The sequence below is a fragment of the Kribbella sp. NBC_01245 genome (genome assembly GCF_036226525.1).
Lineage (GTDB): Bacteria > Actinomycetota > Actinomycetes > Propionibacteriales > Kribbellaceae > Kribbella.
On the sequence record NZ_CP108487.1, the window covers coordinates 5390856 to 6296718 of the forward strand.

The 905863-nt window shown below is 67.2% G+C and carries 878 protein-coding genes, 7 tRNA genes, 3 rRNA genes, 5 pseudogenes and 1 riboswitch (2 of these 894 only partly in view); of the genes and pseudogenes, 479 read left to right on the forward strand and 414 right to left on the reverse strand.

Going from position 1 to position 905863, the window contains the following annotated elements; all coding sequences use genetic code 11:
- Positions 1 to 491, reverse strand: the 5' portion of a protein-coding gene (locus OG394_RS24335) for a threonine/serine ThrE exporter family protein (RefSeq protein ID WP_328989363.1). The gene continues 892 nt to the left of window position 1, outside the view; the window shows 491 of its 1383 coding nt (coding positions 1-491); it begins with the start codon at positions 489 to 491; its stop codon lies off the left edge, out of view.
- Positions 492 to 755: 264 nt separating this feature from the next.
- Between OG394_RS24335 and OG394_RS24340 the strand changes: the two genes are divergently transcribed.
- The 9 genes from OG394_RS24340 to OG394_RS24380 all read left to right on the forward strand — a co-directional run bounded on the left by OG394_RS24340 (position 756) and on the right by OG394_RS24380 (position 10023).
- Complete coding sequence (locus OG394_RS24340; protein WP_328989364.1) at positions 756 to 1484, forward strand: cupin domain-containing protein; 729 nt, start codon at positions 756 to 758, stop codon at positions 1482 to 1484.
- The gene (locus OG394_RS24345) at positions 1481 to 2260 is read left to right on the forward strand and encodes an ABC transporter permease (protein WP_328989365.1); all 780 of its coding nucleotides are present in this window, start codon (positions 1481 to 1483) and stop codon (positions 2258 to 2260) included. The genes OG394_RS24340 and OG394_RS24345 overlap by 4 nt, the downstream gene beginning before the upstream one ends.
- Positions 2261 to 2283: 23 nt before the next feature.
- Positions 2284 to 3285 carry an ABC transporter substrate-binding protein gene (locus tag OG394_RS24350; RefSeq protein WP_328989366.1) on the forward strand — a complete coding sequence of 334 codons (1002 nt, stop codon included), beginning with the start codon at positions 2284 to 2286 and terminating at the stop codon, positions 3283 to 3285.
- Positions 3285 to 4058: an ABC transporter ATP-binding protein gene (locus tag OG394_RS24355; protein WP_328989367.1), complete on the forward strand. Its 774-nt coding sequence runs from the start codon at positions 3285 to 3287 to the stop codon at positions 4056 to 4058. The genes OG394_RS24350 and OG394_RS24355 overlap by 1 nt, the downstream gene beginning before the upstream one ends.
- 16 nt (positions 4059 to 4074) lie before the next feature.
- Entirely contained in the window at positions 4075 to 5241 is a 1167-nt protein-coding gene (locus tag OG394_RS24360) for a Gfo/Idh/MocA family protein (RefSeq protein ID WP_328989368.1), read from the forward strand.
- Positions 5238 to 6392: a dihydrodipicolinate synthase family protein gene (locus tag OG394_RS24365; protein WP_328989369.1), complete on the forward strand. Its 1155-nt coding sequence runs from the start codon at positions 5238 to 5240 to the stop codon at positions 6390 to 6392. Before OG394_RS24360 ends, OG394_RS24365 begins: the two co-directional genes overlap by 4 nt.
- Positions 6389 to 7204: a sugar phosphate isomerase/epimerase family protein gene (locus tag OG394_RS24370; RefSeq protein WP_328989370.1), complete on the forward strand. Its 816-nt coding sequence runs from the start codon at positions 6389 to 6391 to the stop codon at positions 7202 to 7204. The genes OG394_RS24365 and OG394_RS24370 overlap by 4 nt, the downstream gene beginning before the upstream one ends.
- The gene (locus OG394_RS24375) at positions 7204 to 8370 is read left to right on the forward strand and encodes a hypothetical protein (protein ID WP_328989371.1); all 1167 of its coding nucleotides are present in this window, start codon (positions 7204 to 7206) and stop codon (positions 8368 to 8370) included. The genes OG394_RS24370 and OG394_RS24375 overlap by 1 nt, the downstream gene beginning before the upstream one ends.
- A 228-nt stretch (positions 8371 to 8598) precedes the next feature.
- A complete protein-coding gene (locus OG394_RS24380) occupies positions 8599 to 10023 on the forward strand; it encodes a diguanylate cyclase domain-containing protein (protein ID WP_328989372.1) in 1425 nt (474 codons plus the stop codon).
- A 48-nt stretch (positions 10024 to 10071) separates the two neighbouring features.
- Here OG394_RS24380 and OG394_RS24385 read toward each other — a convergent pair whose 3' ends face one another.
- Together OG394_RS24385 and OG394_RS24390 are read right to left on the reverse strand one after the other, a co-directional pair.
- Positions 10072 to 10536: a hypothetical protein gene (locus OG394_RS24385; protein ID WP_328989373.1), complete on the reverse strand. Its 465-nt coding sequence runs from the start codon at positions 10534 to 10536 to the stop codon at positions 10072 to 10074.
- A 261-nt stretch (positions 10537 to 10797) separates the two neighbouring features.
- Complete coding sequence (locus OG394_RS24390) at positions 10798 to 11295, reverse strand: GNAT family N-acetyltransferase (RefSeq protein ID WP_328989374.1); 498 nt, start codon at positions 11293 to 11295, stop codon at positions 10798 to 10800.
- A 123-nt stretch (positions 11296 to 11418) separates the two neighbouring features.
- Between OG394_RS24390 and OG394_RS24395 the strand changes: the two genes are divergently transcribed.
- On the forward strand, positions 11419 to 12285 hold the full coding sequence (locus OG394_RS24395) for an aldo/keto reductase (protein ID WP_328989375.1): 867 nt from the start codon (positions 11419 to 11421) through the stop codon (positions 12283 to 12285).
- Here the strand turns inward: OG394_RS24395 and OG394_RS24400 are convergent.
- Both OG394_RS24400 and OG394_RS24405 read right to left on the reverse strand, forming a co-directional pair.
- A complete protein-coding gene (locus tag OG394_RS24400; protein ID WP_328989376.1) occupies positions 12282 to 13943 on the reverse strand; it encodes a glycosyl hydrolase family 28-related protein in 1662 nt (553 codons plus the stop codon). The genes OG394_RS24395 and OG394_RS24400 overlap by 4 nt on opposite strands.
- A gap of 254 nt (positions 13944 to 14197) precedes the next feature.
- Positions 14198 to 14788 carry a peptidase inhibitor family I36 protein gene (locus tag OG394_RS24405; RefSeq protein ID WP_328989377.1) on the reverse strand — a complete coding sequence of 197 codons (591 nt, stop codon included), beginning with the start codon at positions 14786 to 14788 and terminating at the stop codon, positions 14198 to 14200.
- Between the two features lie 184 nt (positions 14789 to 14972).
- Between OG394_RS24405 and OG394_RS24410 the strand changes: the two genes are divergently transcribed.
- From OG394_RS24410 to OG394_RS24425, 4 genes are all read left to right on the forward strand, one after another.
- Complete coding sequence (locus tag OG394_RS24410; protein WP_328989378.1) at positions 14973 to 16070, forward strand: LLM class flavin-dependent oxidoreductase; 1098 nt, start codon at positions 14973 to 14975, stop codon at positions 16068 to 16070.
- Positions 16067 to 16672 (forward strand): FMN reductase, encoded by a 606-nt coding sequence (locus tag OG394_RS24415; RefSeq protein ID WP_328989379.1) that lies wholly within the window; start codon positions 16067 to 16069, stop codon positions 16670 to 16672. The genes OG394_RS24410 and OG394_RS24415 overlap by 4 nt, the downstream gene beginning before the upstream one ends.
- Positions 16673 to 17120: 448 nt before the next feature.
- Positions 17121 to 17375 carry a hypothetical protein gene (locus OG394_RS24420; protein ID WP_328989380.1) on the forward strand — a complete coding sequence of 85 codons (255 nt, stop codon included), beginning with the start codon at positions 17121 to 17123 and terminating at the stop codon, positions 17373 to 17375.
- Positions 17376 to 17394: 19 nt separating this feature from the next.
- Entirely contained in the window at positions 17395 to 17817 is a 423-nt protein-coding gene (locus OG394_RS24425) for a pyridoxamine 5'-phosphate oxidase (protein WP_328989381.1), read from the forward strand.
- Positions 17818 to 17820: 3 nt separating this feature from the next.
- Here OG394_RS24425 and OG394_RS24430 read toward each other — a convergent pair whose 3' ends face one another.
- A complete protein-coding gene (locus OG394_RS24430) occupies positions 17821 to 18249 on the reverse strand; it encodes an SgcJ/EcaC family oxidoreductase (RefSeq protein WP_328989382.1) in 429 nt (142 codons plus the stop codon).
- A 72-nt stretch (positions 18250 to 18321) separates the two neighbouring features.
- On the opposite strand from OG394_RS24430, the gene OG394_RS24435 reads away from it, so the two are divergent.
- Together OG394_RS24435 and OG394_RS24440 are read left to right on the forward strand one after the other, a co-directional pair.
- A complete protein-coding gene (locus tag OG394_RS24435; protein WP_328989383.1) occupies positions 18322 to 18957 on the forward strand; it encodes a maleylpyruvate isomerase N-terminal domain-containing protein in 636 nt (211 codons plus the stop codon).
- A gap of 269 nt (positions 18958 to 19226) precedes the next feature.
- Positions 19227 to 20492, forward strand: coding sequence for an IS110 family transposase (locus OG394_RS24440; protein ID WP_442914301.1), 1266 nt, complete (start codon positions 19227 to 19229; stop codon positions 20490 to 20492).
- Positions 20493 to 20689: 197 nt separating this feature from the next.
- On the opposite strand, the gene OG394_RS24445 is transcribed toward OG394_RS24440, so the two are convergent.
- Positions 20690 to 21628, reverse strand: coding sequence for an SMP-30/gluconolactonase/LRE family protein (locus tag OG394_RS24445; RefSeq protein ID WP_328989384.1), 939 nt, complete (start codon positions 21626 to 21628; stop codon positions 20690 to 20692).
- A gap of 98 nt (positions 21629 to 21726) precedes the next feature.
- Here OG394_RS24445 and OG394_RS24450 point away from each other — a divergent pair, with 98 nt between their 5' ends.
- On the forward strand, positions 21727 to 22680 hold the full coding sequence (locus OG394_RS24450; RefSeq protein WP_328989385.1) for a winged helix-turn-helix domain-containing protein: 954 nt from the start codon (positions 21727 to 21729) through the stop codon (positions 22678 to 22680).
- Positions 22681 to 22683: 3 nt separating this feature from the next.
- Here OG394_RS24450 and OG394_RS24455 read toward each other — a convergent pair whose 3' ends face one another.
- Positions 22684 to 23754: a serine hydrolase domain-containing protein gene (locus OG394_RS24455; protein WP_328989386.1), complete on the reverse strand. Its 1071-nt coding sequence runs from the start codon at positions 23752 to 23754 to the stop codon at positions 22684 to 22686.
- 193 nt (positions 23755 to 23947) lie between these two features.
- Between OG394_RS24455 and OG394_RS24460 the strand changes: the two genes are divergently transcribed.
- Entirely contained in the window at positions 23948 to 24565 is a 618-nt protein-coding gene (locus tag OG394_RS24460) for a DJ-1/PfpI family protein (protein ID WP_328989387.1), read from the forward strand.
- On the forward strand, positions 24565 to 25002 hold the full coding sequence (locus tag OG394_RS24465; protein WP_328989389.1) for a MarR family winged helix-turn-helix transcriptional regulator: 438 nt from the start codon (positions 24565 to 24567) through the stop codon (positions 25000 to 25002). The genes OG394_RS24460 and OG394_RS24465 overlap by 1 nt, the downstream gene beginning before the upstream one ends.
- A 45-nt stretch (positions 25003 to 25047) precedes the next feature.
- Here OG394_RS24465 and OG394_RS24470 read toward each other — a convergent pair whose 3' ends face one another.
- Positions 25048 to 25641, reverse strand: coding sequence for a GNAT family N-acetyltransferase (locus OG394_RS24470; RefSeq protein WP_328989390.1), 594 nt, complete (start codon positions 25639 to 25641; stop codon positions 25048 to 25050).
- Between the two features lie 353 nt (positions 25642 to 25994).
- On the opposite strand from OG394_RS24470, the gene OG394_RS24475 reads away from it, so the two are divergent.
- Positions 25995 to 27008 (forward strand): NAD(+)/NADH kinase, encoded by a 1014-nt coding sequence (locus tag OG394_RS24475; protein WP_328989391.1) that lies wholly within the window; start codon positions 25995 to 25997, stop codon positions 27006 to 27008.
- Here the strand turns inward: OG394_RS24475 and OG394_RS24480 are convergent.
- Positions 27005 to 29332 carry a polysaccharide lyase 8 family protein gene (locus tag OG394_RS24480; RefSeq protein ID WP_328989392.1) on the reverse strand — a complete coding sequence of 776 codons (2328 nt, stop codon included), beginning with the start codon at positions 29330 to 29332 and terminating at the stop codon, positions 27005 to 27007. The two genes, OG394_RS24475 and OG394_RS24480, sit on opposite strands and share 4 nt — an antisense overlap.
- 145 nt (positions 29333 to 29477) lie before the next feature.
- On the opposite strand from OG394_RS24480, the gene OG394_RS24485 reads away from it, so the two are divergent.
- From OG394_RS24485 to fgd, 4 genes are all read left to right on the forward strand, one after another.
- Complete coding sequence (locus OG394_RS24485) at positions 29478 to 30530, forward strand: GntR family transcriptional regulator (RefSeq protein ID WP_328989393.1); 1053 nt, start codon at positions 29478 to 29480, stop codon at positions 30528 to 30530.
- Between the two features lie 186 nt (positions 30531 to 30716).
- Positions 30717 to 31436: a carboxylesterase family protein gene (locus OG394_RS24490; protein ID WP_328989394.1), complete on the forward strand. Its 720-nt coding sequence runs from the start codon at positions 30717 to 30719 to the stop codon at positions 31434 to 31436.
- Positions 31325 to 32197: a carboxylesterase family protein gene (locus tag OG394_RS24495; RefSeq protein WP_328989395.1), complete on the forward strand. Its 873-nt coding sequence runs from the start codon at positions 31325 to 31327 to the stop codon at positions 32195 to 32197. Before OG394_RS24490 ends, OG394_RS24495 begins: the two co-directional genes overlap by 112 nt.
- A 78-nt stretch (positions 32198 to 32275) precedes the next feature.
- Positions 32276 to 33283, forward strand: a complete 1008-nt coding sequence (gene fgd / locus OG394_RS24500) for a glucose-6-phosphate dehydrogenase (coenzyme-F420) (RefSeq protein ID WP_328989396.1) — start codon at positions 32276 to 32278, stop codon at positions 33281 to 33283.
- Between the two features lie 74 nt (positions 33284 to 33357).
- Here fgd and OG394_RS24505 read toward each other — a convergent pair whose 3' ends face one another.
- Both OG394_RS24505 and OG394_RS24510 read right to left on the reverse strand, forming a co-directional pair.
- A complete protein-coding gene (locus OG394_RS24505) occupies positions 33358 to 33513 on the reverse strand; it encodes a hypothetical protein (protein ID WP_328989397.1) in 156 nt (51 codons plus the stop codon).
- A 239-nt stretch (positions 33514 to 33752) separates the two neighbouring features.
- Positions 33753 to 34079 (reverse strand): nuclear transport factor 2 family protein, encoded by a 327-nt coding sequence (locus OG394_RS24510; RefSeq protein WP_328989398.1) that lies wholly within the window; start codon positions 34077 to 34079, stop codon positions 33753 to 33755.
- A 143-nt stretch (positions 34080 to 34222) separates the two neighbouring features.
- Between OG394_RS24510 and OG394_RS24515 the strand changes: the two genes are divergently transcribed.
- Positions 34223 to 35419 carry an aminotransferase class V-fold PLP-dependent enzyme gene (locus OG394_RS24515; protein ID WP_328989399.1) on the forward strand — a complete coding sequence of 399 codons (1197 nt, stop codon included), beginning with the start codon at positions 34223 to 34225 and terminating at the stop codon, positions 35417 to 35419.
- A gap of 57 nt (positions 35420 to 35476) precedes the next feature.
- Positions 35477 to 36724, forward strand: a complete 1248-nt coding sequence (locus OG394_RS24520; protein ID WP_328989400.1) for an epoxide hydrolase family protein — start codon at positions 35477 to 35479, stop codon at positions 36722 to 36724.
- Here OG394_RS24520 and OG394_RS24525 read toward each other — a convergent pair.
- On the reverse strand, positions 36714 to 37694 hold the full coding sequence (locus OG394_RS24525) for a zinc-binding alcohol dehydrogenase family protein (protein ID WP_328989401.1): 981 nt from the start codon (positions 37692 to 37694) through the stop codon (positions 36714 to 36716). The genes OG394_RS24520 and OG394_RS24525 overlap by 11 nt on opposite strands.
- A complete protein-coding gene (locus OG394_RS24530) occupies positions 37695 to 38141 on the reverse strand; it encodes a MarR family winged helix-turn-helix transcriptional regulator (RefSeq protein WP_328989402.1) in 447 nt (148 codons plus the stop codon).
- Between the two features lie 222 nt (positions 38142 to 38363).
- Here OG394_RS24530 and OG394_RS24535 point away from each other — a divergent pair, with 222 nt between their 5' ends.
- Both OG394_RS24535 and OG394_RS24540 read left to right on the forward strand, forming a co-directional pair.
- Complete coding sequence (locus OG394_RS24535; protein ID WP_328989403.1) at positions 38364 to 39311, forward strand: threonine ammonia-lyase; 948 nt, start codon at positions 38364 to 38366, stop codon at positions 39309 to 39311.
- Between the two features lie 73 nt (positions 39312 to 39384).
- Entirely contained in the window at positions 39385 to 39792 is a 408-nt protein-coding gene (locus tag OG394_RS24540) for a RidA family protein (protein WP_328989404.1), read from the forward strand.
- Between the two features lie 69 nt (positions 39793 to 39861).
- On the opposite strand, the gene OG394_RS24545 is transcribed toward OG394_RS24540, so the two are convergent.
- Entirely contained in the window at positions 39862 to 40263 is a 402-nt protein-coding gene (locus OG394_RS24545; RefSeq protein WP_328989405.1) for a hypothetical protein, read from the reverse strand.
- 123 nt (positions 40264 to 40386) lie between these two features.
- On the opposite strand from OG394_RS24545, the gene OG394_RS24550 reads away from it, so the two are divergent.
- On the forward strand, positions 40387 to 40785 hold the full coding sequence (locus tag OG394_RS24550; protein WP_328989406.1) for a nuclear transport factor 2 family protein: 399 nt from the start codon (positions 40387 to 40389) through the stop codon (positions 40783 to 40785).
- A 306-nt stretch (positions 40786 to 41091) separates the two neighbouring features.
- On the opposite strand, the gene OG394_RS24555 is transcribed toward OG394_RS24550, so the two are convergent.
- The 4 genes from OG394_RS24555 to OG394_RS24570 form a co-directional block, all read right to left on the reverse strand.
- The gene (locus OG394_RS24555) at positions 41092 to 41523 is read right to left on the reverse strand and encodes a hypothetical protein (protein ID WP_328989407.1); all 432 of its coding nucleotides are present in this window, start codon (positions 41521 to 41523) and stop codon (positions 41092 to 41094) included.
- A gap of 32 nt (positions 41524 to 41555) precedes the next feature.
- Positions 41556 to 42155, reverse strand: a complete 600-nt coding sequence (locus tag OG394_RS24560; RefSeq protein WP_328989408.1) for an ArsR family transcriptional regulator — start codon at positions 42153 to 42155, stop codon at positions 41556 to 41558.
- A 280-nt stretch (positions 42156 to 42435) separates the two neighbouring features.
- Positions 42436 to 43176, reverse strand: a complete 741-nt coding sequence (locus tag OG394_RS24565) for a hypothetical protein (RefSeq protein WP_328989409.1) — start codon at positions 43174 to 43176, stop codon at positions 42436 to 42438.
- Positions 43177 to 43513: 337 nt separating this feature from the next.
- A tRNA-Arg gene (locus OG394_RS24570) sits at positions 43514 to 43586 on the reverse strand.
- Positions 43587 to 43861: 275 nt separating this feature from the next.
- Between OG394_RS24570 and OG394_RS24575 the strand changes: the two genes are divergently transcribed.
- From OG394_RS24575 to OG394_RS24595, 5 genes are all read left to right on the forward strand, one after another.
- Positions 43862 to 44419 carry a hypothetical protein gene (locus OG394_RS24575; protein ID WP_328989410.1) on the forward strand — a complete coding sequence of 186 codons (558 nt, stop codon included), beginning with the start codon at positions 43862 to 43864 and terminating at the stop codon, positions 44417 to 44419.
- A gap of 166 nt (positions 44420 to 44585) precedes the next feature.
- The gene (locus tag OG394_RS24580) at positions 44586 to 45137 is read left to right on the forward strand and encodes a hypothetical protein (RefSeq protein WP_328989411.1); all 552 of its coding nucleotides are present in this window, start codon (positions 44586 to 44588) and stop codon (positions 45135 to 45137) included.
- Positions 45134 to 46387, forward strand: a complete 1254-nt coding sequence (locus tag OG394_RS24585) for a hypothetical protein (protein ID WP_328989412.1) — start codon at positions 45134 to 45136, stop codon at positions 46385 to 46387. Before OG394_RS24580 ends, OG394_RS24585 begins: the two co-directional genes overlap by 4 nt.
- Before the next feature lie 256 nt (positions 46388 to 46643).
- The gene (locus OG394_RS24590; protein WP_328989413.1) at positions 46644 to 48485 is read left to right on the forward strand and encodes a phosphoenolpyruvate carboxykinase (GTP); all 1842 of its coding nucleotides are present in this window, start codon (positions 46644 to 46646) and stop codon (positions 48483 to 48485) included.
- Positions 48486 to 48721: 236 nt separating this feature from the next.
- Positions 48722 to 49366 (forward strand): class I SAM-dependent DNA methyltransferase, encoded by a 645-nt coding sequence (locus OG394_RS24595; RefSeq protein WP_328989414.1) that lies wholly within the window; start codon positions 48722 to 48724, stop codon positions 49364 to 49366.
- A gap of 219 nt (positions 49367 to 49585) precedes the next feature.
- On the opposite strand, the gene OG394_RS24600 is transcribed toward OG394_RS24595, so the two are convergent.
- A tRNA-Ser gene (locus OG394_RS24600) sits at positions 49586 to 49675 on the reverse strand.
- Positions 49676 to 50123: 448 nt separating this feature from the next.
- Here OG394_RS24600 and OG394_RS24605 point away from each other — a divergent pair.
- The 4 genes from OG394_RS24605 to OG394_RS24620 are packed head-to-tail and all read left to right on the forward strand — an operon-like array spanning position 50124 to position 53785.
- The gene (locus OG394_RS24605; protein ID WP_328989415.1) at positions 50124 to 51545 is read left to right on the forward strand and encodes an LCP family protein; all 1422 of its coding nucleotides are present in this window, start codon (positions 50124 to 50126) and stop codon (positions 51543 to 51545) included.
- 43 nt (positions 51546 to 51588) lie between these two features.
- The gene (locus OG394_RS24610) at positions 51589 to 52029 is read left to right on the forward strand and encodes a hypothetical protein (protein ID WP_328989416.1); all 441 of its coding nucleotides are present in this window, start codon (positions 51589 to 51591) and stop codon (positions 52027 to 52029) included.
- A 55-nt stretch (positions 52030 to 52084) separates the two neighbouring features.
- Positions 52085 to 53050, forward strand: coding sequence for an alpha/beta fold hydrolase (locus OG394_RS24615; RefSeq protein ID WP_328989417.1), 966 nt, complete (start codon positions 52085 to 52087; stop codon positions 53048 to 53050).
- Positions 53051 to 53785, forward strand: a complete 735-nt coding sequence (locus OG394_RS24620) for an MBL fold metallo-hydrolase (RefSeq protein WP_328989418.1) — start codon at positions 53051 to 53053, stop codon at positions 53783 to 53785.
- Here OG394_RS24620 and OG394_RS24625 read toward each other — a convergent pair.
- Positions 53782 to 54642 carry a hypothetical protein gene (locus OG394_RS24625; RefSeq protein WP_328989419.1) on the reverse strand — a complete coding sequence of 287 codons (861 nt, stop codon included), beginning with the start codon at positions 54640 to 54642 and terminating at the stop codon, positions 53782 to 53784. The genes OG394_RS24620 and OG394_RS24625 overlap by 4 nt on opposite strands.
- A gap of 202 nt (positions 54643 to 54844) precedes the next feature.
- Here OG394_RS24625 and ilvA point away from each other — a divergent pair, with 202 nt between their 5' ends.
- The 8 genes from ilvA (at position 54845) to OG394_RS24665 (ending at position 62178) form a co-directional block, all read left to right on the forward strand.
- The gene (gene ilvA, locus OG394_RS24630) at positions 54845 to 56116 is read left to right on the forward strand and encodes a threonine ammonia-lyase IlvA (RefSeq protein WP_328989421.1); all 1272 of its coding nucleotides are present in this window, start codon (positions 54845 to 54847) and stop codon (positions 56114 to 56116) included.
- Positions 56117 to 56196: 80 nt separating this feature from the next.
- A complete protein-coding gene (locus OG394_RS24635; protein ID WP_328989422.1) occupies positions 56197 to 56799 on the forward strand; it encodes a hypothetical protein in 603 nt (200 codons plus the stop codon).
- Complete coding sequence (locus OG394_RS24640; protein WP_328989423.1) at positions 56796 to 57887, forward strand: hypothetical protein; 1092 nt, start codon at positions 56796 to 56798, stop codon at positions 57885 to 57887. The genes OG394_RS24635 and OG394_RS24640 overlap by 4 nt, the downstream gene beginning before the upstream one ends.
- A 295-nt stretch (positions 57888 to 58182) precedes the next feature.
- On the forward strand, positions 58183 to 58551 hold the full coding sequence (locus OG394_RS24645; RefSeq protein ID WP_328989424.1) for a hypothetical protein: 369 nt from the start codon (positions 58183 to 58185) through the stop codon (positions 58549 to 58551).
- Positions 58517 to 60013: a sensor histidine kinase gene (locus OG394_RS24650; protein ID WP_328989425.1), complete on the forward strand. Its 1497-nt coding sequence runs from the start codon at positions 58517 to 58519 to the stop codon at positions 60011 to 60013. Before OG394_RS24645 ends, OG394_RS24650 begins: the two co-directional genes overlap by 35 nt.
- Positions 60010 to 60675, forward strand: coding sequence for a response regulator transcription factor (locus OG394_RS24655; protein ID WP_328989426.1), 666 nt, complete (start codon positions 60010 to 60012; stop codon positions 60673 to 60675). The genes OG394_RS24650 and OG394_RS24655 overlap by 4 nt, the downstream gene beginning before the upstream one ends.
- A gap of 106 nt (positions 60676 to 60781) precedes the next feature.
- Positions 60782 to 61381 carry a DUF4956 domain-containing protein gene (locus OG394_RS24660; protein WP_328989427.1) on the forward strand — a complete coding sequence of 200 codons (600 nt, stop codon included), beginning with the start codon at positions 60782 to 60784 and terminating at the stop codon, positions 61379 to 61381.
- On the forward strand, positions 61378 to 62178 hold the full coding sequence (locus OG394_RS24665; RefSeq protein ID WP_328989428.1) for a VTC domain-containing protein: 801 nt from the start codon (positions 61378 to 61380) through the stop codon (positions 62176 to 62178). Before OG394_RS24660 ends, OG394_RS24665 begins: the two co-directional genes overlap by 4 nt.
- 120 nt (positions 62179 to 62298) lie before the next feature.
- On the opposite strand, the gene OG394_RS24670 is transcribed toward OG394_RS24665, so the two are convergent.
- The 12 genes from OG394_RS24670 to OG394_RS24725 all read right to left on the reverse strand — a co-directional run bounded on the left by OG394_RS24670 (position 62299) and on the right by OG394_RS24725 (position 78219).
- Entirely contained in the window at positions 62299 to 63024 is a 726-nt protein-coding gene (locus OG394_RS24670; protein WP_328989429.1) for a hypothetical protein, read from the reverse strand.
- Between the two features lie 63 nt (positions 63025 to 63087).
- Positions 63088 to 66660 (reverse strand): family 78 glycoside hydrolase catalytic domain, encoded by a 3573-nt coding sequence (locus OG394_RS24675; RefSeq protein ID WP_328989430.1) that lies wholly within the window; start codon positions 66658 to 66660, stop codon positions 63088 to 63090.
- A gap of 183 nt (positions 66661 to 66843) precedes the next feature.
- On the reverse strand, positions 66844 to 67086 hold the full coding sequence (locus tag OG394_RS24680) for a LuxR C-terminal-related transcriptional regulator (RefSeq protein ID WP_328989431.1): 243 nt from the start codon (positions 67084 to 67086) through the stop codon (positions 66844 to 66846).
- Complete coding sequence (locus tag OG394_RS24685) at positions 67083 to 68483, reverse strand: rhamnulokinase (protein ID WP_328989432.1); 1401 nt, start codon at positions 68481 to 68483, stop codon at positions 67083 to 67085. Before OG394_RS24685 ends, OG394_RS24680 begins: the two co-directional genes overlap by 4 nt.
- 70 nt (positions 68484 to 68553) lie before the next feature.
- The gene (locus OG394_RS24690; RefSeq protein ID WP_328989433.1) at positions 68554 to 69957 is read right to left on the reverse strand and encodes an L-fucose/L-arabinose isomerase family protein; all 1404 of its coding nucleotides are present in this window, start codon (positions 69955 to 69957) and stop codon (positions 68554 to 68556) included.
- A 6-nt stretch (positions 69958 to 69963) separates the two neighbouring features.
- Complete coding sequence (locus tag OG394_RS24695) at positions 69964 to 71991, reverse strand: bifunctional aldolase/short-chain dehydrogenase (RefSeq protein WP_328989434.1); 2028 nt, start codon at positions 71989 to 71991, stop codon at positions 69964 to 69966.
- A gap of 4 nt (positions 71992 to 71995) precedes the next feature.
- Positions 71996 to 73153 (reverse strand): L-rhamnose isomerase, encoded by a 1158-nt coding sequence (rhaI, locus tag OG394_RS24700; RefSeq protein ID WP_328989435.1) that lies wholly within the window; start codon positions 73151 to 73153, stop codon positions 71996 to 71998.
- A 2-nt stretch (positions 73154 to 73155) separates the two neighbouring features.
- Positions 73156 to 73647: an L-rhamnose mutarotase gene (locus OG394_RS24705; RefSeq protein WP_328989436.1), complete on the reverse strand. Its 492-nt coding sequence runs from the start codon at positions 73645 to 73647 to the stop codon at positions 73156 to 73158.
- 31 nt (positions 73648 to 73678) lie between these two features.
- A complete protein-coding gene (gene rhaS / locus OG394_RS24710; RefSeq protein WP_328989437.1) occupies positions 73679 to 74749 on the reverse strand; it encodes a rhamnose ABC transporter substrate-binding protein in 1071 nt (356 codons plus the stop codon).
- Positions 74746 to 75717 carry an ABC transporter permease gene (locus tag OG394_RS24715; RefSeq protein WP_328989438.1) on the reverse strand — a complete coding sequence of 324 codons (972 nt, stop codon included), beginning with the start codon at positions 75715 to 75717 and terminating at the stop codon, positions 74746 to 74748. The genes rhaS and OG394_RS24715 overlap by 4 nt, the downstream gene beginning before the upstream one ends.
- Positions 75707 to 76720, reverse strand: coding sequence for an ABC transporter permease (locus OG394_RS24720; protein ID WP_328989439.1), 1014 nt, complete (start codon positions 76718 to 76720; stop codon positions 75707 to 75709). The genes OG394_RS24715 and OG394_RS24720 overlap by 11 nt, the downstream gene beginning before the upstream one ends.
- Positions 76717 to 78219, reverse strand: a complete 1503-nt coding sequence (locus OG394_RS24725) for a sugar ABC transporter ATP-binding protein (protein ID WP_328989440.1) — start codon at positions 78217 to 78219, stop codon at positions 76717 to 76719. Before OG394_RS24725 ends, OG394_RS24720 begins: the two co-directional genes overlap by 4 nt.
- A 280-nt stretch (positions 78220 to 78499) precedes the next feature.
- Between OG394_RS24725 and OG394_RS24730 the strand changes: the two genes are divergently transcribed.
- Positions 78500 to 79618, forward strand: coding sequence for a LacI family DNA-binding transcriptional regulator (locus OG394_RS24730; protein ID WP_328989441.1), 1119 nt, complete (start codon positions 78500 to 78502; stop codon positions 79616 to 79618).
- 598 nt (positions 79619 to 80216) lie between these two features.
- Positions 80217 to 81677, forward strand: coding sequence for a hypothetical protein (locus tag OG394_RS24735; RefSeq protein ID WP_328989442.1), 1461 nt, complete (start codon positions 80217 to 80219; stop codon positions 81675 to 81677).
- On the opposite strand, the gene OG394_RS24740 is transcribed toward OG394_RS24735, so the two are convergent.
- The 3 genes from OG394_RS24740 to OG394_RS24750 all read right to left on the reverse strand — a co-directional run bounded on the left by OG394_RS24740 (position 81664) and on the right by OG394_RS24750 (position 83749).
- The gene (locus OG394_RS24740) at positions 81664 to 82317 is read right to left on the reverse strand and encodes a class I SAM-dependent methyltransferase (RefSeq protein WP_328989443.1); all 654 of its coding nucleotides are present in this window, start codon (positions 82315 to 82317) and stop codon (positions 81664 to 81666) included. The genes OG394_RS24735 and OG394_RS24740 overlap by 14 nt on opposite strands.
- A gap of 55 nt (positions 82318 to 82372) precedes the next feature.
- Positions 82373 to 82948, reverse strand: a complete 576-nt coding sequence (locus tag OG394_RS24745) for a GNAT family N-acetyltransferase (protein WP_328989444.1) — start codon at positions 82946 to 82948, stop codon at positions 82373 to 82375.
- 66 nt (positions 82949 to 83014) lie between these two features.
- Positions 83015 to 83749, reverse strand: coding sequence for a helix-turn-helix domain-containing protein (locus tag OG394_RS24750; protein ID WP_328989445.1), 735 nt, complete (start codon positions 83747 to 83749; stop codon positions 83015 to 83017).
- A gap of 61 nt (positions 83750 to 83810) precedes the next feature.
- Between OG394_RS24750 and OG394_RS24755 the strand changes: the two genes are divergently transcribed.
- Positions 83811 to 84383 carry a TIGR03086 family metal-binding protein gene (locus OG394_RS24755; RefSeq protein WP_328989446.1) on the forward strand — a complete coding sequence of 191 codons (573 nt, stop codon included), beginning with the start codon at positions 83811 to 83813 and terminating at the stop codon, positions 84381 to 84383.
- A 75-nt stretch (positions 84384 to 84458) separates the two neighbouring features.
- A complete protein-coding gene (locus tag OG394_RS24760; RefSeq protein WP_328989447.1) occupies positions 84459 to 84800 on the forward strand; it encodes a VOC family protein in 342 nt (113 codons plus the stop codon).
- A gap of 9 nt (positions 84801 to 84809) precedes the next feature.
- On the opposite strand, the gene OG394_RS24765 is transcribed toward OG394_RS24760, so the two are convergent.
- The 3 genes from OG394_RS24765 to OG394_RS24775 are packed head-to-tail and all read right to left on the reverse strand — an operon-like array spanning position 84810 to position 86830.
- Entirely contained in the window at positions 84810 to 85433 is a 624-nt protein-coding gene (locus tag OG394_RS24765) for a histidine phosphatase family protein (protein WP_328989448.1), read from the reverse strand.
- A gap of 12 nt (positions 85434 to 85445) precedes the next feature.
- Entirely contained in the window at positions 85446 to 86147 is a 702-nt protein-coding gene (locus tag OG394_RS24770; RefSeq protein ID WP_328989449.1) for a hypothetical protein, read from the reverse strand.
- A gap of 56 nt (positions 86148 to 86203) precedes the next feature.
- A complete protein-coding gene (locus tag OG394_RS24775) occupies positions 86204 to 86830 on the reverse strand; it encodes an NAD(P)-dependent oxidoreductase (RefSeq protein WP_328989450.1) in 627 nt (208 codons plus the stop codon).
- A gap of 79 nt (positions 86831 to 86909) precedes the next feature.
- Between OG394_RS24775 and OG394_RS24780 the strand changes: the two genes are divergently transcribed.
- Complete coding sequence (locus OG394_RS24780) at positions 86910 to 87278, forward strand: winged helix-turn-helix transcriptional regulator (protein WP_328989451.1); 369 nt, start codon at positions 86910 to 86912, stop codon at positions 87276 to 87278.
- Here the strand turns inward: OG394_RS24780 and OG394_RS24785 are convergent.
- Both OG394_RS24785 and OG394_RS24790 read right to left on the reverse strand, forming a co-directional pair.
- The gene (locus tag OG394_RS24785; protein WP_328989452.1) at positions 87265 to 88503 is read right to left on the reverse strand and encodes an RNA polymerase sigma factor; all 1239 of its coding nucleotides are present in this window, start codon (positions 88501 to 88503) and stop codon (positions 87265 to 87267) included. The two genes, OG394_RS24780 and OG394_RS24785, sit on opposite strands and share 14 nt — an antisense overlap.
- Positions 88500 to 88853: a YciI family protein gene (locus OG394_RS24790; protein ID WP_328996866.1), complete on the reverse strand. Its 354-nt coding sequence runs from the start codon at positions 88851 to 88853 to the stop codon at positions 88500 to 88502. Before OG394_RS24790 ends, OG394_RS24785 begins: the two co-directional genes overlap by 4 nt.
- Positions 88854 to 89088: 235 nt before the next feature.
- On the opposite strand from OG394_RS24790, the gene OG394_RS24795 reads away from it, so the two are divergent.
- On the forward strand, positions 89089 to 89940 hold the full coding sequence (locus OG394_RS24795) for an NAD(P)H-binding protein (protein ID WP_328989453.1): 852 nt from the start codon (positions 89089 to 89091) through the stop codon (positions 89938 to 89940).
- A gap of 87 nt (positions 89941 to 90027) precedes the next feature.
- Complete coding sequence (locus tag OG394_RS24800) at positions 90028 to 91041, forward strand: hypothetical protein (protein ID WP_328989454.1); 1014 nt, start codon at positions 90028 to 90030, stop codon at positions 91039 to 91041.
- A 73-nt stretch (positions 91042 to 91114) separates the two neighbouring features.
- Here the strand turns inward: OG394_RS24800 and OG394_RS24805 are convergent, their stop codons facing one another.
- On the reverse strand, positions 91115 to 91270 hold the full coding sequence (locus OG394_RS24805) for a DUF6131 family protein (RefSeq protein ID WP_328989455.1): 156 nt from the start codon (positions 91268 to 91270) through the stop codon (positions 91115 to 91117).
- 79 nt (positions 91271 to 91349) lie between these two features.
- Entirely contained in the window at positions 91350 to 92129 is a 780-nt protein-coding gene (locus OG394_RS24810; protein ID WP_328989456.1) for an enoyl-CoA hydratase/isomerase family protein, read from the reverse strand.
- A gap of 253 nt (positions 92130 to 92382) precedes the next feature.
- On the opposite strand from OG394_RS24810, the gene OG394_RS24815 reads away from it, so the two are divergent.
- A complete protein-coding gene (locus OG394_RS24815; RefSeq protein WP_328989457.1) occupies positions 92383 to 93300 on the forward strand; it encodes an SH3 domain-containing protein in 918 nt (305 codons plus the stop codon).
- Between the two features lie 22 nt (positions 93301 to 93322).
- Here the strand turns inward: OG394_RS24815 and OG394_RS24820 are convergent, their stop codons facing one another.
- The 3 genes from OG394_RS24820 to OG394_RS24830 form a co-directional block, all read right to left on the reverse strand.
- A complete protein-coding gene (locus OG394_RS24820; RefSeq protein WP_328989458.1) occupies positions 93323 to 94561 on the reverse strand; it encodes an FAD-binding oxidoreductase in 1239 nt (412 codons plus the stop codon).
- A gap of 88 nt (positions 94562 to 94649) precedes the next feature.
- Positions 94650 to 95549: a neutral zinc metallopeptidase gene (locus OG394_RS24825; RefSeq protein WP_328989459.1), complete on the reverse strand. Its 900-nt coding sequence runs from the start codon at positions 95547 to 95549 to the stop codon at positions 94650 to 94652.
- 65 nt (positions 95550 to 95614) lie between these two features.
- On the reverse strand, positions 95615 to 96109 hold the full coding sequence (locus tag OG394_RS24830) for a hypothetical protein (protein ID WP_328989460.1): 495 nt from the start codon (positions 96107 to 96109) through the stop codon (positions 95615 to 95617).
- Between OG394_RS24830 and OG394_RS24835 the strand changes: the two genes are divergently transcribed.
- Positions 96108 to 96737 carry a class I SAM-dependent DNA methyltransferase gene (locus OG394_RS24835; RefSeq protein ID WP_328989462.1) on the forward strand — a complete coding sequence of 210 codons (630 nt, stop codon included), beginning with the start codon at positions 96108 to 96110 and terminating at the stop codon, positions 96735 to 96737. The genes OG394_RS24830 and OG394_RS24835 overlap by 2 nt on opposite strands.
- On the opposite strand, the gene OG394_RS24840 is transcribed toward OG394_RS24835, so the two are convergent.
- On the reverse strand, positions 96734 to 97660 hold the full coding sequence (locus tag OG394_RS24840; protein ID WP_328989463.1) for an AraC family transcriptional regulator: 927 nt from the start codon (positions 97658 to 97660) through the stop codon (positions 96734 to 96736). The genes OG394_RS24835 and OG394_RS24840 overlap by 4 nt on opposite strands.
- 128 nt (positions 97661 to 97788) lie before the next feature.
- Between OG394_RS24840 and OG394_RS24845 the strand changes: the two genes are divergently transcribed.
- Entirely contained in the window at positions 97789 to 98637 is an 849-nt protein-coding gene (locus tag OG394_RS24845; RefSeq protein WP_328989464.1) for an alpha/beta fold hydrolase, read from the forward strand.
- 45 nt (positions 98638 to 98682) lie between these two features.
- Here the strand turns inward: OG394_RS24845 and OG394_RS24850 are convergent, their stop codons facing one another.
- Positions 98683 to 103929: a fibronectin type III domain-containing protein gene (locus OG394_RS24850; protein WP_328989465.1), complete on the reverse strand. Its 5247-nt coding sequence runs from the start codon at positions 103927 to 103929 to the stop codon at positions 98683 to 98685.
- A 115-nt stretch (positions 103930 to 104044) separates the two neighbouring features.
- On the reverse strand, positions 104045 to 105928 hold the full coding sequence (locus OG394_RS24855; RefSeq protein WP_328989466.1) for an RICIN domain-containing protein: 1884 nt from the start codon (positions 105926 to 105928) through the stop codon (positions 104045 to 104047).
- Positions 105929 to 106232: 304 nt separating this feature from the next.
- On the opposite strand from OG394_RS24855, the gene OG394_RS24860 reads away from it, so the two are divergent.
- The 5 genes from OG394_RS24860 (at position 106233) to OG394_RS24880 (ending at position 111299) form a co-directional block, all read left to right on the forward strand.
- A complete protein-coding gene (locus OG394_RS24860) occupies positions 106233 to 106862 on the forward strand; it encodes a TetR/AcrR family transcriptional regulator (RefSeq protein WP_328989467.1) in 630 nt (209 codons plus the stop codon).
- A 149-nt stretch (positions 106863 to 107011) separates the two neighbouring features.
- On the forward strand, positions 107012 to 108007 hold the full coding sequence (locus OG394_RS24865) for an extracellular catalytic domain type 1 short-chain-length polyhydroxyalkanoate depolymerase (protein WP_328989468.1): 996 nt from the start codon (positions 107012 to 107014) through the stop codon (positions 108005 to 108007).
- A 6-nt stretch (positions 108008 to 108013) separates the two neighbouring features.
- Positions 108014 to 108472, forward strand: coding sequence for a GNAT family N-acetyltransferase (locus OG394_RS24870; RefSeq protein ID WP_328989469.1), 459 nt, complete (start codon positions 108014 to 108016; stop codon positions 108470 to 108472).
- 104 nt (positions 108473 to 108576) lie between these two features.
- Complete coding sequence (locus tag OG394_RS24875; protein ID WP_328989470.1) at positions 108577 to 109830, forward strand: MFS transporter; 1254 nt, start codon at positions 108577 to 108579, stop codon at positions 109828 to 109830.
- Positions 109831 to 110075: 245 nt separating this feature from the next.
- Complete coding sequence (locus OG394_RS24880; RefSeq protein ID WP_328989471.1) at positions 110076 to 111299, forward strand: GGDEF domain-containing protein; 1224 nt, start codon at positions 110076 to 110078, stop codon at positions 111297 to 111299.
- Between the two features lie 15 nt (positions 111300 to 111314).
- On the opposite strand, the gene OG394_RS24885 is transcribed toward OG394_RS24880, so the two are convergent.
- A complete protein-coding gene (locus OG394_RS24885) occupies positions 111315 to 111890 on the reverse strand; it encodes a GNAT family N-acetyltransferase (protein ID WP_328989472.1) in 576 nt (191 codons plus the stop codon).
- A gap of 120 nt (positions 111891 to 112010) precedes the next feature.
- On the opposite strand from OG394_RS24885, the gene OG394_RS24890 reads away from it, so the two are divergent.
- On the forward strand, positions 112011 to 112448 hold the full coding sequence (locus OG394_RS24890) for a hypothetical protein (RefSeq protein WP_328989473.1): 438 nt from the start codon (positions 112011 to 112013) through the stop codon (positions 112446 to 112448).
- 63 nt (positions 112449 to 112511) lie between these two features.
- On the opposite strand, the gene OG394_RS24895 is transcribed toward OG394_RS24890, so the two are convergent.
- Both OG394_RS24895 and OG394_RS24900 read right to left on the reverse strand, forming a co-directional pair.
- A complete protein-coding gene (locus tag OG394_RS24895; protein ID WP_328989474.1) occupies positions 112512 to 114602 on the reverse strand; it encodes a peptidoglycan DD-metalloendopeptidase family protein in 2091 nt (696 codons plus the stop codon).
- Between the two features lie 194 nt (positions 114603 to 114796).
- Positions 114797 to 114885 (reverse strand) — tRNA-Ser (locus OG394_RS24900).
- A 326-nt stretch (positions 114886 to 115211) separates the two neighbouring features.
- On the opposite strand from OG394_RS24900, the gene OG394_RS24905 reads away from it, so the two are divergent.
- From OG394_RS24905 to OG394_RS24915, 3 genes are read left to right on the forward strand one after another with little or no spacing between them, the layout of a single operon-like run.
- On the forward strand, positions 115212 to 116441 hold the full coding sequence (locus tag OG394_RS24905) for an MFS transporter (protein ID WP_328989475.1): 1230 nt from the start codon (positions 115212 to 115214) through the stop codon (positions 116439 to 116441).
- Positions 116442 to 116486: 45 nt separating this feature from the next.
- The gene (locus tag OG394_RS24910; protein ID WP_328989476.1) at positions 116487 to 117707 is read left to right on the forward strand and encodes an MFS transporter; all 1221 of its coding nucleotides are present in this window, start codon (positions 116487 to 116489) and stop codon (positions 117705 to 117707) included.
- Between the two features lie 9 nt (positions 117708 to 117716).
- Positions 117717 to 118316: a gamma carbonic anhydrase family protein gene (locus OG394_RS24915; protein ID WP_328989477.1), complete on the forward strand. Its 600-nt coding sequence runs from the start codon at positions 117717 to 117719 to the stop codon at positions 118314 to 118316.
- Here the strand turns inward: OG394_RS24915 and OG394_RS24920 are convergent.
- The 5 genes from OG394_RS24920 to OG394_RS24940 all read right to left on the reverse strand — a co-directional run bounded on the left by OG394_RS24920 (position 118302) and on the right by OG394_RS24940 (position 122860).
- Positions 118302 to 119180 (reverse strand): sucrase ferredoxin, encoded by an 879-nt coding sequence (locus tag OG394_RS24920; protein ID WP_328989478.1) that lies wholly within the window; start codon positions 119178 to 119180, stop codon positions 118302 to 118304. The two genes, OG394_RS24915 and OG394_RS24920, sit on opposite strands and share 15 nt — an antisense overlap.
- Positions 119177 to 120424 carry a cupin domain-containing protein gene (locus OG394_RS24925; protein ID WP_328989479.1) on the reverse strand — a complete coding sequence of 416 codons (1248 nt, stop codon included), beginning with the start codon at positions 120422 to 120424 and terminating at the stop codon, positions 119177 to 119179. Before OG394_RS24925 ends, OG394_RS24920 begins: the two co-directional genes overlap by 4 nt.
- The gene (locus tag OG394_RS24930) at positions 120421 to 120972 is read right to left on the reverse strand and encodes a BatC protein (protein ID WP_328989480.1); all 552 of its coding nucleotides are present in this window, start codon (positions 120970 to 120972) and stop codon (positions 120421 to 120423) included. The genes OG394_RS24925 and OG394_RS24930 overlap by 4 nt, the downstream gene beginning before the upstream one ends.
- A gap of 74 nt (positions 120973 to 121046) precedes the next feature.
- On the reverse strand, positions 121047 to 122069 hold the full coding sequence (gene cobC / locus OG394_RS24935; RefSeq protein WP_328996867.1) for an Rv2231c family pyridoxal phosphate-dependent protein CobC: 1023 nt from the start codon (positions 122067 to 122069) through the stop codon (positions 121047 to 121049).
- Positions 122069 to 122860, reverse strand: coding sequence for a carbon-nitrogen hydrolase family protein (locus tag OG394_RS24940; RefSeq protein ID WP_328989481.1), 792 nt, complete (start codon positions 122858 to 122860; stop codon positions 122069 to 122071). The genes cobC and OG394_RS24940 overlap by 1 nt, the downstream gene beginning before the upstream one ends.
- A gap of 157 nt (positions 122861 to 123017) precedes the next feature.
- Between OG394_RS24940 and mobA the strand changes: the two genes are divergently transcribed.
- Together mobA and OG394_RS24950 are read left to right on the forward strand one after the other, a co-directional pair.
- Positions 123018 to 123566, forward strand: a complete 549-nt coding sequence (gene mobA, locus OG394_RS24945; RefSeq protein WP_328989482.1) for a molybdenum cofactor guanylyltransferase — start codon at positions 123018 to 123020, stop codon at positions 123564 to 123566.
- A gap of 24 nt (positions 123567 to 123590) precedes the next feature.
- Positions 123591 to 124568: an NAD(P)H-quinone oxidoreductase gene (locus OG394_RS24950; RefSeq protein ID WP_328989483.1), complete on the forward strand. Its 978-nt coding sequence runs from the start codon at positions 123591 to 123593 to the stop codon at positions 124566 to 124568.
- Here the strand turns inward: OG394_RS24950 and OG394_RS24955 are convergent.
- A complete protein-coding gene (locus OG394_RS24955) occupies positions 124558 to 124983 on the reverse strand; it encodes a VOC family protein (protein WP_328989484.1) in 426 nt (141 codons plus the stop codon). The genes OG394_RS24950 and OG394_RS24955 overlap by 11 nt on opposite strands.
- 78 nt (positions 124984 to 125061) lie before the next feature.
- Between OG394_RS24955 and OG394_RS24960 the strand changes: the two genes are divergently transcribed.
- The 4 genes from OG394_RS24960 (at position 125062) to OG394_RS24980 (ending at position 127863) form a co-directional block, all read left to right on the forward strand.
- The gene (locus tag OG394_RS24960) at positions 125062 to 125634 is read left to right on the forward strand and encodes a TetR/AcrR family transcriptional regulator (protein WP_328989485.1); all 573 of its coding nucleotides are present in this window, start codon (positions 125062 to 125064) and stop codon (positions 125632 to 125634) included.
- Between the two features lie 70 nt (positions 125635 to 125704).
- Positions 125705 to 126289, forward strand: coding sequence for a PadR family transcriptional regulator (locus tag OG394_RS24965; RefSeq protein ID WP_328989486.1), 585 nt, complete (start codon positions 125705 to 125707; stop codon positions 126287 to 126289).
- Positions 126286 to 127263, forward strand: a complete 978-nt coding sequence (locus OG394_RS24970) for an ABC transporter ATP-binding protein (protein ID WP_442914224.1) — start codon at positions 126286 to 126288, stop codon at positions 127261 to 127263. The genes OG394_RS24965 and OG394_RS24970 overlap by 4 nt, the downstream gene beginning before the upstream one ends.
- 18 nt (positions 127264 to 127281) lie before the next feature.
- Entirely contained in the window at positions 127282 to 127863 is a 582-nt protein-coding gene (locus OG394_RS24980) for a hypothetical protein (protein WP_328989487.1), read from the forward strand.
- Here OG394_RS24980 and OG394_RS24985 read toward each other — a convergent pair.
- A complete protein-coding gene (locus tag OG394_RS24985; RefSeq protein WP_328989488.1) occupies positions 127860 to 128033 on the reverse strand; it encodes a hypothetical protein in 174 nt (57 codons plus the stop codon). The genes OG394_RS24980 and OG394_RS24985 overlap by 4 nt on opposite strands.
- Before the next feature lie 25 nt (positions 128034 to 128058).
- Here OG394_RS24985 and OG394_RS24990 point away from each other — a divergent pair, with 25 nt between their 5' ends.
- Together OG394_RS24990 and OG394_RS24995 are read left to right on the forward strand one after the other, a co-directional pair.
- A complete protein-coding gene (locus OG394_RS24990) occupies positions 128059 to 128592 on the forward strand; it encodes a CGNR zinc finger domain-containing protein (RefSeq protein ID WP_328989489.1) in 534 nt (177 codons plus the stop codon).
- Between the two features lie 43 nt (positions 128593 to 128635).
- Complete coding sequence (locus tag OG394_RS24995; protein ID WP_328989490.1) at positions 128636 to 129253, forward strand: bacterial proteasome activator family protein; 618 nt, start codon at positions 128636 to 128638, stop codon at positions 129251 to 129253.
- A gap of 8 nt (positions 129254 to 129261) precedes the next feature.
- Here the strand turns inward: OG394_RS24995 and OG394_RS25000 are convergent, their stop codons facing one another.
- Positions 129262 to 130074 carry an HAD family hydrolase gene (locus OG394_RS25000; RefSeq protein WP_328989491.1) on the reverse strand — a complete coding sequence of 271 codons (813 nt, stop codon included), beginning with the start codon at positions 130072 to 130074 and terminating at the stop codon, positions 129262 to 129264.
- A 44-nt stretch (positions 130075 to 130118) separates the two neighbouring features.
- Complete coding sequence (locus OG394_RS25005; protein ID WP_328989492.1) at positions 130119 to 130418, reverse strand: hypothetical protein; 300 nt, start codon at positions 130416 to 130418, stop codon at positions 130119 to 130121.
- 226 nt (positions 130419 to 130644) lie between these two features.
- Between OG394_RS25005 and OG394_RS25010 the strand changes: the two genes are divergently transcribed.
- Positions 130645 to 131196 carry a WhiB family transcriptional regulator gene (locus OG394_RS25010; RefSeq protein WP_328989493.1) on the forward strand — a complete coding sequence of 184 codons (552 nt, stop codon included), beginning with the start codon at positions 130645 to 130647 and terminating at the stop codon, positions 131194 to 131196.
- A gap of 6 nt (positions 131197 to 131202) precedes the next feature.
- Here the strand turns inward: OG394_RS25010 and OG394_RS25015 are convergent, their stop codons facing one another.
- On the reverse strand, positions 131203 to 132030 hold the full coding sequence (locus OG394_RS25015) for an HAD family hydrolase (RefSeq protein ID WP_328989494.1): 828 nt from the start codon (positions 132028 to 132030) through the stop codon (positions 131203 to 131205).
- Between the two features lie 103 nt (positions 132031 to 132133).
- Between OG394_RS25015 and OG394_RS25020 the strand changes: the two genes are divergently transcribed.
- Positions 132134 to 133717 carry a diacylglycerol kinase family protein gene (locus OG394_RS25020; protein ID WP_328989495.1) on the forward strand — a complete coding sequence of 528 codons (1584 nt, stop codon included), beginning with the start codon at positions 132134 to 132136 and terminating at the stop codon, positions 133715 to 133717.
- Here OG394_RS25020 and OG394_RS25025 read toward each other — a convergent pair.
- Both OG394_RS25025 and OG394_RS25030 read right to left on the reverse strand, forming a co-directional pair.
- Positions 133710 to 134252, reverse strand: a complete 543-nt coding sequence (locus OG394_RS25025) for a DUF4446 family protein (RefSeq protein WP_328989496.1) — start codon at positions 134250 to 134252, stop codon at positions 133710 to 133712. The two genes, OG394_RS25020 and OG394_RS25025, sit on opposite strands and share 8 nt — an antisense overlap.
- Before the next feature lie 2 nt (positions 134253 to 134254).
- Positions 134255 to 134923 carry a prephenate dehydratase gene (locus tag OG394_RS25030; protein WP_328989497.1) on the reverse strand — a complete coding sequence of 223 codons (669 nt, stop codon included), beginning with the start codon at positions 134921 to 134923 and terminating at the stop codon, positions 134255 to 134257.
- Between the two features lie 109 nt (positions 134924 to 135032).
- Here OG394_RS25030 and larB point away from each other — a divergent pair, with 109 nt between their 5' ends.
- Positions 135033 to 135746 carry a nickel pincer cofactor biosynthesis protein LarB gene (larB, locus tag OG394_RS25035; RefSeq protein ID WP_328989499.1) on the forward strand — a complete coding sequence of 238 codons (714 nt, stop codon included), beginning with the start codon at positions 135033 to 135035 and terminating at the stop codon, positions 135744 to 135746.
- The gene (gene larC / locus OG394_RS25040; RefSeq protein ID WP_328989500.1) at positions 135743 to 137014 is read left to right on the forward strand and encodes a nickel pincer cofactor biosynthesis protein LarC; all 1272 of its coding nucleotides are present in this window, start codon (positions 135743 to 135745) and stop codon (positions 137012 to 137014) included. The genes larB and larC overlap by 4 nt, the downstream gene beginning before the upstream one ends.
- Here the strand turns inward: larC and OG394_RS25045 are convergent.
- The 3 genes from OG394_RS25045 to OG394_RS25055 are packed head-to-tail and all read right to left on the reverse strand — an operon-like array spanning position 137011 to position 139569.
- Positions 137011 to 137331: a cupin domain-containing protein gene (locus tag OG394_RS25045; RefSeq protein WP_328989501.1), complete on the reverse strand. Its 321-nt coding sequence runs from the start codon at positions 137329 to 137331 to the stop codon at positions 137011 to 137013. The genes larC and OG394_RS25045 overlap by 4 nt on opposite strands.
- Entirely contained in the window at positions 137321 to 138868 is a 1548-nt protein-coding gene (gene mptB / locus OG394_RS25050) for a polyprenol phosphomannose-dependent alpha 1,6 mannosyltransferase MptB (RefSeq protein WP_328989502.1), read from the reverse strand. The genes OG394_RS25045 and mptB overlap by 11 nt, the downstream gene beginning before the upstream one ends.
- The gene (locus OG394_RS25055) at positions 138865 to 139569 is read right to left on the reverse strand and encodes a glycosyltransferase family 2 protein (RefSeq protein WP_328989503.1); all 705 of its coding nucleotides are present in this window, start codon (positions 139567 to 139569) and stop codon (positions 138865 to 138867) included. The genes mptB and OG394_RS25055 overlap by 4 nt, the downstream gene beginning before the upstream one ends.
- Positions 139570 to 139988: 419 nt before the next feature.
- Here OG394_RS25055 and OG394_RS25060 point away from each other — a divergent pair, with 419 nt between their 5' ends.
- Positions 139989 to 141182 carry an arginine deiminase gene (locus OG394_RS25060; protein ID WP_328989504.1) on the forward strand — a complete coding sequence of 398 codons (1194 nt, stop codon included), beginning with the start codon at positions 139989 to 139991 and terminating at the stop codon, positions 141180 to 141182.
- A 272-nt stretch (positions 141183 to 141454) separates the two neighbouring features.
- Here the strand turns inward: OG394_RS25060 and OG394_RS25065 are convergent, their stop codons facing one another.
- From OG394_RS25065 to OG394_RS25100, 8 genes are all read right to left on the reverse strand, one after another.
- Complete coding sequence (locus tag OG394_RS25065; RefSeq protein ID WP_328989505.1) at positions 141455 to 142420, reverse strand: DUF5926 family protein; 966 nt, start codon at positions 142418 to 142420, stop codon at positions 141455 to 141457.
- 51 nt (positions 142421 to 142471) lie between these two features.
- Complete coding sequence (locus tag OG394_RS25070; RefSeq protein WP_328989506.1) at positions 142472 to 142888, reverse strand: ATP-binding protein; 417 nt, start codon at positions 142886 to 142888, stop codon at positions 142472 to 142474.
- Positions 142889 to 143147: 259 nt separating this feature from the next.
- Positions 143148 to 143963 (reverse strand): glycerophosphodiester phosphodiesterase, encoded by an 816-nt coding sequence (locus OG394_RS25075; protein ID WP_328989507.1) that lies wholly within the window; start codon positions 143961 to 143963, stop codon positions 143148 to 143150.
- 86 nt (positions 143964 to 144049) lie between these two features.
- Positions 144050 to 145381 (reverse strand): LLM class flavin-dependent oxidoreductase, encoded by a 1332-nt coding sequence (locus tag OG394_RS25080; RefSeq protein ID WP_328989508.1) that lies wholly within the window; start codon positions 145379 to 145381, stop codon positions 144050 to 144052.
- Positions 145378 to 146058 (reverse strand): ABC transporter ATP-binding protein, encoded by a 681-nt coding sequence (locus tag OG394_RS25085; protein WP_328989509.1) that lies wholly within the window; start codon positions 146056 to 146058, stop codon positions 145378 to 145380. Before OG394_RS25085 ends, OG394_RS25080 begins: the two co-directional genes overlap by 4 nt.
- On the reverse strand, positions 146034 to 146747 hold the full coding sequence (locus OG394_RS25090) for an ABC transporter permease (protein WP_328989510.1): 714 nt from the start codon (positions 146745 to 146747) through the stop codon (positions 146034 to 146036). The genes OG394_RS25085 and OG394_RS25090 overlap by 25 nt, the downstream gene beginning before the upstream one ends.
- A gap of 125 nt (positions 146748 to 146872) precedes the next feature.
- Complete coding sequence (locus tag OG394_RS25095) at positions 146873 to 147913, reverse strand: ABC transporter substrate-binding protein (protein ID WP_328989511.1); 1041 nt, start codon at positions 147911 to 147913, stop codon at positions 146873 to 146875.
- 12 nt (positions 147914 to 147925) lie between these two features.
- The gene (locus OG394_RS25100) at positions 147926 to 148525 is read right to left on the reverse strand and encodes a flavin reductase family protein (protein ID WP_328989512.1); all 600 of its coding nucleotides are present in this window, start codon (positions 148523 to 148525) and stop codon (positions 147926 to 147928) included.
- A gap of 336 nt (positions 148526 to 148861) precedes the next feature.
- Here OG394_RS25100 and OG394_RS25105 point away from each other — a divergent pair, with 336 nt between their 5' ends.
- From OG394_RS25105 to OG394_RS25115, 3 genes are all read left to right on the forward strand, one after another.
- Positions 148862 to 149344, forward strand: coding sequence for an RNA polymerase sigma factor (locus OG394_RS25105; RefSeq protein WP_328989513.1), 483 nt, complete (start codon positions 148862 to 148864; stop codon positions 149342 to 149344).
- Positions 149341 to 149901, forward strand: coding sequence for a methylated-DNA--[protein]-cysteine S-methyltransferase (locus OG394_RS25110; RefSeq protein WP_328989514.1), 561 nt, complete (start codon positions 149341 to 149343; stop codon positions 149899 to 149901). Before OG394_RS25105 ends, OG394_RS25110 begins: the two co-directional genes overlap by 4 nt.
- A 155-nt stretch (positions 149902 to 150056) precedes the next feature.
- A complete protein-coding gene (locus OG394_RS25115; protein ID WP_328989515.1) occupies positions 150057 to 151022 on the forward strand; it encodes an ArsR/SmtB family transcription factor in 966 nt (321 codons plus the stop codon).
- Between the two features lie 94 nt (positions 151023 to 151116).
- On the opposite strand, the gene OG394_RS25120 is transcribed toward OG394_RS25115, so the two are convergent.
- Positions 151117 to 151389, reverse strand: a complete 273-nt coding sequence (locus tag OG394_RS25120; protein ID WP_328989516.1) for a hypothetical protein — start codon at positions 151387 to 151389, stop codon at positions 151117 to 151119.
- A 107-nt stretch (positions 151390 to 151496) separates the two neighbouring features.
- The gene (locus tag OG394_RS25125; RefSeq protein WP_328989517.1) at positions 151497 to 152837 is read right to left on the reverse strand and encodes a purine-cytosine permease family protein; all 1341 of its coding nucleotides are present in this window, start codon (positions 152835 to 152837) and stop codon (positions 151497 to 151499) included.
- A 528-nt stretch (positions 152838 to 153365) separates the two neighbouring features.
- Here OG394_RS25125 and OG394_RS25130 point away from each other — a divergent pair.
- On the forward strand, positions 153366 to 153533 hold the full coding sequence (locus OG394_RS25130; protein WP_328989518.1) for a hypothetical protein: 168 nt from the start codon (positions 153366 to 153368) through the stop codon (positions 153531 to 153533).
- Positions 153526 to 153864 carry a hypothetical protein gene (locus OG394_RS25135; protein ID WP_328989519.1) on the forward strand — a complete coding sequence of 113 codons (339 nt, stop codon included), beginning with the start codon at positions 153526 to 153528 and terminating at the stop codon, positions 153862 to 153864. Before OG394_RS25130 ends, OG394_RS25135 begins: the two co-directional genes overlap by 8 nt.
- Positions 153865 to 153890: 26 nt before the next feature.
- Here the strand turns inward: OG394_RS25135 and OG394_RS25140 are convergent, their stop codons facing one another.
- On the reverse strand, positions 153891 to 154271 hold the full coding sequence (locus OG394_RS25140) for a winged helix-turn-helix transcriptional regulator (RefSeq protein ID WP_328989520.1): 381 nt from the start codon (positions 154269 to 154271) through the stop codon (positions 153891 to 153893).
- Between the two features lie 102 nt (positions 154272 to 154373).
- Here OG394_RS25140 and OG394_RS25145 point away from each other — a divergent pair, with 102 nt between their 5' ends.
- Positions 154374 to 154778 (forward strand): RidA family protein, encoded by a 405-nt coding sequence (locus OG394_RS25145; RefSeq protein ID WP_328989522.1) that lies wholly within the window; start codon positions 154374 to 154376, stop codon positions 154776 to 154778.
- 7 nt (positions 154779 to 154785) lie between these two features.
- On the opposite strand, the gene OG394_RS25150 is transcribed toward OG394_RS25145, so the two are convergent.
- The 4 genes from OG394_RS25150 to OG394_RS25165 all read right to left on the reverse strand — a co-directional run bounded on the left by OG394_RS25150 (position 154786) and on the right by OG394_RS25165 (position 158649).
- Positions 154786 to 155445, reverse strand: coding sequence for an alpha/beta fold hydrolase (locus OG394_RS25150; RefSeq protein ID WP_328989523.1), 660 nt, complete (start codon positions 155443 to 155445; stop codon positions 154786 to 154788).
- A gap of 7 nt (positions 155446 to 155452) precedes the next feature.
- A complete protein-coding gene (locus OG394_RS25155; protein WP_328989524.1) occupies positions 155453 to 156457 on the reverse strand; it encodes a hypothetical protein in 1005 nt (334 codons plus the stop codon).
- 74 nt (positions 156458 to 156531) lie between these two features.
- Entirely contained in the window at positions 156532 to 157296 is a 765-nt protein-coding gene (locus OG394_RS25160; protein ID WP_328989525.1) for a DUF3152 domain-containing protein, read from the reverse strand.
- Between the two features lie 159 nt (positions 157297 to 157455).
- Positions 157456 to 158649 carry an ATP-binding protein gene (locus tag OG394_RS25165; RefSeq protein ID WP_328989526.1) on the reverse strand — a complete coding sequence of 398 codons (1194 nt, stop codon included), beginning with the start codon at positions 158647 to 158649 and terminating at the stop codon, positions 157456 to 157458.
- A 238-nt stretch (positions 158650 to 158887) separates the two neighbouring features.
- Between OG394_RS25165 and OG394_RS25170 the strand changes: the two genes are divergently transcribed.
- Positions 158888 to 159937 carry a GTP pyrophosphokinase gene (locus OG394_RS25170; protein WP_328989527.1) on the forward strand — a complete coding sequence of 350 codons (1050 nt, stop codon included), beginning with the start codon at positions 158888 to 158890 and terminating at the stop codon, positions 159935 to 159937.
- Here OG394_RS25170 and OG394_RS25175 read toward each other — a convergent pair.
- On the reverse strand, positions 159906 to 160322 hold the full coding sequence (locus tag OG394_RS25175; protein WP_328989528.1) for a hypothetical protein: 417 nt from the start codon (positions 160320 to 160322) through the stop codon (positions 159906 to 159908). The genes OG394_RS25170 and OG394_RS25175 overlap by 32 nt on opposite strands.
- Positions 160323 to 160651: 329 nt before the next feature.
- On the opposite strand from OG394_RS25175, the gene OG394_RS25180 reads away from it, so the two are divergent.
- The gene (locus OG394_RS25180) at positions 160652 to 161890 is read left to right on the forward strand and encodes an RNA-guided endonuclease InsQ/TnpB family protein (protein ID WP_328989529.1); all 1239 of its coding nucleotides are present in this window, start codon (positions 160652 to 160654) and stop codon (positions 161888 to 161890) included.
- 187 nt (positions 161891 to 162077) lie between these two features.
- Here OG394_RS25180 and OG394_RS25185 read toward each other — a convergent pair whose 3' ends face one another.
- Entirely contained in the window at positions 162078 to 162248 is a 171-nt protein-coding gene (locus OG394_RS25185; protein WP_328989530.1) for a hypothetical protein, read from the reverse strand.
- Positions 162249 to 162435: 187 nt separating this feature from the next.
- Between OG394_RS25185 and OG394_RS25190 the strand changes: the two genes are divergently transcribed.
- From OG394_RS25190 to OG394_RS25200, 3 genes are read left to right on the forward strand one after another with little or no spacing between them, the layout of a single operon-like run.
- A complete protein-coding gene (locus OG394_RS25190) occupies positions 162436 to 164196 on the forward strand; it encodes an ABC transporter ATP-binding protein (RefSeq protein WP_328989531.1) in 1761 nt (586 codons plus the stop codon).
- Positions 164193 to 165971: an ABC transporter ATP-binding protein gene (locus OG394_RS25195; protein ID WP_328989532.1), complete on the forward strand. Its 1779-nt coding sequence runs from the start codon at positions 164193 to 164195 to the stop codon at positions 165969 to 165971. Before OG394_RS25190 ends, OG394_RS25195 begins: the two co-directional genes overlap by 4 nt.
- A 15-nt stretch (positions 165972 to 165986) precedes the next feature.
- On the forward strand, positions 165987 to 167777 hold the full coding sequence (locus OG394_RS25200; protein ID WP_328989534.1) for a S9 family peptidase: 1791 nt from the start codon (positions 165987 to 165989) through the stop codon (positions 167775 to 167777).
- On the opposite strand, the gene OG394_RS25205 is transcribed toward OG394_RS25200, so the two are convergent.
- The 7 genes from OG394_RS25205 to OG394_RS25235 form a co-directional block, all read right to left on the reverse strand.
- A complete protein-coding gene (locus OG394_RS25205) occupies positions 167770 to 168708 on the reverse strand; it encodes a S66 peptidase family protein (RefSeq protein ID WP_328989535.1) in 939 nt (312 codons plus the stop codon). The genes OG394_RS25200 and OG394_RS25205 overlap by 8 nt on opposite strands.
- Positions 168709 to 168835: 127 nt before the next feature.
- Positions 168836 to 170518 carry a metallophosphoesterase family protein gene (locus OG394_RS25210; protein ID WP_328989536.1) on the reverse strand — a complete coding sequence of 561 codons (1683 nt, stop codon included), beginning with the start codon at positions 170516 to 170518 and terminating at the stop codon, positions 168836 to 168838.
- On the reverse strand, positions 170442 to 172295 hold the full coding sequence (locus tag OG394_RS25215; protein ID WP_328989537.1) for a phosphodiester glycosidase family protein: 1854 nt from the start codon (positions 172293 to 172295) through the stop codon (positions 170442 to 170444). Before OG394_RS25215 ends, OG394_RS25210 begins: the two co-directional genes overlap by 77 nt.
- 182 nt (positions 172296 to 172477) lie before the next feature.
- Entirely contained in the window at positions 172478 to 172792 is a 315-nt protein-coding gene (locus OG394_RS25220) for a rhodanese-like domain-containing protein (RefSeq protein WP_328989538.1), read from the reverse strand.
- Between the two features lie 73 nt (positions 172793 to 172865).
- Positions 172866 to 173447: a dihydrofolate reductase family protein gene (locus tag OG394_RS25225; RefSeq protein WP_328989540.1), complete on the reverse strand. Its 582-nt coding sequence runs from the start codon at positions 173445 to 173447 to the stop codon at positions 172866 to 172868.
- A gap of 115 nt (positions 173448 to 173562) precedes the next feature.
- Positions 173563 to 173814 carry a hypothetical protein gene (locus tag OG394_RS25230; protein ID WP_328989541.1) on the reverse strand — a complete coding sequence of 84 codons (252 nt, stop codon included), beginning with the start codon at positions 173812 to 173814 and terminating at the stop codon, positions 173563 to 173565.
- Positions 173811 to 174668, reverse strand: coding sequence for an Fpg/Nei family DNA glycosylase (locus OG394_RS25235; protein WP_328989542.1), 858 nt, complete (start codon positions 174666 to 174668; stop codon positions 173811 to 173813). The genes OG394_RS25230 and OG394_RS25235 overlap by 4 nt, the downstream gene beginning before the upstream one ends.
- A gap of 130 nt (positions 174669 to 174798) precedes the next feature.
- On the opposite strand from OG394_RS25235, the gene OG394_RS25240 reads away from it, so the two are divergent.
- Entirely contained in the window at positions 174799 to 174936 is a 138-nt protein-coding gene (locus tag OG394_RS25240; protein ID WP_328989543.1) for a hypothetical protein, read from the forward strand.
- Positions 174937 to 174942: 6 nt separating this feature from the next.
- Here OG394_RS25240 and OG394_RS25245 read toward each other — a convergent pair whose 3' ends face one another.
- Entirely contained in the window at positions 174943 to 175770 is an 828-nt protein-coding gene (locus OG394_RS25245) for a class I SAM-dependent methyltransferase (RefSeq protein ID WP_328989544.1), read from the reverse strand.
- Between the two features lie 93 nt (positions 175771 to 175863).
- Here OG394_RS25245 and OG394_RS25250 point away from each other — a divergent pair, with 93 nt between their 5' ends.
- A complete protein-coding gene (locus OG394_RS25250) occupies positions 175864 to 176730 on the forward strand; it encodes a sigma-70 family RNA polymerase sigma factor (protein ID WP_328989545.1) in 867 nt (288 codons plus the stop codon).
- Between the two features lie 14 nt (positions 176731 to 176744).
- Here the strand turns inward: OG394_RS25250 and OG394_RS25255 are convergent, their stop codons facing one another.
- The gene (locus OG394_RS25255; protein WP_328989546.1) at positions 176745 to 177188 is read right to left on the reverse strand and encodes a hypothetical protein; all 444 of its coding nucleotides are present in this window, start codon (positions 177186 to 177188) and stop codon (positions 176745 to 176747) included.
- A gap of 372 nt (positions 177189 to 177560) precedes the next feature.
- Here OG394_RS25255 and OG394_RS25260 point away from each other — a divergent pair, with 372 nt between their 5' ends.
- Complete coding sequence (locus OG394_RS25260) at positions 177561 to 178190, forward strand: hypothetical protein (protein WP_328989547.1); 630 nt, start codon at positions 177561 to 177563, stop codon at positions 178188 to 178190.
- A 5-nt stretch (positions 178191 to 178195) separates the two neighbouring features.
- Positions 178196 to 178573, forward strand: a complete 378-nt coding sequence (locus OG394_RS25265) for a hypothetical protein (protein ID WP_328989548.1) — start codon at positions 178196 to 178198, stop codon at positions 178571 to 178573.
- Here OG394_RS25265 and OG394_RS25270 read toward each other — a convergent pair.
- Both OG394_RS25270 and OG394_RS25275 read right to left on the reverse strand, forming a co-directional pair.
- Positions 178568 to 179245 (reverse strand): hypothetical protein, encoded by a 678-nt coding sequence (locus OG394_RS25270; RefSeq protein ID WP_328989549.1) that lies wholly within the window; start codon positions 179243 to 179245, stop codon positions 178568 to 178570. The two genes, OG394_RS25265 and OG394_RS25270, sit on opposite strands and share 6 nt — an antisense overlap.
- A 54-nt stretch (positions 179246 to 179299) precedes the next feature.
- Positions 179300 to 180262: a DUF6528 family protein gene (locus OG394_RS25275; RefSeq protein WP_328989550.1), complete on the reverse strand. Its 963-nt coding sequence runs from the start codon at positions 180260 to 180262 to the stop codon at positions 179300 to 179302.
- A gap of 172 nt (positions 180263 to 180434) precedes the next feature.
- On the opposite strand from OG394_RS25275, the gene OG394_RS25280 reads away from it, so the two are divergent.
- On the forward strand, positions 180435 to 181619 hold the full coding sequence (locus OG394_RS25280; protein WP_328989551.1) for a DUF418 domain-containing protein: 1185 nt from the start codon (positions 180435 to 180437) through the stop codon (positions 181617 to 181619).
- Positions 181620 to 181685: 66 nt separating this feature from the next.
- On the opposite strand, the gene OG394_RS25285 is transcribed toward OG394_RS25280, so the two are convergent.
- Entirely contained in the window at positions 181686 to 182363 is a 678-nt protein-coding gene (locus OG394_RS25285; RefSeq protein ID WP_328989552.1) for a DUF2848 domain-containing protein, read from the reverse strand.
- A gap of 79 nt (positions 182364 to 182442) precedes the next feature.
- Between OG394_RS25285 and OG394_RS25290 the strand changes: the two genes are divergently transcribed.
- Complete coding sequence (locus tag OG394_RS25290) at positions 182443 to 183756, forward strand: MFS transporter (RefSeq protein WP_328989553.1); 1314 nt, start codon at positions 182443 to 182445, stop codon at positions 183754 to 183756.
- On the opposite strand, the gene OG394_RS25295 is transcribed toward OG394_RS25290, so the two are convergent.
- Positions 183743 to 184381 carry a GntR family transcriptional regulator gene (locus OG394_RS25295; RefSeq protein WP_328989554.1) on the reverse strand — a complete coding sequence of 213 codons (639 nt, stop codon included), beginning with the start codon at positions 184379 to 184381 and terminating at the stop codon, positions 183743 to 183745. The two genes, OG394_RS25290 and OG394_RS25295, sit on opposite strands and share 14 nt — an antisense overlap.
- Positions 184382 to 184410: 29 nt before the next feature.
- Between OG394_RS25295 and OG394_RS25300 the strand changes: the two genes are divergently transcribed.
- A complete protein-coding gene (locus OG394_RS25300; protein WP_328989555.1) occupies positions 184411 to 185199 on the forward strand; it encodes a carbon-nitrogen hydrolase family protein in 789 nt (262 codons plus the stop codon).
- Between the two features lie 10 nt (positions 185200 to 185209).
- Here the strand turns inward: OG394_RS25300 and OG394_RS25305 are convergent, their stop codons facing one another.
- Positions 185210 to 185473 (reverse strand): hypothetical protein, encoded by a 264-nt coding sequence (locus OG394_RS25305; RefSeq protein ID WP_328989556.1) that lies wholly within the window; start codon positions 185471 to 185473, stop codon positions 185210 to 185212.
- A 100-nt stretch (positions 185474 to 185573) separates the two neighbouring features.
- Between OG394_RS25305 and OG394_RS25310 the strand changes: the two genes are divergently transcribed.
- The 3 genes from OG394_RS25310 to OG394_RS25320 all read left to right on the forward strand — a co-directional run bounded on the left by OG394_RS25310 (position 185574) and on the right by OG394_RS25320 (position 188348).
- Positions 185574 to 186524 carry a GlxA family transcriptional regulator gene (locus OG394_RS25310; RefSeq protein WP_328989557.1) on the forward strand — a complete coding sequence of 317 codons (951 nt, stop codon included), beginning with the start codon at positions 185574 to 185576 and terminating at the stop codon, positions 186522 to 186524.
- Positions 186525 to 186565: 41 nt separating this feature from the next.
- Positions 186566 to 187006, forward strand: a complete 441-nt coding sequence (locus OG394_RS25315; protein WP_328989558.1) for a GNAT family N-acetyltransferase — start codon at positions 186566 to 186568, stop codon at positions 187004 to 187006.
- A 106-nt stretch (positions 187007 to 187112) separates the two neighbouring features.
- Positions 187113 to 188348 (forward strand): GNAT family N-acetyltransferase, encoded by a 1236-nt coding sequence (locus OG394_RS25320; RefSeq protein ID WP_328989559.1) that lies wholly within the window; start codon positions 187113 to 187115, stop codon positions 188346 to 188348.
- A gap of 104 nt (positions 188349 to 188452) precedes the next feature.
- On the opposite strand, the gene OG394_RS25325 is transcribed toward OG394_RS25320, so the two are convergent.
- The 3 genes from OG394_RS25325 to OG394_RS25335 all read right to left on the reverse strand — a co-directional run bounded on the left by OG394_RS25325 (position 188453) and on the right by OG394_RS25335 (position 191135).
- Positions 188453 to 189274, reverse strand: a complete 822-nt coding sequence (locus OG394_RS25325) for an ABC transporter permease (protein WP_328989560.1) — start codon at positions 189272 to 189274, stop codon at positions 188453 to 188455.
- A gap of 1 nt (position 189275) precedes the next feature.
- Positions 189276 to 190286 carry an ATP-binding cassette domain-containing protein gene (locus tag OG394_RS25330; RefSeq protein WP_328989561.1) on the reverse strand — a complete coding sequence of 337 codons (1011 nt, stop codon included), beginning with the start codon at positions 190284 to 190286 and terminating at the stop codon, positions 189276 to 189278.
- A gap of 150 nt (positions 190287 to 190436) precedes the next feature.
- Complete coding sequence (locus OG394_RS25335; RefSeq protein ID WP_328989562.1) at positions 190437 to 191135, reverse strand: PadR family transcriptional regulator; 699 nt, start codon at positions 191133 to 191135, stop codon at positions 190437 to 190439.
- Between the two features lie 150 nt (positions 191136 to 191285).
- Here OG394_RS25335 and OG394_RS25340 point away from each other — a divergent pair, with 150 nt between their 5' ends.
- Positions 191286 to 194627, forward strand: coding sequence for a GH92 family glycosyl hydrolase (locus OG394_RS25340; RefSeq protein ID WP_328989563.1), 3342 nt, complete (start codon positions 191286 to 191288; stop codon positions 194625 to 194627).
- A gap of 126 nt (positions 194628 to 194753) precedes the next feature.
- Here OG394_RS25340 and OG394_RS25345 read toward each other — a convergent pair whose 3' ends face one another.
- Positions 194754 to 195851 (reverse strand): adenosine deaminase, encoded by a 1098-nt coding sequence (locus OG394_RS25345; RefSeq protein WP_328989564.1) that lies wholly within the window; start codon positions 195849 to 195851, stop codon positions 194754 to 194756.
- 149 nt (positions 195852 to 196000) lie between these two features.
- On the opposite strand from OG394_RS25345, the gene OG394_RS25350 reads away from it, so the two are divergent.
- Positions 196001 to 196387 (forward strand): RidA family protein, encoded by a 387-nt coding sequence (locus tag OG394_RS25350; protein ID WP_328989565.1) that lies wholly within the window; start codon positions 196001 to 196003, stop codon positions 196385 to 196387.
- An 18-nt stretch (positions 196388 to 196405) separates the two neighbouring features.
- On the opposite strand, the gene OG394_RS25355 is transcribed toward OG394_RS25350, so the two are convergent.
- Positions 196406 to 196873: a nitroreductase family deazaflavin-dependent oxidoreductase gene (locus OG394_RS25355; RefSeq protein ID WP_328989566.1), complete on the reverse strand. Its 468-nt coding sequence runs from the start codon at positions 196871 to 196873 to the stop codon at positions 196406 to 196408.
- Positions 196874 to 197038: 165 nt separating this feature from the next.
- On the opposite strand from OG394_RS25355, the gene OG394_RS25360 reads away from it, so the two are divergent.
- Positions 197039 to 197743 carry a TetR/AcrR family transcriptional regulator gene (locus tag OG394_RS25360; protein ID WP_328989567.1) on the forward strand — a complete coding sequence of 235 codons (705 nt, stop codon included), beginning with the start codon at positions 197039 to 197041 and terminating at the stop codon, positions 197741 to 197743.
- A gap of 39 nt (positions 197744 to 197782) precedes the next feature.
- Here the strand turns inward: OG394_RS25360 and aat are convergent, their stop codons facing one another.
- A complete protein-coding gene (gene aat / locus OG394_RS25365) occupies positions 197783 to 198451 on the reverse strand; it encodes a leucyl/phenylalanyl-tRNA--protein transferase (RefSeq protein ID WP_328989568.1) in 669 nt (222 codons plus the stop codon).
- Between the two features lie 130 nt (positions 198452 to 198581).
- Between aat and OG394_RS25370 the strand changes: the two genes are divergently transcribed.
- Both OG394_RS25370 and OG394_RS25375 read left to right on the forward strand, forming a co-directional pair.
- Complete coding sequence (locus tag OG394_RS25370; protein ID WP_328989569.1) at positions 198582 to 199274, forward strand: EcsC family protein; 693 nt, start codon at positions 198582 to 198584, stop codon at positions 199272 to 199274.
- A gap of 264 nt (positions 199275 to 199538) precedes the next feature.
- Positions 199539 to 200390: a helix-turn-helix transcriptional regulator gene (locus tag OG394_RS25375; protein ID WP_328989570.1), complete on the forward strand. Its 852-nt coding sequence runs from the start codon at positions 199539 to 199541 to the stop codon at positions 200388 to 200390.
- A gap of 559 nt (positions 200391 to 200949) precedes the next feature.
- Here the strand turns inward: OG394_RS25375 and OG394_RS25380 are convergent.
- Positions 200950 to 201876 carry a hydroxymethylglutaryl-CoA lyase gene (locus OG394_RS25380; protein ID WP_442914225.1) on the reverse strand — a complete coding sequence of 309 codons (927 nt, stop codon included), beginning with the start codon at positions 201874 to 201876 and terminating at the stop codon, positions 200950 to 200952.
- A gap of 52 nt (positions 201877 to 201928) precedes the next feature.
- Between OG394_RS25380 and OG394_RS25385 the strand changes: the two genes are divergently transcribed.
- Positions 201929 to 202597, forward strand: coding sequence for a GNAT family N-acetyltransferase (locus tag OG394_RS25385; protein WP_328989572.1), 669 nt, complete (start codon positions 201929 to 201931; stop codon positions 202595 to 202597).
- Between the two features lie 343 nt (positions 202598 to 202940).
- On the opposite strand, the gene OG394_RS25390 is transcribed toward OG394_RS25385, so the two are convergent.
- The gene (locus OG394_RS25390) at positions 202941 to 204272 is read right to left on the reverse strand and encodes a hypothetical protein (RefSeq protein WP_328989573.1); all 1332 of its coding nucleotides are present in this window, start codon (positions 204270 to 204272) and stop codon (positions 202941 to 202943) included.
- Positions 204269 to 205255 carry a hypothetical protein gene (locus tag OG394_RS25395; RefSeq protein WP_328989574.1) on the reverse strand — a complete coding sequence of 329 codons (987 nt, stop codon included), beginning with the start codon at positions 205253 to 205255 and terminating at the stop codon, positions 204269 to 204271. Before OG394_RS25395 ends, OG394_RS25390 begins: the two co-directional genes overlap by 4 nt.
- 177 nt (positions 205256 to 205432) lie before the next feature.
- On the opposite strand from OG394_RS25395, the gene OG394_RS25400 reads away from it, so the two are divergent.
- Both OG394_RS25400 and OG394_RS25405 read left to right on the forward strand, forming a co-directional pair.
- Positions 205433 to 205990, forward strand: coding sequence for a MarR family winged helix-turn-helix transcriptional regulator (locus OG394_RS25400; RefSeq protein WP_328989575.1), 558 nt, complete (start codon positions 205433 to 205435; stop codon positions 205988 to 205990).
- A gap of 99 nt (positions 205991 to 206089) precedes the next feature.
- Positions 206090 to 207607 carry a molybdopterin-dependent oxidoreductase gene (locus OG394_RS25405; RefSeq protein WP_328989576.1) on the forward strand — a complete coding sequence of 506 codons (1518 nt, stop codon included), beginning with the start codon at positions 206090 to 206092 and terminating at the stop codon, positions 207605 to 207607.
- Here the strand turns inward: OG394_RS25405 and OG394_RS25410 are convergent.
- Positions 207604 to 208206, reverse strand: a complete 603-nt coding sequence (locus OG394_RS25410; protein ID WP_328989577.1) for a TetR/AcrR family transcriptional regulator — start codon at positions 208204 to 208206, stop codon at positions 207604 to 207606. The genes OG394_RS25405 and OG394_RS25410 overlap by 4 nt on opposite strands.
- Positions 208207 to 208278: 72 nt before the next feature.
- Between OG394_RS25410 and OG394_RS25415 the strand changes: the two genes are divergently transcribed.
- Positions 208279 to 209172, forward strand: coding sequence for a hypothetical protein (locus OG394_RS25415; RefSeq protein ID WP_328989578.1), 894 nt, complete (start codon positions 208279 to 208281; stop codon positions 209170 to 209172).
- Positions 209169 to 211232 carry a YhgE/Pip domain-containing protein gene (locus OG394_RS25420; RefSeq protein WP_328989579.1) on the forward strand — a complete coding sequence of 688 codons (2064 nt, stop codon included), beginning with the start codon at positions 209169 to 209171 and terminating at the stop codon, positions 211230 to 211232. Before OG394_RS25415 ends, OG394_RS25420 begins: the two co-directional genes overlap by 4 nt.
- Positions 211233 to 211623: 391 nt before the next feature.
- Here the strand turns inward: OG394_RS25420 and OG394_RS25425 are convergent, their stop codons facing one another.
- Positions 211624 to 212958 (reverse strand): hypothetical protein, encoded by a 1335-nt coding sequence (locus tag OG394_RS25425; protein ID WP_328989580.1) that lies wholly within the window; start codon positions 212956 to 212958, stop codon positions 211624 to 211626.
- Positions 212955 to 214034 carry an N-acetylglucosamine kinase gene (locus tag OG394_RS25430; RefSeq protein WP_328989581.1) on the reverse strand — a complete coding sequence of 360 codons (1080 nt, stop codon included), beginning with the start codon at positions 214032 to 214034 and terminating at the stop codon, positions 212955 to 212957. Before OG394_RS25430 ends, OG394_RS25425 begins: the two co-directional genes overlap by 4 nt.
- A 172-nt stretch (positions 214035 to 214206) precedes the next feature.
- On the opposite strand from OG394_RS25430, the gene OG394_RS25435 reads away from it, so the two are divergent.
- The gene (locus OG394_RS25435; protein WP_328989582.1) at positions 214207 to 215031 is read left to right on the forward strand and encodes an LLM class flavin-dependent oxidoreductase; all 825 of its coding nucleotides are present in this window, start codon (positions 214207 to 214209) and stop codon (positions 215029 to 215031) included.
- A gap of 74 nt (positions 215032 to 215105) precedes the next feature.
- Here OG394_RS25435 and OG394_RS25440 read toward each other — a convergent pair whose 3' ends face one another.
- Genes OG394_RS25440 through OG394_RS25450 form a run of 3 tightly spaced genes read right to left on the reverse strand, consistent with a single transcriptional unit; the run spans position 215106 to position 218100 of the window.
- Positions 215106 to 215900, reverse strand: a complete 795-nt coding sequence (locus tag OG394_RS25440; protein WP_328989583.1) for a carbohydrate ABC transporter permease — start codon at positions 215898 to 215900, stop codon at positions 215106 to 215108.
- Positions 215901 to 215938: 38 nt separating this feature from the next.
- Positions 215939 to 216817 (reverse strand): carbohydrate ABC transporter permease, encoded by an 879-nt coding sequence (locus OG394_RS25445; RefSeq protein ID WP_328989584.1) that lies wholly within the window; start codon positions 216815 to 216817, stop codon positions 215939 to 215941.
- A complete protein-coding gene (locus OG394_RS25450; protein WP_328989585.1) occupies positions 216814 to 218100 on the reverse strand; it encodes an extracellular solute-binding protein in 1287 nt (428 codons plus the stop codon). Before OG394_RS25450 ends, OG394_RS25445 begins: the two co-directional genes overlap by 4 nt.
- Before the next feature lie 90 nt (positions 218101 to 218190).
- On the opposite strand from OG394_RS25450, the gene OG394_RS25455 reads away from it, so the two are divergent.
- The gene (locus tag OG394_RS25455; protein ID WP_328989586.1) at positions 218191 to 219336 is read left to right on the forward strand and encodes an ROK family transcriptional regulator; all 1146 of its coding nucleotides are present in this window, start codon (positions 218191 to 218193) and stop codon (positions 219334 to 219336) included.
- Here OG394_RS25455 and OG394_RS25460 read toward each other — a convergent pair.
- Positions 219329 to 222676 (reverse strand): glycoside hydrolase domain-containing protein, encoded by a 3348-nt coding sequence (locus OG394_RS25460; protein WP_328989587.1) that lies wholly within the window; start codon positions 222674 to 222676, stop codon positions 219329 to 219331. The two genes, OG394_RS25455 and OG394_RS25460, sit on opposite strands and share 8 nt — an antisense overlap.
- 164 nt (positions 222677 to 222840) lie before the next feature.
- Entirely contained in the window at positions 222841 to 223581 is a 741-nt protein-coding gene (locus OG394_RS25465) for a GntR family transcriptional regulator (RefSeq protein WP_328989588.1), read from the reverse strand.
- A 621-nt stretch (positions 223582 to 224202) separates the two neighbouring features.
- Here OG394_RS25465 and OG394_RS25470 point away from each other — a divergent pair.
- Genes OG394_RS25470 through OG394_RS25510 form a run of 9 tightly spaced genes read left to right on the forward strand, consistent with a single transcriptional unit; the run spans position 224203 to position 235704 of the window.
- Positions 224203 to 225045, forward strand: coding sequence for a TIGR03084 family metal-binding protein (locus tag OG394_RS25470; RefSeq protein ID WP_328989589.1), 843 nt, complete (start codon positions 224203 to 224205; stop codon positions 225043 to 225045).
- The gene (locus OG394_RS25475; protein WP_328989590.1) at positions 225038 to 226720 is read left to right on the forward strand and encodes an acyclic terpene utilization AtuA family protein; all 1683 of its coding nucleotides are present in this window, start codon (positions 225038 to 225040) and stop codon (positions 226718 to 226720) included. The genes OG394_RS25470 and OG394_RS25475 overlap by 8 nt, the downstream gene beginning before the upstream one ends.
- Entirely contained in the window at positions 226717 to 227832 is a 1116-nt protein-coding gene (locus OG394_RS25480; protein WP_328989591.1) for an acyl-CoA dehydrogenase family protein, read from the forward strand. Before OG394_RS25475 ends, OG394_RS25480 begins: the two co-directional genes overlap by 4 nt.
- Complete coding sequence (locus tag OG394_RS25485; RefSeq protein WP_328989592.1) at positions 227829 to 229403, forward strand: acyl-CoA carboxylase subunit beta; 1575 nt, start codon at positions 227829 to 227831, stop codon at positions 229401 to 229403. The genes OG394_RS25480 and OG394_RS25485 overlap by 4 nt, the downstream gene beginning before the upstream one ends.
- 5 nt (positions 229404 to 229408) lie before the next feature.
- Positions 229409 to 231556 carry an acetyl/propionyl/methylcrotonyl-CoA carboxylase subunit alpha gene (locus OG394_RS25490; protein ID WP_328989593.1) on the forward strand — a complete coding sequence of 716 codons (2148 nt, stop codon included), beginning with the start codon at positions 229409 to 229411 and terminating at the stop codon, positions 231554 to 231556.
- Positions 231553 to 232710 (forward strand): acyl-CoA dehydrogenase family protein, encoded by a 1158-nt coding sequence (locus OG394_RS25495; protein ID WP_328989594.1) that lies wholly within the window; start codon positions 231553 to 231555, stop codon positions 232708 to 232710. Before OG394_RS25490 ends, OG394_RS25495 begins: the two co-directional genes overlap by 4 nt.
- Before the next feature lie 21 nt (positions 232711 to 232731).
- The gene (locus OG394_RS25500) at positions 232732 to 234288 is read left to right on the forward strand and encodes an AMP-binding protein (RefSeq protein ID WP_328989595.1); all 1557 of its coding nucleotides are present in this window, start codon (positions 232732 to 232734) and stop codon (positions 234286 to 234288) included.
- On the forward strand, positions 234285 to 235100 hold the full coding sequence (locus OG394_RS25505) for an SDR family oxidoreductase (protein WP_328989596.1): 816 nt from the start codon (positions 234285 to 234287) through the stop codon (positions 235098 to 235100). Before OG394_RS25500 ends, OG394_RS25505 begins: the two co-directional genes overlap by 4 nt.
- A gap of 1 nt (position 235101) precedes the next feature.
- The gene (locus tag OG394_RS25510; protein ID WP_328989597.1) at positions 235102 to 235704 is read left to right on the forward strand and encodes a TetR/AcrR family transcriptional regulator; all 603 of its coding nucleotides are present in this window, start codon (positions 235102 to 235104) and stop codon (positions 235702 to 235704) included.
- On the opposite strand, the gene OG394_RS25515 is transcribed toward OG394_RS25510, so the two are convergent.
- The 3 genes from OG394_RS25515 to OG394_RS25525 all read right to left on the reverse strand — a co-directional run bounded on the left by OG394_RS25515 (position 235693) and on the right by OG394_RS25525 (position 237436).
- Positions 235693 to 236088: a DUF6463 family protein gene (locus OG394_RS25515; RefSeq protein WP_328989598.1), complete on the reverse strand. Its 396-nt coding sequence runs from the start codon at positions 236086 to 236088 to the stop codon at positions 235693 to 235695. The genes OG394_RS25510 and OG394_RS25515 overlap by 12 nt on opposite strands.
- Positions 236089 to 236162: 74 nt before the next feature.
- Complete coding sequence (locus OG394_RS25520; protein ID WP_328989599.1) at positions 236163 to 236732, reverse strand: TetR/AcrR family transcriptional regulator; 570 nt, start codon at positions 236730 to 236732, stop codon at positions 236163 to 236165.
- Positions 236733 to 236791: 59 nt separating this feature from the next.
- Complete coding sequence (locus tag OG394_RS25525; protein WP_328989600.1) at positions 236792 to 237436, reverse strand: NYN domain-containing protein; 645 nt, start codon at positions 237434 to 237436, stop codon at positions 236792 to 236794.
- 246 nt (positions 237437 to 237682) lie between these two features.
- On the opposite strand from OG394_RS25525, the gene OG394_RS25530 reads away from it, so the two are divergent.
- Positions 237683 to 238324, forward strand: coding sequence for a nucleotidyltransferase domain-containing protein (locus OG394_RS25530; RefSeq protein WP_328989601.1), 642 nt, complete (start codon positions 237683 to 237685; stop codon positions 238322 to 238324).
- A 33-nt stretch (positions 238325 to 238357) separates the two neighbouring features.
- On the opposite strand, the gene OG394_RS25535 is transcribed toward OG394_RS25530, so the two are convergent.
- Positions 238358 to 239134 carry an AraC family transcriptional regulator gene (locus tag OG394_RS25535; RefSeq protein ID WP_328989602.1) on the reverse strand — a complete coding sequence of 259 codons (777 nt, stop codon included), beginning with the start codon at positions 239132 to 239134 and terminating at the stop codon, positions 238358 to 238360.
- Between the two features lie 109 nt (positions 239135 to 239243).
- Between OG394_RS25535 and OG394_RS25540 the strand changes: the two genes are divergently transcribed.
- Positions 239244 to 239399, forward strand: coding sequence for a hypothetical protein (locus OG394_RS25540; RefSeq protein ID WP_328989603.1), 156 nt, complete (start codon positions 239244 to 239246; stop codon positions 239397 to 239399).
- A 47-nt stretch (positions 239400 to 239446) separates the two neighbouring features.
- On the forward strand, positions 239447 to 240889 hold the full coding sequence (locus OG394_RS25545) for an MDR family MFS transporter (RefSeq protein WP_328989604.1): 1443 nt from the start codon (positions 239447 to 239449) through the stop codon (positions 240887 to 240889).
- On the opposite strand, the gene OG394_RS25550 is transcribed toward OG394_RS25545, so the two are convergent.
- The gene (locus OG394_RS25550) at positions 240890 to 241474 is read right to left on the reverse strand and encodes a hypothetical protein (RefSeq protein WP_328989605.1); all 585 of its coding nucleotides are present in this window, start codon (positions 241472 to 241474) and stop codon (positions 240890 to 240892) included.
- Positions 241464 to 242105, reverse strand: a complete 642-nt coding sequence (locus tag OG394_RS25555) for a hypothetical protein (protein ID WP_328989606.1) — start codon at positions 242103 to 242105, stop codon at positions 241464 to 241466. The genes OG394_RS25550 and OG394_RS25555 overlap by 11 nt, the downstream gene beginning before the upstream one ends.
- Before the next feature lie 129 nt (positions 242106 to 242234).
- On the opposite strand from OG394_RS25555, the gene OG394_RS25560 reads away from it, so the two are divergent.
- Both OG394_RS25560 and OG394_RS25565 read left to right on the forward strand, forming a co-directional pair.
- Entirely contained in the window at positions 242235 to 242711 is a 477-nt protein-coding gene (locus OG394_RS25560) for a VOC family protein (RefSeq protein WP_328989607.1), read from the forward strand.
- Positions 242712 to 242739: 28 nt separating this feature from the next.
- On the forward strand, positions 242740 to 243171 hold the full coding sequence (locus tag OG394_RS25565) for an NUDIX hydrolase (RefSeq protein ID WP_328989608.1): 432 nt from the start codon (positions 242740 to 242742) through the stop codon (positions 243169 to 243171).
- A 751-nt stretch (positions 243172 to 243922) separates the two neighbouring features.
- On the opposite strand, the gene OG394_RS25570 is transcribed toward OG394_RS25565, so the two are convergent.
- Positions 243923 to 244072 (reverse strand): hypothetical protein, encoded by a 150-nt coding sequence (locus OG394_RS25570; RefSeq protein WP_328996929.1) that lies wholly within the window; start codon positions 244070 to 244072, stop codon positions 243923 to 243925.
- 247 nt (positions 244073 to 244319) lie between these two features.
- Between OG394_RS25570 and OG394_RS25575 the strand changes: the two genes are divergently transcribed.
- The 3 genes from OG394_RS25575 (at position 244320) to OG394_RS25585 (ending at position 249957) form a co-directional block, all read left to right on the forward strand.
- Positions 244320 to 245618, forward strand: coding sequence for an XRE family transcriptional regulator (locus tag OG394_RS25575; RefSeq protein WP_328989609.1), 1299 nt, complete (start codon positions 244320 to 244322; stop codon positions 245616 to 245618).
- Positions 245619 to 245630: 12 nt separating this feature from the next.
- Positions 245631 to 246200: a GNAT family N-acetyltransferase gene (locus OG394_RS25580; protein WP_328989610.1), complete on the forward strand. Its 570-nt coding sequence runs from the start codon at positions 245631 to 245633 to the stop codon at positions 246198 to 246200.
- Positions 246201 to 246342: 142 nt separating this feature from the next.
- Positions 246343 to 249957 carry a COG1361 S-layer family protein gene (locus tag OG394_RS25585; protein WP_328989611.1) on the forward strand — a complete coding sequence of 1205 codons (3615 nt, stop codon included), beginning with the start codon at positions 246343 to 246345 and terminating at the stop codon, positions 249955 to 249957.
- An 18-nt stretch (positions 249958 to 249975) separates the two neighbouring features.
- On the opposite strand, the gene OG394_RS25590 is transcribed toward OG394_RS25585, so the two are convergent.
- On the reverse strand, positions 249976 to 250494 hold the full coding sequence (locus tag OG394_RS25590; RefSeq protein ID WP_328989612.1) for a hypothetical protein: 519 nt from the start codon (positions 250492 to 250494) through the stop codon (positions 249976 to 249978).
- A 95-nt stretch (positions 250495 to 250589) separates the two neighbouring features.
- Here OG394_RS25590 and OG394_RS25595 point away from each other — a divergent pair, with 95 nt between their 5' ends.
- Together OG394_RS25595 and OG394_RS25600 are read left to right on the forward strand one after the other, a co-directional pair.
- Positions 250590 to 252266 (forward strand): PHP domain-containing protein, encoded by a 1677-nt coding sequence (locus tag OG394_RS25595; protein WP_328989613.1) that lies wholly within the window; start codon positions 250590 to 250592, stop codon positions 252264 to 252266.
- 33 nt (positions 252267 to 252299) lie between these two features.
- Positions 252300 to 253160 carry an oxygenase MpaB family protein gene (locus OG394_RS25600; RefSeq protein WP_328989614.1) on the forward strand — a complete coding sequence of 287 codons (861 nt, stop codon included), beginning with the start codon at positions 252300 to 252302 and terminating at the stop codon, positions 253158 to 253160.
- Here the strand turns inward: OG394_RS25600 and OG394_RS25605 are convergent.
- Positions 253146 to 255290, reverse strand: a complete 2145-nt coding sequence (locus tag OG394_RS25605; RefSeq protein WP_328989615.1) for an alpha-galactosidase — start codon at positions 255288 to 255290, stop codon at positions 253146 to 253148. The two genes, OG394_RS25600 and OG394_RS25605, sit on opposite strands and share 15 nt — an antisense overlap.
- A 410-nt stretch (positions 255291 to 255700) precedes the next feature.
- Here OG394_RS25605 and OG394_RS25610 point away from each other — a divergent pair, with 410 nt between their 5' ends.
- Positions 255701 to 256894 (forward strand): ROK family transcriptional regulator, encoded by a 1194-nt coding sequence (locus tag OG394_RS25610; protein WP_328989616.1) that lies wholly within the window; start codon positions 255701 to 255703, stop codon positions 256892 to 256894.
- 63 nt (positions 256895 to 256957) lie between these two features.
- Here OG394_RS25610 and OG394_RS25615 read toward each other — a convergent pair whose 3' ends face one another.
- Positions 256958 to 257554: a ParA family protein gene (locus OG394_RS25615; protein WP_328989617.1), complete on the reverse strand. Its 597-nt coding sequence runs from the start codon at positions 257552 to 257554 to the stop codon at positions 256958 to 256960.
- 264 nt (positions 257555 to 257818) lie between these two features.
- On the opposite strand from OG394_RS25615, the gene OG394_RS25620 reads away from it, so the two are divergent.
- On the forward strand, positions 257819 to 258658 hold the full coding sequence (locus OG394_RS25620; RefSeq protein WP_328989618.1) for a hypothetical protein: 840 nt from the start codon (positions 257819 to 257821) through the stop codon (positions 258656 to 258658).
- A gap of 66 nt (positions 258659 to 258724) precedes the next feature.
- Here OG394_RS25620 and OG394_RS25625 read toward each other — a convergent pair whose 3' ends face one another.
- Genes OG394_RS25625 through OG394_RS25635 form a run of 3 tightly spaced genes read right to left on the reverse strand, consistent with a single transcriptional unit; the run spans position 258725 to position 262706 of the window.
- Positions 258725 to 259684 (reverse strand): ABC transporter substrate-binding protein, encoded by a 960-nt coding sequence (locus OG394_RS25625; RefSeq protein ID WP_328989619.1) that lies wholly within the window; start codon positions 259682 to 259684, stop codon positions 258725 to 258727.
- Positions 259669 to 261645 (reverse strand): ABC transporter permease, encoded by a 1977-nt coding sequence (locus OG394_RS25630; RefSeq protein ID WP_328989620.1) that lies wholly within the window; start codon positions 261643 to 261645, stop codon positions 259669 to 259671. Before OG394_RS25630 ends, OG394_RS25625 begins: the two co-directional genes overlap by 16 nt.
- On the reverse strand, positions 261645 to 262706 hold the full coding sequence (locus tag OG394_RS25635; RefSeq protein WP_328989621.1) for a quaternary amine ABC transporter ATP-binding protein: 1062 nt from the start codon (positions 262704 to 262706) through the stop codon (positions 261645 to 261647). The genes OG394_RS25630 and OG394_RS25635 overlap by 1 nt, the downstream gene beginning before the upstream one ends.
- Positions 262707 to 262865: 159 nt before the next feature.
- On the opposite strand from OG394_RS25635, the gene OG394_RS25640 reads away from it, so the two are divergent.
- Together OG394_RS25640 and OG394_RS25645 are read left to right on the forward strand one after the other, a co-directional pair.
- Complete coding sequence (locus tag OG394_RS25640) at positions 262866 to 263927, forward strand: DNA alkylation repair protein (RefSeq protein WP_328989622.1); 1062 nt, start codon at positions 262866 to 262868, stop codon at positions 263925 to 263927.
- Between the two features lie 141 nt (positions 263928 to 264068).
- The gene (locus tag OG394_RS25645; protein ID WP_328989623.1) at positions 264069 to 264995 is read left to right on the forward strand and encodes a hypothetical protein; all 927 of its coding nucleotides are present in this window, start codon (positions 264069 to 264071) and stop codon (positions 264993 to 264995) included.
- 4 nt (positions 264996 to 264999) lie between these two features.
- Here OG394_RS25645 and OG394_RS25650 read toward each other — a convergent pair whose 3' ends face one another.
- The 10 genes from OG394_RS25650 to OG394_RS25695 all read right to left on the reverse strand — a co-directional run bounded on the left by OG394_RS25650 (position 265000) and on the right by OG394_RS25695 (position 273462).
- Entirely contained in the window at positions 265000 to 265830 is an 831-nt protein-coding gene (locus OG394_RS25650) for a siderophore-interacting protein (RefSeq protein ID WP_328989625.1), read from the reverse strand.
- Between the two features lie 70 nt (positions 265831 to 265900).
- A complete protein-coding gene (locus OG394_RS25655) occupies positions 265901 to 266833 on the reverse strand; it encodes a cation diffusion facilitator family transporter (protein ID WP_328989626.1) in 933 nt (310 codons plus the stop codon).
- The gene (locus tag OG394_RS25660; protein ID WP_328989627.1) at positions 266830 to 267240 is read right to left on the reverse strand and encodes an ArsR/SmtB family transcription factor; all 411 of its coding nucleotides are present in this window, start codon (positions 267238 to 267240) and stop codon (positions 266830 to 266832) included. Before OG394_RS25660 ends, OG394_RS25655 begins: the two co-directional genes overlap by 4 nt.
- A 203-nt stretch (positions 267241 to 267443) precedes the next feature.
- A complete protein-coding gene (locus tag OG394_RS25665; protein ID WP_328989628.1) occupies positions 267444 to 269129 on the reverse strand; it encodes a ribonuclease J in 1686 nt (561 codons plus the stop codon).
- A 19-nt stretch (positions 269130 to 269148) separates the two neighbouring features.
- Complete coding sequence (locus OG394_RS25670) at positions 269149 to 269856, reverse strand: cation diffusion facilitator family transporter (protein WP_442914226.1); 708 nt, start codon at positions 269854 to 269856, stop codon at positions 269149 to 269151.
- Positions 269853 to 270182: an ArsR/SmtB family transcription factor gene (locus tag OG394_RS25675; protein WP_328989630.1), complete on the reverse strand. Its 330-nt coding sequence runs from the start codon at positions 270180 to 270182 to the stop codon at positions 269853 to 269855. Before OG394_RS25675 ends, OG394_RS25670 begins: the two co-directional genes overlap by 4 nt.
- Before the next feature lie 55 nt (positions 270183 to 270237).
- Positions 270238 to 270663 (reverse strand): type II toxin-antitoxin system VapC family toxin, encoded by a 426-nt coding sequence (locus OG394_RS25680; protein ID WP_328989631.1) that lies wholly within the window; start codon positions 270661 to 270663, stop codon positions 270238 to 270240.
- On the reverse strand, positions 270660 to 270914 hold the full coding sequence (locus OG394_RS25685; protein ID WP_328989632.1) for a type II toxin-antitoxin system Phd/YefM family antitoxin: 255 nt from the start codon (positions 270912 to 270914) through the stop codon (positions 270660 to 270662). The genes OG394_RS25680 and OG394_RS25685 overlap by 4 nt, the downstream gene beginning before the upstream one ends.
- A gap of 56 nt (positions 270915 to 270970) precedes the next feature.
- Positions 270971 to 272098, reverse strand: a complete 1128-nt coding sequence (locus tag OG394_RS25690; RefSeq protein ID WP_328989633.1) for an endonuclease — start codon at positions 272096 to 272098, stop codon at positions 270971 to 270973.
- Between the two features lie 422 nt (positions 272099 to 272520).
- A complete protein-coding gene (locus OG394_RS25695; RefSeq protein ID WP_328989635.1) occupies positions 272521 to 273462 on the reverse strand; it encodes a glycoside hydrolase family 16 protein in 942 nt (313 codons plus the stop codon).
- A 304-nt stretch (positions 273463 to 273766) separates the two neighbouring features.
- Here OG394_RS25695 and OG394_RS25700 point away from each other — a divergent pair, with 304 nt between their 5' ends.
- Positions 273767 to 274465, forward strand: a complete 699-nt coding sequence (locus OG394_RS25700) for a GntR family transcriptional regulator (RefSeq protein WP_328989636.1) — start codon at positions 273767 to 273769, stop codon at positions 274463 to 274465.
- Between the two features lie 232 nt (positions 274466 to 274697).
- Here the strand turns inward: OG394_RS25700 and OG394_RS25705 are convergent, their stop codons facing one another.
- The 3 genes from OG394_RS25705 to OG394_RS25715 all read right to left on the reverse strand — a co-directional run bounded on the left by OG394_RS25705 (position 274698) and on the right by OG394_RS25715 (position 277765).
- Positions 274698 to 275531: a carbohydrate ABC transporter permease gene (locus tag OG394_RS25705; protein ID WP_328989637.1), complete on the reverse strand. Its 834-nt coding sequence runs from the start codon at positions 275529 to 275531 to the stop codon at positions 274698 to 274700.
- Positions 275528 to 276409 (reverse strand): carbohydrate ABC transporter permease, encoded by an 882-nt coding sequence (locus tag OG394_RS25710; RefSeq protein ID WP_328989638.1) that lies wholly within the window; start codon positions 276407 to 276409, stop codon positions 275528 to 275530. Before OG394_RS25710 ends, OG394_RS25705 begins: the two co-directional genes overlap by 4 nt.
- 99 nt (positions 276410 to 276508) lie before the next feature.
- Positions 276509 to 277765 carry an extracellular solute-binding protein gene (locus OG394_RS25715; protein WP_328989639.1) on the reverse strand — a complete coding sequence of 419 codons (1257 nt, stop codon included), beginning with the start codon at positions 277763 to 277765 and terminating at the stop codon, positions 276509 to 276511.
- A gap of 568 nt (positions 277766 to 278333) precedes the next feature.
- Here OG394_RS25715 and OG394_RS25720 point away from each other — a divergent pair.
- Entirely contained in the window at positions 278334 to 279599 is a 1266-nt protein-coding gene (locus OG394_RS25720) for a GDSL-type esterase/lipase family protein (protein WP_328989640.1), read from the forward strand.
- A gap of 3 nt (positions 279600 to 279602) precedes the next feature.
- Here OG394_RS25720 and OG394_RS25725 read toward each other — a convergent pair whose 3' ends face one another.
- The 5 genes from OG394_RS25725 to OG394_RS25745 form a co-directional block, all read right to left on the reverse strand.
- Positions 279603 to 280715 (reverse strand): DUF4185 domain-containing protein, encoded by a 1113-nt coding sequence (locus OG394_RS25725; protein ID WP_328989641.1) that lies wholly within the window; start codon positions 280713 to 280715, stop codon positions 279603 to 279605.
- Entirely contained in the window at positions 280712 to 281422 is a 711-nt protein-coding gene (locus OG394_RS25730) for a cutinase family protein (protein WP_328989642.1), read from the reverse strand. The genes OG394_RS25725 and OG394_RS25730 overlap by 4 nt, the downstream gene beginning before the upstream one ends.
- Positions 281423 to 281583: 161 nt before the next feature.
- Positions 281584 to 282546 (reverse strand): helix-turn-helix transcriptional regulator, encoded by a 963-nt coding sequence (locus OG394_RS25735; protein WP_328989644.1) that lies wholly within the window; start codon positions 282544 to 282546, stop codon positions 281584 to 281586.
- Between the two features lie 4 nt (positions 282547 to 282550).
- Complete coding sequence (locus OG394_RS25740) at positions 282551 to 283324, reverse strand: IclR family transcriptional regulator (protein ID WP_328989645.1); 774 nt, start codon at positions 283322 to 283324, stop codon at positions 282551 to 282553.
- Between the two features lie 27 nt (positions 283325 to 283351).
- A complete protein-coding gene (locus OG394_RS25745) occupies positions 283352 to 284137 on the reverse strand; it encodes a PrsW family intramembrane metalloprotease (protein ID WP_328989646.1) in 786 nt (261 codons plus the stop codon).
- A gap of 169 nt (positions 284138 to 284306) precedes the next feature.
- On the opposite strand from OG394_RS25745, the gene OG394_RS25750 reads away from it, so the two are divergent.
- Positions 284307 to 287963, forward strand: coding sequence for a S8 family serine peptidase (locus tag OG394_RS25750; RefSeq protein ID WP_328989647.1), 3657 nt, complete (start codon positions 284307 to 284309; stop codon positions 287961 to 287963).
- A 24-nt stretch (positions 287964 to 287987) separates the two neighbouring features.
- Here OG394_RS25750 and OG394_RS25755 read toward each other — a convergent pair whose 3' ends face one another.
- Entirely contained in the window at positions 287988 to 288959 is a 972-nt protein-coding gene (locus OG394_RS25755; RefSeq protein WP_328989648.1) for a helix-turn-helix domain-containing protein, read from the reverse strand.
- A gap of 113 nt (positions 288960 to 289072) precedes the next feature.
- Between OG394_RS25755 and OG394_RS25760 the strand changes: the two genes are divergently transcribed.
- Positions 289073 to 289483, forward strand: a complete 411-nt coding sequence (locus OG394_RS25760; protein ID WP_328989649.1) for a nuclear transport factor 2 family protein — start codon at positions 289073 to 289075, stop codon at positions 289481 to 289483.
- Here the strand turns inward: OG394_RS25760 and OG394_RS25765 are convergent.
- From OG394_RS25765 to OG394_RS25780, 4 genes are all read right to left on the reverse strand, one after another.
- Positions 289470 to 291296 carry an ABC transporter ATP-binding protein gene (locus OG394_RS25765; RefSeq protein WP_328989650.1) on the reverse strand — a complete coding sequence of 609 codons (1827 nt, stop codon included), beginning with the start codon at positions 291294 to 291296 and terminating at the stop codon, positions 289470 to 289472. The genes OG394_RS25760 and OG394_RS25765 overlap by 14 nt on opposite strands.
- Complete coding sequence (locus tag OG394_RS25770) at positions 291293 to 291811, reverse strand: TlpA family protein disulfide reductase (RefSeq protein WP_328989651.1); 519 nt, start codon at positions 291809 to 291811, stop codon at positions 291293 to 291295. The genes OG394_RS25765 and OG394_RS25770 overlap by 4 nt, the downstream gene beginning before the upstream one ends.
- 13 nt (positions 291812 to 291824) lie before the next feature.
- Positions 291825 to 292382 (reverse strand): MauE/DoxX family redox-associated membrane protein, encoded by a 558-nt coding sequence (locus OG394_RS25775; RefSeq protein WP_328989652.1) that lies wholly within the window; start codon positions 292380 to 292382, stop codon positions 291825 to 291827.
- Between the two features lie 70 nt (positions 292383 to 292452).
- Complete coding sequence (locus OG394_RS25780) at positions 292453 to 292644, reverse strand: hypothetical protein (RefSeq protein ID WP_328989653.1); 192 nt, start codon at positions 292642 to 292644, stop codon at positions 292453 to 292455.
- Positions 292645 to 292926: 282 nt separating this feature from the next.
- Between OG394_RS25780 and OG394_RS25785 the strand changes: the two genes are divergently transcribed.
- Together OG394_RS25785 and OG394_RS25790 are read left to right on the forward strand one after the other, a co-directional pair.
- Complete coding sequence (locus OG394_RS25785) at positions 292927 to 293418, forward strand: S26 family signal peptidase (protein WP_328989654.1); 492 nt, start codon at positions 292927 to 292929, stop codon at positions 293416 to 293418.
- Positions 293419 to 293607: 189 nt separating this feature from the next.
- Complete coding sequence (locus tag OG394_RS25790; protein WP_328989655.1) at positions 293608 to 293829, forward strand: hypothetical protein; 222 nt, start codon at positions 293608 to 293610, stop codon at positions 293827 to 293829.
- Here OG394_RS25790 and OG394_RS25795 read toward each other — a convergent pair.
- The gene (locus tag OG394_RS25795) at positions 293826 to 294218 is read right to left on the reverse strand and encodes a RidA family protein (RefSeq protein ID WP_328989656.1); all 393 of its coding nucleotides are present in this window, start codon (positions 294216 to 294218) and stop codon (positions 293826 to 293828) included. The two genes, OG394_RS25790 and OG394_RS25795, sit on opposite strands and share 4 nt — an antisense overlap.
- A 69-nt stretch (positions 294219 to 294287) precedes the next feature.
- Here OG394_RS25795 and OG394_RS25800 point away from each other — a divergent pair, with 69 nt between their 5' ends.
- On the forward strand, positions 294288 to 294605 hold the full coding sequence (locus OG394_RS25800) for a hypothetical protein (protein WP_328989657.1): 318 nt from the start codon (positions 294288 to 294290) through the stop codon (positions 294603 to 294605).
- A gap of 83 nt (positions 294606 to 294688) precedes the next feature.
- Here OG394_RS25800 and OG394_RS25805 read toward each other — a convergent pair whose 3' ends face one another.
- Together OG394_RS25805 and OG394_RS25810 are read right to left on the reverse strand one after the other, a co-directional pair.
- On the reverse strand, positions 294689 to 295324 hold the full coding sequence (locus tag OG394_RS25805; protein ID WP_328989658.1) for a transcriptional regulator: 636 nt from the start codon (positions 295322 to 295324) through the stop codon (positions 294689 to 294691).
- Entirely contained in the window at positions 295321 to 295716 is a 396-nt protein-coding gene (locus OG394_RS25810) for a hypothetical protein (protein ID WP_328989659.1), read from the reverse strand. The genes OG394_RS25805 and OG394_RS25810 overlap by 4 nt, the downstream gene beginning before the upstream one ends.
- Positions 295717 to 295773: 57 nt before the next feature.
- On the opposite strand from OG394_RS25810, the gene OG394_RS25815 reads away from it, so the two are divergent.
- A complete protein-coding gene (locus OG394_RS25815) occupies positions 295774 to 297207 on the forward strand; it encodes a PEP/pyruvate-binding domain-containing protein (protein ID WP_328989660.1) in 1434 nt (477 codons plus the stop codon).
- Positions 297208 to 297230: 23 nt separating this feature from the next.
- Positions 297231 to 297839 carry a histidine phosphatase family protein gene (locus tag OG394_RS25820; protein WP_328989661.1) on the forward strand — a complete coding sequence of 203 codons (609 nt, stop codon included), beginning with the start codon at positions 297231 to 297233 and terminating at the stop codon, positions 297837 to 297839.
- A 152-nt stretch (positions 297840 to 297991) separates the two neighbouring features.
- Here the strand turns inward: OG394_RS25820 and OG394_RS25825 are convergent.
- Positions 297992 to 298074: transfer RNA gene (locus tag OG394_RS25825), tRNA-Leu, on the reverse strand.
- 231 nt (positions 298075 to 298305) lie between these two features.
- On the opposite strand from OG394_RS25825, the gene OG394_RS25830 reads away from it, so the two are divergent.
- The 6 genes from OG394_RS25830 (at position 298306) to pknB (ending at position 305799) form a co-directional block, all read left to right on the forward strand.
- Positions 298306 to 299112 carry a DUF3662 and FHA domain-containing protein gene (locus OG394_RS25830; protein ID WP_328989662.1) on the forward strand — a complete coding sequence of 269 codons (807 nt, stop codon included), beginning with the start codon at positions 298306 to 298308 and terminating at the stop codon, positions 299110 to 299112.
- Positions 299113 to 299122: 10 nt separating this feature from the next.
- Complete coding sequence (locus tag OG394_RS25835) at positions 299123 to 299608, forward strand: FHA domain-containing protein FhaB/FipA (RefSeq protein ID WP_328989663.1); 486 nt, start codon at positions 299123 to 299125, stop codon at positions 299606 to 299608.
- A 9-nt stretch (positions 299609 to 299617) separates the two neighbouring features.
- Positions 299618 to 301000: a PP2C family protein-serine/threonine phosphatase gene (locus OG394_RS25840; RefSeq protein ID WP_328989664.1), complete on the forward strand. Its 1383-nt coding sequence runs from the start codon at positions 299618 to 299620 to the stop codon at positions 300998 to 301000.
- Positions 300997 to 302385 carry an FtsW/RodA/SpoVE family cell cycle protein gene (locus OG394_RS25845; RefSeq protein WP_328989665.1) on the forward strand — a complete coding sequence of 463 codons (1389 nt, stop codon included), beginning with the start codon at positions 300997 to 300999 and terminating at the stop codon, positions 302383 to 302385. Before OG394_RS25840 ends, OG394_RS25845 begins: the two co-directional genes overlap by 4 nt.
- Positions 302382 to 303842: a peptidoglycan D,D-transpeptidase FtsI family protein gene (locus OG394_RS25850; RefSeq protein ID WP_328989666.1), complete on the forward strand. Its 1461-nt coding sequence runs from the start codon at positions 302382 to 302384 to the stop codon at positions 303840 to 303842. Before OG394_RS25845 ends, OG394_RS25850 begins: the two co-directional genes overlap by 4 nt.
- 70 nt (positions 303843 to 303912) lie before the next feature.
- Positions 303913 to 305799, forward strand: coding sequence for a Stk1 family PASTA domain-containing Ser/Thr kinase (gene pknB / locus OG394_RS25855; protein ID WP_328989667.1), 1887 nt, complete (start codon positions 303913 to 303915; stop codon positions 305797 to 305799).
- Positions 305800 to 305861: 62 nt separating this feature from the next.
- Here pknB and OG394_RS25860 read toward each other — a convergent pair whose 3' ends face one another.
- Both OG394_RS25860 and OG394_RS25865 read right to left on the reverse strand, forming a co-directional pair.
- Positions 305862 to 306479, reverse strand: coding sequence for an aminodeoxychorismate/anthranilate synthase component II (locus tag OG394_RS25860; RefSeq protein ID WP_328989668.1), 618 nt, complete (start codon positions 306477 to 306479; stop codon positions 305862 to 305864).
- Between the two features lie 24 nt (positions 306480 to 306503).
- A complete protein-coding gene (locus OG394_RS25865) occupies positions 306504 to 307253 on the reverse strand; it encodes a DUF881 domain-containing protein (RefSeq protein ID WP_328989669.1) in 750 nt (249 codons plus the stop codon).
- Positions 307254 to 307330: 77 nt separating this feature from the next.
- Between OG394_RS25865 and OG394_RS25870 the strand changes: the two genes are divergently transcribed.
- Complete coding sequence (locus OG394_RS25870) at positions 307331 to 307591, forward strand: cell division protein CrgA (RefSeq protein ID WP_328989670.1); 261 nt, start codon at positions 307331 to 307333, stop codon at positions 307589 to 307591.
- Between the two features lie 41 nt (positions 307592 to 307632).
- Here the strand turns inward: OG394_RS25870 and OG394_RS25875 are convergent, their stop codons facing one another.
- The 3 genes from OG394_RS25875 to OG394_RS25885 all read right to left on the reverse strand — a co-directional run bounded on the left by OG394_RS25875 (position 307633) and on the right by OG394_RS25885 (position 309957).
- Positions 307633 to 308625: an ABC transporter substrate-binding protein gene (locus tag OG394_RS25875; protein WP_328989671.1), complete on the reverse strand. Its 993-nt coding sequence runs from the start codon at positions 308623 to 308625 to the stop codon at positions 307633 to 307635.
- 182 nt (positions 308626 to 308807) lie between these two features.
- Positions 308808 to 309011: a hypothetical protein gene (locus tag OG394_RS25880; RefSeq protein ID WP_328989672.1), complete on the reverse strand. Its 204-nt coding sequence runs from the start codon at positions 309009 to 309011 to the stop codon at positions 308808 to 308810.
- 67 nt (positions 309012 to 309078) lie between these two features.
- Positions 309079 to 309957, reverse strand: a complete 879-nt coding sequence (locus OG394_RS25885; RefSeq protein ID WP_328989673.1) for a serine aminopeptidase domain-containing protein — start codon at positions 309955 to 309957, stop codon at positions 309079 to 309081.
- A 120-nt stretch (positions 309958 to 310077) separates the two neighbouring features.
- Between OG394_RS25885 and OG394_RS25890 the strand changes: the two genes are divergently transcribed.
- From OG394_RS25890 to OG394_RS25900, 3 genes are all read left to right on the forward strand, one after another.
- Complete coding sequence (locus OG394_RS25890) at positions 310078 to 310605, forward strand: hypothetical protein (protein ID WP_328989674.1); 528 nt, start codon at positions 310078 to 310080, stop codon at positions 310603 to 310605.
- 88 nt (positions 310606 to 310693) lie between these two features.
- Positions 310694 to 311647 carry a methyltransferase family protein gene (locus tag OG394_RS25895; protein WP_328989675.1) on the forward strand — a complete coding sequence of 318 codons (954 nt, stop codon included), beginning with the start codon at positions 310694 to 310696 and terminating at the stop codon, positions 311645 to 311647.
- A complete protein-coding gene (locus OG394_RS25900; protein WP_328989676.1) occupies positions 311620 to 312261 on the forward strand; it encodes a TetR/AcrR family transcriptional regulator in 642 nt (213 codons plus the stop codon). Before OG394_RS25895 ends, OG394_RS25900 begins: the two co-directional genes overlap by 28 nt.
- On the opposite strand, the gene OG394_RS25905 is transcribed toward OG394_RS25900, so the two are convergent.
- Both OG394_RS25905 and OG394_RS25910 read right to left on the reverse strand, forming a co-directional pair.
- Positions 312250 to 312693, reverse strand: coding sequence for a nuclear transport factor 2 family protein (locus OG394_RS25905; RefSeq protein WP_328989677.1), 444 nt, complete (start codon positions 312691 to 312693; stop codon positions 312250 to 312252). The two genes, OG394_RS25900 and OG394_RS25905, sit on opposite strands and share 12 nt — an antisense overlap.
- A 22-nt stretch (positions 312694 to 312715) precedes the next feature.
- Positions 312716 to 313921: a M28 family metallopeptidase gene (locus tag OG394_RS25910; protein WP_328989678.1), complete on the reverse strand. Its 1206-nt coding sequence runs from the start codon at positions 313919 to 313921 to the stop codon at positions 312716 to 312718.
- A gap of 18 nt (positions 313922 to 313939) precedes the next feature.
- Between OG394_RS25910 and OG394_RS25915 the strand changes: the two genes are divergently transcribed.
- Positions 313940 to 314194 (forward strand): hypothetical protein, encoded by a 255-nt coding sequence (locus tag OG394_RS25915; RefSeq protein WP_328989679.1) that lies wholly within the window; start codon positions 313940 to 313942, stop codon positions 314192 to 314194.
- 100 nt (positions 314195 to 314294) lie between these two features.
- Here the strand turns inward: OG394_RS25915 and OG394_RS25920 are convergent, their stop codons facing one another.
- Complete coding sequence (locus OG394_RS25920) at positions 314295 to 314990, reverse strand: pyridoxamine 5'-phosphate oxidase family protein (RefSeq protein ID WP_328989680.1); 696 nt, start codon at positions 314988 to 314990, stop codon at positions 314295 to 314297.
- 25 nt (positions 314991 to 315015) lie between these two features.
- On the opposite strand from OG394_RS25920, the gene pdxR reads away from it, so the two are divergent.
- Both pdxR and OG394_RS25930 read left to right on the forward strand, forming a co-directional pair.
- Positions 315016 to 316428, forward strand: coding sequence for a MocR-like pyridoxine biosynthesis transcription factor PdxR (gene pdxR, locus OG394_RS25925; RefSeq protein ID WP_328989681.1), 1413 nt, complete (start codon positions 315016 to 315018; stop codon positions 316426 to 316428).
- A gap of 510 nt (positions 316429 to 316938) precedes the next feature.
- On the forward strand, positions 316939 to 317376 hold the full coding sequence (locus OG394_RS25930) for a hypothetical protein (RefSeq protein WP_328989682.1): 438 nt from the start codon (positions 316939 to 316941) through the stop codon (positions 317374 to 317376).
- Between the two features lie 102 nt (positions 317377 to 317478).
- Here the strand turns inward: OG394_RS25930 and OG394_RS25935 are convergent, their stop codons facing one another.
- The 3 genes from OG394_RS25935 to OG394_RS25945 all read right to left on the reverse strand — a co-directional run bounded on the left by OG394_RS25935 (position 317479) and on the right by OG394_RS25945 (position 319999).
- Positions 317479 to 317988 (reverse strand): NUDIX hydrolase, encoded by a 510-nt coding sequence (locus tag OG394_RS25935; protein ID WP_328989683.1) that lies wholly within the window; start codon positions 317986 to 317988, stop codon positions 317479 to 317481.
- Between the two features lie 107 nt (positions 317989 to 318095).
- Positions 318096 to 319040, reverse strand: a complete 945-nt coding sequence (locus OG394_RS25940) for a type IV toxin-antitoxin system AbiEi family antitoxin domain-containing protein (RefSeq protein ID WP_328989684.1) — start codon at positions 319038 to 319040, stop codon at positions 318096 to 318098.
- A 56-nt stretch (positions 319041 to 319096) separates the two neighbouring features.
- Positions 319097 to 319999: a glycoside hydrolase family 43 protein gene (locus OG394_RS25945; protein ID WP_328989685.1), complete on the reverse strand. Its 903-nt coding sequence runs from the start codon at positions 319997 to 319999 to the stop codon at positions 319097 to 319099.
- A gap of 154 nt (positions 320000 to 320153) precedes the next feature.
- Between OG394_RS25945 and OG394_RS25950 the strand changes: the two genes are divergently transcribed.
- Entirely contained in the window at positions 320154 to 320939 is a 786-nt protein-coding gene (locus OG394_RS25950) for a hypothetical protein (RefSeq protein ID WP_328989686.1), read from the forward strand.
- A gap of 51 nt (positions 320940 to 320990) precedes the next feature.
- On the opposite strand, the gene OG394_RS25955 is transcribed toward OG394_RS25950, so the two are convergent.
- From OG394_RS25955 to arfA, 5 genes are read right to left on the reverse strand one after another with little or no spacing between them, the layout of a single operon-like run.
- Positions 320991 to 323192: a family 43 glycosylhydrolase gene (locus OG394_RS25955; RefSeq protein WP_328989687.1), complete on the reverse strand. Its 2202-nt coding sequence runs from the start codon at positions 323190 to 323192 to the stop codon at positions 320991 to 320993.
- Positions 323193 to 323232: 40 nt separating this feature from the next.
- Entirely contained in the window at positions 323233 to 324060 is an 828-nt protein-coding gene (locus OG394_RS25960) for a carbohydrate ABC transporter permease (RefSeq protein ID WP_328989688.1), read from the reverse strand.
- The gene (locus tag OG394_RS25965; protein WP_328989689.1) at positions 324057 to 324938 is read right to left on the reverse strand and encodes a carbohydrate ABC transporter permease; all 882 of its coding nucleotides are present in this window, start codon (positions 324936 to 324938) and stop codon (positions 324057 to 324059) included. Before OG394_RS25965 ends, OG394_RS25960 begins: the two co-directional genes overlap by 4 nt.
- Positions 324935 to 326260 carry an ABC transporter substrate-binding protein gene (locus OG394_RS25970; protein ID WP_328989690.1) on the reverse strand — a complete coding sequence of 442 codons (1326 nt, stop codon included), beginning with the start codon at positions 326258 to 326260 and terminating at the stop codon, positions 324935 to 324937. Before OG394_RS25970 ends, OG394_RS25965 begins: the two co-directional genes overlap by 4 nt.
- The gene (gene arfA, locus OG394_RS25975; RefSeq protein ID WP_328989691.1) at positions 326257 to 327762 is read right to left on the reverse strand and encodes an arabinosylfuranosidase ArfA; all 1506 of its coding nucleotides are present in this window, start codon (positions 327760 to 327762) and stop codon (positions 326257 to 326259) included. The genes OG394_RS25970 and arfA overlap by 4 nt, the downstream gene beginning before the upstream one ends.
- Before the next feature lie 154 nt (positions 327763 to 327916).
- Here arfA and OG394_RS25980 point away from each other — a divergent pair, with 154 nt between their 5' ends.
- Genes OG394_RS25980 through OG394_RS25990 form a run of 3 tightly spaced genes read left to right on the forward strand, consistent with a single transcriptional unit; the run spans position 327917 to position 330656 of the window.
- Complete coding sequence (locus OG394_RS25980; protein ID WP_328989692.1) at positions 327917 to 328927, forward strand: LacI family DNA-binding transcriptional regulator; 1011 nt, start codon at positions 327917 to 327919, stop codon at positions 328925 to 328927.
- Positions 328920 to 329828, forward strand: a complete 909-nt coding sequence (locus OG394_RS25985) for a sigma-70 family RNA polymerase sigma factor (protein WP_328989693.1) — start codon at positions 328920 to 328922, stop codon at positions 329826 to 329828. The genes OG394_RS25980 and OG394_RS25985 overlap by 8 nt, the downstream gene beginning before the upstream one ends.
- Before the next feature lie 54 nt (positions 329829 to 329882).
- A complete protein-coding gene (locus tag OG394_RS25990; protein ID WP_328989694.1) occupies positions 329883 to 330656 on the forward strand; it encodes a YybH family protein in 774 nt (257 codons plus the stop codon).
- Here the strand turns inward: OG394_RS25990 and OG394_RS25995 are convergent.
- From OG394_RS25995 to OG394_RS26005, 3 genes are all read right to left on the reverse strand, one after another.
- Entirely contained in the window at positions 330646 to 331287 is a 642-nt protein-coding gene (locus OG394_RS25995; protein WP_328989695.1) for a maleylpyruvate isomerase family mycothiol-dependent enzyme, read from the reverse strand. The two genes, OG394_RS25990 and OG394_RS25995, sit on opposite strands and share 11 nt — an antisense overlap.
- Positions 331288 to 331467: 180 nt before the next feature.
- A complete protein-coding gene (locus tag OG394_RS26000) occupies positions 331468 to 333117 on the reverse strand; it encodes a M14 family metallopeptidase (RefSeq protein ID WP_328989696.1) in 1650 nt (549 codons plus the stop codon).
- Positions 333118 to 333244: 127 nt separating this feature from the next.
- On the reverse strand, positions 333245 to 334375 hold the full coding sequence (locus OG394_RS26005) for an FAD-dependent oxidoreductase (protein ID WP_328989697.1): 1131 nt from the start codon (positions 334373 to 334375) through the stop codon (positions 333245 to 333247).
- A gap of 104 nt (positions 334376 to 334479) precedes the next feature.
- Here OG394_RS26005 and OG394_RS26010 point away from each other — a divergent pair, with 104 nt between their 5' ends.
- Positions 334480 to 335040, forward strand: a complete 561-nt coding sequence (locus OG394_RS26010) for a TetR/AcrR family transcriptional regulator (RefSeq protein ID WP_328989698.1) — start codon at positions 334480 to 334482, stop codon at positions 335038 to 335040.
- A 38-nt stretch (positions 335041 to 335078) separates the two neighbouring features.
- Here OG394_RS26010 and OG394_RS26015 read toward each other — a convergent pair whose 3' ends face one another.
- Positions 335079 to 335726: a rhomboid family intramembrane serine protease gene (locus OG394_RS26015; protein WP_328989699.1), complete on the reverse strand. Its 648-nt coding sequence runs from the start codon at positions 335724 to 335726 to the stop codon at positions 335079 to 335081.
- 106 nt (positions 335727 to 335832) lie between these two features.
- Positions 335833 to 336375, reverse strand: coding sequence for a peptidylprolyl isomerase (locus OG394_RS26020; protein ID WP_328989700.1), 543 nt, complete (start codon positions 336373 to 336375; stop codon positions 335833 to 335835).
- Between the two features lie 176 nt (positions 336376 to 336551).
- Here OG394_RS26020 and OG394_RS26025 point away from each other — a divergent pair, with 176 nt between their 5' ends.
- The gene (locus OG394_RS26025; RefSeq protein WP_328989701.1) at positions 336552 to 337358 is read left to right on the forward strand and encodes a hypothetical protein; all 807 of its coding nucleotides are present in this window, start codon (positions 336552 to 336554) and stop codon (positions 337356 to 337358) included.
- A 227-nt stretch (positions 337359 to 337585) separates the two neighbouring features.
- On the opposite strand, the gene OG394_RS26030 is transcribed toward OG394_RS26025, so the two are convergent.
- Together OG394_RS26030 and OG394_RS26035 are read right to left on the reverse strand one after the other, a co-directional pair.
- Entirely contained in the window at positions 337586 to 337936 is a 351-nt protein-coding gene (locus OG394_RS26030; protein ID WP_328989702.1) for a hypothetical protein, read from the reverse strand.
- A gap of 301 nt (positions 337937 to 338237) precedes the next feature.
- Positions 338238 to 338726, reverse strand: a complete 489-nt coding sequence (locus OG394_RS26035; RefSeq protein ID WP_328989703.1) for a methylated-DNA--[protein]-cysteine S-methyltransferase — start codon at positions 338724 to 338726, stop codon at positions 338238 to 338240.
- A gap of 347 nt (positions 338727 to 339073) precedes the next feature.
- Between OG394_RS26035 and OG394_RS26040 the strand changes: the two genes are divergently transcribed.
- Both OG394_RS26040 and OG394_RS26045 read left to right on the forward strand, forming a co-directional pair.
- Positions 339074 to 339892: a DUF4328 domain-containing protein gene (locus OG394_RS26040; protein ID WP_328989704.1), complete on the forward strand. Its 819-nt coding sequence runs from the start codon at positions 339074 to 339076 to the stop codon at positions 339890 to 339892.
- A gap of 203 nt (positions 339893 to 340095) precedes the next feature.
- Entirely contained in the window at positions 340096 to 342297 is a 2202-nt protein-coding gene (locus OG394_RS26045; RefSeq protein ID WP_328989705.1) for a DUF4328 domain-containing protein, read from the forward strand.
- Here OG394_RS26045 and OG394_RS26050 read toward each other — a convergent pair.
- The 3 genes from OG394_RS26050 to OG394_RS26060 all read right to left on the reverse strand — a co-directional run bounded on the left by OG394_RS26050 (position 342294) and on the right by OG394_RS26060 (position 345888).
- Complete coding sequence (locus OG394_RS26050; protein ID WP_328989706.1) at positions 342294 to 343367, reverse strand: S-adenosylmethionine:tRNA ribosyltransferase-isomerase; 1074 nt, start codon at positions 343365 to 343367, stop codon at positions 342294 to 342296. The genes OG394_RS26045 and OG394_RS26050 overlap by 4 nt on opposite strands.
- Entirely contained in the window at positions 343364 to 344092 is a 729-nt protein-coding gene (locus tag OG394_RS26055; protein ID WP_328989707.1) for an SDR family oxidoreductase, read from the reverse strand. Before OG394_RS26055 ends, OG394_RS26050 begins: the two co-directional genes overlap by 4 nt.
- A 215-nt stretch (positions 344093 to 344307) precedes the next feature.
- Positions 344308 to 345888 carry an FAD-binding oxidoreductase gene (locus tag OG394_RS26060; protein WP_328989708.1) on the reverse strand — a complete coding sequence of 527 codons (1581 nt, stop codon included), beginning with the start codon at positions 345886 to 345888 and terminating at the stop codon, positions 344308 to 344310.
- A gap of 42 nt (positions 345889 to 345930) precedes the next feature.
- Between OG394_RS26060 and OG394_RS26065 the strand changes: the two genes are divergently transcribed.
- The 3 genes from OG394_RS26065 (at position 345931) to OG394_RS26075 (ending at position 349190) form a co-directional block, all read left to right on the forward strand.
- Positions 345931 to 346557: a TetR/AcrR family transcriptional regulator gene (locus tag OG394_RS26065; RefSeq protein WP_328989709.1), complete on the forward strand. Its 627-nt coding sequence runs from the start codon at positions 345931 to 345933 to the stop codon at positions 346555 to 346557.
- Complete coding sequence (locus OG394_RS26070) at positions 346554 to 348113, forward strand: glycerol-3-phosphate dehydrogenase/oxidase (RefSeq protein WP_328989710.1); 1560 nt, start codon at positions 346554 to 346556, stop codon at positions 348111 to 348113. The genes OG394_RS26065 and OG394_RS26070 overlap by 4 nt, the downstream gene beginning before the upstream one ends.
- A gap of 210 nt (positions 348114 to 348323) precedes the next feature.
- Complete coding sequence (locus tag OG394_RS26075) at positions 348324 to 349190, forward strand: DUF4328 domain-containing protein (RefSeq protein WP_328989711.1); 867 nt, start codon at positions 348324 to 348326, stop codon at positions 349188 to 349190.
- On the opposite strand, the gene OG394_RS26080 is transcribed toward OG394_RS26075, so the two are convergent.
- Positions 349187 to 350038 (reverse strand): protein phosphatase 2C domain-containing protein, encoded by an 852-nt coding sequence (locus tag OG394_RS26080; protein ID WP_328989712.1) that lies wholly within the window; start codon positions 350036 to 350038, stop codon positions 349187 to 349189. The genes OG394_RS26075 and OG394_RS26080 overlap by 4 nt on opposite strands.
- A gap of 61 nt (positions 350039 to 350099) precedes the next feature.
- Between OG394_RS26080 and OG394_RS26085 the strand changes: the two genes are divergently transcribed.
- Entirely contained in the window at positions 350100 to 350714 is a 615-nt protein-coding gene (locus OG394_RS26085; RefSeq protein ID WP_328989713.1) for a pentapeptide repeat-containing protein, read from the forward strand.
- 113 nt (positions 350715 to 350827) lie between these two features.
- Here the strand turns inward: OG394_RS26085 and OG394_RS26090 are convergent, their stop codons facing one another.
- Positions 350828 to 351526 (reverse strand): VanZ family protein, encoded by a 699-nt coding sequence (locus tag OG394_RS26090; protein ID WP_328989714.1) that lies wholly within the window; start codon positions 351524 to 351526, stop codon positions 350828 to 350830.
- Positions 351527 to 351854: 328 nt separating this feature from the next.
- On the opposite strand from OG394_RS26090, the gene OG394_RS26095 reads away from it, so the two are divergent.
- Complete coding sequence (locus OG394_RS26095) at positions 351855 to 352268, forward strand: GNAT family N-acetyltransferase (protein ID WP_328989715.1); 414 nt, start codon at positions 351855 to 351857, stop codon at positions 352266 to 352268.
- Here the strand turns inward: OG394_RS26095 and OG394_RS26100 are convergent.
- The 8 genes from OG394_RS26100 to gyrB all read right to left on the reverse strand — a co-directional run bounded on the left by OG394_RS26100 (position 352265) and on the right by gyrB (position 358841).
- Positions 352265 to 352576, reverse strand: coding sequence for a hypothetical protein (locus OG394_RS26100; protein WP_328989716.1), 312 nt, complete (start codon positions 352574 to 352576; stop codon positions 352265 to 352267). The genes OG394_RS26095 and OG394_RS26100 overlap by 4 nt on opposite strands.
- A gap of 81 nt (positions 352577 to 352657) precedes the next feature.
- A tRNA-Ala gene (locus OG394_RS26105) sits at positions 352658 to 352730 on the reverse strand.
- Positions 352731 to 352738: 8 nt separating this feature from the next.
- Positions 352739 to 352876 (reverse strand): DLW-39 family protein, encoded by a 138-nt coding sequence (locus tag OG394_RS26110; RefSeq protein WP_328989717.1) that lies wholly within the window; start codon positions 352874 to 352876, stop codon positions 352739 to 352741.
- Positions 352877 to 352917: 41 nt separating this feature from the next.
- Positions 352918 to 352991, reverse strand: a tRNA-Ile gene (locus tag OG394_RS26115).
- A 97-nt stretch (positions 352992 to 353088) separates the two neighbouring features.
- Positions 353089 to 353655 (reverse strand): DUF3566 domain-containing protein, encoded by a 567-nt coding sequence (locus tag OG394_RS26120; protein ID WP_328989718.1) that lies wholly within the window; start codon positions 353653 to 353655, stop codon positions 353089 to 353091.
- Positions 353652 to 353822 carry a hypothetical protein gene (locus OG394_RS26125; protein ID WP_328989719.1) on the reverse strand — a complete coding sequence of 57 codons (171 nt, stop codon included), beginning with the start codon at positions 353820 to 353822 and terminating at the stop codon, positions 353652 to 353654. Before OG394_RS26125 ends, OG394_RS26120 begins: the two co-directional genes overlap by 4 nt.
- A gap of 195 nt (positions 353823 to 354017) precedes the next feature.
- Positions 354018 to 356711, reverse strand: a complete 2694-nt coding sequence (gyrA, locus tag OG394_RS26130) for a DNA gyrase subunit A (protein WP_328989720.1) — start codon at positions 356709 to 356711, stop codon at positions 354018 to 354020.
- Positions 356712 to 356756: 45 nt separating this feature from the next.
- The gene (gene gyrB / locus OG394_RS26135; RefSeq protein ID WP_442914227.1) at positions 356757 to 358841 is read right to left on the reverse strand and encodes a DNA topoisomerase (ATP-hydrolyzing) subunit B; all 2085 of its coding nucleotides are present in this window, start codon (positions 358839 to 358841) and stop codon (positions 356757 to 356759) included.
- Positions 358842 to 359105: 264 nt separating this feature from the next.
- On the opposite strand from gyrB, the gene OG394_RS26140 reads away from it, so the two are divergent.
- The 3 genes from OG394_RS26140 to OG394_RS26150 are packed head-to-tail and all read left to right on the forward strand — an operon-like array spanning position 359106 to position 360891.
- The gene (locus OG394_RS26140) at positions 359106 to 359735 is read left to right on the forward strand and encodes a hypothetical protein (protein ID WP_328989721.1); all 630 of its coding nucleotides are present in this window, start codon (positions 359106 to 359108) and stop codon (positions 359733 to 359735) included.
- Positions 359736 to 359767: 32 nt separating this feature from the next.
- The gene (locus tag OG394_RS26145; RefSeq protein WP_328989722.1) at positions 359768 to 360334 is read left to right on the forward strand and encodes a hypothetical protein; all 567 of its coding nucleotides are present in this window, start codon (positions 359768 to 359770) and stop codon (positions 360332 to 360334) included.
- A complete protein-coding gene (locus tag OG394_RS26150; protein ID WP_328989724.1) occupies positions 360331 to 360891 on the forward strand; it encodes a hypothetical protein in 561 nt (186 codons plus the stop codon). Before OG394_RS26145 ends, OG394_RS26150 begins: the two co-directional genes overlap by 4 nt.
- Here the strand turns inward: OG394_RS26150 and OG394_RS26155 are convergent.
- From OG394_RS26155 to dnaA, 6 genes are all read right to left on the reverse strand, one after another.
- Positions 360881 to 362203 carry a hypothetical protein gene (locus OG394_RS26155; protein ID WP_328989725.1) on the reverse strand — a complete coding sequence of 441 codons (1323 nt, stop codon included), beginning with the start codon at positions 362201 to 362203 and terminating at the stop codon, positions 360881 to 360883. The genes OG394_RS26150 and OG394_RS26155 overlap by 11 nt on opposite strands.
- A gap of 38 nt (positions 362204 to 362241) precedes the next feature.
- Complete coding sequence (locus OG394_RS26160) at positions 362242 to 362868, reverse strand: DUF721 domain-containing protein (RefSeq protein WP_442914228.1); 627 nt, start codon at positions 362866 to 362868, stop codon at positions 362242 to 362244.
- Complete coding sequence (recF, locus tag OG394_RS26165) at positions 362861 to 363997, reverse strand: DNA replication/repair protein RecF (RefSeq protein WP_328989726.1); 1137 nt, start codon at positions 363995 to 363997, stop codon at positions 362861 to 362863. Before recF ends, OG394_RS26160 begins: the two co-directional genes overlap by 8 nt.
- Complete coding sequence (gnd, locus tag OG394_RS26170; RefSeq protein WP_328989727.1) at positions 363998 to 364924, reverse strand: phosphogluconate dehydrogenase (NAD(+)-dependent, decarboxylating); 927 nt, start codon at positions 364922 to 364924, stop codon at positions 363998 to 364000.
- A 57-nt stretch (positions 364925 to 364981) separates the two neighbouring features.
- A complete protein-coding gene (gene dnaN / locus OG394_RS26175; protein WP_328989728.1) occupies positions 364982 to 366127 on the reverse strand; it encodes a DNA polymerase III subunit beta in 1146 nt (381 codons plus the stop codon).
- Between the two features lie 460 nt (positions 366128 to 366587).
- A complete protein-coding gene (gene dnaA / locus OG394_RS26180; RefSeq protein WP_328989729.1) occupies positions 366588 to 369890 on the reverse strand; it encodes a chromosomal replication initiator protein DnaA in 3303 nt (1100 codons plus the stop codon).
- A gap of 573 nt (positions 369891 to 370463) precedes the next feature.
- Between dnaA and rpmH the strand changes: the two genes are divergently transcribed.
- The 8 genes from rpmH to OG394_RS26220 all read left to right on the forward strand — a co-directional run bounded on the left by rpmH (position 370464) and on the right by OG394_RS26220 (position 376854).
- The gene (gene rpmH, locus OG394_RS26185) at positions 370464 to 370601 is read left to right on the forward strand and encodes a 50S ribosomal protein L34 (RefSeq protein WP_328989730.1); all 138 of its coding nucleotides are present in this window, start codon (positions 370464 to 370466) and stop codon (positions 370599 to 370601) included.
- Between the two features lie 39 nt (positions 370602 to 370640).
- On the forward strand, positions 370641 to 370985 hold the full coding sequence (rnpA, locus tag OG394_RS26190) for a ribonuclease P protein component (RefSeq protein ID WP_328989731.1): 345 nt from the start codon (positions 370641 to 370643) through the stop codon (positions 370983 to 370985).
- Positions 370982 to 371275, forward strand: coding sequence for a membrane protein insertion efficiency factor YidD (yidD, locus tag OG394_RS26195; RefSeq protein WP_328989732.1), 294 nt, complete (start codon positions 370982 to 370984; stop codon positions 371273 to 371275). Before rnpA ends, yidD begins: the two co-directional genes overlap by 4 nt.
- Before the next feature lie 21 nt (positions 371276 to 371296).
- Positions 371297 to 372499 carry a membrane protein insertase YidC gene (yidC, locus tag OG394_RS26200; protein ID WP_442914312.1) on the forward strand — a complete coding sequence of 401 codons (1203 nt, stop codon included), beginning with the start codon at positions 371297 to 371299 and terminating at the stop codon, positions 372497 to 372499.
- A gap of 90 nt (positions 372500 to 372589) precedes the next feature.
- Complete coding sequence (locus OG394_RS26205) at positions 372590 to 373150, forward strand: Jag family protein (protein ID WP_442914229.1); 561 nt, start codon at positions 372590 to 372592, stop codon at positions 373148 to 373150.
- Positions 373151 to 373158: 8 nt separating this feature from the next.
- On the forward strand, positions 373159 to 373830 hold the full coding sequence (rsmG, locus tag OG394_RS26210) for a 16S rRNA (guanine(527)-N(7))-methyltransferase RsmG (RefSeq protein ID WP_328989734.1): 672 nt from the start codon (positions 373159 to 373161) through the stop codon (positions 373828 to 373830).
- A gap of 1058 nt (positions 373831 to 374888) precedes the next feature.
- On the forward strand, positions 374889 to 375824 hold the full coding sequence (locus OG394_RS26215; RefSeq protein ID WP_328989735.1) for a ParA family protein: 936 nt from the start codon (positions 374889 to 374891) through the stop codon (positions 375822 to 375824).
- Between the two features lie 85 nt (positions 375825 to 375909).
- On the forward strand, positions 375910 to 376854 hold the full coding sequence (locus tag OG394_RS26220) for a ParB/RepB/Spo0J family partition protein (RefSeq protein WP_328989736.1): 945 nt from the start codon (positions 375910 to 375912) through the stop codon (positions 376852 to 376854).
- A 3147-nt stretch (positions 376855 to 380001) separates the two neighbouring features.
- On the opposite strand, the gene OG394_RS26225 is transcribed toward OG394_RS26220, so the two are convergent.
- The 4 genes from OG394_RS26225 to OG394_RS26240 all read right to left on the reverse strand — a co-directional run bounded on the left by OG394_RS26225 (position 380002) and on the right by OG394_RS26240 (position 384372).
- Positions 380002 to 380382: a DUF3817 domain-containing protein gene (locus OG394_RS26225; protein WP_328989737.1), complete on the reverse strand. Its 381-nt coding sequence runs from the start codon at positions 380380 to 380382 to the stop codon at positions 380002 to 380004.
- Positions 380383 to 380952: 570 nt separating this feature from the next.
- Positions 380953 to 382017, reverse strand: a complete 1065-nt coding sequence (locus tag OG394_RS26230; protein ID WP_328989738.1) for an SURF1 family protein — start codon at positions 382015 to 382017, stop codon at positions 380953 to 380955.
- Entirely contained in the window at positions 381965 to 382933 is a 969-nt protein-coding gene (locus OG394_RS26235; RefSeq protein WP_442914230.1) for a D-alanine--D-alanine ligase family protein, read from the reverse strand. The genes OG394_RS26230 and OG394_RS26235 overlap by 53 nt, the downstream gene beginning before the upstream one ends.
- 128 nt (positions 382934 to 383061) lie before the next feature.
- Positions 383062 to 384372, reverse strand: a complete 1311-nt coding sequence (locus OG394_RS26240; RefSeq protein WP_328989740.1) for an aminotransferase-like domain-containing protein — start codon at positions 384370 to 384372, stop codon at positions 383062 to 383064.
- Between the two features lie 197 nt (positions 384373 to 384569).
- Here OG394_RS26240 and OG394_RS26245 point away from each other — a divergent pair, with 197 nt between their 5' ends.
- The 4 genes from OG394_RS26245 to OG394_RS26260 all read left to right on the forward strand — a co-directional run bounded on the left by OG394_RS26245 (position 384570) and on the right by OG394_RS26260 (position 386606).
- Positions 384570 to 384746, forward strand: coding sequence for a hypothetical protein (locus OG394_RS26245; RefSeq protein ID WP_328989741.1), 177 nt, complete (start codon positions 384570 to 384572; stop codon positions 384744 to 384746).
- A 16-nt stretch (positions 384747 to 384762) separates the two neighbouring features.
- Positions 384763 to 385419 carry a GNAT family N-acetyltransferase gene (locus tag OG394_RS26250; RefSeq protein ID WP_328989742.1) on the forward strand — a complete coding sequence of 219 codons (657 nt, stop codon included), beginning with the start codon at positions 384763 to 384765 and terminating at the stop codon, positions 385417 to 385419.
- Between the two features lie 4 nt (positions 385420 to 385423).
- Positions 385424 to 385810, forward strand: coding sequence for a DUF2784 domain-containing protein (locus OG394_RS26255; protein ID WP_328989743.1), 387 nt, complete (start codon positions 385424 to 385426; stop codon positions 385808 to 385810).
- A gap of 115 nt (positions 385811 to 385925) precedes the next feature.
- Complete coding sequence (locus OG394_RS26260) at positions 385926 to 386606, forward strand: permease prefix domain 1-containing protein (RefSeq protein ID WP_328989744.1); 681 nt, start codon at positions 385926 to 385928, stop codon at positions 386604 to 386606.
- Positions 386607 to 386632: 26 nt separating this feature from the next.
- On the opposite strand, the gene OG394_RS26265 is transcribed toward OG394_RS26260, so the two are convergent.
- Positions 386633 to 386959: a PadR family transcriptional regulator gene (locus OG394_RS26265; RefSeq protein ID WP_328989745.1), complete on the reverse strand. Its 327-nt coding sequence runs from the start codon at positions 386957 to 386959 to the stop codon at positions 386633 to 386635.
- A 94-nt stretch (positions 386960 to 387053) separates the two neighbouring features.
- Here OG394_RS26265 and OG394_RS26270 point away from each other — a divergent pair, with 94 nt between their 5' ends.
- On the forward strand, positions 387054 to 389261 hold the full coding sequence (locus OG394_RS26270; RefSeq protein ID WP_328989746.1) for an MMPL family transporter: 2208 nt from the start codon (positions 387054 to 387056) through the stop codon (positions 389259 to 389261).
- Between the two features lie 307 nt (positions 389262 to 389568).
- Here the strand turns inward: OG394_RS26270 and OG394_RS26275 are convergent, their stop codons facing one another.
- The 8 genes from OG394_RS26275 to OG394_RS26310 form a co-directional block, all read right to left on the reverse strand.
- On the reverse strand, positions 389569 to 390702 hold the full coding sequence (locus OG394_RS26275; protein ID WP_328989747.1) for an N-acetylmuramoyl-L-alanine amidase: 1134 nt from the start codon (positions 390700 to 390702) through the stop codon (positions 389569 to 389571).
- A 53-nt stretch (positions 390703 to 390755) separates the two neighbouring features.
- Complete coding sequence (trxA, locus tag OG394_RS26280) at positions 390756 to 391085, reverse strand: thioredoxin (RefSeq protein ID WP_328989748.1); 330 nt, start codon at positions 391083 to 391085, stop codon at positions 390756 to 390758.
- Between the two features lie 43 nt (positions 391086 to 391128).
- The gene (gene trxB, locus OG394_RS26285) at positions 391129 to 392103 is read right to left on the reverse strand and encodes a thioredoxin-disulfide reductase (protein ID WP_328989749.1); all 975 of its coding nucleotides are present in this window, start codon (positions 392101 to 392103) and stop codon (positions 391129 to 391131) included.
- Positions 392104 to 392208: 105 nt separating this feature from the next.
- The gene (locus OG394_RS26290) at positions 392209 to 392973 is read right to left on the reverse strand and encodes a hypothetical protein (RefSeq protein ID WP_328989750.1); all 765 of its coding nucleotides are present in this window, start codon (positions 392971 to 392973) and stop codon (positions 392209 to 392211) included.
- A 109-nt stretch (positions 392974 to 393082) separates the two neighbouring features.
- On the reverse strand, positions 393083 to 393757 hold the full coding sequence (sigM, locus tag OG394_RS26295; RefSeq protein ID WP_328989751.1) for an RNA polymerase sigma factor SigM: 675 nt from the start codon (positions 393755 to 393757) through the stop codon (positions 393083 to 393085).
- A complete protein-coding gene (locus OG394_RS26300; RefSeq protein ID WP_328989752.1) occupies positions 393754 to 395421 on the reverse strand; it encodes a hypothetical protein in 1668 nt (555 codons plus the stop codon). Before OG394_RS26300 ends, sigM begins: the two co-directional genes overlap by 4 nt.
- A gap of 160 nt (positions 395422 to 395581) precedes the next feature.
- Positions 395582 to 397225 carry a murein biosynthesis integral membrane protein MurJ gene (gene murJ, locus OG394_RS26305; RefSeq protein WP_328989753.1) on the reverse strand — a complete coding sequence of 548 codons (1644 nt, stop codon included), beginning with the start codon at positions 397223 to 397225 and terminating at the stop codon, positions 395582 to 395584.
- Complete coding sequence (locus OG394_RS26310) at positions 397218 to 399452, reverse strand: DUF6049 family protein (protein ID WP_328989754.1); 2235 nt, start codon at positions 399450 to 399452, stop codon at positions 397218 to 397220. The genes murJ and OG394_RS26310 overlap by 8 nt, the downstream gene beginning before the upstream one ends.
- A 24-nt stretch (positions 399453 to 399476) precedes the next feature.
- Here OG394_RS26310 and OG394_RS26315 point away from each other — a divergent pair, with 24 nt between their 5' ends.
- The 7 genes from OG394_RS26315 to OG394_RS26345 all read left to right on the forward strand — a co-directional run bounded on the left by OG394_RS26315 (position 399477) and on the right by OG394_RS26345 (position 407915).
- Positions 399477 to 400937: a CCA tRNA nucleotidyltransferase gene (locus OG394_RS26315; protein WP_442914231.1), complete on the forward strand. Its 1461-nt coding sequence runs from the start codon at positions 399477 to 399479 to the stop codon at positions 400935 to 400937.
- A gap of 25 nt (positions 400938 to 400962) precedes the next feature.
- Complete coding sequence (locus OG394_RS26320) at positions 400963 to 401613, forward strand: TetR/AcrR family transcriptional regulator (protein ID WP_328989755.1); 651 nt, start codon at positions 400963 to 400965, stop codon at positions 401611 to 401613.
- 82 nt (positions 401614 to 401695) lie between these two features.
- A complete protein-coding gene (locus OG394_RS26325; protein WP_328989756.1) occupies positions 401696 to 402142 on the forward strand; it encodes an SRPBCC domain-containing protein in 447 nt (148 codons plus the stop codon).
- Positions 402143 to 402156: 14 nt separating this feature from the next.
- Positions 402157 to 402510, forward strand: a complete 354-nt coding sequence (locus tag OG394_RS26330) for an ArsR/SmtB family transcription factor (protein ID WP_328989757.1) — start codon at positions 402157 to 402159, stop codon at positions 402508 to 402510.
- A 42-nt stretch (positions 402511 to 402552) separates the two neighbouring features.
- Entirely contained in the window at positions 402553 to 403170 is a 618-nt protein-coding gene (locus tag OG394_RS26335; RefSeq protein ID WP_328989758.1) for a hypothetical protein, read from the forward strand.
- Between the two features lie 75 nt (positions 403171 to 403245).
- Positions 403246 to 404808 carry an alkaline phosphatase D family protein gene (locus OG394_RS26340; RefSeq protein ID WP_328989759.1) on the forward strand — a complete coding sequence of 521 codons (1563 nt, stop codon included), beginning with the start codon at positions 403246 to 403248 and terminating at the stop codon, positions 404806 to 404808.
- 257 nt (positions 404809 to 405065) lie between these two features.
- On the forward strand, positions 405066 to 407915 hold the full coding sequence (locus OG394_RS26345) for an AfsR/SARP family transcriptional regulator (protein WP_328989760.1): 2850 nt from the start codon (positions 405066 to 405068) through the stop codon (positions 407913 to 407915).
- A 243-nt stretch (positions 407916 to 408158) separates the two neighbouring features.
- Here OG394_RS26345 and OG394_RS26350 read toward each other — a convergent pair whose 3' ends face one another.
- Positions 408159 to 408734 carry a TetR/AcrR family transcriptional regulator gene (locus OG394_RS26350; protein ID WP_328989761.1) on the reverse strand — a complete coding sequence of 192 codons (576 nt, stop codon included), beginning with the start codon at positions 408732 to 408734 and terminating at the stop codon, positions 408159 to 408161.
- A 73-nt stretch (positions 408735 to 408807) separates the two neighbouring features.
- Between OG394_RS26350 and OG394_RS26355 the strand changes: the two genes are divergently transcribed.
- The 9 genes from OG394_RS26355 (at position 408808) to OG394_RS26395 (ending at position 416467) form a co-directional block, all read left to right on the forward strand.
- A complete protein-coding gene (locus OG394_RS26355) occupies positions 408808 to 410040 on the forward strand; it encodes an acyl-CoA dehydrogenase family protein (RefSeq protein WP_328989762.1) in 1233 nt (410 codons plus the stop codon).
- Positions 410037 to 410816, forward strand: a complete 780-nt coding sequence (locus OG394_RS26360) for an SDR family NAD(P)-dependent oxidoreductase (RefSeq protein ID WP_328989763.1) — start codon at positions 410037 to 410039, stop codon at positions 410814 to 410816. Before OG394_RS26355 ends, OG394_RS26360 begins: the two co-directional genes overlap by 4 nt.
- Entirely contained in the window at positions 410813 to 411847 is a 1035-nt protein-coding gene (locus OG394_RS26365; protein WP_328989764.1) for a phosphotransferase family protein, read from the forward strand. The genes OG394_RS26360 and OG394_RS26365 overlap by 4 nt, the downstream gene beginning before the upstream one ends.
- Positions 411848 to 412531 carry a histidine phosphatase family protein gene (locus OG394_RS26370; RefSeq protein ID WP_328989765.1) on the forward strand — a complete coding sequence of 228 codons (684 nt, stop codon included), beginning with the start codon at positions 411848 to 411850 and terminating at the stop codon, positions 412529 to 412531. It abuts the gene before it with no gap.
- 9 nt (positions 412532 to 412540) lie between these two features.
- Positions 412541 to 413290: an SDR family oxidoreductase gene (locus OG394_RS26375; protein WP_328989766.1), complete on the forward strand. Its 750-nt coding sequence runs from the start codon at positions 412541 to 412543 to the stop codon at positions 413288 to 413290.
- 1 nt (position 413291) lies between these two features.
- On the forward strand, positions 413292 to 414236 hold the full coding sequence (locus tag OG394_RS26380; RefSeq protein ID WP_328989767.1) for an LLM class F420-dependent oxidoreductase: 945 nt from the start codon (positions 413292 to 413294) through the stop codon (positions 414234 to 414236).
- The gene (locus tag OG394_RS26385) at positions 414233 to 415219 is read left to right on the forward strand and encodes a 2-dehydropantoate 2-reductase (RefSeq protein WP_328989768.1); all 987 of its coding nucleotides are present in this window, start codon (positions 414233 to 414235) and stop codon (positions 415217 to 415219) included. Before OG394_RS26380 ends, OG394_RS26385 begins: the two co-directional genes overlap by 4 nt.
- Before the next feature lie 425 nt (positions 415220 to 415644).
- Entirely contained in the window at positions 415645 to 415956 is a 312-nt protein-coding gene (locus tag OG394_RS26390) for a hypothetical protein (RefSeq protein ID WP_328989769.1), read from the forward strand.
- Positions 415957 to 416119: 163 nt separating this feature from the next.
- A complete protein-coding gene (locus tag OG394_RS26395) occupies positions 416120 to 416467 on the forward strand; it encodes a VOC family protein (RefSeq protein ID WP_328989770.1) in 348 nt (115 codons plus the stop codon).
- A gap of 13 nt (positions 416468 to 416480) precedes the next feature.
- Here OG394_RS26395 and OG394_RS26400 read toward each other — a convergent pair whose 3' ends face one another.
- Complete coding sequence (locus OG394_RS26400) at positions 416481 to 416774, reverse strand: cupin domain-containing protein (protein ID WP_328989771.1); 294 nt, start codon at positions 416772 to 416774, stop codon at positions 416481 to 416483.
- A gap of 3 nt (positions 416775 to 416777) precedes the next feature.
- Positions 416778 to 416936 (reverse strand): hypothetical protein, encoded by a 159-nt coding sequence (locus OG394_RS26405; protein WP_328989772.1) that lies wholly within the window; start codon positions 416934 to 416936, stop codon positions 416778 to 416780.
- Between the two features lie 123 nt (positions 416937 to 417059).
- Between OG394_RS26405 and OG394_RS26410 the strand changes: the two are divergent.
- Positions 417060 to 417517 (forward strand): annotated as a pseudogene (locus OG394_RS26410) (winged helix-turn-helix transcriptional regulator).
- Between the two features lie 196 nt (positions 417518 to 417713).
- Here OG394_RS26410 and OG394_RS26415 read toward each other — a convergent pair.
- A complete protein-coding gene (locus OG394_RS26415) occupies positions 417714 to 419600 on the reverse strand; it encodes a sensor histidine kinase (RefSeq protein WP_328989773.1) in 1887 nt (628 codons plus the stop codon).
- Entirely contained in the window at positions 419590 to 420300 is a 711-nt protein-coding gene (locus OG394_RS26420) for a response regulator transcription factor (RefSeq protein ID WP_328989774.1), read from the reverse strand. Before OG394_RS26420 ends, OG394_RS26415 begins: the two co-directional genes overlap by 11 nt.
- A 288-nt stretch (positions 420301 to 420588) precedes the next feature.
- Here OG394_RS26420 and OG394_RS26425 point away from each other — a divergent pair, with 288 nt between their 5' ends.
- From OG394_RS26425 to OG394_RS26440, 4 genes are read left to right on the forward strand one after another with little or no spacing between them, the layout of a single operon-like run.
- Complete coding sequence (locus OG394_RS26425) at positions 420589 to 421683, forward strand: hypothetical protein (protein ID WP_328989775.1); 1095 nt, start codon at positions 420589 to 420591, stop codon at positions 421681 to 421683.
- Positions 421680 to 423116 carry a peptidoglycan-binding protein gene (locus tag OG394_RS26430; RefSeq protein ID WP_328989776.1) on the forward strand — a complete coding sequence of 479 codons (1437 nt, stop codon included), beginning with the start codon at positions 421680 to 421682 and terminating at the stop codon, positions 423114 to 423116. Before OG394_RS26425 ends, OG394_RS26430 begins: the two co-directional genes overlap by 4 nt.
- On the forward strand, positions 423113 to 423784 hold the full coding sequence (locus OG394_RS26435) for an ABC transporter ATP-binding protein (RefSeq protein ID WP_328989777.1): 672 nt from the start codon (positions 423113 to 423115) through the stop codon (positions 423782 to 423784). Before OG394_RS26430 ends, OG394_RS26435 begins: the two co-directional genes overlap by 4 nt.
- Positions 423778 to 425061, forward strand: a complete 1284-nt coding sequence (locus tag OG394_RS26440; protein WP_442914232.1) for an ABC transporter permease — start codon at positions 423778 to 423780, stop codon at positions 425059 to 425061. Before OG394_RS26435 ends, OG394_RS26440 begins: the two co-directional genes overlap by 7 nt.
- Positions 425062 to 425251: 190 nt before the next feature.
- Here OG394_RS26440 and OG394_RS26445 read toward each other — a convergent pair whose 3' ends face one another.
- Genes OG394_RS26445 through OG394_RS26455 form a run of 3 tightly spaced genes read right to left on the reverse strand, consistent with a single transcriptional unit; the run spans position 425252 to position 428184 of the window.
- Positions 425252 to 426523 (reverse strand): MFS transporter, encoded by a 1272-nt coding sequence (locus OG394_RS26445; protein ID WP_328989779.1) that lies wholly within the window; start codon positions 426521 to 426523, stop codon positions 425252 to 425254.
- Positions 426524 to 426554: 31 nt separating this feature from the next.
- A complete protein-coding gene (locus OG394_RS26450) occupies positions 426555 to 427484 on the reverse strand; it encodes an acyl-ACP desaturase (RefSeq protein ID WP_328989780.1) in 930 nt (309 codons plus the stop codon).
- Between the two features lie 52 nt (positions 427485 to 427536).
- Positions 427537 to 428184, reverse strand: coding sequence for an alpha/beta fold hydrolase (locus OG394_RS26455; RefSeq protein ID WP_328989781.1), 648 nt, complete (start codon positions 428182 to 428184; stop codon positions 427537 to 427539).
- Positions 428185 to 428207: 23 nt separating this feature from the next.
- On the opposite strand from OG394_RS26455, the gene OG394_RS26460 reads away from it, so the two are divergent.
- Positions 428208 to 428621, forward strand: a complete 414-nt coding sequence (locus OG394_RS26460) for an acyl-CoA thioesterase (RefSeq protein WP_328989782.1) — start codon at positions 428208 to 428210, stop codon at positions 428619 to 428621.
- Positions 428618 to 429727, forward strand: a complete 1110-nt coding sequence (locus OG394_RS26465) for a zinc-dependent alcohol dehydrogenase family protein (protein WP_328989783.1) — start codon at positions 428618 to 428620, stop codon at positions 429725 to 429727. The genes OG394_RS26460 and OG394_RS26465 overlap by 4 nt, the downstream gene beginning before the upstream one ends.
- 3 nt (positions 429728 to 429730) lie before the next feature.
- Here OG394_RS26465 and OG394_RS26470 read toward each other — a convergent pair whose 3' ends face one another.
- Positions 429731 to 430942 (reverse strand): GNAT family N-acetyltransferase, encoded by a 1212-nt coding sequence (locus tag OG394_RS26470; RefSeq protein ID WP_328989784.1) that lies wholly within the window; start codon positions 430940 to 430942, stop codon positions 429731 to 429733.
- A gap of 241 nt (positions 430943 to 431183) precedes the next feature.
- Here OG394_RS26470 and OG394_RS26475 point away from each other — a divergent pair, with 241 nt between their 5' ends.
- Both OG394_RS26475 and OG394_RS26480 read left to right on the forward strand, forming a co-directional pair.
- Positions 431184 to 432626, forward strand: a complete 1443-nt coding sequence (locus OG394_RS26475) for a pre-peptidase C-terminal domain-containing protein (RefSeq protein WP_328989785.1) — start codon at positions 431184 to 431186, stop codon at positions 432624 to 432626.
- Positions 432627 to 432707: 81 nt separating this feature from the next.
- Positions 432708 to 434129 (forward strand): zinc-dependent metalloprotease family protein, encoded by a 1422-nt coding sequence (locus OG394_RS26480; protein WP_328989786.1) that lies wholly within the window; start codon positions 432708 to 432710, stop codon positions 434127 to 434129.
- 117 nt (positions 434130 to 434246) lie between these two features.
- Here OG394_RS26480 and OG394_RS26485 read toward each other — a convergent pair whose 3' ends face one another.
- The 4 genes from OG394_RS26485 to OG394_RS26500 form a co-directional block, all read right to left on the reverse strand.
- Complete coding sequence (locus OG394_RS26485; RefSeq protein WP_328989787.1) at positions 434247 to 435188, reverse strand: carbohydrate ABC transporter permease; 942 nt, start codon at positions 435186 to 435188, stop codon at positions 434247 to 434249.
- Entirely contained in the window at positions 435181 to 436083 is a 903-nt protein-coding gene (locus tag OG394_RS26490; protein WP_328989788.1) for a carbohydrate ABC transporter permease, read from the reverse strand. The genes OG394_RS26485 and OG394_RS26490 overlap by 8 nt, the downstream gene beginning before the upstream one ends.
- Positions 436080 to 437357: an extracellular solute-binding protein gene (locus tag OG394_RS26495; RefSeq protein WP_328989789.1), complete on the reverse strand. Its 1278-nt coding sequence runs from the start codon at positions 437355 to 437357 to the stop codon at positions 436080 to 436082. Before OG394_RS26495 ends, OG394_RS26490 begins: the two co-directional genes overlap by 4 nt.
- An 84-nt stretch (positions 437358 to 437441) precedes the next feature.
- Complete coding sequence (locus OG394_RS26500) at positions 437442 to 438512, reverse strand: LacI family DNA-binding transcriptional regulator (RefSeq protein ID WP_328989790.1); 1071 nt, start codon at positions 438510 to 438512, stop codon at positions 437442 to 437444.
- Positions 438513 to 438644: 132 nt separating this feature from the next.
- Between OG394_RS26500 and OG394_RS26505 the strand changes: the two genes are divergently transcribed.
- The 4 genes and pseudogenes from OG394_RS26505 to OG394_RS40140 all read left to right on the forward strand — a co-directional run bounded on the left by OG394_RS26505 (position 438645) and on the right by OG394_RS40140 (position 440498).
- Entirely contained in the window at positions 438645 to 439265 is a 621-nt protein-coding gene (locus OG394_RS26505; RefSeq protein ID WP_328989791.1) for a hypothetical protein, read from the forward strand.
- Between the two features lie 164 nt (positions 439266 to 439429).
- A complete protein-coding gene (locus OG394_RS26510; RefSeq protein WP_328989792.1) occupies positions 439430 to 439807 on the forward strand; it encodes an ester cyclase in 378 nt (125 codons plus the stop codon).
- Positions 439780 to 440127, forward strand: a pseudogene (locus tag OG394_RS40135) (hypothetical protein); the annotation flags it as partial. The gene OG394_RS26510 and the pseudogene OG394_RS40135, both read left to right, overlap by 28 nt.
- 269 nt (positions 440128 to 440396) lie before the next feature.
- Positions 440397 to 440498: a hypothetical protein gene (locus OG394_RS40140; RefSeq protein ID WP_442914233.1), complete on the forward strand. Its 102-nt coding sequence runs from the start codon at positions 440397 to 440399 to the stop codon at positions 440496 to 440498.
- A 93-nt stretch (positions 440499 to 440591) separates the two neighbouring features.
- On the opposite strand, the gene OG394_RS26520 is transcribed toward OG394_RS40140, so the two are convergent.
- Together OG394_RS26520 and OG394_RS26525 are read right to left on the reverse strand one after the other, a co-directional pair.
- On the reverse strand, positions 440592 to 441512 hold the full coding sequence (locus OG394_RS26520) for a hypothetical protein (RefSeq protein ID WP_328989794.1): 921 nt from the start codon (positions 441510 to 441512) through the stop codon (positions 440592 to 440594).
- Positions 441509 to 442294, reverse strand: coding sequence for a hypothetical protein (locus OG394_RS26525; protein ID WP_328989795.1), 786 nt, complete (start codon positions 442292 to 442294; stop codon positions 441509 to 441511). Before OG394_RS26525 ends, OG394_RS26520 begins: the two co-directional genes overlap by 4 nt.
- A 261-nt stretch (positions 442295 to 442555) precedes the next feature.
- On the opposite strand from OG394_RS26525, the gene OG394_RS26530 reads away from it, so the two are divergent.
- Both OG394_RS26530 and OG394_RS26535 read left to right on the forward strand, forming a co-directional pair.
- A complete protein-coding gene (locus tag OG394_RS26530; RefSeq protein WP_328989796.1) occupies positions 442556 to 443122 on the forward strand; it encodes a helix-turn-helix domain-containing protein in 567 nt (188 codons plus the stop codon).
- 10 nt (positions 443123 to 443132) lie between these two features.
- The gene (locus OG394_RS26535) at positions 443133 to 443675 is read left to right on the forward strand and encodes a GNAT family N-acetyltransferase (protein WP_328989797.1); all 543 of its coding nucleotides are present in this window, start codon (positions 443133 to 443135) and stop codon (positions 443673 to 443675) included.
- Position 443676: 1 nt separating this feature from the next.
- Here OG394_RS26535 and OG394_RS26540 read toward each other — a convergent pair whose 3' ends face one another.
- The 9 genes from OG394_RS26540 to OG394_RS26580 form a co-directional block, all read right to left on the reverse strand.
- Complete coding sequence (locus OG394_RS26540; RefSeq protein WP_328989798.1) at positions 443677 to 445266, reverse strand: hypothetical protein; 1590 nt, start codon at positions 445264 to 445266, stop codon at positions 443677 to 443679.
- A 3-nt stretch (positions 445267 to 445269) separates the two neighbouring features.
- A complete protein-coding gene (locus tag OG394_RS26545; protein WP_328989799.1) occupies positions 445270 to 445701 on the reverse strand; it encodes a hypothetical protein in 432 nt (143 codons plus the stop codon).
- A gap of 42 nt (positions 445702 to 445743) precedes the next feature.
- Entirely contained in the window at positions 445744 to 446163 is a 420-nt protein-coding gene (locus tag OG394_RS26550) for a hypothetical protein (RefSeq protein ID WP_328989800.1), read from the reverse strand.
- Between the two features lie 37 nt (positions 446164 to 446200).
- Entirely contained in the window at positions 446201 to 447268 is a 1068-nt protein-coding gene (locus tag OG394_RS26555) for a hypothetical protein (protein ID WP_328989801.1), read from the reverse strand.
- Positions 447265 to 447663, reverse strand: coding sequence for a hypothetical protein (locus OG394_RS26560; RefSeq protein WP_328989802.1), 399 nt, complete (start codon positions 447661 to 447663; stop codon positions 447265 to 447267). The genes OG394_RS26555 and OG394_RS26560 overlap by 4 nt, the downstream gene beginning before the upstream one ends.
- Positions 447663 to 448706 carry a hypothetical protein gene (locus tag OG394_RS26565; RefSeq protein ID WP_328989803.1) on the reverse strand — a complete coding sequence of 348 codons (1044 nt, stop codon included), beginning with the start codon at positions 448704 to 448706 and terminating at the stop codon, positions 447663 to 447665. The genes OG394_RS26560 and OG394_RS26565 overlap by 1 nt, the downstream gene beginning before the upstream one ends.
- Positions 448703 to 449119, reverse strand: coding sequence for a hypothetical protein (locus OG394_RS26570; protein WP_328989804.1), 417 nt, complete (start codon positions 449117 to 449119; stop codon positions 448703 to 448705). The genes OG394_RS26565 and OG394_RS26570 overlap by 4 nt, the downstream gene beginning before the upstream one ends.
- A gap of 181 nt (positions 449120 to 449300) precedes the next feature.
- On the reverse strand, positions 449301 to 450380 hold the full coding sequence (locus OG394_RS26575; protein WP_328989805.1) for an inositol-3-phosphate synthase: 1080 nt from the start codon (positions 450378 to 450380) through the stop codon (positions 449301 to 449303).
- Positions 450381 to 450427: 47 nt separating this feature from the next.
- Positions 450428 to 451051 (reverse strand): PadR family transcriptional regulator, encoded by a 624-nt coding sequence (locus tag OG394_RS26580; protein WP_328989806.1) that lies wholly within the window; start codon positions 451049 to 451051, stop codon positions 450428 to 450430.
- Between the two features lie 188 nt (positions 451052 to 451239).
- On the opposite strand from OG394_RS26580, the gene OG394_RS26585 reads away from it, so the two are divergent.
- The 4 genes from OG394_RS26585 to OG394_RS26600 all read left to right on the forward strand — a co-directional run bounded on the left by OG394_RS26585 (position 451240) and on the right by OG394_RS26600 (position 457826).
- Positions 451240 to 452733, forward strand: coding sequence for a short-chain fatty acid transporter (locus OG394_RS26585; RefSeq protein ID WP_328989807.1), 1494 nt, complete (start codon positions 451240 to 451242; stop codon positions 452731 to 452733).
- Between the two features lie 120 nt (positions 452734 to 452853).
- Positions 452854 to 455085 carry a transglycosylase domain-containing protein gene (locus tag OG394_RS26590; RefSeq protein ID WP_328989808.1) on the forward strand — a complete coding sequence of 744 codons (2232 nt, stop codon included), beginning with the start codon at positions 452854 to 452856 and terminating at the stop codon, positions 455083 to 455085.
- Positions 455086 to 455149: 64 nt separating this feature from the next.
- The gene (locus tag OG394_RS26595; RefSeq protein ID WP_328989809.1) at positions 455150 to 456604 is read left to right on the forward strand and encodes a glycosyltransferase family 87 protein; all 1455 of its coding nucleotides are present in this window, start codon (positions 455150 to 455152) and stop codon (positions 456602 to 456604) included.
- A complete protein-coding gene (locus OG394_RS26600) occupies positions 456579 to 457826 on the forward strand; it encodes a mannosyltransferase family protein (RefSeq protein ID WP_328989811.1) in 1248 nt (415 codons plus the stop codon). Before OG394_RS26595 ends, OG394_RS26600 begins: the two co-directional genes overlap by 26 nt.
- A gap of 167 nt (positions 457827 to 457993) precedes the next feature.
- On the opposite strand, the gene OG394_RS26605 is transcribed toward OG394_RS26600, so the two are convergent.
- From OG394_RS26605 to OG394_RS26615, 3 genes are all read right to left on the reverse strand, one after another.
- Positions 457994 to 461965: a GH92 family glycosyl hydrolase gene (locus OG394_RS26605; protein ID WP_328989812.1), complete on the reverse strand. Its 3972-nt coding sequence runs from the start codon at positions 461963 to 461965 to the stop codon at positions 457994 to 457996.
- A gap of 290 nt (positions 461966 to 462255) precedes the next feature.
- Positions 462256 to 462624, reverse strand: coding sequence for a VOC family protein (locus OG394_RS26610; protein WP_328989813.1), 369 nt, complete (start codon positions 462622 to 462624; stop codon positions 462256 to 462258).
- Positions 462625 to 462744: 120 nt separating this feature from the next.
- Complete coding sequence (locus OG394_RS26615) at positions 462745 to 463476, reverse strand: methyltransferase domain-containing protein (protein ID WP_328989814.1); 732 nt, start codon at positions 463474 to 463476, stop codon at positions 462745 to 462747.
- A 28-nt stretch (positions 463477 to 463504) separates the two neighbouring features.
- On the opposite strand from OG394_RS26615, the gene OG394_RS26620 reads away from it, so the two are divergent.
- The gene (locus OG394_RS26620; protein ID WP_328989815.1) at positions 463505 to 463894 is read left to right on the forward strand and encodes a MerR family transcriptional regulator; all 390 of its coding nucleotides are present in this window, start codon (positions 463505 to 463507) and stop codon (positions 463892 to 463894) included.
- 43 nt (positions 463895 to 463937) lie between these two features.
- On the opposite strand, the gene OG394_RS26625 is transcribed toward OG394_RS26620, so the two are convergent.
- The 3 genes from OG394_RS26625 to OG394_RS26635 form a co-directional block, all read right to left on the reverse strand.
- The gene (locus tag OG394_RS26625) at positions 463938 to 464291 is read right to left on the reverse strand and encodes a hypothetical protein (RefSeq protein ID WP_328989816.1); all 354 of its coding nucleotides are present in this window, start codon (positions 464289 to 464291) and stop codon (positions 463938 to 463940) included.
- A gap of 159 nt (positions 464292 to 464450) precedes the next feature.
- The gene (locus OG394_RS26630) at positions 464451 to 465452 is read right to left on the reverse strand and encodes an alanine racemase (protein WP_328989817.1); all 1002 of its coding nucleotides are present in this window, start codon (positions 465450 to 465452) and stop codon (positions 464451 to 464453) included.
- Between the two features lie 6 nt (positions 465453 to 465458).
- The gene (locus OG394_RS26635) at positions 465459 to 466589 is read right to left on the reverse strand and encodes a lipid II:glycine glycyltransferase FemX (protein ID WP_328989818.1); all 1131 of its coding nucleotides are present in this window, start codon (positions 466587 to 466589) and stop codon (positions 465459 to 465461) included.
- Positions 466590 to 466641: 52 nt separating this feature from the next.
- Here OG394_RS26635 and OG394_RS26640 point away from each other — a divergent pair, with 52 nt between their 5' ends.
- The 3 genes from OG394_RS26640 to OG394_RS26650 are packed head-to-tail and all read left to right on the forward strand — an operon-like array spanning position 466642 to position 468431.
- The gene (locus OG394_RS26640; protein ID WP_328989819.1) at positions 466642 to 467370 is read left to right on the forward strand and encodes an SDR family NAD(P)-dependent oxidoreductase; all 729 of its coding nucleotides are present in this window, start codon (positions 466642 to 466644) and stop codon (positions 467368 to 467370) included.
- A gap of 52 nt (positions 467371 to 467422) precedes the next feature.
- A complete protein-coding gene (gene aroQ / locus OG394_RS26645) occupies positions 467423 to 468016 on the forward strand; it encodes a gamma subclass chorismate mutase AroQ (protein ID WP_328989820.1) in 594 nt (197 codons plus the stop codon).
- A gap of 10 nt (positions 468017 to 468026) precedes the next feature.
- On the forward strand, positions 468027 to 468431 hold the full coding sequence (locus OG394_RS26650; protein WP_328989821.1) for a hypothetical protein: 405 nt from the start codon (positions 468027 to 468029) through the stop codon (positions 468429 to 468431).
- On the opposite strand, the gene OG394_RS26655 is transcribed toward OG394_RS26650, so the two are convergent.
- On the reverse strand, positions 468428 to 469231 hold the full coding sequence (locus OG394_RS26655; RefSeq protein ID WP_328989822.1) for a deoxyribonuclease IV: 804 nt from the start codon (positions 469229 to 469231) through the stop codon (positions 468428 to 468430). The two genes, OG394_RS26650 and OG394_RS26655, sit on opposite strands and share 4 nt — an antisense overlap.
- Before the next feature lie 300 nt (positions 469232 to 469531).
- Between OG394_RS26655 and rpsF the strand changes: the two genes are divergently transcribed.
- The 4 genes from rpsF to rplI all read left to right on the forward strand — a co-directional run bounded on the left by rpsF (position 469532) and on the right by rplI (position 471261).
- Positions 469532 to 469822: a 30S ribosomal protein S6 gene (gene rpsF / locus OG394_RS26660; RefSeq protein ID WP_328989823.1), complete on the forward strand. Its 291-nt coding sequence runs from the start codon at positions 469532 to 469534 to the stop codon at positions 469820 to 469822.
- A gap of 82 nt (positions 469823 to 469904) precedes the next feature.
- Positions 469905 to 470483, forward strand: coding sequence for a single-stranded DNA-binding protein (locus tag OG394_RS26665; protein WP_328989825.1), 579 nt, complete (start codon positions 469905 to 469907; stop codon positions 470481 to 470483).
- Between the two features lie 83 nt (positions 470484 to 470566).
- Positions 470567 to 470800, forward strand: a complete 234-nt coding sequence (gene rpsR / locus OG394_RS26670) for a 30S ribosomal protein S18 (RefSeq protein ID WP_328989826.1) — start codon at positions 470567 to 470569, stop codon at positions 470798 to 470800.
- A 14-nt stretch (positions 470801 to 470814) separates the two neighbouring features.
- Positions 470815 to 471261 (forward strand): 50S ribosomal protein L9, encoded by a 447-nt coding sequence (gene rplI, locus OG394_RS26675; RefSeq protein WP_328989827.1) that lies wholly within the window; start codon positions 470815 to 470817, stop codon positions 471259 to 471261.
- A gap of 72 nt (positions 471262 to 471333) precedes the next feature.
- Here rplI and OG394_RS26680 read toward each other — a convergent pair whose 3' ends face one another.
- On the reverse strand, positions 471334 to 471570 hold the full coding sequence (locus OG394_RS26680; protein WP_328989828.1) for a hypothetical protein: 237 nt from the start codon (positions 471568 to 471570) through the stop codon (positions 471334 to 471336).
- 3 nt (positions 471571 to 471573) lie between these two features.
- Entirely contained in the window at positions 471574 to 473001 is a 1428-nt protein-coding gene (locus OG394_RS26685) for a hypothetical protein (RefSeq protein WP_328989829.1), read from the reverse strand.
- A gap of 264 nt (positions 473002 to 473265) precedes the next feature.
- Between OG394_RS26685 and OG394_RS26690 the strand changes: the two genes are divergently transcribed.
- The 12 genes from OG394_RS26690 to serS all read left to right on the forward strand — a co-directional run bounded on the left by OG394_RS26690 (position 473266) and on the right by serS (position 486510).
- Positions 473266 to 473910: a DUF6668 family protein gene (locus OG394_RS26690; protein ID WP_328989830.1), complete on the forward strand. Its 645-nt coding sequence runs from the start codon at positions 473266 to 473268 to the stop codon at positions 473908 to 473910.
- An 11-nt stretch (positions 473911 to 473921) separates the two neighbouring features.
- Positions 473922 to 474218 carry a TrbC/VirB2 family protein gene (locus tag OG394_RS26695; RefSeq protein WP_328989831.1) on the forward strand — a complete coding sequence of 99 codons (297 nt, stop codon included), beginning with the start codon at positions 473922 to 473924 and terminating at the stop codon, positions 474216 to 474218.
- Between the two features lie 22 nt (positions 474219 to 474240).
- Positions 474241 to 475095 carry a PT domain-containing protein gene (locus OG394_RS26700; protein ID WP_328989832.1) on the forward strand — a complete coding sequence of 285 codons (855 nt, stop codon included), beginning with the start codon at positions 474241 to 474243 and terminating at the stop codon, positions 475093 to 475095.
- Complete coding sequence (locus OG394_RS26705) at positions 475095 to 475970, forward strand: hypothetical protein (RefSeq protein WP_328989833.1); 876 nt, start codon at positions 475095 to 475097, stop codon at positions 475968 to 475970. The genes OG394_RS26700 and OG394_RS26705 overlap by 1 nt, the downstream gene beginning before the upstream one ends.
- Entirely contained in the window at positions 475970 to 476875 is a 906-nt protein-coding gene (locus tag OG394_RS26710) for a hypothetical protein (protein ID WP_328989834.1), read from the forward strand. Before OG394_RS26705 ends, OG394_RS26710 begins: the two co-directional genes overlap by 1 nt.
- Before the next feature lies 1 nt (position 476876).
- Positions 476877 to 478358 (forward strand): hypothetical protein, encoded by a 1482-nt coding sequence (locus OG394_RS26715; protein WP_328989835.1) that lies wholly within the window; start codon positions 476877 to 476879, stop codon positions 478356 to 478358.
- On the forward strand, positions 478345 to 479850 hold the full coding sequence (locus tag OG394_RS26720; RefSeq protein ID WP_328989836.1) for an SCO6880 family protein: 1506 nt from the start codon (positions 478345 to 478347) through the stop codon (positions 479848 to 479850). The genes OG394_RS26715 and OG394_RS26720 overlap by 14 nt, the downstream gene beginning before the upstream one ends.
- A gap of 28 nt (positions 479851 to 479878) precedes the next feature.
- A complete protein-coding gene (locus OG394_RS26725) occupies positions 479879 to 481492 on the forward strand; it encodes an ATP/GTP-binding protein (RefSeq protein ID WP_328989837.1) in 1614 nt (537 codons plus the stop codon).
- Positions 481492 to 483438, forward strand: a complete 1947-nt coding sequence (locus OG394_RS26730) for a type IV secretory system conjugative DNA transfer family protein (RefSeq protein WP_328989838.1) — start codon at positions 481492 to 481494, stop codon at positions 483436 to 483438. Before OG394_RS26725 ends, OG394_RS26730 begins: the two co-directional genes overlap by 1 nt.
- Before the next feature lie 40 nt (positions 483439 to 483478).
- Positions 483479 to 483853, forward strand: coding sequence for a DUF4913 domain-containing protein (locus OG394_RS26735; protein WP_328989839.1), 375 nt, complete (start codon positions 483479 to 483481; stop codon positions 483851 to 483853).
- A gap of 221 nt (positions 483854 to 484074) precedes the next feature.
- Positions 484075 to 485145: a tryptophan--tRNA ligase gene (gene trpS, locus OG394_RS26740; RefSeq protein WP_328989840.1), complete on the forward strand. Its 1071-nt coding sequence runs from the start codon at positions 484075 to 484077 to the stop codon at positions 485143 to 485145.
- A 72-nt stretch (positions 485146 to 485217) separates the two neighbouring features.
- Entirely contained in the window at positions 485218 to 486510 is a 1293-nt protein-coding gene (gene serS, locus OG394_RS26745; RefSeq protein ID WP_328989841.1) for a serine--tRNA ligase, read from the forward strand.
- A gap of 3 nt (positions 486511 to 486513) precedes the next feature.
- Here serS and OG394_RS26750 read toward each other — a convergent pair whose 3' ends face one another.
- Together OG394_RS26750 and OG394_RS26755 are read right to left on the reverse strand one after the other, a co-directional pair.
- On the reverse strand, positions 486514 to 487086 hold the full coding sequence (locus OG394_RS26750; RefSeq protein WP_328989842.1) for a hypothetical protein: 573 nt from the start codon (positions 487084 to 487086) through the stop codon (positions 486514 to 486516).
- Positions 487087 to 487111: 25 nt separating this feature from the next.
- Positions 487112 to 488440 carry an MATE family efflux transporter gene (locus OG394_RS26755; protein ID WP_328989843.1) on the reverse strand — a complete coding sequence of 443 codons (1329 nt, stop codon included), beginning with the start codon at positions 488438 to 488440 and terminating at the stop codon, positions 487112 to 487114.
- A gap of 386 nt (positions 488441 to 488826) precedes the next feature.
- Between OG394_RS26755 and dnaB the strand changes: the two genes are divergently transcribed.
- Positions 488827 to 491637 carry a replicative DNA helicase gene (dnaB, locus tag OG394_RS26760; protein WP_442914234.1) on the forward strand — a complete coding sequence of 937 codons (2811 nt, stop codon included), beginning with the start codon at positions 488827 to 488829 and terminating at the stop codon, positions 491635 to 491637.
- Positions 491638 to 491645: 8 nt separating this feature from the next.
- Here the strand turns inward: dnaB and OG394_RS26765 are convergent, their stop codons facing one another.
- Both OG394_RS26765 and OG394_RS26770 read right to left on the reverse strand, forming a co-directional pair.
- Positions 491646 to 492857, reverse strand: coding sequence for a CSLREA domain-containing protein (locus OG394_RS26765; RefSeq protein WP_328989844.1), 1212 nt, complete (start codon positions 492855 to 492857; stop codon positions 491646 to 491648).
- Positions 492858 to 492983: 126 nt separating this feature from the next.
- Positions 492984 to 493913 carry an AraC family transcriptional regulator gene (locus OG394_RS26770; RefSeq protein WP_328989845.1) on the reverse strand — a complete coding sequence of 310 codons (930 nt, stop codon included), beginning with the start codon at positions 493911 to 493913 and terminating at the stop codon, positions 492984 to 492986.
- Positions 493914 to 494037: 124 nt separating this feature from the next.
- Here OG394_RS26770 and OG394_RS26775 point away from each other — a divergent pair, with 124 nt between their 5' ends.
- Positions 494038 to 494955 (forward strand): NAD-dependent epimerase/dehydratase family protein, encoded by a 918-nt coding sequence (locus OG394_RS26775; RefSeq protein ID WP_328989846.1) that lies wholly within the window; start codon positions 494038 to 494040, stop codon positions 494953 to 494955.
- Here the strand turns inward: OG394_RS26775 and OG394_RS26780 are convergent.
- Positions 494947 to 495582 carry a MerR family transcriptional regulator gene (locus tag OG394_RS26780; RefSeq protein WP_328989847.1) on the reverse strand — a complete coding sequence of 212 codons (636 nt, stop codon included), beginning with the start codon at positions 495580 to 495582 and terminating at the stop codon, positions 494947 to 494949. The genes OG394_RS26775 and OG394_RS26780 overlap by 9 nt on opposite strands.
- Before the next feature lie 77 nt (positions 495583 to 495659).
- Here OG394_RS26780 and OG394_RS26785 point away from each other — a divergent pair, with 77 nt between their 5' ends.
- The 6 genes from OG394_RS26785 to OG394_RS26810 all read left to right on the forward strand — a co-directional run bounded on the left by OG394_RS26785 (position 495660) and on the right by OG394_RS26810 (position 500335).
- Positions 495660 to 496166, forward strand: coding sequence for a DoxX family protein (locus OG394_RS26785; RefSeq protein ID WP_328989848.1), 507 nt, complete (start codon positions 495660 to 495662; stop codon positions 496164 to 496166).
- A 4-nt stretch (positions 496167 to 496170) separates the two neighbouring features.
- Positions 496171 to 496578, forward strand: a complete 408-nt coding sequence (locus OG394_RS26790; protein ID WP_328989849.1) for a hypothetical protein — start codon at positions 496171 to 496173, stop codon at positions 496576 to 496578.
- A 29-nt stretch (positions 496579 to 496607) separates the two neighbouring features.
- Positions 496608 to 497495 carry a LysR family transcriptional regulator gene (locus tag OG394_RS26795; protein WP_328989850.1) on the forward strand — a complete coding sequence of 296 codons (888 nt, stop codon included), beginning with the start codon at positions 496608 to 496610 and terminating at the stop codon, positions 497493 to 497495.
- A gap of 135 nt (positions 497496 to 497630) precedes the next feature.
- Positions 497631 to 498371, forward strand: coding sequence for an SDR family oxidoreductase (locus tag OG394_RS26800; RefSeq protein WP_328989851.1), 741 nt, complete (start codon positions 497631 to 497633; stop codon positions 498369 to 498371).
- A gap of 132 nt (positions 498372 to 498503) precedes the next feature.
- Positions 498504 to 499394, forward strand: a complete 891-nt coding sequence (locus OG394_RS26805; protein WP_328989852.1) for an SDR family oxidoreductase — start codon at positions 498504 to 498506, stop codon at positions 499392 to 499394.
- A 2-nt stretch (positions 499395 to 499396) separates the two neighbouring features.
- The gene (locus tag OG394_RS26810) at positions 499397 to 500335 is read left to right on the forward strand and encodes an amidohydrolase family protein (RefSeq protein ID WP_328989853.1); all 939 of its coding nucleotides are present in this window, start codon (positions 499397 to 499399) and stop codon (positions 500333 to 500335) included.
- On the opposite strand, the gene OG394_RS26815 is transcribed toward OG394_RS26810, so the two are convergent.
- The 3 genes and pseudogenes from OG394_RS26815 to OG394_RS26825 form a co-directional block, all read right to left on the reverse strand.
- Positions 500328 to 501497 carry a 4-hydroxybenzoate 3-monooxygenase gene (locus OG394_RS26815; RefSeq protein ID WP_328989854.1) on the reverse strand — a complete coding sequence of 390 codons (1170 nt, stop codon included), beginning with the start codon at positions 501495 to 501497 and terminating at the stop codon, positions 500328 to 500330. The genes OG394_RS26810 and OG394_RS26815 overlap by 8 nt on opposite strands.
- A 237-nt stretch (positions 501498 to 501734) precedes the next feature.
- On the reverse strand, positions 501735 to 502121 hold the full coding sequence (locus OG394_RS26820) for a putative Ig domain-containing protein (RefSeq protein WP_328996874.1): 387 nt from the start codon (positions 502119 to 502121) through the stop codon (positions 501735 to 501737).
- Positions 502122 to 502361: 240 nt separating this feature from the next.
- Positions 502362 to 505154: pseudogene (locus tag OG394_RS26825) on the reverse strand (M28 family peptidase); the annotation flags it as partial.
- A gap of 275 nt (positions 505155 to 505429) precedes the next feature.
- Between OG394_RS26825 and OG394_RS26830 the strand changes: the two are divergent.
- Positions 505430 to 506758 carry a hypothetical protein gene (locus OG394_RS26830; protein ID WP_328989855.1) on the forward strand — a complete coding sequence of 443 codons (1329 nt, stop codon included), beginning with the start codon at positions 505430 to 505432 and terminating at the stop codon, positions 506756 to 506758.
- 3 nt (positions 506759 to 506761) lie between these two features.
- Here OG394_RS26830 and OG394_RS26835 read toward each other — a convergent pair whose 3' ends face one another.
- The gene (locus OG394_RS26835) at positions 506762 to 507712 is read right to left on the reverse strand and encodes an AraC family transcriptional regulator (protein WP_328989856.1); all 951 of its coding nucleotides are present in this window, start codon (positions 507710 to 507712) and stop codon (positions 506762 to 506764) included.
- Between the two features lie 80 nt (positions 507713 to 507792).
- Here OG394_RS26835 and OG394_RS26840 point away from each other — a divergent pair, with 80 nt between their 5' ends.
- From OG394_RS26840 to OG394_RS26855, 4 genes are all read left to right on the forward strand, one after another.
- Positions 507793 to 508638 carry an NmrA family NAD(P)-binding protein gene (locus OG394_RS26840; protein WP_328989857.1) on the forward strand — a complete coding sequence of 282 codons (846 nt, stop codon included), beginning with the start codon at positions 507793 to 507795 and terminating at the stop codon, positions 508636 to 508638.
- The gene (locus OG394_RS26845) at positions 508635 to 509114 is read left to right on the forward strand and encodes an anthrone oxygenase family protein (RefSeq protein ID WP_328989858.1); all 480 of its coding nucleotides are present in this window, start codon (positions 508635 to 508637) and stop codon (positions 509112 to 509114) included. The genes OG394_RS26840 and OG394_RS26845 overlap by 4 nt, the downstream gene beginning before the upstream one ends.
- Positions 509115 to 509176: 62 nt before the next feature.
- Complete coding sequence (locus tag OG394_RS26850; RefSeq protein ID WP_328989859.1) at positions 509177 to 509749, forward strand: GNAT family N-acetyltransferase; 573 nt, start codon at positions 509177 to 509179, stop codon at positions 509747 to 509749.
- Positions 509750 to 509928: 179 nt separating this feature from the next.
- On the forward strand, positions 509929 to 510810 hold the full coding sequence (locus OG394_RS26855) for an alpha/beta fold hydrolase (RefSeq protein ID WP_328989860.1): 882 nt from the start codon (positions 509929 to 509931) through the stop codon (positions 510808 to 510810).
- Here the strand turns inward: OG394_RS26855 and OG394_RS26860 are convergent.
- On the reverse strand, positions 510794 to 511759 hold the full coding sequence (locus OG394_RS26860) for a helix-turn-helix domain-containing protein (protein WP_328989861.1): 966 nt from the start codon (positions 511757 to 511759) through the stop codon (positions 510794 to 510796). The two genes, OG394_RS26855 and OG394_RS26860, sit on opposite strands and share 17 nt — an antisense overlap.
- A gap of 97 nt (positions 511760 to 511856) precedes the next feature.
- Between OG394_RS26860 and OG394_RS26865 the strand changes: the two genes are divergently transcribed.
- Positions 511857 to 512312: a rhodanese-like domain-containing protein gene (locus OG394_RS26865; protein WP_328989862.1), complete on the forward strand. Its 456-nt coding sequence runs from the start codon at positions 511857 to 511859 to the stop codon at positions 512310 to 512312.
- A gap of 110 nt (positions 512313 to 512422) precedes the next feature.
- Here OG394_RS26865 and OG394_RS26870 read toward each other — a convergent pair whose 3' ends face one another.
- Both OG394_RS26870 and OG394_RS26875 read right to left on the reverse strand, forming a co-directional pair.
- Positions 512423 to 513250, reverse strand: a complete 828-nt coding sequence (locus tag OG394_RS26870; RefSeq protein ID WP_328989863.1) for an ABC transporter permease — start codon at positions 513248 to 513250, stop codon at positions 512423 to 512425.
- Positions 513247 to 514221 carry an ATP-binding cassette domain-containing protein gene (locus tag OG394_RS26875; RefSeq protein WP_328989864.1) on the reverse strand — a complete coding sequence of 325 codons (975 nt, stop codon included), beginning with the start codon at positions 514219 to 514221 and terminating at the stop codon, positions 513247 to 513249. Before OG394_RS26875 ends, OG394_RS26870 begins: the two co-directional genes overlap by 4 nt.
- Before the next feature lie 97 nt (positions 514222 to 514318).
- Between OG394_RS26875 and OG394_RS26880 the strand changes: the two genes are divergently transcribed.
- Entirely contained in the window at positions 514319 to 515287 is a 969-nt protein-coding gene (locus tag OG394_RS26880) for a helix-turn-helix transcriptional regulator (RefSeq protein ID WP_328989865.1), read from the forward strand.
- Between the two features lie 47 nt (positions 515288 to 515334).
- On the opposite strand, the gene OG394_RS26885 is transcribed toward OG394_RS26880, so the two are convergent.
- The 3 genes from OG394_RS26885 to OG394_RS26895 form a co-directional block, all read right to left on the reverse strand.
- Positions 515335 to 516354: a phosphatidylinositol-specific phospholipase C domain-containing protein gene (locus tag OG394_RS26885; RefSeq protein ID WP_328989866.1), complete on the reverse strand. Its 1020-nt coding sequence runs from the start codon at positions 516352 to 516354 to the stop codon at positions 515335 to 515337.
- A gap of 252 nt (positions 516355 to 516606) precedes the next feature.
- Positions 516607 to 517050: a Vgb family protein gene (locus tag OG394_RS26890; RefSeq protein ID WP_442914235.1), complete on the reverse strand. Its 444-nt coding sequence runs from the start codon at positions 517048 to 517050 to the stop codon at positions 516607 to 516609.
- Positions 517051 to 517230: 180 nt separating this feature from the next.
- Entirely contained in the window at positions 517231 to 518250 is a 1020-nt protein-coding gene (locus OG394_RS26895; RefSeq protein ID WP_328989868.1) for a LacI family DNA-binding transcriptional regulator, read from the reverse strand.
- A gap of 180 nt (positions 518251 to 518430) precedes the next feature.
- Between OG394_RS26895 and OG394_RS26900 the strand changes: the two genes are divergently transcribed.
- The 7 genes from OG394_RS26900 to OG394_RS26930 all read left to right on the forward strand — a co-directional run bounded on the left by OG394_RS26900 (position 518431) and on the right by OG394_RS26930 (position 525591).
- Positions 518431 to 519786 carry an ABC transporter substrate-binding protein gene (locus OG394_RS26900; RefSeq protein WP_328989869.1) on the forward strand — a complete coding sequence of 452 codons (1356 nt, stop codon included), beginning with the start codon at positions 518431 to 518433 and terminating at the stop codon, positions 519784 to 519786.
- 205 nt (positions 519787 to 519991) lie between these two features.
- Entirely contained in the window at positions 519992 to 520963 is a 972-nt protein-coding gene (locus OG394_RS26905) for a carbohydrate ABC transporter permease (protein ID WP_328989870.1), read from the forward strand.
- Positions 520960 to 521802 carry a carbohydrate ABC transporter permease gene (locus OG394_RS26910; protein ID WP_328989871.1) on the forward strand — a complete coding sequence of 281 codons (843 nt, stop codon included), beginning with the start codon at positions 520960 to 520962 and terminating at the stop codon, positions 521800 to 521802. The genes OG394_RS26905 and OG394_RS26910 overlap by 4 nt, the downstream gene beginning before the upstream one ends.
- A complete protein-coding gene (locus OG394_RS26915) occupies positions 521799 to 522791 on the forward strand; it encodes a zinc-dependent alcohol dehydrogenase family protein (RefSeq protein WP_328989872.1) in 993 nt (330 codons plus the stop codon). Before OG394_RS26910 ends, OG394_RS26915 begins: the two co-directional genes overlap by 4 nt.
- Before the next feature lie 184 nt (positions 522792 to 522975).
- Positions 522976 to 523710, forward strand: a complete 735-nt coding sequence (locus OG394_RS26920) for a Type 1 glutamine amidotransferase-like domain-containing protein (RefSeq protein ID WP_328989873.1) — start codon at positions 522976 to 522978, stop codon at positions 523708 to 523710.
- Positions 523711 to 523728: 18 nt separating this feature from the next.
- Entirely contained in the window at positions 523729 to 524676 is a 948-nt protein-coding gene (locus OG394_RS26925) for a threonine ammonia-lyase (RefSeq protein WP_328989874.1), read from the forward strand.
- 93 nt (positions 524677 to 524769) lie between these two features.
- Complete coding sequence (locus OG394_RS26930) at positions 524770 to 525591, forward strand: DUF3152 domain-containing protein (protein WP_328989875.1); 822 nt, start codon at positions 524770 to 524772, stop codon at positions 525589 to 525591.
- A gap of 3 nt (positions 525592 to 525594) precedes the next feature.
- Here the strand turns inward: OG394_RS26930 and OG394_RS26935 are convergent, their stop codons facing one another.
- The gene (locus OG394_RS26935; protein WP_328989876.1) at positions 525595 to 526137 is read right to left on the reverse strand and encodes a MarR family transcriptional regulator; all 543 of its coding nucleotides are present in this window, start codon (positions 526135 to 526137) and stop codon (positions 525595 to 525597) included.
- Positions 526138 to 526502: 365 nt separating this feature from the next.
- Here OG394_RS26935 and OG394_RS26940 point away from each other — a divergent pair, with 365 nt between their 5' ends.
- The 4 genes from OG394_RS26940 to OG394_RS26955 all read left to right on the forward strand — a co-directional run bounded on the left by OG394_RS26940 (position 526503) and on the right by OG394_RS26955 (position 530008).
- Positions 526503 to 526733, forward strand: a complete 231-nt coding sequence (locus OG394_RS26940; protein ID WP_328989877.1) for a hypothetical protein — start codon at positions 526503 to 526505, stop codon at positions 526731 to 526733.
- 328 nt (positions 526734 to 527061) lie between these two features.
- A complete protein-coding gene (locus tag OG394_RS26945) occupies positions 527062 to 527379 on the forward strand; it encodes a class I SAM-dependent methyltransferase (protein ID WP_328989878.1) in 318 nt (105 codons plus the stop codon).
- A gap of 248 nt (positions 527380 to 527627) precedes the next feature.
- A complete protein-coding gene (locus tag OG394_RS26950) occupies positions 527628 to 529394 on the forward strand; it encodes a PHP domain-containing protein (RefSeq protein ID WP_328989879.1) in 1767 nt (588 codons plus the stop codon).
- Positions 529391 to 530008, forward strand: coding sequence for a hypothetical protein (locus OG394_RS26955; RefSeq protein WP_328989880.1), 618 nt, complete (start codon positions 529391 to 529393; stop codon positions 530006 to 530008). Before OG394_RS26950 ends, OG394_RS26955 begins: the two co-directional genes overlap by 4 nt.
- Before the next feature lie 514 nt (positions 530009 to 530522).
- On the opposite strand, the gene OG394_RS26960 is transcribed toward OG394_RS26955, so the two are convergent.
- Complete coding sequence (locus OG394_RS26960) at positions 530523 to 531599, reverse strand: IS110 family transposase (protein ID WP_328989881.1); 1077 nt, start codon at positions 531597 to 531599, stop codon at positions 530523 to 530525.
- 476 nt (positions 531600 to 532075) lie between these two features.
- On the opposite strand from OG394_RS26960, the gene OG394_RS26965 reads away from it, so the two are divergent.
- From OG394_RS26965 to OG394_RS26985, 5 genes are all read left to right on the forward strand, one after another.
- Positions 532076 to 533254, forward strand: a complete 1179-nt coding sequence (locus OG394_RS26965; RefSeq protein WP_328989882.1) for a M4 family metallopeptidase — start codon at positions 532076 to 532078, stop codon at positions 533252 to 533254.
- An 85-nt stretch (positions 533255 to 533339) separates the two neighbouring features.
- Complete coding sequence (locus OG394_RS26970; RefSeq protein WP_328989883.1) at positions 533340 to 534119, forward strand: IclR family transcriptional regulator; 780 nt, start codon at positions 533340 to 533342, stop codon at positions 534117 to 534119.
- 103 nt (positions 534120 to 534222) lie between these two features.
- Entirely contained in the window at positions 534223 to 535098 is an 876-nt protein-coding gene (locus OG394_RS26975) for an amidohydrolase family protein (protein ID WP_328989884.1), read from the forward strand.
- Positions 535095 to 536039, forward strand: a complete 945-nt coding sequence (locus tag OG394_RS26980) for a dihydrodipicolinate synthase family protein (protein ID WP_328989885.1) — start codon at positions 535095 to 535097, stop codon at positions 536037 to 536039. The genes OG394_RS26975 and OG394_RS26980 overlap by 4 nt, the downstream gene beginning before the upstream one ends.
- A 66-nt stretch (positions 536040 to 536105) precedes the next feature.
- The gene (locus OG394_RS26985; RefSeq protein WP_328989886.1) at positions 536106 to 536630 is read left to right on the forward strand and encodes an NADPH-dependent FMN reductase; all 525 of its coding nucleotides are present in this window, start codon (positions 536106 to 536108) and stop codon (positions 536628 to 536630) included.
- 71 nt (positions 536631 to 536701) lie between these two features.
- Here OG394_RS26985 and OG394_RS26990 read toward each other — a convergent pair whose 3' ends face one another.
- The gene (locus OG394_RS26990; protein WP_328989887.1) at positions 536702 to 537469 is read right to left on the reverse strand and encodes a metallophosphoesterase family protein; all 768 of its coding nucleotides are present in this window, start codon (positions 537467 to 537469) and stop codon (positions 536702 to 536704) included.
- 211 nt (positions 537470 to 537680) lie between these two features.
- Here OG394_RS26990 and OG394_RS26995 point away from each other — a divergent pair, with 211 nt between their 5' ends.
- Positions 537681 to 538679, forward strand: coding sequence for an LLM class flavin-dependent oxidoreductase (locus OG394_RS26995; protein WP_328989888.1), 999 nt, complete (start codon positions 537681 to 537683; stop codon positions 538677 to 538679).
- A 115-nt stretch (positions 538680 to 538794) separates the two neighbouring features.
- Here OG394_RS26995 and OG394_RS27000 read toward each other — a convergent pair whose 3' ends face one another.
- A complete protein-coding gene (locus OG394_RS27000) occupies positions 538795 to 539292 on the reverse strand; it encodes an Lrp/AsnC family transcriptional regulator (RefSeq protein ID WP_328989889.1) in 498 nt (165 codons plus the stop codon).
- Positions 539293 to 539418: 126 nt separating this feature from the next.
- Here OG394_RS27000 and OG394_RS27005 point away from each other — a divergent pair, with 126 nt between their 5' ends.
- Positions 539419 to 540573, forward strand: coding sequence for a trans-sulfuration enzyme family protein (locus tag OG394_RS27005; protein ID WP_328989890.1), 1155 nt, complete (start codon positions 539419 to 539421; stop codon positions 540571 to 540573).
- Between the two features lie 85 nt (positions 540574 to 540658).
- Here the strand turns inward: OG394_RS27005 and OG394_RS27010 are convergent, their stop codons facing one another.
- The gene (locus OG394_RS27010) at positions 540659 to 541234 is read right to left on the reverse strand and encodes a ClpP family protease (protein WP_328989891.1); all 576 of its coding nucleotides are present in this window, start codon (positions 541232 to 541234) and stop codon (positions 540659 to 540661) included.
- A 120-nt stretch (positions 541235 to 541354) separates the two neighbouring features.
- On the opposite strand from OG394_RS27010, the gene OG394_RS27015 reads away from it, so the two are divergent.
- From OG394_RS27015 to OG394_RS27035, 5 genes are all read left to right on the forward strand, one after another.
- Positions 541355 to 541690 carry a helix-turn-helix domain-containing protein gene (locus OG394_RS27015; RefSeq protein ID WP_328989892.1) on the forward strand — a complete coding sequence of 112 codons (336 nt, stop codon included), beginning with the start codon at positions 541355 to 541357 and terminating at the stop codon, positions 541688 to 541690.
- Between the two features lie 372 nt (positions 541691 to 542062).
- On the forward strand, positions 542063 to 542389 hold the full coding sequence (locus tag OG394_RS27020) for a PadR family transcriptional regulator (protein ID WP_328989893.1): 327 nt from the start codon (positions 542063 to 542065) through the stop codon (positions 542387 to 542389).
- Positions 542386 to 542739, forward strand: a complete 354-nt coding sequence (locus tag OG394_RS27025; RefSeq protein WP_328989894.1) for a DUF1048 domain-containing protein — start codon at positions 542386 to 542388, stop codon at positions 542737 to 542739. The genes OG394_RS27020 and OG394_RS27025 overlap by 4 nt, the downstream gene beginning before the upstream one ends.
- Entirely contained in the window at positions 542736 to 543506 is a 771-nt protein-coding gene (locus OG394_RS27030; RefSeq protein WP_328989895.1) for an ABC transporter ATP-binding protein, read from the forward strand. The genes OG394_RS27025 and OG394_RS27030 overlap by 4 nt, the downstream gene beginning before the upstream one ends.
- Entirely contained in the window at positions 543503 to 544255 is a 753-nt protein-coding gene (locus OG394_RS27035; protein ID WP_328989896.1) for an ABC transporter permease, read from the forward strand. Before OG394_RS27030 ends, OG394_RS27035 begins: the two co-directional genes overlap by 4 nt.
- Here OG394_RS27035 and OG394_RS27040 read toward each other — a convergent pair whose 3' ends face one another.
- Both OG394_RS27040 and OG394_RS27045 read right to left on the reverse strand, forming a co-directional pair.
- Entirely contained in the window at positions 544256 to 545167 is a 912-nt protein-coding gene (locus tag OG394_RS27040) for a hypothetical protein (RefSeq protein WP_328989897.1), read from the reverse strand.
- Positions 545160 to 545555: a VOC family protein gene (locus tag OG394_RS27045; protein WP_328989898.1), complete on the reverse strand. Its 396-nt coding sequence runs from the start codon at positions 545553 to 545555 to the stop codon at positions 545160 to 545162. Before OG394_RS27045 ends, OG394_RS27040 begins: the two co-directional genes overlap by 8 nt.
- A 197-nt stretch (positions 545556 to 545752) precedes the next feature.
- Here OG394_RS27045 and OG394_RS27050 point away from each other — a divergent pair, with 197 nt between their 5' ends.
- Both OG394_RS27050 and OG394_RS27055 read left to right on the forward strand, forming a co-directional pair.
- Positions 545753 to 547882: an AAA family ATPase gene (locus OG394_RS27050; RefSeq protein ID WP_328989899.1), complete on the forward strand. Its 2130-nt coding sequence runs from the start codon at positions 545753 to 545755 to the stop codon at positions 547880 to 547882.
- A 133-nt stretch (positions 547883 to 548015) separates the two neighbouring features.
- Complete coding sequence (locus tag OG394_RS27055) at positions 548016 to 549173, forward strand: MFS transporter (protein ID WP_328989900.1); 1158 nt, start codon at positions 548016 to 548018, stop codon at positions 549171 to 549173.
- Here the strand turns inward: OG394_RS27055 and OG394_RS27060 are convergent.
- The gene (locus tag OG394_RS27060) at positions 549142 to 549942 is read right to left on the reverse strand and encodes a hypothetical protein (protein ID WP_328989901.1); all 801 of its coding nucleotides are present in this window, start codon (positions 549940 to 549942) and stop codon (positions 549142 to 549144) included. The genes OG394_RS27055 and OG394_RS27060 overlap by 32 nt on opposite strands.
- A gap of 50 nt (positions 549943 to 549992) precedes the next feature.
- Between OG394_RS27060 and OG394_RS27065 the strand changes: the two genes are divergently transcribed.
- Positions 549993 to 550907, forward strand: a complete 915-nt coding sequence (locus OG394_RS27065; RefSeq protein ID WP_328989902.1) for a DMT family transporter — start codon at positions 549993 to 549995, stop codon at positions 550905 to 550907.
- Here the strand turns inward: OG394_RS27065 and OG394_RS27070 are convergent.
- Entirely contained in the window at positions 550904 to 551563 is a 660-nt protein-coding gene (locus OG394_RS27070; protein WP_328989903.1) for an MBL fold metallo-hydrolase, read from the reverse strand. The two genes, OG394_RS27065 and OG394_RS27070, sit on opposite strands and share 4 nt — an antisense overlap.
- 214 nt (positions 551564 to 551777) lie before the next feature.
- Here OG394_RS27070 and OG394_RS27075 point away from each other — a divergent pair, with 214 nt between their 5' ends.
- Positions 551778 to 552296 (forward strand): GNAT family N-acetyltransferase, encoded by a 519-nt coding sequence (locus OG394_RS27075; RefSeq protein ID WP_328989904.1) that lies wholly within the window; start codon positions 551778 to 551780, stop codon positions 552294 to 552296.
- Between the two features lie 33 nt (positions 552297 to 552329).
- Here OG394_RS27075 and OG394_RS27080 read toward each other — a convergent pair whose 3' ends face one another.
- The 4 genes and pseudogenes from OG394_RS27080 to OG394_RS27095 form a co-directional block, all read right to left on the reverse strand.
- On the reverse strand, positions 552330 to 552590 hold the full coding sequence (locus tag OG394_RS27080; protein ID WP_328989905.1) for a hypothetical protein: 261 nt from the start codon (positions 552588 to 552590) through the stop codon (positions 552330 to 552332).
- 55 nt (positions 552591 to 552645) lie between these two features.
- Positions 552646 to 552969 (reverse strand): annotated as a pseudogene (locus OG394_RS40145) (Abi family protein); the annotation flags it as partial.
- 63 nt (positions 552970 to 553032) lie between these two features.
- Entirely contained in the window at positions 553033 to 553176 is a 144-nt protein-coding gene (locus tag OG394_RS27090) for a hypothetical protein (RefSeq protein WP_328989907.1), read from the reverse strand.
- Between the two features lie 122 nt (positions 553177 to 553298).
- On the reverse strand, positions 553299 to 553895 hold the full coding sequence (locus tag OG394_RS27095) for a LysE/ArgO family amino acid transporter (RefSeq protein WP_328989908.1): 597 nt from the start codon (positions 553893 to 553895) through the stop codon (positions 553299 to 553301).
- A gap of 72 nt (positions 553896 to 553967) precedes the next feature.
- On the opposite strand from OG394_RS27095, the gene OG394_RS27100 reads away from it, so the two are divergent.
- Complete coding sequence (locus OG394_RS27100) at positions 553968 to 554837, forward strand: LysR family transcriptional regulator ArgP (protein ID WP_328989909.1); 870 nt, start codon at positions 553968 to 553970, stop codon at positions 554835 to 554837.
- On the opposite strand, the gene OG394_RS27105 is transcribed toward OG394_RS27100, so the two are convergent.
- A complete protein-coding gene (locus OG394_RS27105; RefSeq protein WP_328989910.1) occupies positions 554834 to 556015 on the reverse strand; it encodes an FAD-dependent monooxygenase in 1182 nt (393 codons plus the stop codon). The genes OG394_RS27100 and OG394_RS27105 overlap by 4 nt on opposite strands.
- 102 nt (positions 556016 to 556117) lie before the next feature.
- On the opposite strand from OG394_RS27105, the gene OG394_RS27110 reads away from it, so the two are divergent.
- Both OG394_RS27110 and OG394_RS27115 read left to right on the forward strand, forming a co-directional pair.
- Positions 556118 to 556771: a TetR/AcrR family transcriptional regulator gene (locus OG394_RS27110; protein ID WP_328989912.1), complete on the forward strand. Its 654-nt coding sequence runs from the start codon at positions 556118 to 556120 to the stop codon at positions 556769 to 556771.
- Entirely contained in the window at positions 556768 to 556965 is a 198-nt protein-coding gene (locus OG394_RS27115) for a hypothetical protein (protein WP_328989913.1), read from the forward strand. The genes OG394_RS27110 and OG394_RS27115 overlap by 4 nt, the downstream gene beginning before the upstream one ends.
- A 39-nt stretch (positions 556966 to 557004) precedes the next feature.
- Here the strand turns inward: OG394_RS27115 and OG394_RS27120 are convergent, their stop codons facing one another.
- Positions 557005 to 557910: an SCO6745 family protein gene (locus OG394_RS27120; protein WP_328989914.1), complete on the reverse strand. Its 906-nt coding sequence runs from the start codon at positions 557908 to 557910 to the stop codon at positions 557005 to 557007.
- 61 nt (positions 557911 to 557971) lie between these two features.
- Between OG394_RS27120 and OG394_RS27125 the strand changes: the two genes are divergently transcribed.
- Complete coding sequence (locus OG394_RS27125) at positions 557972 to 558364, forward strand: VOC family protein (protein ID WP_328989915.1); 393 nt, start codon at positions 557972 to 557974, stop codon at positions 558362 to 558364.
- Between the two features lie 26 nt (positions 558365 to 558390).
- Here OG394_RS27125 and OG394_RS27130 read toward each other — a convergent pair whose 3' ends face one another.
- Positions 558391 to 558879: a GNAT family N-acetyltransferase gene (locus OG394_RS27130; RefSeq protein ID WP_328989916.1), complete on the reverse strand. Its 489-nt coding sequence runs from the start codon at positions 558877 to 558879 to the stop codon at positions 558391 to 558393.
- Here OG394_RS27130 and OG394_RS27135 point away from each other — a divergent pair.
- From OG394_RS27135 to OG394_RS27145, 3 genes are all read left to right on the forward strand, one after another.
- The gene (locus tag OG394_RS27135) at positions 558878 to 559024 is read left to right on the forward strand and encodes a hypothetical protein (RefSeq protein ID WP_328989917.1); all 147 of its coding nucleotides are present in this window, start codon (positions 558878 to 558880) and stop codon (positions 559022 to 559024) included. The two genes, OG394_RS27130 and OG394_RS27135, sit on opposite strands and share 2 nt — an antisense overlap.
- A 489-nt stretch (positions 559025 to 559513) precedes the next feature.
- The gene (locus OG394_RS27140; protein WP_328989918.1) at positions 559514 to 560722 is read left to right on the forward strand and encodes a calcium:proton antiporter; all 1209 of its coding nucleotides are present in this window, start codon (positions 559514 to 559516) and stop codon (positions 560720 to 560722) included.
- The gene (locus tag OG394_RS27145) at positions 560719 to 561054 is read left to right on the forward strand and encodes a cupin domain-containing protein (protein ID WP_328989920.1); all 336 of its coding nucleotides are present in this window, start codon (positions 560719 to 560721) and stop codon (positions 561052 to 561054) included. The genes OG394_RS27140 and OG394_RS27145 overlap by 4 nt, the downstream gene beginning before the upstream one ends.
- Here OG394_RS27145 and OG394_RS27150 read toward each other — a convergent pair.
- The 3 genes from OG394_RS27150 to OG394_RS27160 all read right to left on the reverse strand — a co-directional run bounded on the left by OG394_RS27150 (position 561036) and on the right by OG394_RS27160 (position 563366).
- Positions 561036 to 562466, reverse strand: coding sequence for an ankyrin repeat domain-containing protein (locus OG394_RS27150; protein ID WP_328989921.1), 1431 nt, complete (start codon positions 562464 to 562466; stop codon positions 561036 to 561038). The genes OG394_RS27145 and OG394_RS27150 overlap by 19 nt on opposite strands.
- A gap of 136 nt (positions 562467 to 562602) precedes the next feature.
- Positions 562603 to 562974, reverse strand: a complete 372-nt coding sequence (locus OG394_RS27155; protein WP_328989922.1) for a nuclear transport factor 2 family protein — start codon at positions 562972 to 562974, stop codon at positions 562603 to 562605.
- Positions 562975 to 562976: 2 nt separating this feature from the next.
- Positions 562977 to 563366, reverse strand: a complete 390-nt coding sequence (locus OG394_RS27160; RefSeq protein WP_328989923.1) for a hypothetical protein — start codon at positions 563364 to 563366, stop codon at positions 562977 to 562979.
- A gap of 74 nt (positions 563367 to 563440) precedes the next feature.
- Between OG394_RS27160 and OG394_RS27165 the strand changes: the two genes are divergently transcribed.
- From OG394_RS27165 to OG394_RS27175, 3 genes are all read left to right on the forward strand, one after another.
- Positions 563441 to 564478, forward strand: a complete 1038-nt coding sequence (locus OG394_RS27165) for an amidohydrolase family protein (protein ID WP_328989924.1) — start codon at positions 563441 to 563443, stop codon at positions 564476 to 564478.
- A 78-nt stretch (positions 564479 to 564556) separates the two neighbouring features.
- Positions 564557 to 564940, forward strand: a complete 384-nt coding sequence (locus OG394_RS27170) for a hypothetical protein (protein ID WP_328989925.1) — start codon at positions 564557 to 564559, stop codon at positions 564938 to 564940.
- Between the two features lie 8 nt (positions 564941 to 564948).
- On the forward strand, positions 564949 to 565623 hold the full coding sequence (locus tag OG394_RS27175; RefSeq protein WP_328989926.1) for a TetR family transcriptional regulator: 675 nt from the start codon (positions 564949 to 564951) through the stop codon (positions 565621 to 565623).
- 399 nt (positions 565624 to 566022) lie between these two features.
- Here OG394_RS27175 and OG394_RS27180 read toward each other — a convergent pair whose 3' ends face one another.
- The gene (locus OG394_RS27180; RefSeq protein ID WP_328989927.1) at positions 566023 to 566550 is read right to left on the reverse strand and encodes a DinB family protein; all 528 of its coding nucleotides are present in this window, start codon (positions 566548 to 566550) and stop codon (positions 566023 to 566025) included.
- A gap of 146 nt (positions 566551 to 566696) precedes the next feature.
- On the opposite strand from OG394_RS27180, the gene OG394_RS27185 reads away from it, so the two are divergent.
- Positions 566697 to 568442 (forward strand): DEAD/DEAH box helicase, encoded by a 1746-nt coding sequence (locus OG394_RS27185; RefSeq protein ID WP_328989928.1) that lies wholly within the window; start codon positions 566697 to 566699, stop codon positions 568440 to 568442.
- A gap of 109 nt (positions 568443 to 568551) precedes the next feature.
- On the opposite strand, the gene OG394_RS27190 is transcribed toward OG394_RS27185, so the two are convergent.
- Positions 568552 to 569343 carry a thioesterase family protein gene (locus tag OG394_RS27190; protein WP_328989929.1) on the reverse strand — a complete coding sequence of 264 codons (792 nt, stop codon included), beginning with the start codon at positions 569341 to 569343 and terminating at the stop codon, positions 568552 to 568554.
- Between the two features lie 84 nt (positions 569344 to 569427).
- Between OG394_RS27190 and OG394_RS27195 the strand changes: the two genes are divergently transcribed.
- Complete coding sequence (locus OG394_RS27195) at positions 569428 to 569796, forward strand: DUF1304 domain-containing protein (RefSeq protein ID WP_328989930.1); 369 nt, start codon at positions 569428 to 569430, stop codon at positions 569794 to 569796.
- Positions 569797 to 569947: 151 nt separating this feature from the next.
- On the forward strand, positions 569948 to 571306 hold the full coding sequence (locus OG394_RS27200; RefSeq protein WP_328989931.1) for an MFS transporter: 1359 nt from the start codon (positions 569948 to 569950) through the stop codon (positions 571304 to 571306).
- Here the strand turns inward: OG394_RS27200 and OG394_RS27205 are convergent.
- Positions 571303 to 571941, reverse strand: a complete 639-nt coding sequence (locus OG394_RS27205; RefSeq protein ID WP_328989932.1) for a LysE family translocator — start codon at positions 571939 to 571941, stop codon at positions 571303 to 571305. The genes OG394_RS27200 and OG394_RS27205 overlap by 4 nt on opposite strands.
- A 116-nt stretch (positions 571942 to 572057) precedes the next feature.
- Positions 572058 to 572170, forward strand: a riboswitch (adenosylcobalamin (AdoCbl) riboswitch).
- Between the two features lie 35 nt (positions 572171 to 572205).
- Between OG394_RS27205 and OG394_RS27210 the strand changes: the two genes are divergently transcribed.
- From OG394_RS27210 to OG394_RS27230, 5 genes are all read left to right on the forward strand, one after another.
- On the forward strand, positions 572206 to 572400 hold the full coding sequence (locus OG394_RS27210; RefSeq protein ID WP_328989933.1) for a CbtB domain-containing protein: 195 nt from the start codon (positions 572206 to 572208) through the stop codon (positions 572398 to 572400).
- 11 nt (positions 572401 to 572411) lie between these two features.
- On the forward strand, positions 572412 to 573194 hold the full coding sequence (locus tag OG394_RS27215; RefSeq protein ID WP_328989934.1) for a CbtA family protein: 783 nt from the start codon (positions 572412 to 572414) through the stop codon (positions 573192 to 573194).
- Between the two features lie 47 nt (positions 573195 to 573241).
- Entirely contained in the window at positions 573242 to 573760 is a 519-nt protein-coding gene (locus OG394_RS27220) for a histidine phosphatase family protein (protein ID WP_328989935.1), read from the forward strand.
- A gap of 85 nt (positions 573761 to 573845) precedes the next feature.
- Positions 573846 to 575117 carry an alpha/beta hydrolase gene (locus OG394_RS27225; protein WP_328989936.1) on the forward strand — a complete coding sequence of 424 codons (1272 nt, stop codon included), beginning with the start codon at positions 573846 to 573848 and terminating at the stop codon, positions 575115 to 575117.
- A complete protein-coding gene (locus OG394_RS27230; RefSeq protein WP_328989937.1) occupies positions 575114 to 575491 on the forward strand; it encodes a hypothetical protein in 378 nt (125 codons plus the stop codon). Before OG394_RS27225 ends, OG394_RS27230 begins: the two co-directional genes overlap by 4 nt.
- Positions 575492 to 575605: 114 nt before the next feature.
- On the opposite strand, the gene OG394_RS27235 is transcribed toward OG394_RS27230, so the two are convergent.
- The 3 genes from OG394_RS27235 to OG394_RS27245 all read right to left on the reverse strand — a co-directional run bounded on the left by OG394_RS27235 (position 575606) and on the right by OG394_RS27245 (position 577958).
- Complete coding sequence (locus OG394_RS27235) at positions 575606 to 575986, reverse strand: VOC family protein (RefSeq protein WP_328989938.1); 381 nt, start codon at positions 575984 to 575986, stop codon at positions 575606 to 575608.
- A 394-nt stretch (positions 575987 to 576380) separates the two neighbouring features.
- The gene (locus tag OG394_RS27240; protein ID WP_328989939.1) at positions 576381 to 577229 is read right to left on the reverse strand and encodes a fumarylacetoacetate hydrolase family protein; all 849 of its coding nucleotides are present in this window, start codon (positions 577227 to 577229) and stop codon (positions 576381 to 576383) included.
- A gap of 27 nt (positions 577230 to 577256) precedes the next feature.
- On the reverse strand, positions 577257 to 577958 hold the full coding sequence (locus OG394_RS27245; RefSeq protein WP_328989940.1) for a GntR family transcriptional regulator: 702 nt from the start codon (positions 577956 to 577958) through the stop codon (positions 577257 to 577259).
- Between the two features lie 124 nt (positions 577959 to 578082).
- Between OG394_RS27245 and OG394_RS27250 the strand changes: the two genes are divergently transcribed.
- From OG394_RS27250 to OG394_RS27275, 6 genes are read left to right on the forward strand one after another with little or no spacing between them, the layout of a single operon-like run.
- Complete coding sequence (locus tag OG394_RS27250; protein ID WP_328989941.1) at positions 578083 to 579201, forward strand: sugar ABC transporter substrate-binding protein; 1119 nt, start codon at positions 578083 to 578085, stop codon at positions 579199 to 579201.
- Positions 579198 to 580286 carry a mandelate racemase/muconate lactonizing enzyme family protein gene (locus OG394_RS27255; protein WP_328989942.1) on the forward strand — a complete coding sequence of 363 codons (1089 nt, stop codon included), beginning with the start codon at positions 579198 to 579200 and terminating at the stop codon, positions 580284 to 580286. The genes OG394_RS27250 and OG394_RS27255 overlap by 4 nt, the downstream gene beginning before the upstream one ends.
- Positions 580283 to 581398 (forward strand): ABC transporter permease, encoded by a 1116-nt coding sequence (locus tag OG394_RS27260; RefSeq protein ID WP_328989943.1) that lies wholly within the window; start codon positions 580283 to 580285, stop codon positions 581396 to 581398. The genes OG394_RS27255 and OG394_RS27260 overlap by 4 nt, the downstream gene beginning before the upstream one ends.
- On the forward strand, positions 581395 to 582405 hold the full coding sequence (locus tag OG394_RS27265) for an ABC transporter permease (protein ID WP_328989944.1): 1011 nt from the start codon (positions 581395 to 581397) through the stop codon (positions 582403 to 582405). The genes OG394_RS27260 and OG394_RS27265 overlap by 4 nt, the downstream gene beginning before the upstream one ends.
- Entirely contained in the window at positions 582402 to 583916 is a 1515-nt protein-coding gene (locus OG394_RS27270; protein ID WP_328989945.1) for a sugar ABC transporter ATP-binding protein, read from the forward strand. The genes OG394_RS27265 and OG394_RS27270 overlap by 4 nt, the downstream gene beginning before the upstream one ends.
- The gene (locus tag OG394_RS27275; RefSeq protein WP_328989946.1) at positions 583913 to 584761 is read left to right on the forward strand and encodes an amidohydrolase family protein; all 849 of its coding nucleotides are present in this window, start codon (positions 583913 to 583915) and stop codon (positions 584759 to 584761) included. The genes OG394_RS27270 and OG394_RS27275 overlap by 4 nt, the downstream gene beginning before the upstream one ends.
- Before the next feature lie 45 nt (positions 584762 to 584806).
- Here OG394_RS27275 and OG394_RS27280 read toward each other — a convergent pair whose 3' ends face one another.
- Positions 584807 to 585448, reverse strand: coding sequence for a hypothetical protein (locus OG394_RS27280; RefSeq protein ID WP_328989947.1), 642 nt, complete (start codon positions 585446 to 585448; stop codon positions 584807 to 584809).
- 131 nt (positions 585449 to 585579) lie between these two features.
- The gene (locus OG394_RS27285) at positions 585580 to 586362 is read right to left on the reverse strand and encodes an alpha/beta fold hydrolase (protein ID WP_328989948.1); all 783 of its coding nucleotides are present in this window, start codon (positions 586360 to 586362) and stop codon (positions 585580 to 585582) included.
- 45 nt (positions 586363 to 586407) lie between these two features.
- On the opposite strand from OG394_RS27285, the gene OG394_RS27290 reads away from it, so the two are divergent.
- Both OG394_RS27290 and OG394_RS27295 read left to right on the forward strand, forming a co-directional pair.
- A complete protein-coding gene (locus tag OG394_RS27290) occupies positions 586408 to 586764 on the forward strand; it encodes a MerR family transcriptional regulator (protein ID WP_328989949.1) in 357 nt (118 codons plus the stop codon).
- A 110-nt stretch (positions 586765 to 586874) separates the two neighbouring features.
- A complete protein-coding gene (locus OG394_RS27295; protein ID WP_328989950.1) occupies positions 586875 to 588419 on the forward strand; it encodes an endonuclease/exonuclease/phosphatase family protein in 1545 nt (514 codons plus the stop codon).
- 62 nt (positions 588420 to 588481) lie between these two features.
- On the opposite strand, the gene OG394_RS27300 is transcribed toward OG394_RS27295, so the two are convergent.
- Positions 588482 to 589516, reverse strand: coding sequence for a DNA polymerase IV (locus tag OG394_RS27300; protein ID WP_328989951.1), 1035 nt, complete (start codon positions 589514 to 589516; stop codon positions 588482 to 588484).
- 160 nt (positions 589517 to 589676) lie between these two features.
- Positions 589677 to 590156, reverse strand: a complete 480-nt coding sequence (locus tag OG394_RS27305) for a GNAT family N-acetyltransferase (RefSeq protein WP_328989952.1) — start codon at positions 590154 to 590156, stop codon at positions 589677 to 589679.
- Between the two features lie 280 nt (positions 590157 to 590436).
- On the opposite strand from OG394_RS27305, the gene OG394_RS27310 reads away from it, so the two are divergent.
- From OG394_RS27310 to OG394_RS27320, 3 genes are all read left to right on the forward strand, one after another.
- Positions 590437 to 592839, forward strand: a complete 2403-nt coding sequence (locus tag OG394_RS27310; protein WP_328989953.1) for an immune inhibitor A domain-containing protein — start codon at positions 590437 to 590439, stop codon at positions 592837 to 592839.
- 104 nt (positions 592840 to 592943) lie between these two features.
- On the forward strand, positions 592944 to 593255 hold the full coding sequence (locus tag OG394_RS27315) for a WhiB family transcriptional regulator (RefSeq protein WP_328989954.1): 312 nt from the start codon (positions 592944 to 592946) through the stop codon (positions 593253 to 593255).
- 175 nt (positions 593256 to 593430) lie between these two features.
- The gene (locus OG394_RS27320) at positions 593431 to 593844 is read left to right on the forward strand and encodes a PaaI family thioesterase (protein WP_328989955.1); all 414 of its coding nucleotides are present in this window, start codon (positions 593431 to 593433) and stop codon (positions 593842 to 593844) included.
- Here OG394_RS27320 and OG394_RS27325 read toward each other — a convergent pair.
- The 3 genes from OG394_RS27325 to OG394_RS27335 are packed head-to-tail and all read right to left on the reverse strand — an operon-like array spanning position 593841 to position 595843.
- Positions 593841 to 594158: a TFIIB-type zinc ribbon-containing protein gene (locus OG394_RS27325; protein ID WP_328989956.1), complete on the reverse strand. Its 318-nt coding sequence runs from the start codon at positions 594156 to 594158 to the stop codon at positions 593841 to 593843. The two genes, OG394_RS27320 and OG394_RS27325, sit on opposite strands and share 4 nt — an antisense overlap.
- 52 nt (positions 594159 to 594210) lie before the next feature.
- Positions 594211 to 594882, reverse strand: a complete 672-nt coding sequence (locus OG394_RS27330) for a class F sortase (protein WP_328989957.1) — start codon at positions 594880 to 594882, stop codon at positions 594211 to 594213.
- A 55-nt stretch (positions 594883 to 594937) separates the two neighbouring features.
- The gene (locus OG394_RS27335) at positions 594938 to 595843 is read right to left on the reverse strand and encodes a hypothetical protein (protein WP_328989958.1); all 906 of its coding nucleotides are present in this window, start codon (positions 595841 to 595843) and stop codon (positions 594938 to 594940) included.
- Positions 595844 to 596163: 320 nt separating this feature from the next.
- Between OG394_RS27335 and OG394_RS27340 the strand changes: the two genes are divergently transcribed.
- Entirely contained in the window at positions 596164 to 597879 is a 1716-nt protein-coding gene (locus OG394_RS27340) for an AAA family ATPase (protein WP_328989959.1), read from the forward strand.
- Between the two features lie 39 nt (positions 597880 to 597918).
- Here OG394_RS27340 and OG394_RS27345 read toward each other — a convergent pair whose 3' ends face one another.
- From OG394_RS27345 to OG394_RS27375, 7 genes are all read right to left on the reverse strand, one after another.
- Entirely contained in the window at positions 597919 to 599823 is a 1905-nt protein-coding gene (locus OG394_RS27345; RefSeq protein WP_328989960.1) for a penicillin-binding transpeptidase domain-containing protein, read from the reverse strand.
- Between the two features lie 214 nt (positions 599824 to 600037).
- A complete protein-coding gene (locus tag OG394_RS27350; protein WP_328989961.1) occupies positions 600038 to 601327 on the reverse strand; it encodes a hypothetical protein in 1290 nt (429 codons plus the stop codon).
- Positions 601328 to 601437: 110 nt separating this feature from the next.
- Entirely contained in the window at positions 601438 to 602727 is a 1290-nt protein-coding gene (locus OG394_RS27355; RefSeq protein ID WP_328989962.1) for a hypothetical protein, read from the reverse strand.
- Positions 602728 to 602765: 38 nt separating this feature from the next.
- A complete protein-coding gene (locus OG394_RS27360) occupies positions 602766 to 603944 on the reverse strand; it encodes a hypothetical protein (protein WP_328989963.1) in 1179 nt (392 codons plus the stop codon).
- A 148-nt stretch (positions 603945 to 604092) separates the two neighbouring features.
- On the reverse strand, positions 604093 to 605193 hold the full coding sequence (locus tag OG394_RS27365) for a hypothetical protein (protein ID WP_328989964.1): 1101 nt from the start codon (positions 605191 to 605193) through the stop codon (positions 604093 to 604095).
- 89 nt (positions 605194 to 605282) lie between these two features.
- The gene (locus tag OG394_RS27370) at positions 605283 to 606368 is read right to left on the reverse strand and encodes a hypothetical protein (protein ID WP_328989965.1); all 1086 of its coding nucleotides are present in this window, start codon (positions 606366 to 606368) and stop codon (positions 605283 to 605285) included.
- A 128-nt stretch (positions 606369 to 606496) separates the two neighbouring features.
- Positions 606497 to 607615, reverse strand: coding sequence for a hypothetical protein (locus tag OG394_RS27375; RefSeq protein WP_328989966.1), 1119 nt, complete (start codon positions 607613 to 607615; stop codon positions 606497 to 606499).
- A gap of 198 nt (positions 607616 to 607813) precedes the next feature.
- On the opposite strand from OG394_RS27375, the gene OG394_RS27380 reads away from it, so the two are divergent.
- A complete protein-coding gene (locus tag OG394_RS27380; protein ID WP_328989967.1) occupies positions 607814 to 608158 on the forward strand; it encodes an L-rhamnose mutarotase in 345 nt (114 codons plus the stop codon).
- Here the strand turns inward: OG394_RS27380 and OG394_RS27385 are convergent.
- The 5 genes from OG394_RS27385 to OG394_RS27405 all read right to left on the reverse strand — a co-directional run bounded on the left by OG394_RS27385 (position 608155) and on the right by OG394_RS27405 (position 613761).
- The gene (locus tag OG394_RS27385; protein ID WP_328989968.1) at positions 608155 to 608907 is read right to left on the reverse strand and encodes a pirin family protein; all 753 of its coding nucleotides are present in this window, start codon (positions 608905 to 608907) and stop codon (positions 608155 to 608157) included. The genes OG394_RS27380 and OG394_RS27385 overlap by 4 nt on opposite strands.
- 9 nt (positions 608908 to 608916) lie before the next feature.
- Complete coding sequence (locus OG394_RS27390; protein WP_328989969.1) at positions 608917 to 609525, reverse strand: LysE family transporter; 609 nt, start codon at positions 609523 to 609525, stop codon at positions 608917 to 608919.
- Positions 609526 to 609732: 207 nt separating this feature from the next.
- Positions 609733 to 611295: a S1C family serine protease gene (locus OG394_RS27395; protein WP_328989970.1), complete on the reverse strand. Its 1563-nt coding sequence runs from the start codon at positions 611293 to 611295 to the stop codon at positions 609733 to 609735.
- Between the two features lie 268 nt (positions 611296 to 611563).
- Positions 611564 to 613072 (reverse strand): sensor histidine kinase, encoded by a 1509-nt coding sequence (locus OG394_RS27400; protein WP_328989971.1) that lies wholly within the window; start codon positions 613070 to 613072, stop codon positions 611564 to 611566.
- Positions 613069 to 613761 (reverse strand): response regulator transcription factor, encoded by a 693-nt coding sequence (locus tag OG394_RS27405; protein ID WP_328989972.1) that lies wholly within the window; start codon positions 613759 to 613761, stop codon positions 613069 to 613071. The genes OG394_RS27400 and OG394_RS27405 overlap by 4 nt, the downstream gene beginning before the upstream one ends.
- Before the next feature lie 189 nt (positions 613762 to 613950).
- On the opposite strand from OG394_RS27405, the gene OG394_RS27410 reads away from it, so the two are divergent.
- Together OG394_RS27410 and OG394_RS27415 are read left to right on the forward strand one after the other, a co-directional pair.
- A complete protein-coding gene (locus tag OG394_RS27410; protein ID WP_328989973.1) occupies positions 613951 to 615177 on the forward strand; it encodes a pyrophosphate--fructose-6-phosphate 1-phosphotransferase in 1227 nt (408 codons plus the stop codon).
- Between the two features lie 86 nt (positions 615178 to 615263).
- Positions 615264 to 615479, forward strand: coding sequence for a hypothetical protein (locus OG394_RS27415; RefSeq protein WP_328989974.1), 216 nt, complete (start codon positions 615264 to 615266; stop codon positions 615477 to 615479).
- Between the two features lie 97 nt (positions 615480 to 615576).
- On the opposite strand, the gene OG394_RS27420 is transcribed toward OG394_RS27415, so the two are convergent.
- The 4 genes from OG394_RS27420 to OG394_RS27435 form a co-directional block, all read right to left on the reverse strand.
- Positions 615577 to 615999: an ASCH domain-containing protein gene (locus OG394_RS27420; protein ID WP_328989975.1), complete on the reverse strand. Its 423-nt coding sequence runs from the start codon at positions 615997 to 615999 to the stop codon at positions 615577 to 615579.
- Between the two features lie 13 nt (positions 616000 to 616012).
- Complete coding sequence (locus tag OG394_RS27425) at positions 616013 to 616447, reverse strand: low molecular weight protein-tyrosine-phosphatase (protein ID WP_328989976.1); 435 nt, start codon at positions 616445 to 616447, stop codon at positions 616013 to 616015.
- 7 nt (positions 616448 to 616454) lie between these two features.
- A complete protein-coding gene (locus OG394_RS27430) occupies positions 616455 to 616838 on the reverse strand; it encodes a phage holin family protein (RefSeq protein WP_328989977.1) in 384 nt (127 codons plus the stop codon).
- Positions 616839 to 616904: 66 nt separating this feature from the next.
- Entirely contained in the window at positions 616905 to 617573 is a 669-nt protein-coding gene (locus OG394_RS27435) for a GntR family transcriptional regulator (protein ID WP_328989978.1), read from the reverse strand.
- A 189-nt stretch (positions 617574 to 617762) separates the two neighbouring features.
- On the opposite strand from OG394_RS27435, the gene OG394_RS27440 reads away from it, so the two are divergent.
- From OG394_RS27440 to OG394_RS27475, 8 genes are all read left to right on the forward strand, one after another.
- Entirely contained in the window at positions 617763 to 619343 is a 1581-nt protein-coding gene (locus OG394_RS27440; protein WP_328989979.1) for a phage tail tip lysozyme, read from the forward strand.
- A gap of 12 nt (positions 619344 to 619355) precedes the next feature.
- Positions 619356 to 619970, forward strand: a complete 615-nt coding sequence (locus tag OG394_RS27445; RefSeq protein ID WP_328989980.1) for an S-layer protein — start codon at positions 619356 to 619358, stop codon at positions 619968 to 619970.
- A gap of 195 nt (positions 619971 to 620165) precedes the next feature.
- Entirely contained in the window at positions 620166 to 621506 is a 1341-nt protein-coding gene (locus OG394_RS27450) for an FAD-binding oxidoreductase (protein WP_328989981.1), read from the forward strand.
- A 3-nt stretch (positions 621507 to 621509) separates the two neighbouring features.
- Positions 621510 to 622424, forward strand: a complete 915-nt coding sequence (locus OG394_RS27455; protein ID WP_328989982.1) for an RNA polymerase sigma-70 factor — start codon at positions 621510 to 621512, stop codon at positions 622422 to 622424.
- Positions 622425 to 622532: 108 nt separating this feature from the next.
- Entirely contained in the window at positions 622533 to 623405 is an 873-nt protein-coding gene (locus tag OG394_RS27460) for a dimethylarginine dimethylaminohydrolase family protein (RefSeq protein WP_328989983.1), read from the forward strand.
- A 77-nt stretch (positions 623406 to 623482) separates the two neighbouring features.
- Complete coding sequence (hisC, locus tag OG394_RS27465; RefSeq protein ID WP_328989984.1) at positions 623483 to 624571, forward strand: histidinol-phosphate transaminase; 1089 nt, start codon at positions 623483 to 623485, stop codon at positions 624569 to 624571.
- Positions 624572 to 624573: 2 nt separating this feature from the next.
- Positions 624574 to 625278, forward strand: coding sequence for an SDR family NAD(P)-dependent oxidoreductase (locus tag OG394_RS27470; protein WP_328989985.1), 705 nt, complete (start codon positions 624574 to 624576; stop codon positions 625276 to 625278).
- A 286-nt stretch (positions 625279 to 625564) separates the two neighbouring features.
- Complete coding sequence (locus OG394_RS27475) at positions 625565 to 627100, forward strand: hypothetical protein (RefSeq protein WP_328989986.1); 1536 nt, start codon at positions 625565 to 625567, stop codon at positions 627098 to 627100.
- A 50-nt stretch (positions 627101 to 627150) separates the two neighbouring features.
- On the opposite strand, the gene OG394_RS27480 is transcribed toward OG394_RS27475, so the two are convergent.
- A complete protein-coding gene (locus OG394_RS27480) occupies positions 627151 to 628164 on the reverse strand; it encodes an EamA family transporter (protein ID WP_328989987.1) in 1014 nt (337 codons plus the stop codon).
- A 508-nt stretch (positions 628165 to 628672) separates the two neighbouring features.
- Between OG394_RS27480 and pdhA the strand changes: the two genes are divergently transcribed.
- Genes pdhA through OG394_RS27495 form a run of 3 tightly spaced genes read left to right on the forward strand, consistent with a single transcriptional unit; the run spans position 628673 to position 632222 of the window.
- Positions 628673 to 629839 carry a pyruvate dehydrogenase (acetyl-transferring) E1 component subunit alpha gene (gene pdhA / locus OG394_RS27485; RefSeq protein WP_442914236.1) on the forward strand — a complete coding sequence of 389 codons (1167 nt, stop codon included), beginning with the start codon at positions 628673 to 628675 and terminating at the stop codon, positions 629837 to 629839.
- Positions 629839 to 630816, forward strand: coding sequence for an alpha-ketoacid dehydrogenase subunit beta (locus tag OG394_RS27490; RefSeq protein ID WP_328989988.1), 978 nt, complete (start codon positions 629839 to 629841; stop codon positions 630814 to 630816). The genes pdhA and OG394_RS27490 overlap by 1 nt, the downstream gene beginning before the upstream one ends.
- A complete protein-coding gene (locus OG394_RS27495; RefSeq protein ID WP_328989989.1) occupies positions 630816 to 632222 on the forward strand; it encodes a dihydrolipoamide acetyltransferase family protein in 1407 nt (468 codons plus the stop codon). Before OG394_RS27490 ends, OG394_RS27495 begins: the two co-directional genes overlap by 1 nt.
- A gap of 63 nt (positions 632223 to 632285) precedes the next feature.
- On the opposite strand, the gene OG394_RS27500 is transcribed toward OG394_RS27495, so the two are convergent.
- Entirely contained in the window at positions 632286 to 633710 is a 1425-nt protein-coding gene (locus OG394_RS27500; RefSeq protein WP_328989990.1) for a S8 family serine peptidase, read from the reverse strand.
- Positions 633711 to 633927: 217 nt separating this feature from the next.
- Here OG394_RS27500 and OG394_RS27505 point away from each other — a divergent pair, with 217 nt between their 5' ends.
- The 4 genes from OG394_RS27505 to OG394_RS27520 all read left to right on the forward strand — a co-directional run bounded on the left by OG394_RS27505 (position 633928) and on the right by OG394_RS27520 (position 637846).
- A complete protein-coding gene (locus OG394_RS27505; RefSeq protein ID WP_328989991.1) occupies positions 633928 to 634644 on the forward strand; it encodes a GntR family transcriptional regulator in 717 nt (238 codons plus the stop codon).
- Positions 634641 to 635954: an MFS transporter gene (locus tag OG394_RS27510; protein WP_328989992.1), complete on the forward strand. Its 1314-nt coding sequence runs from the start codon at positions 634641 to 634643 to the stop codon at positions 635952 to 635954. Before OG394_RS27505 ends, OG394_RS27510 begins: the two co-directional genes overlap by 4 nt.
- A 93-nt stretch (positions 635955 to 636047) precedes the next feature.
- Positions 636048 to 637028 carry an ATP-binding cassette domain-containing protein gene (locus tag OG394_RS27515; RefSeq protein WP_328989993.1) on the forward strand — a complete coding sequence of 327 codons (981 nt, stop codon included), beginning with the start codon at positions 636048 to 636050 and terminating at the stop codon, positions 637026 to 637028.
- Positions 637025 to 637846 carry an ABC transporter permease gene (locus OG394_RS27520; protein WP_328989994.1) on the forward strand — a complete coding sequence of 274 codons (822 nt, stop codon included), beginning with the start codon at positions 637025 to 637027 and terminating at the stop codon, positions 637844 to 637846. The genes OG394_RS27515 and OG394_RS27520 overlap by 4 nt, the downstream gene beginning before the upstream one ends.
- Positions 637847 to 637963: 117 nt before the next feature.
- Here OG394_RS27520 and OG394_RS27525 read toward each other — a convergent pair whose 3' ends face one another.
- Complete coding sequence (locus tag OG394_RS27525; RefSeq protein ID WP_328989995.1) at positions 637964 to 639121, reverse strand: lipase family protein; 1158 nt, start codon at positions 639119 to 639121, stop codon at positions 637964 to 637966.
- Positions 639121 to 640728 carry an AMP-binding protein gene (locus tag OG394_RS27530; protein WP_328989996.1) on the reverse strand — a complete coding sequence of 536 codons (1608 nt, stop codon included), beginning with the start codon at positions 640726 to 640728 and terminating at the stop codon, positions 639121 to 639123. Before OG394_RS27530 ends, OG394_RS27525 begins: the two co-directional genes overlap by 1 nt.
- Positions 640729 to 640850: 122 nt before the next feature.
- Here OG394_RS27530 and OG394_RS27535 point away from each other — a divergent pair, with 122 nt between their 5' ends.
- A complete protein-coding gene (locus OG394_RS27535; RefSeq protein ID WP_328989997.1) occupies positions 640851 to 641477 on the forward strand; it encodes a TetR/AcrR family transcriptional regulator in 627 nt (208 codons plus the stop codon).
- Here the strand turns inward: OG394_RS27535 and OG394_RS27540 are convergent.
- On the reverse strand, positions 641446 to 644691 hold the full coding sequence (locus OG394_RS27540; protein ID WP_328989998.1) for a BTAD domain-containing putative transcriptional regulator: 3246 nt from the start codon (positions 644689 to 644691) through the stop codon (positions 641446 to 641448). The two genes, OG394_RS27535 and OG394_RS27540, sit on opposite strands and share 32 nt — an antisense overlap.
- A 33-nt stretch (positions 644692 to 644724) precedes the next feature.
- Here OG394_RS27540 and OG394_RS27545 point away from each other — a divergent pair, with 33 nt between their 5' ends.
- Entirely contained in the window at positions 644725 to 646074 is a 1350-nt protein-coding gene (locus OG394_RS27545) for a serine hydrolase domain-containing protein (RefSeq protein ID WP_328989999.1), read from the forward strand.
- Here the strand turns inward: OG394_RS27545 and OG394_RS27550 are convergent.
- Positions 646067 to 646603 (reverse strand): DinB family protein, encoded by a 537-nt coding sequence (locus OG394_RS27550; RefSeq protein WP_328990000.1) that lies wholly within the window; start codon positions 646601 to 646603, stop codon positions 646067 to 646069. The genes OG394_RS27545 and OG394_RS27550 overlap by 8 nt on opposite strands.
- A gap of 349 nt (positions 646604 to 646952) precedes the next feature.
- Here OG394_RS27550 and OG394_RS27555 point away from each other — a divergent pair, with 349 nt between their 5' ends.
- Entirely contained in the window at positions 646953 to 647672 is a 720-nt protein-coding gene (locus OG394_RS27555; protein WP_328990001.1) for an alpha/beta fold hydrolase, read from the forward strand.
- Here the strand turns inward: OG394_RS27555 and OG394_RS27560 are convergent.
- The 3 genes from OG394_RS27560 to OG394_RS27570 are packed head-to-tail and all read right to left on the reverse strand — an operon-like array spanning position 647669 to position 651217.
- Positions 647669 to 649237 (reverse strand): acyl-CoA synthetase, encoded by a 1569-nt coding sequence (locus OG394_RS27560; RefSeq protein ID WP_328990002.1) that lies wholly within the window; start codon positions 649235 to 649237, stop codon positions 647669 to 647671. The genes OG394_RS27555 and OG394_RS27560 overlap by 4 nt on opposite strands.
- 59 nt (positions 649238 to 649296) lie before the next feature.
- The gene (locus OG394_RS27565) at positions 649297 to 650412 is read right to left on the reverse strand and encodes a DUF5938 domain-containing protein (RefSeq protein ID WP_328990003.1); all 1116 of its coding nucleotides are present in this window, start codon (positions 650410 to 650412) and stop codon (positions 649297 to 649299) included.
- A 1-nt stretch (position 650413) separates the two neighbouring features.
- On the reverse strand, positions 650414 to 651217 hold the full coding sequence (locus OG394_RS27570; protein ID WP_328990004.1) for an SDR family NAD(P)-dependent oxidoreductase: 804 nt from the start codon (positions 651215 to 651217) through the stop codon (positions 650414 to 650416).
- 142 nt (positions 651218 to 651359) lie between these two features.
- On the opposite strand from OG394_RS27570, the gene OG394_RS27575 reads away from it, so the two are divergent.
- Positions 651360 to 651977, forward strand: coding sequence for a TetR/AcrR family transcriptional regulator (locus OG394_RS27575; protein WP_328990005.1), 618 nt, complete (start codon positions 651360 to 651362; stop codon positions 651975 to 651977).
- Positions 651978 to 652254: 277 nt separating this feature from the next.
- On the opposite strand, the gene paaK is transcribed toward OG394_RS27575, so the two are convergent.
- The 3 genes from paaK to paaI are packed head-to-tail and all read right to left on the reverse strand — an operon-like array spanning position 652255 to position 655324.
- The gene (gene paaK / locus OG394_RS27580) at positions 652255 to 653556 is read right to left on the reverse strand and encodes a phenylacetate--CoA ligase PaaK (protein WP_328990006.1); all 1302 of its coding nucleotides are present in this window, start codon (positions 653554 to 653556) and stop codon (positions 652255 to 652257) included.
- On the reverse strand, positions 653553 to 654749 hold the full coding sequence (pcaF, locus tag OG394_RS27585; RefSeq protein ID WP_328990007.1) for a 3-oxoadipyl-CoA thiolase: 1197 nt from the start codon (positions 654747 to 654749) through the stop codon (positions 653553 to 653555). Before pcaF ends, paaK begins: the two co-directional genes overlap by 4 nt.
- Complete coding sequence (paaI, locus tag OG394_RS27590) at positions 654746 to 655324, reverse strand: hydroxyphenylacetyl-CoA thioesterase PaaI (protein WP_328990008.1); 579 nt, start codon at positions 655322 to 655324, stop codon at positions 654746 to 654748. Before paaI ends, pcaF begins: the two co-directional genes overlap by 4 nt.
- 115 nt (positions 655325 to 655439) lie before the next feature.
- Between paaI and paaN the strand changes: the two genes are divergently transcribed.
- The 11 genes from paaN (at position 655440) to OG394_RS27645 (ending at position 668663) form a co-directional block, all read left to right on the forward strand.
- Positions 655440 to 657137: a phenylacetic acid degradation protein PaaN gene (gene paaN / locus OG394_RS27595; protein WP_328990009.1), complete on the forward strand. Its 1698-nt coding sequence runs from the start codon at positions 655440 to 655442 to the stop codon at positions 657135 to 657137.
- Positions 657138 to 657388: 251 nt separating this feature from the next.
- Positions 657389 to 658747, forward strand: coding sequence for a serine hydrolase domain-containing protein (locus OG394_RS27600; protein ID WP_328990010.1), 1359 nt, complete (start codon positions 657389 to 657391; stop codon positions 658745 to 658747).
- A gap of 10 nt (positions 658748 to 658757) precedes the next feature.
- The gene (locus tag OG394_RS27605) at positions 658758 to 659276 is read left to right on the forward strand and encodes a flavin reductase family protein (protein ID WP_328990011.1); all 519 of its coding nucleotides are present in this window, start codon (positions 658758 to 658760) and stop codon (positions 659274 to 659276) included.
- A 173-nt stretch (positions 659277 to 659449) separates the two neighbouring features.
- A complete protein-coding gene (locus OG394_RS27610) occupies positions 659450 to 660481 on the forward strand; it encodes a zinc-dependent alcohol dehydrogenase family protein (RefSeq protein ID WP_328990012.1) in 1032 nt (343 codons plus the stop codon).
- A 20-nt stretch (positions 660482 to 660501) separates the two neighbouring features.
- Positions 660502 to 661209, forward strand: a complete 708-nt coding sequence (locus tag OG394_RS27615; protein WP_328990013.1) for a hypothetical protein — start codon at positions 660502 to 660504, stop codon at positions 661207 to 661209.
- A 185-nt stretch (positions 661210 to 661394) separates the two neighbouring features.
- Positions 661395 to 661520, forward strand: coding sequence for a hypothetical protein (locus tag OG394_RS27620; protein WP_328990014.1), 126 nt, complete (start codon positions 661395 to 661397; stop codon positions 661518 to 661520).
- A gap of 271 nt (positions 661521 to 661791) precedes the next feature.
- Positions 661792 to 663063 carry an ABC transporter substrate-binding protein gene (locus OG394_RS27625; RefSeq protein ID WP_328990015.1) on the forward strand — a complete coding sequence of 424 codons (1272 nt, stop codon included), beginning with the start codon at positions 661792 to 661794 and terminating at the stop codon, positions 663061 to 663063.
- Positions 663063 to 663962 (forward strand): carbohydrate ABC transporter permease, encoded by a 900-nt coding sequence (locus OG394_RS27630; RefSeq protein ID WP_328990016.1) that lies wholly within the window; start codon positions 663063 to 663065, stop codon positions 663960 to 663962. Before OG394_RS27625 ends, OG394_RS27630 begins: the two co-directional genes overlap by 1 nt.
- The gene (locus OG394_RS27635) at positions 663959 to 664858 is read left to right on the forward strand and encodes a carbohydrate ABC transporter permease (protein ID WP_328990017.1); all 900 of its coding nucleotides are present in this window, start codon (positions 663959 to 663961) and stop codon (positions 664856 to 664858) included. The genes OG394_RS27630 and OG394_RS27635 overlap by 4 nt, the downstream gene beginning before the upstream one ends.
- Positions 664859 to 664965: 107 nt before the next feature.
- Positions 664966 to 666579, forward strand: coding sequence for a hypothetical protein (locus OG394_RS27640; RefSeq protein ID WP_328990018.1), 1614 nt, complete (start codon positions 664966 to 664968; stop codon positions 666577 to 666579).
- 191 nt (positions 666580 to 666770) lie between these two features.
- Positions 666771 to 668663, forward strand: coding sequence for an NHL domain-containing thioredoxin family protein (locus OG394_RS27645; RefSeq protein WP_328990019.1), 1893 nt, complete (start codon positions 666771 to 666773; stop codon positions 668661 to 668663).
- Here OG394_RS27645 and OG394_RS27650 read toward each other — a convergent pair.
- From OG394_RS27650 to OG394_RS27675, 6 genes are all read right to left on the reverse strand, one after another.
- Positions 668653 to 668901: a DUF6458 family protein gene (locus OG394_RS27650; protein ID WP_328990020.1), complete on the reverse strand. Its 249-nt coding sequence runs from the start codon at positions 668899 to 668901 to the stop codon at positions 668653 to 668655. The two genes, OG394_RS27645 and OG394_RS27650, sit on opposite strands and share 11 nt — an antisense overlap.
- Before the next feature lie 107 nt (positions 668902 to 669008).
- Entirely contained in the window at positions 669009 to 669779 is a 771-nt protein-coding gene (locus OG394_RS27655) for a DUF4097 family beta strand repeat-containing protein (protein ID WP_328990021.1), read from the reverse strand.
- Positions 669780 to 669916: 137 nt separating this feature from the next.
- Positions 669917 to 671149 carry a hypothetical protein gene (locus tag OG394_RS27660; RefSeq protein ID WP_328990022.1) on the reverse strand — a complete coding sequence of 411 codons (1233 nt, stop codon included), beginning with the start codon at positions 671147 to 671149 and terminating at the stop codon, positions 669917 to 669919.
- On the reverse strand, positions 671146 to 671790 hold the full coding sequence (locus OG394_RS27665) for a hypothetical protein (RefSeq protein WP_328990023.1): 645 nt from the start codon (positions 671788 to 671790) through the stop codon (positions 671146 to 671148). Before OG394_RS27665 ends, OG394_RS27660 begins: the two co-directional genes overlap by 4 nt.
- Positions 671787 to 673001, reverse strand: coding sequence for a hypothetical protein (locus OG394_RS27670; protein WP_328990024.1), 1215 nt, complete (start codon positions 672999 to 673001; stop codon positions 671787 to 671789). The genes OG394_RS27665 and OG394_RS27670 overlap by 4 nt, the downstream gene beginning before the upstream one ends.
- A 142-nt stretch (positions 673002 to 673143) precedes the next feature.
- A complete protein-coding gene (locus OG394_RS27675) occupies positions 673144 to 675003 on the reverse strand; it encodes an acyl-CoA dehydrogenase (protein WP_328990025.1) in 1860 nt (619 codons plus the stop codon).
- Between the two features lie 98 nt (positions 675004 to 675101).
- On the opposite strand from OG394_RS27675, the gene OG394_RS27680 reads away from it, so the two are divergent.
- Complete coding sequence (locus tag OG394_RS27680; RefSeq protein WP_328990026.1) at positions 675102 to 675647, forward strand: histidine phosphatase family protein; 546 nt, start codon at positions 675102 to 675104, stop codon at positions 675645 to 675647.
- Position 675648: 1 nt separating this feature from the next.
- Here OG394_RS27680 and OG394_RS27685 read toward each other — a convergent pair whose 3' ends face one another.
- From OG394_RS27685 to OG394_RS27695, 3 genes are all read right to left on the reverse strand, one after another.
- Positions 675649 to 677010 (reverse strand): hypothetical protein, encoded by a 1362-nt coding sequence (locus OG394_RS27685; protein ID WP_328990027.1) that lies wholly within the window; start codon positions 677008 to 677010, stop codon positions 675649 to 675651.
- Positions 677007 to 677507 carry a SigE family RNA polymerase sigma factor gene (locus tag OG394_RS27690; protein WP_328990028.1) on the reverse strand — a complete coding sequence of 167 codons (501 nt, stop codon included), beginning with the start codon at positions 677505 to 677507 and terminating at the stop codon, positions 677007 to 677009. The genes OG394_RS27685 and OG394_RS27690 overlap by 4 nt, the downstream gene beginning before the upstream one ends.
- 171 nt (positions 677508 to 677678) lie before the next feature.
- Positions 677679 to 678581 (reverse strand): endo-beta-N-acetylglucosaminidase H, encoded by a 903-nt coding sequence (locus OG394_RS27695; protein WP_328990029.1) that lies wholly within the window; start codon positions 678579 to 678581, stop codon positions 677679 to 677681.
- Positions 678582 to 678772: 191 nt separating this feature from the next.
- Here OG394_RS27695 and OG394_RS27700 point away from each other — a divergent pair, with 191 nt between their 5' ends.
- Both OG394_RS27700 and OG394_RS27705 read left to right on the forward strand, forming a co-directional pair.
- The gene (locus OG394_RS27700) at positions 678773 to 680056 is read left to right on the forward strand and encodes an MFS transporter (protein WP_328990030.1); all 1284 of its coding nucleotides are present in this window, start codon (positions 678773 to 678775) and stop codon (positions 680054 to 680056) included.
- Positions 680057 to 680066: 10 nt separating this feature from the next.
- Positions 680067 to 681254 (forward strand): anhydro-N-acetylmuramic acid kinase, encoded by a 1188-nt coding sequence (locus OG394_RS27705; protein WP_328990031.1) that lies wholly within the window; start codon positions 680067 to 680069, stop codon positions 681252 to 681254.
- Here the strand turns inward: OG394_RS27705 and OG394_RS27710 are convergent.
- Positions 681251 to 682054, reverse strand: coding sequence for a DUF427 domain-containing protein (locus tag OG394_RS27710; RefSeq protein WP_328990032.1), 804 nt, complete (start codon positions 682052 to 682054; stop codon positions 681251 to 681253). The genes OG394_RS27705 and OG394_RS27710 overlap by 4 nt on opposite strands.
- Before the next feature lie 46 nt (positions 682055 to 682100).
- On the opposite strand from OG394_RS27710, the gene OG394_RS27715 reads away from it, so the two are divergent.
- Genes OG394_RS27715 through OG394_RS27725 form a run of 3 tightly spaced genes read left to right on the forward strand, consistent with a single transcriptional unit; the run spans position 682101 to position 685421 of the window.
- Positions 682101 to 682988 (forward strand): alpha/beta hydrolase family protein, encoded by an 888-nt coding sequence (locus tag OG394_RS27715; RefSeq protein ID WP_328990033.1) that lies wholly within the window; start codon positions 682101 to 682103, stop codon positions 682986 to 682988.
- Positions 682989 to 683022: 34 nt separating this feature from the next.
- Positions 683023 to 684054, forward strand: coding sequence for a DNA polymerase III subunit beta family protein (locus tag OG394_RS27720; RefSeq protein WP_328990034.1), 1032 nt, complete (start codon positions 683023 to 683025; stop codon positions 684052 to 684054).
- On the forward strand, positions 684051 to 685421 hold the full coding sequence (locus OG394_RS27725) for an MFS transporter (protein ID WP_328990035.1): 1371 nt from the start codon (positions 684051 to 684053) through the stop codon (positions 685419 to 685421). Before OG394_RS27720 ends, OG394_RS27725 begins: the two co-directional genes overlap by 4 nt.
- Here OG394_RS27725 and OG394_RS27730 read toward each other — a convergent pair.
- Together OG394_RS27730 and OG394_RS27735 are read right to left on the reverse strand one after the other, a co-directional pair.
- Positions 685416 to 685955: pseudogene (locus tag OG394_RS27730) on the reverse strand (CPBP family intramembrane glutamic endopeptidase); the annotation flags it as partial. The gene OG394_RS27725 and the pseudogene OG394_RS27730 sit on opposite strands and share 6 nt — an antisense overlap.
- Positions 685956 to 685964: 9 nt before the next feature.
- The gene (locus OG394_RS27735; RefSeq protein WP_328990036.1) at positions 685965 to 686558 is read right to left on the reverse strand and encodes a TetR/AcrR family transcriptional regulator; all 594 of its coding nucleotides are present in this window, start codon (positions 686556 to 686558) and stop codon (positions 685965 to 685967) included.
- A 144-nt stretch (positions 686559 to 686702) separates the two neighbouring features.
- Here OG394_RS27735 and OG394_RS27740 point away from each other — a divergent pair, with 144 nt between their 5' ends.
- The 4 genes from OG394_RS27740 (at position 686703) to OG394_RS27755 (ending at position 693932) form a co-directional block, all read left to right on the forward strand.
- Complete coding sequence (locus OG394_RS27740; protein WP_328990037.1) at positions 686703 to 688328, forward strand: hypothetical protein; 1626 nt, start codon at positions 686703 to 686705, stop codon at positions 688326 to 688328.
- A 519-nt stretch (positions 688329 to 688847) separates the two neighbouring features.
- Positions 688848 to 690785, forward strand: a complete 1938-nt coding sequence (locus OG394_RS27745; protein ID WP_328990038.1) for a site-specific DNA-methyltransferase — start codon at positions 688848 to 688850, stop codon at positions 690783 to 690785.
- Positions 690785 to 693499, forward strand: a complete 2715-nt coding sequence (locus OG394_RS27750; RefSeq protein WP_328990039.1) for a DEAD/DEAH box helicase family protein — start codon at positions 690785 to 690787, stop codon at positions 693497 to 693499. The genes OG394_RS27745 and OG394_RS27750 overlap by 1 nt, the downstream gene beginning before the upstream one ends.
- Positions 693492 to 693932 carry a type II toxin-antitoxin system VapC family toxin gene (locus OG394_RS27755; protein WP_328990040.1) on the forward strand — a complete coding sequence of 147 codons (441 nt, stop codon included), beginning with the start codon at positions 693492 to 693494 and terminating at the stop codon, positions 693930 to 693932. The genes OG394_RS27750 and OG394_RS27755 overlap by 8 nt, the downstream gene beginning before the upstream one ends.
- 231 nt (positions 693933 to 694163) lie before the next feature.
- On the opposite strand, the gene OG394_RS27760 is transcribed toward OG394_RS27755, so the two are convergent.
- The gene (locus OG394_RS27760; protein ID WP_328990041.1) at positions 694164 to 694472 is read right to left on the reverse strand and encodes a hypothetical protein; all 309 of its coding nucleotides are present in this window, start codon (positions 694470 to 694472) and stop codon (positions 694164 to 694166) included.
- Between the two features lie 246 nt (positions 694473 to 694718).
- Between OG394_RS27760 and OG394_RS27765 the strand changes: the two genes are divergently transcribed.
- Genes OG394_RS27765 through OG394_RS27775 form a run of 3 tightly spaced genes read left to right on the forward strand, consistent with a single transcriptional unit; the run spans position 694719 to position 696477 of the window.
- Positions 694719 to 695093 carry a hypothetical protein gene (locus OG394_RS27765; RefSeq protein ID WP_328990042.1) on the forward strand — a complete coding sequence of 125 codons (375 nt, stop codon included), beginning with the start codon at positions 694719 to 694721 and terminating at the stop codon, positions 695091 to 695093.
- Positions 695094 to 695097: 4 nt separating this feature from the next.
- On the forward strand, positions 695098 to 695628 hold the full coding sequence (locus OG394_RS27770) for a DUF6879 family protein (RefSeq protein ID WP_328990043.1): 531 nt from the start codon (positions 695098 to 695100) through the stop codon (positions 695626 to 695628).
- A gap of 3 nt (positions 695629 to 695631) precedes the next feature.
- Positions 695632 to 696477 carry a helix-turn-helix domain-containing protein gene (locus OG394_RS27775; protein WP_328990044.1) on the forward strand — a complete coding sequence of 282 codons (846 nt, stop codon included), beginning with the start codon at positions 695632 to 695634 and terminating at the stop codon, positions 696475 to 696477.
- A gap of 38 nt (positions 696478 to 696515) precedes the next feature.
- Here the strand turns inward: OG394_RS27775 and OG394_RS27780 are convergent, their stop codons facing one another.
- Positions 696516 to 697016, reverse strand: coding sequence for a GNAT family N-acetyltransferase (locus OG394_RS27780; protein WP_328990045.1), 501 nt, complete (start codon positions 697014 to 697016; stop codon positions 696516 to 696518).
- The gene (locus OG394_RS27785) at positions 697016 to 697741 is read right to left on the reverse strand and encodes a GntR family transcriptional regulator (RefSeq protein WP_328990046.1); all 726 of its coding nucleotides are present in this window, start codon (positions 697739 to 697741) and stop codon (positions 697016 to 697018) included. The genes OG394_RS27780 and OG394_RS27785 overlap by 1 nt, the downstream gene beginning before the upstream one ends.
- A gap of 197 nt (positions 697742 to 697938) precedes the next feature.
- Between OG394_RS27785 and OG394_RS27790 the strand changes: the two genes are divergently transcribed.
- From OG394_RS27790 to OG394_RS27845, 12 genes are all read left to right on the forward strand, one after another.
- Positions 697939 to 698193, forward strand: a complete 255-nt coding sequence (locus OG394_RS27790) for a DUF6284 family protein (protein WP_328990047.1) — start codon at positions 697939 to 697941, stop codon at positions 698191 to 698193.
- On the forward strand, positions 698190 to 698393 hold the full coding sequence (locus OG394_RS27795) for a hypothetical protein (RefSeq protein ID WP_328990048.1): 204 nt from the start codon (positions 698190 to 698192) through the stop codon (positions 698391 to 698393). Before OG394_RS27790 ends, OG394_RS27795 begins: the two co-directional genes overlap by 4 nt.
- The gene (locus tag OG394_RS27800) at positions 698390 to 698638 is read left to right on the forward strand and encodes a hypothetical protein (RefSeq protein WP_328990049.1); all 249 of its coding nucleotides are present in this window, start codon (positions 698390 to 698392) and stop codon (positions 698636 to 698638) included. Before OG394_RS27795 ends, OG394_RS27800 begins: the two co-directional genes overlap by 4 nt.
- A complete protein-coding gene (locus tag OG394_RS27805) occupies positions 698635 to 699414 on the forward strand; it encodes an ABC transporter permease (protein ID WP_328990050.1) in 780 nt (259 codons plus the stop codon). The genes OG394_RS27800 and OG394_RS27805 overlap by 4 nt, the downstream gene beginning before the upstream one ends.
- A gap of 1 nt (position 699415) precedes the next feature.
- Positions 699416 to 699664 (forward strand): hypothetical protein, encoded by a 249-nt coding sequence (locus OG394_RS27810; protein ID WP_328990051.1) that lies wholly within the window; start codon positions 699416 to 699418, stop codon positions 699662 to 699664.
- A gap of 1 nt (position 699665) precedes the next feature.
- Positions 699666 to 701843 carry a cell division protein FtsK gene (locus OG394_RS27815; protein ID WP_328990052.1) on the forward strand — a complete coding sequence of 726 codons (2178 nt, stop codon included), beginning with the start codon at positions 699666 to 699668 and terminating at the stop codon, positions 701841 to 701843.
- Between the two features lie 174 nt (positions 701844 to 702017).
- The gene (locus OG394_RS27820) at positions 702018 to 702332 is read left to right on the forward strand and encodes a hypothetical protein (RefSeq protein WP_328990053.1); all 315 of its coding nucleotides are present in this window, start codon (positions 702018 to 702020) and stop codon (positions 702330 to 702332) included.
- A gap of 41 nt (positions 702333 to 702373) precedes the next feature.
- Complete coding sequence (locus OG394_RS27825) at positions 702374 to 702643, forward strand: hypothetical protein (protein WP_328990054.1); 270 nt, start codon at positions 702374 to 702376, stop codon at positions 702641 to 702643.
- A 98-nt stretch (positions 702644 to 702741) separates the two neighbouring features.
- Entirely contained in the window at positions 702742 to 703206 is a 465-nt protein-coding gene (locus OG394_RS27830) for a DUF2742 domain-containing protein (protein WP_328990055.1), read from the forward strand.
- The gene (locus OG394_RS27835; RefSeq protein ID WP_328990056.1) at positions 703203 to 704513 is read left to right on the forward strand and encodes a DUF3631 domain-containing protein; all 1311 of its coding nucleotides are present in this window, start codon (positions 703203 to 703205) and stop codon (positions 704511 to 704513) included. The genes OG394_RS27830 and OG394_RS27835 overlap by 4 nt, the downstream gene beginning before the upstream one ends.
- Positions 704514 to 704575: 62 nt before the next feature.
- Complete coding sequence (locus tag OG394_RS27840; RefSeq protein WP_328990057.1) at positions 704576 to 704806, forward strand: excisionase family DNA-binding protein; 231 nt, start codon at positions 704576 to 704578, stop codon at positions 704804 to 704806.
- Positions 704806 to 706008, forward strand: coding sequence for a tyrosine-type recombinase/integrase (locus tag OG394_RS27845; protein ID WP_328990058.1), 1203 nt, complete (start codon positions 704806 to 704808; stop codon positions 706006 to 706008). The genes OG394_RS27840 and OG394_RS27845 overlap by 1 nt, the downstream gene beginning before the upstream one ends.
- A 119-nt stretch (positions 706009 to 706127) precedes the next feature.
- On the opposite strand, the gene OG394_RS27850 is transcribed toward OG394_RS27845, so the two are convergent.
- Positions 706128 to 706198 (reverse strand) — tRNA-Gly (locus OG394_RS27850).
- A gap of 224 nt (positions 706199 to 706422) precedes the next feature.
- On the opposite strand from OG394_RS27850, the gene OG394_RS27855 reads away from it, so the two are divergent.
- Complete coding sequence (locus OG394_RS27855) at positions 706423 to 706863, forward strand: MarR family winged helix-turn-helix transcriptional regulator (RefSeq protein WP_328990059.1); 441 nt, start codon at positions 706423 to 706425, stop codon at positions 706861 to 706863.
- 89 nt (positions 706864 to 706952) lie between these two features.
- On the forward strand, positions 706953 to 707549 hold the full coding sequence (gene dcd / locus OG394_RS27860; protein ID WP_328990060.1) for a dCTP deaminase: 597 nt from the start codon (positions 706953 to 706955) through the stop codon (positions 707547 to 707549).
- 24 nt (positions 707550 to 707573) lie between these two features.
- Here the strand turns inward: dcd and OG394_RS27865 are convergent, their stop codons facing one another.
- The 3 genes from OG394_RS27865 to OG394_RS27875 are packed head-to-tail and all read right to left on the reverse strand — an operon-like array spanning position 707574 to position 709380.
- Positions 707574 to 707756: a hypothetical protein gene (locus OG394_RS27865; protein ID WP_328990061.1), complete on the reverse strand. Its 183-nt coding sequence runs from the start codon at positions 707754 to 707756 to the stop codon at positions 707574 to 707576.
- Positions 707757 to 707794: 38 nt separating this feature from the next.
- Entirely contained in the window at positions 707795 to 708634 is an 840-nt protein-coding gene (locus OG394_RS27870) for a DUF4097 family beta strand repeat-containing protein (RefSeq protein ID WP_328990062.1), read from the reverse strand.
- Positions 708631 to 709380 carry a hypothetical protein gene (locus tag OG394_RS27875; protein ID WP_328990063.1) on the reverse strand — a complete coding sequence of 250 codons (750 nt, stop codon included), beginning with the start codon at positions 709378 to 709380 and terminating at the stop codon, positions 708631 to 708633. Before OG394_RS27875 ends, OG394_RS27870 begins: the two co-directional genes overlap by 4 nt.
- A 90-nt stretch (positions 709381 to 709470) precedes the next feature.
- Here OG394_RS27875 and OG394_RS27880 point away from each other — a divergent pair, with 90 nt between their 5' ends.
- A complete protein-coding gene (locus OG394_RS27880) occupies positions 709471 to 710253 on the forward strand; it encodes an SDR family NAD(P)-dependent oxidoreductase (protein ID WP_328990064.1) in 783 nt (260 codons plus the stop codon).
- A 118-nt stretch (positions 710254 to 710371) separates the two neighbouring features.
- On the opposite strand, the gene OG394_RS27885 is transcribed toward OG394_RS27880, so the two are convergent.
- Positions 710372 to 712525 (reverse strand): (Fe-S)-binding protein, encoded by a 2154-nt coding sequence (locus OG394_RS27885; protein WP_328990065.1) that lies wholly within the window; start codon positions 712523 to 712525, stop codon positions 710372 to 710374.
- Between the two features lie 163 nt (positions 712526 to 712688).
- Between OG394_RS27885 and OG394_RS27890 the strand changes: the two genes are divergently transcribed.
- The 3 genes from OG394_RS27890 (at position 712689) to OG394_RS27900 (ending at position 714025) form a co-directional block, all read left to right on the forward strand.
- A complete protein-coding gene (locus OG394_RS27890; RefSeq protein ID WP_328990066.1) occupies positions 712689 to 712979 on the forward strand; it encodes a hypothetical protein in 291 nt (96 codons plus the stop codon).
- A 114-nt stretch (positions 712980 to 713093) separates the two neighbouring features.
- Positions 713094 to 713255, forward strand: a complete 162-nt coding sequence (locus tag OG394_RS27895) for a hypothetical protein (protein ID WP_328990067.1) — start codon at positions 713094 to 713096, stop codon at positions 713253 to 713255.
- Positions 713256 to 713257: 2 nt separating this feature from the next.
- Positions 713258 to 714025, forward strand: coding sequence for a hypothetical protein (locus OG394_RS27900; protein ID WP_328990068.1), 768 nt, complete (start codon positions 713258 to 713260; stop codon positions 714023 to 714025).
- A 56-nt stretch (positions 714026 to 714081) separates the two neighbouring features.
- Here OG394_RS27900 and OG394_RS27905 read toward each other — a convergent pair whose 3' ends face one another.
- Positions 714082 to 716904, reverse strand: coding sequence for a M36 family metallopeptidase (locus tag OG394_RS27905; RefSeq protein WP_328990069.1), 2823 nt, complete (start codon positions 716902 to 716904; stop codon positions 714082 to 714084).
- 176 nt (positions 716905 to 717080) lie between these two features.
- The gene (locus tag OG394_RS27910) at positions 717081 to 718046 is read right to left on the reverse strand and encodes a hypothetical protein (protein ID WP_328990070.1); all 966 of its coding nucleotides are present in this window, start codon (positions 718044 to 718046) and stop codon (positions 717081 to 717083) included.
- Between the two features lie 146 nt (positions 718047 to 718192).
- Here OG394_RS27910 and OG394_RS27915 point away from each other — a divergent pair, with 146 nt between their 5' ends.
- Positions 718193 to 718609: a hypothetical protein gene (locus tag OG394_RS27915; RefSeq protein WP_328990071.1), complete on the forward strand. Its 417-nt coding sequence runs from the start codon at positions 718193 to 718195 to the stop codon at positions 718607 to 718609.
- Here OG394_RS27915 and OG394_RS27920 read toward each other — a convergent pair.
- Both OG394_RS27920 and adh read right to left on the reverse strand, forming a co-directional pair.
- Complete coding sequence (locus OG394_RS27920; RefSeq protein ID WP_328990072.1) at positions 718602 to 718982, reverse strand: DUF779 domain-containing protein; 381 nt, start codon at positions 718980 to 718982, stop codon at positions 718602 to 718604. The genes OG394_RS27915 and OG394_RS27920 overlap by 8 nt on opposite strands.
- Before the next feature lie 6 nt (positions 718983 to 718988).
- Positions 718989 to 720512 (reverse strand): aldehyde dehydrogenase, encoded by a 1524-nt coding sequence (gene adh, locus OG394_RS27925; protein ID WP_328990073.1) that lies wholly within the window; start codon positions 720510 to 720512, stop codon positions 718989 to 718991.
- Between the two features lie 115 nt (positions 720513 to 720627).
- Here adh and OG394_RS27930 point away from each other — a divergent pair, with 115 nt between their 5' ends.
- On the forward strand, positions 720628 to 722073 hold the full coding sequence (locus tag OG394_RS27930; protein WP_328990074.1) for a GAF domain-containing protein: 1446 nt from the start codon (positions 720628 to 720630) through the stop codon (positions 722071 to 722073).
- A gap of 4 nt (positions 722074 to 722077) precedes the next feature.
- Here OG394_RS27930 and OG394_RS27935 read toward each other — a convergent pair whose 3' ends face one another.
- Positions 722078 to 722485, reverse strand: coding sequence for a hypothetical protein (locus OG394_RS27935; protein WP_328990076.1), 408 nt, complete (start codon positions 722483 to 722485; stop codon positions 722078 to 722080).
- A 122-nt stretch (positions 722486 to 722607) separates the two neighbouring features.
- Positions 722608 to 723618 (reverse strand): LacI family DNA-binding transcriptional regulator, encoded by a 1011-nt coding sequence (locus tag OG394_RS27940; protein WP_328990077.1) that lies wholly within the window; start codon positions 723616 to 723618, stop codon positions 722608 to 722610.
- 143 nt (positions 723619 to 723761) lie between these two features.
- Between OG394_RS27940 and OG394_RS27945 the strand changes: the two genes are divergently transcribed.
- The 3 genes from OG394_RS27945 to OG394_RS27955 all read left to right on the forward strand — a co-directional run bounded on the left by OG394_RS27945 (position 723762) and on the right by OG394_RS27955 (position 726126).
- Positions 723762 to 724676: an amidohydrolase family protein gene (locus OG394_RS27945; protein ID WP_328990078.1), complete on the forward strand. Its 915-nt coding sequence runs from the start codon at positions 723762 to 723764 to the stop codon at positions 724674 to 724676.
- A complete protein-coding gene (locus OG394_RS27950; protein WP_328990079.1) occupies positions 724673 to 725236 on the forward strand; it encodes a cysteine dioxygenase in 564 nt (187 codons plus the stop codon). Before OG394_RS27945 ends, OG394_RS27950 begins: the two co-directional genes overlap by 4 nt.
- A 68-nt stretch (positions 725237 to 725304) precedes the next feature.
- Positions 725305 to 726126 (forward strand): PhzF family phenazine biosynthesis protein, encoded by an 822-nt coding sequence (locus OG394_RS27955; protein ID WP_328990080.1) that lies wholly within the window; start codon positions 725305 to 725307, stop codon positions 726124 to 726126.
- Between the two features lie 12 nt (positions 726127 to 726138).
- On the opposite strand, the gene OG394_RS27960 is transcribed toward OG394_RS27955, so the two are convergent.
- A complete protein-coding gene (locus tag OG394_RS27960; RefSeq protein ID WP_328990081.1) occupies positions 726139 to 726762 on the reverse strand; it encodes a hypothetical protein in 624 nt (207 codons plus the stop codon).
- 569 nt (positions 726763 to 727331) lie between these two features.
- Between OG394_RS27960 and OG394_RS27965 the strand changes: the two genes are divergently transcribed.
- Entirely contained in the window at positions 727332 to 729902 is a 2571-nt protein-coding gene (locus tag OG394_RS27965) for a sensor histidine kinase (protein ID WP_328990082.1), read from the forward strand.
- Positions 729899 to 730573, forward strand: a complete 675-nt coding sequence (locus tag OG394_RS27970) for a response regulator (RefSeq protein ID WP_328990083.1) — start codon at positions 729899 to 729901, stop codon at positions 730571 to 730573. The genes OG394_RS27965 and OG394_RS27970 overlap by 4 nt, the downstream gene beginning before the upstream one ends.
- Here the strand turns inward: OG394_RS27970 and OG394_RS27975 are convergent, their stop codons facing one another.
- Entirely contained in the window at positions 730574 to 731458 is an 885-nt protein-coding gene (locus tag OG394_RS27975) for an alpha/beta fold hydrolase (RefSeq protein WP_328990084.1), read from the reverse strand. It abuts the gene before it with no gap.
- A 147-nt stretch (positions 731459 to 731605) separates the two neighbouring features.
- Between OG394_RS27975 and OG394_RS27980 the strand changes: the two genes are divergently transcribed.
- On the forward strand, positions 731606 to 732859 hold the full coding sequence (locus tag OG394_RS27980) for an SGNH/GDSL hydrolase family protein (protein ID WP_328990085.1): 1254 nt from the start codon (positions 731606 to 731608) through the stop codon (positions 732857 to 732859).
- Here the strand turns inward: OG394_RS27980 and OG394_RS27985 are convergent.
- Genes OG394_RS27985 through OG394_RS28000 form a run of 4 tightly spaced genes read right to left on the reverse strand, consistent with a single transcriptional unit; the run spans position 732848 to position 738095 of the window.
- Complete coding sequence (locus OG394_RS27985) at positions 732848 to 735247, reverse strand: ATP-binding protein (RefSeq protein WP_328990086.1); 2400 nt, start codon at positions 735245 to 735247, stop codon at positions 732848 to 732850. The two genes, OG394_RS27980 and OG394_RS27985, sit on opposite strands and share 12 nt — an antisense overlap.
- A gap of 7 nt (positions 735248 to 735254) precedes the next feature.
- Positions 735255 to 736679 carry an aromatic amino acid lyase gene (locus tag OG394_RS27990; RefSeq protein ID WP_328990087.1) on the reverse strand — a complete coding sequence of 475 codons (1425 nt, stop codon included), beginning with the start codon at positions 736677 to 736679 and terminating at the stop codon, positions 735255 to 735257.
- 58 nt (positions 736680 to 736737) lie between these two features.
- Positions 736738 to 736980 (reverse strand): type B 50S ribosomal protein L31, encoded by a 243-nt coding sequence (locus OG394_RS27995; protein WP_328990088.1) that lies wholly within the window; start codon positions 736978 to 736980, stop codon positions 736738 to 736740.
- Entirely contained in the window at positions 736977 to 738095 is a 1119-nt protein-coding gene (locus OG394_RS28000; RefSeq protein ID WP_328990089.1) for a CobW family GTP-binding protein, read from the reverse strand. Before OG394_RS28000 ends, OG394_RS27995 begins: the two co-directional genes overlap by 4 nt.
- Before the next feature lie 73 nt (positions 738096 to 738168).
- Between OG394_RS28000 and rpmB the strand changes: the two genes are divergently transcribed.
- Genes rpmB through rpsN form a run of 3 tightly spaced genes read left to right on the forward strand, consistent with a single transcriptional unit; the run spans position 738169 to position 738877 of the window.
- Complete coding sequence (gene rpmB / locus OG394_RS28005) at positions 738169 to 738405, forward strand: 50S ribosomal protein L28 (RefSeq protein ID WP_328990090.1); 237 nt, start codon at positions 738169 to 738171, stop codon at positions 738403 to 738405.
- Positions 738405 to 738572: a 50S ribosomal protein L33 gene (gene rpmG, locus OG394_RS28010; RefSeq protein ID WP_328990091.1), complete on the forward strand. Its 168-nt coding sequence runs from the start codon at positions 738405 to 738407 to the stop codon at positions 738570 to 738572. Before rpmB ends, rpmG begins: the two co-directional genes overlap by 1 nt.
- Complete coding sequence (gene rpsN / locus OG394_RS28015) at positions 738572 to 738877, forward strand: 30S ribosomal protein S14 (RefSeq protein ID WP_328990092.1); 306 nt, start codon at positions 738572 to 738574, stop codon at positions 738875 to 738877. Before rpmG ends, rpsN begins: the two co-directional genes overlap by 1 nt.
- Here the strand turns inward: rpsN and OG394_RS28020 are convergent.
- The 4 genes from OG394_RS28020 to OG394_RS28035 form a co-directional block, all read right to left on the reverse strand.
- Positions 738858 to 739484 (reverse strand): hypothetical protein, encoded by a 627-nt coding sequence (locus tag OG394_RS28020; protein ID WP_328990093.1) that lies wholly within the window; start codon positions 739482 to 739484, stop codon positions 738858 to 738860. The two genes, rpsN and OG394_RS28020, sit on opposite strands and share 20 nt — an antisense overlap.
- A gap of 296 nt (positions 739485 to 739780) precedes the next feature.
- On the reverse strand, positions 739781 to 740242 hold the full coding sequence (locus tag OG394_RS28025; RefSeq protein WP_328990094.1) for a helix-turn-helix domain-containing protein: 462 nt from the start codon (positions 740240 to 740242) through the stop codon (positions 739781 to 739783).
- Between the two features lie 104 nt (positions 740243 to 740346).
- Entirely contained in the window at positions 740347 to 741105 is a 759-nt protein-coding gene (locus OG394_RS28030) for an IclR family transcriptional regulator (RefSeq protein WP_328990095.1), read from the reverse strand.
- Between the two features lie 65 nt (positions 741106 to 741170).
- A complete protein-coding gene (locus OG394_RS28035; RefSeq protein ID WP_328990096.1) occupies positions 741171 to 742049 on the reverse strand; it encodes an NAD(P)-dependent oxidoreductase in 879 nt (292 codons plus the stop codon).
- A 49-nt stretch (positions 742050 to 742098) separates the two neighbouring features.
- Between OG394_RS28035 and OG394_RS28040 the strand changes: the two genes are divergently transcribed.
- Entirely contained in the window at positions 742099 to 742461 is a 363-nt protein-coding gene (locus OG394_RS28040; RefSeq protein ID WP_328990097.1) for a MerR family transcriptional regulator, read from the forward strand.
- Here the strand turns inward: OG394_RS28040 and OG394_RS28045 are convergent.
- Complete coding sequence (locus OG394_RS28045) at positions 742458 to 743345, reverse strand: GNAT family N-acetyltransferase (protein WP_328990098.1); 888 nt, start codon at positions 743343 to 743345, stop codon at positions 742458 to 742460. The two genes, OG394_RS28040 and OG394_RS28045, sit on opposite strands and share 4 nt — an antisense overlap.
- Before the next feature lie 147 nt (positions 743346 to 743492).
- On the opposite strand from OG394_RS28045, the gene hutH reads away from it, so the two are divergent.
- The 15 genes from hutH to OG394_RS28120 all read left to right on the forward strand — a co-directional run bounded on the left by hutH (position 743493) and on the right by OG394_RS28120 (position 763141).
- Positions 743493 to 745031, forward strand: a complete 1539-nt coding sequence (gene hutH, locus OG394_RS28050) for a histidine ammonia-lyase (protein ID WP_328990099.1) — start codon at positions 743493 to 743495, stop codon at positions 745029 to 745031.
- Positions 745032 to 745045: 14 nt separating this feature from the next.
- The gene (gene hutU, locus OG394_RS28055; RefSeq protein WP_328990100.1) at positions 745046 to 746707 is read left to right on the forward strand and encodes a urocanate hydratase; all 1662 of its coding nucleotides are present in this window, start codon (positions 745046 to 745048) and stop codon (positions 746705 to 746707) included.
- A gap of 93 nt (positions 746708 to 746800) precedes the next feature.
- Positions 746801 to 747799, forward strand: coding sequence for an ABC transporter ATP-binding protein (locus tag OG394_RS28060; RefSeq protein WP_328990101.1), 999 nt, complete (start codon positions 746801 to 746803; stop codon positions 747797 to 747799).
- Positions 747796 to 748449 carry an ABC transporter permease gene (locus OG394_RS28065; protein WP_328990102.1) on the forward strand — a complete coding sequence of 218 codons (654 nt, stop codon included), beginning with the start codon at positions 747796 to 747798 and terminating at the stop codon, positions 748447 to 748449. The genes OG394_RS28060 and OG394_RS28065 overlap by 4 nt, the downstream gene beginning before the upstream one ends.
- A gap of 1 nt (position 748450) precedes the next feature.
- Positions 748451 to 749158, forward strand: coding sequence for an ABC transporter permease (locus OG394_RS28070; RefSeq protein WP_328990103.1), 708 nt, complete (start codon positions 748451 to 748453; stop codon positions 749156 to 749158).
- A gap of 20 nt (positions 749159 to 749178) precedes the next feature.
- Entirely contained in the window at positions 749179 to 750108 is a 930-nt protein-coding gene (locus tag OG394_RS28075; RefSeq protein ID WP_328990104.1) for an ABC transporter substrate-binding protein, read from the forward strand.
- A complete protein-coding gene (locus tag OG394_RS28080; RefSeq protein WP_328990105.1) occupies positions 750101 to 751315 on the forward strand; it encodes an allantoate amidohydrolase in 1215 nt (404 codons plus the stop codon). The genes OG394_RS28075 and OG394_RS28080 overlap by 8 nt, the downstream gene beginning before the upstream one ends.
- Positions 751312 to 752628 carry a formimidoylglutamate deiminase gene (locus OG394_RS28085; protein ID WP_328990106.1) on the forward strand — a complete coding sequence of 439 codons (1317 nt, stop codon included), beginning with the start codon at positions 751312 to 751314 and terminating at the stop codon, positions 752626 to 752628. The genes OG394_RS28080 and OG394_RS28085 overlap by 4 nt, the downstream gene beginning before the upstream one ends.
- A gap of 535 nt (positions 752629 to 753163) precedes the next feature.
- Complete coding sequence (gene hutI / locus OG394_RS28090) at positions 753164 to 754327, forward strand: imidazolonepropionase (RefSeq protein WP_328990107.1); 1164 nt, start codon at positions 753164 to 753166, stop codon at positions 754325 to 754327.
- Between the two features lie 582 nt (positions 754328 to 754909).
- Positions 754910 to 756424, forward strand: a 16S ribosomal RNA gene (locus tag OG394_RS28095).
- 496 nt (positions 756425 to 756920) lie between these two features.
- Positions 756921 to 760050 (forward strand): 23S ribosomal RNA (locus OG394_RS28100).
- A 152-nt stretch (positions 760051 to 760202) separates the two neighbouring features.
- Positions 760203 to 760320 (forward strand): 5S ribosomal RNA (gene rrf, locus OG394_RS28105).
- Together the 16S, 23S and 5S rRNA genes form the textbook arrangement of a ribosomal RNA operon.
- Positions 760321 to 760463: 143 nt before the next feature.
- Positions 760464 to 761483, forward strand: coding sequence for a sialidase family protein (locus OG394_RS28110; RefSeq protein WP_328990108.1), 1020 nt, complete (start codon positions 760464 to 760466; stop codon positions 761481 to 761483).
- Between the two features lie 15 nt (positions 761484 to 761498).
- Entirely contained in the window at positions 761499 to 762551 is a 1053-nt protein-coding gene (locus OG394_RS28115) for a sialidase family protein (protein ID WP_328990109.1), read from the forward strand.
- Positions 762552 to 762592: 41 nt separating this feature from the next.
- Positions 762593 to 763141: a phosphoribosyltransferase family protein gene (locus tag OG394_RS28120; RefSeq protein WP_328990110.1), complete on the forward strand. Its 549-nt coding sequence runs from the start codon at positions 762593 to 762595 to the stop codon at positions 763139 to 763141.
- 78 nt (positions 763142 to 763219) lie between these two features.
- Here the strand turns inward: OG394_RS28120 and OG394_RS28125 are convergent, their stop codons facing one another.
- A complete protein-coding gene (locus OG394_RS28125) occupies positions 763220 to 763693 on the reverse strand; it encodes a GNAT family N-acetyltransferase (RefSeq protein WP_328990111.1) in 474 nt (157 codons plus the stop codon).
- Between the two features lie 248 nt (positions 763694 to 763941).
- Between OG394_RS28125 and dnaK the strand changes: the two genes are divergently transcribed.
- Genes dnaK through OG394_RS28145 form a run of 4 tightly spaced genes read left to right on the forward strand, consistent with a single transcriptional unit; the run spans position 763942 to position 768127 of the window.
- Positions 763942 to 765810, forward strand: coding sequence for a molecular chaperone DnaK (gene dnaK / locus OG394_RS28130; RefSeq protein ID WP_328990112.1), 1869 nt, complete (start codon positions 763942 to 763944; stop codon positions 765808 to 765810).
- Positions 765807 to 766469, forward strand: a complete 663-nt coding sequence (gene grpE / locus OG394_RS28135; protein WP_328990113.1) for a nucleotide exchange factor GrpE — start codon at positions 765807 to 765809, stop codon at positions 766467 to 766469. Before dnaK ends, grpE begins: the two co-directional genes overlap by 4 nt.
- 27 nt (positions 766470 to 766496) lie before the next feature.
- A complete protein-coding gene (dnaJ, locus tag OG394_RS28140; protein ID WP_328990114.1) occupies positions 766497 to 767672 on the forward strand; it encodes a molecular chaperone DnaJ in 1176 nt (391 codons plus the stop codon).
- A complete protein-coding gene (locus tag OG394_RS28145) occupies positions 767672 to 768127 on the forward strand; it encodes a heat shock protein transcriptional repressor HspR (protein WP_328990115.1) in 456 nt (151 codons plus the stop codon). Before dnaJ ends, OG394_RS28145 begins: the two co-directional genes overlap by 1 nt.
- A gap of 3 nt (positions 768128 to 768130) precedes the next feature.
- On the opposite strand, the gene OG394_RS28150 is transcribed toward OG394_RS28145, so the two are convergent.
- From OG394_RS28150 to OG394_RS28175, 6 genes are all read right to left on the reverse strand, one after another.
- Complete coding sequence (locus tag OG394_RS28150) at positions 768131 to 769423, reverse strand: glycosyltransferase 87 family protein (protein ID WP_328990116.1); 1293 nt, start codon at positions 769421 to 769423, stop codon at positions 768131 to 768133.
- Positions 769424 to 769453: 30 nt separating this feature from the next.
- Complete coding sequence (locus OG394_RS28155) at positions 769454 to 773116, reverse strand: S8 family serine peptidase (protein WP_328990117.1); 3663 nt, start codon at positions 773114 to 773116, stop codon at positions 769454 to 769456.
- 92 nt (positions 773117 to 773208) lie between these two features.
- Positions 773209 to 776901, reverse strand: a complete 3693-nt coding sequence (locus tag OG394_RS28160) for a S8 family peptidase (protein ID WP_328990118.1) — start codon at positions 776899 to 776901, stop codon at positions 773209 to 773211.
- Positions 776902 to 777086: 185 nt separating this feature from the next.
- Positions 777087 to 778178: an amidase gene (locus OG394_RS28165; RefSeq protein WP_328990119.1), complete on the reverse strand. Its 1092-nt coding sequence runs from the start codon at positions 778176 to 778178 to the stop codon at positions 777087 to 777089.
- Between the two features lie 2 nt (positions 778179 to 778180).
- On the reverse strand, positions 778181 to 779224 hold the full coding sequence (locus OG394_RS28170) for a bifunctional 5,10-methylenetetrahydrofolate dehydrogenase/5,10-methenyltetrahydrofolate cyclohydrolase (RefSeq protein WP_328990120.1): 1044 nt from the start codon (positions 779222 to 779224) through the stop codon (positions 778181 to 778183).
- A 7-nt stretch (positions 779225 to 779231) separates the two neighbouring features.
- Entirely contained in the window at positions 779232 to 779660 is a 429-nt protein-coding gene (locus tag OG394_RS28175; protein WP_328990121.1) for a hypothetical protein, read from the reverse strand.
- A gap of 155 nt (positions 779661 to 779815) precedes the next feature.
- Between OG394_RS28175 and clpB the strand changes: the two genes are divergently transcribed.
- From clpB to OG394_RS28195, 4 genes are all read left to right on the forward strand, one after another.
- Complete coding sequence (clpB, locus tag OG394_RS28180) at positions 779816 to 782404, forward strand: ATP-dependent chaperone ClpB (protein ID WP_328990122.1); 2589 nt, start codon at positions 779816 to 779818, stop codon at positions 782402 to 782404.
- Positions 782405 to 782662: 258 nt separating this feature from the next.
- Positions 782663 to 783217 (forward strand): hypothetical protein, encoded by a 555-nt coding sequence (locus OG394_RS28185; protein ID WP_328990123.1) that lies wholly within the window; start codon positions 782663 to 782665, stop codon positions 783215 to 783217.
- Positions 783217 to 783633 (forward strand): ArsC/Spx/MgsR family protein, encoded by a 417-nt coding sequence (locus tag OG394_RS28190; protein WP_328990124.1) that lies wholly within the window; start codon positions 783217 to 783219, stop codon positions 783631 to 783633. Before OG394_RS28185 ends, OG394_RS28190 begins: the two co-directional genes overlap by 1 nt.
- 4 nt (positions 783634 to 783637) lie before the next feature.
- Positions 783638 to 784576, forward strand: a complete 939-nt coding sequence (locus OG394_RS28195) for a GbsR/MarR family transcriptional regulator (RefSeq protein ID WP_328990125.1) — start codon at positions 783638 to 783640, stop codon at positions 784574 to 784576.
- A 4-nt stretch (positions 784577 to 784580) separates the two neighbouring features.
- Here OG394_RS28195 and OG394_RS28200 read toward each other — a convergent pair whose 3' ends face one another.
- The 3 genes from OG394_RS28200 to OG394_RS28210 form a co-directional block, all read right to left on the reverse strand.
- Complete coding sequence (locus tag OG394_RS28200) at positions 784581 to 785732, reverse strand: pyridoxal phosphate-dependent aminotransferase (protein ID WP_328990126.1); 1152 nt, start codon at positions 785730 to 785732, stop codon at positions 784581 to 784583.
- Positions 785733 to 785750: 18 nt separating this feature from the next.
- Entirely contained in the window at positions 785751 to 787721 is a 1971-nt protein-coding gene (locus OG394_RS28205) for a glycosyl hydrolase family 28-related protein (protein WP_328990127.1), read from the reverse strand.
- Between the two features lie 109 nt (positions 787722 to 787830).
- A complete protein-coding gene (locus OG394_RS28210; protein ID WP_328990128.1) occupies positions 787831 to 788520 on the reverse strand; it encodes a FadR/GntR family transcriptional regulator in 690 nt (229 codons plus the stop codon).
- A gap of 200 nt (positions 788521 to 788720) precedes the next feature.
- On the opposite strand from OG394_RS28210, the gene OG394_RS28215 reads away from it, so the two are divergent.
- From OG394_RS28215 to OG394_RS28225, 3 genes are read left to right on the forward strand one after another with little or no spacing between them, the layout of a single operon-like run.
- The gene (locus OG394_RS28215) at positions 788721 to 790022 is read left to right on the forward strand and encodes an ABC transporter substrate-binding protein (RefSeq protein ID WP_328990129.1); all 1302 of its coding nucleotides are present in this window, start codon (positions 788721 to 788723) and stop codon (positions 790020 to 790022) included.
- 3 nt (positions 790023 to 790025) lie between these two features.
- A complete protein-coding gene (locus OG394_RS28220) occupies positions 790026 to 790961 on the forward strand; it encodes a carbohydrate ABC transporter permease (RefSeq protein ID WP_328990130.1) in 936 nt (311 codons plus the stop codon).
- Complete coding sequence (locus OG394_RS28225) at positions 790958 to 791794, forward strand: carbohydrate ABC transporter permease (RefSeq protein WP_328990131.1); 837 nt, start codon at positions 790958 to 790960, stop codon at positions 791792 to 791794. Before OG394_RS28220 ends, OG394_RS28225 begins: the two co-directional genes overlap by 4 nt.
- Here the strand turns inward: OG394_RS28225 and OG394_RS28230 are convergent.
- Positions 791784 to 792884 (reverse strand): methyltransferase domain-containing protein, encoded by a 1101-nt coding sequence (locus OG394_RS28230; protein ID WP_328990133.1) that lies wholly within the window; start codon positions 792882 to 792884, stop codon positions 791784 to 791786. The genes OG394_RS28225 and OG394_RS28230 overlap by 11 nt on opposite strands.
- A complete protein-coding gene (locus OG394_RS28235; RefSeq protein WP_328990134.1) occupies positions 792881 to 793285 on the reverse strand; it encodes a hypothetical protein in 405 nt (134 codons plus the stop codon). The genes OG394_RS28230 and OG394_RS28235 overlap by 4 nt, the downstream gene beginning before the upstream one ends.
- A 70-nt stretch (positions 793286 to 793355) precedes the next feature.
- Here OG394_RS28235 and OG394_RS28240 point away from each other — a divergent pair, with 70 nt between their 5' ends.
- Complete coding sequence (locus OG394_RS28240; RefSeq protein WP_328990135.1) at positions 793356 to 794129, forward strand: SDR family NAD(P)-dependent oxidoreductase; 774 nt, start codon at positions 793356 to 793358, stop codon at positions 794127 to 794129.
- A 119-nt stretch (positions 794130 to 794248) separates the two neighbouring features.
- The gene (locus tag OG394_RS28245) at positions 794249 to 794908 is read left to right on the forward strand and encodes a hypothetical protein (protein ID WP_328990136.1); all 660 of its coding nucleotides are present in this window, start codon (positions 794249 to 794251) and stop codon (positions 794906 to 794908) included.
- Here OG394_RS28245 and OG394_RS28250 read toward each other — a convergent pair whose 3' ends face one another.
- The 3 genes from OG394_RS28250 to OG394_RS28260 all read right to left on the reverse strand — a co-directional run bounded on the left by OG394_RS28250 (position 794909) and on the right by OG394_RS28260 (position 797849).
- The gene (locus OG394_RS28250) at positions 794909 to 795814 is read right to left on the reverse strand and encodes a LysR family transcriptional regulator (RefSeq protein WP_328990137.1); all 906 of its coding nucleotides are present in this window, start codon (positions 795812 to 795814) and stop codon (positions 794909 to 794911) included.
- 62 nt (positions 795815 to 795876) lie between these two features.
- Entirely contained in the window at positions 795877 to 796701 is an 825-nt protein-coding gene (locus OG394_RS28255; RefSeq protein WP_328990138.1) for an aldo/keto reductase, read from the reverse strand.
- A gap of 59 nt (positions 796702 to 796760) precedes the next feature.
- Positions 796761 to 797849: a winged helix DNA-binding domain-containing protein gene (locus OG394_RS28260; protein ID WP_328990139.1), complete on the reverse strand. Its 1089-nt coding sequence runs from the start codon at positions 797847 to 797849 to the stop codon at positions 796761 to 796763.
- A gap of 130 nt (positions 797850 to 797979) precedes the next feature.
- Here OG394_RS28260 and OG394_RS28265 point away from each other — a divergent pair, with 130 nt between their 5' ends.
- Genes OG394_RS28265 through OG394_RS28275 form a run of 3 tightly spaced genes read left to right on the forward strand, consistent with a single transcriptional unit; the run spans position 797980 to position 800229 of the window.
- Positions 797980 to 798819 (forward strand): class I SAM-dependent methyltransferase, encoded by an 840-nt coding sequence (locus OG394_RS28265; protein ID WP_328990140.1) that lies wholly within the window; start codon positions 797980 to 797982, stop codon positions 798817 to 798819.
- Complete coding sequence (locus OG394_RS28270) at positions 798812 to 799330, forward strand: hypothetical protein (RefSeq protein WP_328990141.1); 519 nt, start codon at positions 798812 to 798814, stop codon at positions 799328 to 799330. Before OG394_RS28265 ends, OG394_RS28270 begins: the two co-directional genes overlap by 8 nt.
- A 35-nt stretch (positions 799331 to 799365) precedes the next feature.
- Positions 799366 to 800229 carry a GNAT family N-acetyltransferase gene (locus OG394_RS28275; protein WP_328990142.1) on the forward strand — a complete coding sequence of 288 codons (864 nt, stop codon included), beginning with the start codon at positions 799366 to 799368 and terminating at the stop codon, positions 800227 to 800229.
- 124 nt (positions 800230 to 800353) lie between these two features.
- Here OG394_RS28275 and OG394_RS28280 read toward each other — a convergent pair whose 3' ends face one another.
- From OG394_RS28280 to OG394_RS28300, 5 genes are read right to left on the reverse strand one after another with little or no spacing between them, the layout of a single operon-like run.
- Entirely contained in the window at positions 800354 to 801241 is an 888-nt protein-coding gene (locus OG394_RS28280) for an RNA polymerase sigma-70 factor (protein ID WP_328996876.1), read from the reverse strand.
- Between the two features lie 23 nt (positions 801242 to 801264).
- The gene (locus OG394_RS28285) at positions 801265 to 802293 is read right to left on the reverse strand and encodes an ABC transporter ATP-binding protein (protein ID WP_328990143.1); all 1029 of its coding nucleotides are present in this window, start codon (positions 802291 to 802293) and stop codon (positions 801265 to 801267) included.
- Entirely contained in the window at positions 802290 to 803348 is a 1059-nt protein-coding gene (locus tag OG394_RS28290; RefSeq protein WP_328990144.1) for an ABC transporter ATP-binding protein, read from the reverse strand. Before OG394_RS28290 ends, OG394_RS28285 begins: the two co-directional genes overlap by 4 nt.
- Positions 803345 to 804250 (reverse strand): ABC transporter permease, encoded by a 906-nt coding sequence (locus tag OG394_RS28295; RefSeq protein WP_328990145.1) that lies wholly within the window; start codon positions 804248 to 804250, stop codon positions 803345 to 803347. Before OG394_RS28295 ends, OG394_RS28290 begins: the two co-directional genes overlap by 4 nt.
- Complete coding sequence (locus OG394_RS28300) at positions 804243 to 805223, reverse strand: ABC transporter permease (RefSeq protein ID WP_328990146.1); 981 nt, start codon at positions 805221 to 805223, stop codon at positions 804243 to 804245. The genes OG394_RS28295 and OG394_RS28300 overlap by 8 nt, the downstream gene beginning before the upstream one ends.
- Positions 805224 to 805417: 194 nt before the next feature.
- Between OG394_RS28300 and OG394_RS28305 the strand changes: the two genes are divergently transcribed.
- Genes OG394_RS28305 through OG394_RS28315 form a run of 3 tightly spaced genes read left to right on the forward strand, consistent with a single transcriptional unit; the run spans position 805418 to position 810545 of the window.
- Complete coding sequence (locus OG394_RS28305) at positions 805418 to 807010, forward strand: N-acyl-D-amino-acid deacylase family protein (RefSeq protein ID WP_328990147.1); 1593 nt, start codon at positions 805418 to 805420, stop codon at positions 807008 to 807010.
- 10 nt (positions 807011 to 807020) lie between these two features.
- Positions 807021 to 808796: a serine hydrolase gene (locus OG394_RS28310; RefSeq protein WP_328990148.1), complete on the forward strand. Its 1776-nt coding sequence runs from the start codon at positions 807021 to 807023 to the stop codon at positions 808794 to 808796.
- Between the two features lie 15 nt (positions 808797 to 808811).
- Complete coding sequence (locus tag OG394_RS28315) at positions 808812 to 810545, forward strand: ABC transporter family substrate-binding protein (protein ID WP_328990149.1); 1734 nt, start codon at positions 808812 to 808814, stop codon at positions 810543 to 810545.
- A gap of 130 nt (positions 810546 to 810675) precedes the next feature.
- Here OG394_RS28315 and OG394_RS28320 read toward each other — a convergent pair whose 3' ends face one another.
- From OG394_RS28320 to tdh, 3 genes are all read right to left on the reverse strand, one after another.
- Entirely contained in the window at positions 810676 to 811521 is an 846-nt protein-coding gene (locus tag OG394_RS28320; protein ID WP_328990150.1) for a M55 family metallopeptidase, read from the reverse strand.
- A gap of 113 nt (positions 811522 to 811634) precedes the next feature.
- On the reverse strand, positions 811635 to 812804 hold the full coding sequence (locus OG394_RS28325) for a glycine C-acetyltransferase (protein ID WP_328996877.1): 1170 nt from the start codon (positions 812802 to 812804) through the stop codon (positions 811635 to 811637).
- A gap of 11 nt (positions 812805 to 812815) precedes the next feature.
- Positions 812816 to 813865, reverse strand: coding sequence for an L-threonine 3-dehydrogenase (gene tdh, locus OG394_RS28330; protein ID WP_328996878.1), 1050 nt, complete (start codon positions 813863 to 813865; stop codon positions 812816 to 812818).
- A gap of 124 nt (positions 813866 to 813989) precedes the next feature.
- On the opposite strand from tdh, the gene OG394_RS28335 reads away from it, so the two are divergent.
- The 3 genes from OG394_RS28335 to OG394_RS28345 are packed head-to-tail and all read left to right on the forward strand — an operon-like array spanning position 813990 to position 815887.
- On the forward strand, positions 813990 to 814619 hold the full coding sequence (locus OG394_RS28335) for a class E sortase (protein ID WP_328990151.1): 630 nt from the start codon (positions 813990 to 813992) through the stop codon (positions 814617 to 814619).
- Positions 814620 to 814646: 27 nt separating this feature from the next.
- The gene (gene pyrE / locus OG394_RS28340) at positions 814647 to 815192 is read left to right on the forward strand and encodes an orotate phosphoribosyltransferase (protein WP_328990152.1); all 546 of its coding nucleotides are present in this window, start codon (positions 814647 to 814649) and stop codon (positions 815190 to 815192) included.
- Positions 815192 to 815887: a hypothetical protein gene (locus tag OG394_RS28345; RefSeq protein WP_328990153.1), complete on the forward strand. Its 696-nt coding sequence runs from the start codon at positions 815192 to 815194 to the stop codon at positions 815885 to 815887. Before pyrE ends, OG394_RS28345 begins: the two co-directional genes overlap by 1 nt.
- Positions 815888 to 815926: 39 nt before the next feature.
- Here OG394_RS28345 and OG394_RS28350 read toward each other — a convergent pair whose 3' ends face one another.
- Positions 815927 to 816478, reverse strand: a complete 552-nt coding sequence (locus OG394_RS28350) for a helix-turn-helix domain-containing protein (protein WP_328990154.1) — start codon at positions 816476 to 816478, stop codon at positions 815927 to 815929.
- Positions 816479 to 816560: 82 nt separating this feature from the next.
- Here OG394_RS28350 and OG394_RS28355 point away from each other — a divergent pair, with 82 nt between their 5' ends.
- A complete protein-coding gene (locus OG394_RS28355; RefSeq protein ID WP_328990156.1) occupies positions 816561 to 818588 on the forward strand; it encodes a VWA domain-containing protein in 2028 nt (675 codons plus the stop codon).
- Positions 818589 to 818623: 35 nt separating this feature from the next.
- Here the strand turns inward: OG394_RS28355 and OG394_RS28360 are convergent, their stop codons facing one another.
- Positions 818624 to 820204 (reverse strand): serine/threonine-protein kinase, encoded by a 1581-nt coding sequence (locus OG394_RS28360; protein WP_328990157.1) that lies wholly within the window; start codon positions 820202 to 820204, stop codon positions 818624 to 818626.
- Between the two features lie 83 nt (positions 820205 to 820287).
- On the opposite strand from OG394_RS28360, the gene OG394_RS28365 reads away from it, so the two are divergent.
- From OG394_RS28365 to OG394_RS28380, 4 genes are all read left to right on the forward strand, one after another.
- Positions 820288 to 820977 carry a hypothetical protein gene (locus OG394_RS28365; RefSeq protein WP_328990158.1) on the forward strand — a complete coding sequence of 230 codons (690 nt, stop codon included), beginning with the start codon at positions 820288 to 820290 and terminating at the stop codon, positions 820975 to 820977.
- 156 nt (positions 820978 to 821133) lie between these two features.
- Positions 821134 to 821958 carry a LemA family protein gene (locus OG394_RS28370; RefSeq protein ID WP_328990159.1) on the forward strand — a complete coding sequence of 275 codons (825 nt, stop codon included), beginning with the start codon at positions 821134 to 821136 and terminating at the stop codon, positions 821956 to 821958.
- Positions 821959 to 822181: 223 nt separating this feature from the next.
- Positions 822182 to 825169 carry an AfsR/SARP family transcriptional regulator gene (locus OG394_RS28375; RefSeq protein WP_328990160.1) on the forward strand — a complete coding sequence of 996 codons (2988 nt, stop codon included), beginning with the start codon at positions 822182 to 822184 and terminating at the stop codon, positions 825167 to 825169.
- A gap of 121 nt (positions 825170 to 825290) precedes the next feature.
- The gene (locus tag OG394_RS28380) at positions 825291 to 825665 is read left to right on the forward strand and encodes a hypothetical protein (RefSeq protein ID WP_328990161.1); all 375 of its coding nucleotides are present in this window, start codon (positions 825291 to 825293) and stop codon (positions 825663 to 825665) included.
- Between the two features lie 29 nt (positions 825666 to 825694).
- Here the strand turns inward: OG394_RS28380 and OG394_RS28385 are convergent, their stop codons facing one another.
- Entirely contained in the window at positions 825695 to 826435 is a 741-nt protein-coding gene (locus tag OG394_RS28385; protein ID WP_328990162.1) for a DedA family protein, read from the reverse strand.
- A gap of 111 nt (positions 826436 to 826546) precedes the next feature.
- On the opposite strand from OG394_RS28385, the gene OG394_RS28390 reads away from it, so the two are divergent.
- The gene (locus OG394_RS28390; RefSeq protein ID WP_328996879.1) at positions 826547 to 827167 is read left to right on the forward strand and encodes a TrmH family RNA methyltransferase; all 621 of its coding nucleotides are present in this window, start codon (positions 826547 to 826549) and stop codon (positions 827165 to 827167) included.
- Here OG394_RS28390 and galE read toward each other — a convergent pair.
- On the reverse strand, positions 827164 to 828168 hold the full coding sequence (gene galE / locus OG394_RS28395) for a UDP-glucose 4-epimerase GalE (RefSeq protein WP_328990163.1): 1005 nt from the start codon (positions 828166 to 828168) through the stop codon (positions 827164 to 827166). The two genes, OG394_RS28390 and galE, sit on opposite strands and share 4 nt — an antisense overlap.
- Before the next feature lie 204 nt (positions 828169 to 828372).
- Here galE and OG394_RS28400 point away from each other — a divergent pair, with 204 nt between their 5' ends.
- From OG394_RS28400 to OG394_RS28435, 8 genes are all read left to right on the forward strand, one after another.
- Positions 828373 to 830547, forward strand: coding sequence for a hypothetical protein (locus OG394_RS28400; protein ID WP_328990164.1), 2175 nt, complete (start codon positions 828373 to 828375; stop codon positions 830545 to 830547).
- Positions 830532 to 831932 (forward strand): GT4 family glycosyltransferase PelF, encoded by a 1401-nt coding sequence (gene pelF / locus OG394_RS28405; RefSeq protein ID WP_328990165.1) that lies wholly within the window; start codon positions 830532 to 830534, stop codon positions 831930 to 831932. Before OG394_RS28400 ends, pelF begins: the two co-directional genes overlap by 16 nt.
- Entirely contained in the window at positions 831929 to 833314 is a 1386-nt protein-coding gene (locus OG394_RS28410) for a hypothetical protein (RefSeq protein ID WP_328990166.1), read from the forward strand. Before pelF ends, OG394_RS28410 begins: the two co-directional genes overlap by 4 nt.
- Complete coding sequence (locus OG394_RS28415; RefSeq protein ID WP_328990167.1) at positions 833311 to 833970, forward strand: spherulation-specific family 4 protein; 660 nt, start codon at positions 833311 to 833313, stop codon at positions 833968 to 833970. Before OG394_RS28410 ends, OG394_RS28415 begins: the two co-directional genes overlap by 4 nt.
- Positions 833964 to 834869, forward strand: coding sequence for an endo alpha-1,4 polygalactosaminidase (locus OG394_RS28420; protein ID WP_328990168.1), 906 nt, complete (start codon positions 833964 to 833966; stop codon positions 834867 to 834869). Before OG394_RS28415 ends, OG394_RS28420 begins: the two co-directional genes overlap by 7 nt.
- The gene (locus OG394_RS28425; protein ID WP_328990169.1) at positions 834863 to 835558 is read left to right on the forward strand and encodes a response regulator transcription factor; all 696 of its coding nucleotides are present in this window, start codon (positions 834863 to 834865) and stop codon (positions 835556 to 835558) included. Before OG394_RS28420 ends, OG394_RS28425 begins: the two co-directional genes overlap by 7 nt.
- Before the next feature lie 199 nt (positions 835559 to 835757).
- Positions 835758 to 836420, forward strand: coding sequence for a sensor histidine kinase (locus OG394_RS28430; protein ID WP_328990170.1), 663 nt, complete (start codon positions 835758 to 835760; stop codon positions 836418 to 836420).
- Positions 836404 to 837108, forward strand: coding sequence for a response regulator transcription factor (locus tag OG394_RS28435; RefSeq protein ID WP_328990171.1), 705 nt, complete (start codon positions 836404 to 836406; stop codon positions 837106 to 837108). The genes OG394_RS28430 and OG394_RS28435 overlap by 17 nt, the downstream gene beginning before the upstream one ends.
- Positions 837109 to 837233: 125 nt before the next feature.
- On the opposite strand, the gene OG394_RS28440 is transcribed toward OG394_RS28435, so the two are convergent.
- From OG394_RS28440 to OG394_RS28465, 6 genes are read right to left on the reverse strand one after another with little or no spacing between them, the layout of a single operon-like run.
- Complete coding sequence (locus OG394_RS28440; RefSeq protein ID WP_328990172.1) at positions 837234 to 838973, reverse strand: FAD-dependent oxidoreductase; 1740 nt, start codon at positions 838971 to 838973, stop codon at positions 837234 to 837236.
- Positions 838970 to 839851, reverse strand: coding sequence for an intradiol ring-cleavage dioxygenase (locus OG394_RS28445; protein WP_328990174.1), 882 nt, complete (start codon positions 839849 to 839851; stop codon positions 838970 to 838972). The genes OG394_RS28440 and OG394_RS28445 overlap by 4 nt, the downstream gene beginning before the upstream one ends.
- Positions 839848 to 841068 carry a thiolase family protein gene (locus tag OG394_RS28450; RefSeq protein ID WP_328990175.1) on the reverse strand — a complete coding sequence of 407 codons (1221 nt, stop codon included), beginning with the start codon at positions 841066 to 841068 and terminating at the stop codon, positions 839848 to 839850. The genes OG394_RS28445 and OG394_RS28450 overlap by 4 nt, the downstream gene beginning before the upstream one ends.
- Positions 841068 to 842093: a maleylacetate reductase gene (locus OG394_RS28455; protein ID WP_328990176.1), complete on the reverse strand. Its 1026-nt coding sequence runs from the start codon at positions 842091 to 842093 to the stop codon at positions 841068 to 841070. Before OG394_RS28455 ends, OG394_RS28450 begins: the two co-directional genes overlap by 1 nt.
- Positions 842086 to 842850, reverse strand: a complete 765-nt coding sequence (locus OG394_RS28460; RefSeq protein ID WP_328990177.1) for a CoA-transferase subunit beta — start codon at positions 842848 to 842850, stop codon at positions 842086 to 842088. The genes OG394_RS28455 and OG394_RS28460 overlap by 8 nt, the downstream gene beginning before the upstream one ends.
- The gene (locus OG394_RS28465; protein ID WP_328990178.1) at positions 842847 to 843689 is read right to left on the reverse strand and encodes a CoA transferase subunit A; all 843 of its coding nucleotides are present in this window, start codon (positions 843687 to 843689) and stop codon (positions 842847 to 842849) included. The genes OG394_RS28460 and OG394_RS28465 overlap by 4 nt, the downstream gene beginning before the upstream one ends.
- Before the next feature lie 76 nt (positions 843690 to 843765).
- Between OG394_RS28465 and OG394_RS28470 the strand changes: the two genes are divergently transcribed.
- Positions 843766 to 844557, forward strand: coding sequence for an IclR family transcriptional regulator domain-containing protein (locus OG394_RS28470; RefSeq protein ID WP_328990179.1), 792 nt, complete (start codon positions 843766 to 843768; stop codon positions 844555 to 844557).
- A 91-nt stretch (positions 844558 to 844648) separates the two neighbouring features.
- Here the strand turns inward: OG394_RS28470 and OG394_RS28475 are convergent, their stop codons facing one another.
- Entirely contained in the window at positions 844649 to 845668 is a 1020-nt protein-coding gene (locus OG394_RS28475; protein WP_328990180.1) for an SIS domain-containing protein, read from the reverse strand.
- 172 nt (positions 845669 to 845840) lie between these two features.
- Here OG394_RS28475 and OG394_RS28480 point away from each other — a divergent pair, with 172 nt between their 5' ends.
- The 3 genes from OG394_RS28480 (at position 845841) to OG394_RS28490 (ending at position 849061) form a co-directional block, all read left to right on the forward strand.
- Positions 845841 to 846557, forward strand: coding sequence for a GntR family transcriptional regulator (locus OG394_RS28480; protein WP_328990181.1), 717 nt, complete (start codon positions 845841 to 845843; stop codon positions 846555 to 846557).
- A 200-nt stretch (positions 846558 to 846757) separates the two neighbouring features.
- A complete protein-coding gene (gene fbaA / locus OG394_RS28485; RefSeq protein ID WP_328990182.1) occupies positions 846758 to 847783 on the forward strand; it encodes a class II fructose-bisphosphate aldolase in 1026 nt (341 codons plus the stop codon).
- Positions 847784 to 848014: 231 nt separating this feature from the next.
- Positions 848015 to 849061, forward strand: a complete 1047-nt coding sequence (locus OG394_RS28490; RefSeq protein ID WP_328990183.1) for a hypothetical protein — start codon at positions 848015 to 848017, stop codon at positions 849059 to 849061.
- A gap of 92 nt (positions 849062 to 849153) precedes the next feature.
- Here OG394_RS28490 and OG394_RS28495 read toward each other — a convergent pair whose 3' ends face one another.
- Positions 849154 to 849597, reverse strand: a complete 444-nt coding sequence (locus OG394_RS28495) for an HNH endonuclease (RefSeq protein WP_328990184.1) — start codon at positions 849595 to 849597, stop codon at positions 849154 to 849156.
- A 282-nt stretch (positions 849598 to 849879) separates the two neighbouring features.
- Between OG394_RS28495 and OG394_RS28500 the strand changes: the two genes are divergently transcribed.
- Positions 849880 to 850287, forward strand: a complete 408-nt coding sequence (locus OG394_RS28500; protein WP_328990185.1) for a DUF3151 domain-containing protein — start codon at positions 849880 to 849882, stop codon at positions 850285 to 850287.
- A 497-nt stretch (positions 850288 to 850784) separates the two neighbouring features.
- Here OG394_RS28500 and OG394_RS28505 read toward each other — a convergent pair whose 3' ends face one another.
- A complete protein-coding gene (locus OG394_RS28505) occupies positions 850785 to 851624 on the reverse strand; it encodes an AraC family transcriptional regulator (RefSeq protein WP_328990186.1) in 840 nt (279 codons plus the stop codon).
- A 54-nt stretch (positions 851625 to 851678) separates the two neighbouring features.
- On the opposite strand from OG394_RS28505, the gene OG394_RS28510 reads away from it, so the two are divergent.
- Together OG394_RS28510 and OG394_RS28515 are read left to right on the forward strand one after the other, a co-directional pair.
- Positions 851679 to 852155, forward strand: coding sequence for a VOC family protein (locus tag OG394_RS28510; RefSeq protein ID WP_328990187.1), 477 nt, complete (start codon positions 851679 to 851681; stop codon positions 852153 to 852155).
- Between the two features lie 348 nt (positions 852156 to 852503).
- On the forward strand, positions 852504 to 853796 hold the full coding sequence (locus tag OG394_RS28515; RefSeq protein ID WP_328990188.1) for an adenylosuccinate synthase: 1293 nt from the start codon (positions 852504 to 852506) through the stop codon (positions 853794 to 853796).
- A 66-nt stretch (positions 853797 to 853862) separates the two neighbouring features.
- Here OG394_RS28515 and OG394_RS28520 read toward each other — a convergent pair whose 3' ends face one another.
- Positions 853863 to 855941 (reverse strand): protein kinase domain-containing protein, encoded by a 2079-nt coding sequence (locus OG394_RS28520; RefSeq protein WP_328990189.1) that lies wholly within the window; start codon positions 855939 to 855941, stop codon positions 853863 to 853865.
- A 118-nt stretch (positions 855942 to 856059) separates the two neighbouring features.
- On the opposite strand from OG394_RS28520, the gene OG394_RS28525 reads away from it, so the two are divergent.
- A complete protein-coding gene (locus tag OG394_RS28525) occupies positions 856060 to 856482 on the forward strand; it encodes an MmcQ/YjbR family DNA-binding protein (protein WP_328990190.1) in 423 nt (140 codons plus the stop codon).
- Between the two features lie 107 nt (positions 856483 to 856589).
- Here the strand turns inward: OG394_RS28525 and OG394_RS28530 are convergent, their stop codons facing one another.
- Positions 856590 to 858686 (reverse strand): sialate O-acetylesterase, encoded by a 2097-nt coding sequence (locus tag OG394_RS28530; protein ID WP_328990191.1) that lies wholly within the window; start codon positions 858684 to 858686, stop codon positions 856590 to 856592.
- A 172-nt stretch (positions 858687 to 858858) separates the two neighbouring features.
- Here OG394_RS28530 and OG394_RS28535 point away from each other — a divergent pair, with 172 nt between their 5' ends.
- The gene (locus OG394_RS28535) at positions 858859 to 859455 is read left to right on the forward strand and encodes a DJ-1/PfpI family protein (RefSeq protein WP_328990192.1); all 597 of its coding nucleotides are present in this window, start codon (positions 858859 to 858861) and stop codon (positions 859453 to 859455) included.
- Positions 859456 to 859497: 42 nt separating this feature from the next.
- Here the strand turns inward: OG394_RS28535 and OG394_RS28540 are convergent, their stop codons facing one another.
- Positions 859498 to 860064, reverse strand: a complete 567-nt coding sequence (locus OG394_RS28540; protein ID WP_328990193.1) for a TetR/AcrR family transcriptional regulator — start codon at positions 860062 to 860064, stop codon at positions 859498 to 859500.
- Positions 860065 to 860169: 105 nt separating this feature from the next.
- Between OG394_RS28540 and OG394_RS28545 the strand changes: the two genes are divergently transcribed.
- The gene (locus OG394_RS28545) at positions 860170 to 861045 is read left to right on the forward strand and encodes an SDR family NAD(P)-dependent oxidoreductase (protein ID WP_328990194.1); all 876 of its coding nucleotides are present in this window, start codon (positions 860170 to 860172) and stop codon (positions 861043 to 861045) included.
- A gap of 40 nt (positions 861046 to 861085) precedes the next feature.
- On the opposite strand, the gene OG394_RS28550 is transcribed toward OG394_RS28545, so the two are convergent.
- Positions 861086 to 861790: an SDR family oxidoreductase gene (locus tag OG394_RS28550; RefSeq protein ID WP_328990195.1), complete on the reverse strand. Its 705-nt coding sequence runs from the start codon at positions 861788 to 861790 to the stop codon at positions 861086 to 861088.
- Positions 861791 to 861911: 121 nt separating this feature from the next.
- Here OG394_RS28550 and OG394_RS28555 point away from each other — a divergent pair, with 121 nt between their 5' ends.
- Both OG394_RS28555 and OG394_RS28560 read left to right on the forward strand, forming a co-directional pair.
- Positions 861912 to 862481 (forward strand): TetR/AcrR family transcriptional regulator, encoded by a 570-nt coding sequence (locus OG394_RS28555; RefSeq protein WP_328990196.1) that lies wholly within the window; start codon positions 861912 to 861914, stop codon positions 862479 to 862481.
- 22 nt (positions 862482 to 862503) lie between these two features.
- Positions 862504 to 863217 (forward strand): DUF4232 domain-containing protein, encoded by a 714-nt coding sequence (locus OG394_RS28560; protein ID WP_328990197.1) that lies wholly within the window; start codon positions 862504 to 862506, stop codon positions 863215 to 863217.
- Positions 863218 to 863234: 17 nt separating this feature from the next.
- Here the strand turns inward: OG394_RS28560 and OG394_RS28565 are convergent, their stop codons facing one another.
- Positions 863235 to 864368, reverse strand: coding sequence for a glycoside hydrolase family 88 protein (locus OG394_RS28565; RefSeq protein ID WP_328990198.1), 1134 nt, complete (start codon positions 864366 to 864368; stop codon positions 863235 to 863237).
- A gap of 153 nt (positions 864369 to 864521) precedes the next feature.
- On the opposite strand from OG394_RS28565, the gene OG394_RS28570 reads away from it, so the two are divergent.
- Positions 864522 to 865739, forward strand: a complete 1218-nt coding sequence (locus tag OG394_RS28570) for an alginate lyase family protein (protein ID WP_328990199.1) — start codon at positions 864522 to 864524, stop codon at positions 865737 to 865739.
- A 57-nt stretch (positions 865740 to 865796) separates the two neighbouring features.
- Here the strand turns inward: OG394_RS28570 and OG394_RS28575 are convergent, their stop codons facing one another.
- Positions 865797 to 866633, reverse strand: coding sequence for a siderophore-interacting protein (locus OG394_RS28575; protein WP_328990200.1), 837 nt, complete (start codon positions 866631 to 866633; stop codon positions 865797 to 865799).
- 104 nt (positions 866634 to 866737) lie between these two features.
- Between OG394_RS28575 and OG394_RS28580 the strand changes: the two genes are divergently transcribed.
- From OG394_RS28580 to OG394_RS28610, 7 genes are all read left to right on the forward strand, one after another.
- Positions 866738 to 867811 (forward strand): FecCD family ABC transporter permease, encoded by a 1074-nt coding sequence (locus tag OG394_RS28580; protein WP_328990201.1) that lies wholly within the window; start codon positions 866738 to 866740, stop codon positions 867809 to 867811.
- Positions 867811 to 868869, forward strand: a complete 1059-nt coding sequence (locus tag OG394_RS28585; protein WP_328990202.1) for a FecCD family ABC transporter permease — start codon at positions 867811 to 867813, stop codon at positions 868867 to 868869. The genes OG394_RS28580 and OG394_RS28585 overlap by 1 nt, the downstream gene beginning before the upstream one ends.
- A 4-nt stretch (positions 868870 to 868873) precedes the next feature.
- Positions 868874 to 869800, forward strand: coding sequence for an ABC transporter ATP-binding protein (locus tag OG394_RS28590; RefSeq protein WP_328990203.1), 927 nt, complete (start codon positions 868874 to 868876; stop codon positions 869798 to 869800).
- A 223-nt stretch (positions 869801 to 870023) separates the two neighbouring features.
- Entirely contained in the window at positions 870024 to 870851 is an 828-nt protein-coding gene (locus OG394_RS28595; protein WP_328990204.1) for a UbiA prenyltransferase family protein, read from the forward strand.
- Positions 870852 to 870887: 36 nt separating this feature from the next.
- Positions 870888 to 871574, forward strand: coding sequence for a 2OG-Fe(II) oxygenase (locus tag OG394_RS28600; protein WP_328990205.1), 687 nt, complete (start codon positions 870888 to 870890; stop codon positions 871572 to 871574).
- Between the two features lie 21 nt (positions 871575 to 871595).
- Complete coding sequence (locus OG394_RS28605) at positions 871596 to 871784, forward strand: DUF3099 domain-containing protein (protein WP_328990206.1); 189 nt, start codon at positions 871596 to 871598, stop codon at positions 871782 to 871784.
- Positions 871785 to 872043: 259 nt separating this feature from the next.
- Positions 872044 to 872262 carry a hypothetical protein gene (locus tag OG394_RS28610; protein ID WP_328990207.1) on the forward strand — a complete coding sequence of 73 codons (219 nt, stop codon included), beginning with the start codon at positions 872044 to 872046 and terminating at the stop codon, positions 872260 to 872262.
- Between the two features lie 217 nt (positions 872263 to 872479).
- Here the strand turns inward: OG394_RS28610 and OG394_RS28615 are convergent, their stop codons facing one another.
- The 13 genes from OG394_RS28615 to OG394_RS28675 all read right to left on the reverse strand — a co-directional run bounded on the left by OG394_RS28615 (position 872480) and on the right by OG394_RS28675 (position 885328).
- Positions 872480 to 873124: a hypothetical protein gene (locus tag OG394_RS28615; RefSeq protein WP_328990208.1), complete on the reverse strand. Its 645-nt coding sequence runs from the start codon at positions 873122 to 873124 to the stop codon at positions 872480 to 872482.
- Between the two features lie 99 nt (positions 873125 to 873223).
- Positions 873224 to 873595, reverse strand: coding sequence for an FKBP-type peptidyl-prolyl cis-trans isomerase (locus tag OG394_RS28620; RefSeq protein ID WP_328990209.1), 372 nt, complete (start codon positions 873593 to 873595; stop codon positions 873224 to 873226).
- Between the two features lie 30 nt (positions 873596 to 873625).
- Positions 873626 to 874498 (reverse strand): alpha/beta fold hydrolase, encoded by an 873-nt coding sequence (locus OG394_RS28625; RefSeq protein ID WP_328990210.1) that lies wholly within the window; start codon positions 874496 to 874498, stop codon positions 873626 to 873628.
- 64 nt (positions 874499 to 874562) lie between these two features.
- On the reverse strand, positions 874563 to 876866 hold the full coding sequence (locus tag OG394_RS28630) for a hypothetical protein (protein ID WP_328990211.1): 2304 nt from the start codon (positions 876864 to 876866) through the stop codon (positions 874563 to 874565).
- On the reverse strand, positions 876853 to 878439 hold the full coding sequence (locus tag OG394_RS28635) for a hypothetical protein (protein WP_328990212.1): 1587 nt from the start codon (positions 878437 to 878439) through the stop codon (positions 876853 to 876855). Before OG394_RS28635 ends, OG394_RS28630 begins: the two co-directional genes overlap by 14 nt.
- Positions 878440 to 878617: 178 nt before the next feature.
- A complete protein-coding gene (locus tag OG394_RS28640; protein WP_328990213.1) occupies positions 878618 to 879073 on the reverse strand; it encodes a deaminase in 456 nt (151 codons plus the stop codon).
- Positions 879066 to 879755: a RibD family protein gene (locus tag OG394_RS28645; RefSeq protein ID WP_328990214.1), complete on the reverse strand. Its 690-nt coding sequence runs from the start codon at positions 879753 to 879755 to the stop codon at positions 879066 to 879068. The genes OG394_RS28640 and OG394_RS28645 overlap by 8 nt, the downstream gene beginning before the upstream one ends.
- A 32-nt stretch (positions 879756 to 879787) precedes the next feature.
- The gene (locus OG394_RS28650; RefSeq protein ID WP_328990215.1) at positions 879788 to 880651 is read right to left on the reverse strand and encodes a helix-turn-helix domain-containing protein; all 864 of its coding nucleotides are present in this window, start codon (positions 880649 to 880651) and stop codon (positions 879788 to 879790) included.
- A gap of 4 nt (positions 880652 to 880655) precedes the next feature.
- Entirely contained in the window at positions 880656 to 881192 is a 537-nt protein-coding gene (locus OG394_RS28655; RefSeq protein WP_328990216.1) for a DUF6879 family protein, read from the reverse strand.
- Positions 881189 to 881419 carry a hypothetical protein gene (locus OG394_RS28660; protein WP_328990217.1) on the reverse strand — a complete coding sequence of 77 codons (231 nt, stop codon included), beginning with the start codon at positions 881417 to 881419 and terminating at the stop codon, positions 881189 to 881191. Before OG394_RS28660 ends, OG394_RS28655 begins: the two co-directional genes overlap by 4 nt.
- A 716-nt stretch (positions 881420 to 882135) precedes the next feature.
- A complete protein-coding gene (locus tag OG394_RS28665; protein WP_328990218.1) occupies positions 882136 to 883545 on the reverse strand; it encodes an ABC transporter substrate-binding protein in 1410 nt (469 codons plus the stop codon).
- 29 nt (positions 883546 to 883574) lie between these two features.
- Positions 883575 to 884423 (reverse strand): carbohydrate ABC transporter permease, encoded by an 849-nt coding sequence (locus OG394_RS28670; RefSeq protein ID WP_328990219.1) that lies wholly within the window; start codon positions 884421 to 884423, stop codon positions 883575 to 883577.
- Positions 884420 to 885328: a carbohydrate ABC transporter permease gene (locus OG394_RS28675; RefSeq protein ID WP_328990220.1), complete on the reverse strand. Its 909-nt coding sequence runs from the start codon at positions 885326 to 885328 to the stop codon at positions 884420 to 884422. Before OG394_RS28675 ends, OG394_RS28670 begins: the two co-directional genes overlap by 4 nt.
- Before the next feature lie 67 nt (positions 885329 to 885395).
- Between OG394_RS28675 and purD the strand changes: the two genes are divergently transcribed.
- From purD to OG394_RS28755, 16 genes are all read left to right on the forward strand, one after another.
- Positions 885396 to 886667: a phosphoribosylamine--glycine ligase gene (gene purD / locus OG394_RS28680; RefSeq protein WP_328990221.1), complete on the forward strand. Its 1272-nt coding sequence runs from the start codon at positions 885396 to 885398 to the stop codon at positions 886665 to 886667.
- Between the two features lie 60 nt (positions 886668 to 886727).
- Positions 886728 to 887258, forward strand: a complete 531-nt coding sequence (locus OG394_RS28685) for a SigE family RNA polymerase sigma factor (RefSeq protein WP_328990222.1) — start codon at positions 886728 to 886730, stop codon at positions 887256 to 887258.
- Between the two features lie 13 nt (positions 887259 to 887271).
- Positions 887272 to 888360, forward strand: a complete 1089-nt coding sequence (locus tag OG394_RS28690) for a hypothetical protein (RefSeq protein WP_328990224.1) — start codon at positions 887272 to 887274, stop codon at positions 888358 to 888360.
- 70 nt (positions 888361 to 888430) lie between these two features.
- Positions 888431 to 888955, forward strand: a complete 525-nt coding sequence (locus tag OG394_RS28695; RefSeq protein ID WP_328990225.1) for a SigE family RNA polymerase sigma factor — start codon at positions 888431 to 888433, stop codon at positions 888953 to 888955.
- Entirely contained in the window at positions 888952 to 890013 is a 1062-nt protein-coding gene (locus OG394_RS28700; protein ID WP_328990226.1) for a hypothetical protein, read from the forward strand. The genes OG394_RS28695 and OG394_RS28700 overlap by 4 nt, the downstream gene beginning before the upstream one ends.
- 65 nt (positions 890014 to 890078) lie before the next feature.
- A complete protein-coding gene (locus OG394_RS28705; RefSeq protein ID WP_328990227.1) occupies positions 890079 to 890591 on the forward strand; it encodes a SigE family RNA polymerase sigma factor in 513 nt (170 codons plus the stop codon).
- Between the two features lie 11 nt (positions 890592 to 890602).
- Positions 890603 to 891616: a hypothetical protein gene (locus tag OG394_RS28710; RefSeq protein ID WP_328990228.1), complete on the forward strand. Its 1014-nt coding sequence runs from the start codon at positions 890603 to 890605 to the stop codon at positions 891614 to 891616.
- A gap of 60 nt (positions 891617 to 891676) precedes the next feature.
- On the forward strand, positions 891677 to 893122 hold the full coding sequence (gene purB / locus OG394_RS28715; RefSeq protein ID WP_328990229.1) for an adenylosuccinate lyase: 1446 nt from the start codon (positions 891677 to 891679) through the stop codon (positions 893120 to 893122).
- Between the two features lie 60 nt (positions 893123 to 893182).
- Entirely contained in the window at positions 893183 to 894505 is a 1323-nt protein-coding gene (locus tag OG394_RS28720; protein WP_328990230.1) for an NACHT domain-containing protein, read from the forward strand.
- Positions 894506 to 894527: 22 nt separating this feature from the next.
- Positions 894528 to 895157: a hypothetical protein gene (locus tag OG394_RS28725; RefSeq protein ID WP_328990231.1), complete on the forward strand. Its 630-nt coding sequence runs from the start codon at positions 894528 to 894530 to the stop codon at positions 895155 to 895157.
- A gap of 13 nt (positions 895158 to 895170) precedes the next feature.
- On the forward strand, positions 895171 to 895530 hold the full coding sequence (locus tag OG394_RS28730; RefSeq protein ID WP_328990232.1) for a hypothetical protein: 360 nt from the start codon (positions 895171 to 895173) through the stop codon (positions 895528 to 895530).
- On the forward strand, positions 895527 to 895916 hold the full coding sequence (locus OG394_RS28735) for a hypothetical protein (protein WP_328990233.1): 390 nt from the start codon (positions 895527 to 895529) through the stop codon (positions 895914 to 895916). The genes OG394_RS28730 and OG394_RS28735 overlap by 4 nt, the downstream gene beginning before the upstream one ends.
- 52 nt (positions 895917 to 895968) lie before the next feature.
- Positions 895969 to 897207, forward strand: coding sequence for a bifunctional glycosyltransferase family 2/GtrA family protein (locus OG394_RS28740; RefSeq protein ID WP_328990234.1), 1239 nt, complete (start codon positions 895969 to 895971; stop codon positions 897205 to 897207).
- On the forward strand, positions 897204 to 899210 hold the full coding sequence (locus OG394_RS28745) for a glycosyltransferase family 39 protein (RefSeq protein ID WP_328990235.1): 2007 nt from the start codon (positions 897204 to 897206) through the stop codon (positions 899208 to 899210). The genes OG394_RS28740 and OG394_RS28745 overlap by 4 nt, the downstream gene beginning before the upstream one ends.
- A gap of 14 nt (positions 899211 to 899224) precedes the next feature.
- A complete protein-coding gene (locus tag OG394_RS28750) occupies positions 899225 to 899659 on the forward strand; it encodes a hypothetical protein (RefSeq protein WP_328990236.1) in 435 nt (144 codons plus the stop codon).
- A gap of 201 nt (positions 899660 to 899860) precedes the next feature.
- A complete protein-coding gene (locus OG394_RS28755; protein ID WP_328990237.1) occupies positions 899861 to 900298 on the forward strand; it encodes a hypothetical protein in 438 nt (145 codons plus the stop codon).
- A gap of 9 nt (positions 900299 to 900307) precedes the next feature.
- Here the strand turns inward: OG394_RS28755 and OG394_RS28760 are convergent, their stop codons facing one another.
- Positions 900308 to 900892, reverse strand: coding sequence for a TetR/AcrR family transcriptional regulator (locus OG394_RS28760; RefSeq protein ID WP_328990238.1), 585 nt, complete (start codon positions 900890 to 900892; stop codon positions 900308 to 900310).
- Positions 900893 to 900938: 46 nt separating this feature from the next.
- On the opposite strand from OG394_RS28760, the gene OG394_RS28765 reads away from it, so the two are divergent.
- Positions 900939 to 902030 (forward strand): FAD-dependent monooxygenase, encoded by a 1092-nt coding sequence (locus OG394_RS28765; RefSeq protein WP_328990239.1) that lies wholly within the window; start codon positions 900939 to 900941, stop codon positions 902028 to 902030.
- A gap of 113 nt (positions 902031 to 902143) precedes the next feature.
- Here the strand turns inward: OG394_RS28765 and OG394_RS28770 are convergent, their stop codons facing one another.
- From OG394_RS28770 to OG394_RS28780, 3 genes are all read right to left on the reverse strand, one after another.
- A complete protein-coding gene (locus OG394_RS28770) occupies positions 902144 to 902641 on the reverse strand; it encodes a hypothetical protein (protein ID WP_328990240.1) in 498 nt (165 codons plus the stop codon).
- Between the two features lie 69 nt (positions 902642 to 902710).
- Complete coding sequence (locus OG394_RS28775; protein ID WP_328990241.1) at positions 902711 to 903217, reverse strand: hypothetical protein; 507 nt, start codon at positions 903215 to 903217, stop codon at positions 902711 to 902713.
- 44 nt (positions 903218 to 903261) lie between these two features.
- Positions 903262 to 903954, reverse strand: a complete 693-nt coding sequence (locus OG394_RS28780) for a CDP-alcohol phosphatidyltransferase family protein (RefSeq protein ID WP_328990242.1) — start codon at positions 903952 to 903954, stop codon at positions 903262 to 903264.
- A gap of 191 nt (positions 903955 to 904145) precedes the next feature.
- Here OG394_RS28780 and OG394_RS28785 point away from each other — a divergent pair, with 191 nt between their 5' ends.
- From OG394_RS28785 to purQ, 3 genes are all read left to right on the forward strand, one after another.
- Positions 904146 to 905183, forward strand: coding sequence for a Vps62-related protein (locus tag OG394_RS28785; RefSeq protein ID WP_328990243.1), 1038 nt, complete (start codon positions 904146 to 904148; stop codon positions 905181 to 905183).
- A 129-nt stretch (positions 905184 to 905312) separates the two neighbouring features.
- The gene (gene purS / locus OG394_RS28790; RefSeq protein WP_328990244.1) at positions 905313 to 905564 is read left to right on the forward strand and encodes a phosphoribosylformylglycinamidine synthase subunit PurS; all 252 of its coding nucleotides are present in this window, start codon (positions 905313 to 905315) and stop codon (positions 905562 to 905564) included.
- A protein-coding gene (gene purQ / locus OG394_RS28795; protein WP_328990245.1) for a phosphoribosylformylglycinamidine synthase subunit PurQ crosses the window boundary here: on the forward strand, positions 905561 to 905863 show its start. Its footprint extends 369 nt past the window's final position; 303 of the gene's 672 nt are visible here — the first part of the coding sequence; its start codon is at positions 905561 to 905563; the stop codon falls past the right edge of the window. The genes purS and purQ overlap by 4 nt, the downstream gene beginning before the upstream one ends.

Here is a 905863-nt window from a genome sequence, read left to right on the forward strand (position 1 = left end):
GCCGTCACGACCGCGACCAGTGTGATCAGCCAGCCACCACCGAGCAACAGCGTGGCGCCACCGGCCATCACACCCCAGGCCACCACCGAACTCCAGCGCGGGTACGGCGGGCCGGCCGAGGTGATGCGCGCCAGCTCCCGGCTGGCCTCCTCGCGAGTGATCTCGGCCGCCGCGAACTGCCGCACCAGGCGGTCGACGGCGGTCAGGCGGGAGTAGTCGAGGCCGCGATACCGGACGACGCGCAGATGCGTCTCGGGCGCGATATCCGGCGCGGCCTGGTAGGCGATCGTGATCGAGATGAAGGTGATGTCGACCTCGCAACCGCGCAGACCGCCCGCCGCCGCGACCGACAGGATCGTGGCCGTCGCGTCCGCGGTACCGGCACCGCTGGACAGCAGCACCTCCCCGATCCGCAACGCCAGGTCAAGGGTGCGATAGACCTCCCGCTGCTCCTCGCGCCCCACCTCGACCTCATCCACCACCCAAGCCACCTCTCCACCTCGCGCCGTCCCGCCCGACGCTAACGCCCCCACAAGTAATCCCCCGCATCCCGGGCCGGGCCCACCCTCTCTTTGCCGTCCTGCTCTCACACCTGTCGGCGGTGCTGAGAGGGCGGATTCGGACCGATGAATGCAAACGGTTGACAGTTTTAGGGCAATCGCTTTCCCCATCGGTTGACTGGGGTCCGATGGGGACTTAGTGTTACCGTTCTGACGCTTGGAAAGCCCTTTCCCGGAGCTTGAGGAGGACCAGCGATGTGCGAGTTCGCTCCCGCGCTGCCTGGCGGCATCGGCGTCTCCTTGCTCAAGGTGTACGACACCACCGCTCCGGACGGGCTCGTCGGCGGTACGCCGCACGTCCATCTCGCCTGTTCCGAGGGCTACTACGTGATCGCGGGATCCGGCGCCGTACAGACGCTCAACCCGAAGGGCTTCACCGAAACCCCGCTGCGAGCCGGCACGGTCGTCTGGTTCGACCCGGGCACCATCCACCGCCTCGTCAACGGCGGCGGCCTCCAGATCCTCACGTTGATGTCGAACAGCGGCCTGCCCGAGGCCGGTGACGCCGTACTGACCTTCCCGCCGGAGCACCTGACCGATCGCGAGACCTATCTCGCCGCCAGCACGCTCGTCGGCGAGGGCGACGACCGGACCGATTCGGCCATGCGCCGGCGCGACCTGGCGCTGCACGGATTCCTCGCCCTCCGAGAGCGGTACGACGCCGAGGGCCCTTCCGGACTGGACGACTTCTACGCCTCAGCCGTCGCCATCGTCCGGCCAAAGATCGCTGAGTGGCGCGAACGCTGGCAGAACGGCGCCAAACGCCTCGCCGACCAGACGGGCGCCGCCCTCGACGCGCTCGAAGCCGGAACCGCGCCGCACGTCCAAACGGCCGAACTGCACGGCATCCCCGCCCCAACCGAGACCGGCCGCCACGGCATGTGCGGCCGACTCGACGTGTACGACGTACAGGCCAAACCATGAAGGTGGTCGAGGCCGTCTGGCGTCCGGCGCTGGTACTGGTCGGACTTGTCGTCATCTGGTGGTTCGTCACCGCGCAGGAGTACGTCGCGGCGTACCTCGTGCCACCACCAGCAGACGTGCTCGACGTACTGATCACCGAACGAGCCGACCTCGCCCGGCACACCTGGGTCACGACGTACGAGACGTTGCTCGGGTTCATCCTGGCCGCGGTGATCGGGATCGCGATGGCCGTACTCATCGTGTACTCGAAGACGCTGGAGAAGTCGCTCTATCCGATCATCCTGTTCGCGCAGGTGATTCCGAAGATCGCGATCGCGCCGATCCTGGTCGTCTGGTTCGGGTTCGGCCTGCAACCGAAGGTCATCCTCGCCGTCCTGATCGCGTTCTTCCCGGTCGTCGTCTCGGGAGTCGCGGGCCTGCGCTCGGTCGATCCCGAATTGCTCGACCTTTCGGCCACGATGGGCGCGAGCCGCTGGAAGACCTTCCGCAAGATCCGTTTCCCCGGCGCCCTGCCGCAGTTGATGAGCGGGCTCAAGGTGGCCGTCACGCTCGCCGTGGTCGGGGCCGTCGTCGGCGAGTTCGTCGGCGCGCAGGAAGGGCTCGGATTCGTCCTGCTCGGCGCGAGCGGAAACCTCAACTCGGCGTTGCTCTTCGCCGACCTGTTCCTGATGTCGGCAATCGGCATCGTGCTGTTTGTCGCGGTCGAAGTGGCCGAGGCGCTGCTCATCCCCTGGCATGCCAGCCGTCGCGACGGCCTGGCGCTCACCACCACATGAAGCGAGCTGAAAGGCGGATGACAATGCGACGACGCATAGCGTTCCTGCTCACTGCGGTCTGCGCTCTGGCACTGACCGGCTGCGGTGGCGGCGGGGACGACAACGCCGGCGGGCCGGCCAAGGTGACGCTCACGCTGAACTGGGTGCCGTACGGCGAGCACGCGCCCTTCTACTACGGAGTCGACAAGGGCTACTTCAAGGACGAGGGCATCGAGCTCACCATCAACCCGGGCAACGGTTCGGGGAACACGGTGAAGGCCGTCGCCCAGGGGCAGACCGACTTCGGCTGGGCCGACGCGGCGTCGGTCGCGCACGGCGTCGGCAACGGGATGCCGATCAAGAGCCTCGGCGTCTACCTGCAGAAGGGCCCGTCGTCGCTGGAGTTCTTCTCCACCCAGAACATCAAGACCCCGGCCGACCTGAAGGGCAAGAAGATCGCCGGTACGGCGGGCGACGCGCTCTGGTCGACGTTCCCCGCCTGGCTGAAGGCGAACGGCCTGGCCGAGTCGGACGTCCAGCTCGTGAACGTCGACGCGGCCGGCAAGATCGCCGCGCTGATCGAGGGCAAGGTCGACGTGATCATGGGGTTCTTCCATGACCAGGCGCCGACGATCGAGGCCAAGTCCGGCAAGAAGGTCGACGTCCTGGTCTGGGCCGACACCGGGCTGAACCTGCTCGGCACCGGCCTGGTGGTGAACGAGAAGACCCTCAAGGACGACCCGGCCCTGGCCGAGAAGTTCGTCCGCGCCACCCAGAAGTCGTGGGCCGACGCCGCGAAGGACCCGGCGGCCGCGGTCCAGGCGATGGCGGGCAAGGCCGAGCAGGCGCCTGCCGCCGAGGTGATGCAGAAGCAGCTCGAGAAGGCCATTCCGCTGCTGCAGCTCGACACGGCCGGTGGGCCCGGCGTCAATACCGACAAGCAGTGGACCGACACGATCGACGTGCTCAAGACGTACGCCGACTTGAAGAACCCGGCCGAGCCCGCGAAGTACTGGGACGGCAAGTACGCCAAGGCGACTGGTTGATGTCGACCATTGAGCTGCGGGATCTGACCTGCCACTTCGCGAGCAAACGCTCCAGCACCACGGCGCTGGAGAACGTCTCGCTGTCGATCGAGAAGGGCGAGTTCGTCACGATCGTCGGCCCTTCCGGCTGTGGCAAGTCGACCCTGCTGAAGATCATCGCCGGCCTGGTCAAACCGAGTAGTGGCTCCGTGCAACTACTCGGCAAGCCGGTGACCGCGCCGCAGCGGGAGGTCGGTTTCGCCTTCCAGCGTTCGGCTTTGCTCGAGTGGCGAGGCGCCCGGAAGAACATCCTCTTGCAGGCCGAGATGCGCGGGCTCGACAAGTCGTACGCCGAGAAGCGGGCGGATTACCTGATCGAGATGACGGGTCTGACCGGTTTCGAGAAGGCCTTGCCGCATGAACTCTCGGGTGGCATGCAGCAGCGCGTCGCGTTGTGCCGCGCGTTGCTGCACGAGCCGCCTGTGCTCCTGATGGACGAGCCGTTCGGCGCGCTCGACGCGCTGACCCGGGAAACCCTCAACGTCGAGATGAACCGGATCTGGCGCGAGACCGGCGTGACCGTCGTTCTCGTCACGCACTCGATCGCGGAAGCCGTCTACCTCGGCAACCGGATCGAGGTGATGAGCCCGCGACCGGGCCGCATCGTCAAGACCCTGCCCGTCGACCTGCCCGACCACCGCCAGTACGGCGAAACGGTCGGCACTCCCATCTTCAAAGACCTCGCGAGCGAAATTCGCAACTTACTGGGTGCCACAGGTGCCGCCCATGACTGAGAAAGGCTCTAACAAAGTGAACGAACGACGCATTGGCATCGTGATGAACGGTGTCACCGGGCGGATGGGTCTGCGGCAGCACCTGGAACGATCGATCGTCGCCATTCGCGAGCAGGGTGGCATTCTCGCGGCCGATGGCAAGACGGTGATCATGCCCGAACCGATCCTGGTCGGGCGCAACGAGGACAAGCTGCGCCGGATCGCCGACAAGTACAACCTCACCCGCTGGACGACGAACCTGTCCGAGGCGCTGGCCGAGCCGGACGTCGAGATCTACTTCGACTCCCAGCTCACGCAGCTCCGCGAGAAGGGTGTGCGGGCCGCCGTCGAGGCCGGCAAGGCGATCTACTGCGAGAAGCCGATCGCGGAAGGCCTGGACGCGGCCGTCGAGCTGGCCCGGCTGGTTCGCGATTCCGGGCTGAAGAACGGCGTGGTCCAGGACAAGCTCTCGCTGCCGGGTCTGCGCAAGCTCAAGCGGCTGGTCGATGGCGGCTTCTTCGGCCAGATCCTCTCGGTCCGCGGCGAATTCGGCTACTGGGTCTTCGAGGGTGACTGGCAGGAGGCGCAGCGGCCCGCCTGGAACTACAAGCAGGAAGAGGGCGGCGGCATCGTCGTCGACATGTTCTGCCACTGGCGCTACGTGCTCGACCAGATCTTCGCGCCGGTCAAGTCCGTCTACTGCCAGGGCGCCACGCACATCCCCGTCCGGTACGACGAGCAGGGCAACCGGTACGACGCCACCGCGGAGGACGCGGCGTACGGCATCTTCGAGCTCGAAGGCGGCATCGTCGCCCAGCTCAACTCGTCCTGGACCACCCGGGTCTTCCGCGATGAGCTGGTCGAATTCCAGGTCGACGGCACCGAGGGAAGCGCCGTCGCGGGCCTGCGCAACTGCCGCGCCCAGCATCGCTCGGCCACGCCGAAGCCGGTCTGGAACCCGGATCTGCCCGTCACCGAGCCGTTCCGCGACCAGTGGCTGGATGTGCCGGACAACGAGGTGTTCGACAACGGGTTCAAGGTTCAGTGGGAGATGTTCCTGCGGCACATCGTGGATGACGCGCCGTTCACGTGGGACTTCGTCGAGGGCGCGAAGGGTGTGCAGCTGGCGGAGCTCGGGCTGCAGTCGTGGCGCGAGGGCCGCAAGCTCGACGTACCGGCGCTCGAGATCGGTGGTGTGGCGTGAGCCTGGAGCTCAACCTGCCGACGCTGTCCGGTGGGTTGTCCAAGTATCAGCTGGTCTCTACAGCGCCATCGGTTGAGACTTATGAGCCGGCGCGGGAGCGGTTGGCCTTCGCGGCGGCTCACGTGGTCGCGGATCCGCTGGGTGACAACGCGCCGGGGGCGCCCGCGGTGGTGGACTGGGAGCACACGCTCGCGTTCCGGCGGCACCTGTGGTCGCTCGGGTTGTCCGTGGCCGAGGCGATGGACACGGCCCAGCGCGGTATGGGTCTCGATTGGGCCGCTACGCAGGAGCTGATCCGCCGGTCAGCCGCCGAGGCGCCGGATGGACGGATCGCCGTCGGCGTCGGTACGGACCAGCTCGGGCCTGGCGTGCATACGTTGGACGCGGTCATCGCGGCGTACGAGGAGCAGCTCGCGCTCGCCGAGGAGGTCGGGGCACAGCCGATCCTGATGGCCAGTCGTGCGCTTTGCGCGGCCGCTGCGGGATCGCCCGACGACTATCGCAAGGTCTACGACCGGCTGCTCGGCCAGTCGAGTCGTCCGGTCATCCTGCACTGGCTCGGGTCGATGTTCGATCCGGCGCTGGAGGGCTACTGGGGGTCGGACTCGCTCGACACGGCGGCGGACATCGTCGTCGATCTGATCAGCGACAACGCCTCGGCTGTGGACGGCATCAAGGTGTCGTTGCTCGACGCAAGCAAAGAAGTTGCTCTGCGCAAGCGTATTCCGGTCCGGCTGTACACGGGTGACGACTTCAACTATCCCGAGCTGATCAAGGGCGATGGCGAGTTGCACAGTGACGCGCTGCTCGGCATCTTTGCCGCGATCGCGCCAGCCGCGGCTGCCGCTCTGAAGGCGCTAGACGAGGGCGACTTGGCCACGTACAACGCGTTGTTCGCGCCGACCGTGCCACTGTCGCGGCAGATCTTCGCGGCACCGACGCCGTACTACAAGACCGGAATCGCCTTCCTGGCCTGGCTGAACGGCCATCAGCCGGGCTTCGGCATGGTCGGCGGCCTGCAGACCGGGCGGTCACTCCCGCACCTCGCGGAGACCTTCCGGCTCGCAGACCAGGCCGGCGTACTGACGAAACCCGAGCTGGCCGTGCACCGGTTCCGCCAGCTGCTCGTGGTCGGCGGGGTGGACGCGTGAACCGCTACAGCCTGAACCAGGCCACCACCAAGTACTGGCCGTTGGACGACGTGGTCGCCGCGAGCGCGAAGGCTTCGCTGGACTGGATCGGGCTCTGGCGCGAACCGGTCCAGGAGTACGGCGTGGAGAAGGCGGCGGGCCTCGTCGCGGATGCCGGCCTGCGGGTCTCCTCGTTGTGCCGCGGCGGGTTCTTCACCGCGTCAACCGCCGCCGGGCGGGCAGCCGCCGTGGCCGACAATCGGCGTGCGCTCGAGGAATCGGCCGCCCTTGGTACGGACACGCTGGTGCTGGTGAGTGGCGGATTGCCCGAAGGCTCGCGTGATCTCGCAGGCGCCCGGGCGATGGTTCGCGATGGCCTCGCCGAACTCGCGCCGTACGCCGGGGAGCTGGGGGTGCGGCTGGCGATCGAGCCGTTGCACCCGATGTTCTGCTCGGACCGGTGTGTGGTCTCGTCGCTTGGTGGCGCACTCGATATCGCGGAGCAGTTCCCGGCGTCGCAGGTCGGGGTGGTCGTCGACGCCTATCACGTCTGGTGGGACGCGGACGTGCTTCGCCAGATCGCTCGTGCGGGCTCGCGGATCTGCTCGTATCAGGTGTGCGACTGGATCGTGCCGCTGCCGTCCGACGTACTGCTCGGCCGCGGCATGATGGGCGACGGGTCGATCGACCTGCGTTCCTTGCGGACTGCGTGTGAGGCTGCCGGTTATACCGGGCCGATCGAGGTCGAGATCTTCAACGCCGATCTCTGGGCCCGGCCTGGCCAGGAGGTTTTCGACACCGCTCTCGCCGCGTATCGCGAACACGTTGCCTGATGCAACAACCGTCCAGGCGCTGGTGGCATACGGCCGGCGCCTGGCTTGGCATCGGTACGGCGCCAGGCGCGCTGGTCCTCGGTAGTAGCGCGGCCGCTCTCGCGGATGGGCCGGTGCCGCTCGTCGTACTGCTCCTGGCTGGTCTGGTGATGGCGTTCCTGCTGGTCATCCAGGGCCACCTCGGGCTGGCACCGCCGTACGGCTCGGGTCGTCGGCTGGCCGAGGTGCTGCCGGACTACCTGCCGTCGGCGACTCGCACGGTCTTCGGTTGGCTGCTCGCGATCTCGATGGTGGGGTGGACGGGCTTCAACGTCGGCCTTGGTGGTGCGGCGCTCGCCCAGTTGCTCGGACTACCTGCGTGGACGGGCGCCGTACTGCTGGGTGGCGCGGTGTTGCCGGTCGCGTTGACCGGTCGCTGGAATTTGTTGGCCGTGGCAACTACCGTCAGCGCGTTGCTCCTTGTATTGCTGGTGGTCACTACCGCCGATACGTCGACCGCGCCGATAACGCTTGCCCCCGGCAACCTCTCGCTGCTCTTTGCGGCCACGGCGCCGTTCATCGGGTACGTCTCGGTCTTCGCGGTTCGCGCGCCGGACTTCACAGCCGGGCTGCGAAATCGTTTCGATCTCGCGATGTGCGTGCTGCTGTTGGTGTTGCCCAGCTTGCTGGTCGCGACGGCCGGTGCGTTGCTGTGGCGATCGACCGGCTCGACCGATCTCGTGGCCGAACTCGCGCACTCCCAGGTCGGCACGATTCTGCTTGCCGTGTCAGTGATCGCGCCAACGCTGGCGGCGTACCACTCGGGCGGTCTGGCCCTCGCGGGCGTGACGCGACTCGGAATGCATCGAGCGCTTGTTTTGATCGCGACCGTCGGGATAGCCCTTGCCGCGTTGGGGTTTCACCGTTATCTCGTCTCCTGGCTGGTCATGCTCGCGGCGACGATGCCGCCGTTGGCCGTCGCGATGGGCGTCGAAGGCTGGCGTCGCCGGCGCGGCCGGGAAGCGCGCCTCGTACCGGCGTGGAGCTGGATGCCCGCGTCCGTACTCGCGCTCGGATTGACCATGGTCGGCGTACCGGCCGCAGTGATGGCCGGACTCGCCGCGGCCCTGATTCTCGCCATGATCCGAGGGCGGCGCACTCGGGTACCCGAAGCGTCACTACGATGAGCGATGAGATGCGCACGCATCGTCAGAAGAGCTCGCGGATGTGACCCAGTGAATGCGACTGGATACTGTCTGCGTCTCAGAGACCGGACTAGACCCGCGGGACACCACTGTTCTACTGGCCTGATCTGTCACTCTGTATAAGGGGCCTAGACCACGGCAGGGCCCCGTGAGGCCGCCGAGTTGCCGTGACGCCGGAGATCCATCGTGCAGAACGAGCCCACCGTACGAATGACGGCAGTTCGCCGTCTGTACGAGGTGAGCGCCCGAATGGGTGCGGGGCGCAGCCTGTCCGAAACCCTGCAGGCCGTCGTCGACGGTGTGGTGGACGGCCTCGGCTTCGGGATCGCCGTTCTGAACCTGCGTCAGGCCGACGGCAAGTTCGAGGTGATCGCGGTCGCCGGTTCGCCGGATGCCCGCGAGGCGTTGCTCGGCACGATCAGCGCGGCCGACATCTTCGACGCCGAGTTCGCGATCGCCGACTCCTGGGGCGCGCTGCGGTTCGTGCCGCATGAGCGACTGCCCGAGGGCGAGGTGGTCGGCTGGGTGCCCGAGATCCCCGTCTCCGAGGACCCGGACGCGTGGCATCCGCTGGACGCGTTGTTCGCGCCGCTGAAGTCGCCGAGTGGTGAGCTCGTCGGCATGCTCTCGGTCGACCTGCCCGAGGACCAGCGCCGCCCCGGCCAGATCCATCGCGAGCTGCTGGAGATCTTCGCGACCCAAGCCGGTCTCGCCATCGACAAGGCCCGGCTGACCGACCAACTGCTCGCGGAGAAGGTCCGGCTCGAGGCCAGCGAAACGACGTTCCGGCTGGTCTTCCAGGGCGCGGGCAACGGGATGGCGACGATCGCGTTCGACCCGCCCGACCCCGGCCGGGTGCTGCGGGTGAACGAGGCGTTCTGCCGGATCACCGGCTACGCACCGGATCAGCTGATCGGGACCAGCTTCCCGAGTTACCTCGACGACGAGGACTTCGGTCAGACCCAGCGGGAGATCGAGGAACTGACGCAGACCGGCAACGAGCCGTACCGGTTCGAGCGGCGGTTCCTGCGCGCGGACGGCCGGGCGATCTGGCTGGCCGGCACCGCGTCGATCGTTGACCAAGGCAAGGACCAGCCGCGGTTCATCCTGGTCCAGGTCGACGACGTCACCGCGCGCAAGGACGCCGAGCGCGAGCTCGAGCACAACGCCGCGCACGACCCGCTGACCGGACTGCCGAACCGCCGGCTGCTCCGGCACCGCTTCAACGCGGCCTTGCAACGCTGCCGCCAAACCGGCTCGCGTGGCGCCGTACTCTTCTGCGATCTCGACCACTTCAAGGACGTCAACGACCGGTACGGGCACGAGACCGGCGACCGGGCGCTGCGCGAGATCGCGGATCGCCTGCTGGCCCAGGTCCGGCATGGGGACACGGTGGCGCGGCTCGGTGGTGACGAGTTCGCGATCCTCGCCGAGGACATCTCGGGCGACGCGCTGGACCTGCTGGTCGAAAGGCTGGACGAGGCCATCGCGTCGCCGCTGACCGACATCGACGTGCCGGTCACGGCCAGCATCGGGACGGGGATCGTCAGCCCGTACGTCACGGACCTGGACGAGCTGTTGCGTACGGCGGATGACGCGATGTACCAGGCGAAACGCCGCAAAGCCCGCCGCTAGCTCTTCCGCGGTTACTTGTCGCGTACTTCCGCGGTTACTTTGTCGCGGTTACTTGTCGCGAGTACGGCGGAGGGGCCGGCGGGGCTGGGCGCTGCCTTGGGAAGGCGGGCCCCATTCCTGCAACTGCTCGACTATGTGCTGGTTGTGCTTGATCACGTTCTTGAAGAACGGCGCCGACTCCTCGCGCGCGAACGCGATGATCGGCATCCAGTGCTTGCGCCCGTTGTCCGCCTTCCACACGATGCCGGGCAGATCGGTGATCGAGTCGATCCGGTCCCGCTCGATCCGCTGCGTCCGGAACAACCCGCGCACCTCGATCGCGTCATCGTCCACCCGCGCCCCCAGGTGATACCCCCGGAACGCGAGCCAACCGCCGCCCCCCAGCGCGACCACCGCCACGACGATCGCGAACACACCACGATCGGTCAGCCCATAGATCACCCCGAGTACGGCGATCGCGAGCCCCGGCAAGAGGTTGACGATCCGCGAGACGATCAGCGGCCGGAAGTCCATGCGGTCATCCTCTCACCCTCCGTACCCGCCCAAGTCGTGCCGCCGTCTCCCTTTGCATTCATTCGTCGGAATCCGCCCTCACAGCTCAGCGGACCAGCACAAGGCAGGCGACGGCTGAGGGCGGATTCCGACGAATGAATGCAAAGGGCGGTAGGCCCCCGCCCTTTGGTCACAAGGGACCGATGATGCGCGACACGCCGTGTCACAAGGGCCCGATGAACGGGATACAACGAGCCGGCGGGCGTGGCGAAAGGGGAGGGGCTAGCGGGTGGGGGATGTGGCGGCTAGGGCTTGGAGGGGTGCGGCGGTTAGGCGGTAGGTGAACCAGTCGGATTGGGGTTCGGCTTTGAGGGAGTTGTAGAAGTCGATGGCGGGCTGGTTCCAGTCGAGGACGGCCCATTCGAGGCGTTCGTAGCCGTTGCGGACGCATTCGCGGGCGAGTTCGGCGAGCAGGGCTTTGCCGAGGCCGGAGCCGCGTTGGGCCGGCTGGACGTAGAGGTCTTCGAGGTAGATGCCGTGTACGCCGCGCCAGGTCGAGAAGCTCAGGAACCAGACGGCCGAACCCACCACCACACCGTCCACCTCGGCGACATGGGCGAAAACCGCGGGCTTCTCGGCGAACAGCGCGGCGGTCAGCTGGTCGGCGGTGAGGTGGCATTCGTCGGGGGCGCGTTCGTAGGCGGCGAGTTCGTGGGCCAGGCCGACGAGGGCGGGGACGTCGGCGGGAACGGCTCGGCGGATGATCGCGGTGGAGGCCATACGCCAAATCCTGCCGTACGCCGCCGCGAGGGCGACCACGTGCATTCATTCAGAAGTTGGGGTGCTGGGGTTGAGAGATTTTTACTGTTGGAAAACTTAGTTGGGGGCAGGCAGGTTGGGGATATGGCAACTAAGACGAAAACCCGGCGGATCGGTGCGGTCGAGGTCAGCGCGATCGGGCTCGGCGGTATGCCGATGTCGATCGAGGGGCGGCCCGACGAGGCCCGGTCCATCGCGACGATCCACGCCGCGCTCGACGCCGGCATCACCCTGATCGATACCGCCGACGCGTACCACCTGACCGCGAACGACGTCGGCCATAACGAGACGCTGATCGCGACGGCGCTCGCGTCGTACGGCGGTGACACCTCCGACGTACTCGTCGCGACCAAGGGTGGACACCTGCGCCCGGGCGACGGCTCGTGGACGCAGAACGGCTCGCCGGCGTACCTCCGACAGGCGGCCGAGGCCTCGCTCAAGCGGCTCGGCGTCGACGCGATCGGGCTCTACCAGTTCCACCGGCCGGACCCGAAGGTGCCGTACGACGAGTCCGTCGGCGCGATCCGCGACCTGCTCGACGAGGGCAAGATCCGGCTGGCCGGCATCTCGAACGCGAACCCCGCCCAGATCCGCCAGGCGAACGAGATCCTCGGCGGCCGCCTGGTCTCGGTCCAGAACCAGTTCTCCCCGGCCTTCCGGTCGAGCGAACCGGAGCTCGAACTCTGCGACGAACTCGGTATCGCGTTCCTGCCGTGGAGCCCGCTCGGCGGTATCTCGAGGGCGAGCGACCTCGGCGACCAGCACCCCACCTTCCACGAGGTCGCGCAGGAGCTCGGCGTCAGCCCGCAGCAGGTGACACTCGCCTGGATGCTGGCCAAGTCCGAGCACGTCATCCCGATCCCCGGTTCGAGCCGCCCCGAGACGATCCGCGACTCGTACGCCGCGCTCGACCTCACGCTCACCCCGGAGCAGCTCGAACGCCTCAACTAGTGACAGGCCCGCTGACCCGCATAGAGATCCAGAACGCTCGGGCGTACGCCGGGTTGCAGCGTGGCGTTCTCCAGATCACCCGGGAAGTCGCGGGGTAGACCGCTCGCGTCCGCGGTCGCGCCTTGAACGCCGAGGGTGATGCTGCGCGGGGCGACGTCGCCGACGAGGATCGCGTACGGACTGCCGCTGGCGATGCGGACATTCCAGTGCGCGATCCTTGCCCCGAACAACGGTCCGGATGCCGCCGAACCACCCACGCGACCGTTGTTCACCAGGGTGATGTCCGTGCGCGCGTTCTCGAACGGCATCGCCCGATGCGTATCGAACGTGCCCTCGGCCATCTTGCCGCGACGCCAGACATTGCCCGCCGAAAGCCCTTCCAGGTTCAGCCCGTGATGCAGCGCGCCGGTTGGCAACGGCACCGCGAACGCCTCGATCTCGAACCCGTCGACCAGGTTGTCGTGCGCCTGCATCCGGCACGCGAAACTGTGATGGGCCGACCGGCCGCCGACCACCACGTTCGTCATCGTGACGGACTTGGTGGTGGTGAAACCGAAGCCGAGATCGCAGTTCTCGACGCGTACGTCGTCCGCCCAGCAGTCGTACACCGCCTGGAAACAGAGGCCGTTCGCGCCCGGATGCCGGTTGTGGATCGTCATCGGCTTGAGCTCGTTGCGGATCGTCAGAGCCTCTACGCCCACGTCATGCAGCGTCGGCCCGATATGCCGCAGTCGAGCCGGCCACCCCGGCCGTAGGTCGTACCGCAACGGCTGAGCGAGTCGTACCAGCCGTTCGCCGACCATCTCTTCAATACGCACAGGCCATTGCAGAGTCGCGTACTGGACGTACTGACCGCCAGAGCCGGTAGTGAGTTGCGGAGCCCGCTTAGGCCAGTCGTACTGCCTAGTCCCAGGTACGTCGCCCGCGAGGTGCTGCAGAAGGCTTGCGTCACTGGGGTTGTCACACTCGAGTACGACCATGTCCCCGGCCTTGAGGCCCGCCGTACTCGACACGCTGATCGTGCGCTGCCCACGCGAAGCCGACGCCACTTCCGCGAGGGTGTCGCCAAGCAACCAGCCCTCGGACGCGGCGAAGTCCTCGGCCTCAGACTTGGCCCGGCGCTCTGGCGCTATCACCCAGATCTGGCCGCCAGTCCAGGACCAACGACTTTGCAAACTCGGCTGAAGGTTAGGCCGGTAGCTCTCCTCCAACGGCCGCGTGAAGTGCAGGATCGTCCGGTCCCGGCCAGAGCCGCGCAGAACCACGTTCGACCAGTGCATCCAGACAGGTGATGCCAGTACATATGTGCCAGGCGGTACGACGACCGTGCCGCCACCACGCTCACCGGCGTACTTCACGGCCTCGTTGAACGCCTGAGCCGAGTCAGACCCGTCCTGCCGGGCACCGAATTCCGTGACCTTCGCGACGACCCGCGGGCGGCGTGGACGTTCACCACCGCGATAGCCGGCATGCGAGATGTCCGGGATCAGCGGATGCGACCCGCGCGCCTCAGCCCACTGAGCCAGCAGTACGGCGGACTCGTCCCGCGGGCGCCCTGCCGGTTCAATCGAGCCCTTGGCAACGGCAGTACCGGGCAGAGCGGTGAGAGTGGTTGCGGCGGCTCCGCCGAGCAGTAATCGGCGGCTGAGTTGAGGCATGGCGTCCCTCCGGACATCGGACTCGGGCGGTCGAGTCGCCAGTCGCACTGCCTTGAGCCTGCAGTCGAATGGCAGTCGAACAACGCTGGGCAATCGCTTGCCGCTGCAATATCCACCGCCCTCCCAGCCCTCGGCAAGACCCCAAACCACTGAAACAAGTTTCATCCGGCGGAAGCCGGTTCCAGCTGGCGGGCCCTCTCGCACCCGGAACCGTCCGGGAGACCTGGACTCAGGCTCCCGGACGCATCGCCGTTTCAGCAGGCGGTGAAGGCGTCGGCTATGTCATTGAGCCTGTCACCCACGTACGCGCTGGAACCGGGCGCCGCCGTCCAGATCGTGAAGTAGCCGGTTGGGTTGCCGAACTTGTAGACCGTAGTGGTCGCCCCACCGGACTGGTTGTTGTGCCAGGAACTCGTCATGTTGTCGAAGTCCCAATTCTGGAAGTCGTGCAGCCCACCGCAGTCGGACCAGGTCAGTCGACGACCGCCGAAGTCCGCGTGCTCGTAGAAGCAGGTCCAGTAGTAGCTGCAGTTCGGCGTACCGGCCGGAGCCATCGCCTCACCGGCCGCACGAGCCGTCTTTTCGCCGGGCAGTGGAATGGTCACAGTCACCTTGCCGCCTCGCCAGGCGACCTGGTTCGGACCGACCTGCTTGCCGGTGGGCGACTTCGCGAGCAGGTCGTCGACCTGGCGCTGCAGCTGGATCCGCTGAGCCGTTGCCAGTCCGGCCGTGAGACCGGTCGGGTCCGGCGGCGCAGCCACGGTCGCCGCCGCCGTACCGCTGAGCACGCCGGCCGAGACGACCAGGCCGATGACCAAGGACAGACCGCCGAGTAAACGCTTCATGGTGAGTCTCGTTTCTCTCCGGGATGACGGCCGGATAGGCCGTCCGGCGAGACGCTGACAGACGGCGATGGCGATTGACTGAACGCTCGAAGCGCCGCCTCGGGTAAGGGAATGCCGGAGGTCGAGTTGACGTTTCAACCTGCGACAGTCGTTTAATAGTGAATCACCTAAGCGAGGAGCAACGATGCAGTTCGGCGTCTTCACCGTCGGGGATGTCACCACCGACCCGGTCACCGGTCACACCGTCAGTGAGGCGGAGCGGATCAAGGCCATGGTCACGGTGGCGAAGAAGGCCGAGGAGATCGGTCTGGACGTCTTCGCGACCGGCGAGCACCACAACCCGCCGTTCGTGCCGTCGTCGCCGACGACCCTGCTCGGGTTCATCGCGGCTCAGACCTCGAACATCATCCTGTCGACCTCGACCACGCTGATCACCACGAACGACCCGGTGAAGATCGCCGAGGACTACGCGATGCTGCAGCACCTGGCCGACGGCCGGGTCGACCTGATGATGGGTCGCGGCAACACCGGCCCGGTATATCCGTGGTTCGGCAAGGACATCCGGGACGGCATTGCGCTCGCTGTCGAGAACTACGCGCTACTGCGACGCCTGTGGCGCGAGGACGTCGTGAGCTGGGAAGGCCGGTTCCGCACGCCGCTGGAGGGATTCACGTCAACCCCGCGGCCACTGGACGGCGTACCGCCATTTGTCTGGCACGGCTCGATCCGCAGCCCTGAGATCGCTGAGCAGGCTGCGTACTACGGTGACGGCTTTTTCCACAACAACATCTTCTGGCCTGCAGACCACACTGCGAAGCTCATTGACCTCTACCGCCGCCGCTTCGAGCACTACGGACATGGCGCCGCGGACCAGGCCATTGTCGGTCTCGGCGGGCAGATCTTCATGCGGAAGAACTCGCAGGACGCCATCCGGGAGTACCGGCCGTACTTCGACCACTCGCCCATCTACGGCGGCGGGCCGTCGATGGAGGACACGATGGCCGAGACGCCGCTGATCGTCGGCAGCCCGCAGGAGATCATCGAACGGACGCTGACGTTCCGCGAGAAGTTCGGCGACTACCAGCGTCAGCTGTTCATCGCGGACCACGCGGGTCTGCCGTTGAAGACCGTGCTGGAGCAGATGGACATCCTCGGCGAGGAGATCATTCCCGTACTGCGCAAGGAGTTCGCGGCCCTCAAGCCGGCCCACGTGCCCGACGCCCCGAACCACGAGTCGCTCAAGGCCGCCGCCGAGCGCGCCAAGGAACTGGAGGCGTTGTGAACACGCGGACGATCGTTGTCATCACCGCGGGTCTGACCCAGCCGTCGTCCACCCGGCTGCTGGCGGACCGACTCGCGGCCGCGACGCGGGATGCCTTCGACGGACAGGGCATACCGCACGAGGTCGTCACGGTCGAACTGCGGCAGCTCGCGCAGGACCTGACGAACAACCTGCTCACCGGCTTCCCGTCCGCCGCTCTGCGCGACGTGCTCGACCAGGTCGCCCGGGCCGATGGCGTCATCGCCGTCACCCCGACGTTCAGCGCGTCGTACAACGGATTGTTCAAGATGTTCTTCGACATCCTCGACGAGGGCGTGCTCGCGGCCAAGCCCGTCCTCATCGGCGCGACCGGCGGCACCGAACGCCATTCGCTCGTCCTCGACTTCGCCCTCCGCCCGCTCTTCACCTACCTGCGCGCGGTCGTCGTCCCCACCGGCGTGTACGCCGCCTCATCCGACTGGGGCGCGGGCGCCACCGGCCTCCACGACCGCATCGACCGAGCCGCCACCGAATTCGCCACCCTCGTCACCTCAACCCAACCCGCCGCCGTACGCGACCCCTACGCCACCCCCACCCCCTTCGCCCAACTCCTCGCCGAATAACCCTCCCACCTCTGCCGCGAGTGGTCACTTCTGGCCGCGCAAAGTTCCGAGGACGTCATGCTGATGAGCAGACGTGACCGCTCGCGACGAAGGACGACCTCGAGGCAGCGCGGGTGAAGCGGTGTCCAAGTCAGGACTTTTAGAAGGCGGTTTTGAACGTTCCATCACGGGAGGTAGTCGGGTCGATACGGGGATGTGTAACTTCCTGCAAATCGGATAAACGTTGCGCATCGGCCATTGACCGGGCAGCTAAATTTGATGTTTGATCAACTCGTCTTTGGAGCGCTCCCTATCTGGCGGAGACCCAATGACCCGATCGGCGACAGGTCCCCAGCCTGTCGCCGATCCCCTTTTCCCGGGTCCTTTCACGTCGGCTGGATTCGCACCCACACCGCACCACGCCGGACCGGGCGACCACGCGGGCCGGGTGGGTGAAAGGATCCCGGTCATGGCCGATGACTACGGACAACCGATCGGGCGGGTGCTCGGCGACGGGTTCGTCGTACCGCCGCTGCTGGAGGGCTGGACGGCTCTCGACGGGATCGTGCTGGTGAAGTGCCTGGACTCCGAGGGCCGGTCCGCGTGGGCGTTCCGGGAGACCGAATCGCTGAACGAGGAGGAGATCATCGGCGCACTGACCGTTCAGCTCGACATCATGCGTGAGCGGACCGTCAACATGTACCGCGGCGAAGACGACGACTGACGACCCTGGGGAGCAAACGATGTCGTTCGTGATGACGGTGGCGGAGCGCGAGGCGTTCCTGGCAGGCGTTCACATCGGCGTGCTCGCGGTCGAGCGGGACGGACGCGCGCCACTGGCCGTGCCGATCTGGTACGACTACGAACCTGGCGGCGACCTGCTGATCTGGATCGTGCGCGAAACCGCCAAGGACAAGGCGATCTCGGCCGCCGGACGGTTCAGCCTCGTCGCCCAATCCGAGGTCGTCCCGTACCAGTACGTGAGCGTCGAAGGCCCGGTCGTCGACGCCGGCGGACCGCCCACCCGCGACCAGGCCCTCCGCATCACCCGGCGCTATCTCCCCGAGGACGACGCCGTCGCGTACGTCGACGGCTCACTCGGCGACCGGTCGTTGCTGATATGCATGCGTCCTGAGAAGTGGCTCAGCAACGACCAGAGCAAGTAGCCATCAGGCCTCGGGTACGACGACGGTGTTCTGGCCTGCCGCCAGCAACCAGCCATCGCCGTTGCGCGCCAGCAGATAACCGGGGCTACCGCGATCGGGCTCCGCGCCCGGCTCGGCATCGCGCTGGTGGTACTCCTGGTTCACCGTCACCAGCGCCAGGTCGTCCGTGACGAACATGATGTGGTCTACCTCATACGTCGCATACGAGTCTTTCGTTGCCCCAGGCAACACTTTTCGGGTGAATTCCGAGATGGCCGGCTTGCCGTAAAGCCGTTTACCTCCTCCGGTCACCCACTTCGCGTCATCGCGGAACAGCGCGAGGAATCCGTCGGCATCCTCCCGGGACTGCACGTCGGCCACGGTGGCGACGAACTTGACGATCGAGTCGATATCACTGGCGTTCGGAACAGTTCGTGCCACCTTGATGTCCATGAGCGAAAGCCTCCAACCTCAAGGACACTTGAAGTCAACTCCCCTGCTCGCGGAATGCCATAGCGTGGACCCATGACGATCAGGGACGACTTCCTCGCCACGGCACGATCGGCCGCCGCGCTGCTCCGGGATCCGGCGGTCGCCGCTGGGTGGAATACGCCGAGTGCTCTGCCTGAGTTCGGCGTGGCCGGGTTGGCGGGGCATCTGGCCTTCCAGGTGCTGGCGGTGCCGGAGTTCCTGGCCGGACCGGTGCCGACCGAGGAGACCATCGGCATCCTCGAGCACTACAACCGGGCCCAGTGGATCGACGCCGAACCCGACGCCGAGATCAACCGCAAGATTCGCGACGGCGGTCACCAGCTCGCCGCCGACGGTCCTCCCAACCTGGCCGATCGGGTCGACGACGTCATCGCCGGGCTCGCCGAGACGTTGCCGAAGGAGCCCGCCCGGCCGGTGCGCATTTCGTTGTGGGGCCCGTGGTCACTGATGCTCGACGACCTGCTGGTCACCCGCATGATGGAGCTCGCCGTCCACTCCGACGACCTCGCCGTCAGCGTCGGCATCCCAACACCCGCCCTCCCAGAACAAGCTGTCGAAACCGTGGTCGACCTGCTATCTCGCTTGGCCGTCCGCCGCCACGGCCCAACCGCCGTACTCCGCGCCCTAACCCGAGCCGAACGCGCCCCAACCACCATCACCGCCTTCTAAACCCCAGCCCCTCGCGAGGCCCACCACCTCTATGCCGCGAGTCTGGCACTGCTCTGGTGGGCGGCCCGTTCCGGGCTGAAAATTGGGGTGGTGCCCGTTGACGCCGTATCACTGTGGTTCGTTTGAGGCCGTCCGCGAGTCGGGCGCCGGGAGTTGCGTTGTGGGCCTTTCAGTGTTGCCTTTGAGCACGCGGACTAGATTCGCCGGATCCTTGCAGCTCCTGCGGGCACCGTGTTTGCCGGTGCGTTGTGTGGAGGTGGGTTGTGGTGCTGGAGCAGACGCAGGATGTCGAGGAGATCATCGCGCGGGTCGCGGCGCTGGACATCGGTAAGGCCGAGTTGGTGTGTTGTGTGCGGATTCCGGATCCGGGCCGGCCGGGGCGCCGGTTGCAGGAGGTGGACCGGTATTCGACGATGACGCGGTCGTTGTTGCGGCTGGCTGACCGGCTGGTCGAGCTGGGGGTGTCGCGGGTGGTGATGGAGGCGACCTCGGACTATTGGAAGCCGCCGTTCTATCTGCTGGAGGCGGCCGGGTTGGAGACCTGGCTGGTGAACGCCAAGGATGTGAAGCATTTGCCGGGTCGGCCGAAGACCGACCGGCTGGATGCGGTGTGGTTGTGCAAGGTGGCGGAGCGGCAGATGCTGCGGGCCAGTTTCGTGCCGCCGTTGCCGATCCGCCAGTTGCGGGATCTGACCCGGTATCGGGTTGATTTGGTGAACGCGTGCACTGCGGAGAAGAACCGGGTGGAGAAGCTGCTGGAAGATGCCTGTATCAAGGTGTCGGTGGTCGCGTCGGACATTTTCGGGGTGTCGGGGCGGGACATGCTGGCCGCGCTGGCCGGGGGTGAGCGGGACCCGAAGGTGCTGGCGCAGTTGGCCCGGTCCCGGATGCGGGCCAAGATCGGTGACCTGGAAGAAGCCTTCACCGGATACTTCACCGACCACCACGCCTATCTGCTGGCCAAGATGCTGGCCCGGATCGACCAGATCGAAGCCGATATCGCCGACCTCGAAGACAGGATCGGCGACCAGATCGCCCCTTTCGCCGAGGCGGTGGAACGACTCGATGAGATCCCCGGCATCGGGCGGGTCACCGCGCACGTGATCATCGCCGAAATCGGGACCGACATGACCCGGTTCCCCACCCCGGGCCACCTGGCGTCGTGGGCCAGGTTCGCCCCCGGGGTTAAAGAATCGGCCGGGAAGAAGAAAGGCACCGGCGCCACCGGCCACGGCAACTCCTACCTGGCCCGGGTCCTGGGCGAGGCCGCCGTCTGCGCCGGTAAAACCGACACCTTCCTCGGCGAACGCTACCGGCGCATCGCCAGACGCCGCGGCCGCAAGAAAGCCATCGTCGCGGTCGGCCGCTCCATCCTGGTCATCGTCTGGCACCTGCTATCCGATCCCGACGCCCACTTCCACGACCTCGGCCCCGACTTCTACGACAACCGCATCAACCCCGAACGGAAACGACGCAACCACGTCCGCCAACTCCAAGCCCTCGGCTACAACGTCACCCTCGAACCCGTCGCCTGACCACCGAGCACACAACCTCCCGGCTCCGCTGCGCTCCGCCGGAACACACGCACGCCCCAACACAGTCATTTTCGGACTAGTGGTCACTTCTGGTCCTAGCCGCGAGTGGTCACTTCTGGTCCCAGCGACGGTCCGCCAATGTCTGGGTGATGGACCAGATGCGACCACTCGCGCGAAAGGTCGAAGGGTCGACTAGGTCAGCGGAGCCCGGGGACGACGGTGAGGGTGTACGGCGGGGTGCCGGGGGCCTGGTCTAGTTGGCTGTTGACCCAGATGAGGCGGCCGCGGTCACGGGCGATGGTCGTCGGGGTGGCGCCGGCCGCCCCCGGAGCCGAGTCGGCCAGGATTGTCGCCTTGGACCAGGTGCTGTCGAGCAACGCGAGCCGGGTGACGTACTTCCCACCGCCAGCGTTGTTCACGACGTACAACCGATGCCCCTCCAGCAGATAGCCGTCACCCGAGAGAACGCCGTCGACCTCGACCACCGTCACCGCGCGACTGCTGACGTCAACGCGATAGGTGACGTCCTGACCTTGCTCGCCGACCAGCAGCGTGCTGCCGTCTGGAGTGGCGACGATGCCGTTGAGGAAGTACGGCTTCGGGCTGATCTTGTCGCGGGTCACCCACGGCTCCAGCTCGCCCAGCCCGTCGCGGGTGAGAGGCGCTCGCCAGATCTGGTTGAGCGCCGAGTCGGTGACGTACACCGCGTCCTCGGTCAAGGCGAAGTCGTTCAGGAACGAACCCGCTGCCGCCGTACGCGAGGCCAGCAACCGACCGTGAGCGTCGTACATGAAGAGCCGGCCCGTACTCGCACCGGCGACGAGGACGCGACCCCAACGGTCCACGTGTACGCCCGTCGCCTGGGTCCGGCCGTCGGAACCAGCCGGCAGGAACGGTTTGAGCCGGCTGTTCCAGACCGTCCCGCGATAGACCGCGCCCGTGCCGACGCTGGTGACGTAGATGGTGCCGGACCGGGTGATCTCGATGCCCTCGGGCGTATCACCCGGGGTCTCGGAGACGACGTACGTCGAGAGGCGGCACGGCTCATGCAGTGGTTGCGCGGCCGCGGGCTGTGACGCCGCAGCGGTGATGGCGGCAGCAGCGAGAAGGCTTGCCAGCAGGGTTCGATTGGTCATCGCCCCAGCCTCGGGATCGGCCCGGCACGCCGCGACCGCTTTCGGCCCAGCCCGAAGCCCCATTCTCGTCGTACCGTGTCGTCCAGGGGGTGAGGCCCATGATCCGGATCAGATTCGGCCCGGCGGACCTTGGCCGGGTGACTTTCGGCCGGGAGCCGGATCCGCTGTGGGACGCGGCGCTGGCGGCACGGGCGTTGCGCGACCTGCCGAGCTCGGCGACGGCCCGGCGCTGGCGGCAGCAGGCTCGTCCGCAGCTGCGCCCGGTGATGAAGCCGCTGCTGAAGCTGGTCAGCCCGCGCGGCGCGTTCCCCGATTTCCTCACGCCCGAGCTGGACGGAGGCGGTCTCGACGCCGCGATCGAGCAGCTGCTGGCGACACCTGCGGAGGCGGTTCGGGCTGAGCTCGCGCCGCACGTACCGGCCGACGTCGGCGGCTGGATGGGCGACTTCCTGGGCGACCACCAGTCCGCCCGCCGCGAACTCGGTCAAGCCGTGCGCGCCTTCCACGCCGAAGCCCTGGCGCCCTGGTCGGTAACGCTGGAAGGCCGATTCGCCGCCGACCTGGCCATTCGCTCGCGCGCGATCCTGACCGATGGCGTCGAGGGGATGCTGACCGGACTGCACCCGGACGTCGAATGGCACGCACCCGAATTACGCGCGCACGGCCTCGGCGCCGCGTCGTACGCCATCGATCTCGATGGTCGCGGCCTCTTGCTCTACCCGTCGGCGCTGGTCGCGGAGTGCATGGCGCTCGACGTACCGGGAAGGCGGCCGGTGCTGGTCTACCCGGCCGCCGAGGCGCTCTGCGAAAGGCCGGCGCCGTCCGATCACCTCGCCGACCTGCTCGGGCGTACGCGGGCTTCGGTCTTGCGGTCGCTCGGTGCCGACGCGAGTACGACGCAGCTCGCCCGCCGGACCGGGATTTCCCTGGCCTCGGCGAGCGAGCACGCCCGCGTACTTCGCAACGCCGGCCTGGTCACCACGCATCGCGCCGGCGGTATCGCCCTGCACTCCCTCACCCTCGCGGGAACTCGTCTCATCCGTTCGGCCTGAGCTTCAGCAGAGGGCCTTGTCCAGGAGGGCGTTCACCTCCGCGCGCGGCTTCGGACCGGGCGGCGTGATGTTCACCGTGATCTGGCGATCGTTGCGCGGATTCGTGAACGACCAGGTCGAATAGCCCAGCGCATCACCGTCATGCCCATAGACCGTGTCGCCACAGCTGAGCGTCCGCCACCGCAACCCCAGCCCGTACGTCGCTCCGTCCCGCGCGGGCGCTTTCATCTGCTCCAGCAGGGATTTCGGCACCAGTCGCCCGCGAAGCAATGCCGTGTGGAACTTCGACAAGTCGGCCGTCGTACTGATCAACTCACCTCCCGCCGACATCAGCGACGGGTTCAACTCGGTCATATCGGCGGTCCCGACGAAGCCGCGCAGATGCGGCCCGTGAATGCGCAACTCCGTGCCAGGCAAGGAGGTATCGCTCAACCCGAGTGGCCAGATCAACCGCCGCTTGATCTCGTCGGCGTAACTCTGGTGCGTCACCCGCTCGATCACCATCCCGAGCAGCAGGTAGTTGGTGTTCGAGTAGGACCACCCATCGCCCGGCGCGAACAACGGCGGCAGACTCGTGGCCCGCGCGACCAGCTCGGACATCGTCCAGTCCCGCCAGCGATACGCCTCGAAATCGGGTGAAGGCGGCAGCGGGATGGTTCTCAAGACGTCCGCGAGGCCACTGGTATGGCCGAGCAAGTGCCTAATCCGAATCTCGGACCCACCTGGCACGACGCCGGGCAGCCAACGCTCGACCGGATCGTCCAGGCGGATCTCCCGCTCCGCTACCAGCTGCAGGATGACCGTTGCCACGAAGGGTTTCGTCGAACTGCCGGCCCGGAATTTCTCGTTCCCTCTCACTGCCGCGCCACCCGGCGCGATCGTTCCGCTGCCGAGCCGCCAGACCTGACGCCCGTGCCGCACCTGGGCAATCGCCCCGGTCGCGCCCGCCGTGACGATCGAGTCCAGCGACTCCTGCAGGTCATCCCGTGTCTGTGGTCCCGCTGCCGCGTTTGCAGGCAGGCTCATCGCACCTATGGCCATAGCCGTCGTACCAATCAGAAGAGCAAGTCTCATGCCCCAACCCTGCCGACCACCCGCACGGCCAACCATCCGGAACGTCAGCCGTTCACCCCTGACCCAACCCCACCCCAACCCCGTCGAAGAGGACGCCACCAGACGGTCTGTCGCGGCCATCCTTGTTCCCGTCGTGGGGTGCAAGGGAGACTTTAGTATTGACAGCATGCTGTCGTTATGACAGACTCCTGTCATGACAACGAACAAGGTAGTGCACGTAGCGGTTTTCGACACCTTCGCTGACTGGGAGATCGGTTACGCGACAGCCCATATCCGCAAGGCCGATTGGCAGCGGGAGCCGGGGCAGTACGAGATCGTCACGGTCGGTCTCAGCACCGACCCGATCACCACGATGGGCGGGATGGACATCGTCCCCGACATCACCCTCGACCAGCTCAACCCGGAGGACAGCTCGATGCTGATCCTGGCCGGCGGCGAAACCTGGACCGAGAACGCGATGGCCCCATTCCGCACCATGGCCAGGCGATTCGTCGAGGCCGGCGTCCCGGTCGCGGCGATCTGCGGCGCCACGCTCGGCCTCGCGATCGAGGGTCTGCTCGACGATCGCGCCCACACCAGCAACGCGGCCGAGGTCCTGGCCTACTCCGGGTATGGCGGCGCCGAGCTCTACCGGAACGAGCCCGCGGTGATGGATCGCGGCGTGATCACCGCCAGCAGCGTGGCGCCGGTGCACTTCGCCCTGGTGATTCTCGAGGCGCTCGAGGTCTACGAGCCGGCTGTGGCAAAGTCATGGTTCAAGCTGTTCGGCGATCGCGACCCGGCGGGTTTCTTCGAGTTGATGGCGGTGTGATGGACGACGGACCACTTCTGTCCGCGGCGGCTTTGACGAGCTTCAAGCTGAATGGCCAGTTCCTCGCACTCGCGGAGGAGCTGGCCAAGCCGGCCGGGCTGACGGCCGCCTGGTGGCAGGTGCTCGGCGCGGTCATGCCGGCACCATTGCCGGTCGCCGGAATCGCCCGCGAGATGGGCATCACCCGGCAGAGCGTGCAGCGCATCGCGGACATCCTCGTCGACCGTGGCTACGCGGAGTACCGCGTCAATCCGGCCCATCGCCGCGCGCAACTGCTCGCCCTGACCGACGCCGGCCTCGAAGCCGTACGACGTATCGCGCCTCAGCACGCCGATGCCGCACACCGCCTCGCCACCGTCATGGGCCGCGAACGCCTCGCCGAAGCCGTCACCGCCCTGCAAGATCTCTCCACCGCCCTCGACAAACTCGACGACTAACGCCCGGTCCTCTCAGGCCGGGCGAGGACTAACGGCAGTCGAGGGCTAGCGGCGGTCGAGGGCGGCGGTGAGGCGGTCGGCGACGGCGGGCCATTCGGACGCGATCATCGAGTAGATCGCGGTGTCGCGCAGGGTCCCATCGGTGCGGACCTTGTGCGAGCGGAGAATGCCCTCGAAGCTCGCGCCGAGCCGCTCGATCGCCCGCCGGGACCGTTCGTTCAGCGAATCGGTGTGCCAGGTGACGCGATGGGCGCCGAGGTCCTCGAACGCCCTGCGCAGCAAGAGAAGTTTGGCCTCGGAGTTGAGCGCGGTCCGCTGCCACGGCCGGCCGATCCAGGTGTAACCGATCGCCAGACCGCGATGCACCGGATCGATCTCGTAGTACGACGTGGTGCCCGCGACCTGGCCGCTGCCGGCGTCGATCTGGGCCCAAGCGAGCCGGCCCGGCTGAGCCAGGATCGAGTCGACCATGGCACGCGCCGCGTCCCGGGTTTCCGGCCGGTTCAGGCTCAGCCAACGCCAGAGCTCGGGATCTTCGCCCGCCTCGAACAAGCCGTCCGAATGCTCCGGCGCCAACGGCTCGAGCCGCACGTGCTTGCCTTGCAGGACAGGCCGTTCACTCCACAGATCAGCACTCACCCCGCGAGCGTACACAGACCACGTTCCCAAGCCGTCGTCCTCCTGCCGCGAGTGGTCGCGTTATGGCGGGCCCACTCGCGGGTGGTTCAGATGTGACCACTCGCGGCAGAAAGAAGGGGTGCTGGTCACGCAACCCCCGCGGGCTGATTTGTGGATACCCCTGCCGCGAGGTGCCTGGTTGTGTCGCGCCCGTGCAAGCACAAGGAGGCACCTCGCGGCGGGGTATCCACAAATTTCCTGGCTCTTGTGCGTCGGACGGGGATTTGGGGTACGTCGCGGTGGTGCTTCGCGTCTGCCGTTAGGCGTCGTCCTTTCGGCGTCGTCGGTGGGTTGGGCGCGGCTAAGGTGGCAGGGTGATCAAGGCGATCGGACTTGTGGTTCATACCGGCAAAGAGGCGGCGATCGATGCGGCCCGGCTGGTGCGCGATTGGGCCGGCCTGCACCAAATCCCGATCACCGAGATCGACGTCTGGACCGTGAACGACGCGAACGGGCGGCTCGACGCTGCCGACGAGGCGGCCCGGGCCGGTAAGCCGGACCTCATCGTCACGGTCGGCGGCGATGGCACCTTCCTGCGTGGGGCGCGAGTGGCCGCGCCGATCGACGCCTTGCTGCTCGGGGTGGACGTCGGCCGGGTCGGCTTCCTGACCGAGACCTGCGTGGCGGATCTACGGACGACGCTGGATGCGGTGCTCGCCGGGCAGTTCACGGTAGACGCGCGGCTCTTGCTCACGATGTGCGCGTCGCGTCCGTTGGAGATTCCCGCGGGGATCGAGGCCCTCTTGCGGTACGGCCGGGGCCCGGCGCTGCCGCCGCCCCACGCGCGGGACCGGCTGCCGGTCGACCCGGTGCGCGGCGTACCGCTGGACATCCTCGCGTTGAACGACGTGGTGTTCGAGAAGCTCGCGCGGGATCGCCAGGCCAGCGTCGCGGTGTACGTGAACGGCCGGGTCTTCGCGTCGTACTCCGCGGATGCGCTGATCGTGTCGACGCCGACCGGTTCAACGGCGTACAGCTTCGCGGCGGGTGGGCCGTTGCTGTCGCCGCAGATGGACGCGTTGGTGTTCATGCCGGTCGCGCCGCATATGACCTTCAACCGCAGCCTGATCCTCGGTCCGGACGAGCGCGTCGGCATCCAGGTCCTGGACCACTCCGGCCAGGTGGCGGTGAGCGTCGACGGCGCGCTGCGCGGAGTGCTCGATCCCGGCGACTGGATCACCGTCTACCCAGGCGCGCCGCGGGCGAGGCTGGCGCGGCTGACCGAGATCGACTTCCTCGGCCGGGTCCGCGACCGCCTCGGCCTGGCCGACGCCCCTGCCGCCGTCGCCGACGGCACCGCCCCCGAGCTCCTGCCCGGCCCGGTTTAGCGGCTCAGGACGAGCTTCTTGGTGGCGCCTGCAGCACCAGTGACGTCTACGTTGATCCGCAGGCCTGTGGGGGTTCGGGTGACATAGACGCCTGGGTCGGCGCTTATCTGGCGTAGTCCGGGCAGCAGGAGTTGAAGTCGTACTGAAGCTGCCAACTGGGTCGGGTCGGAGATGGCCAGGTGGAGCTGGTTGTTCTTCCAGTGCTGGATTACCGAGCAGGGAGTCTCTGCGACGACGTCTGCGATGTGCCCGGGCTTCCAGAAGTTCATCATCGCCAAACCGAGTGTGGGATGTGCGACGGCCTGGGCGTCTCCGGTGTTGCGCAGAATCCGTAGACCAGTAGAGCGGCCCAACTGCCTCGTACGGTCCAGGGATGCGCCAGGCACCACCAGATAGCTGTACGACGCGTTGGCCGGGTCTACCCCGTGGTCCAGCCACATCGTCAAGTAGCGCCGGTTGATCGGTGTAGTCGTACCACCCGTGTTGATGTCTCGCCAAGCGCCAGTACGAGCCTCCCGCAACACCTGCAAGTTGGCGCCGTTAGGGAAGACGTAACCGGCCACGCCATCCAGGTGGGCCCAGCGCGCACCGGCAAGACTTGCCGAGTCAGGAGCCTGTACGTCGTCCACCCGCAAGACGTTCGTACCAGTCGCGTGGAGGTTCCAGTTCTCCACTACGGTCTCGACCGAGTAGCCGCTGCTACCAGTGATACCGGCACCCAGGGCAACGACGTACTCGTCGAAGCAGAACCAGGACTTCCTGGCCCGCATAGGCGATACCGGCCCCTCCAAGTGCTGACCGACGGCCGCGTAGCCGTTGAGCGTTGTGCCTCCGACCCAAGTCGCATAAGGCGGTCGGGCCTCACCCCACTCACCGCCGGCCTTGGGCGGTAGCGGTAGCCGGTCGACGGTAATACCCGGTAGGCGATACCTGTCGACCGTAGGCCAGAAGGCGTCGGCGTACTGGCCGTTGTCGCGGTCGTACAGGTAGGTCATGCCTGAGCCGGTGTGGTAGCCCTGCTCGTTCTCGCCGTTGCCGGACTCGTAGTACGCGATGCGCTTGCTGGCCATCGAGATCGAGTAGGCCCAGCCGGACCGGCGATGCACAGACCTATCCATACTGGCGAACAGCGTGTGCCCATTGGGCTCAGGCGCCGGCGTGACGCCAGAGGCGCGCAGAGACTTGACCAGCGAGACGCGTGGAATGGTTGCCCCCGACAACATGTTGCCGAAGGTGTCGCGCGCCAGCCAGCCGGCCACCGCCGCCCGCCATTGCGAGGCGAGCGCCGGTTCGACGCCTTGGGCCAAGCGGAGGATCGCCTCGGCCGCGGTGTAGCCGTCGTTGTGATCGGACGCGCTGTGCCGGGAGACGGCCCGGCCGCGGACGAAGTCCATCATCCGCAGGTCGTGCACCACCGGCAGATAGGCTTTCGCGACCGAGTCGAACAGGATCTGCCGCTTCGGATCGGTGATCGCCCAAGGCGAATCCGCCAGCAGGGCAAGGAGTTTGCCGATTCCACTCAACAGCACATGCCCGTACGTTCCGGTGTACGCGACGTAGGTGTGCTGGACGAACGAGCCGTCGCGGTAGAAGCCGTCGCCACTCGTGACGTACTGCCAGGTGTCACTGAGGCCGTCGCGCGCATGCGTCAGCCGGGCCTCGTCATCCGTGACCAGCGCTCGCACGATGACTGCCTGGCAAAGGTCGACGCGGTTCGCCCCGGTCGAGATGATCCGGCCGCGCTCCGGCGGGAACATCCAGTACGGGTCGGGGACGAAGTGGTCGATTGCCGCGCAATACCGCTCGCGCGCCTCGGCCGGGATCTCGCCGTACAGCAGCACCATCGTGTTCGCGAGCGGCCGGGTGGCGCCGATCTCCCAGGACCACCAGTTGCCGAACTCGACCGTTCCAGGCTTGTAGATCAACTGGTACATCGATTCGAGCCCAGCAAGTACGTCAGCCAGCAGTGATGCGTTAGACCGGTGGCGCGAGCCAGGGGTGGCCCAGGCCGTTGCCATCTGCTCTAGCCGTACGTAGCTGGCAGGGATGGCCGGATCGAGTTTGAGGTCCTGGTCGGTGAATACCCGGGTCCGGGCTGCAGAGCGATCCACTTTGGCCAGGGCGGACGAGACCGCGGTGTCCAGGCGGGTGATGGCTGCCGCGTAGTCGGGATCGGCCGGGTCTAGCGCCGTACCGCCGGTCAGGTCGGCGGCCCATTTCGCGCGCAGACCGGAGAAGTCCACAGCTGCCGCGTAGGCGGGGATCGGGAGGTTCAGGGCGGTCACGGCCGCGGCTCCTCCGGCCAGAAAGGTACGTCGTCGCATGGGTATCTCCTCCGGCAGTGCGGGGCGGTTCACTGGAAGGCCTTGTCGGATGAGTGTGTGGCAAGTCATCCTTTCAGTCAATGGATTCATGCTAATGAATTCTTGGCAGATACTGTTCGGCAGCAGACCTGAAGGTAGGGAGCACGTGAGCGCAGCAGAGGAAACCCCTGCGGCCATCCGTGGGCACAAGGCCCGGCGGCTGGCCGAGGAGTTGCGCCGCGGGATCGCCGAGCTGCGCTGGCCGGCGGGCAAACTGCCGACCGAGGCCGAGCTCGCCCGCGAACAGGGCGTCAGCCTCAATACCGTGCGCCGAGCCGTCGATCTCTTGGTCCAGGACGGCCTGGTCTACCGGCGGCAGGGCTCCGGCATGTACATCGCGTCCATCGGCACCGGCCCACTGATCGGTGTGGCCGTGCCGTCGATGACGTACTACTACCCCCGCATCATCATGGGCATCGAGCGCGAGCTCTCCCGGCACGGCGCCAAGATGCTGCTGCGCAGTACCGAATGGGATCCGCGCCTCGAGGCCGAGGCCATCGACAGCCTGGTCGATACCGGCGTGGCCGGCCTCATCGTCGTGCCCGGGCTGGACGATCCGGCGAGCCTGGACGCGCTGGAGGACGTCGGCGTACCGCTCGTGCTGGTCGAGCGCGGCCTGGAACTACCCGCCACCCAGCACGAGTTCGTCGGCTCCAACCACGCCGCCGGCGCCCGGGCCGCGGTCAAACACCTGCAGGCCCTCGGCCACACCCGCATCGGCCACCTGGAACGGACCAGCCCGCACACCGCGCCCCAGATCCGGGCCGGGCTCCGTCTAGCTCTCGGCGGCGAGCCGGTCGTCTTCGAATCACTCGCGCGTTGGACGGCGGCCGACGCTGTTGCCGCCCTCGACCGACTGGTGGCTGCCGACGTGACGGCTGTTGTGTGTTTCGCCGATCGCGAGGCGACGCTGCTCGTCAGCGCAGCCCGCCAACGCGGTCTCGACGTACCGGGTGATCTGTCGGTCGTCGGTTATGACGACGAGGTGGCCGACCTCTCGGAAGTCCCTCTCACCGCCGTCTCGCCCGCCAAAACCGACGTCGGCCGCCGCGCCGTCGAGGTCCTCCGCGCCCGCCTCGCCGACCCGGACAGCCCTCGCCAACAGCTCTCCCTCATCCCGGACCTCGTCATCCGCCAGTCAACCGGCCCCCGCAAGTAACCAGCGGCGGATTCCTTTTGGGGTCTACGACTTGAGGAGGGGTGGCCAGCCTTCCGGACGATGTGGCGACGTGGCGAGCCGGCGAAGACTTCGGTCATGTTCAAACCTGCTGTGCTTTCGATACTTCCATTGGCCCTGTTTCCGGCTCAGGCGAGCGGCGTTGGGGTTGACGTTGGCGTTGACGTTGTGCGGACGGACGCGGGGGTGGTGCGGGGATCGGCGGTCGGGTCGGTTCGGGTGTTCAACGGCATTCCGTACGCCGCGCCGCCGACTGGCCGGTTGCGTTGGGTGGCGCCGCAACCGGTTCGCCCGTGGACCGGCGTACGGGCCGCGACCGAGGCGCGAAGTCCTTGCCCTCAGCAACAAAACCCCGAGGTGCCGAACGGCAGCACGTTTGAGGACTGTCTGTACGTCAACGTGACCACGCCCGCGCGTGCGACGGTCCGGCCGGTGGTGGTGTGGGTGCCGGGTGGCGGGTTCTTCTCCGGCGCGGGCAGTAGCTATGGGCCGCGTAAATTGGTCGAGCGTGGTGACGTCGTGGTGGTCACGATCAACTACCGGCTGGCTATCTTCGGGTCCTTCGGTCACCCGGGTCTGCCTGGTTCTGGGACCTACGGGCTGCAGGACCAGCAGGCGGCCCTGCGCTGGGTCCAACGGAACGCCCGCGCCTTTGGCGGCGACCCACTGCGTGTCACCCTGGTCGGGGAATCGGCCGGCGGGATGAGCGTCTGCGCCCAGCTCACCTCACCGAAAGCCGTCGGTCTGTTCAGCAAGGTCATCATGCAGAGCGGCTCGTGCGCGTTCAACTGGGACGACAACAGCCAATACCCCGGCCAGGCCGCCGACTCCCCCTGGTCGCCCCAGAGCGCCGTACGACGGAATGGCGCCGAGGTGGCTGTTCGTTGAAGTCAGACCTTGCAAAGGCCGGGAAGTGCCGAAGTGATGAGTCGGCGCTTGCTTGTGTTCGGAAGGCTTCCGCGGCTGACCTGATGCCGGTGAGCCTGGCGTTTACGCAGCTGGCGTACAGGTCGTCGGTATTACCTGAGAGCCCTGCGAAGGCAATGGCGGCCGGGAGGTTCCACCGGGTGCCAGGGCTCTCGGGGAACAACCATGACGAGGCTGCGTCGTGGTTGGTGGCGTTCAATGTGTCTGACGAGAACTACGCGCGGCTGATCGCAGACATGGTTGGGCTTTCGCAGGCGGCCAAGGTTGTCAGGGAGTACCCGTTGTCGGCGTACGACTCGGCGGCCGAGGCGTGGACTGCGGTGACGACTGACCGGATCTGGTCTTGTACGCAGGTGCAGAACGATCGGCAGGCCGCGCGGTTCGTACCGACGTACGCCTATGAGTTCGCGGATAAACGCTCGCCGTTGGCTTCGGCGGGTCAGGGCGCGGCACACGCCGTGGAGTTGCCGTACCTGTTCAGTTTGGGCGGTTACGACTTCCCGTTGTCGGAGACCCAGCAGACGCTGTCGAACCAGATGGTCGACTACTGGACGGCCTTCGCTCGTACTGGCGATCCCAACGGCCAGGGGCGGCCTCACTGGGCTGCGACCGGCGCTGGCGCCGTACGCGGTCTATCCCTGGCTCCGAGCGACCAGGGTGGGATCAAGCCGGTAGACCTGGGTGTCGAGCACCACTGCGACTTCTGGGCGGGGATCAACTAGGTACTGTCGATCGGGAACAGTTGCGCCGGTTCGCGGAGTTGTTTCCGGGGTAGCGCTTGACTCGACTGGAAGGCAGTAATGAATCTTCGGATCGGTTACAAGGCGTCGGCGGAGCAGTTCGGCCCGCGGGAGCTGGTGGAGTATTCCGTGCGTGCCGAGGAGGTCGGCCTGGACACGGTGACGGTTTCGGACCACTTCCTGCCCTGGCGGCACGACAACGGGCACGCGCCGTTCTCGCTCGCCTGGATGGCCGCTGTCGGCGAGCGGACCGAGCGGGTGCTGCTCGGTACGTCGGTGCTGACGCCCACCTTCCGGTACAACCCGGCGGTGATCGCGCAGGCCTTCGCGACCCTCGGGCTGCTCTACCCCGGCCGGGTGATGCTCGGCGTCGGCACCGGTGAGGCGCTGAACGAGGTGGCCGTTTCCGGTCGCGAGTGGCCCGACTTCAAGGAACGGTTCGCCCGGCTGCGCGAGGCGGTCAAGCTCACGCGGCAGCTCTGGGCCGGTAAGACGGTCAACTTCGACGGCGAGTACTACAAGACGGTCGAGGCGATGATCTACGACCGGCCCGAGGTGCCGGTGCCGATCTACGTGGCCGCGGGTGGGCCGATGGTCGCGCGATACGCCGGGCGCGCTGGCGACGGCATGATTTGCACGTCCGGCAAGGGCATGGACCTCTACACCGGACAGCTGCTGCCCGCTGTCGAGGAAGGCGCGGGCAAGGCCGACCGCGACCCGGCCGGAGTGGACCGGATGATCGAGATCAAGCTGTCGTACGACCGGGACCCGGCGAAGGCGCTCGAGAACACCCGCTTCTGGGCGCCGTTGTCACTGACGCCCGAGCAGAAGCACAGCGTCGACACCGCCGTCGAGATGGAACGCCTCGCGGACCAACTCCCGATCGAGCAGGTCGCGAAGCGCTGGATAGTCGCGTCCGATGGCGAAGACGCCGCCACCCAGATCAAGCAGTACACCGACGCCGGCTTCAACCACCTGATCTTCCACGGCCCCGGCCAAGACCAAGAGCGCTTCCTAACCCAATTCGCCGAAGACGTACTCCCCCTCCTCCGCAAATCCACCACCTAACCCCCACGTCCACACGCCGCCCCGAACCAGCCGTCTGGGGTCGGCGTGTGGACCGGGTTGTCGCTTGAGTGCCTTCAGCCGCCCAGCTTGTCGGCGTCGTCGCCATGCTCGACCAACTCCCGCCCCATCACCGCGGCGGCGGAACCGCGCACAGCGCTGTCCGAGCCCGGCTTGAGCTCCATCTCGTCTTCGGCCCAACGGGCGGCAGCGTCGTAATCCTTCGTCGTCATCAGCTGCAATCCATTCCTCGCGCTTCCGCCAGCAACCGGCTAAGCGTCGGCAGAGCCGCCACGCGCCAATCCTGCCCGGCCGTGGGGTCGAGCGCGCTGTTCGCCGTACGGCGATCATCGCCGCGGATGGCCAGCAGGATGCGTGCCGGGCTCCCGGACGATTGGTTGCTGTTAGCAACGCTGGTTCGGGTGTGTATGCGTCTGTTCGCGGTTGGGTTGAGGTTCGAGCGCCGAAGCGGTCAGTCGTCGAAGGTGATCTCCAGCGACGTGACCTTGCCGTCCGGGGCCCAGCGCAACCGCATCGTGCCGCGGCCGCCCTTCGACCACTCGAACCGGATCCCGTCGGTACCGTCCTGCTCCGACTCCGGCAGCAGCTTCATCGTGTCCGTCGGCGGATTCTCCTGATAGGCCGCGACAATCGCCGCGCGCCCCTCGAACGGCCCGGCCGGTGCGCCGACGAAGGTCATCCGCGCGCCGGGGCTGAACCTGGCACCGAACTCGTCCCACCGGCCGGTCTCGACCGCCTGGTTGAACGCCGCCACGTGCTGCTCGACTCGTTGCGTCATCGCCCTATCCTCCGATCGGCCAGGTAAAGCCGGCCTCACGATCACTGTAGGCGACCGAACCTTCGCGACCTCTCAACCGAGGTGGGTAGTCGGCCGGCAAAATCCGCCGGGCGCGTCGGCCTTGCTCGGTGTTAGCTGTTGGCATGACTAGTGCGCAGCAGCTGGATGTCGAGACCTTGCGGACCGATACCCCTGGAGTCCGGGAACTGGTCCACTTCAACAACGCCGGCGCCGGGCTGATGCCGACGTCCGTGCTGGCCGCAATGCGGGACCACCTCGAGCTCGAGGCCGAGATCGGTGGTTACGAGGCGGCCGCCGCGAAGGCCGACGCGCTCAACGGGTTCTACACCGAGCACGCCGCCCTGCTGAACGCGGCGCCGGAGAATCTCGCTTTCCAGAGCAGTGCCACGCATGCCTTCAGTACGGCGTTGTCGACCATCCCCTTCGAGCCGGGCGACGTCATCCTCACCACGCGCAACGACTACATCTCGAACCAGATCGCGTTCATGTCGCTTCGCCGGCGCTTCGGCGTGGAGGTGGTCCGGGCGCCAGATGCACCCGAGGGCGGGGTCGACGTACCGGCCATGGTCGCCTTGATGCGGGAGCGGCGGCCGCGGGTGGTTTCGGTCACGCACGTCCCGACGAACTCCGGGCTGGTCCAGCCTGTTGCCGAGATCGGCCGTCATACGCGCGAGCTAGAGCTGCTCTATCTGGTCGACGCCTGCCAGTCGGTCGGGCAGCTCCCGGTCGATGTGGCCGAGATCGGCTGCGACTTCCTGACCGCGACCAGCCGGAAGTTCCTCCGCGGGCCGCGTGGCGCCGGCTTCTTATACGCGTCCGACCGGGTGCTGGCCACTGGGATGGAACCGTTGTTCATCGATATGCGCGGCGCCGATTGGACCACGCCGGACGGCTATACCCGCAGCGACACCGCGAAACGCTTCGAGCAGTGGGAGATGCCGTACGCCTTGGTGCTGGGCGCCGCCGAGTCGGTCCGCTACGCCCGCGGAGTCGGCATCGACGAGATCGCCAGCCGCTCGGGTGCGCTCGCCGCCGCGTTGCGCGATCGGCTGCGGGAGCTGGACGGCGTCCGCGTGCTCGACAAAGGCCCTGCGCTGGCCGCCATCGTGACGTTCACGATCGAGGGCTGGGACGCGCAACCGTTCAAGTCCGCGTTGCAGGCCAAGGGCATCAACTCATCCCTCACCGGCCGCTCGTCCGCGCAGTACGACTTCGCCGACAAGAACGTCGATTGGTGCCTGCGCCTTTCCCCGCACTACTACAACACCGAGGCCGAGGTGGACCGGGTCGCGAACGAGATCAAGTCGCTGACGGCCTGAAAAGTCGCTCTTTATTGCGGACTGAAGATGTCCGCAATGGTGGTTAGCGTCGGAGACATGAGCCAAGACATCAGCCCGTTTCGTATCGACATCCCTCAGGTGGAGCTGGACGACCTTCGGTCCCGGCTGCTCAATACCCGCTGGCCGGCCGAGCCTCGCGTCGACGACTGGAGCCGGGGCGTCCCGGTCGGCTATCTCAAGGAACTCGCCGACTACTGGGCCACCGGGTACGACTGGCGCGCGCAGGAGAAGGCGCTGAACGAGATCCCGCAGTTCACGACCGAGATCAACGGCCAGTTGATCCACTTCTTCCACCAGCGATCGCCCGAGCCGGACGCAATGCCGCTCATCCTCACGCATGGCTGGCCGGGATCGCCGGTCGAGTTCGCCGAGATGATCGCGCCATTGACCGATCCGCGTGCCCACGGCGGCGACCCGGCCGACGCCTTCCACGTCGTCGTACCGTCGCTCCCGGGGTACGGCTTCTCGAACCCGATCGCCGAGACGGGGTTCAGCCTGTTCGGCGTCGCGCAGGCGTGGGCCGAGCTGATGAAACGCCTCGGCTACCAGCGGTACGCCGCCCACGGCACCGACGTCGGCTCCGGGGTGGCCGGCATCCTGGGCATGGTCGACGCCGAGCACGTGACCGGCGTACACCTCAGTGGCGTGAGCGCCTCGACACCCTTCGGGCAACCGCTCGAGCTCGACGGACTGTCGGAGTCCGACCAGGTACGCGCTGAGAAGTTCAACCAGTTCCTGACGGACGGCCTCGGCTATCTCACGTTGCAGTCGACCCGGCCGCAGACGCTGGCCTATTCGCTCAACGACTCGCCGGTCGGCCAATTGGCCTGGATCGTGGAGAAGTTCGCGGAGTGGACCGATCCGGCGGCCGCCTTGCCCGAACAGGCCGTCGACCGCGACCTGATGCTCACCAACATCAGCCTGTACTGGTTCACCGGGTCGGGCGCGTCCGCGGCACACGCGGTGTACGACGGCATGCAGGCGTGGCGTGCCTTCGCGGCCCAGCAGGAATCGTCCTGGCAGGACAACAACCAGGCTGACGATCAGGCGGGCGGTCAGGCGGGCGACCAAGCCAGCGGTCAGGACTGGGCGGCGGCCGGACCGCCGACCGGGGTCGCCGTCTTCGGGGCCGAGACGGCGATCCGCAGCCTGGTCGATCCGTCCGGTCGGATCGACCACTGGACCGAGTACGAACGTGGCGGGCACTTCGCCGCGATGGAGGTCCCCGCCCTGCTCACCGAGGACCTCCGCACGTTCATCCGGCCGCTCCGGCTCAAGTCGTGACGACGAGTTTGCCCGCGGTCTGACCGGACTCCATCGCGCGATGGGCCTCGACGATCTCGTCGAAGCGGTAGACCCGGTCGATCGGCACGGTGATGGTCCCGGCCGCGGCGGCGTCGATGAACCCCTGCAGTACGTCGCCCGGCAGATCGCCCGCCTCACCGCCGTACGCGCTGAGCCGAACGCCGTGCGGGAGATAGCCGATCGGGTAGAAGTCGCGCACGATCCACTCGTTCGACAACATGCCGGCGAAGCACGCGACACCATGCACCCGTACGGCGCGAAGGGTGTCCGGCAGCGTCGGCGTACCAACCAATTCCAAGGCCGTGTCGACGCCGTCCGGCAGGATCTTCCGCACCTGCTCGGCGACGGCGCCATCATCGACAAACACGTGATCCACGCCCACCGCCTTGAGCGCGTCGGTCTTGCCCGCGCTCCTGGTGGTGGACAACACGGTCATCCCGCGCTGCTTGGCCAGTACGGCGGTCGCCATCCCGATCGACGAACTACCGCCGCGAATGAGGAGCGACTGGCCGGGCTGGGCGTCCAACCCGACGGTCAGACAGCCGTACGACGTTTGCAGCATCTCGGGGATCGCGCCGAGCGTGCTCCACTCGAGTTCGCTCTGGAAGGGGATGACGTTTTCGGCCGGGACACAGGTGTACTCCGCGTAACCGCCGTCGTACGTCCGGCCCATGTTGCCCATCATCGCGACGACTTGCTGACCTGGTTCGAACTCGCCGCCCGGTGCTTTGGTGACGACGCCGGTCGCCTCAATACCGAGCACGCGCGGGAACGTCACGCCGTCCGCCAGGCCGAGCCGCGTGTGCAACTCCGAGCGGTTGAGCCCGAACGCCTTGACCTTGATCAACACCCAACCGGGCCGCGGCACGGGAATCGGCAGCTCGCGAATCGCCAGCGTCTCGGGTGCGCCGGGTGCGTCCAGGACGATCGCCCGCATGGTGTCCGTCATTCATCGTCCTTCCGTGTCGAGCGCTTGTCCGGCCCGACGTAGTTTCGTGAGCGCGCGTGCCAGGGTTTCCAGCTCGCGGGCGGTCAGTGGTTCACCGAGGCGGCTGTCCAGCTCTTCCTGGAAGACCTTGGTGGCGCGAGTCAGAACCCGCTGGCCGCTCTTCGTCAGCTTGAGGATGGAGGACCGGCGGTCGTCCGGATTAGCGCCGCGCACGCAATAGCCCGACGCCTCGATGCGGTCGACCAGCTTGCTCGTCCCGCCGACGGTGATGGAGAGCTCGCGGGCGATGTCCTGCACCCGGCAACCGTCGATGCGATCGATCACTCGCAGAAACTCGAACCGCGCGATCGGCAGCTCGAACTCCTCCTTCAACCGCGCATCAACCGCATCCCACAGCTCAATCTCCAACCGCACAAGGTCGTTGAACACGTCCGCCAGCTCCGCCATCGCGCCAACTCCTTAACCCACAACTATCTTCCACGGAATCTACCCACCACGATAGCGGCTCGATACATTCCACGGAACCTAGTTCTTCCAGAGCCGATCGAATGGTGGACGCCGTTCCCCCTCCTTTGCCACGAGTGGTCACATCTGATCCCGCTTGCGCATTGGGTTTGGCCCCGCCGGGGCAGGAGGGCAAGTCGGAAGGGCGGCCGGAGATACTTAGGTATGGAACTTGTGGGGTTGGCGGATGTTCGGGCGGCAGCGGAGCGGGTTGGGGAGGTTGCGGTTCGGACGCCGTTGTTGCCGTTTCCGGGTGATCCGGATCGCAGGTTGTGGTTGAAGCCGGAGAGTCTGCAGGTGATCGGGGCGTTCAAGGTGCGGGGGGCGTTCAACGCGATCGCCACGCTGGACGACGAACGCCGGCGCCGCGGCGTCATCGCGTACTCCAGCGGCAACCACGCCCAGGCCGTCGCGTACTCCGCGCATCGGTTCGGCATCCCGGCCGTGATCGTGATGCCGGACAACGCGCCGCGGGTCAAGGTCGATGCCACTCGCTCGTACGGCGCCGAGGTGATCGAGGTGCCGATCAGCGACCACGCCGAGGTGGCGGAGGCGTTGGCCGTGAAACGCCGCCTGACGATGATCCCGCCGTACGACGACGCCGCGGTCATCGCCGGCCAGGGCACGGTCGGACTCGAGATCGCGCAAGACCTCCCGGACGTGGACGTCGTCCTGGTCCCGGTCAGCGGTGGCGGTCTCGCGGCCGGCGTCGCTGTCGCCATCAAGGCGTTATGCCCGTCGGCCCAGGTCATCGGCGTAGAGCCCGAGCTCGCGGGCGATACCGCCGAAGGCCTACGCGTCGGCCGACTAGTGGACTGGCCCGTGGCCGACCGCGCCCGGACAATCGCCGACGGACTCCGGGCCCAGCCGTCGGAACTCACGTTCGCGCACCTGCAGAAGTACCTCGACGGAATGATCACGGTCACCGAGGACGAGATCCGCTCCGCCATCCGCGCACTGGCCCACCAGGCCCACCTCATCGCCGAACCAAGCGGCGCCGTAACCACCGCCGCCTACCTCTTCCACGCCCACGAACTCCCCCGAGGCCGCACCGTCGCCATCCTCTCCGGCGGCAACATCGACCCCCACCTCCTCACCACCCTCCTAACCTGACCACGCTTCGCTCACGTTCAGTCGTCGGGAAATGGCTGTCGGACATCCCTCACGCCGTGCCAAAGTGGTCGCCATGACGAGCGCCGTACGGCTTATCCGTTCCTCAACCCTGAGCGACGTCGCGGAATACGCGTACGCAGCCACCGCCCCGAAAGACTCCCGCCTCATCTTCCTAGCGGGCGCCTGCCCTCTGAACGACGACGGCACCACCGCGGCCGTCGGCGACTACGCCGGCCAGGCGGCCAAGTGCATCGAGAACCTGGCGCAAGCCCTAGCGGACGCCGGTGCCGGCATCGAGGACGTCATCAGCACCCGCGTCCTCGTCGCCTCCTCAAACCAGGCCGACCTCGGCACCGCCTGGCAAGTAGTCCGCGACGCCTTCGGCCCCCACGACGTCCCCAGCACCCTGCTCGGCGTAACCGTCCTCGGCTACGCCCACCAACTAGTAGAACTAGAAGCAATAGCCGCCGTCGTGGACTGAGCCCCGCTGCTGCGTGGCTCACCCCGAACGAATCACTCCGTGGACACGGCGAAACCCTGGTCAGATCGGTCAGGTTTTGCCGCGGCGTTGCCAGCGGCCGTATTCCTCGACCGCGCGATCGAAGGCACCAGCGGGTAGAGACCATGACGATTCCTGAGGCTCGCCGAGTCGACGCAGCGCTGGTGATATCGCGTCGATCCAGCCGAAGAGGCCGCGCCGTTTCATCGCGTCGCGATACAGCACCCGTCCGGCCTCGGTATGCCAGTACCGGTCAGCCTCGGCCCGAGCGCCGATGAGGCCGACGGTTACCAGGCGACCCATGGCCTGCGTGAACTCAGCCTCGGTGACGATCGCGTGGTTGATCGCGTCCGCCTTCGCGACGATCTGAACCAGGCTGGAGCTGTCAACACCACCGGTTCCCTCGATCGCGGCGAACACCCAAGCGTCCGAGGCCATCCATTGCACGGCCACCTCGCCAGGATACGAGCGGCCTGCCCAGGACTGTGTCGCGCCAGCCCGCACGTGGGCGGGGCGTTAGCCCGCCCAACCCCAAGGCGCTTGCCGGGCCTGATGATCAGGCACAGCATGGGGAGCATGGATGATCAGGACGCCAGGCGCCTCATCAAGGAGCACTTCGACGCACCCCAGGGCCTTGAGGCCACCCGCGCCGACCAAGAACGCTCCGCTGCCATCTACGCCGACCACGCGGTGATCGAGTTTCCCCAGGGCCGGGAACGGATCCGGGGCAGAGAGAACATCATCGCGTTCCGTTCGGCCTACCCGGCAAGGCTCAAGATCGAGATGCATCGCACGGTCGGGAGCGGTGACCTGTGGGTCAACGAGTACACGATCCAGTACGACGACGGCCGACCGCTCAACGTCGCGGGGATCATGGAGTTTCGCGACGGCAAGGTGTTCAGAGAACGCATCTACATCACTGAGCCATGGGAACCGCCGCAGTGGCGGGCCGAATGGGTGGAACCCATGGAATGACCCGACAGAGGACCGGCAAGTATTTCGCGCAGTCATCGGCATGTGCGGACGAGTGCTGTAGTGCTCAGCCTTCCAGGTCGAGGTACAGGTGACACGGATCTGTCGGGCGACAGACCCACGACAGAGTGCGTGCAGGACTTCGGTCAGGCGATCGATGTGAGCCCTGTCATCCCGGAGTCGTGAGACCCGTGCCGGAGGCAATTGCTCTTGGCCCTCGAATCAAAGGCCTCTGAGGTTGGCCCCGCCCGGCGCCGAAGGCGGCGCCTTGATCCGTGAGAGATCAATTCGGCAGTTGGCTCAAGTCCGTCAGGTCTTGAAGACGGGAAGGTGGTTGACCGCGCTGTCCGCTGCATCGACGACTGCTTTGGCGACAGGAATGTCAGCGCGAACAGCGTCGGCATCGATGTAGGTGTCACTGCTCGGATACTCGGCCGAGTGACGAGTGACTCGAATCCGGTCGATCGGCCGGAGCAACGAGCCCATCGAGGCTGCGAACTGCGCCCTGATTGCGTGCTGCACCGCGATATGCCCGCCGGAGGTCGTCGCACGCAGACCTTGCGCTTGGAGCATCGCTGCCATCGCCTTCCGCACCGCGTCGTGCACTGCTGCGTAGGCAAGCTCCGCGTCCTCGTCAGCAACCAGCTCGGCGCTCGCTAGGTGTCGCCGTGCGGAAGCGATCAGCCGCTGTGCGAGTCCGAGATCGGCGATGACCTGGGTGAGCTCGCGACGATCCAGCATCGCGAGAATCTCCTCTCGGCCGCGGTCCCAACTCAACTCGCCACCGCCGAGGTCTCGACGGGCTCGATGACAGGGACACGGGGCCTGGAGCGGAGTTCGACGATGAACCCGTCGTTCGACGATTCCCAGCGACGCTCGGAGATCACGACCGGATTCACCAGACGATTGAGACGAGTTGCCGCCTGCTCGGTTGCGTCGTGCAGATCGTCGCGATTCGGGCTGCCGACGATCAGTAGGTCGATGTCAGCCGGCGCTGGACCACGCTCTCCGAGGTACCGCACCGCCCATGACCCGAAGATTTCAGCACGCTTGATCCCGCTGATGCCGGTCAGCGCCTCGCGCAGCACCGTGGCCGGCCCGAGGACGATCGAGAGCAAGTCGCGCAGCGGCTGGTAGTGCGGTGCCGATGTGTCAGCACGTACCAACTTCGTCCGGCCGATGCGGCGACTGGCGAGCACGCGACCTTCCTCCAGCCGCGCCACTTCACGCGCTGTGTTCCCGGGGTCGGCCGCTATCGCGGCGGCCAACTCGGCAACGGACTCCTCCTCGTCGCCGAGATACACCCTCGCGAGGATCCGCGCCTGCAGGTCGGATCGGAGCAAGGGGAACAGCGCGGGCGGTGCTGGTCTCATGCCGGCTCCTCAGCGGAGATAGATGCAATATTCACACGATATCATGTAGATATTGCATGTATCCCAGGTTGTGCCTTAGAACGCGAAAACAGGGTCGAAGTGATCTGCCTGGGCCTATCGGGTGGCGTGCTCGGAGGGATTCGAACCCCCAACCCTTCCGGTCGTAGAGCCCGCGGAATTCAATCTCCGGCTGCCTTCATCTCCCATTGCCGCAGACGATGAGGCCTATAGACGCACCTCGTGCGGGCTCGTTGGGTCAGATTGGATGATCGCCTCTAGATCAGGGGGATGTTGCCTGCCCGTCCCATCGGCTGCGTGCCTTGCTCCTGACATTGCTGACTGGCGCTATGTATCCCTGGGCACCAGCGATCACGAATATGGCCACGCTCAGCAAGATGCTTCTGGTCGCAAGGAAGAGATACATCGACAGCGCGCCACCTAGAGCGGCCATCGGTATGCACGACCATCTGAGCCAGCTCTGGTTCACAGCGACCACGATCGCAGCGACGCCGATCGCGAACCATGCCGACGATTCGGGGCCCAATGTCACGACGGTAACGGCAAGGAAGCCGGCGAAGACGAGCTGCCGAGTGAGGCCGTTGACCAGCAGCGTTACTCCGTAAACCACACGCTCGAGCGTGGTGACCGGCTGATACGGCCGAACCTTGTCGCCGGAAACCACCGTGATCGTCCCGCTGCGCCGTACCTGCAGGAAGCGGGCAAGTATCACGGCGGACAGACTGACCACTAGAGCAGCCGAAAGATAGCCCGCGTGAGTTGGCCACCGCAGGCCGAGATACTCGACGTGACCCCCATCGCTGCTTACCACCAGTGCGACAGCCACTGCCGCGATTGCCACGTTGCGTGCCGCGCTGGTGGTGTACTGACGGATACGAGCATTCGCATCACCAGCCGCGAGCACCTTGACGAGCCGTCGATGGCTGCGGTGGGCCAGCCAGGGCGCGACAAGCAACAAGTAGGCCCAGAGAGTGAGAGCGAAGGCGAGGTTCCATCCGCGCAAGACGGCACCACCTGTGGGTTGGCGGATCGAGAGTCGGGAGCACGTTACACCTGCGGCGCCGCGCCCACAGCACGTAATCTGCCCGGCCGTTGCGCCATGTGAGAGGTGGAGCCAGGCGTCCCTTGAAGCAGATCCAAGACATCCTCGGCCACGAGAACCCGGACGACGAAGGCCATCTACGTCGACATTGATAGGGATCTCCAGCGGGGCGCGGTCGACAGCTCGGCTTCCTGTTCGAGGAGCCCGAGGGTTGACGTGAGGCCAATTGGGGGAGTAAACCCGCTCCGGGAAATGATAAAACCCCGGGTCATCCACTGGTGACCCGGGGTTTTGCGTGCGCGCTCGGAGGGATTCGAACCCCCAACCTTCTGATCCGTAGTCAGATGCTCTATCCGTTGAGCTACGAGCGCCGACAACGAAAGGTAACGATACACGGGCACGGCCTCAGGTATGAAATCGGTCGTCATCAGGCCGATTGGTGAGTCGTCTTGGCGCCGGATGGAGGGCCGCCGCGGGGCCGATCGAGGGCCGATCGAGGGCCGATCGAGGGCGGAACGAGCGGCCGGCGAGAGGTCTGGCGAAGGGTTGGCCGAGGGGCGGGCGGGCCGGTTGGCGGGGTGCGGGTCGGGAGGTGGGTTCGGCGTGGCGGGTGGTGGGGGAAGGAGGGAGGGGGGAGGATCCGGGGGTGGATATTGGTGAGCTGTTCGGTGGGCGCGATATGGGCGACGTGAAGAAGGCCGTCGGCTTTGTGCTGGATAACGCGGATGACTTCGACAAGGTCCTCAAGCTGGTCAGGGATCTGCCGGATGACGCGCTCGGGTTTCTCGGGCAGTTGCCGAAGTTGCTGAAGTCGCTTGGTGACGGGCTGGCCGAGGCGGGTGAGCAGGCGGTCAAGGCGGCGGGTGCGCTGGTTGGGGATGACGGCGAGGGCGGTGCCCGGCGGGCGCTGAGTGGTAGTGCCGACACGATGGGTTCCGCCAAGGACAAGCTGAACGACGCTGCCGGAATGCTGGCGGAGTTGGCCGGTGAGCTCGACAAGATCCCGGGTATCGGTGACGCCGCGGCCAAGAAGCTGAACAGCGGGAGTAGCAGTATCAGCGGGGTCGCTGGGGAGATCGACAGCCTCGCGGGCAACCTGCGGGATCTGTCCGGCATTCTTTACGAGGTGGGGCAGGCGCTGTCCGGCCTCGGCGGCAAGCTCGGTGAGTCCGGCGGTACCGTCCGCGGCCTCACCGGCAGCTGATCCCGCACGCAGACCCCCGCGCTTAGCGCACACCTGACCACACCCGCAGACGTCCGAGCCTCGCCGGAAGGTGACGGATCGGTGGGCTGTTTGGCAGGGAAGTGTGATCGTTTTGTGCGAGCGGGCGGCTACCGGGGGCGACCCTTCGCGGGGCTAATGTCTGCGCATGCGGTTGGGACGGGGTTTGGCCATCGGGGCTGGTGTGACGGTGCTGGCGGGGTTCGGGCTCGGCCTGGCGGTGGGTAGTTCCGCCGACTCGACGCAGTTGCCGACGGCAAGGAAGTTGCCGGCCGACCTGTGCAAGCGGCTGGGTGATGTGTCCGCCTTCTTCCCCATTGGCTCCGATGCGACGCTCGCGCAGACCGGTGCCGCCGACATCCGGTGCCGGGCGTCGGTCGACGAGCGCAGCCAGAAGAGCTACACCGGCGCGCAGCTCGGCATCACGGTGACGAGCCATGCCGCCAAGGTCGGCAGCACCGCCGCCCAGGTCGCTCGGCGCGCGTTCGACAGCCGGCCGTGGGTCGTGGTCGAGGGCCGGCCGTATCCCACCAAGATCCAGCGCAGTGAGAACGGCGAGGAGCAGTGGGCCTTCAAGGTCATCACCGTTCGCGCCGACACGGTCGTCGAGGTCGAGTACACGGCCCATCCGATCCGCCGCGAGACCACCGAAGCGGCCCTGCTCATCCTGGCCGATCGCGCCGTCTGGGAGGCGAAGTGAACACCGCACCGCAGATCGCGGGCTTCGAGTTCGGGCAGCGCCTGCTGCGGCATCCGCTCGCGGAGATCTGGCGTGGGCGCTCGAGCTCCGGACATGAGGTCGTGGCGATCGTGCTGAGTGCGGCCGGCGCAGACGATCCGCAGGTTCGCGAACGCCTTGACCAGGCCGGCCGAGCGCAGGGGTCTGGTACGCCGTTGTGGGCCGCCGACTTCACGACCGATCGGCCGTATGCGATCACCCAGCTCATCCCTGGTCAGTCCGGCGCCGAGCGCCTGCTCGATCCCCTCGACGGCGTCTTCGGCAACGACCAGACCTCGATGGACGAGATCCGCCGCCAGCTCCAGCACTTCGGCACCGCGCCCATGCCGGATCAGCCGAACAACGCCACCCAGCCCAACCACGCGGGCCAAGCGAACAACCACGGCCTGACGTACAACCCAGGCCAGACGAACGACCCGGCCGGAAAAACGCAACAGCGCGGCCAGTACGACGTACAGGCGGCTGAGCGTTCCGACGTACCTGAAGGTGAGCAGGGGTTTGTCGCGGGCCTGAAGCGCAGAACCGGCTGGAAGTTCTACGTGATCGCCGCCGTCGCGTACTTGCTGCTGTTCACCATTACCTACTCCGTCGGGTCTGCCTTCAATAAGAAGGACGAGCCCGCCGCAGGCGCCAACACCCCGGTGCCACCGGCAGTAAGCCCCTCCGCCTTGCCGACCAACGTCGTACTGCCGGGGATAGACAAGGCCCCCGTACCACCCAGGCTTGACCCGCGTCTGCGGTCTGTGTCGGTCGTTGGCGTCACCTACACGCCGGAGGACGTTACGGAGCCAGTGGTCGGGCTAGACCTACCGTTCAGCTTCCGCTGGCCAGACGTACCCGGGCAGCTCAAGCTCGGCGAATCGTCGTACGCGATCTATAGGCGCGTGATCACCGGAGAGGACCCGGGGACGGCACCGCTGAACGCTGCGCTCGCCGTACATCCCTGTAAGGGGCTGGCCGCTTGCCGTCAGGAGCGGGCCGCGTTCGACCAGCGCTGGACCACGCGGTTCAAGGTGCCAGTGCCGGCTACGGCCAAGGACGGGCAGACCTGGTTCACCGAGCAGCAGGGCGCGTCGTACGTCGTATCGATGACGCGTACCTTCGAGGCCAGCGGCCATTGGTGGCTCGTCGGTGTGGCCGTGACGGCACAGGACGATGACAAGGCCGCTGCCCAGCGAGTGCTGAACGATATCCGGACCCAGACCTCTTAGGCCGAATTTTCCTCCGTAAGACCTCAGCCCATCGGGACAAGGCTTTCCCGATGGGCTTTTGTGATCGTACTCACAAGCTGCCGGTTCACAGCACCCTTCCGCCTCGCGTACCGTAGTACCACTTGCATGCTGGTATACGTCCACAGCGTCCACTGGTATGTCAATGCAAGCTACGCCAGCCAGCTGTTCCGGCCGTCGGGATCCGATCGGCCGGTTCGGTGTACCCCGGACGATCGCGAGAGGGAACGAGCCGCCGATGACCACCACCGCCAGTCCCACCCAGACCGACGCAGGCCTCAACGACGAGCGCCCCACCGCCCACACCGCCCTGGCCGCATGGGTGGCCGAGATCGCCGAGCTCACGCAGCCGGACCGGATCCACTGGGTCGACGGGTCCGACGAGGAGTACGCCAAGCTGACCGGTGAACTGGTCGAGGCCGGCACCCTGGTCCGGCTGAACGACGAGAAGAAGCCGAACTCGTTCTGGGCCCGCACCGACCCGTCCGACGTCGCCCGGGTCGAGGAGCGCACCTTCATTTGTTCGGTCGACGAGGCCGACTCCGGTCCGACCAACAACTGGATGGACCCGGCCGAGATGAAGGCCATCATGACCGGGCTGTACCGCGGCTCGATGCGCGGCCGGACGATGTACGTGATCCCGTTCTGCATGGGCCCGCTGACCGCGGAGAAGCCGATGTTCGGCGTCGAGATCACCGACTCGGCGTACGTTGTCGCGTCGATGCGGATCATGGCCCGGATCGGTGCCGACGTACTCGAGAAGATGGGCACCGACGCGCCGTACGTGCCGTGTTTGCACTCGGTCGGCGCGCCGCTGGAGGCCGGCCAGGCCGACGTGCCGTGGCCGTGCAACGACGAGAAGTACATCGTGCAGTTCCCGGAGGAGCGGACCATCTGGTCGTACGGCTCCGGCTACGGCGGTAACTCGCTGCTGGGTAAGAAGTGCTACTCGCTGCGCATCGCCTCGGTGATGGCGCGTGACGAAGGCTGGCTGGCCGAGCACATGCTCATCCTCAAGCTGATCTCGCCGGAGAAGAAGGTCTACTACGTCGCGGCGGCGTTCCCGAGCGCCTGCGGCAAGACCAACCTCGCCATGCTCGACCCGACCCTCGAGGGCTGGGAGGTCGAGACGCTCGGCGACGACATCGCCTGGATGCGTTTCGGCGAGGACGGCCGGCTGTACGCCGTGAACCCGGAGTTCGGCCTGTTCGGCGTGGCCCCCGGCACCGGCTGGAAGACCAACCCGAACGCGATGCGCACGATCGAGAAGGGCAACTCGCTCTTCACCAACGTGGCGCTGACCGACGACGGTGACGTCTGGTGGGAGGGCTACTCCGAGGTCCCGCCGAACCACCTCACCGACTGGAAGGGCCGGGACTGGACGCCGTCGTCCGACGAGCTGTCCTCGCACCCGAACAGCCGCTTCTGCACCCCGATCAAGCAGTGCCCGATCATCGCCGACGAGTACGAGGACCCGAACGGTGTGCCGATCTCGGCCATCCTCTTCGGCGGCCGTCGCGCCACCACGGTGCCGCTGGTGACCGAGGCGCGCGACTGGGCGCACGGCGTGTTCATGGGCGCGACCCTGTCGTCCGAGACCACCGCGGCCGCGGTCGGCCAGGTCGGCGTGGTCCGGCGTGACCCGATGGCGATGCTGCCCTTCATCGGGTACGACGCGGGCGACTACTTCAACCACTGGATCACCGTCGGCAAGGACCACGACGCGTCCAAGCTGCCGAAGATCTTCTACGTGAACTGGTTCCGCAAGGACGACGCGGGCAAGTTCGTCTGGCCCGGCTTCAGCGAGAACGGCCGCGTGCTCAAGTGGGTCGTCGAGCGTCTCGAGGGCAAGGCCGCTGCCGTGGAGACCTCCATCGGTCGCGTGCCGACGCCGGACGCGATCGACGTATCCGGGCTGGACCTCTCGCTCGAGGCCCTGCAGACCGCGCTCAACGTCGACGACGAGGAGTGGAAGGCCGAGATCCCGCTGATCGAGGAGTGGTTCGCCAAGATCGGCGACAAGGTCCCGACCGCCCTGCGGGTCGAACTCGACACCTTGAAGCAGCGCCTCGGCGCCTAGCAAGCCCGCGGCTCGGCGTCGCCAATGACGCCGGCGCCGAGCAGCGACCCCGATCGGCCCGAGCCATCTTCCGGAAGCGGATGGCCCGGGCCGATCTCCTTTTGCGCCACCTTTTCTGTTCACGAGTGGTCGCATCCCGCCCCCGGACTCTTGCATCAGGGAGCCACCGTGTCCCGCTACAGGTGTGTCGTGTTGCGACCAGCCAGCGGATTCGATCGGCACCGTATCGTGCCGTCATGACCACGGACAGCTGGCTGGCCGACACCCGAACCTCTTATGACACAGTCGCGGTCAGTTATGCCGACCAAGTGCGCGGCGCCCTCGCCGGACACCAGTACCTTCGCGCGGCTCTGGCGTTGTTCGCCGACAGCGTGCGGACCGCCGGCGGTGGACCGGTCGCAGACGTCGGCTGCGGCCCCGGTGAAGTCACCGCCCACCTGCATCAGCTCGGTGTCGACGCCTTCGGTATCGACGTCTCCCCGGGGATGATCGACGTGGCCCGGCGCGACCACCCCGGCCTGCGGTTCGAGGTGGGCTCGATGACGAACCTGGACCTCCCCGTCGGTTCGGTGGCCGGCCTGGTCGCGTGGCAGTCGTTGATCCACGTCCCCGACAACGAGGTACCGGCTGTGTTCGGGCACTTCCACCGGGCATTGCGTCCCGGCGGACCCCTGCAGCTCCTGTTTCACGTCGGCGACGAGTCGCGGTTGAAGACGGAGGGCTATGGCGGTCACCCGATGAAGGTCCATGTCCACCGCCGTCAGCCTGACCAGGTGGCATCCTGGCTGCGCGATGCCGGATTCGTGGTCGATGCCCAGATGCTGCTCGACCCGGATGCGAAAGCTCAGCAAGCGATTCTTTTCGCACGCAGTGACTCCTGACTTCTGCATATGCCGGGCTCGCCATTCACCACCAGACCCACCACACAACGCGACACCGCGCAGACGACTTTGGACATCGACAGCTGTCTGCGGGCGTGTGAACGACCACGGACAGGGGGCAGGATGCGACCACTCGTGAACAGAAAAGGACCGAGGACCGCAGACGAGAAGAGCGCAGTGAAAGCCCTGGGGGCTTTCACTGCGCTCTTCTCTTTCCGGCGGAGGTGGGGGGATTTGAACCCCCGAGAGGGGATTACCCTCAACCCGCTTAGCAGGCGGGCGCCATCGACCGGACTAGGCGACACCTCCACGCTGGATCCAGTTGCGATCCGGCGACGGCCCAGCGTATCTGCTGATCGGCTCCGGCGGCAAAATGAGATGCGGCACGGGGCCAACGGAACTCCGGGCGCCGGCTGAAGTGAAGTCCCAGAGGTGCGTTAAGACGGGGTACTGGAGCTTGGGAACGGCATGGTGCGCACCTGTAATCTGACCGTGGTTCGACGAGCGGCAACCAAAGGGGCAGGCGGCGCGTCAACCTAAGTGGGTGAGACGGCGTCAAGAATTCGGGGCCGCCGGGGCACCCACGACCCGTCGGCCAACAGGAACCGGAGCCATGTCCCGCAGCTCTCGTGCACCACGGAGGTCGGCTCAGGGCTCGCGGTCATCCGGTCGTCACAGAGCGTACCGGGCCCGTTCCATTGGGCGAGCGATCGGCCTGACCTTCGTCAGCGCGCTGATCCCCGGGTCGGGTTTCATCATGGGCGGCCGGGCCAAGCTCGGCGCCTTCGTCATGACGCTGACCGGCGCCTTGGTGGTGCTACTCGCGGTGGTCGGACTCACCCGGCGCGAGCAGGTGCTCGAGCTGGCGGTCGACCCGAGCCAGCTGCTGATCGCCACCGCCATCATCGTCGCGCTGGCGCTGGCCTGGATCGCGATCATCATCTCCTCGCATCGCCTGCTCCGCCCGGCCAGTACGTCGGGCGGCGGGCGCGCGCTGGGTTCGGCGTTCGTCGGGCTGCTCTGTTTCGCGATCGCCGCGCCGATGGCCTTCGCGGCTCAGAGCGTGCTGGCCCAGCGGGATCTGATCGGCAGCGTCTTCCAGGCCGAAGGCAAGTCGAAGAGCGCCACCCGGCCGAAGGTCGAGAACAAGAAGGACCCATGGGCGAGCACTCCCCGGCTGAACATCCTGTTGCTCGGCGCCGACGACGGCACCGGCCGCGACGGCACCCGGACGGACACCGTGATGGTGGCCAGTATCGACACCAAAACCGGTGATACCAGTCTGATCTCCCTCAGCCGGAACTGGATGCGGATGCCGTTCCCCGAGGACTCGCCGCTCCACGAGGAATACCCCGACGGCTACTGGGACCCCAACGGGGAAGCCGAGCAGCCCGAGTACTACCTCGACGCGATGTACCGGAACATCCCGGAGCAGCACCCAGGCATCCTCGGTGAATCCGACAACGAAGGCGCGGACGTGCTGAAGGTGTCGGTCGGCGCGGCGCTCGGTCTCGACATCGACTACTACATGCAGGTCAACCTCAAGGGCTTCGAGACGATCGTCGACGCCCTCGGCGGTATCAAGGTCAACATCAACTACAAGGTTCCGGTCGGCGGCGACTACAAGGGCGAAGGCAGCGCTGACGACGTCCTGCCGCGTTATTACCTGACCCCGGGAGCGAACAAGAAGCTGATGGGCCCAGAAGCGCTCTGGTTCGCTCGCGGGCGGTATGGGCTGAGTGACACCTCCCGGCAGGAGCGGCAGCGCTGCACGATCAAGGCGATCGTGGACAGCGCGCAACCGGCGACGCTGGTCACGAAGTACCAGCAGATCGCCTCGGCCAGCAAGAAGCTGCTCCGCACGGATATCCCGCAGGAGATCCTGCCCGCGTTCATCGAGCTCGGTATGAAGGTGAAGAGCGCGAAGGTCACCAATGTCGACCTGGACAAGGCGAAGAACTTCCCCAACGGCCGCAACCCCGACTACGAAGCGATCGCCGAATTGGTCGCCAAGGCCACGAAGCCCAAGGTGAAGCCCATCTCGGCGACGACCGCGCCTCCGAAGACGACGACCACCACCACGACCGGCAAGCCGAGCACGACGATCACCCCGAAGCCCGGCGCCGAGCAGGACCTGGCCGACGTCTGCGCGTACAACCCGGTGAACGACGAGGAGTAACCCCGAAGCGGAAAACGTCGGTGCGGGCTGACATCCTTGGTGGATGAGCTCGTCGACGTACCGGATGCGACCGGACCGCTTCCTCGGCATTCTCGCGGTCGGTCTGATCATCCTCGGTGTGGCCGCGATCCTCTGGGCCTTCAACCCCCCGGACTCGCTGGTCTCCGTGCTGGTCGCGCTCGGCGGCCTGGTGGTGCTGACCGGGCTCTGGGTGCTGGCCCGGCCGCCGGTGCTGCTCAAGCTCGGCAAGGACTCGATCGAGGTGCGCGGGGTCAAGACCGCCTGGATGGATATCAAGACCGTGGATCTGGTCGCGACCACCCAGGGCGAGGCCGTCGCGCTGCGGACGAAGCGTCCCGATGACACCACGCTGATCCCGTTGCGCTGGCTGCCGCCCGGCCGGCAGGAGCCGCTGCAGACCGACCTCCGGGACCGGCTGAACGCGGCCCACGGTTACACGATTTGGGACGGCCGGGCGGAATGAGCTCCGCCGAAATAAGGTGACGTGTAACCGCTTGCCCTGACCTGAGGAGTCACCGGTGCCACTCGCTTTTGATCTGCCGTTCGAGGCCCTCCAGACGTACCAGGGCACCAACCCCCGCCCCGACGACTTCGACGAGTACTGGGCCAAGGCCCTGGCCGAGCTGGCCGGTGTCGACGCCGAGGTCGAACTGGTGCCGGCCGAGTTCACCGTGCCGTTCGCGCGGACCGAGCACCTCTACTTCACCGGCACCGGCGGCGCCCGCGTGCATGCCAAGGTGGTCCGCCCACTGACCACCGACGGCCCGGCGCCGGCCGTGTTGATGTTCCACGGGTACGGCGGGGAGTCGCCGAAGTGGACCGATCTGCTGGGTTATGCGGCCCGCGGGTTCACCATCGCCGCGCTGGATGTCCGCGAGCAGGTCGGGTACGTCGACAACCTGCCGCGCGGCAGTGCGTTCAACCTCAAGCACCACGTGGTCGACGGCCTCGACGCCGGGCCCGAGCACTTGCTCTACCGGCACGTCTTCCTCGACACGCGCAGGCTGTTCGACATCGTCAGCGATTTCGAAGAGGTCGACCCGGATCGCGTCGCCACCACCGGCTGGAGCCAGGGCGGCGGCCTCAGCCTGGTCGCGGCAGCGCTCGCGCCGCAGGTCAAGCTGGCCGCGACCGTCTTCCCGTTCCTGTGCGACTACCAGCGCGCGTGGGAGATGAGCCTGGAGAAGGCGCCGTACGACGAGATCACCACCTGGTTCAAGAAGCGCGACCCGCAGCACCTGCGCGAGCGGGAGGTCTTCACCCGGTTGGGGTACGTCGACGTCCAGCACCTGGCCGCGCGAATCCAGGGCCGGGTGGAGATGTTCGTCGGCCTCGAGGACAAGACGTGCCCGCCGTCGACCCAGTTCGCGGCGTACAACAGGATCACCGCGCCGAAGAACCTGCACATCTACCCCGACTTCGGCCACGACGACCTGCCGGGCGCGATGGACCGGATCTACACGCTCATTGGCGAAGGGTTGTAAGTGTTCAGGCTGACCGTGTTGGGGACGGCCGCGCCTTATCCCCAGCCGGATCGGCCGTGCGCGGGCTATCTGCTGCGGACCGACGCGGCGAAGGTGTGGGTCGACGCAGGCCCGGGTTCGATGGCGAACCTGCTCAAGCATGTACGGCTCGAGGAGCTCGACGCGATCTGGTTGTCCCACTTGCATGCCGATCACACGCTGGACCTGATCAACGCGTACTACGCGCTCTTGTTCGGCCACTTGCCGAAGGTGGCGCCGATCCCGGTCTACGCGCCTGCGGGGATGGCCGACAAGGTCGACGGGTTCTTCCTGGCGAAAGGCGTCGCGGACGCCGTACTCGAGCTGCGCGAGTTGTCGGACGGTCACGAGGTGACGTTCAAAGACCTCACGCTGTTGAGCAAGGCGGTCGAGCACGGCTGCGAGGCGTACGGCCTGCGCGCGACGGCGGATGGCCGCGCGCTGGTCTATTCGGGGGATTGCGCGCCATCACCTGGGCTCGACGAATTGGCCGCACGGGCCGACGTACTGCTGTGTGAGGCGGACGTGGATCAGCCGTCCGAGGTGCACCACACCCCGGAGGACGCGGGGGCATTGGCTCGCCGGGCCGACGTGGGGCGACTCGTGGTCACTCACGTCGGCCCGGCGCTCGATCGCTTCGAGGCAACGGATCGGGCTGCCGCCGTCTTCGGTGGTCCCACCTTGACCGCCGTCGAAAACGAAAGCCTCACCGTCTAATTAGCCTCTTTGCCTATCCAGTAGTGCCATCCCGGGGCGGCGACTGGCGACCGGGTCAGACCGTCCGGCCAGGTGGCCGGCAGGTCATGACTCCGGGCCGCGTAGAGAATCACCTCCGAGACCAGCCGGTCCCCGCGGACGATGACCCGGGCGGCGGTTTCCGCCCGCATGTCGGCGAGGTAGTGGATGGCGGGCAGGAAGTCGTGGCTCAACTTGGGGCTGAGCCGGCCGACCGGTTCGTCGTCGATCCGCACCTCGACGACCATCTTGGGCCGCTCATCCCCTTCCTCCTCAACGGCGTGCAGCGTGGCATAAGCCCAGCACTCGCCCTCGGGGCGGAACAACGGCGCGAGCACGTCGGCGTGGTCCCCGCTGCCGGAGACCGCCACGCCACCTCCCGACGGCAACAGCTGGTAGCCGCCGGGAGGTGGCAGGTTGACCGGTACGAGCATGTGCGGTTGGCCCAGCGCGATCGCCACACTGGCATGGAAATCGGTCGACTCGGAGTTCTTGTGCTCCCAGTCGGCCGGCGCCCATTCACTGACCCAGATGTGGCAGGGCACCCGCGGTTGCAGGCCCTGCGCGACCAGTTCGGTCAGCGCCGCGTGGTAGCGGTGCGCGTCCTCTCTCGGCAGGTAGCCGACCACCTGATCGTGAACCCGCACGGCGATCGCCCGCGGGTCGAAGCGGTTATAGGGTTCCGGGACGAGTTCCGCCTCGGTGTCCAGATCTGCGCCTCGCGCCGGGATGGGGTCCGGAAACAGACCCCGGATCGCTTGTTCGTGCGCCGCCTCTCGCACGACCTCCTGACCACACCACAGCGCATCGCCCCACAGATCGAACGGAATCGATTTCATACTGCCCCCAAATCCAGCCCCCGTTGGCCGGTTGTACCCGGCACATCCGATCCAGGCGGCTGGTCGTTACACCGGGTGAGCGTATGAAAACTAGACTCCCCACACACGTTGGTGTTCATGCCTACGGATCCGAGCTGATGCGGATTAGTTTTCCGAAGTGCTTCATTTTCGGAGCAAGTGATTCATTGTCGAAGAAGGTGTCATGGCGAGCAGCAGTCCCCTGACCGAGCGGACGGTCGATGTGGAAGCGGTCGAGGCCGCGGTACGACGACTGGACGGAGTCGCGGTCCGGACCCCCTTACAGGCCAACCTCCGGCTGTCGGAACAGACCGGCGCCGAGATCTGGCTGAAGCGCGAAGACCTGCAGATCGGCCGTTCGTACAAGCTGCGCGGGGCGTACAACCTGATCGCCCAGCTGGACGAAAAGGCCAAGGCCGCGGGCGTGATCTGCGCCAGCGCGGGCAATCACGGCCAAGGCCTCGCGTACTCGTGCCACATCCTCGGTGTGCACGGACGCGTCTTCGTGCCGCGGACAACGCCACGCCAGAAGCGGGATCGCATCGCCGCGCTCGGTGGCCCGCAGGTCGAGGTGATCGTCACCGGCGACACGTACGACGACGCAGCCGCCGCCGCACTGGCCGAATCCACGGCGACTGGCGCCACGCTGGTCCCGGCGTTCGACGACCCTAGAACCGTCGCAGGGCAAGGCACAGTGGCCGTAGAACTTGTGGAGCAGCTAGGCCGCGCCCCCGACGTACTGGTGGTTCCTGTCGGCGGTGGCGGCCTGATCGCTGGTATGACGACGTGGCTGGCTTCTCGTCATCCAAACGTTCGCGTGATCGGTGTAGAGCCTGAAGGCGCTGCGAGTATGGCTGCGGCTCTTGAAGCCGGTAAGCCGGTAACGCTTGACCACTTGGACAGCTTTGTCGATGGAGCCGCAGTACGACGTGTTGGCGACGTGACGCTGCCACTGGTCGCTGCAGCGGGTGTGACGATGACTGCCGTCCCGGAAGGCCTTGTCTGCTCAGAGATGCTTGAGCTCTACCAGACGGATGGGTTGATCGCTGAGCCTGCAGGCGCTCTGGCGACCGCGGCGCTCAGCTACGGGATCGACGTACGGCCAGGGGAAACGGTGGTCTGCCTGCTCTCTGGCGGCAACAACGACGTCAGCCGGTATGGGGAGATCGTCGAGCGATCCCTCGTCTACGAAGGCCTGAAGCACTACTTCCTGGTGACGTTCCCTCAGGAGCCTGGGGCTTTGCGGCAGTTCCTGGATCAGGTACTGGGGCCTGACGACGACATCGCGCTCTTCGAGTACGTCAAGCGGAACAACCGCGAGACCGGTGTCGCCTTGGTCGGTATCGAGATCGGGCGGGCAGAGGATTTGGCGGGGTTGCTCGATCGGATGAAGGCCGCGCCGTTGGATATCGAGCGGATCAAGCCTGATAGCGCGGAGTTCCGGTATTTGATCTGACGTTCTTGGCGCTTTAAGACTCTCTGAAGCCTTGTCCGGACGATGGGTATAAGAACATCGTGGGGACTGGGGGAATTGAGATGAGGGTAGAACGATCATTCGGCGCCATGGTCGCGACTTTGGCGGTTACTGCTGTGCTGGCCGCTTGCGGCGGGCCGGTGGTGGGCTCCGGCGCGGGCTCAGGCTCGGGCTCGGACTCTAGCTCTAGCGGGGATGGCGGGTCTGAGAATCGCGATCAGGGCGGCCCTGGGGTGGGTGCGCCGCGGGACAAGGACGGTAAGGCGCCGAAGCCGCCGATCAAGGTGACTACGACCAGGTTCACGCAGGGGCGTCCTATCAATGACGTCGTGCGCGAACTGGAGGAGTCGGTCCGGAAGCAGTGCGGTGATGGCACGTTGTGCGTGACGATCACGGTCGAGAACTCGGCGCCGGATTGGGAAGACTGCGAGTTCCACTCCTCGCGGCCCGATGAGGGCGGGACCGTGAAGCGAGGCGGCGAGATTGTCCTGGTCGCCGGCACCTCGCCGTGCGAAACCCCTTCGCCCGAGCCTTCGCCCTCGCCTTCGTCGTCACCGGAGGAATCCCCTTCGCCTTCGCCCGAGGAATCCCCGTCGCCCGAGGAGTCGCCTTCCCCGGAGGAGTCGCCCGCTCCGGAAGAGGCACCAAGTGAGGGTGGGCAATGACCGCCGTCGAGCCGAAGCCTGGGAGCGCTGACGCCGCTGGGGCCAATGGAGCCGCCGGAACCGAGGATGGTTCCGGCGGCTCAGCGCGCTCAGGGGAGACGGCGCTGCCGACGGCGACGTTTTCGGTGGGCCTGCCGCAGGTGGCGAGGCTGTTCGGCACGGTGATCGCGCCGACGACCTTGCTGACCGCGCTGCTGTTCTGGTTCGGGTGGCAACGGGGGTTCTGGTTCTACGACTACTTCGGCGTCGACACGTCGCTGCTCGGGCTCACGACGGTGGACTACCTGGTGCTCAGCGTGGACGGTCTGTTCATACCAATGGTGGTACTCGCGTGCTTGGTGCTGCTGGCGATTTGGGGCCGTCCGCTGGTACGACGCCAGACCTCGATCGGCCCGCCCGTACTCCTGATCTGCGGGTCGATCCTGACCTCGCTCGGCCTGATCGCCATGTTCGTCGAACCCCTTCGCAACGTGATCGAACTAGCCGCCCCCCTCAGCCTCGCCGCGGGCGTCCTACTCCTGTCCTACGCCAACCACCTCCGCCGCGCCCCCTTCGAAACCGCCCCCGACCCCGTCACCGATTCCCACCCCGGCAGCGCGTCCAGGGCGGATGGCGAGGCCGGCGCAGAGGCCGGGGCGGAGGGCCAGGGCGGCGCGGGGATCAGGGCGGGGGGCCGGGCCGGGGGCGAGGAGTTGAGTCCGCGGCGGATGGCCGAGTGGGCGGGCGTGTTCGCCCTGGTCGGCATCTGCCTGTTCTGGGCCACGAACGACTACTCGTCAGCGGTGGGCCGCACGCGGGCGGAGCAGTTCGTCGGCGAGCTGCCGACGGTCCCGAACGCCGTCGTCTACAGCACCGGCGAGCTCAACCTCGGCGGCCGCGGCGTCATCGAAACGGCCTGCACGGGCTCCAAGGCGCTCTACGCCTTCCGGTACGACGGCCTGAAACTCGTACTCCAGTCCAACGACCAGTACCTGCTACTCCCGGCCGCCTGGACCCCGGCAGACGGCATCGCCGTACTCCTCCCCCGCAACGACAACGTCCGCCTCGAGCTCTATCGCGGCACCCCTCACCCCACCCCAACCTGCTGACCACGCCCTCCCCTAGCGCTCACACCCTCCCTGGCGCTCACCCCTCCGTGGTGTTCATCGGTCCGAATACGGCCTGCGTACAGTTTGTATACAAGCCGTATTCGGACCGATGAGCGCGTGCCCTCTTTTTCGTTCATTCGTCGGAATCCGCCCTCGCCAACCGTCCGCCTGTGCGGGGCGATCCGGCGGATAGAGGGCGGATTCCGACGAATGAACGAAAAAGAGAGGGTGGAGGATGAGAGGACTCTCATCTGGGGCTCATCTGGGTCTGGGCGAGGACGTGGAAGGTTGAGGTATGCGATCTCCTCGGATGATCTATCTCGCGGTGGCCGCCGTACTGGTGGTCGCTGGGTTCGCGCTGACCGACTACATCGCCGATCGGTCGGCGCCGGAGCTCGGCGACGGCGTGGTGCTCGTACCGGCCGGCAATCCGACGACTGGGCCGACCCCGGGGACCACCCCCACTCCGACGACACAACCCACGGACCGACCGGGCAGCACGCCGACCGATGGCCAGACTGCGGGGCCGAGTGGCACGCCGACCGATGGCTCGACGGTGGGGCCGACTAAGCGGCCGAGGGAGGCCGTGCCGGTTTCGCCGCCGCCGGTGCCGACGGCCGGTATTGACGATGACGACGACTCGGACGACATTGACGACGACTGAGCCCAAGCCCGGCGACCCACAACCCCAGCCGCAGCCATCCGGTCCGCGGCAGGGGGTTAGTGCGCGGGTGCGGATCATCGGGTGGACGTTGAGTGTGTTGACGTTGGCCCTCACGGCGCTGGTGTTCCTTACCTGGCAGGCGTTGAGTGCGCGGTCGGACGCGATGGCTGATGCGGAGTTGAGCCATGAGGCGGAGAAGTTCCGGTTGTTCGCCGGGTCGCCGCAGGCGCAGGGGTTCAGCCGGCCCGAGGAATTGCTCGACCGGTGGATGCAGAGCAATCTGCCCGACACCTCCGAGGCGTTCTTCAGCGTGCTCAACGGCCGGGCGCATCACCGCAGCCTGTCCGTACCACCCGCACGCCTCGATACCGACGCGGCGTTCGTCGCCCGGATCGCCGCCACTCCGGGTCCGTCGTACGGCTGGGTGGATAGCAGCGCCGGCCGCGTCCGGTACGCCGTGCTGCCGGTCCGCGTTGGGGATTCACCTGGTACGGCGGCCTTGGTGGTGCTGGAATTCCGCGACGTGATGGCCAAGCCGCTGGACGATGTCGCGAAGGTCCTCGGTCTGGTGGTGGCCGGCGCTCTGGTGATGTCGGCCGTGGCGTGCTGGCTGGTCGCGGGCCGGGTGCTCGCGCCGATCCGGCTGGTCCGGAAGACGGCCGAGCAGATCAGCGAGACGGACCTGCGGCAGCGGATCGCGGTCGCTGGCAACGACGACGTGGCGCGGCTGGCGCGGACGTTCAACACGATGCTGGATCGGCTCGAGGTCGCGTTCGTCGGGCAGCGGCAGTTCCTGGACGACGCGGGGCATGAGCTGCGTACGCCGATCACGGTGATCCGGGGACATCTGGAGTTGATGGGCGACGACCCGCAGGACCGGGCGGAGACGACCGCGCTGGTGCTCGACGAGTTGTCGCGGATGAACCGGATCGTGGACGACTTGTTGCTCCTGGCAAAGAGTGAGCAGCCCGACTTCCTCACGGTCGGCGAGATCAACCTCACCGATCTCGTCGTCGACGTGGTCGCGAAGGCCCGGCCACTCGCAGATCGGCAATGGCGGGTGGATGAGGCCGCGGACGCGTTCATCACGGCGGACGGACAGCGGCTGACGCAGGCGTTGATGCAGTTGGTCGCGAACGCGGTTCGCCATACCGCCGACGGTGATCGCATCGCCGTCGGCTCCCGGGTATTGCCCGGCCGGGTCGAGCTGTGGGTCGCGGACAACGGCACCGGGGTCGCGCCGGAGGAACGCGAGCGCATCTTCGAGAGATTTGCCCGCGGCAACGATCAGCGCCGGACCGAGGGCGCCGGTCTCGGACTGGCGATCGTCCGGTCGATCGCGCGGGCGCATGGCGGCGAGATCCGGCTCGCACCACAACAGGGGCCGGGGGCAACCTTCGTGCTCGAGCTGCCGACCCAGGCCGTGACACCGGCCGACGACCCGGAATTGGTGAGCCTGTGAACAAGATCCTGATCGCGGAAGACGAAGAGCGGATCGCCTCGTTCCTGGAGCGCGGCCTGCGCAGCAACGGATTTGTCACTACCGCGGTGAGCGACGGCGAGACGGCGTACCAGGAGGCGGTCAGCGGGGCGTACGACCTGCTCGTGCTGGATATCGGCCTGCCCCAGGTGGACGGATTCACCGTATTGCGGCGGATTCGCGAGGCCCGGGTGAGCATGCCGGTGGTCATCCTGACCGCGCGGGACAGCGTCCGCGATACCGTCGCCGGGCTGGAAAGTGGCGCCGACGACTACATCGCGAAGCCGTTCGCCTTCGAGGAACTACTTGCGCGGGTGCGGCTCCGGCTACGCAGCGAAGGCGGCTCCGCGGCCGAGGCGACCTTGCTTGTCGCCGGGGATCTGACGCTGGATCTGCGCACTCGGCGCGCGACGATCGGGGACCAGAGCATCGAACTCACCGCCCGCGAATTCGTGCTGGCCGAAGTGCTCTGCCGGCATCCCGACCAAGTGCTGTCGCGCGAGCAACTGCTCTCCCAGGTTTGGGGCTTCGACTTCGACCCCGGCTCGAACGTGGTCGACGTCTACATCCGTTACCTGCGGCGCAAACTCGGCGCCGAGCGGATCCAGACCGTGCGCGGAATGGGATATCGCCTGCGGGCATGAGAGGTCTCTCATCGCTCGCACAGATTCACCTCACGGTGGCGCGATTGACTCGGGGATATCAAGCGACCGGAGATTCGGTCGCCCGCCCTCGAGAGGATGAAAACCGATGACCGGTCTGGGATTGGCTGTGCTCGCGGATGTGATCGCGATCGCTTTACTTGCCTATGGCATCTACTTCCGCCGCTACCACCGGCGTGACCTGCTGCTCGCGTACGTCGCGCTGAACGTCGGCGTGATGGCCGTGACGGCGATGCTCGCGGGCAGCGGTGCGGGGATGGGGCTCGGGCTCGGGTTGTTCGGCATTCTCTCGATCATCCGGCTGCGGTCGGACTCGATCACCCAGGAGGAGGTCGCGTACTACTTCGTCTCGCTGGCCATGGGGCTGGTCAACGGTCTGCATCCGGGGCCGTTCTGGGTTGCGCCGGCGTTGAGCTTGTTGCTGGTCGGACTGATGTACCTGGTGGATCACCCGGGGCTGACCGCGCGATCGCGTCGCCAGAAGGTCACGCTGGACCAGGCGTATCCGGATGTTCGCGACATCCAGCCTGCCCTGGAACGCCTGCTGCAGGCGGATATCCGGTACTTCGTGGTGCTGGAGCTCGATCTCGTCACCGACATCACCGTGGTGGACGTGCGGTATCGCGTCCGCGCGGACCAGCCGCGGGTCGCGCCGAGCCTGCGGGCCCTGAACCGGTTCGCGTCATGACCGGGCGATCTTCGTTGCTGGCGGCAACTACTGGTGCAATTCGCGAGTTGCGGGCGGTTTCGCTCGCGGAGGTACTCGACGAGGCTGCGTTGCAGGTGCGGATTGACCGGAAGTATTTGGTGCCGATCAACGCGTTCATTGAAATGACGGACCGCCTGCGGCACCGGTTCGCCGTACTGGATATTGATGGGCGTCGTAGCTTCAAGTACGAGTCGGTGTATTTCGATAGCGCGGACTATCGGCTTTATCGCGAGCACGTGCAGCGTCGGCGGCGGAGGTACAAGGTCCGCACGCGGGCGTATCTGGATAGTGGTGAGTGCACGTTCGAGGTCAAGCTGAAGGGTGGCCGGTCCGAGACGGTCAAGGCGCGGATGCCTTACGGATTGGACGATCGGGCGCGGTTGACGGGCGAGGCGTTGGAGTTCTTGGGGGATCAGTTGCGGACGGAGTACGGCGTATCGGAGGCGGGTGATCTCGTGCCGGCGCTAACGACGACCTACCGCCGTACGACGTTGGTGGACCGGGGTGACCACGCGCGCCTGACCTGCGATATCGACCTGCTTTTCCACCACGGGCCGTCGGGTGGTGGTGACGTGGAGGTGGTGCGAGGGCCGGTGGGGGCGGTGTTGGTGGAGAGCAAGACGGCTGGGCGTGCGGGCGTGGCGGATCGGGTGCTGCGTGATCTGGGCATCCGGCCGATCCAGGTCAGCAAGTACTGCGTGGCTGCCGCCCTGCTCAACCCCGGCCTCCGCGCCAACCCTTGGCACCGAACCCTCCGCCAACTCCAGGCCGCTTGATCCCTTCCTTTGCGTTCATTCGTCGGAATCCGCCCTCTCAGCTCAGCGCACCTGCACAGGTAGGCGATGGGCAGAGGGCGGATTCCGACGAATGAACGCAAAGGAAGGGGGTGCTGCCGCCTAGTGGGAGGCGTGTTTCGGGTTGACGTCGGTGTCGGCTTCGGTGTCCTTGGCGTCGCGGCCCTCGAACTGGCGGTCCTGGTCACCCACCTGACTGTCGGACTCGTCTGCCACCTCGTCGTCAGACCGGTGCCGGGCGTGCTCCGCCGACTCCGTGATGCCGTTCTGCCGGGTCGTCTCGTCCGAGGCGGCGTTCTGCGGGGTAGCATCGGCTTGGTTGGCGCTGGAGGCGTTCGGCCAGACCGAGTTCGTCGAATCCGCCGTCGACTCGTTCTGCCCAGCATCCACCGTCTCGCCCATCGGCGAGGTTGAGCGGGTGTCCGCCGCGTCGTCCACCGTCGAGGTCGGGCGGGCGCCGGTGCTGGTGTCGGGGTCGGGGCTGAGGTTGGCGGCCTCTTCGCGGTGGTGGGTGCTTTCGGCGCGGGCTTCTGCCGCGGCCGTGTGGCGTTCCTCGGCGCCGGCTGCTAGGCGGCGGGCCTTGGCGGCGTTCTCGTCGGCCTCGGCCTGGGCCTTGCGGGCGCGGGCGTCCACCTCGTCGGCGACGGCCTCTTGCTTCTCGGCTCGCTTTTCGGCCTCAACGGCCTCTTGTTCCTTGTTGTACGACTGCTGCCGATCGTCCTCGATCCGCCGTTCCTTGGCCCGGCGCATCCCGAACACCACCAGGGCTACCGCAATGAGCAGCACAACGGCTGCCAGCACGATCCACAGCACGGTTGTGCCGTCCATGGTCACTCCTCAGGTTGGTATGGCACGCCGGTACCCCCAGACCGGCGCCACCATGCACCAGAGTTATGACCCCGGCAAGGCCCACACATCCGCCAGTGACGGGTCGTAACCGGACGCCGCCGCGTTGTGTTGGATCCGCACCCGGACGGTCGATCCGGTCAGCAACGCCGGATCGTCCACCCGGAACTGGTAGCTATCGAGCCCACCCGACGACCGGTTGTTAACCCGCCGATGCGCGACCACCCCGTTGATGCGGACCTCGTAGTCCTTCACCTGCGCCACGTCGTACGTCTCCACCAGCCGCATCACGAACGGCTGCCCCGGCTGGATCCGCAGGTCGAACTCGAACCAAGACCCTGGCACCTGCAGCCCCGAATAGCGACGAGTCCGCCCGGCCTCAACGCCGGTACCGGACGACGGCGCCGCGGTCACGCCATGCGCACCCTCGGACGACGAATCGCCCAGGTCCACATAGTCGATCGCGCCTTCAACACCGCGGAAGGAGAACCGATACTTGCCTGCGGCAACCGTCACGCGAACGGTATCGCCTTCGTCCACCACGTCGAAGGAGGTCAAGGGCTGACCGCTCTCGGTGATGAGGCTCGGGTCCGACGCCGGCATACGCACGACGGCAGTGGTGTTGCCCGGCACCGTCACGTCGAGGCTGAGCCCATCCGTCCCGACCCGCTCCCAACGCGTCGCGATCTCACCGTACGGCGTGAGGTGTTTGAAGTCCGCAAACGTCAGACCGGCACCAGGCACCGGCGCGATCAGGGCCTTGCGATAACCCGGTTCGGCAGCGGATACACCGGCCAGCGTGCGGTACATCCACTCGCCAACGGCGCCATACGCGTAGTGGTTGAACGAGTTCATGTTGACGTCGTTGAACGTGCCGTCGGGATTGATCGAGTTCCAGCGCTCCCAGATCGTCGTTGCGCCCTTGCCGATCTCGTAACCCCACGACGGGTATTCCGTCCGCTGCAACAGCCGATACGCCAGATCGCTGCGCCCGACCTTGGTCAACGTAGGCAACAACCCATCGACACCAAGGAACCCGGTCCGCAATTGCCCAGCCGCCGAGACGTTAGCGGCAAAGTGGTTGCCAGCAGCACCGACCCGATCCGCCGGCACCAGGTCATTGCTCAGGGCAAGGATGTAGTCGGTCTGGTTCCCACGGCCAACCTTGCCATCGCCGGCAACGAACCGCGCCGCGAAGGCATTCCGCACGTCGACGTAAAACTGCTGATACCGAGCCGCCTCCGCCGGTCGGTCGATCGCCGCCGCCATCTGGCCGAGCTGGCGCGCGCTCTTCGCGAAGAACGCCGTGCCGATAAGCTCCGGCTCGGTCTGGTTCTGCGGGTCCTCCAGGTTGAGCCAGTCGTTGTACTGCCCGCCGTGCCGGATGAACCCGTTCGCCGTACGAGCCAAGTAGTCGACGTACCGGCTCATTGAGTCGAACTGCTCGCGGATGATCGCCGTATCGCCGTACGCCTGCCACAAGGTCCACGGCACGTTCACCCCGGCATCCGCCCAGCCCGCGTCGTTCAAGCCGCCGTCGAACTGCTCCGGGACCGTCGGCGCCACACTCGGGTATGCCCCGGACGCCGCCTGCTCCACCCGGAGATCGCGCAACCACTTGGTCAGGAAAGCCTGCGAGTCGAGGTTGTAGACGGCGGTACGCGCGAAGACGTTGATGTCGCCGGTCCAGCCCAACCGCTCGTCCCGCGCCGGGGTATCCGTCGGGATGGAGAGGAAGTTGCCGCGCTGTCCCCAGACGATATTGCTCTGCAACTGGTTGACCAGCGCCGAACTAGTGGTGAGCTGCGAGGTCATAGCGCCATCCGTGCCGAGCACTAGGCCGGTAATCGCGCTAGCGGGCGGTGCTGACGGTAGACCGGTGATCTCGATGTACCGGAAGCCGTGGAAGGTGAAACGCGGCCGGTAGGTCTCAGGCGAACCAGTGGCGAACGTGTAGTGATCCGTGGCCCGAGCGCTTCGCAGGTTGTCGGTGTAGATGTAGCCGTCCTTGTCGAGCACCTCGGCCTGCCTGATGCGCACGGTCTGCCCAGGCGTCCCGGTCAACGTGATGCGCGGTACGCCGACCATGTTCTGGCCGAGGTCGTACAAGTAGGTGCCGGGCGTCTTGGACGGTATGGCCCGTGCTGCCAGCTCCTGCGTCACCCGCACTGGCTGATCCGTCTGCGGCACCAGTAGCGCGGTAGCGGACGGCCTCACTTGCACTAACGCCCAGCCCGGTGCCGGATAGCCCGGCTCGTCCCAACCCGTCTGAGCCGCGCGAGCGTCGTACGCCTCGCCGTGCAAAAGGTCAGCGGCCCGTACGGAACCGGGGCTCGTCCGCCAGCTCGAGTCCGTCGCGAAGACGTCCGTGCTGCCGTCGTCGTACGTGACGCGCAGCTGGGCGCTGAACGCCGTGGTCTTGCCGTAGCGGTTGCGGTTGAACATGGCGAGTTGGCCCGCGAACCAGCCGTTGGCCAGTTCGGCGCCGAGCGCGTTCAGCCCGGGCTTGAGCAGCGACGTCACGTCGTACGTCTGGGTCTGGATGCGCCGGCGGTAATCCGTCCAACCGGGTGCGAGCTCGTGGTCGCCGGCCTTGGTGCCGTTGACGCGCAGCTCGTAGACGCCTTGCGCCGCCGCGTGCAATCGCGCTCGTACGACGTTCTTGCCACTCGGAAGCGTGATGTCCTTGCGGAAGAGCGGGAGCCGTTTGGCCGGCGCCCAGAGGTCGGTGTCCGCCCCCGGCATCGTGCGACGCACCACCAGCCCACCGGTTGGCGGGACATAACCCTCGGGGAATGTCCCGTCGCCGGCCGGGAAAGCGGTGTCGATCAGTACGGCGCCGGCGGTGTTCGTCACCTTGAGCCGATGCACCACGCCGATCTCGTTGTTACTGACGCGGAAGCCCATTCCACCCGGCGCGTTATGGTCAGACCGATTTCGCTGGTCGACCTGTACGCCGTTCACCCAGGTGGTGATGGTTTGACCGATTACGGAAATGCGCAAGTTATTCCGCTGGCCAAGGTCCGCCGCGAGCGGAATTTCGGCCAGTACGACGTATGACCCGTCGTTATTCCGGACATGCGGGCGCAATAGCGAGCGGCCGGAGGCGGTATTGAGCTGCCACATATAGCCGACGCCGCCGTGGCCGCGGAAGAATACCCCGAGCGCCTCACGTTGCACGGTGGCGTCCAGGTCCATCGTGTAGTCGGACCACTCGGGCCCGGCCGCGTCATCGGCGCCGATCCACTCGCCGGCCCAGTCCGACGGCTGGAGCGCGCCCGTCTCGAACTTGGCCGCCGGGCTCCACGCCGAGGCCGTACCCGTCTCGTCCCAGATCCGGACGGCCCAGTAATACGCGGAATACCGGGCAAGCGCCGGACCGCCGTACGGCACGTCGACCGATTGCGACGACTCGACGACCCCGCTGTTCCAGACGTCCGGCGCCGCCAGCCGATCGACGGCGGACGCGACGTGGAGCTCGTACCGGCGCTGGCCCAGCCCACGCCGGGACGCCGACAACTGCCAACTCAACCGGGGTGGACCGGCCGCGATCGCGAGCGGCTCGGTCCGTTGATTGGCGCGCAAATGCGACACCACGGGCACTTCGGCACTATTCACCAGGCCACCCTCTGCATTCACCGGAATTGACATGAGCAACAAAATCGCAGCAAGCAGAGTTCTCACGATGGTTCCCCAGATAGGTGATATCCAGGGAACCATCGCAGCCCCGCGACCGAGCGTCAACCGATCTGACCACTAATGGCCACTGAGCGATTACTATTAGTGCAGGATCGAAAGGTGTCAGAACAGGCCGCGCCGGACCGCCCAGACGACGGCTTCGATCGCGGTACCGACTCCGATCCGGTCGCAGATCGCCCGGGTGCGGCGGCGCACGGTCCGTTCGGACAGGTCCAGGCGACGCGCGACGGCTTCGACCGGCAACCCGGTGGCGAGCAGTCGCAGCAGCTGGACATCGTCGTGACCCAGCATCGGCAGCTCGTGCAGCTCGCGGCGCAAACCAATCCCGTTGTAGGTGGTCGTCATTCGGTCACACTCCCGTACACCCGGGCCTCGGCGGCGGCCCAGTCGGCCGGTGTATCCCGCGGCTGGTAACGCCGCAGCTCGTGGGTCGAGCGCACCAGCGCCCGCATCTCGTCCAGTCCGGCCAGCGGTGCGCCGAGCGCCCGGGCCTGGACCAGCACATTGCCCAGCGCGGACGCCTCGACCGGACCGGCGAGCACCGGTAGTCCGCAGGCGTCCGCGGTGAGCTGGCAGAGCAATTCGTTCTGCGAACCGCCTCCGATGACGTGCAGTACGTCGACCGGCTGGTCCGCGATCCGCTGGGCCTTCGCGAGCGTACGACGGTACGCCAGCGCGAGGCTTTCCAGAATGCATCGAGTGGTTGCCGCAGGCCCCTGTGGCGGTGCTACCCCAGCACGCCGGCACCACTCGGCGATCCGCGACGGCATGTTGCCGGGGGCAAGGAATGCCGGGTCGTCCGGGTCGATCAGCACACCGTACGGCGGAACGTCGGCCGCCTCGCGCAAGAGCCCGGGCAGGTCCGTCGTACCCCATTCACGTAAGCACTCCTGGAGAATCCAGAGGCCCATCACGTTACGCAGAAAGCGGATCCGGCCGTCGACGCCACCTTCGTTGGTGAAGTTGGCCGCCTGCGCTTCGGCCGTCAGCACGGGCTTGTCGAGTTCGAGCCCGACCAAGGACCACGTGCCCGAGGAGATGTAGGCGAACCGCTCGTCAGCCGCGGGCACGGCAACCACAGATGAGGCCGTGTCATGCGAACCGACCGCGATGACCGGCGTGCCGTCGTGCGAGCCGACGACCGTGCCAGGCTCGTGCAGCGGTGGGAGCAGCCCTGCCGGCAGGCCGACGCGCTGGGCCAGGTCCGTCGACCACGTCCGCGCGCGTATGTCGTACAGCTGAGTGGTCGACGCGTTCGTGATCTCGGCGCCGATGTAGCCGGTGAGCCAGAAGTTGAGCAGGTCCGGGATCATCAGCAGGGTTGACGCCCGCTTGATTTGGGGGCCTTCAGCAAGTAATTGGTAGATCGTGTTGAAGGGCAGGTGTTGCAGGCCGGTGATGGCGTAAAGCTCGTCGGCCGAGATGTCGGGCAAAACCACGCCGGAGGTCCGCTCATCCCGGTAGTGAACTGGATTCCCGAGCAGCCGGCCGGCCGAGTCGAGCAGGCCGTAGTCGACCGCCCAGGAGTCGATACCGATGCCATGAACCGAGCCGACTGAAGCCAGACCGGCCAGGGTCTCGCGATAGAGGCCGAGCACGTCCCAGTGCAGGGTCGATCCGAGCCGGATTGGCCCGTTCCAGAACCGGTGCACCTCTTGCAGATCGAGCCGGCCGCTACCGACTCGACCGGTCATGACGCGACCGCTCGAGGCCCCCAGATCGACCGCCGCCACAGTGATCATCCGGAACCACCGGTCACAAGGGTCCGATGAACCCCGACACGCCGAGTCACAAGGGTCCGATGACGTGGATTCATGGGATCACCTGGAGGTCTAGGGAGAGGAGGTCGGCGACGGCGCGGAGTTCGGCGACGCGGTGGCCGGTGCCTAGGGCCCAGTGGTGGGCTACGCCGGAGGCTGACCAGGCGTCGGTCCATTCGCCGGGGTCTTGGCCGAAATCCACCCGCGAGGTGGTGTTGCCGATCGCTAAAAGCGGGCCAGGGACGACTTGGCCTTCGGAGGCGATCAGGCGGAACGAGCCGTCGCGGAGCTGGCCGAGGCCGAGGCAGGTGACCGGGCCGTGGGCTACGTCGAACTCGACGGATACGCCCCAGCCGCGTTTGCCGTGGTAGACGCCGAGGCCGCGCAGCAGCGGTTTGGCCGAGCTGATCGCGAGGTGGGCCGGGCCGTCGTGCCCCATCTCCACCACGTTGTCGCGGAAGTTCAGCGCTTGCAGTTCGGTGAAGGAACCACCCGCGCCGAGGCGGTCCATCACCAGCATCGCGAGCGAGGTGCGCAACTCGTACTCCCCCGCCGCCGGAATACCCCTTGCCGTGAGCAACGAGGCGCCGAGAATCATCCCGGCTGCCACGCGTTCGTGCGTCTCGCCGTCGAGGCCTCGGTGGTAGTACGCGAGGGTGTCGAGCTGGAAGTCCTCCACCAAGCGGTCCATCCCGACCGACACTTGGCAGGCCCAGCGGAGATCGTCCGGTTTGACCGAATCGTCCAGGGCGAAGATCTCCCGGGCCTCGGTCAGGCGTGTATCGGTCTCTACGGAAGACACCTTCTCAACGCGCACGCGGAGGTCGTCGATCTCCAGGATCTCGACGTGTCCGCCAAGCTGCGCCGAGACCAGGGTCGGGTCGGTCGAGACGTCCATCATGCCGGGGTAGAGATGCCCGAGCAGGCCGTGACGCCCGTGCCGGAAGGCGGCGCGCACGCCGGCGGCCTTGATCCAGCGTTCGATCCGGGCCCACGCGCGCTCGTCCTCGACGTACCCCGAGACCGAGCGGAAGGTGATGCCCGAGCGCTCGAAGGCGTTCGCCATCTCCGGCAGCGGGCATGCGCCGCAGTAGGCGAGCCACGCGCCGGTATCGAACGACGCGTGGTCCATCGCCTCGGTCGGCTGGAGGTTCAGCAACAGCACGGGCGCGCCACTGCGCTGTGCGACCGGGACCAGCATCGACGCGGTCATGTAGGTGGTGAGGAAGCCGACGATCAGGTCGCAGTCGGCCAGCCGGAGCTTCTCCGCGGCGGCAGCGCCTTCGTGCGGGTCGGAGATGAAGCCGACATCCACGACCTCGCAGTCCAACTCGGCGAACCGCTCCGACACCCGCCGGGCGGACGCCTGCAACTGTGGCAACAGCTCCGGGAACTGCGGCCAATAGGCGCCGAGCCCACCAGCTACCAACCCGATCCTGGTCCGTCGAGAAGCCATGAACACCTACCTCAGGAAGGCGGCAGCAACGCCGGCGTCGACGGGCACGTGCAGCCCGGTGGTCTGGGACAGGTCGCCACCGGCGAGGGCGAAGACGGCGGCCGCGACGTGCTCCGGCAGCACCTCCCGCTTGAGCAGCGTCCGCTGCGCGTAGAAGGCGCCCAGCTCCGACTCCGGTACGCCGTACACCGCGGCTCGTTGCGCACCCCAGCCCTTCGCGAAGATGCCCGAGCCACGAACCACGCCGTCCGGGTTGACCCCGTTCACGCGGATGCCGTACGACCCGAGCTCGGCCGCGAGCAGCCGGACCTGGTGCGCCTGGTCGGCCTTGGCAGCGCCGTACGCGACGTTGTTCGGGCCGGCGAAAACGGCGTTCTTGCTGGAGATGTAGACGATGTCGCCGCCCATCCCCTGGTCGATCATCGCCTTCGCGGCCGTGCGCGAGACCAGGAACGAGCCCTTGGCCATCACGTCGTGCTGGAGGTCCCAGTCTTTTTCGGTTGTCTCCAGCAACGGCTTCGAGATCGAGAGCCCGGCGTTGTTCACCACCAAGTCGATGCCGCCAAAGGCCAGCACGCCTTCGTCAAACGCCTGCTGGACGGCGTCTGCATTCGACACGTCGGCCGTGACCGCAACGGCCGTCGGCCCGATCTCCTTGGCGACGGATTCGGCCGCGGCGCTGTCGAGATCCGCCACCACCACGCAGGCGCCTTCAGCCGCGAGGCGCAGCGCGATCGCCTTGCCGATACCGGAACCGCCGCCGGTCACGAAGGCCACGCGGGTCGCGAGCGGCTTGGGCTTGGGCATCCGCTGGAGCTTCGCCTCTTCGAGCGCCCAGTACTCGATGCGGAACTTCTCGCTCTCATCGATCGGCGCGTACGTCGAGACCGCCTCGGCGCCACGCATCACGTTGATCGCGTTCACGTAGAACTCACCGGCGACGCGGGCCGTCTGCTTGTCCTTGCCGAAGCTGAACATGCCGACACCGGGCACCAGCACGATCGCCGGATCCGCACCGCGCATCGCCGGGCTGTCCTCGGTCGCGTGGCGCTGGTAGTACGCCGCATAGTCCTCGCGGTACGACGCGTGCAGCTCGCGCAACCGGGCCACGATCTCGTCCACCGACGCCGTCGCGGGCAGATCGACCACGAGCGGGCGGACCTTAGTACGCAGGAAGTGGTCCGGGCACGACGTACCAAGCGCGGCCAGTTCGGCGAGACGGGCGCGAGCGGTGAATTCGAGCACCACCTCGCTGTCGTTGTAGTGCCCGACCTGCGGGTTGTCCGTGGACGCGAGCCCACGGATGTACGGCGCGAGTGCCGCCGCGCGGGCCTTGCGCTCGGCCTCCGGCAACGCCTCGAACCCGGGCACCACCGGGCCGAACGGCTCGGGCTTACCGCGATCCGCGAGGAAGCGCTCCGCCGTCCGGATGATGTCGAGCGAGTTCGCCTCGCACTCCGCGGACGTCGCACCCCACGCGGTGATGCCGTGACCGCCGAGGATGACCCCGATGGCCTGCGGGTTGTCGCGTTTGACCGCGGCGATGTCGAGTCCGAGCTGGAAACCGGGCCGGCGCCAGGGCACCCACATCACGCGGTCGCCGAAGCACTCGCGGGTCAGGGCTTCACCGTCAGCCGCAGTGGCCAGGGCGATACCCGAATCCGGGTGAAGGTGGTCGACGTGCGGGGCGTCCACCAGACCGTGCATGGCGGTGTCGATCGAAGGCGCGGCACCACCCTTGCCGTGCAGGCAATAGTCGAACGCGGCGACCATCTCGTCCTCGCGATCGACGCCCGGGTAGACGTCGACCAGCGCGTTCAGCCGGTCCTGCCTGAGCACGGCCAGGCCGCTCGACGTCAGCGTGCCGAGGTCACCACCCGAGCCCTTCACCCAGACCAGGTCGATCGGCTGCTTGGTCACCGGGTCGTTCGCCGTACCCTTCGCGGACGTGTTACCGCCGGCGTAGTTGGTATTGCGCGGGTCGGCACCCAGTCTGTTGCTTCGCGCAACGAGTTCGGCTGCGGTGTCGTTCACTGGTTCAGGCTCCCCATCCGGCCTGCTGGCCGTCGGCTCGTTCGGCGGTGATCTTGTCGGCATAACCGCTGCGGTGGTAGGCGGCGATCGGGTCCGGGTCCAGCCCCTGCTCGACCCTCAGGTCTGCGAGCAGCGGGCGGACGTCGGTGTTGTAGGCATCCATCAGTACGGCGTTCGCCGCCAGCACATCGCCTTCTTGCTGGGCTTTACGCAACGCAGGGCGATCAACCAGCAGCGCCTTCGCGGTGGCCTCCTGGACGTTCATCACCGAGCGGATGATCGCGGGGATCTTCGCCTCGATGTTGTGGCACTGGTCGAGCATGAAGGCGATGCCGCGAGCCGGATCGAGCGCGTCACCGCGGACGATCTCGCTCATGATCCGGAACAACTGGAACGGATCGGCCGAACCCACCATCAGGTCGTCGTCGGCGTAGAACCGGCTGTTGAAGTCGAACGCCCCGAGCTTTCCGGCCCGCAGCAAGAACGCCACGATGAACTCGATGTTCGTGCCCGGCGCGTGATGCCCGGTATCGATGCAGACCGTTGCCTTCGGCCCCAATTCCAGGCAGTGCGCGTACGACGTACCCCAGTCCGGCACATCCGTGCTGTAGAACGCGGGCTCGAAGAACTTGTACTCGAGCAGGATCCGCTGGTTCTCGCCGAGCCGGTCGTAGGTCTCGCGCAGCGCGGCGGCCAATCGGTCCTGCCGGTCCCAGATGTCGTCCTGGCCCGGGTAGTTGGTGCCGTCGGAAAACCAGAGCTTCAGGTCGCGCGAACCCGTCTGGTCCATGATGTCGATGCACTCGAGCAGGTGGTCCGTGGCCTTGCGGCGGATCCGGGGATCCGGGTTGGTGACGCTGCCGAGCTTGTAGTCGTCGTCCTGGAAGACGTTGGTGTTGATCGCGCCGAGCCGGACGCCCTGTTCCTTCGCGTACGCGCTGAGCGCGGCGTAGTCGGCGACCTTGTCCCACGGGATGTGCAGCGCCACGCTCGGCGCCACCCCGGTCAGGCGATGCACCACGGCCGCGTCGTCGATCTTCTCCTGCGGCGAGCGCGGTACGCCCGGCTGGGAGAACACCTTGAACCGCGTGCCCGAGTTACCGAAGGCCCACGAGGGCAGCTCGATCTCCTGCCTGCGCAGGGCGTCCGTCACGGCCGTCATCGCTATACCTCATCCGTCTCGTCTAAGTGGTCGGCACCGGAAGTTCGTCGAGTGGCTGCGGTGTTCAGGTGCGTGCATCGCGGTGCTGGCGGAGCGTCCTCGATGCGGAGCATCGTGGATGATTCGCCAGTGCCGCGAGGTGCGTGCCTGGGCGCCGCAGACGCCGATGAACTTTCGATGCCGACCACTAAATGGAAGATCTCGGGGAGCAGTACGAACGACTCATCCGGCCGTCCGTCCTGCTGGAAGAACTCCGTCATCTCGGCCTGCCAGCGCGCGTTGACCTCGGTCGCGGCCATCGCCCGCTGCGCTGCCGCCAGGTCGTCGGACTCGACGTACCCGACCAGCAGCCCGTCGTCCCGCAGGAACAGCGAGTAGTTCCGCCACCCGCTGTCCCGCAAGGCCTGTTGCATCTCCGGCCAGACCGCCGCATGCCGCTCGACGTACTCGGGCATGCGGTCGGTCCGGACCTGGAGTGTGAAGCAGTAGCGCATGGCTCTTCAGACCTCTTTGGGCTCAGAAATCTCAGAAGTCGAACTGGTCGATGTTGGCGGCCGTGAACTCGGTCGGCGGGCCGAGGACGATCTCACCGTCCTTGCCAACGGTGTACTCGCCGAGCTTGCCGGCCTTGAACTTCTCGCCCTCGGCGCCGGTGATCTGGCCGGACGACAGCGCCGCACCCGCGTACGCCGCGAGGTAGCCGATGTCCGCCGGGTTCCAGAGGGCGAACTTCTTGACCGTTCCGTCCTTCACGTACTGGCGCATCTGGTTCGGCAGACCAAGGCCCGTGATCGCGACCTTGCCCTTGTAGCTCGAGGCGCTCACATAACGCGAAGCGGCCGCGATACCGACGGTGGTCGGCGAGACGATCACCTTGAGGTTCGGGTACGACGAGAGCAGGCCCTGCGCCTCCTGGAACGACTTCTGGTCATCGTCGTTGCCATAAGCAACCTTCACCAGCTTGAGCTTGGCGTTCTCCGGCTTGGCGAGTTCCTTCTTCAGGACCTCGATCCAGGCGTTCTGGTTGGTCGCGTTCGGCGTCGCGGACAGTACGGCGATCTCGCCTGAGCCGCCGGCCAGTTCGTTCGCCATCTTCGCGAGGCTCTCGCCGATGCCCTGCGTGGTCGCCTGGTTGATGAACGCGTCCCGGCAGGTCTTCGAGGCGTCGGAGTCGAACGAGACGACCTTGATACCGGCCTTGCGGGCCTGGTTCAGCGACGGGCAGACCGCGTTCGGGTCGTTCGCGGCGACCGCGATCACGTTCTGCTGCTGCTGGATCAGCGTGTTGATGTAGCTGACCTGCGAGGACGCGCTCGCGTCGTTCGGTCCGACCAGCTTGTACTCGCCCTTGACCTCGCCCACCGCGATCTTGCCGCCGCCCACCTCGACATCGGTGTACGGGTTGTTCAGCTGCTTGGGCAGGAAGGCGATCTTCAGGCCTTCCTTGAGCGGCGCGTTCGGGTCGGCCGTGACCTGCGAGGTGGTCGGCGCGGCGGTGTTCTGGTTCGCCGTGCTCTCCTTGGTGGTGCCACCACAGGCGGTCACGGCAAGCGCGAACACGGCCACGGTCGCCAGGGAGCGAGAGCGGTACGTCATGATGCGTTGGTCCTTTCTGGAAGCAGCAGTCGGTGACGCCGCTGGATGAGCTTTTGCACGGCATTCGGAGCGAGTACCGAGATGATCAACAGCGCACCGGTGACCACGTTGAGCGCTTCGTTCGACACGTCCGACAGGCGGAGCGCGTTCTGGAGCGATGCGAGGAGGACGACGCCCGCGAGCACCCCGGGCAAGGTGCCGCGGCCGCCGAAGATGGAGACGCCGCCGAGCAGCACGGCCGCGACGACGGCGAGCTCGAGGCCCGCGCCGTTGTCGGCCCGCGCGCTGGAATACCTGAGGGTCCAGAGCACGCCCGCGAGTCCCGCGACGGCGCCGCTCACGACGTACAGCCAGAACTTGGTCCGGCCGGGACGAACGCCGGCGAACCTTGCCGCCTGCTCGCTCGCGCCGACGGCGTACAGGTTGCGGCCGATCGGCGTCGCGTGCAGGACCAGTCCGAAGGCGATGGCCAGCACGATGATCAGGTAGAGCACATTCGGGATCGGCGAACCGCCCGTGACCCAGTCGGTGTAGACGGCCGGGAAGTCCGCGACCGCGCCGTCACCGAGGACAACGAAGGCCAGGCCGCGGTAGAGCGCGAGCGTGCCGATCGTGACGGCCAATGAGGGTAGGCCGAGGACCGTGACGAACAGGCCGTTGACCGCGCCGAGGATCGCGCCCAGCAGCAGGCAGAGCGGGATGATCGTTTCGATCGAGAGGCCCGCATTCCATAGGGAGCCCATCACCGCGCTGGACAGGCCGAGAGTGCTCGCCACCGACAGGTCGATCTCGCCGGTCACGATGATGTACGTCATCGGCAAGGCCACCAAGGCGATCGGTAGGAGGTCGAGCACCAGGAAGCCGAAGTTCTGCGAACTGGCGAAGTTGTCGACGGTGCCTGAGGCAACGATGAGGACGACGATGGTCAGCGCGATGATCGCTGTGTCCCAACCACGCTTAGCGAACACGGGAGCCTCGCTTCTTCAGGGATGCGGCGACGCGGGCTGCGACCAGACGGTCAGACCCGATCGCCAGCAGGATCAGTGCGCCGACGATGGCCTGCTGCCAGAACTGGTTGATCTCCAGCACGGCGAGCGAACTCCCGATCGTTGTCAGCAGCAACGCTCCGAGTGCGGCGCCCCAAACGCTGCCGCTACCGCCGAAGACCGCGACTCCACCGACGACGACCGCGGCCACGACGTTCAGTTCGAGACCGGTCCCCGCGGCGGCGTCGATGGTGCCGAACCGCGCGGCGAAGAGCACTCCGCCCAGGCCCGCGAGGCCCCCGCTGACTGTGAAAGCCGCGAGGGTACGACGGCCAACCCGGATACCCGCGAGTGTTGCGGCCTGCGGACTCGAGCCCATCGCGTACAACTCGCGACCGGCCCGATAGTTGCGCAGGACAACGCCTGAGATGGTGAGGATGATGAGCGCGATCCACACCAGGTAAGGGATTCCGAGCAGCGTCGCGTTGCCGAAGGCAAGGAATGACCCGGGCAGTTCGTCGGCGTTGACTTGCTGGCCACCGGCCCAGAAGTACGTGATACCGCGGATGACGTACAGCGTGCCGAGGGTGACGACGAGCGCCGGGATCTTGCCGTACTGCACCAGCGCGCCATTGCCCAACCCTGCTACGGCGCCCACTCCGGCACCCACCAGGAGCGCCACGACGACCGGGAGACCTGGGTTGTCCCGGAGCAGCGTGCCGACGGTGAACGCGCTGAGACCGAGGATCGATCCGACCGACAGATCGATATTGCGGGTGATCACGACGATCGCCTGGCCGACCGCTAGAACGGCCAGGATTGCCGTGCCGAGCAGGATGTCGCGAATGCTCTGACCGGAGAGGAATCGCGGGTTCGAGATCGCGGTGACGCCGACGAGCAGGGCCAGCGCGATCACGATGCCGAGCTCGCGCGCTTTGAAGACCAGGCTCAGTTTGGGCGCGAGGTTCAGGGTGGCGGTGGTCATACCCTCGCCTCCTGACCGGTCGCGGCGAACATGACCGACTCCTCGGTCGCGTCCGCCCGGGCCAGCTCCGCGACCAGCCGGCCCTCGCGCATCACCAGCACGCGGTCCGCCATGCCGAGGACCTCGGGCAACTCGGATGACACCATCAGTACGGCGACTCCTTCGGCCGCGAGGCCTGACATCAGGCGATGTACTTCCGCCTTGGTTCCGACATCGATACCGCGAGTGGGCTCGTCCACGATCAGCACGCGTGGTGCCATCGACAGCCACTTGGCCAGCACGACCTTCTGCTGGTTGCCGCCCGAGAGCGTGCCGACGTCATCGCTGAGCCGGCCGTACTTGGTCTTGAGCCGCTCGGTCCATTCCGCGGCCTGTTTCCGTTCGCTCGAGCCGAAGAGGAATCCGAGCCGGGCGAGTTTGCGCGAACGCGGCAGGGTGACGTTGCGCTCGATCGACAGGTCCATCACCAGGCCAAGCTGTCGACGGTCTTCAGGTACGAGCGCGACGCCCGCGGCCATCGCTTTGCGCGGTGATCCGGGTTGCAGGCGGCGCCCGAGGACCTCGACCGTGCCGGCGTCCCGGGGGTCGACCCCGAAGATCGACTGGACCACCTCGGACCGGCCCGAACCGACCAGCCCGGCGAGCGCCACGATCTCGCCCGCGCGGACCTCGAACGAGACGTCCTCGAAGGTCCCTTCGCGGCTCATCCCCTCGACGGTGAGTACGACGGCACCGGGCTCGACGTCTTGTTTGGGGAACAGCGCTTCCAGATCGCGACCGACCATTCGCCGTACCATCTCGTCGACGGTCAGATCGTCCAGCAGGTCGGTCGAGACGTGCCGGCCGTCGCGCATGATCGTGACCCGCTGGCAGAGCGCGGTGATCTCCTCGAACCGGTGCGAGATGAACACCAGCGCGGCACCGTGCTGCTTGAGCGAACGCGCCACCGCGAAGAGCCGCTCGACCTCGACCCCGGTCAACGCCGCGGTCGGTTCGTCCATCACGACGACGCGGGCCTCGGCGGACAAGGCCTTCGCGATTTCGACAAGCTGTTGATCGGCGATCGACAGGCCACGCGCGGGACGGGCCGGGTCGATCGAGACGCCCAGGCGGCGGAAGAGCTGCTCGGCCTGCTGGTTCATCGCGATCCGGTCGATCGCGTTGAAGCGGCCGAGGGGGTGGCGGCCCATCGCGATGTTCTCCGCGACGGACAGGTCCGGGAAGAGCGTCGGCTCCTGGTAGATGACCGCGATACCGGCGGCGCGGGCCTCGGCGGGACTGCCCAGCGTGACCGGTTGGCCGTCGATCTCGATCGTGCCGGTGTCGGGGCGATGAACGCCCGCGAGCATCTTCACGATGGTCGACTTGCCGGCGCCGTTCTCCCCGACGAGCGCGTGCGCCTCACCGGCGTACAGGCCGAACGAAACGTCGCGAACGGCGGCGACCGCGCCGAACGACTTGCTGACGGCACGCAGCTGGACCAGGGCCTCATCCGGCATGCGGTGACTCTCCTCAGGACTTGGATCAGGCTTGGATCGGGGCGGTTTCGGGGCGGCGGCTTGGTGGGCGGCCTGTTATTGAAAGGTTTCAATTCGGTGGCCCTGAAGTTACGGGCAGGCCGTGGAGCCGTCAAGAGCCCGTTGCGAAAGAGTTCTGTGCAGTAGGCGATTTCGGCGCGGTTTCGGGTTAGCCTTCGGTTTTGAACACGTTTCAAAATTTCGGGCCTGCCGGTTGACAAGTTGGCTGTTGACGGTTGGCCCAGGCGATAGAGGAGAGCAGATGGCGCGACGGACGAACGGCAGCCGCCCGGGTGCGAGCAGCGATCCGCGTGCGAGCAGCGGCCCGCGCGCGAACGGCGGCGGTCCGCGCTCGAACGGCGGCCCGGCCAAGGGCGCGGCCGGCGTGAAGGATGTCGCCGCGGCCGCGGGTGTCTCGCTGGGCACGGTGTCGAACGTGCTGAACCGGCCCGACTCGGTCAGCCCGAAGACCCGGGCCAAGGTCGAGCAGACGATGGCCTCGCTCGGTTTCGTCCGGAACGAGTCGGCGCGGCAGCTGCGCTCGGGCAAGAGCCGCATCCTGGCGTACCTGATGCTCGACGCGGGCAACCCGTTCTTCACCGACGTCGCCCGCGGGGTCGAGGAGGCCGCACGCGAGGCGGGGCTGTCCGTCGTACTGTGCAACAGCAACGACGACGCCGAGCGCGAAGCCGACTACCTGGATCTACTCGAGCAGCAGCGCGTGCAGGGTGTGCTGATCACGCCGGTCGCGCCGGGCTCCGACCGTCTGCTGAACCTGCCCAACCGCGGTACGCCGGTCGTCCTGCTCGACCGGCCCGCCGAGGATGACTCGCACTGCTCGGTCTCCGTCGACGACGTCCTCGGCGGCGATGTCGCGATCAGCCATCTGATCGAGCTCGGCCACACCCGGATCGCGTTCGTCGGCGGCCCGGAGAACATCGGCCAGGTGGTCGACCGCCGGACCGGCGCGCAGAACGCGATGAAGCGCGCGGGCCTACCGCTCGACAACCTGATCGACATCTCGACCGCGGCCCTCACCGTCGCCGAGGGCCGTGGCGCGGGCGAACGCCTGGCCGGCCTCCCCGCCGACCGCCGCCCCACCGCCGCCTTCTGCGCGAACGACCTGCTCGCCCTCGGCCTACTCCAGCAATGCGTCCGCCTCGGCCTGCGCGTCCCGGCCGACCTGGCCATCGTGGGCTACGACGACATCGAGTTCGCCGAAGCCGCCGCCGTCCCGCTCACCTCCGTACGCCAACCGCGCCAACTCCTCGGCAAAACCGCCGCCGAACTCCTCCTCGACGAGGCCTCCAACCCCGACCACCAACACCAACGCCTAACCTTCACCCCCGAACTAATAGTCCGCACCTCCACCCAAGGCTGACCCTCTGCCGCCACGGTGATCCGTCCCCTTTGTCGCCGCGGTGATCCGTCGCCTTTGTCGCCGCGGTGATTCGCCGCGACGAGTTTTGTCGAGGTGCTCGGCCCAGCTCCGACCTACGTGTGAAGCGCCCTCCTTCGCGGGCGCCCACACCTCATCGGAGGCACCCCATGGACCCCCTCAACCTCGCCGTAAACCGCCACCTCATCACCGAATCCCAATCCCGCCGCCTCTTCGGCGACGAAGTCCCACCTGCCCTCCCCACCCCAGGCCCCCTGACCCGCCTCGCCACCTGGACCCGCCGCGCCCTCACCTTCACGCGCCCCCGACAGGGCAAGCAAGAACCCCAGACCTAACGCCGTTTCCGCGGACCGGTTTTGCGGACGCCCAGATCCACACGGTGACCGTTTCGACCCCCATCCGACCCGTTCCCGCCCACCGCGTGGACCTACCGGTCCGCCGAATCCCGCACGAGGGTGAAAATCGAGCTTTTCGTGCTGACGCCTTCCGTGATTCCCGCTACGGCGCGTAACGTCCCGAAACCTATGGTCGCTGCGTGGCAGATCCTTTCCGCGCATGCTCCGGACACGGGGGATCGAACATGGCAGAGGAAAGTTGGCATCAGGCCCGGCTGATTCCCACGTCGGGCATCAATGGCGCTGAAGAGCAGGAGCGGCGGGCGACCTCGGCGCTGCTCGCGGTCATGGCGTCCGTGCGGGAATTCGGCCGCGTCCTCACGCAGCCGTTGGGCGCACCGGCTGGACCACTGGACACCTTTATCGAGGTACCGTTCATGCATGGCGAGCGCCGTCTCTATCCGGACGGCCTGATCCGGGCACGCCGCGGCCAGAAGCAGTGGACTGCCTTGGTCGAGGTGAAGACCGGGACCAACGAGCTCGAGACCGAACAGCTCGAGGCGTACCTCGATATCGCCCGGGACGAGGGTTTCGACGCTCTCATCACCATCTCGAACGAGATACCGCCGATGGCCGGGCTGCATCCGGCCAAGCTGGATAAGCGAAAACTGAAGCGGGTGGCGATTCATCACTGGCCGTGGTCGATGGTGCTCGCCGAGGCGGTTCTGCAGAAGGAACACCGAGGCGTGGCCGATCCTGACCAGGCCTGGATCCTGGGCGAGCTGATCAGGTACTTGGAGCATCCGCGATCGGGCGCCTTGCAGTTCGAGGACATGAGCGCTTCCTGGGTGCCGGTCCGGGAGGCGGTCGCCACCGGAACCCTTCGCTCGACCGACAAAGAAGCTCCCGAAGTGGCGAACCGGTTCGACGCCTTGCTGCGGTTCGTGAGTCTTCAACTGGGCCGCCGACTCGGTGAGGATGTGACCCCGGCATTGAGCCGCAGGGAACTCGCCGACCCGGCGCTTCGCAGCCAGGCTCTGGTGCAGAGCATGTGTGACGAGGGGACTCTGCAGGGCGCCATTGCGATCCCGAATACGGTCGGACCACTAGCGGTGACGGCGGATCTGCGGGCCGGACGTGTCACCTGCCATGTCGAGATCGCGGCACCCCGCGAAGGCCGCGCGATGACGAGGATCAACTGGCTACTGCGGCAGTTGCGTTCGGCCCCGGAAACCTTGCGGGTTGAAGCGTTCACCATGCACTCGCGTGGTGCCGGAACAGCAGAACTCCTGCGGGCGGTGCGGCAGAATCCCGTCCTGCTGATCGAGGATCCGAAGAAGGAGTTCCGTTCCTTCCGTATCGCGCATACGACACCGCTGGGCACCAAGCGCGGACGTGGACGCGGCTCGTTCATCGAGTCGGTCGAGTCGGCCATCGATGCGTTCTACGGCGACGTGCTGCAGGAGCTCCACGCCTGGACAGCCACTCCACCACGGCTTCGCGAATCCCCGGAAGTTCCGGACGGCGGCTCCGTTGCTCTCAGCTCCACAGCCTTGTCATCCCAAGACGGTCAGGAAAACGCAGGGCAAGCTGAGGATGCCGACGCCCTCATGCTTGAGATGACGCCACCTGTGGACCAGCCGGCCGATGTCGTCCTTGACGCCGACGCCGACGCCGACGACTCGAACGCCGTTAGATCCGTTTGACGGTGGCGAGCCAGGCTGGGGCGCCGTTGTCGTGGAATCTCGTTTCGATGCGGTCTGGCTGCATGGCGGTGATGGTCCAGCCGTTGGTGGGGGTGAAGCCGGCTTGCAGGTCGTCCTGGGTGAGGGGGTGGGGGCCGGGATCGGGGCCCTCGTTGCTGAAGCAAAGGACGTAGAGGGTTGCGGCGGGCTTGGTTATTGAGGCGAGGCTTGTGGCGTAGCGGAGGCGCTCTTCGGCGTTGAAGGTGTGGAATAGGCCGCAGTCCAGCACTGTGTCGAATCGGCGGTCCAAACGTTCCAGCTGGAAGGCGTCGGCTGTGGCGAACTCGGCCGTGATTCCACGTGCTTCGGCCTTCTCGCGGGCGATTGCTAGGGCCGTCTCGGCCACGTCGACGCCGAGGACCGGTAGGCCGAGTGCGGCGATGTGGAGGGTGTTCTCGCCAGTTCCGCAGCCTGCGTCGAGCACCGCGCCGGCGAAGCCGCCTTCGGAGGCCACTCGCGCTATCGCCGGTTGCGGCCGGCCGATATCCCAAGGCGCTGGACCGTCGTCGTACGACGCATCCCAAGGCTGCCCAGTCATCCGTTCGTGGCTGGTCGGACGGCGCCCAGCGAACGGATCGTCGGGCCCTGATTGCTCGGACAACGTCGTCTCCTTCCGTCATCCGACATCGTGGCATGCCGTACCACGGGGTTGAAGGTCACCAGAGCTTGTCGATTGCTCCTGGGTAGAGCTCGATGCGGGCGTGGTGGAACGACGTCTGGGCTTGCCTGCTCGCCGTTGAGAAGAAGTCCGCCATGGTGACCTTGTCGAACCCAGGCTGGTCACTGGGGAACGGAGCCTGCGGGGTGCCTCCAACCAGCACCGCTCCCGGCAGCACGTGCCAGCCGGCGCTCTCGTAGAACGCCTGGAGCGGTCGGTCGCAGGTGAACAGCCCCAGGTCCAGGTCGCTGGCGATCATCGCTTCCCGGGCTGCCGCCACCAGCTTCCGCCCGTGCCCTCCGCCGCGCGCTTCCTGACGCGTAGCCACGGTGCTCAACCCACCAGCGGCGAAGCGTCGTCCGGCATGCTCGAGCTCCTTGAAGAGGATGTCCAGCGCGGCGAGCACGGTGTCACCGTCGACAAGAAGCATCGACACCGGCCGCAGCACGGGGTCGTGGGTGGACGCGGATCTGCCTCCGCCGTCCTCGGGCGGCCAGGCCTGATTCTGGATCTCCAGCACCTGGACCCGAAGTTCGGATGGTGTCGCCGCTTCGGGGAAGGAAACGATCTGCATGTCCTGATTCTGTTCGCTGACCGCGCGAGCGCAAGCGGCTTTCCCATCGGCGGAGCAGCAAGCCGTTCAGTATCGGGCGGCGTAGCGAGTGGGGGATTCGCCGTACAGGCGGGTGAAGTCGCGGACCAAGTGGGATTGGTCGGCGTATCCGAGTTCGGCGGCGAGGGCGGGCCAGTCGATGGTCGCGCCGCTCGCCATTCGGTCGGTGGTCTCCTCTAGGCGGTAGCGCCGGATGGTCCAGTTCGGGCCGATTCCGACGTACTCGGCGAAGAGCCGTTGCAGGTGCCGGGGTGTGGTCGTGAATCGCTGTGCCAGCAGGTCGATCCGCTTGATCGCGGGGTCGCTTGCGATCACGTCGAGCATCTCGCAAACCCTGCCTACGTTGGGATCCGGCTCCGGCAGGCGGTCGCGGAGCAGCGCTTCAACGGCTTCGACGTTCGGCTCGGCAGGGATGCCGGGGAAGATCGTGGCTGCGGGCACCACGCGATCGGTGATCGAGCGTACGGCGGCGTCGAGGAATGGGCGGAAGCAGCCGGGGCGGAACTCGACGCCCAGGACGTGCCCTTGTCCCACCAACTCCCGGTGGACGTACCGGCTCGTCACCCCGTGCACCTCGGCCAGACCGTCGCGGAAGCTCAGGTGAACGCTGAGGCTCGGTCGGATCAGCTGCCGGTAGGGATGGTCGTACGACCAGGAGGCCATCCAGTACCTGCTGACGTACGCCGCGAGGTCTGCGGACGGCGCCACGAACTCGTGCCGCTGGAACCGGCGCCAGTCCAACTCCCGCTCGTCCCGGCTCACCTGACGAGTATGTCGCGATTGTTCAATACACAGCGCCGACGCCTTTCCTAGGGTTACGGCCATGACCGCAGAGCTACTGATCGGACCGGCCGGCGAGCGCATCGTCGAGCTGGTCCAGCACGTCCGTACCGACCAGCTCGCATCGCCGACGCCTTGCTCCGGCTACGACGTACGACAACTCGTCAACCACCTGTTGTTCTGGGGGCCATCGCTGGAAGGCGCTGCCCGCAAGGAAGCCGTCCTGCCGCCAGCCGAGGCCGAGGACGCGATCGACCTCACCAAGGCCGACTGGTCTGGTGACCTCACGGCTCAGCTGCGGCGTACGGCGTCGGCGTGGAGCCTGCCCGAGGCGTGGCAGGGCGCCACGCGGATGGGCGGACCGGACGAGATCCCGGCATCCCTCATCGGCGGCATGGTCGCCACCGAACTGGTGGTGCACGGCTGGGATCTGGCTCGCGCGACCGGCCAGCAGCCGGAGTGGGACGAGGAACTGCTCGAGTACGTCCATCGCGAGGTCGCCGGGCACGCGGAATGGGGTCGGCAATTGGGCAGCTACGGACCGGAGGTCAAGGTTGCCCCCGATGCGCCGTTGCTCGATCGAATCCTCGGTCTGACCGGGCGGAACCCGGCCTGACGCAACCCGCGCTGCCGTCCCGGGCCGAAACGCGCATTCGTACCGCCTGGACGCGAGGATTCGTATGATCGGCATATGACTCTCGACCTGTTCGCGGGGATTCCGGTCAGCGACTACGACGCCGGTGTCGAGTGGTACGAACGCTTCCTCGGCTCGCCTCCGGCCTTCCTGCCGAACGACATCGAGGCGGTCTGGCAACTCGCCGACCACCGGTTCTTCTACATCGAGCTCCTGCCCGAGCACGCCGGCCACGCCCAGCACACGCTCTTCGTCGACGACCTCGACGAACGCGTCGCCGCGATCACCGAACGCGGCATCGAGCCGGTCAACCGCGAGACCTATTCCAACGGCGTCCGCAAGATCACCTACCGCGACCCCTACGGCAACGAAATCGGCCTCGGCGGCGGCCCGGTCTAACGCCGTACCTCAGACACGCAGCTCGGGCGGGAACCCGGTCCAGCGCAGCTCGGCAGGTAAATGCCGCATGTCGTTGTAGAACAGCACCGTGGCGGGCCGACCAGGTTCGTAACGGATGATCGTCAACGCGGCATTGCAGTGGTTGAGACCGAGCCAGCGCCACTTCGGCGCGGCCATCGCGTCCCGGACCAGCCAGGCAACCAGGAAGTTGTGAGTAACGACCAGCTCGTGGCGAGCCTGCGGACCCGCAACCGGACCCGTGAATAGTTCCAGCGCCTGACGTGCCAGCGCCGGGCCGAGTTCGCGTTCCTCAGGACCGAACAGCTCAAGGAATTCAACGAAATCGGCTGATTCCGGCGGCAACTCGTCGCTGTCCGGCAGGTGAGGTGGGTAGTCACCGGCGGCCTCCGCGACCCGCAAGTCGGCGCCGCCCAACTGCTCTCCGATCAGCTGGGCGGTCTGCGCTGCGCGAGCCAACGGGCCGTGATGGATGAACGAGATCCCGGCGGTGCGGAGTCGCTGACCGAGGAGGACTGCCTGCCGGCGGCCGTTCTCGGTGAGTCCGCTCTCGTCGGGTAGCGCCTCCCCATGCCGGACGACGTAGAGGTACCGGTCGGCCATGGGGTGCGTCATTTTCCTAGGCTATTAGCCGGGGTCGCCGCCGAGGCGTTCGATGAGGGTGCGGAGGCGGCGGCGCCAGCGGGGGTTGGAGGCGTCTTCGTCGGCGACCGCGAGGCTGACGAAGTGCTGGGTCATCTCGAAACCGGCCACCGCTTCGCGGACCGCGCGGATCGTCTCGTCCGGTACGCCCTCGACGGCTGGCGCTTCTGGGACGGTCGGGTCGTACTCGAGGGCGACCTGGTGGCGGAGCCAGCCGCCGCCGAAGCCGTCCGGCACGAGGAGTTCGGGGACGAGCGACTCGTGGCTCAGGGAGGCCAGATCCTTGTCGCCGTTGTCGATGCTGAAGATGGTGGTGCCGCGACGGCGGACGTCCTCGATGCGTTCGAGCAGGCGTTCCGGCGGGGCCTCCTCGCTCACCACCAGCAGGGATTCGCCGCGACCCGCGTCGGACAGGCGGTCGAGGCCGATCGCGAGATGCGGTGGCGCGTCCGCGGGTGGTTCCCAGCGGACCAGGGCTGGGCGCAGGTCCTCGACGCCCGCGCGGTGCAGTTCGTCGTCGAGGTGCGCGGTGAGGTGCCACGGTTCGTCGCCGCGCGGGCCGAACAGCATCAGACCGCGCGGTCGAGTCGTGAACCTGCGCAAGGAATACGCGAACTGTGTGGTTCGGCTGCCCAGTTCGGTCCCGGTCAGCATCTCGCGCAACAGCGTCGCTTTGGTCAGGTCCACGACTCCACGCTGGCATACCGCGGCAAACCCCGCGACTCCGGTACGGCGATGTGCCCTTAGGAAGTGACGCCCACGTGACTCCGGTGATGCGTCGGCGCCTCGATCTCGTCGAGTAACGCCAGCGCGAAATCGGCGTACGTGATCCGGGCCCCGGCATCACCCGCCGCGATCCGGTACGACCCGGTCGCCGTACCTTCGTGGTCGAAGTCGCCCGCCGGGCTGAGGGTGACCCAGTCGAGGCCCTCGGTCGCACGCAGTACGTCGGCGCCGGCGGCGTGGCCGAGGTAGAACGAGCGGTACTCGTTCGGATAGCCCGGTGTATCCATCAGCAACTCGCCCGACGCCGTTGGCAATACAGACGCGAGTCCGACCCAGACCAGTCGGCGTACGCCTGCCTTGCCCAGGCCATCGGCCAACGCCCGCGTCGCGTTGACGAAGAACTCCGACGGATCGGCCGCGAAGTCGTACACCGCGGAGATCGCGGCGTCATGGCCCGCGGCAGCCTCGGCGATACTCCCGGCATCCGTGTTGTCCCCGGCAACCACCCGCACGCCGTCGGCGGCAGCGCCGTACTTCTCCGGAGAGCGAACGACGGCGGTCACCCCATGCCCGCGCCGAACTGCTTCCGCGACGGCGGCCCGGCCGGCTCTGCCACCGGCACCGAATACGACGATCCTGCTCATGTTCCACACCTCTCGTCTCGTGTGGAAGGACGCTAACCAGCGGGCCGGTATCCGTTTGGGTACCAACTACGCTGGCCGGATGAGCGAGCCGTTGGACCCGGAGATGTTCGACCCACTCTGCCCGTCGGACCTTTCGCCGCTCCGTTTCGGCGACAAGTGGGCCGGTATGGTCATCCGCTGCCTGGAGGCGGGCCCGCGCCGCTTCTCGGAATTGCGCGTGCCGCTGCGCGGGATCACCGCGAAGGTGCTGACGCAATCCCTTCGTTCGCTCGAGCGGGACGGCCTTGTTCGCCGTACGGCGTTCGCAGGCCCACCGCGTCGCGTCGAGTACGAGTTGACCGCGCTCGGCCGCAGTCTGCTCGGACCGATCAACGTCGCGTGCGAATGGGCCATGGACCACTGGGACGAGTTGATCGACGCCCGCGAGGCCGGACTCAAAGCCGGCTAGCGCGCTCCTGGAGATAGCGCTGCTCCGGCGTACTGGTAGTACGTCGAGCCGCCAGCAGGTAATCCGCCTTCGCCGCCTCGGTATCCCCGGCCATCTCCAGCAGATGAGCCCGTACGGCGTTGAGTCGGTGGTGCGCGGAGACGCGGCCGTCGGACTCGAGCGATTCGAGCAACGTCAGGCCTTCCTTCGGCCCGCTCGCCATCGCCACCGCGACCGCCTGATTGAGCCGGACCATCGGGTTGTCCGACACCCGCTCGAGCACTCGGTACAACACGACGATCTGCGGCCAGTCCGTGTCCTCGGCCTTCGCGGCGGTCGCGTGGATCGCGGCGATCGCGGCCTGGATCTGGTACGGCCCGAGCCTGGTCCGGGACAACGCGTCGGTGACCATCGCCTCGCCCTCGACGATGGCCTCGGTGTTCCACAACGACCGGTCCTGATCGGCCAATGGCACCAGCGATCCGTCGGCACCGGTACGAGCCGCCCGGCGGGCATCCGTGAGCAGCATCAACGCCAGCAACCCGGCCACCTCGCCGTCATCGGGAAGCAGCCGCTGCACCGCGCGGACCAGCCGGATCGCCTCGGTGGTCAGCTCGGCCCTCTGCAGTTCCGCACCGGACGACGCGGTGTAGCCCTCGTTGAAGATCAGGTACAGGACGTGCAGAACGGCACCGAGTCGTTCGTCCCGCTCCTCCTCGGGCGGCATCTCGAAACTGCTGCCGGCGTTCTTGATACTGCGCTTCGCCCGGCTGATGCGTTGCGCCATCGTTGCCTCAGGCACCAAAAATGCGTGCGCGATCTGCGCAGTGGTCAAACCGCCAACAGCCCTTAAAGTCAAGGCGATCTGCGACGCGGGCGACAACGACGGATGGCAGCACAGGAACAACAACGTCAACGTGTCGTCGCTCTCATCCGGCTTGTCGACATCAGGGCCTGCGGCAACCAACTCGTCCGGACCGGCCAGATTAGCCGCCGACTCCTCGCGTTTGCGCCGGGCCGTCTCGCTGCGCAACTGGTCCATCAGCCGGCGCGACGCGACCCGGATCAGCCAACCGCGGGCGCTCTCCGGCACACCCTCCTCGGGCCATTGCAACGCCGCCGCCAGCAGTGCCTCCTGGACGGCGTCCTCGCACAGATCGAAGTGGCCGTAGTGCCGGACGAGCGCGCCGAGCACCTGCGGCGCCAATTCGCGCAGCAGGTGCTCGATCTCCGCGGGCCCGCTCACATCTCCAAGCCTGCGTCGACCATCACTGGTCGAACCTCAACGGCGACGTACTCTGCATCGGGCATTCGGGCCGCATACGCGATCGCCTGGTCGAGGTCGTCGCACTCGACCAGGTAATACCCGGCCAGGTGTTCCTTGGCCTCGGCGAACGGACCGTCGGTGGTGGTGCGCACGCCGTCGCGCACCTGCACGGTCGTGGTGGTGATCGGATCGGCCAGCCCGGCCGCGCTCACCAGCTGCCCCGACTCGGCGAGTTCGGCCGAAAGGGACGCGTGCGCCCGCGACATCCCGTCCCGCTGGTCGGCGGACAGGGAGTCCCAGCTCTCCTGGTTGCTGTAGATCAGCAGCATGTACTTCACGGCACCATCCTGACGTGTCGGCGGGCCCATGGTCGGGCGCCTCTCAAAGAAACGTCGAGACCACCCCCGATTTTTCGACCTCCACCCCCACTTGTCGCCCCCCCACACCGACACCCGGGACAGCCTCCTGCGTTCACCTGTCCTCTTTTTGTGCGGGGCAGAGAAGTCAGGTCATTCTCGTATGTCGTACGATATCTAGGTCAAGCGTGGAGTAGAGGGAGTGGTTATGGCGGTCTTGGTGACGGGTGCGACGGGGAATGTCGGGCGGCTGGTGGTTGAGCAATTGGCCGCGGCGGGGGAAGACGTGCGGGCGATGACGCGTACGCCGGGTAAGGCGGTGGTTCCGCACGGGGTCACGGTGGTCAAGGGTGATCTGCGGGATCCGGAAGGGCTGGAGTTCGACGGGGTTGATCGGTTGTTCCTGTTCGCGGAGCCGTCGACCGCCCGTGAGGTTGTCGGCCGGGCGGTCAAGGCTGGAGTACGGCGGATCGTGGTGTTGTCGTCGGGCGCGGTCACGTTCGGGATGGACTCGGTTCACCACCTGCCGGCCGAGCAGGCGGTCGAGGAGTCCGGGGTGGAGTGGACGCACGTCCGGCCCGGCGAGTTCATGGCGAACAAGCTGCACCTTTGGGGACCGTCCATCCGGGCCGAGCGAATCGTGCGCGAGGCCTTCCCGGACAGCGCCTGGTATCCCGTGCATGAGCGGGATATCGCCGACGTCGCGACGGTCGCGCTACGAGCCGACGGGCACCACGGTTCGGCGTACGACGTCAACGGGCCGTTGATCAGTAACGCCGACCAGGTGCGGGCGATCAGTGCCGCCCTCGGCGAGGAGGTCCGGCTCGAACTGGTGAGCCGGGAGGAGTTGCGCGAGCGCTATCTGGCCCAGGGCGGTTTCGCTGCGGAGATGGCGGACTTCCTGCTCGGCTACACGGATTACTCGGGAGCAGAGGCGGACGCGGAGGACGAAGTGGATTATGCGGCGATCGACAGTCTGCCGACGGCGGAAGCGGTGACCGGACGGCCGGCGCGGACCTTTGCGGACTGGGCACAGGATCACCTCGCCGACTTCCGCTGAAAACGGCTGAGCGTCAAAGATCGCTGAGAACTTCCGGGGCCGTCGACGCATCGTGTAGGTGGGACCACCTGCTAAGGAGTGTGCGTGATGCGTCGACGGACCCTGGTCGGCCTTGGTCTGACCGTTCTCTTTCTCACCGCCGGGCTGTCCGGCCCGGCCTCGGCAACCGTCGCTGAAGATCTCTGCGTCAGCGGAACCCCACACGAAGGCATCTGGCACGGCGGCTTCCCGTCCGATCCCCCGGCCATCGGGGCGGACGACCTTCAGCTCGGCATCGAACTGCCCTTGCCGGTCGAATATCCCGCGTGCCAGGGAACGATCGCGACTGTGCAGAAGACCGACGGCACCCACCGCACCACCGTGTCGCTGGACACCATGGGCGGTACCGGGCATCCGCCGCTGATGACGTTCTACGGCTACATGACCGTGCCGTTGGCCGATGGCGTCGGCACCTGGGAGATCGTCAAGCTGCAGCACGGCAGTAGCGTGCGCACGCTGAGCTACCGCTTCGTCGTACGTCGGCTGAGCGTCATCAACGTTCTTCAGCCCGCCACGGTCGCCGGCGCGGGCAACACCATCGTGAACGGCACGTTGAAGCGCTATACCTCGGTCGGTGGATTGGTGCCGAGTCCTGGGCGCAAGGTGCAGATCATGCACGCGAACGGCGAGCAGGTGCTGGCGAATCTGACCAGTGATGCCTATGGACGGTTCAGGGCGCTGATCCCGTTCACGCAGACCACTAAGTTCTATGCCCGCACGGCCCAGGTGGGGTTCTTCAGCGCCGCAGTAACCCCGTACCAGCGAACTGCCCATCGGTTGTTGGCAGTGCCCAAGCTGTCGGCTTCACCCACCGCGAAGGTCGGCGTCTTCTGGAAGGTCTCTGGCGCGGTCTATCCCGGCAAGGTCGACACGCGACTCGACTATTGGAATGGCTCGCAGTGGGTCTGGACTCTGTCGTCCGGGCCGTCGAACGCTGACGGCACTTTCGCTCGCTATTGGAAGCCCGCGGCCAAGGGGACGTACAAGGTCCGGCTGTCGCTCGTACGAGCTGGGCTGGACAACAGCCCGCTCTACCGGGTGCTGACGGTGACCGTCAGCTAGCCGAGGCCGCTAGACGAACTGCCGGGCGGCGACCAGAGTGGTCGCCGCCCGCGGTTGCCCCGAGGTCTTCTGCTCAGTACCAGTGTGTGCGGCCGCCGACTGCACGACCAGTTGTGCCGAGAAGGAACAGCACAGCCCCGACCACCAGCAAGATCACGCCGATGGTCCACAAGATGGAGATGTCGAGGAAGATCCCGAGCAAAAGCAGGATCAGTCCAAGGATGAGCATTTGTCCTCCCTCAAGTCCGGCCCACCAAGGCGGGAATCGACCGTGGGCTCTACCATCCCCAGTGCCCACGGGCATGCGCTCAACCTCGCCAGGGGAACCGGGCACCGCGTTTGGCCTGGAAGGCGCCAACACCCTCCGCGAGCTCACCGCTGCGGATTGTTTCCTCGTAGCGCCTAGCGGCAGCCGCGTCCGCGTCCTTGCCCGCGAGTAGCGCCGCCACCGTCTCCTTGGCCGACCGGATCGTCAGCTGGGACCGATCGGCGAGCCGGGCCGCGAACTGGTCCACCTCGGTTTCGAGATCGCCGGCCGGTACGACCTTGTCGACCAGTCCTCGCGATTCGGCCTGTGTCGCCGTCAGCAGGTCACCGCTGAACAGCAGGTACTTCGTGGTGGCCGGTCCGACCAGATCCAGCAACGGCTTGATCGCGGCCGGCGGATAGACCACGCCGACCCGAGCCGGCGTGACGCCGAACGTCGCGCCGGTCTCGGCGTACCGGAAATCACAGCTCACCGCGATCTCCAGCCCGCCCCCGATGCAATGGCCGCGCACCATCGCCAGAGTCGGTTTCGGGAAGTCCCGCAAGGCCGCCTGGGCCGCGAGATTGTGCCGCCGGAGGTCCGCCATCGGGTCGTCCGGGTCGTCGCCGGAGAGCAGCTCCGCGATATCCGCACCCGCCGAGAACGTTGGACCCGCGCCGGTGACGACTAGCAGTTTGACCCGTTCGTCCGTGGCGAGTCCGGCTAGCAGACCGGGCAGGTCGGCCCACATCGCCCGGGTGAGTGCGTTGCGCTTGTCCACCCGGTTGATCGTCAGCCAGGCCACGGCACCCCGAATGGTCACTACCAGTTCATCACTCATCACCGGTCTCCGCTCTCTACGCCTGGTTCGGGGCCTTGCGGCAGTGAATCAGAGCGTGGCAGGCAGCGCCGCCTGGTGGGTCACATGTACACGATCTGTTAAATCCGCGAGCCCGAGGTGAGGTCTCGGCCAGGGATGTGCTTCACTCTTCGAGTTCGATAACGGTTTGGTCTCGACCCCTCACGAGACCCTGACGGAAGGTAGGTGATTCGTTGTGCCCCAGGCACGCCCCAGACACGCCCGACATAAGCAGGTGTCTGCGAAACCCCTGGCAACCCGGATCGCCCGCATCGCTGTTCCAACCGGTTTGGCCCTCGCGCTGAGTGGCGGTATCGCCTTCGCGCTGACGCAGCCGGACACCCCGCAAGACCTGCCCGTCGCCGAGGCCAGCGCTCCACACAGCGCGATCGTCGTTCCCGAGCGTGGTTTCGATACCAGCCGGAACGCGGCCCGGCCGACGCTCAAACCCACCCCGACGGCCAAGCCCACGCCCAAGCCCACGCCGAAGGCGAAGCCGACGCCCACCCCGGGTCGTGCCGCCGCCACGGTGAAGCCGGCGCCGCCGAAGGCCGTCGACACCAAGTACGTCACGGTCAATCTGAACGTCCGGCTCGCGCCGCTCGAGACCGCCTCCCTGCTCACAGTCCTCGACGCCGGTACCAAGGTGTCGGTGACGGGCAAGACGGACGGCGAGTGGGCCCAGATCATCAAGGACGGCAAGGCCCTCTGGGTGAAGGCGGAGTACCTGGCCGAGAAGATGCCGCCGCCGGAGACGAACACGGGTGGTGGCATTTCGGCCGCGCCGTGCCCGTCCGGTAGCAGCGTCGAGGACGGTCTGCGCCCCGACACCATCCGCGTTCACCGCGCGGTCTGCGCGCTCTTCCCCTCGGTCAGCTCGTACGGCGGCCTGCGCTCCGGCGATGGCGGCGAGCATGGCGTCGGCCGTGCGCTGGACATCATGATCTCCGGCTCGACCGGTGATGAGATCGCCGCCTACGTGAGGTCCAACGCCAAGGCGCTTGGTGTCAGCGAGGTCATCTGGGAGCAGCGCATCTGGACCGTGGAGCGCAGTAGCGAAGGCTGGCGGCCGATGGAAGACCGTGGCGGCGCCACCGCGAACCACTACGACCACGTGCATGTGACCACGTACGGCGACTCCGGCACCAGCTAGACCCTGCTGGACCTGCTAGACCTCAGGCCGGCGGGATGTTGTGGTTCAGCCGGAAGAAGTTGTCGGGGTCGTAGGCCCGCTTGATCTCCCGCAGGCGCTTGTAGTTCTCGACGGTGTACGACGATGCCGTGCGGGCCGGATCCGCCAGGAAGTTCAGGAACGTCCTCCCAGTGGTGGGGAGTTCCGGGACTTCCTGGTCGATGATCAGCGAGTACTGCGCGTCTCGGTGCCCTACGGGCGTCTCGCCATCGTTCATGGCTCCACCCCAGTGGCGGATCTCTACCGTGGCGTCCAGCTTCAGGAGTACGTCGAACTCGGGTAGTTCGTCCAAGAGGTCGAGGTGCCTCGCGGCCGTTCCACCCATCTGTGCCTGGCCGAAAGCCATCTGGCCGTAACCGCCTTCGCGTACCGGCCCAGCGATCTCCCAGAGCGGGCGGAGAATCGCCTCCGCCGCGACGGCGTCACCGGCGTACATGACCTTGATGGCCATCGCGCGACTGCCATCGGGCCTGTTGGTCAGGGTGATGGCCGTGCTGAGTTCGTCCGGGATTTGCCGGCTCCAGGTCCGGTAGAACTCCAGCGTCTCCAGCGCCCGGTCGATCCCGAAGTAGGCGACACCGGCGTACACGGTCGCCACTGGGTATAGCCGGAACTCCAGCGACGTCACGACGCCGTAGTTGCCGCTGCCGCCTCGGATGGCCCAGAACAGGTCCGCGTGCTCGTGCGGGCTACAGGTCACTACGTTGCCGTCTGCCGTCACTACCTCGGCACGGATCACGCTGTCGGCTGCAAACCCGTACTTGCGGCAGAGCCAGCCGACGCCACCGCCAAGCGTGTAGCCCGTCACTCCTACGTCCCGAGACGAACCAGCCAGTGCGGCCAGTCCGAACGGCTCAGCCGCGTCGATGACCTCACCCCAGCGTGCACCCGGTCCGACCTTCGCTACGCGGCGCTGCGGGTCCACCAGGACAGAGGCCATACCGCCCGTCTTGAGCAGTACGCCGCCGTTGGACTCCAGTCGCGTCCCGTGCCCAGTGGCCTGTACGGCGAACGGCAGACCGGCCTGACGCGCGATCCGTACCGCCACCTGGACGTCCTCGCGGCGGAAGGCCTCGACGACCACGGCGGGCCTCGGGTCCAGGTTCGGGTAGAGCGGGCGGCGCTGCGCGTCGTACTGCTCGTCGCCCGGCAAGTGCACAGTGGCGTCGAAACCGCCGCAGAGCAGTTCCGTCACGGACACGTCGGCGAACATCTGGGTCATCTCGAACTCCCTCTATGCGGTGCTTACACAGAGGCGTCGAGCGAGCCGGCCCGATTTTGACATCGGGCCGGACTTTTTCTTGCCGGGTTCAGCTGACGGTGGCGCTCGAGGCGGTGTAGGTGTTGCAGAGGCCCGGGTTCTTCGAGTTGAAACCGCGCATCGACCACCAGGAGTGCCACTTCTTGTCGCCGTGGTCACGGACCGGGTTCCACTGGTCACCACGGTTGGCCATCGCCCAGCGCCACCAGTAGGCGAAGCGGCCGCTGACCGGGAAGTACGTCTTGTCGGCGCCGAGGTAGACCGCGCTGAAGCATGAGGCCTGCAGCTCGCGCCGCCGGTTCTCCTCGAGCTTGGCCGACTGGCCGCTCAGCTCGTACTGGCGATCCCACGAGGCGCGCATGATGCCGGTCATCTGCTGCACGTGGTGCCCGTATTCGTGGGCGATGGTGAAGGCCATGTCAGCCCGCGTCCATACCGGGTCGAACTGGCGGTAGTTGCTGATCGCCTTGGTCGCGTTGAGGTAGATGGTCTCCGACGAGCCGCAGTAGTACCCGTCACCACGTGCAGGCCCGCAGGGCGTCTCGAAGGACGTACCGGCGAACACGAGAAGCCGAGGACTCCGGTAGCGGTGTCCCGCCTTGATCATGGCCGGACGCCACGCCTTGTTCAGGCAGGGCAAGAACCGGGTGTAGTAGGCCCGGACGGCTCCGACGGACGTCGGCCGGAACGGCGGCTCAGAGCACCGGGAGGCCGGGAGTAGACCCGTGAAGTACACCCTGTTCCGAACGACGATCTGGGTGTTCGTGAGCTGCGGTGGCGTCGCCTTGGTGGTGGGAGCCTTTGTGGGGGCCTTAGTCGGCGCCTTGGTCGGCGGGGCGACTGTCGGCACGCTGGTGGGCGCGGACGTCGGGTCGCTCGTGGTGGCGCTAGTCGGCCCGGTCGGGCTCGGGTCGGTAGTAGGACCGCTTGTCGGGTCGTCTTCGCCCATACCGGCTGCGACGACACCACCTACGCCTACGAGGACAAGAGCGACTAGTGCGCACAGGCTGACGATCAGGCCGGTACGACGAGGCTTACGAGGCGGAGGCCCGCCTCCCAGGTAGAACGGGCCGCCAGGACCGGGACCACCTGAGCCGGGACCACCTGGGTACTGCGGGCCCTGGTACTGCGGGCCCTGGTGCTGTGGGCCTTGGTGCGGCGGGCCCTGCGGCGTCTGACCTTGGTACGGCGGTCCTTGTGGCGGACGGCCGGCGTACGGCGGTTGGCCAGGGTACTGCGGCCCAGGGTGCTGAGCGCCGTACGGAGGCGGCTGTTGCGGCCACTGCTGCGGGGGACCAGGTTGACCGGGGTACTGCCCGGGCGGACCGTACTGGCCAGGTGGAGGTTGTCCAGGTCCCTGGTGCGGGCCTGGACCGGACTGCGGCTCTCCCGAGTTATTCGCCACCAGACGACGCTAACCGACTTCCGGGGCCAGAGCACGCGAGCGAAGCGCCTGATCTTGCCCGCCGGACAGTAATGGCCGCAGACCGGCATAGGCTCGTCCGTCATGACTGAGCCCGCCTACCTGACCACAGCCCGGTCGTCGTACGACACCGTCGCGGAGACCTACGCGGAACTAATCCCACCCCTGTTCGCGAAAGACGCGACCGGCCGCGGCATGCTGGCCGCCTTCGCCGAACTCGTCCCAACCGGGCTGCCAGTCGCGGATGTCGGCTGCGGCCCGGGCCACGTCACCGCACACCTGAACTCGCTCGGACTACCGGTGTTCGGCGTAGACCTGTCGCCGAAGATGGTCGAGATCGCCCGCCAGACCTATCCCGGCCTGCGGTTCGAGGTTGGTTCGATGACCGCCTTGGAGGTCCCGGACGAGGCCCTCGGCGGCATCGTCGCGTGGTGGTCGATCTTCCACCTCTCCCCAGACGTGCTGCCGACCCTATTCGCGCAATTCCACCGCAAACTCGCACCCGGCGGACAGCTGGTGATCGGCTTCCACGTCGGCGACGAAACGATCCGGCCAGAGCAGGCATACGGCCACCCGGTGTCGTACGAGAGCAACCGCCTGCAACCCGACCACCTCACCGACCTCCTCACCCACGCCGGCCTCCCCGTCACCGCACGCCTGATCATCAACGGCCACAAAACCCCCCAAGCAGTGCTCCTGGCCCACAAGTCCTAGGCCGGTTCGCCAACGAAGTGCATCGGGTCGCCGTGGCTCAGGTCGGTAATGCCGGCGTCGTACAACGCGCCGACGATGAGGGTGCGGCGATGGGCCGCGAAGGTCAGGACGTGCGCGACCATGCCGCCATACGTGAACACCCTCGGCTCGTCGCAGGTCGTGTCCACGAAGGTCTCGTCGAACCGGCCCTGCTCGTTCAACCGCTCCACCATCGCCAGGAACCGCGCGCCCGCCGCCGCATGCCGCGCGCGCAACTCCGCGATCGGCGTACGGACTGTCCGCCCGCATTCCGGCACCTGGAACGGCTCGTCGTCGACCGAGGCCAACCACATCTCCTGCTGCCAGACCAGCCGATCCAGCAGATAGCGGATCGACAGGTCGTCATCCACGCCTTCGACCGACAGCTCGATCGGCCGGTCCAGCGTCGCGTCGTCGAGCCCGGCGGCCCGTTCGATCAACTCACCGGTCAGCCACACGTGGTGGGCGACCATCTTCACCAATACGTCCATACCCTTCGCCTCCTTCGTGGCCGGCAGGCGAAGGCCCGCCGGCGGATGGAAATGAACCCCACTCGGTGCGTCCAGGAAGAACGCGCGCGTCCGGCCACCGCGCCACTCGCGCGGCGGTACGCCGTACGCCCTGGCGAATGCCCTGCTGAAGGCCTCGTGTGAGCCGTAGCCGGCCTCGATCGCCAGCGGCAGCACCCCGCAACCCTCACTCGTCAGCCGGTACGCCGCCCGCTCGAGCAACACCCGCCGTCTGATCGCGGTCGGCGACTCACCGGCCATCGCGGTGACGATCCGGTCGAAGTGGAAGCGCGACAGATGCACCCGCGCAGCCAGCTCCGCCGCATTCGTCTCCGGCCGATCCAGGGTCTCCGCCATCGCCCCCAGCAGGGCTCCCAGCACATCCGTCGAGGTCATGCCCCTACTGTGCCCGCCTCACAACCGCTTGCGCTTGATCGATTTTGCGGTCTTCCCAGCAAGCTGAACCGAGGCCGGGATTAGCCTGGCGGCGAACGCACTGAAGCACTGAACCAAGGAGTGGCATCGTGACCGAACAGACCAGCCCAGCAGCGTCCGCACCGCAGTCCGGGCTCGCCCCCGTCAACGGTCTCGAGATGTACTACGAGATCCACGGTTCAGGCGGTACGCCGCTGCTGCTCCTGCACGGTGGGTTGTTCAACATCGACCTGCAGTTCGGTGAGCTGCTGCCGAGCCTGTCGGCGAACCGCCAGGTCATCGCCGCCGACTTCCAGGGGCACGGGCGGACCAACGACATCGACCGGTCGCTGAACACGCCCGACCTGGCCTCCGACGTCGTCGGCCTGCTCAAGCACCTCGACATCCCGCAGGTGGACGTCTTCGGCTTCAGCGTCGGTGGCGCGGTCGCCCTGCATCTGGCCATCCGGAACCCCGAGCTGATCCGCAAGGCGATCATCTCCTCGGTGTCGTTCCACCCCGACGGCGATCGCACGGAGAACACAGAAGCCGTTGGCGAACTGACCGTCGACATGATCGCCGGTACGCCCATGGAGGCGGAGTACCTGGCCAAGTCCCCGCACCCGGATCGGCTGCAGGCTCTGCTCGACAAGATCGTCAGCTACGACCGGGGCGAGGGTGGCTGGTCCGACGACGACATCCGCGGTTATCCCGCGCCGACCCTGATCACCGTCGGCGACTGCGACGCGGTCAAGCTCGAGCACGCCGTACGGTTCCTGCAGTTGCGCGGCGGCGACGTCAACGGCGACTTCGTCGGCGTACCCGCATCCCAGCTGGCCGTCTTCCCCGGCACCACGCACTTCTTCGGCCTCGCCCGCGCCAACCTCGTCACCGACGTCGTCCTCACCTTCCTGGACGCCGAACCGGCCAAGGGCTGGGGCGACACCCAAGAGAGCTAGCAGCCCGGGGCGTGTGGACCCAGCGTCCACACGCCCCGGACATGGCTAGCTCACACGCATGGCCTGTACGCCAAGGCAGCGGTCGCCACAGCGTTCCTCGACCTTGCTGGCTTTGAAGCGGGACCACGACACCACTGATCCGTCAGCACTCAGTGACGGGTACCAGTCGCTGTGATCGCTCTCCGCCCCAGCAGGATTCGGTACGGCGAACCCCGCGCGAGTGGACCGGTTGTAGAGGTGCACGGTCTGCCAGTAGTAGTTGCTCGGATCCCGCTGGACCCTGCTCACGTACGCGAACTTCACGCCACTGTTGCTCACCGCCGCCGGCAAGACGTACCGCCCAGCCGGTTCCGGTACGGCGACCACGTCCGCCGCCACGAACGGGCTGCCGACGGCCTTCACCGCCATTCCGAACGGGAAGGTGGTGCAGCCCGCGGCCGCGCATTGCCCGACGATGGCGAGGATCGTTCGGCCGTCCGGGCTGAAGACCGCGCTGTTCACGATCGGCTTGGTCTTCCCCGCGTACGGCAGGGTGTGCGTCTTCGTGACGACGTTCCGCAACACGATCAGGTTCGGCGAGTCGTAGTACGGGCTGGCCGGATCCTCCGGATCGACGCTGCGGTACATCACCGTGTTGCCATCCGCTGAGAGACCGAGCTGGTAGGCCTCGGTCGCGTCGCACACCCCGGTGGCGATGCAGACGTTGACCTTCGTCAGCACACCGCCCTTGCGGAAGTGGTAGACGTCGTTGATCTGGAAGATCTCGCCGTCCCGGATGTTCGCGCTGAAGGCGAGCGCGTCCCCGGCCGGGTTGAGCCGGAGCATCTCGACCCGCCCGAACGACGACGACGGACCCCACGTCGTACCGGTGTTGATGTCGTGCACGAGCACCCGGTCGAACGGAACGCCTTGGCTCGTCGTACCGCGGACCTTGTAGGCCACGACCGAGCCGTCGGCCGAGACCGCGATCTGCCCGAGCATGCCGCCGTGACCGTGCGGCGCGATCACCGTCGGCGTCACCCCGTCAGCCGCCCGCGAGACGAGCCTGGTGTCGCCGGTGAAGAGATCCCGCCGGACCAGATAGGCCAGACCGCCGAGCGGTAGGTCGGGCACGGTCGTGATCCAGGACTGCCCCGGAACGGTGAAGAAGGCGTAGCGGCCGTTCGCCGACCAGGCCGCACCCTCACGACCGACGTAGTCGCTATCGGCCCCGTTGTACGTCCCCAGGCCGGCGGCGATATCCGTTGCGGCAAGCGTGTTGACGGCCAACGTCTTGACCTTGAAGGGCGCCGAGGTGACGGGATCACCGGGACCGGCGTCCGTGACCGCCCGGACCGAGACGGTGTAGGTGACGTTCGCCGCCAATCGCTTCAGGTGCAGCGATGGCGTCTGCGCGTCCGTCACCTCGTATCGCGTGCCGGTGTCGGGTGTGGTGGTGATGACGTAGTACTTGACGGGCAGGGCGACCTCGACGGGCGCACGCCATTTCACCTGTGCGGAGAACTCCATCGGTGTCACGGCAAGCTCGGTGACCGGGGCGGGCACCCGTGCACCGACATCGACTATCGCTTTCGCCGTCAACTTCCCGTGGTTGGCGGTGGCCGGGACCTCCGCCGTCACCTCCGCCGTACCCGGGCTCGCCGATGAGTAGACGCCCGCCGAGGTGATCTGGCCCGCGCCGTTGACCGTCCACTGGATCGGCGCGTCCGCGGGGAAGCCGACGATGCTCCCGGTGAAGGTGACCGGTTCCCCAACCCCGACGTGAGCCCTGGGCGGATCGATGGTCAGTCCGGCGAAGGGGCCGTCGGCGTCCCGATAGAAGAACTCGAGCTGTAACAGATCGTCTTTGCTCCAGACCGACGTCTTCCCGGCCCAGGTGAAGGTCATCCCCGCACCGAGGGCGACACCGATACCGGCCTCCCACCAGGGATCCTTGCCGATATTGGCTTCGGCCCTCGCGTACAGGCCGAGCGAGACCCGCGGGCCGACAACGCCGTACACCATCACGTCGAGGTTGCCGCGCAGTTCGATCCGGCCGACGGTGGACAGCGAGGGCGTGATCCGGAAGTTGGTGTCCTCGACGGGTTCGTTGATGCTCTGGAAATCGGTACCGGTCGGCGTGGTGACCAACCGGGCGCCGACCAGCCGGGAGAACTCGGTGGTGACGAGAACGCCCGCCGTGCCCTCCGCACGCAGCGCCAACTCCAGCCGGATGACCGGGCAGAGCTTGACCGGAACACCGAGCATCGGGATCACGTAACAACCGGCCCGAACCGTTCCGAGCGGCACTCTCTGGTCATAGGCCCGCCGACGCAGGTTGAACTGGGTCTCGGTCTGGACCTTCGCCTCCAGCCGGACGTCGTGTTTCACCTCGGCCGTGAGGTTGTAGTCCGCGTCGATCGAGCCCTTGAGCGACGCGGTCAGCGTGACCTTGGTATCGGCGAACTGCTTGTCCACCTCGATCACGAAGGCCCCGTCCCGAAGGCCGACCGTCCACTCCTTACCGCCGCCGCTCGCCAGCTGGCGGGCCTTGGGCGCACCGGTCTTCGCGGACGCGCCCTTGATCTCGGCGCGCTTCAGCCGGATGCCGTCGGAAGCGGGTACGAATCCCTGGACATCGCTGTCGAGCAGCTGGAACTTGCCGGCCAGCTCACCCGCGGCGAAGACATCGGTGATGGCCGCGTCCTCGGTCAGCCAGACGGTCATCCCGGCGTACTGGTCGACTCGGAGGATCCGCTTCAGGAAACCCTCCGGTGCCGCCGCCGTACCCGAAGAGACCACCAGGTCGCCGGTCACGACCGCCGCCAACTGCGGGGTCGGCGTCTCGATACCGATCGTGCCGTCCGGCTGCACCTTCGTCAGGGCCGCGATCGACTCGGCCGTCAGCACCACCGGCGTCTTCGTGACGCTCGACGCCGGCCGCACCGGCACGGACTCTGCGCTATCCGGCCCGGCACCTGCCGCGCTGATCGCCTTGACCTTGAACGTGTACTCAGTCGCGGGATCCAAACTGTTCACCGTGAGAGTGGGCGCGGTCGTCGAGATCGACTGGGCGCCGGGATTCACCGTGACCGTGTAGCCGGTCACCGCCGAGGTCCCGACATCGACCGGGGCTCGCCAATCCAGCTTGATCGAGCCGACGCCGGCCACGGAGACCTGCAGGTTCTCCGCCGGACCAGGCACGCGGACCTGCTTCGGCGTGGACGTCGTCGTCGCGGCCTCACCCAGCCCGGCCGCATTCCGCGCCCGCACCTCGAACGAATAGACCTGGTCGTTGGTCAGACCGGTGACCGCCGCGACTGTCGTACCCGCTGGTGTGGTCAGTCGCAGATCGCCCGGGTTCGCGACGATCTCATAGCCGGTGATGTCGGATCCACCGTCGGCGGGCTCGACCCATTGCAGGTCGACCCGGCCGTTGAGTGCGACGACCGAGTTGAGCATCGGCTTATGCGGCGCGCGTCCCAATTCCGGCGTCACCTGCACCGGATCCGAGGCCTGGCTGCCATTGCCGTTGATGGCCTTCACAGTGACGCTGTACGTCGTACCGTTCGCCAGGCCGGGTACCTCCGCCGTCCGGACATCGCCCGCGACCGTGACCGGCGTACCGCCTGTCGACACCTCGTACGACGTAACGCTGCCGGCGCCATCGGGTGGGGCCGTCCAAGTCACCACGGCCGCGTTGTTGCGAGGCGTGACGCCGGTGATGAACGGCTTGCCGGGTGGCGCCGGTGCCGCGGGGATGACCTGCTCGGTGTCAGCCGAGTACGCGGAGGTGCCGGCGGCGTTCACCGTGGCCACGCGGAACGAATAGGGCGCGCCGTTCGGCAGGTTGGTGAAGGTCGCCGAATTCGTCGTCGAGGAGATGGCGAGCTCGTCGGGGGTGGACACGACGCGATAGCTCGCGACCGGCAGATCGCCTGTGTCCGTTGGCGGTTGCCAGGTGACCGTCACCGACTTGTCGCCCGGCACGGCCTGTACGCCGGTGGGCGCGGCGGCGATTTTCGGCTGCAGTGCGTAGGCCTGGACGTCCGCGTAGAGATGGGCGCCCTGGTTCGTCCCGTTGCTGATGGTGACCTCGCCGGCGGCGTTGGTCCGCGTCCACAGCAGGTTGAACCCGTTCGAGGAGGCCGGTGACACGATGTCGGTGACGCCGACCGGTTTCGCCTCACCGGCCGGGTAGGCGAGGATCTCGCCGGTGGTGCCGGTGCCGTTCGCGATCACGTGCAGGGCGACCATGCCGAGGCCGGTCGCCGGAACGCCTGCCAGGCCGGCGACCTTGACCGTGCGGGTGGTTCCGGCCGGGACGAGGGTGGCGCCACTGTCGTACACGCGCCGCGGTGAGACCGGCACCACCCGCATCGACTTGGCAGCACTGTTGCCGGCAGGCGTGTAGTAGCCGGCGACGTCGAGGATGTAGTGCGTCGTGCCGCTGCCGGCGTTGAAGATCGTCAGCTTGCCGTCCGCGGACAGCCGCGCGACCGCGCTGTTGGTCTTGTTGCGGCTCGCCACGAAGTTTCCGTTGGAGGTACCTGGGCGCGTGCTACCCGCCGGATAGGCGATCCAGCCGCCGTTCGCGGTCGGCGATACGGCGGTGATGTTGGCGACCACGGCCGAGATCGCGGCAGCCGCGGGTAGGCCGGCTTTACCAGCCAGGTCGAACGTCACCGAGCCGTTCGCCGCGACCGGGGTGGTCGTCGGTACGCCGATCTTGTTGCGGGTGTCCAGCGCACGAGTCTGCTTCAACGGTACGAATCTGGTGCCCGCCGTCATCGCGCTGGCGTCGGTGAAGTAGCCGGAGATGTCGACGATGAGCCGTAACGTGCCGGAGCTGGTGTTGTAGAAGCTCGCCTGGCCGCTCGAGTTCAAGCGGAGCACGCTGGCGGAGGCCGCGTACGTGGCGCCGCCCGTGAAGATGACGGTCGATACGCCGGGCCGGGTCTCCCCGGTCGGCCAGGCGGGCAACGCACCGGTGGCGGTCGCGCCGACCACGACGATATTCGCCACCAGGCCGGTCACGCCGGTCGCGGGAATACCGCCGCGGCCGGTGAACTTGGTCGTGACCGTGCCCTGTGCGGGCACGGGTGTCGAGGTCGGTACGCCGTTCGCGGCACCGGTGTCGAGCAGCCGCACGGCCGCGGCCAACGGCACGTACTGCCCGGCTCCGGTCGTCGGCGTACTCGCCGCTTCGGTGGTCGCTTGGGTGGTGTTGGTCGTGGCTGTGGCAGTTGGGCCGGCCAACAGACCGGCGAACACGGCTAGTGCGCAGAACAGCGCGGGTAATCGGCGTGACATGGCTCCCCAGACTCATTTCGACAGCAGACGGATGAGGGCGATGCCCTGCGTATCGACCGCTATCTGAGCCCCGTTACCCCTTCTGCAGCTTCCTGCAGAAGGGGCGTTGGGCCAGTCAGGGTTGAGGTACGAGTCTGAAGGTTTGGGCAGTGCCTCCGGTGCAGGTCCATTGCTGGAGCCGGGCGCCGTCACTGGTGGAGGCGTCCGTGACGTCCAGGCACTGGCCGCTGTGGCGGGCCTGGAAGGTATAGCCGTCACCGGCCGGTACTGGTTTCCACTGCTGGTTGGTGCCGCCGGCATCGGTCCACAGTTGGACCTTCGTCCCGGCGGTGAGGGCTCCCGAGCCGCCGACGACGTCCCACACGACGGCTCCACCCCGGCTCACCGCCTTGTAGTAGCCGTCGCTGGTCGGGCGGAACTGCCACTGCTGATCGGCCTGTGCCGATCCGCAGGCCCACTGCTGGACAGCGGTGCCGTTGCTGGTTCCGTGGTCTGCCGCGTCCACACACTTGCCACTGTTCGCGTTGACCACCTGATACCAGGCTGCGGCGTCGATCGGACCAGGAGCGACCGCCTCGGGTGTCCAGGTGTACGTGGCGACAGCGCCGGCCGGAAGCGTGTAGTTGAACGACTGGCCGTTTGAGCGGACCGTGAACGTCTTGCTGGCAGATCCCGCATTCAACGCGATCAAGGCGATCGAGCCGTCAGGGTTGCGGAAGGCAACAGACTCGACGTCACCCGCGAAGGTGGTGGAGCTGATTCGTTGAGCACCAGGCAGAACGAACTTGCTCGCGTGGCCGAGCACGTAGTACTCGACGTTGTAGCTGACGTTTCCGTTGTTCGAGTCGATCGTGACGACGCCGCGGCAGTCGGCGCAGCCGCCGTTGGTGGGGCCGCTGTTCTGGTCCAGCGCCATGTTCCACAACGTCACGCCCTTGGCCCAGTTCCTGGTGGCACCGATGACCAGGTTCTGCGTATTCCACTTCAGGTTCGCGCCGAAATCCGTTGCCCAGTTGCCGCCTGAGCATTCGGTGAACCAGATATCGCGATCGGGATGTGCGTTGTGAACGGTGGTCTGAGCACCGGGCTCACCGGCATAACAGTGGAACGCGGATCCGGCGATGTACTGCTTGGCGGCCGCGTCGTTGAGCACGCTGATCGGGTAATTCGGTTCATTCCAGTTGTGGTCCCACGCGATGATCTTGGCGGGAACGACGGCTGCGGCGAACGCCGGCCCGAGGTTGAACTTGGCGACCGCGGCCTGCTCGTCGGGTTCCATCCGCATCGACGGGTACGACGCCTCGTGGTGCGGCTCGTTCTGTAGCGTCACCGCGTAGATCGGCAGACCTTCAGCGGCGTACGCCTGGGTGTATTTCACGAAATAGTTCGCGAAGTCGGCATAGCGATCCGTGCGCAATCGGCCGCCATTGAGCGAGTTGTTGGTTTTCATCCAGGCCGGTGGCGACCAAGGCGTTCCGATGATCTTCAGCCCGGGGTTGCGGGATTTGGCGGCTTTGAGCACTGGGATGGTGTAGGTCTTGTCGTACGCGATGGAGAAATCGTTCAAGTCGCAGCACGTGTCGTCGTACGTGTAGTCGGCGCTATTGGCGGTGAAATCACTGGCGCCCATCGGCTGCCTCAACAGGCTCAGGCCGATCCCGGTGCTTCGATCGAACAGCTTGTTCATCATGGCATCGCGCTGGCTGGTATTCATTTTGTTCCACGCCAGCCAAGTGGAGGAGTCGGTGAAGGCCGCGCCGAAACCGTCCATCGTCTGGTAAACGGAGGAGGCGGAAACGTCGATCGTCGTACCGCTGGTCGCATTTCCGAATTGAACGTCGGCTTGTCGCGCAAGCAATTTGCCGGCGTCCGGAGTGGTGACCCAGACTTGCGCGGCAACAGCGGCCGCGGCCGAATCCGTGGCGGTCGTGGCGTTGGCAGGGGCCGTGAGTCCCGCGGCTATTGCCGCAGTGGCACAGAGCAGGGCGGATCGTCTCATCTGTCAGCCATCTCTTTCGTGGAACGTCAGGAGGACCACGTGCAGGGACGAGGTTGAAGGTGGTCGCGCGCAGACCACTGATGACCTGGCCGCGAGTAGGCAGGCGACGACCGCACACCGGAACAGATCGTGTTCACAGGTGGGCAGCGGGCCGACTCGGAGGCTTTTTCTTGGTCGTGAACTAAGTGGAGATTCACAGTGCCGTCGCGACCTCCGGGTGTCAAGACGTCGCAACCGGGCTTCTGTGAAGACCTGCCGGCTGACGCGATTCCCGTAGCATGGTCGGTCATGACAGGCGGCATGCATGGCGAGTGACGAGTCGGAAACGCCCGACCATGCAACGCCAAGACGACGGACCAACGCGGAACGTACCGCGTCACGCCGGCGCGAGATCCTGACGGCGGCGTCAGCGACGTTCGCGACCAAGGGCTTCCACAAATCCTCGCTGCAGGAAGTCGCCGCGGCCGCCGGCATCACCCCCGCCGGACTGCTGCACCACTTCGGCACCAAGGACCAACTGCTGACCGAGCTGCTGGCCCACCGCGACGCCTCCGAGATCGCCGAGGTCAACGACCCGGAACGGCCGCGTGGCAACGCTTTTCTCGACCACCTCGCAGTCACGGCCGACCGCAATAGCCGTCGGCCCGGTCTGACTCAGCTGTACGTCGTCCTGTCGGCCGAAGGCGTCACCGACGAGCACCCGGCGCAGGACTACTTCCGGTCCCGGTACGACGGCCTGCGGGCGATGATCGCCGACGAGATCCGGATCAGCCAGACCGGCGAGGACCAGCGCGGCAGCAGCCTCGACCCGCAGGAGATGGCGACCCTGATCATCGCGGTGATGGACGGCCTGCAGATCCAGTGGCTCTACGACCCCGACGCCGTCGACATGGGCGCGCTGGTGCGCAAACTGATCGCCGCGATCACCGCCTGAATCCACTTCATTGCAGCGCGAGGTCTTGACGACCAACTTACCTACCGACTATTCAGTAGGTGCACAAAGTCCGGCTCCGCGACGACGGTCCCTTGGTGACCCGTCGGCCAGTGCGTTATGCCCGGATTCCCCGCCCAGGTGGAGGTCTGATGAGAGTTCGTGGTGTGCCCGTCGCGCTTGTTGCACTGCTGCTGCCGCCCTTCGTCAGCCCGGCCGGCGCCGTACCGGTGGAAGACCAGGCAGCCACAGCTTGTGTGCGTCAGCTTCCGCCTGGGACACAGACGATCCAGGTCCCCTTCCAAGGCGCCACCTATCCCGTTCGGGTGCATGTCCCGAACGGCGCAGCGGCCCGACAAACCCTGCCCATGGTGCTGAACCTGCACTACAGCAACGGAAACGCCGACCAGCAAGCGGCGTACTCCGGTCTCGAGCCGGTCGGCGACCAAGCCGGGTTCATCACCGTCCAGCCCAACGGCAACCTCCCGGCCGCGACTCCCAACCCGAACCAGATCTGGTTCTGGAACGTGCCCGGCGTACCAACCACCGCCGGCAGCTATCCCCCACCGGATGCTCGTGACGACATCGCCTACCTGACCAAGGTGATCGAGCACCTGACGACGGTTGCGTGCGTCGACACGTCGCGCGTCTACATCACCGGGCACTCCGGCGGCGCCCGGATGGCGTCCGCCTATGCCTGCGCCCGTCCGGACAAGATCGCCGCGCTGGGCGCCAGCGCCGGACTACGCGCAGGCCGCCCGTCTCCACTCGATCCGATGTTCGCCGAACTGCAGAGCTGCGCACCGCGCCAGCCCGTCCCCGTCATCACCTTCCACGGGGACGCGGACACCGTCAATCCGTACCAGGGCAGGGCAACCGACCTGCGCTGGGGCTACTCGACGCCACTGGCGGTCCAGACCTGGGCCCACCTCAACGACTGCAAGACCGGTCCGACCATTACCCAGGTCTCCGCACACGTCACCCGTCTGACGTACACCCGATGCGACGGCCACGCAGAAGTCGTCCTCTACAAAGTTGCCGGCGGCACCCATAGCTGGCCCGGCAGCCCCACCGACTCCAGCGCCACCAAAGAGATCCACGCCTTCACCCTCATGTGGCAGTTCTTCCAACCCCACCACCGCCACTGACCGCACGTGCAGCTGACAGCCTGCCGGTTCGACGACCCGGCAGCCCAGCACTTGCTCCACGACTTGTATGCCGAGCAGTTGGCCACGTACGGATTCGCTGACCATCCTGCGGACGATCACGTCGATCGCTACCTCGCCCCGGAAGGCCTTTTCTTATTGGCCTCAACGGCTCAGGGTTTGGCAGTCGGCTGCGGCGGTTATCGCACCTATGACTCGTGTGCGGGCGTCGGCGAGGTCCGGAAGATGTTCGTCAGCCCACGATGGCGGGGTCTGGGCGTCGGATGGGGAATCTTGCGCGAGCTCGAGCTAGCTGCCGTTGCGCGCGGATTGACGCAGATGATCCTGGAGACGGGCTCACTCAACACCGCCGCCATACATCTCTACTCGCTTGCCGGCTACCGATCGATCCCGTCCTACGTTCAGGGACGCCGGGAGATCAACCGCGCCTTCTCAAAGCACCTCTAGCCGTACCGGCCGCGTCGGCCTCCGCTGGACGCTTGGGCGCTTGGGTACTGCGGTGCGCAACGCGGGGCGGAGCGGGGGGCGGTGGTTGTGGATAGCGTGTGGGCATGACCCGCTCCGAGGCGGCCGATGCGGCCGGTGATTCTGCGCCGGTGGCGTATCGGGAGGTCTTCGCTGTTGGGGAGTTCAGGGCGTTGTGGGCCGCGCAGCTTGCCTCGGTGGCGGGCGATCAGTTGGCGCGGGTCGCGTTGGCAGTGCTGGTGTTCGACCGTACTGGGTCGGCCGGTTGGTCTGCGCTGACGTACGCGTTGACCTTTTTGCCCGACCTGATCGGCGGGCCGCTGTTGTCGGGGTTCGCCGACAGGTACTCGCGGCGACTGGTGATGGTGGTGTGCGATCTGGCCCGGGTGGGGCTGGTCGCGGTGATGGCGATTCCTGGGCTGCCGTTGTGGTTGTTGTGCGTGGTGCTGTTCGTGGTGCAGCTGTTCGCGTCACCGTTTTCGGCGGCTCGTGCCGCGCAGTTGGCGACGATCCTGACCGGCGACCGGTACGTGCTGGGCAGTTCGGTATCGAACGTGACCTCGCAGGCCGCGCAATTACTGGGGTTCGTCGCTGGAGGCACCATCGTGGCGGGTCTTGGCGTGAGCCAGGCTCTCCTTATTGACGCCGGCACCTTCGGGTTGTCGGCCCTGTTCGTGTGGGTAGGCACCCGCGAGCACGCGCTCACCGCGGGCCCGGCGCGGCCACCGTGGCTGGCGGCGATAGCGGCGGGAAGCGTGCTGGTGTGGCGTGATCGCCGTCTGCGTTACCTGGTCGCCTTGGCCTGCATCTCCGGCTTCTACATCACTGTCGAGGGTCTCGCGATCCCGTACGCGGCGGAGGTGGGTGGCGGGGCAATGGCAGCCGGGGTGTTGCTGGCAGCCAACCCGGCCGGCCAAGTCGTAGGAATGCTGGTGCTGACCCGACAGCCGCCCGCAACCCGGCTGAGGCTCATGAGCTGGCTGGCAATTGGGTCCTGCCTGCCCCTGGTGGCGTGTGCGTTGCGGCCGGGCCTGTGGATGACGGTCGGGCTGTGGGCGCTGTCGGGATTCTCTTCGGCCTACCAACTGGTGGCGAATGCGGCCTTCGTGCAATCGGTACCCGACGCGCAGCGGGGCCAGGCGTTCGGCCTGGCCCGCACTGCGCTCATCGTGTCGCAAGGGGTGGGGGTCCTGGTCGCCGGTATCGCGGCAGACCTATGGACCCCTGCAACGGTGGTCGCTGCAGCGGGAATGCTGGGGATCGTGGCGGCGGCCTGCGCAGCACGTGGGTACGTTCGTGCGTGCCGCGCCGTGCCAGGTCCGGGTGTTGCTATGACCTGAATCCGTCAGCTGAGGCGAGAGGAGGCGGGTCAGTGCCAGTCGTTGTTACGCATAGCGGCACCTCCTCCCGCTGCAGCCCGTCACCGGATCCGATGACAATTGGTGATACCCCAGTTACGCTGGAACTCGGGGAGATTGTGGGGCGGGGTATTACGTTTTTGAGTATCAGGCATCGATGGCGAGTACGGCGACGGCGTCGTCGTACCGATTCGGCCTGGGCGCCAACCCGGTGGACTGTGTGGTCGGTGCCCACGGCCGTGCTGGCGTATGTGCTGGCCGTCGACCTGCTCGCCGCGAGCGCCGTCGGCGTATCGATCCGGCTCGTCGGCATCGACAGCGCCGATTTGGTCCGGCTGGCGATCCTGGCGGTCGGGTCCGCCGTGCACGTCGAGGCGGCCCGAGGCATCGAGCGACTGCGCGAAGTGGGCGCCGAAGGTGTGCCGTACACGAACCTGAAAGGCATGTGGACGTTCGCGGGAGCGTTGCTGTTGCCGCCCCCGCTAGCGGTCGTGTTGATCATGTCGACGTACGTGCACTCGTGGTTCCGGCTGCGCCGAGTACCGCCGTACCGCTGGATCTTCTCCGCCGCCACCATCGTGCTGGCCACCTCGGCCGCGGCCCTGGTGCTGTTCGCGCTCAGCCCGGCCGGTTACCCCGGCTACCCGTCCGGCCCACTCGGCCTGGTCGCGATCGCCCTCGCCGGCCTGACGTACTGGTTCGTCAATTACGCCCTCGTGGTCGGCGCGATCATGCTGTCCAGCCCGACCACACCCGCCGGACAGGCACTCGGCCGCCTCTCCGACCAGCTCATCGTGGCCGGGTCTCTCGGACTCGGGGTTGCCATCGCCGCCCTGCTGATTCACGAGCCCTGGTCGGTGACCGTTCTCCTGCTCACTGTTCTCGGACTGCACCGGGCCCTCCTGGTCGGCCAGTTCCAGACCGCCGCCCAAAAGGACCCCAAAACCGGTCTGGCCAATGCCGCGTTCTGGTTCGAAATGGCGAACAAGGAATTCGACCGGGCCAAGCGCACCGGCTCCAGCCTCGGCGTTCTGTACGTCGACCTGGACCACTTCAAAGCCGTGAACGATACGCACGGCCATCGCGCGGGCGACGAAGCGCTCAAGGCTGTGGCCGACGCACTCGGCGACGACGTCCGCACAGACGACCTCGTGGGTCGCCTCGGCGGCGAGGAATTCGCGATCCTGCTCCCGGCCACCAGCCCGGCCGAAACCAAACAGACCGCGGAACGGATCCGCCACCGGGTCTCAGGCCTCACCATCACGGTGACAGGCCTTACCGGGCCGGTCCAACTCGAACACCTCACCTGCTCGATCGGCATCGCGAGCTACCCCGAAAACGGCACCACCATGGACGCCCTGATGCTGGCCGCCGACACGGCAACCTACGCAGCCAAAGACGCCGGCCGCGACCAAGTCGTCGCAGCCCCCATGCCCGACACCCCGAGCTAGGCCGCTCCTCGTTAGTCAGATGGGCGCAACGGTTCGGGTGACGACCCAGCGGTGCGGGGAGATCGCACGCGTCCGAGTGAAGCCGTGGTTCTCGAACGCGGCCATCGGTCCGGTATGCAGGAAAGAACCGGCCACCTTCCGGTCATCCGTCTCTTCGGGATAACCCTCAACCGTGCCACCACCGAGCCGCGCGATCTCCGCCAGCGCTCCATCCAGCGCGGAGTTTGCGACACCGCGACCGCGGAGCCCTTTACCCGTGAAGAAGCACGTGATCCGCCAGTCCGGCAACGCGGTAAGCCCCATCTCGTACAGGCGTTTGCTCTTGACCTCCGGCAGCTCGGTTGGCGACCCGAACTGGCACCACCCCACGCATTCGTCACCGTCGAACACCAACGCGTTGTGCGTACCCCCTTCGCGCACCAGCCGTTCCTTATCCGCCCGGTTCTGCTCCGCGGTTCGCCCCTTCAACTTGAGGTGAAACCCGACGCACCAACAACCACCCCACACTCCGTTGTTCGCCTCCACCAACCGCGCAAACGCACCCCACGTATCCACACTCAGCGGCCGAACAACGAATCCGTCTGTGCTCATGCCCACCCCTGTAAGTCATCCGATCCACACCACCGTAGACGCAACATCTTCGGTAGTCCTGGCATCTGATGTCTGGATCCGTGGATCGGCCGCGGCACCAGCGAGAAGGCAGGAACCTGGATGACTTTGCAATGGCGGAAGCGAATATCGGCGCTGGGTGCGGCGCTCGCAATGACGGTGTTGATGGTCGGCGCGGTCCCGGCCCAGGCGGGCACCGCGCCGCGGACCCAGAGCGCATGGTGGCCGTTCACGGTCCCGGCGCCTACTTCGGTCACCTACAGCCAGCGCACGGAGTCCTGCGAAGCCGGCGAGTTCTGCGCCTATTTGCGGCATGCCGACGGCTACCTCAACTTCAAGTTCGTCTTTTATGACACGTACCGGCTGTACGACTGGATCGGTACCGGAACCATCATGGAGGCGCAGACCGGAGTTGCCTCGACCAGGTTGCTCGACGCGAGCGGCCGCGTGCTGCACTGCTGGAACGCAGGAACGTTTCCCGGTACCGAGATCGACTTCACACCCGTCGAGTACATCAAACTGACCCCGACCTACTGCTGAAGTCCGTACGACGGAGGGCCCCGAGCGTTGTGCTCGGGGCCCTCTGCCGTCAAGGTTCGGGTGTCAGCACCCGACGACGGTGTAGGTCTGGCCCCGGAAGAGCGCGTTGCCGGGGACGCCACAGGTAACCGGGTTGCGGTCGAGGCCCTTCACGAAGCCGCCGGAGGTGATCGGGTCGGCCAGGTCGTAGGGCACCGAGACCATGAAGTGCAGGTGGTCGCCGCTGGCGATGCCGACGTCACCCTCCAACCCGAGCACGGTGCCGGCGGTGACGAAGTCGCCGACCTTGTGGCCGCGGCTGGTCACCGAGCCGGTCTTGAGGTGGCTGTACTTGCTCCACTCACCGTCTGCGTGCTCGATCCAGACGTAGTTGCCGTCGTCCGTCGGCTCGGCGTTGGTGTCCACGATGTACTTGATCACGCCGCTGCGCGCCGCCGCGATCTCGTAGTCCGGTCCAGCCTGGACGCCGGACATGTCGATCCGTCCCAGCGGGTCGTGCTTGAGGAAGTCGTTGGTCACCTTCACCTTGGTGCCGGCCTTGAAGCCGATCCGGTACTCACCGACGGACATCGCCGGGCCACCGAACCTGTCGTGGGCCTGCGACACACCGTGGACCCCAACGCTGTCCTGCGTCCAGATCTGATCGGTGCTGGTGGAGAGGAACCCGGCGGTGCCGTAGAGCACGTTGACCGCACCGCCGCTCGACTGGTCGCCGACGGCCTCGCCGGGTGCACCGGCGGCCAGGTCGACCCGGCCGTTGCCGTCGAAGTCACCCGTGGCCAGTGCGTAGCCGAGGTAGTCGCCCGCTTCGGATAGACCCTCCACGTTGTTCACGCCCTGGCTGATCTGCTGATTGACCAGCGGAGACAGTCCGGTCAGGCCGCCGTAGAGCACGGTCAACCGGCCGGCGGCGACGTTGCTGTTGACGATGGTGCCGGGGGCACCGATGGCCAGGTCGTCCCCGGCCTGGCCGTTGAAGTTGCCTGTCGCGAGCGCGGTGCCGAACTGATCGCCCGTGGCAGGCGCCCCGCCGAGCAGCATGCCTGCCCGGGTGAAGATCTGACTCCAGTTGGCCTGCAGGCCGTTGGCGTTGGCAGAGCCGTAGATGACGTTGACGGCCCCGGCATCGGGAGTGTCACCGTCGTCCTCGCCCGGCACACCCACCGCGAGGTCGTCGTGGCCGTCGTTGTTGAAGTCACCGGCGGCGACCGACTGACCGAACAGGTCGTTCTTCTCCCAGTTGCCTGGGATGTCGGCGGTCGACTGGTTCAACATCTGATTGCCGGTCGCCGCGAGTCCCGCGGCCGAACCGTAAATGACGTTCACCGTACCGGCGGCGGCCTGGTCGGTGATCGAGTCGCCGGGGGACCCGACGACCAGGTCGGCCCGGCCGTCGTCGTTGAAGTCGCCGGTGGTCAAAGAGCTGCCGAATTTGTCGCCGGCCTCGACGTCGCCGGCGATGCCGGCCGAACCCTGGTGCCAGTTCTGGCTGCCATCGGTCGACAGTCCGGCGCTCTTGCCGTACAGGACGATCACGTTGCCGGCCTGATTGGATCCGTTGACGTTCTCCGTGGGCGCGCCGATGGCGAGGTCGTCGCGACCATCGTTGTTGAAGTCGCCCGCGGCGACCGCTGACCCGAACTCGTCGGTCCGCTCAGCCACGTCCGGGATACCCGGGGAGGACTGGGTGAAGACCTGGTTGCCGATCGTGGTGAGTCCGATGGCCGAGCCGTAGAAGATGTTGACCGCACCGGCGTCGTAGACGTCGCCGGTGGCGACCTCGACACTTTCGTGCGGTACGCCGACGGCGAGGTCACCGAATCCGTCGTTGTTGAAGTCGCCGCAGGCACTCGCGTGCCCGAAAGCGTCACCGCGCTCCGCGACTCCGACGATGCCGGGATTGTCCTGGTTGATCAGCACGTTGCCGGCCGTGGACACCCCCGAGCCCGAGCTGTAGAGCACGTTGACCGAGCCGGCGCTGTCGAGGTTGCCGACGCTCTCGCCCGGCGCCCCCACCGCCAGGTCGGAACGGGAATCGCCGTTGAAGTCGCAGGCCGGCCCCGCGATCGCGTTCGCCGAGGCGAGCTGTGGTTGGCCGAGTACCGCGGCGGCAAGGAAAGCCGCGGCGGTGAGTCTGGTAGTCGTTCGTTTCATGTGAATACATCCCCCAGTCGAGTAGAAGGACCACTGGCCCTTCGGAAGTAGCGGAAACTCTCAACAAGGACTCTGCTGGAGGCGCGACTCGAGGGCATGAGGGACGACCCCTCAACCTGCGGATCTGGGGGTCTGGGGGTGGACCGAAGGGGCCCCTGTCGGGGGTCAGAGACGCGCTTTGCCGCCTTCAAGTGCGGAGAGTGTGGGATTCGAACCCACGATGACGGTCACCCGCCATACCGGTTTTCAAGACCAGCGCACTCGGCCACTATGCGAACTCTCCTGGCCCGACCCGCCCTCGGTGAGGCGGGCCGGCTGCCGGCGTCGAGAATACCGCGCGGCCGGGCTTAACCGCGGGCTGGCTCGGGAGCGTTATTCGAGTGCCGCCGAAGGGGCGCGGCGATAGGGTCCGAACCGGGTGTCCGGCAGCGGCCGGTTGCCGCCAGTGAGAGGAGGTGGGACCGATGAGTCAGCGGTCCTCGGACATGGTCCACACCTTCCGGTCCGCCCAGCAATAACCAGCGGCTAGGGCAGGGATCGGGAGCACCAGCGGCATCCGGGAGCGGGTGCCGCGAGTCCGTGTGCCCTCTTGTCCACTGGAGCCATCTCATGCGAGTACTTCGCATCCTTTGCCCGCCCGAACTCGGCCGGGATTTCGTCAAACTCTGGTCCGCCGCCACGATCAGCAATCTCGGCGACGGCGCCCTGCTCGCGGCCGGTCCGTTGCTGGTCGCCTCGATCACGGCTGAGCCGGCCGCGGTCGCGACGGCCGTATTCGTCCAGCAACTGCCCTGGCTGTTGTTCGCGCTGCTCAGCGGGGCCTTGGTCGATCGCCTCGACCGCCGCCGAGTGGTCGTCGCGGTCGACCTCATCCGCGGCCTGGTCCTCGCCGCACTCGGTGCCGCCGTACTCCTCGGCAGCTCGCCACTCTGGGCCGTGTACCTCGCGCTGTTCCTCCTCGGAACGGCCGAGACCCTCGCCGATAACGCGGCCGGCGCGCTGTACGTCACGGTTGTCCCCCGGCAGTACCTCGGCCAAGCCAATGCAAGGCTGTCCGCCACGTTCACCGTGGTCAACCAGCTCGGTGGTCCGCCGATCGGGGCACTGCTGTTCGCCCTCGGCGCGGGGATTCCGCTCGTCTTCGACGCAGTGACGTACGTCGTCGCGGCGGGCCTGATCGCGCGGTTGTCCGTCCGGCCGGCCACCACGGAACGGTCCGACGTACACCTCTTGAAGCAGGTCGGCGAAGGCGTGCGCTGGCTGTGGAATCACCCTGGCGTGCGTACGTTGGCCGGCTCGATCCTGGTCATGAACGTCACCTTCGGCGCCGCCTTCGCAACTTGGGTGTTGTACGCCCGGGAGCGTCTCGGGTTGTCCGAGCAGCAGTTCGGGCTGTTGATCGCGGTCGGCGCGATCGGGGCCTTGGCCGGTACGCCGGTCTACCACCTGCTCGAACCGCGCATCGGCACGCTCGGGCTGTTGCGCGCCGGGCTCGTCATCGAGACCGCGACCCATCTGGTCCTGGCGATCACCCAGTCGCCGTGGATCGCGGGTCTGACCATGGTCGTGTTCGGCGTCCACGCGGTCGTCTGGGGCACGGTCTCGACGACCACCCGGCAGCTCGTCACGCCGGATGCGCTGATGGGCCGGGTCAACAGCGTCTACCTGCTGGCCTCGGTCGGCGGCGCGGCGATCGGCACGCTGCTGGGCGGTCTGCTCGCGCAGCGGTTCGGCCTGACCGCGCCGTTCCTGCTGGCCTTCGTCGCGATGGCGGCCATGACCGTGGTGGCGTGGCGCCCGCTTCGGCATGTCTCGGTCCAGGCCCTTCCAACGGTGTAAACGGTTGGCTCCGGCTGCCGAGGGCTTGCTAGCCTCGGCGGCCGGATGCCTACCGCTACCTCGCTCGGTCTGCCGGATGTCCGCGGCCGGGTACCACTGCTCGCAGGTCTGGCCATCGACTCGTTCGGTGGCGGTATCGCCGCGCCCTTGTTGCTGCTCTTCTTCACCCGGGTCGCGGACATCCCCCTCGGCACCGCCGGTCTGACGCTGTCCGTGGCCAACCTCTGCACGCTGGTCGCACCGGCCGCGGTCGGCGTGGTGATCGACCGGATCGGCCCGCGCAATCTCGTCATCGGCGCCCAGGTCGCCCAGGCCGTCGCCTTTGCCGGATTGTTGTTCGGCCGTTCGCTCTGGGTGTTGTTCCTCTGCGCGCTGGTCGCGTCGATGGGGCAGCGGGTGTTCTGGTCGTCGATCTTCAGCCTGCTCTCGGACATCTCCACGCCGCTCGATCGGGATCGCTGGTTCGGCCTCAGCGGCATGATGCAGGCGGGCGGATTCGGCCTCGGCACGCTGGTGGCGGGTTCCCTGCTGAGTTTCGAGGGCAGCGCGCCGTTCCTGGTCGCGATGGCGGCCAACGCGATCAGCTTCGTCATCGCGGGACTGCTGCTCAGCCGGATCCACGTCCACCACGATCCGAAGGCTGCCGCGGAAAGCGGTCCGGCGCCGCTGCTGCGACGCGACCACCCGTTCCTGATCCTGATCGCCGCGAACACGGTGCTCGCCCTCTGCATGATGATGCTCGCGGTCGGACTCCCCGTGTACGTCGCTGAGGCCCTGCCCGCACCCGAATGGCTTGTCGGCGTCCTGATGGCGGTGGTCTCGGTCGTACTCGCCACCGGGCAGACGCTGGTCGTCCGCGCTACCGAGAACCGTCGTCGTACCCATGTGCTGGTGGTCGCCGCCGGACTCTGGGCGATCTGGGGTCTGGTGATGGCGTCGCTGCTACACCTCCCGACCGCCCTGGTCGTGCCGGCGTTGGTGCTGGCCACGTTGATCTTCGCCTCGGCCGACGTCCTACACGCGTCGACCTCGAACGCCCTCGCGGCCGCGGCGGCACCCGAGATCGGCCGCGGGAAATACCTCTCCTACTGGCAGTACTCCTTCACCCTGGCCGGAGCCATCGCGCCCGCCTTCTTCGCCCAGCTCTTCGATCGCCGCGCCGAACTCCCCTGGCTCGGCATCTCCGTCCTTGCCGTCCTCGCGGGGCTCACCATCCTGATCCTCGAACGAGTCCTCCCGAGCGAGGCCGTCCGCCGCCCGGATTAACCTAAGTGGATGTTGCTCGAACATCGCGGTCAACGGCCAGTCGTCCCTGAGTCGGCGTACGTCGCACCCTCCGCGGTGTTGTGCGGCGCGGTAGTGCTCGGGGAGAACAGTCGCGTCCTGCACGGCGCAGTGCTGACGGCGGAGAACGGCGAGGTCCGGGTCGGCCGCAACAGCGTGGTGATGGAGAACGCGCTAGTCCGTGGCCGTGCCGACCACCCGGCGCTGATCGGCGACTCCGTCCTGGTTGGTCCCCACGCCCACGTCAACGGCGCCACCCTCGATGACGAGGTATTCGTCGCCACGGGCGCCTCGCTCTTCCCAGGTTCCACCGCCGGCCGTGGCGCCGAGATCCGGATCAACGCCGTCGTGCACGTCAACACCCGTCTAGAGCCCGGCCAGGTCGTACCGATCGGCTGGATCGCAGTAGGTGACCCTGCCCAGTTGTTCTCGCCAGACCGCCATGAGGAGTTGTGGGCGCTGCAGCGCGAGTTGGACTTCCCCGGCACCGTGTACGGCGTCCCGCGCGGCACGCCGATGCGCGACATCATGGCCCGGCAGTCCGAGTTCTACGGCTCACACCGGGATGACCGGGTCTTAGGGACTGACTAGTCGCTCGAGGTCGAAGTGGCGGGCTTGGCCGGGTGCAGTTGATCCACAAGTCAGTGCCGCTTCTATCGTCACGAGCCGGGCAGAGACCTGTACGACGTACCCGCCGGCCAGTGAGACTTCCCAGCGGTTTGCGTCGATCCCCTTTACTGCAAGGGGTTTGAGCTGCTCTACCTCGTGCGAAGCGCCAGCGGCAAGTGCAAAATGCTGTGCCGCTTGCACGGGCGGTGAGAACGTACTGCGACCTCTGAAGTACTCCGGCGCCAGCAGGCGCTTGTCGTACAAACTAACCAGGTCAAGCGCCCCGAGCACCGCGAAGTGCCCGTAGTAAAGGCTGTGCGGCAACACCACCAGGTTCGGCGCAAAGCGGTCGCCGCCGACGTGACTGCATTCCCACGTCCTCTCGGGATACGCCGTCGCCAACGTCGCCGCAACCGGCCGGCCCTGCACTGCGCAGCACGGGTCATGCCGCCCATGCGTACACACCAGGTACGTCGGTTCCGGGCTGGGCTCGCCTTGCCGACTTCCAGCAAGTACGTCGAGTAGGTCCGCGTAGGACCGCAGCTCGCCCCACCGGGTGGATTCGCGGCCTGGGCGGCTGTCGACCAGCCCCCAACGCCGGGGTTGTGCGGGATCGCTGCGGCCATACCTACGAATCAGTGCGGGCCTAGCCCCGATCTCGGCACATGCGGCGCGAACGGGCTCGGCAAGTTCTCCCAATGCCGCAAGGGCTTGCCGCGGCCACGCCTCGCGACACTCGATCAGGAGCCAGCGTTGGGCAGGCGGAGCCGTCGCCATCAGGTCGTCGCCACGAAGCTGCGCGTTGGCGGCGCAGCCCGTCTCCGGCCGGTACGGCAACTGGGTCACGGTTTACCGGCGACCAGCACAGCCTCGGTCATCAACCGATGCACGAGCGCGAGCTGATCCTCCTCGCTCAAGCCCGGGAGTTCGGAGATCGCGAGCTCCTCACCACTACAGAGCCGCGACACCGCCTCGGCTGTAGCTGCCGGCAGCGAGAGCGTGCGATCGGGCAGCTGCAGCAAGACGGGATCACCCGGCACAACGCGATGCCGCAACCCCGCGCGCAGCCGGACCGTCGTACCCGGCTCTATCCCGGCAATGGCCGCTGCATGAGCCAGTGGCGCGAGAGGTGCCGGACGGTTGCCTGACCACGTACGACGCCGCAAGCGGGCCGCGAGGTCGTCGGGAGTTGCCGTCTGGGCATGCTCGGCAATGAGCGCTGCGACGTTCTTGAGGTGTGGTGCGAGTTGCTCCGGGTCGCCCGGGTCGAAACCGAGTGGAAGGGCTGTGCGGAGTTCAGCGCGCTCTGCGGCCAGTGCGGCTAGCTCCTGCACCAAGAGGTAGCGCGTCAACGTATGAAGGCCAACTGTCAGGTGGCCGCTCACCCCGCCTAAAGCCTTAGCGGAGTGCAGGAACCCGCGTGGAACGTATAGCGCGTCTCCTGGGCGCAGCACCTCGTCGATGACTGGAGCATGGTCCCTCGCGGCTGCGGCGACTTCTTTGGCGTGGTCCGTCCAGGGCTGGTTCCGCAGCGGATCAGCGTGCACTGGCTCGTGGATCGTCCAGTGCTTCTCTCCGGCAATCTGCAGGACGAATACGTCGTGCACGTCGTAGTGCGCGGCAAAGCCCTGGGATTCCGGCGGAGTGATGTACGCGTTGATCTGGACCGGATGGCCGGTCTCAGACCCCAGAGCCGTCGCGAAGTCGACCAGGGGCGCCCAAGTGCGGTGCAGCGCCTGAAGCACCACTGTGTGTCCACTGGCGAACAGGGCCGCCACCTTGTCATCACGGATCTGGTCGCCGATCTCCGCGCCCACACCACCCGGACCACTGAACTGCTTGTCGCCGACGACTTCACCGTTCTTGGCGATGCGCAGGAACGGCGTCCGCAACCCATGACGGGACAGCAACTCGTCTACATCGTCCAGGGTCAACAGATCCGTGAACGGCGCCGGGAGATCCGCAGCGCGTGACAGAAGTGCCCGCCGCCCCCAGAAGCCGGCGGCGAACTTGTCCGGATCACCCGCGATGCAGCGCCGCAGCGCCGGGCAGCCTGCCAACGGCCGCCCGACGCCCGGCTGTTGACTCACCAACTGCTGGAACCCTCTCCGGACGACTCGCCGCCCCGCTCGCCGGCACCGGCGCCGCCGTCAGCACCACCGTCGTGGCCCTGCGGGCTCGCACCACCGTCGGCCAGACCTTCTTCGTCGGAACCGCCGGAACCGCCGCCGAATCCGCCTTCGGAGCCTTCAGAACTTTCAGAGCCCTGTGAGCCGCTCTCGGAACCACCGAAGCCGCCTTCAGACCCGCCCTCGGAACCGCCGTACGAACCACTGTCGGCGCCGCTGTCGGCACCACCGTCGGACATTCCGGGTGCGGCGCCTCCGTCCGCCGTACCCTCCTCTCCGCCGCCGGATCCGCCCAGACCGCCTTCAGAGCCGCTGGAGCCGCCGTACTCGCTCCCGCCTTCGCGCCCGCTTTCGCTGCTGCCCGAGCCGCCGCCGTATTCGTTGCCGCCGGCACCACTGTCAGCGCCGCTGTCCGCACCGCCATCCTGCGTACCGGGGCTCGCGCCACCGTCGGCAAGGCCCTCTTCACCGCTTCCGGCCGAGGCGTTCATGTCGTCGTCCAGACCCATGGTGCTGCTCCTCTCCAGAGTGACTATTCGGTCCGGCGCCGAAGGCTGCGACCGACCAACGGCCTGGTGGCGGATCAGCCGAGGATGTCCCGCAATGTCTTGACGAACAGGTCGGTGGTGGCCTCCGGCCGGACCGCGATTCGCAGCCAGTCCGGCCCGAGGCCGGGAAAGGTGTCCCCGCGGCGAACCGCGAAGCCCCCGTCCCGTAAGGCCGTTCGCACTGCCGCGGCTCCGTCCAGCCGCAACAACAGGAAAGGCCCACGCGCCACGCCATAGGTCGACACTCCGTCCACCTCGGCCAGCCCGGCGACGAGATGTGCCCGCTGCCGGTCCAGCTCCTGGGCCGCCGCGGCCGCCGCGATCATCGCCTGCTCGTTGCTACAGGCAATCGCCGCGGCCAGCGCCGGGGTCGAGACCGGCCAGTGCGGTTGCACCGCCGCGAGGCGAGCGACCAGACCGGGCTCGGCGACCAGGTACCCGACGCGTAAACCTGCCAATCCCCACGTTTTCGTCAGGCTCCGGATCACCACCAGACCGGGGATTTCCGCCCCCAGCACGGACTCCGGTTCACCCGGTACAGCGTCCATGAAAGCCTCGTCGACCACTAGCACCCGGCCCGGCTTCGCGAGCGCCCGAAGGTCCGCCGCCGCATGCAGGACGGACGTCGGATTGGTGGGGTTGCCGATCACCACGAGGTCCGCGTCGTCCGGTACGACGGCCGGGTCCAGCCGGAAACCCTTCTCCGCTGTCAGGATCACCCGATCGACAGAGTGGCCCGCAGACCTCAGAGCCGCCTCGGGCTCAGTGAATTGTGGATGAACTACTACGGCCCGGCGCGGTTGGAAGGCTCTCGCGATCAGTACGAACGCCTCAGCCGCTCCGGCCGTCAGCAGCAGCTTGTCCGGGCTCAGACCGTGGCGAGCCGCTACAGCCGCCATGGCCGCGTCTTGTCGGGGATAGGCGGCCAGGTCGGTCAGGCTGGCCGTGACCGCGTCGAGCAACCACTGCGGCGGCGTACCGGTTCGGACGTTGACTGCGAGGTCAACCAGTCCTTCGCCCACCTCGACATCGCCGTGATGGTTGAGGTCGAAGTCCATCACCGGGCGACCACCGTGAAGCGGCGGTTCAGCAGCGAGGGATTGCGCTTGCGAATCTCGCTCAGCCGGTCCGCGTCGATGGTGGCGACGGCGAACCCGTCGTCCTCACCGACGGCCGCGATCGTCACGCCCTGCGGGTCGATGACCTGGCTGAGGCCCGAGTACTTCCGGCCATTCTGCGCGGCGGCCGCGACGTAGCAGGTGTTCTCGATCGCGCGTGCGGTGAGCAGGGTCTCCCAGTGCTTCTCCTTGAGCGGGCCGCGCACCCAGGCGGCCGGTACGACGAGGACCTCGGCGCCGGCATCGACCAGGGCCCGGGACAACTCGGGGAAGCGAAGGTCGTAACACGTCATCAGGCCGAACCGGCGACCGGCGACCTCCACCACGACCGGCTCGACATCGCCCGGCGTCAGCTGGTCGGACTCCTTGTAGCCGAACGCGTCGTACAGGTGGATCTTGCGGTACGCACCGAGGAGCTTGCCGTTGGCACCGATGGCCAGCAGCGTGTTGTGCGGGCGAGCCGCGTCGCAGCTCGTCTCGAACATGCCGGCAATGATCGCCGTGCCGTGCTCGCGCGCGGCCTCCTTCAAGGCGGTGACGAACGGGCCGTCGAGCGGTTCGGCCAACGCGCCGACCGAGCCGCCTTCCACCGCGAAGTCGGCCATCACGGCCTCTGGCAGCACGACCAGCTCGGGACCCTTCGCCGCGGCGGCCGCGATCCAGTGCCGCACGGTTGCGATATTCGCGCTCTTGTCCTGGCCACTGGAGGTCTGCACCACGGCGATCTTCACGCCCCCATCGTGCCCCACCTGCCTCAAGTTCTGTGCCGCGAGTGGTCAAATCCTGTCCAACCGGTTGGCTCCTACCGAATCGTCGCGTGGACAGGATTTGACCACTCGCGGCACAGAACGGCAGGAAGCGACCGAGAAATGGGAGAAGATCGCGGGTATGCGGTTTGACACGGTGGTGCTGGCCGGTGGGCGGTCGAGCCGGTTTGGTGGGGCTGACAAGGCCCGGCTGGTGCTGGAGGGCGTGACCCTGCTCGACCGCGTGCTCACCGCGACCGCCAGTGCCGAGCACACCGTGGTGGTCGGGCCCGAGCGGCCGACCGTCCGGCCCGTGGCGTGGACGACCGAGGACCCGCCGCTGGGTGGTCCCGTCGCCGGGATCGCGGCGGCCGTTCCCCTCGGGCAGGCGCCGATCGTGGTGGTCGTGTCGTGCGATCTGCCTTGGCTCGAGGCGCATCACGTCGACCGCCTCGTCACGAGTCTCCGCGACGGCCTCGACGGGTTCGGGTTGCGGGACAGCTCTGGGCGGGAGCAGCGGTTGGCGGCCGCTTATCGACGTACGGCATTGGTGGACGCCCTCGACCGGCTCGGCGATTCGCGGGACAAGGCCGTGCGGCAGCTGTTCGCCGGGCTGGCGCTCGGGTGGTCGGAACCCGTCCGCGCCGGGGATGACGTCGACACGTGGGCCGACTTGGACGACCAGGTCTGACCAGCACGCCGTACTGTGGACAGTATGCGATCTGTCGTGTGTGAGGGCGCCGGTGGCGTCGAGGTCATGTCCATCGGCGAGATCCCGGCCCCGCTACCGGCGGTGGACGAAGTCGTCATCGACGTGGCGGCCGCCGGGGTGAACCGGGCGGATCTGCTGCAGCGGCAGGGGTTCTACCCACCGCCGCCGGGTGCGCCGCAGACGATCGGGATGGAGTGCTCCGGCGTGATCTCGGCCGTCGGCGCGGAGGTCACGGACTGGCAGGTCGGCGACGAGTGCTGCGCCTTGCTGGCCGGTGGCGGCTATGCCGAGAAGGTGGTCGTGCCTGCCGTCCAGCTGATGCCGATCCCGGACGGGGTCGACCTGGTCAGCGCGGCGGCCCTGCCGGAGGCGACCGCGACGGTCTGGTCGAACCTCTTCATGACGGCACATCTCAAACCCGGCGAGACGCTGCTCGTGCACGGCGGCAGCTCAGGGATCGGCACGATGGCCATCCAGCTCGCCGTCGCGCATGGCGTTCGGGTGCTCTGCACGGTCGGTACGAAGGACAAGATGGAGGTCTGTACGCGCCTGGGCGCCGACGTGGCGATCAACTACCGCGAGGCGGAGTGGGCGAACGTCGTACGGGAGGCGACCGGTAAGGCCGGCGCGGACGTCATCCTCGACATCATCGGCGCGAAGTACCTCGAGGACAACGTGAAGTCACTGGCCTACGGCGGACGCCTGGTGGTGATCGGCATGCAGGGTGGCACCAAGGGCACGCTGGACCTCGGCCGGCTGCTGAGCCGTCGCGGATCGGTGATCGCGACGGCCCTGCGCAGCCGGTCGGTCCAGGACAAGGGCGAGATCGTCGCCGAGGTGGCCGGCCATGTCTGGCCGCTGGTCGAGGCGAAGAAGGTGCAACCGATCGTGCACCAGGTGCTGCCGTTGGCCGACGTGCGGACCGCTCACGAGATCCTCGAGCAGTCGTCGCACGTCGGCAAGGTCTTGCTCACTCCGTAGTAGAAGCCGCGGTCATCGCCGCCAGCCACTCCGGGTCGGGCGCGATCAGCTGGATCACGTCGAGGTGGGTGCCTTCGGGGTCGCAGACGTAGAAGTGCCGCTGGCCCCACACCTCGTCGACCGGCTCGGTGGTGAGCTCGACACCGCCATCGGTGAGCGCCTTCGCCGTCGCGTCCACGTCATCGACGACGAAGCCGAAGAGGTTGGACGACTCGGTCACGGCCGAGACCGCGGCCGGGACGGAGACGTGCCCGCGCTCGGAGATGGCGATCTCCCAGGACGCGTCGCCGCGGCGCAAGCAGATGAACCAGCCCAGGTCGATGGTGATCTCGAGATCGAAGTACTGCTGGTAGAACGCGGCGACCTCGGCGGGCTTGGAGGTGACCACGGTGGCGCCGAATGCTGCGGGCTGCAATAGAGCTCCTTGTGTAGAACTACAGGTGTCGTGGTTGACGACGACATTTGTAGTGGATGAGCTGCTACCTTGTCAACCATGCCCCGGAATCCGGAACGCAGGAATCAGCTGGCCGACGCAGGACTGACCGTGCTCGCCGCGGCCGGCGCGCGCGGTCTGACCCATCGCGCGGTCGACGCCGCGGCCGCCGTACCGGCCGGCACGACCTCCAACTACTTCCGCAGCCGCGACGACCTGCTCGGCGCACTCGGCGAGCGCATCTTCGAGCGACTCGCGCCGGACGAGACCGTGCTCGCGCCACTGGCCGAGCGCAAGCCGTCGGTCGACCTGGTGGTCGACTACGTCCGCTACATCGTCGAGCGCCTGCTGGCCCAGCCGTCGCTCACCCTCGCGCTGTTCGAACTGCGCCTGGAAGCGACCCGACGACCCGGGCTGAACGACGTGCTCAACCGGACCCTTGAGCGCAACTTCGACCTCGACGTCTCGTTCCACGTCCAGGCGGGCCTACCCGGCGGCGTCGACGAGGTCCGCCTACTGCACTTCGCGATCGACGGCCTGATGCTCGACCAACTCACCCCCGGCACCGGCCGCCGCTACGACGTCGACACCACCACCGCCCAACTAGTCCACCGCCTCCTCCAGCAACCCTGACCACTCGTCGCATGGTCGACACCGGCGTACGGCATTGACGGTGGGGATACCGAGTATGCATACTCGGTATATGTCGATCAAATTTGGGCTGCTGGCGTTGTTGAGGTCTGAGCCGAAGTACGGGTATCAGTTGCGCGGGGAGTTCGAGGCGGCGACCGGGTCGACCTGGCCGTTGAATATCGGGCAGGTCTATACGACGCTCACCCGGCTGGAGCGCGATGGGCTGGTGCGGCCCGCGGGCGAGGCGGACGGCAAGGTTCGGTACGAGATCACCGAGGCCGGGCGGACCGAGGTGGCCGGCTGGTTCGATACGCCGGTGGCGCGGGAGGACCGGCCGCGCGATGAGCTGGCGATCAAGCTGGCGCTGGCGCTCACCGTACCGGGGATCGACGTCGCGGCCGTGGTGCAGCACCAGCGCGCTGCCACGATGACGTCGCTGCAGGAACTCACCCGGCTGAAGCGTTCGGCCAAGCCCGACGAGTGGTCCTGGCAGCTGGTGGTGGAATCGATGATCTTCGCCGCCGAGGCCGAGATCCGCTGGCTCGACCATTGCGAGGCGATGATGTCGCGCCACCGCCGATCCGGCCACACCGCCACCACCCCCACCGCCGACCCCGCTGACCACGTTGAAAAGACTGATCAGGTACGGCGATGAGCGTGGTGCTGGATGTTCGGGCCTTGACGCGGGTACACGGCGAAGGCCCAACCGCCGTACATGCGTTGAACAACGTGGATCTGGCCGTCGCGGCGGGTGAGCTGGTCGCGGTGATGGGGCCTTCGGGCTCCGGCAAGTCGACGCTGCTCACGTGCGCGGGTGGTCTCGACCGGCCGACCAGTGGCGAGATCCTGGTCGAGGGCACCGACCTGGTGACGCTCGCGGCGGCCGAGTTGGCGGCCATGCGGCGACGGCGGATCGGCGTCGTCTTCCAGGATTTCAACCTGATCCCGGCCCTGACCGCGGTCGAGAACGTCGCTCTCCCCCTGGAACTCGACGGCGTCCGCGCCCGCCAAGCGCGTAAGCAGGCTGAGCGCGCGCTGGCCGAGGTCGATATCGCCGAACTGGCCGAGCGGTTCCCCGAGGAGATGTCCGGCGGCCAGCGGCAGCGGATCGCGATCGCCCGCGCCATCGTCGGTGAGCGCAAACTGTTGCTGGCCGACGAACCGACCGGCGCGCTCGACTCCGAAACCGGTGAGACCGTGCTGCAGTTGCTCCGGGATCGCTGTGACAGCAAGGGAATCGCGGTCGTCCTGGTCACGCACGAGGCCCGTCACGCGGCCTGGGCCGACCGGGTCGTCTACCTACGCGACGGTGTGCTCGTCGGCCAGTCCGGCCCCTTACCCAGCGCGGATTCGCTCCTCGCAACCCTTGCAGCCGTTGGCGCCCAGCCGAGACGCCGTAGGTACTTCGCAGCCGCACAAGCCTGGCTACTCGGTCAGATCGGCTGCCTGCTCGGTGTCGGGGTTGGCGCGCTCCTTGGCTACACGACTCGCACGCTCACCAGGTCGCCGTACTTCGCCGTGCCGTGGTTGCAGTTGCTCGGGATCGTCGTACTGGTGCCGCTGTTCGCTGCGGGACTTGCCTGGCTCATGACGCGTTCACGGCTTCCAATGCTGCGCAGAGCCGAATAGGCGTGCCATGCTCGGCTTATGTCGAAGGAGACTCCCGTTGCCGCCGGCCGCTCGTGGAAGTCACGGCTGATCGTTGGACTGGTAATCGTCGTACTGCTGGTCCTCGCGTATGTGGTCGCCGTGACGTTCCTGCCGCGTTGGTGGGCGCAACGCGTCGGCGATCTCGTCGACGGCCGTTTCGGCGCCGGTACGGCGTGGGGTCTGTTCTACGGGATCGTCTTCACGTTCGTACCACTGGTGATCGCGCGGCAGGCGTTGCGCCGGGTCGAGTGGACCACCCGCGTCATCTTCCTGACCGTCGCCGCGGCCCTGGCCACGCCCAACCTGATGACCCTGGGCATCGTGCTCGGCCGGGGTAAGGCGGCACACGCGGGCGAGCGCATTCTCGACGTCACCGCGCCCGCCTTCCGTGGCGCCAGCCTGATCGGTGCGATCATCGCGACGATCGTTGCCCTCGGCATCTTCGCGTTGCTCGCCCTCGGCCGACAGAGTCGTCGCGAACTGAAACAACTGCGGGAAGGCCAGAAACAAAGGGATTCCGAGGCACGGGATCGCGCCGAGGAAGGCAAGGAAGATCCGGTCAAGGAAGAGCAAAACTAAGCGGACTTACGGATCCGGGCGATCTCGGGATGGACCACGGGGTGAACCGGGGTGCTGGTGACGCGCCATTCGCCGCAGTCGCAGCGCTGGTAGACGACCAGCCCCTCGCTGACTCGATGGGACGAGCTGGCGATCCAGCGGTGCCGGTGCTGCTGATTTTCGGAGGTCATGGGTCCATCGTGATGTAATGGCATTGTGCATCTCAACCCTTACGGCGCCGACGCGGTTCTGCTCGCGGTCAATCTGGCCAATCGCGGCTTCAGCACGGCCGACGAACTGTGCGATATCTGCATCGTCAGTGGCGTCGAGAGCCGGCTGGTGCTGGACCGTCAGATCACCGACGACGACTTCGAACAGATCAAGACCGTACTGGCGGAGTGGATCGAGGTGGTGGACTGCCCGGACCCCGCGACCCGGGTCGAGCTGGTGAACGCGATGCTCGCCAAGTACACCGAGCATCCCCGGCTGACGAACCACGCGGGCGATGGCTGGCACATCCACTACCGCCCGGACGCCGTCGGTGTCGGCCGGCTGGTCGCGACCCTGATCAGCACCGGCAGCGCGCTGCACCTCGCCGGCCGCGGCATGACCCGGCTCGGCCGATGCGCGACCAACGACTGCGAGAACGTGTACGCCGACATGTCCCGGGCCGGCCGCCAGCGCTATTGCAGCCCCGCCTGCGCCAACCGCGACGCCGTCCGCCGCCACCGCTCCCGCGCGAAGCCCTGATGGTCAAACCAGGACGGCCTCAGGCCGCCACTAGGATGGCGTTATGAGCGAGGCGGAGAACGAGAACCAGGGCCCGGTGATGGCCGGAGCGCAAACCGAGGACGGCAAGTTCCTGATCGTCGGCCCGGACGGTATGGCCGTCGAGGGTCCGCCGCGCCAGGACGAGGACGACTCCGAAGAGCCACGCTCCGTGACCGAACTGGTCGAGCAGCCGGCCAAGGTGATGCGGATCGGCAACATGATCCGGCAGCTGCTGGAAGAGGTGAAGTCGGCACCGCTCGACGAGGCCTCGCGCCAGCGGCTGAAGTCGATCCACGCCGCCTCGATCAAGGAGCTCGAGTCCGGCCTCGCGCCAGAGCTCGTCGAGGAGCTCGACCGTCTCAGCCTGCCGTTCACCGAAGACGGCACGCCCACCGACGCCGAGCTGCGGATCGCGCAGGCCCAGCTGGTCGGCTGGCTGGAAGGGCTGTTCCACGGCATCCAGACGGCCTTGTTCGCCCAGCAGATGGCGGCTCGCCAGCAGCTCGAGTCGATGCGCCGCGCGCTACCGCCGGGCGTGCTGCCGACGCATGAGGACGGCCAGCAGCCGTTCCCCGGTCAAACCGGGCCGCAGCAGCCGGGCCAGACCGATGGCCCTGGCAGCAGCGGCATGTATTTGTAAAGAAGACGTCAAGCAGAGAAGAGTTTTTCGAGTACGACGGCCACTCCGTCGTCGTCATTCGAGGGACAGACGACGTCCACCCGGTCGAGCACGGCCTGGTGGGCGTTCGCCACGCCGTACGACGTACCGGCCCAGGCGAGCATCGGCAGATCGTTGAGGGAATCGCCGAACGCGATGCACTCGGCGGCCGAAATCCCTTGTTCCGCGGCGAAATCGGCCAGCATCGACGCCTTCGAAACCCCGGTCGCGGAGATCTCCACCAGCGAGGTCCCGCCGGAATGGCTCGCGGTGACGCGACCGCCGGTGAGTTTCTCCACCTCGACCAGGAGCTCGTCGGAGTGCCAGCTCGGATGGCGGACGAGCAGTTTGGCCATCGGCTCAGCTAACAGCTCGGTCAGGTCCGCGATCAAGGTGTTGTCCGGAATAGGCCATCGGTTGTAGTACTGCGGCTCCTGCCCGTATAAGTCCGCCCGCTCGATCGCGAACTGGACGTCGGGAATCCCGGCCCGGATCGCCTGGGCGACATCGAGTGCGACGGTCGGATCGATAAGCCTGGTTCGCAAAACGGCCCGCTTCTGTACGTCGTACAGAAGGGCGCCGTTGGCAACGATCGCGACGCCGTGCGCGCCGACGAGGTCCGCGAGGTCGTGCATCCAGCGCGGCGGCCGGGCGGTCACCATGACGAAGATGGCGCCTGCCTCTTGTGCCGCCAGCACCGCCGCCTTCGTCCGTGGAGCGACGGACTGGTCGCTCCGGACCAGCGTGCCGTCCAGATCGGAGGCGACCAGGCGGGGTCTACGAACTGCTGCGATGTCAGGCACACGCTCACCGTATCTGGACGTCCTGCAGCAACCTGCAACCAGGACTAAATACCTTGACAAGTAAGGCTTTTGGGTGTCCAGATATCGGTTTCTACGCCTAATTGTTGAGTTTTGAACAACGTCACCAGACCGTTACGGCAGGATGCTGCAAAGGCAACAAGTTCCCATGCGCCGAGTGGTTTGGCCGTGATTTCATGCGTTGGCCAGCGCGGAACCAGCGCGGTATCGACCGCGTCGTACCAGCTGTTCTGGATCGGAAGATCTGGTGCGGACCCGCAAGCAATAAACACCGTCGGGAAACGATCTGGATTTCTGTGCAACCAAACTGCATCGACTGACGTCAACAGAAATGGATCGCTGTGTCCCCGGAGGGGGGACGACAGGATGGGTCGGCAACAGGTCGTCGATCCATCAGCCAGTGGACCTGGTGCTCGGGCTCATTCACCGTCCGTTCACACAAGTCCAGGAACTTGGGGAGCAACGATGACTGTCAACAGCACCAACCTAGCCGGGCAGGGGAGCAGGGACTCCCATGCAGCTGTCGACACATCTTCCGTTATGGAAGGGGCCATGACCGCCTGCAGTGCACGCGCCGATATTTTCCAGCACCGCCTGATGGAGGAACCACCTCCCGCATCGGCGGCCCGCCGGACCCGTGAGCGTTACGAACAGCTCGTCCGCGAAGCCAAGACGCTTTGCGCATCCTGCCCGCTGCTCACGGACTGCCTGTACAACGCCGTCGCCGAGCACGACATCAGCGGCTTCGTGGCCGGCACCACCGCCGCGCAACGTCGTTCGATGCGCAACCTGCTCGATGTCGAAGTGCAGGCCGACGACTTCGACCAGTTGGCCGGTGCGCGTGGCACCCGCCGCCCGGTCAGCCACGAGGAAGTGCTGCGACTCCGCGCGCAGTACCCGAACGACAGCCTGGAATCGCTGGCCATGCGGCTCGGTTGCTCGCTGTCCACCGTCAAGCGCCATCTGCGCCGCGCCCGTCGCGGTCAGAGCCCGGCCAGCAAGGCGCCGCGGCGCCGGCCGGAGGTCGCCGCCGTTCTCGACGCCTTCGACGCAGTTGTCGACCAGCCCCGCCAGCCGGCCGCCAGCAGCACCCGCGTCGCCTAGAACGCCTTAGAAATAACGATTCAGGATGGCGGCCGCGCCGTCATCCTGAATCGATTTGGTGGTCTCATCGGCCGCCTGCTTGACCTCGTCGGGAGCGGAGCCCATCGCGACTCCGAGCCCGGCGAACTGCAGCATCTCGATGTCGTTGCGGCCATCGCCCATCGCGAGCAGGTCACCGGCCTCCAGGCCGAGCTCGGCCAGCGCCACCTTCAGGCCGACACTCTTGTCGACCCCCTCGGGCGCGATGTCCAGCCAGGCAGTCCAGCCGACGGCGTAACTGACGCCATGTAGACCGAGCCGCTCGGCCAGTTGAACGAAGTCCGCCTCGGACTGCTCCGGGTCGCGGATGATCAAGCGGGTCACGGGTTCCGGCGCGAGCTGTTCGTCGTTCACCACCCGGATCTCGCCACCGAGGTCGCCGTGCGGGAAATGCCCGGTCACGCGATAACCGGCCGTCCGCTCTTCCACCGCCATCAGCGCGGTGGGGGCATGCTGCCGGACCGACGCGATCACCCTGGTGGGGTCGAAGGTCCGCTCGTCCAGCAACTCGCCCGACGGATAACGCAACGTGCGGGCACCGTTGCTACAGACAACAAACCCCTCGGTGAGGCCGAGCTCGAGCGCCACCGTTTCGGTCATGTGCCAGGACCGGCCGGTGGCCAGGATGATCGGCACCTGCCGCGCGGTCCGGGTGACGGCATCACGCAGCGTGTCGGTGATCCGCTCGTTGAAGTCCATCAGGGTGCCGTCGATATCGAGGGCGACGGCTTTGGGCCGCCAGCCTGCCGCGGGTCCGGAATCGGGTGGGATCGGGCTGTCAGCGGCATCGGTCACACGTCGAGCCTATCGGGCGTGTCAGCCTGTGGAAGCGACTTCGAGATGATGGGCTGGTAACAGCCTGCGGTCTCAATGACCCGGCGACCGATCGAGGGGATCGATGAACAACCACAGACCCACGCATCTCGGCCGGGTGTTCTCGGTCGCTACGGGCCTGTTGCCGTTCACCCTCCTCACCCTGCTGGTCTTCCTCGAATGGCCGCCGCTGCGCCGCTGGGACCTGTCGATCGCCGCCTGGGCGTACGACCTGGGCATCGCGCATCCGAGCTGGGTCGATTACTGGCAGGTGCTCGGCGCGATCGTGCTGCCGTGGACGTCACGCGCTGTGGTCATCATCGTCGCGGCCTACCTGTGGCGGCACCGCGCGCGGGCCCTGACGATCTGGCTGCTGATCTCCGTCGGCGCCGAGCTCGGGCTGGTCCAGGCGGTCAAGCACATCTTCGGCCGCGAGCGCCCGGTACCGCACCTGGTCGAGATCGACAGCCTGTCCTATGTGTCCGGTCATGCGGCCGCGGCCTTCGTGATGGCCGGCGCCCTCGGCGTCGTACTGCCGTCCGTTCGTGGCTGGCGGCGCCGGTTCCGGCTACTCGTGCTGTTGCCGGCCGTCGCCGTGGTCCTGCTCGCCTCCGCGGACAGGATCCTGCTCAACGTCCACTACCTGTCTGACGTGCTCGGTGGCTGGGCGCTGGGGCTGGCGATCCTGACCACCACCTCGGTAGCGTTCGGGCTTCGGCCACGTCCGAGGAGGCGACGACGCAAGGTGACGGATGAGGAGAGTACGGAGGACGCCCCGCGCGCGGCCGTGATCGTGAATCCGATCAAGGTCGGCGACCGGCTGGCCTTCCAGCGGCTGGTGCGGAAGGCGCTGGAGGTCCGCGGTTTCGCTGATCCGGTCTGGCTCGAGACCACGGAGGACGACGCGGGCCACGCGATGGCCAAGCGCGCGGTCGAGGAAGAGGTCGACTTGGTGCTGGTCGCGGGTGGCGACGGTACGGTCCGGGTGGTCTGCGCGTACATGGGCCGCACGGGTATTCCGGTCGGCGTGATCCCGGCCGGTACCGGAAATCTGCTGGCCCGCAACCTCGGCATCCCGCTCGACCTGGACGAGGCGCTGGAGGCCGTCCTGGACGGGCGGGACCGGCGGATCGACCTCGTCGAGGTGTTCGGCGACGGGCTGGACACCACCCGGTTCGCGGTGATGGCCGGGCTCGGGCTGGATGCCGCGATCATCTCGGACGCACCGCCCCAGCTGAAGAAGCAGCTCGGCTGGACGGCGTACCTCGTCTCGGCCGCGAAGAACATCAACCACCCGTCCGTGCGGGTCCGGATCACGCTCGACGACCGGCCGCCGATCGAGCGCCGCGTCCGGACCGTGGTGGTCGGTAACGTCGGCATGCTGCAGGCCAACATCCCGCTGCTGCCGGACGCACGTCCCGACGACGGCCTGATCGACGTGGTGCTGATCGCTCCGCGCCGGGTGACGCAGTGGCCCCGGCTGATTCTGCGGGTGGTCGCCCGGCAGAAGAAGAGCGACCTCTACCTGGAGCGATTCACCGCGGAGCACGTCGAGATCGTCGCCGCGGTCGACGTACAGCGGCAGCTCGACGGCGACGGCATCGGCCCGGGCCGCAACATCACCGCCCAGGTGGAGCCGGGTGTGCTGATCGTGCGAGTGCCTAAGTAGTAGCCGGTTGGACCTTGAGGCGGAGCTGCTCGATCGCCTCGGCCTCCTCCGGCGACAGCTTGGACTCGCTGACGAATTCGCGTACGTCCTTGGCGTACGACCGGGCGTCGCTGCGGCCGTTGATCGAGGTGAGGACCACGCCGTTGCCGAGGTCGTCCAGCAGGGCCGTCGACCAGGACAGGCGACCGCCCACGTCCCCGAAGGCGTCGTACCGGACGACGGCCAGGTGGCGCAGGGCGTGCCCGAGCTCGCCGCGGAGGGCGTCCACCTCCTTGTGCAGCTGGCGCAGGTCGTCCTTGACGGTGAGCGGTTTGGCCGCCCTCTCCGGTTCGGTGAGCGCGGCCGCGCCGGGCTTGACGTGCGTGCCCGGGGTTTGCCGATGGGTCGCTTGCGGCAGCTGTTCGGCCGGTTTGTGCCGGGCCGGTACGGCGGTGGGATTGCGCAGTGCCTTCAGGGCCTGGATCGCGAAGACCAGGGCCAAGGTGGCGACGAGCAGGGCGATGAGGCCGATCAAGCCGGCAAGAGTCGGGGACAACGTCAGATCCGTCCGTCGCGGAGCCGGCCTAGCCAGCGCTCGGCATCAAGGAAATCAACATCACTACGGTGTACGTCGCTGGGGCTCTGCTTGTCCCGGGGGTACGAGCCTAGGAATCGCATATCCACTCCAAGCCGTCGCAGGCCCATGAGAGCCTCACCGAGCCTTGCGTCCGCCACGTGTCCCTCAACGTCGAACGAGAACCAGTAGCGGCCTAGAGCCTGTCCTGTTGGCCGCGAGTCCAGCCGGGTGACGTCCACCCCGCGGAGCGCGAACTCGTCCAGGATGGCCCTGAGAGCTCCCGGCCGTCCCTGTACGCCGAAGACGACAAGCGTGCTCTTGTCGTCTCCTGTCGGCGGCAGCGGTACGCCGGGCCGGGAGACCAGGATGAACCTGGTGCCGTTCGGTCCGAGCACCTCCCGCGTGATGACGACAGCGTCGCCATACGAGAGGGCGTCCAACGTGGCCGGGTCTGAGCCGCCGTCGACCGTCTCGATCAGCAGCAGCGCCCCATCCGCCTCGCCAGTCCGTACGGCGTCCAGAGCGGCTCGGGCAGTCGGCTGAGCCTGCAAGTCGGCAGAGCGGGCGGCCGGCAACGTACGCAGGACAGCCTCGATCGACGATCCATGCGGACCAGGAAAGGCATAGCGGGCTGGCGGAACTCCGGGCACGTCGGCCAGCTTAGGGGCTACCGGCGTCGGTGCGGACGTATCTAGGCGGATCACTGCTTCTACTCGCCTCCCTTTCTCGTGAATCTCGGACGCCGCGTAGATTCACGACGTGACACATGACCAGGAACTCCAACCGGGCGTGCACGACCTCGGTTACGCGAAACTCGATACTGACCGGCTGTCACGGACAGGTGACGCCGAAGTCGTGTACGGCGCCGGCAAGACGCCGGAGCAGATCGTCGAGCTGCTGCGGACCCTCCACGAGGTCCACCCGGACGCCCCCGTACTGGCCACCCGTCTCTCCCCCGAGGCGCAGGCCGCCGTCCTCACGGCCCTCCCCGGCGCCGTGGTCGACCCGGTCGGCCGCACCGCCGTACTGGGCGAGCTGCCGACTCCGCGTGGCACTGTCGCGGTGATCTCCGCCGGTACGTCGGACGCGCCCGTCGCGGCCGAGGCGGCCACCACCGCGCGGGTCTTCGGTGCCGGCGTCGACCTGGTGACGGACGTCGGGGTCTCGGGCCTGCATCGGGTGATGGGCGTGCGCCATCGGCTCGACGCGGCCGACTGCCTGGTGGTCGCGGCCGGGATGGAAGGCGCCTTGCCGAGTGTGGTGGGCGGGCTGGTCGGCGTGCCGCTGGTGGCCGTGCCGACCTCGGTGGGTTACGGCGCCTCGTTCGGTGGGGTGGCGGCGTTGCTCGCCATGCTGAACTCGTGCGCGCCGGGCGTGACGGTGGTCAACATCGACAACGGCTTCGGCGCCGGCGTCTTCGCGGCCCGGGTGGCCCGTCGCGCCGAGCCGCGCGTGTCCGGTGGTGATCAGTGAGGATCGCGTGGATCGACTGCGCGGCCGGGGCCTCGGGGGACATGCTGCTCGGGGCCTTCCTCGACGCCGGCGCCGATTTGGCCGCGGTGAACGCTGCCGTGGCCGCGGTGGATCCGAGCTTGAGCGTTTCGATTGACCGGGTCAGTCGGCATCAGATCACCGCGACCAAGGCCACTGTGCGGGTCGACGGCGCCGCTCATCCGGAAGGGCCCGCGGAGTTCGTCGACTCTGGGGAACACGGCCATGGTCATGGGCACGGACACGGGCATGACGAGGCCGAGCACGCGCACGCGCCGACGCGGCGGTGGGCGGAAGTGCAGGCGCTGATCGAGGCGGCCGGGCTGGAACCGGCCGTACGGGATCGCGCCCTGGACACCTTCGGGCGGTTGGCGCGGGCGGAGGCGACGGCCCACGGGGTCACGCCGGATGAGGTGCACTTCCACGAGGTCGGTGCGCTCGACGCGATCGCGGACATCGTCGGAGTCGCTGCCGCCGCTGTTTCGCTAGGCCTCGGGCGGATCGTCGTGTCGACCATCTCGCTCGGCGGTGGGCGCCAGGTCCGCGGTCAACATGGCGGCATTCCCGTGCCCGGTCCCGCCGTACTCGCCGTGCTCGCGGAGGCAGGCGCACCGGTCACCGGCGGCGCGGCGCCGTACGAGATGACCACGCCGACGGGGGCCGCGTTGCTCGGCACGCTGGCCGACGACTTCGGGGCGATCCCGCCGATGCGGATCGAGCGTACGGGCGTCGGCGCGGGCGGCCGCGATCCGGTCGAGGTGCCGAACGTGGTCCGCGTGGTGCTCGGTGAGACGGCCGACCAGCCCGCGTACGACTTGGTCTACGAGACGAATGTGGACGACCTGGATCCGCGAATCTGGCCGCAGGTGCTGGCCAAACTGCTCGAGGCGGGCGCGTCCGACGCCTGGTTGACGCCGATCCTGATGAAGAAGGGCCGGCCCGCGCACACCTTGTCGGTGCTGGTCACCGGCGCGCGGGCGAACGCCGTACGGCGGGTGATCCTGGCCGAGACGTCGGCGATCGGGATGCGCGAGTCGACCGTCACCAAGCACGCGGCCGATCGCGCCTTCAGCAGCGTCGACGTGGACGGGCAGAAGGTCAGCGTGAAGATCGCAAGCTACGGCGGGGACGTGGTCAACGTGCAGCCCGAGTACGAGGACGTGGTGACGGCTGCTGCCGCTTTAGGCCGTCCGGTCAAGGTAGTGATGGCTCAAGCCGTTGCAGCCGCTCAGGACCTCTGGGCTAACTAACGACCGGAGTAGGCCGGGGCGAAGAAGACCAGCAGGGCAAGGTCTTCGGTGATGTCTACGAAGCGGTGGAACTCCTCTGCCGCCACGAAGAGCACATCCCCCGGCCCAACCGGCGTACGACCCTTGTCGGTCTCCAGCTGGCCCCGGCCGGCGGTGACCACGTAGATCTCGTCCTCGCGGTGGGGCTGCTGGTCGTCCACACCACCCGCCGGGATCGAGTACGTCCCGACAGAGAGCGCCTCGCGGCGCAGGTGCTCGACGAAGTGGTTCGGCTCGTCTTGCGGTGCCGTGTACTGGCCCGCCGCTTCAAGACGCATCTACGGTCTTCTCTCGCTTGGGCCAGTCGTACGGCCACCACTGGGCGTTGCGCTTCCGGGCCCAGATGATCAACGCGATCAGCAGGCTCAACTCGACGATCGGGCTGATCGTGTCCCGCAGGCGGGCGCTGAACCACTCCAGCGACCCGGACAGCTCGCCGACGAGTTGCCGGGCCCGGGGATCGCGGCCGGGCACGTACGCGATGGCCAGAGACGCCGTACGGACGATCATCAGCTGGTCCAGCCGGGAGGCGGCCAGGCAGGCCAGCGCGACCCAGGCGGTCAGGTCGTACCAGGGCAGGGTGTACATCGACGTGAGCAGCCAGGCGATCGCGTAGATGGCCGTGTAGCGGATCGCGTCGGGAGTGGTGTCCTCCTCGTGGGCCTTCGGCACGATCGACTTCGGGAAGACCTGCGAGATCAGGATGGCCACGAAGATCAGGCCGACCCAGGACGCGATACCGATGATCGTCCGGACCAGCACGCCCGGCAGGAACAAGTCGAAGAAGCTGAAGATCGCCTTGTGCGGCGTGCCGGTCGAGATGAACGAGCCCTGCGATCGCGCCTGCTGGAAAGCCTCCAGGCCGACGAACGAGTACAACCCGATCATGGTCAGACCGGCGCCGAGGCAGAGCAGCAGCATCTTGCGGTGATTGGCCCGCAGCGACCAGAGCATCGCGACACCGATGAGCCCGATCGACAGCTTGGTACAACCCGCGATACCGAGCATGACGCCCGCGAGGAAGATGTGCCGGCGGAGCAGCACCAGGGCCATCAGGGCGAACATCACCGCGATCGACTCGTTGTGCGCACCGGCCAGGACGGTCCAGATCAGCAACGGGTTGGCCAGGCCGAGCAGCAGCACCCGGCGGCGGCGTTCGAGATCCGGGCCGATCAGCTTGAGCATCAGCAGACCGCCGACGACGAGGCCGATCGCGACCGAGATCTGCAGCATCCACACGGTCAGGTGGACCGAGTCGCCGCCGATCTCGGACGACAGCCACTGGATCCAGGTGGCGATCGGGCCGTAGATGCTCTTCGCGCCCTGCCAAGGCCGTTCGGTCGCGATGATGACCGGGTCGTAGCCGAGCCGCATGATGTCGGCCGGCGTGGTCTGGTACGGATTGCCGCCGGTCGAGATGATCCGCCCGTACGCCGCGTAGATCAGCACATCGCCCGACGCCATCGGCGGCACCAACGTGACGGCGGCAGTGCTGCCGATACCGAGCGCGATCAGCCGGTCGATCCGCGGCGCCCAGCCGTTCTTCAACGCCCGCACGGCAAGCCACACGCCGTATCCCGCGATGATCAGCGCGACGTAGATCAGACCGCTGACCAGCCAGTCGTTAGGGCTCTCGCCGAACCAGTACGGCGGGAGCCAGTCGTGCCGGTTAGTGAGCGTCAGTACGACGACAGAGGGGCCGAGAAGTCCTGTAGCCACGATCAAGGCCGTCGCGATCAGGTAGCAGGCAATAGCCCGTCGCCCGTCACGTCTGGCCCTTGCGCGTTTGGGGGAGGTGGTGACCTCTGCACTCATCGGAGCACCTTCAGCGGCGGTAAGGCCCTCCGCGCGGCCAAGGCTCGCCGTACGTGCAGGAACTGCTTCCCCCGGTGCAACTGTCCCTTGAGGTCTGTCCCGGTCGCACGATGCCGTACGTCGATGGGGACCTCCACGATGCGGAAGCCCTTCCGGCCGAGGTCGATGCTCAGAGCCGTCTCGACCCCGAAACCACTGGCCAACGGAACGGCCGCCAGGAACGCCTTCCGCGTCAGGCAGCGCTGTCCGGAAAGCGGCTGCGCAGCGGTCCAACCGGTGGCCTGCTCGATCCCGGCCCGGGCCAGCCGCACGACGATCCCATGTCCGCCGACCTTGCTGCCATCGGGACGGACCTGCGCGGGCAACGTGCCGATGGCCATATCCGCCTCGCCCGAACGCACGGGCTCGACCAAGGGCTCGGCGCCGACGGCGGTATCCCCGAGGTCGGCGTCCAGGAACAGCAGGAGCCTCGGCACGTCTCCGTCATGCTCGATGACCGTGCCCGCGCCGGTTTCCATCGCGGCGGCCTTGCCCCGGTTGGTCTCGTGGCGGACCACGACGGCACCCGCCTCGGCGGCGATTCCAGCGGTGTCGTCCGACGAGCCGTCGTCCACCACGACGACCAGGTCGACGCCGTTGATCCGCCGGGCGGACGCGACCGTCGCGGCGATCCGCTCCGCCTCATCCTTGGCCGGGATCACGCAGGCGACCGCCGCGGCTGATTCCCGAGACTCCGAGGGCTGGTCAGAGGGGCGTGATTCGGTACCGGACACAGCAACGCAGCCTAGTTGTTCACCGGCCGATCACCCTCTTTTCGCGCCCCGAATACCGATTACGGTCCTTTCGTTCCCCCGTTTTCCTCCTTTCGAACGACATCCCTGCCTCAGGCTGTTCCGGCTTCGGGTTGGCTGAGCCAGGCGTCGTCTGGAGTGGACGCAACACCGCACCCGGTACGTCCTTTCTGTCGCGAGTGGTCGACAGCGGATCCGGCCCGTGTATATTGTCGGACAATCAGACAGAAGGTGGGCGCTAGGGCGGCGGTGGGGAAATGCCGCGTTGAGCCCGTTGGGGCGTTGGGTGCCGTAGCTTGGTTGGGTTGGGTCTAGGAGAGGAACGGGCCGTGGGTCGGACTTTTGGGGTCGACAGCGAGGTGGGACCGCTTCGTACGGTGGTGCTGCATCGGCCGGGCAACGAGTTGCGGCGGTTGACTCCCCGGAACAACGACAAGCTGCTGTTCGACGGGATTCCGTGGGTCGGGCGGGCGCAGGACGAGCACGACGCGTTCGCGCAGACGCTTCGCGATCGGGACGTCGAGGTGCTGTACCTGGGCCAGTTGCTCACCGAGGCGCTAGGCGATCCGGATGCTCGCGCGCAGGCCGTCGACGACACCACCGAGGACCTTCGCCTAGGCGACACCCTCCGGGAGTACTTGCGCCAGCACCTCCGTTCGCTAGACCCAGCCGAATTGGCCGAGACCCTAATGGCCGGCGTGCGGAACGACGAGGTACATGCGGGTGGACTCGTCACATCCCTGCTTGCGCACGAGGATTTCCTGATCGATCCACTGCCGAACCTGTTGTTCACCAGGGACTCGAGCGTTTGGATCGGCAGTTCGGTCGCCGTCACTTCACTGGCGATGCCGGCCCGCGCTCGCGAGACCCAGCTGACCGAGCTGATCTACACGTTCCACCCGCGCTTCAAGGGCGTCGAGCGGATCTACGACCACAAACTCGAGCACGTCGAGGGTGGCGACGTCCTCGCGCTCGGTCCGGGTGTGCTCGCGGTGGGAGTTGGCGAGCGTACGACGCCCGCTGGCGTTGAGCGGTTGGCCAGGCGGGTGTTCGCCAAAGACCTCGCGCACACCGTGCTCGCCGTACCGATCGCACAACAGCGAGCCACCATGCACCTCGACACCGTCTGCACGATGGTGGACGTCGATGCCGTGCTGATGTACCCGAACATGGCCGAGGAGATGCGCGCGCTGGCGGTCACGGCCGACGGCGAGCAGTTGCATGTCGCCGAGCCCGAGCCGTTCCTGGTGGCTGCCGCGAAGGCGCTCGGGATCGATACGTTGCGGCGGATCGACACCGGGCTCGACCCGGTCACGGCCGAGCGCGAGCAGTGGGATGACGGCAACAACACCTTGGCGCTGGCGCCGCGCGTGTGCATCGCGTACGAGCGGACCGTCGAGACGAACGCGCGCCTCGAGGAGGCCGGTATCGAGGTGATCCGGATCGCCGGTTCGGAGCTCGGCTCGGGTCGTGGCGGCCCTCGCTGCATGTCCTGCCCGGTGTCCCGCGAACCGCTGCACTGACCGCGGCCCATCCCTGAGCAGTCAACAGAGCAGATCGAAAGGCGCTCAAGGAAAGCCCAGGACTGACCACTTGAGCAGAAGCGGACTAACCGGTTCAGGAAAATGACACTCCGGAGCCGGAGGGACTTGTTGCGAGCGGCCGAGTTGAGTACTGTACGTGTCTAGGCCCAGGCCCTGTTGCTCCCCCGTCAGCAGGACTTGGGCCGTCCACGTAGACCAAGGGCCCGCGCTCCCAAGCGCGGGCCCTTCGTCATGCTCAAGGCGAAAACGCCTTACCGGATGGTCAGCTGCCGGTTCGCCAGGCCGGCCCGAGCCGCCCGCTCCTCGGCGGTGAGCGCGGTTTTGGCCGCGAGCGCCTTCTCCAGCGCCGCAGCGAACTCCGCCGCCGGCTTCTCCACATCAGCGGCCGTCAACGAAGCCGGCAGCTCCCAGACCGGCGCGAGCAGACCCAGCGCCCGGAACGACCCGATCAGACGCGTGCCGTCACCCAGCGTGGACGAACCGGCCGCGTGCAGCCGGGCCAGCGCGTCGAGCAGTACGTCCTCGCTGTGCGGCATCACCCAGCGCAGGTAGTAGCGATCGCCGATCTGCGTCCAGTACGCCGCGTCGACGCTCTCGAGCCGAACCGTCGGGGCCGCGGCGGCGTTCGCGCGCTCGAGCCCGGCGGCGACCTCACCGGTCGGGTCCTCCACGTTCTCGCCGACCCAGAAGTCGAACCCGTCGTGCACGGTGATCTCGATCGGCTTCTTCACGTCGATCAGGTCCTGCAAGCGCGGCCCGGCCTTGAGCAGGTCCGGCGTCTGCACCGGGTTGCCCGGCTCGGTCGCCAGGGCGGCGGTCAGCACGTGGCCGAGGTCGCGGCTGGGGTCACCGGTCGAGTGGTGCACCTGCATCCCGATCCAGATCGAGCCGTCGTCGCGGACCAGCCCGGGCATGGCCATCGGCAGCAAGGTGCAGAGGGTGACCTGGCGGTCGGCGTGCTCACCGGTCAGCGTGACCTTGGCGGTGGCGGCCGGGACGACCTCGCGGAAGGCGATCAGGTCGCATTCCGACGGCAGCCCTTCGAACGGCCGGACGACAAAAACGTCCGCCGCCTGGGCCTGCTCCTTGCCATGGCACTGCTTGAAGCGCTTGCCCGAGCCACACGGGCAGGGCTCCCGGGGCCCGACATCGGCGAGGTCGGCCGGGTCGAGCGTGACGGTCGAGGTTTTAACGCGCTGGCGCGACTTCTTTCCCATCCCCGCAGTCTTGCAGCTAGACCACCGTTAACAACAAACGGCCGACGGTCGTCAGTGCGGAAGGACGGCGAAAACGGTGCGGCTGCCGTCGCGCTGGCGGACACCCCAGCTGGACGTCAGCACGGTCACGATGGCCAGGCCGCGGCCGCCGAGGGCTTCGGGGTCGGCGCCGGTGATGTGCTGCGGCTCGGATTCGCCACAGCCGTCGGTCACCTCGATGTGGATACCGCGCGGATCGATCCACCAGCTCACCCGCAGATCACCCGAGGACAGCGGCGGCGCGTACCGAATGGCGTTGGACAGCAGCTCGGACAGCACCAGACGCGCATCATCGCGGCGATCGACCGGCACCTCGTAGCGGCGCAGGTAATCGTTCAGTCCACGGCGTGCGTCCGAGACCGCCGAGACGTCGTGCGGCAGCACGACCTCGACCGACCTGACGTCGGCAGGCAGAGCGACGGAGGACACGCAGGGTTCTCCTCTTCGAGGCAGGGACTTCGGGATGGCTCCGGTAGCACTTCTTCCCACGATGGGGCATGCGAAAACGTTTGACTGACATTCTGTGATGATTTCTGCCGACAATGCGCTGATTTAACAGAACCTTTAGACAGATGCCCAGATAATTGAGCGCTCGAATTACGCTGCGCATTCGTTTCGTGACAACTTTGCAGCGTGAAAACGCTTACGCCGGTGACGCAGGCTCAGGTCCAGCAGGCGGAACGACGAGCTAGTGAGGTACGCCGTTGAGCGCGCGGACGGTCTGGACCGCCATCTCCGGACGGTCGCTGATGATCGCGTCAACACCGATTTCATGACAATGCCGTACGTCTTCGGGGGTATTCACCGTCCAGACGTGCACCTGGTGCCCGTGACCGTGCGCGCGGGCGACGTACTCGGGGTGCGAGACGACCAGCTCCAGGCTCGGCCCGGCATGCGAGACACCGGTCGGCAGCGAGCCGTCGCGAAACCGCAGCGGGATGCGTTCCATCAGCAGGACGGTGCGCAGGCTCGGCGCCATCGTGCGCATCCGGCGCAACGACAGCCAGGAGAAACTCATCACCCGGGCCGGTGATTCCGAACCGAGTTTCGGATGCGCCCAGCCGAAACGGTCCAGCGTCTCGATCAGTTTGCGCTCGACCAGACCGGCATACCGGGTCGGGTGCTTGGTCTCGATCGCCAGCTCGATCGGGCGGCCGCTGTCGCGCACCATCGCGAGCAGCCGGTCCAGCGTGAGCACCCGGGACATGTCGGGGTCGGGCAGCTCGGCCTCGTCATCGAGCTCGGCCCAGGGGTGCTTCCACGAGCCCCAGTCGAACTCGTTCAGTTCGTCCAGGTTCATCGTGGAGAGCACGCCCTTGCCGTTCGACGTGCGCTCGATCCGGCGATCGTGCACGCAGACCAGGTGGCCGTCGGCCGTCAGCCGGATGTCACATTCCAGTGCGTCCGCGCCCAACTCGACCGCTTTGCGGTACGCGGCCAGCGTGTGCTCAGGACTGATCTCACTGGCGCCTCGGTGAGCAACAACGCTCGGGCGAATACCCATGGCATAACTCTGGCATGACGGCGGCCCCCAGTGCCCTCCGGCCCGATCCTCGACACGCCGGGCAAAACCTGGGGGCCGTCATAACTTCAGGCCGAGGCCTCCTCTAAAGCGGTCGTACGGCCGGCTGGCCGCGGGAGGCCGTAGTGGTCGCGCAAGGTCGTGCCCTCGTACGACGTCCGGAAGAGCCCGCGCCGCTGCAGGATCGGCACCACGTGATCCACAAAGGCGCTCAGCCCCGACGGCAAGACGGCAGGCATGATGTTGAACCCGTCCGCGGCGCCCGCGTCGTACCACTCCTGGATCGCGTCGGCCACCTGCTCCGGCGTACCGCTGAACGTCCGATGACCGCGTCCACCGCCGAGCCTGCCGATCAGCTGCCGCACGGTGAGGTTCTCCCGGCGCGCAAGCGTGACGATCAGCGTGTACCGGCTCTTCGCCCCCTCGATCTCGTCCTCGTCCGGCAGATCCGCCGGCAGGGGTCGATCCAGCGGCAGGTCCTCCGGTTTCACCCGCAGGGTCTTGGCCAGCTGCGCCCGGGCGTACTCGGGCTTGATCAGCTCATCCAGCTCCCGCTCCAACCGCAACGCCTCCGCCTCGGTGACACCGATGACCGGCACGATCCCGGGCAAGATCTTCAACCCGGCCGGATCCCGTCCCACTGCCGCCGTACGGCGCTTGAGGTCGGCGTAGAACTCCTGGGCATCCGCCAACGTCTGTTGCGCCGTGAAGACCGCCTCCGCGTACCGAGCGGCCAGCCCCTTCCCGTCCTCGGACGACCCGGCCTGCACGATCAACGGATGCCCCTGCGGCGAACGCGGCACGTTCAACGGCCCGCGGACCTGGAAATGCCTTCCCACGTGGTCGATCGGCTGGACCTTCGCGTTATCGCCCCAAACCCCCTCGGCCTTGTCGGCAAGCGTCGCGTTGTCCGCCCAGCTGTCCCACAATTTGCGGGCCACGTCGAGGAATTCGGCCGCCCGGTCGTACCGCTCGGCATGCGCGGGCTGATCCGCCAGGTTGAAGTTCTTCGCCGCCTCGGGCCCGGCCGTGGTGACGACGTTCCACCCGGCACGACCGCCGCTGACGTGGTCGACGCTCGCGAACCGCCTCGCGAGGTTATAGGGATCGTTGTACGTCGTTGAGGCCGTCGCGATCAGCCCGATATGCGTCGTCGCGGCCGCGATCGCGGTGAGCAGGACGGTCGGCTCGAGCGATCCCGACGGACGCCTGCCGACGTCGTTCCAGAGCACCGGCGAATCCGCGAAGAAGATCGAGTCGAGTTTGCCGCGTTCGGCGATGCGGGCCAATTCGCGATAGTGCTCGATATCGGTATTCGCGACCGGATTGCTCTCGGCCAACCGCCACGAGGCCTCGTGATGCCCGGTGCTCATCAGGAATGCGTTCAAATGCAAGGTCATACCGTCACTCCCAAAGCCTCAAGCAGGCGATTGCGGTCTCCATCCGACTCCTCGGCAACGACGCGGCCTTCGTCCAGCACGATCACCCGGTCGGCGAGCGCGATCGCCTCGTCGACGTCGTGGGTGACCAGGAGGACCGCGGGCCGATGCGCCTCGCAAAGGCGGCGCAACAACACGTGCATCTTGAGCCGGGTCAACGCGTCCAGCGCGCCGAACGGCTCATCGGCCAGCAGCAATTCCGGCTCCCGGACCAACGACCTGGCCAACGCCACTCGTTGCTGTTCGCCACCAGACAACTCGTTCGGCCACGCATCCTCGCGCCCGGCCAGACCGACCTCGGCCAGGCTGTCGCGCCCACGCTGCGAGGCATCCGCGGAGCGAAGGCCGAGCGTGACGTTGCTCAGCACCCGCTCCCAAGGCAGCAACCGAGAGTCCTGGAAGACGACCGAAACGTTGCCCGGGACATCGATCACGCCCGTGCCCTCGACCTCGTGATCGAGCCCGGCTAATGCCCGCAGCAAAGTGGATTTGCCCGAGCCGCTCTTACCGATCAGCGCGACGAACTCGCCCGGCGCGATGCGCAGATCAATCCCGTCCAGCACCACGCGGTCGCCGTACCGTCGTACCAGATTGCCGACCTCAACAGTCGCCGTCAGTCCGCCAGTGTGCGTCGCCATGACAATGCCCTCCTCTGGATCAACCGGACGGTACCGTCGGACAGCAGTCCGAGAATTCCGTACAAGACCAGGCCGACGATGATCACGTCGGTCTGCCCGTACGTGCGGGCCAGTTCCATCATGTAGCCGATACCGCTGGTGGCGTTGATCTGCTCGACCACCACGAGCGACAACCAGGCGCCGGTGACGGCAAACCTCAAGCCCAGCAGGAATCCCGGCAACGCGCCCGGCAACACGACCTTGCGGATGAACTCGGTCCGGCTCAGGCCGACCGTCTGCGCGAGTTCGACGTACCGGCTGTCGATGGCCCGCAAACCGTTGTGGGTATGGAGATAGATCGGGACGAAGACGCCGAGGGTGATCGTGGTGATCTTCATCGTTTCGCCGATACCGAGCCAAAGGATCAGCAGCGGCAGCAACGCGAGCGCGGGAATGGCTCGCTTGATCTGGATCGGTCCATCGAGCAGCGCCTCGCCCCAACGGCTCAGCCCGGACGCCAGCGCGAGCACCGTGCCGAGGATGATGCCGAGGCCGAGACCAACGACCGCGCGCTGAGTCGAGGTGAGCAGGTTGGACTGCAACCGGCCGTCCGCGATCAGCTCACCGGTGGTGGTGACTACCGTCCACGGCGCCGACAGAATTCGCGGATCGAGCAGCCCTGTCGCGGAACCGATGGTCCACAACCCCAATAAAACAAGGGGTCCTAGAAAGCTTCCAAAGCGAATCGGCTTCCCCGGCCCGAGCCGCTTCCGCCGACGGACCGCAGGTTGGATGGCAGCCACCGGACGTCGAACGTCGACCAACGTCGTCGCGCTCATTTCCCGGCCGCCTTGATCGCGTCGGCGGCGACGGTCTGGAAGCGAAGGTCGTACAAGTCGGTTGCCGGGATCACCTTATTGCCGGTCTCAGGCGCGAGCAGTTCGATCGTCTCCTGGTGCCGTTTGATCGCGCCACTCCAGTCCGGCGTGATGTCCGGATGACCGGCATTGTCGACGAGCCACTGGCCATCCTCGGCAGACAAGCCCTGGTCCTTCACGTAATACCCCTCGATCCACTCCTTCGGGTGCTTGTCGATCCACTCCTGGGCGACACCCCAAGCGGCGACGTACTCCCGGATCGCGGCCGCCTTGGCCGGATCCTCGAGCGAGGACTGCAGTACGTAGAGGTGGCCCGGGTCGTCGCGCAGGCCGTGCCGGATGGTGGTCGCGCCGTCCTTGCCGTATTTGCCGAGATACCGCTTGATCGAGACGCCGCCGATCGGCGCGACCTCGACCTGCTTGGCGGCCAGGGCGTTCGGGTAGATGTCACCCGTGCTCGGCAGTTCGATCAGCTTGACGTCGTCCTTGGTCAGCCCGGCCTTCTTCAGCACCTTGAGCACCAACGCGCCCTGCGCCTGACCGGGGCTGTAGGCGATCGTCTTGCCCTTCAGGTCCGCCAGCGTCTTCACGTGGACACCGGGCGCGATGCCGAGTTCGTAGATCGGGTGGTTGATCGGGTCCTGCCGGAACTTCGAGGCGACGATCTTCACCTTCAAGCCGGTCCAGGTCGCGTGGATCGGGGGGATCTCGGCCACCGAACCGACGTCCAGCGCCTTGGCCCGGAACGCCTCGGTGGTCTGCGGTCCACCGCTGAGGTTCGCGAATTCGATCTTCGCGGTGAACTTGTCGAGTTGCCCGGACAGTTGCAGCGCGACGCGAGTGGCGGGATCGCCGACGACGATCTTGGTGCCGGCCGGTACGACGCTCGGCAGCGGTGCGTCCGGCGCGAGGTTACCGGCCGCGTCCGCGTCGCTACCACAACCGGCCAGAACCGGCGTGAAGGCGAGAGCGGCAGCCAGAATTATCCTTGTACGCAAGGGAGTTCTCCTTCAGGAAGGACGGTCGGTGGTGGCGTACCGGCCGTCGTGGTAGAGCAGCGGATCGTGCTCGCGCCGTTCGGTATGCGTGGCCAGCCGAGCCACGATGATGTGGTGATCGCCGACGCCGAAGCGGTGTTCGACGTGTCCCAGCAGAAAGCTCGGGGCGTCGTCCAGGGCCGGTTCGCCCGAGTCCAGCCGGGACCAGCGGGTCGGTTCGGCGAAGCGGTCGATCCCGCTGGTGGCGAACCGCCCGGCCAGTTCGGTCTGGCCCGCGTCGAGAAAGTTGATCACCAGGCTGTTCGCGGCGTGCACGGTCGGCCAGCTCGACGCCGTTGTCGAGATCGCGAACGAGACCAGCGGGGGCAGCAGGCTCACCGAGACGAGCGAGGTGGCGGTGAATCCGACCGGCCCGTGCCCGGCGTCGGCGGTGATGACGACGACTCCGGCGGCGTGCCGGCGGAAGACGTTGCGATAGACGTCGGCGTCCACCGGGCGTTCGGTGGGTTCAGCCGGTACGACGGACAGCGCGTGCGTCGTACCGGGTGTGTGGGTGTGTTTGCGGGCTTGTTTGCGAGCGGAACGGGCGGACGTGATGGCCTGAATGGACATGACGGATCTCCCTCGGGGTCGTCCACGGAGCGAGGTGGGCAGGGCTGATCGGCGGCGTACCCGGGCTAGGGGTGCCGCTTGGAGAAAGGCAGAGAGGTGGTGCCGGTGATCAGCGACAGAGGGCGCTGGCGATCCGCATCTGGTCGATGTTGCGACGACGGGTCAGCCAGGACGTGACGAGCCGCGGCAGCACCTGGCTGCGGTCCTTGCTCGTCCCTGTCATGTCAACGACTCTCTCATCAATGTCGACTCGATAACTAGACAATCTCGCGATCCGGGACGGCTGCTCTGCTTTTGGACTCACACGCCAGGCGTTGCGTGCGTTCTACTGACGTGATGCCAACTCCGAACGCGCTGCCACCGTTCCAGGCGCTGATCGACGCGCACTGGCGGGACGTGGCGCGCCTAGCCCGCGCACTGGCCGGGCCCGTCGACGGTGACGACGTGGCCCAGCGAGCCTGGGAGAAGGCCCTCAACGCCTACCCCGGCCTCACCTCCGCGAAGAACCTGCGGAGCTGGCTGCTGACCATCACCGCCCGATGCGCGACTGACCTGCACAGATCCCGACGGCCACAGTCGCCGTTGGACGACGACTTCCCGTTGACCGTCGCCGGCCCGGACGTGACGGACTGGCCGGACCCGGATCTCTGGAAGGCCGTCGGCGCGCTACCCGAACGGCAACGGGTGGCGGTCACGCTGAAGTACGTCGCCGATCTCGATCACAAGGCGGTGGCCGCCGCCCTCGACACCACCCCGGCCGCGTCCCGACGACTCGTCAGCGACGCGCTCGCCACCCTTCGCAAGGAACTGGACCAATGACCGAACTCGAGAACCGACTGCAGACAGGCCCGGCGTACGGCGCCCCGCCGGTGCTCCCCGACTCCGACGTCTCCTACGCGCTGCACGACACCCCGATCGGCACGATGCTGCTGGCCATCGCCCATGGCCGCGTAGTGGCGAGCTCCTTCGGGGACGAGGAGACGATGACCAACCGGTTGGCCCGGTCGATCTCACCGCGCGTACTGCGCAAACCTTCAGCTGTTGACGATGTCCGCCGGCAGCTGGACGAATACCTCGCGGGACGGCGGAAGGCGTTCGACCTGGACGTCGACCTGGCGCTGGCAACCCCGTTCCAGCGGTTGGTGCTCGGCGACCTCCCGACGTACACCTCGTTCGGCCACACCACGACGTACGGCGAGCTGGCCCGCGAGCTGCACCGCCCCAAGGCCGCCCGGGCCATCGGTACGGCGCTGGGCGCGAACCCGGTCTGCGTACTGCTGCCCTGCCACCGGGTGGTCGGCGCGAGTGGCGCGCTGACCGGATACGCGGGTGGATTGGAAGCAAAAGCCTTTCTTCTGAACCTCGAACGGCAATAGATTCAATGCTGGTCGAATTGTTTCTGCTGCGTGTTTCCGCTGAGACGGGATTGCAACACGCCAAGTCCTGACCTGGACGTCTCGCTGGTTACGGTGAAATGGATGGCGGTGATTTCTCCGCCTTAATGTGCCGGTGCGGAATCTGGGGGTTCGCCATGGGACTGAGGATCCATTTCACCTGTGAGGATGTGGCGCGGACGACGTTCGCGGCCAAACCCGATCCACTCTGGGAGCTGTTGCTCAGCCTGCACCAGTTGCAGACAGACGACGCTCCACAGGTGTTCGGGAAGTGGCGGCGACGGGTCCGGTCCGGGCTCGGTGAGCAGGAGCGCAGGCTGCTGGAGCTGGCGCCGGCGACGGGCTATTCGCCGGACTTCCTCACCCCGCCGGAGTCGGCGGATGGGCTCGGAGCCGGGCTGGACGCGCTCGCCCGAACGGATCGCGGCCGGTTGCGGACCGACCTCGAGCGGTTGGACGACACTCCGCGGTGGGCGGGCAGCCTGCTCGCCGCCGACGGGCCGAACCGGCTCGCGCGGGCGATGCGCGGCTACTTCCGGTCGTACATCCGGCCCTATTGGCCGACGATCAGCCAGGAAGTGGACCACGATCTCAATGCTCGGGCAAAGACCTTCATGACTCGCGGTCTTGGCGGTCTGAGCTCCGAGCTGAACCAGGGCATGGCGTGGAATTCGCCGGTGCTTGAGGTCGACCTCGGCCGGGCCCGATCGCAAGACCTGCACCTGGACGGGCGTGGGCTGCGCCTGATCCCGTCGTACTTCTGCTGGCGATATCCGATCACCTTGCGGGACCCGAATCTCCAACCAGTGCTGGTATATCCGGTTCGGCACCGGCCGTTCGTGGAACCCGTTGCCGAGACCAAGGCCGCCACCGAGCAGGCACTCGGGAGTCTGCTGGGTCGAACGCGGGCAGCGGTCTTGCGGTCGATCTCGCTCGGCGGTTGCTCGACCACCGAGCTCGCGCAACGGGTCGGAATCTCGCCCGCCTCGGCGAGTGAACACGCACGCGTGCTCAACCAAGCCGGCCTGATCAGCACGCGCCGAGTGGGCGCCGCCGTCAACCACACCATCGGCCCAACCGGCCGCGTCCTCCTCGGCGCCTAACCACCTGTTTTCCTTCCGCGAGTGGTCGGAAAACATGGTGAAGACCCCCACCCATTGCGGGTGGGGGCCTTCACCTCCGGCTGGGGGCCGGGGCTTACTTGTAGACGACCCAGAGCTCGTAGTCGTCACCGGGGAAGGCGCTGCCGTCGACGCACTTGTACTTGGTCCACTTGGTACCGGCGGCACCGGCGGCGTGGCAATCGGACTGCCAGAAGAAGTCACCGACGTACTGCCAGTTGTCGGCAGCCTGGACCGTGCCGGCCGTACCGACCGGAGCCTCGACCGCCTGCGCGGCCGGCAGCGCGAAACCACCGACGGTCAGTGCGGCACCGGCCGCGATGCTGAAGATCGTCCTGCGAATGTTCATAACGCCTCCTTCTCGAGTATTTCCTTCGATGCCTCGAGAATGCTTTTTCCGGCGTACGTCCCGCTATTGATCTTCGGCCCGGCCCGAAAGGCGCCGGTATTATTCGGTCAGACCCGAACAGCCCTTGCGCCGATCTTGCCGAGCAGTACGGCGGCGACCATCGACACCACGATCGAGGTGTACGTCGCGCCCAGCCAGCCCGGTACGGCGTCCGTCCCGGCCAGGTCGAGCAGCCGCGCCTGGACGTCCACCCAGAAGTCCGACCAGCCCTTGACCGTGCCCGGGTTCACCAGCTGGTACGTCACGAACCCGATCAACCAGGCGACGGCCGGCTGCCAGCGGAAGCGGGCGGTGTCCGAGACGTCCCAGTTCATCTTGCTGACCACGAAGAAGTCGGCGATCGCGACCGCGAACAGCGGGATGAACACCGAGCCGATCAGGTAGAGGAACTGCGTGTAGTTGCCGAGGTCAACGAACATCGCGAGCGTGGTCGCGAGGACGCCGATCGCGACCGAGATCCAGCGCCGGTCGATGTGGCCGATGACGTTGTGCGCGGTCATCGTGGTCGAGTAGACGTTCGCGTAGGCCTCGTCCACCTCGTCGACCAGCAGCACGAACAACGCGATCGCCCCGGCGGGCAGCGTGACCAGGGCCGTGATGACGCCCTCGCTGTCGGTCTGCAGGGTCGCGACGGCCAGCACGCCGAGCGTGAAGTACGCGACCGCGGCCAGCCCGTAACCGAGCGACGATCCGAGGAACGCGGCCTTGTTCGACTTGGAGTGCCGGGTGTAATCGGCAGCCAGCGGAGCGAACGAGACAACGCCCGCCGCGGCCAGGTCCACCGCCGGCCAGAAGCCGAAGACGCCCTCCTGCGGCAGATCTTGCACCGGCTTCCCGAGCACCTGGATGAAGAGGTACACCGAGGCCAGCAGCACCAGCCAGACCATGAACTTACGCAACAACTTCACGCTGCCCAGCGGCTTCACAGCCATCGTCGTGGCGATGACGCCCGCGAGGATGACGAACAGCCAGCGCCAGCGCTCCCCCGTGATCGCGACGGCCGCCTGCGAGATGACGATGATCTCCATCGTGGCCCAGCCGATGTTCTGCGCGATGTTCAGCACCGTCGGCGCGAGCGAACCCCGCCGCCCGAAAATCCCCCGCAACGCGACCATCGCCGGCGCGCCAGTCTGCGACCCGAACACAGCCGCACCACCGAGCACCAACGCGCCAAGAACGCAGCCAACGACTACGGCGAGCAATCCCTTGACCAGGGATCCGGTGTACGCCGCGACGAGCGCGCCGGTGACGGGCCCGAACAACGAGATCCCGAGATTGCCCCAAAGCGTGAACTGGTCGAAAAACCCCAGCGTGCGCGGCGTATCGGTAGTGAGAACCAGCGGCGCTTCAGCGGATGGGTCAGAGTTGCGCACAGCAGTAGACGTCATGAGGTCCTGCTCCCTACGCCGGCATTACCCGGTCAGGTTCAGGCGGTCGGCGACCCGATCCCAGCGCCCCGGTCTCCCGGCCGCCGTTCCTCTGTCGCCCTCTCAGCCCGCATCCGGCGCGAGCTCCCGCGAAGATTGTCCGTACGCCCGCAGACTAGCCCTCCCCTTCCACGTCAACAACAGCGTCCCCCGCCATGTGACCCACCAGACGCAACGCCGCAACCACGGTCTGGCCAACGTCTGCTTCGGAGCCGACCCGCAACTCGCGATCGTGCGATGGCCGCCAATGCGGTGGCCTGGTGCCGACGTGGTGTTGACACGCAGTGTTACCGGCGTCACGCTTTGGGAGGATGGCGGCGCCTATTCCTGAACTGGGCTCGTCGCCAGGGGGAGATGGGCATGGAATTAACGTCATTCGCGTCGCTCGTGGGGCTCGTGCTGGCGACTGGAGCTGTTCTATTCAGCACTGTGCGCGCACGCGGAATTGTGCGAGCTATTTTCCGCCGCCCAACGAAACCGTCGATTGTTTTGACGATAGACGGCGACACGTTGGTCATCGATGACCCGACGCCCGAGCAGCAGCGCCGAATCGTCGAGGAGTTCGTGCGGAGGCATGCGGGCTCTGATGCCAGTGACGTCGCGAGTACGTCGGCGTCGGATGCCGAAACGGAGTCAGGGGGCGAACGCCGTGAATAACGACGACGTCCAGGCCGGACCTGCGCAGGCCGACGTACAAGCCGCAACCCCGGCGGCGGGCGGACAGGCCGCGCCTGAAGTGGTTCACGCTCAAGCTGCGACCGATCAGATCCCTGCGAATGCTGAGACCTTGAGCCCGGTATTCAAGCTGGTTTTCCTGAGCGTCTTCGGCATCACCGTCGGAGCGCTATTGATCAATGTGGCCTTGGTCATGATTCTGGACGAGCCCACCGCCCAGGCCGCGTCATTGATTGAGACGTGCTCCACCATGGCAAAGGCCGGGTTCGGGGCGATCATCGGACTAATCGGCGGAAAGGCGCTACCTAGCTGACGACAGCGACGCCGCGCGGCCATGGGTTAGGAGTCGAAGGTTTGGCGGGCGGCTTCGATGTGGGCTAGGTGTTGGTGGGTCCAGTCGCACATGGTGTGGACGGTTTTGCGGAGGCCTTGGCCGGGGGTGGTGAGGGTGTACTCGACGCGTGGGGGGACGGTGGGGTAGACGCGGCGGTTTAGGAGGCCGTTGCGTTCTAGCATGCGCAGGTTTTGGGTGAGCATCTTGTGGCTGATGCCTTCGATTTCGTTGCGTAGTTCGCTGAAGCGGAGGGTGTGGTCGCCTAGGGCTTCGATGATCAGGAGGGCCCATTTGTTGGCGACGTCCGAGAAGATCTCGCGCGCCAAGGAGTCTGCGCGTCGGAGGTCTGCGTCTTCGGGCGAGCCCGTGAACTGCTTGGTCACCATGAGGTTCCCCAGTCACTGAAAAGTGCGTTCTTCCATGTCAGCTCACACTCTCTTACGGTTCCTGAGTAACCACAAGAGACCACGACAAGGAAGCAGGCAAAGATGGCCATCACCCTGGTGAACCCGAAAGGATTGCCGGAGATCGACGTGTATCGGCAGGTGTCGATCGCGACTGGGGCGAAGCTGATCTTCATCGCCGGGCAGGTCGCTTGGGATGCCGAAGGGCGCACGGTCGGCGAACGGGACCTGGCCGCGCAGGTCGAGCAGTATCTCAATGTCGGTACGGCGCTGGGCGCGGTCGGAGGCTCCTTTGACGACGTGGCGAAACTGACCGTGTATGTCGTCGACTGGACGCCCGACAAGATGCCGCAGTTCCTCGAGGGCCTCACGCGAGCGGCAGCCAAGCTGGGGATTACGCCGGTCCCGCCGGGCACGCTGGTGGGCGTCGCGGCGCTCGACGTACCGGAGCACCTGGTTGAGGTCGAAGCCACCGCGATCCTCGACTGACCGAGAGCTAGTCAGGAGTCGTCAGGGTCTGGATGGCGTGGGCGATTTCGGGGCCGCAGGTCAGGACTGGGAGGTGGGAGCCGGTCGGCAGGGTTTGGGCGGTGCCGCCGGAGAGGCGGGCGACCTGGTCGGTCCAGGAGGCGGGGGCGATTCGGTCGTGTTTGCCGCGGAGTACGACGACTGGGATCTTGAGGTCTTCGAGGGTGCGCGACAAGTCGTGGCGCTGGGCCGCGCGGAGGCCTCGGGTCATCGCGATCGGCCCGGTTCCGGCGTACTGCCGGCGCAGGGTGGGGATCAGCTGGAGTGGTTCGTGCACGGCCGAGCGGATCCAGCGTTCGGCCAGGCGCCAGAAGGCCGAGGCCGTGGGATCGCCGATCGGGCCGATCAGAACGAGGCCCGCGACCAGTTCCGGACGGGCCAGCGCCGCCTCGACGACGATCTGGCAGCTCGCGGAATGCCCGACGAGTACGGCCGAGGTGATGCCCAACGCCTGGACCTCGCGGATCAGGGCTTCACCCAAGGCGGGAGGGCTGAGGTCTTCGTGGCGCCGCGACGTACGGCCGTAGCCAGGCAGGCGTACGACCTCGGCCGGTTGATCGAGGCAGGCGCGGACCGGCTCGTACGACTCGGGGCCGAGGCCCAGACCCGGCACGAGCACGACGCTCACCACGGGACTACTCCCAGGGCGGGCGTTGTGGGGCGGAGCGGATGATCGGGTTCGAGACCTCGGGCTTGAGGGCGCGATAGCCGAGGAAGAAGCCGGCCGCCAGCAGGATCAGGCCGAGACCGCCCCAGCCGTACGCCGTGGGCAGGCGTTCGAGGGTGTCGTCGATCGCGCCCATCCCAGTGCTGAGCACCATCACCAGCCAGACCAGCAGCGGGATCAGTGATGCCGCGACGAGCCCGAGACCGGCCAGTTCGACGGGATCGGGCTGGACCTTGGCCTTGCGACGGGCTACCACGTCCCGCGCCCACATCCCGATCGCGGCCGCGCCGACGATCAGTACCAGCAGTTGGCCGATCGAGTCGATGACGTCCGTGCGCAGCGGGTGATTCAGCGACGAGCCGGGCGCCTGCACGATCTCCCGCAGGGAAACGCGTTGCACCGTCAGCACCAGCAGCCCGTAGACCCCGGCCGAGATCGCCGCGATCAGCAGCACCTTCGCCGCGCGAGCGTCGCGTCCGACCTCGGCGAGTGGCCCGTGGCCGTGGCCATACGCGTCAACCGGCCCGGACGGCTGCTGCTGGGGATGACCCGGGCCCTGTGGATAACCCTGCCCCGGTACGCCGTACTGCCCGGGCTGACCGAATTGACCCGGCTGACCATATTGACCCGGCTGACCGAACTGACCCGGCTGACCGAATTGGCCGGGCGCAGCACCGGGCGGACCCAGCGGCTGCTGGGACGGAGGGGCGTACTGGCTCGGACCGCCGTACGAGCCGGGCTGGCCGAACTGCCCGGGCTGGCCGTGATGCGCCGGCGGGCCGAACTCGCCGATGTTGCGCCTTTGACCCGGCGCCTCAAAAGGCGGCGGCGGACCCGGCTGGGCCGGTGGCTCGGCAGGCGGTTGGCCGTACTCACCTTGGCCGTACGGCGTGGGCTGGGCGTACTTGTCGGAGTCGTCGCGCTCGGCCGGATCGTCCCCACGGCCGTACGTCGGAAAGTCGGATGACGACATCGGGCTCCTCCACTCCGGGTCCTTCTCGCAGCCTCTCACGAACGAGCGTCAAAGGCCGGTCCCGGCAGGTGGTGTCAGTTCGCCTTGATGATCGGCCACGGGTTGGCCAGGCAGCCGGCCAGGCCCTTGGTCTGCTGCATCATCACTGGCGCGGGTTTGCCCTGGTCAGAGCAGGGCGAGTGACCGAAGCCGAGCGCGTGCCCGACCTCGTGATTCACCATGTACGCGCGGTAGACGTCGATCTTGCCCTCGAAATGCGGCACCCCGTACGCCCAGCGCTTCGCGTTCAGCACGACCCGGTCCTCGACCCGGCACGACACCTGGCCGCCGGTTTCGAGCGGTTTGCAGAGCTTGTCGGTGAACGACGGGGTTGCCAGGATGATCCGGACATCGGGATCGGGCCCGTCGGTGCGCTCGAAGTTGACCGGGTGGACCGCCTGCCAGCCGCGCTCGTCGGTCAGCGTGCGGTGCACCGCCTCGGCCACGGCCGGGCCGCTGACGGACAGGCCGTGCTCGATCTCGATGCGGTATGTCAGTTTGTGCGAGTCGCTGTTGGCCGCGGTCCGGCCCTTGACGATCGCCAGCCGGCCGGTCGACCTGGTGATGTTCGGCGGCGCCTTACGCGGCGGCCGAGTGGTCGGCCGAACAGTCGGCTTAACCGAAGGCGTGGGCGCAACAGTCGGCAGACCGCCGGCACCGCCAGGCAGTTCAGAGCCGGATTCGGTGCGTTCGGCAGCGATCCTGGCTTGGACCAGCTCGACCGCCAGATTGGACCGATTACCCGGATCCGGATGCACCACGACGACCATTGCGAGGATGGCCAGAGCTGTAACACTCAACCATTGCCCACGATAAGACCGGTGTCGGCTGTGACGGCCATGGCTTCGCCGCCGACGGCGGGCAGGCGTGCGCGCCGAGTGGCGGCTGTGGTTCCCGACCGTCATGTCGGTTCACACTACCGACCCGGTGGTAACTCCGGGAGGGGTTCGGACGGAATATCAAGCCGTCCGGGTTCGGAGGAACTTGCCGAAGTGCGGCACCGTGAAGGCCACGGTGCCTCGCTCCGCGGAATAAACCAGGCCTTTTTTGATCAGGCCGTCGCGCGCCGGCGACAGACTCTGCGGCTTGCGCTTCAGCGATGACGCCACCTCGGACGTCGGCACGGAGCCGTCGGCCGCACCCACGCCGAGCTCGGCCATCGCGCGCATGTAGTCGCGCTCGGCCGGCGTCGCCCGCTCATACCTCGAGCCGAAGAAGCCGACCGTCAACTCGGCCGAAGCCTCCGGCGCCGCCACCGCGACGTCCTTGATCGTGATCGGACTCGTCGGCGCGTGATCCCAGGTGGCGTGCGCGAAGGCTTGCACGAAGTAGGGATAGCCGTCGGTCTGGGCGTACAACTCGTCCAGCGCCTCGTCGTCGTACTCCACGTCCTCGCTCGCGGCCGGCACCATCAGCGCCCGGTCGCACGCCTCGCGGGCCAGCCGATCGACGCGGACATAACGGAAGAGGCGCTCGGAATACGACTTGCTGGCGGAGAGTACGGCCGGCAAGTGCGGGAGTCCAGCGCCCACGACGACGAGTGGTGCCGCCTGCTGGCTGATCTCGTGGCACGCCGCGCACAGCGCCGAGAGGTCGTCCGGGTTGATGTCCTGCATCTCGTCGATGAACAGGCCGACCCCGACGGACAGGTCGTTGGCGAGATCGGCGGCGTCGGCGAACAGCTCGATCAGGTCCATCTCCAGATCGCCCGAGTCCGCTCGGCCCTTGGCGGCGATCACGTCGACCGGCGGATGCCAGCGAATACCCTTGCGGTCGTCGGCCGACGTACGCAGTGCGAAGGCCTTGAGTACGGCGCTGAACTGCTCGACCCGGTCGTCGTCGCGATGGCGGTGCCCGAGCTCGCGCATCGCCGAGTGCAACGCCTGGGCCAAGGGCAGCCGGATGCTCTGCTCGGGACGCGCCTCGATCTTGCCCGTACCCCAAGCGCGTTTGATGGCCTGACTGCGCAAGGTGTTGAGCAGCACGGTCTTACCGACACCACGCAGCCCGCTCAGGACCAGGCTTCGCTCCGGCCGTCGCGCGGCGATCCGCTCGAGCACGACCTCGAACTGCCGGACCTCGGTATCCCGCCCGGCCAGCTCGGGCGGGCGTTGACCTGCTCCTGGCGCGTAGGGATTCCGGATCGGATCCATGCATCGCACTGTATGGCGTTGTCTAGCGAATCCCGTAGATTTCGCTAGCCAACGTCAGAGCGTGTCGCCTCTAGGGTTATCTAGCCCCAGCGCTAGATAACCCTAGAGGACGACATCGTTTACTAGGTGGTGCTATTGCGTTTCGAACGCCTGTTCCCATAGAAGCACATCGGCAGACCCGAAATCAACCTGAGCGCGCCTACGGACACGGCCCCCGTTCATCGCTATGGTCCTCGGCATGAGTGGGGCGAAACCCCTGAGCGGGGCGGAGGAACTGCGGCGGCTGGCTGCGCCCGCGGCCGAGCAGTACCACCGGACTCACCAGCAGTACGTCGGCGGCGCGCGCAAGCTCGAAGCGCTGCTCGACGAGCTGATCGGTGAGGACGAGGGCATCAACTACCTGAGCGCGAGCGCTCGGGCCAAAGACCCGGAGAGTTTCTGGGAGAAGGCCTCGCGCCCGCATCCGGACGATCCCACCAGGCTGAAGTACGACGATCCGTTGCAGCAGATCACCGACCTGGTCGCGGCCCGGGTGATCACGTTCCTGGTCGAGGCGGTGGACCGGGTCTGCGAGGTGATCGAGTCGGAGTTCGAGATCGTCGAGCACACCGATATGGGCGCGCACACCCGGGCCCAGGGCGCTTTCGGTTATGCCAGCAAGCACTACCTGGTCCGGCTCAACGCGCATCGCTCGGAGCTCCCGGAGTACTCCGTGCTGAAGAACCTGACGATGGAGATCCAGGTCCGGACCGCGGTCCAGCACGCGTGGGCCGAGTTCGAACACGACATCCGCTACAAACTGGACATCCCGCCGGATCGCAAGCCCGAGTTCGACCGCCGGTTCCTGCTGGCGGCCGCGTTGATGGAGCTCGCGGACAACGAGTTCGCCGAGATCGACAAGATGTACCGATCGCTCGCGGCCAAGCCGGACAACTCGCCACCGGCGACCGAGACGCTCAGCCCGGCAACCCTCACGACGTACCTGACCAGGCGGTATCCGGACGCGCCGCACGCCAAGACCAATCACTATGTCTGGATGCTCGGCATTCTCGGGCGGCTCGGCGTGACCACCGAGGAAGAGCTGGCCCGGTTGCTGGATGGCGTCGACAGCGGCTCGGTGCAGGCGGCGATGACGCATCGCTTCCCGGCCGGAACCGTGCGCCGGCTGGACGACGACCTGCTCGCGGCCAAGGGCCAGGACTACCTGAACCTGTTCGCCGACGAGGAGCGCCGGACCAAGATCCTCCGTGGCCGCCTCAAAGCCCTGAACCGCGCTGGTCTGGCATAGCCACGGCCGCAGTCGCCCGCGCCCAGCGGCTGGTGGTGACGAAACCGAGCACGAAGACCGCCACGCCACAGCCCGCGATGATCCACCAACCGAGCTCCGCGGCCGGTACGAATCCTGACCGGATCGTTCCGGCTAACCGCGCCGACAGCACCGAGCCGATGACCGCGACCCCCATCGCCGCACCCACCTGACGACTCGTCGACGCGATCGCGGCCGCAACCCCGGCCTGAGCCCGAGGCATACCCGACACAGCGGCATTCGTGATCGGCGCGTTCAACATTCCGAAGCCCAATCCGAATACCAAATAGGCCAGCAAGAGGTACGGCGTTGAGGTGTCGAGGCCGATTCGGGTCAGCAACAGCCTCGCTGACGGCGATTCCGGCACCCGCGACGAGTAGCGGCGGCCGGGTCCCGCGCGCGCCGACGATGCAGCCGGACAGCGGCGCGAAGATCCCGGTCATGCCGGCCATCGGCAGAGTCATCAGGCGCGCGTGCGACGCCGTGAAGCCCCGAACCTCTTGCAGATAAAGGGAATTCAGGATGGCTAGCGTGAATCCCATGGGCATTCGTTTTGTGGGTGCTGGTCGTGTCGGGTGTTTCTGCTGCTCGATGTCGCGTTCGTCGTTGAGCTCGACCAGACCTGTTGCGATGTCGGCGCAGACGGCCCGCATGTGTTCCTCTGAACTGTCGGAGGGCCTCATTACGATGCTCGGCATGAAGGTCGTCGTGCAGGTGAAGCTGGTCCCGGATGCCGTGCAGGCATTGGCGATCGGCTCGACCCTGCGCACGGTCAACGAGGCCGCCAATTGGGTGTCGAAGGTGGCGTTCGACCGGGGCGTGCCTCGTGAGTACGAACTGCGCAAGCACACCTACGCTCACCTGAAAGACTCCGGCCTCGGTGCCCAGGCCGCGCAGCACACGATCAAGAAAGTGCGCGACGCCTACACCGTACTGAAGGCGAACATCCGCGCCGGGAACCTTGGCAGGCCCGGATCGAAACGCCGGACCAAGGTGGAATCCAAGCCCATCACCTTCCGGCCTGACGCCGCACACCCGTACGACGACCGGTGTCTGTCCTGGCAGTACGACGCCCAGACCATCAGCATCTGGACTGCGGTCGGCCGCCTCAAGAACCTGCGCTTCGCCTGTTCCGCCGACCAGCTCAAGACGCTGCGCGAGTATCGGCAAGGCGAATCCGACCTGATCGAACGCGACGGCGTGTTCTACCTGATCGCTGTGTGCGAGGTCCCTGAGGCCAAGCAGTACGAGCCTGACGGGTTCATCGGAGTGGACCTGGGCATCGTCAACATCGCTACCACGTCCACCGGCCACCGAGCCGCTGGACGTGGCCTGAATCGGTACCGCCAGCGCCAGCTGAGACTGCGCCGCAAGCTCCAGGCCAAAGGCACCCCGTCCGCCAAACGACGACTCAAGCATCGGCGCCGCAAGGAACAACGGCACGCCGCGAACATCAACCACATCATCTCGAAGAAGATCGTGACCGAGGCTGAACGCACCTCGGCCGGTATCGCCCTGGAAAACCTCGGCGGCATCCGGCAGAGGGTACGGCTCCGCAAGCCCCAACGGGCCACGCTCCACTCCTGGGCCTTCCACCAACTCGGAACCTTCATCGACTACAAAGCACGCCGTGCAGGCGTCCCGCTGGTGTACGTCGATCCGGCCTACACCAGCCAAACCTGCGCGGAATGCGGCCACATCAACAAGAGGAACCGTGTAGACCAGGCAACCTTCATCTGCCGTTCCTGCGGGGTCGTTGCCCACGCGGACCGGAACGCTTCCCGCAACATCGCCGCACGCGGCGAGGCTGCGTGGACAGCGGGGCGTGAGTCACGCGTCCCAGCCGCCACCCAGGCGGCCAGGACGGAGGAGAACACACCACAGCCAGTGGTGCCCTACCTCCAAACCCAGTCCCTAAAGGCTGGGTCAAGTTGACGAACAGGAATCCCGATGCCGCGGAGAACCCGCAGACCGCGATCAAGATGGCGCCGTAGAAAGGCGCACTCCGGAAGAACCGTGCTCGTGCAACTGCGGCGCCCGCCTTCGCTCATACGCCACCGACCCACACCGCTGCCAATGCGAAACTGACGAGGATGACGGTGAACTCCAGCCCAGCCCTTGACTACGATGATGCCGAGGTCAGCAACGCGAGCAGGACTAACACCAGCAGTTCGCCGACCGGATCGATCCGGCGCGCCCGCGACTCGGGCACGAACAAGGCTGTCACCGCGATAGGCAGCACGACCGTCGGGGGGCGAATCCCGCACAGCAGTGAACCGAGACTGAAGATCACCAGGCCGAGCTGGGAGGCCCGGCTGCGGCCGATCCGGTCCGCGGTCGAGCCCTACGCGGCGAAGGAAACGCACGGCGTGAAACTCGTTTGACGGGCCCCCGCGCAGGCCGCCTACTGTTAGTGACAGCGCCTGGCCAGCGCTCGGTCCTGCTTCGGAATACCCTTACCTCACCCCATTTGGGACGTCATGTCGCTGCGCGAACTTCCATTCACCGATCCCGGTGTGCCCGATACCCGATCGGGTCTTCGATTCATCCTCTGGCTCGAGCACCAGCAGATCCGCGGTCAGCTGATCGCGATCTTCTGGGGCCTGTTGTTCTTCGGCGGTATTGCCGCCGCTCCGGTCGCCGTCGGCATCGCCGTCCAGGCCGTCATCGACCGGTCCTGGCCCCGGCTGTTCCTGGCCGGCGGTCTGCTCCTCGTCATGGGCGCCGTCAAAGCCGTCTCCGACGCCTACTTCCACAAAGCGGTCGTGACCAACTGGATCCGTACCGCGGCCCGGATCCAGCAATTGCTCGCGCGGAAGGCCGCCGAGCTCGGCTCGATGCTGACCCGCCGGATCGCGGCCGGTGAGGTCGTCGCGGTCAACAGCGGTGATGTCGAGCGGATCGGCTGGTTCGTCGAGATCATCGGCCGGTTCAGCGCGGCCCTGCTGACCTGTCTGGCGGTCGTGATCGGCCTGCTGTTCTACGAGCCGCAGCTCGGTTTGGCCGTCGCCCTGGCGGTGCCGGTGCTTGCCATCTCGATCGTGCCGCTGCTGAAGCCCGCCGAGCGCCGGGCCGATGCCCAGCGCGCCAAGAACGGCCGGGCCACCGAGCTCGCCGCCGACACCGTGGCGGGCCTGCGGGTGCTGCGCGGGATCGGTGGCGAGGAGCTGTTCCTCGCCCGTTACCGGGCCGCCTCGCAGGAGGTACGTAGTGCCTCGGTGCGCACGGCCCGGATGTGGTCGCTGATCGCCGCGCTGCAGATCTTGCTCTTCGGTTTGTTCCTCGTGTTCATCGTCTGGTTCGGCATCAGCCTGGTGCAGTCCGGCCGGATCGGCGTCGGCGAGCTCGTCACGACGTACGGGTTCGTCACCTTCCTGCTGGTGCCGCTTCAGGTCTTCGAGGAGACCGCGAGCGCCTTCATCTTCTCGAAGGTCTCGGCCCGGCGGGCGGCGCGAGTGCTGTCCATCCGCCGTACCGACGACGCGATGGGCCAGGGTGAAGCTCAGGCAGTTCACGGTGACCTGGTCGATCCAGTGTCGGGTCTGAACGTTCAGGCCGGCAGCTTCACCGCTGTCGTCTGCGGCGATCCCGACGCCGGTGGCAAGCTCGCAGATCGTCTGGGCGGGCACAGCCCCGACGCCGAGGCAGACGACGCATCCGTACTAGTAGGTGGTGTGGCGCTCGACGACCTGCCACTCGACTCTGCCCGTCGTGCCGTGCTCGTTCAGGACAAGGACCCGGTGCTGCTCTCTGGCTCGGTGCACGATCTGTTCGATGTTCCGGCAAGCGGAGACGTCTCTACCGAGGCGGCTCTGCAAGCGGCGCAGTGCGCGGACATCCTCGACGTACTGGCTCAGACCTTGCCGGACGGCGTAGAGGATCCGATGGACGCCGTACTGACCGAGCGTGGGCGTTCGCTGTCCGGAGGCCAACGGCAGCGGGTTGCCCTTGCCAGGTCGTTGTACGTCGATCCGCCGCTGCTGGTGCTGGACGAGCCCACTAGTGCCGTGGACGCGCATACCGAGGCTCGGGTGGCAGACGGCCTGCGGGCGTTGCGAGCCGGCAAGACGACCGTGGTGTTCACGTCGAGCCCGCTGGTGCTGGACCGGGCCGACCAGGTGGTGTTCGTGCCGGACGGCCGAGTGGCCGCCGTAGGCACGCACAACGAGTTGGTGCACAACGATCGCCGCTACCGCGCGGTGGTCACCCGTGAAGACGAAGTCATCGAGGAGTCAGCGTGAAGCGCCCTGAGTACGACCCGGCCGCCCCGCAAGCGGCCGCGCGCCTCCCGGTCGCCGGGACGCCAACGGTCAAGGCGTACATCCGCGAACTGGCCACCCGGCACAAGAAGGCCTTCGGCTGGCTGATCGCGGTCAACGCCGTCGCAGCCATCAGCGGCATGATCGGGCCGTACCTGCTCGGTGAGCTGGTGCAGAAGCTCACCGCGGGTTCGCGCGATCTCAACCTGCCCTGGGTGATCGGGATCTTCCTGGTCGCACTGGCCTTCCAGACCGTGTTCGTGCGCCTGACCCGGTTGCGGGGCGCGGTGCTCGGTGAGCAGATGCTCGCCGACCTCCGGGAGGACTTCCTGGTCCGGGCCGTCGCGCTGCCTCCGGGCGTACTCGAGCGTGCCGGCACGGGTGACCTGCTCTCCCGGATCACGACCGACGTGGACCGCCTCTCGAACGCGATGCGCCATGCCGTTCCGCAGCTGACGATCGCCATCCTGTGGGCGTTCCTGCTGCTCGGCGCGTTGATCGTGACCGCGCCGGAGCTCGCGATCGCCGTGGTCATCGCCGCGCCGATCCTGATCATCGGCGGCCGGTGGTACTTCCGCCGCGCACCTTCGGCCTACCGGTCGGAGGCGGCGGGTTACGCCGCGGTGGCGTCGGTGCTGGCCGAGACGGTCGACGCCGGTCGCACGGTGGAGGCGCACCAGCTGGGTGAGCGCCGGATCGGGATGAGCGATCGCCGGGTTGGCCAATGGGTCGCCTGGGAGCGGTACACCCTGTGGCTGCGGATGATGCTGTTCCCGATCGTCAACACCACGCACACAGTGGCGCTTGCCGCCGTACTGGTGATCGGTGGCGGCTTCGCGATCCAGGGGTGGCTCACGGTTGGCGCACTCACCACTGGCGCGATCTACATCCAGATGCTGGCAGAGCCGGTCAACATGATGCTCCGCTGGTACGACGAGTTGCAGGTGGCTCAGGTCTCTCTGGCCCGGCTTGTCGGCGTGCGCGAGGTTGAGGAGGCCGTGACGGGTGACGAGACCGAGCCCGACGGCAGGACCGTGCTGGCTGACGAGGTGCGTTTCGGTTACCTCGAAGGTCGGGACGTGCTCCACGGCGTCACCCTGAGGGTGGAGCCGGGTGCACGGGTTGCGCTGGTCGGACCTTCTGGTGCGGGCAAGTCGACGCTTGGGCGCCTGCTGGCCGGTATCTACTCGCCACGGCTGGGTGACATCACGTTGGGCGGTGCTGCGCTCGACAAGATGTCTGCCGAGCGAGTCCGGAACCACGTGGCTCTGGTCAACCAGGAGCACCACGTCTTCGTGGGCAGCATGCGGGACAACCTGCGGCTTGCGCGGACGGGTGCCACTGATGCGGAGCTCTGGCAGGCCCTGCGGTCTGTGGACGCTCATGCATGGGTGGCCGGGTTGGACGATGGGCTGGACACAGAGGTCGGTTCGGGCGGCGTATCGCTTGCACCGGCTCAGGCCCAGCAGATCGCGTTGGCCCGGCTGGTACTGGCCGATCCGCACACGCTGGTTCTGGACGAGGCCACCTCGCTCATGGACCCGCGAGCCGCTCGTCACCTGGAGAGGTCGCTCGCCGGCGTACTGGAAGGCCGTACGGTCGTGGCAATCGCCCACCGGCTGCACACCGCCCACGACGCCGACGTGATCGCCGTAGTCGAAGACGGTCGCATCGTCGAGCTAGGCCCGCACGACGACCTAGTAGAAGCCGAAGGCCCCTATGCCGCTCTTTGGCACTCCTGGCATGGGGATCGCTAGGTAAGTTCTATTGGTATGACCTTGTTGAGCACGCTGCTCTCGTTGCCCGCTGTCATGGCATTTGATGTCGACAGCACCGGCCGGTTGCTGGTCGGGTACGACGGGAGCGGCGTGCGTCAGCTCCACGAGGTCTCGCCCGATGGCGAATGGCGTGCGCTGACCGCACTGGCCGACCGGGTCGGGGATGGCCAGTTCGTCCCGGGCACCAGCCAGGTGATCGTCCAGCACGACGCCGACGGCAACGAGCGTGGCCAGTTGTCCCTGCTGGACCTGGCCGATCCGCTGCTCGAGTTGAAGCCGCTCGTCCACGATCCCGCCTACTTCCACTCGATGATCGAGGTCCGGGCCGATCGCCTGCTGTACACGACCAACCGCCGCAACGGCACCGACTTCGACCTGATCGCGCGGGATCTCGCGAACGGCGACGAGACCACGCTGTGGGACGGCGGCGGCTACGTCATGTCGGTGCGACCGTCGCCGGATGGCCGCTGGGTCGCCGTGGTCCGGGCCGGCGGCCCTGCCAATTCGAACCAACTCCTGCTGGTCGAGTCCGGCACCACCCGCACGATCGAGGTCACGTCGTACGACGATCCGACCCACCTGCACGCCGTTTCGTGGCGGCCCGATTCGGCCGGGCTGCTGGTCGCGTCCGACGCCGGGCGGGACCGGATCGCCGTACTCGCGTATGACCTGGCCACCGGCACACTCGCCGATCTCATCGTCGACGAGCGCTGCGACCTGGCCGGGTGGGTCTGCCCGGACGGCGAGCATGTGCTGGTCGCGACCACCGATGACGGCGAGATCTCGCTCGCCCTGCACCGCCTCGCCGACGGCGTACCGGTGGCTCCGCTCGGCCTGCCCGCGGGTGGTTGCGCCGCCCGGCACATGGCCGCGGCCGATCCGCTTTGGTCGAAGGACGGGGCGTACGCGCTGATCAACTACAACTCGCCGACCGAGCCGCCCTGCGTCATCCGGTACAACCGCGAGTCGGGCGAGCTGTTCACCGTTCGCGCACCGGATATGCCTGCTCTGCCGGCGAATTTGCCCACGCCGGAGAGTCATCGGGTCAAGTCGTTCGACGGCGAGCAGATCCCGGTCTTCGTCTACCGCCCGGCCGATGGTGGTGACGGTTCGGCCGTCGTGCTGGTCCACGGTGGGCCCGAGTGGATGTCGGCCCGGGTCTGGCATCCGATGACCGTCGCGCTCGCCGGCCAAGGCCATACCGTCATCGTGCCGAACGTGCGCGGCTCGGCGGGATACGGCAAGCGCTGGTATTCGCTCGACGACAAGTACTTGCGGCTCAACTCAGTCGAAGATCTCGCGGCGATCCACGACTGGTTGCCCGAGCTCGGCCTCGATCCCAACCGTGCCGCGCTGTACGGCGGGTCGTACGGCGGGTACATGGTGCTCGCGGGTCTGGCCTTCCAGCCCGAGCGTTGGGCCGCGGGAGTCGACGTGGTCGGGATGGCTTCGCTGGTGACGTTCCTCGAGAACACCTCGGACTATCGCCGGGTCGCGCGCGAACGCGAGTACGGGTCGTTGACCGAGGACCGCGAGTTCCTCGAACTGGCCAGCCCGCTCAACCGGGTCGACCAGATCCGCGCGCCCTTGCTCGTCATCCACGGCGCGAACGACCCGAGGGTGCCGTTGTCCGAGGCGGAGCAGATCGCCGCCGCACTCACCGCGCGCGACGTACCGTGCGAGCTGCTGGTCTATCGCGACGAGGGGCACGGCCTGCACAAGCGGGTCAACCAGCTCGACGCCTACCCGAAGGCGCTTGCGTTCTTGGCGAAAACCCTTAAATAAAAGGACTTTCGGGCATGATCAGAGTGCCGGCGGTTGCGTCGAGCACCACGCGAGCGCCGAGCGGGACGGCCAGGTTGAGGTCGCCGTGACCGATCGGCGCGTTTTCGACGGCCGGAATACCCAACGGCACAAGGCGTTCGCGCAGCAGGTCCTCGACTAGGCCCGGGCCCTCGGCCTCGGTGAAGTCACCAAGGACGAGACCGGCCACCTGGTCGAACCAGCCCGCCCGAATGAGGTGGGTGAACAACCGGTCCAGCCGGTACACCTCCTCACCGACATCTTCCAGTACGACGATCGCGCCGTCGGGGCTCAGCGCGGTCGCCGTGCCAAAGCTGGCCGCGATCACGGCGAGGTTGCCGCCGAGTAGTCGCCCTTCGGCCCGGCCTGGGACGAGGGTGCGGACCCTGGTCTTCTCCTCGCCTGGTGACACGAGTAGATCGGGGATCGAGTCGGGCTCGAACAGCAAGGCCCGCAGGCGTTCGCGGCTCGCCTCGACCTGGAGCTGCTCGACGGCTCCGACCATCGGCCCATGCACGGTGACGAAGCCGTCCGCGAGGAACAGCTCGTGCAACGCGGTGATATCGCTGAACCCGAGCAGGATCTTCGCCGGTGCGGCGGTCAGCTCGACGGCATCAAGATGCTGGAGCATCCGATGAGCGCCAACGCCGCCTCGCGCACAGAGGACCGCCTTGTACTGCGGGTCGAGCCAGGCCTCGCGGAACTCCTTCGCACGAGTCGCGTCATCCCCTGCCAAATAAGGGAAAGACTCGTTCTGCGCGTAGACCGACGGCATCAGGATCGGGTCCAAACCCCACTCGCGCAGGATGGTCAGCCCAACCTCGAGCCTCTCCTCCTTGACCGGCCCGGACGTGGCCACAACAGCCACCCGATCCCCCACCTTGAGCCGCGCCGGCTTCTTCAGGTCACCCATCAGGCGAGCCTACAGCCCTTCTTTTGCGTTCATTCGTCGCAATCCGCCCTCTCAGGCAGCGAACCTGTACATGTCGGCGGCGGGAAGAGGGCGGATTGCGACGAATGAACGCAAAAGAAGGAAAGGGCTAGCGGGTGATGGTGATGGGGGCGGACTTAATGGTGTTGTTGACGTTTACCGTGAGGGTGACCGTGCCCGGGCGGAGGCCTGTGAGCTGGCCGGTGGCCGGGTCGAAGGCGGCGATGGACCAGAACGGCGCCTCGCGGGCAGGCCCGAGGTGCAGCAACGCCGAGCCCGACCAATCGGCCGATACCGGGAAGGCCACTGGCACCCGGCGATTCTCCTGTACGACGGTCGCGCCTGCCGGAGCCGAGGCATTCACCTTCAACGAGCCCGGCACATTGAGCTCAAGGGCGTCGACGTGCGGCCGGAGTTCGAGCTTGAGCCAGCCGCTCTCGGGCGACGACCAGTGCCGGTACGGCGCCTCGGCCACGCGGGCCGCACCGTCCACGCCGACCAACGCCCAGCCGGTGAAGCCGCCGGCGTCGGGTGCTCCCGTCGGCCCCTTGCCCGCGTTACCCGTGAGCGGCAGCAGCACGCCGTCCGTGCGAGTGGCGGCGAAAGTACCCGCATGGGCAGCCATATACGCGGCCCCCTTACCCGTCGAGGCACGGAAGTCGCCGAGCCAACGGACCAGCAACTCGGCTTCCTTGCGATCGGCCAGCTGCGAGTTCGCGGTCGGCGACGGGTCGTTGATCGGGTGGTGGGCCATCACCACGACGTTCCGGATCTCCTTGTTCCGGGCCGCGTCGTCGAGCTGCCGCCGCAGGTCGAGGATCTGCGCGAACCCGCCCGCCCGCAACGAGCCGAGCGACGAGTCCCGCAGCACGAACCGGGTGCCCTTGTGGTCGAACGTGCTGGTCGGAGCGCCGAACACCTTGCTCCATTCGGACAGGTCGCCCGGGCCGTAGCTCTCGTGGTTACCCGGTACGTAGTGCACCGGCACGCGTCCGCCGACCTCTTCGTCGAGGATCCGTTTGGCCAGCGCGATGTCGTTCGCAAAGGCCCGGTCGACGAAGTCACCGTTGATGACGAGGAACTCGGGCGACTGCGCGAGCGCCTCGCGAATGGTCCGGCGGGCCTGCTTGACCATGTCCGACTCGGGCGCGTCCGCGGTGAACTGGGCATCCGACAGTACGGCGAACTTCCAGCGGTTCGGGCCGATCGCGCCGTCGGTCAGCACCATCGGGTCCACCACCTTGGCCGGCGGCGCCAGCGTCACCGACGGCGCTCTCCGAACGGTGAGGTCGTCCACCACGATCCGGCCCGAGTACTGCCGCGTCGGCACGGTCTCCACGACGTACAGGCGGAAGAACTTCAACGGCATCGCCAGACCCGGCGGGATGTCCGCCTCGACGTACTTCCAGCCGGTCCAGTCGACGGCGGCCGCGAGGTTCACCGTCTTGGCGGCACCACCAGCGGCGTCGTACAGGTTGGCTCGCAGCCAAGCGCCCTTACCGTCGCCGTACACCCAGGCGCCGACCTTCTGCGGTTGCCCGGGCAAGGTCTGCTGAACGGTCTGAGCGAGGTACGCCGCACGCGTCGCCGTGGTGCCGGTCAGCGAGTAGTCGAGGGCGATCGCGCTACCACCATCGTGGCCTTCGGCAACGGACTTGCTCGCGCTCACCACCACCGGGAACGACGTGGCCTGCCAGGTGTTGATGTCGTCGAGCTCATCGACGACCTGGGCGGTCAACCCGGCGGTGACGACGAGTTCCGTGACCAGACCGGCGGCTTTCGCCTTGATCACGGTCGATACCGGCTCGGTGCCGATCGCGGTGACGGCAAACCCATTGCCCTTGGCAACCACGTTGACTTGGCTGGCGTCGTACTCGAGCTTGAGGTCGCGGTTCGACCCAGGTGGCGAAGCCGTCGGCGTCGTACCCGTTGATGCTGAACGTGCCGGGCAGCGAGAGCTGGCGCGTCGACGGCGCGAGGCGCGCGGGCTTGCCGATCACCGTGAGCGGGAAGCGCCCGTGGGCCTGCGCACGCGACGCGATCACCGTGGCCTCACCCGCGCGAACGCCGGTCACGATCGCGGTGCCGTTCGCCGAAGTGAGGCGTGCGTTGGAACCGACGAACCACTGCGGCGCACCGGCGACAGCGGCGTACGTCTCGTCATGACCCCGTCCGGCGAGAACGCGGCTCAGGCCGGTCAGCACGCGGGAGCTGTGGCCGAGATCGGCGTCCGCGGCGGCATCGGCCGTTCCGGTCGCCTCGATGCGGAAGCCCTTGAGGAGTCCGGATCCCTTTACCGCAAGGAGTCCGAGGCCGTTCGGCGTGAGGCGCTCGGCGCCGTCGGACGGCTTGTTGACGACCTCGGGCGTGACCTCACCGGGTGAGCGCTTGAGCATCGTGGACGAACCGCCACCGTCGAGGTTCAGCACGTCGTCCGAGCCGAGGTCGAGCATTAGGCGGCCTAGTTCATATTCTGTCAGGCCACGCGAATCGGCCATCCGCCCGTCGATCGTGAGCAACACCATCCGGCGGCCGTCGGCGGAGAACCCGATCGCGGTCCGCGGATGCATAACGCTGTCGTCGACGTTCAGGACCTGCCCGTCGCGGGCGAGCTGCTTGTTGCCGCTGATGCCGACGGCGATCTCCGCGGCATCGCTGCGCGGGCCGTAGTTCACGTCGATGGTCTCGCCTGGTTCGAAGGCGGTCAGCGCGGTGGCGCCGGCGTCGCGTCCGATCAGGGCGAGTTCCCCGGCGGCGAGTGGCGTCGTACCGGCTGAAGTGTTGCTCGAGACGACCACGCCGTTGCGGAGGATGATCTCGCGTACGGCGGCGACACCGTCGACCGTCCGCGTGCGCGGCGTCGCGCCCCACTGCGAGGTGTAGAGGCCGATGCCGCCGGCCGTGACCTCGGGCGAGTTCAGGTTGGTCAGGTCGAGCTTGCTGCCGTCGTCATCCGCGGCCGTCCCGGTGAGGAAGACCTGCGCGATCCGGCCGATCCCGTCGGCACCGATCACGGCGGACTCGTTGTGACCGGTCTTGGGCGCGTTCACCAGCCGACCGGCGCCACCATCGGCGTCGCGCTCGATCCCGACACCGACGGGCGCACCGGTGTCGTTGATGTCGAAGAAGTCGCCGTTGACGCCGGCGATCGCGCCCTTGCGAGCGACCTGCTGACTGAGCACCTCGCGCCCGGAGACCGTGCCCGGGTTGAGGTAGTCGACCTTCACACCACCTGCGTCCAGGTCCGCGACCAGGATGTCGCCACGCAACCAGCCGCGCGCGTCGAGGCGATCGAAACTGGTGTACGTCACGCCAGGCGCGACCGGGCTGTCCGAGCGCCGCGTGACCAGGCCCTCGCCCGGCGGCGCCAGCGCGACGTCGGGAATGTCCGAGGCGGCCGACGAACCCGGATGTGCTTCCGCGACTCCGGCCGCGGCCAACCTTGCTTGCGGGTCAGGCTCCTGGGACGGCGCCGCGGTGGCAGTTGGCAGGACCAGCGTGGAGGCCAGTGCTCCGGCGAGCACACCAGTCACCAGTCGGCGGGAGGTCTTACGGGCGGACGACGGCATGAGGTCTCCTCGGCAGGGCGGACGCGTCCATCCGACGCCGCGCGCCCTACCGGGAGATGAGGTCCCGATGTACGCCGGTCAACCGGACGGTGACAAAGTAACCCGTCTTAGGCTTGACCGGTAGGTATTTGGCGAGACCAGTGTTGGCGAGACCAGAGTTGGTCAGGGCCGATTGGTTTTGGTCAGGGCAGCTTGACCGGACGGCCGGCGGCCTCCCAGCCGTACATGCCGCCGTCGAGGTTGACCACGTCACGCCCCTCGGCGTTGAGGAACTGGGTCGCCATCCCGGACCGCCCGCCGACCGCGCAAACGCAGACGACCCGCTCGCCCTTCGGCACCTCGCCCACGCGCTCCTGCAACTGGCCGAGCGGGATGTGCTGGGCGCCGGCGATGTGGCCGCGGGCCCACTCGTCCTCCTCGCGCACATCCAGGACAAACACGTCAGCCAACACGTCGTCGGTCAGCTCAGCAATAGTGATCGCGGGAATCTCAGGCATACCCCGATCATTCCAGATGACCTGAGCTCCGCCACGGCCCGCCGGTCTGGCGGGCCATGGACGGGGCCGGCGGTCAGGAGGCGGCTGGGTCGGTCGACTCGGTCGCGGCGGGCTCGGTCGCGGCGGTTGGGGCGTAGACGAGGTGGAGGACGCCGGTCTTGAACGTGGTGGCGCTGACGAGGTCGAGCGGCACCTTCGCGCCGTCGGCGAACAGCTTCTTACCGCTGCCGACCACCACCGGGTGCACCAGCAGATGCAGCTCGTCGACCAGGCGCTGCTCGAGCATCCAGCGCACCAACGTGGCGCTGCCGGTCGTACCGAGCACCTTGTCCTGCTTGAGCGCGGTCAGCTCGGCCGCGACGTCACCGCTGACGACGCTCGAGTTCTCCCACTCCGCGTCGGTCAGGCTGTTCGATACGACGTACTTGCGGGCGCCGTTCATCTGCGCGGTGATCGGGTCGTTGGGGTCAGCGCTCGGCCAGTAGCCGGCGAACTCCTCGTACGTCTGCCGACCCAGCAGCGTCGCGTCGGCCTCGCCCATCAACGCGCCGACAACCGCTCCCATCTCGTCGTCGAAGTAGTCGAAGTGCCACGTCTCGGGCGACTCGATGACGCCGTCGAGCGAGATGAAGAGGCTGGACTTGATCGATCCCATGATCGTCTCCTTGTTCTGGGGCTTTCGGTGCCTTTCACCCCTGCGTCGAAGGACACTCCCAGAATTCGACAACCCCCCGAAACCTTTTCCAACACCCTGGAAAAGCCCCACCCAACTACAGCTCCGACGCCGGCTCGCCCCGAGGCTCAGCCACGACGCCGTGGTCCTCGACCGTCGTCGACCGCAGCGCGGCCAGCAGCTCGGGATCGGCGTAGATCTCGGCCGTGTGGCGCCACTCGGCAATAACCTGCCGAGCGGCCGCGGGCGTGTCCAGCACGTCTAGTAGCTCGTCGGCGAACGTCGCCAGGTCGTCCGCAGGCAGAAGCCGGAAGATGCTGGGCGCCGGGGCGTCGGGATTGTCTGTCATTTGAGGAGTTTGGAGAGGCGGCGGTCGGCTAGGGGTTTGCCGCCGGTTTGGCAGGTGGCGCAGTACTGGAGGGAGGAGTCGGCGAAGCTGACCTCGCGGATGGTGTCGCCGCAGACCGGGCACTTCTGGCCTTTGCGGCCGTGCACGCGCAGGCCGCTCTTCTTCTCGGACTTGAGGTCCTGGGCGGCGAGGCCGGCCGAGCGTTTGACCGCGTCCTCGAGGGTCGCGCGCATCGCGTCGTACAGCTGGGTGAGCTCGTCGGTGCTGAGGTTCGACGCCGGTTTGAACGGGCTCATCTTCGCCACGTGCAGGATCTCGTCGGAGTAGGCGTTGCCGATACCCGCGATGACCGACTGGTTGCGCAGCACGCCCTTGAGCTGGACGCGGCCGGCCGCCTTGAGGATCTCGCCGAAGTCCGCCGCGGTCAGGGTGAACGGATCCGGCCCGAGCTTCGCGATACCGGGGACCTCCAGCGGATCGCGAACGACGTACACCGCGAGCTTTTTCTGGGTGCCGGCCTCGGTGAGGTCGAAACCCGAGCCGTCGTCGAGCACCACGCGGCAGGCGATCGGGCCCTTGCCCGGTCTGACCAGGGTGGTCGACTGCTCCTCGCGCCAGCGCAGCCAGCCCGCGCGGGCCAGGTGCACGACCAGGTGCACGCCCTGGGCCGAGATGTCCAGGAACTTGCCGTGCCGCTGGACGTCGTCGATCAGCAGGCCCACCAAAGACGAGATCGGCGGGTCGTAGGTCTTCAGTGCGCTGATCGCGGTGATGTCGGCACGCACGATCGCCCGCTCGACGGCACGCTCCCGCAGGAACGCCGCCAGGGACTCCACCTCCGGCAACTCGGGCATTCCCCCATTGTGCCCTGAAGAACCGACGGTTTCCGGGTGTTCCTTGGCGGGCACCGCTACGGTCTAAGCAAGACGGTGTGCCGGAACGTGTCCGCGAGGACGCTCGCCCGGTCGAGGAAGGAGGCTTCAGATGAGTTTCATCAAAGGTGTGATCAAGGCAGGCGTGATCGCCAAGGTCGCGCAGATCGCCCAGCGCGAGCTGAGCAAGCCGGAGAACCAGCGCAAGGCCAAGGAGATGATTCAGAAGGTCCGCAACAAGACCCGCTGACCCGGATCAGCCTGGTTTGACGGCCTGCAGGGTGTACGACGCCGCGAGCCGCTCCGGGCGGTCGGTCAGTCGCCATTCGCCGACGTCTGTCTGGGTCATCAGCCCGGGCAGGGCCTCCCAGGGCACGCTGTCGTGCTCGACCAGGCCGGTGAGCTGCAGCCCGGCCTCGAACAAGGCCGTCACGATCTGGCCCAGACCGTGGTTCCACTCGTGGGTCACGGTGTGGGCGAACACGGTCTCCGTCTCGACGTACGTGCCCGGTGCGTCGAAGACGGTCGCTTCGGCCTGCTCGAAATACGGGTAGCCGACCGTCACCAGGCCGTCGGTCCGGGCGTCGTCGAGCGCCCACAGCATCGGGTGGCCCTCCCGGATGAACAAGCGGCCGCCCGGCTTCAGCAGACCCGCGACCACCTCGGCCCACCGCGCCACGCTCGGTAGCCAGCAGAGCGCCCCGATCCCGGTGAAGACCAGGTCGAACTCACCCGCGCCGAGGACCTCCACCGCGTCGTACACATCGGCCTCGTGGAAATCCACCTCATCACCGGTACGGCGGACCAGCTCGCGTGCCTCGGCGATCGCGGCCGGCGAGAAGTCGAGCCCGGACATCCGCGCGCCCAACCGGGACAGCCCGATCGTGTCAGTGCCGATGTGACACTGCAGATGTACGCCGCGGAGACCGCGAACGTCACCCAGCCGTGGCACGTCGAACCGCACCACGCTGCCGACGTACGCCGGGTCGTCCACGAATTGCTGCAGCCCGTAGTCGGCCGACGCCGCATGCGCGGGTGCGCGTTCGTCCCAGTTGGCCCGGTTGATCGTGCGGTAGTCGTTCACAGCCAGACTTTCGCACTCGCCTGTCACACTTCGCCAGCCGATTACGTCAACCGGGTAGATCAGACAGCGGGAGGGACCGGGAGAATGCTGGCGATGAGCGAACAAGAGTGGCTGGCGACGCAGTTCGAGGCGAATCGGCCGCATCTGCGAGCGGTGGCGTACCGGATGCTCGGGTCGTTGCCCGAAGCCGAGGACGCGGTCCAGGAGGGTTGGCTGCGGCTGAGCCGTTCGGACACGACGGCTGTGGATAACCTCGGCGGCTGGCTCACGACCGTGGTGTCGCGCGTCTGTCTGGACATGTTGCGCAGCCGCAAGACCCGGCGCGAGGACTCGCTGGACGCCAAGGCGGGCGAGCTCGCCGAACGCGCGGATGGCGTCGATCCGCAGCAGGAGGCCCAGCTCGCGGACTCGGTCGGCCTCGCGCTGCTCGTCGTACTGGAGATGCTGACGCCGGCGGAACGGCTCGCGTTCGTCCTGCATGACCTGTTCGCGATGCCCTTCGAGGAGATCGCGGACGTCATCGACAAGTCGCCCGCCGCCACGCGCCAGCTGGCGAGCCGCGCCCGTCGCCGGGTGCAGGGCAATCCGGTCGTGCCCGAACAGGACCTCGCCCAGCGCCGACGCGTCGTCGAGGCATTCCTCGCGGCAGCCCGTGGCGGCGATTTCGAAGGCCTGGTCGCGGTGCTCGATCCCGACGTCGTGCTCCGGTCCGACGGCCGCATACCCAAGATCCTCCGGGGCGCGCGCGAGGTCGCGAGCCAGGCGGCGCTGTACTCCAAGCGGGCCGGGTTCTCCCGTTCGGCGCTGGTCAACGGGTCGGCTGGTTTTGTGGTGGCACCGGGTGGACGGTTGATGTCGGTGTTCGCCTTCACGTTCACCGACGACGGGCGGATCAGCGAGATCGACGTCATCACCGACCCGGCCCGTCTCGCCAACCTCGACCTGGGCGTCCTCGGCTGACCGCCCAATCCGGCCTAACGCCGGTGGAAGACCGTCACCGAGTTGGAGCCATAACCGACGCCGTAGATGCCGTCCTGGACGTTGATGGCCTCGAGGCCCGCTGTGCCTATCGCCCAACTGCCGTAGACAGTCCCCTTCGCGCCCCCGCCCTTGTAGAGAGTCAGGGTGGTGACGTACTGATTGCCCTGCCGGTCCCAGCCGCGGGCGTGGACGGCGGCCTGGTACCGGTCGGTCTTGACGTCGGTCAACGTGACCGACATGAAGTAGATCTGCCTGGCGGCGTCGTATCGGCCGATGATCTTGGCGTACGAACCGGAGACGTTTCCTCGGTAGCTGGTGTCCGCGTAGAAGTAGCCGTTCTTCCAGTAGGCGTAGGCATTGGCCGCGGGAACGTTGACGATCCCGATCCCGGCGACTGCAGCGAGCATGGCGGCTGCAGAGATCAGCTTGCGCTTCATGAGCGTTCTCCCCAGAGTTGACTCGACTTTTCGTCCAGCCAACAGGCAAACCATCCGCTCCGGTATCGGCTGTCCGGTACCTGTCACCTGACGTGTTTGCACGCCTGCAAGGTGAACGTCGCCGGCAGGCGTTCGGGGCGACCGGCGAGGCGCCATTCGCCCGCCGAGTCCGTTCCACACCCCCGCAATCCGTTTTCCATTGCGGACAACGGCTTTGAAGCGGGTCTGCAGGTTCGTGCAGAGTCCTGGCAACCGAACGGACCGGAACGTTACGTTCATCGCGCCCCGAGTACTCCGCGCGAATGGCCCAAAGGGGCATGCCTAGTTTCGAGATTTCTGCCCATGCGGAGACTCATCTAGCTGGAGGATTTTATGTATCCCAGGCGAGTCGCCACCGCCTTGACCTTTGTTGCCGCACTTCTTTGCGGCACGGCAACAGCCGTGTCGCCTTCCGCAGCCTCAACGCAAAGCGATCCCGTCCACGTCAACAGTCTCCACGTCGAGTCCGAATCCACACTTCAATACCAGTCGACAATCGATCTGAAGTTCGATAAGCCCGTTTCCGCCGAACTCGCACGCACCTACGCGAAACGCCTGGCCAACCCGGTACAGCCGGTAAATTCACCCGCAATTGGTCCCGAGTACATCTCATGTGGAGGCTCCGGGAGATGGTCCGACACCAACGGCAGTCTGACCCTCCAGTACACCTGTTCCACTCGCGACAGCCTTGCGTGGAGTTACAGAATCTCCGCGGCAGTGCAGGCGATTATTGTCAGCAACGTCGCGGAGCGCGGCTTGAGTTGGTGGGTGAACGGGGTGGAGAAACCGAGGAATGCCCCTCACAACGTGCACAAGTCCTACTTGTTTCACGGCACCATGACTGGGGCAACACGCGGGACCCGGGTGGAATACCAGGATTACCTCTCCTTCCGCCACAACCTCGGCGGTGGCGGCACCGGCTCGATCACCTGGGCCGGCCGGGTCCACACACTGGCAGACTGATTCGCGTGAACTCAGTCGAAACCGCGCTGCGCCCGATCCTGCGGGATCTGCGGAGTACGGCCGGTATCACCGTGCACCTGTCGGATGGGCCCACAGACGACGACCCCAGATACGAATCGATGTGGCTTCTATCCACCGGTGACACGCGAACGGGTCTGCTCGCCCCCCTCGACATGGAGGAGCCCGAGCGGCTGGTGCACATCGCCGACCAGGTGCAGGAGTTCGTTCACGAGGAACTAGGACGGCTGGGCCTACCTGCGACCTGGCCAGAATGCCCAGAGCATCCCGCGTCACATCCACTCACACCGACGTTGACGGAAAACGGCCCGTGCTGGCTGTGCCCGAAATCAGGCGCCGCCATCAGTCCCATCGGCGAGTTATAGCGGCTGCTGGGACGCCTCGTCGTCGTCCTGGGCCTCCGGAGGTGGGCCGCCGAGGATGCGGCGGTAGCCCCTGTGGGCGGGGAAGACGACGAGGCCGGCGTACAGGACGGCTGCCGCGGCGCTGATCAGGACCGTGGCGGCTCCACCGGCTCCGATGGTGTCGGCGAGCACCGCGCCGAGGCCGGCGGCGACGATGACGTTCACCGCGCCGGCGAAGACAAAGGCGCTCGCGAGGAAGTACGACGGCCCGCTGCGATTCACGCCCAGGTTGTACGTACGTCGGATGCCCGCCGGATCATCCGTCCAGCCGGTCACCAGGTAGTCCTTGATCCACGGGTCGATCTCGACGTACGCCGCACGCAGCCGGTTCATCCCGGCGACGAGCATCAGATCCTCCTGGCTGGCATTGCGCACGCGGAGCGCCGTCAGCGTGCCGGTGACCAGCACGGCGACGCCCAGCCATACCGCCAGGAGGCGGAACGAGTCGGTCATCCCCACGACCTGAACGGTGAGCGCGAGGACGACGAGCGACGCCGAGGCGAACGTGAACTGGGCGCTGATCCTGCCCATCACCTCGGCCCAGGTCTGGCTCCGCGTCGCCAGCAGGCTCCAGTGCTCCGTGGCGAGCAGTTGCGCCCGCACCGCGAGGATCCTGGCCGGATCTTCCGTCATGCCGCCATCATCCACCTGCGGGCTCACCGGCGCGGGAGCCCACGGGGTGATGGGTTACTGGAAGGCAGTGGTCCAGATTCGGGCCTTGTAGAACTGGGCGCCGGTGCGGGTGCGGTCGGGGGAAGCGGAGAAGCGGACGGTCTTGTTCGCCCACACCTTCGGCTCGGTGTTGTCGCCGCGGATGGAGACGACCTCGCCGGAGGAGTGCTTCACGTACGACTTGACCCGGGTCTCGTTCGAGATCTTGCGCACCCGGAAGTTGCCGCCATCGGTGAGCAACTCCCAGACGCCCTTGGTCGCGGTCAGCAGCATCTTGTTCTTGTTGGTGTAGTCCGGCTGCAGGTCATGCCCGAGGTTGCCGCTGCCGAGACTGAGATGCACGCCGTACTTGAGCCGCGTGTTCCGCCCGCTGCCCATCACCGCGTAGTGGCTGACCCGGTTCTGCCCGACCACCCAGAGCAGCTCGTACGTCGGGTCCCACAGCACTCCGTGGGCGCCCGCGTAGCTGACGGTTTGCACGGCCTTGAGGCTGCCGAGGTTGGCGACAGAGCTTGGGGCGTACAGCGTCAACTTGCCGCCGCTGCTCGCGACGATGACCGAGCCGTTGCCGGGCACTCGCTCGATGGCGTGCGGGTTGCCGCCCGGCGACGCGCTCCACTTCAGGTCGTTGAGCTCGGTGTGCTTCTCGCCGGTGATGTCGACGATGCCGGCCTTACCGCCCGAGGCCGCGACCAGTGCGATCCAGCCTTGCGCCTCGGTGTTGCGGACCTTGACGTCGGACAGGTTGCTCCAGCCACCACCACCCGGGCTGAAGCTCCAGTGCACGTTGGCGTCCGAGAACGCGCTGTTCTTGGGGAATACCAGGACCTTGTTCTTCGTCTGCTCGGTGGTCGCGACGTAGTAGTTGGCCGCCGCGGCGCCGATACCTTCAGGTGTGGCGCCGGCGATTTCGGTACCGAGCAGTGGCCCGGCAACCGCGCCCGCAGCCAGGGTGCGCAGAAACGTCCTGCGTTCCATCGAGTGACTCCTCCTCATGTCGGTGGACCCCGTCGACAGCGTAGGACGCAACGAGTCCCCCAGAAGTTGCAGCGGGTTCCCTTAGGGGTTGCGTCGGGGTAGGTGAAAGTCCACCGCGGATCGAGGTGTCAGCGCGACTGTCCGTGGTCGAGCCCGCTGGTGCACTGAAGCCATGACTACTTCCGGACTCGCGCCACGGTTGCGCATTCACGATGTCGACGCCTTGCGCGGGTTCGCGCTGCTCGGCATCCTCCTGGTCAACATCACGTTCGCGGCCTCGGGTTATCCGATCCACGTGATCGAGGATCCGTCGTACGACTCGGGGCTGGACCACGTGGTGCGCTGGCTCAGCAGCACGTTCGTGGACATGAAGTTCTACCTCTTGTTCTCGTTCCTGTTCGGCTACAGCTTCCAGCTCCAGTTGGAGGCGGCCCAACGGGCGGGCGCCGCGTTCAAGCCGCGGATGCTGCGCCGACTCGGCGGGCTGTTCGTGATCGGCTGGCTGCACATGGTCTTCCTGATCACCGGTGACATCCTCACCGTCTACGCGCTGATCGGCCTTATTTTGCTGGCGATGCATAAGGTCAAGGACAAGACCGCGTTATACGTTGCCCTTGGCATCTATGTCTGGCTGCTGTTCGCGATGGGCTCGACCGGGCTGTTCATGGACACCTCGGCCATGTTCGATCCGGCCGCCTCGCTGGTCGCAGCCCAGGAGACCACGGCGAACCTCGGTGGCAGCTTCGGCGATGTGATCGGTGAGCACCTGAAGGCGCTGCCGCTCTACGGGCTTTCCCAGGTCACGCTGCAGGGTCCGACCACGCTGGCCGCGCTGCTGATCGGTATGGTCGCCGGACGTCGCCGCCTGCTGTCGAACGTCACCGGCCAGGAGCCCGTACTGCGGAAGATCCAGCTGATCGGCTTCCCCGTCGGCATCCTCGGCGGCGCGATCTACGCCTCCAGCGGCGGCAACGGCGACGTCCTCGGCGTACTCGCCAGCGTGATGACCGCACCCCTCCTGGCCGCGGCGTACGTCGCGACGATGCTCCGGTTCTTCCACAGCGACCGCGGCACGAGCCTCGGTAAGGCGCTGGCCCCGGCCGGCCGGATGGCGCTGTCGAACTACATCGGCCAGTCGGTCGCCACGCTGCTCATCTTCACCGGTGTCGGCTTCGGCCTCGTCGGCCAGGTCTCGCCGCTGGAGATGGTCGTGATCGCCTTCGCGATCTTCGGGGCGCAGATGGTGCTCAGCCGGATCTGGCTGAACCAGTACACCTACGGCCCGGTCGAAGGCGTGCTGCGCGGCATCACCAATGGCACTCGCCCCACTTGGCGTAAGGGCGTCACCACCAGCTGAACCAGCGGAGTGCGGCCCGGGATCTCTGATTCCGGGCCGTCCGCATGTTCAGTCCCAGGCTGACGTTCAATCCCAGGCCGGTGCGAGTTGCTCTACCGAGTAGGAGATCTTGCTGGTGACACCGCGCGGATCCGTCAGCTCGACCCGCCAGCCGTCTGCGAACTGGTCCACACCCGCGATCATCGGGATGGTCCCGCTCAACAGCACAGTGCCGGGCTTGAGCTGATCCCCCAACTCCTTCACCCAGTACGACGGGGGCAGCAACTGGGCGAGCGTCCCGTCCTGGATGAGCTGCTCGTCCTCCCCGTGCCTAACCCACGCCTTAAGCGTGAACTCGTCCAACTCGTGCTCGACCTCACTCAACCGCCAAGCGACATCCCCAACCACATCGGGCGCCGACTGCTTACTCCAGGCGACCCCGTGAACCTCGAGCGCCCGGTCAGTGTGGTCGCACGCCACGGTCAGCAGTAGATCGTCCGGCCCGTCCCCAACGACTAGCGCCCACTCGGCCTCGCCAGACGTCCTACCGTGCGGAACCTGGACCACCTCCGGCCTACTCACCAGAGTCGCCGACAGCGGGTAGAGCGTCGGAATACGGCTCGGAGCCGGTACGCCGAGGTCAGCCAACTCGTCCACATGGTGCTGGACTTGAGCGGTATCACGCCCCGCGTAGCCCGCGTTGAGCGCGTACCGGACCGGGATCTCCCGCTCACCACCACCGGCCAGCCGGAATTTCAGCATCATCGAGATTTTCCTCTGATCGCTTGCGCATACAGGTTGTATACATTAAGTATGGACCATCCGCTGCAAGGAGGTCCACCCCATGTCCACCGCCACCACAGAGCGCCGGAGTCTCTATAAAGCGTTCGCCGCGAGCCTCTCCGGCACCTCGCTGGAGTGGTACGACTTCGCCGTCTACAGCTCCGCCGCCGCCCTGGTCTTCGGCGACCTCTTCTTCCCGACCAGCGACCCGCTGACCGGCACCCTGCAGGCGTTCGCGACGTACGCCGTGGGGTACGTCGCGCGGCCGCTCGGCGGGATCGTCTTCGGCCGGCTCGGCGACGTCATCGGCCGGAAGAAGGTGCTGGTGGCGACGTTGTTGCTGATCGGCATCGCGACCTTCTTCATCGGCCTGCTACCGACACACGCGCAGGCTGGAGCGATCGCGCCCGCCCTGCTGGTCTTCCTCCGCTTCGTGCAAGGCGTCGGCGTCGGCGGCGAGTGGGGTGGCGCCGTACTGCTGAGCAGCGAGTTCAGCAAGCCCGGCGAGCGCGGTTTCTGGGCCTCCGCGGCGCAAGTCGGCCCGCCACTCGGCACGCTGATGGCGAACGGCGTCCTCGCCGTACTCGCCGGGGCCCTCTCGGAAGAGGCGTTCCTGAGTTGGGGTTGGCGCGTCGCATTCCTGCTTTCCGCCGTACTCGTCGCGTTCGGGTTGTTCATCCGCGCCCGCCTCGAGGAGACGCCCGTCTTCCGTGAGCTCGAGGCGCGGGGCGATCGGCCGACGGCGCCCGTCACCGAGGTGCTGCGCACGCAGACCCGGCCGTTGATCGCGGCCATCCTGGCTCGGGTCGGACCAGACGTGCTCTACGCGATGTTCGCCGTCTTCGTCCTCACCTACGCCACCAAGGAACTCGGCATGACGCGCGGTCAGGCCGTCACCGCCGTACTGGTCGGATCCGCCTTCCAGGTCGGCCTGATCCCGTTGGCCGGATGGCTTTCCGACAAGTACGGCCGGCGCCTGGTCTACGGCATCGGCGCGGTCGGCGGCGCGATCTGGAGCGTGGTGTTCTTCGCGATGGCCTCGTCCCTGGCGACGGTACTGCCTGGGGTCGTGGTCGGGTTGTTCTTCCACTCACTGATGTACGGCCCGCAGGCGGCGTTCGTCTCGGAGCAGTTCACGGCCCGCCTTCGGTACACCGGCAGCTCGCTCGGCTACACGTTCGCGGGGATCATCGGTGGCGCCATCGCACCGCTGGCCTTCACGTATCTGCTGGCGAAGACCGGCACCGGGTACGTCATCGCGGCGTACATCATCGTGGCGTGCGCGATCACGCTCGTTGGGCTGGCGCTCGGCCGGGCCGTCGTGGACGACGTGGACGAGATCCCAGCAACCGAAGGGGTTGTCAGCCCTGCATGAGGACGGCGGCCGTGGTGTTGAGGTGGCGCAGGATGGTCGCCTCGGCCTCGTCCGGGTCCTTCCTGGCCAGCGCGTCGACGATCGCCTGATGCTCGGCGAGGACCTCCGCACGCCGGTTGCTGCTGCGCTCCAAGGCGGCAACGCCGAGCAGGACATGTCGCGCGCGCAAGCTCTGGTAGAGCCGATCGAGCACCGAGTTGTCCGCACTCGCGACGAGCAACGCGTGGAACTGGCTGTCCAGCTCGATGAACTCCTTGGCCTCGGCGACATCGCTGATGGCCCGCTGCATCCGGAGCAGCGCGTTCATCTCCTCGACCGGCGCGTTGTCCGTGGCCAGGCAGGCGGTCGCGGCCCAGCACTCGATCACCCCGCGCGCCTGCATCATCTCGGCGATCTCGCGGCCCGGCAGGGTCGGCACGAGCGCGCCGCGATTCGGCACCAACTGCACCAGGCCCTCGGCGGCGAGCATCAGCAGCGCCTCGCGCACCGGCGTCCGGGATACCCCGATCTCGGTCGCGAGCGCCTGCTCGTTGATGAACGTCCCAAGCACTGCCGGGTCGCTGAGCACGGTCTCCCGCAAGTAAGCGAGCGCCCGATCCCGACCCGAATCCCCACCTGATCGCATACCCAATGTATACAGCCCAAGGAGGCTTAATGACGACTCTGCGCGTGGCCGCCGCCCAGCTCAACGCGGGACCCGATCCCATCGCGAACCTGGCCCTCACAACCGACGCCGTACGACGCGCAGCCGACGCCGGCGCGGAACTGGTCGCGTTACCCGAAGCGACCATGGCCGCCTTCGGCACCGACCTGCGGGCCATCGCCGAACCACTCGACGGGCCATTCGCGACGGGCCTGCGCAAGGTCGCGGCAGACGTCGGGATCGTCGTGGTGGCGGGCCTCTTCGAACCCGCGGAAGACGGTCGGGTGCACAACACGCTGCTCGCGACGGGCCCCGGGGTCGAGGCGTCGTACCGGAAGATCCACTTGTACGACGCCTTCGGATCGCGCGAGTCGGAGCTGGTCGCGCCGGGGTCGGAGGTGGTGACTTTCGAACTGCCTCGAGTGAAGGACAGCCTGACGGTCGGACTAGCGACGTGTTTCGATCTGCGATTCGCCGGGCTCTTCACCGAACTCGGCCAGGCCGGGTCGGACCTCATCGTCGTACCGGCGTCGTGGGGAGCGGGACCCGGCAAAGAGGAGCAGTGGGACTTGCTGACCAGGGCCCGGGCGTCAGATGCGCAGGCCTGGTTGCTGGCGTGCGATCAGGCTTTCGCTACGCCGGTCGGTACGGATCCACTCGGGATCGGACGGAGTGTGCTGGCCGATCCGGCCGGCCGAGTGCGCGCCCGGCTTGGTGCGGAGGCCGGTCTCCTCGTCGGTGCCGTCGACACCGACGAGGTGACGGCCATTCGTGCCCGCGTTCCGGTCATCATGCGCTGAGCCTTTCGGGTCAGGCCGCGTGACGGTGGGTGAAGATGCGGGTGCTGCGCAGCGACAAAACGTTGTCGGTGTGTGCAAACGGCTTGTGGTTAAAGGGTTCGGCCGCCTCGCCGAGGGCGAGGAGGTCGAGCTTGGTCCTTGCTAGATCGCGGTCGTCGGCGATCCACGAGCCGTTCGGGCCCTTGCCGACCCGGGGCGCGTGCCGCCGGTTGCTGATTTCGAGCGCCGCGATCAGAGCCAGCGCGAGGACTGCGAGTACTACGATTCCGGTCATGGCAGTAATACTGCTATCATCGAGATCCAGCCACAATTGGCAGAACTGACGTACTTCGACAAATTACTGCCACTCGTGTTGGACGGCCCTTGGAGGAGCGTTGAAGAAGATCGCCGTGGTCCTGATGGAGGACGTCGCGCTGTTCGAGTTCGGCGTGCTCGCCGAGGTGTTCGGCGTCGACCGCACCGATGACGGCGTGCCCGCGTTCGACTTCCGCGTCTGCGCCCTCCGGCCGAACGAGCCGCTCCGCACCACCAGTCACTCTGGCGTGATCGCGCCGTACGGTCTGGAGGAGCTGGCCGACGCCGACCTGGTCGCGGTCCCGGCCACTACCATTCGCGACGAGTACCCGGAGGAGATCCTCGACGCCCTCCGCGCCGCGGTCGACCGGGGCGCGATCCTGCTCACCGTCTGCTCCGGCGCCTACGTGCTCGGTGCCGCGGGCATTCTCGACGGCCGCTGCTGCGCCACCCACTGGCGCTACACGAATGACTTCCGCGAACGCTTCCCCGCGGCGAATCTCGACCCGGATGTGCTGTTCGTTGACGACGGCAACGTCATCACCAGCGCTGGTACGGCGGCTGGCATCGACGCCTGCCTGCACCTGGTACGTCGCGAGCTGGGCGCAGCCGTCGCCACCCGGATCGCTCGCCGCATGGTCGTACCGCCCCAGCGAGACGGCGGCCAACGCCAGTACGTCGATCTGCCCGTGCCCGAGACCACCGGGGAAAGCCTCCAGCCGATCCTGAGCTGGATGGTGGACAACCTCTCCATCGAGCACACCGTGCCCGATCTCGCCCGCCGCGCGCGCATGTCGGATCGCACGTTCGCCCGCCGCTTCGTCGCCGAGACGGGGACGACCCCGCTCAAGTGGGTCACCACCCAGCGGGTGCTGCATGCCCGGACGTTGCTTGAGGCAACCGATCTCGGCCTGGAGCAGGTCGCCGCCAAGTCGGGCTTCGGCACGGCCGCGCTGTTGCGGCACCACTTCCGCCGGGTCGTCGGAGTGGCGCCACAGGACTACCGCCGTACGTTCCAAACCGCGAGTTAATCGCTGGCCTGGTCGCCTTGGGCGGTTGTCTACTGAGGGCCATGCCACTCGTGTATCGGAGTGCCGAAGTAGCTGAAGCCGAAGCAGTACTAGAGTTCTGGTCTCGCGCCGCCGAAGACGCCGATCGCCCACCGGACTCCGCCGACGCCGTCCGCCGCCTCATCACGCGCGATCCCGCCGCCTTGATCCTTGCCCTGCACAACAACCCGGGCGACAAGGATGGCGCGCGGATCGTCGGCACGATCATCGCCGGATGGGACGGCTGGCGGTGCCACCTGTACCGCCTCGCCGTTGACCCGGCCCATCGCCGCCAGGGCCTCGGCCGCGAACTCATCGCTTGCGCCGAAGCCCTGCTCAAGTCGTACGGCGGAACCCGGGCCGACGCCATGGTCCTCGACACCAACACCGACGCCCACCCCAGCTGGAAGTCCGCCGGCTACACACCCCAATCCACCTGGTCCCGCTGGACCCATCCCCTCTAGTGCTGGACCGGTCGTAATTCGTTTGACCCGGCCACGGGGGCGAGACTGCACTGTGGCGAGACACCACGAGTCGGGGTGCGGACATCCCGGAGAGGCAGCGGCAGCAATGGAGATCCGTTCCACGACCGATCAGGACCACGACGTCTTCGTCGACACACTGCATGCCGCGTTCGGGCGCTTCCCGGAAACACCGGCCGAGGGCAGCGGAGTCTGGTGGTCGGCGCTCGAGATGGACCGCAACCTGTTCGCCATGACGCCTGACGGCCGGCCCGTCGGCACCGCCGGTTCGTACTCCTTCGAGCTCACCCTGCCCGGCGAGATCGTCGTCCCGGCCGCCGGCGTGACCTGCGTCGGCGTGCTGCCATCCCACCGACGCCAGGGCGTGCTCAGCGCGATGATGCGGCACCAGCTCACCGACCTGCGGGCTCGAGGGGAAGTCGTCTCCGTACTGCTGGCCACCGAGGCTGTGATCTACCGCAGGTTCGGCTACGGACCGGCGACCTACACTTCCCGCCTGACAGTGCAACGCCACCAAGCAGCCCTCGCCCTCCCCCGAGCGCACTCAGCAGCCGACTCCCCCACGACCGGCTCGGATAGCGGATCGATCGAGGTGCTGCGTCGCGCCGAGTGCGGCGAGATCCTGGAAGAGGTCTACGACCGGTACCGCCGCGCACAGCCCGGCGCGCTGTCCCGTCCGCACAACTGGTGGGCCTCGGGCGCAGGGCAGCCCCCGATCTCCCCGGCGCCGCGCTACGTCGCCGTCCACCGTGACGCCGACGGCGTCCCGGACGGGTACGCCAGCTACTCGCTCGGCGAGCCCAACACCACATTGACGGTCGACGAGACCATCGCCACCAGCGACGCCGTCTTCATCGCCCTGGCCCGGTTCGTGCTCGCACACGACCTGGTCACGCAGGTCGTGTTCAAGCACGTCCCAACCGAGCACCCCCTGCGCTGGCAGCTTGCGGACTTCCGCGCCGGCGAGGTGAGCGACGACACCGACTGGCTCTGGGTACGACTGCTGGACGTCCCAGGTGCACTGACCGCCCGCGGTTGGTTCACGGACGGCGAACTCGTCCTCGACGTCGACGACCCGTTCCTCGGCGAACACAACCGCTACCTGCTAACCATCCGGAACGGCAAAGCCGACTGCGTCCCCACCGACCGGACGCCTGACCTCTCCCTGGACATAAGCGACCTGGGCTCGATCTACCTAGGCGGCACCACCCCGACCACCCTCGTACGCGCCGGCCACATCCAAGCCCACCACCCGAACGCGGCTCCCCTCGCCGACACCCTCTTCCGCCCCAACCGCCCCCCACACTGCCTCCACTGGTTCTAACCGTTCATCGGGCCCTTGTGACCAAACCCGCCCTCAGCCGCTGGGCGTTCTTCGGTCCGAATACGGCCTGTATACAAGGAGTATTCGGACCGATGAACGGAGAGTTAGGCGGAGGTTTGGTACGTACGGAAGGCGCGGGTTGAGAGCCAGCCGACGATCAGGGTGAACGCCAACAGCGCAAGCCCCTTCTCAGCGACAACGCCCCAATCCGGGCTACCAGACAAGGCTTGGCGAGCGGCGACCACGGCCCAGTCGACCGGGTTGAACCGCGCGACCACCTCGACCCAATGCGGTGCGAGTTTCGGGTCCATCATGATCGACGACATGAACGTCAACGGCAGCGAGACGAACTGGGAGATCCCGATCAACGCGTTCTGGTCGCGCGTGAGCAGGGCAACGGCGTTCGACAAGGATCCGAAGGCGATCGCGACCAGCATCGACACCACGACCGTGATCAGATAACCGAGCGCCCCACCGTCGTACCGCGCGCCAGCAGCGATGCCGAACGCGAACACCAACACGGTCTGGATGATCGTATTGAACCCGGCACTCGCGAGTTGCCCCGCCATCAGCGCACCCCGGCGGACCGGCGAGGTGAGCATCCGGTCCATCACGCCGCGCTCCATATCGGCGATGAACGCGGTCCCACTCCAGCCGGCGGTCATCATCGCCGTCATCATCACGATGCCCGGCGTGAGAAATCCGATGTACGACGAATCGGAGAACCCGGGCAGCTCCACGATCCCCTTGAAGAGCTGCCCGAACAGCAACAGCCAGATCGCCGGTTGCACCAGGGTGAACGCGATCAGCGCGGGCTGCCGATAACTCGCGCGCAACCAACGCCCCGCGACGTACCCGGTGTGGCGGAGCAGACTTCCCGGGCGAGCGCTGATCGCGTCGGCCCGGGCAGCGGTCATGGTGGTCATCTCAGGCGGCCCTTCCCTCATCAGCGGAGTCGACAACAGAGTCGGCCGCGAACGACCGTCCGGTGTAACGCAAATAGACGTCATCGAGCGACGGCCGCGAAATCGTGATCGCGCTGACCCCGATCCCGCGCTCTTCCAGCACACCAAGCACAGCCGGTACGGCGGTCGCACCCTGCGCCACTCGAGCACGCAACGTCTTGCCCTCGGCAACCACTTCGCCAACGCCGCCAAGTCCCGCGATCAACGCCGACGCGTTGCCATCGGCATCCATCGACGTCAGTTCGACGTGCACGGAATCCCCGCGCAGTTCGGCTTTCAACGCCTCCGGACTACCCGCGGCCACAACCTTGCCCTGGGCAACGATCGCCAGCTGGTCCGCGAGCCGATCGGCCTCCTCCAAGTAGTGCGTCGTGAGCAGCACGGTCATACCCTCATCGGCCGCGAGCCGTTCCACCTCGGCCCAGAGATCGGCCCGAGCCTCGGGGTCAAGACCAGTGGTCGGCTCGTCTAAAAACAACACTCGTGGGCGATGGACCAGACCGAGTGCGACGTCGAGCTTGCGCTGCATACCGCCCGAGTACGTCCGCACCTGGCGACCGGCGGCCGCGGTCAGACCGAATCGCCCGAGCAATTCCGAGGCTCGCCGTACCGCCTCGGTTTTCGACAAACCGTAGATACGCCCGCCCAGGACGAGATTTTCCAGGCCGGTGGCCATCGGGTCGGCGCTGGACTGTTGCGGGACGTACCCGATGGCGAGCCGGACCGCGCGCTGGTCTTTGACCACGTCGAACCCGGCCACCCGCGCCGTACCGGAATCGGCCCGGGACAAGGTGGTGAGGATCTTCACGGTGGTGGACTTGCCGGCGCCGTTCGGGCCGAGCAGACCGAGAACGGCGCCCTCGGCAACCTCGAAACTGAGGCCGTCGAGCGCCCGCACGCGGGACTTGTTCCGGCCGGAGCCGGGATAGGTCTTGGTCAGGTCGACTGCTGTGATGCCGCTGGATGCGGACATGCCAACTCCTTCGATAGGGAAGGAGCCGGGCCGACCGTGGCTATCCTGATGAGTGCGCCTTGGGTGCAGGTGTCACCACGGTGGGACCGACTCGAGGAACTGCGGCCCTTGGCCGGGTGTTGCCGCACCCAGGCCAGGGGCCGTGCTACGTCATTGCGTTTGGTCGGGCAGATTCCGAAGCCAGGCCACGTCCTCCTCGTCCAAGTACTTTTCCGGGTGTGCGAACAGCTCGCCGGGGGCGACACCCTGGTCCCGCATCACCTCGTGGCCGTGCCGCCAGAACGCACCGCCCTCGAGCTTGTCGGTCCGGATCTCCTCCGCCAGCTGTTCGACGTACGCCACCTCGGCCTTGAGCATCGCCAGCCGGAACTCGGATTCGACCCAGAACAGGCGCGGCAGACTCTTCAGCTGCGGCGAGACGTGCACAGCCTCGAGCCGATCGACCTCGGCCTGCAGCGCCTGCCGGCGTTGATCGAGCAACTCGACCGTGCGATCGGGCGACAAGGCCGGCATGTACGCGAGGCCGGCCTCGAGTTGGCTGAAGTCCCGACTCGGCTCACCGATGAACTCGCTCAGCCATTCGTCGAACTCCTGCCCACCAGCGGCGGTGAGCGCGTACACGGTTCGTTCTGGGCGATTCCCCTCCCGAACCGTCTCGACGGCCTCGATCAGCCCATGTTTCTGCAGAGCCGCGACCACGGAGTAGAGCGAGCCGTAGTTCAGCTTGATGCTCTGGTCCTTGCCGCGGGTCTTGAGCATCGTCGAGATCTCATACGGATGCATGGGCCGCTCGCTCAGGGACCCGAGCACGGCGAATGCCAGTGGATTCGCCACCTTGCGCTTGGCCATCATCCGCTCCTCGAACTCGATTACTCTATATCGAGTATTCGATCTAGAGCATCACCTGTCAAGTGCCTCGGGACGAACCGTTGACAACGTCGGACATCGCATGACACGGTGCGACAGCCCTGTCACCGCGCGTGCAAACGGAGGCCCGCCATGCCCCGATCGCCCCGCCTGGCCGCCACTCTGGCAGCCGTCGCCATCCTCGCCACCAGCCTGCAGGCAATCCCCGCAACAGCTGCCGCGGTCGTGCCGGCTGATCTCACCGCACTGGTGAATCCGTTCGTCGGCACGAAGAACTTCGGCAACACCTTCCCGGGAGCGTCAGCGCCGTTCGGCATGGCGCAGGTCAGTCCCGACACGGGCGGCCAAGGCGGGTACGACTACAGCCGGAACACCTTGTACGGGTTCAGCCAGACCCATTTGTCCGGCGTGGGCTGCGAGGTGATGGGCGAGCTCCCGGTGATGCCGACCAGCGGCGCGATCGGCTCGGTCCGGCACGACCAGTACGGCTCGGTCTTCAGCCACGCGCGCGAATCCGCGAAGCCCGGGCTCTACCAGGTCCACCTCGACCGGTACGGCGTCGATGTCGCGCTCACCGCCACGGCCCGCACCGGCTGGCAGCGGTACACGTTCGACCCAGCGCAGCCGGCGAACGTGCTGTTCAACACCGGGAAGGCTCAGCAGCGAGTCTTCTCGTCGGAGCTGAGCATCGTCGGCGATCGCCGGGTCGAAGGGCGGATCAACGCGGGCAACTTCTGCGCGGGCGTCGACCGGCACACGCTCTATTTCAGCGCGGAGTTCGACCGGCCGTTCGCGTCGTTCGGCACCTGGAAGGGTGACGTCAAGACGCCTGGCAGTCGCGAATCGGCGAACACCGGCGGCAACGGTGGTTGGGTCAGCTTCGATCCGGCGTCCGACCGGGATGTGGTGCTCAAGGTCGGCCTGTCGTACACGGGTGTCGCCGGGGCGCGGGCCAACCTGGTCGCCGAAACGGGCGACGCGTTCGATTTCGACGCCACCCAGCGCAAGCTCACCGCCGAGTGGAACGAGATGCTGCATCGCATCGAGGTGGCCGGCGGTACGGCGGATCGGCAGACGGCGTTCTACACCGCGCTCTACCACTCGGTCATGCATCCGAACGTGGCAAGTGATGTCGACGGCAACTATCGCGGCTTCGACGGAACGGTGCGCAAGGCAACGGATTACACGCCGTACCAGAATTTCTCCTTGTGGGACACGTATCGCCCGCAGAACCAACTGGTCGAGCTGCTCGCGCCGAAGGTTGCCCGCGACACCCATCTGTCTGTACTCGCCCACGGCCGCGAAGGCGGTTGGCTGCCGCGATGGTCCCTGGCGAACTCCGAGACGAACATCATGACCGGCGATCCCGTCACGCCGTTCCTCGTCGAGGGCTGGTCGAAGGGCCTGCTGAAGGGATACGAGCAGGAGGCATACGACCTGCTCCGGAAGAACGCGACCGCCGTACCGCCCGTCGAACTGCCGCACAACGGTCGCGCCGGCGCGGCGTACTACGGTCAGGTCGGGTACGTGCCGTTCCCGCTCGACAAGGCGCGCGACTGCTTGCACAAGGGTGGCGACAACGACTGCTCGCACGGCGGTTCGGCGACCCTGGAGTACGCCGCGGCCGATGGCAGTCTGGCGTTGATGGCTCGCGCCCTGGGGAAGAAGGCCGACGCGCGGATGTTCGCGGCTCGCGCGCAGGCTTATCGGAACATCTGGGACTCGGGGATCGGGCATTTCCGGCCGCGCACGAAGGCCGGCGTTTGGCTCAGCCCGTACGACCCGCTAGACGGGTCGCATGCGTTCCACGAGGGTGGTGCGTACCAGTACCAATGGCTCGTGCCGCAGGATCCGGCTGGGTTGGTGGACTTGATGGGTGGACGCCGCGCGGCGGAGAAGCGGCTCGACGACTTCTTCGTTTACGACAAGCTGCTCACGGATCCGGCGGGGACGGCGCGAACCGACTGGGTGCAAGGGCCGTTCGAGTACTACGGCAAGGCGACGTACAACCCGAACAACGAGCCGGATCTGCTCGCGCCGTACATGTACGCGTGGACCGGCGCTCCGCATAAGACGTCGACCGTGGTGCGCGCGGCGATGACGTTGTTCACCAATGGGCCGGACGGCATGACCGGGAACGACGATCTCGGCACGATGTCCGCGTGGTACGTCTTCAGCTCGATCGGGTTGTATCCGACGATGAGTGGCGGCAACTTCTTTACCGTGACCACTCCGCAGTTCGAGAGTGTGCGGCTGCAGGTAGGGGCCTATGGCAAGCAAGGTGGCGTGTTGTCGATCGTTGCTCCTGGCACCGATGATGCGCGGCGATACATCACGTCCGCGCGGATCGACGGGATGCCCTGGAACAAGCCTTGGTTCTCGTGGGATCAGCTGCAGCGTGGCGCTTCCATCCGGTATGGCGTATCAGATCAACCGGGCTCATGGGGTACGGCGCGGTGGGCCGAGCCGCCTTCGGTTGCGTCCGGCAACGGCGTGCCTAGGTCGACGGTGGACGCCGCCTTCAGTCCGGGCGAGGTGGTGATGCCCGCTAAGGATGTCGCGCAAAAGGTTGACTTCTCGGCGGAGATCCTCGTGCAGGACGACCGGCGACGTACGGTGTCTATCCGTACTTCCGGACCGACTGGCTGGTCGGTCGAGCCCGTGGAGTCGTCGGTGCGGGTTACGTCTGACGGGCTGCCGGTGCAAAAGACGGTTGCGTTGTCGGTCGGCATCCCGGCTGGGGCGGCGCCGGGGCGTTATCCGATCAACGCGGTGATTTCGTCGGAAGGCCTTGCGGATAAGACGATTCAGGCCGTGGTGATGATTCGTCAGGCCCGTTGTGCGGCGTCGACTGCTACGTCATGTGCGATTGATCTGGCGGAGTATTACGACCATGACGGGACGGCCACGGTCGCCGAGAACGCGTCGGGTGATTTCGATGGCGGCGGCTGGAGCTACGACGCGGCCCTCTTGCCGCCGACGGGCGCGGTCGAGCTGGGTGGTACGACGTACTTCGCGCCGGACGCCACGGGCACCGCGAAGAACTTCGTGGAGACGACTGGCGAGTCGATCCTCATTCCCGCGGGCGCGTTCAACGAGCTGCGGATCGCTGGTGCGGCGCACAACGGCACGGTAACCGGGGATGTGCTGATCACGTACGACGATGGGAGTACGTCGACGGCACCGCTGGTGCTGACGGACTGGGCGGGCTCGCCTGCCGCTGGGAATACCGTTGCCCTACGCAACGAGCACCGGATCCAGCGCGGGGTGGGCGTGGTCGGGCCGCCGGTGAACATCTTCGAGGCCCGCTTGCCGTTGACTCCGGGCAAACGCGCCCAATCCATCACCCTGCCAGGCGATTCCCGCCAGGAGCTGTACGCCATCACCGCGACCACCACGCAGGCCGCAGCGCTACGCGTCAACCCGATCCCGTCCGACATCCCGACATCCCCTGCCGTCGTACCGTCGTCCTAGCCAACTCATGCCGCGAGTGGTCACATCTGGTCCGCGCGGACGTCGGCAGAAGTCGGCGTTGGGGACCAGATGTGACCACTCGCGGCAGGAACCAGATGCGCTGTCGTCCGCGGCCTGCCAACGGCGTCAGCTGAGGGCGTTGGCGTACCAGGGTTTGATCGTGTTGTTGATGATGGCGAGGCGTTCCTCGAACGGCAGGAAGGCGCTCTTCATCGCATTGATGGTGAACCAGCGGATATCGGCCAGCCCATAGTCGAATGCCTCGGCCAGCAAGGCGAATTCGCGAGTCAAACTGGTGCCGCTCATCAGCCGGTTGTCCGTGTTGACCGTGACGCGGAACTTCAGCGCCGCGAGCAGCCCGATCGGGTGATGCGCGATCGAATCGGCGGCCCCGGTCTGAAGGTTGGAACTCGGGCACATCTCCAGCGGGATACGGCTATCCCGCACGTACGCCGCCAGCCGGCCCAGCTCGACCTTGTCCAGATCGATCGCGGCGAGCTCCAGCGCGGCGTTATCGGCGCCAGTGATGTCGTCGATGATCCGAACGCCATGACCCAGACGATCCGCACCACACCACTGGATCGCCTGCCAGATCGACGGCAACCCGAAGGCCTCACCAGCGTGAATGGTGAAATGCGCGTTCTCCCGCTGCAGGTACTCGAACGCGTCCAGGTGCCGGGTGGGAGGAAAACCCGCCTCCGCGCCCGCGATGTCGAACCCGGCAACTCCCGCGTCGCGATACGCGATGGCTAGCTCCGCGATCTCCATCGAACGCGCCTGATGCCGCATCGCCGTCAGCAATTGCCGTACGACGATCTTGTCGCCGGCGAGCGCTTCACCCTGCTCGAAGCCTTCGCGAACTGCGTCGACCACCTGCTCAAGGGTCAACCCGCCATTGAGGTGTTGCTCCGGCGCGTACCGGATCTCGGCGTACACGACGCCGTCAGCCGCGAGATCCTGGACGCATTCGCTCGCGACCCGGGTGATCGCGGCGGCGTTCTGCATCACCGCGACGGTGTGGTCGAACGTCTCCAGGTACCGCTCGAGCGAGCCCGAGTCGGCCGACTCGGTGAACCAGGCACCGAGCTCCTCCGCGTCCGACCTCGGCAGGGTGTGGCCGATATCTGACGCCAGTTCCGCGATCGTCTCCGGCCGCAGCCCACCGTCCAGGTGGTCGTGCAGCAATACCTTTGGCGCGGCGAGCAATTGGTCCCGACTGATCATCCCCCCATCCTGACAGGCCCTGCCCTCGGTTCTCCATCAGCTCCCGCCCGGTCACGCGGTGTGGGGACGGCGGGTGCGCGGGGTTATTCGGGTGCGCGTGACCTGCGGCATCCGCATGATGAGGGCCGAACCCTGAGCCGGAGGTGCCCGTGGAATTTGTGCCCCATAACCCAACCGAAGGCGTATATCCCGCTAGCGACGACTACGTCCATGCGTTGGAGGTCCGCGGCGCCAGCCGAACGCTGTACGTCGCCGGGACCATGGGCCTCGATCCCGCCGGTGTTGCCGGCAGCGAGTTGACCGAACAGCTTGAGCTGATCTGGTCCAACCTCCGCGCGATCCTTGCCTCGGCCGATATGACCGTGGACAACATCGTCCGAATCACGAGCTACCTCCGCGACCCGTCGTACGCCGAAGCCAACGCCGCGGCCCGGGTGGCCGCCCTCGGCGATCGCGTCGTCCCCACCACCGCGATCGTCGCCCAAACCCTCGTCGACAATTGGCTAGTGGAACTGGAAGTCATCGCCGCCGCCTGACCATTCGCTGGTTGCGGGTCAGGCGGGGTCGACGCGGAAGACGGGGAAGCCGGGGGCCACCTCGAGGAGGCGGGAGTCGGGGGAGTCGGCGTTGACGTCATCGCCGAAGAACGCGCCGACCTCCCACGCCCACTTCTTCAGATAGCGGCGGAGGATCTCCGGCTTCTCCGCGTCGGCCAGCTCAACCCCACGGAAGACCTGCGTCTTCCGCCCGATCGCCAACTTGGCCTCGGCGTTGACGCGCAGGTTCTTCACCCACTGGGTATGACCGCGCGGCGCGACCAGGTACTGCACGCCGTCCACGACCAGCAGGTTCACCGGAACCGACCGCCACTCACCGGACTTCCGTCCCTGGACCGACAGCACCCGGCTGCCCTGCAGGCTGATCCCGAGTTTCGCCAGGCCGGCGACCACGCCGTTCAGCATCCGGCCGCTCCAGCCCATGCCCTTGGTGACGTAGCGCTTGCTGTCGTAGCTCTGCTCCATGGCGGTTCTCCTCTGTTGCGGTCTGTTACGGCGGCGAGTAAGTGCGGTGCTCTGAAACGAGAGCACCGCTCTCGGTTTCACCAGTGAACACGAGATCACCGATCCAAGTCAAGAGCAATGCTCTCGTTTGTGGTCATTGCTCTCGGAAGCTGGCAGACTGCTCGCATGAGTGCACCAAGAACCGCACGGGACCGAGCCCGGGCCGAGCTGACCCACGAGATCAAAGAGGCCGCCCGGCAGCAGCTCATCACCGGCGGCGCCGAGCAACTCTCGCTCCGCGCGGTAGCCCGCGAGCTAGGCATGGTGTCGTCCGCTCTCTACCGGTACTTCCCCAGCCGGGACGAGCTCCTCACCGCCTTGATCATCGACGCGTACGAGGCCCTGGGCGAGATCGCCGAACAAGCCGCCGCCACCGGCAACCCCCGCAACTACCGTGCCCGCTGGAGATCGGTCTACCGAGCCATCCGCGACTGGTCCGTCGAGAACCCGCAGGAATACGCCCTCATTTACGGCTCCCCGGTCGCCGGCTACCACGCCCCCGAGAGCACCGTCGGCCCAGCCGCGCGAATCCCGCTCGCCCTGATCGGACTACTCCGCGAGGCCCATTCCGCCGGCCGCCTCAACACGTCGCACGGCCCGGTCCTGATGACCCCCGCCCTCCGCAAACAACTCCAAGCCGTTGCCGACGTCAACGCCCCCGGCCTACCAGTCGAGGTCCTGAGCCGACTCGTCATCGCCTGGACCCAACTCTTCGGCATGATCAGCTTCGAACTCTTCGGCCACCTCAAAGGCAGCGTCGACCCCACCCGCCCCTTCTTCGACTTCGCCACCGACCAAATGGCCGACTACCTAGGCCTCGAAACCCCTTGACCCCCAGCCCAGACGTACCGGTTTTCAAGACCGGCGCGCTTAAGTGCGGAAGGCCTTCGGGAGGGGGAGGTGGAGGGCTCGGTCTAGGCGGTGGAGGTAGGTGTCGCGGGGGAGGGTGGTGGCGCCGAGGGTGGCGAGGTGGCTGGTCACCCATTGGATGTCGAGGACTCGGTCGGCGGCGTACTCGTCGGTGAGGAGTTCGACCAGGCCTGCGACGGCGGCCTTCGAGCCGTCGGTCTGGTGGTGGAACATCGACTCGCCGGCGAACAGCCCGCCGATGGCGACGCCGTACAGGCCGCCGGCCAGTTCGCCGTCGCGCCAGGCTTCGACGGAATGGACCCAGCCCATTCGGTGCAATTTGGTGTACGCCGCGATGATGTCCGGGTCGATCCAGGAACCAGGCCGGCGCGGATCCGCACAAGCCCGGATGACCTCGTCGAACGCCGTGTTGACCCGGATCTCGAACGGCTTACGCGCTCGCCGCAAGGACCGCGACGGGCTGTACCCGGCCACCTCGATCACGCCTCGATCGACCGGCGACCACCACAACAACGGGCCGTCCGAGTCGGGCATCGGGAAGAGCCCGCGCCGGTACGCCGCGAGGATGGTCCCGGGCTCGAGGTCCGCGCCGGCCGCGACGACATCGCCCGGCCCGGCCACTGCGACCGGCGGGAAGTCCCACACGGAGGCTGGTGGTTCGACTGGCACGTCTCCATCCTGACCTACCGTTCGGTCGTTCAATCCACCGGTGGGGGCTCAATCGGGGTTTTGCCCGAGGTGCGCGATCCCCAGAGCCACGTATGGTTGACGGGGAGCGTTCAGTCCTGTGAGGAGTGGCATGGCCGGTGTAGCCAGGTTCGTCGCCAGCAGTCTCGCGCCCGCCGCCCAGCGATTCGCACCGCAGGCCGCCGCGGGTGTGCTGCGGCGCATTCTCGAGGTCGCGATCGACGGCTATCAACGATTCCCTGGCGCGGAGGCCGTCGCGCAGCGCTATCTGGACAAGCACACCGAGCCGCAGGACGCGCTCGAGGCGATCATCGACCAGCATGTCCGGCTGGCCGGCGTGCAGGGATTTCTCACGAGCATCGGCGGGTTGATCACGCTGCCGATTTCGCTGCCGACGAACCTCACCGGGCTCGCCGTGGTGCAGACCCGGATGGTCGCGTCGATCGCCAGCGTGCGTGGGTACGACCTGGACGATCCGCGCGTGCGTACTGCGGTCATCACCTGTCTGCTCGGCGAGGACGGCGTCACCGATCGGCTGAAGAAGTCGAGCCTGCCGACCTCCCCGCTGGCGATGGCGACCGCGCCGGTGTTCGACCCGGAGCTGGATCGGCTGGTCTCGGCTGAGGTCGTCGGCGAACTGATCGCGCGGATCGGCGGCAAACGAATGGCCATCACGGTGACGCGACGAGTGCCACTTCTCGGTGGTGCGGTTGGCGCCGGGGTCGACGGTTGGTCGACGTACAAGATCGGGCAGTACGCCGACAAGGCCCTGCTACGACGCATCCGCCGCCCAATCGAGCCCTGACCAGTCGCAAGGTCTATCCCGGCCCGAGCCCTGACCTGCGGAGGTCTGACTCGGCCGAGCCCTGCCCCGGGCCGAGGTCGGACCGGGCCGAGGTCTGACCCGGCCGAGGTCTGACCGAGCCGAAGTCTGATCCGCCGTGCCGGAGCCGGACGTGCCGGAGCCGGGCGTGCCGGGGCCGGGCGTGTCTGGGCCGCTGGTCCGCTGGTCCGCTGGTCCGCTGGAATATCGCTGAGAAATGTCGGCGTCGGCTGGCACGATGATCGGGTGACCATTTCGGTGCAAGGGCGGAACCGCCGGGCGGAGCTGGGGGATTTCCTCAAGGCTCGCCGAGCGCAGGTCTCGCCTGCCGATGTCGGCCTGCCTCCCGGGCCCCGACGTCGTACGCCGGGATTGCGGCGCGAGGAGGTCGCCCAGCTCGCGGGTGTCGGCGTCACTTGGTACACGTGGCTCGAGCAGGGCCGCCCGATCAACGTGAGTTCGCAAGTGCTGGACGCCGTCGCGCGGACGTTGGGGTTGTCGCCGCCGGAGCGCACGCACCTGTATCGGCTCACCGAGTCGACGCCCGCGCGGTCGGAACCGGAAGCATGCGCGGACGAGTCCACGCTGGTCGAGATCCTGATGGCGCTCGATCCGCTGCCGGCCGTCATCAGCAATACCCGGTTCGACATTTTGAAGGTCAACGAGCCGTTCCGGAATCTCTTCCACGACTGGCATTCGCTGCCCTGCGTGCACAAGAACCTGCTGTGGTGCATCGTCACCGAGCCGCGCGCCCGGCAATCGCTGCTCAACTACGACACCGAGGTGCCGTATCTGGTCGCGCGATTGCGCTCGGCGTACGGCGAACACCTGGGCGATCCACTCTGGGAGGAGGACATCGCCCGACTGTGCAACGTGAGCCCCGAATTCGAGGAGCTCTGGTCGCGCCATGAGGTCGCCGCGTGCCAGCCCCGCCCGCGGCACGTCGTACACCCGATCGCCGGCGAACTCCACCTAACGGTCACCGAAATGGCCCTCCCGGCGTACCCAGACCTCCGCCTCTTCGTCGAAACCCCCGCCGACGCCCAAACCCGCACCCGCCTCCCCCTGGCAACCCAACCCCCACCACCCAACGCCTAACCAGCCCACCCGCCCAACCTCCCCCCTCGCCCGCCGCCCCGCGCCACGCCCCGGACGGGCCGAGCCGGGCCGCCTGGTGTATCCCGTTCATCGGGCCCTTGTGACAGGGCGTGTCGGCATTCATCGGTCCCTTGGGACCAGGGGTGAGGGCCTACTTCCCTTTGCATTCATTCGTCGGAATCCGCCCTCAGCCGTCGCCTGGCTGTGCGGGTCCGCAGTGCTGTGAGGGCGGATTCCGACGAATGAATGCAGGGGAACGGTGCCTGGCGGAATCACCGCGGGCCTGGCCAAGAGGTGTCCGGCGAGCCGCCAATGAGGGCGCGCTGCTGGTGGTCGGTCACAAGGGCCCGACGAACGGCGACACGCCTGGCAACTAGGGCCCGATGACACGCCGAGGTTTGGTCACGAGGGACCGATGAATGCCGACACACCGCGTCACAAGGGCCCGATGAACGGGATACAACCGGCGGCTCGGCGTGGCGGACGACGGACGGCCGGCCGGGGTGGGCTGGGCCAGCCGGAGGCAGCCGGGTCGCCGGGTCGCCGGTCGCTGGAGGGGTTAGCCGGAGAGGGCTTGGACGGCGCGGCTGGGGGAGGGTTTGCCTAGTTGGGTGGACATCCAGACGCTGGTTTGGACGAGTTTTTCCAGGTTGATGCCGGTTTGGATGCCGAGGCCGTCGAGTTGCCAGACCAGGTCTTCGGTGGCGAGGTTGCCCGTCGCGCTTTCGGCGTACGGGCAGCCGCCGAGACCGCCCGCCGAGCTGTCGACGGTGGTGACGCCTGAGCGGAGGGCGGTGAGGGTGTTCGCGAGGGCCTGGCCGTACGTGTCGTGGAAATGCACCGCCAGCGCCTCGACGCCGACGCCCGCTTTGCCGAAGGCCTCGAGCAAGGCGGTGACCTGGCCCGGGGTGGCGACGCCGATCGTGTCGCCGAGGGAGAGCTCGTGGCAGCCGAGTTCGGCCAGGCGGGCGCCTACGCGGACGACCTGCTCGATGGGTACGTCGCCCTCCCACGGGTCGCCGTAGCACATCGACACATACCCGCGGACGGCCAAACCGGCGTCGAGCGCCCGCCTGATCGTCGGCGCGAACATCGCGAACTGGTCGTCGACCGTGGAGTTCAGGTTCTTCGCGGCGAACGTCTCGGTGGCACTCGCGAAGATCGCGATCTCGGCCACGCCGGCTTCCAGCGCTCGGTCGAGACCGCGCTCGTTCGGCACGAGGACGGGCGCTCGTACGTCGGAGGGCAGGTCGATCGCCTTCAGGAGTTCGGCGGCGTCGGCCAACTGCGGGACCCACTTCGGATGCACGAAGCTGGTCGTCTCGATCGTGGTCAGCCCGGCCTCGGCCAGGCGCCCGATGAACTCGGCCTTGACGGCGACGTCCACGATGGCCGACTCGTTCTGCAGGCCGTCGCGCGGTCCGACCTCGTAGACGGTGACACGATCGGGCAGTCCTTCAGCCCTGACCAGCTGCGGTTTACGCACCTTTGCTCCCACCTGCCCGATGAGTTCGGGCCCTCGACCAGAATGTCACTCGATGACAAGCCAACCAGTGACTCCAGCGGACACCCTCGCCGACATTCTGCGCGGGGTCGAACGCGGCATGTTCCCCGCACCGGATCTGAGTGTCACCGTAGTGCCCGCGCCCTCCGAAAGGGACACCTGCGTGATCGGTCTCACGGCGCACATCGTGGTCGCCGCTGACGTCGATCCCGCCTGGGTCCACCGGCAACTGACGCCGGGCGATCTCTCGGCGCCACTCAATCCGCCATTCCTCGAGGCCCTCTCGAACCTCACCGGCCGCCGGGTGAACGCCATCGACGCCATGCTGCTCGCGTCGGCTCTCCCCGACGACGCCGAACGGGCCGAGCTGCTGGCCGGGTTGACCGAGGTGACCGCCGACGAGCATCCACGAGTACGTCGTGCCCGGCGCTATCGGGAGGGCATCCGGGTGTACGTCGACGCGGCGGGCGGGATGCTGCTCACCGGGTACGGCCTGGCCGGGCGGCTCGAGTGTGCCCTGGAAGTCGCCGAAGACAGCCGCGGCATGGGGAACGGGCGGCGGCTTGCCAGGACCGCTCGCGCCCTCGCACCGGTTGGCGCGCACATCTGGGCGCAAGTCACGCCCGGCAACGCCGCCTCATTCCGCGCCTTCCTCGCGGCGGGCTACCTCCCCGTCGGCTCCGAAGCCCTCCTCGTCCGCTAACGCCTCCGCCCTATCCGGGTTGGCGTTCCCGTCCCTCCACGAGCAGTCACATCTGGCCAGCCAGCGCTCGCCGCAACCCTCCAGGTCGGTGTTCTCCTCCCTCCGCGAGTGGTCGCATCTGGTCCGCTCGGCGTCCCGCGCCATGGTCCAGACGTGCCACTCGCGGGGGAAGACTTGACCACTCGCGGAGGAGGATGCGCCGACTCGCTGGAAGGGGTGTGCCCACTCCCGGAGAGTCCACTCGCGGGAAGGGGCGTGCCCACTCCCGGGGACAGGACCGGACCACTCGTGGGGAAGGGGGTGCCCATTCGCGGGGACAGGACGGGACTACTCGCGGGGTGAGTCAGGCGGCGGCGCCGGCTGGGCCTGGGGGTGGAGGTGGTGGGGCTGCGGAGCCTGGACGGCGGCCGGAGCCGCGGCCGGAGGCGCGGTTGCTGGGGCGGGATCCGGGTGAAGGAGCTGAGCCTGAGCCGGATTCGCCTGCGGAGTGGGAAGCGGCCGCGGCTATCGCGCCGACGGCCTGCTGGGTTCCACCGCTGGTTGAGCGAAGGGCGCCCGCAGCCGCATTGATCGCACCACTCGCGCCGCCGCCGAAACCACCCGAGCCACTGCCGAACCCACCACCTCCGCCCGTTCCACCGCCAAAGCCGCCGCTCGCTCCGAACCCACCGCCGCCCGTGCCGCCGCCGGAGCCGCCGAACGCGCCGGTGGATTTGCGGGGGCCGACGTTGAGGGCGCCGCTGGCGAGCCCGCCCGCGGCGGCCATGCCCGCTCCCGCGCCGGCAGCACCGCCTGCGACGGCTGAGGTGATGGGGGCGATGAAGCGGAGCATGGCGGGCAGGGCGAATACCGCCATCAGCATCATCATGAGCCCAGTGAGCGCGTTGACCAGGGCGTTGCCCGGGTTGAGCAGACCCTTTTCGGTGAGCTTGATCGCCGCCGCGTAGATGATCGCGGCCGCCGGTTTGTAGGCGATGAACGCGATCGTCCAGGTGCAGTACTTCCGGAACATCTCGCGGCCGATCTCGGTATTGGTCGCGGCCGCGGCGATCGGGAACGTGCCGACCAGCAACACCAGCATCGCCGACCTGACCAGCATCAGGATCACCTGCATCACCGACGCCATGAACACGGCCAGCCCGAGGAAAACCATCACCAGCAAGGGCAAGGCGGACGCCGGCGCGGAGGCGTTCGCCGTCAGGATCAGCGCGCCGAGGCGAGTCTCGAGCGTCTCGTTCGCCGGTAGGGCCTGCTCGATGAGCCAGAGCGAGAAGGTGTCCGCGATCCCGATCAGCATCTGGATCACGGTCGCGGCCGCGCCCACCACCAACACCAGCGTGACCATGGCCTTGAGCAACGCTTGAGCCGAATCCCCACGCATCTCCCACGCCATCCGAAGACCCGCGGCGATGACCGACAACGTGCACAAGAACATCACGATCCACAACGTGTGCTCCTGCAGGAACGCGATCACGCCTTCCCGCTCCACCTCGTTCCGAGCGGCCTCCTCGGCAAGATCAGGCGTGTCGATCCGCATCCAGAACGTCGTCACGGCCTTCAACCCGGAGATCGCCATCTCGCCGACCTTGTTCGCCAGGTTCTCGACGAAGCCGCTCGCCGCGTTGCTGATGCTCTCGCCGACCTTGCACGCGACGTCGACGCGGCTGCAGCTCATACTCCGCTCCAGCGGACGAAGTCGCCGAGCCCGGACAGCTGCGAGTACGGCGCCCCGAACTGCTGGCCGGGTCGCGGCGCGAGCACTAGCCAGTCGTCGCGATGCCAGGCCATCGTGAACGTCGCACTCGCATACGCATCCTTCACCCGCATCGCCAGCGCCACCGTCACGCGATCCGGCCCGGCGTCGATGACGCGGAATCCCGCGAGCTGACTGGGCGAATCGTCGATCCCGTCGCCCGGACCTTCGGCCGCGAGGTCGGCCAGCATCCGGTCGGTGTCGGGTCCGGGCAGCAGCACTCGGGCCGCGTTCGGAACGACGTGGTCATCGTCCGCGAGCGCCGCCACCGAGTGGTACGCCGCGAAGACCGCGCCCGTCGGGGAGTGCGCGAAGCATCGCCGGAAGCCGTCCCCGTCGACGCGGCCCGGGCCGAATTCCGCCGAGCGTGGCACGACTATCCGGTTCCACACGTCCCACGCGGTCCGGCCAGGCGGTCGCAGCGGCACCTCCTGCGCACCAGCCGGTACGGCGCACGCGGCCTGACCGGATCCGCCCGCGGGCGTGGTCGCGCCTCCGCCCGGACGTACGGACGACCCCGCCGTGTGCCCACCACCCGGTCTGACCGCATCCCCCGGTCTGACCGAACCACCCGGCCTGACCGCATCACCCTGATCCGACGTACGACCCGGGTCCGACGTACCAACTGAGGCCGTCCCACCACCCGGGTCCGCCGTACCAACTGAACTCGACGCACCACCTTGGTCCGGCGTACCGCCTGGCGCAGTTGCGGCGGCCGGTGGACCGAAGAGAGCGGCCGCGACCAGGGCGAGGCCGCAGAGGGCTATCGCGCCGACGACGATGGCGGCCGCGATGAAACCCTGGTCGAACGCGCCCGGACCGCCGGACCGACCACCGTCAGAACCGCCGGAAGAATCGGCGGCACGATGGCCCTCGGTTGGGTCGGTGATGCGGTGGCTGGTCATGGGCGGATCCCCGTTCGTCCGGCGAATTTCGGCTGCGGGACAAGCGTGGCAAAATTCCTGACATCGCCGCGGAAGTTATCCACAGGCGCACCCTTGACCGCTCAACTGGATCTCACTGAGTTGCCAATAGGTCACCCCGCGTAGCGGAAGACGGTGTACGCCCCGTAGGCTCCGTCCATGACCATCGCGCCTTCGCTTTGCTCGCCCCTAGCGCTCGCCGATGCAGAACCCACTCGCGTCACCGACTCACCGGCCACTGAGCCATGGGACACCGACGTGATCACCGCGTACGGTTTGCTGCGGGAGGCAGCGGCCGAACTCGATCATCTGATGCGCCATAGTTTGAAGCGCAGTGGCCTGCAAATGGCAATGTTCGAACTGTTGCTACGGCTGGCCCGTAGCTCCGGCGAGAAACAGCGCCTTACCTCACTAGCACGGGAGTTGACCGTCACCACGGGCGGCATCACCCGCCTGGTCGACCGCGCCGAACATGCCGGCCTGGTTCGCCGGGAGGCCTGTCCGGACGATGCTCGCGGGTCCTTCGCGGTGCTGACCGAAGAGGGCAAACGCCGTCTTCGCGAGGCCCTGCCGGACCACCTCCTCGAGATCGACTCACTCTGGACCAGCCAGATCGGTGAAGACGCCGATGTGGTGCTGGGCCGTCTTCGCGCCGTTCGTGACAACGCACGACGCTGGCCGCACGGCCGTCCCCACCTCGGGATCACCCCGGGCTGAAACAACAGGGGTGCGCTCGGCTGACCGGCCGGGTTACCCCCGGCTAACGGATTGGCCGCCCGGCTGGAGTCGGGCGGCCTTCCGGGGGATGGTTGAGACGTGAATGAACCTCAGCCGGCCAGTAGGCACCAGACACTGGCAGCCCTCGGTGGTGTGCTCTCGGCTTTGGCCGGTCTGGCTGTCGGTTCCGTCGTCGCCGGAATTCTTGGCAGTCGGCAAACGCCGGTGGTGGCGGTTGGTTCCGCTTTCATCGACCGGGTGCCCGCCTGGCTGAAGGATCTGGCCATCTCGTTGTTCGGCGTGCACGACAAAACGGCTCTGCGCGTTGGCATTCTGATCGTTCTCCTGGCCCTCGCGGCCGTTGCGGGCATCCTTGCCGTACGACGCTGGTGGGCCGGCGCTGCTTTGACGGCGGCGCTCGCGGGCGTTGGCATCGTGGCCGCGGCGACTCGTCCTGACTCCGGGCAGATCGACTTCGTGCCCTCGTTGGCCGGTGGCGTCGCATCTCTATTGCTTTTGAGATTGTTCGCGAATCGGCTCAGCACCTCTACAGGCACGTCAGGCGCCGTAACCCGGAGGGGATTCCTGCAGCTCGCGGCCGGGGTCGGTATCGGCACGGTCGCCGTAGGAGCCGGTGGCCAGTTGGTCGGCGGCCGCCGGAGCGCGGTCAAGGACGCCCGCCTCGCACTCAACCTGCCGAAACCGCCGACGCTCGAACCGCCCGCCGGGGTCCAGGCCAAGGGCGCGACTCCTTGGGCTACTGCGAACGCTGACTTCTACAGGATCGACACGGCCCTATCGGTGCCACTGATCAAGCCGTCGGACTGGCGACTGCGCATCCACGGCATGGTCGACAAAGAGCTCAACCTGACCTATGAGGACCTGCTCAAGCGCGACATCGTCCACAAGTGGGTGACGCTGACCTGTGTGAGCAACGAGGTCGGCGGCGACCTGATCGGCAACGCGCTCTGGTCCGGCGTACTGCTCAAGGACCTGCTGGCCGAGGCCGTTCCATCCCCTGACGCCGACGCGATCCAGTCGAGGTCGCAGGACGGTTTCACCGCTGGTACGCCGCTCAGCACGCTCACGGATGACCGCGAATCGCTGCTGGCCTTCGCGATGAACGGCGAGCCGCTGCCGCTGGAACACGGATTCCCCGTGCGCATCGTCGTACCGGGTCTCTATGGGTACGTCTCGGCGACGAAGTGGCTGGTTGATATCGAGGTGACGCGGTTCGACCTGTTCGACGCGTACTGGACGCCGCGTGGTTGGTCCGAGCAGGGGCCGATCAAGTTGGCGTCGCGGATCGACGTACCGCGGTCGAAGGCGGAGGCCGGGCCGGTGACGGTGGCCGGGGTCGCGTGGGACCAGCACGTGGGCGTTTCCAAGGTCGAGGTGCGGGTAGATGGTGGCCCTTGGCAACAAGCCACGCTGGCGGCGGACGGGTCAATCGATACCTGGCGGCAGTGGCATTGGACCTGGGATGCGCCGCGCGGCAATCACGTGTTGCAGGTGCGGGCGTTCGATGCCAAGGGCAACGCGCAGATCGAGGCCGAGGCGCCGCCTGCGCCGGATGGCTCGACCGGCCTGCACAGCGTCGACGTACGCGTCAGTTAGTTAAGGGTTGCGTTCAGGACGAGCGGCAGGAACGTACGCTCGAGAGAGCCTGGTGGTACGTCCTTGGGCTCGAGCAGACTCTGCGCGCGAGCCCCTTCGTGCAAGGCGATCACGAGCCGAACGAACTGGTCCGGCCGGACCGACATCTTCAAGTCGTTGCCTTCGACAAGCGTCTCCACCAACTCGGTCAGACTGTTGCGGAAGGCGGCGCGCTGCTCGATCCAGGCCTTCGCGGCGGCCGGGTCGCGTAACGCATGCAGGGTGAACTCGGTCGAGATCAGGTGCCACTGGCGCTGATCCGGACCAGCCTCCTCGAGCACGTTCAGCACCGCGTCCAGCATCGAATCCGGCTGATCGGCCAGCTCCGGCAACAGCGCGGCGATCTGCTCGAGCAGGCGATCTGTGGTGCTCTGGAACAGTGCCAGCGCGAGCTCATCCTTGGACGCGAAGTTCGAGTAGAAGGCCCCGCGGGTGAACCCGGCCCGCTCGCAGATGTCCTCCACCGAGGCGCCGTGGAACCCGCGCTCGGCGAACACCTCCTGCGCGCCGGTCAGAAGGCGGGCCCGGGTGGTGGAGCGACGGCGCTTGGGCGTTTCCATGCCCTTAGGATACAGTTCTGTATTGAATACACAAACGTATTGAGTTCATATCCGTATCGGATGGGGTTATAGATGCAGCTCAGCGCGCACGCGATCAGCGTCAAGGGCCCGCATGCCCCGATGCTGGCGCCGACGTCCGTCTCCGTGGCCGATCACCAGTTGGTGCTGCTGGCGGGTGATCCGGGTGCGAGTCATACGGCGGCGTCGCTCGGGTTGTCGGGTCGGCTGCGCGTCGACGGTGGCGGCGTACAGCTGGACGGCATAGCCGATATGGCCGCGCTGCGTCGGCGGGTCGCGGTGGTCGATACGCCCGGAATCACTGAGCCGGATGACGCGCTGCCGGTGCGTACGGTGATCGGCGAGGAGCTGGCCATCGCGGGGCGGAAGGCCGGGCGTCGCGCGGTGCGGGAGTGGCTCGAGGCGAACGATGCGACGGATTTTGGCGAGATGCGGTTCGAGCATTTGCCGGTGGATGTGCGAACGCGGTTGCTGGCTGAGTTGACGGTCGCGCGGAACGACGTACAGGTGGTGATTTTGACGCTGCCGGATCGGTTGGGTGGGGATCCGCATCACTGGTATGAGGTGGGGCGAGACTTGGCGGCGCGCGGGTATGGCGTGGTGATCACGTGCTCGGAGTCGTCCGTACGGATTCTGGATGTGCCGGCGGCGCGGTTGGGTTCGCTGGATCCGCCTCCGCCTGCGCAGGTCGCACCCGCTGCGGCCGTGGAGCCCGTCGCTCCGATTGAGGAGACGCCGGACGAGGCGGACCCGGTCGAGGAATCTGAAGCCGAGATCGAAGCTGAGGTCGATGCCGAGGTCGAAGATGCCTCGGCGTCCGCGTCCGCCTCCGCGGTGACCATCGAGCAAACGGCGCCGGTTGAGACCGTCGAAGAGTCCGACACGACGCCCGCAGAGGATGACGACAAAGTGAAGACCGGCACGTCCGGCGAGAAGGAGCAGGTATGACCGCGATCCGGATGGCGCTGAGCGAGCTGCGGCGGCTCACCGCTGGGCGGTTGCCGAAACTGGCGGTGATCGCGTTGCTCTCCGTGCCGATGCTGTACGGCGGTCTGTACCTCTACGCCAACCACGACCCGTACGGCCGTCTGGACCAGGTCCCGACCGCGCTAGTCGTGGAGGACGAGGGCACGACGCTATCCACCGGCGAGAAGCTGACCGTCGGACCGCGAGTTAGTGACGAGCTACTCGCGTCGCGCAGTTTCGGCTGGCACAAGGTCGATCGCGCCGAGGCGGCCGCTGGTGTTGCCGACGGCAAATATGCGTTCGCCCTGATCCTGCCGAAGACGTTCTCGGCAGATCTCGCTTCGAGCGCGGAATTCCAGCCGCGGCGCGCGACGATCGAGCTGGCCACGAACGACGCGAACAACTATCTGGCCCACACGATCGCGAACCAGGTCGTTGCCGAGGTCACCAAATCGGTCGCGGCCGAGGTCAGTTCGACCGCGGCCAGCAAGCTGCTCGCCGGGTTCAGCACGATCCACGGCCAGGTCACGCAGGCCGCCAGCGGCGCCGCCCAAGTCAAGACCGGTCTGACTCAGGCCGCCACGGGTGCCACGCAACTCCAGTCCGGAGCCGGCCAGCTCAAGACCGCCCAGGAACAACTGGCCGCGGGCGCAGCAAAACTCGACACCGGCGCTACTCAGGCCGCGAAGGGCGCGGGCGATCTCGCGATCGGCGCGGGCCAACTCAGCTCCGGCCTGAACACGCTCAAGGCGAAGACCGCTCCGCTGCCGACGCAGACCCGCAAACTCGCCAACGGCGCGGACCAAGTTGCCGACGGCAACGAACGGATCGCCACCGTGGGCAAGGAAGTTGCGACCGCCTCGTCCACGTTGCTGCGGGACCTCTCGACCCTCGACGCCAACCTGGCGGCCCGGCTCCGCGCCCGTGGTTTCACCGACCAGCAGGTCAAGATGGTGCTGATCGAAACCTCGAAACTGCGCGCCCCGGTCATCTCCGCCAATACGAAGATCCAGTCGACCTCGCAGCAGCTCAGCCAGCTCGCCGTCGGCTCACGCCAGGTCTCCAACGGCGCCGCCACCCTGGCGAACGGCATGCCCGCCCTCACCCAGGGCATCGGCTCGGCCGCCACCGGCGCCACCAAACTCAACACCGGGGCCAAGCAACTGCAGACCGGCCTCGGAACGCTCCAGTCCGGCGCCTCCCAACTCTCTGCGGGCGAGCAGAAGGCCGTCACCGGTCAGACTCAGCTCGCGAGCGGCGCCACCTCGCTGAACAGCGGTATCGCCAAACTCGTCACCGGTGCCACCCAGCTCGAAACCGGCCTGGTCAACGGCGCCAAGCAAATCCCGGACCCGTCGCCCGAGGCGCGGAAAGCCATCGCGGAGACTCTCGGCGCACCGGTCGCTCTGCAGAACACGTCCGACGCGACGGCTGACAGCTATGGCGCCGGCCTCGCGCCGTTCTTCCTCTGCCTGGCCTGCTGGATCGGGGCGTACGTCCTTTTCCTGCTGGTCCGTCCGCTCTCCCCACGCGCCCTCGCAGCCAGCCAGTCGTCGTTCCGCGTCGCCCTTGGTGGTTGGTTGCCCCCGGCAATCTTCGGCGCGCTGCAGGCCGCCTTGGTCTTCACGGCGGTCAGTATCGGCCTCGGCATCAACGCGGTCCATCCATGGCTGACCGTGGCGTTCCTGATTCTGACGTCGGTGGTGTTCGTGGCAATCCTGCACGCGTTGTCGGCGTGGTTCGGCGCGGTCGGCAAGTTCCTTGGGCTGGTGTTGATGGTGGTCCAGTTGGTCAGCGCCGGCGGGACGTTCCCCTGGCAGACGATCCCGGCGCCGCTCTACTTCTTCCACCACGCCCTCCCGATGAGCTACGCCATCGACGGCGTACGCCACCTCATGTACGGCGGCCCCGGCCCATCCCTCGGCCTAGACCTAACCGTCCTAGCCGCCTGGGGCCTGGCCGCCCTCTTCGCCTCCACCCTCGCCGCCCGCCACCAACGAGTCTGGCCCGCCAAAAAACTCCAACCCGAACTAGCCCTCTAACCCGCACACCCCACCGCACACCGCGCCGGCGTGTCGGTATCCCGTTCATCGGGCCCTTGTGACGCGGCGTGTCGCGCATCATCGGACCCTTGTGACCAAAGGCGACCGCCTGCCGCACCTTGCATTCATTCGTCGGAATCCACCCTCAGCCGCCGCCTGCTCGTGCGGTCCGCTGAAGTTGAGAGGGCGGATTCCGACGAATGAATGCAAGGGGAAGGTGCAGGCGATCATCGCACCGACGAGGCCCTGCAGTTGGTCAGAAGAGTCCGACGAACCGCGACACACCGCGTCACAAGCGTCCGATGACACGCCGGGGCTTGGTCACAAGGGACCGATGATGCGCGACACGCCGCGTCACAAGGGTCCGATGAACGGAAATTGGCGTGTCCGGCTAGTGGGGGGTTAGGAGGGTGAGGGTGGTGGTTAGGAGGTGGGTGGTGGTTGGTGGGTCGAAGAAGCTGATTAGGGCTTCGTAGGTGCCGGCGGTGTGGGCGGCCGGGTCTACCAGGTAGCCGAAGTAGCCGTCGGTGTAGCCGACTACGCGGGTGATGGGGTACGGGCTTTCGGCTTGGAGGTGTAGGCCGTGGGTGGCGAATGGTTCTACTGGGAGGTGGATCCAGGCGATGTTGCCGAGGGTTACGACGCTTACGGGGAGGTCGTAGGCCTCGGGTAGGCCCGCATTGCGCATGGCGGATTGGCCGCGGGCGCCGTCGAGGCGGGTTTGGGCGATTCGGGCGGCGGGCGCTTCGGCACCGGCGGCGCAGTGGTGCGACACGGCTTGGCCGGCGGCTTCGATCGTGGCGGCGATTTCCTCGGTGGGCGGGAGGGCACGGACGGGGAGGCGGACCGTCGTACGGCGGATGCGCGGGGCTTCGGCCGGTACGGCGAGGCCGTCTTCGGCGAGGGACGCGATGATCGGGGCGGCGAGTAGGCCACCGAGGCGGCGGACCTCGGCGGCGTCGCGGCCTTGACGGGTGAAGCGCGGGCTGACGTCACCCGCCGCGCCCTGCAAATACCCGACCACCGGACCCTCGCCCGAAGGACTCACCACCGGGCCCTCCCCGGAGAAACCCGACACCGATGGCCCGGTCGGTGGCGGGGTGAGGGTTTTGAGGGCGGTGCGGGTGGTGGCGGGGAAGTCGGGGGAGTAGAGGAGGTTTTCGGGGCCGTAGGTGGTGGGGTGGCAGGCGTAGTCGAGGAGTACGGCGGCCAGGGTTCCGTCGTACCGGCGTAGGGCGAGGGCGCCGGCGGTGTTGTCGTGCGGGCCGTTCGCGCGGTAGCGGTTGGTGCCGACGCCGGCGATATCGGCCGAGTGCCAGGACGCGGTCACCGGGCGGCGCGGGAGGGAGGCGGACTCGACGGCCGCGATCAAGGGCTTGTACAACGACGGTTCGCGATCGGCCGGGATGACCGGGTGGATCGCGCCCGACCAGCCGGACGGGCCGGAGTGGGTGTGCGAGGCGCAGACCAGTACCCGGTCGGCCGGGATGCCGGTCGCGACGGATGCCGCGGCCGCGAGCTCGGCGGTGAGCGCCGTACCGGCGGCGATGGCGTCGAGGCTGAGCCAAAGTACGCCGGGGTCGTCCTCGGTGCTCAGCCAGATCATCGTGACGCAGAGCGGATCGGCCGTGCCGACGGCAGGCGAAGTGCGCGCGGCATAGCCGTCCAAGCGGTGACCCGGCGGCGGCGTCACGTCCAGAGAAGTTGCTCCGAGCAACAAGGTCACTTGCGCACTCCTCGTTGCGGGCGATACACGGTGACCAGCCCGGCGTACGGGCCGAGTGGTTCGGTCGCCAGCCGGGTCGCGCCGTCCAGTGGCGTTCCGGCGGCCGGGCGCAGTTCCGCCCGAGCAGGCAGGCGTTGCCGTAGTGGCTCGAGCAGCTGCTCACCAGCCTGGAAAACTCCACCCACACAGGCGACTGGGACTGTTCCGGAACCGCTCAGTGAATTGATGCCTGCAGCAAGCGTTTCCGCGAGATCCGATGCGGCTTGCAGAACGATGCCCTGGGCAACGGCATCACCATCGGCAGCGACCTGCAGTACGACGGGAGCGAACCGCGCCACGTCGTCCACGACCGTCGGCGACGGGTAGTACGTGAGGGGTTCGACGGCCAGACCCGCGAGCTTGGTTTCGGGTCCACGTCCATCACGAGCACGCTGTACGGCGGTGAGCCCGGCGCGGCCGATCGCGAAAGCGCTACCGGCATCACCGAACAGGTAGCCGTGCCCGTCGACGCGATGCCAAGAACCGTCGCGATCCACCGCCAGGCAGACCGAACCGGTGCCTGCGGCAATCACCACGCCGTACCCGTCGGGCAACGCGCCCGCATGAGCCGTCACCATGTCGACGCACATCCGCACCTCGGCGGCGTTCAGGAGTTCGGCCACGTCGGCGGCGAGGGCGCGCACGTCGGCCGGGTCGGCCGGATAGCTGGTCAGACCGAGGCAAACAACGTCCACCGGCAAACCGGCAACACCCGGCCCGACGAGATCCGAACCAACGCGGCCCGACCCGGCGACGTCCGACCCGTCGAGGCCCGAATCGGCAACGCCCAAACCAACGACGTCAGGGCCGATGACGCCTGCCTCGATGGCGGCGCGTCGTACGGCGTGAAAGGTGGCGGCGACGCTTTCGCGGCTGTGGACGTGGCCCGGGCCCGTTCCGGTGCGGCCGTCGGGGAGCACTCGCAGGCGCAGACCGGACTGGCCGCCGTCGATCGCGATCGCCCGAACAGGGGTGGTCATGCCGCCGAAGTCTTCCATCGCGACGAGAGCCCGGGGCTGCCCGGAAGTTCGGTGCACGTCATACGGCCTCCTCAGACAAGATCCGGTCTGTACCAGTTTCCCCGATGGCCCAACTGTCGTCCTTCAGGCCCGTCAGTTCAAGCAAACCGCATAGACCACCCGCCGGATTCACCCTGCCAAATGGCAGGGTGGGCGCGTTGGGGACGTCCGAGGGGAATGAGGGAGCGGGATGAAGTTCGGGCTGAAGGTGAATCCGGGTAACTGGCAGCAGGCCTCGGAGTGGGCCGCGCTGGCGGAGGAGGCCGGGTTCGACGGCCTGTGGACCGGCGACAACATGCGCAATCCACGCGATCCGGCCATACCAGTGCTCGACGGCCCGACCCTGATGGCGGCCTGGGCGGCGACCACCAGCCGAATCCGGATCGGCCTGCTGATCGCGAACGTGGTCTTCCGCCGACCGACCGTCCTCGCGAAGCAGGCCATCTCGATCGATCACGTCTCGGGTGGGCGGTTCGACCTGGGCATCGGCTCGGGGGTGTGGCCGACCGATCACGGGATGGCCGGGGTGCCGATGTGGGAGCCGAAGGAACGCGCGGCCCGGCTGGCCGAGTTCGTCCAGATCACCGATCGGCTGTTGTCGGGTGATACCAGCGACCACGACGGCGAGTACTACGCCTACGAACAAGCCTCGATGACGCCCGGTCCCGTGCAGAAGCGCATCCCGCTGATCGTCGCGGCCAACGCACCCCGCGCGCTCGACGTCGTCGCGGCTCATGCGGACGGCTGGACGACCTTCCCGGGAGCCGCGCCGGAGGACGAGTTCCGCGCCGCCTCGGTCAAACGCCTCGAACGCCTCAACCGCAGCGGCAGACCCCTTCGGCGCATCCTGCTCGCGTATGGCGCCATCACGCCCTGGGCCAGCGTCGACGCCTTCCGCGAAATGGTCGAGACGTACGCCGCGATCGGCTTCGACGAAATCGTCTGCTACACGCCCAAGCCGGAAGAACGCGTCGTCTTCGACCAAGTCCTCCCCACCTTGCCCGACTACCGCTGATCCAAAACGACCTGGTCACAAGGGCCCGATGAACGACGACACGCCGCGTCACAAGGGTCCGATGAACAAAAAGCCTAGGTGGTGGTGGAGCCGGAGGTTAGGCCGGTTAGGAGGTGGCGTTGGAGGAGGAGGGTGAGGAGGACTGGGGGGAGGGTGGCGAGGACGCCGCCGGCGGCGATGAGGCCGAAGTCGGAGGAGAACTTGCCGGTGAATTCGGCGATCGCCACGGGGATGGTCTTGGCGGTGCCGGTGGACGTGAAGATCAACGCGTAGAGGAACTCGTCCCACGCGAGCAGGAAGCCGAACATCGCGGTGGCGACCAGGCCGGGGCGGGCCAAGGGCAGGACGACGCGGAAGAGGGCACCGAGGCGCGAGCAGCCGTCGACGCGGGCGGCGTCTTCCAACTCGGCCGGCAGGGTGAGGTAGAAGTTGCTCATCGTCCAAAGGCAGAACGGCGTGACGATCGAGCAGTACGTGATGATCAAGCCGAGCTTGGTGTCGAGCAATCCGAGATTGGCCATCGCCAGGTAGAGCGGAATGACCAGCGCGATCGGCGGCAACATATAGATCGCCAAGAACGCGAACAACGTCGTACGGCGCATCCGGAACCGCAATCGCGCAAAGGCGTATCCGCCCAGCGATCCGACGACCAGCGAGATGACCGTGGTCGCGCTCGCCACCACCAGGCTGTTCAGCATCGAGACGCGGAAGCCGTCGGACGCGGGCGACGAGAAGAGCTCGCGATAGCGCGACAGCGTCGGGTCCGACGGAAACCAATGGACCTCGACGAGATCGGAAGGCGCGGAGATGCTCGAGATCGCCAGCCACGCGAGCGGCGCCAGCACCACCACGGCGAGCAGGCCTGCCATGGCGTACATGAAAACGAAGTACCTGCGGCTCGGACGCATCACACACCCGCCATCTGGTTCTGCCGGAGCAGCCTGAGGTAGACCATCGCGAGCGCACCGACGGCGATGACGATCAGGTAGGCCAGCGCGGCGCCGTACCCGAAGAGCTGGTTCGAGAACGCCTGCAAATATGTATAGAACGCGACCGTCTGCGTGCCCGAGGCCGGGCCGCCGCCCGTCATCACGTAGATGATGTCGAAGACCTTGAACGCTTCGATCGTGCGAAGTACCAATACGACAGCGAGAGTTGGTTTTAGAAGCGGTACGACGATCGACCAGAAGGTACGCCAGGCGCTCGCGCCGTCCATCAGCGCTGCCTCGCGGACCGACACCGGGATGGTCTGCAGCCCGGCCAGCAGGAAGAACGCGACGATCGAGGTGTTCTTCCAGACGTCCGCGACGATGACCGCGTTCAACGCCAGGAACGGCGAGCCGAGCCATTGCGTATCGGTCCCGAGCAGCGCGTTCAGGACGCCGTACTGGCCGTTGTAGATCCAGCGCCAGAGAGCACCGTTCACGATTGTGGGCAGTGCCCACGGAAGGACGACCAGGCTTCGCCACAACCACTTGAACCGCAGCGGCGCGTTCAGCAGCAGCGCCACGCCCATGCCGAGTACCAGTTCGGCCAGCGTCGAGACCAGCGTGAAGTACGCCGTATGACCGAGCACCGGGTAGAACGACGGATCGGCGAAGGCCTTGGTGTAGTTGGCCAGCCCGACGAACGGGTATGACCCCGGCATCGGACTGTCCACGTCGAACAGCGAGATCAGCAACGTCCGGATGACCGGGTAGATCACCACCCCGAAGACGACCACCGTTGCCGGAAGCAACAACAGCAACGCCAACCTGCCCTCACCCCGGGCACGAAGTGAACTCACGACTGCAGCAGGCCGTTCGCCTTGGTGGCAGCGTCATCCAGAGCCTTCTGCGCCGGCTTCCGCCCGAGCAACGCGTTCTGCAATTCGGCCTGCAATGCCTGCGAGATCGCGTTGTACGCCTTCACCTGCGGCCGGAGAATCAGGTCATCCAACTGCTTCTCCGCGGCAGCCACCACCGCCGGGTTGGTCTTCATCACCACCGCGTCGTCGTACGACCTCTTCCACACCGGCAGCGAACTCACGGCAAACTGGTTCTGCACCTCCCGGCTGGTCAGATACGAGATGTACTTGAACGCGGCAGCCTGGTTTTTGCTCCCGGCAGTCACGCACAACGCCATGCTCCCGTTCACGCCCGGACGACCCGCCGAACCGGACGGCGTCTGCACCACCTTGACCTTGCCCGCGATCTTGCTCTGCTTCGGGTCATTGGCCGCGCCGTACATGTACGTCCAGTTGAGCACCGCGCTGGCCTGCCCGGCGGAGAAGATCTTGCGTACGTCCTCCTCGAGCGACTGCGTCGAGCTTGGATTGGTCAGACCGTCCACGATGGTCTGACGCATGAACTCCAGCGCCTGCACGCCACCACCGGTGTTGAACGCGGCCCGGCCCGAGTCGTCCAGGAACTTGCCGCCCATCGCGCCGAGCAGCTGGGTGTAGTCGCAGACCAGGGCTTCCGCCTGCTGCCACGACCACATCAACGGGTACTTCGTCACCCCGGCGGAACGGAGCTTGCGTGCCGCCGCGAGCACGCCGTCCCACGTGTCCAGCTCACCCGGATCGACCTTCGCAATCTTGAGGTGGGCGTCGTTGTAGAAGAGGTATTTGGTGTCGAGGATCCACGGCACGCCGTACAGCTTCTTCTCGTACTCCGCCGTCGCGATCGCGCCCGCGAGCATGCCGCTCTTCCACTCGGCCGGCCATTGCGAGGTCACGTCCGACACCATCCGCTTGCCACCGAACTCGGCCGGCCAGATCACGTCGATCAGCACCACGTCGTACGTCCCGGCCGGGGCCGCGGCGACGATCTTGTCGTGCAGCGCCTCGTACGCGACGAACTCGGGTAGCACCTTGATGTCCGGGTTCGCGGTCTGGAACGCGGCGGTCATTTTGGTGATATCGGCCTCGGGATAACCGGCCTGTTTCATGAACAGGACCCGGATCTCGCCCTTGCCGCTGCCCTGGTCGCCTGTCTGGGCGCTCTTGCCACAGCCCGCCAGCACGGCGGCCAGACCGAGACCACCGGCGGTGCGCAACGCTGTCCGGCGGGAGAAGACATCGTTCATGAGGCACTCCGAGTTCAGTTAATTGTTAAGCAGCCTGCCTAACTTACGGGAAGTATCATCAGCTCAGCCGAGGCGAGTCAAGGAGATGCGGTGAATAGAGCTGTCGCGGGCACACCCAGTGCCGAGGTCGTGCTGCGCAGCCTGCTCAGCCAGACCGAGCCGCGAACGCGCTCCGAGCTGTCCGTGGCCTGCGAGCTTTCCCGCCCGACCGTCTTCGGCGCGATCGAGCGACTCGAGGCCCTCGGCCTGGCCGCGCCCCTCGCGCAACGGAGCGGTCTACCGGGAAGAACGGCCACGCTGTACGGCGTTCCGCCCGCAGCTGGTTGCGTGGCCGGCGTCGACATCGGTGGTACCAACCTGCGCGCCGCCGTCTGCGATCTCAGCGGTACGCCGTTGGCCGAGATGCGCCGGGCCACCCGTGCTCGCGGCGCCGCGAGCGTGGTGCGTCAGGCCGTCGAGCTCTTGGCCGAGACCAGGGCAAAGGCCAAGCGAACCGGCGTACCGCTACTCGCCGCGGGCGTGGCCATCCCGGGCGTGGTCAACCGGCACGACCCGATGGTCCGGTACGCGTGGAACGTCGGCCAGCAACAGCCATACGACTTCTACTCCCAGTTGTCCGAGTCGATCGACGGCCCGGTGCTGCTGGAGAACAACGTCAACCTGGCGGCCATCGGCGAGCACCGGCACGGCGCCGGCCGGACCGCGGAGACGTTCGCGGTGATCGCCATCGGCACGGGCGTCGGCGCCGGCATCATGCACAACGGCCGCCTGCTGCGCGGGGCGCACGGCGCTGCCGGGGAAGTCGCGTTCCTGCCGACGGGCCATGCGGATCGACGCGGGCCTCACGACTCGGCCGACGAGGCGGGTGGCGCCGCGCTGTTGCGGGAGGCGCAAGCGCTCACGAGCTCGGCCAAGGATGTGGCCGATCTCTTTGAGCAGGCGAGGCGCGGTGAGCAACCCGCGTTGTCCCTGGTCGAGGACGAGTGCCGCCGGATCGGCGAGATCGTCGCCTCGATCTGCGCCGTCGTCGATCCCGAAACCGTCATTCTCAGTGGCGGTATCGGCGACAACGACTATCTCGTCGCCCGGGTGGCGGAGCTCGCGGCGGACCTGCCGGTGGCGCCGGCCGTCGTCCGCTCCGCACTCGGCGAACGGGCGAGTCTGGCCGGCGCCATCGCGACCGCCGTGGACCACGCGGCCGGGCAATTGCTCGGCCGCGTGCAGAACGTCAGCTGACGTTGATCTCGTCCACGAAGATGTACTCGGCATAGCTGCCCCACGTCTTCGTCATCCGCACCTGCACATACCTGGCTTCGGTTTGACTGAACGCCAGGTCGAACCATCGTGCGGTCGGCGCCGACATCCGTGCCAGCTCGGTGAAGTCGGTCCCGTTCGTGCTGGTCAGGACGACCACCTGGTCCGGCCGATAGTTGTGCACGCCGTCCAGGTACTCCCGCACGGCGACGCGGCTGATCGGTTTGACCACGCCGAGGTCCAGGTCGACCGTCGCGGTCCCGGTCGTACCCGGCGTGAACTGGTACGCGTACGACAGGCCGTCGGTGTAGTGCCCGGCCAGGATCCCGTCCGTCGACTCCGACCCGGTGTCCTGGTACGGCGGGTCCTTCGGCGCCGACGAGGTGTACGACGCGGGGATGACCCGTTCGGACGAACCGTAGGCCTCGATCTCGTCCAGGAACAGGTAGTCCGCGAAGTAGCCATGCGTCTTGGTGAACCGAAGCGTGAGGTTGCGGGTCTCGACTGCCGGGAAGGTCAGGTCGTACCAGCCATCCACGTGTACGATCGACTCGGCCACAACGTTGCCATTGGCAATGACTTGGACTTTGTCGGGCGCATAGTCGTGTACGCCGTCCGAGAACGCCGCCGCCCTGGCGCGAGACACGTTTCGCGTCGAGCCGAGGTCGATCGTCACATCCTTAAGGTGGGTGCCGACCGGTAGGTGGTACCCGTAGCCCAGGCCGTCCGTGTAACCGCCCGCGCCCTTGCCGTCGGTCGACTCGCCACCCGCATCGGCGTACGCGGGATCGAGGTGGGTCGCCGTCTTCGTATACGTCCGGCCCCAGGCCAGGTTCGCTGCCTGCTGGTCCGTCTCGTAGACCTCGATCTCGCCGACGAACATCACGTTCGCCTTCTCGGTATAGGTCTTGGTCAGCGCCACTTTCACGAATCGCGCAGGCACAGACCCGAACCGCAGGTCGTACCAGACGTTCGCCGCGCCATCCGCCGTACGACGTGAGGCCCGTTGCACGAAACGCTGGCCGTCCACACTCGTCAGCACCTGCACCTGGTCAGGCCGATAGCTCGGGTATTCCTCGTAGGCATGGAGTTTCGCGGTATCCACCTGCTTGACCGAACTCAGGTCGATCGTCAACTCGACCGTATGCGCCTTGCCATCCTTCGGCCCGGCATAACCATGCGTAAGGCCATCGCCATAGGCGTCCGCGAGCACGCCGTCGGTCGACTCGATCCCCGAGCTGTCGGGATAGACCGGCGCTGCGGGGGTCTTGACGATCTTGCCTCCGGCAACGTTCGTCCTCGCCAGCGCGGCGCCGTTGACCTCGACACTGGCCAGACCTCCAGTTGTCTCGAGCTTGAGGTATCGCGTCTTCACGTTCAGCGCGGACGCCCGCGCGCTCGCCGGGACGACGGTCCACTTGGCCGCGTCGTACGAGATGGAGAGCTTGACCGCCGCCGGGTTCGACCAGGTCAGTTTGAGTACGTCGACCTGGGTCTGCCGGCCGAGGTCGAGCTGCAACGTGCCCGCGCCGTCCGGCTGCCAGTTGGTCGACGCCTCACCGTCGATCGCGTTCTGCGCCACGCCACTCGAGGCCGTCGCGGTCGCCGTACGGGCCACGTCCGTGATGGCTCGGCCCTCGGCGGCGTCGAGTACGTAGCGCCGTACTCGCTGGATGTAGTTGGTGTCGGGCGTGTACTTGTCGCCGAGTGGAACGAGTCCGGCGGCGAGGTTCTTCGCCAAGGCGGGATCGGTTTTGCCCAGCAGGTTCAGGACCTCGTAGTCCTCGATGCCGTCGCGCAGGGACTCGTAACGGACGGTGGTCTGGAGGGTGTTCCGGGCGGGGTCGGCGTCGGGCAGGACGATGTAGCCGTCGCCCTTGACCTCCTGAGAGTCGAGCTTGAAGCGCCAGTTGTTGAAGGCCCAGTGCAGATAGCCTGTCGCGCCGCGGGAATAGGCGAACCAGGCGGTCTGGCGTTGGTGCCATTGCGGCTGGTCGATGAAGCGGTTGAGGAAATTGTGGGTCGGGATGTTGCAGTTGTAGATCCAGAGCTCCTTGCCTGGAGCAAGGGCCTGGTCCCAGGCGGTCGGGCGCTGGCTGTAGTTCATCAGGTTCGGGATCATGATGTCGGTCTGCGGCGCCAGCGCGCTCGCCCAGGGGTCGTGGAACATCGCGTCACCGATCTTGACGTCCGGCCAGTGCGCGCGGACCTTCTTCGCGACGCCCTCCCAGCCGACCTTGCCGTGGTCCCCCTGCGGCTCATCGCCGACGTGCATCCACCACTTGTCGGTCCAGCCCTTGGCGGCAACGTGGTTCTTCAGTGCGGGCACGAACTGCCGCAGCCAGTTGTCGGTCTCGCCGTCGTCCCACGGGCTCCAGGCCAGCTTGCCGTCGGAGCCGAGCCTGCCGACGTCCCACTTGGTCCAATAGCCCGGGCCGCCGGCCAGCCAGAAACCCTCGATCCGCTTGATCCCGCCACGAGCGAGGACGAAGTCGACCAACTGGTCCAACCGGCTCCAGTTGAAGTGGTACGTGCCGTCCGCGTTCCGGCGACTGCCCGCGTCGAGCAGCAGGCGCAGTACTGGCACGGTCAGGTTGTTGGTGCGGTGCGCCTTCCATTCCTTGGTCACGTTGTCGAGCAGCGCCCACCATTGCGGGCTGTACTTGTCGTGACCGTAGAACTGCTTGATCGTGTCCGGCTGCTCCTGGTCGGCGTTGATCTCGCCGCCGAAGAGGTTCCACATGACGTTCGTGTAGCTGCCATTACTTGCCTCAGGCAACGTCACGGCGCGGACGTCGATCTCGACCGGCACCACTGTGTCGCCCTGCGTCGTACTGACTGTGGCGGTGCCCTGGTAGAGGCCGCCGGGGGTCGTCGGCGGTACGAACGCGCGGATCCAGATCGGCTGCGTCGTCCGCGCGGGAACGGTGGTGGTCAGCTCGTTCGACAGGGTGTCGGGGAACTTGGCGGGCGCCTTCCGGATCACCGGGTAGACGGGTTGATTGCCGCCGAAGACCGAGTTCGCGTTGAGATCGACGTGTTTGACGAACTTGTACTCGAGGTTGCCCGGGCTGATCGTGCCGGTCGCACTTCGCAGCTCCGAGAAGGTCACTCCGCTGATCGTGGTCGCCTCGTTGCGGCGAAGGACGATCTGGCCGCCCTCGTACTCGTTGCGTGCGGTGTCGAGACGCAGGGTCGAACCCGCCTCGGCAGACGGATGCGAGTCCTGAAACACACTCGTGTACGCCGACTCGGTCCAAATCCCCGTCGGCGTCGGCAAGGCCGCCGCGGCAGGTTGGGCCGACGTGGTTTGAATCGACATGGTCAAGATGGATGCGATCACCACGGCCGGCAGCACCGCACCGACTCTCCGCGCGACTTTCACGACATCTCCCCTCCGGAGGACTGGCCTATCTGGCCATCGTGTTCGGGAGGTGGGGTGGGTTCTAGCCTTTCGATGTAGACGGACTAGGCCGCTCTGTCGTGTCAGGGGCTGGTTGGGTCCGCTCCGGGGGTGGGGGTCATGCGGAGTTCGGCGGTGAAGGCGTAGCGGTCGCCGCGGTAGACGGCGGTGGTGCATTCGAAGACGCGCTCGCGGCGGTCGAAGCTCACGCCGTACGAGGCCAGGCAGGGCTGAGTGGTCGGGATGTCCAGCCAGTCGGCGGTCTTGGCGTCGGGCATCGTCGGTTCGAGCTTGGACGTACCGCTGACGAGCTCGATCCTGTAGCGATCACCGAGCAATTCGTACAGGGAACCGTTGAGGTCCACCGCCTCGATCCCGGGCACGTAACTACCGGGCAAAGCCGTACGCTCAACCACCATCGGCAGATCGTCGGCCAACCGCAGCCGGGTGAACGTGACGACCTGATCGCCGACGGCAATCCGCAACCGGCGCGCGACCGCTCGCTCGGCCCGGACCCGGCGGAACTCCAGCGTCTTTGTCCCCGGCCGCATCCCCCGGCGGCGGATGTCCTCGGAGAACGACATCATGCCGAGCCACTTCGCGACCTTCGGGCGAGCGGTGTACGTACCACTGCCATGCCGACGCACCAGCAACTCCTCGATCACCAACTCGTCGACGGCGCGCCGCAAGGTCATCCGCGCCACGTTCCACCGGGCCGCCAGCTCCCGCTCGGCCGGCAACGCGACGCCTTCGGGCAACGAGTCGATCAAGTTCAGCAACAAGGCCCGGATCTCAGCAGCCTTCCCCGGCAACGAACTACGCATCCCCTCTCCCTACACCCCAACCCCCACCCCCAAAACCCCTTCGACCACCATCCAATCCCGCCCCCCCGCGACAGCCACCCGCCCCCTTTCCGTTCGCCCGCCCCCTTTCCGTTCATCGGGCCCTTGTGACCCGGCGTGTCGGCATTCATCGGTCCCTTGTGACCGGACCCCGGCGTGTCATCCGGCCCTAGTTACCAGGCGTGTCGCCGTTCAGCGGTCCCTTGTGACCACCAGTAGCGCGCCCTCTCTCGACGTTCCGACGTGCACCTCCTGACCAAGCCATGCGTGAGTCCGCCGGGCGCCTTCCCTTTGCATTCATTCGTCGGAATCCGCCCTCCCAGCTCAGCTGACCCGCACGGGCAGGCGGCGGCTGAGGGCGGATTCCGACGAATGAATGCAAAGGGAAGGCGCCCGATGAACGGAAAGGACGGCGGCGGACGGGCGGAAGGTTCGTGGCGACGCCGTGCGGCGGTGGGCGGGGCGCGCGGTTTGTGGCGGCGGCGTGAGGGCGGTGGGCGTGGGGGAGGGCCGGATTGCTTGGGAAAAAGAAAACAAGCGCGCTTGATTCTTTTTCGGGGGCGTGCGAGGCTCGGCGGGACGAGCGAGATTGGGAGGCGCTGGGTGGTTGAGCTGGATGTCGTGCTGGATGATCTTGCCGCCGAGAGTGCTGAGTTGGATCGGCTGGTCGCGGCGTTGCCCGCTGCCGACTGGTCGAGGGCGACGCCTGCCGAAGGGTGGACGGTGGCGCATCAGATCGCGCATCTCGCGTGGACCGATCAGGCGTCGGTACTGGCGGCGACGGATCCCGAGGCGTTCGCCCGGCAACTCCAAACGGCGCTGGACAACCCCAGCGGATTCGTCGACGAAGGGGCAGCGGAGGGCGCGGTTTTGCCTCCGGCCGAGCTGCTCCTCGTCTGGCGCGAAGGTCGGGATGAGCTCACGAAGGCACTCCGCGCGGTCCCGCCGGGCGACAAGGTGGCGTGGTTCGGGCCGCCGATGAGTCCGACCTCGATGGCGACGGCGCGGATCATGGAGACGTGGGCTCATGGGCAAGACGTGTTCGAGGCTCTTGAGGTCCACCGCACGCCAAGCGAGCGCCTGCGGCACGTGGCCCACCTGGCCGTGCGCACCCGCGACTTCGCTCACCTCTTGAACAACCGCAAACCCCCGACCACCGAATTCCGCGTCGAACTCGTAGCGCCCGATCGGACGATCTGGTCCTGGGGTCCGGAGGACGCGACCCAACGCGTGACCGGGACGGCGCTCGACTTCTGCCTGCTGGCGACTCAGCGCCGCCATCGCGACGACACCGATGTCGAGGCCGTCGGCGCCGACGCGCACGCCTGGCTCGACATCATCCAGGCCTTCGCCGGCGTCCCGGGCCCCGGCCGCCGCCCCAAAGCCGACCCCACAGCTGGCCCGAAGGCTGGCTCCGAGGCTGATCCCAAGGCTGAGAATGGCTGAGCTCAGGATCGGCAACGCGTCCGGCTTCTACGGTGACCGTTTCAGCGCCGTAGAAGAGATGCTCACCGACGGCCCACTAGACGTCCTCACCGGCGACTACCTGGCCGAGCTCACAATGCTGATCCTCGGCCGCGACCGCCTCAAGGACCCGTCGCTCGGCTACGCCAAGACCTACCTCAAACAACTAGAAACAGGCCTAGGTCTAGCACTCGACCGCGGAGTAAAACTCGTAAGCAACGCCGGCGGCCTCAACCCATCCGGCCTCGCCGAAGCCATCCACGCCCTAGCCGATCGCCTCGGCCTAAACCCGAAGATCGCGTACGTCGACGGCGACGACCTCCTGCCGCGTGCCGCCGAGCTCGGCCTAGGCCAACCACTCACCGCCAACGCCTACCTAGGCGCCTGGGGCATCGCCGACGCCCTGAAATCCGGCGCGGACGTCGTAGTCACCGGCCGCGTAACCGACGCCTCGGTGATAGTCGGACCAGCCGCCGCCCATCACGGCTGGAAGCGCGACGACTTCGACACCCTCGCGGGTGCGGTCGTCGCCGGTCACGTCATCGAATGCGGCTGCCAGGCCACCGGCGGCAACTTCGCCTTCTTCACCGAACTACCCGACCTCACTCACCCCGGCTTCCCGATCGCGGAGATCCACGCGGACGGCAGCAGCGTCATCACCAAACACGACGGTACGGGTGGCGCTGTCACGGTCGATACCGTCAAGGCCCAACTCCTGTACGAGATCACCGGCGCGCGCTATGCCAGCCCCGACGTGACCGCCCGTCTCGATACCGCCGAGGTGGTTGCCGACGGCCCCGATCGCGTCCGCATCTCCGGCGTACGCGGCGAGCCGCCACCTCCGACGTACAAGGTATCGCTCAACACAGTTGGCGGTTTCCGCAACGAAGTCGCGTTCGTGCTGACCGGCCTCGACCTCGACGCAAAGGCGGCCCTGGTCCAGAACCAACTGGTGCCGAAGGCAACCGATGTGACGTGGACCTTTGCCCGGACCGAGCAGCCGGACGCTTCGACCGAGGAGCAGGCGAGTGCCGTACTGCGCTGCGCGGTGAAGGATCCGGATCCGAAGGTCGTCGGCCGCGCGTTCTCCAACCAGGCCGTCGAGTTGGCGCTGGCGAGCTACCCGGGCTTCCACCTGACGGCACCACCCGGCGACGCCGCGCCGTACGGCGTTTTCACCGCCGGGTACGTCGAGGCCGGACTGGTCGAGCACACGGTCGTCCTCGCCGACGGGACCCACAAAAGGATCGAGCCGTCGACCGAAACTCGCGAGCTGACGTCCGTCGCCGAGCCCGAGCTGCCCGAGCCGTTGCCGTCGACGATGGTTCGCCGCGTGCCGCTCGGCACGATCGCGGGTGCGCGGAGCGGGGACAAGGGTGGCGATGCGAACGTCGGCGTCTGGGTCCGTGACGCGACGGCCTGGCGCTGGCTGGCGCACTACCTCACGACCGAAAGACTGAAGGCCTTGTTGCCCGAGGCAAGCGAGTTGACCGTCACCCGGCACGTGCTGCCGAATCTGTGGGCCGTCAACTTCGTCATCACCGGCATTCTCGGCGAAGGCGTTGCCTCGCAGGCCCGGTTCGACCCGCAGGCGAAGGCACTCGGCGAGTGGTTGCGCGCGCGCCTCGTCGACGTACCGGAGGTGTTGTTGCCGTGAGCACCGATGAGCGGAAGGCGTTGCGCGAGACCGTACGACGCTTCATGGCCGCCGAGGTGTTGCCGCACCTCGATGAGTGGGAGCGCGCGGGCGAGCTACCGCGCGAGGTCCATAAGAAGGCGGGCGCACTCGGCCTACTCGGAGTAGGTTTCGAGGGGGAGCTCGCGGATGCCGTCGCGGTGGTCGAGGAGATGCATTATGCGGGCGGTTCGGGCGGCCTGGTCGCGTCGTTGCTGACCTGCGGTATCGCCCTCCCGCACATCGTTGCGGCAGGCAACCAGGACCAGATCGACCGCTGGGTGGAACCAACCCTGGCAGGCGAGTTGATCGGTGCACTGGCCATCACCGAGCCCGACGGCGGTTCCGATGTCGCGTCGATCCGGACGACGGCCGTGCGCGATGGCGATCACTACCTCGTGAACGGCGCGAAGACGTACATCACTTCGGGTTGTCGCGCGGACTTCGTCACCACGGCCGTGCGGACCGGCGGGCCTGGCGCACACGGGATAAGCCTGCTGGTGATCGAGCGGGATACGCCCGGGTTCGCCGTATCGCGCAAGCTGGAGAAGATGGGCTGGTTGTGCTCGGACACGGCCGAGCTGTCGTTCACGGACTGCCGGGTGCCGGTGGCGAACCTGGTCGGCGCCGAAGGCAGCGGATTCGTCCAGCTCGCGCTCAACTTCGTCAGCGAGCGCCTCACCTTGGCCGTGCAGGCGTACGCCGGTGCGCAGCGCGCGCTCGACCTGACCGTCGAGTGGTGCCGAATGCGGGAGACGTTCGGCCGGCCGTTGATCTCGCGCCAGACCGTGCAGCACACGCTGACCGAGATGGCCCGGCGGATCGACGTGGCCCGCGTCTACGTGCACGACGTCGTACGTCGTGCGCAGGCGGGTGAGGACGTCATCGCCCAAGTCTGTTTCGCGAAGAACACCGCGGTCGAGGCCGGTCAATGGGTCACCGACCAGGCGTTGCAACTGCACGGCGGCCTCGGGTACATGCGCGAGGCCGAGGTCGAACGGCAGTACCGCGACCAGAAGATCCTCGCCATCGGCGGCGGGACCACCGAGATCATGACCGGCCTAGCCGCCAAACGACTGGGGTACACCGCATGACCGCGCTTGAGAACCGAACCGCGATGCTCGAGAAGCTGGACGCGCTCGAGGTCGAGCATGCGAAGGCGCTCGCCGGGGGTGGCGAGAAGTACGTCGAGCGGCATCACCGGCGTGGGAAGCTCCTGGCCCGCGAGCGGATCGAGCTGTTGCTGGATCCGGATTCGCCTTTTCTGGAGTTGTCGCCGTTGGCCGGCTGGGGTTCGGACTTCACCGTCGGCGCCTCGCTGGTGACGGGGATCGGCGTCGTCGAGGGTGTCGAGTGCCTGATCACGGCGAACGATCCAACGGTCAAGGGCGGTGCGAGCAATCCGTGGACGCTGCGCAAGGCGTTGCGCGCCGACGAGATCGCCCGGCAGAACCGGCTTCCCGTCATCAGTCTGGTCGAATCGGGTGGCGCGGATCTGCCTACGCAGAAGGAGATCTTCATCCCGGGCGGTGCGATGTTCCGCAACCTGACCCGGTTGTCCGCGGAGGGCATTCCGACGATCGCGCTGGTCTTCGGCAACTCGACGGCCGGTGGCGCGTACATCCCCGGCATGAGCGATCACGTCGTGATGGTCGACGGTGGCGCGAAGGTCTTCCTCGCCGGACCGCCGCTGGTGAAGATGGCGACGGGCGAGGACGCGGATGACGAGTCACTCGGCGGCGGCTCGATGCACGCACGGACGTCGGGTCTGGCCGACTACCTGGCCGTTGACGAGGTGGACGCGATCCGCCTCGGCCGGCAGATCGTCTCGCGGCTGAACTGGAAGAAGCTCGGCCCGGCACCGGCAGCGTCGTACGACGAGCCGTTGTTCGATGCCGACGAGTTGCTCGGGATCGTGCCGGGTGATCTCAAGATCCCGTTCGACCCGCGAGACGTGATCGCCCGGGTGGTGGACGGTTCGTCGTTTGACGAGTTCAAGCCGCTCTATGGCTCGAGTCTCGCGACCGGTTGGGCCTCGCTGCACGGTTATCCCGTCGGCATCCTCGCGAATACGCGTGGCGTGTTGTTCAGCGCGGAGGCGCAGAAGGCGGCGCAGTTCATCCAGTTGGCCAACCAGGCGAACACGCCGTTGATCTTCCTGCACAACACCACCGGCTACATGGTCGGCCAGGAGTACGAACAGGGCGGCATCATCAAGCACGGCGCCCAGATGATCAACGCCGTCTCGAACTCGAAGGTCCCGCACATCTCGATCCTGATGGGCGCGTCGTACGGCGCGGGGCATTACGGCATGTGCGGGCGTGCGTTCGACCCGCGTTTCCTGTTCGCCTGGCCGTCCGCGAAATCGGCCGTGATGGGTCCGCAGCAGCTCGCGGGGGTGCTCTCGATCGTCGCCCGCGCCGCCGCGGCCGCGAAGAACCAGCCGTACGACGAAGACGGTGATGCCGCCATGCGGGCCTATGTGGAAGGCCAGATCGAGGCGGAATCGCTGCCGATGTTCCTGTCCGGCCGGCTGTACGACGACGGGGTGATCGATCCGCGCGACACCCGGACCGTGCTCGGGTTGTGCCTGTCCGCCATCCATTCGGCTCCGGTCGAGGGAACCCGATTCGACGGCGCCAACTTCGGCGTCTTCCGGATGTGAGGGCGATGATCACGTCAGTATTGGTCGCCAATCGCGGCGAGATCGCGCGCCGGATCTTCCGGACGGCTCGGGAGCTTGGGTTGGAGTGTGTCGCGGTCTATTCGACGGCTGACGCGGCGTCTCCGCATGTATTCGAGGCCGACGCGGCTGTGCATCTGGCGGGCAATTCGCCTAGTGAGACGTATTTGCGTGGCGAGTTGTTGATCGAGGCGGCGCGAAAGACCGGGGCAGATGCGATTCACCCGGGGTATGGGTTTCTGTCGGAGAACGCGGAGTTCGCGCGGGCGGTGATCGAGGCCGGGTTGACGTGGATCGGGCCGACGCCTGAGTCGATCGAGTCGATGGGGTCGAAGGTCGAGTCCAAGAAGTTGATGGCGGCCGCGGGGGTGCCGGTTCTGGCTGAGTTGTCTGAGGTTGGTGCGGACGATTTGCCGGTGTTGGTGAAGGCGTCGGCGGGTGGTGGTGGTCGCGGGATGCGGGTGGTTCGGCGGCTGGAGGATCTTGCGTCCGAGCTCGAGGCCGCTGAGGCGGAGGCGTTGTCGGCCTTTGGGGATGGGACGGTGTTTTGCGAGCCGTATCTCGCTACTGGGCGGCATATCGAGGTTCAGGTTCTTGCTGATTCGTACGGCACGGTGTGGGCTGTTGGTGAGCGTGAGTGCTCGATCCAGCGTCGGCATCAGAAGGTGGTGGAGGAGGCTCCTTCGCCGTTGGTCTCGCGGTTGCCGGCTATGCGGTCTGCGCTGTTCGATGCGGCGCAGAAGGCGGCTGCTGCGATCGGGTATGTGGGTGCGGGGACGGTTGAGTTCCTCGCGGATGATGACGGCCGGTTCTTCTTTTTGGAGATGAACACGCGGCTGCAGGTCGAGCACCCCGTTACTGAGCTCACGACCGGTCTCGATCTCGTCGCCCTCCAGCTCTCCATCGCCGACGGCGCCGCGCTGCCGCCCGAACCGCCGTTGGCGACGGGCCACGCAATCGAGGTCCGGCTGTACGCCGAGGACCCGGCCAACGACTGGCAACCCCAAAGCGGGGTGCTCCACCGCTTCCGCCTTGCCGCCGCGGACTTGGCGAGGAACCGCCTCCCCGACTTGGCGACGAACCGCCCCCCGGACTTGGCGACGAGTGGACGCGTTTTGCGCCCCAACGTTGACACGCCAGACCAGATCTCAGGGGATATCCCGGACCGGGAAGGGGCGCAAAACGCGTCCACTCGTCGCCAAGTCCTCCCCCAGTCCACTGGTCGCCAAGTCCAATCAACTGGTCGCCAAGTCCTTCCCCAGCCCGTTGTCCGGGTCGATTCAGGAGTGGTGGACGGGTCGGTGGTGTCCGTGTATTACGACCCGATGTTGGCGAAGGTGATCTGTTGGGCGCCCGACCGCGATACGGCCGCCCGGCGCTTATCGGCCGAGTTGGCGCGAGCCGAGATCCACGGGGTGACCACCAACCGGGATCTACTAGTGCGGATCCTTCGGCATCCCGCCTTCCTCGCAGGCGATACCGACACCGCCTTCTTCGATCGGCACGGACTCGCCACCCTCGCGGAACCGCTCGCGGACAAGGACACCGAGGAGCTCTCCGCCTTGGCCGCGGCACTGGCCGACGCGGCGGCACGTCGTACAACCGCGAAGGTGCAAGGCCGCCTGCCCAGTGGTTGGCGCAATCTCCCGTCGGCGCCGCAGCGAAAGACGTACACAACCGTCAACGGCACACACGAAGTCGCGTATCGCTTCGGGCGGGACGGGCTGATCGGTGATCGGAAACTCCTCAGCTGTACGGCGAACGAGGTCGTGCTGGAGGTGGACGGCGTACGACGCGCATTCCGCGTCGCGGCGTACCCGGGCGTGGTGTGCGTTGACTCGTCGCTCGGATCGGTCGCGTTGACGCCGGTCGAGCGGTTCCCGGATCCGACGGCCCAGGTGGCGGCCGGTTCGTTGCTCGCGCCGATGCCGGGAACGGTCGTGCGGGTCGCGGTCGCCGTCGGGGACAAGGTCGCGCAAGGACAACCGCTGCTCTGGCTCGAGGCGATGAAGATGGAGCACACCATTTCCGCCCCGGCCGATGGCGTTGTCACCGAATTGGATGTAGAACCAGGCCGGCAGGTCGAGGTCGGCGCCGTACTCGCAGTGGTCCAAGTACCGGAGGAATCAGCATGAGCTTCGTCGAGACCGAGGAACGGCGGGCGCTGCGGGCGGCCGTGAGCGAATTGGGCCGCAAGTACGGCTATGCCTATTTCAACGAGAAGGCGCGTTCGGGTGGGCAGACCACCGAGCTGTGGCTGGAGGCGGGCAAACTCGGCTACCTCGGGGTCAATCTGCCCGAGGAGTACGGCGGTGGGGGCGGCGGAATGGCCGACCTGTCGATCGTGCTGGAGGAGCTCGGTGCCGCGGGCTGTCCGTTACTGATGATGGTCGTCTCGCCCGCGATCTGCGGCACGGTCATCGCGCGGTTCGGCACCGACGGCCAGAAGCAGCAGTGGCTGCCCAGGCTGGCCGACGGCTCGACCACGATGGCGTTCGCGATCACCGAGCCCGATGCCGGGTCGAACTCGCACAACATCACCACCACGGCACGACGTACGGACTCGGGCTGGTCGTTGTCCGGGCGCAAGGTCTACATCTCGGGTCTCGACGTGGCGAAGGCGGTGCTGGTCGTCGGCCGCACCGAGGACGCTCGCACTGGGCGGTTGAAGCCCGCGCTGTTCGTCGTACCGACCGATGCTCCCGGCGTCGAGTTCCGGCAGATCGAGATGGACCTGATCAGCCCGGACAAGCAGTTCGCGCTCTTCCTGGACGATGTCGCGTTGCCGCCCGAGGCGCTGATCGGTTCGGAGGATGCGGGCCTGATGCAACTATTCGCCGGGCTCAACCCCGAGCGGGTGATGGCCTCCGCGTTCGCGATCGGGATCGGGCGGCATGCGCTCGACAAAGCCGTTGCCTATGTCAAGGAACGCGAGGTGTGGGGCAAGCCGATCGGCAGCCACCAGGGCCTCGCGCATCCCTTGGCCCAGTGCAAGATCGAGCTCGAACTGGCTCGTCTGATGATGCAGAAGGCCGCCGCCTTGTACGACGCGGGCGATGACGTCGGCGCGGGTGAAGCCGCGAACATGGCCAAGTACGCCGCGGGCGAGGCGACCATGCGCGCGACCGACCAGGCCGTGCAGTCACTCGGCGGCAACGGGATGACGGTCGAGTACGGCGTGGCCTCACTGGTGGCGGCCGCGAGGGCCAGCCGGATCGCGCCGGTGAGCCGCGAGATGATCCTCAGTTTTGTCGCCCAGCACAGCCTTGGTCTGCCGAAGTCCTACTGAGTCTTCTTGGAGGATCCGCCGATGGTCATTCGTAGTGAGTTCCCCGATGTCGAGGTTCTCGATGTGCCGATCCACGACGCGGTGCTCGGCCGTGCCGCGGAGTACGGCGATCGGCCGGCGCTGGTCGACGGGGTTACCGGCAAGGAGATCACGTACAACCAGCTCGACGCGATGAGTCGCCGGATGGCCGCGGCCTTCGCGGAACTCGGCGTCCGGCACGGCGACACGATCGCGCTCTACAGCCCGAACACGATCCTCTACCCGGTCGTGTTCTACGGCGCCACGCGCGCGGGCGCCACCGTGACAACGGTCAACGCGCTCTATAACGCATCAGAGTTGGCGAAACAGCTGAACGACTCGGGCGCACGCTTCCTCGTCACCGTCTCGGTATTCCTGCCGGTCGCCACCGCGGCCATCGCGGGCACGGCCGTGGAGGAGATCTTCGTCTGCGACCAGGCCGAGGGCTTCCGCTCGGTGATGGAACTGCTCGCCACCAATGCACCCGAGCCCGTCGTGGAGATCGACCCGGCGAACGATGTCGCCGTACTGCCGTATTCCAGTGGCACCACGGGCGCGGCCAAAGGCGTGATGCTGACGCACCGCAATATCGGCACGAATATCGTCCAGGCCGAGGTGACGATCAACGTCGCGCCGGAGGAGCGGATCATCGCGATCCTCCCGTTCTTCCACATCTACGGTCTGACCGTGTTGATGAACCTGCCGCTGCGGCTCGGCGCGACTGTCGTGGTGTTGCCGAAGTTCGACCTGCAGCAGTTCCTCACCGTGTTGGCCGAGCAGAGGATCACGCGAGCCTTCGTCGCGCCACCCGTCGTGCTGGCGTTGGCGAAGCACCCCGCGGTGGATGCGGTCGACCTGTCGGCGCTCAAGTACGTGACTTGCGCGGCGGCACCACTCGATGGCGCGCTGGCCGAGGCGTGCGCGAAACGGCTCGGCCTGCACGCTGTACTCCAGGCTTATGGCATGACCGAGTTGTCGCCGGGCACGCACGCCGTACCGCAGGACGATATCGATCCACCAGCCGGTGCCGTGGGCAAGCTTTTCCCGTCCACCGAGATGCGACTGGTAGATGCCGAGGGCAACGATGCCGAGACCGGTGAGATCTGGATCCGCGGCCCGCAAGTGATGAAGGGATACCTCGGTCGTCCGGCGGAGACCGAGGCGACGATCCACCGGGACGGCTGGTTGCACACCGGCGATATCGGTCGCGTGGACGAGCGGGGCTATCTGTACGTGGTCGATCGGTTGAAGGAGCTGATCAAGTACCACGGCTACCAGGTGCCGCCGGCCGAGCTCGAGGCCGTGTTGCTCACGGATGACCGGATCGCCGACGCGGCCGTGATCGGTGTCAGCGATGCGGACGGACACGAGGTGCCGAAGGCCTTCGTGGTGCCGATGCCGGGCATCACGCTGACCGAGGACGACGTGATCGCGTACGTCGCGGAACGCGTCGCGCCGTACAAGAAGGTCCGCCGGGTCGAGTTCATCGAGGTGGTGCCGAAGGCGGCGTCGGGCAAGATCCTGCGCCGCGAACTACGAGCCCGGGAGGCCCGCGCATGAGTCTGGCAGGCAAGACCATCATCATGTCGGGCGGCAGCCGCGGCATCGGCCTGGCGATCGCGTTGCGCGCGGCCCGCGATGGCGCGAACGTCGCGCTGGTCGCGAAGACGGCCGATCCACATCCGCAACTGCCCGGCACGATCTACTCGGCGGCGAAGGAGATCGAGGCCGCGGGTGGCAAGGCCCTGCCGATCGTGGGCGACGTCCGCAGCGACGAGTCGGTCGCCGAGGGGATTGCCCGTACGGTCGAGGCGTTCGGCGGCATCGACATCGTGGTGAACAATGCGAGCGCGATCGACTTGTCGAAGACCGACGAGATCAGCATGAAGCGGTACGACCTGATGCAGGACATCAACGCCCGCGGCACGTTCCTGCTGTCGAAACTCGCCATCCCGGCTCTCCGGAAGTCCGCGCACGGACACATCCTGACGCTGTCGCCGCCGCTGAACCTGTCGCCCAAGTGGGCCGGAGGCCATCTGGCGTACACGATGGCCAAGTACGGGATGAGCCTGACGACGCTGGGTCTGGCCGAGGAGTTGCGGGGCGACGGGATCTCGGTGAACTCGCTCTGGCCTCGGACGTTGATCGCGACCGCCGCCGTGCAGAACCTGCTGGGTGGTGCGGAGGCGACGGCTCGATCGCGTACGCCGGAGATCGTGGCCGACGCGGCGTACGTCGTACTGACCGGGTCGGAGACGGGCCAGTTCTTCGTCGACGACGAGGTGCTGGCGTCCGCCGGCGTGACCGACCTGACGCCGTACCGGCTGGCGGCGACGGACGCTGACCTGGCGCCGGATATCTTCCTGGACTGACATGTCTGAACTTCTGAAGGAACCTCAGCAGGATCGCAGCCGGGCTACTCGGCAGAAGCTGCTTGAGGCTGCAGTGGATTCTCTGGCGGCCGTTGGATACTCCGCGACGACAGTGGCAGTCGTCGCGGCCAGGGCCGGCGTATCGCGGGGTGCGGCCCAGCACCACTTCCCGACTCGGGCAGACCTTTTTGCGGCAGCCGTCGAGTACATGACGGAGGTCAGGCTGGCGGAGATCCGCGAACAGGCCGCGGCTCTACCCGGCGGTTCCGGACGTACTGAGGCCATCGTGAGCATGCTGGCCGACGTGTACACGGGTCCGTTGTTCCGGGCCGCCCTGCATCTGTGGGTGGCTGCCTCGACCGAGGAACCACTGCGCCGCCAGATCATCGCCCTCGAAAGCCACGTCGGCCGCCAAGCCCACCACGCCCTGCTGGAAGTACTCGAAGTTGACGAACGCACCCCCGGCGTACGCGAAACCGTGCAAGGCGTCCTCGACATGGCCCGCGGGCTAGGCCTCGCCGACCTCCTCAGCGACGACAGCGCCCGCCGCCGCGGCATCGTCCGCCAATGGGCCCACCTCCTGGACCAAGCCCTACCCCGCTAGCGCCTTCTCGCTAGTCGCCTTGGCGGTCAGTGGGCGGGCGGCGTAAAGGGTGAGGAGGCCGATGGCGAGGAGGGCCCAGCCACCGCCGTCGGGTTCGAGCAGGGTGTCGAGTACACCGACGCCGGTGAGCCACCAACCGAGGTGTGCCGGGACGCGGCCGGTCTGGCGGATGGCCCACCGCATCATCGAACCGACCGTCAGCAGGGTCAGACCGCCGATGAAGAACCACGTCACGAAGTCGCGTCGGTAGTCGTCGGACGCCGCGATCAGACCCTCGCCCAGCATGTCGGCGATCACTCCCGGCGACTCGGCCACGCCGTACACCAGATGCACAATGCCCAAGCCTGTGGTCAGTCTGGGCAACCAGCGGGTCAGTCCGGTCATTGCGATCTCTCCTCCATACGGATGCGTATGGTTCGACCATACGCCGCCGTACGGGTCTTGCCTGATGAGCTACATCACTCGGCCGGGAGGCCTGCCGACAGCAGGAGACCGCGCACGGCGAGCTCGACCGAGCGCTTGACCTCGGCCGGTCCGGGTTTGCGGCCGCCTTCGGCACGGCTGAGCTGGTTCATACCGAGGAAGAGGCTGTACGTGAGGCGCGCGTGCTGCGCGGCCTCCTTACGGCCCAGCCCGAGATCGCGATAGAGCTGCGCGATGTACGCCATCCGCCGCTTGGTCACGCGCACCAGCACCGGCTCGACCCGGGCATCGCCGGCCGACGCCAGGATGGTCGCGTCGAACCCGCCGCGAAGCGCATCACCCAGCGCGCGGTCGGCCAAGGCCAGCAGGCGCTCGCGTGGGTCCGGGATGCCGGAGACCAGCTCGATGACCGCCGTCGTCTCCTCGTCCTCCCAACGCTGCAGGGTCGCGGCCAGCAACTCGTCGCGATCCCGAAAGTGCCAGTAGAAGCTGCCCTTCGTCGCCCCAAGCCGCCGAGCCAACGGCTCCACCGCCACCCCGCCAAACCCCTCCTCCCCCAACGCACGCAACGCCGCCCCCGTCCACTCCTCCCGCGACAACGCCACCCCCGCACGCTATCCGACCAGTCGCGCACTCACCTCAGCCGAACCGCGACTTCCTGGGGCTAGGTCCACTTCTTTGGCCGGTGCCATTCTTCGCCCGTTCTTGAGTTGAGGACGACCGCGGGCAACTGCGACTGACGGAGCGCGGTCTCGTTGATGCTGAAGTGACCGACATCGGAGAAGCGCTTGTGAGGCTTCGCGTTTCCGGGCGGCATCGCCATGATCACCGGATGCTGGGGCCGGACCTTCTTGACCGCACTGACAGCCGGAGCGAAGTCGGAGTCAGCACTGATGAGCAGACTGAGGTCTATCGGTTCCACGGCAGCGTCAGCGACCATCGTCGCGGCCAATGCCACGTCAGTCTCCTTCTCCTCCCAGCCTCGTGACCGGCGAGGACATTCGCACTGAAAGTGCTGTGCGCAGACCTTGCAAGGCGCCAGTGTCCGGGTCTTGAACCAGGCGACTCGCACGTCAAGGACGGGACCACTGTGCGCCCGCAGGGCGGAGATGTACCGGGTTTGGTTGGCTGCGGCGTCCGGCTCACCCTTCACCGTCGCGGTGAAATACCTAACGGTGATGACGTTGTCGTCCGGCCGCAGTGTCTGAACCAGTTTCACGAGGTCGAGCCACAAATACCGCCGCCCAAACTTGCTCTTCATCCCGTAGTACAAGTTGAAGCCGTCGATGTAGGCGGCGACGTTGACCACGGGATTCTCCGATCCGCGCCTTCTGCGTATGTACGCAAAGGCTGTTACAGTTGACGCATACGATGCCGGTTCGTCCGGCTGGAATGGCCCTCCGCAAGGGGGGCCGTTTTTTTGTGCCTGCAAGCCAGTTCGTGCCAGCCGGCGATCCCCAGGGTGAGCGGCACAGGGCAGCGACGCCCCTAGAATACTAGACTTACTCCTACTATTCTGAGGATAGCCTCAGGATAGTAGGGATAGTGAATCGACATGGATCTCGGCCGACCGATCAGCACGGTCATCCCGTCTCTGGATGGCGCTGTCCTGGGCGTGTTGGCGCGGACTACCCGCCTGATCTCCGGGCGGCAGGTGCACCGGCTGGCCGGGACCGGCAGTGAGGCTGGTGTTCGACTTGTCCTCAACCGCCTGAGCAAGACCGGGCTCGTCCACGTCCACGACGCCGGCAACTCGCTTTTGTACACATTGAACCGGCGGCACTTGGCGGCCGCCGCAGTCCTTCAGTTGGCCGACCTACGGCAAAGGTTCATCGCGATTTTGAGCGAGGAAATCGGGCAGTGGGAGGTCCAACCACTGCACGCGAGCCTGTTCGGGTCGGCGGCGCGGGGAGACGGCACGGTCGAGAGCGATGTGGACCTGCTGCTCGTCCGGAGCGACTACCAGGATGAGCTGGATATGCGCTGGCAGGAGCAGCTCGTCATGCTGGCCGAGCTGATCGACGCTCGGACGGGCAACCGCGCCCAGATGTACGACCTCAGCGCGGGCGGCCTCCGCAAACACGTGTCCACTGGAGAGGCGATCGTCGACGAGTGGCGGCGCGACGCGATCACCCTCATCGGCTTCGACTTCCCCGCCCTGCTCCGCAAAATTGCGGTGGCCGAGGGCGATACCTGACGACTCGCGGGCGAGAGGGGAGGTGGGAGCGGATCAGGTGTGGGTGCCGGGGGTGTGGCCGAAGGCGCGGCGGAAGACGTCAATGAAGGCGGAGGCGGAGGACCAGCCGCATTGGTGGGCGACGGCGGTGACCGGGTGGTGTTCGGCTAGGAGGCGGAGGGCCAGGTGGAGGCGGAGTTGGGTTCGCCATTGGGGGAAGGTCATGCCGAGGTCGGTGCGGCAGAGGCGGCTGAGGGTGCGTTCGGAGGCGATGCCTTTGCCGAGGTCGGCGAGGGTGCCGTTGCTGGCCGGGTCTTCGTGCAGGATCGCGCAGACCGCGGCGAGGCGTGGATCGCGGGGGGACGGTAGGTGGGTCGGGCGCTGGGAGGAGTGGCGGAGTTGGTCGAGGAGTACGGCGCGGAGGCGGTCGCGCTCGGCTGCTTCCGCTTGGTCCACGGGGCTGGCTGGGCCGGCGATGGGTTCGTCGTACCGGCCGTCGGTGTAGGCGAGGATGAGCTCGCGCAGGAGTGAGCTGACGACGAGGGCCGACGGGGTCGAGAGGCCGAGGGGGTTGTCCTCGATCGGGAGGGCGACCGCGTGCATGGTGGTTTCGCCGTAGGCGCGGTGCTCGTGCACGGTTCCGGCCGGGAGCCAGATGGCTCGGGTCGCCGGGGCGATCCAGCTGCCCGCGTCGGTGGTCACCGCGAGGAGGCCGCTGCCCGCGTAGATGATCTGGTGGTGCTCGTGCCAGTGCGCGTCGATTCCACCGCCGGCGCGCATCGGGGTGACGCCCGTGGTGGCGGGGAGCAGGGGTTGGCGGATTTCCGGCATACCTTGGCATTTTATCGGAAGTCGGCCAGCCCTCGACTCGACATCATGAATGGAGTGAGGAAGCTCGGCCTGATGGCTGTTGGGCGCGGTTCTCTGGGGGAAACGGCAAATGCGTAAGGACAGCAGATTCGGCCCGGTGTGCGTTCTCGGCTGGGGCGGCTCGGGCCCGCTCGAATTGCTCGAGCCACTGCCATCGGATCTCGACGACGAGCCGCGCGACTGCGAGCAGCCGAAGGACAACCCGGAGCTCGCCACCGCCTGCTGACTGGTCGGTGCCGGAATTCCGCGGGCCTGACATAGGTTCGTCTTGTCATGGCAACGGAACCGCTCGATCGCACCGGTGTCGGACTGCGTTCGAAGCGTGGGCCGGTCCTGCTCGCGGTGATGCTGAGCGTCGGCCTGGTGGCGATCGACGCGACCATCCTGGCGACCGCGGTGCCATCCATCGTCGAGGACCTCGGCGGTTTCACCCAGTTCCCCTGGCTGTTCTCCGTGTATCTCCTGGCGCAGGCGATCTCGGTGCCGATCTACGGCAAGCTCGCCGACCTGCGCGGGCGCAAGCCGATCATGCTGCTGGGGATCGGGTTGTTCGTGCTCGGCTCGGTGCTCTGCGGTTTCGCCTGGAACATGACCTCGCTGATCGTCTTCCGGCTGATCCAGGGTCTCGGCGCCGGCGCGGTGCAGCCGATCAGCATGACCATCGTCGGCGACATCTACACCGTGACCGAGCGCGCGAAGGTGCAGGGCTACATCGCGAGCATCTGGGGGATCGCCTCGTTCGTCGGTCCGACGCTCGGCGGCGTCTTCTCGGACTACCTGTCCTGGCGATGGATCTTCTTCGTGAACGTCCCGCTGGGGGTGGCGGCCGCGTGGATGCTGTATCGCCGCTTCGAGGAGAACGTCCGGCGCGACGGCCGTCCCCGGATCGACTACGCGGGTACGGCGCTGCTGACCGTGGGCGGCACGTTGCTGCTGCTCGGGCTGCTCGAAGGCGGCGTCGTCTGGGCGTGGGACTCGGCCCTCAGCATCGGCATCCTCGGCGTCTCGGTGATCACGCTGACCGCCTTCGTCCTGGTCGAGCGCCGTGCCGTCGAGCCGGTGCTGCCCTTGTGGGTGCTGAACCACCGAGTGCTGAACTCCGCCAACTCCGCCGCGCTGCTGATCGGCGTACTGATGGTCGGCCTCTCGACGTACGTGCCGCTCTACGCGCAAGGCGTGCTCGGGCAGAGTGCGCTGGTGGGCGGATTCGCGCTGGCCGCGATGACGCTGGGCTGGCCGATCTCAGCGTCGCTGGCCGGGCGGTTCTACCTGCGGCTCGGGTTCCGTACGACGATGCTGCTCGGTTCGATCGTGGTGGTGATCGGCTCGGGATTGCTGGTGAGCGTCCGCTCGACCAGTTCGGTGGTCTACCTGGCGCTGGCGTGTTTCGTGATGGGGCTCGGACTGGGTTTCTCGGCCTCACCCGGCATCGTGGCGGCGCAGTCTTCGGTCGACTGGCGGACCCGGGGCGTGGTGACCGGGGCCAACATGTTCGCCCGGTCGGTGGGCTCGGCCGTTGGCGTTGCGGTGTTCGGAGCCGTCGCGAACACGATCGTCGCGTCCCGGCTCAACGGTGACCACGACGATCTGGAGCATCTGTCCGGCGACGTCCTCGACCCGGCCATCCACGGCGTTTACCTCGGCGCGGCAATCGCGGCCGTTCTGCTGATCGTCGCCGTCTCGTTCATGCCCAACCGCGTCACGCCGGCCGAGTGATCACGGCCTGGGAGCGAACAGGGCGACGGCCAGGCTGACGGCGAGCAGGATCACCCAGGTCACCATGGCCCCGCGGCTGAAGACGATCACCTTCGCCTTGACGGTCTCATCCCGGCCAAACTTGGGCCTCAACTTCGCCACCACGGCCACGAGGAGGAGGAACACGAACAGTACGGCGACGCCCTGGGTCCAGCCGTAGCCGAGCGGCATGCCATCGGCCCACACCGAGCGGTAGTGCTCGCGGAGGCTATCGCCGCGTCGTCTCGAGAGGTGGAGGAAACCGGTGGCCGCCCAGATGAGCAGGCCGACGCCTATGTAGCCGCCAGCGCGCTGCCGCAGGTGCTGCCCGAAGGTGATGAGCAGCGTCAACCCGATCCAGGGGCCGGCGCCCCAGCACCAGCCCAGCAGGCGGAGCGCGAGCTCGTCATGCCGGGCCAACCGGCCGATGGTGCCGACCACGTCCTCGATGACGTACTCGTTGTAGAACACACACACCACCACGATGAGGAAGAGCGACGCGGCCGCCAGGCTCCCACCGATCGTCGCCTTGCGCCGTGCAGGGCCAGTCCTCTGCTCAGAGCTCACAGGCGGAACTCTCGCAGCCGTCCGGCTCACTCCTCGGTCGCGGGGTTCTACTTCGGCATGGGCGCGAGTAGGGCAGCAGCGAGGCCGGCGGTGAGCAGAGTAGCCAGGTCCCCATCACCGCGCGGCTCGCGATGACGAGGTGTGCCTTCGTGGTCTCCGCCGGGCGGAACTTGCGCAGCACGACCGTCGACAGGGCGAGGAGGAAGAGGAAGACGAACACCACGAGGAAGCCGCAGGCCCAGCCGAAGCCGAGCGGCCGGCTGTCGGACCAGGCCGCGCCGAACCGTTCCTGATCGGACTCGAGCCGGCCCGGGATGAGTAGGGCCGAACTGGCCGACCAGACGATCAACCCGTGCAGCAGGAGTTCCTTCGTCAGCTGGGTCAGCCGCTCCCTAATGTGGAGGAACAACGTCGCCACGGCCCACGGCGCACCACCCCAGAGCCACCCGATCAGCCGGAGCGCGAACTCGTCGTGGTTGGCGAACCGGCAGAGCTCTCCCACCACGTCGTCCGCGATCCACCCGCCGAACGGCCCGCAGATCACGATGACCACGAAGAACGTGACTGCCGCCCGACGCTGAACCGGTGTCAGCTTGCGGCGTGCGGGTGTTGGCGCGGGCTCCGTCGTCACAGCGGAACTCTCGCAGGCCTCGAGCACCTGGCGGTGGAAGGGGATCGGTCGGCCGGTCGCCGAAAACTGTCGGTGGCGTGAGTAAGGGTGGAGGTCGTCGGCAAAGCCGGTGTGAAAGGGGGAGGCGCGATGGGCGCTCAAGGCGAGGTCTTGGTTGGCGAGGAGCGGGTGCTGCGGCGGTGGACGATGACGCTGGACTGTGCGGATCCGGCGCTGCTCGCGGAGTTCTGGGGTACGGCGCTGGGCTACGTCGAGCCGGGTCCACCCAAGGGCTGGGCCAGTTGGCAGGAGTGGCTGGTCGATCAGGACGTGCCGGAGGACGAGTGGAATGACGGCGCGGCGTTGTCCGATCCGGCTGGGGTGCTGCCGGCGATTTCGCTGTTGAAGGTGCCCGAGGCTCGCGCCGGGAAGAACCGGCTGCACCTCGACCTCCAGGTGAGCGGCGGCCGCGATCAACCCGTCGAGCTGCGGGAACGACGCATCCGGGAGGAGGCCGGGCGTTTGATCGAGGCCGGGGCGAGCGTGGTGGAGGAGTTCCGAATACGTGGTGCACTCGACCACATCTGGATGGCCGATCCCGAGGGCAACGACTTCTGTGTCGTCTGACCTGCCGAGAACTGCGATGGAGGTGAAAGTGGGCGACGTGCCGGTCGATTGTGTTGGGGCGCTGATTCGTGATGCCCGGGGACGGGTCTACGTGCAGCGGCGTACGCGCAATCGGCGGTTGCTGCCGCGCATCTGGGACATCGTCGGCGGGCATCTCGAACCAGGCGAGACGCCCGAGGAAGCACTCGCGCGGGAGATCACCGAGGAGACCGGATGGGTGTTGCGCGAGATCGAGGCGCGGATCGCTGACTGGCAATGGGAGTACGACGGGGTGGTGCGGCGCGAGCTTGACTATCTCGTGACGGTCGACGGCGATCTCGCGGCGCCTCGGCTCGAGGTGGGCAAGCATGACGCGTCCGCCTGGGTCGGGCCGGATGAGCTCGAGCTGTTGATGGTCGGTCGTACGGATGGCGACCGGCGGCTGCTCGACATCGTCGCGCGGGCGGTCCGGTCCATTTGACGGACCGGGTGCGGCTCGAGCCGGTCATAACCGGACATGCGGCGGACCTCCACGCCGTACAAGCGGACCTGTGGGTGGCCCAGTAGCTGCGCGAGGGGTGTGGAGGTCGTGGCGACTGGTCGGGCCGGATGCGGTGTTCGCGTTGGTCGTGATCGGCCCGGACTCCCGCTAGGCGCCCGGCCCGTACGTCGTACCCGCGAACACCCGCATCACCCGACTCCGGCGGACCTGACGAGGGTCCGGCGATACCGGGACACCTCCGGGCAGACGGGCCTGGGACGGTGGACCGGCGGTGGTACGACGTGGTGGGGCGGACGGGCCCGGCGGCGTACCGGTGGTGCGGTGGTGCGTGCCTCTGGTCGAGCGCTCACCTCGCGCTGGGTGACCGTCCAGGCGCGACGGTCACACAGCGGAGTGGCCAGCCGTTGGAGGGCGCTCGTGGTGAGGCGTAACGAGCGGCGCGCTCCCGCGGAAGGTGTTGGCCAGTGAGGTGGTTCTTTGGATCGGCTGGGCGGCGGCGATAACAGGGAGTCAACCGCCCCCCAGCCGGACCGGTGGTGATGCGGTCCGGATCTGAGGAGGGATCCGGACCGCATCAGATGTCCGGGACTGAGGAGTGCCCCGGACCTTCAACCGTGTTCCTGGATGTGAGGAGATCCCAGGAACACCTGCCGCGGTCCCTGAGGAGGACCCGACTGGACTGAGGTCGAACTGGCTGATGCTGGTACTGCTACTGGTGACTGAAGTGGCGCTAGAGGTCGAGGGGAGCCTGCGGTCCGAGCAGGTCGTTCGTGACCCGCAGGCCGGCGAAACGCCGGCGCATGGCCTGCTCGTAGCGGGCGGCGAGCGGTGCGTCGGCGACGTACTGCGCGATCACATGCTCACCGAACCAGACCCGCACCCGGCGTCGGTGCTGTCTTGATGTCAATTCTGCTACAGGCACTGCTCGCTCACCCCGTAACTCTAGGCCGGTTCAACCAGTTGGGATTACTGGTTGTCATGGCAGTAATGGTGCACGCGCCAGGAGTGACCGCTCTAGGACCTGGGAAGGACATCTACAGGACCTCTGGCGGACATCTGCAGGACTGCACCTTGTAGTGAGGCCGGAGTCAAGACAACGTCTCATCTGACGTCAACGGGAGGCATCGATGGCGGGTAGGCACACGCCAAAGACGGTTCTTGCGCATTTGATCTCGCGCAGGGACCAGACCTACTCAGAGATCGTTGCCGAGTTCGTCGAGCTGGGTGGCACCATCACCGAGCGGCATCTGCGTCGTCTCGCCTCTGGCGAGCGCGCAGGTACCACGCCACAGACCCGGCGCACCCTGCAAAAGATGTTCGGAAAGCCGGTCGAGGAACTTCTCGCCCCCTACCAACCGGAACAGGCGGCCACCACGGTGGCGCTGGTCCCGGTGGGCGGCGGGAAGGTCGCGACCGGCAATGAGATGGAGGTACTCGACATGGCTGCCAGCCGTGCGCGGGCTTTTGCCCTCGCGGCCCAGACCGGTCTCGGAAACGAGGCGATGGAGCAGGTCTACGACGATGTGCGACACGTTGCGAAGGCATATCCGCAACGTCCGCTGCCAGAGATCCTCGGCCAGTTGGTCGAGACTCAGGATCTCGTCTTCGCACTGCTCGAGAGCCGGCAGCGGCCGGAGCACCTGCGGCAGCTCTACTTCCTGGGCGGCGTCACCGGCGGTCTGCTGGCGAAGGCCTCCCACGACCTGGGCAACCCGCATGCCGCGCTGACCCAGGCCCGGACCGCCTTCCTTTGTGCGGACAATGCGGACCACCACGGGCTGCGTGCCTGGGTTCGCGGTCTGCAGGCCCTCGTGTCGTACTGGGCCGGCAACCCGCACGACTCGGTCCGCTATGCCCAGCTCGGTGCCGGTTATGCCGAGCAGGCGAACAGCACCACCAGCATCTGGCTGCCGGTGAGCGAGGCCCGCGCCTGGGCCGCGCTGGGTAACGCCGACGCCGCCCGCGCCGCCCTCGAGCGCGCGGAGAACGCGTGGAACAACGTGCAGGGTGACGAGCTGGACGAGATGGGCGGCCTGTGCACGTTCGGCCGCAATCGCCAGCTGTACTACGCGGCCGACGCGCTGGCCTGGTTGCCTGGTGAGGTTGACACGGCGGAGAGCTACTCTCGCCAGGCAGTCGACGCGTACACGGACCAGTCGCACCCTGAATGGGCCTTCGGCGATGCCGCCGGAAGCCAGGCCGCCATGGCGATCGCGCGGATCGCCCACGGGGAGCTGGACGGTGCCGCCGACGCACTCGCGCCCGTTCTCGGGCTGCCGGCCGAGCGGCGGATCAACGGAGTCGTGCACTCCGCCCGCCGGGTTCACCAGGCCCTTCGGCAGTCCGGGCACGCAGCTGATGCCCGTGAACTGCAGGAGGAGATCGAGATGTTCACCAGGACCCCGATTCAGAGCTTCCCCCGGTAGCCGGGCACCGAGGTGTATCCGCTACGCCTCACCGGCGGTGGTGTCTCCCTGCGCGAGTTCAGGCCCGATGATGTCGACGATGTGCTCGGCATCATCGGGGACGACAGGGTGACGAGCTGGCTCTCCTTCGACAGCCGGGACCGTTCCCAAGCGGCAGCGATGGTCAGCACCGTGGTGGCGCGGGCCCAGGAGGTTCCGCGCCAGGAGTACTACCTCGCGGTGACACGCGCGAAGCCGAGCGATGACCGACTGATCGGCTTCGCCCGGCTCGCCCTCGACGGCGTCCAGGCCGCCAAACTCGGTTACGCGATCGCGGCCGATCATTGGGGTCATCGCTATGCCACCGACGCGGTGCGGGCCATGCTGCAGTTCGGCTTCGGCACGCTCGGTCTGCATCGCGTCAGCGCCGCGATCGGCCCGGAGAACCAGTCGTCCATCGCGGTGGTGAAACGCATCGGCCTGACCTACGAGGGCCGCATCCGCCACCACGTCCGCACCAACGGCGAGTGGCGCGACTCCCTGCTCTACTCGATCCTCGACGAGGACTGGGTCCGCGCCGGCAAGTCCGAAGACGTCGGCTGAGTCCACCGGCCGTCACACAGAGTCGGTACTTGCCATCGACAACTGTGTGGCCCCGGCGTACCTTGAATAGCGCTTGAGGTCCAGTCGCCGGGGGGCGACTTCTTGTAGGCAGGCGACACATTCTGACCGGGGGGTTCACGCCATGCGGTATCGAAAGCTGTCCTTGTTGTGCGTGACGAGCATGGCGGCAGCCATGCTCGTCACCGTTCCGGCGGGCTCGGTGAGCGCAAGCTCGGGGCAAGCCGTCACCCAGTCCGACCAGGTCAAACCTGGTATCTCCAAACCTGTCCGTACCTTCCCGAAGGCGAAGGCGAAGAGCACGGCGGTCGGCCTGACCACCGACTCGTCACTCAGCCAGCCATTCCGCACCGGATCGGCCGACCAGGCGCTGCAGGCATCCGAGGCTCCGGTCAACGATGACCTGACCGCGCCGCTGGTGAACTTCGCCGGTATGCAGGGTGGCGGCCCGCCCGACCCGGTCGGCGACGTCGGACCGAACCACTACGTCCAGATGATCAACTCGACGTTCCAGATCTGGAACAAGGACGGCACATCGCCGGCCGGCGGCGGCCCGTTCGCGATCAACTCGTTGTGGACGAGCAACAGCGTCAACGACAACGGCTGTGACACCCAGAACGCCGGCGACCCGATCGTGCTCTACGACCAGACCGTCGATCGCTGGATGCTGGCGCAGTTCACCTCGCCACGCACCGCGCCGTTCGACATGTGCATCGCGTATTCGCAAACGCCGGATCCGACCGGGGCCTTCTTCACGTACTCGTTCCGGCTGAGCGCCAGCCACGACTACGAGAAGTTCGGCATCTGGCCTGACGGTCTCTACATGTCCACGTTCGAAGGCGGCACCAACGGCGCCTACGTGTTCGACCGGGCCGCGATGGTCAGCGGCAGCCCCGCCACCTTCCAGTACTTCGGCAGCGGCGCGGGCGCACTCGGTCCGGGCGTCGGTTCGGGCGGCCGGGTCCGGATGTTCCCGAGCGACTGGGACGGCGTGAACGCGCCATTGCCCGGTGAGCCGAACCACTTCCTGCTTTCCCGTGACACCGACAACGGTCAGGGCGGCACGCAGGACAGCATCGAGATCTGGGACTTCCACGTCGACTGGAACAACTCGGCCAACAGCACCTTCGCACTGGCCGACACCCTGAACACCCAGCCGTTCGACATCAACGTCGGTTGTACCGATGTCGATGGCGACGGCGCTGCCCGCGACTGCATCCCACAGCCCGGCACCACCCAGCAGATCGACGCGCTGCCAGGTCGTCTGATGCACCGGGTCCAGTACCGCAACTTCGGCACGCATGAGGCCATGGTGGCGGTTCAGTCCTCGGTGGATGCCGACGGCAACGACCGGGTAGGCACCCGCTGGTACGAACTGCGCAACACCGGGGCCGGCTGGGGCATTCACCAGCAAGGCACCTACGCGCCATCGGCGACCAACAGCACACCCGATCGCTGGATGGGCTCGGCCGCGATGGACAAGAACGGCAACATCGCCCTCGGCTACAGCATCGTCGACGCGACGAACAACGTCTTCCCGTCGATCGCCTACACGGGTCGCTCGGTCAACGCACCGCTCGGCGCGATGTCGGAGCCGGAGCAGTTCATTGTCAACGGCACCAGTTCGCAGAACTTCGACCGCTGGGGCGACTACAGCTCGATGAACGTCGACCCGGTGGACGACTGCACCTTCTGGTACACCACCCAGCACAGCGGCAACCTGCAGACCCGGATCGCCTCGTTCCGGTTCACCGCTTGCGACCAGACGGATCTGCGGATCACCAAGACCGATTCGCCTGACCCGGTGTACGCCGGGCAGCAGCTCACGTACAACATCAATGTCACCAACGACGGACCGAACACCGCACACGACGTCACGGTCACTGACGTCCTGCCCGCCGGTGTGACCTTCCTGTCCAGCGCTCCGGCCTGCACGAACGCGGCCGGCACGCTCACGTGTGAACTCGGCGAGATCCTGGCGGGTCAGACCGTGCCGCTCACCATCCAGGTGCAGATCCCGGCCAACTTCGCCGGCAGCACGATCTCCAATACGGCCACTGTCAGCGCGGCGGACCAGTTCGATCCGGTCCCCGGCAACAACACGGCCACGGCGGTCACCACGGTCAAGACCGCGGCAGATCTCGCGGTCAGCAAGATCTGTAAACCCGACGTACCCGCACAAGCCGGCACGGACGGCTTCTGCGATATCCACGTCGACAACCTCGGGCCGTCGAACGCCCAGGACGTCGTACTGAAGGACGTGCTGACCTCGGCGACGCCGTTCTCGGTCGTCTCGGTCACCACCACTCAGGGCACCTGCGCGCCCACCAGCTCAGGCCCGGTCACGAGCTTCACTGTCACCTGCAACCTGGGCACGCTCGCGGCGGGCGCTCGAGCCACTATCCGGGTAACCGTCACAGCGGCTGATGTCGCACAGGTCAACGACGTGGCGACGGTGACGAGCTCGACCACCGATCCGAACACGGCGAACAACCAGGCCACCGGCAGGGTCGACTTCTACGGCTCGGCGGATCTCAGCCTGGTCAAGACTGGTCCGGCCACCGTGGTCGCCGGTACCAACCTGACCTACACCATCACCGTGCACAACAGCGGACCGTCCGTCGCGCACGACGTGCTGGTGCAGGATCAGCTGCCGGGCGGCGTCAGCTTCGTCTCGGTCACGCCTTCGCAGGGCACCTGCACCTACGGCCAGCCGACCGCGCGTGACATGCGTTGCGGCCTCGGCAACCTCGCCGCCGGTGCCAGTGCGACCATCACGGTCGTCGGCAAGGTCGCTCCGCAGGTGGCTCCGGGCACGCTGCTCGTCAATGACGCGATCGTGTCCAGCTCCACCGCCGACCCCGATAACGATGACGTCCGCGGCAGCGTGCCGACGACCGTCACCGCATCGGCCGACCTGTCGGTCACCAAGACCGACTCGCCGGACCCGGTGGTCGCGGGCAAGCCGCTGACGTACACCATCACCGCCTCGAACAGCGGGCCGTCGACGGCGCAGGAGGTCATCGTGACCGACACCCTGCCCGCCGGCACCAGCTTCGTCAGCGGTGTGGACGGCAACGGCAACACCGTCTGCACGCTGGTGCAGAACGACCAGGTCGTCTGTGCGTTGGGGGCGCTCGATCCTGGTCAGTCCAAGGTCGTCTTCCTGACCGTTCTGGTCGGACCCTCGGTGCCCAACGGCACAGTGCTGACCAACTCGGTCACGGTCTCGTCGGCCACACCCGACCCGAACGGCGCCAACAACACGGCGACCACGGGCACCACGGTGCGGACCTCCGCCGAGCTCTGGCTCGACAAGCAGGCCTCGCAACGGAGCGGCAACCCGGCTCCGACCGTGATCTACACCTTGGTCGTACACAACGACCAGGGTTGCGAGACCGACGCGCAGTCGACACCGACACCGACCTGCGGTACCGGCGGCCCCTCCGATGCGCAGAACGTCACCGTGGTGGACACCCTGCCGCTTGATCCGAAGAAGCTGGTGGTCCAGTACGTGTCGCCGCAATGTACCTACGTGAAGGCGACCCACAAGGTGACGTGTACGGCGGCGACCGTGCCCGCCGGTGCGACGGTGACCTTCGTGATCGAGGCCCAGGCCGCCGGCAGCGTCCGGACGATCACCAACACCGCCTCACTCACGAGTACGACGCCGGATCCGGTGGCGGGCAACAACACCAACGCCGCCTCCATCGTGGTGAAGGGCGGCACCGGCAGATAGAGGATCGAGGGGCCGTCGCTACTGGATGCCGGTCGTGTAGGTAAGCGGCACCAGTTCGGCGGCCCCGACGATCACCGACACCCCACGCTCCGGGGCGGCCTGGTACCCCGAGACCAGTTCGCCCCGGACCACGTATGCCCCCGCGTCGACCATCACGTGGGCATGGCCGTCCGTGCCGGTCCGGCCTTCCGCCACAACATCGCCCTTCTCGGATCGCACGGTGTACGACGTGTTGGGGCGCGGGACCGGATCGCAGCGCGGGTCGTACACGGGCGGGCGATGCGGACACTGCTCACCGATCTGCGTAACGATGTCCAGCGCCGCTCGACCAGGTCGCGGCTTGATCGTCGTAGTCGGCGTCGGCCAGTCCGTTGGCCCGGTTGTCGGCACAGTGATCGGCCCAGTCGCCGGCGCGGAGGGAGAACCGCTGCCGGCCGGTGTCGGCACAGATGGCGAGGGGCCGCCAGCGGACGTGGTGCCGGAGCAGCCGGCCAACGCCAGCGTGCAGACCGCCATGGCGACAAAGCCTCCCACCATGCACCGAGTTTAGACCCGTGCTGTTCACCGTCCTGCCACGAAAAAACCAGGCCGGAGCCTTGTCAGGACAACCGACCTCTGAGAGATTGCGCGGCATGGTTGATGCGCGCGCGGTGCCGGAGTGGGCCGACAGTGAGGTGCCCGATGAGACCTTGGATCCGCAGGGGGTGTCGCGGCGGAATCTGATCCGCGGTGCGGGCTTGCTGGGGGCGGGTTTCGCGGTCGGGATGCCGGGCACGGCCTCGGCCACGGCGGCGGGCGGTACGTCGTACGGGTCGGGTAATGATCCAGCGCTGGTCTACCTGGTGGGCGATCATCACGTGCACAGCCGGTACAGCCATGACGCGAAGTACGACTTCGGGCAGCTGGCGTTGCGGGGGTCGCAGTTCGGGCTGGACTGGATGGCGTTCACCGAGCACGCGAACTTCGGTCATGCCGACAAGGGCGCGGAGGCCGAGCGGCAGGAGATCCTCAAGGCGCGGGCGGAGAACCCGCGGATGCTGATCTTCCAGGGGCTCGAGTGGTACATCCCGGCGGCCGAACACGGCACCGTGCTGGTCGCGCCCGGTCCGAACGAGGCCGAGCTGCTGCGCCGGTTCGAGCGCGAGTGGGACGGCAAACTGACCGGCCGGGCCGACAGTACGCCGGCCAACGAGGAGCACGCGGTCAAGGCATTGCGCTGGCTGGCCGACCAGAAGCGGGCCGGGTTCGTCGACGACGTGCTGGTGTTCGCGAACCACCCGATGCGACTCGGGATCGACGCGCCGCACGAGCTCCGCGGCTGGCGTGATGCCGTCGCCGGGGTCTGCGTGGGGATGGAAGGCGCGCCTGGTTCGCAAGGGGATGCCGAGCCGGCGTGGGTGGCGTTCCGCGGCGCGACCAACGCGCAGCGCGGGGAGTACGTCAACGCGCCGAGGGCCGACAGCTTCGCGGGTTATCCGGCCGACGCCTATCGAACGTACGGCGGGTTCGACTGGGCCACGGCGACGGTCGGCGGTCTGTGGGACGCGATGCTCGCCGAGGGCAAACTATTCTCGATCACCTCGAACTCCGACAATCATCGGACCATTTGGGACACCTGGCGCGACGGCGTCTTCCCGCCCGGGGAGAACTTCGACTCGCTCGGCTGGAAGCCCTCACCCACCGACAGCGGTACGCCGCAGCCGGGGTCCGACTTCTGGCCCGGGCAGTTCAGCCGGACCCACGTGGGCGTCGAGCGGTATGGCTATCTGGACGTGATGGCCGGTCTGCGGTCCGGCCGGGTCTGGGTCGACCACGGCCAACTGGTCGACGGTATCGACGTACGCCTGGTGCCGGCCGGTTCTAGGGAAAGCCACCGCGGTACGACGCTGGGCGGCAGGCTGTCGGTCCACCGCGGCGAGCGCCTCGAGCTGCGCATCACCGTGACCAGCGCGACCCGGCCGAACTTCCACGGGCTGCTGCCGCGACTCGCTCACCTCGACGTCATCCGTGGGGTCGTGACGGGCAAACCCGCGGATCCCGACGGCTGGAAAGCACCGGATACAAGGGTTTTCGACCAGGTGGACGTGAGCAAGCGAACCGGGACTTACACCGTGCGGATCCCGTTGGGGCGGGCCGAGCGCTCGCACTACGTCCGGGTCCGCGGGAGCGACGGCCGCCGTAACGGGCCGGGTTACCTGGGGCGCGCGATCGACCCGAGCGGGCCGATCCAGCACCCCACGAACGACGGCGATCCGTGGCTCGACACCTGGCTCTACACCAACCCGATCTTCGTGGACGTCCACCGCTGAGTGGGTTCTTGGTGTAGCGGGGACACTGGGGATATGGCCCCTGGTGTGCTCGATCCCGTCCGCGACGGGCTGGCCCGGATGATCATGACCAAGGTCGCCGGCCCGGATCCGCACGCGGCGCGGTTGTTCGTGCACGAGAGTCCGGGCGAGCGGTGGTTCGCGCCGGACCGCCCGATTCGCCGTGTGCATGGGGATGCGTCGATGTTCGTCGGCGGATTGCGCGCGCTGTTGCTGCAATCGTTGCACCCGCTCGCGATGGCGGCCGTGTCGGCTCACTCGGGCTATCGCGGCGATCCGTGGGGCCGCTTACAACGGACTAGCTACTTTCTCGCGATCACGACGTACGGCGCGGCCGCTGATGCCGAGGCGGCGGTTGAACGCGTGCGGGCCGTCCACGAGCGCGTGCGCGGCACGAGTCCGGATGGCGTTAAGTACGTCGCGTCCGACCCGCATCTGCTCAAGTGGGTGCACGTCGCGGAGGTGGACAGCTTCCTCGCGGCACACCAGCGGTACGGCGTGAACCCGCTCGACGCTCTCGGGCGCGACGGCTATGTGGCCGATATGGCTCGGGTGGCTCGCGCGTTGGGCGTGGTGGATCCGCCTGAGACCGAGGCGGAACTACGCGAGGCGCTGGCGTCGTACCGGCCGGAGTTGCGCGGTACGGCTGCGGCACGGGAGACGGCTCGCTTCATGTTGGTGCATCCACCGGTGCCACTGTTCGCCCGTCCGGCGTACGGCGTCCTCACCGCGGCAGCCGTTGGCCTGCTGCCGTGGTGGACCCGCTGGCCGCTACACCTGCCGTACTTGCCGTTGGCCGAGGCCACGTTGGTCCGGGCCTCTGGCACTGCTCTGACCAGCACGATCCGCTGGGCCCTCACCTCACCGACGCTCTGACGCTTTCGTCAGGTGGAGTACGGCGGCTTGGGCGGGGGCGAGGGTTGGCATGGGAAGGCCGAGGGTGGTGAGGATGGCGCCGGGGATGGTGATGCCGTCCGTGTACCAGGTGGGCTCGGCGATCTCGTGGAGCTTTGGCAGGCCCAGTTCCGTGCGTACGCGGACCTGGTAGACCTGTGCCGGGTCTAGGCCGGGGAAGGTGATTCGGCCGGACTGGGCGGCACCACTCGTACCTAGTCGGGCCCACGTGTAGACGGCCTCGGTACGGTCTGGCGCGACTACACCCGACAGGAGAGTCTCTGAATCGAGTACGTCGGCCCGGACCGTCGTACCGCCGTGTAGGAGCGGGCGTAGTTCCCGGTAGAGGCTGGTCCAGGCTTTGAGTGTTTCTAGTTCCTCTGCCGTGCAAGAGGTTAGGTCCCATTCAAGGCCGGCATGACCGAACAGTGCTGTCGCCAACCGGAACGACAGGTCGGTAGTGCGATGAGTCGTGTGAGCCGTCGCAGGTCCTACGTGACCGCCTACCAACTCAGGCGGTAGCAGCAGACCCGTCCAGCGCTGGATCGATTGGCGCTCGACCGGGTCGTTGCAGTCCGAGGCCCAGACCCGATGCGTCCGCTGGAGGATCCCGAGGTCGACCCGGGCACCACCGCTCGCGCAGGACTCGATCTCCAACGCGGGATGACGAGCGATCAGTTCGTCCAGCAAGGCGTAGAGGGCCTTGGTCTGCCGATGTACGCCGGGCCCACCGTTGGAGACGGCCTCGTGCAGATCGCGATTGTGGTCCCACTTGAGGAAGTCAATGCGGTACTCGGTGACCAACGCGTCAAGGCGCTCGAGCAGGTACGCCGACGCCTCCGGGTTGGCCAAGTCGAGCACGTACTGGTTCCGCCAAGGCACCGGCGTCCCGGCCTCGGGCGCGAGCAGCCAGGACGGGTGTTCGCGGACGAGGTCGGAGTCGAGGTTGACCATCTCCGGCTCGACCCAGAGGCCGAACTGCATGCCGAGGGCGTGGACGCGATCAACCAGCGGCCCGAGTCCCTTCGGCCAGACGTCCGGGTCGACCCACCAGTCACCGAGGCCGGCGTGATCGCCACGCCGCCCGGCGAACCAGCCGTCGTCCAGGACGAACCGCTCGACGCCGATCTGCGCGGCCCGTTCCGCGAGCGCGGTCAACCGGTCGAGGTCATGGTCGAAGTAGACCGCCTCCCAGGTGTTCAGCACGAGCGGACGCGGGCTCGACGGGTGCGCGGCGAAGGCCCGCACGTGCGAGTGGAGGCGTTCGCTCAGACCGTCGAGACCGTCGGCAGACCAGACGAAGACCAGATCCGGACTGCGATAGGTGTCGCCTGCCGCGAGGCGGATCTCGCCCGCGCGCAGCAGCTCGCCACCACCGAGGATCGAGCTGTTGGCGCCGGCGCCTTCGGGTAGACGCTCGACGACGTACTCCTGGTCGCCGCTCCACGCCACATGCGCGGCCCAGACCTCACCACTGCGGAAACCGAAGCCGGGTGTGCCGACCACGGTCAGGAGTGCCGCGTCGTGCCCGGTCCGGCCGCGGCGTACGGCCCGGCGGTGGGCGCCGTCGCGGACCGGCGTGCGCTGAGGCGATCGCTCGCGGCACCACTTGCCAGTGAGGTCGAGGATCTCGCTCGCTCGTTCTGGCAGAGGCAGCAATAGGCGAAGCTCGGCCAGGTCGTACAGGCCGTCGCCGCTTGCGCGATGGACCTCCGCGTTGGCCGTCAGGACGCCGTACCGGTCGAGGCGATAGCTCAGCGTCAGCTCGAGCCCAGTGGTGGCGTCGGCCAGGCGTACGACCAAGGCTGCCGTGTCCAGGTCGTACGACGTGAGGGAGAAGCGGGGCGTGGTGTTGGTACCCGCCAGGTGGCCGGCGAGACCGGGACTGCCGGACCAGCCTTCGGCCTCAGTGGGGAGCAGGGCGAAGCGGCGGGGGCGATCCAGCGAGCTGTTGAGCACGGGCGGATCGGCGGTCGCGGCGATGGCGGCCAGACCGGACTCGTCCAGCTCGCCGGGGTCGGCACCCCAGTGCAGCAGCCGGGGTGAGCCGGATGGTGGGACGTCGAAGATCGCGGCCACACCCGCGGACCGCAACTGGACGACTTCCGGCATACGTGCCTCACCCCGTTCGTAGATACTTGACGATGTTAATAAACCATCCTTAGGGTTGGCGCGGCAACCCGTTTGTGCGCAGTCACGCCGGGGGCCGGAGCCGGTCGGTCCCGAACTCGTCTGTTCGCGGACCGGCCGATCGTCGCCGTGGGCCGCACCACTGCGGAGAGCCACGGCCGGGTCCGCTGCCCTGGCGCCCGGACGTGGTGGTGAGTTGGTCCGCGGTGACGATCTCCGGAGGCTTGAGGAAGGGGTGGGATGTCGACAAATCGCTCTATCCGCCTCTTCCGTATGCCCAGCCGTCCAGAGGGCCTCACGGCTTGTAGTTTGTTCACCGTGAAGCGGCCCTGGTTCGGAACTGCGCGATTCGGCTGTGCGCGATTCGGCTGTGCGCGATTCGGAGGGGCGCGATGAGAACCGCGCCGCGCCTGCCCTTGGCGACGCCGGCCGCGGTCGAGGTGCTCACCCGGATCCTGACCCAGGGACCGATCGCGCGGGTGGAGATCGCCCGCCGGACCGGACTGTCGCAGGCCGCCGTGACGAAGGCCGTCGCGCCGCTGGTCGAGGCGGGGTACGTCGTGGACTCGCCGGGCAGTCGCGAGGACACGGTCATCGGCCGGCCGGTCAGCCCGCTGGCGGTGGTGGCGGAAAGTGTCGCGGCGATCGGGATCAAGGTCACCCCGAGCGAGCTCATCGGTGTCGTGACCGACCTCCAGGCCAACATCCAGACGGTCCTCCACAAACCCCTTGCCGAGAAGTCCCCTGAGTCAGTTCTCGACCAACTCGCCATCCTTGTCGACGAACTACTTGGCGGGGGCGAGCAGGGGACTCATAATCCCTTGGTCGCAGGCTCGAGCACCTTGGCTGGAGTCGGGGTCGCGGTTTCGGGGGATGTGGACGCGGTTGCCGGGGTGGTTCGGCATTCGGCGTTCATGGGTTGGCGGGATCTGCCGTTGGCGGCGTTGCTGACCGAGCGGATCGGGCTGCCGGTGGTGGTGTCGAACGACGTACGCGCGTTGACCGTGGCCGAGCACTGGTTCGGCGTCGGGGTGAACGCGAACTCGTTCGCCATCGTCACGATCGGCTCGGGCGTTGGCTGCGGGCTCTACCTGAACGGCGATGTCGTCGCGGGCGCGCATGGTGTCGCCGGCGAGATCGGCCATCTGCCATTGGCGCCCGACAACCTGGTATGCACCTGCGGCCGTCATGGGTGTGTCGAGACCGTCGCCTCTTCGGACGCGATTCTGGCCCGCGTCCGGGAGGACACCGGGCGGGCCGACCTCGATCTGGCCGGGGCGGTCGACCTGGCGCATGCGGGCGACGAGTTGGCCCGGGCCGCGTTCGACCGGGCCGGGCAGGTGATCGGTTCGGCCCTCGCCGCGATGGTCAACCTGGTTGGGCCCGAATTGGTCGTGATCGCGGGCGAGGGCGTGGCGGACTACGACCTGTACGACCACCGGATCCGCTCGGCCTTTGCCGAACACGCCTTCGGAGCGGCCGCCGACTGCGAGCTGACGATCCGCTCGCACACCTTCGACGACTGGGCCCGCGGCGCCGCAGCCGCCGTCATCCGCTCCTTCGTCCGCACCGAACCCCCGTTCTAACGCCAGTCGCCAACGTCCGAGAAACCCGCAGGTGGGGGCTCCTCGGACGGGCGTCAATCCGGGTCAGCTGCGGGCGGCGGCGAGGATCTTGCGCCAGACCTTGCGGTACGACTCCAGGCCGTCTTCGGCGAGGGGGCCGTTCGGTCCGGCGGTGATCGCGACGCGCTCGGGGATGGTGCCCCAGACCGGGATGCCCTCCTCGGCGTACGCCGCCATCGCGTCCTGGTACGACCTCGTGAAGGTACGGGCCGAGCAGATCACCACGCCGACCGGGGTGCCGTCCGGAACCATGTCGAGCACTGCCCTGACTCGGGGTGTCTCGACGCCGCCGATGCGGGTCGGGATGAGCACGATCCGCGCCCGCTCGATCGCCTTGATCAGCAGCCGCTCGTGCGACGGCGGCATATCGACGACGCCGATGCCCTCCGGTGGAACCTTGTCGAGCGCCTTGGTCAGCAGGCGCTCGGTCGGGGCCTCGGCGATCTCGATCCGGGCCAGGTGGTCATCGTCGGAATCTGCGATCCAGTCCGCGGCGCTACCTTGCGGATCGGCGTCGACAATGGTGGCCGTACGGCGGTTCGAGGATGCCAGCGCGGCGAGGTACACCGACGTGGTTGTCTTCCCGACCCCGCCCTTCAGTGCAGCTGTCACGATGATCATGGGACGACGCTACCCGGTCCAACCCGATTTCCGGCGTGTCTTCGGCGTTGCTCACGGGCCCCGTGATAATTGCCCCCAGCCCCTAAGCCGCCCACCACCCCGAATCTCCAGCGGACGAGGGCCCTCAACCCCACGCTTCCACAGCCCACGATCGGCCCCTGAAGGGCAACCCGGGGCAACCTCGGGGCAGCTTCGGGCGGGTCGGTGTATACGAGCAAACGCCCACTCCCGCTGAACTACCGTTGGCGCCCGGAAAGGGTGCACATGGGCAACGAAATCGTCAGATTCGCCGAATACCGGCTCTACGACGCAAAGAAGATAGACGCCAGCAACGCGATGATGGGCCTGCTGGCGGGGGCACAGATGGCCTCGCACCTCCTACAGCTCACCGAGGGCTCAGAGACGCGACTTCCGGACGTATTTCCACAGGTTCAGCACGTCAAGCCGTTCAACGTGCCAACCGAAACTGTCCGGCAGGTCCTCCAGTCCGCCGACAACCACCTCGGTGCGATTAGCGTGCCTTACTCGCTGGAGCTCCACGAGGATTTCCTCAAGACCTGCGTCGACCTCTTGGTGCGAGGCCGCATGATGACACCGGCTCAGGCACTCAGCAAAACCACTTTGGCGGTCCTCCACAGCGCGATCGAGGAGGCCACGGGCGAATCGTTCAGTCCAGACAGCATCATTCAGGTCGACACCCTGCGGCTGATGCGGAGTTGCATGATCCACAACGGTGGCCGCGCCGACCAGGCGCTCGTGGACCAGATCGGCCGTTGGACGCCCAGTGCCGAGGCGCGCTGGGTCAAGCTGACAAAGAGTTCGCTTCGCGGTCTGGCGGTCGGAGATCCCGTCCAGTTCGGCCATGCGGAACTGATCCTCTGCCTCGCTGTCACCAAGTCACTCGCGCGACAGGCGAACCGGATTCTGCGCGATGCGCTACCGCGACCGCTGTGGGCAACGATGGTTGTTGAGGACGTGCTGTCCGAGCATCCGCGGTCGAGTCCGCACCAGCTCGAGCGGTTGGTCTACGGCCAGGCGCGCCGCCACTACAAGCCGCTGCAGCTGACTGAAGCCGAACTGAGCACAGCGATCGCCGCACGCTGAATCCGCCGGCACAAACGAACGATGGGCCGCCTTGGCGACCCATCGTTGTGTGAAATGAGGCAGTGGCTACTTGCCGAGCCAGGCGTCTACCTTTGGGCGGTTGGCGTCGACCCATTTCTTGGCCGCGGCGTCGGCGGTGAGTTTGTCTTCGGCGATGTACTTGGCGACCTGGTTCTGGTCGTCGTTGGTCCAGGTGAAGGCCTTCACGAGGTTGTACGCCGGGCTGCCCGCGTCCGCGAACTTCTTGCTGACGATCTTGTCCAGCTTGTAATCGGGGTAATCGCAGGCGACCTTCGCCGGAGTGGCGTCGCAGCCCGCGGTGTAAGGCGGCAGGTCGACCTTGACCAGTTTGAGCTCGTTGAACAACCATTGCGGCTCGTAGAAGTACCCGATCAGCGGCTTCTTCTGCTTCTCCGCTTGGCGGAACGCCTGGATCAACGCCGTCTCGCTCCCGGCGTACACGACCTTGAAATCGAGTTTGAGGTTCTTCACCAAGGCCTCGTCGTTCGTCACGAACGACGGGTCGCCATCGAGCAATTGGCCCTTGCCGCCGGATTCGGAGGTCTTGAATGTCGCGGCGTACCGGTTGAGGTTCTTCCAGTTCTTCAGCTCGGGCTTCTCGGCGGCGAGCCACGGCGGCAGGTACCAGCCGATGATGCCGGTGTTGCCCGTCGGCCCGGCCTCGACCGCGACCTTCTGGTCGGTGATGTACTTCTTCTTGAGGTCCTCGTGACCCCAGTTCTCCAGGACGGCGTCGATCTCACCGGTGGCAAAACCCTGCCAGGCGATCTCCTCCTTGAGGTCCTTCTTCACCACCTTGCAGCCGAGATCCTTCTCCGCGACGTACGCGAAAACAGCCGCGTTCGCCTCGTAGCCGACCCACGGGCTGACCGCCAGGTTGACCGTGCCGCAGTCCTTGCCGGCGGGAGCCGCGGCACCCGGGTCCTCGATCTTCGCGCCACCACAACCGGCGACGGCCAGCGTCAGCACGGTGAAAAGGCCCGCGGCCCTTAGCTTCGCAACCACTTCTTCTTGTCTCCTCTGGATTCGGCCGGGCCCGCGGCAGTACGGCGGGCCGCGGCCTGGGTGATGCGGTCGAGCAGGACACCAAGCAGCACGATCGCGAGACCGGCGGCCAGTCCCTTGCCGTAGAGCTCGCTCTGCGAGAACCCGGCCGATACGTCGTACCCGAGGGCGCCGGCGCCGACCAGGCCACCGACCACCACCATCGACAGAACATAGATCAGGCCCTGGTTCGCCGCGAGCGTGATCGCCCGGCGCGCGACGGGAAGTTGCACCTTGGTGACCACTTGCCAGGCGCTGGAACCGGCCGACGTGGCCGCCTCCACGGTCGCGGCCGGCACCGCGCGGATGCCGTCGGCAACGATCTTGCTGGTCACCGGTACGGCGAAGACGACCGCAGCAGCGATCGCCGTGAACCGGCTGGTCCCGAACAACGCCAGGAACGGCACCAGGTAGACGAAAGCGGGCATGGTCTGACCGGCATCCAGGGCCGGGCGCAACCAACTGTCGACCTTCCGGCTGCGACCCATCCACACGCCGAGAAGGATGCCCACGGCAACCACCACGGTCGTCGCGAGCAGGGTCGACGCCAGCGTCACCATCGCGTCCTGCCAGACACCCGTGCCGACCAGCAGCCCGAGGCACACCGCCGCCGGGATCGCACCGCGCAGACCACCGACGAGCCAGGCGAACGTCACCACGACCGCGAAAACGAGCCACCAGGGCGATCCGGTCAGCAGCGACTCGACTGGATTGAGTACGCCGTTCGTCACGCCATCGCGGACGCCGTACGTGAACGACCCGAACCGCTCCAGGAACCAGGTGGACGTCGAATCCGCCGCCACCGCAATCCGCGAACCGAGCTCGCCGGAGGTGGGGAATTCGGCCGCCCAGAGGTACGTCCGGGAGTACCAGATCGCCACCAGCACGACGAGCCCACCGATACCGAGGAACACCTTGCGCCGGGTCGACGCCGGTCGCGGCACGCGTGCGCCGGCCGCGGTGGTGGCTCGGTCGAGCACGATGGCCAGTACGACGATCGCGAGGCCGGCGTTGAACGCGACCCCGACGTCCAGCGTCTGCAGGGCCTTCAGCACGGTCTTGCCGAGTCCGGGCGCATCGATCAGCGCGGCAATCGTCACCATCGACAACGCCGCCATGATCGTCTGGTTGACCCCGACCACGACCGTGCTGCGGGACATCGGCAGCAACACCTTCGTCAACGTCTGCGCACCGGTCGAACCGAGGGAGCGAGCCGCCTCGACGCTCGCCGGGGAGACCGACCTGATCGCGTGGGCCGTCAGCCGGACCGCGGGCGGCGCCGCGTAGATCAAGGTGGCGATCGTGGCCGCCGCCGGGCCGATCGCGAAGACCAGCGTCAACGGCGCGAGATAGACGAACGTCGGCATCGCCTGCATCAGGTCGAGCACCAACGAGACGACGCGATAGACCCGATCGGACAAACCCGCCCAGATCCCCACCGGAATCGCGACCAGCAATGCCAGACCCACCGCCGCGAGCGTCAGCGCCAGCGTGTCCATGCTCTCCTGCCACAACCCCTGCAGGCCGACGAACACGAGCCCCGCGGCGGTCAGCAGCGCAACTCGCCAGGTACCGAAGGCCCAGGCGACGTACGACGCGAGGGCGACGACGCCGAGCCACCCGAGCGCGGGCACGGGCCGGCCGAACGACGGTTGCGAGATCAGCGCCTGCAGCAGCGTGACGAGCTCATCGATGACGACGCGGATCGCGGTGAAGAAGGCGTTCCGGTCCGGCCCGGTCTGATCGCGGATATCCGTCAGCCAGCGGTGCAGCGGCGTCGTCTCCTGGCCGCCGAGCTCGAGCGTGTGGATCCCGCGGAAGACCAGGAACAGCAGCACCCAGCACAGCAGCAGCACCCCGACGACGTAGATCCGGCGCGGTCGGGGCATGCGGACCTGCAGGGAACCGGTGATCGCGGCCATCAGGCTCCCGCGACCACGGCGAGGATTTCCTCCCCGCCGACGACGCCGAGCAGTACGCCGTTCGCGACGACCTTGACGGGGCGGTCGGCGCCTAGGACGGCTCTCGTCGCCTCACGGACCACCACGTCCGGGCCGAGCTCAGGCCCGTCCAAGAGGTCGTCACTGGTCGGTGCGCGCATGATCCAGCGCAGGGTGAGTACGTCGGCCTTGGACACGTCTCGGACGAACTCGCGGACGTAGTCGTCGGCCGGGCGCCCAACCAGCTCTGCGCCGGTGCCGAGCTGTACGGCGGCTCCGTCGCGCATGAGCAGGATCCGGTCGCCCAACTTCAACGCCTCGGTCAGATCGTGCGTGACGAACACCATGGTCTTCCCGACCTCCTGGTGCAGCCGGACGACCTCGCTCTGCATCTCCCGCCGGATGAGCGGGTCCAGTGCCGAGAAGGGCTCGTCGAACAACATGACGTCCGGGTCGCCTGCAAGCGCCCGGGCCAGGCCGACGCGCTGCTGCATACCTCCGGAGAGCTCCTCCGGGTAGAGCTGCTCTGAGCCGGCCAAACCGACTAGCTCGATCACCTCTTGGGCACGGCGCCGTCGGTCGGACTTGTTCTCCCCGCGGACCTCTAGCCCGTAGGAGACGTTGTCGATGACTCTGCGGTGCGGGAGCAGCCCGAAGTGCTGGAAGACCATCGAGAACTTGCTCCGGCGTAACTCCCGCAGACGCTTCTCGTCGGCCGCGCGAAGATCCTCGCCCTCGAAGAACAACCCGCCCGCCGTCGGCTCGATCAACCGGGTCAGGCAGCGCACCAGCGTCGATTTGCCCGAGCCGGACAGGCCCATCACGACAAAAACCTCACCCGGCGCGACGTCGAAACTGAGGTCGTGCACGGCCGCCGTACAGCCGGTCTTGAGCTTCAACTGGCGCCGGTCGAGGCCGGCCAGGTCGGGACGCCGCGGTACCCGGGCAGCCTTCGGCCCGAACACCTTCCACAGTCCCTGAACGGAGATGGCGGGTTCGGACGCCGACGGTGCGTCGGCGGGGTACTCGAGCTGTGCGGTCACTGCTGCTCCAGGCCTCGCTGGCGGTCGTCGTGTTCCGTGACCTTACCCAAGACCACGGGCCGCCAATGACTGAGTGGTCAAGATTTGGCTCACATCTGGCGTTACGGAAAGTGTCGGTGGGGCCTGATTCGATGTGGGCAGTCGAGAGGAGACGGTCTGATGCCGACCGCCGAAGAGATGCTCAGCACGGCTGCCGTGGCCGAGTTGGGCGCGATCCTGGCCGCGCCAACGGTCCGGGGCGTCGAGCTGAGCGGCACTACGTTCAGTGAGCGTGGGCGGCTGGTTCGTGACGCCCTGCTCACCGACCTGCCCACGCCGTACGACGAATTCGACCGGGCCATCCGCAAGGCGCTGACCGATGACGCGTTCACCGGCTGGATGATCTGGCCGGTCACCGAGGCTGTCGCCACCCGCGCGGTTTCGGCGGGCGCCTTCGACGACGGGTTGGCGCTGCTGGCGGAGCTGACCGGGCGTCTGACCGGGGAGTTCGCCTTGCGGACGTTCCTCGCGGCGGACGTCGACCGGACGCTGGCGACCGCGTTGGAGTGGTCCGCGCATCCCGACGAGCACGTGCGACGTCTTGCCACCGAGGGGACGCGATCACGCCTGCCCTGGGCCCGGCAGGTGCCGCAGCTCCTGGAGAGACCGCGGACGCTCGCGATCCTCGACGCGCTGCGGTCGGACTCCTCGTCGTACGTGCGTCGATCCGTCGCGAACCACCTGAACGACCTCAGCCGGGACCATCCCGCCGAGGCGGTCTCGCTGGCCTCGCGGTGGGCCGAGGCGCCGGACGAGCACAGCGGCTGGATCATCCGGCACGGGCTCAGGACGTTGGTGAAGAAGGGCGATCCGGGCGCGCTCGGGTTGCTCGGCTTCGCGCCGCCGGTCGGAGTGGAGGTGGACGGGCCGACGCTGGACCGGACCGAGGTCGAGTTCGGCGGCGAGCTGACCTTCTCGCTGACGTTGACGAACACGTCGGCCGAGCCGGTCCGGTTGGCCGTCGATTACGTCGTCCATCACCAGAAGGCGAACGGCAAGCTCGCGCCGAAGGTGTTCAAGCTCGCCGTCCGAGAGCTGGCCGCGGGTGCGACAGACACGATCAACCGCCGCCACTCCTTCCGCCCGATCTCCACCCGGCGCTACTACCCCGGCGCGCACGCCCTCGAAATCCAAGTCAACGGCCGCCCGACCGGCCCCACACCCTTCACCCTGCTGCCCTAGCCCCACACCCTTTGCATTCATTCGTCGGAATCCGCCCTCAGCCACCGCCGGCCTGTGCAGGTTCCGCTGTGCTGTGAGGGCGGATTCCGACGAATGAATGCAAAGAGGAGACGCGATGGGGGCGTATGCGAGGCTTCGGGCATGAGTGATCCGACCGGACCAGTGGCATCTCCGGAGTTCGAGCGACGCGACCGCCGCGGGTTGGCGCTGGCGCGCGCCGTCTATCTGGGGATTCCGGTGGTGTTCTTCGGGTTGCTCTGCTGGATCAGCGCGGCAGCGGCGCCGGAGCTTGGGTTCAACTGGCAGGTGTTGCTGGTCCCGTTGGCGATGCTGGCGATCAACCTGCGGCTGCTGCGGAAGAACCGGTATCGCCCGTCCCGCTGGGCCTTCGCCGGTCTGGCCTGTGGCGGTATCACCGGGATCGTCGTGGCGTTCTACACGATCGTGCTGGACTTCGACTGGTTGCCGCGGCTGTTCATCGTGGCAGGGCTCGTCGGTGCGTTGATCGGGCGGGCCATCGGGGCCGCGGGCAACCGGGTCATCAGCTATCCGGCCGATCCTGAGCTGGCGGACTCGTCGTACGAGCTGGTCTACCGACTGCGTACGCCGCCGAACATCTTGCTCGAGATCACCAAGGAGCGGGTCCACGTCAAGGAGCTCGTGCTTCGTGGCTCGGGGACTGACCAGAGCACGGTCGGCGTCGGGCCTGACTATCGGATCGACTGGGTCACCGGTACGCATGAGGTTTCGCTCAGCGGGGCCGAGCGGCTGAAGTTTCCGCTGAACCTGCGGACTCGACCGATGTCCAGCCCCGGGCCCGCGTTGATCCTCCAGTTCAAAGGCGTGGACTGGGTGCTGCCGATCAACCACGCCGGCGGGCTGGCCGCCCTGATCGCCCGCCGCGCCGAGACCCGGCGTCGCGTGGTCCAGCAAGAGACCCTGGCCGCCCACGAAGCCGAAGCCTCAACTGCCGAAGGCTCAACTGCCGAAGCCGAGACCCCGACCACCGAGTCCCCAACCAGCGAGTCCCCAGCCAGCGAAGACCAGGCCCAGGACCGGGATAGCTGAGCTCTCAGGCTTTGGCGGCCTCGCGCTCGAGGCGCTCCCGCTCGGCCTTGGCGGTTTCGGCCTTTTCCGCCTGCCAACCGTCTTCGTTCTTGCCCTGGCGCCAGTAGCCGGAGATGGAGAGGCGGTCGCGGGTGATCCCGCGCTCCTTGAGCGGGGCGCGGAGGCGCTGGACGAATCCGGCCTCACCATGAACGAACACCTGCACATCACCCGGCTCAAAGGTCAGGCCCTCAACGGCCGCGACGAGCTGGTCACCAGGCGCTGTCGCGGCGCCCGCGCGATGAAGCCAAGTGAGCTCAACCTCGCCGGATCCGCTGAACTTCTGCTCCTCCGACGCGTCCTCGACCTCCACGATGACCCGTGCACGAGCACCCGGCGGCAGCGCCTCGACCGCGGCACCGATGGCCGGCAGCGCGCTCTCGTCACCGACCAGCAGGTGCCAGTCAGCCGCGGGGTCAGGCTTGTACGCACCACCAGGCCCGACGAACCACACCTCGTCGTCGGCCTTCGCCGCGGCGGCCCACGGACCGGCGATCCCTTCATCCCCGTGGTAGACGAAGTCGATCGTCACCTCGGCCGTGACCGGATCCCAGGCGCGGATCGTGTACGTCCGGCTGACCGGCCAGTACTCCGGCGGAACCTGCTCGCGGATCACGGCCATATCCAGCGGCTCCGGGTACTTGAGCCCGGCCGTCGGGAAGAGCAGCTTCACGTACTTGTCGGTGAACCCGTTGTCGGCGAACTCGGGCGCACCCAGCACCAGCCGGATCATGTGCGGCGTCAGCCGCTCGGCGCGGCGTACGACGGCCACCTTGACGGGGTTGCTGCGGGCCACGGGGCGGGTCCTCTCGACGGTGAACTTAGGTATGCCTTACTTAGGCTAGCCCACGGCCGCAACACGGCCGTCAAGCGTGCGTCGGATGCTCGTGGTCGGAATGGCCGATCGGTTCGAGCTGGAACGTCGAGTGCTCAACGTCGAAGTGCCCCGCCAGACAGGTCTGCAGCTTGTCGAGCAGCTGCGGCGCATGCCCGTCCTGGAAGCACTCGCTGTCCACCACCACATGCGCCGTGAGCACCGGCAGGCCCGAGGTCACGGTGTAGACGTGTAGATCGTGTACGTCGTGGATGTGGTCCACCTCGGTGATGTGCCGGCGAATCTCGTCCAGGTCGATCCCCGCGGGCGTCGTCTCCAGCAGGATCTCCGTCGCCTCGCGCAACAGCTTGATGGCCCGCGGCACGATCACCAGCCCGATCAGCAGCGACACGATCGGGTCGGCCCGGGTGAAACCGGTGGTCTGGATGACCAGGGCCGCGACGAGTACGCCGACCGAGGTGGCGCTGTCGGTCGCGACCTCGAGGAAGGCGCCGCGCATGTTCAGGCTGTCGGACCGGGCCTTGAACAGGATGGCGACGGCGACCAGGTTGCCGATCAGGCCGATCGCACCGAACAACGCCATGCCGCCGGGCTCCACTGCGGCCGGCTCGATCAGACGACGCACGCCCTGCACTACGACGTACACACCCATGCCGGAAAGGACCAGGCCGTTGACGGCGGCGGCGAGGATCTCCGCCCGCGCCCAGCCGAACGTACGTCGTCCAGTCGCGGGGCGACTCGCGAGCAACGCCGCGCCGAGTGCCATCGCGACCCCGCCGGCGTCAGCGAGCACGTGTCCCGCGTCGGCGAACAGCGCGAGGCTGCCGGTCATCGCGGCACCGATCACCTGCACGACGAAGATCGTCAGCGAGATCAGTACGACCGCACCGAGGACCCTGCGGTGTTTGCCGGTGGCGGTTACTCCGTGCCCATGTCCGTGGCCGTGCCCATGACCGCCGCTCACTGCTTGTCCCCTTCACGCTCGGGGTGGATGGCTTCAGTGTGTTCGGTGTGCGCGACCGCTAGGTCGACGAGCATGCGCACGTGGGCGTCGTCGAGACGGTAGTAGGCCATCCGGCCGTCACGACGGACCGACACCACTCGATGCGCTCGCAGCAGCCGTAGCGCGTGTGAGGTCGCGGACTCGCTCATGCCGGTCAGTGCCGCCAGATCGCAGACGCAGAGCTCACCGTCGAGCAGTGCGACCAGGAGCTTCAGTCGCCGGGGATCGCCCAGCAGACTGAACACGTCCGCCGTGTCGACCACGTCCTGCTCGGACGGCATCCGCGCGTGCACCGCCGCGACCCGCTCCGGATCGACCAGGCGAACGTTGCACGCATCCAGCGCCTGCACATCTGCAGATCTGTTCATACGTCACACGGTAGACCGTCACCACGCTCCGCGTCCAGCCAAACCCTTCTTTGCGTTCATTCGTCGGAATCCGCCCTCTTCTGCCCGCTCGCCTGTACCGGAGCGCGGTGGTGAGAGGGCGGATTCCGACGAATGAACGCAAAGGAAACGCGAACGCCCTGCCGCAAATGGGCAGGGCGTTCGCGTTCTCTCAACGGGCAGGGTTAGGCGTCGATGACGACTGGGATGATGACTGGGCGGCGGCGCCAGTGGCGCCAGGTCCAGTTGCCGACGGCTCGGTTGATGAGCTCCTCGAGTTGCCGGACGTCGCCGATGCCCTCTTGGGCCGCCTTCGCGAGGGCGTCCTCGATGACCGGGACCAGCACCTTGAACGTGGTGTCGTCGTAGTTGAACCCGCGAGCCAGGAAGTCCGGCGGTTCGGCCAGCTTGCCGGTGTGCGCGTCGACGATGGCGACCACGCTGATGACGCCTTCCTCGGCGAGCGTACGACGGTCCTTGAGGTTGGCCTCGGTGACACCGCCGACCGTCATCGCGTCGACGTACACATAACCGGCCTCGACCTTGCCGGCGATCTTGACGCGACCCTTGTGCAGGTCGACGACGACACCGTCCTCGGCGATGACCACGTGATCAGCGGGTACGCCGGTGTCGATGGCGAGCTGCGCGTTCGCCTTCAGGTGCCGGAATTCGCCGTGCACCGGCATCACGTTGCGCGGCTTGACCAGGTTGTAGCAGTAGACCAGCTCGCCGGCACTCGCGTGACCGGAGACGTGGACCTTGGCGTTGCCCTTGTGCACGACGTTCGCGCCCCAGCGGATCAGGCCGTTGATCACGCCGTAGATGGCGTTCTCGTTGCCGGGGATGAGCGAGCTGGCCATCAGCACGGTGTCACCCTCGCCGATCCGGATCATGTGATCGCGGTTCGCCATCCGGGACAGCGCGGCCATCGGCTCACCCTGGGAACCGGTGCAGACCAGCGTGACCTTGCGGTCCGGCAGGCGCTCCAGCTCCTTCAGGTCGACGATCAGGCCCTTGGGGATCTTCAGGTAGTCGAGGTCACCGGCGATACCCATGTTGCGGACCATCGAGCGGCCGACGAACGCGACCTTGCGGCCGTTCACCTTGGCGGCGTCGAGGACCTGCTGGATCCGGTGCACGTGACTGGCGAAGCTGGACACGATGATCCGGCCGGGCGCGGTCCGGAAGACGGCCTCGATCGCCGGGCCGAGGTCCTTCTCGGCGGTGGTGAACCCGGGTACGTCGGCGTTCGTCGAGTCCGTCATGAACAGGTCGACGCCCTCCTCACCGAGCCGGGCGAACCCGCGCAGGTCGGTGAGGCGCTTGTCCAGCGGGAACTGGTCCATCTTGAAGTCACCGGTGTGCAGCACGGTGCCGGCCTTGGTGCGCAGCGCGACCGCGAGGCTGTCCGGGATCGAGTGGTTCACGGCCAGGAACTCCAGGTCGAACGGCCCGATCTTGCGCCGCTCGTCCTCCTTGACCACGATCTCGTTCGGCTTGATCCGGTGTTCCTTCAGCTTCGCGGCGAGGAACGCAAGCGTCAGCCGCGAGCCGATGACGGGAATGGTGCCGCGTTCCTTCAGCAGATACGGCACGCCGCCGATGTGGTCTTCGTGACCGTGCGTGAGAACGATGCCGTCGATCTTGTCGAGCCGGTCCCGGATCCAGCTGAAGTCAGGCAGGATCACGTCGACGCCGGGCTGGTGCTCCTCAGGGAAGAGCACGCCACAGTCGATCACGAGCAACCGGCCCTCGTGCTCGAACACGGTCATGTTGCGGCCGATCTCGCCCAGGCCGCCTAGGGGCACGACCCGCAGGGCGCCTCGGGCCAGTCCGGGCGGGCGGCCGAGTTCAGGATGGGGATGACTCATGGCCCACACGGTACGTGAATCAGGCGCAACACCCATCTTCACAACCGTCGCCGCCGCTCGCCGGATCCATCACAGGCGAGCAGCAACCCTGTCCGCGCCACGCCTGGATGCCCTCACGAACCGCAACGGCCGCGATCACCAAACCGGCCAGCGGGTCCGCCCAGAACCAGCCGAGAGTGGCGTTCAGCACAAGCCCGACCAGCAATACGGCGGACAAATAGGTGCACAACAGCGTCTGCGTGCCATCGGCGACGACCGCGTTCGACCCGAGGGCCCGGCCGGTACGACGCTGCGCCCTCGACAGCAGCGGCATCACGATCAGCGAGGCGATCGCCAGCCCGATGCCTACCGTCGACGTGTCCGGCGTGGACCGATCCAGCAGGGCGCGGACCGATTCGAAGCCGACGTACGCGGCAAGTGCGAAGAAGGACAGCCCGATCAGCCGGAGGGCACGCCGTTCCCGCGTCTCGGGCAGCTTGTGCCGGAACTGCCAGAGGATGATCAGGCCGCTCGCCACCTCGACGATCGAGTCGAGCCCGAACCCGACCAGCGCCACCGACCCGGCGATCGTCCCGGCCGAGATCGCGATGACCGCCTCGACCAAGTTGTACGACACGCTCGCGCCTGCCAGCAGTTGCGCCCGCCGCCCAAGCCGTCGCCGTTCCGCCTGGGCTACTGGGTCCGGAGCGGCCGACGGTATGCCGATCAGAGGGAGCTGCTCGGTCATCGGCATTCTCCCGTCGTGTCCGGGCGGCAGCAGGCCGGGTCGACCGCGAGGACGACGTTCAGCAACTGGGTCAGAGCGGTGCCGAGGCTCGCGTCGGCCAGCTCATAGCGAGTACGGCGGCCTTCCGGCTCGGCGACGACCAGACCACAGCCGCGCAGACAGGCGAGGTGGTTCGACAGGGACTGCCGGCTGACCCCGATCCGCTCGGCGAGATCGGCCGGATAGCTCGGCCCTTCCTGCAGTACGAGCATCACCTGTGTGCGGGTCGGATCCGACAACGCATGCCCAAACCGCGCCAGCACCTCACTACGACTGATCGTGTCCACACGCAGCACTGTACAGCCATTCCTGTATTCACCGAAAGCTGTACTGGCGCAGACGTCAGCCGTTGACGTCCGCGACCGCGAGCCCGAACGCTCCTGCAGCGGTCAGTAGTTGGCGGTCGCCGGAGGCCAGCACGAGGTCGCCCTCGTTCACCTGCTCGGCTGCCGCGCAATGCACGGCGTCGTATCCCCGAAGCGTCGCCAGTGCCGTCATTTCGGCCGCCCTGCCGACGAGTTCGGCGTCAGCCTCGACGACGTCGAAGTCGGCCCAGAGGCGATCTAGAGCAACCAGCGCCTGGTTGTGCTGACCTGCCGTCAACCGACGCGACCGCCGCCCCTGCGCAAGGGCGGCCGCTGATTCGACGTACAGCAGTCGGCTGGTGACGACCGCGTCCGCCTCGGTCCACAGCCGCTCGCAGAACGACGAAGCCGGCTCCTGGATCAGCAGAGGAACGAATGCCGAGGTGTCGAAGTACGCGATCATCGGCGCTGGTCGGCAACCAGATCACTGACCGTGCCCGCCGTCTTGATCGGTTGCGGAGTGGAACGACGGCGATGCCTGGCCGGCGTCACCCGCCCCTCCTCGATCAGCCGCTCCAGCGCCGTGGGCTGATCGATCGGCACGATCCGCGCGATCGGCTTGCCGTGATCGGTGACGACGATGACGCGACCGGCCCGCACCTCGGCGAGATGCCGGCTCAGCCCGTCGCGCAACTCCCGGACACCGATGCTCATGGGGACTCCTTTGTGGCCACATCAGGAGTCCCCATTGTAGCCACAATCAGCTGGGCCTATGGCCAGATCGAGGTGACCCATTCGGGGTGGTCGATGAAGGGGTTGCGGTTGTGCTGGAAGGAGTCGTAGATGACCTGGTTGCGGCGCTTCTCGAAGGTGTCGGGCGGGTCGGCCGCGCTCCAGGCCTTCAGCACGGACAGCTTGCCGACCGCAGGGGCGCTGCCATTGCCGACGATGTTGTTGGGCTCCAGGTTCGGCCAGCCGTCACCGCCTTCGTAGCGAACGGCCATGTAGAGGATCATCCGGGCCACGTCGCCCTTGACGGCCGCACGCGGTTCGAAGGAGTCGGCGTCCGTCAGGCTGCCCGGCGCCTCCGCGACGGCGGATCCACCGAGGTCGAAGTCCTTGTTGCCGCGGACCGAGTTCACCGTGACGTCCTCGGGCCGAAGGTGGTGGATATCCGTGCCGGGCCCGGTCGCCGTACCGAAGTCGCCGTGGGATTGCGGCCAGACGTGCTCGCGGTTCCAGTCGTTCGCGTCGCCGCCGTTCGTGGTCTTGCTCTGCGAACGGCCGGAGTAGAGCAGGATCACGTTGTTCGTATTGCCCGGATCCTGGTCAGTGGACTTGAGCGCGTTCCAGACCTGGTCATAGCTGAGCTTGGTCTGGCTCGAGATGATCGTGTGCAGCGCGGCCTTCAACGCGGGCCCGGTCTTACCGGCGGCACCCGCGTAGTAGTCGTCCGTGCCGCCACCGCCCGATCCGCCACCAGTGAAGGCAGTCGGGTCCTTCATGCCGGGGTGCGTGAAGTACGCCGTCAGCGTGCCGGTCACGGTGATCTTCGTACCGAGGCGCGACGGATTGGTCTTCAGCCCGTACGACGCACGGAAGGCCGTCGGAATCTGGACGTAGAGCATCGCCGACGTACTGGTCTGGCCGGCGGAATCGGCCAGGGCCAGCGCGTAGTCGCTCGGGAAGTTGCTGCGGACAACGGTGTTCGTGGCCGTCGGTTGCCCGACCACGTAACCCTCGACGGTCGCAACGCCGCCGTTCTGCTGCTGGATCGCGGTGGCCACCGAGATCGTGGCGGTGGTCGCGGCCGATGCGGCGGGCGGGACCTGGAATGAGATCAGCGCCAGGATGACGGCGAAGGACGCGAACAGGCGTGGCGGACGGATCGTGGGCACGGCGGGCTCCCCGGGGGCGGTGGGATTCGTGCTTGGTCAGTGACTCACAGTTTGCCCATCGAACCGGGAACTGAATACCGCTAACACCCAGCATTCGCCAGAACTTCACATCGGGGGCGAACCTCAAGGGTGAACATTCACGTGAATTGAATCGGTGGGGCGGTATGAGCGCGACGGTCGATCGTTCGCGCTCATACCGCCCCACCTAGGTGCCTGAGCCCCCATCAATCGTCGACTATCGCCACCGATTGCTCGCCCAGCCACCAGTGAGGTGCCACTAGCGGGCAGCACCTCACCGCGTTGGTGAAGTAAGGATCAAGTCCTTCTCCGGTAGGCGTGGGCGGGACGCCGCTACGGACCGTACTCAGTCCACAACCGAATGTCCATGGTTACTCATCAGAAAGGTTTTTCAGCAACGGTTCTCAGCAGCTGATCGTGTCTGAATGACGGACACCGCTGCTGCGGAACTGGTTCACCCGGGCCACCGCCGCGGCCGGAGTCAGCGTCTCGTTCTTGGCGTAGTAGACCCAGTCCGCTGCCTGGACATAGGCGCTGGTGGCGCCGCTGTGACCCTCCAGGTCGATGAGCCAGTGGTTGTAGTTGAGCGTCATGTTGCGACGCGGGTAAACGCTACGGCCCTGGTCGTCCGTGGTGTGGTCCCCGACGAGGGTGCCGTCGATGTAGTACTTCACATGACCGTCCGCGACGGTGGTGACCAGGTAGTGCCAACCGTTGTGGCTCCACGGCATCCTGCTACTCGTCCGATAGCCCTCGAACGGATCCGCCTGGTAGGTGTTCCAGCTGGTGACGAAGTTGACCGGGCCGGTCTCACCCCAACCGCCGTTCGGCAGGTACTCGGAGAAGTCCAGCTCGCTGTACGTCGGCTCCCAGTCGTAGTCGAGCGGGGAGATCGCGTAGAAGGTCTGGTTGACGTGGTCGCCGTCCGCCCCGGTCGTCGGGGCATCGCTGAACTTGAACCGGGTCGCGTAGGTGCCTTCGCGGAAGCGCAACCGGTTCTGCTGGACCTGGGAGTGCGTGGTGCCGGCAGCCGTGCCGTTGGTCGACGCGCGCAGTTGCATCACCTTCTGGCCGTCGACCGTCGGGAAGGTGACGTTGCTCGCGGCCCAGGTGGCGCCACCGACGCCGGGACCACCCGCGTTCGTCCGGACGCTCCAGTCATGACCGGTGAAGGCCGGGTCCGTACGGGAGCTGTAGTTGAAGTCGTCGAACAAGGCGCCGCAGGCGGGTGCCAGCGGCGCTTTGCGCTCCGGCGCGGGGGCAGCGCCGGCCGATAGGACCGGGAGCACGGCAGCGGAGATCGCAACGGCGGCGGCAACGAACCTGGTCTGGTGTGAACGGATCATCGAGCTTCACCTTCTCTTGGGCGGAGGGCGGGCCGGATCGCTACAGATGGTTCATGCTCCGACCACTTTAGGTAAGGTGGTCCACCATATTGGTAAAGTCAAGAGCGGAGATTTCTTTTCCACTGGATAATTTACTTAGGCAGTCACTCCCGTGCGCTCAGGCTCAGCTGGGCAGCAGACATGCCGTTGACCAGGCTGCCAGATTGGTCAGAAGTGCCTGACCACTCGGCACGTGTGTCGGCTCACCAGTTGCTACGATGGCGATATTGCGTAGGTCGCAACCAACACGTGCGAGGGGTGGTCGATGAGGCGCACGGAGGCCCGGGACCGGCTGCTGCAGCTGATCGAGATCCGGCAGCCCGGTGAGGCGTTACCGTCGGAGCGGAGCCTGAGCGAATCGCTCGGGGTGTCCCGTCCGACCCTGCGGGCTGCGCTCGACGATCTCGCCAAGGATGGTCTGGTCACCCGCGAGCACGGCCGCGGCACGTTCACGGGATCACGCAAGATTTCGCAGGAGCTCAAGCCGACTCCGCAAGGCGACTACAACCTCGCGCCGGCCGAGGGGTCCTGGCAGAGCCGACTGGTGAGTTTTGCGATGGAGCCTGCGGGGGCGCGGCTCGGCCAGCGCATGCAGGTCTCGCCGGGTGACCAGTTGGTGTCGGTGGTTCGGTTGCGCCTGGTCGACGCGGAGCCGATGTGCATCGAGAAGATCCGCATCCCGGCGGTGTTCGTGCCGGGTATCACTGGTCGCGACTTCGAGACGGGGTCGCTGTATGAGCTGATGCGATCTCGCTATGAGGTGGTCGCCCGCGAGGCCGTCCAGACGACCGAGCCGACCGTGACCGACGACCAGGAGTCGGAACTCCTCGGCGTACCGGTCCTCTCCCCGGCCCTCCTCTTCGAACGCCTAACCCGCAACGCCGGCAACGCCGTCATCGAATACACCCGCTCCATCTACCGAGGCGACCGCTACCGAATAACCACCAAACTAACCTTCGACTAACCCCCTTGAGGTTCGCGCCCGCACACATGACTCCGAGCGCGCGGCCCTCCTGTGGTTGCGTCCGCTTATGACTTCGGGCGTGCGGCCCTCCTGTGGTTGGCGTCCGCTTATGACTTCATCGGGCGCCGACCCCAGAAGGGCCGCACGCCAAAGTCAGTAGGCCGACGCCAACCCCAAGAGGGCTGCGTGGTTGGCAGGCGCCCGGTGGGGGGCGGGCGCCTGCCAGGCGGGGTTAGCCCTTTACGGCGCCGGCGGCGACGCCGGTTGTTACGCGGCCTTGGAGGGCTAGGAAGATTAGGAGGACGGGGAGCATGAAGAGGCTGGCGGCGGCCATGGTGGCGCCCCAGTCGGTGCCGAAGGTGTTGCTGAAGGACGAGAGCCAGACCGGCAACGTGCGCTGGTCCTGGTTCTTGATGATCAGCAGGTTGGCGAAGGCGAACTCGTTCCACGCGGTGATGAAGCCGAAGAGTGAAGTAGAGAGAAGCCCGGGCGCCAGCAAGGGAAAGGAGATCCGCCGGAAGGCCTGGAATTGGTTGCAGCCATCAACCTGGGCAGCCTCCTCGAGTTCGGCAGGAATGGCGTTCAAGAAGCCGCGCAACGTCACGATCGTGAACGGCAGCGTGACCATGAAGTAGATCAACGTCAGCATCGGCAACTTGTCGAGCATGTCCGTGTCACGCGCGATCACGTACATCGGGATCAGCAACGCCTCCCACGGTGTCATCTGCGCGATGAACACCATCAGGATGAACGCCCGCCGACCGGTCCACCGCATCCGCGACACCGCGAATGCCGCCAAACAGGCCACCGCCAGCGACAGCAACACCGCGCTGATCGCCACCAACCCGCTGTTTCGCCAGAACAACCAGAACCCGTCCGCGTTCACCGCCGTACGGAAGTGATCGAACGTCACGTTTGTCGGCAAGAACGTCGGCGTCTCGGCCGTGATCTCGGTGGTCGGCTTGAACGCGGTCAGCACCATCCAATAGACCGGGAAGACCGAGAATACGAAGACCACCAAGGCGAGCAGGTTGACGATCGCCTTGCGGCGCAAGCTGATTCTCACAGCTGCCCCTCTTCCTTGAACATCTGCCGGAAGTACGCGAACAGCACGCCGGTCAGGATCAGCACGGTCACCATCGAGATCGCCGCGCCCAGGTCGTAGCGGTTCAGCGACTGCGCGATCTGGTAGGCGTAGACCGGCAACGTCAGCGTCGCGTTCCCCGGGCCGCCCTGGCTGATCGCCCAGATCTGGACGAAGCACTTGAACACCCAGATCACTTCCAGGCAAAGGATCAACCCGAACATCGGCCGCAAGATCGGGAACGTGATCAGGAAGAACGTCTTCACCCCACCCGCGCCATCGATCTGGGCCGACTCGTTGAGCTCCTTCGGCACGGTCGTCATCGCGGCGTACAAGGTCAGCGCGGCGAACGGCACCGACTGCCAGACGATCAGTACGACGATGATGGCGAACGTCGAATTGCCATCGGCGAACCAGGCATAGCCGTCGTACTGGTCGAAGCCGAGCCGGACCAGCACCCAGTTCACGACGCCGAGCTGCGACTGGAACAGCCACTGGAACACGGTCGTCGCGGCGATCACAGGGATCGCCCAGGCGACCACCAGGCCGAACATCACGGCCAGCCGCATCCATTTGCCCAGCGCCATGATCAGCAGCGCGACCAAGGTGGCGAGCACCATGATCAACACGACGTTGATGGCGGTGAACACGAACGTCCGGCGAACGACCGACCAGAACATGCCGTCGGTGAGGATCTGCTGGTAGTTCTTCAGCCCGACGAAGTCCGCACCACCGCGGATGAGTTCGCCGATACCGAACTTCTGGACCGAGATCAGCAGGTTCCGGACCAGCGGATAGGCCAGCAGGTACGCCGTACCGAGCACGGTCGGCGCGACCAGCAGGTAGGGCAGTAAGCGCACCCACAGCGGGTGCCGCCCCCGGCCCGAGACCACGTGGGACTCGGGCGGGGGAGCATCCGCCGTGGAGGGTTCAGCGTGAACTACAGCCACGGTTCTTCTTTACTTACCCGCGTTGAGGGCGTTGGTGATGATGTCGTCGGCTGCCTTCGCGGCGGCCGCCGGGTCACCACCGGTCAGCACCTTGGTCTGGTACTCCTTGATCGGGTTCTTCGCCTCGACCGCGGCCCAGTTCGGCGAGTTCGGCGTGGCCTTGCCGTTCGCGGCACCCGCGGCCATCGCCGCCGTACCCTCGTCCGCGCCGGCGGCACTGGCGAGGCTCTTGCGGTTCGGCACGTACTTCATCGTCTTGGCGAGCTCGGTCTGCCACTCGTCACCGGCGATCGCCTTGATGAACTCGTATGCCTGGTCGGGCGCGTCCGAGGCCTCGGGAATGATCAGGTCGGAGCCACCGGTGAAGACGGCACCCGGCTTGTCGGCGGTCTTGCCCGGGATCGGGAAGAAGCCGAGCTTGTCCTTCAGCGCCGGGTTCGCCTGGGCGATCAGCTCGGCGGCACCCGGAACGGCGATCATCTGCGCGACCTTGCCCTGCGCGAACACGTCGGTCTGGGTCGGCTTGGCCTCGTCGGAGTCCTTCGGGCCCTTACCGAGCGCCTGGATCTGCTTGTAGAAGTCCATGCCCTTGAGCGCCTCGGGCGTGGACAGCGCGCCCTTCCACTTGTCGCCCTCCTGCACCGCCAGGTCGCCACCCTCGTCCCAGATGAAACCGGAGAGGACGTAGAAGTTCTGGCCGGGCAGGTAGATGCCCTGGTTGCCGCCGGTGTTCAGCTTGGCGGTCGTGGCCAGCCATTCCTCGCGCGTCTTCGGCGGCGTCACCTTCGCGGCGTCGAAGAGGTCCTTGCGGTAGATCACGACGCGGTTGGCGGCGTAGTAGGGAATGCCGAACTGCTTGCCCTCGTAGTTGCCGGGACCGGCCAGACCCTCGATCCAGTCGTCGCCCTTGAGGTCGGCCTTCTTGTCGGTCAGGTCCTTGACGCCACCACTGGCCGAGTACTGCGCGACCTGGGTGTTGCCGACCTCGATCACGTCCGGCGCGTCCTTGCTGGCGAGCGCGCCGATGATCTTCGGGCCGATGCCGTTCCACTCCTGGATCTGGACGTTCAGCTCGATCTTGTCTTTGTTCTTCGTATTGAAGTCGGTCACGAACTTGGTCAGGAAGTCGTCGGAGACGCTTCCCTTCATCAGCCAGACATCGAGCTTGGTCGGGCCGGACGCGCCGGCATCGCCGGAGCCGGAGGAGCCACACGCGGTGGCGGTGAGGGCCAAAACGGCCGCGACGGCAAGGGGACGGAACTTCATCGGATCACCTCGTGCGGAGCGCCGGACGAGTCCGGCTGACTGGTATGAACCTGTTCGTTCAGTGGCTAGAACGATCACCTAGACAGAGTTGACCAGTCAAGGGTTCAGTAAGATTCGTTACTAAGTCGCGAGTGCATCTTCGAGCAGCTTTACGCTGCAAGCGACCGTTTCAGTAGCACCGGCCGCAGCCTGCTTTGCAAAATACGCAACAGACCAATAACCGCCCTGGTAAGCAAAAGATCGGACCAGTCACGCCTACTGGTAAAGATCATTCGATTGCCCGCCGATATACGCCAAGAAATTACGAAAGCACCCTGCGCAACCGAGAGCCCCGCCAATGACCATTTCGAGCGCTATCGCCAGGAGGCAGGCAACGCGGTCAGTTCGTGGCCGACGGCGACCTGTCGCACGACTGTCGTCGGCAGTCCAACCAGTGGTGGGACCTTTCTCGGGGTCCGGTTTCGGCCGTGGGTGAGGCGTTGACAGGGGGAGAGCGCATACCTAGGTTCGGCGGGCGTAACGGTGTGTTGGCTTCTGTTCACAGATGTGAGTCAGTGAGGACGGTGCCGTGAGACGACCCCTGCTATTGGGCCTGGCCAGCATCCTGCTCGTTACGGGTGTCACCCCACCAGCCGTCGCGTCGGCGCCGCCACAACCGGATACCGCCGGGCGGGTCGCCATCTGGAGCGGCAGTCTGCGCGGGTTGAACGGCACCTCGCCGGACACGACCGTGCGCAATATCGCCCGCGCCTCCGTCGACGCGACCTCCCTGCGGATCCGGATCGGCAACCCGTACGGCGATCGCGCGCTCGTGTTGCGGGCCGCTTCGGCCGGGTTACAGGCGCGCGTCGGCGAGGCGGACCTGGTGGCTGGAACGCTGCGGGTATTGACGTTCCACGGCCGCCGCTCGATCACGCTCGACCCGGGCGAATCGACGTACAGCGACCCGATCGCGCTTCGCGTCCGCGCCCAGCAGAACCTCGCGATCAGCCTCTACGCGCCGGGTGCTCCGATCAACGACCAGGTCTTCCCGCCGCCGGCGCCGAACCCGCCGGCCAGCTTCCTCTCGCTCGCGGGCGATCACACCGGTGAGCCAGGCGATACGGCATACCCGGAGGCGAATGTCGGGCAGAACACGTCGCCCGGCTACCACCCCGGCCAGTTCTGGTGGTCGGACGTGGTCGACGCGCGATCAGCCGCGAACGGCACCATCGTGGCGCTCGGTGATTCGAACACCTCGGGCCATGCCGCGACCGGTGGTGGTGACCGGTGGACCGATCTGCTGGCGCGCGAGCTGAACGAGCGCAGTCCCGGGCGGCAGCTCGCCGTCGCGAACGCGGGTATCTCCGGCAATACCGTCAGCCGGCAGACCAATCCGTACGACCCGACCGGCCAGTGCTGCGGTCCGCCCGCGGTCGATCGCCTGCCGCGGGACGTGTTCAGCGTCGCCGGAGCGGAATACGTGATCCTGCTCGAAGGCACGAACGACCTCGGTGGTGGGCAGGCCGCTCCGCCGGCGCCCGCGTCGCAGGTGATCGCCGCCTTGCGCGAGGTCGTCGATCGCAGTCACGCGCGCGGGCTGAAGGTGATCGGCGCGACGCTGATGCCGATGTGCAACGCGGCCGGCAGTTTCCGCGAGACCAATCGCCTCGCGGTGAACGAGTTCATCCGGACCAGCCGGATCTTCGACGGGCTGATCGACTTCGACGCCGCCGTCCGTGATCCGGCTGATCCGAAGGTGTTCCGTCCTGCCTTCAAGTCCGACTGCTATCACCCGAACGCGGCCGGCCACGCCGCCATGGCCGCCGCGATCAACACCAACCTGTTCCGATAGCGCTCAGACCGTGCCAACGAATTGGCTGACGTGGTAGGCGGTGCTCTGGTTCTGGGCGTTGCGGGTCCACTTGGAGACGAGTAGGTGGAGGTCGTTGGCTGCGCTGGTCGACCAAGGGTGGATGAAGCCGCCGTACAGCGCGGGCTCTTGCCACGACGTGACCTGGACCTTCTCCGGCGTCCAGGCCTGGTCCGGGCCGTTGGCGGTGCGGGTGACGATGTTGCCGGTGGCGCAGTTCAGGTACGCCATCACCCACTTGCCGTCGCTCAGCCTGCGGACCGAAGGCTCACCGAAGCGGCCGTTGAGGATCGGCGTGCACGGGCGGCCCCAGCCCCAGTTGCTGCCGTTCCAGCCCCAGCCTTCGTAGGCGTTCTGGTCGAACAGGCGATCCCACAACACCCGGCGCAACATCATCGGCCCGTCCTGGCGCCCCGCTCGCACCGAGAACACGTAGACCCAGTCGCCATCGCGTTGCATGGTCCACATCTGGAACGGGTCTTTGTTGTCGCCGGAGTTCCACCACTTGAGCGACGTACGGGTGAAGTCGTTGCCGTTGTTCGAGATCGCGAGACCGGCGTAGCGCGACTTCCACTGTGGGCCGTTCGGGCCGGCCGAGTCCCAGTTCTCGATGCTCATGTACGAGATGAGCTGGTCACCGGTCTCCGGGAAGCTGATGCCGTCGTTGGGGATGACCGTCACCTCCCAGAGGCCGTCGATCCCGATGCCGTTGTGGCCGTTGTGCATCAGCTCGGGCGCTCTGCCGTCGCCGGCCACCTTCGCCGCACTGTCGAACACCACGCCACCGGCCGCACCCGGGTGGACGGCAGACCGCAGCATCACCGGCGATCGCCAATCGTTGTTGGGCTGTTCCGGCCAGGGCGTGTTGAAGGTGTCGCCGAAGAGGTAGCCGATGGACCCGTTCTCCAGCACGTACGGAATGCCGAGATCCGTGCCGGCCACTTGCCAGCGGTGGTTTGTATCGAGGTCTGCCCCGGTCAGGCGTTTCTTCCAGGTCGCGGCCTGCACCTGCCCGGGCAGCACCAGCCCGGGTACGACGGCCGCGGCCAAACCTCCAGCGGCCACCGAGCCGAGCAACGCGCGTCGATTCAGAGTCATGACAGGTCCTCCGGGGAGAGTTCATTGCGAATACGGTCAGCCGCGATCTCCGTGGCGGTCTTGCCGCCGATATCGAGTCGCAGGTCGTTGTAGAAGCCATGCGTGCCTAGGCGGTTGTAGGCCTCGACCTGCCGGGTGGTGCCGGCCACTTTCGCCAGCAGTACGGCGGGGTTCGGCTCGTCGACGTACTGCGCCCACTTCTGCAAGTCGATGCCGTTGGCAACCAGTGCGCGGATCACGGTCTCGATGAAGGTGAGGTTCGCCGTGCCCGCGTAACGCCGTACCAGGCCCGCGCCGATGTCGTGCAGCACGTCGCCGGCGATCGCGGCGCCTTGGGAGTAGCCGATGATCGCGAAGCGGGTCTGACCGCAGCGCGCGGCGATCTCGGCGATCCGGCGTTTGGCGACGGTCGCACCCCAGCGAGTCGAGTCGCGGTATGACATGGCGACGCTGATATCCGCCGGATAGGCCACCTGCTCGTAGGCGATACGCGCCTCCGGCGCGAGCTTCTCCTTGACGTTGGTGATCATCGCGCCGGGCTGGTTGAAGTCCACCCTCGGCAGACCGGGCGGCGGGAAGCTCAGGTGGTAGTGCGTGCCTGGCACGCCGATGACCTGGATCTCCGGGCATGCCGTCTCCGCCGCCGCGGGTTGAGGCGTGATGGCGGCGGCCACGAGGGCCAGAACTACGACTAGGCGCTTCCTCACAAGTGATCCCCTTGATCGTCGAGCGGTGACGACGTGTCACCGGGCGATCACGAATCTTGCAGCGACGGCGCGAAAGGGCCAGGCAGGTCGGGCCGATTCACCAGGCCCAGTTGGGACCATGTCCCAGATGCGACACAGCTATTCGATGTACGTCGAATAGCTCAGAGCCAGCCGCGCCGAGAAGCCTGTACGCCGGCCTGGAATCGCGTTGTAGCGCCGAGGCGTTCGAGGAGCGAGGCTGCGCGTCGTACGACGGTTCGCCGGGACATGCCGAGGTGCCGGGCGATCGCGTCATCGGTGGCGCCACTCGCCATCAGCGTGAGGATCTCCCGGTCCCGCTCGTCGATCGGTCGCCTGAAGCCTTCGGTCGTGACTGGCACTGCCAACCGCCACAGGGATTCGAAGATGTTGCTGAGCGCGGTGAGCAGACCTGACGCGTGGATCAGCAGAGTGACCAGGGAGTCGGCATTGCCCTCGATGAGCGTCTCCATCGGCAGCAGGCCGATCCGGTCGTCCGAGATGGCCAGCTTGATCGGTGGATCGACCATGACGCGGGCGCGTTCGCCGCTGGCCACTGTTCGCATCATGCCCGCGCTGCGCCGGGGAGAGTCCTGAGCGGACTCCTGGTAGATCGTGCGATAGCGGATGCCCGCGGCCATCCGCTCGATCTGGAGTTTCTCCTGGCCGGCGAGCTCCTCTTCGTCCCAGAAATACGGCGGGCGGTCGAGATTGCGGACCTGCTGCCGTGCACCGGTCTGGAACCGCCGGTAGTGCTCGAACACGACCGCTGTCTCGTCCAGCACCTCTACCGCGGCATACCCGCCATGCTCGCGTCTGGCGAACCGGTAGATCTCAGCCAACTCAGCCTCGGTCTGCCGCAACAACATCCTGCGACGGTCTTCCTCCAGCAGTGCGGCCGCAACCAGTAGGTCCGGCCTCTGCGCGTCCCAACCGGCTCCGGCCTTGGTGACGGCTTCAGCCTCGGACAGCTCGACCAGCAGTCGCTCCACCTCGTCCGGCGTCATACCGGTCAGGTCTGCGAGCTCGGGGACTGTGCTGCGGGGATGGGCGATCAGTGCGCGGTAGACCCTGCCCTGCGGGGTATCAGCCGACAGGACGTCCATGGCTTCAGCGAATACCGCGACGTCGCAAGGTCGTCCCCAGCCCTGACACATGTCTCACCAGGGCTGACGCGATTCGCTCGACCTCTGCATCCGTGGCCTTCTCTGCCGAGAACGAGCAGCTCACGGCATCAGTGGCGGGTATGCGGTACTCCACGGCGACAGCGATACACGCGATGCCGGGAGTGCCTTGTTCCTTCTCCAGGGACCAGCCGCGGCTACGGATGGCCTCGAGTTCGGCGTACAGCTCGGGCTTGCTGGTGATGCTTGCGGGCGTCAGTGCCGGCAGCTCGGCTGGGAGGAGTTTGTCGAGCTCTGCGGGCGTCAACTGCGCCAGGAGCACTTGGCCGAGCGCAGTGACCGAGGCGGGTAGTTTGCGGCCGACGCGCGAGACCATCCGGGTCGACGTCCGGGCTTCGCGACTGGCCAGGTAGAGCACGTCCGCGTCGTCCCGGCGGGCGTAGTGCGCCGTACAGCCGATCTCCGCGCGGAGGTCCTCCAGCGTCTGCGTGCCGAGGTCGAGCGCCGGATCACGCTCCAGGTACGACGTACCGGCTACGAGTGCTTGGGGGCCGATCCCGAAGGCCGAACCGGACTCGTCGGCCTCGATCCACTTGAGCTCGCGGAGAGTCCGGATCAGCGCGTGCAGGCTGGACCGCGGATAGCCCATGCGTTCTTGCAACTGGGCCAGCGTGAGCTTCACCGGCGAGGCTGCCAGCGTCTCGAGAATGTGCACCGTGCGCTCGGCAGATTTCACCGGGGTGACGTCGGCTGAACTCATACGGGACCCCCTGGTCGGCGGCCCCCACTATAAGGCGGGAACACGGTTATCGAGGCGCTGGGCCTTACGCAGACCGACGAGCAGTAGGCCGATACTGATCGCTCCGACGATCGCGTAGGTGATCCAGCCGCCAATGCCGTCCCAGGCGGTGTGAAGCGCTACTGCCAACGTGTACATCAACAGGAAGTGCACAAACCTCTTGCCGCTTGGCGATGACGCAAGCCACCACAGACCCCAGCAGCTCAGACCAGTCCAAGCGGCATGCCCTGCGGGTGAGAGCAGCCCTCGAACCAGCAGCGTCTCCTCGGCGGCCCCGACGTTGCCGCCGGACTGGATCAGCGCGACGAACGCGTAGCCCATCGTCTCCAGTACGGCGAAGCCGGTGCCGACGGCAACACCGATCACGATGCCCGTTCCGATCGACTGGTACCGGCGGTGCGCGAACACCACCAGCACGATCGGTACGACCAGCTTGGCCGCCTCCTCGATCAGCCCGACCGCGACCATCGGGACGGTGCCGAGGCGGCGCATCGTGTCGTACTCGAGCAGTCCGGCGACGACCACGCCGACCACCCCACCGAAGAGCAGGCAACCGCCGAGCGTGGGGCCGTCGATCAGCCAGTTGCCGGATCGGCCGGCCGCGAAGGTGACGAAGGTCAGCGGCACGACCAGGGCGCCGAGCAGGATCATGGTCGGGAACAGGTTCGGGTTGCCGGTGTCGCGGAGCACGCCGAGCACCAGCAGATAGAGCCCGGCGCCGATCGCGAATGTTCCGAGCCAGGCCCACCGCCGCGCGATCTGCTGTGCACTCATGGGCCGATCCTGCACCGCGGGTGACCACCCGCGCACCATCCACGCCGGATGACTGTCGTGCTTGTGCCATGGCACAGAGGCGGCGTTGATGGACAGGGCGCGACGGCGGGCCGGGATTGCACACTCACGGGGAGGTCTTCCGGCTTTTCGGTCCGAAGGAGTTCCACCCATGACCATGCCCCCACGCCGCCCGGTGTCCGCACTGGCGCTGGCGACGGTGCTGGCGCTTGCCGCGGCGATCCCGCTGCAGCCTGCCAGTGCCAACCCCAGCGCCCCAACCCCTGAACCCAAGCCCGGTAACAGCCAGGCCGTCACGTTGATCACCGGTGATGTGGTCGAGGTGACCGAGGCCGGTGCCGGCAAGCGCGCCGCCACGGTCCGGCCGGCCGATGGGCGCGAGCACATCGCCTTCCAGACCATCGAGGTCGACGGCGGCCTCCGGGTCCTGCCGAGTGACGTCGTCCCGCTGCTGTCCGCGGGCGTCCTCGACGCGGACCTGTTCGACGTCGAAGAGCTGATCGCCGACGGCTTCGGCGACCAGACCGCGACGAGCCTTCCCCTCATCGTTCGGTACTCAGGCGCGAGGTCGCAGGCCCTCGCCGGTACGACGACCACCAAGCCGCTGGACAGCATCGGTGGTGCCGCCATCAGCGCGAGCAAGACCTCGCTGCGCGGCCTCTGGCAGACTCTCGCACCCACCGGCCAGATGACCACTCTCGCCGGTTCCGGGATCGACAAGATCTGGCTCGACGGCAAGGTGGAGGCGGTGCTCGACCGCAGTGTCGCGCAGATCGGCGCACCCGCGGTCTGGCAGTCCGGCTTCCAGGGCGAAGGCGTGAAGGTCGCGGTGCTCGACACCGGGATCGACGCGAACCACCCGGACGTGTCGGGCAAGGTCGAGCAGTCCCGCGACTTCTCCGGCAGCACCGATATCAGCGACCACTTCGGCCACGGCACCCACGTGGCCGCGACGATCGCCGGTACCGGCGCCGGCTCGAACGGCCTGCGCAAGGGTGTCGCCCCGAAGGCAGGCCTGCTGATCGGCAAGGTGCTCGGGGATGACGGCTACGGCCAGGAGTCCTGGATCATCGAGGGCATGGAATGGGCCGCGGGCCAAGGCGCCGCGGTCGTGAACATGAGCCTCGGCGGCAGCGCGACCGACGGCACGGACCCGATGAGCGCGGCGGTCGACCGGCTGACCGCGAGCTCGGGCACGCTGTTCGTCATCTCGGCCGGCAACGAGGGCGCCGACGGCACGATCGGTACGCCCGGAGCGGCCCGTTCCGCGCTCACGGTCGGCGCGGTCGACCGGGACGAGAGCCTGGCCGACTTCTCCAGCCGCGGACCGCGTGTGGGTGACGAGGGCTTGAAGCCTGAGATCACCGCACCGGGTGTGGATATCGTCGCGGCCCGGGCTGCCGGCACCGCGATGGGCACACCGATCGACGCGCTCTACACCGCCGCTTCCGGTACGTCGATGGCCGCGCCGCACGTGGCCGGCGCCGCCGTACTGCTGAAGAACGCGCACCCGGACTGGTCCGCCACCCGGTTGAAGGACGCGCTGGTCAGTACGGCGAAGTCCAACCCGGCGTTGTCCGTCTACGCCCAAGGCGTGGGTCGTGCCGACGTGGCCAAGGCGCTCGCGCAGCAGGTCTACGCGACGAGCGTGGCCGACTTCGCACTGCTCGACGGCGAGAGCCCGCTGGAACGGACTGTCACCTACACCAACGACACCACGTCGGCGGTGACGCTCCAGCTCAAGGTGGAGGTCCAGAACCTCACCTCCCGCCAGCCCGAGACAGACGGCATCACCGCGCCGGGAAGTATCACCGTGCCCGCCAAGGGCTCCGTCGACGTACAGGTCGCAGTTGATCCCACCAAGATCGCGCGCGGTCTGCACAGCGGCTGGCTCGTTGCCACCGGCACCAACGGCGTCGTCGCCAAGACCGCGGTCGGCGCTCTCCGCCAAGGTCCGACGCACCAGGTCACCGTGCGGGCGATCGGCGCGGACGGCACGCCCACCGGCGTACCGACGTTCAGCCTGTTCGGCGAGAACCCACGCTCGGACATGCTGTGGTGGTTGCCTGACGGTGGCAGCCGCACGTTCAACGTCGAGGAGGGCACGTACTTCGTACAGGGCCTGATCGACATCCCCGGGGTCCAGCGCGAGGCCGCTGGCCTGTACGTCGACCCGTCGCTCAAGGTGGATCGCGACATGGAGGTGGTGCTGGACGCCCGGAAGGCCGTGCCGATCCGGATCCAGACGCCCAAGCCGTCCGAACAGCAGGCGGTGCTCAGCTACTACACGCACCGCGAGCTCGGGAACGGCCGGACCATCAGCCATGGCGTGATGCACTTCAGCACTGTCAGCGAGGTCCGGGTGACGCCCACGGCGCCGGTGACGGAGGGCCGGTTCGAGTTCTCCTCGCGCTGGCAACTGGTCGCGCCGCTGGTCCAGGCGTCCGTGAAGGGGCTGCCGAATCCGCTGCCGGACATGAAGCTGCTGCACCGGTCGCCGTCGTTCGAAGGCACCCGCCGCTTCCCGTTGGTCGCCGCGACGCCGACCGACCTGAGCCGGGTCCGTGGCGCGGTGGCCGTGCTCGACCCGGGGGAAGACTGGGAGGAGAGCAAGTTCGTCGAGGCCGTCGCGAACGCTGGTGGCCTGGGCGTGATCCTGCTGCGGCCGCTGGACCGGCTGCCGTGGACGGTCTGGCGTCCGACCGGTGACCGCGAGCCGATCCCGGCCATGGTCACCACGCAGGCCACCGGGCAGCAGCTCATTGCCAAGGGCAAGCAGGCCGGCGCGAAGATCGACCTGACGCTGACGACGTCGAGCCCCTACCTGTACGACGTGCAGCAGGTCTCGACCGGGCAGGTGCCGGCGCAGATCGTGCACAAGGTGACGCCGGAGAACAGCATGCGGATCACCACCGGGTACGCCGACAACGGTGGCTTCGGCTGGGCGAAGGAGCAGCGGTTCGGGTGGCGCCCGTGGCAGACGTACTCCTGGAACGACAAGCAGCGGTATATCCAGACGCCCAAGGTCCGCGAGGAGTGGGTGTCGACCGGCGACTCGTTGTGGCAGCACCGGGTCCACCACGCGTTCACGTGGGACGAGATGGGTCCGCTGAACGGTGGCATGACCGAGGCGCCGCGCAGCTACCGCCCGGGTACGTCGGGCGAGACGTGGTTCGGTCCGGTCGTCCGTCCGGCCTCACCGCGCGGTGTGCCGGGTCTGGTGTCGGCTCGTTCCGGCGATCTGCTGAAGCTGCGAGTGGCGGAGTTCGTCGACAAGGCCGGGCACTACTCGCTGGGCGCGGACTCGTCGGCGAAGCTCTGGCGGAACGGTCAGCTGCTGGCCGAACTACCCGACGCTCGTCAGGACATCACCACGTCAGGCGGCGACGCGTCGTACCGGCTGGAGTTGTCGACGCAGCGGGATGACGAGGAGTGGACGCTCGGTACTTCGACCAAGACCGTCTGGGACTTCCGGTCGGCTCGGCAGCCGGTGGACAAGGCGACGCCGTTGAGCCTGCTGCAGGTCGACTACGACGTGCCGGTTGGGCTGGATGGGAAGGCGACTTCTCTGCCGCATGTGGTCCGGTTCGGACTGCGGCACCAGGACGGGCACGCGGCACCGCGCGGCACGTCTCTGAAGGCGGAGATCTCTACTGACCAGGGGACGACCTGGCGCCGGGCGGTAGTCGTCGGCCAGCTGGCGTTGATCCCGAGCGGTCACGGCACCGTCTCGCTTCGGGTGACTGCCAGCGATGGTGCGGGCAACCGGGTCGAGCAGACGGTTGTGAACGCGTACAACCGTCGGTAGTTCTTGCAGGTCCGTCCGCCGCGTCTAGATCCAGCCGCGGCGGGCGGCCTGGAAGGCGAGGCCAGTGCGGGTATCGACGGCCGCAAGATCCATGAGCCGGTCTAGCCGGCGCTGGACCGTACGGCGACTGATACCGAGTTGGGTCGCGATGGACTTATCAGGCAGACCTGCGACGACTAGTGAGAGCAGTAGACGCTCAGAGTCGTCCAGGTCTGCCTTTACTTCGTCTGGACCCGCATGCGACCGCACCGGCGTCGCGAGCTCCCAGTGGCTCTCGAACAACGCCAGCAAGGCATCGAGCAGTTGGCTCCGGCCGATCACCGCGGCGGTCGGTTCACCGATGCCCTGCTCGTCGGTCCGGACCAGTGGGCAGATCGCCGTCTCGCGATCGATGATGGCCAGCCGGACCGGCAGCGTCGGCAACGTCCGGGCCTCCTCGCCCCAACTCACGCCCTCCGCGATGCTGTCGAGTTCACCCGGCGTCTCGAGCAGGGCCCGCTCGTAGATCGAGCGATAACGCACGCCACGGTTCAGCGCGGCGTACTCCTCGGTGTTGTCGGCGCCCTGCATCGCGAGCGGGTTCGCCCGGCAGAACCAGAGGATCTCCTTGCGCGCCGAGTTCTGCACTTGGCGGAGGCGCTCGCGCAGCGTGGCCGCGCCGACGATGACCTCGACCAGGTGGTCGGCATCCCGCCGGCGAGCGCCTGCCCGGTACTCCTCGCTCAACGCGGCTACGGTCTGACGCGCGGTCTCGAGCCACTCCTGGCGCTGCAGCAGCGTCGTACCGAGCGCGACATCGGGCGGCAGCGGCCGGAACACCGGGTCATCGCCGAGTTGGACCGTGACCAGGCCCAGCGTCTGCAACCGGTCGAGCACCTCGCTCGCCTCGGCCTCGGTCAGCCTGGCCACGTCGGCCAGGTCCCGGACCCGGGCCGCGGCCATCCCGATCAGCAGCCGGTAGGTCTGCTCCTCACGCGGCTGAAGCAGCTCGTGCATGCCCGTTACCCCTCTGACAGCGAATGGACCTCAACATAGCTGCACAGTCAGCCATGTCCGAACCTTTTTCGGACTATCGCGAAATGTCGGTGGCCCCGGTTAGCGTCTGGCGAATGAGTGAGAGCGAGCGGACTCGAGCCGCGATTCAGCAGTATCTGGACAGTCTGATCAAGCGGGACTGGACGTCTTTCGCGGCCGTCCTGACCGAGGACGTCGAGTATGAGCTGCCGCAGACCAACGAGCGGATCTCGGGCCGGGAGAAGTTCGTCAGGTTCAACGCGGAGTATCCGGGGGACTGGACGCTCGAGGTCACCAGGCTGCTGGCGGACGGTGACACGGCGGCGGCGACCTTCAACCTCCGCCTGGACGAGCAGGACCTGGTCGGCATCGCCTTCTTCCAGCTGACCGACGGCGTGATCGCGCGAGTGACCGACTTCTGGCCGGAGCCGTATGAGCCGCCGGCCGGCCGGGAGGACCTGGTCGAGCGCGTCCCCGCGCGGACCGATCGGCTCAGCTTGGGATGACCTCTTCCCCGGCGTAGCCCTGGGCCTGGAGTTCGAAAAGGCGGGCGTAGGTACCACCGGTCGTGACGAGGGTTTGGTGGCTGCCGAGTTCGGCGACGCGGCCGTCGACCAGGACGGCGATGCGATCGGCGTCCCGTACGGCGCCGAGGCGGTGCGAGATGAGGACGCTGGTTCGGCCTTCGCGATGAGTGGCGAGGCTGGTGTGGATCTCGTGCTCCGCCTCGGCGTCGAGGCCGGAGGTCGGTTCGTCGAGGATCAACAGGTCGCGGCGGTCCCGCAGGAAGGCCCGGGCCAGCGCCACCCGTTGCCACTGGCCGCCGGAGAGCAGCACCCCCGTGGCCGGGTCGTCCTTGTCGGCGTGGTCGAAGAACATCCGCGACAGCATCGTGTCGTACCCGCGGGGTAGTTCCTCGAGGGCTTTGGCGATGCCCGCGCGATCGGCCGCGGCCTCGGATCGTCCCTGACTGTCCGGCAGCAGGTCGTCGGCGCCGTCGACCTCACCGAAGGCGATGTTCTCGGCGGCGCTCAGCTCGTAACACATGAAGTCCTGGAAGACCGCCCCGATCCGGCGCCGCAATTCGGTCACCTCGAAGGCGCGCAGATCGACGCCGTCCCACAACACCGCGCCCTTGGTCGGGTCGTAGAACCGGCAGAGCAGTTTGACCAACGTGCTCTTGCCCGCGCCGTTGTGCCCGACCAACGCGAGCGACTGCCCGAACGGAATGAACAGGTCGACCCCGGCCAGCGCCCACGGGTGGTCGTCGCTGTACCGGAACCAGACATCGCGGAACTCGATCCCATGCCGCAACTCCAGCACCGCGACCGGCTCAGCCGCCGCCGGCAGCCCAGCGGGCTCACTCGTCACCGCCTGGTAGTGCGTGAACATCAGCAGCGCGTTGTGCGCCATCCCCAGCCGGTTGATCAGCGCGGACAACGCCACTTGCACGCCCGTCACCGCGGCGACGAACACCGCGACATCGCCAAGGCTGATCCGGCCATTGCCCGCAGCAACGATCGCCCAGATCAATCCGGCGCCGGCGATGACCGCACCGAGTGCCGCGAGCAACCCCTGCACCAGCAGATCCCGGCGGTCGATTCGCCGCTTGGCCGCGTTGGCCTTGCGGAGCTCCGTCAGCATTCGCAACCGCAGGAGCCGACCGAGGCCGAGGAGGCGGATCTCCTTCGCTGCTTCGAGGCCAGTCATCAGCTCGGAGTAGAAGAACTGCCGCCGCTCGGTGGGGCTCAGACCTGTCATCATCTCGGCCCGGCGACGGCTGATCTGCACCTCGGCGTACAGGCCGGGCACCGACGCGGCCAGTACGACGACCGCCATCCACGGGCTGATTGCAAGCAGCGTGACCACGAAACCGGCCAGCGTCAGCATCGACTGCAGGCCGCCGATCAACGCGTCGAGGATGATCACCGGTCCCGACTGGCTGTGCTGTTCGCCCATCCGGAGCCGGTCGCGGAAGGCCGGGTCCTCCAGTTTCGCGAGGCCGGTCATCCGGTCGGTCGCCTCGTACAGGCGATCCCGGGAAAGTACCGTGACCCGGCGGGAGACCTCCGCCGAGAGGTACCGGCCGAGCTCGGTCAGCACGGCGACCGCGAGCCCGGCCGCCGCGAGGCCGATGGCGAGCAGGACGAGCTGCCCACCACCGTCGGCTAGGCGGTCCAGCACCAGCTTCATCAGCCAGGCCGTCGCCACTGGCGCGAGGCCGCCGCCGACACTCGCGAGCACGTACCCCGCGAATGCCGCGGGCGCCGCTCGCCAGGCCAGTGCGAGCGAGGCGGCCGCCCCCGAGCGCATGCTCATGCCGTCAGTTGGCCGGCCTGGAACCCGCTCGACACCACCCGCAGGTTGTCATCGAGTACGGCGATCGTCGGCAGGCCGCGGACTCCGACCGCGCGAGTGATGGCTCCGTCCTCCTCCTCGATCACCACCTGGGCGACCTTCGACAACCGCTCCACCAGTTCGGCCAGGGCAGGCTCGTCGCCGTGCGCGATCGCGAGGACGCGCTCCCGGCCGAGCGGTTCGGCGTACGTCAGGAAACCGGGCAGACTCTCCGCGCACGTGTCGCACCGGGTCGAGAAGAACCCGAGCACGGTGCCGCCGCTGGGCGAGACCTCGAGGCCGTCGGTCGTGGTGGCGGTGAACGGCGCGATCGGCGTACCGACCGGCAGCGCGCCCGCGTCCATCGGCTGTCCCTTGGCCAGCTTGTTGAGCAGTTCGGCGTGGGACCGCAGGCGTTTGACCAGGCCGAGGGTGACCACCAGGTCGAGCAGTACCACCGCTCCGACCAGAACGACCGCGATCGTCAGGATGACCAAGGCCTTCTCCTTCTTAGTTGACTTCCAATGGGCTGAACAGGTCGATGAGGTCGTCGAATCGCGTGATGAGCAACCCGGTGATCAATCCGGCTACAACCGCCATAGCCACCCCTGCGGGTTCAACCGTGGTGTTGGGGCTGGTGGTCGCTACTAGTCCTGCGACGGCTAGGGCCAACAGGAGCACGTTCCGTACGACGTGAGCGCGGCCTAGCGGGGTAGAGCTGGCGCCAAAGCACTTGCAGGCCTTGCGGACTCCTCGGCGCAGTGTCACCACGATCGCGCCGGTGAACGCCAGCAGGAGCAGCACAGCCAAGGCGAACCCGAGCACCGCCACAGGCTCGAGGGTCTTGGTAAGCGCTGCACCAGCTCCGACCACCAGCGCGACCGTGATGACGCCCTCGGCAGCTACGACGGCTCTCGCCGCCGGAACGCGTAGAGCCTTGGGGAGGACCTCCAGTGGACCTGCTGAGGCTGCAAAGTCCTGGAACGCCCTCCGTCCGGCCTTACTTGCCGCGGACAATCCGAAAACGAAGGCGAGGCCGAGGCAGCAACTGAGCAAGAGGTAGAGCATCGCCATCCTTCGTCAGGTAGGCGGTGCCGGCGCGTCCACCGGCACCGCCGTCAGCTTGGGCTAGCTCGGGTCAGCAGCCACCGACGATGTAGCAGGCGCCGCAGTAGCCGTTCGCGCAGTTCTTGACCTTCCGGACCCAGCCGGGCTGGTCCCAGAAGCAGCCGCACGAAACCTGGTAGTCCTGCACACCGGCCTCTGCCGTGACCTCCGGAATGAGACGACCGACGATCCGGTCACCGACGTGCTGGAATGCCTTGATCATGGTGATTCCTTCCTACCGAGGCGGATGAGTTGGCAGGACATTACTTTCGCGGGCGGGTAGTAGCGAGAGGAATTCGCATCAATATCTGGCCAGATCCAGACTCGCGAATTGCTGTCCGGTTCTTGCCGATCACGTGGTGTTGACGCCTGATCGCCGGATGCTGATGGAATCGCTTGTAAAACAAGGCTTCTGGTCTGGTCCGGAAGGCCCGGGTCGTCGAAATTTAAAGGAACGGAATTCCTCGGTCGGCCAAGTTTTGAAATAGCGGGGTAGGGTATTGCCATGGTCAAAGCAGGAATCGCGGCACTCGCCTTGACAACGGCCGGTTTATTCATTGCGAGTAGGCGGCTGGCCTTGGTCACGGTGGCCGGGCGGAGTATGGAACCGGCTCTGGCCGACGGCGATCGGCTACTCGCTTGGCGACGGCCGCGCCGCCCGCTGCGGCTCGGCGACGTCGTCGTACTGGAAGCGCCGTATCCCGCCGGTGTCCTGGTCCGCGAGGCCGACGACGGCAGCCCGGTTCCGCCGCCGTGGCAGACGCCGCCGGCCGGGCCGCGGGAGATGAGCCGCCGGTGGATCGTCAAACGCGTCGCCGCCCAGCCCGGTGACGCCGTACCGGCCTCAGCCGCCGGGCGCGTGCCCGCGGGAACGGTGGTGCCGCCCGGGCGGTTGCTCGTGGTCGGCGACAACCCGGGTCAGAGCTACGACTCGCGCCAGGTCGGCTTCGTCCCGGCCGAGCGCGTCCTCGGCCTGGTCATCCGCCGCCTGGGCTGATCTTCCGCAGCGCCTGATCTCCCCGCAGCGTCTGACCGTCTTTGCGTCTGACGTCTTTGCGTCTGGCCGTCTTTGAGGCGTTTCGAGGCGTCTTTGCGGCCTTCTTTGCGGATCGGCGTCACGAAAGCATCAACGTGCCGTCCCTTGTCGTGTACCTGGCAGCCGTCCCTGCCGACGACGAGGAGAGAAATGGGCACCACCGTGGTCGTGAGCATCACCGTGATCGGTCTGGCCGTCCTCACCGGCTGGCTGATCGTGAACCATCGCACCGCCCCACACCGCGGTACGCCGCGCGGGGCGGCCGGGTCCCTCAGCCGGCAGGGGCGGCACCGCGGCCGCGTCGCCCCGGCTATCCGCGCCGGCAACCCCGCGAGGGCACGCCGTCCGCAACACACGGACGAGGGCGACTAACCGGCGGCGATCGCCTCGATCTCCAGCAACCACGCCTCGTCGAATATCCCGGCCAGTACGACGGTCAAGGCCGGCCGATGCGCCCCGAGGACCTCACGTCGTACGGCGGAATTGGCCGCGGCGTACTCCCGTGAGGACAGATAGGTCGTGACCTTCACGAGGTTCTCCACCTTGAGATCGGCCTCGGCGAGCGTGGCAAGCAGGTTCGCCCACACCAGCCGCGCCTGCGCCTCGAAGTCGTCGGGCGTATTTCCCGCGCGATCGACCGGGATCTGCCCGCTGATGAACAGCAGCCGCTGCGCTCCATCCACCGCGACGCCCTGGGCATATCCGCCCGACGCCTCCGGTGCGGCGGCCGGGTCGATCGGTGTCGTACGCAGTTCGCTCATGCTGTCGTGCTATCACGGTCAAACCAGCCCTGACACCGGGTTTTCACCTCTGCTTCGAGGAGACAGCTGATGAACGGCGTGACCGAACCGGCCGTGCGAGAACTGATCGACGCTATCAACGCGGGCGATCGGGCCCGCTTCCTCGCGGTCCTGACCCCGGACGCCACGATGTCCGACGACGGCACCGACCGGGACCTCCAGGCCTGGATCGATCGCGAGATCTTCACCGCGGACGGGCGGATGGAGGTCGAATCCGCGACCGACGGCGGCCTCTCCCTTATCGCTCGCTTCCGCAACAACACCTGGGGCGAGATGCGCACCCGCTGGCACTTCACCCTCACGCCCGACCACACCACCATCGCCCGCCTGGAAACCGGCCAAGCCTGACCGCGGCTGACTAGTTGGCTGACCGCGGCGGCGCGACTAGTTGGCTGAGCTCTTCTGGGCGCCGGTCGGTGCTGCAGAGACGGTCAGGGTTCTGTACCGCGGTCGAGGCCGAGGGTGGCGATGAGGTCTTCGTGGAGTTCGAACCAGACGCGGTGACATGAATCGATGTCGGTGCGGTCGACCCATCCGTTGCCGCCTGCTTTGGCGCGATGCAGGGCTGCGGTGAATCGTGAGTCGTATCCACCGAAGCGGGCCAGGAGGACGTCGAGGCGGCCGGCGATTGGGGCGAGGGCGTGGTCGATGGCGGTGAGCTCGTCGAGGACGGCGGCGTCCCAGGCCGCGTCGGTGTGGTCGTTGGCGGCGAGCCGGTCGCCGGGAACAGGGCGGAGTTGCCAGTCGGTGCAGGCCTGCTGGAGGCGGGCATTCAGCGGGAGGAAGTCGCGGTAGACCTCGCGGACTTCCGCCGCGCCGCCGGTGGAGACGAGTTCGGCTGCGAGCTGGCGTTCGTTCTCCGTACGTCCCGACTCGGTCAGTGACCAGCCCTCGAGACCGGCGAAGGCGGCGTGCGTCACCCAGCCGTACGCCTCGGCATCGCTCAGGGTCTCTGCCGTCTCGGCCGGGTCGAGCCTGAAGCGGCGAGCGATCACGGGGGTGTCGGCGAACCCGCTGATGCGGACGGCGTGCAGGGTCAGGAGCTCGGGCGGCGAGTCCTGCGTCATGAGTGGGTGCTCTTCCTGGCGGTGAGCCGGTTGAAGTGCTGTTGGCAGGCCTGGGGGGAGTTGAATCCCATCGCTTCCGCGATCTGCGCCCAGGTCAGGCCGGCACTGCGGGCGGTGAACAGGAGGCCGGTTTCGAGCCCATCAACCTCGGCGCGCGCGGCAGGCAGGAGCGCGAGTGCACTCAGGACGCCCTCGGGAGCCAGGTCGGTAGAGCGCCAGAGTGCGAAGTGGGCCAGGTCGACCGCCGACGGCGGGACAGGCGCTGGGCGCCACGGTCGGGCGTCGAGCTCGTCGGCTCCGAGCTCGAGGAGGTGCTCACTCGCCTCCTGCTCGCGTCGTGCTTGGGCGTGATCGGTGTTCGCAGCCTTCGCGACGTCGTGCTTGCGTGCCATCCGACGATCATGCAGAATCAACAAAATGTTGTCAACATTTTGTTGAAGGATTCTAGGATGATCATTCCGCTCAGGGACGCGGTCGCGAACACCAGCGGCGGCAAGGCAGGCACGCTCGGTGCGCTGTTACGCGCAGGACTGCCGGTGCCCGACGGATTCGTCATCCCATTCGACGCCTATCCCGCGGCCGCTCGCGGTCTCGACGTCGGGGCCGACAGGCTCAGCGTCGGATCCGACAGGCTCAGCGGCGAGGCCGACAGGCCCGGCGTTGGGGCCGACAGGCTCGGCATTGGAGCCGACAGGCCCGGCGTTGGAGCCGACATGCTCGACGCGGCCAGGCGGGAGATCGCGATGCGCCCGCTCCCGGCAGGGCTCCTCGACTCGCTCGCACGCGCGCTGGGCGGACTCGGCGACGTGCCGGTCGCGGTGCGGTCGTCAGCGAACAGTGAGGACACCGTTCACGCGTCGGGCGCCGGTCAGCACGAAAGTGTGCTCGCGGTGCGCGGCGTCGCGGACGTCGCGAGCGCGGTGCGGACCTGCTGGGGATCGCTCCACTCGTCGCGCGCGATCGCCTACCGGAACGATCCTGGCACGGATCAGTTGCGCGATGATCCGGTGATGATGGCCGTCCTCGTCCAGCGCCTCGTGGACGCCGAGGTCTCCGGGGTGATGTTCACCTCCGCCGGCCCGGAAGGCACCAGCGAGATCGAGGCGTCGTGGGGCCTCGGCCCCAGCGTCGTCGAGGGCATGGTCACCCCCGACGCCTACCGTGTCGCCGCGGACGGGTCGATCACCCGCACCATCTCGGACAAGCGGACCCGCCTCGACCGCGACGGCCACGGCCACGGCGACCGCGACCCCGACGGCGACGGCGACAGCGGCAGCAGCGGCAGCGGCAGCGGCGACGGCAGCCGCGGCAGCAGCAGCGCACAGTTCGCCAGCGGGCTCGTCACTCGCGACGTACCCGCTGTCGATCGCGACCGGCCGACGCTCGACGCTGCTACCGTCGCGCGGCTCGTCTCGCTCGGACAGGAGGCGGCTGCTCTGCTTGGCGGGTCGCAGGACATCGAGTGGGCGATCGCCGGCGAGCGCATCTGGCTTCTACAGGCACGGCCGATCACCGCCACGCCCCCACCGGCACCGGCCGACGCTCCGGTCGCATCGCCCACATTGCTGGCCGGGACACCCGCCAGCCAAGGGATCGCGACCGGAACCGCACGGATCGTCAGAGGCCCGGCCGACTTCCCTCGTGTCCGTCCGGGCGACATCCTCGTCTGTCCCTATACCGACCCGGCCTGGACGCCCTTGCTCCGCATCGCCGCAGGCGTGGTCACCGACACCGGAGGCGTGCTCTCACACGCCGCGATCGTCGCGCGCGAACTTCGCATCCCCGCCGTCGTTGGCCTCCCGGACGCCACGGCAACGATCCACGACAGCGCCCTCATCACGATCGACGGCACCACCGGCACCGTCACAACACCAGACACCTGACGCGAAAGGAACCCACGCCTCCGATGGCAATCCGACACCTCTACATCGCACGCCACGGCGACGCCGACCCGTTCGGCGAGCTCACCGACACCGGACGGCAACAAGCCACCCTGCTGGGCGAACGCCTCGCGCGCCTCCCGATCGACGCCGTCTGGCACTCCCCGCTACCGCGCGCCGCAGCCAGCGCGCACGAACTCGCCCGGCACCTGCCGCCGCACACCGCCGTGGCCGAAGCCGCCGAGCTCATCGACCACGTCCCCCACGTCCCCACCCCCGCCGAGACACCTCCATCGTGGATACCGTTCTTCGACGGCTACGACACCGACGAAGCCGAGACCGGCCACAAGATCGCCGAGAGCCTGATCGCCCGATTCGCGACCATCCCCGACGCTGCCGCGCCAGACCGCGACACCCACGAAGTCCTGATCACTCACGCCTACCCGATCGCCTGGCTCGTACGCCACGCCCTCGACGCCCCGCCAGCCCGATGGCTCGGCCTCGACAGCGCCAACACCGGCCTCACCATGATCGAATACCGACCCGGCCTGCCGCCCGGAATCGTCATGTTCAACGACCTGAGCCACCTGCCCGCAGACCTGCGCTGGACCGGATTCCGCTCCGCCCGCCCATGAAGCCCGACCATGACGTAGGCCCCGATTGAACCCCTGCAAAGCCCAGGCCGTAGTGAGCTGTGTTACAACGAGACGTGAGTACAAACAGAAAGAGCGGCTCCAGAATCTGGAACCGCTCCTGTGCCGGATCACTCCGGCATTTGCAGATGCTGTGCGCGAGGGGGGAGTTGAACCCCCACGCCCTTTCGGGCACACGGACCTGAACCGTGCGCGTCTGCCATTCCGCCACTCGCGCGCTGGTCGTTTCCGGGCGGTAAATCGCCCTTCGCCAACCGAGACGAAAGGTTAGCACGGGTCATCCGGAAGTCTGACATTGCGGGTTGGGTCGAACATCCCGATACGATCGATCGTCGTATGTGTGTGGCCGCCGGGCATCGGCGGGCTGCGTACGGCGAGCCTCTCGGAGGCGCCGTGCGGCAGGAAGGATCGTTGAGCCAACCGGCGATCGAACCGTGAAGGAGGACCCGTGCGAGGGCTGCAGCGCTTCGAGCGACGCCTCGAGGGCATCGTCAGCGGCGTCTTCGCGCGCGCGTTCAAGGGTGATGTGGAGCCGATCGAACTGGCTGCCGCACTCAAGCGTGAGATCGACAACACCGCGAGGATCCTGTCCAGGGACCGGCGGCTGGTGCCGAACCACTTCACCGTCGAGCTGAGCCGTGGTGACCACGAGCGACTGAGTGCCTACGGGCGCACGCTCAACCACGAGCTGGCCAATGAACTCCGCGAGCACGCCGACATCCAGCGATACACGTTCTCCGGGCCGATCGAGCTCGAGCTGACCGGCCACGACGACCTGCCCACGGGCAAGTTCCGGGTCCGCAGCGCGACCGTCGCGACCCCGCAACGGCCGCAGCGCCCCCAGCCGATGCCCAACGATGGCCAGACGGTGTTGCAGAGTGTGCCCGTGCAAACTCCACCTCCCGCGGCCCGACCACGTACCGGCACCCCCCAGGTGATGCTGGAGGTGAACGGCCGCCGCCGGCCGGTGAACCCACCGGGCGTGGTGATCGGCCGGGGTACCGACGCGGACATCCAGATCAACGACCCTGGGGTTTCCCGGCGGCACGCGGAGATCCGGCTGATGCCCGAAGGCCCGCAGGGGATCCGGGTGGTCATGGTCGATCTCGGCTCGACGAACGGAACCCTGGTGAACGGCCACCGCACCGCCGAAGCGGAGCTGACGGACGGATCGACAGTGAGGATCGGGAACACCGAGATGACGTTGCGCCTCGCCGACGAGCCGATAGCCCAGCCGCCCAGCAACTGGCGGTGAGCGGGCGAAAATGTCGGAACTCACTCTCACCCTGATCAAGCTGGGTTTTCTCGCCCTGCTCTGGATGTTCGTGCTGTCGGTGCTGTCGGTGATCCGCTCCGACCTGTTCGGCGCGAAGGTCGACGCCCGCGCCGTGGCTCCGGCCGCGCCGATGGCCGCCGCGAAACAACCCAAGGCGGCCAAGGCCTCGAAGAAGAAGCGTGGCGCCCCCGGCAAGCTGACCATCGCCGACGGCCCCCAAGCCGGTGTCGGCGCCACCCTGACCGCGGAACCGGTGGTCATCGGCCGTGGCTCGGACTGCCAGATCCGGCTCGACGACGACTACTCCTCCACCAGGCACGCCCGGGTGTTCCAGTCCGAGGGTGAGTGGTGGGTGGAGGACCTGGGTTCCACCAACGGGACCTACCTGGACGGCCAGCGCGTGACCAGGCCCGTCCCGGCCGAAATCGGCGGCTCGATCCGCATCGGCCGTACGACGCTGAACATCACGAAGTAGGGCGGCCAGATGACCTTGTCGCTCGACTATGCCGCACTGTCCGACGTCGGCCGCGTCCGCCGTAACAACGAGGACTCGGCGTATGCCGGTCCGAACCTGCTGCTGCTCGCGGACGGTATGGGCGGTGCCGCCGCGGGTGAGGTGGCCAGCTCCGCCGCCGTGCAGGTGATTCGCCGGCTGGACAAGCCGGGTATCTCCGGCCAGGACATGATCGAGGCCCTCGCCGGCGCCGTGCACCGGGCCAACGAGCGGCTGTCCGAGCTGGTCGAGGAGGACCCGGAGCGCGAGGGCATGGGTTCGACCGTGACCGCGCTGATGTTCGACGGTCAGCACCTCGGCATGGCGCATCTCGGCGACTCGCGCGCCTACCGGATGCGGGACGGCCGGCTCTACCAGCTCAGCCATGACCACACGTTCGTGCAGTCCCTGGTGGACGAGGGCCGGATCAGCCGCGAGGAGGCGTTCACCCACCCGCATCGCAACCTGATCCTGCGGGTGCTGGACGGCCGGCCCGACTCCGATCCGGACCTCGAGGTCCTCGACGTCCAGGCGGGTGACCGGCTGCTGCTTTGCAGCGACGGCCTGCCCGACTACGTCACCGACGACATCATCGCCACCTCGATGGCCGAGGGCACGCCGGACTCCGTCGTCGTCGACCTGATCACCCGCGCCCTCGAGGCCGGGTCCAACGACAACGTCACCTGTGTGGTCGCCGATGTGGTCGAGACTGCCGGCCCGACCGCTCCGCAACTGGTCGGCGCGGCCGCCGAGCTCGGCCAAGGCGGGACCGGCCGGCCCGAACCGACCATCGAGGTACGGCGAGCGGGCGAGGGTGGTGCGCATGCCGCGGGCGGTGCGGGCGAGGAGGATCTCGAGCATCTTCGGTATGCCCCGCAGCCGCCGAGGCGGTTCCGCTGGCTGCGCCGACTCGCCCTGCTGGTCGTGATCGTCGCGCTGATCGGCGGCGCCGGGCGGTTCGCCTACTCCTGGACCCAGCAGCAGTACTTCGTCGGCACCGACGGGGACAACGTCGCCATCTTCCAGGGCGTCGACGAGGAGATCCCCGGCATCAACCTCTCGCACATCTACGAGGTCCAGTCGGTGCTGGTCGAACAGCTGCCGCGGTTCCGCCAGGACGCCCTCGACCAGAACATCCAGGCCGACAACCTCACCGACGCGCGCAACATCGTCAAGGAGCTGCAGACCATCGCCGCCGAGTGCGCGAAGGCCGACGCCACCCCGACGCCCAAGCCGACGCCGACGCCCCCGCGTCCGAGCACCCCGGTTAAGCCGACGACCCCGACGACGGTGAAGCCGAGCACACCGACGCCGACCCCGACTCCGACGACCACCCCGAGCCTGCCGTCCGAAGACTGTGGTGGTCTCCGATGAGCATCGCGTCCACGTCGGTCATCCAGGTCATCCCGCGCACCCGTCGCGGGGTGGAGCTGTTCCTGCTGATCATCGCGGTCGCCGTCGCCGTCGGGGCGTACATCAACATCGGCATCACCGTGCAGGGCAAGATCCCGGCCAGCACCGGGTACTACGCCGCCGGGATCGGCGTCCTCGCCCTGGTCGCGCACATCACGCTGCGCTACAAGGCGCCGTACGCCGATCCGGTGCTGCTGCCCTGTGCCGTGCTGCTGAACGGTCTCGGCCTGGCGATGATCCACCGGATCGACCTGGCCTACCTGGTGCGCGGCATCGAGCGGTCGGCAGCCGCGCCGCAGCAGATCACCTGGACCGCTGTCGGGGTGATGTTGTTCCTCGGCGTGATCCTGCTCATCCGTGACCACCGCCGGCTGCAGGCGCTCACCTACACGGCGGGCCTGGCCGGTCTGATCCTGCTGATCCTGCCGCTGGTGCCGGTGCTCGGTGTCGAGCTGAAGGGCGCCCGGATCTGGGTCAGCCTGTTCGGCCTGTCCTTCCAGCCGGGCGAGTTCGCCAAGGTCTGCCTGGTGATCTTCTTCGCCGGCTACCTGGTGGTGAAGCGCGACGTGCTGACCCTGGCCGGGCACCGGTTCCTCGGTCTCGACCTACCCAGAGCGCGTGACCTCGGCCCGATCCTGGTCGCCTGGGCCTGCAGCCTCGGCGTGCTGGTCTTCGAGAAGGACCTCGGCACGTCGCTGCTGTTCTTCGGCCTGTTCCTGACCCTGCTGTACGTCTCCACCGAGCGCATCGGCTGGATCCTGATCGGCGGCATGCTGTTCGCGGTCGGCGCGTGGTTCGCCTACGCCACCTTCGGGCACGTCCGGGTCCGCGTGAACACCTGGCTGGACCCGTTCGGCAACATCGACCTCGGCGGGTTCCAGCTCGTCACCGCCCTGTACGGCCAGGGCTGGGGTGGCATTCTCGGCCGAGGCCTGGGCGAGGGCCGGCCGGAACTGACACCGGTCAGCCAGAGCGACTTCATCATGTCGTCGTTCGCCGAGGAATTGGGCCTGACCGGCCTGATCGCCTTGATCCTGGTCTACACACTGATCGTGGAGCGCGGTATGCGAACCGCGCTCGGCTGCCGGGACATCTTCGGCAAGCTGGTCGCCGTCGGTCTGGCGATGAGCTTCGCGGTGCAGGTGTTCGTGGTGGTCGGCGGTGTCACCGGGCTGATCCCGCTGACCGGTCTGACCACACCGTTCATGTCTCTCGGCGGAACCTCACTGGTGGCGAACTGGGCGATCATCGCCCTGCTGCTGAGGATCAGTGACCAGGCCCGGCGGCCCCAGACTCCCGCGGCGCCGGTCTCCGACGAAACGATCGCCCTGGCGGTGCAGCGATGAACAAGGCAATCCGACGTATGGCCGTGGCCGCGATCATCCTGATGCTCGCGCTGATGGCCAACTCGACGTACATCCAGGCCTTCCGGGCCGAGGAGCTGAACGCGAAGAACGGCAACCGCCGGGTCACCGACTCGCAGTTCTCGGTGAACCGCGGGCCGATCACCGTCGGCAACGGCAACACGCCCATCGCGGAGAGCAAGCCGAGCGACGATCGGTACGAGTACCAGCGCACGTATCCCGGCCGCGGCGACTACGCCCACCTGACCGGGTACTACTCCTTCGTCTTCGGCCGATCCGCCATCGAGCAGTCCCAGAACGCCGCCTTGAACGGTTCGGACCCGTCGATGGCGTTCCGCCGGGTGATGGACGTCGTCACCAACAAGCGCCAGCGCGGTGCCACGGTCAAGCTGACGATCAACCCGTCGGCCCAGGCCGCCGCGATCAGCGGGCTGAAGGGCAAAAAGGGCGCGGTGGTCGCGATCGACCCGAAGACCGGCAGGATCCTCGCCAGCGTCTCGCTGCCGTCGTACGACCCGAATCGCTTGGCCGGTCACGACGTGAAGACGGTCCAGGAAGCCTGGGAACAGCTCAACGCGGACAAGGACAAGCCGATGCTGAACCGGGCCGAGCGCGAGCTCTACCCGCCGGGTTCGACGTTCAAGCTCGTCACAGCCGCGGCGGCGCTGTCCAGCGGGAAGTACACCCCGGAGAGCCAGGTCGACTCGCCCGCCGTGCTGAACCTGCCGCAGACCACGGCCACCCTGCCCAACCAGAACGGCCAGAACTGCGGCGGCAGCAACCGGGCGACGATCCTGGTCGCGCTGCGCAAGTCCTGCAACACCGCGTTCGGCGTGCTCGGCATGGAGCTCGGCGCCGAGGCGCTGCGCGAGCAGGCCGAGAAGTTCGGCTTCGGTGAGCGGCACCTGCCGGAGATCGGCGCGGTCGCCAGCCGGTTCCCGGACGACCCGAACGCTCCGCAGGTCGCACAGTCCGCGATCGGCCAGTTCGACGTCCGGTCCACGCCGTTGCAGATGGCGATGGTGGCGGCCGGGATCGCGAACAAGGGCGAGGTGATGAAGCCGTACCTCGTCAGCGAGATCACCACCGAGGGCCTGAAGAAGATCTCGGAGACCAAGCCCGAGTCGCTGCACCAGGCGGTCACCCCCGAGGTGGCCGAGCAGCTGAACCGGATGATGGTCGACGTCGTCGCCAACGGCACCGGTCAGCCGGCCCGCATCGACGGGGTCGAGGTGGCCGGCAAGACCGGGACCGCGCAGACCTCGCCCGAGCGCCCGCCGTACGCCTGGTTCGTCTCCTACGCGCCGGCGAGCGATCCGCAGGTGGCGGTCGCCGTCGTAGTCGAGGACGCAGGCGTCCGCCGGGACGACATCTCCGGCGGCCAACTCGCGGCGCCGATCGCCAAGGACGTGATGGAAGCGGTGCTGAACCGACGATGACGTTCCCACGTGTAGCCGCTACGGTGGCCGCCCCCCATTCCCAGATTCACGCAGTCCGGAAGGTAGAAGGATGAACTCGCAGGCACGTCTCGTCGGCGGTCGCTACGAAGAAGGCGATCCGCTGGGGCGAGGGGGGATGGCCGATGTCCGCAAGGGTGTCGACAACCGGCTGGGGCGAACGGTCGCGATCAAGCGGCTGCGCGTCGACCTGGCCAGCGATTCGACCTTCCAGGCGCGGTTCCGGCGAGAGGCCCAGTCGGCCGCCTCGCTGAACCACCCGACCATCGTCTCGGTCTACGACACCGGCGAGGAGCCCGACCCGAACGGCTCCGGCATCACGATCCCCTACATCGTGATGGAGTACGTCGCGGGCAAAACCCTGCGGGACCTGATCCGCGAAGGCCGCAAGATCATGCCCGAGCGCGCGCTGGAGCTGACCTCCGGCGTACTGGAGGCCCTCGACTACAGCCACCGGGCCGGCATCGTGCACCGCGACATCAAACCCGGCAACGTGATGATCACGCCGCAGGGCCAGGTCAAGGTGATGGACTTCGGCATCGCCCGCGCCATCGCGGACACCTCGTCCACGATGACCCAGACGGCGGCCGTGATCGGCACCGCGCAGTACCTGTCGCCCGAGCAGGCCCGCGGCGAGACCGTGGACGCCCGCTCCGACCTGTACTCGACCGGTTGTCTGCTGTACGAACTGCTGACCGGGCGGCCGCCGTTCGTCGGCGAATCGCCGGTGTCGGTCGCCTACCAGCACGTGCGGGAAGAGCCGCTGCCGCCGTCGTCGTTCGACCCGGAGATCCCGCCGGAGATCGACGCGGTGGTGCTGAAGGCGCTGACCAAGAACCGCGACCATCGCTACCAGAGCGCCAACGAGATGCGCCAGGACATCCACCGGGTGCTGGCCGGCCAGCAGGTCACCGCCCCGATGGCGCCCGTGGGTGCGTCCGCGGAGACCCGCGCGATCCCCGCCGCGACGATGGTGGCGCCGGGTGCCGGTGGTCCCGGCACGGGTCTGGGTGGACCGCGTCCGGGTAACGACCTGATGGGCCCGGACGACCGCGACCCGATGAGCGCGGCGGCCCGGCGGAACCGTGGACTCGCGTTCTTCCTGCTCGGCCTGGCGATCGTGGCCGTGGCGATCGGCGGTTACCTGGTCTACAAGAACGCCAACGACGGGAAGGCCGGTGGCGGCACCACCCCGGACCCGTCGGGCACCACCTCACAGGTCGCCCAGGTGAAGGTGCCGAGCCTGATCACCATGACCATTCCGCAGGCCACCAAAGCGCTCAGCGACCTTGGCCTCACGGTCGGCACGACGACGGCCGTGGCCAACAGCTCGTTCAAGGTGGGCACGGTGATGTCGCAGGATCCGATCGCGACCACGCTGGTCGAACCGAATACGCCGGTGAACCTGACCTACTCGGCCGGAGAGCAGACGTACAGTGTCCCGGACGTGATCGGCAACATGGAGGAAGAGGCACGCACCAAGATCGAAAACGTGCCGAACGCGAACTTCAACGTCAAGGTCGAGCAGAAGGACGCCGCGGACAAGAAGGGCACCGTGCTGGACGTCTCGCCGGACACCAGCAAGCGCTACAAGGGCGGTACGACGTTCACGCTGACGGTCTCGACCGGTGCGGTGAAGGTCGACGTGCCGAGCGTGGTCGGCGATAGCCAGGAGCAGGCGGAGAAGAAGCTGCGTGAGGCCGGCCTGGTGCCGGTGGCGGAGGAGCAGGAGAGCGCAGACGTCGAGGCCGGCAAGGTGATCAGCCAGACGCCCGCCGACGGTCAGGCCACCCGCGGCTCGCAGGTGAAGATCTACATCGCGGTCGAGCCCGAGGGTGAGCCGTCGCCCACACCGACGCCGACCGGCCCCGGGATCACCATCACCCCGCCGGGTGGCGGTACCGGCTGGGGCCGCGGCAACGGCAGCGGCGAGGAGTAACTCCAGCTGAACGCAAGAACGGGCCGGGCTTCCCTACTGGGAGGACCGGCCCGTTCCACGTTTCAGCTGACGACTGGTGCCATGCCCGCGGAGCGAGCGACCGCGCCTTCGTCGCCGCACTGGGTGAGCCAGTTGGCGAGCATCCGGTGACCGCCCTCGGTGAGCACCGACTCCGGGTGGAACTGGACGCCCTCGATGGGCAGATCGCGGTGCCGGGCGGCCATGATGATGCCCGCCTCGGTCCGGCCGGTCACGTCCAGCACCTCGGGCACGGTGTCCTGCGCGATCGCGAGCGAGTGGTACCGGGTCGCGGTGAACGGGCTCGGCAACCCCGCGAGCACACCGGCACCCTCGTGGTATACCAGGCTCGTCTTGCCGTGCAGCAGCTCATCCGCGCGGCCGACGACCCCGCCGAAGGCCACGCCGATCGCCTGCAGACCAAGGCAGACCCCGAAGATCGGCACCTGGCCCGACGACTCGCGAACGATGTCGACGCAGGCGCCGGCCTCCTCGGGCGTGCCCGGGCCCGGCGAAAGCAGCACCCCGTCGTACGTCGCGGCCTCTTCGGGGGTCACCTCGTCGTTGCGCAGCACGGTCGTCTCCGCCTCGAGCTGCTGGAGGTACTGGACCAGGTTGTAGACGAAGGAGTCGTAATTGTCGACGACAAGGATCCGGGGCATGCGGCCCATTGTTGCAGGCCCTGGTCAGCGGCTACTGGGAGTTGGTGTGGGTGGGACCGTCGCGAACTCCAGATCGAGCGTGCCCACATACGCCGGCATCGCGATCGCCACCTCGGACTTGACCTGGTAACCGAGCTGGAACCGGACCACGTAGTCCTTCAGGTTGTCGATGTACTTCGAGGTGTCCAGCGCCTTCTGCAGCCGGGCCCGGTCGCCGATCGCGCTGATCCGGTACGGCGGCAGGTACGGCACGCCGTGCAGGACGACGGAGTTGCCGACGCACTTGATCCCGGTAGTGGAGATGATCCGGTGGCCCTGGATCGAGATGGCGTCGGCGCCACCGGCCCACAGCGCGTTCACCACGGCCTGGATGTCCTGCTGGTGGATGACCAGCCAGTCGGCGTCGATATCCGGGTTGTCCTGCACGACCTCTTTGGGCGCGTCCTTCAGCGTGACGGTCAGACCACGGCCGGTCAGCGGCGTCGTACCGACCTGACGGGACAGGTCCTTGAGGCGCTTCTGCAGCGTCGGGTCGATGGTGCCCTGCTGCGACTGCAGGTCGTCGATGTCGCTGCGCAGCGAGGCGGCATGGCGGGCCAGCTCGGCGCTACGCCGGCTCTGCTCCTCGACCAGCCCGGCCAAAGTGGTGTTCCGGCTGGGCCGCAGGTCGGTGCCACGGGCGTTCGAGGCGCTGGTCGCGAACAGCAGACCGGCGCACAGAAGTGCCACCGGCGCCGCAGCGCGCCATAACGAAATCCGCCTCAATCGACTCACCCGTGATCCTGTTGCCGTGTACTGCACTACGCTAACCGAGGCCAGAGCCAGGCAAGTACCGTGCAAGGAGTCAAGTCGTGCCCGAATCCAGCAGTCGGAACAAGAAGTCCTCGGAGAAGAAGGCGGTCGAGAAGACGCCCAAGAAGGTCCGCACCACCAGCCGGGCGTGGGTCGCACCGACGATGCTGGGTGCGTGGGTCCTCGGTCTCGCCTGGCTGGTCGTGTTCTACGTGGCCGGCAGCGATGTGCCGCTGATGAAGGACCTCGGCAACTGGAACCTGCTGATCGGCATGGGCCTGATCGCCCTGGGCTTCGTCGTCTCCACCCAGTGGTACTGATCCTCCTCGTTCTACCGCAGGGCTAGCCGCTCGTTTGTCGGCTAGCCGAGGGGGCGCATCCGGCTTAGGTCGGCGGTCAGCTTGCGTAAGGCCGGGGCGAAACCGGCCCAGCTGGCCGGCAGGGTCGGGTTCCAGGCGATCGTCTGGCCCGCCTTCACGGCGGGCATCTGCTGGTACGTCGGGATGCGGGTCTTGGTGAAGATGTCCCGGGTCCGCTCGTCGTAGAGGATCACGTCCGCTGGATATTTGCCGACCTGTTCCCACGACAAGGTCTCCCAGTGCGGGTCGGCCGCGTCGGCCTTCGGCGTGACGAACCGCACACCCAGGTCCGACAGCATGCGCAGATCCGCGAACGCCGGGGCGATGCCGAGATAGGCGTTGTCCGCCGTCGCGCTGATGAACAGCACCTTCAGCGCGTCCAGCTTGGCCTCTCTTAGCCCTTTGGACGCTTGGTCGAATTCGGTCTTCGCCTTGGTGACCGGTTCGGCCGCCAGGTCCGCGCCGAGGGCTTTCGCGAGCGCGGCGTACCGGTCGATCACCGCTGGGACGGTCGTTTCCAGGTGGCTGATCGCGACGATCGGATTGTGCGCCTCGATCGGCTCGACGCTCGTCGCGGGGACGTACCAGAGCTCGTTCTTCACCTGCAGCTGCGTGATCAGCAGCTCGGGCTTGAGGGTCGCGTACTTCTCCAGGTTGAACTCGCCGAAGGTCTCCGAGATCGACGTGACCTTGCTCAGGTCGATCGAGCCGGCCGCCATGGTCGGAGTGCCGTCGGCGTTCCTGGATTCGCCGAAGGTGCCGACCGGGCGGATCCCGAGATCCCAAAGGGCTGCCGCGGCCGAGATCTGCGCGACGATCGTGGTCGGGCGTTGCGGCCGGGTCACCTTCTTGCCGCGGTCGTCGGTGAACTCCCAGGCCGCTCCATTCGGGCTCGCCGGATCGGGCGAATCACCACAGGCCGCGAGCAGCAACAACCCGCCGGCACCGAGCCCTCCACGCAGCAAGGACCGCCGGGACAGGGGACTTCGGCTCATTCCGCACTCCTTTGACAGCAGGTTTAATTAGGCAAGGCTCACCTTAGCTGCCGCCATTTGTCTTAACTACAGCCTTGTAGTTATCCACACCTCCGTCCCCAGGTGTGCACAGAGTTTCCCACTGGTTATCCACAGAACTTGGTGGAAAAGAGTGCAAAACCTCCCAATTTCTGTGGATAACCTCAAGCGACTGAAGGTTTGTCCACAGGTTCTTGTGCACAAGTCAGCCAGTCGGCGACATCCCGGATCCAGACGTCGACGTGGTCGTGGCTGGTGCTGTCAGACCTGGTCTCGGGCGCGTTGATATCCACATGCACGGTCGTCATGCCAAGCCGCTTGGGCACCTCGAGATTCCGCGCCAGATCATCGACGAACACGCCGCCCATCGGCTCGATCCCGAGTCCGCGAAAGCACCGAGCGTGTAGTCGAGATCGAACACCCAGTGTTTTGGCATCAGCCGAGCACCTCGGTGAGCTGCCGGCCTTTCGGGAAGGCGTGGCCTAGGCCTTGGATGACTTTGACCGTGAAGCCGGGTAGGCGCTCGATGGCGGGGGCGTGTTCGAGTAGGTCGTCCTCGGAGCCGTACCAGGCGATGGCTGGGTTGAGCGTCTTGCCGGCGGGGAGGTCGACGCCACCGATCGCAGGCGCGAGTACGACGACTCCTGTGGCCGGGGTGGGCTTGTCGGTGAGGGCCCACAGCAGGGCCGCGCGGGCGCCGGCCGAGAAGCCCGCGGCGATGAGCGGGCCGGAGCGGATGTCGTCCGGAAGGGTCGCGATCGCGGCGGCGATGTCCTTGGCCGCGAGCTCCTGGTCCGGCCAGGTGCGGTACATCGGCGACATCCGCTGGGCCGATTCGACCGCGAGTACGGCATAGCCGCGATCGAGTGCACTGGACCAATCGCGGCGGGCGTGCCCGGCCCGCTGACCGGCTCCGTGCAGCGCGACCAGGACGCCGCCAATCTCGCCGTCTGGCCGATCGAGCAGATGCTCACCCGGTACATCGGTCTCGGCCGCGCGGCGCTGGTCGGACTGCTCGACCAGGTCCGCGAAACCGGGCAGATCGCGCAGTCCCTCGAGATCGTCGTCCTCGGTCAGGATCTTGCGATGCCACCAGGCCCCTTCGGCGAAGGCGGTCTGGAGAGCGTGCAGGGCCTCGGCTGGTCTGTGGTCGGCGCCCAGGATGCACGCCTCCGTGTGGGCCAATTCGGCTCGCCAGGGTGCGAGATCGGCATCGGCCGTTCGGATGGCGTCCAGTGCGCCGGTCAGCCTGCCCTGCTCGTAGAACCTGAAGACCTCGTCCACCAACGCGTCGTACCGCTGTTCTGCCGTCATACCTCAGATCCTCCCGGCTCAGCAGCCGGAAAGCGCCTGCTTATGCCTCCCTTCGCCCTGGGTGAACCTGATTTGGATGGTTTTGAGCGATCGCTTAAATTCTGATCTATGCTGCTGCGCATGACCGAACATCCGCAAGGACCTGAAGGACTGATCCCGGGACTGCGCGTCGCACCGGTTCAGACCGTGAGTCAGGAGCGGCTCGTCGCTTCGTCGCCGTTGGAGGTCGAGCAGCGGCTGGCGGCCGGCCCGCGGTTCGACGCCGTACGACGGCCGGGTCTGCTCCGGGTCACGGGATATCCGACTCCGACGGCTGCGAGCGGGGCCGGGTTGGCCGTGGGCTCGCGGTGGACCTTCACGGTGGCGGGCGATCCGATCGAGACCGAGGTGGTCGAGCGTGCGGCCGGGCGGTTGGTGTTCAAGGTCGTCCGGGATGAGTCGAAGACCCGGCGCTGGCTGACCTGGCAGGGCGGAACGGTCAGCTGGCATGCCCAAGGCGCGAGTACGGCCGTGCGGATCGAGATCCCGTTCATCCGCCGGCTGGACCCGAGTTGGTACTTCGGCCCGATCGAGTCCGCCATGGTCGGCGCGGGCCTCGACCACTTCACCGACGCCCTTGGCCTGGTGGACGACGCTGATGGTCACTGACGTACTTGCGCGCTACTGCTGCCTGGCGGGACCGATTGCGCTGGCTCTTGGGCTATGGCGTACGTCAAGGCGCCCAGTCGATCGCAGGATGGCAGGCGCTCTCCTGTTGGCATTCCTGACAGCTGTTGTCGGGATCGGGTTCGCCAACCAGGTCGCGCTGCACGCCGGGTGGTGGCGGTATGAGCCGGCAGACGGCGTACTCCTCGGCGTACCGCTCGACCTCTGGATTGGCTGGGCCGTGTTGTGGGGGCCGGTCCCGTTGTTGCTACGCGAGCGAGTGCCGGTGCCGGTGCCGGTCTGGGCGATCATCGCACTCTTCGGCTGGGGCGACGTACTAGTGATGCCTCAACTCGGCATGCTCGTCGACCTCGGGCCCAACTGGCTGTACGGCGAATTGGTGGCTCTAGTGGTTGCGGCCGTCCCCGCGGTTCTAGTCGGCCGTTGGACGGTACGGCGGGAGCGGTTGGCCGGGCGGGCGTTAATCCAGCTGTACGCGTTCACTGGGCTCGTCATGTGGCTAATGCCGTCTGCGGTGATGGCTGCGGGCGACGGCAGTTGGCACGCGCTGTACGCCGGACCCGGGTGGCGTACGGCCGGGTTGGCGGCAGCGATGGGCGTGGTCGCCGTACCGGCATTGCTGGCCATGTACGAGTTCGCCCGGCGCGGAGGCGGTACGCCGTACCCCTGGGATCCGCCGGTCCGACTCGTCACCACCGGGCCGTACGCCTATGTCGCGAATCCCATGCAGATCTCGGCCATCACCTTGCTCGGATTGATCGCGATCGGTACACGCAGTTGGTCGATGGCCCTGGCCACGCTCGGCGCGACCGCCTTCTCGGTGGCACTCGCCGAACCGCACGAACGGGCCGAGCTCGCCGAACGCCTCGGCCCGGAGTGGCAGCGGTACGACTCCCGGGTGCGATCGTGGCGGATCGGGCGGCGTCCGTGTCGCGTGGGTAGTCTCCGGGCAGGCAACAACTGGTCTTGGTCAGCAGGCGAGCGAGATGGAGTGGGATGGCGAAGGACACCCGGGCGATCCTGATGGACGCCGCGCTACGGACGATCGCCGAGCGCGGATTCGCCGGCGCCTCGGCCCGGCACATCGCCACCACGGCCGGGCAGAACCAGGCGCTGGTCTTCTACCACTTCGGCACCGTGAACGACCTGATCGCCGCCGCCTGCCGCGAGAGTACCGAGGCCCGGGTTGCCCTTTATCGCGAGGGTTTCGCCGCGGCCACGACGTTCGCCGAACTGCTCGCGCTCGGCCGTCGCGTGCACGACACCGAACACGCCGAGGGCAACGTCGCCGTACTCGCGCAACTCCTAGCCGGTGCCCGCGGCAACGAAATCGTCGCGCAAGCGGTCGCGGATGCCCTCGGCATCTGGATCATCGAGGTCGAGGCAACCCTGCGCCGGGTCCTCGCCGACAGCCCGCTGCTGCCGCTGGTCGACCTCGGCGGTCTGGCCCGCGCCATCTCGGCCGGCTTCATCGGCATCGAACTCCTCGACGGCGTCGACCCGGCGGGCGCGACCCAGGCCCTGACCTCGCTGGAACAACTCGCCGTCCTGACCGAGGCGCTACTGACCGAACTCGACAACCTCGGCCCGGTCACCAGCCGCCTCGTCAAACACCGCCTGAAACCCCTACTGGGCTGAAGTGTCCACGCGGGGCAGCAGGTTGGTGGTGTCGCCCACGAGATCGAGCACCGTCTTCCGCTCAACGAACCACCAGCTGCCGTCACCACGCTCGAACTTGTCCTCATAGGTGCCTGAGGCAACAACCTGGAGCGGGAATCCCGGCAACGCCTGCAACACGCTGAAGTACGACCGCGCCTCCGCCGTACCGGCGTACTCCTCAACCTCGACGCGCACATTCGTCATCAAGTGCTTGGTCTGCGGCCGACCATCCTCGGGCACCACGGTCGTACGCCGCGCCAGCGCCTCGATCGCCTCGGCCCCGACCGCCTGCTCGTCCCCGGCAACAAACGTCGCATGCGACAACAGCGTCCCTACCCCGGCGAAATCCCCCGCGTCGACCAACTCGGCATACCGATAAACCAGATTCTCAATTACCCGATCCGTAGCCATCCCTCGACTCTAACCACGGCCGTCAATCACTGCCTTGAACCTGGCGTGGGCAGAGTGCGTGGACCGTCGCGACGACGAGGTCCGCGGCGGCTAGCAGTGTGGTGGCCTCGACTCGGTCCGGGGTTTCGGCGGGCGTCTGGTAGCCGGGCATGCCCATGCCGATACCGATCGCAGGTAAGCCGGCGGCGGCATAGCGCCGGTTGTCCGATGCCATCGCGCCGGCCCGCAGCGGCACGCCGGTGTGCCGTCCGGCCTGGTCGAGCGCGGCGAGCAAGAGTTCGGCCGGTCCACCGGCCTCGACCGCGGCCGCGTCGCCGAGCCGCGCGGCACCGTCGACGTTGATCACGAACGTGCCGGGTGCGAGTTGAGGGGCGTGATGGGCCGAGCCGCGAGCACCGGCTTCCTCACCATCGAGCAGCGCGACGGCCAGGCCAACGTTATTGGGCAGCGTGGCAGACAGCAGCCGGGCGGCTTCGAGGGCGACTGCCACGCCGGAGGCGTTGTCCGCCGCTGCGGGGAATCGTTGGTTCGGGTCGTCGCCGACGCCATCGAAATGCGCGGTCAGCAGTACGGACGGGTGTCCCGGAGACGGCTCGGCGAAGACGCCGTACACATTGGTCCCGGTCGTGGTGATCGTCCGCATCGGCACCGACGCCGTCAGCGTCTCGCTGAGGTGGTGCGCCAGGTCAGCGTGCAGGTCGGCGCGCACCGACACGATCGCGACCTGGCCGGTGGGAGGGCCGGCGATCATCTTCGGCATCCAGCCCGCCTCGTCGACGCCCCGTGGCACCAGGAGGCCGGCGACATCCTCCGCGCTCGCCCGCGCCAGCGCCTGCTGGTCGGCTGCGGCGACGATGACCCAACCATCGCGCCAGGTGTCGGCGTCCGCCGGAACGAGCTGCGCTGGGCGCGGTACGTCGACTTGGGCGGAGCTGAGCTGTTCGGCGAAGTCCCGTCGATGGGTCAGCCGGCGCTGCCCGATGATCGCGACCGGCGTGGACGTCAGCTCCTTCACACCGGTCACCTCGAAGCTGTCGAGCTGCACCGTCGCCCCTAGTTCAGCGAGTTGGCTGGCCAGCCACTGCGCGGCCATCCTGCCGCCGGGCGTACCGACCCGGCGGCCCTGGTACCGGTCGGAAGCGAGGTCACGAACGGTCTCGAGCATCCGGTCGGCCGACGCGCCGCCGTGAACCGGAGCCGCCACCGGCCTGGGCGACGCGGTGGTCATCCGCAGCACCCGGTGGTGGTGACGGGCTCGGCGGTTTCGCTGACCGGAGCCGCGCCGCAGCACGAGCTCGCCGCGACGGCGGTGTCGGTTCCGCAGCAGCCGGCCGTCGCCTGGGCGGACTCCTGCCCACTCGGCGTACTGCCGCAACAACTGCCCGCCGACGGCGGGGTGAACGCGGTGGCCGGATCGCCGGCGAATCCGCCGACGGCACTGGTCCTGGTTTCACTGCTCATGTTCGGGTCCTCTCGCGCCTATCCGAGCGGCAGGCACTAAGTTGATGTTCATCTAAACAGCGATCCCCACCTTCTCTCTTGATTAGACGGAAGTCAAGATAGACGCATGTCGAAACAGGACTTCTTTGGAACGCCGAGGGCTAGTCGTCGGAGGGAGCGCCGAGGGTGTGCGAGCGAGTGCGGATGTGGGCCGGGACGAGGAGATCGCAGTCGGGGTTGGTGATGGGGGTGTCGGCGACGAGGCGGAGGGGGATGACGCCGGCCCAGTGCGGGAGGTCCAGGTCGACTTCCTCGTCGTTGGCGCCTTCGGCACGGAGCTTGACCGAGGCCTCGGTGAGGTCGAGGGCGAGGACGGCGGTGGCGGCGAGTTCCTTGCGGTTGGGGGCGCGGGTGCCGTGGCTGCGGCCGGGTACGAGGTGGTCGACGATGCGGGTGAGGCCGTGCAGCTTCTCGTCCGCGTCCACCACCAGGCGCGGTACGCCGTAGATGACCGCCGACCGGTAGTTCACCGAGTGGTGGAACGCCGAACGTGCCAGCACGAGACCGTCGAGGTGAGTCACGGTGACGCAGATCGTCTGGTCCGGCGCGGCCACCACGCTGCGGGCCGCGACCGAGCCGTGCAGGTAGATCGTGCCGTCGGGTCCACGATCGAGGTCGAGACCATAGGCCGTCGGCAACACCATCGGCGCATCGCCCATCAGCACGCCGAGATGGCAGATCATGCCTGCGCGCAACACCTCATGCAGGATCTCGCGATCGGTCGCCGCGCGGTCCTTGCCACGGCGAACAGTGGTCCGGTCAGTCGGCTGCAGAGGTGTCGCGACGGTGGTGGTCATGCGTCCAGCCTGAAGGCTTAGTGGCATGCTGGCACGGTCCATTCAGTCCAGACTTCCGCAGGCCACTTTGCAACTCACCGAAATTCCTCTGACCGTACGGCGCGACGGCAGCGGGCCCTTGCACCTCCAACTGGCCGAGCAACTCCGCGAAGGCGTACGAGACGGCCGGCTCCGCGGCGGCCATCGCCTGCCGTCTACGCGGGACCTCGCCCGCCAGCTCGGCGTATCCCGCTCGGTCGCGCAATCGGCGTACGACCAACTCCACGCCGAAGGCTGGATCGAGGGCAAGACCGGCTCCGGGACATACGTAGCGGACGTCGTACCGCTCGAACCGGCTCAAGCCACCCCACGCCGCCCCAAGCCAGCACCACCTCGTCCCTTGCTCACACTTCGACCGGGCATCCCGTACGTCGAACCGACGGCCGACGCCGGGTGGCGACGCGCGTGGCGGGAGGTGTCGGCACAACCACCTGCACGTGGTTACGAAGACGCTGCGGGCCTACCGGCTTTGCGGACAGCTCTAGCCGAGTACGTCGCGCGGACGCGGGGAATCGCGTGTGGGCCGGACAACGTACTCGTAACCAACGGAAGTGCTCACGGCCTGCGGCTCCTGCTCTCGGCGACACGGCGGCCCGGTGAGTCCATTGCGATCGAGGACCCGGGCTACCTCAGCGCCGTACGCGCCGCTCGCAACCACGGTCTGCCGATCATCGACATCCCTGTCGACTCAGACGGACTACGGGTGGACCTGCTCGGACCGGAACCTGCAGCGGTCTACGTCACGCCGTCCCACCAGTACCCGCTCGGAGGCCGTCTGCCGGTCGCAAGGCGCAACGCGCTGGTGGAGTGGGCACGGCGGACTGGGGCGACAGTGATCGAGGACGACTACGACAGCGAGTTCCGGTACGACGTGGCGCCGCTGCCCGCACTGGCCCAACTGGACCTCGACCGCGTCGTACACCTCGGCACGATGTCGAAGATGCTCAGCCCATCCCTCCGCCTCGGCTGGCTCGTCGCATCACCGGACACCGTCGACCTGCTGGCCGCACACCGCGAGGACACCGGCGACTGGCCGTCCTGGCCCGTCCAGGCCGCTGTACTCGCCATGCTCCGCGAGGGCTACCTCGACCAACTGGTACGCCGCGGGCGCCGCCGCTACGCCGAACGTTGCGCCCAAGTGGTCGATCAACTCTCCCCATACGGCGAAGTCCTCGGCCGAGATGCCGGCCTCCACGTCACCCTCATCCTCCCCGCCCACCTCAACGACCGAACCATCGCCGCCGCCGCCGAAGCCGCCGGCGTAAAAGTCGCCCCCCTCTCCGACTACCGCCGCTCCACCCCCGGCCCACCCGGCCTGGTAATCGGCTACGCCACCCCCACCACCCCCAACCTCCAAAAGGCCCTAACCCTCCTAACCAAAGTCCTCGCCACGTCCTAGTTCTGCTCGCCTTCGCTGTCCCAGCGAGCGTTCAACGGGTCCCATCTCGCCTTCGGCACACCCTGCAGAAGCGGATCCAGGCAGCGGCCGACAACGGCAAGAGCAGCATCCAGTCGATGCAAGGCAGGAGTGAGGCTGCTGTTGCGCGCTTCCGCCGCATAACCCGACGTCCAGGCCGGCCCTGTGAGACAAAGCGCGGGGGTAGTTCTAACGACGGTCGGCGTTTGGATTCGGCCTGCACAGCGGATGCCGCCGCATCCGAATGGCCTCGGCCGTCGGGCGACTGGTGACCGGGTCGATCGTCACCTCGAAATGCTCGCCCAGGTGCTGGGGGTGACCCTGTCGAAGGTTCTCCGAAGGTTCTCCGAAGGTGCACCCGCCAGTCTGTTCACGACATCAGCGCGGCGAACGGCGATCAACCAGTCGCCTTCGCACGCACCCCAGTCTCGTTCAGACCTCGGAGGAACCCTTCTCATGGTTCGAATTGCACGTCTGGCGACGGTCGCATTGATGACCGGTGCCAGCATTTTCGCCCTCGGTGCTCAGCCCGCGTCGGCGGACACTGCCATTGGGCGATGTGACCCGCCGATCGGTCAGGATGCCGCTGTCCGGACGTGTGTCTACATGGATTTCGACAACAACCACGCAAGGTCCCGTGCGGGCATCTATGACGTCGCCGGCGGAACGGACTTCGACGTCGACGTCACCATCGTCAAGATCGAGGTCAACGTCAACGGCACCTGGGTCAACGCGGACTCGGGCACGAAGGTCGAGGTCCAGTACGAAGACGCAACAGACACGTTGGTGGGTAGCTACGAGACCTGCACGGGTGTTGGCAGGACCGAGAAGGTTCGGGCCGCGGCACGGTTCAGGTGGCGGAATCCTGCCGGCGTCGAGGTCTACCAGTGGATGCACACTGACGCCCGTACGATCGGCTGCACGATCTAGCTGCAACCTGCTGCCGGCTATCGCTTCGCGCTGAGCTCGCTGAGTTCAGCGCGAAGCGCCACCTCGCCGAGCAGCGAGCAAGACCAAAAGGCCCTAACCCTCCTAACCAAAGTCCTCGACGCTTCCTAACTCCCAGTACGACGCGCCCGCCATCCCCACAGCGGCAAGCGCCCGCACTAACCGGTCGGCCACATCGGCCCGAAGACGCGTCGCGACGTCATCGACTGCCACGAACTCGAGCGAGCTCAACTCCGGATCGGACACCTGCAGTCGCCGCTGGTCTTCCGCCACGAGGACACCACCGTCAAACGTGAACACCAATTGGTCATCCCACGGCCCTTGTGGACCAGCCCAATCGAGTGCAAGCAGCCGCCCGATGGTCAACTCGATACCGAGCTCCTCCAGCACTTCCCGCTGGGCCGCCAACCGCGGCGCTTCATTCGCCTCCGCCATCCCGCCCGGCAGATCCCAGAACTCCTTGTAGTTCGGATTCACCAGCAGTACTGCGCCGTTCTCGTCGCGGATCAGCACTTTCGCGGCCACCCGCTTCCTCGCCTGTTTGGCGTTTCCTTCCGCGAAGTACGCCCACCGAGCCGATTCGTCGCCAGTCACACCGGCCACGATATTCCGCTACCAGTCATCGGCTCGGGTGTACGAACCGTTCGGTGAGCAGTGAGGAATGCGGAGACTCCAGGCACGGCCGAGTGTGCCGCAAGCGCTCATCGCCCGGCGTCATCCGCGGTTTGGCGCGGGAAGAGCACCTTGTTCTGAAGGGATTGCGACAGTAGGCCGGCAGCTTTCGTGCGCATTGAGTCGAGCACAAGGCCCGTGACCAACCGGCGGGAGGCCTCTGACTTGGTGGAGGTCAGAGCATCTTGGAACTCACGGCTCTGTACGAGCTCGTCGACTGCCACCTTGCTGATTTCCAGCAGCCTCTGCTCGAGTTCGGGGTGATTAGCGAGGATGTCGAGGCGTGCGTCGTCGGTGTTATCCCGCTGCGCCGATGGGTAGAGGGCGACCGCTTGCAAGGTGGCCAAGGGAAGTCCGGCTTCCTCGAGGAATCGGCTGACGACAGCTTCGCCATCGCGGTAGCCGTACTTGCGGGCGTGCGGGTTGAGGATTGCGATGATCGCCTCGGCGTCGACGCCCGCCATCGTTATCGCGTCACGAACCACGTTGGCAAGGTGACCGCCGTCGGTGTACGCCGACGCGAGGTCGCCAATCGTTTTGACGATCGTCGTCACTGGCAGGCCTTCGACGCGGCACCACTCATCTCTAGCCAGAACGCCGCGGCGGAAGATGACGTCTGAGCGCCGCGATTGCCGTCGACCGGTCACCTTGAACTGGTAACGGTCGGCGTCCATATCGCCAAGCTCGTGAAGCCAGGCGGCAGATCGGAGGCACACCACCGCGTCCGGTGCGCGGAGACGCTCCGCGGCCGATCTCCGTGGGTCGATCGCCAGCCACGCCGCTCGGATGTCGTCGAACATGCTGGGCGGGGCCCCGGTCATCCGGTAGACGCCGTGTTGCACGCGCTTAACAGCGCCTTCGCGAAGGAGTTGCGCCAACGCCTGATGCGTCACTCCCAGCTTCACCGCTTGGGCAGCGGTCAGCAGACCCCATTGCTCACTTGCGAGCTCGGCAAGCAGGACAGCCTGTCGCATACACCTCCGATCCCTACTGCAAGCCTATCGAATACATATAGGTTTGCAGCGTCCGATCAAGGGTGAGCGGGGTTAGCTTTTAGTGGGGGCTGGACCTTGGGGGTGTGGTTGGTCCAGGTCAGTTCGGAGAGCCAGAGGGTGCGGCCGGGGGGATCGACGCCGATGAGGGCCGGGTCCCAGGCGTGGTAGACGAACCAGTAGCGGTCGCCCTTGCGCAAGACCATGTTGTGGCCGGGGCCGGCGGCGTCGTCGGATGAGGTGAGGATGGGGTCGCCGGATTTGCGGCACGGGCCGAGTGGGGAGTCACAGGTGGCGTGGCCGACGGCGTAGTCGGCTTTGTCGTAGGCGTTGGCGGAGTAGAAGAGGTGGAAGCGGCCTTCGCGTTCGACCATGTACGGCGCTTCGACCAGGTTGCCCTCCCATGGCAGGTCCTGCTTGAAGAGGCGTACGGGAGGGCCGACGAGGGATAGGCCGTCCGGGGAGAGGCGCGAGGCGTAGATCCAGGTGTCCTGGCCGATCGCGTTGCCGTCGTTCTTCCAGTAGAGGTATCGATCACCCGACGAGTCGACAAAGGGACTCGCGTCGATCGAACCACCCTCGTCCGCCTGGCAAAGGAAGGGCCGAGTCGAATTGTCGACATATGGACCTTCTGGCAGGGAGGCGACGGCGATACCGAGGCATTGCCGGCCGGAGGCGTCGTCCGCGGTCGTGTAGTACATGACGAATCGGTCAGGCGCGTGTACGGCGATCTCGGGCGCCCAGACCTTTCCCGGCGTAGTCCACGCGGGGAGGCGCGGCAGTGCGTCGCCCACTTGCTCCCACTTGACCAGGTCGGCCGAACGCAGGGTCTGAACGTTGCCCAAGGCACCGTTCGTCGCGAAGGCGTGAAAGCCGGCGGCCGTCTCGATCACGTGCGGATCGGCGAAACCGCCGTCGTACACCGGGTTGCTGAAGGTCATCTCAGTCCTTTCCGGGGTGGCCCCACAGGCGGCCAGCAAGGCGAAAATCACGGCTGAAGAAGAAAGTTTGAAAAGCATGCAACCTCCGGGACGTGGTCGTGCGTCTCCCACACGGCTCCACCAGGGAGCCGACTTGGGGAGGGAACCGAACACCATGAAGCTCACGATTCGCCGCGCGCTCGTCACCACCATCGCGCTCGCCATCGCGGCAAGCACCGGCGCGACAGCGGCCAACGCGACGACTGACACCAATACGACCACCACCCAGGCAACGCAGCAGGCGTCGTACTTGACCGCCACACCGACCGGCAAGCTCCTGCTCAACCAGTACGGCCGCCTGCTCGTCGACGGCACGCTCAAGGTCCGTTCGACCACTGGCGTGCTCGCTCCGCTCAAGGGCCAGCGGGTCTACGTCCAGGCCAGGCTCAGCGGCAGCACCACCTACAAGAACGTCTACGCCACCGACACCCACACCAACGGCAGCTACGAGACCGAAGCCCTGCTCGGCAAGGGATATGTCGGCGCCGACATCCGGGTCGCCTACCTCTCGCCGTACCAGTCGATCGCGTCCGACTTCACCTATGTCGGCAAGATCGTGGGGTTCAAGAAGATCGCCTCGGTCATCACCACCTCGTTGCCGTCTGTGCTGCGACCGGATGCCGAGGGCAACTTCCGCTTCCACGGTTACCTGAAGGTGAAGCACCCGTCCGGCAAGCTCGTTCCGCTCACGAACACCATCGTGATGGTCCGGGGCATGGGTGGCACGATGACCCAGTACGAGCGCATCGCCTTCACCACCAGCACGTCGAAGTCGGGCTTCTTCATGACGTACAAGCTGGCGGGCCTCGATCGGCTGCACGGTCACAAGATCCAGTTCCTGTTCAAGTCGCGGTACGACACCATCGCGTCCTCCGCGCTGTACGTCGGCAAAATCGCCTGACCGTACGACGTACCGACAGCCCGGACCTTTCCAAAAGGCCCGGGCTGTTGGTCATTTGACGGCGTAGAACCGCAAGTAGTCGAACGTGGCGACCGGCGGCGGGTTGGAGCCGGTCTGGTCGCCGTGCGCGTACAACCCGAGCTTGGGCGTCGCGCCGGCGGCAAGGACCCACGCGGCACCCCACGTCCACGTGGCACCGTCGATACTCGTGCCCGCGCGGTAGACGTGCTCGCCGGCCGCATTCCGCTGATAGGCAAGACGCATCCACAACGTAGGCGCGGGCCTGCCGATCGCGGCCGCGCCGTACGACGTGGCGCCGTCTTCCCGCGCCACCAGTTCGCGGCCGAACTCGGTCTGCCGGGTGCGCCAGATCGACACATCACCGAGGCGGGCGAAATCGTCGTCGTGGTGATAGGCGATCATCCCGGCCTGCTGGTAGTTCCGGATATCGCCTTCGCCAAGGTCGAGGTGCAGCTTGGTCTCGGCGATCCACCGATCCGTCGCCGGCGTCTGGTGGAATAGCAGACCCGCGTTGTTCCCGGACCCGACCAGGTCCGCGTTCTGCAACGGCCAGGAAAGCTTGCCATCGGCAACAGTCGCGCGAGTGTCCGGCCGCAACCAACTCCAGCCCTGGCCCAACGCACCGGTGAACTCGTCTCCCGACAACTGCCGCCCGATCTCCGGTACGGCGACAGGTTTGCGCACCGGTACTGCCGCCGAACGGATCGTCAGGTTGTCCACCTCGGCGCGTCCAGCCAACGAAACCCTCGCAGGCTTCAGCAATTGCGAGGCCACACGGACATCGGCATAAGCGTCACCGAGACCCGAGTCGCTCACTCGCGCGGTCGCACCCTCGGGACCAACCTGCACCGTAAGGCGATTCCACGCTGAAGCATCGAAACCAGCCGGCATCGGCGCCGTCGAAACCCGGCCGCCAGCGGTGATCCGGAGGACGTCCTGGCTCAACGTCACACCAACATGACCAAGGTTGACGGTCAGCTTGTCACCACGGACGTCCGCGTCGAAGCGAACCGAGCCACCCGGCGCAACCTGGCGCGTGACGGCGAACCCGTCGATCAACGCAGAAGCACCGCCGAGGGCGTCACCCGGCGACCGCTCAGCGCCGTACAGGCCTGATGCCGGGTCGGTGGAGTTGATGCCGAGGGATGAGCCGGTGACGGGAGCGGGTTGCGGGGTGTCGGATGGCCCGGCGCCGGCGCGGGTACGCGGCCAGCCGTTGATCCAGTCGATCCGGTCGATCAGCATCGGCCGCCGGTTGATGCCGAACGGTTCGTTCAGCCAGGGCTTCGACCGGTCGATCGCGTGGTAGACGATGTGGTCCTGGCCGGCCGCATCGGTGAGGAACGCGTGATGCCCGGGGCCGATCCAGCGGTTGCCGTTCTGCGTGATCACGGTGGTACCGCCGACGCGCGACTCGAGCATGCTCGCGCCATTGGCATCGAGGAACGGCCCACGCGGCGACTTGGACCGCCCGGCGAAGACGGAGTAGCCCGTCGTCGGTCCGGCGCAGCAGTTCATCGACGAGCCCATCAGGTAGTACCAACCATCCCGCCGTACGACGTACGCGCCTTCGTAGCGGTCGCCGATCGTCACCTGCGTGGGGGTGCCGACCGCGTGCAGGCCGTCGGGGGAGAGTTCCGTGACGGAGATGCCGCCGTAGAAGCCGCCGTAGTACAAGTAGCGCTTGCCGTCGACGGCGGTCAGCATGGCCGGGTCGATCGTGCCGAAGTAGCCGCCATTGCCGTCGGGCTTCGGCGTAACGACCGGGCCGTCGGTGGCCGTCCATGGGCCGGCGGGCGTTGGGGCGGTCGCGACACCGATGGCCGGGTCGCCTCCTGGGTTGGCCGCGGTGTCGGTGACGGTGAAGTACATGACGTAGCGGCCGCCGAAGTAGCGGATATCCGGAGCCCAGAAGAACGAGCCGGGCGCGGCCCACGCGGGTTTAGTGGACTCGTTGAACACCGTGCCGAGGTAGGTCCACGACGAGAAGTCCTTGGTCCGGGCCATGTGCATCAAGCCGAACGGTCCGCCTTCGACGAGCGGGTCCGAGGTGGCGTACGCGTACCAATAGCCGTCGCGGCCCTGGATCACGGCCGGGTCGGCGAAGGTGTCGGCAAACGGTGACGAGATCGCGTTCTGCGTGCCCTCCGCTGAAGGAGAAGCAGAGACGGTCAGGGGAGTAAGGGCCAGCGCGGCAGCGGTGACCAGCGTGGTGAGCAGACGAGGAGGCATGAGGCGGGTCCTCTCAGACGGTGCCTTTTGAAAGTGGGGGTCAACCTTTGATGCCGCTGCGAGCGACACCTTCGATGACGTACCGCTGAACGAAGATGTAGAGGATCAGCACCGGCACTGACGCGACGGTCGCGCCGGTCATGATCACCGGATAGTCGGTCGTATAGGCGCCCTGCAACAGCTTCAACCCGGCAGGCAGGGTCAAGCGCTCAGGGCTGAAGAGCACGTACAACGGCCAGATGAAGTCGTTCCAGTTGGCCAGGAACGACAGCACCGTCAGCGTTGCCAGCGCTGGTTTGGCGTTCGGCAGGATGATCCGGGTGAAGACGGTCCACGCGTTGGCGCCGTCGATCATCGCGACTTCCTCCAGCTCGCGCGGGATGGCGAGGAAGAACTGCCGCATGAAGAACACGCCGAACGCACCGGCCGCGCCCGGAACCACCAGAGCCCAGAGCGTGTCGAGCCAACCGAGGTTGTCCATCAACAGGTAGTTCGGCATCAGGAAGACGAACCCGGGCACGAACAACGTGGCCATGATCAACCCGAAGATCGCCTTCTTGAAGCGAAACTCCATCCTGGCCAGGGCATAACCCGCCATCGAGGCGACCAGCACCACCAGACCCGCGTGCAGCGTGGCCGCGACGAACGAGTTGATCGCCCAGCGCAGCACCGGATTCTGGCCGCCCGTGGTGAGAATCTCGCCATACGCGCGCCCTGTCGGGTCCTCGGGCCAAATTGTCGGAGGCGTCTGCTGGGATTCACCTACCGACTTGAACGAGGTGATCCCCATCCATACCAACGGCGCGACGAAGACCACCGTGAGCGCGATGACCAGCACCCAGAACCCGACAGACGGCCGCCGTTTCATTTCTTCTCCCTCAGCAGGACGAAGTTCACCAACGAGACGACCGCGAGGCAGACCGCCAAGACGTAGCTCATCGCCGTGGCCTGGCCCATCCGGAACTGGGAGAGACCCGTGTCCGCGATGACCATCAACGCTGTCCGCGTGCTGTCGCCCGGCCCGCCCTGAGTCACCAGGACGGATTGGCCGAACATGTTGGCGCTGGCCAGCACGGTCATCGTCACCACGAACACGAAGACCGGCTTCAACCCCGGCATTGTGACGTGGACGAACCGCTGCCACGCGCCGGCACCGTCAAGCTGCGCCGCCTCGTACTGCTCGGCCGGGATGTCCTGCAGTCCGGCGAGGTAGATGACCGCGTTGAAGCCGACCGTCCACCACACCGTCATGCCGACCAACGCGATCCATGCCCATGGCATCGACGTCGTCCAGCCGATATCGCTATCCCTGCCCAGCAAACGGAGGCCCGCGTTCAGCACCCCGAAACTCGTATCGAGGATGTACCGGAACATCAGGCCGACGACTGCCACCCCGAGCACGTACGGCGCGAAGTAGACCGCCCGGAAGAACGTCCGCCCCGGGAAGCGCCGGTTCAGCAGTACGGCCAGCCCGAGCGGCAGCGCGACCAGGAACGGGACTGAGGCCACCGTGAAGATCGCGGTGGCCCGCATCCCGTGCCAGAACGGCTCGGACGTCGTCGACAACGGGTCGAACAGGTCCTTGTAGTTCTGCAGCCCGGTGAACGGTTTGCCCGGGAGCTGGAAGTCCCAATCGTGCAGGCTCATCCAGAACCCAAAGAGAGCAGGTCCGATCACGAACAACCCGAACAACACCAGGTAAGGCGCCAGGAACAGGTACGGAGTCGCTCTGCCGTAGCCCCTCATGCCCCGTACTTCTTGCGGTTGGCCTCCAGGATCTTGTCGGCCCGGGCGGCGGCGTCCGCAAGCGCCTTGGCCGGTTCGGCCTTGAGCAGGACCGCCTCGTTGATCGCCTTGTTCAGTTCGGCCAGGGCGTCACCGATGCCCGGCACCGGCGGCGGGAAGTGCAGGTCGTCCACCTGGGTCGCGAGCGCGGCCTGCTCGGTCAACGCCTTGAACTCGGCCGATTCCCGGACCTGCTTGCGCGCCGGGACCTGCCCGCCCTTAGCCCATTCGAGCGACTTCTGGCTGACGTAGTTCACGAAAACCCGGGCCGCGGCCGACTTGTTCGCGTCGGGCGTCTTCAGCTTCGGCAGGCAGAACTGGTGCGATCCAGCCCACGCGGCCTTAGTGCCTCCGATGTTCGGCAGCGGCGCCACCCCCCACTCGAGGCCCTTCTTCTCCTTCAGGGTGTTGATGTTCCAGATGCCGTTCCAGTTGAAGGCGGTCTTGCCATTCTGCAGGGCGATCGCGTCCGCGTCCTGGGCGACGTTCTTCGGGCTGTGCCCGTTCTTCACCAGGTCGGTGAACCAGGTCAGCGCCTGGACGCCCGGCTCCTCGGCCCAGATCGCCTTGTTCGCCTCGGGGTTGAACATGTCGCCGCCGAACTGCCAGATCAACGCCTGCACACTGAGCACACCCGTGAACTGGAACGGCGAGGCCCAATGCCCCTGGATCCCCTTGGCCTTCAGGGCGTCGAGCGCGGCGGCGTACTCCTCGGCGGTCGCCGGCGGCTTGGCCGGGTCGAGGCCCGCCTGCTTCATCAACGTCTTGTTGTAGAAGAACCCGAGCGGATGTACGTCGAGCGGAATGCCGTACCGCTTGCCGTTGTACTCGCCGGCCTTCCAGACCACCTCGGCGAAGTCGTCCTGCTTCAGGTCGAGCGCCTTCGCGACGTCGTCCAGCGGCTCGATCACGTTGCGGGCGGCGTTCGTGGCGAGCGAGTCGACGTGCATGATCGCGATCGCGGGACCACGGCCACTGCTCACGGCAGTCGGCAGCTTGGTGTAGTAGTCGGCCCACTGCATCACGGTCATCTTGACCTTGATGTTGGGGTTCTCGGCGTTGAACTGGTCGACCAGCTTGCGCATGAACGGGCCGTCACCACCGGTGAACCCGTTCCAGAAGTCGAGCTCGACCGCCGGGCCGTCGTACCCCTTGGCCCCACCGTCACCGGTCGCTTGCCCTGGCTTACCGGCCGAGCCTTCACCACAGCCGGTCAGCGCACCTAGACCAAGTGCGCCGGCACCCGCGAGCACCAGCCGGCGGGAGACGTATTGCGTGTTCACCGTGTACCTCCAGGGGAGAGCCTGATCATGTGCCACGAGGCAGGGGGCAACGTGGCCGTTCCGGTACCGCCTTGCACGGTGGTCGTCTCCACCGTGCGCGGTACCACCCGGTCCGGGTCGGTTGCGGAGTTCACCGCGGACCGGTCGTCGTCGTACAGGCCGAGGTGCTCGATCAGCTCGAGCCCCGGCGCGGGGAATTGCAGGTCGACCTCTTCGGTCTCCGAGCGGTTGACCACGAACAGCACGGTCTCGCCCGTCGTCTCGTCGTACGTCGCGGTGCTCCACAACGCGGGCACCTTGCCGAAGGCCTTGGTTTCGAGCTCGGGCCCGGCGATCTCCGTCTGCAGCACCTTGTTGCCGGCGTACCGGGCGGTGAGCGCGAAGGGATGGAAGATGGTCTGCCGCCAGGCCGGGCCGTCGGGCTCGGTGCGGATCGGGCCGATCACGTTCACCAGTTGGGCCTGGCAGGCGATCTTCACGCGGTCGGCGTGCCGGAGCAGCGTGATCAGCAGGCTGCCGACCACGACCGCGTCGTCCACGGTGTACGTGTCCTCGATCAGTGGGCTGACCTCACGGATGCCGAGGCCGAGCTCGCCGGGGAAGTGCCGCTGGTACCAGACGTTCCACTCGTCGAACGACAGCGTCATCACCTTGTCGCTGCGCTTGAGCGCCTTCACGTGGTCAGCCGTCGCGACCACTTCGGTGATGAAACGGTCCATCTCCTCGGCGGCAGCGAGGAAGCTCGCCTGGTCGTCGCCGTTCGGCTCGTAGTAGGCGTGCAGGGAGATGTGGTCGACCTGGTCGTACGTGCGCTCGAGCACCGTGCGCTCCCAGTCGCCGAACGTCGGCATACCCCGATTGCTCGAGCCGCAGACCACCAACTCCAACTCCGGATCGACCCGGCGCATCGCGTTCGCGGTCTCCTCGGCCAGCCGGGCGTACTCCTCGGCGGTCTTGTGACCGATCTGCCAGGGGCCGTCCATCTCGTTGCCGAGGCACCAGATCCGGATGTCGTGCGGCTTCTCGCTGCCGTTGGCGACCCGGCGATCGGACACCTCGGTGCCGGCCGGGAGGTTGCAGTACTGGAGGAGCTCGACGGCTTCGGCGATACCGCGGGTGCCGAGGTTCACCGCCCAGATTGGCTCGACGCCGGCCTTGCCGGCCCAAGCGACGAACTCGTCGGTGCCGAACTGGTTGGTCTCGATCGCCCGCCAGGCCAGGTCGAGCCGGCGCGGCCGCTGGTCCTTCGGCCCGACGCCGTCCTCCCAGTTGTAGTTCGAGACGAAGTTGCCACCGGGATAGCGCACGGCGGTGACACCGAGCTCGCGGACCAGGTCGAGTACGTCGGTCCGGAAGCCGTTCTCGTCGGCCGTGGCATGGCCTGGTTCGTAGATACCGGTGTAGACGCACCGGCCCATGTGCTCGACGAAAGAGCCGAACAGCCGGCGGTCCAGATCACCGGCCACGAAGGCGCGATCGACGGCTAGGCGGGCTACGGACACATCGTCCTCCAGAGGATTTACAACGATTGACCTGATTTCTACAACGATTGACATAGGCTGTAAAGAGCTCGGCTTGCACGAGCTGTTGGTCGGGGCCGTGGCACACTCGGCGACTAACGGATCGCGACGGTCCGGTTCCAGGAGGTGGGGCACGATGGTGGCGACGCGGCTGAGCGATGTGGCGGCGCGGGCGGGCGTGTCGGTCAAGACGGTCTCGAACGTCATCAACGACTACCCGCACATCACCGCGGTCACCCGGGCCAAGGTCGAGGCGGCCATCGCCGAGCTCGGTTACACGCCGAACGTCAGCGCCCGCTCCCTGCGCAAGGGCCGATCCGACTTCATCGCGCTCGCCATTCCCGAGATGGCCTCGCCGTACTTCGCCGAGCTCGGGGCCGCGATCAGCCGGGCCGCGAAGAAGCGCGGCATCACCGTGCTGATCGACCAGACCGAGGGCGAGCCCGCCGCCGAGAAGTTCGTACTGGACGGGATGCGCGGTCAGTTGATCGACGGCATCATCTTCTCCCCGATCACCACCACGCCGACCAAGATCACCGTCGCCGAGGACGGCAAACCCCTGCTGCTGCTCGGTGAGCGTCAGCCCGGCGGTGCGGTCGACCATGTCGCGGTCGACTCGGTCAAGGCGTCGTACGACGCGACCACCCATCTCGTCTCGATCGGCCGGCGGCGCATCGCAGCCATCGGTGTCGGCGGCGGCGCGGGCACAGGCGCCGTACGGCGGAAGGGGTATCGCAAAGCGCTGAAGGCGGCCGGTCTGCCGATCGACCCGGCGCTCGAGATCGACGGCACGGGCTACCACCGGGAGGACGGCGCTGCCGCGATGCGGGATCTGCTCGCGCTGCCTGTTGGGAGCAGGCCTGACGCCGTCTTCTGCTTCAACGACCTGCTCGCGCTCGGCGCGCTGCGGGCCTTGGCCGACGCGGGGCTGTCCGTGCCGGATGACGTGGCCGTGGTGGGGTTCGACGACATCGAGGACGGCCGGTACCACTCGCCTTCGCTGACGACGATCGCGCCTGACCTGGACTGGCTGGCGGAGAACGCGGTCGGTCTGCTGCTCGAGCGAATCGCGGGCAAGGGTCCGGCCGAGCGGCGCGACCTCGCCGTGCCGTACACGCTGCAGGTGCGCGAATCCACCGGTGGCTGACTTCTCGCAGCTCGTCGGGTCGTATCAGGGCGAGTTGCACGCGCACTGCTACCGGATGCTCGGCTCGGCGCATGACGCGGACGACGCGGTGCAGGAGACGCTCGTCCGCGCGTGGCAGCACCTCGAGCGCGGCCGGTACGAGGACCGCGGGGCGATCCGGCCCTGGCTCTACAAGATCGCGACCAACCGCTGCTTGACGATGATCGAGCGCCGGGGACGTCGGGAGCTGCCGACCTCGTTTGAGGCCGGGTCGCGAGAGGTCGCTTGGCTGGAACCGTATCCGGGTAATCAGTTGGCATGGACCGCCGAGCTGAGTCCGGAGGACCGGGTCGTCGCGCTGGAGTCGGTCGAACTCGCGTTCGTCGCTTCGCTGCAACACCTCTCGGCCCTGCAACGCGCCGTACTGCTGCTGCGTGAGGTGCTCGCCTTCAGCGCCAAGGAGGTCGCGGAACAACTCGACACCTCGGTTGCCTCGGTCAACAGCGCCTTGCAGCGTGCGCGGAAGATGGTGGGTGGGCGGCCAAGCCAGCAAGCCGTTGGCGATACCAGCCGGATCGCCCGCTCGTACGTTGCCGCCTGGGAGGCCGGGGACGTCGACGCGATCGTGGCGATGCTGGCCGAGGACGCGAAGTACTCGATGCCGCCGCTACCCGCCTGGTACCAGGGGCGCGAGGCGATCCGTGGCTTCCTGCTGGACGGACCTCTGCTCGAGCGGTGGCGTTTCCTACCGGCCGAGGCCAACGGGCAGCTCGCCTTCGCCACCTATCGGCTGGACCCGTCCGGCTCGTACGTCGCGAGCGGGCTGGACGTACTCGCCATCCGCGGGCGTCTTATCGTCGAAGTGGTGTCATTCCTCGAGGCCGACTTCACCGAATTCGGATTGCCCGCGACCTTGCGATGAGTTTCGGCCTCGGCCCGGGTTCTTTGAGTAGAACCTATCGAAGGGAAGCCGGCCATGACCGCAGAGCAGGAAATCCGCGAACTCATCCACCGCTGGGCCGACGCCGTACACAAGGGCGACCTACCCGGTGTGCTGGCCGATCACGCCGACGACATCGTGATGTACGACGTTCCGCCGCCGTACGAGGGTGTGCGGGGGATCGACGCGTACGAGCAGACCTGGCCCGGCTTCTTCCAGTGGCAGGCCCAGGGCGCGGTATTCGAGATCGTGGAGCTAGACGTCATCGCCGGGGACGACGTCGCCTTCGCGTACGCCCTACTCCGCTGCGGCATGCCCGACGAGATCGTCGTCAACCGCCTCCGCCTCACCCTTGGCCTACGCCGCGTCGACGGCCGCTGGATCGTCGCCCACGAACACCACTCCTTCCCCCTCCCCGACAACGCCCAGTCGGAACGGGAGGTGCGCGAAGTCCACGAAGGCTGGTACGCCGCCACCGCGACCAATGACCTCGACGCCATGATGGCCTCGATCGCCGACGACGTCGTGTCGTACGAACACGAGCCGCCCTTGTCCTACGAAGGTGTCGACGCCGTCCGCGAGGTCTGCCGCCGCGGCCTCGAAGCGGGCGGAGGCCAACCGATCACCCTCGCCATGCCCGACCTACGCGTGGTCGCCGACGGAGACCTAGCCGTCGCCTGGGGCCTCAACAAAGTGGTCTCAAACGGCAAAACCCACTGGTCCCGAGCCACCCGCATCTTCCAAAAACGCTCCGGCAGCTGGCAACTAACCCACCAACACCTCTCCGTCCCCCACGACCTCACACCTTGAGGGTGGTGGTGAGGCGGCTGGTGGCGGTGCCGGTGAGGGTGGGGAGGCCGGCGGGGCGGCCGGTGGCGACAAGGATGAGGTCGGCGAGGGGGCCGCGGAGGTCTTGGGTGCCGGTGCCTGCGGACCAGTCGCAGTCGGTCGCCACGAGCCTGGTGTCGCGGAGGCGGCGGTGGGCGCCGTAGAACTTGCTACCGATGACGTGGTTCGCGGCGTGGATCGCCGGTTCGATGGGCATTCGGCGGACTCGGCCTAGCGGGCGGGCGATGTCCTGGCCGTGGACCAGGGCGTCGAGTAGCGGGTCGAGGATGCCGGCGCCGGGTGTGCGGTGGGGTGAGCCCGCGGTTTCGCGGAGTTGCGCGATCAGCTCCGCGGGGGTGAATCGGCGGGCTCGCTCGGTGGCCAGGATGGTCTCCATCCGGTCGAAGCTGAGGCGCGCACGGAACACCGTCTTGAGTACGACGGACCAGGTGGTGCGCGTCGACATCGTCATATGAGCGGCCACGTCGCGAACGGTCCAACCCGCGCACAGCGAGTCCGCCTGCCACTCGTCCTCCCTCAACTCCTCAAGGAAGTCCGCCAGGCTGAGTCGTTCCGCCTTGGTCCAAGCGAGGATCTGCGCGTCGTCCGTCATGTTCGGTCCTTTCGTCGTGGCTCCCATGCCATAACCACGAACGAGACCCCGCCGAATGGACAACGCACACCGAACTGCCCGGTTTGTGCATAACTCTCCCGCGAGGTGCCTTTTGGTGCTTGCACGCGCGCGACGTAACGAGGCACCTCGCGGGAGGGTTTTCCACAGACTGCGAAAGGGTTAGAAGTTGGTGGTGCAGGTGGTTAGGGTGGCGGTTACGGAGGCGCCTCGGGCGACGGTGATCTGACGGGTTTCGAGGACTGTGCCGTTCGCCCTTTCGCAGGTGAAGGTCCAGGACTCGGTCTGACCCTGCTGTACGGCGATCGGCCGCGTCGACGGGTTCGCGTGGAAGGTGTACGTGCCACCGGTCGGGACGACCATCGTGGTGTTGAGTACGTCCGGGACGTTGGTGCCGTTCCACGTCTTGGTGTTGAACGACTTCTTCAGGCGAAGCACCGCACCGGCCGGCGCTGTCCCGGTGATCACGGAGTGCCGCGCGGGGTTGATCGTGCTCTCGGCCGCGACCAGGAAGGCCTCGCGGTTGCCCTTGCCGGCCGTACTACCCGTACCGAAGTAGTAGTTGATGACGTTCGAGAAGGCTGGGTGGAATGACGAGGCGCCGTGCTCGAAGGTGAAGCCCAGACCACCCGTGGCGTAGTACGACCAGTCCTCGGTCGTACCAGTGGTGTCGTACAACTGGTAGCCGTACTGGCTGCTGTAACCGTTCTGAGCCGCCATCTGGTCGGCAAGCGACTTGTAGAGCGTCTCGTCGGGCGTCTTCGGCGCGGCGGCGTAACCCGGCTGACGGAGCACCAGGTTCGAGTAGGTGTGGTTGGTGATCAGCGTGGTCGCCTGGTACGACGAGACCAGCGACTGGATGTTGCGCGTCTCCGGCTCACTGAACGCACTAGGCCCCCTGTAGGTCTCACTAGTGAGACTGGTCGACGCACCGGGGCCACCCCAGAAGCCGGAGTAGTTCCGGTTGGGATCGACGCCGCGCGACTGGTTCGTCGACTGGGCGCACTGGCCGGGCGTCGGCAACTGGCCGTTGGTGATCCGGCAGTTCTTCCGCTTCATCTCGTAGCCGAGGGAGCGGCTGAGCTGGAAGCCGTCCGGGTTCACCACGGGCACGAGTACGACGCGCGCCTTGTCCAGGATGTTCGTGAACCGCGGGATCACGCCATCGTTCTGCAACAGGTCGTAGCCGAACTCGATGGTGAGCTCACCCGACGGCCATTCGCGCGCGTGGTGCAGGCCCATCATCACGAAGACCGGCTTACCGTCGGCCACGTTGACGTTGCGGCTGATCTCGAGCCCGCGGATCGCGCGGCCTTCCAGCGAAGGGTTCTTCAAGGTGATGACCTTGGCCTTCGTCGGGTACTGCGCGGCCAGCGCGTTCAGGTTGTTCTCGTAGTCGGCCAGCTGCCGGTACGCCGTCCGGCCACTCGGCAACGTGGCGGTCGGCGCCATCGCGAACGCGCGGTCCTCGGCCTCGCGTCGGCGGTCCGTCTCCACCAGGTCGCCGTCGAGCACGGACCAGGTGAAACCGGCCAGTCGCAGCAACCGCAGATCTTGGTTGCTGTGGGCAACGACATCGACGTGCTTCGGACCAGCCGACTCGGCCAGGTCCAGATCGAGTTTGGTGAGCCGCTTCTTGGCGGCGGTGCTGTCCGCATCGACGCGGATCAGCTGGATCTTCTCGGCGACGGACTCGGGCTGCGGATCCGGCTGGCTGAACGCACCGGCACTGGCCTGACCGGTGATGAGCAGCGCGGCCAGGCCGGCGATTCCGAGCGGGGCAAGCCGGCGCCATCGGGCGGATGGAAACACGGTGACCTCCAGTAATGGGCGGGTAACTGAGGGTAGGACCGCCTATACCTTCCACGGAAGCAGTTCCAGCCCGTCCGCCCGGCACATCTGGGCCCCGTCATCGTGGTGCCACTAACTAGCCCACTAACTAGCGCAGCCCCGCCAACTGAAGAGCGAGCCCACGGCGGATGCGCGGGTTCAGCGCGAGCACCCGAAGCGCCACATTCCGAATGCTCCGCAACGCCGGCTTCGCCGTACCGATGACCGTGAGCCGATGGGCGAGAGCCACGACCCGGCGAGCCTCCTCCACAGCCCGTACGGCGTACTCGTCCAGCGGCCCTTCGTCCCCCTTACGCAGCGCAGTCGACAGCGCTCCCGCCAACGCCACCGCGTCACGAAGGCCGAGGTTCATCCCCTGCCCACCGGCCGGGCTGTGCGTATGCGCGGCATCACCCGCTAGCAGGATCCGCCCCGCGCGATACCGCGGCGCCACTCGCTCGTGGATGCGGAAGCGCGATCCCCACACCACTTCCCGTACGACGACCTCGCCGCGGCCCGGGCCTCGCGTATCCACCAGCCGCTGGGCGAACGCGACGTCCGGCTGCTCCGGCGCCGGGTCGATCTGCGCGACCAGGCGGATCGTCCCGTCGGGCAGTGGCGCGGAGACGAGAATGCCCTCCTTGGAGAAGAAGAGCACCACCTCCTCGAGCGGCAGACCTTCCGCCTTCACATCGGCGAGCGCGAACGACAGCTCGAGGTCCTCACCCTCGAACCCGAGCCCAGCCTGATCCCGCACCACGCTGTGCATCCCGTCCGCCGCCACGACGTACGACGCCCGGATGGTCTGGCCATCGGCCAAGGTGACGGTGGCGCCGTCCGCGTCCTGCACCACGCCGGTCACGACGTACGGGCGGCGCACCTCGCCACCGAGCTCGGTCAGCCGCTCGAGCAGCACTCGCTCGGTGACGTCCTGCGGGACCATCAGCGTGAACGGGTACGGCGTCGGCAGGTCGCCGAACTCGACGGGCATGAGCTCACGACGACCCGATCGGACGCTGAACGACTTCGCCTTGATGCCGAGCTCGACCAGTCGCTCGCTGATGCCGAGGTCGGCCAGCATCTCCAGCGTGCGGGCGTGCACGACGGCGGCCCGCGACGTGTTGGCCCCGGCGGCCAGACGGTCCAGCACCACCACCTGGTGACCCTGTTGCGTCAGCGCGACCCCGAGCGCCAGACCCACCGGGCCGGCTCCGACCACTACGACCTCGACCTGCTCCATCGTGCACTCCTCTCGTCTAGGTCAACGCTTGTTGACCAACACTTGTTGACCAAGATAGGAGCTGTCGGCTTGGAAGTCAACGCTTGTTGACCTACGGTGAGCCCATGGCGGAAGAACGGCAGTCGGACCGATCGCGGGCGACGATCCTGCAGGCGGCCCGGGAGCGATTCGCGGCGGATGGGTACGAGCGCGCGACGATCCGGGCGATCGCGGCGGACGCGGCGATCGACCCGGCGATGGTGATGCGGTACTACGGCAGCAAGGAGAAGTTGTTCGCGGCCGCGGCCACGATCGATCTGCGGCTGCCGGACCTGAGCGCGGCGCCGCGCGACGAATTCGGTGCGACGCTGATCGCGCACTTCGTCGACCGCTGGGAGGGTGACGAGACCCTGATCGCGCTACTGCGTGCGGGAGCCACCAACGAGGCGGCGGCCGAGCGGATGCGGGAGATCTTCGCCGAGCGGATCGGCGCGTTGGTGGGGACGTTCGTCGCCGACCCGGCCGAGGCGCAGGTCCGGGCCGGCCTGGTCGCCAGTCAGGTCCTCGGCATGGCCCTGTGCCGCTTCATCCTGCGCCTACCGCCGGTGGTCGACCTCTCCAAGGACCAGGTCGTCGCCTGGCTCGGCCCGACAATTCAGCGCTACCTGACCGCGCCCATTCCGTAAGCCCCCTCTTTCTTGTTCACGAGTGGTCAGGAAAAGGGTTAAAAGCGGGGTTTTTGGCGGCGGCGGGCGTCGAGTACGAAGAGGCCGCCGAGGGCCAGGCCGGTGACGAAACCGCCGAGGTGGCCTTCCCAGGAGATGTTGGGAATGGTGACCGAGATGACCGCGGTGATGGCGACGTAGACCAGGATCCAGGTCACGTCCATGCCGCGGGCTTTGCTGATCACCAGCAGCGCGCCGACCAGGCCGAGGACCGCGCCGGAGGCACCGAGCGTGCCCTGCAACGGGTTGCCGAGGATCCACACCGCGACGCTGCCGCCGAGTGCGGAGAGCAGGTAGAGCGCGATGAAGCGCAGCCGGCCGAGCATCGCCTCGAGTGGCGGGCCGAGCTGGTACAGCATGAAGAGGTTCGAAAAGATGTGGAAGAACGCCACATGCGTGAACGTCGAGGTGAGCAGGCGCCACGGCTCGATGTCCACGAAGAATGGCACCAGCACCATGCGGTTCAGCAACTCCTGGTCGGATCTGACCAGGAAGAAGACCACCAGGTTCAGCACCAGGATGGTGATGCTGATGACCTGGCCGTTGCCGCGCGCGACCCCACCCAGCGACGTGCGGGTCTTCGGGATCGACTTCACGCCGGCGTTGAAGCACTCCGGGCACTGGAAACCGACCGCGGCACTGTTCATACAAGCGGGACAGATCGGCCGGTCACACCTTTGACAGGTGACTCCGGCCGGCCGGTCCGGATGGCGATAGCAGACGCGGTCGGTCATTCCAGGTGCCTTGTCCGGCTCAGGCCGGGCGACGCTCGATCTTGACGCTGTTGATCACGATCGGCTCGAGCGGCCGGTCACCCGGCGCGGTCGGCGCGGTCGCGATCGCGTCCACGACCTTCTTGCTCTCGTCGTCGACGACCTCGCCGAAGATCGTGTGCTTGCGGTTCAGGTGCGGCGTCGGCGTCACGGTCACGAAGAACTGCGAGCCGTTGGTGCCGCGGCCGAACTGGATCCCCGCGTTGGCCATCGCCAGCAGGTACGGCCGGTCGAACTGCAGCTCGGGGTGGATCTCGTCATCGAAGGCGTAGCCCGGCGAACCGGTGCCGGTGCCGAGCGGGCAACCGCCCTGGATCATGAAGCCGTCGATCACCCGGTGGAAGCCCAGGCCGTCATAGAACCGCTCGTTGCTCGGCTGGCCGGTCTCCGGGTTCGTCCACTCCTTGGTGCCCTCGGCCAGGCCGACGAAGTTCTGCACAGTCGCCGGGGCGTGGTCGGGGAACAACTTGATGGTGACGTCGCCCTTCGTCGTCTCCAACGTCGCGTAAAGCTCTTCTGCCACTGGGTCCGCTCCTAGATCGTCACTGCTTACGGCGTTGATCCTGCCATGTGAGACCAAAATGCCATCAAATCGGCCCCCTAAGCCTCTCGTGTTTACGGCCTGGGTACGACGTACGATGCGAAAGCAGAAGCTTTTGTGGGCCATGCAGCACCAGCTGTCGGCACCGAGGAGGAACCGTGGGTTTGTTGAAGTCGAAGAGCCGGGTCGAGACCGCCAAGGGGCGCGTCCGTCCGCTCGCTGAATCGGCATCGCACAAGGTGGGACCGGTGCTCGACCAGATCGGACCGGCCGTTGGCACCGCACGGGAGAAGGTGTCGCCGTATGCCGAGAAGGCTCGCGAGCGCGGCGCCACTGCCGCGAGCCACGCCGTCGAGAAGGTCGGCCCGATGATCGATGACGCACTCGGCCGAGTCGGTCCCGCCACCGAACACGCGGCCGAACGGGCCCGGGAGAAGTTCAACGACGACGTGCTGCCGCGCGTCACCGGCGCACTGGCCGCCCTGGCCGCTGCCGCCGAGCCGATGGTGGAGGAGAGCGGCCGTCGTGGCCGGGCCACCAAGGCTGCCCTGAAGGGCGAGATCGATGCCCCGAAGAAGAAGACGCACAAGCTGCGTACGGCCGTGCTGTTGCTCGGTTTCGGCGCGCTTGCGGCAGCAGCCGTGAAGAAGCTGCTCACCCCGCCGGAGCCGGCCTGGCAGTCGACCCCGACCAGCGGCCGTGAGTACAGCTCATCCCCGTCCGGCACCAGCGCCCGGCACGCGTCGGCTTCGGCCGACCCGTCCGTGAAGCCGGAGCCGGGTCTGGGCAAGCAGGAGGCCACGACCGACGCGGCCGGTACGGCGTCGGACCCGGTGGCCGGGGAGAAGGCAGAGGTCAAGGACAAGCCGGACGTAACGAGTAACGGCGCCCCGAAGAAAGCCAGTGCGGGCAGCCAGCGCCGCGCGACCGGGTCGAACAACTCCAAGCCCAGCTCGGACTCCTGACCTCCGCTACAACCTTCCGCACCAACGACAAGACCCCGGGACCAGGTGGACCCGGGGTCTTTCGTTTTTCTTTTCATTCATTCGTCGGAATCCGCCCTCTGGCACGGCTGCCTGTACACAGCAGCCGACGCTGGGTGAGGGTGGATTCCGACGAATGAATGAAAAGAAAATGGGCGAAGGCCGCGGCACCCACCGAGGGCGCGACCTTCGCCTGATCGAGAGTCCCGCTAGTTGGGGTTGGGGGTGTCTTTGTCCTCGACGAGGCGCAGCTGGTGATCGGGGTACTCGTTGTCGACCTCGACGGCCCGCCCCTCGGTGAGCCGGCCGGCGGACAGCAACTGGGCGGCGTACCGGTGGGTGATGCAGGGGTAGGTGTCGCCGCAGTGCACACAGTTGGCGTGGTGACGGTGTGGCCAGGGCAGTACGCCCCAGCGCTTCGTCCAGGTCAATGGGTCGCGATCCGGCGCGTGGGCGTCGAGGGCCGACTTGGCCGCGGCCTGGATCTCTTCAACGGTCCATTCGGCGGCGGTCTTGTCGACGAGTTCACTCAGCGTCGGGGCCGGGTGGGGCAGGGTCATGCGCATCTCCCGCAGTTCGTGGCGGTAATGACCAGCGCGACTACGGCAGCGGGCGACCGCTGTTGCCGGACCGCCCTTGCGGGGCTTCGACCGCCCTCCTCAGGGGATCGACCACCCTTTTCAGGGGATCGACCACCCTTTCCAGGGATCGGAAGGGGAACGAAGTCTGTGGAGGTGGCGGCGCTGGAACGTGTTCGTTTGGTTGCTCACCGCGACACTAGACCCGTTCGGTGCCACGGCAGCAACCGGGGCCCGGTGTGTCCCTCACTGTGTCCGGAAGTTACCTGGAAGTTCGCCCGGATCAGCTCCAGGCCGTCTCGAGAGTGACCCTGGCCTCGAGCTCCAGCAGGTGCCGTTTCCGGGGCAATCCGCCGCCGAATCCGACCATCTTGCCGCCGGCGCCAACGACGCGATGGCACGGCACGATGATCGCCACCGGGTTGCGGTTGCACGCCACGCCGACGGCTCGCGCGGCACCCACATCACCGACGGCGCGGGCCACCTCGCCGTACGTCTCCATCTCGCCATAGGGGATGGCGGTCAGTCGTCGCCAGACCGCGACCTCGAATGCCGAGCCGCCCGGCGCCGACAGTGGCACGGTGAACTCGGTCAGTTCGCCCGCGAAGTACGCCGCGAGCTCTTGCCGGGCGGCGGTTAGAACGGCACTCTCACCAGCGATGTCATGGTCCACCTCGGCACCGACCGCGCCGAAGCGCAACCGGGTCAGGCCAGTGTCATCGGCGGCGAGCGAGAGCTCACCGATGGGCGATTCGATCGCGGTCCAGCGCATGGCTCCATTGAACGCGTCGCCACCGACATTCCACGAGACCGTGTACGCATGGTTCTCGTCCGATCACAGGGTGTTGTGCTATCTCTGAGACTCGCCCGAAGTGGTCGGCGCCGGAAGGTCGTCGAGTGGCTGCGGTGTCCAGGTGGGTGCATCGCAAGGCGGAGAATGAGCCTCGATGCTCTTTATCGTGGCTTCTTCTCCAACGCAGCGAGGTGCCCGCCTGGGCGCCGCAGACGCCGGCGAACTTCCGGCGCCGACCACTTAGCCCAGTGCTGCGGTTCTTACCGGACCGGGGTTCTCGGAGCCGCTCTATCCAGCATCGATGTATTCAGCGGAGGTGGCCGGTGATGGACCCATATCGAGGCGAGCCCTGGACCGATCACCGGGCTTACGCCGTCCCTGCTCAACCGCCGTTGGACCGGTGGTTCAGTTCCGAGCGGGCGATCGGCATCGCCGCGGCCGTGCTCATCGTCGCGGTGACGCTGATCAGCGCGCTGACCGCGGTGTCGGATTGGCACAGCTTCCGGGTGCTGCGTGCGTACGAGGCCGGGCCGATCCGCGATGCCGGCCAACTGCAACGGGCCGACCTGATCTCGGGTTCATTGTGGGTCGTCTCCTCGATCGTGCTGATGGCGGCCGCGATGGTGTTCCTGATCTGGCTGTGGCGGGTCCGGTGGAACGCGGAGATGTTCTGCCAGGGCAGTCACCGGCACACCCGCGGCTGGGTGATCGGCGCGTGGATCTGCCCGCTGGTGAATCTCTGGTGGCCGAAACAGGTCATCGACGACGTGCTCGCGGCCAGCGACTGCCGGACGCCGGCCCGGATCGACAGCCTGCGGGCGGTGCCGCACAGCGCGCTGGTGCGGGCCTGGTGGATCGCCGGGCTGACCGGTTTCCTGCTCGACAACGCGACCAACCGGCGCGCGCTGATCGACGACAGTTCGATCGGGGCGATCCTCGTCAACGCCGTGCTGTCCACCGGCTCGGCGCTCGCCACCGCGGTCGCCGCCGTACTCGTGATCATGATCATCGAGCGGGTGAACTCACTGCAGACCGAGCGCCCCTGGCAACCGTGGTGGTCCACCCCGGCGCCGGCCCCGCAGGCGCCCCCCGGTTTGCCGCACTACGGGCCACCGGGGCAGAGTGGGGTCCAGCCGTCGTTCTAGAATCGCTTCACTGCAAGTGGATTCAGGCGCTACGCACGGTGAGTTGGCACGAAAGGTTTGGGTTAAATCTATACACTCCGTGCTGGGACCGACTCCCATGGCATAGCTACTTCGTGGTATCCATGAGGCTCGGTTGAGCGGGGGCACGTACCAACCGGAAGCGCCGACCAGACGGAGTTCGAGCAAGCCGAGGGACGCAGCACGTGAGCCACCCGCACCCGGCGGAGAAGCCCGCCGAAGAAGCCGATGAGTGGCAGCCGCACGCGCCGGAGACCTTCCAGCAGATCGGCCGCCTCGGTCAGATCGCGATCGGGCTACTCGGCCTGTCGATCCTCACCCGCCTGCTGTCCACCTGGTCCGACTGGAACAGCTACGACGTCGTCGCCCGTTATCTGAACGGGTCGCCGGGCGTCGAGGACGCGGATATCAACCGCGCCGACAACATCGCCCGGCTCACCTCCATTCCGAACATCGTCATCGCCGTCGCGGCAGCCGTCGTCTTCGTGCTCTGGCTTTGGCGGGCACGGGTCAACTCCGAGGTCTTCTGCCAGGCCGACCACCGGCACAGCCACGGCTGGGTGCTGATCAGCTGGTTCTGCCCGGGCCCCAACCTCTGGTATCCGCGGCAGATCGTCGAGGACGTCTGGGTCGCGAGTGACCCGGCCACCCCGGCCTGGGCCGAGACACTGCGCTCGCGCCGGCCGATCTCGGTCATCAACATCTGGTGGTACAGCTGGCTCGCCACGATGGTGCTCGAAGTCGCCGTTCGCCGCCTGCTGATGTCGTTCGACTCGTCGCCCGGGCTGCTGCGCATGATCGCGATCTCGGCGACGCTCGCGCTGGTGCTCAGCATCGTTTCCGCGTTCTTCGCCGCGCAGCTGGTCCGCAAGCTGACCGCAATGCAGGTGAGCCGCCCGTGGGAGTCGTGGTGGGATCAGCGGGAGCCCTCGCGCCTCAGTGCCGTTCCCGCCTACTCGCGCGCCGACTCCGAGCGGGACGCGACGGCGCAGCGGCAGCCGGTGGCCATGCGACGCAGCCAGCCGCAGCCGCAAATGCAGTTCGCGAGCGCGGTTGGCGCGGAGGCTCCGCGTTTCGGTTCGCAGCCGGGTCAGGGTCCGCTCAAGACTCCGCTCAAGGCTCCCGGTGTGGCTCGGCCCGCCGCTGCCGCCGCAGGATCCGTCGGAGCCGTCGCCGCCTCGGCCGGCATGGCGGCTCAGCAGACCAGCCGGTTGGCCGCGGTGCCCGCACAGCCGCCCGCCGCTCGCCCCGCCGCGCAGGTTGAGGCGGAGCAGGAAGAGGCGCCGGCCTGGAGCCCGTTCGCCCCGGTCGTGGAGGCCTGGAAGGAGCCCGAGCCGAACACCGATGTGCTGGGTTCGACCGCCGGGTATGCCGCCTTCAAGCCCGACGCCTACACGCCGGAGTCGCAGCAGTCCGCTCTCGGTAAGCCGCTGGGCGACACCACCTCGTTCATGCCGTCCGGCCTCGACGCGACGCTGCCGAGCTGGGGCACGCCGATCGCCCCCATCACCGCTCCGGTCACCCCGGTTCCCCCGGTCGCCGAGGACCCGCTGCAGCCGACGTGGAAGTCCGTGCCCGAGCCGCCGGTCTACCACCAGCCCACGTACCAGCAGTCCACGTACGACGAGCCGGTCTACGAGACGCCGACCTACGAGGCGCCCCGGTATGACGAGCCGACGTACGAGACGCCGACGTACGAGCCGCCCGCGCTGAGCGTCGTACCGCCGTTGCCGCCCGAGACCTATCGCGGCGACTACAGCTCCGCCGCCGAGCCGCTCGAGTCGACCTACCTGCCGCCCTCGCGCCCGATCCCGACGCCCGACCCGATCGAAACTCCGGTACGACGCTCCGCCCCCGGGCGCCGCGCAGCCGCCGTGGCGGTCGACAGCCCGTCCTCGCTAACGCCTGCGGCCGAGCCCGAGCCGACTTACGAGGCGCCGACGTACGGCGAGCCGAGCTACCCGGCGACGAGCTACGGGGAGTCGACGTATCGCGAGCCGTTGGAGCAGGCGCCGCTGCTGTCCGGCCCGCCGCCCGCGCCGGTGCTCGAGGACGACTACTTAACGCCTTCGCAGCCGCTTCCGCCGGTTCCGCCCGTTGTGCCGGCCTACGAGCCCGAGCCGACCTACACGCCGTCCTACTCGGCTGAGACGTACTCGTACGGTTCAGAGGCGAGCGGTAGCTCCTACGACAGCTACGAGTCCTACGGTTCTGGTTCTTCTTACTCGTCTTCGGCCTACGAGAGTGACTACAGCGACTACTCGTCGTCGTACTCGCCTGAGCCCGCAGAGCCGGTTGCCCCGCCCGCGAAGGCTGAGCCGACGGCACCCCCGCCGCCGGAGAAGCCGACGACGCCGCGGGTGCACCCACGACGTCGCTGGGCCTAGTTAGTTCCGTCTGCCGGCAGTAGCAGGCACAAGTCGCCGAATTCGTGCCACAGGTATCCACTTTGCAGAGCCGCGTCGTAGGCCCGTTGCACCAACCGTCCGCCCGCGACGGCCTCCAGCAGCAGTAGGTGCGAGGCGTCCGGCGCGTGCATCCCGGTGATCAGTCCGCTCACCACGCGCGCCTTGCGGTCCGGCCCGAGCACGAGGTTCGTCCAGCCACTTGAAGGCCGGACGGTCCCGTCGGCGTCCGCGGCCGACTCGAGCGCGCGGACGGCCGTCGTGCCGACTGCGACGACTCTGCCGCCGTTGGCCCGGACGTGGTTCACGAGACGGGCCGTCGCCGCCGGTACGTCGTACCGCTCGGCCGTCGGTGGTTCGTGGCTCTCCAGCGAGGAAACGCCGGTATCAAGGCGAATCGGCGCTACCAGCACTCCGGACGAGACCAAACGCGTGACGAGCTCGGTGGTGAACGGCCGCCCGGCACTTGGCATCTCCGCACTGGTCGGGGTCTGCGCGAACACCGTCTGGTACGACTCGATCGGCCAGCGCGCGCCGACGTACTTGTAGGCGATCGGCCGCCCGTGCCGGCTCAGGAACTCCCGTACGTCCCCTTGCCCGGTCGCCACCTGCCACAACCGCACCCCGTCGTACGTCGCTTCGGGCCGCGGGTTGTATGGCCGGAGCAGCGTGATGCACTTGCCGGCGATTTCGACTTCGTCGCCCGCCTCGGCCGTGAGCAGGGGTGAACCCGCATCCGGCGCCGTACGCAACTCGATCACCCAGGTGCCGTCATCGAGTTCGGTCGAGAAGTGCACCACCACCGGCTCCACCCCGTGCGCCGAGAACCTGGTCCCGTCGATCGCGGCCGCCATCGTGCCCGAGGTGTTCACCACCAGTAGGTCACCCGGGCGTAGCGCGTCAGGTAACTCGTAGAACCTCTTGTGCGCAATGGCATCGCCGTCGGCTACCAGCAGCCTCACCTCGTCCCGCTGCATCCCACGAGCCTCCGGCGGTTCAGCCGCGTTCAACTCGTCAGGAAGCGTGAACCTGGTCAGCGGTTGTGCCGTCACGGTGCCACCGCCGGAACCAGCTCGGCCGCCTTGTACCGGCCACTGGCGGGCCGAGTGTCCAGTAGCTGCAAGAACCCGGGCACCGACTCCGAAGGCTCGGGCCGATCCGAAATGTCCTCATCCGGGAATGCCGCCTGGTGCATCGCCGTACGCATATCGCCCGGGTCCACCGCGTACACCCGCAGGCCCGGTTGTTCCGCCGCGAGGATGGCCGTCGCGTGGTCGAGCGCCGCCTTGGCAGAGCCGTAACCACCCCAGCCCTCGTACGGCTCGACCGCGGCGTCCGAACTGATGTCGATGATCACGCCTTCGCTCTCGCGTAGCGCCGGCAGCACCTGCTGGATCAGGGCGATCGGCGCGAACACGTCGACCTCGTAAACCCGGCGCAACTCGCTCAGGTCGTACTCGGCGAGCGTCGGCTGCGGGCTCGGCCCGAGATGGCTCGCGTTGTTCACCAACAGGTCCAGCCGGCCCAACCCGGCCACCGCGGCCGCGAGTTCGGCCCGATGCACCGGGTCGGTGACGTCCCCGGCGAGCGGGATCACCTCGGTGCTCGCGGCGAGCGCGTCAGCCGCGTCCTTCAGCGCATCGGCCCCACGGGCGTCGATCACCAGGGCCCATCCGCGGGCCGCCAAACCGTGCGCCAGCGCCAATCCCAAACCAGCCGAGGCACCCGTGATCAAGGCAACCGGCCGGACCTTCTCCACACCATTAGTCGTCGTCATGTCCGCCACCCTCATACTTCAAGCGAACTTGAAGTCAAGGCCTACCTCAACCGGCGGCGAACCCTGTGGACAAACCCTGCGATCTCGCGGCCGCGAGTTATCCACCGTTTCGGCCGAATGTGGAGTGCTCTGTGCACAATCCACGGATTTCGCAAGTTATCCACAGGTCATCCCCAACTTATCCACGGGTTTGCCAGCAGGCTGTGGATAAGTTGTCAGGCTGGCGGCAGGAGGATGCCGGGGTTCATCGTTCGAGCCGGGTCGAGGACGGCCTTCACGGCCTGCAGTGCCTCGATCGCGAGCGGGCCGATCTCAGCCTCGTACGCCGAGCGGTGGTCCGCCCCGACCGCGTGGTGGTGCGTGATGGTGCCGCCCGCCTTCGCGATCGCATCCGAGGCGGCCTGCTTGGCCTTGCCCCATTGGGCGATCGGCTCATCGGCCTGCGCGCACAACACGGTGAAGTAGAGCGAGGCGCCGGTCTCGTAAACGTGCGAGACATGGCACAGCACGATCGGCGGCGTGCCCTGATCCGACAAGGCTGTCACCAAGGCCTCCGTGACCGCGAGTTTCAACGCGGGCAAGGTCGACCAGAAGCCGGCGGTCTCGAGCGTCTCGACCAGTCCGCCCTCGTCCAGCAAGGGATCCCGCAAGTACGGCGCGTTGTAGCGCCCGACTCGCCAGGCCTCCCCAGGGCCTTCGCCGAGCGGTTCGCCGCCGGCCGCTTGCAGGACCTCGGCCACCTCCGCCTGGCGGCCCGCGATCCGCGCCCCCTCGAACCCGCAGATGGCGACGCATCCGCCCGCGCTCGCCGCCCCGGGATCGGCCAGATTGACCGCGGTCTCGACCTCATCCGAGAGGCGCAGCACGGTCGGCAACGGCCCGTCCTGCGCCAGCCGCCGTACGGCGTTGAGGCCCGCGTCGAACGAGGCGAATCGCCAGCCCTCGAAGGCCCGTTCCACCGCGCGCGGGCGGACCCGGACCACGACCGAGGTGATGATGCCGAAGGCGCCTTCGGATCCGAGGAACAGCTGGCGCAGATCCGGACCGGCGGCGGAATGCGGCGCCCGGCCGAGCCGGATCGTGCCGCGCGGCGTCGCCACGGTCAGACCGACCACCATCTGGTCGAACCGCCCGAACCCGGCCGAGGACTGACCACTCGATCGGGTGGCGGCATAGCCCCCGATACTCGCGCCCTCGTACGACTGGGGGAAGTGCCCAAGCGTGAACCCGTGCTCCGCCAGTTTCGCCTCGGCCGCAGGCCCGCGAAGGCCCGCCTGCAGGATCGCCGTACGGGAGATGTCGTCGACCTCGACCAACTCGTCCAGCCGGGCCAGGTCGACCGCCACCACCGCGTCGTACCCCTCGCGCTGTGGGGCGAGGCCGCCCACCACCGACGTACCGCCGGCGAACGGGACGACGGCCAGGCCGAGCTCCGCGCACACCGTGAGCAGCTCCTGGACCTCGTCGTGAGAGCCTGGCAGCACGACGAGATCGGGCGCGTCAGCGGTATCGCCGGCGCGGTCTCGCAGTAGGTCGGGGGTCGAATAGCCGCGGGTATGCCGCCAGCGGGTCTCGTTGTCGGTCTTTACCTGGGCGGCACCGACGACCGCAGCCAGGGCGGTAACAAGCGTTGAGGTCGGCGTCGGCAGGTCGGGCACTCCCAAGGCGGCAGGTGTCGGACGGGCGCCGAGATGGCGTAAGGCTTCGAGCGCCATTGCGGGCAGAACGGTCTTACGATCAGGATCGCCCCACCGGCCGTGGGCCATCCGGACCACCGGCAGATCCGACTCGGTCATGTTGTCTCCCGTAACTGGTCAGCCGCTGATACACTCGGACGCATGGTGTCTCAGCGTAGCAGCGACCGTAGCAGTGCCGGGCAAGCTTCCCGGAGCACTCCCGCGAATGCGATTCCCGAGCAGCGCATTCTCGACGCCGCCTACGAGCTGCTGCTCGCGATCGGGATGCGCCGGATGACGATGGCCGATATCGCCCGGCATGCCGAGGTCTCCCGCGCGACGCTCTACCGCCGCTGGCCGAACGTGCAGTCCGTGGTCGCCGCCCTGATGACGCGGGAGTGGACGACGGCCGTGGTGTCGGCCTTCCAGCCCGAGTCCAGCAACGGCCGGAGCCGGCTGGTCGAGGGTGTGGTCGAGGTCGTCGCGCAGACCCGGACCCACCCGCTGATGCGCAAGATCATCGAGCTCGATCCGGAGTTCCTGACGCCCTACCTGCTGGAGCGCCGCGGCAGTAGTACGGTCGCCCACCTCGCGCTGGTGGTGGAGGGGCTGAAGGCGGGGCAGGCCGACGGCTCGATCCGCGAGGGCGATACCGACTGGCTGTCGCGGCAGATCGTGCTCGTCGCGCTGGCCTCGGCCGTCTCCGGCCCGATGATCGCCACGCAGGAGGAATACACCCGGCTGGACGAGGAGCTGAGGTCGATGCTCACCAGATACCTACGGCCATGATCGCCCTCGGCAACAACAGCCTGAACGCGGCCCGGCGCGCTCGCGACCTGGACCGGCTCGACGCCGATCGTGGTCCGGTCGACGTGCTGGTGATCGGCGGTGGAGTCACTGGGGTCGGAGTGGCCCTGGACGCCGCCGCCCGTGGTTTGTCCGTTGTTCTTGCCGAGAAGCATGATCTCGCCTTCGGCACCAGCCGCTGGAGCTCCAAACTCGTGCACGGCGGCCTGCGTTATCTGGCGTCCGGGCATATCGGCATCGCCTATGAGAGTGCGGTCGAGCGCGGCATCCTGATGAAGCGGACCGCCCCGCATCTCGTGCACGCGGTGCCGCAACTCGCGCCATGGTTGCCCCAGGCAAGCAAATCCCAGGCCGGCATGATCCGTGGTGCCTTCCTCGGCGGTGACGTCCTGCGCACCATCGCCCGCACCAGCGAGGAGGTGCTGCCGCGGTCCCGCCGGGTCAGCACGGCCGAGGTGCTGCGCTACGCCCCGACCCTCCGGCCGGATGGCCTGCGCGGCGGCTTCCTCACCTGGGACGGCCAGCTGTACGACGACGCGCGGCTGGTCGTCGCGATCGCCCGCACAGCCGCGGCGTACGGCGCTCGGGTGCTGACGCATTGCGAGGCGACCGAGGTGACCGGCGGCGGGGCCGTGCTGGTCGATCGGTTCACGGGCCGCCGCATCGACGTACCGGCCCGCATCGTCATCAACGCAACGGGTATCTGGGCGGGCGAGGTCGCGCCGGGGATCCGCCTTCGCCCGAGTCGCGGCACCCACTTGGTGCTGCCGCAATCGGCCTTCGGCGGGTTGTCGGCCGTGCTCACGCTGCCGGTGCCGGGACAGCTCCGCCGGGTGGTGATGGCGATTCCCGCGCCGGATGGCCGGGTGTACGTCGGGCTGACGGACGAGGATGCGCCCGGGCCGGTGCCCGACGTACCGACGGCGACCGAGGCCGAGATCTCGTTCCTGCTCGATACGGTCAGCGCCGCGGTGCAGGTGCCGTTGACCCGGGCGGATCTGCTCGGGACGTATGCCGGATTGCGCCCACTGCTCGATTCCGACCACGGACCGACGGCCGACATCTCGCGTCGGCACGCGGTCATCACCAGCCCGGATGGGCTCGTCACGATCGTCGGCGGCAAGCTCACGACGTACCGGCGAATGGCGCAGGACGCCCTCGACGCGGCTCTCGGCCCAGCCGGTCGGAGCGCCGCCGGGCGAGGCGTGGACCGGTTGACCCCGGGCCCGTGCCAAACCGCGCGACTGCCGCTCGTCGGCGCCGCCAGCCTGGTCGAGCTCGCCGCCGTGCGCGCGCCGGCCCGATTCGTCCAGCGGTACGGCGTGGAGGCGCCTGCGGTGATCGCGGGGGATCCGGCCCTGCTGGCGCCGATCGCGCCGGGTGTGCCGACGACGCACGCCGAGCTGTTGTTCGCCGTCCGGCACGAGGGTGCGATGACGCCCGACGACCTGCTCGATCGGCGGACCAGGCTCGGGCTGTCGGCGGCCGATCGCGAGCTGGCACTACCCGCCGCCCAGGCTGCCTTCGCCTCTGTCTGAGGTACTTTGGGCAGCACCTTCTGGGAGGTGGGTTTGAGCTATCCCCCGTCATACGGGCCTCAGCAGCCGGGACCGTACGGCGCGCAGGCTCCTCATGGTGCCGTGCCGCCGGGTCCCGGGCAGCACGGCTTTGCTCCCTATGGGCCTGGGCCTTATGGTGCGCAGCCCGGGTTCGTGGTGCCGCCGCCGGTAGGGCCGAAGGCGCGGTCCGTGCAGAAGCTCGGCGTCGCCGCGGTGATCCTGATGGCTATCGGCACGCTGGGCGGGATCGGTCAGACCGTCCTGCTCTGGCAGTCGTACAGCGACCTGAAGCGGATCGTGTTCGGTCTGAGCAGCGAAGAGGAAGTCCTCGATTGGGCTGACAGTCTCAACCGCGCCGGGCCGCTGCTGAACCTCGGCACCTTGATCATGTTCGCCGGCGCCATCGTGTTCCTGGTGTGGCTCTGGCAGGCCCGAGAGACCGCCGAGGCGCTGGACCCGGATCCGCAGCTACAGCCGGGCCAGGCGATCTACCAGCGGCCGCGAGGCGTGCACCGGCTCGATCAGGGCTGGGTGATCGGGAGCTGGTTCTGCCCGATCGTGCAGTTCTGGTACCCGCTGCGCATCGTGCAGGACGTCGACACCGGCAGCCGGCCCAAGGGCGAGATCACGCCTGCCCGCGACCGCGGCATCATCTACACCTGGTGGACGAGCTGGTGCGTCTACTGGGTGATCTCGATCGGCGGCATGCTCGCCGCGTTCGCGACGTTCCTCGTCTGGATCGTGCAGTTCGTGGAGGACGTCGAGCGGGCCGAGGCCGCGAACGAGGATCTGGACATCTACGGCATGCAGGACTTCCTGCTCCGGTTCGTGCTGGTCGTGTTCATCGCCGCGACGATCGCGATGGTCGGGTACGTCATCGCGTTGGTGACGATCTCGATCCTGATCTTCCAGATCTCGGGTCGCCTGGACCAGCGACTGCGTACGGCCGCTGCTCCGCCTCCTCCCTATCTTCCGCCGGCGCCTCAGCAGCAGCCGTTCCCCACTTATGGCGGGCCTACTCAACAGCAGTCGCCGTACCGGCCTTTCGACCGCTAACCCTGGTTGAGTCGCCAGAGGACTGCTGACGCGTCGTCGTACTGCTTGCCGCGTGTTTTGCCCTGCACTGCCACTCGGTCCGCCTCGTGCACCTGGCGGATCAGTTCGGCAGGCCCTTCGTCTTCAAGTAGCCCGAGCAGGGCCGACCAGCTGTGGCCGTAGCGCTCGGCATAACGCGACGCGCCATCCGTGAGGACCGCGACCACGTCTAGCCCGTCCAGGTCCCTACTGCCGCTCAGAGCCTCGTACGCCGCGTGGGGAGCGGTACTGGCCGCCCAGAAGCCGCCTGGTTGGTTCCTCAGGCGACGAACGGCCTCCAGCGTGTACTCGGGTAGACCCCCGACCCGGTCGTCCAGCACAACCTCAACCCTGCCCTGGCGGTCCCGCATCACCACAGGCGAATCCGCCAACACCAGGTAGTCCAACTGGTTCCCGGCGGCCCTGACGATCGAGACGGTCGACGACGGGCTATCCGGGTTCGAGAGGTCGCAAGTCCCTTCGTGGACCAGGCCCACTCCCTTGATCGCCTCAGCCAGCAGATCCGCCAACGGCTCCTGCGAGCCTTTCGCCAACGGCGGCACGAGTTGCGCGGCCAATTCCCCGACCAGCCAGGCGACGCTATGCCCACACCCCGACTCCACCCCCGCCGGCGCCGTAGCCCCATCCAGCACCACCACAAACCCCTGCCCCACAACCACCAAATCCTCGTTAACCCTGCCCTCTATGTTCATCGGGCCCGCGTGCCGCGGCGTGTCAACGTTCATCGGTCCCTTGTGACCAGGCGTGTCGGTGTTCGTCGGTCCCTTGTGACCAGCTGGTGCGGGCTCGGAGGCGAAGGTGATCTGCATACGGGCAATTTTGGTCGGTGGTCCGTGTCAGATTGTCGGTGGCACCTGTCAGCATCAGGGCGTGGCTGATCGCAAGCACGGCAGACCTGCTCCGGCGACTGAGAGCGAGGTGCGCGACTGGGACGATCCCGACCCGTCGGGTAACACCTATACGAAGGTCGCGTTCATCGATCTCGACCTGACCGAGGTGGTGAATACCGGTGCCGTCTTCGACGAATGCACCTTTCGCGATGTGCGGTTCAACGCGTCGACTCATACCGATTCGGCGTTTGTGAACTGCACCTTCATCGGCTCGTCGTTCTTCGACAGCACGTTCACGCGGTGCAAGTTGCTCGGCAGCATGTTCGACCGTTGCACGTTCGGGCTGTTCAAGGTCGAGGGCGGCGACTGGTCCTTCGTCGGACTGCCGGGGGCGGATCTGCGCGGGTCCGAGCTCAGCAACGTCCGGCTGCGCGAGGCCGATCTCACCGGCACCCGGTTCGAGGGCGCCACCCTGCGCAATATCGACCTGTCCGGCGCCTGGCTGCACCACGCGAACCTCTCCGAGGCCGACCTCCGCGGCTCCGACCTCACCACCGTCGACCCGGCCACGGTCGAACTGTCCGGCGCCATCATCGACATGACCCAGGCCATCGTCATCGCCACCACCCTCGGCCTAGACGTCCGCCCCACCTAACCCCCTCCGCCTCTTCGCCACGGCACGCCGGTACGACGGCCCGCCCGAGGACGTACGACGCGCGCCCGGCCAGACCTCACGCCGTACGGGCTGAGGGTCGCGGCGTGGGGCGGTCAGTGGGGGCGAGGGGCTGGGCGGGCTCGGGTCGTGCGGACGGTGGCGAGGGCCGGGGTGGCGGAGGCGCGGAGCGCGGCGGCTTTGGGTGTGCGCGCGGGAGCCGAACGGATCACCAGCTGGCTAGCCGACCGTCGATGCCGCGGCCGGGTGACGAGCATGGCGGTATGACCGACTGCCATCGGCGGCGCGATGGCCGGCGCACTCGCCAGCTTCCGCAGCAGAACGAGAAGAGCGCTCGCCAGGCCTACGCCGGCGAGCGCTCCGAGGGAGTTCGCGATCAGGTCGTGCAGCTGACACGACCTGCCCAGCGGCGGTATGAATGACTGCACCGCCTCCACCCCGGCGGATATCCCGACCCCGGTGGTCAGGCCCAGCGAGGGTTTACCGGTCACGAGGGTGAGCAGACCGGCCGCCGGCACGAACAGCAGCACGTTCAGCACTCCCTGCAGGGTCGTGAGCGCGCCACGGCTGGTCAAGCTGGTGCCGCATGCCCCGATGGATCCGAACGTCTGGGCCGTCGGACTCAGGGTCGCTGCCAGGATCAACCCGAAAGATGCCGGGAGCAACAAAGTCGCCAGTCGCGTCGGCAATTGCCGGATCCGGCGCGCGGTCAGTACCGCCACCGGCAACGCGAGCACGGTGACCACGAGCCAGGTATCCAACAGGTAGGGAATGCCGCGATAAATCTCGAGCACGGAGTCCTCCGTTATCGCCCGATGCAGTCCACCTCCGAATTAGTTGCCGGAGGCCACGATCTGCCCGGTGCAGTGGTGATCGCGCAGCTGGTGTTTGTCCTGAGAAGAACATCGATGCCACAGCCGACTGACCGCTAGGTCAGACACCACATCTGCACGAACCCGCAAGCATCTCGCGACACAACGTGACCCAACTGTCACGAATCGCCCCCCACACCCCCAAACCCCAACCCCACGGCCCATTTTCCCCATCCGAGGGGCTCCAGTCAGCCGACCAGGTCGCTGGCCGCCTCCCGCGCCTGGACCATCCCCGCTGAACAATGTGGTCGTGAGTATTCGGATCGTGGCGCCGGACCGCTCCTCGCTCGGACTGGCGGTGAGCAAGTTCATGGGAGGCCGGCCAGGTGAGGCGTACCTGGAATCGCCGGGCTCGCTCGCCTTCGTGGCCTACGCCGACGCGGAGCTCGCCGGTTGGTGCTGGGGATATCAACTGGTCCGGCCGGATGAGTCGTCCATGCTCTATCTCCACCAACTCGAGGTCGACGAGGCACACCGACGCAAGGGAATCGGCAGGGGTCTGCTGCGAGCCTTTATGACGACAGGCGCCGAGGGTGGCGCGACCAAGATGTTCCTGACGACTGGCGCGGAGAACGCCGCCGCACGCTCGCTGTACGACGCGATGGGTGGCGGCTTGGCTGCACAGGGACCGACGGTCAACTACTGGTTCCTACTCGATCGCTAGAGGGCCATCCTTATGGCGGCCGCCTGGTGATCCAAGGCGCGTCGCATCTGGTACGCCGTGTGCGCCGTCGTCGGCCCGGTCTCGATGTGGGCCGTAGCGGTACGCAGTGTGGTGCTGACGTCCTCTTCGCCCATGTGGGCCAGGACGAGACTGACGTCAACTCGTGCACCTGACCGCGCGTAGGTCAGGGTCAGGACGACGGGGTGGCCTTCTGGGCCGTGGAAGAGGGGCTCGGAGAATCCCGCATCGAGAAGGAAGTCGAAGCGCTGCCGAGCTTCAGCGGCGAAGGTCTTGATGCGCGCGTCCACGGCACCCAGTATTGCTGCCGTTCCGAGATGGCTATCTGCACGTGTCGAAGCGACGTTCCCGGCACATCAGGGGAGAGGTTGTGGAGACGAGGGGACTCGAACCCCTAACCCCTGCCTTGCAAAGGCAGTGCTCTACCAATTGAGCTACGCCCCCGGAGGGGATCAGTGGCCCGGAGTGACCGGGTCCACGGCCTCGGCCCAGAGGTCCTGCTCGGCTTTCGCCTGCTGGGACTTGGACTTCTTGTAGACGAAGTATCCACCGATGCCGGCCAAGGCGGCCAGCAAGATCTTCTTGAACACGGTGGCTCCTTTGATCGCCGAAGTGGAAACCGATCAGCGGGTGGGCCTAACTGGACTTGAACCAGTGACCTCTGCCTTATCAGGGCAGCGCTCTAACCGTCTGAGCTATAGGCCCGCATTTCGTGCTTCAACTGCGCGGAGAGATTACCCCACGAAGCACGCTCGGCCCAAACCGGATACCGCGGGACGGGTATCCGGCCGGGCCATTCGCCTCAGTCTTCCGACGCGAGGGTGACTTCGAGACCGCCCAGCAGGGTGGCGGCGATGTTGTAGAGGAACGACCCGAGGGTGGCCAGGGCCGTGATGATGAACACGTCCGCGACGGCCAGCAGGGTGGTGAAGCCCATCACCTTGCCGGTGGAGATGTACTCCTCGATGCGGAAGGGCTCGGCCGACGTCGTACCGAGAACTTCGTTCACCGTGCGGTTCAGGTTGTCGAACACACCGGCCGCACCGATCGCCGACCAGACGATGAAGACGGCGACCCAGGTGACGATGCCGAAGGCCACCGAGAGCAGCAGGGCGGTCTTCATCACCGACCACGGGTCGAGCCGGGTCAGCCGGAGCTGGGCCTTCCTGGTCCGCGGTGCCGTGGCGGTCGGTTTGCCGGCCTCGTGCAGCCGGGCGACGGTGTCGTCGCCCTTGGCCCGGGCCATCTGCTCGGTGGTCAGCTGAGGCTGGGCGGCCGTCTCGGTGCCGACCTGCCGGATCTGCGGCGAGACGGCACTTGCGACCGGCTTCGGGGCCGGGTTCGGCGAGGCGTTGACCGGCTGGGTCACCGCCGGCCGTCCGGGGGTAGAGGGTGTCGCAGGACGCCCTTGACCACCAGCACCACCGGCAGGCGCCCCAGTAGCGGGTCGGCCGGCGGCCTGACCCGGACGAGGCTGACCAGGCTGAGGCTGACCGGGCTGAGCGCCACCGGACTGAGCGCCACCGGACTGGCCACCGGTCGGTAGGCCGTTGCCCGGCTTGCCCCCGCTGGGCGGGCCGGCGGGGCGTGCTGGGCCGGAGGAAGCCGTGGCGGCCGGTTTGGCGCCGCCCTGAGGGTTGGTCGCGGGTTGCCCGCTCGTGCCCCGAGCCGGGCCCGAGGAGGCGTTCTCCGCCTGCCCCTCAGGCCAGGTCGGCCTCGCACGGTTGCTCATCAGATGTCCTCCTGGCCGGCGTCGTCGTCTCCGACGGTAGCCGCGCCGTTCACGTCAGTCGAATGGTCGTCGCTTTCCTGGACGCTCTCAGGGGTGCTTTCGGTTGTCGATTCCGCCGAGGTGATCACTCCTTGGACACCATCAGCCTCAACAGCACCATCAGCGCCCTCGACCAGCTCGCCCTCGACGACCTCGCCCTCGACGATCTCTTCCACCGCGATCTCGGCGTTCCGGGCGATCGCGACCACCGCGTCGGACTCACCGACACCGGCGAACCGCACGCCCATCGTGTCGCGGCCCTTCATCGGCACGCTGTCGACCCGGCTGCGCACGACCTGGCCGCTGGCCTTGATCGCGAGCACCTGGTCGGTGTCGACGACGATCAGGGCGCCGACCAGCGAACCGCGCTCGTCGTTCAGCTTGACCGCCTTGATGCCCAGACCACCACGGCCCTGCTGGCGGTACTGCGCGACCTCGGTGCGCTTGGCGTACCCCGCGTCGGTAACGGTGAAGACGTACTGCGCGTCCTCCTCCGAACCGGCCCGGATGACCGACATCGAGAGCAACTCGTCGCCCTCGCGGAACTTCATCCCGGTGACACCCGAGGTGGCGCGGCCCATCGGCCGGAGCTGCTCGTCGTTCGCGGTGAAGCGGATCGACTGGCCCTTGCGCGACACCAGCAGCAGGTCGTCCTCGGCGGAGGCCAGCTCGGCGCCGATCAGCTCGTCGTCGTCCTCGCGGAAGTTGACCGCGATGATGCCGCTCTGCCGGGCCGAGTCGTAGTCGGTCAGCGCCGTCTTCTTGACCAGACCACGACGCGTCGCGAGCACCAGGTACTCCGACTGCTCGTAGTCGCGCAGCGTCAGAACCTGGGCGATGTCCTCGTCCGGCTGGAACGACAGCAGGCCGGCGACGTGCGAGCCCTTCGCGTCCCGGGCCGACTCCGGCAGCTGCCACACCTTGGCCCGGTAGACCCGGCCCTTGGTGGTGAAGAACAGCATCCAGTGGTGGTTCGTGGTGGCGAAGAAGTGCCCGATCTCGTCCTCGGCGCGCAGCGCGGCACCACGGACACCCTTGCCGCCACGGTTCTGCACCCGGTACAGGTCGGTCTTGGTGCGCTTGGCATACCCGCCGCGGCTGATGGTGACGACGACGTCCTCGTCCGGCACCAGGTCCTGCACGGACAGGTCGCCGTCGGCCGCGATGATCTCGGTACGACGCTCGTCGCCGAACTTGTCCACGATCTCGGCCAGCTCGTCGCGGACGATGTTCCGCTGGCGGATCGGGTTGGCCAGGATGTCCTCGAGGTCGGCGATGACGATCTCGAGCTCGTTCAGCCGGTCGATGATCTTCTGCCGCTCCAACGCGGCCAGCCGGCGCAGCTGCATGTCGAGAATGGCCTGCGCCTGGATCTCGTCGATCTCCAGCATCGAGATCAGGCCGCTGCGGGCCTCGTCGACGTCCGGGCTGCGGCGGATCAGCGCGATGACCTCGTCCAGCGCGTCGAGCGCCTTCACCAGACCGCGGTAGATGTGCGCCTGCTTCTCGGCCTCGCGGAGGCGGTAGCGGGTCCGCCGCTGGATGACCTCGATCTGGTGGTCGATCCAGTGCGTGATGAACAGGTCCAGGCTGAGCGTGCGCGGCACGCCGTCGACCAGGGCCAGCATGTTGCAGCCGAAGGTGTCCTGCAGCTGGGTGTGCTTGTAGAGGTTGTTCAGTACGACGCGAGGCTGAGCGTCACGCTTGAGCACGACCACCAGCCGCTGGCCGGTCCGCGACGAGGTGTCGTCCCGGATGTCGGCGATGCCGTTGATCTTGCCGGTGTTGACCAGCTCGGCGATCTTCTGCGCGAGGTTGTCCGGGTTGACCATGTAGGGCAGCTGGGTGACGACAAGGCTGGTGCGCCCCTTGGCGTCCTCCTCGATGTCCACCACCGCGCGCATCGTGACCGAACCACGACCGGTGCGGTAGGCGTCGTCGATGCCCTTGTAGCCGACGATCAGGGCGCCGTTCGGGAAGTCCGGGCCCTTGATGTTCTCCATGCACGCCGCCAGGACCTCTTCCTGGGTGGCGTCCGGGTGCTCAAGCGCCCACTGGGCGGCCGCCGCGACCTCGCGCAGGTTGTGCGGCGGGATCTGCGTCGCCATTCCGACCGCGATGCCGGCCGAACCGTTGACCAGCAGGTTCGGGAAGCGGCTCGGCAGGATCACCGGCTCCTGCGAACGGCCGTCGTAGTTGGGACGGAAGTCGACCGTGTCCTGGTCGATGTCCCGCACCATCTCCATCGCGAGCGGCGCCAGCCGGCACTCGGTGTACCGCATCGCGGCGGCCGGGTCGTTACCCGGCGAGCCGAAGTTGCCCTGCCCTTGGATCATCGGGGCCCGCATCACCCAGGGCTGCGCCAGCCGCACCAGGGTGTCGTAGATCGCCGAGTCGCCGTGCGGGTGGTACTGACCCATCACGTCACCGACGACACGCGAGCACTTCGAGAATCCGCGATCGGGGCGATACCCACCGTCGTACATCGCGTAGAGGATGCGGCGGTGCACCGGCTTCAGGCCGTCGCGGACCTCGGGCAGCGCCCGGCCGACGATGACGGCCATCGCGTAGTCGAGGTACGACTGCTGCATCTCGGTCTGCAGATCGAGTGGCTCGATCCGGTCATGGCCGGGGGAAATTGGGGTCTCGGTCATCTCGTCCCGTTCGATTCAGAGCTGGTACGGCGTGGGTGGCTAACGTCAGATGTCGAGGAACCGGACGTCCTTGGCGTTGCGCTGGATGAAGTTCCGCCGGGCTTCGATGTCGTCGCCCATCAGGGTCGCGAAGGTCTCGTCGGCCCGGGCCGCGTCGTCCAGCGTGATCTGCAGCAGCACCCGGTTGGCCGGGTCCATCGTGGTCTCCCACAGCTCCTGCGCGTTCATCTCGCCCAGACCCTTGTAGCGCTGGGTGCCGTTCTCCTTGGGCAGCTTCTTGCCGGCCTCGGCGCCCGCGGCCATCAGGCCGTCCTTCTCGCGCTCGGTGTAGGCCAGCTCGTGCGCCGAGTTGCTCCAGCGGATCTTGTACAGCGGCGGCTGCGCGGCGTACACATGACCGGCCTCGATCAGCGGGCGCATGAAGCGGAACAGCAGCGTGAGCAGCAGCGTCCGGATGTGCTGGCCGTCGACGTCGGCGTCGGCCATGATCACGATCTTGTGGTAGCGCAGCTTCTCGGCGTCGAAGTCCTCGTGGATACCGGTGCCGAGGGCCGAGATGATGGCCTGGACCTCGTTGTTCTGCAGGACCTTGTCGATCCGGGCCTTCTCGACGTTCAGGATCTTGCCGCGGATCGGCAGGATGGCCTGGAACTTCGGATCGCGCCCACCCTTGGCGGAGCCACCGGCCGAGTCACCCTCGACGATGTAGACCTCGCACTCTTCGGGGTTGGTCGACTGGCAGTCGGACAGCTTGCCCGGCAGACCGCCACCACCCAGCAGACCCTTGCGGTTGCGGGCCAGGTCGCGCGCCTTGCGGGCGGCGATCCGGGCACTCGCGGCCGCGGTGGCCTTGCGGATGATCTCGCGGCCCTCCTGCGGGTTCTGCTCGAACCAGGCGCCGAGGCGATCGTTCACGACCTTCTGGACGAAGCCCTTGACCTCGGTGTTGCCGAGTTTGGTCTTCGTCTGGCCCTCGAACTGGGGCTCACCGAGCTTGACCGAGATGATCGCGGTCAGGCCCTCGCGGACGTCGTCGCCGGTGAGCCGGTCCTCCTTCTTCTTGATCATGCCCTGGTCTTCGCCGAAGGAGTTGACCAGCGTGGTGAGCGCGGCCCGGAAGCCCTCCTCGTGCGTACCACCCTCGTGGGTGTTGATCGTGTTGGCGAAGGTGTGCACCGACTCCTGGAACGAGCCGGACCACTGCATCGCGACCTCGAGGCTGAGGCTGTCGTCGCCCTGGGCCGCCTCGAAGGCGATCACGTTGTTGTGCACGGTCTCGCGGGTGCCGGTCAGGTACTTGACGAAGTCGACCAGGCCCTCGTCGTACTTGAAGGACTCCTCGCTCGGCACGCCCTCGAGCTGGTGCTCCGGGCGCTCGTCGCGGACGACGATCTCGAGGCCCTTGTTCAGGAAGGCCATCTCGCGGAACCGGTTGGACAGCGTCTCGAACGAGTACGTCGTGGTCTCGAACACGTCCGGGCTGGCCCAGAAGGTGACGGTGGTGCCGTTCTCCTCGCTGGTGCCGATCTCTTTCAGGTCCTCGTCGGGCACGCCGATGGTGAACGACTGGGTGTAGAGCTTGCCGTTCTTCTTGACGTCGACCTTGAGGCGGCTGGACAGCGCGTTCACGACGGAGACACCGACGCCGTGCAGACCACCGGAGACCTTGTAACCGCCGCCGCCGAACTTGCCACCGGCGTGCAGCACGGTCAGCACGACCGTGACGGCCGGCTTGCCCTCGGACGGCACGATGTCGACCGGGATACCACGGCCGTTGTCCTCCACCTGGATACCGCCGTCGGCGAGCAGCGTGACGACGATCTTGGTGCAGTAGCCCGCGAGGGCCTCGTCGACCGCGTTGTCGACGACCTCGGTGACGAGGTGGTGGAGGCCGCGCTCACCGGTGGAACCGATGTACATACCGGGGCGCTTGCGGACCGCGTCGAGGCCCTCCAGCACCTGGATGGCGCTCGCGTCGTACTCCCCGTCGACGGCGCCGGAAAGGTGCAGCGTCGAAAGCGGTACGTCGGAGCCGATGCTGTCGGCGGACGGGTTGACGTCGGTCGTGGTCGGCTCGTCGGTCACCGGTTGCGGTCCTCCTCGGACCCCCTCGCGGGGGCATCGATTCATGGTGGGGGCCGCGGACGCCGATGGTATTGGCGCTGCGGCCCTCTCAACCCCTCCATCTTACCCGTCGACCGAAGCAGAACCGGCCACCAGCCGCCAGGAATCGCGGACAGGGCGTATTTTCGGACTCCTCGCCATGTCCCCCCACGCGGGGTAGGGGCTGCGAAAGCGCTCACGGCGTTCAGTGGCTTCTGGCCGGTTCGCCGCTGACCCGTCTCAAACCCGAGACGGCAGCGCTGGAACCCGGCGAACACTAGGATCTCAGCCGTGGAGAGTCTCGACGACGTCATCGACGCGATGATCGCTGACCGGGTGATCCATCGGCACCGCCGGAAATGGCTGATCTTCCTGGCCATCGTGGTCGCCCTGGCACTGCTCGTGTTCGCCCTCGGCGGCTGGAAAGAGAAGAAGGGCCGGACGGTCGACACGGTGCAGGCGCCGGTGACACTGCAGGCGGGCAAGTTCGAATTCGGCATCACCAAGGCGACGATCATCCGGCGGCCCAAAACGAAGTACAGCGAGGCCGAGGCCAAGGTCGAACTGTCCCTCGATGTCCGGAATATCGACAAAGAGACCCGTAAGAGCGACTACGTCAGCGGCGACCTGATCGTCCTGGTCCCCGGCAAGGGCGCCGACCTCATCGAGGGCGGCACCACCACCTGCCGTGGCGAGTCGAGCTACCAGGTCGTGTACGGCCTGCCCGCGGTGTCCTGCACGACGTCGTTCAAGGTGCCGGCCGAGTTCGATCAGAAGGTGATCGAGTTCGGCGTTCTGGCCGAGGAGTTCAAGTCCACCGAGGACTCGCTGATCTCCAGTGACAAGCCGTACTGGCACGACGAGAAGCCGATCGCGGTCGTGCAAACGCCCGCCACCATCGAGACGGAGGGCGAGAAGTGAAGCTCTACCGGCCCGTGACCATACTGGTGGGCGTGCTTTTCGTGCTCGCCGGCGGCTTGTTCCGGCTGGCCGAACCCAAAGAGGTATACGACGGTGAGGCCAACCGGGTCCAGAAGAGCGGGGTGATCGGCCAGAAGGTGATGGTCGAGGACTCCTCCTTCGAGATCATCCGGCTGCGGTTCGCCAAGGCCCTGGTCGGGGAGAACGACGACGATGACGATCCGCCGCAGACCACCGACGGCGTCTTCATCGCGATCGACTGGGAGGTCGTCGGCGGTACCAAGGAGATGCCCAGTCACGACGTCACCCTGAAGAGCGCCGAGGGCACGGAGTACGAGGCGGCCGGGGAGACGACCGGGGGGTCGTTCTACTCGCCCGAGCCGGGGTTCGCGAAGAGCGGCACCTTCGTCTTCGAGGTGAACCCGGCCGATATCGTCGGGCTGCAGGCGTGGGTCAAGCCGATGAGCTTCTGGACGGTCGCGGTCAACGACTACCGGATCGACCTGGGTATCCCCGATCAGCAGACGGCCGATGAGCTCGTCGCCGGGGCCAAGCCCGAGCACGTGATGACCCGGCCGGTAGAGCGGGTGGCATCGTGACCGCGCGCGTGCTCGACCTGGCCGGGCGGATCGCCCTGGTGCTGTGCCTGTTCGCGCTTTCGGTCTATTTCGTCGTTCGGCCGTTCCTCGGCGACGACTACGAGAACATGCAGCGCGCGAAGGCCATCAACCAGGTGGTGGAACGTGGCGGCCCGGTCAAGGTCGACGGCATCGAGTGGAAGGTGAACTCGATGAAGGCCTACACCCGGCTGCTCAACGAGGATCGCGAGGCGATCGACCTCGACGTCCCGGCCGGCGCGATCGTCGTCGTGGTCGAGGCCACCGTGACGGCCGACAAGACCGTGGTTGTCGACGGCGAGGGCTATTCCTGCAACGCGGAGCTGGCCGACGACCGCGGCAATCGCTGGGAAGAGAAGAGCGCGTACGGCTACACGATGCCGACCTACTGCACGAATTCGGACAACCCGGCCAAGCGGGAGGTGCCGTTCAAGGTGGCGAAGATCTTCCTCGTACCGAAGTCAGCCGTTCCGCACCTGCTCGGCATCATCGTGCCGCCGGAGACCCGGACCGAGCAGCGGACCCTGATCAGGCCTTAGCGGGCTCGGCTTCCTGCTCGGTCGCCTCAGCCGCGAGCCGCGCTTCTTGACGCTTCTCGGCACCGACCGAAAGGCACTGGTCGAATGCCGCGGCCAGCAGGGCGATGCGCAGGGTGTCGAAGATCGCGCCGCGGACGAGGTCGGCCAGGCTTCCGATCATCAGGGTCCAAGGGTGATCCATCGGGCCGATCAAGCGCTGCGGCAAGTACCAGGCCCACGAGTAGCCGACGTAGTGGATCGTGTAGACGAGGCAGACCACGCCAAGGAACACCGGCCCGACCTGCACGAGCAGCCGGAACGCGTTCAGTGTGGGGTAGAACTTCTCCTTCAGCCCGCCGAGCACCATATTCGGCGCCTGACCCGCCACCTTGGCGATCCGGCCCTGCGGAGCCTGCACCGATCCCGAGCCGAGCCGCCCCTCCAGCCGGGTGCCTTGGATGAAGCCGGTGCTGGACAACGCGCGGTGGCCGAAGACGACCGTCGTGATCGCGAGCCAGGTCAGCGGCTGACCGACACCGTCCTTGAACAACGGCCAAAGAGTCTCGTCGAAGACTCCCCACAGGAACTCCAGGCCGTCCGGGATCGGGAGCTTGATACTGCTGAAGAACTCCTTGACCGAGCCCCACCACTCCACCGTCTGGAACCAGAAGACCCGACCCTCGACCCAATCCTTCACCAGGTTGACCACGGGAGGAGTGATCGACAGCAGCAACAGCAGGAAGAACGCCTCGCTCCAGACCTGGGACAGCTTGCCGATCTTGCTCGGCCAGCGGTCGTCCACAGCCTCCAGAACTCGCCGGATCACCAGCAGCGCGACCAGGGCGGGCAGGAAGCCCTTCCAGGAGTCACCAGTGAAGCTGATCAGGTACTCGCCCGGGCCTAGACCACGGTCGATGGCGTAGCTGGTGGCGAGCTCGCTGATCTGCTCGTCGAGGAAGCCCCAGGCCGACCACACCGCGACCAGCGGCAGCAGTGTGAGCGAGAGCAGGTCCAGCAGGCGCTGCTGCGTCGGGTCCGTCGTCTCGCCCGGACCGGCTGCGGCATCACGCCAGCGGTGCAGCGAGCTCGCGCAGGTCCGGATCATGCCGACGATGACGGCCAGCTGCAGCAACACGCCCGCGGAGAAGATCCCGATGGCCAGACTGCGGTGGTTATGCGTACCAAGCCAGATCGCGATGATGATGCTGAACCGGAATCCGGCGTACCCGATCAGGAACCAGGTGAGCAGGGGTAGCAGGTTGCGCCACCAGAGCCGGAACGTGTCGGCGATCAGGCGGACGGCCTCATGGAGTCCCTCGGCAAGCGTACGCATCGTGCCCGATCGTAGGGCCTAGCCGGATCAGACCGCCATCAGCCGTACGTATCGCGAGGCCCACGGCCGCCGCGGACCGTGCGGGGACCCTTGCGCCAGCTCGGCGCGTTCGGTCCCTGGACGTTCACCTTCGTGACGGTGCCGTCGCCCAGTTCGGCGTTCAGGCGGCGGACCAGGTCGGGCGCGAGCAGCCGCACCTGGGTGGCCCAGGCGGTGGACGACGTCCGCACGGTGAGCTCGGAATCGGCGTAGCTCTCGGGGGTGCAGTGCTGGGCGATCTCCGGACCGACGATGGCCGGCCATCTCGCCATCACCGCGTGCACGGCGACGTCGACCTCCCAGCCCTGGTCCCGCATCAGCCGGCCGATCGTGGACGTGAGCGTCTGCGGATCCCGGTCGTCGGGCCGCGCGCCGCTGCTCATCGGCGTGGTCGCGGAACGACGCTTACGCCTTACGGGCTTGGCTGGGATCTTCAGGCCTTTGAGCCGGCCGGCGAGTGACCGGGCCAGGTCCGTGCCGTGTTTGTCGTGGTCGATCGACTCGGCGGGCGTGTCCTCGTCGTCGGGCCGCTCCGGCAGCCGCTGCTCGCCGGCGGCGCGGATGTCCCCGGTCTCGGCGCGCGCATCACCCTCGTCGATCGGGAGGGTGTCGCCGGGGTCAGGCACGACGTACCGTTCCCTCGCCGACCTCGTAGCGGACGCCCATCAGCTCGGTCGGTACGTCGGCGCCGACAGCGGCCGTGACGAGCACCTGCCGGGCAGGAATCACCAGCTCCGCAAGGCGATCGCGGCGCTGGGTGTCGAGCTCGGCGAACACGTCGTCCAGGATCAGCACCGGCTCCCCCCCATCGGCTCGCAACAGTTCGTACGACGCCAACCGTAGCGCGAGCGCGAAGGACCAGGACTCACCATGACTGGCATAGCCCTTGGCCGGCATGTCGCCGAGACCGAGAACGACGTCGTCGCGATGCGGGCCGACCAGGGATACCCCACGGTCGAGCTCGTCCTGCCTCTTCTCGTGTACGGCGGCCAGGATGATCTCGGCGAGCGCCTCGCGACTGCGGACGTCGGGCTCGAGCGGGACGGACGACTTGTACTCAAGTCGCGCATTTCCCTTGCCCCGGGCAACAGCGTCGTACGCCGTATCCACCAACGGTCGAAGGGAATCGAGCAGTTCGAGGCGGGTCGCGAGCAATTCGGAACCGACGCGAGCGAGATGCGAATCCCAGACCTCGAGCGTGCGGAGCTGTCCCTCACCACCGCCGCGATTCTGCCGACGGGCCAGGGAAGCACTGCGTAGCAAGGAGTTTCGCTGCTTGAGCACGCGCTCGTAGTCCGAACGCACACCGGCCATGCGGGGTGACCTCAGCGTCAGCAGTTCGTCGAGGAACTTGCGTCGCTCGGAGGGATCACCCTTGACCAGGGAAAGATCTTCGGGCGCGAAGAGCACGGTTCGCAGCAGGCCGAGCACCTCGCGCGGCCGGGGCACGGGTGCGCGATTAACCCTTGCCCTGTTGGCTTTTCCGGGGTTGATCTCGATCTCGACGATGACGTCGCGATCGGTATCGCTGCGGATCTCGGTCCGGATGATGGCGCGGGGTGCGCCCATCCGGACCAGCGGGTTGTCGTTCGCGACGCGGTGCGAACCGAGCGTCGCGGTGTAGTGGATCGCTTCGACCAGGTTGGTCTTGCCCTGGCCATTGCGGCCGACGAACGAGGTCACGCCGGGTTCGAACGTGACCTCGGCCTGCGGGTAAGAGCGGAAATCGGCGAGGCCGAGGGCGGTGACGAACACTTAGTGCCCCGGGTGGCCCTTCGGCACCGAGGCGTACGACGGGTCCTCGGCGCCCTTGACCGCGTGGCCGCCGAACTGGTTGCGCATCGCCGCGATCGCCTTCATCGCGGGCGAATCCTCCTGGCGGGAGGCGAAGCGCGCGAACAGCGAAGCCGCGATGGCCGGCACCGGTACGGCGAGGTCGATCGCCGCCTCGACGGTCCAGCGGCCTTCGCCGGAGTCGTCGGCGTACCCCCGGATCTTGTCCAGGTGGGTGTCTTCCTTCAGCGCGTTCACCATCAGGTCGAGCAGCCAGGACCGGATCACGGTGCCCTCGCGCCAGGAGTCGAACGCCTCCGGCACGCTCTCGACGATGTCGGCCGCCTCGAGCAGCTCGAAACCCTCGGCATACGCCTGCATGATCGCGTACTCGATGCCGTTGTGGACCATCTTGGTGAAGTGGCCGGCGCCGACCTTGCCGGCGTGCACGAAGCCGAACTCGCCCTCGGGCTTGAGCGCTTCGAAGATGGGCATCAGCGTCGCGACGGTCTCAGGCTCTCCGCCGCACATCAGGGCGTAGCCGTTTTCCTTACCCCAGACACCACCGGAGACGCCGCAGTCGACGAACCGGATGCCCTTCTCGGCCAACTGCGCGGCCCGGCGGGTGTCATCGGTCCAGCGGCTGTTGCCGCCGTCGATCACGATGTCGCCCTCGCTGAGCAGCTCGGCCAGCTCGGTGATCACCGGGTCGATGGCCTGCACCGGCACCATCACCCAGACCACCTTGGGCTGGTCGGTCGCGCTGAGCTGCGCCACCATGTCGGCCAGGTCCTTCGAGTCGGTCAACGCCTGATCGCGGTCGTAACCGATCACGGTCAGGCCGGCGTCGCGAATCCGCTCGCGCATGTTGCCGCCCATCTTGCCGAGACCGACAAGGCCGAGCTCCATCGTGAATTCCCCTCGAATCGATTCAGTTGTTCAAGCGGGTCGTCAGTCGTGCGGTCGTCAGTTGTTCAGGCGGACCGGCATCAGCACGTACCGGAACTCGCTGAGCGTCTCGCCCTCGTAGTCCTTCGCTCCGGTCAGCTCGGCCGGCTTCGTCGCCTGGGTGAAGGCGAGGTGGGCCACCGGGGTGCCGATCGCGCCCAGACCGTCCAGCAGGTACGTCGGGTTGAATCCCACGGTGACCGGTTCCCCCGTCACCTGGGCCTCAATCGACTCGGATGCCTGCGCCTCGTCACCGCTGCCGGCGTCGAGGGTGACACCGTCCTCGGAGAACGTCAGCCGCACGGGCGCATTGCGCTCGGCGACCAGGGCCACGCGCTTGACCGCCTCGACCAGGACCGCGGTGTCGACCCGGACCCGGGTGGCGATCGCGGCGTCGGTCGGGATGATCTGGCGCACCTTCGGGAACTCGCCGTCGAGCAACCGGGTCGTCGCCCGGCGGGAACCACCGGCGACCTGGCCCTCGAAACCGACCAGCCCCTCGCCCGCACCGGTGCCGGCCAGGGAGATGGTGATCTCCGTACCCGTCATCGCCTTGGCGGTCTCGGCCAGCACTCGCGCCGGGATCAGCGCGGCCGCCGAGGCGTCGGGGGAGAGCGGGTTCCACTCGAGCTCGCGAACTGCGAGCCGGTAGCGGTCGGTGGCGAGCAGCGAGATGGTCGAACCCTCGATCTCGACCCGGACGCCGGTCAGCACGGGCAGGGTGTCCTCCCGGCCGGCCGCGGTGACGACCTGAGCGACGGCGTGCGCGAAGACGTCACTGCGCACGGTGCCACTCGCTGCGGGCATGTCCGGCAGGGCCGGGTACTCGTCGGTGGGCAGCGTCTGCAGGGTGAACCGCGAACTGCCGCAGGTCACCTGTGCCTTGGCGCCATCGACACTCATGTCGACCGGTTGATCCGGCAGGCTCTTGGAAATGTCAGCGACCAGACGGCCGGAAACGAGGCAGCGACCTGCGTCGGCCACCTGTGCGGGCACGGTGACGCGGACTGAGGTCTCGTAATCGAAGCCGGACAGAGTGATCTGCCCTTCCTCGGCTTCGACCAGTAGTCCCGCAAGGATCGGGACACTCGGGCGACTGGGCAAGCTACGCGCGGCCCAGGCCACCGACTCGGCCAGTACGTCGCGCTCGACGCGGAACTTCACCGCTGGGTGCCTCCTGATTCGGCTGGTTGCCATGGAGATCCTGCCATGGCTGGACGCGATGTGCGCCAACCGGTGGCGATCTGGGGATTCGGGCGGGTCGCGATGGGGTAGTCCGAGGTGTTTCCGGGTGCCATCCGACGCGGTCCGAGGAGGGCCCGAATCCCGAGTTTTCCCCAGGTTTGAGCCGCAGAAGATTTTGTGGACTTTGAACTAGGTACAGATTCCATAGTGTTCTTCACACCTGGGGATACTGTGGAGAACCCGCGACTTCGCAGGTCAGAGCCACTTTTGCCCTGTGCACGGGGTGTGGACGAAACAGGGCCTACCTGGGGACGACTGTTGACGGCCGAACTCTTACACACAGGCCGTCCACAGCGATGGCCTGAGTGTCCACCGAGATACCCACAGTTATCCACAGTTGTATCCCCAGCCTGTGGGGTTGTGGAGGAGCTCGTTTTCATCACTGTTGCTTGGCCTGATGCTTGATCCGGTTGGTGAGTTCGGTGACCTGGTTGAAGACGCTGCGCCGCTCCGACATCAGCTGCCGGATCTTGCGCTCGGCGTGCATCACCGTGGTGTGGTCGCGGCCGCCGAACTGCTGGCCGATCTTCGGCAGGGACAGATCGGTGAGCTCCCGGCACAGGTACATCGCGATCTGCCGGGCCGTCACCAGCACCCTGCTGCGGCTGCCGCCACACAGGTCGTCGATCGACAGCCCGAAGTAGGAGGCGGTCTGGCCCATGATCATGCTGGCCGTCACCTCCGGCTTGCTGCCCTCGGGGATCAGGTCCTTCAGCACGATCTCGGCCAGGCTCAGATCGACCGGCTGCCGGTTCAGGCTGGCGAACGCCGTCACCCGGATCAGCGCACCCTCGAGCTCACGGATATTCGTCTGGACCTTGCTGGCGATGAACTCCAGGACCTCCGGCGGCGCGGTCAGCCGCTCGGTCGCCGCCTTCTTCCGCAGGATCGCGATCCGGGTCTCGAGGTCGGGTGGCTGGATATCGGTGATCAGGCCCCACTCGAACCGGTTCCGCAGCCGATCCTCCAGCGCCTCGAGCCGCTTCGGCGCCCGGTCGGAGCTGATCACGATCTGCTTGTTCGCGTTGTGGAGGGTGTTGAAGGTGTGGAAGAACTCCTCCTGGGTCTGGATCTTGCCCTCGAGGAACTGGATGTCGTCGATCAGCAGTACGTCGACGTCGCGGTACCGGCGCTGGAACTGGGCGGCCTTGTCATCGCGGATCGCGTTGATGAAGTCGTTGGTGAACTCTTCGCTGGAGACATAGCGGACGCGTGCGCCGGTGTAGAGACTGCGCACGTAGTGACCGATGGCGTGCAGCAGGTGCGTCTTGCCGAGGCCGGAGTCGCCGTAGATCAACTGCGGGTTGTACGCCTTGCCCGGCGCCTCGGCGACCGCGACGGCTGCCGCGTGCGCGAAGCGGTTGGACGAGCCGATGACGAAGGTCTCGAAGGTGTACTTCGGGTTCAGCCTCGCCTCGACCTGGTCGGGGGTCGGCGCGGGGGCGGGCTGGTTGTTCTGGTTGTGCTGCGGCTGCACCTGGGCCGGCTGGACCTGACTGGTCGGCTGGGTGAGGTGTTGGCCGCCTTGCTGGTTGGGCTGGCCGTGTTGCTGGCCCTGTTGGTGGGGCTGACCGGTCTGACCGGGGTGTTGTTGCGGTTGCTGGTAGTTCTGCGGCTGCTGGTACATCGGCTGGTTGAGCTGGCCGATGGACGAGCTGAGCGTGGGCTGCTCGGTGTCAGCACCCGGCGGCGGTCCGACCGGGACCGGCGGCTGGTTGTGCTGCTGCGGCTGCTGGTTCTGGGGCTGCTGGTTGGGGTGGCCGAACTGGTTCTGGGGCTGCTGGTACATCTGGCCGCCCTGCTGGCCGATACCCACATTGGGATCGCCATAGCCGGCGATACCGGTCGCGTGTCCGCCGAGTGGGCTGTGGATCGGGGCGGGCGCCGGGGTCGGCTCGCGTAGCTCGGGATCCAGGGACGGGTCCACCGTGACGGCGATCCGGATGTCCCGACCGAACGATTCGCTGAGAATCCGCTCCAGATCCGGGCGTAGGCGCGTCTCGAGCTGACCGCGGGTGAAGTCATCCGGTACGGCGACGATGGCCGTGCTCTCGTGCAACGTCACCGGCCGCGAGTTCGTCAGCCACGCGCGCTGGTTCGATGGCAGGCCTCCCAAAACCCGAGCCCACGCGTCGTCCAACGTCACGCCCTGCGCCTGCGGAGCCGGCTGGTTCTGCTGCGCAACTTGTGGCTGCTGGCTCTGCTGGGCCACGGGGGGCTGTTGGTTCTGCTGAACCTGCGGAGCCTGCTGTGCCGGCTGATTCGGCTGCGCTTGCTGCGACGCCTGGCTCGGCTGCGCATGCTGTGCGGGCTGGTTCTGCTGAGCCTGCGGGTTGTGCTGCACCTGCTGGTCTTGGGACACCTGCGGGGCCTGCTGGTCCTGGGCTTGCGGCGCCTGCGGAACCTGGTGTGCGGGCTGGTCCTGCAACTCCTGCGGTGCAGGCTCGTTCTGTTGTGCGGGCTCGTTGTGCTGCGCCTGCTGGTTCTCCGGCGAATGCGGCGGCTGTTGTGCCTGCGGGACCTGCGGCACGTACGTCGGATCCGCAGCCGCGTGATCGGCCTGCTGGCTAGTCGGCTGGCTCAGCGGTTGATCGCCGGCCTGCCTCCCTGGCTGCTCGCCCGTCTGAGGAGCAGACAACGGCGAACCTTCACCGACCACTCGCGACGAACCATCGTCGGGCTGTCCACCCTGGCCTGGTGTCTGCGGAATTCCGTGGGTCGACGCTTGCGGCGTCATTCGGGGCGATTCCTGCAGACTCGGCGCCGGCGTGGGAATCGGGGACTCGTTCATCTGCGCGAGAGGTGCCTGGACAGGGTTCGCCAACAACGCAGGCGCTGGCTCAGCGACCGCGGACACGACCGGGGCCACCGACACCAACGCCGGCTCGACGGCCACAAGTGCCGGCTCGACCGACACGAGTGCGGGTTCGTCCTCCTGCAACTGCACCTGCTCGGCGTGCTGTTGCGTCAGCTCTTGCGGGACTACCTGCTCGCGATCCAAGTCGGCCGCAACAACCTGCTCCACAATCGGCTGCTGAAGAACTGCCTGCTGCTCAGGCTCCCGAGCGGGCTGCTCCTGATATCCGTACTCCCGGGCGACCTCGTGCTCAAGCACAACCTCGCCCACGGCAACCGTCTCCTGCACCGGCAGAGAGACCGCTTCCTGCGCGACCTGCTCGTCGACCACCGCTTCCTGCACCGCCGATTCCTCGGCAGGCTGCTGCTGAGATTCCTGGACGGGCTGCTGGACGGTCTCGTGCTGAACGGTCTCAGTGAAGGAGGCCTGATCTACAGCCACGCGCTCCTGCCCTGCCGACTCGGAAACGGCCGAATACTGAGCGGGCTCCCCATAGACCGGCGCTTGGACCAACGAGTGGCCAGTCTCGGCAGGTTGCCGGCTCGCCTCGACGACCGGCTGCTCTTGGTTCGTTGCCGTCTGCGCTACCTCGCCAGACGGCACTTCGGCCTGCTCGTCAGCCGCGGGCAACTCCATGTCCGGCAGCTGCGACTGGATGAAAGCGGTCTGGGCGAACGAGGGCCGCGTGAATCGAGCGAAGTCCGCCGGCGAGGGGCGGGGCGGTGGTGGTGGGACGAGGTGGGCTGTCGGCAGGTCTGGGGCGGTGATCCCGGTTTCCCCGGATCCGGCTGTGTTGTCCGCATTGACGGACTGGTCCTCGACCACGCGTTGCTCCCCGATTCGTTGCTGCTCTGGCCGGTTTCCAGAAACGTGCGCTGGTCGCGACCTTCGATGACCGCTCCAGGACCTCGGAGTGGTTTCCCGTTATCCACACGGTTGTCCACAGTTGTGAACGAAGCGCGTAGCCACTTGGTTACCAGCCGTCGGGCGTGGCGTTTGCGATGTGAGGGGCTGACGCTAACAAGCCCACAGGGCCTGCTTCAAGCCGTCATCCACAGGCTATGCACAGCAAATTGGGTACAACTTCCGGCGTGTCGGGTAGACGCCGGAGCGTAATCATGGTGGATGTCTCGCCCAACACTCCATTTCTGGCAAGATCCGGTAAAGGCTTGACAGAGGCTTCTATCCACAGCCCTGTGGAAAACCCTGGGGACGACCAGTTTGACCTGTCCACAGACGGCCGCGTACCGTGAATCGGTCGGCATTGAGCCGGCCGTTTCGTGCTGCGCTCCCTGAGACCTTTTGGTCGCCGGGCCGGGCAAGGCCGACGTTCCAGCGGCAGAGTCACACTTCGCGTGTGGATATGTCGACAATTGTCAAGATCCCGGAGTCATTCCAGTGAGCAAGCGGACGTTCCAGCCGAACAACCGTCGCCGGCACAAGAAGCACGGCTTCCGTCTTCGGATGCGCACCCGTGCGGGCCGCGCGATCCTCGCCTCCCGTCGCACCAAGGGCCGCGAGCGCCTGGCGGCATGACGCCGTCCGGGCTGACCTTTCTCAGTCGGTGACCACACCGTGCTGCCTGCGTCGAATCGGCTCCGCCGGTCCGACGATTTCCGGCGCGCCGTTCGACACGGTCGGCGTGCGGGAAGGCGCTCGGTCGTGGTCCATCTGTTGTTGCAGGCCGATCCTGGCGCGCCCGCCCGTATCGGATTCGTGGTGAACAAGGCGGTGGGCGGAGCCGTGCAGCGGAACCGCGTCCACCGCCGCTTGCGTGCGGTCATGGCCGCACAGTTGGCTGACCTTCCGGCCGGCAGCCTCACCGTCGTACGGGCCCTGCCGGCTTCGGCCGCGGCGACGTACGACGAGCTGGCGGTCGACGTGGCCCAAGGCCTTCGGCGAGTGCTGGAACCACGATGAAGTACGCGTTGATCGGTTTTTTGAAGCTGTACCGGCAGTTCGTCAGCCCGCTGTATGGGCAGGTCTGCCGTTTCTACCCCTCTTGCTCGGCTTACGCACTGGAAGCGGTCCAGAGCCACGGCGCGGTGCGCGGTAGTTGGCTGGCGGCGAGACGACTCGCCCGCTGCCACCCGTGGAACCCCGGCGGCTACGACCCCGTTCCAACTAAAGATGTCGACCGCGGAGAGCATGACTCCGCCAACCAGTCCGGCGCCGTATCGGATGCCGGGCCCTTGCAGCGAGGTGCTTGAGTGACTCTTTCGGCCATCCCCATGCTGTCGCTGGGGTTGTGGGACTCGATCGTTGACCTGTTCAACCTGGTGATGACACCGCTGTACCACGCGGTGGCCTTGCTGCTGAACGGTTGGCACAAGCTGCTGTCACCGATCTTCGGTGCGGACAGCGGCTGGGCGTGGGCCCTGTCCATCGCCGGTCTGACGATCGTGATCCGGACGCTGCTGATTCCCCTGTTCGTCAAGCAGATCCGCTCCAGCCGGAACCTTCAGCTGCTGCAGCCGAAGATGAAGGAGCTGCAGAAGAAGTACGGCCATGACCGGGAGAAGCTCGGTCAGGAAATGATGAAGCTGTACAAGGAGACGGGCACCAACCCGTTCTCCTCGTGCCTTCCGCTGCTGCTGCAGTCGCCGATCTTCCTCGCGCTGTTCCGGGTGCTCGATGGCGCCTCGCGTGGCACGTCGCACAGCCAGTTCCTCGATGGCGAGCTGATGCAGTCCCTGCGCGATGCCAAGATTTTCGGCGCGCAGATCTCCTCGACGTTCCTGCGGGCGCCCGAGGTCGGCGCGACGAACGTGAAGATCGTCGCCATCGTGCTGATCCTGCTGATGACCGGCACGATGTTCATCACCCAGCTCCAGCTGATGCGCAAGAACATGCCGAAGGAGGCCCTCGAGGGCCAGGCGGCGCAGATGCAGAAGATCATGCTGTACGTCTTTCCGATCTTCTTCCTGATCGGTGGATTCAACTTCCCGATCGGTGTGCTCATCTACTGGTTCGTCTCGAACGTGTGGACGATGGGCCAGCAGTTCTACGTGATCCGCCGCAACCCGGCGCCGGGCACCGCGGCGTTCGACGCCCTGCAGGAGCGCAAGCGCGAGCACGCTCGCAAGACCGGCCAGCCGCTGGACGACGACCCGATCAAGATCGCCGAAGAGGCCGAGGAGCGTCGCGCCACGGTCGTGCGCCAGCAGCCGAAGCGCCAGCCGCGCAGCGCCCGTAAGGGCACGACGGGCTCGAGCCCGGTGCAGGACAGCCCCGCACCCGCGACCCAGAACGGTCAGCCCTCCGCAGGTGGCCGACCGGCCAACCAGCCTGCGAAGAAGACCGCGCAGACGAAGAAGACGGCCGGCTCGAAGAACGCCGCGCAGCGCGCTGCGGCACAGAAGGCCGCCGCTGCGAAGAAGGCCGCCCAGAAGAAGTCGGGTGGCCAGACCGGCGCGCGGAAGTCCGACAGCTGATCTGTGTCCCGTGCGGCACACCTCTGATTTTTCTTGCTGTGAATGATCTTGATCCCGGTGGGGCGGATCTCGAATGACTAAGGAGTAGCCGTGAGCGACGGCAACCAGACTGATGACGTCCAGACTGAGGACGTCAAGACTGAGGACGTCAAGACTGATGACACTCAGAGCCCGCGACCGGAGGTTGATCGTGTGAAGGCCCTTGAGGTCGAGAGCGACATCGCCGCCGACTATCTGGAGGAGCTGCTCGACATCGCCGATCTCGATGGCGATATCGATATGGACATCGACGGCGATCGTGCCGCGGTGTCGATCGTCGGCGCGGATCTGAACCACCTGGTGGGCGACAAGGGCAAGGTGCTGGAGGCTCTCCAGGAGCTCACCCGGCTGGCCGTGTACCGGGAGACCGGCGAGCGGTCGCGCCTGATGCTCGACGTGTCGGGCTACCGGGCGAACCGTAAGGCGGAGCTGGAGAAGGTCGGCCTGCAGGCTGTCGAGGAGGCGAAGGCCTCTGGTGAGGCTGTGCGCCTCGACCCGATGACGCCGTTCGAGCGCAAGGTCGTGCACGACGTTGTCGCCGCCGCCGGCCTCACCAGCGAGTCGGAGGGCGAAGAGCCGCGTCGTCGCGTCGTCGTCCAGCCGGCGGTCTGACCGTCCCCGTGGCGGATGACGTTTCACGTGAAACGCCGTCGATCGTGGATGAGCTCTATCCACGGTCGGCGGCACGGCTCGCCCAGTACGCCGAGCTGCTGGCCACCGAAGGAACACTGCGCGGCCTGATCGGTCCGCGCGAGGTCCCCCGCTTGTGGGACCGGCACCTACTGAACTGCGCCCTGGTCGAACGGCTGATTCCAGAGAACGCCAGCGTCGCCGATATCGGCACCGGCGCCGGACTGCCCGGTATCGTCCTGGCCTTGGTCCGGCCCGACCTCGAGGTCGCGCTCGTCGAGCCCCTGCTCCGGCGTACGACCTTCCTGGACGAAGCCGTCGAGCAGCTCGAACTCAAGAACGCGGAAGTTGTGCGCGCCCGGGCCGAACAGCTCGGCGGCCGCACCTTCGACGTCGTCGTCTCGCGAGCGGTCGCGCCGTTGGACCGGCTGGCCCAGTGGTGTCTGCCGCTGTGCGTCGAAGGCGGCCTGATGCTGGCGATGAAGGGCCAGAGCGCAGAGGCGGAACTCGCCGAGCATGAGCGTGCGCTGGACGCCCTGGGAGCGGAAGATCGACATGTTCATCATGTCGGTGTCGAAGAACTGACGCAGCCGACGACAGTGGTGAGTATTGTTGCCGGACGTGCTGCGCGGGGTTCCCAGCACGGAAGACGCGGGAGGTGAATGGGGTCGTGACTCGTGCCCTGGGATGGCCAGAGAAGAGCACCGGCGAGCCGCGGGCGACCAGCCCGATCGGCTGGCCGCAAAGCAGTCCGGTTGTAGAGGTCGTCCAGCCTGACTCGACCCCGGTTGCTCCTTCGACTTCGACGTCCCTGGACGAGGCCACGACAAGCACGCCGGCCCGTTCCTCGCTTCCTGCTGCTCCGGTGTTCGCGGTTGCGCCCACCAACGGGACCGTCGTACCGGCAGCTGCTAGTGGCGGAGCTCCGGTGAGCGCCGCTCCTGCTGGCGCTGTGCTGGTCGACGGCTCGCCTTCAGAAGAGCCGCCTTCGGAAGAGCCGGCCGAAGCTGCTGCCGGTAGTTCCGCCGAGACAGCTGTCGCAACCTCTGACGAGGCTGCCGCTTCGACTCCCGCTGTTCCCACGCCTCTTACGCAGGGCGAAGCCGGCACCACCTCGGTCGCAGAGACGAGCGTGGTTGACGGCGATGAGGCCGGGGCGCTTGTCGACGGTGACGACCCGAGCGAAGGCGCTGCGGAATCGGCTGCGACCGCCGAGGCGCCCTCGAAGGGCGCGTCCAACGGCGTCCAGTTTTCGGAGCCGATGACGACCACCGCTCAACTGGCGGCCACCGTGCAGCAGTCGCCTCCTGCGCAGTCTGCGCCGACCGTCGGATCGACTGCGCCGTCGGCAGGGCAGGACGAGGAGCAAAGCGAAGGGACGGCAGAGGCCGAGTCGCCGACGATCACCCTGGCGCCGTCCGCCCTGCAGACTGCCGCTTCACTTGGTTTGACCGACGTTCCTCCGCCCGTTGCCGCCGATCCCGTTTCACGTGAAACGAGCACCGAGCCGGGCTCCGTTTCACGTGAAACCGAGTCCGCCACTGCGGTCGAGGAGGAGTTCCCAGAGTCGCCGCGGCCTGTGGATGACTACCCCCTGGGAACCCCTTCTCAGGCGGGAATTCATCCACAGAAGCCTGTGGATGAACCTGGGGGCAGAGCTGCCCCGACTCCCACTGACATTCTCTTCGGGCCAAGTCCCGCACCTATCGGAATGGGCGCTATGACTGCCGCACAGATCGCCGCGCGAGCCACCTCGGACGAGCTGCAGCGACGACTTCTCGAGACCCCGATCGCCGCCGCCACCGAACGGACGCTGCTCGTGAATGAAGGCCGGACCATGGGCAAGGAGTTCCCGCTCCCCGACGAGACGCGCGTCTTCGTCGTGGCCAACCAGAAGGGTGGCGTCGGCAAGACGACCACCACCGTGAACGTCGCCGCCGGGCTCGCGCTGTACGGCGCCCGCATCCTGGTGATCGACCTCGACCCCCAGGGCAACGCGTCGACGGCTCTCGGCATCGACCACTCCGAAGGAACGCCCGGTGTCTACGAGGCGATCATCGAGAACGAGCCGCTGAGCAAACTGACCCAGCCGTGTTCGGAGCACCCGGGCATCTTCGTCGTACCGGCGACCATCGACCTGGCCGGCGCCGAGATCGAACTCGTCAGCATCGTGGCCCGCGAGAGCCGTCTGAAGAAGGCGCTCGACGCGCACCTGGCCGAGACCGAAGCCGCGGGCGAGCCGTACGACTACGTGTTCATCGACTGCCCGCCGTCGCTGGGCCTGCTCACGGTGAACGCGTTGACCGCCGCGCGCGAGGTCCTCGTCCCGATCCAGAGCGAGTACTACGCGCTCGAGGGTCTGTCCCAGCTGCTCCGCCACATCGACATGGTGAAGTCCCACCTCAACCCGGGCCTGGACGTCTCCACGATCCTGCTCACCATGTACGACGCGCGCACCAAGCTGGCCGGCGAGGTCGCGGCCGAGGTGCGCGGCCACTTCCAGGACCGGGTGCTGCGGACCGCCGTACCGCGCTCGGTCCGGATCTCCGAAGCACCGAGCCACGGCCAGACTGTGCTCGCGTACGACCCGGCCTCCGCCGGCGCACTTTCCTACCTGGAAGCATCGCGGGAGATCGCGATGCGGAACAACGCGTGACCCGATCGGCCGACCTCGGCGCGATCCGTGGCACTACCAGCACCGGGCGAGTGAGCACGGGCACCGAACGACAGAGGGAGCGTCGATGAACACCCGACTCGGACGCGGACTCGGCGCGCTGATCCCCAGCACGCCGTCTCCGGCCGGAACGCAGACTCTGGGCAGCAAGTCGAACTCGATCCCCGGCGCACCACGCGAGCCCGAGCTCGCCGCCGTTCCGGGTGCGCGCTTCGCCGTCATCCCGGTCGACCAGATCAGCCCGAACCCGAAGCAGCCGCGTACGGTCTTCGACGAGGACGCGATGGCCGAGCTGGTGCACTCGGTCAAGGAGATCGGCCTGCTGCAGCCGATCGTCGTACGCAAGCTCGACACCGACAAGTTCGAACTGGTGATGGGGGAGCGCCGCTGGCGGGCCACCCAGGAAGCCGGCCTCGACACCATCCCGGCGATCGTGCGGGAGACCGCCGACGACGTGATGCTGCGCGATGCGCTGTTGGAGAACCTCCACCGCAGCCAGCTGAACCCGCTGGAAGAAGCGGCGGCCTACCAGCAGATGCTCGACGACTTCGGCTGCACGCAGGAAGTTCTCGCCAGTCGCATCGGCCGGTCGCGTCCGCAGATCTCCAACACCCTGCGCCTCCTGAAGCTCCCGGCATCCGTCCAGCGTCGCGTTGCCGCCGGAGTCCTCTCGGCCGGGCACGCCCGCGCGCTTCTCGGTCTGCCGAGCGGCGATGCCCAGGAGCGCCTGGCTCAGCGGATCGTCGCTGAAGGTCTGTCCGTACGGTCGGTGGAGGAGATCGTCTCGATGGGCGAAGCGCCCGGTGCCGACGACGCGACCCCGGCCAAGCGCCGCAACCGCCCAGTCGCCCCGAAGCTGATCGACCTGGCGGACCGCCTGTCCGACCGCTTCGAAACTCGCGTCAAGGTCGACCTCGGCAAAACCAAGGGCAAGATCACCGTCGAGTTCGCCTCTTTGGACGACCTCGAACGAATCGTCGACCTAATGGACCCAAACAAGCGCACTTCCTGACCTCGGACGGTTCTCCCAGCGCCCCTGAGAGCCCCGCCCCTCAACAACCAACCCCCACAACCTCCCCCAACGCCCCTCCAAAGGCCACCCACAGAACGCCCTGCCGGACTTAACCGGCCGGGCGTTCTGCCTTTCCGAGCGCCTTGCCCCCAGCTGCAAACCCTGCGCACCTCGCCGCGACCCGGCTACCCGCGCTGACATCTCCAACCCATTGGGAGGGGTGCCATGAAGTCGGTGCCGACCTGGCCCGCGTCACGGCCAGAGCACCCCATGATCGGGTTGGCCTAACGGCTCCAGCCCACGAAGCCGGGAACGAACGGCACCACCCGCGACGCAGCGCCCACGACCAGCCGCCGGACTTCTCGTCGAGCTCCCCAGCCAATGAAGATGTCGGACCAAACTCGCAACCCCGGGTCGCTGCGACGGGCCCAGCGATCGCACACGGACGAGGTAGCGAGGGGACCTCGGTCGGCATGAGAGCTATGCGCGAGCCTCAGCACCAGAGTCGACGCGGAGCACCAGACGAACGTGCCGAGGAGAAGATGCCGGGAGGAGATGTGGCGCGACGGAGGTGGCGAGATGGAGGTGCCGGGATGGAGTGTCCGGACGGAGTGCCGAGAAGGGAGGCGTCGGCGCCATTAGCCGGATAGGCCTGGGAGGGGACGTTCCCGGAAAGGCTTGTCGGGGAATGGCCAAGGGGCAGGGCCACGAGAAGCCAAGAAGCCGCCCGCAACGAGTGGGCCAACGACCGACAGCGGAGCGCCAAACCTAATGCCACCACCGCCGGCTCCGATCGTGACGTCGGCGACGTGGTGGGCCCGCGCGGCCGGTAGCAGCAGGGCACGCGCTGGTCAGCGTCGAGACCAGCCCAGAGCGGAAGGCGCGAAGGGAAGCAGGGACCGAGGAGTGCAGGCCGCAAGCCGAGGTCGGCCGGCTGCTCTGGTGAGCGGGCAGATGTCGGCGATGGCCATGTCCGGCGGAGTTGGCGAGACCAGCGCGGCGGGCGTAGACCAGCGTGGGACAACTCGACGCGGCTCGAAGTGGAGCGGCGGCTGGCCACGAAGTCGAAGCGTGCCGAGCCTTTGCCCAGTTGGGTCCGAACCGACGGCAGATCAGGGGTGGCCGCATTCGCAAACGAGCTACCCGTAAGCGAGGTCGGAGTTGCCGCTTGCTCGGAGATGGCCCGGTGTCATCTTCATCCATCCGGCCTTGTGACACGGCAAGGCCCGGGCCCTGGTAGGTGCATCCGGGCCGACCCATTGAGCTACCACGGGCAGAGCTAGTGCCGGCCTCAGGCGAGGGTCGGACGTCCAGCCGGCGCCGGTATCGCGGGTTCGCTGCCGGGCGACCTCCGCCGCATCATGTTCCTCCGGTCGGGAGATCACTATTGCTCATCGCGGCCGGGATCGAGGCCGGTCAACCGGGCAAACTCGATTCGGTCGTGTACCTGATCGTCGAGGGCCCGACTAGCAGGTACGTGTGTCGTCGCCTCCCTTGAACGCACCGCGATTGATTGCCGCAGACGCATGGATCAATGGCAACTGATGGCAGGACTTTCTCGCCGAGCCCAAGCACGATCGCCCGCGGATGTCCGTTGCTCTGGAGTCCGACTGTTGTCCGCTCCGGGTGGTCTCGCCGGTCGTCGGAGTTGTCGCCCTTGCATCCTCTGCTGCGACCCAGTGCCGCCTGCCGCTGCGTCCATCCGATCGCTGCGGCAGCCGGATCGCCGCCCGCGAGCCACACTCACTGAGTTATCTCGCACAGGGGGTGGCGGCCCGTTCCGCCACGACGGATCGTCATGACTTCTCCGCTCGCGGCTGGCCGCCGCCCGCTCGCCCTTCGCCGCCCTCGGTCACCGTTGTTCGGTGAGGAACCGGTTGGTCGAACGAGCTCATCATGGACGCGTCTTCCAGCGCGTGCTGATCCATTACGACGCCTCAGAGATCAGTTCGACGGGACCTGCCTGTTTCCAGGCCGCTCTCCGCCGTGACGAGAATCTGAACTCGCTAGTCCTTCACTCTCGCCAGCTCGCCAGCTCGGCTATCGAGGCAACGGCCCCCTCAAGACCAGGCAGCCGATATGTCGACATATCCATCAAGCGGTAGATCGCTCGGGAATGTTTCCCGTGAAACATTCCGCCAACACGGCCTCCGATTGCGACTGAGGCGCCGAGCGAGGAGCGCCGACGAGTGCGGATCGGAGCATCGAGAAGACCTCGCTGCGACTGCGGCCGCCGGGGCAGCCAGAGCGAGGACTGGTGTAAGCCGCGCGACATGGGAGGCGACACGACACGGGAGGTGACATGAGGTGCGCCGGGTCGCCAGGTCGCAGGTCGGCGGGGTCGGAAGTCGGAAGGTCGGCGGGTCAGAAGGGTCAGAAGGCCAGAAGATCAGAAGGTCGGAAGGTCGGAAGGACGGCGGGTCCTCAGGAGGGCGGGTCGTCAGGTCGGCAGGAAGGTGGGCGGTGCCACTGTTGACTGGCTCGCGGTGGAGGCTGCGGTCCGGAGTAACCGGTGGGGATTGCCCGACTACGGCGTGGGGGCAGGCCACGCATCGAGCTGCTGAGCAACGCCGGGCCGATGGTGCACTGCGACGACACGTCGCAGTGCCGAGCGATCGTGAAAAGTTGTGACGAGATGCCGGGGGCGGGCGAGCACCGGCCGGCTTGCTGGCTGCGTCAATGGGAGAGGGGCGATGCAGCATCCGGGGGAGTCGCGTCGGTGGTTTGGGCAAGCGACGATCGAAGTCAAAGGGGGGTCCGCACTGGCGTTCCTTGCACAAAGGTGCCGACACGTCGGGAAGACCTGAGTGCTCCCACGCGTGATCGCGTTGGGCAGGGACACCTCGTACAGCCTCGTTCGTGGCGGCCTCAGGAGTTCACCTCCGGACGGGCCGCGACGCTCGACCGTCCCGCAGTGGGGTGCAGGCAGGGAGGTGCCGCCGTGCGGCAGTGCGGCGGTGGCAGGGAGGCTGCGTCGCGGCGGGCCGGTGGCGCGGGGTTCCGGTAGCCAAGTGCCGCAGTGGACGGCCGCTCGCTACCGCGGTCGTGCGGTGCCGGGGTCGCGGTGCTGCGGTCGCCCGGTGTTGGAGGCGCGGTGCGCGGTGCTGGAGTCGGCGTGCGCGTGCGCTCGGTGCGCGGTGCTGGAAGTTAGGAGGTGGGGTGGAGTTCGTGGGTGACTTTGCGCTCGGCGTAGAACGAGAGGAAGGGGATGGTGCCGGCTAGGGCTATCAGGACCAGCTTGCCGAGGGACCAGTGGACGCGGCGGCCTAGGTCGAGGGTTCCCAGTAGGTAGATCACGTAGAGGAAGCCGTGGAGCGGGCCGATGACGTTCATGGCGGAGGGGTTGTCTGCGGCGTATTTGAGGGGCATCGCCAGGCAGACTAGGAGGAGGAGCATGACGCCCACGATGTACGCGATGATGCGGTAGCGGGTGAGTGCGCCGGCGACATCGGGTGTGATCGTCGCGGCTGCAGCAGAGCCGGCCGGGGTGGTGTCAGCGGACTGAGCGGGATCCACGGGAGAGGTCACGCCGAAACGGTACCGCCTTGCTTCAAAGGCCCGGCGTCCTGGTCCGCATAGTCAGGTCCTGGTGCTGCCCGAACAGGTCGCCCTGATGGCAAAGCAGGTCGGACACGGCGGCGGGGCGGGTGCTCCGTCTGGGCTGTAGCTGACTGGTCCCTTCGGCGAAGGCGACCCTTGCGGATGGTGAGCACGCAGTGGAGAAACAGATGGCTGGGTTGCTTTGTGTTGAGCCCGGCGCAGAAAGTGCGCGTCCAGGGTGACGGGCCGCGCCCTGCCGGTGAAGACGGCCCGGTGGCGTTGAGCCAGGTCGCCGAAGTGGGGGCGACAGGGGTGAGGGCCCGCACATCGCCCGATGAAGCCGGCTCGTGGATGGGCCAAGGCCGGCACGCGGGATTGAAGGCGCCCGGCGGGTGCCCGGTCGGGTGCCGGGGGCGTGCGGCAGGTGATGGCGGAAGGACCACCTGTGCGCGCGGGCAGTCTCGTCGCGGGGGCGGTCGGACTGGGAGCCCGAGGGCGATGCCTGGTGGTGGAGCGCGCGCTGCAAGGCCAAGGAGCCGGGGGTGGGACGGGCTGCGGTTAGAGCCGCGCCCCGCGGTCGGGCTGGGGTGTGACCGCGGCGCTGTCGGCGTCGGACCTGGCGTGGGCGTCGGACGTGGCGTCCGGAGGTGAATCGATGGTTGCGGTCTGAGGGGTGGCTGCGGCCGGCGGTGTGGTTGACGGGCCGGGAGTGGGGCGGGTGGTGCGGTGGGTGTCTATGAGCATGCGGAGCCACATGAAGAGGGCGAAGGCGGCGAAGATCCACCACTGGACGGCGTAGGCGACGTTGCGTAGGCCGGCGTGGTCGGTGGGTGGTGCGGGTGGCGGGATGGTGATCGGGCCGTTCGCTACCGGAGGGGTGGCGGATGACTGGACTACGAAGGCGTCGTACAGCTGGTAGTCGACCAGGTGGACCATCGTCGGGATGCGCAGTGACGGGAGGATTCGGCTGTTGGCGGCGGCGCCTGAGGAGTCCTGGGCTTCGGAGGCGATGACGGAGCCGACCACGTCGACCCGGCCTGAAGGAGGCGCTGCCGCTGGGTCGGTGGGAGTTGCTACCCAGCCGCGGACGACCAGTACGGCGCCGGAGGCCTTGTCGGCCGCTGGGTTAGTGGGCGGCGTATCGGGCGACTCGGCGGATTCGGTGGAATCTGGGGAAAGCATCAAGGGGGTGATTACCCAGAAGCCGTCGCGGCCGTCTTGCTGGCGGTCCGCGACGAACATCTGGTCGGCGGCTGGGCCCCAGGTGCCGCTGACGGAGACGCGGCGGCCGACGGCCTTTGCCGGGAGGCCCTCGTTGACGGCGAACAGCGTTTTCAGCGGAACTGGCGGGGCAGTCGCCCGTTGAGCGGTAGCCGAGGCGGTTTTCGATTCGTAGACGTCGTACTGCCAGACGCCGAGGGTGATCATCACGCCGGCCACTGCCAGCACCACCGCCAGCAGGGAGAGCCAGCGCAGGGTCAGTGCGGTGCGCCACAAGGGATAGGCGCCACCGTCAGCGTCCGGGGTGGGGTCGGCCGATGCGTTCACGAGAGCACTGCGGTTGGCGGCTTCACCGTGCTGCAGCAGCGGCGAGCAGGTCGCGGCAGAGAACGCCGAGCTCAAGGCCGGCGGCCTCGGCGGCCAACGGGACAAGGGAAGTCTCGGTCATACCGGGAGCGACGTTGACCTCGAGGAACCACGGCACGCCATCGGCGTCGACCACCAGGTCGGACCGCGAGAGGTCCCGCAGCTTGAGGGCCTCGTGCGCGGTGATCGCTGCTGCCGCACAGGCGGCCGCGACGGACTCGTCCAGCCTTGCCGGTACGACGAACTGAGTCGCGCCTGCGGTGTAGCGGGCCTCGTAGTCGTAGAAGCCGGAGTCCGGCCGGATCTCGACGGCGGGCAGCGCGTGCGGGCCGTCGCCGGTGTCGACGACAGTGACGGCGACCTCGGTGCCTTCGATGTACCGCTCGATGAGGGCGACTGGACCGTAGGCGAAGCAGTTCACCATCGCCGAGGGCAGTTCGCCGACGGAGCGCACGATCGAGGCACCCAGGGCGGAGCCACCGCGGGCGGGCTTCACGACCAGCGGCAGACCGATTCGGTCGGTGACCGCCTCCATCAGCGACGTGGCGCCGAGCTCACGGAAGGTGTCGTGGCCGAGCACCACCGAAGGCGGTGTCCGTAGGCCGGCCGAGGTGACCAGCGTGCTGGCGACCGGCTTGTCGAAAGCCGTGCGGCAAGCCTCCGCGTCGGCACCGACATAAGGCACGTCGTAGAGGTCGAGGACCTGACGGAGCGCGCCGTCCTCGCCGGTCACACCGTGCAGCACCGGGAAAACGGCGCTGGGCGGGTCGGACTGCAGCCGCTCCACCAAGGTGCTGTCGACATCGCGCAACTCGACCTCGATGCCCACACTGCGCAGCGCCTCAGTGACGCGGCGGCCCGATCGCAGCGAGACATCGCGCTCGTGCGACAGTCCGCCTGCCAGGACCAGAACTCGTCCCAGATCACTCACTGAACTTCCCCGATCAATCATGGGCGACTCCGGCGGGGTTGCCGGTCCCGAGGCCCTTCGAACCGTAACCGGTCCGTCGCGGTGCCACGGTCCGGTGGGCCACCAGTGTGCCCTTCCGGCGCCCGGGTCCGAACCCCGGCGCCGAAAACTTAACTGAGCTCCGGCCCCGGGGCGTCGTAATCCCGCCCGGCGCCGGGCGGGAGGGGCCCGAAGGTCTCACGCAGCTCGAGCTCCTCCTCGATCACCGCGGCAAGACGCGCGACGCCTTCGGTGATACGAGCCGGAGTCGGATGACAGTAGGACAACCGCATGCACTGCGAGCCGAAACCGTCCGCGAAGAACGCGGTTCCGGGCACGTAGGCGACGCGGTTCGTGACTGCGCGCGGCAGCATGGCCTTCGCGTCGAGGCCGGGGGGCAGCGTCAGCCAGACGTAGAAACCACCCGTCGGCTTGGTCCAGCTCGCGGCCGCCGGCATCTTCTCGGTCAATGCCGCCAGCATCGCGTCGCGTCGTTCCCGGTACATCTCCTGGAACTGCTTCACCTGGCCGAGCCAGTCATGCCGACTCAGGTACGACGAGATGGCGAGCTGGCTGAAGATCGGCGGGCAAAGCGTCGCGGACTCCTGCGCCAGCACGAGTTTCTCCCGCACGGCGTGGGGCGCGACGGCCCAGCCGACCCGGAAACCCGGCGCGAAAGTCTTGGAGAACGAGCCGAGGTAGACCACACCTTCGCCGTCGTCGGCACGCAGCGCGCGCATCGGCTCGTTGTCGAAGCCGAGCAGACCGTAAGGGTTGTCCTCAAGGATCAGCACGTCTTGGCGCTGGCAGATCTCGAGCACCCGGCTTCGTCGTTCGAGCGAGAGCGAGACACCAGCGGGGTTGTGGAAATTCGGAATCGTGTAGAAGAACTTGACCTTCTTGCCGGCCGCCTTGACCGCGGCGATGGCCTGCTCGAGGGCCTCGGGCTGGACACCGTCGTCGTCCATCGCGACGTGCACGACCTCGCACTGGTAGGCGCGAAAGACGCCGAGGGCCCCGACGTACGACGGGGCCTCGCAGATCACGACGTCGCCGGGATCGCAGAACACCCGGGTGACCAGGTCGACGGCCTGCTGGCTGCCGACGGTGACCACGACGTCATCCGGGTGAGCCTCGATACCCTCCAGCCGCATCACGTCGCAGATCTGCTCGCGGAGCGTCGGATCGCCCTGACCCGAGCCGTACTGCATGGCGACGGCCCCGTTGTCGAGCACCAGATCACGGACAGCGCCGCTGACCACGTCGAGCGGGAGGCCGGCGATATTCGGCATGCCGCCGGCGAGTGAGACGACCTCGGGCCGGCTGGCGACCGAGAAGAGTGCTCTGATCTCGGATGCCGTCATACCCTTGGTCCGTGCGGCGTACCGGTCGACATAGCTGTCGAGACGGGTTTGCCGGACGTCGGGCAGGTCGGGCTTCACGAAGGCGCTCCTTGAGGCGGGGAAGTCTCAAGGCTACGCCGATCCGTCCAGTAGCGCCCGCGCGCCCGGACTGCCGATCGCCGCAGCCTCTCACTACCATGCCTTATAGCGGCGGAATGCTCCGGCGGGGACCGGCAGCCGAGACGGTTGCGATCGCCCGGTGGATACGGGCGCCGCGGAAGGGCGGCAGGAGCGGGATGAGCGTGGTGAAGGTCTTCGGCTGGATACTCGGAGGGCTGGTGCTCGGCGTCTTGACCGGATTCGCCGGCGAGCTGCTCCGGCGACAGCCCGCGGCCAAGGTCCAGCAACGGTATGTGGCGCCGGAGGCCTCGGAGAGTACCGAGATCCAGACCCCGGCTCCGGCGGCGACGTGAGCGGTCAGAAGGTCTGATGGCCAGGCGGGTGGCGCCACTGACGCTCGAAACACTCGACGAGCTCCCACTGCCATGCCGTTCGTGCGTTTTCTGGGAGCTGGACAACGTCGCTGCCCGCGATGCCTCGCGCAACGGCGATACCGCGCTGGAGAAGGAAGCCTGGCTCTCTCAGATCCTCCTGGACTGGGGTAGTGCCGGCACCGTCCTGTACGTCGACGACGAACCCGCGGGCTTCGCCATCTATGGCCCGGCCATCTACCTTCCCCGCGTGCAGGCCTTTCCCACCGCTCCGGTCAGCTCGGATGCCGTCGTACTGGCGACTGGGCGGATCCTGCCGCGGTATATCGGGATGGGGCTCGGCAAGGTTCTCGTCCAAGGGGTGGCGAAGGACGTGCTGAAGCGCGGGTTCCGTGCGCTGGAGGCCTTCGGCGACTCGCGCTGGTCCCAGCCCAGCTGCGTTTGGCCGACGGACTTCCTGCAGGCGGTCGGTTTCACTGTCGTACGGGAGCATCCGCGGCACCCACGCCTGCGCCTCGACCTCCGGTCCACACTCACCTGGCGCAGCGACGTGGAGGCCGCGGTCGAACGCCTGATGGGCGCGATCCGGCCCGAACCCGCGCCGCCGGTTCCCTCCGCCGTCCGGGACGCGCTGCACGCGTCCGAGGCTGAGTAGCGCCATGCTTGCCGAGTTGCTCGCCGAAGGGGTGATGGTGTTCCACGGCGCCATGCTCGTCTTCTTCGTGATCGGCGGATTCCTGGCCTGGAAATGGCCGAAGCTGATCTGGGCCCACCTCGTGATCGGGTTGTGGAACATCACCATCGTGCTGGTGGACTTCCCTTGTCCGGTGACAGCGGTCGAGAAGTCTCTGCGACGTGAGGCCGGGCAAGTGCCGTACGAGGGTGGCTACATCAGGCACTACGTCGACGGCACGGTGTATCCGGCCGGCTACACCTGGCTGGCGGAGATCATCGGCTTCAGTCTGGTCGTGATCTCCTATCTCGGCTTCGCCTGGATCATGGTGCGTCGTCGTCAGCGCCGACGTGCGACCGCGCCGCACGCCTGATCACCGCGCCGCGAGCCTGATTTCGCCGTCCACAAGGGTTTTGCCGGCCGAATCAGGGCAAGGTCAGTGGTTCCCCGGACGGCGACCCCGATCGGGAATGCGCATACTGGTGGACGTGCCCGGAACCGAACTGCGTGCGCAGGAGCTCGGCAAGACGCCCATCGACGCGTACATCGCGCGTCTGGACGCCGCGCTACCTGGTCCACGGCGCAAGAAGGCCGACCTGCTGACAGAAGCGCGGGACGGTCTCATCGACGCGACCGAGGCGCTGGAGGCCGACGGGCTGAGCCGGAGCGACGCCGAACGCCAGGCGATCGAGGACTTCGGCGAGATCGGCGAGATCCTGCCCGACTACCGGGCGGAACTCGGCTACGCCCAGGGCCGGCGGACCGCGATCCTGATGGCCGCGACGATCATGATCCAGCCGATCGTCTGGCTCGACGACACCTGGCTGTGGAATCGCGATCCTGCTCACGATGCCGATCCGGCGCAGCTCTGGCTCAACGGCTTTGTCGAGAACGCCGGTGCGGTCACCCTCTGCCTGGCGGTAGTCGTCCTCGTGGCGACCGGCTTCGGCTTGCGCTATCCGGCTGTCCGGGGCGTGGTGACCAAGGTGACGGGTGTGGTGGGTCTGTTGACCAGCGCTCTCATCGGCAGCACGGCAATCGTCATGGCCCTGCTGGGAAATCCAGGTCTGCTCGGCGCTCTGACCGGAATCATGTGGGTGTCCGTTTTTGTCCTCGGGCCACTGAGCGCCGTCGTCTTCTCGGCACAACGCTGCCTGCGGCTGGCCTGACCGACGTCCGCCCAGCGCCGCACGGCTCAGGCGTGGCGGGGGCGGAGGACGCCGTCCATCACCTTGCGGAAGGTCTCCCACTCCGACTTGCCGGCCGCGAGCGACGCGTGGCCGGCCGAGGTCAGCTTGTAGGTCCGGCGCTTGCGTCCACCCACTGAACTCCACTCGCTGACCAGATAGCCGGCGCGCTCGAGCCTGCGCAGGGCCGGGTACAACGTCCCGGTCGGTAGATCCACCTCGCCACCGGACCGCTCGATCAGGGCTTCCATGATCGCGTAGCCGTGCAGGGGCTCGTGTTCCACGACCGACAGGATCATCGGGTCCAGGTGTCCACGCAGCGCATCCGCCTTCATGTAGGCAGTCTACCCATGCACCTGTTACCGTCGATAGGCAACATGTAGATGGCCTACATGTAGCCAGGACTAAAGACGCCCAGGAGGAGTACCGATGACGGCCGATACGGCAGTTCGATCGCCAGAACCAGGACGGCCAGGAAGCGGCGGATCCGATCAGCGCGGCCGGGGAGCCGTGCCCGGCGGTGCGGGGCAGGCGCCCGGGCTGCTGCACCGAATCGCGGGCTGGTCCATGCGTCACGCCGGACTGGCCGTGCTGATCTGGGTGCTGACGCTGGTGGCTGTGACCGTCGGCTCGAGCTTGGTCGGCAACGACTACCGCAACGACAACTCGCTGCCGGGCACCGACTCCCAGCGGGTGATCGACGCCTTCCGCGAGCATGCCCCGGAGGGCTCGCCCGATTCCGTCCAGATCGTCCTGCACGACGAGGGCGGTGTGGCTCGGGCCGAGACCCGCACGGCGGTCAGCTCGATGCTCGCCGAGGTCCGGAAGCTCGGCCATGTCGCGGCCGTGGCTGATCCGTACGCCGTCCGCGGATCGATCTCCGCCGACGGCCGGACGGCGTACAGCACGGTGCAGTTGAGCTCGGCGGGGGGAGAGATTCCGGTTGAGGACCTGCGCGCGATCATCGAGACCGCGCAGCGGGCGGCCCAGGACGGTCTCCAGGTCGAGGTAGGTGGCGACCTGATCCGTGGCGCGATCGAGGGTGAGGGTGGTGCCGCCGAAGGCGCCGGCATTCTGGCCGCGCTGGTGATCCTGGTATTTCTCTTCGGATCGCTGCTGGCGGCGAGCCTGCCCCTGCTGACCGCGATCTTCGCCGTCGGCAGCACGCTCGGTCTGCTGGTGCTGGCCTCGAACCTGCTCAAGATCCCGGACTACACCGCACCGGTGATGATGCTCGTCGGACTGGGCGTCGGAATCGACTACGCCCTGCTGATCTTCTCCCGCTACCGCGGCGAACTGCTGAACGGACAGGAGCGAGCCGGCGCCGCGCGCACGGCCCTTGATACGGCCGGGCGATCGGTTCTCTTCGCCGGGTGCACCGTGGTGATCGCTCTGCTCGGTCTGCTGGCACTCGGTCTGGGATCCCTGCAGGGCCTCGCGCTCGGCGTCACGCTCACCGTCTTGATGACGATGCTCGCGGCGATCACGCTGCTGCCCGCGCTGCTCACCCTCTTCGGCCGGCGGATCGAGCGCAGCGTCCGGAAGCGGGCCGAGAAGGCGCGGCGCACCCACGGAGATGGCTGGCGCAAGCTGGCCGCCGCCGTCCAGCGCGCGCCCTGGCTCGCGTTGACCGTTGCCACTGCCGCCTTGGTACTGCTGTCGTTGCCGGCGCTGGGGATGCGTCTCGGCTTCGCCGATGCCGGCACGGATGCGCCGGAGAAGACCAGCCGCAAGGCCTACGACCTGCTGGCACAGGGATTCGGGCCAGGGTTCAACGGCCCGCTCATTGTTGTTGCCGAGGGCAACGAGCAGGCGGTGGCCGCGGTCAGTCGCGCATTGCCCGGCACGCCGGGCGTCGCCGCGGTCACGCCACCGCAGGCGTTGCCCGACGGCAAGGTCTCGATGCTGCTCGTGTTCCCGACGTCGGCGCCACAGGACGAGGCGACCAGTGAGCTGGTGCAGCGGCTGCGGACGTCGGTGCTTCCCGCGGTCTCGGCGCAGACCGGCGCGACCTATCTCGTGGGTGGCTCGACGGCCGCCGCGGACGACTTCGCCGGAGCGGTCAGCAGCCGGCTGCCGATCTTCGTCCTGGTCGTGGTCGGGCTCTCGGCGCTGTTGCTGCTCGCCGTCTTCCGGTCGATTCTGATCCCGTTGAAGGCCGCAGTGCTGAACCTGCTGAGCATCGGCGCCTCGCTGGGCGTGATCACGCTGGTCTTCCAGCAGGGCTGGTTCGGCGCGCAACCGGGGCCGATCGAGGCCTTCGTGCCGGTGATGATCTTCGCCATCGTCTTCGGCTTGTCGATGGACTACGAGGTCTTCCTGGTTTCGCGCATCCACGAGGAATGGCGGCGCAGTGGTGATCCGATCCAGTCGGTTCGCGAGGGTCTGGCGAACACCGGCACGGTGATCACGGCGGCAGCGGCCATCATGATCGTGGTGTTCGGAGCGTTCCTGCTCAGCCCGGACCGGATGCTGCAGCAGTTCGGGCTGGGGCTCGCCGTGGCCGTCCTGCTCGACGCGTTGGTGATCCGCTGTCTGATCGTGCCCGCGGTGATGCGGGTGTTCGGCAACCGGGCCTGGTGGTTGCCCCGTCGGCTCGACCGCGTCATGCCCCGGATTGCCCTCGAACGCGACTGACATCCGTCGCACCCCCTTCGCGGTCAGCCCGCCCGTCCTGGACCTGAACCAGGATGGGCGGGCTGACCCAGATCGTCGTACAGGAAAAGTACGAGCAATCCGCCCTGCCAGAACGACGATCTGAATGCCTGTGGACAACGAGGGCACGGCAAGAACAGGACCGGTCAGACCGGTCCCGACGAAACGCGGTCAGACCAAAGAGGACCGCCCAAAACAAACCGCCCCGACCAACGGCCGAGACGGTAGAAACACAACCGGTTCCACGTGAAACCGAGCAGAAGACCGAGCAAAGACAGACCAAAGACGGTCAGACCGTGAGCTGGCCCAACCGCAGCATCCCGGTCGCGGCGTCCTGCTCCGGCGGCAGGTACACCCGCTGGATCGCGACCACGATCGCCTCGGCCACCACATCCCGGAAGGCCGGATCGGCCAGTCGCGAGGCGTCGTGGTGGTTGGTCACATACCCGATCTCGAGCCGGACCGCCGGCATCTTGGTCCGGCGCAACAAGTCCCAGGTCTTCGCGTGCGTACGGCAGTCGGTCAGATCGGTGCGGGCCACGATCTCGCGCTGCACCAGCCCGGCGAACTGCTCGCCCACACTGGACGACGCGCCCTGCAGATCCGCGCCGTAGTAGTACGTCGCTACGCCCTGCGCCTCCGGATTCATCGAGCCATCCGTATGCAGGGAGACGCACAGGTTCGCGTCGGTCTCATTCGCGAAAGCGGCCCGCGCCAACTCGTCCGGCCCCTGGTCGCGACCGCGGCTCAGGTAAGCCCGAACGCCGGTGGCGCCGAGACGACCCTCGATCCGCGAGGCCAGGTCATACGCCACGTCCGACTCGCGCAGGCCGAACCCTTCCCAGCCGTAGTCGAAGCCACCGTGGCCGGGATCGATGACCACGGTCTTACCGCTCAACCGAGGCCCGGCCGCACGCACGGCCTCCGACGCACGCAGCGCATCCGGCCGACCACCAGTGGCCATCGGCTTGATCCGCTGCAGCGCCTTGAACGTCGAGGGGCCACAGGTGCCATCGGCGGGCAGACCCATATTGCGCTGGAACTCCATCACCGCGCGCTGGGTGTCGAGCCCGAAGATGCCGTCCACCCGGGCGACCGCGAAACCGAGCTCCTGCAGCTTGGACTGCAGTGCCAGTACGTCGTCACCGGTCAGCGGGTGCGTGACCACATTGGTCAGCAGGCGATCGCCGAGCCGCCAGCGGGCGTCGTCGATGGCCCGGTAGGTCTGCGGGCCGACGACACCGTCGACGCTCAGACCACGTTGTTGCTGGAAGCCTCGCACGGCGTTCGCGGTCGCCTCGTCGTAATAAGACCGCGGAGTCGGATCCAGCAGACCGAGCCGCTGGAGTTTCCCGATGATCTCGGCGACAGCCTCTCCGCTGTCGCCGAGCCGGTACACCGTTGCGCCGTGCGAGGCATCCATCAAGTCAATGCTCCTGCCGTGCTGAAAGGCGGAAAAGAGCGGAATTGAGCAGATCAGGAGGTGAAGTCTGCCAGTTCCTTGAGCAGGGCCGCCTTCGGCTTGGCGCCGACGATGGACTTGGCCAGCTCACCGTTCACGTAGACATTGATAGTAGGGATACCGGTGACGCGGTAGTTGCTCGGGGTGACCGGGTTCTCGTCGACGTTCATCTTCAGGAAGGTCATCTTGTCGCCGTGCTCGCCGGCCAGCTCCTCCAGGATCGGCGAGACCTGACGGCACGGGCCACACCACTCGGCCCAGAAGTCCACCAGCACCGGCTTGTCGCTCTTCAGCACGGTAGCGGCGAATTCCTCGTCGGTCACGGCGTTCATCTTGTCGCCCACGGCGATCTCCTTCAGTTCGGCTAAATCAGTGAGGTGAGAAAAGTCAGACGGAGACGGCGACCGAGGCGGTGGCCTCGGCGTGCTCCAGCGCGGCGATGAACCGCTCGGCGTCCAGCGCGGCGGAACAGCCCGTGCCGGCCGCGGTGATCGCCTGCCGGTAGGTGTGGTCGACCAGGTCGCCGGACGCGAAGACGCCGGGCAGGTTGGTCCGGGTGCTGCCGGTCTCGACGAGCACGTAGCCCTCGTCGTCCAGGTCCACCTGGCCCTTGACCAGCTCGGAGCGCGGGTCGTGACCGATCGCGATGAACAGGCCCGTGGCCGGCAACTCGCGCTCGGCACCAGTGACGGTGTCGCGCAGGGTCAGACCGGTCAGCTTGTCGTCGCCGTGGATCTTGGCGACCTCGGAGTTCCAGGCGAACTCGATCTTCTCGTTGGCGAAGGCGCGCTCGGCCATGATCTTCGAGGCGCGCAGCTCGTCGCGGCGGTGCACCAGCACGACCTTCTTCGCGAACCGGGTCAGGAAGGTGGCCTCCTCGATGGCGGTGTCACCACCACCAACGACCACGATCTCCTGGTCGCGGAAGAAGAACCCGTCACACGTCGCACACCAGGACACGCCATGGCCCGACAGCCGCTCCTCGTCGGGCAGGCCCAGCTTGCGGTAGCCCGAGCCCATCGCCAGGACCACGGTCTTGGCGAAGTGCTCTTTGCCGGCAGAGTCCTTGGCGATCTTCACGTCGCCGGTCAGGTCGACCTCGACGATGTCGTCCGGGATCAGCTCGGCGCCGAAGCGCTCGGCCTGCGACCGCATCTCGTCCATCAGGGCCGGGCCCATGATGCCCGCGGAGAAGCCGGGATAGTTCTCCACCTCGGTCGTGGTCATCAGCGCGCCGCCGGCTGTGACCGACCCCTCGAACACCAGGGGGTTCAGCTGGGCGCGCGCGGCGTAGACGGCGGCCGTGTAGCCGGCCGGGCCGGAGCCGATGATGATGACGTTGCGAACGATGGCCTCGCTCATGCGGGATTTCCTCAGGTTGTCGAGACGGTACGTCGTACTCAACGGATCCTAGAGGCCGACCATTCCCACGGTACCCACCCGTGCGTCACGGCACGCGGAGGCGTCTCAGCGGTTCCGGAGCGTGACGGTCGTCTCGGTCAGGATGCCGCTTGCCTTGGTGCCGGAATCACAGCCCGTGATCACGAAAACCCGGATGTCGCGAGGTGACGCGGCCTGCAGGCCGATCATCGTCGCGCGGGTCCCCTCGTAGCGGACCGGCTGGATCAGCTCGACGTTGGTCATCTGCTGGCCCTTGGCGAAATCGCGGGCGCACTCGACCTCCGTGGGCGTCCCGTGGATCATCGGTGCCGAAGCGCCCTCGAGCCACTTCTTCGCGGTCGTGGACAGCTCACGCGAGCTGAGCACCGGCTGACTCGTCGGCAACGTCGAGGGATCGGTGATCCCCGCAGCGCCCTCCTGAGACTGATCCGCAGTCTTCACCGCGACGTAGATCCCCCCGCCGAGAACGGCGACGGTGGCCGCGGCGGCGAGGAGGACCTTCGGCAGGTGCCGGTGCGGCTGCTCCCGAAACTGGGCGAGCGAATGCACACCGACGGTCGAGGCGCGCAGCACCGACTCTGAGACCAGCACGGCGTCGAGGTGCTCGGCGACGTGCGTGGGCATCGGGATATCGGTGCGGCCCTCTTCGGCCAGATCTTCGCTGAGCTCCACCAACGCGTCGTACAGCTGCTGGCAGTCCGGACACGCCTTGACGTGTTCGCGGGCCAGGTGCGCCTCGTTGGCGGGCAGCAGGTTCTCGATCAGGTCGGCGATGGTGTCCGTGTCCAGATGCTCGAGGTGCTCACTGGTGGGCAGACCGGAATCGGTCATCGGAAACTCGCCTCCTCACGGGAGGTACGGCTGGTGATCATTGATGGGTGGCTCCGGTCGGCGCGGCAGATGTCACGGTTCTGCGACTCTGCTACGACGGGCGGCGCGCTCATTCGGTTCCCGCCCCTTCGCCAACAGAATCCACAGCGCCGACTGTCTTTTCAACCGATTTGGCGCCGTTCTTCTCGGCTTGCCAGTGCTTCAGCAGCGGTAGCAGTTTGGCCCGGCCGCGGGCGCATCGGCTCTTCACCGTGCCCGGTGCGCAGTCCAGGATCGCCGCCGCCTCCTCGATCGAGTAGCCCTCCATGTCGACGAGGACCAGGGCGCTGCGCTGGTCGACGTTGATCTGCTTCAGCGCGTTCAGCACGTCGAGGCGGCGCTCGCGGACCTCGGCGGCGTCCTCCTCGACCGGTCCGGCCAGCTCGGCGGCGCGGTCCTCGTCCTCCGGCAGCGGGTCGGCCGCGCGCACCTGGCGGCGGCGGATCCGGTCCAGGCAGGCGTTCACGACGATGCGGTGCAGCCAGGTGGTGACCTTCGCGTCACCGCGGAACGAGTCGGCCCGGCGGAACGCCGAGATGAACGCGTCCTGCAGGGCGTCGGCCGCCTCCTCGGGCTCGCCGAGGGTACGGATCGCGACCGCCCACATCCGGTCCCGGTGCCGCCGCACGATGTAGCCGAAGGCGTCCGGATCCCCGGCCACATGCAGGCGGAGTAGTTCGTGGTCCTCGCGGGCCTCGTAGCCGACGGGAGTATCCGCGTCGGTGCCCGTCATCTCCGAGGTCATCGCTGAATCGTGACCTCCGCGATCTCGCCCCTGTACTTGCCGCCCTTGACCTCGGGCAGGCTGGTCAGCCAGACCAGCACGTACCGCGTCTTCGTACCGGGGTCCAGCTTCACCGAGGCGGTCTCACCGACCTTCTCGACACCGCCGACCTTCTTCCAGCCACTCGGCTTTGTGGCCGGAGTCGCCGGATCGTCGGCGGGGATCCGGATCTCCAAGCTGGTGTCCTCGCCGACCAGCGAGAGGTTGACCTGGCTGACGTCCTGGACCGATCCGAGGTCGTAGTAGATGCCCACGCCGTCCTTGGTTCCGCCCAGATCCGCACGTCGTTCGTACGACATGGTGTCCCAGGTGGTGTCGACATCGCCGTCATACGTGTTCGGGACGTCCTTCGGGTGTTCGTCACCACTGCCTTCGGGCAACGGGTCGAAGTCCTTCGCCGCGACGATCTTGATCTTCTGCGTGGGCGGCGGCTGACTCACACTCGGCTTGGGCGTGTTGGTGCCGCTGCCCTTGTCGTCCGTGAACGCGCTCTTGGCCAGGAACTGCGCCATCGCGATCACGGACAGCAGCGCCAGGATGGCCAGCAGGATCAGGATCCGGCCGCCCCAACCGCCCTTGGCCTTCTCCTCCGGCGCCCTGCGACGGCCACCACCGTTGCCGGTCGGCGCGCCGTTCTCGGTCGGCGGCGCCTGCCGGCGGCGGACCGGCCGCGCGTCCGGAGAGGGCTCGTACGGCGCGCGCGGGGCGCCGTTCATCGAGTGCTGCTGGGGGTAGACCGGGTCGGGCTCGAGCGCGGGCGCGGTGACGTTCGGCACCATCACGGTGGCGGCGTCGTCGACGCTGCCGTTCTGCTGGGCGATCGCGACGGTCTCGTCACTGAGCTGGCTCGGCGGTTCGTGGGAGCTACCGATGACGCCGGACAGCGCGGCGGACAGGCCGGCGGCACTCGTGATCGGCGCCGCGTGGTGCCGGGGCGGATCGCCGAGCAGCCGGTCGGAGATGTCGTCGAGGGAGCGCGGCACACCAGCACGGACCTGGCGCGGGCTGAGCAGCCGGCCGTGCTCGACCGGAGCGGGTTGCAGGCCCCAGGCGGGTGCCGGGCCGGGCCAGCGACCGGTCAGCGAGGCGAACAGCACCTGGCCGAGCGCGCGCACGTCGTCCTCGGGGGAGCCGGGACCGGCCGAACGCAGCGCGGACTCGGTGGCGATACCGACGACCTTGATCGCGCCGGCGTCGGTGACGACCACGGTCGCGGGGCTGATCGCGCCATGCTGCAGACCGGCGCGGTGCAGGTGCTCCAGGGCCTCGGCCACCTCACGGGCCAGCCAGCCGGCCTGCTGACCGGTGAGCGGTCCGGCGCCGAGCATCCGCTCCAGCGGGCGACCGCCGGCCCACTCGCGCACGCAGTAGGTGGTGCCGTCGTGGATATCGCAGTCGAGCACGCGCAGGAAGCGGGGGTCGTTGGCCGCGGCGGCACGGCGGGCGGCGTCGAACAGCGGACCGGTCCGCTCGTCCTCCGCGGACAGCACGTCCACCACCACCGGCCGGCTGAGCACCTCGTCCACTGCTCGCCAGACCCGGGCACCGTCGATCTCCGCCAGCAATTCGGCGATCCGGTACCGGCCGGCGAGCAGAGTGCCGGGGCTGATCGTCTGGTTCGACACCCTGTACCTCGCCCTCCTCGATGCACTGGTCGGAACTCACCGGACTGCGCGCACAGACCCGGTGCGAAAGGCTGGCGGCCCTGTCGCAGCCCCCATGCTAGTGCCCAGCGCGTTCCCGTCTGGTGGGAACGGGAGACGACCCGCCTGTATCGACCGCGGTTCAGCGACGGCGAAGGCGCGAGGTGACCATCGTCACCAGGTCCGTCACCTCGTGAATCCGCAGCACCCGCGCCACTGCGACGTACACCGGCAGCATCAGCAGACCGGCGATCGCCAGCTCGAGCGCGGACGTCAGGGGACCACTCCAGTCGGTCACCATACCCAGCAGGCGCAATCCGGCCCAGCCCACGGCCGCACCAGTTGCCGCCGCGATGATCATGGCCAGCATCGGCAGCGCGAAACCGGCGCCGTGCACGCTCGGTACCCGGCGGCTCAGCGCGGCCCGGGACAGCAGCACCCCGACCAGGTACGTCAGGGACCAGGCGGCGCCCAGGGCGACACCGCTGTACCGCAGGTCGCTCAGGATGACCCGGACGCCGATGAGCGCGCCACTGATGTTCAGGGCGGCGATCCCGCACTGGATGAAGAACGGCGTCCGCGTGTCCTCCAATGAGTAGAACGTGCGGAGCTGGAAGTACTGGACGGTGAAGGGCACGAGGCCCAGCGCCAGCGCCATCAACGTGAAGCCCATGAGCTCGGTCTTGCCGCGTGCGGCGCCGTACTCGGCGATGACCGACGTGATCGGTCCCGCGAAGGCGAACATCGCCGCGGCCGCCGGTACGACGACTGCCAGGGTCTGCCGGATGGAGCGGGCCGAGACTCTCGCGACTTCGGCCATGTCCTGGTCGGCCGCCAGCGAGGACATCTGCGGTAGCGCCGCCGTGGCGAGTGAGACGGTCACGATGCCGTGCGGGACCAGGATGATCAGCATCGCCGTGGTGTAGGCGAACAGACCGGCCTGAGCCGCATCGTCAGCGTCGGCGCCGGCAGTACCGGCGAGGGCCAGCTTGGTGACTACTACGAGCGTGACCTGGTTGACGGCGACGAAGAGCAGGGTCCAGACGCCAAGCTTGGCAGTCCGTCCGAGGCCGGTGTTCCGCAGACCGAACTTCGGCCGGTAAGGGTGGCCAGTGGCGTTCAGGTACGGCAGGAGGACCAGAAGCTGTACGGCGATGCCCAGCGTGTGACCGAGGCCGAGCAGCAACTGCTCGTCAGTGGTGTAGGTCGCGGGCTCCCCGCCGACGCCGTAGATCAGCATGAAGCCGACGATCGACAGGCACGCCACGATGTTGTTGGCGATCGGGGCCCACATCATCGGGCCGAACCGGCGGTTCGCGTTCAGCACTTGGCCGACCAGGACGAAGGCGCCATAGAAGAAGATCTGCGGCAGGCACAGCTGGACGAAGAACAGCACGTCCGCACGCTCTGCGGCCATCGCCGGGCTCTGCAGCTCCTCCGGCATGTAGAGGTTCGCGATGAAGGGTGCGAGCAGCACGCAGGCGGTGGTGAGCACGGCCAGGATGACGAAGCCAGCGGTCAGCAGACGGTTCGTGAAGTCCTTGCCGCCGTCTTCGTGCTCCTTGATGGCCCGAACCAGCTGAGGCACCAAGACGGTGTTGAAGACGCCACCCGCCAGCAGGATGTAGAGGCTGTTCGGGATCGTGTTGGCGACAGTGAAGATGTCGGCCCGCAGGCTGACGCCGATCGCGGCCGCGAGCAGGGAGATCCGGACGAAGCCGAGCAGGCGGGACAGCACCGTGCCAGCTGCCATCACCGCCGCGGACTGCAGGGTGCGGTCAGCCATCCGTTCTACCGACTCCTTCTCGCACCGTCGCCGGTGCCTCACTGTCTGCTGGTACGCCGTTGGGGTGGGCCTCGGCGGGTATGTCGTTCAGTGCGGGTGCCGCGTCCGGTGCGGGCGTGGGCTCGGCTTCCGCGGCGGGGGAGTCGCCGGGGTTGCGCCGTTCCTTGCGGATGCGCCGGTAGATGCGGATCAGCGAAACCCCGAACAGCAGGGCCACGGCGGCACCGACCAGGATCCAGCCGACATTGCCGTACTGGGCGGCCTCGATCACGATGCCCTGCTCGGGTCCGACCGGTTCGCCGCCGGCGGTGACGACCTGCACCTTCGCCTGGATGAACCCGTTCTGCTGGGCGGTCGCCTCGATCTGGAAGGTGCCCTTGCCCTTCGGGGGCAGCGTGATCATGGTCGACGGCGCGATCTGGAGGTCGGACCGATTCACCGCGAAGACCCGCACGTTGACCCGGACCGACTGGTTCAGCTCGTTCACCACCGAGAGCGGGAACGTGCCCTTGCTACCGGACAGGGTGACCTTGATCTGCTTCGCCTTCGGTGGCCGGACCAGATGCACCCGGCCGACCTGGCTGTTCACCGTGCTGAGCTGGAACGACAAGAAGCGTTGTGCGTCGACGAGCCGGCCGCGCCAACCGGTCGAGCCCGCGCGCAGCAGCTGGAACCGGAGCGGTTCGACGGCCGGCGCCGGGTTGGTGACCAGACCGCCGTACACGCCGAGCTGCTGCTTGAACTGCTTGATCTGCCGGATCTGGCTCTCGTTCAGCCCGGGCGTGGTCCGCGGCATCGTCGGCGGCTCGACCGCACGCGGCTGGCCGGTGGTGATCTGATCGAGCGTGACCGCGTTCACCCACGGCAGGTCGAGCCCCTGCAACAGCACCTGGGTGGTCCGGCCGTCGGAGTCGAAGCTGCGAGCGGGCAGGGCCACCGCGCTGACCGGACCCTTGGGGGCAGTGAGGGACAGCAGGGCCGTCTCGGCCGCGAAGCGCTGTCGCGTCTGTACGGGCGTACTGGCCGTCGTCGTGTCCGGTCCACCCGCCACCAGCGCGGAGTCGGTGACGACCGTGCGTGCCGACTTACTCGGGCCCGACGGCGTGGACACGTTGAAGAAGGGCTTGGGCGTCAGAACCGGCCGATCCTTCACCGGCCAGGACCAGCTCGGTACGAACGCGATATCCGTCTGGTGGGTCTCGAAGCCGGTAGAGGCCGCCGCGAGGTTGCGGTCGTTGGCCGAGCCGGTTTCGAGCCAGAGGCCCGAGCGAGGTGCCGGGCCGCCGGCGAACTCGAAGGAGGACGTCTTCTGGCGGGAGTCCTTGACGAGCTGCTTGAGGTCGTTCCCGACCAGGCTGGCCACATCGGGATCGCCGTACGGAAGTAGTACGACGGGATCCTGCTTGCGGGCCTCGTCGAACTTCTTCAGCCAGTCCGTCGCGTGCTGCGGGTCAGGGCCGGGCGAGAGCTTGTTGTCGGGCGTGCGTACTTGGTAGCCGGTGGAGATGCGCTTCGCGTCGTCGAGCAGACCCGGGTCTGCCAGCCAGGTGACGGGCTTGGACATCCCTGCCCGCAACTGGCGGCCGAGCCTGCCCTCCGGGCCGAGAGCTGCCGCGAGATCTCCACTGGCGAACTGGTCGCCACCGAGCTGGGTAGGCCGGTAACGAAGCGGCAGCACCACGGCCGTGTCGACCTTGCGCATCGTGGCTGCAGCCGGCATGACGGGCATGAAGGTCCGGACCCGGCCGTAGGTGTCCCGCCCACCTTCCGGGTTGGTTGCCCGGAAGTACGCGCCTACGACGTACACGCCGGGCTCATCAGTCACGTGCCAGCTATCCCACGGCACTGTCAGCGTGAACCGCGCAGTTGCCTGCGGCGCGAGTGGTGTGTCGAGTTCCTGGTAGGCGATCGGTACGTCCCTGCCTTCGCAGGACTCGGCCTTAGCGGGCACGGCTGCGAGCTCGGCCCGGGTCGTCCGCCGCACGGGATCGAGACACGCGTGCGTCTGTGGCTTGCTCAGGGCAACGGTGCCGGTGTTGGTCACCGTGCCACTGATCTTGACGGTGTCGCCGGGTTTCGGCGCGACCGGCAGGAAGGAGTCGATCGTCATCCGCACCGCGGGCTCGTCGGCATCCGGCGCGGCCGTCGCCTGCGGGACCGCCGTCCACGCGGCGATCAGGAGGCCGGCGCCCACCCCTGTGAGGAGCCTCGGTACCCGTCTGAACACGCGGTCACCGTAACCTAGACTCCCGTGTCTCCCACTGCCGACCGCTCGCCCTCCGCCGGATCGCTCTCCGCTGTACAGCGGCAAGGCGTCCAGTCGCTACTGCGGATCGCGCCGGTGGTCGACGAACTCGGCGCGCGATTCGTCGCCGCCGGGCATGAAATCGCCCTTGTCGGCGGGTCCGTCCGGGACGCGTTGCTCGATCGCCTGAGCAACGACCTGGACTTCGCGACCTCCGCCCGGCCCGAGGCGGTGCTGAAGCTACTGGCCGGCTGGGCCGACCATGTCTGGGATATCGGCAAGGCCTTCGGCACCATCGGCTGCCGCAAGGGCGACTGGGTCTTGGAGATCACCACCTACCGCTCCGAGTCGTACGACCCGGACTCGCGCAAGCCCGCGGTGGCGTACGGCGACACGCTCGAGGGTGACCTGCACCGCCGGGACTTCGCCTTGAACGCGATGGCCGTACAGCTGCCGAGTCGCGAATTCGTGGACCCCTTCGGTGGGCTCGAGGATCTCGCGGCCAAGGTGTTGCGGACGCCGGGCACGGCCGAGGAGTCGTTCTCGGATGACCCGCTGCGGATGATGCGGGCCGCGCGTTTCGCCGCGCAGTTGGCGTTCACCCCGGATCCGTCCGTGGTCACCGCGATGACGACGATGGCCGAGCGGATCACGATCATCTCGGCCGAGCGCGTCCGCGATGAGCTGGTCAAACTCGTCTGCGCGCCGTACCCGCGGATCGGCCTGGACCTGCTGGTCGAGACGGGTATCGCCGAGCACGTGCTGCCCGAACTGCCCGCGCTCCGGCTCGAGTTGGACGAGCACCACCGGCACAAGGACGTCTACCAGCACTCGCTGACCGTGCTCGACCAGGCGATCGAGCTGGAACCGCGCCTCGGTCTCGATGGCCCGGACTTCGTCACCCGGTTCGCGGCGCTGGTGCACGACATCGGCAAGCCGAAGACCCGGCAGTTCGCGGGCGGGGGCAAGGTGACTTTCCACCACCACGACGTGGTCGGCGCGAAGCTCACCAAGAAGCGGATGAGGGCGCTGCGGTTCAGCAACGACCAGATCGACCAGGTCGGCAAACTGGTCGAGTTGCATCTGCGCTTCCACGGGTACGGCACGGGCGAGTGGACCGATTCCGCCGTACGGCGTTATGTCCGGGACGCGGGCGACCTGCTCAGCCGGCTGCACGTGCTGACTCGGGCGGACTGTACGACGCGGAACCGGCGCAAGGCGGACGCGTTGCGAGCGGCGTATGACGATCTGGAGAAGCGGATCGAGCAGCTGCAGAAGCAGGAGCAGCTCGACGCCATCCGGCCCGACCTGGACGGCAACCAGATCATGGCGATTCTGGAGATCGGCCCGGGGCGTGAGGTGGGCGAGGCGTACAAGTACTTGATGGAGCTGCGCCTCGACCAAGGCCCGCTCGGCGAGGAGCGCGCCCGCGAGGAACTGCTCGCCTGGTGGGCTTCGCGGTCCTGAAGTCGTTCGACCTTAAACTGGCCGGGTGGGTACGGAACCGATCCAGACCCGGAGCCGGCAACGGCGTGACGCGCTGCTCGACGCCGCGATCGAGTTGCTCGCCGAGGGCGGCGGCAAATCCGTCACCCACCGGGCGGTCGCGATCCGGGCCGGGCTGCCACCGTCCACCGCGACGTACTTCTTCGCCTCGATCCAGGAGCTGACCGAGCAAGCCCTGGCCCGGCACCTGCAGGCCCGGGTGACCGAGATCGAGGCCGCGATGGAGGCGTTGTTCAGCCAGAGCCATTCCCTGGAGGACGTGGCCGATCTCTTCGCCGCCTTCTTTCTGGCCCAGCCCAGGGAAGCGGCGATCTCGCACCACGAGGTCTACCTGGAGGCCTCCCGCAATCCGTCCCTGCGGGCAGCCGTAGCGGACGCGCTGCAGGGTTTCGAACGGCTCGCCACCTCGGTCCTCACCACTCTGCACGTGGCTGAACCGGAACGCGCCTCGGTCGCCTTCCTGGCCGCCGTCGACGGCTTCATCCTCCGCCAACTGGCCGACCCGCGCCCGCACGCGGAAGCCGTCCGCCAGCTCTCCGAAACGCTCCGCCACCTCTTCATCGCCTTCACCCTCGACCCACCCGAACGCGCCGCCGCCCAAGCCCGCTTGGCCACCCCACAGACCTTCACACCTTAGGTGCAACTTGCGGGTTGCGCCTGGAGAATTGATGTGCAACTCTGGGGTTGCACCCAAACGATGGCGATGAAGGAGTTTTCTGATGAGCGAAGACCGGATCGAGCGCGAAACCCTGATCGCGGCATCCCTGGACCGGGTCTGGTCGCTGGTGACCCAACCCGGGTTCTGGGTGGCCGACAAGGCGAGCCTGCCCGGCACGATGGCCGAGGAAGGCGAGACGATGCTCGCCAAGAACCCCGAGTACGGCGACTTCCCGGTGCGGGTGGAAAAGGTTCAGCCGCAGACGTACGTGGCGTACCGCTGGGCCAGCGCCTTCCCCGGCGAAGAGCTGCGCGCGGACAACAGCACGCTGGTGGAGTTCACGTTGAGCACCGAAGGCGACAAGACGCGGCTCACCGTGGTGGAGAGCGGGTTCGCGGCGCTGGCCGGATCCGAGGAACTGCGTAGCCGGGCGGTGAAGGACAACACCGGCGGCTGGCCCGAGGAGCTGACCGCGCTCAAGGCGCGTGCCGAGCAAACCCCCGTGTGACGGACGATATCCGTGTGACGGACGAACGGAGCAGCGCGGTCGACAGCGTTCTGGTCGCGCTGGCCGACCCGACCCGGCGGCAGCTACTCGAGCTGCTCGCCGCCCAGGGCGAGGCCACCGCGACGACGCTCGCCGAACGGCTGCCCGTCTCGCGGCAGGCGGTGGTCAAGCACCTCACCGTCCTGGATGCCGCCGGGCTGGTGTCCGGCGGCCGGGTCGGACGTGAGGTGCGGTACGCCGTACGGCCTGCCGCGCTCGACACCACCGCACGGTGGATGTCCGCGCTCGCGGCCGACTGGGATCAACGGCTGGCAGCCATCAAGCGCGTCGCAGAAGCAGCGGAAGCCGCAGAAGAAGCGGACCGCTAGCCAGTGGCGGAAGCGCGGTCGGCGAGGCCTTAATCTCACTACGTGGACATCTTGAGCGTTATCGGGTGGGGTGGGTCGGCGCTGGTCGTCGTCTCGCTGCTGCAGACCCGGATCCTGCGATTGCGGGCGTTGAACCTGGTCGGTTGTGTGGTCCTGATCGGGTTCAACGCCGCGATCCCGGTCTGGCCGATGGTCGGGATGAACGCGGTGCTCGCGGTCATCAACGTCGTACACCTGTGGCGGTTGCTCCGGCATCGCCATGACGTCGAGGAGTACGCCGTACTCGAGGTCGACGGAGCGGACACCTATCTCGGGCATGTGCTGCGCACGCACGGCAAGGACATCAGCAAGTTCAACCCGGGTTTCCGGACGACCGACAGCCCGTACGCGTTCCTGGTCCAGCAAGGTGAACGGACCGTTGGCGTGGTGCTCGCGCACGACGCCGGTGAAGGGCGTGCGCAGATCGATCTGGATTACGTGTTGCCGAAGTACCGCGACTTCACGCCGGGCGAGTTCGTCTATCGGCGCAGCGATGCCTTTACCGATCACGGGTTCCGGCAGGTGCTGGCGCCGCCGCGGATGCGGGACTCCGCGGGCTACCTGCGCAAGGTCGGGTTCCACCCCGAGGGCGATCGCCTGGTGCTGGACCTGCCTGCCTGACCCCGTCACGGTTTGTGGCCGGTTGGTCGCGCTGAGGTCTTCCGTTGTTCATGAAAATCTTTCATTATTTGCGGCATGGCTGAGCTGAGGCGCAGGACCGTGCTCGGGGCGCTTGGCGCCGCCGGAGCGACCGCGGTGGTTCCGATCGGGTCGGCCAGTGGCGCCCCGATGTTGCGTACGGCGGCCGATGCGTCGGCCACCTTGGTACGGGGCGCGACGTTTCCCGAGGGCGTGATGGCGGGTGTGCCGCGGACGGATGGCGCGACGTTGTGGACGCGGGTGCCGCGCGGGCTGTTCGACGGCGATGCCGAGCTGGCGATCGTGGTGTCGAAGCAGCGCGACCTGTCCGCGCCGGTGATCGTCCAGACGGTCATCGCGAAGAAGCAGTGGGACGGTTGCGTCCACTTTCAGGCGGTAGGCCTCGATGCGGGTGGCGAGTACTTCTACCAGTTCCGCGGCCAGGACGCGGTGTCGCCGGTCGGCCGGTTCCAGACGCTTCGGCCGGCTGACTCGAACCAGCCCGTGCGGATCGGGTTCTTCACCTGCCAAGGCTTTACCGAGGGCTACTACGCCACCCACCGGCACCTCGCGCAGGAGGACCTCGACCTCGTCGTGTGCCTCGGGGACTACGTGTACGAGGCAACAGTCCCTGGTGTGCGGGGGATCGATCTCAACCTTTATCCGCAGGCACTACCGGCCATGCGGGCGAAGTACACGTCGTACCGGTCTGACGCGAACCTGCGAGCCATGCACCAGCAGCACGCGTTCCTGCCGCTCTGGGACGACCACGAGTTCAGGAACAACTACACCCTGGACAACTGGACCTTGCCGGAGTTGTTCTTCAAGGAGAAGCGCAGCGCTGCCTGGCATGCCTGGTTCGAGCGGATGCCGGTGCCGCGGTACTACCCGGATGACATGACGCGTATCTACCGATCCCTGAAGCTCGGTCGGACCGTAGAGCTCTTCGCGATCGACAGCCGCCAGTACAAGGACGACCAGCCCTGTAACGACGGTGGCGGCATCGTCTGCGCAGAAGCAGATACGCCCGGCCGTACCTTGCTCGGCGCCTCCCAGAAGTCCTGGCTCAAGGAAGGCCTTCGGACGTCCGGTGCACGTTGGAAGGTGCTGGCGAATCCCACGATGCTTATGGGCATGGTCACAGGTGATGCCGGCGAGCGGGCGTCCATGGACACGTGGGACGGCTACGGCGCCGAGAGGACCGAGCTGCTCTCACTGGCGGCCGAACGGGTCTCCGACTTCGTAGTCGTGACCGGCGATGACCACGACACCTATGCGGGCGAGCTTTGGAACACCGGCTTCGCCCCCGGTACGCCGGGCAACCCGGCCGGGACCAGAAGAGCCGGGGTCGAGTTCGTCGTACCGTCCGTCTCGTCGACGAACACCGGAGATCTCAAAGGCTCGGGTGGCGCGCGTACGGAGGAGCAGAACCGGCTGGGGCACAACCCGCACGTGAAGCTGGCCGACCTGCGCCAGCACGGGTACGGCGTACTCGAGGTCTCCCAGGAGGAGGCGGTGCTCAACTATCGGAAGGTCGACAAGTTGACCCCCAGTGCGGCTGTGAGCACCAGCTATCGGGTGAAGACCGTGCGAGGGTCGTCGACCTTGGAAACCCTCTGAAACCTGCTCACCCATGAGCGGGATAACGAAACTCTGAACGGCTCTGCGCCCTTGCCGAAGACAGCGCCGCGAGCCGGAGCCGTGGAACAGTCTCGCTGGGTAGTCTCACCAGTGCCGCCTGTGCGGACAAGACGTGAGTGCCGAGTGTTCGATGTTGCTTGGCGCTTGCGGCGCCCAGGCACCGCGATGCACGCACCTGAACACCGCAATCACTCAAGCAACATCGAACACTCGGCACTACAGGGCACCGGAGGCGAATGCAGTACGCAGTGCTCGGACCGGTCGAGGTCGAGGGTGACGCTGGGCGGATACCGCTCGGCGGGAAGCAGCATGTCGTCACGGCGGCGCTGCTCTGCCGGCCGAACCAGGCCGTCTCGACCGACGTCCTGATCGACCTGCTCTGGCCGGACGATCCACCGGCCACTGCCCGCAACAGCCTCCAGGTCTACGTCTACCGGCTGCGCAAAGCCCTGGGCAGCGACAGCCTCGTCAGCCACACGGCCGCCGGATACACCCTGCTGGTGCAACCGGGCGAGCTGGACGTCTACCGATTCGAAGAGGCCGCCGCGGCTGGGCGGCAGGCCATGGCCGACGGGATGACCGAGGACGCCGCGAAGCTCTGGCAGGAGGCGCTGGACCTCTGGAGAGGCGAGGCGTTTGCCGGGACCAACGAGCTCACGCCAATCCGGGAAGAGGCGGCGCGGCTGGAAGAGCTGCGGCTGGCGACTCTCGAGCACCGGTTCGAGGCGGAGTTGGCGCTCGGGCGGCATACGCGTTCGATCCCGGAGCTGACGGCCTTGTCCGCCAGGCATCCTCTGCGCGATCGCTTCCGGTACCAGTTGATGCTGGCGCTCTACCGCTCTGGACGTCGGGCCGACGCCCTGCAGGTCTATCGCGAAGGACGCGAGCTCGTCCGCGCGGAGCTCGGTCTGGAGCCCGGGCACGACCTACGCCGTTTGGAGCTCGACATACTCCGCGGTGACGCCGCCTTGGATCTACCTTCACAACGGTCCGCCCTACAGGCTCCGCCAGTTCTTCCGGCCGCAAGAGAGCCGCGGCCGGCCGAACTGCCTGCGGGTATCCCGACGTTCGTCGGCCGCCATGCCGAGCTCACCCGGATCTCGAACCTCCTGCGGGCAAGCCGGGATGGAGATCGTCTGACGGTCATCGCGATCAATGGCGTCGGTGGCATCGGCAAGTCGTCGCTGGCCGTAGAGGTGGCCAGAGGCGTCGCCGAGGAATTCCCCGACGGCCAGCTGTACGTCAATCTGCACGGCGCTACACCGGGCGTGACGCCTCTCAACCCTGACGAGGTGCTGGACCGACTCCTGCGGGCAGTAGGCGACAGAGGCGCGGGGCTCCCGACTGGTACCGAGGAGGCGACAGCCCGGTTCCGAACGCTAACCGCCGGCCGCCGACTCCTGATCGTGCTGGACGACGCCGTCGACGCGGCGCAGGTCAGACCGTTACTGCCGGGCGGTCCGGGCTGTGCCGTCCTCATCACGAGTCGGGACGTACTGACCGCACTGGACGGCGCCACCCACGTCAGGCTCAACGCCCTGGGTGAAGCCGAAGGCGTCGACCTGCTGAGCCGACTGGCCGGAGTGGAACGCGTAGGGATCGACACGGCCGCATCCCTCGACATCGTCCGCCTTTGCGGGTGCCTGCCACTGGCGATCAGCATCGCCGGAGCCCGTCTAGCGGCGAGGGACGACTGGACGCCGGCACTGTTCGCGAAACGCCTCGGCAGAGCCCACAGACGTCTAGACGAACTAGAACACGCTGACCTCGCCGTACGCGCCAGCTTCACCCTCAGCCTCGACCAACTCCGCCGAGACGTACGACGCGGAGGCCGTTCCGCTGCGGCGTTGTTCCCGCTCCTAGGTCTACTGGAGACGCCCAGCCTCAGTGTTGCCGTAGTGGCAGCACTGGCGGATCGGCCCGAGGAAGAGGTCGAGGACGACCTAGACGTACTAGTGGGCGCTCAACTGCTCCAAGCCCTCGGGCCCGACCGGTTCGAGATCCACGACCTCGTCCGGCTCTACGCGCGCGAACTCGCCTGGGAAGAACTCCCCGAGGCCGACCGCGCAGCCGCCGTACGACGCGCGCTCCACCACTACCTGGCCACCATCCGGATCGCGACGGGCGCACTCGTGTACGACGGAGCCAGTCGCCGCCGTGCGGGTCTGGCCCAGGAGAAGGTGACGCGATCCGGCACAGAGCTCACCGGCCGCCCCGAGGCCTCGGCCTGGCTCGGCGCAGAGGTCGGCAACCTGCTGGCCATCACCCGGCAGGCGGCGGCCGCGCCCGACGACGGCCCGGAGATCGCGATCGGCCTGGCTGCCGCGCTCAACGGTCTCGGCAACGTCCGGCACTTCTGGCGCGAACTGGTGCCGATCAATCAGCTCATCCTCGAAGTGGCGCGGACCGACGGGCGTACCCCGGTGATCGCGCTCGCCCACGCCGACCTTGGCCGGTCGTACCGGCTGACCGGACAACTCGACGACGCCGTCGCGAACTTCGAGGCGGCGCTGGACCGTTGGCGCCGGGTCGGCGATCGGACCCAGCAGGGGCACATGCTGTTCGGCCTCGGCGCCACCGCGGCGATGCGCGGTCGGCTCGACGAGGCGGTCGCGTTCCACCGGGAGGCGCTGGAGATCCGGCGCGAACAGGGTGACCCGTTCGGCGAGGCGCACATGCTGCACGTGATCGCGGTGGTGCTGACCGAGCAGCAGGCGTTCGAGGAGGCGCTCGGCAACCAGCGTCAGTCGCTCGCGCTCTTCCATAGCCTCGGTGATGCCGAGAACGAGGGCATGGTGCTGGCGAGCATCGCCGAACTGCATCATCGCCGCGGTGACGCCGCCCGCGCGGTACCGCTGTTCGAGCGCGCGCTCAGGCTGATCCGCTCCGCGTCCGACCAGATGGCCGAAGCGGGCTGTCTGTGGCGCCTCGGCACGGCCCTGATCAGCCTCGGCAGACCCGGCCGGGACCGGCAACGCGAGGCGCTGGCGATCCTTCAGGACCTGCGGGCGCTCACCGCGGACGAGGTGCGCGCCATCCTGCGGGATCCCCAACCGGGAATCCCGCGCCCCCTGAAGTGGCTCTGACTACCACCCCACCACGACGACGACCGGCTCTTCGTTATCTCCCCGAGTACGCATGCGATTCCCCCTAGTGGTCTCAGCTTGCCCACCCACCATGCCCCCGCCGCCTGACGAACCGCTGGCACTTCACTGAACGCCCGCTTCCTTCTTGTTCACGAGTGGTCGCATCTGACCGCCGGACCGTGGGCGGTCAGGTGACAGGCCGCCTGAAGGCGGTCAGATGCGACCACTCGTGAACAAGAAGGGTTAGAGGCCGAGCAGGGCGTGCAGCGTGGTGACGGCGTGGGTGACGAGGTCTTCGGCGGTGCCGGGGCGGTCGGCGGGGGGTAGGCCTGACCATTCGATGAAGAGGTCTTCGACGTAGGCGAGCCAGGCGTGTACCCGCAGCCGCACGGCAGGGCTCGCCTCGGGAGAACCGAGGAGACCGAGGACGCGATCGGTCAGGGCGGCGCGGGTTTCGTCGTACACCTCGACCACGTAGACGTCGCCGCCCGCGGCACCACGGACGAACGAGATGTACGACGCCCGCCGCCGATGCACGAACGCCGCATAGGCCGTCAGCATCTGCACCAACTGCTCGTCGGCCGGCAACGACGGATCAGGCGCCGTAACCCGCAGGAGACGCCGGCCGGCAGCGCTGATCACCGCCACGTAGAAGTCGCGCTTGCTCGGGAAGTAGTGGAACAGCAGCGTCCGCGAGATGCCGGCCTCTTCCGCCACCGCGTCCACCGAGAGCTCGTGGATCGGGCGCGTTCGCAGCATCTGCAGGCCGATGCCCACGAGTTGTTTGCGCCGGTCTTCGGCTGTCAGTCGCTGCCGCACGCTATTGAGCATTGCTCAACAAGCCGCTACCGTCAACAGCAGCTGCACGAGCCAAAAGCTGAGGAGTAGAGGCATGGGTTTCGAACCGTCCGCGCGGGCCCAGGAGCTGATCGGCAAGGTCGACGAGTTCATCCGGACCGAGATCGAGCCGGTCGAGGCCGCGATGCACGAGGCGATCAGCAAAGCCGACGACCCGTGGCAGCCCCAGCCGCTGATGGCCGAGTTGCAGGCCAAAGCCCGCAAGCAAGGCCTGTGGAACCTCTTCCTGCCCAAGGCCGAAGAGGGCAACGAGCAGTACGGCGAGGGCTTCGCGAACCTCGACTACGCCCCGATCGCCGAGCTGACCGGCCGCTCGTTCATCGCGCCGTACGTCTTCAACTGCAACGCGCCCGATACCGGCAACATGGAAGTGCTGCTCCGGTACGGCAGCGCCGAGCAGAAGGCGCAATGGCTCGAGCCGCTGCTCGACGGCACGATCCGCTCGGCGTTCTGCATGACCGAGCCGGGTGTCGCCTCCTCCGACGCCACCAACATGGCCGCCACCGCGATCGTCGAGGGTGACGAGGTGGTGATCAACGGCCGCAAGTGGTGGAGCACCGGCGTTGGCAATCCGGACTGCAAGCTCCTCATCTTCATGGGCCTGACCGACCCCGAGGCGCACCGCTACGCGCGCCACACGATGGTGCTCGTCCCGCGCGACACCCCCGGCGTAACGGTCGAGCGACTCCTCCCGGCGATGAGCCGGTACGACGAGCCGTACGGCCATGGCGAGGTCAACTTCGACAACGTGCGCGTGCCCGTCACGAACATCCTGGCCGGCCCGGGTCGTGCCTTCGAGATCGCGCAGGGCCGGCTCGGCCCCGGCCGGGTCCACCACTGCATGCGCCTGATCGGTCTCGCGGAGAAGTCCCTGGAGCTCGCCCTCGAGCGCGGCACCAGCCGGACGGCGTTCGGGAAACCGCTGGTCAATCTCGGCGGCAACCGCGAGCGGATTGCCGACGCCCGGATCGCGATCAACCAGGCCCGGCTGCTGGTGCTGCAAACGGCGTACCTGCTCGACACCCAAGGTCTGCAGGGCGCGTTGAGCGAGGTCAGCCAGATCAAGGTGGCCGTGCCGCGGATGGCGCAGGACGTGATCGACATGGCGATCCAGTTGCACGGAGGCGGCGGCTTGTCCGACGACTTCCCGTTGGCGGCCGCGTGGACCGCCGCCCGGGCCCTCCGGCTGGCGGACGGGCCCGATGAGGTGCACCGTGGGGTTATCGCCAAGCTCGAACTCGCCAACTACTCGCGGGAGGCACAGTGAACCGCGTTCTCGTCACCGGTGGTTCGTCGGGATTGGGCGATGCCCTGGTCCGCCAACTCGTTGCCTCCGGCCACCAAGTGCTGCGCACCGACATCGCCGCGGAAGGCCCGGACGATACGCCGTACCTGCAGCTCGACGTGCGGAACGCCGACGACTGGGACAAGGCCATCGCGTGGTGTGCTGAGCATTGGGGTGGCCTCGATCTGCTGATCAACAACGCGGGGATCGCCACCGGCGGCCGGATCGACGTCGAGTCGCTGGCCACCTGGGACCGGGTCGTCGACATCAACCTGATGGGCGTGGTCCGGGGCTGCCGCGCGTTCGCCCCGATGTTCAAGAACCAGCGCTCGGGCCACATCGTCAACACCGCGTCGGCCGCCGGCCTGGTGCATCCGCCGATGATGTCGTCGTACAACACGGTCAAGGCCGGCGTGGTCGCGCTCAGCGAGACGCTCTCGCACGAGCTGCATCCGTACGGCGTGACCGTGTCCGTGGTCTGCCCGTCGTTCTTCAAGACCAACCTGGCCGACTCGATCCAGGGTGACGACGCCGAGATGAACAGTGTCGCCCGGCGCCTGATCGAGAAGTCCCCGCGGACGGCGGACGACATCGCCAAGGTCGTGCTCGATGGCATCCAGAAGCGCCAGTTCCTGATCATCCCGGACCGGCCCGCGTTGATGTCCTGGCGGACCAAGCGCTTCGCCCGCCCGTTGTACGACCGGCAAATGCGCAAGATCGCCCGCCGGGCCAGGGAACGGTCCGAAGGCCAGGGATGAGCGTTCGTACCGAGGACGCGTTCGACGTCGCGGCCGTGGACGGTTGGCTCCGCGGCCATACCGAACTACCCGAGGGACTGCCGGAGCTCGACCAGTTCCACGGGGGCGCGTCCAACCTGACGTACCGGCTGGGCTATCCCGGTCGCGAGCTGATCCTGCGCCGGCCGCCGAGCGGGACCAAGGCCAAAGGCGCGCACGACATGGGCCGGGAGTTCCGGATCCAGCAGGCCCTGGCGCCGGTCTATCCGTACGTCCCCGGCATGGTCGCGTACTGCCCGGACGAGACGTTGATCGGCTCCGAGTTCTACGTGATGGAGCGCATCGCCGGCACCATCCCGCGCTCCGAGCTGGGCGTCGACCTGACCCCGGCGGAAACGCGCAGGCTCTGCCAGACGGTCATCGACACGTTGATCGAGCTGCATCAGGTCGACCCGGAGAAGGCGGGTCTGACCGATCTCGGCCGCGGCGAGGGGTACGTCGAACGCCAGGTCGCGGGCTGGACCGGCCGCTATCGCAAGGCGAAGACGTGGAACGTGCCGAGCTTCGAAAAGGTGATGGCCTGGCTCGAGGCGAACCGGCCCGACGACGTCCGGATCTGCGTGATCCACAACGACTTCCGCTTCGACAACGTCGTACTCGCACCGGACGATCCGGCCAAGGTGGTCGGGGTGCTCGACTGGGAGTTGGCCACCCTCGGCGATCCGCTGATGGATCTCGGTAGTTCGCTCGCCTATTGGGTCCAGGCCGACGACGATTGGGCCTTCCGGAGGTTCCGCCGGCAGCCCACGCACCTGCCCGGGATGATGACTCGCGCCGAGGTGATCGACTACTACTGCGAGCGGACCGGCCTGACCGCCGAGCACCGCACGTTCTACGAGGTGTTCGGCCTGTTCCGGTTGGCGGTGATCGCCCAGCAGATCTATTACCGTTACCACCACAAGCAGACCCGGAATCCACGGTTCAAAAGCCTTTGGTTCCCGGTCAACTACCTCGAACGGCGCTGCCGCCGTTTAATCGCCAAAGGCAACTAAGTGAGCGTTCTGTACCTCGTCCGGCACGCGCAGGCGTCGTTCGGTCGGAGCGACTATGACCGGTTGTCACCCCAGGGTGAGCGACAGGCCGAACGGCTGGGCGAGGCTCTGGCCGCGCGTGGCATCAAACCGGACCTGGTCGTCTCCGGCGCGATGCAACGCCATGCCAAGACCGCGCGGATCGCGCTCGCGGCCGCGGGGATCGACACCGCGGTCACGGTGGACGAGGGGTTCAACGAGTTCGACCACGACCAGGTCATCGTCGCGCACAAACCGGCGTACAAGCGCCGTGCGGTGCTGCTCGCGGATCTGGCCCGCACGCTCGAACCGGCCCGGGCCTTCCAGGAGATGTTCACCGAGGCCACGGCCCGTTGGGTGAACAGCCCGGGCGAGGAGTACGCCGAACCGTTCAAGGCCTTCTGCGAACGGACCGAGGCGGCAGTACGTCGTACCGCGGCCGCCCTCGAGAAGGGGCAGACGGCGCTCGTCGTCACCTCGGGCGGACCGATCGCGGCGGTGGTCGGCCGGTTGTTCGCGGGTACCGACGACCTCTGGCTGACGCTCAACCCGGTCACGGTCAACACGGGGATCACGAAACTCGTCGACGGCCGGCGAGGTCTCACCGCCGTCAGCTTCAACGATCACGGGCACCTGGACGGCACCGATCTACTGAGCTACCGATAGGGAGTACGCATGCGTCGCCGCAACATCCTGATCACCGGAGCCAGTTCGGGGCTGGGCGAGGAGATGGCCCGGCAGTTCGCGGCCAAAGGGCACAACCTCGCGCTGACGGCACGTCGTACGGACCGGCTCGAGCTGTTGCGCGACGAGCTGGTCAAGGCCTATCCCGCGATCACGGCGGTGTTGCGCACGCTCGACGTGAACGATCACGACCAGGTGTTCGAGGTGTTCCGCTCACTCGACAAGGAGCTGGACGGCCTCGACCGGGTGATCGTGAACGCGGGGATCGGCAAGGGCGCGCCGCTCGGCACCGGCCGGTTCGACGCGAACCGCGACACCCTGCTGACGAACCTGGTCGCCGCGACGGCGCAATGCGAGGCGGCGCTCGAGCTGTTCCGCGCTCGGAATGCGGGCCACTTGGTGGTTATCAGCTCGATGTCCGCGATGCGTGGCATGCCGAAGACCATCACGGCGTACGCCGCGAGCAAGGCGGGTCTCGCCGCACTCGCGGAAGGGCTGCGGCTGGAGTTCGTCGGCAAACCGATCAAGGTCAGCGCGATCTATCCCGGGTACATCGCGTCGGAGATGAACGACCAGGTGGCCAAGACGCCGATGATGGTCGACACGGTGACGGGGGTTCGGTCGATGGTGGACGCGATCGACAAGGAGAAGGGCAAGGCCTACGTACCGGCCTGGCCGTGGGTGCCGATGTCTTACCTGATGCGGTTCATGCCGCTGCCGATCTTGAAGAGGATGCTCTGACATGGCCTGGGGTCTGACCGTTCCGCTCACCGGTGTGCCGATCCGGCAGCACCGTTCGCTGATCAGCGAGTTGGCTTCGCTCGGGTTCACCGATCTTTGGTCTGCCGAAGTGGCGGGCGCGGACGCGTTCACGCCGCTGGTGCTCGCGTCCGAGTGGGACGACCGGTTGCGCCTGGGTACGGCGGTCGTGCCCGTGCATACGCGGGGGCCGGCTGCGCTGGCGATGAGCGCGGCTGCGTTGGCAGACCTCGCGCCTGGGCGGTTCGTGCTCGGGATCGGCGCCAGCTCGGAGACGATCGTGACCGGGTGGAACGGCATCGCGTACGACCCGCCTTACGCCCGGACTCGCGACGTGCTGCGCTTTTTGCGGTCGGCGTTCGCGGGGGAGAAGGTGGACGGGGAGTTCGACTCGTTCACGATCCGGCGGTTCCGGTTGGAGAAGGCGCCGGATGTGCCGCCGCCGATCATGCTCGCGGCGTTGCGTCCGCAGATGCTGCACCTGGCCGCGCGGGAAGCCGATGGCGCGATCACGAACTGGCTGTCCGCGGACGACGTACGCAAGGTGCGGGCGGAGTTGGGGCCGGACAAGGAACTGGCCGCACGGATTTTCGTGTGCGTCACCGAGGACGCGGAGATGGCTCGCAATATCGGCCGGTTCCTGATCGCGACGTACCTGACCGTGCCGGGGTATTCGGCCTTCCACGACTGGCTCGGGCGTGGTGAGGCGATGAAGCCGATGCGGGACGCGTGGGCCGCCGGCGACAAGAACGCCGCCATGGCCGCGGTGCCCGTTGAGGTGATCGACGACTTGATCGTGCACGGGTCGCCGGAAGAGTGCCGCGCGCAGATCGGGCGATATGTGGCGAACGGGTTGGATACGCCGATCATCGCGGCTCTGCCTACGGGGACGGACCTGCTGACCACGGCTCGGTCGCTCGCGTTATGAAGATCTGCGTGTACGGCGCCGGCGGGATCGGGTGCTACGTCGGCGGCCGGCTGGCAGCTGCCGGTAGTGACGTCACGTTTGTCGGCCGCCCTCGCATGGCCGCCTCGGTGGCGTCGGGCGGCTTGCGGTTGACCGACTATCGAGGTGCGGACCTGCGGGTCTCGGCCGTTCGCTTTGAGGTTGTCCCAGAGGCGGCCGCTGATGCCGATCTGGTTTTGGTGACGGTGAAATCGGCCGGAACAGCGACCGCTGGTGCCGAACTGGCGAAGGTGCTCAAGCCGGGCGCGGTCGTGGTGAGCTTCCAGAACGGCCTGCGCAACGCGCCTCTGTTGCGCGAGGCGTTGCCCGGGCATCAAGTGGTGACCGGAATGGTCCCCTTCAACGTGCTCAACCGTGGTGGCGGCGCCTTCCACCAGGGGACCGAGGGTTTCCTGGACGTCGAGCCCGGGCTGTCGTCCTTCGCCCCAGCCTTCGCGGCCGCCGGTCTGCCCCTCACCGAGCATGCCGACATGCTGCCGGTCCAATGGGCGAAACTCCTGCTCAACCTGAACAACCCCATCAACGCTTTGTCGGACTTGCCGCTCCGCGACGAGCTATCCCAACGCGGCTACCGGTTGTGCCTGGCCGCAGTCCAATCGGAAGCGCTCGCAGTACTCAATTTCGCCGGCATCAAACCGGCCCAGCTAACCGCCGTCCCCGCCCACCGCATGCCCACGATCCTCCGCCTCCCCGACTTCCTCTTCCGCCGCCTAGCCGCCCGCATGCTCGCCATCGACCCGCTAGCCCGCTCCTCCATGTGGGAAGACCTCCAAGCCGGCCGCCCCACCGAAATCGCCTACCTGAACGGCGAAATCACCACCCTTGGCTCGGACCTCGGCATCCCCACCCCCATCAACACCCGCATCACCGAGCTCATCCACCGGGCCGAACAAACCCCCACCCACTACACCGCCCCCGCCCTCCAATCCGCCCTACCCCTCTAGCCGATCACCCCCGACACGCGCGCCCGCCGGTGTATTCCGTTCATGGGACGCTTGTGACGCGGCGTGTCGCCCATCATCGGACCCGTGTGACCACGAAACCGCCCGCCGTTCATCGGTCCCTTCTGACCAGCGCGTGTCGACAATCCGTGAGTGGACGGGTAATGCGTGACGACTCGCGGGAATTGACTGGGAACGGTCGGAGAAATTGCAGCTAGTTGCAACTGGCAATTGCAGGTTGATGCACACTTGGCGCGGATTCATTGACGGCCCCGCGGAGCTCCCTGAAGACTCATCGGCGATCGGCCATATCGCTGCGCTTTCCGTGCATGAGCTGAGGAATCTTGAATGCAACTCTCCAACGCCAATGGTCACGATCGATGCTCCGATTCATGGCTGATGCCAACCGAGTAGAAGGGAGCACTCCTATGAAGAGAATTCTTTCCATCGCCGGTGCAGCAGTCCTCGCAGGTGGCGCATTGACAGCCGTCGCCGGGCCGGCCTCCGCCACCGCGAACGTTCCACTGTGTGTGCAATATTATGCGGTCGGGGCTCCGCACCCCGGTGGAACGGTGCGCTGCGACCCAGGCTATGTCTATCAAGCGCTCGTCGTTTGCAAGGATTCTTGGGGCGCCAAGAAGACCTACCATGGCTCATGGGAACAGTTCCCGGAATGGTCGAACGCCTATTGCACAGGCGCCTATCCGTATCGCGTATCAATTGGTTATGAAGTGAACTAGCCGCGGTCATTCGACAGTTGGTTGCACTAATCGGCAATCGGCCGGCGCTGAAACTCAACTGAAGGCGAAGGCCCTTCCCGATGACGCGGAAGGGCCTTCGTCGGCGCCGCATGATTACCGGCAGACCGGGCACTGGCCGGGGAACGACCTGAAGGGAGCCGCGATGAGTATCACCAAGACCCTGGCCGTCGTACCGGTGGAGGATTTCGAGGTGGCGCTCGAGTGGTACGGGCGGCTCTTCGGACGCCCCGCGGACGCGCAGCCGATGGCCGGGTTGGCGGACTGGCATCTGAGCGACAGCGCGTGGGTTCAGCTGCACCAGAACAGCGACTCGGCAGGGAAGAGCTTTCTCAATTTCGCGGTCGACGACCTTCAGAAGCACACGGACGAGCTCGCGGGCCGGGAGATCGCGCTTGGTGAGGTCATCACGACCGACAAGGGCGCGAAGCTTGCTCCGGTAAACGATCCGGATGGCAACACGATCACGTTCATCGAGAACCCGTCTGTCTGAACCAGTGCCGGCTTCAGACCGGGATCGAGTCGTACCGGGCTGAGATCGCCGTACGGGCGGCTCGGTCGCGAATCGCGTTCTGTGGCAGTTCGCCGAGCTCGAAGAACATCTCCTCCAGCCCGCCCGGCACCATCAAGGTCAGGAACCGGCCGCCGCCCTCGGCCGCGGTGATGGTGTGCGCCGTTTCCCGCGGTACCAGGATGTAGGTCCCCGGATCCGCCACGATCGCCTCATCCCCGACGGTGAACGTGAACCGGCCGTCCAGAACGAAGAACGACTCCTCGAATTCGCGATGCAGGTGCGGCACCGTTCAGGCGCCCTCGCTGCTACCCCAGAACTCCGTCAACGCGAAGGCGTCCGTGCTGTCGGCACCGGCCCGCAGCCGCATCTTCGCCACCCCGAGATCCACGGTCCGCCCTTGCCCCGGCGTCACGACGTGCGCCTTACCCGGCACGATCATCCGACCCACCCCATTTCTCCGAAGGGGCCGGTGGAACCCCGACCCGCTGCTCTCAACGCCCCGCCGATTCCGCGGCCGGGCAATATCAAAATCTGAAGTTGCCATCCGGCGCCGCCGGGGTGACGCTGGCAGGTGCGGAATTACGGTCAGTTCTGCCCGATCGCCAGGAGCTCCGAGCTACTGGCGGAGCGCTGGACGCCGATCATCGTCCGCAACCTGCTCATCGGCTGTCGCACCTTCAACGAGATCAGGCAGGGAGCGCCAGGCATCTCGACCGCCTGCTGGCCCAGCGGCTCGACACCTTGGAGCGGCACGGAGTCCTCGTGCGTACGGTGAAACCATCCGGCCATGGCGTGACCTACGAGCCGACCGAGATGGGCCTGGCTCTTCGGGCGGTCCTCGACGCAATGGGCCAGTGGGGCGCCCAGTGGCTGGAAATCGAACCAGTTCACCGCGACCCGGCGTACGTACTCTGGGCCACGCTCAAGCTCATCGACGTCGACCAGATCCCCGCACAGACCACCGTGATCCGGTTCCAGTTGAGCGACCGTCCGGCGGACGCCTACTGGCTGATCCTGCGCCGCCCGTAGCCGGAACTCTGTACCCGCCCCAGCGGGTATCCGGAGGACATCGTCTGCCGCACCGACTCGACCACCATCATCGACCTGCACCTGAAGCGGATCGGCTACCTCGCCGCGATCCGCGCCAACCGCCTCGAGCTGATCGGCCCGCCCCACCTCACCCGTCAGTTCCGAAGCTGGTTCCGCACCAGCCCCTTCGCCGCCTTCATCCCGCCTGTCCGGGATAGGGGAGTTCCAGAGTGAAGGTGGAGCCGGTGTTGGGGGTGCTGGTTACGCCGATGCGGCCGTGGTGGGCTTCGATGAGGTGTTTGGTGATGGCCAGGCCGAGGCCGCTGCCGCCGGTTTCGCGGCTGCGGGATTCGTCGACGCGGTAGAAGCGGTCGAAGAGGCGTGGGAGATGCTCGGGCGCGATGCCCGTACCGGTGTCGGTGACGTCGATGGTGGCACGGCCTCCAGACGTACGCACGGAGACGGTGACGCGACCACCCGCCGGGGTGAACCGGAGTGCGTTGGAGACGAGGTTGCCGATCGCTTGCCGAATGCGAGCGCCGTCGACCGTCGCGAAGACCGGTCCCTCGGCCGAGGCGGTGAGCACCACCTCGGCGGCTTCGGCCTTCGGGCGGTGAGCGGCGACGACCTGCTGGGCGAGATCCGCGAGGTCGCGCCGTTCGCGATGGAGCCGGAGCATGCCCGCGTCGGCGAGGGCCAGATCCTGCAGGTCGACCACCAACCGCTCGAGCAGGTCGGCCTCCTCCAGCAGCGAGCCGACCAACGCCCCGTCGAGTGGGACGACCCCGTCTTCCGAGGCAACGAGATAGCCCTTGATGTTGGCGAGCGGCGTGCGCAACTCATGCGCGACATCGCTGACCATGGCCTTGCGCTGATGGTCGTGCTGCTCGATCGACGCTGCCATCGCGTTGAAGGCGTGCCCGAGCCGCGCCACTTCGTCGGTACCGCTGACCGGGACGCGGGCGCCGCGATGCCCCGAGGCCATCTGCTGGGCGGCGCCGGTCAGGGCCACGATCGGGCGGACAAGTCGGCGGCCGGCGAAGACCATCACCAGGCTCGCGATCAGCAGTACGCCGAGCGCCGTCGCCGTCGTACGCAACAGACCTTCGCCGGAGAAGACGTTGAACCGGTTGGCCTCGCCGAGGAACAACTGCGCCCGCGGTGCGACGTACGGCTTGTAGGTCGTGGCGCGCGCCTCCGACGTACAGGCCTGGAAGCCTTCGCTCACCTTGCTCGCGGACGGATCCTCCGACTGCGGCGGCACGAGCTCGGTCAGGCCGGTCGGATTGGGGACCTGGTCGTACCGCTCGTTTCTCGCCTGCAAGCACGCCGTGGCCCGGGCGACCTCTTCGGTGTTCAGCGTGAGGGCAGCCGCGGAGGCCGCGCTCAGCTCCTGCGGCACGCACGCGGCGAATTGCGGATCGCCACCACCGACATAGGTGAATTCGGAGCTGGTCTCGTTGACCGGCGTACGGACGCCGACCTCGGGGACTCCGCTCGGCCCCTCGATCAGTTCCGCGTCGTGGCTGTTCGCCCGCAGACAGCCGACCGCGGCCGTGCCGATGGCCTTGCGGTGCTGCCGCTCGGCCTCGGTCATCCGCCAGTACGGCGATCCGATCGTGCTGCCGGCGCTGAAGATGACGCTGCCGTTCGCGCCGACCGCCGGTACCGCTCGTCGCATGATGCTGCCACCGGCCGCCGCGGAGACCGTGAGCTGAGGCTGTTCCAGGATGTCGAGCGCCGCCGCCGGCCGGCTGGGCAGTTCGGGGGCGGTGCCGAGGGTCCTGGCCGAATCCGCGATGACCTTGCCGTCGGCGGTGGTCACGGCGATCCGGCGGCCGGTCTCGTTCGCGAGTTGGCCGACCAGGGTGCCGACGGATGACCAGTCGGAGTGGTCCGCGGCGTACGCCAGCAGGTCGCCGTAGATCCGGCCGTCTGCGTCGAGCTGGGTGCCGGACTGGTCGATCTCGCCCTGCAGCTTCTCGGACGTGCTGTACGTCGCGATCAGGGCTGTCGCGATCACGGCGCCGAGCGCGACGGCCAGGGACAACGTGAGGAATCGCAGCAGCACACTACGGCGCATCGGCCCGGGCCTTTCCCGCAATGGCATCGGTCAACTTGTAGCCGACGCCGTACACGGTCAACAGGTACGTCGGCCGGGCCGGCGCCGCCTCGAGCTTCTTGCGCAGGTTCATCACGTGTACGTCGATCGTCCGGTCGAAGACGTAGTGCTCGAACCCGAACGCGTGCTCCAGCAACTGCTGCCGGGTGAACGCGCGCCCGGGTGATGCCGCCAGGCAGGCCAGGATCTTGAACTCGGCCGGCGTCACCTCGATCAGACGCCCGCCGAGTGACACCTCATGCCGGATCGGGTCGATCACCAGCTCGCCCACTTGGTAGACCTTCGCCGCGTCCGCCGTACCGGCCCGGCGCAGCACGGTGCGGACCCGCGCGACGAGTTCACGCGGGTTGTACGGCTTGGTCAGGTAGTCGTCCGCGCCGAGGTCCAGCCCGAGCAGCAGGTCGTCCTCGGTGGAACGGGCGGTCAGCATGATGATCGGAATGTTGCCGTCGGCCCGTAATACCCGGGTCACGTCCAGGCCGTCGACCTTGGGCATCATCACGTCCAGCACCAGCAGGTCGGGCGCACGCCGCCGGGCCTCCTCGATCGCCGCGCGCCCGTCGTGCACGACCACGGTCGAATGCCCGTCGCGCTCGAGGTAGCGGCGGATCAGCTCGGCCTGTTTGAGATCGTCTTCGGCGACGAGAATCCTGGCTGCCACGTTTTGGAGTGTCGCAGCAGAACGTGAGGATTCTATGAAGGTCAGCTGAGAAGTGGTCGGCGTCGGAGGTTCGTCGGCGTCTGCGGCGCCCAGGCGGGCACATCGCGGCGTTGGAGAAGAAGCCACGATGGAAAAGCATCGAGGCTCCTTCTCCGCCTTGCGCTGCACCCACCTGGACCCCGCAGCCACTCGACGACCCTCCGACGCCGACCACTTGGCCGACAAAAGCACGGGAGATCAACAGCTCCTTCACAGGTTCTTCACAGCCCCGGCGCCAGGCTGCAGCCCATGAACAGATCACGGAAGCCGGTGGCCCTCGCCGTACTCACCTTGCTGGCGGTTGCCGGCTGTGGAAGCGGCCCGGCCGATACCGGGAAAGACACGGCAGCAGGCGACGGTAAGAGCCCGCTGGCGCAATACATGGGCGAAATGTTCAGCGGCGGAAACGGCGGCGTGATGATGCGGGCGACCCGCGTCGGCGGCTCGGGCCAGCCGACTGAGCAGGAGCTGGCGAAACAGCGCAAGGTCAGCGAGCTGACCGCGGCGTGCATGAAGAAAGAGGGTTTCGAGTACGTCGTCACCCAGCCGGAGACCGAGCAGAAGAAGTCGAAGTTCGATGAGGCGTTCGACCTGCCGCCGGACAAGTTCGCCTCGCAGTACGGGTACGGCATCAGCACGATCGACTTCGCCGCGATGGCGACCGGTGACACGGACGACCCGAACCAGAAGCTCCGCAGCAAGCTGTCCCCGACGGCGCAGAAGGCGTACGACAAGGCGCTCGACGGCGACATGGCCGGCGGCCAGGGTGGCGTCGTGATCAGCAAGCCCGGCAGCGGCCCGACGAACTCGAACGCGCAGAACTCGGGCTGCCGGGGCAAGGCGTTCGAGGAGACGTACGGCAAACCCGGCGAGCAGGGTCCGGACCTGAACAAGTTCGACAGCCTCTTCAAGGACCTCGAGACGTTGCGGAAGCGGATCGAGTCCGATCCCCGCGTGACCGAGGCGGCGCAGAAGTGGTCGGACTGTATGGCCGACGCCGGGCACAGCGGTCTGCGCAAGGTCGAAGACGGCCGGATGAAGATCAATCAGCGGATGGACGCCCTCACAGGCGGTGGCATGCCGCCTTCGGCCAAGCCTGGTACGGCGATCAAGATCCCGACGCTGAAGGACGTCGACCCGGCCAAGGCGGCCGCGTTGCGCAAGGACGAGATCGCGATGGCCATTCAGGACCTCAAGTGCCGCCAGGCCGGATACGACGACGCGTACAAGAAGGTCCAGTACGAGTTGGAGGCCGAGTTCGTCAAGGACAACAAGGCACAGCTCGAGCAGTACAAGGAGAGCACCTCGAACGAGAACGCTCCGGACGACAAGGGCGGCAAGTGACTCCATCACCCCGCTCCCGCCGCCGGGTGCTGGTGAGCGTCTCCTCGATCGCGGTCGCGGCCCTGGGCGTGGGCGTTCTGGCGGGCAGCCGGATCGCCTCGCCCGAGGACGCCGCCGCCCGGACGGCACCGCCGAAGGCCTCGCAGATCACCGTGCCGGTGGAGAAGCGGGCGTTGTCCAGCAAGGTCGTCGCCCGGGGTGACGCGTCGTTCGACGGCGCGGTCAACCTGCGGGTGGAGACGGCCGGGTTGGGAACGCCTGCGGTCGTCACCGGCAAGGTGCCGGCTGTCGGCGCGTACGTCAACGAGGGCAAGGCTGTTCTCGAGATCACCGGCCGGCCAGTGATCGCGCTGGCCGGCGCACTACCGATGTACCGCGCGCTTCGGCCGGGGTCGCGCGGGCCCGACGTACTCCAGTTGGAGCAGGTGCTGCGCCGGCTGAAGTTCGACCCGGGCGCGGTAGACGGTGTCTACACCTCGGATACCGGTCAGGCCGTCGCGCGGTTGTTCCGCGCGGCGGGGTACGAGGCGCCCGAGGTCGACCAGCAGTACAAGAACGCCGTGGACCAGGCCAAGCAGCAGGTGAAGTCGGCCCAGGACGGCGTCCGGAACGCGAAGCGCACGCTCAAGCAGGCGCAGGCCGGCCCGACCGAAGCGCAGTTGGTCCAGGCGAACAACGAGGTCGAGGCCGCCGAACGTGAACTCAACGCCGCCCGCGGCAACGCGAAGGCGTACGCCGCGGCGAAGGACCGGCTCGAACTCGCCAAGGCCCAGCGCCGGGATCTGCTGAAGGACAAGGACATCTCGATCGAGAAGTCCGCCCTCGCCGATGCCCAGGAGCGTTTGACCGACGCGAACGACGCACTGGTGAAAGCCCAGGCCGAGGCCGGTACGCCGCTGCCGGTGTCCGAGGTGGTCTACGTGAAGAGCCTGCCGCGCCGGGTGGACAAGGTGAACGTGAGCCGAGGTGCGGTGGTCAATGGCGACGTGATGTCGGTCAGCGGCGCGTCCCTGGTAGTGACGCTCAAGGTCGACGCTGCCACCAAGGAACTGCTCAAGGGCGGTATGGCCGCCAGTCTCGACCTCGGCGACGGCAAGCTCATCCCAGCCCGCGTGACCCGGATTACCCGGTCAGACGACGGCTGGAACGTGGTGATCAGTCCGAAGAGCCTGACCGGCCAGCAGCTCGAACGGCTGCGATCGGCCAACGTACGCGTCACCATCCCCGTCAAGAGCACCCAGGGCAAGGTGCTCGCCGTACCCACCTCTGCGCTCTCTGCCGGGCCTGACGGGGAGTCGCGGGTAGAGGTTCTCCGTAACGGCAAGGTCGAGTTGGTACGGGTAGAGGTCGGTCTGTCGGCTGACGGCTTCGCAGAGATCAAGCCCGTCGGTGGACAGCTGGCCGAGGGCGACCAGGTTGTGGTGGGCAAATGACCGCACCGGTGGTGGAGATGGTCGGAGTCCGCAGAGTCTTCCGCGGACCGCCTGAGGTGCAGGCGATCCGTGAGGTGGACCTGACCATCAAGGAAGGGGAGTACCTGTCGATAGTCGGGCCATCCGGCTCAGGCAAGTCCACCTTGCTGCACTTGCTCGGACTGCTCGACAAACCCAGTGACGGGATCTACCGCCTGGACGGCGTTGACACTTCAAGCCTGCACGACCGGCGCCGCGCCGTACTGCGTGGTGAACGGATCGGCTTCGTCTTCCAGTCGTTCCACTTGCTCGACCATCGCACCGTGCTGGAGAACGTCGCCCTGTCGATGGTGTACGTCGGAGTGCCGCGCCGCCAGCGAATGGCCAGAGCGCGCGTGGCACTCGAACGAGTCGGCCTCGGTCATCGGATGGACTTCGCGCCGACGACCCTGTCGGGTGGTGAGCGGCAGCGGGTCGCGATCGCGCGTGCCTTGGTCGCCGAACCGTCCCTGCTGTTGGCGGACGAGCCGACGGGAAACCTCGACACGGGTAATGCCGAGGCGATCCTGGAGCTGTTCGACGAGCTGCACCAGGAAGGGATGACGCTGGCCGTCATCACCCACGACGACCACGTCAGCCATCGCGCCGAACGTCGGGTCCGCATCGTCGACGGGACTCTCCGATGGTGAGGCCTTTGCGTATCAAGGGCAGACGGGTTTTCAAGGGCAAGCGTCTTAGGCCCGAGCGCGTGCCCGAGCCGGGCGTACGGCGTGGGCCTGCGGTCCGCGACCTGCTGGACGAGGCGCTCGCGGGTGTCGCGGCCCGGCCGACCCGGCTGATCCTCACCACCCTCGGCACTGTGCTCGGTATCGCCGCACTCGTCGGCACGATCGGCCTCGGGCAAACGGCCGCCGGCCAGATCACCCAGCGGTTCGACCTCGCCGCGGCCACCCGGGTCGTGGTCTCACCCGGCGATCGCGCTGACGAACAGGCCGCCACCGAACTCCCTTGGGACGCGCCCGAACGGATCAAGCGGCTCAACGGCGTCGACGCCGCCGGGACGTTCAGCACCCTGCAAGTCGGCGACGACCTGGTTCGCAGCGTGGCCGGCCTCAGCGGTCAGAAGGACGGGCACCAGCTGCCGATTCTCGCGGGATCGCCAGGCCTGTTCGACGCCGTCCGGGCAGCGCTGCGGACCGGCCGGTACTTCGACGCCGGACACGACAAACGCGCCGACAAGGTCGTTGTGCTCGGCAAGCATGCCGCTGAGCGCCTCGGCATCAACCGGGTCGACTCGCAGCCCGCGATCTTCGTCGGCGACCAGGCGTACACGGTGATCGGCATTCTCGACTCGGTCAGCGGCCGGGCCGAACTGCTCGACGCGGTGATCATGCCGAACGGTACGGCGAAGCTCGCGTACTCGCTGAAATCCCCCGATGCCCTGGAGATCCGGACTCAGGTGGGCGCCGCCCAGCTGATCTCCCGGCAGGCACCGGTGGCGATTGACCCGAACCAGCCCGAGTCGCTACAGGTCGACGCACCGCCGGCACAGGGCCAGGTACGCCGTGGTGTCGAGACCGATCTGAACGCGTTGTTCCTGCTGCTCGGCGCCGTCGCCCTGCTCGTTGGCGGTCTCGGCATTGCCAACGTCACCCTGCTCTCGGTCCTCGAACGCGTCTCCGAGATCGGTCTGCGCCGGGCCCTTGGAGCCGCGCGACGACACGTGGCCGGCCAGTTCCTGGTGGAGAGCGTCATCGTCGGCTTCCTCGGCGGCCTCCTCGGCACAGCCGTCGGAGTCCTTCTGACAGTCATCGTCTCCGCCATCAACGAGTGGACGCCACTCCTGGACCCCCGCCTGGCGATCGGCTCCCCCTTCCTGGGCGCGGTAATCGGCCTAATCGCCGGCACCTACCCCGCCTGGAAAGCCTCCGCCATCGAACCCATCACCGCCCTCCGCGGCACCTAAACCCGACGCTCGCCTGGTTGAGGGGCCGGGCGAGCGTCGTCTGTGTTTGTTGGCCAGCGGGCGGCCCCCTTTACTTTTTGTCCGCGAGTGGTCAGATCTGGTCCGGGGATGCGGGTGCCTGGATGGTCGCCGTGCGGACCAGATCTGACCACTCGCGGACAAAAAGGGGGCCGCCCGCGGCAAAAGAAGGTCAGACGGCCACGCGCGTGCGGGATGCGCGGGAGTAGGCGAAAGCGGTGAGGGCGAAGCCGAGGACGATTAGGGCGAGGACCGGGTAGGACTTGCCGGCGTCGGGGAGGACGACGGCGCCTAGGGCGGCGGCTGATACCTGGGCGACGTTGAAGATCATGTCGTACAAGGAGAAGACGCGGCCGCGGTAGACGTCGTCCACGCCCGTCTGGACCAACGTGTCGACGCTGATCTTGACGCCTTGGGCGCAGAAGCCGGTGAGGAATCCCGCGATCAGTAGGGCCGGTTGGGTGTAGAGACCGCCAGGGAATGCCGTCACCACCGCGGCTGCCACGAACAGCCAGGTGATCCACTGGCGCAACGACATCACGCGGGTCGCCCACGGCGTGACCAGGGCCGCGACGAAGAGCCCTGCGCCGACCATCGCGGTGGCGAGGGCCAGGGCGCCGAAGGCCTGATCGAGTTGGCCCGGACCGTAGAAGTGGTTCCGGTAGAGCAGGATCATCCCGACGGTCACGAGCCCGAAGAAGAACCGCAGCGACCCGATGGCGGCCAGACCGAGCGCGGCCTGGCGGCGTTCGCGCAGATGGCGGCCGCCGTCGACGAGGCCCGTGGCGATACTGCGGACGGCCTCGACGAAACCGGGTTCATCCCCGTTCAGGTCAGGCCCGAGCTGGCGCCGTCCGAGTCGCAGCGCCAGGAAGGCGGCCGCCACGTAAACCGCGGACGTCGTACCGAGCACGATCAGATCGGCATCGGTGACCAGCTTGATCAACGCGCCGAGCCCACCGCCGATCATGAACGAAGCCGTGCCGGACGTCGGGGTGACCGCGTTGGCCATCACGAGTTCGTCCGGATCGACCACGTGCGGCAGCCCGGCGGACAGACCCGACAGCAGGAACCGGTTCACCCCGAGCGTGAGCAGAACGGCCAGGTAGAAGGGCACTCCGGCGTTGCCCACCGCCACGATCCCCGCGACCACGAGCACCAACGCGGCCCGGGTCAGGTTGGCGCCGAAGAGGATCTGGCGTCGCGACCATCGATCCAGCAGTACGCCGGTGAACGGGCCGAGGATCGAGTACGGCAGCAGGGCCACCGCGAACAACCCCGCGATCGCGGCCGCGTCGGGCGCGCGTTCGGGCGAGAACAGCACGTACGACGCGAGGGCGACCTGGAAGACGCCGTCGCCGAGTTGAGAGGTCAGCCGGACGGCGAAGAGACGGCGGAAATCCGGCCGCTTGAGCAACCTGGTGAGGTCGCGAGTGAACTGCACACCGCGACTCTACTCAGGCCCTGGGAGCGAGTCAGTTGGCGCGGGCGGCCTGACGTTCGCGGAGCTTGGCACGCTGCTCGACGAATCGGCTGGCCTGTGCGTCCAGCGCGGTCATGAACTCGCCCAGCTCGTCGCGCGCCTTGGCTCCGTCACCGCTGAGGTCCTCGCGCTCGAACACCTTCCACTTGCGCAGAATCGGCGCCACCACCTCGTCGTGATGCAGCCGCAGATCGTAGATCCCGGCCTTCGCGATGGTCACCGAGTTCCGGATGAAGCCGTCCATCGTCGCGCCCGGCATGGAGAAGTCGGCCACCTCGTTGGTAACCGCGCGCATCGTCTCGTTCGGCGCGAGCTCGAACGCGGCGCTGACCAGGTTCCGGTAGAAGATCATGTGCAGGTTCTCGTCGGTGGCGATCCGCGCGAGCAGCTGGTCCGCGATCGGGCAGCCGGTGGCCTTGCCGGTGTTGCGGTGCGAGACGCGGGTCGCGAGCTCCTGGAAGCTGACGTACGCGATGGCCTCGAGCATGTTCTTGTCGACCTGGTGCCCGGCGGTCATATGGGCCATCCGGGCGGTCTCGAGCTCGACCGGGTCCACGCCACGGGTGACCACCAGGTAGTCGCGCAAGGCGATCCCGTGCCGGCCCTCCTCGGCGGTCCAGCGGCCGACCCAGGTGCCCCACGGTCCGTCGAGGCCGAACTGCACCGCGATCTCCCGGTGGTACGACGGGAGGTTGTCCTCGGTCAGCAGGTTCGTGATCATCGCGATCTTGGCGACCGGGTCGAGCCGGGACTGCTCCGGCGCCCAGTCCTCACCACCGAGGAACGCGAAGTCGCGGCCCTCACTCCACGGCACGTAGTCGTGCGGGTTCCAGTTCTTGGTGATGGCCAGATGCCGGTTGAGATTGTCCTCGACCACTGGCTCCAGCTCGTGCAGCAGATTAGACACCAGCTTGTCGGTCATCGGGTCCTCCTCGGCGCGACGGGCGATCGCCTCCACCCTACGGCACCGTAAGTTACGGTCCCGTAGGTTCAGCGCGCAGGTAACTCTCCAACAAGTCGGCCAGTAGTACGGGATGTCCGAGCATCGGGAAATGGGCTCCCGGCATCTCGTCCGCCACCAGCCCGAGCCGCTCCAGCGTCACCCGGCGCAGGAACTCCGCCGGGAAGAACCGGTCCTCCCGCCCGATCACCGCCCGGGTGGGTACGGCGGGGAAACGCTCGAGCGGCCAGGGGTCGGCCATGCCGCCGCCGCTCACCTCGACCAGCTGCCGCCGCCCTTCCGCCGCCAACTCGGTTGGCAGGTCGTGGAAGAACGTGTCGCCCGGCCCGGGATCGACGTACCCGGTGTTGGTCCACCAGTCGCCGACGGTCTCACCCGGCCGCGGGGTCATCCCGGCGAGGAAGACCAGCAGCCGGACCGGGAGGCGTTCGCAGACCAGGGGAGCGGTGATGCCGCCCAGCGAGTGCCCGACCACAGTCAGGTCGGTTCGATCGCCGACGGCCTCGACCACCGCGTCGACGTACTGCGTTAGTCCGGCCTCTGGGTCCTGCCACGGGATGGTGACCGGTACGACGTCGTGGCCGCGTCTGGTCAGCTCTGCCGTCAGTGGGCGCCAGTGCCACGGGGTGCAGCCCGCGCCGGGAATGAGTACGAAGGTCACCTGTACGACCTTATGGTGACTGGATGGATCGGTCCGAGTTCCCGCACTTTCTGGCGATCGGTACGCGCTGGAAGGACAACGACGTCTACGGCCACGTGAACAACGTCGAGTACTACAGCTTCTTCGACACCGTCATCAACGACTTCCTGATTCGGCAGGGCGGTCTGGACATCCACAGCGGTACGGCGATCGGGTTGTGCGTCGAGTCGCAGTGCACGTTCAAGCAGTCCCTGGCCTTCCCGGGCTCAGTGGACGCCGGACTGCGCGTGGCGAAGCTCGGCAACTCCAGCGTCACCTACGAGATCGGGCTCTTCCCGGCGGGCTCCGCAGACCTTGCCGCGCTCGGCCGGTTCGTACACGTCTTCGTCGCCAGGACTGACCGACGACCAGTACCAATTCCCAAGAGCATCCGTACGGCCCTGGAAGGTCTGTCGTGAAGGTCAGAGGCGCAGTACTCCGGGAGATGGGCCTGCCAGCGCCGTACGCCGAGTCCCGGCCGCTGCAAATCGAAGAGGTCGACCTGGCGCCTCCGGGACCTGGTGAACTCCTAGTGCGCGTACAAGCCGCCGGACTCTGCCACTCCGACCTATCGGTGATTGACGGCTCCCGACCGCGCGTGATGCCGATGCTGCTCGGCCACGAGGCTACGGGCGTCGTCGTCACCTGTGAGGCCGAGGGGTACGAGCCGGGCGACACGGTTGCCTTCGCCTTCGTACCGGCCTGCGGCGCCTGCGGCCCTTGTGCCGAAGGCCGTGCCGCCCTCTGCGAACCAGGAGCCGCCGCGAACCTTGCAGGCACCCTGCTCTCCGGCGTACGACGCTTGGGCGACGGGATCAACCATCACCTGGGAGTGTCGGGATTCGCCGACCACGCCGTCGTATCGGCTCGTTCCGCGGTGAAGATCGACCCGGGCCTACCGCCGGAGATCGCGGCCCTGTTCGGTTGCGCGGTCCTGACCGGGGTGGGCGCGGTAGTGAACACCGCCAGACTTCAGGCCGGCCAGAGCGCGGTGGTGTTCGGACTGGGAGGCGTCGGGCTCTCTGCCCTGCTAGGCGCGCGCCTAGTCGGTGCGCATCCACTAGTGGCGGTTGACGTCGTACCTAGCAAGCTCTCGTTGGCGCAGGACCTTGGAGCCACTCACGTCGTGGACGCCTCGTCTGGCGACGTGGTCGAGGCTGTGCGCGAGATAACCGGTGGCGGCGCCGACTACGCGTTCGAGACGGTGGGGAGTGGCGCCGTACTGGGACAGGCCTACGCGGCCACTGCCCGGGGCGGAACCACAGTGACGGTAGGCCTGCCGCATCCCTCGCAGAACTTCACGATCCCCGCAGTAAGCCTCGTGGCCGAGGAACGCACGGTTAAGGGCTGCTACCTGGGTTCGGCAGTTCCTAGCCGGGACATCCCGCGCTACATCGCGTTGTACCAGGCGGGCCGCCTACCGGTCGACCGCCTGCTGACGAACACATTGGCGCTGGAAGATCTCAACGACGGTTTCGATCGGCTTGCCGCCGGCACCGCCGTACGGCAGGTAGTGCTGTTCTAGCTGTTAGAAGATCTCGATGCTGACTGGAGCGACTGGCCAACCGAAGGCGGCGGTGGCCAAGGCGCCGGGGGTGTGCTCGACTACACGGCCGGTTGCGGCGAATTCGGCCAATGATCGGCCGCCGAGGTAGGCCCCACCCAGCGCCGTCACCGACAGCGAGATATCCGGGCCGGACTCGGTCCGCTCGCACGACGCGCGCTCGGTGTCAGCGGTCAACCGGAACCGCCCGTTGTTCTGCGGCAGGAGGTCGTCGGTCACCTCGATCACCAGGTCCACCGCGGTGGCATAGCGGCGTTGCGCGAGGGCCCTGGCGACGTCGGTGAGCCGGACCCAGAGCGACTCGGTCAGCCGTCGGTTGAGGGCGACCGGGTTTGTCACGAGCTGTGCCAGTGGCTCGTCCAGCGCGGCGTGGCCGAACTCGAGCTTCGCGGCGAGATCGATGGTCAGCAGGTGATACCAGAGGGCGTGATAGGCCAGCGGGGTCACGGCGACCAGTTCCTCGAGCGTCACCTCGTTCGCCGGGCCGCCGGAATTCCAGCTCAGCTTGCCGCGCCAGAGTGCGTACCCGTCCAGGGCGCCGGTGCTGTCGCGATGGACCAGGATCTGCCGGGCGGTCTTGCCGCCACGGTCCTCGGGCTTGTCCAGCAGGCGCCTGCGCCAGGTCGGCTCCGATCGTCCGGACACGCCCGGACGGGACGCCTGTAACCCGCGAAGCAGCGGCGCCAACTGAGTGAGCGCGTCGTCTGCGGACAACTCCTCGAGCCGCCCGGACGTCGCCGCCGGCGGCCGCGGTCCGACCCGGCGCAGGTCGACCTCGTACGAGACGCCCCAAGCCGCCGGCGCGTAGCCGAACCGGCCGTAGATCCCGGGCTCGCTCGCCCACAACACCGCCAGCGCCTCCGGTACCTCACGAAGCTGCCTGGCCATCAGACCGGCCAAGATCCCGCGCCGCCGATGAGTTGCGCGCACTCCGACCGCGGTGACGTGCGCCGCCGGCACCACCGCACCTGGCACGGACAGGTCCCAACTCATCGCCTTGGTGGTCCCGACCAGCTGATCTCCGTCGACAGCCACCAGCGCCCGCTCCGGCTCGAACAGCTCCCGATCCAGCTCGCTCGGCGAACTCTCGAACATCATCGCCGAAGCGAACAGGCTGCTAAACCGATCGTGTTCCGCGGCGGTCGCCGGCCGCACCAGATATTCGGGGTTCGTCATACCAGCATCGTCACATCGCTGGGGGCGACGGCCTGCCGCGGGAAAGCCCTTGTGTCTGTCGGAATGGGTGAGATTTCCGGGCAAAAGTGTTCACATCACAGCTTGATTGCGGCACTCTACGCAGAGTGCGCAGTTGCGTACGACACGTGAGGCATTGGTCCGCCCCAGACCTGCCGTGCGATTTCGCCCCTTTCGCATGGACCCCTGTGGCTGGCCAACAGGAGTCCTTGAGGAGGGTTCCATGCACAGCAGGTTCCGCCGTACCGGTGCTTTGGTCGCCACCGGTGCCGCCCTGTTCACCGCCCTTGCCGTCCAGGCCGGTGGTTCCGCAGGCGCGCAAACCATTCTCGACCGTGATCCGGTCGACCAGATCCTTGGTCAGGCCACCCAGGGCAAGTCCGCCCTGGCCACCGTCAAGCCGCGACTGGCCGAACTGGCCAGGCGCAACGGCCTCGCCGAGCAGAAGCTGCTCGGCATTCTCGCCACCGACAAGTCCGCCTGGCTCGACAAGGACGGCCGGCTCTTCTATCAGGAGCCTGCCGCCACCAAGGCCGAGCAGGCCGACGAGCCCGCGCCACGCTGGGCCAAGAAGGCCGTAGCGGCTGCGGACGGCCCGGCCTTCCAGCTGCACAGCAAGCCCGGTTCTAACCGGGTGATCTACCTGGACTTCGACGGCCACACCATCACCAACACGGCGTGGAATACCAACGGCAAGCCCGCCACGGTGAACGTCACGCCGTACGACACCAATGGCAGCCCGAGCGTCTTCAGCACCGCGGAGCAGGATGTGGTTCGCGCGGTCTGGCAACGCGTTGCCGAGGACTACGCGCCGTTCGACGTGGATGTGACGACGCAGGCGCCTGCGGAGTCCGCGATCACTCGTAGCGGTTCGTCCGACTTGCAGTACGGGACGCGCGTACTGATCGACCCGACCACTTGGTACCAGTCCGGCTGCGGTTGTGGCGGTGTGGCCTACGTGGGCGTCTACGACAACACCAGCAACCACTCGTACTACCAGCCCGCTCTGGTCTTCACGAAGGGCGTCGGCACTGGTGCGAAGAACATCGCCGAGGCCGCCTCACACGAGGCCGGGCACAACGTAGGCCTCAGCCACGACGGCACCTCGTCAGTGGGCTACTACACCGGTCACGGCGCCTGGGCCCCGATCATGGGCGTCGGCTACTCCAAGGCGATCAGCCAGTGGAGCAACGGCGAGTACGCGAACGCGAACAACAAGCAGGACGACTACGCGGTCGTCGGCTCCAACGGTCTCGCGCTGCGTGCGGACGACCACGGCGACGGTACGTCGAACGCGACGGCCCTGATCCTCGGCACCACCACCAACGGCGTGTACGCGACTGGTCCGGACGTGGACGTGTTCCGGATCGACGTATCCGCCGGCACCTTCACCTTCGCGGCGAACTCCGCACCGGTGGGCGGCAACCTCGACATCAAGCTCGAGCTGCTGAACTCCTCCGGCGCGGTCATCGCGACGGCAGACCCGGCCTCGGGTCAGTCCGACTCGGGTACGCCGACCGGTCTGAGCGCGAGCATCAGCCGGCAGGTCGCGGCCGGCCGCTACTACCTGCGGGTCGACAACACCGGTTACGGCAACCCGCTGAACACCGGCTACTCCACCTACGGCAGCCGCGGCGCCTACTCGGTCCGCGTCACCGCCGGCTGATTTGTTTCTCGACGGGCCGGGCCTCTTCCGAGGTCCGGCCCGTTCTCTGGGGGGAATCCTTCCTACGAAAGGGATTCCGATATGCGCAACACGACTTTCCGCCGTACCGGTTGCCTCATGGGAGCCGGTGCTTTGCTCTTCGGGGCACTAGCCGTCAACGCGGGCGCTGCTCCGATTCCGATCCCGGACGACCGGGTGCTCGACCAACCGACGCAGGGCAAGGCCGCGTTGGGCCGGATCTCCGTGGCAGATGTTGCCTCGCGCAACGGCCTGGGCTATCAGAAGTTGCTCGACATTCTCGCGACCGACAAGACAGCCTGGCTCGATGCCGATGGCCGGTTGTTCTTCCGCGAACCGACGGCGCCGGCGAATACCCGGGACGAGGTCTCGCCGCGCTGGGCCAAGAAGGCCGTCGCCGCTGCCGAGGGTCCGGCGTTCGAGCTGCACAGCAAACCGGGCGCGAATCGGGTGATCTACCTCGACTTCGACGGTCACACCATTACCGGTACGGCGTGGAACACGTCCAAGGGCATCGACCCGGTCAACGTTTCGTCGTACGACACCGATGGCAATCCGGCGACTTTCAGCACCGCGGAGCAAGACGTCGTACGGGATGTGTGGGCGCGGGTGGCGGAGGACTACGCGCCGTTCGACGTGGACGTCACGACGCAGGCGCCGCCGCAGACCGCGATCGACCGGACCGACGCGAACGACCAGCAGTTCGGCACGCGCGTACTGATCGACCCGGACACCTGGTACCAGAGTGGTTGCGGGTGTGGCGGTGTGGCGTACATCGGCGTGTACGACCGCGCGGGCGATCACGACAACTACCAGCCCGCCTTGGTCTTCACGCGCGGCGTCGGTACGGGCGCGAAGAACCTCGCCGAAGCCGCCTCGCATGAAGCCGGCCACAACGTCGGCCTCGGCCACGACGGCACCGCGTCCGTCGGGTACTACGAAGGCCATGGCGCGTGGGCCCCGATCATGGGCGTCGGCTACTACCGCGGGATCAGCCAGTGGAGCAAGGGCGAGTACGCGAACGCCAACAACACCGAGGACGACTTCGCGGTAGCCACCTCCCACGGCCTGCCGATCCGCACCGACGACCACGGCAACGGTACGTCGAACGCGACGGCCCTGACGGTCGGTACGCCGGTAACCGGGGTGAACGCGGCGACCGATGACGTGGACGTCTTCCGCGCGGACATCGGCACGGCCGGCAACTACACCGCGAACGCCACCGCAGCCGCCGCCGGCGCCAACCTCGACATCAAGCTCGAACTCCTCAACTCGGCCGGCACCGTCGTCGCCACAAACGACCCAGCCGCCGGCCAATCCGACGCCGGCACCCCCACCGGCCTCAGCGCCTCGCTAACCCAAACCCTCCAGCCCGGCACGTACTACCTCCGCGTGGACAACACCGGCTACGCCGACCCCCTCACCACCGGCTACACCACCTACGGCAGCCGCGGCACCTACACCCTCACCCTCACCCAGCCCTAACCCCCACCACCTCCCCACCCACTCGCGCAGACCATCCACAAGTTGGCGCGTAGGCCTTGAAAGGAGGCCGTACGGCGTATCCCTGGGGCGGAGGGGTACGCCGTACGGCTGGGTGGGTCAGCCTTTGAGGCCGACGCTGGCCATTCCTTCGACGAAGCGCTTTTGGGCGAAGACGAACATGACGATCATCGGGAGGGTCGCCAGCGCGGTGCCGGCCATCAAGTACGGCCACTGCACTTCGGCCGGGTTCTGGGCGAAGATCGCGAGGCCCAGTTGCAAAGGCCTGAGCGAGTCCGATGTGGTGATCATCAGAGGCCAGAGGAAGCCGTTCCACGCCGCCTCGATTTGGAAGACGCCGATGGTGATCAAGGCCGGCTTCACCAAGGGCGTCATGATGCGGGCGAAGATGCCGAACTCGCCGAGCCCGTCGACGCGAGCCGCCTGAGCGAGCTCGTCCGGCAGCGATACGTAGAACTGCCGCGCGAGGAAGGTGAAGAGTGGTGCGGCGCCCAGCGGGATGATGAGGCCCCACCAGGAGTTCAGCCAGCCGATACCGCCTTGGCCGAGGATGTTGTTGCCGCCGAACAGCGGGATCGACTTCACCACCAGAAACAGCGGTACCAGGATGATCTGGAACGGCACCAACAGCAGCAGGATGAAGTAGTTCAGCAGCGCCTTCGACCCGCGGATCGGCAGCTTGGCCAACGCATACCCGGCCGTGGTGCAAACCGCCAACGTGAAGGCGGTTTCGCCAACAGCGATGAGCAGGCTGTTGCGGAAGTACTGCAGGAACGGCGCCGTCTGCATGGCTTCGACGAAGTTCCGCCAGCGCAGCTCGCCGGGCAACCAGCTGAACGAGGCGATCTCCAGATCGTTCTTGAACGCGGTCAGCACCATCCAGGCGAACGGCGCGATCATCAGGACCGCACCGAAGCTCAGGAAGACGTACAACAACACCCGGCCCAAGCGGCCGGACGGCGGCCTCGAACCACTGCCACTGACGGTGTCAGTGCTGACGACGGCGGCCGTCGGCTCTGTGGACAACGTGGCGCTAGTCATTGGCGTCCGCCTTCTGGATCAGGCGTCCCAGACCGATGAACGCGGCGATCAGGATCATCATCATCACCGTCTCGGCCGACGCGAAGCCGAGCCGCAGGGCCTGGAAGGCGTTCTGGTAAATGTCGAGCACCAGCACCGTCGTCTCCGTACCCGGACCGCCCTTGGTCATCACGTACACCAGGTCGAACACCTGGAACGTGCCCACGATCGACGTCACCAGCACAAAGAACTGCACCGGCCCAAGGGCGGGCCACGTCACATTGCGGAACGTCTGCCACCGCCCAGCCCCATCCAGCGACGACGCCTCCAGCAGGTCACGCGAAACCCCTTGCAGCGCGGCCAAGTAGATGATCATCTTCGCGCCCAACCCCTGCCAGACACCCACGATCATCAAAGACGGCAATGCCGTATCAGGATTCGTCAGCCACTGCGCCGGCGCCAGCCCGAACAGGCTCAGCACCCCATTGGCCAAACCCGAACCAGGGTTGAAGATCCACAACCAGATGGTCGCGATCGCCACCGTCGCGGTCACGGTCGGCAGGTAGAACGCCGTCCGGAAGAACCCGATCGCGCGCACCTTCTGGTTCAACCCCAGCGCGATCACCAACGCGATCACCATCGACAGCGGGATCACCACCACCGCGTACACGATCGTGTTCCACAACGCGGCCCGGAAATCCTGGTCCTTGAACAACTCGCCATAGTTCTCGAACCCGACCCACGACCATGAATCACCAAAGCTGTAGTCGGTGAAACTCAGCACGACCGCCGCACCGACCGGGATCAAGATGAACACCAGCGAATGCAGCAACGCCGGCGACAACAACAACCAACCGGCCCGCACTTGCCCGGAGATCAACTTCCGGCCGGGCTTTACGCCCACGGTCGCGCTCATCGGGACTGCCCTGCCAGATTCGCCAGCACCTTGGCCGGGTCCTTTTGACCGAGTACGGCCTGGGTCAGCTGGGCGTCGAAGTTCGCGCGCATCTCCAGCCAGTTGGCCGAACCGCCTTCGTACACGGCGAGTTCGAGCCCACCCGCGACGAACTTGCTGAGCGGATTCGACTTCGCCTGTGGGGAGTTGGCGGCGTCCTTGTAGGCCGGGATCTTGCGGTTCAGCTTGGCGATCGCGTCGATCGAGCTCGGTTTGGACAGCGCCTGGATGAACGCCCAGGCGGCCTTCTTGTGCTTGCTGCGCGAGCCGATCGAGGCCAGGTCGCCACCGACGAACTCGACCTCCTTGCCGTTGTTGAACCGGAAGAACTTCAGGTCGTCGCAGTTCTTCTGGCCGATACCCTTGTCCGAGCAGTCGACCGCGCCACCGACGATGCCCATCGCGGCCTCACCAGTGAGCACGAGGGGCTGTTGCGCGGCGTTCTGCTGACCGAAGACCTGGACGTTACCGATCATCGACTTGATCCATTCCAGCGTCTCCAGACCCTTCGCGTTGTTGTAGTTCGGCTGGCCGTTGACGTACAGCGGGGTGCCGGTCGACGCCAGGAACGTGGTGTACGACTGCCGGAAGCCGGTCGGCGACGCCATGTCGAAACCGGTGCGGGTGATGGTCCCGTTGGCGTCGCGCTTGGTCAGCTTCTCCGCGGCGGCCTTCAATTCGGCCATCGTGGTCGGCGGTTTGTCCGGATCGAGGCCGGCCTCCTTGAAGGCGCTGATCCGCAACGCGACCGCTCGGGCGTCCGCGACCAGCGGATACGCGAAGAGCTTGCCGTCGTACGTCGCCGTCGGGATCATCGCCGCGGTGCTCTGCTCTTTGATCAGCTCCGGCGTCACCCCATAGGCGCCCAGGTCGGCGAAGATGCGTTTCGAGGCGAACGGCTGGATCCAGCCGACACCGGTGACCATCACGTCGTAGGGGATACCTGCCGCGATGGAGGTCGAGATCTTCTCGTTCAGATTGCCGTAGGTCGCGTAGTTCGGCTCGACCTTCATCTTCGGATAGACCTTCTTGAAGTCGGCCGCGACCGCTTCGAAAGCCTCTTTGCCCTTATTGCTGGCGGGGAACGAGGGGATCAGCACCCGCAGTGTGCCGGTGGCCTCCGCGGGTGGGATTCCGTCGGTGTCCTTGTCGATCACCCCGTTGCCGCAGCCCGCACCGGCGATACCGGTGACGAGGCTTGTTGCCAGCACTAGCGCTAGCCGTCCACGTTTCACAGGGGAGCTCCTTCGTGCGCCTCATCCAGGTGCACCGAAGGTAGGGGAAAGGGTTTTCCGGGTCAACAGGCGAAGCTCGAACGATCAATATCGATCACGAATCAACGCCCCGCAGGATTCCCGGATGCGCAATTCCGGCAACAGGCTCAGGTGTTGCGTCGGCAGTCGCTCGTCCGCGGTGAGCCGGCGCAGCAGCAGCTCGCAGGCGATCCGTCCGATCTCCAGCTTGGGCGGGCTGACCGCGGTCATCGGCACCAACGCCAGCGCGGCGGTCTCGTCGTTGTACGCCACCAGCGCGAGATCCTGCGGGATTCGCAGACCGCGCTCCATCGCCCGCTCGGCCAGCCGGGCCGCGTCCTCGTCCGTGTGCACGAGGATCGCCTTGGCGCCGAAGTCCGCGCACTCGTCCAGCACGGCGTCGAGGCGGGCGATGCTGTCGGCGTCCTCGTTCTCGCGGGGCAGCATGACCGACGAGGTGTAGGTCTCGACGCCGAGCGGACCGGCCGCTTGGTCGATGCCGACGCGCAGCCAGTACGCCGTGACGCTGGGGCTCAGGCTGACCCCGATCCGGCGATGCCCGAGCGAGGCCAGATGGCGCAGCGCCACCATCGCGCCGTACGCGTGGTCGGTGCGGACGTGGTCCAGCTCGCGGGTGACGTGCGGGAAACCGAAGCTGCGCTCCATCAGCACCACCGGTACGGCGATGTTCTCGAGCCGGTCGCCCATCTCGTCGGCCCGGCTGTCCCCGAGGGCTGTGCTGAGCAGGATGCCGGTCACGCCGAGGTCCAGCAGTTTGCCGATTCGCTCGGCCTCGGCGGTCTGGTCGTAGCCGCTGTCGCCGAGCACCAGGCGGGCGCCGTACCGCTCGGCGACGCGCTCGGCACCGCGGATCGCGTCGGTGTAGTAGTACGTCGAGTTCGGTACGACGATGCCGATCGTGCGCTGGCCGCCCGCCGGAACGCCGGCCGCCTCCGGGCCGAGGCCGACCGCGCCACCATGCACGCGGCGGAGCCGGCCGAGCGCGTCGAGCTCGCCCAGGTCGCGGCGAATGGTGATGACCGAGACGCCGAGCTCCTCGGCGAGTTCGCCGACCCGCAACCGGCCGTGCCGTCTCAGGTTGGCCAGGATCAGGTCGTGTCGTTCCTGCGCAAGCATCCGTTTCCCCCGTGGCGGTTCCCAGCCGGTTGATCGTCTGTGATCATACGATCATCGATGGTCCAGCCCGTTCCGTCGAGTCCTTATCGCGCTGAGCACCCTGAGCACCTGATTGTCTGGAGGCCGGACAACGTGGCAGAACCTCGTTCCAACGCCGGAACGCCCGCTCGCAGGGGCGAGACCGCGTTCTCGGTGCTGTCCACCGTTGGGGATGTGCTGTTGCTGCAGGTGTTGTTCCTGCTCACCAGCGTCGGTGTCATCACGATCATCCCGGGGGCGATCGCCGTACAGCGGGCATTGCCGGAGGCGCTCGGGCAGGAGCATCCCGCGATCGCCCGGCTCTACTGGCGACACCTGCGCTGGGCCGTCCGGAGGTTCTGGCTATTCGGTCTCGGCGTTTGCGTGTTCACGGTGATGCTGGTGATCGGCTTGCTCTTCTGGGCGTCGGCCGGCGATCCGATGCGGCTCATCGGGCTCGGAGTGCTGGTGCCGGTGGCGGGCCTGCTGGTCGCGCTCTACCTGGGCTTTCTGGCCGTGGCGATGACGAGTGCCGAGGAGACCGGGCCGCGGCGGGTCGGCCGGGAGGCCTGGCTGCTGGTGCAGCGCAGGCCCCTGCCCGCCGCGGCCGGCATCCTCGCGCTGGCAACGTGGTTCCTCTTGCTGGCAAGGCTGCCGACCTTGGTCCTGGTCGGCACGGCGTTGGTCCCGGCCTTCCTCGCCTGGTGGCTGGCCCGCCCCACCAAAGAGTCCTGATCAGCCCACGGTGCGTCAGCGCACGGTGCCGAGTGCCCGTGCACTGTGACGTGAAGCATGACCACGCCGTGTACGTCGAACCGAACGTCTGGGTCCGGCACGACCTCTGACATACCCCAACTAATCGGGGTACCCCCGGCTGGGCGGCGCCGGACGATCAGCTCATGACTACAACAGAGCAAAGCAGGGCGACAGCGCAGAACAAGGACACCGTCCGGGACTTCATCGACGGCTTGTTCACCAACGGCGACCTGGGCGCGGTGGACGCCTATCTGGCCGAGGACTTCATTAATCACGACCCGCCGTTCGGGGTATCGGCGGACCGCGAGGGCATGCGCGCCGCCGGGCAGATGATGCGAGCGGGTTTCCCGGACTGGCACAGTGAGCTGCACGTGCTGATCGCGGAGGGCGACCTCGTGGTCGAGCGCTTCACCGCGAGCGGAACCCAGCGCGGCGAGGTGCTGGGCGTGCCGCCGACCGCGCAGGGCTGGGGACCGATGAACTGCGGTCCGAGGTGCTCGAACGCCTCCGCGGCATCCTGACCGTCGACGCCGCCTTCTTCGCCACCGTCGATCCGGCCACCCTGCTGTTCACCTCGGCGGTCGCGGACGAACCGCTGCGCGCTGTGACGGCCGAGTTCCTGGCCAACGAGTTCGGCCGGGCCGATGTCAACAAGTTCGCGCTGCTGGCCGAGGCGGCCGATCCGGTCAGCTCACTGGATCACGCGACCAGGGGAGACCGGGCGGCGAGTTCTCGCTCGGTCGAGGTGATGACGCCGCTCGGTCTGGGCGATGAGCTGCGAGCCGCTCTCATCTCCGGCGGTCGCTGCTGGGGCGTCATCTGCCTTCACCGCGAGGATGCAGAATTCGGGTTCAGCGAGCGGGATCTAAGCGTGGTCAGGCGGCTCGGGCCCCACCTGGCGGAGGGGCTGCGGCGGAGTCTGCTGGTCGGCAGCGATCTGCAGGAATCCGCCGGTCCCGGAGTGATCGTCCTCGATGCGGAGCTCGCGATCGTCTCGATCAGCCCGGAGGCGGAGTACTGGCTGAGCGAGCTGTCGGAGCAGCGAAGCCGAGCCGACCTGCCGGTGGCGGTCAGGATGGCAGCAGTGCAGCTGCGGCGATTGTCGACGAGTTGCACCTGTCGCCGCACACGGTTCAGGAGCACGTGCGGGCGGCGTACGAAAAGGTCGGCGTCGGCAGCCGGCGGGAGCTGATTGCCGCGCTGCTCGGCTGAAGTCAGAACGTGCGCATCACCTGGATGATGCGGTAGAGCCAGACCCGCTGCCGCGGGGGAGGTGACAACCCGAGAGGCCGACTTTCGGGCAGGTCAGTTGGATAGTTCGCGGCGGATGGTGTCGACTTCGGTCAGGCCGGCCTGGATCGCCGCGCGGCCGGCGCCGGCGGACGCGTTCTGGATGGCGCTTTCGATCGCGTCGGAGGTGTCGAGCGTTGCCATCACCACCAGTGGCGCGTGCATCGCGCGGCCGACCCGTGGTGCGGCAGCTTCGCGATGCTCCGGCGGGACCGTTGCTCCGAGCAACAACCAGGTGACGCCGACCAGCTTCTGCGCGGGCGTCGCTCCGTTCAGCCGGCGCAACACCTCGTCCGCGGGTTGCCGGATCAGCTCGCCCAGTCCCGCGGTCAACGCCTCCACCGCAGGCACGTACGCCGGGTAGCCCACGGGCAGCTCGACCTGCTCGATACCAGGCGCTATCTCCGGAATGCCGAGGCTCTCCAGGTAATCGTCCAGGTGCTTCGCGGTCCAGGCCGCCGTGACGCCGAGCTCCAGGAGCCGGACCACCGGGTCAAGGAAGGCGGTGGTCGAGTCGGCGTACGTCGTACCTTCCGTGGCGAGGAAGTGCGACTGCTGGTGGAACATCTCGGACAGGGCGAAACGGAATCGCCGGAGCGTCGGCACGTCATGCCGCGTGCCCGGTGCGTCGAACATCCGTTGCAGGGGCTCGTTGATGAAGCGCTCGTCCAGGTACAACGTGCCGTCCCAGGCGGCGAGCCCGAGCAGCACGCCGCGATCGACGCCAGGCGCGGCCGGTCCGGCCAGGAGATGGAGCGACTCCTGCATGCGGAGCACGGAGAGCCGGTCGATCTCGTCCTCGACTTGGGCAGCGAGCGTGGCGACAGCGCGAATGGCGCGCTCGATCCGGTCGACGCGCTCTGCCGGGGTGCCGTGTTCCACGTCGATCGAGGCCAGTACGGCGCTCGCCTGGGCCCTCGCCTCGGGTCCGGTCAAGTCCAACTCCTTCCGTCCGGCTCGACCCTAGTTGTCGTGCAGGTCCTGGTCGCTGCCGAGGTCCTGCCTGACCATCGTCTGCCCTCCGAGAGAGCGCGGCGGCCGATCTCGCGCGACTCGTTCACCCCGCTGATCTCGGCCAATCGGGCGAACTCCTGCCGCATCGGCTCCTCCGTGGTGCCGAGCAGCCGCGCGACCAACGGCCATTGGCATTCGGCGGTCTGGTTGCTCAGCTCGGTCAGCAGCTCGGGTGGCCTGCGGCCGGTGTCGAACGCGAGGCCGTCGACCAACTCGCGCAGAGCCGGCGTGTACTGCGGGTAGGACGGTGTGCTCGGCACCTCGGTGATGCCCGGCGCGATCCGGTCGACGCCGAGCAGATGGAGATACGCGTTCAGGTTGTCCTGCGCCCACGCCTCGGCCACGCCCTCCTCCAACTCGAGGGCGCCGGGCAGGTCGAAGGCGGCCCGCGCGGCCTCCTGGCTGGCCCCGGCCGGACCGAGGAAGTGCGACTGCTCGTGCAACAGCGTGGCCAGGGCGTCGCGATAGCGGATCAGGGTGACGGGATCATGGCGCGCCCCGGCCGCGCCGTACATCTCCTCGATCGGGTTGAGCACCTCGGGCCCGTCCAAGGCGAGCGAACCGTCCCAGAGGGCGATCGCGAGGCGCCCGCTGGTGAGCTCCAGGATGCGCGAATTCCACCCGGTCTGACCGGCACCACTCAGCTCGAGCGCCGCTAACGCGTGGCACGCGAAAAGTTCATCCGCTGTCTGTGGACCGGTCATGGACACTCCTGTGATCGCTGTGAGCGACGACCTTAGACATGGCTGTGACAATTACGCACACCCTCATCCCCAGGCCTGTGGATAACCCGTGGATAACCTCATCATCCACCGTGGAAACCGTGGGGATCGCCTTGTGGACAACTTGCCCCAAACTGTGGATATCCGGTCTGGCACACGGGCCACGCGGTGGAAAACCACCACCCGCGAGGCCGCGACCGGGGCGAAATGTGGATCTCCCAGATCTGGGATAGAGTCCCGTATGTGAGAGAGGCTGATGACATAGAGCGGCGGCTTGCCGATCGTCTCGCCGAATTACGTGCTGCCCGGCGCTGGTCCTTGGATGACCTCGCGAGCCGTACGGCGATCAGCCGGTCGACGCTGTCCCGGATCGAGCGTGGCGAGATCAGCCCGACGGCCGGTCTGCTCGGCCGACTCGGTGTCGCCTATGAGCGGACCACCTCCCAATTGCTCGCCGAGGTCGAGGCCGAGGCGCCCGAGCTGTTGCGCGCGAGCGATCAGCCGGTCTGGCGGGATGACGCGACGGGGTTCACCCGCCGGATGGTCTCGCCGCCGCAGCCCGGATTGCGCGCGGAGATCGTCGAGGTGCGGCTCGCCCCGAGCGCCGACATCCGGTACGACGAGCCGGCCGTGCCCGGGCTGGAGCAGCACCTGTGGATGCTCGACGGGATGCTCGAGCTCACGATCGGCACCACCACGCACGCGCTGCGAACCGGCGACTGCCTGCGCTTCCGCCTCTGGGACAGCACCCACTTCCACAACCCCGGCGTGCTCGCGGCCCGCTACGCCCTCACCCTCGTCCGGCCATAAGGAGATCGCGATGACTATCACGCGTCTGAGCAGCGACGACTTCCACGAGTACGTGCCGGAATTGGCCGCGCTCTTGGTCGACTCGGTCGACGGCGGCCACTCGCTCGGATTCCTCGCGCCGTTCGACGTGGACGCGGCGCGCTCGTGGTGGCAGAGCCGGTACGACGCGGTGGCGGCGGACGCGTTGCTGGTCTGGGTGGCGTGCGAATCGGGTCAAGTGGTCGGCACGGTCAGTCTCGTGCTCAACGGAGTCGGGCCCGGCGGTAAGGCGAATGGCCGGCATCGCGGGGACATCGTCAAGCTGATGGTCCATCGCGATGCCCGCGGTCAGGGCCTCGGACGTCGGCTACTCGCCATCGCCGAGGATGCCGCGGCCGAAGCCGGGTTGACCTTGCTGATGCTCGATACCGAGACGGGCAGTGTGGCGGAAAGCCTTTATGACAAGGCAGGTTGGGCCTGCTACGGCGTCGTACCGGATTATGCGGCGGATCCGGCCGGGGTGCTTCAGCCGTGCACCTTCTTCTACAAGCAGCTGGCCGCGGCCGGGCGCTGAGTCAGCGGTCCGGTCCGTCGTGTCCGCGTTGAGGGGACTGCGTGCCGCGGTCGAGGTGGTCGGGCCGAGCGCCTTGGCCGGACTGCTTTTCCGCGCCGTCCTTGATCGCTCCCGAAGCCGGCGCGGTTCCGCTTTGCGCCGCCGCCATCGCCTTCTGCAGGTCCGGCGATAGCGCGGGATTCCCGCCGGCAGCGGTCTGACCGCCGACGTTGTTGCCTTCGGCTTGTGCACCGACCGAGTAAGCAATCCGCGGGTCGACCGGCGTCGCGCCCGTCGGTGTCTGTGGAGTCGCCTGCGTTGGCGTCTGGGGCGTCTGCGTCTGCGTCTGCGTCGGGGGGTTCTGCGGGGCTGCTTGCGTTGGCGTTTGGGTGTCCTGGCCGCTGAGGGCCTGGGTGATCCGGCTCTCCTGCGGGTTCAGCGCCTGGCTGATGCGGCTCGGTTGCGGCGTCTGCCTGTCGGTCGGGTTCAACCGTTCCTGAATGCCGTTGCCCGCCGGGTTCAGCCGCTCCTGGATCGACTGTTGCGGCTGCGTCGTCTGCTGCGCAGGCCCTTGCTGAACCGGTCCCTGCTGCACTGGCCCCTGCTGAGAAGGCGTCTGCAGAGTGGGCGTCTGCTGAGTCGGCTCCTGCTGAACAGGCCCTTGCTGCTGCTGGTTCGCGACCTGCTGCTGCCCGACCTGCTGCTGTTGCTGCGGCAGCTGACTGATGTAGTGCTGGCGCATCGCCTGCACCTCGGCCTGATACCCGGCGGCCGCCTGATGCCCGGCCGCCATCGAGGCCAAGTGCTGCTGAGCCGGCGTACCCGACGCCTGAGCCAAATGCTCGAACGGCTGCTGCATGGCCCCCTGGATCCGCCCCATCACGATGTCGCGATGCTGCGGCGGCACCAACGCATCCAATCCGCCACTCTTATAGGCCATCTCGGCCGCGACCGGCCACTTCCGCCCGGCGTCCTGTACCGCGAGCTGCCGCATCACCTCTTGCCGCCCAAGCCCGGTGTCCTGCCCGAGCCGGTCGGCCAGGATCTGCGTCGCCCCGACGTACTGCGGATAAGGCTGCCGGACCACCGCACCACTGATACCGGGCGCGAGATGCTCCGCCCCGAGCTGCTGGATGTAGCCGTTCACCTGGGCGGCGGACCACGCCTCGGTGACACCTTCTTCCAGGCCCCGGACCGAGGCGATGTGGCCTTGGGCGATGCCGTCGCCGATGGACCGGTCACGCGCATTCAGCATGTGCGTGTTCTCGTGGTACATCGTCTGCAACGCGTTCCGCCAGCGCGACAGCATCTCGGGCGGCGCCTGCCGGCCGGCGTTCTGGGACATCTCCCAGATCGGGCCCAGCACCTGCGCCCGGTCATACGTGATCGAGCCGTCGCCACTGGCCAGTCCGAGCTCACGACCATCGGACTCGTGCATGACGCCACTCCACGACGAGGCCTCGGCTCCCGAAGCCCGTACGGCGGCTTGCGCCTGGTTGGCAATGATCCACTGGTACGCCGCTACGGCGTTCGGGGTCGGGCCAGCCACTTGCTGCTGTTGCTGCGGCTGCCGCCGGAACATGCCGGAGACGCGCTCGCGAAGAGTAGGCATGGGTCAGCGGACACCAGGTGGCGCGGTCCGCAGCGCGTCGATGAGCATCGCCAGGGGCTCCGTGAGCCGCATGATCGCGTAGTTCTCCTGCTGATCCGCACCGCGATCCGCGATGGCCCGAAGCTGCTGGATGCCCTCCTCGGCGCGGGCGATCCGCTCGGCCGGCGTGCCATCGTCGGAGTTCGCCAGCCCGAATACCCGATTGGCCTCGTTGTACGCCGGGCTGTCGCTGTACGGCGTCTGCCGGGCCATCGTGAGAATCTCGTCCAGGCTCTGGAGATCGGTGGCGGCCTGTGTCTGCTCGTCCGGGCTCAACGCGGCAGCGATGCCACGGAGCCGGTCGAGCTCAACGGCCAGCCCATCCATGTCGAGCCGGGCGGACAGACAGGCCTCCAACACCGCGTCGTACTCGGTGCGGAACTCGTCGTACGCCATCTAGCTTCTCCCTGTCGCGGACCCGGACCTCGGACGATTCTCTCAGCGCCCTGGTTCCAGAGCGACGATGAGGAGGTCCAGCGGCTCCGTGAGCTGCAGCACGGCCTCACGCTCTTCCGGATCCGGCACGCGTGCGGCGATCGCATGGATGTCCCGAACACCCTGACGAGCCCGGTTGGCCCGCTCCATCGCCGTACCCCAGTCGGCGTTCGCGAGGCCGAACACTCGGGAGGCCTCGGTAAAGGCCGGGCTGTCGACGTACGGCGCATGGCGAGCGTTCCTGAGGATGTCCTGCAGGTTGTCGACGTCCGCAGCCGCGCGGTTCCGGTCAAGCGGTGGCAGCGCGACCAGTAGGCCAGCAAGGCGGTCGACCTGTTCTGCGAGGCCGTCGACGCTCAGCTTGGCCGTGAGGCATGCCAGCATCACCTGGTCGTACTCGGCCCGGAACTCGTCGTACCCCATCAGTGGTGTCTCCAGTCTCGTGGCGGGGTTGGCAACACTAGTCGCGGTCGAGGCCTTGCCCGCGACCAACAGCCGGTCCAGCAGGCTTGGCGGCTACAGCGGCCTGAGATGCCGCACCAGCCTGTACGCCCTGAAGCGGGGCAGTACCGCTATTGGCCATCGCCATCGCGTGAGCCAACTTGGGATCTGCGCCAGCCGTCTGGGCAGTTGCCTCAGCCTTCTTGCCGTCGGTCTGAGCCGTCACTTCGGCAACCTTGGGCTGCAGGCCGCCGGTGGTCGCCACCTCTTGCTTGATGGCGGCGATCTCCTTCTGGCCGGCGTCGAACGCCTCGTTGCCGATCTCGGCCGATCGCGGGCGCTGCTGGTCCGCCGGCAGCTTGCTCACGTCGGCGAGCGTGCCGAACGGAGCCTGCATCGCCTGCTCGACCCGCTGCGTCGCTTCGGCCAACTGCGCGGGCGGCACGATCTTGTCCAGCCCGGCGGCATCGGTGACCAGCTTGGTGGCGATCGGCCACTTTTCGGCGCCGTTCACCACGTTCATCCGGCGCAGCACCTCGTTGCTGTCGACCCCGGAGACCTCGCCGATCCGGTTGGCGAGCGCGTTCGCGGCCGGTGCGAACTGCGGATACGACTGACGGCCCTGGACCTCTTTGATGCCGGGGGCAATCTTCTCGAGGTCGAGCTTGTCGATGTACTGATCGAGGTTCGCGTAGCTCCAGGCCTCGGTGACGCCTTCCTCCAGCGCACGCACCGGCGGCTGCTGGAATGCGTGCATCGCGTCGGCGTGAGTGGTGCCCTCGGCCGACGTCATGTGCGAGTTCTCGTGCAGAACGGTCTTCAGCGCGTTCCGGTAGGCCAGCAGCTTCGCCTGCTCCTGCTGCACGCCCTTGTGCTCGAACATTTCCTTGAGCGGACCGGTGACGTACTTGTCGTCGTACAGCACACCGCTGTCCCACGACGCCGTACCAAGGATGACGCCGTTCTCGACCTTGCGAGTCGGGCCCATCTTGCCGTTCCAGTTGGAATGGTGGGCACCGGTGACCTCGACGGCCGCAGTGTGCTGCTGAGCCATCAAGTCGTCATAACTGCTCGGCGGAATGCTCACTTCTGAGCCTCCCGAGCGTCAGCCTCCAGCGACTCGGCAAGCATCGCGAGCGACTCGTTCAGGCTGAGGATGGCGTGCTGCTCGTCGGGGTCGGAGGACTCCTCGGCGATCGCGGTGATCTCACGGATACCGGTCAGCGCCCGCTCGATCCGTACCTCGAGCTCGCCCTCGGGATCACCCGCACGCGCCATCGCCTCGGTGGCCCGCTGCATCCGGTCACTCGCCTGCGGGGACAACTCGGACTCCCACTGCGTGAGCTGGAACTCGGCCTTGGCACGATCCGCTTCCGCCAACTGCGGCACCAGGGCGCGAAGCCGAGCCACGTCGGCCGTACCGCCGTTGCTCCAGTCGCCATAGGCCTGCTTGTAGGCCGTCAGGAACTCCGCGTAGTCCATCAGTCTCTCCCCAGTTCGGGTCCGGGCCGGCCGGCCGGTTTGGCCGCTTTCGCATTATCACCAGCAGGTACGGCGTTGGCGCTTACCGATTGCAGCGGGCTGGTACCGCCATTGGCAAGGGCCATCATGCGTTGAAGCTCGGGATCGACCTTAGGCGCCTGCGAGTCCTTCGCCTGCTCAGGCGCGACCTCAGCGGCAGGACCCGCCGTACCGGCCGCACGGATCGTGGCGATCTCGGCTCGGCCACTACGCACCGCGGCGAGGCCGTGCAGCTGGCTCTGCAGCTCCACCGTCTTCCGGTCGCCCGTCAGCTTCGTCAGCGGCGCGAGCTCGGTACGCATGGCCTGCTCGATCCGGTTGCGCGCTGTCTCGTGCTCGGCCGCCGGAAGTCGCTGCGGCAGGTCACTGGCCTCAAACGCCATCCGTGCCGCCATTGGCCACTTCTCGGCGGCATTGACCACGTTGAGCCGCCGCAGCACCTCGTCCTGGCCGAGACCCGTATCCGCGCCTAGCCCGGTCGCAAAGGCCTGAGCTGCCGGGGTGTACTGCGTGTAGGCATTGCCGAGCGGGACCTCTTTGATCCCCGGCGCGATCTTGTCCACGCCGAGGCGCTCGATGTACTCGTTCAGATGGGCCTTGGTCCAGGCCTCTGTGACACCTTCCTCAAGCGCCGTACCCGAGGCCGACTGGTAGGCCTTGGCGCCTTCGACGTGCTGCGTGCCGGGCCCGCTGAGCATGTGCGAGTTCTCGTGCAGCAGCGTGTCGATGGTGTCCTTGTAGAGCCAGAGCGTCTGCTCGTCATGCTGCTGGCCGGCCGTGGCGTACATCTGGTCGAGCTGCTCGATCACCCGCGGCACGTTCAGTTCCATGTCGCCGTTCCAGTGCGCGGCGCCGAGTGGCCCGTCGACACTTTCCAGCACCTTGCCGCTGAACGACGAGTGGTCCGCGCCGCTGAGGGCGACCGCGACTTCGGCCTGGCGTTCGAGCAGTGCCTGGACCTCGGGCCGCTTGGGGGTCGGCTCGACGAACTTCTTCTCGCTCACTCAGCCTCCAGTTGCAGCGAGGTGGCGAGCAGGGTCAGCGGTTCGGCCAAGCGCAGCACCGCCCGGGCGTCCCGCTCGTCGGCCTGGACCTCGGCGAGATCGTTGAGCTCGGCAACGGCCTGTTCGGCGGCGGCGATCCGCTCGGCGTTCGTGCCCTGCACGGCTTGGGCGCGGGTCACGATCGCGAGCGCTTCCTCGGTCGCCGGCGCGGTCGGCCCGGCGTCCTGGCCGTCGACGATCACGCGCAACTCGTCGAGGTCGGCCGTCGCGCGGTCGCGATCGGCGGGCGCGAGCTGCCCGGCGAACGCGCTCAGCCGCGCGAGCTCGTCCCGCAGCCCCAGCCCGTCGAGCCCGCCACCCATCCCCGCCCGCAACACAGCGTCGTACTCACGCCGAAAGTCCTCGTACGTCATACCCCGCAGTCTGCTACCCCAACGGTTCAGCCCGGTCGTCCTTCTTTGCGTTCATTCGTCGGAATCCGCCCTCTTCCCACCGCCGACTTGTACAGGTCCGCATGGCTGAGAGGGCGGATTCCGACGAATGAACGCAAAGAAGGGGGCACCCGGTGGATGCCCCCTTCAACAGTGCGGTGGATCAGCGCTCGATTTCGCCCTTGATGAACTTTTCCACCAGGTCGCGGCAGACGTCGTCGGCGTACTGCTCGGGCGGGGACTTCATGAAGTACGAGGACGCGGACAGGATCGGGCCGCCGATGCCGCGGTCCTTGGCGATCTTCGCGGCGCGGATCGCGTCGATGATGATGCCGGCCGAGTTGGGGGAGTCCCAGACCTCGAGCTTGTACTCCAGCGACAACGGCACGTCGCCGAAGTTGCGGCCCTCGAGCCGGATGAAGGCCCACTTGCGGTCGTCCAGCCAGGCCACGTAGTCCGACGGGCCGATGTGCACGTTGCGCGGCTCGATGTCCTCGACCAGCTGCGAGGTGACGGACTGGGTCTTGCTGATCTTCTTGGACTCCAGCCGCTCGCGCTCGAGCATGTTCTTGAAGTCCATGTTGCCGCCGACGTTCAGCTGGTAGGTCCGGTCGACGGTGACGCCGCGGTCCTCGAACAGCTTGGCCAGCACCCGGTGGGTGATGGTGGCGCCGATCTGCGACTTGATGTCGTCGCCGATGATCGGCACGCCGGCCGCGGTGAACTTGTCCGCCCACTCCTTGGTGCCCGCGATGAACACCGGCAGCGCGTTGACGAAGGCCACGCCCGCGTCGATCGCGCACTGGGCGTAGAACTTGGCCGCCTGCTCGGAACCGACCGGCAGGTAGCAGACCAGGACGTCGACCTGGGCGGCCTTCAGGGCGCCGACGATGTCGACCGGCTCCGCGTCGGACTCGGTGATGGTCTCGCGGTAGTACTTGCCCAGACCGTCGAGGGTGTGACCGCGCTGGACCGTGATGCCGGTCGGCGGTACGTCGCAGATCTTGATCGTGTTGTTCTCGCTGGCGCCGATGGCGTCCGCGAGATCCAGGCCGACCTTCTTGCCGTCGACGTCGAACGCCGCCACGAACTCCACGTCGCGGACGTGGTAGTCCCCGAACTGCACGTGCATCAGGCCGGGGACACGCTCGTCGGCCTTCGCGTCACGGTAGTAGTGCACGCCCTGGACGAGCGAGCTGGCGCAGTTGCCGACACCGACGATCGCTACACGGATCGAGGTCATCTGGGAACTCCTTAGGTTGGAATGTAATGCGGGGCGGTGGTGCTGTGTCACACGGACCCCGGGGTACGTCGCTGGCCCGGGTCTTGCTCACCGGCCGCCTGAGATGCGGCGCCGGTCGTCCCCCCGGGTGGTGGGAGCTGGCGGCGTTCACCGTCGATCAGCTCGTTCAGCCAGCGAACCTCGCGCTCGGCCGACTCGAGGCCGTGCCGTTGCAGCTCGAGGGTGTAGGCGTCGACCCGCTCGGCCGTTCGGCTCATCGCCGCCCGGACCCCCGCCAGCCGCTCTTCCATCCGGGCCCGACGGCCCTCCAGAATGCGCAGCCTGGTGGCGGGATCGGTCCGGCCGAAAAAAGAGAAGCGAACTCCGAACGTCTCGTCGTCCCACGCGGACGGACCTGCCTCATGCATCGCCTCGGCGAAGTGGTCCTTGCCCTCGGCGGTGATCGTGTAGACGATCTTCTGCCGCCTGGACGCGTCCGTAGTACTGGCCTCGGCGTCGATCAGGCCCTTGCGCAGCATCGCCTTCAGGCAGGGGTACAGCGACCCGAAGGAGAGCACGCGACCCCAGCCGAACTGGGCGTTCACGCGCTTGCGGAGCTCGTAGCCGTGCATCGGCGCCTCGTGCAGCAGACCGAGTACGGCGAGCTCCAGGACGGCGTTCCGCGATCCCATCTGCACACCTCCTCATTCCATCCACTGCACAGTTTGTCATGACCAGATGTATCGAGTCGATACATCTGATTGCACTGTACGCACGGCCTCAGCCGGCACTCAACTCCTGACATGGCAACTAGACCTGTTACGTCAGGGGCTTTGGTGCGTTAGATGGTCTGAAACGAGTGACTAGCCGGGAGCGCAGAGTGGCGGACCACGGGAAGCACGCGAAGCACGACGAGATCGAGGCGGAAGGACCTCTGGCGCGGGTGGCACTGCGATTCACCGCGTTCACCGAGAAGTGGTTGCCGGACGCGTTCGGTTTTGTGCTGGTCGGCACGTTCATCGTGCTGCTGTTCGGTCTGTTCACCGGTGAGCCCCTGCTGAAGCGCCCGGACGACCCGGCCGTCAGCAAGGGCATGGGCCTGGTCGACGCGTGGGGCCAGGGCTTCTGGAGCCTGATCACGTTCACCCTGCAGATGGCGATGATCATCATCGGCGGGTACGCCGTCGCCACGTCCGGCCCGGTGGCCCGGCTCATCGCGCGCCTGGCCCGCATCCCGAAGACGCCGCGCTCGGCGGTCGCGTTCGTGGCAGCCGTCGCCATGGTCGCGTCGTACCTGAACTGGGCCTTCAGTCTGATCTTCGCCGCCATCCTGGCCCGCGAGGTCGCCCGCAACGTGCCGAAGGCGGATTACCGCGCGCTCGGTGCGATGGCGTTCCTCGGGCTCGGCACGGTCTGGGCCCAGGGCCTGTCGGGCTCGGCCGCGCTCCAGGTGGCGAGTGCGAGCAGTAGCCCGGAGCCGGTGCAGGAGGTCATCCGCGAGAGCGGCAGGGTCAGCGGCTTGATCCCGTTGAGCGACACGATCTTCACCTGGCAGGCGCTGGCCGCGACGTTCCTGGTCTTCGTGGTCGGCGTCGGCATGGCCTGGCTGATGGCGCCGAGCGAGGCGAACGCCCGGACCGCGGAGCACCTCGGCATCGAGCTCCGGCCGCTCTTCGGGCGCGGATCGGCGTACAACGGCTCGGGCAAGGCCGATCCGGACAAGCCGCGGCGGCCGGGGGACTGGCTGGAGCACTCGCCCCTGTTCAGCCTGCTGATCGTGCTGCTGGGTGTGACTTACCTCATTCGGTACTTCTCCGGCAAGAACTTCTTCAGCGCGCTCGACCTCAACACGGTGAACCTGATCCTGTTCCTGCTGGCCATGTTGCTGCACTGGCGGCCGTGGCGGATGGCCCGGGCCGTGCGGGACGGAGCGCCCGCGGTGTCCGGCGTACTGCTTCAGTTCCCGCTGTACGGCGGCATCTTCGGCATGATCGCGTACACCGGCATCTCGGCCCGGCTGGCGGGGTGGCTCGTGCAGGCGTCTAACCAGTTCTTCTTCCCGCCACTGGTCGCGCTGTACTCCTGCATCCTGGGCGTTTTCGTGCCGAGTGGTGGCAGTAAGTGGGTCATCGAGGCGCCGTACGTGCTGGACGCGGCCAACCAGTTGAAGGTCGACGCCGGCTGGATGGTCGTCGTGTACGACCTCGGTGAGGCCAGCGCCAACCTGCTGCAGCCGTTCTGGATGTTGCCGACTCTGGCCGTCCTGGGGCTGAAGGCGCGGGACATCATGGGCTACACGTTCACCATGTTCCTCGCCTGTTTCCCGGCCGCCTTGATCGCGGTGACCCTACTCGCACCGCACGTGACGGGTTGATCGTGGCCACGGAGCGGAGCGGTACCATCCCGGCTGAGTGGTCGGTCAAGGACTGGGCATTACCACAGTCCCCGTACTCTGGGTCGCAATGACTTCAGCGAGATCGTCGAGGATTGCACCGTGAGTGAAGGTCGTAGGAAAGCAAAGCCGGTCAAGTCGCGCGCCAAGAAACATTGGGCGGTGCGGGTGGCCGGCTGGCTGACCGCAGCATTCCTGCTCGGCGTGATCGGCGCGGCGGCCGCGTTCTTCATCGGCTACGCGACCACGCCGATCCCGGACCCGAACAAGGAATTCGAGACCAACACTTCGACGGTCAAATACGCGACCGGCGAGACGATGGGCTCCTTCTTCGAGCAGAACCGGGAGTCGGTTCCGCTCAGCGGGATTCCGCAGCACGTGCAGGCGGCCGTCATCGCGGCCGAGGACCGTACTTTCTGGACGAACCCGGGCGTGTCACCATCCGCCATCGCGCGTGCGGCGATCAACATCGCCCGCGGCAAGCAACTCCAGGGTGGTTCGACCATCACCCAGCAGTACGTGAAGATCATGTACCTGACCCAGGAGCGGACCCTCTCCCGGAAGTACAAGGAACTTTTCATCGCGACCAAGCTCAGCCGCTCGGCCGACAAGAAGAAGATCCTCGAGGGCTACCTGAACACCATCTACTTTGGTGACGGTGCCTATGGCATCCAGGCCGCCGCGAAGACGTACTTCAGCAAGGACGTAACGGAGCTTTCAGCGAAGGAAGCCGCCTTCCTGGCCACCATCCTGAACAACCCGAGCCGATTCGACCCCTCGGATGGACCGGCCTCGCGTGACCGGGCGCTGAACCGCTATCGGTATGTGCTCGACGGCATGCTCCAGGCAGGCGTGATCAAGCAGATCCACTACAACGAGTACATCAAGAAGCTGCCGGAGTTGAAGAAGCAGCCGAAGAGCAACCGCTACAAGGGTTCTCAAGGCTTCCTCCTGCAGATGGCCAAGGAGGAACTCCAGGCTCGCGGATTCACGGCCGAGAAGATCAGCGGCGGCGGTCTCCGCGTAACGACCACCTTCAATCTCGAGCTCCAGAAGGATGCGATCAAGGCGGTCGCCGAAGAGCACCCGGAGAAGACCGACAACCTCTACATCGGTCTCGCCTCGGTGCGGCCGGGGACTGGCGAGCTGGTCGCGATGTACGGCGGTCCCGACTACCTGAAGAGCGCGCTCAACTGGGCCCGGCTGCGAGCCCGGCCGGGATCGGCTTTCAAGCCCTTCGCGGTCGCCGCGGCGCTGCAGGACGGCAAGAACTTCGAAGAGGAGTACCAGGGCGACAGCCCGATCGAGGTCCAGGGAGCGGAGTACGGCAACGAGTTCGGCGAGGACTACGGCGACGTCAACCTGCTGCAGGCCACGAAGAAGTCGATCAACACCGCGTTCTACGACCTGGTCGACAACAAGATGGAAGACGGCCCGGAGAAGCTCGTCAACGCCGCCGAGGCGGCCGGTATCCCGAAGACCCCGGTGCTCGAGGTCGCCCGGAAGAACCCGGCGACCGTGCTCGGCCCCGACCCGTACGCGTCGCCCGTGGAGATGGCCAACGCCTACGCGACCTTCGCCGCCGACGGCCGGTACGTGCCGGTGCACGTGATCAAGCAGGTTACGGATGCCAAAGGCAATATCCTCTTCAGCGCCGAGAAGGCCTACCCGGCCAAGCAGGCCTTCCCAACGGAAGTCGCGGTCCAGACCAGCTACGCCATGCAGCAGGTCGTGAAGAAGGGCGGCACCGGTACGGCCGCACGCGAGCTCGACCAGCCGGTCGCGGGCAAGACCGGCACCGCCGGTGGTGTCGCCCTGGAGCACCGCGCGGAGAACGCGAAGTGCGACGGCTGCCTGGACAACAAGGACACCCTCACCTCGTGGTGGGTCGGTTACACCAAGCACCTGTCGACCGCGGTCGTCTATCGCGCGGGCAAGACCAAGCTGCCCAGCGGCAACGTGATCATGGGTGAGGGCGACCTCGACCCGTACGACAAGTCCACCGAGGCGTTCTTCGGTGGAAAGTGGCCGCTGCGGACCTGGCTGGCCTTCATGGAGCCGGCGCACGAGGGCAAGGACGAGATCGAGTTCACGAAGCCGGACGGCGATCTGCCGCCGGTCGACCCGACTCCGACGCCTACCCCGACGCCCACGCCGACGCCAACCCCGACGCCCACACCGACGCCGACTCCGACGCTCTCCCCGACGCCGACGCAGACGGACGAGACCGAGACACCGGGCTCGCCGACGCCGACGAAGACCAAGACGCCCAAACCGCCGATCACCCTTCCGACCGGCCCACCAACGGAGACCGAACCTCCCCCGGAGGAGTAGTCCCGATGACCGATAAACCAGGGTGGGGCGGCGGTCGAACGGGTTTTGCGGCACGATGGGTGCCGTGCCACCACTGACCACGCCTGCCAAGACGGTTGTTTCGTCCGTTCATGAGCGCGACGCCGAGCAAGAGGCGCCGACCCAGGCCGATCCGTCGGTGGCCGGGCTGAGCGTCGGTCTCGGCGGTCCCGCCGGGCGATTCGGCCGCTTCGGGCGATCATGGTGGACGCCGCTGCGGATCGCGCTCGCCGTCTGCACGATCACGTTCGGTCTCGGGGTGCTGCAGAAGGCGCCCTGTATCGACGCGGGCTGGGACCGGCAGAACTGGCGGCCCTTCAAGGCGATGTGCTACTCCGACATCGGCTACCTCTACCAGGAGCGCGGGTTTGCCGTCGGCAACAAGCCGTTCCTCGACACCGGGCCCTACCCGGTGCTGGAGTATCCGGTGCTCACCGGCGCCTTCATGCAGGTCGCCGCCGAGCTCACCTGGCTGGTCACCGGCGACCCGAAGAACGACACCAACGACAAGCAGAAGCGCGATACCGCGGGCGTGTTCTTCGTGGTCAACATCGCGCTGCTGTTCGCGTGCGCGCTGATCCTGGTCGGGCTGACCGTGGCGACCGCGCGTGGCGTGGCCAGACGAGCAGGCGCGCCCCGGGGACAGCCCCTCGATGCCCTGTACGTCGCTGCCGCCCCCGCGCTGGCCGTGACGTCGACGATCAACTGGGACCTCTTCGCGGTGGCCCTCACGGCGGGCGCGATGTGGGCCTGGGCGAAGGGGAAGCCGATCTGGTTCGGCGTCCTGCTCGGTCTGGGTACCGCCGCGAAGTTCTACCCGTTCCTACTGCTCGGGCCGCTGCTCATCCTGTGTCTGCGCTCCCGCAAGCTCAACGCGTGGGTCCAGGCGACACTGGCCGCCGTCGTCGCCTGGGGCGTCGTGAACGCGCCGATCTACCTGCTGGCGAAGGCCGAGTGGATGTCCTTCTGGACGTTCAACGACGAGCGCAAGAGCGACTACGGCTCAATCTGGTACGTGCTCAAGCTGGCCGAGCGTGAGGTCGCTGACGTCAACCAGCTCAGCATGGTCATCTTCGCCGGGATGTGCGTCTCGATCTGCATCCTGGGCTTTATGGCGCCACAGCGGCCGCGGTTCGCCCAGCTGGCCCTGCTGACCATTGCGGCGTTCCTGCTCGTCAACAAGGTCTACTCCCCGCAGTACGTGCTGTGGCTGCTGCCGCTGGTCGCACTGGCTCGGCCGCGTCTGCGCGACTGGTTGATCTGGCAAGCCTGTGAGGTCTTCTACTGGGCGATGGTCTGGTTGCACCTCGCAGGGTTCCTAGCGCCTGGACAAAGCGAGAACCCGGACAAGATCTACTGGTTCTCCGTGATCGTCCGACTGGCCGGGACCATGTGGCTGATGCTCGTAGTGACCAGGGACATCCTGCAGCCGGAGCACGACCCAGTACGGCGCGGAGGCCTCGTCGACGACCCAGGTGGCGGTGTACTCGTTCGTGCATGACGAGCCGACCGGGCCACGGGGGGACACGGGGAACGGCATACGACGGGGGACAGCGCGTAGGGCGGCAAGACGGTCCAAGCGCGGCCTGCTGAGTTGGTGGCAGGACATCCGGCCAGAGCTGGTCGTCCGGGAAACGCTCGCGTGGTGGCTCATCACCCGCGTCGGCATCTTCCTGATCTCGATCTCGGCTCCACTGCTCTACAACCGCGACGAGAACTACCCGAGCGTCTGGCGTGCCTGGATGCAATGGGACGTCTGGCACTTCAAGGCCATCGCGGAGTACGGCTACGCCAACGGTGAACCCAGTGGGGCACCACTGGCCGCGTTCTTCCCGGGACTGCCGGTGCTGATGCGAGCAGTCGGCTGGACCGGTATCGGCCCGGTCGCCGGCGGAATCGTCGTCTCGCTGGTCGCAAGCGCTGTCGCGGGTGTAGCGATCGCCCGGCTCGCTCAGCACGAGTTCAGCCGGTACGGCGAGAAGATCGGGCCGACCGCCGCCCTCGTCTGGTTCACCGCCCCGGTGGCGGTCTTTCTGGCCGCTCCGTACACCGAGGCCCTCTTCTGCGCCCTGGCCTTCCCCGGCTGGCTGGCCGCGCGGCAGGGCCGGTGGGCGCGGGCGGCGGTACTGGTCGCACTGGCCTGCACTGTCCGGGTCTCGGGCGTATTCCTCGCCGCGGCCCTGGTGGTCGAGTTCCTGACCTCGCGGAAGCGGGAGTGGCACTCGGCGCCCTGGCTGCTTCTGCCCGCACTGCCGGTCATCGGGTTCATGGCGTATCTACGCGGTATCCACGGCACCTGGTTCGCCTGGCAGGACGCGCAGGAGAAGGGTTGGGCCCGGGAGTTCACGATGCCGTGGACCGCTCTCGACCACACGATCGAAGCCGCGACCACAGGCTTCTTCGCCGCGGCCCGGAGCGACTGGACCTGGATGTTCCGGGCGGAGCTCGTCACGCTGCTGGTCGGACTGGCCCTGCTCGGCTGGTTGCTCTGGCGCCGCTCGTGGGGCGAGGCCGTCTGGATCGTCGCGACCCTCGGCGGGTTCGCCACGTCGTACTGGTTCTTCTCGCTGACCCGGGCCACGTTGTTGTGGTGGCCGCTGTGGATCGGCCTGGCCGTCCTGATCCACCGACGACCCTGGCTGGGCCGGATCTACCTCGGCCTGGCCATACCCCTCGCCGTACTCTGGGCCTCCGCGTTTTTCACCGGTCGCTGGGCCGGCTAGCGCGGGCTGAAAAGAAAGTTTGAAATCGGAGGCAACCCACTCCGGCGAACCCACGTCTGTCTGGGTGGATGGGGTGGCGGTCGGGCGGGACCGGCCACCCCTTCCTCACTTCCGGGCGTCCGGGAGAACCGCTCTGGGGCCGGCTCTCCCGTACGCCCGATCTTTAGTTACCCGAAGTTCCGGTCAATCGACTGCGAAGGCGTGGGCTCCGGCCGTGCCTCCAGGACCTTCTCGGACGGGTGCGTGCCGGCCTGGACGCCCTTCAGCGTGCCGAGCAGTTCGACCTCGGCGAGCGTCACTCCGGTCTCACCCGCGGCCGGCGTGAGCACCAGCCGGTACTGCGTGAACGCCTTCGGCGCGGCCACCGCGAACGAGCGGGTGTAGTTGGCGAACGCCCACTTCTCACCCGAGCGCTTGTCCACGTCGGTCCAGCTCGTGCCGTCGTTCGACCCCTGCAGAGTCCAGCCCGCCGGCGGTGCACCGGTCAAGCCGTTCGTCAGGGTGTACATCGCGACCGGACGACCCTGGGCCAGCTTGACGTCGATCGTCGGCGCGGAACCGGTCAGCGTGACCTCGGTCTTCGAGTCGTTGTCGACCAGCTTGGCGACGTCCCCGGCGGCACTGGTGACGACGGCTCCGGTGTCGGTGGTGGAGTCGTGCCAGGTCATCGGGTCCTCGCCCGGCTTGGTGATCGACGGCGGCGCGTCCTGGCGGCCCGTACCCCAGGAGCTGGGCGTCGAGGTCATGTCGAAGTCGATCCGGCCGCCCTTGGCGAGCAGGTCGTGCGGCAGCGCGGTGGAGGTCCACTTCTTGCCGTTGACCTGGACACCATTGACGTACACGTTGGTCTTGCTGTTCTTCGGGGCGTTGATGACCAGCGTCTTGCCGCCGCCGAGCTTCAGCGTCGCCTTGGTGAACAGCGGCGAGCCGATCGCGTACGACGGGCTGCCGACCTGCAGCGGGTAGAACCCGAGCATGCTGAACAGGTACCACGCGGACATCTCACCGTTGTCCTCGTCGCCCGGGTAGCCCTGGCCGATCTCGGAACCCAGGTAGAGCCGGTCCAGCACCTCACGGACCTTCTCCTGCGTCTTCGACGGCTGACCGGCGAAGTTGTACATGTACGGGATGTGGTGCGACGGCTGGTTGCTGTGGCCGTACTGGCCCATGCGAACGTCCCGCGCCTCGAGCATCTCGTGGATCGTGCCGCCGTAGTGACCGGGGAACGTCGCCGTCTCGGGTGTCGCGAAGAACTCGTCCAGCTTCTTCGCCAGACCCTCACGGCCGCCGTACACCGCAGCCAGGCCGGCACCGTCTTGCGGAGCCGAGAAGGCCATGTTCCAGGCGTTGGTCTCGGTGAAGTCGCCACCCCAGTCGCGCGGGTCGAACGTGCTCGGCGACTCGCGCCAGACTCCGACGGCGTCCTTGCCCTGGAAGAAGTTCACGGCCGGGTCGAACAGGCCGACGTAGTTCCGGGCCCGGTTCAGGTAGTACTTGTAGTTGTCCAGGTACTCCTGCTTGCGCGGGTCGTTCTTCGTCGCCTTGTCGTACAGCGCCTTCGACATGTTCGCGATGCCGTAGTCGTTGACGTAACCGTCCATCGACCAGCTGAAGCCCTCCGACGTGGAGGTGGCGGTGTAACCGAGGAACGGCGACAGGTTCAGGCCCTTGCGTCCGACGTTGTCCGTCGGGGGACGGGCTGCCGCGTTCTTCAGCGAAGCGTCGTACGCCGCCTGGACGTCGAGACCCGGCACGCCCTTCAGGTACGCGTCGGCGAAGGCCACGTCCGAGCTGGTGCCGACCATCAGGTTGGCGTAGCCCGGCGAGGACCAGCGCGAGATCCAGCCGCCATCCTTGTACTGCTGGACGAATCCGTTCACGAGCTCGGTGGCGGTCTCAGGCGCGAACAGCGAGTACGCCGGCCAGACCGTTCGGTAGGTGTCCCAGAAGCCGTTGTTGACGTACATCTTGCCGGGCACGATCTTCGACCCGGTCTCGGTCGGAGTATCCGTGCCGACCTTGGGCGAGACCGGCGAGGCGTACGTGTAGACGGGCTTGTCGACCGTGCCAGTGTTCTCGAAACCACTGTTCGGGTAGAGGAACAGCCGGTAGAGGTTCGAGTAGAGCGTGGTCAGCTGGTCCGCGCTCGCGCCCTCGACCTCGATGATGCCGAGCCGCTTGTCCCAGGCCTGCTGCGCGGCCGTCTTGACCTTGTCGAACGTGGTGCCGACGACCTCCTGCTCCAGGTTCTTTTTGGCCTGGGCGGTGCCGATCAGCGAGGTCGCCATGCGCAGGTGGACCTGCTTGACCGACGGGGCGAACTTGAGGAAGCCACCGACGTTCGCGCCGCCGCCATTCGTGAGCTTGCCGCTCGACGCGACGGGCTGGTCGACGACGCCGTACACGAAGAGCCGGCCGGCTCCGGTGGACAGGCCGCTCTTGACGTCGCTGTACCCGGTTACGACGCCGGTGGCCGGGTCGAGGGTCAGACCGCCTTCGTTGCTGACGTTGTCGAAGACCAGCGAACCGTTGCCCTGGGCAAACGAAAAACGCAGGATCGCGGCGTGGTCGGTGGGTGCGAGCTCGACCTTGTTGCCGTTGTCGAAGTCGACGCCGTAGTAGTACGGCTTGGCGATCTCGTTCTCGTGGCTGAAGGACCAGGCCCGGGCCGCGCGGTTCGCGGTCGGCGCGTCCGCGATCGACGGCATCACCTGGAACGTCTGCCGATCGCCCATCCACGGGCTCGGTTCATGGCTGATCGAGAACGCCTGGAGCTCCGGGCGGTTCTGCTCGTTGTTGGCCTTCGCGTACTCGTAGAGCCAGGAGCGCGAACCGGCGTTCGTGACCGGCGTCCAGAAGTTGAAGCCGTGCGGTACGGCGGTCGCCGGGAAGTTGTTGCCCCGGGAGAAGCCGCCGGTGGAGTTCGTACCGCGGGTGGTGATGGCCAGGTCCGACGGGTGCTTGGCAGCCGCCGTGGTGGCCGCGGTGGTGTCGGCGGCGGCGTTCGCGACCGAGCTGATCGCGATGTCGTCGATCCAGCCGCGGAAGTCCGCCGGGCCGGTCGGCTTGTCGTAGCCGACGAGCACGCTCTCGATCGTCTTACCCGCGGCAACCTTGCCGATCGCGGCCTCGATGTTGTTCCACTGGTTGGTGGAAAGACCCTTGGCGTCGCCCTGACCACGCGGGCTGAGACCGAAGCCATGGTGGTCCTTGGCCTTCAGGTCGCTCAGGTACGTCCCGTCCGTGAACTTGAGGTCCACTGCCGCGTAGGTGCTCGGGTACGTCAGATCACCTTCGACGTGTTCCGGGAAGATCTTGTACGTCAGGTTGCTCGTCGTGCCGACCTTGAGGTTGACGTCGAGGATCTTGTTCCAGGTGTAGCCCCGGCCCTCGGCAGTCTGGTGTCCGGCGTACCGGAACGAGTGGACGCCAGTGAAGCCAGTGCGGGCTCTGGCGTTGTAGGCGCTCGTCGGGCCGGAGTCCAGCCGGGACTCGACAGTCTTACCCGGAGGCGGCAGCGGCGCGCCGTTCGACAAGGTGACGTCGGCGAGCTGCACGATGCCGTCGCCGTGGTTCTTGGTGATGTCCAGCCGGAAGAACCTGTACGCCGTCTCGTTGGTGAACTCGTAGACCTTGGTCTGGAAGCGCTCCGGGAAGTCCTCACCGGTGCGGCTGTCCAGGTTGGTCCACGTCGTACCGTCGGCCGAACCCTGCAGCGTCCAGTCCTGCGGGTCACGGCCGTCAGCGTCGTTCGCAGACGTCAGTGCGTACTTGCGGATCGTCACGGCCTCGGACAGCTCGAATCGCAGCCATCCGGTCGGCTCGAACACGAGCCACTTGGTGAACTTGTCCCCGTCCGCGACATTCGCGGCGATTTCACCGGCACCGGTGTTCTCGCCGTTCGCCGTGACCGCGGTGACCTTGTCCATCTCGCTGCCGCCGATACCGGTCGGCGTCGGACCTTCCACCCCGCCGGCGCCCTTGCCGGTGTCAACGGTGTCAGCGGGCCCCGGCTGCGGGTCGCCCGGCTCGAACGAGGTGAAGAAGCTCGCGCGCGCCGCCGAGGCGGATTGCGGCGCGGTGGCTTTCTGGGGAGCCGCTTGAGCGGCAGCCGAGCGGGCGGCGCTTGCTGAAGTCATAGGAGACATTGTCACAACAAGCCCAACGGAAGTGATGAGCACCAGCGGGCGGCGGAAGAGCATCGACCAACTCCTTGTCCTCATGAACGGCCAAGTACGCGGCCCCGATGACAAGGTTGTCAGCACGCGTCGGGGTGATCCTGCCCATCACCCTCACCCGCGGTCAAGGCTTCGTCGCGCAGTGTCCCACTGGTGTCACCCTCACCATCCCGCACCAAGCCCCAGCCCTGCCCGAAACACGCCGACACTCAGAACAGGCCCGCCCACGCTCAAAATGGGCCCGCCGATGCTCAGAACAGGCAGAAGATGTGCCCGTCAGGATCCGCCAGCACGCGAACGTCGTCCTGGGGTTGCCACGGCATCACCTTGGCGCCGAGCTCGACCGCGCGCCGTTCGGCCTCGCCGAGGTCGTCCGCGTGCAGGTCGAGATGCGTCATCATCTGCTGCCGATCAACCTCACTCGGCCAGCTCGGCGGCCGGTACTTCGGCTCCAGCTGGAACGACAGGTGTGACCCGCCGCCCGGTGGGTGCAGCGTCACCCAGGTCTCGCCGTTGTCCCTGATCTCCCACCCGAGCAGCTGCCGGTAGAAGTCGGCCAGCCGCCGAGGATCCGGCGAATCCAGCACGACCGCACGGAACTCGACACCCACGTCACTCATCCGTCACCTCCACGATCCGGCGTCCACCGGTCGAGGTACCCGACGACGGCTCACCTACCCGCGGAGCAGGCCGGGTCACTCCCGCACCTTTTCTTGTTCACTCGTGAAAAAGAAAGGGGGTCAGCGGGTGGCGGCGGCTAGGAAGGTGGGGCAGGCCGCGAGGAAGTGGCCCGAGCGACCGCGCTCCGTCTGGTCCGCGAGCCAGGCGCCGGCGTCCTCGGTGGTGATGAGGCTGGCCTTGACCGCCGCGTCCGCCGCCGCCGCGAGTCGGCCTGCCATCACGTCGAAGTCGGTCACCACATCGGTCTGTACGACGGTCTCGACGTCGCGGAAGCCGTGGTCCACCAGCAGATTGCGCAGACCCCGGCCGGCGCGCGGGGAGACCGAGGCCGACTCCAGTCCGAGTAGTACGACGTCCGTGAGGTCCTGGTCGGCCGCGTCCATCGCGATGAACCCGTAGTCATGCCCGACCAGCACGATCCGCCCACCCGGCCGCAACACCCTGCGCGCCTCGGCCAGCGTCGGCTCGGGATCTGCCAGCAGATGGAACAACCGGGACGCGCGATACCCGTCCACCGAGGCGTCCGCGAGCGGCAGGCGTTCCGACGTACCGGCATGAAAGGTCGCACCCGGCGCGCGCTCGCGGGCGACCTCGAGCGCATCCGCGTCCGGGTCCACGCCGGTCACGACCAGGCCGAGCGCGACCAGTTCGGCGGCGGCATGGCCCGCGCCCGACCCGACGTCCACGACGATCTGCCCCGGGCTCAGGCCCAGCAAGCGGTAGGACTCGGCCCGCAATTCCGCGGCGCCGGCCGTCTCCTCGATCCGATCCAGGAAAGCCACATTGACCATGTCGTCCACCGTGCAACTTAATGTCCACATGAAGTCAACCGACCTCACCATCGGCGACCTCGCCGCCCGCTTCGGCCTCGCCACCCACGTACTGCGGCACTGGGAATCCGAGGGCCTGCTCACCCCCAGCCGTCGCGTCGGCAACCAGCGCCGGTACGACGCCGCGGCGGTCGACCGCGTCGCCGTCATCCTCCGCGCGAAGAAGGCCGGCCTGTCGCTGGACCGGATGCGCCGAGTCCTCACCGGCGGCCTCGCCGAACGCCGTACCGTGCTCAAAACCCAGTACGACGACCTGGTCGCCCAGATCGCCGAGGCTCAAGCTGCGCTGGCCATGCTCGACCACGCCCTCGCCTGCCGCGCCGACCCGCTCGAGTCCTGCCCGCACTTCCGCCAACTGGCCCAAGCCCCGGCCACGTGAGCAAGAGCGAAGGCGGTGAGCAGGGACTCACCGCCAACCGGCATCAGCCCGCGTAGCCGAGGCTCCAGAAGAGGTTGACCGGGCCCTCGGTGCCGGACGGGAAATCGTTGAAACGACCCGTGCAGTTGGTGCCGGACCAGGCGCGCTGCGGCCATGCCGACCGGTTCCGAAGGTAGTCGTACGCCGTCCGGGTCTGGCCGCTGCACCCGCTCGGGGAGGACGGCCAGAGGTCGTGGATCAGCGTGCCGGCCCGGTAGAGGCACACCTCGCCGCTCTCACAAACACCGTTGCCGATGCCCGTCGTACCGGCGTTGGCGGGCATCGTGCTGACGGTGGCACCGGCGACCAGGGCCGCCGTACCGGCGAGGGTGGCTGCGAGCTTGCGTCGGAAGGTCATGGGCTCTCCGTTCGTTCTGCCCGGCTTGTTCCGGGCTGGGAGAACCGAACGTAGGCAGCGGCAAGCGCCCGCCAAACCGCTTCGGCCAGGACCGAAACGATCGCTTGAAAAGGCGCGCTTCCGGTCTCGGCCTTCGACGAGGATCGAAGGCCGAGCCGGTCAGTCCATCACGATCTGGTCGAACAGGGTGGTGGTGAAGCGGACGTCGACGCCGACCTCGTCGCCGATGTGTGGCGGTGTGACCGATGACGGCAGGTAGAGCATGCTCGCCTGCATGTGCGGCGGCTCGGCGAACCAGCGCTGCTTGCCGTCTATCGTGAACGGCGACAACGCCATTCCGGCCGCGTCCAGACCACCCTTGGCGAGCGCGATCGTGCGCTGCCGGACGGTCGCCGCCGCGGTCGGCGCCTCCATCCCGACACCGTGCGCGGTGCCACCGGAGACGACCAGGATGTGCCCGTCACCTGCGACCCGGCGCTGCCGATAACCGACGCGCTCGCCACGACGTACCGAGTGCACATCGAGCACGGTCGCCCGCACGGTCAGCGCACCACGGTCGCCGAGCCATAGGCCGGTGCCCATCCGGAGCCGCACGTTCTCGCCGATATCGCCGAGCTTGGTCGCCGGTACGTGCGAGACCCAGAGGGGTCCCTTGCGTACGGCGTTCGCCTGGCGGCCGAGCTCGGCGGCCTCGCGGATGTTCGCCGCGTAACCACCGGCGCCCATCGGGAAGTGCAGGGACCAGCCTTCGAAACGGACCCGGTCCAGCGAGCTCATCAGCATCGAGTGCCGTAGTTCGCGGGCGCCGATCCCGTGCCGGCGCATCGAGGTCTGCACCTCGACGACAACGCGGCTGCGGGCCGGGATCGAGACCAGGTCGGCCAGCCGGCTGACGGTGTGGATCACGTTCGGGCCGACCTGCGTGCGCACGAAAGGGCGCCACGGGGTCAGGACGACCACTTCGGCCTGCGGGTCGCTCGGGACTTCTTCATAGGTACCGACGGCCACCGTCTTGGCGCCGAGGGCGGCTGCTTCGGCCAGCAGTCGGGCATTGCCGACGCCGTAGCCGTTACCTTTCGCGACCGGCACGATGGACTCGTTCCACGTGGAACGTAAATGCTCGCGCCACCGAGCCTGGTCGATGTGCAGAGTCAGGGGCATGTCAGGTCATCGCCGTCTCATGTAGAGGTCGAATGCGGTGTAGAGCGGCTTGTTCAACGGCAGATCCCACTCACCGACGTACTCGACGGCTTCGCCGCCGGTGCCGACCTTGAACTGGATCAGCCCGACGTGCGGGTCGTCCGGATCCAAGGTGTCGGTGATGCCCCGTAGGTCGTACACAGTGGCGCCGGACTCGAGCGCGTCCGACATCATCCGCCACTGGATGGCGTTGGATCCACGCACATCCCGTTTGGCGGTCGAGCTGGCTCCATAGGAGTACCACGAGTGCCGGCCCACTCTGATCCAGATCGTGCTCGCGACCAGATCGCCTTCGTGGTGGGCGTTGTAGAGCCGGAAGTCGCAACAGCCATGCGGCTGGGTCGTGAGCGCCTCGTACATCTTCACGAAGTACGGCAGCGGCCGCGGCGTGAAGTGATCCCGCTCGGCCGTCTCGACGTACAACGCGTGGAACGCCTTCAGGTCCTCGGCCGTACCGAGGCTGACCTCGACGCCCAGCTTGTCGGCCTTCTTGATGTTGCGCCGCCACAACTGGTTCATGCCCTTGAGTACGTCATCGGGCGTCTTACCGCCGAGAGGCACCTGGAACACGAACTGCGGCTGCCCGGCGGCGAAGCCCTCGCCGACGCGCGGAGCCTTCCAGCCGAGGGCGTGCAGCTGCGCGATCACGGTGGCGCCGGACGGCTCGATCACGTCGGGCCGGACATCACCGAGGCGCGGCTGCTGACCACTGGCGATCGCGTCCTTGATCGTCTTCGCGGACCAGCGCCGGGTCGCGACCGGCGGACCCATCCGCAGGCCGAAAGCCCCTTGTTCCTTGCAGTGTTCGGCCAGTGGGCGCAGGTAGCGGCCGACGTCGATCGCGTCCCAGTCGATCACCGGGCCCTCGGGCAGATAGGCGAGATAACGCTTCACCTTCGGCATCTGCCGGTAGAGCACCAGCGCCGAGCCGAGCAGCTCAGCGGGATTGGCCGGATCGAACCAGCCGAGCGACTCCGCTTTCCACTCGCCCTTCACCGCCGCCCAGCCAGGGGTCTGCAGGAAGCTCGCCGACGGGCGCGACGCGATGAACGCCGCGTGATCGTCGGTGGAGATGGGCCGGATCAACAAGTCACTCACGGTGCGCCAGGTTACCGGCCCACGCTCAATCGCCCGAACTAGGCTGGGTCGAATGAGCTTCGTCGCGCTGGTCACGGGTTCCACGTCGGGTATTGGCGCGGCTACAGCGCGTCGTCTCGCGGCCGATGGTTTGACCGTCGTCATCCATTCCCGCAGCAGTGTCGAAGCCGGCCAGGCGCTGGCCGATGAGCTTGGTGGAAGCTACGTCCAGGCCGACCTCGGCGTGGACGCGGAGGCCACCGGTTTGGTCGAGCAGACTCTCGCTCGGCATGGCCGGCTCGACGTACTCGTGAACAACGCGGGCATCAGCTGGCCCGTCCCTCATGCCGATCTCGACGCGTTGAGTGCTGCCGATTGGCGCCGGCTGCTCGACGTGAACCTCATCGCGCCCTGGCTGCTCTGTACGGCGGCCCTTCCGGCGCTGCGCGCTTCCGATCGCCCGGGCGGTGGCGCGATCGTCAACGTCACCAGCCATGCGGGCGTCCGGCCGAAGGGCAGCTCGATCGCGTACGCCGCAAGTAAGGCCGCGCTCAACCACATGACCAAGCTGCTCGCCGCCGCGCTTGGACCTGCAGTGCGGGTCAACGCGGTAGCGCCCGGACTGGTGGATACGCCGCTCACCAAAGACTGGACCGAGGCCCACGAACTCTGGAACTCGCAAAGCCCCATGCGCCGTCCGGCCCAGCCCTCCGACGTGGCAGACCTAGTGGCCGCCGTACTAGCTAATACGTACCTGACGGGTGAGGTGATCTTGCTGGACGGTGGGCTGAACCTTCGGTGAGTACGGCGTGCCTTGGGCGCGTACTGGTGGTTCCGGCTGGTTTGCTCGGGTTATGCGTCTACTAGTACGTGCTGCCGCGGTTGCCGTGTCTTTGGCGCTCATGCCCGTCTTGCCGGCTGACGCGACCACGGCCCGGTACGACGTACAGGTGGTGCCGGGTGGTCCGCTGTTGCCGTTCACGCGTGCTGCGGCGGATCGGGTGTTGCTCGCGGACAAGGTGGCCGCGGCGAAGTACGGCACGCCGGCGCCGATCGACGATCCGGTGCGGGAGAAGGCGATTCTCGAGGCGGTGGCGGCGAAATCGCGGGAGTGGGGGATCGACCCGGAGGCGTCGGTACGGATCTTCCGCGACCAGATCGAGGCCAAGAAGGTGGTCCAGCGGGAGTGGTATCGCCGGTGGGACTCGGGTCAGGCCGAGCCGCCGGCCGAACGACCCGATCTCGGCCAAATCCGTCCGCTGATCGACAAGCTCAACGCCGTACTGCTCGACGAAATCCGCCTCACGGTCGACGTCCGGGCGCGACCGTCATGCGTCACCAAGCAGACGCGTGCCTACGTCGCGGTGGTGGTTGAGAAGCGGCTCGACCCGTTACACGCGACCGCGCTGGCCCGGGCGCTGACGTCGTTGTGCGCGATGCTGCGATAACGTCCGGACCATGGCCGCCGCGGATCACTCCACTCACCCCGCTCGACGCTCGACCGCGTTCGTCTATTGGATCTGCGTGGTGCTGACGCTGCTGGTCGGCGTCTTCCTGGCGGTCGACGCGAGCGCGGGCGGCTACGGCACCCCGGCCTGGGTCGGCACCAGCATCGCCGCGATCGGGCTGCTCGCGCTGGCCGGCCTGTACGCCGCTTGCGCGCTCGGGCGGATCCGGCTCGAGACGTCGATCCTGGCCGGCCGGTTCAAGGGCAAGGCGACGTACTTGCATGTGACGGTCGTCTGCCTGGTGCTGGTGATCGGCGCCGACATCCTGATCCCGAACCGCGAGGCGGGCAGTCTCGCCGTACTGTTCCCGTTCGGTATCGCCTACTGGTTAAGCCACGCCACCTCCGAGCACTAAGCGAGTTGGGCGCGGAGGTAGTCGATATCGGCCTTCTGCCCGTGCTCGTTGTTCGGCGTCTCGACGACGACCGGGGCGCCGGCCTGACGCACCACCGTGACGATGTCGGCCGGGTCGATCTCGCCCTCGTCGAAGTTGCTGTGCCGGTCCGCGCCGGAACCGAAGGCGTCGCGGGAGCCGTTCGCATGCACGAGGTCGATCCGGCCGGTGATGGCCTTGACCTTCTCCACCACGTCGGAGAGCTGCTCGCCACCGGCGTGGAAGTGGCAGGTGTCGAGGCAGAAGCCGACCCGGTCGACATGCTCGTTGCCCGAAGCCTGCACCGCATCCCACAGCCGGGTGATCCGGTCGAGCTGGCGGGCCATCGCATTCTCCCCGCCGGCGGTGTTCTCGATCAGCAGCGGCACGGCCAGGTCGGCCCGCTCGATGCACTTGCGCCAGTTGTCGAACCCGACCTCGGGGTCGTCGCCCTTGCCGACGTGGCCGCCGTGCACGATCAGGCCTTTCGCGCCGATCGACGCGGCCGCGTCGAGCTGCTGCTGGAGGATCTTGCGACTGGGGATCCGGATCCGGTTGTTCGTGGTCGCCACGTTCACCAGGTAGGGCGCGTGCACGAACAGGTCCAGCCCGGCGGCCTCGGCCGCGGCCTTCAGCGCCGCGGCACCGCCTTCGTAGGCGACCTTCGGGGCTTTCCAGCCCTGCGGGTCACCGAGGAAGAACTGAACTACCTCCGCACCGCGGCCGGCGGCCTCGGCGAGCGGGTTCTCCTGATCGACGTGCGCACCCAGTTTCAAGCTCATTCCGTCACCTTATTAGGCCGCACCGACAGTTTTCACCGCCGCGACCGACCCGGCCGGACCGAGGGCCGGAGCAGGGGCCGGACCAGGGCCGGACGCAGCCGGATGATCACGCAGGGGAGTCGAAGGGCCTGTGGATAGTGGTCAGGGCATCGTCCGTACGCTGGTATTCTTTCCGTGGGCCTGGTCCATCGACCGGGTCCGTTTCCGATCACCGGCGACCGATGCCGGTGGGAGGACCGCATCGCCCTCCTGCCACGGAGAGACCGTGGCCGCCAAGTCCGAAGGAGGTGGAGTTCGCGCATGCGTCGTTATGAAGTCATGGTGATCCTCGACCCTGAGCTCGAAGAGCGCACCGTTGAGCCGTCCCTCGACACGTACCTGAACATCGTCCGCAAGGAAGGTGGAACGGTCGAGAAGGTCGACATCTGGGGCCGCCGCAAGCTGGCCTATGACGTCAAGAAGAAGGCCGAAGGCATCTACGCCGTCATCGACCTGACCGCCGAGCCGGCCGTGGTCAAGGAACTCGATCGTCAGCTCACGCTGAACGAGTCGATCCTGCGTACCAAGGTCATCCGCCCGGACCAGCACTGATCCACGGGGTCGTCAGCACCATCGGTGATGTCGGCGCCAAGCCGCAACTGATAGTCGCACCCGATATGCAGGAGGAACGGTAATGGCAGGCGAAACCACCATCACTCTGGTCGGCAACCTTGTCGACGATCCCGAGCTCCGGTTCACGCCCTCCGGCGCGGCCGTCGCGAACTTCCGTATCGCGTCGACGCCCAGGACGTATGACCGGCAGACCGGTGAGTGGAAGGACGGCGATTCGCTGTTCCTCAGCTGCTCGGTGTGGCGACAGGCCGCGGAGAACGTGGCCGAGTCGCTGCAGCGCGGCATGCGGGTCATCGTGCAGGGACGGCTCAAGTCCCGGACGTATGAGACCCGCGAGGGTGAGAAGCGCACCGTCTTCGAGATCGACGTCGACGAGGTCGGTCCGAGCCTGCGCAGTGCCACCGCCAAGGTGACCAAGGCCATGCGGTCCGGTCCCGGCGGCGAAGGTGGCGGCGGTGGCTTCGGTGGCGGTGGCGGCGGCAACTTCGGTGGCCCCGCCGGTGCACCCGGCGGCGGCGCCCCGCAGAACGATCCGTGGGCCACGCCCGCGGGTGGTGGCGGTGGCGGTGGCCAGGCGGCACCGCAGAACGACCCGTGGGCCAGCCAGGGCGGCGGCGGCATGGAAGAGCCGCCGTTCTGATCAGCAGTACAAACCCGTAACAGTGACCATTCCGGCCGGCGTTCACGCGTAAGGCCGGGCTCTAGTAGGAAGAGAGCACCACAATGGCCAAGATCATTCGGAAGCCGAAAAAGAAGGTTTGCGGCTTCTGCAAGGACAAGGCAACGTACGTCGATTACAAGGACACCGCGCTACTGCGCAAGTTCATCTCCGACCGCGGCAAGATCCGCGCGCGTCGGGTGACGGGCAACTGCGTGCAGCACCAGCGCGACGTCGCCATCGCCATCAAGAACGCTCGTGAGGTGGCTCTGCTGCCCTACACGAGCACCGCTCGCTGAGGGAGGTCCCACCTATGAAGCTCATTCTTGCGCAGGAGGTCGAGGGCCTCGGAGCCCCCGGCGACATCGTCGAGGTCAAGGACGGTTACGGCCGTAACTACCTCGTTCCGCGTGGGTTCGCCATTGGCTGGACCCGTGGCGCGGAGAAGCAGATCCAGTCGATCAAGCGGGCGCGTGACGCCCGGGCGATCCAGGGCAAAGAGCACGCGAGCGAGATCAAGAACCAGCTCGAGCAGCTCGGCGTCAAGCTGACCGTGAAGGCCGGCGAGACCGGTCGCCTGTTCGGTTCGGTCACCCCGGCGGATGTCGCCGGTGCGATCAAGTCCTCGGGTGGCCCGTTGGTCGAGAAGCGCGCGATCACGATCGCCGCGCCGATCAAGACCACCGGCAAGCACCAGGTCTCGGTGCAGCTGCACCCCGACGTGGCCGCCACGGTCCGCCTCGAGGTCGTAGCGGCCTGACCTCCGCTCACCGCAGCAAACGAAAGGCCCGCATCCCTTGAGGATGCGGGCCTTTCGCTTTGGTCAGAGAGGTCAGCGATTTTCGGGGGCCGGCCAGGTCGGTTGCTGGGGGTCACTGGCAGTCGAGCCGCTGGCGGGCGGGTCCACGACGGGCCAGGTCTGGATGTCCGGGTCGTTGGCGCTGGTGTTGCCACTCGGCTGTTCGATGGCGGGCCACTGCGGGACGGGCGGGTCGTCGGCGGCCCACGCCGAGCCCGGCACCAGCACCATCCCCAGGGCCGCCAGCAAGGCGGTCAGTGATCGACGCATAGGTCAGCCCGGGGGGAGGTTGAGGGCGTAGATCACGTTGTCGTGCAGGATGATGGCGCGGTTACCGGCCACGCCCCACGGACGGGCCATGTTCAGGTCGACCGACTTCGGGACCTTTTGGCCGGCGGTGACGAATGCGCCGGAGGTGTTGTAACGGCCGTAGACCCGGCCGCCGGCCGCGCTCAATGGCTCGAAGCCGGCGATGGTGTCGATCTTGTTCGTCGTCACGCTGATCACGCAGGTGCCCCAGGCTGCGACCTTGCCCTCGGCGTCCGGGATCCACTTGGCGCCGGCCGCGTTGGAGGCGGTCGCCTGAGCACAGATCGCGACCGGGTCGCCCGACTTGGTGCTGTGCACGACGGGAATCACGTTCTCGGTCTTCGTCTTCCACAGCACCAGCACCCGGCCGGCGCTCGCGACCACCACGCGCTCGATCTGACCGGTCGACCCGGGCGGGCTCTTCGGCTTGACCTCGGCGATCGGCTTGTCCGGCTCCAACAGCCACCAGGGCCCGTAGTACGCCGCGAGCAGGACCTGCTGGCCCTCGGCGAGCATCACGCTCGCCCGGCGCGGGATCTGCGCCGCGTCGATCGGCCGCAGGCTCTCACCGGTGACCACGAACGTGCCTTCCTTGTTGAACACCAGCGGGGACGAACCGTAGAACTGCACCGTCGTACTCGACGCCAGCTTGATGAACTTGCCGGTGGCACCCTCGCGCGGCCAGTAGGACAGGTAGTCGTCCGAGACCACCGCGACCACCTGGTTGCCATCGACCGTGGTGAAGACCGGACTCTTCGAACTCTTGTTGACCTTGTCCTGCCAGAGCACCTTGCCGTTGGGGTCCAGTACGGCGACCTTGGCGTCGGGCGTGATGAACGCCACCTGCTTGCCGTCGGGAGCGACCGCCGGGGTGGTATTCGGCATCACGTCGACGCTCCAGCCCGCGTTGTTCGACCAACCCGAGGGCACCGGCCGGAAGTTGAAGACGTCCGGCTTGATGCTCGGCTCGGGCAGCGGAGGCAGCGTCGTCGCGACCACCTCCGGCTCTTTCGGTGTCCGGTTCCGGAAAACGAGCAGATAGGTCAGTGTGCCGGCCAGCAACGCCACGGCCACACCGATGGCGACGTACACCGGCCAGACCGGCTTACCGCCACCACCGCCACCGCGGCGACCGGTCTCGGGCGCGATCGCGTCCACCGAACCGTCCGGGTGGATCACCAGCGGCCAGGACGATCCGTCCGGCTCGACGGCGGTCGCCTTGATCGGGCGGCCGAGTTGCGCCGCGCGATCGGCGACGATCGCCAGCGCCGCCTGGCGGGGATCCTGGTCGACCACTGGATGGCTTCGGCCAGCGATCTTCACCTCGCCGTTGTGGGCGTCGTACAACCGGATCGTGACCTTCGGCCACGACGGGATGCCCTTGTCCGCCACCTTGCTCCCTCGTCGGCACACTCCGTCCGGGTGATCGGAGCTACCGCCCGTTTCTAGCATGCCGCGAGGCCCACCGTGGCGCTCAGAGGCATCTTGAGTCACGGCTTGTGACACAGGTTGCGGACAATCGGCAAATCGGGCTTGTAGTGACCCTACGGCGCGATACAAAATCCCTGTCCTGTGGACCAGTCGTCACGCGGTGTTCCGAGAGGCGGGAGAATGTCTTGGGCCGCAACGCCCTCACCCCCTTGAGAGGAGGCGACTGTGACTCAGCCGCAGCACAATCCGTGGACCCGTCAGACGCAGGGCCCGGGCGTGCCGGCTCCGGGGCCGGTGCAACCACCGGTCCAGCCCCAGCCTGCCCAGCACCAGCCACTCGGTGCGCAGGCCCCGCAGTACGGCGTACCGGCGCCCGCGCCGGAGGAGCGGTTGCCGAAGTTCGCGATCCCGGCGGCCGACACGTTGTGGTGGCTGGGTGTGCATGGTGGGTCCGGGGAGACCACGATGTCCCGGCTGCTGCCGGGGACGCACGCGGCGGGCCATCGCTGGCCGATCCCGCCGCCGCCGGTGCCGACCCCCATCGTGCTGGTGGCCCGCACGCACGCCTATGGTCTACGGGCCGCACAGCGGGCGGCGACCGAATGGGCCTCCGGAGTGGTCAGTGGAGTCAGCGTGCTGGGACTCGTCCTGATCGCCGACGCCCCGGGCCGGTTGCCCAGGGTGCTCGACGACTTCGCCGACATCGTCGGGGGCGGAGTGCCACGGGTGTGGGATATCCCGTGGATCGAGGAGTGGCGCCGGGGAGAGGATCCGACGCCCGACAACACGCCCGACGAGGTTTTCGAAGTTCTTGAATCCATCTACGCGCTCCGTGCGTCAAACCAGGCGGTCTACCCCGCTTCGTACTGAAAGGTCAACTGATGTCTCTGCTCGAACTGGTTCCGCCGAAGGTCCTCACGTTCGTTCCTGTCGGCGTTCCGGACCCGGGAGCCGGCACCGCGCCGGGCGACTCCGAAGGCAAGATCACCACCGTGATCGGCTGGGTCACCTGGATCGCGTTCGCAGTCTGCGCCCTGGGCGTCATCATCGCCGGCGGCATGATGGCCGTCGGCCAGAAGCGCGGTGAGGGTGGCGAGCACGCCGCCCGCCTCGGTTGGGTGCTCGCGGGCTGCATCGTGGTCGGCTCCGCGGCCGGCCTTGTGAACGCCCTGATCTGACGCGACCGACGAACGGGTGCCCGTGGCGATCTTCAGCAAGTCCGATGACGGCGACGAGATGGACGGCGACAGCCTCTGGGAATCCAGGGGATTCATCGCCTCCGTCATCGTCGTCGTCGCCGTGGTGATCTGCGGACTCGCCTGGCTGGTGCTCGGCGGTGGCGGGGACGACCCGAACACCAATCCCACGGTGGACCCGACCGGCGTCCCCACCGAGACCCCGACCGTCGAGCCGACGGGGCCGCCGGCGACGGCGGACCCGACCCCGACGGATCCGCTGCCGACGGACCCGGTGTCACCGGGCGCCTCGCCGAGGCCGGGCGCCTGCACGATCAAGCCCGGTGACCAGCGGATGGCCGCGACGGCGCCGACCGGCGTCTTCTGGCGGTTCGAGGGCGGCATCCTGGTGCCGTTCAAGCCCACCGTCGGCCCGCTGGTGCATGATTCGTCCGGTGTCTTGAGTTGTTTCGCGCATTCCCCGATCGGCTCGGTCTTCGCCGCGATGAACAGCCTGGCCCAGGCCCAGGACGCGCAGAACGCCGAGCGCGTGATCAGGGCGCGGGTCGCACCCGGTCCCGGCCGTGATCGGGCGCTGGCCGACGCGAGGCTGGCGCGGATCAGTCCGACCCCGTTCGTGGGCGGCAAGGCGCAGGTCCAGTTCGTCGGCTACAAGTACGTCGACTGCTCGACCAACCGGTGTGTGCTGTCGGTGGCAGTGCAGTCCGGCGCCGAGGTCGACAAGGTCGCCGGGCTGGTCGTGGTGATGAAGTGGTCGGGCGGCGACTGGAAGATCGACCTCCGGTCCGACGGCAGTATCAGCGGCGATCCCGACGTGCTCGGCTCTCTCGACGGGTACGTCCGCTTCCGAGGAGCGTGATGATCGCCCTCGGTTGTGGCCTGTCGGACATCGGTGCCTGCCTCGAGGAGTTCCTCACCTTCGCCGTCAACAAGGTGCTCGGTGGCCTGCTCGACCTGATCCTGGACGCGATCAAGTGGGTCGTCGCCCACGCGGTCAAGTTCATCCTCGAAGCGATCGGCACGTTCTGGATCAGGCTGCCGACCATCTCGCTGACGGACAGCGGTCAGCCGTCGTCGACGATCGGTTTCGTCGAACAGCAGACGGTCTGGTTCGTCGCCGCGATCGGCGTCTTCTCCGTCATCATCGCGGGTGCCCGGATGGCCTGGTCGGGTCGCGGTGAGCCGCTCCGCGACCTGGGCAAGAGCCTCGGCACCCTGCTGATCGTCTCCACGGCCGGTATCACCATGGTCACCCTGATGACCCAGCTGGCGGACTCGATCGCCATCGACGTCATCAACGCCTCCCTCGGCGCCAGTGGCGAGACCTTCGCCAGCCGGATGGCCGACTTCGTCGTGAACCCGATGGTCGCGCCCGGTACCGGCCTGTCGATCGTGCTGATCTTCGGTATCGCCGCGATCCTCACGAGCTTCGTGCAGATCGTCATGATGCTCGTGCGCAGCGGCATGCTGATCCTGCTCGCCGGTGTGCTGCCGCTCGCCGCGGCGGCCACCAACACCGAGATGGGCAAGGCCTGGTTCAAGCGGGTCGTCGGCTGGCTCGTCGCGTTCATCGTCTACAAACCGGTGGTGGCGCTGATCTACGCGACCGCGCTGAACCTCGCCGGGAACCCCGAAGGCGACATGATGAAGATCATCACCGGTGTGACGATGATGGCCCTCGCGTGTATCGCGCTCCCCGCCCTGCTCCGCTTCGTAGCCCCGAAGGGGGCGTAATGGTCGCATCCCTGATCGTCCTGTGCAGTAAGTGGAACCCGCTCAGCTGGCCGGGTTGTGTCACCGAGAAGCTGGGCAACGCGATCAAAAGCGTGTTCTCCACCTTCTGGGATTTCGTCTACGGCGCGTTCGCCGAGGTGATCGCGGACGTCGTCGCGGGCGTGATCAAGGGGGTCGGCGCGCTGTGGATCTACGTGCCGACCCTGCACGCCAGCGAGGGCGCCAACTACACGCCAGTGGCGACGGTCTCCTTCATGCGCGGCCAAGTGATGTGGATCGCGGCCGCGGTGGCAATGATCTCGATGATCATCGGCGGCGTCCGGATGGCCTACCAGCACAACGGCGAGTCGGCCCGGGAGCTGCTGAAGGGCATGCTCACCCTGGTCGTGGTCACGTTCGGTGGCCTGGCGATGGTGACCGTGCTGACCGAGGCCGGCGACCTGCTGGCGCAGCAGTTCATCAACCGGGCGGTCGACGAGTCGAAGCAGAGTTTCGCGGACAGTCTGGTCACCTTGATCGCCACGCCAATGGCTGTTCCGGGCGCGATCTATACCCTGCCGGTGATCATCATCCTCGGCTTCGTAGTGGTGCTGATGTCGTTCATCCAGATCATGCTGATGCTGGCACGGAACGGCATGTTGATCCTTCTGGTCGGCATACTTCCCTTGGCGGCAGCGGCCACGAACACGGAGATGGGCAAGTCCTGGTTCAAGCGCATCTGCGGCTGGTTGATCGCCTTCATCGCGTACAAACCGTTCGCCGCACTGATCTACGCGACGGCGATCCTGCTGGCCAGTAGCAAGGAAAGCCTCATCAACGTGCTGACCGGCGTGATGATGATGGCGTTGTCGATCATCGCCCTGCCCGCGCTGCTCAGACTCGTCTCACCGCCCGGAGGAAGCTGACATGCTCCCGAATCTCATCGCGCTGGTGGAGTGCAGCTGGCGGCCGTGGACCTGGGGCCAGTGCATCGTGGACATGGTCACCGCAGTGATCGGATTAGCGATAGATGGGTTGATTCTGTTGATCTTCACGCCGATCGTCGACATGATCTCCAAGGCCGTGAACGCGATCATGGTCACGATGGGTACGTTCTGGATGGACCCCAAGATCATCCGTACGGCCATCACCACCAACCCGGACTGCACCGATGGCGGCGGCAGCAACCCCTGTGGCCAGGCGTCCGCGGAGATCGCGTTCATCAACGATCAGTTGATGCCGGTGGTGGCCGGAGTCGCGGTGGTCTCGGTGATCATCGCCGGTGCCCGGATGGCCTTCACGCACCGCGGCGAACCGGTCCGGGAGCTGCTGAAGAGCCTGCTCACGCTGACCATCGTCAGCACCGCGGGGATCGCGTTCGTCTCGCTGCTGATCTCGGCCGGCGACTCGTTCTCGACCGAGGTGGTGAATGCCGCGGTCGCGGACGGCAAGTTCGGTGACGCGGTCGCCAACATGATCATGGCCGGTCTGGTGGTCGGTAGTCCGGCCGGTCTGGCGCTGGCCATCATCCTGGGCATCCTGGCGATCATCGGATCGCTGGTGCAGATCGTGCTGCTGATCGTGCGCAACGGCATGCTCGTGCTGCTGATGGGCATCTTCCCGCTGGCGGCGGCCTTCACGAACACCGAGATGGGCAAGGCCTGGTTCAAGCGGGTGATCACCTGGCTGACCGCGTTCCTGCTCTACAAACCGGTGGCGGCCCTGATCTACGCGACCGCGATCAAGATGGTCAGTACGGCGGGCGTCAAGAAGCCCTGGGAGTACGAGAACCTGGGCGAGGTCGGGCCCGCCGTCGTACAGGCCGTGACCGGTCTGATGATGATCTTCCTGGCGCTGTTCGCCCTGCCGGCGCTGATGCGCTTCCTCACCCCGCTCGTCGCGGCCACCGCTGGTGGTCCCGGTCTCGGCTCGATGATGGGCGGAGTCGCGGGCAAGGCGGCCGACAAGATGGCCGAAGGCGCGGACAGCGGTGGCGGTGGCGGCGGTGGCGGTCCGAGTGGTTCGGTCAACCCCGGCCAGGGGCAGCGCTCCGGTCAATCCCAGCCCAGCGGTGGCCGACCCCCGTCCTCCGGCGGCCCCTCCGGCTCCACGAATGCACCTTCGAGTGGTCCCCCGCCCAGCTCGGCCAGCACCGCGTCGAGCGGCGCCTCGAGCGGCGCGGCCGGCGGTGCCTCGGGTGGTGCCGCGGGTGGCGCGGCCGGCGGTGCCTCGGGTGGTGCGGCGGCCGGCGGTGGCGCCGCGGCGGCCGCGGGTCCGGCCGCGATCGCGGTAGTTGCGATCATGGCAGCCAAGAAGGTGGCGGATACAGCCAAGCAGGCGGCCGACGGAGCAGTGGCCTCCGGCGCCGACGACGCAGCGATGGATGAGGGACCAAGTGGCAGCAACTGATACCGCGCCCCGGGCGCGTACCTACGGCAACTGGCGCCGCCCCGCGTCGGCGGGTATCGCCGGCATGGGCGCGCTGGGCACCGGTCTGATGATGGGCGGCCTGGTGATGATGATCATCGCCATGATGGCCGGCGGCATGAAGGCCGCGATCGTGGTGGCCGTTCTGGTCGGTGTCATGTTGCTGATGCTGATGACGAAGGACAAGCACGGAAAGTCCGCCTTGCAGCGGATGTCGACCCGCATTGGATGGCAGCGAGCAGTCATGACGAAGCAGAACATCTACCGTTCCGGGCCGCTCGGCCGTACCGCGTGGGGCAAGTTCCAGCTGCCCGGTCTGGCGGCGGCCTCGCAGCTCAGCGAGTACCAGGACTCCTACGGCCGTCCGTTCGCGCTGCTGTACTACCCGAGCACGCGGCACTTCACCATCGTCATCAACGCCGAGCCCGACGGCGCGTCGCTGGTGGACGAGGACCAGGTCGACGTCTGGGTCGCGCACTGGGGCCAGTGGCTGGCGTCGCTGGGCCACGAGCCGGGCATCATCGCCGCCTCGGTCACGGTCGAGAGCGCGCCCGACACCGGCACCCGGTTGCGTCGCGAGGTCTCGCACAACATGGCCGCCGACAGCCCGGCGATCGCCCGGGCGATGCTGACCGAGGTCGTGCAGAGCTATCCGGAGGGCTCGGCGCTGGTCTCCGCCCGGGTGGCGTTGACCTTCAAGGGCGTCGACCGTAACGGCAAGAAGCGCAAGGAGGACGACGTCGGCCGCGAACTGGCCTCCCGGCTGCCCGCGCTGACCCAGAGCCTGAACTCCACCGGCGCCGGTGCGGCCCGGCCGGTCACCGCGCAGGAGCTGTGCGAGACCGTTCGGATCGCCTACGACCCGGCCTCCGCCGTACTGATCGACGAGGCCCGCAGCCAAGGCATGTCGCCCGAGTTGTCCTGGACCGACGTCGGCCCGGCCGGTGCGCAGGCCTTCTGGGACAAGTACCGCCACGACACCGCCTGGTCGATGTCCTGGATGATGACCCAGGCTCCCCGCGGCGAGGTGTTCTCCTCGGTGCTGTCGCAGCTGGTCGGCCCGCACCCGGATGTCGACCGCAAGCGCGTCACCCTGCTCTACCGTCCGCTCGACGCGGCGACCGCGGCCCGGATGGTGGAGGCCGACAAGCGCAACGCGTCGTTCCGCGCCACCTCGTCGGCCCGGCCGTCCGCCCGCTCGATGGCCGAGGCCCGCGCCGCCGACCGTACGGCGCAGGAGGAGGCCCGGGGTGCGGGTCTGGTCAACTTCGGCATGGTCGTCACCGGCACGGTGATGTCGGCCGAGCAGATCCCGGACATGGTCGCCGCGATCGACAACCTCGGCGCCACCGCCCGCGTGCTGCTCCGGCCGGCGTACGGCTCGCAGGACTCGGCCTTCGCCGCGGCCCTTCCACTCGGCCTGGTGATGCCGAGCCACCTCTCCGTGCCGGCAGGCCTGCGGGAGTCGCTGTGACCAAGTGGTCGACCGAGCGGGAGATCTGATGGCCAAGAAGAGCAAGGAACCCCAGGACCCGAGCAAGGGTGGCAAGCGGCCCGGACCCCGTGGCTGGTCGAACCCCGGCGGCGGCATGTCGACGTACATCCAGGCTGCCGACGAATGGCGCGGTACGACGGTCCAGGTGTGCGGCATGTGGCCCTTCTCGGCCGGCACCGGCAGCCCGATGGTCGGGGTGCCGATCGGCCGCAACATCCTCTCCGGCGCCACCATGTGCTGCGACCCGATCAGCTGGTTCATGCGGGCCAAGCTGATCTCGAACCCGTCCATGTTCGTGCTCGGCAAGCCCGGTCTGGGCAAGTCGACGATCACCCGGCGGATGGCGCTCGGGCTCGCGGGGTACGGCATCCAGCCGCTGGTGCTGGGGGACCTCAAGCCCGACTACAAGGACCTGATCACGTCGCTTGGCGGCCAGGTCATCGAGCTCGGCCGTGGCCGTGGCCACCTGAACGTGCTCGACCCGGGCGAATCCCGCTCGGCGGCGCTGCGGCTCACCGGCTCGGCCCGTCAGGCCATCCAGGCCGACGCGCACGGCCGGCGTCAGACGATGGTGTCCGCGCTGATCTCGATCATGCGGTCCCAGCCGCCGACCGACCGCGAGGAGACCATCCTCGACGAGGCGCTCAAGGTGCTGGACGAGCGGCACGAGAGTACGCCGGTGCTGCGCGACCTGCTGCAGGTCATCCAGGAAGCGCCGGACCGGGTCCGCGATGTCGCCCTGGACCGCGGCAGCCTCGACCGGTACCGGCAGATCACCGAAGGTCTCGAGGCCTCGCTGATCGGTCTGGTCGGTGGTGGCCGGCTCGGCGAGATCTTCTCCGAGCAGACCGACAACCCGATGAAGATGGACCGCCCGGTCGTCTTCGACGTGTCGAACATCGATGACTCCGAGACCAACCTGCAGGCCGCCGTACTGCTCGCCTGCTGGTCGTACGGCTTCGGCGCGGTCGCGGTCGCACAGGCCCTGGCCGAGGCCGGGCTGGAGCCGCAGCGGCACTACTTCGTCATCCTCGACGAGCTGTGGCGAGTGCTGCGGGCCGGGCGTGGTCTGGTCGACCGCGTCGACGCGCTGACCCGGCTGAACCGGCAGCGTGGTGTCGGCATGGCGATGATCTCGCACACCATGTCCGACCTGCTCGCGCTGGAGCACAGCGAGGACCGGATGAAGGCGAAGGGTTTCGTCGAGCGGTCCGGCATGGTCGTGCTCGGTGGTCTGCCAAGGGCCGAGATGGCGAACCTGACCCAGGTCGTACCGCTGTCCGGCGAGGAGCAGAACATGCTCATCGGCTGGCAGGACCCGCCCGCCTGGGACCCGGCCACCGGTGAAGAGGCCGCACCTCCGGGCCGAGGCAACTTCCTGATCAAGGTCGGTGGCCGCCCGGGTATCCCGGTGCACGTCGGCCTGACCGAGGTCGAGCGCGAGATCAACGACACCAACAAGCTGTGGAAGACCGGCACCGATGGCCGGCCGCTGAAGGTCGAGCTGAAGGACGACGGCACCGAAGAGGTCGTCGCGGAATACTCCTTCGACGACCCCACCGCACTGCCTCCCCCCGACCCGACGACGCGGGTCGCCGCCAAAATCGGAGTTGATGAGTAGTGGCACAGGGCAAGAGGAGTACCGGACCGGCTGGACTCGGTCCGGAGACACTGGCGCTGTTCAGCGCGATCGGCCTGTTCGTGCTGGTCGTCGGCGGCCTGTGGTCGTCGCTGACCATCGCGGCCAAGATCGACGGCAGACCAGGGCCGGGCAGTAACCCGATCAGCGTCGTCTCGGATCTGATCCAGGGCAACCTGGAGTGGTCCGGCGCCGCCACCGCCATCCTGGTGATCGAGGCCGTCGTGCTGCTCGCCGTCATCTTCGGCCTGATCATCATGGTCGGCCGGATGCGGACGCCGAAGTCGCGGGTGGATCGCTCGGCCTCGCTGATGGGCAAGCGCAACGACCTGCGCAAGCTCACCCGCGAAGGCGCGCAGGAGATCGCGAACCGGCTCGGCACCGGCCACTCCGGCCCGGGCGTGTTCATCGGCAAGACCGTGCACGGCGATATCGACATCTTCGGTTCCTGGGAAGACATGCACGTCGACATCTGGGGCCCCCGAACCGGTAAGACCACGTCCCGCGCGGTGCCGGCCATCCTGGACGCCCCCGGCGCCGTGATCGCCACCTCGAACAAGCGCGACATCGTCGACGCCACTCGCGGGCCGCGCGCGGCCAAGGGCCCGGTCTGGGTGTTCGACCCGCAGGAGGTCTGCGGCGAGGAGCCGACCTGGTGGTGGAACCCGCTCAGCTACGTCCGGGATGAGGTCACCGCCCGGCAGATGGCCGACCACATCGTCTCCAGCCAGCGGGAGGAAGGCGCTCGCACCGACGCGTACTTCGACACCATGGCGACCGACCTGCTCGCGGGCATGCTGCTCGCGGCGGCCCTTGGCAACAAGCCGATCACCCAGGTCTACCTCTGGCTCGCGGACCAGCTGAACGACGAGCCGGCCCGGATCCTGGGGTCCGTGCCCGGTTACGAACTGCCCGCGCAGCAGATGCAGAGCACGCTCAGCCTGCCCGACAAGCAGCGCGCCGGTGTGTTCGGTACGGCGATGCCGAAGGTCCAGTTCATGCTGAACCGCAAGGTCACCCGCTGGGTCACCCCGCAGGGCCACAACGACCAGCGGCCGCAGTTCGACCCGCACCGTTTCGTCCGCGAGGGCGGCACTATCTACAGCCTCTCCAAGGAGGGCATCGGTACGGCGGGCCCGCTGGTGGCCGCATTGACTGTCGCCATCGTCGAAGCCGCCGAGGAGTACGCGAAGCAGTGCCCGGGCGGCCGGGTGCCGAGCCCGCTGCTCGGCGTACTGGATGAAGCGGCGAACGTTTGTCGCTGGAAGAATCTGCCCGACCTGTACAGCCACTTCGGTTCGCGCGGCATCATCCTGATGACCATCCTGCAGTCGTGGGCCCAGGGCATCGAGTGCTGGGGCGAGCAGGGCATGGAGAAGCTCTGGTCCTCGGCCAACATCCGGGTGTACGGCGGCGGTGTGTCCGACGCGGCCTTCCTGGAGCGACTGAGCAAGCTCATCGGCGACTACGACATCAACTCGAACTCGGTGTCGTACAGCAAAGGCGAGCGCTCGCACAGCCGTCAGGTCGAGCGGCACAACATCATGGAGGTCTCGGACCTCGCGTCGATGCCGCCCGGCCGGGCCGTCGTCTTCCCGTCCGGTATTCCGGCCACCATGCTCCGGACCGTGCCGTGGATGGCGCGACCGGACGCGGCTGCCGTGAAGGCCTCGTTCGCGCGGCACGACCCGGGGGCCGGCGGTCAGTCGCAGCTCACCGGTGCCGCCAACCCGTGGGTCAACGCGGGTCAGCGCACGCAGATGAACCCGGGCCAGCAGCAGCGATACCCTGCGCCCGGTGGTCCTGGCGGTCCCGGTGTGCAGCCGCCTCCGCCCGGTCAGTACCCGCCGCCCGGTCAGTACCCGCCGCCCGGTCAGTACCCGCCGCCGCAAGGTCCGCCGCAGGGCGGCCAGCCGTGGGGTCGGTAATAGTTGTGAAGCTCTGATGAGTTTGTGAAGGGATAGAGCAGTGGAAGGCGAGCAGGAGCTCTACTACCCGCACGTCGCGTCGTTCGTGGCGGACCGGCTGGTCCACCTCTACACGCGCCGGCTCGGGCAGAACGCGATCTGGTGCCCCGAGTGGTTCCGGCACGCTGAGGCGCTCAGCCGGCTGGACGCGATCTGGCGCGCCTGGGAACACCTGCGCCTCGACCCGGCGACCGGGATGTCGGTCTGGTGGCGGGACCACGCGGACCCGCACATGATGATGTTGCTGAGTCCCGACGGCCCGTTCGCGGGTTGCCGGGGCAAGCACACCGACTACCCGATCGCGCCGCTGCCGGTGGAGGAACCGCCCGCCGGTCTGTTCTTCGACCAGCGCAAGCCACACCTCCGCGGTGTGTGACTAAGTGTCCCGTTAACGATGTGGGTCAACTGCTGGCGGCGCCCAGGCACGCACCTCGCGTCGTTGGAGAAGCAGCCACGATAAAAAGCATCGAGGCAGCTTCTCCGCCTAGCGATGCACGCACCTGACCACCACCATCAGTCAACCCACATCGTTAACGGGACACTAGATCCGCGTGGCAGACTTCCCCGCGGATCCCCAGCAACTTTGAAAGGCCTTTGATGACCGACCAGCGCATGCTCACCGGTGACCGCCCGACCGGAAAGCTCCACCTCGGTCACTTCGTCGGCAGCCTGGAGAACCGGGTCCGGCTGCAGCATCAGTACGAGACGTACCTGATCATCGCCGACCTGCACATGCTCACCACCAAGAACACTCGCGAGGACATCGCGCAGGTCGCGGAGAACGCGCGGCACCTGGTGATCGACTCGCTCGCGGCCGGGATCGAGCCGGACCGGGCGACGTTCTACCTGCAGTCCGCGATCCCCGAGGTGATGGAGCTCAACACGCTCTTCCAGAACCTCGTCTCCGTGCCGCGCCTCGAGCGCACGCCGAGCCTGAAGGACATGGCCCGCGACGCCAAGAAGGACGAAATGCCGTACGGCCTGCTCGGGTATCCCGTGCTGCAGGCGGCGGACATCCTCTGCGTCAAGGCGCACGTCGTACCGGTCGGCAAGGACAACCACGCGCACGTCGAGATCACCCGCGAGATCGCCCGCCGCTTCAACCACCTGTACGGCGAGGTGTTCCCGGTGCCGGAGTTGGTCACCAGCGACGTACCGACCCTGATCGGGACCGACGGCCAGGGCAAGATGAGCAAGTCGATCGGCAACGTGATCTACCTGTCGGACAGCGAGGCCGAGGTCCGTAAGAAGGTCACCGGGATGTACACCGATCCCAACCGGATCCGGGCCGACATCCCCGGCACGATCGAGGGCAACCCGGTCTTCATCTACCACGACGTCTTCAACAAGAACAAAGCCGAGGTGGCCGACCTCAAGGAGCGCTACCAGGCCGGCAAGGTCGGGGACGTCGAGGTCAAGGACAAGCTGGCCATCGCGATCAACCTGTTCCTCGACCCGATGCGCGAGCGCCGGGCCCAGTTCGAGTCGCAGACCGGCCTGATCGACCAGATCATCGTCGAGGGCACCGAGAAGACCCGCAAAGAGGTCCAGCAGGTCGTCTTCGAGGTGCGTAAGGCGATGGGCCTGGCCGGTGCCTTCAACTCGATCCGCCGCAAGGCCGAGAAGTACCGCAAGGCCAACCCGGCCGCGTATCCCACCGAGGGGTAATTGCCGTGAGGCGCCTGCCGGTGCCTTGCTACTGTCTGGGGCACAATCCACAAGCGATAAGGCTGCAGACCGATGCATGACACCCGCACGCTCCTCGAACTGGGCGATGAAGCCGTCCGCCGCCTCGCGCGGCGCGGTTACACGCTGGACCTCGGCACGATCGAGGCCCTGTTCTCGCGGCGCAACACCGCGATCGGCACAGCGGAGGAACTGCGGTCGGAGTCGAAGAAGGTCGCGGCCGACGTCGGTAAGCGGGCCAAGGCCGGCGACGACGTCAACGCGCTGAAGGAGCACGCCCGCGAGCTGAAGGACCGGATCCGCGAGGCTGAGGCCGAGCAGGAGAAGGTCGAGGCGGAGCTCAACGCCATCGCGATGACCATCCCGAACTTCCCGGCCGATGACGCGCCGGAGGGGCTCAGCGAGGACGACTCCGTCGAGGTCCGCAAGTGGGGTACGCCGACCGAGCTCGACTTCAAGCCGAAGGACCACGTCGATCTGGGCGAGGCGCTCGGCATCTTCGACTTCGGCCGGGCGGCCAAGCTGTCCGGATCCCGGTTCAGCGTGTCCCGTGGACCGGGCGCGGTGCTCGAGCGTGCCCTCAGCACGATGTTCCTCAACCTGCACACGACTCGTCACGGCTACACGGAGTTCGCCGTGCCGTACTTGGTCACTCGCAAGACGATGACCGGCACGGGCCAGCTGCCGAAGTTCGAGGCGGACCTGTTCAAGACGGGTGTCGACGACCGGGAGCTGTTCCTGGTCCCGACGGCCGAGGTCCCCCTGACGAACCTGCACGCCGACGAGATCATCCCGGCGGAGGACTTGCCGTTCGCCTACACCGCGTGGACGCCGTGCTTCCGGTCCGAGGCCGGGTCATACGGCCGGGACACCCGCGGCATCCTTCGGCTGCACCAGTTCAGCAAGGTCGAGCTGGTTCGGGTCGCCCGGGCGGAGGACTCCCGCGCGGAGCTCGAGCTGATGCTGTCCCACGCCGAGGCGTGTCTGCAGGAGCTGGGCCTGGCGTACCGGGTGATCGCGCTGGCCGCGGGAGACCTCGGGTTCGGTTCGACGTACACCTATGACATCGAGGTGTGGCTGCCGAGCCAGGAGACGTATCGCGAGATCTCCTCCTGCTCCGACTGCGGCACGTTCCAGGCGCGGCGGGCGGCGATCCGGACGAAGACCAAGGACGGCCAGCGCGGTTTCGCCGCCACGCTGAACGGATCTGGGCTGCCGATCGGCCGGACGCTGGCGGCGTTGATCGAGCAGTACCAGCAGGAGGACGGCTCCATCGTCATCCCGCCGGCACTCGCGGTTTACACCGGGTTCAGCCGGATCAACGCCGATGGCACGACGTCTGCCTGAGTTTTAGCGGCCTAGGCTCCGGCCGCGTGCTCGGCCCTTGCCTCTGACGAGGGACTTGCGCGCTTTGGGGGTCTTGCCCGGCGGCGTTTGTACGGCGCCACCCGGCGGCGGTTGGCTACCGTCCGCCGGGTTCGGGTAGACGGCGTCGGCTTCGGCGTCGTCTGCCGCAGCCATTCGGTCGTAGTGGTCGGCGCTGCCCTGCAACTGCTCGGCCCGGTCCAGGTCTTCGGGGGTGGCGTCACCGGCTCGTAGCTCGTGCGCGAGCCCTCGGTCGGCGTACGCGATGTTGCGCTCGGCAGCCGCCTCCTGCCGCAGGTCTTGGCGTCCCGGCCGTTCGTTGGGCTGCTGTTGTTGCTGAGGCGGCGGCGGTACGGCGAGCTGAGGCGGTGTCGGCTCCAGCGTCACCTCCCGCTTGACCTCGATCCGTGGCGCGGGCTTCATGCGGGCCTTGTCGGCGGCCTTGTCGGTGCCCATCTTTGGGGTCTCGTCAGCGCCAAAGGCCGAGGGCCCGGTCAGCGCTTCCGGCTCAGGCCCGTCCAGCTGGGCGCTCAGCTCATCGTCATCAAAGTCCGGCATATATCCACCATGCCGGATGGCCGGTTCACCGGACGGCCCCGGTCACCATCCAGGCGGTACCGCGCTCGCGCAGGATCAGCGTCACGAACCGCATCAGCATGAACCCGCTGAAGGCCCACCACAGCGCCACCACCCCGCCGTCGAACCACAACACGCTGAACGCCATCGGCAAGAACGCCAGCAGCGCGAGCACCCCGGCCACGGCGAGGTACTTCCCGTCGCCCGCGCCGATCAGCACTCCGTCGAGCACGAAGACGATCCCGTTCAGCGGCTGCGCGATGGCTGCCACCAAGAGAACGGCCGCGAGGGTACGACGTACGTCCGGGTCGTTGGTGAACCAGGGCACGTACACGTCCCGCAACGCCCAAAGCGCCAGCCCGCCGATAATGCCCGAGCCGAATCCCCACCACATCATCCGCCGAGTGGTCGCCTTTGTGCCGACGACGTCCGCGGCGCCGAGGTAGCGCCCGGTCAACGCCTGACCCGCGATCGCAATGGCGTCCAGCGCGAGGGCGAGGAACGTCCACAGGGTGAACGCGACCTGGTGCGCCGCGAGTGACGTCGTACCGAGCGAGGTCGCGACGAACGTGACCACGATGATCGCCACCCGCAGCGTCAGCGTCCGCACCACCAGCGGTACGCCGGCCTGGGCGGACGCGATGATCCCGGGCCGGTCCGGCCGCAGCGTGGCGCCGTCTCGCCGGGCGCCGCGGACCACCACGACGACGAGCGCGACGCCCGCGGCGGTCTGGGCCAGCACCGTGCCGAGGGCCGAGCCCGCGATGCCCAGATCGAGGCCGTAGACCAGGACGACGTTGAGCACGATGTTGGCCAGGTTGGCCGCGATCGCGACCACCATCGGCGTTTTGGTGTCCTGCATACCCCGGAGCACGCCCGTTGCCGCGAGCAACAAAAGCATCGACGGTACGCCGATACAGGAGATGCGCAGATAGGTGACGGCGTGCCCCGTCACCTCGGCCGACGGGTCGAAGGCCGCGATCGCTTGTGGGGCGAAGATGAGCCCGGCGATGGCGAGGGCGATACCGAGCAACAGCGCGAGCCAGAGGCCGTCGATGCCCTGCGTGAGCGCGCCGCGATGATCGCCCGCGCCGATCCGGCGGGCCACGGCCGAGGTGGTGCCGTACGCCAGGAACACGCAGATCCCCACCAGCGTCTGCAGGATCGCGCCGGCGACACCGAGGGCCGCGAGCTGCGGCGTACCGAGATGACCGATGATCGCGGAGTCGGCCAGCAGCATCAGCGGCTCGGATACCAAGGCGAAGAACGCGGGCACCGCGAGGCGGAGGATGTCCCGGTCCTGACTGGTCCACAGGGACCTTCGGGTGACCGGCATGCCGCTCATTCTGCCCTGTCGGTGTGGTGGCCCGGTCCAGCTGTCCAGGTTGGAGGATCTTTTTTTGATCCACACCTGTTGATGGACGAAAGCGCAGGTCAGGGCGATGTTGTGAATGGTTATCCCCAGATATCCACAGGGATGTCCCCAGCCTGTGCACAGCCACTTGCGGGGTTATCAGCAGGTTGTCCACAGGGGGTGTGGACAATGAACTACCAGGGTTGCGCCGATGCGGCGTACCGTCGCGGGACTGACAACTCTCCGCCCGCGGTCTCGGGGTGATTTCGCCCGCGGAGGCGCTGCCAGCGAAATTGTCGGTCCAGCCGTTTACGGTGATTTCGGGTCGAGGATGCGGGTGTCGGTGGTGTCCTAGGAGGGCGGCTGTAGTGAGTGTTGCGGAGTTCCGAGGGTCACCGGGTGGCGAGGAGCGACGCCCGGAGATGGGCTTCGACCGCACGCCGCCGCAGGACATCGCCGCGGAGCAGTGTGTGCTCGGCGCGATGCTGCTCAGCAAGGACGCGATCGCCGACGTCAGCGAGACCATTCGCGACGTCGACTTCTACCGCCCGGCGCACGAGACCATCTACGACGTCATCACCGACCTGTACGCCCGGGGTGAGCCCGCCGACGCGATCACCGTCTCGGCCGAGCTGACCAAACGTGGCGAGATGGCCAAGATCGGTGGCGCGCCGTATCTGCACACCCTGATCGCCTCGGTCCCGCTCGCCGCCAACGCCGGCTACTACGCGCACATCGTCCGCGAGAAGGCGATCCTGCGCCGCCTGGTCGAGGCCGGCACCAAGATCGTCCAGATCGGCTACGCCGGCGAGGGCCAGGTCGACGAGGTGGTGGACCAGGCCCAAGCCGAGATCTACCAGGTCACCGAGCGCCGTACCAACGAGGACTACGCGCCCCTCAAGGACATCATGGAGTCCGCCCTCGACGAGATCGAGGCCATCAGCGCCCGCGACGGCTCCATGCACGGCGTCCCCACCGGCTTCACCGACCTCGACGAACTCACCAACGGCCTCCAACCCGGCCAAATGATCATCGTCGCCGCCCGCCCCGCCATGGGAAAGGCGCTGGCCCTCGACACCCCGCTGGCCACCCCGACCGGCTGGACCACGATGGGCGACGTCGCGGTCGGCGACTCGCTGATCGGCGCCGACGGCCTCCCAACGCGAGTGGTCGCAGCCACCGACGTGATGACCGACCGCCCTTGCTACCAACTCACCTTCTCCGACGGCACCACCCTCACCGCCGACGCCAACCACCAGTGGATCGTTGACGAGTCAGGGGCAGGGGCCGTCCGGACAACGAACCAGCTATTCCAGGCGATGGCGGCCGATCCCGGGCTGACTCCGTCGATTCCCCTCTCAGCGCCACGAGAGGTTGTGGGGCACGGTCTGTCGACTGGTCTCCCTGGCGAACCTGATCGCCGGATTGAGTGGATCGAGCCCGTCGTGAGCGTGCCGGTTCGCTGTGTTGAGGTGGACAACGCCGACCATCTCTACCTGGCCGGTAAGTCGATGATCCCGACGCACAACTCCACACTCGGCCTCGACTTTGCTCGCTCCTGCTCGATCAAGAACGGGTTGACCTCGTGCATCTTCTCGCTCGAGATGAGCCGTACTGAGATCACCATGCGTCTGCTGTCGGCCGAGGCGAAGGTGCCGCTGCACCACATGCGCAACGGCAAGATGACCGATGAGGACTGGGCCAAGCTGGCCCGCAAGATGGGCGAGGTGTCCGAGGCGCCGCTGTTCATCGACGACTCGCCGAACCTCACCATGATGGAGATCCGCGCCAAGGCCAGGCGGCTCAAACAGCGCCACGACCTGCGCATGATCATCATCGACTATATGCAGCTGATGACCTCGGGCAAGAAGGTCGAATCCCGCCAGCTCGAAGTCTCCGAGTTCTCGCGATCCATCAAGCTGCTGGCCAAAGAGCTCGAAGTCCCCGTCATCGCCATCTCCCAGCTGAACCGTGGCGCCGAGCAACGCAGCGACAAACGCCCCATGCTCTCCGACCTCCGCGAATCCGGCTGCCTCACCGCGGACACCAGGCTGATGCGTGCCGACACCGGCGCGGAGATCTCCCTCGGCGAGCTGCTCGCAGCCGACGCCCGGGATATCCCCGTCTGGTCGCTGGACGATCGCCTCAAGCTCGTTCCGCGCACGATGACCCACGTCTTCCCGAGCGGCACCAAGGAGGTCTTCCGCCTCAAGCTCGCCTCCGGCCGCGAGATCAAGGCCACGGCCAACCACCCCTTCCTGACGTACGACGGCTGGAAGCCCCTCGGCGACCTAACCCCCGGCACCCGCCTAGGCTCCCTCCGCCACATCCCCCCACCCCTCGACGTAACCCCCTGGAACGACGACGAGATCACCACCCTGATCACGTCTATCGATCTCGACTCGCCAACTGCGGCGCTTCCCGAGTCGACGCCGGCGATTCCGAAGTCGCAGCTCGGCAGGATCCTTCGCGGCTTGTGGACCAGACGTGGCGTCATGCAGTACGACGAGGTGGTCGGCGCGGACTTGAGCCTCGAGGTGGCCAGCCGCCGGCTCGCGGAAGACCTGGCCAGGCTGCTGCTGAGGTTCAACATTTTCACGCGAATCTCGTCCGTGCCGACGCGAATCGGCGAGCTCCGTTTCGAGCTCTCCGTGATGGGGTCCGGTAACCAGCTGCGCTTCTGCCATGAGGTCCTCGGCGCGGATCTCGCCGCGGGTATCGCCGACCGCCTGCAGACCGAGCGGACCGCCGAGCTGAACACCGTGCCGGAGGCGATCTGGTCGCGCGTCCAGAGCACGCTGACCGACGCCAGCGGTGGCCGCCTGCGTCAGATGACCGCAGTCCTCGACGAAGCCGACGTCGAGGTCATGGCGACCAATGACATCTTCTGGGATGCGGTTGTTGGGGTGGAGAGCCTTGGGGAGCAGGAGGTGTACGACGCCACGGTGATGGGGACGCACAACTTCGTTGCCGAGGGCATCGCTACGCACAACTCCCTGGAGCAGGATGCCGACATGGTGATCCTGTTGCATCGGGAGGACGCGTACGAGCGGGAGTCGACGCGGCCCGGAGAAGCGGACTTCATCGTGGCGAAGCACCGTAACGGTCCGACCGCCGACGTCGTCGTCGCCTTCCAGGGCCACTACTCCCGCTTCGTCGACATGGCCCAGAACGGCTGACCCCGAGTTCAACCGCGGCAACCCGCCACGCTGCCTGGGGGGTGGCAGTTGTCTGGGGTGTTGCCCGCTACGGCGCTCATGTTCAGGGTCACGCTGCCGGACGGGTTGAAGATGCCGCCGCCCTCGACCTCGGCGCGATTGCCGACGACTTGGCTGCGGGTCAGCGTGATTGTGCTTGGCGTGCTGAGGTCGGAGGTGAACTCGTTCGTGAGGCCGCCACCGCGGCTCGCGCTGTTGCGGCTTAGCAAACTGTCGGTCACGGTCGCCGTGGCGCCGAACTCGTTGGCGATGCCGCCGCCGTCATGAGCGGCCCTGTTGCCGGTAACGGCGGTCTTGGAAACGGTCAGCGTGGCGTAGTTCGTGATGCCGCCGCCATCGTTGCCGACATTGGTGCCGGTCACAGCATTGTTGCTGACGACGCTGTCGCTCACGGTTGTGTGGTTGGCGCCGACGGCGATGCCACCGCCGTGGTCGACAGCGGTGTTGCCCGTGACCAAGGTCCTGCTGACAACGGTCGGCCCCAGGGTGGCGATGCCGCCGCCACCGCCAGTGCCATTGGAGGCATTGCCGGAGATGACGCTCCCGGTCACTGTGAGGGTGCCGCCGCTGTTGGCGATGCCGCCGCCGACGACACCGGCGCGGTTGCCGGCGATGGTGGTGTTGGTCAGGGTGGCTGTGGCGCTGGCTCCGCCATTGCGGATGCCCCCGCCGGCGATATTGGCATGGTTGCCGGTGACAACACTGTTGCTGATACTCAGCGAGCCCAGATTCAGGACTCCGCCGCCGAAGTCGGCGCTGCCGTTCCGGATGGTCAGGCCGGAGACCGTGACGGCCGCCCCGGCGTCGATCGCCATGACGCGGGTTGTTCCGCCACCGTCGATGACCGTCTTCGCCGGGCCGTCGCCGCGGATGGTGAGGTTCTGCTGCGGAGCCCCGCTGACGTGCAGCTCGTTCCCAGTCGTCAAAGCGAAAACGCCAGTGACGGCGAACGTGATCGTATTGCTGCCGCCCGCAGCGTTCGCGGCGCCGATTGCCTGACGCAAACTGCACGGAGAGCCACAGGTCGTACCCGGCAAGTCAGCGGTGGTGGTGACCGTCAACGTGGAGGCGTACGCGGCCGCGCCATTCAGGTACATACCGGCAGGGAGGCCGATGGCCAGAGCGATTGCCACCGCCCATGCACGACGGACGCGCGTCCGCTGCAGCTGTTGGTTCAACATCACGTCTCCTTTCGCACGGCGCAATCCGCGCAGCCATTGGCTCTGCGTCGGTACGTAGCGGCCCGCGCGAACGACCACCCACAACTGTCACTATGCACCCGCCGCCCCTGCTCCGGGAGAGGTTGATCAGGCGGACTGGCGGCGGTAGTGGCTGGGGGGTTGGGCGTATTCGCGTTTGAAGGCCTTGGTGAGGGCGAACTCGGTGGTGTAGCCCGTGCGCGCGGCGATCGTGCGCAGGGGGAGATCCGAGTCGCGGAGCAGTTGGGCGGCGAGCGTCATGCGCCACCAGGTGAGGTAGGCCAACGGCGGCCGGCCGACGATCGTGGCGAACCGCTTCGCGAAGGCCGCGCGGGATAGGCCGGCAACTCCGGCGAGGTCCACTACCGTCCACTGCCGTTCGGGTTGGCGATGGATGGCCTGCAGTGCGGGCCTCAACGCGGGATCGGCGAGTGCGGTCGCCCAGCCCGTCGTCGTACGGGTCGTCTGCTCGTCGAACCAGGTGCGAAGCGTGAAGAGCAGCAGCATGTCGACCAGCGAGGACAGGATCGCCGTGGTGCCCGCGCGTGGCTCGGACAGCTCGGCGCCGAGGAGGTCGACCGCGCCGCCCAGCGATGTACGACGGCCGACGTGGGCGGGCAGGTGGATCACCCCGGGCAGTTCGTCGAGCAAGGGGTGACTGCGATCGCGGTCGAAGTAGTACGCCGCGCAAAGCATCGTGCTGGTGGCACCCGGGCCGTCGATCCGTACCTGCCCAGGCGCCGAGGCCGGCCCGACTGGCGCGTCATCGAGTGTGGGCCGCCAGTCGACCAGCGGGCTGTCGGGATGGTCGGCCAAGGCATAGCCGTTGTTCTGCGGAATGAAGACCACATCGCCAGGCCCGAGCGCGAGTGGAGTGCCCTCGGCCGGGATCAGCCAAACGGCACCTTGCAACACCACATGACAGCCCGCTGCTGAACTGGCCGGGAAGCGCACACCCCAGGGAGCCTGGGTCTGCGTGCGTGCCGCATGCGGTCGCCCGGTTCGCAACGCCGCGAGCACATCGCTGAGCACATCCATGCCGACACCCTAACGTCGTACTCCGAAGACGATTGGATATGGATCACGGACTCGTAGCCATGGGGCGTCTTCCAGTCAGCTCATACGGTCGACTCCAAGAGTTCCGAAAACTTGGAGGAAACAGATGTCGTACGTCGTGGTGGGTGCCGGCCCTACCGGCAGTGAGGTCGCGCGCCTACTCGCCGATGAGGGCGAACGGGTGCGGGTGGTGTCACGTCGCGGGGCGGGTCCGGATCATCCGCTGATCGAGCGGGTCACGGCCGACGCCACCGACGCCGAGCGGCTGGCCGGGCTGGCCGAAGGCGCGACGGCGTTGGTCAACTGCGCGATGCCGGCGTACGACTGCTGGCCGACCGACTGGCCGCCGTTGGCCGCGGCGATGCTGGCGGCGGCGGAGCGCGCGGGCGCGGACTACGTGATGCTCGGCAATACCTATGGCTATGGGCCGGTCGACGGTCCGATGACCGAGGACCTGCCGATGGCCGCGACGACGGTCAAGGGCCACGTTCGTGCGCAGATGTGGAACGACGCGCTGGCCGCTCACCGCGCCGGCCGGGTCCGGGTGATCGAGGTGCGCGCGAGCGAGTACCTCGGCGCGGGAGTCGTCTCGCCGTACATGCTGATGGCCTTGCCGCAGGTGCTGGCCGGGCAGCCTTTGGTTTACCCGGCCGACCTCGATGCGCCGCGAAGCTGGAGCTACACCGGCGACGTCGCGCGGACATTGGTCGCGGCCGGCCGGTTTGACGGCGAATGGGGTCGTGCCTGGCATGTGCCGTCGACGTCGACGCTGTCCACGCGCGAGCTGACCGCGCGGCTCGTCGCTCTTGCCGGGCTGCCGATGCCGGAGCTGATCGAGATGCCGATTGACGAGTTGGTCCGGCTCGGTGAGACCGACTCGATCGTGGCGGAGTTTCCCGAGATGCAATACCTAGTGCGGCAGCCTCACATTCTGGACTCCAGACGAACCGAGGAGCTGCTCGACCTCAAGCCCACGGACCTTGATCAAGTCCTGACCGAGATCGCCGGAGATCAGTCAGCTTGAGGGTTTGAGCCGCTGGGCGGAGATGGATTCCTGAGCCAGTAAGCGTAAGGACGAGATGAGGGTTTCGCCGAGGATGGTGCCGATGACGACACTCTCGGCGACCTGGTCGGTGGTTTCGCGGGATTGGACGGCCGCGATCTCCAGTTCGGTGAAGCGTTCGACGGCTTCGGCGTAGGAGTCGAGGAAGGCGACCAGGTGGTCCTGACCGAGCGCGCGGAATGCGGCCACTGTGTCCACCAGGGTCGCGAGTGCGGGGGCGTTGGCGGTTACGGACCAGCCGCGCCGGGTTAGGAGCTCCTCGACTTCGGCGGCCGCTGCGGCGCGGGTGTCGACGGTTGACCTGAGCTCGCGGCGTGGGGTGATCGCGCGATGGGCCGCGCCGATCTGATCGTGCAGCGGCATCGTGGGGGAGTCGACGGCCTCGAGCACCGCCCGTACTCCTGCGACCGGGACCTGCGCCAACTCCACCAGAGCACGGATCAACCGCAGGCGGCGCAGATGGCGTTCGTCGTACGACGCCTGGTTCGGGGCGGATCGTTCGCCCGGGGGCAGCAGGCCTTCGCGTAGGTAGTACTTGATGGTCGGGACCGCCACCCCGGACTGCCGGCTCAACTCCGCGATTTTCATCCTTGCGTTCCTCTCGCTCGTGATGGATAGTAGCAGTATCCATTAACGGATACCCACACTATCTATTAGGAGGAACCATGACCGTGCCGGTGCTACTGATCGCGACGCTGCTGTTCCGTGTGCTCGGCGCGCTCGGGGTACGGCGCTTCGCCACCTGGACGGTTAGCGCGACCCACGGGCTCGCGGTGATGCTGGTGATGACCGCGAGCGCGCACTTCGTGCCGGCCTCTGTCACGGTGATGCCGACTCACGCGGACCTGGTCGCGATGGTCCCGCCGTTCGTGCCGTTCGCGTCAGCCGTCATTTACCTGACAGGTGTCCTCGAGCTCGCGGGCGCGCTCGGCCTTGTGCTCGGCAAGACCCGCCGGCTTGCGGCGTACTGCTTAATCGCGCTGTTCGTGCTGCTGCTGCCTGCGAACATCTACGCGGCCGTAGCGGACGTGCCGTTCGCCGGGGACGCCCCTTCGCCGCTGTGGACCCGTATCCCTGAGCAGATTCTCTTCATCGCAGTGGCGGCCCTGGCAGCCAGGAGCCGTTCCAAGTCCGTCGAGCCGGTATCGCGGCAGACCCTCGCAAAGGTTTGAGCTCATGCAACTCACTGATGCCTCCCGGATGATCGCCGGCGCCATCCTCATCACCATCGTGACCATCCAGATCGGCGGCTGGTTCATGACCAAGATCGCCCGCGGTGACGTGCCGATGACCGACTTCCAGAAGTCCTTCGCCCGGGCCGGGCATGGGCACGCGGGGGTGCTGGTCATCCTGTCGCTGGTCGGTCTGCTGTACGTCGACCAGACCGGGCTGACCGGACTCGGGCTCTGGGTCGGACGCCTCGGTATTCCCGTAGCGGCGATCCTGATGTCCGGCGGGTTCTTCGCCGCCTCGGCCGGTAAGGGTCGTACCACGCCGAGCAAGTTGATCGCGATGCTCTGGGTTGGCGCGGCCAGTCTCGCCGTCGGCGTTCTGACACTGGGCATCGGCCTGCTAACCGCCTGAGCGCACGGCTGGAGTGGCAAACTTCAGCCGTGGAGCTCAGGCAGTTGGACTATTTCGTGGCGGTCGCGCACGAGAAGAGCTTCACCCTGGCCGCGAAGCGCCTGCACGTGGTGCAAAGCGCTGTCTCGGCCGCGATCGCCGCCCTCGAACGCGATCTGAAGGTCACCCTGTTCGAACGCAACGCCCAGCGCGTCGTACTCACCGAGGCCGGTACGGCGCTGCTGCCCGAGGCGCTCGCCGTGCTGGACGCGGTCCAGGGCGCGCGGGATGTCGTCGACGAACTGAGCGGCGGTCTTCGCGGTACCGTCCGGGTCGGCGTGCTCGGCGGGCTGCCGCTGGTCGATATCCCGGCGATCGCGGGCGAGTTCCGCCGTCGCTATCCCGGGATCGAACTCCAGCTCCGGGTCGAGGCGAACGGGTCGGCGGGCAACGAGCGCGCCCTGCTGAACGGCGATATCGACGTCGGGTTCCTCGCCTTCGCGGGCAAGGCGCCGCCGGAACTCACCAGCTGGGAGTTGGTCCGCCTGCCGCAGGTGCTGGCCGTACCGGTGGGGCATCGGCTGGCTCGTCGGCGCGTGGTCGACCTGGCTGATCTGGCCGACGAGAGTTTCGTGGATTTCCCGATCGGCTTCACCAATAGGACCGTGCACGACCAGGTCTTCGAGCAGGCGGGCATCCGCCGCCGGATCGCGGTCGAGGCCAGTGGTCTGACCGACGCGGCCGAGTTCGTCCGGCATGAGGTCGGTGTCGCGATCCTGCCGCCGTTCGCGATCGACCACGAAGGCCTTCGCCGGGTGACGATCCGGGACCACACCTTCGAATGGTCGTTGCACATGGCAACTTTGCGCAAACGCAAACCCACCGCCGCCATCCGCGCCCTCCTCTCCCTAATCCCCACCCACGTCCAAACCCCCTGAGAAGTGCGCCGAGATGCATCAAGGGAAGTGATTTGGGTATCGAGTTGAGTCGTTTGCTTTGATGCAACTGCGGTTCCAGGATTGAGGTGTCAGCAGGAAGTACGAGGCACTGAAACCAGAACTGAGGGATGGCAGATGAGCGAGCAGAACAGCGGTCGGGTGGCGATCGTGACCGGTGGGTCGCGGGGAATCGGGCGGCAGGCGGCGGCGCGGCTTGGGCGCGAGGGATTCGCCGTTGTCGTGACGTACGGCGGTAACCAGGCCGAGGCGGATCAGGCCGTGAAAGAGGTCGAGGCGGCCGGCGGGAAGGCCATTGCGGTTCAGGCCGATGTGGCCGACGTGACCGCGGTCGCGGCGTTGTTCGATCGGGCCGAGGAGGCGTACGGCGGCGTCGACGTAGTGGTTCACGCGGCCGGCATCATGCGCCTCGCGCCGTTGGTCGACCTGGACCTCGCCGACCTGGACGCGCACCTGAATACCAATGTCCGCGGCACGTTCGTCGTCGACCAGCAGGCCGCGCGCCGGCTTCGTCCGGGTGGCGCGATCATCAACTTCTCCAGCTCGGTGACCAAGTTCGCCCGGCCGGGGTACAGCGCGTACGCCGCGACCAAGGGCGCGGTCGACGCCATCACCCTGATCCTGGCCCGCGAACTCCGCGGCCGCGACATCACCGTCAACGCCGTAGCGCCCGGGCCGACCGGAACCGCGATGTTCCTGGACGGCAAGTCGGAGGAGCTGATCGACCGGATCGCGTCGGAGTCACCGCTGGAGCGCATCGGCGCCCCGGATGACATCGCCGAGGTCGTCGCTTTCCTGGCCGGCCCCGCCCGCTGGATCAACGGCCAGGTCATCTACGCCAACGGCGGCGCGATCTGACCCCGCCCGATCGCCGCACGAGGTGGTCAGACGGTTCCGATGAACCCCGACACGCGGGGTCACAAGGGTCCGATGAGTGGGGACACGCCGGGCGCAACGGTCCGATGAACGGATTAAGAGGAAGGAAGCATTGTGGGTAAGACGATTTTGATTAGTGGGGCGTCTAGTGGGTTTGGGGCGTTGACGGCACGGGCGCTCGCTGATGCCGGGCATACCGTGTACGCCGGGATGCGCGATGTCGGCGGTCGGAACGCCGCCGCCGCGAATGACGCCAAGCAGTATGCGATCGAGTACGGCGTCGACTTGAGGTCGGTCGAGCTCGACGTCAGTTCGGACAACTCCGCGAACGAGGCGGTCCAGACCGTGCTCAGCGAGGCGGGCCGCCTCGACGTACTCGTGCACAACGCGGGCCATATGGTCACCGGCCCGGCCGAGGCGTTCACGCCGGAGCAGATCACTCAGCTGTACGACACCAACGTCGTCGGCACGCAGCGGCTCAACCGCGCAGCCCTGCCGCATTTGCGTAACCAGGGCGACGGTCTGCTCGTCTGGGTCGGGAGTTCCAGCACTCGCGGCGGCACCCCGCCGTACCTCGCGCCGTACTTCGCGGCGAAGGCGGCGATGGACGCGTTCGCGGTGAGCTATGCGCTGGAGCTGGCGCGGTTCGGGATCGAGACCAGCATCATCGTGCCGGGCGCGTTCACCCACGGCACCAACCACTTCGCGCACAGCGGTAAGCCGGCCGATGACGCGGTCGTCGCGGCGTACGAGACGAAGTACGCCGGGCTGATGGACCAGGTCGGGCGGAAGCTGGCAGAGCTGGAGCCGGAGTGGGCCGACGTGGCCGAGGTCGCGAAGGCGATCGTCGACGTCGTCGGGACTGAGAAGGGGCGGCGGCCGTTCCGGGTGCACGTCGACCCGTCCGATGACGGTGCTGCCGTGGTCAACGCTGTCGCCGATCGCGTCCGCGCGGAGTTCCTGCGCCGGGTCGAGCTGGACGACCTGCTTCACCCGGCCAACTAGCGATGAGCGCGGACTTGATCGACGTACACGCTCACTTCCTCACTCCGGAGTACGTCGCCGCCGCGCAGCGTGCCGGGCATCTCGTTCCCGACGGTATGCCCGCCTGGCCGACGTGGAGTGCCGCCGAGCATCTCGAGGTGATGGACCGCAACGGCATCAGCAAGTCGATCCTGTCGGTCTCGTCGCCCGGCGTGCATTTCGGCGATGACGTCCGGGCCCGGGTGCTCGCCCGCAGGATGAACGAGGCGGCCGCGGAGCTGACGCGGGAGTACGCCGGCCGGTTCGGGTTCTTCGCCAGCCTGCCGTTGCCCGATCTGGACGGCGCGCTGGCCGAGGTCGGTCACGCGTTCGACGCGCTGGACACGAACGGGGTGGTGCTGCCGAGCAACGTGGGCGGGCGTTATCCCGGCGATCCGCGCTGGCAACCGTTGTGGCAGGAGCTGAACGAGCGGGAGGCGGTCGTGTTCATCCACCCGACCTCGCCGCCGAACTGGCGTGACGTCGCGCTCGACCGGCCGCGGCCGATGATCGAGTTCCTCTTCGACGGGGCTCGTGCGGTCAGCGATCTGGTGCTCAGCGGGGTGCTGACGCATTACCCGCGGGTGCGATTCGTCATCACGTACGCCGGTGGGGTGCTGCCGATGCTGAGCGATCGGCTGGCGACGTTCCAGTCTCATTTCGCGGTCGGTGCGGACGATGATCTGCCGAGCGCGGCCGATCAGCTTCGCGAGTTCTGGTACGACGTGGCCGGTACCGCGATCCCGCACCACCTGCCGGGGTTGCAGGCAGTGGCCGGGCTCGACCGGGTCGTCTACGGCAGCGAGTATTGCTTCACGCCGCCCGAGTCCGTCGCGACCAAGCTCGCCCAGCTCGATGCCGCGCCGGAGGCCAAGGGGTGGCGGGACTTGACCACGGTCAACGGCACGGCCCTGCTCACTTGAACGACCAGCTCGAGGTGTACGGCAGGCCGGTGTAGTTTTCCGCGAGGGAAGTCGCCATCGCCTCGGACGAAGCGACGTACTTCAGTTGAGCTTGAGCAATTTGGTTGCTGAAGGCATCTTCCGTCGGATCGGCGTGCAGCATCGTGGTCATCCACCAGGAGAAGTGGGTTGATCGCCAGACCCGTTCGAGCGCGTCGTCGGAGTAGCGGCTGAGCAGTTCGGGATCGCCCGCGTAATACCCGCCGAGGGCTCGGGACAGCAGTCGTACGTCAGCCACGGCGAGGTTCATCCCCTTCGCGCCAGTCGGTGGCACGATGTGGGCGGCGTCCCCGGCGAGGAACAATCGGCCGTGCCGCATCGGCGTGCTGACGAAGCTGCGCATCGGCGTGATTCCCCTGGCCAGCAAGGGCCCTTCGATCAGGTCGGTGTTCAGCCTGGTCCGGAGTTCCGACCAGATCCGGTCGTCGGACCAGTCGTCCAGGTTCTCGTCGGACGGCACCTGGAGGTAGAGGCGGGTCACCGAGGGCGAGCGCATCGAGTACAACGCGAACCCGCGATCGTGGCGGGCGTAGATCAACTCGTCGGTCGTTGGCGCGGCCTGGGCGAGCACGCCGAGCCAGGAGAACGGGTACGTCCGCTCACAACTGGTGCTATGGGCAACATAACCGCGACAGGGTCCGTGGAAGCCGTCCGCGCCGATCACGAAGTCGCAGGTCAGTTCGACCGGATCGCCTTGGTGTACGAAGGAAACGACCGGTTCAACGCCGTCAAGGTTGCGCAGGGCAACGTCTTGTACGTCGAACAGCAGCGTGTCGCCTTCGGCCAGCCTGGCGGCGATGAGGTCCTTCACCACTTCCTGCTGGCCGTACACCGTGACGCTTCGGCCGGTCAGCGCCTCGAAGTCGATGCGATGCGCCTCGCCGCCGAAGCGCAGCTCGATGCCACCATGGCGAAGGCCTTCCGCATCGAGGCGCTCGCCGACTCCGGCCTCGCGCAAGGTCTCGGCCGTGCCGTGCTCGAGTACGCCCGCCCGCACCCGCTGTTCGACGTACGGGCGATCCTTGCGTTCCAGGACGACCGAGTCGATGCCTTGCAGATGGAGCATTCGGCCCAGCAACAACCCGGCCGGCCCCGCCCCGATGATCGCCACCTGTGTCCGCATCCCGCCACCCTCTGCCATCTGCCGCCGGCCCGGACCAGGGTTTCCGCTCACTGGAAGTTCTTTGTCGTTCATTCGTCGCATTCCGCCCTCTCAGCAGAGCGGCCCGGCACAGGTTCGCGGTGGCAGAGGGCGGAATGCGACGAATGAACGACAAAGAACGACGAAAAGCGGCGGGCCCGCCGGAGCGCCTGTTCCGGTGGGCCCGCCTATCGGGGGGAACTGCTTCGGTCTAGACGGTCACCACGACTGGATGTCGTAGCGGAAGGTGGTGCTGCCGGTGGCGCCGGACGTGTCCTTCGCCGTGACCGTCACCTGGTAGGCGCCGGCCCGGGTGGGCGTACCGGTGATGTTGCCGGAGCTGCTGATGGTCAGACCGGTCGGCAGCCCGGTCGCGGTGAAGGTGAGCGGCAGGCCCGCGCTCGACGAAGCGCGCATCTGCAAGGGGAAGGCCTGCCAGCCGACGAAGCCCCACTGGTTGCCGGGGTTGGTCACGGTGACGGTGCCGGTGGGCGGTGCGCCGTTGACCTTGAGGCTGTACGTCGTGGTGTGGCTGGTAGTGCCGGTGCCCTTGATGGTGATGGTGTAGTCGCCCGCGGTGGCGCCGGTGCCGACCGACACGGTCATCGTCGAGCTGTTGCCCGAGGTGACCGAGACCGGGCTGAACGACACGGTCACACCACTCGGTGCACCCGTTGCGCTGAGCTCGACCGACTGGGCGTTGCCCGCCGTGGTGGCGGTGTTCACCGTGGCCGTGACCGACGAGCCCTTGTCCGCGCTACCCGACGCCGGGTCGACGGCGACGGAGAAGTCGTTGGTCGGGTTCGGGTCGCGGCCGACGGCCGTCTTCCACACGGTGTACGCGATACCGTCCGCGCTGCGGTTGAGGTGGGTCGCGCTGATGTTGTTGGTGGTGTCACAGGACTGGTGGTAGCAGGGGTCGTACGCCGATCCGGCCGTACCGCCCCACTTGGTCGCCTGCGCGGAGGTCTTCCGCGCGCTGGCGCCGGCGGCGTACCCGCTGGTCGGGATGCCGGCGTTCTTGAAGGAGGCGTCGTCCGATCGGCCGACGCCTTCGGTGTTCTCCTCGGGCGAGAGGTTCAGCGAATCCCAGTAGGCCTTCATCGGTGCGGAAGTGGCGGAAGTGATGTTGTTGATGAAGTAGCCGCCGTTGGTCGAGCCGATCATGTCGAAGTTGTAGTACCCCTTGATCGCCGACCTGGCCGTCGAGCTCAATGAGTTGACGTAGAACTCGGAGCCGTTCAGGCCCTGCTCCTCATCCGTTCACCAGCCGAAGCGGACGTGCTTGGTCAGGGTCGGGTTCGCCGCCGCCAGGGCGAGGGCGTTCTCCAGCAGGGCCGCGGAGCCCGACGCGTTGTCGTTGATGCCCGGACCGGCGCTGACGCTGTCCAGGTGGGCGCCGAACATGACGACCTGGTCGGCCGGGCCACCGGGCCAGTCGGCGATCAGGTTGTCCGACGCGTAGGTGCAGCCGCTCGAACAACGCTGCAGGGTCAGGGTGAAGCCGGCCGCCTCGAGCTTCTGCTTGAGGTACGAGACCGACGCGGTGTACCCGGCCGATCCGGCCCGGCGGTGACCACCGTTGTTCGTCGCGATCGTGTTGAACTGCGTGAGGTGTGCCCGGATCTTCTCCACGTCGATGTCGGGAGCGTCGCCGGTGGGCGGCGTGGTGTCGTCGCCGATCGTGAGGTTGTAGCTGACCTCGTGGGTCTTGCTGCCGGTGCCCGTGACCTTGATCGCGTACGGACCACCGGCCGCCGTACCGGCCGCGACCGCCACTGTCATCGTCGACGAGTTCCCCGAGGTGACGGTGGACGGGTCGAAGGTGACGGTCACGCCGGCCGGCGCCCCGCTGGCGGTGAGCTTGACGCTCTGGGCGGTGCCAACGGTGGTGGTGCTGACCTGCGCGGTACCGGAGGCGCCTGCTTTGACGGTGCCGGAGGTCGGTGACAGGGACATCGAGAAGTCGTTGTCCCCGGACGGCGTACAGGTGGTCTCACCGGGCTGCGAGCCGAGGCTGACGGCATCCCAGGCGGCCTTGACCTTGTTGAACTGGGCGCAGGTGGCGTCCAGGTTCTTCGCCGAGCTCAAGGTGGCGATCCGCCACTTGGGGTACGACATGCCCGACGTCTTCAGCAGCATCGCGTTGTAGACGATGCGGCCGGCGTCCTTGATGCCGATACCGGTCAGCGTGCCGCCGTTGTTGCAGGTGGTGCTGGTCGGCTGGCCGTTGCTCGGGTTGGTGCCCTCGGCAAGCAAGTAGAACCAGTGGTTCATCGGACCGGCCGCGGCGTGCACGGACGACGGCAGGCTGGTCGAGTAGCAGTTCGGGTGGCCCGAGATCTTGGACGGGTTGTACATGTAGCGGATCGGCCCGTTACCCGAGAAGTTGATCTCCTCGCCGACCTCGTAGTCGGGGGCGTCGTTCGGGTTGTTCAGGTAGTGCTCGGTGATCGCGCCCCAGATGTCGGCGACGGACTCCTGCGAGGGGTGGCCGGAGATGCCGCCCGGGGTCTTGGCGTCGAGGCCGTGCCCGTACTCGTGGGCGACGACGTCGATGCCGGTGATCCACTGGTTGGCGGTGTTGTAGCCGAAGACCACGCCGTCGGAGTTGCTCGAGTGTCCCCAGTAGGCGTTTCCTTCTTGCAGACCGACCTCGGCGTCGGCCCAGTTGCCGTTGCCGTCGAGGCCGTTGCGTCCGTACCAGTTCTTGAGTAGGTCCCACTCGCCGGCGGCGGCGTACATGACGTCGACACAGCCGGAGACCTTGTCGGTCTTGCTGGTACTGCCCCACACGTCGTCCGAGTCGGTGAAGGTGGCGTTGGTGGCGTAGTCCTGGCAACGCAGGGCCGGCCGATTCGGGTCGGTCATCGAGTAACTGCTGCCCGATTGCGTCGTACCGAAGGTCAGGTTGCCGCCGTTCCAGATGCCGGTGCCCGTGCCCGACGCGGTGAGCTCGGTCGAGTGCAGCACCTTGCTCGTGAGTCCGTCGACGTAGACCAGTTCGCGGGCGATGCCGTCGCCGTGGTCGTGCGCGGTGTGCTTGGCCTTACCGGTGACGGGTACTTCCCAGGCCAGGACCGGTCGCGGCTGCCCCGTGGCCAGTACGACGAGCTTGGGCGTGGCGGTGCCCGCGACAGAGGTGAACGCCTTCTTCGCGGCAGTGGTGGCCTGGGTCGCGTTCAGCCGGGGCGACGTACCGACGTTGATCGCGGCCTTCGACGCGGAGACGGTCGTCAGAACGTTGCCGACGGCATCGGTCGCGACAACCGCATCGCCGCCGACGACCTGCAGACCTCGGTACGTCTTGTTGTACGAAACGTAGAAGAGGTCCTTCTCGCCGGTCTTGCCGCCTTCGAAGACGCCACGCCGGTCGAACTGCTCGTGCGGTCCCTTGCGGAGGGCGTCGAATCCATTGGCAGCGGCCCGGTCAGCGGCGGCCAGGGCCCGGGCGGTGGGGTCCGGCGGCGCGAGGCTCTCGGCGGTCGAGCCGGCGGCGAAAGTGCCGCTCACCACGCTTCCCGCGACCAGGGCCGCTGCCAGACCGGTGACGGCCGTGAGTTGCACGGCTCGGCGTCTGCGGTGGCCGTGTGTTCGGCGATGTACTGCTCTCAGGACTCTCACAGTGCTGCTCCTCACTGGGGCGGGAGGCCGGTTGGGTGGACGGCGGCCTCGGCCGGGCCGGATTTCGGGCGGGATTACGGGTGATCCAAGTCACTCGCCGGCGCGGCTGTCGGAAATGTAGGCCTGCCAACGACGTTCTGCCCCCGCCGTAAAACGCCAATGTCGTGAAGTGGACGCAGCACAAGGGATTCCCGCCGCGTCCGCGCGGGCCCCACGGAGCGGCGGACAACTTTTGTCCTGGCGACTGCATCAAGAGGTGCAGACCAACGGATCCTTGAGGAGCTTTCGATATGACTTGGCGAACTGGTGCTGCGGCCGTTGCCGCGCTATCCGTGATTCCGCTGGGCCTTGGCGCACAAGCAGCACAGGCCGCGGACCCCGTCGGCACCGTCAGCTTCGGAAACCCGGCGGGCACCTACGCGGTCGCCGTACAGCCAGGGCGGATCTCGTACAGCGTCGCCGAGCGCAGCCAGGAGTCCCCGAAGGAGTTCGACGTCATCACGCGAACGATGTCGGCGGCGGGTGGCAAGTTGACCTACGGCGCCGAGCAGACCATCTTCCGGGACACGAGCTATGCGGCGCTGTCCGGCTCGGCGGGTTGGCTGCAGTACGCCGGTCCGCACCTGCGCGACTCGGCCGGCGTGATCACGAAGAACGGTGGCTCGGCTCCGCCGCAGGCTTCCGGCAACCGCGTCCTGCTGCGGTGGAGGGTCTGGGACGGTAGTGGCGGCCTCAACTGGTCCTACCCGATGATCGCCGACCTGCGGACCAAGCAGTCCGCCGAGCGGCCGGAAGACCCGGCCTCGCTGTTCGGGAACTACCTGGCCTACGCGAAGGCGGACGGTTCGGTCCGGGTGAAGGACCTCGCGCGCAACGTCGAAGGTGTGCACCGTCCTGCCGGTTCGAAGATCAAGGCGGTCGCGATTCACGGCAAGTGGCTGGCCTGGGTGACGGCGTGCACGAGCGCGGACCCTTGTTCGCAGACGTTGACGATCCGCGATACCGCCGCGAAGACGCAGCGGACGATCGGGACGCGCGGCACCACCTCGCTCAAGCTGTCCGGTGGCTACCTGGCGCTCGATGTACGGCCGACCGACGCGCAGCGCGACGTACGGACGATCAAGCTCGGCACCACCATCGCACCGGTCGTGGTCGGCACGTTGCCGGCGAACGAAATCATTGCCGACCCGTGGGACGTCGCCGACGCGACGCCGGACCAGTTCGACCTGGACGACGAGACGCTGGCGTGGACCGACAAGACCTTCATCGGCAAGGCGGTGCGGCTGGCGCCGTTCATCGATCCGCCGGTCTACCTCGGCAATGTGATCGCGCCGGCTTCGATGAGTACGACGTGGTCGCTGCGGCTGCCGGTGTCGAAGGCGTTGCCGACGTGCCAGGTGACGTTCTACTACGGCTCGACGAAGGTGCGGATCATGAACTGCGCGAACGTCGACGGCATGGTCAAGGCCACGTGGGACGGTAAGTCCGGCTCGGGCGGAAAGCTTGCCAAGGGCACCTACACGTATCGCGTGACGGGCCAGGACGCCGACAAGTACAACCTGCGCAACTACAACGGCACGTTCACCGCGGTCGGCGGTTCCATCACCAAGACCGCCTGAGCATCACGCGGAGCTGGCGAGCGCCTCGCCCTTGCGGTGGGCCGACGGGCTGATCCCACGGATCCGCTTGAAGGCCACGCTGAGGGCGAAGGCGTTCGCATAGCCGACCTTCCGGGCGATCGACTCGACCGTGTCATCGGTATCGCGCAGCAGATCCGCCGCCAGCGTGATGCGCCATCCGGTCAGGTAGGCCATCGGCGCCTCCCCGACCAGCGCGCTGAAGCGGCGGGCCAGGTTCGCCCGGGAGGCGCCGCAGCGATCGGCCAGCTCGGCAACGGTCCAGCCCCGGGCCGGGTCCTCGTGGATCAGCCGTAGCGCCTGGCCGACGACGGGATCACACTGCGCCTGGTACCAGCCGGGCGCGTGCGACTCCGGCCGCGCGAACCACGCGCGCAACGTGATGATCAGAGCCAGGTCGAGCCAGCGATCGAGCACCACGCCCTGACCCGGATCGTCCCGGCTGATCTCGGCCGTGAGCAGGTCCATCACGGATCCGGGGAACTGCTCGGCCGGAACCACCAAGACCGGCGGCAGTGCGTTCAGCAACCGGCGGCTGACGTCGCCCTCCATCTGGTAGACGCCGCTGACGATCAGGTCCTGCCCGTCCGGACGACGCCCATGCGTCCGCGGTGCGAACGTCGGCCCGTCGAATTCGGGGGCCCCTGGCAACGGTTCGCAGATGTTGTTCGGCCGGATCAACAGCCGCGGCTTCGTGCCCGGATCGTCGGCGACCGTGTATTCGACCGGGCCGCGGATGACGGCGATATCCCGCTCGCGCAACCGGATCGGCTCCTCGCCATCGAACATCAGCCAGCCGTCGCCGCGGATCATCGTCGCGAGCGCCAGCGTGGCCTCGTCCGCGATCCGCAACGACCAAGGCGGATCCAGCACCGTCTGGTTGAAGAGCCCACCCCGCGCCCTGGTCCCGGCCAGCAGATCGTCGAGAACGTCCATCGCCCAAGGGTAGACGCTCAGACATGGGCGTGCGCCGTACAACCATGGATGAACGCACCGTGCGACGGTGGAATTGAGGCATGACAAACACAACGGTGGTTCTCGGTGGTACTGGCAAAACCGGTCGTCGTGTCGCCCGCCTGCTCAGCGATCGCGGCCTCGGAGTGAAGGCCGCGTCGCGTTCGAGCGAGCACCGTTTCGACTGGTACGACGAGTCGACCTGGGCTCCGATCTTCGAAGGCGCCAACCTCATGTACGTCGCTCCGCCGATGGATCCGGGTGGAGCGGCCCAGGCGGAGGCGGCGGTCAAGGCGGCGGCCGCGAGCGGCGTACGGCACACGGTGTTGCTGTCCGGGCGTGGTACCGGCAGCCCGGGGCGCGAGTTCGACGTCTACCGGGCCGGCGTCTCGCTGGAGGCCGTACTGCAGGACAGCGGGATGTCCTGGTCGATCGTCCGGCCCGCGTGGTTCATGCAGAACTTCAGCGAGGACTTCCTGCTCGACGGCGTACTCCACGGCGAACTGCGAGCGCCGGCCGGCGATGGCGCCGAGGCGTTCATCGACGCGGACGACATCGCCGAGGTGATCGTCGAGACGCTGCTCGATCCGGACAATCACGCGGGTACGGCGTACGCGCTGTCGGGGCCGCGCACGATGACGCTTGCGCAGGCGGCGGCCGAGATCTCCGCCGCGAGCGGGCGGCCGGTGGTGTACGAGCACGTGGACTCCGAGGAGTACCAGGCCGAGATCGTCGAATACGGGCTGGACGCCGAAACCGCGAAAGGGCTCGCCGATCTATTTACGGTGGTGCGGCGCGGCTTGTCCGACTATGTTTCCGACGGCGTGCAGCAGGTGCTCGGCCGGGCACCGCGTGACTTCAGCGACTACGTCCGGGCGACCGCCGCGACAGGAGTGTGGGCATCATGATCGGCAAGATCTCGCAGTTGGCCACGATCATCTCGATCGCCGGGGTGGCCTTGAACGCGGGCCTGTTCTTCGCCTTCGACACCACGGTGATGAAGGCTCTCCGCGACCAGCCGGCACCGCAGGGCATCGCCACGATGAACTCGATTAACGTGCACATCCTCAACCCGGTCTTCCTGCTGGTGTTCACGGGCTCGGCGATCTCGTGTGTCGCCGTCCTGGTGACCGCTCCTTTCGACGGCCTCGGCGGTACGGCGTGGCGGGTGGCGGGCGCGATCGTCTTCCTGATCGGTACGAGCGTGGTGACCGGAGCGGTGAACGTGCCGATGAACAACGCGCTGGCCGCGGTCGACGCCGCCAGCGCCGAGGGTGCGGCGTACTGGCAGACCTACCTGAGCCGCTGGGTCCCCTGGAACCACGTCCGCACTGTCAGCTCGCTGGCCGCAGTCATCCTGATGGCCCTCGGCTTCCGCCGCTGACCAACCTGCCGTCGCAGCCTTCGTAGGAGGTGGCGACGGCACTGGTCTGTCAGGATTCAGTCGTGCCTCTCCTCGTAGATCCGGCCATTCCCAGCGGCAGTTTCCAGGCGCAACCGCGGCTCGAGGTCGAGGGCGGGTTGGCCCTGCGACCGTGGCAGCCCGGTGACGCCGCGGCGGTCCGTACGGCGTTCGGCTGTCCGGAGATCCAGCGCTGGCACATTCGCCGGATCGACTCCGATGACGAGGCAGTCGCCTGGATCGCCGACTTCGCCCAGCGCTGGTCCGACGAGACGGCCGCGAGCTGGGCGATCGTCGACGTGGCCGACGTCGTGCTCGGACAGGTCGGCCTTCGCGGCATTTCGTTGTTCGAGGCCTCGGCGGACATCTCGTACTGGGTGTTGCCGTCTGCGCGTGGTGCGGGAGTCGCCGTACGGGCGTTGCACGCGCTGACCGACTGGGCCTTCGGCACGGCCGGCATGAACCGGCTCGACCTACACCACTCGACCCGCAACCTCGCCTCCTGCCGAGTCGCGGCTAAGGCGTCGTACCCCCTCGAGGCGACCCTGTCCCGCTCGATGCGCCACACAGACGGCTGGCACGACGCCCACCTCCACGCGCGAACTTCGCCGGGGTGACTTCTTTGCGTTCGTTCGTCGGAATCCGCCCTCCCAGCCCAGCGGACCGGTGCAGGTCGGCGGCGGGAGGAGGGCGGATTCCGACGAACGAACGCAAAGAAGGGAGCGCCGGATGTCGAGGTCTGTGTGACGGGTCCGATGTAGGGGTGTCGGAGGAAGTCTGAGCAAGGGAGTACGTCGTGAAGAAGTTGGTCAAGGTGGGCGCGGTTGAGCTGTGTGTCGAGACGTTCGGGGAGGCGGAGGCGGCGCCGGTGTTGCTGATCCACGGTGCCGCGGCCTCGATGGATTTCTGGGAGGACGCGTTCTGCGAGCGACTCGCGGCCGGACCGCGGTTCGTGATCCGGTACGACCATCGCGACACCGGCCAATCGACGCACGACCCGGCCGGCGCTCCGTCGTACTCCGGGCATGACCTGGTCGCCGACGCCATCGGCATCCTGGACGCGCTCGGGATCGAGAAGGCGCACATCGTCGGCGTTTCGATGGGCGGCGGACTCGCGCAGCGCCTCGTCCTCGACCACCCGGAGCGCGTCCGTACGGTCACCTTCGTCTCGACCAGCCCGGGCGGTCCCGGCGGCCCGTCGAACCCGGATCTGCCGCCGATGTCCGAAGCGCTGCAGGCCGCATTCTCCGAGGAGGCCGAGCCGACCGACTGGTCCGACCGCGAGGCCGCGCTGCAGGCCTTGATCGATGCCGAACGGCTCTTCGCCGGCAGCCTGCCGTACGACGAACCCGCGCGGCGGGCGTTGTACGCGAAGATGGTCGACCGTACGGCGGACCTGGCCGCGGCTATGACCAACCACTGGATCCTCGACGGTGGCGAGCCGATTCGGCACCGGCTCGGCGAGATCGCCGTACCGGCCCTGGTGATGCACGGCACCGAGGACCCATTGTTCCCGATCGGCCACGGCGAGGCGCTCGCGCGGGAAGTCCCCGGAGCCCGCCTGGTGCCGCTACCGGGCGCGGGTCACGAGCAGCCGGAGCAGGTGTGGGATGTGATGATCACCGCGATCCTCGAGCTCACGGACGACGCGGGCGAAGGGCTTACGGGCGAAGGCTGAAGGTCTTGCGATAGGCGGCGGGGGACACGTTCATCGTCCGGCCGAAGTGGTGCCGGAACGTCGCCGGACTCTCGAACCCCACCGCCGCGCCCACCTTCTCCACCGGTGTCGACGTCGACTCCAGCAGCGGCAGACTGGCCAGCACCCGCTGGGTGATGACCCAGCGCAGCGGACTGGTGCCGGTGCGGCGGGTGAAGTGCCGGATGAACGTCCGCTGCGACAACTGTGCCTGCCGGGCGAGCTCCCGTACGGTGATCGGCTCGACCAGGTTGTCCAGCGCCCAGCGGGTGGCCCGGCCGATCGGGTCATCCGCGCCGGTCTCGATCACGGCGGCCTCGACGAATTGGGCCTGGCCGCCGTCCCGATGCGGCGGCGCGACCAGATGGCGCGCGACGGAATTCGCGACGCGCGCGCCATGGTCGGTCCGGACCAAGTGCAGGCAGAGGTCGATCCCCGCGGAGGACCCGGCCGAGGTCAGGACCGACCCGTTGTCGACGTACAGCACGTCAGGCTCGACCCGAACCTTCGGGAAACGCCTGGCCAGGATCGGCGCGTACTTCCAATGAGTGGTCGCGCCGAGCCCATCGAGCAGACCCGCCGCGGCCAGTGCGAAGGCGCCCGAGCAGATCGAGACGATGCGTGCGCCGTTGGCCTGCGCTAGGCGTAATGCCGCGATGACCTCGGGGGATTCGTCGGCGTGCACGTTCGCGACGCCCGGCACGATCACGGTGTCCGCCTGCGCGAATTCGTCCAGCCCGTACGGCGCGGTCATGGTGAAACCGCCCGCCATCCGGAGCGGCCCGGGCTCCGCCGCGCAGACGCGCAGGTCGTACCACTCGAGGCCGAGGCGGTTGATGCCGAACACCTCGACGACCGAACCCAGCTCGAACGGCGCCATCCGGTCGAAGGCCAGCACGGAGACGGTACGTCCGGTACGTCGGGCACGCATGGCGTGATCTTAGCGGTGAAGGGCATTCACGCCACTGTTCGCGGGCGTCGGCGCTTGGCAGGCTTGGGCCAACGCTTCCACCCGAAGGAGTCACCAGATGTCGCAGGTACTGAAGGTCCAGCCCGCCGCTCAGAGCGAGGCGATCGCGCACTTCGCCGGCCGCCTCTCGTTCGAGACCGACCCGTCGGACGTCGCGGCCGACATCGGCGCGGGTACGACCGGCTGGGTGCTGGTGGACAGCCGCAACCAGGCGAGCTGGGACCAGGGCCACGTACCGGGCGCGATCCACCTGCCGACCCTCGAGATCGAGGCCCGCGCCGCGTCCGTCGTACCGGCCGGCACCGCGGTCGTGACGTACTGCTGGGGCCCGGCCTGCAACGGCGGCACCAAAGCCGCACTGGCCTTCGCGAAGCTGGGCTATCCCGTCAAAGAGATGATCGGCGGCTTCGAGTACTGGGCTCGCGAAGGCCTCCCCATCGAAACCGCCGACGGCACCCACCGCGTCACCCTCGACCCCCTGGTAGCCCCCCAAGGCATCGCCTGCGCCTGCTGACCTTCCTTTTCGTTCATTCGTCGGAATCCGCCCTCTCAGCACCGCGGACATGCACAGGTCTGCGGTCGGGAGAGGGCGGATTCCGACGAATGAACGAAAAGGAAGCTGGGTCAGTCGGTGGACTTGAGCATCATGCGGATGCCGACGGTGAGGCCGGCGGCGGCGGTGAGGATCGCGGCGAGGGCGCCGTACGCGATCGTGGGTGAGGTGAGGTCGCCGGCGAAGAGGAGGCGTTCGGCGTCGACCATGTAGGCGAGCGGGTTGAGCTTCGAGGCGAACTGCATCCAGCCCGGGCCCGACTCCAGCGGCAGCAGCATGCCCGACAGGATCATCAGCGGGAACAGGAAAGTCTGCTGCACCATCCAGAACATCCAGTCCTGCTTACGAACCGCGATCGCCAGCGCATAACTGAACGACCCGAGCCCAACCCCGAACACCGCGAGCAGCGCCAGCCCGATCACCGCGCCGACCAGATGCAGCTCGAACCCGAACGGGATCATCACCGCGATCACCACAACGGTCTGCCCGGCGAGCGGCACCATCTCCTTCAACGCCCGGCCGATCAGCAGCGACGACCTCGACAACGGCGTGACCAGCATCCGCTCATGCGCGCCCGTCTGGAACTCGAAGAGCAGATTCGCCCCGGTCGCCGACGTCCCGAACAACGCGGTCATCACCAGCAGACCCGGCACGTACCACTGCCAGATCGACCCCTGGACGGGTCCCGCCATTCCGAGCGCCCCGGCCAGCAACGGACCGAACAGCGCGAGGAAGAACAACGGCTGGATCATCCCGAACAACAACGAGAATGGGTCGCGCAATACCGGCTGCAACTCGCGCCGCATCACGATGCCGGTATCCCGGATCAGGTTGCGGCGGATCGGCTCCGCATCGCGCTGTACGACGCGGGTGGGCGCGGGGCTGGTCAGGGTGGTCATGCGGCTGCCTTTCCGGTGGTGCCGGTCTCGCGCAGGCTGCGACCGGTGAGGGTGAGGAAAACGTCATCGAGGGTGGGGCGGTGGACCTGGGCCGTCGCGATCGGTACGCCCGCGTCCTTGGCAGCGCCGAGCAGTACCGGCAGGGCCGCCGGGCCGTCGGTCACTCGCACAGTCAGTTGGTTGCCGTCGGCCACGACATCACGGGCCCCGGGCAACGAATCGGCCAATCGCCTGACCACATTGAGGTTGCTGGCGGCAACGGTGATGACGAGTTGGTCGCCGGCCAGGTCGGTCTTCAGCTTCTCGGCCGTGTCATCGGCGATCACCTCGCCGTTGTCCACCACGACCACCCGCTCGGCCATCGAGTCGGCCTCGTCCAGGTAGTGCGTCGTCAGCATGATCGTCATGTCGTACTGCTCGCGCATCCGCAGAATGTGATCCCACAGGTTGGCCCGGTTCTGCGGGTCGAGACCTGTCGACGGCTCGTCCAGGAACAACAGCCGCGGCGCGTGCACCAGGCCCATCGCCACGTCCAGCCGGCGCCGCTGACCGCCCGACAGGTCCGACACCTTGCGCTTGGCCAGCTCGGTCAGATCGAGGGCCTCCATCAGTTCGGCGGCCCGGGCCTTCGCGTCCCGACGGTCGAGTCCGTAGATCACGCCCTGCCCGGCAAGCTCGTCGCCGACGCGCTGGGAGTGGCCCGCGCCGTTGCCCTGGCCGACGTACCCGATCCACCGGCGGACCTGCGCCGGGTCGGACGCCACGTCGTACCCGGCGACGGTCGCACTACCCGAAGTCGGCGCGATCAGGGTGGTGAGCATGCGCATCGTGGTGGTCTTGCCCGCGCCGTTCGGGCCGAGCACGGCGACGAGTTCACCGGGTTCGATCTGCAGGCTGATACCGCGGACGGCGTGCACGGTCTGGGTACGGCTCACCACGAAGTCCTTGGTGAGCGATCGGGTGCTGATCACGGGTTATCTCCTCGCTGGATGTGCTAGGGGGTGACACCGAGAACATTTCCAGCAGAACAGGACAGGTTCTGGCCGCTACTTCTGCGAATCTGGAGTCATGTCCGAAACCTCGGCAAGACTTCTCTCGCTGCTGTCGCTCCTACAGGCCCGGCGGGATTGGCCGGGTGCGCTGCTGGCCGAACGGCTGGAGTGCAGCCCGCGGACGGTACGACGCGACGTCGACCGCCTCCGCGATCTCGGCTATCCCGTGCGCGCCACCAAGGGCCCAGACGGCGGTTACCGCCTGGACGCGGGGGCCGATCTGCCGCCGCTGCTCTTCGACGACGATCAAGCCATCGCGGTGGCCGTCGCCCTGCAGACCGCGACCACTGCCGTCACCGGGATCGAGGAGGGCGCGCTCCGGGCTCTTGCCACGGTCCGCCAGGTGATGCCGGCACGACTGCGGCAGCGGGTCGACGCGTTGCAGGTGACGACCGTCGACAAGTACGCCGCGAGCCGGTCGAAGGTGGACAGCGAACACCTGATCGCGGTCGGTACGGCGGTGCGCTCGCGGGAGATCCTGCGCTTCGACTACGTGACGCGTGACCAGGGTGAGACCGAGGAGTGGAAGCCGCCGCGCAAGGTCGAGCCGCATCACGTGGTGACCTGGGGCGGCCGCTGGTATCTGGTCGCGTTCGACCTGGATCGGCAGGACTGGCGGACGTTCCGGGTGGACCGGATGACGCCGAAGACGCCGACCGGGCCGCGCTTCACGCCGCGCGAACTGCCGACGCCGGACGTCGCGACGTACATCTCCGAGCGGTTCAAGCGATCGGAATGGCCGTGCCGGGGTGAGGCGATCCTGCAGGCGAAGGCCGCTGACATCGCGCGCTGGGCGGGGCGGGACGCGCTGGTCGAGGAGCTTGGGCCGAACCGGTGCCGGCTGGTGCTCGGTGCGTGGTCGTGGATCTCTTTGGCCGCCACGCTCGGCATGTTCGAGGTCGACCTGGAGATCGTTGGCCCAGCCGAGCTGATCGACGCCGCGACTCAGCTCGCCGGCCGCTACGCAATGGCGACCGGCGGCTGAGGTCCCGTGCCCACGCCGGGAAACGTCCGGCGCGAGGCACGGGCTTCTTAGCTGCGTGGGGTTGTGTAGGACACGATCGGCGGCGCGGTCCAGTCGCTCGACGCGATGGTGGCACCGCGGGAGGCGAGCAGGTTGACGCGGTCCTTGGCCTGTTGCTCGGTCGGGTTCCGCCCGTCGATCGCGGGTGCGACGGAGTGCGCGTCGACCATCACCAGCAGGTAGTTGTTACTCGTGTAGAAACTGGTGCTGCCGCCCAACCAGGAGCCGGCATTGCCGTCGAAGGTGACGTACCACTGAGCGCGCGAGCCGCCGCGATCACCAGTCCGCGGGTCCGACGACGAGGCGCCGTTGATCGTCGTGAACATCGTGGCCGAGCTGAGCCGTCCCGCATTGTTCAACGCCGTCAGGTGATCGGCGTACTCCAGGTCCGTGTCGTAACTGTCGAACGGGTTCTGCGACTCGAACGCGCCCGTCTCGATCAGGAAGAGGAACTTGCCGTTGAGGCTCGACCGCGACGGCCAACCGCCACCGCGAACTGCCGCGTCGAGCGTGCTGGCGGAGCCCTTCACGTCAGCGGGCTTGAGGATGTTGCCGGCCCCGAGCGCCGTACTGACCAAGGTGTCCAGCTGAGCCGGCCCATAACCACCCCGGCCGTCGAAACCGTTCTTGGCCTCGAGCTTGATGATCAACGGGCGATGCGTTGGGTTCTGGTCGTGCCAGAGCTTGAGATTGCGCAGGCACGTCTGCAGGTTCTGGTTGCGCGAACCGGAGCGCAAGCCGGCGAACGTGGTGGCCGACGAGCAGTTGTTGGCATTCCCAGGGTCATGGCTCACTTGGTACGCGCGGGAGCCGAAAAAGTTCTGCCACACGTCGATCTCGAGCATCGAAGCACCGGACTCGAGGGCGTCGATGAGCCAGGGAAACGTGGCTTGCTGGTACGCGTTGTGCACGCCGACACCCGTGATGCCGGCGATCGATCCGTCTACAGCCTGGGCTGGTAGGGCGGTGGCGGGGAGAACGGTCGCGGCCAACAGCAGGCTCGCGAAGGGCATGGTCCATCGCTTCACAGCGACTCCTCACGGTCGGGCGGGATCGCGGACAGGAGAGCTGGGCCGGACCACCATGGGCGGCCCGGCCTATTTCCACATCGTGAACTAACCCGCCCGGAGATGACCGTGCGCTGGCGTGTCCGTCAACCCGCAGATGAACAGCGAGCGAGACTTCCGGTCTCCAGCGCCACCCACAACTCGTCGCCGGCGAGAGCCAACCCGTGCGGCTCTGTCCCCGGCCCGAAGACGACCTCGTCGACCACCTTGCCGTCAGTGTCGAGCCGTATGGCCGATCCGCCCGATCCGCCCTGCGCCGATCTCCGCGAACCACACGCCGTCCTCGCCCGCCGCGATACCGACCGGCGCCGCGCCTTCCGTCGGCAGCGACTGTACGTCGATCGCGCCGTCGAGCGTGGACCGGTCCGCCGTCATCAACGTGAACCACATCGCGCCATCCGCGCCCGCACACACGCCGTACGCCGACCCACTCACCTCGTACGACGCGACCTCGCCGTCTGCCGTGATCCGCCCAATCCGGTTGTCCGACCGACCGAACCAGACCGAGTCATCAGGCCCGGTCGCAATGACCATCGGCCGACTCTCCGCGGCCCCCAAGTCGAACCGCCGCACCTCACCCGACTTCGGATCCAAGCGCGCGACCTGCCCAGCATGAACCAACGTCATCCACACCGCCCCAGCCGCCTCAACCGCCACTCCGTACGGTCCCGCGCCCTGCTCTGCAACGGGAAACTCGCCAATCCGCAAAACAAACCTCCAGTTCGGTCTTCTTTTTTGTGTTCATTCGTCGCATTCCGCCCTCTCCTGTCCGCTGGCCAGCACATGTCCGCTCACGGGAGGGCGGAATGCGACGAATGAACACAAAAAAGAAAGTAGTCAGGGGCAGCCGCAGGAGTTGCGGCGGATGAGGGTGGGCTGGATTCGGGTGCTGCGTGGGGGTTGGGTTGGATCGGTGATGCGGGTCGTGATGAGGTCGACGGCTTTGTGCGCCAATTCCTTGTGGGGTTGGGCGATCGTGGTGAGGCGGGGGCTGAAGAGGTCGGCCCAGTCGAAGTCGTCGAACGCGACCAGGGCCATGTCCGCGGGCACGGTCAGACCCGCGTCGCGCAGACCCTGCATCACGCCGATCGTCATCTGGTTGTTCGCGACGATCATGGCGGTCGGCGGCTCGGCCATGGCGATCAGCCGGGCGGTCGCGGCGTGGGCCGGTTCGACGTCGGAGGCGCCTTCGGCGGTCAGCCCAACGTCGTACGGCAGGTCGCTGCGTTCCAGTCCGAGCCGGTAACCCTCGATGCGTTCCTCGGTGGTGGCGAGGCCGGCGAGACCCGAGATGAGGCCGATCCGGCGGTGGCCGTGGTCGAGGGCGAGGTGTTCGACCAGGTGGGCGGTGGCCTCGACGTTCTCGGTGCCGACCTCGTCCAGGCCGGCGCCGATCATCCGGTCGACCAGGACGACAGGGACGTGCCGCAGTTGCAGGTATTCGAGGGCCTGGGACGGCGACGGTGAGGCGGCCAGGATGATGCCGTCGACGCGTCGTTCGTGCAGATCGCGGGCCACCTTGAACTCGCGCTCGGGATCGTCGTGAGTGTCGGCGATGAGCAGCGAGTAGCCGCGCGCCTCGGCGGCGGCCTGCAGTTGGTGGGCCAGTTCGCCGAAGTACGGATTGGAGATCGAGGAGAGCGCGAGCCCGATCGTGTTGGTCTTCGACATCACCAGCGAGCGGGCGATCGTGTTCGGCACGTACCCGGTCTCGTGCACCGCGGCCAGCACGGCGGCGCGCGTCTCGGGCGCGACAAAACGCGTCTCGTTGAGCACGTGCGAGACGGTACTGACGGACACCTTCGCCCGGCGGGCGACATCGGACATCTTCACCACCGGGCCATTCTCGCGGCGCATTCAGCCCTCCCCAAATCGGTGCTCATATGAGCACGCCAAAGCTCACAAGTTGAAAAAGTACCGCGCAAACGCTTGCGCAGACGTTTTCGCGATCGTACGGTCTGGTCACCGGCCCAGCGCAAGCGATTCGGGGAAGCGGCCGGCCCCTGCAAGCTCTGGAGATCGTGAGGTGCGAACGCCATGAAGCAAAGGACCCGCGTGGTTCTGACCGCGACCGCCACCGCCACCGCGCTGGTGCTGGCCGGTTGTGCCGGTGCCGGTGGAGGAGGTGGTGACGGCGGCAGCGGCGAGGAGTCCATCAACGTCCTGATGGTGGGCAACCCGCAGATGGAGGACATCCAGAAGCTCACCGCCGACAACTTCACCAAGACCAGCGGCGTGAAGGTGAACTTCACGATCCTGCCCGAGAACGAATTGCGCGACAAAGTGACTCAGGATGTCGCGACCCAGGGCGGGCAGTACGACGTGGTCACGATCGGCGCCTACGAGGCCCGGATCTGGGCCGCCAACGACTGGCTGCACGAGCTCGACAGCTACACCGGCAACGACGCGAACTACGCCAAGGACGATCTGCTCGAGCCGATGGTGAAGTCACTTCAAGGTGATGACGGCAAACTTTATGCGGCGCCGTTCTACGGTGAGTCCTCGTTCCTGATGTACCGCAAGGACCTGTTCGACAAGGCCGGGCTGAAGATGCCCGAGCGTCCGACCTGGACCCAGGTGCAGGAATTCGCGAAAGCCCTGAACAGCAAGGGCACCGCGGGGATCTGCCTGCGCGGGCTGCCCGGTTGGGGCGAGATCTTCGCGCCGCTCACCACTGTCGTGAACACGTACGGCGGCACCTGGTTCACCAAGGACTGGAAGGCGCAGGTCAACTCGTCAGAGTTCACGGCGGCCACCAAGTTCTACGTGGACCTGATTCGCAACTACGGCGAGGACGGCGCTTCGCAGGCCGGCTTCACCGAGTGCCTGAACACGTTCGGCCAGGGCAAGGCCGCGATGTGGTACGACGCCACCTCGGCCGCGGGTCTGCTCGAGGACGCGAAGACGTCGAAGGTCGCCGGCAAGGTCGGTTACGTGCACGCGCCGGTCGAGAAGACCAAGGCCTCCGGCTGGCTGTGGACCTGGGCGTTCGCGATGCCGAAGACCACGAAGAAGGCCGACGCCGCCTGGAAGTTCATGTCCTGGGCGACCAGCAAGGACTACGAGAAGCTCGTCGGCGAGAAGCTCGGCTGGTCCCGGGTGCCGTCGGGTAAGCGGGCGTCGACCTACGAACTGCCCGAGTACAAGAAGGAGGCCGCCGCCTTCGGTGCGGTCACGCTCGCCTCGATCGAAGAGGCCGATCCGACCAACCCGGGTGTGCAGGAGCGGCCGACGGTCGGCGTCCAGTTCGTCACGATCCCCGAGTTCGCGGATCTCGGCACCAAGGTCTCGCAGGAGGTGAGTTCCGCCATCGCCGGCAAGACCACGGTCGACAAGGCCCTGGCCGACGGGCAGAAACTCGCCGAGCAGGTCGCAGCCAAGTACCCGAAGTAACAGCCCCGACCCGTGGCACTCCTCTCCGGCCCTCCGCCTTCGAGGGGTGCCACGGCCAAGTAGCTCGACCTTCTTTTTTCTTCCGCGAGTGGTCACATCTGATCCGCGTCGCGGCCCGGGAGACGTCGGCGTGATGGATCAGATGTGACCACTCGCGGCAGAAAAAAGAAGGTGGCAGCTCCGAACGGAGTCCTGAGGTGAAGTCGTGACCCTGCTGATCGATAGGCCTGAAGTGGAAAGTCCGCCGACAAAGGCGATGGAAGACGCCCGCCGCCGGGAGGCACGCGAGCGGCGTAAGCGCCGGATTCCGTTGCTCCCGGCCCTGATCTTCGTCATCGTCGTGACCCAATTGCCCTTCGTGGCAACGCTTGTGCTGTCCACCCTGCACTGGAACGTGCTGCGCCCGGGTGAGCGCTCGTTCGCCGGTTTGGCCAACTACGGCACGGTTTTCACCGATGCCCGGTTGCGCAACGCCGTACTCAACACCGTCGTCCTGACCGTCAGCGTCGTCCTGGTGTCGATGTTGATCGGCTTGGTGCTGGCCCTGCTGCTGGACCAGAAGTTCTTCGGACGCGGTCTGGCGAGAACGTTGCTGATAGCACCTTTCCTGGTGATGCCAGTGGCGGCCGCGCTGCTCTGGAAGCACGCGCTCTACAACCCGGCGTACGGCCTGCTGAACGGCGTACTGAACGCCGTCGGCGGCTGGTTCGGGATGACGGATCCGCCGCAGATCGACTGGATCTCGTCGATGCCGATGACCGCCGTCGTCGCGTCACTCGTATGGCAGTGGACGCCGTTCATGATGCTGATCCTGCTGGCCGGATTGCAGAGCCAGCCGGCCGACGTCCTGGAGGCGGCTCAGGTCGACGGGGCGAGTGGCTGGAACACCTTCCGCCACCTGACCCTGCCGCACCTGAGGCAGTACTTGGAGCTATCGATCCTGCTCGGCTCGATCTACGTGGTGCAGACGTTCGACGCGGTCTTCACGATCACCCAGGGCGGTCCGGGTACGGCGACCACCAACCTGCCGTACGAGATCTACCAGACGATGTTCCGCAAATACGAGTACGGCGAGGCCGCCGCGGCGGGCGTGGTCGTGGTGATCGGCACCATCGTGGTCGCCACCTTCGCGCTGCGCGTGGTGTCGTCCCTGCTGCGCGAGGAGGCCCGCCGATGAGCACGCACGCGTTGTCCCGTACCAACAGGCCGCGCAGTGGTAGGTCCAAGTGGGGATTCCTCGCCTGGGCGCTGACGCTGCTGTTCTTCGCGCCCGTCGGCTGGATGTTCCTCACCTCGTTGCACAGTGAGGCGGACGCCGCGACGAACCCGCCGAGTCTCACCGCGCCCTGGACGTTCGAGCACTACGGCACCCTGCTGGAGCGGGGACTGGCCGCGCCGATGATCAACTCGGCGATGGCCGGCATCATCTCGACGATCCTGGTGCTGCTGTTCGCGATTCCGGCGGCGTACGCGCTGTCGATCCGGCCGGTGGCCAAGTGGACCGACGTGATGTTCTTCTTCCTGTCCACGAAGTTCCTGCCGCTGATCGCGGGGCTGCTGCCGATCTACCTGATCGTCAAGGAGATCGGCATGCTCGACAACGTCTGGACGCTGATCGTGCTCTACACGGCGATGAACCTGCCGATCGCGGTCTGGATGATGCAGTCCTTCCTGGCCGAGGTGCCGAAGGAGGTGATCGAGGCGGCGCAGGTGGATGGCGCCGGGCTGACCTCGATCCTGGTCCGTGTGGTCGGCCCGATCGCCGTACCGGGCATCGCCGCCACCTCGCTGATCTGCTTCATCTTCAGCTGGAACGAGTTCATGCTCGCGGTCAACCTCACCGCGGTCCGGGCCAGCACCGCGCCCGTCTTCCTGGTCGGGTTCATCACCAACGAGGGTCTGTTCCTCGCCCGGCTCTGCGCGGCGGCCGTGCTGGTCTCGCTGCCCGTGCTGATCGCCGGTTTCGCCGCCCAGGACAAGCTGGTCCGGGGCATGTCCCTGGGAGCAGTGAAGTGAAGGCAGCCATGATCACCGGGATCGACCGGATCGAGCTCACCACGATCCCCGATCCCACGCCGCGCCCGCGGGACGTGGTCATCCAGGTGGTCGCGACCGGGATCTGCGGCACGGACCTGCACATCCTGGAAGGCGAGTTCGCGCCATCGCTGCCCGTCGTACCGGGGCATGAATTCGCCGGCCGGGTGGTGGAGATCGGCGCGGACGTCACCGAGGTGGCCGTCGGCGATGCCGTGGCGGTGGACCCGTCGCTGTACTGCTTCGAGTGCTACTACTGCCAGCGCGGCCAGGCCAACCTTTGCGAACGGTGGAACGCGATCGGCATCACCGAGCCCGGTGGCGCCGCCGAGTTCGCCCGCGCGCCCGTCGGGAACTGCTTCAAGCTTCCCGACGGGCTGGACGTCGCGACCGCGGCCCTGGTCGAGCCGCTCGCGTGCGCGGTGCGCGGCTTCGACGTACTGCCGTTGAAGCTCGGGACCAACTACCTGATCTACGGCGCCGGGACGATGGGCCTGATGATGATGGAACTGGCCAAACGGGCGGGCGCCATCGACGTCAGCGTGGTCGACCTCAATCCCGCACGGCTCGAGACGGCCCGGCTGCTCGGTTGTACGGCGGCCGTGACGAGCTCGGCCGAAGTGGAGCGGGCGCGCGGGTGGGACGTGGTGATCGACTGCACGGGGGTGCCGGCGGCGATCGAGGACGGCTTGCGGCAGGTGGGGCGCGGCGGCACGTTCCTGCAGTTCGGCGTATCCGGCGAGCATGCCTTGGCCAGCTTCGAACCGTTCAAGGTCTACAACCGGGAGATCACGATCACCGGGTCGATGGCGATCCTGAACAGCTTCGAACGCGCCCGCGACCTCTTCGTCGCCGGCGCGATCCGGCCCGACGTGATGATCAGCGAGTCCTTCGCGCTCGACGAGTATGCCGACGCGGTCAAGCAATTCCGCGCCGGCGTCGGCCGCAAACTCATCATCACGCCTAACTGACGAGCTGAAGTCTTCGGTTGGGCACATCCCCTGTTTGCGCCCAACCACAGAGTTCGACGCAGCTTCGGTAGAGAAAGTTGGCTGAAGTCTTCTAGTCGGCACTCCACCAAGTGTCGGGAGAGGGTGTGACCTGGGAACGGCTCGGCGGCGTCGTGCGCGCCCCGGATGACCAAGGAAGGGCGATATGAGACTTCTCCTCACCTCGAGCGGGATCAAGAACAGCAGCATCCGCGACGCGCTGGTCGACCTGCTGGGCAAACCGATCGCCGAGTCCAACGCCCTCTTCATCCCGACCGCCATCTACCCCTTTCCCGGCGGGCAAGGCGGGGCGTGGCAGGCGATCAGCGGCAAGGCTCCATCGCCGTTGGCTGGCTTGGGGTGGAAGTCGTTGGGGATCCTGGAGCTGTCGGTACTGCCGAGCATCGAGAAGGCTGCTTGGGTGCCAACGGTTCGGGACGCCGACGCACTGCTGTTCTGGGGCGGCGACCCCCTGTTTCTCGCCAACTGGATGCGGCGCTCCGGTCTGACCGATCTCCTGCCGACACTGCGCTCAGAGGCGGTCTACGTGGGGGTGAGCGCCGGGGCTATGGCTGCTAGCTCCACTTTCGTCGAGACCTACGTCGAGCCGCCCCGCGGGAAAGACGGACCGCTGAAGTCGGAGGACGTTGTCTTCACCACGCCCCAGGGTGACGTCGACAGAATCCTGGTCACCGGGCAGGGAGCGGGCCTCGTTGACTTTGCGATCATCCCGCACCTGGACCACCTGGACCACCTCGACGCTTCCTTGGAGAACGCAGAGAAGTGGGCGGCACGGAATCCTGCGCCGACGTACGCGATCGACGACCAGACCGCCATCAAGGTGAGCGACGGCATCGTCGAAGTCGTCTCCGAGGGGCGCTGGAAGTTGTTCACTCCCTGACACGCTTAGGCTCCGGGGATGGACGAACTGGTGGGTCTCGAGCAGGTGTACGCCGCCGCGGAACGAGTGGCGGGGCGCCTGCACCGCACGCCAATGGTCGAGTCGGAGACGCTGGACGAGCGGTTCGGCGGGCGGCTGACGTTGAAGGCGGAGCTCTTCCAGAAGACCGGGAGTTACAAGGTCCGGGGCATCCTCAACAAGGTCCTCACGCTCGACGCGGACGAGCGGGGGCGAGGCGTGATCACGCTGTCCGCGGGTAACGCCGCCGGCTCGCTGGCGTGGGCCGCGCGCGCCGCCGGAGTGGCCGCCACGGTGGTGATGCCCGCGGGCGCCGTACCGGCGAAGGTCGACGCGGCCCGGTCGTACGGCGCTGAGGTGGTGCTGGTGGAGGGCGATCTGCTCGCGGCGTACGAGCGACTCCGGGACGAGCGCGGCCTCACCGCCGTACATCCCTTCGACGACCCAACGGTCATCGCCGGCGCCGGCACCATCGGTCTGGAGCTGCTGGCGGATCGCCCTTCCCTGGACACCGTATTGGTGCCGATCGGGGGCGGCGGCCTGGTCTCGGGTCTCGCGCTCGTGATCAAGGAGTTGTTGCCCTCGGCAAGGGTTATCGGAATCGAGCCGGTGAACGCCGATGTGGTCTCGCGCAGTCTGGCCAGCGGCGTACCGGAGAAGTTGCCGACGGCCCGTAGTGTCGCCGACGGACTCGCCGCGCCGATGTGCGGGGTGCACACGCTCGCGCACATCAAGCGGTACGTCGACGAGGTGGTCCGGGTCGACGACGACAGCATCGTCGAGGCGACCCGGCTGGTGATGTCGCGGACCAAACTCGCCCTCGAACCGGCCGCCGCCGCGACGTTCGCCGCCTTGCTCGAAGGCTCCGTCACGCTGAGTCCGGACGGCCTCACCGCCTGCGTGATCAGCGGCGGAAATCTCGACGTCACGACCGTGCTCGCCCGCTGAGTCCTTCGCGACGAGAAGGGTTTCAGCCCGATCAGACAAGAAGGAGGTGTGAGGACACGGTGATCAGCGGGATCGCCGCGGGTGAGGAGCGGTATGCGCAAGGCGAGGATCATCGGTCTGGGTATCGCGGCAGCGGTCGTGGCTGGAGCGATCTACCAACTACCGGCCCGCCTGTCCCAGCAGGACCAACCACGCCTGACCGCTGCCTCCACCCCCACAACCGCGCCAGTTGCCAAGGGCAAGAATCCGCCCGCCGGCCGAGGCGGGACCGACATCCGCATCACGACCACGCCGAGGAACAAGCGACCGCTCGACAGCCGCATCACCTTCCCGGTCCGCGGCAGCGCCGAGTACGACGTACTCCCTGGTGACCCGACAACGATCGGGACGGCCGGGCCCTTGCTCCGCTTCCGGGTTGTGGTCGAACGTGGAATCAAGGGGGTCGACAAGGCCGAGTTGGGCCGGTTCATCCGCGCAACGTACGCCGATCCGCGCGGGTGGACCGGCGGGGGCAAGCGCCGACTCCAGCACGTCGGCGAGGGCGAGAGCTTCGACTACGTGTTGATGCTGGTGACGCCGGCGACGCGCGACGCCATCTGCGGACACGGGTACGACCGGTACACGAGCTGCCGGATCGGGGATCGCGTCGTACTCAACGTGGCCCGCTGGGCGAACGGCGTACCGGACTATGGCGCCTCGCTGACGGCGTACCGGCAGTACATGATCAACCACGAGTCCGGCCATCGCTTCGGCAACGGTCACGAGCTCTGCCCGGCGCCGGGCGCTCCGGCCCCGGTGATGGAGCAGCAGACGCTCGGCCTCCACGGCTGCACCGCCAACGCCTGGCCGTACCTGAACGGCGAGCGCTACCGCGGCCGCCCCGGCCAATACGACGACCCGACGCCCACCACCTGAAAGCTAGAGCTGGCGGTCGCTTCGGGCCGTGACGGCGGCGGTCTCGAGGCCGTCGGCCACTGTGTGCAGGAGGCGGACCAATGTGGCCGCGTCCTCCGGGCCGAGGATGCCGGTCACCACGTCGAGGACCCGGACGGTCAGACCGTCGAGCTGGGCCAGCCGGGCGAGGCCCGCATCGCTGACCGTGACGCGGAGATCGGGCTGCAGCCGGACCAGCCCCATGGCGGCGAGATCGGTCAGCGCCAGCTCGGCCTCGGCGGACGACGTGCCGAGCTGCTGGGCGACGGATTCGGCCGAGTCGCGGCCGGCGGCGACCGCGCTGAGGATGAGGGCCGCGGGCATCTTCATGCCGACGGCGTCCTGGAGATCGAGGATGAGCGGATGGGCGTGGCCCCGGACCCGCTCAACGGCGTCGAGCAGCCGCAGGGCGGAGCCGACATCTCCCATCAGGTGCTCGGTCTGGACGGAGGCGATGCCCACCGGTGCCGGCACGAGCTGTACCGACGGCACTGTCGGAAGGGCCAGGCTGGTTTCTTCGACGGTCACGCGTCAAGCCTACGGATCGACCCAACTGACCATTTTCGGAACCCGCCCGTCTCGCCTGTTGGACGGTCTGGTAGGCCGCCTGGATCGCGTATCCGCTCAGTCGTGGTATGGGCACGCTGCGGAACCGCCGCGTGAATCGAACCGATTCGACAAAGAAGTGAACATACTTTCGAAAGCGCCCGGCGGTCGGCCGAACGGGAAATCTTGATTTCTTGATGAAACCTCGGGATCGAAGCGTGACCTGGGCCGAGATCGGACCGTTGGATCTGCGTGGTCACGAAATACCTTGGTCCACCCAGGGCATTCCAAGATCACCGCGCTCGCCCCGCGAATTCCCGACCCGACGAACTGCCCCAGGAGGACAAGTGACAACCGCCACCGCCATCCAGACGACCGAACGCCGTCGCGTGCGAGTCTGGTTCGGTGAGCATGTGATCGCCGACTACAGCGCGGAGCCCGCGCTTGCCGAGCGATACGCCCACGCCATGAGCCGTCGTTTTGCTGGACTCCGGGTCACCAACGACCCCCTGCCCGCCGTCGACCGTCTCCCCGATCCCCTGCCCGGCGAGCGCATGTGGGATGTCGCACCCCGCTGACTGAACTGGTGGCGGCAAGCGCGTCCCTTGGCCGTTCTGGCCCGCGCTTGCCGCCGCTTCTTCCTGGTAATTCCCCGGTATTACCGCGCGCTCTTTCCGAATTGCCCTGAAAAGGAATTCCGGCGCATTGTTTCGCCGCTGGCCCGTGCTGTCGTTAGGGTCATCGGGTGGGTGTGGAGCAGGAGCGGTTGGGGTCGATCCAGGCCAGCGTCGACGGGTTCAGCCAGTCGGTGCTGTCGAATCTCGGGTTGACCGCGGACGCTCGCTGCCTGGAGATCGACCCGGCGCCGGGTCGATCGCTTCCTGGCTCGCCGGTCGCCATGCCGAGGTGGTTGCCGTCGACAAGGACCTCTCGACGTACGGCGCTGATCGGCCGGAGAACCTGCGCCTGATCGAGGACGACATCCTGGCATCACCTGACTGGGGTGGGTCGTTCGACCTGATCCACGCCCGGTTCGTGCTCTGCCATCTGCCGGCCCGTAACGCTCTGCTCGCACGAGCGGTCGACTGGCTCGCGCCCGGTGGTTGGCTGGTCGTCACCGATCCGTACCAGTTGCCCGCGGCAACCTCGCCGTACCCGGTGCTGCAACGCCTGCTCGCGGCGTACGAGCAGCGCTATCGGAACCACGGCACCGACCTCACCTGATCGAGACGGGCCTGATCACCGCGGCGGACGTCGAGCAGTGGCGGGCCGAGCTGGCGGATCCGGCATTCGTGGATATCCCGCAGTTCACCTTGGCGGCCTGGGGACGTCGTGCGACATTGTCGCAGAACAAGGGAAATTCCGCGTTCTGACCGCCAACACGCTTCATCGGAACACCCCCGGTTGATCACCTGCCGGTCACCTCGGAAAGCGATGATCCCGCCGGACCCGCCATCCGAGAGGAAAACCCGATGGGGCACACGCACGACGACAGCCATGGTCACGGACATGGGCACGGCCACGGCCATGGGCACGGGCACGGGGATGACCATCACCACCCGAACACGGAGCTGGACGAGCCGACCCTGGCGGCGCTCGACAGCTCGATCAAGGACACCGAGTTGTCGCCGACGGAGTTGTCCCGGCGTGGGTTGCTGCGCTCGGCCGGCATCCTCGGCGGTACGGCGGCCCTCGGCCTGACCGGTGCCCAGGCTGCCGCCGCGGGGCCTGCGTCGCACGACGCTGGTGACGCGTTCCACCGTCCCGGCCGGCCGAACGTCTGGCTCGCGGGTGATCACCACATCCACACCATGTTCAGCTCCGACGGCATGTACCGGGTCATCGACCAGGCTCGCCACGCGGCGGCGTACGGGCTGGACTGGCTGGTCATCACCGATCACGGCGGTGCCACGCACGCCCGGATCGGCGTCGACCTGGTCAACCCGGAGATCAAGGCGGCTCGTGCCGAGCTGAAGAACACGCTGATCTTCCAGGGCCTCGAGTGGAACATCCCGGCCGCGGAACACGGCACAGTGTTCGTCGCACCGGGCTCGCGTGAGGTCGAGATCCTCAAGCAGTTCGAGAACAACTACGACGGCAGCGTGAAGAACGCCGGCGCGAATACGCCCGCCAACGAGGCGCTCGCGGTCCAGGGCATCCAGTGGCTCGGTCAGCAGGTCGACCGCCAGCGGGTCAAGGACGCGCTGTTCCTGGCGAACCACCCGGCGCGCAACGGGATCGACAGCCCGCACGAGATCCGCGGCTGGCGCGACGCCGACCCGCGAATCGCCGTCGGGTTCGAAGGCGCGCCCGGTCACCAGGCCGGCGGTCTGCCCAAGGGCATCGGGCCGGGTGGGGCGCGCGGTCTTTACGGCAACGCGCAGGGCCCGAACTCGTTCCCGGGTTACCCGCCGGAGAGCTACCGCACCTGGGGTGGTTTCGACTGGATGACCGCGACCGTCGGTGGTCTGTGGGACAGCCTGCTCGCCGAGGGCAAGCCCTGGTGGATCAGCGCGAACTCCGACTCGCACGTCAACTGGACCGACACCTCACGTCGTCCGGACGGCTCCGACCAGGCGCAGTTCAACCGCGACGGCCGGTACGGCGATCCCGTCTACGGCAACCACGTCAACACCAGCGCGGCCGACTACTGGCCCGGGTTCTACAGCCGCACGCACGTCGGCGCCGAGAAGCGCGACTACCTCTCGCTCATGCAGGGGCTGCGGGCCGGGCGGATGTGGGTCGACCATGGCGCGCTCGTCCGTGGGGTCGAGCTGGAAGTGCGCGAGGTCGGCAAGCGGCACGGCGAGCCGCTCGGTGGCACGCTGCTGCCGAAGCGCGGGCGGCCGATCGAGCTGGTCCTCCGGATCACCCCGCAGAACGTGCCGAACTGGTCGCAGTTCATCCCGAAGCTGAACCGGGTCGACCTGATCCGCGGCGCGGTCAACCTGGCCGGCGTCAGCGACCGGGACAGCTTCATCGCGCCGGACACCAAGGTCATCCGCCAGTGGGACACCTCGGGCAAGACCGAGACGTTCGAGATCGTCTACCCGCTCGGCCGGGCCGACGAACCGTTCTACGTCCGGGTCCGCGGCACCGACGGGAACCGCAGCCAGCCGGGCTCACTCGGCTCGGCGATCGACCCGGCCGGTCCGCAGCTCGACGTCGTCGGTTCGGCCGATCCGTGGGTCGATCTGTGGTTCTACACCAACCCCATCTGGGTTCTGCCCCGCCGGTGATCATCGCCGTCGACGCCGGTTCGCCCGGAACGGTCGAGGCCGAGCATCTCTGCCACGAGTTGCTCGGCCTCCTCCCCGACGCCGAAATCGCCTGCACCCACTGGGTCCCGGCCACCCCCACCGACCACCTCTCGGACGACGTACTGCCGGCCCACGTCGCCGTCTCGATAACGTTGCCCGAGGCCACCAAAGCGACGGTACGACGACTGCGTCACCGCGCGGACGAGGAAGACCTCGGCCTGGTCATCTCGTGGCCGGGGACAACCGCAGCCGGGGCGACGACCACGCTCGGCCCGGCGCAATTGGTCGCGGGCGCGCGCCTCGCCTCGGCCGAAGGGTCGCCGCGTACGGCGGGCAGGCTCTTCCGTTTCCCCGGCCAATCGGCGGCCCGCGGCCGTCTCACCGCCCGCGACCTCCGCGATCGTGCCGGTATCGACGTCATCGAAGGCATCGGCGGTACGCCAGTCCACGACGACTCCGTGATCGACACGATGAACTTCATCCGCCCGATCTGGCGCTCGGCCCAGTCCGTCCTCCTGGTCCAACCCGCCGCCAACGACGTCCTAGTCCCCTTCGAACTAGAACACCAACAAAAGTGCTGCAGCAACCACTAGCTGCCCCCACCCAGTCGTCAGGCCCCTGACACGGTGTGCCGCTACTCATCTGGCCCCTAGCGGCACGGCACGGCGGCCGCCCGCCGCCGTTCTGTCGTGAGTGGTCATCCCTGAAGGGGTGGGGTTGTGCAAGGGGCTGGTGGGTGCGTGTTTTGTGGGGTTCCGGTCGGGTTTTGGGCAGCGTGGTGTGCGGCCGGGGTCAGGGCCGGCCGGAGGCCGCCCGGAGGGCTTGGTCTTGACGCTGGTCGTAGACCATCGCCAGCCTTGCTGTGACCGGAATGCCGGTATAGGGGTTGTGGGTCGGTTCTCCATCCCTTGTCTTGTGCAAGGGTCCGGCAGGTCGGGTTGCTCGACTGCCCTGTCATCCCTTCGCCCCGCAGGTCTTGGGGGCATGGAGTGGTTCGGCCCGCAGCGCGCGAGGTCAATCACGTACAACGACCGTGCCCTGGATCACCGGTTCGGGATCGGGAGGTCTGACCACTCAACGACCCTGCGTGCGCTGCGGTCGAGCTACTCATACCGGGTCCTGGCAGCGGGCCAGCGCACGGATCTCGTGGTCGCGCAGCCCGTAATAGACCAGGGTGAGTAGTTTGCGGGCCGCGGCGACCTTGGCGATGTTGGTACCGCGGCGTTGCTCGATGCGGTGCCGGTCGGCAGCGATCTTGGCCACGGTGGCGTGCTGCACGGCCTCCACCGCTGCCCACCGCACCAGCCGGGAGCCCTGCTTGCTGATGTGACCGCGGTGAACGGTCGTGTCGGACTCACGATGCCGCGGGGTCAACCCTGCCCAGCTGGCCAGCGCGGCGGCGTTGGCGAACCGGTGCACATCACCGATCTCGACCACGAACACGGCCGCGAACGTCGGCCCGACACCAGGCAACTGCTGAATCACCCGATACCCCTCATCACCGGCCAGCCGGGCCGCAATCAACGCCGCGAACCGGGCCTCTTCCCGATCAAGATGATCGATCAGATCCAGCAGCGACCCGACCCGGACCGCATACGCCGCCGGCAACCGGCACCCCGCCAGCCATTCGCGCCCGGCGACACCGAACAGGTCACTCACCCTCGCCCCGAGACCATTCTTGGCCAGCACCGCATGAACCTGCGCCTTCAACCCCGACCGGACCTTCACCAGCTTGGCCCGATACCGCACCAGCTCCCGCACCTCCCGCACCGGCGGCGGCGCGATCCACGCCTGCGGCAACCGCCCCATCCGCAACAAATCCGCCAGATCGAACGCGTCCCGGACATCGTTTTTCACCCGCCGGTACCTGAACCCTTTCACCCCCAGCGGATGCGCCAAATACACCTCCGCACCCGCCGCCCGCAGCTCGTCCACCGCCCAGTACCAGCCATACGTGGCCTCGACCACGACCCGCGGCACCGGACCCGCCAACCCGATCTGCTCGCGCAACACCTCACGGTCATTCACAATCCGGACCCACCCCAACGACTCACCAGACTCAGACTGACGAGCAATCACCGAACGCCGCCGATGCAGATCAATACCCACAACCTGCCGACCGTCGTACTCTGCACACATAAGGGGCCTCCTTCCCCACTCGTGCAAAACCTGCACACCGAGCATCACTCGGAAACCACGACGGGCGGGAGGCCCCGCCCCTTCATCGCATCACGTCATGACGCGTCCTCTCGTGGGCTTGTAGGGACCACTCGCGGGGCGCTGAGAACGCAGGCGAGACACGGCCACAGTGGTCCTGACTCCGTGTGGGCAACCCGCACGGCGTCGCGCCCGAGAGGTGTCCGGGCCGGACCGCCAGGTCCACACGGTGGCGCGAAACACGCCGAATGGGGACGAAACCGGTCATCGTGTGGACCTGCGCGTCCGCAATACGCGCGATCCACGGAAGGCGCGACCACTCGCGCCCAAAAATCCCCGTGAGTGGACGCGGCAGGACCTGATCACTCATGGCAGAAGGGGACGTGGAGGTCGACCGTTCGAGCCGTACGTCGCGCATTTCGCGTCCGACCGGGGCACAGGTTATCCACAGGCAACTCGCCGTAACTGTGCGTAGTTCGGTGGTTGCGGGGGATGATCGTTGTATGACGGCACATTTCATCATTCCGCCGTACCTGCTGAAGCATCTCGAGCAGACGGTCGACGATCCGGGGTTGCGCGCCGTGTTCGGGCAGTCCCTGCAGCAGGACCGGGCGTTCCGGGCGCGCTTGGCCGTGCCTTCGCCCGCGTTGAGGGCCGAGGCGCAGGCGGCGGCTGGGCTGAACCGGGTGGTTCATGACGCGGAGCGCGAGCGTACGTTGCCTGGGCGCAAGGTCAGGGCCGAAGGCGATCCGCCCTCGGAGGATGCGGCGGTCAATGAGGCGTACGACGGCACGGGCGCGACTTGGAAGATGTTCAGCGAGTGCTTCGGCCGCGACTCGATCGACGGCGCTGGGATGCCGTTGCACTCGACCGTGCACTACGACCGCGACTACGCGAACGCCTTCTGGGATGGCGCGCAGATGGTCTTCGGTGACGGCGACGGCGTGATCTTCCAGGGGTTCACCCGGTCCATCGACGTCACCGGGCACGAGTTGGCCCACGGCGTCACCCAGCACACCGCGGATCTCGTCTACGAAGGCCAGTCCGGCGCGCTGAACGAGAGCATGTCCGACGTGTTCGGCTCCTTGGCCAAACAGCACCACCTCGGTCAAAGCGCGGCCGAGGCCGACTGGATCATCGGCGCGGACCTGTTCGCTCCGGGCGTCAACGGCGTCGGCCTGCGCTCGATGAAGGAGCCCGGGTCGGCGTACGACGATCCGCGGCTCGGCAAGGACCCGCAGCCCGGGCATATGGACGACTACGTCGAGACCGAGGACGACAACGGTGGCGTGCACATCAACTCGGGCATTCCGAACCGGGCGTTCTACCTGGCGGCGACTGAGCTGGGCGGCAACGCGTACGGCGACGCGGGCAAGATCTGGTACCACGCGCTGACCTCGGGCAAGGTGTCGTCTACGGCGACGTTTGCCGAGTTCGCGCAGGTCACGATCGACTCCGCCACCGAGCTGCATGGCGCGGAATCGACCCAGAACAAGGCGGTTCGCGCTGCCTGGCAGCAGGTCGGCGTAACCCCGAAGGCGGCCGGATCCGACACCGACCTGGTCCAGACGGCCCGGCTCGGCCTCGATCCCGACCGTCCGCTCAACGCATCGCCCCAGCAGGCCGGCGAGAAGGCGCATCGCCCGGCAGCGCCGACGACTGGACCTGAGCTGTCGAGATGACCCTTCAGTAGTTCGAAGATCTGCGCGGGATGTGGGAGATAGGGTGAGCCCTACGGCAGGACTCGACGCACGGTAGGGGTGGTGGATGAGCGAGGAGCGAGCACCTTCTCCCGCTGTCGCGCGGACGCTCACCGTGCTGGAGACGCTGGTCGCCGCCGACGAGGATCTGACCCTGACGGCCCTTGCACAGAAGGCGAACATCCCGCTCGCCACCTGCGCGTCGATCGTCTACACCCTCGAGCAGCGCGACTACGCGACCCGGCGGATCGTCGGCCGCAGCCACTTCTGGCGCCCGACCCTCCGGCTGTACGGATTGGCCACCCAGCTCGTCCGCAAGGTCGACCTGTCCACGGTCGCGCAACGCGAGATGCGGGAGCTCGCGGACCAACTCGGCATGCCCGTGCACATCGGCGTACTGACCGGCGCCTCGGTGGTGTACGTCGCCAAGGCGGCCATGCCCGGCTTCATCCAGTTCGATACGTACCCCGGCAAGGTCGCGCCGTTCAACCTGACCGCCCTCGGCAAGGCCATCGCGGCGTGCCTGCCCGAAGAGGAACTCAAGCCCTTGCTCAGCCAAATGGCCAAGGGCGAGGGACCGCGCGCGCATCTCGCGACCAAGGCGAGCTTCGTTGCCGAGCTGGCCGACGTCCGCAAGAAGGGTTACGCCCTCGAAGACGAGGAGGAGCAGGCCGATATCGCCTGCGTCGCCGCCGCGTTCTTCGACTCGTCGGGCCACGTCGGTGGTGCCGTGGGCGTGACCGGGTTCGCCAAAGACCTCACCGCTCGTCGGCGTCGCGAGGCCCAGGTCGGCCTGATCGAGCTGGCCGCCCTGATCTCCCGCCGCCTCGGCGCTCCCCAAGACTGACCTCCTGCGCTTCCAGGGCTGACCTTGCCAGCGGCCCTCGTCCCTTCCTATTATTCGATCTACCGAAACTAATTTCGATATACCGAAGAAAGCAAGGTGCCGGGTGATCGTCGACGTACACGCGCACACGCCCACGCATCGCGACGCGGTGCGGGCCGACGAGCGACGCGTCTACGAGAACTGGCGAACCGACCGTCCAGTGGTGACCACGAACTCCTGGGCCGAGTACGACGAGGCGATGTCCGCCGCGGACGTCTCGATCGTGTTCAACATCGCGGTGGACGACCCGGTCGCCGCGGTCGGTCTGCCGTATCCACCCGAGCGGTGCAATGACGCGACGGCCGAGTTCGTCGCGGCCGCACCCGATCGGCGGATCGGCTTCCTGTCCGTCAATCCGCTCGACGCCGGCGCCATCGAGGAGACCGAGCGCAGTCGCGACCTCGGGCTCAAGGGCGTCAAACTCGGACCGAACTACCAGAACTTCGACCCACTCGGTGAGCCCGCCCTCGCGTACTACGCCTACTGCGAGCAGCACGGTCTGCCGATCCTCTTTCACCAGGGCGCCTCACCGATCCGGCACGCGCCTTTGCGCTATACCTATCCGCTGGTCACGGACGAGATCGCGCTGCGCTTCCCGGAACTCAGGATCGTCATGGCGCACATGGGCCATCCGTGGGGACTTGAAACCGTCGTGACGATCCGGAAGCACCCACACGTCTATGCGGATGTCTCGTCGATCTACCTGCGGCCGTGGGTGCTGTACCAATCACTGATCTCGGCGGTCGAGTGGGGTGCGACGGGCAAGCTGTTGCTCGGTTCGGACTTCCCGATCGCCAATACCGCCGAGGCCATCGCCGGTCTGTGGACGGTCAACGACATGCTCGACGGCACCAAACTGCCGCGAGTACCGGACGAGGTGATCGAGGGCATCGTGCACGCCGACGCACTCGGCGCCCTGGGGTTGGAGCTGCCGTCATGACGCTGGAAATCCTGGACTCGGCCGTCCTCGTGCGAGGTATCTCGCCGGTGCTGGAGGTCCCGTTCACCGCGGACGGCGCGGTCGACTACGACGGTTTCGACCGGGTCGTCCGGTACGTCCTCGGCACAGGCGTCAGCAGCGTGATGTTCCCGGGCTTCGCCTCCGAATTCCACAAGCTGAGCGAGGACGAGCGGGCGGCCCTGACCGAGATCCTGCTCGGCCACACCCGGCACCGGCCCGACGTCGCCGCGATCATCGCCGTCCAGGACCACGCGACTCGCCTCGCAGTCCACCGTGCCGAAGCCGCCGTCGCCGCCGGGGCGGACCTGATCAACCTGCTGCCGCCGCACTTCCTCTCGCCTTCGCGTCGATCCCTGATCCAGCACATCGAGGCCGTACTCGCCGCGGTCGACCCGGTCCCGGTCGTCCTGCAATACGCGCCGACCGAGACCGGCACCAGCCTCGACGCCGACGTCCTCGGCACGATCCAGGCCCGCCACCCGAACCTCCGCCTGGTCAAGGTCGAGTCGAGTCCACCCGGCCCACTCATCGCCGAACTCGCCGCCCGCACGCCGCCACTACCAGCCGTCGAGGGATACGCCGGCGTGCAACTACCAGACGCCGTACGACGTGGTGCCGTTGGTTCCCAGCCGGGTTGTTCGATGACCGAGTTGTACGTCGAGATCTGGCGCCTGCTCAGCTCGGGCGATCCCGGCGACTGGGAAGCGGGCTACGACCTACACCGCCGGCTGTTGCCGTACATCTCCTATTGGATGCTCGACACCGAACGCATCATCGCCGCCGAAAAACTGATCTCCACCCGCCGAGGCCTCTTCTCCAGCCCCCACTGCCGCGAACCAGCCCACCACCTCGACCCCGAAGAAGTGGCCACCATCAACCGCTTCCTCACCGAGTTCGCCGCCTACCTCCCGCCGCTCTGATGATCTGGGACACATCGCGAGTTATAGCTTGACCTCAATCGAACTTGAGGTCCTACGCTCGATGAAGTGACAGTCTTCCGCCTCGCCGTCGTTTGCCGCAGCCTCGCGCCCGAGCGATTCGGCGGTACGGCGACCGCGTGGTTCGCGCGGCAGGTCGATTCGCGCGACGACTTCAAGCCTGACGTCATCGATCTCTCGGCCACGCCGTTGGCGGAGTTGCCCGGGCGGATCGACCAGGCGGACGCCATCGTCATCGTCGCGCCCGAGTACAACCACGCCTACCCCGGCGACCTCAAGACCGCGATCGATGCCGTCCGCGAACCGTGGGCCGCAAAGCCCGTCGCCTTCTTGACGTACGGCGGCCGGTCGCGAGGCCTGCGTGCTGCCGAACAACTCCGCCTGGTCTTCGCCGAACTCCACGCCGTCGCCATCCGCGAAGGCCTCAGCTTCCACGACGTACCCGGCAGCTTCGTCAACGGCGACCCCACCGAACCCGGCACCACCGAAGCCGCCACCCTCCTCCTCAACCGCCTCGCCTGGTGGTCCCACACCCTCCGCGAAGCCCGCACCCAAACCCCCTACGTCCTCTGAGCCCCGGCCGTCTTTCCGTTCATCGGACCCTTGTGACGCGGCGTGTCGGCATTCATCGGACCCTTGTGACCTCAGTTGGTCGAGCGGCCGTCCCGTGGTGCGAAGGAGGTCAGGGCCTGAGCGTCGCTTGAAGTGGCTCGGAGGTAGTACTCGGCCCAGTCACGCCGTTCGGGGTAGCTCGAGTCGGCGACGACACTCGCGATCGCGGCGTCGATGTCCACCGCGGTCGATCGAAGCGTGACGGCTCCGTCTCGCAGGAGTGCCCAGGACCCGCCCGGGCGCCCGTAGGGCATGCCGACACTGCCTGGGTTGATCACCAGCCGACGATCGACGAGGCGGGTGAAGGGCATATGCGTGTGCCCGCAGACCACAGTCTGGACATCGGCCGGTAGGTCGGCGAATGCCTCAGCCCAGCGGTCCAGTCGGGTGTCGACCAAGACGACCTCGTCATCGTCGCGAGGGGAGCCGTGGCAGAACAGCACCGGGCCGAAGCCCGTCACATCAAGGGTCACGGGGTGGGGCAGGCCCGCAAGCAGTGCGACGTGCTCGGGCGACAGTTGCTTGGCGGCCCACATGTCGATCTCGTAGGGCTCGCCGACGGTCGACGGCCTGCCTTCGGCTAGCTCGACCAGTTCGCGGTCGGCGTTGCCTCGGACGAGCACGACACGGTTGCCCAGCGCGGTTAGGCGATCCAGAACCGCGACCGGCTGTGGGCCTGCCGCATGATCACCGGTGACCACGATGGCTTCGGCGCCGGCGACATCGGGATCGGCCAGCACCGCGTCGAGCACCGGCAGCACGCCATGGATATCAGACAGAACCGCGACACTGCTCACCATTCCGCGACACTCGCAGCCCGATTGCCCCGACGCAAGGTTGGCGCGGTAGGTCAGCGTCGCGCGGGCTGAACTCGTCAGAAGGGACCGATGATCCGCGACACGCCGCGTCACAACGGCCCGACGAACGGAAGAAGACACGCCGGGGAGGTGGAATGCGGGAGGGGTGGCGTGGGTTGGGGGGAGGGTGACCGCCGACTTGTTGCCTTTGTCTGTGCTTGATCTTTCGCCGGTGCCTTCGGGGACCGCGCCTTCCGCGGCGTTGGGGGAGACGCTCGAGTTGGCGCGAACGGTCGAGGCGGCCGGGTATCACCGGATTTGGCTGGCGGAGCATCACAACATCCCGAGTGTGGTGAGTTCGACGCCTGAGGTGATGATCGCGGCCGTCGCCGCCGTCACGAAGGACATTCGCGTCGGTTCGGGCGGGATCATGCTGCCGAACCACTCGCCACTCAAGGTCGCCGAGACCTTCCGCGTACTCGCGGGCCTGCACCCGGGCCGGATCGACCTCGGCATCGGCCGCGCCCCCGGCACCGACCAGCGCACCGCTCTCGCACTCCGCCGGAGTCGCGAGGCGTTGGGCGCCGATGACTTCCCCGAGCAGTACGCCGAGATGCGCGCGTATGCGGAGGGCTTCCCCGCGGGCCACCCCTTCGCGCCGATCACCGCGCAGCCGTCCGACGTACCGCTGCCGCCCGTCTGGATCCTCGGTTCCAGCGCGTACGGCGGCCAGGCGGCGGCCGCCCTCGGTGCCGGGTTCGCGTATGCGGGCCACTTCGGCGAGCTCGACCCGGCGGCCGTGATCGGGTCGTACCGCGAGATGTTCCAGCCTTCGCCCGACCAGGCCGAGCCGCATGCCATCGTCTCGTTCGCGGCCATCGTCGCCGAGACGGAAGAGCGCGCGCAGCAGCTCGCCCGGGCGAACGAGCTCTCGATCCTGCGCCTGCGTTCCGGTCGGCCCGGCCCGATGCCGACCCCAGAGGAAGCGGCCGCCTACCCGTGGACCCCGGAGGAGCGCGCGGCCGTGAAGCAGTGGGCCGGCCTGGCCTCTGTCGGTACGCCGGACCAGGTCGCCGCCGAACTGGCCGACCGAACTCGTCGAGCCGGCGCGGACGAGCTGATGGTCATCACGTCGGTCCACGACCCCGTCGAACGCCGCCACTCCTACGACCTGCTCGCCAACGCCTGGGGCCTAACGCCACGCGCCAGCTAAACCTCCTCCTTTTTCATTCATTCGTCGCAAACCGCCCTCTTCCCCTCGCCGACCCGCACAGGTCCGCTGGGCTGCGAGGGCGGTTTGCGACGAATGAATGAAAAAGGAGGGAAGGCTAGAGCGAGTGCGTCCCCGGGACGTGTTCGAAGATCAGACTGGTCTCCGCGTGCACCACCGCAGGATCTGCGGTCAGATGATCGAGCACGAAATCCCTGAGCGCGTCGGGCGACTCGGCCGCCACATGCAACAGATAGTCGTTCGCGCCGCTGAGATGAAAGAGCGCGAGCACACCCGGTAGCTCCGGCGCCTTCGCGCGGAACCGATCGACCTCGGCGCGATTGTGCGCGCCGATCCGCACCGCGACCATCGCCTGCAACGGACGGCCGAGCGCGGCCAGATCCACCGCCGCGTGGAACCCCCGGATGATGCCGCGCTGCCGCAGCGACCGGACCCGGGCCAGACAGGTCGACGGCGCTATCCCGACCGCGTCCGCGAGCGCGTTGTTCGCCATCCGGCCGTCGGCCGCGAGCAAGCGGACCAGTTCGCGATCCACCTCATCGAGCGCAGGCACGGGCCGCGGTGGCGGTCCGGGCGTCCGACGATCCTTCGGCATCTGCTCACTCTAGGGCTCTTCCACAGAATCCACAGGCTGTGGATGAACCTGTGGACGAACTTTATTCGGAACTCTTGCACTGATTCCGCACATAGTTCGATCCTCAGTTTGACCTGAGGAGGCGCGATGAACCAGCTCGACACCCGTTCTGTGCATGCCGGCCGCGAGGATCTGGCCGAATTGGGCGTGCACGTACCGCCGATCGACCTGTCCACCACCTATCCGCTGCCCGGCGTCGACGCGGGCGGGGCGGCGTACGACGAGTTATCCACAGGCGGCCACCCGACCGGCAGCCTCGTCTACCAACGGCTGTGGAATCCGAATGTCGCGCGCCTCGAAGACGCTCTCGCCGACCTGGAGTACGCCGAGGCGGCCGTCGCGTTCGGCTCGGGCATGGCCGCGCTCACCGCGTGCCTGCTCGCCACCGCGGCCGCGGGTTATCCACATGTGGTCGCACTCCGGCCGCTGTACGGCGGCTCGGACCACCTGCTCGCCAGCGGCCTCCTCGGTACGACGGTCACCTGGGTCACCGCCTCGGACCAGATCGCGCGCGCCATCCAGCCGGACACCGGACTGGTCATTGTCGAGACGCCGGCCAATCCGACCGTCGACCTGGTTGATCTGGACGAGGTAAGCCGGCAGGCCGGGCGTGTCCCCGTGCTTGTGGATAACACCTTCGCGACGCCGATCCTGCAGCAGCCGATCCGGCATGGCGCGAGCCTCGTGCTGCATTCGGCCACCAAGTTCATCGGCGGCCACGGCGACGTGATGGGCGGGCTCGTCGCGACCACCGGCGACTGGACCGCGCGACTCCGCCAGATTCGCGCGATCACGGGCGGCCTGCTCCACCCCCTCGCGGCGTACGAGCTGCACCGGGGATTGCAGACGCTGCCGGTTCGGGTCCGTGCGCAGCAGGAGGGCGCGGGCAAGGTGGCCCAGTGGCTGACGAACCACCCGGCGGTGGAGGTAGTGCACTACCCGGGCCTGCCCGAGTGCGATCCGCTCGGGTTGATCGGGCGGCAGCAGGCCGGGCCGGGCGCGGTGCTCGCGATCACGCTCATGGGCGGGTACGACGCGGCCGTCCGCGCGGCCGGGCGGTGCCGCCTCATCACGCACGCCGTTTCGCTCGGCGGCGTCGACACATTGATCCAGCACCCCGCGGCGCTCACGCATCGCCTCGTACCGGGTGATGCGAAGCCCGCGGCCGGCGTACTGCGCCTGTCGATCGGCCTCGAGGACCCGATCGACCTGATCGACGACATCGACCAGGCGCTGCTCTAAGTACTAGTGTCCTGCGCCGGAAGTTGTTCGAGTGATTTCGGCGCCTGAACACCGAAATCACTCGAACAACTTCCGGCGCAGGACACTAGGCGGGTACTGGGGCAGTGGTCAGGATCTTGTCGACGATGCCGTAGTCCTTGGCCTGCTCAGCGGTGAACCAGCGGTCCCGGTCGAAGTCTTCCTCGATCCGCTCGAGGGTCTGCCCGGTCCGCTCGCTGAGCAGCTTGGCCATCTCCTTGCGGACCAGGATCATCTGCTCGGCCTGGATCCGGATGTCGGCCGCCGTTCCGCCCATGCCGCCGGACGGCTGGTGCATCATGATCCGCGCGTGCGGCAGGGCGAACCGCTTGCCCTCGGCACCGCAGGCCAGCAGCACCTGACCCATCGAACCGGCGAGCCCCATCGCCACCGTGGCGACGTCGTTGCTGATGAAGCTCATCGTGTCGTAGATCGCGAGCCCGGCGGAGACGGAGCCGCCGGGGGAGTTGATGTAAAGGAAGATGTCCTTGTGCGGGTCCTCCGCGTTCAGCAGCAGGAGCTGAGCGCAGACGGCGTTGGCGTTTTCGTCCTTGACCTCTTCACCCAGTACGACGATCCGCTGCCAGAGCAGACGCTGGTAGATGTGCTGGTCGAGCCCGTTCGGCTGCTTGTTCTCACTCATGTTTCCCAGCGTCGTCGCCCGGGGCCGATGAATGGGCGGAATCTGCCCGTGGCAGATCTGCCTACCGCAGATCCTCGCGAGTGGCAGACTGGGAGCAACGTCCGGACCGAGGAGGGGCCAGTGCTGCTACGCCAGGTGATCGGGAACGTGTTCCGCCGGATCCGGCTCGAGCGGGGTATCACCCTGCGCGAACTCGCCGAGCTGGCCCAGGTGTCCGTGCCGTACCTCTCCGAGATCGAGCGTGGCCGCAAGGAGCCGTCGTCCGAGATCCTCGCCGCGATCTGCCGCGCCCTCGAGCTCGACCTGACCGACCTGCTCGACGAGGTCCAGTTCGACCTGGCCGCCTTCCGCGAGCCGCAGCGCCTGGAGACCACCTCGATCCAGGTCGCCTCCACGTCGTACGCCCCCACCTCGTACCGCTCCTCCACCCCGCAGGCGTACGCCCTCGTCGCCTAACGCTCCAACCCCGCGATGCGCATCGCGCCGCTTCGCGAGAGTCACCAGGTCCGCGTGAACTGCGTCGTGCCCGACTGAACGCGCCCTTCGAGAGTTGGCGGGGCGCGAGCCGGGCGCGCCGTTGGAAACCATGACGAAATACCGTCGTCGAGCTGATTGAGGACGACGATGCCGCCGGCCGGGGCGTACTCCTGCCCCGCGGTCGACCGCCTGAGGTGCTGACCTCCTAGCGGGCGCTGGCCCCTCTTCGCCGCGCTCCTATCCGCCGCTCCCTGCACGCACAGTGGGCGGCTTGACAGACCACTACTCGGTGACACAGACTACTGGTACTTCGTATCACTACATACCGAGTTGGGAAAGGAGGGCAGTGCCGTGGAGAACATCACCGAGATGTTGAAGGGCGTGCTCGAGGGCTGCGTGCTCGAGATCATCAGCCGCGGTGAGACGTACGGCTATGAAATCGCGTCGTCCCTGCGCACGCTCGGCTTCGTGGACGTCGTGGAAGGCACGGTCTACACCATTCTTCTGCGACTCGAGAAGAACAAGCTGGTCGATATCGAGAAGAAGCCGTCCACCATGGGCCCGCCCAGAAAGTTCTACTCGCTGAACAAGGCAGGCCAGGCCGAACTCGATGCTTTCTGGGCCAAATGGGACTTCGTCTCGCTCAAGATCAATGAACTGAAAAAGGGGAACCAATGAACAACTTCCTGAAGAAGATCCTCGGGGACAAGAAGGAGTGGCGGGCCATGGAGGCGCGGGCCGACGCGCTGCCGGAGGACTACCAAATCGTCTACACCGAGATCAAGTCGTACATGTGGAAGTTCACGGCCGGCGACGGGATGGATGTCGTCGCGATCCTGAATGATCTGCTCGGGCTGTTCGAAACCAGCGCGGCAGACGGCAAGCGCGTGCTGGAAGTCACTGGCGAGAATGTGGCCGAATTCTGCGACGAGCTTTTGCGGAACGCCAACACCTACACCGAGAACTGGCGTGAGTCGCTGAACCAGAACGTGGCGAAAAAGCTCCGGCGTAAGGGGACAGAGCAGTGACGGACATCGCCATTGAGATAAAAGGTCTGACGAAGTCCTTCAAGGAGACGAGCGTCCTGAAAGGTGTCGACCTCGAAGTGCGGCGCGGAGAGATCTTCGCGCTGCTCGGATCGAACGGCGCCGGCAAGACGACGACGGTCAACATCCTCTCGACGCTGCTCAAACAGGACGGCGGCACTGCCAGCGTTTTCGGCTTCGACACCCAGAGTCAGTCGGAGCGAGTGCGCGAGCAGATCAGCCTGACGGGACAGTTCGCCGCCGTCGACGGCATTCTCACCGGTCGGGAAAATCTCGTATTCGTCGCCAGGCTGCGGGCCGTTTCCAACCCGACCCAGGTTGCCGACGATCTGCTTCAGCAGTTCGGGTTGACCGCCGCGGCCAACAAGCGAGTCGACACCTATTCCGGTGGCATGGCCCGACGGCTCGATATCGCCATGAGCCTCGTCGGAACGCCGCCGGTCATCTTCCTCGACGAGCCGACCACGGGACTCGACCCAGAAGGACGGCTCGAGGTCTGGAAAACCGTCAAGAAGCTCGCCGACGACGGCACGACGATTCTTTTGACCACGCAATACCTCGACGAGGCAGAACAACTCGCGGACAGGATCGCCATCCTGCACGGCGGGAAGATCATCGCGAACGGAACGCTCGACGAACTCAAGCGGCTCTTCCCGCCCGCGGAGGTCGAATACATCGAAAAACAACCGACCCTGGAGGAGATCTTCCTCGCCATCATCAGCAAAAAGGGAGACGAGGTAGACCGATGAGAGTTCTACGCCACACGGTCATCCTGTTCGGGCGTTCCATGCGCCACATCCAGCGCAGCCCGGACACGATCATCACCGTCGCGATCACACCGATCATGCTGATGCTGCTGTTCGTGTACGTCTTCGGTGGCGCGATCAACGCCGGCACCGACAACTATGTGAACTACATGCTGCCCGGCATTCTCCTGATCGCCATTGCCAGCGGCGTCGCCTACACCGCTTTCCGGATCTTCACCGACACGCAAAAGGGAATTGTCGCCCGGTTGCAATCCATGCCCATCGCGCGCTCCGCAGTGCTGTGGGGGCACGTGCTGACCTCGATGGTGTCCAACGCGATCTCGCTGCTCATCATCATCGGAGTCGCCGTGGCGATGGGCTTCCGGTCCAGCGCGAATGTGGCTTCCTGGCTCGGCGCGGCAGGCATCCTCGCCCTGTTCACGCTCGCGCTGACCTGGCTGGCGGTCATTCCCGGGCTGACGGCCAAGACCATCGACGGTGCCTCCGCGTTCTCCTACCCGCTGATCTTCCTGCCGTTCATCAGCTCCGCCTTCGTGCCCACCGACACCATGCCGGGCCCGGTCCGCGCGTTCGCGGAGAACCAGCCCGTCACGGCCATCGTCGAGACGCTGCGCTCCTTGCTCAACAGCCAGCCCGCCGGTGCCGACATCTGGACCGCACTCGCCTGGTGCATCGGAATCACGGTCGTCGCCTACATCTTCGCCATCAGGGTTTACAAGCGAACCCAGTGATCAGCCGATCAGACTGGTCAGGCGCTCGGTAGAGATGCAGGACGTCAGGCAGCGCTCCTTCGCGTCGCCGAGGAGCTTCGCGGTCCAGCGGGTGAAGCCGCCGTCGCCGAGATCGGCATCACCGGCCGCGATGCCGATCGCCGTGCCGTCGTAATAACCCGCGCTCTTCGTCCTTAGAGCGTCCTCGGTCAGTTCGAGCTTGGGCCGTACGGTGTCCTCGATGCGATCCCGTACGACGTTGCGCGCCGCGGCCGCCTTGGGGTCGTCCGTCCCGAACGTGGTGAACGTCAACCGCGCGCGCTGATCCGGCACCAGCCGGCCGAGTACGTCCTGCCAGAAGCCGAGGTGGTCCAGCAGCATCTCCGCCTCGGCCCGTCCCGAACCGGCATCGCGCCGGCTCGACACCAACGCGAACAACTCGAAGTGCGCGAACATCCCGGGCCCGTCGACCGTCTGCGCACGCACCACGCGTTGGCAAGCGGCCAGGTCGGCCCGCTCCGCGCCGGCCTTCCGGCGTACGGCGGCTTCCAGCGCGAGGTTGTTGGTCGGGTCGCTCGCCACCTCGGTACCCCGGATGGTGCTGAGCACGTTGTTCTGCGGCACGGTCGATACCGCGGACGTCACGCCGAGCGGCGCCACGGGCGAGAGCTCGACGCCTTCGAATCGCGGGGGCAAGGCCTCCCACAACGCCGCGCGGGTCTTGGCCAGCCGCCGCGGGTCGATCTCCGAAGGCCGCACGAACCGGTCGTCCGCGCGCCGACGCATCAGGCGCGCGGGCGTGACCTGGGCCGCGCGGCTCCGGGTCACCTCCATCAACACCGCTTGCAGATCGGCCGGGCTCAACCCCTCGCAAAGGCCCTCCCGACTCCCCTCGGGCAAGGTCGCCCAGGCCCGGCGCGCTACCTCATTCATCCTGGTTCGCCTCGGTACGGCGATCGGCGGGACCGCGCTCGACGCAGAACTCGTTGCCCTCGGGATCGTGCATGGTCACCCAGCCGGTACCGTCCGGGCGGCGGTGATCGTTGTAGATGGTGGCGCCGATCGTCTGCAGCCAGGCCACCTCGTCATCGCGGGTCCGCTCGGTGGGCTGCAGGTCGAAGTGGACCCGGTTCTTGACCGTCTTGTCATCGGGGTTCTGCTCGAACAGCAGGTCGGCACCGTCCTTGGTCACGACCAGCACGCTGTCGTCCTCCGGCTTGTCGTCCGGGTGGACGTGGCCGTCGACCACCTTGGCCCAGAACGTGGCGATCTCGTACGCGTTGTGGGCGTCGAACGTGATGTGCCGAACCAGTGAACTCATGGCCGAACAATGCCCAATCTCACGCGTCCCCGCCAACTGGATTAGCCGCTGTCGCCCAGTGACGCATTAAAGTGAGCGGGCGCGATGCCACCCTTGGGATTCGCCGTGGTCGAGTCCAGTTCGAGGTCGCCGCAGTGAGCGTCCGAGGGGATCCACCGCGTTGCTAGTCAGGTGCCCGACGGGCGGAAAGGATCCCTGTGGCCGACCACCTCCGGAGACCGCGCGTACTCGACGTCCTCGCCGCTGAGCAACCCTGGGAGGTGCCGGACGAGTGGCTCGCTGGTGTCCGCGGGCGGCTTCGCATCTGGGCCGACGACCCGAGCTCGCTGCGACCGCCGGGTGCCTTTCCGGACTTCCTCGAGGGAACGCCCGCGGCGGTGTGGCTCACCCATGAGGTCGCCGCACTGCTCACCGGCTGGATTCCGGTGCTGCACGGGGAGTACGCCGACATCGCGGCCGAACTGACCCGGGACTTCCACCGGCCTTCGGTCCGGTTCGGTGGTGCCGGACACCTGGTCCGGGTCGCGCCTACCGACTGGCCGCTGCAGGTGGTGGCCGGCACGCAGGGTTTCCACGAACAGGCCCGCCACCAGGCGCTGCTGCTGTCCCGCGACGTGGTGAGCCTGTTCGTTGACGCACCGCCGATGGCAGCCCGCGCGCAGGCGCTGACCGCGGCGTACGACCGGGTGCTGGCCGACCGCGAGGCCACTCGGATGCACGTGCTGGCCGACTACGGGACGATCCTGCAGTTCTGGCGGACGGCCGCACTCAGTGATGCCGAGCGCGCCGTGCTGCCGGAGCTGGGCGGCCCGGCGTCAGCGGTGAAGTACTCACTCGAGGCGTTGCGGCATGCGCACACCCAGCTTTCGGCGGTGGTTCCGGGTGGTGAGGCGCCGGACTTCGCGCAGTTGGTGGCTCGGATGATCCTGGCCGGCGGGCTCGACGCCCAGCCGGCGGCTGTGGGGCAGGCGCTCGGTATTGCCGGCTGGGATGTGGAGAAGGCGCTCGGTGAGCTGAAGAAGGGCTTCGATCCGCGGGCTTGGCTGGATCGCAACATGGAGTGGCTTGGGCGGGCAATCGCTCAGGATCAGGAGGTGCTCGCGCGGTACTGGGCGGCGGCGACGACGCGGGTGTCGGTCCATCTGGCCGGCGTGCCGGAGCAGCGGCCGTGGCCGGAGGTGGAGATCCCGGACCTGGGCGCGTTCTTCCAGCTTCTCGACCGGGGGACCACGTCCTATCCGCTGCCCGCGGCTTCGATTGTCGTGGCTGCCGAACCGGTGATCGAGGTCGCGCCGCCTGTTGAGCATCCTGTCGTGCCCGAAGAGCCGGTGGTGGAAGAGCCGGTGGTCGAGGAATCGGTCGTCGAGGAACCGGTTGTCGACGAGCCCGTGGTCGACGAGCCCGTGGCGGAAGAGCCGGTTGTCGAAGAGGTGGTGGCGGACGAGCCGGTGGCTCCGAAGCCGGTGTCTGCGGACGATGGCGGTCCGCTCGCGGAGCTGGAGGCGCTGGTCGGGCTGGAGTCGGTCAAGGAATCGGTGCGCCGGATGGTGGCCGAGATCAAGACCAACCAGCGCCGCAAGGACCTCGGCATCCCGGTCCAGGAGCGGGTCCGGCACATGGTGTTCGTCGGCAAGCCCGGTACGGCCAAGACGACCATCGCCCGGCTGCTCGCCCGGATCTACAAGCAGCTGGGCGTGCTGGAGAAGGGCCACGTGATCGAGGTCGACCGGTCGGACCTGGTCGGTCCCGGTGTCGGCACCACTGCGCCCCTGACCGCGGCCAAGTTCCGCGAGGCGCTCGGCGGCGTCCTGTTCGTCGACGAGGCGTACACGCTGTCCCCGGAGAACACCCCGGGCGACTTCGGCATCGAAGCCATCGCCACGTTGCTGAAGATGATGGAAGACCATCGCGACGAGTGCGTCGTGATCGTCGCCGGGTATCACCGCGAGATGCAGCGATTCCTCGAGTCGAACACGGGTTTGTCGTCACGGTTCCCGAAGCTGCTGTCCTTCAGCGAGTACAACGCCGACCAGCTCGTCGCCATCTTCGAGCTCCAGGCCCGGCAGAAGGGCATGACCTACACCGACGACGTCCTGGCCGTCGTCCGCCGGATCATCCCGGCTACTCCCCGAGCCCACAACTTCGGCAACGGCCGGTTCATCCGGAACATCCTCGAGGAGGCCATCTCCAACCAGGCGATCCGGCTCGCCCACCACGACCCGGACACCCTGACCGAGCGCGACCTGCGCGAAATCCTGCCCGAAGACGTCAAGCCGGCCCAATCCATGCGCGCCGAGGACTACCTCTTCCAGAAAGAGGGCACCTGAGGGCGCCTGTGGAAAACTTCTGGTGTGCGGCCGGAGGGCGGCCTAAAGTCGGGATATGAGGTTCACCAGCCCGCATCTTTGACGCCTTACCGTCCCGCTGATCGCCTACCGGGCGATCGACGACTTCATCCCGTTGTATCCGCTGTACCAGTTGCTGTTCGCGGATCACGGGTTGTCCGCCACGCAGATCTCGACCCTGTTCATCATCTGGTCGACGACCGCGTTCGTGCTCGAAGTGCCTTCGGGTGCCTGGGCGGACACCTTCTCCCGGCGACGCCTGCTCGTGCTCGCGGCCTTGCTCACCGGTGCGGGATATGCCGCCTGGGTGGTCTTCCCGTCGTACGCCGGATTCGCGGCCGGGTTCATCCTCTGGGGTGCGGGTTCGGCCTTGGCGTCGGGCACTTTCGAGGCTTTCGCGTACGACGAACTCGCCGCACGCGGTGCCACCGAACGCTATGCCGGCCTGATCGGACGAGCCACCTCGGCGTCGTTCGTGCTGAACCTGGCGGCGACCGCCTTGGCAGCCCCGTTGTTCGCCGCGGGCGGTTACCTCCTGGTCGGGTGGATCAGCGTGCTGGTCTGCGTAGCCCAGGCCGCCGTCGCCCTCTCGTTGCCCGAGGCGTCACCGGTCGCCACGGCCGATGAGACGCTGCCGTCAGAAGCGGGCGTGGTCGGTCGCTATCTCGCGATGCTGCGCAGCGGTCTGACCGAAGTCGCGACGACCCGGGTGGTGCGCAACGCGGTGATCCTGGTCGCCGTGGTGAGCGGATTCCTTGCCTTCGACGAGTATTTCCCCTTGCTGGCAAGGGATATGGGCGCATCGACCACGGTGGTGCCGCTGCTGATCGCGGGAACGGTCGCGGCGCAGGCGATCGGCAGCGCCCTGGCCGGACCGGCGTACCGGTTGAGGTCCGGGCCGATCGCCCTTGGCCTCGCGGCTGCGGCCGGGCTGATCGCCTTCGGTTCCTTGAGCGGTACGACGGCGGGGTTCGTGCCGATCGCGGCCGGTTATGGCGTCATGCAGTTGGTCATCGTGGTGGCGGACGCGCGCCTGCAGGACGCCATCACCGGACCGGCGCGAGCCACGGTGACGTCGGTGTCCGGCTTGTTCTCCGAGGTGTTCGCCGTGGCCATCTACGCCGGGTTCGCGCTCGGTGGCATCTGGTTCGGTCTGCCGGTTCTGGTGGCGGCGCTGACCGTGCCGGTGCTGGTGACGGCCTTCCTCTTGCCGCGCTGGTTGCCCCACCGGGCGCTTGCGGTCAGCCCAGATAGCTCCGAAGCGAGCTCGTGAGGCGCTGGACGAAGGCATCCCGAGTGCCTTCGTCCAGCAGGTCCAGCGAGAGATAGGGATTGAGGTCTTCCACCTCGACCAACAGCAGCCGGCCATCCGTGGCCCGGCAGGCGTCGACGCGCTGGATGCCGTGGTCGATGTCGTTCCAGTCGACGAAGTGCTGGGCGAAGGCGACGTCTGCCGCGGTCGCGTCGTACCGCTCGAGCTGCCAGCGGCGGGCCGGGTCCGGCGCGTAGAGCGCGTACTGGAAGTCGTGATCGATGAAGTAGAACGACACCTCGTACTCGAAGTCGATCAACGGCTGCACCAGCATGCCGGTGAGGTCGATCGTTGCCAGCGTCTCCCTATCGACGATCTGCAGGCCGATCGAATCCGAACCCTGCTTGGGTTTCGCCACGTATTTACGTGCCTCAGGCAACTTCGACGGCTCTGAAAAGGTCGGGATTACCGGATGCCCCGCGGCGGTCAGATCGAGTAGGTACTGCTTGCCGAGCATGTCGGCCTTACCGGTCAGCTGGGTGTAGACGCGCACATCCTGGGCGATCGCGGCCGCGCGGAATTCGTCATACTCGCGTTGGTAGTCGATCACGGGCCCGCTGTTGCGCACCACCACGCCGTCGACGCCGTCCATCAGGCGGATCGCGTCGAGTGGATGGCAGATCGCCAGGTCGAAGTCGGACCGGAGGCGGTCGGTCAGCCAGATGTCCTCGTCACAGTAGCGACGGCCTTTCGCCGGGTAGGCGAGCTGACTCACGTAGAGGATCTTCATCCCCCGATTATTCGGTGTCGGCCGAAGTATCCAGGTCATACGGTCGGCACATGACGCTGACGCAGGAACCGACCACGGCCCGTACCGGCATGCTCGCCACCGGTGCCGCCCTCATCACGGTGGTGCTCTGGGCCTCGGCCTTCGTCGCGATCCGGCACGTCGGCCACGAGTTCTCGGCCGGCGCCCTCTCCCTCGGCCGCCTGCTCGTCGGCAGCGCCATCCTCGGCGCGTTCCTGCTGATCCGCCGGCCGTCATCGGCGACATCGGTGCTGCAGCGGCGGCCGCTTAAGCGGGATTGGGCGCCCTTGCTGGCGTGCGGGCTGCTCTGGTTCGGCGTCTACAACGTCGCGTTGAACGCCGCCGAGCAACGCCTCGATGCGGGTACTGCCGCCATGCTCGTCAACATCGGCCCACTACTCATCGCTCTGCTCGCCGGCGTACTGCTGAAGGAGGGCTTCCCGCGCCAACTGGTCATCGGCAGCGCCGTCGCCTTCGCGGGCGTGCTCTTGATCGGTACGTCGTCCTCCACCGGTCGCGCCGAGACCTGGGGTGTCATCCTCTGCATCATCGCGGCCATCGCGTACGCCATCGGAGTCGTCGCCCAAAAGCCGCTGCTCGGCCGGCTGCCCGCACTCCAGGTGACTTGGTTGGCCTGCACGATCGGGGCCGTGGCGTGCCTGCCGTTCGCGCCCGCCTTGGTACGCGAGGCCTCGGCCGCGAAGGCGTCGAGCATCTGGTGGGTCATCTTCCTTGGCGCCTTCCCGACGGCGCTCGCGTTCACCACGTGGGCGTACGCGCTGGCACGGACCAGCGCCGGCCGGATGGGCGCCACGACGTACCTCGTGCCCCCGATCGCGATCGCCTTCGCCTGGCTCCTGCTCGACGAGGTCCCCGCACCGCTGGCCTTCGTTGGTGGCGCGCTCTGCCTGGCAGGCGTCGCGCTCTCCCGCCAGAAGAAGGCCTAGATCCGCTGACTCGGGCACAGGCCACGCCCCGTGCCCGCTGTTCCTCGACCCTTCACCCCGTACGACGTGACGTCGAGCGGGGTGTGCGGATGCGCGGCCGCTATCGGTACGCCGAGGGCCTTCGCCAACTCGAGCACTTCCCGGCGACTGGCGATCGCCACCTCGGGCTCTCGCTCGTAGACGTACAGCAGCTCAGGCCACTGCGCCTGCGCGGGATGAACCAGCACGTCCCCGCCGAGCACCGCCCGCGGCGTCACCACCACCTGATGCCCGGGCGTATGCCCCGGCGCCGGCACCACCTCGATCCCCTTACCGAGCCGGGTCTTCCCGTCGACGATGCGAAGCCGTCCCGTCTCGACGATCGGCCGCAACTGCCGCTCGTACGTCGGGTTGGGCCCGGCCGTGACGTGGTCGAACTCCGCCTGCTGCACGACGTACGTCGCCTGCGGGAATCGCGGCGCCACGCCATCGGTATTCCAGCCGGTGTGATCGAGATGCACGTGCGTCAGGATCACGGTGTCGATCTCGGTGGCACTCACGCCGGCCTGTTCCAGCAGCGAAGGCAATCGCCCAGCCGTCCCAAGCCACTCCGCCGCCGCACCACCCGCGGGCCCGATCCCGGTATCGACCAGCGTCGCCCCGCGCTCATCCGTCAACAGATAACTGTGGAAGTGCAACCACCATCCACCGTTGGCAGCCACATTCCCGGGCATCACTCTCCGGGTCCACTCGTCCTGCTCCGGCCCCCATCCCGGCAACACCTCGATGTCCTCCGGAAAAACCGCCACCCCATCACAAAGCACCGTCACGTCCACCTACGTCAACTTAGCCGCGACAAGTTCCATCCGATGCTGCGATACGGTCTGGCTCATGGTCGAGCTACGCGAGTTCACCCCGGCCGACGGCCAGCTGCTCGCAGCCTGGATCGCCAACCCGACCGAGCTGCTGATGTGGGCGGGCCCAACCTTCACCTGGCCGCTTGACCCCCCACAGCTCGCCGCCTACGCCGCCGAATCCGCAACCGGACTCCGACGTACCTGGACGGCCCAAGCCCCAGCCACCGCCGAGCCGATCGGCCACGCGTCCTTACGACTCGACCCAGCCCACCCAACCGCCCGCCTCGGCCGAGTCCTGGTAGCACCAACAGCCCGCGGCCGCGGCTACGCCCTCGCAATGCTCGACCAAGTCCTCACCACCGCCTTCACCGACCTGGCCCTGGACCGTATCGACCTAGGCGTATTCGCCCACAACACCAGCGCAATCCGCCTCTACGAACGCCTCGGCTTCACCTGCGACCACGTAATCCCCAACGTAGAACGGGTAAACGGACACCCCTGGTCCGCCAACCAAATGACCCTCCCCAAATCCACATGGACCGCTACCAACTAGCCGCGAGAAGCCGAGGCGCACATCCGGCCCTGCTCACGGAGACTGCCAAGGGGCGTGATCGGCCCAATCGGCGGGAAATCCCATCTCGGACAACTCTCGGTCTGCGCACACCACGTCGGCGAGCACGGTTCTGACCGCGGTCGGCCAATCCGTGTCCGACGCCACCGTCGACAGCAGGAAGGCCAGCACGCACAACACCGAGTAGACGCGAAAGTGGGCAGCCGAGGGGCTGCCACCCAGGTGGCGAAGAGGCTCGATCGACGTCAGGTGGCTTGGTGCGAGCTGGTCGGACATTCAGATCGGCCGCAACCTCATCGCGGTCAGGCGCCCGCAGACCGCTATAGAGATATGCGAGAGACCCAAAGTCCATGATCTCGGTTGCCACCCAGACTGGCAGTTGGTCGTTGTATTTCGTGCGGAAGTGCCTGACGAAGTCCTCGCTGGAGCGTCGCTGAGCTTGGAGGACCTTGTCGAGCCAGGCGGAATAGGTACTTCGACCGGTGCGGTCCCGCCGGACGAAACGACCGTCCAGGTTCGTTGGATCCAGGTGGGCGAAGGCGCCGCGGCGTCCCAACGTGTAACCGACTCTGAGACGAACGGCGATCTCGATCCGCTCGATCGCATCGAGCAGCAACAGCTTGAGTTTCCGATCAGCCTGGTAGAGGCGAACGACTTGATCGAACGCGGTGCCGTCGACGAACCGATCCGCCGAACCCGCGAGCTGTTGTCGGTACGGCTACCAGTAGCCGCTTAGTCGGTAGTAGCCGACTACGCCGAGCGTGTGTTCGGCGAACTGCCGGTCGTGAACCCGCATACCGCGGCTTTCGAGCAGGTCGAGCTGCCGGTCGAACGTGAGATGCGGCTTGGAATAGGTAGCCACGGTTGCCCCCGGGGAAATGAAAACCAGCCCGTGCCCACGAGGGGCAGAGGGGCTGGCCGTGTTGAGACCAGGGTATCAGCATCGCGGACGGCACCGACAGTTTCGCCCAGTGGGAAAGGGATTCAGGAGGTGAGGAGGGTGAGGGCGATGGTGGTCATGATGAGGGCTATGGCGGTGTCGAGGAGTTGCCAGGCGCGGGGTTTGGCGAAGAGTGGGGTGAGGCGGCGGGCTAGGTAGCCGAGGGTGAAGAACCAGGTGAAGCTGGCGCAGACGGCGCCTAGGCCGTAGTACCAGCGGCCGGTTTCGCCTTGCTGGTTGGCGAGGGCGCCGAGGAGTACGACGGTGTCGAGGTAGACGTGCGGGTTGAGGTACGTGAAGGCCAGGCAGGTCAGGAGCGCGCGGCGCAGGGCGGTCGGCGCGTTGTCGGACGGCTTGAGGGTGGCGGGGTGGAGCGCGCGGCGGGCGGCGACGACGGCGTATCCGAGGAGGAAGGCGGCGCCGGCGTACTTGGTGATCATGAGGGCGGTCGGATGCCCGGTGATGAGGGCGCCGAGGCCGGCGATACCGCCCGAGATGAGCAGGGCGTCCGACACCGCGCAGATGAGAACGACCGGCAGCACGTGTTCGCGGCGCAGACCCTGGCGGAGGACGAAGGCGTTCTGGGCACCGATGGCGATGATCATGGACAAAGACATGGCGAAGCCGGTGACCAGGGACATGGTTCGACGGTAAGGCTGACTCGATAGCGAAACCAGCTAAAGATTCTCAAGGTGCATTAGCCTGGCTTAATCATGCAGATCGACTCCGGACAGCTCGCGACGTTTGCCGCGATCATCGAAGAGGGCAGTTTCGACGCCGCCGCGCGCCGGCTCAACGTCACGCCGAGTGCGGTCAGTCAGCGGATGAAGGCGCTGGAGAGCGGGATCGGCCAGGTGCTGGTTCGCCGGACCAAGCCGTGTACGGCGACCGAGGCCGGGCAGGCGCTGATCCGGCTGGCCCGGCAGGTGTCGTTGCTGGAGACCGAGGCCCTCGCGACGGTCCGTGGTGCGGCCGATGGCGAGCGGGTGCCGATCGCGGTGAACGCCGATTCGCTCGCGGGCTGGTTCCTCCCGGCGCTGACGGCGCTGCCCGCGGAGATGGCGGTGTACTTCGATCTGCGCGCGGAGGACCAGGACCATTCGGCCGAGTTGCTCCGCGATGGGACCGTGCTGGCCGCGGTGACGGCTGATCCGCAGGCGGTGCAAGGTTGCCGGGTGCAACGACTCGGCAAGATGCGGTATCACGCCGTCGCGGCTCCGGCGTACGTCGAAAAGTGGTTTGCGGGAAGGCCGCTGGCAGAGGCGCTGGCCGAGGCGCCGATGATCGTGTTCAACCGCAAGGACACCCTGCAACATCGTTTCCTGCGGTCGGTCAGCCGGCGGCGGTTGGATCCACCCGCGCACTACGTGCCGTCGACCGGGCCTTATATCGAGGCGATCCGGGCCGGCCTTGGCTGGGGGATGGCCGAGAGCTACTACCTCGAACGCGGCGGCCTGGTGAAGATCGACGGCGGCCGGCCTGTCGACGTACCGCTGTATTGGCAGCACTGGAAGCTCGAGTCACGGGTCCTCGACGCCCTCACCACGGCGGTTCGTCAAGCTGCCGCGAACGGTCTGTCCTAGTAGTGCTTCAGCGAGATGGCATTGGCCGGACCGTGGATCGACTTCAGGATCGCGTTCGAGATCAGGCGTTTGCCCGGGAGGTGCGGCAGCGCCCGCAGGAAGCCGAGGTGGAAGCGGATCGCGCCGCGCGACTTCGGCAGCATGCGCTTCGCGTTCGCCCGGCCGAGCTGCTGGTTCTTCGCTACGAACTCCCGCATCTCCCGCTCGTACGCCGCGAACGCATCGTCGAACTCGGCGCCGGCCAACTCGCCCGCCAGGACGTACGCGCCGACCAAGGCGAGGCTCGTGCCCTGACCCGACGCGGGTGAGGCGCAGTACGCTGCGTCGCCGACGAGCGTGATCCGGCCCTTGGACCAACGGCTCATCTCGACCACGGACAACGAGTCGAAGTAGAAGTCCGGCGCCTCGGCCGCCGAGTCGAGGAGGCGCGGGTTCTCCCAACGCGCACCGGCGAAGGCCTCGCGCAGCACGTTGAGTGACTGGCCACGCTCGTACGCGATCGGCTCGGAGCCGAACATGAAGAAGGCGCGGGCGTTCGAGGCGCCGGCCGTGCTGTAGACGTTGGTGATCCGGTCGACGTCCAGGTGCAGCAGCTCGGCCCGGTCGAGCCCGAGGTGGTTCGGCGTACTGAAGATGGCCACGTAGGCACCGAGGTGCTTGATGAACTGCTCCTCCGCGCCGAAGGTGAGTGCCCGTACGCCGGAGTGCAGGCCGTCAGCGCCGACGACCAGGTCGAACCGTCGCTGCAGCCCGCTCGCGAACTCGACATCCACGCCGTCCGGGGTCTCGGTGAGCCCGGTGATGTGGTCGCCGAAGAGGTACTCGGTCGAGCCGGCGGTCGCGTCGTATAGCAGTCGGCCGAGGTCTCCCCGCATCAGCTCGACGTCCTCGCCGGTACGTCCGCCGAAGAGGTCGCCGTCGAGTTCTGCGCGCTTGACGCCGTCGTCGTCGACGTACGACGCGTCCTGGATGTCGGTGTGCAGCCGGCGTACGTCGTCGAGGAGGCCCATTCGCTCGATCACGGTCACGGCCGCACCACGGATATCGACCTTGTAGCCGCCGTCGCGGAGCTCGTCGGCCCGCTCGACGATCGTCGTGGTGAAGCCGTACTTGGTGAGCCAGAAGGCGAGCGCGGGACCGGCAACGCTGGCGCCGGAGATGAGGACGGACTTGGTCATTTCGTACTCCCAGAGTGAGCGATTTGGGCTGATGTGAGGACTGTACGTCAGTCTTAGACATGTGTGCAAGACGTTCGTGCGAGGTCGGGTTATGCTCGGACCATGGGAAATCGCGAAGCACTGATCGAGGGGGCCAAGTCCTGCCTGCGGGAGAAGGGCTTCACCCGGACGACCGCGCGCGACATCGCCTCGGCGGCGGGGGTCAGCCTGGCGGCGATTGGTTACCACTTCGGCTCGAAGGAGGCGCTGATGAAGGAAGCGCTGCGCGAGGCGATGGAGGAGTGGGGCGACCAGGTTTCGGCGGAGACGATCCCTGGCCCGGAGGTCGCGGCCGCTGCGCCGGGCTCGCCGGTTTCGCCGGTTTCGCAGCCGGAGGCTTCGGCGCGGGAGCGGTTTGAGCAGGCGTGGGCGCAGGCGATCGAGTCGTTGCCGGCCAGCCGGTCGTTGTGGCTGACCCAGTTCGAGATCCTCAGCCAGGCTGATCACCTGCCGGATGTGCTGGCCTCGCTCGGTGGGCTGCAGGCGGACGCGCGGGAGGGGCTGGCCGAGCTCTTCGGTCCGCTCGAGGCCGGGGCGGATCCGGAGGAGGTCCAGCGGATCGGCGCGTTCTACCAGATGATGATGCTCGGAATGGTCGGCTTGTGGCTGGCCGATCCGGACCAGGCGCCGACTGGTACCGACCTGTCCCGCACACTGAGGCTCATCGCGGACCGGCTCGAGTCCGGCGAGGATCGCAATGCTGAAGGAGATTCATGAAGAAGGCCGTGCTCGGCGCGCTCGGATTGCTGATGACCGTCGCCGGAGTCGTCTGGACGTTACAAGGCCTCGGCTACCTCGACGGCAGCTCGATGACCGGCCAATCCTTCTGGGCGATCATCGGCCCCATCCTCGCCGGCCTCGGCGTAGCCCTGCTCTACGTAACCTTCAAGCCGTCAACCCCCAGCCGTTGAAGTCTCGGCCGGACCCGCCGACATCTCGGCCGGGTCCGCTCAGGTCTCCGACGGGTTCGCTGAGACGTCGGCCGGGTTCGCTGAGATCTCGGACGGGTCCCAGCGCATCGCCATCGGGTTGTCGTCCGGGACCAGGCCGGACGCCATGATCCGGCGGCTGATCGGCCGCACCAGCCGGTCGAGTTCATCGGTCAGCTCGGGGCCGAGCGCCTGCCAGGTCTGATCGGCCAGCCGGTCGGTGGTGGCTTCGACTTCCTGGCGTACGGCGATCCCGGCCGGCGTCAGTTGGCCGTCGGCGTCGAGTAGCCCGCGCTCACGGAGTCGCTCGGCGGCATCCGCCCACTCATCGTCGCTCCACCGGCGATTGAGCTGGAAGACCTCCTTCGACGGCCCACCCGCGGCAGAGATCGTCAGACACGCCTGCGCCGGAGTCAGCCCGGCCGTAACCAGGGCCGCGACATGCCCGTCACCACGGGATTCGCGCAGGATCGTGGTCGCATGCCAGAGAGCCAGATGCGGCTCGTCCGGCCAATCGAGAGCCGCGTTCGCCGCCGCCAACGGCCGCCCATCGACCGGCGCCAACTCCGCAGCCTGCCTCGCCACCTCAGCCGCCCGCTCCAACGATTCGACGGTCGGCAGCAACCGCCGTACGGCATTGTCGACCGCCTCCAGGCGTGCCTCCAACAACTGTGCGGGCGTCGCGAACTCCCAGGCAGCAGGAATCGCCCGAGCCACCATCGACGGGTGGAAGCTGTAGAAGATCGCCGCCACCAACTCCGGCCCAACCGCGCCAAGTGGCGCCGCCCGGCAGGCGAAGTAACTCATCCATCCGCCCTTGAGCCCGAGCGCGTCGGTGGCCTGACGGGTCTCCGGGGCGAAGTAGGTGATCGCGTGCAACGGCTCGAGTACCCGCCACATCCGGCGGGCGGTGGGCTCCGGGTTCATGCCGTCGATCCAAGCAGAAATCGGTTGGACCCGGGACCCCTGGGACGGTCAAGGTGGCGGCATGAGCATTCGTATTCAGTGCGTCCTGTACGACGCCATCGACCCGGCCGCGCAGGCCCGATTCTGGGCTGAGCTGTTGGGGTGGCGGATCACCTTCGAAAACGAGAAGGAGTCCGTTCTGGAGCCGGCCGCGGGCAGTCGCGAGGACGGCGTTGTGCCGGACATGCTGTTCCTGCGAGTGCCGGAGACCAAGACGATCAAGAACCGGGTGCACATCGACCTGCGCCCCGACGACCAGGCCGCCGAGGTCGCCCGGATCGAGGCGCTCGGCGCCAAGCGCGTCGACGTCGGCCAGAACGACGAGGCGTCCTGGGTCGTAATGGCCGACCCCGAGGGCAACGAGTTCTGCGTACTGCGCGCCTTCACCCCCGAGGAACTAGCCTCAATCTCCTAACCTCGTTTGGTTCTGCCTTCGTCTCCCTAGACGAAGCGGTGCATTACGTGGAGGCCGACGTAGCCGTGGGTTGGGGAGTTGAAGCCCTCGGGCACGGTGCCGACCACCTCGAAGCCGAGGGATTTCCACAGGCCGACAGCGCGGACGTTGGACTCGACCACCGCGTTGAAGGTGATGGACCGGAAGCCCTCGGCCTTGGCCCAGTCGATCACGTACTGGCCGAGGGCCCGGCCGGTGCCGCGGCCGTGCCGAGTGGGGTCGACCATGAAGCTCGCGCTAGCGACGTGCGCGCCGTTGCCCTCGCGGTTGGCGTACATATTGGCGGTGCCGAGGATGTTGCCCTCGGCATCGACCGCGACCACGACATGAGCCGGCGCCGGTAGCAACCATCGAGCCCGGGCGGTCTCCTCGGACATCGCCGGATCGTAGACGTAGGTCTCACCCTCGGTGACGATCTGCCGGAAGAAGGGCCAGATGGCGGACCAGTCGGCCTCGGTGGCTACGCGAATCTTCATGCCGGCCAGCATCCCCGCTGCCGCAGGCGCGCGCCAACCGGATTATGCCGAAGCCGCGCCAACCAACTTGTGCGAAGCGCCGTCGAACCGCCCAGTGCAGACGTCGAACCGCCCGGTGCCGATCAGCGTGCTGGGCAGCAACTGAACTGCGACAGCTCGTGCGTGCCTGTTCTTCCAACTTAAGTTTACGGCTTTCGACTCTGCACTAGTCGCGGTTATCCACAGGCATCTGCCGCAGGTGGTGACGTCTGAATAGTTCCGGGTGCAGCGCTTCAGCCGCATCGGTCGGCGGTTGTGGCTGCACGGGTGTCCGCGGGCGGACCGCCTGGTCCACGCGATAGCGTGAAACACGCCCAATCGGGACGAAATTGGCCACCGGGTGGACCTGCGCGTCCGCAACATCTGACCCTGGCCACGGTCGGACGCGAACGGCGCGACGTACGGCTTGAACGGCCGGCCTGCACGCCCCGTCCTGCCGCGAGTGGTCTGGTCATGACGGGTCCACTCGCGCCCCAGATCACCGGAGCGGACGTGTCGTTGACCTGACCAGTCGCGGGAGGTGGTGGTTGCGGGGATTGAGAGAACGGCAACAAGTGTGGGGGAAAGGGGGTGGCGCTCGATATTGTTGGTGGGGATGACTTCCATTGCCGTCCAAGGGTTGCCGCGCTGGAGTCTGGCCGTGCCCCCGCTCGCTTTGCTGGTTCTCGCGGTTGCCTGGGGGCGCGATCTCGGGCCGGTGCTGTTGATTCTGGTTTGCGCCGGGCTCGGTGCCGCGGTGGTCGCGGCTGTGCATCATGCCGAGGTGGTCGCGCATAAGGTTGGCGAACCGTTCGGCACGTTGATCCTCGCTCTCGCGGTGACCGTGATCGAGGTTGCGCTGATTGTCACGTTGATGGCGTCGGGTGGTGACAAGGCGGCCTCGCTTGCCAGGGACACGGTCTTCGCTGCCGTGATGATCACGTGCAACGGCATCGTCGGGTTGGCTCTGCTGGTCGGCGCTTTGCGGCATCACATCCAGGACTTCCGCATCAGGGCGTCCAGTAGTGCCCTCGCGGTTATGACGGCTCTGGTGACGCTCAGCTTGGTGTTGCCGACGTTCACCACTAGTACGCCGGGGGCGACGTTCAGCTCGGCACAGCTGGCCTTCGCGGGCGTGACATATCTGGTGATGTACGGCGTGTTCGTGTTCGTGCAGACCATCCGCCACCGCGACTACTTCCTGCCAGTCAGCGAGAGCAGTCCAGTCGGCGCGAGCGGTCCTCTCGAAGCAGGCAGTCCTGTCGGACCTGGCGGTTCTGCTGGCGTAGGTGGTTCTGAGGTCGAGAGCGGACAGGAGAGCCCTGCAAGTGTTGGCGAGGACATGGAGGAGCATGCGCCCGCACCGAGCGACAGAGTTGCGTTGACCAGTCTCGGCCTCTTGTTCCTCTGCCTGATCGCGGTAGTCGGCCTGGCCAAGACTGTCTCGCCCACGCTGGAAGAGGCCGTCGCGTCCGTCGGTGCGCCTCTCGCCGTCGTCGGCGTGGCAATCGCGCTACTGGTGCTACTGCCCGAGACCGTCGCCGCAGTCCGGGCCGCCTTGCGTAATCGCCTGCAGACAAGCCTCAACCTGGCGCTGGGATCTGCACTCGCCAGTATCGGTCTGACCATCCCAGCGATCGCCGTGGCGTCGATCTGGCTCGACGGGCCGCTAGTACTCGGTCTAGGCGGCAAGGAGATGGTCCTGTTCGCACTGACCGTGGTGGTGAGCATGCTGACACTGTCTACCGGCCGCGCGACAGTCCTCCAAGGAGCCGTACATCTGATGGTCTTCGCCTCGTTCCTCTTTCTGGCGGTAAGCCCGTGAAGTCTCAGCACGAGTTCTACCCAGCCGACAGCGTCCCGTGGACCGAAGACGACGTACCGGGCGTGACTCAGCGTGTACTGAGCCACGACCCGGACGACGGCACACTGACGCGTCTGGCCTGCTGGGCGCCTGGGACAACCACCGACGGCGTGATCCGGCACGAGTACTTCGAGGAGGTCTACCTACTCGAAGGCACTCTCACCGACCTCACGCTCGACCAGACCTTCGGACCAGGCGAGTACGCCGCACGCCACCCCGGCATGCCGCATGGCCCGTACCGCACCGACGACGGCTGCACCATGCTGGAGATCCGCTACAACGTCCGCAAGTAGTCGACCATCGCCTGCTGCCCGTTGTGCTCAGCCCAGCCCAACGGCGTCGAGTCGTAACCCGGGTCGCGCAGCGTTGGATCGGCGCCGAGCGCTATCAACGCCTTCGCGGTCACGAGATCGCCGGCAAACGCCGCCTCGTGCAGCGGCGTCGTCCGGCCCATCACGTTGAGGTCGAAGCCCAGTTCCACCAGGATCGGCAAGGCCTCGACGCGTCCGAGCTCGGCCGCCCGGATCGGCACGTACGGGTTGCGCACGATCGCCCGCGCTGCCAATCCCTTGTCCCTGGTCAATCGCGCCACCTCGTCGCGATCAGCCCGCATTGTTGCCTTGAACAACTGGTGTACCTCGTCCAGTGGCGCGGCGCCGGCGTTCAGGAGCAGGCGCGCGATCTCGTCATGCCCGTGCGTCTCGGCGAGCTCGTACGCGCTATGCCCGCAAAAGACCGGGTGCGCCGTACCCCGGCCATCGACAGCCACCCCAGCGGCGAGCACCAGCCGGACCCGGTCGAGCAGACCAGCGGACGCGGCGTACACCAGTTCGTCCTCGAGGAGCTGGCTTGGCGTCGGATGCGCAGACGTCAACCGGGCATGCCACGGACCGCCGTCGCCCTGGCCGAGGCCGAACTCGAGCAGCAACGGCAGGTGGTCCGCGTTCGGAGGGTTGCCACCCGGGCCGCAGTTGTACATGGTCTGGCTGTCGTTCGGGTCTGCGCCTGCTTCGAGCAGTAGGCGGGCGAGTTCGAGGCGGTTCGCGTGCGGCGGTGGATCACCCTCGCCGTACCCGAAGGCCCCGGTCAGCGCGGTGAACGGAGACGGCAGGCCCTGCCACAGAAAGCCCGCGTTCGGATCGGCGCCGTACCCGATGAGCACGCGAGCGGCCTCCAGCGGATCGCCCCGGTCGATACGGGAGTAGGCGAGGTAGAGCAGCGGCTCCCACTCGTACGGACCGCCTTGCCGGTTGGCCGATGAGGGGTCTGCCTTGAGCAACTCCTGCAACGCCTCGGCCGCACCGGTCGCGGCCATCGTGTAGACGTTGCTCAGGGCAACATGCTCGGCCAATGAAGCAGCCAGCGTACGGCGATGCGGATCGTCGCCCGCGTAGTAAACCGTTGCCAGCCGAAGGAATTCGTCCTCCGCCGCAGCTGTCGGATCACCGATCGGCTGGCGATGCGGCGATCGCGTGTAACGCCCGACCAGTTCCAGATGCCGGACCAGCCGAGGCCAGCTGGCGAAACCGTAGCGCCGGGCAACGATCACCTGGGCATCCGCGAGACGTGCCACAGCCGTTGGGTGGAACTCCGTCGCAAGGGCGACGGCTGCGGGATCATCGGCGCGCAGCGACCGGAGTAGGTACTTGGCCTCGCGCTTCAAGTGTTCGAGGCTCGGGTCGTCGGGCAGGTTCAAGGTCGGCATCAGCGACCTCCTCTCTGAGGCCTGCCGTCCGCGTCGTCAGGCGAGAAAGGAGGTGGGCCGAACAAGATCTCCTGTTTCGCCAGGTGGGCTGAGCCCTTCCCGCGGACCGGTGGCGACCTGCTCGCCGGAGACGAGTCTACTCGCTGACCATCCACCACTCGGTGAATTCCCGGGCCCGGCCGTCCGGCGCGAGCCGGATCACCCACAGGTTGCTGTACTCCATCGGCGGCGCGGTCAGGTACGTCGTCCAGCCGCGAACGAAGCCGACGCCATCCCCATAAGCCAGCACCTCGTACTCGAAGGTCGTCTCGCCCACGGAATCGGCGTTCTCCAGCCATTGGGCGAGGATCGCGTCGTGCCCGCGAGCCGGTTCCTCGTCCGGGCGCCGGTGGTACGCCGCGTCCTCGGTCCACAACGCGATCACGTCCGCCGGGTCATTGCTCTCCCAGGCACGCCGATAGGCCTCGACCCAGCGATCGAGATCTGCCTCGCGAACTTTCCTCGCCATGGCTATTTGCGCTGCGCGAGCAACGCGACGACGGATACACCAGCGGCGGCGCAGATCAGCACCAGCAGCGAGCCGACCACCCAGAGCCCGTCGGCGTTGTCGCCCGTCGCCGCGTCGATCGCGAACAGGACCGTCACCGTGGCCGGAAGGACCTCGATCGCCAGCAGCGCCTTGCCGGCCCGACCCATGATCCCGGCGAGAATGCCGAGCACCACCACGAACGCGATCACCTGCCACGCCTCGTACGGCCCGGTCTCGCGCCCGGTCGCCGGGTCCAGCGTCTTCTCGGCGTGCCACCCGAGCAGCGCCAGATAGGCCGCCGCAATCGCCACTACGCCGGCCAACGCCCAGACCGCGCTGGAATTCACCCTGGCCTTCGTCTCCTCGCTCATCCCCCCATCCTGCCGGACGCCCCCGGTCTTGCCACGCCAACCTGCCCGGCCCGGTCGAGGCGTAGCGTGCCGGGATGACGACGTGGCGGTTCGACGGTGTGCTGTTGCCCGAAGGCTCGCGTGGCCGGATCGAACTGGGGGAGGGCGAGTACGACGCACTGCCCGGGCGGTTCGCCTTACCCGGCCTGATCGACGCGCACTGCCATCTGACCATGGGGACGGACTCGCTCGGTCTCCGGCTGTACGGCGAGGAGTTCGCCCTCGCGCGGCTCGACGAATACGCCCGTGACGGTGTCACCGCGCTCCGGGATGTCGGGGGCGAGCGATCGGTGACGTTGGCGCTGGCCAGTGCGCCTCCCGGCGAGGGGCGACCCGTCGTACTCGCTGCTGGGCGCTTCCTCGCTCCGAAGGGCCGGTATTTCCCGCGTGCGCATGAGCCCGTCCCGGCCGAGGAGTTGATCGCGGCGGTCGAGGCCGAGATCGCTGACGGCGCGACGTGGCTCAAGCTCGTCGGGGACTTCCCGGCCGTCGGTCCGGATGGCCCCATCATCGGAAGCAAGGTCGAGGCGTCGTACCCGATCGAGGTCGTTGCCGAGATGGTGGCGACGGCGCATCGCCGTGGGGCCCGGGTCGCCGCGCATACGAATATCGAGGTGGTGAGCGACCTGGTCCGGGTCGGCGTCGACTCGATCGAGCACGGCACGGTCCTTGGGATCGAAGACCTAGACGTGCTGGGTGCGCGGGGTGGTGCGTGGACGCCGACGTTGTGCGCGTCCGTGCAGGCCGGGCCGGATGAGTCCGACGACCGTCGCCGGCGAAGGCTCGAGCGCACGGAACATCTGCGGGCGATGTTGCCCGAGGCGGTCCGTCGCGGCGTACGGGTGCTCGCGGGGACGGACGTGGTCGGGTCGATGGCTCGCGAGATCGAGTTGCTGGTCGAGCTCGGGTTGACCGTCGAGCAGGCGCTGGCCGCAGCGACGACCGAGGCTCGGGACTACCTCGGCGTTGGGATCAGCGGGGACTTGGTGACGTACGACGAAGACCCGCGGGAGGTGCCGTCCACTCTGCATAAGCCGGCCGCCGTGGTGATCCGCGGTCGCCGCGTGCGCTGAGTCACTTGATCTTGAACATGTTCAAAACCAGGTCTACGGTGAATTGAACGTGTTCAACTCCGACTGTGGGGAACCGCCATGACCGTGCTCATGTACGCGATCTACCTCTTGGTTTCACTGCCGCTGACCCTCTGGATCGCGCGCACGCTCTCCACCAACGGCCGGGTCTTCCTGACCGAGGTCTACCAGGGCAACGAAGCCTTCGCCGACGCGGTGAACCGGCTGCTCGTGCTCGGGTTCTACCTGCTGAACCTCGGCTTCGTGACGCTCTTCCTCCGCGCCGGCGGCCCGGTCGCCGATGCGCAGAGCCTGATCGAGCGGTTGAGCGTCAAGATCGGCCTGCTGCTGGTCGTACTCGGCGCCCTGCATCTGGTGAACGTCTACCTCTTCACCGCGATCCGGAAGCGGAACCGGTTCGAGCCGCAGCAGCCGAGGATCCGCGCCGTCGCCAAGGTGAGCTGACTACGCTGATGGATGTGGTGGACGGCGCGACGACCAAGGGCGAACAGACCCGCGAACTGATCCTGTCGACGGCTCTGCGGATGTTCCGCGAAGAGGGGTACGGCAAGACCACGATGCGCGCGATCGCCAAGGAGGCTGGTGTCTCGGTCGGCAACGCGTACTACTACTACAGCTCCAAAGAACACCTCATGCAGGCGTACTACGACCAGATGCACGCCTACCATCGCGAGGCCGCCGCCGAAGTCCTGACGGGCCAGATGTCGTTCGTGGCAAGGCTTTCCGGCGTTCTCGAGGTTTGGCTGGACGTTTCGCAGCCGTACCACGAATTCGCAGGCACCTTCTTCAAGAACGCAGCCGAACCGCGTAGTCCGCTCTCTCCGTTCAGTACGGAATCCGAGCCGGCGCGCGCGGCGAGCATCGAGCTATTCCGTCAGGTCGTCGAGGGGTCCGACCTCAAGCTGCCGCCGGATTTGCGGGCCGAACTGCCCGAGCTGCTTTGGCTGCTGCACATGGGCGTGGTGCTCTTCTGGGTCCACGACAACAGTGCGGACCTAAAGCGCACGCGGACCCTCATCGTCCGCACGGTCCCCCTGATCGACCGCCTCCTCCGCCTAACCCGCGTTCCCGGTGTCCGCGGCGTCGTCAACGACCTAGTAGCCCTAATCCGCACCCTCAAGTCGTAACCCCCCTGACGCCCCGAACCCCGCCGCGAGTGGCCACGCCCCAACGCGTCCACTCACGTGAAACCCAATGCCACGGTCGGACCCGAAATGCGGCCGCCCTGTGGATACCTCCGCCACGGTCGGACGCAGAATGCGGCCCGCCTGTGGATGCCGAGCCCACGGCACCGAGACCCGAGCAGCACACCCCTGCGCCGATTTGTGGAAACCCCCTCGCGAGGTGCCTCCTTGTGTTTGCACACGCGCGACACAACAAGGCACTTCGCGGGAGAGTTATCCCCAAATCCGCCCGCGGGGTTGGGGATTGGGGCAGCGCCGTGTACGGCGTGCGCGGCCGATTGGGGCGAAGGGGAAGTCCGCGATCGCTGCGCGCATTCCGGGTCCGACCGTGAGGCGGTGGGGCTATTCGCCGGTGTGGCCGTCTAGTTGTTCGCGGAGGAGGTCGGCGTGGCCGTTGTGGCGGGCGTATTCCTCGATCATGTGGACGTAGATCCAGCGCAGGGAGATGGGGCCGGGCCGCTTCGGGTTCGGGTGGGTGAAGACGTCGTCGAGGTCCAGGTCGCGTACAGCCTCGTTGGCCAGGGCGATCTCGGTTCGGAGGTGGGCCAGGTCTTCCTCGGCGAGGGCGGCGTCGGCTAGGTCGAAGTCGCCGTCGGGGTGCTCGTCGGTCCAGGTGCGCGGTTCCACGGGTTGCCCGCCGGCGATCTTGCGGAACCACCACAGCTCCACATCACCCATGTGCCGGACCAGTCCGAGCAGGCTCATGGTCGAGGGATGAGCACTCCGAGTAACCAACTGGTCACCGGTCAGGCCCTGGCATTTCCACTGCAAGGTGCCTCGGTGAAAGTCGAGCCAACGCTGCAACATCTCGCGTTCGCCTGCGATCAAAGGGGCTCGTACGCGATCATCGGGAAAGGCGGTCTCGGTCACTGGCCGGACGTTACCAAGCCGATGCCGTACACTATGAGTGACGGCCCGCCCAGTTCTGCCTCGGGCCGCTTCGTTGTCGACCACCACGCGCCGCGGCCCACCTGGCTGCGCCGGGCAGGACGACCCCTCGACTTTCTGGAGTACCTATGGCGGCCCGCCGCCCCAGTGAAACCCGCACGCCCACCGCCCAATCCCCCGCAGCACCCAGCACCAACCGCCCGCGCCGTCGGCGCCGTGGCGGCAGCACGAACACCAGCGACACCGCCAACACCAACGCCGTCAGCGCTCGCAACGGCAGCGCCAACTCCAACGGCGCCCGCAGCAACACCAACGGCGCCAGGCCCGTCAGCACCACGACGGCACCCGTCGACGAGACGTCGTACGACGAGGTCAGCGAGGCTCCGGCAGACGTGAGCTTCGCCGAGCTGGGGCTGTCCAGCCGGCTGATCCAGGCTCTCGCGGCCAACGGCATCGACCGTCCGTTCCCGATTCAGGCGGCCACGCTGCCCGATTCGCTGTCCGGGCGGGATGTGCTCGGCCGCGGCCGGACCGGCTCCGGTAAGACGTACGCCTTCCTGTTGCCGCTGCTCGCGCGTCTTGCCGAGAGCGGCACCAAGCGCCAGCCGAACCGCCCGCGCGCCCTGATCCTGGCGCCGACGCGTGAGCTCGCCACCCAGATCCAGGCCTCGGTCGCGCCGCTCGCGGACGCGCTCCGGATGAAGACGATGACCGTCTTCGGTGGCGTCGGCCACGGCCCGCAGATCACCGGTCTGCGCAACGGCGTCGACATCGTGATCGCCTGTCCCGGCCGCCTCGAGGACCACGTCAAGGAGGGCCACGCCCGGCTCGACGCGGTTGAGGTCACAGTGCTGGACGAGGCGGACCACATGGCCGACCTCGGCTTCCTGCCGGCCGTTCGCCGCCTACTGGAGAAGACCCCGCCGAACGGTCAGCGCCTGCTCTTCTCGGCGACCCTCGACGCCGGTGTCGACGTACTGGTCAAGCGGTTCATGAACAACCCGATCACGCACAGCGTCGACTCGGCCAAGTCGCCGGTCGCGAAGATGACGCACCACGTGCTGCACGTGCAGTCCGACAGCCGTCTGCCGGTGCTGGTCGACCTGACCTCGGCCCCGGGCCGGACGCTGGTCTTCACCCGCACCAAGTACGGCGCGAAGTCGCTCACCAAGAAGCTCATCTCGTCGGGCGTGCCCGCGGTCGAGCTGCACGGCAACCTGTCGCAGGGTGCCCGTACGCGCAACCTGGAAGCCTTCTCGGACGGCTCGGCGTCGACCATGGTCGCCACCGATATCGCCGCCCGCGGTATCCACGTCGACGACATCAACCTCGTCATCCACGCGGATCCGCCGATCGAGCACAAGGCCTATCTGCACCGTTCGGGCCGGACCGCCCGTGCCGGTGCCGAGGGCACGGTCATCACGCTGATGACCGACGACCAGGTCCGCGATGTGCGCGACCTGACCCGCAAGGCCGGGATCGCCCCCAAGGTGACCCGCCTGCGCGTCGGCGATCCGCTGCTGGCCGAGCTGGCTCCGGGCGAGCGCGTCTTCGTCACCCCGGTCGCCACTCCTGCTCCGGAGGTACGTCGTACGGCTGCGGGTTCGGGTGGTGGCGGCCGTGGCGGTCGTCGCCGCGGTGCCGGTGGTGGTGCGCCCAAGGCTGAGGCCGGTACGGCGCGTGCCGGTGCGGGTCGTTCCGGCGCCGGTCGTTCGGCCGGCGGTTCGGGTCGTTCCGCGGGTGGCCGTTCCGGTGGTGGCAAGGGCAAGGCGGCGAGTGCGCCCAAGTCGTACTCGACGACCACCCCTGGTACGTCGAGCCGCCCATCCGGCGCAGCCGCCTTCTCCTCCGCAAGCCGCTCCGGCCGCCGCTGATCCCCACCCCCTTTGCATTCGTTCGTCGGAAACCGCCCTCCTCCGCCGCCTGCCTGTGCGGGCACGCTGAGCTGAGAGGGCGGTTTCCGACGAACGAATGCAAAGGGGTTCAGCGCTCGGTGATCAGGCCGAGTTGGCGCGATTGGGCAACAAGGCTGCCCTTGCTGTCCCACACCTCGAAGTCCTCTTCGTGCAGACCTTCGATCAGGTAGCGCGTCGACACCCGGCAGGCCAGCCAACCAGGAGCCGGTCGGGCCCGCAGATGGACCGTCAGCTCGATGGTGGACGAGTTGAGCACCCCGAAATCCAGTACGGCGGGCGCCGCGCTGTCCACCAGCGCCGCCAACGCCAAACCATCCGGCTCGCGCCCATCGGCGAAGCGCACCCAGAACTCGCTCGTCCCCGATTCCCCAGGCTTACCAAGGAACCACCCGGGCACCTCGGCGTACCGGAACTCGAACCGGTCCGCGATGGTCACCCCGGGCACACCGCCCTTGGCCAGCGGGTTCACGCAGTCCGCCGGCGCGGGCAGGTCCGGCGCTTGCTCGAGCATCGCCGTACGGCCTGAGGTCTGGCCGAAATCCAGGTACGACGCGGTGAGCCGGACGAGGTCCTTGCCGTCCTGGGTCAACCGCGCCTCACCCGTCGAGATCCGGCGGCCGGCCCGGGTCAGCGAGGTGTGGACGGTCACCGGGCCGACCTGCGCGGGCCGGAGGAAGAAGGCCGACGTGACGAGCGGATCCGGCTGCGGCAGCTCCGCGCCGAGGGCCCGCAGCATGATCGCCATCAGGTGGCCGCCGTTCGGGCGGTCGGAGATGGCGTTCCAGCGGTCGGTCACGGTGGCGGTATAGGTGCCGTCGCCAACCGGCGTGACCGCGGTATCGGTGTCGAACTCGCTCATTCAGCCCCCAAAGAAAGGTCTCGCAACATTCCCATGGTGCCGGTATGCCCGGCGACTACCGCACGGGTGGTTGACAATCAGCGCGTGAACACTGCCGCGCAGATCTTCGTCGGCCTCGCCGGCGTCTTCCACCTGGTCATCTTCACCATGGAGAGCGTGCTCTTCCGCAAGCCCGAGATGTGGAAGCGATTCCGGATCGCGTCCGCGGCCGATGCCGAGATCGTCCGCAACTGGGCGTTCAACCAGGGCTTCTACAACCTGTTCCTCGGACTGGGCGCACTCGGCGGCCTGTTCTGGTTCGGCGACAAGGGTGAGAGCGTCGCGCTGTTCGCCTGCGCCTGCATGGTCGGCGCGGGTGTCGTCCTGGTCGCGACCGACCGCCGGATGCTGCAAGCCGCCGCGATGCAGGCCGGCCCACCCCTGCTCGGCCTCATCCTCGCGGCCGCCCTCTGACGTCCTCTATTTTTCATTCGTTCGTCGGAATCCGCCCTCCTTCCGCCGCGGACCTGCACCGGTCGGCGGTGCTGGGAGGGCGGATTCCGACGAACGAATGAAAAATAGAGAGCTTGACTTCAAGTCGTGTTGAAGTACCAGGGTTCGGGACATGCTGACGACGAACGAACCGCGCGCCGAACGGATCGGCGTACTGTCCCCGCGATACCGCTCGCTGACCATCGGTATGGTCGCGCTGATCACCCTGGTCGCCTTCGAGAACCTGGCCGTCACCACCGCGATGCCGACGGTCGCGGTCGCCCTCGACGGCCTGTCCTGGTACGCCCTGGCCTTCGGCGGCCCGCTCGCCTCGGCCGTCATCGCGATGGTGATGTCCGGCACCTGGAGTGACGCGAAGGGTCCGGCCCGGCCGCTCTGGCACGGCACGGCCTGGTTCCTCACCGGCCTGCTGATCGCCGGATTCGCGCCCACGATGGAGGTGCTGGTCGCGGGCCGGATCATCCAGGGCTTCGGCTCGGGCCTGCTGACGGTCGCGTTGTACGTCGTAGTGGGCCAGCTCTACCCGCCGGAACTCCGCCCGCGGATCTTCGCCGCCTTCGCCTCCGGCTGGGTGGTGCCCTCGCTGGTCGGACCGGCGATCGCGGGCCTCATCGTCGAGCACGCGAACTGGCGCATCGTCTTCCTCGCCGTACCGGTCTTGGCCATCCCCGCGGCCCTGGTGATGCGGCCCGGCCTCGGTCAGATGGCACCACCCGCGGCCGCCACGACCGACTCGATTTGGAATCGCCGTACCGCCTGGGCTGTTGCCATCGCGATCGGCGTCGGCCTCCTGCACTACGGCGGCCAGCAGAACGGGCTGACCCAGGTAGTCCTGCTCGCGATCGGCCTGGGCGCGGTTGTCGTGTTCGCGCCGCGGCTGCTGCCGGCCGGGACGTTCGCGATCCGCCGGGGGCTGCCGTCGGTCGTGGCCTTGCGGGGCATGGTCGCGTCGGCCGGATTCGGCGCCGAGGTATTCCTGCCGCTGATGCTGACCCGTGAGCGCGGGCTGTCCCCGGCGTTCGCGGGCCTGGTGCTGACGGTGAGCGCGCTCGCGTGGTTCAGCGCCTCCTGGTACCGCGGGCGCCCGAACCAGCCGCTGTCGCACTCCGCCTTCATGCAACTCGGTATGGCGTCGATCGTCGTCGGAATCGGTACGGCCGTCCTGACGCTCAACCCGTCCGTACCGGTCGTGGTCGGCGTACTCGGCTGGGGTCTCGCCGGTCTCGGCATGGGCACGGTCTTCCCAACGCTGTCCGTGCTGATCCTCGAGTACTCGTCACGCGAGGAGCAGGGCGCAAACAGCTCCGCACTCCAGCTCAGCGACTCTCTCGCCACTGCGACCGTACTGGCCATCGGTGGTTCGCTCTTCGCCGCAATCGAGCCCCACTCACCGATGACCGCCTACCTCACGGCGTTCGGTCTCCCCGCCCTAATCGCCCTACTAGGCGTCTGGACGGCACGGCGTACCTAGTCCTTGGAGGCGCTGACCGCGATGCCGGCGCCGAGCCCGATGATCATCAGGCCGCCGGTACCGCCGACCAGTTCAAGTCGCTTGGGGGATCGGGCGAACCACTGGCGGGCAGTACCGGCCACTAGCGCCCACACGCTGTCGCTGACCAAGGCGATCAGTACAAAGGTCAGACCGAACAGCAGGATCTGCAGACCCGCGTGCCCGGCAGAGCGGTCCACAAACTGCGGAAGTACGGCCGCGAAGAACACGGCGGTCTTCGCGTTAGTGACCCCCACCAGAAAGCCCTGCCACATAGCCTGGCGTGCACGCGTGGTGGTGTTTCCGCTGGTCAGAGCCGCTACCAGCGAACGCCGTTGGCGAAAGGCCTGCACGCCGAGATAGACCAAGTACGCCGCGCCGGCGAGCTTCACGACCAGCAGTGCGACGGAGCTGGCGGCGATGAGCGTGCCAAGGCCGACGGCCACGGCGGCGAGCATGACGCCCGCACCGATGGCGTTGCCGGCCATCGTGAGCAGCGCCTCGCGACGACCGGCGGCGAGGGCTCGGCCGACGATGAACAGGACACTCGGACCCGGCACCACGATGATGATCAGAGCGGTGAGGGCGAACGCGAGCAAGTGCTGCGTGGACGGCATCGCCCCAGCGTAGATGCGCTTCGGCACCACCGCCTCACCTTTTGAGCGGTCTGGCCGCCTGAGCCGGCAGGGCGTGATGCATCACGCGTTGACCCGGGTGGGGGTGGGGACCTACGGTTCGAGAGCCATCTGCGATGTCATGAGGGAAACCGGTGCAAGACCGGTACGGCCGCGCCACTGTAATCGAGCAGCCGCTCGGAAGTCAGGACGCTCAGGCATCGCAGCCTTTCAATGGGGACGCGCATTTCCCCAGGAGGTTCACCGATGACTGTTCCCACGCCTGCCCGCGCCGTCGCCGCTCCGGCGATCTCGCTCCCGATCGCCATGCTCACCCTTGGCCTGCTGCTGGTGCTCGCCTACCTGGTCACGTTCGACCAGGGTGCGTTGTCCCGGTCCGGCATGCTCATGCACGAGCTGATGCACGACGGCCGCCACCTGCTCGGCGTCCCCTGCCACTAGAGCCGACGATCATGCGCACCTTCAGCTCCCTGCTGGTGCGTGGACTGATCGCGGGACTTTTCGCCGGCCTGCTGGCCGGAACCTTCGCGTACGTGATGGGCGAACCGCACATCGACGCCGCGATCGCCATCGAAGAGGCCGGCGCGCCCACGCACACGCATTCTGACGATCCCGCCGCTACTGAGGCAGAGGAAGAACCTCTGGTCAGCCGCAACGGCCAGCGGGCCGGGTTGTTCCTCGCGACCAGCCTGTACGGCGTCGCGCTCGGCGGCATCTTCGCGGTCGCCTTCACGCTGCTGCGACGACGCCTTCGCACCACCAGCGACTCGTACGCCGCCCTCGGGCTCGCCGCCGCGGGCTTCATCGGCATCGTGCTGGTGCCGTTCCTGAAATACCCGGCCAATCCGCCGGCCGTCGGTGATCCCGAGACGATCACCAAGCGCACCATCTCGTACTTGCTGCTCCTGGTAATCGGACTGCTCGCGGTCTGGGCCGGCGTCGCCGCCGCGCGCTGGGCCGAGGCCCGGTTCACCGAACCCCCGGCCTGGGTACGTCTTGCCTTCGGGACGGCGGCGTTCGCGGTCACGGTCATCGCCGCGTACTTGATCCTCCCGGCCGTCAACGAGGTCCCCGGCACCTTCCCGGCGACCCTGCTCTGGCAGTTCCGGCTGTCCGCGCTCGGCACCCAAACCGTGCTCTGGCTGTTGCTCGGATTCGCCTTCGCGGGACTCGCCGACCGCCGGCTCAAGCCGGTCGGCACGGTCGTACCGGCCGCCACGGGTGGTGTCGCCTGATCAAGCTCACGCTCGTCGCCCACGCACTGACTCCCGGCCTCCGGGGGATGGTGCTGGGCGGCGATGGTGAGCCTGATCCGGCCGGCCTCCGCGCCATCGGCCAGGTCATTGCCAAGGGCAACGGGTTCGACGCGGAGGCCGAGGCGTGGGTGTCGCCCGAGGTGGCCGCGCAACGGACGGCCGAGGAGTTCGGACTGCGGGCGCGGATCTCGCCGCGGTTGCGCGATCGGGAGTACGGCGACTGGGCCGGTCGCCGCTTCGAGGACCTGCTCACCAGCGAACCCGGTATCCAGAGCTGGATCGCCTCGCCGGAGGCCGCGCCACCAGGCGGCGAATCGGCCGACGACCTGATCGCCCGGGCCGGCAGTTGGCTCGACGATCTCGCGGCCGAACCCGACACCGCGATTCGCCGTACGGTCGTGGCCGTCGTGCATCCCACCGTGGTCGCCGCCCTCGCCCTCCGCGCGATTGCCGGCCCGTCGTCCGGCCTGCGCCGCCTCGACATCCGCCCGCTCACCCGCGTCCGCCTCACCGCCCGCCGCGGCACCTGGTCCCTCCGCCTCTGACCCGTTTCCGTTAGGGACTTCCGGCCGTAGCGGTGGGCTGTCAGACTGGCGCTCGCTGTGTTGACCGGGCCACGGGGGAGTGCTGATGACGGAGTCGGAGGAACGACTCGAGCGGTTGCAGTTCCGCGCTCGCAATGTCGCTCCCGAGGTGGCGGTCTGGGAGGCGCGCGCCTACTTCGCATCCCTCGCGCCGGGCGACGCCCGTGAACTCGCCGAGCGTTATCCCGACCACGTCGGCAGCCTGGACGGCGTACCAGTCGAGTTGCGGTACTACGCGAACCGCCTCCGCATCGACGCCGAGCGGAACCGCCTCACCGCCCTGCCGAAACCCAGCAAGGACGAGCGCAAGCGCCTTGCAACGCTCAACGAGATGCTCACCCCGACTCGCTCGCTGGGCGTCGACCCTGCCACCGGCAAGCGCGTCGTTGTCGAGCAGTACCGCCAGTTCCTCTCGGTCGACCCCACCCGCGACGGCTGCGCGGTCGAGGTGCTCGGCGATCTCGACAATGCCCGCCAGGTCGCCGTACTGGTGCCGGGTATGGGCAACGACCTCGAGACGTTGCGCTCCCAGGCCGACCGGGCGCACACGCTCAAGGTCGAGGCCGGACCGGGCACGGCGGCCGTGCTGTGGATGGACTACGACTCGCCCGACGGCGTACTCGAAGCCGCCAGCAAGCAGGACGCCTGGGACGCGATCTCCGGGTTCCGCCGGTTCCAGGCCGGCCTCGACACCGAGTTGTTGCCCGAGGCAAGTACTACCGTGATCGGGCATAGCTACGGTACGACGGTGGTGGGACAGGCGCTGTTGCGTGGCGCGCGTTTCGACCGGGTGGTGCTGACCGGCAGCCCGGGTATCTCGCGTGAAGTGACGAGTGCGGCCGAGTTGGTGCCGCCGGGCATCCAGGTTTTCGCCGCGCGTGCGCCCGGGGACTACGTGTCGTACACCCAGTGGCACGGGCCCGATCCGGCGTCGTTCCCGGACGTCGTACGCCTGCAGACCGGGGCCGGCGTGCGTTGGCACGACCAGTACTACCGCCCGAACAGCGAGGCCTTGCGTAACCTCGGACGCGTGATCCGTGGCGACCTGGCCGCCGTGACAACGGCCGATACGAGTCCATCCCAGGAAACCCGCCTGCTGCCCGGCGTCTCCTGGGCCGGCGCCATCCGCGGCGCGGCCGAACCAGTCTCAGCCGTGTACGACGGAGTCGCCGCCATGCGTGGCGTCAAGCCTCCCGCCATCGCCTCGTCAGCGGGGACGTCAGCGGGACCTTCGGAGCTTGGGGAATCGGCGCGGGTGATCCGGCCGGACGATTCGCGCTGGGGCCGGGCGCCTCGACCGGAAGGGCCGACGCGATGACGTTGACGGAAGCCCGGGACCTACTCCGGTCCGAACTACTCGCCACGGCGGCCGCCGCCGTACCAGGTGAGGAAGGCCTCGTCGTCCACGATCCCGGCCCGGTCGACCCTGGCGCGCTCTTCGACGGCCGTGGTCCCGCCACCATCTGCACCATCACCGTCGAGACCGGCGACCCCGCCCGAACCGACGCGGCCGAGTCGTACGTCGAAGCCGCCGCGCAAGCCCTCCGAACCGCCGGCTGGGACGTGGAAGTCCCCCCAGTCGAAGCCGGTCACCACCGAGCCGCCGCCCATCGCGAAGGCTTCGACATAGCCGTACACGCCTTCGATTCCGACTGGCGCCTAACCCTCACCGGCCAAACCCCGGACCTCTAGCCTTTCCTTTTTTCGTATGCCGCGAGTGGTCACATCTGGTCCACGCGGCGGTCCGGTAGACGTCGGCGTAGTGGACCAGATGTGACCACTCGCGGCATACGAAAAAAAGATGAGTCAGCTGGTGGCGATGCGTTCGGCGTCGCTGCGGAGGACGCAGAACTCGTTGCCTTCGGGGTCCTGCATCACGGCCCAGCCGGTGCCGTCGGGATTACGCAGGTCGTGCTTGAGGGTGGCGCCGATGGTCAGCAACCACTCGACCTCTTCGTCGCGAGGCCCGTCGGGGACCAGGTCGAGGTGCAGACGATTCTTGCCGGCCTTGTCATCGGTATTGCCCTCGAAGAGCAGGATCCACCCGGCCTCGGTGATCACGCTCGCGGCCGGATCGCCCGGTTCGTCGTCATCCGCGAGCCGTCCCTTCAGCACCTGCGCCCAGAACTGCGCCAGCCGATAAGGATCAAGCGTGTCGAACGTGACCGTCCGCAACCGAGAAGTCATGACGTCACCATATGAACCCCGCCCGCATCCCACGCAACCCACTTTCCCGCCACCCCAACGCCCATCGCCCCAACACAACGCCCGAGGGCGCAATCCACCTCCCACGGTCGGACGCGAATTGCCGTCAAGCCGACACAACCAGGCACTTCGCGAGAAGGTTCCACAACTTCCCGCATTCCGCGTCCGACCGTGGGAGGCGTATCCGGCGCTGGTGTCGTTCCCGTGGCGAGCACAACGACAACACGGCATCCCTATTCCGGGGGTCGACACCCGGAATGGGGGGAGGACTCGCGAAATTTGGAGGGTCGGCCCCCCATTCCGAGAGTCGACACTCGGAATAGGGGGCGCGGTCTTCCTGGAGGTAGGCGGCGGTGGCGGCCGCGCGGAGGAGGGGTTAGGGCTTGGTGAGGGATTGGCGTTGGCGGCCTAGGGACTGGATTTCGCATTCGACGGTGTCGCCGGGGGAGAGGTAGGGGAAGCGGCCGGAGAGGGCTACGCCTTCGGGGGTGCCGGTGTTGATGAGGTCGCCGGGGTCGAGGGTCATGTACTGGGAGATGTCGCGCACGAGCTCTGCGACCGAGAAGATCATGTCCGAGGTGGAGGAGTCCTGGCGGATCTCTCCGTTGACGTACGACCTGAGGGTGAGGTTCTGCGGGTCTACCTCGTCGGCAGGCACCAGTGCCGGCCCGAGCGGGTTGAAGGTCTCGCAGCATTTGCCCTTGGACCACTGACCGCCGGACACCTCTAGCTGGAAGGCGCGTTCCGACACGTCGTTCGAGACGGCATAACCGGCGACGCAGGCCATGGCATCCTCCAGCGTCTCGACGTACCGCGCGGTCTTGCCGATGACTATGGCGAGCTCAACCTCCCAGTCGGTCTTCTCGCTGCCACGAGGCACCACTACGTCGTCGTACGGGCCGACGACCGTGTTGGGGTGTTTGAAGAACAGGACCGGGTGTGCGGGCGGTTCGGCGCCGGACTCGGCAGCGTGGGCCGCGTAGTTCAGGCCGACGCAGACGACTGCTCCGGGCTTGGCGATCGGCGCACCCACGCGGAGATCGTCCACTGCGGCAGCGGAAAGCGTGCCGGACGAGAGCGCCGTACGGACGCGGGCGATGCCGTCGGCGGCCAGGAAGGCGCCGTCGATCTCGCTGGTGACAGGGGACAGGTCATAAACGGTGCCGTCGGTGTCGCGCACATACGGGCGCTCCTCACCGGCCGGACCGAGACGAAGCAGTTCCACAGCACTCCTCACAACAACTGAATGAACTCAAGGAAGGGAAGAATCGAACACCGGCAGCAGCCGGAGCCGGGACGCCTCGATATGCGCGCGCATGGCGGCTGAGGCCTCGGCCGGATCGCCACGCCGAACGGCCGCGACGATGGTCTTGTGTTCGCGCAACGCCTTTGTCGCGATACCGCCGCCGTAGTACAGCCGGAACAAGTGCAGGTGACAGTGCGTACGCGCGAAGGCCTGCCGGGCCGTGTCGTTACCGGACAACTCCAGCACCATGTCGTGGAAGCGCTGGTCATGCGCGGCCATCGCCCGATAGCTCTCGTACGCGGGCCGGCTCGGCACGTCGGTATAACTGAGCATCTCGTCCTTGAGACGGTTCAGGTCGTCGGCCTCGGCCCGCTCGGCGGCACGACCCGCGGCCCACGGCTCGACGTGCAGCCGGAATTCGAAGAGGTCCTCGAACTCCTCCCGGGTCAGCCGGCTCGACACCCGGTAACCGCGCAGTGGCTCCTTGATCACCAAGCCGTCGGACTCCAGCCGGGCCAGTGACTCCCGGATCGGGGTCTGCGAGATGCCCAGCTCCCGGGTCAGGGCGTCGATGTTGAGCCTGGTCCCGGGCTCGACCACGCTGTCCATGATCAGGCCCTTGACCGTCTCGTAGACGTCGTCGCTGAGCACCTGTCTTTGCGGCAGCCGGCTCAGTTGCCCCGCCAGCCCCGCGTGTGCGTCCGACACAGTCGCTCCCTCCGGAACCGCCCATTCTGCCTGACTCGTTATGAAGACCACCCTTGACGTCACCATGATGAGCGGGCAACATCGGCCTGGCAATATCCTATAGGATCTGTGAGGAGCTTGTCCCATGACCCAGCGTTCGTTCTCCGCAGGCCGCGCCATCAATCGTCCCGGAGCGCGCGGGGTGGCCGCCGCAGTGGCCGTGCTGGCCCTCGTCGGGACCGGTTGCACCACCAAGGAAACCCCCAGCGCCGACGCGCCCAAGGACGATGCCTCGACTGGTACGTCGGCCGGGCCGGTGACGCTGAAGGACGGCTCGGCGGTGAAGGTCGCGTTCGTCCCCGGCGGCGCCCACCCGTACTTCCAGCCGTGGAAGACGACGGCCGAGACCGCGAAGTCCGACTTCAAGCTCGGCGGCGTGATCTTCAACGAGACCGGCGAGTGGGACCAGGGCAAGCAGAACAACGTGCTGAACTCGCTGGCCGCCCAGGGCTACAACGCCTTCGGCATCTTCGGCGTCTCCCCGACCGACATCAACTCGACCTTCGAGGACCTCAAGGGCAAGGGGTTCGCCGTCGGTTCGCTGGCCTCCTGCCCGGCCGGTGATACCAACTCGGCCGACTTCTGCCTCTCCACGGACGTCGAACTCGCGGCGTACAAGGCGGCCAAGGCAACGATCGAGGCGATCGGCGGTGCGGGCACGATCGTGCACCTGACCGGCAACAACGTCGACTCGAACACGCAGCGCCGGATCGCCGGGGTGAAGAAGGCCGTCGGCGAGACCGGTGGCAAGGTCACCGAGATGCCGGTCATCACCGATATCGACAAGGACCTGCAGACCGCGCAGAAGGCCGTCGCCGACCTGCTCGCCTCCAAGGGCAAGGACATCAAGGGCATCGTCACGACCGCCTACAACCCGGCCGTGGCCGCCGCCGATGGCGTGAAGTCGAGCGGTCTGCCGATCAAGGTGGTCGCGATCGACGATGACGCCGCCATCCTGAACGGCATCAAGTCCGGCGGGGTCGCCGCGACGGTGACGCAGAACCCGGTCGGTCAGGCGTACGTCGGCGGCTGGCTGCTCGCGCTGCTCGGGTCCAAGCAGTGCGAGATGAAGGAGCCGGGCGCGATCGTCGACTCGGGTTCGTTCGTGGTCACCAAGGCGAACGTGGACACGTACGACGCCGAGCGCAAGGCGAAGACGAAGGAGCTCGAGCAGGAGTTCGCGGCGAAACTGTCCTGCCAGTGACCCGTATCGAACGCGCCGAGGCCTGGCTGGTCGATGTCGCCGTCGAGACCGTGCGCACGGACGCCGTACAGGCGTTCGCCAAGCAGGAAACGGTTTTCGTCGAGCTCCAGACCGACGACGGGCTGACCGGCCTCGGCTATTCCTACACGATCGGCACGGGCGGTACGGCGGTGCTCGCGATGTTGCGCGACCACCTCGTCCCCCGGCTGATCGGGCAGGACGCACGCAATATCGAGGGCCTCTGGTTCGACTTGTTCGCGTCCACCCGGTCGACCACCGTCGGCGCGATCACCTCGCTGGCGCTGGCCTCGGTCGACACCGCGCTCTGGGATCTGCGGTGCCGCCGTTCCGCAGAACCGTTGTGGCAACTGGCCGGCGGCTTCCGGCGTGAAGTCCCGCTGTACGACACTGAGGGCGGCTGGTTGCACCTGAGCACCGACGAGCTCGTCGCGGGCGCATTGGCCTCCCAGAAGGCGGGTTGGCCGGGCGTAAAACTGAAGGTCGGCAAACCGCGAGTGCACGAAGACCTCGAGCGATTGACCGCCGTACGGGATGCGGTTGGTCCCGCGCTCGACATCATGGTCGACGCGAACCAGTCGATGACCTATCCCGAAGCACGCCGCCGGGCGCGGGCGTTCGAACCGCTCGACCTCGGGTGGTTCGAGGAGCCGTTGCCAGCCGACGACCTGACCGGGCATGTACGACTGGCCTCGTCGACGTCGATCCCGATCGCGGTGGGCGAGTCGCTCTACTCGATCTCGCAGTTCCGGGAGTACCTGCAGGCGGGTGCGGCCGGGATCGTGCAGGTCGACGTCGCCCGCGTCGGCGGCATCACGCCCTGGCTGAAGGTGGCGCACCTGGCCGAGACGTTCAACCTGGCGGTTTGCCCGCACTTCCTGATGGAGTTGCACGTGAGCCTCACCGCCGCCGTACCGAATGGCCGGTACGTCGAGCACATCCCGCAACTGCGGGCCATCACCCGGACCGAGATGGCGATCGAGAACGGTCACGCCATCGCACCGGATACCCCGGGCCTCGGGATCGACTGGGATCCCGACGCGATCGATGACAGGAGAGTCGGGTGAGCGCACCGGTCTCGGAGGTCGCAACCGCCGCACTGCAGGAGCCGGACGACGATCAGCCGGTCCGGGAGTCGCGGACGCCGTGGTGGGCCAATCAGCGGATCGGCCTGCTCATCCTGGTCGTCGCGCTGTCGGCCCTCTTCGGCGTACTCCGGCCGGCCTTCTTCAACCAGGACCTGGTGGTGTTCCCGTTGCTGCGGGACATCGCGATGTTCACGGTGGTCGGTCTGGCCCAGATGTGCGTGCTGTCGATCGGCCACATGAACCTGGCCGTCGGCCGGATGGCCGCGTTCTCGATGATGATCACGGGCATCTCGTACGACCTGTGGGGTTTCAGCCTGTACGCCGGGCTGCTGGTCGGACTCATCGCGGGCGCGGCGATCGGTGCCCTGGCCGGCTGGGTCATCGCGCGAACCGGGGTCAACGCCTTCGTCGTCACGTTGGCGCTGGACTTCCTGCTGCTCGGGTTGATCCCGTTGGTCTACACGGGTCTGACCGAGAACGCGGCCTTCACCACCAAGCCCGCCGGGATGCGCGAGCTGCGGAACTACTCGCTCGCGGACGTCTGCATCGGGCCGGTCTGTGGTTCGCCGGCTGTGCCGCAGTTGGCGTTGTTCGCGGTGATCGCGATGGGCGTGATCGGCTGGATCTACAGCCGCACCCGGCTCGGACGCGAGCTGCTGATGACCGGCACGAGCGTGAAAGCGGCCGAATTGTCGGGTATTCCGACCGCCCGTCGCGTCATCACGGCGCACGCGATGTCGGGTGCGCTGGCCGCGTTGGCCGGGTTCATGCTGGCGGTGAGCACCGGGTCGATCAAGGCGTCGATCGGTGACGAGTTCATGTTGCCGTCGTTCCTTGGCCCAATCCTCGGTGGCACGTTGCTGGCGGGCGGGTTCATCTCGGTCGTTGGCACGCTCTTCGGTACGGCGCTGACGTCGGTGATCCGCCGCGGGCTGGATCTGCTCGGCGTTGGTCTCGAAAGCCTCAACATCTACCTCGGCCTGATCCTGCTGCTGGCGCTGTCCACCGACCGGGTCCGCACGGTTCTCTCCGAACGTCGGCCCGCTCCAGGACGACAGCGAACAAAGAAGAAGCAGGAGGGAGATCGATGAGCAAGGTGTCGATCAGGCGGTTCGCGCGCAGTACCGAAGGCGGGTTGACCGGGATCTGTGTGGTCTTCTTCGTCGGCCTCGTGATCGCGTCCGGCGGCGACCTCCTCGAGGCGAACTCGCTTCGGGTGCTACTGCAGTTCCTCGCCGTCCCAGTGCTGATCGGGTTGGCCCAGATGGTCGTACTGGCCGTTGGACAGCTCAACCTGGCCGTCGGCGCGATGGGCGGGTTCGCGGCCTGCGCGATGGGCGTGCTGATGGTGGATCACGGGGTACCAGTACCGCTGGCCCTGCTGATCGGGTTCGTGCTCGCCACGCTCGCGGGGCTGGCGAACGGCCTGCTCGTCGTACTGACCAGAATCAACGGGTTCATCGTGACGCTCGCGACGATGACCGTGCTGATCGGTGTGCAGTACCGACTGGTCGGCACGCGCACGGTGGACGACTACCCGCAGGCTCTCAAGTCGTTCGGCTCGTATGCGGTGTTCGGCGTACTGCCCGTCATCTTCCTCGTCGCACTGCTCGTGGCCGGAGTGCTGGCCGTGGTGTTGCGTCGTACGGTGCCCGGGCGGCAGCTGCTCGCCTCGGGCGGGAATCCCATCGCCGCAAGGCTTTCCGGCATCTCGAACGACCGGTCGGTGATCCTCGCGCACACCATCTCGGGTGCGGTGCTCGGGATCGCGGCCGTGCTCACCGTGGCGTCGTCGCCTGGTGTGAACAAGAGCATCGGCGGGGACTGGCTGCTGCCGAGTTTCGCCGCTCCGATCATCGGTGGCGCGCTGCTCACCGGTGGTTCCGCGGTCATCCTGGGCACGGTGTTGGCGGCGTTCATCGTGCGGTTCGTGGACACCGCCCGGGCCGAGTTCTCGCTGGAACCGAGCTGGGTCAACTTCGTGGTCGGCGCGGTCGTGCTCGGGTCCGTCGTACTCGGTCAGGTCCGGACGCGTCGCCAGGCCCGCACCCAGGTGGTCAAGGCGCCCGACGTGGCGGTAACGGGAGGCGTCGCATGAGTCTGTTCGAAGCGGCCAGGGTGGAGAAGGTCTTCCCCGGCGTAAGGGCGTTGGACCGGGCCACGTTGAAGCTCGAGCCGGGATCGGTGCACGCCCTGCTCGGGGAGAACGGCGCCGGCAAGTCGACGTTGATCAAGATCGTCACCGGGTTGTACCGGCCGGATGGCGGCAGGCTGATGCTCGACGGGCAAGAGGTGCACTTCGCGTCGCCGCACGAGTCGGCCGCGGCCGGGATCGGCGTCGTACACCAGGAACGCAACCTCATCCCCGGCTTCAGCGTCGGCGAGAACATCCTGCTGCAGAAGCTCCCGACGAGTCGCGGTCTGGTCGATCGCGGCCGGATTCGCGAGGAGGCAGGGCGCTGGCTTGCCGAGCTCGACCTCGACCTCGATCCCGATCTGCCCGTCACGGAGCTCTCGGTCGCGCAGGCCCAGCTGGTCGAGATCGCGAAGGCGCTGTCCGTGCAGAGCCGGGTGCTGTTGCTCGACGAGCCGACGGCCTCGATCACGCCGAACGAGGCCGAGCGCCTGTTCCGGGTGGTGGCCAAGCTCAAGAACGCCGATTGTGCCGTGTTGTTCGTGAGCCACAAGCTCGAAGAGGTCTTCGCGATCTGCGACACCGTGACGGTGCTGCGCGACGGCGCCTCGGTGCTGGAGTCGGGCCGGCTGGCCGACCTCACCCGCGACGAGGTCGTCGACCTGATGGTCGGTCGTGTGCACGAGGCGCTCGCCTTGCCGCCGCGAACCGTCGACCAGACTTTGGCGCCGCTGCTCGAACTCGATCAAGTGGGTACGGCGACCGGGCATCGCGGCGTCGACCTCGCCGTCCGGCCGGGGGAGATCGTCGGCCTGTACGGGTTGGTCGGCGCGGGCCGCAGCGAACTCGCCAAGGCCCTGCTCGGGCTCGACCGCATCACCGACGGCGAAGTCCGCGTCCGGGGTAAGGCCGTCCGGATCAAGAACGTGCGTGATGCCCTGCACACGCACAAGATCGGTTACGTCACCGAGAACCGCAAGGAGGAAGGCGTCTTCCTCGAGCAATCGGTCAGCCGGAACATCGCGGTCACAGTGTGGGACCGCCTGCGCAAGGCCCTCGGGTACGTGTCGGCCAAGACCGAGGCGGAGATGGTCGCGCAGTACGTCGAGCAACTCGGCATCCGGGTCGCCTCGCCGTTGCAGCTGGTGGGCACGTTGTCCGGCGGCAACCAGCAGAAGGTCTCGCTGGCGAAATGGCTCGCGGCCCAGACGGAGATCCTGATCATCGACGAGCCGACCGTCGGGATCGACGTACGGACCAAGGACGCCTTCCACACCTTGATCTGGGATCTCGCGGCCAACGGGCTGGCGATCCTGCTGATCACGTCGGACCTGCCGGAGATGATCACGCTGGCCGATCGGGTCGTCGTGATGCGGGACCACCAGGTCCGTGGTGAGGTGGCGAACGACCACGACTACGACACGATGAGCCAGCAGGTCATCCGGCTCATCCACGCTGAGGAGAAGGCGGCATGACGGGACGCGTCGACGCGCATCACCACGTCTGGGATCTCCAGGTCCGCGAGCAGTCCTGGATGGTCGGGCCGTCGATGGCGCCGATCCGCAGGTCCTTCGGTGCTTCGGATCTCGCACCGCTTGCCGCCGACGCCGGCATCACGGCAACGGTCTTGGTGCAGACCGTCAGCGTGTCGGCGGAGACGCCCGAGTTCTTGCAAGTTGCCGCCAGCAACGAACTGGTCGCCGGTGTGGTCGGTTGGGTCGACCTGACCTCGGACTCGGTCGCGGATGCCTTGAAGGCGTTGACGGAACGGCCGGATGGCCTTTGGCTGAAGGGGATCCGTCACCAGGTGCACGATGAGGCCGATCCTCAGTGGCTCGATCGGGACGACGTACGTCGGGGGCTCGCGGCCGTCGCGGAGGCGGGTCTGGCGTACGACTTGCTGACGAAGCCGCCGCATTTGCCCGCCGCGATCCGTACGGTGCAAGCCCTGCCCGAGTTGACGTTCGTCCTCGACCACATCTCGAAACCCCAGATCGCGACGGGCGAACTCGAGCCGTGGGCGAGCGGCCTGCGAGAGCTCGCGTCGTACCCGAACGTCACCTGCAAGCTCTCCGGCATGGTCACCGAGGCGTCGTGGACCGACTGGACGATCGACGACCTTCGCCCGTACGCCGACACCGTGCTCGACGCCTTCGGACCGGACCGCGTGATGTTCGGCTCGGACTGGCCCGTCTGCCTTCTGGCCGCGTCGTACGACGAGGTGGTGGCCACCGCCGAAGACCTCACGTCCAGTCTGACCGAGACCGAACGCGAGGCCGTCTTCGGCACCACCGCCCGCCGCGTTTACGGGCTGGCCTGACGGCACCACGACTCCTCCCCGAGTCGTGGTACCGCCTGATCGGGGTCAGCCCGAGCGGCCCAGGGTTTGGGTGGCGACGGCCAGGACGGAGGTGAGACCGGCCTTGTCCATCGGGCGGCCCGCAGCGGTGAGCTCGACCTCCGCGAGGCGCTTGGTGCCACTCCAGTCGGCGACCCAGCGGGTCATCACGAGACGCTTGGCGCCCTTCGCGTCGACGTAGGTGTAGGTCAGCGTCGTGTAGTAGTGAACCGGGTGCGTCGGCAAGGTGGTTCGCTTCACCTGGCCGGTGGTGAGCGAAACGATCTTCAGGCCCTTGGTGCCCTTCAGGGCCGCGATCTTCTGCTTTGCGGCGGTGGGCTGGGGCACGGGCTTGCGCAGCCAGCTGTTGACTCGCAACGAGTAGTGACCCTTGCCGCCGGTGTAGCGGTGGTGGTCGGTCGAGAGCTTGGTGTCCTTCCAGCCCTTCGGCACATACAGCCCGGTGCTCCACTCGTTGTTCGGCTTGTAGGAGCCGAAGGCAGTGTCGACGAAGGTGATCTTGCCAGCCGGCAGCGCCGGCACGCTCGCGGTGGTGGCGGCACTGGTGGCACCGGCCGTGGTCGCGCCGTGAGCGGTCGTGATGGCGCCAGTGCCGAGAAGTGCCACGGCGGCGACGACCCCGGCGGCTCTCGCGATGCTGAACCTCATGCTGTTCCCCCTGCTTGTGCTTACCTGGCTGGCTTTCGGGCATCAAGTCGATGCACTGATGAGACTCCCGAAAGTGCAGAGAAGTTCGACACGCTGTGATTCGGTTGCCCGAGGCAACCAAAAGAGGCTCGTCAGAGGCGGTGTCGCTGGAGGAAGTCGAGCACGAGTTCGTGCCAGGTGTCGGGCCGTTCGGCCATGAACACGTGTCCCGCCTGGATCTCCGCGTATTCGGCGCCCTGGATCTGCTCGGCGAGGTACCGGTGGCTTGCCGGGTCGACGAGTTGGTCCTCGCTCGCGGAGACAACCAGGGTCGGTACGGCGATGTACGCGAGATCGCCCCTGGTGTCGATCCGGCCGACGAGGTCGGCCTGTGCGCTCGTCCCACCGGGAGCCGTGCCGGCGACCTCCTCGAGGAAGCCGGCCACCGCCTCGGGCGGCATCCCGTTCGCGAAGCCGGTGCTGAACGCCAGGCTGAACACGACCCGCGCGAACGCCTCCCGATCACCGGCAGCCAGGGTTCGGCCCCAGAGATCGAGGGCCACGCGCAGCCGGTTGTCGGCGTAAGCGGTCCCGGCCGCCAGCACGAGCCCGTTCACGCGATCGGGATGCCGGATGGCGGCGCGAACGGCCACGGCGGTCCCGAGGGAGAAGGCGACGATCGCGAACCGCTCGGTGGCCGCCTCGGCGACCAGGGCGTCCGCGAGGGCGTCGAGTTCGAGGTGCGTGTCGTCGGCGGGGTAGTCGGATCCGGTGACCGTGTGACCATCGGCCAGCAGGGGGATGAGGCTGCCGAAGTTCGCCTCGATGCCGCCGCCCGCGCCGTGCGCGAGCACGATGCCGGGGCCGGAACCGAAGACCTTGGTGCTGAGCGCTGGAGTTTCGAGGGTCGCGTGCTGCGGGGAAGTGTTCGTCATGCCGGCGACGTTAGGCACTGACATCAGTGTGAAGGTCAAACCCAGGTGTCGGAGGTCATGATGCTGATCGGCGAGCTGTCGCACCGGACCGGTGTGAGCGCCCGGCTTTTGCGCTATTACGAGGAGCAGGAGCTGCTGCTGCCCACGCGGGACACGAACGGCTACCGCCAGTACGCCGAGGACGCCCCGGCGCGGGTCGAGCGCATCCGGGAGCTGCTCGACGCCGGCCTGCCGACCCGCGAGATCCGCGAACTCCTTCCCTGCGCGACTGAGGACGGTCTGCGGCCCTGCGACCGCTCGCGGTCGATCGTGCGCAGCGGGCTCGACCGGCTCGACGAGCAGATCGCCGACCTGAACCACAAGCGGCTGCTGCTGGCGGGCCACGCTGAAGTCGCTCGCTGACGAGAAACCTCGTCACGGACGCTGTTTGTTCAGCTGGAGTCCTTGTTGGCGGTATTGCGCACAGATGCGTGTATCTACACAATCTGAGCGTCTATCGACGAGGAGGCTCCATGCTTCGAACCATCGCCCTGGCGGTCGCCACTGCTCTCGGTGTGACCACGCTGTCGGGTCCGGCGAATGCGGCACCGGACGGCACGCTCGTCCTCGCCTCGACCAGTGTGGCGGTCGGCGACCCGATCGAGCTCAGTTACGCCACGCCACGTCCACACGCGAAGAACTGGGTCGGCCTTTATACCGATCCCGGCAACGGTCCGGTTGGTGAGCAGTACGTCGGCCCGTCGCTGAAGTGGGTCTACACCCCGGCGGCCAGTGGCACCGCGACGTTGCCGACGGCTGGTCTGTCGCCAGGCAACTACATCGTCTACTACCTGGCCGAGGACGGGTACGCCTGGCTCGCCCAGCCGGCCCGGCTGAAGATCGTCAGCGACGCCCCGCTGCGGTTCGTCACCGAGGCCTTCACCTTGCGCAACGCCCGCGCGGGTAAGGCGTACAGCGCGCGCATCGGCGGCCTGGTCCAGGGCGAGCAGACCGGCCTCACCTTCAGCAAGGTGAGCGGCGATGCGTGGATCTCCGTGAGCGCCGACGGAACGGTGACCGGTACTCCGTCGTCCGCCGGCACGGCCACGCTCAAAGTCCAAGCACGCAACTCCGCGGGCCAGCTGAGCACCGCCACGGTCTCCATCACCGTGCGCGCGGCCGATGCCGGCCTGGTGCCGAGGCTCAACGTGCTGAGCTGGAACCTGTGGCACGGCGGCAGCCAGGTCGGTGGCGCCCGGGCGAAGCAACTGAGGTTCCTGCTCAATCGTGACGTGGACGTGGTGGGTATGCAGGAGACGTCGTCCACCTCCGCGAAGGAGCTCGCCGAGGCGCTCGGCTGGGACTACTACCAGGCCGGCTCCGACATGGGCGTGATCAGCCGCTATCCGATCACCAAGCGAGGCCCGTTGCCTTCGGTGTCCGGCCTGGCGGGGGCGTACGCGCGGATAAGCATCGACGACCGCACGGCCAAGGAGGTCGTGCTCTGGACCGCACACCTCGGATACACGCCGTACGGGCCGTACGACGCGTGCTTCTCTCCCCGCAGCACCCAGCAACTGCTACGCCGCGAGGACGCCTCGGGCCGCACGGCGCAGATCGACGCGATCGTCAAGGCGATGGACGCGGACCTCAAGGCCGCGGGTACGCACCCGGTGCTGCTGACCGGCGACTTCAACGCGCCCTCGCACCTCGACTACACGGCCGCCGCGGCGAGCACGCACTGCGGCCACTCGGGCATTCCCTGGCCGACTTCAGTGATCCCGGCGCAGGCTGGGCTGAAGGACTCCTACCGAATCGCCAACCCCGACCCGGTCGCCTCGCCGGGCAACACCTGGTCTCCCGTCTTCAAGACCTTCACCGGTGGCTATGGCTACGACAGCCACAAGGGTGAGCCGGAGCCGCAGGACCGCATCGACTTCGTGCACTACGCCGGAAACCTCGCGGTCGCCGGCTCGCAGGCGGTCGTCGCGGGTACCCCGAAGCCGGCGCCTGACCATGCCGCCAACGAGTGGACCTCCGACCACGCGGCCGTGCTGACCACCTTCACGGTCGGCTGACCAAGCAGTGGCAGCTGTGCCCATGCTCTCGGCACAGCTGCCACTTTGGTTGCCAAGGGCAATCAGGGCGGATCGGTGAGTTCGACGCGGACGCCTAGGAGGCGGACGGGGCGGTCGAGGTCGAACTTGGCTAGGACGTCGAGGGCGGTTGCCGCGACGACGGCCGGATCGGTTGTGGGTTGGGGGAGTTTGCGGATTTTCGTCGGCGTGTAGAACGACTTGTAGCGGATCTTGACCGCCACCCGGAGCACCTCGCGGCCGTCGGCGACGACCTCTGAGGTCACCTCGCGGGCCAGGCGGTCGACCCAGTGCTCGACATCGGCGCGCTCGGTCAGGTCCGTGGGGAAGGTCGTCTCCTTGCTCCGCCCCTTCGCCACTCTCGGTACGTCGCTCACCTCGCCGCCGCCCTCGCCCCGCCCGAGAGCGCCGTACCAGCCGCCCATCGTCGGGCCGAACCGCTGCCGCAGTACGTCGAGGTCGGCTGCCGCCAATTGGCCGACCGTCTCGAGTCCGAGTTCGGCCAGGTTCTTCGTCATTCGCGGGCCGATTCCCCACAGCTCGCGCACCGGGCGATGCGCCATCACCTCGGCCCAGTTCGCGACCGTCAGCCGGTAGACGCCGGCCGGTTTCCCGAAGCCCGTCGCGATCTTCGCCCGGACCTTGCTGTCGCCGATGCCGATCGAGCAGGACAACCCGGTTCGGGTCTGCACGGCCGCGCGCAGCTCGTTCGCCAGCTGCTCGGGGTCATCCGTGCTCGCACCGACGAACGCCTCGTCCCAGCCGAGCACCTCGACCACCACCGGGAACGACCTCAGCACGGCCATCACCTCGGCCGAGGCAGCGTCGTACGCCGCGGGGTCCGACGGCAGGAAGACCGCTTCCGGGCATTTGCGGGCGGCCATCCGCAACGGCATGCCCGAGCCGACTCCGAAGGCGCGTGCCTCGTACGACGCGGTCGCGACGACCTGCCGGTCCTGCGTCGGATCGCCCGAACCGCCGACCACGACCGGCTTGCCGCGCAGCTCGGGACGCCGCCGAACCTCGACCGCCGCCACGAACTGGTCCAGGTCGACGTGCAGGATCCACCGGCCCGTCATACCTCAGAACTACCACGGTCGCCGGGTCTTCTTACTTTGCGTTCATTCGTCGGAATCCGCCCTCCGCCGTCCGCTCGCCTGTGCAGGTCCGTTGAGCTGAGAGGGCGGATTCCGACGAATGAACGCAAAGTAAGAAGACGCAGGGCGATCGGGTGGTTGCTTAGAGCAACTTTCGCATTTGCTGGGTGGTGACCTCGTAGCCGAGCGAGTCGTACAAGTTGATCGCTGTGCGGTTCTGGCCGAAGACGTTCAACTCCAGCCGGTCCAAGTCGCGGGCGCGGCATTCGTCCTCGGCGGCGAGCATGATCGCGCGACCATAGCCACGGCCGCGCTGGTCCGCATCGACCAGCAGCATGTAGATGAAGGCCGACTTGCCGTTCTTGACGTGGATCCACAGCGATCCGACCGGTTCGCCTTCGTCCAGGGCGAACCAGAGCAGGTGCTCCGTGGTGCTGACGCCGTCCGGCAGCAGCCGGTCGTAATGCCCGCCGGCCATGTCGCTCGCGGCCTTGGCGTCCAGGCCGTTCGCCGAGGCGAGACTGGCGGTGTAGTCGATCAGGGAGATCTCTCGCCACGGCCCGAACTCCGCCTCGGTCATCAGGCGGAGAGTGACGGCGGGCAAGGTCTTCTCGGTGCTCACCCGCAGACCTTAGCCAGCTCTCAGGCCCTTGTCAGCGTTTCCTTGTGATACCGGAAGAATCCCGATTCGGTCACGGTCCAGCCGTAAAGGGCCCAGCTCAAGGGTTAACCCGCACCGAATCCCTTCCGTTCTCCGATGGTGCTCCCCTAGGGTCACAAACGATTACGCCTCCGTACCGGGATCGCGGCCACCGTCCGTGCCGCCCGCCGACGGAGGCGCTGCTACAAGCCGGCCCGGCGCTGAACAGCTCCGGACGGCTGATCCCAGGAGGAGGGACATCGTGCGCGTGAACCACGCACGTACGACAGCGATCGGGGTGTTGAGCTTCGCCGTGGTGGTGGGCCTCGGCCAGCTCCCGCAGTCTGTCGCTACAACAAAGGCACCGGAGACCGGTGGTCAGGAAGCACCGAGCGCGATCAAGGCCGAGTCCGACGAGCTGCCCAACACGCTCGAGGACAAGCGCCGCGAGCTGCGCGAGGAGGCACTGACCGAGGTGCTCAGCGGCCGGGCCAAGGTCGAGAAGCGGGGCCCCAGCAAGGTCGTCAAGGTCGGCTCGGAGATCGACCAGCCGGCCGCCCGCAGCAAGAGCGGCAAGACGACCGCCGCGACGACGGGTCAGGACCAGTACGTCGAGCTGGCGCGGGAGAAGACCGACAAGATCTTCGTCATCCTGACCGAGTTCGGCGACCAGCGGCACCCGAACTACCCCGACATCAGCGTCGACCCGAACACACCGGGCCCGACCGTCTTCAACGGGCCGCTGCACAACGCGATCCCGGAGCCGGACCGCGCGGTCGACAACTCGACCATCTGGCAGAGCGACTTCTCGGCCGACTACTTCCGCAACCTCTACTTCGGTAAGGGCGCTGGCGTCGAGTCGGTCAAGACCTACTACGAGGCGCAGTCCTCGGGGCGGTACAGCGTCGACGGCCTGGTCTCGGACTGGGTGAAGGTGCCCTACAACGAGGCTCGCTACGGCCGCTCGAACGGCTACCCGTGCTTCGCGTCCAACTGCACCAACGTGTGGCAGCTGGTCAAGGACGGCCTGGACTCCTGGGTCGCGCAGCAGAAGGCCGCCGGCAAGACCGACGAGCAGATCAAGGCCGCGCTGGCGTCGTACGACGTCTGGGACCGGTTCGACTTCGACCACGACGGCAACTTCAACGAGCCCGACGGGTACATCGACCACTTCCAGATCGTGCACTCGGGTGGTGACCAGGCCGATGGCGACCCGTACCAGGGTGAGGACGCCATCTGGTCGCACCGCTGGGCCGCGTTCCAGAACAACACCACCGGACCCGAGAACAACAAGAACGGTGGCGCCCAGATCGGCACCACCGGCCTGTGGGTCCGCGATTACACCATTCAGCCCGAGAACGGCGGACTCAGCGTCTTCGCGCACGAGTACGGCCACGACCTCGGTCTGCCCGACCACTACGACACCTCGGGTCTGCCCAACCAGAACCCGGTGAACTGGTGGAGCGTGATGGCGCAGTCGCGCGCCGGCGCCAAGGGGGACCAGGGCATCGGCCAGCGTCCGCAGGACCTCGGTACCTGGGACAAGCTGCAGCTCGGCTGGCTCGACTACGAGACCGTGGTCGCGGGCCAGGACGTCAAGATCGACCTCGGCCCGCACGAGTTCAACTCGGCCAAGGCCCAGGGCGTCGTCGTCGTACTGCCCAAGAAGAAGGTCACCACCGACCTCGCCGTACCGCCGGTCGGTACCAAGAGCTGGTGGAGCACCAAGGGTGACGACCTGGACAACAGCCTGACCCGTTCGGTCACGCTGCCCGCGGGCGCCGCCTCGCTGGACTTCCAGGCCTGGTGGAAGATCGAGGACTGCGGTCCCGACCCGTGTGACTACGCCTACGTCGAGGTCAACGACGGCACTGGGTTCAAGGCGATCCCGGGCACCATCACCAAGGCCGCCGAGGGCAACGGTATCGACGGCGACAGCGAAGGCTGGAAGCCGGCCAAGTTCGACCTGTCGGCTTTCGCCGGCAAGACGATCGACATCCGCTTCCGCTACCTCACCGATGGCGCGGCGCAGGAGCTCGGCTTCTTCGTCGACGACATCAAGCTCACCGCCGGTGGTACGACGGTGTTCGAGGACGGCGCCGAGGCCGGCGCCAACGGATGGACCGTCAAGGGCTTCACGGCTGCCGGTGACAAGCTCGTCAACGAGTACGACAACTTCTACTTGGCGTCGAACTACACCTACAGCTCGTACAACAAATACCTGAAGACCGGGCCGTACAACTTCGTTGGTGGCGACAAGCCGGACTGGGTCGAGCACTTCCCGTACCAGGACGGTCTGCTCGTTTCGTACTGGGACACCTCCCAGCACAACAACGAGACCGCCGTGCACCCGGGTGAGGGTCAGTGGCTGCCCATTGACGCCAACCCGGCGCTCAAGGTCAACCTCGCCGGTCAGTACTGGCGTGGCCGGATCCAGGGCTACGACGCGACGTTCGGTCTGCAGAAGTCCGACTCGTTCAGCCTGACGGTGGAGGGTCGCCCGAACTACATCCGGGGCCAGGCCGCCGTGCCGGTGTTCGACGACACGAAGCAGTTCTGGACTGCGGACATGCCGTCGTACGGCGTCAAGGTGCCGGGCGTCGGGGTCAAGATCAAGGTGCTCTCGCAGAGCGGCACCTCGATGAAGATCCGCGTCTTCAAGTAACAACAGCTTGACCCGTCAGGGGTCTCCGGCAGAACGTTGCCGGAGGCCCCTGCGTTTTTCTGCCCGGAAGTGTGGAACGTTCAAGTGCCGGGTACTTAATCACTATGAGCACCCGCAAGCCGCCGGCCGGGACCGTCACGAAGGCACCGCCCGGGCTCCCGTATCCGCTGCTGGAGAACTGGTCGTGGCAGGACGACGCGGCGTGCCAGGACGTCAATCCCGAGCTCTTCTTCCCGGCCGAGGCCGAGCGCGGTTTGCGCAAACACGCACGCGAGGTGCTGGCCAAGTCGCTCTGCGGTACCTGCCCGGTCTCGCGCCAATGCCGTGACCACGCCCTCGTCGTCGGCGAGACGTACGGCGTCTGGGGTGGCACCACCGAGGACGAGCGAGGCCACCTAGCCACCGCCAGACGTTAGTGCCCTGCGCCGGAAGTTCTTCGGCGCTTGCGGCGCCCAGGCACGCACCTCGCGGCACTGGCGAACCATCCACGATGCTCCGCATCGAGGACGCTCCGCCAGCACCGCGATGCACGCACCTGAACACCGCAATCACTCGAACAACTTCCGGCGCAGGGCACTAGCCTCACCCGGTATGGAGCTGACTCTCGACGTAGCCCGCGAGGTGCTGGCGGCACAACCGTTTAGCGTGTTGCTCGGAGCAAGGCTCACCGCCTTCGGGAGCTTGGCTGCCACGCTCGAGATCGACGTACGGCCTGAGCTGCTTCAGCAGAACGGCTATCTGCACGGCGGCGTGCTCGCTTATGCGGCCGACAACGCCATCACCTTCGCCGCTGGTACCGCGCTCGGGCCAGCCGTTCTGACTGGCGGTGTGACGATCACCTACCTGGCGCCCGGCGCGGGGATCACCCTGCGCGCCGAGGCCGAGGTGGAACACGCGAACTCCCGGCAGGCGGCGTGCGTCTGCCGGCTGTCCATGCTCAGCGCTGACGGGACGGTCACCCTCTGCGCGCTCGCTCAGGGGACCGTCCGCACGGTCAAGCTCTAGTCGAACAGTTCCTCGAAGAACGACTTCTTCTTCTTGCCGCGGTAGGGCTGCTGCTGCCGGTAGCGGTCGTCTTCGTAGCGGCGCTTGTCCTCGTAGCGCCGGTCGTCGTACTTCGGCTGCTGCGGAGCGGGCTGCGGTGGCAGCGGGGCCGCCGCCGGGGGCGCGTTGTAGCTCTCCTCGGCGTCGACGAGCTTCTCCAGCTCACCCCGATCCAGGAAGATGCCGCGGCACTCAGTGCACTGGTCGACCGTGACTCCGCTGCGCTCGTAGACGCGCATGGAGCCTTGGCACTTGGGACAGATCAAGGGTTCCATGCCGCAACTCTAGAGCCACGTTAGGCCGGAATCCCGGGACTTCAGGGAACTCTCAGGGAGTGCCCCGAGATGTAGTGGGTTTGGCGATCACGACCGCGTTGCTCAGATAGGCACTGCCGTCCCAGTCCTCGCAGGTGACGAGGACCAGCCGGCCCGGACCGCTCTGGCTGAAGATCCGCGCGGCCTGCTTGGCCAGGGCCTTCTTGCGATAGACGGTCACCGAGGCCACCACATAGCGGAGCGTGCGTTGCCCGGTGGTGGTCACCGTGACCGCGTCACCGGTGGTCAATTCACCGAGGTCGTCGAATGCGCCACCACCGTCATGCACCGTATGACCGGTGATGATGGCCGAGCCTTTGGCCGCGCCGGGCCTCGCGCCCTCGGACCACCAACCGATCAAGCGGGGATTCGACGGCGGGATGAGAGCTCTGTCGCGGGCGCGAATCCTGAGCACGCGAGCGGAGATGCCCAGACTGGGCACGGAGACCCGCACCGGATCGCCTGGTTTGAGCCGACCCGCGCTTCTGACCTCGGGAGGAGGCGCCGGTCTGGTGGGCTTCGGCGAAGGGTGGGCCGATCCGGCGCTCGCTGGTGGGGTCGCGCGGCCGGAGACCGACGACGGGCCGGCAGCCGTTTGCTGCCGGCCGTCAGCGGCCGAGGAACTGCTCCTGACCTGCTGGTAGCCGCCGATCAGGAGCAGTACCGCGCCGACCGCCAGGGCCACGCTGGTCCATCGAAATAGACGAGCGCGTCCCGGACGGCGACGCTTTCCGGGCATGTCAGGCTGAGTGCTGACCGCGACGCTGCCGTGCCTTCAGGACACCGGCGAACACGAGTACGCCACCGAGGCAGAGCAGGGCGATGCCCCCGACGCTCTGGGGACCGGTGCCGCCAGAAGTGTTCTGGAGCCCGCCGGACAGACCGGCGTCGATCTCGGTCGGGACCGCGATCGGGGTGCTCGGCGAGCTAGTGGGGGTCTTGGTCGGGGTGACCGTCGGTGTCACGGTCGGCGTGACGGTCGGGGTCACGGTGGGTGTGACCGTCGGCGTGACGGTGGGGGTCACGGTCGGGGTGACCGTCGGTGTCACGGTTGGCGTGACGGTCGGGGTGACGGTCGGGGTGACCGTCGGCGTCACAGTCGGGGTGACGGTCGGCGTCGGCGTCGGCGTGGTCGACACCTTGCCCACGCAGAAGGTGACGTGGCTAAGGCCGTAGAACTTGCCGTTGCTGGCGTTCACCGGCGTGTGCAGCCCGAGTTCGGCAGCGGTCCCGAGCGGGCGGTAGTCGTAGAAGTTCGCGTTCGGACCGCCCTTGATGATGGCGCCGAGCACGACGCCGCCGGTAGCGGTGAAGTCGACGAGCTGGCCGCCGGTCTGGTCGCCCGGGTGGCTCGGGTCGTCGACGAGCAACTCACGCTCGGTCCACTTCACCGTGATGCCATTCGTGGTCTTCGAACCCGGTGTCGGCGGGTCGAACTTGATCTCCGTCGACCCCGGCACCAGCTGAGCGCAGGTCGGGTTACCGGGCTTCACGATGCCGTCGGCAGAGGCCGAGGGCGCCATCGCGAGCGTGACGCCGCCCAGCGCCAGCGCCAGCGCGCCGGTGCCACTGAGCAGTGCGATCGCCCGCGAGCTCTTCCCCTTCGGGGTCGCACCCACCTGCTCGCTCCTCGATACTTCGCTCACTTCTCATCCTTACGTTTCGTGCCGGCCAGTGCGGCAGGCAAAGGGTCTTCAGTGGTCCGCCGGAACGACGCCCGGACTGGTACTAGGGCGGCTTGGCGATCGTTCAGACCCGGAATCCACTGGTATTCGCCACCATCGCGACCCAGAGAACAGACCGCCCCACAGAAACGACAACCCCGGCATTATGTTGCCGCCGGGTCACAACGCACAAGCAGCGAGGCCACGACTCGCCGTCAGGCTCGTCAACCGCCGGGATGAGAAGATGCCGACTGTCCCGTTAACGATATGGCGCTGGGAACTCGACGACGTGGGAGAAGTGGATGTCTGAGCAGTCCGCCGGCCTGTTGGGGCGCCGTCGCGCGCGTGGGCTGTGGGTGAAGGGCGCGAAACAGCTCGGATTCGCCAAGGCCGACGAGAAGACCGCCACCGTGGACAAACCGGCCGCGCTGGAGTCGTTCACCAAGGCCGTCGAGCTCGACGGTGGTATGACGGACGCCTGGCTCGGGTTCCACGCGGCGGGCGGCGACGCCGATACCGCGCTGGACAAGATGGTCGCGGGTATCGCCCGGTTCGGCGAGGAGCGGGATGCCGACAAGCGCCGGCTCAGCTCGACCTTCCACGCCGGCTGGTGGTTCAAGCTCACGCTGGAGACCACCGACGACGTCTGGCATGCCGAGTCGTTGCGCCGCCTCGGCGAGGGTGATGCCGAGGCCGCCGAGCGGGCCGCGAACGAGGTGATCGAGACCGGCCGCCAGCATTTCCTGCTCTCTGCTGTCGCCCAGCTGCGCAAGCGGTACGACGAGGCCGTGCGGCATCTCCGCCAGGTCCCGTCCGACGGTCATCTCGGTGCCGAGGCGGTGCTCCGCCAGGGCATGGTGCTGGCCCAGCTGGAGGAGTGGGGCGAGGCCGAGACGCTGTTGCGCCAGGCGGCCGGGCAGCAGCTCAACGAGCTCATCCAGGTCGACGCGGAGTACTGGCTCGGCTTCGTCTACCGCGGCTCGGGCAAGGAGGACGCGGCGCTTCGGCAGTTCCAGTGGGTCTACGGGCGCAATCCCGACCACCGCCAGGTCGCGCAGGCCGTGATGGACCCCGAGGTGGTGCTCGAAACCCATCCGCGCGATCGGCGCAAGGCCGCTGAGCCCGTCGTACGACGTGGGGCCCCGACCGCGCCGGCGTTGCACCGGCAGCCGGACTGGGGTGCGGTGCAGGGCATTCTGAACGAGCTCGACCGCAACGTCGGCATGGAGGACGTCAAACGCCAGGTCGCGGCGGTTGCGGCGCAGGTCAGGGCCGGGCTGATGCGGGCCGAGCGGGGTTTGCCCACGCCCAAGCTCGGCGGCCACCTCATCTTCGCCGGACCGCCCGGTACGGGTAAGACCACCGTCGCGCGCGTGGTGGCCCGGCTGTACTGCGCCCTCGGCCTGCTCGCCGGTGACACGGTCATCGAGACCGACCGGTCAGGGCTGGTCGGGGAGTACATCGGCCAGACCGCCGTGAAGACGAACAAGGTCGTGGACTCCGCGCTGGACGGTGTGCTGTTCATCGACGAGGCCTACGCGTTGCGGAACAAGAATCTCCGCAGCGACTTCGGCATCGAGGCGATCGACACGTTGCTGAAGCGGATGGAGGACGACCGCGATCGGCTGGTGGTCATCGTGGCCGGCTACACCAAGAAGATGGCCGAGTTCCTCGAGGCCAACCCGGGTCTGCGCAGCCGCTTCTCGACCCGGATCGACTTCCCCCGGTACACGGCCGACCAGCTGCGTGAGATCGCGTTCCGGCTGGTCGATGGGCGCGGTGATCACATGAGCGATGACGCTGTCGTCGCGCTCACCGCCGTACTCGATCAGGTCTGTGCGGATGGCCGGATCGACGAGCTGGGTAATGCCCGGTTCATCCGGACCATCCTGGAGGCGGCTGCGAAACACCGCGACCTGCGGCTGTTCCAGTCGCCGGGCACGCCGACGGATCTCGAGCTGATGACGCTCGACGCGTCGGACTTCCGCAGCGCGATCGACGAGGTCCTCAGCTTTTGAGTGGTCGCCCGCCCCCTTTGCCGGGGGCGGGCTCCTGCTTTATTTGAACTGGCTGAGGAAGGACTTGAGGATCGGGCCGGCCGCCTTCGAGCCGGAGGCCCCGCCCTCGACGATGACCGCGAAGGCGACGTCGCCGCGGTAGCCGATCATCCAGCCGTTGGTGGTGACCTTGCCGTTCACGACGACCTCGGCCGTGCCGGTCTTGGCCGAGACGGCGCCGTTGCCGGCCAGCACCTTGCCCGTACCGTTCGTGACGGTGGAGCGCATCATCGCGCGCAACGCCGACGCGGTGGCCGGCGGCAGCGGGCTCGCGGCGGGACCGGCCGGGTCCTTGCCGGGGACCAGCACCGGCTTGAGCGCGGTGCCGTTCTTGACTGTGGCCGCGACCATCGCCATCTGCAGCGGGCTGGCGGTCACGGTGCCCTGGCCGATCATCGACGCGGCCTTCTCGACGTCATCCTTCGGCGCCGGCACGGTACCGCCATACGACGAGATCGACACCTTCGTGTCCTGACCGAAGCCGAACATCGCGGCGGCCTTGACCATGCCGTCGCGCGCCAGCTTTCCCTGGTTCGAGATCAACGCCGTGTTGCAGGACTGCTCGAACGCGCGCTGCAGCGAGCCCGACCCGTACGGCGCGAGCGCGTCGTAGTTCTTGAAGGTCTTGCCGAACACGGTGATGGTGTTGCTGCAGGTCACCGGCGAACTCGCGGTCATCCCGGTGCCGAGCAGCGCCGCCGCGGTGACGACCTTGAACGTCGAACCCGGCGCATACCGGCCGAGGAACGCGCGGTTGTAGCTGGTCGCCGTCGGACCGTTCGCCGCCGCGAGGATCTGGCCGGTCGAGGCCTGGATCGCGACCAGCGAGGCGGGCAGCTTGCTGGTGCCGAGGGCCTTCTCGGCGGCGCGCTGCAAGGACGCGTCGATGCTGGTCTTCACCGCGGTCCCCGGCTTGGTGGGCTGCTTGAAGACGTCCTTCACCGTGCGCTTGGTGTCCTTGGCGCGCAGCGTGACGACACCACCGGGCGTGCCGGCGAGCTGCTGCTGGTACACGAACTGCAGCGCGCTCGCGCCGACGTCGTCACTCGACGCGGCGGTCGGACCGGCGTTCTTCAGGGACTCCGCGTCGGCCTGCTTCATGACGCCGATCAGGTTCCGGGCGAAGGTGGGCGTCTCCGCGAGTGACTTGGTACCGCCCATGGTCAGCACGCCGGGCAGCTTGCCCATCTTCGGTTGGATCTTGTACCACTCTTCGGCACGGATGGTGATCGCGTCGACGAACTGGCCGACCGGCGCGGCGACAGCGCGCTTCTTCAGCCGGGCCGGATCAACGTCCAGGTACGTCTTGAAGGCGGCGTACGTCGCGGCGGTGGCCTTGTTACCGGCGGCGACGCCGACCGTCACCACCTGGCGCTGCGAGGTGAGCGGTTTGCCGGTGCGGTCGAGGATCGAGGCGCGCGGCGGCAGCGTGCGGGAGCGCTTGAGGTAGTTCGCCTCGCCGAGCTCGGGGTAGATCGAGTCGCCGGTGGCCTTCACCTTCCAGGCGTCGCCGACTTTGACGGTGGCGACCTTGGCGGTCCAGGTCATCGTGCCGATACCGCGCAGAATGGCCTCGACGGCGACGTCCTGGGTGCAGTTGGACCCGTCCGCGCAGGACGCCTCGCCCGTTGGCGTCACCTTGGCGCTGGCGACGGCGAGGGCGGTGTCGACCCCGTCCAACTGTGGGCCGAACGTGGCCGGGTTGTCGGTCAGCGCGGCGGCGGCATCCGGTTTGCCCTCCGGGGCCCAGGCCTTCACCCAGGCGGCGGCATACGACTTCACCACCGCGGCCGAGGCGGCCTTCTCGTCGTTCGGATCCGGCTTGCCATTGGCATCGGGTTTGCTATCGGAACAGGAAGTGGCCAGCAGAGCGGCGCTCAGGCAGACGATCGCAGTTCGCTTCACGGTCTCAACTCTCGCATGGTGAGGGGTGTTCACCCGGAACAGTCTTCGGCGTGTGCCAGCCTGCCAGCACCGCACAACTACTCAACCTTCCTGCACCCTCAGTGATCAGTTCGGATCCCCCCGACTACTGACGCCCGAGCCGCCCGGAATGTTCACCCGTCAGCAAAAAGAAGGGCTCGTCCCCATGGACGAGCCCTTCTCCTGTCACCGCACGTCAGTTGTTACAACGCACCCAAGTCGCCACGAGCAACATTGGCTCAGCCGTGCCGCCGACATCCGACACCTGCAGACGGGTGCGTGTCAGCCCGTTGAGCAAGATTTCGTAGAAGGTGACTTCCTGGCCCGGAGCCAACTGCTTCCCAGCCAGAATCTCTCCGTTGATGCCGCGCATCGTGAACTGCTCCGTGGTCGGCTCTTGTTCGTCCGAGTAGTTCTTCGGCGTGAGCTGGATCGAGACGCAGCCGCTGGTGTTGACGTCGATCCAGCTGGTGCCACCGATCGATTCGGCGCCGAAGTACGCCCCGGCCCGGGTCGGCCACTCCGAGGCCGGGAAGATCTCGTACCACGGGTCACCAGTGCCCCCCGAGGCGAGCACGGGCTTCCAGTACGCGCCACGCCAGACGTAATGGGCGAATGTCACCGACCGCGAGGAGCCCGCGGCGATCGGGTACTTCAGCGGCACGTGGAACCGGTACGGCGCGACCGAGCCGCCGACCTTCGCGGAGATCGTGAAGTTTGCCGTGCCCCTGCTTGCGACGGTCCCGATGCTCTTCCAAGCCTTGCCGGCGGCGTCGTAGCGCTGCAGGTAGATCGGTGAGCCCGTCGGCACGACCGGGTAGGCCCGGCCGGTTGCCGTGAGGACGCCGACCCGGTTGCCGTCACCCTGGTTGGTGGTCTTGATCGAGTCGAATGCCACGCCACGCAGGACTGCCGGGTAGACCTTGCCGCTGAGGGCGGTCGTGTACGTCGTTGAGCCCGCGTAGTACGCGCGGTAGTCGTACGCGCCGGTCAGGGTCACGCCGAACGCGAAGGTGCCGGTGGACGTGGTCTTGGCTGAGGTCAGGTTGATCCAGGAGCTGCCGTTGTGCGGTGTGCGCTGGATGACGACCGTGGCGCCGGCGATTTTGGTCGGGGTGCCGTAACGCCACAGGGTGCCGCTGAACCGCACGTTGGTGTTGTAGGTGCCCGAGGTCGGCCCGGTCAGGTTGACCGCTGCCTTGACCGAACCGGCCGTGGTGCTCGGCCCACTACTGACGATCGGACCGGCCGTCGTGAGCGGCCCGACGACCTTCAGCGTGCCGCCGGTCTTGGCGCTGTTGTTCGCAATCGGCGTGGCGGTGTTCACCGGCCGATCCTGCTTGATCGCGCCGACCGGCTTGTCCGGCCCCCCGGCGCTGCCGGACGCGTTCGCTGCCGGGGCAATACCCGCGGCGGTCAAACACAACCCGACCGCAACCGCCGACCCGGCAATACGCCGGACGGCTCCCCCCTGGGAAAACTTCATGGGATTCCTGCCTTCTTGACTTAGTGCGAACAGATGCCTCCGGGAATGCTCACCCGTCAGCCGAAAGAGGGGCCCGTCCCGATGGGACGGGCCCCTCTGTCATTGCGCGATCAGTTGTTACAACGCACCCAGGTCGACACGCTGACCTTGGGCTTGCCGTTGCCGGCGATGTCCGCGACCTGCAGCCGGGTCCGGCCCAGTCCGCCGAGTGAGATCTCGTAGAAGATGGCCTCCTCGTCCGGAACCAGGACCTTGCCGGCCAGCACCCCGCCGCTGGTGTTACGGACCGTGAACTGCTCAGTGGTCGCAGGCGGGTATTGGTCTGAGTAGTTGTGCATCAATACCTGGAGCGAAACGCACCCGCTGGTGTTGACGTCGATGTAGCTCGAGCCGTTGACGTCGGCGCCGAAGTAGGCGCCGTTGCGGTTCGGGTAATCCGCCACGGTCTCGTACGCCCACCACGGATCGTTGGTGCCACCCGAGGCGAGCACGGGCTTCCAGTACGCGCCACGCCAGACGTAATGGGCGAATGTCACCGACCGCGAGGAGCCCGCGGCGATCGGGTACTTCAGCGGCACGTGGAACCGGTACGCCGCGACCGAACCGCCGACCTTCGCCGAGATCGCGAAGTTGGCCGTGCCCTTGCTGGCGACCGTGCCGATGCTCTTCCAGGCATTACCGGCGCGGTCATAGCGCTGCAAGTAGATCGGCGAGCCCGTCGGCACTACCGGGTAGGCCCGACCGGCAGCCGTGAGGACGCCGATCCGATTGCCAGTGCCCTGGTTCGTGGTCTTGATCGAGTCGAATGCCACGCCACGCAGGACTGCCGGGTAGACCTTGCCGCTGAGGGCGGTCGTGTACGTCGTTGAGCCCGCGTAGTACGCGCGGTAGTCGTACGCGCCGGTCAGGGTCACGCCGAACGCGAAGGTGCCGGTGGACGTGGTCTTGGCTGAGGTCAGGTTGATCCAGGAGCTGCCGTTGTGCGGTGTGCGCTGGATGACGACCGTGGCGCCGGCGATTTTGGTCGGGGTGCCGTAACGCCACAGGGTGCCGCTGAACCGCACGTTGGTGTTGTAGGTGCCCGAGGTCGGCCCGGTCAGGTTGACCGCTGCCTTGACCGAACCGGCCGTGGTGCTCGGCCCACTACTGATGACCGGACCGGCCGTCGTGAGCGGCCCGACAACCTTCAGCGTGCCGCCCGTCTTCGAGGCGTTGCTCCCGATCGGACCGGCCGTGTTGACCGGCCGATCGGCCTTGATCGCGCCAGTGGGCTTGTCCGGCCCCCCGGCGCTGCCGGACGCGTTCGCTGCCGGGGCAATACCCGCGGCGGTCAAACACAACCCGACCGCAACCGCCGACCCGGCAATACGCCGGACGGCTCCCCCCTTGTTGATGTTCATCTGATTCCCATCCCTTTGGTTATTCAGGTCCAACAGGTTCAGTTGGAGCAGAGGACGCTTGAGCGCCACTCCCCGAGAGGCTCACCGGTCTTGCCGGTGTCCTGGATTTCGAGGCGGATCCGTTGGATACCGCTGATGTCGTGCAGTTGGCGGCCGGAGATATCGCCACCGGGCGCGATCACGACCGATCTGAGCAGCTTCCCGTCGGTGCGAATGGTGAAGCGCATATCCGTCGGCTCGCCCGGCCGCTGCTGGTTGCTGTAGTTGTGCATGCCTATGCCCGTCTCCAGGCAACCGGTCGTGCGGATTTCCGCCCAGGACGTGCCGCCACGCTTCGACCAGGCGAGCGCGATCCCGCCGAGCGGATCACGCTCGGTCATGATGTGGAAGCCGTGCCCGTCCGAACCACCGAGTGCCGTTGCTCCCCGGCTGAACAGACCGCGCCAGACGTAGTGGGCGAAGAGCTTCGAGTTGGACGAGCCGGTGAAGTACCAACCGCGGCTCGCCACTTGCAGCCGCCACGTGTTCACGTTGCCGCGAACGTCGCCCTTGACCGCGATCGAGTTGCCGCTGGTCGTACCGGACATGAAGTTCTTCCAGGTCTTGCTCGCGGCGTCGTACTTCTGCAGCCAGACGTGGGTGCCGGTCGGCGGCGCGGGGTAGATGCGGCCCTTGGCATTCAGCGTGCCATTGTTGGTGTTGGCCTGGGCGTTGTTGGTGGTGGACAGTCCGTCCAGGATCACCTTCCACGACACGTAGACGTACTTCGCGGCCGAGACCGCCGTCGTGTACGTCGTGGAGCCCGCGTAGTAGGCCCGGTAGTCGTAGCCACCGGAAAGGGTGACGCCCATCGCGAACGTGCCGGTGGTGGTCGTCTTGGCCGAGGTCAAGTTGGACCACGCCGCCTTGCCGTGGGGCGAACGCTGCAGCACGATCGTCGCGCCGGCGAGCTTGGTCTGCGTTCCGTAGCGCCAGGCCGTTCCGCTGAAGCGGGCGTTGGTGCCGTAGGTGCTGAGCGGTGGTGTGGTCAGGCTGACTGCCGCCCTGACCGAACCCGCAGTCGTGCCCGGCGCCACCGCATTCGCCATCCGAGAGGCACTAGCCGCCGCGGAGGCGCCGGCAGTATCGGCTGCGGTGGCCGGGAGGGCGTTGAGCAGCGGGAAGGCCAGGGTGGCTGCGGTTACTCCCGCGACCAAGCCGGCCAGATGGGTCTTCACAGGTGGTTCCTCGGATTTCGTAGTGGTGCCGAACTGAGCAAAGAGGCCCGCGGTGGTTCCCGTAACCTCTTTGCATTGCAGGTTCCTGCAATCTCGGCACCACTACGCCGAGTCGTGTCGCGCTGTGTATCGGTTGTGACGCTGTGTGCTAGTTGTTGCAGAGTGCGGCGATACCCCAGGTCGAGATGGGGTTGCCCGCGGTCTTCGCCTTCGACTGGACCCGCAGCTTGCTGATGCCGCGCACCGAGAAGTCCTTCTGCGCGTCGCTACCGGGTGCGATGTCGTAGTCGTAGAGCACGGTCGACCCGTTCGCCACGGTGGCGAGGATGTTCGTCGCCGTACCGGTCTGGTTCGTGACGTTGAGCGTGGAGATGTCGATCTGCAAGCAGCCGTAGGTGTTGATGTCGACCCAGGAGCTGCCGCTCGGATCCGCCCACAGGTTGATCAGGAACCGGGTGGGGGACTCGGTCGGCTTCCAGATATAGCGACCCGGGTTCAGGGTGCCGCCGACGGCCAGCAGGGGCTTCGTGAAGATGCCGCGCCAGACGTAATGCGCGAAGGTCTTCGTGTTCGACGTACCGCCGTAGTAAGGCGAGGCGATCGGGGCCTGCAGGCGGTACGTTCCGACGTTCGGCGGGACGTTGCCGCTGATCGTCACGCCCGCGCCGCCGGTTGTCCTGGTCGACATGTAGTTCTTCCAGGTCTTGGTGGCGGTGTCGTACCGCTGGAGCCAGACCTGGGTTCCCGCAGGCGGTGCCGGCAGCACCCGGCCAGTGGCCTGCAGCGTGCCGCGGTTGCTGTTCTCCGAGGAGTTGCTGGTCGTCTTCACCGTGTCGAGCAGCACGCGCCGCAGGATCTTCGGGTTGATCACGTTCGACACGGCGGTGGTGTAGGTGGCCGAGCCGCCGTACACCGTGCGGTAGTCGTACACCAGGCCCAGCGTCACGTTGAAGGCGTAACCGCCGGTCGTGGACGTCCGGGCCGAGCTGACCTGGGTCCAGGCGGTCTTACCGTGCGGGGTGCGCTGAAGGGTCACGACAGCGTTGGGGATCCGGGTGGACGTGCCGTAGCGGTACAGCACGCCGGTGAGGTTGGCGGTGCTGCCATACGTCCCGTGTGCCGGACCGGTCAGGCTGATTGCGGAGCGGACCGTGCCGGCTGCCTCGGCCGGAACGGCGGCGACCACGGGGGCCACCAGGGCGGCCACGGCCGTAAGGCCTGCCACCAACGAACGGATGGGCTGTTTCATCGCTTTCTTCTTTCAGCTTCGGGCGGAGCAAGCTCAGTGCGCAAGAACCTCAATCTGCCAGATCAACGGTGCCGCGCTGTCGGGGCGTCTCAGCTGGCGCAGAGGACGCCTAGGTCGGCGTAGGCGATCGGGGGGCCGGTGCGGCCGGTGTCGGTGGTTTGGAGGCGGGCCTTGGTGGTGCGTGGCTCGAGGTCGACGACCAGCTCTCCACCGGGTTGTACGACGGCCTCGGTGGTGTCGGTGGCGGAGCTGGTGGCGCTCAGCTTCATGGTGGTGGGACGGGAGCGGGTGACGTTCCAGATACCACCGGTCAGGCGGAGACAGCCCGCGACGTTGACGTCGATCCAGGCGGTGCCGCCGATGTCCTGGGCGCCGAACTCGGCCTCCGAACGGGCCGGCGAGTCGTCGTACACGTAGTAGCCGGGACGGCCGGTGCCGCCGACGGCCAGCACGGGTTTGGTGAAGACGCCGCGCCAGACGTAGTGGGCGAAGGTTCGAGCGGCCGAGGCGCCGGCGCCGTACGGGTAGCTGACGGGGGCGTAGACCCGGTATTGCCCGACGGAGCCGCCGACCTTCGCGTCGATCGTGAACGCCTTGGCCGTCGAGCTGCTCGAGCCGATGGAGGTCCAGGCCTTGGTGCCCGGGTTGTACCGCTGGAGGTAGACGCGCGCCGGGGCCGTCTGGACCGGGTAGCGCTCGGCGGAGACCCGCAGGGTGCCCTGGTGGTAGTGCGTCGTGCGGATCCCGGTGAGCAGCACCTTCTGCATCACGACCGGGTGTCGCACCCCGGACACCGCCGCGCCGTACGTCGCGTTGCCGGTGAAGACGGCGCGATAGTCATACGCGAGGCCCTGCGTGACAGTGAACTTGAAGGTGCCGTTGAGCGCGGTGTTGACGCTGGCCAAGCCGCCCCACTGGTTCTTGCCCTTGAAGGAGCGCTGGAGTGTCACCTTCGACCCGGCTATCCGCGTCGCCGTGCCGTAGCGCCAGAGCACGCCGGACAGCGTGATCTTGGTGCCGTAGACGCCCGCGGTCGGGCCGGTCATCGAGACCGCCGAGCGCACGGAGCCAACGGCCGGACCAGGCGTCGCGGCGACCGCGTGTGTTGCGCCCGGTGCCACGAGTGCGACAGCGGCCAGGAACGCGGGCATGATGCGACGAGCAGACAGCTTCATAAGTGGTGCTCCCCCTCCGAAAATCCTTCAGAACAAGGCGAAATGCACTATGGGGCGATCATCGGACCAGTCGGCCGACGATCACCCCACAGAGTGTGCATGACGCTTCCGACAGTTTCCGTCGGCTGTCAGCTTGCGCAGAGAACGCGGCCGTAGATCATCGCCAGCAGGAAGTCCTGGCTGCCGATGTCGGTGAACTCGAGCCGCACCTTGGTGGCGCCGTTGAAGGTACCGACGACGTCGGCCTCAGTCGGCGTGACGTCGTCGACGCCCGCGGCGATGGTCAGTGCCCGGAGCGCGGTGCTGCCGTTGAGCATGCGGAAGCCGAGCTGCTCCGTCGAGAAGTTGCCGATGACGCTCTCGTACCGGGTGCAACCGGCCGTGTTCAGGTCGACCCAGACGTTGCCGAGCTCGTCGGCATCGGCCGCGCCGAAGTATTCGCCGGCGTCGTTGATGACCTCCCAGTTGGAGCCGGTGCTACCGCCGCTGCCGAGGGCGGGCTTCTTGAACAGGTCGCGCCAGACGTAGTGCGAGAGCGTCCGCGCCGCGGAGACTCCAGCGCCGTACGGAACCGTCACAGGCACCGAGAGCCGGTACTGGCCGGTGGAGGCGCCAACCTTGGCGTCGATGCTGAAGGTGTTGCCCGAGGTGGTCTTCGAGGCGATGTTGCCCCAGGCCTTGGTGGTCGGGTTGTAGCGCTGCAGGTAGACACGCTTGTTGGCAGTGGCCGGGTAGACGCGGCCCGTGCCACGCAGTACGCCGGTGTCGTAGCTGACGGTCTTGACCGAGTCGAGCAGGACCTTCTGCATGACGACCGGGTACTTCACAGCGGACACAGCCGTCGTGTAGGTCGCGTTGCCCGCGTAGTAGGCGCGGTAGTCGTAGGCGACGGTCTGCGTCACCGTGAACTTGTAGGTGCCGTTGATCGCGGTGTTGACGCTGGCCAGGCTGCCCCAGACGTTCTTGCCACGAAGCGAGCGCTGCAGCGTCACCTTCGAGCCGGCGATCTTGGTCTGGGTGCCGTAGCGCCAGAGCACACCCGACAGGGTGATCTGGGCGCCGTAGGGGGCCGCGGTCGGAGCGGTCAGGCTCACCGCCGCCCGGGTGCTGCCCGCCGCGAGGACCGGGTCAGCGGTACCGGCGGCGTTGGCGGCGGGCGCGAAGGCGGCCACCGGTGCGATCAGGGCCGCCGAGGCAGCCAGAGCGATTGCGATACGGCGCGCGGGCGCGCCAGAGTTCCACGTCATGTGTGATGTCGCCCCTCCGCCGGCAAGCGCCGGCGCATTTCCCCGCAGGACCCCTCCGCGCGGTGCTGATATGACAGACTCCGGAAAAATAGATTCCGGCGCGCCTACGATGCGGGTTACTCAGGGTCAAGTGCAACTTGAAGCAAGCATTTGCTTCATAACGATCCGGCCACCCTGGGCGCGGTATCTTGATTCCTCGTGACCAGACTTGCACTCCACAGCCGCCTGATTCCGGGCACCGAAGAGGCCTACGAGACCGAGCACGCGACGGTTTGGCCCGAGCTGATAGCCGTGATGACCGCCGCCGGTATCGAAGACTGGACCATTTGGCGTAGCGGCCGCGACCTCTTCCATCTGGTCGAGTGCGACGACTTCGAGGCGGCCGTGGCCAAGCTCGCGACCGACCCGGTGGACAAGCGCTGGCAGTTGCACATGGCCCAGTTCGTCGAGGGGTTCGCGAAGAACCCGGACGGCCTGGCCGGTCAGTCCCTGCGGCACGTCTGGACCATGAGCGAGCAAACCGCCGGGGCTGACCCGCGTTAGCGCAGGCCCGCGTGCATCTCCCAAACCAGGATCTCGGCTCCGTCAGGCCCGGCCGTCGCCGGCTGCGCCTCGGCGGCGCCGATCCGGGCAGCGTCGCCGGTCGCGAGCACGCCCGTGCCCTCGAGCTCGGCTGATCCGAGCGCGACGAACAGATGCACGTACGGCGCGGTCGGCAGCGCGACGGTCTGTCCAGCGGCGAGGCGCGCGACGTACAGCCCGGCGTCTTTCTGGTTGATCCGGATCGCGGCCTCGCCGGCGTGCTTTTGCAGGCCGGACGCGACCGGCACCAGCTCACCGGTGCGCAGCCGGTCGTCGACCTCGAGCTGCTCGTACCCGGGGCTGATGCCGGTGTCGTCCGGCATCACCCACATCTGCACGAAATGCACTGGGTCCGTGTGCTCGGCGGCGCCGGTGATCCGCCAGGAGTCGTTCCGCTCGGAGTGCAGGATGCCGCGGCCGGCGCTCATCCGTTGCGCGAGGCCGGGGTAGATCACGCCGTTGTGGCCCTCGGAATCCTGGTGCACGAGGCCGCCGCTGAGCACCCAGGTGACGATCTCCATGTCCCGGTGCGGATGGGTGTCGAACCCGGTGCCGGGGGCAACGATGTCGTCGTTGTTGACCACCAGCAGGCCGAAACCCGTGTTCGCCGGATCGAAGTGCTGCCCGAACGAGAACGAGTGGTTCGACTCCAGCCACCCGGCCGACGTACTGAACCGCTCGCCCGCTCGATGGACCTCGACAGTGCTCATACCTCAACACTAGAACAGCAAGTGCAGCGCAAACCCGGTGATCAGGATGCTGGACACCAAGGCCGTCGCGAGGCGCCCGCGCTCTCCTGTCAGGACGCGGCCGAGTAAGGCGCCTCCACAGGCCAGCACCAACTGCCAACTCGCAGAGGCGGCCAACGCGGCTAGAACGAACACCGCCAGCTCCCAGTGGCTCAACCTGGCAGAACTGCCGAGGATGAGTGCCGCGAAGTAGATCACCGTGGTCGGGTTCAGCAACGTCATGGCCAGCAGGCTGAGGTACGGATGGCGTGGCGCGTCTGTACGTCGTACAGCGATCCGGTGGTTGCGGTAGTGCTGGACAGCCTTGACGCCTCCCCGAACAGCCAGTGCGAGTAGTACCGCCACAGAGATCAACCGCAGTGGTAGCAAGATCGGCTGCAACACAGGAGCAAGGGCGGTCCCGCCAACGGCTGCTATCAACGCGTAGAGCCCGTCAGCCGTTGCGACACCGAGTGCCGCGAAAGCCCCTGTTTTCAAGGAGGTTCGAGCCGTGAGAGCAACGAGGTACGTCGCGACGGCGCCGACCGGAATGGCGATACCAAAGCCGGCCAGCAACCCCGCGACCAGCGCCGCGGTCACAACCGTGACTGGCTGGACCCCCGACGTCGGCCGAACCGCTGCTGCGCGCACGCCGGCAGAACGCCAACGGGCAACAGCGACAGGCACGCGATAGAAGTCATGCCCTGATCATCCGAGCCCGACGAGCCCTCAAGCAAGCCAATAAAGAGGGGAATGGGCCCGCTCGGTGGGCGGGCCCATTCCCTACTAGGGAGGAGTTACATCCGGTCAGCCGGTCGGTTTGCCACCGTCCGAGCCGAGTTTCGCCTTCGCGGTCTGGCCGGTGGCCGAGCCGCGGTTGTACGTGATCGTCACTTCCTCATCCGGGCGGTGCGAGCGAACCGCGGCGACCAGCGCGTCCCCTGACGCGACCGCCTTGCCGTTGACGGCGGTCACCACATCGCCCGCCTTCAATCCGGCCTTGTCCGCTGCACCGCCCGGCGTCACCTCGCCGATCTTGGCCCCCTGCTGAAGCCCGTCGGTCGACTCCGCATCGCCCACCGTCACGCCGAGCCTCGCGTGGGTGGCCTTGCCCTTGGCCACCAGCTCGTCGATGATCGGCTTGGCCTGGTCGATCGGGATTGCGAAGCCCAGGCCGATGTTCCCGCCGGCGGATTGTCCCGATCCGCCGGCGGTCTTGATCGCGGAGTTGATACCGACCACCTGACCTGCGAGGTCGATCAATGCGCCGCCGGAGTTACCGGGGTTGATGGCGGCGTCGGTCTGTACGGCGGGGAAAACGGTGGTGCTGTCGCCGCCGTCCCCGGAAGTCACGGGCCGGCCGAGTGCCGACACGATGCCACTGGTCACGGTCGCCTCGAGTCCGAACGGCGAACCGATCGCGACCACCTGCTGGCCGACCTGCAGTTTGCCGCTCGCGCCGAGAGTGGCGGGCGTCAGATCCTTGGCCGAGGCCCGGATCACGGCGAGATCGGTGAGCGGGTCGGTGCCGACGATGGTGGCGGCGATCGTCCGGCCGTCGTTCAGCATCACCGAGATCTTGCCGCCCTCGGCCGCTCCGGCGACCACGTGGTTGTTGGTGACGATCAGCCCGTCCTTGCTGATCACGATGCCGGACCCGGTGCCGGCACCCTGTGAGGTCATCACGCCGATCTTCACCACCGACGGCAGCACCTGGGCCGCCGCCTTCTGGATGGATCCGTCCGGCGCGGCGATCGGCGCGGCCTGCCCACCCGTCAGCGGTGAGGTCACCGACGGGTTGGCGCCGGGCGTGTCGTTCGTTGCCGAGTAGACGGCCGCTCCCGCCACCCCGCCGGCCGTGCCGACCAGTAGTGCGGTGGTGGCGACCAGGGCCAGTCCCCGGCGCTTCGCCTTGTTCTGCGGCGGCGGAGCGACCGGGGGCTGCCCTGACTCACCCGCGTGACCAGGCTGCCCGACCTGACCCTGCGGTGACCAGTACGGCTGCCCGGGGGACGTCCCCTGATACGCCCCGGCGTTGCCGTACTGCTGCGCGCCCTGCGAGTGCGCACCCTGTCCGTATCCGCCCTGCGGAGGTGCGTACTGCTGTTGGGCGTGCTGCCCAGATCCGAACTGCCCCGATCCGAAGGATCCGCTTCCGTACGACCCGCCGCCGAAAGACGGCTGGCCCGAACCGGTGGTCGGCAGTGGTTGGGTAGCGCCGTCCTGCGGAGTCGAACCGAAGGACGGCATGGCCCCCTGTTGCGGCTGACCCGAAGGGGTCGAGCCGGAGGTGGGGGTGGAGTGGGAAGCGGAACCGCCGGCCTGAACGTCGTCCCCCGGCTGGTTCTGCTGCGGCTGCTTCTCGGTCATGGGTCAACCATGGATGCCGGACCTGAGAACCCCCTGAAGATCCCTGCAAAGCCTCCAAAGACTTCTATGAGGAACTCATGAAGCCCCAGCCCGTACGCCGCCCTCCCCGCGCGCTACTCAATCCCCCGCCACGGTCGGACGCGAAATGCGCCATCTGTGGTTTTCCACAAATCACCCCGCGGGGGTTGGGAAATCGGGGTGCACCGTGTACGGCGTACGGCGCCGGCGTCCGACCGTGACCCTGACAGCGGGTCAGCGGGTCAGCGGGTCAGAGGGTGGGCGCGGGTTGGCGGGATTGGGTGGCGGCGTGGGGGAGCCAGAGGGTGAACTGGGCGCCCATGGGTGGGGCGTTGCGGGCGTAGATCATGCCGCCGTGCTGCTCGGCCGCGTGTTTCACGATGGCGAGGCCGAGACCGGAACCGGGCCGGCTGCGCGCCTCGGTGGAACGGTAGAACCGCTCGAAGACGTGCGGCAGATCCGCCTCGGCGATACCCGGGCCGGAGTCGGTCACGGTCAGTACGCCGTCCAGCAGGCGCACCACCACGCGCCCGCCCGACGGGCTGTACTTCGCGGCGTTGTCGAGCAGGTTCGTGGCGGCACGGCCGAGCAACCGCTCGTCGCCCCAGACCGGGAATGGCGTGAGTTGCACGTCCCACTCGGTCCCGGGGGCGCGGCGCCGTACCTTGATCACCGCGTCCTCGACGACGTTCGAGAGTTCGATCAGCTCGAAGCCGCGGTTCTGCGGGGTATCGCGGGCCAGCTCGGTCAGGTCGCCGATCAACGTGGTCAGCTCGTCCATCTGGGCCCGTACGTCGTCCAGCAGCTGGCGTCGATCCTCGGCGGAGAGCCCGCCACGCTGGTCTGCCTGGGCGAGTAGGTCCAGGTTGGTCCGGATGCTCGTGAGCGGTGTGCGCAACTCGTGGCCGGCATCACCGACTAGACGGCGCTGGCGATCCTGGGACTGCGCCAAGGCGGCAAGCATCGCGTTGAACGCCTGCGCCAGCCGGGAGATCTCGTCCGTTCCTGTGACCGGGATGGGCCGCAGGTCCGCCGTACGGGCGATGTGCTCGGCCGCACCCGTCAGACGGGCCAACGGCCGCAGACCGGACTGCGCGATCGCATTACCGGCCAAGGCCGCGCCGATCACACCGATGATGCCTACGGCCCACAACACAACGCCCAGGTTGTGCAGGGTCCTGTCGATCGAGCTGAGTGATTGGGCCACTACTAGTGCGCCAGGCTCCCGCACCGAATTCGGGCACTCTCCGTCGTAGCCTCTGGGGCAGATCCCCCCGGCGGCGACCGCCGCCACCCGGAAGTGCGGACCGCCGGCATAGCCGACGGTTCGCACACTGGGGTCACCCTGGTTCGTGGCGACGGCCAGTTCGGGTGTGTTGATGGGCGGCTTGTATTCCGGGCTCGCATAGCTGTCGCCGCTGGCGGTGACCAGGCCGATCTGCTGATCGCTCAGGCCGACCGCGTCCGGCGGGATTCCCTGGATGTTCTCCGCCACGGTCAGAACGCCTGAGTTGACCGCACCCTCCGCGCGGCCGACCAGACTGTCGTCCAGGTTGCGGTACATCTGCTGCCGCACGGTCAGGTACGCCGAGATGCTGACGATCGCGACGGCCAGACCGACCGTGACGGCCGCCAGCAACGTCACACGCGAGTGCAGAGTCAGGCGCAGCAGCCTGTCGCGCCACCAGTCCCGCGCCCGCTGCGTCTGACTGGACGGCTTGAACCCCTGCGGCGGAGGCAGTGGAGGTGGGGCACTCACGGCGGGGTGTCCCTCAGTACGTAGCCGATACCGCGCACGGTGTGGATCAGCCGCGGCATGTCGTCGATCTCGGTCTTGCGCCGCAGGTAACCGATGTAGACCTCGAGCGAGTTCGCCGTGGTCGGGAAGTCGTAACCCCACACGGCGTCAAGGATGACGGCCCGCTCCAGCACACGTCGCGGGTTGCGGATCAGCAGTTCGAGCAGGGAGAACTCGGTCCGGGTCAGCGTGATCGGGGTATCGCCGCGACGGACCTCGTGCGCGTCGACGTCCATCACCAGATCGCCGTACTGCAGGATCTCCCCACGGGTCACGCCCTCGCCGGCCGTGTTGGTCCGGCGCAGCAGCGCCCGCAACCGCGCTAGCAACTCCTCAAGCGCGAACGGCTTGGTCAGGTAGTCGTCACCGCCGGCGTCGAGGCCGTCCACTCGATCGGCAACGGCATCGCGCGCGGTCAGCACGAGAATCGGCACGTTATTACCCGCGGCACGCAACGCCTTGGTGGTCTCGAGGCCGTCCAGCCGCGGCATCATCACGTCCATCACGACGACGTCGGGATCGACGTTGCCGATCACCGCGAGCGCCTCGGCGCCGTCGGAGGCGGTGACCACATCGAAGTCGTTGAACTCCAGCGAACGGCGCAGCGAGTCCCGCACCGCGCGGTCGTCGTCCACCACCAGTACCCGCATCGTCGCTCCCGTTGAGATCGCCGGCGCCTACTTGTCAGACGTCCGCATAGAGAGATTAGGCCGCCGGGTTGAGAAACGGCTGAGAACCCGCCAAACCCGGCCCATGAGTCCGCGGGATGGGCCGACCAGCGTGCGGAGTGGTCTACGTCACTAGGCTGGAGAGGTCCGTTTTCGCTGGAAGGATCCGCCATGGCCGCCGACTCAACCGTCCGCCGCGTTGCCCTGCTCACCGCGGGTGGGCTCGCGCCCTGCCTGTCATCCGCCGTGGGCGGACTGATCCAGCGCTACACCGAGGTGGCGCCCGACGTCGAGATCATCGCCTACCTGAACGGGTACCACGGTCTGCTCAGCGGCCGGTACCTCGAGATCACGCCCGAGGTCCGGGAGAAGGCCGCGCTGCTGCACAAGTTCGGCGGCAGCCCGATCGGCAACAGCCGGGTGAAGCTGACCAACACCGCCGACCTGGTCAAGCGCGGCCTGATCGCCGACGGCCAGAACGCGCTGCAGGTCGCCGCCGAGCGCCTCGTGACCGACGGCGTCGACGTGCTGCACACCATCGGCGGTGACGACACCAACACCACTGCCGCCGACCTCGCGGCGTACCTGCAGGAGCACGACTACGACCTGACCGTGGTCGGCCTGCCGAAGACGATCGACAACGACGTGATCCCGATCCGGCAGAGCCTGGGCGCGTGGACCGCGGCGGAACAGGGCGCGATCTTCGCCCGCAACATCATCGCCGAGCACAGCTCCAACCCGCGGATGCTCGTCGTCCACGAGGTGATGGGCCGCAACTGTGGCTGGCTCACCGCGGCGACCGCCGAGGCGCACCGCGAGTGGGTCAAGGCGCAGGAGTGGAACCCGGGCATCGGTTTGACCGCCGACCGCTGGGACGTGCACGCGGTTTACGTGCCGGAGGCAACGATCGACCTGGACGCAGAGGCCGAGCGGCTCAAGGCGGTGATGGACGAGTCGGACTGCGTCAACATCTTCCTGTCCGAAGGCGCCGGGGTGCCGTCGATCATCGCCGAGATGGAGGCCCGCGGCGAGGAGGTCGGCCGCGACCCGTTCGGCCACGTCAAGCTGGACACGATCAACCCGGGCCAGTGGTTCGCCAAGCAGTTCGCGGAGCGGATCGGCGCCGAGAAGACGATGGTCCAGAAGAGCGGTTACTTCAGCCGTTCGGCGCCGGCCAACGAGCGCGATCTCGAGCTGATCAAGCAGTGCACGGACTACGCCGTCGACGCCGCCCTGCGCGGGGAGAGCGGTGTGGTCGGGCACGACGAGGACCGCGGCGACGAGCTACGCGCCATCGAGTTCCCCCGCATCGCCGGCGGCAAGGAGTTCGACCCGACCGTCTCCTGGTTCACCACCCTCCTCACCGACATCGGCCAGCCCGCCGGCCCCAAGGCCTAACCGCGAGTCGAGGTGTGTTGGGCCCGCGGGGGTGTGGACCCAACACGCCGGCTTGGTTATCTGCGGTGGCGACGACGAGGAGACCGATGACCGGGCCGCGCATGCTGACGACGTACGACGAACTGGAAGCGCTATGGGTCTCGGCGGAAAGCCGCGGCACACTGCCCGTCGTACTGCACCATGCGATCAACCCGTGGATCCTGGCCGGCACCGAGGACGGCCTCCGCATCGCCTGGCCTGGCACCGACCACGACCACACCCCAGCACTCCGCCCACAGGATCAGGTTCGGCCATCGGCATGAGTACGGTCGATCGGCCCGGCACGGCTTCCGATATCTGGAGGTGGGCGGGTGTTCGATTGGCGCTGGCGCTAGGGAACCGGCAAACCGAGGGCCCGCGCTACGTCCGACGGACCTTCGGGTGGTCTGGAACGGAGAGACCTGCCTCCGTCTCGGGGCGCGGCGGGTCGACGAGTTCGATGCCGATGGCTATGGCGCCGAGGGCTTCGCGGTCGGGTGGGTAGATCTGGCGGATGGCGGCGAGTTGTTGTTCGCGGGTGGCCAGCGGATTGATCGCCTCGACTGGCTCGGTGGTGAGCATCGCGTCGAAGTCGGTGTAGTGGGCGACGCGAACGACGCGGACCAGTGCCTCATCACCTTCGCAGCGGAACCGGATCAGTGCGCCTTCCCTGATGTTGCTGCGTCGGGCGTCGTTCACGCGGATCTCGGTCGTCTTGCGACCTGTGATGATCAGGTCGAAGTAGGACCTGTAGATCCGCATCTCGTGGACGTTGAGCTCCGGTTCGGGCGTTTGTGCGGTCATCAGGGAGCAGAGGCTAGGGCCGGAGGCGGGTGACCCAGGAGTCGGCGGCTTTTTCGATTTGGTCGAGGACGGCGTCGAAGCCGGAGTCGTCGCCGTAGTACGGGTCCGGCACGTCCTCGGCGTCGTACAGCTCGATGGGTACGACGCTTTGGTGGCGGTGGAGCGAGGCGAGGTGGCCCTGGTCCATGGCGAGGACGAGGTCGCGTTCGCCGAGCCAGGAGCTAAGGAACTGCCTGGCCCGGTGGGCGCTTCCGTCGTACCCACGTCTGGCGAGTGCGGCGGCGGCGCGGGGGTCCATCGGGTCGCCGGCGTGCCAGCCGCCGGTGCCGGAGCTGGTCACCACGACGTCGTCGATACCCGCTTCGGCGAGTTTGGCGCGGAGCACTACCTCGCCGATCGGGGAGCGGCAGATGTTGCCGGTGCAGACGACTTCGACGTAGCGGGTCATGACCGGATCAGAGCTCGGCCTTGTCCGGCAGGACGAGGTTCAGCAGCATGCTGACGAGGGTGATCACCAGGGAGCCGAGTAGTGCCGCGACGAAGCCGTCGACGTGGAACTGGACGTCGAGCTTGCCGGTGATCCAGGACGTCAGCATCAGCATCAGGGCGTTGATCACGAAGATCAGCAGACCCAGCGTGAGGATGATGAACGGCAGCGAGAGCAGCTTGGCGACAGGTTTGACGACCGCGTTCACCACGCCGAAGATCGCGGCGACGATGACCAGCGTGAGCACCCGGCGGGAGGTGGTCGAACCCTCCAGGGTGATGCCGCCGACGACCCAGCTCGCGATCGCGAGCGCGATCATGTTCGCGATCAGCTTGATCAGCAGGTTCTTCATACCCCGATCCTTCCACGCCGTACGACGAACCGCGCGGAGGCGCTACCCGGGGCTACCGCAGACGTGCTACTCCTCGGGCCCGGTGATGGCCTCGAGCAGGGATTCCTCGGCGCCGGCCAGGTGCTGCCGCAACTCCTCGACCGCCTCGTCCAGGGCGTCGCGCTGGACCAGCCGGACGAGTTTGCGGTGCGAGGCGATTTGCTGTTTCGCGTCCTGGCGGAGGGCGTCGACGCGGGCCAGCGCCAGCCGGGCCTCACCGGTGATGGCGTCGTGCGTCGCGATCAGCCGGGCGCTGCCGGTGAGGGCGACGAAGCTGCGGTGGATGGCCAGATGCGCCTCGGTCATCGCCTCCGGGTCGTCGGCCTGGCCCGCGATCACGGCGAATTCCTTCATCGCGGTGCCGACCCGGGCCTTGGCCAGTTCGTCCGCGTCGTTCCAGGCCCTGATCCCGGCCGACTCCAGCACGAACCGCGCCTTGCAGATATCGGCCACCGCCGACGGGTGCAGCATGGCGACACTGACGCCTTTGTTCGGCTCGCGCACGGCCAGGCCCTCGGTCACCAGCATCGTCATCGCCTCGCGAACCGTGCTTCGGGCGACCCCTAGCGCGGCGGCCAGCGGCTGCTCGCGCAACGCCGTCCCCGGTGGCAGCTCGCCGTTGAACATCGCACGGCGGAGGGCGTCGACGACCCGGTCCACCGTGCTGGAGCGATCCACCCGCAGGCTCTCGTACATGCCCTGATTCTCCCTCTTGGGGTGACCAGTATCCCGCAAGCGCGGTCCGCTGGTGAGCTCCCTGTGGATAACCGGCGGCGCTACCTGTGGACAACGAAGATGCCGATGACCCACTAATCCGGCAATCTGTTCCCATGCGTCTGTGGCCGCCCCCTCTGCCCGCCGAGGCACCCAACGAGAGGCTTCGTCATGGGTGACAACAAGTTCCTGATGATCATGATCGGCATCATCACGATGGTGCTGCTGCCGTTCATCATCGTGATCGCGCTGATCCTCGGTGCCATCGGCGGTCTGGACGACGAGGGTGAGGGCTGTGTCGCCGGGCCGCCGGCGAAGAGCACGTTCGGCTTTCCGACCGCGCCGGACAAGCGCGGCGTCAAGGCCGGCTTCAAGGAGGGCGAGCACGAGGCGATCGACTACGACGTGCCCGATGGCACCGAGGTGCTGGCGGCCTCCGATGGCAAGGTCACCAAAGCCGGTACCGGTGAGATCCGGATCAAGCACGCCGAGGGCATCGAGAGCCGCTACAAATGGCTCAAGGAGAGCAAGGTCAACGAGGGTGACAAGGTCACCAAAGGACAGGTGATCGCGCTTTCCGGCAGTCACGACGAGAGCGACCCGGGCGCCAAAGGGCAGCACCTGCACTTCGAGTTGTGGCTGTCCGGCGACTCCGAGGACGTAGCCGGCGCGATCGACCCGGACAGCCTGATGAGCGAGGGCAGCGAGGGCGGCAGCGGCTGCGGCTGTGGCGGTTCCGGCTCGGAGGAGCTGGTCGGCTCGGACAACGTTCAGAAGGCCTTCAACTACTTCGTCGGCAAGGGTTACACCGCCGAGCAGTCGGCCGGGATCGTCGGCAACATGATGTGGGAGTCGGGCGTCGAGCCGATGCGGCTCCAGAACACTCCTCCCAGCGCCAAGACGCCCGCGAGCCAGGCGGCCGGTTCCAGCCTGGGCTGGGGCATCGTGCAGTGGACGCCGGCCGGCAAGTACATCAACGCCGCTCGGCGCGACGGTGCCGACGACAAGAAGATCGAGTCGCTCGAGCACCAGCTCTGGTTCCTGAACGAGCAGCTCGAGGGCCGTACGTCGTCGCCGGAGGCCGAGGCCGGCCGCGCCCAGAAGGCGGCCAAGACCGTCGAGGACGCCACCCGCGCGTTCGGTGGTAAGTACGAGCGCTTCGGCGGACACGAGAACCCGAACGAATCGTCCTGGGCCAAGCGCATCGCCTTCGCCAAGGACGTGCTGGGCACCAACGGTGGTGCCGGGGGCTGTGGTGGCGCGGGCAATGGCGACATCGTCGCGACGGCGCTGACGCTGGCCTGGAAGAAGAACGTGCCGAACTCGGTGAACAAGAGCGCGGCCACCCCGGCGTACCAGGACGCGATGCCGAAGTACAACGGCAGCACCGGTACCGACGAGTGGAGCGACTGTGGCGTGTTCGTCGCCACGGTGGTGGTGATGAGCGGGGTCGACCCGGACTATCCACGCCGCGGGACGGGGACTCAGCTGCCCTACCTGCAGAACAGCCCGAAGTGGGAGACGATCCCGTTCAACGACACCAGCCAGCTTAAGCCGGGCGACATCCTGATCATGAGCCGCAGTGGCGGTATCGGGCACACCTACATCTACACCGGCAAAATCGACTGGGAGGATGGCGGCAACTACAACGGGGTCTCGGCTTCCCTGCACGACCGCATCCCCGAGCCGACCACGGCCCAGGTCGAGCCCAACTACTACATCGCCCGCGCCAAGGCGAGCGCCAAACCTTAGGAGCAGTGGCTGATGCTGGAGGATTACCGGCGCGTCTGGGTTGTCGGCGGGGTGGTGGGCCTGGTCCTCGTCCTGGGGTTCTTGGGCTATCTCGTCTTCGGGCCAGGGCCGAAGTCGCAGGTGACGTTCAACTCGATCCCGGGCGACCTGACCCTGCGCATCGACGGCAAGGTGAAACCGGCCAACGGCGTCACCGAGATCCGCGAGGGCGTGCACGAGCTGACCGCGGAGCGCAGCGGCTTCACCACGATCACCCGCGAGATCGAGGTCAAGGACGGTGAGCCGCAGGCGTTCGACATCTTCCTCGACGCCTCTGGGCCCGAGGGGCGCCGCTGGCTCGAGGAGCATCCGGAAGCGGCCATCGAGGCCGAGGGCCACGGCAGCCGGGAGTACGAGAACAACGCTGAGCGCAAGACCGCCAAGTACCCGATCGTGGCGCAGCTGCCCCGGCTCACCCGCGAGTACCGGATGGACTACGGCATGTCGAAGGCCACTCCGAACGACCCGCTGGCCGTCGCCTTCTACATCACGATCCATTTTCCGGAAGGCAAGGAGTACGCCCGGGAGTGGATCCGCTCGCAGGGCGTCGATCCGGACTCGCTGGAGCTGATCTACCGGACCAGCTGAACCCCGGCAGCAAGTCCGAAATTGCCTTGACTTCAAGTGAGCTTGAGGCGCCAGGGTTGCGGACATGACGACGACCACGAGCATGCCGGGGCGCCGGACGAGCGGGTCGCACCGGACTTCGCCCGCCTATGTCACATCTGCCGGGCCTGTCTCGTCATGTCTTGTGTACGAATTTCTCCTGCGTGAAAGGCAGTCATGAGCTCAGCACTTGAAACCCTTCGCCGTGACTTCAGCGGCGACATCATCGAGCCCGGTGCGGCGGAGTACGAAGCGGCAAGTCGCGCGCTCTTGGCCGCGGGTACTCCGGTCTACGTCCTGCGGCCGCACAGCGTCGGCGACGTACAAGCTGGTGTCAGATTCGCGGCCGCCGCGGAGCTCGTGCTGTCCGTGCGAGGCGGCAGCCATTCCTTTGCGGGCTTCGGCACCAACGACGGCGGCGTTGTGATCGAGCTGAGCAACCTCGCGACCGTGGAGGTCATCGACAAGGAGCGTCACCTGGTCCGGATCGGCGGCGGCGCCAAGTGGGGCCAGGTCGCGGCCGCCTTGGCTCCGCATGGCCTGGCGATCTCCTCGGGCGATACCAAGAGCGTCGGCGTCGGCGGGCTGACGCTGACCGGCGGCATCGGCTGGAAGGTCAGGAAGTACGGCCTGGCCATGGACAACGTGGTCGCCGTCGAGCTGGTCACCGCGACCGGCGAGGTCGTACGTGCGGCCGAAGACGAGAACCCGGAGCTGTTCTGGGCGATTCGCGGCGGCGGCGGCAACTTCGGGATCGTGACCGCCTTCGAATTCGCGGCGCACCCGACGACCGACGTCTACTTCGGCAAGATCAGCTTCCCGGCAGCGGAGGCGGCCGCCGTACTCCAGGGGTGGGCGGATTACCTCCGCACGGCCCCCGAGGAGCTCACCTCCATCGTGGACTTCGCCAACCCCTTCCTGGGTGGACCTGAGGCGCCGGTCGACGTCCACGTCGCCTTCGACGGCGATGACGCGGAGCTGGCCGCCAAGGCGATCGACCCGATCCGCCGGCTCGGTACGGTGCTCTCCGACGACGTCGTACTGAAGCCGTACGCGGACACGCTCGTGGACGGGATGATCCCGCCGCCGGGTATCAAGGTCATGACCCGAAGCGGCTTCGTTGACAAGGACTCGGTGCCGGAGGTGCTGCGGATCCTTGCCGAGGTCGGGGCGTCGGAGCGGCCGCCGTCCATCGCGGTTCGCAGCGTTGGCGGTGCCGTATCCCGAGTCGCCGACGACGCCACGGCGTACGCGCATCGCCAAGCGGAGTTGATGTTCGTGACCGCTCTCCCGGGCCCGGCGCCGGTAGTCGATGCCGCTCGTCCCGGCTTCGACGCGATCTGGGGGAGGCTCACACCTCACCTCAGTGGCGCCTACGCGAACTTCCTCGCCACGGCCACCGAGGAGGACGTCGCCGCGATCTATCCGGCAGAGACGTACGAGCGGCTCGCGGCGGTCAAGCGTCAGTACGACCCGAGCAACCTGTTCGCCGGCAACCACAACGTACTGCCCAAGTAAGGCATGACGCGGACTGAGGAATTCGAGGAGCTGCGGCCGCTGCTGTTCTCGATCGCCTACCGGATCCTCGGCAGTGTGAGCGAGGCCGAGGACGCGGTCCAGGAGACCTGGCTGCGGTATGAGGCCACCGGGACCCAGCCCAAGTCGGCCAAGGCGTTCCTGTCGACCGTGGTGACACGGATCGCGATCGACGTGCTGCGGTCGGCACGGGTCCGGCGGGAGGAGTACGTCGGGCCGTGGTTCCCCGAGCCGCTGCTGGCCGATCCGTACTCCGATCCAGAGCGTTCCGCGGAGCTGGCCGACTCGCTGTCGATGGCGGCCCTGCTGCTGCTCGAACGACTCAGCCCGCTCGAGCGCGCGGTCTTCGTATTGCGCGAGGTGTTCGGCTTCAGCTTCCGGGAGATCGCCTCGGTGGTGGACAGGTCGGAGGCGGCGTGCCGCCAGCTCTCGATCCGGGCGCGCCGCCACATGGACGCGGGCCGGCCCCGGTTCGAGGCCGACCGCAAGGAGCGCGAGCAACTCGCCGACCGATTCTTCGGCGCTCTCCGGGAAGGCGACGTCGACGGGCTGCGGGAGTTGCTGGCCGCTGACGTTCACATGGTCGGCGACGGTGGCGGCAAGACCCCGCACGCGGCCAGAGAGCTCTTCGGCTCCGAGGACGTGGCGGCGTTGCTCGCCGTACTCACCCCGTCGCTGATCCGGATCGGCGGCTCGGTGGAGGCGCACGAGGTGAACGGCCAGCCGGGCGCGATTCTCCGCGACCGGGACGGCAAGGTGCTCAACACCTTGCTGCTCGACATCGTCGACGGGCAGATCCAGACGATCCGGACGGTGAGCAACCCCGACAAGCTCGGGCACGTCGGTCCGGTCGCGGACGCCTGGGCGGTCTTCAACGAGGCTCGTCGCTCGATGGAATGACCCGAAAGCCATCCCCGGTTGACGCCGGGGATGGCTTGGCCGCAGACTTCCTGATTGTCGGACAATCAGGGAATCCGTCAATCGGGTTCAGAGTCATGTGGGGTGCTTATGGGTCAGCCGCTGGGTTGGGGTCGTCGTTATCTGATGGTGCGGCCGGATCACTTCCGGATCGACTACGTCATCAATCCGTACATGTCGACCCAGGACCAGCCCGACCCGGTTCGCACCATGGCGCAGTGGGAGTCGCTGCGGCAGGCGATCATCGACGCGGGTGGTGAGGTCGAGGTGCTGGCCCAGCGGCCGGATTCGCCCGACATGGTCTACGCGATGAACCTCGGGCTGGCGGTCGAGCCCGGCCGGGTGATGCTGTCGCACATGCGGTTCGAGCCGCGCCGGCAGGAGTCGATCGACGCCTCCGCGTGGTTCGGCTCGAACGGTTTCGCGGTCAGCCGGACGGGTATGGACGGCGTCGGCCCGACCTTCGAGTCCGGGGACGCCTTCGTCTTCGGGGACAGCCTGGTGGTCGGGTACGGCCCGCGCACCGACGCCGAGGCGCTCAAGCACCTCGCCACCGAGTGGGGCGTCCGGGTTCGGGGGCTGCGCATCACGCATGAGGGCATGTACCACCTGGACCTGCCGTTCTGCCCGGTCGACAGCACCCACGCGATGATCTACCCGCCGGCCTTCGACGACGCCGGCCGGGCCGCGCTGGCGGGCATCGTGCCGGATCCGATCGTGCTCACCGACGAGGAGGCCTTCGCCTTCAGCGGCAACTCGATCGTGGTGAACGAGACGATCCTGATGCCGGCCTGTTCGCCGCGGCTGCGGGAGATCCTGACCGGGCTCGGCCTGCGCGTGGTGGTGCTCGATCTGAGCGAGTTCCACAAGGGCGGCGGCTCGATCCGGTGCCTCACCAACCCGCTCGACTTCGACCTCTCCGCCGCTGCCGTACCGGGTGGCGAGGTGCTGCTGTCCGTATGACGCATTTGTCCCGGTTTGGACAACATGTGTCACAACACACTGTTCTACCCGGGCGGCGGAAGGGTTAGCCTGCGGCTATGACGACGCCCAGCGACGAGGTTCGGTTCAGGTCCGCCCTGGACGACGTACAGGCCTACAAGCCCGGCAAGCCGCCCGTGCGGTCGGACGGCCGTCCGACGTACAAGCTGTCGAGCAACGAGAACCCGTACCCGCCGCTGCCCGGCGTACTAGAGGCTGCGACCGCTGCGGCCGCCAGCATGAACCGCTACCCGGATAACGGGTCAGTGGCGTTGCTGGAGGCCCTGTCGGCTCGTTTCGACGTACTGACTGACCACATCGCAGTAGGTACTGGGTCCGTCGCTGTGCTCTACCACTTGTTGCAGGCGGCTTGCGAGACCGGCGACGAGGTCATGTACGCCTGGCGCTCGTTCGAGGCCTACCCGATCGCTACCCGGCTGAGCGGCGCTACGCCGGTTGAGGTGCCATTGACGGCTGACGCGCGTCACGACTTCAAGGCGATGGCTGCCGCTATCACTGACCGCACGCGCGTCATCCTGGTCTGTACGCCGAACAACCCGACCGGGCCCGCCGTACGGACGCAGGAGCTGGTGGAGTTCCTGGACGTCGTACCGAGCAATGTTCTCGTGGTGATCGACGAGGCCTACCGCGAGTTCATGCGCGGGGAGGACCTGGTGGACGGCGGTGAGCTCTACCGCGACCGCCCGAACGTCGCCGTACTGCGGACCTTCTCCAAGGCGTACGGGCTGGCCGGCTTCCGGGTCGGTTTCGCGATCGGGCACGAGCCGGTCGTGGCCGCCATCCGCAAGTGCGCGCTGCCGTTCGGCGTCAGCCACGTGGCGCAGGCCGCCGCGGTCGCCTCGCTGGAAGCCGAGAAGGATCTGCTCGAACGGGTCGAGACCCTCGTCGCCGAGCGAGTCCGGGTGCTCGACGCGCTGCGCGGTCAGGGCTGGGATGTGCCCGAGGCGCAGGGCAACTTCTTCTGGCTCTCGCTCGGTGACGACACCCTGGCCTTCGCGGCCGCGGTCGATGCCGAGGGCGTGGCGGTCCGTCCGTTCGCGGGCGACGGCGTGCGCGTCACGATCGGCGAGCCCGAGGCCAACGACACCTTCCTCTCGATCGCGGCCGCCTGGCGGAACAACAAATAGGTATGAGTCTGGTCTGGATCTCGGGTGCCTCGGGCGGGATCGGCGCGGCCCTCGCGGCGGCCGTTCCCTTCGACGGCGCCAGGGTCATCGACATCTCGCGCCGCGGCGGTACGACGGACGAGCACTTCGCCGCCGACCTCGCCGATCCCGCCGCCTGGCCTTTGGTCGAGCGGCACTTCGTCGACGAGCTCCAGCGGTACGACGGTCCGCGCGCGGTCTTCGTCCACAACGCCGGCACCATCAACCCGATCGGCTCGGCTGATGAGGTCGATCCGGACGAGTACACCCGGGCCGTACTGCTGAACTCGGCCGCCCCGCAGATCCTCGGCCGGGCCTTCCTGCGCGCCTCGGCCCATCTGTCGTGTCCGCGATTCCTGGTCATGCTCACGTCCGGAGCGGCCAGAACGCCGTACCCCGGCTGGTCGTCGTACGCCGCGGGCAAGGCCTCGGTCGATCACTGGGTCCGGACCGTCGGTGCGGAGCAGGGGCCGGCCGGTTGCCAGGTCGTCGCGGTGGGGCCGGGTGTGGTCGATACCGACATGCAAGCGGTGATCCGGCAGGCCGACTTCCCGGCGGCCGGGCGTTTCCGCGAACTGGCCGAGACGGGTGGTCTGAGCAGTCCGGCCGAGGCTGCGGCGGGGATCTGGTCGGTGCTCGGCAGAGGCCTTCCGAACGGCTCCGTGGTGGACCTTCGTACGCTCGCCTGACCCAGGTTAGCGGGCAACATAGTGGCTCCGGCGAATTGATCGTCAGCGACACGCCGTGGGATCCGGCCATAGCTTCCAGGTGATGACTTCCCTTACATGGAAGGGATTCCGGCCATTCGGTGACTGAGTCACCTTTGTTGCCTTCAGCCCGTAACGATCCAGGGATGCCTTCGTTGGTGTTGGAGTCAGCAGATGTCCGGCTGACGAATTTGCTCATTCCAAGGGCATGGCAGCCGCTGGGGGATTTTCCGGTGGCTGATCGTGCTGGAATCCGGAGGTTTTTTTCATGGAGCAAGGGGCGAAGCAGCGCCGCGCAGGCGCGCTTCCCAAGTCCGGTCGTGCGGCCGTGGCGTTCGTAGCGATGGCATCGTCCGCCGCGCTCGGGTTCGCCACGCTGTCGACCGCATCGGCAGTGGAGGTTCGTTCGGCGGGCTCGGTGGTCGCCGAATCGCAGTCCACCACGCTCGTCGACGCGAACTTCAACGCGGGCAAGGCCGGTTGGCAGGGCTACCAGGAGTACTCGGTGGGCTGTTTTGCCAACGGTGTCACCTGCGCGAAGATCGACAACGTTTACAAGGCCAACGGCGGCAAGAACGGCGCTGGCGACGGTTTCCTGCAGTTCAAGGGCAACTCGCCGGCCGTCTTCCCGTGGTTCTACGGGCAGGCGTCGTACTCGGTCTGGCGTTCGCCGGAGTTCACTTTCAACGCGTCTGACGCCAAGGCGATGAAGCTGAACTTCGACTGGCGCGCAACGATGGTGTCGTACGCCATCGGCTGGAACGGTCTGCAGGTCGAGCTGCTCGACTCGGAGAACCGCGTTGTGAAGACGGCCATGCCGGCTCGCCTCTCGGTGCCGACCAACAACTGGTCGCACTACGAGGTCGCGCTCGACGGCCAGTCGGACCTGAAGGACGGCGAGCAGTACCGGCTGTCCTTCGTGGCCATCAACTACACGGGTCCGTCGGCCGCCACCCTGGGCCATCACGACCTCGACAACGTCAAGCTCGAGGCCACCAACGACCCGTCGGTCGACCCGGTGCTGCAGTGCCGTGACAACTACAACACCCACGAAGAGGCCATGGACGCCGCGCTCACGGAAGGTGCGGGCAGCTTCTGCTCCGTCACCGAGCCCGCGGGCAACGCGCTGAAGCCGGCCTCGAAGATCGTGGACGCGCTGGCCAAGCAGGAGGGCATCGCCGACCTGCTGAAGTCCGGCAACGGCGCCTTCATCGTGACCGACAAGTTCACCGGCCACGTGGCCGCGTGGGCCGTCGGCCGCAACAACATCCCGAGCACCGACCCGCGTCGTCTGTACATGTGGATGGACAGCGGCAACGTCGGTGGCGCCGCTGACTTCGCGGTCGTCTTCGTCGTCGCCAACGCGGATCATGTCGTCAAGGAGACCTTCGGTCACCCGGACGGCCTGGTCGGTGCGGTGAACGGTGTGCTCGAGGGGCAGCTGGAGGCGGCGGGCGAGGTTCTGTCGAACCCGGTCGGCGAGGCGCTGGACGTCGACGCCAACTGGACCATCGCCAACGTGATGTGGCACTTCAACACCCTGGTCAGCGGCAAGGGCACGGTCGGCGACGGCCAGCCCACCAGCGGCAGCCTGCCGACCGGCGGCCTGCCGATCGACATGCCGAACCTGGACCAGGCCAAGAAGGCCAACGCCGGCAAGAAGTCCGAACTGCCGGGCCTGCCCGGTCTGCCGAAGCTGCCGACCGAGGGCAAGCTGCCCGTCGACGGCAAGCTTCCGCTGCCGAACAAGGAACTGCCGAAGCTGCCGAACGGCGAGCTCCCCAAGCTCCCCGCCGGTCGCTGAGACACCAAGTCACGGGACCGGGCCGACACGGGTCGGCCTGGTCCCACTGACTAGCTAGACCCGCTGCCGCGCGCATCGGCAGCGGAGGAGGACCCGGGCACCCCATGGGAGCCCGGGTCCTTCCTTTTGCGCCCGAGCCGCTCCGCGCTCACCACCAGGCAAACGCCGACGATCACGATCGCGCCGCCGAGCAGGATCTTGCCGGTCACCGCCTCGTCCAGGATCAGCCAGCCGAGGAAGACCGCCACCGCCGGGTTGACGTACGCGTAGGTCCCGATCAGCGAGATCGGCGCATTCGCCAGCAGGTAGGCATAAGCGCTGTAGGCGAGCAGCGAGCCGAACACCACCAGGTACGCGAGCGCCAGCCAGCCCGACAGCTCGATCGAGCCGGGATGGAACCGCCCGGCCTCTCCCGTACCGAGGCCGATCAGCACCATCGCCGTACCGCCGATCGCCATCTCGTAGACGGCCGCGACGAGCGGATCCCGCGGCAGGCCGAGCCGGGGCGAGAAGCGCGAGCCGACCGCCCAGCTGATCGAACCGATCACCACCAGCGCGATCGACAACGGCCGCGCGCTGGTATCGCCACCGGACAAGCCGAGCATCGCCGCGCCGGTGAAACCCACGCCGACGCCGATCCAGGTGAACAGCGCCGGCCGCTCCCCGCCGGCCACCCGCAGCACGATCAGCCAGAGCGGTACGGACGCGATCAGCAGGGCGGCCAGACCGGAGGGCACGCTGCGTTCCGCGACCGCCACCAAGCCGTTGCCGAAGGCAAGCAGTAGCAGGCCGACCACGCCCGCGCCGAACAGCTCGCGCCGGGTCACCCGGAGCCGCCGCCAGCCGGACCGCAGCGCCAGGATCGCCCCCAGCAACACGGCCCCGGCCAGGAAGCGGCTGGCCATGCCGAGCATCGGCGGGATGTCCGCGTCGACCACGATCCGGATGGCCAGATAGGTCGAACCCCAGACCACGTAGATGACCAGGAGCGCCGACCAGATCATCGCGCTCGAGGCAGCCGGACGCTGGCCGGCTGCCGCTGGGGCGGCACTCACAGTGGTCATCGTTCACCCTCCTCGGCGGCCCAGTTCGAAGTCAGGGGCGAAAGGGCCGAATGATGCTGACACTAAGGCCGGCTCGGTCATCCCGCAAGGAGGTTTCGAGGCTCACGCAGTGAGTGCATACGAATACGCACAGCGAGCGCAGGCGAGTGGCCGGCAAGAAGGCCCCGAATCGGTACGGATCTGTGACAGATGTCGTCATTTTTCGCAGTGAGGTGTCACAAGTGCCGATTCGAGCGGGAAGTTGCCGTGTCAGGGGACCAGTGGCCGGACTGGTGTCTCAACACGGGGACTCAGCTTCGTACTGGCGTACGAAGATCCGTCCAGACAGTTCGCTCTAGCATGGTCTGCTCTGTACGGTGTCCGGCAAGATGGGCAGTGGATACCACTGCAGAGGTGCATCAACCTGGATCCACGCGGTCCTGACGACTAGGCCACACCCGGCTGACTGAGTCGGGGCCCGTGCAATGTTGCGACGCGGCGATCCCGCGCCGAACCCCGAGGAGTGCATGTGAGTGAGTCGGTGCCGGGAATCTCCCCGGAATTGTTCGCGCCCGTCGAGGCGCCTGTAAGCCCCACGCAGCCCAGCGAGGAAGTCGAGTTCGTCCAGCTGCTGACGCCCGAAGGTGAGCGCGTCGAGCACCCGGACTACTCCTTCGACCTCGACGACGAGGCGATCAAGGGCTTCTACCGCGACATGACGATGGTCCGCCGGATCGACACCGAGGCGACCGCGTTGCAGCGCCAGGGCGAGCTCGGTATCTGGGCCTCGCTGCTCGGCCAGGAGGCCGCGCAGATCGGCTCGGGTCGCGCGCTGAACAAGAAGGACATGGTCTTCCCGACCTACCGCGAGCACGGCGTCGCCTATTGCCAGGGCGTCGACCCACTCAACCTGCTCGGGCTTTTCCGCGGTGTGGACCAGGGAGCCTGGGATCCCCGCGACAACAACTTCCACCTCTACACCATCGTGATCGGCGCGCAGACCCTGCACGCGACGGGTTACGCGATGGGCCAGCAGCGCGACCACGTGATCGGTGACGCCGAGAACGGCGAGGCCACCATCGCGTACTTCGGTGACGGCGCCAGCAGCCAGGGCGACGTGAACGAGGCCTTCATCTACGCCTCGGTCTTCAACGCACCGGTCGTCTTCTTCTGCCAGAACAACCAGTGGGCCATCTCGGAGCCGATCGACCGGCAGACCCGCATCCCGCTGTACCAGCGCGCGGCCGGCTTCGGCTTCCCGGGCGTTCGCGTCGACGGCAACGACGTGCTCGCGACGTACGCCGTCACGCAGGCGGCCTTGCGCCGGGCGCGCGAGGGCAGCGGGCCGACGTTCGTCGAGGCCTACACCTACCGGATGGGCGCGCACACGACGTCGGACGACCCGACCAAGTACCGCCTCAACGAGGACCTCGAGTACTGGAAGCTCAAGGACCCGATCGAGCGCGTGAAGGCCTACCTGGTTCGTTCCGGGGCTGCCGATCAGGACTTCTTCGACGAGGTCGACGCCGAGGCCGACCAGATCGCGGCCAAACTTCGCGAAGGCTGTCTGTCGATGCCCGACCCGGTGCTGACCGATTTCTTCCAGCACGTGTACGTCGAACAGACCCCGCAGCTCGACGAGCAGAAGGCGCAGTTCGCCGCCTACGCCGCTTCTTTCGAAGGTGAGGGCCACTGATGACGAAGATCACCCTGGGCAAGGGCATCAACCTCGGCCTCCGCCACGCGATGGAGAACGACCCCAAGGTCCTCATCATGGGCGAGGACATCGGCAAGCTCGGCGGCGTCTTCCGGGTCACCGAAGGTCTGCAGAAGGACTTCGGTGAGGACCGGGTGATCGACACCCCGCTGGCCGAGTCCGGCATCATCGGCACCGCGGTCGGCCTGGCCCTGCGCGGCTACCGCCCGGTCTGCGAGATCCAGTTCGACGGCTTCGTCTTCCCGGCGTACGACCAGATCATCAACCAGGTCGCGAAGATGCACTACCGCTCGATGGGCAAGCTGAAGATGCCGATCGTGATCCGGATCCCCTTCGGTGGCGGTATCGGCGCGGTCGAGCACCACTCGGAGTCGCCGGAGACGCTGTTCGCGCACGTGGCCGGCCTGAAGGTCGTCGCCTGTGGCGATCCCGTCGACGCCTACTGGATGATCCAGCAGGCCATCGCCTCGGACGACCCGGTGGTGTTCTTCGAGCCGAAGCGGCGCTACCACGAGAAGGCCGAGCTCGACGAGACCGTGCCCCCGGCGTACCCGCTGCACAAGGCGAAGGTGGTCCGCGAGGGCACCGACGCGACCCTGTTCTGCTACGGCCCGATGGTGAAGACCTGTCTGCAGGCCGCCGAGGCCGCGGTCGAGGACGGCCGCAACCTCGAGGTCATCGACCTGCGCACGATCGCCCCGCTGGACCTGGCGACCATCTTCGAGTCGGTCAAGAAGACCCGGCGCGCGGTCGTCGTGCACGAGGCCCCGCTGTCCCTCGGCACGGGCTCCGAGCTCGCGGCCCGGGTGACTGAGGAGTGCTTCTACCACTTGGAGGCGCCGGTTCTGCGCGTCGCCGGCTACGACACCCCGTACCCGCCGTCGCGGATGGAGGAGGAGTACCTCCCCGATCTGGACCGGGTGCTGGATGGCGTCGACAAGGTGATGGGGTACTGATGGGAATCCAGCAGTTCAAGTTGCCGGATGTCGGCGAAGGTCTGGTCGAGGCCGAAATCGTCGCCTGGAAGGTCAAGCCGGGCGACACGGTCAAGCTGAACGACACCATCGTCGAGATCGAGACCGCCAAGTCGCTGGTCGAGCTGCCCGTGCCGTTCGCCGGTGTGGTGGCCGAGCTGCTCGTGCCCGAGGGTGAGACCGTGCCGGTCGGTACGCCGATCATCTCGGTCCGCACCGGGGGTGGCGAAGATGAAGCCCCCGCCGCCCCCGCTGCCGCCTCGGATGATGGCGAAGAGGTGATCGAGGCCGGCAAGATCGGTGGTGCCGCGCCGGGTGGCCGGACCGCGATCCTTGTCGGCTACGGCCCGAAGACCACCGAAGCCAAGCGCCGTCCGCGCAAGGGCGCGGCCGAGGCCCCAGCCACTGTCCCGACCGCTGCTCCTGTCGTCGAGGCCCCGGCTCCTGTTGCTGAGCCTGTCCCGGCTCCGGCCGCAGTGGCGCCGGTGTCGACGGCCGGCGGTGCGAAGGCGCTGGCCAAGCCGCCGGTGCGCAAGCTGGCGAAGGACCTCGGTATCGACCTGGCGACGGTCACCGCGACCGGCCCGGGCGGCATCATCACCCGTTCCGACGTGGAGTCGCACGGTACGACGGCCGCTCCCGCGGCTTCAGCACCGGTTTCCGCTCCGGTCGCGGCCCCGGTGCCGGGCCAGAGCGAGACCCGGATCCCGATCAAGGGCGTGCAGAAGGTGATGGCCCAGGCGATGGTCGCCAGCGCCTTCACCGCACCGCACGTCACCGAGTGGATCACGGTCGACGTCACCGCCACGATGGAACTCGTCGAGCGGCTGAAGACGGATCGCGCCTTCCGCGACCTGAAGGTCAGCCCGCTGCTGATCGTCGCGAAGGCCGTCAGCCTGGCCGCGCGTCGTACGCCGATCATCAACGCGGCGTGGGACGAGGCCGCCCAGGAGATCGTTCTCAAGCACTCGGTGAACCTCGGCATCGCCGCGGCCACCCCGCGTGGGCTGATCGTGCCGAACATCAAGGGCGCCGACGCGATGTCGCTGCCCGAGCTGTGCGGCGCGCTGAACAACCTGGTCGCCGTCGCCCGGGAGGGTAAGACCCAGCCGGCCGACCAGGCGGGCGGCTCGTTCACGATCACCAACGTCGGCGTCTTCGGCGTCGACGCCGGTACGCCGATCATCAACCCGGGTGAGGCCGCGATCCTGGCCTTCGGCGCGGTGCGCAAGCAGCCGTGGGTGGTGGACGACGAGATCGTGCCGCGCTGGATCACCACTTTGGCGCTGTCGTTCGATCACCGCCTGATCGACGGGGAGAAGGGCTCGATCTTCCTCTCCGACGTGGCCTCGATCCTCGAGGACCCGTCGCGCGCCCTGCTGTTCTGACGTTCTTTTGCACAGAGAAACGCCCGGAGAGAGTCTCTCCGGGCGTTTCTTATTAGGTGAAGGTCAGCGCTTGACGGCGTCGAGGGCGTCGACCAGGCCCTCGCCGAAGAATGCGTTCTCCGCAGTCGTACCGGTGCAGCGCGCGTCGACCGGAGCGGTCGGGCAGGCCACGTCGTCGGCCTGCTTGTGCAGGGCCCGGGTCAGCTCGCGCGGACCCCAGTACGGGTGCGCGGACTTCATCAGTGCGGCGACACCCGCAACGTGCGGCGAGGCCATCGACGTACCGCTGGAGACGCCGTACTTGCCGTCCGGAATCGTCGAGAGGATGCTGCTCCCCGGAGCGGCGACGTCGATGACGTTGAGCCCGAGGTTGGAGAACCCGCTGCGCGCGCCGGTCTTGGTGGTGCTGGCGACGGTGATCACGCCGGGCAGCTCGGTCGGCATGTCCAGGCAGCCCGCGTTGATCGGACGGGTGACCGGGGTGGTGTCGTTCGGGCTGCTGTTGTCGGTGGTCTTGTTCGCCAGGTCGTAGTTCGCGTTACCGGCGGCGGCAACGGACAGCACGCCCTTGTTGGTGGCGAAGTTGACCGCGCGGCGGACGGCTTCCTGAACCGCGCCCTGGTCACCGTTGTCGTTGCACCAGAAGGTCCACGGGTCGATGAAGTAGCTGTGGTTCGTGACGTCCATACCGTGCTCGGCGGCCCAGATGAAGCCACAGATCGCGTACTCCGGGTAGATGAAGCCGTCGGTGTTGACGACCTTCACCGAGGCGATCCGGACGCCCGGGGCGACACCGACGATGCCGACGCCGTTGCGGGCGGCCGCGATCGTGCCGGCCACGTGGGTGCCGTGCGAGCCGTTCGGCCGCCAGGCGCCGGGGGTGGTGTCGGGACGGCCGTTGTCGACGCAGTTGACCGAGTTGGCCGCGTCGAAGTTCGGCTTGAGGTCCGGGTGCTGGTCGTCGACGCCGGAGTCGTTCACGCCGACCAGGACCTTGCGCGAGCCGTCGGTGATCTCGTGCGCCTTGTCGGCCTTGATGGCCGCCATGTCCCACTGCTCGGACTCACGCGGGTCGAGCACCGGCGCGGCCTCGACGCTGGCCTCACCCTTGGCGGCATCCCCGGTCGTGGCGCCGGCGGTCGCGGGGCCTTCGGAGACGGCGGCCGTGCGGGTGGCGCCGGCGGACTGGACGAAGCGGCCGAACAGGCCGGTGCGGACGTCGGCGCGGAAGTCGGGGTTGGTCGACTGCGCGATCACGACACCGATCTGCGGCCAGGACTGCACGACCGAACCCCCGGCGGCCTCGACCGCACGCTCAGCCAGCATGCTGTGTCCGGGGTTGGCCTTGGTGTTGACGACGTAGTTCATCAACGGCCCGGCCTCCTCCAGCGGGGAAGCCTGGGCGGTGCTGGTGCCGAGTGAGGCGACTGCCAGCGTGGCGATCGCCAGACCGGCGGTCAGCCGGGTGCGACGTGTAGTCCGTGACACGGGTTCTCCTTGGACGGGACGACAGAACCCCCTGACTCTAAAGTGCCGATCCCACCTTGTGTCCTGCTCAGCGGCAAGCCTGGGGAAAACCTGCGTTTGGCGGTTCACGCAGGGTGCTCAAGATGGCCGTGCGTAGCCGGTTTGAGTTGCATGTAAGATAGATACAACAGGGATTTATCTTGTACGCATCACAGAGCGTGGTGCATGAGGGGGTTTGGTGGGTAACGGACAGGGTGATTTCACCCTGGGTGACGAAACAACCGAGATCGCGAGGATCGTGGCCGACGCAGCACCCGGCGTCGAGCGCATCCCGGCGGCAGAGCGGGTGTACGCCTTCGTGAAGGCAGCGATCCTGGACCGGGTCTATCCCGGTGGCGAGTTGCTGACCGAGGGCCAGTTGTCCGATGCGGTCGGAGTTTCCCGTACGCCGGTGCGCGAGGCGCTGTTGCGCCTGGAGGCGTCCGGCTTGGTCAAGCTCTATCCGAAGAAGGGCGCGCTGGTCCTGCCAGTGCTGCCGCAAGAGATCAACGACGTGCTCGAGGCGCGGGAGTTGATCGAAACGCACGCGGCCGCCAAGGTCTGGCCGCGGCGCAAAGAACTCATCGCCGCACTCGAACCGCTGATCCGCGAGATGCGGGTGCACCGCCGGGCGAACGACGCGAAGAAGTTCCTCGAGGCCGACCGGGCCTTCCACGAGGCCATTGTCGAGGCCGCGGGCAACGAAATCCTCGCGAAGCTCTACGACAGCTTGCGCGACCGTCAGGTCCGGATGGGCGTCAAGAGCATCCAGGTCGCTCCGGCCCGGATGGACAGCTCCATCGTGGACCACCAGCAGATGATCGACGCGCTCGCGAGTAACAGCAGTAAGCGATTCCGCGAGCTTGTCGTCGCCCACATCCACAACGCGGCGACGCATCTGCGGGGCATGCAGTGACCGAACTCCTCCATCCCCTTGGCGGTCGACGCGCCTGGGTGGTTTGGATCACCGCTGTCGCCACCTACCTCGTCACCGTGCTGCACCGCGGTTCGATGAGCGTCGCGGGTCTGCAGGCGGCAGAGCGGTTCGACATCTCCGCATCGGCCCTGGCCAGCTTCACGGTCGTACAGCTCACGGTCTACGCCGCGATGCAGGTGCCCGTCGGTATTCTCCTCGACCGGTACGGATCGAAGCGCCTGCTCATCGCGGCCTCCGGTCTGCTCTTCGTGGCCCAAACCGCCTTCAGCCAGGTCGAGTCGTACCCGGCGGCATTGGCGGCGCGAGCACTTCTGGGCGTCGGTGATGCGCTGGTCTTCATCAGCGTGCTGCGAGTGCTCATGCTGTGGTTCCCGGCTCTGAAGCAACCCGTCATGTCCCAGGCCACCGGCATGCTCGGAGGTCTCGGGGCGATCGGAGCGACCGTGCCGATGGCTGCCGCGTTCCGGCACTTCGGGTGGACGCAGACCTTCGGCGGCGCAGCCGTGCTCAGTCTCGTCACCGGTGCCGCTGTACTGCTCCTGCTGAAGGACACGCCGTACGACGTGGCGCTACATCGGACGAAGCAGTCGCTCACGGAAGTCCGGAACAACGTCAAGCGCGCGTGGAAGACGCCTGGCACTCGCCTTGGGCTGTGGACGCACTTCACCACTAGCTTCTCCGCGGGTACGTTCGGGCTGCTCTGGGGCTTCCCGTTCTTGGTGAAGGGCGAGGGCCTCTCCCCGACTACGGCCGCCTCCTTGCTCGTACTGCCGGTTCTGGCCGGTATTTGCTACGGGCCGATCGTCGGGCGGTATGCGGCTCGCTATCCGTTCTACCGCTCGTGGATCGTCCTGGCGGTCATCGGTGGCGTTGTCGCGGTGTGGACGTTGGTACTCGTCTGGCCGGGCCGAGCGCCCTTGCCGGTGTTGATCCTCCTCATCGTCGTACAGGCCGCATGTGGGCCGGGATCGATGCTTGGGCTGGACTACGCGCGTACGTTCAACCCCGCCACACGGTTCGGCGCAGCCAACGGCATCGTCAACACTGGCGGGTTCATCGCCACCCTGATCTGTATCGGCGCCATTGGTGTCGTACTGGACCTCTCGGCTGGTGGAGCGCCTCAGGCAATCGGTGACTACAAGTGGGCGTTCTGCGTGCAGTACCTGCTGTGGGGCGTCGGCGTCATCCAGATCCTCCGGTACCGGCGACGGGCGCGGGCGACGCTTGCCCGGTACAACCCCGAGGTCTACGAGGCCCTGCGCGCCAACCGCGTCGTACCCCTGTCCTAGCGCTGGTACGCCGTACCAGCGCTTTGCCAGGGCGGTGCCAGCCCCGACCGCGACGGTGGTTCCCAGAAGCAACAACTCTGGGAAGGAATTCGTATGTCCACAACGAACGCCATCGTGGCCGAGGGGCTGGTCAAGCGCTTCGGCTCCACCACGGCCCTGGCCGGAGTGGATCTGGCCGTGCCGACCGGCAGCGTGCTCGGCGTACTCGGCCCGAACGGCGCCGGCAAGACCACGGCCGTGCGCATCCTCGGCACGCTCATCCAGCCCGACGCGGGTCATGCCGAGGTTGGCGGGCATGACGTCGTCCGCGAGGCCGGCCGGGTCCGCGAACTCATCGGGCTCACCGGCCAGTACGCCTCGGTCGACGAGGACCTGTCCGGCCGGCGCAACCTGGTCATGATCGGCCGGCTGCTGGGACTTCCCCGGCCGCAGGCGCGTCAGCGGGCCGACGAGCTGCTGGAACGGTTCGAGCTGACGGACGCCGGCGACCGCATCGCCAAGACCTACTCCGGCGGTATGCGTCGGCGCCTCGATCTGGCCGCCAGTCTCGTCGGCAACCCGAGCATCCTCTACCTGGACGAACCGACCACAGGTCTCGACCCCCACGCCCGTAACGGCGTCTGGGACACAGTGCGGGATCTCGTGCTCGAAGGCACCACCGTCCTCCTCACCACGCAGTACTTGGAAGAGGCGGACGCACTGGCCGACTCCATCGTGGTGTTCGACCACGGCCGCATCGTGGCGTCAGGGCGTCCGGCTGAGTTGAAGGCGCAGGCCGGTCGCCAGTCGCTCGACGTACGCCCTGCCGACCCACGCCACCTAGAACGGGTTGCAGCCATCGTCGCCGAGTCCACCGGCACCAGGCCGTCTGTAGACATCGTGAACGCTCTGGTCAGCGTGCCAGTCGCAGACGGTACGTCGATGCCGGTAGTGGTTCGCCGCCTCGATGAAGCCGGTATTGCCGTCACTGAGCTGTCCCTGCGCCTGCCGAGCCTGGACGAGGTCTTCCTCGCCATCACCGGGCATGCCGCCCAAGACCAGCCCGAGTCCGTCCTGGAAGGAGTGGGCCGATGAGCAGCGCCACCCTGACGAAGCCATCTACACCAACTATGCCGAACACCCGTAAGCCGTTCGCGTGGCTCGAGCAGAGTCTGACGCTGGCCTGGCGGAACATCGTCCGGATCCGGCAGAACCCGGAGGCCCTTGCGGACGTCACGTTCCAGCCGATCATCTTCCTGGCGCTGTTCCTGTTCGTCTTCGGTGGTGCCGTCGCCGCCGGCGGTTGGCGGGGCTACCTGCCGTTCCTGCTGCCAGGGCTGCTGGTCCAGACCGTCGTCTTCTCCACGCTAGCCACCGGGATCTCGCTGAACGACGACTTCGCCAAGGGCGTGTTCGACCGTTTCCGCAGTCTGCCGATCGCCCGCTCGGCGCCGCTGATCGGTGCGGTCTTCGGGGATGTCGTGCGCTACGTGCTTTCGATCGTGATCCTGATGGGCGCGGGTTTCGCCCTCGGCTTCCGGTTCCAGAACGGTGTCGCGAACGGTCTGCTCGCCTGCCTGCTGGTACTCGGATTCGCGCTGGCACTGTGCTGGGTCTGGGTCTGGCTAGGCCTGAAACTGAAGACGGTCCAGGGCGTCCAAGGTGTGGGCTTCCTGATCATGTTCCCGCTGACCTTCGGCAGCAACGTCTTCGTCCAGACCGACACCCTGCCGAGCGCCCTCCAGGCCTTCGTGAACGTCAACCCGGTCAAACACCTGGTCGACACCATGCGCGCCCTGATGATCGGCGAAGGCTCCCTCCAACGCCCCCTCCTCTACACCCTCGCCTGGATGATCGCCCTAGTAGCCATCTTCGCCCCCCTAGCCATCCGCACCTACCGCCGCCGCACCTAACCAAACGGAAATCTCTTTGCACTCATTCGTCGGAATCCGCCCTCTCAGCCAAGCTGACATGCACAGGTCAGCGGACGGCAGAGGGCGGATTCCGACGAATGAGTGCAAAGAGGTTGGTCAGCAGGTGGAAGGGGAGGGCAGGCCTAGGAAGCGGGCGGATAGGTAGGTGAGGGCGGCGGGGGCGCCGGTGGCGGCGAGGGTGTTGTGTTCGCTGGTGTAGTCGGTGTGGAAGGTGACGCGGGTGCCCTTGGCGCACCAGCGGGCATTGACGTCCGAGGCGGCTTGCCAGGGGATGAGTTCGTCGAACTTCGAGTGGTAGAGGTAGACCGGCGCGGTTGGGGCCAGGTCGCCCATGCGGTTGAGGCGCAGGACTTGCTGGGCGATCGGCTCGGCCAGCGGATCAGGCGAATCGCTGTAGGACTTCACGCTCTTGAAGGCGTACAACGCCTCCTCCGCAACGCAAAGGTCGTCCATCTCCGCGATGAGCTCATGCCCGGCAGCGTTGAAAATGCTCAGCAGTTCCGGATACTCCCGGCTGACCCCGATCGCTGCCGCCAGGAACAGCCCGGAGAAAAGGCCGCCGTCCATCTGACGTCCAGCGGCTTCCAAGTCGGACGCCGTACCGCCCGAGGCGACGCCGGCGATCTTGAGCTCCGGCGCGTACGACGGATGCAACTGCGCGGCCCACCCCGTTGCGAGCCCGCCGCCGGAGTACCCCCACATCCCGACCTTGGTGGTCGCGGACAACCCGGCTTCCGGCAAGGCGAGCGCACCGCGGATGCCGTCGAGTACGGCGTGGCCCTCCATCCGCCCAGCGCCATACGCATCGCGCGGACCTTGGTAGTCCGTCACCACGACGGCCCACCCCTTCGCAAGGCCCATGCTCAGCAGGGGAATCTCCTTCTCCAGACCGAGTCGCAGGTTGTACGACGGGTTGCACTGGTCGCCGAGGCTGTCCGTGGCCGGCTGGTACGACAGCAACGGCCGCTTACCGACGTACGGCGTGAGCGGCACGAGGACCGTCGACACCACAGTGACGGGCCTGTCCTTCGCATCGGTACTACGAACCTGCAACTGGTAGGCCTTCACCGCCAGCGGCACCGACACCGTGCGGGTCTTGAGAATCGTCCCCGGCGCCTTGGTCTCGTACCCCGCGGCCGGCCGGTAGAACGAGTCCTGGTCCGGCTCGGGAATCCCCGCGGCCTCAACCCCAGTAGGAACGGCCAGCAGCCCAAAAGCGGCGACTAACGCGGTCACGACCATGCGAATCATCATCACGCACGTCCTTCGGTTGTGAGGGGCAACAGGCGACGGGCCACTTTGCCGGTGGCTGTGCGCGGGAGCTCGTCGAGGAACACCACGTCTCGAGGCACCTTGAAGCGGGCCAGGTTCTGCCTGACGTGGGACTTGATCGCCTCGGCATCCAGCGAACTGCCGGGGTCTTTGACCACGAAGAGCCGCAGCCGCTGGCCGAACTCCTCATCGGGTACGCCGAGCGCGGCCACCTCGGCGACACCTGGCATCGCCTCGACCAGGTTCTCCACCTCGACCGGGAAGACGTTCTCGCCACCCGACACGATCATGTCGTCGTCGCGCCCGTCCACGAACAACCGGCCACCGCTGTCGAAATGCCCGAGGTCGCCCGTACTCAACAACCCGTCGATCATCTCTTTGGTACCGCCGCCCGTATAACCCTTGAACGCGAGACCGTTGCCGACGAAGATCCGCCCGGTCGTACCAGCGCTGGTCACCGCCCGCCCGGCATCGTCGTACAGCCTGACCCGGCAGCCGTGCGGCGGTCGGCCCGCACATCCCGGCGCGGCCTGCCAGTCCGCGGGCATGGCCACGGCCGCGACAGCCACCTCGGTCGAACCGTAGAGGTTGTGCAGCACCGGACCGAAGACCTCCATCGCGCGATTGCCCAGGTCCGTCGGCAGCAACGCGCCCGCGCTCATCAACACCCGCAGGCTGCTGGTGTCGTACGCCTTCAGTACGTCGGGCCCGAGCGCCAGAATTCGCTGCAGCATCGTCGGCACCACGATCAGGGCCGTCGCGCGATGTTCGGCCACGCCTCGCAAAGTGGTGAGCGCGTCGAACCGGCGTTGCAGCACCATCGTCGAGCCGAGCGCCAACGTCATGATGAACTGCGTCAGCCCCGTGCCGTGGAAGATCGGTGCCGCGATGTAGACGACGTCGCCCCGGCGCAGCGGCACCCTCTCCAGGAACTGCGCTGCGATCAACGGCGAACGCACCTGCCGCGGCGCGCCCTTCGGCGTGCCGGTCGTGCCGCCGGTCAGTAGCACCATCCCGGCCTGTTCAGCAGGCGGCCCGAACCCGCTGCCGTCTGTCCCACAGACCAACTCATCCAACGAGGCTTCGGCGTCCACATCTTTGCCCCAGGCAACAAAGCGGCGTACGCCAGCATGTACGGAAGAGAGCAGCGGGCCGAACTCGGCGTCGTAGACCAGAACCGAGACGCCTTCCCTGGCAGCGACATCGGCCAGTTGAACGCGGCTGAACCCCGTATTGAGCAACACCAACCGAGCGCCAAATTTGCCGCAGGCAACCATCGCGTCGGCCGCGCCACGATGACCCCGGCACAGTACGCCGACCACCACGCCCGGTTTGAGGCCGGCCGCGAACCAGGCCCGGGCCAGCGAGTTGGCGCGCCGGTCCAAGTCGCCGTACGTCAGTTGCCCGAGTTCGTCGATCAGCGCGACGTCGGCCGGATCGCGCCGGGCGGCGATATGCGCGGCGCCCGCGATCGGCCCGAGCCGGCGCATCGCCAGCGACGTCTGCGCGGTGAGCAGGGGGCGCCGCAGATCCAGCAGACCCGCCCGCCGCAGCACGGAGACGGCGTGCAGTTTTTCGGTAACAGCCATGGCTACCTCCGCAGGTGGATAGAAGTGAAAAGACTGCTTTTCACTCTCTACTGGCGAGTACTGTAGGACCACGATCGCTACGATGACAACCCTTCGAACCAGACCAATCGCCGAGAGGTGTCATGACTGAACCCGCCACCCGCCGGTACTCCGGTCGATCGGTGGATGAGTGGAAGGCCGCCCGCCGGGAGCGGTTGATGGAGGCCGCGTTCGAGTTGTTCGGCACCGAGGGCTACGCGGCCACGTCGGTGGAACGCCTTTGCTCACAGGCGAAAGTCTCGACCCGGCACTTCTACCACGAGTTCGCGAACAAGGAAGCGGTGCTGATCGCGGCCCACGCCTACGTGATCGAGCTCGGTGTGCAGGGCACGGCGGCCGCCCTGGCCGATCACGCCGACGACACCGTCAGCGTGCGGGTGCGCAGCGCGGTCGAGGCGTACCTGCGGATGGTGATGTCGGACCTGCGCCGGGCCAAGCTCTCGTTCGTCGAGGTGGTCGGTATCAGCCCGGCGGTCGAGCAGCAGCGGCTGGCCTATCGCGAATTGCTGGTCCAGTCCGTCATCCATATCGGCGAGACCGGCGTGGCACGCGGCGAGATCAGCCCGAAGAACTTCCGCTTCCTCGGGTTGTCGTTCATCGGCGCGGTCAACACCGTCGTCTACGACTGGATGGTGTCCGACCCGCGCCCGCCGGCGGACGAGGTCCGCGAGGATCTGGTCAATCTGGGATTGGGACTGATGCTCGACTGAGCTCGGCCAGCGCGTCCTCGCGTGGCGTCGCGGCGCCCGCCTCGTACAACTGCTCGTACGTCGCATCGCCCACCGCGGCCCGCGCCGACTCGATCGTGCGCCGGGCATCGCGGTCGGGCGCGGTGCGCATGCCCCGGACCGCGGCGCAGAGGCCCAGCAGGCGTGCGGCGCCGTCCGGATCCTCGTCCGCGATCGCGACCGCCGCCACGGACTCGACCACGCCCGCGAGCAGCGGCATATCCTCGGTGGAGAGCACCAGCCGCAGTGACTCGATGGCCCTGATCCGGGCATCCTCGAGCTCGCCGCGCGCGGCCGAGATCATCGCGAGCTGGCCCATCACCCACGCCTGGCCGTGCGGGGCCATCCGCTCGGTCGGTAGATCGAGCTGCGAGTACGCCAGTTCGCCGAGCCGGAGCGCCTCGTCGAGATCGCCGAGCTGCCGCGCGATCGTGCTCAGCCCCGTCGTCGCGAAGGCCTGGCTACTCGCGCTGCCGGTCTCCTCGGACAGCCTGATCGCGGTCCGGAGGTCGTCCGTCGCGCCCTCGACATCGCCCAGCTCACCCCGGCTGCGGGCCCGCTGGGTGAGCAGGTTCGGCACCCCGTCCGTGGTGCCGAGCTCGGCCATCAGGTCGAGCGATGCGGAGACGTACTTGAGCGCCGCCCTGTGATCACCGCACGCGCTGTTGTACGTCGCGAGTCCCCGCAGCGCGAGCGACTTGCCCCACCGGTCACCGATCTCCTCGAACCCCTTGAGGGCCAACTCGAGGTCCGCCGCCATCTGCGTGACGTTGCCCTCGTTCTCGTTGAACATCGCCTGCATCATCGTGGCCATCGCGCGATTCCACGGGTCCTGGTCGGCGCGCACGGCCTCGAGAGCGCGGATCATCGTGGGCCGGTCACGCCGCAGTCCGGCCCAGACGGCGTTGGTGAACCCGCTGATCCCGTTCGCCGCGACGACCTCGTGCCGCCGCGCGAGCGACCGGATCTCGGCCATGCCGCGAAGGGCCCGGCCGACCGCGGCCACTGGGTCCTCGCCGCTCGAGAGATTGCCGACCGAGTAGAGCAGGACGGCGGTGGCGCGCGCGACGGGATCGACCTCACCCGGGACGGCGAGGGCGTGCTCGAACCAGGAGAGCGCCTCGGTCGGACGGCCGCGGATGTTCCAGTAGTACCCGAGCACGCTGACGAGGCCGACCGCCGTCCGGGCGTCACCGGTGTCGATGGCGTTCCGCAGCGCGCCGAGCAGGTTCTCGTTGTCGGCGTCGAGACGGGCTATCCAGATCAGCTGGTCGGCCCGATGCAACTGGGTCTGGGCCTGCCCGGTGAGCACGCGGAAGTACTTGGTGTGGGCCTGCCGTACGACGTCGGTCTCACCGGAGGCCTCGAGTTGCTCGGCGCTGAAGGCCTTGACCGTTTCGAGCATGCGATAACGCACGGTCCGATCGTCGGCGGCGGCCTCGACCAGGGACTTGTCGACCAGCGACGCGAGCACGGTCAGCACGGCCTCGGGTGGTAGCCCGGCGCCACTGCAGACCTGTTCGGCGGCCTCCAGGGTCGCGCCTCCGGAGAAGACCGAGAGCCGTCGCGCGACCGCCTGTTCGGCCGGTTCGAGCAGATCCCAGCTCCACTCGACGACCGCCCGCAACGTCTGATGCCGCGGCAGCGCCGTACGACTCCCGCTGGTCAGCAGGCGGAACCGGTCGGTCAGCCGGTCGACGATCTGCGCGGGCGTGAGCGCACGCAGCCGGGCCGCGGCGAGCTCGATGGCCAGCGGCATTCCGTCCAGGCGGCGGCAGATCTCGGCGACGGCCGGGCCGTTCGTGACGTTGAGCGCGAAATCCGGCCGGACCGCGCGCGCCCGATCGACGAACAACTCGACCGAGGGGTACGTCGTACCGGGCGGGGTGCCTTCAGCGGAGTCCTCCGGTGGCAGGCCGAGTGGGCCGACCGGGTGCAGGTGTTCGCCGGGAATCGCGAGCGGTTCGCGGCTCGTGGTCAGCACGACCAGCCGGGGACAGGACGCGAGCAGCGCATCGACCAGGGCGGCCACTTCGTTGACGAGGTGCTCGCAGTTGTCGAGCACGATCAGCACCTGCCGATCCGCGATCACCTCGACCAATCGCGCCGAAGCCGCGCGCGCCATCGGGATGTGCAGGCCGGGCCGCAGGTTGCCGTCCACGAATTCGGAAGCGCCCAACGCCGACAACACGGTCGGCGCCACGTCGGCCGCGTCCGCGAGTGGCGCCAGCTCGATGAACCAGATGCCGTCACGGGCGTGCTCGACCAGCGCCCGGCCCGTCTCGGTCACCAGTCGCGTCTTGCCCGCACCACCCGGCCCGATCAACGTCACCAGTCTCGTGCCGTTGGCCAGCACCTGGCGAAGCTCCGCCACCTCGCTGGAACGCCCGACAAAACTCGTCAGCGGCGCCCGCAGGTTGTGCGCCCTCGGAGCGGCCGGTACGTCGACCGGGCTCGGCACGGGATCGAGCGCCTCGCCTTTGAGCATGGCCAGGTGGATCTCACGCAATCGCGTCGACGGATCCGTACCGAGCTCGTCCGCGAGGATGGTCCGGACCCGCTCGTACGCCGTGAGGGCTTCCGCCTGCCGGCCATCGGCGTACAGGGCCCTGATCATCAGCTCGTGCAACCGCTCGCGCAGGGGATGCGCCTGGCTCAGGCGTTCCAGTTCGGCCGTGACCTCGCGGGTCCGGCCGGTCGCGATCAGGGTGTCGCTCAGGCTCTCGATCGCGGTCAGCCTCAGGTCTTCGAGCCGAGCCGCCGCTTGCGTCGCGAACGGCGCGTCCCGCAGGTCGGCGAGCGCCTCGCCTCGCCAGAGCCGGTTCGCCTTGGTCAGCAACGCCTCGGCCTGGTCCGGCGCGGCCCCTCTCGCCGTACGGACCAGCTCTTCGAACTGGAGCGCGTCGACCGCGTCGGGGTCGATCGTCAGCCGGTATCCGGCGGGCCCGGAATCGATCGAGACGCCCGACTCGGTAGGCGGCAGGATGCCGCGAAGCCGGGAGATCAGGGACTGCAGGGCGTTCGCACTCGGCGCCTCGTTACCCCAGAGCGCGTCGATCAACGTGTCGATCCCGACGGGCCGGCCGGCGTCTAGCGCGAGACGGACCAGGAGTGCGCGAAGCCGGCTGCCACGGACGTCCAGCGGACTACCGTCGGCCGCCCACACAGCCAGAGGGCCGAGCACCGCGATACGCACGCGGTCCACCCTGCCACAACCTAGTATCGCGAGGTGACCGATATCTCCGCTCAGACTCAGTCCCGATTGACCCAGATCATCGCCGAACGGCAGCTGAAGGGCCGCGTGCCCGGCATCGTCGGTGGCGTCGTACGGGAAGGCTCGCTCGCGTGGTCGGGTGGGGTCGGCTCGGCGGACGTCGGAACGCCCGGGGTGGCGCCGACGGCCGACTCGCAGTTCCTGATCGCGTCGCAGAGCAAGACCCTGACGGCCGTACTGATCATGGCCCTGCGGGACGAGGGCAAACTCAGTCTCGACGACACGGTCGACAAGCACATCCCGGAGAGCAAGCACCACGGCATCACCATCCGGCAGATGCTCAGCCACGTCACCGGCATGCAGCGCGAACCGGTCGACGAGGTGTGGACGGTCTTCCAGTTCCCGGATCGCGCCAAGCTGATCACCGGCTGGAACGACGCGGAGCGCGTGGGCCGCCCGCACGACCGCTGGCACTACTCGAACCTGGTCTACTCCCTGCTCGGCGAGATCGTCGCCCGGCTGGACGGCCGCGAGTGGTTCGAGTCGGTCCAGGCCCGCATCCTCAATCCACTGGAGATGCGCCGTACGACGGTCGGCTTCGACGGTGGTCAGGCCGCCACCGGGTACTACGTGCCGCCGTACAGCGATGTGCCGGTGCTCGAGCCCGTCTTCGACCTCGGTGCGATGGCGGCCTGCGGCGGTCTGGCCAGTACGGCTGAGGATCTCGCGAAGTGGCTCGCGTTCCTGGCGAACCCGGTCGACGAGGTGCTGGCGGCGGACACCGTGGACGAGATGTGCCAGCCGCAGATCATGGCCGACCCGGACCAGTGGACGCTCGGGTTCGGCCTCGGCTTCATGCTGGCGCGGGTGGGGGAGCGCGTGCTCGTCGGCCACACCGGCGGTATGCCCGGCCACATCACCGGGTCGTTCGTGCACCGCGCTTCGGGTACGGCGGGAATCGCCCTGATGAACTCCACCTCGGCGCCGGACCCCGCCGGTCTGGCGTGTGAGCTGGCGCTGGAGGTCGTCAAGAACGACCCGCTGCCGGTGACGCCGTGGACCCCGGGGACGTCGGTGCCCGCGGAGTTCGACGGGTTGCTCGGGACGTGGTTCTCGGAGGGACAGCCGTACATCTTCTCGGTCGCGGGCGGCCGGTTGCAGGCCCGTGGCGCGGCGGCTCCTGCGCACAAGCCGCCGTCGATCTTCGTTTCGGTGGGCGAGGACGTCTATCGGACCGAGTCGGGCCGCGAGCGAGGCGAACTGCTCCGCATCACCCGCGACCCATCCGGCGCGGTCAAGACGTTGCACTGGGCAACTTATCTCTTCACGCGTGAGCCGTTCGCGTTTGGCGAATGGCTTAAATAGAAGCGGTTTCTTCGGCCGCCTCGTAGCTGGTGGTGCCGTCCAGTAGCTCGCGGATGGCGTCCAGGTGGCCGAGGTGGCGCGAGGTCTCCTCGATCATGTGCAACAGGATCCACCGCACCGACGCGGCCTCTTCCTTGGGTGGACGCTTCTCCAGGTCATCCAGGGAAAGGCCCGCGACGATCTCGTTCGACCGCGCGCACTCCTCGTAATACTCGTCGAGCAACTGCTGCAGCGGTACGTCGTCGACGAACATCTCCGCATCGACATGCCCGCCCTCGGTCCACGGAGTCTGGCCCGTATCCGGCACCGCGAGCACGTTGAGGTGGAACCACGAATACTCCACCCACCTCAGATGCGCGACCACCCCTGCCATCGTCATCAACGGCGACGAAGGCAGTACGGCGCGATGTGCGTCGCTCTCCTTCAGCCCCTCGCACTTCATCCGCACGAGATCCCGCTGATGGTCCAGCCAACCGACGATCTGGCTCCGCTCGTCCCCGGCCAACGGCGGACGATTATTGACTCTCACAAACTTCTCCCACTACTCGTATCCACGCGCGGCCTACGCCACCGCCGGCATCGAGTCAGCCGAGAGAACGACGGCAAAGCAGCGCAACACCAACCCCACTCATCACGCCACCCCCTCTCCGTCTCCCGCCCACCCTAACCTGACCTCCTCCACCCGTCTCGCGATTTACCCGCCCCACCCTGCAAGTTGATTCGTCCGCATCCGCCCTGCCTGCAGCAAGCTGCAGCTACGTGATGGACTCGGGGCGTCGACGGCGACGGTGCAGTTAGATGTGCAGGTGGATAGTCAAGTCAGCGTGGAGGGGCGCACCCTGCGGTTCTGCGTGTACGGCCCCGTCGATGGGGTACCGATGATCTGGCTGAACGGAACTCCGAGCAGCCGGCTGCGGCGGCCCGACCAGATCGCAGCGATAGAACAGAGCGGCGTGCGAGTCCTCATGCCCGACCGTCCCGGTTACGGCGGCTCGACCCGGCAGCCAGGACGTACCGTTTCCGATGTCGTGCGGGACGTCGAGGCACTCGCGGACAGCCAGCGTTGGGAAACGTTTGCGATAGTGGGCGGTTCGGGCGGTGGTCCGCATGCATTGGCGTGCGCGGCGCTCCTGCCGCACCGCGTCACCCGATGTGGCGTCCTCTCAGGTATTCGCCCGCAGGCCGAGACGCTGCCTCCCGAGGAAGAGCTTCGGAAACAGCTCACAAAGCTCGGCGCCGACATCCTGGCCCAGGTCGAAGCAGGCGGCCCCGAATACCCCGGAGCGCCGCCCGGTCCACCGGCTTGGGACGACCCGGCCGCGCGGGCTCGCCTGGTCACTACGTTCGCTGACAGTCTCGATGGCTGGTACGACGACAAGGTCGCTCTCGCCCAGCCGTGGGGCTTCTCGCCACGAAGCATCCGTGTCCCAGTCAGCATCTGGTACGGCACACACGACGAGCACGTCCCCGAGAGCGACGCACAATGGCTCCTCGAAAACATCCCCGCCGCACAGGGGTACCAATACTCAGGCGGTCACCTTCCCACCGTCGCGACCTCAATGGATATCTACAAGTGGGTCAGCTCGCCGATCAGTTAGCGCCCTGGCCGACCCCGCCGGTCCTGTCCACGCGACGGGGAGGTTAGGTCTGCCTTGATGGTGGGTTTGTGGACTTTGCCTAGTTTGGAGCGGGGGAGGTCGGGCCAGATTTCTACTTGTTTTGGGGTTTTTACGCTGCCGAGTCGCGCCTTCACGTGGGCCTGGGCCTCGGCTGGAGTGAGGTTGGCGTCAGGACGGAGTTGGAGGATGGCGGTTACGCGTTCGCCCCACTTTTCGTCGGGGAGGCCGATGACGGCGCAGTCCTGGATGGCGGGGTGGGTGAGTAGGGCTTGCTCGACCTCCGCCGAGTAGACGTTGAACCCACCCGTGATGATCATGTCTTTGGCGCGATCGACGATCGACAAGTAGTTGTCCCCGTCGAGGAAGCCGATGTCCCCCGTGTGATGCCACCCATGCCGACCGGCCTCCGCAGTCGCCGCCGGATCGCGGTAATACCCGGCCATTACCAACGACCCGCGGACGACGATCTCGCCACGTTCGCCGGCAGGCAGCAACCGACCATCAGGATCCATGATCGCCACCTGCACCAGTGGACTCGGACGACCCGCAGTCGTGAAGCGTTCGACCGCCTGACTGCCATCGGCATGGAAATGGTCCGCAGGCGCCATCGTGGCGATCATCATCGGCGCCTCGCTCTGACCGAACAGTTGCGCCATCACCGGGCCGATCCGGGTCAGCGCCTCACTCAGCTTCGCCGAAGACATGGGCGCGGCGCCGTACCAGAAGCATTGCAGGGAAGACAGATCCGTCCGATCGAGATCGGGATGTGCGAGCAACATGTAGATCAACGTCGGCGGCAGGAACGTGTGGGTGACGCGATGCCGGGCGATCAAGGAGAGGTATGACGTGAGGTCCGGCGCGGGCATGATCACGATCTCCCCGCCGAGCGTCATGATCGGGAAGCACAACACCCCGGCCGCATGCGTCAACGGCGCAAGCGCGAGATAGACCGGCCGATCCCGAAACGGATAGCTCATCAACGTGATCGCTGACATCGTCTCGATATTGCGCCCGGTCAGTTGCACACCCTTCGGCCGTCCCGTCGTACCACCCGTGCCGACCAACAGCGCCACGTCATCGCGCGGTTGGACCTCGAAGGGCGATGACGGTACGTCGGACAGCCAGCTGGTGAAACCGATCGCGACGGCTGGTTCGGCGTCGAGACAGATCAGCGTGGTGAGACCAGGTAGGTCGGGCAGGATCCGTTCCACCAAAGGGAGAAAGGCCTCCTGGAAGATCAGCGTCGAGCAGTCGAAGGCGTGCAGGAGTTCGCGATTTTCGGCCGCCTCGTTCCGCGGATTGACCGGGCACCAGACCGCGCCGGCGCGCGAGATGCCGAACACGCAGGTGAAGGCGATCGGGTTGTTGGCCGACAGGATCGCCACCTTGTCACCCGGGCGAACTCCCGAGCGGCGTAAGGCGTGGGCGATCTGCCAGGACAATTCGCACACCTCGCCATAGCTCAGCGACGTACCGCCCATGGTCAGGCAGGGCTCGTCGCGGCCGAGCGAGGCGCCCTTGTCCAGATAGTCGAAAAGCCGCACGAGGCGATCCTCAAGGACAGGGTGCGGGGACCGAGGGGGTAGGCAGTCCCCGCACCAGCTCAGTGGTGAACGGTCAGCACCGGTTCGAGAACCAGCCCGAAGCTCCGCAAGGCGCCGAGGAGGCGACGATGACCGAAGGCTTGGCAAGCTGAGGCGAGACCCGTACGCCGAGGCGGTTCCTGCAGGAGCGAGTTAGCCGCGAAGGCCTGCAGCAAACCGGTCTGCTTGTAGTTGCTGTTGCCGTGGATCACGCAATGCGCCCGCCCGAGTGGTCCCGAAGCGTGCACGGAGTCCAGCGACGTGTTGAGGCGCGGGTTCTCCCGGGGCGGCATGCCCGCCTGGACGGACGAGGCCACGTCGGCCAGGGCGCCGTCCTGCTGCTCAGGCGGCAGCGTCTTGATCTGCGACTCGACCATTTGCACGGCGTCGACGACACCCTGCATAACGGCCCGGTCGAACACGCCACCCGCGACCTTGACCGTCGCCACGCGCGGGTCCTGCTGGAACCAGACGGGATGACTCGTACCACCCCACGGCAGGGCCAGTGCGGACGCGTGCTGACCAGGTACGGATACCTCGAAGGTGGTCAGCGGATCCCACTTCTGCAGCTGGTTCTCTTCCAGGTAGTGCCAGTCCGCTTTGAGGATCGTGAAGATGGTCTGCGTCGACGCGTAGGTCGGGAATCCCTTCCACAGAACGAGAATGTCCAGCGTATCGAGCCCGGGCGTCTCCAGGCAGATGTTCGCCGCGATCTCACCGGTCGTGTACATCTGTGCGACACCAGGCGAAAGCAGCAGGCCCTTTGCGGCAAAGGCCGCACCCCAACGATCGCGGGCGTCGAGTAGCCAGTCCTGCTCGCCGGTCGTATCCAGGTAGTGGCAGCCCGCGGCCAGACTGGCCTCGACCACCTCCGGGCCGTACTTGATGAACGGCCCGACCATGTTGCTCACGACCTTCGCGCCACTGAACAGTTCGGTCAGTGCGCTGACCTCGTGCTCGACCTCGACGATCTCGTGGTCGACGGTGTCGATCCCGGGGACCTTGCTCAGTACGTCCTTGATCCGCGCGGCATCCCGGCCGGCCGCGATGAAGGGAATGTTGAACTCACGCAGGTACTCGCAGACCAGGCGACCGGTGTAACCCGAAGCGCCGTACACAACGACTGGCTTGTCCATGTCACATCCCCATTCCACCGTCGACCGGCAGGCCCGCGCCGGTGATGAAGCGAGCCGCGTCGGAGGCCAGGAACACCACCGCGTCCGCCATGTCCGAGACTTCGCCGAGCCGGCCCAACGGGGTCAGCGCGATGACGTCGCCGACGGCCGCTTCCGCTGATGGCCAAAGGCCCAGCGTGACCATGTCCGCGGCGAGCTTCATGCCCATTTCCGTCGGCACCAGGCCCGGGTAGATGCAGTTCACCCGTACGCCGTAGCCGAGTTTGCCGGACTCCATTGCCGCCACCCGGGTCAGCCGATCGACCGCGGACTTGGTCGCGGAGTAGCCGGCGATGCCGGGGAAGGGGATCGTCGCGGCGACCGACGAGATGTTGATGACGGCACCACCGGCACCGGCCGGACCACCCGGGCGCATCGCGCGGAACGCGTGCTTCACGCCGAGGGCGGCGCCGAGCACGTTCACCTGCAACATGCTGGTCACGTCCTGCGGATCGAGGTCGATGACCAGTCCGGACAGTTCGATTCCGGCATTGTTCACAAGGATGTCGAGACCGCCGAGCTCACTCACAGTGGCGGTGATGGCGGCCTGCCAACTGTCGTCGTCGGTCACATCGAGTTCCACGAATCCCGCGACGGAGCCGGCCTCGCGCAGCACATCCGCGGTCTTCTTGCCGGTGTCGGTCTGGATATCCGCGATCATCACGCTCGCGCCCGCCTTCGCCAGGGCTTCGGCCATCCCGGCCCCGAGCCCCTGCGCACCACCGGTCACCATTGCTTTCCGGCCGGTCAGATCGAACTGGGTCATCTCTGGTCCTCCTAGTGGCAGCACGGGAACACCACCCAGCGTCACGGAAGTCTTGACACTCGTCAAGACTTTCTTGGACAAGTGTCAAGTTTTTTCCCGGATCGGGCTAAACTGCTAAGGCAGCCCTAAGGAAGGCCTGACCGTGACCGAGGTGGAAGACCGGATCTCACGCCGGCAGGTGGACAAGTTCGCGGAGCGCCGCGCGCAATTGGCCACCTCAGCTCTGCATACCCTTTCCGAGCTCGGTTATGCCCGCACGAGCCTGCGGGAGATCGCGCAGAACTCGGAGTTCTCGCATGGCGTGCTGCACTACTACTTCCGCGACAAGGTCGAGCTGATCACCTACTGCGTAAAGCAGTACAAGGCCGAGTGCGTCACCAGGTACGACCAGATCGTCGCGACCGCGGAGACCGCCGACGGCCTGTGCAAGGACTTCGGCGAGGCCATGGCCGGCACGTTGCGCGACGACGGCGCCATGCATCGCCTTTGGTACGACCTGCGCAACCAAAGCCTTTTCGACGAGGCCTTCCGCGCGGACGTGCACGAGATCGACGCCACCCTCGAAGAGATGATCTGGCGCATCGTCAGCACCTACAGCGAATTGAGCAACGCCCCGGTCACCGTCCCCCGCGCCATGGCGTACGGCTTGTTCGACGGCCTCTTCCAGCAGGGCCTACTCCGCTACCTCTCCGGCCGCCACGAAGCCCTCGCCGAACTCTCCTCCGCCGTCCAGCAAACCCTGCCAAAACTCATCACCTAACCCGCACCCATCTCCCTTGCGTTGATTCGTCTGAATCCGCTCGCCCCTGGCCGCGACGGGTCACCTGGAAGCGGACGCAGGCGGGCGGATTTGGATGAATCAACGCTAGAGGTCTACCCGGAATCACGCTTAGCCGGGTTGGATCGTGGTGCGAGTGGTGCCGGGGCAGGCGTTTAGCGTTGATTCATCCGAATACGCCCGCCTACGTAGGCGATCGAGGTGACCGCTGTAGAGAAGGGGCGAGCGGATTCAGACGAATCAACGCAAGGGGAAGGTGCTAGCGGTTGTCGCGGATGCGTTTGGCTTTGCCTAGGGAGCGTTCTAGGGCGTGGGGAGCGACGATTTCGATGGTGGCGGTGACGCCGATGCGGTCCTTGATTTGGCGTGCGAGTCTGCGAGAGAGGTCGTCGGGGTTGGTGGTGCCGGGGGCGGCTTCGACTTGGACGGTGAGTTCGTCGAGGCGCCCGGGGCGGGTGAGGATGCAGAGGTAGTGCGGGGTCAGGCCTTCGATGGTGAGGATCTGCTCCTCGATCTGGGTCGGGAAGACGTTCACCCCGCGGACGATCATCATGTCGTCGGTGCGGCCGGTGATCTTCTCCATCCGGCGCATACCCGGCCGAGCCGTTCCGGGCAGCAGCCTGGTCAGGTCGCGGGTGCGGTAGCGCAATACCGGGAAGGCCTGCTTGCTCAAGGTGGTGAAGACCAGCTCGCCCATTTCGCCGTCCGGGAGCGCCTCGCCAGTGACCGGGTCGATGATCTCCGGATAGAAGTGGTCCTCCCAGATATGCAGGCCGTCCTTGGTCTCGACGCATTCCTGCGCGACGCCCGGCCCCATCACCTCGGACAGTCCGTAGATGTCGACGGCGTGCATCCCCGTCCGGGTCTCGACCTCCGTACGCATCTGCTCGGTCCACGGTTCCGCGCCGAAAATGCCCACCCGCAAGGAGGTCGACGCCGGATCGATGCCTCTGGCAACCATTTCGTCGATGATGGCGAGGAAGTACGACGGGGTCACCATGATCACCTCGGCGCCGAAGTCGCGGATCAGGTCCACCTGTCGCTCGGTCATGCCGCCGGAGACCGGGACCACCGTGCAGCCGAGGCGCTCGGCCCCGTAGTGCGCGCCGAGCCCACCGGTGAACAACCCGTAGCCATAGGCGACGTGGCAGACATCCCCGGCGCGACCGCCCGCCGCGCGAATCGAGCGAGCCATCAACCCGGCCCACGTGTCGATGTCCGCCGCGGTATACCCAACCACCGTCGGCCGACCCGTCGTACCCGAAGAGGCGTGCACGCGAACGACCTGCTCCCGCGGTACGGCGAACATGCCGAACGGGTAGTTCGCCCGAAGGTCCTCTTTTGTGGTGAACGGCAACCGCGCCAGGTCCTCGAACGACTTCAGGTCATCCGGCGCGAACCCCACCCCATCGAGCGCGGCCTTGTAATGCGGAACATTCTCGTACGTCGACCGCACCGTGGCGCGTAACCCAGCCAGCTGCCGCGCGCGCAACTCGTCGACGGAAAGCCGCTCGCCTTCATCCAGCAGCTCGGCCGGACACGCCTCGCCGAGGAACGTCACGGCCGCTCCAGCAGGGTCGCGATGCCCTGGCCCACCCCGATGCACATCGTGGCGAGCGCGTACCGGCCCTCGCGGTGCCGCAGTTCCAGCGCGGCGGTCAACGCGAGTCGGGCGCCACTCATGCCGAGCGGATGACCGAGGGCGATCGCGCCACCGTTGGGGTTGACGTGGTCCGCGTCGTCGGGCAGCCCGAGCTTTCGCAACACCGCCAGCGACTGCGACGCGAACGCCTCGTTCAACTCGATGACGTCGACGGCCGACAACGCCACGCCGTACCGCTCTAGGAGCTTCACCGTGGCCGGCGCCGGACCGACGCCCATGATGCGTGGCGCCACGCCGGCCGCGGCCGTGCCGACGACGCGGGCGAGCGGGGTCACGCCGTACCGCTCGACTGCTTCGCCGCTCATCACCAGCAGCGCGGCGGCGCCGTCGTTCACGCCCGAGGCGTTGCCGGCCGTGACGGTGCCGTCGGCCTTGAACGGCGTCTTCAACCGGCCGAGCGCCTCGAGCGTGGTCTCGCGCGGGTGTTCGTCGACCGAGACCGTGACGGGTTGACGGCCGGGCACGGTGACGGGCGTGATCTCCTCGGCGAGGCGGCCGTTCGCGATGGCCTTGGCGGCTCGCTGCTGGCTCCGCAGGGCGAACTCGTCCTGGTCGACGCGGGAGATACCGAAGTCGGCCGCGACGTTCTCCGCGGTCTCGGGCATCGAGTCGATGCCGTACTGCTCCTTGAGGACCGGGTTCACGAAGCGCCAGCCGATGGTGGTGTCGTAGATCTCGGCGTTCCGCGCGAAGGCGGTCGTTGCCTTCGGCATCACAAAAGGTGCCCTGGACATCGATTCGACTCCACCCGCGATGATGATGTCGTTGTCCCCGGCAATGATCGATCGAGCGGCCGAGGCAACGGCGTCCAAACCCGAACCACACAAGCGATTCAGTGTCGAGCCAGGCACGGTAGAAGGCAATCCGGCCAGCAGTACGGCCATGCGCGCGACGTTGCGGTTGTCCTCGCCGGCCTGATTCGCACACCCCAGTACGACGTCGTCAATCGCCGCCGGATCAACCGACGTACGCGCCATCAGCGCGCGGATCGCGTGCGCCGCGAGGTCGTCCGGGCGAACCGCGGCGAGCGCGCCGCCGTACCGGCCGATCGGGGTGCGAATACCGTCGACGAGATAGGCCTGGCGGGTCATGCGTGCTCCTCCACAATGGTGCCGCCGATCTGACGGCTACGGCCGCGGAACTCCGCGATCAACTGGTCGCCACAGCGGACCGTGACGTCGTAGATGCCATTCCGACCGTACGACGCGCGCCCGACCGCCTCGGCCACCAGCACGTCGCCGCGCTGCGCGGGTGCCACGAAGACGATGTCGCAGGCCTGGGCCACGGTCGTCACGTTGCCCGAATTGCAGGCGAACGAGAAGGCCGAGTCCGCGAGCGCGAAAACGAAACCGCCATGCGCCATGCCATGCCCGTTCACCATGTCATCGCGAATCGTCATCTCCACCGTCGCGCGACCGGCGCCGACGTCGACAATGCGCATCCCGAGGCCGACGCTGGCGGCATCCTCAGCCCACATCGCAGCGGCCACCCGCTCGGCCAGTCGGTCGTCCACGAAATCACCCTCTTGTGACACCAAGTTCACGAATCGGCAATTGACTGTAACATCGAGTCTGTCCGAAGTGTCCGGCGTTTGCTGTTCCTTGGCGCTTGCGGCGCCCAGGCACGCACCTCGCGGCACTGGAGAAACATCCACGATGCTCCGCATCGAGGACGCTTCTCCAGCACCGCGATGCACGCACCTGAACACCGCAATCACTCAAGGAACAGCAAACGCCGGACACTAGGCTGAAGGTACGACCCCGACCGACTCTGGAGCCCTCATGACCTCGGCACCCGTAGCCCTTGCCGGATCCGACTGGCTGGCTGCCCATCGCGAACGGCTCGATGGCGCCCTGGCGGCGATCCACAGCCGTGGCTATTACTCCGCGTTCCCCGAGTCGCCGAGCCCACGCGTGTACGGCGAGACCGCCGCCGCGGACGGCCAGGCCGCGCTCGACGCGCACCGCGGTTCGACGTACGACGTGACGACGCCGGGTGCGAGTGGCACGGTCAGCACCGAGCGCTCGCCCTTCGGCGTACCGCTCGACGTGCAGTACCCGCATGTCGTCGAGGACGGGCTGGACGAGCTGCTCACGGCTGCCCGAAAGGGTCTGACCGACTGGCGAAAGGGCGGGATCGACGGCCGCGTCGGCGTTGGCCTGGAGATCCTCGACCGGCTGCACAAGCGCGTCTTCGAGCTGGCGTACGCCGTGCAGCACACCAGCGGTCAGGCTTTCGTGATGGCGTTCCAGGCCGGCGGCGCGCACGCGCTGGACCGGGCGCTGGAGGCGATCGCGTACGCGTATGAGGAGATGAACCGCTACCCGGCGACCGCCGAGTGGGAGAAGCCTGCGAAGGGCGACCCGATCCGGCTGGCGAAGGACTTCACGGTCGTCGGCCGTGGCGTCGCGCTGGTCATCGGCTGCAACACCTTCCCGACCTGGAACTCCTGGCCCGGCCTGTTCGCCTCGCTGGTCACGGGCAACGCCGTCGTGGTCAAGCCGCACCCGCTGGCCGTGCTGCCGCTCGCGATCACCGTCTCGGTCTGCCGCGAGGTGCTGGCCGAGGCCGGCTTCGACCCGAACCTGGTCACCCTGGCCTGCGAGCACCCCGGCGACGGCCTGGCCAAGCCGCTGGCGACCCGCGACGAGGTCAAGCTGATCGACTTCACCGGTGGCAACGAGTTCGGCGAGTGGCTCGAGCAGAACGCCAAGCAGGCCACGGTTTTCACCGAGAAGGCCGGCGTCAACGCGGTCGTGATCGACTCGACCGACTCATTCAAGGCGCTGACCGGCAACCTGGCCTTCACGCTGTCGCTGTACTCGGGCCAGATGTGCACCACCACGCAGAACCTCTTCATCCCGGCCGACGGCATCGAGACCGACGAGGGCCACAAGACGTTCGACGAGGTCGCCGCGGGCCTGGCCAAGGCGATCGACCGGCTGCTCGGCGATGACGCCCGCGCGGTCGAACTGCTCGGCGGCATCGTCAACGAAGGCGTCATCAGCCGCCTCGACCTGGCCCCGGAGTACGGCGACGTAGTGCTGGCCTCGCGCGCGATCGAGCACCCGGCCTTCCCGGACGCCGTGGTCCGTACGCCGCTGCTGGTCGCGCTCGACGCCAAGGACGAGGACACCTTCGCCAAGGAGTGCTTCGGGCCGGTCTCGTTCCTCATTCGCACGGGTGGCACCGAGGAGTCGATCGACCTGTTCGCGAAGACGGTCACGGAAGGCGGTGCCATGACGGCAGGCGTCTACTCGACCGACTCCGCCGTACTGGAGGACATGCGCGAGGCGGCCCTCGATGCCGGCGTGGCCCTGTCGGAGAACCTCACCGGCCAGGTCTTCGTCAACCAGTCGGCGGCCTTCAGCGACTTCCACGGCACGGGCGCGAACCCGGCCGCGAACGCGACCTACACCGACGGCGCGTACGTCGCCAGCAGGTTCCGGGTGATTCAGTCTCGCCGTCACATTGCGTGAGATAGCCACTGCAGAGGAGTGACTTTCCGTAGATCGATTTTGCTTGAATTCGTTAAATTGTGACTCTTTGTCCGCAAAGCTTGCCAATTGATCCCCAGTTGTGAATACTCTGCGTTAGCTGAGAGTGCGGTCAACGGGGGCTCTCTCGGTCAGCGGGGAAGTCTGGGGCGGGTGTCTTCGGTGCGCGCGGCGACGGTCTTTCGTAGTCGCGCGCACCGGCGCACACAGGCGGGATATGGCAGGTTTGTCCCATGCCGCTCGCCGAGGTTCTGACCTACTACGACTCCCTGCTCGATTTCGCCCGCGGATATCTGCGCGTGCCCGGAATCCAGGCCGCCGTGCACGCCGAGGGCCGAGTCGCCTTCGCCGGCTCGTACGGCCACGCCGATGTCGAGAACGACGTCGCGCTGACCGACCGCCACTTGTTCCGGATCGCCTCGCACTCCAAGACCTTCACCGCGACGGCCGCCTTCCAATTGGCCGAACGCGGTCGCCTCCGCCTCGACGACGAAGCCGGTCAGTACGTCGTCGAGCTGGCGGGCCGCCCGGCCGGCGCGTTGACCATCCGCGAGCTGCTCGGGCACACCTCGGGCCTGACGCGGGACAGCTCCGCCGCCGACTTCTGGCAACTGCGCGGTGCCTTCCCGGATCGCGCGACACTGCTGGAAATCCTGTCCGGCCCGGATGCCGACGTGATCGCGCCGAACGAACGCTTCAAGTACTCGAATATCGGCTACGGGTTGCTCGGTCTGATCGTGGAAGCCGCCGGTGGTACGTCGTACAACGCCTACGTGCGCAAGGAAATCGTGGCCCGCCTCGGGCTGTCCGACCTCGGTCCGGAGCTCGAGCCGGAACGGCTTGGCGAGTACGCCGCCGGTTATAGCGCTCTCGCGTATGCCGACCAGCGGGTGCCGATCGAGCATGTCGACACTCGCGATCTCGCTGCCGCGACGGGCTTCTACGGAAACGCGAGCGACCTCGTGTCGTACTTCGCCGCGCATCTTCCCGGGGATGAACGGCTTCTGACCGACGCGTCGAAGCGGGTGATGCGGCATCCGCAGTGGCAGGTCAAACCCGACCAGACCGAGGGGCGTTACGGTCTCGGGTTGAGCGTGGTCAAGGTCGGCGAGCGGGACGTGTTCGGCCATGGTGGGGGTTATCCCGGGCACATCACGCGCTCGTTGGTCGATCCGGAGTGTGGGGTCGCGGTCTCGGTCCTGACCAACGCGATCGACGGGCCGGCGTTGCAGCTGGCTAGCGTTTTCTTCAAGCTGCTGGACCTGGCGGGAGATCCGGTAGAGGGCGTCGACCTGTCGCGGTTCACCGGGCGCTTCGCGAACCTGTGGGGTGTGACCGATGTGGTCCAGTTGGGTGGCCGGTTGTACGCGATGGACCCGACTGAGGTGGATCCGACGGCTGAGGCGGTGCCGCTCGCGCTGGTCGGCGACTCGTCGCTGCGGGTTGGGGGCGGTAATGGGTACGGCGCTTTTGGTCAGGCGTACGAGTACACGTTTGACGAGGGTGGACGCGCGACTGGCGTGCGCGCGCCGGGTGGGCTCACGCTCGAGCCGCTGGGTACCTTCCAGCTGCCGCCGCGCGTCACCACGTAGCGTTCGACGTATGACCATCCACGGGGACCACCCGTTCCTGCCGCCGGAATCCGATCGCAGCCCGGTACGACGGTTTCGCGGCCGCTTGCCGTCGCCGGTCGGGCTCTGGACGACGTCGTACGAATCGGGTCGTGCGGGTCTGACCGTTTCGTCGATGGTGATCGCGGATGGGGAGCCCGGGTACGTCGTTGGGTTGCTGGACCCCGAATCCGATCTGTGCGAGATGTTGCTCAAGGCAAGGACTGCCGTGGTGTCGCTGCTCGGCGAACCACACCAGCAGCTGGCAGACGCCTTCGGGTACGTCGCTCCGGCTCCAGGCGGGCCGTTTCGGATGGCGGAGTGGACGGATACCGAATGGGGACCGGCGCTTGCGTCAGCGACCACCTGGGCGGGGTGCCGTCTGGCGGAACCGCCTCCGCGCGAGATCGGCTGGTCCCTCGAGGTAATCCTGGAAATCCAGCACGTCGAACTACTCCCGGACACCCAGCCGCCCCTGGTCCACCGCCGCGGCCGCTACCTCCTGAGCTAGCGCGCTTGCCCCCGGCCGCCTCGGCCAGCCGAACCACGCCAACGCCGGCAAACTCCCGCTGGTCGGCACCCCCTAAGCCCTGCGTCGATTGGTCTGAAGCGGTCGAATCCAGACCAATCGACGCAGCGTTGGACGGTTGTTTGCCGTGTCCGGGGGCCGGTTAGAGTTCTGGGATGTTTGCTACCACGATTCATGCGGCGTTTGATGTTCGGCTTAGTGAGGTGGCGGATCCGACGATCGAGCGGCCGACTGATGCGGTTGTGCGGATTGTGGCGGGGTGTATTTGTGGGTCGGATCTCTGGTCGTATCGCGGCGAGAACTCGATCACCCCGGGCAGCCGGATCGGGCATGAGCACGTTGGTGTGGTGGAGGCGGTCGGGGCTGACGTGCGTACCGTCAAGCCCGGTGACTTTGTCATTACGCCGTTCATGATCAGCGATGGGACCTGCCGGCACTGCCAGGCCGGGATGTACTCGGCCTGCTCGGACGGCGGCTTCGTGTCGAACCTGCCGGCCGATGGTGGGCAGGGGGAGTTCGCGCGCGTTCCGCATGCCGACGGGACCTTGGTGGCAACGCCGGAGATGCCCGACAAGTCGATGGTGCCGTCGTTGCTGACGTTGTCCGACGTGATGGGCACGGGGTGGCATGCCGCCGTGTCCGCGCGGGTTCAGCCCGGCCACACCGTGGTCGTAGTGGGCGATGGCGCGGTCGGGCTCAGCGGCGTACTGGCTGCTTCCCGGATGGGCGCGGAGCGGGTCGTCGCGATGTCCCGGCATGAGCCGCGGCAGCGAATCGCCCGCGAGTTCGGCGCCACGCACGTGATCGCGGAACGAGGCGACGCCGCCGAAGCCGCCGTACTGGAGTTGACCGATGGCGTTGGCGCGGACGCCGTACTCGAGTGTGTTGGTACCGGGCAGGCCATGACCACGGCGTTCTCGGTCGCACGGCCGGGCGCGACGGTCGGGTTCGTCGGCGTGCCGCACGGGGTCGACGTACCGATCGGGAAGATGTTCGGCAAGAACGTCGGGCTGGCCGGCGGGCTCGCGCCGACGCGGGCGTATCTGCCGCAGCTGATGGCGGATGTGCTGTCCGGGGCGATCAACCCGGGGCTGGTGTTCGACCAGGAACTGCCGCTCACGGAGGTTGCCGAGGGCTACAAGTCGATGCACGAGCGGCGCGCGATCAAAACCCTGCTCTGGCCGTGAAAATCGGTTACCTTCATCGGGTGCGTACCACTTCACTACTCAGTGTGCTGACCGTCTTTTCGGCCGGGCTCCTGGCCGCACCCCTGACCGCTTCGGGCGCCTCAGCCGCCTCGGACGCTTCGGCTGTTGAAGCAGCGCCTTCGTGTTCGGTGCGGATCCCGGCGCGGATCGCGGTCGGCTCGCCGTACCAGGCAGTGAAGGTGACGCTCGCGCCGGACTGTGCCGCCGCCGGCGTGATCGACGCTTACTGGACGGCGTACCACCCGACTGCCGGCGGTACGGCGTTCGCGGCGTTCGAGGCGAAGGCGCGCACGGGTGTGGTCGACGTGTACGACTTCGATCCGCTCGGGCATTGGAGTTGGCGGCCGAGTGGTGCCTTCGGCAAGGACTTCAAGCCGGTCAAGCAGAACTACCTGGCCAGCGTGGTGAAGGTCAGCTCGTGGTCGCGACTAACGGCCACTCGCGCCGGCCGGAAGGTCACGCTGACCGCCGCGGCCGCACGCTACGCCGCCTCGCTCGACCGCTTCGTCCCTTGGGCCGGCGCCTCGGGTCAGCTGCAGTACAAGGCGCCCGGCGCGACGCGATGGATCCCGCTGAAGTCGGTGAAGACCACCGCAGGCGGCCGCTACACCTACAGCTACCTGATGGCGACGACCAGGGACTATCGCGTCTACTTCCCGGCAACCGGCCTGATCTGGAATATCGCCAGCCCAACCGTCCGCAAGTAAGCCTCGCCCGGTTTTGTCGGAGCTCTCCTCTAGCCTGACCCCGGGGGCCGCCCGCACTGGGCGGACTATGACTAGTGGGGGTTGGACTCATGCGTTCACGTCTTCTGTTGACCACCGGTGCGCTTCTCGTCGGTTTGGTTAGTTCTTCCGGGGTCTCCGCGGCCGGTCCAGCAACTCTGAAGTCCGTGAGCACCAACTCGGCCGGACAGTACAGCTACACCTACACGGTGAGCGTGATCCGTGACTACCGCGTGGTGTTTCCATCCACGCCGGTGATCTGGGGCTCGACCAGCAAGCTCGCGCAGCGGTAGGCGTTTTCCCAGCGGGACAGTGGTTTGCGGGCAGGGCGAATCGCCCGGAATTCGTTGGCCAGTGTTCGCCTCTGTGCGTCTCTGTGCGCATACTGACCCATCAGTGTTTCCTGGTGGACGCGCTCTCATCTCACTGGGTGCAAGCCGGTCACGTCTGCGCAACGCGCCTGCGCGGAACGTTGACACTCGGCTCGCGTTGCGCACAGAGTTGTGGCCGTCAAGGGGGCAACGTTGTCAGCCAGCTCTTTGAGCTGAACGGAGAGTGAACAAAATGCGTGGTGGGATGAGCAAGGCCGTCGCGGTGCTCGGTGCCGCAGGCCTTCTCGCTGTCAGTGCGTGCGGGAACAGCGGCGGCGACAGCGGAGACTCGGCCAGCAAGGATGTCACCGTCTTCACCTGGTGGGCAGACGGTGGTGAAAAGGCAGGGCTCGACGGCCTCGTCTCGGTGTTCAACACCAAGTGCAAGGACTACAAGTTCGACAACGCGGCTGTCGCGGGTGGGGCCGGCGCGAACGCCAAGCAGGTGCTGGCGAACGACCTCGCTTCGGGCAATCCGCCGTCGACCTTCCAGGCGCACGCCGGTGCCGAGCTGAAGGATTACATCAACAACGGACAGGTCGAGGACGTCAGCCAGCTGTACAAGGACTTCGGTCTGGACGCGGCGTTCCCGAAGAGTCTGCTCGACAACCTCACCGTCGAGGGCAAGATCTACTCGATCCCGGCCAACGTGCACCGCGCGAACGTGGTGTGGGCGAACCCGGCCGTGCTGAAGAAGGCCAATATCGACGCGACCAAGGCCCCGGCCTCCGTCGACGCGTGGATCGCTGACCTGGACAAGCTGAAGGCCGCCGGCGTCAAGGCTCCCCTCGCCACCTCGAAGGGCTTCGCTCAGGAGATGGTGCTCGAGGTCGTGCTGCTGGCCGAGCTCGGTCCGGACAAGTTCACCGGTCTGTGGAACGGTTCGACAGACTTCAACGGTGCCGACGTCACTGCCGCGCTGCAGAAGTACGCGAAGCTACTGACGTACACGAACACCGACCGCGAGGCCGTCGACTGGCCGGATGCACTCGGCTACGTGAACAAGGGGCAGGCCGCTTACACCGTGATGGGTGACTGGGTCGCCGCGCAGCAGCTCTCCGAAGGCGTAGCGGAATCGGCGTACACCTACTGGCCGGCTCCGGGGACCGCGGGCAACTTCCAGTACCTGGCCGACTCGTTCACCCTGCCGGTGAACGCGAAGACCCCGGATGGCGCCAAGTGCTGGCTGGACGTGGTCGGTAGTGCCGATGGCCAGAAGGCCTTCAACACCAAGAAGGGTTCGATCCCGGCGCGTTCCGACGCGGTTGCGACCGACTACCCGAAGTACCAGCAGGCCGCGATGGCCGACTGGAAGAAGGACAAGATCGTGCCGTCCTGTGCGCACGGCGCGGCCTGCACCCTCGGCCAGAACGACAGCATCCTCTCGGCGATCGGTCAGTTCAGCGGTAAGCCGGACGTTCCGACGCTCCAGAAGGCGCTCGCCGCCGCGGCTAAGACGTCTTAATGCACGGAAGGATCCGGACCTGGGGACCGGGGGCGCTTGTTCTGCTGCCGACGGTCCTGCTGCTCGGGTACTTCGTCTACGGGCTCATCGGCTGGTCGGTCAACACCTCGTTGACCGGCCGGCACACCGCCCGGCGAGGTCCCGCCGAGTACGTCGGGTTCGACAACTACGTGAACCTGTTCGGCGAGGATCGGTTCCTGAACTCGCTGAAGAACCTCGGCGTGCTCACGGTGGTCTTCATCCTGGGCACGCTGGTGTTCGGCCTGATCTGGGCGTTGTTGCTGGAGAAGGGCGTCACCGGCGAGGGCATTTTCCGGTCGGTCTTCCTGTTCCCGATGGCCATCTCGATGATCGCGTCGGGAGTCGTCTGGGGCTGGCTGCTCAACCCGTCGCAGGGTGACGAGGCCCGCGGTCTGAACCGGCTGTTCGGCATCGCGAACCTGGACTTCCTGCAGAACGCCTGGTGGACCGGCGGCAGTCGCTGGACCACGATGGCGTCGATCGCGCTGCCGGCCATCTGGCAGCTGTCGGGTTACATCATGGCGCTGTTCCTGGCGGGCTTCCGGGGGATCCCCGGCGAGCTTCGCGAGGCGGCGCGTGTTGATGGCGCGAGCGAGTTCAAGCTGTACCGGCACGTGCTGTTCCCGCAGTTGTCGCCGATCGCGCTTTCCGCGTTGATCATCCTCGGCCATATGTCGCTGAAGCTGTTCGACCTGATCTACGCGATCACCGGGCCGAACCAATTCCGCACCGAAGTGCCATCCGTCTACATGTGGAACACCTTGTTGCGCAGCGATATGGCGAAGGCGGCGGCCATCTCGATCGTGCTGCTCGTCGTCGTCGCGATCCTGGTCGTGCCGTACGTCGCCTACACCGTCAAGCAGGAGAGTGAAGAGTGAGCGCCACCGCTGCGGCCGAACAGCCGGCATCGAAGGCGCTCCGGGCCAAGCCGCCCCGGAGCTCGATCGCGGACGGATCCACCCGGCTCAGCCGGACCGTGCGCTATCTGATCCTGCTGCTGTTCCTGTTGTTCGTCCTGATGCCGGTGTACGTCGTCATCATCACCAGCTTCAAGACCTCGGCCGACACCTCCGCCGCCGAGCAGTGGAGTCTGCCCTCGACCTGGACGCTGGAGCCTTGGCAAAAGGCCTGGGACATTCTCCAGCCGTACCTGGTGCGATCGCTCAGCCTCGCGGTGCCCGGCGCGATCATCGCGTCGTTGCTGGGATCGGCCAACGGGTTCGTACTGGCCCGCTGGCGCTTCCCCGGGGCGAACCTGGTGTTCGCGTTCATCCTGTTCGGCATGTTCATCCCGTACCAGGCGGTGATGCTGCCGTTGCGGACGACGTTCCAGACGCTCAACATCACCCAGGGTGTGCCGACGCTGCTGGTCGCGCACGTCATTTACGGCATCCCGATCTGCACGCTGATCTTCCGGAACTACTACGCGACCGTGGTGCCGAACGAGATCATCGAGTCGGCCCGGGTGGACGGCGCCGGTCTGGTCCAGACCTACCTGCGGATCATCCTGCCGGTGTCGATCTCGGGTTTCGTGGTGACGCTGATCTGGCAGTTCACCTCGATCTGGAACGACTTCCTGTTCGCGTTGTTCCTCACTCAGCAGAGCAACGGGCCGGTCACTCTCGGTCTGGCGGCGCTGTCGGGTGGTCAGAAGGTCGACTACGCGGCGAGTATGGCGGGTGCGCTGATCACGTCGTTCCCGACCTTGTTCGTCTACATCCTGCTGGGCCGCTGGTTCATCGGTGGTCTGATGGCAGGCGCCCTCAAGGGCTGACCACTGTAACGGGACCTCGCCTCCTAGGGGCGGGGTCCCGTTTCGTTATGGCGGGGACTCGCGCACTCATCTGCGGTGGCGGGTTCGTTCCCGGTAGCCTCGCAGACGTGGCCAAACCACGAGGCGGGGACAAGCGCCGCACCCACCTGCGGCTGGTGGGATCGTCGGATCACCCGGCTCCATCCCGCCCTGCCGGCCTGCCCGACGCCGAGCCGCGTGACGCCGTGCTCGACACCCTGCAAGAGACGCTCACGATGGACCTGGCCGCCGCTCCGGCCGAGCTGCTGCCGGTGATCGCGGAGGCCTCGGTGGCGCGATTGTCGACGATGGTCGCGGACCGGCTCTGGCCCGAGGACGCGTCCGAGGAGATCGGTGAGGTCGAGCGCCTGTTCTGGATGGACGTCGCCCGCGTACTGGCCGAGCGCCGGGATGTCGACTCGTTCATCCTGCTGACCGGATTGGCCCGCACGGTCGGCCAGGCCGGGCGCCTGCCGTTGCAGCGGGCGCTGATGACCCGGAGCCGCTTCACCGCCGACGTACCGGCGTGGGTCGAGCGCATCGCCACCTTCCGATTGACCAGCACGGTGTTGTCGGAGGACATCAGTGGCGACGGCCTCAGCGTCGTACTGGATTATGACGACGAGCATCACCCGCACACGCTGATCGTGTTCGTGGACAACAATCTCGGTGCGTTGGTGAAGGACGTTTTTGTCGGGCCGCCGTTGCAGCAGGTGGTCGACGCGTACCAGCGAGGTGGCCGGGTGACGGTCCGGACCGTGCGGCCGGCCGTTGCCGCGGGCATCATCTTGCAGGCACTCGGTGAGACGCACGAGTACGACGATCCGCCGGTGACCGACGACTTCGAATTCTTCACCGGGTTGTTGGTGAATCGCCTGACCCAGTTACCGGAACGGCCGATCCGTCCGCCGGTCCAGGCCCGCTGGTCCGGTCGGCAGCGCGATCGCCTGGTGAGCGACTTCCTGGCCTGGCCGGGCGCGGCCGAACTGCCCGAGGACGCGGCCGGGATCGCCCGGTTATGGCTGGACCACGCCCTCGACTACACCGCCGGCGGCCCGCTGCGGGTGAGCGCCGTACTGGTCGAACTCTTCATCACGCAATGGATCCCGAACAAGGTCATTGCCGATAGCAACTACTCGCGCGCGGTGCCGCCGGTGCTGAAAGCCTGGCTGCGGTTCGCGTCGGAGCGGTCCGAGGTCGACCAGGAAACACTGGCGGAGGCCGTCGACGCCGTCGACACGTGGTCGCCCGCGTTGTGGTTCCGTCCGGCCGGTGAACCCATGCCGATCCAGATCCCGACGCCGTCGGTGGAGGACCTCGAGGCGATGACGCTCGTCCTTCCCGGCATCGGCTCACCCCCACAACCCGACCTGGACGGCCTGGGCCAAGCCGACGCGGCCACCTTGGCGCTGATCGCCCCCCACGCGTGGACCCTGGCCGGCGAAACCCTCGGCCCGGCGTACGCCATCGAAGCCTTCACCCTCGCCGAACGCCTCGTCCGCGAAGCCCCCCAACTCCTCACCAAAGCCCGCCTCGCCACCTGGCCCCGAGCCATCGTCTGGTCCGTAGCCCACCGCCACGGCCTCCTCACCCCCGGCTCCTGCCTAACCCCCGTAGGCCTCGCCGGCGACCTCAACTCCTCACCCCCCACCCTCCGCAAAACCGCCAAACTCCTCCAAGACACCCTCGACCCCGGCACCTGAGGCGGACCGCCAGGTCCACACGGCGGCCCTTTCGCCCTCATCCGGCCCGTTTCGGGGCACCGTGTGGACTTGGCGGTCCACCAAGTCGGAAGGCCGCGTTTCTCTCTGCCGCGAGTGGTCGCGTCTGGTCCACATGGCGGTCGGATGCGGCCACTCGCGGAGTGGGGAAATGGGTGGCGCACAATGGGGGGATGCGATTGCGGGCGCCGGAGTTGAAGGGGCGGAGTTGGCTTAATACGGGGGGTGTGGCGCTGGGGTTGGGGGATTTTCGGGGGCGCTTCTTGCTCTTGGATTTCTGGACGTTTTGTTGTGTGAACTGCCTGCATGTGCTGGATGAGTTGCGTCCGTTGGAGGAGAAGTACGGGGATGCGCTCGTGGTGGTGGGGGTGCATTCGCCGAAGTTCGCGCATGAGGCGGATCTCGAGGCGATCAAGGCGGCCGTAGAGCGGTATGAGGTGGGGCATCCGGTGCTGGATGACCCGGAGTTGATCACCTGGCAGAACTACACCGCCCGGGCTTGGCCGACGTTGGTGCTGGTCGATCCGAATGGGTACATCGTCGCGCAGTACTCGGGCGAGGGGCATGCGCATGCCCTGGACGCCCTGCTGGCCGAGGCCATTCCGGAGTACGAGGCCGCCGGGGCGTTGACGCGCGGCAAGTCGCCGTACGTCGCGCCGAAGCCCGAGCCGACCGATCTGCGTTTCCCGGCCAAGGCCATCACCCTGCCGAACGGCAACCTCCTGGTCGCGGACGCCGGCCACCACAGCCTGGTCGAGCTCGCCACCCACACCCAAGCGCCCGGTCACAAGAGTCCGATGAACGGCGACACGCCTGGTCAGAAGGGTCCGATGAACGGCGACGCGCCGCGTCACAAGGGTCCGATGAGCGGGGACGCCGAGGGCGTGGTGCGGCGGGTTGGGTTGGGGGAGCGGGGGTTGGTTGATGGGGTGGAGGCGCGGTTTTCCGAGCCGAATGGGCTTGCGCTGTTGCCCGAGGACGTCGCGTTAAAGGTCGGGTATGACGTTGTGGTTGCGGATACGGTCAATCACGCCTTGCGGGGAGTGGCGCTTGCTGATGGCAACGTTCGGACGTTGGTCGGGACGGGGGCGCAGTGGATGGACGGTGACGGGACCGACGTACTGAGTTCACCCTGGGATGTCGCGTGGTGGCAGGACCGGGTTTGGATCGCGATGGCGGGCGTTCACCAGTTGTGGACGTTTGACCCGCTGACCGGGGTTACCGAGGTCGCCGCCGGTACGACGAACGAGGGGCTGCGAGACGGTGAGCCGAAGCAGGCCTGGTTCGCGCAGACGTCCGGGTTCGCGGCGACGGCGGAGCGGCTGTGGTTCGTGGATTCCGAGACGTCATCGTTGCGCTGGATTTCGCAAAGCAACGAGGTGCATACGGCGATCGGAACCGGGCTGTTCGATTTCGGCCTGCGTGGTGGGAAGGCCGAGGAGGCGTTGTTGCAGCACCCACTCGGTGTGACGGCGCTGCCGGATGGCTCGGTGGCGATCGCGGACACCTACAACGGTGCCGTACGGCGCTTCGATCCGGCGACCGGTTTAGTGGAGACCATGGCGACCGGGCTGGCCGAGCCGAGCGGCGCAGTGGTCGCCGGCAACGAGCTGCTGGTGGTGGAGTCGGCCGCGCATCGGCTCACCCCGGTGCCGCTGGGGGCGTCGGCCGAGATCAACGAGTTCAGTACGCGGACCCAGCGTCCGCCGACGCCGATCGCGGGTGGCGAGATCACCCTGGAGGTGGTGTTCGAGCCGCCGCCCGGGCAGAAGCTGGACGACCGCTACGGGCCGTCGACCCGATTGATGATCACGTCGACGCCGACCGAGTTGATACGGGAAGGCGCTGGCGATTCGACCGACCTGGTCCGGCGGCTGGAGATCGATCCGCGGGTCGGTGACGGCGTACTGCATGTGGCTGTGCAGGCGGCGTCATGCGACAACTCAGACGAGGTCGAGTTCCCGGCCTGCCACCTGCACCGGCAGGACTGGGGTGTGCCCGTCGTGGTCTCGCCGGACGGGCCGCCCCGGCTCGAGCTGGTGTTGTCCGGAGCCGCTACTCCTTGACGTCGCGGTGGTCTTCCTCCACCACGCGGTACTCCTCTTCGACCGCCGGGTCCAGCGCCTCGTTCGGCACGCTGCGGCGTCGGTTGGTGATGTAGAAGGAGAGCGCGATGCCGAGGGCGCCGGCGGCCATCAGGACGAACCCGACGACCGTGAGATCAACCGCGTCCCATGAATCCCTGACGGCGAAGGCCAGAATGGCGCCGACCGCAAGCAAGAAGATGCCAACACCGATGCTCATGCCGAGTCTCCTCTGAGTGTGGCCAGACACTTCGACGCTACGCCGCGTCCACTCGCCAGGTAACCCCTCGTGAGCGTGTCGAAACCACTCTAATGGTCACCAGACCACTAGTCCTTCTTGATCGTGATGTCGCCGCTGGTGGTGCGCGCGTCCAGTCGGTGGGTGGCGCCGGTGGTCGAGCCGATCTCGCTGTCCACCTGGCCGCTCGTCACGTCGGTGTCGACCTGGTAGTTGCCCGTTGGCACGGTGATCTCGATATCGCCGCTGGTGCCCTTGGCGGTGACCGAGTTGGCCTCGTCGAGTTCCAGGTCGATATCGCCCGAGGTGGTGCTCGCCTTGACCGCACCGCCGGTGAGGCTACGGCCGGTGACGCTGCCCGAGTTCACCTCGACGTCGAGGGCGCCCTTGATGCCGTCGAGCTCGATCGTGCCGGACGTGGCGTCGAGGGTGACCGAGCCGGCCACGTCGCTGATCTTCACGTCGCCCGACCTGGTCTTCGCGTCCACCCCGGCCACGCCCCGGATCACGGTGTCGCCGGAGCCGGCCTCGCCGGTCACCTTGGTCCCGCGCGGCACGGTGACCACGAAATCGGACTCGCAGTTCCAGCCGCAGTCGCCGTCCAGCCGCAGCGTCTCACCGTCGACCTCGTAGCCGGAGCCGCGTTTGATCAGCCAGAACGACCGCTTCTCGTGGATCTTCGTGACCGGGTCGTCGCTCACCTCGACGGTGACGTTGCCGGCGCTGGTATCGAGCTGCAGCACCGAGATCTTGTCGCTCACCTCGTGCCGGTCGTCGGCCTCGCGGTCCCCGAACGACCAGACGGCCAGTGCGGCCCCGGTCAGTACCAGCAGTAGCCCCAGCCGGCGGTTGTCAGCCATCGATCTCGCCTCTTCTCGATCCCACCCACGACACGTTGTCGGTTGACAGTAGGACTGGCGGACCCCGCGCCGAATCGGGCACAACCCTCAGATCGGCCCTGACCCCCAAGCCAGGGGTGTAAGGGTCCCGTAGGGGGTCAGGACCGGTGCTCGCCCCGGCCGACCGCGTCCGCGAGGTTGTCGCCGACCGAGCCGAAGAACGTCCGCGCCCACAGGTCGTCGCCATGCCAGTACGGCCCGTCCGCACCGCGCAGCGAGGCCGGTGCCGCGCCACGCCGCAGGGCCTTCTGGCAGGCACGGCACAACGGCAGCTCGAGGGCGTGCCCGTCGGACTCCACCGTCGTCGGCCCACCGGTCGACCGCCCGTGCAACGGGTTGAACGCGCACAGCCCTCGTACGTCGGCCGGTTGACGCCCCGCCTCGACGGCCTGCGCTGCGTCGTACTCGCGCTGAGCCAGGTCCAGCAGAACCGTCGCGCCGACCACGTCGACGATGTCGTCGGAACCGTCCAGTACACGCCCGGCCGCCTGATGCGCGTCCAGCGCCCGCTGCTGCAGCTCGCGTGCTCGCGAAGAGGTTGCTACTGGCAACGAGGCGAGCTGTTCGCCCAAGCTGGTAAGGCTTTCGCCCGCATCTCGGGTGAGCTTGCGCCGCTTCTCGTCCGCGACCGCCACCGCCACATGCGGAGGAATGCTGAATGCCGCCTGCTTCCCGCGCCCGCGCCCTCGGCCACCGCGCCGGAAAGCGAGCACCAGCAGCGCCAGTACGGCGACACCGCCCACGATCCACCAGGGAAAGCCCGAGCCGTCGCCGGAATCCGACTCGCGCGAAGGCGTCGACTTGCCGGGCTTAGCGGTTGCCGGTGGCAACGAGGGCAGCGCCAGCAGCTCGTACATCCGGATCAGCACCTGGGCCGGTCCCGAGTTATAGCCGGTGTCGTCCAGCGCCCGCTTCCGGGCGGCGGACACCTTGTCGTAGTCCGGCTCGGTCCGACCCCGCAGCTCATGCCAGGGGAAGCGCCCGCCGCCGTCGACCAGGACGTACAGGCCGGGTTTCTGCATCGCGTCCATGATCAGCGTGAGCGCGGTGTTCTCCTCGCCGCGGAAGAAGTCGCCCGCGGTCAGCGGCAGGATCACCGTGTAGACGGGATAGCCGAGCGCCTTGGCCTTCACGCCGATCTCGGTCTGGGTCGCCGCCGGGTACGCCGAGGCGTAGGCCGGGTCGATGTAGACCGGGTTCTTCGCCAGCGCCTGGGCGATCTCCCGCGCGCGCTCTGCCGGTGTCGTGGGTGGTCCGGCCATGGCCGGTGCGACCGGGAGCGCCGTCAGCAGCACCACCAGGGCCGCCAGCAGGCCCATCAGCTTCCTCATCTACGTCCTCCCCAGAAAGCGGCAATGGCAAGCAGAAGGCCCGCCAGGATCACACCACCGATGGCGCCGAGGGCCAGCCCGCCGAAGCCGTTCGCCAATGCCGCGCCAACCGTGAATTCCTCGGGCTCGTACGGCGGTTCCGGTGACGACGGATAGGCCTTCGTCCGGGCCGGTCGCGGGGTTTCGCCGGCGTTGGTGTCGATCTGGTCGAGGTACGACTCCAGCTCGCCGGCCGGGGTGTACTCCTTGGTCTGCCAAGACCTCGATGGCGCGTCGGCCGTGACGAGATGGGCGACACCGGTTGCGTCGTCGCCGACCACCACGTAGACGCCGGGCTTACCGTTCGCCGCCGCGAGCCAACCGGCCAGCCGGGCCGTATCCCCGCCCTCGGGGAAGTACTCGCCGGACGGGATCACCGCCGCGTAGACCGCCACCGGCATCGCGCGCATCCGGGCGATCAACGCCGCCGCCCGCTCTTCGGGAATGGCGCCTTCGTTCAGCGGGGCGACGTACAGCGGTGACGTCTGCCAGGCCTTGACCGCCGCCTCAACCCGCGCATCCGGCGGAACCTCAGCGGCGGCAGCCGTCGGTAGCCAGCAGCAAGCGAAGATCGTCGCGAGCAACACCGCGAGTCGTCTCATCGCTTCATCACCCGCTCGGCCAGATCATCGCTCAGTGCACCAAATCCCGTTAAAACAAAGGGGTTCTTCGACTCGACCGACCAGTACGGCGGGCCGTCCGAGCCCTTCCCGAACAACCCTGCGGCCACCGGCACCCGCAGGGACAAAGGCTCATCGCCGGCATCAACGGCCACCTGGCAGACCTTGCACGCGGGGACTTCGAGCTCCGACCAGACCACCGTCGCCGTACCGGCCAGGTGTGTGGGGTTGAAGAAACAAGGCGGCCGTACGACGCCCTCCGTCAAACCGGTGTAAGCCTGCCGGGCCAGCACGAATGCCCCCGCGGCGGCCTCGACCCCGTCTTCCTCCCGCAAAGACCGGGCGGCCTCCAGACGAGTGACGGCGTCATCCCGGCGATCGAGTTGTTCGGCCGTCACGGTGCCCTTGGCGATCCGCCGTTCGATTCGCTGGCGCACCCGGTCGGCCCGGCTGATCAGCGCGTCGGTCTGCGGTGCGAGCGAGTCGGCCGTCACCGGAACCGCCTTCTTGACGCCCAAGCGCTTATCACTGCGCAGTGAGCGCGAGGCCCGTCGCCCGAAGCGCAAGAGCATGAGGGAGCAGGTGATGAAGGCACCCACGCCCATGCCGATGAACGCCGCGCGGTCTTCCTTGTCCGTGTGAGACAACCCCCTAGGCCGCTTCGGATCCAGGTCGTCGGTGGGCATGGCCGGGAGCGCCGTACCGCTCAGTGCCGCGTCTACCTGCTGGATCCGGCGTACGACGGTAGGTGCGGGTCGTTCGTCCACCAGGTCGTAGTAGGCGTCGTCGCCCCTCCGGATGTCTCTGAACCGGTTGTCGGCCGTACTGCCGGGAGGGAGGACCAGTTCGTGGTCGCCGCGCCAGCTGTCGTCGTCGACCAGCCAGACCATGAAGAGGCCGTTGCCACCGATACGGGCCTGCAGAAGTGTCGGTAGGTCGTGCCGCTGCTTTGAGTCAGTACTGGGCGTCGGGAGCAACGCGACGTACACAGGGGTGTCGAGAGAGCGAGCAGCTGTGCGGATGCGGTTCAGCTCGGCAGGAGGTACCTGCAACCCCTCATAGACGTAGACCGGGTCCTTGCGCCAGGACGCGGCAATGGCGTCTAGAAGCTCAGGACTGGTCTGAGGTGCTGCAACGGCTGGTCCGATGGGTAGAACCCACAACGCCACTACGAGCAATAAGAGTCGGCGCATCGCAGGCAATCTACTAGGTGTTCCAGCAGGCACATCCAAGCAGACGCGCCACCTCAATGCCTAGTTCCGTAAACACAGCTGCCCCTGGCCTGGACAGGGGGGAGGCCAGGGCAGGGACAGCTGTGCTGAACGGTCTAAGGGACTAGAACGCGGATTCCGGGAGGTCCATCACGTCGAGGTCGGTCATCTCCGCCTTGATCCGCTCGGCGCGCACGGTCGGCATGGTGGAGCGGACGAACCACTGGGCGGCCGCGACCTTGCCGGTGTAGAAGTCCTGGTCGGCGGGCGACAGCTCCTCGCCGAGACGGTTCAGGGCGACCTCGGCCTGGCGCAGCATCAGCCACGAGCAGACCACGTCACCGAGCACGAACAGCAGCCGCGAGGTGTTCAGGCCGACCTTGTAGATGTTGCGGATGTCGCCGCCCTCGGCCTGCGGGTTGCTCGACATCAGCGCCTGGCCCATCACGCCGAGGATCTTCTGGGTGTCCTCCAGGCCCTTGGCGAGCAGACCGCGCTCCTCCTTCAGCCGGCCGTTACCGGCCTCGGAGGCGACGAACTGCTGGATCTGGTCCGCGAGGTGCCCGAGGGCCTGGCCCTGGTCCTTGATGATCTTGCGGAAGAACAGGTCCTGGCCCTGGATGGCGGTGGTGCCTTCGTACAGGGTGTCGATCTTGGCGTCGCGAACGTACTGCTCGATCGGGTAGTCCTGCAGGAAGCCGGAACCGCCGAAGGTCTGCAGCGACTCGGTGCCGAGCAGCGTCCAGGACTTCTCCGAGCCGTAGCCCTTCACCAGCGGCAGCAGCAGGTCGTTGACGCGCTCGGCCTCGACGTCGTGCTCACCGGCATACCGCGCCTGCTCGGCCCGATCCTGGTAGGTCGCGGTGAACAGCACCAGCGCCCGCAGGGCCTCGGAGTACGACTTCTGGGTCAGCAGCGAACGGCGAACGTCCGGGTGGTGCGTGATGGTGACGCGCGGCGCGGTCTTGGCCGAGTTGGCCAGGTCGGCACCCTGGACCCGCTCCTTCGCGTACTCCAGGGCGTTCAGGTAGCCGGTCGACAGGGTCGCGATGGCCTTCGTACCGACCATCATCCGGGCGTACTCGATGACCTGGAACATCTGCGCGATGCCGTCGTGCACCTCGCCGAGCAGCCAGCCCTTGGCGGGTGTGTTCTCGCCGAAGGTGACCTCGCAGGTGGTGGACACCTTGATGCCCATCTTCTTCTCGACGTTCGTCACGTAGGCGCCGTTGCGCTCGCCGGTCAGCTCGCCCGTTTCCAGGTCGAAGTCGAACTTCGGCACGATGAACAGGCTCAGGCCCTTGGTGCCCGGACCGCCGACGCCTTCGATGCCCTGCGGGCGGGCCAGCACCAGGTGCACGATGTTCTCTGACATGTCGTGCTCACCCGAGGTGATGAAGCGCTTGACGCCCTCGATGTGCCAGCTGCCGTCCTCTTGCTGGACAGCCTTGGTGCGGCCGGCGCCGACATCGGATCCGGCGTCGGGCTCGGTCAGCACCATGGTGGCGCCCCAGCCGCGGTCGATCATGTGCTTGGCGATCAGCTTGTCCCGGTCGGTGCCGTTACGCCACAGCACGTGCGCGAAGTTCGGCCCGGCGGCGTAGATGTGCACGGCGGGGTTCGAGCCGAGCACCATCTCGGCGGCGGCCCAGCGCAGCGAGGGGGGCGTCGGCTGGCCGCCCAGCTCCGGCGGCAGCTCGAGCTTGAACCACTCGGCGTCCATGTAGGCGTGATAGCTCTTCTTGAACGACTCGGGCATGGTGACCTCGTGGGTCGCCGGGTCGTAGACGGGCGGGTTGCGGTCGGCGTCCTCGAAGGACTCCGCCAGTTCGTTCTTCGCCAGCCGGTCGATCTCGGACAGCACCTCGCGGGCGGTGTCGACATCCATGTCGGCATACGGACCCTGACCCAGGACGTCGCCGCGGCCGAGCACCTCGAGCAGGTTGAACTCGATGTCCCGCAGATTCGACTTGTAGTGGCTCACGTCGTGCTCCCCTGACCTTTGACTGTACTCACGAGTAACTTAAGTATATACCCGCCAGTAGCAACCGCAAGTAGTTTGCCGAATGAGAGCCTGGACACGTGCCAGTCCAGATCGTGTACGAGACGCACTCGACCACCGTCGACAACGAATCCGGCTTCGCCACCGGCCACCACCCGGGCCACCTCTCGGCCGCGGGGAAGCGGCAGGCGGTCGAGCTGGGCGAGCGCCGTCGCCATGACGGCATCGACGTGGTCTTCAGCTCCGACCTACGTCGCGCGGTCGAGACGGTCGAGATCGCGTTCGAGGGGTCGGACCTCCCGTGGCAACAGGATCCACGCCTGCGGGAGTGCGACTACGGCGACCTGAACGGCGCTCTGGTGATGTTGCTCGAACCACGCCGGAAGTACATCGACCAGCCCTTCCCGAATGGCGAGAGCTATCGGGAGGTGGTCGAGCGGACGCGGCTGTTCCTGGTCGAGCTGGCTAGCCGGTACGACGGCGCCCGGGTGCTGCTGGTGGCCCACTCGGCGAACCTGTGGGCCTTGCGCTATCTGCTCGCGGGCGACGTACTGGAGGACTTGGTGGGCGCGCCGTTCACCTGGCAGCCCGGCTGGGAGTTCGAGCTCCCAACCGGGCCGGCCTGAATCACCCAAGCGGGACGATCTGCTCCTGACCTTGAACCTTGACCTTGACCTTCGCGCTGGGCTCATCCGGCACCAGCAGGGCGTTCGGCATCGGCTGGCTCCAGGTGCCGTCCTGCCGCTGGTAGCTCAGCTGGGCCTGGTAGGCGGCGACCAGCCAACCCTGTCCGTCAGGTAGCCGGATCGCGACCGGTAGCGGCGCATCCCGTTGCGGAATGCCGCCGCCAACGGTCTTGGTTTTGCCGTCCGGGCTGGTGACGTGGGCGAAGATCCGGCTCGGATCGCGATCCAGCCCGTACTCGCCGACCACCACCCGATCGCCGTTCGGAGTCTTCGCGTAGGCGTGCCAGATCGAGTGGTACGCCATGCCCGAAGGTTCGTCCGAGGCCTTCTCGACGGCGCGGCCGAAGGCGTCCACCTCGGCCTCGGTCAGCGCTGGCAGTCCAGGGCTCGCGGGCCATTCGCCCTGCGCGGGCAGATCCGGCCACACTCGTTGATCCAGCTCGGCCGGCGCGCCGGGAGCGTAGTACGCGACCCCGATCCGGCCTGGGCCGTTCGCCGGGAGTGTGTTGACCCGCACGGTCATCCCCGTCGCGCCAGGTGGGAGCTGTACGACGGCGGCGCCCTCGCGGAAGGTCAGCTGTTCGTACGTCCTGGTGCTGCCACCCGTCGGCGGGTACTCGCGCTGCATCGACACCCCGACTTCGGGTGCGCCGGTGTCAAGAACGACCAGGGCCTTCTCGTTCGTACCGACCACGAAGGCCATGGCCGGACCGCCCACACCTGGCGCCGGATAGGCGTCCGCGACGACCTGGGGTTTGCCGTCTTCGCCCATGCCGATGAACCCGGCCAGCGTGAAGAGGCCCTCGCGGGACAGTTGGATGTTGTCGTGATGACGGAGCTCCGCCCGCTGGATCACCATCGCGGCCGGGCCTGCCGGGGTTTCGCCCGCCCAGACCACGTGGGCCTCGCCCTTGAGGTGGTCGAAGATGCCGCGATCGTTGTTGAGGGACCTGCCGTGGCTCCTGTCCCAGGCGCGCAGCACTTCGTCGAGGTATTCCTGGTCGCCGGCCAGATTGCCCTTGGTCGGCTTGTTCAGGAAGTACGCATAGGGGTCGTCGGTCGCGGTCGTCTGCTTGGCATTGGCGGCGGCATCGGCGTTCGCGTCGAAGCTCTCGATGCCGGCCCCGATGGCGATCATTCCGCCGACCGCCACGGTCGCCACGGCCATCGTCGCGACCGCGGTGAGCCAGCGCCGGCGCAGTCTCTTGCTTCCGCCGGTCCGGACGCGGTCGAGCAGGTCGACGGGCGGTTCGACGTCCGCGACAGTGGCGGTGAGACGGCTCTGAAGTTCGGTCTCGGTCATCGCAGTCCCTCCAGAAGAGCTGGTTCGGTGATTGTGCGCAGCCGGTCGAGGGCCCGTGAGGTCTGGCTCTTGACCGTGCCGACCGAGCAGCCGAGTACGTCGGCGGTCTGGGCTTCGGTGAGGTCCTCGTAGAACCGCAGCACGATCACCGCCCGCTGCCGTGGCGCGAGCTCCTGCAACGCGGCGAGCAGGTGGTCCCGCTCGGCGTACAGCTCGGAGCCGTCGGCGGTCGGGCGGTCGTGGTGCGCGGCCAGGGCCACCTCGGGTTTGCGGGACCGGCTGCGCCACCGGTTCGCGATGTGGTTCATCAGCGCCTTGCGGGCGTACGCCTCGGGCGCGCCGTTGATCCAGCGCCAGCGCACATAGACCCGTTCGTAGACCTCTTGCAGCAGGTCCTCGGCGGCCGGGCGATCGCCGGTGAGTAGTACGGCCGTGCGCAGCAGCCTGGTCGACGTACCTCGCACGAAGTCGTCGAAGTCGTCCCCTCGGGTGACCATCGGACCTCCCCATCTCGGTTCACCCGCAATGACACCGACCAGGCCCGGAAGGTTGCCCATTCTTTTGCGTTCATTCGTCGGAAACCGCCCTCGCAGGTCAGCGGGCCGGCACAGGCAGGCGGCGGACGAGGGCGGTTTCCGACGAATGAACGCAAAAGAAGAGGGACGAGGTCAGCCGGTGTAGATGGTGTTGCGGCCGTACAGCTTCTTGGTGAACCCCGAGATGTAGGAGCTGGAGTTCACGGATCCCAGGTTGTACGTCAGGAACACGCCGTATCCCTCGTTGACGGTACGCGTCGCCAGGCTCGCGGTGGTGGACGCGCTGGTCGAGTTGATGTGTACGGCGGCGGGGGACAGCCGGGACTTGGCGCTCGGGCCGCGGGGCACGGACCACGTTCCGTAGTACGGGTTCCAGGCGTAGTTGAAGGTGTTGGCGATGCTCTGGCCGTTGTAGCTCAGCCGCTCCGCCGACGGGCCGATGTCGTACAGCGTGATCAGTTTGTTCGGCAGTTTCTGGCGCAGTGCCGAGACCAGGTAGAAGAACGAACTGGCGTTTGGCTGGCCGGTTCCGTTGACGCCGTACTCCGCGTACTCGTCGTCGAAGTCGATTCCGTCCAGGCCATACCGGTTTACCGCGTCGGCCAATTCCTGGGCGAAGGCGTTCGCGGCCGCCTGGTTCGGGAAGTTGGCGAAACCGGCGCCCTGGTGGTTGCCCAGGATGGACAGCAGGACCTTGATGCCCTTCTGCTGCAGGGGCCGGACCTGGGTCGCCACGTTGTCCAGCACGTTCTGAACGTTCTCGTTGAAGTGCAGGTAGGCCTTCGTGCCGTCGTAGTTGATGTTGGCCGCGAAGATCACCGCGATGTCGAACACCTGCTCACCGGCGCCTGTGAGCACGTACTTTCCGGCGTTCAGCATGCTGTGGTTGTTGACCTCGATGTAGACGACCGAGAGCGGTCCGGTCTTCCTCGCTTTGGTCGGTGCGGCGGCGGCCGTGCCGGTCAGGGTGGCGCCGGTCGCGGCGGCACCGATCAGCGACAGCACTGTCCTGCGCCGAATGAGCTCTTGTCCCATGTCAACTCCTCGTACGGGCGGGCGGGCCCGGAGATAAACCGGTATAGCTCCAAGAGCATCGACTGCCGGTGATCCTGTGTCAAGGCACCATCACGGACGGTGCCGGGCATTGCGGTCGCGCGAACTGGAACTGATAGACCAAGATGTCTGCGAGACGGGTAAAAACTCACGGGGAGTTTGGAGACCGGCCGATGACCACAGACACCTCAACGGTGGACACGCGGAGGTCCCGCCGGGCGCTGGTCGCCGGGTCGGTGGGCAACTTCGTCGAGTGGTACGAGTTCGGCGCGTACGGGTTCTTCGCCACCGTGATCGCGGCGAACTTCTTCAGCCCGACCGGCGCCGGTGATGCCGAGAGTCTGATCAAGACGTACGCCTCGTTCGCGCTGGCCTTCTTCTTCCGGCCGATCGGTGCCGCCGTCTTCGGGCGGATCGGCGACCGGATCGGGCGACGGCCGACGCTGATCCTGGTCTTGCTGCTGATGACCGGCGCGACCACCTTGATCGGTCTACTGCCGACGTACGCCGCTATCGGTGCGGCCGCGCCTTGGATCCTGACCGGGGTTCGGGCATTGCAAGGGTTGTCCGCGGGTGGTGAGTTCGGTGGGGCCGTCTCGATCATGACCGAGTTCGCTCCCCGCGAGAAGCGCGGCCTGTACGGCTCGTGGCAGTCGTTCACGGTGGCCTTGGGTTTGCTCGCGGGTGCTGGTTTGGCCGCCGTGCTGGCGTCGGTGCTGAGCGAGGCGGCGCTGAAGGACTGGGGTTGGCGGGTGCCGTTCCTGCTGGCCTTGCCGCTCGGCTTGGTGGCGTTGTACTTGCGGTTGAAGCTCGACGAGACACCGTCGTTCCAGCGAGCTGCGAAGGCGCCGCCGCAGCCTGCCGGGGAGACCGCGAAGGCCATCGGGCTCGGCGTCGGTCGGTTGATGGGCTGGTCGGCGGCCGGCTACACGTTCCTCGTCGTCCTGCCGTCGTACCTGCAGTCCAGCCTGAACGCGACCTTCCAGCAGGCGTTGATCGCGACGGTCCTGGCGAACCTCGGCTTCGCGCTGTCGATCATCCCGGCCGGCCTGCTGAGCGACCGGATCGGCCGCCGGCCCGTGATGGTCACCGGTGCCGCGCTGATCGTCGTACTGGCGATCCCGTTGATGAATGGCCTGCAGGACAAGGGGATTTCCAATGGCACCAAGGGGCTGATGGTCTTGCTGGCGGGTGCCGTGGTCGGCCTGCTGGCGGGACCGGGCCCGGCGATGCTGGCGGAGATGTTCCCGACGAGCGTGCGCTACACCGGCCTCGGCCTGGCCTATTCGTTGTCGAACGCGGTCTTCTCCGGTTCGGCCGGACTGATCATCACCGAGCTGATCAAGCGCACGAAGAACGTCGACATCCCGGCGTACTACGTGATGGCCACGTGCGCGATCAGTGTCCTCGCCCTGTTGACGTTGCGAGCCGATCATCGTCGCGAATTGAGGGACTGAGGTGCCGGAGATGCGAGTCATCGGCCTGATGTCCGGCACGTCGTACGACGCGATCGACGCGGCGGCGGCAGACCTCCGGATCGAGAACGGCACCCTCGTCATGCAGCCGCTCGGTCTGCTGAGTGCGCCGTACCCGCCTTCGGTTCGCGAGGCGCTGGCGGCCGCGCTACCCCCGGCCGCGACGACCATGCAGGACGTGTGCCGCCTCGACACCGCCATCGGTCAGGCGTTCGCGGCTGTCGCCCGGCAGGCGATCGAGCAGCTCGGCGGCGGTACGGCGGACCTGATCGCCTCGCACGGGCAGACCGTCTACCACTGGGTGGAGGACTCGCAGGTCCACGGCACGCTCCAGCTCGGCCAGGCCGCCTGGATCGCCGAGGCGACGGGTGTGCCGGTGGTGTCGGACTTCCGCACTCGGGATGTCGCGGCCGGCGGCCAGGGTGCGCCTTTGGTCAGCCTGATCGACGTGCTCTGGCTTCGCGGCCGCAGCGGTACGCCGGTCGCGCTCAACCTGGGCGGTATCGCCAACGTGACGGTCGTTCCGCTCGATGGCGAGCCTGTCGCGTTCGACACCGGGCCCGCGAACGCGCTGCTCGACGCGGCCGTGCTGGACCTCACCGCCGGCCGCGCCTCGTACGACGCGGATGGCGCGATGGCCGCGCGTGGCCGGGTGCACGAGGTGTTGCTGGAGCGCCTGCTGGCCGAGCCGTACTACGCACGCCGTGGACCGAAGAGCACGGGCAAAGAGTTGTTCCACCTGCCGTATCTGGCCGCTGCGATGAACGGCCTCGAGGTGATTCCGGCGGACGATCTGGTGGCGACGTTGACCGCGTTGACCGTACGGACGGTGGCCGACGCCGTACGCGCGCATGGCGGCACTGAGGTCATCGCATCCGGCGGCGGCACGCGCAATCCGGTGCTGATGAACCGGCTTGCAGCGGAGCTGGGCGGCATTCCTCTGCGTACGACGGACGAGCTCGGCCTGCCGTCGGCCGCCAAGGAGGCCTACGCCTTCGCCGTACTGGGTTTCCTGACCCTGCACGGCTTACCGGCCACAGTGCCCAGTTGTACGGGCGCCCGCCACGCAAGCATCCTCGGCTCCATCACTCCCGCCAGAGGTCCACTACCCGCCATACCGCTTGTGGCCCCTCCAACCCGTCTAGTGGTGGCTCAAGAGGCTCAGGCCCGTCGGAACTAGCTCCACGGGGTTACCGGACGCTTGTGCCGCTCTCCGTCAACCTCAAGGTCCAGTCGCTCGGTGAAGAACGCGACGCGCCCGGCGATTCGCTGCATTCCGTCCAGCGGGTCCTGGTACGTCCAGGCGATATTCGGTGCTGATTCGCCGACCGACCAGTACGTCGCGTGTCCCTTGTACGCGCACGTCGTCCGCCGATCACTGTGCTGGAGCAACGCCATCCGGACGTCCTCGGGCGGCAGGTAGTACCGCGTTGGCAGGAACGTCTCGAACAGCATCAGCGGCCGGTGCGAATCGGCCAGCGTCATGCCGTCGAGCTCGATCCGGATGTGCCGCGACGAATTGAGCAGGTCGATCCGTTTGCGTGGATCCCGAGGGTGGCCGAGGACCGGTTCGTCCTCCTCGAGCCACTCGTCGAAGGCCTTCCAGTCGAGCAGTACGTAACCGTCCAGGTCGGGGTCGTCGGGCTTGAACCCGGCCGCGGCGCAGTCGCCGATGTCGTACGTCGTACCCGGACACGTGTGCACGGCGAACGCGGTGCTCGGGTCCAACACAGGGACGTCGATCAGCTGCACCGGGTTCTCCTCGGCCGATGGCGCGGGCACCTCGGTGAGCTCCGCGGCGATGTCGGACGGCGGCACGGCGTACTGCGGGACCACCCGGCGGGGCTCCCAGACGAGCCGGGCCTGAACGCTGTCGACCAGTGTCCGGCCGTTCTTCCGGGCCCGAACGTGCTTCCTGGTCGGATGGAATCGAAGCGAAGGCAACGAGCTGCGGTACTCGTCGGCGAGCCGAAGCGCCATGCTTCACCATCGGCCGGTGTGGCCCGCCGGTCAATAGGATCACCCCGTGACCATCACCAGTGAGATCCAGGTCGACGGACGTCCGGCTCTGCTCACCGTGCCGGCGGATGGGCCGGTCCGGGCGGGAGTCGTCGCCTTACATGGGTCCGGTAACCCGTCGCACGCGCAGCCGATCTTCGAGCACCTCGCGCAGGTCGCGGCGCCGCTCGGCTATGCCGTCTTGTCCTTCGAACGTGCGGCCTGGGATGCGGACGACGTGGACGTGCCGTTCACGGTGCAGACGGCCGGGGCCGTCACGGCGTACCAGCGGCTGCAGAGCCGGTACGACGTGCCGATCGGGTTCTGGGGTGTGAGCCAGGGGACTTGGATCGAGGCGATGGCCTCGCTCGAACTGCCGGACGTCGCGTTCCTGGTGATGCTCGGTTGTTCCGGGGTCAGCCCGGCCGAGCAGATGCGTCATGCGACGGCTGAACTGATGCGCCGCAACGGGTACGACGCTGAGGCCGTCGCTGAGGCTGTGGGAGTCCGTGATGCCGTGGCGGAGCTTCTGCGCGGCAAGGCGGACCGTGCCGAGGTGGACGCGCTGTTGCTGGCCAAGTCGGTTGAGCCGTGGTTTGAGCTCACTGGGCTGCCTGTCGATCTGGGGTCGCCACTGCCGGTGTGGCACGAGGTGGACTTCGATTCGGAGGCGCTGTACTCGCAGGTGACGTGCCCGGTGCTGCTGATCCATGGCGCCGAGGAGGAGAACCTGCCCGTGCCGGAAACTCTGGCCGTCTGGAAGCGTGCTGCCGAGATCTCTGGCAACAAGTCCGTAGAGACCGCACTGATTCCTGGAGTCGGCCACTGGCCCGGGACCCCGTCGCGAACTCTTGAGGGCATTAGTCCGGCCTATGGGGACATACTGCGCTCCTACCTCGCGGCGAAGCTGCCTTGACCTTCGAGTTGGTTGAGGGCTGAGGGTTTGGGGCGTGACCGAACAACTGCTCACCATCAGCTCATTCGCCCGCCTGGTCGGGCTCACGCCGAGCGCGCTGCGGTTCTACGACGACTGTGGGCTGCTGCAGCCCGCTGAGGTCGATGAGGGCAACGGCTATCGCTACTACTCGCCTGAGCAGGAAGCGCGGGCCACGATGCTCCGGGATCTGCGCGAGATCGACCTGCCGCTGGCCGACGTGCGCGTCGTACTCGACTCCGGGCCATTGGCCGCGGCCGAGGTCATCCGGACTCACCTGCGCTCGATCGAACTTCGCGCCGAGGCCGCTCGGCAGGCCGCCGCCCGGATTCTCGCGGGAGGTGCCGACTCGGCGACGAGCGTCACCTTGGGTGGGGCCGAGCTTGCCAGTGCGATTCGGCAGGTCTCGCCGTCGGCGGCGACGTCTGCGTCGAAGTTTCCGGCGCTGACCTGCGTTTTGCTGGAGATCGGGCCGGATGAGGTCAAGCTCGTCGCCACTGATCGCTATCGGCTCTCTGTGCGCCAGCTGCATCCGAAGGCGTTCAGTGGTACGGGTTGCTCGGTGTTGTTGCCCGCGACGTCGCTCACCGAGCTCATCCGGACGCTGGCGGCGGAGCCTGAGGTAAAGATCGACGTGACTGCCGACGGCGTCGCGATCGGCTCGGCGGTGCTGACGCCTGCGGCCGGCGAGTATCCCGCTTATCAAGCGATCCTCGACGGTCTCGATGCGCCGACGACCCGGCTCTTCGTCAATCGGCTCGCGCTGCTGGCGACGCTCGAGACGGTCACCGGGGATCTCGTTCTAATGACAACTCCGGTTGGTCTTACTGTCGCGGGCTCGGAACAAGAGATTGAGGTTGACGCGATCTGCACCGGTACGCCCGTCCGGGTCGGCTTCGATGCGATGCTGCTCGGGTCCGCCTTGTCCGCGAGCGTCGGGCCCGACGTACTGCTGGAGATCGGTGCCGTCGATCGCCCGGTCGTCGTTCGATCGGCGGACCAGGGCACGTTCACCACGTTGGTGATGCCGATCCGCCTGGACGCGTGAGCACCGCCGTACGACAGCAGGCTCTGCCGCGGTCCTTCCAGTACTGGCTGGCCGCTGCCTCGCTGTCCACCTTCGGGGATGTCGTGCTCTACTTCGCCCTCGGCTGGGCCGCCACCGGGATCAGCCCGGGCCTGGCCGGAATGGTCCTGACCTGTGTCGTCATTCCGCGCGCCACCCTGTTCATCCTCGGCGGCGTAATCGGGGACCGGCTGGGCCCGCGCCGGGTGATGATCGCGGGGGATGCCCTCCTCTGCGGCCTGACGCTGCTGCTGGCCGGGGTGGTCGCCGTGCCCGGGGTGAGCCCGGCCGTACTGTTGATCACCGCCTTGCTCATCGGTTGCGTTGACGCCTTCTACTTGCCGGCCGCAGGAGCCTTTCCACGGCTTTTCGCCACGGACGAACAGTTGCCCAGGGCAATGGCTTTGCGCGGCACGACGAGTCAGGCCATCACGCTGGCCGGCGGGCCGTTGGCCGGTCTGCTGGTGGCGGCCACCGGGTTGGTCGGCGCCTTCTTCATCGATTCGCTCAGTTTTGCCGTCTGCCTGGTGGTGATCGTTCTGATCAGGCCGCCCTATTCGACGCCGCCGCCGACCGGTCCCGCGGTGTCCGTGCTCGCGTCCGCGCGGGACGGTCTCCGTACGGCCTGGTCGGATCCGATGTTGCGCAGCATCCTCGTCGCGGTTGGGCTCGTCGCCGCCTTCGTACTGCCCGTGTTGTCGCTCTGCATCCCGTTGCTGGCGCGATTCCACGGATGGGGGCCGGCCACGGCGGGGTTCATCTCCGGATCGTCCACGGCCGGGGCGCTGCTGGTCACGGTCGTGGTCGCTCGCCGCGGAAGCTTCCGCCGAGCCGGCCTGGTCACCGGAATCGCGCCGCTGGTCATCGCGATGGGTATGGCCGCACTGGCCTTCTCCGCCACCCCGGCGATCGCTGTCGCGGCGGCGTTCGTCCAGGGCAGCGGGATCGGCCTGTTCACCGCGCATATGGGGCCGCTGTTCGTCGCCGCCACGCCACCCACCCACTTGATCCGGCTGCAGTCTCTGCTGGGCTTGGTGCAAACCCTTCCGCTACTGGTCGCCAACAACCTCATCGGTGCGGCGTCCGCCCGGACGAGTCCGCAATGGGCTCTGCTCGGTTGCGCTGTCGCCACGACGTTCGCCGCGCTCGCGCTGCTCTCCACCGGCCGCCTTCGCTCCGTTGGTCGCGAGGTGGACGGCGATGGCGCTGACAGTCCAGACCCCGGCCAGCGCAGCCATGGGGACGAGGTCGCCGCTCTCCTCGTGGAACAGGCCGAGCAGGGCGAGGTTGACGGCGGTGTGCAGGACGGTCGCGATGGCCAGGTTCGCGCCGCGGGCCGATCGCAATAGCGCGCCGAGGACGACCGAGATCGCGACGGCCATCACGACGAACAGGGTCATGTACGCCAACCCTTGGGCGAAGCCGCCGATGTGCCAGAAACCCCAGAGCAGACCGACGATCAGCGACGAGCGCAGCACGGTGAAACGTGTCTGCAGGTAGGGCTGGAGGTACGCGCGCCAGCCCAGCTCCTCACCGGCTGAGCCGATCGTCATGGTCAGCACCAGCGCCCACCAGGGAAAGGCCGGCGCGGTCCGGATCGGCTCTCCGGCGATCAGCAGCACGGCCGCCGTGACCAGCATCGCGGCGGCCGTGATGCCGACGGCCAGTCCGGACCGGGCGAGCATCGGCCCGACCGGCGTGAAGCGGGCTGCGACGCGCGTGCTCCTTCGGAAGAGCAGCCACATCACGCCGACTCCCAGGGCGGGCGCGAACTGAACCAGCTGGAGGAGATCGGGATCCGGTCCGGCCGAGGTCTGCAATGCGACCAGGCCACCGGAGAACAGGAGAGTGACCAGATAGAAGGCGAATACCTTGACGAACATGGCGGATTCCTAAGACGCAGAAGGCCGGTGGGGGGCCAGCAGTTGATCGAGCTGGCCGGACAGGAAGTCGGTCAACGTGCCCCAGCCGTTGACCGCCCAGATGATGAGCGCGCCCTGGAACATCACCAGTACGGCCTTCGCGAGCTCAGCCGGATCCACCTCGCGCTCAAGTTCACCCGCGGCCTGGGCCGCGCGGAGTAGGCGCTCGCAGCCGTCGACGATGGCCGCGTGGTTCTGCATCGCGTAGGTACGGAACTCCGCATCGTTCACGTCGAGCTGGACGAAGCCCAGCCCGTTGCCGAGATGCTCGCGCTTGTCGATATGCACAACGCTCGAGATCGCCGCATCCCGCAAGGCCGCGAGTGGCGAGTCGTTCCGGGCCTCGGCCTGCGCGAAGGCCTGGCGCGCGGCCCCCACCGAGCGGGCGGCGGACGCGAGCAACAGCCCCCGCTTGGACCCGAACCGCTGCATCAACGTGGACGGCGCCAGCCCGGCGAGCTTGCCGACGGCCGCCAGCGTGAGACCGGCCGGTCCACGCTCGGCCAGCACTCGCCGGGTCGCCTCGAGAACGACCTCGTCATCGATCGTGCGCGGTCGTGCCATTCCGGCTCCCGAGTTTATGAACGGCCATTCGTTAACTCCGAAACCGTAGCAGACCCTCAACAGATCGGCCCGACGACGCTAGGGTCATGCCCGCTGGTGCCACTGGGTCCGGGGCCGGCACGTCGTAACTCGGGGAGCATTTCCATGCGTTTCGTCCGCATCGCTCTGGGGCTTTCGTTCGCCCTGATCGGTCTGCTGACCGCGATCGTCGCCGCCGTGATCGGGTTCTTCCTGATCGGGCCGGATGACACCGTCTGGTCGCCGGAGCAACAGCTGAAGACACCGGGCACGGCCGCGATCAGCGCGCCGGAGCTGCTGAACCGGCATGGGCCGACACTGCAGGTGAGCGCCCGGCAGACCGCCGGCGATCGACCGCTCTTCGTTGGCGTCGCGCGCGATCTGGACGTCGCCAGCTATCTGCAGGGCGTTCGCCACCTGGAGATCGACCACGTCCAGTTGCCGATGCACCTGGGTGGGGTCGAGGTGAACACAGAGACGCGTGCCGTCCCGCCGCCGACCGGCCCCGACTGGTGGGTGGCGCGCGGCGACCGCTCGCTGACCTGGCCGATCGCCGACGGCCCGTACGACGTCGTCGTGATGAACGCGGACGGCAAGCCCGAGGTCGACGTTCTAGTCAGGTACGGCGTGGAGCTGCCCGGCGCCTTCGTCATCACGCTGGCGATCGGTGGCGCCGGCCTCCTGCTCCTGGCCGTCGGCCTCGTACTGCTGTTCCGCGGACCACGCCAGGTCGCGCCCGCGCCCACAAGCGACGCGCCGTCAAGCGCCGAGCCGGTACGTCGTACCGAGGACGCGTCGGTACGACGTACCGCGGGCGTGGTCGCGATGGGCGTATTGGTGCTCTCGGCAACAAGTTGTTCGGCCGTGCCGGAAACCGACACCGCCCTCGTACTGAGTCGTCCGGCAGTGACCCCGGAGGCGGCACGCGGCGAGGTCAGGCGCTACAACGAGGTCTTCAACGCCGCCGCCCGGACGCGCGACGTGTCCGTGCTCCCGACCATCGAGGGCGGGCCGTTGCTGGTCCAGTCGCAGGCCTCGTTCCGGGTCGGCAAGGCGCTGCGCAAACCCGTCGTACCGCCGTTCTTCTATTCCCAGCCATTGATCTCCGCACCGGACTACACCGGTTATCCGATGCGCTTCGTTGTTTCGTCCGGCTTGTCCAGTGACCAGAAAGTCCGCCAACTCGGTGTGTGGCAACGCGAGAATGCGGGTAGTCCCTGGTTGGTCACGCATTCCGTCCGGCCGCCGGCGGCAATGCAATTGCCGGACCTGACCGGGCTGCGAGTTCCTTCCGCCGCAGATATCGCGATCGCCAAGAACGCGGCGACGGACCTCGCGACGTACTTCACCAAGGGCAAGGCGTCGACCGGTGCGTTCATCCCGTCACCGGACACGACCCAGCTGCTCCGGCGCCGCGCGGCGGATATCGCGAAGGACCGGCGCGACGTCTACATCTCCGGTGTCACCGACACGTTCAGGGTGCGGGGCGAGCCGGTCGCCTTTGTCACGACAACTGGCGAGGTGCTCGTATTCATCGCGATCGGCGAACGCTATCTGCAGACGATTCGCCTCGGCGAAGCCGCGAAATGGGCCCGTGGTGATGTCACCGCGTTCAGCAACGGCAAGGAATTCAGTCGAGCGCTGACGTACGACATGTTGCACCAGGTCGCGCTCGTCGTACCGCCGAAGGGAAACGGAAAGGCCCGCATCCTGTCGGTGGATTCGCAGCTCACCGGCGCCGGCGGCAGTTGAAAGCAGCAGCCTGGAAAGCCGGGGAACAAGAAAACCCCAGGTCGGGATTGCGGTCCTGACCTGGGGTTTCTCTGTGGAGCGGGTGACGAGAATCGAACTCGCACTGTCAGCTTGGGAAATCAATCTACGCCCCGCCGGGCACCGTCAACAAGCCGGGCGGGCGGTACCCCTGACTAGCCGTCAGTGCCCCCGCATCACTGTGGCTTGTCGCACGGATGTTGCACGGATCTCGGTGGGGTCGCGACTCGCCCAGAGTCGGCTCGTCATCCCCGAGGCCTTGCGGACGCCACTCACCAGTATGTGAACATTTATCGAACAGGGTTGGTGTGGTGAGGTTCGAGAGTCGAAGGCGCTGGATGGAACCGACGTGTGACATCTGGGATGCGCCGTCACGCACGGCGACGCGACTGGTCCCTGGATCAAGGCCGTGTAGCGGTCCACACATGAAGATCGGCTCGGAGGCCGGACCGCGCGCTGCTCTATGCGGCAAGATGAGTACCTACTACGAGAGAGGACTCCATGGGCGGCATACGGCTTGACTGGGACGACAAGTCAGCGGATGTACCACGGCTCAACCTGCCTCTGCAGATAGTCGAGACTGTCAACAGCCCGCGCGCCGACCGCGGAACGATCTTCGAGTCAGCGCATACCGACCCATCGGACGGATGGCGCAATCGACTCATCTGGGGCGATAACGTTCATGTTCTCGCCTCCCTCGCCCAGGAACTTTCTGGCAAAGTGGACCTCGTATATATCGATCCCCCATTTGATTCCCGTCAGGACTATAAGGTTCGCATCGCGGTGGGCGATGGGCCCAATGTAGGTGATCAAGAACTCGCGAAGATCGCCAGTGTTATTGAAGAGAAGGCCTACCGGGACACCTGGGGGAAGGGGATGGAATCCTACCTTCAGATGCTGTACTCGCGTCTAATTCTTATCCGGGAACTCTTGTCTGATCGTGGCTCCCTATTTCTTCATCTTGCTCCTAACGTATCTCATCTGGCGCGTGTTCTACTTGACGAAGTATTCGGCCCCGATAACTTCCGCGCAGAGATCGTCTGGAAACGTACTACAGCGCATAGTGATGGTGGCCAGGGCAGCCGTCAATTTGGTCCGGTTCACGATGTGATTCTGTACTTCAGCAAGACTGATCAATACATTTGGAACTCACAGACAACGCCTCACGACGATGCATACATTGCTTCCAAGTACCCCCATGTAGAGGAGGGGAGTGGTCGGCGATACGGACTTTGGGACATGACAGGTCCGGGTGGCGCATCGAAAGGGAACCCATCTTATGAGGTAATGGGCGTCACTCGATATTGGCGTTACTCGAGAGATAGGATGCAGAAGCTGATCGCAGAGGGGCGAGTGATACAGCCCCGCGCCGGAGCCGTGCCGCGTTTCAAACGTTACCTAGATGAGAGTTCCGGTGTCCCCCTGCAGGATGTATGGGCGGACATCGACCCAATTAACTCTCAGGCAATCGAGCGGCTGGGCTACGACACGCAAAAGCCCGTCACCCTTCTTGAACGGATAATCAAATCGTCGACGGATAAGGATTCGGTGGTCCTCGACTGTTTTGTGGGTTCTGGTACAACGGTCGCCGTTGCAGAGAAGCTAGATCGCAGATGGATCGCGGTCGACATCGGACGCTTTGCCATCCACACGACCCGCAAGAGGCTGCTCGACCTACCCGGGTGTTCCCCTTTCGCAGTTGCCAATCTCGGGCGGTACGAGCGCCAGGTGTGGCAGCAGGCGACCACAGGTGAGGCTGTCCGCGCATACCTAGATTTTGTGGTTACGCTCTTCGGCGCAGCGCCAGTTGCTGGATTCCAGCATGTTCACGGCACTCTCGGAGCAACTGCCGTCCATGTCGGCGCCGTCGATGCGCCTATCTCGCTCGCAGAAATAAAGGACGCGATCGACGAGGCGGCTGATGCAGGATATCCCAGTCTCGACGTCCTGGGCTGGGAATTCGAGATGGGTCTCCATGACCTGGTGCAGGATGTAGCCCGGGCAGCTGGGACTGTCCTGCGATTGCGACGGATTCCGCGGGAAGTAATGGATCCTCGCGCCGTCGAGTCGGGCGAGGTGGTCTTCCATGAGTTGGCATATGTGAAGGTAGACGCGAAAGTTCGGAAGCGCAGCGTTGACGTGTGCCTCACGGAATTCGTCCTGCCTAACCCCGAACTAATTCCTGCCAGCGTACGGGATAAAGTTACTGGCTGGAGCGATTACGTAGATTACTGGGCAGTTGACTTCACCTTCGGCGCGGAGGGCGAAGGAGACACCTTCAGGAATCAATGGCAGTCCTATCGAACGAGAACCGACCGGGGTCTGGAACTAGTGGCGCAGCACGACTATGAGGAGCCAGGGAAATACAGTGTTCTCGTCAAGGTCGTCGATATCTTTGGCAATGACACGACTACCTCCGTGTCTATATCGGTGAAGTGATGACTTTGAATTCTCCTTACGACATTCCGGGTGTGCGCAGGGACAGTGCCGCGCCGCTGGTAGCGGGCGTGCGAGCGGAAGTTGACCGCTGGCGCGAGCAGGATTACGTCGGAGCGAGTGTTACCAGTCGCAGACTGCTTGAACACTGGTTTCTCGATGAACACCAGGCCGCTGACGGAATCCCTTTTCGTTACTACTTCGCTCAGCGGGAGGCCATAGAGACTATTATCTACCTCTACGAGGTTGCACGTGCGCGCACACTGGCTGAGCTCGTCACCAATTACGCTACAACTCCCGTAGCCATCGCCAAGCAGCCCTACCCTCGATATGTCGTCAAAGCTGCGACAGGGTCAGGCAAGACGAAGGTGATGAGTCTTGCTATCGCTTGGGCATATTTCCACTCGCTTCGCGAACAGGACTCGGACCTAGCAGCAACCTCACTCGTGGTCGCGCCGAACCTCATTGTTTTCGAGCGGCTTCGGGAAGACTTCGAGGGTGGGCGGATCTTCCGGTCGGATCCTGTTATCCCGCCAGAGTGGCGGGTCGATTTCGACTTGCAGGTCTGCTTGCGTGACGAGCCCGTACCTGTCGGTGCTCCCGGCGTCTTGGCGTTAACGAACGTTCAGGCTCTGTATGAACGTCCAGTTGTCACGAACCCGAACCCTGTTGGGGCACTGCTTGGTCCTAGGCCGCCCAAGAACCTACGCGTCGGCGACCCATTGCTTGTCCAACTCGCCCGTCGTGGCAAGATCCTGGTCGTTGATGACGAAGCCCATCACTTGCATGATGAGGTCAGGTCCGACACAGGTGAGCCGCTAGTAGCGATCCGCACGTTGCAACGCCTGCACGAGATGGCGCGTAGTCAGGCGCCGTCGGGCGGGGTGGTTGCCCAACTAGATTTTTCTGCGACGCCGCGCAACCAGCAGGGGCAGATCTTTCCCGAAACTATTGTCGACTATCCGCTAGCGCAAGCGATTGAGGATGGAATCGTCAAGCGGCCAGTCATTGGTGAGCTCTCAGGCGAGGTCGAAGCAACAAGTGACGATGCTTCGATTCGCTACCGCCAGCGCCTTGGCGCTGGGGTGGCGAAGTGGCGCGAATTTCGCGACGCGCTCGCTCCGGTAGGAAAAAAGCCGCTTCTCTTTGTGATGGCCGAGGACACCACTGCGGCAGACCAGATCGCTCGCTATCTCGAAACCCTGCATGATCTCGCCGGCAAAGTGCTCACAATCCACGTCAAGATGGGTGGAAGGGATCGTGGAGAGATCAGCACCGGCGACTTAGCGATCGCGCGTGACGCGGCCCGCAAGGTCGATTCTGACGACAACCCGTTCGCCGCGATTGTTAGCGTCCTCATGCTTCGCGAAGGATGGGATGTAAAGAACGTAAGCGTGATCGTGCCGCTGCGGGCATATACAGCCAAGGCAAGGATCCTGCCGGAACAAACCCTCGGCCGGGGCCTTCGTCGCATGACCCCTCCTGATTCAGGGGTGGATGAGCAGGTGGTGGTGATTGAGCACGAGGCATTCCGCAAACTCTGGGATGAGGCGCTGGACGCTGAGGGACTGGCCGTTGAGCGGCGACGAATAGATGAAGTGCGACTAGAGGCGAAGGTGATCGCTGTCGATCCGGACCGCCTTGCGTACGACATCGAAATACCGCAGTTGTCCCGAGTGCTGTTCCGAGAGACGGCCGCCCTCACTAGTCTTCGCCCTGAAGATGTGCCCGCACGGCACATAGAGCGCGTTCGCGAAGCTCGCAGCGAGACGGTCGATTACACCGGCCGAGATCTCTTGACCGGTGAGGTCATCGAACGATCTCAATATCCCCTGCCCACGGCGGACGATCCCACCGCGGTACTTGCCTGGTATGTCCATGAGTTACAACGCGACACCAGAGTGACCGGGCAATTCGCGCTGCTTGCTCCGCTCGTAAAGGATTATGTCGAAACCCGCGCGTTCGGCGGTACGGTCGACTTCGACGATCCGTTGACCCTGCAAACTTTGGCCGACCCGGTAGCTCAGGAAGTCATACTTGGCGCGCTGCGCGAGGCCGTCGACGCTGTGACCCTCGTGAATCACAAGGTGGGTAGCGAACCTAAACCGCTGATCTTATCTTCGGTCCGCCCATTCTTGTGGAGTCGCGATACCGCTAATGTCGCGAAGTCAGTATTCTCATTGCAGCCGTGCGATAGTGGTCTTGAAGTGCAATTCTGCTCGTTCCTCGACCGCTGTAAGGACGTAACCGCGTTTGCAAAACTTGCAAGAGAGGCTCGATTTTCACTCGAGTACCGTACCGAAGGCGGTCGCCTCGCTTATTACTATCCTGATTTTGTTGTTCGCCTTTCTGATGGCGAGCACCTGGTTGTGGAGACGAAGGGCTTAGCCGATCTAGACGTTCCACGGAAAGATGAGCGCGCAATTCGATGGGCTGTCGACGCGACAGTCATTTCCGGAACTCGATGGCGATATCTCCGTGTTGACGAGGAAGTATTTTACGACAATCAATCACGTCTCACCTCCATGAAATCTCTTGTTAGCCTCGTTTACGAGGTGCGCCGGCAAGCGGTTTTCAGGTCTCAGCCAGCACCGCGAAGGCGGACCCCGGAGGAGATCCTGGCGACGATGGAGGATGTGTCACGGCGCACCTCGGGCTTGCAGGGAATCGATGTTGATGATGAGATCCGGCGCATGCGGGAGGAACTCGGTGGCTGAGTATTTCGTCGACACTGGAGTTTTTGTCCGCTGGTTCATCGAGCAAATAGGTTGGGAACATGCCCGAAAAGTTCGGGATGAATACTTGCAGGGTTTTGTAGGGCTCGTGACTGTAGATTTCGTACGGATTGAAACAGCTAACGTACTCCGTAAGGTTGGTCTACAGGGTGGAGTCTTCGTCGATACCGAAGCCTATGTGACAGCAGTTAGAGCGATTGATGACCTTGGCATCGTCGCGCACGCGACCGACGTGGATATGCTTGAGCGGGCGGCTCGGCTAGCCGCCACCAACAGTCTGCGGATTTTCGATGCGCTCATCGCTATGCACGCGATGGACCAAGGAATGACTCTGTTGACGTCTGACCAAAAGTTGTGTCGTGCCGTCGATGGATTAATGTCTACCGAACTGCTGCAGGGTATTGCAACCACCTGAAGACTCGCAATCGTCAGGCTGAACCGGACGGCTGGCATGGGTTCGTTCATCGCTTCGAGCGCGGAGAGCGAGCGGCGCGGTATTTGGAGCCCTGCGCATCGGCCGCGCCCCCTGTCGTAGGCCTTGAGTGGAGCTCGGGCTGCAGTCGGTTGCCTGCTGCCTTCTAATGGATGGCGGAACGGGCGCGGACGTGAGGTGTTGCAGCGGAGTCGGCACGCCCGCTCCGCCTGATCAGGATGCGTGGCGGGCGATCAGCACTTTCGTGCCGTGTTCTTCGAGCTGCTGTCTGATGGCCAGCGGGTTGCCGAGGACAGCGAGATGGTGGCAGCCAGGAACGACGAGTGCCGGTGTGTCGAGCTTCCTCAACTGCTCCGTCATTGCCTGGAAGGCGGCCGGCGCCGTTTCAATGCGTTCAACGAAGATGGCCGCGAGTTTGTAGCGGTGGTCCCTGGCGAAATCGACGAGGTTTTGCCGAGCGTCTGCAAGCTCATTGTCTGTCATCAGAAAATGCTCGCGAATGTAGCCGACGATCGTCGGCAAAGTCTCATCTTGAATCGCCTCGCAAGCTGTCACAGAAGCGACGTTAAAGCTTCAAGGCTGCGCGTTCAAAGCGTGTTGCACGATGTTGCTCCAAGTCGTTCCGTCGGGCGTGACCAAATGTCCCACGCCAGTCGCTGAGGATTCAAGAAGCCTGCAATTATTGGCCTCTTGACGTGTTGCTCGGCAGCGCGGATGCTGGATGACGCCCGAGCAACCTCGGGCAAATCCCGACCATCGGAGTCAGCAATGTTGCTATGGTTCCTCGGCAAAACTTCAACGCCGAATAATTCCCCCACGCTCTACCGGACGGACGAGAATTCGTACGTAATTCAAGGCTGGCGCGTCTATGACGAGGCCGTCCTTGCTCAGCTCTCGATCCCGGCCGGGGACACCGTGATTGAGATTCCTCCGCCGCTGCTGGACTACCTTCAGTTGGACGGCATGAGCACTGACGCAAGGCACCTCGTGCCGCCGATCGTCCACGTCAAGGAGAATGGGAACTACATCGTTCAGGGGCCTGAGGTTCACGACTCGCAGGTTCTGGGGCAGATGAAGGTCCCGGACCACGAGACTTGTATCCATCTGTCCAAGGCGACCGTCGCCCAGCTCGTTGGAGGTTAGACCGTTGGAGCCGATCTCAGGAGACGAGCGCGACAAGTTCCTGTCGTCGTATCGACGGGAGGCGCTCCACCTCGAAATGCGGGACATCTACGCCACCGACATCGAGCGGGACAGGTTCAGTCAATGGCTCCAGGGCGAGCCTCTGGACCCGGAGGCTGAAGCCGAGTGGTGGCGCTGGTGGTTCGAACTGATGAACGCCAACAAGAAGGCTGGCAAGACGATGCGCCGCCTCCGCATCGTGTCTGAACCCGTAACCGACTACATCCGCTTCGAGTGGCTCGACACGGCAAAGCTCGTAGAGGCGGGCGAGGAAGTCAGGTGGCTGCCGCGCCGTCAGGCAAGCACGCTTCTCCTGCCGGGTAACGACTTCTGGATGTTCGATCGGGAGACTGTGACGTTCACTCATTTCGATGGCGACGGTCATGTCCTGGACCACGAGATCACGAAGGACTCGGCGATCGTCAGCGCGTGCCTTGCCGCCTTCGAAACCGCTTGGGATCTGGCCATCCGGCACGACGAGTACAAGCCGACCTGACCTTTGACCAGCACGCCAGTCAAGCAGGCTAGGGCAGCGCTAGGAGCCCGCCTCCGAGAGCTTCGTGTGGACGCGAAGCTGACGGGGCGGGCTCTTGCTGCCCAGCATGGCTGGCACTTCACCAAGGTCAGCAAGATCGAAAACGGCGCCACGAATCCGAGTGCCGACGACATCACCGCCTGGTGTCGTTCCTGCCATGCGGCAGACCAAGCCGCCGACCTCATCGCGACCGCCCGGGCGATCGAGTCCATGTATGTCGAGTGGCAACGCCACATGCGCGCCGGGCTCAAGCACTCGCAGAAGGCCCCGGTGCCGCTCTACGAGCGAACCAGGCTCTTCAGGATCTACGAGAACACAGTTCTTCCGGGCCTGTTCCACACCGCCGAGTACTCCGCAGCCATCCTCAGGTTCTGGAACGAGTTCCTGAACCTCTCCAGCGACTTAGACGAAGCAGTCGCAATCCGCATGGAGCGCCAACGGATCCTCTATGCCGGTGACCGTCGCTTTGTCGTCACCCTTGAAGAGCAGACATTGCACACCTTGGTCGGCAACCCAGACGTGATGCTCGGGCAGCTAGATCGCCTGCTGGCGGTGATGTCTCTTCCTCGCGTGAGCATCGGGATCATTCCGGCCGGCGCCGAGCGCTATTGCCTTTCTCAGGGAAGCTTCTGGATCTTCGATGAGGATCGCGTCCAGGTCGAGGGTGTGTCTGCGGGGCTGGACATCGTCCAGCCCAGAGAGGTCGCAATACACGTCAAAGCATTCTCATTGCTACAGAAGTCAGCCGTATACGGCATCGCAGCGAGGAAGCTGCTGCAGAGGGCTGTCACTGACCTCGAGCGAGATTGACCGGCCAGCGGGTGACGATGCTGGCCGGTCATCGAATCTCAAGAGTGTGACCGCAGGTCCATCTGAAATAGTGCTCCGCTCATGCGGCCGGGGATGTTGCACGTTCTGACGTACTCGAATCCATGCGCAAGGTAGTAGTCGTGCAGCCGGGTGTTGGTGCTCCAACAGTTGAGTCGAACCCAGTGCTTACCTTGCGCTCGCGCTTGCTCGATCACAGCCCGCAGTAGGTCCGCGCCGTGGCCTTTGCCGTGCTCCACAACGAAGAAGCGGCTGATGTAGGTCTGAGGCTCGGCTAGCTCTTCAGGCGCCCAGAACTCCGCCTCCGGCGCGATGATCGCAAGCATTGCGACGACCCGGCCGCCAATCAGCCAACCAACGAACTGATACTCATCGAAATCTCGATCAATGTTTGCGTGCACCTGAGCCATATCAAGGCCGCCGCGATACTGGTCGGTGCCTTTGGTCGAGAGCCATTCCCCGGCTTCGTCTCGGACCTTGTGAATCAACGGACGATGCGACTCGTCAAGCTCGATCAGCATCAGGCGTCCAGGTCATAGGAGACCTCGACACGGTCGGCCGCCATGCGCGACACCATGTAGCGCACCGGACGATGTTTTTCGTCGTATCCAACTCGTGTATGGACCAGCAGTGGCGTGCCAGGCGCCATCATCAGGCGCTGTACCTCTTCAGTGGTTGGCATTCGCGCGGTGAGCGTGTCATGCCACTTAGCCTGCTTGTGTCCAGTTGCCGCCAAGAGGCCGCCTTGCACGCCAAGGTCACTCGGATTCCAGAAAAGCTCGTTTCCGTCGGTCACAAATGGCGGGAAATAGGAATCGCTTAGCTGATGCGGCTCGTCATTCACCCATCGAAGTCGATTTCGAGCCTGAATCGTGGTGCCTTCGGGGATCTCCAATGCTTTCGCGACGTGCGCCGGTGCCTGAATCGTGAGGATCTGAAGGTCATTCTTCGGTGTTCCACCCTGGGCCTTGATCGTATTAGCCCACGCGTCCCCGTCGTTGTTGTGGGCCTTCTCCCATTCAGCCATCTTCCATTCCCAGCGGCTGATCTCGCGTACGCGACGGGTCCGGCCCTGGCTGCTGGTAATCAGCCCTTCGGCCTCCAGGGCCGACAGCGCAGCCCGCACGGTGTTGCGACTTGCGCCATACCGACCGACCAACTCCGCCTCGCTGGGCAGCGCTGACCCTGGATCGCCCAGCGAGTCTCGGATCAAGCGGGCAACCCGCTCTTGCAACGTCTCCGGCATCTCAACTTCCTCTCGTGGCTGCTTGACAAGCTTATGCGGCTTGTCCCAACATGTCACTTGAACGACTTGTTCCCACAAGTTGGACATGAAGACCAAGACCTTTAAGCAGGGTCACGATCGACGCAGCGACGCCCCGGCGGATGCAACCGCCGAGGCGTCTGGGCTGCACCAATCCATTGCGTAGAGGAGCACAACCCGTGAGCATCATCTCCCTTTCGGTCCCAGACGGCGAGAACCCGAGCGCTGCTGAATTGGTTGCTATCGAGCTGGAATGGCCGCTGATCGCGGCCGAGTTGGACCTACTGAACGCCGAAATCGCCATCCTGACGGCCGGGCCGCTGATGTCGGTTCTGGACCGCCGCCGGATCCGCCGGGCCGAGCACCGGGTACTCGCTGCCCGCCTCGAACTGGCCGACCACACGGACGCCGGTCAGGACGAGGTGGCCTCATGAGCCGCCTGCCGGAGACGCGCCTCAGCGTGCGCCGCAGCCTGATCCACGACTACGAAGCAATCGCCTACCAGCACCCCGAGACCCGTATCTGGCCCGCATGGGTGATCTGGAAGGACGGCCACCCGCTGGCCGTCAAGGAGACCTTGAGCGAAGCCCGCGAGTGGATCGCGAATGAGGTCAAGACAGGCGGCAGGCGATGAGCCGGGCGCGGGTCCGGCCAATGACGCTGGCCGAGGTGTGGATCGAGCGTCTCGGAGTCGAGGGAATCCCCGGACTCGGCACCGATCTTGAGGCGCGGTTCACGGCGCTGTTCGCATCCGTCACCACTGACATTCCCGAGGCCGGTTCGGCACACGCCGCCGTGGCCTACAGCGACCTGCGAGAACTGGCTGGGTTCCTGGCCGACGCCCGTCTGGTCCTTCTGGGCAAGGAGAACCACTCATGAGCACCACCATTCGCGCCACCTACCCGGTCCCGGTCTCGGACCTGATCCCGGCCGCCCGCAAGCTCGCCGCTGACCTGGGCGAGACGCCGTCGCGGAACCGGCTGATGAAGGAACTGCGGATCGGTTCGGAGAAGGCCAAGGCGGTGCTGTCCGCGATCACCGCCGAGCCCCACCTACATGCGGTCCCGAACCCGGGCACCGATGAGCCCACCGGCCCTGCTGATGTGGACGAGCCCGAGGCGGACATCGAGGTAAAACCGCAGGTCACGCCGGACGCAGCCCCGGTTCCGGTGACAGGGCAAGCCGCGGGAACCCCCACCGTGCCGGACGCTGAGAAGTCGATGAGTTCCTGGCCGGTGCTGTTGTTGGCACTGCCCGCGTTCGTCGCGGTCTGGTCCGGCTGGGTCGGACTCGGCACTCTGACCGGGTTCGGTGTAGTGCACCCGCTGCCGGGCATCGCGGACGGGTTCTCGATCAACTCCGCCATCACGCTCCCAATCGGAGTCGAGACCTACGCCGCATTCGCACTCCGCGTCTGGCTGTCCGGCAAAGTCCCGGCATCGGCCCGCAAGTTCGCCAAGTGGTCCGCTCTAGGCGCGCTCGTGCTCGGTGCCATGGGGCAGGTCGCCTTTCATCTGCTGGAAGCGGCCGGGGTCACGTCGGCGCCGTGGCAGATCACCACCGTGGTCGCCTGCCTGCCGGTGGCTGTGCTCGGCATGGGTGCCGCGCTGGCTCACCTGATCAAAGTCCATCCCAGCGACTCGGGGGAGAGGTGACATGACCGAGCACACGAAGCCTGAGCCGGTGACGGATTTCAGCCCGAACGAGGTCGCTCACCTGATGGTCGCGCTGGTCTGGATGGGACCGGACCCGAAGGTCTTCCAGACCTGGCCACAAGACACACAAGCCGCCGTCGCCAAGGCGATGAACAACACCTATATCGAGTTGATGCCGAACGGGCAGATGGGCCTTCGCGTCGGCACCTTCCGAGTCATCAGCAAAGTCAACGAGAGCGGGGAGAACTGACATGACCGAGACCATTGAGCACGTTGCCGACCCGATCGATTTGGACGCCCGCCGTGCCCGCCGCGACGACGCACAACCGGCCGTCGACGGTTTGGCCGACCAAACCGCCGCGACGTCAGACACGGCGTACGAGGTGGCCATCGATGACGACGACGAGCGCCCCGCGCCGGGGCCGGTGCTGGTCGATTCGGCGGTGATCCCGGCCGCGCCGGTCGAGCCTGCGCGGGTACCGGTCATCCCGGTTCACCTGCGCCGGGAGAACCTGAAGGCCACCACCGCTCGTGCTGCTGGGCGTGCGAAGCACGTCACCGCGTTCCACGGAGTCCGCTCGCCGTGGTACCTGTGCAAGCTCACCGTGTTCGCCGGGCGGGGCCTGGGACGCCTTATGAGCAAGCAGATCGCCTGGTGGTGGGTCCCGAACTCCTACGCGCTCGAACAGCAAGCGGCCGACGCGAAAGAGCTGAAGGAATGGGAGAAGATCCACCGCCAGATCAAGGCCACCCGGCTGTGGCGCGGCATCGTGCTGGCCTTCCAGAACCTCGCCCTGCTGATCGGCCTGCCGATCGCCTGGGCGTCCCTGCCGGGCCTGTACCTGGCCGGTGGCATCGCAGCCGCAGTGCTCGCACTCGGGCACTACGGACGGCCACAAGGGCAGACGCTGGTGGGTACGGCGGTGGTCGCGCCGAGGTTCCGCAAGCTCAACGCTGACATCGTCCTGAGGGCCTACTACGCGGCCGGACTGGGCAACCCGAACAAGTCCGACCAGGAGGTCCGGTTCGGGTCGCAGATGTCGCGCGACGCCCGCAACACCGGGTCTCAGGTGCTCGTGGATCTCCCGTACGGCAAGGGCTGGTCCGACGTCCAAGGCGCTCGCGAGAAGATCGCCTCCGGACTGGATGTGCACGTGAATCAGGTGTTCCTGACCCCGGACAAGACCTCCAGCCGTCGCCACATGCTGTTCGTGGCCGACCGCGATCCCCTCGCGGTGCCGGTGGGCCGCACAGACATGCTGGACTGCAAGCCGCGCTCGATCTGGCGGCCGGTGAAGTTCGGCAAGGACGAGCGCGACGCGCCGGTCTCGCTGTTCCTGATGTGGATCTCGCTGCTGGTCGGTGCGCAGCCGCGTAAGGGCAAGACGTTCGCTGCCCGCCTGGTCGCTCTGCACGCTGCGCTGGACCCATACGTGAAGTTGATCGTTGTCGACGGCAAGAACTCCACCGACTGGCTGAAGTTCAAGCTGGTCGCGCATCGGACAGTGTTCGGCACCCACCCGAGCCCGAACGACGCCGACCCGATCGGCCACCTGATCGCCATCCTGGACGAGGTCCTCGACCACATCGAGAAGGTCAACACCCAGCTCGCGAGCCTGCCGGTGTCGGTGTGCCCGGAAGGCAAGCTGACCGAGGAACTCGCCAGGGATGCCCGCTACCCGGACCTGCGCGTCCTGGTGATGGTGATGGAAGAGTTTCAGGTGTACTTCGAGACCGAGGATCAGGCGGTCAACAAGGAGATCGCGGCCAAGCTGTCCCGCATTCAGGCGGTCGGCCCGTCCACTGGTGTCGTGATCTTGTCCAGCTCGCAGAAGCCTTCTGGTGTGGGTGCTGGTGACGTGGGCCGGTTGTTCAACCGGTACCGCGACAACCACGCCGTACGGTTCGCGCTCAAGTGCGGCAACCGCATCGTCTCCGAGGCTGTGTTGGGCGGTGACGCGTATGCGGAAGGGTTCGACGCGTCCGGCCTGCCGGTCGGCGACGAGTACCGAGGTGTTGGCTACCTGTACGGCGCGGCCGACGCGACCCCCACCGTGCGGACGTTCCTTGCCGACCACACCGACGCGGAAAAGATCCTCACCGCCGCACGCACGCACCGCCAGCGGCTCGGCACGCTGACCGGCACGGCGGCCGGGGAAGAGATCGAGCGCGCCACCCGCGACGTCCTCGCCGACGTGCTGGCCGTCATGAACGGCGACAGCGCCGCGCACTGGGACACCATCGCCGGACGGCTCGCCACCCAGATGCCCGAGCAATACGAGGGCACCACGCTGGACGCGATCTCTGCCCAGGCCCGCGCGTTGAACGTGCCGAGCATCAACGTCAAGCGCGACGGCGCGGTCCGCAAGGGCGTCAAGGCCGACGACATCCGCGACGCCATCACCCGCCGCAGTGTCAACGGAGCGTAACCAACCCGCCAGGGGTGGCGGGACGAGGTAGGTAGCGGCCCTGCCGCTACTGGTAGCGCCACCGCTACCCGTCCCGCTACCCCGCAATACCCACCTGACCAGGCCGTATATCCGCAGGTAGCGGGTCGCGGCCGTGGCTCCTCACGCCCAAAAACAGCCCAACGGAGGCCAACCGTGCTCACCACCGCCGCTACCGCTATCCACACCGCCGCTACCCAAGGTAGCGACCTCACGCAGGCCATGACGACCGCCTCCAAGGTCGCCACGGTCGTACTCATCGTGACCGCTGTCGCCGTCTTCTACCTGCTCACCTGCGCGGTGTGGCCGTTCGGCAAGTGCCGCAAGTGCGAAGGCGTCGGCAAGTTCAAGTCCCCGTTCGGCAACGCCTATCGCCACTGCGGGTGCTGCCAGGGATCCGGCCTGCGGATCCGGCTCGGGCGCCACGTCATCAACCGCGTCCGCGATATCCGCCGGGCAGGCACCAAATGACCGGCGCACCGATCGACCACCAAGGCGACAGGAGAGCACCCGTGACCACGCACATCGTTGCCGACAGCCCCGAAACCGACTACGCCGCCGCCGTCGCGGTCGAACGCACCGCGCTCGATCATGCCTTGAACGCCGCACTGGCATCAGTCGCCATTGCGAGCCGTGCCCTGTTCGAGCTGACCGAACTGGATGACCAGGACTACACCGGCACCCACGCGGGCGAAGACGCCACCACCCACGTTGCGGCCGCCGCGATTGCCCTGCGAGCTGCCCAGCGCTGCATGCACCTGGCCGACACCCACATCCTCTGACCGCAAATCGTCCTGCCCAGACCCCCTCAACCCCTCCAAAACCAGCCCTGGCCGGCGCGGAAGATCTCCGGCCAGCTCCTCGAGGAAGGAACACGCATATGAAGCTCTCCGACCCCATCACCTACGACCAGGAAGCACGCCGCGCGTGGGCAACGCCGTACTTCGCAGACGTGGCAGACCGGCCGATCTACGGGTCGAGCGAGTGGGCCGCGCTGCCCGATGACGATCGCCGCAAGATCGCCGCCGTGGTCGTGGCAGCCGAGTGCTGGGCCACCGACCGCGACGAGCTATCGCAACGGCTCCGGGCCGAGCTGGAAGCCAGCCGGGAGACAGCCCAAGCCGAGTGGGACGAATGGCGCGCGGCGAATCGGCCCGCGATCACCGAAGCGAACAAACGGGTGGTTCACAGCCTGCTCAACCCGTCGATGGTCGAGCTGGGCCGACGCCTGTCGATGAACGAGGCCGAACGTGTCGCAGAAGCCCGCCGGGCCCGCCCGGGCGACAGGCCGCGCGAACCGATCCACGCCAGCCTGACCACCTCGCAGAGCGGAGAAGCCGCATGAGTGCCACAACTACCGATCACAACGAGGCTCACGAGCCGATTGACGGTGCAGACGTGCTGGACGAAGTCAGCGCCGCTGTTGCCCGCTACGTCATCCTGCCCAGCGCGTCCGCATCGGTCGCGGTGACGTTGTGGATCGCCGCGACCCACGCCGTACCGGCGTGGAACTGTGCCCCGCGGCTTGTCATTCGGGCACCTGAGCGGCGGTGCGGGAAGTCGCGGCTGCTGGACATGGTGGAAGGGATGAGCCATCGACCGTTGATGACCGTGAACGCCAGTCCGTCAGCGGTTTACCGGTCGATCGGGATGGCGCCGAGCGATCCGCCGACGCTGCTGATTGATGAGGCCGACACGATCTTTGGTCCCAAGGCGGGTGACAACGAGGACCTTCGCGGTCTGCTCAACGCCGGGCATCAGCGCGGCCGCCCGGCACTGCGCTATGACGCGGGATCGCGCGCCGTGGAGAAGATCCAGACATTCGCGATGGCTGCCCTGGCAGGGATCGGGGCGATGCCGGACACGATCGAAGACCGCGCCGCCGTGATCCGTATGCGTCGCCGCGCCCCCGGCGAAGAGGTCCAGCCGTACCGGGTCCGGCGCGACGGGCCGGAGCTGGACGACCTGCGGCAGCGACTCAACCAGTGGATCACCGCCCATCTGGACGTACTCACCGCCGCCGCGCCAGACATGCCGCTGGAAGACCGTGCCGCCGACACCTGGGAGCCCCTGATCGCGATAGCCGACCTCGCAGGCCGCCAGTGGCCCCGAGCAGCCAGGAAGGCCGCTGTAGCCCTCACCAGCGACCGCGACGCAGGCGACGAGGGATCAACACCGACTCGGCTGCTGTCGGACTGCCGCACCGCGTTCCAAGACGCCGACGCACTACCCACAGCCGTCCTGCTGGACCGACTGCGCAGCGATCCCGAGGGACCGTGGGCAACGCTCGGCGCCAACGGGCTCACGGCGATGAAGATGGGCAATCTGCTGCGTGAGTTCGAGATCCGCAGCGGCACCATCCGCTTCACCACCGGGCAGGCCAAGGGCTACGTGCGCAGCGATTTCACCGACGCGTGGAACCGCTACTGTCCCGAGCCGAAACCGGCCGCCGGGGAAGGCGTACCAGCCGTACCAGCCGTAACACCGCAGGTCAGGTCCGGTACGGCTTCGCTCACTGGTACGGCTCAAGCCGTACCAACCACCCAAGCCGTACCGGACCTGACCTGCGAAAACGAGGCTGGTACGGCTGGTACGCCTTGGGGGCCGAGGGCTGTCAGGCCCATTGCCGATGGCGCCTCGGGTGCCGCATGACGCGCCCCGTACGACATCCGCGCCACCTTCCCAATCCGCAACCCACCCGAGGAGAGTCACGCGTGACGACGCGAATGCTTGAAAGCTTGTTGACGGTCGCCGACGCCGCCCGGCTTCTGGGCACGTGGGACACCAGCGGTGAACGATTCCCGCGTCGCCTGATCGCTGAGCGCCGCATCCGGTTCGTCCGGGTCGGCCGCCTGGTGCGCATTCCGGAATCCGCGCTGATCGAGTACATCGAAGCCCAGACAGTCCAGCCCGTTACCCGACGCAACACGAGGAAGGCTGCCTGATGGCGAAGCAGAGAAGGCGGAAGTTCGGCGGAGTCCGGAAGCTTGGTTCCGGTAGGTGGCAGGCGACCTACATCGACCCCGTCACCGCCGCGCGGAGGCCTGCGCCGTACACCTTCGAAACTGAGACGCAGGCCAATGATTGGCTGATTGGCGCCGAGGCCGACATGATTCGCGGGCGATGGGTCGACCCGGACATTGGGCGAGAGCCATTCGGGCCGTACGCCGACAAGTGGATTGATGAGCGGCCGAATCTGCGAGTCCGGACGAAGGCTCTGTACCTCTGGCTTAACAAGCGGTACTTGCAGCCCGAGTTCGCGAAGGTCGATCTGGTCGACATCACACCCCCGATGGTCCGGTCGTGGCGCGCTGACCTTATGGCCGACAAGCACCTAAGTAGCTGCAAGGCCAAATGTGCCGACAAAGCGCATAAGGGCGTGTCCGCCACGATGGCGGCCAAGGCCTACAGGCTGCTGCGGGCAATCCTGATGACCGCGACTGATGACGAGTTGATCAAGCGCAATCCCTGCCGGATTGTCGGGGCGGGCACTGAGCGTCCGAGGGAACGGCCCATCCTCAACATCGCGCAGGTGTTCAAGCTTGCCGAGCAAATGCCGCGTCACCTGCGGGTGTTCGTGCTTATCGCCACCTTTGCGAGTCTGCGCTGGGGTGAGGTGACCGCGATTCAGCGGAAGGATATTGACCTGACAAAGCGCACGATCAGAATCCGCCAGCAGTGGATCGAGGTCGTTGGATCGGGGATGGAGCTTCACCCGCCGAAGTCAGGTGCCGGTGTGCGGACTGTCTCGATACCGGAGCTGCTGGTCCCACTCGTGCAGGAACACCTAGACGAGTTCGTCGCTCCCGGCCGCGACGCGTTCGTGTTCCTCGGAGAGAGGGGAGCGGTGTTGCGTCGTAGCAACTTCAACAAGCTGGGCTGGAGCAAAGCAGCCGAAGCGGTCGGGGCCAAGGGCCTGCACTTCCACGACCTCAGGCACACCGGCAACACCTTCGCGGCCCAGTCCGGCGCGAGTACGAAGGACCTGATGGCCCGGATGGGGCAGGACAGCATGAACGCCGCGATCATCTACCAGCACGCCACCCGGCAGGCAGACGGAGCCATCGCGGCGGCGATGAACGACGCTATCGAGGAGTACAGGAGGGCGCACGGCGACGAGGGTGGGGAGGCGTCGCAGGCGGGCTGATCACGGGTCCTAGTTGCACAGATGTTGCACGAACAGGGTTTTGAGTGCAGAAAGGGCACCGCCTCCGAGTGGAGGTGGTGCCCTCTTTTTGCCTGCCTAAACAGGGAAGTATGGAGAAGAGCGGGTGACGAGAATCGAACTCGCACTGTCAGCTTGGGAAGCTGATGTTCTGCCATTGAACTACACCCGCATCGCCGTCCGCGAGGGTTCGGCAATGCGCAGAATCATACCCGGTCCCGGGGCAGCTGCGCACCCGGGGTAGGGGTTCAACACGCCTTGGACTGGGCAGACGCGCGATCTTCTGGCAGATTAGAACGCGTTGCCGGGGGCAACATTTGTCGCAACGTGAGGACGCGGTCTGCACTGGACCGGACAAGAAGGTTGCGGGGCAACACGATTCGAAGGGGTGAAGAGGTGGCAACTGATCCGAACGCGGCACTCGAAAACCTGGAGCATGAGCTCGTCACGCTGGCACGTCGCCTGCGTGGATTGCAGCGCACGCTCTCGGAGGAGGCCCATCCCGACCTGGAGCCCGCGCAGTATGCGCTGCTCAATCATGTCGAGGAATTGGCGCCGGTCCGGATGGCCGATCTGGTCGCAGCACTCGAGGTGGACAAGGGGCCCGTCAGCCGAGCTTGTGCACGTCTCGAGGAGCAGGGCCTGCTGAAGCGCGCGGCGGACAAGTCGGACGCACGGGCCACGCTGTTGACCTTGACGGCGACCGGCAAGCGCAAGCTCGCCGCCGCGAAGAAGAAGCGCAGCAAGGTGGTTGAGGATCTACTGAAGGACTGGTCTCCGGCCCAGGTGAAGTCGTTCGCCACGCAGGTTTCGAAGTTCAACAAGGTCTTCAACTAGTTCGGCCTTCTCGCTCGGTCACGAGCTGGGGATGTGACTGGCCGGGCGATCTCGACGAGCGGTGAGCGGCAGTGCGGTAAGTTTCGCTCGTGCTGCTCTCCGACCGCGACATCCTGGCCCAGATCGACGAGAAGCGGGTCCAGCTGGAGCCGTTCGATGCTGACATGGTTCAGCCGTCGAGCGTTGACGTGCGCCTCGACCGGTACTTCCGGGTGTTCGAGAACCACCGGTATCCGCATATCGATCCGGCCGAGGAACAGCCCGATCTGACCCGCACGGTCGAGCCCGAGGGCGACGAGCCGTTCATCCTGCACCCGGGTGAGTTCGTGCTGGGGTCGACGTACGAGCTGGTCTCGCTGCCCGATGACGTCGCCGCGCGCCTGGAGGGGAAGTCCTCCCTCGGCCGGCTCGGCCTGCTGACTCACTCCACCGCGGGGTTCATCGACCCCGGCTTCTCCGGTCACGTCACGCTCGAGCTGTCGAACGTCGCGACCCTGCCGATCAAACTCTGGCCCGGGATGAAGATCGGCCAGCTCTGCTTCTTCGGTCTTTCGTCCCCGGCCCAGCATCCCTACGGCTCCGCGAAGTACGGCTCCCGCTATCAGGGCCAGCGCGGCCCCACGCCGTCCCGCTCCTTCAAGAACTTCCATCGCACCGACACCCTGCGCGGCCAATCCAGCGATTGATTGACCGCGAAGGCGGGTGCCTGTTCATCGGCTGAGGACCGGGCGTCGCGTCGGCGGGTGGGGTTCGAGCAAGTCGGCCCAGCGGCGCAGTAGCCACGCGGCCTGGTGCCTCGGGCTCGGCGCCGGATCGGCCAGCGCATGGGCCTGGGCCTGCTGGATGCGTTCCTCGATCCGCAGTCGGGCGATCTCTTCGTTCTCGCTGATCATGGTGCGGCTCCTTCCGGAATCCCCGTGCGAGCAGATGGTCAGACCCGGACGACGGTGATGTCGCCGGAGACGGTGCGGGCGCGCAGCAGCAGGGACGGATCGCCCTCGGCCGGCTGTTCGCCTGGTTCCAGGTCGCAACGGATGGTCCCGGTCACCGTCTTGAGATCGAGGTACGTCGGGAGGCCTTCCGGTACGCCGACCTGGACGTCGCCACGCGCGGTCTCGGCCCGCACACTCGGGCCTTCGGCGCGGTCGACCCGGACATCGCCCGAGCCGGAGGTCGCGACCGAATGGCCGAGCACGCGCTCGATCGAGATATCGCCCGAGCCGACCTTGATGGTGACCGGGCCGGCCGCGTCGCCGATCCGGACATCGCCGGATCCGGTGGACGCGGCCACGAGCGCATCGGTGCGCGAGACCTCGATCTCACCGGACCCCGTGTTCAGCCGGGCCGGACCGGTGGTGTGGGCGATCCGGATGTCGCCGGAGCCGGTGCCGACGGTCGTCGTACCGTCCGCGCGGTCCAGTCGGATGTCACCCGAGCCGGTGGAGAGCCGGGGCTCGGTCAACGGCACGGTCGCGACGACATCGCCGGAGCCGGTCTTGATCCGGGCGCCGATCGGCCCCGGGGTCTCGACCCGGACGCGGACCTCCTGGGATCGCCGCAGCGACTGCTTCGGCGTATCGACCACGAGCTCGCCACCGACGACCCGGAAGGTGATGTCCTCGACCCAGCCTTCGCCGGAGCCGTGCAGCACCTCGAGGAACGCGTGCGTCTCGTCGCCGTCGACGGGCGCAATCTCCACCACGCCGGCGCCGATCTCGATCCGGACCCGGTCGATGGAGGCATCCCGCAGTTCGTCGGCGTAGTCGCTCACTGTGCCCACCCCTGCATGCGCTGACCCGGGCCGCCCTGGCCGCCGCGACGACCGCCGCGGCCGTGACCGTGCTCACCGCGCTCACCGCGCTCACCGCGCCGGCCACCACGCTCACCGAAGACACCCTCGGGACCGAACGGACCGTTCGGGCCGAACGCGCCGTCCTTACCGAACGGGCCATCGGGACCCAGCGGCCCGTCCGGACCGAAGACGCCGTCGAAACCACGCGGCGGGCGCGGGGGCCGGGGCGGCCGTGGGCCACGCCGGCCGCGGTCACGGTCACCGGTCAGGCCGGTCATCACCGTGCGCATCAGCCAGGCGTTCGCCGAGATGCCCTCGGCATTGGCGGCCTCGTCGACCTTGGTCTTCACCGACATCGGCAGCCGCAGCGTGATCCGCGCGGTCGGCTCGTCGGCGTCCAGCTCGAAGATCTGGTCGGCGGACGTGTCCTCGGCGGTGTCATCGTTGTCGGAGTCGTCGTCGTCCGGGCCGGTGAGCTGGCTGGGCGCCGGCGTCACCACGAACTCGGGGCGGCCCCCGGCCATCCGGAGCTCCACCGAACCGGGGGACAGCTCGCGGCTGATCTCACCGGCGGCGTCGGACAGGGCTGAGATGAGGGCCAGGCGGCCGGCGTCATCCAGCGTGGCTCCGAGGCGCTGAGCCACGGAGCGAGTTTGGTCGTCGGCCAACGCGGTGGCGTTCTCCACGCTACGGCGGACCGACTCGAGGTAATGGTCAAGTTCCATGACGCAATCATGACGTCACCGTGACGTCATTGTCAACCCTCTCTGATGTCACCCGGCCGCTCGGTGATGTCACCAGGCAGAATGAGCCGCATGAGTCGAGGCGTATTGGTGACAGGTGCATCCCGTGGTGTCGGTGCCGAGGTGGCGAGGGCCTTCGCGGCCGGTGGGGACCGGGTGGTGCTGCACTGCCGCGGCTCCGCCGACCGGGCCGAGGCGGTCCGCGCGTCGCTGCCCGGCGAGGGTCATGCCGTGGTGGTCGGCGACCTTGGCGATCCGGCCGCAATCCCTGCTATTGCTGAAGAATCGGCCCGCGTGCTCGGTCGCATCGACGTGCTCGTGAACAACGCCGCGATGTACGTCGACCAACCCGTCGCGGGGTCCCGGCGGCTCGGTCATCCGCTCGCGGAGACGCCGTACGACGAGTGGGTGACGGCGTGGCGTCGTACGCTCGCGGTCAACCTGGAAGGCCCGGCCCATCTCACCTGGTGCGTGGCCCGGCAGATGATCGACGTCGAGCCCGCTGGCGGCGTACGACGTGGTGCCGTGGTGAACGTCGGGTCGCGTGGGGCGTTCCGCGGCGAGCCCGATGTGCCGGCGTACGGCGCGAGTAAGGCCGGTTTGCACGCGCTCGGGCAGTCCCTGGCGGCATCGCTGGCACCATTTGACATCACGGTGACGTCAATCGCGCCCGGGTTCATCGCGACGGACTTGACCGAGGGCATGATCACCGAGGCCGTCCGGACGCAGAGCCCGTTCGGCCGGGTGGCGACGGCCGAGGAGGTCGCAAAGGCCGTGCTCTGGCTGGCCTCACCCGATGCCGTCTGGTCCAGCGGCGCCGTCCTCGACTTCAACGGCGCCTCGTACCTGCACTAACCGGCCGCCCCGGTCCCTCCGGTCCACCCTTCCGTCTCTCCCACGAGTGGTCACATCTGAACCTCCCGTGAGTGGTCGGATCATACCCGACCACTCGCGGACGAAGGCGAAGGAGGGGCTAGGGGGCGCGCTTGACCGAGGCGAGCAGGAGCTGGGCGACGTCGGCGACCTCGACGGATTCGCGGGCCGAGCCGTCGGCCTGCTTCGCGGTCAGACCGTCCGACAGCATCACCCGGCAGAACGGGCAGCCCGTCGCGATCTTGTCCGCGCCGGTCTCCACCGCTTCGGTGGTGCGGTTGACGTTGATCCGGCTGCCGGTGTTCTCTTCCATCCACATCCGGGCACCACCCGCACCGCAGCAGAACGACTTCGTCTGGTTGCGCGGCATCTCCGCGAACTCGGCGCCCGGGATGATCTCGAGCAGCTCGCGCGGGGCGTCGTACACCTGGTTGTGGCGGCCGAGGTAGCAGGGGTCGTGGTAGGTGATCTTCTGGCCGTTGAGCGTGCTGTCGGCCGGTGCCACCGGGGTGAGCTTCTTCTCCCGGACGAGCCGGTTCAGCAGCTGCGTGTGGTGGATGACGTCGAGCTCGACGCCCAGCTGGGAGTACTCGTTCTTCAAGGTGTTGAAGCAGTGCGCGCAGGTCGAGACGACCTTCTTCGCGCCGGTCTCCTTGAAGACCTCCGCGTTCTGCATGGCCAGCTGCTGGAACACGAACTCGTTACCCGCACGCCGGGCCGGGTCGCCCGTACAGGTCTCACCATCGCCCAGTACGGCGAAGGAAACGCCTGCGATGTTGAGGAGTTCGGCGACGGCCTGCGTGGTCTTCTTGGCCCGGTCCTCGTAGGCGCCGGCACAACCGACCCAGAACAGGTACTCCACCTCGGCGAGCGTTTCGACGTCCGTCCCGACCTGCTTGACCTCGAACGGCAGATCCTTGGCCCAGTCCATCCGGCCGGACGGGCTCATGTTCCACGGGTTGCCCTTGTTCTCCAGGCCCTTGAACAGGCCGTTCAGCTCGGAGGGGAAGGACGACTCGATCAGCACCTGGTAGCGCCGCATGTCCATGATCGCGTCGACGTGCTCGATGTCGACCGGGCACTGCTGCACGCACGCGCCACACGACGTACAGGCCCAGAGCGCCTCCTCGTCGATGACCGCCACGTCGGCCGGACCGACCAGCGGCTTCTCCATCTCGGCCTTGACCAGGTCGGACAGCGAGTTGCGCTCCTCGTCGGAAGCGGCCAGCAGGTACGGCGCTTTGGCGTACGCGTGCTCGCGCAGGTTCATCACCACGAGCTTCGGCGACAGCGGCTTCTCGGTGTTCCAGGCCGGGCACTGCGACTGGCACCGGCCGCACTCCGTGCAGGTGGTGAAGTCGAGCAGGCCCTTCCAGGTGAAGTCCTCGACCTTGCCGACCCCGAGAGCGGCGTCCTCGTCGAGCTCCTCGATGTTCTCGAAGTCGATCGGCTCGCCCTTGACCATGATCGGCTGCAGCGCGCCCAGCGCCGTACCGCCGTCGGCCTCGCGCTTGAACCAGATGTTCGGCCAGGCGGTGAAGCGGTGCCAGGCCACACCCATGGTGGCGTTCAGCGAGATCGTGATCATCCACGCGAACGAGATCAGGATCTTCACCATCGCGACCAGGTAGATCGCGTTCTCCAGCGCGTGCTGCGACGTACCGCTGAGCGCTTCGCCGAGGAAGAACGTCATCGGGAAGTGGAAGACCGAGGCCTCGTCGCCGGCCAGCGCGTACTCCAGGCCGCGCAGCGCGAGGATGCAGACCAGGACGCCGGCGATCGTGTACTCGACGTAGTACGCCTGCCAGGCGCGAGACCCGAAGAAGCGGCTGTACCGGCCTTCGGATCCGCTCGGCAGGTGCCGCAGCCGGATGATCATCAGGGCCACGATCGCGATCAGGCCGGTCCAGGTGAGGAACTCGCTGACCCACTCGAAAACGAACCAGTGGCCGATGATCGGCAGCACCCAGTGCGCGTCGAAGAGCTGGCCGAACGCGGTCACCAGGCTGAGGAACAGCCCGATGAACCCGAACGCGACGAACCAGTGCAGTACGCCGATGTGGCTCCACTGCAACATCCGGGTGTGCAGCAACGTCTCCTTGGCGAGGGTGACGCTGCGCTGGACCGGCTCGTCGGCCCGCTTGACCGGCTGCCCGAGCCGGATCACCGACACCATGTGCCCGATCGTCTTCGCGAACAGCGCGACTCCGATGAGCGCCACGGTGAGCGAGACGACGATGGCGAAGATCTGCATACCAGTGATCGTATTGGCTGGTTACCGGTGAGTCATGGTGGTGTCACCTGTGTCACGGCTCAGTTCGGTATGGCCCCTATCACGAAGGTCTGCCTAACCACGGCGACCGGCGGTTTGAAATTCTTCCTGTTTGTCTTGAGCGGATGAACTTAGGTTCCAGTTCATGCGTAAAGTACTGATCGGACTACTCGCTGTAGTGCAGTTGGCCGTGGTGGCCCGGGAGCCGACGCCGGCACCGGCCGACCCGGGCGACGACGGGCCCTTCGCCTCGGCCGTTCACGTCATCGGCCGGGTCTCCGCGGGGCCGAAGCTGAAGCTCCGTACGGAGGCGCGCAGGATCGCTCGGTATGACGGCCGCAAGATCGAGGCGCTGACCTGCCTCACCCCGTCCTGTGGCTCGATGCTGCTGGGCACCGACGACGAGAACCTCGGTGGCTGGTTGCGCCGTACCTGAGAACCTTGCCCGAAAGGGCATTACGAGGTGGACGGACGCCGTCAGGCGGCGCACGATGGAATCGGGTGAGCCGGCCATTGGGGGGTACGGCGCCCGCTTCGAGGGGATTTCGTGATGCCTGATCTGGAAGAGGAGATCATCGAGCAATTCGTTGCTCCGGATGACGATGACGACGACGGTTACGACCTGCCGGCGTTCGACGAGGATGAGCCGCTGGATGACCCGGGCGGTTTCGACGACGATGACGAGCTGCAGCGGTACGACGGGGGGAGCTGATCATGCCCGCCTTGGCCTTTCGTGGCGTCGAGATGAACCAGCGCTCGATCGACATGCTGGAAGAGGCCGAGCGCCTTCTCGGTTTCAAGCTCAAAATCGTGCAGGGCTCGTTCAACGGCGGCGCGGTCGAGGCGTCCGCTGACGTCCACGATGGCGGCGGCGCGGCGGACATCCGCTCGAGGACCCTGAACGACGCACAGGTCCACCGGGTGCTGGTGGAACTCCGCCGGGTCGGGTGGGCCGCCTGGTTGCGAACGCGCACGCAGGGCTTCGACCCGCACATCCACGCCGTCGCGATCGGCGACACGGAGTTGTCGCCCGGAGCCGCGCGGCAGGTCAAGCGCTACAAGAACGGCCTGAACGGGCTTGCCAGCGGCGGCAAGGACGACGGCCCGCCGGGATTCCGGGCGATGACGTGGGAGAAGTACCAGGAGATCCGCGACGAGGCGCGCGCCGTACACGGGATGCCGACCGCCTTCCCCGTGCAGGACGTGACCATCTCGATCACGTCGGTCCGGATGGCGGCCGCGGGCGAACCGATCAGCCACACCCGCGCGAAGGACGCCGAGCAGTTCATGGCGTTCGCCTTCAAGGGCATCGAAGTGATCCCCGTGACGACGTTCATGGCCTGGCGAAAGACCCGCGAAGCCCGCTTCTTCGTCTTCGCCGTCAAACGCGTCCAAGCCCACTTCAAACTCCGCCAAGACGGCGACCCCGGCCCCATCACCATGGGGACCCTAGAACAATTCGGCTACACCATCACCGACTGACAGAGGAAAGCCGGCCGCCCCCTTTAAGAGGACGGCCGGCCCTGTTCCAGCTGGTGTTACTTGGTGCCGAAGACCTGGATTTCTGCCATGTCCATGAACGAGCAGCCGGCGAAGCCGCCGTCCGGGCAGTTCGTGGCGATGTCCGGGACCTGCGGGCTGAGGATCCAGAAGCGGACGTGCTTTACGCCCGTGTTGTTGGCCGTGGCCGGGACCTCGTTGTACTTGCCGCGGTTGGCCGCCGTGAAGGTGCCCTCGGCGGCGGTCGCCCACGTCGTACCGTCGGCGGAGGTCTCCACCTTGTAGCCGCCGGTCGACGCGCTACCCGGGTCACCACACTGCGGCGACGGGTCGATCGAGAAGGTGTTGATCGTCACGGCCTCGGGCAGGTCGATGACGACGTTCTTCGGGATCGGGGTATTGGTCGGCGTACCGGCGTCATCACCCGTGGTGCTGCCCCAACCGGTGCCCTGGGCGCCGTCGATCGCGCCGGCCGGGCCGCAGCCGAACTGCGAGTAGTCCGGGCCGGTGAAGGAGGCGAGCTTGCCGCCACCGCTGGCCGAGGCCCAGTTGCGCCGCGGCGAGAAGTTCGCCGTGGTGCCGCCGGCCTTGACCGTGACGGGCTGGGTGAGGAACTCGTAACCGCCACCCGCGACGACGACCTTCGGGTACGTACCCGGGAGGACGTTGTCGAAGGAGTACTTGCCGTCGGCGCCGGTCACGTCGGAGTAGTCACCGGTGTAACCCGAGTCGTGCCCACCGATGAAGACCAGCGCGCCCTGCACCGGCTGACCGGTGACCTTGTCGGTCACGGTGCCGCTGACGGTCGCACCCGGCGCGCTCGGCGGCAGGTGGAAGTCCTCGGCGGGGAAGGCGTCGCCACCGTCGATCGCACCGGCGAACCAGCCCATGCCACGGTTGGCGAAGACCTGCCAGAGGACCTTGTTGTTGGCGCCGTTGTGCGCTACCCAGTCGGCCTGGATGACCGCGTTGCGCATGTCCAGCATGGTCGGGTCGTTGGCGGACAGCTCCATCGCCCGGGTGATCAGCAGGTTGGCCTTGGTCCGGCCGAGGCGCTCGCGAATGTCCCACATCGTCTGGGCCCAGATCTCACCGGAGGCGTGAACCTGCGGCGCACCGCCGACGGTCGGGAAGTCGCCGTACGTGTAACCGCCCTGCGAACCGTCGAGGGCGACGCACTTCTTGGCGACCGCGCGCACGCGGCAGTCGATCGCCTGGGTGCGAATCGTGTCGCCGCCGAGGACGTACTTGCCTTCGAGCACCTCGCCGGCCGCCGTGGTGTCGGTCTCGAAGCCCTGCGAAACCAGGTAGTCGAGCGCGTAGTAGTCGCTCCACGCCTCGCCCATCGCGCCGGCCTGGATGCTGTTCAGTGTCGAGTTGCCGCTGGCGTCGACCACGAGCCGGTTCGACAGACCGTGCGTGTACTCGTGGTAGAGGATGGCCGCGTCGTTCGACGAGCTGCTCGACACGATGCCGTCGCCACCGAACAGGTACATCTGCATCAACGGCGAGTTGCCATCGGGCGGCGTACCCATGTTCGCGTTGTTCAGGTGGTTGACGTCTGGCAGTCCGTTAGCCGTATTCGCACCGTCGAGGGCGTTCAGGACGACCGGGTCGCCACCGTTGCGCTCGAAGTTACCGGCGGCCGCGGTGAAGGAGATCGGCGGCTTGCGCAGGTAGTTGTGGAAGTTGCTGGCCAGGTAGAAGCCGTTGGTGACGTCCTGGTTCAGGTTGGTCCGCCACGAGTCGGCCTTGGCCGGGTCCCAGGTGCAGACGAACGCCGCCGTACAGGTCGTGCCCGCGAACGGGGTGAGCTTGTACTCCGCGCCGGTCGCAGTGCCGGGCGCCTTGACGGTCTCGCCCGGGTTCGCCTTGTTGTCATCGTTGATATCGGCGTAGGCCTGGACCCAGTAGCCCTTGTCCAGCGTCTGCGCGCCCTTCGGCAGGAAGCCGAGGTTGTAGAAGTTCTTCACGACCTGGGTTCCGCCCTTGGCGGCGCCCGGGTAGTTGTCCTGCACGAGGCCGTCGCCGTTCGCGTGCGAGACCAGGTCCCGGCGGTACAGCGTCGAGCCGGTCTCGGCGTCCACAACGTGGGTGTAGAGCAGATCGCCACCCGCGTTGACGTACGTCGACCAGCCCTTGCGCAGGCCGTTCCCGGTGACGAACCAGACCTGCTTCGCGAAGTCGCCGTTGCGCCACTTGGTGACGGCGCCGGACTTGCTGACCTCCGCCGACTTCGGCATCGTGCCGAGGTCCTTGGCGGCGGTGACCCGGGCCTCGGAGGCGGTCAGCGTGACCGCGCGCTTCGCCGCACCCTGGGCCTGACCGACGACGCCTGCCACCGGCGAGCCCTGGATCGAGATGATCTGGCCCTTCTTGGTGACGTGGGCCTGCAGACCGTTGCCGAAGACCTCGATCCCGTCCACGACCTGGAGCCAGGACAGGTGGGTGGTGCCGAGGTTGTCGACGTACGACTTGCGCAGTTTCAGCGTGCCGAGGTCGGACGCGGACAGCTTGAAGATGTCCGGGTGGCTCTTGACGTAGTCGAGCACCACGTCGGCCGGCTTCTTGGTGCTGGCCGCGGTCAGGAAGCCGTTCAGCTTCGAGACCTGCTCCGGGGTGCCGGTGTTCGGGTCGACCGAGACGACGCCCTGCGAGCCGAGCGAGTCGCGGAACTTCTCGCTGCCGGCGGTCTCCTTCGCGAGCACCTTCGCGGCACGGGCATAGGTCGAGCGGAGGTTCGGCGTACGGGCGTCGTAGTTGCCCTTACGCTCCTTCGCGGCGGTTTCGGACTGAACGGGTGCCGCCGGGTCTGGCGAGGCAGTCGGCTTGGCCGCCAGCGCACCGGTGCTGACCGTCATGGCCAGCACTGTGGTGGCAGACACGGCTGAGACTGCCAGGAGCCCCCGCCCTCTGCGTGCGTTTGTCACAGCATTCGCTCCATGAAGTTTTCCGCGGATCGCCCTCCACGACCCGTCCGGGCCTGACCTTAGGCCCGGACGGACCGTACACGGAAGGGATCTGCGCGTAATGATGCTCAGTCGAGGGATTGCCTTCTCTTTGTCACCAGTACGGCGGTCGTGGCGAGCGTGGTGCCGGCCGCTAAGGCCCCGGCGGCGAGCAAGGTCGGAGCCGTCGGATGGATCAGCGCCTCGCCATGCAGCGCCTGCCAGGTGGTGAGCCAGATCAGGCCGAGCCAGGCGGCCGCGCCGATGAAGACCAGGGCTGTACGACGACCCTCCGAACGCAGTCGGGGGAAACGGTTGGCCAGTACGACCAGCGCGAGCGCGATCAGCGGGATGGCCTGCAGGGAGTGGATGCCGAGGAAGTGACCGATGCGCAGGTCGCCGGAGTCGGTGTTCCAGCCCATGATCGGCAGGCCGCCACCGCCGTCGTCGCCGCCGACTGTATGCGCGCCCATATGCGGCCGCTCTCCGGTCTCGGCTTCGGTACGCAGCTGGCTCGCCGTCGGGTTGAACATCAGGTTGCCGAGCAGCATGCCGCCAAGCGTGGTGAGCAGCGCCAGCCGGATGCTCCAGCGCAGCGCCCGATCGCCGGGCTTGTCGAACAGCAGCACGATCGCCATCACCAGCACCGCGGCCCAGATCAAGTAGATCGTCGTGGCCAGGATGTTGTGCACGAGCTGGTCCGTCGGCGTCGACATGTTGAAATGCAGCAGCCGCCCTCGGACCACGACCTGGCCGATGATGATCGCGGTCTCCACCGCCATCCCGACCGCGACGATCGTGCCCAGCCACCAGCCGAGCCGCTTCGCCTTCGTCTGCAGCGACAGCATCCACGCGAGTGTGCCGGTGTAGATCGCGAACGAGATCATGAACTTCAGCGGCTTCATCCAGATCGGATGGCCGAGCAGTTCCCGATCGTCGAAGATCGCGCCGCCGATCCCGACGAAGACCAGTAATCCCATGACGGCCGTGATGACGAGCAGCGGACGATGCAAACGGGCGGGCCGCACCATGGGCGGCGACGATGTGGTGACCATGCATCGATGCTCGGCTTTCCCGGCCGCGCGGACAGGAGTGCCAGAATCCCTACCTCGGTAGACCTTTCCCTACCCTGACCCACCCCTAAGGGTCCTTTGTTTCAAAGGGTTTCCGGGATCGGCTCGGTACGTCGTACCGTCGTGTGATGAGCGACCTCTTCGCACGCGCGAAGGCCCTCCAGGTCGAGGCGTACGACGTCCTCGCCCACCTCAACCTGCCAGCCGCCTACCCCTCCTTCGGCCCACCCGTGCTCATCGGCAGCGCCCTCTCCGGCCTGATGGTCTACCGCGACCTAGACGTCATGTTCGATGCGCCATCGGCCACGGCGGCCGACGTCCTCGCCGGACTCGCGCGCCTCGCGGAACGACCGGGCCTACTGGCAGCCGACTTCCGCGACGAACGCGCCGGTTCCGACTATGCGACGAGTGGACGCGTTGTGCACCCGTTCCAGAGCCGAGTGGTGTCCCTGCGTCCGGGATTACGCGGCGAGCGTTCGGGTGCACAACGCGTCCACTCGTCGCATAGTCGACGACTGCCGCCACCCGGGGCGCGGGTTAGGTGAGGCCGAGGGTTTGGGATTCGGTGGGGGTGAAGAGGCGGGAGCGGGTTAGGAAGCGGAGGCCTTCGGGGGCTTCTAGGGAGAAGCCGGCGCCTCGGCCGGGGACTACGTCGATGGTGAGGTGGGTGTGCTTCCAGTAGTCGAACTGGGCGGCGGACATCCAGACGGCGATGGGGTCAGCCACGCCGTCGATGGTGAGGTCGCCGAGGTGTACGTCGGCGGCGCCCACTTTGAACTCGCCGGCCGGGAAGCACATCGGGGAACTGCCGTCGCAGCAGCCGCCGGACTGGTGGAACATCAACGGACCGTGCAGCTCGGTGAGGCGACGCATGAGGTTCGCCGCCTCACCGGTGCACGCAACTCGCTCAACTGACATCGAGACTCAGAAGAAGCCGAGTTTGTTCGGGGAGTAGCTGACCAGGAGGTTCTTGGTCTGCTGGTAGTGGTCGAGCATCATCTTGTGGTTCTCGCGGCCGATACCCGAGTTCTTGTAACCGCCGAACGCGGCGTGGGCCGGGTAAGCGTGGTAGCAGTTGGTCCAGACCCGGCCGGCCTGGATCTCGCGGCCCGCGCGGTAGGCGGTGTTGATGTCCCGCGACCAGACGCCCGCGCCGAGGCCGTACAGGGTGTCGTTGGCGATCTTGATCGCGTCGGAGTAGTCGTCGAACTTCGTCACCGCGACCACCGGGCCGAAGATCTCCTCCTGGAAGATCCGCATCTTGTTGTCGCCCTCGAAGATGGTCGGCTGGATGTAGTACCCGCCGGCCAGGTCACCGTCGAGCTCGGCCTTGCCGCCACCGGTGAGCACCTTCGCGCCCTCGGCCCGGCCGATGTCGATGTACGACAGGATCTTCTCGTACTGGTCGTTGCTGGCCTGCGCGCCCATCATCGTCTCGGTGTCGAGCGGGTTGCCCTGCTTGATCGCCTGGGTCCGTGCCGTCGCGTCGGTGATGAACTCGCGGTAGATCGACGACTGGATCAGCGCGCGCGACGGGCAGGTGCAGACCTCGCCCTGGTTCAGCGCGAACAGCGTGAAGCCCTCCAGCGCCTTGTCGTAGAAGTCGTCGCGGCTGCTGGCGACGTCGGCAAAGAAGATGTTCGGGCTCTTGCCGCCGAGTTCCAGCGTGACCGGGATGATGTTCTCCGAGGCGTACTGCATGATCAGACGCCCCGTGGTCGTCTCACCAGTGAAGGCCACCTTGGCGACTCTGTTGCTGGAGGCAAGCGGTTTGCCGGCCTCGACGCCGAATCCGTTGACGACGTTCAGCACGCCCGGCGGCAGCAGGTCCGCGATCAGCTGGACCAGCAGGTGGATCGAGGCCGGCGTCTGCTCGGCCGGCTTCAGTACGACGGCGTTGCCCGCGGCGAGAGCGGGTGCCAGCTTCCAGACCGCCATCAGGATCGGGAAGTTCCACGGGATGATCTGCGCGACGACGCCGAGCGGCTCGTGGAAGTGGTACGCCACGGTGTCCTCGTCGATCTGCGAGATCGTGCCCTCCTGCGCCCGCAGCGCGCCCGCGAAGTAGCGGAAGTGGTCGATCGCCAGCGGCAGGTCGGCGGCCAGCGTCTCCCGGACGGCCTTGCCGTTGTCCCAGCTCTCGGCGATGGCCAGCTGCTCGAGGTTGGCCTCCATCCGGTCGGCGATCTTGTTCAGGATGTTCGCGCGCTCGGTGGTCGACGTACGACCCCAGGCCGTGGCGGCACCATGGGCGGCGTCGAGCGCGAGCTCCACGTCGTCGGCCGTACCGCGGGCGATCTCCGTGAAGACCTGACCGGTCACCGGCGTCGGGTTCTCGAAGTAACCACCCTTGGCCGGCGGCACATATTCGCCACCGATGAAATGGTCGTATCGGGACTTGTATTCGGCCGGACTGCCGGACTGCCCTGGGGCTGCGTAAATGGTCATCGGATCCTCCCGGGATCAGCACTGGCGATAGTCCAGACGCTAGGTCCGACCACGTTGCAGCAACGTTGCAAGCTGCGGCCTTGAACCAAGGCGCGATTCCGGGGGAGGGTTGGGCGTGGACGCGGAGGAGGCGCGGCGACTCAACGCGCTGTACGACGAGGTGCTCGGTGGTGGCCGGGCATCGGCCGAACCGCGCCCCGTCGTCGCCGAGTCCTGGCAGCGGTCGCTCGCGGCCCAGGTGGATCCCGAGCTGGACGCGCCGCCGGTGGTGTACGGCGCCGACCGGCTGGCGGAGGTTCGCGAGTCGCATCCGCTCAACGCCGTGCTGCCCGTGCTCCGGCAGACCTTGACGAGTATCGCCGACGAGGCCTCGCACATCATGGTCATCACCGACGCGCACGGCCTGATCCTCTGGCGCGAGGGTGCAGCGGACGTTCGCCGCCAGGCCGATCGGGTCGCCTTGTCCGAAGGGGCGATCTGGTCCGAGGACGCGATCGGTACGAACGGGATGGGGACGGCGCTGGCGACCGGGCAGCCCGTGCAGATCCATTCGGCCGAGCACCTGGTCCGGCGCATCCACCCTTGGACCTGTGCGGCGGCTCCGGTGCATGACCCGGACACCGGCAAACTCATCGGCGCGGTCGATATCAGCGGCCCACTTCGCACGGTCCATCCCGCGATGATGGCGCTGGTCACGGCCGCCGCACGGCTTGCCGAAGGGCAGTTGCAGGTGTTGATGGCCGCCGCCGACGAGCAACTCCGTGCGCGGAATATGCGGCACCTGATGGCTCTTGGCGAGCAGTCCGGTGCCCTGCTTACGCCGACCGGCCGGGTGCTCGCCGTGCAGCCGCTCGGGTGGTTGCCGGATCGGCTGATCGTGCCCGATGGGGCAGACCGGATCGAGCTCGGCGACGGACGCGAGGCCGTGGTCGAACCGTTGGACGAGGGCTACCTGCTCCGCATCCCCGGCACCTCGAGACGCCGTACGTCGCTGGATCTGAAGCTGCTCGGTGGCAGTCAGCCGATCGCCACCGTCAATGGCCGGCCGATCGCGTTGACGTTGCGCCGGGCCGAGGTGCTCGCGCTCTTGATGCTGCACCCGGCCGGGCTGACCGCGGAGCAGTTGATGTTGCAGCTGTACGGCGATGAGGGCAATCCGACGACGGTCCGCGGCGAGATGCACCGGCTGCGGAATCTGCTCGGGTCGGGCGTACTCGACACCAAGCCGTACCGGATCATCGCCGATGTGACCGGCGACGTCGATCTGGTCCGCAAAGCCCTTGCCCAACGGGATCTCGGGACCGCGTTGCAGTACTACAGCGGGCCCTTGCTCAGCCGTTCGGAAGCGCCCGCACTCCGCGCCGAGCGGGATGAGCTCGACGCCACGCTGCGAGCCGCCGTGCTGGAATCAGCGGACACCGATCAGCTCTGGCAGTTCGCGCAGACGTCGACCGGTGCCGATGACCTGGAGGTCTACGAACGGCTCGAGGCGGCGCTGCCACTGGACGACCCGCGACGACCCACTGCCGTCGTACGTCGTCTCAGGTTGTCCGAAGAGTAGAAGCCTAGAGGCCGAGGTCGCGGAGGAACTCGGGCTTGTAGGCCTGGATCGCGATGTACCGCGGATCCGGCACCTCGACGCCCTCGTCCGAATCGGCCGGCGCCGGCGCGTGCGAGGTATCGGCCGGGTCGAGCCACTCCTGCGCGGCGGCGCTCCACCGGGTCAGGGTGAAGTCCGCGGTCAGCTCGTCGGCGGTGACGAGCTCGCGCGCGGTCCGCTCGGCCTCGCGGGCATCCGCCTCGGTGGTCGCATACATCAGCATGCGCGAGCCATCGCGAGTCACGGTGACGCTGTTACCGAGTCGCTTTCGCGCGTCGTCGTCGAGATCGAGGGCCCGCAGCCGCTCCCAGAACGACAGCCCGTGCTCCTCGGTGTTGAGCTCGACCTCTACCCGGTACTCCTCATCCGCCATGCGCACACTCTAACTGTCCTGAGTCAGGGACTCAGGACAGTGGATGGCGGGGATGACCGGATGCTGGACTCGGAAATTTAAGTCTACAAAGTCAGTCTAGTTTGAATCGTATGACCAAGGCATCACCGGCCCGGAGGCGCCGCGACGGACGCGCGCTGCACGAGGGTGGGCTCCACCGTCGTACGCCGGACGCGGCGGTTGGTGTCGATCGCGGACGTGACGCGCTCGACCACGTCGGCGACCAGATCGTCGAGCGGCCAGTGGAACGTCGACAGCGGCGGCTCGAGCAGCTGGGACATCGGCTGATCGTCATAGCCCAAGAGGGAGAGGTCGCTCGGGATGGCGATGCCGAGCTCCTTGCACGCCGCGTAGACGCCGAAGGCCATCGAATCGGCCAGCGCAAGAATGCCGGTCGGCCGCTTGCCCGAGGTCAGCAAGGCGCGGGCGACCTCGGTGGCGCCGGCCAGATCGTGCGGGCACGGCACGACCTGGAGGCTCAGCTTGAGGTCGGCTGCGATCCGATGGGCGATCTCCTCGGCGGGCCGGTCGACCTCGACCCGGCGGCTCGGGCTGAGCACGGCGACGGATTTGTGCCCGGCGTCGGCCAGTGTGCGCAGCGCCGTACTGATGCCGCTCTCGTTGTCGAACAGGACCTCGGATTTCGCCTTGGCGGCGGGCAGGGCGTCGCCGATCGCGATCACCGGCACCTCGCGGGTGATCTTGGCCCAGCCCTTGGCGGCCGGATCGATCGGGATCACCACGACCGCGTCGGCCCGGTGGTCGACCAGGTGCTGGGCGAGCTCGAGCTGGCGCTCGGCATCACCCGCGGAGTCAATGATCCAGGCGTTGCGATCGGGCGCGAGCAACTCCCGCCCCAGGGCCGCGGCCAGGCGCTGCTGCCAGAGGTCTTCGAGGGAGGCGCAGAGCACGCCGACCGAGCCGCTGCGGCCCGATGCGAGGGCGCGGGCGATGGGATCGGCCGAGTAGCCGAGCCGATCCGCCGCCTCCAGCACGCGCTGCTGCGTCTCCGCGGTGCCATGCAGGCCCCGGAGTGCGTAGGACACCGCCGTCATCGAGAGGCCGGTCTCGGTGGCGATGTCCTTGAGGGTTGGCCGACGAGCCGATCCGGACATGGTTGGCACCCTACGCGGCCGCTCCGACAGTTTCTGGAAGGTGAGTTGACAAGGGCTGGATTGAAGCGCTTCAATAGCACCACGATTGAAGCGCTTCAAAACCTTCAGGGCAAGGGAATCGAGACGTCAGAGAGGGCCAATCCATGACCGGCTTGATCGACGTCCATCAGCACCTCTGGCCGGGCGCGTTCATCGACCGGTTGCGGGCCCGTACCGAGGTGCCGTACCTGCGGGGCTGGACGCTGCACACCGAGGGCGAGCCACCGTACGACGTGGATCCCGCCGCGCATGCCGTGGACAAGCGGCTCGCGCGGGAGCTCGACGACGGCACCCGGCTGGTCGGCCTATCGCTGTCCAGTCCACTCGGCATCGAGCGGCTGGGTGATACCGAGTTGCTCGACGCCTGGCATGAAGGTGCGGCCGAGTTGCCCGAGCCGTTCCGGGCCTGGGCGGCGGTCGACCTGCGCGAGCCGGATCTCGACGGGCTGGCGGGCTTGATCGGCCGCGGCTTTCTCGGCATCCAGTTGCCGACCGATGCCGTGCTCACGCCTGCCGCCTGGGCGGCGCAGGGCGAGTTGCTCGCGCTGGCCGAGCGGCTCGACCGGCCGATCCTGGTTCATCCCGGCGCCGCCCCCAAGGCGGACGGCGAGGTGCCGGGATGGTGGGCGCCGGTCGTCGACTACACGGCACAACTTCAGGCCGCTTGGTGGGCCTGGCATGCGTTTCAGGGGCGGACGCAGTTCCCGAAGGTGCGGATCTGCTTCGTCGCCGCGGCGGGCCTCGCGCCCGTGCACCACGAACGGCTCACCGCCCGCGGTGGGCGGTTCGGCAAGATCGACCACAACCTCTTCGTCGACACGTCGGGCTATGGCCCGCAGGCGATCGACGCAGTGGCTCGGGTCCTCGGCATCGACCAGGTGGTGCATGGCACCGACCGGCCGTACGCGGACATCACCGAGCTGCGACAAGGCGAAGCCGCGACCGCGGTGATCCGCTACGACAACCCGCACCGGCTGCTGTTCGGCACCGGCGCACGACCCGAGAGGGGAGTTCAGTGACTGCTCAACCCGTTACCGACGACATCGTCGTTCCCGCGCGCCAGGCCAGCCGGCTCGTGGAGCTCAACGACTGTCTTTCGCTGGACGACCTGCCGGGCCGTGATCTGGACCCGGCCGAGTTGGCCGAGCTGGCCGCGTCGATCGCCGCCCAGCCGCAGCTGTGGGAGGAGCACGTCGCCTTCAGCGATGAGGAGCGCGTGTTCGCCTCGGTGCACCGCGATGCGAACGTCGACGTCTGGCTGATCTGCTGGACCCCGGTGAACGACACGGGCTGGCACGACCACGACGTCTCGTCCGGCGCCGTGGCCGTTGCCCGCGGCAAGCTTGTCGAGCACAACCTGGCGATCGGCACCGAGTCGATCGAGACCGAGGTGACCGCCGGCGACGTGTACGGGTTCGGCCCGGACCACATCCACCGGCTGACCGGTCTCGACAAGGGCAGCGTCACCGTGCACGCGTACAGCCCGCCCCTGTGGCGCATGGGCCAGTACTCGGTGAAGGACGGCGTGCTCCGCCGAGTCTCCGTGTCGTACGCCGACGAGCTCCGGCCGATCGACTGAGTCTGGTGCAGGCCAGTCGTCGCGAACTGGCTATCGCGTGGGTGAAGGCGTTGACCTAGGTTCGGGATATGCGGATCAGGGTCGTAGACGCCTTCACCAGTACGCCGTTCAGCGGTAACCCGGCCGGAGTCTGCCTGCTCGACGCGGGCGATTGGCCTGACATCGCGTGGATGCACTCGGTCGCGCGCGAGATGGCTCACGCGGAGACGGCCTTCGCGAAGCCCGGCGACGACGGGGTGTGGGGGTTGCGCTGGTTCACGCCGGCCGTTGAGGAGAACCTCTGCGGGCATGCGACGCTCGCGACCACTCACGCGTTGTACGACGACGGCGCGATCGGGTCGTCCGTACGGTTCTCCACCCGGAGCGGGATCCTCACCGCAACCGTGAACGACGACGGCTCGATCACGCTCGACTTCCCGAAGGCGGTCGTGTCGGCGATCGACGTACCCGTGGGGCTGGCCAAGGCCCTTGGCGTTGAGGTCTTCGGCGCCTACGGCACGGGCGAATTGCGGGATGTGCTGATCGAGGTCGCGGACGAAGACGTGGTGCGTGGCGTCGTACCGGATCTTGGTCAGATCGCGGCGATCGCGCATCGCGACGATATCCGGGGTGTGGTCGTCACCGCTTTGGCTTCAGGCGACGAGTATGACTTCGTGTCGCGGTTCTTCTCGCCGAACGACGGTATTCCCGAGGACCCGGTGACGGGTAGCGCGCACACCGCGCTGGCGCCGTTCTGGGCCGACCGCCTGGGCCGTACGGACCTGCGCGGCTGGCAGGCGTCGGCCCGCGGCGGCCTCGTGCACGCCGTACCGGATGGTGATCGGGTCAAGCTGTCGGGGCGTGCCGTCACGATGCTCGACGGCACGCTCCACAGTGAGCCCGTCTACTAGGCCCGAACCTCGTTAGGCCCAGGACTCCGCATAGGTGACCGAGCCGTTCGGCGTGGTGAGCTCGGTGACGATGTCCTCCGCCTCCGGCTCGAGCGGCTCGAACGGCTGCTCCGGTACGACGTACGCCCGGGCGCCGGCGATCAACTCGATACCGGGCAGCGCGAACCACGCCTCGCCGACCTCCCGGCTGATCGCGTAGATCGCCTGCTCAGTGGTCTCGACCGGGTCGCGCAGGTCGGACTCCTGGTCCTCGGCCAGCACCCGCTCCTGCGCCGCCCGGCCCTCGGCCAGCAGCGCGTCGGCGTCGACCACCCGCAGGTCGAAGCGCGATACCACGCTGATCACCTGCTCGGCCTGGACCTCCTCCTCTTCCTCCTCGAGGTCCTCGGTGTCCACCAGCGCCAGCGGAATCGTGCCGGTGTGATCCAGCACCGCGTCGTTCCAGCTCTCCACCAGCTCCTCGAGCTCGGCGTTCTGCTCGAACAGCGCCTCGAAGTCGGACTCGGCGTTCAACGCGAGCAAAGCCGCCGTATGCGCCTGCAACCGCTCGGTCAGCAACTGCGCCGCCTCGGCCAGGGCCTTACGGGTGTCATCCGAGAACTGCTCGATGGTCTGCTCGTGATCCTGCTCGCTCATATCTCTTCCCAGCTCTCAATCGACCGATGCCAGCCGTAAGTATGCGCACCCCCCACCAACATTCCCAGCCACCCCCTCCCCCCGCCCACATACCGACCACCCCACCCGCTCCCACGCCTCGCCAACCCCGTTCATCGGGCGTTGTGACGCGGCGTGTCGGCGCTCGTCGGTCCGTACTGGCCAGACGCGCGGAACAGCCCCGGACGAGGTACGCCGGAATTTGGGCGGCGGACGTCAGGCCTTGGCGTGGTCACAAGAGCCCGATCAACCCCGACACGCCGCGTCACGAGGGCCCGATGAGCAGAAATCGCGGGGGTGGCGGGCGTCTGGACTTTGCATTCATTCGTCGGAATCCGCCCTCAGCCGCCGCATGCCTTCTGCAAGGTCCGCTGACCTCGAGGGCGGATTCCGACGAATGAATGCAAAGGGCGGGTGGGCGTGAGGGGGTGTGAGAGAAGGCGGTGGGAGTGTGAGAGGGGTGCGAGACGCTCGGGTTCCTCGGCGAACCACGGGTGAACGTGGTGACGTTGAACCGCGATCTGGCAGTACTGAGCTGAGACGATGGACGTATGAGCAGTGGCCGCGGGTACTTGCGGATCTACCTCGGGGCCGCGCCCGGCGTCGGTAAGACGTACAAGATGCTCGGCGAAGGCAAGCGGCGCCTGGATCGCGGGACCGACGTAGTGGTCGGTTTCGTGGAGACGCACGGGCGGGAGCACACCGAGACCCTGCTGGACGGCCTCGAGGTGCTGCCGCGCCGGATCGTGGATCACCGCGGCGCGAGCTTCACCGAGATGGACCTGGACGCCGTACTGGCCAGACGCCCTGAAGTGGCTCTGGTGGACGAGTTGGCGCATACCAACGTTCCGGGCAGTAGGAACGCCAAGCGCTGGCAGGACATCGACGAACTACTTGCCGCGGGCATCGACGTCATCTCGACGGTGAACATCCAGCACCTGGAATCGATCAACGACGTGGTCGAGAAGATCACCGGCGTGCCACAACGGGAGACCGTGCCGGACGTGGTTGTACGGGCTGCTGATCAGATCGAGTTGGTCGACATGACGCCAGAGGCTCTACGTCGCCGGATGGCTCACGGCAACGTGTACGCGGCGGACAAGATCGACGCGGCTCTGAGCAACTACTTCCGCGTCGGCAACCTGTCGGCTCTCCGCGAGCTGGCGCTGCTCTGGCTGGCGGATCGGGTCGATGCGGGCCTGCAGCAGTACCGGGCCCAGCACGACATCGACTCGACCTGGGAGGCGCGGGAGCGGGTAGTAGTCGCCGTGACGGGCGGTCCCGAGGGGGAGACCCTGATCCGTCGTGCAGCGCGTATTGCCGCCAGATCGTCCGGTGGCGACCTACTGGCGGTGCACGTCACCAGGTCGGATGGTCTGACTGGAGCCAACCCGACCGCGCTAGCGAACCAGCGGCGGCTAGTGGAAAGCCTGGGCGGTACGTATCACCAGGTAGTCGGTGACGACGTACCAGCTTCACTGCTCGCGTTTGCCCGGGCAGAGAACGCGACCCAGCTAGTGCTCGGCGGTAGCAGGCGTTCCCGGCTGGCGGCGCTACTGACCGGACCAGGTATCGGTGCGGGCACTATCCGCGACTCGGGCGACATCGACGTACACATCGTCACGCATGCCGAGATGGGCCGTGGGCGGATGCCGCATCTCGGGGGCAGTCTGACGCGTCGTCGGCGGATCCAGGGCTTCGTCCTGGCAGTAGCTCTACCGCCGCTTCTGGCGATTGCGCTGGGTGTAGGCGGCGACACGTTGAACCTGACCAGCAACGTCCTGACGTTCCTGCTGGGCGTAGTAGTCGTCGCACTCGTCGGAGGCCTCTGGCCCGCTCTAGTGACGGCACTCGGTGGGACCTTCGTCCTCAACTACTCCTTCACACCGCCGACGAAGACGTTCTCGATCGCCGAGCCGAACAACGCTTTGGCCCTCGGCATCTTCGTACTCGTCGCGGCCTTGGTGAGCTCAGTGGTCGACCGAGCCGCGCGTCGTACCCGGGAGGCGGCCCGATCCGCTGCGGAATCCGAGACGCTCGCGACCCTGGCGGGCAACGTCCTCCGCGGCGAAACGGCCCTGCCCGCGCTGCTCGAACGAGTCCGCGAGGCCTTCGGCATGACATGCGCGGTGTTGATGGAACGCGTCCGGGACGAGCTCACCGAGACCTGGGTGCCGATCGCCTCCGCCGGTACGACGACCTGCCGGCGTCCGGAGGAAGGCGACGCCGAGATCCCCGCGCGGGAGGACCTCGTCCTGGTCCTGCAAGGGCGTTCACTCGCGGCGGACGAGCGTCGGATGGTCGGTGCGTTCGCCGCCCACGCGGCCGCGTTGATCGATCGCGCGCGTTTGTCCGAGGCCGCTGCGGAAGCCAAACCCCTGGCCGAGGCGGACAGGCTCCGTACGGCGTTGCTGCGGGCCGTCGGGCATGACCTCAGGTCGCCGCTGGCCTCGGCGAAGGCATCCGTGACGAGCCTGCGTACGTCGGACGTCGAGTGGTCGCCGGACGAACGCGACGAGCTGTTGGCAACGGCCGACGAATCGCTCGATCGCCTGACGCGGTTGGTGGAGAACTTGCTCGACATGAGCCGCCTGCAAGCCGGCGTACTGCCCGTCTTCAGCCGTCCGATGGCCGTGGACGAGGTCTTGCCCGGAGCGCTCGTGGACGTCGGCGCGGACGTGCTCATCGACGTACCGCACGACCTCCCGCTTGTGCAGGCCGATCCGGCGCTGCTCGAACGCGTCATCGCGAACCTGGTGAGCAACGCCGTCCGTCATTCGCCGGCGAAAAAGCCGCCGCTGGTGGCGGGCAGTGCGCTCGGCGACGTGGTGGAGGTCCGGATCGTTGATCGGGGCAAGGGAATTCCGCAGGCCGATCGGGACAAGGTGTTCGCGCCGTTCCAGCGGCTGGGGGATACCGACAACACGACTGGCGTCGGACTGGGTCTCGCCCTCGCGCGCGGATTGGCGGAGGCGATGGGCGGCAGCCTGCATCCCGAGGACACTCCCGGTGGTGGCGTGACTATGGTGATATCGATGCCCATAGCAACAACTTCCGCTGAGACAGAGCCGGAGCCGGTCCCGGGCAGTCGTGAACGAGACGAGCCGGAGGTACAGCGGTGACCCGGGTCCTGGTGGTGGACGACGAACCCCAGATCGTCCGCGCCCTGAGCATCAACCTGAAGGCGCGGCGCTACGAGGTGCACGTGGCCGGCACGGGTACGGCGGCGCTCAAGGTGGCGGCGCAACATCCGCCCGACCTGGTCATCCTCGACCTCGGCCTGCCCGATCTGGACGGGGTTGAGGTGATCCGTGGTCTCCGTGGCTGGACCGAGGCGCCGATCCTCGTGCTGTCCGGACGGGTCGACAGCACCGACAAGGTCGAGGCTCTCGATGCGGGCGCCGACGATTACGTGACCAAGCCCTTCGGCATCGACGAGCTGCTCGCACGGATGCGGGCCTTGCTGCGCCGGAGCAACCAGACCGCGGAAGAACCCATCGTCCAGGTCGGTGCCGCGGTGGTCGACCTCGCGGCCAAACGCGTTTCCCTTGATGGCAACGACATCCGGCTCACTCCGACCGAGTGGCACCTACTCGAGGTCCTCGTCCGGCATCCCGGCAAGCTGATCTCCCAGCGCCAGTTGCTCACCGAGGTCTGGGGCCCGGGATACGAGACGGCGCACGGCAATCTCCGCTTCTACATGGGCCAACTCCGCCGCAAACTCGAGCCCGAACCGGCCCGCCCCGAACACCTCCTCACCGAACCCGGCATGGGCTACCGCTTCGAGCCCTGACTAGCGGGCGAGGAGTTCGTCGAGGATCTGCGGTTCGCGGCGGTAGGGCTCGAAGTGGCCGACCGCGCCCATCTCGATCAGGGTGGCGGTGGGGAGGCGGTCGACCAGGCGGCGCGCGGCGGCGATCGGGCAGTTGCGATCGGCGCTGCCGTGCCACCAGGTCAGGCTCGTCCGGATCGCGGCCAGGTCGATATCCCGCCAGTCGCCGCCGGTCGCCATCGTCTCGTCGACCCAGCCGTCCATCCCGGCCGCGAACGCCTCCCCGATCCCGCGCGCGAAGCCCAGCCGCCAAACCGGATCGGCCAGCAGTTCGCGGTCGGACGCGGGCGCGGTCGCCATGGCCTGCTCGATCCCGGCCAACGGACCCGCGGCGATCGCGTCGTACGACGGCTTGAGCACGGCCCGTACGTCGTCCTCCCGGCCGTCGCGAGCGGCGCGGAGTGCCGACGCGTTGAGCTCGATCATCTCGTCGTACTCGTCATCGTTCAGCTGCGGGGATCCCACCACGATCGTGGCCGCGATGACGCGGTCCGGGTGCCGCGCGGCGAACGCGAGCACGTGTGGGCCGCCGCCGCTACTGCCGGAGAGGTGGACCCGGTCGTGGCCGAGGTGGTCGAGGATCGCGGCCAGGTCGTCGCAGTGTTCGGTGAAGCCGCGGCCGGGTAGCCGGGTGGAGCGGCCGAAGCCCGGGCGTTCGGTGGTGATGACCTCGAGGCCCCTTTCGTGCCAAACGGTTCGGTCGGCGCGGAGGGAGTAGCGCGAGCCCGGGGTGCCGGGTAGGCGGAGTAGCGGCCGGCCGCCGATCTCGCCGGACCGGGTCCAGGCGACGGTTCTCCCGTCGGGACGCGTCAGCGATTCGTCGAGCACATCGGCAAAGGGATCCATAAGCCCGATCATCACCTGCGCCCGGGGCCAGGCGGACCGGTCGGCGCAGGGGTTCGACCGTTGGACGATGGAGGGTTGCCGGGGGTCGTCACGGTGGGTGGGATCGAGGTGCCCCTGCGTATCCGTCCTTACTGAGGTGGTCCGCCTATGTCCACATCTCGTCCTCTGCGCCGGCAGCTCGTGGTCGCCGTCGCCGCTCTCGCTTTGACCGCCCCGACCGCCATTGCCGCCCCCGACCTCGACCTGCCGCCCGTACTGCCGCAGCCCGCCGCTTGGACCGGAAGCTGGGCAGTCGCCGTCACCCCGCCGAGCGCGACCGGCCTCTCCGCGACCGGCGTGACCGACACGACCCTCCGCCAAGTCGCGCACCTGTCCGTCGGCGGTTCGTCGCTGCGCCTCAGACTCTCCAACGTCTACGGCACCAAACCGCTCGTCATCGGCAAGGTCACCGTGACACCACGACCAGACGATCAAGCCGGTACGCCGACGGTGGACCCGGCCAAGCTCGTGCCGGTGACGTTCGGAGGCAAGGCGTCCACCACCATCCCGGTCGGTACCGAATGGGTGTCCGACCCGATCACGCTGACCGTGCCGGAGGACACCGACCTGGTCATCAGCACGTACTTCCCGGGCCCGACCGGTCCGTTGACCCAGCACCCGGCCGGTTACGCGACGGCGTTCCGGGCCGCAGGCGAACGCACCACGGACGCGGGCTCGTCGTACACCTCGGTCGGTCAATCGCGCTACGTCATCGAGGGCGTCGACGTACTGACCCGCGCGAAGGGATCCGTCGTACTGTTCGGCGACTCGATCACCGATGGCGTGGTCTCGCCCGTCGACCAGAACCTGCGCTATCCCGACCAGCTGGCCGATCGCCTGCTGGACTTGCCAAAACCCCGCGTCCACGGGGTGCTCAACGCCGGGATCAGCGGCAACCGGCTGCTCTCGAACGCCGGTGCCGCGGGTGATTCGGCGCTGGCCAGGTTCGACCGGGACGTAGTCGCGCAAACCGGCGTGCGCTCCGTCGTACTGCTCGAGGGCATCAACGACATCGGTACCAGCCGCGGCGCGACCACGCCCGAGGAGCTGATCGCGGTCCATCGCCAGTTCATTCAGCGGGCGCGTCAGGCCGGGCTGCGGGTCTTCGGCGCCACCCTCACGCCGTACGAGGGGGCTGGGTACTACACCCCCGAGGGCGAGGCCGATCGGCAGGCGCTGAACCAGTGGATCCGGACCTCTGGGGAGTACGACGGGGTGGTCGATTTCGACCAGGCTGTGCGTGATCCCGAGCACCCGACCCGGATCCGGCCGGCGTACGACATCGGCGACAAACTCCACCCGAACGCGGAAGGTTTCAAGGCGATGGCGCTCGCCTTCGACCTCAAGGCGTTAACCCGCTGACTCTCCCGCTTGCTGACCCTCACGCGCGAGGGTCAGCAGGCGGGCGATTTCGCCGCTGAGTTGGTCGTCGGTGTAGGGGTAGACCGCCTCGGCGGCGGCGAGGTGCCGCTTGGCGTCTTCGAAATCCCCAAGAGCCAGGTGGGATTCGCCCAAGCGGCGTCGTACCCGGGCTTCCGCGACCGCGTCCGCCCGGATCATGGCAACCGCGAAGGCCTCCCGGTAACAGTCGATCGCCGACCGGTGGTCACCGCTTTCGGTGTACGCCTCCCCGAGATCGAGCCAGCCGTGAGCGACACCGGACAGATGACCCAGACCTTCGTAGATGGCGATGACCCGGTGGAACATGGGCACGGCCTTGTCCAGCTCGCCGCGCATGCCGTGGATGGCGGCCAGGTTGCTGAGTGGGCTCGCGCCGCTGCGCATATTGCCGGACTCTTCGGCGATCCGGACGGCCTCGGCAAAACAGCGGTAGGCCTCGTCCTTGGCATCGAGGTAGTACTCGGCCATCCCGACCGAGTCCAGGCCGCGCGAGATGGTGGCCGGGTGGTTCATCTGGCGGCCGAGTTCGACCACCCGCAGCGCGTAGGGCCGGGCGAGGGCATATTCGCCGCGCCGGTTGTGGCGGACCGCGATGTTGGTGATGCCGACGGCCTCGGCCCAGGTATCGCCGAGGCCTTTGAACTGCTCAACCGCCTCGATCAGGTCCGCCAAGCCACCGCCGTCCCGGCCGCTATGCCACTTGCCCTGGCCGATGTCGTGCAGCAGGGAGGCTCGGACCCAGGGCGAGCTGGTGAAACCGATGGCGATCTCGGCCACCCGGACGCCGTCCGACCAGTGGCCGCGGGCCAGGTAGAAGTTGGACATCCCGAGGCACAGCGAGGTCAGGGCTTCCGGCGAATGCGCGCGGGCCGGGCCGTCGTACAGCGCGATGATGTTCGGTAGTTCGGTCTCGATCCAGCTGAAGGCCTGGTTGGAATCGCCGAACTCGATCGTGAACCTCACCGGCTCGGTGTCCAGCCAGCGCAGCCGCGACGAGTCGGGATCGAAGAGCCGTAGCCCTTGCCAGGCGGCCGATTGGTAGAGGTTGATCACCCGGCCGACCGCTTGCGCGCGTTCATCGGTGGAGAAGGCCGACACCGCGAGCTCTCGGGCGAAGAGCCGCACCAGGTCGTGCAATTCGTAGCGGCCGGGTGACGACGTACTCAGCAGGTGAAGGTCGACCAGGTGCTCCAGCAACGCGTCGATCCGCGGCTCGGGCCGGTCGGCCAATCGCGCGGCGACCTCGACACCGATATCGGGTCCGTCGAGCAGACCCAGCAACGCGAACAGCCGAACCGCCTCGCCACCGCCATCTTCTGCCAGTTGGGCGATCGAGAACTTAAGGGTCGCCCGTACGCCGAGGTGGCCGGCCTCCAACTCGTCCAGCAGCTTTTCCTCGTTGGTCAGGCGCTCGGCGAGATGGGCGACTGGCCAGTTCGGTCTGGCGAGTAGCCGGGCAGCGGCCAGTCGGAGGGCCAGTGGGAGATGCCCGCACCGGGTCGCGAGGGTCCGCGACTCCTCCGCCTCGGCGTCGATCCGGTCACCAGCGACTGCCCGGAGTAGACCGACCGCGTCCTCGGTGGACAGCTCGCCAAGCTCGACCTGGACTGCGCCGGGCAGTACCAGCACTAGCCGACTAGTGATCAGTACGGCGGCACCGGGAGTCGTCGGCAGCAGTTGGCGTATGACGTCGCTGTCGGCCACGTTGTCGATCACTACGAGGATTCGGCGGTTTGCGATGAGGGAGCGGTAGAGGCCGACAGCTGCGGTGATATCGGTGCCGACGCGGTCGCTGTCGCCACCGAGCGAGGTGATGAGGTGCTGCAGCGCTTGCAGGGCAGAGACGGGTGCACCCGTCCCGAAGCCCTGCAGATTCAGGTAGAGCTGGCCGTCCGGGTAGTGCTCGGTGACCGCGTGGGCCGCCTCAAGAGCCAGTGAGGTCTTGCCGACTCCACCCATGCCAGTGACGGCCACCACGACCGGGCCGCCGCCGGCGGATGACGGCCGGAGCAACTCGCCGGTGACTCGGGTTAGCTGGTCCGACCGGCCGGTGAAGTCGGCGACGGCTGCCGGCAACTGCCTTGGCCGAGGCCGGCTGACCGGGGATGGCGGGGTCCTTACTTCGGGATGGCGTCCGCCGGCTGCGGCCAGGGTGTCGCGCTGAGCCGGGGCAAGACCAAGGGCCTCGCTGAGCTGCTCGATTGTGTGTGGTCTTGGGTACAGCCGCTTGCCGCGTTCCAGCGCGCTGATCGCCTCGTAGCTGAGGTTGGCCCGCTCGGCCAGCCCTTCCTGGGTCAGCCCGGCCGCCGTCCGGTAACGCCGCAACAAGGTACTGAGCTCAGAGCTCAAGGCTCTCCTAACTAGCAGTCTCCGCAGGGTGCTCGATCTGCCGGTCTCCCCATTGGGTGAGGAGACCGCGGGCGATCTCCAGATCATCTCGCAGTGACCGGTCGGTCAGGTCTTCGGGGAGGGCGGTCAGCGCGTCGGCGAGCCACGGACCGACCGCGGCAGGCGCGAGGTCCTCCGGGGTGAGGTTGGCGAGGCGGATGGCCCGTACGGCGGTGACAAGTTCGCAGGACAGCACGTCGCGGAGGGCGTCGAGTAGTTGCGCGGTCAAGGCGGCCGCCTGCGGGGCGAAGCTCGCGTGGTGCTCGGCACCCCGGGACAGCGTGGCCGTGCCGAGAGTGGCCGGCTGGGCCGACGAACGGGCCGACGCGAGGGCGTCGTGCGCGACGTACTCGATCATCATCACGCCCGAGCTGGCCTCGGCGCCGCTGGCCAGGAATCGGCTCAACCCGGTGAAGTCGGGATCGACCAGGTTCGCCAGGCGTGAGGTGGAGAGGGTCGCGACGCTGTGCAGGCTGAGCCGGAGGGCGTCGAGGGCGAGGGCGATCGGCATCGCGTGCCAGTTTCCGTTGTGCAACACGGTATCCGGGGCGACGAGCGGGTTCTCCGCGGCCGCGTTGATGTCGACCGTCAAAGCGTTGCCCAGGGCATCGACGTGGTCCACGGCCGGTCCGAGCACTTGAGCGAAAGCCCTTAGACCAAAGGGATCCTGGACTCGCGCGGGCTTGATCGGCAGGCCGTCGAGCAGTCCGCGCATCCGCCGCGCCACGCGAACCTGGCCGGGTTGCGGCCGCGCGTCGTGCACGCGTGCGTCGTACACCTCGCTGTTGCCGCGCATGGCGACGTGCGAGAGGGCGCCGACCAGCGGTACGACGTTGATCAGGGTGGCGGCTTCGACGTGGGCGAGGCAGCACTCGGCCAAGGTGATGGCGTTGCTGGAGAGCAGCGGCAGGGCGCTGGTGCCGTCGATGACGTCACCGAGGGCCAGCCCCAGTTCGGCCAACGGCCCGAGGTCGCCCGTACCGATGGCGCCACCGCGATGGAGATCGGGCAGCTTGTCATCGTTGAGCAGGCCGATGATCGCCTCGGCCACGTCCGGCGCGAGCCCGGAACCGCCCGCGGCGAGCTGATTGACCCGGATCAGCAGGCCGAGCCGGACGACGTCCTTCGGGTACGGCGTGGTGCCGGTGGTCGAGTGCGACGCGAGCAGGCGCGCGCCATGCTCGGGATCGGTGGTGAGCACGTCCCGGTTGGCGCCGACGCCGGTGGTCCGGCCGTACACCGCGCGGACCTTCGCGATCTCGACAACGGCCTTGGCCGACGCCAGCATTCGTTGCCTGGCCGGTTCCGCGATCGTCACCGGGGTGCGGCGCTGGCCCAGCGCGACCGCGGTGAGTGGTGACAACCCCTGCCCGGTGATCTCGATCGGCTCCATGGCCGCAGTATGCGCAAAGGCCCCGGCGAGAGCACTCGCCGGGGCCTTCTAATGCGGCTTACCTGCCGTAACGCTTCTTGAACTTCTCCACGCGGCCCTGCGTGTCCATGACGCGCTGGTTGCCGGTGTAGAAGGGGTGACTGGCGGAGGAGATCTCAACATCGACGACCGGGTACGTCTTGCCGTCGGTCCAGACGATGGTCTCGTCGCTGGCCCGGGTCGACCCGGTGAGGAAGCTGAAGTCACCCGACTTGTCGCGGAAGACGATCGGGCGGTAGTCCGGGTGGATGTCGTTCTTCATGCTGCGCTACTTCCTTCCAGATAAGGGGCGAAGGGGTCGGCCAGATCGCTGATCCATTCGTCCCGACGTAGGAGACAACCGTCGAGCAGCTCCCTTAATTCCCCGGTGTCCAGACCGGCGCCGGTGATCGACAGGTACGACGCGCGGTCGCCGTGTTCGGGATGCCACTCGAACAGCGACCGGGCCTGATGCGCCTGCCCGACCTCGGACCAGCGCTCGGCCGGCAGATCGGCCAGCCACGGCCCGAGTACGCCGATGGCGATGCTGGCGCCGAAGCTGTCCCACCCGAGCCGGGCCGACGGCTGCGAGGCGAGCCAGATCGTGCCCTTGCCGCGAGCCGATCCGGCCACGATCTCCTCCAGCGCGTCGAACAGCCGCTGCGGGTGGAACGGCCGGTCGGCCTGCCAGACCAGCGTCCGTACGTCGCCCTCGTCGTTCAGCGGCGCGCAGATCGAACCCGGTTCGACCCAGGTCTCGGCCGTGTCCGGGTCGTGCAGCTTTTGTCCGAGCAGAGCCGCCGCCGACCTTGTGCCATGGATCAGCGCTTGCGGGTTGATCGCCCGGGCCAGCGCGGCGGCCTGCGGACCGTCAACGATCAGCGCATTCGCGTACTCCACGTGGCGCGCGAGGACCTCGGCCACGGCCCGGCCGTCCTCCGCCGCGGTCGGGATGTCCCGATCCAGCAGCAGATCCTCGCCGGACATGTCCTCGACGAAGGTGGCGCCGTCGAGCACGGTGATGACGGCATCCACGCGCAGTTCGTCCTCGGCGTCCGCGGCGATCTCCTCGGCGAGGGCCTGCGGATCACCTGCCGCGGGAATGGAGACCAGCGCTGCGACGTACTTCTCGGTGGACGCGATGCTCGTCAGCACCGGCAGAAGGGAGGCCCGCAGCGCGCAGGACACACAGGGATGGGCCATCTCGATCAGCTCGCGGTCGATCACCCCGGCCGAGGTGCGGGCGATCCGGATCACCGTGCCGTCGGACATGCCGGTCACGTCGTACTCGATCAGCACGGTGCCGGCCGGGGCGGCCCGGAGCAGGTTGTGCGCGACCGTGGCCCGGGTGTCCTCGGCGAGGCCGGCCAGCAGGGTGACCGGGAGCAGGCTCTGCATGGTTCTCCCTCTTATTGAAAACGATAACCAGTACAAGATACACTTCGGGACCTGTCCCTGTGAACGGAGTCCCATGTCTGCGCACTGCCAGGTGACCGGGGTGAAGCCGATGTTCGGCCACAACGTGTCCCACTCCCATCGCCGTACCAAGCGCCGCTTCAACCCGAACATCCAGAGCCGCCGGTTCTGGCTGCCGAGTGAGAACCGGTTCGTCCGGCTGACCGTGAGCGCCAAGGGAATCAAGACGATCGACCAGCACGGCATCGAGAAGATCGTGGCGCGCATCCGCGCTCGAGGGGAGAAGGTTTAGTGGCCAAGCGCAACGACATTCGGCCCGTCATCAAGCTGAAGAGCACGGCGGGGACGTCGTACACCTATGTGACCCGGAAGAACCGGCGCAACAACCCGGATCGGCTGGTGCTGCGCAAGTTCGACCCGATCGCGCGCAAGCACGTCGACTTCCGCGAGGAGCGGTAATGGCCAAGCTCAGCAAGATCGTGAAGAACGAGCAGCGCAAGCGGACTGTCGCGCTGTACGCTGAGCGCCGGGCGGAGCTCAAGCGGATCATCCGCGACCCGTCCACGGCGGCCTCGGACCTGGACGTGGCGCGGGCGAAGTTGCAGAAGCTGCCGCGCGACGCGAGCCCAATCCGCGTGCGCAACCGCGACGTCGTCGACGGCCGGCCGCGCGGTTACCTCCGCAAGGCCGGCCTCTCCCGCGTCCGCTTCCGCGGCATGGCCCACCGCGGCGAACTCCCGGGAATCACAAAGTCGTCCTGGTAGACCACGCCGGCATCTCGGGTATGGCGAGGCTTGCCGAGAACCGTTGTGCCGCCCCGGTGATCTCGTCCATCGGGGCGGCGACCGTATCGAGCAACAGCCGTGGGCCTTGCCTGCCCAGCCGCCGATGGAACCACTCATCGGCCTCCGACAAGCCGATCCGGAACCTCAGGTCGGGCTGGACGTCTGGAGGCAGATCGATGTCGAGCACGTTCGGCGGATGCGGCCAGCGGCGATGGTCGCGCGAGAGCCCGAAGCCCGCGACCGCCGACCAGGGGTAGAACGCGGCGGGCGGCAACTCTGGCGTGCCGACCCAGACCCCCTCCGCCGTCATCCGCAGTGCGGTCTCGGGAAGCGGCCGCCGTCCCCAGACATTGGTCCGGAGCAGTCCCTTGATGGCTAGTACGGCCACCGAAACGCAGACGCCGAACGGCAGGAGCAAGAACGCGAGCTCCAGTCGCAGCAGCGCCGGCGGGATCGATGCCAGCGTCACGAGCGGCGATACCGCGGCCAGGCCGGCGCCTGCCAGCAATATCCAGTACGACGCCCGTGCGCGCATCCGGCGACGGACCAGGGCGTCGGGCGCGAACAACACGACATACTCAGTCACCCGCGCAGCATCCCAGCCCCCCAGGCCAGCCTTGCTACTGCCTGGTCCGCCATGGAGGATGAGGCCTCAGCTCTGATCTGCCTCGAGGGCTGTGACGGTAGCCAGTAGTCCGTTTGAAGTCTCCAGCGATCGCAGCACTTCTGGAACCGTCATCGGTGGATTCTTGTTGATACGGGTTGCGCAGGCCGACCTCGTGCAGGCGAAGTGGACCGACCGGATCATGGACGAGGTCTTCCGCAACCTCAAGGAGAGGCGGCCCGATCTCGACCCCGCACCGCACAACGATGAATGGCACGTCAGTACAGGCCCATCTCCCGGTCGAGCTCGCCGAGCTCGTCTGCGATTGCTCGCCGCTTCTGATCGCCTTGACGCTTGTAGCCGAGGAGGTCTTCTGCGCGGACCCGGCGGTGTTTGCCGACCTTGCGGTGCGGAATCACCCCGTCGTCCAGCAGCTTGATCAGGTAGGGCCGCGACACGTTGAGCATGTCGGCGGCCTGTTGAGTGGTCAGTTCCGCGTGAGCGGGAACGACCGATACCGCCTGTCCGGCGGCCATGTGGGCCAGCACTCGGGCCAGTAGTTCGATTGCCGCCAGAGGCACTTCGAGTGTGTTCTTGGGGTCGCCGTCGACGACCAGGCGGATGTTGCGCTTGCCGTGGTGACTGTGCAGGTACTTCGTCATGCGACCCAGCGCGACATCGGCGGTGTGCATCGCTGCCTCGTCCGGCCTCACAAAGTCGGTTCTGGCTGTGCTGGTCATTGGGCTCCTCCTGGTCGGACGGCCGGCGTTCTTCAGCAGTCCTAAACGAAGTATCCGCACTAAACGAAATAAACGCAAGGCGGGTTGGGCCACTGCTGGAGGGGTCAGGGGCGGAGGCGGCGGCTTAGGGTTTCGGCTGCGGCGGCGGTGCGGCGGGCTAGGGCGGGGCGGTAGGCGACTGGGACCGCCTCGCTGCGGAAGGTGACACCGATCGACGCGACCGGGTGGCCGGCATGGTCGAGTACGGCGGCGGCGACCGACGCGACGCCATCGGTGATCTGGGAGTCCTCGTCGGCGAAACCCTGCCGCCGTTCGTCGGCAAGGACGCGCCGCAGCTGGGTCAACGTCTGCGGCCCCTTGCCCGTACGTCGGACAAAGCTCTCCGGGTCCGGGAACAACGCTCGCACCTGCGCCGGAGGTAATGCCGCCAGCAGGGCGCGGCCGGACGCCGTCAGCGTGGCCGGCAGGCGTACGCCGACATCGGTGACGAGCGTGACCGGTCGCGGGGGTTGTTCCTTCAGGAGGTAGACGAGTTCGCGGCCGTGCAGTACGCCGAGGTGCGCGGTGTGCCCGACTTCGGCGACGAGTTGCGTGAGTACGGGCCGGGCGAGCCGCTCGAGCGGGTCATGCCGGAGGTAGGCCGAGCCGATCTCGAAGGCGGCCACGCCCAGGCCGTACCGCTTGTCCTCCGGCAGGTGCACGACGTACCCCTCGGCGATCATTGCCTTCAGCAAGTGGTACGCCGATGACCGTGGCAGATCGACCGCGGAGGCGATGCGCTCCATCGGTACCGGTCCGGGCTGCGTGGCCAGGAAGGTCAGGACCCGCAGCGTGCGAGTCGAGGCGGGAACGTTGCCGCTCACACCGGGAGCGTAGCGGGGCTATTTCGAATTCCGGACGATTGGCAAATCCTCTGCCTGTCGCGCCGTCAGCTATCGGCCGGTTTGCGGAGCAGTTCGATCAACGCCGGGTAGCCGCTGCGGCCGTACCCCGCGGCCGCGGCCCGATCAGCCAAGGCCTTGAGCGAACGAGGTAGTTCCGCGTTGACGCCAAGCGCTGAGCTTTCGTCGATGACGTGTTCCATCGCGGCCAGATGGGTGTCGATGGTGGCGTCGAGCACCGGGTACTCGCCGTCGTCGATCTGCTCGGCGTATCCGGCCAGCCAGCCGGTGGTGGCCTTGATGCCCAAGGCGGCCACGGGGGTGAACGCGCTGGCGCTCACGCCGGCCGCTCCGAGCAACGCGGCGCCCTGGAGGAAGCCGTTCAGCATGCTCCACATCAGGCCGAGTACGGCGACCTCGTACAGCGATGACAGTCCGTGGTCCTCGCCGAGATGCCGGTTGTCGGCGCTGAGGCTGCGCAGGACCGGTTCGTACTGGTCGAAGACCTCGCGCGGCCCGCTGTAGACGACCGTCGCCTCGTCGGTGCCAACGCCTTGCGGTACGGCCATGATCCCGCCATCGAGATAGCTGCCGCCGTGTTGTCCCACCCAGGTCGCGGTCTCGCGGGCCTGAGCGGAGGTGCCCGAAGACAGGTTGATCAGAACGCGGCCGTCGAGGGTCTCCGGGTCGAGCAGTCCCCGCAGGGCGTCGTAATCAGTGACGCAGACGACGACCAGCGGACTGGCCAGGACCGCCTCGCGGGCAGAGCCGGCGAGCCGCGCGCCCTCGGCGACGAGTTGGTCGCCCTTTGCCGCTGTGCGGTTCCAGACGGTGGTCGGGTAGCCGTTGCGGAGGAAGGCGCCGGCCAGCGCCTGGCCCATCAGGCCCAGTCCGATGATGGTCACGGGGGTGTTTTGGATCGTCATGGCACGATCGTCAACGTTCATACCGGTATCAAGGTCAAGGGGAGTCAGCGTGCTGATCGGGGAGTTGAGCCGGCGGACCGGCGTGCAGACGCATCAGCTGCGGTACTACGAATCCCAGGGACTGCTCGAGCCCGATCGCGGCCACAACGGCTACCGCGACTACGCCGAGGAGGCCATCGTCACGGTGGCCCAGATCAGGAAGTTGCTCGGTGCCGGACTGTCCACCGAGGAGATCGGCTTCCTGCTGCCCTGCGCCACCGGCACGCTGCCCGAGCTCAAGCCGTGCCCCGAGCTGCTGGACACCCTGCGGGCTCGGCTGAACGGGCTGGACCAGCACATCGACGACCTGGTCCGAACCCGCGAGGTCCTCAGCGACTACATCACCATCACCGAGCAGAGCGTCGCTTCCTAGAGGTCGCGGGTGGCGGTCCAGCTGGAAGAGGCGCGGTGGTAGCCGAGCCAGCGGTTGACCGCCAGCATGGGCTCGTTGTTCGCGTCGTTGCCGGTGTATGCCGCGACGAAACCGGCCTCGCGGGCGCGGTGCAAGGCAGCGGCCTTGACCACCTTGGCGAGCCCCTTGCCGCGGTACGCCGGGAGGGTCCCAGTCAGGTTGGACCAGATCACCTGGCGATCCCGGTTGGCCGTCGTGGTGACGAAGGAGACCACCTCGCCATCGTCCAGCAGCGCGAAACTGAGGTCGTTCGCCTGATCCGGATGGTTCCAGCCCGTCTCGAGCCATTCGTCGTACGCCGGTGCCGACGAGAGGCCGCTCGGGTCACCGCTCACCACCGCGGCCGACGCCTGCCAGATCGCGCGCGGCTCCAGTGCGTCGTACGTGACGAGTTGTAACCCGTCCGGAGGCGGCACCGCCTCGGGCAGTTGGTCGAGCGAGGCGACGGCGTGCGCGAGCTCGCGGCCGATCGTGAAGCCCCGGTCCATCGCGAACCGCTTGGCCCACTCGTCATCCGTCGTCACGGTGATCAACCCTGTGCCGCCCATCCCGGCGGCGGCCCCGACGACGGTCTCGGCCATTGCCGCACCGATGCCGCGCCGCCCGTGCAGTGGCGGAACCTGTACGGCGAGTCGGCATCGCCCGCCCGGATCCGGAGCCCAGGCGTTGCCGTAGCCGACCACGTCATCGCCCTCGACCGCGACGAACACGACGCGCCCGGTCGCATGCTCGAGCTCGAACGCGATCCCCGCGGGCGTTTTCACCAGATGCGGCGTGGTGTGCGCCCACACGTCGACGATCCCGGCCGCATCCGCGACCCCAGCCTTCCGAATCCCAAACCCCATCCTTTGACCCTACGTGGCCTCTTTGCGCCGATCACCTTCCTTTTGCGGCAAAAGGAAGGTGTTGCTTGTCTCGGATTTGAGACAGAAAGTGGGGCGGGGTGCTGCCGGAGCAGGGGGTGGGCGTGGTGCAGTGGGAGCGTGAAGAGCATGGATGAGGTGGTTGTCGGGACCGGTGCGCTGGCGCCGGCCGAGGTGGTGGCGGTCGCGCGGTACGGCGCCCGGGTGCGGATCGACGACCTGGCGCTGGAGGAGATCGCGAAATCCCGCACGGCGATCGAGGCACTCGCGCATGCGGACACCCCGCATTACGGCGTCTCGACCGGGTTCGGCGCACTCGCTACCCGGCATATCGCGCCGGACCTGCGGGCGCAGCTGCAGCGCAGTCTGGTCCGTTCGCACGCGGCCGGTTCGGGTCCCGAGGTCGAGACCGAGGTCGTGCGTTCGCTCGCGCTGCTCCGGCTGTCCACGCTCGCGACCGGGCGTACCGGGGTGAAGGTCGAGACGGCCCAGGCGTACGCCAACCTGCTGAACGCCGGAATCACGCCGGTCGTGCACGAGTACGGCAGCCTCGGCTGTTCGGGCGACCTGGCCCCGCTGTCGCACGTGGCGCTCGCGGTGATGGGCGAAGGCCCGGTCCGCAATGCCGCGGGTGAACTCGTACCGGCGGCGGAGGCGCTCGCCGCGGCAGGCCTGACGCCTGTCGTACTGGCGGAGAAGGAAGGCCTCGCGCTGATCAACGGCACGGACGGCATGCTCGGCATGCTGGTACTCGCGCTCGCGGACCTGGATCGCCTGCTGAAGACGGCCGATCTCGCCGCCGCGATGAGCGTGGAGGGCCAGCTCGGTACCGACCGCGTCTTCGCCGCCGACTTGCAGGCGTTGCGCCCGCACCCCGGCCAGGCCGCCTCGGCCGCGAACCTCCGAGCCGTACTGGCCGACAGTGGGATCGTCGCGAGCCATCGCGGTCCCGACTGCAACCGGGTGCAGGACGCGTACTCCTTGCGCTGTTCCCCGCAGGTGCACGGCGCCGCGCGCGATACCTATACACACGCCGCTCTCGTAGCGGGCCGCGAACTGGCCGCCGCGATCGACAACCCGGTGGTGCTTCCCGACGGCCGGGTCGAGTCGAACGGCAACTTCCACGGAGCGCCTGTCGGTTATGTGCTCGACTTCCTCGCCATCGTGGCCGCCGATCTGGCCAGCATCAGCGAACGTCGTACCGACCGCTTCCTGGACGTCGCCCGCAACCACGGGCTGAACGCCTTCCTGGCCGACGACCCGGGTGTCGACTCGGGCCACATGATCGCGCAGTACACCCAGGCCGCGGTCGTCTCCGAGCTCAAGCGCCTCGCGAACCCGGCCAGCGTCGACTCGATCCCGAGCAGCGCGATGCAGGAGGACCACGTCTCGATGGGCTGGTCCGCCGCCCGCAAACTCCGCCGCAGCGTGGACGGCCTGCAACGCGTGCTGGCGATCGAGATCCTCACGGCCGCCCGTGCACTCGACATGCGCGCACCGCTTGAGCCTTCGCCCGCCACCAGCGCCGTACGGCGTGCCCTGCGGGTTCACGTCGAGGGGCCTGGTACCGATCGGCACCTCGCCCCCGAGATCGAGTACGCCGTCCAATTGGTTGCCGACGGCACCATCCTTGCCGCCGCCGAAACCGTCACCGGTCCACTCCTCTGAAAGGTCATCGCCTTATGTCTGGTCCTCGTCCCGTCCGCGCTGCCCGCGGTACCACCCTCACCGCGCAGGGCTGGCAGCAGGAGGCCGCCCTGCGGATGCTGCAGAACAACCTCGACCCCGAGGTGGCCGAACATCCCGACGAGCTGGTCGTGTACGGCGGTTCGGGTAAGGCCGCACGGGACTGGAACTCGTTCGACGCGATGGTCCGTACGCTGACCACGCTGAAGCAGGACGAGACGATGCTGGTGCAGTCGGGCCGGCCGGTCGGCGTGATGCGTACGCACGAGTGGGCGCCGCGGGTGCTGATCGCGAACTCGAACCTGGTCGGCGACTGGGCCAACTGGGAGGAGTTCCGGCGGCTGGAGGCTATGGGCCTCACGATGTACGGCCAGATGACCGCGGGCTCGTGGATCTACATTGGCACGCAGGGAATTCTGCAGGGGACGTACGAGACCTTTGCCGCCGTGGCCGCCAAGAGGTTCAACGGCACGCTTGCCGGGACCATCACCCTCACGGCGGGTCTGGGCGGTATGGGCGGCGCGCAGCCGTTGGCCGTCACCATGAACGACGGTGTGGCCATCTGCATTGACGTAGACGAGTCGCGGATCAAGCGCCGGATCGAGCACCGCTACCTCGACGTACAGGCGTCGTCGGTTGACGAGGCACTACGGCTGGCCGAAGAGGCCAAGAACGCGCGCAAGCCGCTGTCGATCGGCGTACTTGGTAATGCCGCCGAGATCGTCCCTGACCTGCTGGAGCGGGGTGCGCCGATCGACATCGTCACTGACCAGACTTCCGCGCATGACCCGCTCATGTACCTGCCGGCCGGTATCGACTTCGCTGACTGGTCTACCGCTCGTGAGAAGGACCCGGCCGGGTTTACCGACAGGGCGCGCGAGTCGATGGCTAGGCACGTTGAAGCCATGGTGGGCTTCATGGACCTTGGTGCCGAGGTGTTCGACTACGGCAACTCCATTCGGGATGAGGCGCGTAAGGCCGGGTATGGCCGGGCATTCGAGTTCCCGGGGTTCGTACCGGCGTACATCCGTCCTTTGTTCTGTGAGGGCAAGGGCCCGTTCCGGTGGGCAGCGTTGTCCGGTAATCCTCAGGACATCGCTAAGACGGACAAGGCGATCCTCGAGATGTTCCCGGAGAACGAGCACCTCCAGCGCTGGATCAAGATGGCCGGCGAGCGGGTGGCCTTCCAGGGACTGCCCGCGCGGATCTGCTGGCTCGGGTACGGCGAACGGGACAAGGCGGGCCTTCGTTTCAACGACATGGTGGCCTCGGGTGAACTCGAGGCGCCGATCGTGATCGGACGCGACCACCTCGACTGCGGCAGCGTCGCCTCGCCGTACCGGGAGACCGAGTCGATGCTCGACGGGTCCGACGCGATCGCCGACTGGCCGTTGCTGAACGCGATGGTGAACGTCGGCAGTGGCGCGTCCTGGGTGTCGATCCACCACGGTGGTGGCGTCGGCATGGGCCGGTCGATCCACGCCGGTCAGGTCTCGGTTGCCGACGGCACCGATCTGGCCCGGCAGAAGCTCGAACGGGTCCTCACCAACGACCCGGGGATGGGTGTGATCCGGCACGTGGATGCCGGCTACGAGCGCGCGGACGAGGTCGCCATGGAGCGTGGCGTCCGTATCCCGATGCGCGATCTCGGGCAATGAGAACGGGAAACCGCTCCGATTCTGTCGGTGGAGTCGCCTAGGCTGCTGAATCAGTCGGTATGGATGGTCTCCGTGAGCGCGAAGGGGCGCTGAATGATCGAGTTCGACAAGGTCACCAAGCGGTATCCGGACGGCACTGTCGCCGTCGACGAGTTGTCGCTGCGCATTCCGAGCAACGAGATCACGGTCTTCGTCGGCCCGTCGGGCTGTGGCAAGACGACGTCCCTGCGCATGATCAACCGGATGATCGAGTGCACCAGCGGCGCGATCTCGATCGACGGGGAGAACATCAACAGTAAGGACGCGGTCACCCTGCGGCGCGGGATCGGCTATGTGATCCAGCATGCCGGGCTGTTCCCGCACCGCACGGTGGCGGACAACGTCGCGACCGTGCCGAAGCTGCTCGGCTGGGATCGGCGCAAGACCCGCGCCACCGCGATGGAGTTGCTGGAGCGGGTCGGCCTCGATCCCAAACTCGCCGATCGGTATCCGGCGCAGTTGTCCGGTGGCCAGCAGCAACGAGTCGGCGTGGCCCGGGCGCTGGCCGCCGATCCGCTGGTCATGTTGATGGACGAGCCGTTCAGCGCGGTCGACCCGATCGTGCGGCACCAGTTGCAGGAGGAGCTGCTGCGCCTGCAACGCGATATCGGCAAGACCATCGTGTTCGTCACCCACGACATCGACGAGGCGATCAAGCTCGGCGACAACGTGGCCGTGCTACGGGTCGGCGGCAAGCTGGCCCAGTTCGCGCATCCCGCGGAGCTGCTGGCCAACCCGGCGGACCCTTTTGTCGAGAGCTTCATCGGGCAGGACCGCGGCTATCGCGCGCTCACGTTCGTGCCGGCCGCCGACCTGCCGCTGCAGCCGGTGCCGGACGAGCTCATCCTCAGCGAGGACGGCAGACCGGTCGGCTGGCAGGTTGATGGTGAGATGCAGGCGATCGGCGGGGTCTTCCACCGTACGGATTCGTTGCGCGCGGCACTGGACTCGGTGCTGACGTCCCCGGTCAGTCAGGGCGTCTGCGTCGACGAGGGTGGCAAGCCTGTCGGTGTCGTCTCCTATGACGCCTTCAGTGGGACGTTGCGGCCATGACCTGGGTCGGCGACAACCTCGACGTGATCTGGGCGCAGCTCCAGGAGCACATCTACCTGGCCGTGCTGCCGGTGTTGTTCGGCCTGCTGATCGCCGTGCCGCTCGGCTACGTCGCGACGCGATACTCGTGGCTGGCGAATCCGCTCGTCGCGCTCGGTGGCGTGCTGTATTCGCTGCCCTCGATCGCCTTGTTCATCGTGCTGCCCGCCATTCTCGGCACCGGGATCCTCTCGCCGATCAACATCATCGCCGCGCTGACGATCTACGCGGTGTCGTTGCTGATCCGCAACGTCATCGACGGGCTGAGATCGGTGCCGCCCGAGGTCCGGCAGTCCGCGATCGCCGTCGGTTACGGCACGTTCCGCCGGGTGCTGACGATCGACCTGCCCATCGCAGTACCGGTGATCTTCGCCGGGCTGCGGGTGGTCACTGTCGCGAACATCTCGATGGTGAGCGTCGGCGCGCTGATCGGTATCGGCGGTCTGGGTGACCTGTTCACCGACGGCTTCTCGAAGAACTTCCTCACCCCGATCGTCGTCGGCATCGTGCTGTCGCTCGCGCTGGCACTGGTGGCGGACCTCGTGATCGTGGGCTTGCAACGGCTGCTGACGCCGTGGGCGCGGGTCATCTCCCCGATAAAGGCGGCCTAACATGATCCAAGGCATGCTGGACTTCCTCACGGACCCGGCGAACTGGTCGGGGGCCGAGGGCATCGGCAACCGCATCGTGCAACACGTCTGGTACACGTTCCTCTCGCTCGGCATGGCCGCTGTGATCGCGCTACCGGTCGGGCTGCTGATCGGGCACACCCGGCGCGGCGCGTTCCTCGCGATCAACCTGGGCAACGCAGCCCGGGCACTGCCGACACTCGGCCTACTGACGTTGATCGTGCTGCTGATGGGCCGGATCGGGTTCACCCCGGTGCTGGTCGCTCTCGTCGTGCTCGGTATCCCGCCGATCCTCACCTCGACGTACGCCGGAGTGAGCGGGGTGGACCCTGCCACGGTCGACGCGGCTCGCGGGATGGGCATGACCGGTGGCGAGATCTTGCGCAAGGTCGAGATCCCGATCGCCCTGCCGCTGATCATCTCCGGGCTGCGCAGCGCCACCTTGCAGATCGTGTCGACCGCGACCATCGCGGCGATTGTGGCGCTCGGCGGTCTCGGCCGATATGTGGTCGACGGTCTGTCCCTGCGCGACTTCCCGCAGATGCTGAGCGGCGCCGTGCTGGTCGCCCTGCTGGCGATCGCGCTCGACCTCCTGTTCGCCCTAGCGGCCCGGTTCACCATCTCCGACGGACTGACCGGTCGCGTCACGAAAAGCACTATCCAGACCACCCCGGCGGAAGCCGGGAGCTGAACGGACCCCTGGAGGATCCCGTGTTCCACCGTCATGTCATCCGTACCGCCATCGCCACCCTGGCAGTGGCCTCGCTCGCCGCCTGCGGTGGCGGCAGCGACCCGCTGAGCGGCGGCGATGCCGGCAGCACCGAGGCCCCCAAGAAGGTCGACAGCATCACCATCGGCTCGGCCAGGTTCGCCGAGAGCGAGCTGCTCGCGGAGATGTACGCCCAGGCGCTGCAGGCCAAGGGCATCACCGTGAAGAAAGAGCTGAACATCGGTCAGCGCGAGGCCTACATCACCGCGATCAAGGACGGCTCGGTCGACGTCCTCCCGGAGTACACCGGTGCCGCGCTCGAGTTCTTCAAGAAGGGCGCCGAGACCGGCGACGACAAGGCGACCTATGACTCGCTCAAGGGGGCGCTGCCGGCCGGTCTCGAGGTGCTGGACATGTCGCCCGCCGCGGACGAGGACAGCGTCGTCGTCACCAAGGCGACTGCCGACAAGTACAGCCTGAAGACGATCGCCGACCTCAAGGAGCCCGCGAAGAACATGGTCGCGGGCGGTGGCGCCGAGTTCAAGACCCGCCATTCCGGCCTCGCCGGTATGAAGGAGGTCTACGGCGTCGAGTTCAAGGAGTTCAAGACGCTGGACTCGGGCGGTCCGCTCAGCCTGCAGGCGCTGAAGGCCGACCAGATCCAGGTCACCAACTTCTTCACCACCCAGTCGGTGATCAAGGACAACAACCTGGTCATGCTGGAGGACCCGGAGAGCATCCTCCCGCCGAACAACGTCGTCCCCCTGGTCCGTACCGACCACAAGGACGAGACCGTCACCACTGCGTTGAACGCGGTGTCGGCCAAGCTCACCACCGACGAACTGACCGACCTGGTCAAGCGGGTCGAGGTCGGCAAGGAGCGCGCCGAGGCCGTCGCCAAGGAGTGGCTGACGAAGAACAGCCTTGTCTGAGTCGTTCGAGCAGATGTGGTCGGCGCTGGCCGCCATCGGGAAGGACCCCGAAACCGGGGGCTACTCCCGAGGCGGCTGGACGCCGGCCGAGCGGGAGTCGACCGCCTGGTTCGCCGACCAGTGCACCACCCGCGGCCTGGAGCTCGAGTCCGACGGGCTCGGCAACCTGGTCGCGTGGTGGGCCCCCGCGTCTGCTTCGGCGTCTGAGCGGGGTGTCGTGACCGGCAGCCACTTGGACTCAGTGCTCGATGGGGGTGCCTTCGACGGGCCCCTGGGCGTGGTGTCGGCGCTGGCAGCGGTGGACCGGCTCCGTAAGGCCGGGTTCCAGCCGTCGGTGCCGATCGGGGTCGCGGCATTCGTAGAGGAGGAGGGATCGCGCTTCGGGATGCCCTGTCTCGGCTCGCGGGTCGCCGTTGGTGCGCTTGACGCCGCGAAGGCCCTGGCGTTGGAAGACCGGTCCGGTGTCTCCTTGCGAGCTGCGCTGGAGTCGTCGGGCACGGACCCATCGCGCGTTGGGCCGTCGCCGCTGGTGGACCGCATGTCGACATTTGTCGAGCTGCACGTGGAGCAGGGGCGCGGGCTCGTCGAGGATGGTGCCGCTGTCGGGGTGGCGTCCTCGATCTGGCCGCATGGGCGGTTCCGATTCACCTTCACCGGTGAGGCCAACCACGCTGGTACGACGTTGATGTCGGACCGGCACGACCCGATGCTGACGTACGCGATGACCGCGCTGGCCGCCAACAAACAGGCCCGCCTCGCAGGTGCGCGGGCCACGTTCGGCCGGCTGTCGGTCGAGCCCAACGGCACAAACGCAATTCCCTCGCAGGTGGTGGCCTGGCTGGACGCGCGGGCTCCTGATGACGCGAAGTTGCAGTCGTTGCTTCAGGCAATCACTCGACAAGCGATCGAACGGGCAGAGCGGGACGGTACGGCGGTCGAGGTGGTGGCCGAATCGGTCTCGCCGATCGTCGACTTCCAGCCGGGGCTGCGCGATCGCCTCGTCGACGTGCTCGGCGGAGTGCCGGTGCTGCCGACCGGGGCCGGGCATGACGCGGGCATCTTCTCCGCCGCGGGTATTCCGACGGCCATGCTGTTCGTGCGAAACCCGACGGGCGTGTCGCACTCGCCCGCGGAGAACGCCGAGCTGGACGACTGCCTGCAGGGGGTCGAGGCCCTCGCCACTGTTCTGGAGGACCTGACCCGGTGACGACGTACTGGTGTGAGAAGGCGTTGCTGCCCGACGGGATCCACGACGGAGTCCTGGTGGAGATCTCGGGCGGCCGCTTCACCTCCGTGGTGCCCGACTCGGTATTCGCCGCCGGGATGGAACGCCTTGCCGGCCTGGTGATCCCGGGATTGGCGAACTGTCATAGTCACGCGTTCCATCGGGCGCTGCGGGGTCGGACCCAGACGGAACGTGGGACTTTCTGGACTTGGCGAGAGCAGATGTACGGCGTTGCCGAACGCCTCACGCCCGACTCGTACTACGAGTTGGCCCGAGCCGTTTATGGCGAGATGGCGCTGGGTGGGATCACGTGTGTCGGTGAGTTCCACTATCTGCATCACGGGCTGGGTGGCGTGCCGTATGACAACCCGAACGCGATGGGCGAGGCGCTGATCGAAGCAGCCCGTGCGGCTGGAATCCGGATCGCGCTGTTGGACACTTGTTATGTTGCCGGAGGCATCGATCAGCCGCTGAACGCTGTGCAGCAACGGTTCAGCGATGGTTCAGCGTCTGCGTGGGCCACTCGGGTCTCGGCGTTGAAGGGTGCGGACGACGTCGTGATCGGCGCCGCCGCGCACTCGATCCGCGGGGTGCCGCGGGACCAGCTCAGCACCGTGGCGCATTTGTTGCCCGAGGCCCCTTTGCATATCCATCTGTCGGAACAGGTCGCGGAGAACGAGGCCTGTGCCGCCGCCTATGGGCGTACGCCGACCCAGCTCTTGGACGAGACCGGGTTCTTGACAGGGCGAACGAGTGCCGTGCATGCGACCCACTTGACCAAGGTCGATGTCGGCCTGCTGGGTGGTTCCGGTACGTACGCCTGCTTCTGCCCGACGACTGAGCGGGATTTGGCCGACGGCATTGGGCCCTCGGTGGCCCTGCGGGAGGCGGGATCAGCGTTGACGCTCGGGTCCGACAGCCACGCGGTGATCGACCTGTTCGAGGAGATGCGCGCGGTCGAGCTGAACGAAAGGCTCGCCACCCAGGAGCGAGGCCACTGGTCCGCGCCCGAGCTACTCGCCGCCGCGACCGTGGACGGCCACCGCTCACTCGGCTTCCCCGACGCGGGCCGGATCGAACCCGGCGCCCGCGCGGACCTGGTCGCCGTACGCCTCGACAGCGTCCGAACCGCCGGCACCGGCGCCACCCTCGAAACCGCCGTCTTCGCCGCCACCGCCACCGACGTAACCACCGTCATCTCCTCCGGCACCCCCATAGTCACCACCTCCCACCACACCACCCTCAACATCCCCACCGCCCTAACCACCACCATCGATTCCCTAACCACCCCATGACCCCCCAACCACCCCCATCCCCACGCGCTCCGCTCTGCGCCGCGGGCGAGCGGTCGGCCCCACGCCGTGCCCGCGTCAACCGGGCCCATCCGCGGCCAGGCCGCGACGCCCGCTGTGCGGGAAGCGGAGTGATGTGGGTGTCGAGTTCCGGGCGGTTGACTTGTGCTGCGCCCCCGTCGGCCGGGGCTATTCGCGGGTGGGCCTTGGCGTTTGCGCGGGCGGGCGGTTGGACCTGCGCTGTGCCCGCGTCGGCTGGGGCTGTTCGTGGGTGGGCCTTGGCGTTTGCGCGGGCGGGCGGTTGGACCTGCGCTGTGCCCGCGTCGGCTGGGGCTGTTCGTGGGTGGGACGAGGCGCGCGCTGGGGCGGGGAGCGGGCCTGTGCTGTGCAGGTGGGGGGCGGGGGCTATTCGTTTTTCATTCATCGGTCACGATCCGTCCCTCGGCAGAGACCGGCGGAACTGGATCGGCGGCCTGGAGGGATGGATTGGGACCGATGAATGAAACCCGCACAACCGACGAGAACAGGTGCGTCTGAGATGACTTCGTTGCTGTTGACGGGGATCGGGTCCCTGGTGACGAACGATCCGGCTCACGGCACCGCCATTGGCGAGATCCGGGATGCGGCCGTCGTCATCGAGGGCGGCAAGTTCGCCTGGGTGGGGCCCCGCCGGGATGCACCTGCGGCCGACAGTGGCGTTGATCTGAGCGGGCGAGCGGTGATCCCCGGGTTCGTCGACTCGCACTCGCATTTGGTCTTCGCCGGTGATCGGGCTGAGGAGTTCGCGGCGCGGATGACCGGTGAGCCGTACTCCGCCGGTGGCATCCGCACCACCGTCGCCGCCACCCGGCAAGCCACGGACGAGCAACTAACCGCGAACGTCGCTCGCCTGGTCAACGAAATGCGCCGCCAGGGCACCACCACCATCGAGATCAAATCCGGCTACGGCCTGACCGTTGACGACGAGGCTCGCGGGCTGGCCCTAGCGCGTGGGTTCACCGACGAGACGACGTACCTCGGTGCGCACGTGGTCCCACCCGAGTATGCCGACGATCCAGCCGGGTACGTCGAACTCGTGACCGGGCCGATGCTCGAAGCCGCGGCACCCCATGCGAAATGGGTGGACGTCTTCGTCGAACGAGGCGCTTTCGACGCCGATCAAGCTCGGGCGATCCTCACCGCCGGCCGGGCGAAAGGCCTGGAACCACGAGTGCACGCCAACCAACTCGGCGAAGGTCCCGGCGTACAGCTTGCGTGTGAGCTCGGTGCCGCGGCGGCGGACCACTGCACGCACCTGACTGACGCCGATGTCGATGCGCTCGCCTCGAGTGGTGTCGTGGCGGGGTTGTTGCCGGCGGTGGAGTTCTCTACCCGTTCGCCATATCCCGATGCGCGCAAGCTGATCGACGCCGGGGTGACGGTGGCGCTGGCCAGCGATTGCAATCCCGGTTCGTGTTACTCGTCGTCGATTCCGCTTTGTATCGCGTTGGCTGTGCGGGAGATGCGGATGACGCCGGCTGAGGCGGTTTGGTCGGCAACCGCGGGTGGGGCCGCGTCACTGCGACGGGATGACATCGGCCGGATCGCGGTCGGTTATCGCGCTGACTTGGCGGTGCTCGATGCCCCCTCGTACCTGCACTTGGCCTACCGCCCGGGGGTGCCGTTAGTGGCCCAGACCTGGGTAGCCGGACGCCCGCTCTGAAGGGGCGGACGCCCGCTTTGAGGGTGGGCGGATGACGGCTCTAGGGGTGGGCCGATCGTCGCTCGGGGGGTGGGCGGATGGTCGCTTTGGAGACCTCCGGGCGACGTGGGGGACCCCGTTTTGCATCTTCGCGGTGAATACCAGTAGTGTTCTTCTTGTTGGAGCGAGTGCGGGACGCGAAAGCGGCCGGACGCTCCAAACTCCCTGAAGGTCTTAGAGCCGAATCACACGCTCTGTGTGAGGTTCGGTCGCTGAGTCACGCAAGGGGTGCTGGATCGGAAAGCCCGATTTGACCGGGTCTGGATGAAACAGTAATGTTCTGCGGGTTGCCCCGGAGCTAAACACGAGAGTGTTGGGCGCGGTGTGCGTCTGATTTTTGAGAACTCAACAGCGTGCCGAAAGTCAATGCCGAATTATCCCGTCCATGGGATTCGGTTGGACGACTTCGTCGTTTGATCGTTTCTTGTGAATGGAAATTCCTTTGTAATTATTGAAATAAGTCAGTTTGATTGTTTCTGATTCATCGGATCGCTTTAAGTTAGATTGTTTGTTCACTGGGTTCGCCTGGTTTACATATTGATTTCAACGGAGAGTTTGATCCTGGCTCAGGACGAACGCTGGCGGCGTGCTTAACACATGCAAGTCGAGCGGTAAGGCCCTTCGGGGTACACGAGCGGCGAACGGGTGAGTAACACGTGAGCAACCTACCCTCAACTTTGGGATAAGCCTCGGAAACGGGGTCTAATACCGAATAATAGCCCTGCTCTCATGTGTGGGGTTTGAAAGTTCTGGCGGTTGGGGATGGGCTCGCGGACTATCAGCTTGTTGGTGGGGTAATGGCCTACCAAGGCGTCGACGGTTAGCCGGCCTGAGAGGGCGACCGGCCACACTGGGACTGAGACACGGCCCAGACTCCTACGGGAGGCAGCAGTGGGGAATATTGCGCAATGGGCGAAAGCCTGACGCAGCAACGCCGCGTGAGGGATGACGGCCTTCGGGTTGTAAACCTCTTTCAGCAGGGACGAAGCGAGAGTGACGGTACCTGCAGAAGAAGGACCGGCCAACTACGTGCCAGCAGCCGCGGTAATACGTAGGGTCCGAGCGTTGTCCGGAATTATTGGGCGTAAAGGGCTCGTAGGCGGTATGTCGCGTCGGGAGTGAAAACTCGGAGCTTAACTCCGAGCCTGCTTCCGATACGGGCAGACTAGAGGTAGGCAGGGGAGAGCGGAACTCCTGGTGTAGCGGTGGAATGCGCAGATATCAGGAAGAACACCGGTGGCGAAGGCGGCTCTCTGGGCCTTACCTGACGCTGAGGAGCGAAAGCGTGGGTAGCGAACAGGATTAGATACCCTGGTAGTCCACGCCGTAAACGTTGGGCGCTAGGTGTGGGGGACATTCCACGTCCTCCGTGCCGCAGCTAACGCATTAAGCGCCCCGCCTGGGGAGTACGGCCGCAAGGCTAAAACTCAAAGGAATTGACGGGGGCCCGCACAAGCGGCGGAGCATGCGGATTAATTCGATGCAACGCGAAGAACCTTACCTGGGTTTGACATATGCCGGAAAGCCATGGAGACATGGCCCCTTTTAGTCGGTTTACAGGTGGTGCATGGCTGTCGTCAGCTCGTGTCGTGAGATGTTGGGTTAAGTCCCGCAACGAGCGCAACCCTCGTCCTATGTTGCCAGCACGTTATGGTGGGGACTCATAGGAGACTGCCGGGGTCAACTCGGAGGAAGGTGGGGATGACGTCAAGTCATCATGCCCCTTATGTCCAGGGCTTCACGCATGCTACAATGGCCGGTACAAAGGGCTGCGAAACCGCAAGGTGGAGCGAATCCCAAAAAGCCGGTCTCAGTTCGGATTGGGGTCTGCAACTCGACCCCATGAAGTCGGAGTCGCTAGTAATCGCAGATCAGCAACGCTGCGGTGAATACGTTCCCGGGCCTTGTACACACCGCCCGTCACGTCATGAAAGTCGGCAACACCCGAAGCCGGTGGCCTAACCCTTGTGGAGGGAGCCGTCGAAGGTGGGGCTGGCGATTAGGACGAAGTCGTAACAAGGTAGCCGTACCGGAAGGTGCGGCTGGATCACCTCCTTTCTAAGGAGCAAGAGACAGTGTCCACGGAAGTGGCGCTGTCCATTCGATGTTTCCTGGACGAACGTTCCAGGGCGTCGATGCTTCGGAATGTGGAACATTGACCATTAGGCACCGAGCGATACCGAGAACGCTAGTACTGCGATCATCCACTTGTGGGTGTGAGCGTGGAACGTGGACGAGGTGGAGTGAGGTGCCGAGGCGCGCTGTTGGGTCCTGAAAAATCAGGCCGGCTAGACCCGTGAGGGTCGAGGCCGAACCGGTTTTTCTGGGTCACTTAACTACACCTGGCCGTTGGGTTGGGTGTGGTGGTGTGGCTGGGGCCAGTCTGCACTGAACTGTCAGGTTCGGGGCTTGTTCGTCGGGTGTTTTCCTCGATGAGGGTTCTGAGGGTGGCAAGCGGTGGTTGTGGCTGGTTTTCCTGTCTGTTTTTTGAGAACTGCATAGTGGACGCGAGCATCTTTGTTTTTGTTGTCTTTAGTTTTTTGTTGTGTGTTGATGACAAGCTACTAAGGGCAATCGGTGGATGTCTTGGCACCAAGAGCCGATGAAGGACGTTGGAGCCTGCGATAAGCCCCGGGGAGTTGGCAACCAAGCTGTGATCCGGGGGTGTCCGAATGGGGAAACCCAGCTGGCATTCTAAAGCCAGTTACCAGTGCCTGAACACATAGGGTGTCTGGAGGGAACGCGGGGAAGTGAAACATCTCAGTACCCGCAGGAAGAGAAAACAATAGTGATTCCGTGAGTAGTGGCGAGCGAAAGCGGAAGAGGCTAAACCATGTGCGTGTGATAGCCGGCGAGCGTTGCGTATGTGGGGTTGTGGGAGCATTCAGGATTCTATTGCCGTAGGTCCGGAGAGTCAGAAATTGTTGTTGAAGTCGAAGTTTTCTGGAAAGTCGTGCCGTAGAGGGTAATAGCCCCGTAGACGTAAGACGACAACTCTCGAGTGTTTTCCCGAGTAGCACGGGACCCCTGAAATCTTGTGTGAATCTGGCGGGACCACCCGCTAAGCCTAAATACTTCTTGGTGACCGATAGCGGAATAGTACCGTGAGGGAAAGATGAAAAGTACCCCAGGCGGGGAGTGAAATAGTACCTGAAACCGATTGCCTACAATCCGTCGGAGCGATCCTTTTGGGGGTTGTGACGGCGTGCCTTTTGAAGAATGAGCCTGCGAGTTAGTGGTATGTGGCGAGGTTAACCCGTGTGGGGTAGCCGTAGCGAAAGCGAGTCTGAATAGGGCGCTGTAGTCGCATGCTCTAGACCCGAAGCGGAGTGATCTATCCATGGGCAGGTTGAAGCGCGGGTAAGACCGCGTGGAGGACCGAACCCACCAGGGTTGAAAACCTGGGGGATGACCTGTGGATAGGGGTGAAAGGCCAATCAAACTCCGTGATAGCTGGTTCTCCCCGAAATGCATATAGGTGCAGCGTCGCGTGTTTCTTACCGGAGGTAGAGCACTGGATGGTCTAGGGGGCTTACCGGCTTACCGAAATCAGCCAAACTCCGAATGCCGGTAAGTGAGAGCGCGGCAGTGAGACTGCGGGGGATAAGCTCCGTAGTCGAGAGGGAAACAGCCCAGATCACCAGCTAAGGCCCCTAAGCGCTTGCTAAGTGGAAAAGGATGTGGAGTTGCCCAGACAACCAGGAGGTTGGCTTAGAAGCAGCCACCCTTGAAAGAGTGCGTAATAGCTCACTGGTCAAGTGATTCCGCGCCGACAATGTAGCGGGGCTCAAGCAAGCCGCCGAAGCTGTGGCATTCATGCAAGTACCCGGCTCAACCTTCGGGTTGGGTCCAGGTGTGTGGATGGGTAGGGGAGCGTCGTGTAGCGAGTGAAGCAGCAGAGTGATCTAGTTGTGGACGCTACACGAGTGAGAATGCAGGCATGAGTAGCGAATGACGGGTGAGAAACCCGTCCGCCGAATGATCAAGGGTTCCAGGGTCAAGCTAATCTGCCCTGGGTAAGTCGGGACCTAAGGCGAGGCCGACAGGCGTAGTCGATGGACAACGGGTTGATATTCCCGTACCGGCATTAACACGACCCGACCGAACCCGGTGATGCTAAGGATGTGAAGCCACAAGACCTTCGGGTTGAGTGGGGGATCTTCTGACCCGAGCTGGTATTAGGTGCACTAAGGAGTGACGCAGGAGGGTAGTCCAACCGCGGCGATGGTAGGCGCAAGCTGATCCGCGGGCAAGGTGGTAGGGCGAGACATAGGCAAATCCGTGTCTCATTGAGCCTGAGAGCCGAGGCGGACCCGTTTAGGGGAAGTGGATGATCCCATGCTGCCGAGAAAAACTTCGTAGTGAGTGTTAGAGCCGCCCGTACCCCAAACCGACACAGGTGATCAGGTAGAGAATACCAAGGCGATCGAGTGAACCATGGTTAAGGAACTCGGCAAAATGCCCCCGTAACTTCGGGAGAAGGGGGGCCTGATGCGTGACACCACTTGCTGGTGGAAGCGTTGATGGCCGCAGAGACCAGGCCCAAGCGACTGTTTACTAAAAACACAGGTCCGTGCGAAGAAGTAATTCGATGTATACGGACTGACGCCTGCCCGGTGCTGGAACGTTAAGGGGACGAGTTAGCTGGTTTCGGCCGGCGAAGCTTTGAACTTAAGCGCCAGTAAACGGCGGTGGTAACTATAACCATCCTAAGGTAGCGAAATTCCTTGTCGGGTAAGTTCCGACCTGCACGAATGGCGTAACGACTTGGGCGCTGTCTCAACCGTGGACTCGGCGAAATTGCATTACGAGTAAAGATGCTCGTTACGCGCAGCAGGACGGAAAGACCCCGGGACCTTTACTACAACTTGGTATTGGTGGTCGGTACAACTTGTGTAGGATAGGTGGGAGACTGTGAAGCATTCACGCCAGTGAGTGTGGAGTCATCGTTGAAATACCACTCTGGTTGTTCTGGCTGTCTAACCTCGGTCCGTTATCCGGATCAGGGACAGTGCCTGGTGGGTAGTTTGACTGGGGCGGTCGCCTCCTAAAAGGTAACGGAGGCGCTCAAAGGTTCCCTCAGCCTGGTTGGCAATCAGGTGTCGAGTGCAAGTGCACAAGGGAGCTTGACTGTGAGACAGACATGTCGAGCAGGGACGAAAGTCGGAACTAGTGATCCGGCGGTGGCAAGTGGAAGCGCCGTCGCTCAACGGATAAAAGGTACCCCGGGGATAACAGGCTGATCTTCCCCAAGAGTCCATATCGACGGGATGGTTTGGCACCTCGATGTCGGCTCGTCGCATCCTGGGGCTGGAGTAGGTCCCAAGGGTTGGGCTGTTCGCCCATTAAAGCGGCACGCGAGCTGGGTTTAGAACGTCGTGAGACAGTTCGGTCCCTATCCGCTGCGCGCGCAGGAGACTTGAGAAGGGCTGCCCCTAGTACGAGAGGACCGGGGTGGACGAACCTCTGGTGTGCCAGTTGTTCCGCCAGGAGCACGGCTGGTTGGCTACGTTCGGAAGTGATAACCGCTGAAAGCATCTAAGCGGGAAGCACGCTTCAAGATGAGGTCTCCCACCGGGTTAACCGGGTAAGGCCCCCAGCAGACCACTGGGTTGATAGGCCAGAAGTGGAAGCACGGCAACGTGTGCAGCTGACTGGTACTAATAGGCCGAGGGCTTGTCTCAACACGCAACAAAGAACTCGAGACAAGCACAACAAACACAAAGACCCGACACCACACACGTGGTGGTGTCTGCGTAACAATGCGTCCACTATGCAGCTTTCAGAACACAGCCAGACCCAGCAACACGTGGGTGGCTTGTAGTTCTACAAGAGTTACGGTGACCATAGCGTCGGGGAAACACCCAGTCTCCATTCCGAACCTGGAAGTTAAGCCCGCCAGCGCCGATGGTACTGCGACCGGGAGGTCGTGGGAGAGTAGGACGTCGCCGGACATTCACACTGTTAAGGGCCACCCGGCAACGGGTGGCCCTTAACATTTCCCCCACCAAACACATCCCCGGCCGGCCTCACCAGCGTCCTCGTGGGATCACCCTCGGCGGGCACGTTCACGCTTGGCGGGATAGGCTCCGGCCGTATGACTCAGGTGACCGTCGCCAGGACCCTCGAGGGTCAGCTTCCGTTCTTCCCCAACGCCATCCGGCTGCACGACGGCCGCATTCTGGTCGTCTACCGGGAGGGCCGTCACCACGTCAGCAGCGTTGGTCGCATTGTCGCGGTCGAGAGCGCCGACGAGGGCACAACCTGGTCCGAGCCGCGGGTTCTCGTCGACACGCTCCTCGACGACCGGGACCCGATGCTGATCCAGTTGAGCTCGGGCGACATTCTGCTGAGCTACTTCCGCATCGACTGGCACGTCCTGCCGTGGGAGATCCCGGGTGTCGACGTCGTCCGTTCCACCGACGGCGGGCGCACGTGGGGTGAGCCCGTGCCGGTCGGCTCCACTATGCGCCAGGAGACCGACGAGCGCTGGCACCGTTTCCGTGCCGGCCATATCGCCAGCCATGGCCAAATTCTCGAACTGCCGAACGGTGATCTGCTCGCGCCCGTGTACGGCGTTTTCCCGGGCGATACGCACCACTCCGCGAGCGTCGTACGGTCCACCGATCAGGGGGAGACCTGGCGCGCGGAGGATGAGGTGGTGATCGGTCGGAAGGCCGGTCGGATGTACGTCGAGCCCGTGTTGACGTTGTTGCCGGGTGGGCAGGTGACGGCATTGCTGCGTACGGACCAGGACGCCGAGCTGACTCGGTCGGACGACAACGGTCATACCTGGTCGACGCCGGAGCCGCTCGAGTTGCATGCGTCCTCGGCTGACACGATCACCCTGGCCGATGGCAGTGTGCTGCTGGCATACGGCGATGTGTCGAAGCGGCTCAACCCTGGTCGGCCGACGCTGGCGACGATCATTACTGATCCGCTTGGGCCGTGGGACAAGGGAATTCAGCATCTCGTACACGATGTCGGCCAGGAGACGTTCGACCAGGCCAATCCGGCTGTGGTCGAGCTCTCCGACGGCCGGCTGCTCATCATCAGCTATGACATCTTCCAGCGCGAGATCGTCGCCGTCTTCCGCGACCGATCGGCTCTCGCTTAACGGGTCCGGTGGTCTATGAAGCCGGCTGAGCTGACGGTGGTGCGCCGGGTCACGGTTGCTCGCACGCGGGTTGGCGAGTTGCCGTTCCTGCCGGCGCTTGCACGCTTGACCGATGGGCGGCTGCTTGCGGCGTACCGGGTGGCGAGTGCGCACACGCATGGCGTCGGTCGGCTGCTGGCGACGGAGAGCGCGGACGACGGGCTCACCTGGTCCGAGCCGCGGGTCATCGTGGACACCTTGCTGGATGATCGGGATCCTGCGTTGACGCAGCTGAGCTCGGGCGATCTCCTGCTCAGCTACTTCCGCATCGACTGGCATACGACGCCATGGGAAGTCCCTGGCGTGGAGGTCATTCGGTCAACCGATGGCGGCCGGACTTGGAGTGATCCCGTCCAGGTCGACTCGACGATGCGAGGTCAGTCGGTAGAGACGTGGCGGGGCTTTCGCACTGGGCACGTCGCGACGCATGGGCCGATCTTGGAACTACCCGACGGCGATCTACTTGCGCCCATCTACGGCGTACCGCCCGCTGGCTCGACGTACGTTGGCAGTGTGGTTCGGTCCACCGACGGCGGACGTAGTTGGCCGGCGGAGAACGAGGTCGTGCTGGGCACGGGGTACGTCGAGCCTGTGCTGACGTTGCTACCAGGGGGGCAGGTGACGGCACTGCTTCGTACCGACGACGGCTCACCTGGGCTCGCAGGGCCGGCCAGGGGCGACGTACGGGTGAGGCTGACTCGGTCTGACGACAACGGCCACACCTGGTCGACGCCGGATCCCTTACGTTTAAAGGCGTCTTCGGCAGCGACGGCGACTATGGGCGACGGTCGGGTGCTACTGGCGTACGGCGATTTTGCAGACGGCACTAGCCGGCCTACCCGCGTAACCATCGTTGAGGATCCGCTAGGTGCTTGGGACGACGATCCGGGTCTTGTCGTGCATGACGCGGGCAGTGATACCTACGACCAGGCCAACCCGGCAGTGGTGGAACTACGCGACGGCAGCGTTCTGGTGATGAGCTACAACATCCACACCCGCGAGGTAACCGCCGCCACCGTCACTACCTAAATGCAGGTGCACGGAAGGCGCTGCGCTGTCAGCCTGGATGTATGTCCAGACGCCCGCAGCTGCGCGATCGCCTGGCCGAGGTCTTCACCTGGCGGACGGATCGTGGTTCTGTCGCGTACAACGCCGACATCACCGGCTGGTTGCGTGATCCCGTGCTGCTGCAAGAGATCGGGCCTGCGCTCGGCACGCTGTACGACGAACGCCCGACCGTGGTGGCCGGGCCGGCGTCGCGTGGGGCGATGCTCGGCGCGCTGACGGCTGCCGCGCTCGGCGTCGGGTTCGTGGAGATCAGGAAGCACGTCGGTCCTGCTCATGACAGCGATCGCTGGGTGCGACGGAAGACCGGGCCGGACTATCGCGACCGCCAGCTCGTGTTCGGGTTCCGGCGGAGCCTTATCCAGGCGGGCGATCGGGTGCTGTTGGTGGACGACTGGGCCGATACCGGTGCCACCATCCGGACCGCGCGGGCGTTGATCGAGGACTGCGGCGCGGGCTGGATCGGCGCCGTCGTGATGGTGGACGGGCTGACCGATCCGCGGTTGCGGCACGACCTGCCGTTGCGGGCACTGCTCGACGTCCGAAGGCTCTAACGCGACCCCGGTCGCTGTGACACGCGGGTATGGTTGAGCGGCGTACCGTCCCCCGCGGTACGCCGTACGAGCCGGCGGTCAGTCCGCGAGTTCCTTGGCCAGCAGGGCGGTGGTGCGGCCGTCGGCATGGCTGAGCTTGCCGACCTCCGTGAAGCCCCGTTCGGCGTGGAAGGCGAGACCTTCGGTGGCCGGCGGGTTCGAGTTGACCTCGCAGACGAGGCGCTCGAACGGCCTGGCGGCTTTCTCGATCGCCCGATAGAGCAGGCTGGCCGCGCCGACACGGCGGAACGGTTCAGCGGTGACTATGCGGTCGACGTACAGGAACTTGGCACCGTAGGTCTCGGTGAACCACTGGTAGTCCAAGCGGTCGTGGGACGCACCTGGGGTAAAGGTCAGCGCGAAGGCCGCGACCTGACCGTCGATCTCGACGACGGCGGCGTGCGCGGCGATCAGCCGGAGCCAGTCCAGCCGGTCCGGGGTGAGGGAGTTGGGGAGGTTGGCGGCAGAAGCTGTGTTGATCGCGAGTACGGCGGGCTCGTCTGCGGTGGTCATCGGGCGAAGCTTCACCGGCCTACCCTCCCACGCCAGGCACCCCTGGGGGCAGGGGCAGATCAGGGGATGACCCCAGCCGACCCGGAATCCTTTACATCGATCTTGGGAATGACCTGGTCATATGCCATGTTGAGTCACATGTACTCAACTTTGCCTGTTCGGTCACACCAGCCCCCGGCGATTTGAACTGAGGGCCTCGACCCGGCAACATTGAGTCCGCATCACTCAACTTCGTGGAGGTAACGCACATGGCCCGCGCGGTCGGTATCGATCTCGGTACGACGAACTCCGTCATCGCCGTACTCGAAGGTGGCGAGCCCACCGTCATCCCCAACGCCGAAGGCGCCCGTACGACGCCGTCGGTCGTGGCCTTCGCCAAGAACGGCGAGGTCCTGGTCGGCGAGGTGGCCAAGCGGCAGGCCACCACGAACGTCGACCGGACGATCCGCTCCGTCAAGCGTCACATGGGCGAGAGCTGGAACGTCGACATCGACGGCAAGAAGTTCACCGCGCAGCAGATCAGCGCCTTCGTGCTGCAGAAGCTGAAGCGGGACGCCGAGGCGTACCTCGGGGAGCAGGTCACGGACGCGGTCATCACCGTGCCGGCCTACTTCTCCGACGCGCAGCGCCAGGCGACCAAGGAAGCCGGCGAGATCGCCGGTCTGAACGTGCACCGGATCGTCAACGAGCCGACCGCGGCCGCGCTGGCCTACGGTCTGGACAAGGGCACCGAGCAGACCATCCTGGTCTTCGACCTCGGTGGTGGCACCTTCGACGTGTCGCTGCTGGAGATCGGCGACGGCGTCTTCGAGGTGAAGGCCACCAGCGGTGACAACCACCTCGGTGGTGACGACTGGGACCTGCGCATCGTGCAGTGGCTGGTGACCCAGTTCAAGAACAAGAACGGCACCGACCTGTCGAACGACAAGATGGCGATGCAGCGTCTGCAGGAGGCCGCCGAGAAGGCGAAGATCGAGCTGTCCAGCGCCGCTGAGACCTCGATCCACCTGCCGTACCTGAGCCTGACCGACTCCGGCCCGCTGCACCTGGAGGAGAAGCTCTCCCGGGCCGAGTTCCAGAAGCTGACGAACGACCTGCTCGAGCGCGCCCGCGCGCCGTTCAAGGCCGTCATCAAGGACGCCGGCGTCGACGTGTCGAAGATCGACCACGTCATCCTCGTCGGTGGTTCCACCCGGATGCCCGCCGTGGCCGAGCTGGTCAAGGAGCTCACCGGTGGCAAGGACCCGAACAAGGGCGTCAATCCGGACGAGGTCGTCGCCGTCGGCGCTTCGCTCCAGGCCGGTGTGCTGAAGGGTGAGGTCAAGGACGTCCTGCTGCTCGACGTGACCCCGCTGAGCCTCGGCATCGAGACCAAGGGCGGCGTCTTCACCAAGATCATCGAGCGCAACACCACGATCCCGACCAAGGGTTCGGAGATCTTCACCACGGCCGAGGACAACCAGCCGTCCGTGATGATCCAGGTGTACCAGGGCGAGCGCGAGATGGCCCGCGACAACAAGTCGCTCGGCAACTTCGAGCTGACCGGTCTGCCGCCGGCGCCGCGCAACGTGCCGCAGATCGAGGTCACCTTCGACATCGACGCGAACGGCATCGTGCACGTCAACGCCAAGGACCTCGCCACCGGCAAGGAGCAGCGGATGACGGTCACGGGTGGCTCCGCGCTGCCGAAGACCGATATCGACCAGATGGTCAAGGACGCCGAGCAGTACGCCGAGGAGGACCGCAAGCGCCGCGAGGCGGTCGAGTCCCGCAACCAGGCCGAGGGCCTCGTCTACCAGACCGAGAAGTTCCTCAGCGAGAACGAGGACAAGATCCCGGACGACGTGAAGACCGAGGTCAAGGACGGCGTCGACGAGCTGAAGAAGGCGCTCGAGGGCACCGACGACGACGCGATCAAGGCCGCGTCGGAGAAGCTCGCCCAGTCCAGCCAGAAGATGGGCGCCGCGATGTACGCGAACGCGCAGGCCGCCGGCGGTACCGAGGAGAACGCCTCGACCGACGAGTCGACGAGCAACGACAGCTCTGACGACGACGTGGTCGACGCCGAGATCGTCGACGACGAGCCGAAGGCCAAGCCGGAGGGCGACGCCAAGTGACCGATCGCCCGTCCGAGTTCGGTGACGGCGAGCCCGTCGTCACCGACAAGCGCCGGATCGACCCCGAAACCGGCGAGCTGCGGGAGCCTGCCAAGGCCCCCGCGCCCGCCGGCCCGGCGGCTGGCACGCCCGGTACGCCGGGTGCGCAGCCGCCGCGGGACCCGTCCGACCTGATCGGCCCCAGTGCGCAAGAGGCTTTGCTGACCGAGGCGCTCAAGGAGCGTACGGCGGACCTGCAGCGGTTGCAGGCCGAGTACGTGAACTACAAGCGCCGCGTCGACCGGGATCGCGAGGCCAATCGCGAGATCGTCATCGGCTCCGTGCTGACCGAGTTGCTCCAGACCCTGGACGACATCGGCCGGGCCCGCGATGCGGGTCACCTCGAGGGCGCCTTCAAGGCCGTCGCCGAGTCGGTCGAGCGGGTCACCGAGAAGCTCGGCCTGGTCAAGTTCGGCGAGGTCGGCGACGCGTTCGATCCGCGGATCCACGAGGCGCTGATGCACAACTACTCCGACGAGGTGGACCAGCCGACCGCGACGCTGGTGATGCAGCCGGGCTACCGCCTCGGCGACCGCATCCTGCGTGCGGCCCGGGTGGCCGTCTCCGAACCGACTGAGCAGCTGCCCGAGCCGGCCGCTGAGACCAAGCCCGAGGACTAGCGATTTCCGGCAGGAGGTGAGGCGTCGATGAGTACGAAAGACTGGTTGGAGAAGGACTTCTACAAAGTTCTCGGCGTCTCCAAGACGGCTGAGCCTGACGAGATCAAGAAGGCCTACCGCAAGCTGGCGCGCAAGTACCACCCGGACTCCAACTCCGGGGACGCGTCCGCTGAGGCCAAGTTCAAAGAGGTCTCCGAGGCGTATGACGTGGTCGGGGACGTCAAGAAGCGCAAGGAGTACGACGAGGCCCGCCGGCTCTTCGGTAGCGGCGGCTTCCGCATGCCGGGTAGCGCCGGCGGCCAGGGGCAGGGCTTCGGCTTCGACGTCGGCGACCTGTTCAACCGCGGCGGCTCGGGTGGTGCCGGCGGTGGCGGTCTGGGCGACATCCTCGGCGGCATGTTCGGTGGTGGTGGCCGGACTACGACCACCAGTTCGACCGCGCGGCCGCGACGGGGTGCCGACATCGAGACCGAGGCGACGATCGAGTTCGCCGAAGCCGTGAATGGTGTCACCGTGGCCTTGCGGATGACCAGCGACGAGCCGTGCAAGACCTGCCGCGGCACCGGCGCGAAGTACGGCACCGTGCCGAAGGTCTGCCTCAAGTGCGAAGGCACCGGTATGCAGACCTCGGTCCAGGGTGGCGTCTTCGCGATGACCGAGCCCTGCACCGAGTGCAAGGGCCGTGGTCTGGTCGTCGATCAGCCCTGCGAGACCTGCCACGGTTCCGGCCGTGGCCAGTCGAGCCGGACCATGCAGGTCCGGATCCCGGCGGGCGTCACCGACGGCCAGCGGATCCGCCTGAAGGGCAAGGGCGCGGCCGGCGAGCGAGGTGGCCCCCCGGGCGACCTCTACGTCAGCGTGCATGTCCACAGCCACCGCATCTTCGGCCGTCAGGGCGAGCACCTGACGCTGACGGTGCCGGTGAGCTTCACCGAGGCGGCACTTGGTGCCGAGATCAAGGTCCCGACCCTCGACGGCCTGCCCGTCACGGTTCGGATCCCCGCCGGTACGGCCAATGGCAGTAAGCTCCGCGTCCGCGGTAAGGGTTCCGTCCGGAGGGACGGCACCAAGGGCGACCTGATGCTGACCATCGCCGTGCAGGTGCCTCATGACCTGACCGAGGAGCAGCGCACCAAGCTGCAGGAGTACTCGACCGCCTCGGCGCAGCCCGACCTACGGGCCGGATTGTTCGGGACTGGCTGATGCCTTTCTCCACGCAACAGAGCTGGGACTGGGACGACCGCACCCCGATCTACGTGATCTCGGTGGCGGCCCAGTTGGCGGGGATGCATCCGCAGACCCTCCGGCAGTACGACCGGCTCGGCCTCGTCACCCCCTCAAGGGCGACGGGCCGAGGCCGGCGCTACTCGGCGTACGACGTGGCGCGGTTGCGGTACGTCCAGCACCTTTCGCAGGAGGAGGGCGTCAACCTCGCGGGCATTCGGCGCATCCTCGAGCTGCAGTCCGAGGTGGAGGACCTGCGCAAGCGGGTCAACCAGTTGCTCGCCGAGGTCCAGCGTGGGGTCGGCCCGATGGCCACCCAGCGGGTCAGCCGGGTCTTCTCGGCCGGTCCCGCCGGTGACGTCATCGCGATGGGCCGCCAGCAGACCACCACCCGCTGGATCCGCACCCAACCCCTGGAGCTGGGCCCGCGATAAGTGCTAGCTCTTGACCAAGCCCCCGACGCCTATGCGAAGGGGGCTTTGTCGTGGCCGCGACAGCAGCAGGGCGAACGCGAGGATGGCGGCGGTGCCGATTGCGTACGAGTTCGCCAGGACCAGGTTGTAGCTGCGATGGGTGAGTTCTAGGTCGTCGAAATGCGGCGCCCACCACGGCAGGCCGAGCGTGAGGCTGGCGGTCCAGAAGACGCCGATCAGCGTGAGCGCGTGCCGGACCGGACCCTGGGTGCGATAAATCCACGCGGCGAGGGCGATCGTGACCGGCAGGGCGTAGACGAAGTGCCCGGTCCAGGAGATCGGCGACACCAAGCCCGTGGTCAGGAACACCAGCAGCACCGACTCGAACGGATAACCCCGGTCGTGGACCTGACGAGCGGCCAGCACCCCGAGCAGGCAGGTGACGACGGCGGCCACCGGCCAGAGCGTGCCGGTTAACGCGTTGTCGCCGAGCACCCGGGTGAAGACGCCGCGGATCGACTGGTTCGCGATCATGTACGAGATGCCCGGGCGATCCGGATCGAGCATGTACCGGGTGAAGTAGTCGGTCGACTGCAGCGGCATCAGAATCCCGCCGAGCACGATCGTGCCCGCGGTGACCCCGGACGCGACGGCCGCCTCGCGATACCGGCGGCAGGCCAGCAGGTAGATGATGAACAGCCCCGGCGTGAGCTTGATCCCGGTGGCGATCCCGATCAGCGCGCCCCGGAACCGGCGCGGCGTGTAGCCGAGTAGGTCGAGCATCAGCATCGCCAGCAGGATCAGGTTGATCTGCCCGAGGTGGAACGTCATCCGGACCGGCTCGAAGGCCAGCCCCGCCACCCCGCAGGCCAGAGCGACCAGGACCAGGCGGTGCCGGCTCCAGCCGAGGCGTGAGCTGTGCCGGAGGCCGAGGCTGCGGTTGGCGGCTCGTACCGACATCTGGCCGATCGCGATCAGGCTGACGACCGAAAGCGAGGTGATCGCCACTCGCGCGGCGCCGGTGCCGATCAGCGCGAACGGTGCGAACAGCAAGACGGCGAACGGCGGATAGGTGAAACCCAGCGCCATACCCGGATGGAGCAGGTGAGCCGAGTAGATGTCCTCGCCGTGCAGGAGAGCATCGGCCGCCACCAGGTAGACGCGCAGGTCGTACATCGGGTGAGCCGGTCCCCACACCGCTAGGCACACCCCGAGTAGCGCGGCGACGACAGCGCCGTACCCGAGTTTGCGGCTGAGCGAGAGCCTTTTGATCCGGTCGATCTGCAGGCGGAGATCGGGGGCCGGGCTGAGCGTCATGCGGGCGAGCTTAGTTACCCATTCGGGCCATCACTGCTGCAGGGAGTACGCCTTGGTGATCTCTTGACGCAAACTGCCACCGGCCGCGTCGGACGCCTCGACCCGCAGGCTCGGCGCCACGCCGGCTTTGGCCGCCGGATGTACGACGGTCGCGACGTACCGGCCGGGCGCGTAGGCCTTCAGCGGCAGGGTTTGCCAGACGGAGCCGTCGTACGAGAGCTGCAACCGCGCCGACGTGATCCGGCTCGCGGCAGCGCCCGTCTGATGCCGAAGGCCGAGGGTGATGCGAACCGGTCGTCCGGCCGCGACCGCGCTGAGCGGACCGGCCTGCGGAAGGTCGAGGTCTGCCACCAGCAGCGGCAGCATCTCGGTCGCGGCTGATGTCGAGCGGAACGACCAGCTGGAGACGATGCGAGTCGAGTATCGCCACCAGGGCAGGTCGCGGCGCGCGTCCAGGTCGATCCGATAGTTCCCCGGCCCGGCCGGTACGTCGAAGTCCATGAAGGCCGACGCGACCTCGCCCACCGGGGCATCGTCGCGCCAGACCTTCAGGTCGTACTGGCCGCTGCCGTCGAACGGCTCGGCGTACTGCGAAGGGCCGTGCCCGAACGGGCTCAACGCGACCAGCAGCGACGTCCCGCGCCGCACCACCCGCGCCGGGCCTTCGCCACCCGCGGGCAGACCGCTGGTCGCGACCGGCACCACCCAGCGCGCCAGGGACCGCACACCCGCGCGGTAAGTCCGATCGACCGAGCGCAAGCCGAACGGATCGCCCGTGCCGCTGTTGTTCACCACCAGGTAGTCGCTCCACCGGGTCGAGTTGCCCGACAGGAATGACGTACGCCGGTGGGGCGCGACGAATGCGGGCATCAGCCAGCTCCCGTACGACGTACCGGCCGGCGTCAAACCGCTCCGCGTCTCCGAGTGCATCACGCCATCCGTATGACTCCCGAACGTCTCGTCCAGCCGGGCCAGATCGCGAGCCCGGACCACCTCGGACGCGTCCGACGGGATGCGCCCGGCCCACGGCACCACCAGGTCATAGACGTACGGCGTCGCGGCCGTGCCGGTGATGCGAACCGTGACCGCCTGCAGGTGCGTCGCCGCGAGCAGATCCCGCGCGGCGGCCCGACTGGTCCGCAACACCGGGATGCGAGCGCCTTCCGGCGAGAAGAACGGGCCGTCGGCGTCGATCCCCGGCCGGGCCGGATCGTAGAACAGCACCGCAGCCGCGCCAGCCTTCTCAGCGGCAAGCGCCTGCTCGCCAACGGTCTTCGCGCGCGTCCGGGCAACCACCGCCAGCCCGCCCTTGAAAGCGCCCACGCGAAGGTCCTTGGTCCCGGTGAAACGCGGCCCGAAGAAGTAGTCCGTCACCGGCAGCGCGCCACCATCCGACCGAACGGCCCGGTACGGCGGCACTTCCCAGCGCACGCCCGTGCTGAACTCGGTCCGGCCGGTACGACGTGGGGTGGGCGTCGCGAAGAACCGCCGGTGCGTGCCGATCGTGAGGGCGCCGACCGCCCAGGAATTCCCGCGCAGATAGGTCATTCCGCGTTCGCGCGCGGCCAGACCCGGCTGCTTCGCGACCACGGCGTCAACCGGGACGGCCTTGCGTGCATCCAAAACCACTGTGGTCGCACGCTGGACCAGCACCTCGGTCGAGGCCAGGGCGAAATCCTCCACCCGGGTGTCGGTCGCATCCCGGCCGAAGACGCCGGCCACGTCGTACCGCCCGGGTGGTACCCGCAGCACCGCCTTGCCGTTCTCCATCCGCACGCTGGAAGGCGCCGAGCCCCCATCGACCGCGAGATCGGAGGTCGCCGGACTGCCGTCGAGGTTGTAGCCGCGCATGTTCAGGTCATACCGCTCGGGCTCGTTGTACCAGCCGAACAAGGTGACCAGCGGATCGCCACCGGCGACCGGGGTGGCGGTGACGCGTCCGCTGTGCGAGCCGATGCCGAGCTTGCGCCGGTCGACCGTCATCGTCAGCTTGGCTACGCCGCGGGCCGGGATCACGAGCGCTGCCTGGGACAGCTTGGCCCCGAGATCGGCCTTCAGTCGGAGCGTGACCGGAGTGGCGCCCGGGTTGCGGTAGACCAGCGTGCGCTGGACCGAATCGCTTGCTGGATAAGGCCAATGGACCATGCCGAGCAGCAGTTCGCCACTGTCGACCGAGACACTCGGGGTGGTGGCCTGGTCGGCGTCGACCCGGCCCGCGCCCTGGCGGATGATGCCGCTGCCGCGCTGCGGGTCCGACGTGGACAGCAGCCGGGCCTTCAGCTGGCGACCGCGCCAGGACGGGTTCGCCTGCGCGAGTAGAACGGCCGCGCCCGCCACATGCGGCGCGGCCATCGACGTACCGGTGAGGCTGGTGTAGCGCTCGTTGACCGGTGTGCCCTCGCTCGTGCCCGCCGCCCGCGGTGCGACCACGCCGGTGCCGGGGGCCGAGATCTCGGGCTTGATCACGCCGTCACTCGTCCGCGGGCCGCTACAGGACGAGTCGTTGCTCGCGCCGTTGATCTGAAGGTTGCCGACAGCAACGGCTTCGTCGGCGGCGGCCGGGCCTGGCGTCTGACTGGTGCCGTCCTCGAAACAGTTGCCCGCAGCAACGATAAAGAGCGTGTCGTGTTTGCGGCTGAGCCGGTTGATCGCCTGCGACATCGGGTCGGTGCCGTCGCTCGGATCGGCACTGGCCAGACTGAGGTTCACCACCTTGGCGCCGCGCGCGACGGCCCACTCCATACCCGCGATGATGGCCGACTCGCTGCCCGAACCCTCGTCGTCGAGCACCTTGCCGATCAGCAGCGAGGCCTCCGGCGCGACGCCGCGGTACTTGCCGTTGGAGGCCGCGCCGCTGCCCGCGAGGATGCCGGCGACATGCGTGCCGTGACCGACATTGTCGGTGCCGGTCTCCGCGCTGGAGAAGTTCCGCACCTCGGCCAGGCGGCCCGCGAAGTCCGGGTGCGTCGAGTCGATCCCGGTGTCGAGGACGGCGACCTTCACGCCCTTGCCGGTGAAGCCGCGCTTCCAGGCGGCCGGGGCGCCGATCTGCGGCACGGTCTTGTCCAGCGCCACCGACACCTTGCGGTCCAGGGTGATCCGCTTGACGCCGGTACGCGATGAGGCCAGGCCGAGCCAGAACGTACGGGCTGACGCCTTCTGCACCGTGGCGGCCCGCGCGCCGACGCTCGTCAGCACCCGCGTCGTCGTAATGCCGGGAAGGAGCTCGCCCAGAGCCGGTTGCAACGAGCCCGGTTGCAACGAGGAGTACGACGGGCCGTCGTACTCGATGATCACCGGTACGCCGGGTGAGCGCGCGTCGTCGCGACCTTCGGCGATCAACGTGGTGACGTCGAACAGGTCCCGGTCGAGCTTGCCGGATGCCACCTCCGACATTGCGGCCGACGGGATCACGACGGTATGGCCGCCGGTCCGGGTGATCACGGCCGACGTGGACGAACTGCCCGGACCAGGTTCGAACAGCACTTGGTCCAGCGCGCCCGGGCGACTCGTCAGCAGCACCCGGTCGCCGGTGATCAGCGTGACCCGGGTGCCGTCCTTCGGCGGCGCCGGTCTGCTCACCTCGTCCAGAACGGCTGCGGATGCGGGCGGAAGATCTGCGGTGTTGGTGAGATGGGGCAGCAGAATCACGCCCGCCAGTACGACGGACGCGATCCGGTAAGCGCGCGGCAAGAGGTCTCCTCGGCCGAGGGTCAATGGAACAAGTGCCGAGGCGGCGGCCGGGCACGTCTCCACGCACCCGGCCCTAACCTAACGTGCGCGGTCTACCTCAGTGCGTAGGCACGGGTGATCTGCTGCGTCAGCTTGCTACCGGCTTGATCGCTTGCCTCCAATCGCAGCGATGGCGCCTTGCCCGCTTGGCCGGCCGGATGCGTCACCGAGGTGGTGAACTTGCCGGCGCCGACCTTGGAAAGCGGCAGCGCGGTCCAGGTCTGGCCGTCGTACGAGATCTCCAGCTTCGGGTTGGTGAAGCCAGTGGTAGCGCCCGAGTCTTCCTGGTGCCGCAGACCCAGCGTGATCGTCGTCGGCTTGCCCACTCGCACCTGGTTGAGGCCGTCCGCCTGCGGGATATCAAGATCGGCCAGCACCAACGGCATCCGCTCATCCGCGCCGCCGAACGACCGGAACGTCCAGGTCGATTTCACCTCGGTCGAGTACTTCCACAGGTCGTTCTCGCGGCGTGCGTCGAACTCGATCCGGTAGTCGGCGGCATCCTCTTCCGCCTGTACGAACAGGAACGCCGTGTCAGCCTCCGAGGCGAGCTGCTCGCCGTTCCGATCGACCGTGATCGTGCCGGCGACCTCGTTGCCGAACGGGTTCGTGTACTGCTCGGGCCCATGCCCGAACGGGCTTATCGCCACCGCGAGCCAGCCGCCCTCCTCCAGACGGACCCGGGAGATGCCGTCTTCACCGGCCGGCAGACCACTGTTCGCGACCGGGGTGTTCCAGCGGACGAGCTGCCTGGTCCCGGCGCGCGGAATCCGGCTCGGGGAGTTCGCCTCCCACCCGTAGAGGCTGCCGTTGCCGTTGACGAGCATGCTGCTCCAGCGGACCTGGTTGGCCAGCACGTACGACGTCCGCGGCACGGGCGTCGCGAACGTCGGCACCAGCCAGCCGCCGAAATCGGCGATACCCGGCGTTGTTCCGTGCCGGGTCTCCGACGTTTCCATGCCGGCGACGTGGCTGCCGAACACCTCGTCGATCCGCGCCAACTGGTGCTGATGGACCTTGACCACAGCGTTGGCCGGCACCTGGTTCGCGAACGGCACGGCCAGGTCGTACAGCACGGGAGTCGCGGCGACACCGGTGATCCGGACCGGGCCGCCCTTCGCGAGCAGGTCCGCCGCGATCGCGCGCGACGTACGCATCGCCGGGAGGGTCACGTCGTCGACATCACCCGTCGCCCACCACGCCCCGACGCCGTTCAGACCCGGACGATCCGGGTTGTAGAGCAGGGCCGCAGCGGCGCCTGCGTCCTGAGCAGCCTTGACCTGTACGCCGTTCCAGTCGTCAACACCTGAGCGGATCAGCGCCAGCTTGCCGCGCACCCCGGTCAGCTCCTCGGGCTTGGCCGAACCAGCGTCAACGACCTCGAGAGTCTTCGTACCGGTGAAGCGTGGGCCGAAGTAGAAGTCCAGCACGGGCACGTTCTGCCCATTGGCACGCGCGCTGTACGGCGGTACTTCCAGACGGGCGCCACTGCTGAACTCACTGGTCCCAGTGGTCACCTTGGCCGTCGGAGTGGCGTAGTAGTCGCGCGGGGCACCGGTGGCTTCCACGCCGACACCACCCGCCCACACGTTGGCCGCCGTCGTACGCACGTAGTTCATCGCCGCCGTACGAGCTGTGAGGTCCGCACGGTTGGCAACGGCGACCTTGACCGATTTCCCGAGGCGTGCGTCGAGGGTGATCGCGCTGTCCTTGGTCACGTTCGTCTCAGGCCCGACCACGACGCTGAACTTGTCGCGGCCGTGCTCGGTGGTGTTGAACTCCAGGAACACCGAGGACACCTCATACCGCCCCGGCGGAACGCGGAGCGACGCCTTGCCATCGATCAGCGAAATCCCGTCCGGACCAAGCCCGGTGTCCTGGCCGTCGAGCCCGACGACCAGCAGCTGGGCGTTCGCCGGACTGCCATCGCGGTTGATGCCGTTGATGGTGAGGCTGTAGACCTCGGGCTCGGCGTACCAGCCGATCGTGGTCACCAGCGGATCGGCGCCCAGGGCCGTTGCGGTGATCCGGCCGGAGACCTCGCCCGGACCGTTCGCCGCGCGATCCGCGGTGACGGTCACCTTGGCCTCGCCTTTTGCCGGTACGACGACTTGGGAGGCGCTCAGTGTGGGCGCTGCTGCGGCCGGATTGGTCGAGACGGCGAGTTGCAGGGTGATCGGCGCATCGCCCGGGTTGGTGTACGTCAGCTCGCGGGTGACGAGATCCTTTGCCGGGTAGGGCCAGGCGAGTACGCCGAGTTCGAGCTCACCGGCGTCCACCGTGACGTCAGACGTGCTGGCCTGGTCGGCGTCAACCCGCCCGGCGCCTTGTTCCGTGACCGAGCTGCCGTCCTGCGGATCGGCGGTCGAGATCAGTCGCGCGCGGAGCTTGTCCGCCTTCCAATCAGGGTGAGCCTGCGCGATCAACGCGGCCGTACCGGCGACGTGCGGCGTGGCCATCGACGTACCGCTGAGTGTTGTGTAGTGCTCGTCAACCGGATTGCCGATCGTGCCCTCGGCGGCGCGGGCTGCGACGATTCCGGTGCCTGGCGCGGAGATCTCCGGCTTCAGGGCATGATCACCCTTGCGCGGACCACGGCAGGAACCGGGGTTCAGCCCGCCATCGCGCTGCATGTTGCCAACGGCCAGCGCTTGATCGGCAGCGGCGGGCGACGAGATGGAACCCGGCGCAGGAAAGAAGCAGTTGCCCGCAGCAACGACAAACAACGTGTCGGTGCTGAGCCGGTTGACGGCCTGCGAGAGGTCGTCGGTACCGTCGCTCGGTTCCTGGCTGCCGAGGCTCAGGTTGACCACGTCGGCGCCTTGAGCCACGGCCCACTCCATGCCGGCGATGATCCCGGCGAACGAGCCGAAGCCGTCGTCGTCGAGGACTTTGCCGTTCAGCAGTTCGGCGTCGGGCGCGACACCGCGGTACTTGCCGTTGGAGGCCGCGCCGGTGCCCGCGACCGTACTCGCGACGTGCGTGCCGTGGCCGACCCGGTCGACCGTGTCCGCGGATTCGGAGAAGTTCTGGCTGGCGACGATCCGGTCGGCGAGGTCCGGGTGGGTGGCGTCCAGGCCGGTGTCGAGTACGGCGACCTTGACGCCCTTGCCGGTGAGGCCGCGCTGCCAGGCCGCGGGCGCACCGATCTGCGCGACGCTCTGGTCGATGCTGGCCGTCACCCTTCGGTCGAGCGAGACCCGCTGGATCGTGCTCGCCACTCGCCCATCCGGGGTGACGGACTCCCAGAACGTCGTGGTTTTACGCACGGAGGCGGCCCGCGCGCCGATGCTGGTCAGCACTCGCGTCTTCGCGGCACCGGGAATGGCCGCCTGCTTGGCCCGCCCGACGGCGCTCGCGCGCGAACCGGCGTACCGGATGATGACGGGCAGCGTCTTGCTGTGCGCGTCATCGCGTTGTTCGGCGATGAGGGTGGTGACGTCGAACAGCGTGCGGTCGAGCTTGCCACTGGCCACATCCTTGACCGCCGCCGCAGGGGTGACGAACGTGTGGCCGCCCGATCGCGTGATGCTGGCGGCGTCGGAGCTACTCCCGGCCGTCGGGATGAAGGTGATGCGCTCCGGCATACCCGGCCGGGTGGTGACCTGCACCAGGTCGCCGGTGATCAGGGTGAGCTTGTACGACTTCGAACCGGCCGGCTGACCCGGAACGGCGCTGGCAGGGGTTGGAGTTGATCCGACGAATAAGGCGAGGCCCGCGAGGGGCACGATCCATTTCGGCTGCAAGAGTCCTCCAGACAGGGCGGTGCACGAAGGTGGTTCCAAACAGAAGACGCCACCAACGCCCCATCAGGTTCTCCATCCCGCCTTTCTTTGTCGCGAGTGGTCACATCTGGTCCATCACGCCGACCTCTGCCGGACCGCCGAGCGGACCAGATGTGACCACTCGCGACAAAGAAAGGAAGCTGTCGTCAGTTGCGGACGACCATCAGCAGGGCTGCCTCGTTCTCATGCGCTGCTACCAGTTGAAGAGCGGTTGGTACGCCGTCGAGGAGGCCCGCGGGCATGCTGATCGCGGGATGGCCGCTGAGGTTGAATGCCCACGTCAGTGCCACGCTGTAGGTCTCGCCGGGACCGTCGTGGCCGTGCGCCCGGTTGGGCGTTGTCGGCGTCGCAATCAGCTCCACGGTCTCGAAGATCCGTCGCAACCTCTCGTCATTGAGGCTTCTGCTATCCCCGCCGCCCTCTCGTAGCGAGGTCCAGACCGATGCCGGATCCGCCAGCTCGACCTCACCGGGAACCACCTCCAGCACACCCTTCGCGACCAGCCGATTCAGCTCGTCGCGAGCCGCCGCGGCAACCTCCGGCGAGGTCGTCGCGAACCCCAGGTCCTCCGACCACATCACCCGCAATGGCTTCCCGACAACGGGAACCGGCCCGACCACGGCCTCGAAGTACGCCGTGAGGTCCTCGGGGTGCCGGGCGAACGCGCCGCCGGCGTTCAGCCCCGCGCGATCCCGGGCAGGCACGCGACCGTTGCCGAGCTTGAGCCCGAGCACGCCGCACCAGGCCGCGGGGATCCGGATCGACCCGGCGCCGTCGCTGCCGGTGGCCAGCGGGACCATCGAGGTCGCCACCGCCACGGCCGACCCGGCCGAGGAGCCGCCCGGGACAAGCTCGTGGTCCCACGGATTCAGGGTCGGGCCGCGATCGGTCCACCCCCAGGTCTGCCAGTCGGTCCCCGGGCCGGGCGTCGAGGTGAGTCCGACCGGCACGCAACCGGCGGCCACAAGCCGTTGCGCCTGCTCCGACGTCGTACCCTCCGTGCCCTTCAACGCCACCGGCACGCCGGCCAGCGGAAGCGAGGAGCGGCGCCGGTCGATCTCACGGGCAGTGGCCCGAGCCTCGTCCGCCCACACTTCACGAAAAGCGCGGACGGTGTCGTCGACCAGGGCGATCCGCCGAAGCGCGGCCTCGATGACCTCGGCGGCCGACAGTTCGCCGGTGGCTACCCCGCGGCCGATCGCCACGGCGCTCAGCTGCGGGTAGACCTCGTCGAGCATGGTCAGACCGACGGACCCTGGGCGTCCCGGGACGCGCTGGTCTGGGTGGGCGCGCGGTGTTGCATGCTCTCCGGCTTGCTGCCATCGGCTGCGCGGCCGTCGACGCCTCGGGAGGCACTGGCCGTGGCCGACGGCATACTCTCCATCGCGGCCACCTGCCCCTTGTCCAGATAGGGAACGGGCTGGCAGGTCCACGGAGTGTGGTTGGGATCGGAGTCCATCTTGACGGCCCGGTCCATCAGTACGGCCATCTCTACCGGGCCGATGCCGCCGGGCACCGGGGTGATGTACTGCGGGACGTTCTGAGCCGAGGGGTGGACGTCGCCGGCGATGCTGCCGTCGGCCTGCGGCATGAAGCCCGAGTCGACCACGAGCCGGTGATGGGGCTGGACCACGTCGTTGGTGAGTACGTGCGGATTGCCGGTGGCGGAGACGATGATGTCCGCGTTGCGCGCCTGGCGCAGGTCGTCGCCCGCGTCCAGGCTGGTGACCCGCAGGCCGTCCTGCTCCAGCAGGCGTACGACCCCGCTGCCGACGAATCCCTTGCCGCCGATGACGGCGATGCTCGGGTTGTCCTGGGCGAACGGGCGGACCACGCGGGCGATGCCTTCGGCGGTCGCGCACGCCTGCTGCTGGGAGCGCTCGCCCAGCAGGCCGTCGATGTCCTTCTCCGGCGCCATCCGCTGCACCATCGGCGCGAGGTGCGGGGGCGGCGGATACTGCACGATGATCGCCGACGTATTGGGATCGGCACTGCGTTCGTCGATCAGCCGGGCGAAGTCCGCCGCGCTGGTGCCGCCGGGCAGCACCTCGTGGTCGACCTGGTACCCGAGGTGGGAGAAGGCCTTCACCTTCTGCTCGGCCGAGACCCGCGAGGCCTCCATCCGGTGCTGCCACAGTTGGGGATCGGTCTCCTGCGCGGAGAAGCGGATCACCGAGACCCTCTTGTTCTGCGGCTCGATGACGGCCCGGTGCGGCGCTAGGTCGGCGCGGACCGACTTCAGGACGGCGCCTCCGGACAATGCGCGGGTGGCTGGCAGTGTCATCCCGGCCTCAGGCGACCGTGGCGAGGACGGCGGCCACCGGCTGAAGCCCCAGCGCCTGCTGCCAGGCTTCGGCCTCCGCGAACGGGAGCAGCCGTAGGTCGGTCAGGTCGCAGCTGAAGCGCTGCCCGTCGAATCGCACGGTGACCTCGGTCAGCGTCTCGGGCGCACCCGCCGCGTCGTACGACGAGAACTCCCCGTGCTGCGCCACCCAGACGATCGACAGCGGGTCGATCCCGTCGCCGAGTTGCCGGTACGCCGCGGTGGCGGCCCCGCCGAAGTCGGCGCTGAGCCCGAGCACGTCGGGGTTGCCCGCCAGTTCGGTCAGCACGATCACCGGCGCGGCCGACGGACGCTGGACCAAGCGGCCCAGGCAGTACGCCGAACCTCCGGCGGAATGCGGCCAGCGGATGATGGCGGACGGAATATTCTCGCTCACTCAGGGCCCTCCTAGGCGCAAGTCTGTCGCCCCGAGAGTACCGGCTGAGCGGGTCCGCGCTTGAGTGGATCTGGCAGAGTTGAGTGGAATGGACTCAACCTTGGGTACGTTATTCCAAGTGTCCTTAGCACTTCACGGAAAGGCCGGATGTACAGATGGATGTTCAGCGGTTGACGACGCTTGCCCGGGAAACCCTGTCGGTGGCGATCCGTCAGACCTCCTCGGCGGGTAACCCGACCGTGGAGCCGATTCACCTGCTCTCCGCCCTGCTGGCGCAGCCCGAGGGGACCACCGTCGGCCTGCTCGAGGCGGCCGGCGCGGATCTGGACGCCATCCGGCGCCGGACGGCCGAGCAGCTCGCGCGTCTGCCGAGGACCAGTGGCGGCAGCGTGCAGGCGCCGAGCCTGTCCCCGAAGACCAGCGACGTGCTGAACCAGGCCGAGCAGCGTGCGCTCGGGCTCGGCGACGAGTTCATCTCGACCGAGCACCTGCTGATCTCGCTCGCGACCGTCGATGGCCCGGCCAAGTCCGCGCTGGACGTGACCGCGGACGCGCTGCTGAAGGCGTTCGACGACGCCCGCGGCAACCGGCGGATCACGTCGCCGGAGGCCGAGGGCACCACCAAGACCCTGGAGAAGTACGGCGTCGACCTGACCGAGCGCGCTCGCGACGGCAAGCTCGACCCGGTGATCGGGCGGGACTCCGAGATCCGTCGCGTGGTGCAGGTGCTGTCGCGTCGTACCAAGAACAACCCGGTCCTGATCGGTGAGCCCGGCGTGGGTAAGACCGCCGTGGTGGAAGGCCTCGCGCAGCGGATAATCGCGGGCGATGTGCCGGAATCGCTGCGGGGTCGCCGGTTGATCAGCCTCGACCTCGGCGCGATGGTCGCCGGCGCGAAGTATCGCGGCGAGTTCGAGGAGCGCCTGAAGGCCGTACTGACCGAGATCAAGGAGTCGAACGGCCAGATCATCACGTTCATCGACGAGCTGCACACGGTCGTCGGCGCGGGCGCGTCCGGCGAAGGCGCGATGGACGCCGGCAACATGCTGAAGCCGATGCTGGCCCGTGGTGAGCTGCGCATGATCGGCGCCACCACGCTCGACGAGTACCGGACCCGGATCGAGAAGGACCCGGCCCTGGAGCGGCGGTTCCAGCAGGTCTTCGTCGGTGAGCCCAGCGTGGAGGACTCGATCGCGATCCTGCGCGGTCTGAAGGAGCGCTACGAGGCGCACCACAAGGTCGCCATCTCCGACTCGGCCCTGGTCGCCGCCGCGATCCTGTCGAACCGCTACATCAGCGGTCGCCAGCTGCCCGACAAGGCGATCGACCTGGTCGACGAGGCGGCCTCGCGGCTGCGGATGGAGATCGACTCGTCCCCGGTCGAGATCGACTCGCTGCGGCGTAGCGTCGACCGGCTGAAGATGGAGGAGCTCGCGCTGTCCCGCGAGGAAGACCCGTCCAGCCGGGACCGGCTGGCCCGGTTGCGCGCGGATCTGGCCGATCGCGAGGAAGAGCTGCGGGCGCTGGAAGCCCGGTGGGAGAAGGAGAAGTCCGGGCTGAACCGGGTCGGTGAGGTCAAGGAGCGCATCGACGAGCTGCGCGGTCAGGCCGAGCGGGCCCAGCGCGATGGCGACCTCGAGACGGCTGCCCGCATCCTGTACGGCGAGCTGCCCGAGCTGAGCAAAGAGCTTGAAGCCCTGGCCACCGCCGAGCCGGTGGAAGCAGGCCCGGATGCGATGGTGCACGACGAGGTCAGCCCGACCGAGATCGCCGAGGTGATCGCGATGTGGACGGGTATTCCGACCGGCCGGCTGCTCGAGGGCGAGACCGGCAAGCTGCTCCGGATGGAGGACGAACTGGCCTCCCGGCTGATCGGCCAGCGGACCGCGGTCAAGGCCGTCAGCGACGCCGTACGACGGGCGCGCGCGGGCATTTCCGACCCGGATCGCCCGACCGGCAGCTTCCTGTTCCTCGGTCCGACCGGTGTCGGTAAGACCGAACTGGCCAAGGCTCTGGCGGACTTCCTCTTCGACGACGAGCGGGCGATGGTCCGGATCGACATGTCGGAGTACGGCGAGAAGCACAGCGTGTCGAGGCTTGTCGGTGCGCCTCCGGGTTATGTCGGTTACGAGGAAGGTGGCCAGCTGACGGAGGCCGTGCGGCGGCGTCCGTACTCGGTGATCCTGCTGGACGAGGTGGAGAAGGCGCATCCCGAGGTCTTCGACATCCTGCTGCAGGTCCTCGACGACGGCCGGCTGACCGATGGGCAGGGGCGGACGGTCGACTTCCGCAACGTCATCCTGATCCTGACCAGCAATCTCGGCTCGTCGTACCTGGCCGATATGTCGCTCGACGACAACGTCAAACGTGACCAGGTGATGACGGTGGTGCGGCAGTCGTTCAAGCCTGAGTTCATCAACCGGCTGGACGAGATCGTGCTGTTCGACGCGCTCGGCAGCGAGGAGCTGACGCAGATCGTCGGCCTGCAGATCAAGGCGCTGCAGCGTCGGCTGGCCGATCGCCGGATCACGTTGGACGTCGAGGAGGGTGCGATGGAGTGGCTGGCTCTGACCGGCTATGACCCGGTGTACGGCGCGCGGCCGCTGCGGCGGCTGGTGCAGTCGGCCATTGGTGACGAGCTGGCCCGCGGTCTGCTGGCCGGAACGATTCGCGATGGCGACACGGTCAAGGTCAGCCTGAATGAGGGCAAGGACGCCCTTGATGTCCAAGCCGCTCAGGGTTGATCTGGGATCATCGTCGGAGAGGGCACAACTCGTGTCCTTTGGAAGGACAGACGCTTCATGAGTGACCAGCACGGTCCACCCGAGTCCAGCCAGCCGCCGCCGGAGCGGCCGGGACCTTATCAAGGTTCCGGCGTCTTCGGACCCGGCGCGGCTGGTGGTGCTGCCCCGGCCGGTGGTTCCGGCACGCCTGGCCATGGTGAGGCGTATCCCGGGGCTCAGCCGTTCGCGCCTGGTGGCGGCGGGCCCGCTGATGGGCCGGTGCCTGGCTCTGGTGCGCCCGGTGGGTTTGGGGCGCCTGGTGGTTATGGCGGGCACGGTGGCTTTGGCGGACCTGGCGGACCTGGCGGACCTGGTGGACCTGGCGGTTTTGGTGGGCCCGGTGGGCAGCCGGGGTGGCCGGCGCCGGGGCAGCAGGCGGGTTGGCCGGGCGGGCAGGTCGCGCGTAAGCCGCCGCGGCAGGTCGTTGTCGCGTCGATCATCTCGGTCGTGCTCGGGGTGATGTCGCTGCTGGGCGCGCTGGTGTCGATGACCACCGCGGGTGCCGGGATGGCCGAGACGCTGGGGCAGCCGGAGGCCGAGGGCATTCTGCCGCTGGTGTTCGCGATCTGCGGGTTGATCTACATCGTGCCCGCGATCTTCCTGCACCGGCGGGCGCGCTGGGCCCGGATCATGCTGATGGTGGTCGCCTCACTCGGCGTGCTGGGTGGGATCTTGTCCCTGCCGGCCAGCATCATCGGGATCGCGTTGCACGTCGGCATCCTGGTGATGATGACGCAGCAGCCGACGAAGGACTGGTTCGGGGTCAGGCGCTGATGGAGATCTGGGTCAATCCCGCCTGCTCTAAGTGCCGGGCCGCCACGGCCGCGCTCGACGAGGCCGGCATCGCTTATACGGTTCGCCGCTATCTGGACGATCCGCCGACCGCCGCCGAGCTCGCGGCCGTGGTCGAGCGGCTCGGCCTGGAGCCGTGGCACGTCGCCCGGCCCGATGGCCCTGCCGCCGACGCGATCAAGGCATTGCCGCGCGATGAGGCGAATCGGCAGGCCTGGCTGGAGCTGCTCGCGGCCAATCCGAAGCACATCCAGCGCCCGATCATCACCGCCGACGACGGCACCACCGCCATCGCCCGCACGCCCGAGGCGCTCAGCCCGTTCCTCTCAGGACCTGGCGACGGGGACGGCGCTGGGGTTGCGATTGCGCCGCCGATCTTCCGGCCTGGTCCGCGGTGAGCGGATGCCCGGCGGCAGGCTGAGCCGGCCCGATCGCCAGCGCATCGCGGCTCTGCTGGCGGACGGCCTCGGGTATTCCGAGATCGCGCGCGAGCTAGGCCGACCGACCTCCACGATCAGCCGCGAGGTCGCCCGGAACGGCGGCCCTGGCGACTACCAGGCCGATCGCGCACACCGGGCCACGGAACAGCGCGCACGTCGTACCAAGACAAGCCAGTTGCCGACGGCAACCACAGTCGTCGAGCCCGGCTACGGGCGGAATCCCCAAGCAGCACAGGATTTCCAGGAACAGCTAGCCGCGCTGATGGTGCAGACCGGCATGCCGCGAATGGCGGCCCGGGTGCTGTCGTGCCTGTTCACCACGGACGCGGGCAGTCTCACCTCCGCGGACCTGGTCGAGCGCCTGCGGGTCAGCCCTGCCTCGATCTCGAACGCGATCGGCTACCTGGAAGGGCTGGAGCTGATCCATCGCGAGCCCGATCCCGGCCGCAGGCGCGAGAAATACGTGATCTACGACGACGTGTGGCTCCGGACTTGGCAGGTCAGCGCCCGGCAGAACGCGATGTGGGCCGATACCGCCGAGCTTGGCGTCGAGGTTTTCGGCGCCGAAACCCCTGCCGGCGTAAGGCTCGAGGAGATGCGCCAGTTCATCGGCCGCCTCAGCGAGGACATGGCCGGCGGTCCGACCGAGGCCGCGATCAACGACGCCCTCACCGTGACCGCCGCGCTGATCCACGCCGGCAGACCACGCAGTACGGCGGAACTGGCCACCGCGCTGGATTGGCCGGACGAGCGGGTTACTCGGGCCCTGCGGGACGCCGACTACACCCCGGACCTGATCGACCCGATCGCGCTGCGGCGTACGGAATCCGGCGCGTATGCGATCGACGTCCGGCCCGAACGCCTCAGCGACGTACAGCGCGCTGCCCTTCGCGACAGCTGATCGCCTAGAGCTTGGCCAAGCGGGACAGGGCCTCGTCGATGACCTCGTCCTGCTTGCAGAAAGCCCAACGGACCAAGGGCCTTCCGGCTTCGACGTTGTCGTAGAAGACCTGGTGCGGGATGGCGACGACGCCGGTCTTCTCGGGCAGCATGCGGCAGAACTCGATGCCGTCGCTGAACCCGAGGGGTCGGACGTCGGTCGTCACGAAGTACGTGCCTTGGGGTTTGAACACCTCGAACCCCAACCCGGTCAGACCGTCGCAGAGGCGATCGCGTTTGCCCTGCATGGTGGCGCGAAACCCGTCGAAGTAGTCGTTGCCCAGGGCAAGAGCTCCGGCGATCGCAGGCTGGAACGGACCGCCCGAGACGTACGTGAGGAACTGCTTGGCCGTGGTCACCGCCGTCACTACCTCGGGCGTACCCGTCACCCAGCCGATCTTCCAGCCAGTCACCGAGAAGGTCTTGCCGGCACTGCCGATGCTGACCGTGCGCTCCGCCATGCCGTCGTACGACGCGAGCGGGATGTGCCGGCCGCCGTCGAAGACCAGGTGCTCGTAGACCTCGTCGGTGATGACGACCAGGTCGCGCTCGACGGCCAGTTCGGCGATCCCGCGCAGCTCGTCGTCGGTGAGGACCGTGCCCGTCGGGTTGTGCGGTGAGTTGATCAGCAACACCGTTGTACGGTCCGTCACGGCCGCCCGAAGCTCGTCCAGGTCCAGCCGGAAGTCAGGCGCGCGCAGTGTCACCGGGACGCGCTTGCCGCCGGCCATGGCGATACACGCCGCGTACGAGTCGTAGTACGGCTCGAGGGCGATTACCTCGTCCCCAGGCTCGACGTACGCCAGTAGCGCGGCAGCGATCGCTTCGGTGGCACCAGTCGTCACCAGGACCTGCGTGTCCGGGTCGTACTTCAGCCCGTAGAACCGGTCCTGGTGCGCAGCGATCGCCAGACGCAGTGCGGGGATTCCCCGACCCGGTGGGTACTGGTTGGCGCCACCGCGGATCGCCCGGATCGCGTCCTCCAGGATCGAGTCCGGGCCGTCCGTGTCGGGAAAACCCTGGCCGAGATTGACCGAGCCGGTACGCACGGCCAGGGCGGACATCTCCGCGAAGATCGTGGTGCCGAGACCATGCAGACGCTTAGCCATTTCACGCATGCCCTCGACCCTAGGGCATTACCAGGGACTAGGGGGTGGGGCAGGAACCACTACCGGCCGGTCGTCGCAGAGGGTCGGCCCGGTCGCACCTGTCGTCCAGTTGCCGTCATTGCTGTCACCGATCAGCCGTACGTCGAACTCGGGCGTGCCGTCGAACTGGAAGGTGCCGCAGTTATTGACGAAGGGCGCGCCGACGTTACGCGCGTCTACGTTCTCGAAGCTGGCCCAACCACCTACGCGGGCGTTGACGACGTTCGTGCCGGTGCCGTCGACCTTGACGTTGCGTACGACGACGTTGGTCACCTCGTACTGGTCCTTGACCGGCCAGTCGACCACGAACATGAACGCGTTGTACGTCGAGTCGAGGAAGCTCGAATCCGTGATCTCGATCCGGGCCTCCATATCCGACTGGAGCGCGTAGAGCCAGATCGCGCCGAGCCCGATGTTCCAGTTCAGATCGCGCGGTCCGCCGCGAACCGTGGTGTTGCGCGCGAAGACCAGCTTGCCCTCGAACGGCGTCGAGTTGAACCGCGACCCGGCCTGCAGCGTGCTGCCCTCGCGGATCGGGTCCGCCACCAGGTTGTCCGTGACGGCGTTGTCCCGGCCGCCGTAAATGGCGATGTTGTTGGCCAGCACCGGGGTCTGGACCGTGTTGTGGTCGTAGACGTTGTCGTGGTTGACCAGGCCCTGCTCGTTAGCCTCGGACCACATGGCCAGGCCGTCGTCACCACTGTTGCGGACGAAGTTGTTGGTCGCGCGGACGTGCGAGACGCCGAGGTGCAGGTTCATCCCGTCCGCGATCGAGTCGACGATGAGGTTGTCGCGGATGGTCAGCCCGCTCATCGGCCCGTCCAGCCAGATCCCGACCTTGGTGTGCCGGATGTACAGCCTTTCGATGGTCGAGCCGCCGCCGATCGCGCCACCGATACCGTTCACCTGGTCGGTGTCGATTCGCTCGCGCACGTCACTCTCGATCGCGAAGTCCGACAGGTGCACGTTGGTGCTGCCGCCCGCGTCGGCGTACTTGCCGTAGAAGCCGGGCGCGCTGTGGATCGACTTGTCGGGGGCGGGTGCCGGGAGTGGCAGCACCTTGCCCTTGATGATGGTCCACCAGTTGCCGGCGCCCTGGATCGTCACCCTGTCGACGACGATGTGCCGGTTGACCTGGAACGTGCCGGCGGGGATGAACACCTTCATTTTAAGGGCTTTCGCGACCGCGATGGTGCGTTCGATCGCGGGTGCCGCGTCGCGACGGCCGGTCGGGTCGGCGCCGAACGTCACCACGGAAAGCGAGTTCCGCGGCTGTTTCGCCGGTGCCTTCGCAAGCTCGAAGTCGGCCAGGTCGAGGACGTACCAGTCGGCCGGCGAATTCGCCGGGACCTTGAACCGGATCCGGTCGCCCGCCTGGTACGTCTTGCCGAGCAGCAGACGCTGCTCGTCGTAGAAGTGGTTCGGCCGGAACGGCTTCGCGACCGGATCCGGCTCGGGCTTCCACCAGCCCGGATGCGGATTGACATTCGGGTCGTTCGAGAACGGGTACATCCCGTACAGCCAGGCAAATTCCGAGGTCAGCGTCATCGTGTGCCGGTTCTTGCCGTTTATGAGTACGTCGAGCGGTGCCGTGATCCCGCCGCCTCCAACGGCGTCCGGGATGCTGTAGCGCAAGGTCAACGCGTTCGCCGGCCGCGAAAGCCTGAACTCGACGTACTGCCCCGCCTCGGCGAGCCTCACCGCCGTACGACCAGATGCCTCCGCGGGCAGCGTGTACGCCTCCCGACTCGGGCCGATCCGCTGGCCGTTGGTGACCGCGTTCTCGGCCTCTTGCTCAAGAAACGCGACGGTGGCGCCGCGTCCTTCCACCAGTGCCGGGTCCAGCCCTGCCCTGGTGATGACGGGCGCCGCCTCATTGGCCGACGCGGTGGTGGCGACACTGCTCACAACGGTCATCGCGAACACCGCGACAACGGCAATCCGACGGCTCCGGGACATGGGCGGCCCATCCCTCACACTCAAGGCGGCGCGCACTCACGCCCGCCTCCCGGACCCTACGCATCCCAACATCCCCGCGCAAGATCTCGACAGAGGTCGCGCAAGAAGTTCAGATCTTGGGTTCTGGGCGTAGGGCTCGGAGCCAGAGTTCGGTTTGGGCTATGTGGGCCGAGGCGGCGGTGGCGGCGGCTGCGGGGTCGCGGGTGGCGATGGCGGCGAGGATGGCTCGGTGGCCTCGGTCGCTGGTTTGTTTGATGGCGTTGAACTCGTCGCCTGGTTCGAAGATGCGGTAGTGACCGCCGCGCCCGCGGATGACGCCGGTCAGGGCGGTGACGGTCGGGTTGCCGCCGGCCTTGCAGATCGCGCCGTGGAATTCGGCATCGAGGGCCTGGATCTCCGCGGCGTCGGTGGTCGCCTCGAGCTGGTCGAGGATCGCGCCGAGCTGCGCCTCCAACTCCGGGTCCTGCCGAGCGGCTGCCGCGGCCGTCGCGTGCGACTCCAGCACCCGGCGAACCTCGAGCAGTTGCAGCACGCCCTCCAGTGGAATCAGCTCCACCGACAGCGAGAACCGGCTGATGATCTCCGCCGGATCCAGCGCCGACACGTACGTTCCGGATCCGTGCCGCGACTCGATCACCCCGAGCGCCGCCAACGAACGCGCCGCCTCGCGCAGCGAGCTCCGCGATACCCCGAGGCGGTCGCACAACTCGGGCTCGGGCGGGAACTGCTCGCCCGGCCCGATGGCGCCTGACGCGATCATCTGCCGCAGGCCGGCCAGGGCCTTGTCCGTCGCCGCCATCCGGTCCACCTCCCTCTCGAACCCCGTGAACACCTAGCTCGACGAGGGTAAGTCCTCAGACCACTATTGGTCACCTTGTGAACACATGGCTACCCAGGACGCCCAAATCTGGTTAGTGTGCTGAGACGGCTTCCAGATTCATCAGATGTCCGATGGGTTCCCCCGCACCCTGTGAGTCGTCCACCCGGAGGAGAACAACCATGCGGTACCAACCAGTGAAGTTACTCGCAGCACTGTCCGCCATGGCCGTCGCCTTGACCGCTTGTGGGCCCGGTCCGGCCGAGAAGGCCGCCGACGGCACCACCTTGCAGATGGTCGAGAGTCTGACCAACCCGACCCGTACGGCGCTCCTGAAGAAGCTGATCGGCGACTTCGAGACGGCGAACCCGGGGATCAAGGTCCAGTTGATCTCGCCCCCGACGAACCAGGCCGACCAGAAGATCCAGCAGATGCTGCAGTCCGGCAAGGGCGTAGACGTGCTGGAAGTGCGTGACTCGACTGTAGGCCCGTTCACCAGCAACAAGTGGATCTACGACATGGCGCCGGACCTGAAGGGTTGGGAGGGCCTCGACGCCCTGACGGCCAACGCGCTGAAGGTGGCGCAGCAGGGCGGCAAGTCGTACATGGTGCCCTACGGGTTCTACGGCCTCTCCTTGTTCTACCGGAAGGACCTGTCGCAGCAGGCCGGGTTCGCCGGTCCGCCGAAGAGCTGGACCGACATGGCCGAGCAGGCGAAGAAGATCAACGACCCGGGCAAGAACCGGTACGGCTACTCCTTCCGCGGCGGCAAGGGCGCGAGCGGTAACGCCGTAGCGGTCATCTCGGCGTACGTGATCGACGAGATCAACCGGGACAACGCGTTCAAGCTCACCAACGGCAAGACGATCTTCTCGTCGCCGAAGGCCGTTGACGCGCTCACGATGTACGTCGACCTGTTCAAGACCGCGTCGCCGCCTTCGTCGGTCAGCTGGGGCTATCCCGAGATGGTGCAGGGCTTCACGTCCGGTACGACTGGGTTCCTCTTGCAGGACCCGGAGGTCATCGCGACCGTCAAGGAGTCCAAGACGATCAAGGAAGACCAGTGGGGTACGGCGCCGCTTCCGGTCGGGCCTACGGGTAAGGCCGCGCAGCCGTTGGCCAACGCCGGTTGGGGTGTTGCCGAGGGCAGTACGCACAAGCCTGAGGCCGTGAAGCTGGTGAAGTTCCTGACGTCGGGTGACGCGGCTATGACGTTCTCCAAGGAGAACAGCCTCGTACCGATCCTCAAGAGCGCAGCGGACGACCCGTACTTCAAGGACGGCCCCTGGGCGTCGTACGTCGCTATGAACGAGTCACCCGAGACGTACATCGTGGTGACGCAGCCGCGCGGTGTCGCCTGGTCTACCGAGTGGGAGAACAAGGCCGACAGCGAAGTGCAGAAGCTGATCACTGGGAAGGCCCAGCCGGCAGAGATCCTCAAGGGCTGGGACGAGTACTGGACGAAGAAGTGGGCCGGTAACTGATCTATGGCCGCCACAAAATCCGTGTCCGGCCGGAAGCACTTCACCGGCCGGACCGGCTTGGTCCTGTTCGCGTTCATGCTGCCGGCGTTGGTGTTCGTCGGGCTCTTCACGTTCTACCCGTTGCTTCAGGGCGTCCAGATGGCCTTCAGGAACTACAACCTGAACGACCTGAGTGATACGTCGTGGGTGGGCCTGAAGAACTTCCAGACCCTCCTGGGCGACGAGATGTTCCGCGGCACCGTGTGGAACTCGATCGTCTGGGTGGTCGGCTCGCTGGTGCCGCAGTTCCTCATCGGGTTCACGATGGCGCTTTGGCTGCGGCGGAAATTCCGGTTCCGCGGTACGTACCAGGCGCTGGTGTTCTTCCCGTGGGCCGTGTCGGGCTTCCTGATCGGCATCCTGTTCCGCTGGATGTTCAACGGCGAGTTCGGCGTGGTCAACGACTTGCTGATGAAGACGCACCTGATCGACACACCCGTGCCCTGGCTGGCGGACGCCCGCTACGCGATGATCGCGGTCATCGTGGCGAACGTCTGGTATGGCGTGACGTTCTTCGCCATCATGATCCTGGCCGCGCTGCAATCCGTGCCGGACGAGCTGTACGAGGCGTCCGCGATCGATGGCGCCGGCAAGGTCCGCACGTTGTTCAGCATCACCATCCCGTCGATCCGGACGACGCTCGCGCTGACCGTGTTGCTGCGGGTGATCTGGATCTTCAACTCGCCCGAGCTGATCTTCGGCATGACCGGCGGTGGTCCCGCGAACGAGACGCACATCGTCACGTCGTACATGATCCAGGTGACGCAGGAAGGCGACTACGGCCGCGCTTCGGCGATGGGTCTGATGGTGGTCTTCGTCCTGATGGTCTTCGCGGTCTTCTATCTGATGGCCATCCGCCCTCGCGAGGTCAAGCGTCCCAGAAAGGTGGCCGCCGCATGATCCGGCACGAGTCGATCGCGGGCCGGATCGTCAAGTACGCCGGGCTCGGGCTGTGCCTGCTGATCACGGTCTTCCCGCTGTACTGGATCCTGGTCACGTCGTTCAAGGATCCGGGCACGATCTTCGCCTACCCGCTGCGATACTGGCCGGAGAAGTGGTCGCTGGACAACTACACCGGCCTATTCGAGCAGTCGAACTTCGCGGTCTACCTGGGCAACAGCTTGATCGTGTCGACCGTCGCGGCCGCCCTTGCGACGGTGGTGTCGCTGCTGTCGGCGTACGTGCTGGCGCGGTTCGAGTTCCGGTCCAAGGGTGCCGTGATGGGCGCCTTCCTGGTGACGCAGATGATCCCGGGCTTCATCGCCCTTGGCGCGCTGTACGTGCTGATGACGCGGATGTACCTCGTCGACAGCCGGTGGGGCCTGATGCTGGTGTACGTCGCGGTGTCGATCCCTTTGTGCACGGTGATGTTGCGCGGGTTCTTCGAGAATGTGCCGGCGTCGCTCGAAGAGGCCGCCATGGTCGACGGTTGTTCGCGTCTGTCGGCGCTGTTCCGCGTGCTGGTTCCGGTGATGACGCCGGGCATAGCGGCGTCGTACATCTTCAACTTCGTGAACTGCTGGAACGAGCTGTTCCTCTCAGTCACGCTACTGAACAGCGACAGCAACAAGACGGTCCCGGCCGCGCTCAACGGCTTCATCAGCAGCTACAACATCGACTGGGGCTCCATGTCGGCCGCAGCCGTCCTGAGCATCCTGCCCACCATGGTCCTCTTCGCCTTCGCCAGCCGCTACATAGTCGAAGGCCTAACCTCAGGCGCCGTCAAGGAATAACCCGGCCCAATCGCCACTCGACGCCGTGCCCGTCAAGTCGGATGTGCTGGGCGCCGCCATCGACAGTGATGCTGAACTTGTCGCGTGTCGGTCGGCCGACGCCATCCCATTGCCGGTGGGCGTTCTCGACCGCATCCCACAAGCGTTGGGGTCCGCCCTGGGCGACGGCGCCGCCGTCGAGGCGGGCCCACGAGCCGTCCGCGTCGGTGAAGATCGTGATCCCGCTTTCGGCCAGTTTGGTCAGGAATCGCAGACCTGGCAGAGCCGCGGACAAGACGAACTGGAAGTCATCGTCGAACCAGATCGTCTCGCCGAGATCCGTTGTTCGCACTGGGGCGATGGCCGAGGTGATGTCAGCGATTTGGCTACCGAGGTCGACTTGTCCCGGTGTCGCGCGCAGCGGCATGAAGTACGCCCCTCCCGGCAGGAACCGCCCCATCCCTTTCCTGCCGGGAGCGACGTCGATCACCGCGACGCCGGTAGCGATGGGCGCCACGATCCGTCCGCCTGGCCGGACTTGGCCCAGCCACGCACCAGGCACGGCATCGGGCGCGCAGGTAGCAATAATGCCGTCGTACGGCGCTTCGCCCGGCCAGCCGTCAACGCCATCACCGACACCGAGCGTCGGGTGGTATCCGATCGAGGCAAGCCGGCTCTTCGCATCGCTCACCAGGTCGGCGGCAATGTCGACGCTGACCACGTTCCTGTCACCGAGCCGGTGGCTCAACAGGGCAGCGTTGTAGCCAGTGCCTGTACCGATCTCCAGCACCCGATCGCCATCTGCCGGATCAAGTGCCTCAAGCATGACCGCCATCAGCGACGGCACCGTACTGGACGACTTCACATCAGGCGACACCACTAGCAGTTGGTCGCTATAGACGCCCTCGAGCCATTCGCTGGGCGTGCTCGCGTCGACCGCCGGCTGCTCAGTGGGCGACTGGCGATAGAACACCGGGACGAACACATGACGAGGCACCTCCGCGAACGCCGCCTGCCAGGCCAACGAGGTGACCGCACCATCCGCCACCAGCCGCGCGACCAGCTCATCGCGCAGTCGCTCGGCCTCGCTCTCGATCATCGCCCCGTTCACCCGATCGCACCTTTCTCCAGAACATCCGCCAACGCCGCACTGATCGGCAGCCCGACTTCCTGCTCAATCCACGCCCATTGCCCGTTCGGGTTCAGCTCGATGAACACCCACTGCCCGTCCCGCCGCACAATGAAGTCGAACGCACCGAACGCCAGCCCAAGCCGATCCATCATCACCCGCACCGCACCCGCTACCTCGTCCGGCACACGCACCACGGCGTACCTGACTACGAGTCGTACAGATCGTGGGCCAACACAGCTGGGGTGCCATTCGAGGAGACGATCAGGCGCGCAAGGACCATAGTCGACGACCACATTCAGTTGCAGGGGTCCTTCAGGATCGATTGCCTCGGCGGCATCCTCATCTGCCGCTAGCTGTTCATCGCTCTCGTAGTGAGCCAAGGCGTGGGTGATGACGACTCACGGTGTGAGGGCTACGGCTGGCGCCCGTTGGGAGTGACAGACTGGCGGTATGTCGACGGCGATGATTACTGGGCCGACCGCGGGGATTGGGCGGGCGTTCGCGGACAAGTTGGCCGCTGATGGGTATGACCTGGTGCTTGTTGCCCGGGACAAGGAACGGCTGACCGAGGTGGGGGCCGAGATCAGCGGGCGCTACGGGGTCGACTGCGAGGTGCTCGCGGCCGATCTCACCAATCCCGTGCAGTTGGCCGAGGTCGAGGAGCGGCTCGGGAACGAGGGTCGCCCGATCGAGGTGCTGGTGAACAACGCCGGGTACGGCGCGAAGAAGCCGTTCTGGGCGAACACGATCGAGCAGGAGGAGCACCAGTTCGACCTGCTCGTCCGGGTGGTGCTGCGGCTGACGCACGCGGCCGTGGTGCCGATGATCAGCCGCGGTTCGGGTGCGGTCATCAACGTGTCCTCCGTCGCCGGGTACTTCCAGCGCGGCAGCTACAGCGCGCACAAGGCCTGGGTGACCAACTTCTCCGAGGGGCTCGCGATCGAGCTGCGGTCCAAGGGTGTCGCGGTGATGGCGTTGTGCCCGGGGTTCGTACACACCGAGTTCCACGAGCGGATGGGCATGGACAAGACGATCGTGCCGTCGTTCATGTGGCTGAACGCGGAAGACCTGGTCAACGGCGCTTGGGCCGACCTGATGAAGGGCAAAGCGGTCTCCGTTCCGAGCCTCCGCTACAAGGTGATCACCGCCTTCGGCCGCTATACCCCGCGTGCTCTCATCGCCCGCCTCTCGACGGTCGGACTGGACGGACGCCGCCGCGGCTGACCAGATGTGACCACTCGTGGACGGAAAGAGACGGTTTGACCTTCAACTGACCCGTTCGGCAACCAGAATCACCTTCGCACGTCATCGGTGGGGGGTCCGCCGAGTGAGGGTTGGTCAACATGCGTTACCGGTTCTGGGTCGTACCCACTGCCGTCGCCTTCGGGCTGTTGCTCAGCGGTTGCGCCGGCGTCCAGCTCGGCCTCAAGCCCGTCCCGAGCGCCACCGACGTCAAGGTCGGACCGGCGGAGCTGCCGGTGGCCGACCTCGGCAGCGGATCGCTCACCCCGCTGATGATGCTGCGCGGCGGCGACCTCGCGAGGGCCGATCTCCGGCACAACTGGCGAATCGAGCCGGGCCAGCCGCAGATCCCGCGTTGCGGTTCGGCGATCACCCGTCGGCCGGACTCCCGCGCACGGCTGATGGCCGCGTTCACGACGGATAGCGGCGACGTCGGCGGTCAATGGCTCACCGAGTATGACGACGCGGCCACGGCGGCAACGGCGTACAAGAAGTTCATCGGGGTGATCCGGCTGTGCCCGGCGCCTGGCGGCGGGACCGTGCCTGACCAGACGCTGACCGAGGACCGGCCACTCCGGGCCGCGGTGACCACCCGGCTGCTCCGCTGGACCGACGACGGAGACGACGACATCAACCACACGTACGCCGTCACCCGCAAGGGCCGAACCGTCAGCGTCACCGTCCTCCAGACCAGCGGCGAGGACATCAAGTGGACCGCTGTCGAGGACATCGCCCGAACCGCCGGCTTCCGCCTGCCTTAGTTAGACCGAGGCGGCGGCTTTGCGGAATTCCTCGAGGGTGGCGGCGATCAACGGATGGCCGACGCCTGCCCGGCGTACGGCGGCGAAGACGCGTCGTACCGGCGCCGGCTCGGCAAGCGGTACGGCGATGGCGCCGGCGGTGTCGACACCCCGCAGGGCCAACCGCGGTACGAGTGCCACCCCCGCGCCCGTCGCGACCAGGGCCGCCACCGCCCGGAAGTCGCCCGACGTATGCACCACGAGTGGTTCGAAACCGGCCTGCTCACAAGCCATCGCGACGACGTCCCGGACCGGATTACCGACGGGCTGAGTGATCCACTCGTCGTCGGCCAGCTCGGACAGTACGACGGCCTCGGCCGTGGCCAACCGGTGCCGGGCCGGGAGTACGGCGTCGAACGGCTCGGCGTACAAGGGGATCCGGCTGACGCGACGATCGTCCAGCCGGGGTGTGCCGCGATGCTCGACCGCCACCGCGATATCGGCGTCACCGTCGAGCAGCCGGGTGATGCCCTCGTGGCCCTCGGCGTCGGTCACAACCACGCGCAGGCCGGGCGCGGACTCGCGCAGCCGGATCAGCGAGGGCGCGACGAGCAGGCTGATCGCGGTGGCGAAGGCGGCCACCCGCAGCTCACCGGTACTGCCGTCGGCGTGTTCGCGCATGGCCTGTTCGGCCCGCTCGACCTCGGTCAGGATCGTGTCGGCATGCCGCAGCAGCAGGCGGCCCGCCGAGGTGATCTCCACTCGGCGGCCGCGTCGTTGCAGCAGCTCCTGGCCGACCTCGCTCTCCAGTGCGGCCAGTTGCTGCGAGACGGCCGAGGGCGTCAGGTGCAGCACCTCGGCCGCGGCGGTCACCGTGCCGTGGTCGGCCAGCGCCCGCAATACCCGCAACCTGCGAACCTCGATCACAGTTCCCAGGGTCCCACGGCTTGCGAGATCCGCCCGGGGCTGGCCCGGGCAGATCGCCAGATTCAGCCCACCTTGTCCGGGTCGCCACCGGTGCGCTGGCCGTCCTCGAGGTCCGCGATGGCGGCCATGTCGTCGTTGTCCAGGCGGAAGTCGAAGACGTCGATGTTCTCCGCGATCCGGGCCGGGGTGACCGACTTCGGGATCACCACGTTGCCGAGCTGGAGGTGCCAGCGCAGCACCACCTGGGCCGGGCTCTTGCCGTGCTTCTTCGCGAGGTCCGCCAGCACCGGGCTGCTCAGGATGTTGCCCTGCGCGAGCGGGCTCCAGGCCTGCGTGACGATGTCGTTCTCGGCGTTGAAGGCGCGCAGCTCGTCCTGCGGAAGGCCGGGGTGCAGCTCGATCTGGTTCACCGCCGGGCGCAGGTCGGTCTCCTCGAAGAGGCGCTGCAAAGCCGGGATGTGGAAGTTCGAGACGCCGATCGCGCGCACCCGCTTGTCGGCGTACAGCTGCTCGAACGCCTTCCACGTCTCGACGTACAGGTTGCGCTTCGGCGACTGCCAGTGGATCAGGTAGAGGTCCACGAACTCCAGGCCGAGCCGGTCGAGGCTCGCGTCGAAGGCCTTCAGGGTGGAGTCGTAGCCCTGGTCGTCGTTCCAGAGTTTGGTGGTGACGAAGACCTCGTCACGGGACAGCTCGGAGGCGGCCAGCGCGCGGCCGACGCCTTCCTCGTTGCCGTAGACGGCCGCGGTGTCGATATGCCGGTAGCCGCTGCCGAGCGCGGCGGTGACGACCTCCGGAACGACCTCGTTCTCGACCTGCCAGACGCCCAGTCCCAGCTGGGGGATCTCGACGCCGTTGTCCAGAGTGATGGTGGGGACTGTGCTCATCCTCCTATCTCACGCCGTTCCAGGGCCGCAGCCCAGGAATCCGGGGTGTGACAACCACCTCATCCCTGGTCCGTAACCACCTCGAAACTCCTGGCCTCGGGCTCCAGGAACTCCAGCAGGGCGGTCCCCTCGCGCTCGAGTTCGGATTTCGAACGCTTTCCCGGTTTTCCCAACGGGGTGAGGGTGAGCGTCGCCACACCTCGTTTCTTCTCCGCCGTCCACAGTCCGGACACCTGACCGTCCACCAAGTACGTCGACTTGATCCGCAGGTTCTTCGTGAAGACGGCCGGGCGGAACTCGTCGGCGATCACGCGCTCGCGTTTCGCGTGTGCCAGCAGGAGATTGTCGAACTCGGGCAGGAACCGCACCGGCGCCTCGACGTCCGCGCCGGGACGCGGTGCATCCGGTAGGTCGTACAGGATCTTTCCGCTCTCGTCCTTGAACCGCTCCAGCTCGGACGCGTCGAACAGCGCCTTCGCCTTGGTCAGGCCGGACCAGGTCTGGAAGTCCGCCGGCGTGGCCGGGCCGAAGGCGCGCAGATACCGCTCGACCAGATCCTTCGGTACGACGTCGGGCGTGGGGGCCTGACCGAGCCAACTCTCGGCCGGGGTGAAACGGGCATTCGCCGAGTAGCCCCAGCGGGTGTCGGTCGGGACCATCACCAGCGGCACCAGCATCCGGGTGGTGAAACCGAGGGCGCGATCGTTGACCTCGGGGAACTGCTCGATCAGCGCGTCGCGAATCTGGGTGAACGTCAGCGGCTCGTCGGCGAGGATCTTGCGCGCGGCGGCGACGACCTTCTGCTGGTCGAGACCGGCCGCGCGATCGCCGAGCAGCTTCAGCCCGCTCTCCAGCACGGGCGCGAGCGTGCCGCGGAAACGCAGGTAATCGGCCTTGGTGACGAGGTGCAACGTGCCGCGGAAGAAGGTGGCCCGGACCAGCTCACGCTCATGCACGGCCTGGGTGAGATCGCTTGCCTGGAAGCCGGTCAGACGAGTCCACAAACCGACGTACGGATGTTTTGGCTCCTGTCCTTGCAGGCCGGCGAGACGGGCGACCGCCTGGGCAGGCGTCTGGTCGGCCCGCTCCAGCAGCAGCTGCCGCGCAAGCGTTGCCCGGTTGACGGCACGGGCCGAGAGAACAGTCATGCCGACATCATGTCCTGCCGCACCGACACTTCTCCGCCGATCTGCCCCGAGTTGCCCCGCGATCTGGCCTCCCGAAGGCCCACTGGTCCCACCCAGACTCGATCGGACCAACGCCTCGGAGGGACCGATTGTGAGCCACCACCAGCATGCCGCGTATTCGACGATCTCGCCCGACCTGATGGAGCACTACTCGAGTAGATGGGACGAGTCGGCGCGGTTGTCGTCGACCGTCAAAGGCCGGCTCGAGACCGAGCGGCTGCGCTATTTCCTGACCAGATACCTGCCCGGCCCGAACGCGAAGGTCGCCGATATCGGCGGCGGCCCGGGCGCGCACGCCGCCTGGATGATCGAACAAGGCCATTCGGTCGGCCTGCTCGACCCCGTTCCGCGGCATATCGAGCAGGCGCGCGCGGCCGGCGTACCGGCGCTGCTCGGCGACGCGCGCAGTCTGCCGTGGCATGACGAGACGTACGACGCGGTGCTGATGGCCGGGCCGATGTACCACCTGGTCAACAAGGCCGACCGGCTGCAGGCGCTCAGCGAAGCCGTGCGGGTGTTGCGTCCAGGCGGCCTGTTGATGGTGGTCGCGATCAACCGCACCGCCAACCTGATCGGCTCGGCCCTCGCGAACACGCTGAGCCGCCGTCGCGAAGTCGTCGAGGACATCCTGCGCACCGGCAGCAGCAGCTCAAACGAGCGGATGGCGCCGAGCACGCACTACCACGGCACTACCGTGCTGCGGACGGAGTTGACCGTCGTTGGTTTACGGCCCGTCACTTTGCACGGCCTGACCGGTCCGGGCGGCTGGCTCACCGTTGTACTCGACGCGCATCGCGCCGGCCCGCTGCCGCCGACCCTGCTCGATCCCGATCCGCTCACGACCGCCCTGGAATGCTCGCGGCTCGCCGACGACCAGCCCGAACTCGTACCGTCGAGCTCCCTGCTGCTCGGGGTCGGCTGGCGTGCGTGAAGCCAAGGTCCGCGCCAAGGCCATCGAGTACGTCGACCACGGCTGGCCCGTCGCCCGTCTCGCCGTACCCCGCCACGCCCTCTGCCCCTGCCGCCTCCGCACCTGCGTAGACCCGCACCTGCTAGACGGCGTGCCCATCGACACGGCCGCCGGTGTGGCCAACGCGTGGTCGGACGGTTTCGAGATCGCGTTGCTGACTTCGCGTTTCGACGTGATCGAACTACCGGCGGCCTTCGGCGCACCCCTGCACCACCAGCTCAAGATGACCTGCCCGACCGCGATCGCCCCACGCACCCGCCGCTGGTCCTTCTTCCTCACCCCCTTCTCGGTCCCAGCCTCCCAACTCGACCCGGTCGGCGGCGTCCTCCGAAGCGGCCCCAACGCCTGGGTCCCCGCCCCCGGCACCTACACCGAACCCACCGGCCGAACCCGCTGGCTAGTCCCGCCCTACCTCACCAACTGGCACCCGCACACCCGCACCGACCCCTTCAACACCATCCTCCGCCCCTAGTGCCCTAGGGCAAGCTGGTCAGGGAAGGGGATCACTTGAAACTCTCGATTCGTCCTTACGAGCGCCATGACGAGAACGCCGTCCTGCAGTTGGTGGAGGCCGACATCCTGCCGGGACAACCAGCGGTCACGAACGCCATGCTCAGCGACGCGCTGGCTGGCCGCTCCACTGTGGATAGCAGCTGGTGGGATGAGCTTGACCCAGCCGTCACCGAGGTCGCCCACGACACCACCGGCCAGGTGCTCGGAGTCGTCTCGTACGCGACGAGGGCACGCGATCGCGCCGGCGTGATCCTCTGGCTGCATTGCAGCGAGGACCAGACCATCGCCACGATTCTGCTCAACCACGCGTTGTCCCAGCTCGGGCACAAGCGCACGATCCACGCTTTCGAATTCGCCACGGCCTTATCCCTCGGCCTGGAGGCGTTCCCGGTCCGGCACCGCCCCGCGACACATCGCGCGCTGACCGAGAGCGGATTCACCGGGGAAGACCTGTGGCGCTACATGCGGGCCTCGCTACCGATGCCGGATCTCCCACGCGCAGCTGGGATCGAGGTCAGCCCAGCCGCAGATCACCCCGGCCAACGGTTGATGATCCGGCGCAACGGCGACGTTATCGCTGAGGCCGTGATCGGGACGCCGTTCGCAGGCGTTGGCGTCTTGTGGTGGATCAGTGTCGAACCGGTCGCGCGCGGCCAGCGGATCGGTCTGGCGTTGCTCGGCTCAGCCGTCGACCTGCTCGCCGAGCTTGGCGCGGAAGAGGTCATCCTGTTCGTCGACGACGACGCTGCGCCCGGCGACTCCGAGCGCGATCGCACCGCCGCGAACCGCATGTACGACAGGGCCGGCTTCGAGGAAGTCGATCGCCTGCTGTCGTTCACCCGTCCGTCGCCCAGTTGACACGCGCGGCGGATCGCCAGGTCCACGCGGTGGCGGTTTTCGTTCTGTCTCGGGTGGTTTGGGGACGGCGTGTGGTGCTGGCGGTTCGGTTTGGGACGGCCAGGCCGATGCAAGTTTCCGTTTGTTAGGGCTCGGTAGTCACCGCGGCTGTAATGACGGCAAGCTTCTCCGGGTTGAGCATCCATAGGAGGTGGTCTACGCCGTTGGGGCTGGCGCTGAGGGTGACTAGGGCGTAGGAGGTGCCGTCGCGTTGGAGGAGGACGGCGGCGCGGCCGTTGGCTTCGACCCAGGTGATGGTTGCGTTGGTCCAGAAGCGGGTGTGGAAGGCGCGGACGAACTTGCTGACGTGGTCCCGGCCGAGCACCGGGAACTTGGTGGCTCGGGCGAGACCGCCACCGTCGGAGTAGCTGATGACGTCGGCGGCCAGGAGCTCTTCCAGCGCCGCGAGGTCACCGGCCTGCGCGGCGGCGAGGAAGGCGGTCAGCAAGCGGCGGTGTTCGGCGGCGTCGACTCGTTCGGGTTGTTCCGTGGCCAGTTGCTTGCGGGCGCGGCTGACCAGTTGGCGGGCGTTCGCCTCGGTCGACTGGATCACCTCGGCGATCTGGTCGTACGGGTAGTCGAACGCCTCCCGCAGTACGTAGGCCGCCCGCTGGGTGGGCGAGAGCCGCTCGAGCAGCATCAGCATGGCCATTTCGAGCGCCTCGCCTCGTTCGGCGCCGAGGGCCGGATCGGCGCTGGTGTCGACCGGCTCGGGCAACCACGGTCCGACGTACAGCTCACGCCGGGAGCGCGCGGACTGTCCCACGTTGATCGCCAGCCGGGTCGTCGTGGTGACGAGAAAGCCGACGGGATCGCGGACGGTCTCCCGGTCGTACGCCTGCCAGCGCAGCCAGGCGTCCTGTACGACGTCCTCTGCCTCGGCCGAACTCCCCAGCACGCGATACGCGATCCCGAAGAGCCGCGGCCGAACCTCGGCGAAGGCTTCGGCCGCGTCGTCCAGCGAGTTTGTCATGACCACGCCAGCCATCGTAGAGGTCAGACGACGGGGATCACCTCGGCGTAGTGGCAGGCCGAGGGGTGACCTTGGCCGCGGTCGACCAGCTCGGGGACCTGCTCGACGCAGGCGACCTGCTCGTCCGAGGTGAGCTGCGCGAACTTCGGGCACCTGGTCCGGAACCGGCAGCCGCTCGGCGGGGTCACCGGGCTGGGTACGTCGCCGCTGATCAGGATCCGCCGCTTCGCCCTTTCCCGCTCGCGCCGCGGATCGGGCACCGGGATGGACGAGATCAGGGCTTGCGTGTACGGGTGCGCGGGCTGGTCGAACAACTGGTCGCGGTCGCCGATCTCGACGATCCGGCCGAGGTACATCACCGCGACCCGGTGCGCGATGTGCCGGACCACGGACAGGTCGTGCGCGACGAAGAGGTACGCCAGTCCGAGCTCCTCCTGGAGGTCTTCGAGCAGGTTGACCACCCCGGCCTGGATCGAGACGTCGAGCGCCGACACAGGTTCGTCGAGTACGACCAGGTCCGGGCGCATCGCGAGCGCCCTGGCGACACCGACGCGCTGGCGTTGGCCGCCGGAGAATTCGTGCGGATACCTGTTGCCGTGCTCGGGGTTGAGCCCGACCGTGCGCAGCAGTTCCCGGACCCGCTCGGGCCCGCCGTCGGCGTACGTGCCGTGGATGCGCAGGGGTTCGGCGATCGCGCTGCTGACCGTGGCGCGTGGGTCGAGCGAGGCGTACGGGTCCTGGAAGACGATCTGCATTCGCTGGCGCATCCGGCGCAAGTCCTTCGAGCTGGTGGTGCCGAGGTCCTCGCCTTGGAACACCACTTGGCCGGAGGTCGGGCGTTGCAGGTTGAGTACGGCGCGTCCGGTGGTGGACTTTCCGCAGCCCGATTCGCCAACCAGGCCTAGGGTTTCGCCCCGGTACAGGTCGAACGACACCCCACAGACGGCGTGTACGTCGCCAGCCGTACGCCGGAGCAGGCCTTTGCCGCGGACCGGGTAGTGCTTCACCAGATCGCGTACGGATAGCAGTGGTACGTCAGAGGGCCGGGTCATGGCGTACCTCCAGAGTTGTCGACGGAGGTGGCGATGAACACGTCCTCCGGCCGGCGCCCTTCCAGGTCGGCGGAGAAATGGCAGGCGGCGAGGTGATTCGGGGAGTGGGTGGCGAGTACTGCGGGCTCGACCTGCTCGCACTGGTCCTGCCGGAGCGGGCAGCGTGGTGCGAAGGGACAGCCCGGCGGGAGGTTGAGCAAGGAGGGCGGCGATCCGGTGATGGGGACGAGCCGGTCGCCTCGCTGGGCGGTGTCGAGCCGGGGGAGGCTGCCGATAAGCCCAAGTGTGTAAGGCATTCGCGGCCGGTAGTAGATGTCGTCGACGTCGCCCAACTCGACCGGCCGGCCGGCGTACATGACGAGCACGCGGTCCGCCGTACCGGCGATGACACCGAGGTCGTGCGTGATCAGCACCATGGCCGCGTTGGTCGCCGCCCGTGCCGTCTCCAGCGCCTCGAGCACCTGCGCCTGAACCGTCACGTCGAGCGCGGTGGTCGGTTCGTCGGCGATGATCACGTCGGGATCGTTGGCCATCGCGGTCGCGATCACCACCCGCTGCCGCATGCCACCGGAGAACTCGTGCGGGTAGTCGCGGGCGCGCTCCCGAGGGCGCGGGATCTGCATCATCGCGAGCAGTTCGACGGCGCGTTCGCGGGCCGCGGCGGCGCTGACGTCGTTGTGCGCGCGGACCGCCTCGGCGATCTGGTCGCCGACGGTGTAGACCGGGTTGAGCGAGGTCATCGGGTCCTGGAAGACCATCGCGATCCGGCCGCCACGGATGGCCTGCAGTTCCTTCTCGGGCGCGCCGATCAGCTCCTGGCCGCGGAACCGGACGGATCCGCCGACCTTGGCCGAGCCCGGCAGCAATCCCATCACCGCCTTCGAGGTGACCGATTTGCCGGAGCCGGATTCACCGACGATGCCGAGCACCTCGCCCAGCCGCAGGTCGTAGCTGACCCCACGGACCGCCCGGACCAAGCCGTCCTCGGTCGGGAACGAAACCGTCAGGTCCTCCACCTCCAACACGACCTCAGACCCGACCCCGGGCCTGGTCATGCGCGGACCTTTGTTTGGGTCGGGTCGAAGGCGTCGCGCAGTCCGTCGCCGATGAAGTTGATGGTCAAGGCGATGATGACGATGAAGGCTCCAGGGAAGTAGAACAGCCAGGGCCGGGTGCTGACCGCGGTGTCGGCGTCACTGACCAGCAGGCCGAGAGACGTGTCGGGCGGCTGGACGCCGAGTCCGAGGAAGGACAGCGCCGTCTCGACCAGGATCGCGGCGGCGACCAGGATGGTGACGTTGACGATGATCGGCCCGAGGGCGTTGGGAATCAGGTGCCGGAAGATGATCCAGCGGTCGGTGGCGCCTAGTGCGCGGCTCGCCTCGATGAAGTCCTTCTCGCGCAGCGAGAGCACCACTCCACGCACCACCCGGGAGACGTACGCCCATTGCAGAGCGGCGATCACGAGCGCGACGAACCACCACGAGCCCGAGGTGGCCTGGGTCAGGACGGCGGCGACCGCGAGCAGCGGAAGCGTCAGCATCAGGTCCGCGATCCGCATCATCACGCTGTCCGTGATGCCGCGGTAGTAGCCGGCCACCGCACCCCAGAGAGTGCCGAACAGCCCCGCGAGCATCGCGATCACGAGCGCGATCTCGATCGACCGCTGGGTGCCGCGCAGGACTTGGGCGAAGGTGTCGTGCCCGAGATTGTCGGTACCGAAGGGATGCGCGGCCGACGGCGGGACCGACGCGGGGGAGGAGATGTCGGCGTAGTCGTACCGCCAGAGCGCACCGCCGACGAAGGCCAGCACGATGACGCCGACGAACAAGGCCAGACTGATCACCGCCGCTTTGTGCCGCAGGAACCGGCGGAGCACCAGTTCGCTCTGATGGCGTTGCCGTACGACGGTCGCTGGTCGCGCCAGGACGGGAACGGCGAGGTGCTGCTCACTCATAGCGAATCCTCGGATCGAGTAGGGCGTAGAGCAGGTCGGCGATCAGGTTGAACACGATGACGGCGATGGCGACGATCAGCAGCCAGCCGAGTACGGCGTACACGTCGCGCTGCTGGACCGAGCTGACCAAGAAGTCGCCGAGCCCGCGCCACTGGAAGACGGTCTCGGTGATCACCGCGCCGGAGACGAGGGCCGCGAAGTCGAGCGCAGTCACGGTCACCATCGGGATCAGTGCCGTCCGCAACGCGTGCCGGATGGTCACCCGGCGCCGGGACAGGCCTTTGGCGCGGGCAAACAGGACGTAGTCGCTGTTCAGCACGTCCAGCATCGACGCGCGCTGGAACCGGCTCCACGCCCCGAACGAGATGAGCGCGAGCGAGATTGTCGGCAGCACCATGTGGCCGGCGGCATCGACCAGTTGGGCCCAGGCGCCGCCCTCGACCACCACGGATCTCTCCCCGATCGTGTACACGACTTGGTCCCCGACGAGGTTGTTCAGCGAGATCCCGCCCTGCTTGAGCAGTACGGCGAACCAGAACGACGGCATCGAGAGGAAGAGGAATGCCGCGAAAGTGAATCCGTAGTCGACCCCGGAGTACTGCTTCACCGCGCTGACGACTCCCACCACCACGGCGAGCACCAGGGCCAGTACGACGGCCAGGGCGATCAACCGGATCGTGACGCCGAACCTGGTGGTGATCTCGTGCCCGATGTCGAGGTTGGTACGCACGGAGGGGCCGAAGTCGCCGTGCAGGATCCCGGTGATCCAGCTCCAGTACCGCTGCAGCAGTGGTTCGTCGAGGTGCAGGCGCTGTGCCTCGACCTGGACCACCGCCGGGGACGGAGGCGGGTTCTTGTCCTTGAAGTTGGCGAGCGGATCACCGGCGAGCGTCACCAGCAGGAAGACGACGAACGTCGACGCGATGATCACCGGGATCGCGGCCAGGAGCCGGCGGAACGTGTAGGTGAGCACGACGGGTTACCGGACTTCGTCGTACGGCTCGTGAGTGGTCTCCATCATCGACCTCCGCGTTGTTCTGCCGGGCTTAGCTGCTCAGCAAAGCGGGTCGAACGGCCGGGCACTTCGTCGTGCCGTACGCAAGGCGGGCCCGGAGTTCGTCGGCCCGGACGATTCTTGGCGGCCACGGCGGGGCCAGGATGCAACGCATGTCGACGACCTTGGTAATTCGCGGTGGCACGGTCCACGACGGCAAGGGCGGCCCGGGCCGCGTGGCCGACGTACTCGTCGAGGGCGATCGGATCGTCGCTGTCGGTCACGTGCCCGGCTCCGACGTTCCGACGATCGACGCCACTGGGCTGGCGGTCGCGCCCGGCTTCGTGAACGTGCTGAGCCACGCGTACTTCAGTCTTGAGAAGGATGGGCGCGGCCTGTCCGATCTCTACCAGGGCGTCACCACGCAGATCTTCGGTGAGGGTCTGTCGATCGGGCCGTTCACCGCCGAGTCCAAGGCGCTGCTCGAACCCGGTCCCGGTGAACCGTCGCTGACCTGGGACCGGCTGCCGGAATTCCTCGGGCATCTGGAGCGCAAGGGCGTCGCGCAGAATGTCGCGAGCTTCGTCGGCGCGCACAACCTCCGGATGATCGGGGCGGGCGCCGTTGATCGGCCGATGACTGCCGCCGAGCTTGACCAGGTCCGCGGCATCCTGGACGAGGAGATGGCCGACGGCGCGCTCGGGCTCGGCTCGGCCCTGATCTATCCGCCGGGATGCTTCGCCTCAACCGACGAACTGGTGGCACTGTCCGAGGTGGTGGCCCGGCACGGCGGCATGTACATCTCCCATCTCCGCAGCGAGGGCGACCACTTCCTCGACGCGGTCGACGAGCTGATCGAGATCGGCCGACGGGCGGAACTGCCGGCCGAGATCTACCACCTCAAAGCCGCCGGCCGGCACAACTGGCCGAAGATGCAGCGAGCCATCGAGCGGGTCGAGGCCGCCCGGGCGGTGGGCCAGAAGGTGACCGCCGACGTCTATCCGTACCTCGCCGGCCAGACCAGCCTCGGGTCCTCGATCCCGCCCGACTTCCACGACGGCGGCTATGAGGCACTTGCCAAACGGCTGGGTGATCCGGCCGAACGGGCGCGGATCCGTGCGGCTGTCGTCATGCCGTCGGACCGTTGGGAGAACCTCTACCTCGCCTCCGGCGGAGCCGACGGGATCATGCTGCTGCCCGATCCGAAGGGCCCCGCGGCGGAGTACCGCGGCCTCACTCTGCAAGAAGTTGCCGATAGCAACTGTGCCGATCCGGTGGAGATGCTGCTGGAACTCGTCGAGCAGGAGCCATCGGTCAACGCGATGTATTTCATGATGGACGAGGACGTACTGCGGACCGCCCTGCGCAATCCGTGGGTCTCCGTCTGTTCCGACGCCGAAGCGGTCGCGGCCGAGGCGCCGTACGACGAAACGCTCACGCATCCGCGCGCCTACGGATCGTTCGCGCGGATCCTCAGCCGGTACGTGCGGGAGCAGTCGCTGTTATCCCTCGGCGAGGCGGTACGTCGGATGACCAGTCTGCCGGCCGGCAATCTCGGCCTCCGCGATCGTGGTGTGGTTGCCCCGGGCAACTACGCGGACCTGGTCGTGTTCGACGCTGAAACGATCGGCGATCGCGCGACGTACGAGCAGCCACACCAGTACGCCACCGGGATCAGGCACGTGGTGGTCAACGGCAAACCGGCCCTCGCCGACGGCATCCCCACCGGCGTGCTGGCCGGCCGGGCGCTGCGGCGCGGGCAGTAGGGACAACGCGATGCTCTCGATCGACGCCGTCCTCAAGGCAGTTGGTGCTCAAGGCTGGGTTTATGCCGTCGACCTTGATCGCGGTGCCGAGTTCGGGTACGGCGAGGACGAGCCGGTGGTGCTGGCAAGCGTCTTCAAAATCCCTGTGCTCGTTGAACTTTTCTGCCAATTCGCCGACGGGCGGCTCGACCCGGCCACGCGCATCGACCTACCGGTCGAGGGTCGTTCCGCCGGGCCGACCGGGCTATCCGTGATGGCCGATCCGATCGAGCTATCCCTGCGGGACTTGGCTTACTGGATGATGAGTGTCAGCGACAACGCGGCGACGGACGTCCTCGTTCGGCTGCTCGGCACTGACGCGATCAACGTCAGACTGCGCGAGCTCGGCCTGACGGCGACACGGGTTGACGGCAGTTGCGACGACATCTACCGGACGGTCGCCGAAGACGCGCCCAACCTCGAGCAGTTGCACACCGCCAGGGCGGTGGACCCGGAGCGCTCGCTGCAGGTAGGGACGCCGCGCGAGATCGTCCAGCTGCTTTCGGCCATTTGGTGGGGCGAGACGGCCAATCCGGAGGCGTGCGCGGAGATGCGCCGCATCCTTGGACTGCAGGCTTGGCCGCATCGGCTGCGCACCGGGTTCACCGAATCGGGGACCAAGGTGAGCGCCAAGACGGGCACCTTGCCGTACTGGCGAAACGAGGTGGGCGTCGTCGAGGACGGCGATGGCAGCCGGTATGCCGTCGCGGTGTTCCTGCGGTCTACCGACCACGCGTATCGCAGGCCCGAGCTCGACGCGTGCATCGGGACCGTCGCCCGCCTTGCCATCGACCAGCTGCGGGTCGTCCCATCCCCAGCTCGATACGTGTTTCGTACGGCCGGCGCCAGGACTCCGGCGGAGATCCGGGACCGCGCGCGCGAGCTCGGCGCCGAGCTCTGGCTGCACGCGCGAGACCTCGACAGCGGCGAGACGATCGGCATCGACGAGACCACTCCGGTGGTCACCGCCTCTGTCTTCAAGGTGCCGGTCAGCCTCGAACTCGCGCGGCAGGCCGTCACGGGAGAAGTCGATCTCACCGAGCGGGTGAAGGTGGACAACGGCTTGGTGGCTTCGCCGTTCGGCCTTGCCGCTCACCGCGACCACGCGCTCATTTCGTATCGCGATCTGGCCCTGTTGATGATGGTCATCAGCGACAACGTGGCGACCGACCTCGTACTCGAACGGGTCGGCAAGGACCAGGTCGCGGCACTACTGAAGGACCTCGGCCTCAGCGCGACCGCCGTACCGCAGAACTGCGCCGAACTCCTCGCGACCATCGGCGAGGACCTCGGTATCGACTACGGCGACGACGAGCGCGACCTCGCCGAGGTGTCGGTCGAGCGCCTGCTGGGTCTACGGGCGCTGACGCCCGCCGAGACCTGCCGTACGACTCCCGAGGAGATCACCCGGCTGCTCGCGGCGATCTGGCGCGACGAGGCGGCTCCGCCCGCGGCGTGCAAGCTCGTCCGGGACTGGATGGGCCACCAGATCTGGCCCCACCGGCTCACCAGTGGCTTTCCCGGCGACGAGATCAAGGTGAGCGGCAAGACCGGCACCCTGCCGCTGGTACGCAATGAGGTCGGCGTCGTCGAGTACCCGGACGGCGGCCGCTATGCCGTCGGTGTCTTCACGCGGGCCGCGGACCCCGCCGCCAACGCCCCACACCTCGACGCGCTGATCGGTTGGGCCGCGGCCCAGGCTGTCGCCCAGCTGCGCGGCGAGCGCTCTGTCCTGCAACAACCCTGACCCCTGGAGCCCACCATGAAACTTCCACCTGCCTGGAAGACAAGCCTGCTGTGCGCCACTGCCCTGCTGCTCGCCGCGTGCACCGGCACTTCCGGTACGACGGCCGGCACGGGAACCGACGGGCGGGTAAGCGATGAACCGAACACCGCCAACACCGCCGAGGTCGGAGCCGGTGGCACGGTGACGTACACGATCACCTATCCGATCTCGAACTGGAACGTGCTCAACTCGGGCGGATCGACGTACTCGGTGCTCGACATCGCGGGCACCCTGCTACCCGGGGTGTTCACGCTCCAGCCCGACGGCACGCCCGCCCTCAATGCCGCACTGATGACCAGCGCGGAGAAGGTCGCGGACTCGCCGCAGACGGTGAAGTACACGATCAACCCGAAGGCGACCTGGTCGGACGGTACCGCGATCTCGGCGGACGACTTCAGCTACACCTGGAAGGCCCTCGACCCGCGGCAGTGCCCGAGGTGCCAGGCGGCCAACACCGCCGGGTACGACCGGATCAAGTCGGTGAGTGGCTCGGATGGCGGCAAGACCGTCACCGTGGTGTTCGACCAGGCGTACGTCGACTGGAAGGCGTTGTTCTCGCCGTTCCTGCCCGCACACGTCGCGGCGACGTACGGGTCGATCGACACCCCGGAAGGGCTGGCGAAGAGCTTCAACGAGGGGCTCGCCAAGACGGCTCCGAAGTTCTCGGCCGGTCCATTCAAGATCGACGAGGTCGCCGGTGACGGATCGGTCGTGATGAGCCGCAACGACAAGTGGTACGGCACCCCCGCGAAGCTGGACAAGCTGATCTTCCGGCTCATCACCGACGTCTCCCAGCAGCCGACCTCGTTGGCGAACCAGGAGGTCGACGTCATCTACCCGAACCCGCAGGTCGACATCGTCCAGCAGGTGGAGGAGTTGCCGTCGGTCCGCTACCAGGTCACGCCGGGCGCGTCGATGCACCTGATCTGGCTGAACCTCAACGCCCCGGTGATGAAGAACGTCGCGCTGCGGAAGGCGATCATCCAGGCGGTCGACGTCCAGCAGATCATCGACAAGACGATCGGGCAGTTCGATGAGACCGCGGAGCCGCTGAAGAACCACATCTTCATCAAGAGCTCGGCCGGCTACACCGATCTCGTGAGCGAGTACGAGTACGGCATCGGTGACGTCGAGAAGGCCAAGAAGACGTTGGCCGACGCGGGTTACCAGGGGATTGGCTCGAAGCTGGTTGCACCGGATGGCAAGGCTCTGCCGCCGCTGCGGTTTGAGGTGAAGGCCGGCGATCAGTTGCGAGCGAGTGAGGCACAGTTGGTGCAGGCAGCGCTCGCGCCGTTGGGTATCGCCGTACAGATCGCCACTGTTGCCAACACGGTCGAAGCGGCGCAGCAGGGTAACTGGGCGCTCGCGGTCGGCACGGTGTCGCAGTCGCCGTACTCGGCTACCAGCAACATCCCGTATTACCTGAGCTGCCCTTCGGGCCAGACGTTCTGCCGGTTCAACCTCAACAACTATGGCAATCCGGAGGTGGACAAGCTGCTCAACTCGGCACTGTCGGCGCCCACTGCCGAGGCGGCGACGCAGATGCTGCAGAAGGCGGGCAAGCTCGTCGCCGCCGACTACGCGGTGATGCCGCTCTACCAGAACAGGTCGTTCCTCGCGTACTCCGCGAAGGTCGGCAACCTCCGCGAGAACAGCCTGGCCTTCCCGACGTACAACACCGAGCAGTGGGGACTCCTCGCCACCTCGTAACCCCACTCTCCTCGCCGTCCCGGATGCCGGTCCGGGACGGCGAGGTCCTGCCGGTCGCGCAGGTCCACACGGTGACTGATTCGTCCCCATTCGGCGAGTTTCGCGCCACCGTGTGGACCTGGGGATCCGGTTAACGACGGGCGGTTAGGGCGGCGCGGCCGCGGCGGGCGGCGGCGGCGAGCTGGTACCAGACGGTGATCAAGGCCAGCAGCTCGTCGATGTCGGCGACCTGCTGCCGGACGGTGAGTTCACCCAGGCGTTCGCTGCCGGGGATGAACGCGAGCAGCTCCGCAGCCTCCGGGATCTGCAGGTCGAGCTCAACGATCAGGTCATCCGGAACGGCCAACGGGCTAAGGGAACTCGCGCTCTGGACCGCCAGCGATGCCCCCTCTTGAATCAGCTCCCGGGCAACGGACGGGCTCACCGAGTTCGTGGCGTTCCAGCCTTCAGCGGTCTTCACCTCCGCCGTGCCGACTCCGGGGATCACCTTCGCCGCCAGCTCACAGATCTGGTCGTCTCCGGTGATCAGCCCAACCGGCACGCCGCGGCTGGCGGCGTACAGGGCGTTGACCTCCGCCTCCGACACCTCCCGCCCGTTGACGCGCATCCGGGCGAACTCCGAGGAGAACGTGTGCGCCAGAACGCCAGGCGCGCCGCCCGGAGCGTGGTATCCCACGAAGAGTGCGACGTCGAAGTCGGGCGTGAGGCCGTGTGCCATGCACTGTGCCCGAGGTGTTCCGAACACCAACCGGGCCCGCGGATCCAGCTCGGCGTGCAGGAGATTGTCCATCCTGCCGTGGCTGTCGCTGACTGTCACTTCCGAAGCGCCGGCCTCGACGGCGCCGAGGATCGCGGCGTTCGTTTCGGCCGTCATCAGCGCTTGTGCGGCCGCGTAGCCCGCTTGCCCCTGAACGATCTGATCGAGGGTGGCGATACCCGCGATCCCTTCCATATCGACCGAGATGTAGACCTTCATCTGCTCCCATTCCTTTCGGCGATTCTTGCGCACGGTAGGGGAGCATTCGCCCGGTTGAAACGTGTGTCCCGACGGCTCTCCTGGTGGGATTTGGTCCGCCGGGACAACACACGTCAGGCCAGAGCGGCTCGGGCTTCGATGAAGGCGGCGACGGCCTGGTCGACGTCCTCGGTGGTGTGGGCGGCGCTGAGCTGGGTGCGGATGCGCGCCTTGCCGTGCGGGACGACCGGGTACGAGAAGCCGATGACGTAGACGCCGAGTTCGAGCAGCTTGTCCGCGAGGCGTCCGGCCTCGGCCGCGTCGCCGATCATGACGGGCGAGATGGGGTGATCGCCGGGGAGTACGTCGAACCCGGCCTCGGTCATCTTCGTCCGGAAGCGCTCGGTGTTCGCCTTGAGCCGGTCGCGCAGCTCGCTCGAACCGCCGATCAGCTCGAGCGCCTTCAGCGAGGCGGCGGTCACGGCCGGCGCGAGGGAGTTCGAGAAGAGGTACGGACGCGACCGCTGGCGAAGGAGTTCGACGATCTCGCGACGCGCCGACACGTAACCACCCGACGCGCCACCGAGGGCCTTGCCGAGCGTGCCGGTGATGACGTCCACTCGGTCGCTGACGCCGAACAGCTCGGGCGTACCGCCGCCGTTCGGCCCGACGAAACCGACGGCGTGCGAGTCATCGACCATCACCAGGGCGTCGTACCGCTCGGCCAGGTCGCAGATCTCGTCCAGCGGCGCGACGTACCCGTCCATGGAGAAGACGCCGTCGGTCGCGATCAGCCGGTACCGGGCGTCGGCCGCGTCCTTGAGCTGGGCCTCCAGGTCGGCCATGTCGCGGTTCTTGTAGCGGTAGCGTTTGGCCTTGCACAGGCGGATGCCATCGATGATGCTGGCGTGGTTCAGCTCGTCGGAGATGACGGCGTCCTCGGGGCCGAGCAGCGTCTCGAACAGACCGCCGTTCGCGTCGAAGCAGGAGCTGTAGAGGATCGAGTCCTCCTGGCCGAGGAAGTTGCTCAAGGCATCTTCCAGCTGCTTGTGGATCGCCTGGGTGCCGCAGATGAACCGGACCGAGGCCATGCCGAAGCCCCACTCGTCCAGCGCGTCCTTGGCCGCCTGGATCACCTCGGGGTGGTCGGCCAGGCCGAGGTAGTTGTTCGCGCAGAAGTTCAGCACCTTATTGCCGTTGGCAACAGAAATCGCCGAGTTCTGGGGTGAGGTGATGACCCGCTCGGACTTGTAAAGGCCCGCCTCCCGGATCTCGCCGATGGTGCCTGCCAGGTCTTCCCGCATCCGGCCGAACATCAGTGCTTCTCCTCCAGGGTTTGATGGGTCCAGTCCAGGATGACCTTGCCGCACTGCCCCTGCCGGGCGGTGTCGAAGGCCTGCTCGAAATCGCCGTACCCGAATCGGTGCGTGATCACCGGCCCGAGGTCCAGGCCGCGTTCGAGCATCACCGACATCGAGTACCAGGTCTCGAACATCTCGCGGCCGTAGATGCCCTTGATCGTGAGCATGTTGAGCACGACCGTGCTCCAGTCGATGGCGATCTCGTCGGACGGCAGCCCGAGCATCGCGATCTTGCCGCCGTGGTTCATGTTGGCCAGCATGTCGCGCAGCGCCTTGGGCTGACCCGACATCTCCATGCCGACGTCGAACCCCTCGCGCATGCCGAGGCTCTGCTGGGCGTCCGCGATCGTCTGCTCGCCGACGTTCAGCGCGTGCGTCACGCCGATCTTGCGAGCCAGGTCCAGCCGGTAGTCGGACAGGTCGGTGATGACCACATTGCGCGCGCCGGCGTGCAGGGCGACGGCCGCGGCCATGATGCCGATCGGGCCCGCGCCGGTGATCAGGACGTCCTCGCCGACGACCGGGAACGACAAAGCGGTGTGTACGGCGTTGCCGAACGGGTCGAAGATCGCGGCCACGTCCAGGTCGACGTGATCGCGATGGACCCAGACGTTGGACGAGGGCAGCGCGACGTACTCCGCGAAAGCGCCGGGCACGTGTACGCCGAGGCCGCGGGTCTTGATGCAGAGGTGCCGGCGGCCGGCCCGGCAGTTCCGGCACTTGCCACAGACCAGATGGCCCTCGCCGCTGACGATGTCGCCGACGGCCACGTCACGGACACCCGCGCCGACCTCGACCACTTCGCCGGAGAACTCGTGGCCGGTGACCATCGGGACGGGCACGTTCTTCTGCGCCCAGGTATCCCAGTTCTGGATGTGCAGGTCGGTGCCGCACAAACCCGTGCGGAGGACCTTGATCAGTACTTCGTCGGCCTCGATGGTGGGCTCGGGCACATCCTGCAACCAGAGTCCGGGCCTGCTCTCGGCCTTGACCAGCGCCTTCACGGCATTCCTCCTGTACGTCATACCGCCTGTCCGCTCATCGTGGTCCCACGCGGCGTACGGCGTCCATCGACACGTCCTACACAGCCTTTGCAGTCGTGTTGAAAGGTCAGGCGATACTGGCCGCATGTCACGGGGTGTGTTGCGCTGGCTCGGGATCGTGTTCCTGGTGGCCGGGTTGGCGGTGCTGGGGTGGGTCGGCTGGCAGTACGTCGGCACCGGCATCACCTCGGGTAAGGCCATGGACGACCTCGAGAACGACCTACGCGAACAGTGGAAGCCTGAGGCGAAACCGGCGGCTAAACCCGGGCTAGGCCAACCGGTGGCGCTGGTGCGGATCCCCAAGTTCGGTGCCGACTGGGAGAAGCCGATCGTCCAGGGGGTGCGTGACGACGATCTGGCCAAGGGTGTCGGGCACTACCCGGATACGCAGCTCCCTGGCGAGCTCGGCAACTTCGCCATCGCAGCGCATCGGGTAACGCACGGATCGCCGTTCCGGAAGCTGCTGCGGTTGAACGTCGGTGATGAGGTCATTGTGGAGACAGGCGACGCTGTCTACACGTACGTCCTGGACACCTCACCGCGCGATCTGACGGTTAAACCGGCCGCTGGCTGGGTCTTGCAACCGGTGCCCGGCAAGCCGGCCGCGAAGCCTGTGAAGGCGTTGATCACCCTCACCACCTGCCAGGACCTCTTCCGCTCACCCGACCGCTCCGTCGCCTTCGGCCACCTGGTGAAGACTCAACCGAAGCGCTGACCACTGCCGCCGATATGCTCCTAGGCCATGACTGTTGAGCGGGATGCGTTGCTGGAGCAGGTCAAGAGCAAGGCGATCGTGCGGGGCCGGGTGACACTGGCCTCGGGCAAGGAGGCCGACTACTACGTCGACCTGCGCCGGATCACGCTCGACGCGGCCGCCGCGCCGCTGATCGGCCCGGTGCTGCTGGAGCTGACCGCGGACCTGGAGTACGACGCGGTGGGCGGTCTCACGCTCGGTGCCGACCCGGTCGCGCTGTCGATGCTGTACGCCGCGAAGGCGCAGGGCCGCGAGCTCGACGCCTTCGTCGTACGCAAGGCCGAGAAGACGCACGGACTGCAGCGCCGGATCGAGGGTCCCGACGTGAAGGGCCGCCGGGTGCTCGCGGTCGAGGACACCTCCACCACTGGCGGTTCCGTGCTCACCGCGGTCGAGGCACTGCGCGAGGCCGGCGCCGAGATCGTGGCGGTCGTCGTGATCGTGGACCGGGCGACCGGGGCGAAGGAGAAGGTCGAGTCCGAGGGCCTGGAGTATCGCTACGCCTTCGGTCTGGACGAGCTCGGGCTCGGCTGATGACGTCCAGCTTCCTTGTCTTTGGCCTCATCTTCGCGGTCATCGCCGGCGGGATCATCTACCTGTCGTACATCCAGGCGAAGAAGCGCCGGGAGGCGTTCGCGGCCTTCGCGGCGATGAACGGCTGGGCCTATACGCCGAGCAACCACGCGCTGGCCCGGCAATGGCGTGGCGATCCGTTCGACAAGGGGGACAACCGGCGGGCGATCAACGCGCTCAACGGGGACTTCCACGGCCGGACGTTCGTCGCGTTCGACTACAGCTACCAGACGCACAGCACCGACTCCAAGGGCAACCGGACCACCACCACCCACGAGTACGGCGTGGTGGTGATGCGGATGGCGGGCGCGCTGCCGCATCTGCAGGTGACGCACGAGGGCATCTTCGGTGGCGCCTTCGCGAACGCGCTGGGATTCCGGGACATCCAGTTCGAGAGCGACCAGTTCAACCGGGCGTTCCGGGTGAAGGCGCACGACGAGCGCTTCGGGCATGCGGTGATCCACCCGCGGATGATGGAGATGCTGCTCGCCCGCGGTGAGATCGGCTGGCGGATGGACGGCGACTCGCTGATCGGCTGGACCCGTGGCGACCACAACCCGCACCAGGTGCTCGGTCGCCTCGACCTGCTCAAGAACGTTATCGACCAGGTTCCGCCGTACGTCTGGCGCGACTACGCCGGCGTCGATCCCCGCTAGCGCTTTCTGGCGGCTCGCTCTGGCGCGGGTCGGTCGCTTTTAGGTGCTGGTGATGCGGGTGTAGAAGGCGCGGGCATCTTGGGTGCGGCCGGTGCCGAGAACGCGTAGGGCCTCGGCGATCTCCGGGTACTGCTCGTCGAGCAGTGTGGCCGCGCCCTCGAGCTCGGCGGCGGATGCCAGCTCTCGGAGCAGGGTCTGGATCGCCGCGACCTGGTCGGCGGGCTCGGCTGTTTGCGCCGACGCTTGGCTTTGGCCGTGGGCCTGGCCTTGGTCGACGGTCAGGGTGGTGCTCTGGGCGGCTCGGACCTCCTCCAGTCGGCGTTGGCGCTCGGTGTCGGGCAATGCCGTCCAGCCGGGCTCGGCGGCCATTGCCTCGAGCTGGAGTAGGCGGGACAACACGGCAGGGTTGCTGATCTTCGCGCGCTGACCCGACATCAACTGGGACAGCATCGGTGCCGATAGCCCTAACGCCCCGGCGAGCTGGGCCTGTGACAGGCTCAGACCGTCGAGGAGCCGCCGGAACCGGTCACCCAGCGGCTCGCCGTACCACCGCATCTGCAGATCGATGTTGCGGGCGAGTGCGTCGGCCATCTCTCTCCAGATTACTGTTTGCAAATTGCATCTGCAAACGCTAGGTTATCGATCATTCGAGCCGGAAGTCCTTGGAGAGGTCATGATACGTCGATTCGCCGCACTCGCAGTGCTGGCCGCCCTGACTGCGGCATTCTCATTCGCGAACGGCATCAGACCCGCGGCGGCGCTGGCGTTGGCGCCCGAGTTGTCGCCCGTGATGGTCGTGCTCGACTCGTCCGGCTCGATGACCGCCCGCGACGCCGGCGGCAGCGGCACCCGGATGGACGCTGCCAAGCGGGCCGTCGGCTCGATGGTCGACGGCCTGCCTGCCGAGGCTCAGGTCGGCCTCACCATCTATGGCGCGGGCACCGGCTCGAGCGGCGCGGAGAAGGCCGCGGGCTGTCGCGATGTGCGCGTCGTTCGCCCGGTCTCGACGGTGAACAAGCCGGCTCTGAAGGCCGCGGTCACCGCGACCAAGGCCAGGGGCTATACGCCGATCGGGCAGGCCTTGCGCGTCGCCGCTGGTCAATTGCCGAAGGAGGGGCAGCGTTCGATCGTGCTGGTCTCCGATGGTGAGGACACCTGTGCCCCACCGCAGCCCTGTCTGGTCGCCAAGGAGCTCGCCCGGCAAGGTGTCGACCTGCACGTGCACGCGATCGGCTTCAAGGTCGACGCGAAGGCGCGCGCCCAGCTCGCCTGTATCGCGCAGAGCACCGGCGGCACGTATCACGACGCCACCGACGCGGATTCGCTGCTCGGAGTGCTCGGCCGGGTGACCGAGCGCGCCCTGCGGCACTACGAGCCGGTCGGCAAGCCCGTCATCGGCAGCAACGACCCGGCGAACGCGCCGGTGATCGAGCCCGGGCAGTACGTCGACACGCTCAGCCCGGTCGAGGAGCGGTTCTACAGCGTCGAGCTCAAGGCCGGCGACACCGCGTACTTCGCCGCCACCGCGATCTTCCCGCGCGGCAATCCCCGCGACATCGAGGTGCTCGACATCCGGATCACCGGCCCGGGCGCCGCGGACTGCAATCACCGTCAGCGCGAGCTGAACACCCGGGCAAGGGCCGACGGCGGCTCACTGACCACGGTGCTCACCTGGAATGGTCTGGCTCCCGGTGGCTCCGGATCAAGGGCCTGCAGCGTGCCCGGGAAGTACACCTTCCGCGTCACGCGGGACGCCAAGGACGGCACGGACCGGGTGCCCATGGAGCTGCTGGTCCGGATCGAGCCGCCGGTTGTCGGTGCGCTCGGTGAGCCCGCTCAGACCAGCCTGGTCGACTTCGCCCAGCCGCCGGCCGGGGGAGTGCGCGCGGTTCGCGGCGGTGGTTCCTTCAACGAGGCGACCACGTTGAGCGGCTCGGGCCGATTCGGCGAGACGATCTACTACGGCGAGGAGCTGTTCTACCGGGTCAAGCTCGATTGGGGTCAGGGCCTTGCCTATCGAGTGACGTACGGCGGCCGGGCGGACGGCGAGACCGCGAATATCCGGACTGGACTCTTCACCCCGGTGCGGGCCGAGCTCAAGTTCGATACGACCGCCTACACGGGCGAGACGAAGACGCTGCCCACCGGCGGTAAGCCGATCGCGACCCCGCGCGTGGTCTACCTCAACCGCAACGCGAACGACTCCAAGCTGCGCAGGTCGAGCGTCGACGGGTGGTACTACATCATCGTCCGACTCGGTGCGTCGGTCGACAGCAACCCGAGCGGCGGCGGCGTGCCCATCACCATCGACCTCGCCACCGCCGGGCAGAAGGTCGCCGGCCCGGAATACGGCGAATCGGGCTCAACCGCAACCAGCCCAACCCCGTCAACCACCCCGACCGAAACGGAAAGCCCCGAGCCCACCCCAACTCCGGCCGGCACAACCTCTGGCGACACAGGCCAACCCGGCGACGCAGCCGACTCGGGTTCGCCGTTGCCCTGGATCATCGGCGGAGGCGTGGTTCTGCTGGCGATAGCGATCATCGCGGCCGCCCTGCTTCGTCGCCGTCCAACCCTGGCTGGTGGACCGCAACACCTGAACCAGCCGCCCTATCCGACCCAGCCGCAGCACCCTGGGCAGGCACAGCCTGGGCAGTACCCGGGGCAGCCCGGTTCCCAGAACTGGCCGAATCAGCCGTAACGGGTCAGCCCTCCGGAAGATGGCAGGAGCTCTGGTCAGGTGGCTCGGATCCAGCGGTACGTGGAGCCGTGCTTACGGCACTCGACGCGGATGCCGTTAGCGGCCGTCTCCAGGGTTCCGGCCTCCTGCCAGCCGCAGGTCGCGCCGAGCTTCACCTCGGGGTCTGGGATCGGGTTCGGGCTGCCTGTCGGGACCGGCGGCGGAGTCGAGCTCAACGACGGGGTTGCCGTCGGCGAGATGGTGGGGGTCGTCGGCGAGGTGGTGGGGGTCGTGCTTCCGCCGGTTGGGCGCAGGTTGTTGCCCGGATCGCCTTGGGTGAGCAGGACCGCGGTCGTGGCGACTGCCGCGACCGCGAGGCTAGCGCCCGCAACCACGAGAACGCGCCGCCGTCGGCCGTCCGCTGCTCGGTCCGACCTCTCACCACCCGACCTTTCGCGACTGGGCCCCTCGCCACTCGGCCATTCGTCGGCGGACGGGTGGCTGTCTGGCGCCTGGCCGTCCGCGCGGCTGGTGGTGGCCTGGTCAATGGGCGGTCGGGCAGCTGGACCGGGACCTTCTCGATGCGCCGCGGGTTGAGTCGGCCCGTGGGTGGGCGCGCTCTGCGCCGTCGGGTGAGGTGACGCAGGGGTCGGCGTGGGTTGTGCCGTGGGGTGAGGTGTCACATGGGTGGTCGCGGGTTGTGGTGTGGGGGCGGTGTTGGTGGCGGTGGGGCGGGAGGGGAGTGGGGGGAGGTGGTCGAAGACTTCGATCAACTCGTTGTCGGCGGTGTGGGCTGGGAGGTGCAGGGGGTCGGCTAGGGCTGGCTTGAGGTTGGTGAGGCTTGTTGTTGCCGAGTCGGCGCGTTTGGTGGGGTCCGGGTGGAGGAGGGCTTCGACGACAGCCCAGAGCGCGGTGGCTGGTGTGCCGGGTGGGCGGTGTGGATGGGGTGCACCAGCGGCGGGCTCTAGGCCGGGGGGTTCGTGGCTGGCGGGCGCTAGGCCGGCGGGCGAGTGGCTGGCGGGTTCTTGGCCGGTGAGGAGTTGGTGGGCGGTGATGCCGGCGGCGTAGAGGTCTTGGCGGATTGACGGTAGGGCGCCGGCGAGGATCTCGGGGGCGAGGTAGCCGGGGGTGCCGACGATCGTGCCTTGTTGGGTTAGGCGGGGTTCGCCTAGGGCTAGGGCGATGCCGAAGTCTGTTAGGCGCAAGGAGGGGGCGCCGGTTCCGGTTGCTTCTAGCAACAAGTTGGCCGGCTTTACGTCGCGGTGGACTACGCCTAGTTCGTGGATGTGCGCGAGCGCCTCGAGCAATTGGCGTAGCAGCTCAGCGACGTACCGCTCGGGGAGTGGGCCGAAGTCTGCGCTGAGGTTGGAGAGTGCGCCGCCGCCGATGAGGTCCATCGCGAGGAGGGCCTGGTCGTCGTCCGCGGCCCAGCCGTACGGGCTGAGGATGTGCGGGTGGTCCAGTCGGCGGCCTTGTTCCCGGACGAACCGCAGCAGTGCCCCGGCATGGCGTTGGCGCAGCACCTTTGCGGCGCAGTAGCGCTCGAGGCGCCGGTCCCACGCGCGCCAGACCGTGCCGGTACCGCCCGTGCCGATCGGGTCGATCAGCTCGAACCGCCCGGCAAATAGGTCCGGCATGACCGACCTCCCTCCGACGAGACCCAGTGACGCCATAGCTTTACGTACGACGCTCGCGAGGTCGAACCAGAAGGAATCAACCTGTGGAAAGTGTGTACGGACTGTTCGTCATCGCCGCCGTCTACGGGTTGGCCACGTACATCAAGCATGTCCGCGACAGCCGGCGCCGGGCCGCCGTGAGCGCGTTCGCGCAATCCCAGGGCTGGGCATTCGCGCTCGCTGAGCCACAGTTGGCTGATCGATGGCGGGGAGCGCCGTTCGGGGAGGGGTACGAGCGCGAGGCCAACTGCGTGGTGACCGGCGAGCGGAATGGGCGCGGGTTCACCGCGTTCGACTACACCTACGTGACGCGCGGTTCGGGCAAGACCGGCCGGTTGATTCGGCGGCGGCACCACTTCGGCATCGTCGCGATGACTCTGCCAGGGGCCTTGCCGTGGCTGACGGTCGAGCCGCAGAACCGATTCATCGCCGCGCTGGGTGGGGCGGATTTCGACTTGGAGAGCGAACGCTTCAACCACAACTTCCGGGTCCGGGCCGACGACGAGCGATTCGGGTACGCCGTACTGCATCCTCAACTGATGGAACTGCTGCTCCAGCGAAGCGAAGTCGACCTCGCCTGGCGCATCCACGACTACACCTTGCTCGGCTGGAGCCACGGCCGTCGCGACCCCGGCGAGCTGATCCCTCGACTGGACCTGCTGGCGGCGATTGTCGAGCAGGTGCCACCGTTCGTCTGGCGCGACTACGCGAACGTCGATCCGCGACAACGGTGAGCGCCCCCGTCCCCGCGACAACGCTGAAACCGCGACTCGCGAGGCTGGTGAGACTCGCGCGACGCGGCGAAGGTGGGCTGGTGCCCAGAGCGGGATCGACCCACCGGGCGACTAGGGTCGATGGCAGCATCACCCATACCTCTCGGGAGCAGGCCAATGACCACCGTCATCGTCATCGTGATCGTCGCGATTGTCGTGATTCTCGCGATCGCGTTGATCACGTCGTACAACCGATTCGTCAAGCAGCGGAACCTGATCCAGGAATCGTGGCGGCAGATCGACGTCGAGTTGCACCGTCGGTACGACCTGATCCCGAACCTGGTCGAGACGGTGCGGGCCTTTGCGGCGCACGAGCGGCACGTTTTCGAGGAGGTCGCCCGGCTGCGTACGCAGGCCCAGGGCATCGAGGGCGCCTCGCCGCAGCAGCGCGCCCAGGCTGAGACGGCGCTGTCCGGTGCGCTCCGCCAGATGATGATCTCGGTCGAGGCCTACCCGCAGCTGCAGTCCAACCAGAACTTCCTGAACCTGCAGCGTGAGCTGACCGACACGGAGGACCGGATCGCGGCCGGCCGCCGGTTCTACAACGCGAACGTGGGCGACTACAACACCCGCATCGAGGCCTTCCCGTCGAACGTGATCGCGAATGGCTTCAAGTTCGAGAAGGCCGGCTACTTCGAGGTCGAGGACGCGGCCGTGCGGTCGGTGCCGCAGGTCTCCTTCGGCACGATCGGCGCCGTCTCGGGTGAGGCTCAGCCGCCCGCCGTCGCACCCGGCCAGCCGCAATCGTCGGGCCAGATCCAGCCCCAGATGCCCGGTTACGAGAACCAGCCGAACCAGCAGGCTCTCCCGTCGTACGGCCCGCCCAACGGCGGCAACGGCGGCAACTACGGCCCGCCCAACGGCGGCAACGGTGGCAATGCCGGTGCCCCGCCCGCCGGTCCAGGCCGTCCGCAGGACGGCCAACCCCCGTTCACCGGCTGACGAGCCACCAGGCCGTTGCCCGATAGGGCACAAAATTCAGGCCCGGGGTGACGAGTAACGCGTCACTCCCGGGCCTGCCCTCCCCCCGGTACCGGCCATCACGATGCCGGATCGGGATACACCGGACATACATCGCGCCGTACATCACGCCGCCGAACACCTTCCGGTCATCGTCACTAGATGTCACCATGGGTCGGTTCGCCGAAGGAGTTGGGGGCACCGCGTGGATAGTCTGAGGTACGAGATCCTCGGACCTTTGCGGCTCCACCACGCCCAGGGTCAGCCGCTGCGTGCGAGTAAACCGCGGCAATTGCTCGCGACCCTGCTGTTGCACCCCAACAGATTCGTCTCCACGGACCTGATCGCGGACGCACTCTGGGAAGGCAGTCCGCCACGCTCTGCAACCGCCAACATCCGTACTTACGTCCGGGCGCTGCGCGGAGTGCTGCAGGAAGCGGGCCTCCCGACCCCGATCGACACGTCCGCCGCCGGGTACAGCATCGAGGTCGGCGTCGACGAGCTCGACGCCAGCCTGTTCGAGTCGCTGCTGGCCGAAGGCGGCCACCTCCGCGACGTGGGCGAGGGCCGCCAGGCGATGCAGCTCTTCTCCCGGGCATACAACCTGTGGCGCGGGCATCCGCTGGAGGATCTGACCGTCGCGTCGGCCTGGGAAGGCTCGATCGCCCGGCTGGACGCGCAGTACCGCGGGCTCGTCGACACCCTGCTGGACCTCAGACTCGAGTACGGCGACGCGACCGGCGCGGCCGTGCTGCTCAGCGGGCGACTGACCGAGGACCCGTACGACGAGCAGCTGTGGACCCGGTTGATCGACGCCTTGCTGGACGCCGGTCGCGCCGGTGAAGCCCGCAACGCCTACCAAAAGGCCGTCCAGACGCTGGCCGAGGAGCTCGAAGTCGAGCCCGGCCCGGAGCTCCAAGCGGCCGGTCAGCGCGCCGAGCGTGGGCCGACGCGTTCCCGCGTTGCCCGCCCGGCCAGCGCCGACGTCGAGCCTGCGGTCCTCCAAGCCGTGCCCCAGCCCGACCCCGAGCCACCGCCCGGGCCGATGGCCGAGCGCGTTGGACCGCGGCAGGTGCCGAGCCAGTTGCCGTTGGACCTGGCCGACTTCAGCGGACGCCAGAACCAGCTCATCCGGCTGCGCGACCTCATTTGCGGACGCGATCCGGTCCGGCCGCCGATCGCGGTGATCTCGGGACCACCCGGCACCGGCAAGAGCTCACTCGCCGTACGGCTTGGTCATCTGGTTCGGGAGTTCTTCCCGGACGGGCAGATCTATCTCGACATGCGGGGTGCGACTCAGCCGCGCGATCCGGCCGGCGCCTTGCACGACCTGCTGCGCAGCCTGGACATCCCGGATTCGGCCGTACCAGCGGACCCGGATCGCCGTTCGGCCGCGTTGCGTTCGGAACTGGCCAGCCGCCGGGTGCTGATCGTGCTCGATGACGTCCGTACGGCGAGCCAGGTGGTGCCGCTGATGCCGGGCACAGGCGCGTCCGCGTTGGTCGTGACCAGCCGTTCGCGGTTGACCGATCTGGCCGGCGCCGACGTCATCGCCCTGGACACGCTCGACCACGATGAGGCGAGCGAACTGCTGCAACGAGTGGCGGGCAAGGACCGGATCGACGCCGATACCGAGGCGGCCGAGCAGATTCTCGCGGCCTGTGGAAATCTGCCGCTGGCCATCCGGATCGCGGCCAGCCGGCTCGCCCAGCGGCCCGACCTCACCCCGGCCGAGCTGGCCCGGCGCCTGCAGGACGAGACCCAGCGCCTCGACGAACTGAGCATCGGCGAACTGGCCGTCCGGACCAGCGCCGACCTCAGCTACGACTCACTCCGGCCCGAGGACGCCCGGCTCTACCGGCTGATCGGCCACCTCGCCGTCGGCGACTTCTCAGCCCGCTCGCTCGAGGCCCTCGCGGCGCCCGCGGCGACCCGGCGCAGCCTGGACCGGCTGATCGAGGCGAACCTCGTGCAGGTGAGTTCGGTCGACCAAGGCGGGCAGCCGCGCTACCGCGTGCACGACCTGGTTCGGTTGCACGCGACCGATATCGGCGATCCGGGCGAGCGCGCGATGGCCGTGGCCGACCTGACGACCGTGCTGCAGGCCTTCCTCGAGCGTTGCCGGTGGGCCGCGCAGGCGATGCCGTTCGAATACTTCGGGGTGCTGGAAAGCCTGCCGCTCAAGCCCGATCCGCTCGGTATGACGGCGACCGAGGCGGTCACCTGGTTCGACGACGAGCGGAACGGCTTCCTGCCCGCGATTCGGGCTGCCGCGCAGAACGGTCTGCACGACCACGCCTGGCGGATCGCTGCCGCCTGGGCGCCGTACCTCGATCTGCGCGCCGGCTTCGACGACTGGCTGGAGTCGCACCGGATCGGCCTCGCGAGCGCCCGTGCCTGTGGCGATCTGCGCGGGCAGGCGATCATGTTGCGCTGCATCGGGCAGACCGCGCTCTACCGCGACGACTGGCCGGTGGCCGAGCGCTCGCTGACCGACGCGATGGCGTTGTTCGAGCAGGTCGGCGACCGGGTCGGGTACGGCGTGGCCTCGGTTGGCTACGGCACCTTCCTGCGCGAGCGGGCCACCCTCGAGGAGGCCTTCGCCCGGTACGAGACGGCCATGACCGCGTTCATCGAAGCCGGTGACGGTAATGGCGAGGCGGTCGCCCGTAGCGCGATCGCGTCGATCTGCCTGCGCCAGAAGGACCCGGTCACGGCGGGCCGCCACCTCGCGCAGGCCTACCTCGTCGGCGTACGGCTGGGCGATCCGCATCGCGAGGCCAAGGTCCGTCGCCGGATCGCCGAACTCCGCGAACAGCAGGGCCGGCACGACCAGGCCGTACGTCAGTTGCGCGCGGCGTTGCGGATCTTCCTCGGCATCGGGGATGACCACTGCGCGGCGTACACCCGGACCGAACTCGGCAAGGCACTCGCCGCACTCGGGGAGGACGCGGCCGCCCGTAAGGCGCTGCTGGACGCGATCGAGGCGGGCCACCGGCTGGGCGACCGTACCGTCGAGGCGCAGGCCGCGTTCCAGCTCGGCCAGTTGCACCAGAACGCGGGCCACGTCGACTCGGCCCGCCGCTACCTCAACCGGGCCGCCAGGGTGTGGCAACTCGTCGGCGCCGACACCCAAGCCGCCGAGGCCCGCCACCAGCTCGCGACCGTCTCCCCGGACTTGGCCGCGGGATAGTCAGCCGCCAATGTACGGCGGATGTATGGCGGGTTGGCAGAGTTAGGGCTGTCGGCGGGGGAAAAGGGGCCGACGTACGGGGTGACCGGAAACGGCGGGGGGATGCGTGGAGCCAAAGGCTATGGAACGAGTGTCCAACCCACGTGATGCCGAAGCCGCTCTAGCGTGGGAACTGGAGCGGATCGGATCGGGGGCGTGGCAGGGCTGGGCACTGAAGTTCCAGCGAATGGCCTTTGGTTACGCGCAGGACAGCGGTTGGCAGGACGAGGCCGACGCCTTGCGTTGGCTGGATCAGCACAACCACTTGCACGAGGGGGAACCACCGAGGGGCGCTCTGGTCTGGTACCAGTCGGGGGAGCGCACTTTGGTGGCGTGCTCGGTCGGAGCGGGCCGGGTCGTCGGCGCCCTACCGTACGGGGAGGTGGGCGTCGCCGAGCTCAGTGAGCTCAGTGCCGACTACGTCTGGTCGGACCCGCACTTCCCTTTCGCACACTGAGCCCGTTCGCCCACTGAGTCTCTTGGAGCTCAGTCCTTCTTGTGGTGCTTTTCAGCGGCCGCGTCGAAGAGCGCGGTCAGCTCCGCCGGCTCGTCGAACCGCTCGTCGCGGCCTTCGTTGCTCGCGGCCTTGAGCACCTTCTCGCGCTTCCGCGCCAGCACGAACTCCACCACCATCGGGATCACCGAGACGATGACGATCAGGATCAGCGCCGTCTCCAGGTTGTCGTGCACGAACTTGATCCGGCCGAGGTAGTAGCCGAGCACGGTCACGCCCGTGCCCCACAGCACCGCGCCGACACCGGTGTAGAAGAAGAACCGGCGCGGGTCCATCCGGCCCGCGCCCGCGGTGACGGTGATGAACGTCCGCACGATGGGCACGAACCGGGCCATCACGATCGCGCGGTTGCCGTACTTGTCGAAGAACGCCGCGGTCTGGTCGAGATACTTCGGTTTCAGGAACCTCGCGTCGGGATTCTTGAACAGTGATGTCCCCAACGCCCTGCCGATGTAATAGCCGGACACGTTGCCGGCAAACGCCGCGGCCGTCAGGATCACGCAGACGAGCCAGAGCGGGACGCCGATCGTGCCCAGCGCGACGAACATGCCGACCGCGAAGAGCAGCGAGTCACCCGGCAGGATCGGGAAGAGCAGACCGCACTCGATGAAGATGATCGCGACGGTTCCCCACAGGGCCCAGTCACCGAGCGCGTGCAGCAGGTACTCGGGATCCATCCAGCTGGGCATCAACATCGCCGCGAGTGCAATCACGCGCACAGGGTAGCGTCTCGACCCATGCCGGAAGCCAATCGCGACGACGTCCGTCCCACCAGCGGACACCCTGAAGGCCATTCCCTGGTCGGCGATCTGGTGGGCGCAGACATGGTCGGGCCGGCCGAGGTCGGGGTCGGACCGTGGCAGGGCGAGCTGCCGGATGACCCCCGGTACGACCCGGAGCTGCTGGCGAACGGCGACAGGCGCAACGTCGTCGACCGCTACCGCTATTGGCGAGTGGACGCGATCGTCGCCGACCTGGACAAGCGCCGGAATCCCTTCCACGTCGCGATCGAGAACTGGCAGCACGACCTGAACATCGGCTCGGTCGTCCGCACGGCGAACGCTTTCCTCGCCGCCGAGGTCCACATCGTCGGCAACCGCAAATGGAACCGCCGTGGCGCCATGGTCACGGACCGCTACCAGCACGTACGACACCACCCACAGCTCGCCGACCTCGCGTCGTACGCCGCCGAACGCGGTCTACCGGTCATCGGCATCGACAACTTGCCCGGCTCGGTCCCCCTAGAGACGTACGACCTGCCGGAAGTTTGTGTGCTGCTCTTCGGTCAAGAAGGCCCGGGCCTCACCGACGAAGCCCACGCCATCTGCACCGCCGTACTCTCCATCGCCCAATACGGCTCAACCCGATCCATCAACGCCAGCGCCGCGGCCGCGATCGCCATGCACGCCTGGATCCGCCGCCACACCTTCCAGCAGTCCCTCTAGACGGGGATCGGGGCGGGCTGGCGGTAGGCGAGCCAAGCTGAGGTGACCATGTCGTGGAGGGTTCGGTTGGCTTGCCAGCCGAGTTCGGCGGTGATGCGGGCCGGGTTGGCAACTACGCAGGCGGGGTCGATCGGGCGGCGGGGTGTGACCTCGTACGGCTCGTGCAGGCCGGTGACGCGGGAAGCTGTTTCCAGTACGTCGAGGACGCTCGCGCCGACGCCGGTCCCCACGTTGTACACGCGCCGGATCCCCTCCGCGCCAAGCGCGTCTACCGCCGCCAGGTGCGCCTCAGCGAGATCCGCGACGTGCAGGTAGTCCCGAACGCAAGTGCCGTCCGGGGTCGGGTGGTCATCCCCGTAGACCTGTGGGCGCACCCCGCGAGTCAACGCCCGCAAGGTCAACTGCAGAAGGTTTGCGACCCCCGGATCGCCTAGTGCGGGATCGCCGGCGCCTGCGATGTTGAAGTACCGGAGGCTGATCCAGGACAAGTTCTGCGCCGCGGCCGCGTCACGGATCAACCACTCGCACACGAGCTTCGTAGCGCCGTACGGGTTGATCGGAGCCGTCGGCGTCTCCTCGGTGACCTCACCCGCCGACGGGATTCCGTAGACCGCAGCGCTCGACGAAAAGACCAGGCGCCGTACGTCGACCGCGCGCATCGCCTCGAGCAGACTGGCCGTTCCGCGTACGTTCTGGTCGTAGTAGTAGAGCGGCTTGTCGACGGATTCCCCGACAGCCTTCTTCGCCGCGAGGTGGATCACCCCGGTCACGTCGTACCGGGTCATCACGGCGGCCAGCGTGGCGGTGTCGAGCACCGAGCACGTCTCCAGCGCGACCCCGGTCGGTAGACGGTCGGCCGAACCGGTGCTGAGGTCGTCGACCACGACGACCTGGCGGCCGGCCCGCAGCATCGTGTCGACCACATGGGCACCGATGTATCCGGCGCCACCGGTGATCAGCCAGGTCGGCCGAGGGCGGATCCACTGCTGCGTGACGGTCATACCCGAAGCCTTTCGCCGCGGCGCCCGGCGCAGAACGTCCGTGCTGACCAGTCCGGGCCGGGTGTCGGGAGGTGGTCCGCGTACTGCAAATGGTGGAGACGGGTCTCGTTCATCGACGCGATCCGCGATCCGCCCGGGCCGGACAGCATGTTGTCTGCCGTGACCTGTCCTGAGCCACGGCGCCCGATCCCCGTGGGAGCAGAAGTGAAGAAAGCCCGTCCGTCCGTACGGCGCCTGGTGGCAGGCGTCGTGCTCGCCCTGGTGGTGACCACCGCGGTCAGCCCGGCGACCAGCTCGGCCGCCGTCACGCCGCGCATCGACCTCAAGGTGCTGGTGGTGAACGACGGCAGCGCGCCGGTCGAGGCCATCGCCAGTGAGCTCAGCGCCGAGGGGGTGCCGTTCACCGAGCTCGACCTCGATTCGGCGACCCGGCCGGCCGTGACCGCGGCGTACCTGTCGGACAAGATCGGTACGACGCCGCGGGCCAAGTTCCAGGCCGTGGTGCTGCCGAACGAGGCGCCGGCCGGTCTGACCGCGGACGAGCTGAACACCCTGCACGCGTTCGAGCGGGCCTTCTCGATCCGCCAGGTCAACGCCTCGACCTGGGCACACCCGGGCGTCGGGCTGAACTACGCCGCCAACCCCGGCTACATCGGAACGCTCGACGGCATCACGGCGACGGCCACCGCCGAGGCGCGGGCGGCCGAGCTCAAGTATCTGGATGGGCCGTTGCCGTTCGAGGACGCGGACCAGGCCATCTCGGAGAGCTACGGGTACTTGGCCACTCCGCTGGCGGGCGCCACCTTCAAGACCCTGGTCGGAGCGCCGATCCCCGGCACCTCGGAGACCGGTTCGCTGATCGGGCAGTACACGGTCGACGGGCGTGAGGAGCTCGTCATCACCTTTGTGTACAACGAATATCAGGAGCAGTTCCAGTTCGTTGCCCATGGCATCATCTCGTGGATGACGCGGGGAATCCACCTCGGGTACGAGCGGAACTACTTCGCGGCGCACATCGACGACGTGTTCCTGGAGGATCTGCGCTGGAGCATCGACGGCAACTGCACGCCGGGTGACGGTTGTCCGGCCGGGGTGCCGGACAACCAGACCATCCGGATGACCGCTGCGGATGCCGACTACCTGAAGGCCTGGCAGACGCGGACGGGTATGCCGCTCGACATGACGTACAACGCAGAGGGTGCCGCGACGACGGTCGGCACCGACGCGCTGACGGACAAACTCCGCACGAACAAGGCGTCGTTCCGCTGGCTGAACCACACCTGGTCGCATCCGTACATGGGCTGCGTGCAGGACTTCAGCGTCGTGCCGTGGAAGTGCGCGACCAACTCTCTCGGCGCGATCCAGTACATGCCCAGGGCAACGATCGCCACCGAGATCAAGAAGAACACCGACTGGGCCACCTCGAACGGCGTCGCACTGGACCGGACCGAGCTGGTCACCGGCGAGCACTCGGGTCTGAAGACGCTGCCGCAGATGGCCGTCGACAACCCGTATCTGGCCGGCGCGCTGAACGACCGGGGCGTCAAGTACATCGCTTCGGACGCCTCCCGAGAGAAGCAGCCGCGCACGATCGGCGGTGCCGTCACCGTGCCGCGCTACCCGATGAACATCTTCTACAACGTGGCCACCGAGGCCGAGGAGATGGACGAGTACAACTGGATCTACACGAGTAGGGCGAATGGCGGCAGCGGGATCTGCGAGGACAACCCGGCCACCACGACCTGCATCCAGCCGCAGAGCCTGACCACCGGCTTCCGCGACTACATCGTGCCGCTGGAGGTCCGGATCGCCTTGCGGCACGTGCTCGGCAACGACCCGCGCCCGCACTACGCCCACCAGTCGAACCTGGCCGAGGACCGCATCCTCTACCCGGTGCTGGACGGCGTACTCGACCAGTTCGGTCAGACCTACGCGGCGAACACCCCGCTGTTGCACCCGACGATGAAGCAGTCGTCCGCCGTTCTGCAGCAGGCCATCGCGTGGAAAACCAACCAGTCCAAGGTCACCGCCTACGTGACCGGGACGACGCTCACCGTGCAGAGCAGTTCGTCCGTCGCCGTACCGGTCACCGTGCCGGAGGGCACTCGCCTGGTCGGCCTGTTCGGTTCGCCCGGCGCCGCCTTCGGTACGGCGTACGCGGGGGAGCGTTCGGACTACAAGAACGTCGGCGGTCTGCTGAGCGGGTCGTTCCAGCTCAAGCTCCCGGCCGGCTACCCGGCACCCGCCACGGCCCCAGCCGCCGCAACGACCACGACGACGACCACGACGAAGAACCAGCCGGCCGAGCCGCGGGAGCTGCGCGAGCCCGCCAAGGTCGGCCCGTTGCGGACCGGCGAGGTGCGGTGGACGTCGCGCTGATCAACGAAGGGACTTATCCCTACGTGAAAGGTGGCGTCAGCCAGTGGTGTGACAAGTTGATCCGCGGTCTGCCCGAGCACCGGTTCCGGCTGCTCACCTTGGTTGCCAATGGCACCGAACGGCAGACCTGGGAGCTACCGGACAACGCCGACGGTGTGCGGCCGTTCCCCCTCTGGGGTCCGGCCGTCACCCCGCGCCGCGGCCGGGACCAGGCCCGGGTGGCCGACGCCGCCCGGGCCGTGCTGGCCGGTTCCGTACTCGACCAGCCGGTGACGTTCGAGTGGGGCCTGCGCGAACTGGCCAAACTCGCCACCAGTAAGGGCTTTTCGCGCTCCCTGCGGGCCTGCGACCTGGTCGGCTACCTCCTGGAGGTTTGGTCGGATCCGCACACCCTCACCGTGCATGACGCGATCGTCGCGGCGGAGCTGGTGGAACGATCGCTGCTGCCGTTGACCGTCGACCTAGGCCCGGGCCTCGACCTGAGCCATGCGGTGGCGAACGGCCTGCCGACGCTCGTCGGGTTGGCGGAGAAGTGGCGACGCGGTACGCCGTTGGTGATGTCCGAGCATGGCGTCCACATTCGCGAGCGCTATCTGGCGTTCCGCGATCTGTCGTACCCGGCCCCGGTGAAGGAGGTCGTGCTCGGGTTCCTCCGCCAGCTCGCCGAACTGGGGTACCGCCATGCCGACTTCATCGTGCCGGTGGCGAAGTTCAACGCCCGCTGGGAATACCGGCTCGGCGCCGATCCGGCCTCGGTGGTGCCGATCTACAATGGCGTCGAGCCCGAGCGCTATACCGAGATCCAGGACGAGCCCGCCGTACCCACGATCAGTTGGGTGGGCCGGGTCGATCCGCTCAAGGACCTCGAGACGCTGATCAGCGCGTACGCCTTGATCCGGGAGCAGTTGCCACAAACCGTGCTGCGGTTGTTCGGGCCGACGCCGGAGGGCAATGAGGACTACGAAAGGCGCTGTCTCGACCTGGCCGACCGGCTCGGGGTCTCCGACGGCATCACCCTCGAAGGACCCGTGCCGTCGAGCCGGATCGCCTTCGAGGCAGGGCATGTGGTCGCCCTCTCGAGTATCTCGGAGGGCATGCCGTACACGGTCATCGAGGCGATGATGTGCGGCCGGGCCACCGTCTCCACCGACGTCGGGGGTACGGCCGAAGCGGTCGCCGACGCTGGCTCGGTGGTACCGCCGCGCGATCCGTCCGCCTTCGCCGAGGCCTGCCTGGACTACCTGCTCGACCCGGACCTGCGCCGCCGGATCGGCCAGGCCGCGCGGCGTCGTTCGCTCGACAACTTCACGCTGGAGAAGTCGATCGACACCTACCGAATGCTCTACACGGCCGTCGCCACCACGGTCGAGCGGACGTCCGCGTGAGTGCCGACTGCGTCCTGCTCCCCGGACTACGGCATCCGCAGGCGGCCGAGCTGGTCGAGACCCCTGGCGCCGCACCGCCCGTCGACGCGTACGAGGTCGCCGCCGCGCTGGAGGCCAGCGGTGTCAGCGATCGAACCGCGCAAGAACGCTACGGGCATCCGGACGTCTTCTCCCTCGGCAAGTCGCTGCTCGCCGGGCTGCGTGCGGAAGCGCCCGTCCTCACGCGGACCGCTGTCGCGGGAAGGATCGACGTACGGCAAACACTTCAACGCGGCCTGGTCTTCGTCCTACCCGCCCTGCTGACCGGTGCCGCCATGGGCGAGCGGACCGCGCCGGCCGAGGTGGTCCTGCTGCTCGTCGCCGTCGCGTACGGATGGGCCGCCGGCCAAGGTGTCGCGTATGCCGGCTACGCGATGACCGGCGCCGGTTCGTATCCCGAGGCCCGTCGCCTGATGCGCGATCTCGCGGCCCTGGCATTCGTGCCTGCCGTCGTAGGTCTGGGCGCCACGGGCTGGTTCAACCCCTCGATCCGGTACGTCGCGGTGGTCGCGATCGGTCAGATCGCGTTCGTCCTGGCCTCGACCATCGGCGTTGTGCTGCACCGGCCTGGGCTGATGCTGCTCGTGCTGATCCCGGGTCTACTCGTCTCACTCCCCGACGTACTGCGTCCGAGTCTGTTGCCGAAGGCAATCGTTCTGCCGGTCATCGCAACTTCCGTCCTCGCCACGGTCGTCGTCGCGTTGGTCCTCTGTCGCGACGGCCGTCGCGCGGCCCGGCCGGTGACCCGTGCCGTTCTCGCCGACTGCCGTCTCTATGTCGGGTACGGCGCGTGCCTCGCGTCCTTGCTGACCCTCGGGTTGCTCGATGGGCTGGTTGTTCCCGGCGGTCGCGTCGGAATCGGGCTGACCCTGATGCCGCTGGTCGGTGGCGTACTGGTGGCCGAGTGGCAACTGGCGCGCTACCGGAGTCGCGCCGAGCTCGCGCTCCGGACCACCAACTCCGCGGACCGGTTCGCCGCCCGGATCCACGCGGCCCTGCTGCGGTGTTTCGGCTGGTACTTGGCCTTGTTGATCGCGTTGATCGCCTTGGCCGCCAGCTCCGTGGATCACCTCGACTTCAACGCGGTCCTGCGATTCGCCGCCACCGGTCTACTCGGCTGGTCCTTCCTCGCGGCGCTGCTCCTGGTGGCCCACCGGCTGGTCGCGCCGGTGCTGCTCGTCACCGGTATCGGCGTCGTGTTCGCCGCCGCCCGCTATCTCGTCCTCGGCCCGCCGTCGGCGTTCGACCTGGCCATCGGCTATCTGGCCGTCTGTGGTTCCCTGGCCATCACCCTGACCGTGCTCGTCTGGCAATGGCTCCCGGCCGTGGAGGTACATCGATGACCCGCCTTGCCATTCCCTGGTACGTGCATCCGGCCGAAGACCCGGGCCAGTGGACGCGCCTCGCCGAACTGGCCGGCCAGCTCGCCTTCGTGGTGGTCAACATCGCCAACGGCCCGGGCGACGCGGACGATCCGTACTACCCGGCCGCCCTGGCTGCCCTGCGTTCGAGTGGTGTCCACTTTTACGGGTACGTCGACACCGCCTACGCGCAGCGCGGCATCGTCCAGGTCGCGGCGGACGTCCGTGCGTGGCTCGAGCGGTACGACGTCGACGGCATCATGTTCGACCAGGTCGCTCCCGGGCCGGACGGCCTTGGGTACAACCGAATGCTGGCCCTGATCGCCCGTCAGGCCGGGGCCCGGTGCATCGTCGCGAATCCGGGCGTCGAGCCGTGTCCCGAGTTGCCTGGGCTGTTCGACGTGACATGCGTGTTCGAGGACGAGTTCGCGGCCCATGGGCGAGGCGGCGTGGCCGAGCGCACGGTTGGGCCCGACCGGCTCTGGCACCTCGTATACGGCGTACCGGCGGACGCGATTGACGCGGTGCTGGAACGGGTCGAGGCGGAGGGCGTCGGTCTGGCGTTCGTCACCGATCGGCCCGGCCCGCATCCATGGACCGGACTGCCTTCGTCCTTGGTCGGAGCGAGCCGGTGCTGAGGGTGATGCTGGCCGTCGTTCTGTTGTTTACGGCGAGCTGTGCGGCGGACCAGCCGGCGGCAGACCCGACCCCGCAGCCGACCGTCAGTCCCACGGCCGCGCCCCGGCCCGAGGCAACACCAACGCCCAGCCCGAGCCCGAGTTCGAGCACAAGCAGGCCGTCGACGCCGACGCCGCGCAGGAGCCCGGCGTCGTACCAGCGGTGGAGTCCGCGACCGGGCACGGCCTGGCAATGGCAGCTCGACGGAACCCTGGACCTCTCGATCGACGTGCCCGTGTACGACGTCGACGGCGAGCGGACGACGAAGGCCCAGGTCGACGAACTGCATCGCCGCGGACGACGCGCGATCTGCTACGTCAACGTCGGCGCGTACGAGAACTTCCGGCCCGACAAGGCCCGCTTCCCCGCGCAGGTCCTCGGCAAGACGATGGACGGCTGGCCGGACGAACGATGGCTCGACATCCGCCGCTGGGATCTGCTCGCGCCGATCATGGCCGCGCGCTTCGGTGCCTGCCGGGCCAAGGGATTCGACGCGATCGAGCCGGACAACGTCGATGCCTATAGCAACGAATCCGGCTTCCCGCTGACCGCGTCCGACCAGCTCCGGTACAACCGTCGGATCGCGATGCTGGCCCATCGGATCGGCCTGTCCGTGGGCTTGAAGAACGACCTGGAGCAGGTCCGCGCGCTGCAGCCGTCGTTCGACTTCGCGGTGAACGAGGAGTGCATGAAGTACGACGAATGCGCGTTGCTGACGCCGTTTCGTCAAGCGGGCAAGGCGGTTCTCCATGTGGAGTACGACCTGGCGCCGGCCGAGTTCTGTGCCCGGGCCAAGCAACTCGGTTTCAGCTCGATGCGTAAACCGTTGATCCTGCGCGCCGAACGGCAACCGTGCTGACGGCCCGCGTGGATATGCCGACGCTGCTGGTCTGCGACTCGCTACGGGTGATCGCCGAGGCCATAGCCGCGTACGTCGATGCGCAGTCGGGCGTCCGCGCGCTCGGTACGGCCTGCCGCCTCGACGAACTCCTGCGGCTCATCGGTATCGAGGCGCCGGACGTCGTCCTGGTCGAACCGCGCGGCCTCGGGCTGTCCGCAGTCGCGGCCGTTCGGCTGGTACACGAGACCGAGCCGCGAACGCGAGTGCTGCTGGTGGCGGACACGGACGACCCGGCGCAAGTGCTGCCCGCCGTACGCGCGGGTGGGTTCGGCTGGGTCTCGGCCTCGGATTCGCTGGCCGACGTCGAGGCCGCTGTCCGGACGGTCGCGGCCGGAGGGATGTGGCTCAGCCCGTCCGTACTGGGGGAGCAGGAGCCGGGCAGCGCGGTGCGATCCGCGGCGGCCGGTCTCGCCGCCGACGAGGCTCGCGCGCTGGTCGGGGCGCTGACCGATCGGGAGCGCGCCGTACTTGCGCATCTGGTCGGCGGGTTCGATCGCAAGGCGCTGGCCCGGCAGCTGGGCATTGCCGACAGCACGGCGCGCACCCACGTCCAGCGCGTCATCGGCAAGCTCGGCGCGCGGAACGCGATCCAGGCGGCGGCGATCGGCCGGCGCGCCGGAATTCCGGGCGTAACGCGGCGGGGTTGAGCGCGTTCTATCTGTGGAAGACGAGTCGAGATGTAGTCGACGACAGACTGTGTTCTGTTGGCAATCTACTGTTCGACTCGATGTTGCTCCTCCCCCGATAGTCGGGGTAGGGACGTACAAGCTAGTCAGTCCTACCCGGGCGGGGAGGGCTCGCACTGTCGCGAGCCTTACCGGGTTACGACGACATGGGGGGAAGACCATGAGCTCAGGGGTGCTCGTCCATGGACGGGATGACCTGTCCGCTGTTGCCGTGGTGCCGGTGGTGCAGCTACCGACGACCCGGCTGCCGACCGATATCTGGCACGACCTGATTCACGAGATGGCCACCGTCCGCGCTCTGACCGCCGCCGCGCTCGCCGCGGGCGACGAGACGGCCAGGATGACGCTGCTCGCGCTGATCGAGACCGAGACCCGCGAGGTCACCGCGCTACTTCGGCAGATTCGCGAGGACCACTATCTGGCCGAGCCCGCCGATGTCTCCGTGGTGCTGGCCGACCTGGTCGGGACTTTGGCCGCCACGACCGAGGTCACGCTGCGGTTGGCGCCCGTGCGGGCCCATCGCGTCGGGATCGACCGCGTCTCGCTGCGCCGGGTCCTGCGCAACCTACTGGAGAACGCGATTCGCGCCGCCGGGCCCGACGGAGTGGTCGAGCTGGCCGCCCGGCAGACCGACGCCGGCCTGGCCATTTCGATCGGCGACTCCGGTCCCGGTTTCGGCCTTGGCCCACCCGGTCTGAGCAGCCGCGGCCTGGTCATCGTGCGACGGCTGATCGAAGCCGTCGGCGGCTCGCTCGACGTCGGCACCTCCCCGCTGGGCGGCGCCCTCGTCACGGTCACCTTCTCCCTTGCCCACCTCAGCTGACCCGACGCTCGGCCCTGCCGACGATCTGTCCGTGGCAGCGGGGGTGCGGGTGATCGTGTGTGATGACCATCGGGTCTTCGCCGAGGCGCTCGCGGCAGTGTTGCGCGGGCACGGCTATCTCGTCGCGGACGTCGTCCAGGATCCGCGGAAAGCCCTGGAACTGCTGGCCGCCGAAACGGTCGACTTGTGCGTGATGGATCTGGGTTTCCCCGACGCGGACGGTATTGAGTTCACCCGCCGGATCGGTGAGACGACCCCGTCGGTCAAGGTCTTCGTGCTCACCGCCCGCACCGGGCCCGACGTACTCCGCCTCGCCATGGCCGCCGGCGCGAGTGGTGTCGCCTCCAAAGAACGCGGGATCGGCGACGTCGTCCGCGCCATCGGCCGGGTCGTGGCGGGTGAGCTCTATTGCGACGACCACCTGCTGCGCGACGCTCTCGGCCTGGGCGCCGACACGGACCGGGCCCACGCCCAGTTCCTCGCCACCTACCTCACCAAACGCGAACGCGAAGTCCTTGACCTGCTGGTCCAGGGGCAGACCACCGATGCCATGGCAGGGCTCCTGCACATCTCGAAGACCACGGTCCGCACCCACATCCAGTCCGTCCTCAGCAAGTTCGGCGCCCACTCCCGCCTAGAAGCCGTCGCCTACGCCATCGCCAACGGCATCGTCCCCCCACCCACCTGACGCCCGCGCCGACCCTTTTCTTGCGACGATCGGACCCGTTTGCCGCTGTAAGGCAGCCTGCACCTGACAGGTAGCAGACGAGCGGCAAAACGGGTCCGATCGTCGCAAGAAAAGGGTTGCCCAGGCTAGTCCCGCGAAAGCACGGTCGTCAGCGCCTCGTGGAGGGTTGCCTCGGCGTCTTCGGGGAGGGCGGGGGAGCGCCACGCGACGTGGGCGTCGGGGCGGATCAGGAGGCAGCCGGAGTCGGGGATCTCGCTAAGGCGCGACCAGTCGCCGTACAGGTCGTCCAAGTCGGCACCCGGTCCGATGACGTACGCGTCCATCGGCACACCGAGGTTCTCCGAGACGACCTGGGCCGCCTTGGTCCACGACTCCCCGCCGATCCCGGTCAGCAGCACGAACCGACCTTTCCCAACGACGTCCAGCGTGCTCACCGTCGAACCACCTTGGTTGAGCCAGCAATGCGGAATTCGCGCCCCCGGCCAAGTCGTCGGGTGGTAAAACAACTCCGGATCGCGCTCATACGCAGGCTCGGCAGTCCCATCCGGCAGGACCGCGTCCGACCGATACCGCTGCCCCAGCTCCACCCCATGCGCGTTGAACTCGTAGTCCTTCAACTCGATCGCCTCGCGCAATTCCGCCCGCTGCGCCTCGCCTTCCGGAGTGTCGTCCTTCCGCGACGCGATCGTCCTCCCGGCAGGCGCGTCCGGAGTCATCCCAAGAGCCTTGAAGATCTGACCGAACTGCGTCCTGCTCTTGTTCGCGCGCTCCACGATCTGCCGCGCCACCGGCACCCGCTCATCGTCGTACGTCGCGAGCAACGCCGGCCCGGCTTGCCCACGGATGACGTGCGCGAGCTTCCACGACAGGTTGTACGCGTCCTGGATCGACGTGTTCGAACCGAGGCCGTTGCTCGGCGGATGCCGGTGGATCGCGTCGCCCATGCAGAAAACGCGACCACGCGAGGCCTGTTCGGCGTACATGTGATTGACGCTCCAGACCGACGTGCCTTTGAGCTTGACGTCGATCGTGTCGTTGCCGACCAGGTTGTGCACGATCTCGGTCGCCATGGCCTCGTCGACCTCCGGCGCGGGTTTGCTGATGTCGTAACCCCAGACGATCAGCCACTCGTTCCACGGCCGCACCATCCGGACCAGCCCGGCGCCGATGCCGCCGATCTGCGCGCCCGGTTGCAACACCCAGTAGAGAACGCTCGGCCGGTGCGCGACGTACTTCGAGAGGTCGGCCTCGAAGACGATGTTCATCGAGCCCTCGATATCCATCGAGCCGGTCATCGGCAGTGCGATGTCCTGCGCGACCTTGCTGCGACCACCGTCGGCGCCGATCAGATAGCGGGCTCTGATGGAGTACGTCGAACCGGTCAGGCGGTCGCGAACCAACGCGGTGACGCCGTCCTCGTCCTGCTCGAGCGAGAGGTACTCCGTCCCGAACCGCACCTGCGCACCCCGGCTCGCGGCCGTGCTGACCAGGATCGGCTCGAACAACGTTTGCGGCAGGTCGACCGGCAGAGTGGGCGAGGCCTCGGTGTAGTCGGCCAGCCGGCGCGGATGCGTGCCCCAAGTGCGAATCCGGCCGATCTCCTCACCGGCAAGCGAAGTGCAGAAGGCGGTCTGGCCCATCAGCTCATGCGTGGTGCCCTTGCCGGTGACCTCCGCCTCGATCCCCATATCGCGCATCAGCTCGATCGTGCGCTGGTTGGTGATGTGGGCGCGCGGGGTGTTCGCGGTCCAGCGGTAGCGGTTCAGCACGATGGTGTCGATCTCGTACGTCGACAGGAACAGCGCGGCGGCACCACCGGCCGGACCACTGCCGACGATCAGCACATCGGTGTCGTATTCGGTCATCGAGCGGACTCCTCGTCGGTGGCGAGTACAAGGTCGTACGTGATCGTGGCGTAGGGCACGTCGAGCTGCCGCCCGTCGGGCGCGACCCCGGCGGGGTGTTCGGCGAAGCCGGCGATCAGCGAGGCTTTTACCCCGAAGACGGCATCGCTATCCAGGTATTCGTCACCGGCCGCGAAGACGTGCGTGATCAACCGCGAATAGCCCGGTGCGGTGACCATGAAGTGGATGTGCGCAGGTCGCATCGGCCCGCGCCCGCCGGCCCGGAGCAACTCGCCGACCGGACCGTCGGCAGGGATCGGATAGGCCACCGGGCGTACCGCCCAGAAGGAAAAGTTGCCCTCGGCATCGGTATGCAGGTGGCCGCGGTTCTGCGGTCCATCGAGGGACTTCTGTACGTCATAGAAGCCTTCCTCGTCGGCCTGCCAAGCCTCGACCAAGGCGTCCGCGATTGGCTCGCGGGCGGTGTTCAGGACGCGGCCGCTAACCAGACACGGCTGTCCGGGTGCGCCGTTCGACATGTCACCGCCGTTCTCGATTTCCGGCGATCCCTCGACGAAGAACGGCCCGAAAACGGTCGCCGCCGTGGCCTCGGGCGGTTTGCGATTGGCCAGACCGACGGTCAGCATGGACAGTCCGAGTACGTCGGACAGCAGCACGAACTCCTGCCGCTTGTCGTCCGAGATCTGGCCGGTCTGGGTCAAGAAGTCGATGCCCTTGAACCACTCCTCCTCGGTCAGCTCGACCTCCGTCGCGAAGGCGTGCAGGTGCCGAACCAAGGCCGCCATGATCGTCTTGTACCGCTCATCCGTGCTGCCGTCGAAGCTCGCCACCACGGCATCGGTGAGCGCCTGGCCGTCCAGGTCGGAGTGATTGGTCACGCTTCGATCACCATCGCCAGGCCCTGGCCGACGCCTATGCACAAGGTGGCGAGGCCGTACCCGCCACCACGTCGTCGGAGTTCGTGCGCGAGGGTCGTGAGCAGGCGGGTGCCGGAGCTGCCGAGCGGATGCCCGAGCGCGATCGCGCCGCCGTTCACGTTGAGCTTGGTCTGATCCAGCTCGGGCCATTCCGCCAAGCAGGACAGGGATTGCGCGGCATACGCCTCGTTCAACTCGATCAACGTCAAGTCCTCCCATCCGATCCCGGCCCGCTGCAAGGCTTTACGGGACGCCTCGACCGGACCTATCCCGTAGTACTGCGGCTCAACCGCATGCACCGCCCTGCTGACGATTCTCGCGAGAGGGGTGATGCCCATACCGCTAACTGTGGACTCATCAGCCAGCAGCAAGGCGGACGCGCCATCGTTGAGCGGCGACGCATTCCCCGCAGTGACGGTCCCGTCGGGCCGGAATACCGGCTTCAACGCCGCCATACTTTCGGGGCTGCCACCCGGGCGGATCGACTCGTCACGAGTCAACGGCGCGGGCGCCTTCTTTCCTTGGGGTAGTACGTCGGCCAGGCGCTTCCAAGGCACCACCTCGGCATCGAACCGGCCCTCGGCCCAAGCCGCGGCCGCTTTCTCGTGACTGGCAAGGGCAAACGCGTCCTGCGACTCGCGGGAAATCCCGTACTTATCCGCGAGCAGTTCGGCCCCCTCGCCAAGCGCCACGGTCCACTCGGCAGGCATGCGCGGGTTGACCATCCGCCAGCCGAGCGACGTCGAGTACGCCGTCATCCCGTCGTGCGGAAACGCCCGATCCGGCTTCGGCATCACCCAGGGCGCACGACTCATCGACTCGACACCACCGGCCACGACCAGGTCGGCATCACCCGTCTCGATCGCTCGCGCGGCCTGGATCGCGGCCTCGAGGCCAGACCCGCACAAGCGGTTGACCGTCGTACCGGGAACGTGTGTAGGCCAGCCCGCCAGCAGCACGGCCATTCGCGCGACGTCACGGTTCTCCTCGCCGGCGCCGTTCGCGTTACCGAGGAACACGTCGTCGATCTGACCGGGATCGATTTGCGCGTTGCGTGCGAGTAGCTCGGCCAGTGTCACCGCCGCAAGGTCGTCGGGTCGGCCGCCCGCGAGCGCGCCGCCGAGCTTGCCGACGGGCGTCCGTACGGCGTCCACCAGGTATGCCGATCGAGTCGTCATCAGTCGTCCTTCGAAGGTCGAACGCCCGCCCAGGCGCGAGCCAGAATCGTTTGAACCAAGGCCTCGCCGGCCGCCGCCTCGCGTGCTTGGTCCTCGGTGAGACCCAGTTCGCGCAAGCTCGTCGGTACGCCAGACGCCTCGAACAGGTCGTACAACTGCGTCGCCAGCTCGCCCTTGCCCAAGGCAACCGATAAGCGAGCGGCCGCTTCGGGGACGGTAGGCGCGAGGACCCGGGTGACCTGCGGCAAGACCGCGGCGTGGGTCTCCGCATGCGGCAGGCCGTACCGACCGCCCAGGAGATGGCAAAGCTTGTGGTGCAACCCGGTCCCGGCCGACGTCAACGCCGAACCGGCCAGCCCAGCGCCGTACAGAAGGTCGCCCCGAGCATCTAAATCACGCGGATCAAGTAATACTTGCCTAAGGCCCTCACTAAGCGCGCGAGTGCCTTCGACAGCGATCACTTCGTTGAATGGATTCGCCTTCGGAGTCCAAACGGCTTCGACACAATGCGCGAGAGCATTCGCGACGCTCGCGGCCGTGACGTCCAGCGGCAAATCCCGGCTCAGCGAAGGGTCGTACACCACGGTCTTCGGCAGTACGACGGGATCGGTCCCCGTCCGCTTCTCCCCATCCGACGTGATGCCCCAAACCGGCGTCATCTCCGAACCGGCGTACGTCGTCGGCACCGCCACGATCGGCAAACCCGACGTCAACGCGACCGCCTTCGCGAGGCCTACCGCCGACCCGCCGCCGATGCTCACCAAGCCAGTCGCGCCGATCGTCTCGGCTGCAAGTCGTGCTTTCGACGCGAGTTCGAGCGGCACATGCTGACGTACGTCGTCCAGCCGGCCAACCGCGCGAGCGCCGAGCAACTCCTGCAAGCGATCGCCAGCGGTCTTGGCCGATCCCGTCACCACCAGAAGCACCCGATCGACGCCGAGCCGCTCAACCTCACCCGGTACGTCGGCCAACTCGCCAAGCACCACGCGCGCCGCGAACTGCTCATATACAAAGGGCTTAGGCATCGACGAACTCCTCACGCCGCTGCAAACGCCGCAACGCGTCAAGCTCCACAAAGGTTGGCGGTGGCACGGTGACGAGCTGGTCCGCCACCTTCAGGTCCCATCCAGTCGCGGCCTTGGCCGTCGCGAGGTCGACGCCCTCGTGCAACCGGGTCAGCGTGAGCTCATTGGTCGACGGATCGGGTTCGAGCACCCCGTGATCCGTGATGACGAGGGTCGGACCCGCGCCGGTCATGCCGTACGCCTCGCGCTCCTGGCCGGTCGGCCCGAACCCGACGGACGAGATGAACTCGACCTTCTCGACGAACGTACGCGTCGACTGCCGGACGATCACGATCACCCGTTTGGCGGCCGACGCGATCTCTGGCGCGCCGCCCGCGCCGGGAAGACGCACGCTCGGTTCGTCGTACGGGCCGATCACGGTGGTGTTGATATTGCCGAACCGGTCGATCTGCGCGGCGCCGAGAAAGCCCACGTCGATCCGTCCGGCGCCGACCCAGTAGTTGAACATCTCGGGCACCGACACCACCGTGGTGGCCGTCGCGGCGAGGTCGTCATCCCCGATCGACAACGGCAGACGACGCGGTTTGGCGTCGATCGCGCCGGATTCGTAGACCAGGCGGCAGTTCGGCGCATGCGTCCGGCGGGCGAGGTTGGCGGCGAGGTTGGGCGGGCCGACGCCCACGAGGCAGACGTCGCCGTCGTGCAATTCGCGAGCAGCGGCGACGTTCATCATCTCGGCACTTGTCCAGTTGGTCATCGGGCCGGCAGTCCGTTCTCCGCGGCCCATTTGAGGAAGGACTCGCGGTCTCGTGAGATGGCGTCCCACTGCTGGTAGAAGGTGTTGTCGCGGGTCGTATAGCCCGCCGCGTACGACGGCCAGGCGCCGCCGGGCACCTCGCAGACCGCCGACAACACCCAGCTCGGCAGGATCACCGCGCCCGTCCGTTCCGGGAAGACGTCCACGACTTCCTCGACGGTGACGATTGCCCGTCGCGCCGCGAGCACGGCCTCGCGCTGGACGCCGGTGATGCCCCAGAGCATGACGTTGCCGTCGCGATCCGCGAGCTGGGCGTGGACGATTGCCACGTCCGGCCGGACCGCCCGAACCGCGGCCAGTTCGTCGCCGGTGAACGGGCAGGTGACCGTTTGCACGATGTCGGTCTGGCGCTCGAGGTCGGTGCCGCGATAGCCGCGCAGTACGCCGAAGGGAAGGTTCGCGGCGCCGGCGGCATACGCGTTCGCGAGACCGGCGTGGCTGTGCTCGTGTACGCCGAGGCGGTGTGGCCAGTGGTTCTCCACGGCATCGCGGAGGCGGTGGAGAGAGCCCACGCCGGGGTTGCCGCCGTACGAGAAGACGATCTCGTCGACGCAGCCCAGACCGATCAGCTGGTCATAGATGAGATCGGGCGTCATCCGGACCAGGGTGAGGTGGCGACGACCCTGGCGCGCGATCTCGTGGGCCGCGGCGAACGGGATGAGGTGCGTGAATCCCTCCATCGCGACCGTGTCCCCGTCCCGCACGTGCGCCGCGATCGCCGCCGGCAAGGAAGTGATCGGCGCCCTCGCCGGGATCGGGCTGGGGCTTGAGTCCGGCACGGTGGACGAACCTCCCGGTTTCTCGTAGGATTTCGCTCAGCGAAAAGAAGTTCTCCTAGCGAAAAGAGGATAGCCGGTGCCCTCAAGTGAGTCCACGGCTCGTTCGGGCTCGTTCCTGCAGGGGTTGGAGCGCGGGCTCGCGGTGATCCGGGCCTTCGGTGCGGACGCGCCGTCGCTGACGCTGAGCGAGGTCGCCCGGGCGGTCGGGCTGACCCCGGCGACGGCCCGGCGGATCCTGCTGACGCTGGAGGAGCTTGGGTACGTCCGGAGCGACGGCCGTCGGTTCTTGTTGACGCCGCGCGTGCTCGCGCTCGGCTGGGCCTATCTGTCGTCGCTGGACCTGGGCGAGATCGCCGGGCCGTTCATGGAGGAGGTGAGCGCCGCGACCCGCGAGTCCTGCTCGATGGCGACGCTCGACCTGCCGGACATCGTGTACGTCGCCCGCGTGCCGACCAGCCGGATCATGACCGTGGCACTCGGCGTCGGCGCGCGCCTGCCGGCCTACGCGACCTCAATGGGCCGGGTCTTACTCGCGGGTCTGCCGGCCGCGGAGCTCGATCGCTACTTGGCCGACCTGGAGCCGGAGGCCCTGACGGATCGCACGCTGACCTCGATCGACTCCCTGCGCGATGCCATCGCCGAGGCGGGCAAGACCGGGTACGCGGTGGTCGACCAGGAGCTCGAACAAGGCCTGCGCTCAATCGCCGTACCGGTTGTCGATGGCCGCGGCAAAACCATCGCCGCCCTCAACGTCTCCGCCCACACCTCGCGAGCGACCGCCGCCGCGCTGCGAACCGACGTCCTCCCGCGCCTCCGCGCCGCCGCCGAAGGCATCGGCACCGCCCTGCACCACCGCGGCCGCGCCTAACCGTCTTTTTCTTTGTCGCGAGTGGTCGCGACAAAGAAAAGGAACCGGCCGCCCACAAACGTGTGGGCGGCCGGTTCTTGAGGACTGCGAGTCAGTCGGTTTGGGTGACCTTGCGGAGGCCGCGGGGGGCGTCGGGGTCGAGGCCGAGTCTGCGGGCGAGGGCCTCGATCGTGAGCTGGGCGGGGATGATCAGGGTCAGCGGCGCCAGCGTCTCGGGCAGGTCCGGGCCGGGCAGCGCGACGTCGCAACGACCGGCGAACGTGCTGTCGCCGCCGATGCCGAGGATCTTGCTGCCCTTCTCGCGAACGGTCCCGGCCAGCTCGATCAGACCGGGCAGCGCCGGACCACTCGGAGCCGCGACCAGGATCGTGACGAGATCCGAGTCGACGACCGCGATCGGCCCGTGCTTCAAGTCGGCGTACGACAGGCCGCGCACCGGCTGCAGGCAGGTCTCCTCGAGCTTGAGCGCCACCTCCAGCGTCGTACCGAAGGTCAGACCGCGACCACTCGCCAGTACGTCGTGGGCGCCCGCGAGTAGTGCCGCGGCCACGTCCACGTCGAGCTCGAGCGCCTTCGCCGCGACCTCGGGAACCCGGGCGATATCGGCATCGAGCGTGCCCGGCTTGTTGGCGAGGGCGTCCACCGCGACCGTGATCGCAGCCAGCTGCGTCGTGTAGGTCTTCGTGGCCGGGACCGCGAGCTCCTTGCCGGCCTGGGTGATCAGCGCGACGTCGGCGGTCGAGACCAGCGGGCTGTCGTCGTGGTTGGTGATACCGACGACCGCGGCGCCGTTGCGCTTGGCCCACTCGGCCGTGTCGACGATCTCCTGGGTCGCGCCGGACTGGCTGACGCACACCACGAGGGTGTTCGACAGGTCCAGGTTGGCGCCGTACAGCGTGGCGACCGAGGGCGCGGCCAGCGAGGCCTGGCGGCCGGCGTGGATCTCGGTCAGGTAGCGGCCGTAGACGCACGCGTTGTCGGACGAACCACGCGCCACGAACAGCACGTGACGGCGGCCGGCGGCCAGCCGGGTGATCTGGTCCCGGAGCGGCAGGACGTGCTCGAACGTCGCCGCCAGCGCGTCCGGCTGCTCGGCGATCTCGATGGACATCTGCGTCCTGGGGGCGGGTACCGACACCACTGCGATCACTGGTCCTATCTGGTCTTAACAGGTATGCTGCGCACGATAGCAGTGAGTGCACCGGGTCGGGCAAGCCCGGAAGCTCACTTCCCGCAAACGCGCAAAATCTGTTCGAATGCGCAGGTCAGGAGGGCGAAAGCCGATGGTGGCGACGAAACGCTCCCAGGTTCGGGCGGTGCTGGAGCGACTCATCGACGTCGACCTGCACCCAGGCGACTCGATCCCGTCCGAACGGGCACTGGTCGACAAGCTGAACGTCTCCCGGGTGACCGTCCGGCAGGCGATCAGCGACCTGGTCGAATCCGGTGCGCTGGAGCGCGTGCATGGCAAGGGGACCTTCGTCACCGGGCCGCAGGTCGACTCGCAGTTGCACCTCACCTCGTTCTCCCGGGAGATGCGGGCCCGTGGTCTGGAGCCCGGCACGGTGGTGCTGTCGGCCACCGAGGTCGAGGCCTCCGACGAGACCGCGCAGGGTCTGCGGATGCCGAAGGGCACGCCGGTGATCCGGGTCGAGCGACTCCGCACCGCGGACGCCTCGCCGATGGCGTACGAGATCGGGTACTACCCGTCCGCGCTGTTCCCGGGCCTGCTCGGGCGCGAGCTCGGCACGCTGTATGACGTGTTCGCCGCGGAGTACGACGTGGTGGTCACCTCGGGCGAGCAGACGGTCCGTGCGGACAACGCCGACGGTCATGTCGCCCGGGTGCTCGGTGTTGCCCGGCGAGCGCCACTGCTGGTGCTCGAACGCACTACTTTCGCTGGTCGCAAGGTGGTCGAGCTGTCCTGGTCGGCGTACCGAGCGGATCGTTACCGGCTGCACATGGCCCTCACTCCGCGCGGTCCGCGCAGCGGCGGCTAGCGTCTTCGTGAGGGAGAACCACATGATCTACAGGTATGCGCACTGGATCGGTCCTCTCCGATCAGTGGTCTGCTCTGTGATCCCTTTCGGGCCGACCGGTCAGGTGTCCCAGTGCTTGGGCCACTTGGCGGCAACGGGTCGTGCACCGCAATACTGAAGCCTCATCCACACGTTCTTTGCTGTGAGGAGTACCGCGAGACATGCCTATTGCCACCCCTGAGGTCTACGCCGAGATGCTGGACAAGGCCAAGCAGAACAGCTTCGCCTACCCGGCCATCAACGTGAGCTCCTCGCAGACGCTGAACGCCGCCCTGCGCGGGTTCGCCGAGGCCGGCTCGGACGGCATCGTCCAGGTCTCCACCGGCGGCGGCGAGTACCTGTCCGGCCCGACCGTGAAGAACATGGTCTCCGGCTCCGTCGCCCTGGCGGCGTACGCGCACGAGGTCGCCAAGAACTACCCGGTCAACATCGCGCTGCACACGGACCACTGCCCGAAGGACAAGCTGGAGGGTTTCGTCCGGCCGCTGCTGGCGATCTCCGCCGAGCGTGTCGCCCGGGGCGAGAACCCGCTGTTCCAGTCGCACATGTGGGACGGTTCCGCGGTGCCGCTGGAGGAGAACCTCGAGATCGCCAAGGAGCTGCTGGCACTCACCAAGGCGGCCCGGATCATCCTCGAGGTCGAGATCGGTGTTGTCGGTGGCGAGGAGGACGGCGTCGCCCACGAGATCAACGAGAAGCTCTACACCACGGTCGAGGACGGTCTGGCCACGGTCGAGGCCCTCGGCACCGGTGAGAACGGCCGCTACCTGACCGCGCTCACCTTCGGCAACGTGCACGGCGTCTACAAGCCGGGTGCGGTCAAGCTGCGTCCGGAGATCCTCAAGGAGATCCAGGACCAGGTCGGCGCCAAGGTCGGCAAGGAGCGTCCGTTCGACCTGGTGTTCCACGGCGGCTCCGGCTCGACCCTGGAAGAGATCCGCGCGGCCGTCGACCACGGTGTGATCAAGATGAACATCGACACGGACACGCAGTACGCGTTCACCCGGCCCGCTGCCGCGCACATGTTCGCCAACTACGACGGTGTGCTCAAGGTGGACGGCGACGTCGGCAACAAGAAGGCCTACGACCCGCGCGCCTGGGGTAAGGCCGCCGAAGAGGGCATGGCCAAGCGCGTCGTCGAAGCGTGCGAGCACCTGCGCTCGACAGGCACCTCGCTGCTCGCCTGAGTCTTCTTTTGGTTCGGCGGCCCGTCCCTCTTGTGGGGACGGGCCGCTTCATTTCTTGCCTGCGTTGATTGGTCTGAATCCGCTCGCCCATCTCTACGGCGTTCACTGTGCCCGCCGACGTAGGCGGGCGTATTCGGACCAATCAACGCTAATCGCCCGCCCCGCACCCCTCTTGTCCACAGCTTCTCGATCCGTTGTTCTGCGGGGGTTCGGCGACGGCATCTTCTCCGCGTGAACCCGCAACTGATCGTGATGACCCAGATCCGTGGCGGGGTGTTCACCCGCGCCGATGCCCGCGCGTGTGGATATCCCGACCGCGATATCGACACCTTGCTGACCACCGGCGGCTGGCGCCGGATCAGCCCGGAGACGTTCGCGCCGGGCGCCCTGATACCCGTCACCGACGAAACGACCCACCTGCGCCGACTGCACCACCTGCTGAGGTACGGCGATCGCGGGCTGGCCGCGAGCCACCAGTCGGCCGTCTGCCTGCACGGTCTGCCGTGCTGGGGCCTCGACCTGTCCCGGGTGCACGTCACCGCCGCGTCAGGCCGTCCAGGGCGGCACCAGGGCGGTCTGACCCTGCACGTGGCGAGCCTGCCCAAGGTCCGCCGCTGGAATGGCCTGCGCGTCGTATCGGTCGCCCGCGCCGTCGCCGAGATCGCCGCCACGGGTCCACTGATACCGGCTCTGGTGGTCGCGGAGGCCGCGTTGTACGGCGGAGCGACCACGCGTTCGGCGATCGGGGCTGCCGCCCGACGATTCGGATCGGCCGAGGCGAGGCGGATCCGCCGGATGCTGGCCCGCGCCTCACCACACTCGGGTTCAGTCGCGGAGACCCGGATCCGGTCTGTGCTGGCCGAGGCGGGTCTGCCCGAGCCGTCGCGTGAACCGCCGCCACCGATGGACGGGTTCCTGCCCGGGGCCGAGGAGGGCGCGGCCGCGCTGTGGTTCCCGGATCAACGCACAGTGCTGGAGTTCGAGCCCTGGCTCAGCTATTGGCGGCCGGAGGAGACCGACGACCTCGCGGCCCGATCGTCGTACCAGCTGTCGTACGACGTGGAGGTGGTGACCGGCGGGCCGGCGCCGGTGGAGTACGGGTGGATCGACTGGGCCGAACTGGACGAGCCGGAGGACCTGGCCGAGCGGATCCGGTCCACGTTCGCCCGGGCGGCAGCGCGATCCGGCGTGCGCGTCTTCGACCCGGCCCGGCCGAGGGCGATCCGACGCCGGCCGCGCTGGCCGACGGCGTACGAGGACACCGACTGCACCTGCTGACCTGATCTGCCCTTCTCGCCCTTCTCGCCCTGAGGACGGCGATTTTGTCCCAGAATGCAGAAAACCCGACCACCGGTCATCCGGAGTCGGGATCAGAGCATGAGCTCAGCGCGCGTGGGTATCCAAGGTTGCCAAAGGAGGGGCATGTTGGCCTCAGCGGGCGTCAGGTTTCCCTTGCGCTCGTTGCAGGAGGCGTGTGCGGCGACAGCATTCAGCCACTCGGTCCCGCCGCCCCGGGACCGGGGTATGACGTGATCCATGGTGTCCGCGTTGTGCTTGCCGCAGTACGCGCAGCGGAACTTGTCCCGCCGGAGCACGCCGTGCTTGCTGTACTTCATCCGGCCGGCGGCGTAGCGCCAATGCGTGACGACATACCGGACGAGCCGTAGCACCCGGGGCACGGGGAATGGACCGATGGTCCGTTCACCATGCGCCTCTTCCACGACGGCGACCTCACGCACCAGCATTCTGATGGCGTGCTGGATCGACACCGTGTGCAACGGCTCGTACGACGCGTTGAGGACGATGACACTCATCGCGACCTCCTGTCCGGTCAGCCCGCAGGATCTCAAGCATCGGTGTCCGATCGATGAACGGTCAACGGATTTCGGCTGATGGTCACCGGTCCGTTGTCCACACGATCGGCACAAATGTGTGCATGAAGTTCAACAATCTGCTGTCGAGTTCATTCGCGAGACTACTCCCGACCTCCCCCACCCCGGCGGAACTCGCCGCGCCGGGCCGCCGAAGCGGGTGCTGAGGCGGGTGCGGAGTGTCTCCCGGACGCCGTTGTTCGGGCGATCAGAGAGGATGTGGGTATGGAGTTCAACAATCTGATGTCAGGTCCACCCGCGACACTTCTCCCGACCGACCCCGCCGCGGCGGAACTCGCGGCCGGGGCTGCCGCGGTCGAGGTCGCCGCCAAGCGTCCGACCTCGTCCCTCGCTTGGTCGTTCCTGGCCGAGGAGGCGCTCGCCGGCGGGCGCACGATCGAGGCGTACGCCTACGCCCGGACCGGCTACCACCGCGGTCTGGACAGCCTGCGCCGCAATGGCTGGAAGGGACACGGCCCGGTTCCGTGGGAGCACGAGCCGAACCGCGGCTTCCTGCGCTGCCTCGCCGTCCTCGGTAAGGCCGCCGCCATCATCGACGAGAAGGACGAGGCCGAGCGCTGCACCACCTTCCTCCGCGACTCGTCCCCAACCGCCGCGGACGAACTCGCCTGACTCCTGCCGCGAGTGGTCACAGCTCACCCCGCCCCGTCGCGGGCGCGAACGCGACCACTCGCGCAGGAGGTGGAGGGACGCGACCACTCGCGCAGGAGGTGGAGGGACGCGACCACTCGCGCAGGAGGTGGAGGGACGCGACCACTCGCGCAGGAGGTGGAGGGACGCGACCACTCGCGCAGGAGGTGGAGGGACGCGACCACTCGCGCAGGAGGTGGAGGGACGCGACCACTCGCGCAGGAGGTGGAGGGACGCGACCACTCGCGCAGGTGACGTCACAACCCGCGCAGGTGGTGGGAATGCGGCCACTCGCCGCAGGTGGCGGACGCGACCACTCGCGGCAGGAGGCGGAGGGATGCGACCACTCGTGCAGGTGACGTGCCCACTCGCGGAGGTTGGGGGGGACGCGGCCACTCGCCGCTGGTGGTGGAGGGACGCGACTACTCGCCGCAGGGGGTGGAGGGATGCGACTGCTCGCGGTAGGGGCGTGCGGTGGGTTAGCGGTAGGCGATGACGGTTTGGGCTTCCGAGCGGGCGCAGGCGGCGGCGTACTCGGCGGGCGTGCTGCCGACGACGTCCTTGAACTCACGAGAGAAGTGGGCCTGGTCGAAATAGCCCAGGTCGACCGATAGCTCGGCCAGTTCGCGAACTTCGCCACGGGCCAGCAGCTCCGCGCCGTCATGCAGGCGGTATCGCCGTAACACCCACTTCGGTCCGACCCCGACATAGCGCCGGAACAGCCGCTGCAACGTCCGCACCGGAATATCGAATCGCTCGGTCACCTGGTCCACCCGGGTCAGACTGCGATCCGCCGACATCGCCCCGACGATCTGCAACACCAACTGGTACGACGGATGGTCGCCGGCGTGCTGTTCGGTCAGGCGCTCGGACAGGAAGGCCTCCACCACTGCGCGGCGTCGTTCGTCGGTGGTCTGGCTGAAGACCAGATCGGCAAGGCGGTCCGCATCGTCGAAGACCTCGGCCAACGGCAACACCTGATCGCGGAACGCGCCGACGTCCCTGCCGGTGAAGGCGCCGAATCCGCCCGCCCAGAACTTCACCCCGAAGGCCCGGCCGTGTTCGACGAGCTCGCGCCTGAACTTCTTCGTATAAACGCCGTTGACGAAGGCGCCGCCGGGTTGCTCGAACGTGACGTTGACGCTCGGATAGGGCAGCACCTCCGCGACGTACGGCTCGGAGAGGTCCCACTCGACCGACCAGTACCACTCGACGAACCGGCCGACGCGAGGTCCGGCGGCCAGGCGGCTCAGCGACCGATGGCGGGCCTGCTCCTGCGGGTGCAGGATGCCGCGCTCGCTGTTGGTGGGGGTGGTCAACGGCTGTCGCTTTCTTCCAAGACCGGTTGGTGCGCTACGCCGAAGACTGAGGGCATGACGAACACGGTAAACCCCATCCCCGACGGTTATCACTCGCTCACCCCGTACCTGGCGGTCAACGACGGGGCCAAGGCCATCGCGTTCTACCAGCAGGCCTTCGGCGCCGAGGTGGTCAGCCGGCAGGACCTGCCGGACGGACGCGTGGCCCAGGCCGAGCTGAAGTTCGGCGATTCGATGTTGCAGCTCAGCGACGAGATGCCGCAGATCGGCCTGCAAGCGCCGAACGGCGAGTGGGTGCACTCGTCGCTGGTGCACTACGTGACCGATGTCGACGCCACCTTCCAGCGCGCGATCGACGCGGGCGCCCGGCAGGTGGAGGCGGTGCAGACCTTCGTGACCGGGGATCGCTTCGGCACGGTGATCGACCCGTTCGGGCATCGCTGGGCGATCCTGACCAAGGTCGAGAACGTCTCGAAGGAAGAGGCCGACCGCCGCGTGATGGAGTGGCTCGAGTCCAACTCGATCGCCTGAAGACAGTCCACCGGACATAAGGCTTGTCCCTCAGGACATAAGACTGTCCCGGACATAAGGAAGCGGCCCGCCGGAACCGTCCCCTGCGGCAGTTTCGGCGGGCCGCTGACTAAGAGTGTGCACGTGATCACGGAAAATGGCAACCCGTCGTATCGAACTGCTTGCGAGCAGTCACGAGTTGCCCGTGGAGCGGTCTGAACGAGCACGTCCGCTAAGCTTTGGCCGCAAGAGCCTGGATGCTGTTGCCACCGGATCACCGGTGTCACCTGCGTCCGGGCTTCACCGTTTTCCACGGCAGTGCAATCGCGGCGATGGCGCCGCACGCCGTACGTGAAGAGGAGGGCTGAGATGCCCGCAATCGTGCTCGTCGGCGCCCAGTGGGGCGATGAGGGCAAGGGCAAGGCGACCGATCTGCTCGGCAACACCGGGGCTGAGATCGACTACGTGGTGAAGTTCAACGGCGGTAACAACGCCGGCCATACCGTGGTCATCGGCAGCGAGAAGTACGCGCTGCACCTGCTGCCGAGCGGCATCCTGACTCCCGGTGTGACACCGGTGATCGGGAATGGCGTGGTGGTCGACTTGAGTGTGCTGTTCGAGGAGCTCGACGCGCTGCAGGTCCGTGGCGTCGACACCTCGAAGTTGGTCGTGAGCGCCAACGCCCACTTGATCCCGCCGTACAACCGGACCCTCGACAAGGTCACCGAGCGGTTCCTCGGCAGTCGCCGGATCGGCACCACCGGGCGCGGTATCGGCCCGACGTACGCCGACAAGATGAACCGGGTCGGCATCCGGGTGCAGGATCTCTACGACGAGAACATCCTGAAGCAGAAGGTCGAGGGCGCGCTCGAGCTCAAGAACCAGCTGCTGGTCAAGGTCTACAACCGCCGCGCTGTCGCCGTCGACGAGGTCGTCGAGGAGCTGCTCTCGTACGCCGAGCGCCTCCGCCCGATGGTCGCGGACACCGCGCTGCTGCTGGGCCAAGCGCTCGACGCGGGCAAGACCGTACTGATGGAGGCGGGCCAGGCGACCCTGCTGGACGTCGACCACGGCACGTACCCGTTCGTCACGTCGTCCAACGCGATCTCGGCCGGCGCCTGCACGGGTTCGGGCATTCCGCCGACCCGGATCGACCGCGTGATGGCCGTGGTGAAGGCGTACACGACACGAGTCGGCGAGGGTCCGTTCCCGACCGAGTTGCTCGACGACGATGGCGAGTGGCTGCGGCAGCAGGGCTTCGAGTTCGGTACGACGACCGGGCGGCCGCGGCGCTGCGGCTGGTACGACGCGGTCATCGCGCGGTACGCCGCCAGGGTCAACGGCGTGACGGATTTCGTGCTCACCAAGCTGGACACGTTGACCGGGCGCGAGAAGATCCCCGTCTGCGTCGGGTACGACGTACGCGGCGTGCGGCACGAGGAAATGCCGATGACGCAGACCGACTTCCACCACGCGAAGCCGGTTTACGAGGAGTTCGACGGCTGGTCGGAGGACATCACCGGCTGCCGCAACTTCGAGGACCTGCCGAAGAACGCGCAGACCTACGTGAAGGCCGTCGAGGCCATGAGCGGCGCGCCGATCTCGGCCGTCGGCGTCGGCCCCGAACGCACGCAAATGGTCATCCTCAACAACCGCATCTGACAAATCCCGTTCATCGGGCCCTTGTGACTCGGCGTGTCGCCGTTCATCGGGCCCGATGAACCACTTTCAGCGGCCGATGAACGGGATGTCGCGGATGCCCGGGAGCTCGCGGACGTCGCCGAGGCTGGGCCGTTCGGGCACGGTGACCGACGGCGTGCCAATGGGCGACCAGTCGGGAGTGCTGCCGCCGGCGACGTTCAGCCAGCAGAGCGCGGCCGCGCCCAGGAGCAGGACCGCCACCAGCGTGCTCAGCCAAGCAGGCCGGAATGCCGAGCGCAGAGCGGCCCGGGCGCCACGGCGCATCGACGTACCGCCGGGACCGACCCACGCGGTGAAGAAGCCCGAAAGCGCACCGATAGCCACACCCGTCGTGGCGAGGTGACCCCAGCTCAAGCCCTGGAACACGGCCGCCACGAGTGTGGCCAGACCGCCGACGGTAAAGCCGACGAATAGCGGCAAAATCAGGCACGGCAGGGTGATCGTGGCAGCCGTCACCAGGTGCACCGGGCTCGCGGCAACCGCCACCAGACCGTCCGAACGCCCTCTGCCACCTCGAACCTCGCGCCGACGCAGCAACGCCGTACTGGAGCGATCGACCAGCCGCGCGATCACCATCAACACGGCCAGCACCACGAATGCCACCACCGGCAGGATCGCGGCCAAACCGACCAACGCCATCAGGATCGCGAACAGCAGGCCCGACCGCGTAGGCAGCAGATGCGGCGGTACGGGTGGCGCGGCTTGCTGCCGACGGGCGAGTGCCTTTTCCTTCTTGGTCATCGGGGCCGGCTGCCCGTACGGCGATACGGCCTGGCCCGGCGCCGGGTAGTTGGAGGTGTGGCCTTGCGGCGGGTAATTGGTCGGCTGCGCAGGCGAGTAGGCCGGTGACTGGTAGGCCAGCGGCAACGAGGCCGGCTGTGCGGACGTCGGCGCCGGCGAGTACGTCGCCGGGTGGCTCGGCATTCCCTGGCCGGGCACGGGCTGGCCCATCAGCGGTTGGCCCATGAACGGTTGGCCCGGTACCGGCTGGCCCGCTGCTGAGGCGAGCGGTGGCGGCGGGGTCGGGGTGGTCGTGGCGCGGATCCGGGCCCGCAGCGGTTCGAAGGCGGACAGCGGCGGGATCACCGACGGCACCAGCTTCGCCACCTCGGCCGGATCCAGTTTGTCCGGTTCTTGTGCGGGCTCATCCGTGATGGCCGGCGTGATCTCGGTCGCGGCGTCGTCGGTCGGCATCACCCGCGTCGTCGACATCACGCGGGTCGATGGAGGGGCCTCGACCTCGGTGGTGACGGTCTTCGTGTTCGGCACCAGCGCGTCGCGGCCTTCGGAATACCGGCTGAGACCGGTCATGATCTCCTCGGCGGTCGGACGCTCGCGCTTGTTCGGGGAGAGCGCGGCGGCGAGCAGCGGCTGCAGGCGCGGATCCACTCCCTCGAGGTCGAACTGCCCGGTGTGGACGCGATGCAGCACCACCTCGAACGGCCCCTTGCCGAACGGCCGCCGCCCGGTCGCCGCGAAAGCGCAGGTCGCGGCCCAACCCCACCAGTCCGCGGATTCGGTGACAGCCTCGCCATCGATCAACTCAGGGGAGAGATATCCGGGCGTCCCGATCACGAGGCCGGTCGCGGTCAGCCGCAGATCGTCAGCGGCCTGGGCGATACCGAAATCGATCACGATGGGCCGGCCGTTCAGCATCAACACGTTGCCCGGCTTCAGATCGCGATGGACGACGCCCGCCCGGTGAATCGCCTGTAGCGCCTCGGCCAGACACCCGGCCAGCGGCAACCAGCGCTGCGGGGTCAACGGCCCGCGGTCCTCAACGTGTTCGTCCAGGGACTTGCCGGGCACATACCTGGTCACCAGGTACGGCCGTTCGCCTTGCAGATCGAAATCGAGCAGTCCCGCGACGCCGGGATGGTCCACCTTCTGCAGGGTCGCGGTCTCACGCTCGAGCCGGGCACGGGCGGTCGAATCGTGCGCCACATGCGAACGCAGCACCTTCAGCGCGACGTCGCGCTCGTCAGCGGCCTGGGCGAGATAGACCACGCCCATACCGCCCTGACCGAGGCGCCGCACCAACCGGTACGGCCCCACCCGCTCTTCCGCCTCCAGCGGCGCGGAAGGTCGACCCCCTGTAGTGACCATGTCCTCTAAGGTACGTCGATCCCGGGTCTGCCCCCATCTCGTCACCCGACGTGACCTCGGCGCTTCGTGCTGCGCTTCGGTCGAGCCATTGGAAGCCTTGCGTCATTAAACTGCCGGTGTGGCAGTTCGAAGCCGGAAGGCCGTGGTCGCCGACGTACACGAGGTGGCGTTGGGGATGCCGCACGTGACGGTCGAGCGGGCCGGCGGGGGAAACCCGGTCTACCAGGTGGGCGGGAAGTCTTTCGTGTTCTTCCGGACACCCCGGCCGGATGCCGTCGACCCGCAGACGGGCGAGCGCTACGACGACGTGATCGTGATCTGGGTAGCGTCCGAGGACGACAAGCTCGCACTGGTTTCGGACGACAAGAGCCCCTTCTTCACGACGCCTCACTTCGACGGCCACCTGTCCGTGCTCGTCCGCGCGAGCCGACTCGGTGAACTCAACCGGCAGGAGCTGACCGAGGTGATCCAGGACGCCTGGCTCTCCCGCGCCTCCAAGCGCCGCGCCACCACCTGGCTCGAGCAACACCACTTGACCTGATAGGCGCCTCCCCTCTGCGTTCATTCGTCGGAATACGGCCTGTATCTAAGGCGTATTCCGACGAATGAACGACAGGTGGGTTGGGGTGTCAGGTCAGGGTGGGGTTGTCAGGTCAGGGGGAGGTCGAAGGCGAGGAGGCCGGTGCCGGTGGCGTTGGTGATCCAGGGGCCTGCGCCGTTGTGGCTCAGGTAGCTGACGCCGGTCGCGCCCGTGGCAGGGCCCGATAGGGTGAGGACGAGCTTGCCGCCGGACTGGTAGGCGACAGACTGGACCGTGGCAGTCGTACCGGCTAGGCGGAAGTTCGCTGCCGAGGCTGCGTCCACCGTGAGTACGTCAGCCGCTCGCAGTTGGACGGTGATCTGGCTGCCATCTCCAGTGACAGAAGCGCTTGCAGGGTTGGGAGCAGCCACTCCCGCGGCCGTCCCGCCGTACCAGTCGCGAGCGATCACTGCGAAGTTGTGGTCGCCCAGTTCCCTATAACCGCCCACCCACGCGTAGTGGCAGCCGTCGTGGCCAGAGAGCCCGTTGGTCGACAAGACCGTCACCCCAAGGCTGTCGCCCATCTTGCGCTGGGCCTCGCGTAGTGCGATCGACGTGCTGTTACCGCAAGGCGAAGTACGCACCTGGTGGACGTAGTACTTGCTACCGCCAGAGACGGCCATACCGAAGTCAGACCGCCAATCCTGCAAGAGCGAGCTGAAGCCGGTCGTGTGGACGGAGGCGTTGTCGTTGTCCGATTCGCCTTGGTAGAAGAGCACGCCCTTCACGTGGTCGATAAGGCCTGCAGACGCTAGACGCTGCCGGAGCCGCCCGTAGTTCGTAGAGAGTTCGTCGGGATTACTGTCGTTGCGCTGGAAGAACGAGATGGGCTGACCGCCGTGAGCGCCGTTGACCAGTGCAACAGGCACCTTGTACCTATCGACGATGCGACGACCCATGCGGATCGCCCACTGCCCCACGGAACCCGACTGGGTTGAAACGTCTCCTGCCGCGTAGTGCCAGGTCCGATCGGCACCCGAGATCTCAGCGTTCGAGGTCGACGTCCCAAAACTCCGCAGGTACGGCGATTCCTCCCCGGACGCATTGCCGTTGAAGCGCGACGCCTCGGCGTTCGACTGGCCTTGGACGACGTACACGTCACCCGATACGACACCCTCGCGCTTCGCGACCACACGGTTGATGCCCTGGCCGATGGCCCGCAGCTCGAACGTGTACTCGTGCAGGCCCGCCGTGATCCGCGGCGTGAACCGGAACGGCCGCGAGGCGGGAGCCGCCAAGGTCTGCGTGCCACTCGGACCAGTTACCCGGAGCTGGACCTGCCGCACCCGCGAGTCCGTCACCCTGCCCGCGACCGGTACGACAGCTCCGCCCCGGCTGTCACGAGGGATGAGCTGACGATCTTGCGGCGCCTCGGTCAACGCCACCATTGCGGGCCGGACGTACGCCGTGAACTTGCGCTTGGAATAGCGGCCCGCGTTGTTGGTGAACGTCCAGTCGGGTTGGCCGTTGGTGTTCGTGCCGATGCCGATCGACAGTGTGCCGGTGGCCGGCTCGGTGAAGGTGTTGACGGCGAACACGGTCTTCGCAGCCAACGCCGAAGGCCGGGTCGCGCCGACTTGGTGAACCTGGAATGACCCGTAGCCGAAGCTGCTGGTCGGGTTGTCATCCGCGTCGAACGTCAGCGCCGAGGCGTTCGCGACCTGGCTGCTGCCGTTGGTTTGGTACTGGTTCGGCCACATCTCGAGGTAGCCGGTCTGGCCGATGCCGTTCGTCACGTCTGGCACATTCGAGCTGACCTCGAGATCGCCGACCGGTTGCCGCACGATGTCGCCCTTCCGGGTAGGCAGGCCGATTCGCCGGGCATCCGTGCTGAACGGCTCCATCGCGGTCCAGACCCATTGCGGTCCGCTCGGTCCATCCAGTTCAAGGCAGTAGCCGACGCGATCGAAGTTGGGCCCGACCTCGGCCGTCTTGTCCAGGCTGTACGGCAGGTCCTGGTCCAGCCAGCCGGCGTTCTGTGGCAAGTCGATCTGCAGCACGGGCGTGAAACCGGCAGCCGCGATGACGGCCGGATCGCAGGGATTCGCCGCCACGGCCGGCCCGGCCGCACCGGCAACAAGGCCGGCCGAACCAAGCAGGGCCACAACCGACAAGGCAGTCAGCCGGCGGACGGAAATTGGGTGGACGGAAACGTCATGAGGCATGGGCGAAACCTCCTGGGGCGGGACGGTCTCCACCATGAGTAGCGAACGCATCACCTTCGGTGCGAGCCCAGATCGCCAAGTGGTCCTATCTTTGCGTCAAGTGGCCGGTTTCTTCCGAACTTCGGCCATCGTCCTACTGGTTCCGGCGACCGCCCGGCGCAAGGGTTGCGGTATGCGAATCGAGATCGTGGTTTTCGACGGCGTGGACGAGATGGACGTAATGGGCCCCTTCGAGGTGTGGGGCAGCGCGGCCCGGAGAGAACGGCTCGAAGTCACCATCGTCGGGCTCAACGGCCCGGTCGAGGTGACCGGGATGAACGGGCTGCAGTTCCGCGCGACCGACGGCCTGGGAAACACCGATCCGGATGCCGTCTTCGTACCTGGCGGCGGCTGGGGCAGCCGGGCTGAGAAGGGTGCCTGGGCCGAGGCCCAGCGGGGCGAGCTACCGGCACGGCTGGCGGAGATGGCGCCGGACCTGAACTGGATCGGCTCGGTCTGCACGGGCTCGATGCTGCTCGCGGCCGCTGGTCTGACCAAAGGCCGGGCGGCCACGACACACCACTCGGTTTGGGAGGAATTCCGTGAAACGGGCGCGGACCTCAAGCAGAACCGTGTTGTGGATGACGGCAACCTGATCACCGCCGGCGGCATCACCTCCGGTATCGACCTCGCCTTCTGGATCGTCGAACGCGAACTTGGCGCGGACCTCGCATCCGACATCGCCGCGGCCATGGAGTACCACCCCGACCGCGACATCTGGAAGCACTGACTCCAGACATCCGATCTTTGGCCTGCCGTGCCGCGATGATCGTCAGGCCTGGAGGATGGCTTTCACGGTGTCGATTACGACCTGGCGGCGTTCGGTTGAGGTCATCTCGCGGACGAGCAGGCTGTACTCGGGGACCATGCCGCTCCACATTGAGGCCTGGTGCAGGACGAGGCCGAGGAGGACGGCTGGCTCGAAATTGGAGGAGAGGGTCCCGTCGGCCTGGGCTTTGGTGATCGACTCCACCTTGTGGCGGTTGCTGTCCAGGATGACCTGTAGCGGCGCATCGGAGTCCGCCCGTTCGAGCCGATACCAGGTCGCGAGTCGAGCCAATTCGGGGTGCTTCTCGTACCGATCGAAGAGTTGGCCCGCGTATTCCGGGAGGTTGGCCGGGTCGATCGGCGTCTCCCGCATGATTTCGGCGATCAGCAGGTTGAAGACCGCGTCGAACAGCCCGTCCTTGCTGTCGAAGTAGTGGTAGATCTGCGCCTTGTTGCAGCCCGCCACCGCCGCGATGCGGTCCACCCGGGCGCCGGCGATACCGAACGCCCCGAACTCCTGCAGCGCGGCATCAAGTAGCCGCTTCTTCGTCGCTTCCGCGTCTCCAACCATGCCTGCCATGCTAACTGACTAACCATCTAGTTGACTCGATTCCACGCGCATGCTTCACTCTAACTAACTAGTCAGTCGAAGGATCACTTGAAAGGAATAGCCGAGATGCCAAAGGTCTTTCTCGTCACCGGAAGCTCGCGAGGCCTGGGCCGCGCCATCGCCGAGGCCGTGCTCGATGCCGGTCACCAGTTGGTCGCCACGGCCCGTCGGCCCGAGCAGCTCTCGGACCTCGTCGACAAGTACGGCGATCAGGTGCGGGCCGTCGCCCTGGATGTGACCGATGTGCAGGGCGCCGAATCCGCCGTACGGGCTGCCGTCGACGCCTTCGGTCGCCTGGACGTCGTCGTGAACAACGCGGGCTATGCCAACCTGGCCTCGGTCGAGGACATCACCGCCGAGGACTTCCGCGCTCAGGTGGACACCAACCTGCTCGGCGTTGTGAACGTCACGAAGGCGGCGCTGCCGGTCCTACGGGAGCAGGGTTCGGGTCACGTCATCCAGGTCTCCTCGGTTGGTGGACGGATGACGAGTCCGGGGCTGTCCGCCTACCAGGCCGCCAAGTGGGCGGTCGGCGGGTTCTCCCTGGCCCTCGCCGCCGAGGTCGCGCCGCTCGGAATCAAGGTCACCGTGCTCGAGCCAGGCGGTATGGCCACCGACTGGGCCGGATCGTCGATGGCCATCCCGCCGATCAGCGCGCCCTATCAGCAGACGGTCGGCGGACTGCGTGACGCGTTGAGCTCCTATCCGCCGGCCAGTGACCCGGCCAAGGTTGCCCAGGCCGTGCTCCACGTGACCGATCTCGAAGTGCCGCCAGTCCGCCTGTTGCTCGGCAGCGACGCAGTGGCCGGAGCGGCAATGGTCGAGCAGGCCCAGGCCGCAGCCGACTCGACGTGGCTGGAATTGAGCCGCTCCACGGATCACGACGACTGGGGCGACCAGCACCTCGAGATCCTCCAGGCCCTCGCCAAGCCAGCGTCCTGACCTGCGCCCGACCGCCGGCGACCGCTCTCGCTGCGGGCGGTCAGTTGGCGGTGAGGGCGGGGTAGAAGGCGGTTAGGTCGCCGGCGAGGCCGGCCTTGGCCTGGCGGCTGGTCTCGTCGGCGAGCACCTCGTGGGCACCGGCCTCGATGCCGTCGAGGGCCTGTTTGGCGATCTCCTGCGGTGAGCTCTTCGGTTCGGTGAGGCCGGCCGTCATATCCGTGTCGACGTAGCCCATGTGCAGACCGGTGACGCCGATGCCGCGACCGAGCAGCTCGAGCCGGATCGCGTTGGACTGGGACCAAAGAGCGGCCTTGGTCGCCGCGTAGGCGCCGTGGCGGGCAACCCAGGAGAGCGCTGAGTGGGCGTTGAGGATGTGGCCACCGCCGTTGCGCTCGATGATCGGCACGAAGGCGCGAGTGACCTCGAGCGGGCCGAAGAAGTTCGCTTCGAAGACCGCGCGGACCTCCTCGATCGAGGCGTCGAGATAGGTCTCCGGCGAACCGGCGCCGGCGTTGTTGATCAGGATCGTGACGTCGGGCGCGGCCTCGGCCAAGGCGGCGATGGACGTCGGGTCGGTTACCTCCAGCGGTAGCGGCACGACGCGCGGGTCGTCGCTCGGCTGCGGGTTGCGCGCCGTGGCGTAGACCTTCTTCGCGCCGCGAGTGAGCAGATCCTCCACCAATGCCTTGCCGATACCGCGATTGCCACCCGTGACCAGAACGACGGCGCCTTCGATTGCGGTCATGCTCTCCAACTCCTCTATGGGATCTCTGCGATGCTGTGGACTCAAGCTTGAAACCGATCAGTTTCCACAGACTGTAAACCGATCGGTTTTCAAAGACAAGTTGAGTCGGTAAGCTCGCTGCATGAGCACATCGACGGCCGACGCGTCCTCTCGCGAGCGCTTGCTGGGGGCCGCGGCCGACCTCTTCTACCGCGACGGCGTCAATGTCGGCATTGAGATCGTCTGCCGGACGGCGCACGTCTCGAAGCGGTCGATGTACCAGATGTACCGGACGAAGGACGAGGTCATCGCGGAGAGCCTGGAGTTCCGCGCCCCTTGGTATGCGAGCCTCTTCCGGCCCGAGTCGGAGGGCGGCACACCGCGGGAGCGGATCCTGACCGTCTTCGAGCGGCTGGAGGCGGCGACGGAAGACGACGACTACATGGGCTGCCCGTTCATCAATACGGCCGTCGAGCTGAAAAATCCCGATCACCTCGCGAGCCTGGTCGCCCGCAAACACAAACAGGCGCTGACGGACTATCTGCTCGCCGAGGCTCGCAAGGGTGGCGCGGCCGACCCGCAAACCCTGGCCGACCAGCTCACGATCGTCTTCGACGGCGCCAACGCCCGAGCCGTCGTCCGAGCCGAGCCTCTAGGCGGCGTGGCCCTCACCATGGCCACTGCACTCCTCGACGCAGCCGGCCTCGAATAGCGCCACAAAGGCGCGCGCCGACGTGAGCCCCGGCTCAAGCCCCAAGCGAGCCACCCCGCGACCAGCGAAGTGCCTGCCGAATGGCCACCTCATCACCCGCAGCGAGATCGACGCCGCTATAGGCCTCCGCGCGGTAACGCTGTCCCTCCGCAACTGCGGCAAACGCCCGCTCGTGGTCCACGGTCATCCCGCAATCGCCGTGCTCGACCGGGCCCGGCGCCCGTTCCCGATCACCGTCACCCGCGAAACCCCGGATGGCCCGCCAGAGACGTTGCAGCTCAAACCAGGCCAGACCCTCATCGCCGTACTGACCTGGCGAAACACCGTCACTGACGACGACTCGATCCTGCCGATGCAGGCCGCCTACCTCCGCGTCGCCGCCGGCCAAGGCAACCCCACCACCCTCATGCGGCGGGCGATTTCGCCTTGTGTCATGGGGATTTCGAGCCTCGCAGCGGCGTTCGGCAAGGATGACGTCGAGCGTGTGAAGCAGTTCCTCCAGGCGTACCAGCAGGCAGGCGGCTCGATCCTGGTCGCACCGGAAGACCTCATGCTGCATCGCGTCGCGGCCGAGCTGAGCAAGATCACCGAGCAGATCCGGGCCGTTCTCGGTGACCAGGATGGCCCGATCCCAGGCTGGATCGACCTCGATAAAGCCGACGACCGGATAACCGTCGGGCTGAACCGGTTTTCCGAGGTGGGGCAAGGAATGCGGGCCCCTGGTCTTTCGCGGTGAAAGACCAGGGGCCGGGCTCAGACCGCGAGCGGCGCTAACTCGGTGGCGGCGAGCAGGAACGCGCCCACGCCGAAGTCTGCCGTGGTGTTCGTATTGATGGGCTGGCTGGATTCCGGGCGATCGCCGACACCTTGGACGTAGCCGAGAAAGCCGTTCGCGTGGACGGCTGTCGCCACCATCCCGTTCCAGGCTCGCGCCGCCATCGGCAGATACGTTGCTGATGGCAACAACCCGGCGGAGACGGCATAGGCCCCGCCATAGGCGAAGAACGACGTACCGCTGGTCTCCGGTCCGGGCAGATGTTGTGGATCGCCCAGGTTGACGTTCCAGAAGCCATCCGAACGCTGGATCGGGAGCAGCGCTGTGACCAACCGGGACAGGGTTTCGCGATACTCCGGCACGTTGCGGGCCGTGGACGGCAACGCCTTAAGGGTTTTGACATGCGCGCCGGTGACCCAGCCGTTGCCGCGAGACCAGAACACCGGCTTGCCGTTCGGCGACAGAATTCCTCCCGGTGTGAAGCGGTCGTCGCGATACCAGAGGCCGGAACTGCTTGCGTACAAGCCGCTTCCGCCTTGGATGCGCTTCGTGTGGTTGTACAACTTGTAGCCCTTGTCCGAGAACGCCAGATCGTTGCGGATGCGCCCGATCCGCGCGAAGGCGGGTAAGGCCATGTGCAGGGCGTCGTCCCACCACCAGTCATCGTTCTTGTTCGGCTGGTTGGTGATCATCCGCCGCAAAGTGTCGGTGGCGGCTGCGATCTTGTTCGCAGACGGTTCGATCTCGTAGAGGTCGACGTAGGCCTGGATCGCATTGTGGTTATCGGCATGCCGGGTGGTCACGCCACTGCGGATGCCGTAGGCGTGCTTCTCGGCCCAGGCGCGGGCGTAGTTGAGATAGCGAGGTTCACGAGTGAGGCGATAGAGGGCCATCAGGCCGCTGAAGAAGGTGGCACGGGCCCAGCCGTTGTCACCGGAATTGCTGTGCGAGGAGATCCACTGGTCGGCCACCCGGCGGGCGACGGCAACGATTTCCGCGCGTGGAGGCAACTGATTGGAGGGTGCCGCAAAGGCCTTGTGGGTGGTGAAAGCGGGTAATGCGGGGGCGGCCGCAACAAGTGCGGAGCGGGTCAGAAACTGGCGTCTGTCCATGGGACAAAACCTTTCTTTGTTCCACATCCGATTTGCTATAGCCCTGGATATTGACGCGGTTACGCCCGGTCGTCAAACTTCCGAAAAGACACTGCAAATCCGGCCGGAGCTTGCCGTTCACCGCCCCGAACGACGATCGAAGGATGCTGTCCTATGCGCCCCAAAGTGCTCTATCGCGCGGTGGCCACAGCGCTCACCGCGCTGCTCGCCGCCACCGCCGGCGGGCCCGCGTCCGCCGTACCAGTTCCAGAAGGAGATCAAGCCGAAGCGGCCGTGCTCGCGCCCGCGACATTCGTCCACCCGGGGGTCGGCTCCAGCCGGGCCCAGCTCGACTTCATGCGCTCGAAGGTGCTCGCGAACGCGCAGCCCTGGAAGGCGGCGTATGACCAGATGATGGCGTCGAAGTACGCCCAGCTGAGCCGGGTGCCGAGGCCGCGCGCCGTGGTCGAATGCGGTCCGTACTCGAACCCGAACAACGGTTGTACCGACGAGCGCGAGGACGCCATCGCGGCGTACACGCTCTCGCTGGCCTGGTATGTGACGCGCGACAATCGCTATGCCAGCAAGGCGATCGAGCTCATGGATGCCTGGTCCAACACGATCAGGGATCACACCAACAGCAACGCGCCGCTGCAGACTGCGTGGTCGGCCTCGTCCTGGCCGAAGGCTGCCGAGATCATGAAGCACGTGTACGGCAACTGGCCGAACTCTGGCAGGTTCGGGACGATGCTGCGCAACGTGTATGTGCCGGAGATCTTCAACGGCTCCAACTCCAACGGCAACTGGGAGTTGAGCATGATCGAGGCCTTGCAGGGCATCGGTGTGTTCCTGGAGGACAAGCCGATCTACGACAAGGCCATTGCGCTGTACCGCAACAGGGTTCCCGCATTCGTCTACCTGTCGTCCGACGGCGCCCTGCCGCGTACGAAGCCGGGGGACGGCCGCGACACCCGTGACGAGATCATTGGCTACTGGCATGGGCAGACGACGTTCGTGACAGGTCTAACTCAGGAGACCTGTCGCGACTTCACCCACACCGGTTACGGCATCTCCGCGATCTCGCATGTGCTGGAGACGTCCCGGATTCAGGGCATCGACCTCTACCCGGAGTTCGGTGAGCGGTTGCGCCAGGCCCTCGGGTTCCAGTCCCGCTGGGAGCGCAACCTGGAGCCGGTTCCGTCCTGGCTGTGCAAGGGCACGTTGCATCGCGGATTGGGCCCGATCACCGAGGTCGGCTTCAACGCGATGTCGTTCCGGCTCGGCCATGCGATGGCCAACACGCAGGCGTTGACCGAATCCCGCCGACCGGCTGGATCGAACAACCTCTTCGTGGCTTGGGAGACGCTCACCCACGCCAGCAACCCGAGCTAAAGAACCGTCTTCAGGAGCCCTGCCTTGCACTTGCACAAGGCGGGGCTCCTAGAGGCGTCAGATCTGGGCTTCGCCGCGCTTCCAGTAACCCTGGAAGGAGATCGCCGACTTCGGCAGGCCGACCGCGTTCACCAGATGGCGACGGGCCGCCTTGATCATGCCGGACTCGCCCGCGACCCAGGCATAGTCCACGTCGAACGGAACCTGCGCCGCCTTGAGCGCCTCCATCACGCTGCGAGGCGCATCGTCCGGTCCACCGGTCTGCGCGGCCCAGGTGATGTCGGTCCGGCCCGGGCTCGGCAGCGCGCGGATATCGCGAATGTCCGGCACCTCGACGAAGACAGTCGCCTGTACGTCGCTGGGCAGCTCCTCGAGAATCCCCGCCAACGCCGGCAGGGCAGTCTCGTCCGCGATCAGTAGGCGTCGCTTGCTCGTCGGCGGCGGCACGTAGTCAACGCCGGACTGCAGCAGGCCCTTGGTGCTGGTGGTGTCGACCGCGAACGGAATGATCAGGCCGATCGACTGGCCGACGGTCACGTCCGACACCCAGGCCGAGGCCGGGCCGTTGACGCCGTGCAGCACGAACTCGATGTCCATCTCGGAGACCGCCGGGCGCAGCGCGCGCACGGTATACGTCCGCATGATGAAACGCGCTTCTGGCTCGGTGGCACACCACTCGGCGTACCACTCGGGGCCGGACGGCAGCCGCAGCTCGCTGCCGTCGGGCGGGGAGAGCAGGATCTTGATGCGCTGGTCCGGGCCCGCCGTCACGGCCTCGGTGATCCGCGGCGCGACGAAGGTCACGCGGCGCAGGTGGGGGCTCAGGTCCTCGATCGCCGCCACGGTCGCGAGAACCGAGTCGAACGCGATCGGGCGTTCGAGCACTGTGGTCATGCCTGATCTCCGAACAGGTCGCAGGGGTGCAGAGGGCAGCGTCGCGGGACGGCGCTATGCTGACTGCCTCAGGTTAGCCTTACCTAAGAGGATATAGGAACCCCATGCCATCGCCGACCGCCCCGCCGATAGCCGCTGCGGCCATCCGGCCTGACGCCGACCGCCCGCGCCGGACCCGGCGTGGTTCCACGTTGGCGCTGCTGCTGCTCGGTGTCGCCGTCGTACTGCTCGTCGTGGTGGCGCTCAGCATCGCGATCGGCTCGCGCGGGATTCCGCTCGGCACGGTGTTCGACGCGTTCCGGCACTTCGACCCGGAGAACACCGATCACGTGATCGTGCGATCCGTCCGCATGCCGAGAACGATCGTCGGCCTGCTGGTCGGCATCGCGCTCGGTCTGGCCGGTGCGCTGATGCAGGGCGTGACCCGCAACCCGCTGGCCGATCCCGGCATCCTCGGCGTCAACGGTGGTGCCGCGCTCTTTGTTGTCATCGGCATCTACTTCTTCGGTCTGACCAGCCTGAAGTCCTATGTCTGGCTGGCCTTTCTCGGCGCGGCCGTCGCCGCGGTGGCGGTCTACCTGCTCGGTTCGCTCGGCCGCGAGGGCGCGACGCCGGTCAAACTCGCGCTCGCCGGCGCTGCGCTGACCGCGATGTTCGGGTCGCTCACGACGGCGATGCTGATCGGCGACGTGCAGACGTTCGACCAGTTCCGGTTCTGGCAGGTCGGCTCGCTGTCCAATCGCGACTACGCGATCGCGGCCCAGGTGGCGCCGTTCATCCTGGTCGGTATCCCGCTCGCGCTGATCACCGGCCGGGTGCTGAACGCGCTCTCCCTCGGTGATGACGTCGCCCGCTCGCTCGGTCAGCGCGTCGGTATGGCCCGGGCCTTCACCGCACTCACCGTGGTGCTGCTCTGTGGCGCGGCGACCGCGGCGGCCGGGCCGATCGGCTTCATCGGCTTGACCATTCCGCACATCGCGCGCCTGATCACCGGGCCGGACTATCGCTGGATCCTGCCGTACTCGATGCTGCTCGGGCCGATCCTGCTGCTCGGCGCGGACGTCGTCGGCCGGGTCATCGCCCAGCCGACCGAGCTCCAGGTCGGCATCACCACGGCCGTGATCGGGGCGCCGTTCTTCATCGCGCTGGTCCGTCGCCGGAAGCTGGCCGAGCTCTGATGGCCGCACAACTCACCGCCGGGTCCGGTACGGCGTACCAGGTCATCGCGCGCTCCCGCCGGATCGCCCGCGTGCGCGGATTGCTCGTCGGGTCGATCCTGGCCGCGCTCGTGTTCGTGGTGTTCTGCGTCTCGCTGTCGGTCGGGGACTTCCCGGTGCCGGTGTCGAAGGTGGTGCCGTCGATCTTCGGCCAGGGCGACCGCGCGACCGAGTTCATCATCAACCGGCTTCGGCTGCCGCGTGCGCTCACGGGTCTGCTCGTCGGCGCCGCCCTCGGCATGTCCGGCGCGGTCTTCCAGAGCATCGCGCGCAACCCGTTGGCCAGTCCGGACATCATCGGTATCACCGCCGGCGCGAGTGTCTCGGCCGTGTTCGCGATCCTCATCGTCGGCGTGACGGGCTGGGCGGTCTCCGGATTCGCCCTGGTCGGCGCGATCCTCACCGCGCTCGGCATTTACGTCTTGGCGTGGCGCCAGGGCGTTTCGTCGTACCGGCTGGTCCTGGTCGGTATCGGCGTCGGCTCGGTCGCGGTCAGCGCCACGTCGTACCTGCTGACTCGCTCGAAGGTTGAGGTTGCGCAGCAGGCCCTGCTCTGGATCACCGGCAGCCTCAACGCGCGCGATTGGACGCATGTGCGCTCGCTCTCGCTGGCGTTGGTGGTGCTCGTGCCTTTGCTGTCGATCCTGGTACGGCGCTTGCGCGTGCTGCAGCTCGGGGATGACACGGCCGCCGGTCTGGGCTTGCCGGTGGAGAAGTCCCGGCTCGCGGTCATCCTGGTGGGCGTGGCTCTCGCGGCGATCGCGACGGCTGCCGCTGGACCGATCGGGTTCGTCGCGTTCGTGGCGCCGCCGATCGCGCGCTGGCTTTGCCGTTCGCCCGGGCCTTCTGTGATTCCTGCGGCGTTGGTCGGGGCGTTGGTGGTGAGCGTGTCCGATTTTGTCGGCCAGCACCTGATCGGGGATACGCCGATGCCGGTGGGCGTGATCACGGGCGTGGTCGGTGCGCCGTACCTGCTGTTCCTGCTGGCTAGAGTCAATCGAGTGGGTCGTGGAGGATAGTCGAATGTCCGAAGAGCACACTCTGTCGGCGACGGGGCTGAAGGTCGCGTACGACCAGCGGGAGATCATCGAGAACCTGTCGGTCGAGATCCCGGCCGGCAAGATCACCGTCATCGTCGGCGCGAACGCCTGCGGCAAGTCGACGCTGCTGCGAACGCTCGCGCGACTGCTCAAGGCCAAGGCGGGCACGGTCCACCTCGACGGCAAGGACATCCAGCAGATCCCGACTCGCGAGGTCGCGACCAAGCTCGGGTTGTTGCCGCAGTCGCCGAGTGCGCCGGAGGGCATCACCGTCGCGGACCTCGTTGGTCGCGGGCGTTATCCCCGGCAGAGCTGGGTCCGGCAGTGGAGCCGCGCGGACGACGAGGCCGTCGCGGGCGCGATGACGGCGACCAACGTGCTGGATCTGGCCGATCGTCCGATCGACGAGTTGTCCGGCGGTCAGAGGCAGCGGGTTTGGATCGCGATGGCGCTCGCGCAGGAGACCGGCATCCTGTTGCTGGACGAGCCGACAACGTTCCTTGACCTGACGCATCAGTTCGAGGTGCTCGATCTGCTGGTCGATCTGAATCGCCGTGACGGGCGAACCATCGTGTTGGTGCTGCACGATCTCAACCAGGCCTGCCGGTACGCCGATCACCTGATCGCGATGAAGAAGGGCGACATCGTGGTCGAGGGACGGCCGGCCGAGGTCATTACCGAGGCGGTTGTCGAGGACGTCTTCAACCTCGCGGTCAAGATCGTGCCCGACCCGGTCGCCGGTACGCCGATGGTCGTTCCGATCGGCCGCCATACCTCCTCGCCCGATTCCCACTCGCCGGACGACATCCGTCCATCTATCGCTACGGGCACTCTGCCGAACAGCACTGCCGCTAGCGCCCTGGCGGCTAGCGCTTTGGCCAACGGCGTCTGCCGGCCTCAGGATCAGTAGGTTCCCTTGCTCACACTTCACGCCTGAGAACTCCCAGGAGTGAGGGGACTCACTCGGGAGAGGGAGGTGCGGGCGGCCGCGCCGGGAGCACTGTGGTGATGTGACCACAACGGTGGAGCCAGGCCGACAGACCGTACTACGTTCAGCTGATCGTGCGCTCGCCATTCGACAACGTACCCGGATCCGGGATGTGCTGGCGGTCGGGCGGCCGGCGTTCTGGGCAGTGTCGGTAGTCCCTTACTACGTTGGGGTTCTGCTCGCCACGCACCGGCTGATCCCGGTGCCCCAGGACTGGCCGCGGCTGCTTGTCGGAGCCCTGGTGATGGGGCCGATGCTCTGGTTGTCGGTGCTCGCGATCAACGATGCGTACGACCTGCCGGGCGATCTCCTGAACCCGAGGAAGTCGAAGTCCCCACTGCTCGATGGACGCGTCTCGGTCCGGACGGCCAAGTGGATAGCGGCGATCGCCGGAATCGCTTCGCTGGCGGCCGGGCTCGCGGTCGGAGCGGTCTTCGCGCTCGGGGTGCTGCTCGCCGTCGTACTCGGTTATGCCTACAGCGTCCCGCCTGTGCGCCTGAAGACGCGGGCCGGATTCGACGTTGCCGTGAATTCCCTTGCCCTGGGCACCTTCGGGCCGCTCGCGGGCTGGGCGGCGGTGACGTCTGACCTCAGTGGATTCCCTTGGTTGATGGCGTTGCAGGGCACATTGGTTGCCGTCGGCCTCTATCTGCCGACCACGCTGGCCGACCTCGAAGCGGATCGGGCCGCCCGGTATCGGACGATCGCGGTTCGGCTTGGCGCGAGCACGACGTACCGGCTGGGGTTCGCGGCGTGGATCGCGGCCGCCGGGTTGTCCGTCGTACTGGCAGCCACGGACACGATCATCCCGCGCAGCATGCTCGTCCTGGAAGTCGTGATGGTTCCGGTGCTCGTCGCGGCGTACCGACGGCTGATCGGCCCTGGTCAGACCTTCAAGGGCGTCATCGTCCTCGCCTTCCTCTTCCTCTGCCCGTGCGCCACGTTCGCCCTCACGTACGTTGGGATCATCTAGCCCTCACACCATCGCGGCTGGACGCGTTCTACCGGTATGGACTTCGACTGGAAACAGCTGACGGCAGAACTCGACTCGGTCGGATGCGCCTTGACGCCACCATTGCTCACGCCGGCGCAATGCGGTGAGATCTCCGAGCTGTACGACGAGGTTGAGCGGTTCCGGGCGACGATCGACATGCAGCGCTACCGGTTCGGGTCGGGCCAGTACCGGTACTTCGACCACCCGCTTCCCGAACTGGTCGCCGAACTCCGGGAGGCGTTCTATCCGCATCTGCTGCCGATCGCGCGCGAGTGGGCGGATCGGCTGGGACGGCCCGCGCCTTGGCCGGACACGTTGGCCGAGTGGCTCGACGACTGCCATCGCGCCGGCCAGACCCGGCCGACGCCGATCCTGCTCAAGTACCAGGCGGGTGACTGGAACGCGCTTCATCGCGATCTGTACGGCGATCTGGTGTTTCCGCTGCAGGTGGTGATCGGTCTGGACCGGCCCGGTGTGGACCATGCCGGCGGCGAGTTCCTGCTGGTGGAGCAGCGGCCGCGGGCACAGTCTCGCGGCACGGTGACGCTGCTGCCACAGGGTCAGGGGCTGATCTTCACGACGCGAGACCGCCCGGTGGAGTCCGCGCGAGGCTGGTCGGCGGCACCGGTACGCCACGGTGTCAGCACGGTTCGCGCCGGCCTTCGTCACACGCTTGGCCTGGTATTCCACGACGCCGCCTGATCGCTGACGCACACTGGGGGTATGGCCCGAAGGACACCGCGGCAGCGTCGCATCGGCTACGTCATCCTCATGGGCACGTGCTTCATCCTGATCGCGACGGCCTGGCTCCTAGTCCGCCACTTCTCCGTAACCGCCGCCATCGCCATGAGCGCCGTCGCCGCCTTCCTCCCACCCATAGCCGCCATGTACGGCAACGACCCGCGCGAGTAACCCCGTTTGCGAATCGTCTGGGAGGTCGTATACTGAGTGTGTCCGGGGCAGTAGCCCCAGGGAAGTGGACCCGGCAGTCATCCGGACGGTTGGCGAGCCGGGTTTCGCGCGTCTAGACCTCTTTTAGGCAGCAGTACGTCGCCACGGAGTGGCGCCAGTCGCCCCCCTTGGCCCACGCCCACGCAATTGCGTCCGGGATCCAGAGCATTGGGTCCAACCGCGGTGCCAGCAGTTCGTATTGCAGTGTGTCCGTGCATCCGTGCTTGCGCGCCGCTGCGAAGAGGGTCTGGCGATCGAAGTCGACAGTGCTCTCGTCACGCTCGACTACCAACCGCTCTGCGGTATTCGCGATATCAGCAACGACCGCTTCGAGGCACGCACGTCGTCCAACTGCGTTGTCGCGGTCTGCTCTGTAGAGCCTTACTGTCAGGTCGAATTCCGCCAGGACATCGAGGATCTTACGCTGTCGGGGTGTTGATTCCTTCGTGAAGTGGATACGGCGCTGCCGCGGTAGTAGCAGCTGAGCCATTGCTCGGCGGTAGGTGTTGACGGAGGTGGCCTCACATTCGGCCGCTGCGACCAATAGGCCTCGAGTCTTGCTCTCGTCGACGAAAACATGGGCAGGCATAATTGCGACAAGCGTAGATCGTCGGAACCGCTGAAACTCCTTTATCCACAGGGCAAATCGGGGCAGGCTAGGGATTCTTCGGGCGGTTCAACTGGGCGACGGTGAGGCCGGCTAGGAGGGCGCCTAGGGTGCCGAAGGCCAGGTCGCCGAGGGTGTCGGTGTAGGCGGTTTGGAGTTCGGGGGAGTGGCGAACGAAGGCGACGAATTCGCCGAGTTCCCAGACGAGGGCGGCGGTGGTGCCGAAGCCGAGGGCGACCATGGTGGTCAGACCGCGGGAGGCGTTGCGGAGCGGGAAGGCGACCAGTACGCCGGCGGTGAGGAAACCCCAGAGGACGAAGTGCATCGCGTCGTCCCACCAGCCGACGGTGTCGAAGAGGTCGAGGCGGTTACCGGCCAGGTCGACCAACCACGGCAGGGTGAGCAGCAGATCCGCGACCCACGGGAAGGCCCGCGCCCCGAGGCCGTCGTACGACGCATTGCGGGCGGTGTGCGAGCGGAGGCGGCGGACGGCGTACCAGATGATGGGGAGGGCCATCGCGCCCAGCGGGTAGACGATCAGGCGGGCGGTGGAGGCTTTGCCTTTGATGCCGCTCAGGTCTGGCCAGATGAGGGCTGAGAGCAACAATCCGGCCAGCAGCAGCTTCGCGGTGATCGAGGCGATCATCGCCCAGCGGGGCCTGGCATCCGTCAACGGCAGCGTCATCGTCGTCATGCGTCCATTCAGCCGGATTCGCCGGGCGGAGGCATGAGTAGTGCTACTCGATCGGCCGCACCACTAAGAGGCGCGGCCGATCGAGAAGGAGGAACGAGGTCAGGCCACCGAGACCAGGTCGACGACGAAGATCAGCGTCTCGCCGGGCTTGATCGCGCCACCCGCGCCACGGTCGCCGTACGCCAGGTGCGGCGGGATGACCAGCTTGCGCCGGCCGCCGACCCGCATGCCCTGGATACCGGTGTCCCAGCCCTGGATGACCTGGCCGACGCCGAGCTGGAAGGCCAGCGGCGCGCCCCGGTTGTACGAGGCGTCGAACTCCTCGCCGGTGGAGTGGGCCACGCCCACGTAGTGTGCGTTGATCCGCGACCCGGCGGTCGCCTCGGCGCCGTCGCCCACGGTGATGTCGGTGATCTCCAGTTCGGTCGGCGGCTCGCCTTCCGGGAAGTCGATCTCAGGCTTTTCAGTCATGCCCCCAGCTAACCAGATCACCCCGGCGGATCACCGGGAGGCCAGCACCTCACGCAGCGTGGCGGCGAACTCGACCGGTTTGCCGGGCATCCCGTACTCGTCGCCGAGGAATCCGCCGTGGTTGCTCGGGAACGTCACCGGCGTGGTGCCGAGCCGCTCGGCGACCGCTTCCCCGCCCCGATGGGCGAGCTCGTTCGCGGATTCCTCGCCGACGCCGATGACGATCCGGTCCGAAGCCTTGGCGAGGGCGTCGAAGTCCGGCTGGTACGACGTACAGCCGCGCAGGTTCTGCCCGAGCAGCGCGTCGTCGCGCGAGCCATCGTCCTCGCTCGGCAGGCCGAACTGCGCGGGATCCGGCGCGGGCCGCGACGTGTAATCGGCCGGGAACTCGCCCTGGAAACCGACGATCGTGATGAACTTGGCCATCGCCGGGCCCATCCCATCACGCTGGTACGTCTGGTAGATGTCCTCGCATGCGGCGAGCGCGTTCTCCCGGTCCGGCAGCAGCCCGGCCAGCGGCGGCTCGTGCGCGATCAGGGTCTTGACCAAGTCGGGCCGCTGAGCCATCAGGGCCAACGCGTTCACCGCGCCGCCACTGCTCGCGAAGAGGTCGACCGGCCCGGCGTCGAGCGCCTCGATCAGGGCCACCAGGTCGGCGGCGTGGTCGTCCGGCGACAACTCGCCGGCGCCGTCCGAGCGCACGCTGCGTTCCACCCCGCGCGGGTCGTACGTCACCACCGTCCGGTCGGTAAAAGCAGACGCCAGCGTCGGGAAACCGCTCGCGCCCATCGGCGAACCGATCAGCAGCAACACCGGCTGCTCGCGATCGGCGAGATCGCCGCGGACGTCGTACGTCAAAGTGGCACCCGGCACGCCGAGCGTACGAGTAGTGAGGTCCGGCATGGCAACTCCTCAGGGGATCGACGTGCTTTCCCGGGAGCTTAAACGCCGCCGGGGACAGTTTTCGTCAGTACGGCGGGACGCTGGCCAGGAAGTTGTCGAGAGAGGCGAGGAAGTCCTCCGGCGATTGGCCCAGGTCGCGGACCCGGGCCGCGAGGTACTCGGGGGAGCGGAGGATCGGCATCGCGTCGCGGATCACCTTGGCGGCTTCCACGCGCCGGTTCACCGTGAGGTAGGCCTGGACGAGTTCGGTGGCGGCTTTCGCTTGTTCCAGGAAGGTGCCGACGTCCGTACGATCACCGGTCAGCGCGACGAGGAGGCGATAGATGGCCGCCGCGTCGTCGACCTGGCCGGCATCGACCACCCGGCACAGAGCGTCGTACCCGAGTTGTGCGCACGAATGGACCACGTCTCGGGACAACCCAGGCCGGGTCATGGCCTGACCGAGAGCTCGCAGGGCGGCATCTCGGCCATTCGCGTCGCCTTGGATGATCCGGTCGATCGCGACGGATAAGCCCAGCCGGGGCAGGTTTCGTTCGATGTCGGCACCTTGTGTCGGCACGGGTGCCGCGGCCAGGACCGCGATCACCAGGTCGCCTCTACGACGTACGACGTTGGCGGGGCCGACCGTGTTGACGAGGACGATCAGGGACGCCGCGAGTTGCCAGGACTTGACGTCTGACCCGACCCGGCTCGCGACCGCCGGTCCCAAGGCGTCCAGGCCTGCCTCGGCCACCTCCAGCGCCTCGGCGGTGCGGCCCAGACTGCGGTACCGCCAGCCGAGGTTGTTGCAGATCGCGCCGGCCATGACGAAGCGCTGCTCCTCGTCGGTCAGGTGCGGCAAGTGGATCCGGGCCTCGGCTAAGCACGCCACGGACTCCTCGGTATGCCCGGCCCGTTCCTCGAGACGGGCTCGCGTGAGCAGCGCCTCGAGCAGGGTGAAGCAGGCCGTCGGGTCGAGCGTGTGCAAGAGCCGGCCGGCCTCGACGACATCCTTCGCGAGCCGGGCGGCCTCCACGCCGTCCTGCGCCTGCTCAGTGAATCGCGCCCACTCGAGCAGGTTCTGCGTCACGGCGGTCAACAGGGGTGAGCCGGCGAGCTGCGTCTCGGGAACGCGCGCGGTTCGGTAGAGGTCGACGATCTCTCGCAGCGAATCGAGGAGTTCGCGGATGGGGACGTTGCCGACCTCCACGGCGGCCGCCCGGATCAGTAGGGCTGCGGCCTTCTCCGTGACGAACGCGCCGCCGGACATGGACGACAACGAGCCCATGGTGTCGGCAGCCGATCGAGCTCGTTGCAGGAACTGCTCTCCCGACTCGAAGTGTCGTGAACGCCTGGCCAGTCTGTTGAGCACGGCAGAGTGCAACTGGAGAAAGCGGTCCGGGTCGGTGTCGACGAGCTCCTGGCTGAGTTCGGCCAACTCGGTGAGCTCGGTGATGGCGAGGCCGTCGTCTTCGAGGAGGTCGGCCAGGTACATCCGGGTGGTCAGCAGCGGCAGGCGGAGGCTGTCCGGATCGAGTGCGGGGTTGGCATAACCGACGGGTTCATCCGGCTGGGCTCCGAGTTCTGTGAGGCGGCCGGCCGCCGCGTAGGTCGCCACCAGGAGCGCGTCCTCGGTGGATAGCGCTATACGCATGCCGGTGTCTCGCACGTACCAAAGTGGGTCTTCGCGCAGAGCCTCGAACTGCTCGCGCGCTACCTCGAACTCGGCTCGGGCCTCCGTCGATCTGCCCGCCCGCGCAAGGCGTTCGCCCAGCACCACGTGCGCTCTCGCGACTTGTACGCAAGGCGTTTGGAGGTGGGTGAAGAGCTCGGCATGGAGGAGGTCGCGGGCGGTGGCGACGGCTGCGTCGTGGTCGCCGTTCTGGGCCTGGCAACGCGACAGCACTCGCAAGGCCTCGGGCACACGCTGGGCGACCTCGTGCGTAAGAGTCGGGTCTTCCAGGGCAAGGGCGACGGCCTCTTGTGCGATCGGGAGCGCTTGTTGCGGAGCGCCGACCTCCAGCAGAGCCTCGGCCCGCTTGGTCAGCAGGCCGACGTTGGCGGCGGCGTCTTCAGTCTCGAGCGTTGGAGCCACGCCGACGAGCCGCTCGAAGAGCGCGTCGGCGAAGAACCGAAGTGCGACGCTGTCGGGCGGCAGCAACGCCTGCGCGATCCGGAGCCCATCCACGTCGAGGCCGGGAACCAGCTCCGCCAGTACGTCGGCCATCGGCTGCCCGGTTTCCACGGCCGCCCGGATCGCGGGTTGCAGGGACGCAGGCAGACCACGTCGTACGGCCTCCGCAACTGCGGGCTTGTGGGTGGGGTCCCGTTGGGCGAGTCGCGTCAGCACGGTCAGCGCGTGACTCGTCTGTTCCTTAGTGAACTGCATCGAAGATGGCCAGTAGTCCGGGATCGTCGGCCAGCGCCTGGGCGACGAGATGTTCACCGACGAGATCGGGCTGGACCCCTTCGAGCCAATTCGGACCCGGGTATAGCCGGTGGAAGAGCTCTGCGACATCGTCCAGTACGGCGTTGGGCTGATCGGCCAGCAATGGGCAATTCCGCAGCAGCTCGACTGCTTGCGTTGACGTCGACACCTGCCCCGCGAGCGTCACTAGCGCGGCGGCTTGGCGCAGCGGACGGCCGATGAGCCAGGGCACGCTGATGGCCCGGGCGCCGTCGTCCCACAACGCCTGCTCGCGCCGAAGCGCGGCGTCGAGCAGGCCCTGAGCCGACTCGTCGCCGCCGCCCATCGCGGCCTGCAACGCCGCCAGGTGAAGGAAGAGCACTCGCTCGAAATCAGCGGCCGCGAATGACTGGTCCGTTGGCGTCGGCTCGGTCCCGACCAGTTCCGCGAAGCGTTGTGCGGCCGCTGCCACGACTTCCGGCCGATCGGCCGGCTGCGGCACCAACGGGCCGAGTCGGTTGACGGTGGTGGCTGGGCCGGTGAGCAGGTCTCCGACCGTGCCGTGCGTACGGCAGATCTCGTCCCACCACTCGCCGCGAGCGCGGGCGAGTAGCACCAACCGGACACGGCCTTGCCGCCCTTTCACCGCTTCGGCGAGCAGGTCGACCACGTCCTGGCGGCGGGTCTCGGCATAGTCGATGACGACGAGCAGATCACCCTGCCGTCGAGCGAGATCGATAGGCCAGCTCTCGGGTCGCCCGTTCGGCGCGACCAGGAAACCGGCGTACCAGCTCTCCAACCGGGCTTGAAGTGACGCCTCGATGAGTAGCCGCGTCTTGCCCATCCCACCCGGTCCCGTGACCAGCCGGACCTGCAGCGGTTCATCGGAACGGCGCCAGCGGTTGAGCTCGTCTAGCTCGGACTCGCGTCCGTGGAAGGGCACAACCCGGTACGCCGCCCGCAACAGGGCACTAGGCGGATGTAGCACCGGGGTCCACGTTGGCGTTTGAAGGGTCAGCAGTTGTACGACGGGCGTGGTGTCGCCCTCGCCAGCAGGGTCGCCGTCTAGCCGTGCCAACACCTCTTGCCGGAATGCGACGTCTAGACCGGGTAGAAGTGCCTGGTCCGCGACTAGCAAGCGGTAGACCCGTATGACGGCTTGTCGGCAGACCTGTTCCTCGGCCTCGCTCAACGTGTTCAAGCTCGCGCTCTTCAGTACGACCGCCGCGGCCCGATCGCCGTCCATGTCCTCGCGCACGATGCCGCGAATGCTCAGCCCATAGGTGGCAAGCGCGTCGGCAGCCGCGATCAGCCCGACCCGCAGGTCCTCCGCCGGGATCCGCTCGCCGAGCGCCCATGCCTCGAGCGAGGCGCTTACCTGGGACACGGCGCGTTCGTACGGCGAAACCGCCCGCTTCGGAAAGCGCGCCGCCACCGTCTCGATCGCCGTACTCGCCGCAACACCCACACCCCCGACAGGCCCGGTGAGCACAGTCGTCACGGCCGTCTTCGCGAGGGCGGCAACAAGATCGCGAACGTTCTTGACCTCCGCCATACGGTCCTCCCCCAAGAGTCGTCCAACGAGCATCGTTTCCCCCACCCCCACCGTCAACACCAACGGTGCGTCGTGGACGAAGGCTCGTCTCCGCGGCCCGCTACGAGTCGTCCGGTGCGTCCAGCATCCGCCTGCTGTTCCATGGAGCGACCTCCCGGTAGCGGCGATGCTCGATAGCTCAGGAGTTCTTGAGCAGTGGGGCGTTGACTTCCTTGACCTCGTCGGCGAGTTCAGGGAGCTCGACGACCTCGAGGCCGGCGGCTTGCAGTAGTTCCACACCCTCGCAGTCGACGAAGATCGCGGGTTCGCGCCAGGCGAGGACGACGCGACCGATCCCCGCCGAGATGATCAGCTCGGTGCACGTGCGGGGTCTTGACGCTCTCTTGCTGCAAGGTTCGAGGGTGCTGTAGATCGTCGCGGCGCCGAGACGGGGATCGTCGGCGGGCACCTTGCTGATCGCAATCTCTTCCGCGTGATCGTGCGGATCTCCCTCACGGGAATAGCCGGTCGATATCACCTCTCCGTTGGCTCCGACGATGATTGCTCCGACGGAGAATGCTGTGGCCGACGGAGGACAGGAGCGCGAGAGCTCGATCGCCTCGCGGAGCCAATACAGGTCGTCGTGGTCAGTCATTGGTGGCCGATCTCGGCAGGTATCGGAGGAGAACCACGTCACCGATCTGTTGCACCTCGACCAGCTCCATCCGGTTTGCGGAGTTCTGAGGAAAGGTGCCTGGGCCGACGAACGCGGGAGCACTTCTGTCACCGACGAAGAATGGTGCGACGACCAGATGGATCTCGTCTACCAGGCCAGCGGACAGGAACTGGGTGTGCATTGTTGTACCGCCCTCGACCATGAGCCGACGTACGCCGCGCTTTGCCAGGTCATCCAGCACGAGACCGAGGTCGAGTGGCTCGCCGGCATCCACGACCGCAGCGACCTCACCGACGGTCTCCGCCGCCTTCTGAAGGGAGGATGTTGGCACGTAGACGACCTTGTCGATATCGCCTTCGGTGAAGAACTTCGACGCCGGCTCGAGGTCGCCGCTGGCGCTGATCGTGACCTTGATCGGAGATTCGACGAGGCCGGCCGCAACGCGACGATCGCGCCGATCCTGTGACCGGACCAGTAGGCGGGGATTGTCTTGGCGGATGGTGTTCGCACCCACGAGGATGGCGTCGACGCTCGCACGAACGTCGTCGACCCGGTCGAAGTCCTCGTCATTGGACAGCAGCAGTCGCTGATCGGTGGTGTCGTCGATGTATCCGTCGATGGAGGCTGCGACAGAGAGCAGGACGTACGGACGGTCAGTCACGCAGGGGCTCTCGATTCTTGTGGTAGGAGAAATTACGAGATGTGTGGTGCGTCTAGTACTTGCGTTAGTACCTTCCTGGCATCAGCGCCATAGACCGCAGCCTCGGCGAGGTGGCCGAAGACTCGTTCATAGGCGCCGATCTCGTCGGCTTGGGTGACGTTGAGTACGGCGGTGAAGAGTTCGACCAATACGAGTTCTTTGTCGTAGAGGTAGAAGCCGTGGATCGGGCCGACCGGCAAAGGCGCATCGAATGGGATGATCCCGATCCGGATCGCCGGCAGGGTCGTCATGGAGATGAGATGGCCGAGCTGTGCGGTCATCACGTCCGGCGGGCAGACGAGGTAGCGCAGGACGGCTTCGGTCATCACGAAGTGGAACTTCTTGTCGCCACGGTGCAGGACCTGCTGCCGTTCCATCCGTGCCGCAATCGCTTCGTCCACTTCGGCTTCATCCTTGGGGACACCTCGTTCGGTGTCGCCGGCATCGCCCTCGGTGAAGCGATAGCGCGCGTACTCGGCGGTCTGGAGAAGGCCGGGCACGAAGCAGGGTTCGAAATTCCGCGTCAGCTCGGTCTTGGCTTCGATTTCGCCGATCGAGCGCTGCCTCGATGGCAGGCCAGTGCGGAACATCCGCCGGAACTCGACGTACTGCTGCTCCAAGGACCGCAACGATGCGACAAGCTCGGGAACGGCTGCAGGTTGCCCACAGATGCGGGCCCAGTTCTTCAGGTCGCTGTCAGAAGGAGTCTGTCGGCCTGCTTCGAGCTTGGACACCTTTGACGGCGCCCATTTGGCGGCCTTCGCCAGTTCGCGGCCGTTGAGGTGGGCGTCCAGCCTCATCTCACGAAGGCGATAACCGAGCGCCTCACGCGCTCGCTGGAAGCTGGACACCCACACTCACTTACTTGTTGATGTAGTCGGCTCGCGGTGTTGCGTAGTGCCGAGCGATCTCTCGGTAGTGGCAATGCTCGACAACTGTCGCCGGATCGGTGATGACTTCCGCGCCCAACAGAACGTCGTTCTCGTCGTGCCGCAGGATGCACATCTTATGGGCGTCGATCAGCCAGTAGTCGTATTTCGGGAGGCCTAGCTCGTCTGCGCGTCCGCGCTCCAGATAGCGGATATCTTCACCAGCGGCGGTGTTGAGCCGCGAGAGGTGTAGACCGAATCGGGTGTAGTCCGACCATGGTTCAGACACGACGCGGACACGCTCGATGTGCTGTCCCTCCAGCGTGCGCCGCAGGATCATGCCGAGCCAGTCCTCCATCCACGAGTCGTCGTCCGGTTCGCTGTTCAGGAATCGGCGCACGTGGACGGCTTCCTCGGTGTCGGCGTAGTTGTCGCGCACTTCCAGGCGGAAAGCGGTGTGCTGGTAGCTGCGGGCGAAACGGACGAAGTCGGGACCGGTGACGAAGGTGTCCGTAGTAGCTGACGTCACTGTGCGGTGCCGGTGTGCTGGGCCACGATCATGTCGGCGAGATCGCGGGTGATGATCACGGCATCCTCGCCGTCGGGAAAGTTCACCAGCTGTGCTCGGGCCTCGGCGCTGGTGAGTTTGTAGCCCTGGACGATGTATCGGCCGTCGTCGGTGGCGTAGAACGACGGGCTGCCGTCCTTGCCGGTGTCGGGGGTGCCGAGGTGGGTGAGGCGCTTCGGCTGGTGCATCGGGGTTCTCCCTCGAAGAGGTGACTGTGACGCCAATGCTCGGCTCTCTGTGTTGACTCAGTCAAGGGGTTGAGAGAAATTTCGAGAAATTTCCTTCACTCGACTAGTGGTTACGCATAGCTTTGATCTCACTCCGCTGAGAGACCATCCATCGACCGAAGGAAGTTGAGGCTGTGAGTGATTCCATGTGGCTTCTGACCCTGGGCACAACAGCGCTGTACGTCGTCATGGTGCGCGACCTCATCCGCGATCTGGGTGACCGATCATGACCGCCGGAACTGAGCTAGCGGAACCACGGCATCGGGTGCAGGTGTGGTTCGGCAGCCACCAGATCGCGGTCTACGTCGCTCCACCTGTCATAGCAGCGCGCTACGAAGCCGCTATGCGTCGCCGATTCGCCGGGCTCCGCGTAACGAATGAGCCGCTGCCGCCTCGTCGTTCCTGAAGTCCGCACTGATCGGACGGGATCGGACTCCTCCGCCCGACGCGCTCCTCACGCAGTGGCGCCGATCCCGTCTCCATAGCTGAAGCCCCTGGCCCGGTGATCCCGGAACACCTCACACCGTCCCGGGCCGAAGGCTTCTTCAAGCCGGTCGGCGGGCGTACTGGTTCCCTGCGACCTGCGCTCGTCGGCCGTTCCACAACAGAAACGTCCGGAGAACCCCAGGTGCGGGGTTCTCCGGACGTTGGTGGTCAGAAGGGTCCGATGAACGGAATTACTTCTTGACGGTGGAGTTGTATTTTTCGATTTCGGGTTGGATGGCCTTGGCGGCGTCGGTCATGGCCTGTTTCGGGTCGGTGCCGAGGACGGCTTTTTCGAGACCGTCTTCGGCGGCCTTGCGGGCCTGGGGCATTACGCCGAGGATGCAGCCGGCCGACGGGGTCGAGGGCTTGGTGTTGTGCAGCTGGGTGATGGCGGTGGTGAACTGCGGGTACTGGGCAACCCAGGCCTTGTCCTCGGGGAGGTCGAGGGCCTTGCTGTTGATCGGGAAGTAGCCCGTGCCGGTGTGCCAGGTGGCCTGCTGCTCGGGGGTCGCGGCGAACTTCACGAACTCCCAGGCGGCGCGCTTCTCGGCGTCACTGTGGCCGGAGCCGTTGACCCAGAGCGAGGCACCACCGATGATCGGGCCGCCGGTGTCGGTCGAGCTGAGCTTCGGGAACGGCGCGGTGGCGAGGGTGAACTTGCCCTTCGCGGCTTCGAGGTAACCACGCAGCGAACCGGTCGACTCCAGGTGCATCGCCGAGGTGCCGGACTTGAAGACGGCCTGCGCGTCATCGGTCTTCTTACCGGTGTTCGGCATGTAGCCGAGCTTGATCATCTGCTGGTACCAGGTGGCGACCTTGACGCCCGGGTCCTCATCGAACTGCACCTTGGTGGCGAGGTCCTTGCGGCCGTTCTCGTTGTCGCAGTAGGTCGTCCCGGACTGGGCGATCAGCTGCTCGACGAACCATCCGTAGATGGCGGCGTTGAAGCCGTACTGGACGGTCTTGCCACCTTGCTTGATGGTGAGCTTCTTCGACGCCTCCATGATCTCGTCGAGCGAGGCCGGCGGCTTGTTCGGGTCGAGCCCGGCCTTGGTGAAGGCCTCTTTGTTGATATACAGCAAGGGCATCGACGTGTTGAACGGCATCGAGTTCATCTTGCCGTCGATGGAGTAGTAGTTCGCGATGTTCGGCTCGATGTCCGTCAGCGAGTAGCTGTCTCTTTCAGCGAACTTGTAGATCGGCACCGTCTGCTTCGAGTCGATCATGAAGCGCGAGCCGATGTCGTAGATCTGTACGACCGAGGGCGTGTTGCCCTGCTGCACCGACGTCTTGTACTTCGTGATCGTGTCGTCGTAGTCGCCCTGGTAGACGGCCTGGACCTCGATCTTGCCGCTGTTCTTGGTGTTGAAGGCCTTCACCAGCTTGTCGACGGCCTCACCGTTGGCACCCTTCATGCCGTGCCAGAACGTCACCTTGGTGACGCCGGAGGCATTCGCCAGGGCGTCGGCCCCGGGCGCGTCCTGCGCACCCGCGCCGTCACCGTCGCCGTCGGGGCCACCACCACAGCCGGCGGCCACCAGGGCCACCGCCGTCAGCAGCACCGCCGCGGTCGTCGTACGCCGTTGTCCGACTGATCGCATGTGCACAGCCTTTCTGAAGAAGCAGATACTCATCGGATCGCGCCCGCGGTGAGACCACGGACGATGAAGCGCTGGCCGAAGATCACAATGGCCAGGGTCGGGAGGATCGACAGAGTGACACCGGCCAGGATCAGGCCCGGGTCGGCCGCCTCCGCGTCGTTCAGCTGGCTGATCCCGATCTGCAACGTGCGCCGATTCGGGTCGTCGCCGATCAGTAGTGGCCAGAAGAACTGGTTCCACGCCGAGAGGAACACGTACAGCCCTACGGCCATCAGTGCGGGCTTGCTCAGTGGCAGCAGGATGCGCCGGATGAACCGCCAGTGCCCGCAGCCGTCGATCACCGCGGCGTCACGCAGTTCCGTCGGGAACTGGAGGAACGACTGCCGTAGCAGGAATACCCCGAAGGCGTTCGCCAGGAACGGCAGTACCAGCGCGATCATCGTGCCGGCGTACGTCGCGGTCAGGCGCTGACCGCCGAGCTCCCAGCTGGTGATCGTCAGGTAGTTCGGCAGCACGATCGACTCCCACGGCACCATCAGTGTCGCCAGGAACAGCCCGAACATCGCAGCGCGGCCCCACATCTTCATGAAGACGAAGGCGTACGCCGCGAGCACACTGGTGACCAGCTGGCTCAACGTGATGACTGACGTCTGCAGGATCGAGTTCAGGTACTGCCGACCAATGGCGGTGCTGGAGGTTGCGCCCTCGTAGTTGCCCGTGAAGATCTCTCTCGGGAACAAGTCCGGCGGGTACGACGAGATCTGGCCCGGCGACATGATCGAACCGGCGATCACGTAGTACACCGGGAAGATCACGGCCAGAGCGGCCAGAATGAGCACGGCATAGGTGACAAGCCGTCCAAAGGTCAGATGCCTCACTTGTAATGCACCCGCCTCTCCAGAACGCCGAACTGGATCGCGGTACACGCCAGCAGGATGATCAGCAGCACGATGGCCTGCGCGGACGCGAAGCCGAAGTCACTCGCGTTGTTCGCGAAGGCCGAGTGGTAGATCGCGTAGACGAGCGTTTTGGTCGACTGCTCCGGACCGCCCTCAGGGGTGAGGATCTTGATCTGGCCGAAGCCCTGCAGCGCGTGGATCGTCGAGATGACGACCAGGAAGAACAGTTGCGGGCCGAGCATCGGGATGGTGATGTGCCAGGCCGCGCGCCAACCGCCCGCGCCGTCCAGGGTGGCGGCCTCGTTGATCTCGGTCGGGATGGCGCCGATACCGGCCGACAGCACCAGCACGTTGTAGCCGATGCTCATCCAGACGGTGGTGATGGAAACGCTCAGCAGCGCCCAGGACGGGTCCGTCAGCCAGCCGATCCGGTCGACCCCGAACTGGCCGAGCAAACCGTTGGCCAGACCGATCGCCGGGTTGTAGATGGTCGCGAAGATCACCGAGGCGCTCGCGACCGAAAAAGCGAACGGCAGCGCGAACGCGGTCCGGAAGATCCGGATGCCCTTGATCTGCTGTTCGAGCAGCAACACGATCGCGAGCGCGCCGAGCACACCCGGGATCACGGTCAGCAGTACGAAGGCCAGCGTCACCAGCAGGGTGTGCCGGAAGTCGGCCGAGCCGAGCATGTCGCGGTAGTGCTCGAGCCCGACGAAGACGTCCGGCCGGCCGAAGAGGTCCGAACCGTGCATCGACAGATACACCGACCTGCCCAGCGGCCAGACGATGAACAGCGCGAACACGACCAAGGCGGGCAGCAGGAGAAGCCACGACGTCAGCCCCGAAAGGGTCGGCAGACGACGGGCTTGTGGTGGTGTAGTCAATCCATTACCTCCAGTCAGGCCGCAGTCTTGCACTAGCCCGGTTCGCGAACCGATAGGCTCCTGGCCTGTGAAGGTTCTTGTCATCGGTACGGGTGGTCGTGAGCACGCGCTGGTCTGGGCACTGAGCCAGGACCCGAATGTGGAGCAGGTGGTCGCGGCTCCGGGCAATCCCGGTATCGCCGCCCTCAAGCCCGAGGCGGGCCAATCGATCGAGTGCCGCCCGGTCGACGTCGCGGATCACGCGGCCGTCGTCGCGCTGGCCCAAGAGCTCGGCGTGGACCTGGTCGTGGTCGGGCCCGAGGCGCCGTTGGTCGCCGGGTTGGCCGACCCGCTTCGCGATGCGGGGATCGCCGTGTTCGGGCCGTCCAAGGACGCCGCCCAGATCGAGGGTTCGAAGGCCTTCGCGAAGGACGTGATGGCCGCCGCGAGCGTGCCGACCGGTCGCGCCTACGTCTGTACGACGCCCGCGCAGGCCGCCGAGGCGATCGACGCGTTCGGTCCGCCGTACGTGGTGAAGGACGACGGGCTCGCCGCCGGTAAGGGCGTGGTGGTGACGTCCGACCGCGAGGAGGCGCTTGCGCACGCAGCCGCCTGCGAGCAGGTGCTGATCGAGGAGTTCCTGGACGGCCCCGAGGTGTCGTTGTTCGCGATCTCCGACGGCCTGACGGTGCTGCCGATGCAGCCGGCCCAGGACTTCAAGCGGCTCGGCGACGGCGACGAGGGCCCGAACACGGGTGGCATGGGCGCGTATACGCCGCTGCCCTGGGCCCCGGAGAAGCTGGTCGAAGAGGTCACCGAGAAGGTGCTCCAGCCGACCGTGGACGAGTTGCGCCGCCGCGGTACGCCGTTCGTCGGCCTGCTGTACGCCGGGCTCGCGCTGACCTCGCGGGGTATCCGGGTGATCGAGTTCAACTGCCGCTTCGGTGATCCCGAGACGCAGGCGTTGCTGCCGCTGTTGAAGACGCCCATCGGTGGCGTGTTCCTGGCTGCGGCGACGGGCAAGCTGGCCGACTGCACGCTGAGCTGGCGCGCCGGCTCGTCCGTGGCTGTGGTGATCGCCGCCAAGAAGTACCCGGAGAAGCCGCGCAGCGGGGACGTCATCACGGGTATCGCCCAGGCCGAGGCGGACGGCGTTCAGGTCTTCCACGCTGGTACGGCGGTCGAAGGCGACGACGTGGTCACCGCCGGAGGTCGAGTGCTGGCCGTTTCGGCGACCGGGAAGGACCTGGACGACGCTCGCCGGCAGGCCTACGCCGGAATCGGCCAGATCCGGATCAAGGGCAGCCAGCACCGTACCGATATCGCCCTCAAAGCGGCTCGCGGAGAAATTTCCATCTAAGGAGCAACCTTCCGCCCCCTGACCCCCGTCATTTGTACGACGGAGGGTGAGAGGGGGGTGATGACGTCCGACCGGGACCGCGAGTTCGCGGAGTTCGTGGCCGTGTCGTCCGTGGCGCTACAGCGGACGGCGTTCCTGGTGTGCGCGGATCGGGACCACGCGGCGGATGCGGTTCAGGAGGCGCTGTACCGGTTGTACGTGTCGTGGCCCAAGTTTCAGCGGGCCTCGAACCCGATGGCGTATGCCCGTCGCGCGGTGGTGAACGCGGCGGTCGATGCCGGTCGGCGGCCCTGGCGACGGGAGCGGGTGGTCGGCGAACTGCCCGAAAGCCCGTCCGAGGACAGCACCGGACGGCATGCGGTCCGCGACGAGCTGCTCAGCGCGCTGCGGGCGTTACCACCGCGCCGCCGGGCCTGCGTTGCCCTGCGGTACTACGAGGACCTGACGATCGAGGAGACCGCCGACATCCTCGGTTGCTCGATCGGCACGGTGAAGAGCCAGACCGCCCGTGGACTGGAGACATTGCGAAAGACCTTGATCGCCCAACGGACCCAAGAGTTACAGCCCACACCGATCGCACCGAACAGATGACAGGAGGGAGATCGTGAGCGACACCGACGACGAAATCCGCACTCTGCTGCGGCAGATGGCCGACGACGAGGAGTTCGAGCCGGTTCCCCTCGTGCCGCTGATGACCCGCGGCCGGCGCGGGCTGCTCCGGCGCCGCGTCTTCTCCGCGGTCGTGGCCGGCGCCGCCGTGGCCGCGATCGTGATGGCGGCGGCCACCCTGCCGAATCTGGCCGTCCGGCAGGAGCCGCCCGCGGCCGCGTCGACCCGCCTGGCCGGTACGGCGCCAGGGGATGCCGCGCTCGAGCCGGTCTCGATGACCGAGGCGTTGCGCCGCTGCCGGCTGCAGTGGACCGCGATCTCCGGCCGCGATGTCGGCACCATCACCATGTGGAAACCTTCGAATGCCAGCCAGGTCGTTGGTCAGGTGCAACCCGGCCGGGTGAAGACCGTCGTCGACTCGCAGATGCAGACCTTCTCCTGTCTCGTGCCCGGTGACTACGACCCCCCGGCGGCCGAGCTCGCGGTGGCTTCCCGTGATAGCGCTTTGCCGACCGACGACGCAGGGCTACTGCGGCGCTGCTCGACCTCTTTCTGGCATGACCTGACCGGCTGGAGGGTGGTCGCCCGCAAGGTCGACGCCAACACGCTCGCCCAGGCCGTGGCCATCTCGCCGTCGCAGCGATACGTGGCGCACTGCACGGTCGGGGGGCCGGCCGTTCGCGAAGCGGTGTTCAACGAGCCGGCGGAGCGACCGGCGATCGAGTCCGTCCTCGTCAATCAGTCGACCATGAAGGACCCTCGCACTTTTGCGGCCTCCGCCCTGGCCGGCATGGTCTTCGGCATCCAGGCCGGCTCAGGCTGTGCCGCCGGAGCCCGGTCGCCGTGCAGCTCCTGGGTGTTCTACGGCTCCGGCCGGACGTCCGCGCAGGTCGCCCGGATGCAGCTCCAGACGGGTGCCAAGGTGGAGTCGATCGAGGTGACCGACGGCTGGTTCGCCGTGGCCTTCGAGCTCGCCGTGACCGATCGCAGCGGTCGCCCGGGCAAGATCGGCCCGCTCACCGCCTTCGACAGCAAGGGCGTCCCGATCAGCGCGGTCACCTACATCTCGGTCCTGACCGGGTAGTCCGGCGCGGATTCCAACCTGCGGGCCGTCGGCGTCGTCCTAAGGAGTGTGAAGACCGCAGGAGGTGGCGATGGCCCGCCGTGATGACAGCGCGTACGTCGACTTCGTCAACGCGGCGAGCCGGTCCCTGCGTCGTACGGCCTATCTGGTCTGCGGCGACTGGGGCCTCGCCGAGGACCTGGTCCAGGACGCGCTGCTCAAGTTGTACGTCGCCTGGCCGCGAGTGGCGAACTCGGAAGGCGTTCACGGTTATGCCCGGCGGACCGTCGTGAACGTGGCGATCGACGCGGGCCGGAAGAGCTCGAAACTCGGCCGTACCTCGGGGGAGATCCCCGAACTGCCCGACGGCCACGACGCGGTCGGCGCGTTCGACACCCGCACGGTGGTGATGGCGGGACTGCGCGAGCTGCCGCCGAAGGCTCGCGCGTGCGTCGTACTGCGGTATTTCGACGACCTGTCGGTGGAGGAGACCGCCCGCATCCTCGGCGTCACCGCCGGCACGGTGAAGAGCCAGACTTCGCGCGGCCTGGAGCTGCTGCGGACAACACTCGAGCGTGGTGGGGTCGCTCTCGAACCGGTGGGAGACGGCAGATGAGCCCCGATATCCGCGAGCTGTTCGATACCGCGGCCGACGATTCCGGCCGCGATGACTTCGACGCGAACGCCCTGGTCAGTCGTGGCCGCCACAAGGTCCGCACCCGGCAGGCCGTCGCAACCGTGGGCGCGGCCGCCGTACTCGTAGCCGCGATTGTCGGTGCGAGCCAGCTGCCACACCTCTCGGCCGACGGCCCGGTGCCACCTGCCGACACCCCGTCCGTGCCGGTGCCCGTGCAACCTACGACCACGCCGCCGGGCACTCCGTCGACCAAGCCGACGGGCATCAGCTCGGCTACCGGTGCCGTCGTACTCAAGAAGCTCTCGTATGCCGAGGGCGTCCGCCGCTGCAAGATCCGGATGGGCGCGGAGTACGGCGACCAGGGCGCCAAGCCGAACCCGGGCGAGCCGATCGACAACAGCACCGGGGTGCAGTTCGGGATGTACGTCACGGACCTGCTGCGGATGAAGCTCACCGACGGCAGCGAGGCCTATTGCTCGGTGCCGGGCACGACCACGCCTGGTTACGAGGGTGAGCCCAAGACCGAGCCGCGATTCGCCTGCGGCATGCTCACCTGGCTCGAGCTCTCGAGCTGGAAGTTCGCCTGGCAGCGCGACGGACAAGGTGGTTTCACCGCGACGCTGATCTCGCCGGATCGCAAGGCCGTGCTGCTCTGCGATCAGGACGGCGAGGGCGCGACCCGCGAGAAGTCGACCGCTTTCCCCAACGCGTACGTGTGCACGTTGTACGGCCCGGCCTCGGGGCAACGAGTCGGTTCCGCGCCCAACGGCGTGGTCGGTTGTGCCATCGACGGCACGCCGATCCGCTCGCTGGGCGCGGTCAAGGCCGGGCGCCCGTTCTGGGGTGGCGGCGGTGTCGCGGCCGAGGGCGCCGTTCGGTACGTGCTGCTAGCGGGCAACCGGCAGCTGGCCGAGGTCCCGGTGACCAACGGCGTCTACGCGATGCGGGTCTGGCTGCCCAAGGGCGTCAGCGAAGCGAGCGAAGTTCGCGCCTACAACGCCGCCGGCCAGGTGGTAGACACGTACATGCCGTTCTAAGACCCGATGCAACCTCGGTCGCGCCCGTCTCCGTATTGAGGGAGACAGAGGAGAGTGGAGGCGCGATGCCGGATCGAGACCGGGAGTACGTCGAGTTCGTCGAGGCGGTGGGTGGCACGCTGCGGCGCACGGCGTTTCTCGTCTGCGGTGACTGGCATCGCGCCGACGACATCGTCCAGGACGCGCTCTACAAGCTGTACCTGTCCTGGCAGAAGGTGGACCGGCGGGGCAACGTCCTCGCCTACGCCCGCCGGACGGTCGTCAACGCGGCGATAGACAACGGTCGGCGCCCCTGGCGCCGGGAGGTGCCGACCGAACAACTGCCGGACCGGGTCGCGGTCCACAGCGATCCGGCCGTGGCCCAGGCCGCACGCGGTGAGTTGCTCGCCGCCCTCGCCGCGCTGGGGCCGCGCCAGCGGGCCTGCGTGGTGCTGCGGTACTACGAGGATCTCTCGATCGAGGAGACCGCCGGGATCCTCGGCTGCTCGCAGGGCACGGTGAAGAGCCAGACCGCTCGCGGGCTCGACGCCCTCCGTCACGCCATTTCCCAGACCCGGCCGATCGGCCGGACCTCGTGAAGGAGACGCAGATGTACGACGACAAGGAGCTCGGCGCCGAACTCCAACGCCTGGCAGGCGAAGACCCGCTCGCGCCGATCGACTCGCAGCAACTGCTCACCCGTGGCCGGCGCGGCCGCCAGCGTCGCCGGGTGCTGGGGAGTGCGGGACTGGCCGCCACCGTGGCCGTCGCCGTGGTGGGCGCGAGCCTGGTGCCGGACATCGGCCAGGCTGGTCGCGACGGTGATCCGATCGCCGGCAATTCCGCGACGCCCAGCGCCGGGCCGGACTTCACCCCCGTGCCAGGCGTGCCGAGGGGTGACGCCGCCATCGAAATGACGAAGAAGGAAGCCGAGCGGCGGTGTGGTATCCGGACCGGCGTCACCAGGGAACTGGCCAACTACGCGCCCCCGTTCAAGGTCGGCGAGACGGTCGGCAACGCAGTGGCGGGAGACCCGGCGCCTGGTCCGTACGAGTGCACCGTGCCCGGCGACTCCCGGCCATCAGCCGCGGTCATCGCGAAGGCGGTCAACGACCCGACGCCCGCCGACAAGGCCGGCCAGCTGCGGAACTGCTCGGTGCTGTTCTGGCACGACATGTCCGACTGGAATGTCGTCACGACGGAGACCCTGAAGGGCCAGGGGACCGTTCTGGTAGCGCTGTCGCCGTCCGGCCGGCACGTGGCGCTGTGTGAGCTCGGGCCCAAGTTCGATCCGAAGAACGGCTGGCCGGTGGGCTCAGGTCCGGCCATCTTCCGCACCTCGCTGTACGCGCGGAACAAGCTGCAGTACTTCGGCGAGGCCGGACACCGCGGTGATGCCGGGGGCTGCACCGCGAATTGCGTCGGCTGGGTCTACAAGGACTCTGGCCGGGTGACGTCCAACATCGTCCGGATCCGGCTGACCGCTCCGAACGGGCGGACGCACGACATCAAGGTCGTCGACGGGTGGTACGCGCTCTCCTGGGCGAACGGCGACCCGCAGGCCCGGAACGGTGGCACGGTGAAGGCGTACGACAAGAATGGCAACGTAGTGCTGGCCCGTTGACGGTGACGGCCCGGACTCGAGGAGCCCGGGCCGTCGGCCTGTCGGGGGCGGTGAGGGACAATGGGGTACGTGCCGACTTCGAGTAAGCCTCAGATCCCGAACGTGCTCGCCTCGCGGTATGCGAGTTTGACGATGGCCGAGCTGTGGTCGCCGGAGCACAAGATCGTGCTCGAGCGGCAGCTTTGGCTGGCGGTGCTGAGCGCCCAGAAGGACTTCGGGGTGGCGGTGCCGGACGGCGTGATCGAGGACTACCAGCGGGTGCTGAACGAGGTCGACCTGGAGTCGATCGCCGCCCGCGAGCGGGTCACCCGGCACGACGTGAAGGCCCGGATCGAGGAGTTCAACGCGCTCGCCGGGCACGAGCACGTGCACAAGGGCATGACCAGCCGGGATCTCACCGAGAACGTCGAGCAGTTGCAGATCCGCGCGAGCCTGGCGCTGGTCCGGGACCGCGCCGTCGCGACCGCCGTACGGCTCGCGCAGAAGGCGGCGGACCACGCGGCGCTGGTGATGACGGGCCGCTCGCACAACGTGGCCGCGCAGGCGACCACCCTGGGCAAGCGGTTCGCGTCCGCGGCGGATGAGCTGCTGATCGCGATCGCCCGGGTGGACGAGCTGCTCGAGCGGTATCCGTTGCGCGGTATCAAGGGCCCGGTCGGTACGTCGCAGGACATGCTCGACCTGTTCGGCGGCCAGGAGAAGAAGCTGGCGGGCCTGGAGTCCGAGGTCGCGCAGCACCTCGGCTTCCGGCGGACGATGACCAGCGTCGGCCAGGTCTATCCGCGTTCGCTCGACTTCGAGGTCGTCTCGGCGCTGGTCCAGCTCTCGGCCGGCCCGTCCAGCCTCGCCACCACGATCCGGTTGATGGCCGGGCACGAGCTGGTCACCGAGGGCTTCAAGGAGGGCCAGGTCGGGTCGTCGGCGATGCCGCACAAGATGAACACCCGGTCCTGCGAGCGGGTGAACGGTCTCGCCGTCATCCTGCGCGGATACGCCTCGATGGCCGGCGAGATGGCCGGTAACCAGTGGAACGAGGGTGACGTCTTCTGCTCGGTGATCCGCCGGGTCGCGCTGCCCGACGGGTTCTTCGCGCTGGACGGTCTGTTCGAGACGTTCCTGACCGTGCTGGACGAGTTCGGCGTCTACCCGGCCGTGATCGAGCGTGAGCTCGAGCGGTATCTGCCGTTCCTGACCAGCACGAAGATCCTGATGGCCGCGGTGAAGAACGGGGTCGGCCGGGAGACCGCGCACGAGGTGATCAAGAAGCACGCCGTGCAGATGGCCCTCGATCTGCGCCAGGGATCCGACGAGAACGACCTGTTCCGGCGCCTCGGCGAGGACGGCGGCCTCGGCCTGACCGAACAGCAGATCGTCGACATCGTCGGTGAGCCGCTGTCGTTCACCGGTGCGGCCGTCGCGCAGGTCAACGAGGTCGTCCGCCGGGTCGACCAGCTGGCCAAGCGTTACCCCGAAGCAGCGGCGTACAACCCGGGCGACATCTTGTAGTCTGCCAACCCTCGATCTGAGGGGGCGGCGTTGATCCAGCGAAACGCACGATTCATCGCAATGGCCGTCGCCCTGCTCAGCCTGGGCCTCTTCGCGCTGGTGATCCGGGGCCTCGATCGCGGCTGGCTGAACAACACCGCGGCGATCCTCGCCCTGGTCTTCGCGTTCGCGGCCGCCTCGATCCAGCTGCTCAGCCTGCGCCGGATGAGCCACGCCGAAACGACGTCGACGCTGGAACGCGTCTACCTCGCTGAGGTCATCCGCCGCTTCGGCCCCAACACCCGTACGTCGAACCGGCGGCCGGTCGAGCTCGAAGTGCGCGGCACGGGCGAGCCCCTCACGGAGGGGGCACTGGCCGCTCGACTCGTCGCGCCCGGCGTCCGTGTGGCCGTACTGGTCGCACCGCGCGGCGGCGGCAAGACCTCGCTGCTGCGGCACTTGGTCGCCGTGCTGGCCGCTGACCGTCAGCACGGTACGGCGGGGAGCCGGCTGCCGATGTTGGTCTGGACCCGGGACTGGTCGATCGAGGGCCAGACCTTGACGGAATTCCTCGCGCGGGAGTCCGGCGTACCGGCCGACGTCATCGAGCGCTGGGCCGCGAACGGGTCCTTGCTGGTGATGGTCGACGGTCTGGACGAGCTGGAACCGATCGAGCGTAGTGCGGCGATGCGCCAGGTGTTGCGGTTCCGCGAGACCTATCCGGATGCGAAGGTGCTGCTGAGTGATCAACGGCCGGTGAACCTTCAGCCGGATTTGGTGGTGGAGATCAAGGCGATCAGTCCGGCCGAGGTCGAGGACTGGCTGACGAACCTCGCGCCCGGCACCGTCCAGCAATGGCCGGGCGTGGCTGTCGGCGGGCCGCTGAGGATGCCGACAGACGATGAGGAAGCGGACGAGTCGCCCTATTCGCCGCAGGAGATCCAGTACGAGGCGGCCTATCGGCGGGCCCCGTTGCTGCCGCCTGGCAGAGATCTAGAGCTCTTACTGGCTGTTGGCGACGGCCAAGGCGTCGTCGATCGGTTCGAGCGCTGGCTGGCGGGGCGTTCGCCCGAGATGGTTGTTGCGCTCGCTCGGCAACTGATACCGGTTCTACTGGAGCGTGGTGACGTCTCTGCGGCCGCGAAGGTTCAGCATCTGGCCATGGGCATCTTCAAGGAGCCCTCGGAGCAGACGCAGCTACCGACGGTCGACGACCTCTCTGCCGACGAGAAGCGCGTGTACGCCGTACTGAGGGTCTCTGTCGCGCAGGACCTCGCACAGGTCGCCAGTGGGGCTGGTCTGCGTCCGTCTGCCACTGATCGGGCACTTCAGTCTCTTGTCCAAGCAGGTCTCGCCACTGTCAGTGGAGACCGCTACCGGCTGACACTCGAGTCGGGACGCTGACTTGTCCGCCGCTTGGCCCTGGGTGGCCGCACTGCTGTCTGCCGGCGTGGCATTCCTCGAGCTACACGTCCAGAAGCGCAAGCCGCTCTCTTGGCGCGCGACGCACTGGATCCTGCTCCGCCTGGCCGCAGACGGTGTAGCCGGGTACCTCGCCTACACGTTGCTGGAGTTCGCCTTCGGTGACCTGGACTGGTTCGGCAGCATCTGGTCCGCGCTGGTCGCAGGACTGGTCGGTCCGGCGCTACTGCGGTCGCAGCTCAGTCTGATCGGCTCTGGCGACGAGACCTCCGCAGGACCGGCCGTGGTCTTCCGCCGACTTCAGAGATACGCCGACGAGGCAGTCGACGACATTGGCGCGAATGCCCAGTCCAAGTGGATCCACAGCAAGGTCCTCCCAGTGCTGGACCGCCCCGGCAGCCTGGACTACCTGGTACAACGTGCCGACGACTACCTGGCCCAACTCGATCGACTCGACCAGGTCGTCCGGGACGCCAAACGCGAGCAGATCCGGCAGGCGGCGGCCGACGACACCAACGACGCCCTGAAGAGCCGGGTCATCGTGCAGATCCTGCTGGACCTCAAATGCCAGCGAGCCGTCCGCAGCATCGTGGCCGACCTCCGCAAAGCACCCGCCATGGCGGGGAGGGGCTAAGCTCCGTTTCGCCATGAACGATGTTCTCTCGATGACGATCGTCATCCTCGCGGTGCTCGCGGCGGTTTTCGCCCTGGTGCTGGCGGCCCTGAACCGCCGGATCAACTGGTGGCTGCTCGGCTTCCTCGGCGTGGTCGAGTTGGCGCTGGTGGTCCAGTTCGTCGTCGGGACGGTCCAGCTGATCCGGACCGACCAGGACATCTCCGGCATCATCTTCGTCGGCTACCTGATCGGCACGCTCGCGGTGCTGCCGCTCGGCGCGCTGTGGGCCCTGGCCGAGAAGAGCCGATGGGGTGCGGGTGCACTCGCTGTCGCCTGTCTGGTCGTACCGGTCCTGATCCTGCGACTCAACCAGATCTGGATCGCTGGATGACGTCCACTCGCAGTGGGCCCGGCCGGGTGCTGATCCTGGTGTACGGCGTCTTCGCCGTCTCCGCGACCGCCCGGGCCGGCGTACAGATCGCCACCGACTTCGGTAAGGCCCCAGTGGCGTATCTGCTGTCGGCGTTCGCGGCGGTCGTCTATTGCGTCGCCACCTTCGGGTTGGCCCGGTCGACGTCGGTGTCACGCCGGCTCGCGTTGGTGGCGATCCTGATCGAGTTGGCCGGCGTGGTCGGTATCGGCGCGTTCAGCTACGCCGTACCGGAGGATTTCCCGGACGCGACGGTGTGGTCCCACTTCGGCCAGGGCTACGGCTATGTGCCGCTGGTGCTGCCGATTCTCGGGCTGTTCTGGCTACGGAGAAGTACTCCCAGCTAACTGCCAGGCGCATCGATGGGCCGGTTCAGGTTGAGCCGACAGCATCGGTGCCATGCAGATTCCAGCTCATCCCCGGGTCGAGATCGTCGTACCCGTTCGCAATGAGGAGACTGATCTCGGCCCGAATATCCGGCGGCTGCGAGCCTTTCTGGACAGCTCGTTCCCGTTCCCGGCCGTGGTCTGTATCGCCGATAACGGCAGCACCGATGGCACCTGGTCGATCGCCTCGGACTTGACGGCCGAACTGGCCGGCGTTCGCGCGGTCCGGATCGACCAGCCCGGTCGGGGCCGCGCCTTGAACGAGGTCTGGTCCGCCAGTGACGCGGACATCCTCGCCTATATGGACGTCGACCTGTCGACGCATCTCAACGCGCTGCTGCCGTTGATCGCACCCCTTGCCGCCGGCCACAGTGATGTTGCCATCGGCACCCGTCTGGCCCGTGGTTCGCGCGTCGTACGACAGCCGAAGCGCGAGGTCATCTCTCGTGGCTACAACCTCTTGTTACATGGAGCATTGGGCACGCACTTCTCGGATGCGCAGTGCGGGTTCAAGGCGATCCGGGCCGATGTCGCCAAGCATCTGTTGCCGTTGGTCCAGGACACCAGTTGGTTCTTCGACACCGAGCTGCTGGTGCTGGCGGAACGAGCCGGTCTGCGCATCCACGAGGTCCCGGTCGACTGGATCGACGATCTCGACTCGCGGGTGGCGATCGCCAAGACCGTCTCCGAGGACCTGCGCGGTATCGCCCGGGTCGGCACCGACTTGGCCCGCAGTCGGATCCCGCTGGAGTCATTGCGGGAAACCTTCGGCCGGGCCGATCTGGTCGACCCGGCCGCAGCGAAGGCCGGTCTGCTCGGGCGGTTGGTGCGGTTCGGCTTTGTCGGTGTGCTCAGCACGATCGCGTACGCCCTGCTGTATCTGGTGTTGCGCGGAGTCGTGCCGGCGCAGACCGCGAACGTGCTGGCCTTGCTGGTCACGGCGATCGGCAACACCGCACTCAACCGGCGCCTCACGTTCGGCGTCAGCGGCAGATCCGGCCGGCTCAAGCACCAGCTGCGCGGATTGGTTGCCTTCGGCATCGGTTGGAGTCTGACCGCGTCCTCGTTGTGGTTGCTCCATGCCGTTGTGCCCGTGCCCGAACGCTGGCTGGAGATCGGCATCCTCACGCTGGCGAACCTGGTCGCGACGGTGGTCCGGTTCAGCCTCTTCCAGGCCTGGGTGTTCTCGTCCGGGCCGGCCATTCCTGTTACAGACAAACCTGTTCTCGTCGAAACCCGGAGTACGTTATGAGCACCCTGACCGATCCAGCCGCCATCCCGCAGGGCGCGGCACCACCAGCGAAACGGACACTCGCTCTGCCGTACGTCGCGGGCCGCGCCGGAGCGGCGTACGTCGGACTGCTGGTCCTCACCGCTTTCGCCTATCTGTGGACACTTTCCCGCAACGGCTATGGCAACGAGTACTACGCGGCCGCCGTACAAGCCGCCTCGACCAGTTGGAAGGCCTGGTTCTTCGGGTCGTTCGACGCGTCCAGCTTCATCACGGTGGACAAGACGCCCGCATCCCTTTGGGTGATGGGTTTGTCCGGCCGGATCTTCGGGTTCAGCAGTTGGAGCATGTTGGTCCCGCAGGCGTTGATGGGGGTTGCGACCGTCGCCTTGGTGTACGCCGCGGTCCGCCGCTGGTTCAACCCGAACGCGGCACTGATCGCCGGAATCGCGATGGCCGTGTCACCGGTCGCCGTACTGATGTTCCGCTTCAACAATCCGGACGCGTTGCTGGTGCTCCTGCTGGTCGCCGGGGCGTACGCCGTGATGCGGGCGATCGACTCGGCCAAGCGCTCGGTCTGGTGGATGACGCTCGCGGGGGTGCTGGTCGGACTCGGCTTCCTCACGAAGATGCTGCAAGCCTTCCTGGTGCTACCCGCCTTCGGACTGGCGTACCTGATCGCGGGACAGCCCAAGCTGTTGACGCGGATCTGGCACAGCCTGGCGGCGGTCGGCGCGATGATCGCCGGCGGTGGTTGGTGGATCGCGATCGTGGAACTGCTCCCGGCCTCGGCTCGTCCGTACATCGGTGGTTCGCAGAACAACAGCATCATCGAATTGACCCTTGGCTACAACGGCCTCGGCCGGTTGACCGGTAACGAGACTGGCTCGGTCGGCGGCGGCACGGGTACCGGCGGTTGGGGTGGTGCGACCGGTCTGCAGCGGTTGTTCGGTGGCGAGTTCGGCAGCCAGATCGCGTGGTTGTTGCCTGCGGCCCTTATCGCCACGATCGTGCTGGTGGCCGCCGCTGGACGCGCGCCGCGCACCGACAAGACCCGGGCGTTCGTCATCCTCTGGGGTGGCTGGCTGCTCGTTACTGGTCTGACGTTCAGCTACATGCAGGGGATCATCCACAACTACTACATGATCGCGCTGTCCCCGGCGATCGCCGCGTTGGTCGGACCGGCTTCGGTCATCCTCTGGCGGCGTCGCTCCGAATGGTTGCCGCGAGCAACCTTGGCCGGAACGGTCTTGCTGACGGCGGGTTGGGCGTTCAGTCTGTTGGCTCAGGCGTCCACTTGGAACCCGTGGCTTCGGTACGTCGTACTCGCCGCCGGGCTGATCGGGGCGTCCCTCGTGCTGCTGCTTCCCGAACTGGAGAAGAAGGAGTCCCGGTCCAAGCTGGTACGACGTGGCGCCTTGCTGACTGTCGCGTTGATCGCGATCAGCGCGTTGTCCGGGCCGACGGCGTACTCCGTTCAGACGATCGGTTCCGCTCATGCCGGGGCGATTCCGACTGCCGGACCGTCGACCGGAATGGGTCGGGGCGGCGGCATGCGGATCTTCCGCGAAGGCCCGCCGCCTGGTGCTACCGGTACGACTGGCGCGCCTGGCACGACCGCGCGTGATGGTGGTGGCACCGGACGTACTAGTGGGTTCCTTGGTGGCGGCGGGACCAGCAACGTGTCGAGTGAGCTGGTCACGTTTTTGCAGCAAGGCGCCAACGGCTACACCTGGGCGGCCGCGGCCGTGACCTCCAATGCCGCGGCACCTCTCCAGCTCGCCTCCGGCGTACCGGTGATGTCGCTCGGCGGCTTCAACGGAACCGACCCGGCGCCGACGCTGGCGCAGTTCCAGGAACTGGTTGCCCAGGGCAAGGTGCACTACTTCGTCGGCTCGGCCGGCGGGATGGGCGGCGGCATGGGCGGCGGGCGCGGCACCTCGAGCGAGATCTCGACCTGGGTCACGGAGAACTTCACCGCCCAGACCGTCGGCGGCATGACCGTCTACGACCTGACCAAATGAGTAAGGAGCATTCAGTGAGCGTCCAGCGACCCCCGGCCCGCGACGAGTCGGTCAACCCGGCCCGGCCCGAGATGATCTACGGCCCGACCCAGGAACCCCAGCCAGAGGCACAGGCAAACCCGCAGCAAGCCCAGGCCGCGCCGCAGCCGCCGTCGGCCTCGCCGCCGCCGCAGGAGCCCAAGGCTGAGCGGAACAACCTGGCCATCGCGGGCGCCGGCGGCATCCTCGCCATCCTCGCCTTCGTGGCAGGCACCGCCGTCGGCCACGCCTGGGAACCCACCCCCGCAACCCAAACGGGCGGCCCCGGCGGAATCCAGATCGGCCCCGGCGGCGTCCCACCCAACGGCGTCCCACCCAACGGCGTCCAGCCCAACGGCGGCCAGCAAAACGGCGGCCAACCGAATGGCCAGCAAAACGGCGGCCAGCCGAACCAAGGCCCCGGGCAGTAACCCCGTCCGCGAGTGGTCACATCTGGTCCACCCAGTCGGCTCCTGCCGAATCGCCGCTGGGACCAGAAGAGACCACTCGCGGACGGGGTTATCCACAGGGGCGGGGGATGAGGATGTTGCTCTTATCCCCTAATTCGGGTGGGGGCCAAGGGGTGGTGGGCGTTAGATAGGCAACACGCTTCGGCATTCTGCCGTTCGGAGGTGTACGGCAAGATGCTGCTGGTGGACTGGTCGAATGTGACCTGGTTGCTGACCGGCCTCGGGGCAGTGGTCGTGCTGCTCACAAGGGTCAGACTCGGCGGCGGCGCAGAGCGTCGTCGCAGCAGTGGCGTGGCCGGTGTCGCCTCGGGCCTGGTCGGTATGCACACGACCTTCGGCGTTCTGGCCCTCGTGCTGTGGGTCGCCGCCCTGGTCACCACACGGGACCTGATCGTGTACGCCGCGCTGGCCGCCTGGTGGATCGTCGTCGTCATCGGCCTGCTCCTACTCGCCCGCTGGCTGCCATCCGCGGGCCGCCATGCCGAAGGGACCGCCGCCGATGCCTGGGGCTCAGGCGCCGGCCTGTCCGCACTCGGCCATATCGGCATGCTTGTCGGCGTCTGCTATTTCACCTTCGTAGCCCTCACAGACCGCCTCTGACCTGCACCTTTAAGCGGTAAGGCCGACCAGCAGTGCGGTGATCGCCGCCCGCGTAGCCGACTCGAAGTCCGCCTGCGGCACGGTCGAACCAGCCCCGGCCACCCGGTCGTACATCAGCCCGTCGAGCATCGCCGCCACCGGCCAGGCCACGGCCTCCGCGTTCGGCACACCGTCGGCTTTGAGCAGCTCAGCCAACCCCGAACGAAGTCGGCTGCCACCCTCGATCAAGACGGCCTGGAACGCCGGCTGACGGTTCGCCTCCAGGGACATCTCGTACCGCGCGAGCAGCTCCTCCCGCCGATTGCCGATGAGATCCAGCACCATGCCGACCAGCAGGTCGACCGTAGAAGTCCCGGCCGGCACAGCCGTCTGCGCGGCCAGATCGCGCTCGAGCATCCGGTTCACGCACGCGCCGAGCAACGCCTCCCGCGTCCGCAGGTAGTACGACGTGGAACCCGGCGGCAGACCGGCCTCGGCATCAACGGCGCGATGCGTCAGCCCCTTCAGCCCTCGCGTCGCCACCAGGTGAATCGCCGCATCCGCGATGACATCCCGCCGCTCCGCACCCAACGGCACCCGCTCTTTGTGAGCCACGGAACGAACTCTATCCCACCACCCTCTACGGATGTAGAGTCCAAGTATGAGCGAGCGGACAGCGGTAGTGGTCGGGGCGGGGATCGGCGGCGTGACGGCCGCTGCGGCGTTGGGTCAGCTGGGTTGGCGCGTCACCCTGCTGGAGCGGGCGCCCGAGTTGGGCGAGGTGGGCGCGGGAATCTCGGTCTGGCCGAACGCGATCAAGGTGCTCGACGGCCTCGGCGCCACGAAGTACCTCGGCGACGCCGGGATCGACGCGATTCAGGGCGGTCTGCGCCGGCCGGACGGGAAGTGGTTGGTCCGCGTCAGTGGCGCGGTGATGGAGGCGCCGATGATGGTCCACCGTGCCCGCCTGCATGACGCGATCACGGCCACCTTCGGCCCGACCGTCGAGACCCGGACCGGCGTGACCGTCGCCCGGGTGGCGCAGACGCCGTACGCCGCGACGGTGGTGAGCGAGGCGGGGGAGGAGTTCACGGCAGACCTGGTGGTCGCGGCCGACGGCTTGCGCAGTGTCGTCCGTACGGCGCTCAACCCCGCGCATCCCGGCCCGCGCTACTCCGGCTACACCGCCTTCCGCGGCATCTCCGAGGTCGATCGCCCGGACGACGGGGGTGAGACGTGGGGGCGCGGATACCGCTTCGGGTACCTGCCGCTCGTCGACGGACGCGTCTATTGGTACGCAACGGCGACGGCACCCGAGCAAGCGTCACTGGCGCCCGTGACCGAGCTCTTCCAGGACTGGCATGACCCGATCCCGGCGATCATCGGCAAGACGCCGCCGGAGGCCGTTCTGCGCAATGACGTGTACGACCTGGCGCTGCCGTTGCCGCCGTTCGTCCAAGGCCGCGTGGTGCTGCTCGGCGACGCCGCCCACGCGATGACGCCGAACCTCGGCCAAGGCGCCTGCGCCGCCATCCAGGACGCCGGCGTACTCGCGGAGGTGCTCGAGCGGTACGGCGACCAGGCCGTCGCGCTCGCGTCGTACGACCGGATCAGGCGAGCCGCGACGACGAAGCTGATCCGCCGCTCACGCCAAATGGGCGTACTCGGCCAACTCAGCAACCCGTTCGCCACCCGCTCCCGCGACGCCGTACTCACCCTTGTCGGCCAAGCCCTGCGCCTGAAGCGGACCTAGGCCTCCCCTTCTTTGTGTTCATTCGTCGGAATCCGCCCTCCAGGCAGCCGGACCCGCACAGGACGGCGGCGAGGAGAGGGCGGATTCCGACAAATGAACACAAAGAAAGCGCGTTAGAAGGCGGCGATGCCGATGGCGATGAGGACGAAGCGGGCGGCGCGGCCTACGAAGACGGCGACGCCGAAGCCGACGACGCGCATTCGGCTGGCACCGGCGAGCAGGGATACGGCGTACAGGGGTGGCAGTCCGGTGAAGGAGCTGAGCAGGGTCACGGGCAGGCCGTACCGGGCGTCGCTCAGGGCGTCGAGCAGACGTTTACTGGCCGACCGATAGCTCTGCACCAGCCGTCCCCAGCGGCTGTCGAGGTTGACGCCCTTCGGTTCCTTGCGGGAGCGACGGCTGGTGTAACCGGGTCGATAGCGGACCGCGAGGAACATGCCGATCTTGCCGATGGTCTGCCCGACCGAGATGCCGATCGCGGCGGTGATCGGGTCGAGGGCACCCGAAACACCAGCGCCGAGAATGTACGCCTCGGCGCTGAGAACGGGGATGACGGCGGACGCGATCCCGAACCCGGTCGCGAGTAACGCCTGCCAAAGCCAGTCGGCCATGGGAACCAGTGTGCGGTAAGAAGTTTGTTGCATCAGGCACCGGGCCGGATAACCCGGGGCGATTCAGGGTCAGAAGGCGGAGACCCCTAGGGCCAAAAGGGCGAATCGCCCGACCCGGCCGACCAGCACGGTGATGGCGAAAACGAGTACGCGCATCCGGCTCGCGCCGGCGATCAGCGCCACGGCGTACAGCGGGGGGAAGCCCGCGAACGCGCTCAACGCGACCACCGGTACGCCGTACTTGGCGTCCCCGATCAGGTCGAGCAACTTCTTCGCGGCACGCGTCGACTTGTCCCTGAATCGGCCCCACCTGGTGGTGAGGTTCGGCTCCTTGGGCGCCTTGGACTTGTGCTTGGCGGCCCAGTCCGGGCGATACCGGACGGCGAGGAAGAGCACCACCTTGCCCATGCCCTGGCCGACGCCCACGCCGATCGCCGCGACGACCGGATCGAGCGCGTGCGAGACACCGACGCCGACGATGTACGCCTCGGCGTTGAGGACGGGGATGACGGCCGAACCGATCCCGAATCCGATCGAGAGCAGCAGCTCCCAGATCCACCCCAGCGCGTCCCCCATTCGGCCGAGGCTACCCGGCTAAGGGAGCGATCCCCGGCGAATCGTCAGCGCTGGAAGATCTTGCCGCCGCCCGGGGCCGGCTGGATCGCGCCGGTCAGGATCCGGATCAGCCGAACGAGCGAGACGATCTTCAGGATCACGATCAGCCCGGCGATGGTGTACGGGATGACCATCAGGTCCCAGCGGTAGCCGACGATCAGCGTGATGATGACCCCGGCGGTGTTGACGGCCTTGCCCGCGCGCGACCAGTTCCACAGGTAGATCGGGCGATCGACCTTGTAGAAGTAGTTCGGGCTGAGCGTCGACGGCCAGAGCAGGAAGGCCAGTGACAGCATCGTGTCGAGCACCGCGAACTGGATCAAGTAGACCGTCAGGGGCCCGACGACCTCGGGATAGGTCGCGATGAACGCCCCGGCCAGCAGCAGCGTGCTCGCCCGGTCGCAGACGATGTCGAAGACGGCACCCAGCAGGCTCTCCTGCTTGCGCCAGCGGGCCCACTCGCCATCCAGGGAGTCGCCCGCCCAGTACACGACATACCCTACGACGAGCCACTGCCAAGTGCCGGAGTGGAACGCCCAGGCCGCCACCACCATCGCGATGATCGTGCGCACCACGGTGATCAGGTTCGGCGCGGCCAGCACCAGGTTGAGCGGCACATGCGCCAACTCCGGCTTCAGCACCAGTGGCGTCGTCGCCTGCTCGTCCGGACTCGGCTCCGGGCGCGTCGTACCCACCATTGCGCCTCCAATCAGCCGGGTCCGTCGCCCAGACGGTACCTCCTAGTAGGTCCGCGACCCTAACCGCGGGCGGTCTGCCACTTCGTGCAATCGGGTTGCTCGTTCCTGCAAAAAAGCTGCGCGAAAGCCGGTCGCGGAATCACTCTGACGACTACCGGAAACGGTTTCCGGGATCGGCGTTGGGAGTTCGGATGACGGTACGAAATGGGAGGCGCTGGCGGGCATTGGCCGCGCTGGCGATCGCGGGTACTTTGGCCGGTACGACCGGTCTTGCCACCGCAACCGGGGCGGAGGTTCGGACCGACTCGGAGGCGGTCAGCACCCCGCAGAGCGCTACTACGTTCATGGCCGATCGGCGCGGTGATCTCGAAGGTGGGACACGTACGGCAGCGGCGGCGTACTGGGTTCAGTTCGCGCCGTTGGTCTATCTGGCCGCCGGTGACAAGAACTACCCGATGTCCGCGGAGAGCTTCATCAACCTCGCGGCGCTGCGCTGGTCCCACGATGACGGCTGTTCGGACGACCAGCTCGTCCGCTCGGGCAGTATCAACTCGGCCACTCTGCGCAGTGGCGGCTACAAGCATCAGGGCAAGGGTGGTTCGCCCGGGTGCAGGCACGGCGGTACGGTTTACAACAGCGCCGGCCGGGTCCGTCCGTACGACCTCGCGAACAACTCCAACGAGGGCATGTTCCTCGAGATCGCCAACGCCCACCGTGGTGGTTCGGGCGTACGGTCACCGATCTACGTGGACTACGTCGCGCGGTCTCACATCACCTACTGGTTCTTCTACGGCAACAACGACAGCCCGGCGCCGAAGATCGCTGACCACGAAGGCGACTGGGAGCGGATCGTGCTCAGGCTGAACTCGAGCAACCTCCCGGATCGGGTGGCCTTCTACAAGCACAACGGCACTTGCTGGCTGTCGTGGCGCTCGGTCCAGCGGACTGGCACGCATCCCATCATCTACTCGGCCAAGGGAACGCACGCGAGCTACTGGAAGGTCAAGAACAACTGGCCGTTGCCGTTCGGCGCGGTGGACGTGACCAGTAAGGGCTACCAGTGGAAGACCTGGGCGGTCTCCAGCTACGCGGTCCGCTCCCGCCCCTGGTACGGCTACGGCGGCGGCTGGGGCGAGGTCGGCGCCAACCGCGACAGCACCGGCCCAGTCGGCCCGAGCGTCTACAAGGGCCACGAGCCCAACTGGAACAACATCCCCGCCTGCGCCTGACCTGAGCGGTGGGCGGGCCACTGCGGGCCCCGCCCACCGTCTGGACTACACCGATGTGGGGGTGGTAGAGGGAGATCGGTAGGATTCGGCGTGTCTGTTCGTGTCAGCGGTCGAACCCAGGAGTAGTCAGTGGCCCGCGTTGTCGTCGACGTCATGCTCAAATCAGAGATCCTCGACCCCCAGGGCAAGGCGGTGCACGGCGCATTCGGCCGGCTCGGCTTCGAGGGTGTCGCCGATGTCCGTCAGGGCAAGCGGTTCGAGATCACCCTGGACGGTGAGGTCACCGAGGACAGGGTGGCCGAGATCCGCAAGGCGGCGGAGACGCTGCTCGCCAACCCCGTGATCGAGGACTTCGAGGTCCACGTCGAGGCGGACCAGTGAAGATCGGCGTAGTCACTTTCCCGGGCTCGCTGGACGACGCCGACGCCCGCCGCGCGGTCGCGCTGGCCGGTGGCGAGGCCGTCGCGCTGTGGCACGCGGACGCCGACCTGCACGGGGTCGACGCCGTCGTACTGCCAGGTGGTTTCTCGTACGGCGACTACCTGCGCGCCGGCGCCATCTCCCGCTTCGCGCCGGTGATGACCACGATCATCGAGAAGGCCGGTCAGGGGATGCCCGTGCTGGGCATCTGCAACGGCTTCCAGGTGCTCTGCGAGTCGCACCTGCTGCCCGGCGCCCTG

Bases quoted from the DNA above. Each gene is read 5' to 3' on its own strand.
- OG394_RS24340 (WP_328989364.1), top strand. From the start codon at position 756: ATGTGCGAGTTCGCTCCCGCGCTGCCTGGCGGCATCGGCGTCTCCTTG.
- OG394_RS24345 (WP_328989365.1), top strand. From the start codon at position 1,481: ATGAAGGTGGTCGAGGCCGTCTGGCGTCCGGCGCTGGTACTGGTCGGA.
- OG394_RS24350 (WP_328989366.1), top strand. From the start codon at position 2,284: ATGCGACGACGCATAGCGTTCCTGCTCACTGCGGTCTGCGCTCTGGCA.
- OG394_RS24355 (WP_328989367.1), top strand. From the start codon at position 3,285: ATGTCGACCATTGAGCTGCGGGATCTGACCTGCCACTTCGCGAGCAAA.
- OG394_RS24375 (WP_328989371.1), top strand. From the start codon at position 7,204: ATGCAACAACCGTCCAGGCGCTGGTGGCATACGGCCGGCGCCTGGCTT.
- OG394_RS24380 (WP_328989372.1), top strand. From the start codon at position 8,599: ATGACGGCAGTTCGCCGTCTGTACGAGGTGAGCGCCCGAATGGGTGCG.
- OG394_RS24385 (WP_328989373.1), bottom strand. From the start codon at position 10,536: ATGGACTTCCGGCCGCTGATCGTCTCGCGGATCGTCAACCTCTTGCCG.
- OG394_RS24390 (WP_328989374.1), bottom strand. From the start codon at position 11,295: ATGGCCTCCACCGCGATCATCCGCCGAGCCGTTCCCGCCGACGTCCCC.
- OG394_RS24395 (WP_328989375.1), top strand. From the start codon at position 11,419: ATGGCAACTAAGACGAAAACCCGGCGGATCGGTGCGGTCGAGGTCAGC.
- OG394_RS24400 (WP_328989376.1), bottom strand. From the start codon at position 13,943: ATGCCTCAACTCAGCCGCCGATTACTGCTCGGCGGAGCCGCCGCAACC.
- OG394_RS24405 (WP_328989377.1), bottom strand. From the start codon at position 14,788: ATGAAGCGTTTACTCGGCGGTCTGTCCTTGGTCATCGGCCTGGTCGTC.
- OG394_RS24410 (WP_328989378.1), top strand. From the start codon at position 14,973: ATGCAGTTCGGCGTCTTCACCGTCGGGGATGTCACCACCGACCCGGTC.
- OG394_RS24420 (WP_328989380.1), top strand. From the start codon at position 17,121: ATGGCCGATGACTACGGACAACCGATCGGGCGGGTGCTCGGCGACGGG.
- OG394_RS24425 (WP_328989381.1), top strand. From the start codon at position 17,395: ATGTCGTTCGTGATGACGGTGGCGGAGCGCGAGGCGTTCCTGGCAGGC.
- OG394_RS24430 (WP_328989382.1), bottom strand. From the start codon at position 18,249: ATGGACATCAAGGTGGCACGAACTGTTCCGAACGCCAGTGATATCGAC.
- OG394_RS24435 (WP_328989383.1), top strand. From the start codon at position 18,322: ATGACGATCAGGGACGACTTCCTCGCCACGGCACGATCGGCCGCCGCG.
- OG394_RS24445 (WP_328989384.1), bottom strand. From the start codon at position 21,628: ATGACCAATCGAACCCTGCTGGCAAGCCTTCTCGCTGCTGCCGCCATC.
- OG394_RS24450 (WP_328989385.1), top strand. From the start codon at position 21,727: ATGATCCGGATCAGATTCGGCCCGGCGGACCTTGGCCGGGTGACTTTC.
- OG394_RS24455 (WP_328989386.1), bottom strand. From the start codon at position 23,754: ATGAGACTTGCTCTTCTGATTGGTACGACGGCTATGGCCATAGGTGCG.
- OG394_RS24460 (WP_328989387.1), top strand. From the start codon at position 23,948: ATGACAACGAACAAGGTAGTGCACGTAGCGGTTTTCGACACCTTCGCT.
- OG394_RS24465 (WP_328989389.1), top strand. From the start codon at position 24,565: ATGGACGACGGACCACTTCTGTCCGCGGCGGCTTTGACGAGCTTCAAG.
- OG394_RS24480 (WP_328989392.1), bottom strand. From the start codon at position 29,332: ATGCGACGACGTACCTTTCTGGCCGGAGGAGCCGCGGCCGTGACCGCC.
- fgd (WP_328989396.1), top strand. From the start codon at position 32,276: ATGAATCTTCGGATCGGTTACAAGGCGTCGGCGGAGCAGTTCGGCCCG.
- OG394_RS24505 (WP_328989397.1), bottom strand. From the start codon at position 33,513: ATGACGACGAAGGATTACGACGCTGCCGCCCGTTGGGCCGAAGACGAG.
- OG394_RS24510 (WP_328989398.1), bottom strand. From the start codon at position 34,079: ATGACGCAACGAGTCGAGCAGCACGTGGCGGCGTTCAACCAGGCGGTC.
- OG394_RS24515 (WP_328989399.1), top strand. From the start codon at position 34,223: ATGACTAGTGCGCAGCAGCTGGATGTCGAGACCTTGCGGACCGATACC.
- OG394_RS24520 (WP_328989400.1), top strand. From the start codon at position 35,477: ATGAGCCAAGACATCAGCCCGTTTCGTATCGACATCCCTCAGGTGGAG.
- OG394_RS24525 (WP_328989401.1), bottom strand. From the start codon at position 37,694: ATGACGGACACCATGCGGGCGATCGTCCTGGACGCACCCGGCGCACCC.
- OG394_RS24530 (WP_328989402.1), bottom strand. From the start codon at position 38,141: ATGGCGGAGCTGGCGGACGTGTTCAACGACCTTGTGCGGTTGGAGATT.
- OG394_RS24535 (WP_328989403.1), top strand. From the start codon at position 38,364: ATGGAACTTGTGGGGTTGGCGGATGTTCGGGCGGCAGCGGAGCGGGTT.
- OG394_RS24540 (WP_328989404.1), top strand. From the start codon at position 39,385: ATGACGAGCGCCGTACGGCTTATCCGTTCCTCAACCCTGAGCGACGTC.
- OG394_RS24550 (WP_328989406.1), top strand. From the start codon at position 40,387: ATGGATGATCAGGACGCCAGGCGCCTCATCAAGGAGCACTTCGACGCA.
- OG394_RS24555 (WP_328989407.1), bottom strand. From the start codon at position 41,523: ATGCTGGATCGTCGCGAGCTCACCCAGGTCATCGCCGATCTCGGACTC.
- OG394_RS24560 (WP_328989408.1), bottom strand. From the start codon at position 42,155: ATGAGACCAGCACCGCCCGCGCTGTTCCCCTTGCTCCGATCCGACCTG.
- OG394_RS24580 (WP_328989411.1), top strand. From the start codon at position 44,586: ATGCGGTTGGGACGGGGTTTGGCCATCGGGGCTGGTGTGACGGTGCTG.
- OG394_RS24590 (WP_328989413.1), top strand. From the start codon at position 46,644: ATGACCACCACCGCCAGTCCCACCCAGACCGACGCAGGCCTCAACGAC.
- OG394_RS24595 (WP_328989414.1), top strand. From the start codon at position 48,722: ATGACCACGGACAGCTGGCTGGCCGACACCCGAACCTCTTATGACACA.
- OG394_RS24605 (WP_328989415.1), top strand. From the start codon at position 50,124: ATGGGCGGCCGGGCCAAGCTCGGCGCCTTCGTCATGACGCTGACCGGC.
- OG394_RS24610 (WP_328989416.1), top strand. From the start codon at position 51,589: ATGAGCTCGTCGACGTACCGGATGCGACCGGACCGCTTCCTCGGCATT.
- OG394_RS24625 (WP_328989419.1), bottom strand. From the start codon at position 54,642: ATGAAATCGATTCCGTTCGATCTGTGGGGCGATGCGCTGTGGTGTGGT.
- ilvA (WP_328989421.1), top strand. From the start codon at position 54,845: ATGGCGAGCAGCAGTCCCCTGACCGAGCGGACGGTCGATGTGGAAGCG.
- OG394_RS24635 (WP_328989422.1), top strand. From the start codon at position 56,197: ATGAGGGTAGAACGATCATTCGGCGCCATGGTCGCGACTTTGGCGGTT.
- OG394_RS24640 (WP_328989423.1), top strand. From the start codon at position 56,796: ATGACCGCCGTCGAGCCGAAGCCTGGGAGCGCTGACGCCGCTGGGGCC.
- OG394_RS24645 (WP_328989424.1), top strand. From the start codon at position 58,183: ATGCGATCTCCTCGGATGATCTATCTCGCGGTGGCCGCCGTACTGGTG.
- OG394_RS24650 (WP_328989425.1), top strand. From the start codon at position 58,517: ATGACGACGACTCGGACGACATTGACGACGACTGAGCCCAAGCCCGGC.
- OG394_RS24660 (WP_328989427.1), top strand. From the start codon at position 60,782: ATGACCGGTCTGGGATTGGCTGTGCTCGCGGATGTGATCGCGATCGCT.
- OG394_RS24665 (WP_328989428.1), top strand. From the start codon at position 61,378: ATGACCGGGCGATCTTCGTTGCTGGCGGCAACTACTGGTGCAATTCGC.
- OG394_RS24670 (WP_328989429.1), bottom strand. From the start codon at position 63,024: ATGGACGGCACAACCGTGCTGTGGATCGTGCTGGCAGCCGTTGTGCTG.
- OG394_RS24680 (WP_328989431.1), bottom strand. From the start codon at position 67,086: ATGACGACCACCTACAACGGGATTGGTTTGCGCCGCGAGCTGCACGAG.
- OG394_RS24685 (WP_328989432.1), bottom strand. From the start codon at position 68,483: ATGATCACTGTGGCGGCGGTCGATCTGGGGGCCTCGAGCGGTCGCGTC.
- OG394_RS24690 (WP_328989433.1), bottom strand. From the start codon at position 69,957: ATGGCTTCTCGACGGACCAGGATCGGGTTGGTAGCTGGTGGGCTCGGC.
- rhaI (WP_328989435.1), bottom strand. From the start codon at position 73,153: ATGACGGCCGTGACGGACGCCCTGCGCAGGCAGGAGATCGAGCTGCCC.
- OG394_RS24705 (WP_328989436.1), bottom strand. From the start codon at position 73,647: ATGCGCTACTGCTTCACACTCCAGGTCCGGACCGACCGCATGCCCGAG.
- rhaS (WP_328989437.1), bottom strand. From the start codon at position 74,749: ATGACGTACCGCTCTCGCTCCCTGGCGACCGTGGCCGTGTTCGCGCTT.
- OG394_RS24720 (WP_328989439.1), bottom strand. From the start codon at position 76,720: ATGACCACCGCCACCCTGAACCTCGCGCCCAAACTGAGCCTGGTCTTC.
- OG394_RS24725 (WP_328989440.1), bottom strand. From the start codon at position 78,219: ATGCCGGATGAGGCCCTGGTCCAGCTGCGTGCCGTCAGCAAGTCGTTC.
- OG394_RS24730 (WP_328989441.1), top strand. From the start codon at position 78,500: ATGGCGCGACGGACGAACGGCAGCCGCCCGGGTGCGAGCAGCGATCCG.
- OG394_RS24735 (WP_328989442.1), top strand. From the start codon at position 80,217: ATGGCAGAGGAAAGTTGGCATCAGGCCCGGCTGATTCCCACGTCGGGC.
- OG394_RS24745 (WP_328989444.1), bottom strand. From the start codon at position 82,948: ATGCAGATCGTTTCCTTCCCCGAAGCGGCGACACCATCCGAACTTCGG.
- OG394_RS24755 (WP_328989446.1), top strand. From the start codon at position 83,811: ATGACCGCAGAGCTACTGATCGGACCGGCCGGCGAGCGCATCGTCGAG.
- OG394_RS24760 (WP_328989447.1), top strand. From the start codon at position 84,459: ATGACTCTCGACCTGTTCGCGGGGATTCCGGTCAGCGACTACGACGCC.
- OG394_RS24765 (WP_328989448.1), bottom strand. From the start codon at position 85,433: ATGACGCACCCCATGGCCGACCGGTACCTCTACGTCGTCCGGCATGGG.
- OG394_RS24775 (WP_328989450.1), bottom strand. From the start codon at position 86,830: ATGAGCAGGATCGTCGTATTCGGTGCCGGTGGCAGAGCCGGCCGGGCC.
- OG394_RS24780 (WP_328989451.1), top strand. From the start codon at position 86,910: ATGAGCGAGCCGTTGGACCCGGAGATGTTCGACCCACTCTGCCCGTCG.
- OG394_RS24790 (WP_328996866.1), bottom strand. From the start codon at position 88,853: ATGCTGCTGATCTACAGCAACCAGGAGAGCTGGGACTCCCTGTCCGCC.
- OG394_RS24795 (WP_328989453.1), top strand. From the start codon at position 89,089: ATGGCGGTCTTGGTGACGGGTGCGACGGGGAATGTCGGGCGGCTGGTG.
- OG394_RS24800 (WP_328989454.1), top strand. From the start codon at position 90,028: ATGCGTCGACGGACCCTGGTCGGCCTTGGTCTGACCGTTCTCTTTCTC.
- OG394_RS24805 (WP_328989455.1), bottom strand. From the start codon at position 91,270: ATGCTCATCCTTGGACTGATCCTGCTTTTGCTCGGGATCTTCCTCGAC.
- OG394_RS24810 (WP_328989456.1), bottom strand. From the start codon at position 92,129: ATGAGTGATGAACTGGTAGTGACCATTCGGGGTGCCGTGGCCTGGCTG.
- OG394_RS24820 (WP_328989458.1), bottom strand. From the start codon at position 94,561: ATGACCCAGATGTTCGCCGACGTGTCCGTGACGGAACTGCTCTGCGGC.
- OG394_RS24825 (WP_328989459.1), bottom strand. From the start codon at position 95,549: ATGGGCGAAGACGACCCGACAAGCGGTCCTACTACCGACCCGAGCCCG.
- OG394_RS24835 (WP_328989462.1), top strand. From the start codon at position 96,108: ATGACTGAGCCCGCCTACCTGACCACAGCCCGGTCGTCGTACGACACC.
- OG394_RS24830 (WP_328989460.1), bottom strand. From the start codon at position 96,109: ATGACGGACGAGCCTATGCCGGTCTGCGGCCATTACTGTCCGGCGGGC.
- OG394_RS24840 (WP_328989463.1), bottom strand. From the start codon at position 97,660: ATGACCTCGACGGATGTGCTGGGAGCCCTGCTGGGGGCGATGGCGGAG.
- OG394_RS24850 (WP_328989465.1), bottom strand. From the start codon at position 103,929: ATGTCACGCCGATTACCCGCGCTGTTCTGCGCACTAGCCGTGTTCGCC.
- OG394_RS24855 (WP_328989466.1), bottom strand. From the start codon at position 105,928: ATGAGACGATCCGCCCTGCTCTGTGCCACTGCGGCAATAGCCGCGGGA.
- OG394_RS24860 (WP_328989467.1), top strand. From the start codon at position 106,233: ATGGCGAGTGACGAGTCGGAAACGCCCGACCATGCAACGCCAAGACGA.
- OG394_RS24865 (WP_328989468.1), top strand. From the start codon at position 107,012: ATGAGAGTTCGTGGTGTGCCCGTCGCGCTTGTTGCACTGCTGCTGCCG.
- OG394_RS24875 (WP_328989470.1), top strand. From the start codon at position 108,577: ATGACCCGCTCCGAGGCGGCCGATGCGGCCGGTGATTCTGCGCCGGTG.
- OG394_RS24885 (WP_328989472.1), bottom strand. From the start codon at position 111,890: ATGAGCACAGACGGATTCGTTGTTCGGCCGCTGAGTGTGGATACGTGG.
- OG394_RS24890 (WP_328989473.1), top strand. From the start codon at position 112,011: ATGACTTTGCAATGGCGGAAGCGAATATCGGCGCTGGGTGCGGCGCTC.
- OG394_RS24895 (WP_328989474.1), bottom strand. From the start codon at position 114,602: ATGAAACGAACGACTACCAGACTCACCGCCGCGGCTTTCCTTGCCGCC.
- OG394_RS24905 (WP_328989475.1), top strand. From the start codon at position 115,212: ATGCGAGTACTTCGCATCCTTTGCCCGCCCGAACTCGGCCGGGATTTC.
- OG394_RS24910 (WP_328989476.1), top strand. From the start codon at position 116,487: ATGCCTACCGCTACCTCGCTCGGTCTGCCGGATGTCCGCGGCCGGGTA.
- OG394_RS24915 (WP_328989477.1), top strand. From the start codon at position 117,717: ATGTTGCTCGAACATCGCGGTCAACGGCCAGTCGTCCCTGAGTCGGCG.
- OG394_RS24930 (WP_328989480.1), bottom strand. From the start codon at position 120,972: ATGGGTCTGGACGACGACATGAACGCCTCGGCCGGAAGCGGTGAAGAG.
- cobC (WP_328996867.1), bottom strand. From the start codon at position 122,069: ATGGACTTCGACCTCAACCATCACGGCGATGTCGAGGTGGGCGAAGGA.
- mobA (WP_328989482.1), top strand. From the start codon at position 123,018: ATGCGGTTTGACACGGTGGTGCTGGCCGGTGGGCGGTCGAGCCGGTTT.
- OG394_RS24950 (WP_328989483.1), top strand. From the start codon at position 123,591: ATGCGATCTGTCGTGTGTGAGGGCGCCGGTGGCGTCGAGGTCATGTCC.
- OG394_RS24960 (WP_328989485.1), top strand. From the start codon at position 125,062: ATGCCCCGGAATCCGGAACGCAGGAATCAGCTGGCCGACGCAGGACTG.
- OG394_RS24965 (WP_328989486.1), top strand. From the start codon at position 125,705: ATGTCGATCAAATTTGGGCTGCTGGCGTTGTTGAGGTCTGAGCCGAAG.
- OG394_RS24970 (WP_442914224.1), top strand. From the start codon at position 126,286: ATGAGCGTGGTGCTGGATGTTCGGGCCTTGACGCGGGTACACGGCGAA.
- OG394_RS24980 (WP_328989487.1), top strand. From the start codon at position 127,282: ATGTCGAAGGAGACTCCCGTTGCCGCCGGCCGCTCGTGGAAGTCACGG.
- OG394_RS24985 (WP_328989488.1), bottom strand. From the start codon at position 128,033: ATGACCTCCGAAAATCAGCAGCACCGGCACCGCTGGATCGCCAGCTCG.
- OG394_RS24995 (WP_328989490.1), top strand. From the start codon at position 128,636: ATGAGCGAGGCGGAGAACGAGAACCAGGGCCCGGTGATGGCCGGAGCG.
- OG394_RS25010 (WP_328989493.1), top strand. From the start codon at position 130,645: ATGACCGCCTGCAGTGCACGCGCCGATATTTTCCAGCACCGCCTGATG.
- OG394_RS25020 (WP_328989495.1), top strand. From the start codon at position 132,134: ATGAACAACCACAGACCCACGCATCTCGGCCGGGTGTTCTCGGTCGCT.
- OG394_RS25045 (WP_328989501.1), bottom strand. From the start codon at position 137,331: ATGCGTCTTGAAGCGGCGGGCCAGTACACGGCACCGCAAGACGAGCCG.
- mptB (WP_328989502.1), bottom strand. From the start codon at position 138,868: ATGAGTGCAGAGGTCACCACCTCCCCCAAACGCGCAAGGGCCAGACGT.
- OG394_RS25065 (WP_328989505.1), bottom strand. From the start codon at position 142,420: ATGGGAAAGAAGTCGCGCCAGCGCGTTAAAACCTCGACCGTCACGCTC.
- OG394_RS25075 (WP_328989507.1), bottom strand. From the start codon at position 143,963: ATGGGTATTCGCCCGAGCGTTGTTGCTCACCGAGGCGCCAGTGAGATC.
- OG394_RS25080 (WP_328989508.1), bottom strand. From the start codon at position 145,381: ATGACCTTGCATTTGAACGCATTCCTGATGAGCACCGGGCATCACGAG.
- OG394_RS25085 (WP_328989509.1), bottom strand. From the start codon at position 146,058: ATGGCGACGCACACTGGCGGACTGACGGCGACTGTTGAGGTCGGCAAT.
- OG394_RS25100 (WP_328989512.1), bottom strand. From the start codon at position 148,525: ATGTCCATTCAGGCCATCACGTCCGCCCGTTCCGCTCGCAAACAAGCC.
- OG394_RS25105 (WP_328989513.1), top strand. From the start codon at position 148,862: ATGCCAACTCCGAACGCGCTGCCACCGTTCCAGGCGCTGATCGACGCG.
- OG394_RS25110 (WP_328989514.1), top strand. From the start codon at position 149,341: ATGACCGAACTCGAGAACCGACTGCAGACAGGCCCGGCGTACGGCGCC.
- OG394_RS25115 (WP_328989515.1), top strand. From the start codon at position 150,057: ATGGGACTGAGGATCCATTTCACCTGTGAGGATGTGGCGCGGACGACG.
- OG394_RS25120 (WP_328989516.1), bottom strand. From the start codon at position 151,389: ATGAACATTCGCAGGACGATCTTCAGCATCGCGGCCGGTGCCGCACTG.
- OG394_RS25125 (WP_328989517.1), bottom strand. From the start codon at position 152,837: ATGACGTCTACTGCTGTGCGCAACTCTGACCCATCCGCTGAAGCGCCG.
- OG394_RS25140 (WP_328989520.1), bottom strand. From the start codon at position 154,271: ATGGTGACCAAGCAGTTCACGGGCTCGCCCGAAGACGCAGACCTCCGA.
- OG394_RS25145 (WP_328989522.1), top strand. From the start codon at position 154,374: ATGGCCATCACCCTGGTGAACCCGAAAGGATTGCCGGAGATCGACGTG.
- OG394_RS25155 (WP_328989524.1), bottom strand. From the start codon at position 156,457: ATGTCGTCATCCGACTTTCCGACGTACGGCCGTGGGGACGATCCGGCC.
- OG394_RS25165 (WP_328989526.1), bottom strand. From the start codon at position 158,649: ATGGATCCGATCCGGAATCCCTACGCGCCAGGAGCAGGTCAACGCCCG.
- OG394_RS25170 (WP_328989527.1), top strand. From the start codon at position 158,888: ATGAGTGGGGCGAAACCCCTGAGCGGGGCGGAGGAACTGCGGCGGCTG.
- OG394_RS25180 (WP_328989529.1), top strand. From the start codon at position 160,652: ATGAAGGTCGTCGTGCAGGTGAAGCTGGTCCCGGATGCCGTGCAGGCA.
- OG394_RS25190 (WP_328989531.1), top strand. From the start codon at position 162,436: ATGTCGCTGCGCGAACTTCCATTCACCGATCCCGGTGTGCCCGATACC.
- OG394_RS25200 (WP_328989534.1), top strand. From the start codon at position 165,987: ATGACCTTGTTGAGCACGCTGCTCTCGTTGCCCGCTGTCATGGCATTT.
- OG394_RS25205 (WP_328989535.1), bottom strand. From the start codon at position 168,708: ATGGGTGACCTGAAGAAGCCGGCGCGGCTCAAGGTGGGGGATCGGGTG.
- OG394_RS25215 (WP_328989537.1), bottom strand. From the start codon at position 172,295: ATGCCGTCGTCCGCCCGTAAGACCTCCCGCCGACTGGTGACTGGTGTG.
- OG394_RS25220 (WP_328989538.1), bottom strand. From the start codon at position 172,792: ATGCCTGAGATTCCCGCGATCACTATTGCTGAGCTGACCGACGACGTG.
- OG394_RS25225 (WP_328989540.1), bottom strand. From the start codon at position 173,447: ATGGGATCGATCAAGTCCAGCCTCTTCATCTCGCTCGACGGCGTCATC.
- OG394_RS25230 (WP_328989541.1), bottom strand. From the start codon at position 173,814: ATGACAGACAATCCCGACGCCCCGGCGCCCAGCATCTTCCGGCTTCTG.
- OG394_RS25235 (WP_328989542.1), bottom strand. From the start codon at position 174,668: ATGCCCGAGTTGCCGGAGGTGGAGTCCCTGGCGGCGTTCCTGCGGGAG.
- OG394_RS25240 (WP_328989543.1), top strand. From the start codon at position 174,799: ATGAGTTTCATCAAAGGTGTGATCAAGGCAGGCGTGATCGCCAAGGTC.
- OG394_RS25250 (WP_328989545.1), top strand. From the start codon at position 175,864: ATGAGCGAACAAGAGTGGCTGGCGACGCAGTTCGAGGCGAATCGGCCG.
- OG394_RS25255 (WP_328989546.1), bottom strand. From the start codon at position 177,188: ATGAAGCGCAAGCTGATCTCTGCAGCCGCCATGCTCGCTGCAGTCGCC.
- OG394_RS25260 (WP_328989547.1), top strand. From the start codon at position 177,561: ATGTATCCCAGGCGAGTCGCCACCGCCTTGACCTTTGTTGCCGCACTT.
- OG394_RS25270 (WP_328989549.1), bottom strand. From the start codon at position 179,245: ATGACGGAAGATCCGGCCAGGATCCTCGCGGTGCGGGCGCAACTGCTC.
- OG394_RS25275 (WP_328989550.1), bottom strand. From the start codon at position 180,262: ATGGAACGCAGGACGTTTCTGCGCACCCTGGCTGCGGGCGCGGTTGCC.
- OG394_RS25280 (WP_328989551.1), top strand. From the start codon at position 180,435: ATGACTACTTCCGGACTCGCGCCACGGTTGCGCATTCACGATGTCGAC.
- OG394_RS25285 (WP_328989552.1), bottom strand. From the start codon at position 182,363: ATGATGCTGAAATTCCGGCTGGCCGGTGGTGGTGAGCGGGAGATCCCG.
- OG394_RS25290 (WP_328989553.1), top strand. From the start codon at position 182,443: ATGTCCACCGCCACCACAGAGCGCCGGAGTCTCTATAAAGCGTTCGCC.
- OG394_RS25295 (WP_328989554.1), bottom strand. From the start codon at position 184,381: ATGCGATCAGGTGGGGATTCGGGTCGGGATCGGGCGCTCGCTTACTTG.
- OG394_RS25300 (WP_328989555.1), top strand. From the start codon at position 184,411: ATGACGACTCTGCGCGTGGCCGCCGCCCAGCTCAACGCGGGACCCGAT.
- OG394_RS25305 (WP_328989556.1), bottom strand. From the start codon at position 185,473: ATGACCGGAATCGTAGTACTCGCAGTCCTCGCGCTGGCTCTGATCGCG.
- OG394_RS25315 (WP_328989558.1), top strand. From the start codon at position 186,566: ATGCCACTCGTGTATCGGAGTGCCGAAGTAGCTGAAGCCGAAGCAGTA.
- OG394_RS25320 (WP_328989559.1), top strand. From the start codon at position 187,113: ATGGAGATCCGTTCCACGACCGATCAGGACCACGACGTCTTCGTCGAC.
- OG394_RS25325 (WP_328989560.1), bottom strand. From the start codon at position 189,274: ATGACCACCATGACCGCTGCCCGGGCCGACGCGATCAGCGCTCGCCCG.
- OG394_RS25330 (WP_328989561.1), bottom strand. From the start codon at position 190,286: ATGTCCGCATCCAGCGGCATCACAGCAGTCGACCTGACCAAGACCTAT.
- OG394_RS25335 (WP_328989562.1), bottom strand. From the start codon at position 191,135: ATGGCCAAGCGCAAGGTGGCGAATCCACTGGCATTCGCCGTGCTCGGG.
- OG394_RS25340 (WP_328989563.1), top strand. From the start codon at position 191,286: ATGCCCCGATCGCCCCGCCTGGCCGCCACTCTGGCAGCCGTCGCCATC.
- OG394_RS25345 (WP_328989564.1), bottom strand. From the start codon at position 195,851: ATGATCAGTCGGGACCAATTGCTCGCCGCGCCAAAGGTATTGCTGCAC.
- OG394_RS25355 (WP_328989566.1), bottom strand. From the start codon at position 196,873: ATGGAGCAGAGCTACGACAGCAAGCGCTACGTCACCAAGGGCATGGGC.
- OG394_RS25360 (WP_328989567.1), top strand. From the start codon at position 197,039: ATGAGTGCACCAAGAACCGCACGGGACCGAGCCCGGGCCGAGCTGACC.
- OG394_RS25370 (WP_328989569.1), top strand. From the start codon at position 198,582: ATGGCCGGTGTAGCCAGGTTCGTCGCCAGCAGTCTCGCGCCCGCCGCC.
- OG394_RS25385 (WP_328989572.1), top strand. From the start codon at position 201,929: ATGACAAGCCAACCAGTGACTCCAGCGGACACCCTCGCCGACATTCTG.
- OG394_RS25390 (WP_328989573.1), bottom strand. From the start codon at position 204,272: ATGAGCTGCAGCCGCGTCGACGTCGCGTGCAAGGTCGGCGAGAGCATC.
- OG394_RS25395 (WP_328989574.1), bottom strand. From the start codon at position 205,255: ATGACCAGCCACCGCATCACCGACCCAACCGAGGGCCATCGTGCCGCC.
- OG394_RS25400 (WP_328989575.1), top strand. From the start codon at position 205,433: ATGACCATCGCGCCTTCGCTTTGCTCGCCCCTAGCGCTCGCCGATGCA.
- OG394_RS25410 (WP_328989577.1), bottom strand. From the start codon at position 208,206: ATGGAAACGCCCAAGCGCCGTCGCTCCACCACCCGGGCCCGCCTTCTG.
- OG394_RS25415 (WP_328989578.1), top strand. From the start codon at position 208,279: ATGCAGCTCAGCGCGCACGCGATCAGCGTCAAGGGCCCGCATGCCCCG.
- OG394_RS25420 (WP_328989579.1), top strand. From the start codon at position 209,169: ATGACCGCGATCCGGATGGCGCTGAGCGAGCTGCGGCGGCTCACCGCT.
- OG394_RS25435 (WP_328989582.1), top strand. From the start codon at position 214,207: ATGAAGTTCGGGCTGAAGGTGAATCCGGGTAACTGGCAGCAGGCCTCG.
- OG394_RS25440 (WP_328989583.1), bottom strand. From the start codon at position 215,900: ATGGCAGGCCTGCTCGCCGTGGTGGTGCTGGCGCCGCTCGCGTGGCTG.
- OG394_RS25450 (WP_328989585.1), bottom strand. From the start codon at position 218,100: ATGAACGATGTCTTCTCCCGCCGGACAGCGTTGCGCACCGCCGGTGGT.
- OG394_RS25460 (WP_328989587.1), bottom strand. From the start codon at position 222,676: ATGTCGATTCAAACCACGTCGGCCCAACCTGCCGCGGCGGCCTTGCCG.
- OG394_RS25465 (WP_328989588.1), bottom strand. From the start codon at position 223,581: ATGCGTAGTTCGTTGCCGGGGAAGGCTGCTGAGATCCGGGCCTTGTTG.
- OG394_RS25475 (WP_328989590.1), top strand. From the start codon at position 225,038: ATGGCTGAGCTCAGGATCGGCAACGCGTCCGGCTTCTACGGTGACCGT.
- OG394_RS25485 (WP_328989592.1), top strand. From the start codon at position 227,829: ATGACCGCGCTTGAGAACCGAACCGCGATGCTCGAGAAGCTGGACGCG.
- OG394_RS25490 (WP_328989593.1), top strand. From the start codon at position 229,409: ATGATCACGTCAGTATTGGTCGCCAATCGCGGCGAGATCGCGCGCCGG.
- OG394_RS25495 (WP_328989594.1), top strand. From the start codon at position 231,553: ATGAGCTTCGTCGAGACCGAGGAACGGCGGGCGCTGCGGGCGGCCGTG.
- OG394_RS25500 (WP_328989595.1), top strand. From the start codon at position 232,732: ATGGTCATTCGTAGTGAGTTCCCCGATGTCGAGGTTCTCGATGTGCCG.
- OG394_RS25505 (WP_328989596.1), top strand. From the start codon at position 234,285: ATGAGTCTGGCAGGCAAGACCATCATCATGTCGGGCGGCAGCCGCGGC.
- OG394_RS25510 (WP_328989597.1), top strand. From the start codon at position 235,102: ATGTCTGAACTTCTGAAGGAACCTCAGCAGGATCGCAGCCGGGCTACT.
- OG394_RS25515 (WP_328989598.1), bottom strand. From the start codon at position 236,088: ATGACCGGACTGACCCGCTGGTTGCCCAGACTGACCACAGGCTTGGGC.
- OG394_RS25530 (WP_328989601.1), top strand. From the start codon at position 237,683: ATGGATCTCGGCCGACCGATCAGCACGGTCATCCCGTCTCTGGATGGC.
- OG394_RS25535 (WP_328989602.1), bottom strand. From the start codon at position 239,134: ATGCCGGAAATCCGCCAACCCCTGCTCCCCGCCACCACGGGCGTCACC.
- OG394_RS25540 (WP_328989603.1), top strand. From the start codon at position 239,244: ATGCGTAAGGACAGCAGATTCGGCCCGGTGTGCGTTCTCGGCTGGGGC.
- OG394_RS25545 (WP_328989604.1), top strand. From the start codon at position 239,447: ATGGCAACGGAACCGCTCGATCGCACCGGTGTCGGACTGCGTTCGAAG.
- OG394_RS25560 (WP_328989607.1), top strand. From the start codon at position 242,235: ATGGGCGCTCAAGGCGAGGTCTTGGTTGGCGAGGAGCGGGTGCTGCGG.
- OG394_RS25575 (WP_328989609.1), top strand. From the start codon at position 244,320: ATGGCGGGTAGGCACACGCCAAAGACGGTTCTTGCGCATTTGATCTCG.
- OG394_RS25585 (WP_328989611.1), top strand. From the start codon at position 246,343: ATGCGGTATCGAAAGCTGTCCTTGTTGTGCGTGACGAGCATGGCGGCA.
- OG394_RS25590 (WP_328989612.1), bottom strand. From the start codon at position 250,494: ATGGTGGGAGGCTTTGTCGCCATGGCGGTCTGCACGCTGGCGTTGGCC.
- OG394_RS25595 (WP_328989613.1), top strand. From the start codon at position 250,590: ATGGTTGATGCGCGCGCGGTGCCGGAGTGGGCCGACAGTGAGGTGCCC.
- OG394_RS25600 (WP_328989614.1), top strand. From the start codon at position 252,300: ATGGCCCCTGGTGTGCTCGATCCCGTCCGCGACGGGCTGGCCCGGATG.
- OG394_RS25605 (WP_328989615.1), bottom strand. From the start codon at position 255,290: ATGCCGGAAGTCGTCCAGTTGCGGTCCGCGGGTGTGGCCGCGATCTTC.
- OG394_RS25610 (WP_328989616.1), top strand. From the start codon at position 255,701: ATGAGAACCGCGCCGCGCCTGCCCTTGGCGACGCCGGCCGCGGTCGAG.
- OG394_RS25615 (WP_328989617.1), bottom strand. From the start codon at position 257,554: ATGATCATCGTGACAGCTGCACTGAAGGGCGGGGTCGGGAAGACAACC.
- OG394_RS25620 (WP_328989618.1), top strand. From the start codon at position 257,819: ATGGGCAACGAAATCGTCAGATTCGCCGAATACCGGCTCTACGACGCA.
- OG394_RS25630 (WP_328989620.1), bottom strand. From the start codon at position 261,645: ATGGCCGCGATCACCGGTTCCCTGCAGGTCCGCATGCCCCGACCGCGC.
- OG394_RS25640 (WP_328989622.1), top strand. From the start codon at position 262,866: ATGCCGACCGCCGAAGAGATGCTCAGCACGGCTGCCGTGGCCGAGTTG.
- OG394_RS25645 (WP_328989623.1), top strand. From the start codon at position 264,069: ATGAGTGATCCGACCGGACCAGTGGCATCTCCGGAGTTCGAGCGACGC.
- OG394_RS25660 (WP_328989627.1), bottom strand. From the start codon at position 267,240: ATGAACAGATCTGCAGATGTGCAGGCGCTGGATGCGTGCAACGTTCGC.
- OG394_RS25665 (WP_328989628.1), bottom strand. From the start codon at position 269,129: ATGAGTCATCCCCATCCTGAACTCGGCCGCCCGCCCGGACTGGCCCGA.
- OG394_RS25670 (WP_442914226.1), bottom strand. From the start codon at position 269,856: ATGACCGAGCAGCTCCCTCTGATCGGCATACCGTCGGCCGCTCCGGAC.
- OG394_RS25680 (WP_328989631.1), bottom strand. From the start codon at position 270,663: ATGATCGCGTACTTCGACACCTCGGCATTCGTTCCTCTGCTGATCCAG.
- OG394_RS25685 (WP_328989632.1), bottom strand. From the start codon at position 270,914: ATGAGCATCGGTGTCCGGGAGTTGCGCGACGGGCTGAGCCGGCATCTC.
- OG394_RS25695 (WP_328989635.1), bottom strand. From the start codon at position 273,462: ATGATCCGTTCACACCAGACCAGGTTCGTTGCCGCCGCCGTTGCGATC.
- OG394_RS25700 (WP_328989636.1), top strand. From the start codon at position 273,767: ATGAGGCGCACGGAGGCCCGGGACCGGCTGCTGCAGCTGATCGAGATC.
- OG394_RS25715 (WP_328989639.1), bottom strand. From the start codon at position 277,765: ATGAAGTTCCGTCCCCTTGCCGTCGCGGCCGTTTTGGCCCTCACCGCC.
- OG394_RS25725 (WP_328989641.1), bottom strand. From the start codon at position 280,715: ATGACTCTGAATCGACGCGCGTTGCTCGGCTCGGTGGCCGCTGGAGGT.
- OG394_RS25735 (WP_328989644.1), bottom strand. From the start codon at position 282,546: ATGGACGTCCTGTCGGCTGATACCCCGCAGGGCAGGGTCTACCGCGCA.
- OG394_RS25740 (WP_328989645.1), bottom strand. From the start codon at position 283,324: ATGAGTTCAGCCGACGTCACCCCGGTGAAATCTGCCGAGCGCACGGTG.
- OG394_RS25745 (WP_328989646.1), bottom strand. From the start codon at position 284,137: ATGAGTGCACAGCAGATCGCGCGGCGGTGGGCCTGGCTCGGAACATTC.
- OG394_RS25750 (WP_328989647.1), top strand. From the start codon at position 284,307: ATGACCATGCCCCCACGCCGCCCGGTGTCCGCACTGGCGCTGGCGACG.
- OG394_RS25755 (WP_328989648.1), bottom strand. From the start codon at position 288,959: ATGCACGAGCTGCTTCAGCCGCGTGAGGAGCAGACCTACCGGCTGCTG.
- OG394_RS25760 (WP_328989649.1), top strand. From the start codon at position 289,073: ATGAGTGAGAGCGAGCGGACTCGAGCCGCGATTCAGCAGTATCTGGAC.
- OG394_RS25765 (WP_328989650.1), bottom strand. From the start codon at position 291,296: ATGAGCATGCGCTCGGGGGCGGCCGCCTCGCTCGCACTGGCCTGGCGA.
- OG394_RS25775 (WP_328989652.1), bottom strand. From the start codon at position 292,382: ATGCTCTACCTCTTGCTCAGTTGCTGCCTCGGCCTCGCCTTCGTTTTC.
- OG394_RS25780 (WP_328989653.1), bottom strand. From the start codon at position 292,644: ATGATCAAGGCATTCCAGCACGTCGGTGACCGGATCGTCGGTCGTCTC.
- OG394_RS25785 (WP_328989654.1), top strand. From the start codon at position 292,927: ATGGTCAAAGCAGGAATCGCGGCACTCGCCTTGACAACGGCCGGTTTA.
- OG394_RS25790 (WP_328989655.1), top strand. From the start codon at position 293,608: ATGGGCACCACCGTGGTCGTGAGCATCACCGTGATCGGTCTGGCCGTC.
- OG394_RS25795 (WP_328989656.1), bottom strand. From the start codon at position 294,218: ATGAGCGAACTGCGTACGACACCGATCGACCCGGCCGCCGCACCGGAG.
- OG394_RS25800 (WP_328989657.1), top strand. From the start codon at position 294,288: ATGAACGGCGTGACCGAACCGGCCGTGCGAGAACTGATCGACGCTATC.
- OG394_RS25805 (WP_328989658.1), bottom strand. From the start codon at position 295,324: ATGACGCAGGACTCGCCGCCCGAGCTCCTGACCCTGCACGCCGTCCGC.
- OG394_RS25810 (WP_328989659.1), bottom strand. From the start codon at position 295,716: ATGGCACGCAAGCACGACGTCGCGAAGGCTGCGAACACCGATCACGCC.
- OG394_RS25815 (WP_328989660.1), top strand. From the start codon at position 295,774: ATGATCATTCCGCTCAGGGACGCGGTCGCGAACACCAGCGGCGGCAAG.
- OG394_RS25820 (WP_328989661.1), top strand. From the start codon at position 297,231: ATGGCAATCCGACACCTCTACATCGCACGCCACGGCGACGCCGACCCG.
- OG394_RS25835 (WP_328989663.1), top strand. From the start codon at position 299,123: ATGTCGGAACTCACTCTCACCCTGATCAAGCTGGGTTTTCTCGCCCTG.
- OG394_RS25840 (WP_328989664.1), top strand. From the start codon at position 299,618: ATGACCTTGTCGCTCGACTATGCCGCACTGTCCGACGTCGGCCGCGTC.
- OG394_RS25845 (WP_328989665.1), top strand. From the start codon at position 300,997: ATGAGCATCGCGTCCACGTCGGTCATCCAGGTCATCCCGCGCACCCGT.
- OG394_RS25850 (WP_328989666.1), top strand. From the start codon at position 302,382: ATGAACAAGGCAATCCGACGTATGGCCGTGGCCGCGATCATCCTGATG.
- pknB (WP_328989667.1), top strand. From the start codon at position 303,913: ATGAACTCGCAGGCACGTCTCGTCGGCGGTCGCTACGAAGAAGGCGAT.
- OG394_RS25860 (WP_328989668.1), bottom strand. From the start codon at position 306,479: ATGCCCCGGATCCTTGTCGTCGACAATTACGACTCCTTCGTCTACAAC.
- OG394_RS25875 (WP_328989671.1), bottom strand. From the start codon at position 308,625: ATGAGCCGAAGTCCCCTGTCCCGGCGGTCCTTGCTGCGTGGAGGGCTC.
- OG394_RS25880 (WP_328989672.1), bottom strand. From the start codon at position 309,011: ATGGGCGGCGTGTTCGTCGATGATCTGGCGCGGAATCTCGAGGTGCCC.
- OG394_RS25885 (WP_328989673.1), bottom strand. From the start codon at position 309,957: ATGACGGCAGAACAGCGGTACGACGCGTTGGTGGACGAGGTCTTCAGG.
- OG394_RS25890 (WP_328989674.1), top strand. From the start codon at position 310,078: ATGACCGAACATCCGCAAGGACCTGAAGGACTGATCCCGGGACTGCGC.
- OG394_RS25895 (WP_328989675.1), top strand. From the start codon at position 310,694: ATGGCAGGCGCTCTCCTGTTGGCATTCCTGACAGCTGTTGTCGGGATC.
- OG394_RS25900 (WP_328989676.1), top strand. From the start codon at position 311,620: ATGGCGAAGGACACCCGGGCGATCCTGATGGACGCCGCGCTACGGACG.
- OG394_RS25905 (WP_328989677.1), bottom strand. From the start codon at position 312,693: ATGGCTACGGATCGGGTAATTGAGAATCTGGTTTATCGGTATGCCGAG.
- OG394_RS25910 (WP_328989678.1), bottom strand. From the start codon at position 313,921: ATGACCACCGCGTCGCCCAGGCCGGTGGCGGCTCCGGTTCACGGCGGC.
- OG394_RS25920 (WP_328989680.1), bottom strand. From the start codon at position 314,990: ATGACCACCACCGTCGCGACACCTCTGCAGCCGACTGACCGGACCACT.
- pdxR (WP_328989681.1), top strand. From the start codon at position 315,016: ATGCTGGCACGGTCCATTCAGTCCAGACTTCCGCAGGCCACTTTGCAA.
- OG394_RS25930 (WP_328989682.1), top strand. From the start codon at position 316,939: ATGACCGGTGCCAGCATTTTCGCCCTCGGTGCTCAGCCCGCGTCGGCG.
- OG394_RS25940 (WP_328989684.1), bottom strand. From the start codon at position 319,040: ATGCGACAGGCTGTCCTGCTTGCCGAGCTCGCAAGTGAGCAATGGGGT.
- OG394_RS25945 (WP_328989685.1), bottom strand. From the start codon at position 319,999: ATGACCTTCAGCAACCCGGTGTACGACGGCGGTTTCGCCGATCCGCAC.
- OG394_RS25950 (WP_328989686.1), top strand. From the start codon at position 320,154: ATGAAGCTCACGATTCGCCGCGCGCTCGTCACCACCATCGCGCTCGCC.
- OG394_RS25955 (WP_328989687.1), bottom strand. From the start codon at position 323,192: ATGCCTCCTCGTCTGCTCACCACGCTGGTCACCGCTGCCGCGCTGGCC.
- OG394_RS25960 (WP_328989688.1), bottom strand. From the start codon at position 324,060: ATGAAACGGCGGCCGTCTGTCGGGTTCTGGGTGCTGGTCATCGCGCTC.
- OG394_RS25965 (WP_328989689.1), bottom strand. From the start codon at position 324,938: ATGAGGGGCTACGGCAGAGCGACTCCGTACCTGTTCCTGGCGCCTTAC.
- OG394_RS25980 (WP_328989692.1), top strand. From the start codon at position 327,917: ATGGTGGCGACGCGGCTGAGCGATGTGGCGGCGCGGGCGGGCGTGTCG.
- OG394_RS25990 (WP_328989694.1), top strand. From the start codon at position 329,883: ATGACCGCAGAGCAGGAAATCCGCGAACTCATCCACCGCTGGGCCGAC.
- OG394_RS25995 (WP_328989695.1), bottom strand. From the start codon at position 331,287: ATGACGGACGACGCGCAGATCCTCGCTTGGACCAAGGCGGAACGACTC.
- OG394_RS26005 (WP_328989697.1), bottom strand. From the start codon at position 334,375: ATGGAGCAGGTCGAGGTCGTAGTGGTCGGAGCCGGCCCGGTGGGTCTG.
- OG394_RS26010 (WP_328989698.1), top strand. From the start codon at position 334,480: ATGGCGGAAGAACGGCAGTCGGACCGATCGCGGGCGACGATCCTGCAG.
- OG394_RS26015 (WP_328989699.1), bottom strand. From the start codon at position 335,726: ATGAACAGTGCCGCGGTCGGTTTCCAGTGCCCGGAGTGCTTCAACGCC.
- OG394_RS26030 (WP_328989702.1), bottom strand. From the start codon at position 337,936: ATGACCCTGCCCCACCCGGCCCCGACGCTGAGTGAACTCGTCGACAAG.
- OG394_RS26035 (WP_328989703.1), bottom strand. From the start codon at position 338,726: ATGCGCTGGACCGCGATCGAATCGCCCATCGGTGAGCTCTCGCTCGCC.
- OG394_RS26040 (WP_328989704.1), top strand. From the start codon at position 339,074: ATGGACCCATATCGAGGCGAGCCCTGGACCGATCACCGGGCTTACGCC.
- OG394_RS26055 (WP_328989707.1), bottom strand. From the start codon at position 344,092: ATGACGACGACTAATGGTGTGGAGAAGGTCCGGCCGGTTGCCTTGATC.
- OG394_RS26060 (WP_328989708.1), bottom strand. From the start codon at position 345,888: ATGACCGAGTCGGATCTGCCGGTGGTCCGGATGGCCCACGGCCGGTGG.
- OG394_RS26065 (WP_328989709.1), top strand. From the start codon at position 345,931: ATGGTGTCTCAGCGTAGCAGCGACCGTAGCAGTGCCGGGCAAGCTTCC.
- OG394_RS26070 (WP_328989710.1), top strand. From the start codon at position 346,554: ATGATCGCCCTCGGCAACAACAGCCTGAACGCGGCCCGGCGCGCTCGC.
- OG394_RS26080 (WP_328989712.1), bottom strand. From the start codon at position 350,038: ATGCAGATCACCTTCGCCTCCGAGCCCGCACCAGCTGGTCACAAGGGA.
- gyrA (WP_328989720.1), bottom strand. From the start codon at position 356,711: ATGACCGAGACCCCAATTTCCCCCGGCCATGACCGGATCGAGCCACTC.
- gyrB (WP_442914227.1), bottom strand. From the start codon at position 358,841: ATGAATCGATGCCCCCGCGAGGGGGTCCGAGGAGGACCGCAACCGGTG.
- OG394_RS26155 (WP_328989725.1), bottom strand. From the start codon at position 362,203: ATGCGTACGCTTGCCGAGGGACTCCATGAGGCCGTCCGCCTGATCGCC.
- gnd (WP_328989727.1), bottom strand. From the start codon at position 364,924: ATGGAGCTCGGCCTTGTCGGTCTCGGCAAGATGGGCGGCAACATGCGC.
- yidD (WP_328989732.1), top strand. From the start codon at position 370,982: ATGAAGTACGCGTTGATCGGTTTTTTGAAGCTGTACCGGCAGTTCGTC.
- yidC (WP_442914312.1), top strand. From the start codon at position 371,297: ATGCTGTCGCTGGGGTTGTGGGACTCGATCGTTGACCTGTTCAACCTG.
- OG394_RS26215 (WP_328989735.1), top strand. From the start codon at position 374,889: ATGACTGCCGCACAGATCGCCGCGCGAGCCACCTCGGACGAGCTGCAG.
- OG394_RS26220 (WP_328989736.1), top strand. From the start codon at position 375,910: ATGAACACCCGACTCGGACGCGGACTCGGCGCGCTGATCCCCAGCACG.
- OG394_RS26235 (WP_442914230.1), bottom strand. From the start codon at position 382,933: ATGATTGATCGGGGAAGTTCAGTGAGTGATCTGGGACGAGTTCTGGTC.
- OG394_RS26245 (WP_328989741.1), top strand. From the start codon at position 384,570: ATGAGCGTGGTGAAGGTCTTCGGCTGGATACTCGGAGGGCTGGTGCTC.
- OG394_RS26250 (WP_328989742.1), top strand. From the start codon at position 384,763: ATGGCCAGGCGGGTGGCGCCACTGACGCTCGAAACACTCGACGAGCTC.
- OG394_RS26255 (WP_328989743.1), top strand. From the start codon at position 385,424: ATGCTTGCCGAGTTGCTCGCCGAAGGGGTGATGGTGTTCCACGGCGCC.
- OG394_RS26265 (WP_328989745.1), bottom strand. From the start codon at position 386,959: ATGAAGGCGGATGCGCTGCGTGGACACCTGGACCCGATGATCCTGTCG.
- OG394_RS26270 (WP_328989746.1), top strand. From the start codon at position 387,054: ATGACGGCCGATACGGCAGTTCGATCGCCAGAACCAGGACGGCCAGGA.
- OG394_RS26275 (WP_328989747.1), bottom strand. From the start codon at position 390,702: ATGGATGCCTCGCACGGCGCAACGGTGTACCGGCTCGGCGACAGCGGA.
- trxB (WP_328989749.1), bottom strand. From the start codon at position 392,103: ATGAGCGAGGCCATCGTTCGCAACGTCATCATCATCGGCTCCGGCCCG.
- OG394_RS26290 (WP_328989750.1), bottom strand. From the start codon at position 392,973: ATGACCGATTCCGGTCTGCCCACCAGTGAGCACCTCGAGCATCTGGAC.
- sigM (WP_328989751.1), bottom strand. From the start codon at position 393,757: ATGACCTCGGAGATGACGGGCACCGACGCGGATACTCCCGTCGGCTAC.
- murJ (WP_328989753.1), bottom strand. From the start codon at position 397,225: ATGGCTGACCGCACCCTGCAGTCCGCGGCGGTGATGGCAGCTGGCACG.
- OG394_RS26325 (WP_328989756.1), top strand. From the start codon at position 401,696: ATGAGCGAAGACCGGATCGAGCGCGAAACCCTGATCGCGGCATCCCTG.
- OG394_RS26340 (WP_328989759.1), top strand. From the start codon at position 403,246: ATGGCTGAGCTGAGGCGCAGGACCGTGCTCGGGGCGCTTGGCGCCGCC.
- OG394_RS26345 (WP_328989760.1), top strand. From the start codon at position 405,066: ATGCAGTACGCAGTGCTCGGACCGGTCGAGGTCGAGGGTGACGCTGGG.
- OG394_RS26355 (WP_328989762.1), top strand. From the start codon at position 408,808: ATGGGTTTCGAACCGTCCGCGCGGGCCCAGGAGCTGATCGGCAAGGTC.
- OG394_RS26365 (WP_328989764.1), top strand. From the start codon at position 410,813: ATGAGCGTTCGTACCGAGGACGCGTTCGACGTCGCGGCCGTGGACGGT.
- OG394_RS26375 (WP_328989766.1), top strand. From the start codon at position 412,541: ATGCGTCGCCGCAACATCCTGATCACCGGAGCCAGTTCGGGGCTGGGC.
- OG394_RS26380 (WP_328989767.1), top strand. From the start codon at position 413,292: ATGGCCTGGGGTCTGACCGTTCCGCTCACCGGTGTGCCGATCCGGCAG.
- OG394_RS26385 (WP_328989768.1), top strand. From the start codon at position 414,233: ATGAAGATCTGCGTGTACGGCGCCGGCGGGATCGGGTGCTACGTCGGC.
- OG394_RS26390 (WP_328989769.1), top strand. From the start codon at position 415,645: ATGAAGAGAATTCTTTCCATCGCCGGTGCAGCAGTCCTCGCAGGTGGC.
- OG394_RS26395 (WP_328989770.1), top strand. From the start codon at position 416,120: ATGAGTATCACCAAGACCCTGGCCGTCGTACCGGTGGAGGATTTCGAG.
- OG394_RS26415 (WP_328989773.1), bottom strand. From the start codon at position 419,600: ATGCGCCGTAGTGTGCTGCTGCGATTCCTCACGTTGTCCCTGGCCGTC.
- OG394_RS26425 (WP_328989775.1), top strand. From the start codon at position 420,589: ATGAACAGATCACGGAAGCCGGTGGCCCTCGCCGTACTCACCTTGCTG.
- OG394_RS26435 (WP_328989777.1), top strand. From the start codon at position 423,113: ATGACCGCACCGGTGGTGGAGATGGTCGGAGTCCGCAGAGTCTTCCGC.
- OG394_RS26440 (WP_442914232.1), top strand. From the start codon at position 423,778: ATGGTGAGGCCTTTGCGTATCAAGGGCAGACGGGTTTTCAAGGGCAAG.
- OG394_RS26450 (WP_328989780.1), bottom strand. From the start codon at position 427,484: ATGACCGACAAGCTGGTGTCTAATCTGCTGCACGAGCTGGAGCCAGTG.
- OG394_RS26460 (WP_328989782.1), top strand. From the start codon at position 428,208: ATGGATCGGTCCGAGTTCCCGCACTTTCTGGCGATCGGTACGCGCTGG.
- OG394_RS26470 (WP_328989784.1), bottom strand. From the start codon at position 430,942: ATGACGAACCCCGAATATCTGGTGCGGCCGGCGACCGCCGCGGAACAC.
- OG394_RS26475 (WP_328989785.1), top strand. From the start codon at position 431,184: ATGCACAGCAGGTTCCGCCGTACCGGTGCTTTGGTCGCCACCGGTGCC.
- OG394_RS26480 (WP_328989786.1), top strand. From the start codon at position 432,708: ATGCGCAACACGACTTTCCGCCGTACCGGTTGCCTCATGGGAGCCGGT.
- OG394_RS26485 (WP_328989787.1), bottom strand. From the start codon at position 435,188: ATGACTAGCGCCACGTTGTCCACAGAGCCGACGGCCGCCGTCGTCAGC.
- OG394_RS26490 (WP_328989788.1), bottom strand. From the start codon at position 436,083: ATGAGCGCGACCGTGGGCGTAAAGCCCGGCCGGAAGTTGATCTCCGGG.
- OG394_RS26500 (WP_328989790.1), bottom strand. From the start codon at position 438,512: ATGCTTGCGCAGGAACGACACGACCTGATCCTGGCCAACCTGAGACGG.
- OG394_RS26510 (WP_328989792.1), top strand. From the start codon at position 439,430: ATGACTACAACAGAGCAAAGCAGGGCGACAGCGCAGAACAAGGACACC.
- OG394_RS26525 (WP_328989795.1), bottom strand. From the start codon at position 442,294: ATGACCGGTCCACAGACAGCGGATGAACTTTTCGCGTGCCACGCGTTA.
- OG394_RS26535 (WP_328989797.1), top strand. From the start codon at position 443,133: ATGACTATCACGCGTCTGAGCAGCGACGACTTCCACGAGTACGTGCCG.
- OG394_RS26540 (WP_328989798.1), bottom strand. From the start codon at position 445,266: ATGCCTACTCTTCGCGAGCGCGTCTCCGGCATGTTCCGGCGGCAGCCG.
- OG394_RS26545 (WP_328989799.1), bottom strand. From the start codon at position 445,701: ATGGCGTACGACGAGTTCCGCACCGAGTACGACGCGGTGTTGGAGGCC.
- OG394_RS26550 (WP_328989800.1), bottom strand. From the start codon at position 446,163: ATGGGGTACGACGAGTTCCGGGCCGAGTACGACCAGGTGATGCTGGCA.
- OG394_RS26560 (WP_328989802.1), bottom strand. From the start codon at position 447,663: ATGGACTACGCGGAGTTCCTGACGGCCTACAAGCAGGCCTATGGCGAC.
- OG394_RS26570 (WP_328989804.1), bottom strand. From the start codon at position 449,119: ATGACGTACGAGGACTTTCGGCGTGAGTACGACGCTGTGTTGCGGGCG.
- OG394_RS26575 (WP_328989805.1), bottom strand. From the start codon at position 450,380: ATGACCTCGATCCGTGTAGCGATCGTCGGTGTCGGCAACTGCGCCAGC.
- OG394_RS26580 (WP_328989806.1), bottom strand. From the start codon at position 451,051: ATGGGATCGCGGAACGCCGTCCTGGAGCTCGCCGTACTCGGTCTGCTG.
- OG394_RS26605 (WP_328989812.1), bottom strand. From the start codon at position 461,965: ATGACTTCAGCAAGCGCCGCCCGCTCGGCTGCCGCTCAAGCGGCTCCC.
- OG394_RS26610 (WP_328989813.1), bottom strand. From the start codon at position 462,624: ATGAGTGACGTGGGTGTCGAGTTCCGTGCGGTCGTGCTGGATTCGCCG.
- OG394_RS26615 (WP_328989814.1), bottom strand. From the start codon at position 463,476: ATGGTCAATGTGGCTTTCCTGGATCGGATCGAGGAGACGGCCGGCGCC.
- OG394_RS26620 (WP_328989815.1), top strand. From the start codon at position 463,505: ATGAAGTCAACCGACCTCACCATCGGCGACCTCGCCGCCCGCTTCGGC.
- OG394_RS26625 (WP_328989816.1), bottom strand. From the start codon at position 464,291: ATGACCTTCCGACGCAAGCTCGCAGCCACCCTCGCCGGTACGGCGGCC.
- OG394_RS26630 (WP_328989817.1), bottom strand. From the start codon at position 465,452: ATGCCCCTGACTCTGCACATCGACCAGGCTCGGTGGCGCGAGCATTTA.
- OG394_RS26640 (WP_328989819.1), top strand. From the start codon at position 466,642: ATGAGCTTCGTCGCGCTGGTCACGGGTTCCACGTCGGGTATTGGCGCG.
- aroQ (WP_328989820.1), top strand. From the start codon at position 467,423: ATGCGTCTACTAGTACGTGCTGCCGCGGTTGCCGTGTCTTTGGCGCTC.
- OG394_RS26650 (WP_328989821.1), top strand. From the start codon at position 468,027: ATGGCCGCCGCGGATCACTCCACTCACCCCGCTCGACGCTCGACCGCG.
- OG394_RS26655 (WP_328989822.1), bottom strand. From the start codon at position 469,231: ATGAGCTTGAAACTGGGTGCGCACGTCGATCAGGAGAACCCGCTCGCC.
- rpsF (WP_328989823.1), top strand. From the start codon at position 469,532: ATGCGTCGTTATGAAGTCATGGTGATCCTCGACCCTGAGCTCGAAGAG.
- OG394_RS26665 (WP_328989825.1), top strand. From the start codon at position 469,905: ATGGCAGGCGAAACCACCATCACTCTGGTCGGCAACCTTGTCGACGAT.
- rpsR (WP_328989826.1), top strand. From the start codon at position 470,567: ATGGCCAAGATCATTCGGAAGCCGAAAAAGAAGGTTTGCGGCTTCTGC.
- rplI (WP_328989827.1), top strand. From the start codon at position 470,815: ATGAAGCTCATTCTTGCGCAGGAGGTCGAGGGCCTCGGAGCCCCCGGC.
- OG394_RS26680 (WP_328989828.1), bottom strand. From the start codon at position 471,570: ATGCGTCGATCACTGACCGCCTTGCTGGCGGCCCTGGGGATGGTGCTG.
- OG394_RS26695 (WP_328989831.1), top strand. From the start codon at position 473,922: ATGTCTCTGCTCGAACTGGTTCCGCCGAAGGTCCTCACGTTCGTTCCT.
- OG394_RS26705 (WP_328989833.1), top strand. From the start codon at position 475,095: ATGATCGCCCTCGGTTGTGGCCTGTCGGACATCGGTGCCTGCCTCGAG.
- OG394_RS26710 (WP_328989834.1), top strand. From the start codon at position 475,970: ATGGTCGCATCCCTGATCGTCCTGTGCAGTAAGTGGAACCCGCTCAGC.
- OG394_RS26715 (WP_328989835.1), top strand. From the start codon at position 476,877: ATGCTCCCGAATCTCATCGCGCTGGTGGAGTGCAGCTGGCGGCCGTGG.
- OG394_RS26725 (WP_328989837.1), top strand. From the start codon at position 479,879: ATGGCCAAGAAGAGCAAGGAACCCCAGGACCCGAGCAAGGGTGGCAAG.
- trpS (WP_328989840.1), top strand. From the start codon at position 484,075: ATGACCGACCAGCGCATGCTCACCGGTGACCGCCCGACCGGAAAGCTC.
- serS (WP_328989841.1), top strand. From the start codon at position 485,218: ATGCATGACACCCGCACGCTCCTCGAACTGGGCGATGAAGCCGTCCGC.
- OG394_RS26750 (WP_328989842.1), bottom strand. From the start codon at position 487,086: ATGCCGGACTTTGATGACGATGAGCTGAGCGCCCAGCTGGACGGGCCT.
- OG394_RS26755 (WP_328989843.1), bottom strand. From the start codon at position 488,440: ATGCCGGTCACCCGAAGGTCCCTGTGGACCAGTCAGGACCGGGACATC.
- OG394_RS26765 (WP_328989844.1), bottom strand. From the start codon at position 492,857: ATGTTGAACCAACAGCTGCAGCGGACGCGCGTCCGTCGTGCATGGGCG.
- OG394_RS26770 (WP_328989845.1), bottom strand. From the start codon at position 493,913: ATGGATGTGCTCAGCGATGTGCTCGCGGCGTTGCGAACCGGGCGACCG.
- OG394_RS26775 (WP_328989846.1), top strand. From the start codon at position 494,038: ATGTCGTACGTCGTGGTGGGTGCCGGCCCTACCGGCAGTGAGGTCGCG.
- OG394_RS26780 (WP_328989847.1), bottom strand. From the start codon at position 495,582: ATGAAAATCGCGGAGTTGAGCCGGCAGTCCGGGGTGGCGGTCCCGACC.
- OG394_RS26785 (WP_328989848.1), top strand. From the start codon at position 495,660: ATGACCGTGCCGGTGCTACTGATCGCGACGCTGCTGTTCCGTGTGCTC.
- OG394_RS26790 (WP_328989849.1), top strand. From the start codon at position 496,171: ATGCAACTCACTGATGCCTCCCGGATGATCGCCGGCGCCATCCTCATC.
- OG394_RS26800 (WP_328989851.1), top strand. From the start codon at position 497,631: ATGAGCGAGCAGAACAGCGGTCGGGTGGCGATCGTGACCGGTGGGTCG.
- OG394_RS26810 (WP_328989853.1), top strand. From the start codon at position 499,397: ATGAGCGCGGACTTGATCGACGTACACGCTCACTTCCTCACTCCGGAG.
- OG394_RS26815 (WP_328989854.1), bottom strand. From the start codon at position 501,497: ATGCGGACACAGGTGGCGATCATCGGGGCGGGGCCGGCCGGGTTGTTG.
- OG394_RS26820 (WP_328996874.1), bottom strand. From the start codon at position 502,121: ATGACCGTGTCGGTCGGCACCGGCGCCACCGCGGGCGACTACACCATC.
- OG394_RS26830 (WP_328989855.1), top strand. From the start codon at position 505,430: ATGACTTGGCGAACTGGTGCTGCGGCCGTTGCCGCGCTATCCGTGATT.
- OG394_RS26835 (WP_328989856.1), bottom strand. From the start codon at position 507,712: ATGGACGTTCTCGACGATCTGCTGGCCGGGACCAGGGCGCGGGGTGGG.
- OG394_RS26840 (WP_328989857.1), top strand. From the start codon at position 507,793: ATGACAAACACAACGGTGGTTCTCGGTGGTACTGGCAAAACCGGTCGT.
- OG394_RS26845 (WP_328989858.1), top strand. From the start codon at position 508,635: ATGATCGGCAAGATCTCGCAGTTGGCCACGATCATCTCGATCGCCGGG.
- OG394_RS26860 (WP_328989861.1), bottom strand. From the start codon at position 511,759: ATGCGTGCCCGACGTACCGGACGTACCGTCTCCGTGCTGGCCTTCGAC.
- OG394_RS26865 (WP_328989862.1), top strand. From the start codon at position 511,857: ATGTCGCAGGTACTGAAGGTCCAGCCCGCCGCTCAGAGCGAGGCGATC.
- OG394_RS26870 (WP_328989863.1), bottom strand. From the start codon at position 513,250: ATGACCACCCTGACCAGCCCCGCGCCCACCCGCGTCGTACAGCGCGAT.
- OG394_RS26880 (WP_328989865.1), top strand. From the start codon at position 514,319: ATGTCCGAAACCTCGGCAAGACTTCTCTCGCTGCTGTCGCTCCTACAG.
- OG394_RS26895 (WP_328989868.1), bottom strand. From the start codon at position 518,250: ATGCGCCGCGAGAATGGCCCGGTGGTGAAGATGTCCGATGTCGCCCGC.
- OG394_RS26900 (WP_328989869.1), top strand. From the start codon at position 518,431: ATGAAGCAAAGGACCCGCGTGGTTCTGACCGCGACCGCCACCGCCACC.
- OG394_RS26910 (WP_328989871.1), top strand. From the start codon at position 520,960: ATGAGCACGCACGCGTTGTCCCGTACCAACAGGCCGCGCAGTGGTAGG.
- OG394_RS26920 (WP_328989873.1), top strand. From the start codon at position 522,976: ATGAGACTTCTCCTCACCTCGAGCGGGATCAAGAACAGCAGCATCCGC.
- OG394_RS26925 (WP_328989874.1), top strand. From the start codon at position 523,729: ATGGACGAACTGGTGGGTCTCGAGCAGGTGTACGCCGCCGCGGAACGA.
- OG394_RS26930 (WP_328989875.1), top strand. From the start codon at position 524,770: ATGCGCAAGGCGAGGATCATCGGTCTGGGTATCGCGGCAGCGGTCGTG.
- OG394_RS26950 (WP_328989879.1), top strand. From the start codon at position 527,628: ATGGGGCACACGCACGACGACAGCCATGGTCACGGACATGGGCACGGC.
- OG394_RS26960 (WP_328989881.1), bottom strand. From the start codon at position 531,599: ATGCTCGGTGTGCAGGTTTTGCACGAGTGGGGAAGGAGGCCCCTTATG.
- OG394_RS26965 (WP_328989882.1), top strand. From the start codon at position 532,076: ATGACGGCACATTTCATCATTCCGCCGTACCTGCTGAAGCATCTCGAG.
- OG394_RS26970 (WP_328989883.1), top strand. From the start codon at position 533,340: ATGAGCGAGGAGCGAGCACCTTCTCCCGCTGTCGCGCGGACGCTCACC.
- OG394_RS26980 (WP_328989885.1), top strand. From the start codon at position 535,095: ATGACGCTGGAAATCCTGGACTCGGCCGTCCTCGTGCGAGGTATCTCG.
- OG394_RS26990 (WP_328989887.1), bottom strand. From the start codon at position 537,469: ATGGTGAGCAGTGTCGCGGTTCTGTCTGATATCCATGGCGTGCTGCCG.
- OG394_RS27000 (WP_328989889.1), bottom strand. From the start codon at position 539,292: ATGCCGAAGGATCGTCGGACGCCCGGACCGCCACCGCGGCCCGTGCCT.
- OG394_RS27005 (WP_328989890.1), top strand. From the start codon at position 539,419: ATGAACCAGCTCGACACCCGTTCTGTGCATGCCGGCCGCGAGGATCTG.
- OG394_RS27010 (WP_328989891.1), bottom strand. From the start codon at position 541,234: ATGAGTGAGAACAAGCAGCCGAACGGGCTCGACCAGCACATCTACCAG.
- OG394_RS27025 (WP_328989894.1), top strand. From the start codon at position 542,386: ATGAACAACTTCCTGAAGAAGATCCTCGGGGACAAGAAGGAGTGGCGG.
- OG394_RS27035 (WP_328989896.1), top strand. From the start codon at position 543,503: ATGAGAGTTCTACGCCACACGGTCATCCTGTTCGGGCGTTCCATGCGC.
- OG394_RS27040 (WP_328989897.1), bottom strand. From the start codon at position 545,167: ATGAATGAGGTAGCGCGCCGGGCCTGGGCGACCTTGCCCGAGGGGAGT.
- OG394_RS27045 (WP_328989898.1), bottom strand. From the start codon at position 545,555: ATGAGTTCACTGGTTCGGCACATCACGTTCGACGCCCACAACGCGTAC.
- OG394_RS27060 (WP_328989901.1), bottom strand. From the start codon at position 549,942: ATGAAGATCCTCTACGTGAGTCAGCTCGCCTACCCGGCGAAAGGCCGT.
- OG394_RS27065 (WP_328989902.1), top strand. From the start codon at position 549,993: ATGACGCTGACGCAGGAACCGACCACGGCCCGTACCGGCATGCTCGCC.
- OG394_RS27075 (WP_328989904.1), top strand. From the start codon at position 551,778: ATGGTCGAGCTACGCGAGTTCACCCCGGCCGACGGCCAGCTGCTCGCA.
- OG394_RS27080 (WP_328989905.1), bottom strand. From the start codon at position 552,590: ATGTCCGACCAGCTCGCACCAAGCCACCTGACGTCGATCGAGCCTCTT.
- OG394_RS27095 (WP_328989908.1), bottom strand. From the start codon at position 553,895: ATGTCCCTGGTCACCGGCTTCGCCATGTCTTTGTCCATGATCATCGCC.
- OG394_RS27100 (WP_328989909.1), top strand. From the start codon at position 553,968: ATGCAGATCGACTCCGGACAGCTCGCGACGTTTGCCGCGATCATCGAA.
- OG394_RS27105 (WP_328989910.1), bottom strand. From the start codon at position 556,015: ATGACCAAGTCCGTCCTCATCTCCGGCGCCAGCGTTGCCGGTCCCGCG.
- OG394_RS27110 (WP_328989912.1), top strand. From the start codon at position 556,118: ATGGGAAATCGCGAAGCACTGATCGAGGGGGCCAAGTCCTGCCTGCGG.
- OG394_RS27115 (WP_328989913.1), top strand. From the start codon at position 556,768: ATGAAGAAGGCCGTGCTCGGCGCGCTCGGATTGCTGATGACCGTCGCC.
- OG394_RS27120 (WP_328989914.1), bottom strand. From the start codon at position 557,910: ATGAACCCGGAGCCCACCGCCCGCCGGATGTGGCGGGTACTCGAGCCG.
- OG394_RS27125 (WP_328989915.1), top strand. From the start codon at position 557,972: ATGAGCATTCGTATTCAGTGCGTCCTGTACGACGCCATCGACCCGGCC.
- OG394_RS27135 (WP_328989917.1), top strand. From the start codon at position 558,878: ATGCCGGCCAGCATCCCCGCTGCCGCAGGCGCGCGCCAACCGGATTAT.
- OG394_RS27130 (WP_328989916.1), bottom strand. From the start codon at position 558,879: ATGAAGATTCGCGTAGCCACCGAGGCCGACTGGTCCGCCATCTGGCCC.
- OG394_RS27140 (WP_328989918.1), top strand. From the start codon at position 559,514: ATGACTTCCATTGCCGTCCAAGGGTTGCCGCGCTGGAGTCTGGCCGTG.
- OG394_RS27150 (WP_328989921.1), bottom strand. From the start codon at position 562,466: ATGCCGACCTTGAACCTGCCCGACGACCCGAGCCTCGAACACTTGAAG.
- OG394_RS27155 (WP_328989922.1), bottom strand. From the start codon at position 562,974: ATGGCGAGGAAAGTTCGCGAGGCAGATCTCGATCGCTGGGTCGAGGCC.
- OG394_RS27160 (WP_328989923.1), bottom strand. From the start codon at position 563,366: ATGAGCGAGGAGACGAAGGCCAGGGTGAATTCCAGCGCGGTCTGGGCG.
- OG394_RS27165 (WP_328989924.1), top strand. From the start codon at position 563,441: ATGACGACGTGGCGGTTCGACGGTGTGCTGTTGCCCGAAGGCTCGCGT.
- OG394_RS27170 (WP_328989925.1), top strand. From the start codon at position 564,557: ATGACCGTGCTCATGTACGCGATCTACCTCTTGGTTTCACTGCCGCTG.
- OG394_RS27175 (WP_328989926.1), top strand. From the start codon at position 564,949: ATGGATGTGGTGGACGGCGCGACGACCAAGGGCGAACAGACCCGCGAA.
- OG394_RS27185 (WP_328989928.1), top strand. From the start codon at position 566,697: ATGGCGGCCCGCCGCCCCAGTGAAACCCGCACGCCCACCGCCCAATCC.
- OG394_RS27190 (WP_328989929.1), bottom strand. From the start codon at position 569,343: ATGAGCGAGTTCGACACCGATACCGCGGTCACGCCGGTTGGCGACGGC.
- OG394_RS27200 (WP_328989931.1), top strand. From the start codon at position 569,948: ATGCTGACGACGAACGAACCGCGCGCCGAACGGATCGGCGTACTGTCC.
- OG394_RS27205 (WP_328989932.1), bottom strand. From the start codon at position 571,941: ATGCCGTCCACGCAGCACTTGCTCGCGTTCGCCCTCACCGCTCTGATC.
- OG394_RS27210 (WP_328989933.1), top strand. From the start codon at position 572,206: ATGACTGTTCCCACGCCTGCCCGCGCCGTCGCCGCTCCGGCGATCTCG.
- OG394_RS27215 (WP_328989934.1), top strand. From the start codon at position 572,412: ATGCGCACCTTCAGCTCCCTGCTGGTGCGTGGACTGATCGCGGGACTT.
- OG394_RS27220 (WP_328989935.1), top strand. From the start codon at position 573,242: ATGGTGCTGGGCGGCGATGGTGAGCCTGATCCGGCCGGCCTCCGCGCC.
- OG394_RS27225 (WP_328989936.1), top strand. From the start codon at position 573,846: ATGACGGAGTCGGAGGAACGACTCGAGCGGTTGCAGTTCCGCGCTCGC.
- OG394_RS27230 (WP_328989937.1), top strand. From the start codon at position 575,114: ATGACGTTGACGGAAGCCCGGGACCTACTCCGGTCCGAACTACTCGCC.
- OG394_RS27235 (WP_328989938.1), bottom strand. From the start codon at position 575,986: ATGACTTCTCGGTTGCGGACGGTCACGTTCGACACGCTTGATCCTTAT.
- OG394_RS27250 (WP_328989941.1), top strand. From the start codon at position 578,083: ATGACCCAGCGTTCGTTCTCCGCAGGCCGCGCCATCAATCGTCCCGGA.
- OG394_RS27265 (WP_328989944.1), top strand. From the start codon at position 581,395: ATGAGCAAGGTGTCGATCAGGCGGTTCGCGCGCAGTACCGAAGGCGGG.
- OG394_RS27270 (WP_328989945.1), top strand. From the start codon at position 582,402: ATGAGTCTGTTCGAAGCGGCCAGGGTGGAGAAGGTCTTCCCCGGCGTA.
- OG394_RS27275 (WP_328989946.1), top strand. From the start codon at position 583,913: ATGACGGGACGCGTCGACGCGCATCACCACGTCTGGGATCTCCAGGTC.
- OG394_RS27280 (WP_328989947.1), bottom strand. From the start codon at position 585,448: ATGAGGTTCAGCATCGCGAGAGCCGCCGGGGTCGTCGCCGCCGTGGCA.
- OG394_RS27285 (WP_328989948.1), bottom strand. From the start codon at position 586,362: ATGACGAACACTTCCCCGCAGCACGCGACCCTCGAAACTCCAGCGCTC.
- OG394_RS27295 (WP_328989950.1), top strand. From the start codon at position 586,875: ATGCTTCGAACCATCGCCCTGGCGGTCGCCACTGCTCTCGGTGTGACC.
- OG394_RS27300 (WP_328989951.1), bottom strand. From the start codon at position 589,516: ATGACGGGCCGGTGGATCCTGCACGTCGACCTGGACCAGTTCGTGGCG.
- OG394_RS27315 (WP_328989954.1), top strand. From the start codon at position 592,944: ATGAGCACCCGCAAGCCGCCGGCCGGGACCGTCACGAAGGCACCGCCC.
- OG394_RS27320 (WP_328989955.1), top strand. From the start codon at position 593,431: ATGGAGCTGACTCTCGACGTAGCCCGCGAGGTGCTGGCGGCACAACCG.
- OG394_RS27325 (WP_328989956.1), bottom strand. From the start codon at position 594,158: ATGGAACCCTTGATCTGTCCCAAGTGCCAAGGCTCCATGCGCGTCTAC.
- OG394_RS27340 (WP_328989959.1), top strand. From the start codon at position 596,164: ATGTCTGAGCAGTCCGCCGGCCTGTTGGGGCGCCGTCGCGCGCGTGGG.
- OG394_RS27350 (WP_328989961.1), bottom strand. From the start codon at position 601,327: ATGAAGTTTTCCCAGGGGGGAGCCGTCCGGCGTATTGCCGGGTCGGCG.
- OG394_RS27355 (WP_328989962.1), bottom strand. From the start codon at position 602,727: ATGAACATCAACAAGGGGGGAGCCGTCCGGCGTATTGCCGGGTCGGCG.
- OG394_RS27365 (WP_328989964.1), bottom strand. From the start codon at position 605,193: ATGAAACAGCCCATCCGTTCGTTGGTGGCAGGCCTTACGGCCGTGGCC.
- OG394_RS27370 (WP_328989965.1), bottom strand. From the start codon at position 606,368: ATGAAGCTGTCTGCTCGTCGCATCATGCCCGCGTTCCTGGCCGCTGTC.
- OG394_RS27375 (WP_328989966.1), bottom strand. From the start codon at position 607,615: ATGACGTGGAACTCTGGCGCGCCCGCGCGCCGTATCGCAATCGCTCTG.
- OG394_RS27385 (WP_328989968.1), bottom strand. From the start codon at position 608,907: ATGAGCACTGTCGAGGTCCATCGAGCGGGCGAGCGGTTCAGTACGTCG.
- OG394_RS27395 (WP_328989970.1), bottom strand. From the start codon at position 611,295: ATGACCGAGAAGCAGCCGCAGCAGAACCAGCCGGGGGACGACGTTCAG.
- OG394_RS27405 (WP_328989972.1), bottom strand. From the start codon at position 613,761: ATGCGGGTACTGGTGGTGGACGACGACCGCGCGGTGCGGGACTCGCTG.
- OG394_RS27410 (WP_328989973.1), top strand. From the start codon at position 613,951: ATGGCCGCCGACTCAACCGTCCGCCGCGTTGCCCTGCTCACCGCGGGT.
- OG394_RS27415 (WP_328989974.1), top strand. From the start codon at position 615,264: ATGACCGGGCCGCGCATGCTGACGACGTACGACGAACTGGAAGCGCTA.
- OG394_RS27420 (WP_328989975.1), bottom strand. From the start codon at position 615,999: ATGACCGCACAAACGCCCGAACCGGAGCTCAACGTCCACGAGATGCGG.
- OG394_RS27425 (WP_328989976.1), bottom strand. From the start codon at position 616,447: ATGACCCGCTACGTCGAAGTCGTCTGCACCGGCAACATCTGCCGCTCC.
- OG394_RS27430 (WP_328989977.1), bottom strand. From the start codon at position 616,838: ATGAAGAACCTGCTGATCAAGCTGATCGCGAACATGATCGCGCTCGCG.
- OG394_RS27435 (WP_328989978.1), bottom strand. From the start codon at position 617,573: ATGTACGAGAGCCTGCGGGTGGATCGCTCCAGCACGGTGGACCGGGTC.
- OG394_RS27440 (WP_328989979.1), top strand. From the start codon at position 617,763: ATGGGTGACAACAAGTTCCTGATGATCATGATCGGCATCATCACGATG.
- OG394_RS27445 (WP_328989980.1), top strand. From the start codon at position 619,356: ATGCTGGAGGATTACCGGCGCGTCTGGGTTGTCGGCGGGGTGGTGGGC.
- OG394_RS27450 (WP_328989981.1), top strand. From the start codon at position 620,166: ATGAGCTCAGCACTTGAAACCCTTCGCCGTGACTTCAGCGGCGACATC.
- OG394_RS27455 (WP_328989982.1), top strand. From the start codon at position 621,510: ATGACGCGGACTGAGGAATTCGAGGAGCTGCGGCCGCTGCTGTTCTCG.
- OG394_RS27460 (WP_328989983.1), top strand. From the start codon at position 622,533: ATGGGTCAGCCGCTGGGTTGGGGTCGTCGTTATCTGATGGTGCGGCCG.
- hisC (WP_328989984.1), top strand. From the start codon at position 623,483: ATGACGACGCCCAGCGACGAGGTTCGGTTCAGGTCCGCCCTGGACGAC.
- OG394_RS27470 (WP_328989985.1), top strand. From the start codon at position 624,574: ATGAGTCTGGTCTGGATCTCGGGTGCCTCGGGCGGGATCGGCGCGGCC.
- OG394_RS27475 (WP_328989986.1), top strand. From the start codon at position 625,565: ATGGAGCAAGGGGCGAAGCAGCGCCGCGCAGGCGCGCTTCCCAAGTCC.
- OG394_RS27480 (WP_328989987.1), bottom strand. From the start codon at position 628,164: ATGACCACTGTGAGTGCCGCCCCAGCGGCAGCCGGCCAGCGTCCGGCT.
- OG394_RS27490 (WP_328989988.1), top strand. From the start codon at position 629,839: ATGACGAAGATCACCCTGGGCAAGGGCATCAACCTCGGCCTCCGCCAC.
- OG394_RS27495 (WP_328989989.1), top strand. From the start codon at position 630,816: ATGGGAATCCAGCAGTTCAAGTTGCCGGATGTCGGCGAAGGTCTGGTC.
- OG394_RS27515 (WP_328989993.1), top strand. From the start codon at position 636,048: ATGTCCACAACGAACGCCATCGTGGCCGAGGGGCTGGTCAAGCGCTTC.
- OG394_RS27520 (WP_328989994.1), top strand. From the start codon at position 637,025: ATGAGCAGCGCCACCCTGACGAAGCCATCTACACCAACTATGCCGAAC.
- OG394_RS27525 (WP_328989995.1), bottom strand. From the start codon at position 639,121: ATGATGATTCGCATGGTCGTGACCGCGTTAGTCGCCGCTTTTGGGCTG.
- OG394_RS27530 (WP_328989996.1), bottom strand. From the start codon at position 640,728: ATGGCTGTTACCGAAAAACTGCACGCCGTCTCCGTGCTGCGGCGGGCG.
- OG394_RS27535 (WP_328989997.1), top strand. From the start codon at position 640,851: ATGACTGAACCCGCCACCCGCCGGTACTCCGGTCGATCGGTGGATGAG.
- OG394_RS27555 (WP_328990001.1), top strand. From the start codon at position 646,953: ATGATCTGGCTGAACGGAACTCCGAGCAGCCGGCTGCGGCGGCCCGAC.
- OG394_RS27565 (WP_328990003.1), bottom strand. From the start codon at position 650,412: ATGGACAAGCCAGTCGTTGTGTACGGCGCTTCGGGTTACACCGGTCGC.
- OG394_RS27570 (WP_328990004.1), bottom strand. From the start codon at position 651,217: ATGACCCAGTTCGATCTGACCGGCCGGAAAGCAATGGTGACCGGTGGT.
- pcaF (WP_328990007.1), bottom strand. From the start codon at position 654,749: ATGACCCGCCAGGCCTATCTCGTCGACGGTATTCGCACCCCGATCGGC.
- paaI (WP_328990008.1), bottom strand. From the start codon at position 655,324: ATGCGGAGCATCGTGGATGTTTCTCCAGTGCCGCGAGGTGCGTGCCTG.
- paaN (WP_328990009.1), top strand. From the start codon at position 655,440: ATGACCTCGGCACCCGTAGCCCTTGCCGGATCCGACTGGCTGGCTGCC.
- OG394_RS27600 (WP_328990010.1), top strand. From the start codon at position 657,389: ATGCCGCTCGCCGAGGTTCTGACCTACTACGACTCCCTGCTCGATTTC.
- OG394_RS27605 (WP_328990011.1), top strand. From the start codon at position 658,758: ATGACCATCCACGGGGACCACCCGTTCCTGCCGCCGGAATCCGATCGC.
- OG394_RS27610 (WP_328990012.1), top strand. From the start codon at position 659,450: ATGTTTGCTACCACGATTCATGCGGCGTTTGATGTTCGGCTTAGTGAG.
- OG394_RS27625 (WP_328990015.1), top strand. From the start codon at position 661,792: ATGCGTGGTGGGATGAGCAAGGCCGTCGCGGTGCTCGGTGCCGCAGGC.
- OG394_RS27630 (WP_328990016.1), top strand. From the start codon at position 663,063: ATGCACGGAAGGATCCGGACCTGGGGACCGGGGGCGCTTGTTCTGCTG.
- OG394_RS27645 (WP_328990019.1), top strand. From the start codon at position 666,771: ATGCGATTGCGGGCGCCGGAGTTGAAGGGGCGGAGTTGGCTTAATACG.
- OG394_RS27650 (WP_328990020.1), bottom strand. From the start codon at position 668,901: ATGAGCATCGGTGTTGGCATCTTCTTGCTTGCGGTCGGCGCCATTCTG.
- OG394_RS27655 (WP_328990021.1), bottom strand. From the start codon at position 669,779: ATGGCTGACAACCGCCGGCTGGGGCTACTGCTGGTACTGACCGGGGCC.
- OG394_RS27660 (WP_328990022.1), bottom strand. From the start codon at position 671,149: ATGAGGAAGCTGATGGGCCTGCTGGCGGCCCTGGTGGTGCTGCTGACG.
- OG394_RS27665 (WP_328990023.1), bottom strand. From the start codon at position 671,790: ATGAGACGACTCGCGGTGTTGCTCGCGACGATCTTCGCTTGCTGCTGG.
- OG394_RS27670 (WP_328990024.1), bottom strand. From the start codon at position 673,001: ATGCGCCGACTCTTATTGCTCGTAGTGGCGTTGTGGGTTCTACCCATC.
- OG394_RS27685 (WP_328990027.1), bottom strand. From the start codon at position 677,010: ATGACCGAGACCGAACTTCAGAGCCGTCTCACCGCCACTGTCGCGGAC.
- OG394_RS27690 (WP_328990028.1), bottom strand. From the start codon at position 677,507: ATGGTCACCCGAGGGGACGACTTCGACGACTTCGTGCGAGGTACGTCG.
- OG394_RS27695 (WP_328990029.1), bottom strand. From the start codon at position 678,581: ATGGGACAAGAGCTCATTCGGCGCAGGACAGTGCTGTCGCTGATCGGT.
- OG394_RS27700 (WP_328990030.1), top strand. From the start codon at position 678,773: ATGACCACAGACACCTCAACGGTGGACACGCGGAGGTCCCGCCGGGCG.
- OG394_RS27705 (WP_328990031.1), top strand. From the start codon at position 680,067: ATGCGAGTCATCGGCCTGATGTCCGGCACGTCGTACGACGCGATCGAC.
- OG394_RS27710 (WP_328990032.1), bottom strand. From the start codon at position 682,054: ATGGCGCTTCGGCTCGCCGACGAGTACCGCAGCTCGTTGCCTTCGCTT.
- OG394_RS27735 (WP_328990036.1), bottom strand. From the start codon at position 686,558: ATGGCACGACCGCGCACGATCGATGACGAGGTCGTTCTCGAGGCGACC.
- OG394_RS27740 (WP_328990037.1), top strand. From the start codon at position 686,703: ATGCGTTTCGTCCGCATCGCTCTGGGGCTTTCGTTCGCCCTGATCGGT.
- OG394_RS27745 (WP_328990038.1), top strand. From the start codon at position 688,848: ATGGGCGGCATACGGCTTGACTGGGACGACAAGTCAGCGGATGTACCA.
- OG394_RS27750 (WP_328990039.1), top strand. From the start codon at position 690,785: ATGACTTTGAATTCTCCTTACGACATTCCGGGTGTGCGCAGGGACAGT.
- OG394_RS27765 (WP_328990042.1), top strand. From the start codon at position 694,719: ATGTTGCTATGGTTCCTCGGCAAAACTTCAACGCCGAATAATTCCCCC.
- OG394_RS27780 (WP_328990045.1), bottom strand. From the start codon at position 697,016: ATGCTGATCGAGCTTGACGAGTCGCATCGTCCGTTGATTCACAAGGTC.
- OG394_RS27785 (WP_328990046.1), bottom strand. From the start codon at position 697,741: ATGCCGGAGACGTTGCAAGAGCGGGTTGCCCGCTTGATCCGAGACTCG.
- OG394_RS27795 (WP_328990048.1), top strand. From the start codon at position 698,190: ATGAGCCGCCTGCCGGAGACGCGCCTCAGCGTGCGCCGCAGCCTGATC.
- OG394_RS27800 (WP_328990049.1), top strand. From the start codon at position 698,390: ATGAGCCGGGCGCGGGTCCGGCCAATGACGCTGGCCGAGGTGTGGATC.
- OG394_RS27805 (WP_328990050.1), top strand. From the start codon at position 698,635: ATGAGCACCACCATTCGCGCCACCTACCCGGTCCCGGTCTCGGACCTG.
- OG394_RS27810 (WP_328990051.1), top strand. From the start codon at position 699,416: ATGACCGAGCACACGAAGCCTGAGCCGGTGACGGATTTCAGCCCGAAC.
- OG394_RS27815 (WP_328990052.1), top strand. From the start codon at position 699,666: ATGACCGAGACCATTGAGCACGTTGCCGACCCGATCGATTTGGACGCC.
- OG394_RS27830 (WP_328990055.1), top strand. From the start codon at position 702,742: ATGAAGCTCTCCGACCCCATCACCTACGACCAGGAAGCACGCCGCGCG.
- OG394_RS27835 (WP_328990056.1), top strand. From the start codon at position 703,203: ATGAGTGCCACAACTACCGATCACAACGAGGCTCACGAGCCGATTGAC.
- OG394_RS27845 (WP_328990058.1), top strand. From the start codon at position 704,806: ATGGCGAAGCAGAGAAGGCGGAAGTTCGGCGGAGTCCGGAAGCTTGGT.
- OG394_RS27865 (WP_328990061.1), bottom strand. From the start codon at position 707,756: ATGATCAGCGAGAACGAAGAGATCGCCCGACTGCGGATCGAGGAACGC.
- OG394_RS27875 (WP_328990063.1), bottom strand. From the start codon at position 709,380: ATGGAACTTGACCATTACCTCGAGTCGGTCCGCCGTAGCGTGGAGAAC.
- OG394_RS27880 (WP_328990064.1), top strand. From the start codon at position 709,471: ATGAGTCGAGGCGTATTGGTGACAGGTGCATCCCGTGGTGTCGGTGCC.
- OG394_RS27885 (WP_328990065.1), bottom strand. From the start codon at position 712,525: ATGCAGATCTTCGCCATCGTCGTCTCGCTCACCGTGGCGCTCATCGGA.
- OG394_RS27890 (WP_328990066.1), top strand. From the start codon at position 712,689: ATGCGTAAAGTACTGATCGGACTACTCGCTGTAGTGCAGTTGGCCGTG.
- OG394_RS27895 (WP_328990067.1), top strand. From the start codon at position 713,094: ATGCCTGATCTGGAAGAGGAGATCATCGAGCAATTCGTTGCTCCGGAT.
- OG394_RS27900 (WP_328990068.1), top strand. From the start codon at position 713,258: ATGCCCGCCTTGGCCTTTCGTGGCGTCGAGATGAACCAGCGCTCGATC.
- OG394_RS27905 (WP_328990069.1), bottom strand. From the start codon at position 716,904: ATGACGGTCAGCACCGGTGCGCTGGCGGCCAAGCCGACTGCCTCGCCA.
- OG394_RS27910 (WP_328990070.1), bottom strand. From the start codon at position 718,046: ATGGTCACCACATCGTCGCCGCCCATGGTGCGGCCCGCCCGTTTGCAT.
- OG394_RS27915 (WP_328990071.1), top strand. From the start codon at position 718,193: ATGAGCGACCTCTTCGCACGCGCGAAGGCCCTCCAGGTCGAGGCGTAC.
- OG394_RS27920 (WP_328990072.1), bottom strand. From the start codon at position 718,982: ATGTCAGTTGAGCGAGTTGCGTGCACCGGTGAGGCGGCGAACCTCATG.
- adh (WP_328990073.1), bottom strand. From the start codon at position 720,512: ATGACCATTTACGCAGCCCCAGGGCAGTCCGGCAGTCCGGCCGAATAC.
- OG394_RS27935 (WP_328990076.1), bottom strand. From the start codon at position 722,485: ATGGCGGATGAGGAGTACCGGGTAGAGGTCGAGCTCAACACCGAGGAG.
- OG394_RS27940 (WP_328990077.1), bottom strand. From the start codon at position 723,618: ATGTCCGGATCGGCTCGTCGGCCAACCCTCAAGGACATCGCCACCGAG.
- OG394_RS27945 (WP_328990078.1), top strand. From the start codon at position 723,762: ATGACCGGCTTGATCGACGTCCATCAGCACCTCTGGCCGGGCGCGTTC.
- OG394_RS27955 (WP_328990080.1), top strand. From the start codon at position 725,305: ATGCGGATCAGGGTCGTAGACGCCTTCACCAGTACGCCGTTCAGCGGT.
- OG394_RS27960 (WP_328990081.1), bottom strand. From the start codon at position 726,762: ATGAGCGAGCAGGATCACGAGCAGACCATCGAGCAGTTCTCGGATGAC.
- OG394_RS27965 (WP_328990082.1), top strand. From the start codon at position 727,332: ATGAGCAGTGGCCGCGGGTACTTGCGGATCTACCTCGGGGCCGCGCCC.
- OG394_RS27975 (WP_328990084.1), bottom strand. From the start codon at position 731,458: ATGGATCCCTTTGCCGATGTGCTCGACGAATCGCTGACGCGTCCCGAC.
- OG394_RS27980 (WP_328990085.1), top strand. From the start codon at position 731,606: ATGTCCACATCTCGTCCTCTGCGCCGGCAGCTCGTGGTCGCCGTCGCC.
- OG394_RS27990 (WP_328990087.1), bottom strand. From the start codon at position 736,679: ATGGAGCCGATCGAGATCACCGGGCAGGGGTTGTCACCACTCACCGCG.
- OG394_RS27995 (WP_328990088.1), bottom strand. From the start codon at position 736,980: ATGAAGAACGACATCCACCCGGACTACCGCCCGATCGTCTTCCGCGAC.
- OG394_RS28000 (WP_328990089.1), bottom strand. From the start codon at position 738,095: ATGCAGAGCCTGCTCCCGGTCACCCTGCTGGCCGGCCTCGCCGAGGAC.
- rpmB (WP_328990090.1), top strand. From the start codon at position 738,169: ATGTCTGCGCACTGCCAGGTGACCGGGGTGAAGCCGATGTTCGGCCAC.
- rpsN (WP_328990092.1), top strand. From the start codon at position 738,572: ATGGCCAAGCTCAGCAAGATCGTGAAGAACGAGCAGCGCAAGCGGACT.
- OG394_RS28025 (WP_328990094.1), bottom strand. From the start codon at position 740,242: ATGACCAGCACAGCCAGAACCGACTTTGTGAGGCCGGACGAGGCAGCG.
- OG394_RS28035 (WP_328990096.1), bottom strand. From the start codon at position 742,049: ATGACGATCCAAAACACCCCCGTGACCATCATCGGACTGGGCCTGATG.
- OG394_RS28045 (WP_328990098.1), bottom strand. From the start codon at position 743,345: ATGGGGTTTGGGATTCGGAAGGCTGGGGTCGCGGATGCGGCCGGGATC.
- hutH (WP_328990099.1), top strand. From the start codon at position 743,493: ATGGATGAGGTGGTTGTCGGGACCGGTGCGCTGGCGCCGGCCGAGGTG.
- hutU (WP_328990100.1), top strand. From the start codon at position 745,046: ATGTCTGGTCCTCGTCCCGTCCGCGCTGCCCGCGGTACCACCCTCACC.
- OG394_RS28060 (WP_328990101.1), top strand. From the start codon at position 746,801: ATGATCGAGTTCGACAAGGTCACCAAGCGGTATCCGGACGGCACTGTC.
- OG394_RS28065 (WP_328990102.1), top strand. From the start codon at position 747,796: ATGACCTGGGTCGGCGACAACCTCGACGTGATCTGGGCGCAGCTCCAG.
- OG394_RS28070 (WP_328990103.1), top strand. From the start codon at position 748,451: ATGATCCAAGGCATGCTGGACTTCCTCACGGACCCGGCGAACTGGTCG.
- hutI (WP_328990107.1), top strand. From the start codon at position 753,164: ATGACTTCGTTGCTGTTGACGGGGATCGGGTCCCTGGTGACGAACGAT.
- OG394_RS28110 (WP_328990108.1), top strand. From the start codon at position 760,464: ATGACTCAGGTGACCGTCGCCAGGACCCTCGAGGGTCAGCTTCCGTTC.
- OG394_RS28115 (WP_328990109.1), top strand. From the start codon at position 761,499: ATGAAGCCGGCTGAGCTGACGGTGGTGCGCCGGGTCACGGTTGCTCGC.
- OG394_RS28120 (WP_328990110.1), top strand. From the start codon at position 762,593: ATGTCCAGACGCCCGCAGCTGCGCGATCGCCTGGCCGAGGTCTTCACC.
- OG394_RS28125 (WP_328990111.1), bottom strand. From the start codon at position 763,693: ATGACCACCGCAGACGAGCCCGCCGTACTCGCGATCAACACAGCTTCT.
- dnaK (WP_328990112.1), top strand. From the start codon at position 763,942: ATGGCCCGCGCGGTCGGTATCGATCTCGGTACGACGAACTCCGTCATC.
- dnaJ (WP_328990114.1), top strand. From the start codon at position 766,497: ATGAGTACGAAAGACTGGTTGGAGAAGGACTTCTACAAAGTTCTCGGC.
- OG394_RS28145 (WP_328990115.1), top strand. From the start codon at position 767,672: ATGCCTTTCTCCACGCAACAGAGCTGGGACTGGGACGACCGCACCCCG.
- OG394_RS28150 (WP_328990116.1), bottom strand. From the start codon at position 769,423: ATGACGCTCAGCCCGGCCCCCGATCTCCGCCTGCAGATCGACCGGATC.
- OG394_RS28165 (WP_328990119.1), bottom strand. From the start codon at position 778,178: ATGCTCGACGAGGTCTACCCGCAGCTGAGCGCCGTGGCGATCGGCCGC.
- OG394_RS28170 (WP_328990120.1), bottom strand. From the start codon at position 779,224: ATGACACTGCCAGCCACCCGCGCATTGTCCGGAGGCGCCGTCCTGAAG.
- clpB (WP_328990122.1), top strand. From the start codon at position 779,816: ATGGATGTTCAGCGGTTGACGACGCTTGCCCGGGAAACCCTGTCGGTG.
- OG394_RS28190 (WP_328990124.1), top strand. From the start codon at position 783,217: ATGGAGATCTGGGTCAATCCCGCCTGCTCTAAGTGCCGGGCCGCCACG.
- OG394_RS28195 (WP_328990125.1), top strand. From the start codon at position 783,638: ATGCCCGGCGGCAGGCTGAGCCGGCCCGATCGCCAGCGCATCGCGGCT.
- OG394_RS28200 (WP_328990126.1), bottom strand. From the start codon at position 785,732: ATGCGTGAAATGGCTAAGCGTCTGCATGGTCTCGGCACCACGATCTTC.
- OG394_RS28205 (WP_328990127.1), bottom strand. From the start codon at position 787,721: ATGTCCCGGAGCCGTCGGATTGCCGTTGTCGCGGTGTTCGCGATGACC.
- OG394_RS28210 (WP_328990128.1), bottom strand. From the start codon at position 788,520: ATGGCGGCGACGGACAAGGCCCTGGCCGGCCTGCGGCAGATGATCGCG.
- OG394_RS28215 (WP_328990129.1), top strand. From the start codon at position 788,721: ATGCGGTACCAACCAGTGAAGTTACTCGCAGCACTGTCCGCCATGGCC.
- OG394_RS28220 (WP_328990130.1), top strand. From the start codon at position 790,026: ATGGCCGCCACAAAATCCGTGTCCGGCCGGAAGCACTTCACCGGCCGG.
- OG394_RS28225 (WP_328990131.1), top strand. From the start codon at position 790,958: ATGATCCGGCACGAGTCGATCGCGGGCCGGATCGTCAAGTACGCCGGG.
- OG394_RS28240 (WP_328990135.1), top strand. From the start codon at position 793,356: ATGTCGACGGCGATGATTACTGGGCCGACCGCGGGGATTGGGCGGGCG.
- OG394_RS28245 (WP_328990136.1), top strand. From the start codon at position 794,249: ATGCGTTACCGGTTCTGGGTCGTACCCACTGCCGTCGCCTTCGGGCTG.
- OG394_RS28255 (WP_328990138.1), bottom strand. From the start codon at position 796,701: ATGAGCACAGTCCCCACCATCACTCTGGACAACGGCGTCGAGATCCCC.
- OG394_RS28260 (WP_328990139.1), bottom strand. From the start codon at position 797,849: ATGACTGTTCTCTCGGCCCGTGCCGTCAACCGGGCAACGCTTGCGCGG.
- OG394_RS28280 (WP_328996876.1), bottom strand. From the start codon at position 801,241: ATGACAAACTCGCTGGACGACGCGGCCGAAGCCTTCGCCGAGGTTCGG.
- OG394_RS28285 (WP_328990143.1), bottom strand. From the start codon at position 802,293: ATGACCCGGCCCTCTGACGTACCACTGCTATCCGTACGCGATCTGGTG.
- OG394_RS28290 (WP_328990144.1), bottom strand. From the start codon at position 803,348: ATGACCAGGCCCGGGGTCGGGTCTGAGGTCGTGTTGGAGGTGGAGGAC.
- OG394_RS28295 (WP_328990145.1), bottom strand. From the start codon at position 804,250: ATGAGTGAGCAGCACCTCGCCGTTCCCGTCCTGGCGCGACCAGCGACC.
- OG394_RS28305 (WP_328990147.1), top strand. From the start codon at position 805,418: ATGTCGACGACCTTGGTAATTCGCGGTGGCACGGTCCACGACGGCAAG.
- OG394_RS28310 (WP_328990148.1), top strand. From the start codon at position 807,021: ATGCTCTCGATCGACGCCGTCCTCAAGGCAGTTGGTGCTCAAGGCTGG.
- OG394_RS28315 (WP_328990149.1), top strand. From the start codon at position 808,812: ATGAAACTTCCACCTGCCTGGAAGACAAGCCTGCTGTGCGCCACTGCC.
- OG394_RS28320 (WP_328990150.1), bottom strand. From the start codon at position 811,521: ATGAAGGTCTACATCTCGGTCGATATGGAAGGGATCGCGGGTATCGCC.
- OG394_RS28325 (WP_328996877.1), bottom strand. From the start codon at position 812,804: ATGCGGGAAGACCTGGCAGGCACCATCGGCGAGATCCGGGAGGCGGGC.
- OG394_RS28335 (WP_328990151.1), top strand. From the start codon at position 813,990: ATGTCACGGGGTGTGTTGCGCTGGCTCGGGATCGTGTTCCTGGTGGCC.
- pyrE (WP_328990152.1), top strand. From the start codon at position 814,647: ATGACTGTTGAGCGGGATGCGTTGCTGGAGCAGGTCAAGAGCAAGGCG.
- OG394_RS28345 (WP_328990153.1), top strand. From the start codon at position 815,192: ATGACGTCCAGCTTCCTTGTCTTTGGCCTCATCTTCGCGGTCATCGCC.
- OG394_RS28350 (WP_328990154.1), bottom strand. From the start codon at position 816,478: ATGGCCGACGCACTCGCCCGCAACATCGATCTGCAGATGCGGTGGTAC.
- OG394_RS28355 (WP_328990156.1), top strand. From the start codon at position 816,561: ATGATACGTCGATTCGCCGCACTCGCAGTGCTGGCCGCCCTGACTGCG.
- OG394_RS28360 (WP_328990157.1), bottom strand. From the start codon at position 820,204: ATGCCGGACCTATTTGCCGGGCGGTTCGAGCTGATCGACCCGATCGGC.
- OG394_RS28370 (WP_328990159.1), top strand. From the start codon at position 821,134: ATGACCACCGTCATCGTCATCGTGATCGTCGCGATTGTCGTGATTCTC.
- OG394_RS28380 (WP_328990161.1), top strand. From the start codon at position 825,291: ATGGAACGAGTGTCCAACCCACGTGATGCCGAAGCCGCTCTAGCGTGG.
- OG394_RS28390 (WP_328996879.1), top strand. From the start codon at position 826,547: ATGGTCGGGCCGGCCGAGGTCGGGGTCGGACCGTGGCAGGGCGAGCTG.
- galE (WP_328990163.1), bottom strand. From the start codon at position 828,168: ATGACCGTCACGCAGCAGTGGATCCGCCCTCGGCCGACCTGGCTGATC.
- OG394_RS28415 (WP_328990167.1), top strand. From the start codon at position 833,311: ATGACCCGCCTTGCCATTCCCTGGTACGTGCATCCGGCCGAAGACCCG.
- OG394_RS28430 (WP_328990170.1), top strand. From the start codon at position 835,758: ATGAGCTCAGGGGTGCTCGTCCATGGACGGGATGACCTGTCCGCTGTT.
- OG394_RS28440 (WP_328990172.1), bottom strand. From the start codon at position 838,973: ATGACCGAATACGACACCGATGTGCTGATCGTCGGCAGTGGTCCGGCC.
- OG394_RS28450 (WP_328990175.1), bottom strand. From the start codon at position 841,068: ATGACGACTCGATCGGCATACCTGGTGGACGCCGTACGGACGCCCGTC.
- OG394_RS28455 (WP_328990176.1), bottom strand. From the start codon at position 842,093: ATGCCTAAGCCCTTTGTATATGAGCAGTTCGCGGCGCGCGTGGTGCTT.
- OG394_RS28460 (WP_328990177.1), bottom strand. From the start codon at position 842,850: ATGACCAACTGGACAAGTGCCGAGATGATGAACGTCGCCGCTGCTCGC.
- OG394_RS28475 (WP_328990180.1), bottom strand. From the start codon at position 845,668: ATGTCCATCGAGATCGCCGAGCAGCCGGACGCGCTGGCGGCGACGTTC.
- OG394_RS28480 (WP_328990181.1), top strand. From the start codon at position 845,841: ATGGTGGCGACGAAACGCTCCCAGGTTCGGGCGGTGCTGGAGCGACTC.
- fbaA (WP_328990182.1), top strand. From the start codon at position 846,758: ATGCCTATTGCCACCCCTGAGGTCTACGCCGAGATGCTGGACAAGGCC.
- OG394_RS28495 (WP_328990184.1), bottom strand. From the start codon at position 849,597: ATGAGTGTCATCGTCCTCAACGCGTCGTACGAGCCGTTGCACACGGTG.
- OG394_RS28500 (WP_328990185.1), top strand. From the start codon at position 849,880: ATGGAGTTCAACAATCTGATGTCAGGTCCACCCGCGACACTTCTCCCG.
- OG394_RS28510 (WP_328990187.1), top strand. From the start codon at position 851,679: ATGACGAACACGGTAAACCCCATCCCCGACGGTTATCACTCGCTCACC.
- OG394_RS28515 (WP_328990188.1), top strand. From the start codon at position 852,504: ATGCCCGCAATCGTGCTCGTCGGCGCCCAGTGGGGCGATGAGGGCAAG.
- OG394_RS28520 (WP_328990189.1), bottom strand. From the start codon at position 855,941: ATGGTCACTACAGGGGGTCGACCTTCCGCGCCGCTGGAGGCGGAAGAG.
- OG394_RS28530 (WP_328990191.1), bottom strand. From the start codon at position 858,686: ATGCCTCATGACGTTTCCGTCCACCCAATTTCCGTCCGCCGGCTGACT.
- OG394_RS28535 (WP_328990192.1), top strand. From the start codon at position 858,859: ATGCGAATCGAGATCGTGGTTTTCGACGGCGTGGACGAGATGGACGTA.
- OG394_RS28540 (WP_328990193.1), bottom strand. From the start codon at position 860,064: ATGGTTGGAGACGCGGAAGCGACGAAGAAGCGGCTACTTGATGCCGCG.
- OG394_RS28545 (WP_328990194.1), top strand. From the start codon at position 860,170: ATGCCAAAGGTCTTTCTCGTCACCGGAAGCTCGCGAGGCCTGGGCCGC.
- OG394_RS28550 (WP_328990195.1), bottom strand. From the start codon at position 861,790: ATGACCGCAATCGAAGGCGCCGTCGTTCTGGTCACGGGTGGCAATCGC.
- OG394_RS28555 (WP_328990196.1), top strand. From the start codon at position 861,912: ATGAGCACATCGACGGCCGACGCGTCCTCTCGCGAGCGCTTGCTGGGG.
- OG394_RS28565 (WP_328990198.1), bottom strand. From the start codon at position 864,368: ATGGACAGACGCCAGTTTCTGACCCGCTCCGCACTTGTTGCGGCCGCC.
- OG394_RS28570 (WP_328990199.1), top strand. From the start codon at position 864,522: ATGCGCCCCAAAGTGCTCTATCGCGCGGTGGCCACAGCGCTCACCGCG.
- OG394_RS28575 (WP_328990200.1), bottom strand. From the start codon at position 866,633: ATGACCACAGTGCTCGAACGCCCGATCGCGTTCGACTCGGTTCTCGCG.
- OG394_RS28580 (WP_328990201.1), top strand. From the start codon at position 866,738: ATGCCATCGCCGACCGCCCCGCCGATAGCCGCTGCGGCCATCCGGCCT.
- OG394_RS28585 (WP_328990202.1), top strand. From the start codon at position 867,811: ATGGCCGCACAACTCACCGCCGGGTCCGGTACGGCGTACCAGGTCATC.
- OG394_RS28590 (WP_328990203.1), top strand. From the start codon at position 868,874: ATGTCCGAAGAGCACACTCTGTCGGCGACGGGGCTGAAGGTCGCGTAC.
- OG394_RS28600 (WP_328990205.1), top strand. From the start codon at position 870,888: ATGGACTTCGACTGGAAACAGCTGACGGCAGAACTCGACTCGGTCGGA.
- OG394_RS28605 (WP_328990206.1), top strand. From the start codon at position 871,596: ATGGCCCGAAGGACACCGCGGCAGCGTCGCATCGGCTACGTCATCCTC.
- OG394_RS28615 (WP_328990208.1), bottom strand. From the start codon at position 873,124: ATGACGACGATGACGCTGCCGTTGACGGATGCCAGGCCCCGCTGGGCG.
- OG394_RS28620 (WP_328990209.1), bottom strand. From the start codon at position 873,595: ATGACTGAAAAGCCTGAGATCGACTTCCCGGAAGGCGAGCCGCCGACC.
- OG394_RS28625 (WP_328990210.1), bottom strand. From the start codon at position 874,498: ATGCCGGACCTCACTACTCGTACGCTCGGCGTGCCGGGTGCCACTTTG.
- OG394_RS28630 (WP_328990211.1), bottom strand. From the start codon at position 876,866: ATGCAGTTCACTAAGGAACAGACGAGTCACGCGCTGACCGTGCTGACG.
- OG394_RS28635 (WP_328990212.1), bottom strand. From the start codon at position 878,439: ATGGCGGAGGTCAAGAACGTTCGCGATCTTGTTGCCGCCCTCGCGAAG.
- OG394_RS28640 (WP_328990213.1), bottom strand. From the start codon at position 879,073: ATGACTGACCACGACGACCTGTATTGGCTCCGCGAGGCGATCGAGCTC.
- OG394_RS28660 (WP_328990217.1), bottom strand. From the start codon at position 881,419: ATGCACCAGCCGAAGCGCCTCACCCACCTCGGCACCCCCGACACCGGC.
- OG394_RS28665 (WP_328990218.1), bottom strand. From the start codon at position 883,545: ATGCGATCAGTCGGACAACGGCGTACGACGACCGCGGCGGTGCTGCTG.
- OG394_RS28685 (WP_328990222.1), top strand. From the start codon at position 886,728: ATGACGTCCGACCGGGACCGCGAGTTCGCGGAGTTCGTGGCCGTGTCG.
- OG394_RS28695 (WP_328990225.1), top strand. From the start codon at position 888,431: ATGGCCCGCCGTGATGACAGCGCGTACGTCGACTTCGTCAACGCGGCG.
- OG394_RS28700 (WP_328990226.1), top strand. From the start codon at position 888,952: ATGAGCCCCGATATCCGCGAGCTGTTCGATACCGCGGCCGACGATTCC.
- OG394_RS28705 (WP_328990227.1), top strand. From the start codon at position 890,079: ATGCCGGATCGAGACCGGGAGTACGTCGAGTTCGTCGAGGCGGTGGGT.
- OG394_RS28710 (WP_328990228.1), top strand. From the start codon at position 890,603: ATGTACGACGACAAGGAGCTCGGCGCCGAACTCCAACGCCTGGCAGGC.
- purB (WP_328990229.1), top strand. From the start codon at position 891,677: ATGGGGTACGTGCCGACTTCGAGTAAGCCTCAGATCCCGAACGTGCTC.
- OG394_RS28720 (WP_328990230.1), top strand. From the start codon at position 893,183: ATGGCCGTCGCCCTGCTCAGCCTGGGCCTCTTCGCGCTGGTGATCCGG.
- OG394_RS28730 (WP_328990232.1), top strand. From the start codon at position 895,171: ATGAACGATGTTCTCTCGATGACGATCGTCATCCTCGCGGTGCTCGCG.
- OG394_RS28735 (WP_328990233.1), top strand. From the start codon at position 895,527: ATGACGTCCACTCGCAGTGGGCCCGGCCGGGTGCTGATCCTGGTGTAC.
- OG394_RS28740 (WP_328990234.1), top strand. From the start codon at position 895,969: ATGCAGATTCCAGCTCATCCCCGGGTCGAGATCGTCGTACCCGTTCGC.
- OG394_RS28745 (WP_328990235.1), top strand. From the start codon at position 897,204: ATGAGCACCCTGACCGATCCAGCCGCCATCCCGCAGGGCGCGGCACCA.
- OG394_RS28765 (WP_328990239.1), top strand. From the start codon at position 900,939: ATGAGCGAGCGGACAGCGGTAGTGGTCGGGGCGGGGATCGGCGGCGTG.
- OG394_RS28770 (WP_328990240.1), bottom strand. From the start codon at position 902,641: ATGGCCGACTGGCTTTGGCAGGCGTTACTCGCGACCGGGTTCGGGATC.
- OG394_RS28775 (WP_328990241.1), bottom strand. From the start codon at position 903,217: ATGGGGGACGCGCTGGGGTGGATCTGGGAGCTGCTGCTCTCGATCGGA.
- OG394_RS28780 (WP_328990242.1), bottom strand. From the start codon at position 903,954: ATGGTGGGTACGACGCGCCCGGAGCCGAGTCCGGACGAGCAGGCGACG.
- OG394_RS28785 (WP_328990243.1), top strand. From the start codon at position 904,146: ATGACGGTACGAAATGGGAGGCGCTGGCGGGCATTGGCCGCGCTGGCG.